The sequence below is a fragment of the Bradyrhizobium genosp. A genome (genome assembly GCF_049949275.1).
GTDB lineage: Bacteria > Pseudomonadota > Alphaproteobacteria > Rhizobiales > Xanthobacteraceae > Bradyrhizobium.
The window spans coordinates 4346296-5249514 of sequence record NZ_CP188196.1 but is presented as its reverse complement, the minus strand read 5'-3'; the positions used below and the strand labels follow the sequence as shown (position 1 = coordinate 5249514).

The following is a 903219-nucleotide window of genomic DNA, read 5'->3' as shown; positions in this document are numbered from 1 at the left end:
GTGGTTGGCCGCGACCTCGGGGCCGATCTCGGCTTGAGCCTGCCGGCGGTGTTTGCGGGCAGCTCGGTTCTCTATGTCACCATGGGCCTGTGTGCGCCCTGGCTCGCCAAGGCCTTTGCGCGGCACGGTGCGCGCAAGGTGATGATGGTGGGCACTGTTGTCTCCGTGCCGGGCTACGTCGTCCTGTTCTTCGCGCGTGAGCCAATACTCTACTTTGCCGGCTGGCTCATTCTCGGCATGGGCGGCAGCGCCACGTTGTCGACCGGTGCCTATATCATGCTGAACGAGCTCGCCGGACGGGGCGCCAAGAATGCCATCGGCGGGCTGATGCTGGTGACGGGTCTCTCCAGCAGCATCTTCTGGCCGACGACGTCGTTCCTCAGCGCCTGGCTCGGCTGGCGCGGCACCTGTCTCGTCTATGCGGCGATGATGCTCGCCATCAACCTTCCGCTCTATGCGTTTCTCGTGCCGCGCCGGAAAATTGCGACTGACGATCGTGGCGCGACAGTCAAGGCTGCGCCGCCTCCTGCGATTCCAAAGAGCACCTTCGGTCTCGTGGTCTGCGTGATCACGATGAACGCCTTCGTCAATTTCGGCATCAGCGCCATCCTGATCGAGCTGCTGCGAGCGGAGGGCCTCGCGCCGACGCAGGCGCTTGCATTCGGCTCCATGCTGGGCGTGATCCAGGTCAGCGCCCGCGGCCTCGACTTCCTCGGCGGCGGCCGATGGGACGGCATCACCACCGGGCTCGTCGCCGGCACCGCGCTTCCCGTCGCCATGGTGCTGCTGATGCTGAGCGAGGGCGCGACCTGGGCGGTCGCGACCTTCATCCTGCTTTATGGTGCCGGCAGCGGCGCGATGGCGGTGGCGCGGGCGACGATCCCGCTCGTGTTCTACGACCAGGCCGAATTCGCCAAGGCGATGTCGATGATCGCGCTGCCGCTCAATCTGGCCTCTGCGATCTCGCCGCCGCTGCTCGCCGGCCTGCTCACCCAGTTCGGCAGCCGTGGCGCACTTGGCCTCACCCTGGCCTTTTCCTGCGCAACGGTGCTGATCCTGGTCATGCTCGGGCGGAGGCGGCCGCAGGTGGCTGCGGCAGCCGCGACCTGAGGTCGACCGGACAATATTCGCAACGCGGAATTGGTTGCAGCGGGCTACTCTGCTGCGCGACGGGGGATGGCCGTATGCCCAGCGCGCAGTGCTCGGGACCTGAAAATGGTGTATCCGCAGGGAGCACGGTCCGCGATCTCGCCGCCGCGCCAAGATCCAGTTCCCCGGAGGAAATCGACATGTCGGCCTTGCCGCTCTCAGGCATCAAGATCCTTGACCTCACGCGTGTGCTTGCAGGGCCGTTGTCGGCCCAGATGCTGGGCGATCTCGGCGCTGATGTGATCAAGATCGAGCGGCCCGGCACCGGCGACGACGCGCGCGCCTTCGGCCCGCCTTACCTGACCGATCCCGAGGGCAAGGCGAACAACAACAACTCGTTCTATCTCTGCGCCAATCGCAACAAGAAGTCGGTCACGGTCAATATCGCCAAGCCCGAGGGGCAGGCAATCATCCGCGAGCTCGCCAAGGACGCCGACGTCTTCATGGAGAACTACAAGGTCGGCGATCTCAAGCGCTACGGCCTCGACTACGAGACGATCAAGGCGATCAACCCCAAAATCATCTATTGCTCGGTGACCGGCTTCGGCCAGACCGGGCCTTACGCACCACGCGCCGGCTATGACGCCATCCTTCAGGCGATGGGCGGCCTGATGAGCGTCACCGGCCATATCGACGGCGAGCCCGGCGAGGGCCCGATGAAAGTCGGCCCGTCCATCGTCGACTACATGACCGGCATGAACACTTCGATCGGGCTCTTGTCGGCGCTCTACCATCGCGACGTCAATGGCGGGCAGGGACAGCACATCGACGTCTGCCTGTTCGATACGGTGATCGCCTCGCTGTCGCACTGGCTGCAGATCTACCTCGTCAACGGCAAGATGCCGCCGCGCCGCGGCACCTGGGGCAATGGCGGCATGCCGGCCGGCGTGTTCCGCTGCACCGACGGCGAGCTGATGCTGGTGGTCGGCAATGACGGCCAGTTCCAGCGCACCTGCGCCGTGCTCGGCGAGCCCGGGCTCGCCGACGACAAGCGCTTCATAAAGAACAACGACCGCGTCGTGCACGGCAAGGAGATCATGGCGATCTTCGCCGGCCTGTTCCTGAAGAAGCCCGTGGCCTATTGGCTGGACAAGCTCGAGGAGGCCGGCGTGCCGTCCGGGCCGATCAACAATTTCGAGCAGGTGTTTTCCGATCCGCACGTCCAGTCGCGCGGCATGCGGGTGAAGGTCGACCATCCCTTCGAGCCGGATCTGTCGCTGATCCGCAACGCGCTGACCTTCTCGGAGACCCCGATCACAACCTACCGCGCCCCGCCGCTGCTCGGCGAGCACACCCAGGAGGTGTTAGGTGCCAAGCTCGGCTATGATGCGGGGAAGATCGATGAGCTGAAGCAGCAGGGGATTATCTGATTTTTCTTCCCCTCTCCCCTTGTGGGCCCCTTGTGGGAGAGGGTGGCTCGCCGCGATAGCGGCGAGACGGGTGAGGGCTCCGCGCGCGACACTGTAAGTTGAAGTCGCGGACAGAACCCCTCATCCGACGCTTCGCGCCACCTTCTCCCACAAGGGGAGAAGGGAAGATGGCAGCGATCACGTTGAGTTAGACGGGCAAAGGGCGAACATCGATGACATCAGGCAAAACCATCATCACCTGCGCGATCACGGGCAACCTGACGAAGCCCGAGCAGTCGCCGTATCTGCCCATCACGCCCGAGCAGATCGCGACGTCCGCGCTGGAAGCCGCCGAAGCCGGCGCCGTGATCGCCCACATCCATGTCCGCGATCCCGCGACAGGGCGGCCCTCGATGTCGATCGACCTCTACCGCGACGTCGTGGAGCGCATCCGAGCCCGCAACAAAAGCCTGGTCATCAACCTGACGACCGGTCCCGGCGGGCGCTTCGTGCTCGGCGTCAAATATGGCTTCTCCGCCACGCCGGAGACGATGTTCTACGCCCGCAGCCTGCTGCCGCCGGGCGCGATCTGGTCCGGCTTCGGCATCGGCCGCGCCGAATTCCCGATGGTGGCGCAGGCCTGGCTGCTCGGTGGCCACGTTCGCGTCGGCATGGAGGACAATCTCTATATGTCCAAGGGCGTGCTGGCGAAGACCAATGCCGAGCTGGTCGCACACGCCGCGTCCATCCTGAAGAACCTCGGAGCAACTGTCGCGACCGCGCAGGACGCGCGCGCGATGCTCGGGCTTGCGTAGGAGCGGCGCCGATCGATTAGTGACGGAAGCATGACGATCTCGTGGCCTTACGCGAGGCTTGCGCGCAATCCCCAGACAAACCCGGTCCGTATCCACACAGGCTTCCGCTTCGCCCGCGACTCAGATTCGATCTCTCCCATTGGGTACGGGAGGGAAGCGCATGTCCTACACCATCGGGTTCCAAGCGAAAGACCAGAAGGCAATTCTGGCGACTGAGGCGGCGACGGCCAACCAGGCGGTCGCGATCATTGCCGCGCTGCGGCAAAGTTCCGAAGAGATCAAGTTCATCCGCTCGCCGCAGGAAGGCGACATGGGCATCGAGATGCTGCTGCTGCTCGCCAAGGAAGAGGCCGAAGAGATGCCGCAGCGGGCTTAGCCCGCGCCGGCGATCACACTTCGATCAGAAGCGAAACACGCCGGCTGCAATATAGTGTAGTCAGGCACCAGTCTCGCTTGAACCGAAGGTGGTGGCCCATGAAACGCGAAGCGCTCCGCGTCGAACCGATCTCGTCCTTTCTCGACCGCGTGAAGGCGCCGGCCTCGCCGGTGACGCGCGCTGGCAACATGATTTTTGTTTCGGGGCTGCCGCCGTTCGACCCTCAGACGGGCGAGATCGGGGGGACGGGAATCGAGCGGCAGAGCGAGATCATCATGGAGCAGATGAAGCTCTGCCTGGAGACAGCAGGAGCGTCGCTCGACAACGTCATGAAGTGCAACGTCTATTGCACCTCGACCAAACACTTCGCCGCGTTCAACGCGGTCTACGCCCGCTACTTCCCGGTCGATCCGCCGGCGCGGATTTTCGTCTGCACGCCGGAATGGTTCGGCCCTTTCGACATCGAGATCGACTGCATCGCGATGATGTGAGGCGAGCCTAGCGCGCCAGGAGCTTGGCTTGCGCCTTGGGCTCCGTCTTTCCGGCCGTCAGCGCCATCACCGAGACGCTCACCACGCGCGCGACGATGGCCTCGACGTCATCGACGTCGCACTTGCCTTCGGAGAGCTTTGTCAGCCGTTCGCTGTCGCGCACCGTCTGCTGCGCCATGGCGAGGGAAAAATGCAGGCCCCAGAACAACTCGACATCGGATAGTCCCGGCAGCGCCCGACGCATCGCGGCGACGAACTTGCGCAAATGATCAATCTCGCGATTGCGGATCCGCCGGATCGGCGGCACCGACTCGATGTTGACGCGGATCATGAAGCGCGCCGCGGTCGAGCGCTCGTTCTCCGGGCCCAGGCAGCCACGCAAGGTCGGTCCGACCAGGGCGCGAAGAATGTCTGCGATCTCGGCACGCCCGCCGCCCTTGTCTTCCGCCGCGCGCAATTCCTGGAGACGCTCGCGGTTGAGCGCCAGGCTGCGGGTGACGAACAGTTCCGAGATCAGCTCGTCCTTCGAGCCGAAATGATAGTTCACAGCGGCGAGATTGACATTGGCCGCGGCGACGATGTCGCGCAGCGTGACGTCGCCGAAACCGCGATCGGCGTAGAGCCGTTCGGCGGCGGCAAGAATGGCAGACCTTGTATGATCGCTGGCCATCGGCGCTCTCCCTGAGGGAGTTGCAATTCAAACACTTGTATGAAACTATCGTTTGAAGGCCGGGAAAAGTCAATCCGCATGATGGAATTGCGCCGCTACCCAAGCGGGGCCGGTTCCACGATCCGTGATCCGCCGAATGGCGCTTGCGGGCCGCGCATTGCGGGAGGACAGTCCGGCGCAAAACAGGCTTTCAAAGCGAGACCGAGGAGCGTCCCATGGATTTCGATCTGTCCCCCAAGCAGAAGGAATGGCTCGACCGCGTGCAGTCCTTCATGACCAAGCACGTGCGTCCGGCGGTGCCTGTTTACAATGAGCAGGATCACAGCGGCGAGCGCTGGAAGGTCATTCCGGTTCTGGAAGATCTCAAGAAGAAGGCGAAGGCCGAAGGCCTCTGGAACATGTTCATGCCGCCGAACGAGCATGAGGATGATGAATTCCGCGGCGCGGGATTGACCAATCTGGAATACGCGCTGCTCTCGGAGCAGATGGGCCACATCTCCTGGGCCTCCGAAGTGTTCAACTGCTCCGCGCCCGACACCGGCAACATGGAAGTGTTCATGCGCTACGGCTCCAAGGAGCAGAAGCGCAAATGGCTGCGTCCGCTGATGGACGGCGAGATCCGTTCGGCGTTCCTGATGACGGAGCCGGCTGTCGCTTCGTCGGATGCCACCAACATCGAGACCAGCATCAAGCGCGACGGCGACCACTACGTCATCAACGGCCGCAAATGGTGGTCGTCCGGCGTCGGCGATCCCCGCTGCAAGATCGCGATCCTGATGGGCAAGACCGATTTCAACGCGGCCAAGCATCAGCAGCAGTCGCAGATCCTGGTTCCGCTCGACACGCCCGGCATCAAGGTCGAGAAGATGCTGCCGGTGTTCGGCTTCGACGACGCGCCGCACGGCCATGCCCAGGTGCTGCTCGAGAACGTGCGTGTGCCGAAGGAGAACATCCTGCTCGGCGAGGGCCGCGGCTTCGAGATCGCGCAGGGCCGCCTTGGTCCGGGCCGTATCCACCACTGCATGCGCACCATCGGCAAGGCCGAGGAGGCGCTGGAGAAGATGGTGAAGCGGCTGATGTCGCGCACCGCCTTCGGCAAGAAGATCGTCGAGCATTCTGTGTGGGAGCAGCGCATCGGCGAGGCCCGCACCAACATCGAGATGACGCGTCTGCTCTGCCTCAAGGCCGCCGACATGATGGACAAGGTCGGCAACAAGACCGCGCAGGCCGAGATCGCCATGATCAAGGTCGCCGCTCCGAACATGGCGCTGAAGATCATCGACGAGGCGATCCAGGCCTTCGGTGGCGCCGGCGTCTCCGACGAAGCCGGTCTTGCCAAGGACTACGCCGGCATCCGCACGCTGCGGCTCGCCGACGGTCCGGACGAGGTGCACAATCGCGCCATTGCAAGGCTCGAAGTTCGGAAGTATGCCAATTCCCCCAAGCATTAAGAACGGGGAGGGCTTCGTGGCGCTCCCTTCAAGAAGTTCAAGGGAGCGTCACTGTGGCTGACGGCGTCAGGAAAGACGAAGAGTTCTCGGGCACCAAGCCGGTCGAGGAGCGTCATCGCTTCGACGAGCTGCGGCTCGAGGCCTGGATGAAGGAGAACGTCGAAGGCTACCAGGGGCCGCTGGTCGTCCTCCAGTTCAAGGGCGGCCAGTCCAATCCGACCTACCGGCTGAACACGCCGAACCGTTCCTACGTGATGCGCAGAAAGCCGTTCGGCAAGTTGTTGCCGTCGGCGCATGCGGTCGACCGCGAATATCGCGTCATCGCAGCTCTTGGAAAGCAGGGTTTTCCGGTCGCGCACGCCTATGCGCTGTGCCAGGACGACAGCATCATTGGCGCTGCCTTCTACATCATGTCGATGGAGGAGGGCCGGGTGTTCTGGGATCCGTCGCTGCCGAGCCAGGATGCCGACGCGCGCCGAAAAATCTTCACCAGCAAGATCGAGACGCTGGCGAAACTCCACATGTACGATCCCGTCGCGATCGGTCTCGGTGATTTCGGCAAGCCCGGCAACTATTTCGCGCGCCAGATTGATCGCTGGACCAAGCAGTATCGGGCGTCCGAAACTCAGCACATTCCGGAGTTCGAGAAGGTCGCCGAATGGCTGCCCAAGACCGTGCCGGAGCAGGCGCGCGTTTCGATCGTCCACGGCGACTATCGCCTCGACAACATGATTTTCCACCCGACGGAACCGCGCGTGCTGGCCGTGCTCGATTGGGAGCTGTCGACGCTCGGCGATCCCATGGCCGACTTCACCTATCTGTTGATGCAGTGGGTCATGCCGGGTCTGCACGGCGTCGATCTTAAGGCGCTCAACATCCCGAGTGTGGAGGAGGCCGCACAGATCTATTGCAACGTCACCAGGATGACGGTGCCGGATCTCAACTGGTACTTCGCCTACAATCTGTTCCGCCTTGCCGGCATCACGCAAGGCATCGCCGGCCGTGTCCGCGATGGCACCGCGGCGAATGCCAAGGCGCTGGAATCTGCCAAGCGCACCGTGCCGCTGTCGAAGGCCTCGTGGGACTACGCGCAGAAGGCCGGCGCGGTGTAAGATTAGCGAAGGCGCGGTCGTTGGCTGCGCCTTTTGCTTTGGTGCGTCGCTCCTTCCACACGCGCCGTCATTGCGAGCGAAGCGAAGCAATCCAGACTACCTCCGCGGCGGCAGCCTGGATTGCTTCGTCGCAACAGCTCCTCGCAATGACGAGGAGGTGGGTCACGAGCCCCCGCATTGACCGCTCTTGTAGGGTGGGCAAAGGCGCGTAGCGCTGTGCCCACCATCTGTTCGCACTCGTGGTGGAAATGGTGGGCACGCTTCGCTTTGCCCACCCTACGGCAGCGCCGTCTACCCCTCTGCGCAATGCGCGATCAGCTTCTCCACAAACCCCGCGCATTTCTCCAGCTCCGCCATCGCGATGAACTCATCCGGCGTATGCGCCTGCGCGATCGCGCCGGGGCCGATGACGACAGACGGGATATCGGCCATGTCGGCGAACAAACTCGCTTCGGTGCCGAAGGCGACCTTGGCGTGGTCGTTGCGCCCGGCTAGCTGCTTGGCCAACGTGACGATCGCCGCGTCGGACGCGGTATCGAGCGCGGGGTAGTCCAGGATCTCCTCGAAATCGATGCCGCATTCGGCATTCTTTGCCTTCATCGCCGGCTCGAGCTCGGCCTTGGCCCAGGCGACGATCGCATCCGTCACCTCCCGCGACTCCGTGATGCCGATGCCGCGGCATTCGAAATCCACCGTGCAAGTGTCAGGCACGATGTTCAGCGCCGCACCGCCGTGCACGATACTGGTCAGCAGCGTCGAGTGCGGGACATCGTAGAGACTGCCGCGCTCGGCTTCGCCTGCGAGCTTCACCGCGCGGCGGCGGATCTCGGTGATCAGCTCGGCGGCGTATTCGATGGCGTTGACGCCGTCGGGCGCAATCGAGGAGTGGCGGGCGAGGCCGTGGAATGTCGCGCGCACGCCGTGCTTGCCCTTGTGGCCGATGATGACCTTCATCTCGGTCGGCTCGCCCACGAAGCAGCCAAGCGGCTTCACCTTTTTCTTCGCGACCTCGGCGAGCATCGGCCGCACGCCGACGCAGCCGATCTCCTCGTCATAGGAGATCGCAAGATGGATCGGCGTCGAAAGCTTCGCCTCCTGCATCTCCGGCACCATGGCGAGGCACACCGCGACAAAACCCTTCATGTCGGTGGTGCCGCGGCCGTAGAGCTTGCCGTCGCGTTCGATGAGTTTAAACGGATCATGGCTCCAGTCCTGGCCTACGACCGGCACCACATCGGTATGGCCCGACAGCACGAAACCCGGCCGATCCTCCGGTCCGATCGTGACCCAAAGCGAGGCCTTCTTACCGGTCTCGTCCGTGATGCGCTCGCCCTTGACGCCGAGGAAGGCGAGATAGCTTTCGATATGCGCGATCAGGGGCAGGTTGGTGCGATCGCTGATGGTGTCGAAGCCGACGAGGTCGGCGAGCATGTTGCGGATGCGATCGGGGCGCGAGCTCGGAAAGATCGGATTGGGCATTGTCTCGTTCATGAGATGGAGGACGGTGTCGCCGCTTGCACGAACCATACCAATGGAGTGGCGGTTCGGGCAAATTCGATCGCGAAGGGTGCATTCGCCGAATCTTAGCGCAGCGCCGAGAGATCCGACGGCAGCATGCGCTTGAACAGATCGAGCATCCGGCGTGCGTCCGCTGACGGGAGCGAGATGGCATGCCGGACTGCGGCCGCGATCTGGATCATCGCCAGTTGCGAGAATGTCGCGAGGGCAGGGGCGGGTTGCTTCGGTGTCACGCGATGCAGGGCGTCGCGCAGCAGGCCGGCGAGAAACGCCACATCCTCCTCGTCGATGGATTGAAGCGTCCGGTCGCCTTGCGTCGCCCGCCAGATGTGATGCATCACCGGGTGATCGCGGAACATCTGGTAATACCCGTCGGTGATGCGGCACAGCGCCGCGTGGAGGTCGGACAGCTTCTTCATCTCGGTGAGGTCGCGCTGGACGCAGTCGCGGCCGATGGCGTTGCAGCGCTCCGCGAGCGTTCCGATCACGGCGCTCTTGTCCGGAAAATATTGATAGAGCGAGCCGAAGGCGATCCCGGTGTGCTCGACGATGTCGCTCATCCGGAAGGCGTCGCTGCCCTTCTCGGTGAGGATTTCGCTCGCAGCCGCCAGAATGCGATCGAAACGCTCCCGGCTGCGTTCCTGCGTCGGCACCAGCGGCGTGCGCCGTCCGGCCGCCTGCGTCGCTTTGCCCGTCCTGATCTTCCGTTCCGGCATCGTGATTCCCGCCATCCGCGCTTGACGCCAGAAATAAGAGAGTTTATCGCCTTTATCAAATGCGAGAGTTTATCGTGTTTGAGGGAGGTGTGGCATGCGGCAGGTTATGACGGGCGGATTGCTCTGGTTTTCGGCCGTAGGCTGCGGCCTCATGGCCGGCGTCTATTTCGCCTTCTCGACCTTCGTCATGATTGCGCTCGGGCGGCTCGACCAGGCCGCCGGCATCGCGGCGATGAACGCCATCAATGTCGACATCGTGCGCTCGCTGTTCATGCCGCTGTTTCTCGGCACGACGGTGGCGGGCGCGACGCTGGTGGTGATGGGGGTGCTGCGGTTGAGCGAGCCGGGGGCGGTGAGCATGATCGCCGGCGGCGGCCTCTACGTCGTCGGCATGTTCGTGGTGACGCTGGTGTTCAACGTGCCGCTGAACGACGCGCTAGCCGCGGTGCAGCCGTCGTCGCCGGAGGCAGGCGTGGTGTGGGCGGCGTATCTGAAGGACTGGGTGTTCTGGAACCATGTGCGGACGGTGGCATCGGTGGTCGCGAGCGCGTTGTTCATCGTTGCGATTGTCGCGTAACCCACCTTACGCATCAATCCGTTGTGTTACCCGACGGGCAAAACACGCCATCCATAGGTCGATACCGGTGGCAAAAAATATTCCGCTTTACCGAAATTCGGAAATGGCGTATGTGTCGCTCACTCCGGCCCAAGGAAGAGGGGCGTATCGCGATCGTCACGAACGCGGGCCGGGCGGCGGTGGACGTGGGTCGCATCGGCGCGAAGGGTTTTGCAGGGCGGGCAACCGTGAGCGGAGACCTCGCGCACACGACCGGTGTGATCTGCGTACGGCCAAATCGTGTGGTCCTGGCGCCCGGGGTCTGTGCGCCAAGTGTTGCGGTGATGCGTGCGGCCCAACCGGGCGCTCACATCAGTCATCCGCGAGGCGACGGGGGCAATAGTGCATCGCTCCCCGGGGAGAGCACGACATAAGCCGTTCCAACCATCCGCGCAGGGAAGGCCGGGATGCCTCCGGCTGCCCTGTTACCCGCTGTGCAGTGTAGCGCAATCTACTCATGGCATAGCGGTCAATGGGAGCCAGCCGGCTCCCGGCCTTCCCTGCGCCCTCTTTCAATGGAGGGTGAGGCGACAAAGCAAAGCTCGGGCGAAACAAGCCGCGAGGATGCGAACTCATGTCAGTCATTCAACAACGGTCTCGTGCCCCGGACGCAGCGCAGCACGAAGTGATGCGCTGCAGAGCCGGGGCCCATGCGGCAGCAAACCGTGTGGCTTCCTGGGTCCCGGCTCTGCGCAGCAACGCTTGCGCGTTGCAGCGCGTCCGGGACACGAGAGCGCGCGTGCTAAACCGGCTTCCCCGTATACGGCATCGACGCGGTCAGGCCGCCGTCCACCGGGAACGCCTGGCCATTCACATACGATGCCTCGTCGCTGGCCAGAAACAGTCCCATCGCGGCGAGCTCGTGCGGCTGGCCGGGGCGCTTCAAGGGGTTGAGCTGGCCGATCTTGTCAGCGGTGCCGCGCTCCTTGGCGCGGTCGAAGATCGGCTTGGTCATGCCGGTTTCAATCAGGCCCGGGCACACGGCGTTGATGCGCACGCCGGTGCCGGTGAGCGAATAGGCGGCAGTCTGCACCAGCGAGATCACGCCGGCCTTGCTCGCGGCATAGGGATGTCCGCTCGCGCCGGCCTTGAGGCCTGCGACGGACGCGGTGAGCACGATCGCGCCGGACTGCTGCTTCACCATGTGCGGCATTGCATGCTTCACCGCGAGGAACGGTCCGATCAGATTGACGCGCAGCACTTCCTGCCACTGTTCGACGGTCTGCTCGCCGAGCGGAACGAGCCCGCCGGAGACGCCAGCATTCGCCCAGATCACGTCGAGCCGGCCGTGCGTCTTCACGGCCTTGTCGATCACGGACATCACGTCCTGCTCGGAGCCTGCGTCGGCGATCATCGCCTCGGCGACGCCGCCGGCCTTCTTCACCTCGTCGACGGTCTCCTTCACCGCTTCGGTGCGATCGACCGCGATCAGCTTGGCGCCTTCCTTGGTGAACAGCAGTGCAGCCGCGCGGCCGATGCCGCTGCCGGCGCCGGTGATGATGACGGATTTGCCTTGCAGACGGCCCATGTGTTTCTCCCTTTGGTTGTACGCGACGCTTGCCGCGCAACGGAATTTCAAACAGAATTTCAAACGGTAAAGTGTCTTGAGACACGTTCGCACCTGACGTACAGCGACATCACACGGGATGGAAGAGGCTCATGGCAACTGCAGACAAGCCGAATGTGGTCACGACACGCTGGTGGTGGGTTCGTCATGCGCCGGTGCGCAATGACGGCGGCAATATCTACGGACAGAGCGATCTCGCCTGCGACACCAGCGACACCTATGTGTTCAACGCTGTTGCCAAGGTGCTGCCACGCAAGGCAGTCTGGTATTCGAGCAATTTGATGCGCACGCATCAAACGGCCGAAGCGATCTGGGAGGCGGGCTATCCGCGGCCTGCGTCAATGAAGTGGGAGGCGGACCTCGCCGAGCAGAATCTCGGGAAGTGGCAGGGCATGAATCGCGCCGCGTTCATCGCCAGCCGTCCCGTCGGCACCAGCTGGTTTGCCGACATCAACGAGCCCGCGCCCGGCGGCGAAAGCTTCATGGACCTCTACAATCGTACGCGGCGCACCGTCGAGCGGATCAACAATGAAGCGGCGGGGCAGGACGTGATCGCGGTCGCGCATGGCGGCACCATCAAGGCGGCGATCGGCCTCGCGCTCGACGGCCAGTTGGAGCGGGCGCTGTCGTTCGACATCGACAATGTCTCGATCACGCGGCTCGATTATTTCACAAGCCCCGAGCGCTCGGTCTGGCGGCTGCCGATGGTGAACCAGCAGCCGTGGATCGCCGATGACGCGCATGCCGAGATGCATCAGCCGTCGGGACCGGAAGTCAAGAAGCTCGCCTGAGGCTGTTGTCCGTTCGTGCGGACACGGCGTAAGCTTCACACCAATCAAATCATAATCTGGGAGAGAAACATGACCTTGTTCGACATGAAGGGCAAAGTTGCCGTCATCACCGGCTCGACCCGCGGCATTGGGCTTGCGATCGCCGAGCGCATGGCCGAGCACGGCGCCAAGGTCGTGATCTCCTCGCGCAAGGCCGATGTCTGCGACGAGGTCGCCAAGGGCATCAACGACAAGTTCGGCAAGGGCACCGCGGTCGCGATCGCCGCCAACATCTCCTCGAAGGAGAATCTGCAAAACCTCGTCGACGAGAGCAACCACGCCTTCGGCAAGATCGACGTGCTGGTCTGCAACGCCGCGTCGAACCCGTATTACGGTCCGCTCGCTGGCATCTCCGACGATCAGTTCCGAAAAATTCTCGACAACAACATCGTCGCCAACAACTGGCTGATCTCGATGGTGGTGCCGCAGATGATCGAGCGCAAGGACGGCTCGGTGATCATCGTCTCCTCGATCGGCGGCCTGAAGGGCTCGACGATCCTCGGCGCCTACGCGATCTCGAAGGCCGCCGACATGCAGCTCGCGCGCAACCTGGCTTGCGAATACGGCAAGCACAACATCCGCGTGAACTGCATCGCGCCCGGCCTGATCAAGACCGATTTTGCCAAAGCGCTGTGGGACAATCCGGAGAATTTGAAGGCCTCGACCGCGCGCTCGCCGCTGCTCCGCATCGGCATCCCTGACGAGATCGCGGGCGCCGCGGTGTTCCTGGGCTCTGCGGCCGGCGACTTCATGACCGGCCAGACCATGGTGATCGACGGCGGCGCGACGATTAGTTGAGCGATTGCGGCCGAGGCGTGGCGGCGACGAACAGTGCGCTCCCTCTCCCGCTTGCGGGAGAGGGGTGGGGAGAGGGTGTCTCCACAGAGAGACTCCCAACGAGGAGAAAGCCCTCACCCGGCGCTACGCGCCGACCTCTCCCGCAAGCGGGAGAGGTCGCACTGAGCTCGCCGCTCGATTGTTCAAAACGGGTCTGCCCTCAATCCACCGCCGCGTACACCAGATTCCTTACCAGCGTCCGCGTAAAATCGCGCTGGCCCGGGCCCTGGCTCATGAACACCGCGACCAGATCCTCCTTCGGATCGATCCAGAAGAACGTTCCCGCAATGCCGCTCCAGAAATACTGGCCGACGCTGCCGGGGAAAGGCGCGATGCCGGCCTCGCGGCGCACGGCGAAGCCGAGGCCGAAACCGTGGCCGGGCGACAGCAGCGTGCCGTTGGTCACGACATCAGGCCCGAGGTGATCTGACGCCATCAGCTCGAGCGTCTTGCGGCCTATGATCCTGTTGCCGCCGAGCGTGCCGCCATTGCGCAGCATTAGCGCGAAGCGGGCGTAGTCCATCGTGGTCGAGACCAGTCCGCCGCCGCCGGACTCCATCACCGGCTGCTCCAGCATGTTGAACAGCGCGACCTTGTCGCCGGTCCAGGGATCGGCTTCGAACGGCTGGGCGAGCCGGCCGGCGTTGGCTTCGCTGGTGGAGAAGCCGGTCTCGGTCATCTGCAGCGGCGCGAGGATGCGTTCGGTGAGGAAGGCGCCGAGCGATTTGCCGCTGACGATTTCGATGATGCGACCGAGGATGTCGGTGGAGCGGCTATAGTTGAACTCGTCGCCGGGGTGGCAGACCAGCGGGAAGCTCGCCACCAGCGCGGCGTGCTCGGCATTGCTGATCTTGCGGCTGCGGACGCGCGACTCCTGGTAGAGCTTGTGCACGGGGCCGTCGCCCTGGTGCTCGTAGGTGAGGCCCGAGGTGTGGCGGAGCAGGTCCTGCACCGTGATCGGCCGCTTCGGTGGAGCCAGTTCCAGCCTGCCGCCGCTCACCACGCCGACCTTCTGGTCGGCAAACTCGGGGATGAATTTCGCGACGGGGTCGCCGAGCAGGAGGTGGCCGTCCTCGACCAGCGTCATGATGCCGACCGACACGATCGGCTTGGTCATCGAGAAGATGCGGAAGATCGAATCAGGTGCCATCGGCGTCGCGCCTGCCGGGCTCTGCTTGCCGAGCGCCTCGAACCAGCCGACCTGGCCGCGCCGGGCCACCAGCACGGTCACCCCGGGAACGGTTCCCTTGTCGATCTCGCGCTTGAACGCATCCGACATCGCCTGGAGGCGGGGCCGCGACAGGCCCAGCGTTTCCGGCTTGGCCTCGGGGAGGGGCGTTTTCGGCGCGGTCGCGGCGCGAGGGGCGGCTGTGGCAGTCATGTTCACTCCCGGGGGCACATTATTATCGGGAACGAACTCTGGCCCAGAAGCCGCGGTACAAACAAGCGAAGCTGGCGCGCTTCACCCTTGCAATCCGTCCTTGCAATCCAGCCGTCCCCTGTGCTTGAAAGCGCCCCTGATCCGTGCGGCGACGCGAGGGTCCGTAGGAGTGTAGCTCAATTGGTAGAGCACCGGTCTCCAAAACCGGGGGTCGCAGGTTCGAGCCCTGCCACTCCTGCCAGCTCATCCCGATAATCAGGATCGACAGGCAGAACGGCGGCGGGCCGAAAAGCTCGGACCGTGGATCATGCGGGGCCCATAAGCCCTTGATCCGCATCGCGTCCGTCAGCCGGGCTCGCGCGCATTCCGTCCCGCCCACACCTTGACCTTTGGCCCCATCCGCAGTATCTACCCGACACTCGCAGCCGGCCCGTTAAACGCGGATTTCCGGCGCGGCTTTGAAATCCCCCGAACAATCGAGCCCGGTTTTCCGGCTCATCCTTCGAGACAGAGGACTGGGCCACAGGCGGCTGTTCGGATCCCTGAAATCTTTAATCGCGTCTGGCGACGGACGTTGGACCTCAAACGATGGCAGTCAGCCCGTTCAAGTTCTTGCAGGAAGTGCGCTCGGAGACCGCCAAGGTCACCTGGCCGACTCGTCGTGAGACCACGATCACCACCATCATGGTGTTCGTGATGGTCGCCGTGGCCTCGATCTTCTTCTTCGCCGCCGACCAGATCATCCGTTACCTCATCACCTTCCTTTTGGGCATTCACTGATGGCAACAGCAGCCGCTGCAACCCAATCGACCGACAAGCGCTGGTACATCGTCCACGCCTATTCGAACTTCGAGAAGAAGGTCGCCGAATCGATCCGCGAGCAGGCCAAGCAGCGCGGGCTTGAGGAGCTGTTCGAGCTGGTGCTGGTTCCGACCGAGAAGGTCACGGAAGTGCGCCGCGGCCGCAAGATCGACGCTGAGCGCAAGTTCTTCCCCGGCTACGTGCTGGTGAAGATGAAGCTGACCGACGAGGCGTTTCATCTGATCAAGAACACGCCGAAGGTCACGGGCTTCCTCGGCGCCGAGAACAAGCCGATGCCGATCTCGGAGAACGAGGCCATGCGCATCCTGCACCAGGTGCAGGAGGGCGTGGAACGGCCGAAGGCGTCGGTGTCGTTCGAGATCGGCGAGAACGTGCGCGTGGCCGATGGCCCGTTCGCCTCGTTCTCGGGTGTGGTCGAGGAAATCGACGAGGCGCGCTCGCGCGTGAAGGTCGCGGTGTCGATCTTCGGCCGCGCCACGCCGGTCGAGCTGGAATTCGGTCAGGTCGAGAAGGTCTGATCGGACAACGCGGGAGGCCGATGAGGCTTCGCGCAAAGAGAGGCCGTGGGAGGGAGAGGGCGGTTGCCAGCCGCATCCGACCCAGACCACGAACCTGAAACCGCCGGTCCAGGCCGGCACAACAGGAGTGATACATGGCAAAGAAAGTGACCGGATACCTGAAGCTTCAGGTCCCGGCCGGTGCGGCGAATCCCTCGCCCCCGATCGGTCCCGCGCTCGGTCAGCGCGGTCTCAACATCATGGAGTTCTGCAAGGCGTTCAACGCCCAGACCCAGAAGGAAGAGAAGAACACCCCGATTCCCGTCGTGATCACGATCTACGCCGATCGTTCGTTCACGTTCGAGATGAAGACCCCCCCGATGTCCTTCTTCCTCAAGCAGGCCGCCAAGATCCAGTCCGGCTCGAAGGCGCCGGGCCGTGACAAGGCCGGTGCGGTGACACGCGCGCAGGTGCGCGAGATCGCCGAGAAGAAGATGAAGGATCTCAATTGCGACACCATCGAATCGGCCATGAAGATGGTCGAGGGCTCTGCCCGTTCGATGGGTCTGGAAGTGGCGGGGTAAGGGCTCATGGCAATCGGAAAGCGTTTGAACAAAGCCCGCGAAGGTGTTGACCGCGAAAAGCTTTACCCGCTCGCGGACGCCATCAAGATGGTCAAGGAACGCGCCAAGGCGAAGTTCGACGAGACCATCGAGGTCGCGATCAATCTCGGCGTCGATCCGCGTCACGCTGACCAGATGGTCCGCGGCGTCGTGACCCTGCCGAACGGCACCGGCCGCACGCTCCGCGTCGGTGTGTTCGCCCGTGGCGCCAAGGCTGATGAAGCCAAGGCGGCAGGTGCCGACGTCGTCGGCGCCGAGGACCTGGTCGAGAAGGTGCAGAACGGCACGATCGAATTCGACCGCTGCATCGCCACCCCCGACATGATGCCGCTGGTCGGTCGTCTCGGTAAGGTGCTCGGCCCGCGCGGTCTGATGCCGAACCCGAAGATCGGCACCGTGACCATGGACGTCACCGGTGCGGTGAAGGGCGCCAAGGGCGGCTCGGTCGAGTTCCGCGTCGAGAAGGCCGGCATTTTGCAGGCCGGCGTCGGCAAGGCCTCGTTCTCCGAGGAGAAGCTGGTCGAGAACATCAAGGCTCTCGCCGATGCTGTCTCGAAGGCGAAGCCGGCTGGCTCCAAGGGCACCTACATCCAGCGCGTTGCGGTGTCCTCAACGATGGGCCCGGGCGTGAAGGTCGAGCCGGGTACCATTCTCGGCTAAGTCTGGAAATTGCATGAGGCGAGGGGCGGAATTGGGCAACCGATTCCGCCCCTCGTCGTTTGTGGGCGGCACTCACCGGAAACAAGAACAATGGCTAACAAGGTCCTGATCTACTCGCGCTTTCCCAAGACGATGATGGCGCGCTTCGCCGAGCGGTTCGAGCTGCTCGACACCGGTGGCAAGCCCGCGCGGGAGGTGTTTTCGACGGATGAGCTCGGCGGCATCCGTGCGCTACTGACGGCCGGCGGCTCGCCGCTTGGTGCGGAGGCGATGGACCTGTTTCCAAAACTGGGCGCGATCGTCTGCTACGGCACCGGTTATGACGGCGTCGACCTGAAGGCGGCTGCCGCCCGCAGGATCGCGGTCGGCCATAGCCCCGGCGCCAACGCCGCCTCGGTCGCCGACATCGCGATGACGCTGATGCTGGCGACGACGCGGCGGATCCTGGTCGCCGATGACTATGTGCGCAGCGGCGACTGGGCGGCCTCGAAGCAGTCTCCGATGATGCGCCCGCAGGCCGGCATGCCCGGCCGCCGCATCGGCGTCTACGGCATGGGCGAGATCGGCCGCAAGATCGCCGCGCGCTGCGCCGCGTTCGAGAGCGAGGTCGGCTATTTCAGCCGCAGCAAATACGATCTGCCCTATCAGTATTTCCCGACCCTGGAGGCGCTCGCCGACTGGTGCAGCATGCTGATGATCGCGGTCCGGGCAGGTTCCGACACCCAGCATGTGGTCAACGCCGACATCCTCAAGCGCCTCGGCGCGGACGGCTATGTCGTCAACATCTCCCGCGGCTCGGTCATCGACGAGAAGGCCCTGGTGGCGGCGCTTTCCGACAAGACCATCGCCGGCGCCGGCCTCGACGTCTTCGAGAAGGAGCCGCACGCGCCCGGCGCCCTGACCGCGCTCCCCAACGTGGTGTTCGCCCCCCATATCGGCGGCCACACCCTCGAATCGCACGTCGCCATGCAGAACTGCGTGCTGGCGAACCTGAGCGCGCATTTCGAGGGCAAGCCGCTGCCTTATGGGGTCAAATCGGCCTGAAACGGTCCTTGTCAGGCCGCCTCAAGCCCGGCCGGCAACGAATTGGAACTGGTGTGAATTTTGCTCTTGGCAAGCAGGCAGAGAGCGGTTAAAGAACCGCTTCCGGACGTGCCGGCCTTGGCTGGCGCGTCTGTGCACGCATTCCGAAAACCCGACGCGCAGGAGATCATTCCTTTTCAGGACGTCCGCAAGGATTTGCCCGAAAAGGAAGGAAAATCCATCGGTTGGTGGGATGCGGGCAGAGGTCAGGCGGTTCGCCGGCTGACCTTGTCCTGTCCAAGACTGCAGGCGCCTGCGGGAAATTTCGATTTCTCAACGGCTTAATCGCATGGCCTGCATAGACGGGTGAAGACCGGATTTCACTTCGCATTCCACCTGAAGGTGGTCGCGGAATGGGTTTGGTTCGGACCTCGACACGCCGTGGGCTCCAATGAGCTCCCGGAGGGCAGGCTTTGAATTGTCGTCTCGCCCGGCGCGTGTCCGATGGGTTTTGACCCTGAGGTTCAGGTTTTGGGTGGGACGATGGGTGCAACCCGGCGGTCCCGCTTTTCGCGATGACCGCCAACCGGAAAGAGCTTGCTGTGGAACGAGCGGCAAAAAAAGAGGCGGTCGAACAGCTCAATGGGGTCTTCAAGGCCACGAGCGTCGCGGTCGTTGCTCAATATTCCGGCCTCACCGTTGCCCAGATGCAGAAGCTGCGCATGCAGATGAAGCAGGCTGGCGCCTCGGTGAAGGTCTCGAAGAACCGTCTCGCCAAAATTGCTCTTGAAGGCACTGACGTCGTTGCCATCGGCCCCATGCTGAAGGGACCGACCGTGATCGCCACTTCGAACGATCCGGTAGCGGCGCCAAAGGTCGCCGTCGAATTCGCCAAGGCGAACGAAAAGTTCGTCATCATTGGCGGATCGATGGGAACGACCGTCCTGAATGTCGACGGTGTGAAGGCGCTTGCCTCGCTGCCGTCGCTTGACGAATTGCGTGCCAAGCTCGTCGGCCTCCTCGTGGCCCCGGCGACCAAGCTGGCCCAGCTCGCCAACGCGCCCGCGGGCAAGCTCGCGCGCGTCATCCAGGCTTATGCCTCAAAGGGCGAAGCGGCCTGACGCCCTTCGCAAAACTCAAACCCGAACCAGACTTACATTCAAGGAAACTGAACAATGGCTGACTTGCAGAAGATCGTTGACGACCTCTCGAGCCTCACCGTGCTCGAAGCTGCCGAACTCGCGAAGCTCCTCGAAGAGAAGTGGGGCGTTTCGGCTGCCGCGGCTGTCGCCGTGGCTGGCCCGGCTGGTGGTGGCGCTGCCGCCGCTCCGGCCGAAGAGAAGACCGAGTTCACGGTCGTTCTGGCCGCCGCCGGCGACAAGAAGATCGAGGTCATCAAGGAAGTCCGCGCCATCACCGGCTTGGGCCTGAAGGAAGCAAAGGACCTCGTCGAGGGCGCGCCGAAGCCTGTCAAGGAAGGCGTGAACAAGGACGAAGCCGAGAAGCTCAAGGCCCAGCTCGAGAAGGCTGGCGCGAAGGTCGAGCTCAAGTAAGCAACGCTTACTGGCAAGGTCCCGGGCCGAGCCCGGGGCCTTGGTCCATTCCCTCAAAAGGGTGGGCCGGATGCAAAAGGCGTGCGACGGATCGTCCCGACGCAGGCCGAACACGAAAATGTGTGGGGATTTGAGGGCGTACCCCTCGAATCTCCACTATTGTCGCCCCATATCGGTTCGACAGCACGAAAGCGCGGTGGGCAGGGATGCCGGATTTCCCTGTAAGCCGTTGGGAGAGCAGGCTATTTCGGGCTTTTGCAGTCCGTGAAGACGATCGTTGTGACGGGCGGGCGTGCCTATGCGCCCCGCGCGTCGTTTTGCGTTTTGAAGGTCTGAAGAACAGATTCAGGACATGACGGCCTGAAACTGGATTTTCGGTTCCCCAAAACGGGTTCGAAAAATTCAACCCGGGGAGCGGTGGCAGCCGCGTCCTGGACGGCGCGCCCAGAGCGGGCGACGAAATGAGAGGCCACGATGGCGCAGCAGACATTCACCGGTCGCAAACGTGTTCGCAAGTTCTTCGGACACATCAAGGAAGTCGCCGAGATGCCGAACCTCATCGAGGTTCAGAAGGCGTCCTATGATCAGTTCCTGATGGTCGATGAACCCGCGGGCGGTCGCCTCGACGAGGGCCTGCAGGCCGTGTTCCGCTCGGTGTTCCCGATCTCGGACTTCTCGGGCACCTCGATGCTGGAGTTCGTCCGCTACGAGTTCGAGCAGCCCAAGTATGACGTCGACGAGTGCCGCCAGCGCGGCATGACCTTCGCGGCTCCCCTCAAGGTGACGCTGCGCCTCATCGTGTTCGATATCGACGAGGAAACCGGTGCGAAGTCGGTCAAGGACATCAAGGAGCAGGACGTCTACATGGGCGACATTCCGCTCATGACGATGAACGGCACCTTCATCGTGAACGGCACCGAACGCGTCATCGTCTCGCAGATGCACCGTTCGCCGGGCGTGTTCTTCGACCACGATAAGGGCAAGACCCATTCCTCGGGCAAACTGCTGTTCGCCGCCCGCGTGATCCCGTATCGCGGCTCCTGGCTCGACATCGAGTTCGACGCCAAGGACATCGTCTATGCGCGTATCGACCGTCGCCGCAAGATTCCGGTGACGTCGCTGATGTTCGCCCTCGGCCTCGACGGCGAGGCGATCCTGTCGACGTTCTACAAGAAGATCCTCTACAAGCGGACCAAGGAAGGCTGGCGCGTTCCGTTCGACGCCAACCGTTTCCGCGGTTACTCGACCATCAACGACCTGATCGACGCCGACACCGGCAAGGTGGTGCTCGAGGCCGGCAAGAAGCTCACCGTGCGCGGTGCGCGTCAGATGCAGGAGAAGGGGCTCAAGGCGCTGCGCCTGTCGGATGAGGAGCTCGTCGGCAACTATCTCGCCGAGGACCTCGTCAACCCGAAGACGGGTGAAATCCACGCCGAAGCCGGCGAGGAAATCACCGACAAGTCGATGAAGGCCCTCAACGAGCACGGCTACAAGGAACTGCCGCTGCTTGACATCGACCACGTCAATGTCGGCGCCTACATCCGCAACACGCTCTCGGCCGACAAGAACATGACGCGTGAAGACGCGCTGTTCGACATCTACCGCGTGATGCGCCCGGGCGAGCCGCCGACGCTGGATTCAGCGCAGGCGATGTTCCAGTCGCTGTTCTTCGACGCCGAGCGTTACGACCTCTCCGCGGTCGGCCGCGTCAAGATGAACATGCGCCTCGACCTCGATGCGCCCGACACCCAGCGCACGCTGCGCAAGGAAGACATCCTTTCCGTCATCAAGACGCTGGTGGATCTGCGCGACGGCAAGGGCGAGATCGACGACATCGACCATCTCGGCAACCGCCGTGTGCGCTCGGTCGGCGAGCTCATGGAGAACCAGTACCGCATCGGCCTACTGCGCATGGAGCGCGCGATCAAGGAGCGCATGTCCTCGGTCGACATCGACACGGTTATGCCGCAGGACCTAATCAACGCGAAGCCGGCGGCTGCCGCCGTGCGCGAGTTCTTCGGCTCCTCGCAGCTCTCGCAATTCATGGACCAGACCAACCCGCTGTCGGAGATCACCCACAAGCGCCGCCTGTCGGCACTTGGACCGGGCGGTCTGACCCGCGAGCGCGCCGGCTTCGAGGTGCGCGACGTGCATCCGACGCATTACGGCCGCATCTGCCCGATCGAGACGCCTGAAGGTCCGAACATCGGTCTGATCAATTCGCTCGCGACCTTCGCGCGCGTGAACAAGTATGGCTTCGTCGAGACGCCTTATCGCAAGGTGAAGGACGGCCGCGTCACCGACGAGGTCGTGTACCTCTCGGCGATGGAAGAGGGCCGCTACACGGTCGCGCAGGCCAACGTGCCGCTCGACCCGAAGGGCCGCTTCACCGAAGACCTCGTGGTCTGCCGTCACGCCGGCGAAGTCTTGCCGGTGACGCCGGACAAGGTGGACTACATGGACGTGTCGCCGAAGCAGCTGGTTTCGGTCGCGGCAGCCCTGATCCCGTTCCTCGAGAACGACGACGCCAACCGCGCGCTGATGGGCTCGAACATGCAGCGCCAGGCGGTGCCGCTGGTTCGCGCCGAGGCGCCGTTCGTCGGCACTGGCATGGAAGGCGTGGTCGCGCGTGACTCGGGTGCTGCGATCGCGGCGCGCCGTTCGGGCGTGATCGACCAGATCGACGCGACCCGCGTCGTCATCCGCGCCACCGAAGATCTCGATCCGACCAAGTCGGGCGTCGATATCTACCGGCTGATGAAGTACCAACGCTCGAACCAGTCGACCTGCATCAACCAGCGTCCGCTGGTGAAGGTCGGCGACATCGTCAAGAAGGGCGACATCATCGCCGACGGTCCGTCGACCGATCTCGGCGAGCTCGCGCTCGGCCGCAACGTGCTGGTCGCGTTCATGCCGTGGAACGGCTACAACTTCGAAGACTCGATCCTGCTTTCCGAGCGGATCGTGAAGGAAGACGTCTTCACCTCGATCCACATCGAGGAGTTCGAAGTGATGGCCCGCGACACCAAGCTCGGACCTGAGGAAATCACCCGCGACATTCCGAACGTTTCGGAAGAAGCGCTGAAGAACCTCGACGAAGCCGGTATCGTCTACATCGGTGCGGAAGTGCGCGCCGGCGACATCCTGGTCGGCAAGATCACCCCGAAGGGCGAAAGCCCGATGACGCCGGAAGAAAAGCTTCTGCGCGCCATCTTCGGCGAAAAGGCCTCCGACGTTCGCGACACCTCGCTGCGCGTTCCTCCGGGCGTGCAGGGCACGATCGTGGAAGTCCGCGTGTTCAACCGTCACGGCGTCGACAAGGACGAGCGTGCGCTGGCGATCGAGCGGGAAGAGATCGAACGTCTGGCCAAGGACCGCGACGACGAGCAGGCGATCCTGGACCGCAACGTCTACAACCGTCTTGCTGAGCTCCTTGAGGGACGGCAGGGCATTGCGGGCCCGAAGGGCTTCAAGAAGGACACCAAGATCACCCGCGCGGTGCTCGAAGAGTACCCGAAATCGCAGTGGTGGCTGTTCGCGTCGCCGAACGACAAGCTGATGGCCGAGATCGAGGCCATGCGGAAGCAGTACGACGAGTCGAAGAAGGGGCTCGAGCAGCGCTTCCTCGACAAGGTCGAGAAGCTTCAGCGCGGTGACGAATTGCCGCCCGGCGTGATGAAGATGGTCAAGGTCTTCGTCGCGGTGAAGCGCAAGATCCAGCCCGGCGACAAGATGGCCGGCCGCCACGGCAACAAGGGCGTGGTGTCGAAGATCGTGCCGATCGAGGACATGCCGTTCCTCGAAGACGGTACGCATGCCGACATCGTGCTCAATCCGCTCGGCGTGCCCTCGCGCATGAACGTCGGACAGATCCTCGAGACCCATCTCGGCTGGGCCTGCGCCGGCCTCGGCAAGCGTATCGGCCAGACGGTCGATGCCTACCTGTCGAAGCAGGACATCAAGCCGCTGAAGGAAACCTTGAAGAAGGTCTACGGCGAGGACGAGACGATCAAGACGCTCAACGACAACGAGCTGCTTGAACTCGGCCATAACCTCAGCCGCGGCGTGCCGATCGCGACGCCGGTGTTCGATGGTGCCAAGGAAGCCGACATCGAGGAGATGCTGAAGCTTGCGGGTCTCGACGCTTCGGGTCAGTCGACCGTCTATGACGGCCGCACCGGCGATGCCTTCGATCGCAAGGTGACGGTGGGCTACATCTACATGCTCAAGCTGCACCATCTCGTCGACGACAAAATCCATGCGCGTTCGATCGGTCCGTACTCGCTCGTCACCCAGCAGCCGCTGGGCGGCAAGGCGCAGTTCGGCGGCCAGCGTTTCGGCGAAATGGAGGTGTGGGCGCTCGAAGCTTACGGCGCAGCCTACACGCTCCAGGAAATGCTGACCGTGAAGTCGGACGACGTCGCCGGCCGTACCAAGGTGTACGAGGCGATCGTGCGTGGCGACGACACCTTCGAGGCCGGTATCCCGGAATCCTTCAACGTGCTGGTCAAGGAGATGCGCTCGCTCGGCCTCAACGTCGACCTGCACAATTCCAAGGTGGGCCCGGCGCCAACGTCGGAAGCGGCCGAGTAATTCGACCTTTCATGCCCGGCCTTCGCGGCCGGGCATTGGCGCCCCTCCCGATGCCTTGAGGGCAGGGCGCCCCGCTTGAGTGATTTTCGAATTTGCGGCCGGAGGCGACCGGCACGCGAGGAGAAGACGATGAACCAAGAAATTATGAATCTCTTTAACCCGACGACGCCGGCTCAGGTCTTCGACCAGATCCGCATCTCGATCGCGTCCCCGGAGAAGATTCTGTCCTGGTCCTACGGCGAGATCAAGAAGCCGGAGACCATCAACTACCGTACCTTCAAGCCCGAGCGCGACGGCCTGTTCTGCGCCCGAATCTTCGGGCCGATCAAGGACTACGAGTGCTTGTGCGGCAAGTACAAGCGCATGAAGTACAAGGGCATCATCTGCGAGAAGTGCTCGGTCGAGGTCACGCTGTCGCGCGTCCGGCGCGAGCGCATGGGCCATATCGAGCTCGCGGCTCCGGTTGCTCACATCTGGTTCCTGAAGTCGCTGCCGTCGCGCATCGGCCTGCTGCTCGACATGACGCTGAAGGATCTCGAGCGGATCCTCTACTTCGAATATTACGTCGTGCTCGAGCCCGGTCTCACCGCGCTGAAGGACCGTCAGCTGCTGTCGGAAGACGAGTATCTGAAGGCGCAGGACGAGTACGGTCAGGATTCCTTCACTGCCATGATCGGCGCCGAGGCGATCCGCGAGCTGCTCAAGGGCATGGACCTCGAGAAGCTCGAGCTGACCTTGCGCGCGGAGATGCAGGAGACCGACTCCGACATCAAGCACAAGAAGCTCGCCAAGCGTCTCAAGATCGTCGAGGCCTTCCGTCACTCCGGCAACAAGCCGGAATGGATGATCCTGACCGTCGTTCCGGTGATCCCGCCGGACCTGCGTCCGCTGGTGCCGCTGGACGGCGGCCGCTTCGCGACCTCCGACCTCAACGACCTCTACCGCCGCGTCATCAACCGCAACAACCGCTTGAAGCGGCTGATGGAGCTGCGCGCGCCCGACATCATCATCCGCAACGAGAAGCGCATGCTTCAGGAAGCGGTCGATGCGCTGTTCGACAACGGCCGCCGTGGCCGTGTCATCACGGGTGCCAACAAGCGCCCGCTGAAGTCGCTCGCCGACATGCTGAAGGGCAAGCAGGGCCGTTTCCGTCAGAACCTGCTCGGCAAGCGCGTCGACTATTCGGGCCGTTCGGTGATCGTGGTCGGTCCCGAGCTGCGCCTGCATCAGTGCGGCCTGCCGAAGAAGATGGCGCTCGAGCTGTTCAAGCCGTTCATCTATTCGCGGCTTGACGCCAAGGGCCTGTCCACCACCGTAAAGCAGGCGAAGAAGCTGGTCGAGAAGGAGCGGCCCGAGGTCTGGGACATCCTGGACGAGGTGATCCGCGAGCATCCGGTGCTGCTCAATCGCGCACCGACGCTGCATCGCCTGGGCATCCAGGCGTTCGAGCCGGTGCTGATCGAGGGCAAGGCGATCCAGCTTCACCCGCTGGTCTGCTCGGCGTTCAACGCCGACTTCGACGGCGACCAGATGGCCGTGCACGTTCCGCTGTCGCTCGAAGCGCAGCTGGAAGCGCGCGTGCTGATGATGTCGACCAACAACATCCTGCATCCCGCGAACGGCCAGCCGATCATCGTGCCGTCGCAGGACATCGTGCTCGGTCTCTACTACGTCTCGATCATGCGCGAAGGCCTGCCCGGCGAGGGCAAGCTGTTCGGCGACATGGCCGAGCTCGAGCACGCCCTGCATGCGAAGGTCATCCACCTCCACACCAAGATCAAGTACCGGTGGGAAGGCATGGACGAGACCGGCAAGATCTCGAAGCGCTGGATCGAGACCACCGCCGGCCGCGTCATGCTCGGCAATCTGCTGCCGCGCAATCCGCGGATCTCGTACGAGATCATCAACAAGCTGATGACCAAGCGCGAGATCTCGGGCGTCATCGACCAGGTCTACCGTCACTGCGGCCAGAAGGAGACCGTGATCTTCTGCGACCGCATCATGGCGCTTGGCTTCTACAATGCGTTCAAGGCCGGCATCTCGTTCGGCAAGGACGACATGGTCGTGCCGCACAGCAAGTGGAAGATCGTCGACACCACCCGTACGCTGGCGAAGGATTTCGAGCAGCAGTACAATGACGGTCTGATCACCCACGGCGAGAAGTACAACAAGGTCGTCGACGCCTGGTCGAAGGCCACCGAAGAAATCGCCAAGGCGATGATGAAGGAGATCTCCTCCACCAAGAAGACGGCGAGTGGAGCCGATGCCGACATCAACTCGATCTACATGATGGCTCACTCCGGTGCCCGCGGTTCGCCGGCCCAGATGCGCCAGCTCGCCGGCATGCGCGGCCTGATGGCCAAGCCGTCGGGTGAGATCATCGAGACGCCGATCATCTCGAACTTCAAGGAAGGCCTCTCGGTGCTCGAGTACTTCAACTCGACCCACGGCGCCCGCAAGGGCCTCGCGGACACCGCGTTGAAGACCGCGAACTCGGGCTACCTGACCCGTCGTCTGGTCGACGTCGCGCAGGACTGCATCATCACGCAGTCCGACTGCGGCACCAAGCTCGGCATCAAGATGCGCGCCATCGTCGATGCCGGCACCGTGGTCGCTTCGCTCGGCTCGCGCATCCTCGGACGCACGGCCTGCGAAGACATCCGTGACAGCTCCGGCAAGGTGATCATCAAGCGCGATACGCTGATGGAAGAGAGCCATCTGGACGCCATCCAGCAGGGTGGTGTGCAGGAGGTGAAGATCCGCTCGGCACTGACCTGCGAGCTCGTCAACGGCATCTGCGGCAAGTGCTACGGCCGCGACCTCGCCCGCGGTACGCCGGTCAACCACGGTGAAGCCGTCGGCGTCATCGCGGCGCAGTCGATCGGCGAGCCGGGCACCCAGCTCACCATGCGCACCTTCCACATCGGTGGTGCGGCGCAGCTCAACGAGCAGTCCTTCGTCGAAGCCAATTTCGACGGCAAGATCGTGATCCGGAACAAGGCCATCGCCCGCAACAGCGAAGGTCACCTGGTCGCAATGGTGCGCAATATGGTGGTGGCGATCGTCGATGCCGATGGCACCGAGCGTGCGACGCACCGTATCCAGTACGGCGCGCGCCTGCACGTCGACGAGGGCGACACGGTCAAACGTGGCCAGCGCATCGTCGAGTGGGATCCCTACACTCGTCCGCTGCTCACCGAGGTCGAAGGAACCATCGGCTTCGAGGATCTGGTCGAAGGGCAGTCGATCTCGGAAACGCTGGACGAGGCCACCGGTATCGCCAAGCGCGTGGTCATCGACTGGCGCTCGACCCGCGGCGGCGCGGATCTGCGTCCGGCCATCGTGGTCAAGGGCAAGGACGGCAAGGTGCTCAAGCTCGCCCGCGGCGGCGATGCCCGCTACATGCTGTCGGTCGATGGCATTCTGTCGGTCGACGTCGGTGCCAAGGTCAATCCGGGTGACATCCTCGCCCGTGTCTCGACCGAAAGCGCCAAGACGCGTGACATCACCGGCGGTCTGCCGCGGGTGGCGGAACTGTTCGAGGCACGGCGTCCGAAGGATGCGGCGATCATCGCCGAAATCGCGGGCACCATCCGGTTCGGACGCGACTACAAGAACAAGCGTCGCATCTCGATCGAGCCGATGGACAAGACCGACGAGGCACGCGAGTACCTGATCCCGAAGGGCAAGCATATCCACCTTCAGGACGGCGACGTCGTCGAAAAGGGCGACTTCATCGTGGAAGGCAACCCGGCGCCGCACGACATCCTTGCGGTCAAGGGCATCGAGGAGCTCGCGGCTTATCTGGTCAACGAGATCCAGGAGGTCTACCGGCTCCAGGGCGTGCTCATCAACGACAAGCACATCGAGGTGATTGTCCGTCAGATGCTCCAGAAGGTGGAAGTCACCGACCAGGGCGACACGGACATGATCTCCGGCGAGCAGGTCGACAAGATCGAGTTCGACGCGCTGAACGAGAAGGCCAAGGAAGAGGGCAAGAAGATCGCCACGGGAACGCCGGTTCTACTCGGCATCACCAAGGCGAGCCTCCAGACCCGCTCCTTCTTCTCGGCGGCCTCGTTCCAGGAGACCACCCGCGTCCTCACGGAAGCGGCGGTCAATGGCAAGGTCGATCCGCTCGAAGGCCTCAAGGAGAACGTCATCGTCGGCCGGCTGATCCCGGCGGGCACCGGCGCCTCCATGGCCAAGATCCGCGAAGTCGCAGTGAAGCGCGACAAGATGATTCTCGACGAGCGCGAGAAGCAGGCGGCCGTCGTGTCGCCCGCGCCGGAAGCGGAGCTTCCTGCGCTGCCGCCCGCGGAATGATGGTTCATCCGTAGGAATACCGAGGACAACGAAAGGGCCGGCGAAAGCCGGCCTTTTTGCTGCTTTGTTTGCCTGTTGCGGTGCGGAATCAAACCTTTGTTCATCTTTCCTTCAGTCAGAAAAGCGCTTCTGCTAGGGGAGCTTAGACCGGTGGTCCCGTGACGGGGGCAGGGCCGGAGACCACGGAACTTACATGCTTGATCTCGCAATCGTAGGCGGCGGCCCCGGCGGGCTGATGAGCGCCTGGTACCTGAAGCGTAAGCTTGGCGACCTCTGCCGCATCACTATTTATGAAGCCTCCGATCGGCTCGGCGGCAAGATCGTCACGCGCAAATTCGATTCCGCGCCGGCGATGTACGAGGCCGGCGTCGCCGAGATCTACGACTACTCGATGACGGGTCCCGATCCGCTGCGCGAGCTGATCCAGCATTTCGGCCTGCAGACGATTCCGATGGACGCCGAGCAAGTGCAGTTCGGCGGCGAGCTGCTCGATGACGTCGCCGGCATGCGCCGTAAATACGGCGCCAAGACAGCGGTTGCGATCGAGGCGTTCCGCGCGCGCTGCGCCGAGGCGATGACGCCGATCGAATATTACGAGGGCGTCGGCGCGCACGACAACGAGAACCCCTGGGCCTACAAGACCGCCGAGCAGGTGCTCGACGAGGAGGTCGAGGACGCGACCGCAAAGCGGTTCTTCAAGGTGATGGCGCGCTCCGATATCGCGACCGAGAGCCACAACACCAACGGCCTCAACGCCCTCAAGAACTATCTGATGGATGTCGACGGCTATATCGGCCTCTACTCCATCCAGAACGGCAACGAGCAGCTGATCGACTGCCTGCAGTCGGAGGTCAACGCCGACATCCAGCTCAATCACCGCGTGCTCACCGTCGGCAAGGCGTCGACCGGCCGCTACCAGCTCAAGATGATGAACGGCAAGGGTCCGGAGACTCGCGACTTCGATCTCGTGCTGGTCTGCCTGCCGCATTCCTGGCTCGCCACCCTCGGCTGGGAAGGCGAGCAGCTGCGCAAGTCGATGGTCAAGCACGTCTCCTATTTTGACCGTCCCGCGCACTATCTGCGCGTCTCGATCCTGTTCGACTCCCCGTTCTGGGGTGACAAGATTTCCGGCGCCTGGTTCATGTCGGAATCGTTCGGTGGCTGCTGCGTCTACAACGAGGGCGCGCGCCACGACGTTGGCAAGCACGGCGTCCTGAACTGGCTCATTCCCGGCTCCGATGCGCTGGCGTTCGCCAATTTGTCGGACCAGGAGCTGATCGACGCCGCGCTGAAATCGCTGCCGGCCTCGCTCGGCGATGCGCGAGCGCACTTCATGGAAGGCAAGATCCACCGCTGGCTGTCGTCGGTGAACGCGATACCGGGTGGTCTGCCCGTGCGCGACGTCATGACCAATCATCGGCCCGAGCCGAAGGAACATCCCGGGATCGTCGTGGTCGGCGATTATCTGTTCGACTCCACGCTGAACGGCCTGCTCGACTCATCGGACGCGGCGACCGACATCATCCTGACCGAGATGATGCGGCTGCGCCGCGAGCACGCCCAGGACGTCAAGCCAGTCTCGGACAAGATCGACCGCGACTATTTCGAGAACTATCGCGGCGTCGGCCCCTATAGCGAAGTGTGGCGGCAGTTCACCGATCCCGATTACCTTGCAAAGCTGATCGGCATCGTCTGGGGGAAGGCGAAGGGCGCAAAACTCCTGGTCGCGGGCTCCGCCAGCGGCGAGCTGGTCGGCGCGCTGCGCGAGCGTGGCATCGATGCCTGGGGCATCGAGAACAACCGCGCCATTCACGCCAAGACGCCGAAGGCGCTGAAGAAGTACAACAAGCTGGGATCGATCCTGGACATGCCGTTCAAGGATGGCTCATTCGACTACGTGTTCGAGACCAGCCTCTGCCACGTAGCCCCGAAGCAGGTGGTCCGTGCGATCCGAGAGTTGAACCGCGTGGTCAAGACCGGCCTCGTGTTCGGCTCGATCACCTCGGACATGGCCTCAGTCGTGATCGACCGCTACGACCTGCTGCGCGGGGTCAAGAAGCTCGGCACCTGGTGGGAATGGTCCGAACTGTTCTTCGGCAATGGCTTCGATCTGTCGATGCACCGTAATGACTGCACCGACGCGCTCTGGGCGGCGACGCTCGCCGCCAACAAGGGGCCGGGGCAGTGGTATGCCGACGCCGACTCCTTGCGTTATTCCTTCTTCGACAAGGTCGATCACGAAGACGACGACGACTAGCATCACAGGGCGGATGAATTCGGCAATTGTTTTGCCGAATTGATCCTGATCGCATAGAATCGACGGAAGTAGCGGCGTTCCGCTATGTCCCTGCTTTCTCTGCGGTCATGCCGGCCGTCAGCATCGGTTGGTTTCATGACGTCCAAGCCTCTCTCTCCCGACAAACAGAAGCTCGCCGCACAAGAGGCGGCCGAGCTCGAGGACAAGCTCGCCGCGGGTCACGAGCCCGAGCTGGAAGACGACGAGGACGACGAAGACGAGGACGACGACGAGCTTGAGCTCGACGACGATGAAGACGAGGACCTCGTCGTCTTTACCGCCCGCGAAGCCGCCGGCGCACTCGCGACCATCCTGGGCTTCGTCAAGCCGTTCCTGTCCAACTACAAGCGCATCCTGGGCTATGTGGCGTTCGGCGTTACGGTCGAGACCCTGTTCAACGTCATCATGCCGCTCAGTCTGAAGTTCCTGATCGACGACGCGCTCGGCGAGGAGGATTTCCAGGCGCTGTACAAGATCCTCGGCGTGCTCGCGGCCGCCGGCATCTTCACTTCGATCGTCGCGGTCTGGTACGAGCGCTGGGACGCGCGGCTGGCCGCCTGCATCATCTCCGACGTCCGCAAGCGCCTGTTCGAGCATGTCCAGGATCTGCCGACGGCCTATTTCGGCCGCACCAAGCGCGGCGAGATCCTGTCGCGTTTCTCGGTCGATCTCTCGGCCTTCGAAGGCTCGGTCAAGACCTTTGTCAACAGCGCAGCACTTCCGTTCCTGGAGTTGTTCGCCGGCATCATCCTGATGTTTTTTCTGAACTGGCAGCTCGCGCTGGTTGCGCTGCTGGTGTTTCCGATCACGCTGATCGGCCCGCGCATCCTGACGCCGAAAGCGGTGCAGGCGAACTACGAGCAGAAGCTCAACGAAAGCGCGCTGCTCGGCATGGTGCAGGAGAACGTCGCGGCGCAGGCCGTGATCAAGGCGTTCAGCCTGCAACGCAGGATGTTCGGCTTCTTCAATTTCCGCAACGACGAGACCCGCAACAGGATCGCGGCCGCCGGGTTCCTGTCGACGATGGTGGAGCGGACGGTCACCATTTCGGTGCTGTTGTTGCACCTCGTCGTGCTCGCGATCGGCGCTTATCTCGCAACCAAGGGCCAGATCACCATCGGCACCTTCGTCACCTTCGAGAGCGCGTTCTGGGAGGTCTCCTACAACATCGCCCACGTGATGCATTTCATTCCGGTGTCGATCTCCTCGGCCGCCGCGATCCGCCACATCCAGGAGTTGCTGGACGAGCCCACGCGCGGCGCCGATCGGCCCGGCGCGCCCGATCTGCCGCGCATCACCCATGACATCACCTTCGACCACGTGACGTTCCAGTACGAGGGCAGCCAGACGCCGGTGCTGGACAATCTCAGCCTCAAGCTCAATGCGGGAAAGCGCATCGCCATCGTCGGCCCTTCCGGCTCCGGCAAGAGCACGCTGCTCAATCTGATCCTGCGGCTCTACGTGCCGAACGAGGGCCGCGTCACGATCGACGGTGTCGACGTCCGCAAGGTGACGCTGGATTCGCTGCGCAGGAGCATGGCGGTGGTGTTCCAGGAGAACATGCTGTTCAACATGTCGATCCGAGAGAACATCCGGCTCGGCAAGGAAGGCGCGACCGACGAGGAGGTCGAGGACGCCGCCAAGAAGGCCGAGATCCACCGCTACATCATGAGCCTGCCGCAGCGCTACGACACCCCGGTCGGCGAGCGTGGCGACACGCTCTCGGGCGGCCAGCGCCAGCGCATCGCGATCGCACGCGCCATCATCCGCAATCCCTCCGTGCTGCTGCTCGACGAAGCCACCTCGGCGCTCGACCAGACCACGGAGGCCGCGATCAACCGCACGTTGCTGAAGGTCGCCAAGGGCCGCACGATGATCTGGTCGACCCACCGCCTGACCTCGGTGGTCGAGATGGACGAGATCATCGTGATTTCAGGGGGCAGGGCGATCGAGCGCGGCTCGCATGCCGAGCTGCTCGCCAAGAACGGCACCTACCGCAAGCTGTGGAACGACCAGATCCACCAGCCGCACGGCGCGGCCGCTCAGGCCGACGATGACAGCGAAGATGACGACGACGAGGATGAGGACGACCTCGACGAGGATGATGAGGACGAGGACGACGAGGAGGAGTGACCGAGGAAATTCGGCTCCAGATGGAACGCCCCTCCCAGTCGCCGCAATAAGCCCTGGCTCGACCACGCCAGGAAGCGCGCCCAGCGCTGCGCGGTCCAGTAGGGGCTCGTCGCAATCGAGACCGAGCGGAAGTCGAAGGCTTTCGCCGCCGACCATTCATCGCAGGCCCGCTTGACCGGGTCGGTGTAGAAGGCGGCGATCTTGTTCGCATCCATCCCATCGGATGCCAGCCATTGCGGGATGTGGACGTTGCAGAGCCGCTCGACGTCGGTGAACACTTTGTCGCAACCGGTACCGGCGACGGGGCAGGAGGTGGCGAAGGCATCGCCCGCCAGCACCACGCCGGCCTGATGGCTGGCATCGTTCACATAGAGATCGACCGGGCGGATCTTCAGCTCGCCGGGAATGTCGAAGGCGCCGGTGATGCGCTTGAGCCGCGGCAGGGCGGCGTCCAGCGTCGCGGCCGGCGCGCGGCGCAGCTCGCGCAGCCAGGGATCGTCAAAGCAGCGGTACACGAACAGATTGGCGCGCATCCGCGTGCCGATCGGAAACAGCGAGATGTAAGGGATGCGGTCGCTCGGCCGCTCCGAGAAATAGGTCATTGCCGGGAAGTCGAACGAATTCCGTCCGGCCGGCACCACGTCGAACCCGATCGAGATCGAATGGCAGGCGCTGATGATGTTTCGTGTGATGCCGAGCTGGTGGCGCAGGCCGACATTCAGGCCGTTGGCGAGCACAACCAGGCGGGCCGAGATCGTCTCGTCGTTGGCGAGCGCGATTCTCGAGCGCTCCGGGCTGGTCTCGACCGACACTGCCTTGGTCCAGATTCGCTCGACGGTTTCGGGAATCTCGTCACGGATCGCGTTGACCAGGGAATCGTAAAGGATGTTGAACTGCTGGCTCGGCGCCTTGTCGAGCAGATGCCCGAACCGCGCGATCCAGTTCTCACCGGAGAAAGTCGCGCGGCGCAGCACTGATTCTGCGATTCCAGTCCGCTGGAATCGATCGACCTGTCCGTGACCGCTGAGTTTTTCGACGCGAAAATCGGCCGGATAGGTCTCATGCGGGTCGATCAGCACCGCCGAAATGCCGGCACGCCCGAGCATCGCGGCGACGGTCGAGCCGGCAAGTCCCCCGCCAATGATGGCAATGTCGGTGTACCGCATGGCGCTTGTCTCTGCCGAAGAGGGCAGATTGACGCATCAACAGGAAAAAAAGCCTTAGCATTGGTTATAAAAGTACATTTCTTCCGGGTATAATGTGCCCGCGAGGCTGGCGGAACCGGTCGTTCGATCCCATATCGGGGAGGCGCGGGGAGAGAGGGCGAAGAGGCTTTTTCTTCAAGCGCGATAAGCGCTTTCTGACAGTCATTTCACCTTGACTTGACCGATTCCCACTTATAGAAAGCGCCTCACTTGACGACAGGCGGTGAGCATCGCCAACGTCGGAACGGGCCACCCGTTGACCTCAGGGGATTTGATCCCCAAGGGTCGTTAAAGACGGGCACCAACCTCGACGAATGCCGCTCAAACGCTGTCGATAATAGCTAGGCAATGCCAGTGCGATTTTAGGCCTCTGGAGCACGTTCTCCTGAGGCCGAATTCGGATGCATGACCTCAGTGCGCGGGCCGCGGCTTTATGCTGTTCGGCCTAAATACTGCGGTCCTCTGTGGCGTCGAAGCGCTTTCCACTCAGTGATGAGCGGTTGGCGCGATTTCGCTTTGTGCGGATTGTTCCGTGCGAGGCGGCCCTGTCGGGCGGGTAGCTCGAAAGAATTTGCGGTCCCGGCAACGGGCCGCGGCTAGACAGCGGGCCCGCAAGGGGCTGCGATAACAAAGGGTAAGGCCAGGATGCCGACGATCAACCAGCTGATCGCTCAACCGCGTGAAGTGCAGAAGTCGCGCAAGAAGGTGCCGGCGCTGCAGCAGTCGCCGCAGAAGCGTGGTGTTTGCACCCGCGTCTATACCACGACCCCGAAGAAGCCGAACTCGGCGCTTCGTAAGGTTGCCAAGGTGCGCCTGACCAACGGCTTCGAGGTGATCGGCTACATCCCCGGTGAAGGCCATAACCTCCAGGAGCACTCAGTGGTCATGATCCGCGGCGGCCGCGTCAAGGACTTGCCCGGCGTGCGCTACCACATCCTCCGCGGCGTTCTGGATACCCAGGGCGTCAAGAACCGTAAGCAGCGTCGTTCGAAGTACGGCGCCAAGCGTCCGAAGTAAGCGGGAACCAGCTCAATGTCTCGTCGCCACTCAGCGGAAAAGCGCGAAGTTCTTCCCGATCCGAAGTTCGGGAACATCATCGTCACGAAGTTCATGAACTCGGTGATGTACGCCGGCAAGAAGTCGGTCGCCGAAGGCATCGTCTACGGTGCGTTCGGTCTCATCGAGGCCAAGACCAAGCAGAGCCCGCTCGGCGTGTTCGAGCAGGCGCTCGAGAACGTCATGCCGACGATCGAGGTTCGCTCCCGCCGCGTCGGCGGTGCGACCTACCAGGTTCCGGTTGAAGTTCGCTCGGTGCGCCGGCAGGCGCTGGGCATTCGCTGGCTGATCTCGGCTGCGCGCGAGCGCAACGAGAAGACGATGACCGAGCGGCTCTCGGCTGAGCTGCTGGACGCATCGAACAACCGTGGCAACGCCGTCAAGAAGCGTGAAGACGTGCACCGGATGGCGGAAGCCAACCGCGCCTTCTCGCATTATCGCTGGTAACGGCGAAACACGGAATCTAAGGAACAGCCCATGCCTCGCGTTCATGCCATAGAGAATTACCGCAACTTCGGTATCATGGCGCATATCGATGCCGGCAAGACCACGACGACCGAGCGCATCCTCTATTATACCGGCAAGAGCCACAAGATCGGCGAAGTGCACGAAGGTGCCGCGACGATGGACTGGATGGAGCAGGAGCAGGAGCGTGGCATCACGATCACCTCGGCTGCGACCACCGCGTTCTGGGCCGGCAAGCGCCTGAACATCATCGACACTCCCGGCCACGTCGACTTCACCATTGAAGTCGAACGTTCGCTGCGCGTGCTCGACGGCGCTGTCTGCGTGCTCGACTCGAACCAGGGCGTTGAGCCCCAGACCGAGACCGTCTGGCGTCAAGGCGACAAGTACAAGGTTCCGCGCATTGTCTTCGCCAACAAGATGGACAAGACCGGCGCCGACTTCTTCAAGTGCCTGGCCGACATCGTTGACCGCCTCGGCGCCAAGCCGATCGCGATCCAGCTCCCGATCGGTGCCGAGAACAACTTCAAGGGTCTCGTCGACCTCGTGAAGATGCAGGGCATCATCTGGAATGATGAATCGCTCGGCGCGAAGTTCGACTATGTCGACATTCCGGAAGACATGGTCGATCAGGCCAAGGAATACCGCGAGAAGATGGTGGAAGCCGCCGTCGAGCTCGACGACGATGCGCTTGCTGCTTTCCTCGATGGCAACGAGCCGGACGAAGCGACGCTGAAGCGGCTGATCCGCAAGGCGGTGCTGACCGGCGCGTTCTACCCCGTGCTGTGCGGTTCGGCCTTCAAGAACAAGGGCGTGCAGCCGCTGCTCGACGCCGTCGTCGACTACCTGCCGTCGCCGATCGACGTGCCCGCGATCAAGGGCACCGACGATCGCGGCAACGAGGTCGTGCGCAAGGCCGACGACAAGGAGCCGCTCGCGCTGCTCGCGTTCAAGATCATGGACGACCCGTTCGTCGGCACCATCACCTTCTGCCGCATCTATTCCGGCGTTCTGCAGAGCGGCACCGGCGTCGTGAACTCGACGCGCGAGAAGAAGGAGCGCATCGGGCGCATGCTGTTGATGCATGCGAACAACCGCGAAGACATCAAGGAAGCCTATGCCGGCGACATCGTCGCGCTGGCCGGCCTGAAGGAAGCGCGCACCGGTGACACGCTGTGCGATCCCGACAAGCAGGTGATCCTGGAAAAGATGGAATTCCCCGAGCCGGTCATCGAGATCGCGATCGAGCCGAAGTCCAAGGCCGACCAGGAAAAGCTGGGCGTCGCGCTGGCGAAGCTTGCTGCGGAGGATCCGTCCTTCCGCGTGTCGACCGACCAGGAGTCCGGCCAGACCATCCTCAAGGGCATGGGCGAGCTCCATCTCGACATCAAGGTCGACATTCTTCGTCGCACCTACAAGGTCGATGCGAACATCGGCGCGCCGCAGGTGGCGTTCCGTGAGCGCGTCACCAAGAAGGCCGAGGTCAAGTACACCCACAAGAAGCAGACCGGCGGTACCGGTCAGTTCGCGGAAGTGTCGATCGTGGTCGAGCCGAACGAGCCCGGCAAGGGCTACGAGTTCGAGTCCAAGATCGTCGGCGGTGCGGTTCCGAAGGAATACATCCCCGGCGTCGAAAAGGGTCTCAACAGCGTGATGAGCTCTGGCGTGGTCGCGGGCTTCCCCGTGGTCGACGTCAAGGTTCAGCTCGTCGACGGCAAGTATCACGACGTCGACTCGTCGGCGCTCGCCTTCGAAATCGCATCGCGCGCGGCTTTCCGCGAAGCGCTGCAGAAGGGCAAGTCAGTCCTGCTCGAGCCGATCATGAAGGTCGAAGTGGTGACCCCGGAAGACTACACCGGCTCGGTCATCGGCGACCTGAATTCCCGGCGCGGTCAGATCCAGGGGCAGGACATGCGCGGCAACGCCAACGTCATCAACGCGATGGTGCCGCTCATGAACATGTTCGGTTACGTGAATAACCTGCGCTCGATGAGCCAGGGTCGCGCGACCTTCACTATGCAGTTCGACCACTACGCAGAAGCGCCGGCTAACGTGTCGGCAGAAGTCCAGAAGAAGTTTGCCTGATTGTCGTCGGTCTCGAACTGACGATTGAACGGAGAGTCAAATGGCCAAAGCAAAGTTTGAACGTAACAAGCCGCACTGCAACATCGGTACCATCGGTCACGTCGACCATGGCAAGACGTCGTTGACGGCTGCGATCACCAAGATCCTCGCCGAGACCGGCGGTGCGACGTTCACGGCGTACGATCAGATCGACAAGGCGCCGGAAGAGAAGGCGCGCGGCATCACCATCTCGACCGCGCATGTCGAGTATGAGACCAAGAACCGCCACTACGCCCACGTCGACTGTCCCGGCCACGCCGACTACGTGAAGAACATGATCACCGGCGCCGCCCAGATGGACGGTGCGATCCTGGTCGTGTCGGCCGCTGACGGCCCGATGCCGCAGACCCGCGAGCACATCCTGCTCGCCCGCCAGGTCGGCGTGCCCGCGCTCGTCGTGTTCCTCAACAAGTGCGACATGGTCGACGATCCGGAACTGCTCGAGCTCGTCGAGCTCGAAGTCCGCGAGCTGCTCTCGAAGTACGACTTCCCGGGCGACAAGATTCCGATCATCAAGGGTTCGGCGCTCGCCGCTCTCGAAGATTCCGACAAGAAGCTCGGCCACGACGCCATCCTCGAGCTGATGCAGAATGTCGACGAGTACATCCCGCAGCCAGAACGTCCGATCGACCAGCCGTTCCTGATGCCGGTTGAAGACGTGTTCTCGATCTCGGGCCGCGGCACCGTCGTGACCGGCCGTGTCGAGCGCGGCATCGTCAAGGTCGGCGAGGAAATCGAGATCGTCGGTCTCCGTGCCACCCAGAAGACCACCGTCACCGGCGTCGAAATGTTCCGCAAGCTGCTCGATCAGGGCCAGGCCGGCGACAACATCGGTGCGCTGCTCCGCGGTACCAAGCGTGAAGACGTCGAGCGCGGCCAGGTGCTGTGCAAGCCGGGTTCCGTCAAGCCGCACACCAAGTTCAAGGCTGAGGCTTACATCCTCACCAAGGAAGAGGGCGGTCGCCACACCCCGTTCTTCACCAACTACCGTCCGCAGTTCTACTTCCGCACCACCGACGTGACCGGTGTCGTGCATCTGCCGGAAGGTACCGAGATGGTGATGCCGGGCGACAACATCGCGATGGAAGTGCACCTGATCGTGCCGATCGCGATGGAAGAGAAGCTCCGCTTCGCGATCCGCGAAGGTGGCCGCACCGTCGGCGCCGGCGTCGTCGCTTCGATCATCGAGTAATTACGAGAATAGGGATCGGCGAGTAGCGAATGTGACATTCGCTATTCGCTATTCGCCACCCAACGAAGAGAGACCACGGCAATGAACGGCCAAAACATTCGTATCCGTCTCAAGGCGTTCGACCATCGTATCCTCGATACGTCGACCCGCGAGATCGTGAACACGGCGAAGCGCACCGGTGCGCAGGTCCGCGGACCCATTCCGCTGCCCACCCGCATCGAGAAGTTCACCGTCAACCGTTCGCCGCACGTGGACAAGAAGAGCCGCGAGCAGTTCGAGATGCGCACTCACAAGCGCCTGCTCGACATCGTCGATCCGACCCCGCAGACCGTCGATGCTTTGATGAAGCTCGACCTGGCCGCCGGTGTCGACGTCGAGATCAAGCTCTAAGATTTTTGGATCACGTTCGCACCTCGCGGACAGAAAGAACAGGAAGCACGCCGATGCGCTCCGGAGTGATCGCACAAAAGGTCGGGATGACGCGGGTCTTTACAGAGGCCGGCGAACATATCCCCGTGACCGTGCTGAAGCTCGGCAATTGCCAGGTCGTAGGCCACCGCACTGAAGAGAAGAACGGTTACGTCGCGCTCCAGCTTGGTTCTGGCAGCCGCAAGACCGTGTACATGCCCAAGGCAGAGCGCGGCCAGTTCGCGGTCGCCAAGGTCGAGCCGAAGCGGCAGGTCGAGGAATTCCGCGTTTCCGCGGATGCCATGATCCCCGTCGGCGCCGAGATCCTCGCCGACCACTTCGTCGTCGGCCAGTTCGTCGACGTCACCGGCACCTCGGTCGGTAAGGGCTTTGCCGGCGGTATGAAGCGCTGGAACTTCGGCGGTCTGCGCGCCACGCACGGTGTGTCGGTTTCGCACCGTTCGATCGGTTCGACCGGTGGTCGTCAGGACCCCGGCAAGACGTGGAAGAACAAGAAGATGCCCGGCCACATGGGTGTCGACCGCATTACCACGCTCAACCTCCGCGTCGTTCAGCTCGATGTCGAGCGTGGCCTGATCCTCGTCGAAGGTGCCGTTCCCGGCTCCAAAGGCGGCTGGATCCGCGTGCGCGACGCCGTCAAGAAGCCGTTGCCGAAGGAAGCTCCGAAGCCCGGCAAGTTCAAGGTTGCGGGCGGCGAAGCCGAGGCTGCGGCCCAGCAAGAGGGTGCGTGAGATGGAATTGAAGGTCACCACCCTCGAGGGCAAGGAAGCCGGCTCGGTCCAGCTTTCCGACGCCATTTTCGGCCTTGAGCCGCGCCAGGACATCATTGCGCGTTGCGTGCAGTGGCAGCTCAACAAGCGCCAGGCCGGCACTCACAAGGCCAAGGGCCGCGCCGAGATCTGGCGCACCGGCAAGAAGATGTACAAGCAGAAGGGCACCGGCGGTGCTCGTCACGGCTCGGCCCGCGTGCCGCAGTTCCGCGGCGGCGGTCGCGCCTTCGGTCCGGTCGTGCGTTCGCACGCCACCGACCTGCCGAAAAAGGTCCGTGCGCTCGCTCTCAAGCATGCGCTCTCGGCCAAGGCCAAGGACGGCGATCTGCTCGTGATCGACAAGGCCGCGCTGGAAGCCGCCAAGACCAAGGCGCTGCTCGGTCACTTCTCGGGCCTCGGCTTGACCAACGCGCTGATCATCGACGGCGCCGAGCTCAACAACGGCTTTGCCGCTGCGGCCCGCAACATCCCGAATATGGACGTGCTGCCGATTCAGGGCATCAACGTCTACGACATCCTGCGCCGTCAGAAGCTCGTTCTGACCAAGGCCGCCATCGATGCGCTGGAGGCGCGCTTCAAATGACGAAGAACATCGAGGCTCGCCATTACGACGTGATCGTCGCTCCGGTCGTCACCGAAAAGGCGACGCTGGCGTCCGAGCACAACAAGGTCCTGTTCAAGGTGGCCGCCAAGGCGACCAAGCCGCAGATCAAGGAAGCGATCGAGAAGCTGTTTGACGTCAAGGTCAAGAGCGTCAACACGCTGGTCCGCAAGGGCAAGACCAAGATCTTCCGCGGCAATCTCGGCTCGCAGTCGAACACCAAGCGCGCGATCGTGACCCTCGAAGAGGGCCACCGGATCGACGTCACCACCGGTCTGTAAGGTCGTACGACGATGGCACTGAAGACATTCAATCCCACGACGCCGGGCCAGCGCCAGCTGGTCATGGTCGATCGTTCGGCGCTCTACAAGGGCAAGCCGGTCAAGGCGCTCACCGAAGGCAAGCACTCTTCGGGCGGCCGCAATAGCACCGGTCGCATCACTGTTCGCTTCCGCGGTGGTGGTCACAAGAGGACGCTGCGCACCGTCGACTTCAAGCGTGAGAAGATCGATGTTCCCGCGACCGTCGAGCGGTTGGAATACGATCCGAACCGCACCGGCTTCATCGCCCTGATCAAGTATCAGGACGGCGAGCAGGCCTACATCCTGGCGCCGCAGCGCCTGGCCGTGGGTGACACCATCGTCGCCGGCAACTATGTCGACGTGAAGCCGGGCAACGTCATGCCGCTCGGCAACATGCCGGTCGGCACGATCATCCACAACATCGAGGTCAAGATCGGGAAAGGCGGCCAGCTCGCCCGCTCCGCCGGCACCTACGCCCAGCTCGTCGGTCGCGACCAGGATTACGTCATCATCCGCCTGAACTCGGGCGAGCAGCGCCTGGTGCACGGCCGTTGCCGCGGCACGATCGGCGCGGTGTCGAACCCCGATCACATGAACACCTCGATCGGCAAGGCCGGCCGCAATCGCTGGTTGGGTCGTAAGCCGCACAACCGCGGCGTCTCGATGAACCCGATCGACCATCCGCACGGCGGTGGTGAAGGTCGTACCTCGGGCGGTCGCCACCCGGTCACTCCGTGGGGCAAGCCGACCAAGGGCAAGAAGACCCGTACCAACAAGTCGACCAACAAATTCATTCTCCTAAGCCGCCACAAGCGGAAGAAGTAAGGAACGCCGGACATGGTTCGTTCAGTCTGGAAAGGCCCGTTCGTCGAGGGTTCTCTGCTCAAGAAGGCAGATGCCGCGCGCGCGTCCGGCCGTCACGACGTCATCAAGATCTGGAGCCGTCGCTCGACGATCCTGCCGCAGTTCGTCGGCCTGACCTTCGGCGTTTACAACGGTCAGAAGCACGTGCCGGTGGCCGTCAACGAGGAAATGGTCGGTCACAAGTTCGGCGAGTTCTCGCCGACCCGGACCTTCCATGGCCACTCCGGGGACAAGAAAGCCAAGAAGGCTTGAGGATTAAACGATGAGCAAACCTAAGCGCGAACGGAGCCTCGCCGAGAACGAGGCCAAGGCGGTCGCCCGGATGCTGCGGGTGAGCCCGCAGAAGCTCAACCTGGTCGCCCAGCTCATTCGCGGCCGGAAGGCTTCCGCTGCGCTCGCCGACCTGCAGTTTTCGCGCAAGCGGATCGCGGTTGACGTGAAGAAGTGCCTGGAATCGGCTATCGCCAATGCCGAGAACAACCACGACCTCGACGTTGACGATCTCGTCGTGTCGCAGGCCTTCGTCGGCAACGGCCTCGTGATGAAGCGCTTTGCCGCTCGCGGCCGCGGCCGCTCGGGCCGTGTCTACAAACCATTTTCGCAGCTGACGATCATTGTTCGTCAGGTCGAAGCCGAAGCAGCAGCGGCTTAAGGGTCGCAGGAGAAAACGATGGGTCAAAAGATCAATCCGATCGGTCTGCGTCTCGGCATCAACCGGACCTGGGATTCCCGCTGGTTCGCCGGCAAGCAGGAATACGGCAAGCTGCTGCACGAAGACGTCAAGATCCGCGAGATCCTGCACAAGGAACTCAAGCAGGCGGCCGTCGCCCGCATCGTGATCGAGCGTCCGCACAAGAAGTGCCGCGTCACCATCCACTCGGCTCGTCCGGGCGTGGTGATCGGCAAGAAGGGCGCCGACATCGACAAGCTTCGCAAGAAGGTCGCGGACATCACCTCGTCCGACGTCGTCATCAACATCGTCGAGATCCGCAAGCCGGAGCTCGATGCGACGCTGGTGGCCGAGTCGATCGCGCAGCAGCTCGAGCGCCGCGTGGCATTCCGCCGCGCCATGAAGCGCGCCGTTCAGTCGGCGATGCGTCTCGGCGCGGAAGGCATCCGCATCAACTGCTCGGGTCGTCTGGGCGGTGCGGAAATCGCGCGCATGGAGTGGTACCGCGAAGGTCGCGTGCCGCTGCACACGCTGCGCGCCGACATCGACTACGGCGTTGCGACCGCGTTCACGACCTTCGGCACCTGCGGCGTCAAGGTCTGGATCTTCAAGGGCGAGATCCTCGAGCACGATCCGATGGCCCAGGACAAGAGAATGGCCGAAGGCGAGACCGGTGGCGGTGGCGATCGTGGCGGCCGTCAGCGCCGTGACGCGGCCTGAGCCAGCACAGAGAATTTGAGGGCTTAAAGCCATGATGCAACCTAAGAAAACGAAGTTCCGGAAGGCGCATAAGGGCCGCATCCACGGCGTTGCGTCTTCGGGCGCGACGTTGGCATTCGGCCAGTTCGGCCTGAAGGCCACCGAGCCTGAGCGCGTCACCGCGCGCCAGATCGAGGCCGCCCGCCGCGCGCTGACCCGCCACATGAAGCGTGCCGGCCGCGTCTGGATCCGCGTGTTCCCCGACGTTCCGGTGTCGAAGAAGCCGGCCGAAGTCCGCATGGGCTCCGGCAAGGGTGCGCCGGAACTGTGGGTCGCCCGGGTCAAGCCGGGCCGGGTGCTGTTCGAGATCGACGGCGTCAACACCCAGACGGCGCGTGAAGCGCTGACGCTGGCGGCCGCCAAGCTGCCGATCAAGACGCGCTTCGTCGAGCGCATTGCGGAGTAATGGCCATGGCCCAGATGAAGATCGAAGACATCCGCGCGATGAGCCCCGACCAGCAGGACGACGCCGTCCTGAACCTGAAGAAGGAGCGCTTCAACCTGCGCTTCCAGCGCGCCACCGGGCAGCTCGAGAACACCTCGCGCCTGCGCGAGGCTCGCCGCGACATCGCCCGTATCAAGACCGTCGCCGCGCAGAAGCGCGCGAAAGAGAAGTAAGGGGCTTACGAATATGCCGAAACGTACTTTGCAAGGCGTGGTCGTCAGCGACAAGACTGCCAAGACCGTCGTGGTGCGCGTCGATCGCCGCTTCACGCATCCGATCTACAAGAAGACGATCCGCCGTTCGAAGAACTACCACGCGCACGATGAGAACAACGAGTTCAAGCCGGGCGACATGGTGTGGATCGAGGAATCGAAGCCGATTTCGAAGTTGAAGTCCTGGATCGTGATCCGGGGCGAACACAAGAAAAGCGCCTGATCTGTTGGCTTTGGCCGACTGACTTCAGGGAAATGTTGAGCGCCGGCTAGGCTGGCGCAAAGAGAAAGAGGACGAGGTGCATCAATGATTCAGATGCAGACCAACCTCGACGTGGCCGATAATTCTGGCGCACGCCGTGTCATGTGTATCAAGGTGCTCGGAGGCTCCAAGCGCCGCTACGCCACGATCGGCGACATCATTGTCGTCTCGATCAAGGAAGCGATTCCGCGTGGCAAGGTGAAGAAGGGCGACGTGATGAAGGCCGTCGTGGTGCGTGTCCGCAAGGACATCCGCCGCGCTGACGGTTCGGTCATCCGCTTCGACCGCAACGCCGCCGTCCTGATCAACAACCAGGCCGAGCCGGTCGGTACCCGTATCTTTGGGCCCGTGCCGCGCGAGCTGCGCGCCAAGAACCACATGAAGATCATTTCGCTCGCGCCGGAGGTGTTGTGATGGCTGCGAAGATCCGCAAGGGCGACAAGGTCGTCGTGCTGACCGGTCGCGACAAGGGTCGCACCGGTGAAGTGTTCGAAGTCCGCCCCGACGCCGGCACGGCGCTGGTGCGCGGCATCAACATGGTCAAGCGTCACCAGAAGCAGACGCAGGCCCAGGAGGGCGGCATCATCTCGAAGGAGTCGCCGATCCAACTGTCCAACATCGCGTATGTCGGCAAGGACGGAAAGCCGACGCGCGTCGGATTCAAGATTTTGGCTGACGGCAAGAAGATCCGTATCGCCAAGAGCTCGGGAGCTGAGATCGATGGCTGAGGCCGCTTACACCCCGCGCCTGCGCGCGGAATACGACGCGAAGATCCGCACGGCGATGACCGAGAAGTTCGGTTATGAGAACGTCATGCAGGTGCCGCGCCTGGACAAGATCGTGCTGAACATGGGCGTTGGCGATTCCGTCAACGACCGCAAGAAGGCCGAGACCGCCGCTGCCGAGCTGACCCAGATCGCCGGCCAGAAGGCGATCGTGACCTATTCGCGTATCGCGATCGCGACCTTCAAGCTGCGTGAAAATCAGCCGATCGGCTGCAAGGTCACGCTGCGCAAGGCCCGTATGTACGAGTTCATCGATCGCCTGGTGACGGTCGCGCTGCCGCGCGTCCGCGACTTCCGCGGCCTGAACCCGAAGAGCTTTGACGGCCGCGGCAACTACTCGCTCGGCATCAAGGAGCATATCATTTTCCCCGAGATCGACTTCGACAAGGTCACGGAAGCCCGCGGTATGGACATCACCGTCTGCACCACGGCCAAGACCGACGAAGAGGCGAGGGCCTTGTTGACCGCTTTCAATTTCCCGTTCCGGCAGTGAGACGCTGATCTAAAGCCTCTCAAACGCGGATACCCAGGAGCCAAGCATGGCAAAGAAGAGTTCAGTCGAGAAGAACAACCGGCGCAAGCGGATGGTGAAGAACGCCGCCCCGAAGCGTGAGCGGTTGAAGGCGATCATCGCCGACAAGACGCTGCCGATGGAGGAGCGGTTTGCCGCGACCCTGAAGCTTGCGGAGATGCCGCGCAATTCGTCGGCCACCCGCATCCGTCTGCGTTGCGAGCTGTCGGGCCGCCCGCGCTCGAACTACCGCAAGAGCAAGCTGTCCCGCATCGCGCTCCGCGACCTTGGCTCCAAGGGCATGGTCCCGGGCCTCGTGAAGTCGAGCTGGTAAGGAGGGTCGTTTAGATGTCTACGCACGATCCAATCAGCGATCTGATCACACGTATCCGCAACGCGCAGATGCGCGCCAAGAGCAAGGTCTCCACGCCCGGCTCGAAGATGCGCGAGAACGTCCTCGAGGTGCTCAAGAGCGAGGGCTACATCCGCGGTTACGCCACGCTCGAGCATTCCTCGGGCCGCAACGAGATCGAGATCGAGCTGAAGTATTTCGACGGCGAGCCCGTCATCCGCGAGATCGAACGTGTCTCCAAGCCCGGGCGTCGTGTTTACGCCTCGGTGAAGAACCTGCCGCGGGTCAATAACGGACTCGGTATTTCGGTGTTGTCGACGCCGAAGGGGATCATGGCCGACCACAGTGCGCGTGAAGCGAACGTGGGCGGTGAAGTCCTCTTCACGGTGTTCTGAGAAGGATTTTTGATCCATGTCACGTGTTGGCAAAAGGCCTGTTGCTGTGCCGTCCGGTGTGACCGCGACCGTTGACGGGCAGACCGTCAAGATGAAGGGGCCGAAGGGCCAGCTTCAGTTCGTCGTCCATGACGACGTCGAGGTGAAGCTCGAGAACGGCCAGGTCAAGGTGAACCCGCGGGTCGAGACCAATCGCGCGCGGGCGTTGTACGGCACCGCTCGCGCCCAGGTCGCGAATCTGGTCGAAGGCGTCACCAAGGGCTTCGAGAAGAAGCTCGAAATCACCGGCGTCGGTTACCGCGCCGCAATGCAGGGCAAGAACCTGCAGCTCGCGCTCGGCTACAGCCACGACGTGGTCTATGCGATCCCGGAAGGGATCACGATCACCGTGCCGAAGCCGACCGAGATCACGGTGACGGGCAGCGACATCCAGCGTGTCGGCCAGGTCGCCGCCGAGATTCGCTCCTATCGTCCGCCGGAGCCCTACAAGGGCAAGGGCGTGAAGTATGTTGGCGAATTCATCTTCCGCAAGGAAGGCAAGAAGAAGTAACGGAGCCGGTCATGTCGAAAGCCAAGGTTACGAATGCCCGGCGCAAGCGGAGTGTGCGGCTCAAGTTGCGCCGCTCCGGTGGCGGCCGTCCGCGCCTGTCGGTGTTCCGTTCGTCCAAGCACATCTACGCCCAGGTCATTGATGACCTGAAGGGCGAGACGCTGGCCTCTGCCTCGTCGCTCGAGAAATCGATGCGCGACGGCGGCAAGACCGGCGCCGACATGGATGCGGCGAAGGCGGTCGGGAAGCTGCTGGCCGAGCGGGCAGCGGAGAAGGGCGTCAAGGAAGTCGTGTTCGATCGCGGCAGCTACCTCTACCACGGGCGCGTCAAGGCTCTTGCCGACGCTGCGCGCGAGAGCGGGCTGAGCTTCTAACAGAATTTGAGGATTGAGGCGCAAGCCTCTGAAGGATTGGAAAAATGGCAGAACGCGAACAACGTGGTGGACGCGATCAACGCGGCGGACGTGACCGCCAGCAGCGCGAGGAGCGCGACAGCGAGTTCGTCGACAAGCTCGTCCACATCAACCGCGTGGCCAAGGTCGTCAAGGGCGGCAAGCGCTTCGGTTTTGCAGCGCTGGTCGTGATCGGCGATCAGAAGGGCCGCGCCGGCTTCGGTCACGGCAAGGCGCGCGAGGTGCCTGAGGCGATCCGCAAGGCCACCGAGTCCGCCAAGCGCAACCTGACCCGCGTCTCGCTGCGCGAGGGCCGCACGCTGCATCACGACATCGCCGGCCGTCATGGCGCGGGTCGTGTCTACCTGCGTGCAGCTCCCGCCGGTACCGGCATCATCGCCGGCGGTCCGATGCGCGCCGTGTTCGAGACGCTCGGTGTCCAGGACGTGGTGGCGAAGTCGATCGGCTCGTCGAACCCGTACAACATGGTTCGCGCGACCTTCGATGCGCTGAAGCATCAGGACAGCCCGCGTTCGGTCGCGGCGCGCCGCAACATCAAGGTGTCCACCCTTCAGGGTCGTCGCGTCGGCGGCGATGTCGAGGCGGCTGCGGACTAACGAACGCTTTTCGGAGTAGACCACGATGGCCAAGGCCGCAAAGACGATCAAGCTTGAGCAGACCGGCAGCGCGATCCGCCGCCATCACTCGCAGCGTTCGACGCTGATCGGGCTCAAGCTCAACAAGATCGGCCGCACCAGCGAACTGCCGGATACCCCGGCGGTCCGCGGCATGATCGAAAAGGTTCACCATCTCGTTCGCATTGTCGACGAGAAGTAAAATTGCGCGCATGATCCCGAAAAGTGGATACCGGTTTTCGGACCAGATCATGCGCAAAACACAAGGAGCAGGGCGATGAAGCTCAGCGATATCGCCGACAACGCCGGCTCGCGCAAGAAGCGCATGCGCGTCGGCCGTGGCATTGGTTCGGGCAAGGGCAAGCAGTCCGGCCGCGGTGGCAAGGGCCAGACCGCGCGTTCGGGCGTGCGCATCAAGGGTTTCGAAGGCGGTCAGATGCCGTTGCATCGCCGTCTGCCCAAGCGCGGCTTCAACAACATCTTCCGCGTCGAGTTCGCCGAGATCAATCTCGACCGGCTCCAGGACGCGGTCGATGCCAAGAAGGTCGATGCTGGCAGCGTCGTGAACGTCGAGGTACTGGTGAAGGCCGGCGTGCTCCGCCGCCCCAAGGGTGGTCTGCGGCTGCTCGGCCGTGGCGAGCTCAAGGCCAAGCTCAACATCGAAGTCCATGGCGCCACGAAGACCGCGATCGAAGCGGTCGAGAAGGCCGGCGGCTCGGTGAAGATCCTCGCGCCTGCCAAGGAAGAAGGCGAGGCGGCGTAACAACTGCGTCATTGGCCCGCGCCTCGCGGGCCTTTGCGCATTCGGGACGATGGACTTATCGAAGCCGAAGCCCCAGATAATGTCCGGCGTCCGCTAGGTTAGCCCGGCCGCGGGTATGACGGCGCAAAAGGCGGCGGGAGAAAGTCCAATATGGCCTCAGCAGCGGAACAACTGGCAGCCAACCTCAATTTCGGCGCGTTCGCCAAGGCCGACGAACTGAAGAAGCGCATCTGGTTCACCCTGGGTGCGCTGCTGGTTTATCGGCTCGGCACCTACATCCCGCTGCCCGGCATCGATCCCAACATCTGGGAGCAGGTGTTCCGCTCGCAGGCGGGCGGCATTCTCGGCATGTTCAACATGTTCGCCGGCGGCGGCATCCACCGCATGGCGATCTTCGCGCTGAACATCATGCCGTACATCTCGGCCTCGATCATCATCCAGCTCCTGACCACCGTCTCGCCGCAGCTCGAGGCGCTGAAGAAGGAAGGCGAGGCGGGCCGCAAGACGCTGAACCAGTACACCCGCTATCTCACGGTGATCCTGGCCGCGTTCCAGTCCTACGGCATCGCAGTCGGCCTCGAAGGCGCCGGCAACGTCGTCAGCGACCCCGGCATGTTCTTCCGTCTCTCCACCGCGATCACGCTGACCGGCGGCACCATGTTCCTGATGTGGCTGGGCGAGCAGATCACCTCGCGCGGCATCGGCAACGGCATCTCGCTGATCATTCTCTCCGGCATCGTCGCCGAGCTGCCGGCGGCGCTCGCCAACATGCTCGAGCTCGGCCGTCAGGGCGCGATGTCGACCGGCCTGATCCTGGTCGTGATCGTGATGGCGGTCGCCGTGATCGCCTTCATCGTGTTCATGGAGCGTGCCCAGCGCCGGCTCCTGATCCAGTATCCGAAGCGCCAGGTCGGCAACAAGATGTTCGAGGGCCAGTCCTCGCATCTGCCGCTCAAGCTCAACACCTCCGGCGTGATCCCGCCGATCTTCGCGTCCTCGCTGCTGTTGCTGCCGACCACGGTTGCGAACTTCAACGCGGGCCGTGGGCCGGAATGGTTCCAGTGGATCACCACCCAGCTCGGCCACGGCCGGCCGCTGTTCCTGATCCTCTATCTCGCGCTGATCGTGTTCTTCGCCTTCTTCTACACCGCGATCGTGTTCAACCCGACCGAGACCGCGGACAATCTGAAGAAGCATGGCGGCTTCGTCCCGGGCATCCGTCCGGGCGAGCGCACCGCGGAATATATCGACTACGTGCTGTCGCGCATCACCGTGCTCGGTGCGATTTATCTAGCGATCGTCTGCTTGATCCCGGAAATCCTGATCTCCTATGCCTCGGTGCCGTTCTACTTCGGGGGCACCTCGCTGCTGATCGTGGTCAGCGTCACCATGGACACGGTGGCGCAGGTGCAGGGCTATCTGCTCGCCCATCAGTATGAAGGCCTGATCCGCAAATCGAAGCTCCGGGGCCGCCGCAGGTAGAGCCCTTCGCAAGATGACGACCGAGTTCGCGCGCCGCATCGCTATCACGATCGGCGCGCTTCTCGTTTATAGGCTCGGTTGTCAGATTCCCGTCGCGGGAGTCGCGATCCATAGCGGGCTGGCGACGGACAGGATCGCGCTGCTTTCGATTTTCTCGCTGTCTCTGGTTCCCTATCTGACTGCCGCGATCATCGTCCAGCTTGTTGCTGTGGTGTGGCGCAGGTTGAGGGCGCTCGAACGGTCGGGCGAGGTCGGACGGCGCAAGTTCGCGCGTATCACCCTTGCCCTGACATTACTTCTCGCTGCGTTCCAGGCCTTCGGTATTGCCTTCGCCATGCAGCACATGCCGGGATTGGTCGTCGCGGATCCGGGCGATTGGTTCGTGCTGACCGCGACGGCCTCGCTGGTCGGTGGCGTGTTCTTCCTGGTCTGGCTTAGCGAACAGATCACGCGCCACGGAATCGGCAACGGCCTTGCGCTCATTCTGAGCGTTGGCATCCTTGCTTCGCTACCGTCCGAGGCTGCGACCCTCCTTTCTCAGCTGCGGCGGGGCGCGATCTCCGGCAATCTCTTGCTGGGCAGCACTATCTTCCTGGTCGTGCTGGTCGCCTTGATTGTCTTCATCGAATGCGCGCGGCGAAATGTTCCCGTGCAGTTTGTCGCACGTCGCATCGGGGAGCGCACGCTGCCGTCGAGTTCAGCAGTGCTGCCCATCAAGATCAACAGTGCCGGCTACCTGCTGCCCGTGACCGTAGCGCCCTGGATGATCTCCCTGCCGCTGGCTTTTGCCGGCTTCATCTTTGGTGCCGATGCACCCTGGCTCGAGACTATAGAGGCGCATCTCCAGTTCGGCGAGCAGGCTCACATCGTTCTCGGATCGATCGTCGTGTTCGCGCTCGCCTTCGTCTACACCGCCTTTGTCGTCGACCCCGACCATGCTGCCGAATCGCTTGTCAGGTTGGGCGGCGTGATTCCAAGCGTCATGCCGGGCGAGGCAACGGCCACCTATCTCGACCGCGTGGTGTCGTCGATCACCGTCGTCGGCGCCGCCTATCTGACGGGGATTTCGCTGATTCCGGAGATGTTCTTGGCCTACGGGAATGGGCTACATTACAAAATTGGTGGTGGTGCGGCGCTGATTGTGATTTGCACTATTCTCGATCTTCAAACACAGGTGCGCGACGTATCGCTCACCAATCCGGGGGGCGTACGCCGATGAGAATTATACTTCTGGGACCGCCGGGATCGGGCAAGGGGACCCAGGCGCAGCTGCTGGTGCAGCGCTATGGCATCGTCCAGCTCTCGACCGGCGAAATGTTGCGTGCAGCCGTTGCGGCGGGAACGCCGGTTGGGCTGAAGGCCAAGGAGATCATGGCCAGCGGCGGGCTCGTGCCCGACGAGATCGTGGTGGGGATCATCTCCGATCGTATCGACCAGCCGGACGCGAAGAACGGTTTCATCCTCGACGGTTTCCCCCGCACCGTGCCGCAGGCCGAGGCGCTGGACGAACTGCTCAAGCACAAGCATCTCAAGCTCGATGCGGTGATCGAGCTCCGCGTCAACGAGAGCGCGCTGCTGAGCCGCGTCGAGGCCCGTGTCGCCCAGATGCGGGAGCGCGGGGAGGAGGTCCGGGTCGACGACACCCCGGAGGTCCTGACCAAGCGGTTAGCCAGCTACCGCAGCCAGACTGAACCGCTGATTCACTACTATTCCGAGCGTCGCAAGCTCTCCACCATCGACGGCATGATGGCCATCGACGAGGTCACCCGCGCCATCCACCGCCAGCTGCTGGCGCTCGGCGCGGTTGAACCCAAGAGCCATGCCCGCAGCGCGGCCAAGGCGTCACCTGCCAAGACGGGGGCCAAGCAGGCTAAGGCAGCGAAGAAAACGGCCAAAAGGCCAGCGAAGGCGGCCAAAAAGGCTGCAAAATCGGCTAAATCAGCCAAAAACGCCGTGACGAGCGCCAACAAGGCGACCAAGAAGACAGCCAAGAAAACGGTCAAAAAGACCGCCAAAAAGGCCGTCAAAAAAGGTTCGAAGAAGAGTCCAAAAAAGGTCACGAAAAAGCGAGCCAAGCGCTAGCGGCGGTTGACGAAAGCCCCCTGAATCCCTTAATAAGCCCCGCATCCAAGTCGGATAGTTTCAAACGATGCCGGGCCCCAGGAAGACCAGGGGTGGGCGTCGTGTTCGCGTTTGTGAACACCTGCCCGAGAAACATAAGCACTCAAAGCCCGATTCCTGACGAGGGATCGGCAACAGGAGAGAAGGCCGTGGCCCGTATTGCCGGCGTGAACATTCCGACCAACAAGCGCGTGCTGATCGCGCTCCAGTACATCCATGGCATCGGCCAGAAGATCGCTGGTGAGATCCTCGAAAAAGTGAAGATCCCCGAGGATCGTCGCGTCAATCAGCTCAGCGACGCTGAAGTGCTCCAGATCCGCGAAGTCATCGACCGCGACTATCTCGTCGAGGGCGATCTACGCCGTGAGGTCGGCATCAACATCAAGCGTCTGATGGACCTCGGCTGCTATCGCGGCCTGCGTCATCGTCGCGGTTTGCCGGTGCGCGGTCAGCGGACCCACACCAATGCGCGTACGCGCAAGGGCCCGGCCAAGGCCATCGCCGGCAAGAAGAAGTAAGTTTTCGCATCCAATCGCGGCGTGTGGCGAAACGGGGCGACCCGTTCGCCACGCGCCTTTCGTTCCACAGGTGTAGCCGCTGGCATTACGGCGGCGTTTGAGATCTCCAGGAAAGGTAGTCTATGGGCAAGGAAGCCACCCGCGTTCGTCGTCGTGAGCGCAAGAACATCGCCTCCGGCGTCGCGCACGTGAATTCGTCGTTCAACAACACGACCATCACCATCACCGACGCGCAGGGCAACACGATTGCCTGGTCCTCCGCCGGCACGATGGGCTTCAAGGGCTCGCGCAAGTCGACCCCGTATGCCGCGCAGGTCGCAGCCGAAGACGTGTCCAAGAAGGCGCAGGAACACGGCATGCGCACGCTGGAAGTCGAAGTCGCCGGTCCCGGTTCGGGCCGTGAGTCGGCGCTCCGCGCGCTGCAGGCCGCGGGCTTCACCGTCACCTCGATCCGCGACGTGACCACGATCCCGCACAACGGTTGCCGTCCCCGCAAGCGTCGGCGCGTTTGATACCAAGTTGCGGGCGCGTGGTCGCCCGCAACGACTTTTTGCGAAGCCGCGGGAATGATCTGCGGCCTTTCTCCAACGCCAGTATTTGAGTTTTCAAATCGACTGGCCCGTATGGGTGAAAACAGTGACGATCCAGAAAAATTGGCAAGAACTGATCCGGCCGAACAAGCTCCAGATTCAGCCCGGTACCGATTCGACCCGCTTTGCGACCATCGTCGCCGAGCCGCTCGAGCGTGGCTTCGGCCAGACGCTCGGCAACGCGCTGCGCCGCATCCTGCTCTCCTCGCTCCAGGGCGCGGCGGTGCAGTCGGTGCACATCGACGGCGTGCTGCACGAGTTCTCCTCGATCGCCGGCGTCCGTGAGGACGTCACCGACATCGTGCTGAACATCAAGGACATCGCGATCAAGATGCAGGGCGAAGGCCCCAAGCGCATGGTCGTGAAGAAGCAGGGCCCGGGCGCTGTCACTGCCGGTGACATCCAGACGGTCGGCGACGTCGTGGTGCTCAATCCGGACCTCCAGATCTGCACCCTCGACGAGGGCGCCGAGATCCGCATGGAGTTCACGGTCTCCAGCGGCAAGGGCTACGTGCCCGCCGAGCGCAACCGTCCCGAGGATGCGCCGATCGGCCTGATTCCGGTCGACAGCCTGTACTCGCCGGTCCGTAAGGTCTCCTACAAGGTCGAGAACACCCGTGAGGGCCAGATCCTCGACTACGACAAGCTGACCATGACGATCGAGACCAACGGCGCGCTGACGCCGGATGACTCGGTGGCTTACGCCGCCCGGATCCTGCAGGATCAGCTCAACGTGTTCGTCAACTTCGAAGAGCCGCGCAAGGAAGTCGCCCAGGAGATCATCCCGGACCTCGCCTTCAACCCGGCTTTCCTCAAGAAGGTGGACGAGCTCGAGCTGTCGGTGCGTTCGGCCAACTGCTTGAAGAACGACAACATCGTCTACATCGGCGACCTCGTGCAGAAGTCGGAAGCGGAAATGCTCCGTACCCCGAACTTCGGCCGCAAGTCGCTGAACGAGATCAAGGAAGTGCTGGCCCAGATGGGTCTGCACCTCGGCATGGAAGTGCCGGGCTGGCCGCCGGAGAACATCGACGAGCTCGCCAAGCGCTTCGAGGATCACTACTGAGAATTCGTCGTTCCGGGGCGAGGCGCAAGCATCGAACTCGGAACCTCGAGATTCCGGGTTCGGCTCTGCGCGCCGCCCCGGAATGACGACTGGGCGAACGCAGGCAGCCCACCTGAGCAACATGTCCGACGAACCGTCGCGGCAGTTTTAACGTAAGGAATAGTTACATGCGTCACGGCAAGGTTCATCGGAAGCTCAACCGCACGGCCGAGCACCGCCGCGCGATGTTCGCCAACATGGCGGCCGCGCTGATCAAGCACGAGCAGATCGTCACCACGCTGCCCAAGGCCAAGGAGCTTCGTCCGATCGTCGAGAAGCTCGTGACCCTCGGCAAGAAGGGCGGGCTGTCCATGCGCCGCCAGGCCATCTCCGAGATGCGCGACAAGGACCAGGTCCGGAAGCTGTTCGACGTGCTGGCGCCCCGCTACAAGGATCGCCAGGGCGGCTACACCCGCATCATCAAGGCGGGCTTCCGCTACGGCGACAACGCCGCGATGGCCGTGATCGAGTTCGTCGACCGCGACGTCGATGCCAAGGGCCAGGACTCCGGTCCGGTGCAGGCGAAGGAAGCCGAGGCGGCGTAAGCCGGCCGGTACCGAGATCTTCGAAAGCGGCGCCCCTGGGCGCCGCTTTTTTGTTGGCCGCGACGAGATCCTCACGCGTCGGTGAGCGGCGATTGCACCCACCTGTGCAGCGCACGATATCCGCTTCAACATCAATGGAGATGATTCATGAAGATCGACCTTTCCGGAAAGACCGCCCTCGTGACCGGCTCGACCGCCGGCATCGGCCATGCCATCGCCAAGGGCCTCGCCGGCTCGGGGGCGAGCGTGGTGATCAACGGGCGCGGCCAGGACAAGGTCGATGCGGCCGTGCGCAAGCTGGAGGGGACCGGCGCCAAGGTGCGCGGCATTGCCGCCGACGTCTCGACCGCTGCAGGCTGCAACGCGCTGGTGGCGGCGCTGCCCCAAATCGACATCCTCATCAACAATGCCGGCATCTTCGAGCCGAAGGATTTTTTTGAGATTCCGGACGAGGACTGGAGCCGCCTCTTCGAGGTCAACGTGATGAGCGGCGTGCGGCTGTCGCGCGCCTATATGAAGGGCATGCTCAAGCGAAACTGGGGCCGCATCGTCTTCATCTCATCGGAGTCCGGGCTCAACATTCCCGTCGAGATGATCCACTACGGCATGAGCAAGACGGCCCAGCTCGCGGTCGCGCGCGGGCTGGCGCAGCTCACCCGCGGCACAGGCGTCACGGTGAACTCGGTCCTGCCCGGCCCGACCATGTCCGAGGGCGTCGAGACTTTTGTGAAGGATCTCGCCAAGCAGAACGGCCAGTCGGTCGATGAAGCCGCCGCCAATTTCGTCAAGCAGCATCGCCCGAGCTCGCTGATCCAGCGTTTTGCCAGTGTCGACGAGATCGCCAACATGGTGGTCTACGTCGCCTCAAAGGAGGCGTCTGCAACCAATGGTGCGGCGCTGCGCGCGGAAGGCGGCATCGTCAATACCATTGCGTAGGAGCAGCACATGACGGCTTATGTGATCTCCGAAGTCGAGATGCGCGACCCCGATGGCTTTGAAGCCTATCGCGCGCTCGCCGCGAAGACGATCGCGCAATACGGCGGGCATTATCTCGTCCGTGGCGGCAAGGCGGAGCTGGCGGAAGGCAACCTTCCGCCGAAGGCCATCGTCATCGTCGAATTTCCGTCGATGGCGAGGCTGAAGGAATGGTACGCTTCGCCGGAATATGCCGAGGCGTTGAAGATCCGCGCCGGTGCGCTGGAGCGGCGGCTGCTGTTCGTCGAGGGCGCGACGGCGACGACTTAGATTGCGGGAGTCCGGGCAGAGAAATGAGCCGTTTCTGGAGCAGCTTGACGCATGATTTGAAGCCCTACGTCCCGGGTGAACAGCCGCGTATGGCGGACCTGGTCAAGCTGAACACCAATGAGAACCCGCTCGGTCCGTCGCCGCGTGCGCTGGAGGCGATCCGCGACGCGGCAACCGACACGCTGCGTCTTTATCCGGACCCGCAGGCGACCGCGCTGCGGGTCGCCCTGGCCGCCTATCACAGCGTCAAACCCGAGCAGGTGTTCGTCGGCAACGGCTCCGACGAGGTGCTGGCGCATGCCTTCGTCGCCCTGCTGAAGCATGATGCACCGCTGCTGTTTCCCGATATCACCTATAGTTTCTACCCTGTCTATTGCCGTTTGTTCGGTATTGCCTACGAGACCGTGCCGCTCGATCAGGCCATGCAAATCCGCGTCGCCGACTATCGCCGGCCGGCCGGCGCGATCATCATCCCAAATCCGAACGCGCCGACGGGGATCGCACTGTCTCGCGCCGAGATCACAACACTGCTGGAGGAGCATCCGGATGTGCCTGTGGTCGTTGACGAGGCCTATGTCGATTTCGGCGCCGAGACGGCGATTTCGCTGGTGGCTTCCCATCGGAATCTCCTGGTCGTGCAGACCATGTCCAAGTCGCGTGCGCTGGCCGGGCTTCGGGTCGGGTATGCGATCGGCGATGCCGATCTGATCGATGCACTGGCTCGCGTGAAGGACAGCTTCAATTCATATCCGCTCGGCCGGCCCGCCCAGGCCGGCGCGATCGCCTCGCTGGAGGACGACGGCTATTTCCAGCAGAGCCGTCTTCGCGTGATCGAGGGCAGGGAGCGGCTGACCCGCGGACTGAAGGGAGCAGGCTTCGAGGTGCTGCCGTCCCTGGCCAACTTCGTGTTCGCGCGGCATCCCGCGCATGAAGGTGCCGCGCTTGCGGCGGCGCTGCGGGAGCAGGCGGTGATCGTCCGCCACTTTTCCGCGGCTCGCATCTCGGACTATCTGCGGATCACCGTCGGCACGGATGAGCAGATCGACCGTCTGTTGTCGGCCTTGTCCACGATATTGAGATAGCGACCACGGAAGCTCGAAGAAAGGTGGGCACAGTGCAAGTGCACTTTTGCCCACTCTACGAGGCCTCAGCCTACCACCCCTCCAGCACGATCTTGCCGCGCGACTTGCCGCTCTCAAGCAGGGCGTGCGCGCGCTTGAGGTTGGCTGCGTTGATCGTGCCAAAGGTCTGGTCGAGCGTGGTGCGCAGCACGCCCTTGTCGATGAGGTCGGCGACGTCGTTGAGCAAATGATGCTGAGCGATCATGTCGGGCGTCTGGAACGAAGAGCGCGTGAACATCGATTCCCAATGCACCGAGATCGCCTTACCCTTGAACGTGCTCATGGTGAATTCCGGGGGATCGTCGATCAGGCCGAACCGGCCCTGCGGCGCCATGAACTCGGCGATCGATTTGTAGTGTTGATCGGTGAAGGTGAGGCTCGCCACCAGCGCGACCGGCGGCAGCTTCAGTTTTTCGATCTGCTCTTTCATCGGCTTGCCGTGATCGATCACGGCATGCGCGCCGAGATCGAGGCACCACTTCTGCGATTCCGGTCGCGTCGCGGTCGCAACCACGGTGAGGCCGGTGAGACGGCGCGCGAGCTGGATCAGGATCGAGCCGACACCGCCGGCGCCGCCGGTGATCAGCAGTGTACGCGGATCGACGCTCTTGCCGGGGACCGCGCCGAGGCGGTCGAACAGCAATTCCCAGGCGGTGATGGAGGTGAGGGGGAGGGCCGCGGCCTGCGCGAACGAGAGCGATTTCGGCTTGTTGCCGACGATGCGTTCGTCGACCAGATGGAATTCGGAGTTGGTGCCCTGGCGCAGGATCGAGCCCGCGTAAAACACCTCGTCGCCGGGCTTGAACAGCGTGACCTCGGGCCCGACGGCATCGACCACGCCGGCCGCGTCGTAGCCCAAAATCTTGGTCTCGCCCTCGGGCGGCGCGGCGCGCTTGCGCACTTTGTAATCGACCGGGTTGGCCGAGATCGCCTTCACCGCAACACGTATGTCGCGTCCCTTGGGATCTGGCTTGGCGGTCTCGAAATCGATCAGCGCGTCCTGATCCTCGATCGGAAGCGATTTCTTGTAGCCGACGGCCTTCATGGCTTGTCTCCATCAGATGGCGTATTCGCCTGCCGCTCTAACTGCCGCCCTGGCTCCCATCTGGCAAGTACTGTAAATTCGGGGATATAGTCCCTGTTTGGATACTATTGGGAAAACACGCATGAAACGGCGCAATTTTGCCCGTCGTCCCGGCTGCTCGGTCGAGGCGACGCTGGACCTGATCGACGGCAAGTGGAAGGGCGTGATCCTCTATCACCTCCAGAGCGGCACCCAGCGCTTCGGCGAACTGCGCCGCATGATGCCCGGCATCACCCAGCGCATGCTGACCAAACAACTTCGCGCGCTCGAGGAGGACAAGCTCGTCATCCGCAAGGTCTATGCCGAAGTGCCGCCGCGGGTCGAATACACGCTCTCCGAACTCGGCGAAGCTTGCGCCCGGTGATCGACATTCTGAAAGCCTGGGGCGAGGGTCATCAGCAGCGGCTGTCCTGCGCGCCGGCGCCTGTAGCCGAGCCCGTCAAGAAGTCGAAGCGCGCGGCTTAAGTAATCCGGGAGCAGCTCGCGCCGCTCCCGGATGAAATCGCCTCAGAACGCGAACTGCGTACGCATCGCCACGGCGTCGAAGTTCGAGCCCGTATTCGCGAATGCCGCCGGCGGCAGCGTCTGTTTGGAGACGTTGCCGTGCAGATAGTCGAGCATGAAGCGGACATTCCCGTTGACATACCAGTTCAGCGCCAGCGTGTAGACCGTCTGCCGTCCGCCAGCGATGCCCGTGGCAGTCGTAAGCTTGTCGTTGAGATCGACCGTGGAGAACCGGCCCGCGATCTCCCAGGCACCCCAACCGCCGCCGTCCAGCGAGAACGGATGCGCCGGCTTGACGCCGTTATAGGCGGCATTGGCTGCATTGTAGGTGTGGGTTTCACCCGTCAGCACGTAGCCGGCTTGGGCATAGCCGCCCTGGAATTGCACGCTCGGCGCCCCGATCGGCGGCAGGCCGGTGTTCGCACTGCGATCGACATTGTACCAGAAATATTCGCCCTGGAGGATCAGCGGTCCATAGGTCGCCGCCGCTTCGGCGCTGTAGACCTGAACACCGGAGGCGTTGGCGATTGCGGCCGTCGTCGCCAGCACGGTCGGGTCGATCCGCAGCTCGGGCCGGTCGCTGAGCGTCACCGTCTGGACGCGCGTGCCCGCCGTCGAAAGACTGCGCGCCGGTTGGATCAGCCACTGCGCGTCGGCGCCGAGATGGATCGAGTAGTCGTTGCCGCTGACGACCTGGCCGGCGACGCGGGCAACCGCGCCGTACTGTTCGGTGCTGCTCGGCACCGCAGTGCCTTCCTCGTGGGCCGTACCCGTGGTCGGACCAGTCACGTAAGCGCCCGCCCAGAACACGTCATTCCACCAGCGCGCACCGGCGGCGGAGCGGAAGTCGCCGGCCGCGATATTGGTCGCGATGACGCCCGACGAGGCGCGCTCCATGAACATGATGTCGTTGGAGCTCGTGGCCTCGTCGAGGGTGTAGGGCAGGTCCATGATGCCGGCTTCGATCGCCATCTTGCCGCCGAATGGCTTCAGCCCGGTGTAGCTGAGGTAGGCGTTCTCGATTCCGGACGTGCCACCGCCCGGGAGTGAGCCGGCTGCAGCGCCGCCAAAGCCGTCCGACGAGCCGCCGAAATCGTAGATCAGCGCGAAATTCCAATCGTTGAAGAACTTGCCGACGACGCCGATGCGTGCGCGGCGGACGTTCTCGCCGCTGTCGAGCTTCTGCGGCGAGGTTGACGCCGAGTTGGGGCGATAGTCGTAGCCGCCGACATCCCAATGCACGCGGCTGGTGATGGCGACGCAGTTGGCCTGATCCGCGGTGCAGATCGTCGGCCGGTTGTTCGGCATCGTTACGATCACGCCGGACAACGGCGGCGCGCCTTTGACTGGATACGCTGCGTTGGCGTTGGCGACGACCGCCTTCGCCTCGGAGCGTGCTTCGGCTTTCGCTTCAGCCTTTGCTTCTGCCCTGGTCTTCGCCGTGGCCGCCGTGTTCGCTGCGGTCTGGTTCTGCAGCTTGTCGAGCTTCTGCTCCATCATCTTCAGCTGCTGCTTGAGGAGAGCGATCTCCTGGTCGCTATTGCTTGCCGATTGTGCATGCGCCCCCGACGCCGCAAACGTGCCGGCGATACCCAGCGTTGCAGCTATGAATGTTTTCCTGGTCACGTCGTCCACTCCGTTTGCCGACCAACTTCCCCAAGTCGCAACGGGAGAGCCTAAGAATGATCCATGACCGTCCCGCGACAGCGCGCCACGGCTGCGATGGTTCCTACTGATGTAATTTCGTCGCAGCCGAATCCGTCTCCGCACAGCATGCAGGATGATGCGCGTCATGCCAATGAGCGGCGCCCGCAAATTGTCATTTTGTACGCGGGGCTTGCGTTCGGGCCACACCTGACAGAGGTCGAATATTGCCCCCTCGCGCCCTTCTATTGAGGGGCGAACGCGCCTATATTCCGGCGTCTTTTCCGAGAGGTAGGAATGTTTCGATCGATCTGGACCGCCGTCATCACGGCAATGTGCATGGCCTTCGCAGGTAATGTCGATCCGGCCTCGGCGCAGGACCGTCGCGTCCCGTCGTCGCCGGCCGAACTGCGGCTGTCCTATGCGCCGATTGTGCAGCGGGTGCAGCCGGCGGTCGTCAACGTCTATGCCGCCAAGGTGGTCCAGAACCGCAATCCGCTGCTGGATGACCCGATCTTCCGGCGTTTCTTCGGCGTACCGGGCCAGCAGCAGGAGCAGGTGCAGCGGTCGCTGGGTTCGGGGGTGATCGTCGATTCCTCCGGGCTCGTCGTCACCAACGTCCATGTCATCGAGGGCGCCGACCAGATGAAGGTGTCGCTGTCGGACAAGCGCGAGTTCGAGGCCGAGATCGTGCTGAAGGACTCCCGCAGCGATCTCGCGGTGCTGCGCCTGAAGGACACCAAGGAAAAGTTTCCGGCGCTCGAATTCACCAATTCGGATGAGCTGATGGTCGGCGACGTCGTCATGGCGATCGGCAACCCCTTCGGCGTCGGCCAGACCGTGACCCACGGCATCATCTCGGCGCTCGCGCGCACGCAAGTCGGCATCACCGACTACCAGTTCTTCATCCAGACCGACGCCGCGATCAATCCAGGCAATTCCGGCGGCGCGCTGGTCGACATGAACGGCCGGCTCGCCGGCATCAACACCGCGATCTACTCGCGCTCCGGCGGCTCGCAAGGCATCGGCTTTGCGATTCCCGCCAACATGGTGCGCGTCGTCGTTGCCTCCGCCAAGAGCGGCGGCACGGCGGTGAAGCGGCCATGGCTCGGTGCGAAGCTGCAGGCGGTGACGCCGGAGATCGCCGAGAGCCTCGGCTTGCGTTCGCCGACCGGCGCGCTGGTCGCGAGCGTCGTTCCCAACGGTCCTGCGGCAAAGGCCGGGTTGAAATCATCCGACCTCATCACCGGGATCGACGGCCAGGCCGTGGACGATCCCAACGCGTTCGACTACCGCTTTGCCACCCGTCCGCTCGGCGGCACGGCGCAGATCGACGCGCAGCGCGGCGGCAGGCCGCTCAAGCTGGCGATCGCGCTCGAGACCGCGCCGGATACCGGCCGCAATGAGCTCGTCCTCACCGCGCGCTCGCCGTTCCAGGGCGCGAAGGTCTCGACCATCACGCCGGCGCTTGCCGACGAGCTGCATCTCGACGCCGACACCGAGGGCGTCGTGATCACCGATCTCGGCGGCGACAGCGCGGCGGCGAGCGTCGGCTTCCAGAAGGGCGACATCATTCTGGCGGTCAACAACCAGAAGATCGGCAGGACCGGCGACCTCGAAAAGGCGGCGGGCACAAGCCAGCGGCTCTGGCGCATCACGCTGGTGCGCGGCGGCCAACAGATCAATGTCACGCTGGGCGGATGAGTCCGAAGCGACCACAGGAGACGCCAACTCTCTTTGCCGCGGCGGGGCTCGATCACGAGGCCCCGCATCCGCTGCCGGACCGGCTGCGGCCGCGTGCGCTGTCGGAGGTCGTCGGCCAGGATCACATCCTCGGCCCCGACGGTGCGCTGACGCGCATGCTGGAGACGCGCACGCTGGGATCGCTGGTGTTTTGGGGGCCGCCGGGCACCGGCAAGACCACGGTGGCGCGGCTGCTGGCGGATGCGACCGATCTGCATTTCGAGCAGATATCGGCGGTATTCTCCGGCGTCGCCGATCTGAAGAAGGCATTCGATGCCGCGCGGGCCCGCCGCGAGATGGGCAAGGGCACGCTGCTGTTCGTCGACGAGGTGCATCGCTTCAACCGCGCCCAGCAGGATTCGTTTCTGCCTGTCATGGAGGATGGCACCGTCGTCATGGTCGGCGCCACCACCGAAAACCCGTCCTTCGAGCTCAACGCGGCGCTTCTGTCCCGCGCGCGCGTCCTGGTGTTTCGCTCGCTCGATGCCGCCGCGATCGAAAAATTGTTCGCGCATGCCGAGGAGGTCGAAGGCCACAAGCTGCCGCTCGATGAAGAGGCGCGTGCCGTGCTGGTACGGATGGCCGATGGCGACGGCCGCGCGTCGCTGACGCTCGCCGAAGAGGTCTGGCGTTCGGCGCGGGCGGACGAGATTTTCAATGCCGCGCAGTTGCAGGACATCCTGCAACGCCGCGCGCCGATTTACGACAAATCGGCCGACGGCCACTACAATCTGATCTCGGCGCTGCATAAGTCGGTGCGTGGCTCCGACCCCGATGCCGCGCTGTATTATCTCGCACGCATGCTCGATGCCGGCGAGGATCCGCTGTTCCTGGCGCGTCGCGTCGTGCGCATGGCGGTCGAGGACATCGGCCTTGCCGATCCGCAGGCGCTCGTCATTGCCAATGCGGCGAAGGACGCCTTCGACTTCCTCGGCCATCCCGAGGGCGAGCTCGCGATCGCGCAGGCGGTGGTCTATCTCGCCACCGCGCCGAAATCGAACGCGGTCTATATGGCGTTCGGCACGGCGATGCAGGTCGCAAAACAGGCCGGTTCGCTGCTGCCGCCAAAGCACATCCTGAATTCGCCGACCAAGCTGATGAAGTCGGAGGGCTACGGCGCAGCTTACGAATACGACCACGACGCCCCCGACGCCTTCTCCGGCCAGGACTACTTTCCGGAAGCCCTGGGCCGCCAGACCTTCTACGACCCGCCCGAGCGTGGTTTCGAGCGCGAGATCAGGAAGCGGCTGGATTACTGGGCCAAGCTGCGCAAGGAGCGGGGCGGGGGATAGGCCTTGCCGCAAAACGCAGATTTACGGTTTACGTAACGCGTAATTCGCGCTAGTCCGGCCTAGAAAAATACCATGTCCCGCGAGCCCACTCATCCCGGCGAACAGCTTGCCGAAGAACTGCGAGAACTCGGCATCACCGCCGCGGAGCTCGCGCGTCAGATCGACGTCCCCGTGAATCGTGTGACCGGGATCATCAATGGCCAGCGCGGCATCACGGCCGATACGGCACTGCGCCTTGGTCACTGGTTCGGCACGAGCCCGCAATTCTGGATGAACCTGCAACAGCAATATGAGCTGCGGCTGGCGGAGAAAGAGGTGGGCGCGCAGGTTGCGTCGCTGCCCCGCCGCGCCAATGCGCAGTCGACACGAAAGCTTGGAAAAACCGCATGAGCCGCCGCATCAAGAGAATGAACCCGAAACCTCGCGAGCGGGATGAGCGCAAGGAATCGCGCCCGTTCAAGGCGCGTAGCGCGAAGACAGCCGGGCCGCGTCCGAGCGGTAAGCCTGGTGCGAAGCCACCGCGCTTTGCGGCCGGACGCGCCGAGCGGCGTCCGCCCAAAGCTGAGATGGAAAAGCCGGCGGCTGCAAAACCGGTCGAGGCGCTGTTGCCGACCAAGGTGCAGACGGTCACGGTGACGGCCGACGAGAACAACATGCGCGTCGATCGCTTCCTCGAAGCGCGCTTTCCCGGCCTGTCGTTCTCCCACATCCAGCGCGTCGTCCGTAAGGGCGAGCTGCGTGTCGACGGCAAGCGCGTCGACAGCAAGGATCGGCTGGAGGAGGGGCAGAGGGTCCGTATTCCGCCGCTGAAGCTCGACACGCCGAAGGCCGTCGACGAGCTCTCGGAGGGCGCGCAAAAGACGCTCAAGGCGCTGAAGGAGATGACGATCTACGAGGATGACGACGTCCTTGTGCTGAACAAGCCGGCCGGCCTTGCCGTGCAGGGCGGCTCCGGCATGACGCGGCACATCGACCAGATGCTGGAGGTGATGCGCGATTCCAGGGGCCAGAAGCCGCGCCTCGTGCATCGTATCGACAGGGAAACGTCGGGCTGTCTCCTGGTCGCCAAAACGCGATTTGCCGCCTCGCATCTGACCGGCGCGTTTCGCTCGCGCTCGGCGCGGAAGACCTATTGGGCGCTGGTGCCGGGGTTGCCGAAGCCGAAGCAGGGCCGCATCTCGACCTTCCTTGCGAAAGAGGAAAGCGAGGACGACACCATCATGCGCATTGCCCAGCATGGCGACGAGGGCGCGAGCCACGCGGTGACGTACTACGCAGTGGTCGAGACCGCCGGCAACAAGCTGACCTGGGTGTCGCTGAAGCCGGTGACGGGCCGCACCCACCAGCTGCGCGCCCACATGGAGCATATCGGCCACCCCATCGTCGGCGATCCCAAATATTTCAACATCGAGAACTGGCAGCTGCCGGGCGGCCTGCAAAACCGGCTGCATCTGCTCGCGCGCCGGATCGTCATCCCGCACCCGCGTGGCGGCTTCATCGATGCCACCGCGCCACTGCCGCCGCACATGCAGCAGTCGTGGAATCTGCTCGGGCTCGACGCGAGCCGGTTCGATCCGATCGAGAACGCGCCGGAGGAGTAGTCACGTTCTCCGCTGTCGTCGCCCGGCTTGACCGGGCGACCCAGTATTCCAGAGACGATTGTGAATGAACCGAGAAGCCGCGGCGTACTGGATGCCCCGGTCAAGCCAGGACAAGCCCGGGCATGACAGCGGTGGCTAATTCCGAAACTGCTCCAGAAACATCCGCAACGAATCATGCGGGCTTTCCACATCCGTAATCAGCCAGCCCTCCGGACCGTTGACCAGGATGAAGTTCAGCGTCACCGGCCGGCCGTGATTGTCGAAGTTCGCCGCGACATAGGTCTTGTCGTATTGCCTGCGGATGATCGCGATCGCGACCGGGCCGAGCTTCCAGCTCGGGCTCTGCACCAGGAAGTCGTATGGTTCGGTCCGCGGCGCGGACCACGCCTTGCGTAAGGAGGAATCGAAAAACTGCCGGGCGGTCGCATCATCCCGCGGCAAGCCCTTGGACAGCTCCGGCGCGCCCTCGCCGTAGCAGGCGTAGACGTTGCGGACGAGCGATTCCGGGGTGCGAAAGCCGGCTTCGGCCGCGGCCAGCCAAAGCCCGGCGAACAGGGCTGCAATGCCCGCAAGTTCCCTCATGCCCGCCGCTCGCTTTATCGGCCGCCGCTCTTAGCTTAAAAGCCTAGCATTCAGCGGCGGAGACCGAAAACTCACATGCGCGAATTGTTCGAAGAAGCAGCAGGCCAGCCCCCGCCGGATCCGCGGGAATCGGCGCGCGCGTCCGCACGCACGCCGCTGCGCAAGCGCTTCTACAAGGAGGTGGGCGTCACGGAGGCCGAGGGCGGATTCGGCATCACGCTCGACGGCAAGCCGATCCGAACGCCGTCCGGACGCCAGGTGGTGATTCCTTCGCGGGCGCTGGCGGATGTCGTTGCTGCGGAATGGGCGGCCCAGGGCGAGGCGATCGATCCTGTGACCATGCCGCTGACGCGGATCGCCAACAGCGTGGTCGAGGGCGTGGTCGACCGCGTCGCGCTCGTCACTGATGATCTTGCAAAATACTTCGAGACCGACCTGCTGTTCTATCGCGCCGGCCACCCCGAAGGGCTGGTTGCCCGCGAGGCTGCGCATTGGGACCCCGTGCTGTTCTGGGCTGCGGAGGCGCTGGGGGCGCATTTCGTCCTCTCTGAAGGCATCATGCACGTGAAGCAGCCGGATGAGGCGCTCCGGGCCGCCCGCGCCGCGCTGCCGGGGGATCCCTGGTCGGTCGCGGCCCTTCATATGGTGACGACCCTGACCGGCTCGGCGCTGCTGGCGCTGGCGCTGGCCCATGGCGTGCGGGACGCAGGCCAGGTCTGGGCCGCCGCCCATGTCGATGAGGACTGGAACACCGACCAGTGGGGCGCGGACGAGGAGGCGGTCGCCCGCCGCGCCACCCGCCTGCGGGATTTCGACGCCGCCGTGGCGGTATTGGCGGCCGTGAATGTGCCCGCGGCCAAAGGTCCTTAACGAGAGGTTTACGACGGGGCCTTAGGGTGGGATTCGCGTTCCCTGGGCCCCTGAGATGCCGACGCCGATCAGCTCGATCATACCGGTCAGTGCCGCCAGCCCCGTGGCTGATGCGGCAACGCCCGATCTTGTGCTCCAGGCCGGCAGCGTGGTCGATGCCAAGGTCGTCAGCGTACTCGCCGACAATCTGGTGCGGATTGTGATCGCCAATCTGTCGATGGACGTGATGTCCGAGGTGTCGCTCACGCCAGGGCAAAATCTCCAGCTTGCGGTATCGCAGAACGACGGCACCATCCGGCTCGCCGTCGTCAACGGCGCAGGCGTGGCGAGCGCCGACCAAGTCACGCTGACGCCGACGGCGGCGTCGCTGGTCGACAGCCCGCCGCTTGCGCCAACCGCGACCGCGTTCCGCAATCCCCTGACGCCGGCCGAACAGGTGGCCGTCACCGTCGCCTCGGCCGAGGCCGTGACCAAACAGGGTAGCCAAGCGCCGCTGTTCGCCAATCTGGCGTCGGTCGTCACCGGCAGCGATCTGCCTGTTGGCCTGAAGCAGGCCGTGCTGGATGTGCTGGCGCAACAGACGCCGCTCAACACCGCCCTCGATGGCGGCGACATCGAATCCGCCTTTCAGAAGTCCGGCCTGTTTCTCGAGGCCTCGCTTGCCGCGGGGGCCGCGCCGCCATCCGGCGCGGTGCCGGACCTGAAGGCGGCGCTGCTGGTGCTGCGCCAGACCCTGGCCGCAACATCAGGCACGCTCGAGACCGCTGCGCCACCGACACAGGCCGTTGCGGTTGCGACGGACGTCGCCACGGCGCAGGCCGCAAGCTCGTCGCCTCAAGTTGCAGGCGAGGCTGTGCAAGCGCCGCTGCCTGAAGCAGAGATAGCCCAATCGCCGCAAATGCAGCGCAACGCCAACGTCGTGGCCGCCGTACTCGCCGACATGGTCGACGCACCGCAGGCCGCGTTGCCGCGCACCATTTCCGCGGGCCTCGCCGCGAGCCTGCTGCAAGAGGTCACGCAAGACCTGCCGCGCATGACCGGGAATGTGCCGGGCTCGAACAAGGCTGCGCCTGACAGCTACGTTTTCGAAGCGGCCGCGCGTGCGACGACGCCACCGCCGTTTCGCGGCGCGTTGCCGTCGCCGCAAGCAGTCGCCTCGCCATCGCTGACGCCACACGCGCCGCTCGCTGCGACCGTGCATCGTCTGCTCGACGACACCGATGCCGCGATCGCGCGGCAGACGTTGCTGCAGGTCGCCTCGCTGCCCGACCGCGTCGACGCGAGCGGCCATCGCATCGATCCAACGGTGCCGCAGTGGAATTTCGAGATTCCGTTTGCGACCCCGCAAGGCACCGCGATGGCGCAGTTCGAGATATCGCGCGACGGCGGCAACGAGCAGCCAGATCCGGCCAAGCGCGCCTGGCGCGCGCGCTTCACGCTCAATGTCGAACCGAGCGGACCCGTGCACGCGCTGATCACGCTCAACGGTGACAAGACTTTTGTGCGGATGTGGGCCGAGCGCCCGGCGACGGCGCAGCAGTTGCGCGCCGGCATCAATGAGCTCAATCAGGCGCTGACCAAGGCAGAGCTCAAGCCCGGCGACATCGTCGTGCGCGACGGCACGCCGCCGCAAGCACCGCCGGCGCGCGCCGGGCATTTCCTGGATCGCGCCACATGAGCGAGGACTCCAAGCTCGCAATTGCGCTGCATTACGAGAAGGGCAGCGGCGCGCCTGTTGTCGTCGCCAAGGGCAAGGGCACGCTCGGCGCCAAGATCGTCGAGATCGCCAAGGCCCATGACATCCCGATCGAGGAGAACGAGATTTTGGCTGGCGCGCTCTCCAAGGTCGAGCTTGGCGAGGAGATTCCGCCCGATCTCTACAAGGCCGTCGCCGAAGTGCTGGTGTTCGTGCTGCGGCTGTCAGGCCGCGCGCGGTAGCGCATAACGCTGACGCGCAGCGGGCGCTTCACACCTTGTCGGCGGGCTTCTTCGCCGTCAGCGCCTGGTCGATGGCGAAGCCGCCGATCTCGCTCATCGCCTGCGAGATCACGTCGCCCTTCCGCGCAAAGCCGCTCGAGAGATAGTCGAACTGGGTGCGCGCCAGCCGCAGCACCTCGATCGGCACGGAGACGACGGTCTCGTTGAAAGCGTCGACGGAGGCGCGCAAGCTGTCGAGCTCGGTGGTGAGCTTGCCGATATGGCTTTCAGCGCTCTGCATCAGGCCGAGCAGCTTGCCCCGCTCGGTGTCGAACGCGGCCCGCTCGGCGGCCGCGGCCGACGTCACCTCGGCAAGCTGCGCCCGCAGCGCGGCGATCTGGCTGACCATGGCGTCGGAGGCGAGCTCGGCGGCCTCGCGCAGCTCGACATGGCGCGTGTTCTCTTCCTGCTGCTGGTGATAGAGCCGCTCGGCCGACATCGCCCGCTGCGCCAGCGACTCGATCAGGCTGGCCGCGCGCAGCAGCGTTTCGCCGTTCCGCCCCGACACCATGCTGGCCATTCGCCGCAGGAAGTCGGTGGTCGCGGACGCGCTGTTCGGAGGCAGGGGAACGACCGTGGCGGACATGAGGTGATGCTTGCAGCCGGACGTGATGACCGCCGCCGTACCGACTGAGCTCACGCAACATTCGGCGCCTGATCGAAGGGAGAGCAAGCCTGAATCGGCAGGCCCGGTCAACCGGCGCGGGCGACAAAATGGCGGCCATCCCGCCGCCCAAGCGCGCCAGATCAGGCGTCCTTCTGCCGGCCGATCCGCCCGAGATGCGTGAAGCCGAAGCCGGCCGAATATTTCAGGCCATAGCCCAGCGCCCGGTCGATGCCGATATGGGCGAGCCAGATCAAGGCGATGGACAAAGTGAGCGGCGAGGCGAAGCCAAAACCGAACGTCAGCAGCGCCACCGGCGCCATGTAGCTGTGGGCGGCGTTGTAGACCATTGCGCCGAATTTGGCATCCGACAAATAGGCCAGGAAGCTCAGATCGGGCACGAAGAACAGCAGGGCAAAGACCAGCCAGGAGCCGCCCCAGGCGGCGTAGAGCATCACCATGCCTGCGAACAGGGTCAGGCCCTCCAGCCGCAGCAGGATGTTGACGCCGCCTGTCGCAGCGCCGGTCTCGGCAGCTCGCTCGTCCATCGTCGCCTCCCAGGCAAAACTTTGTAATTCCTTGCGCTTTCACGCTGCGGCAAGGCAGCCCTGCGGCGCCGAAAGCCGCTTCCCGGCTCGCAAAATGCCGTGTTAGAACCCCCGGCAATCGCATTTAGGCTAAGAACTGGCGGGAGCAAATGAAGAATATCCTGGACGCCCTTGAAGACCGTCGTGCCGGCGCAAAGCTCGGCGGCGGCGAGAAGCGCATCGAGGCGCAGCACGCCCGCGGCAAGTTGACCGCGCGCGAGCGCATCGAGCTTCTGCTCGACAAGGGATCGTTCGAGGAGTTCGACATGTTCGTCGAGCACCGCTCCACCGAGTTCGGCATGGACAAGACCAAGGTGCCGGGCGACGGTGTCGTCACCGGCTGGGGCACCGTCAACGGCCGCAAGACCTTTGTTTTTGCCAAGGACTTTACGGTGTTCGGCGGGTCGCTGTCGGAAACGCACGCGCTGAAAATCACAAAACTCCAGGACATGGCGATGAAGGCGCGAGCGCCCATCATCGGGCTCTATGACGCGGGTGGCGCCCGCATTCAGGAAGGCGTCGCAGCACTTGCCGGCTATTCCTACGTGTTCCGCCGCAACGTGCTCGCCTCGGGCGTGATTCCGCAGATCTCCGTCATCATGGGCCCCTGCGCCGGCGGCGACGTCTATTCGCCTGCGATGACCGACTTCATCTTCATGGTGAAGAACACCAGCTACATGTTCGTGACCGGCCCCGACGTGGTGAAGACCGTCACCAACGAGGTCGTCACCGCCGAAGAGCTCGGCGGCGCGTCGGTGCACGCCACGCGCTCCTCGATTGCCGACGGCGCGTTCGAGAACGACGTCGAGACGCTGCTGCAGATGCGACGCCTGATCGACTTCCTGCCGTCCAACAACACCGACGGCGTGCCGGAATGGCCGAGCTTCGATGACATCGGTCGCCTCGACATGTCGCTCGACACGCTGATCCCCGACAATCCGAACAAGCCCTACGACATGAAGGAGCTGATCCTGAAGGTCGTGGACGAGGGCGACTTCTTCGAGATCGCGGAGAGTTTTGCCAAGAACATCGTCACCGGCTTCGGCCGCATCGCCGGCCGCACCGTCGGCTTCGTCGCCAACCAGCCGATGGTGCTGGCCGGCGTGCTCGACTCTGACGCCTCGCGCAAGGCCGCGCGCTTTGTTCGTTTCTGCGATGCCTTCAACATCCCGATCGTCACCTTCGTCGACGTGCCGGGCTTCCTGCCCGGGACGAGCCAAGAATATGGCGGCCTGATCAAGCACGGCGCGAAGCTCTTGTTCGCCTATTCGCAGTGCACCGTGCCGCTCATCACCATCATCACCCGCAAGGCCTATGGCGGCGCTTTCGACGTCATGGCGTCGAAGGAAATCGGCGCCGACATGAACTACGCCTGGCCGACGGCCCAGATCGCGGTGATGGGCGCCAAGGGCGCGGTCGAGATCATCTTCCGCAGCGACATCGGCGACCCCGACAAGATCGCAGCCCGCACCAAGGAATACGAAGACCGCTTCCTGTCCCCCTTCATCGCCGCCGAGCGCGGCTACATCGACGATGTCATCATGCCCCACTCGACGCGCAAGCGGATCGCCCGTGCGCTGGCGATGCTGAAGGACAAGAAGGTGGAAATGCCGGCAAAGAAGCACGACAATTTGCCGCTGTGAGGAACTTACGGGGGCTACGTACAAAATCGCATGGTGCCCCCGACCAGACTCGACTATATTGGTGAAATGATCGACGCTCTCAAGAAACTTATCGAAGCTGCCAAAACCGCCAATCCATCCGAGGAACACCGGGAGGAACAGCGGCGCAGTTTTGTGTACGGTAACACCCATTTCGAGAATGCGCTCATTACGCGCGAAATGGTGGACCGTGAGGCCGAGAAGTTGGCCAAGGAAGAGAAATGACAAGCGAAGAGCGTGAACGGCGCGATAGCCGTGCGCTCGAACCTGAGTTAATTACGGATCCTCACCAGAAGGCCGCTGCGGAAGCTCGGAACGGTTTCCGCCAGTACGATGCGGCTATCGGCGCGATCCAAACTGCCATTGAGCGGGGCTCATTCAAGCTCCGCCCCTCACTTATCCTCGGTTTGCAACGAGACGCCTTGGCGGGCATCAGCTCCTACGCGGGTAACTACCGCCCTGGTGGCGTTGCCATCGAGGGAAGTAAGCATGAGCCTGTCGGCGCACATTTGGTCCCCGAACTCGTTGAGGACATGTGCGATTACGTCAATGATCATTGGGAAGCTAGCACGCCGATCCATCTCGCTGCTTATGTCATGTGGCGGCTAAATTGGATTCATCCGTTCGCGGATGGAAATGGCCGTACCTCCCGAATTGTCTCATACATCGTGCTCTCAATTCGAGCTGGCACGCTTCTACCGGGCACGCCGACGATACCAGATCAAATCGTCGACAACCGAAAGCCCTATTTCGATGCGTTGGATGCGGCCGATTTGGCCTTTCGCGACGGTGATCGGATCGATGTCTCGAAGATGGAAGATTTGCTAGCTTCACTGTTAGCGAACCAACTCGCGGAATTCTATAAATCGGTTGGGGGCAAGCTACCCGGCTGAGGAGAATTTCGCCGATAGGCTCCATTCGTAGTCAAAGCTTCTTAAATGACCGAAGATGATCCGACTGACGAGATTTCCGACATCGAGGATCGGATCGAGGCGCTTGCCGAGATCGCCGAGCGATGCCGGAAGTATATTCTGGCATCGAAGATTGCCATTGGTGGCGGCGCCACACTGCTGTTGATCACGATCCTCGGCGTGTTGGGATTAGGCCAAACCGCCGCGCTCGGGTCGATCGCTCTGGTGCTCGGTGGAATCGTCTCGCTCGGCTCGAATATCAGCACGTTGCGGCAGGCGGATGATTCCATTCGCGCCGCGGAGGCGCTTCGGGCTCAGCTGATCAGCCGGATCAACCTTCGCGTGGTTGAGGATACGCCGATGAAGCTGGTGTAACGCCCGCTTTACGCCGCAGCTCTCCGCGTCAGCAACTGCAGTTCCGCGCGGCACTCGGCGGCGAACGCCTGAAGCCGCTCGGCGGTTTGCCGGTCGAGGATCGCCTTCGCCAGACGCTCGGCGCGGGCAACCTGCTCTTTGAGATAATCGATGCGAGCCATGTGACACCTCCCGCCGGAATAATTTGAACCAAATTGCTTCGTTCCGGCGGTGGTGAGGGTACGGCTAATGACGCGTTAATTGTGTGCGGCTCGTCACGTCCCGGCGCGCTCCTTATCCGCCGCAGCGAAATGCGCCATCTGGTCGGCGAGGGCCTTTGCGAACGCCGGGCGGCTCGTGGCGCGCGAGACGTAATTGCGGCAGGCCGGACTGTCCGCCAGGCCGTCGAAGCGATCGACGAGGCGTAGCACGTCCGACATCAGGATGTCGGCGACGGAGAAGGTGCCCGCCAGCCACTCGCGGCCCGCAAGCACCGGCTCGAGGTGCTTGAGTCGATGGGTCCTGAGGAAGTCGTCGAAAAATTTTATAGCAGGCGAGCCGTCGTCGTTACCGGTGAATTTGAAAAGCGACCAGGGCAAGCCTGCCATCTCCACCGAATTGAGCGCGGCGAACAGCCATTCCTTCGCCTGGCTGCGGCCGCGGGGATCAGCGGGCATCAGCTCTTCGTTGCGCTCGCCGAGATGCAGCAGGATCGCACCGCTCTCGAAGATCGAGATGTCGCCATCGGTCAGCCACGGCACCTGGCCGAAGGGCTGGTGCGTGAAATGTGTCGCGTCCCGCGGGCCGAACGGCACGCTCGCGACGCGATAGGGCAAGGCGGCTTCTTCCAGCGCCCAGCGCACGCGGAGGTCGCGGACGAAGCCGCGCGGGGGCACGGGAACCCAGTCGAAGGTCGTGAGGGTGAGGTCGGGCATGCGGTGTCTCCGTGTTGTCTGGGCATAGGACGGATGAAGGGCGCGCGTTCCGACACGGGGCGACGTTTTTTCTCCTAAGGCGGAGACCGTAGGGTGGGCAAAGGCGCCCTTGCGCCGTGCCCACCATCTCCTTGCCGGCGACAGAGGTGGTGGGCACGCTTCGCTTTGCCCACCCTACGGGAGCACTGGGTTTTGCTTACTGCCCGAGTTTCGCAAGCTTCCCCTGCTTCGCGGCGTCCACCGCACGCTCCGCGTCCTCGGGCAGCAATATCCGCTCCGCGACCTGCCGAGCGGCCTCACGCTTCACCGCGGCTACATACGCGCCGTCGTCCGCATATCGCTCCGCGATCGACAGCCTGGGATCGTGCACTTCCTTCCGCGCGGCCTCGGTCGGTGCGAACGGCACCACTGCGCCTTGCAGCGGATAGAGTGCCGTCGGGCCAAACCCTATCGCACGGGGATTCCACGCCGTGTAGGTCGCGCGCGGCACGGCGACCGCAAGCTGGCGAATGCCCGCGATGGCCATGCCGTCATCGTCCGCCTTCGGCACGAACACGGGATAGCGGCCGATCTCCTTCGGCGGCAGCACGCTCTGGTCGGAGAAGGCGGCCAGCGTATGGATGCCGGCATAGGGCAGGCCGGGGATATCCGTCGGCACGGCGCCTTGCGCCGGCACCAGCGTGCCGTGGGCGCGCATGGGGACGCGGCTTGCGGGCGGCTTGGTGCCGTCGCTGATCCAGGCGTTGAGGTCGGTCAGCAGCGCGCGCATAGGCCCGCCCGCATGCATCGGGTTTTGCGGCAGCGACATCGCCGGCAGGCCCTTCTTCATCACGTCGGCGGCTTCCGCGAAATGCGGCGTGCCTGATATCATGTAGGCGCGAACGTTGTCGGGGAGGTCGAGGTGATTGCCGGCGAGATCGGTGACCAGCAGTGAGGCGTGCGAGGCCCACCATTCGTGCTCGCTGTCGGTCTGCATCACCTTCGGGCAGGTGGCCGAGAGCGAGCAGCGGCGCGAGAGGCCGTCGGTCTTGCCGGAATAGGGATCACTGAGGCTGGCATAGGTGAAGGGGAAGAGATCGGCCTGCCACGCCGGATCCTGCATGTGGCGCGGGTTGCGGCCGGGCTGGCCGAAACGAACATTGGTCGCCATCCGCCGCGTGCCCGCGACATGCGGCATCAAGCCGTCGAACACGGTGCGCCCCTGGAGATCCTCGTTGAAGCCGAGATAGAGGAAGTCGCGCAGGAAGCGGCCGGATTGCGAGACGCCAAAACCGATGGCGCGGCTGACTGAGGCATGCAGGCCGTCGCGCAGCGGGTTGGCCTGCGTCTCGTCGTGGCGGAGGAAGCTGACGACGTCGCGCACGGCGGCATAACCCATGCCGAGCGGGACCGGACCGTGCGCGGTGTAGGTGATCTCGTAGAGCGCGCCGGCGTCAAAGCCGTCGGGCCGGGTGATCTCCACTGTATTGGGATCGATGAGCTTTGCGGAGAGGCCGGGCGGCGTCTGCCGCGGATCGGCCCAGGCCGCGCGCACGGTGACGTTGAGGTTGGAGGCGTCCGCCGCGGGCCATGTCAGCGTCGCGCGCGCCGGGCTGGTCGTGTTGTCGAACACGATCTCTTCACGCGCGGGGCCGGTGATGTTTTTGATCACCGGTGCGGCAAGCGCGAGCTGTCCCGGCTTGGAGGGGATGTCACCCTGCCAGCCGACCCAGACCATCGTATATCCTTGGCGATGCAGGAAGCCGATGCCGGCATCCTCGGCCTTGTCAGCATTGTTGGCGCCGGGCTGGGCGGAATCGTCGAACAGCTGTGGCGCGAGTTTTCTGCCACGATTGGGCACGTCAAGCAGCAGCGTGCCGTTGCCGTGCGTGGGATCGGTGGGCCTGAGGATCACGACGTCGGCGGTGGCCTCGACCTTGCCGTCGGCATCGCGCGGCGCCAGCGCGAGATCGGTGATGACGGCATTGCGGTCGTCGGCTGGATTGAGCGCGAAGGTCGCGCGCGCGGTGATGCGCTCATAGGTGCCGACGTTGCCAAAGCTGCGGCCGGCAAACGCGGGCACGCGTTCCAGAATGTCGAAGCGGACGATCTCGGCGCGCAAGGTGAGGGGCCATAGCGAAGCTATCGCAACGAGGCCCGTGATGATCCTGCGCATGGCCGGTCCTTCCCTGATGTCGCGCGATCGTCATGTTCCGTCGCGCGGGCTTTTTGTTGCGCCCACTATAACCAGCTATGCTGCGGCCAAACAACAGGAGGAAATCCGATGCCCGCCGCCTGCTTCGTCGTCCGCGCCATCGTCACCGATGCCGGCAAGCGCGCCGCCTTCGACAAATAATGCGCGCCTTGCAACGAACCTGAACGCGCGATTCAGCCGCAGTTCATGTTGCCGCCGCGACACTTCCTCTGCATCACTTGACCGATCGACCAGAGGACATGTCATGGAGCGCCGGAACTTTTTGAAACTTGCGCTTGGTGCCGCGGCGGGAGCCGCCGCATTCACTGCCGCTGCACAGGCCGCGCCCCTGGCGCCACAGCCGCTCGGCAATGTCGGTATGCCGCAAGGCAATCCGGACGCTCATCCCGCCGTCACCAGCAGCGAGGAAGCGGCGCAGCTCAAGCCCGAGCAGGTGCGTTGGCATGGCCACGGCCATTGGCATCACCGCCACTGGGGCTGGCATCACCGTCACTGGGGGTGGCGCCATCGTCATTGGGGCTGGCATCGTCGCTGGCACCGCCGCCACTGGCGCCGCTGGTAACGCCGCGCCTGGAATGAAAAGGGGATCGCGATTGCGATCCCCTTTTTTGATTGCGTCAGGCGTCTCAACGAAAATGGCCGCGGCTGATCCACGCGGCCATTTCGCGGGGGCGGAAGATCAGAACGGACGGCAGCGGCCCGCGTACCAGCGGAAGCCATAGGGGCACAAGCGCGGACGCACGACGACGACCGGCGGGGCGACCACGACCGGGCCGGGGGCCACGACGACCGGACCACGCATCGGACGGCAGCCGCCATAGGGGCCACGGTACCAGCCCGGGCCGCAACCACCGGCGGCGCTAGCCACCTCGCTGAAGCCAACGACCGCGCTGGCGAGCATCACGGCGGCGAAGAGATATTTCATTTGGTCTTCCTTCTCGTCCTTGGGGCAAGTTCTTGGCGGCTGCGGGCTTGCGGCGCACAATGAATCAAGAGATACGATTCGACATGCCAATTTTTGCGACATGTCGGCGCGGCGCGATCGAAACCTGCCAATCATGCCCTGAATGCGGCATGAACATTTTCCGCTTACGGCTTCAGGCGACACGGATGGCGCTTGAGCCCCGTCCCGATGAATCGGAACGGGGCTCAAGGTTTTTGTCGGACGCGTTTTCTTGACGCGAACCGGTATCCACTTCGCTCGAAAACGCTCTAGCGGCCGAGAAAGCCCAGCAGCAGCTCCTTGTATTTGTCCGGCGCCTCCAGGAAGACGAGGTGACCCGTGTCCGCAATGACCTCAGCCCGTGCATCCGGCATCTTGGTGGCAAAGGCTTTCGCCAGCTCGGCGTTCTGACCCATTTTCGCGCGTAGCGCCTCCGGCGCGTTGGGCCGGCCGGGCGCATTGTGGTCATCGGCGCCCATGATGAACAGCGTGGGTTCGGTAATGAGCGGGATCTCATGCGCCACCGGCTCGCGATAGATCATCTGGCCTGAGCTGACGAAGGCACGCAGCCAGCGCCGATAATCCGGGCTGCCCTTGATGTTGAAGCGGGCGTCGATGAACGGCGTGATCGCCTCAGGCGGCAGCTTGATCGCGTAATTGGTCTGGAGCTGCTTGCGATAGCCGTCGGCGGTGAGCTTGTCCTCGGTCTCGATGATCTTCTCGGTCGGCGTTGGCGGCACATAGAGGCGGTAGTCTTCGAGCCCGATCGGCGCGGTCAGCACCAGATGGGCGACACGATCAGGATAGGCGCGGGCAATGCGCACGCCCAGCATGCCGCCGAGCGAATGCGCGACGATGTCTGCCTTTTTGATCTCCAAGTGATCGAGCAGCGCGATAGTGTTGCGCGCCAGATTGTCGAAATGCAGTTCGCCCACGGGCTTCGACGATTTGCCGAAGCCGATCTGGTCGGGCACCACCACACGATAACCGGCCTCGTTGAGCATCTTGATGACAGGCGCCCAGTAGCTCGATGGAAAGTTACGTCCGTGCAGCAGCACAGCGGTGCGGCCGTTCGGCTGCGCCGGCGCCACGTCCATATAGGCCATGCTGAGCTGCTCGCCGTCATTGACGACAGGCAGCAGGTGTACGGGATAGGGATAGGCAAAGCCTTCGAGCGCGATGCCGTAGGACTCGCGTTGCGGCGCGTCGGCGGCGCGGGCGATGGTGAGTGGGGAAGCGAGGAGGGCGGCTGCGAGGGCGGCCGGGAGGATGCGGATCATGGGGGATCTCTGAGCGTCACGGGAACCGTTCGCATAAGCGCGTGGATGGCCGGGTCAAGCCCGGCCACGACGAGAGTAGAAAATTCACACGCGATTGTGTGCCGTGACGCGGCTTGCGTGATCAGTCCTTGCCGTTCCCGAACAGCGCGGCGAATTGCTTCTCCCCCGTGCGGGTGAAATTCACCACGCGGCTGCCGGGGGTGGCGTCGCGCGCGGCCCATTTCAGCTCGGCAAAACGCTGCATCATCGCGGCACCCATTGTGCCGGCGAGATGGTGGCGTCGCTCGCTCCAGTCGAGGCAGGCCTTGCAGACCGGACGGCGCGGATGACTGAGCATCTCCGGCGAGATCTGCAGGTTCTTGGCGAGGAAGCGCTCGCCCTCAGCGGTCAGTTCGATGTCCTGCTTCTTCTGCTTGACCAGGTTTCGCGCCCGCAATGAGTCCAGCATCTGCACGCCGAGATCGCCGGCGAGATGGTCGTAGCAGATCCGTGCGCGGCGCAGCGCCGGATCCTTCGGCCCGGTACGCACGCGCATATGGCCGGTGCGCGCGGCAAGGCCGGCAAGGCCTTCGAGCACGCCGGCGACGTCGTCGTCGGTGAGGCGGTAGTAACGGTGGCGGCCCTGCTTCTCCGGTTCGACCAGCCCGCCGGCTTCGAGCTTGCCGAGATGCGAGCTCGCGGTCTGCGGCGTGATGCCGGCCTCCTGCGCGAGCTCGCTTGCCGTGAGCGCGCGGCCGTTCATCAGCGCCGTGAGCATGTTGGCGCGGGCGGGGTCGCCGACCAGCGCGGCGACCATGGCGATGTCGGGTCCTGATTTCATGCTTCGATGGTAGCCGAAGCATTGTGGTCGGGCAAGACGGTAATCTCTCACCAGGTCGTCATTGCGAGGGGCGAAGCGACGAAGCAATCCAGGCTGTCTCCGCGGTGTGATTCCTGGATTGCTTCGCTGCGCTCGCAATGACGGAGAAAACGCCAGAGGAGCCTCTCATGTCCGTCACCGTCTTCATCCGCTACCAGCTCGATCCCTTCAAACGCGCGCAGTTCGAGGAATACTCGAAACGCTGGCTCACCATCATTCCGAAATGCGGTGGTGATCTGATCGGCTACTTCATGCCGCATGAGGGCACCAACAACATCGCCTTTGCGCTGATCACCTTCGAGAGTCTCGCCGCCTATGAGGCCTATCGCGCGCGGCTGCGGCAGGATGCCGAGGGGATGGCGAATTTCCATTTCGCCGAGGACAATAAATTCATCCTCGCGGAAGAGCGCACCTTTCTGCGCAAGGTGGTACTGTAGGGCCACCAACGATAAGGAGCCGCCCATGATCGCCGTGATCTTCGAAGTCTGGCCCAAGCCGGAACATCGCCAGGACTATTTCGACCTCGCGGCCGATCTGAAGCCGATCCTGCAAACCATCGACGGCTTCATCTCGGTCGAGCGGTTCGAAAGCCTGACCGAGAAGGGCAAGATCCTGTCGCTGTCATTTTGGCGGGACGAGGCCGCCGTCGCAGCCTGGCGCAACACGATGGAGCACCGCCGCACGCAGGCCAAGGGCAGGGCGCAGATTTTCGCCGACTATCATCTGCGCATTGCAAGCGTGGTGCGCGACTACGGCATGAATGATCGCGAGCAGGCACCGAAGGACAGCCGCGCCGTGCACGACGCGCCCTAGCGTTCATGAAAACGCGTGCCTATCTCTGCGCGGCCAACAAGGGAGAGAAACATGCATGTGACAATTGCTGACAAGCGCGCGACGTTCAGGAAGATGCACGAGAGCGGCTGCTTCATCCTGCCCAATCCGGTCGATGTCGGCGGCGCCAAAGCGTTGCAGCATCTCGGTTTCAAGGCGCTCGCGTCATCGAGCGCGGGTTTTGCCTGGACCATCGGCAAGGCCGACAACCGCGTCACCGTCGAGGATGTCTGTCAGCATCTGGCAGCACTCAGCTCTTCCGTCGACATCCCCGTGAATGCGGATTTCGAGGGCGGCTTCGCGGTCGAACCGGACAAGGTCGCTGACAATGTCGAGCGCGGCGTGCGCACCGGCGTTGCCGGGCTCTCGATCGAGGATTCCACCGGCGACAAGGACAAGCCGATCTACGAGCGTGCGCTCGCGGTCGAGCGCATCAAGGCCTCGCGCAAGGCGATCGGCGACAGCGGCACGCTGCTGGTCGGCCGCTGCGAAGCGTATCTCTGGGGCGTGACCGATCTCAAGCTCGTCATCGACCGGCTCACCGCCTACGCGGATGCTGGCGCCGACTGTCTTTATGCGCCGGGCCTGAGGACGCGCGAGGACATCGCCGCAGTGGTGAAGGCGGTGCATCCAAAACCGTTCAATCTCCTGATCGGCGGCTCCGGCCTGTCGTTGAAGGAAGCCGAAGATCTCGGCGTGCGCCGGATCAGCGTCGGCGGCTCGCTCGCCCGCGCGGCCTGGGGCGGCTTCATGCGCGCGGCGAAGGAGATGGCGGAGAAGGGGACCTTTACGGAACTCGGCAGCGGCTATCCCGGCGGCGAGCTCAACAAGATGTTCAGCTAGAGCATGATCCGGAGAAGTGTGCAGCGGTTCTCCGAAAAGATCATGCTCAGACAATAGATCCAAACGAAAAGCGGCGGGATGTGAGGTCCCGCCGCTGTCGCGGATTGTTGCAAATCGTTACTTCGCGCCGTCAGACGGCGTTTGCGTATCCGGAGCAGGCTTGCTCGGCGCAGCGCCCGTGGTTACGCCCGGCGCGGCATTGTTGCGCGGCGTCACGTCACGCATGCCGGGAGGCGCGGCCGGGTTGGCAGGTTGCGTCTGCTGCGCAGTCTGAGTAGCAGGCGTATTGCTCGTCTGGTTGCCCGTGCTGGTGTTGTTCAAGCCATAGAACACGGCGCCCAGCACCAGGGCGACAGCCACGGCGAACAGCGCGATCCTGCCGCTGGAGGCGGGGCCTTCGCCCAGCTCGGGATCGGCCTGAAGGTCGGCATCCCGGCGCGCCGCGCGAAGGTACTCATCGTCGGCCAGGTTCGGGCGGTACGGATCGTTGGGAAAACGGTCGTCAGCCATCGATTGGTCTCCTCGTTGATTGCGTCCTGACAACCCGTGGATGCGAGATTCTGTTCCGCCTGCATTATGCTTTCGTCGCCTGTTGCCCTCACGCCAGGAATCGGGAACCTGTTCATTTGGGAACCCGGCGCGGTGGTTCCATCGGGGAGGAAGGGAACAAGGCATGTGGAGCCTGCCGCCGAGCGATAGCGTGCTGCATTTCCTCTCCCTGGTCGCGGTGGCCGCGCAGGGCATGACCGCCGCGCTCGCTGCCGGCCGCCGCAGCATGGACTGGCTCGGGGTCTGCTTCCTCGGCTGCATCACCGCGCTCGGCGGCGGCACGCTGCGCGATCTCTTCCTCGGGCACTATCCCCTGGCCTGGGTGCAGAACCCGATCTACCTCGCGCTCGCGGGCGGCGCCGCCTTCCTCACCATCCTGTTCGCGCGCCTCGTGCACCGGCTCAAGCTCGCCTTCATCGTACTCGATGCGATCGGCCTGGTCGTTTTCACCATGACCGGCTGCGACATCGCCTGGCAGATGGATGCCACGCTGCCGATCGTCATCGTCTCCGGTATGGTGACGGGCTGCGCCGGCGGCGTGTTGCGCGATGTGCTCTGCAACGACGTGCCGCTGCTGTTCCGCTCCGAGCTCTATGCCAGCGTCTCGGTGGTGACGGGACTGTTCTACGCCACCGCCTTCGGCCTCAATCTCAACGCCGAGCTCTGGACCATTTTGACTTTTGTTCTCGGCATCAGCTTCCGCCTGCTCGCGGTGCGCTACAAATGGGAGATGCCGAAATTCGTGTTCACGGGAGATGAGGAGAAGTAGCCTCGGCTACGGCTCCTGTCCGCGCGCCTTCGCCACTTGCGCCGGCGTCACCAGTGGGCCTGCATTGCCCCAGGAATTGCGGATGTAGTTCGTCACTGCCGCGATCTCGTCGTCGGACAATTGCTTGGCGTAGCCTGGCATCTCCCCGGTGTTCGGCGCCCGCGGCGTCGTCACGGTGTGCGCGCCGTCGAGAATGATGCGCAGGGTCGAAGACGCGTTGATCGATTGCAGCAGCGCATTGGCCGGCAGCGGAGGATAGATGCGCGGCGCGCCAGCGCCGTCGGCTTCATGGCAGGCGATGCAGAATTTTGCGTAGACCGCCTGGCCAGCTTTCATCTCGGCCTCATCGGGCGGCGTCACGATGGTCTCGCGGCGCGCCGGCGGCAGGCTCTTCAAGTACACCGCCATCGCGCGCACATCGGCATCGCTCATCTTCGAGGTCGAATTGACGATCACCTCGGCCATCGGTCCGTCGGCATGGCTCTTGGCGTTGCGGCCGCTTTGCAGATATTCGGTGATGTCATCCGCGCTCCATGACTGCAATCCGGTCCGCGCGGCGCCATCGAGGCGCGGCGCGTACCAGCCGCCGAGCGCGCTGCCGGACAGCGCCTGCGCAGTCTTGTCCGCGCCAAAATAGTTTTTTGGCGTGTGGCAGGCGCCGCAATGGCCGAGCCCGGTGACGAGATAGCCGCCTCTGTTCCAGGCCGCGCTCTTGCTCTGGTCCGGCTCGAACAGGCCGGGCGTGAAGAACAGCAAGTTCCAGGCCCGCATCAGGCCGCGATAGTTGAAGGGCCAGCGCAGCTCCGGCGGCTTGTTGCGGCTGACGACCGGCGCGAGCGTGCCGAGATAGGCGCGGATCGCGAGCGTGTCGTCCTTGGTCATGTGGGTGAAGTAGGGATAGGGGAAGGCCGGGTAGTAGAGCGACCCATCCGGCGCGATGCCAGTGCGCAGTGCGCGGGTGAAATCGGCATCCTGCCAGGCGCCGATCCCGGTGTCGCGGTCCGGCGTCAGGTTCGGCGCGTAGATGGCGCCAAAGGGCATGTCGATGCGCTTGCCGCCTGCGAACGGCTTTGCGGGATCGGCGGTGTGGCAGTCCGCGCAATCGCCGGCCTCGACCAGCGTCTTGCCGTAGGCGATCAGCTCGGGCGAGGGCTCGGCGGCGACGGCCACGCCCGCAAACGCACTGCACAAGGCCAAACCTACCAGAGCCAGGCCAGCCAGAATCCCCCGCATCGTCGACCCTTCTTGCTGCGACTCATCAGCCCATTTGCATGATACGTGCGTCACGTCGTTTCGCGGCGCCGGGCTATGGTGACACAAACTGAAAATTGCCAATGCCTTTCCCGCCACGAAATTGCGTTTTTTTCCCGTCGCCGCGGAAGGTCCAGATTTGTGATGCGCTGCGTTAAATATCCGACATAGAGTGGCGGAGATGGTCGGCCCGCCCCAGCTAAAAACAACGGGCAGGCAACGGCTTAATGAGCAAGACCTGAGCAGGGCGGCAAAAGAGGACAACATGGGCATCAACCAGGGTCCGATCAGTCTCGATCAAAAATATACCCAGGACACCGGCCATATCTTCACGACGGGCATCCAGGCGCTGGTCCGCCTGCCCATGGCCCAGATTCGGCGCGACCGCGCCGCGGGGCTGAACACCGCGGGCTTCATCTCCGGTTATCGCGGCTCGCCGCTCGGCGGCTATGACCAGCAGCTCTTCGCCGCGCGCAAGCACCTCGAGCAGTACAACATCAAGTTTCAGCCCGGCGTGAACGAGGACCTGGCGGCCACCGCCGTCTGGGGCTCGCAGCAGCTCAACCTCTCGCCCGGCGCCAAATATGACGGTGTCGTCGGCATCTGGTACGGCAAGGGCCCCGGCGTCGACCGCTGCGGCGATGTCTTCCGCCACGGCAATGCCGCCGGCTCCGCCAAGAACGGCGGCGTGCTGTGCCTTGCCGGTGACGACCACGGCGCGAAATCCTCGACCGTCCCGCATCAGTCGGACCATGCCTTCATCTCGGCCTTGATGCCGTATCTCTATCCCTCGAGCATCCACGAGATGATCGAGATGGGCCTGCTCGGCATCGCGATGTCGCGCTATTCGGGCTGCTGGGTCGGCATGAAGGTGATCACGGAGACGGTGGAGACCACCGCCGAGATCGACCTGACTGATGAGATGAAGCCCTTCGTCATCCCCCCGGATTTCGAGCTGCCGCCCGGTGGGCTCAATCTGCGCTGGCCCGACGACCGTTTCGAGCAGGACCGGCGTCTGCAGGACTACAAGGGCTTTGCCGCGATCGCCTTCGCGCGCGTCAACAAGGTCAACCGCGTCACCATGGATTCGCCGAATGCGCGCTTCGGCATCATGGCATCGGGCAAGAGCTACGAGGATGTCCGCCAGGCGCTGCGCGAGCTCGGGATTACCGAGCAGGTCGCCGCCAAGATCGGTCTTCGCCTTTACAAGATCGGCATGCCTTGGCCGCTGGAGCCGGAAGGCGTGCGGCAGTTCGCGGTCGGCCTCGAGGAGATCTTTATCGTCGAAGAGCGCCGCGAGATCGTCGAGAACCAGGTCAAGCAGGAGCTCTTCAACTGGCGCGACGATGTCCGTCCCCGCATCATCGGCAAGATGGACGATCACGACAAGCGCTTCCTCCCCTTTGCCGAAGAGCTCAGCGTCGCCTCACTGGCCAGTTCGCTTACCGAGCGCCTGCTTCGACTTGATCTCAATCCCGAAATTGCCAGCATGCTGCGCGCCAAGGCCGACTGGTTCAACGGCCGTCAGGCCACCCAGATGCAGGCGACCGCGCCCGTCTCCCGAACTCCATACTTCTGCTCCGGCTGCCCGCATAACACCTCGACCAAGGTGCCCGAAGGCAGTCGCGCCTTTGCCGGCATCGGCTGCCACTTCATGGCGCTGTGGATGAATCGCTCCACCGAGACCTTCACCCATATGGGCGGCGAAGGGGTGCCGTGGGTCGGCGTTGCCCCCTTTACCAAGGAAGAGCACGTCTTCGCCAATCTCGGCGACGGTACGTATTTCCACTCCGGCAGTCTTGCGATCCGCCAGGCGGTCGCCTCCGGCGCCAACATTACCTACAAGATCCTTTATAACGACGCGACCGCGATGACCGGCGGCCAGCACGTCGACGGCGAATTGTCGCCGCAGCAGATCACCTTCCAGCTCCACAGCGAAGGCATCCGCGAGATCTACCTCGTTTCAGAGAATCCCGACGCCTATCCGGCCAACGAGATCGCGCCCGGCGTCAAAACCGCGCATCGGGACGAACTCGACACGGTTCAGAAAACGCTGCGCCAGGTGAAGGGCGCATCCGCGATCGTCTTCGTGCAGACCTGTGCGGCTGAAAAACGCCGCCGCCGCAAGCGCGGCACGCTGGAGGATCCAGCGCGCCGTGTGCTCATCAATCCCGCCGTGTGCGAAGGCTGCGGTGATTGCTCGGTGCAATCGAACTGCATTTCTGTCGAGCCGTTGGAAACGGCGATGGGGCGCAAGCGCGCCATCAACCAGTCGACCTGCAACAAGGACTATTCCTGCGTAAAGGGCTTTTGCCCGTCCTTCGTCACCATCGACGGCGGCAAACCGCGCCACCGCGCGCCAGCCGAGCTTGCCGACATCGGCGTACTCCCGGAGCCGGCCTCGCGTCCGGCGCTGGACAAGCCCTACAACATCGCAGTGGGTGGCGTCGGCGGCACTGGCGTGCTCACCATCGGCGCGCTGCTCGGCATGGCCGCGCATATCGAGGGCAAGGCCTCGATGATCCTCGACATGTCCGGTCTGGCGCAGAAGGGCGGCGCAGTGCTGAGCCACGTCCGCCTGTCCGATCATCCGGCCGAGGTGACCTGCTCGCGCATCGTCACCGGCACGGCGGACGTCGTGCTTGCCGCCGATGAAGTGGTCGCCGTCGCCAAGGACACGATCTCGCTCTGCGACAGCAGTCGCACCCGCGGCATCATCAACAGCCACGTCATCCCGACCGCCGACTTTGTCCTGAACCGCGACTTCAACTTCCAGACCCGCAAGCTGAATGGCTTGCTGGAGACGTCCCTCCACAAGGACTCCGTGTTCTTCGACTTCACCAAGCCGGCCGAGCAGCTGCTGGGTGACAGCATCGCCACCAACATGATGATGATGGGCTATGCCTATCAGAAGGGACTGTTCCCGTTGTCGGCGGAGTCGATCGAGCAGGCGATCGAGGTCAACGGCGTCGCGATCAAGATGAACAAGGAGGCCTTCCGCCTCGGCCGCCTCGCGGTCGCGGATCCGGCGCGCCTCGCCGACATGCTGAAGGGGACGGACGAGGTCGCAGCGCCCAAGACGCTGGACGCCATGACGCTCGACGAGGTCATCGAGCACCGCACCAGGCATCTTACCGCCTACCAGAATAATCGCCTCGCCAAGCGTTACCGCAAGCTGGTCGACCAGGTCCGCGACGCCGCGGCCAAGGGCGGCTACGACGATGCGCTGCCGCGCGCGGTCGCGGTCAACTACGCAAAACTGCTGGCCTACAAGGACGAGTACGAGGTCGCGCGGCTCTTCACCGACGGTGCCTTCGTCCAGCAGCTCCGCGACCAGTTCGAGGGCGACTACAAGTTCAGCTTCAACCTGGCCCCGCCGATTCTCAGCCGAGGCGTCGATGCGCTGGGCCGTCCGAAGAAGCGCGCCTTCGGGCCGTGGATGCTGAAGGTGTTCAGCGTGCTGGCCAAGTTCAAGTTCCTGCGCGGCACGCCCTTCGACATCTTCGGCCGCAGCGCCGACCGCAAGCTCGAGCGCGACCTGATCGTAGGCTACGAGAAGGACGTCGCCACCATGCTCGGCCTGCTGTCGCCGTTGACGATCGACACCGCGGTGGAGCTGCTGTCATTGCCCGACCGCATCCGCGGCTACGGCCCGGTCAAGGAGAAGGCGGTCGCGGACGCCAAGGCCCGCTACGCCCAGCTCGCCGCCGACCTCGCGAGCCCGCCGCCGGCGCCAAGGCAGATCGCGGCGGAGTAGGGAAGCTTGGTCTCGAACGTCGTCTTGTAGGGTGGGTTAGCGATAGCGTAACCCACCCCTTCTGCCTCCACCTAGAAACCAAAGAGGTGGGTTACGCCTTCGGCTAACCCACCCTACGATTTCCTGTTTGAAAATCAACCACCATTCTACTGTGCATGGGGTTGTTTTCGCGAAGCTGCGTTCGCAATGACGACGCAGCGATAAACGGGACGTCCACTTGCGCCAACCCGCTGCCCTCTCGCCCGACGGAATATTTCCGCGCTTGCCAATCAGCCGACTGCGGTTCAGAAAAAAGAGCCAAGAAGAAACGCGAGCGGAGACCTCTGTTTTGACCATCAAGGGCAAAGCCTACATTGCCGGGATCTACGAACACCCGACCCGGCATGCGCCGGACAAATCCACCGCCCAGCTGCACGCCGAGGTCGCGAAGGGCGCGATCGAGGATGCCGGGCTCTCCAAGGACGATGTCGACGGCTATTTCTGCGCGGGTGACGCCCCCGGCGGCGCCTGGCCGATGGTCGATTATCTCGGGCTGAACACGAAAAAGCTCCGCCACATCGATTCCACCGAGACCGGCGGCTGTTCCTACATCATCCATCTCGGCCATGCCGCCGAAGCGATCGCGGCGGGCAAGTGCTCGATCGCGCTGATTACGCTCGCCGGCAAGCCGCGCACCGGCGTGATGCCGCCGCGCGCGGCCGGCGCGGAAGCCGATTTCGAGTCCGCTTACGGCGCGACCACGCACAATGCCTATGGCATGTGTGCCATGCGCCATATGCACGACTATGGCACCACCTCTGAGCAGCTCGCCTGGATCAAGGTCGCGGCCTCGCATCATGCGCAATACAATCCGCATGCCATGCTCAAGGACGTCGTCACCGTCGAGGACGTGCTGAACTCGCCGATGATCTCCGATCCCTTGCATCGCATGGATTGCTGCGTCGTCTCCGACGGCGGCGGAGCGCTGATCGTGACGACGCCGGAAATTGCAAAGAGCCTGAAGAAGCCGCTGGTCAAGTTGATCGGTCATGGCGAGGCGATGAAGGGTCCGCGCGGCGGCAAGGATCTCGACCTCACATACTCCGCCGGAATCTGGTCCGGCCCGCGCGCGTTCGAGGAGGCCGGCATCGCGCCCAAGGACATCAAGTACGCCTCGATCTATGACAGCTTCACCATCACCGTCTTGATGCAGCTCGAGGACCTCGGCTTCTGCAAGAAGGGCGAGGGCGGCAAGTTCGTCGCCGACGGCAATTTGATCTCGGGGGTCGGCAAGCTGCCCTTCAACACCGACGGCGGCGGCCTCTGCAGCAACCATCCCGTCAACCGCGGCGGCATGACCAAGATCATCGAGGCCGTCCGGCAGCTGCGCGGCGAGGCGCATCCGAAGGTGCAGGTCAAGAATTGCGATCTCGCCATCGCCCACGGCACCGGCGGTCTTTTGGGCGTTCGCCACGCCGCCTCGACGGCCATTCTGGAGCGCGTGTGATGGGTGATGCAAAAAAATATCCGGCCCCGGTCACGAATCCCGAGACCGCCGCATTCTGGGATGCGGCCAAGCAGGGCAAGTTCATGATCAAGCGCTGCACCGCCTGCGGCGAAGCGCATTACTTCCCGCGTTCGATCTGCCCGTTCTGCTATTCGGACAAGACGGTCTGGGAGGAAGCTTCGGGCGAGGGCACGATCTACACCTGGAGCCTGATGCGGAAGTCGCCGACCGGTCCTTATGCGATCGGTTACGTCACGCTGAAGGAAGGCCCGTCGGTGCAGACCAATTTCGTCGACTGCGAACTCGAGAAGCTCAAGATCGGCCAGAAGGTGAAGGTGGTGTTCAAGCCGACCGACGGCGCCCCGCTGCCGTTCTTCACGCCGGTGTAGCTCTTCTTCCTTCCCCCCTTGTGGGGGAAGGTGGCGCGCAGCGCCGGATGAGGGGTATGGCTCTACGGAAAAAGTCTTTGTGCGGAAGCAACCCCTCACCCAAACGCGTACGTGGCCGGCATCTCGTGGCCCTCTCCCACAAGGGGAGAAGGCGCATCAATGAGCGCCGGTGAAATTCCGGGAGGAAACCAGAAAATGTCCGCCAGATACGAAGAACTCAAAGGCCTGAAAAACATCGGCCAGAGATATGCCTATGGCGATCGCGAGGTGATGCTCTACGCCTACGGCATCGGCCTCGGCGCCGATCCGATGGACGAGAACGAACTCGCCTTCGTCAACGAGGGCACGCTCACGCCGCGGCCGCTGAAGGTGGTGCCGACCTTCGCCTCCGTCGCGGCGTGGGGCTCGGGTCCGGGCGAGATGAACCTCAACCGCGTCATGGTGGTCGACGGCGAGCGCGACATCACCTTCCATCAGCCGCTGCCGGTCGCCGCCAATATCACAGCGGACTCCTCAGTGGTCGAGGTCTACGACAAGGGCAAGGACAAGGGCGTCGTGATCAGCCACCAGACGGTGATGAAGAACGAGAAGGGCGAGAAGCTCGCCACGCTCGTTGCCTCGCGCTTCGCCCGCGGCGACGGCGGCTTTGGCGGGCCGAACCTGACCCAGCCCGATCCGCACAAGATCCCGTCGCGTGCGCCCGACAGGACGATCGACATCGTCACGCGCCCCGACCAGGCGCTGGTCTATCGCCTCTGCGGCGATCGCAATCCGCTGCACAGCGATCCCGAGTTTGCGAAGAAGGCCGGCTTCCCCCGACCGATCCTGCACGGCATGTGCACCTACGGCATCACCTGCCGCGGCGTGCTCCAGACCTATGCCGACTACGACGCCAGCGCGTTCCGCCAGCACGCCGCGCGGTTCTCCTCGCCGGTCTATCCCGGCGAGACCGTGACCATGGACCTCTGGAAGGACGGCAACACGATCTCGTTCGAAGCCAAGGTGAACTCGCGCGGCGTCACCGTGATCAAGAACGGCAAGACGGTGCTGGGTTAGCAACATGCGATGGCCGTCGTCTCCCTCGCCCCGCTCTTGCGGGGAGAGGGCGGGGTGAGGGGCTCTCACCTCGAGCTGAGACGGTATTGAGACCTGTACCCCCTCACCCGGATCGCAAGGGCGATCCGACCTCTCCCCGCAAGCGGGGCGAGGTGAAGAGAAACAAAAACAGGGAGAAGCCACCATGGGACTACTCGACGGCAAGGTCGCGCTGATCACTGGCGCGGGCGGGGGGCTCGGTGAGGCCTACGCCAAATTGTTCGCGCGGGAAGGGGCCTCGATCGTGGTCAACGACCTCGGCGGTCCCCGCGACGGCTCCGGCGCCGACAAGTCGATGGCGCAGCTTGTTGTGGACGCGATCAAGGCCGAGGGCGGCAAGGCGGTCGCCAATGGCGCGGACATCTCCACCATGGAAGGCGGCCAGTCGGTGTTCGACGACGCCATCAAGCACTTTGGCCGGGCCGACATCCTGGTCAACAACGCAGGCATCCTCCGCGACCAGACCTTCGCAAAGGCCTCGGAGTCCGACTGGGACAAGGTCATCAAGGTGCATCTGAAGGGCACCTTTTGTTGCACCATGCCGGTGTTTCGCTGGATGCGGGAAAACGGCGGCGGCGTCATCGTCAACACCTCCTCGACCTCGGGCCTGATCGGCAATTTCGGCCAGAGCAATTACGGTGCGGCCAAGGGCGGCATTTGGGGCCTCTCCAACGTGCTGGCGATCGAGGGCCGCAAGTACAACATCCGGATCTGGACGCTCGCCCCGGGCGCCCTGACCCGCATGACCGCAGACCTGCCCCGCTATAAGGAGAACCCCTCGGCGGCGCTGGGGCCGGACGGCATCGCGCCGGCCGTGCTATACATGGTCAGCGATTTGTCGGGCGACCAGACCGGCAAGGTGCTGGGCGTGTCCGGGCCCCGCGGCGTGCGCGAAATGCGGATGATGGAGATGGAAGGCTGGAAACCGCCGCACACGGGCTGGAAAGCCCAGGACGTCGTTGAGCATGCCAAGGAGATCTTCTTCTCCGAGGAGCAGATCAAGATGGGCGCGCGGCGGTTTTAGCCGTTGTTGTCGTTCCGGGGCGATGCGAAGCGTCGAACCCGGAACCTCGAGATTCCGGGTTCGGCTCTGCGAGCCGCCCCGGAATGACGAACAGAGGATACAGGGACTGATGAAACTCACCGCCGACGCCAAGGGCACCTTCGCAATCGCGCCGACGCCGTTCCACGATGACGGCCGCATCGACGAGCGCTCGATCGACCGCCTGACCGATTTCTACGAGGAGGTCGGCTGCGACGGCGTCACGGTGCTCGGCATCCTCGGTGAAGCGCCGAAGCTCGATGCCGCCGAGGCCGAGCAGGTGGCGGTGCGCTTCGTCAAGCGCGCCAAGACAATGCAGGTGATCGTCGGCGTCTCTGCGCCGGGCTTTGCCACCATGCGCTCGCTGGCGAAGGCCTCGATGGATGCAGGCGCGGCCGGCGTCATGATCGCGCCGCCGCCCTCGCTTCGCACCGACGACCAGATCGTTGGTTATTACAAGCAGGCGGCCGAGGCGATCGGACCTGATGTGCCCTGGGTGCTGCAGGATTATCCGCTCACCCTGTCGGTGGTGTTCACGCCCGCGGTGATCCGCAAGATCGTCATGGACAATGCGAATTGCGTGATGCTCAAGCACGAGGATTGGCCGGGCCTGGAAAAGATCTCGACGCTGCGCAATTTCCAGAAGGACGGCTCGCTGCGTCCGCTCTCGATTCTCTGCGGCAATGGCGGGCTCTTCCTCGATTTCGAGATGGAGCGCGGCGCCGACGGTGCCATGACCGGCTACGCCTTCCCCGAGCTTCTGATCGACGTCGTGAACCTCTCCAAGGCCGGCAAGCGCGACGCCGCGCATGATCTGTTCGACGCCCATCTGCCGCTGATCCGCTACGAGCAGCAGCCGGGTGCCGGCCTGGCCGTGCGCAAGCACGTGCTGCAGAAGCGCGGCATCATCGCCTCCAGCGCCCAGCGCAAGCCCGGCGCGACCATCACGCCGGCGGCGAAGGCGGAGGTCGACTACCTGTTGTCGCGCGTCGCCCGCGTCGACAAGCGCGTCAATCTCGGCCCGCAATCGAGCGCTGCAGGCTAGTTGAATGCCCGAGACATCAGCGTCACGTCCCGCGTCGACCATCCTTCTGCTGCGTGATGGCGCACGGGTCGACGGCAAGAGCCGCGACGAGGTCGAGGTCTTCATGATGGTTCGCCACCATCAAATCGAGTTCAACTCGGGCGCGCTGGTGTTTCCCGGCGGCAGCGTCGATGCCGGCGATCAGGAGATCGTCAAGCGGTCCGACCTGTATTCGGGCGGCGAAGGCCTCAGCGAAGCGGACCGCGGTTTTCGGATCGCCGCGATCCGCGAGACCTTTGAAGAAAGCGGCATCCTGCTGGCGCGCGCGAAGGGGACCGGTACGCCGATCGATGCCAAGCGCGCCGGCGAGATCGCCGATGCGCATCGCGTTGCGCTCAACGAGCACAAGATCAGCTTCCTGAGCATTCTCTCTGACAACAACCTCCAGCTCGCGCTCGACACGCTCGTGCCGTATGCGCACTGGATCACGCCGGAAGGCATGCCCAAGCGTTTCGATACCTGGTTCTTTCTGGCGGCAGCGCCGCCCGACCAGCTCGGCGCGCATGATGGGCTGGAGTCCACCGACTCGATCTGGGTCTCGCCGCGCGAAGCGGTGGAGGGCGGTGAGAGCGGCCGCTTCAAGCTGCCGTTCCCGACCACGCGCAACCTGATCCGGCTGGCGAAGCAGGGCAGCGTGAGAGCCGCGCTCGACCACGCCAAGGGCCTATCGATCGTCACGGTGATGCCCGTCATGACCAAGACCGAAACCGGCCGCCAGCTCCGCATCCCCCGCGAGGCCGGCTATGACGGCGAGGTGTTCGAGGTCGGAGCCGTCGGCTAATACACTTCGACACGCAACGAAGTATTGGCGACCGAGATTCCGTCCATCGCGAAATGGACGGGACGCATCGGATGGACAACCGGCAGGACACCAACATCGCCATCCAGCTGGCGCTGCTGGTCGCGCTCGCAACGCTGTGGGGCGGCTCCTACACTTTCATCAAGCTTGGCGTCGCCACCATCCCGCCGGTCACGCTGATCGCCGCGCGCACGACGATCGCGGGCCTGCTGCTGCTCGCCGTCATGTGGGCGAGGGGCATCAAGATGCCGACAGACGGGCCGACCTGGCAGCGCTTCGCCTTCCAGGCCGTGCTCAACAGCGTGATCCCCTGGACGCCGATCGCCTGGGGCGAGCGCCATGTCGATGCATCGCTCGCCACCATCCTCAATTCGGCCGGCCCGATCTTCACCTACCTGCTGACGGCAGTCGTCACCCGCCACGAGGCGACGACCCCGCGAAAGCTGTTCGGCGTGGTGGCCGGCATCCTGCTGATCGTCGGCGTCGATGCGTTCGGGGTCCCGATCAGCGTCGCCTTTCTGGGGGAAACCCTGAGCCGGACCGCCTGGATTGGTTTGGCCTGCGTCGTCCTCGGCGTTGCCGCCATGACGATCCCGGCCCGACGCCCGGCCGTCGCTAAACCATCATGAAAAACAGCTGCTTCCGGCTGGCGGAGGCATGTTCCCCCGGAGGGGCGATACAGCGTATATTGGGATTGTATGGAGTCCGGTTCCGTCCCAATGACCGTCGAAACGCCACCGAATCCGCCGCCGAAGCGATCGTTTTCGCTGTCGATCGGCCAGATGACGTTCGGCAGCTTCATTCTGGTGCTGGCGGTGATCATCGTCACCTCGACCGCCAGCGTGATCGCGATCCGGCATATCGACGCCACCTTCGCCGAGCTGCAGCGGCTCCAGAGCGTCGGCGATCTGGCGGAAGATATCGACCGCCGCATGAACGATTTGCGGCTCGCCGCGCGTGACTTCGTTACCGATCCCGGTGCCGGCATCCAGTTCAAGCAGGTGGGCGAGGCCGCCTCGACGCTGAGCGACATCCTCAAGAAGACCCGTATCGATCTTGCCCCCGAACAGCAGGATATGATCGACGGCGTCTCCGAGCGGCTTGCGACTTACCGCAGCGGGCTGCAGCGGATCTCGACCCTGATCGATCGCCGTGCGCAATTGCTTGCCGGATTGCCTCCGCTGCGCGACCAGTTCGACGCGGCGGTCTCCGAAAGTGGGGACCGCGATCTCGCCGCCCGCCTGTCGGAGGCGCAGAGCCGGATCGCGCTCGGGCTGCTTGCACGCAATCCATCCGCGGCCGAACAGGCCGCGCAGGGCATGCGGACGATGGAGATCGCAGATGTCAGGTTGAAGTCGGCCGTGAACAATTACGCCGATGCCATCATCGCGGTCGCCGTCCTTGAACGGCAGATTGCCGATATCGACCGCGAGGTGCTGGGAACCGAGGGCCGGCTGATCGGCCGGGTCACCGAATTGCTCCGCGACGTCAGCGACCGCCGCGGCCATGTACTGTCGCGCGACTTCGCCCGGACGCTTGCGGAGGCGCGGTGGCAGAGCATCGTGCTCGGCAGCATGGGTGTGTTGATCGGCATCCTCGCCGCCGGCTTCGTGGTGCGTCGGACGGTGCGCCCGCTGGCCCAGATCGCGCGCTCGATCCGGGCCCTCGCGGCCGGTGAGAAAAGAACCTCGATCCCGTCGGCCGATCTCGACAACGAGATCGGCGACATCGCGCGCGCGGCCGAGGTGTTCCGCCGTGCGCTGGAGGAGGCCGATACTGCGCGCGAGGCGGCGGTGCGGGCGCTTACCGAGCAGCGGCTGGCCGAGGAAAGCTATCGCAAACTGTTCGAGGGCTCGGTCGACGGCATCTACGTGACGACGCCGGCCGGCGATCTCCTCAACGCCAATCCGGCGCTGGCACGGATGATGGGCTATGACAGCCCGCAGCATCTGATCGACAGCATCAACGACATCGCCCACACCATCTACGTCCATCCCGAGGCACGCCAGGAATACCAGCGGCTGATGCACCGCGACGGCATGGTGCGCGAGTTCGAGTATCAGGTGCGCCAGCGCAGCGGCAACATCCTCTGGCTTTCCGACAGCGCGACCGGCGTGCGGGATGAGCAGGGCAGGATCGTCCGCTACGAGGGCACGCTGCGCGACATCACCGACCAGAAGCGGGCGGAAGATGCCATCGCCGAAGGCCGCCGCCTGCTCCAGCAGGTCATCGACACCGTGCCGGCCGTCATCAACGTCAAGGACCGCGACCTCCGTTACGTGCTGATGAACCGCTACATGGCCGGCATCTTCGGTATCGAGCCCGGCGACGCGCTCGGCCGCACCACCGCCGATCTGATGTCGCGCTATGGCGCGGCCAAGACGGACGAGCACGACAAGAGGGTGCTCAAGCACCGCAAAGGCCTCGGCTTCTACGAGGAGGAATACCAGGACGCCTCCGGCAACATGCGGCAATGGCTGGTCAACAAGCTGCCGCTGCTGGATGCCGAGGGCGAGATCGAGCGGATCGTCACCGTGGCGCTCGACATCGGCGAACGCAAGCGCGGCGAGCAGGAGATGCGGAAGGCCAAGGATTCCGCCGAGACGGCGCTGCGTAATCTGCGCGAGACCCAGGCCTCGCTGATCGAGGCGGAGAAGCTCGCGGCCCTCGGTCGCCTGGTCGCCGGCGTCGCGCATGAGGTCAACAATCCCGTGGGCATCAGCCTCACGGTCGCCTCTGCGCTGGAGCGCAAGACGGCGATGTTCAGCGCCGCGGTCGAGCGCGGCGAGCTTCGCCGCTCGACGCTCAACGACTATCTCAACACCAGCCGCGACGCGTCCTCGCAGCTCGTCTCCAATCTCAATCGCGCGGCCGAGCTGATCCAGTCGTTCAAGCAGGTCGCGGCCGACCGCAACTATTCGGACCAGCGTAGCTTCGACCTCGCCGATCTCACCGAGCAGGTGGTGATGAGCCTGCGCCCGGGCCTGCGCAAGCAGAACCTGACGCTGAACGTCGAGTGCCAGCCCAATCTGACCATGAACAGCTATCCCGGCCCGTACGGCCAAGTGCTGACCAATCTGTTCCTGAACTCGGTGGCGCATGCCTTCCCGGACGGACGTCCGGGGACCATTGACATCCGGGTGCGCGAGTCCGGCAAGGACTATGTCGAGATCATCGTCTCAGACGATGGCTGCGGCATGAGCCTCGACGTGCGCCGCCGCGCCTTCGATCCGTTTTTCACGACGCGGCGCGATCAGGGCGGCACCGGTCTCGGACTGCACATCGTCTACAGCATCGTCACCAACCGGCTCGGCGGGCGGCTTGATCTCGATTCCGAGCCGGGCGAAGGGACTCGCATCCAGATAATCCTGCCGCGCACCGCGCCGCTGGAGCAGGCTGCCGAATAGCAGCTATTGATTGAGCATGATCTCCGCGCAAACGCGTTCCGCGTTTGTCGCGAGGGAAAACCGCTGCACACTTTTCCGGATCATGCCCTAGCTAGTCGGCCTCTGCGAGCTTGTGCAGGGTGGCACCGAAAATCAGGCTGGCCTTGCCGACCAGCGCCGTGCCCGTCATTTCCGCGCGGGTCTCCGTGTAGGTCCCGCTGACGCCAATGCCGACCGGGGCGGGGCCGCCGAACAGCGGATTGTCATCGCCCCGCGGCGAGGTGTGCCGTTGCACCAGCACCTCGCCCTTGAAGGTGTGGTCGTCCTTCACTACGTAGCTGCCGGTATAATAGAGGTAGGCATCGCCGCCGAGGATCTTGCCGTCGCGAAAAAGAATCACGCCGCTGCCTTTGCCGACTCGACCATCGAGCAGGCTCACGTGGATCGAATAGAGGCCGTTCTTCATAACGTCCCGTATAACGTCCCGTCGGCCGGCCGCCATCGCCCAATGGCGTAACCGGTGAAAGCTTTTATGCCAAAGCGCAACCCCTCGCGCAACGCGGCGGTTTTGCCGGTGGTGGTGTCCCACGCCGGCACGCGAACCGTAATTGTCCCAGCTTGTGTGTGACGCGGTTATGACGGTCTCATCATGCAGCGAGGCCGGTCGTTGCGAATCAGAGTTGGCCCGCGAAATGCATAACCTTTGTTGCACTAGCCGCGGGGTGCTGGAGCAAGACGAACGTGAGCAACTGGATCGATTCCGGCGGCAATGAGCCGCGTCAGTACAGTGCGCGTCCCACGAATTGCGAAACACAACGACGACGGATCGGTTGTCCCACACGATGGCGAAGCGCAGCAAGTCTTGCTTGCGCGCTGGCGCTGATCGCGTTGATTGCTCCGCTCGGGCACGCGCGCGACCGCGGCCAGTTCGTCAACACCAGTACAGAGTTGAAGGCGTGGTTCGATGGCTTGCGTAGCGGCAAGGGGCCATGCTGCTCCGATGCCGACGGCTCGGCGATCTCGGATTCCGATTGGGAGAGCAAGGACGGGCACTATCGTGTCCGCATCCCGCGCCTTGGCTACGTCATCGAGGGCCGGGAGCAAGAGCTCGTCTGGGTCGACGTGCCCGAGGAGGCCGTGATCTCGGAGCCGAACCGGGTCGGACGCACCATGGTCTGGCCGATCTACGGCTACATGGGCGTCACGATCCGGTGCTTTATGCCCGGTAGCATGACTTAGCCGGGCAAGAGCTCGCCCGGCTTCTCGTCGAATTCAGATGCGGCGCCGCGTCAGGTATATTTCTTGTCGCGCTCGAGCAGCTCGATGGAGATGCCTTCGGGGCCGCGGATGAAGCAGATGCGGACGCCGGGCCGGATCGTGGTCGGCTCGCGGGTGAACGTCACGCCCTTGGCCTTGATCTCGGCGGCGACGGCATCGATGTCTTTCACCGTGAGCCCGAAATGGTCGAGGCCCTGATGGGGGTGTGGGGGCGGCGGGCTGACGGCGCTGTCGCCTTCCAGCGGCGCGATGAAGATCCTTGCGCCGCCCAGGTTCACGTCGATGCGTCCCGGCGCGCGCACGATTTCGCCGCCGAGGATGTCGCGCAGCCAGGCCGCGGTCGTTTCTGGTTCGGGGCTGCGCAGATGGATGTGATCCCAGGTGACGACGACCGGCATTTCAATTCCTCCCGATAGGGTCTGCGCGATGTTGCAGCGCATGTTAGCGATCCCAATCGACGATCGCCACCGTGGCTCCTATCCGAGATTCGCGCCGTTGCGGGAACCTTGGTTCGTCTCACGGATTGAGGAAGGAGGCGAGTGACACACCCATGAACGCAGGGTTTGGCCGGAACGGACTGGGAAGCTTCGCTGGGAATGGCGAGGACCCGTCGCGGTCCGGGTCTGCCACAAGCGTCTGGCTCAAGCGAGGCGTCTTGTGGCTGCTTGCTGCGCTCGTGGTTGGCGGTGCCGTTTGGCTGTTGATGCCGCCCTCCGAAGGTAATGTCGCGCGAACCGAGCCTGTGAAATTGGCGCTGGCAAGCATCGCTCCAGCTCCCCCGACAACCGCCTCAGATACCTCCGCTGCGGAGGCTGCCGGGCTCGACCGGATGAAGATCTCATCGCAGACCTGGCGGCGCGGCGGTCTCGGCTCGAAGGCGCTTGTTACGTTCACCGTGCGAAATGACAATGACTATGCCGTAAAGGATGTCGCGATCGTCTGCGCCTTCACGCGGCGCGACGGCAGCCATCTGACCGATCGCAGCCGCGTGCTGGCCGATATCGTCGGCATGAAGAGCCGCAAGACGTTTGCGCGCGTTCCCGTCGGTTTCGTCAACGTGAATGCCGATCAGGCGACGTGTTCGCTGGTCACGGCGCGGCGCGCCTAAACGGCCACGCATTCCGCTAGCGGAAAAGTTACCGTCCTTGCCCCTTGGCCAAAAATCTTGGCGTTGCCATTTGAACCACCAGGCTGGGCGCAGGAACCAATTAGTGGATCGCCGGTTAAGGCGAAAAGCCCACGCGGGGATGCGGGGGGCGGAGCGCGTCAATGCCCATCTTGCGGTATTTCATGTTCGTCGGTGGAGCGCTGCTCGCACTGTTGTTTGCGGCTGATTTCGTTTGGCCGACGTCGCCGGTTGCGCAGGCCGTCGCGGGCGCGAGCTACGACCAGCCGCTGATCCGGATCCGGTCCGACCGCCATCTGCCTGAACGAGTCGTGCTCGACACCAGCCAGCCGACCATTGCAGCGCCGGTGACGAAGACGGCTGCCGTCGCGGCGCCTCAGCCGGCCGCGCAGGCGGACCCACTGGCTGACATGTCGGCAAAGGCGCGGGTGCGCGAGACCTTCGCCCAGTTCACGCCGAAGGGCGATGTGGCCGCGGCCAGGAAAGTCGACGCCAGGCCGCAGGCTCAGGTTCAGGGAGCCTTGGCCCAGGCTCCGCAGCTTCAGACTCCAGCTCAGCCCAGGCGCAAGGTCGCCCGCGCGCATCCGGCACCGCAGCGCGGCCAGCCGATGATGCTGGTGGCACAGCAGCCGCATTTCGGCCTTTTCAACACGACCTGGTAACAGCGGGCCTCTGCGCCGCCTCGATTAGTGGCGGGGAGGGCTTTTTATTGTCCGACCTCTCTGCTAATTCGAACCAATCCGAACGTCGCAGGTCAGCTGGCTTGCCAGCCCATGTCCGCGGCGCATCGGTTTGTGGCCCAATACCCTGGGTCATCAGGGCGCTCGTAGCTCAGCTGGATAGAGCATCGGATTTCGATTCCGAGGGTCGGAGGTTCGAATCCTTCCGAGCGCGCCATTGAAATCAAATACTTAGCTCAAGCTTCGCATTGCGATTTTCTTGCGCGGGAAACCGTCGGGAAACTCTTGCAAGCGCGCGCCTAGACTGGCGTTCTCATCGACCTTGGGGTTTTGTTTTCAACAAAGAATTCTACGTATGGGACCATCGTCGATTTCGCGGCCTATCTGCTGCATTTGAGATTCTTGAAGTCGAGGGGCTAACGTTAACACCGTTCAAGGAGCAACTGGCAGCGATTGCTGCGCCGCTTGGCGAAGTCACCGAGCGCAACGAGACAATTGAGATGCAGATTGCCGCGCCTTAGATGCGGGTATTGTGCTTGCGAGAGCGGGACTCAGCGGCGATCAAACGGCACATGCTGAACAAGCTCTTGGCCCGTGCTGCCGCCTAGCGCCGCCAACGTCGAGCATCAGCTTTCCATGCCCGTGCCCGCGGGTCGACAGTCCTAGTGACGGAGACGTTGATCATTGCAAGGGCGGGGCGTTCGGGGATTTCGCGGAGCGCGCGATCTGCCCCTCTGGCTGATTTCGCTCACTGAGTTCACCAAGTCGCGCCTGCAAACTGATTTGATCGAGCGACTTGAACGGCAACTGCGTGAACGCCCTGAACTGACGCTCTAAGCCAGCTAGTATCAGAGCCAACTCCTTACGCCGCTGCCACGCTTCATCAGGAAGGTTTGCAGGATCGGGATAACGCCAATCGGCGGTAATGGGTCGACCTGACCAATGTGGCAATGGCTCTCCGGCCACGGGGTCGCAGAGGGTAAATACGAAATCAAGGGGCGGCGCATCGGCTCTAGCGAATTCCTGCCAGTGCTTAGGGCGCAAACCATCAACAGAATACTGCGCGACCCGCAAAACATCTACAACCAGAGGGTCCAGGAGATTGGCCGGGTTCATACCCGCACTGAAGCCCTTAAAATGTCCTTGTCCTAATCGGTTCGCGACCGCCTCGGCGAAGATACTACGCGCTGTGTTGCGGTTGGACAAAAACAGGATGTTGTAATGACCGGCCGGCATGAGCAGTCCCTCGCGCCAACTGACTTGAGTCCTTTGCCAAACGCACAACAGCCGCGCCGGTTCCCTTCAGGGAGGTTTCTGGGTGGCGACTTTCGGGCTTCGTAACGCAAGTTACGCGGCGGTCTCAAGCTGCCCGCTTCCAATGCTTGCTTCAGCCGCCCGATGTATTGAGCGATAGCCTCCACCGCCTGCCGCTTCTCGGCCTGCATGTGTCCAGCCCGGAGACAAGGGATGGGGTTCTCGGCAACGTTGGGTTGATTTTTCGGTTGCAGGCAACGTCGAGGCTTGTGTTGCGCCCATCGTGGTTGACCGCACTCCACAGAACTCCTCGATGCGCGCTGTGTAACGCTCCACCGGGACCAGTTTCTTTCCTTTGCTCCTCGAACGATGAGGTCAAACGGAGAGGTGCCGCAGGATTGCGGGCAACAGGGCATCCGCCGCGCGTTTCGCGGCATCCAGCCCCAAGCCAAAGGTGCCATCAATCGCCAAGCGGGCAAATCCGTGCACAATCGACCAGCAGGCGATCGAGGGCGCCATGCGCGGATCGCCGTGTTCAAGCTCATCTGCGTCTTCGCCTCGGACCAGTCGGTCCATCGCCGCGAAGGCACGGTCACCTGCGCGGCAGCGTTCAGCGTCATTCATGTCCAGCAGCGCGACGCGCCACATGAGATCGAAACGCGCGCGCTGTTCGATTGCGAAGCGAACATAGGCAGCACCCTGGCGGTGGATGCGCGTCACGCGATCTGCCGAACGATCCGAACTCGCTGCCTCAAGGCGTTCGGCGAGATCGTCGAATGCCAGCGTTGCGATCGCCGTCAGCAGGGCCCGAACATCGCGGAAGTGATGTTTGGGGGCACCGGATGATACACCGGCCCGGCGCGCCGTCTCACGCAGGCTGAACCCTTCGACGCCCTTCTCTGCGAGAAGGGTTTCCGCGGCTTCCAAGAGGGTCGCGCGGAGGTGGCCGTGATGATAGCCGCGCGCCATCTTGACACTGGGTAGATTAGGGTTCATAACCCAATCTATGCACTGAGTAGATCGAAGGGGCAAGACGCTTGGATCCTCGTTTCGCGTTCAGCACCGGCAACACTATCGCCATGCTCGGTTGGCTTGGATTGCTCACATCTCTGTTCGTCCCGGTCGCGCGGGAAGGCGTGAGGCGTACCACGCGTCTGTTGATCCCGGCGCTGTTCGGTGTCGCGTATGTGGTGTTGATCGCGCAGGGCTGGAGCAAGGCGGCCGGCGGTGGGTTCGGTTCGATCGAGCAGGTGCGCGCGCTCTTTGCGGTAGACGCTGCGCTGGTGGCAGGCTGGCTCCACTATCTCGGCTTCGATCTCTTTGTTGGGAGCTGGATCGTCGAGGATGGCCTCACGCGGCGGATCAATCGTTTTGCACTAATTCCGTGCCTGGGCCTGACCTTCCTGTTCGGCCCGGCGGGCCTGCTTCTGTTCCTCGGGCTGCGACTCTTACCCGCGCGGGAGGCAACGTGATGGCCACGACCACGACACTTAGCTCTGTCCCGTCTGGCACGGCAATTCCAAGCGAATGGCTACGCCGCCAACCGGCATTGACGCGCTTTGGCGCGGCGCTGCTGCTGCTCCTCGTGCCCGTCCTTGCTGCGTCGATGATAGATCCCCGGACCATCGATGGCGTCAGCGTCTGGGCCAAGCCGGCCAAGTTCCTGTTCTCGATCGCGGTCCATGTGCTGACCTTCGCGTGGTTCATGGGCTATGTGCGACCCGATCAGCGCGAAACGCCGCTGATGCGTCGCACGGTGGCCGTCCTGATCGCTGCCAACATCCTCGAACTCGTATGGATCAGCTGGCAGGCAGCGCATGGCCTGCGATCGCATTTCAACAATGACACGACGTTCTATGCAGTCATGTATGGGCTGATGGGGGCAGTCGTTCTAGTGATCATCAGTGCGAATGTGCCGCTCGCCTGGAGTATCTGGCGGCGACCGGCGGACGGTCTGAGGCCGGAATATCGAGCCGCGGTCATCGCCGGCCTGCTGTTGACTGTCGTGCTGGGCGGCGGGTTTGGAATCTATATGAGCCAGCAGACCGGCCACGCGGTGGGCGCCGCCGCCGGGCATCTGCCTATGTTCGGGTGGAATCGCGCGGGCGGCGATCTGCGCGTGGCGCACTTCTTCGGCATTCACGCCGAGCAGGCGATCCCGCTCCTGGCCTTGGCCGTCACCTCGCTGAATCGTCCCGCACGGTGGGCCGCGATCGTTGTGGGTTCGGCCGTCTATGCGGCCTTGACCGTAGCCACCTTTGTCCAGGCGCTCGAGGCGCGGCCTTTTCCGTTTTGATGAACGCGTTATTCTCGGCGATCACCGCACCCAGCGGCATCGTGTTTCCATGCTTTTGGACCAGTCGCGCAACATGGCGATGAATATTCGGCGGACCCGCACCCGGCAGCTGGGCTGCACAACACCGGCCGCCCGAACCGCTCAGCCCCTTTGCGGAGCTCGCGCTTAATTAGTTATGCTGGCAATCACGCCCTCGCGCTGTCGGCAGGCGCGTTATCGGCCTGGGGGCGTTTGCGCTATGTGGCCGGAAGACCGGTTTGCCGGGCCCGCGCCAGCGTGTCCGAGGGCGCTTCGTGGAAGGTCGCGCGGTATGCTGCGGCAAACTCGCCGAGGTGATGAAATCCCTGGGCGCGCGCGCACGAGGCGACCGACGCACCACAGCTTCTGAGAAGCTGCGTGCGGGTGGCCCACAGCCGCTTCAGGCGGATGTATTGATGCAGGCTCATGCCGCGCACCTTGGCCACTGCACCGCCGAGGGTCCGGATCGAGACGCCGAACTCACCGGCGAGATCGGCCGTATAAATCGGCGCGGTCGGATAGGCTGCGACATAATCGTCGATCTGCTGCACGAGCCTGGCGGATCGCACGCCTGCATTCGGGGCGCTACGCTGCGACAACGGATTGGTTCGAAACAGATCGTCGAAAGCGAGCAACAGCCCTTCCTGTAGATGGCTGGCGGCTTCCGTGGTCTCGAACATGTGCGGCGCGACCGATGCGGTCCTGAGGATGTCGAGCACAAGCTGCCGCGCGTAGAGATGGGCGGCGGGGTTCGCGATGCGAACCCACAATGCGTCGGCGCGATCGAACCAGCCGCGATCCCTGAGCGCGGGCGAGAACATGATCAGCGCATGATGATTGATCTGAGGCTCGACGAAATGGCAATCATGGTTGCCGCGCAAGGCTATGAAAAAGCGCGAGTCGAGATCCATTCCGCTCGAGCTAGCGCGCAGATCGTCGCTCATCGGTAGGATCACCATGCCGCCCGGCGCGCGGTAGGCGGTATCGAGGATGCGCGCAAACGATCTGGCGACGATGATCCGGCACGCCGGCAGGTTCACGACCGCCCGCGCGGCTGCGAAATTGGCGACGTCGAGCGGAATGCTGCGGGCGTCTTCCAGCGACTCGGCCGGTCGAAACGCGTCGACATCGGTGAACCGGGTCAGCTGGAGCGCGGAGGACGGGGCGAGAGCGTCGAAGAACATGCGTCTGGCCGGATGTTGCAATGTGATAATAAAATGAACGTCGGTACATCGCCATCAATGGCGAAACACGACGATTCAGTAAACAAGATTCCATGCCGTAATATTGCGGACATCATGCCACGACGACCACGGGATCGATGTCACCCTCAACGGTCCCGGCTCATCGGTTGACCAGTGGTGAGGTCAATGAAATGGAGCCTCGTGCAGGCAGGGCAGCTGAAGGACTCAAAGCTTCGTCCCTCGTCTCCCTGCCGCTTCTCGAGATGGGTTTGCACGTTCATGCCCGTCTGCGGGCAGCGGAAAACAATCAAGTCGGCCATCGGCACAGAATGACGGCGCGACGAATTTCATCTTTGATCTAGATCAGTGAAGGGGCCCGAGGGGCCCTTCAAATCTCACCAGCGGCGATAGCCGTAATAGCCATAGTAGCGCGGGCCATAATAACGCGGGGCGTAGTAGCGCGGCGGCCCGTAATATCCGGAGCCGTAGCCGTAATAGACGTTCGGCTGCCACCAGCAGCGTCCCCAGGCATTGCAGACCATGCGGACCTGCTCGACGTCGGAGACCTGCGGCGTCGCAGGTGCAGGCGCAACGGGCATGGCTGATGCCGGCGATGATACCGCGAGGGCACCGAACAGGGACGCGGCGACGAGGCCGATTTTAAGCTTCATGATGTCTTCCTCTGCTTGCGCAATACAGGATATCGAAGATGTTCTGATCAAATTGTGGCAGAACCGAAATGTAATGCTGATGAATAGAACTTCAGCCAGCCCACCCCGATCAAGCATCGCCAGACGAGCCCAGACTTGCGTCCATAGACAACGCGGTGCTCATGTCGCGCAGACATTTTCGAGGAATTCGGATTGACCGATTCAGTCCCGCGAAGGGCAGCAGCAATGTTTCTCCAAGGCGAGGTCGGCAAGGACCTCGTCAAGCTGCCGGTCTACGAGATCGAGAAGCAGTTGCTGCTGTCGGGGCCGCCGTCGGTTAGGGCGCCCGCCGCGACAGGACGCCGCGGCGCCCCTCAGTAGCAGGGGTGCCGCCGGCCATCCTGGCCGACATAGGCGGCCGCGCTCTGGTAGCAGTGGTTGGTCGACGGGCCGTCATAGAAGGCGAAGGTGCCGGCGGTGATACCCGGGCCGTAATTATGCAGATAGCTGACCGGGTAGGGCAGCGGGTTGGCGTAGGAGCGGTGGTACCGGTGATGTCCCCGTGCCTCCGCAAGGCCAGGGGCTAGGATTGCGGCCGACAGGGCAGCAACCGCGGCTACAAGCTTCAACTTGCTCATCTCGATTCTCCGGAACCCGCACGAATAAGTCTGCCATCTATAGCCATTTCGGGCCGCCCGGGCACCCGTCCCGGGCCAGGAAATCGGGGCAAATCCCGCAGATTCCCGGGTGGGTGTGGCAGAATTGCCGGAACTGCGCTCGAACCCTGCCCATTTTTGGCCTTTTCAGGATGCTTAACGAATTCCCCACACAAGTATGGCCAAAGAGACTCCGGCTTAAGATTCCTCTCGCCGGCCCTTGGGGGTTTTACTTGGGGGCTCTTCGAGACCGGTTCGTTCCTGCAAGGTTTTCGTCGTCACGCTGCCATGCGCATCACGCTCCTCAGCCTGCTGTTGCTCCTCGTCGCTGCTGCCACGCCAGCGCGCGCCGAGCTGCACATCACTCGAGACCATGGCGGCTACGTCGAGGAGTACAAGACCAAGTACAAGCGCGTCCGCGACAAGGGCGAGCGGGTCATCATCGACGGCATCTGCAACTCGGCCTGCACGTTGGTGCTCGGCATCGTGCCGATGAACAAGATCTGCGTGACGCCGCGCGCGAGCCTCGGCTTCCACCAGGCCTATTACGACAAGGCCTTCACCTTCGGCATCAAGGTCACGAGCTCAGAGGGGACGTCCGACCTGATGTCCTACTATCCTGATACGGTGAAGGATTGGATCCGCCGCAATGGCGGGCTCACCACGGACATGAAGAAGATCAAGAACGGGGTGGATCTCTGGAGGATCATCGATCCCTGTCCGGAAGAATGGTGATCGGCTGATCTGAGCCGCGTCTCCCTCGCAGCGCAGCATCCGAAATTCGCATTGCCGCACCGCCCCCGCTCGGGCAATGAGGACGGCAATGAATCATAATCAAGATCATTTGGCCGCGCGGGCCGCGCCGGTGCTGTTCGTGCTGCTCTGGAGCACCGGCTTCATCGGCACCAAATACGTCATCAACAACGCCGATCCCTTGACCTATCTCGCCATCCGCATGGCGGTGGTGGTCGGCTTGATGACGATCATCGCGGCGATTGCCCGTCCGAAATGGCCCGATCGCATCGGCATCGCGCACAGCGCGGTCGCCGGCATTCTCGTCCACGGCTTCTATCTCGGCGGCACCGCGATTGCGATCGCGCATTCGATTCCGGCGGGGCTTTCCGCGCTCATTCCGGGCCTGCAGCCGATCCTGACCTCGACTATCGCCAACCGCTGGCTCGGCGAGAAGGTGACGCCGGTGCAATGGGGCGGCTTGCTGCTCGGTCTCGGCGGCGTGGCGCTGATCCTGCACAATCGCCCCATGACCGGCGAGGCCGGGCTCGGCTGGCTCGCCTCGGTGGTCTCGCTGATCAGCATCACGCTCGGCACGCTCTATCAGCGCCGCTACTGCAACCACATCGACTGGCGCGCCGGCAACCTCGTGCAGTATGTGGCCGTCACGATCTTCTTCACGGTCGGCGCGTTCCTGTTCGAAGACCGTGTCGTGCACTGGACGCGGGAGTTCGTGCTTGCGCTCGGCTGGCTCGCGGTCGCGCTCTCGATCGGGTCGATCGGGCTGTTGTACTGGCTGATCCGCCATGCCGCGGCGACGTCGGTTGCGAGCCTGTTCTATCTGGTGCCTGCGGTGACCGCACTGATGGCCTATCTGCTGTTCGGCGAGCAGCTCGATGCGCTGGCGATCGCCGGCATGGCGATGTGCGCGGCCGCCGTGTTCGTGGTCAACCGGCGCTTCGGCGCGTAGGCAGCGCTGCAGGAATACATCCCTGACGTGCGGGCCGCGTTCGTGCTAGGCTTGCCGCATTTCAGCTGCCCTTTCACACGGTGATTTCCATGAAGAAGGCGAAGCGTGCACTGCTCGGCAGGTCCCTGAAGCCGGTTCGGATTGCTTGCATCAACTACACCAGAGAGACGATCAACGATCGCGACATGAGCCAGCTCACCGCGGCGCTCCAGAAGTGCTACGATAAGCATTTCCTGCCGGTGTGGGGCTATCCGGTCGACCTCTATGTCACGCGCAAGCCGAAGGCCACCGACTGGCAATTGGTCTATTTCGACGATGCCTTGCACAAGAACATGCTCGGGCGCCATGAGCTGACCCATCGCGGCCAGCCGATTTCGAAGATCTTCGTCAAGGCACTGGGCGACGAGCCGATCAGTGTGGCGGCTTCGCACGAGCTGTTCGAGATGGTGCTCGACCCCATGGCCAATCTCTGGGCCGACAAGAATCCGAACACCCAGTATGCCTATGAGGTCTGCGACGCGGTGGAGGAGGACTCCTTCGACGTCGACGGCTTGCCGATGTCGAACTTCGTCTATCCGTCCTGGTTCGAGCCCTTCAAGCATCCCCGCGGCACCAAGTTCGACCACAAGGGAACGCTGAAGGCGCCGTTCTCGATGACCGAGGGTGGCTACGTCATCAAGAAGGTCAACGGGAGGAAAGTGATCAAAGCGTTCGGCTCACCCGCAAAGCGGCGGCGCTTCAACGCCGAAGACCGGCGCGGCCATCGCAGTGAATTTCGCGATCCGAAGGGAAAGCACCACCCGGGCCTGCGCGCATCGAAGCGGGCAGGTTAGAGGGGAAGCCTCCGGGCGCGCCTGCACCCGGAGACTTGCTCTGAGGCTGCGATCAGCGCTTGGCCTTCTTTTTCTTCTTGGTAGCCTTCTTCGCGGTCTTCTTGGCTGTTTTCTTGGCGGCCTTCTTCACGGACTTCTTGGCGGCCTTTTTAGTCTTCTTCTTGGAAGCCTTCTTTGCCTTCTTCGGCGCGACTTTCTTCGCGACCTTCTTGGCGGCCTTCCTCACCTTCTTCACGGCGGTGACTGCGGCGTCCTTGGTCGCTTCCACGGCGCTGGTGATCGTCTCCATCGCCTGCTCGGCGATCGGCTTATCGTCGTCCATATCGTGTCCCCCACGGTTTGCATGGAGCGATGACGATAGCGGGTTTCATAATTGTGTCAAAGCGGCGCTCAACCTTTGCGGATCTTGGCGTAAGCGGCGAGCGCGCGCGAGCGTGACGCCGGCACCCGCAAGCTCGATCGGTGTCGCCTGCCAGGGGTGGTGGATCAACTTCGCCGGCAGGTGTTTCAGCCCCGGACCCAGCGCCGGACGTAGGTTCCATCAGGGTCGAGCTTCTCGCCCTGTGAGGCGACCACCATCCAGGCCCGGTTGTGCATCACGCCGGTGTGCCAGAGCTCGCGCAGGCCGGCATCGAGGGGCTTGGCGCGGTCACGGAGTGTCCTCGTTTACGATTTGGAAACATGCCGCGCGTCGCGCTGTGAACCGCGTTAATGGGGTCGTAAGCCGATTGCATGAATATGCAGGAATTCCCGGGGGTGGTTGCATCCATGTCCAACTCAATAACGGCGAAGTTCGTGCCGCAATTCAAGCTGGGCACCAAGGCCGTCCTGTGTGCGGTCCTGCTGATTGCGATGAACACCGCATTGGTGGTCGGCGCCGGCTATTGGTCGCTCACCTCCGCATTCAACGATCGCGCGCTGCGCGACATCGAGGTCAGCTTGCGCACGCTGGCCCTGGCCTTCGCCGAGGTCGTTCCCGACGCAAGGATCGCAACGCGTGATGGCGCGGTGGCACGCGCCGAGATCGCCAAGATGCCGGACTTGAAAGATCATGCCATTGTCGATCGCGCGGTGTCCTATGTCGGCGGCAATGCGACCCTGTTCGTGTTCGACGATGCCAGCGGGCAGTTCGTGCGCCGCTCGACCAACGTGAAGAAGGAGAATGGCGACCGCGCCGTCGGCACCCAGCTAGCCGCCGACCATCCGGCGCAAGCCCTCTTGCGACGTGGCGAAGCTTATAAGGGGCCGGCCACGCTGTTCGGCAAGACCTTCATGACCGCTTATTTCCCGATCGCTGACGCAGCCGGGAAGGTCGTCGGCATTCTCTATGTCGGCATCCCCATGGCGCAATATGAGAGCATGCTGGCCCAGGCGATCGAGAGCATGGCGGTCGCCGCCGGCATCGCCGCGCTGCTGGTTCTGGTCCTGACCATGCTGGTCGTCCGCCGCGTCACCCGGCCGCTCACCTCGGTCACGCACTCGCTGACGGCGCTCGCCAACGGCAAGAGCGACGTCTCGATCGAATGCGAGGAGAGGGCGGATGAGATCGGCGAGATCGCCCGCACGGCTGCGGTGTTCAAGAGCAATTCGCTAGAGCGGGCGCGCCTGCGCAGCGAGCAGGCGGAAGCTGCGGCCGCGGCGGTCGAGCAGCGCAAGGCCGATTTGCGCAATTTCGTCGGCGAGTTCCGCGGCAGCGTCGGCGGCATCCTCGACAAGGTGCTGCACTCCTCCGGCGAATTCGAGCGCGTGGCGCGGCAATTGACCGACAATGCCCGGTCCACCGCCGACCTGTCGGCGAAATCGGCCGCCGCGTCGGAGCAGGCCTCCGACCACGTCCGTTCGGCGGCGTCAGCCTCCGACGAGCTGTCTCAATCGATCTCCGAGATCACCCGAAGGGTGCAGGAATCCAGTGCGATCTCCGCCGAGGCGGTGCAGCAGGCCGAGGCCACCGACCAGCGCATCGCGCAGCTCTCGGAAGCCGGCGCGCGCATCGGCGACGTCGTCAAGCTGATCACCTCGATTGCCGAGCAGACCAATCTGCTGGCGCTGAACGCGACCATCGAGGCCGCGCGCGCGGGCGATGCGGGGCGCGGCTTCGCAGTGGTGGCCCAGGAGGTCAAGACGCTCGCCGGCCAGACCGCCAAGGCGACCGACGAGATATCGACCCAGATCGCGAGCATGCAGCTTGCGACCGAGGAGTCGGTGACCGCCATCAAGGCGATCACAGAGACCATCGAGCGCATCAGCGGCATCGCGGGCTCGATCTCGGCTGCGGTCGAGCAGCAGCGCAGCGCCACCCACAACATCGCAGCCAGCGTTCGCGCTGCGGCCTCGGGCACCGCCGACGTTGCGGTCAATGTCCGTCATGCGGCCGAGGGCGCCAGCGAGACCGGCGAGACTTCGAGCCGGATGTTTGCCTCCGCTCAGGCGCTGTCAGGCGAGAGCCTGCATCTCAAGGCCGAGGTCGACAGCTTCCTCGATCGCGTGCAAGCGGCTTGATCTCCGCTTGATCTTCTCCTTGGCGGGCTGAAACGATCCGCCTGCCGTGACGCAACTGACGGCAAAATCTAACTGCCCGCGAAACTTGCGGGCCGTTAGGCCGCTGAGCGCGTGACCGGATGACGGCCCTTATTTGGGCTGCGGCACGATCCGGATGTAAGGCTTCGGCTCTTTCCAGCCCTGCGGGTAGATCGTCTTGGCCTCGTCATTGGAAACCGAGCCCGCGATGATCACGTCGTCGCCCTGCGACCAGTCGGCCGGGGTCGCGACGCGATGCTTGGCGGTGAGCTGGAGCGAGTCGATCACGCGCAGGATTTCCTGAAAATTCCGGCCGGTGGTCATCGGATAGACCAGCACCAGCTTGATCTTCTTGTCCGGCCCGATGATGAACACGTTGCGGACGGTCTGGTTGTCGGCCGGCGTGCGGGTGAGGGGATCGCCCGAGGTCGAGGCCGGCAGCATCTCGTAGAGCTTCGAGACGTTGAAGTCGGTGTCGCCGATCATCGGGTAGTTCGGGGCCGCGCCTTGCGTCTCCTTGATGTCCTCCGACCACTTCGAATGGCGGTCGACCGGATCGACCGAGAGGCCCATCAGCTTGACGCCGCGCTTGTCGAATTCCGGCTTCAACTTGGCGAGAGCGCCGAGCTCGGTCGTACAAACCGGCGTGAAGTCCTTCGGGTGCGAGAACAGCAGAGCCCAGCTATTGCCGATCCAGTCGTGGAACTTGATCTTCCCTTCGGTGGTCTCGGCTTCGAAATCAGGGGCAGTGGTGCCGATCGGAAGTGTCATGGCTTGACCTCATCACTTTGAATTTGCTTGTAAATTGCCGTTGGCCGTCGCTATCAGTATAGGGTCTTGGCGATCTCAAGTGAACTGGTTGAAGTAAAATGTGAATTCCTTCTCTGAAGGGCCGATTTCCTAGCACCTTTCTGTTACAGGGGCGCGTGCGGCGAAACAGCTCCACCGGGGATTCATGGTCTCGATTGCCCCGATAAAGCCTTTTATGACCCGCATCACGCTCGCCCGACGCTCTCCGGAACCGAAACGGTCCTCGTAGCGACTAATCGGCAACCATTGAGAAAAGTCGCGATCCCCATATCGAATCATTAACCACCCCTTTACGCCGGCATGGAAATGCTGGTCGATCAGAAGAAATCTGGAAGTGAACTATGTCTGCCGCACTGCCGAAGTCCGTTGAGTCGCCGTCCCTCGAACCGTCCTGCCGCGATACCGCGGCCCATGCCCTCTCTATCGTGCGCGACGGCGTGATTACGGGCGAAGGCCCGACCACCAAGGGCCGGGTGCATTTTTCCCGCTCGCTCGATGCCGATGACACCGCCTGGTGCGCCCGCATCCTGACCGCCACCGCCGTCAACGACCAGCCGGTCAGCCGCGCCGAAGCCGAGGCGCTGTTCGAGATCAACGAGGCCGCGACCGAGCGCGCCGATGGCGGCCGGTTCGACGACCTCCTGACCAAGGCCGTCGCCCATTACGCCGCGAGCGCCTCGGGCCTGAAGGTGCCGCCGCGCAGCGTCGCGCTGGCGCAGGATACCGACATCGAGAGCTGGGCGCCGTCCTATGCCTCGAAGGTCAACAGCGAGATGCTGGAATGGATCGCCGGCCAGATGCGCGGCAAGCGCCAGAACAACCGTCGCCTGATGGCGATGGTGGCGACCTTCCTGGGCGCCACCGCGCTGCCTCTGGCGGGCCAACTGCCGAACGTGTTCGACATTGGCATGTAATAACCGAGAGATTTTCGCGCCCTCATCAAGGGCGCGAACGAAGCGGCGGGGTTATTTCCCCGCCGTTTTTTGTTTGCCGGCCTCCGGCTCCAGGCCCAGCGTGCGGCCGGGGAAACCGGCGGCATCGAAATAGCGCTGGCTGCCGACGCGCTGGACGTTGAGCACGGTCTCGAGACCGTTCTCGGACTTCTTCTTCGACTTCTCCACGACCTTGAACGCCTTCGGCACGATGCCGTTGGGCAGCGCCTCCGACATGACCCGGCCGACCAGGCCGCCATTCTCCGAGCCGCGCAGACCCAGGAGCTGGGCCGCGGTCATGCCGACATCGGCATTGCTGACCGGCAGCTCGTCGACGAAGCCGGCTTTGAAGTCCGGTCCGATCGCAGCCATGAAGTTATAGGTGTCGCCGCGGCTGAAGCTGCCGTGCATACCCTGGCCCTGGCGCAGCACGGTGTCCGCCACCTGCACCGAGCAATTGGTCGGCGCCTCGCCGCAATCGCTGGCGTAAGAGCGGAAGTTGACGACGATCGCCGGCGTCGGTGTCGCCGCCTTGCCGCGCAGATTGATGCTCGACAGCGGCAGCGTGCCGGGGAAGCGGCCGAGGGAATCGTCGACGAACAGGCCGGAGATATAGTCCTGCTCGAGCAGCGCATTGATCGTCTTGGCCGCCAGCTTCTTGTCCTTGTTCGGCAGATAGATCAGGTCCGAGCCACCGTTGGTGGCGACGACCAGATCGGGCTTGGTCGGATCCTTGCCGAGCACCCCATTGCCAGCCTTCGGATGCTTGTTGCCGTCAATCTGTGCGTTCTTGTCGTTGGGGTCGAACAGCGGCAGGTCGAGCGCTTTCGCCAGGTCGAGTGCGACAAAGCCCATCGGCAAGAAGTCCTTCGGCGTGTCGTCATAGCTGAGTTTGGCCGAGGGGCTGGTTTTGCTTTCCTTGGAGATGGTCGAGAAGCCGTGGTCGGCCTGGATCATGATGTTGGTGTTGGCGGCAAGCCCGAGCTCGTCCAGGGCCTTGCGAAGCTGGGCGAGATTGTTGTCCGCGTTCTTGATGCTCGCCATCGAGCTCGGGCCGTTGATGCCGGGCAGGATCTGGTTGAGGCTGTCGCCCTGGTTATGCTGGGTGCCGTCCGGATCGCGTGACCAGAACACCAGCACGAACGGCTTGTTGCGCGCCTTGAACATCGGCAGCACCACCTTGGTGGCGACGTCGGCGAAATAGGCCTGCTGCACGACGTTGGCGGTCGTGGTGCCGGGCGTCTTGGCATCGCCCGCCTTGCCGTTGTCGCCGCGACCGGGGGCGGTGAGGGCGACGCCCGCCTTGGTCAGCGCATCCTTCATCTCGTCCGACAGCGCCACGCCGGCCTTGCTGCCGGTGGCATCGTCGATGACGATCGAGTGCTTGCCTGGCTTCTCCGGATGATCGGTGTGGTCCCACTGATAGGTCGGGCCGAGCTTGCCGATCGCGGCCGTGCTCAGGCCCTTGTCGCGGGCCATCTTCAAGACGGTCTCTTCGTTGAGATAGTCGCCCTTGAAATGCTCGTCGATGTCGCCGAGCACGGCGTCGTTCTCGATGAAGGGGACCACGGTGTCGCCGGCGGGCACCGAGGTGTAGTTGGTCCAGATGGTGTTGGAGAACACGCCGGTGTCGCCGAGATAATGGCCGGTCGACATCGCCGAGCCATTGGCCATGGTGAAGGTCGGGAACAGCGAATGCGAGTTCTTGAAATTGACACCCTTGTCGCGGACCTCGGCCATGGCCGGCGCGGTCTCGGGGGTGATCTTCAGTGCGCGCAGCCCGTCGGGGATGAACAGGATCAGGTTGCGGGGTGTGTTGTTCTGGGCGGACGCGAGTCCGGTGGACAGGACTGTCAGCCCGGCGGACAGCAACACCAGTGAACGGCGCATCAAATTCTCCTAGCGGTGAGGCGGCTTGGCCGCCGAACCGCGGCCCCCGGGTATCGTTTAGTTTTGCTGCATGACAGTTTTGTTACAAGAGCGAATGGGCATGCCGAAGGGACGGGAAGGTGGCCAGGATTCGTCATTGCGGGGTGAAGAGGGGACGCTCTCGTGTCCCGGACTCGCTGCAGCGTCCTTACGCTGCTGCGCAGAGCCGGGACCCAGCAGGCCGCGCGCTCACTGACGCATGGGCCCCGGCTCTGCAGCGCATCACTTCGTGCTGCGCTGCGTCCGGGCACGAGACCTTTGTTGAATGACTGACATGAGTTCACATCCTCGCGGCTTGTTTCGCCCGAGCTTTGCTTTGTCGCCTCACCCTCCATTGAAAGAGGGCGCAGGGAAGGCCGGGAGCCGGCTGGCTCCCATTGACCGCTATGCCATGAGTAGATTGCGCTACACTGCACAGCGGGTAACAGGGCAGCCGGAGGCATCCCGGCCTTCCCTGCGCGGATGGTTGGAACGGCTTATGTCGCGCTCTCCCCGGGGAGCGATGCACTATTGCCCCCGTCGTCTCGCAGATGACTGATGTGAGCGCCCGGTTGGGCCGCACGCATCACCACAAGACTTGGCGCACAGACCCCGGGCGCCAGGACCACACGATTTGGCCGTACGCAGATCACACCGGTCGTGTGCGCGAGGTCTGCGCTCACGGTTGCCCGCCCTGCGAAACCCTTCGCGCCGATGCGACCCACGTCCACCGCCGCCCGGCCCGCGTTCGTGACGATCGCGATACGCCCCTCTTCCTTGGGCCGGAGTGAGGCAACACATACGCCATTCCCGAATTTCGGTAAAGTGGAATATTTTTGGCGGCGCGGATTGACCGGCGGCTTGGGTGTTTTGCCCGACAGGCACCGCAAGGTCTGGTGGCCCGCCGGCCTCCGGGGTGTCCCCGTTAATCCCGTGCCTTAACCAACAATTAATTATATGTTTGCGGGTGGGTGACAGCCCGGCTTAGCGTGCGGTGGGGAGCCGCTATCCGCGAAGCCAAACGAGTTGGTGCGTATCATGATGTCCAGATCAAATGGGGCCTTGCTCGCCTCGCTCAGCGCAGCCGCGCTGCTCCTTAGCCCCAGCGACAGTTTTGCGCGACCGGGCGGTGCCGCCCCGCATGGCGTGATGGCTGCTACCGGACCGTCGGTCGCAGCGCGCCCGCCGATCGCTCCTGGCGCCCGGTTCCACAGGCGGAACAGTTCATTTGTCTATTGGCCGGGCGGCGGCGGATTCTTCTACGACGGTGCGACGTACAACGAACCCTTCGCCGATGCGGGACAGCCTGTCACCAACGATGTTCGCTATACCTACACCTATGACGTTCCCTGGGATTGGGCACACCGCTTCCCGCCGAACGTCGTGCCATCCGACCGGCCCTATGTCCCGAGCTGTCCGACGGAATCCGTGACGGTGCCCGGCCGCGGTGGTGGCGAGCACACCGTCAACATCATGCGTTGCTACTGAGCGGCGCTACCCAAGCTCGAAGCTGGTGACGCCGAAGACGCGGTCGAGCCGCAGCGGCGCGATCGGCTGCGTGTACATTCGCGCCGTCTCGAACACCGGCTTGAGCCCGAGCGCTTCCGCGAGCGCAATCGCCTCGCGATTGACGGCGGGAACGTCGAGAAAGATTTCACCGCCGCCCGCGCTTGCCAGCAAGGCCTGCACGATCGCTTCCGCCGCCGTGCGGTCGTCGGCGACAAGCGGGCCGATCTTGTGGCCCGACCGGCACGGGCGGATCACGCCCCATGCAGCGAGCTTGCCGTCGCGCAGCAGTGCGCGACCGACATGGCCTGATGTGTTGATCCAGGCGCGCAGGAAGGCCGCGCGCGGGGCAGGGAAGACCGTGGCGTCATCGGCTTCAATATCCGCGAACGGAATCGTGTCGAGCGCAACGACATCGGCGGGCGGCTTCGGTGGCGCGACGCTGCCGCCATAGCGGATATTGGCGTAAGCAAGCTGAAAGCCGGATTTTCTGTAATTGTCCTGCTGGGCCACGACGCCGTCGAGGCCGATCGCGCGCGAGCCCGCATGCGCGATCGCGGCATTCCAGATGCGCAGGCCGTGACCTCTGCCACGAAAGCCTGCGCGCACGATGTAGAAGCCGAGGAAGGAGAAGCGGTCGTCGTAGTTGACGCAGCAGACGGCCGCGACAGGTTCGCCGTCGATCTCGCCGACGAAGAAGCCGTTCGCGTCCGGGACCGCGAAGCAGGCGGCGTCGCGCAGACCGGGATTCCACCCTTCGGCCGCGGCCCAGTCGATCGCGATGGAAATCTCCTCAGGCTCCAAATTGCGGATCTGCAAATCGCTCATGTCGTGGTGCCTCGTGGCGATGGACCTGCGGGCAAGTCTGGCTGTAGAAGGCTGACCTTCGGTTCGCCTCAACGTTATCACAGGGATGATCGGTCATGGCAGCAGAGAAGGTCGCACTCGTCACCGCAGGTGGCAGCGGCATGGGGGCAGGGGCCGCGCGGCGGCTTGCAGCCGACGGCTTTCGCGTGGGCGTCCTGTCGTCCTCCGGCAAGGGCGAGGCGCTCGCGGCCGAGCTCGGCGGCCTCGGCGTGACCGGCTCGAACAAGTCCAATGACGATCTGAAGCGCCTCGTCGACGGGGCGCTTGCGAAATGGGGACGCATCGACGTGCTCGTCAACAGCGCCGGCCACGGCCCGCGCGCGGCCATCACGGAGATTACCGACGAGCAGTGGCACCTTGGCCTCGACACCTATTTGCTGAACGTGATCCGTCCGACCCGGCTGGTGACGCCGGTAATGCAGGCGCAGAAGGGCGGCGCCATCATCAACATCTCGACCGCCTGGGCGTTCGAGCCGAGCGCGATGTTTCCGACCTCGGCGGTGTTCCGCGCTGGCCTTGCCGCTTTCACAAAGATCTTTACCGATACCCATGCGGCCGACAATATCCGCATGAACAACGTGCTGCCCGGCTGGATCGACAGCCTGCCGCAGCTGGATGCGCGCCGCGACAGCGTGCCGATGAAGCGCTACGGCAAGGTCGAGGAGATCGCGGCAACGGTCTCGTTCCTCGCATCCGACGGCGCCGCCTACATCACCGGCCAGAATATCCGCGTCGACGGCGGACTGACGCGCTCGGTCTGAAGAGGGCGCATTCGAATCGCGCTCGCGCGTTCTTGTCAGTGCGACGCCAGCAGATGCGCCAGCGCGGGCAAGATCTTGTAGCGGGCAATCTCGTGCGGATATTCGCCGCGATTGGCGAGCAACACGATGCCGATCCGGTGGGCCGGTACGAGGCCGATATAACCTGACGCGTTGTTGAGGCCGCCGGGCTTGTCGACGATTGTGACGCCGGGAAGGTGCACGGTCTCCCAGGCCATCGCCTGGCCGAACGTGGCCTGGCCGAACCTTTGGTCGACGCGGAAACTTTCGCGCTGTGTCATACCCAGCGCCTCGCGCAAATGCGGATCGATCGCGCGGCCGTCGACGCAGGCGGCAGCGAATGTCGACATATCCCGCGCGGACGACAACATCTGGCCGGAGCCGGGGAAATCGAAATAGCTCTGCTGGTTACCGATCGGGCCGATCGCGTTTCCCTGGTCGGAATAGCCCTGCACGACGCGCCGCATCGCGGCGTCGTCTATGATCGCGCGGTTGTCAGGTCCGCGTTCGGGGAGGAACGTCGCATGCATGCCGAGCGGCGTGAGCACGCGGCCCTCGATCAGTGTTGCGATCGGCGTGCGATAGCAGCGCTCGAGCACGAGCTGGAGCAGCACGTAAGCGGCATGACTGTAGATGCGCTGCTTGCCGGGCGCGACGCCAGCGGGCGGGGTCCAGGCGTTGAGCATCGCGATGAATTGCGCCTGGGAGTAGGAGTCGTTCGGCCAGGGCGGGTGATCGGTCGGCAACAACAGGCCAGAGGTGTGCGTGGCCAGCTCGCCGACGGTGACTTTGCGAACATAGTCACCGTTCAGCTCCGGCAGATATTTCGGCAGGAGATCGTCGAGCCGCAGTTCGCCGCGGAGCGTGCCGAGTGCCACCAACGTGGCCTCGAACGGTTTTCGCAAGGAAGCGAGGTTGAACAGCGTGTCCGGCGTCACCGGCCATTTGGTGGCGTCGTCGGCGAAGCCGTAGGTGAAGAATTCGACATGGCGGCCGGCATAGAGCGCCGCGGCGAGACCGCCCGGATGCTCCGCCGTCGCGGTGGGCGCGAGCTCGGTGGCGACGATGTCGCGCATCTGCGCGATCATGTCGGAATCCGCCGATGCGCGACGTGGCCGGAGCGCGATCGCAAGAGGAACGAGCGCAGCGCGGGCGAGGGTTCGCCGGGTGATTTGCGAGGAGATGACAACAGGCGGCACGTGATCCGATGAGTGATGATGTGCGCCCCCGGCGGCCAATTTTAGTGGAACGGGCCCAGCGTCCAATTCACGATTGCGCGTTGTGGGTTCCAGATGAGGGCTCTGCAAAATTACTTAGCTTATGGGCTAACAATTATTGACGCTCGATCGCGGTGGGCTTATAGTTAGCTTCATGGCTAACCAATTATCCCAGCTCGACCAGGTTTTCGCAGCGCTTGCCGACCCGACGCGGCGAGCCATCGTGATGCGGTTGTGCGCCGGCGAGGCATCGGTCGGCGAGCTCGCCGAGCCCTTCGAGATGGCGCTGCCGAGTTTCATGAAGCACATCCATGTGCTCGAGCTGAGCGGGCTCGTGCAGTCGGAGAAGTCCGGCCGTGTGCGCACCTGCCGCCTCAGTCCGGATGCGCTCGTCGGTGCGGAAGACTGGTTCCAGCACCAGCGCGCGATCTGGGAAGCGCGGCTCGACCGGTTCGAGGCTTACGTGATGAAGCTCAAGAAGGAGAGGGCGGCTGCCAAGCGGCCGTCCAAGACGACCGACAAGACCACCAACAAGACCACTAACAAGACAAGCAAACGGAAAGGTGCTGAGTGATGACGAATTCTGCCAATGCTGCCCTGTCGCAATGGTCGATCGACCGCGAGATCGTGATGTCGCGCGTGATCGACGCGCCGCGCGATCTGGTGTTCGAGGCGTGGTCCGACCCAAAACATCTGCCGCAATGGTTCGGGCCGAAGGGATTCAAGATCGAGACCTTCGAGATCGACGTGCGTGTCGGCGGCGTCTGGCGCTTCAACATGATCGGCCCCGACGGCACCGTCTATCCGAACCGCATGCGCTTCCGCCGCATCGAGCGGCCGTCCTTCATGGAGATGGATCATGGCGTCGACCACGACGACGATCCCAGCATGTTCCGCGCCACCGTCACCTTTGCCGAGCAGAGCAACGGCAAGACCGTTCTGATGATGCGGCAGCTGGCAGCGAGCACTGAGCAGCGCGACCACATGATCGGCTTTGGCGCCGTCGAATACGGCTACCAGACGCTGGACAAGCTCGCGGCCTATGTCGGCGGGCTGAAGAAATAAGTACCCCGCGTGATTCCGGGGGGCGTCGAAGTGGCGCCGCCCGGAATAAGCTTCGAAACGTGTGGGGAGCGCCGTCGCCCTCGCGATTATGACAGCGCGCAGGCGAATTATGACAGCGCCGTCACGCAGATTTTTGTCGCGCCTTGCTGCAGATTTATGACAGAATTGCTACCGCTGAATGTCATATTGACTACGGCGGGAGCGCTTCATGTTGCAGTGGCAGGCACGGTCAAATCCCCTGGCGTGGTGGTGGGGATCCCTGACGCTGGTCAGTGCCGCCAATATTCTCGTCTGGTTCATGCTGTACCGCGAGTTCTATCCGACCGTTGCCGGCAGCGTCGGCGGCGGCTCGGATATCGGTCTGATGTTCCTGCTTTGCGCGGGCTATGTGTTCGGCTGCGCCTTCCGCTCGGTGCTGCCGCGCGCCGACGTGCAGCGCATCTGCCTGTTCGACACTTGGCTGTCGAGCGTCTTCGTCGGCCGCACCGTGGCCACGGTGGCCGAAGTCTGCTTCGCCGCGCAATGGGCGATCATCCTGCATCAGCTCGGTCACATGACGGGCGCGGAGACGGCGGTGAACGTCGCGCTGATGATCGTGCCGATCATCATCATCGCGGAGTGTTTCTCCTGGTACGCGGTCGTCACCACCAACTTCCTCTTCAACGCGATCGAGAACTCGCTATGGGCGGTGACCTTCTTCCTCGCCGGCATCGCGCTGTGCCGGCTGATGCCGGAATTCCAGGGCCCGGTGCGCTGGGCGCTGATCGCCGGCATCATTGGCATCGCCTGCTTCCTCGTCTTCCTCGTCACCGTCGACGTGCCGATGTATCTCAGCCGCTGGCGGACCGGGCATGAACAGGGCGGCAGGTTCCTCGGATTCCTCGAGGGCCTGCATGACGTCTCGACGCGATGGGTGGTGACCCACGACATCGCGCATTGGAAGGGCGAGCTGACCTGGATGTTCCTGTATTTCAGCGCCGCCGTGTGGTCGAGCCTCGCGCTCTGCGCGCTCTACGCCATGGAAGGCTATCTCACGCGCTATCTGGCCTAAAGATAGACCCTTTTTTGACGCGTTTTCTCAACACGAACCGGTATCCACTTCGCTTGAAAACGCTCTATTTACCGACCAGGCCGCACTTGCTGCGGTCGAGCGGTCGGAAGGCCTGGTCGGGCGGAATGGTCGCGACCAGCTTGACGAAGTCCCACGGCCCCTTGGATCCCTCGGGTGTCTTGACCTGCACCAGATAGAGATCGTGCACCATGCGCTGGTCCTCGCGGATGCGGCCATTGGGCGTGTAGGCATCCGACACCGGCGTCGCCTTCATCTTGGCCATCACGGTGGCGCTGTCGTCGGAGCCGGTATCCTTCACGGCTTGCAGATAGTGACGCACGGCGGAATAGACGCCGGCCTGGATCTGCGACGGCATCGCCTTGCGGCGGGCATAGAACGCGTCGGAGAACTTTCGGGCAGCCGGCGAGACGTCCTCGAAGAACGAGGTGACGATGAGATCGCCGCGCGTCGCCTTCAGGCCGACCGCCGCGATATCGACGTTCTGGAACGACATCGGCACGATCTTGATGCCCTGGTCGGCAAGGCCGAATTCCTCCGCTTGCTTGATCGCGGTGGCGTTGTCGCCGGCGACGTTGATCGCGAGGATCTTGGCGCCCGAGGACTGCGCCTGGAGCAGGAACGAGCTGTAGTCAGGCGTGCCGAGCTGGGCCTTGACGCTGCCGGCGACCTTGCCGCCGAGCGCGGCGATGCGATCGCGCGCGGTCGCCTCGATCGAATGACCGAAGGCGTAGTCGCCGGTGATGAAGAACCACGGCTCTTTGCTGGTCTGCATGATGCCCGAGACGACCGCGGTCGCGGTGGAATAGGCGTCCTGGGTCCACTGCACGCTCGACGGCGCGCAGGCGTCATCGGTGAGCTGGTTGGCGCCGGCGCCGGAGACGAGGAAGATCTTTCCGTTGCCGCGCACCAGCTCCTGCACCGCGAGCGCCGCGCCGGAGCTGCCACCGTCCGCGATCGCCTGCACGCCGTCGCTGAACCATTTTCGCGCGAGCGAGGCGGCGAGGTCCGGCTTGTTCTGGTGATCGGCCTGCAGGATTTCGATCGGCTTGCCGTTGATCTTGCCGCCGAACTCCTCCGCCGCCATCCGCGCCGCCTCGACCGAGCCCGGGCCCATCGCGGTTGCGAAAATGCCGTTCATGTCGGTGAGGACACCGATACGGATGGCGTCGCCGTTGATGTCGGCGCGCGCGGTGGTGCCCGCGAGCGCCAGCGTGATCAGCAGGATGGCAGCGGACGGGTTGCGGAGATTGGCCATGGCGTTTCCTGATGTTGTTATGTTTTGATTGATCGGCGTTGGCGGTCAGGCCGGTTCGGCGACGACCTTGTTGCGCAAAATTCCGATGCCGGAGATTTCGACCTCGACGGTGTCGCCGGGCCGCATCCACAAAGGCGGCGTGCGCTTGGCGCCGACGCCGCCCGGCGTGCCCGTGACGATGACGTCGCCGGGAACAAGCGGGCAGATCGTCGAGATGTAGGCGATGAGCTCGGGGATGGCGGTAATCAGAAGATCCGTCGTGGTGTCCTGCACGACCGTGCCGTTCAGCCGCGTCTGAAGAGCGAGCTTCGACGGATCGGGGATCTCGTCCGCCGTCACCAGCCACGGACCAAAGCTGCCGCTCTCCGCAAAGGTCTTGCCGGAGAGAAACTGGCTGGTGTGGCGCTGCCAGTCGCGGATGCTGCCCTCGTTGTAGCAGGCATAGCCGGCGATATGGTCGAGCGCACGACTCGCCTGAATATGGCGGCCTGCCTTGCCGATGATGAGCGCGAGCTCGCCTTCGTAGTCGAAATCGTCGCTCACCTTCGGTTTCACGATGGGCTGGAGATGGCCGACCTGGCTGCAGGGGAAACGGACGAACAGGGCCGGTTTCTCGGTGACGGTGCGGCCGGTCTCGGCGACGTGGTCGCGATAGTTCAGGCCGACGCAGATGATCTTGCCGGGATCGGGGATGACGGGCGCGAAGGTCACGCTGTCGAGCGGATGATCTGGCGCCGTGGAGGCGACCAGCTTTGCCGCCTCGGCCACGCGACCGGCTTCAAGCAACTGACGCAGCGTGGTGCAGGGCGCCATGCGGGTGCCGAGATCGACCACGCCGTCGTCCTTGACGGCCCCGAAGGAGGCGCGGCCGTCGGTGATGAAAGAGAGCAGCTTCATGAGATATCCTCGAGACTTGTTCGATCAGGCCGCGGACGGCACGTGGGTTGGAGGCGTGATAGCGGCGATGAGCCGGTCGAGCTCGGCATCGTTGCGGGCGGTGCCGCGGATGTAACGATCGGGGCGAACCAGCGCGGCGGTGATGCCGTGCTCGCGCAGCCACGGTCCGATGCCCTCGGCATCGTCGCTGGTCAGGATTTTGATTCCGGGCTGCGAGAGAGCGAGACGCGTCGCGCTCCCGACGAGGAGGACATGGCCGTAGCCGATCCCGTCGTCGCCGCGACTGCCGTCATTCAGCATGAACTGCGGCGCGAGATGTCCGGCGAGCGGCAGGTCGCCGAGCGCGAGCCCGGGGCCGAGCAGGGGCTTTTTCACCTCGAGCTTCACGGGCGCATTCTCGCGCGCCTGCCCGGCGGCGAGGCCTGCCTCGATCGCCTTGGTGTTGATGACGCCGCCCAAGCGAATGGCAAGCTCGATGAACTCGCGCACATGCGGTTGGCGTTCGCTCTGATAGGTGTCGAGCAGATCGGGTCCGGCACCGTCGCGGATGACGCTCGCGAGTTTCCAGGCGAGATTTGCGGCATCGCGGATGCCGGCGCACATGCCCTGGCCGAGGAAGGGCGGGGTCTGGTGCGCAGAATCGCCCGCGAGCAGTAGCCGGCCGTTGCGCCATTGCTGTGCGATGACGGAATGAAAGGTGTAGACCGCGGCGCGCTCGAGTTCCGCATCCTCAGGCGTGATCCAGCGTGACAATAACTCCCAGACCTTTGCCGGCTGCGCGACGTCGTTCGAATCCTCGTCCGGGAGGACCGTGATCTCCCAGCGCCGTCGCGTCCCGGTGCCGCGCACATAGGTCGCAGGCCGCCGGGGATCGCAGTGCTGAAGGCTGTAATCGCCGAGATCGTCGCGGGCGCGCTTGAGCAGCACATCGATCACTAGCCAGCGCTCGTGGAAGCCGAGATCGTCCATGCCGGAGCCGATGAAGCGGCGAACGAGAGAACGCGCGCCGTCGCAGCCGATCACATAGCCGGCGCGGACCTCGCTGAGCTTGCCGTTGGAGAGGTCCTCGTAGCGCACGCGCACGCCGGTCTCGTCCTGATCGAGCGCGAACACATCGCAGCGGCTGCGCAAGCTGACGTGGGGCCAGCGTGCGAGGCCGCCGATCAGCACATCCTCCAGATCGGGCTGGTGGAAGCGATAGCTGAGGTTCCAGCCCATCGGCGTCAGCGTCTGTGGGCGCGACCAGTCCAGCAGCATTTTGCCGTTGGCGTCGAGGAAGAGCATGCCGGGGCTGAGGATGACATGCGGCAAGATCGCGTCGGCCAGACCGATGGTCTGGAACACCCGCATGCATTCGTCGTCGAAATGCACCGCGCGCGGCAGATGATAGGTCCGCGCCTCGCGCTCCAGCACCAGCGTGCGCACGCCGCAGAGACCGAGCAGATTGGCGAGCGTGGCGCCGACTGGGCCACGCCCGACGATCACGACGTCAAACTCCTCTTGGGCGGATTTATCCTGCATGGCGCTATCTCTCTCCCAGCCATGCCCAGCTCTTCAACGCCGGCCTCCCAAGTGTCCGCCCAGCGGACGGATGTCGGCCGCCGTACGGGCGAACGAAACCTCTTGCCAAGCGTGCGCGGTCATTATATGTACAATCGAACATATAAGAGGAAAGGCGATGATCGCCGCGACGAAAAGGCAAAAGGCACCGCCCTCTCGACCGAAGGGCCGCCGAAGCAAGGACATGCCGGACGGCCGGCAGGCGCTGCTGGCCGCCGCCACCAGCGCATTCGCCGGCCACGGTTTCGATGGCGCCGATCTGCGCAGCGTGGCCGCCGCGGCCCAGGTCAGCCCCAACCTGGTTCGCGTTCATTTTGGGCACAAGGCGGCGCTGTGGGAGGCCTGTCTCGCGCGCATCGTGACGATTGCGATCCCTGCCATGGCCAGCATTCGCGCGATCGCGGCCGATTCCAGCCGCCCGCTCGGCGATCGGCTGCGCGACGTCATCGTGGCGATCGGCGCTTTCTATGCTGCGCATCCGGATGTCAGGGACTTTGTCGTCCGGCACGGCGCGGAGGCGCCGGAGCGGGCTGTGCTCGTGACCGAACAACTGCTGCGTCCGGCCTATGAGACCGTTCGAGAGCTCTTCGTGGCCGGCATTGAAGCCGGCATCATCCGCAGCAGCCATCCGGCGCTGTTCTTTGCGCTGCTCAACGCCGCACTGAATCAGCCTCCGGCGGCTCCCGTGCTGCTCAAACAGCTTGCGCCCGACATCGACGTCGAGGCGTCGGGTGCGCTGCTGATCGAGACCACGGTGACGACGTTCCTTCACCTTCCGCTGTCCGATCGAAGCGTCAAACTCCGGTGAGCCCGCCTTGCCGACAATCCAACATGAGAGTGAGAGCATTCATGAACTTCCGCGTCGCCTTCCTTCTGTTGAGCGCCACGATCACGCCGGCCTTCGCTCAGGCCGGGCCGAGTGAATCCGAGCAGCGCCAGGCCTGCATGGGCGACGCGATGCGTCTTTGCTCTGCCTACGTTCCCAATCGCGCCCAAATCCGAGACTGCATGGGAGCACAGCTCGACCGGCTGAGCGCGCAATGTCGCGCCGTATTCGACGCGTCCGCTCAGGCGCAAAGGTCACCGTCCGCGCGGAGCCATTAGCCTCATTCGACCGGGATGGCGGCGGCCGCGTCTCGTAATGGCGCGGCAAAGTCGGCGATCGCCTTATCGATTGCGAGCGCGGTTCTGATCCAGATGATCGAAATGCAACCGAATACGATCTCGTTGCGAACGATCGGGACGGCGATCGAGGCGGTCTTCGGATTGTATTCGCCTTCGCTACGGATGGCGTAACCCCGCGCGGCCGTCTCGGCGATCATCTGGTCGAGGCGGCCCTGGTCAAGGAAGGGGCGGTCGTCGCCCTCGTCGATGCGGCGGAGATGGCTGATGATGAGGTCGCGCTCGCGCGCGGGGCAGGCGGCGAGATAGGCGCGGCCTGCAGATGTGCGGAGCATCGGCAGGCGTCTGCCGATCATGCCGCGATCGATCGAGAGCGGGCTGCGGGAATGGGTGGTTTCCTGCACCACCATTGCCGCATTCTCGTAAACTGAGAGATCGACCGGCCAGACCAGGGTCTTGCTCAGCTCAGCGAGATAAGGCGCCGCCGCCTGGCAGATCGCCACGCCGGGGTCGTAGCCATCGCCGAGGCTCAGCGCCCGCCGCGTCACGCGAAAGCGGTCATCGCTGGCGCTGCGCGCGACATAGCCGAGTTCCTCCAGCGTTTCGAGCAGGCGATAGACGGTGGGGCGGGGCAGGTCGAGCGCGCGGGCGACGTCGCCGGCGCGGATGCCGCCGGAGCGGTTGACCTCCTGCAGCACGTCCAGCCCGCGCTTGAAGGCGCGGACGCCCTCCAACTGCCGCGGCGCCCCGGTCCGCGTCCGCTCCTTGGACACTTCGTATTTCCTCCCTTGTAGCGCACGGCATCGCGACTATCGTCTTTGCGAACGCGAAGCGATTGCGGGACGTCACCGTAGGATCGTGCGCGACCGGTATCAAGTTCGCCGCAGTGCGGCGAACGCGATGCTCTCGGGAGGACGTCGATGGAAATCACCGCGCTCGGCTATATCGGGATCAATTCGTCAGAGCTCGACCAGTGGGGCCGGATGGCGACGGGCCTCCTCGGCATGCAGCAGGTCGATCGCGGCGGCAAGATGCGCGCCTTCCGCATGGACGATCGCAAGCAGCGCCTGATCGTCGACGGCAGCAGCGATGCCGGCCTTGCGGTGATGGGCTGGGAAGTTCCTTCGACCACCGAGCTGGACCGGTTGGCCGGACGGCTGGAAAGCCACGGCGTCAAGGTGACGCGCGGTTCGCGCGCGCTGGCTGACGAGCGGCATGTCACCGAGCTGATCGTGTTCGCCGATCCTGCCGGAAATCGGCAGGAAGCCTTCTGCAAGCCCGAGCTTGCAAGCGAGCCGTTTAGGCCGGGCCGGCCGATCTCGGGCTTTCGCACCGGCGCGCTGGGCATGGGGCATGTCGTGCTCAACGTCGAGGATGTCGAGCCATTGGTGCCGTTCTATCGCGACGTGCTCGGCTTTCATGTCTCCGATTTCGGGCTGAAGCCCTACGGGCTCTATTTCTTCCACGTCAACGGCCGCCACCATTCCTTTGCGATGGTCGGTTCGGGGCGCAAGACGCTGCATCATTTCATGGTCGAGCTCGGCAGTCTCGACGATGTCGGGCAGGGCTACGATCTCGCGCAGATGGATGACGGCCGCATTGCCTATACGCTGGGCCGCCATACCAACGACCACATGACCTCGTTCTATGTGAACACGCCGTCCGGCTTCTTCATCGAATATGGCTGGGGCGGCCGCATCATCGATCCCCAGACCTGGCAGCCGCACGAGACCTTTGACGGCCCGTCGCTATGGGGTCACGAGCGGCTCAACATGCCGGAAGAGCAGCGCAAGCGGCTGCGCGACATGCGGATGGATGCAGCTGCGCGCGGCGTGCGCGTGCCCGATCCGAGCGTGCCGCCGCTGAACTGCGCGTGGCTGGACCAGGTGGTCGCGCGGGAGTGAACCCCGCCGCTCAGAACGTCAGCTGTACCTTCATCGATTGCGAGCGGTCGCTGGCGAGCTCGAAGGCGGCGACCGCGTTCTCGAACGGCATGGTCGCCGTGATCAGCGGCTTCACGTCGATCAGGCCTTCGCCCATCAGCCTGACCGCGAGCTCGAATTCGGGATCGAAGCGGAAGGTGCCGCGGAGCTGCAATTCCTTGGCAACGATGGCGTTGATCGGCAGCGTCATCTCGCCGCCGAGGCCGAGCTGCACCAGCGTCGCGCCTGGACGGAGCACGTCGAGTGCGGTGCGCAGCGCGGCCTGATTGCCGGAAGCTTCAAACAGCGTGTCGAACACGCCCTTGCCGGCGCGCCAGGGATCGAGTCCGGTGGCATTGGTCGCGACGTTGATCGCATGCGTGGCGCCGAGCTTTTTTGCGACCGCCAGCGGTGCGTCGGCGACGTCGGTCACGACGATCTCGGACGCGCCGCCGAAGCGCGAGACAAGAATCATCAGCGCGCCGATCGGGCCGCAGCCGGTGATCAGCACACGCTTGCCGAGGAGGGGGCCTGCCTGCTTGCCGGCGTGGAGACACACCGCGAGCGGCTCGGTCACTGCGGCTTCGGCGAGCGACAGCTTGTCGGAGATCGGCACGGCCTGCGTCGCATAGACCGTGATGAACTCGCGAAAGCCGCCCTGCACATGGGGAAAGCGCATTGCGCTGCCGAGGAAACGCATGTCGAGGCACTGGTTGCGCAGGCCTTCCTGGCAATGCAGGCACTGGCCGCACGGCTTGCTCGGATTGACGGCGACGCGAGTGCCGGGCTGCATGCTTGTGACTCCGTCGCCGACGGCTGCGACCACACCGGCGATCTCGTGCCCCAGCGCCATCGGCTGCTGGATGCGGACGACGCCGAAACCGCCGTGATGGTAGTAGTGCAGGTCGGAGCCGCAGATGCCGCCATTGGCGATCTTGACCCGGACCTCGCCCGGGCCGGGCTCGGGATCCGGATAGTTGTCGATCCGCAGATCCTTCGGGGCGTGAATGACGACGGCGCGCATGGTCTCGTTCCCTGTTTCGCGATTACATCGCGGCGATCATGCCGCCATCGACATAGATGATCTGGCCGTTGACGTAGGTCGAGGCATCCGACGCCAGGAAGATTGCGGCGCCCACCAGCTCGTCCGGCTTGCCCCAACGCTTGGAGGGAATGCGGCCCATCAGCCAGTTGTTGAAATCGGTGTTGTTGACCAGCGCCTCGTTCATGTCGGTGAGCATGTAGCCGGGGCCGATCGCATTGGCCTGGATGCCGTGCTGGGCCCATTCCACCGCCATCGAGCGGGTCAGGTTCTTGATGCCGCCCTTGGCGGCGGTGTAGGGCGCAATCGTCGGGCGCGCCAGCTCGCTGCCGAGCGAGCCGATGTTAATGATCTTGCCGTGCTTGCGCGGGATCATGCGCTTGGCGGCCTCGCGGCCGATCACGAAGGCGCTGGTGAGGTTGGTCTCGATCACCTTGCGCCATTCGTCGGTCGTGAATTCCACCAGCGGCTTGCGGTGCTGGATGCCGGCATTGTTGACGACGATGTCGACCGCGATACCCTTTTTGTCGAACTCGTTGAACGCCGCGACGATCGCGGGCTCGTCGGTAACGTTGAAGGCGGCGCCTTCGGCCTGATGCCCGGCGGCACGGAACTCGCCGACAGCCTGCTCGACTCGCTCAGGATCGACGCCGTTGATAATCAGTTTGGCGCCGGCCTTGGCCATGCCCTCGGCGATGGCGCGGCCGAGGCCGCGGGAAGAACCGGTCACGAGCGCGGTGCGGCCGGAAAGGTCGAAGAGGGCGGTGCTCATTTCAAAAAATCCTCAGACGTTGGAGCGACGCACGGTCAGATCGGAGCGATCGAAGACGGCGGGCAGAAGATCGACGCCGAGACCGGGGCCTTCCATCGGATAGACATAGCCGTCCTTGATCGTTGGCATCGTGGTGACGAGCTCATTGTACCAGCCCTTGTAAAAGGCGCGCACCGATTCCTGGATCAACGTGTTGGGCTGGCTGAACGACATGTGGACGGCGGCGATGAAGCCGATCGGGCCGATGCAGTCGTGCGGTGCGAAGGGCCGGTGATAAGTCTCGGCCATCGCCGCGATCTTGCGGCCCTCGGTGAGGCCGCCGGTCCAGCACAGATCGGCCATCACCACGTGCATGGCGTCGCGGTCGAGCATGTCCTTGTAGGGGAAGCGCGAGCCGAGCGTTTCGCTGGCGCAGACCCAGACATCGGTCGAGCGCGCATATTCGGCGAGCGCCTGCGGCGAGTTCATGCGGATTGGGTCTTCGTACCAGGTCGGCTTGTAGGGCTCGAGCGCGCGCGCGATCTGCTTTGCGGTCGGTAAATTCCACAGCGAGTGGAGCTCGACCATGATCTCCATCTTGTCGCCGACGGCCTTGCGGATTTTTTCAAACGGCTCGATCGCGTGCTTCATTTGCGCGGCGGTGATGTAGAGGCCCTTGTTCTCCTGCGCCGCAGGATCGAACGGCCAGATCTTCATCGCGGAGATGCCATTTTCCAGCAGGTTTTCGGCGAGCGCATCGGCGTGATGCATGAAGCCGTCGAGATCCTCGTAAGGCCCCTTGGCGGCACCGAGATTCCAGTTGGCGACCGGGCTGATATTGGTCGAGCGGACATATTGCGTACCGGCGCAGGTGTTGTAGATGCGCTGCTTGTCGCGGCAGAGGCCGCCCAGCATCTGGTGCACCGGCTGATTGCAGACCTTGCCGAACAGATCCCACAGCGCGATGTCGATCGCCGAGGTCGCGCGATATTCCACGCCGGTCGAGGACTGCGCCATCGGCAGGTTCAGCATGTCGCGATGGATCGCCTCGATGTGCAGGGGATTGCGGCCGAGCAGGCGACCGGCAAAGGTGTCGTGGATCTGGGCTTCGACTGCGCCAGCACCATAGAAGGTTTCGCCGAGACCGATCATACCCGTGTCGGTGTGAACGCGCACCCAGATGACGTTGGAGAATTCCTCGGTGCGCAGCGTCTCGATCGACGTGATCTTCACGGCCATTGTCCTCCCGTCGCAGGCGCTTCGCACCGGTCGTGTTTTCATTTTTGCGCTGCAGCATGCGGCGCGTCCGCGAAAGTCTTACGCTTGCTTGTAATATATCACAACATGTTTTAAGGGTGCCACAAATAAGGCGCCGCCCTGCAGCGAGAGCGCGGGCGGACGGGAGGCAGAGATGGCACGGCGCAAGCGCGCGCTCGCGGTGGTGAGAAACGAGGACGACGGCGAGGGCAAGCCCTCGCGGCGCAACCGTCTCAATTTCTTCGAGCTGGCCTATCAGAAGATCGAGGAGCTCCTCGTTCATTGCGAGCTCAAGCCCGGTCAGTTCATGACCATGCTGGAATTGCAGCAGATCACGGGCTTCGGGCGCACACCGGTGCATCACGCGGTCAATCGTCTCTCCGCCGATACGCTCATCATCATCCGTCCGCGCCACGGTCTGCACATCGCGCCGATCGATCTCGCGCGCGAGCGCATGCTGCTGGCCTTGCGGCGCGACATGGAGCGCTTCGTCGTTCGTCTTGCGGCCGATCGCGCCAGCCTCTCGCACCGCAATCAGGCCCTGCACATCGAGCGTTTGCTGCGCGAGCGCCGCGCCACCCTGACCCTCGACGAGTTCAACAGCATCGACCGTCGCATCGATGCGCTGGTGCTGGAAGCCGCGGGCGAGCCGTTCCTGGTGCATACGCTGCGGCCGCTGCACACGCTGTATCGCCGCATCGGCTACATCCACCACCGCTTCATGCCGGGACAGACGGATCTGTCCGGCACGATCGATCGTCATCTCGCCATTCTCGCGGCCGTCGCCGGCCGTCGCGTCGAGGACGCGGTGAAGGCGAGCGATGCACTGATCGACTACATGGACCAGATGTTCACGGGCATGGAGGTGGGGATCGATCCGCGCCTGCTGGATTGCAGCATCGAGCCGTTACTCGGCGCGTAAAGAGTTTTGAAGAGAGGACCAAAGATGTCAACGATGGCTGTGCCACAACCGACCGCGAGCGAAGCCGCGGTCCGCTACCTCATTACCAATTACAGTCCCAAGGGCAACAAGGTCGGCTGGCTGATGATGGCCTCGATCCTGGTCGAGGCCTGGGATCTCTATTCGATCGCCTTCGTGCTGATCTTCATCAAGGAGCAGTACAATCCCGATCCGTTGATGCTCGGCCTTGCCGCGGCCGGCACGCAGGGCGGCGCGCTGATAGGTGCGCTGCTCGGCGGCTGGCTGTCCGACAAGATCGGCCGCCGCGTGATGTTCCTGGTGACGATGGTGATGTTCATCATTCTGGCGCTGGCGCAGGCCTTCGTGCCCAACGTCACCTGGCTCGTCGTGATCCGCTTCCTGCTCGGCGTTCCGCTCGGCTCCGACATCTCGACCGGCTACACCTACATCATGGAATCCATGGCCAAGGGCGAGCGCGAGGTCATGGGCAACCGCTGGCAGTTCATGTTCGCGGTCGGTGAAGTCCTGACCATCGGCGTCATCGTCATCTTCCTGCTGCTCGACATCCAGCACGAGATGCTGTGGCGCGTGACGCTCGGCCTCGGCGCGGTGCCGGCGCTGATCATCCTGATCATGCGCCACGACGTGCCGGAGACCGCGGTCTGGCTGGTGCAGAAGGGACGCTACCGCGAGGCCAAGCAGGTCGCGCGCGAGATGTTCAACGACGATCTCGCCATGCTGCCGGACCAGGATGTGCAGGTGCCGAAGGTCTCGACCCGCGCCTTCCTGGCCGATCTGAAGAAGGATCCGATCCGCTGGCGCGCCACGATCTACGGCTGGATCGCCTGCTTTGCGCAAGGCAGCGAGTTCTCGACCTTCGCGTTCTATCTGCCTGTGCTGTTCGTGATGGTCGGCGTGTCGAGCGTGCTCGGCAACAATCTGGTGACGATGGCGCTGTTCTGCTTCGCCGCCTTGTCGGGCTGGGTCGGGCCGCTGCTGACGCCGAAGATCGGCCATCGCGGCATCGCCATTGCCGGTTTCGGCATCGTGCTGGCTTCGCTGCTGGTCGCGGCCTTCGCGCTCTACACCGACAACAAGATCCTGCTGCCGTTCGCGGCCGCCGCCATGTTGTGGGGCCATTATTGGGATGCGTCGAACTGCATGACGATCCCGACCATGGTCGCCAAGCCGAAGTATCGCGGCACCGCCAGCGGCTTTGCCTACATGTTCGTGAAGCTGCCGTCGTTCCTCGCGATCTTCCTGTTCCCGTCGCTGTTCGCGGCGATCGGCCAGGCCGGCGCCACGCTGTTTGTCGCGATCTTCCCGCTGATCGGATTGCTCGCCGCAATCTTTATCCTGCCGGAAGTCTACGGCTACGAGAACGACTAGAGCATGATCCGGAAAAGTGCGTAGCGGTTTTCCGATAAAGATCATGCTCGAAAAATAGACTCTATGCATTACCTGATCGCGGCCGCCAGTGCCGCGATCAGGGCCGGCGGCGTTACCAACATGCCGAGCTTGAGGAACGGCCAGGCGCCGACCTCGATCTTCTCACGCCGCAGCGCGACCAGCCAGAGAATGGTGGCAAGCGAGCCTGTCACCGACAGATTGGGTCCGAGATCGACGCCGATCAGGATCGCGCTGACGACCGTTGCCGGCAGGTGATCGCTGGCGGCGACGGAGCCTGCAACGAGGCCGACCGGCAGATTGTTGGCAATGTTGGTAGCCGCTCCAGTCGCAATGCCGACGCTCCAGGCGGCTTTCGGGACTGACTGCGCGACGGCTTGGTGCAACAGCGCGCTGAGCTGCCCGATCACGCCGGTCTTCACCAGCGCTTCCACCATCACGAAGAGCCCGCCGACCAGCGGCAGCACGCTCCAGGACACGCCGCGCAGCACGGGCAGCGGCGATTGGCGGCTGATCAGCAGCACGATGGCGGAAGTCACCACGCCGCAGATGAAGGTCGGCAGGCCCAGCTGCTTGTCGAGTGCCGATGCCGTGACCAGCACGACGCCGATGGCGATGATGCCCACAGCCGTGAGCTTGCCGCCGCGGCCGAGCTTTGGATGCGGCACGCTGCGCGCGATGGTCTCTTCCTTCAGCGCGCGGTGCTGGGTCAGCCGCAACACGACATAGGTCAGCAGGATCGAGGCTACCGACGGCAGGGCGAACAGGCGCAGCCATTCGGTGAGCTGCGGCATGTGCGCGCCGAACACGACGAGATTGGCGGGGTTTGAGATCGGCAGCACGAAGCTCGCAGCGTTCGCGATGAAGGCGCAGACGAACAGATAAGGCAGCGGCTTTGCACCGGCCGCGCGCGTCGCGGCATAGACGGCGGGCGTCAGCACGATCGCGGTGGCATCGTTTGACAACAGCACAGTGACGACCGTGCCGACGAGGTAGATCAGCAGGAACAGTCGCTGCGGCGAGCCGGCGGCATATTCCACCGCAAGGGCTGCGAGATAGTCGAACAGGCCTTCCAGCCTGGCGAGCTCGGCGATCAGCATCATGCCGATCAGGAAGAGGTAGACGTCGATGCCCTTCTCGATGCCGGTGAGCGCATCCTGCCACGGCAGGAAACCGAGCAGCACCAGGGCCGTGGCGCCGAGCACGGCCCAGACCGCCTCGGGCAGGCGAAAGGGGCGGATGATGACGCCTGCGGTTGCGGCGACGATGATGCTCCAGGCCCAGATGGCGTCAGACGGCAGGGTCGGCAAGTCGATCTCCAAAGTCCGTCCTGACTATCGCGCCCCGGTCAGATCCGCCAGCCTCAGAACTTCACGGCCAGCAGCACCGCACCGGCGCCGATCATGGCGATGCCGACCCAGCCTTGCGTCGTTGGCCGTTCGCCGAGAAAGGCGAAGGCGAAGAGAGCGACCAGCACGACGCTGAGCTTGTCGATCGGCGCCACCAGCGTCGCGGGACCGAGTTTCAGCGCGCGGAAGTAACACAGCCACGACGCGCCGGTCGCAAGCGCCGACAGCACCAGGAACAGCCATGTCTTCGGCGACACCGCCGAGGGCGCGGCGAATTGTCCGGTGAAGAACAGCAGCATCGAGAAGGCCAGCAGCACCACTATGGTCCGGATGAAGGTGGCGAGGTCCGGATTGATGTTCTCGACGCCGACCTTGGCGAAGATCGCGGTCAGTGCGGCGAAGCAGGCGGAGAGCAGCGCCCAGGTCTGCCAGGCGGAGAAGAGGGCGGGTTTCATGGGGAGCCTTTATGAAGATGACTGCAATCGTCGTCCCGGCGAAGGCCGGGACTACAGCGTGGGTTTGGCCCACGCTCACCTTGCCACCGACAGCTTCTCCATGATCGCCTTGCGCAAAATGCGCGAGAGCGATTCCACCGAGTACGGTTTCTGGATCAGCTCGAAGCCGCGATGGGCGTTTTCGGCGAGCACGTTGCTGTAGCCGCTGGTGAGCACGACGGGAAGGCCCGGATAGCGCTCGCGGATGATGCCGGCGAGCTCGACGCCGTTCATGCCGGGCATGATGACGTCGGAGAACACCAGATCGACGGCGAATTCGTTCTCGCCAAGGATCGCCAGTGCGGCATTGGCGTTGGCGACGCGGCGGACGACATAGCCGAGATCTTCCAGAAGTTCGGTCGAGAACTGGCCGACATCGTCATTGTCCTCGACCACGAGCACCCGGTAGCCGCGCCCGGTGGTCGCGCTTTCGCTGGTGAGCGATGCGGCTTCCTTCTCGGCGGCAGGGCTCTGCGCCTGCGGCAGGTAGATCGTGAAGGTCGCGCCCTGTCCATGCGTGCTCGTCACCGCGATGTCGCCTTCGGACTGTTTTGCGAAGCCGAACGCCTGGCTGAGGCCGAGGCCGGTGCCTTTGCCGACCTCTTTGGTGGTGAAGAACGGCTCGAAGATGGCGTCGATGTTTTCGGGCGCGATGCCGCAGCCGGTATCCGCCACCGAGATTGCGACATAATCGCCGCCGCGCGCCGATTGTGCGCGCAGGCTCGGAATGCCCTCGACCTTGCGCACGGCGATGGTGAGGCGGCCTTCGCTGTCCATGGCGTCGCGGGCGTTAATGGCGAGGTTGATGAGCGCGGTCTCGAACTGCGCGATGTCGGCGATCGTGAAGCAGTCGGCGTCGTGCACATCGACCGATATCTCGATGCGGCCGCCGACCAGCGGCCGGACCAGCTGCGCCACGCCCTCGACCTGGCTGCCGACGTTGAAGATCTGCGGTTTCAGCGGCTGCCGGCGTGCGAAAGCCAGGAGCTGCGCGGTGAGTTTTGAGGCGCGCTCGACGGTGTCGGAGATCGCATCGACATAGCGGCGGCGGCGCTCTTCCGGCAGTTCGCGCCGGCGCAGGAAGTCGGTCGCCGAGCGGATGATGGTAAGGAGGTTGTTGAAGTCGTGCGCGACGCCGCCGGTGAGCTGGCCGATCGCCTCCATCTTCTGCGATTGCCGCAGCGCTTCCTCGCCGCGACGCCGCTCGGTGATGTCGACGGCTTCAGGCACCGCGCCGGTGATGTTGCCGTGGCGGTCGAGCACCGGGCGCATGCTGAACTCGAAATCGCGCTCGCCGATCGGCAGCCGCAGCCGCATCTCCATCCGCACGGCTTCGCCTTTCAGCACTGTGTCGAAGGCGTCGCGCACGGTTGTGCTCATGCCGTCGGTGCCGGTGAACCAGGGCGTGTCCCACAGCAGTCTGCCGATTACGTCCTCGGAACCTGCCTTGAAGCCGTCGAGTGCTGTCTTGTTGGCGTAGAGCAATTCACCCTTGAGGTTGACCAGGCCCTGATACTGGTTGCTGGTCTCCAGGATGGCGCGCAGCCGGGCTTCGTTGGCTTCGAGCTCGGCGGTGCGTTCGACGATACGCTCTTCCAACGTCTCGTTGAGCTGCCGCAGCTCGGTCTCGGCCTGCTTGGCCGCGGTGATGTCGTGAGCGACGCCGATGAAGCCGATGTGCTTGCCGGTCGGATCCCAGCGTGGCTGGGATTCCGAGCGCAGCCAGCGCCATTCGCCGGATGCATCCTTGTAGCGCGCCTCCAGCACGAAGGGCTTGAGCGAGGCTTCGCCCTGCACCGATTGTTGCAACACGTGCGGCAGGTCGTCCGGATGCAGCACCTTCCGCCAATCGAAGGCGATGGCCTGGTCGTAGGGCAGGCCGACGAAATCGACATAGGCCTGGTTGGCGAAGGAGCGCGTGCGGTCGAGTTTTGTGACCCAGATCGGCACCGGCGCGCTGTCGGCGATCAGTCGAAACCGCTCCTCGCTCTCGCGCAACGTCTCGCGGGCAAGCATCTGATCGGTGATGTCGAAGTCGGCGCCCACGAGCCGGAGCGCGCGGCCGTCCTTGTTGCGCTCGATCTTGGCGACGACGCGGATCCAGCGGGTCTCGCGGTCGTTCGATCGTATGATGCGGTACTCGTCGGAATAATCGTCGCTTTCGCTCTTCAGAGTGTCGAAGAGGCGCTTGATCGTCCGCTGGCGATCCTCCGGATGGATCCTTGCGACCCAATCCTCGTAGGTTTCGCCGGTTGCTTCGGGGGACAGGCCGTGCACCAGCAGATATTCCGGCGAGCGGCGGTTCTTGAAGCCTTCGCGGAAGTCGACCTCGAGCCCGCCGACCTTGCCGATGCGCTGGATGCGCGCCAGCTCCGCCTCGCGCTCCTGGAGCGCGCGATAGGCATCGTCGCGCTCCCGCGCGATGTCTTGGAGGTGCTGGCGCAGCCTTTCGGCGGCAATGGTCTCGGGCAAAGGATCGTTCAAGGCGTCGGCCGTTGTGATGCGGGAGCGCACGTGCCAAGCCGATATTCACACAGACAAAGCGTGATAGCCATTGCTGAAAAGGGCATAGATCGGGAAACGCCCCACCGAACGGCTGTGGCGGGTATGAACGAATGGAGGGCCTGGCTAATTTGTTCCAAACGTTGGAACGATGAGCCCTATGGGCGCATATCTGCGAGGCGCTACAACTCTCATTCGTAAAACACCCTTTCCAAGAGGCTAAATCTTGAAGCTCTTTGTCTGCCAGGCCTGCGGCAATGTTCTCTATTTCGAGAATCGCGCCTGCGAACGTTGCGGCCACAAGGTCGCCTTCCTGCCGGAGAAGGAGACGATGTCGGCGATCGAGCCCGACGGGGAGGGTTGGGCCACGCTCGCCGACAAGGGCAAGGGCCGGATGTTGTGCCGCAATGCCGAGTATGACGCCTGCAACTGGCTAACGGATGTGAGCGATACCACCGGCTATTGCCGCGCCTGTCGCCATAACGGCATCGTGCCTGATCTGTCCGACCCCGCGCAGCTCGCCGGCTGGCGCGAACTGGAGGTGGCGAAGCACCGGCTGTTCTACTCCCTGATCCGCTGGACGCTGCCGCTCCAGACCCGGCAGGAGAACCCCGAGCACGGCCTGATCTTTAATTTTCTCGCCGACGATCCGAACAGCGGACAAAAGATCATGACCGGCCACGACAACGGCCTGATCACGATCGCGCTCACCGAGACCGATACCATCGTGCGCGAGCGGCGCAGGCTGGAGATGGGGGAGCCGTATCGGACGCCGCTCGGGCATTTCCGCCACGAGGTCGGGCACTATTTCTGGGACGTGTTGGTGCGTGATGGTGGGAAGCTGGAGGAATGCCGCGCCGTGTTCGGCGACGATTCCGTCGATTACGGTCAGGCCTTGCAGCACCACTATGCCGAAGGCGCACCGACCGACTGGCAGCAGAGCTATGTCTCGGCCTATGCGACGATGCATCCCTGGGAAGACTTTGCTGAGACCTGGGCGCATTACCTCCATATCATCGATACGCTGGAGATGGCTGGCGAGTTCGGCATGGAGGTGCGCCCCAAGGTCGACCGCGACGGGGAGTTGTCGACGCGGATTCGGTTCAACCCCTACGAGGCGCGGGACGTTCAGGCGATCGTCGACGCATGGCTGCCCTTCACCTTCGCCATGAACAGCGTCAACCGTGCCATGGGGATGCGGGACCTCTATCCCTTCATCCTGTCGCCAGCCGTGGTCGCCAAACTGGGCTTCATTCACGGCCTGGTCCGGAACGTGGCCAAGGCCGGAAAGCCATAGGCCGTCCCAGGGGCTCACCAAGCCCGTTCCGGTCTTGCGCTGGTACGCCAGAGCGGGCCGGATTTTGGCCGTTGCCTCCGGCCCATTTTGCTGTACCACGACAGGATACGGCCCCGTCCGATCGGCCCGCCAACGGCCCGGGAGGGGTCCCGCCCAAGGGACGAAACTCAAGACAAACAATGTTCAAACGCATCCTGATCGCCAACCGCGGCGAAATCGCCTGCCGGGTCATCAAGACCGCCCGCAAGATGGGAATTCAGACGGTTGCCGTCTATTCCGAGGCCGACCGCGACGCCCTCCATGTCGAGATGGCCGACGAGGCCGTGCTGATCGGCCCGCCGGCCGCGGCCGAGAGCTATCTGGTGATCGAGAAGATCGTGGAGGCCTGCCGAAAGACCGGCGCCGAGGCCGTGCATCCCGGCTACGGCTTCCTGTCCGAGCGCGAGGCATTTCCGCGGGCGCTGGAAGCCGCCGGCATCGTCTTCATCGGCCCGAACCCGGGCGCGATCGCTGCAATGGGCGACAAGATCGAATCCAAGAAGGCGGCCGCGAAAGCCAAGGTCTCGACCGTGCCGGGCTATCTCGGCGTCATCGAGGATGGCAAGCACGCGGTCAAGATCGCCGACGAGATCGGCTATCCCGTGATGATCAAGGCCTCCGCCGGCGGTGGCGGCAAGGGCATGCGCATCGCACATTCGAAGGCCGAGGTCGCCGAAGGCTTCCACCTCGCCAAGGCCGAGGCCAAGGCCTCGTTCGGCGACGACCGCGTCTTCGTCGAAAAATTCATCGTCGATCCCCGCCACATCGAGATCCAGGTGCTGGGCGACAAGCACGGCAACGTCATCTATCTCGGCGAGCGCGAATGTTCGATCCAGCGCCGCAACCAGAAGGTCATCGAGGAGGCGCCGTCGCCGCTGCTCGACGAAGCCACCCGCCGCAAGATGGGCGAGCAGGCGGTCGCGCTGGCGAAGGCGGTGAATTATGATTCCGCCGGCACGGTCGAGTTCGTCGCTGGCCAGGACAAGAGCTTCTACTTCCTGGAAATGAACACGCGCCTCCAGGTCGAGCATCCCGTCACCGAGCTCGTCACCGGCGTCGATCTCGTCGAGCAGATGATCCGCGTTGCCGCCGGCGAGAAGCTCGCGCTCGCGCAGAAGGACGTCGCGTTGACCGGCTGGGCGGTGGAATCGCGCCTCTATGCCGAAGACCCGTTCCGCAATTTCCTGCCCTCGATCGGGCGTCTTGTGAAGTATCGCCCGCCCGCGGAGGTGAGCAAGGACGGCATCACCGTGCGCAACGACACCGGCGTGCAGGAGGGCGGCGAGATCTCGATCCATTACGATCCGATGATCGCAAAACTCGTCACGCATGCGCCGTCGCGCGCGGCTGCGATCGAGGCGCAGGCGACCGCGCTGGATTCGTTCTATGTCGACGGCATCCGCCATAACATCCCATTCCTGTCGGCGCTGATGCATCATCCGCGCTGGCGTGAGGGCAATCTGTCGACCGGCTTCATCGCCGAGGAATTCCCCAAGGGCTTTGCGGTGCGCGTGCCCGAAGGCGAGGTCGCGCGACGGATCGCCGCGGTCGGCGCCGCCATCGATCACGTGCTCGGCGAACGCAAGCGGCAGATCTCCGGCCAGATGGGCGGCCGCATCGTGCAGCGCGAGCGCCGTCGCGCGGTCTGGCTCGACCGCCAGGAGATATTGCTCGAGGTTGCCCGCGAGGGTGAGGCGATCGCGGTGCGGTTCGTCGATGCCGAGGGCAAGGCCGGCAATGCGCATCTGCTGCAGTCCGCGTGGAAGCCGGGCGATCCGGTCTGGCAGGGCACCATCGACGGCCATTTCGTCGCGGTGCAGGTGCGCCCGATCGCCAACGGCATCCGCCTCGCGCATCAGGGCGTCGAGGTGCCGGTTTATGTCTGGACCGAAGCGGAAGCCGCCTCGGCGAAGCTGATGCCGGTGACGACGGCCTCTGACACCGGCAAGAAGCTGCTCTGTCCGATGCCCGGGCTCATCGTCTCGATCGCTGTGACCGAAGGCCAGGAGGTCAAGGCCGGCGAGACGCTGGCGGTCGTCGAGGCCATGAAGATGCAGAACGTGCTGCGCGCCGAGCAGGACGGCACCGTGAAGAAGGTCCACGCGAGTGCGGGTGCGACGCTCGCGGTGGACGCGCTGATTTTGGAGTTTGCGTAACGCGCTCCAGCGCACAACAGTCGACCCTCACCCTGAGGAGCCGCGCCTGCGCGACGTCTCGAAGGGTGAGGCCACCAGTTGGGCCTTCATCCTTCGAGACGCGCGCAAAAGCCGCTCCTCAGGATGAGGAATTGAGAGTGAGGCAAGCATGGCCTTTCGTTCCCGCCGCGAAAAACTGCGCATCATCCTGTCGGGCGGCACCTGCGTCCATCCCGGCTCGGTCTATGACGCGATCTCGATCCGCATTGCCGAGGATCTCGGCTTTCCCCTTGGTATGTTCGGCGGCTCGGTCGCCTCGCTCGCCGTGCTCGGCGATCCCGATGTCACCCTGATCACGCTCACCGAGTTGGCCGAGCAGATGCGGCGGATGTCGCGTGCCGCCGCGCTGCCGGTGCTGGTCGATGCCGATCACGGCTATGGCAATGCGCTGAACGTGCGCCGCACCGTGCAGGAGCTGGAGACGGCGGGCGCCGCCGGCCTCACCATCGAGGACACGCTGCTGCCGGCAGCCTTTGGCGAGACAAAGGCGCAGCTGATCTCGCTTGAGGAGGGAGTCGGCAAGATGAAGGCGGCGCTCGACGGGCGCGGCGATCCCACTCTGGTCATCATGGGCCGCACCGGCGCGGCCTCGATCAGCTCGATCGAGGACACGATCCGCCGGGCCAAGGCCTATGAAGCCACCGGCGTCGATGCGCTGTTCTTCACGGGCATCAAGTCGCGCACCGAGCTCGAGGCCATCGTATCCGCAACGCGTCTGCCGATCGCGCTCGGTGGCGCGCCGGACGAATTGAACGCGATCGACTATCTCGCCAGCCAACGCGTCCGCATCGCGCTTCAGGGCCACGCGCCGATCGCGGCGGCGACGCAGGCCGTTTACGACGTCCAGAAGGCATTGCGCGAGGGCACGGCGCCGAAAGCGCTGAAGGGATTGCCGACAGCGGAGCTGACTAATCGCGTCATGCGCGATGCCGAGGTCAAGGCGCGCAACGCCGATCTCCTCGGACTGAAAAAATGAGCCGCGCGATCCTCCAGGTCATGATCCGCGGGCGCGTGCAAGGCGTCGGCTACCGGGCCTGGGTTGAATACCAGGCGACCGCGAGCGGCCTCGAAGGCTGGGTCCGCAACCGCCGCGACGGCGGCGTGGAAGCGCTGTTCGCGGGAGCGCCGAAACACGTCGCCGACATGGTCGCACTCTGCCGCCACGGCCCGCCGTCGTCGCGGGTGGACAGCGTCACCAGCGAGACGGCGAGCGTCGATGAGCTGAACCTGCGCAGGGCAGGGGAAGCGTTTTCGGTGCTGCCGACGGTTTAGGCGAGCTACACGTCGCTCCGCGCATTCGGTGCGCTCCCTCGCCCCGTTCTTACGGGGAGAGGGTTGGGGTGAGGGCATCTCTCCGCGGGTGAGATTGGCGTGAGACCTGTACCCCCTCACCCGGATCGCAAGGGCGATCCGACCTCTCCCCGCAAGCGGGGCGAGGTTAAGAGTCACCGCGGCAGCTTCGAAATCGCCTCGCTGAGCTCGTGGATTTCGTACGGCTTGCGCAGGATTGGGAAGTCGCCGCGGACGCCGGCGGCGGCTTCGCTGTAGCCGGTGGCGAGCAGGATCGGCAGGTCGGGGCGGATCTGGCGCAGGCGTTGGGCGAGGCCGAGCCCGTCCATCTTGCCAGGCATGACGATGTCAGTGAAGACGAAATCGACACCGTTGTGCTCCAGCTCGCGCAGCGCGGATTCGGCGTCGGCGACCCGGTGCACGCGGTAGCCGAGCTGCTCCAGCAGACCGATGCTGACGATGGCCAGATCAGGATTGTCTTCGACCAGCAGCACGGTGCCACTGCCAAGAACCGGCGCCGTCTCAGGCGCGTCGCTTGGCACGGTCGCGGTTTCGCGCGGCAGCAGGATGGTGAAGGTCGTGCCCTTGCCGAGTTCGCTTGCGACCTTGATCGTGCCGCCCGCCTGATGCGCAAAACCGTGCACCTGAGAGAGGCCGAGGCCGGTGCCTTTTCCGACCGGTTTGGTCGTGAAGAACGGCTCGAAGATCTTGTCGACGACGTCGGAGGGGATGCCGAGCCCGGTATCGGCGACGGTGATCGCGACGTACTCACCGCTGTGGAGCGGATCGTCCAGGACGACGTTGTGCGCGCCGATCGTGACCGTACCGCCATCGGGCATGGCATCGCGCGCGTTGATGACAAGATTGAGCAGGCTCGTCTCGAACTCGGAGACGTCGGCCTTGACCGGCCAGACGTCGCGTTCGATGTCGAAGGCGAGGCGAACGGCGCTGCCGACGCCAGCATACAGCACTTCGCGGATCGCCTCGATGCGATCGCCGAAATGGATCGCTTGCGGATTGACGCTTTGCCGCCGCGCGAAGGTCAATAGCTGTCCCGTCAGTGCGGCGCCGCGCTTGGCGGCAGTCTCGATCGCCAAGATCGCGCGCTGAAACTTGTCGTCGCCGACGTCGCCTCTCTTCAGGACGTGAAGGCTGCCGCTGATGATCATCAGCAAGTTATTGAAGTCGTGCGCGACGCCGCCGGTGAGCTGGCCGAGCGCGTCGAACTTCTGCGCCTCGGCGAGCTGTGTCTGCATCGCCTCGAGCTTGATCTGCGCGTCACGGCGCTCGGTGATGTCACGGGTGATCTTGGCGAAGCCCACGAGGTTGCCGTCCTCGTAGATCGGGTCGATCACGACGCTCGCCCAGAAGAAGGTCCCGTCCTTGCGGACGCGCCAGCCTTCCTCCTCATAGCGGCCCTGGTCCCGGGCGATGCCAAGCGCGCGGGCAGGCTTGCCGTTGGCGCGGTCGGTCTCGGTGTAGAAGCGCGAGAAATGCTGGCCGAGGATCTCCCCGGGCGAATAGCCCTTGATGCGTTCGCCGCCGATGTTCCAGCTGGTGATGATGCCGGTGGGGTCGAGCATGTAGAGCGCGTAGTCCGCGACTCCCTCAACCAACAGCCGGAAACTTCGCTCGCTTTCGAACAAGTCTCTCTGTTGACTGGACTTTTTTACCATTCCGAACCCCGCCTCGACCGGAGCAAACGCTACAGATGGCGTTTGGTTCCCGTTCTCTGGGTCGTTTTTAGGCAAATAGAGCGGATGGTATGCAGGGCGCAAGGCGATCACGGCACTTGACACGCAGTCACACTCGTCAGATGTTTCTGTTATGACAGAAGCAACCGGAAATAAGAAACTTCCCGCCGCCGTCGAGCGCTTCGTCCTGCATTGGGGCGACATGGGGGATCAGTGGGGCGTCAACCGCTCAGTCAGCCAGATCCACGGGCTGCTCTATCTCGCCGAGGCGCCGATGACGGCCGAGGACATCGCCGACACGCTCGGCATGGCACGTTCCAACGTGTCCAACTCGCTGAAGGAGTTGCTCGCCTGGAACCTGATCCGGCGGGTGCCGATCCTCGGCGACCGCCGAGATCATTACGAAGCCGAGACTGACATCTGGGAGGTGGCGGCCCGGATTGCGGCGCGGCGCAAGGAGCGGGAGCTTGATCCTGCGATCACGGCGCTGCGGGCCTGCGTGTCCGATGCCACTGCGGATCCGACCATCAATCCGGTCGCGAGCAAACGGCTGAAGGAGATGCTCGCCTTCACCGAGCTCGCCGACCACTGGTTCATGCAGATGCTGAAAGTGCCGCGTCCGCGGCTGGTCGCCTTGATGCGGCTTGGCGAAAAGATCGCCAACCTGCTGCCGCTGGGCAAGGCCAAATAGTTCTGAGGAGGGTGCAATGGCGTCGGCTCGACTATCAGGCTCCAACGCACCTCCCTTCGCTCATATCAAACTGCTCGACGACCGCCGCTTCCGCGCGCTGCTGTCGGACGAGGATTGGGGCCGGCTGCCGCTCGCGACCTGGCGGCGCTTTTCCAAGCGCGTCGCCGATGGCGACAGCGTCGTCTATGTCGGCGTGGTCGACGAGGTCTCTTTCAGCGACATCGGCTGGTGGTTCGCGCAGGCCGCACGCCTGATCGGCGGCCCGCTGCCGACAGCTCGTGACACCGGTGTGCCGATGATCGTGACTGTTACCGAGGACGGCGCGACCGGCGGCCAGACCTGGACCCGCATCTGCGCGCGCAAGCGCGGTTTTCCGCAGGTGATCCACTCGGCAAAGCGCTTCGCCGGCCCGACCGGGCTTGAGGAATATGTCGGCTTCGGGGTCTCCATGGCGCTCCGCATCGCGGTCGAAGGCGAGACGCTGACCTTCCGCAGCGCGGGCTACGGGCTCCAGTTTGGACGCCTGTGGATTCCGCTGCCGCAATGGCTCACGCCGGGCGATCTCACGGTGACGCATTCCGATCTCGGCGAGGGCGCGTTCCGCTTCACCCTCGATGTCATTCATCCGCGTTACGGCGGGCTGATCCACCAGTCCGCAATGTTCAGGGAGGCCGTGTCATGACGCCGCTCTTGTGGACGCTCATCGCCATCCAGATCGTGATGGGCGTGTTTGACACCTTCTATCACCACGAATTTACCGAGCGCCTGGCCTGGCGTCCGTCGCAGCGCTTCGAGCTGAAGCTGCACGGCATCCGCAACATGCTCTATGCCTTGCTGTTCCTGCTGCTCGGCTGGCTCGAGGTTCATGGCGTGCTGGCACTGGCGATCGTCGCGCTGCTGGTTGCGGAAATCATCATCACGCTGATGGATTTCGTCGAGGAGGATCTGAGCCGAAAGCTACCGCCGAGCGAACGGGTCAATCACACGCTGCTCGCGATCAACTACGGCGCCATCCTGGTGCTGCTTCTGCCGGTTCTGATCGATTGGGCGATGCAGCCCTTTGGCGTGAGCGTCGTGTATCAGGGCCTGCTCAGCATCGCTGCGACCGCTTGCGCGGTTGGCGCTGCGCTCTGCGGCGTCAGGGATTTTGCCGCGATGCGCCGGCTCGGCCGCATGAAGAATGTTCCCGCGGAAGGACTCGTTGAGAAAATCCCCGTCCGCAAGACCGTGCTGATAACAGGCGCGAGCGGCTTCATCGGCAGCCGCCTTGCGGCGAGCCTCAGCGGGGCAGGGCATCACGTCATCGCGCTGATCCGCAACCCTGCGAAGGCCGAGATGCTGCCGCCACCGGTCACGCTGATCACCAGCCTCGACCAGCTTGCTGCGGACATACCAATCGACGCCATCGTCAATCTCGCGGGCGAGCCGATCGGCAACAGCCTGTGGACCGAAGCGAAGCGTGCGAAGATCATCGGCTCCCGCGTCGACATGACCGGCGAGGTCGTGAAGCTGATCGCGCGGCTCGAGCGCAAGCCCGAGGTGCTCGTCAGCGGCTCCGCGATCGGCTGGTACGGCCTCTGGGCGGACCAGGTGCTGACGGAGTCGGCGAAATCTCACGCCTGCTTCAGCCACGAGCTCTGCGCGGCCTGGGAGAAAGCGGCGCGGCCGGCGGAGGAGCTCGGCGTGCGCGTAGTCAATTTGCGCATCGGCCTCGTGCTCGGCACGGAAGGCGGCTTCATCACGCGCATGCTGACGCCGTTCGAGTTCGGGCTCGGCGGTCCGCTCGGCACCGGGCGGCAGTGGATGTCTTGGATCGAGCGCGACGATTTGATACGGCTGATCGCCTATGTGATGGCAACGCCCGATCTCGCTGGCCCCGTCAACGCCACGGCGCCGATCCCCGTCACCAACGCAAAATTCACCGAGGAGCTCGGACGCCGCCTGCACCGGCCCGCGGTGTTCCGCATTCCCGGCGGTCTGCTGCGGCGGATCGGCGGCGGCTTTGCCGACGAGCTTCTGCTCGGCGGTCAGCGCGTGCTGCCGAACAAGGCGCTGAGCCGCGGTTTTGTGTTCAGGCACGAGACGCTGCGCAGCGCGTTCGAGGCGATCCTGTGAGACCTCAGGTGGCCGCCACGCTGCGAAAGGTCGCCGCCACGGCACGCAGCGCCGCGAGCTTGGCGGGATCGCTGACGTTCGAATGCAGCATGACTTTCGAGCTGCCGAGTTCTGGCAGCTTGTGCGCGGGCCCGATGTCGACCAACCCGGGAGGTGCGATCCGCCGCGCCAGCGGTGCGATCGCTAGTCCGGCAAGCGCCGCCGCAGCCACCGCTGTGACGCCGCCGCCGACAAAACGCTCGCGCCAGGCGAGGCCGGCCTTGTCGAGCGCGCGCACGGCGACGGCACGGACGCCGCAGGGCGGGGCGAGTGTTGCAAGCGGCAGTGCTCCGCCCTTCGGAAGCGTGAAGCGTCGCGACGCGAACCAGCCGAATTCGTCCTCCGTCAGCTTCTCGCCGCCGCGGCGGCTGCCTTCCTGGCGCACGATCACCGCATCGAGTTCGCCCGCGTCATAGGCATCCTGCATCTCGCGCGAGAAGCCGATGGTGACGGCGAGGGTGAGGTTCGCCGACATCGCGTGCAGCCGTTCGAGCATCGGCACCAGTTCAGGGCCAGCAGCGTGATCGGAGATGCCGAGCGAGAGCGATTGCGCGGCCGGTGCCTCGCCCGACAGCGCGCGGTCATGCGCCTCCATCAGCCCGCGGGCGCGATCGAGGAAGCTGGCGCCGTCGGCGGTGAGCCGGACCGCGCGCGACGAGCGCTCGACGAGACGCTTTGCCAGCACCGTCTCCAGCCGCTGCAGCTTGAGACTGACCGCGGCCTGCGTCGTGCCGAGCGCTTCGGCCGCACGCGTAAAACTCTGGAGGTCGGCGACCAGCAGGAAGGCCTGGACGGTGGCGATGTCGAGTGTGGCTGTCATTATGAATCGTTATCACTGGTATCAACAGAGATAAGATACCAAAATGACGAGGGAAGGTCTAGCTTCTCACCAACGCCGCGCAAACAGCGCGACATCCTGAGGAGAACGACAATGCCCCTGATCACCGTATCCTACACCACTTCCCGCCAGTCGCCCTCGCTGAAGGCCGACATCGCCAATGCCGTGTCCGAGCTCACGGCGAAAATCCTGCACAAGGATCCGGACGTCACCGCCATCATCGTGAAGTCGGTCGATGCGGGCGACTGGTTCGCCGGCGGCAAGTCGCTCGCCGACGAGAGGCTTGCCAGCTACTGGATCGACATCCACGTCACCGAGGGCACCAACACCAAGGACGAGAAGGCGGCTTATCTCGCCGCGATGTTCAAGCGCATGGCCGAGATATTGGGCCCGCTGCATCCCGAGACCTATCTGCATGTCGACGAGGTCAAGGGCGACGCCTACGGCTTTGGCGGCCTGACCCAGGAGCGGCGCTACATCGCCGGCAAGCTCGAAGTGTCGCTGGCTGCGGCGTGAGGCTGCAAGCCGCGGGTGAGGCATCTCACCCGCGGCTCTTGTCGTCAGCTCGCCGCGCGGAGCTGAACCTCGGAATTGTTCATGAAACACGTCTTGTCGAACAGTTTCAGGTCCAGCGGATTTGGGAGCCTGACATCGCTGAGATCGGGGCAGGGCTTAACGGAGGGGTCATAGGATCGATCGATCTGCGAGATGAAGACGACGATCAGCCCCTTGTCGCGCGCGAACGACTTTAGCGCGCGCACCTGGACGGCTAGGTCGGGGTTTTCCCGTCTTTGGTCGAGCAGTTGCAGATAGTCGATCACCACGACCGTGCCGCGGGGGGCGGCGGCCATTTGCTTGACGATGTAGTCGGCGCTGATGGCGTCGGAGCAATCGACCTCGAAGAGCTTGTCGAACTCCGCCGGCTCCACGCCAATCGCGCGCAAGCGGTCCAGCACGTCTTTCTCAGTGTATTCGAGTGAGAAGAATGCCGCACGATGGCGGGACTTCATGGCCTCCACGGCAAGCTCGAGGCTCATCAACGTCTTGCCCTGACCGGGGCGTGCCCCGACCAGCACGAGGTCACCCGGCCTAAATTGCGGGAACAGCTTGTTGGCCGGTGTCAGTGCGGCAGCTTTCGCCGCCAGCATGCTCCAGGCGGAAAACCCTTCCGTCGTGGCGATGCGGTCAAGCGCGGCGTGGAGCGGAATGCCTTCGTCGCGGGACAGGCGCTTCGCTTTTCGCTTCAGATGATAGATCGGGGCAGACAATTTCATCGTCAAAACCTCCCATTGCGAGCTGAAACGCAATCCCTCCTTATGCCTGGCGCTCGAACAGTCGGTCCGATGGTTTGGTCGCCCGGCATGAGGTCTGCTTTCCCGGCGGAGGGAGGAGGCGTGGGCGGCACCTGAAACAAGCCTAACCGATTCCGCGCCGATGGAGAACGCGCGCAGCGCGTCTCCAACAGGAATGCGTCAGGCGGCTGCTTCCGGCAGCAGGGCGCGGGTCGGCCCGAACAGCTCTTCAAAAGCCTGCCGAAGCGCGACGTCGACATCGGCCAGGGTCACCAACTGGCCGAGATCGACCAGCGAGGTCACGCCGTAGCGGGGATCGGCAACGCCGCAGGGGACGATGCCGGCGAAATGCGAAAGCTCCGGCTCGACATTGATGGCGATACCGTGGAACGAGACCCAGCGCTTCAGCCGCACGCCGATCGCCGCGATCTTGTCCTCGTGCTCAGGCCCCTTGTCGGGGCGCTTCACCCAGACGCCGACCCGGTCCTCGCGCCGCTCGCCGCGGACGTTGAAGGCGGCGAGCGTCTTCAGGATCAGCTCCTCCAGGCTTGCGACATAGGCCCGCACGTCCGGCCGGCGGCGCTTGAGGTCGAGCATGATGTAGGCCACCCGCTGGCCCGGGCCGTGATAGGTGAGCTGGCCGCCACGCCCAGAGGCAAAGGTTGGGAATCGGGGATCGAGCAGGTCGGAGTCCTTGCCCGAGGTTCCGGAGGTGTAGAGCGGGGGGTGCTCGAGCAGCCAGACCAGCTCCGGGGCCTCACCCGCTGCAATGGCGGCGACGCGGGCCTCCATCGCGGCCACGGCCTCCGGATAGGGCACCGGAGCGTCCGAGATTCGCCACTCGACGGGCTCGCCGACTGAGGCGGAAAACGACGTCAAATCGAGGTCTTGACGCCGTTCTTGGCGGGGGTTTTGAGGCGAATTAACCATTGGCTAACTATAACGGGGTGATGATCGCAGGTGCAAATGCCAAGTCCCTTGTTTAAGTCCCTTGGCCCAAGTCTCCAGTTGCGGCGGTCCTGACAGTGCCCACACTCGATAAAGTCACCGTGGATCTCATGGTCGTCCTCGGGACGACCACCATGCCGATCCATCAAGTATTACGTCTTTCCCGCGGCGCCATCATCGAGCTGGACGCAACCGAGGCCGATGAGGTCAAGGTTCTGGCCAATAATCTGCCGGTGGCCTCCGGCGTCGTGCTGGTCGACCGCAACCGGATCGCGGTCGAGGTCAAGCAGATGTTGCCGCGGACGCCCGGGACCCGGTAGGGCCGGGGCACGCGGTAAGGCTGGGAGGGCGGAACATTTTCTTCTCAAGCCTGTGGAATTCATGCCTTCGGCAGGCTTGTACCCCACTGATGGATTTGTTAGATCGGCGCCGTTGATGCGGCAGGCCCTCAAGCCTCAAGCCGGCATTCCCAAGCGCTCGTGGCGGAACTGGTAGACGCGCTGCCTTGAGGTGGCAGTGAGTAAAATCGTGGGGGTTCGAGTCCCTCCGAGCGCACCAAAATCATAAGCTATTGATACGAAACAAGTTTTAGCGATTTTCCTCCCCCCGCATTGCTACTCTCGTCCCACGTTGTTACTCTCAGCGGATAATACTACTCCGTTCTCTCCACTGTTGACCGCGCGTCTTGGTCCAGCGCTTGCTCCTGTAGCGTCGCATCTTCATTTGACTTAACTCCCCCGCGAAGGAAACCACGATTTCCTCGCGAGAGCGCAGTGGCGCAGCCCAGCGTAGAAAGCGGCGGGCTCGTATTCTGATCCGTCATCGCTACGTGGTCTCCCAAGCAGGGTTTCCATCAAACGATGCGCGGGTATTGCTGTCGGGTCGCGGCCGACTGCGTCCTTGAGCACGCCCGCTGTCTCGCGCCGATGTCGCCCAATCGCAAACTTTGTCACCAGTATCTCTTCATGTGCGTCCGGCGCTTGCTCGTGGTCGTCGCACCTCTATTTGAACCAAGGCTGTGCGAAAGCTAAAGCGCGATTTCCTTACGAGAGCCAACGCAGAAATCGGCGGGTTCGTTCTCTCGTCGGTGATCGCCACGCGGTCTTGCGACCTGGATTTTCACTAAACGACATGTGGGCAGTGCCATCCACAGGAAGCGCTGCAGTTAAATCTACAATCTATCGGTGCTAAGCTGATACTGAGCGAAAACCGGAGTCGTAGTTTGCGCTCCGCGCTGCCTCACCGAGCAAATCGGGCGTGGGAGGATACAGTGGCGGGAAGGTGGCTTGCAGTCGCACGGGCTTTCTTGGCGGCAGTCACTGCGACGGCGATTTCTGCCGCGGCTGCGGATGGAACTGCTGCAGAGCTGAAGCGGATCGTCATCTTCAATTCGTACGGCCAAAACTTCAAGCCATGGCGGGACTATTCGACGGCGCTCCGACAGGAGCTCGAGCGTCAATCGCGGTGGCCGATCGACATCCAGGACTTCTCCGTCGCAACGGCCCGCTTTGAAGACCAGAGCGTCGAGTCTGAATTTGCGGACTATCTGCGCGCATTGTTCGCGCGCGGCGCCCCAGACCTCATCGTTGCCTTGGGAGGCCCGGCGGCCATGTTCGTCCAGCGAAATCGGCCGCAATTATTTCCGTCCACCCCGATGGTGATGACGGCGGTCGAGGAGCGGCGGGTCCAGCGTTCCGCGCTGACGGACAACGATGCTGTCGTTGCCGTGAAGCAGGACGTTCCCGCGCTGTTTGGCAATATCGTCAGGCTGCTGCCCGCGACCAGGACGATTGCGGTCGTGGTTGGCGATTCCCCGAACGAACGCTTCTGGCAAAGTGAGATCGGCAAGGAGCTCGAACCGGTTTTTCCCAACGTGCGCTTGCTGTTCTGGAATCGACTTTCATTTGCCGACATTTTGAAGGAGGCGGCTCGCCTTCCGCCGGACAGTGCGATCTTCTGGGTCCAGCTCCAGGTGGATGCGACCGGCGCAAGCCATGAGGGCGAGCAGGCGCTAAGGGAGCTCCATGCAGTTACCAATGCGCCGATCTTTTCCTACGACGAAGCGTTCTTTGGCGGCGAGACCGTCGGCGGCCCGATGACGTCTGCACTCGACAGTGCCCAGAAGACGTCGGAAGCGGCGATCCGAATCCTGGGCGGCGAGAAACCGTCCGACATCAAGATCCCAACCCTCGAATATGGCCCGGCGAAGTACGATTGGCGGCAGCTCAGGCGCTGGAACATTGCCGAAAGCAGCCTGCCACCTGGCAGCGAAGTCTACTTTCGTGACCCGTCTCCGTGGGAGGCCTATCGTTGGCAGATACTCCTCATTGCATCCGTCATCCTGGTCCAGGCGGCTCTCATCAGCATCCTTGTCCACGAGCGGCGCGGCCGCCTCAAGGCGGAAGTGCAGGCCCGGCAGCGCTCCGCGGAACTCGCTCATGTCAACCGCTATACGATGGCCGGCGAACTTACCGCCTCGATCGCTCATGAACTGAACCAGCCGCTCGGCGCCATCCTGACAAATGCCGAAAGCGCGGCATTGATGCTTCGGGCGCCGAATCCAGACCTAAATGAATTGAACGATATCATTGAGGACATCCGACGTGACGATGCGCGGGCGAGCGAAGTCATCGTGCACTTGCGCAGTCTGCTCAAGAAGGCGCCGTTTGAGGAGAAGGAGCTGGACCTCAACGACGTTGTCCGGGAAGCCGTGGCCTTTCTTGTGCCCTTGGCGACAGCCCAAGGAGTCGAGCTCGATGCTGTAACGCATCTGGCGCTGCTTCCGATCAAAGGCGACCGAATTCAGCTCCAGCAGGTCATCACAAATCTGGTCGTGAACGCGATGGATGCCGTCACCGGCTCCGCCGGCAGCGTCCGCAGGGTTGATATCGGAGCTGCACGTGCCGGCAACCGGGCCGAAGTCTCCATCAGAGACTATGGTCCCGGCGTTCCCGTAGAGCAGATCGGGCAGGTGTTCGAGCCATTCTTCACCACCAAGCCGCAGGGCATGGGCATGGGGCTTGCGATTGCGCGGACGATCGTCGAAGCTCACGGCGGCCAGATCACGGCGGAAAATCAGCCGGGTGGAGGAGCTCTGCTTCGAATCAGCCTGCCGCTCTCATCGGCCTAGATTTCGCGCGCCGACTGGTCGGCGGGAATCCGCTGCCGTTGCTGGCAGCTCGGCCTCCATAGATTGATCTGAATCAAGAGGACCTCCCGCAGAAGGGTACCCTTTAGACTGTCTGTCCACCGGTGAAAGAGCACCCTTGAAGTCGCTCCGCCAGCTCCTGTCCGCAGAAGATGTCATCCAGCTCGTGATCCGGCTCGGCTTGCTCGCCTTGTTGATCATCTGGACGTTCGTCATCATCCGTCCCTTCGTGCCGATCCTGACCTGGAGTGCCGTGCTTGCGGTCGCTTTCTTTCCGGTCTTCAACTGGCTCGCCAAGGGACTCGGCGGCCGCCCCCGAACGGCGGCGGCGATCCTCACGCTCATCACTCTGGCCATCGTCATCGGGCCTGCGACCTGGCTCGGCCTGAGCGCCATCGAGGGGATGAAGGACCTCGCAGGTCAGCTCGGCACCGGAGACCTCGCGCTTCAGCCGGCGCCCGAGCAGATCAAGGCATGGCCGCTCGTCGGTCCGCAGCTCTACGATCTCTGGAATCAGGCCACCACCAACATTCGTACGGTGCTGCGCGAGGTGGCTCCGTATCTGAAACCCTTGGCCGGGATCATGCTGTCGTTCGCAGGCGATGCCGGCGTCGGCACGCTCCAGTTTCTCCTGTCGGTCGTCGTGGCCGGCTTTCTCTTGCCTTACGGGCCGCAGCTCGTGGCAGCGATCCGTGGATTCCTGATCCGCATCGTGCCCGAGCAAAGTGAGCGCTTTCTGGAACAGGCGGGCGCGACCATCCGCGCGGTGGCCCAGGGCGTCATCGGTGTGGCGATCATTCAATCGCTGTTGGCCGGCATCGGCTTCAAGCTCGCAGGTATTCCGGCCGCCGGCTTGCTGGCATTCGTTGCTCTGCTGCTGTCGATCGTGCAGATCGGTCCATCCATCCTGCTCCTGCCGGTGATGATCTGGATCTGGATCGACAAGGACGTCACGACGGCGCTGCTGCTGACGGTGTATTTCGTGATCGTCGGCCTTCTCGACAACGTCCTGAAGCCGCTCGTCATGGGACGCGGTCTGAACACGCCAACGCTGGTTATTCTCATCGGTGTGATCGGCGGAACGCTCGCCCATGGCATCGTCGGCCTTTTCATCGGGCCGATTATCCTGTCGGTGGCATGGGAGTTGACCGTGGCCTGGATCCGCATCGACCGTACCGGGCCGATGGGAAAGGCGACGCGGCCTGACGCCGGGGTTAGCCAAGCTCCAATACAAGATGGACCGTTTGCGGGTCCCGACGCGCGGCGGGTTTGAAGCCAAATCTTTTGAATACTTTTAACATCGCCGTGTTCTCGGGCAGGACCTCCGCGGTCAATTCCCGCAGTTTGCCATGCCCTGCGATATCGATGAGGTGCCGGATCAGGAGCGAGCCGACACCGCGCCCTTGCCAGGCGTCAGTGACGACAAAGGCCATTTCGGCTCGTCCGGGCTCGAAGACAATGTAACGGCCGCCCCCGACGATCACTTGCTGGTCCATTTCCCGAGCAAGTGCGACGAGCGCGACGTGGTTGCTGAAATCGATCTGCATGAAAAATGTGCGTTCTCGCTCCGAGAAGTGGCGCTTCATGGCAAAAAAGCGGCGTTGCAACGATTGCGAGCTCGTGCGCTCGATTGCGCCGAGCATATCCGCCTCATCGTCGGAACGCAGCGCCCTGATCTCGACCGGGCTTCCATCCCTGAGACACTCGCGTGCCGCATAGCTTGGCGTCTCTGACATCGCGCACCGCTTGATACGCTGGGAATACCATCGTGCCAGGAAGCTCCCGACCTTGACCTAGATCAACATTCGCTTTCCGCAGGGCCCCTTGAATGATGCAGCGCGACAGCGAGGTCGGAATATGTCGATGGAAACTCCAAACCCGCCGGGCGGTCCCCTATCCGGGCTTGTCGCCTCAGGCGTCGAATACATGGTCGATGCGGGACAGCGCAGCGTGCTGTTTCTGGACGTCATGCGCCAACGCGGCGACCAGTACCGGGAGCATATCGCGCAAGCGGCTCCGCACGTCCTGCAATATACCGCGGAATTGATCATCGACGGGCGCAAGCTCGACGAGCCGGTGAACTACGCGCTGGTCCGCATCATTCCGCCCAAGGGCGTCGAGATCGACCTCGAGCGGCGCCCGTTCATCGTGGTGGATCCACGTGCCGGGCACGGTCCTGGAATTGGCGGGTTCAAGGCGGACAGCGAGATCGGCGTTGCTATGAAGGCAGGGCATCCCTGCTATTTCGTCGGCTTCCTGCCGGATCCGATGCCGGGACAGACCATCGAGCGCATCGCGCGCGCCGAAGCGCTGTTCATCGAGAAGGTCATCAGCCTCCATCCCCAGGCTGACGGCAAGCCCTGCGTGATTGGCAATTGCCAGGCTGGCTGGGCCGTCATGATCCTGGCCTCGCTGAGGCCAGAGCTGTTCGGTCCGTTGATCATCGCGGGCGCGCCGCTCGCCTATTGGGAGGGCGTGCATGGCAAGTATCCAATGCGCTATTCGGGTGGTCTGCTGGGCGGGAGCTGGCTCACCGCCCTGACGAGCGATCTCGGCGGCGGCAAATTCGACGGCGCCTGGCTCGTGCAAAACTTCGAGAACCAGAATCCATCGAACACGCTCTGGACCAAGCAATACAACGTCTATTCCAAGGTCGACACCGAGGCCGATCGCTATCTCGAGTTCGAGCGCTGGTGGGGCGGACACGTCAACCTGAATGCGGAGGAAATCCAGTTCATCGTCGATGAATTGTTCGTCGGCAACAATCTCGCCGCCGGGAACATCAAGATGTCCGATGGCGCGACCGTCGATCTGCGCAACATCAGATCGCCGATCGTGGTGTTCTGCTCGGAGGGCGACAACGTCACGCCGCCGCAGCAGGCGCTCAACTGGATCCTCGATTGCTATGCCGACGTCGACGAAATCCGGGCTTACGGTCAAACCATCGTCTATACTGTTCACGAAACCGTCGGTCATCTCGGCATCTTCGTGTCGGGCGGCGTCGCCAAGAAGGAGCACGCCGAGTTCTCCAGCAACATCGACCTGATTGATGTGCTTCCGCCCGGGCTCTACGAAGCGACTTTCGAGGCGAGAGGATCGGATACCCTCAATGCCGATCTCGCCGCCGGCCAATGGGTCATGCGCTGTGAGGCGCGGACCCTCGATGATATCCGCGCCATGGGCGGCAATTCGCCCGAGGACGAACGGCGGTTTGCGGCCGCCAAGCGCGTCTCCGAGCTCAATCTCGCCGCCTACCAGAAGTTCGTCCAGCCCTGGGTCAAATCCATGGTGACGCCGCAAATGGCGGAACTGGCGCGCAACATGCACCCGCTGCGGATGCAATACGAGGCCTTCAGCAGCCAAAATCCATGGATGTCCGCGGTGAAGTCCGTCGCCGAGAAGGTCGAGGACAACCGCAAGCCGGTCGGAAAGGACAATCCCTTCCTGGAATTCCAGGAGCAGATGTCCAAGCAGATCGTTCACGTGCTGGATAGCTGGCGGGACTCGCAGGAGGCGCTGAGTGAGGCGATCTTCCTCAACGTCTATGGCTCGCCGGCGTTGCAGGCAGCGGTCGGGATTGATCCGAAGTCCGAACCGTCGCGCCGGCGCGAGATGTCGGCCGAGCACCGTGCCATGCTCGAGAAGCGGATCGCCGAGCTGAAATCGAGGATCGGCGAAGGCGGCCTCCGCGAGGCGGCGCTCCGTGCGCTGCTCTATATCGGTTCAGCGCGCGGAATGGTCGATGAGCGGAGCATCGAGGCGCTGCGTCGGGTTCGGCACGATCATGCAGCAGAGCGGCTGACGCTGCCCGAATTCAAGATGCTGGTGCGCGAGCAATTTTTCATTCTACTGCTGGATCAAGAGGGGGCCCTGGCCGCCATCCCGAAAATGCTGCCCGACGACGTCAACCAGCGTCGTGCGGCAATCGCCGCAATGCGTGAGGTGCTGTCGGCCAGCGAGGACATCACCGGTGAGCGCGCGAACCGATTGAAGCGCGTTGCTGAGCTGTTCGGTGTGGATGCGGGAGGGGAGCCGGCTTCGAACGTTGCCCCTTTCGACCCCAAGGCGAGAGCATCGTAAGGCCGATTGGAAAGATTGGGAGCGACATCATGTCCGCCGACGCGACGCAAACGCAACGTCCCAGCAAATATGACCGCTTGATTGCGGCGGCCAAAGCCGTGCCCCCGGCTCCGACCATTGTCGTGCATCCCTGCGACGAGACCTCGTTGCGCGGTGCCGTCGACAGTGCAAAAGCCGGCATCATCCGGCCGATTCTGGTCGGCCCCGAAGGGAAGATCAAGGATACGGCCGCCCAGTTCGGTCTCGATGTCTCCGGCTATGAGGTCGTCGATGCCGCACACAGCGACGAGTCAGCCGCGAAAGGCGTCGAACTCATCCACGCCGCCAGGGGCGAAATGCTGATGAAGGGCAGCCTGCACACCGATGAGCTGATGCGCGCCGTCACCGCAAAGACCGGCGGCCTGCGCACCGATCGGCGCATCAGCCATGTCTTCGTAATGGACGTGCCGGCCTATGCCGAGACGATCTTCGTGACCGACGCGGCCATCAACATCTTTCCCGATCTCGACGCCAAGCGGGACATCATCCAGAACGCGATCGATCTCTATAACGAGGCCGGCTTCGGCAAATCGCCGCGCGTGGCGATCCTGTCGGCGGTCGAGACCGTCACCACCAAGATTCCATCGACGATAGAGGCGGCGGCGCTCTGCAAGATGGCCGACCGTGGCCAAATCACCGGCGGCGTGCTCGACGGGCCGCTGGCGTTCGACAACGCTATCGATGTCGAGGCGGCACGGATCAAGGGTATCAAATCCGAGGTCGCCGGTCGCGCGCAGATCTTGGTCGTACCCGACCTCGAATCCGGCAACATGCTGGCAAAAAATCTGGCCTACTTCGCCAAGGCCGACGGCGCTGGCATCGTGCTCGGTGCCCGCGTGCCGGTCGTCCTCACGTCGCGGGCGGATTCGCCTCGTGCGCGGATGGCATCCTGCGCGGTCGCCGCGCTGTACGCGCATGCGCGGCGACAAAGCGCACCAACTGTTGCCGCGTGACAGCCATGGACACGATCCTTGTCGTCAATGCCGGTTCGTCCAGCGTCAAATTCCAGATCTTCGCGATCGACGGCGAGGGAAGGCTGCGGCGACAGATCAAGGGGCAGATGGATGGCATCGGCAGCCGTCCGCGCCTGCGCGCGAGCGGCGCAAATGGCGATCCGATGGCGGACCGCGCCTATCCGATTGAAGCGGTCCCAGACATTCCGGCGGCCATGGCAGTTGCGGGCGAATGGCTGCGGGACGAGCTTCGGATCACCCCGATGGCGGTCGGCCATCGCGTGGTGCATGGCGGTCCGGACTACGACAGGCCGGTCCTGGTCGACCATGGCGTAGTCGCCCGCCTGGAACGGTTCGCCGCGCTTGCGCCGCTTCACCAGCCGCACAATCTGGCCCCGATCCGCTCGCTTCTCGCCAATTTTCCCGCGCTGCCGCAGGTGGCCTGCTTCGATACTGCATTTCATCGCACGCATAGTGCGGTGGCCGACCATTATGCAATTCCGCATCAGCTCCACGCCGAGGGCGTGCGGCGCTACGGATTTCACGGGCTCTCCTACGAGTATATCGCGAAGACATTGCCCCAGGTCGCACCGGATATCGCCAAAGGGCGGGTGATCGTCGCGCATCTTGGCAGCGGCGCATCGATGTGCGCGCTCAGGGACGGGCACAGTGTCGAGAGCACCATGGGCTTTACCGCGTTGGACGGGCTGCCCATGGGCACGCGCCCGGGACAAATTGATCCGGGCGTCGTGCTGTATCTGATTGCCGAAAAGGGAATGTCGGCTTCCAACGTCCAGAGCTTCCTCTATCGCGACTGCGGGTTGAAGGGGCTCTCGGGCGTCAGCAATGACATGCGCGAGCTGGAGGCCAGCGCAGACGGCAACGCGAAACTGGCGATCGACTACTTCGTCTATCGGATCGGGCTCAATGCCGGCATGCTTGCCGCTGCACTCCAGGGGCTCGACGCCTTCGTCTTCACAGCTGGCATCGGGGAAAATTCGATCAGCATCCGCTCGCGCATCGCCGAGGTGCTCGGCTGGCTCGGTGTGACGCTCGATCCGGCCGAAAATGCCCGCCATGCCCCGCTGATCTCACGTCCGGACAGTCGTATTCCCGTCTATGTCGTGCCGACAGACGAGGAGCTGATGATCGCGCAGCACACGTTGACGCTGCTGATGAACACGCCATCGTCCAACCCGAACCACGAGAGGGTGTCATGATTCCTGTATTCCCGGACAGCAAGGTCGCTCTGAAAGGAAAAAAAGGCCTCGTCGTCGGCATCGCCAACGACCAGTCGATCGCCTGGGGGTGCGCGAGGGCGTTTCGCGCGCTCGGCGCCGATCTTGCTGTCACCTACCTCAACGACCGCGCGAAGAAGCATGTCGAGCCGCTGGCGCAGGCGCTGGAGGCGCCGATCTTCATGCCCCTCGATGTGATGGTCGAGGGGCAGATGGAGCAGGTGTTCGAACGGATTGAGAAGGATTGGGGACAGCTCGATTTCCTGCTGCACTCGATCGCGTTCTCGCCGAAAGAGGCGCTGCACGGCCGCGTGGTCGACGTGAACCGCGACGGCTTCCTCAAGACGATGGACGTGTCGTGCTGGTCCTTCATGCGGATGGCCCATCTCGCCGAGCCACTGATGAAGAACGGCGGCACGATGTTCACCATGACCTATTACGGAAGCCAGCGAGTGGTTGAGAACTACAATGTGATGGGTGTGGCGAAAGCGGCGCTCGAAGCTGCCGTCCGCTACATCGCCGCGGAACTGGGCCCAAAGGGCATCCGTGTGCACGCGATCTCCCCTGGGCCGCTTGCAACGCGCGCGGCATCAGGCATCCCGGAGTTCGACGAGCTGATGGACAAGGCCCAGTCGACGGCGCCCTCGCGCAGTCTCGTCAGCATCGACGATGTCGGCAACGCCACCGCGTTTCTCGCGCTCGACGGCGCCAAGCTCATCACCGGCAGCGTTCTCTACATCGACGGTGGCTACAACATCGTGGATTGAGCGAATCCGGCGCGATTTTCGCCTTGTTGCTCAGCGATAGTGCAGGGCGATGAGTTCGGCGACGCAGGCGGGCTTCTTGCCGCCTTCGATCTCGATCACGAGATGGTAGTTCACGCGCAGGCCATCCGGCGGCACGTCTTCCGCTTCCGCGATCGTGACGCGGCCGCGAAGCTTGGAGCCCGCCGGCACCGGCGCCAGATATCGTATCCGGTCCGCGCCGTAGTTCAGCGTGTTACGCAGGCCCTTCAGGCCGATCACCGAGCGGATGAACAGCGGCGCAAGCGCCAGCGACAGCAGCCCGTGCGCGATGGTGGTGCCGCCCGGCAGTTCCTTCTTGGCACGCTCCTGGTCGACATGGATCCATTGCTCGTCGCAAGTCGCCTCCGCAAACTGGTTGATGCGATCCTGCGTCACCTCGATCCAGTCGCTGACGCCGATCTCGGTGCCGACACTGGACTTGATCTCGTTGAAGTCGCTGAATATTCGCATGGCGTGACCTCGTCAGATCTTCATTTCCGGCACGGAATCGGGCACGACGAGCTCGGCGTCCGTAACTGCCATCACCTCGCCGACGCTGACGCCGGGTGCGGTTTCCAGCAGCGTCGCCTTGCCGTCGGGGAAGGCGATGACGGCCATGTCGGTCACGACCAGGTTCACCGGTCGCGCCGACGTCAGCGGCAGCGTGCATTTGGCGACAATCTTCGACTTGCCCTTGGCGGCGTGCTGCATGGCGACAATCACGCGCTTGGCACCGGTGACGAGATCCATCGCGCCGCCCATTCCCGGCACCATCTTGCCGGGAATCATCCAATTGGCGAGATGGCCGTGCGCGTCGACCTGGAGACCGCCAAGCACGGTGACATCGACGTGGCCGCCGCGGATTAATCCGAACGACATCGCGCTGTCGAATGTGCAGGCGCCCGGCAGAGCGCTGATCGGCTTGCCTCCGGCGTCGGTCAGCGTCGGATGCGCCATGCCTTGCTCGGGGATCGGTCCAGTGCCGATCAGACCGTTCTCCGACTGGAAGAACACCTTGAGATCGGCCGGGATGTAATTCGCCACCAGGGTCGGGATGCCGATGCCGAGATTGACGAGGTTGCCGCTCCTCAGCTCCTTTGCGACGCGTCGGGCGATGATGGTCTGTGCATCCATGATCTCACCCGTTCGTAATGAGATAGTCGACGAGCGGTGCCGGCGTCACGACATGGTCCGGCGCTATGACGCCCACGGGCACGATGTGCTCTGCCGTGACGATCACGGTGTCGGCGGCCATGGCCATGACCGGATTGAAGTTGCGGGACGTCAGTGCGTAGGCAAGATTGCCGAGATAGTCGGCGAGAAAGGCATGCACCAGCGCGAACTGAGCCCGCAGCGCTGTCTCGAGCAGGAATGGCTTGCCGTCGACCTCGATCTGGCGCTTGCCTTCCGCGACCAGTGTGCCGACGCCCGTTGCTGTCAGAACGCCGCCGAGGCCGCATCCGCCCGAGCGGATTCGCTCGACGAACGTTCCTTGCGGAACGAGATCGACGGCGATCTGATTAGCCAACATCTGCTGCTGCGCCTTCGGGTTGAGGCCGATATGCGTTGCCGTCAGGCGCGAGACCAGCGCCGCGTCGAACAATTTGCCGACACCTTTGCCGGGAATCGCGGCGTCGTTGCAGATCAGCGAAAGGCCGTTCTTTTGCTGCCGGACCACTTCATCAAGCAGGCGCTCCGGTGTCCCGACACCCATGAACCCGCCGACCATGACGCTGGCGCCTGCCGGGATCATTGCAACGGCTTCTTCGACGGAAACGGCCCTCATGGCGGCAACTCCGGTCTCACGGTGGACGGCAGCGAGACGATGTTCGCCGGCTGTCACCGCATTCCTTTGATTTGCATCAAGGCTTCTCATCATTTGAATCGCGAGCGGCGATGCCTACGCTCTGGAGCATGTCGTGCCACAGCTTTCGCACCTCGGTGTGGCGCCGCTCCAGGGCGGAGCTGACGGCGTCGCGAAACGGTACGAGGTCGGGACCCTTCAGAGACAGGATTTGCGCCTGGAGCAGATGGCCACTTTCGAATTCGACGCGGCGCAGCGCCATTGCGAAAGGGTCGTTGGGATTGGCTTCCACCGGCAACAGTGCCGCCGGCCGGATTCCGGCGTGAATGGCATGGGCGAGCGTTGCAAGGCCGGCCGCCACCGCCAGGGGCCAGTTCGAAATCTCGTAGATCGGCGCAGGATACCAGGCGCTTTCCCAGCCCACGGCCATATAGCCCAGGCCGGGATCCGGCGCCCAACTCGTCGCGCGCAGCAACAGCGAGACGATTTCGGTCTCGCGGTAAAGCTGTGCGTTCAGTTCGGTCTGCCAGGCGGACTCGAGTTTTGTGGGCAAGGTAAATGCGAACTGTCGCGCCAGAGCGCCGTGGGCGGAGACGAGGAATGCGGCGACGCGCGTTTGCTGGTGCGGCGGCACGCGGCCATCGAAATCGAGGGGGCCGAAGAATCCGCTCATGTTGTCGTCCTCTGCACGGGGATGGCGCGGAGATGGTCGTAGCCCGTGGGAAACGGCGTGAGCTCGCCGCCGGGGTCTTCCGGCGCAATCCAGACCGCCTTGTTGCCTTGCCAACGCCCGGCCAGCACGTCGTCGGCGAAGCGTGCGAGCAGCTCGGCCGTAAGCGCGCCCTTCTCCAGCGTAAAGGCGTGATAGGCCCTCGGGACGATCACCAGCGAGCTGTTGGGGATTTCGGCCCGCAGGGTCTCGTGCAGGGCGCGCGGCGTCAGGAAGTCGAATTCGCCGTTCAGGATCATCGTCGGCACGGCGATCGACGACAGTCTAGGCGTCAGCGGCTGGAAGTCGAGGAAGGACTCCATCAGGTTTTGAAGGGCGTAGACGTCGTTGACCAGCCAGCCCTGCCGTTTCACGCTGCCGAGCTTGTCCAGCAGCGGCTTCAGCCACTCGTCAGACAGGTTCATCGGCAGCAGGAGATCCTGGAGGTAGCTCGTACCGCCCAGGATCAGGCCAGTGCGCAAGGCGTTGCCGATCAGAAGCAGTTGCGGCGAAAGCTCCGCAAAGCAGCTCATCGGCACCAGGCCGGAGAGGCGCGCGCCATGCTCTATCGCATAGCGTAGCGCAATCAGGCCGCCAAAGCTGATGCCGCTCAGGAAGATTGGACCATCGCCGAGCTCTCCGATCAGCAGATGAAGAGCAGCGACCTGATCGTCCTGGCTGATGAAGAGGGTCGGCTTGTCTGAGCCGCCCTGGCCGAGCAGATCGAAGGTCGCGACGCGAAAACGCCGCGCCAGCAGGGCCTCGCGATAGGCGGCCCATAGCTCGGCATATTGCGTGAGCCCGTTCACCAGCACATAGGCGGGAGCATCCGCCGGCCCGTCGAGCTCATAGCGGATCCGATATGAGCCGTGACTGAGGAAGGGCATTGCGGGGACTGCGCCTCGTTTTGATGTCCCGATCCTCAACTTCCGCAAGGGCAATTCATTGAGCTAAGTCAAGACTCGTCCGGTCGTCCTGCCTAGCCTTCGGCCAAAATCCCCAAGGAGGAATCCGTCATGACCGGAAGACGTTTCGTGAAGCGCTACGTCCTCAGCCTGATCTTGGTGCTAGTCGGCACGTCTCTCGCGATTGCACAACCCTTCACCCGTCGCTCGTCGCAGATGCAGCATGACGGTTTGAAGAAATATTACGAGATCGCCAACTTCCGCCTGGGTGGGAAGTACGATTTGAACGATCCCTCCAAGTGGGAGAACGGCGGAGAGGGCGGTGTCACGCTGGAATCGCTTGGCGGCGGCAAGCTGCGCACGGCCTATATCGCAATCGGCAGTGCGCGGCGCAACGCGGCCGGTGAGATCACCAATGCAGTGATCATCAACTCCTATTATTCCGGCGACTCTACCGACATGTACGAGCAGTGGGTCAAGGGTGCGGCCCTGTCGGGCGGCGTACCCGTGATCGGACCTGGCCGGCCGATCGATACCGATCGCTACTACGTCATCATGGTCGATCCGCTCGGCACCTGGGGCGCCAGCAAGCCGTCCGACGGGCTCGGCATCAAATTCCCGCAATACAGCTACTACGACATGGTGCAGGCGAACTACCGCATGCTGCGCGACGGTCTGAAGGTCGCGCACGCCGCGCTGGTCACCGGCGTCTCGATGGGCGGCACGCAGACCTATGTCTGGGGCGTCATGCATCCGGAGTTCATGGGCGGACTGATGCCGATCGGCGGCACCACGCAGTCGGACGCCGGGGACCCCGTCGGCAACTGGACCTTCCAGTTGATGACGGCGGCGATCGAGTCGGACCCGGTGTGGCAGGCTACCAAGGGCGATTACTATAAGCTGCCCAAGGAAAAGCACCCTCTGCCAGGCATGGCGTTCGGCTGGTCGGTGCTCGGCCTGACCGGTTATGACTTCGGCTACCGGACGACCCAGAGCTTTGTGTCGGTGCAGCCGGAGGTCTTCTACTGGGACCCGCCGAACGAGAAGGCCGGTCTCAACGTGATGAATCGCTCGAAACTGTATGACGCTGTCGACCTGGTGTGGCGTAACCGCGTCGGTGAAGCCCACAACGTCAATGATTATCTCGGTAGCATCCGGGCGCGCACATTGGTGATGCACATCACCAACGACCTCTGGCTGAACTTCAAGCTGGCCCAGAAGGCCGTCGATCGCGTGCCGGGCGCCGACCTGATTTCCGAGGAGAGCCCGGTCGCGCATTACGGCGTGTTCCCGCTGATCAACAACCGCAAGAACGATCCGAAGTTCGTCTCCTTCATGGACGACGTTGCGAGCCTCGACCGGGCCCAGAAGTTCGAGGACAAGAACTTTCGTGTGCCGGGCGTTGCCGAGAACATCGATCCGAAGAAGTCGTTCTGGAAGGATTTTGTGACGTATCCCTATCCGGTCAAATACGCGACCGCGAAGGACAAGGGCGGCACGCCCTGGCAGATCGGCTACATGGACGAATATGCCGGCACCGACAAGGATCCGAAGGTGCTCGTCATCATCCATGGCAAGGGCGCCTTCGGCGGGCACTACGGCAACATCATGCAATATGCCCTGCGCAGCGGTCTGCGCGTCATCGTGCCCGACCTGCCGCATTACGGCATGTCCGGGCCCGGTAATCTCGACAAGAGCCCGGCGCGCACCATGCAAGACATGCGCGAGGTCATCTATGACCTCGTGGTCAATCAGCTCGGGGTCAAGAAGGCGTACTATCTTGGCCACTCGCTTGGCGGTCAGTTCGTGATGGGTTATGCCCTGACGTGGCCGGATGCGGTGCAGGGCCTTGCGCTCGAGGCGCCATCAGGCCTTGAGGAATATCCGCGTGATATTACCGTTGCCAAGGACAAGAAGCTTCGGCTGTTCGACCCGGCGTTCGACCACGACTTCGACAAATGGAAGGCGACCTGGGACCAGACCGGCATCCTGGCCGCGGAGTTGGGGCGTTCGGAGCAGAACATCCGCGACTTCTTCTATTTTAGGAAGCGTGACCCGGAGACCGGCGCTGTGTCGGCGGCCAAGAGTGGTTATTTCTTCAGCGACAGTGAATATGCCCGCTTCCACACCGAGCAGCGCGTCGGGTTGACCAAGGGCAATCCGAAGGAGCTCGAGCAGTGGTGCAACGTCTTCATCTACGACGTCTATACGATCGGGGCGGAGCTGCAGCAGGACGATCCGAAGAACCTTTACGAGCGCCTGACCCAGATCAAGGCGCCAATCTTCCTGGCGTTCGGGGACAAGGAGCCGTTCATCCCGACGCCGGCGTTCAACGGACTGACCGATCTCGGGCGCGATGTCATCACTCCGTTCATGTCGCGCATGACCAATGCGGGCAACCGGCCGATGCTCAAGATCTATCCGGACACCGGTCATTTCATCCACACGGACAATCCGGTCGAGTATTCCGCCGATGTGGTCGACTTCGTGACCAGGGGAACGGTGGACACCTCATCGCCGCTCGGCACCGACCGGATGATCAAGGGAGCCGTAGTATCGGCGCTACCGGTGGCGCCGACGCCGCCCGGCGCCGCGCCGACGGCCGGCCTGAACAAATAGGGTCGCCTCTCATGTCAAGGGTGCAGGCCGGTGAGGTCCAGCTAGGCTGGCGAGGGTGGGGTGAGGGCGACGTCACCGTCGTCTTCATCCACGGCAATCTTGCCAGCAAGGACTGGATCGAGCTCGCTGCACCGTTGTTTCCCGCCGGGCTGCGCGTGATCGGACTTGACTGGCGCGGCTGCGGCGAAAGCGACCGGCCGAAGCCCGCCGTCGACTACACCAACTACTCCATGCAGCAGCATGCGCTGGACATGTTGGCAGCGCTCGACACGCTGGGCATTAAATTCTGCCACCTCGCCACCCATTCGACCGGCGGCATCATCGCCGCGCGGATGCTGTTGATGCAGCCGCAACGGTTCGGCCGGGTCTTCGCGCTCGATCCAGTTACACCACTGGGCATGTCCTTCAATGCGGACCAGATCGGCCTTTTCCGCGCAATGATGGCGAGCAAGCAACTGACGCGGACGGTGATGGCCACCGCCGCGTCCTCGCTGTTTGTGCCGGAAAGCATGGCGGCGAGTGAGATCCCACGCTTCCGCGAGGGGCTCGGCGAGATTGAGGCGCTGTTCGACCGGATCATCGAGCAGACCTTTGGGGTCTCGGAGGGCATCTGGATCGGGACGCCGGTCAATCTCACCCGCGAGCGTGAGAGCAGGGATTTGGAACGCAGGATGCCGGAAATCTGGCATCCGCATCTAGTGCTCTGGGGCGAGCGCGACGGATGGATTCCGCCGGCCGATCTGCGGGTCATGGCGGCAGCGATGCCGGACTGCCGGCTCGTGGTCGTGCCCGGCATCGGGCATTCGATGAATCTCGAGCTGCCGGCGCTCTACGCCGGTTATTTCGGCGCATGGTTCGGAGGACTAGCGAAATAGCCGTTTTCACAGTTGCAACAAAGACAATGTCAAACGGGGATCATCATGGCTGAAACCACCAAACTCTCGGTTGAGAAGGCACTCGAAAAACTGCGCAAGAGCGATCAGCCGAAATCAAAGAATGACCGGCGGGACGAGAAAGCCGACGCGTTCAATGAAGAGATAAGGCGCATGAGAGTTCAAAGACAGCGCCTCGATCGTAAACCTGGTAAGAACAGCTGAAGCCTGCTCGGCCCGATGACGCTACAGTTCCTCCTCGGCGGCCTCGTCAGTGCGATCAACATCATGATCCACGCGTTTGTGACCGTCGGCGCGGTCGGGATGGCTCGTTCGGCCGGGTTACGACACACGGTATGGCCGAGATCTCACCTGATGGCCGTGATGGTCGGAACCGCTGCCGCGCTGATGGTCGCACATACGCTCGAGGTCTTGGTCTGGGCGCTGGCCTACGCGGTCGTCGGCGCCGCGCCGGAAGGCAGCGATCTTCTCTATTTCGCCTTCGTCAACTACACCACGCTTGGCTATGGCGATATCACGCCTGTGCAGGCCTGGCGGCTGACGGGGCCGATGACCGCGATGAACGGCATTCTGATGTTCGGCTGGTCTACAGCCGTGCTGTTCGAGGTGCTGCGCAAGACGCTGGAGCACCTGGCGTCAATTGCGCCGGCGGGATCCGACTTCAGTTCTGAAGATCGAGGCCACTGAGCTGCCGTCTATCGAGAAGCACGATCTGGCGCTGAGTGTTGCCGACGAAGCCGAGAATGCCGAGTTCGTGAAGGCGCGAGAGCGACCGCGATACGGTTTCCAGCGTCAGGCCGAGGTAGTCTGCAATATCGCGCCGCGACATCGGCAGCGCCATGACGCCCGCGGCCGTCAGTCGTACGTCCATCTCGAGCAGGAAGGCAGCGACCTTCTCCAGCGAGGTCTTGCGGCCAAGCAGAAGCATGTGATCTTCGGCGTGCTGGAGATTATTGGTAGTCATGCTGAGCAGGTTCTTGGCCACCATGGCATCGCTCCCGGCCACGATCTCCAGGCTTTGCCGTTTGATCAGCCGAACCGTGGTTTCGACGATCGCCTCCGCCGTGAAGCGGTGGACGCCGCCGTTCTCCAGCCCGAAGATGTCGCCCACGAGGTGAAACGCGCCGATCTGACGGCGGCCGTCCGAGAGAAGCTTGTAGCTTCGCACCGCTCCACTCCTGACCTGGTAGACGTACTCGGCCGGCTCCTTCTCGCCGTAGATTTCGGTACTTTTTTTGTAGGTAAATTCGTTTAAATTGACCAGCGGATTTGAATCGCTTGTCATCCCGAGATCGCGGAGTGAATTTGGGCGGGCCGGATCCGTCGTGACGCGAACGAACATAGGCCAACTCCTGAACTGATCATTCGGATTGGTCGTTTGCCTTGAAATTCCCGGAGTGCGCCGCGCTATCCCACTCCCGCACAGGTTGGATACGACGAAGGACGTATTCTTAACTATTGTACCAAAGGGCAGTGCGGAAATATCCTGCACGGAATGAGAAGCGGCAGTGCCGTTGCCGCAATTGACGAGTGAGTTCTATAGTTGCGGGTAAAGATTTCATGTCTTCGACATTGATTGGCTAGTTGAGTGCAGTCGCCGCGATCAGTGTGAGGTGAAATTGCCCGGCCTCGTGCATGTGGTAGACGACGACATTTCGTTTCAGACGGCGATCGAGCGCCGATTGAAACTCGCTGGCTATGACGTCGCCACTTACGCGTCAGCCCAGGAATTGCTGGATCGATTGCCGAGCGATCGAGATCCGGGCTGTATTCTGCTGGACGTGCGGATACCGGGGATCAGTGGTCTCGAGCTCCAAAGCAAGCTCATCGATCTCGGGTCGACACTGCCGATCGTCTTCCTTACGGGTCATGCAGATACAGCGACGACGGTGCGGGCGATCAAGGCCGGCGCGGAGGATTTCTTGACCAAGCCTGTGTCCTCGGAACACCTGATCGACGCGATCGCGCGCGCAATGACCCGGCAGGAAGCCACGCTTAGTCAGCGAACCAAGCTCGAGTCGTTGCGGGCACTGGTAGACGCGTTGACCCCGCGTGAGCGGCAGGTGTTCGATCTGATCGTGCGCGGCAAGCTCAACAAGCAGGTCGCCTTCGAGCTTGGAAACACCGAGCGCACCGTCAAGGCGCATCGCCATCAGGTGATGGAGAAGATGAACGTGCACTCGCTTGCGGAGCTGGTTTCGATCGCCGAACGGCTTGGGCTGCTCGAAACGAAGGATGAGTCGCGCGGCTAATCCATTTACCTGTCCGCCGTCAGGCCACCATCAGCTCGACCTGTACCAAGGGACAATATGATAGTTTATTGACAGTTCACGCAGGGGGTGCGCAATCATCTTGGCGCCAGTCGGCTCGCAAAGCAGATCAGAACTTTGAAACAGGCCGCAGAGCCAATTCATGCTCATGTAGTTCGCTTGATCGCCGAAGGTCGCTCATTTTGCCGGCACGCAACGCCATTTTCGTCGTCGACGATGACCCCTCTATGCGTAAGGGCCTAAGAAGACTGCTGCGCGAGCATGGGTTCAATGTCGAGTTGTTCGAGTCTGGCGACGCGCTTCTGGGCCAGGGCGATTGTGGCGAAGCATTTTGCATCATCCTGGATATTCAGCTGAGTGACGCGTCCGGTATTGATGTCCGCCGGCGGCTGACTGAGATGGGCGTCACTGCGCCGGTCATCTACATCACCGGCAACGACAGTCCGACGAACCGCTCAGCCGCGATCGCATCGGGATGCCTTGCCTACCTGACAAAACCGTTTGCGGCGCAGTCGCTCATTGAGCCCGTGGAAAGAGCGCGACAAGGGATCGCCTAGCGCCAAGGACATCTCAAACTCTCATTCATCGATGTCTTGTTGGATGGTTCGTGCCGGCGCGCCCTTGTGGATGGCGGCGAACTGGCCGAGCGGCATCGACGTCGCCAGAGCCAAGAGATTGGAATCGACCACCTCCAGAGCCAGCATCTTCCCAGACTCCATGTCTTCAATGAACTTGGGATTCGCGACGTCGGCAGCGATGCAGAGATTGGTGACGCACCACGTGTACGGCACCTGATAAGCCGTCCCTTGGTCGACAGTCAGCTTGACGGGGTGTTGCAGGAACATGCCGACGGGCACGAATAATTGCACCCGCGCGGTGTTGTCACCCTCGCGTTCTATCAGGTCGACGCGCACGGCCATTTGACCGGTGGGGAACGTGCCCGTGATCGACGTCCGGCAAACCGTCTTGGCGCCGCCGGGCGCGAAGCAGAGTTTTCGCCACTCGCCGTAAGTGATGTCCTTTACGTCGCGCTGTCCGCGCGGAGCGACCTCCGGACGAGCAAGCGCATTGCTAGGTACAGCGTCCCGGGCGGCGACAGCGCCCGCAATCGACACCAGCAGCAGGCTCAAGAGCGAGGTCCTGCAACGGCGCCGTGACGGGCGCCATGACGGAAGTCCCGTGCGGAGTGAGTGTGTCATGGTCACGCCTCCAGACGTCGCGTTCTGTTGTCTATCGATGCTCGTCGAGGAAATTCACCACCAATGGCGACCAGATCGGAATGGCGTCGGGTGAGCCGATGAAGAAATGGCCTTCATTGCCGAAAGGCGGCATTAGATGGTATTCGGCCCTGCCGCCTGCGGCGCTAAAGGCCGCGTACATCCGCTTGGATAGAGCAGGGCCGAAGAACGTATCGTTCTCGATATAGATCCACAACATCGGCACCCGCGACGTGTGGCCGAAATCGGCAGTCGCTTCGACGAGCTTGTCCGGCGCGCAGTTATTGTTGGGCTTGCCGCCGACACGGCCGCCACGGCCTGCGGCAAAGGTGATGATGGCTTTTACCTGCGGCGGGTTCAGGCTCGACAGCGCGATGGACGCCCAGCCGCCGGCGGATTGCCCGACGACGATGACATCCTTGGGCACGATACGCTTCTCGGCAGCCAGGTAGTCGATGATCCAGAGATCGACCTGCGCGACCGCAAGTCCGGCATCATGGAAATTGGGATTGCTGCACTTGCCGACCTTAGAGAAGAACGGGCCATAGATGCCGCGCTCGGGGATATCGATCGCCGATGCGCCATAGCCGGTGCCGACCGGCGCCACCACGAGATAGCCGCGCCTCGCAAACCACTTGGCGGCGTCGCGGAATTCGACGAGCGGAAAGAAGCTGCGATCAGTCGGATTGAGCGATACGCCGTGATTCATGATCACGAGCGGGAACGGACCGTCGCCGACCGGACGCACCAGATAGGCCAACATCGGGAGCGGCAATGGCAGGGCCCAGATCTCCTCCTGGATGCGGATGTCGTCCTCGGCGCGCGCAGGCGCGACGAAGGTGGCAAGGAGGAGCAGCGTTGCTGCCAAGTTCCGCAAAGCCGGGCCGGTGGACATGGCGACCTCCCTCAGCCGGTAAAAGTGGCGGCCACGATGATCGGGCCGAGCACGGTCAGAACGACGTTGCCGATGGCATAGGGCACGGCGACACCGAGCACCGGCGTCTGGCTCCCGGCGACCTCGCAGGCCCCGGTGACGGCGGCGTCGACGGTCATCGCGCCGGCCAGCGCGCCGCAGGTGATGACCGGGTTCATGCGCAGCACGTGGTGGGCAAACAGCGTCGCAACGATCAGCGGCACCAGCGTGATGACGAGGCCCATGCCGACCAGCAGCAGCCCGTGCGCCTGGATCGCGGCCCAGGCGGCGGCGCCGTTGCCAAGCCCGATCGCCGCGATGAAGCCGCCGAGCCCGAGGTCGCTCAGCGTCTGCTGCGCAGCGGGCGGAATTGCCCCCAGGGTCGGCCGGCGCGAGCGCAGCCAGCCGCAGACGAGGCCGGCGATCAGCGCGCCGCCGCCGCCGCCGAGCGTCAGTGCGATGTTCCCGACCTTAAAGCTGAACAGGCCGGCGAGCAGACCCGCGGCGATGCCGGCGGCAAGGAACGCGATGTCGGTGCGATCGCCCGAACGCAGGATCTGGCCGACATTCGCGGCTGCGCGCTCGATATTGCGGGTGTTGCCGACCAGCGTCATGACGTCGCCGACATAGACCCGCGTATCCGCGCTCAAGGGCACTTCGCGTCCCATGCGAGTCAGCGCGCGCAGGAAAACGCCGCGCGCGCTGGCGCCGACCCGCTCTGCAACGTCCCTCACGGGACGGCCATGGAGCTTGCGGTTGTCGACCAGCACCTCGATCACGTTGCCCGGGATCGTCTTCAGTATTTCGTCGGCATCGATCTCGGCGCCGATGACAGGCTTGGCTGCCACGATGACTGCCGTGCGCCCGGCGATGACGATGTCGTCGCCGGCCTCGAGCACGGTGTCCAGATGCGGTTCGACGTCGAGGCCCTGACGGACGATGCGCTCGACGACGGTACGGCTGCCGATCTCCTCCTCGATGTCCTTGACGGAGCGGCCGGCGCCGGTCGAGACGCGATAGGCGCGCGCCTGGAACTTTCGATAGGAGAGATTCTCGGTGTGCGGTGGGTCACCGCCGGAGAGCTCCGCCTCAAGCTTCTTCGCCTCCACCTTCAGGTCGATCCGCATCAGCTTTGGCGCGACGAACGGCACATAGAGTAGCGTGAGAATATATCCGAGCACGTAGGTGACGGCATAGCCGGCCGCGATATTCGCTTCCTGTTGCTCCAGCACATTCTTCGGCAGACCGAGTTGAGCCAGCGCCCCTGACGCCGTGCCGATGACGGAGGATTGCGTCAGCGCACCGGCAGCGATGCCCGAAGCGGTGCCGGGATCGAGCCCGAAGCTATAGGCGAATAGCAGCACGATGACGAGCCCGATACCGCCCAGCACGAGCGCCATGGCGACCTGCGCGAGCGTGCGGATGCTGAGCGAGGCAAAGAACTCCGGTCCCGACTTGTAGCCGATCGTGAACACGAACAGGCTGAACAGGACCACGCGCAGCAGCGACGGAAACGTAAAGGTCCCAAGCTGTCCGATCAGCACGGCGACGATCAGGATGCAGGCCGTGGTGCCGATTGCAAAGCCGCGGACCTTGATGCGGCCGAGGATGGTGCCTATGGCGACGGCCAGCAGCAAGAAGATTTCGGGAGCAGTGGATATGGTCCACCTGAGAGTATCCATGGTCGCATTTCCCCCGGCGCCTTTGCAGCTATTTGAGTCCTGGAACCCGGGGATTTGCTTGATCCAGATCAATCCTCAGCATCGGTCGAGCGCGTCGATGGGAGCATGCAGGACCTGCGACAGCCGACATTTCGGACATGAGTACTCTGGATATCGCCGCCGCTTCGTCGATACGTCGCGACGAGACGGTTGAGATCGCGTTGCTGCTCGCTTTCGCCGGCGGCTATATCGACGCCTATACTTGGATCATCCACGGCGTGATGGCCAATGCCCAGACGGCGAACCTCGTTCTGCTCTGGGTGTACGGAATGGCCGGCGATTGGGACAAGGCGCTCCACTTTGGCCCTCCGATCATCGCCTTTGCTATCGGCGTGGTCATTGCCGCATGGTTGCGCCGCGTCACGGGTGAGCGGGCCGCGGCGATCAGCACGCTCATTGAGATCCTGCTCTTGATCGCAATCGGCATTCTGCACAACCGGCTTCCGGATCTCGCCGGTACGCTCGGCATTTCATGCGTCGCCGCGATGCAGGCGACGGTGTTCACCCGGGTCGAGGGGGCGGTCTACAGCACCGTCATGATCACCGGCAATATGCGCCAGGCGATCGAAGGCATATTCATTGCGGCCTCCGGAGGGCGTCCAGCAGGGACGCTTCGCCGCTCCGGCATCTTTACGGCCGTATGCGTCGCCTTCGGCCTTGGCGCTGCCGTGGGCGCCTTCGCGACCAAGAGCATCCCCGACCTGGCGCTCGGCATTCCCGTGATCGCGCTGCTGATCGTCTTGCTGCGCTGCGAGGTCCAACGTCACGAGGCCTCAAGATGAATTCGCGGTCCGGGCGGCGTGTCGACGCTCGCGGCTTACGCGGTCCCGGTTTCGCAGGAACGTCAGGATGCATCAGCCTTCGGAGCAGGGAGAACAGGTGATGATGAAGCCTCTGGTCGACGCGGTCCGGCATAATCCTATCCTTTGGATGCTGCCCTTTGTCCCGGTGGTGCTGATCGTCCAAGCGGTCGCTCCGGCGGCTCATACGCTCCTGTTTGTGCTGGCTGTTCTTGCCATCGTGCCGCTCGCTGCCCTGCTCAGTCAGGCCACGGAATCGGTCGCCGAAAAGACGGGGGATGCAATCGGAGGGCTGCTGAACGCGACGCTGGGAAATCTGACGGAGATGATCATTGCGCTCGCCGCGCTTCACGCCGGGCAGTACATGCTCGTGAAGGCTTCGATTGCGGGAGCCATCGTGACCAATTCCCTGTTCATGCTGGGAACTTCCTTTCTCCTCGGCGGACTGCGCTTCCACGTTCAGGAATACAATCGCGCCGGTGGAAGGCTGCATGCCGGGCTGTTGCTCATGGCGGCGATAGCACTCCTCTCCCCCTCGGCCGTCGCGGAGCTCGATTGGGCGCAGGGTGAAGCCATGGCTGACAAACTCAGTCTCGGCCTTGCCATACTTTTGATCGTTGCCTATGGGCTTGGCTTGCTGTTTTCGCTCAAGACCCACAAGGAGCTCTTTGCCAGCGAGAATCATGGCGAGAAGGGCGAGGCTCCGTGGCCGATCGGGCTTGCGGTTGGCACGCTCGTCGTTGTCACGGTGTTCGTGGCTCTGGTGAGCGAGATCTTCGTCGAATCCGTGCAACAGGCGGCAGGGGCGTTCGGGATGAGTCCCGCTTTCGTCGGGTTCATCATTGTCGCAATCGTGGGAGCCGCGGCCGAGATGGCCGTGGCTTTTTCGGCCGCGCGCAAGAACCGGCTCGACATGAGTGTCAGCATCGCGCTTGGCAGCGCCTCGCAAATTGCCTTGTTTGTCGCTCCCGTGCTCGTCCTGCTCAGCTATGTCATCGGCCCCAAGCCGATGGATTTGCAGTTCTGGCCTGGCGCCGTGACGATGGTCATAATTTCCGCGATGCTCGCCGCCTTCATTACCAATAGTGGCCGCTCCGCCTGGTTCATTGGCGTGCTGCTCTTATGCATCTACATGATCTTCGCGATGACGCTCTATATGATCCCGCCGGACGCGCATCGACCGGCGTGAATCTTCCAAAAGAGCCGGGAAAACATCCTGTTGCATTGCAGAGCAGAGGTGATCGGCGTGTTCGGCGTCACCCTCATATCGCGCGCGACCGTTGACTTGGATCAATGGAACAGTCGGAGCGGCCCTCACGATCCGCCATCACCTTTGCCACAGGGATCGGGAGAAAACTCATGTCCAAGGATGCCAAGCCCGCAGAGAAGCGCATCGATCAGTTCTTTTCCGGACCCGGAGGGCGGGCGGACGACTGGCGTGACCTGGTGGAGGCGGCAAAGGCGTGGGCGAGAGGCGGAGATCGCGCAAAATATGATGCGGCGCTCACGGAGCTCTCCGTGATGGAAGAGTTTCACGGTTATCCCGGCCTGCAATTGATGACGGCGTTGCGAGAAGCAGCTTCATCCGGCGATGCGGCGAGGTCGCTGGACCTCGCGACACGGATCACGCAGGCTCTTCAAACCAGATCCTTCCGCCAGCATGCCGGCGACCGGAACGAAACGGACGAGGGCAATGGCGATGCGACTGACCTGCTGCTGCCGACATTTGGTCCGCAGGGCGCGCGCCGTCCCTATTTTGAAGTCCTGATCGTCACCGGCGTCTCATCCAACCATTGGCCGGCGCTCGCTGCCGAATGGCGCAAGCTGCGGCGGCTGGTCGATCAGTTCATCTATGAGCCCGTGATCGTGGGAAGTCTCGAAGACGCCTTCTGTGCCACACTCCTTAACGCCAATCTCGCCGCGGTCGTGATCAACGAAGGCTTTGGGCTGCGGTCGCGTCATGATGCGCCGGTGCTGCGCACGCTGACGTCATCGGCCGGCCTCAACGATGAAACCGACGCTTCCGCGCTCGGGCTCGCCCATATCATCAAGCGGGTCCGTCCCGAGCTCGATCTCTATTTGATGTCCAATCGTGACGTTGAGGCGATGGCAGGAAATCCCGACGCCAGCGTGGCCCGCCGCATCTTCTATTCCATCGAAGAGCTGCTTGAACTGCATTTGTCGGTCCTCGAAGGCGTACAGGACCGCTACGACACGCCGTTCTTCGACAATCTCAAGAAATATGCACAGCGGCCGATCGGAACGTTCCATGCGCTGCCGATCGCGCGTGGAAAATCCATCTTCAAGTCGGATTGGATCCGCGACATGGGCGAATTCTACGGCCTGAACCTATTTTTGGCCGAAAGCAGCGCCACCACCGGCGGTCTCGATAGCCTGCTCGAGCCGACCGGAACCATCAAGAAGGCGCAGGACAAGGCGGCGCGTGCGCTCGGCGCCGATCGCGTCTTCTTCGTTACCAATGGCACTTCGACCTCGAACAAGATGGCTGTGCAGGCTCTGCTCGCGCCGGGCGACATCGCGATCGTCGACCGCAACTGCCACAAGTCGCATCACTACGGCATGGTTCTGGCCGGCGCCCAGCCGCTCTATGTCGAAGCGTTTCCGATGACGGAATATTCGATGTATGGCGCCGTGCCGCTGAACACGATCAAGCAGGCGCTGTTAAACGCCAAGGCCGACGGCCGGCTCGACCGCGTCAAGCTGCTCGATCTGACCAACTGCACCTTCGACGGCCACATCTACAACACCCGCCGGGTGATGGAGGAATGCCTCGCCATCAAGCCCGACCTGATCTTCCTGTGGGACGAGGCCTGGTTCGGCTTTGCGCGCTTCTCGCCGTTCCTGCGGCGGCGCACCGCGATGGGCGCCGCCAACGAGATCGAGGCGTGGATGCACGAGCCGAAATCGGTCGCAGCCTATGAGAAGCAACAGGCCGAACTCGGCAAGAACCCCTCGGACGAGGTGCTGCTCAAGACCCGGCTGATCCCCGATCCGCGTCAGATCCGGCTGCGTGTCTACCAGACCAATTCGACGCACAAGTCGATGTCCGCGATCCGGCAGGGCTCGATGCTGTCGGTCAAGGACGCCGAATTTCATACCGTCGAGCAGCAATTCAAGGAGGCCGTCTTCACCCATGCCTCGACCAGTCCGAACCAGCAACTCATAGCCAGCCTCGACGTCTCGAGGCGCCAGATGGAGCTCGAGGGTTATGGCCTCGTCGCCAATGCGATCGATATCGCGCTCGCCATCCGCAATGCGGTCAACACCAATCCGCTGATCTCGAAATATTTCCGCATTCTCGGTGCGGATGCCATGGTGCCAGCGCAATATCGCCAGAGCGGATTTACCGACTATCTGGCGCCGGGCGTGAACTGGGCAAATACCCTGAAGAGCCTGGACGACGACGAGTTCTGCCTCGATCCGACCCGCATGACGCTAGTGTGCGGCACGGCCGGCTTCGACGGCACGCAGTTCAAGGGCCTGCTGGCGAGTGAGTACAACATCCAGGTCAACAAAACCTCGCGCAACTCGGTTCTGCTCCAGTCCAACATCAACAACACGCGCAGCGACGTCGCGCATCTGGTGCGGGTACTGGCCGAGATCGCCGGCGAGGTTGACCGCGGTCTGACGCGGGGCGGTGCCAATGCGAAGAAGACGTTCGAGGCGCGGGTGACGAGCCTGATGAAGGACGTCCCCGACCTGCCGAACTTCTCGCATTTCCACCCAAGCTTCCGTGGCGACGCCGGCACCAAGACCAACGAAGGCGACATCCGCACCGGCTTCTATACGGCCTACGACGCGGCGGGCTGCGAATATATCCGCCTCGGCGATCCCGAGATCGACCGCCGCCTGAAAGCCGGGCCTGAGCTCGTGTCAGCCAGTTTCGTGATCCCCTATCCGCCGGGCTTCCCGATCATGGTGCCGGGACAGGTCATCACCCAGGAAACCATCGACTTCATGCGCAAGCTCGATGTGAAGGAAATCCACGGCTACGACGCCAAGGAAGGCCTGAAGCTCGTGCGCGCCGAAGCCTTGGCGAAGATCGGCCGGCCCAAGCCCGGCGCCTCGCCGAAGCTCAAGGCCGCGTCATAAGAGGGGACAAACATGCAAGGGTTTTTCACGTTTTTGGCGCAGAATCCGTTTCTGCTGCTGTTCTTCGTTGTCGGGCTTGCCGTCTGGATCGGGCGGGCGAGCATCAAGGGCTATGGCCTCGGCATGGTCGCCGGTGCCATCGTCGTCGGCGCGGGCCTTTCGGTGTGGGCTTCGACTTACGGCGTGAAGCTCGAACTGAACAATTTTGCGAAGAGCCTGTTCTACTATCTCTTCATGTATGGCGTCGGTTTGCGAGTGGGTCCGTCCTTCATCAACAGCTTGAAGGGGGATGGCCTCAAATTCTGTGTCCTGGCGCTGGTGTCGAGCGTGCTCGGTCTGGCGCTCGTCGTCATCTTTGCAAAGCTCTTTGCGCTGCCGACCGGCGCCGCCGGCGGCATGCTGGCGGGGTCGCAGACTATGTCGGCCGCGATCGGGTCAGCCGAGCAGGCGATTACTTCTGGCGTGGTGAAGCTGCCCGAGGGCATGAAGCCCGAGGAGGCCTCAGGCATGATCGCGCTGTCCTACGGCATCACCTACATCTGGGGTACGGTCGGCATCATCCTGATTTGCAAATACCTCCCGCGCTGGTGGGGCGTCGACGCCAAGGCGGCGGCGAAGCGGTATGAAGAGGAGTTCGGCGTCAAGGATCTCGAAGGTGGCGGTCTCACCGGCTATCGCCAGTTCGGCCTGCGCGCCTATCGGCTGGAAAATCCGGCTCAGGTCGGGATGAGCATTGCTGGCTTCCGCAAGAGCAATCCCGAGTATCGTATCGTCAACGTGTTGCGTAACAGTCACCCGCTTGGGAGCGATCCGGACGTCGTTCTGCAAAAGGGCGATGTCATCGCGCTCGGCGGAGCGACCGAACACCTGACTGAGAAGATGGGGTTGATTGGCCCCGAGGTTGCCGATGCCAAGGCGCTCGGAATCCCGATGGATCAGGCGGACATTCTCGTCACCAACAAGGATGTCGTGGGGCGCACCTTCGAATCGTTCCGCGACCAGGCGATTGCCGGTCAATTGCAGGTCACCAAGGTCGAGCGCGGCGGGGTGCAGATTCCGGCCGGTCTCAAGACCGAGCTGCAGCGGATGGACATCATCTCTGTCGTCGGCCTGAAGTCCGCCGTCAACGAGCTCGGCGAGATGTGGGGCCGCATCGCGCGCACCAACACCTCGACCGATCTGCTGACTCTGGCGGCGGGCATGATCCTCGGCTTCCTGATCGGCATGATCGAATTCCCGGCCTTCGGCGCCAAGATCGGTCTGGGCAACGCCGGCGGTCTCTTGCTGTCGGGCGTGATCGTCTCTTCGCTCGTGTCGCGGCTGCGCTTCTTCGGTAACACGCCGAACGCAGCGCGCAACGTGCTGGAGGATCTCGGCCTAGTCGTCTTCGTGGCGATAGTCGGCGTCAATGCCGGTGCTGGCCTCCTGGCGCAGCTCACGGGCGCTGTTGCCTTGAAGATCTTCGTTGCCGGCTTCATCGCCTGCACGATTCCGCCGTTCATCGTCTGGGCGATCGGATTCCACGTCTTCAAGGTCAATCCGGCTGTGCTTATGGGCGGCGTTGCCGGGGCGCGGTCGCACTCCGGCCCGTGCCGCGAGGCTGCGGTTGAAATCCAGAGCTCCGTGCCCTGGATCGGTTTCCCGGTCGGCTACGCCGTGTCGGGCATCCTGCTCACCGTGTTCGGCTACTTCGCAATGCTTCTGGCCCAATAGTTCGGCCTTACAAATCCAGAGGAAAGAGACGATGAAGAGATTGACTGCTGCTCTCGCATTTGTTGCCCTGCTTGTCGGTGTCGCCGGTTTCAGCCCGCCATCGCGCGCCGAAACCGGCCAGGTTGCCATTGTCTTCACCAAGGGCGGGTTCATCCTCGGTGTTGGTGGCGGCGAGGGTGTCCTGCTGTACCGGGGCCACAAATATCCGTTCACCGTCTCCGGCATGAGCGTCGGCTTCACGATCGGGGCGTCGACCACCAAGTTTGTCGGCCGCGCCCTCAATCTCAGGGGCCCGGAGTCCATTGAAGGCTCGTATGCGGCGGGCGGAGCAGGCGGTGCCGTTGCCGCAGGCGCTGGTGCCGTTCAATTGCAAAACTCGAACGGCGTGATCCTGCAGCTCAGCGGCCCCAAGATCGGCGCGGAAGTCTCGGCCGCGGTCGGTGGCGTGACGATACGGCTGAAGTGAATGTGAGACGGACAGACAGCAGGCCGCGCGCATCAGCGCGGCCTGTTTACGCTGCCGATCCAACTAGCGCGAAACGGCGTTCAATCTCCCCAGGAAATGGTAACGCCGACGTCGCCCGGCACGCCGCCTGGGAATTCGATGATCTGATAGGCGATGCGATAGCCGCGCGGCTGAAGATAATCGGTCCAGAGCTGGAAGATTTCCTTCGGGATGCCGGTCAGCGTGTTCTCCCAGCCCTTTTCCATCTGGTTGATGGCGCGGCCCTTGTCGGTGCACAGCGTGTTGGGGAAGCGATAGACCTGCACGTCGGTCAAGCCATTTCGCACCGCACGCTGAATGATGGTCGATGCCAGCTTGATCTTCTCCTCCTCGCTCTTGCCGGACGGCTTGCTGAGCCGCTCGATCAAGGCGTGCTTTTCGGCCTCGGCGGCAGCGGCAAGGCGAACATACTCGTCTGCCTTCTCGGCCTCCTTGAGAGCTGCTTCCTTGCGGATCTGGTTGGCATTGGGGATGAGATCATCGATGCCGGGCATGGCTGTGGGCTCCTGCTGTCTGGATTCAGCGTGCTCCCGCGAGGCTAGGTAGGGCCGACCCAGGTCCGTTGATCCAGATCAAGCAATTCCGTCACCTGGTACGCACTGTCCGTTCGAGGGTTTGGCCGACGAAGTCCGGATTGGGAGAATACTTTGAGCGAGCAGCTTCACCCGACGGCTCCGCACCATCTGCCGTTCTATCTTGCGCCGGGAAACGGGACTGATGTGCTGATGGTGGTGATGGGCATCTTCCTGGTTGGCACCATCTTTTGGGTGGGAACGCTGTACTGGCGCCTGCACAGTCTTCCCGAACGGATGGCTCACAAATCGCAGAAGCTGCAGTTCGAGATCGTCGCTGTGCTCGGCCTGATCTCGCTATTTACGCACATGCATGTGTTCTGGGTGGCGGGCCTGCTGCTCGCGCTGATCGATATCCCCGATTTCGGCACTCCTCTGCGCAGCATTGCCGATTCCGTGGAGAAGATCGCTGACGCGACCCCGGACGAGGTGAGCGAGGCTGGGCAACCCGGGCCGCCGCCGCCACCAACCAGTCCCGCCAGGGAAAGGGAGCACAGTCATGTTTGAGCTCATGTTCTGCTCCCTGCTGACAATTTTGCCGGACTACCTTTACCGCCGCTACGCCCAGGGCAAGCGGTTCGGCAAGGAGATCACATTCTTCTCCGTCTGGTACGAGCTGCGATGGGGCATCACCGGCTGCCTGATGCTCACGGTCTCACTGATCACCATGATCTTCTATTTTCATCCGACGACGGACTCGGCGACGCTGTATTTCCGCACCGTGCCGATTCTGCCCGAAGGCTCGGGACGGGTTGCGGAGGTCGACATCGGCGTCAGCCAGGCGGTCAAGAAGGGCGACGTGCTGTTCAGGCTGGACAGCTCGAAGCAGGAGGCTGCGCTCGAAACCGCCAGGCGCAAGATTGCGGAGGTTGATGCCTCGATGAGGACCGCACAAGCAGACGTAGACAAGGCTGACGCCCAGATCCAGGAAGCTAAAAGCAATCTTCAGCAGGCCAGGGACGAACTCGACACCAAGTCCGAGCTACAGCGTCGCAATCCCGGCATCGTGCCGCAGCGCGACATCGAGAAGCTGCAGGTGCTGGTGGATCAGCGGCAGGCCGGCGTCGACGCTGCGACCGCAGCAAAGCAATCGACGGGGCTGCGGTTGTCAACCCAGCTGCCTGCCGAGAAGGCAAGCGCCGAGGCGATGCTCGCGCAAGCCCAGGTCGATCTCGACAAGACCACTATTCGCGCCGGCGTCGACGGGCGGGTCGAGCAATTTCTGCTTCGTACCGGCGACGTCGTTAATCAACTGATGCGGCCGGCCGGCATTCTCATCCCGGAGGGAGCCGGCAAAAGTACCTTGCAGGCCGGCTTTGGCCAGATCGAGGCCCAGGTCCTGAAGGAAGGCATGGTTGCCGAAGCGACCTGCGTGTCCAAGCCGTGGGTGATCATCCCGATGGTGGTGACCCTGGTCCAGGACTACATCGCGGCCGGACAGTTCCGCGCAGGAGAACAATTGCTCGACGCCCAGAACACAGTGAAGCCCGGCACGATCCTGGTGTTCCTGGAGCCACTCTACAAGGGTGGGCTCGAAGGAGTCACCCCGGGCAGCAGTTGCATCGTCAACGCTTACACGAGCAATCACGAGGAGATCAGTGCGAAGGACACTTCGACCGGTCGGGCGATTGCACTGCATGTCGTCGACGGCGTCGGCCTCGTGCACGCCATGCTGCTGCGGATCCAGGCGCTGCTGCTGCCGATCAAGACGCTGGTGCTAGCCGGTCACTGAGACAGTGGGATCCCAAAGCCTTCGTTACAGAAGCGGGGCGCAACCTTCGCGTAGCTTGATTCATGTCAAGCAAGGCGGCGTCGGATCCGCCTCAATGGGCTTCCATCCCAGGAGGATCGATATGAAACAAGCAACATTCCATCTCGCAAAGCTCCGCGCGACGTGGGGCGTGACCGCAGCGGTGCTGTTGCTGGCGGTCACCTCGTCGGCTCGTGCGGATGATGCGGCCATGATCCTCAAATCGATGGCGGACTACTCGGCAGCCAGAAGACGCTGTCCGCCTCGTTCGAGAGCGACATCGAGGTCATCACGCCGGAGCTTGAAAAGATCCAGTTCACAAGTTCGGGCCAGATGAAGTTGAGTCGCCCCGACAAGTTGCGCGTCAGGCGCACCGGTGGCTATTCCGACGTCGAGCTGGTCTATGACGGCAAAAACCTTTCGCTCTACGGCAACGACGCCAAAGCCTATGCGCAGGTTGAGGAGCCGGGCACGGTCGACGAAATGATCGCGGGGATGCAAGCCCACTCGGGCCTCGGCATGCCGGGCACGGACCTCATCCTCTCCAACGCTTTCGATGAGCTGATGGCCACGACCATCGAGGGCAAGCATATCGGCCAGGGCGTGATCGACGGCGTCGAATGCGAGCATCTCGCGTTTCGTACGCCCGACACCGACTGGCAGATCTGGATCGAGCCCGGCGCGAAGCCTGTCCCGCACAAATATGTGATCACCAGCAAGACACTCACGGGCGCGCCGCAATACACGCTGCGAATCAGGGACTGGAAGACCGACGCCTTCACGGATCCCGACACGTTCGCGTTCAAGGTGCCCGCTGGCGCCACCAAGATCGATCTGGATGCCGCTGCCATGGCGGGATTCGATGAAATTCCCCCGGGCACACCGTCAGGAGCAAAAAAATGATCATATCGCGAAAGGTCCTCCTCTGTGCCGCCGTTGTGGCCGCAGGACTATCCTGGAATGACATCAGCCCTGTGAGCGAGAACGGCTTCTTCTCGCAAGCGCAGGCGAGGGTGGGCAGGCCACTCACGCCAATGAGCTATGCCGGCGTCGCGCGCAGGACCACGCGTCGTGCGGTGGCTGTCGGTGCTGCCGCCGGAGCGGCGGGCGTCTACTACGGCTCGTCATGTAGGCAGGTCGTCGACGCCTATGGAAATGTCGTGACGCGCTGTTAGGATGAACCCGAGCAGATTGCCGGCCTGGCTGCGCATTGCCTTGATCGTCGGTGCGGTTCTCTTAGTCGGCGGTGCGGGCCTGTTCGCATTTCGCTGGTACGCGCGGCCGACCGCTCTGACGCTGGCAGCAGGTTCGGCGGACGGCGAAGCGGGTAAGCTCGCCTCTCTGCTCGAAGGTAAACTCGCGCAATCGAACGCACGTGTGCGGCTCAAGCTGGTCCCGACGCCGGGACCGGTCGAAGCAGCGAAGGCCTTTTCGACGAGGAGCGTCGACCTTGCCGTGGTGCGCGGCGATGTCGGCGAGCTCGGGGACGCGCGGGCCGTGGTCGTGGTCGCGCATCCGGTGGTGTTGCTGGTCGCTCCGCCCGGATCTCCCTGGACTGATATCTCCGAGATCAAGCGCGCGACCATCGGCGTGATCAGCGGCACTGCAAATGCGAAGCTCGTCGAGGTGCTGACGCGCGAATACAATCTGCCGCGAGCCGGCGTGTCTTTCAAGGAGCTGGCCCCGGAGGACGCCAGGAAGGCCCTGGCTGCGAAAGAGGTGCAGGCGGTCTTGCTGACGGTGCCGCTGACGGAAAAGTATTTGTCCTTTATCCGCAGCCTTTTTCCTCAGAACAGTCGAGCCGGGCCCGCGATGATCAGCATTGAATCCGCAGGCGCGATCGCGGAACGGGAACGGGCTTATGAGACGTTTGACGTTCCGAAAGGGACGGTGCGTGGTTCTCCTGCAATTCCCCAGGACGATCTGACCACGCTCAGGACCTCGCTTTACCTGGTTGCACGCAAGGACCTCGGCGACGAGCTCGTCGGAGATCTTGCCGAAGCGGTGATGAATGCGCGCAGAGAATTGCTTGCCGAAGTTCCGGCTGTCGCGCTTATCGCAGCACCTGACACCGACGCCGATGCCTTTCTTCCGATTCATCCGGGCGCAGCCGCCTTCTTTGAAGGCACGCGAGAAAGTTTTCTCGACCGGTGGGGAAATGCGATCTTTCTTGCACCGATGGTTTTGGGCGCGCTGGCGTCGATGTCTGCAGCTGCCTGGAAGTTCTTGCGCGACGGCGAATCGCAACCCGAGGAGGAAACGTTGGATGCTCTCTATGCGCTTGGACCCCGCATCCGTGCGGCCGGGCGTCAGATGGACCTTGATCACATCGAGGAGGAAATTGATCTGGTGCTGCACAAGCAACGTCAGCGGGCGAAATCCGAAGGCCATGAGCAGCGCGACGTCACCGCGGTCAATGTCGCCGCCCATCGTCTGGAGAATTTGATCCACGACCGGCGTATCTCTCTTGCGTCGCAGCAAGGCGGTCAGGCCTCGGGGTGAAACGCCCCGGATTTCTTTGATCTCTGTCAAAGAAGACTGGTCATGCGGTGTTGATGCTTGCTGCGATAAGCTCAATGGAGGGCATGATGCGTCATTGCGGCAAGATCCTGGTTCCGCTCCTGCTGCTGATGGCATTTGGGGGACCTGCGTTGGCTCAAACAGCGGGCAGCCCGGCAACGCCCGCCCCGCAGGCGCAGCCGGCAAGCCAGCCCGCACCGACCGCGGAACTGTTGAAGCCTGAGCAAATCGAGGCGCTGGTGGCGCCGATCGCGCTTTATCCCGACGAGCTCCTCGCCAACTTGCTGGCCGCCTCGACTTATCCGCTGGAGGTCGTGCAGGCCGACCGCTGGCTGAAGGAGCGCAAGACCCTGAAGGGCGACGCGCTGAAAACCCAGGTCGACAAGCAGTCCTGGGACGACAGCGTCAAGGCACTCGCGAGCACCCCGGAGGTTCTGACCATGATGAGCGACAAGCTCGAATGGACCCAGAAACTCGGCGATGCCTTTCTCGCGCAGCAGCCGGACGTGATGGACGCGATTCAGCGCCTGCGGACCAAGGCCTACGACAACAAGAAGCTGGTGACGACCAAGCAGCAGAAGGTGAGCGTTCAGACGCAGGAGAACAAGCAGGTGGTCGTCATCGAGCCGGCCGAGCCCGGGACGATGTATGTGCCGTATTACGAGCCGGCGACCGTCTACGGCGCCTGGCCCTATGCCGAATATCCGCCGTACTATTTTGGCTACCCGTCTTATATCGGTGCCGGCATGGTCGCAGCCGGCCTCGCCTTTGGCACGGCCTGGGCTATCGGACGCTGGGGCAACTATTGGGGCGGCGGCTGCAACTGGGGCAACCGCAACGTCTACGTCAACCATCGCACCACTAACATCGGAAATGGCTGGCAGCATAATCCGGCCCATCGCCAGGGCGTGCGCTACAACAACACCAACGTCCAGCAGCGCTTCGGCAACAATAATCTGAAGGCCGGTGCAGCGGACCGGATGGATTTCCGCGGCCGCGACGGACAACAGGTCCTGCGCCCTGATCAGGGCGCCAGAGATCGCGCCGGCGACCGTGCGGGAGATCGCGCCGGCGATCGTGCCAGCGCAAGCACGCGTGACCGGCCCGGCGGCGGCGACCGTGCGGGTGCCGCGGACCGGGCCAAGGGCGGCGGTGATCGTGCCAAGGGCGGTGGTGCAAAGGGTGGTGGCGATCGGGCCAAGGGCGGCGGCGATCGCGCGAAGTCCGCCAATCGCGGCGGCGCCGGTGCAGGCAATCGCGCGGCGGCGGCCAACCGAGGTGGTGGCGGCGGCAACCGTGGCGGCGCCATGAACGTGTCGTCGGGCCGGGCGGCTTCTGCGGCGTCCGCGCGCGGGCGATCCAGCATGGCGAGCATGCCGCGCGGCGGCGGCGGTGGCGGCATCTCTGCCGGAGGTGGTGGCTTCCGGGGCGGTGGAGGGGGCCGCGGTGGCGGTGGCGGCGGCGGTGGCCGACGTTCGGATATCGCGCTGAAGCACGACATTGTGCTGCTTGGCCATCTCGCCAACGGCATCGGCTATTACCGCTTCAGCTATATCGGCAGCGAGAAAGCCTATGTCGGCGTCATGGCGCAGGAGGTCGAGCGCGTGAAGCCGGACGCGGTGACCCGCGGCAGCGACGGTTTTCTTCGCGTCTATTACGAGAAGCTTGGCCTGACATTCGGCACCTACGGTGACTGGCTCGCCGGCGGTGCGAAAATTCCCGCGGAGGTGCGACCGTGATCAGTCTGACATCGCTTCATCGCGCAGCCCTGCCGGCCATCCTGGCGCTGATGCTGCTGAGTTCGGCATCGCAGGCGCAGCAATCCTTTTCCTCACCGGAGGATGCCGCGGCAGCGCTCGCCGCGGCCGTCAAGAGCGGACCGAACGACATCCTGAAGGTCCTCGGTGCCGCGGCCGATGATATCGTCTCGTCCGGCGACGAGGTCGCCGACGCCGACATACGGCAACGCTTCACCTCGATGTACGATAGCAAGCATTCCATCAAGGCGGAGGGCAACAAGAAGGCCACCCTGATGCTGGGCCCGGACGACTTCCCGTTCCCGATTCCGCTCGTCAACACCAAGACCGGCTGGGAGTTCGACACCGACGAGGGGCGCATCGAGGTGCTTTATCGTCGTATCGGTCGCAATGAGCTGGACGCGATCCAGACGGCGCTCGCCTTCGTCGATGCAGAGAACGAATATGCCGAGAAGGATCGCGGCGAGGGCGTGGGCGTTTATGCTCAACGCATCGTCTCCAGCCCGGGCAAGAAGGACGGTTTGTTCTGGCGCGACGATCGTGATCCGAGCCCGCTCGGCGAGTTGGCGGCGCAGGCGTCAAGCGAAGGCTACAAGACCGAAGCGCAGGGCGCGCCCTACCACGGTTATTATTTTCGGATCCTCAGGGGGCAGGGATCCAACGCTCCCGGCGGCGCCCTCGACTATGTCGTCAAAGGCAAGATGATCGGTGGCTATGGCTTGATCGCGTATCCAGCCGAGTACGGCAATTCGGGCGTCATGACCTTCGTGGTCAATCACGGTGGCACGGTTTATCAGAAGGATCTCGGTCCCCGCACGGAAAGCATCGCGAGCCGGCTGACCGTGTTCAATCCGGACCAGACCTGGAAGAAGGTCGATGCCGCAAAACAATGAGAGCATGACGGCGGCGCGGCGTTCGGCGATGGCCCGCCTGGCAGCGATGGTGCTGATCACGCTGCTTGCGCCGGTGACGCCGTCGCTCGCCCAGGCCGCCGGCCACGTCCGGGTCAAGATCGTCAAGGCGGGCCTGCTGGTCGGCGGCGGCGCCGGCAGCGGCGTGCTCACCTGGCGTGGCCACAAATATCCGTTCAGCGTTTCCGGGGTAAGCCTCGGCATCACCGCCGGCGCAACGCTCGGGCGGCTTGACGGATGGGCCTCCGGCATTCGCGAAGTCGGCGATTTCGCCGGTACCTACAGCTCCGTCGGCGGCGGCTTCGCCCTGGTCGGCGGCGTCAACGGCGCCCACTTGCGCAACGAGAAAGGCGTGACGATCGTGCTGCAGGGCGCCAAGGCGGGACTGGAAGTCGCCGCCAATCTCAGCGCGATCACGATCTCATTGAAATGAGCAAGCCCGGCAGCTTCCAGCTGGAGGGTGAGAGAGACGCATGTCACGCACTGTTTCTCGGGCGCCGATGGCACGCTCTCTTTCTCGCTGGAATGTCGATCATTGTAACGCCTGCTGCAACGGCCCTGCCGCTCACTCCCTTTCGGTATGAAGCGCAGGCGCAGCGTCACTGTCCGGACGACACGGTCGTTTGGCTCGACTTCAGCAAGGAGCGTTACTACCTCAAGCGCCAGAAGCGCTACGCGCAAAGCAGTACGGGCAGCTTCGTTTGCCGGGGGGAAGCGCGCGCCAGCGGATTCCGGCGCTCCATGGTTGGAATAAGATAGCCTTGTGCCATCTCTCTTTCCACGATTGCGTGCCAAGAAAAGGAGCTCGCAAAAGGCCCCTTTGGGCTTGATAGGCACCTTACAATGGCTTCGCCAGAGCACTTTTCTTCCTCTATGGTCGTCAATTCTTCGATCAAACTTCACATCTCTAGGACAATCCAGAACGCCGACCGCGCCGCCGTCCTGCAACACCAAGGCCACGCGCTCGAAAGGAAGAGGACGTCGTGCCGCTGCGAGGTCCGGCTTGGTCTGAACATTCATTCTCGTTGTACGTATCGCTGACAGGTGCGCGCGCTAGCCGGCGCATGAGCGGCGCGCGTGCCTGATCGTCCTCTCAATGTCGACGCGCTTCGCCGACGGTCACGTCAGTATTGACCGGCCGTGACCCAGACTTCGCATGGGGGTCGTTGGGATTAATATTCGGGCTCGCATCGTCGCGCGCCATTTCCAGACAGGTTAGCAGCTCAACATAGCTTGCGAAGCCGCCGGTCGTCGTGGTGACCATGCAAGTCTTCTGGTCGGCGCCTGCGAACTGCGCCCACTCCGCTTTGAGCTGAGCAAGCGCCGCCGTTTCGTCTCTCGAGCACTGCTCGACATTGGCGGCCGACCCGCCCTCATAGCGGCACTCTCTTGCGATGTTGAATGTCGGCACCGTGTCGGAGACGGGGATGGGCGATAGCGTTGCCAGAATTGCGATGGGTAGATGAAGTAACATGTTAGGCTCCTTTGTTAGACTAGAGGCAGAGAAGAAAGCGATGAGGTCAATCTCAATGGCCCATGTGGACAGGACCGCCGAGCTTGACCTTGCGCAGGGCAAGCGCGAGCGGCACGGCGGAAAGCGAGATCAGCATCAGCACCCAGAACGCGTCCATGTAAGCAAGGAATGACGCCTGCGCCTGCACCTGCTGTCCGATCCATTGAATGGCCTGACCATGTGCCTGCGCCAGCGAACTGCCATGGGCCGTGAAGTAGTTCGTGATCTGTTGCAGTGTGTCCTGGTACGTTGTGCTCGACGGGAACACCTGCTCGACAAGTCGGCTCTGGTGGAACTGCGCGCGATGCGTCAACACGTTGGAGACGATCGAGACGCCGATCGAACTTCCGGTGTTGCGCGCGGCGTTGATCAAGGCAGAGGCCTGGTCGGTCTTGGACGGCTCAATGCCGTCGTAAGATACGGCCATGATCGGCACAAAGATCAGCGGCAGGCCGACACCGAGCAGCATGCGCGAGCGCGCCATGAACCAGAAGCCGAGATCGGCGTACACGTTGGTCATGCCGTACATGGAAAGCGCGATAAGCACCGCGCCTGCGACGATGAGATATTTGGGCTGGACCTTGGCTGCTACACGGCCGACCACGAACATCATCACCATCGTGACCAGCCCGCCCGGCGAGAGCAGGAGGCCGGCCAAGGTGGCGGTGTAGCCGAAATCCTGCTGCACCAGTTGCGGCAAGAATTGCGTGGTCGCGAGCAGGATCGCGCCGGTCGTCAGCATGACCAGGAAGCAGGCGCCGAACTGGCGGCTTGCCACCATGCGCAGGTCGATGATCGGATTGGCGCGGGTCAACCCCCACGGAATCATCAGCACGAACGCCAGACCCGAGATCAGCGCAAACGTGACGATGAAAGGTGAACCAAACCAATCGTCCTCCAGACCGCGGTCCAGCACGACCTCCAGCGCGCCGAGGAAGGTCGCGATCAGGATGAAGCCGACGACGTCGAATCCGTTCCCTTGCTGCGACTGGCTATCCGCATGCACGGTTCTGGGCTCACGCAGGACCAGCGAGATCAGCGCCATCGCGATCACGCCAACCGGCACGTTGATCAGAAAGCACCACTGCCAGGAGATGTTGTCCGACAACCAGCCGCCGAGCGTGGGTCCCACCACCGGCGCCACGACAACGGCGACGCCGAACAGCGCAAAGGCCTGGCCGCGCTTTGCCGGCGGGAACAAGTCCGCCAGGATCGACTGGGCGACCGGCACCATGCCGCCGCCACCAACGCCCTGCATGATACGGAACAGCAACAGCGCGTTCAGATTCGGGGCAAGTCCGCTAAGCAACGAGCTCAAGGTGAACAAGCCAAGACAGATCAGGAAGAAGGTCTTGCGGCCAAGCCTTCGCGCCAGATAGCTGGAGGCCGTCAGGATGATCGCATTGGCGACCAGATAGGTGGTGACCACCCAGGACGCTTCGTCCTCGCTCACCCCCATGCCGCCCGCAATGTAGGGCAACGCCACGTTCGCGATCGTTGTGTCAAGTACCTCCATAAAACTCGCGAGCGCGACCAGGATGGCGATCAGCCAGGGATTCACACCGGCACCGCCCGCCGCGGCTGGAGCATCGGTTTGGATGACGGCATTGCTCACAGGTACGTCCTCAGCTTCTCAACCAGCGACGGGGTGGAGTCGACGCGCACGGTCGGGACCACCGACATGCCTGGGCCCAGCGCGACGTCGGCTGGTGGATTGTCCATGACGATCTTCACGGGCACGCGCTGGACGATCTTGACGTAGTTGCCGGTGGCATTCTGAGCCGGAAGCAGCGAGAACGCGGTGCCCGACCCGGGCTGAACGCTCTCGACATGACCGCGGATTTTGCGTTCCGGATAGGCGTCGATCGCGAGCGTCACCGGATCGCCGGGTCGCATGTGGTCGAGTTGAATCTCCTTGAAGTTCGCGGTGACCCAGATCTGATCCGGCACAAAAATCGTCAGGCTGGTGCCGGGCTGGGCAAATTGACCGACTGCGGCGCTCAGGTTGACGACGCGCCCCGGCTGCGCTGCCGTCACCGTCGTGTAGGACAGGTTGAGCTCAGCCTGGTCGCGCTGCGCTTCAGCTTGCTGCAGACTTGCAACGGCGCTGTTGCGCTGAGCCTTCAGCGCCTCGACTTGCCGCTGCGCCAGCTTCAGGGTTGCCCGTGCGCTCGCCAGTGCGGCCTGCTGCTGGTGGAGCTGCGAAGTATATTGCTGTTCGTTCTGAACGGTGCCGTAGCCGGTTTGCCCAAGGTGTTCGTACCGCGCCGCCTGCTGCTCGGCAAACACCAGCGCGGCCTGCGCCTGCTCCACCTGCGCCTGGTTGGCGGCGATCTGCGCCTGCTGCACGTCGAGCTGTGCGTCGATGTTCTCGATGCTGGCGTGCGCGGCCGCGACTTGTGCCGCGGCCTGCGCAAGCGCCGTGCGATAGTCACGGTCATCGATGCGGGCGATCACGTCACCGGCTTTGACATGCTCGTTATCGGTGACGGGGACGGCGGTCAGGTAACCGGACACTTTGGGGGCGAGCGAGGATTGCCGCGCGGCGATGAAGGCATCATCGGTGGACTGAAAGTGTCTGGCGTTGTCCAGGTAGAGATAGCCACCGCCCAAGGCAGAGGCGAGGAGCATCGCACCGATGGCGGAGACAATAGGGCGGCGACGCATGAAGCCGGCCCTGTGCCCTTTGCCCTGTGTCTGAGCTGTTTCCGCCCGAACGGGCGAGGCATGCGTTTTGGCAGCCGGACTTTCGTGCGGGGAGGGAGCCCGCGCCGGGACATCGTGCGTGTCCGACTTGGTATCGGACTCGTGCGAGATCGGGACGAGCTGTGGGCGTTCGACATCCGCGAGCACCACTTCATCCCGTTCCAAAACATTGTCTTCGAACATGATTGCCGCTCCTGCGTCAGCGCGAGACCGCAACAGGCCTCATTTAATAGAAACGAAACCGTTCCGTTTCGATATGTGAGATAGGCCGACCCGACTGGCCCGTCAATATGAACGAAACGGTTTCGTTCTATTTACAAGTGGATGTGATGTGCGTAGATTGAGATACTCCGCCGACCGGCGGTACGGAACCTGATCAATCGCGATGAAAACCAGCACTTTGAAGAAGATACCGGCGGCGAAGGCAAAGCGTGCCGCCGTGCGTTTCGGTCGCCCCCCGAAAGAGCTTGCCGGTGAGGTTGACACGCGCATCCTCGATGCGGCGCGCAAGGTCTTTCTGGAGCGCGGATATGAGGGCGCGAGCATCGACGAGATCGCCGAGGTCGCACGCGCTGGAAAGCCGACGATCTATGCCCGTTTCAGCGACAAGCGGGCGCTGTTCACCGCCGTAGTGACGCGGGACATCCTGTCTCGCATCACGGAATTCAAGGCTGAGGTGCCGACCGGCGCAACAATCGAGGAGCGCCTCACGGGTGCCGCGATCACTCTGCTGCACTGGGGTTTCGACAGCGATAGGATCGCGCTGATGCGGCTGGCTATAGCGGAAGCGCGTCGGTTCCCCGATCTGGCCGCGACCGTCAGCCGGGCGGCGCGTGATCTCAGCACTGAACTTGGAGTACGGTTGCTGGGCGAGCTGACTCAATCGGACGAACTCGGCTCACTGCCGGCCTTCGCCCCGGAGCGCCTCGCAAAGACGGCGCGGTTCTTCCTTGACCTCGTCGCTGTGCCCATTCTGCTTCGGGCGCTGTTTGAGGTGAACCTCAAGGTGCTGGATCCAGAGATCGACGCCCACGTGGCGCGCAGCGTTGCCCTTTTTCTTGCGGCCTGCAGGAACGGCGGCGTGAGTTGAGTCTCCAAACCATCGCCACGGCACGTCTTTCTACTCTGGGGCCGTCGACGCTCGATCAAAGCATCACAGCTTTAGGCGAGCCCAGGGCCGCCGCGTTATTCTCAGCATAGATGGTTCAGGTTATCGGCCTCATGTCGGTGGGCATGCAGCGAACAACCGCTAGTCGCCCCAGAACCCCGCGCTCTGGTCTCGATTCTAGACGTATCGGAAGCAGGAGCTGATCGCATATTTTCGATCGAGGATAGGATCTGCCGAAACGGCAAGACGTCGGTATCAGCCGCCGCGGGTCGAAGGCGTGGCCAGGTAACTCATTGGATGCAGCGCTTGACCGGCGACTTGGCTACTCCTGCATTCTTGCGTGCATCGTTCGATTCATTTGAGAACGACGTGTCCTGCCAGCGCGGCCACGGTCCCTAACAGGACGAAAGCCGGCCAGAACAATATCGAGCGCGGCACGCGCGTACATGAATGGACCCCGGCGGTCGCCGCGATGCCAAGCGCGATCACGGCGAGCGCCAGGCGCTCCGACGGCCGGCCGGGATCGATGATCCAGTCCGCGCATGCGCTGGCGACGGTTTGGGCCAGCATTGCCGTGGTCCAGAAGAAGCCGCGGACGTTGGTACCATCCGTCGGACTTGGCAGGTTTCCCGTGAGGCGATAACTGATCACAAACGAGAAGACGAGCAAGATGGCAATGAGCAGAATCGCGCCGCTGTCGCCGATTCCCATCGAGATGTCCGTTGCCTCTGCGAGCACTGCCCCCAAGACACTCAGCAAGACTGCGGCGGACCAAAACATCATCCGCTGAAGCCGCCGGGTCGTTCCCTGCAACACCGACATCGCAAGGAAGCACAGCATCAGCGCGACGATCACTCTTCCCGAGCGATGAAGGAAGATATGATTGAGTGCATGGCCCGCGATCTCGCCAGCCATGGCCGCGAGAAGCCAGGTGGTCCAAAAAATGGCCGAGACTTCCGGAGCGATGCTCATGCGGACGGACGGCGTGCCATTCCGGGCCCTCGTGCCATCCCTTGTCTTGCTGTTCATCCTGCAAGCTCCGGTTTGACCGCGGGAAGGGGCGAGCGATGCGTCGTGCGTTTACGTGCGAACCAGTCGCTGACATTCTGGAGGTAGATGTAGACCACTGGCGTTGTGAACAGCGTCAATAGCTGGGAAACGATCAGGCCGCCGACGATCGCGAAGCCGAGCGGTTGCCTCAACTCCGATCCGGTCCCCGTGCCTATCATCAGCGGCACGCCTCCGAGCATCGCGCACATGGTCGTCATCAGGATCGGACGGAATCTGACCTTGCAGGCCTCCAACGCGGACTGTTCCGCCGAAAGTCCCCTATGGCGCTCAGCCTCGAGCGCGAAATCGATCAGCATGATGCCGTTCTTTTGCACGAGGCCGATCAGGAGAACGATCCCGATCAGCCCGATGACGTCGAGCCCGAAGCCGAAAGTCCAGAGCGTCATGAGCGCACCGAGCCCGGCGGACGGTAGCGTCGACAGGATCGTGACAGGATGGATCGTGCTTTCGTAGAGCATGCCGAGGATCAGATAGACCGCGACAATCGCAGCCAGGATCAGGACGGGCGTGGAGGCGAGCGCGGACTGGAAAGCCTGGGCGTTGCCCTGGAAGCTGGTCGCGATGGTCGCAGGCATATGCAACGCGGCCGTTTCCTGCTGCACAGCGGCGACCGCTGTGCCGACAGCCGTGCCGGGCGATAGATTGAAACTCAGCGTGACCGACGGAAACTGGTTCTGATGGTTCACCGCCAGTGCCGCCGACCCATATTCGATGGTCGTGAACTGACCGAGCGGCACCAACGATCCGTTCGACGAGTGAACGTAGATGCGGTTCAGCGCATATGGGCCGGACTGGAACGACGGATCGACCTCGAGGATCACGTAGTAGGTGTTCAATGTGGTGAAGAGCTGGGCGACGTGACGCTGGCCGAACGCATCATACAGCGTATTGTCCACCGCCGCCGGATCGATACCGAGGCGGGAGGCGGCATCGCGGTCGATCTTGAGCTTGAGTTGACGCGCGGCATCGGCCTGGTCGCTGGCGACGTCGGCGAGCTCCGGCCGCTTTTTTAGGTTCTCGAACAGCTTGCCGGCCCAGCTGTTCAGCTCGTCCTGGTTCACATCTGTGAGCGTGAACTGATACTGGGTCTTGGACAGGCGGCTGGCAAGGTTGATGTCCTGCGTCGCCTGCATGAACACGGCGATCCCCTGGAGCTTGGCGAGTTTGGTATCGAGCTGCCGGATCACCTCGTCGGCGCTGAACTGGCGCTCGTTCCGCGGCTTCAACAGCACGAACAGGCGGCCGTTATTCTCGGTCACGGTAGGTCCGCCCGGGCCGATATAACCCGTGGCGTTGGCGACCGAAGGATCCTTCGCAATCACGTCGATCACGCTCCGCTGCAGCTCCGCCATCTCTGTCGGTGAGACGTCGGCCGACGATTCCGTGATGCCGGTGATCATGCCGGTGTCCTGCTGGGGAAAGAACCCTTTCGGAATGCCGGCGAACAGCACGCCGGTTGCGACAACGCTCGCGAGCATGACTGCCAGCGTCGCGAGCTTGAAGCGCAATGCAACCGACAGTACAGTTTCGTAGCCGCGCTGGATCGCCACGAATCCGCGCTCCAGCGTCTGCGACACCACCCCCGCACCTGCGCCGTGGTCGGAAAGCAGGTAGGCGCACATCGTCGGTGTCAACGTCACAGACACGATGACGGAGACTGCGATCGCAACGCACACGGTGACCGCGAACTCCTGAAACATCCGTCCGATCACGCCACCCATCAGGAGCAGCGGAATGAACACCGCAACCAGCGACACCGAAATCGATATGATGGTGAACGCAATCTCGCCGGCGCCCTTCAGCGCGGCCTGCAGCGGCGACAGTCCCTCTTCGATGTGCCGCGAGATATTCTCGATCATGACGATCGCATCGTCGACGACGAAGCCGACCGCGATCGAAAGACCCATCAGCGACAGATTGTCGAGGCTGTAGTTCAAGAGATACATCACGCCGAACGTGCCGATCAGCGAGATCGGCACCGAAATCGCGGGAATGACGGTCGCCCAGAAATTGCGAAGGAACAGGAAGATGACGCCGACCACGAGTGCGATGGTGAGAAGCAGCGTGAACTGCACGTCGGAAACACTGGCGCGGATCGTCTGCGTCCGGTCCGATGCGATCGTGACCTTGACATCCGAGGGCAGGCCCGCGATCAGTTGTGGCAGCAGCTTCTTGATGGCGTCCACCGTGCTGATCACGTTGGCGCCCGGCTGGCGCTGAATGGCGAGGACCACCGCCGGCTTGTCGTTGTACCAGCCGTGCAGCGTCACGTCCTCCGCTGCGACTTCGGCATGGCCGATGTCACGCAGCCGCACCGGCGCGCCGTTCCGATAGGCAATGATCAGATCTTCATAGCCCTTGGCGGTCAGCACTTGGTCATTGGTCGCGAGCGTGTAGGCCTGTTCATTGCCGTAGAGTACGCCCTTGGGCTGGTTGACGGTGACGTTGCCGAGTGTCGAGCGCAATTGTTCGAGATCGATGCCGGCCGCGGCAAGCTTTGCCGGATTGACCTGGACGCGGATCGAGGGCTTTTGCATGCCGCCGATCGTGACCAATGACACGCCCGGCACCTGCGACAGTTTTTGCGCCAGGATGCTGTCGGCATAGTCGTCGACCTTGGTGAGCGGTTCGGTGTCCGATGTCAGGGCGATCAGGAGCACCGGCACGTCGGCCGGATTGATCTTCCGGAAGATCGGCGGCGACGGCATGGTTTTCGGCAATTGGCCGGCCGCCGCATTGATCGCGGCCTGCACGTCCTGCGCGGCCGCGTCAGTGCTGCGGTTCAGCGCGAATTGCAGGGTGATCTCGGTGTTGCCGAAGCCGCTCGACGAGGTCATGGCGGTCAGGCCCGCGATCTGCCCGAACTGGCGCTCCAACGGCGTGGCGACCGACGAGCCCATGGTTTGCGGATCGGCGCCGGGCAGTTGCGCGGTAACCTGGATCGTCGGTGTGTCCACCGTCGGCAGGGCCGAAACGGGCAACCGGAAAAAGGCTACCAGACCGATCAACGTGATGCCGATCGCGAGGAAGACCGTGGCGACGGGTTTGCGAATGAAGCCTTGGGAGATGCTCATGGCAGCATACCTGCGCTTGCGGTGGTGGCGTTCTGAACGATGTCCTTGCGATTATCGGGTACGACTTCGACCGATGTCCCGGGGGTCAGCCGATACTGACCGGCGGTGACAATTGTTTCGTCTCCGGACAGGCCCTGATCGATCAGAACTTTGTCTTCGCGCGACTGGCCGGCCTTGATCTCGCGCGCGCTCACGATATGGTTCGCATCGACGACGTAGACGAAGGTGCCGCTTGGTCCCTGCTGAACGGCCGTCAGCGGCACGGTTACCGCATCATGGCGGATCGCGATGGTGAGATGGATGTTGACGAACGATCCCGGCCAAAGGCTTTTCCCTTCGTTCGGGAAGGACGCCTTCAGCCGCACCGTGCCGGTGGATGCGTCCACCTGATTGTCGATCAGCATCAGGCTGCCATGGTCGAGCTTGTGCGTGTTGGCCGCGTCATAGGCGTCGACTGACGCCTCGCCGGACGCGATCGCCTTCTGCACGTCGGGAATATCAGTCGAGGGCAGGGTGAAGATGATCGAGATCGGCTTGAGTTGCGTGAGGATCACGAGCCCGGTCGCGTCGGTTGGATGCACGATATTGCCGGGATCGATGTGACGAATGCCGGTGATCCCGTCGAAGGGCGCGGTGATCGTGGTGTAGCTCAATTGAGTTTGCGCAGCCTCGAGCGCCGCCTTGTCGAGTGCGACCGTGCCTTGGCCCTGCGCCACCTGGGAATCCTGAGTATCAAGCAACTGCTGGGTAGCAAATCCGCGCGCGGCAAGTGGTTGCGTCCGCGCCAGGTTGACTTGAGAGTTCTTCAAGCCCGCCTGATCGCGAGCGAGGGCGGCCTCCGCCTGGTCGACCTGCGCCTCGAACACGCGCGGATCGATTTTCGCCAGCACATCGCCGCGTTTCACGTCCTGCCCCTCGACGAAATCGACGCTGTCGAGCGTCCCCTGGACCTGGGTGTGGATGGTCGCTGTGTTGATGGGCGTCACAGTGCCGAGCCCTTCGAGCACGATGGGCACGTCGCCCTTGTGCGCACGCGCAGCCGTCACTGGAACGGGCGGTGCGGCAGTGGATGTCGCCTTGGGCTCAGCCGCATGGCTTGGCGCGGGGTCGTGCAGGAAATACCCGCCGGTTCCAAGCCCGATCAGGAGGACCGTGCCGGCGAGGAGAACAGTCTTTCTGGACGGCATCGCTTCACACTCCATAATGACGGCTTTGGCGGCTGGCATTTGCGACCAGCTCCAGGACGAAGGTTTCGGCTGCGCTCGCCGCGGCTCTTGCGCCGTTCGCTGCGGCCGAATCGAATCCGACGATCCGCGCGTCGATATCGGCGGCGTGGAGCGCGGTGATGAGATCAACCGGCGAGTCCTCGCGATCCTGACGCCGCACGACGAGCCGGATAGCAGCGGCGGCGCGGACGATGCGAAACGACAGCGCCGTACAGGGAACGGCAATCGCAAGCAGGCCGGCACAGTCGATGGCTCCCTGCAGCACGAGTTCGAGCGCGGCGCGGGCCGCCTTACCCTCTGCAAGCAGGATCAATTGGTGTGCCTCGAGGTCTTGCCGCGCCAGCTCAGCGGCAACGCCGTGCAAAATCTCATCGGGCAAGTTTTTATCGGGAAGGGCACCGCGGACGGAAACGGGGGACCACGAAGCGAGCGGCGTCAGGCGGCGCCAGCGGCGTAGCTCCTCAGGCGTCGCAACCAGCGTGGCGTCCGGCCCGGCAATGACTGCGACGGTGACCTTTGCGGTGGTGCGTGCCGGCCGCGCGACGATCTCGTATGGCGAGCGTATTGACATGACTTGAGGTTGGGCGCGGTGGGTCTATTATTCAAATGAATTGACATAATTCCCAAATTCACACGGTGCATCGAAGCCCATGAGACTCCGCAACCTCGATCTCAATCTGCTCCTGGTGTTCGACGCCGTGCTGCGCGAGCGCAGCGTCGTGCGCGCCGCAGACAGCCTCGCCATCAGCCAGCCGGCCGTCAGTCACGCGCTCAACCGGCTGCGCCATGCGTTGAAGGACAAGCTGTTCATCCGCACACCCGCGGGAATGAGCCCGACTCCGAGAGCCGAGCAGCTGGCGCTTCCCGTTCGCAAGGCACTCAACGAGCTGCAGCTCGCGGTCGAGGGTGACACCTTCGACCCCTCGACGGCGGACCGGCGCTTCACGATTGCGGTGAACAACTATGCAGCCGTGGTCGCGGTGGGGCCGATCTTGGCCGCGGTGCGCGCGCAAGCACCGGGCGTGCGACTGTCACTCGTACCCAGCGGGACCCTGAATCTCACGGATCGATTGGACCGCGGCGAGCTCGATCTTGCGTTGTCGGGCCGGGCTATCGATGGAGAGCGGTTCGCCTCGCAACAGCTCATCGAGGATCGCTTCGTGGCCGTGCTCCGGAGTGGCCATCCGGCGCTACGAAAGCGGTTGACGGCGGCGTCGCTTGCCGAACTTCGGCATCTGGGGATCAGCTCGAGCGGGGAGAATTTGGAGTTTGTGGATGCGTTCTTGAAGGCACGAAAGAACACCCGCTTTGTCGTCTCCGACGTGCCCTATCTCTCCGCGGGGGCGGTTCTGGTGCAATCGAACCTGGTCGCCATCCTCGGACGCAAGCTGGCGATGGAGTTCCGCCGCGCCTATCCGATCGAGATGAGGGAGCTGCCGTTCGAAGCTCCAGTTCTGCAGAGCGTGATGAGCTGGCATCGGCGCTTTGACGATGTGCCCGCCCATCGATGGTTGCGCAGTACAATTATCGGAACCGCCACCACCTTATGAGTGGCGGACGCATCGGGCGGGAAGCGGGCCCGATTTCGTGCCGGTTTGGGTCCTCCGCTGGCGGCGGTGAGACACTCGAACAAATTCGATTCTCAGCGCCACTCGCGCAACGGGTGGCTCAGCTCCTAGCACAATCGACCTTCCAACCGGTCTCAGCCCGCAGCGTTCTTAACTGCCGCTTCAAAGGTCTTTGCTTCAAAGGCCGGCATGCTTTGGATTCGGCCCAGACCCTGGTTGGAATACCAGACGGAAAACGCAAGAACGGCCTCCGGCGTCGGGGCATCGACGACGTCGACGAAATCGTAGTAGCCCTGCGTGTAGTGGATCGACTCGATCTTGATGCCGAGTTTGTCGAGCTTCGCCTTGGCCTTGCCAACTCGCTCCGACTGCTTGCTTGCCCACTCCGGGCTTAGATTTCCGAGCAGCACATATTTCATGACCGCCTCCACGGCAGGTTGATCATTTTGCGCGAAGGAGATTGCAATTATACGCCCTTTGACGGGGCGCGCCACCGCCGGGACGTCAAAACCACTTGGCGGAGCGCTCGTCCAGCGCTCAGGTCGTGGTGGAACTCGACGCCATGGTCGATTTTCACGACATCAGCTCAAGATCCGACTTGAGCGCAACCAGGAAGCGAGCGGCTTCGCCCCCGGTCACGATGCGATGGTCAAAGGTGAGCGACAACGGCAACAAACGCCTCACCGCAGGCTGGCCCCGATGCGCTACCGCCCGCGGGGAAATTCGTCCCGCTCCTATGATGGCCGCTTGCGGCGGCACGATGATCAGATTGGCAAACCGGCCTCCGATCATCCCGAAATTCGACAGCGAAATGGTCGCGCCGCGCAGCTCCTCCGGGGGAATCGAGCGCGCGATTGCATCAGCCCGCAGGCGGTCGAGACCGGCCCGCAAATCCGACACGCTGCGCTCTGCGACATTGCGCAACACGGGAACGATAAGTCCCCCCTCGGTGTCGACGGCAATCCCGAGATCGACGCGCGGAATCAGGCGACGCTCTCCCGTGGTGGAATTATACCAGGCATTGAGCGCGGGTTCGGCCTTGCAGGCGACGGCGATGGCCCGCACCAGGCGGATTGTCACGTCCTCGCCCGTCGGCCAGTCGTCGATATCGGCTTCATCCGTCACGGTGGCGGGGACGATTTGCGCGTGGGCTGCCGTCATGCGTTGGGCCATTGCGCGTCGCATGCCGCGCATGGGCTCGGCGAACCCGGATTCGGGCGTGCTCTTCGCAGCCCGTTCGACATCGGCCCGCGTGATCGTGCCGCCGGGCCCCGTGGCCTCCACGCTCTCAAGATCGACATCGAGCTTGCGCGCGAGTGCGCGCACAGCTGGAAACACCTGGGGCTGTTGCCCGGTCGGTCGCTCGAGGGAAATTCCTGCAGCTGGCGGATGTTCGTCCCTGCCGAGTTCGCCGACAATCGTGCCGGTGTCCTGCTCGGCGCCCTCGGCAAACTCGAGGAGCGGCGCGCCGACCTTCACGATGTCTCCCTTGTTGCCGAACAGGTGCGCGATGCGTCCGCTCGACGGCGATGGTATCTCAACGACCGCCTTGTCGGTTTCCACGGAGAGGAGCGGCTGATCGGTGACGACGTGATCGCCCTCGGTGACATGCCAGGTGACGATCTCCGCCTCTTCAAGACCTTCTCCCAGGTCCGGCAGCACGAATTGGCGCATGGGACAACGTCCGTCGAGATTTAGCTGAATTGACACACTTTGCGTGTTGCGGTCGTGATGCGTTCAACAGAAGGCATATAGTGTTGCTCGAGGCGTGCCATCGGGATGACGGTGTCGTAGCCGCTGACACGCGTCACCGGCGCGAGCAGCGAGGACAGGCCACGCTCAGCGATCGTCGCGGCAATCTCGGCTCCAAATCCGCCGGTACGTGCCGCTTCGTGCACAATGACGCAGCGCCCGGTCTTCGCGACCGAACTGAGCACGGTGTTTTCATCATAAGGCTTCAGGGTGGCAAGATCGACGACCTCTGCAGCGATGCCCTCGGCGGAAAGCGCATCGGCCGCGGCCATGGTCTCCTTCAACACCGCGCCCCAGCTGATCAATGTGACGTCGCGACCTTCCCGCAGGACAAAGGCACGATCCAGCGGCAAGGCTTCGCCATTGTCCTCCACCTCGCCTTTCGCCGCGCGATACAGCCGCGTTGGCTCCAGAAACACCACCGGATCTGGATCGCGGATCGCGGCGAGGAGAAGACCGTAGGCGCGTTCCGGCGACGAAGGCATGACAACTCGCAAGCCGGGAATGTGGGCGAGCATCGCCTCGGTGCTTTCGGAATGATGCTCAGGCGCGCGAATGCCGGCTCCATGCGGCGTGCGCAGAACCATCGGGCAGGTGAGGCGTCCCTGGGTGCGATTGCGCATTCTCGATGCATGGTTCACCAGTTGATCCAGGCAGGGATAGATAAATCCCATAAACTGGATCTCGCCGACGGGTTTGAGCCCCTGCGCCGCCATGCCGACGCAAAGACCGCCAATGAGGAGCTCGGCAAGCGGCGTATCCAGGACGCGCTCCGAACCAAAGCGCTTCTGCAGGCCCACGGTGGCGCGGAAGACGCCGCCGTCGACGCCGATATCCTCCCCGAGAACGACCACGGCCGGATCATCCTCCATCGCGCGTCCGAGCGCCAGATTGATGGCTTCGACCAACGTTATCTCAGTCATCGTGCTCTCCCGAGAGTTCGCGACGTTGCGCGGCGTAGGCCTCGGGCAGGTCGGCATAGAGGTGATCGAACATGGTCTCGGGACGGCGTGGCGGCGTCGTCAGATAGCGCTCGACCGCCGCCTCGATACGCTCATGGCACTCGGCCGCCAGTTGCTCCTCGTCTGCCTTGCTCCACATTTTTTGGCGAACAAGATAAGACCTAAGCCGCGCAATCGGCTCTTGCTTCCAATGAGCCTGGACTTCCTCCGCCGAACGATAGCGGGATGCGTCATCGGAGGTTGTATGATCGCCGAGCCGGTAGGTGACCGCCTCGATGAAGCGAGGGCCTTTGCCGTCGCGGGCCGCGGCAATGGCTTCTGCGGCCGCAGCGCGTAGCGCCACAACGTCATTCCCATCTACCTGCTCGCCGGTGAAGCCGGCGGCGATGGCCTTTTGCGCCAGCGTTTCCGACCCGGTCTGCAGCCGCAACGGCACCGATATGGCCCATTGATTGTTGACGGCGACGAACACGATCGGCAATTTGTGCACGCCGGCGAAATTCATCGCTTCGTAGACATCGCCTTTCGAGGTGGCGCCGTCGCCGAACATGCACACGGCGACACGCGGTTCCTTGCGCAGCTTGAAGGCATAGGCGACGCCGGCGGCATGCGGCGCCTGAGATCCGACAGGGACGCAAAACGGGAAATCATGCACCGGCCCCGAGAAGTCATTGCCGCGCTCGTCCCCACCCCAAAACAACAGGATCTCCTCCAACTTGACGCCACGCCAAATCAGGGCGCCGTTGTCGCGATACGAGGGTACCAGCACGTCTTCTTCTTGCATCGCACTCGCCATCCCGACCGAGACTGCTTCCTGGCCGAGCGAGACCGCATAGGTCCCGAGCCGGCCGGTGCGCTGCAATGCGACAGCCTTGCGGTCAAAATGCCGGAGCAGCACCATGGCGCGATACAGCGCGACAAGCAGCTTGGCATCGGTGGCGAAGGCGGGGAGCGGCCGGTTTGCCGAGCCGTCTGGCGCGAGGTAGTCGCGGCGGCGCACCTCGAAGCGCGCGATCACGGGGAGCTCTTCGCTTACCCTTTCGCTGGCCACGCTCGCCCTCCTGGAGCAATGAGTGCCTGCCTCCCAGACTCATTTGGTGCATGTGCCGTGACGATGCAATACTGTGGCTGTCCGCCTCGCCGTTGCGCGCGGTTGCTACATCAAAATTGAAGAGCATCGCCGGCCTCGATAAGGCACCTTAGCCTCGGAGCGCTCCAGCTAAGCTGCTGAAAATCAGTCGGAAAGGCTCGCCCTCCGAGCGCCCCACATTTCCTTCAGATTGCTGAAGTTTTTCGGGCCCGTAGGGCACGCTGTGGCGCGACCTCTCCACAGTCTATCCACAGGGATATACCGGGCTGGTTCACAGCTTCCGCTGGTCGGACGGGGCCGCCGCGGCTTGGGTCCGGCGGCATGGAATCACGTCCGGGCTAGGCACCCAGCGGGCGCCCACTCCCAACGCGATCACAGCTACAAAGTGCGGCCGCCGTCGCTGTCGATGATCGATGTCAGGCCACCGTTTCTGGCTGCTGCACGGCGAGGGCGGCCGCACGGGCATCGAGCCGGGCGCGGACCCGGTCCAGTTGCCGCTCGCCCTGCGACGGCGGCAACAGGCCTTTGACTTCAGTCATGATTTGGGACCGCAGGCCATTACCGAGGATCGGTTCGCAGTGTTCGTCCTGCGTTTCTCCGTGCTTGCGCAGATAGAGCGACGAATTGCTCATCGTTTCGTCGACGAGCAGCAGGGATTCGCAAGGCGCGCCCTCGGCATAGATCACGTCATGGCTTGCGAGCTTCAGATGATAAAATTCCACGCGTCATGCTGTTCGGCCGCGTCGCGATCGTGGCCGCCGCGGCAACGATCATGCGCCGGGTCACGGCCTTCGACGGGGTCTTCGCTTGATTTGGCTCGGACATTCACTGACTAATATTGCCCCGCCTCACGCGGGCGGAATCGGGCATAATGTTCCGTAACGTTACTACCGTGCGATTATGTTATCTAAATGTTATCGATACGAATGCGCAGGCGGGGTAAACCCCTCAGGTGCGGCCGCGGCTGCGACACGGTTGCGCTCGCGAGACCGCTCAGAACGGCGAGTCCTCGGGCCATCGCAGCGCGTGCCATTGGCCGGCTGCGATCTGGCTGCGGCTCATTTTCGAGGCTACCGCGTTGCGCAGCTTGGCGAAATTCTCGCGCGTGCGCTTTGGGGAATTCGCCGCGGCGAGGTTGAGCCATTTGTAGGCGGCCACGTCGTCCTGCGGAACGCCCTGGCCTTTGTCGTAGGCGAGGCCAAGCAGATATTGCGCGGTGGTGTCGCCCTGTTCGGCAGCCAGCCGGTACCAATAGCCCGCGGCGTCATTGGCCTGCGGAAGTCCCTGGCCGGTTGCGTACATGAAGCCGACCATGGCCTGGGCGCGGGCGTTTCCGCGTTCGGCCAGCGGCATCAATAGACGGGCGGCCCGGCTGTAGTCGCTGTGGGAGAACGCCGCGCTTCCGGCGCCGAGCGTATCCGCACGGGCTGGTCCAACCGAGATGATTGCCAGGATAGTCGCGAGAACGAGAAGCGGGCTCGACTTGATCATCAAATCCGTCCCGAGGGTCAGCGGTAGGTGGTCGGGGCGGTCTGCTTCGGCCCGATCGCGTTGATCGTGCCGCGCAGCTTGGTGCGCAGCTCCTCGGCGACGAAATGCGCATCGGCACCGTCGCGGATGATCTGCGGACGGATGAAGATGATCAGCTCGGTGCGCTTGACCTGCTTGTCGGTCTGCCCGAACACGGTCTCGCCGAGGCCGGGAATCTGGTCGAGCACGGGAATGCCCGCCCGAGACTTGGTTTGGCTGTCGCTGATCAGGCCGGCAAGCAGCACCGTCTGCCCGCTGGCGACGGCAACCGAGCTGCGCACCTTGCGGGTCGACACCGTCGGCGTCAGCGAGTTGGTCGAGCTCGAGGAGGAACCGGACGACGAGTTGCTGACGGGGTTGGAGATCTCCTGCTCGACGTCGAGCCTGACATTGCCGTTGGCGTTGATCCGTGGGACCACGCGCAGGATAATGCCGGTGCTGCGATAGTCGGTGGTGTTGGCGATGGTGTTGCTGCCGGTCAGCACGGTCGCGCTTCCGGTCTGGATCGGGATCTCGTCGCCGACCTGGAGCGTCGCGATCTGGTTGTCGATCACGACGACGGAGGGATTGGACAGTACCTTGACGTCCGTAATTGCATGCAAGGCGTTGAGCACCGCCCTCGGCGTCTGCGCAGAGCCGACCAGAAAGTTGAAGCCGGGAATGGCGCGCTGGAGCGCAACGTCGGCTGCCGCGGCGACAACCGAGGTCGCCCCGTTGAAACCGAACGAGCCGGTGTTGGGCTTGAGTCCGAAATCGCCGCTCATGATGTAGGACTGGATGCCGTATTGCAGGTCGTCCGTCAGCGTCACCTCGGCGATCGTGGCGTCGATCGCGACCTGAAGCTGGGGCTGGTCGACCTCCTTGATCGTCTGTTCGATGGTGCGGTACTGCTCCTGGCTCGCATAGATCAGGAGCGTGTTGTTGACACTGTCGGCTGTGATGCGAACGCCGTCGAGAACGCCGGCTCCGCCGGGTCCGGATCGTCCGCCGCCTTGGCCCGAGGCTGAGTTGTCGAACAGGCCACCGCCGCCTTGCGCACCGGAGCTTGAACCGTACCCGCCCTGATTGCTCGATGACGCGTCTGCCGTGGTCGCGCTTCCGCCGCCGCTCCGGCCGCTCGATCCAAAACCTCCGGAGCCCGATTGGCCGGTGGGTGAGGCTGACAGGCGGTTGAGCGCTGAGCCGCCGCTCGAGCTCGCCGACACGCCGGAGCCGGGCGCGACTTGTCCGGCCGGGCTGTCCAGCGGAGATGACGAGGAGCTAGATGAGCCGCTGCCGCCGAAGACATCGTTCAGTACACGTGCGATCTGTTTAGCGTCGCCGAATTTCACGCGGTAGACGTGGACCGCCGATCGTCCGGTATTGGTGGTGTCGAGGCGGTGAATCCAGGTCTCGACGCGGCTCAGCAATTCCGGCTTCCGTGTCACCGCGAGGACCGCGTTCATGCGGGCGATCGACTGGAACTTGATGACGCCCTGCGTCATGCCGCCTTCGCCGGAATCCACGATCTTATCAAGCTCGGCGATGATCGGTCCCGGATTGCTGTTCTGCACCGGGAAGATGCCGACGGACTGTCCCTTCAGGAAGTCCGCGTCGAAGCTGAGCACGAGGTCGACCGCGTTGCGGCGTTCGCTTCCGGTGCCCTGGATCAGGATGAGATTGCGGCTGGTGTCGGCGCGGATCATGCCTTGCTTGGTCGCAAAGCTGTCGGCCAGCTTCATGACGGTCTGGGCGGAGACATATTGAAGCGGCACGATGGTGATGCCGTAGCCGGGCGTCATGCGGTCTGCCGCATCCGCCGTGCCGACCCCGACCGCATCGGGTTGGGGCATCAACCGGTAGCCGGTGTCGTCGCGCACCAGCGCAACGCCGACCAGACGAAGCGCGTTCTCGAGCGCGAACACGACATCGGTCTTGGGGATCGCCCGGCCCGACGACAGGCTGATATTGCCCTGAACGCGCGGGTCGATGACATAGCCAACGCCGAGGATGTCGCCGAGAACAATCTTGGCGACGGAGGCAATGGGCGAATTGTCGAAATTCAGCTCGAACCGGTCTGCGCTGGTCGTTGCTGCCTGCGCCGACACGGCAGTCGGCGTATCGTCGCCAGGGTCCGCGGCGTAGATTGCGGTCTTGGCCTTGGGGCCGGTGCTGAGCTGGCGTTGCGGCAGCTGGTTTGGATAACGCGGCAACAGGTCGACCGAGCGGACCTTGTCGAAGACGTCAGGGTCCTTGTTGCTGTCGGCCTCGGCGATGTTGCCCACGGTGTTGCACGATCCGAGCAACATGGAGATCAGCAAGCACTGGACAACCAAGCCGATCCGGAATGCTGTTCGGCTCACTATCGACCCCACTCACGCGCCGCCCGTTGCCGCCATTCGGGGCGGGTCGGGCCGAATGACGCTTGCTTAACTCTCTCCTGTGACAGTGATGTGTTATCAATGTTCCCTGCGGTGAGACAATCACAATAAGATATGTTACACATTCACGTATATCGAGCAAAAATCGCGGAGGAATATCAAGGGCGTTCATTGGCGCCGCGGTTGGAACGGGCTGGCCATATGCAGTGCCGCGGATCGAAACGTCACATTTCCGACCGAAGAAGTAAGGTAAACGGCGCGCTCGCCGCTTTGGGCGGCTGTCAGAGTTTCCGGTAGACGTTCATGGCTTCCCCGAATGCGCACGAGTTCGCAGCTCGTTTCAGCCAAAAGGCCGGCCTGAAGGCGGACGGGACCAAGCTCGGCAGGCTGAACGGGTCCGGCCCCACTGAGGGTGGTCTCCGCAAGCTGTGGGAAATGAGCGAATTGTCGGCCAGCGAGTTTGCCGACGAGGTCGCGCTGTTCTTTGAGCTCCCGCGCATTGCGCTTCAGGAGATGATGGTAGCGGAATCCCGGGTGCAGCAGTTCTCCCGCCGGTTCCTGCGCGAGATGGCAGTGTTTCCGTGTCAGCCAGCCGGCGGAGCGCCGGTGCTCGTGCTGGCCGACCCGACAGACCGGGCGTCGATCCAGGCGGCGGGGATCGTGCTCGGCACGGCCCCTATCATCAAAGTGGCTTCGTTCGAGGACATTGCCACCGTGCTCGACCAGCGGCTCGGCGATGAGGAGGCCGGCAGCACCGACAATACCGTCAGTGCCGCGGTGCAAGACGATGACATTGACAATCTGCGCGACCTCGCCAGCGGGGCGCCCGTCGTCCGGGCCGTCAACGACATGTTCGAGACAGCGGTGGAGCTACGCGCCAGCGATATCCACATCGAGCCTGGGCGCACGTCGCTGGTGGTACGGATGCGGGTCGACGGTCTCCTGCGCGTTGTTGCGACGCCAAACGGCGTTCCGCCGGCGGCGGTGATTTCCCGCATCAAGATTTTGGCGGGCCTCAACATCGCCGAGCGTCGGCTGCCGCAGGACGGTGGCGCGCGTGTGCGTGCTGCACGTTCGGAGCTCGACGTGCGCGTCGCGATCATGCCGACGCAGCATGGCGAGTCCGCCGTCATCCGCCTGCTGCCACGTGACCGCGCCCTACTGTCGATCGACAAGCTCGGCTTCCTCGCGAGCGATCAGGCCAAATTGCGGCGCATGCTCGCCTTGCCGCACGGCATGATCATCGTCACCGGACCGACCGGCAGCGGCAAGACCACGACGCTCGCGACCGTGCTGTCGCTGCTCAACGAGCCGACGCGGAAGATCCTGACCATCGAAGATCCCGTCGAATATGAAATTCCCGGCATCTCCCAGTCCCAGGCCAAGCCGTCGATCGGCCTGACCTTTGCGACCGCGCTGCGCTCCTTCGTACGCCAGGATCCTGATGTGATCATGGTCGGCGAGGTCCGCGACTCCGAGACGGCGCATGTCGCCATCCACGCCGCGCTTACCGGCCATTTGGTGCTGACCACGCTGCACACCGAGACAGCGGCAGCCGCTGTCCCGCGTCTGCTCGATCTCGGTGTCGAAGCGTTCCTGCTGCGCTCGACCTTGCGCGCGGTGATCGCGCAGCGCCTGGTGCGCCAGCTCTGCGACCGCTGCAAGACCAGCCGGCCGCTGACCCATGCCGACGTCGAGGCCGATCCGCGCTACACGGCAGTGGGTCTCGCCGTCGGCAATGTCATCTTCGAACCAGCCGGCTGTGAGCGCTGCGGCGGCGTCGGCTACCGTGGCCGTATCGGCGTGTTCGAGGTGCTGGAGATGAACGAGGAAGTTCGCGCGCTGGTCGAGGAGCAGTCCGACTGGGAATCCATCGACAAGGTCGCCATTCGCAACGGCATGACGACGATGATCGAGGACGGCCTTGCCAAGTGCCTGTCGGGCATGACCTCGGCGGCAGAGATCCTTCGCGTGACCACCGTACGGTGACGAGATGCCGAACTTCCGCTATCGCGCGCTGACACAGAAGGGCGAGGTCGTTTCCGGCTCGATCACCGCGGCTGATCTCGCCGAGGTTGCCCAGCGCATTGAATATCTCGGGCTGGTCGCGATCGATGCCGGCCCCGAGGAAGAGGCCAGGGGCTGGTCGCTGTCGCTGGCCTCGCTGTCGCTGTCAAGACCTGGCCCGGCGGATGTCACTATCTTCACCCGCGATCTTGCTTTGCTGTTGAAGGCGGGCGCGCGCCTCAACGATGCGCTCGAACTGCTGGCCAGCGACATGGATGTCGGCCGGCTGCGTCCGGTCATCAACGACATCAAGAATGCGATCATGTCCGGCGAGAGCTTTGCCGAGGCGCTCGGGCGCGAACCAACGCTGTTTCCAGCAATGTATGTCGCCCTCGTCCGAGTCGGAGAGATGTCCGGCGGGCTCGATCACATCCTGGAAACGATCGGGATCGAGCGAACGCGGGCCGAGGCCTTGCGCCGCAAGGTGACAGGAGCCTTGCAGTATCCGGCCTTCGTACTGCTCGCGGCCGGGGGCGTGCTGATCTTCTTCGTGACGTTCGTGCTGCCACAATTTTCCGCGGTGCTGCGGGACTTCAACGCGAAGACGGATCCGGTCATCGAGGTCTTCCTTGCTCTGTCCGACGTGCTGCGCGGCCATGGCCTGGAGGTGGGCGCCGTGGTCGGCATCGTCGTGATCGGCGGCTGGCTGGCCTGGCGCAGGCCTGCGGTTCGTGCGAGCGTCGTGACGCAGCTCGCAAGGCTGCCGGTGATCTCAACGGTCGTCGAATTTCATCGCGCCGCGCTGTTCTCGCGTAATCTCGGTATCCTGCTCGGCAGCGGCGTGACGCTGACCGCCACCCTGCGCATCCTGATTGACATCATGACGGCCACCGGGGACGTACCGGCATGGGCGGCGATGGCCGACCGCGTGCGCCATGGCGGCAGGCTCGCGGAAGCGCTGGCCGCCTCGGCAGTTTTGCCGCCGGTCGCGGTGCGCATGTTGCGGCTCGGCGAGGAGACCGGCCAGCTGCCGACGTTGTCGGGCCGGGTCGCGGAATTCTACGAGGAGAAGCTGCAGCGCCAGCTCGATCGCGTCGTGGCCATCATCGGCCCTGCGGCGATCATCCTCATCAGCGTCGTCGTCGGCGGATTGATCGTGTCGGTCATGACGGCGCTGCTGTCAGTTACGCAAGTTGTCGGATGAACAAGGGAGGGCACGCATGATCCGCTTTTCGAGGAGGAGCCTGTTCGCTCCGCCGCGGCGGCGTCGGCGCCGTCGCGGGGAGGAGGGTTTTACGCTGGTCGAGATGCTGGTCGTGATCACCATCATCGGCATGATCATGGCTCTGGTCGGTCCGCGCGTGCTCAACTATCTCAGCGAGTCCCGCGTCAAGGCCGCAAAAATCCAGATCCAGAGTTTTGGCAGCGCGCTCGACCTGTTCTATCTCGATGCCGGCCGCTTTCCGACAAGCTCGGAGGGGCTGGCCGCGCTCGCGAGCCCGGTCAGCGGCGTGACGTCCTGGAATGGGCCCTATGTGAAGGGCGGCAGCGTTCCCAACGATCCATGGGGCAATCCTTATGTCTACAAGCAGCCCGGGGAGAAGGATCCTTACGAAATCCGTTCGCTCGGTTCGGATGGCCAGGAAGGGGGAACGGGAACGGCCAGCGATATCACCTCGGCTGCGAAGTAGCGGCGAGGCGGGTTTCACGCTGCTGGAGATGGTCTGCGTGCTCGCGATCATGGCGCTGCTCGTTGCCATCTCGCTGCCGCGCATGCCGATATCGACGTCGCGGCCGAAGCTGGAAGCCTATGCGATCCAGATCGCCACCTTGCTCAAGGCCGATCGCAATGCGGCGCTGGCACGCCGCCTATCGTTCGGCGCCGTGGTCGATGCGCCCGGGCGATCCGTCCGGGCCGGTTCGAGCGCGAGATTCGTCAGGGTGCCGGACGACGTCGCGTTCGATGCGCTGCTGCCGCAGCGCTGCAACGGCCGGGAGGTGCCTTCGACCATCACGTTCCTTCCGAGCGGGATGTCATGCGGCGGAACGATACGGTTGACGCGGTTCGGCAGCGGGTTCGATGTGCGGGTGAACTGGTTGACGGGAGGGATAGACATTGTCGCGCAGGATATCGTCCAGGCGTCACAGTGAAGCCGGCTTCACGATGATCGAGGCGGTGGTCGCATTGGCGCTGGTGTCGATCGTGCTCGCCGCGATCGGCTCGCTTGTCGCCAGGAACGTGCGCGGCGCGCAGCAGCTCGAGCAGCATACCGCATTGATGCAGACGGCGCGGCTGATCGCATCCCGCCTGCCGCAGGGCGGTCAGCCGCTTCCGACCGAGCTTGTAGGCAGGGAGGCCGGCTATCGCTGGCAGATGCGGATCTCGCCGTTCGTGGATGACGAGACGGCGGTGGCGGATTCGCCGTTCATCCCGCGACGCATCGAGCTGCGGGTGCAATCGCCGACCGGTGCGATCGTCTCGCTGGAGACCGTGCGCCTGCAATACCGGGAGGAACGCCAATGACGTCGTCCCGGCGCACGGTGTGGAGATCGACTGCGGGCTTCACCATGTTCGAGGCCCTCGTCGCCATTGCGCTGATGGGATTGGTCCTCGGCGCGCTGGCGAGCGTGACCGGGGAGTGGTTGCCACCCTGGAATCGCGGGCTGCTCCAGACCCAGCGCAACGAGCAGGTCACGATCGCGCTTGATCGCCTGGCGGCAGACCTGTCCGCGGCCGAGTTCGTGACGGCCGATCGAACGAGCAGTGCGGTGCTGTTTCGAGGTGACGAGGCAGCCGTTACCTTCGTGCGCTCGGCACTCGGTCCGAACAACCTCCCGGGCTTGGAGATCGTGCGGATTGCCGAAACGAGCGACCGCAATGGCCGGGCGCTGGTGCGAACGCGCGCGCCTTTCGTCCTGCTCCCGACCGGGGATCCATTGGTTGATCCGATACCGTTCGCGGATCCGGTCGTGTTGCTGCGCGGTCCGCTTCGTATCACTTTTGCCTTTGCCGGCCCGCGCGGTGGGTGGACCGGCAACTGGCCCAGCTGGGCGAGCCTGCCGACGGTGGTCCGCTTTGACCTTCACGACGCCGAAGGCAAGGTCGTGCTGTCGACCGCGACGCCGGTCCGTGCCGATACAGGCCCGCCGCAATCCGAGCAGGCCAATGACGCGCCGCCGCCGGACACCCAGGCGCGCAACAACAACGGTTCGGAGGTCAGGTGACCGTGACCTTTGCCAAGGAAGGCGCTTCGCGCGTGGGCGAGCGTGGCTTCATCGTGGTCGCGGCCTTGTGGCTGCTTGCCGCGCTCGCTGCGCTCGCCATCGTGGGCTCGGTGTACATGACGCAATCGGCCATCGCGCTCGCCGTGTTCGATGCGCCCACGCAGCTCCAGATGGTATCGACAGCCGGCATCGAGTTGACCGCTTACAGGCTGTCGGCTCCCGCAACGGTTTCGCGCCCGACGCATGGCGGCTTTGCCTTCGGGCTGGCGAACGCGAGAGTGACGGTCGAGTATCAGGCGGAGTCGGCACGCATCAATCTCAACATGGCCCCTCGGTCGATGATCGGTGGGCTGTTCGCAGCCGTCGGCGTCGAGCCCGATTCGGCCAGCCAATTTGCCGACCGGGTTGTCGCGTGGCGGAGCGCGCCAAGACACAACGGCCAGGACAGTGAGGACGCTCTCTACATCGCCTCCGGATTGAGCTACCTGCCACGCCATGCTCCCTTCAGCAGCGTCGATGAGCTCTCGCTCGTGCTGGGCCTGCCTGCGGCGCTTTTGGAGCGGGTACGGCCATACTTGACGGTGTACAGCGGAACTGCGGGGATCAATGTGCTGGATGCCGCTCCGCAAGTCATTGCCGCGTTGCCCGAGATGACCTCCGCAAAGCTCGACGCATTCCTGAATCAGCGCGAACTCGTTGCCGACAAATGATCCGGAATTCGTGCTGGGCGCGCTCGGCGGCAGGGTGGCCGGTGCAACGGTGGCCGGGAGCGATGCCTATCGCATTCGCATGCAGATCATTCTACCCGACGGTCGAAAGAGCTCGTCGGAAGGGGTCATTATGCTTCCCGGACCCGGCGCGAAGATGGCGTACCGGGTGTTCACATGGCGGGATGAGATCGATCCAGCGACAGGAGCGGCGCAGCGATGAGCCTGGTGAGTGATATTACGGCAGCGCTATCCTTGTGGATCGACACGGTCGCAGGCGTCGTGAGCGACCGGCTTGCTCATGTCAAGCCGGTCCGCCGCATCGAGGTCGCGGAGGATGAGGCCGGCGCCTTCGCAATGCGGCTCGCGCCAGGAATGAAAACCGCGGACGGCGATCTCGCTCCCTGTCCCGTCGACACGGCGGATGGTGCGATCGGCAAAGAGCTGTCTGCGCAATGGGCTGCCGCGGTTCGCGGCGGTGTGGTCGAATTGCGGCTGCAGCCATCCCGCTTCGTGTTCCGTCCCATCGAGCTGCCCGGTCGTGCCGCCGAGTTCCTCGACGGCATCATCCGGGCGCAGATCGATCGCATCACACCTTGGACCGCGAGCGAAGCGCTATTCCACTGGACGCCGCCGCATGACATAGGCGGTGATCGCATCGAAACCACGGTGGTGACGACCGGGCGCGCGGCGGCGGATTCTCTGGCGCAGGCGTTCTCCGATCTGGGCGCCGCCGCTGTCGAGATCTCGACCGTGACATCGGATCACGGGCGGATCGTCGTGCTGGACCAGCGCAGCGGCAAGCAGGCTGAAAACCGCCGGCTGCGAACCGGCCTCGTCGCAACGCTCGCGACGACCGGTGTGCTGGCGATGCTGTCGTTTGGGTTCGGCGGGTTCGTCGCCGATTCCTATGACACCCAAGCCCAGCAGATCCAACAGCGGATTTCGGAGCGGCGCGCGATCATGCGGGGCAATCAGACCGGCGCGGGTGGCAGCCCGCTCGAGCTATTGATCCGCCGCAAGCAGAGCACAGCCGCCAGCGTGATTGTGATTGATGCGCTCTCGGCGCTGCTGCCCCAGGATACTTATGCGACCGAAGTCCGGATCGAAGGCGACAAGTTGCAGATCGTCGGGGTCACCCGCGATGCGCCGTCGCTGATCTCGATCCTGGAGCAATCGCCGCAATTTTCCAGCGCGGGCTTTTTCGCGCCGACGACACACGCCGCCAATGAGCCGGGCGAGCGCTTTCACATTGAAACAAAGCTCAAGCCATATTTTGGGTCCGGCACATGATCGGCATGCAGAAAATCCAGGCGCTTCTCGGACGGTTTCCGATCGCGGCGGCTGCCGCCTATGTCGCGCTGATCGCACTGTTTCTGTTTGCCACGATCGGCACGGCGCTCGACATATTGGAGCGGCGTAACGCTGTGGGAGCGGCCGCCGAGATCCTCGATCGGCTGGAGGTGCGAGGCCCGGAGCGGGCGCCGGCCGCGCGGGCCAACGTTGGCGTCCCGCCGGGTTCACCCTTTCTCGAGGGCAGCAGTGCCTCGCTCGCCGGCGCCGCGTTGCTCCAGCGCGTCGCGGCCGCGACGAAGCGGGTGAACGGCAATACACTGTCGTCGCAGGTCGATCTCCTCGGGCCGAAGTCGAAAGCAGGTTTCATCACCGCAACGTCGAGCCTTGAAATTGATCCCGTTCAACTTCAGCCGCTTTTGTACGACCTCGAGTCGGGTATGCCGTTTCTGTTCGTCGACGAGCTGGTCATCCAGGCGCCCTCGGCATCGACGCAGGGCGGAAAGCTACGCATCGTGCTCGGCGTCTCCGGGCAGCGGCAAAGCCAGAAGTAGGGCGGCCGTTGCGATCATTACTCGCGAGATTAGGCTTGATCAAGCTACGACGATAGCATTAGTATCATTGTGTCACATTTCCGAGAGATGCGAACGTTATTTCTCGCCGTTATGTCGATCCGGGGAAATGCGGGGAAATGCGCGCACTTGCACTGCTGATTGGTTCGTTGCTGATCGGCCATGCCTCGGCGCTGGCCGCGAATACGCCGCTGACGATGGGCGCGCAGACCGTCGATCCCGGTGGCGGTGATCTGTTTGCGCCAAAGTCCGCGGAGCCGACACCAGCTGCGGCTGCGCCGCCCGCCGCGACGCTGCCCGCAGTGCCAGCTGTCGCGGCTGCGCAATCGACTGAGCGCATCACCAGCGGCAATCCGCTCTGGTCAATTCCCATGGCGCGTTTGTCCGCGACCCGCGATCAACCGTTATTTGCGCCGTCGCGCCGTCCGGCGCCGCGCCCCGAACTGCTGGCGCGCTCCGCTCCGGCACCGGTCGCTGCGCCACCGCGGCAGGAGCCGGAGAAGCCGCAGCTCACGTTGCTCGGCACCGTCGCCGGATCGAGTGAGAGGATCGGATTGTTCATCGACTCCACCAGCAAGGCCGTGCTGCGGCTGAAGCGGGGACAGAACCATCAGGGATGGACGTTGCACGACGTGCGGCCCCGTCAGGTTGAGTTGGCTAAGGGGCTGGACAATACAGTTCTCGACATGCCGCCTCCCGACCTGAAGCCGGGACCGCCCGCGGCGCTCGCTGCGGCTCCGCCGCCACCTCCACCGCCCGCGCTGGCTGTCAACGCGAAGGCGCCCGGTGTTCTTCCAACGCTGACGAATGCGAACATGCAGCGCGGACAGCAGCCGGCCAATTTAGCCAATCCATTCGCGCAGCAGTGGCCGCGGTAGTCGGTGAACCGCGTCGCACCGGCGGCGGGCGAGCGTCTTCGCGTGATCTGAATGCAAGCGATAGTGCCAGGCCTGTGCGTCGTTGCGGGGCCATAGAGATGACGGCCGTACCTCGAACGCACGTGGTCGGACTGTCGCTATTTCCGGGTTAGGAATTCGCGACGATCGGTCGAAATTGCGCCGTCGTCACGCAATGACCGCATTTCACCCAACATAACGATCGTTTTTCTTCGCAAATCTGAAATTGTTTTTAGTATTGGTCACAGCAACGATAAGAAACATTCTTACAAGAATGGCAAATAGACGTCGCGAAGGCAGTGGGCTGCTGTTCTTGTGAACGCTCGATGTCGGGCGTGTGTTTTTGTTTGGGGGGTAGAAATGCGCGCGACAAATGCGATGGAACTGGCTTGCCTTAAGTCCGCGCCGCAAGATTCCAGCGAGAACGTCTACGATCTCGGCTTGAAACAGGATGAAAGAAGCGGCCTTCGCCGCATCGAAGACCTCAAGCGCGAGAACGCGCTTCTGACGCTCGTGTTCGAGGAAACCCGGCTCGAAGTCGCGCGCCTACGCAAGCTCCTCTCGGGGACGTGAAGATCGCTGCGCGTTTCGGCTGGCCGATGTGGCCATGAGCCGCCGCCGCGATCCGGACGAAAGGCCTACCAGTTGATCAAATCGGTTCGGTGGTTGCGAATCTGCCGGCACCGCTGACGTCAGCCGCTGCCCGGTGCGTCGATCGTTCACTATTTCGCGGCTGCTTTTCTGAAGGTCTCCCGCGCACTCTCCGAGCCATATCGCGCATCTTGTTTTCGTGGTCGCCGCATCTGCGGCGTCTATGAAGCAGGAACCACAAGCTGATCCGCAACTGGTTGCGGAAAGCGTGCAGGCGCGCCGCGCCGTGCGGGCTTGGCAAGCGTACGTAGGCTGAGCGCGAAACGATCATGCGATTGAGAAACTGTCTGGCGATCGCGTGTTATCTGATCTGCTCCACGCTGCTGGGCGGCTGCGGATTTATTTCGATGTCTGGGCCGGCGAGCGTCGACGTCAAGGCAGAAAATACCAGCGTGCTGTCGTACGCCGTCGTCAAGCTTACACCCGACATCGTGCGCCAATTGGAGAAGTTCGAGCCTAACGGACTGCCAGGTGGTCTGGCGGATAGCCGTCCTCCCTCAAGCATCCATTTCGGCATCGGCGATATCGTTAGCGTCACCATCTTTGAGGCTTCGGCCGGCGGTCTGTACGTCCCGCTCGAAGCCGGCGTCCGACCGGGCAACTTCGTCAACCTGCCGGATCAGGCCGTCGACAACGACGGCAACATCACGGTGCCCTATGCCGGCAGGATACGCGCGGCGGGTCGCACCAACGTGCAGATCCAAGATGACATCCTCGCGCAGATCAAGAAGCGCGCGATCGATCCGCAAGTCGTCGTCACATCGAGCCAGCAGCGCTCATCGCTAGTCAGCGTGTTCGGCGAGGTCAGGACGCCGGTACGCTTCCCGATGCCGGCTGCCGGCGCGCAGGATCGGATCACCGACGCGATCACTCGTGCCGGCGGCATCAGCGGCGCCGGCTGGGAAACCTGGGTGGTCCTCGAGCGCGGTGGCAAACGCGCAACGCTGCCGTTCGGAAATTTGGTCTATTTCCCCGCGAGCAACGTCTTCGTGCAGCCGGGGGACCGCATTTATCTCTACCGTGAGCCAATGAAGTTCGTTGCCTTTGGCGCGACCGGCCAGCAGGGCGAATTCAACTTTGACGCATGGCGCATCAATCTGACGCAGGCCGTCGCCAAGGCCGGAGGCCTGCTCGACCTGCAAGCCGATCCGGCCTCGGTGTTTCTCTATCGCCGCGAGCCGCGCGACGTCGCAAAGCAGCTCGGCATCGACTGTTCGAAATACGACGGCGAGACCGTTCCGATCGTCTTCAACGTCAATTTCCAGGACCCGGCGGGCTATTTCGTCGCCACCAAGATGCAGATGCGCCCCTTCGACGTGCTTTATGCCGCCAACGCGCCTCAGGTCGACCTCACCAAGGTTCTCAATTTCATCAACACGGCGGTCGGGACGGTCGACAACGGGGCGCTTCTCGTCAACGATATCAAGGTGGTTCGAAGCAGGCTCTGAGTGATGGCGGCAGCAGGCCGAGGGGACGGAAGGCGCGCGCCTTTCTCAAATCGGGACGCGTCAATTTCGGCGAGCTATGTTAGCATGAGAGTCTCAACCGGGGCGGGTGTCCGGCAATGATATCATCGCGCAGGTTCCCGGCATCAGGCGCGCTGGCTAATGGAGGCTTCGCGGCATGGGCGATGCTCTGTCGAGGTTTGGATTTCCCCGTCGAGGCTGCCTGGCGGCCTGTCTCGTCGCGACCATGGCAATCCCGGTGATGGCGCAGGCTCCAGGCCCGCTCAATCCGCCGGCCACTTCGCCGGCTGGGCCGCGGGAGGGCACGATTGTTGGTGGCGGGACCAGTTCCACAGTTCAACGTTGCGTCGACGTTCAGATCGGAGGCAACAGCGCGTTCGGCTGTCTGAATGAGAAGCTTCGTCGCGAGGTGGACAAGGTCAATCCGTCGCTCAACCTGCCTCCGATCGATGCGCGATCGTCCGACGTGCGCGTGGGCAATGCCAATGAGGCGGCCGTCCGCCAGCAATATGGCTCCAACTACGGCCGTTCGGCCACACCCTTTCGTCCGCCGCCCATCGCCAACGTGCTCCCGCATCGCTGATGTCGAAATCCCGTGCACGAGCCATGACCCTCCCGCCAGCACACCTATTGTGGCCGGCGATGGCGCTGTGCCTGCTCGCCGTCCTGAACGGGCAGGCGAGGGCGCAAGAGGATGAAAGCAGCCACGGAGCCGAGATTGGCGCCACGGCCGCTCCATCAATTGAAGCAGGTGATGGCGCGCCCCAGCCGCTGGTGCTCGAGCGCTTCGCGCCGCGGCCGCTCACGGCCGCCGATTTCCCGCCGGCGAATCCGCTGCTGGCCAACTACTCGTTCCGAAGCAGCGCAGTGTTCGGCCGCGACTGGCGCGCTGGCCGGGCCGAATATCGTCAGCTCATCGAGCGTGAATCGCTCGCCTTCGGCCTGCCACCGGCGCTTGTGGATGCCGTGATGGCGGTCGAGAGCAGGTACAATCCTGCCGTGGTCGGCTTGGACGGCGAGGTCGGATTGATGCAGGTGATGTTGCCGACGGCGCGGATGATGGGCTTTGCCGGAACGCCGTCGGAACTCGCCACTCCCGAGGTCAATGTCCATTATGGCGTGCAATATCTCGCCGGCGCCTGGCGCCGGGCCGGTGGCGATCTCTGCACGGCGACGATGAAATATCGCGCCGGCCATGGCGAGACCCGGTTCTCCTATCTGTCGGTCGAATATTGCACGCGAGTCCGCGCGCATCTGGCCGCCAACGGCGTTGCCGTCACCGGCTCAGTTCCCCAGCCCACTTTCGGACGGTCATCCGTCAGTGCTGGCGGTAGCAGTAATGGTGGTGCAACTCGTGGCCACATCCGGACTGCTGTCGGCGGCACGATCAATTTTGCCGAGCTCAACACGCGCCTGCGCAGCGCAGCCGAGCGAAAATCGCCATCCGACCTGCGCTGATCCGGCATCTGTCGATCTGATACGTGCTGCGATGGGGGGCTCTCAATCAAGCCCAAGCCGTCATGCCCGCTTCTTACTGCCCGTTGGACGCCGGCGCCGCACAGCAGGCGCCGGGCGGCTGGTCGCCAGCGCCTGGCCGATCGCGCGCCAGCATTTTACGGCATCGCGGAATGCATGTTCATGGGCGGAACTTCTGCCGCGCCAATCCATCAGTTGTTCGGCATCGGCGATCGTCGCCTCGCCCGATTTGAGGCGCATGATCCACGACAATGCCTCACGGACTAACGGATCTAAGTGATCGACCTGATGGTTTCGCTTCGTCACGATCCAGCGCTTTCCCGCCCATGCCGGTCATGAGCGGATGGCCCCGATCGACATATCTCTGTAGGTGAGACGATGCGACGCGCTGAAAACCGAATTTGTCACGCACGGGTCTTTTGAGGCGCTCGGCGCAGTGCTCGACCGCCTGTTTGAGGTCGGTCTCGACGGTCCGGACTGTGACGCCGAGGAGGGCGGCGATCTCGCGGTTGGGCAGACCCTCAATGCGCGAGAGCATCAGGACGCGGCGCCGGCGCTCCGGAAGCTCGGCGATCGCGCGCTTCAGCAGCTCGACATCCGAGCGATCCTCGATCACCCGCGCAGCATCCGGCCGATCGTCCGGGATCTCGAGCACGGCATCGACCTCGTCGGAGGTGAGGCGGCGCTTCTCGGCGCGGCGGCGATCGGTGGCGATATTAAGGGCGATCCGAAACAGATAGGCCTTGGGGCTGCGCACGGCCCCGATCTCCCGCATGCCGGCGAGACGGAGATAGGTCTCGTTGAGGGCCTCGGAGGCGAGGTCCGGCGAGCCGAGGCGGCGCGTCAGTCGCCGGTCGAAGTCGACGTATTCGGCGAGCAGCAGGCTGCGCAGGTTGGAGATGATGTCGATAGTCATGTTACGCCCCACTTATTAAACCCCGAATTTTGCGGAACGGTAGAGAGGGCGCACAACGATAATGTGACGAACTGTTAGTCGATAACAGATGTCTAACGATAGTCGTGTCATGTTGCGTGGAATCACCACTTCAGCCGTCGCTTCGCGTCGAAGAGCTCGAGAATCTTTTCGCGGGCGCCGCGGGCGCGACGTCTATCGGATAAGCCCGGCAGACTGGCGCGTGCCGGTGGGTTCGGGCTGTCCGAACATCATCGCGGTCGGCACAGGCTGGCCGCAATGCGAGAATGATATCGAGGCTGTGGTGAATTCGCGTGGTCTGTATGAGAGGAGCGCGCGTCGTCATGCGCGTCTTCGGTTGCGCGCGGTGCGGAGAGGCCGGTCGGCCGCCGCATGCGCTTCGCAGCTTGTCCTCTGCGGTCTGTTGATCTGCGCGGTCTGTGCGAGGCCCGCGGCTGCGAAGCCCGAGGCCGGCGCCACCAAACCTGCGCCGGCGAAGCCTGCGGAAGGCGCACCGGCAAAGAATGCCACGGAGCCAGCCAAGCCGGCGGCTCCGGAGGCCCATTTCGACATCGACGAGTTTCGCGTCGAGGGCGCGGACAACCTGCCGCAGATCGAGGTCGAGGCCGCGGTCTATCCCTTCCTCGGTCCGAACAAGAGCGCACAGGACGTCGAGAAGGCGCGCGCCGCTGTGGAGAAGGCCTATCACGACAAGGGTCTTCAGACCGTGAGCGTGGGTGTCCCGCAGCAGGATGCCCAACGTGGCTTCATCGTGCTCAAGGTCACCGAGAGCCGGGTCGGGCGTTTGCGCGTCAAGGGCTCGCGCTATTTCGACCTCAAGAACATCAAGGACAACGCTCCCTCATTGAAGGAGGGGACGCTGCCCAATTTCGAGGACGTGACGAAGGACATCGTCGCGCTCAATCGCTGGGCTGACCGGCGCATCACGCCGGCGTTGCGCGCGGGCGTGGCGCCCGGAACGGTCGATGTCGACCTCAATGTCGAGGATACCTTTCCGCTGCACGGCAGTGTCGAGCTCAACAACAAGCAGAGCCCGAGCACCACGCCGCTGCGGACCAGCGTTTCGATGCACTACGACGACCTCTGGCAGCTCGGCCACTCCATGACCTGGACCTACCAGATCGCGCCGATGAATCCGAAGGACGCGATGGTCGTCTCCGGCTCATATCTGGCGCGCACGGAGATCGATTGGCTCAGCATTCTCGTCTACGGCCTGGTCTCGGATAGTTCGGTCGCAACCGTCGGCGGCGCGAACGTCGTCGGTCCCGGCCAGGTGGTCGGCGGGCGCGCGGTGCTGACGCTGCCGTCGAAGGGTGACCTGTTCCAGACCCTGTCGCTCGGCGTCGACTACAAGGATTTCAAGCAATCACTGAAACTGGGCACCGACGCCTTCGACTCGCCCGTGACCTATGTGCCGCTGGTCGCCAGTTACGGTGCGACCTGGCAGGGCGACGGGCACCTCACGCAGCTCAACGCCACGGTCACCGCCGGCCTGCGCGGCATCGGCTCCAGCCGCGACGAGTTCGACGCCAAGCGTTTCGATGCCACCGCGAGCTTCATCACGTTGCACGCCGACATCTCGCACACCCAGGATTTTGCCGGCGGCTTCCAGCTCTACGCAAAACTCCAGGGCCAGGCGGCCGATCAGCCGCTGGTGTCGAGCGAGCAGTTCAGCCTCGGCGGACAGGACACGGTGCGCGGCTATCTCGAATCCGAGGTTCTCGGCGATTACGGCGTCGCCGGGACGCTGGAAATGCGCACACCCAACCTCGCGCAATACCTGCAGCAGACGCTGCCCAATCCGATGGGCGAGCCGATCAAGTACAATGCGTTCGACGAGTGGCGCTTCTTTGCCTTCGTCGACGGCGCCAACGCCAGGATCCATGAGCCGTTGACCGACCAGCAGTCGCATTTCGACCTCGCGAGCTATGGCGTCGGCATGCGCATGAAGGCGCTTCGTTACTTCAACAGCATCGTTTTCGTCGGCATGCCGCTGACCAGCCAGCAGGTCACTGTCGCCAACCATCCACGGTTCAGCTTTCGGGTCTGGGGAGAATTCTAGATGTCGCTCCTTCGCTTTGGATCACGGCGCCGATACGGCGTGAGCGCACCGCTGATGCTGCTTCTCGTTCTCGCGGCCGTGCTGTGGCCGAAGCCTGCGTCGGCGTGGTGGAACGATCAGTGGACGTTGCGCAAGAAGATCACGATCGACACCGGCCAGTCCGGCGCCGGGATCAGCGACGCCATCGGCACGGCGCCGATCCTGGTGCGGCTGCATGTTGGCAATTTCCGCTTTGGCGCGGCCAAGGAGGACGGCGGCGATCTTCGCTTTATCGCGGGCGACGACAAGACGCCGCTGAAGCATCATGTCGAGAAATACGATTCACTGCTCGGCGAGGCATTGGTGTGGGTCAGCGTTCCTGACCTGAAGCCGGGCACGAAGAACGACATCTGGCTCTACTACGGAAACCAGAAGGCGCCGGCTGCGGTCGATGCCAAGGGGACCTACGATCCGGACACCCTGCTGGTCTATCATTTCAACGATCGCGGAACGCCGGCGCAGGACATCACGGCCTGGGCGAACTCGGCACAGAATGCGGTGCCGGCAGCTGACGGCGCCATCATCGGGCAGGGCGCGCGCCTCGACGGACAGACCGCGATCGCACTTCCCGGATCGCCGTCGCTCGTGCTTGCCGAGGGCGGCGAGCTGACCTGGTCGCTCTGGCTCAAGATGACCGCGCCGCAGCCGGGGGCCGTGCTGTTCTCTCGTACCGAAGGTGCGAACGGGCTCACCGTCGGACTGGACAACGGTGTCGCGTTCGTCGAAGTCGCAAATGGCGGCAATACGCAGCGGAGCGCCGGCGGCGCGGCGATCACGGCTGGCGGCTGGCATCAGATCGCCTTCACGGCGAAGGGCGGACAGATCACGCTCTATGTCGATGGCAATCAGGCCGCGACACTGGCCGCAAGCCTGCCCACCATGACAGGCGTAGCGCAGCTCGGCGCGGCTGCGGCAGCTCCGGCCGCGGCTCCGGCCGCGGCTGCTCCGGCGGCCGACGCAGCGGCGGCTCCTGCCGCGGGAGATGCTGCACAAGCGCCGGCGCCCGCGGCTGCACCGGCGGCCCCGGCTACGGGATTTGCCGGCGACGTCGATGAATTCCAGATCGCGAAGGTCGCGCGTCCGGCCGGCTTCATCAAGCTGGGTGCGATCGGGCAGGGGCCTGACCAGGCCAAGCTGATCTCGTTCAGCGTCGACGAGGAGACCTCGGGCTGGTTCAGCGGCGGCTATTTCGGCGTGATCCTGCGCTCGGTGACGCTCGACGGCTGGGTCGTCATCGGGCTGCTCGGCATCATGGCGTTCATCAGCTGGTACGTCATGGTCGATCGCATCTCGTATCTGAACCGGGTCACTCGAGGCAACGAGCTTTTCCTCGGGCATTTCCGCGAGACCTCGACCGATATCGGCGGGCTGCTTCAGCTCGACAGCGAGGAGAACGATCCAAGCTTCGGCGGCGAGATGGGCAAGAAGCAGCGCAAGTCGGTCCACGCCGCGCCGCTCTACCGTCTGTTCGCAGCCGGTGCGAAGGAGATCCGGCGGCGCTTTGCGGGTGGCGGCTATCGCCGGCTGTCGCCGCAGGCGATCCAGTCGATCCGCGCCGTGCTCGACAGCGGCTTCGTGCGGGAGAGCCAGCGCCTCAACCGCTTGATGGTGATGCTGACCATCGCGATCTCCGGCGGTCCGTTCCTCGGACTGCTCGGCACCGTCGTCGGCGTCATGATCACCTTTGCGGCGATCGCGGCCTCCGGCGACGTCAACGTCAACGCGATCGCGCCGGGCATCGCGGCCGCGCTGGTCGCCACCGTCGCCGGCCTCGGCGTCGCGATCCCCTCGCTGTTTGCCTACAACTACCTGACGATCCGCATCAAGGACGTCTCCAGCGAGATGCAGGTCTTCGTCGACGAATTCATCACGCGGATCGCGGAGTCCTACGAGCTTCCGGATGAGCCGGTGAAGCAGGCGGCGGAGTGAACCCATGCAAGTCCAGTCCGAAAACAAGCCGTACGACGACATCAACATCACGCCGATGCTCGATCTCGCTTACGTGCTGCTTGTGATCTTCATCATCATGACCACGGCGACCGTGCAGGGCATGAAGGTGAACCTGCCGAAGGCGAGCGCGGCGCCGAGCCTCGCGCAGCAGACCACCAAGGCGATCACGGTCGCCAATGACGGCAAGCTGTTCCTCGACACGATCCCGGTGACGCTGCCCGAGCTCGAGCAGCGGCTGGTGCAGCAGCGCGCGTTGACGCCGGAATTTCCGATCGTCGTGCGCGGCGACGCTCAGACCCAGTACCAGAACGTCGTCGACGTGCTCGACATGCTCGGCCGCCTCAACTTCACCCAGGTCGGCATGGCGACCAAGCCGGTGGCACGGTGAACAAGAGCGCATGTAACGCCGATGGATCAGCGCGACACCACCGAGGAGAACGAAGGACCGGCCTGGCGGCGCTATCTGCTGCTGGGCGGCGGCGGTCTGTTGGTGCTCGCGTTGATGGTCGGCGGCATCATGGTTCTCTTGAGCGGCGACAAGAACCCGCCGCGCAAGGTGAACGAGCTCCAGGTGACGATGATCGTGCCGCCGCCACCTCCGCCTCCACCACCGCCGCCGGAGCAGCAGCCCGAGCAGAAGATGGTCGAGCAGACCCCAGTGAAGCAGGAGATGATCGAGGAGAAGCCGGTCGACATCCCGAAGGAAGCGCCGCCGGATGCGCCCGACACGCCGATGGACAGCCCGCCCTCGATCGAAGCCAACACGGCTGGGCCCGGCACGTTGAAGGGCGGCAAGGGCGGACTGATCGGCGGCGGAGGAGGCGGCGGTGGCGGCGGCAGCAAATGGGGTTGGTATGCCAGCATCGTGCAGGCGCAGATCGAGGCGGCGCTGCGTGCGAACGACAAGACGCGTCACGCCGTGATGCGGGTCAGGGTTCGGTTATGGCCGGATCCGACCGGCCGGATCACGCGTGTGCAGCTGGTGTCCTCGACCGGCAACAGCGAGCTCGACACGGTGATCCGCGACCAGGTTCTCAGCGGCATGACGTTGCGCGAGCCGCCGCCGAAGGAAATGCCGATGCCGATCGTGATGCAAGTCACGGCGCATAGTCCGGGGTGAGGAGAGGGCGGAACGGCGAGAGCCGTCGTCGCAAACGAGTTTAAGAGTGAAGAAGGGTTGATGCCATGTGGCGTGTAGAGATGACGAAGCGACAGCTTGCGGGGACCGCAGCCATCCTGCTTGCGCTTTCCGGCACCGCCTCGGCCCAAGACGATACTCCATCGGGCAAACGTCCGACGGTGTCGCGCGACGCGCCGCCATCATCGAACGCGACCGTCAACCTGATCAATCTGCTGGTGAAGCAGGGCACGCTCAGCGAAGACCAGGCGGCGGCCCTGATCAAGCAGGCGGATGACGAGGCCTATGTCGCCCGTCAGGCGACGCGCGATGCCACCACGAAAGCGGAAGGTGCCGAGAAGGCGGCTACGACCGCGACGGATGCGGTCTCGCCGCCCGGCACCAAGCGCGTCACTTACGTCCCCGAGATCGTCAAGAAACAGCTGCGCGACGAAATTCGCGCTGAGGTCATGGCGAAGGCGGAGAAGGAGAACTGGGCGTCGCCCGGCAAATATCCGGAATGGGCGCAGCGCATCCGGTTCTACGGCGACATCCGCGCGCGGTACGAGGGCGATCATGTCCCGGCAGGTAACCTGCCGCTCGAAAATTACAACGCGATCAACACGGGCAACCCGTTCCTCGAGGACAATGGCAACGCCGTCAACCCCTATTTCCCGCCGACCTACAACACGACCCAGGATCGAAACCGTTTCCGCTTCCGCGCCCGGCTTGGCGCCGACGTCGATCTGTATGACGGCTTCTCGGCGGGCCTGCGGATCGCGACGGGGGATAGCAGCTCACCGGTTTCCACCAATCAGACCTTTGGCGGCAATGGCGGGGACTTCTCGAAATACGCACTGTGGCTCGACCGCGCCTTCATCAAGTACCAGCCCGTGCAGGATTTCGTGGGCTCGGTCGGCCGGTTCGACAACCCGTTCTGGTCGCCGACCGATCTCGCTTGGTACAAGGAGCTCGGCTTCGATGGATTTGCGATCCAGGCCAGGCATGAAGTCGACGAGGGCTTCACACCCTTCTTCGTCGGTGGCGCCTTTCCGATCTTCAACACCGATTTGAACGCGGGGCTCAACACCGCCACCTTGAACGGGCCGATCAAGTCTCCTAGCCGCGACAGATGGCTGTTCGGCGCGCAGACCGGCTTCGGCGCCAGGTTTGATCCCGAGACCAACCTGACAATGGCGGTGGCCTATTACGACTTCACGAATATGCGGGGCAAACTCTCCAGCACCTGCTTGGTCGTCAGCGTCAGCGATAGCTGCGACACCGATTTGTTGCGTCCCTTGTTTGCGCAGAAGGGCAACACCTACATGCAGCTGCGCAATATTCCGTCAGTGACGACACCCGTCACCACGCTGAACTATCAGTACTACGGTCTTGCCAGCGACTTCCGGCCCGTTGTCGCCAGTGCCCAGCTCGACTTCTCCCAGTTCAATCCGATCCACATTATTCTCGATGCGGAATACGTCTGGAACACGGCGTTCGATCGTGCCGCCATCTCTGCCGTCGCGGTCAATAACTTCGCACCCACGTCAAGTGGCGCGCCAGGCCCATTCAACGGTGGTAACCAGGGCTGGCTCGCACGCCTCACTGTGGGTGACAAAGAGATCAAGCATCTCTGGGATTGGAACGCGCATGTCGGCTACAAATATCTGGAATCGGATGCGACGGTCGATGCATTCGTCGATTCCGATTTCGGGCTCGGCGGCACCAACCTCAAGGGTTACTTCATCGGCGGCAATGTCGGCCTCGGCGAGAATGTCTGGGCCACGATGCGCTGGATGAGCGCCAACAGCATTGCCGGGCTGCCTTACGCCGTCGACGTCGTCCAGCTCGATCTCAACGCGAGGTTCTGATCATGCGGCTGTTGCGTGTTTCCTCCCTGGTCGCATTGGGGTTGATGGTCTCCTCGATCGCGCATGCGGACCAGGAAGGCGATCGTCTGCGCGAAGCGTTGCGAACCGCCACCGCGCAGGCGAGGGCGGCGGAAGATCAGCGTGCCGCGCTCCAGGCCAAGCTGACGGCGGCCGAGCAGGAACGTGAGCGTCTGCGCAAGCAGAATGAAGCGTTCCGCGCTCAGGTCAAGGAGGCGGAGCAGGCCTATCGCCAGGCCGTGAAGGACTTCAACGAGCGCCTCACCGAGCGCGACGATTCACTCGAGAAGTGGAAGGTCGCCTATGGCGAGGCGGCGGGCGTGGCGCGGGCCAAGGATGCCGAGCGCGCCAAGTTCGAGGCCGAAGCAACCGCGTTCAAGGCGAGCACCAAGGCCTGCGAGGCCAGGAACGTTCAGCTTGTGAAGACCGCCAACGAGGTCGTGACCAAATACGAGGCGATGGACCCGTTCGAGAAGGTCCTCGACCACGATCCCGTATTCGGGTTGAAGCGGGTCGAGCATCAGAACGCCGCCCAGGACTACCGTGACAAGATCATCGAACAGAAGGCCAAGCCATGACCCATGATGCATTCAAGACCGCCATGCTTGCGGGCGCGCTCTTCGTTGCGACCTCGTCCGTGGCCGTGGCCCAGACCCGCAACGCGCCGCAGCCGACGCCGACACCCGTGCGCCCCGCTCCGGCGGCTTCCGCGCGGCCGCCAACCATGGAGGAGACATCGGGCGTGGCGAAGGGCAGCGAGGTCATTGCGCGGGTCGGCGACAGCGACGTCACGGCGGAACAGGTGCGTGCGACGATCGAGCTGCTCGATGCGCGCCAGCAGGCCGCATTAGCACGCGATCCGGCTCTGCTCAGCCAGACGGTGCGGGCGATCCTCGCCAATCGCCTTGTGCTCAAAGAGGCGATGGCCAAGAAATGGGAGCAGCAGCCGGCCGTCGTTGACCAGCTTGCTCGCGCGCGCGAAAGCCTGATCGTCGAGAGCTATCTCCAATCCGTGACGGCACCGCCGGACAGTTTCCCGAGTGAAGCCGAGATCAAAAGCGTGTATGAGGCCAACGCCAGCGCGCTGCTCGTCCCGCGCCGGTTCCGCCTGGCCCAGATCCTGGTCGCCGTGCCGAAGGATGCGGACAAGGCCGCCGAGGACGCCGCGCGAAAGAAACTCGATGACGTCGTGAAGAAGGTCAAGCAGTCCGGCGCGGATTTCGGAGCGATCGCGCGTAGCTCATCCGAAGAGTCTGTGTCGTCGGAGCGTGACGGCGAGATCGGCTGGGTGAACGAGCCCGATCTGCGCGGCGAAATTCGCGGCCAGGTCACGGGACTGCCGAAATCAGGCGTCACCGATGCCATCCGGCTCGATGACGGCTGGCACATCGTGAAGCTGTTGGATACTGAGCCAGCCCACACGCGGCCGTATGCGGAGGTAAGGGACGCGCTGGTACAGCGCATGCGAGCTGAACGCGTCGAGGCCAATCGTCGCGCCTATGTGACGGAATTGCTCAAGCAAACCCCGCCGGTTGTGAACGAAATCGCGCTGTCGAAACTGCTCCAGACAAAGTCCGAGGTGCAGCCGGCGCGTTAGCGCGCGCGCCAGAGCACGTGCCGGGCTCGATCCAGCGAGCCCGGCTGTATTATGCCAGAATCCGCGCTGGATCCGGCAGTTTTGCGTAACGTCGGGTCGGGGCAACCGCAACGCGCGCAGCGTTAATCAATGGTTAAATATCATAATTATGATATATATAATGTGTTACCCAGGAGCACCATTGGAGTTGGCGTTCCGTGACCGACGCAACCGACCGAAGTGACGCAACCGAACCGTCGGCAACCTTCGAGAGCCCATCAAGGCCTCGCATCAGCGTCCCGTTCGGCTTGATCGAGCCGCTGTTCGCGTTGACCGATGTTCTGGTCATCGTTGCGGCAGGCTCCTTGAGTGGCCTGCTCTATCAGGGCGTTCTCAGCGCCGGAACCGGCGATCCCCGCGTCTATGCGGGCTTGGGATTGGTGGTGAGCCTTGCCTTTGTCCTCGCGGCGCATTGTCTTGGTCTCTATCAGCTGAACGAACTGCTCGAGCGAGAGCAGGACAGCGGGCGGGTCTGGACCTGCTGGAGCATCGCCATTCCGGTTCTCGTCGTCATCCTGTTTCTTTTCAAATCCGTTGCGGAGGCCTCGCGCGGCTCGATCGTTTGCCTTTTCGTCCTTGGAGGGATCGGTCTCGTTGTTGTGCGGCGACTGGCCAAGCGGCGCCTGCGCGTGGCTCTGATGACAGGCGCGATTCGCGGCCGGCGGGCGATCGTGATTGGAACGAAAAGCGAGTTGGCTTCCTTCGCGCAGCGCGATCTTCTGGTCAGGTTCGGTCTTGACGAAGTCGGACGCGTCATCTTGCCGAGCACTGAACGAGGAAACCCGCCCAAATCGAAGGCGTACGCCGAAACGGTGCTGGATCGTGTGCGGGAGGCCGCGGCAGAGGAGATCGTCCTCGCACTGTCGTGGTCACAGACGGAAGACATTGAAATGCTCCTCGATCGGTTAAGGGGGCTCCCACTTCCGGTGCGCCTGCTTCCCGATCGTGCGGTGTCGACGGTGCTCCAGCGCCAGACCTCGATGCTGCAGCGATTGTATATGGTCGAATTGCAGCGCACCCCTCTGACCGCGCTCGAGCGTGGGGTAAAGCGGCTCCTTGACGTGACGGTCGCCGCGACTGCGCTGGTGATGCTTACGCCGCTGTTGTTCCCAGCGGCAATTGCGATCAAGCTTGAATCACGTGGGCCAGTCATCTTCCGGCAGCAACGCCATGGCTTCAATGGCCGGTCCTTTACCATCTACAAGTTGCGGACCATGAAGGTACTGGAGGACGGCACTGCCGTGGTGCAGGCCACAACAAGCGATCCACGTGTCACTCGCGTCGGACGCATCCTCCGCTACACCAGCATCGACGAACTGCCCCAATTGTTGAACGTCCTTCAGGGGCATATGTCCCTCGTCGGGCCACGTCCGCACGCCTTGATCCATGACTACGAGTACGGACGCATGATTGCGAACTATTCGTTCCGCCATCACGTGAAGCCGGGAATCACGGGCTGGGCGCAGGTGCACGGTTATCGAGGCGGTACGCCACGACTAGAGCTCATGGAGCGGCGAATTGCGCTGGATCTTTGGTATATTGATAATTGGAGCGTTGCGCTCGATATCAGGATCATATTGAGAACTTTTTTTGAAGTGATCCGGGCGCACAATGCGTATTGACGGGACAGGTTTCAAGTCGCACATCATCATTGACTATCGCTCATTCGATGTAGTTGCCACGCCGGGCTAGTTTCGCAAGCAACAGTCCTGCAGGCATTCCGCAGCGTGCCATCTGCGATGGAGCCAGCCGTCTCGCCTGGTGGTTCTCGCCAGTCTCTATTGAAGAGGCTATTTAACCCCAAGCCAGGATGGATCGGCTTCCATTGCATACCACCTTGACCGCCGGCCTGCGCGCCGTTCGGTGATAAGACATGTGAGGGTTTGGAAGAGATGTTATCCCGACGATTGATCGTGTCTGCACCGTCGATCGCCCTGTGGGCGTTGCTCGCGACCGCTGGTTCATCGGTCGGCGGCGAGGCGGTCCGGGCCGATCGGCAGCCGCAGCGGCTGTTGGTTGCTCCCGACGGGGCGACTAACCCGCGCCGGTCGCCGGACGGACCCCTGGGCTTGAGCGCCGCGCTGGAGGAAGCCGCCAGACGGCGCGTTTCCGATTCCGCGACGCTGCTTGAGGTCGAATTGCAGGCTGGAACCTATTTCCTGGACAAGCCTATCGTTATCGACGCGGGCCTCGCAGGCGAAGGGGGGATCACGCTCAAGGCAAAGCCCGGTGCCGACGTGCGCCTCGTCGGCTGGAAAAAAGTCGAGAGCGTCATCCCTCCGGCGAAGCATATCGAAGACCAACTCCCCGCGATCGCGCGCGGCAAGATAAGATATTACTCCCTGCCGCAATCCGAATTTCCCGATCTTGGAATGGAACTGCCGCGAGGGCACTCGCTCCCTCGTCATGCGGCGGAGATGGAGTTCTTCGTCGGCGACACGCCCTTGACCCCGGCCCGGTGGCCCGCCTCTGGCTATTCAGAAATCGAGCGCGGCGTCGATAGATCGCGGGTGGTGATCCGCGACGCGCCGGTCTCCGCCGTTGCCGGCCGCACCGACGTCTGGTTCGCGGGATTTCCCGGCGTCGAGTGGGGTTACCAGCGTGTCCAGGTCGCTGATGTCGACGCCGTCTCGGGCGTCATCCGGACAGGACGTCCGTTCGACTATCCACCGAGATGGCGCGATTTTGCCGCGCTGGAGGGCCCGCCAAGCCTGTTCAGCGCGCCCAACCAGTTCTATCTCGACCGCGCCAATCGCGTTCTGGCGGTCTGGGCGCCCGTCAATGACGCGCGGACCATCCAGGCATCCGTCCTGAACAACGCGGTCGTCATTACGGGCGCGCGACACGTGCGGATCGAAGGGATCGGCGTGCTGGGCGTGCGCGGCGACGCCATCCGGGTCGTCAACAGCGACGACGTGCAATTAGATCATATCCAGGTGGCGGACACCGGGATGCGCGGGGTCGCCGTCGAGGGCGGTCGCGACTTTCTGCTCCAGAACTCCGTGATCCACGATACCGGCGACGAAGGCGCTTGGGTCACCGGTGGGGACCGGCAAAACCTCGTCTCCGCTGGGCACAGAATCCTCTCCAACATTCTGTTTCGCTTCGGGCGGCGCATCCGCAGCGGACGGGATGGAATCCGGATCGATGGCGTCGGAATCGTCGTCGAAGGCAATGTCCTCAGCGACGCGCCGTCTCAGGCGATCGGCTTCCAGGGCAACGATCATCTCATCCGGCACAACGACATCTCGCGCACCATGTCCGAGTGTGGCGACTGCGCGGCGATCTACACGGGGAGGGACTGGAGCGCGCGCGGCACCTGCATCGACGGCAACGTCATCCACGGAATTACGCCGGCACCCAATCGGGACGTGAACGGCATTTACCTCGACGATGCCGCAAGCGGCATCGTCGTCTGGCGCAACGTGATCGCGAGCCTACGGCGGGGAATCCTGGTTGGCGGCGGCCGCGATAATATCGTCATGGAAAATACGATCACCGATGCAGATCAGTTCGGGGTCCTGCTCGACGGGCGCGGCTTGAGCTGGGCCAAAGCCTCGGTGAACGATCCGTCATCCGAGATTCGCCGCAGGCTCGTCGCGGTTCCCTACGACCGGGAGCCCTACCGCTCGCGCTATCCGCATCTGGCCGAACTGCTGCAGGAGCAGCCCGGACAACCGAAGTACAATCTGATTTCCGGAAACACGTTCTTTCGCGGCGCGGGTGTGGTGCTGGAGGATCCGTCACTGGGCGCGCTGTTGCTGACCACGCCACAGAGACTGAGCGAGGTGAATGGGCAGACCTGCCCGCCGCAATCTATTCCCGGCCGTCGCGATCCACCGGCTGAATGATCGACACAAAGCCTCATCTAGGTGCCTTTGGAAGGCGGGTCGGCCTACGACCATTACGGGACGTGATAAGTACGGGACGTGATAAGCATGTGAGTCGCTATGTTAGCAGTCATCTCAATGACAAGTTTCTCTACTATGCCTCGATGAGGCGCTGGTACTTCCAGCGCGCCTCGGGGCAGGTCGGGTAACGGACATGTATCAGTCTGAATGGGCGCGGGCAGACATCTCGGCGAGCACCGAGGAGCCAATCCCGGAAATTCGCTCGCGTCTCCCCGTGACAGATGTGGCTGGCGTGATGCTGCTGCACTGGCAGGAGCACTGCGTCGAATGCGCCGTGCCGCAATGCTATTCGACGTGCCGCCTGTACGTTCCCCGTGGCGACGGGCGTTGTGCGCGATTTGCCTATGGTATCGTTCGTAACACCGCCGCCAGCGGCGGGCTCGGCTTCGGCGCCGACATTCGCTTCCGCCGCTGGGCCAAGCTCGAGACCGAACTGACCGGCTGCCTGGTCTCGACCCGGGCGCAGCAGGTGATCGAGCGGTTCGACGATGCCGCCGTCGCCATGGCGAATGTGACCCATTCGGCGGTCAAGCATATCGATGCGGCGAACAGCGTCTCCCATGACCTCCTGGCCAAGCTGCGCAGTCGGGTCTTTCGTCATTTGGGCCGGGCCAACGATCAATACAACGCCTTTGTCATCGAATGCTTTAGCCCGGAAAGCTCGCGGTTTCGCTTGGCGCTCAATTTGCGGGTCGACGGTGCGACCATCTTCCGCCATGCGGTCGAGGTGGCGCCGGGATCGAACTTCTTCTCCATTCCCGTGCCTCTTCCGCGCGACCTCGCCGATAAGGAATATTTTCTGACGATTGAGCCTGAAGTCGAGCACGAGGTTCGGCTGATCTTCACATGGCTTGATTTCGTCGTCCTGCGCCAGGGCGCGAGCCTCCCGGTTGTTGGTGGAGAGGTGCGCGGGCCGGCGCGCAAGGTCAAATGCGTCGCCTGGGATCTCGACAACACGCTGTGGCAGGGCATCCTCGTCGAGGACGGAGCGGCCAACCTCAAGCTGCGACCGGAGGCCGTCGAGCTGATCAAGCAACTCGACGCCCGTGGCATCATTCAGACTGTCGTCAGCAAGAACAATCACGACGACGCCATGGCGGTCATCGCCGATTTTGGCTTGAGCGACTATTTCCTCTATCCGGCGATCAACTGGGGCCAAAAAAGCGGCAACCTGCAACAGATCGCCGATCGTCTCAACATCAACATCGACACCTTCGCGCTGATCGACGACTCTCCCTTCGAGAGGCAGGAGGTCGGGACCGCGTTGCCGATGGTGCGGGTCTATTCGGAGCAGGGCCTCGAATCCGTGCTTGACCGGCCGGAGTTCGATGTGCCCGTGACGTCGGCCAGCCGCCAGCGGCGGCTGTCCTATCTCACCGAGGTGCATCGCGATCGCGCCCGCGAGGTCTTCGCGGGCGATTATCTCGACTTCCTCCGCTCATGCGCGATAAAACTGCGCATCTTCAAGCCATCGACCGCCGCGGAGACCTTGCGCTGCCTCGAGTTGATCGAACGCACCAATCAACTCAACCTCTCCGGCCGGAGTTACGACGCGGAGGCGTTTGACCGGCTTCTCCGCGCTCCCGGGAATCTCTGCCTTGCCATGGAATGCGAAGATCGCTTCGGCAACTATGGGATCGTCGGATTTGCAAGCGTCGTCGAGGACGCAGGGCAACCCATGCTGCTGGACTTCGTCATGTCCTGCCGCGTGGCACAGAAGCGCGTCGAACATTGCGTGTTCGGCTGGCTGGCGCGCCGCGCGCGCGAACGCGGACATCGAAAGCTGCTGGCCGATCTGCGGCCGACGTCCAAGAACAAGCCGCTGCTCAAGGTGTTCGAGGACATGCGCTTCTCGACCGAGAAGGAGGAAGCAGGCAGAGTCCTCCTGGCGCTCGATCTTGCAACTGCCGACCTTGAGAACGGGGCCGTGATTGCCCTGGATGCGAGCGATTTGGCCGGCGACAAAGTCGCCGCATGAGGCGCCTGATCGTCAACGCCGACGATCTTGGGTACGACCGCGTCGTGAACGAGGATATTTTTCGGCTGATCGAAGCCGGGAGCGTTACTTCCGCGACCATCCTTGCGAACGGGCCGGCGGTGGAGGCCGCGGCGGCCCGGCTCCAGGACTTCCCGCAGGCTTCGTTCGGGGTTCACCTCAACGTCACCGAATTTCCGCCATTGACGCGCAGTGGCGCGCTCGATGCCTTGTGCGACGAGAGCGGCGCGCTGGCAACCGGCTGGACCAGGAATATGGCGCTGAGCGGCGAGACGAGGAACGCGGTGTTCCGTGAATGGTGCGCGCAGGTCGAGCGCGCTCGCGACCTGCGCGTACCAGTGTCGCATCTCGACTCGCACCATCACGTCCATACCCATCCGGCGCTGTTCGCGGTTTTCAAGCGCGTTCAGTTCCGCTTCAACATCCGTAAGGCGCGCCTGAGGCGCAACATCTTCAACCTCGGCCGCCGGCGACCAGGAATACAGGCGGCCACGACCGCGTGGAACCTGGCGTTCACTGCGATCGTTTCCACGCGCACGACAGACGCCTTCACCGAGTTTGCTACGCTTTATGAGCGGGTTGTCGCCGGGTACTCATGGACCGGCACGGTCGAGCTCATGTGCCATCCAGGCAGTCCGCTGTTTGCCGATGAGACGCGTCTGCTCGAGGGCGACTGGAGAGGCGTCCTCGGGCGCGACGTGACCATGATCAGTTATCTTGACCTCTAATTTAATACTGGCGGGTCAGCGCTACCGCAGCTGAATGATATCAAAATGATATAACATTGAGCATATTATGTTAATTGCAGATCGCAGGGGCCGAATGGAAGTGGGTGCGGGAATCTCGAACGGCGGCGAGCGGATTTTCCCTCTCAAGAGCGTCATCGAACGTATCCGAGCCCATTCAATCACCGGATCGAGGAGAAGCACGAAGCTGGCGATGTCGACCATGCTGATCCGACTTGGCCTACTGCTTGGGATATCGTTTCTGAGTGCAACCGCCTCGGCCCAGTCACCGATTCCTCTCTCTTATTTCGGAATGCACATTCTAAGCGATTCCAGTCCGTGGCCGACGCTTCCAATCGGCTCGCGCCGCATGATAATCAATGTGAATTGGTGGGATATCAGCGTCGGCCCTGGTCAATACGATTGGACAGCTTTCGACGCCATCGTGGCGAGATCGGCGACGAATGGCGCCGACGTTGTTTTCAATCTGGGGGGCTCCCCGTCCTGGGCGTCGTCCAATCAAAGCGCGGGTCCATGTGCGTGGGGCTTTAATGGAAACTGTGTGGCGCCCCAGAAGGAATTTTGGACAGCCTGGATCTCAGCGGCGGTGAGTCACGCCGCCGGGAGGGTGAAATTCTGGGAAATATGGAACGAGCCGAACGACAGCGGCTTTTGGAGGGGCGATATCCCGACGATGGTGGCGTTGGCGCAGGAAGCCTATCAGACTATAAAGAGTATCGATCCAACTGCGAAGGTCTTGACGCCGGCGGTTTATTCCGATCCGACGGGCGGTACGATTGCGACCGACGGCGTCGCGTGGATGATGGAGTTTCTCAGGCTGTGCAGGACAACCGCTCAGCCGTGTGCGGACATTCTGGCCTATCATGGCTATCCGGTGAATTGGGCGGAGCTCGGAGACCAGACGCTCATGAGCCAGCGCATCATCCAGACCGGTCAGGGCAATGTCTATGTGGGCGTCATCGATCCGGCGAGCTATCCGCTCCTTGCCGAACAGGCCATCATCGACGTCCAGAAATACAAGAACATCGCCGCGACCTACCGCCTCGAAGCCGTGTGGAGCACCGAGGGTGGCCTTGGTGTCTGGCTTAAGAACAACTACGGAACCAACGGACAGCTCCCGTCCTGTCAGGCGGTGGACTGCCTGACGAATCCCAATTATCTACAAAATCGGCAACTGTCCGCCGAGTACGCCGTCAAGACAACCATGCTGATGCAGGCCGGCGGGCTGGCGCGCTCCTACTGGTATGCCTACGATAATATCGCCCTCGGTTATCTCTGGGGCGGGCAGGGAACGAGTCTCAACGCGGCCGGAACAGCCTACGCCCTGCTGGGCCAGTTCGTCGGTACGACGCCGGCCCAACCGATCGCGCGCCAAGCCGGCCCGAATCGGATCAGCAACCCCACCGCAAGCGGAGCCGTGATCGGCGGATCGGCCCCCACGTCCTGGCGGGTGATTGCCGCTGATGGTCTCGCGATCAGCGTCGTCAACGTCGCGGGCGACGCTGTCGACTTCCAGATCCAGGGGACGCCGACGACCACGCGTACTTTTGCCCGGATCGAATTCGAGACCCCCGGCGCGATCGACTCCGAGCCCGGCACGCAATGGTTCGGCAGCTTCAACCAGAGCCTGATCAAGGGATCGTACAACAACCTCACGGTCTGGACCGGCCTCGTCGAGTACAATGGCTCTCAGCAACCGATAACCTTCACCGGTGGCCAGAATGCCCCGGCGACGTCGTTGGACTATACGCTCCAGCAGAATCCGATCATGGCGATCACCAAGAGCCCAGATTGCCGGTCGGTGGTCCCGACGGTTGCGTTCGGCTACGGCGCGGAACAACCGGTCGACATCACCCTCCGACTGGCCCGGCCGAGTTTCGACAATGGCACCACCTGGCAGGGGACCTATAGGCGCGCGGACGGATCCTCCGTGATACTGGCCTGGGACTCGAGCGGAAACCCGACGGTTCTTCCGCTCAATCCGGGCTATCGCCGATACCAGGATGTGTCGGGTAACATCAATCCGATCTCCGGCAACCAGGTCACGCTGACCAACTCGCCGATATTCATCCTCAAGCCGTGATTGGTTCGAGCGCTTGCCAACCGGATAGTCGCGCCACCATGGCGGTATGACTTTCGTCATGGCCGGGCTTGTCCGGCTTGTCCCGGCCATCCACGGCTTCGCCTGGCAGTCAGAATGCAAAGACGTCGATGTCCAGGACAAGTCCGGGCATGATGAAAGTCGTCGCACTCACACCGCGACGGGGTTGCGGCCGGTGATCCGTTCGAAAATCCGCCCATCGACCTGGAGGTTTTCGATATACCGCTCAAACGGCACATCGAGCTGGACAACGGAGCGGTGAATAACGCCGCTCTCCGGCTTCACATACTGCAGGGCGGGAAGGCCGGTCGCCACGGTCTTGAAGCCGATCTCGAAGCAGTACTGTTTCAAGAGCGAGGAAAAATGCCTGCGCATGCCGAATGGATAGGCAAAATGGACCACGGGCTCGAGAAGGATGTCTTCCAAAAGCGCTTTGCTGGTCCTGATCTCGTGCTTTGCCTTCTCGAGCGAAATGGCCGCCAAATTGGGGTGTGTGTGGGTATGCGCGCCGATCGTGTGTCCCGCCGCGGCGATGCATTTCAGCTCGTCAACAGTCAGCGTCGGCTCAGGCTCCGCGGAGATACTGGCAAAGAAGCGGCCGAGGTCGGCTTCGTCGGCCCTGTCGCGAAACGAAACGGTATTGACGTAGAAGGTCGCCTTGGCCCCGAGCCGGTCGAACATCGGCAGGCAGGTGTACCATGATTGGTAGTTGTCATCGAACGTCAGCATGATCATCCGGCCTGAGCTGGATAGGAACTCGTCGGGGCCGACGAAGCTGTAGCCGAGGTCGGAAAACCGTCGCATCAGCTGTTCTACAGCCGAGGCGCGTCCGCTCAACGAATGGAGATAAAGCGCCAACTTGTCCGGAAGAGGCCGGCGCAGGAACGCCCTGTGAAACGCGCCAATAGAAGCGCGGAGCCGCGTTGCGGTGTACGTCATGAGGGGATACCTATCATTCGAAATCGCGTTAGATTGTGACAGGCAACGAAGCCACAGGTCGCAGTCGATTCAATGTTAGTGGTCATCACGTCGTTATAGTTGCTGACTATTCAAAAAACGTCGGCCCGGAACATCCAGGCTGCGGCGAAGGCCGCTTCTGCGGCTAATGCGCGAGCTGAAATTAGGCAGCTTTGTTAATTCGACTGTTGGGCAGAATCAATGCCGGGTATCGCGATCTGCAACAACATGGTCACGCCATATACGAACCGGCTCTTCAATCACATAGTCGATTGCCACGGGCTCGATCTCACGGTGATATCGTGTGCTGCCAGGGAGAAGAACCGCCAGTGGTCGGAACGGTACGCCGCGCGGTATAGCCACATCCTGCTTCGCGGAATAGAGTTCGATCTGCCAGGATCGAGGTCGGCGCATATCAATGTGGGGATGTGGAGCACGCTTAGCCGTCTGTCCCCCGATCTCGTTGCCATCAACGGTGTCTATCCGACCATGCTGGTTGCCGCGGCCTGGAGCCGGGTCCACAGGAAACCGCTGGTCTTTCTGACCGACGGGTGGGCGATCATGATGCCGCAGAGCTTCTATCATCGCCTGACGCGACCGGCGGTCGTCGGCCGTTCCCGGGCGATCATCTGCGCGAGCGCGAAGGGGCGAGACTTCTTCGTAGAGCAGGGCGCGGACCCGAAGAAGATTTTCGTGGCGAATATCGTTCCGGCCTGGGGCGGACCGGCCGATATTCCGGACTTCGCCCGGCGCCGCTATGACCTGCTGTGGTGCGGGCGCGTGAACGACGAGCGGAAAAACTGGCCTTTCTTCGTGAAGCTCGTGCTTGAGCTGAAGCGTCGGTTGCCCACGCTTTCGGTGCGCATCATCGCGGATAGCCCGTCCAGGCCCGAGGAGCTTGATCAGCTCTCCGCGGCGGAGGTCGCATTCGAATATACGTCGCACGTCCCGCCAGAGGAGATTTCGTCGGTGTTCGCCTCCGCGCGTGTGCTCGCTTTGCCGTCGAAGTCGGACGCATGGGGACTGGTCTGCAACGAAGCGATGCAATGCGGCACGCCGTGCATCGTCTCTCCGTTCGTCGGCGCGGCGGACGAACTCGTGATCGACGACGCCTGCGGTTTGGTGCGCCCGCTCGAGGTCGAGCCCTGGGCGGCCGCGATTTTGCGGCTGGTCGGCGATGCCGCGCGCTGGTCGGCGATGTCGCAGGCCGCGATCCAGGCCGCAGCGCAATTCAATCTCGATCGGTCGGCGCGTCGGTACGTCGACGGGTTGAACCTTGCGGCAGCCGACCTGCCGCCGGCCGCAAGGAAGCTTGCGTCCGCGACCTGAAGCGGCGCCGAAGTCGCCACTGACAGAGAAAGCCAAGATGAACTTCCCGGATTTCGACAAGCGAGGACGGACAGGTGGCTGACAGCGTGGCATCCGAAGCGGCGCCAGCGGGCGCTAACAACGCGGCAGGAAACGGTGCGACAGGAAGCGGCTCTGCTTCGTCGTCGCGTTCGCAACTGGTTCGGATCACCGACGATCTCCTGCCGGAAACCTGCGAATTCCTTCATCGCGAGTTGAACGGCGATATTTCCGTCGAGGGCTGGAAATCGCTGCTCCGTTACCCCTGGCTGCAACCGAATTCGGACTACGGCTTGGCGCTGGTCCGCCCCAACGAGGGCGTGGTCGGCGTCATGGCCGCCATCTACTCCGAGCAGATCATCGAGGGCAAAGTGGAGCGGTTCGCCAACCTGTCCCATTGGTGCGTGAAGCCGGCTTTCCGGGGAGAAAGCCTGCGTCTCATGAAAGCGATGATGGCGCAGAAGGGGTTGACCTTGACAGGCTTTTCTCCGATCAGAGAGGCGGCCAAGATCGCCTGTGGCCTCGGCTGGAAGAAACTCGATGACCACGTCTACCTCATTCCCAACGTGGGAGTTTCGTTCGCGGCACGCAAGCTGCGCGTCCTCACCTCATTCGACGAGATATTCGCAATCGTCGATGAGCGCCACAAGCGCATCATGTCGGATCACGGCAAGGGGAGCCGTGGGCGATATGTGCTGGTGACGGATGGAAGCCAGTGGTGCCTATCGGTACATACAATCGAAACCCGCAAGGGCGTTGCGCTCTCGATTCCGATCTATCTGAGCGACTACGGCCTCTTTCGTCGATGGATCGTGCTGTTCCTGTCGACCTACCGCTCTCTCGACGGCTGCTGGGCGACACTCTGCCAGCCGCGCTTTCTACCGCGCCGGCCGGTCATCGCGGTCAGGCTGGTCGAGCCGCGCCCCCATGTTTTCAGATCGACCAGCGTGGTTCCCGGGAGCGTCACTGCGCTGTATTCCGACGCTGTGCTGTGACTGCAAAAAAACCTCGCCTGGTCCACGCGGACCGTTCGCTAAGTCATCACCGCGCTTGATCAGGCGGCGCGAGCCCTTTCGATCGCGCGTTGATAGATACCGATCAAACTGTCGTAGCCGCGCTCTTCGCTGCACAGGAGAGTGTAGGCCTGACGTGCGGACCGGCCCCATTGCGCGAGTTGACCGGGATCGTCGATCGCTTCGTTCATGGCATGCGCCCATCCGTCGATGTCGTCGGTCGCGATCAATCGTCCGGTCTTGCGGTCCTCCACGATTTCCGCGAGCGCACCGATCCTGCTGGCGATGACCGGGGTGGAACACGCCATCGATTCGGCGACGATCATGGGGAATCCTTCATAACAGCGCGACGGAACGAGGACCGCGCTCGCGCTCCGCAGTCTGCTCGCCACTTCCTCGCGGGGGATGCGTCCCGCAAAGGTTACGTTCGGGGGTGCGATCGATCGCAAGCGATCCGTTTCCGGGCCGTCGCCCACGATCTCGACTTCTCCTCTCACCTTCGCGGCTGCCTTCACGACGATATCGGCGCCTTTTTCCTCGCTCAACCGGCCGATATAGACAAGGCGCCCGTCGCGTGACGGCAATCCGGGTCCGATATCGGGCGCGAAGTTGGGTCGCACGACGATCTGGTCCTCCGTGAAACCATCGGCAAGAAACCGCGATTTTGCGAACTGCGTCATGGTCACGACCGTGATGAGGGCTCGATGGCGATCCAGGATCCGCCGGAACACGTGACCCATATAGGCTGCAGCAGCCGAGCCGACGGCCGACCCCCGATAACACCTCCACCGGACCGCTGGCCATCGGTTGCGACCCACACAGGCTTCGCACGGCTGTCCGTCGCGCATGAGTATTCCGCCGGGGCAAATCGTACGAAAGTTATGCAGCGTCTGCACCACCGGGATGCCTTCGCGTGCAATCACGTCCAATCCGCCCGGCGACACTAGGGGAAAAAAGTTGTGCACATGGACGACGTCCGGACGAGACGTCGAAATCATGGCGCTCAGCCGGGCGGCCGAGGTGCCGTTCCGTCCAACTTGCAGCGCCACCCTGATGCGGTCGCCGGTATTCCTGATGTCTGAATTGTCAAAGAACGCGGTACGCACGTCGTGGCCGCGTTGTTTGAGAAGATTGATCTCCTGGTCGACGACCGTATCCTCGCCGCCAGTCTCTTGATAAATGTTGTGAATGACGAGAATCTTCAACACCAACCTCGATCGCGCAATATCCGGGTGTGGTCGCGTAGGCCAAGATTAAGGACGGCCCGCGCGAACTCGTGTTGCAGTCCTCAGAGCTCCCGCGGCAGTCGTAACGAAGTTGAAGGCCACGCTGCGGTGGGCGGGCTAAACGTGGTGGAGCTTCTTCGGGTTCTGAGATCGTCGCCACCAAAGCGCGATTGTCTCGACAACGGACAGAGCCACAAACATCGGGGCGATCACGAGATAGCGTCTCCACAGACGCCGAGGCTCCGTCACCAGACGATGAAGCCATTCCAAGCCATTGTTCTGCATCCAGAGTGGAGCGCGCGGAGTATTTCCGGAAAGGAAGTTAAATGCCGCTCCGACTCCGATCATGACCGCACCGGAAATCCGTCCTGTGTGCTGGGACATCCAGAGCTCTTGCTTCGGGCATCCAAGCCCAATCCACACGATGTTGGGTTTCGACGCATTGATGCGCTCGACCAGCTCGTTGTCCTCGTCCTCCGTGAGCGGCCGAAACGGCGGCGACTCGGTGCCACAGATCGTGAGTCGCGGATTGAGCGCCGTTAGCGACTGGGCCAGCCGATCAGGAACGTCCTTCGCACCACCCAGTAAAAAATGGGTCCAATTCCCGGGGGACAGACGACAAAGCTCATGCATGAAATCGGGGCCAGCGACGCGACCGATCGATTTCACGCCGCGCCACCATGCGGTCCAAACGAGAGGCGTTCCATCCGCGATGACGAGGTCGGCGCCCTTCAGTGCGCGGCTAAGAGCTGGATTCCACCGCGAGAGCATGATGCTATGCACGTCGGTGACGCAAATGTAGCGGCTCTTATTCTCCTGGATCCACGCGCGGACAAGCGTTATCGCGGATGCCATGTCGACGACGCTCACCGGAGCTCCGACAATCCAGAAGCGCTCAGTCACCTGGTCATTGGGCCGATCTGCCAATTCGGCGAGGGCAGTCCCCGCGGGGACCATCCCGACGGCTGGTGTGCACTGGTCGGACGCAACAGACATGATGTCGGTACTCCCTCCGATACGCGAAACGACCGGATTTTTGTTTCTGCAGCGCCGCAGGGTTGAGCGCTGACTTTGGGCCGCGTGTTTCGCGTGGCTATTGCGGTTTCACCTTGTCGTCGCGCCACTCGATCGGCGTTTCGGCACGCAATTTGTCCACAAGCTCCACCTGGGCCTTGCGCCGGACGACAATCTCAACCTGATCGCGTACGGCAGCGAATTCGTTCGGCTTGCGAATCCGCTCGTCTTCGACCTTGATAATGTGCCATCCGAACTCGGTCTTTATCGGCTTCGAAACGCCGCTCTTGCCGAGCGTGAAGGCAACGTCCGCGTACTCCTTGCCCATCTGAGCCGCCGTGAGCCAGCCCAGATCTCCTCCGTTCATCTTTTCATTTTCGGCGTCGGTCATTTCACGGGCGACCGCAGCGAAATCTTCTTTGGCGACGCGTTCGAGAGCGCTCTTTGCTCTCGCTTCCGCGACGGCAATCGCCGACTCGTCGTTGGGCCTGGAAAACTTGAAGACGATCGCGCGGATATGAAGCTCGGGTTCGGGTTTCGAATTCCGGACCGCCTCATCGTAATACTTGCGAACATCTGCATCGGTTACGGCATCCGCCGTAGCCTGCAACATCCGGTTCATCAGGGTCTTGTTCCGGGTGTAGGCCATGCGCCTCTGTAGATCTGCCTCGTCGACGAGCCCTCCATCCCGAGCGGCTTTGGAAAGGATAACCAGGTCATGGAGATAGGTCGCGAGATAGAGGCGCTTGTGCTCCTCATCGAGGCCGGCAAGCATTTTCCCCATATCTTCCTCGGCCAGCCGAAGATCGCTCTGGCGAAGCTCGGTAGCACCGACGACGGCGATGACTGGGTCGCTCGCAGGGGTCTGCGCGAAACTCGACGTGCAGGCGATCGCCAAAGTCCCCAAGAGAACTGTCGTCGAGAGAACGGTCGTCAACGCTCCGATGCGCCGTCGCCCGGCTGGTGCAATCGGCGCGATCGGAGAAAGACGCGGTAGACGTATCATCTGAACAATCCTGTCTCTGCAAGCGCAACACCTCGCGCGGTTCGCACACCCAGGCTTCAAGACGAAAGCCGCCCGATCAGAGCGGCTCAACACAGCTCAGGGTTATGCGAAGTGAGATGTTATTGTTGTAGGTATGATCTGTTATTAACGTTATGATGAATGGGATGAGACGGAGCAATGACGGCCCAAAGACGCGATGCGGCGCGGTCGTACCGGAGAACACGGGGCCGGTTTCGATGCAGCGCAGCGGACGCTCGACGGGCAGCCCGTTGGGCTGACGTTATCAGTCGCGTCGCAGAACGCGCGCTCGAGGGTCCGTGCCAAAGTCACGAGGCTCCATCGACAGCAAATCTTTTCGAGGCCACGCGCTCGAGAAGCCGCCGTGGTCGCCCGCTTGAGCGCGTGGTTGCTCGAACCGCACCAATAGACATTTGTTCCTCGGTGGGCTGCGTCGTTATCCACAGATCATCGGTTCTCGGTATCGTTATAATGTTAGTTCACATAATCAATATCAAAGCTTCACTCACGGCATTTATGAGTCCCCCGCGCAATTGGCGAGGTGCCTTTGCTGCAAACTCAACCCAACTGGAGTTGGAAAATGAAAAAGAGTCTTGTCCTGGCGTCGGTTGCCTTGGGGGCGATCTGTGCCTCCGAAGCGGCCAACGCACAAACGGTCATTCGGGGTGGCGGCGCTACTTTCCCCTCAATCGCTTATCGCAATCTGTTCGATTGCGCGACCTTCCAGCCCTTCGGCCCGAGCGCTAACACTCCCGGCGGCGTGACGACTCCGCTCTCGCCTTCGTGCGTCGGCATTGGCCCGAATTTCCCGCACGACGCGTTTCTCTTCTTGTACGCGCCGGTCGGTTCGGGAGCCGGCAAGGCCGGTTTCGTGGCTCATACTGCCAGCCCCGGCGGCACCAACAACTGGACTGCCAAGGTGTCCGGCAACATCCCGTATGCCGACAACACTTTCGCTCCCACCTGGCCGTATGCCAGCATCCAGTTCGCCGGCTCGGACGACCTTCTGCTCCCGAGCGACGTCGCGACCTACAACACGAACAGCGGACCTGCCAATTGGGGCAACATCCTGTTCATGCCGGCAGTCATCGGGCCGGTGGCAATCTCCATCAACCCGACCAAGGACGGCAGCGGCGCCACTTGGGCTGTGGCTGCCAATACGATCAAGCTGTCGCGCAAGTCGCTGTGCGGCATCTTCTCCGGGCACATCACGAAGTGGAACAACGCCTCGATCACCGCGGACAACGGTACAACGGTCGGCACCGGTCAGATCACGGTCGTTCACCGCTCGGACGGCAGCGGCACCAACTTCCTGACGACGAACGCGCTGGCCAACCAGTGCCGGACGGTGTTCGGAACGAACAGCGAAACTGACACGACGCTGACGCTGTACTCGTTCCCCTGGACCGACAACGGTGTTGCAGTCGCCCAGTGCCCGGCGTTGCCCGCCGTTGGTGCGAACAAGAACAACTGGCCGGACACGGGCGCGACCGACCAGTGCACCCACACGATTTCGAACCCGGGCGGTGGCGTGTTCGTTGCAGCGCAAGGCAACAGCGGCGTTGCGAGCTCTGTGACGACCACCAACGGGGCGATCGGGTACAACACGGCCGACGTGGTGCAGCCGATCGTTGCCGCTGGTCCGCAAACGGCCCAGCTGCAGTCGCAATACGACATCGACAACTCGACCGGTGCGTATCATCTCCCGACCGCGGCTGGTGCCCAGGCCGCCATGTCGGCGGTTACTCCCGTGTTTGACGATACCACCCGTGCCAATCCGCTGAACTGGGCGGCTCAGGGCACGGTTCCGAACCCGGCGTTGCCGGGCTCCTATCCGATCGCGGGATTCTCGTGGTTCCTGTTCTACCAGTGCTACGCCGCGGCGGACGTGGCTGCGACCATTCCGCAGTATCTCAACTTCCACTACGCGAACGCGTTGTCGGCGAAGGTCCTCGGCGACAACGGCATGGCGGTTCCCCCGGCTCCCTGGGTCAACGAGATCCAGAAGCTGATCACCACGACGTCGCCGATCGGCCATAACGGTGACGGTGGCGTCTGCAACGCCAAGTCGGGCGCCTGATACGACGCTCCGTCTCGTCTGAACCGAGACCTGTGTGCACCCGGGCAACCGGGTGCACATTTTTTTTGGCGCCGAAAGGATGCCGCGCAGATTCCCAATCCGTTGCCAGTCGATCGCCAGCACACGTTAAAACTGACATATCAATGTCAAGTAGTAAATGTTAGCATAACACGTTTTGGTGGCAGACGATCTCCGCGCGCAATTGGCGGGACGCCGTTGCGGCAAACTGAACCCAACGGGAGTAGGAAAATGAAAAAGAGTCTTGTTCTGGCGTCGGTTGCCTTGGGGGCGATCTGCGCCTCCGAAGCGGCCAACGCGCAAACGATCATCCGGGGTGGCGGCGATACTTCCGTCTCAATCGCTTATCGCAATCTGTTCGATTGCGCGTCCTACCAGATCTTCGGCCCGAGCGCCGACACCCCCGCTGGCGTGACGACTCCGCTCTCGACTTCGTGCATCGGCATTGGCCCGAATTTCCCGCACGACGCGTATCTCTTCTTGTACGCGCCGGTCGGTTCGAGAGTCGGCAAGGCCGGTTTCGTGGCTCATACTGCCAGCCCGGGCTACTACAACAACTGGACTGCCAAGGTGTCGGGCAACATCCCGTATGCCGACAACACTTTTGCTCCCACCTGGCCGTATGCCAGCATCCAGTTCGCCGGCTCGGACATCCTTCTGCTCCCGAGCGACGTCGCGACCTACAACACGAACAGCGGGCCAGCCAATTGGGGCAACATCCTGTTCATGCCGGCAGTCGTCATGCCGGTGGCAATCTCGATCAACCCACATGGAGACAGCAGCCACTACCCCGGTTACCCGTGGGCCGTGGCTCCCAATACGATCAAGCTGTCGCGCAAGTCGCTGTGCGGCATCTTCTCCGGGCACATCACGAAGTGGGACAACGCCTCGATCACTGCGGACAACGGTGTTGCGGTCGGCTCCGGTCAGATCACCGTCGTTCACCGCTCGGACGGCAGCGGCACCAACTTCCTGTTAACGAACGCGCTGACCGAACAGTGCCGTACCGTGTATGGACCGAACAACGAGACTGACCCGACGATGACGCTGTACGCGTTCCCCTGGACCGACAGGGGTGTTGCAACCGCCCAGTGCCCGGCGCTTCCGGCCGTTGGTTCGACCTTTAGCAACTGGCCAGACGACAGGCCCGTGCTCGCGACCGACCAGTGCGGCCGCACGATTTCGAACCCGGGCGGTGGCGTGTTCGTTGGAGCGCAAGGCGATAGCGGCGTCGCCAGCACTGTGGCGACCACCTACGGAGCGATCGGCTACAACTCGGTCGATCTGGTGCAGCCGATCGTGCCCAGTGGTCCGCAAACGGCCATGCTTCAGTCGCAATACGACATCGACAACGCCACCGGCGCGTATCATCTCCCGACGGCGTGGGGTGCCGAGACTGCGATGGCGGCGGTTACTCCCGTGTTTGACGATACCACCCGTGCCAATCCGCTGAACTGGGCGGCTCAGGGCACGGTTCCGAACCCGGCGTTGCCGGGCTCCTATCCGATCGCCGGATTCTCGTGGTTCCTGTTCTACCAGTGCTACGCCGCAACGGATGTGGCTGCGGTGATCCCGCACTATATCAACTGGCACTATTCGAACGCGTTGGCGGCGAGTGTCCTCGCCGACCATAGCATGGCGGTTCCCCCGGCTCCCTGGGTCAATGAGATCCAGAAGCTGATCGCCACGACGTCGCCGATCGGCCATACCGGTGACGGTGGCGTCTGCAACGCCAAGTCGGGCGCCTGATACGACGCTCCGTCTCGTCTGAACCGAGACCTGTGTGCACCCGGGCAACCGGGTGCACATTTTTTTTTCGCCGAAAGGATGCCGCCTAAGTACCCCAGGTTCCCGATCCACAGGCGGTGGATCGCCGGCAGCACATCAAAATTGACACACCAATGTTGCTTAACAAGTAGTAAACGTTAGCGTAACGGTATAGGTACGACAGGGACGCCAAGCTAAAGCTGTGGCTGCCCCGCGCGGCAACCTTCGGCAGGCGCCGGGCGGAGGCCGAGGATCTTTCAGTATGTTCACTACGGAGCGTTGCGCGTGACAATCCTTCGAGCGTTTCGTGGCCAGGGTGCCGCCGCCGTTTCGACCTATCTCCGCGGCGTCAGCATTGTCGCCCTGCTGGCGGGCGGCGGTACCGCTGGAGCGCGCAGCCTCAACAGCGCGTCAAGCGTTTCGCTCACGAATGCCGCCAGCGCGGCGCAGTTGGCTGCGGCGGTACAGGCTGCCTCGGCCGCGCAACAATCGCAGCAATCGCTTGCCCGTGCAGTCGCCGCGCTCCAGGCGGCGCGGGCTGCGCAGCAATCGGCAAAATCGCTTGCATCGACTTTGAATGGGGGGATTCCAGACGGCATTGCGACGAACGGACTGATGCCTGCCGATGGAATTGCCGGTGACCAGACCTTGTGGCGAGGCGCGTTGGCGCCCACCCAGACCGCCGCGAATGGCCGCACGCTGGTCGATATCCAACAGACGCAGCAAAAGGCGATCCTGAACTGGAAGACGTTCAATGTCGGCCGCAACACCACGCTCAGCTTTGATCAGCAGGCGAGCGACTGGACGGTGCTGAACCGGGTCTCGGACCCGTCTGCCTCTCCGAGCACGATCCTCGGGCAGATCACCGCAAAGGGTGGCGTCTACATCATCAACCAGAACGGCATCATCTTCGGCGGTGGCTCCCAGATCAATGTTCACGCGCTGGTGGCCTCTGATCTCGATGTGGGGACGCTCGGGCAGTCGCGGTACGACCGTGATCAGTTCTTCCTCGGCACCGGCATCGCGAATGGAACGCTTGCCGTCAAAAGCTTTTCGATCGGAGGGGAAGACAAGGCGACGACAACGGTCGGCGGCGGCGTCGTCGTTCAAGCCGGCGCGGCGATACAGACCGACGCTGTCGGGCCGGATACGCCGGGGGGGTTCGCCTATCTGTTCGGAGCGAATGTCGCGAATTATGGCACGATCAATGTGCCGAACGGAGAAGCAGCCCTGGTTTCAGGGCGTGCTATCTATCTGACGCCAAACAGCGACGCCGCCGCTAATTTTCCGGCCGCCGTCCTGCCTGCGGGCGTGACGTTCCGCGGGACGGGGTTCCAGATCCAGCAATACGCAAGCACATACCACGCCTTTGATGGGAATGCCGTTGGCCCTTACTTGTCGGGGACCGGCTCCGTCGCCAACAACGGACTGATCGAGACGCGGAGCGGCATCGTGGAGATGGCCGGAGACCGGGTCAGCATCGGCGCCCAGGGTGTCATTTCGGCGGACACCAGCATCACTCTCCCCAGCATGGTGCTGCTTCATGCGGCGACGAGTGTCACCCTGAGCGGCACGATCAGCATGCTGCCGTTCGACACTGGCGCCACGCTTCCGCGGTCGAGCAGTGCGGGAAGCAACGTACAGAGCTTCATGCCGGCCTACGTCGAAGCGACGGCGCAAGGCCAGGTCACCGTCGAGTTCGAGCGGCCTCGTGTCGGCTCCCTCCGCGTCGGTTTCGATCAATGTCGCGGATATGACGGGAACGGCGGCGTTACAGGGCAGGACCCTGTTCGGCGGCCTGACGGTCAACCAGAGCCTGTCTGGCCCGCAACGCGTGTTGCTCGCGCCAGGCGCCACCATCGACGTGGCCGGATTGCAGAACGTCGAACTCCCGGCGAGCTACAACTTCATCTCGGTTTCACCGACCAATGAGTTAGCGGACATGCCGCTGCAGCGGCCGCCATATGTCAGCGTGGGCCCTGACGGAAAAGGTGTGGTGTATGGCCAGGCCCTGTGGATCGACATCCGCGCCTCCGGCACGCGAAGCGACGGCACGACATGGCTCGGCACGCCGCTGTTCAACGCTAACACTGCGGTGGGCAACGTCGGCCGGAGCATCTTCCAGTTGATGACGGCCGGCGGCAATGTGTCGCTGACCACCCCCCAACAATCCAACATGCCGGGCCAGGAGGTGCTGCTGCAGCCCGGGTCCGTGATCAACACGGCGGGCGGTAGCGTTCGGTACCTGCCCGGCACGGTTCCGTATACTCGCCTGTTAGGCAGCGACGGTCGAATCTACAGCATGCAAAATGCCAATCCCGACATGACCTATCTCGGGATTGCCGGCGTGTTCACCTCCGCTCACCCGCGCTGGAACATCAACGAGACCTGGAGCACCAATACCACGATGCAGGTCTCGGGCTATGTCGAAGGGCAAGATGCGGGCGGCGTTGCCGTCAGTACGATGACCCCGGTGCTGGCGGGGACGCTGCTGTTCGGCTCGGTCCCCGGCGAGCGCCAGATCGCGTCCGGCAATATCCCGTCGCAGGGATCCCTGACGCTCACCACGGCATCGACCGTCGTGATCGGGGCGAACGCGGCGTCGCTGCCCGCCGATTTTGATTCCAGATACAACCAAAACGTCTATTCGGCCGATGGAACGCTGACCGGCACGGGGGTAGCGCTGCCCCCTCAGAATCCGACCAATGCGACTGAGCTCGTGTCCTCGGACAACTTCGCATCGACGAGCACTTACCAGACGTTCCTGTCGGCCGACGAGCTTTCGGGCTACAGCCTCAGCGCGCTTTCCATCGTGTCCAACGATCTGGTCGTGACGAAGGGCAGCACGCTCCGTCTGGCGCCCGGCGGGCAGTTGTCGGTCACGACGGGTGGCGCGATCGACGTTGCCGGAACGGTTCAGGCAGCCGGCGGCAAGGTCAATCTGAAGACGGACGGCTACGGAATTGCCAACAATTCACCGCTGCATCAGGTTCTGTTCAAGCCGTCCGTGACGCTCTCGGGCGCCACAATGCCCGCCAACGTGTTCGTCTCAGGCGTCCTGGACGTCAGCGGGCAGTGGACAAACGACAGGGGTCGCTTCGGCAACGATGCGTCCGGTCCGGCCTATATTAACGGCGGGACCATCACGATTTCCACGAACAACAATAGTGTGAGCGGTCTGGACACCACGGGAAGCATTCTGCTCGCGGCGGGAAGCCTGCTCGATGTGTCCAGCGGCGGATACGTCTCGCCGAGGGGAACGCCGAAGACGGTCTCGAGCGGCCTGATGGCCGGCGCCGCCGGTAGCATTTCCCTGAAAGTCTACCAAGGTAAGCAATTTAGCCCGGCCAACAACCCCGATCCACCCTTCACCCCAACGACGGGGAGCATCGCGGTCCTTCAGCTCGATGGCGCCATGCGGGGCTACGGGTTCGCCGATAGCGGCACGCTGACGCTCGCCGCTGCGGGAACGATCACGATCGGCAATACCTCGCAGCCGGACAGTGCGTCGGGGTTTCGGATCGGAGGGGCGCTGGCGACGCTCCCGGTTTCGCTGTTCGCGAACAATGGATTCGGCGCCTTCGTGATCCAGTCCGCGCCTAGCGGCTGGGCACCCAACGCCCAGGTTGCATCGCCGACGACGGGAACGATCGTGGTCGCGGCCGGAACCTCCCTGACGCTGCGAAAGCAAAGCTTGAGCAGTCTTGCCGACTACAGCGCGGTGCCCACCGGCAGCAAGATCGCAACGATCGCGCCCCTGGTGACGGTGCCGGACGGTCAGCGTACCCCCGTCAACCTGACGCTCAAGTCGGACAACATTCTGCTCGACGCAGGGGCGACGATCCAGACCGATCCCGGGGCCGTGATCACGATCGCCGGGACACCGACCTTCGACGTCCCACAGCAGCGAGCGGCGAATGTGCTGTTGCGCGGTTCGATCATCGACCACTCGGGCACCGTGTCGGTGAATGCCACGTCCACCTGGCTCGATCAGAACGCCTCGATCGACTTGTCGGGGACCCTGCAAACGAACGCGCTGTTCGGAAGCAGCGGCGGCCCTGCCGTGAGCGGCACGGTTCTGGCCGGTGGCAACCTGATTGTCGAGGCGGCGAATCCGGCGTCGCTTGCCACCAGCGCCGGCGCAGCCTCGAATCCCGATTTGTCGGGAACCGCACTCGTTGCGATGACGGGAGCCAAGGTCGATGTGTCCGGCGCCGCCGCCACGCTCCTAGTGACGAATTCGGGTGCACGTCCGGGGACGTTCACGTCGATGAGCGCCTGGAGCGACGCCGGCTCCGTGAGCGTTGACGTCGGCGCGTTCGCGTGGGGAGGCACGTTCGCGGCGCGCGCGATCGATCCGCGCGCTCATGGTGGAACCCTGATACTCGGAGGAGCCGCAATATCCTTGCGGCAGGACTCGACCGCCGTCACGGCCGCGCTCTCCAACGTCGGTCAGGCGTCGCTGGCGAATCTGAGCAGCCTGTCACAATCGCTTCTGACGCAGGTGAGTGCGTCGGCCGGGCACTCGGTGTCCATCGCCGCTGCCGCCGACTCGAGCCGATTGGGAGCGTTCGACGATGTGTTCCTCTACAGTGGGACTTCCGCCGGCGGACCCGGGCGCATTTTCACCGATCTGCCGGGCAACACCTACAAAGTCGTCGCCCCGAACCTGGTCGAACTCGTCGTCGATGGCACGCTCGATTTCAACGTCGCCAGTCGGTTGGAGATTGCCGCGAGCTCGATCCGCTCGGTGACGCCCGGAAGCGCGACGCCGCAGAGCTCGGTCACACTCGCAGCGCCTTACGTCCTGCTCACCGGCGGATTCGCCAATGGCAATGGAACAACAGCCGCGGGGGCCAGCACGCTGGTCGTCAAGAACGCTCAAACGATCGACATCGAGGGGGCGGCCTTCAGCGGTTTCTCGTCGGTCAGGCTGAGCAGTTTGGGTGACATTCGCCTGAGTACCCCGAAGGTTGCGGACGGCTTCGTATCCGGGGTCCAGGTAGCCCTGCAAGATACCACCACCTTTCGTGGCTTCCTGGATAGTTCCGGCGATCTCGCGCTCGACGCGCAGCGGATCTATCCGGTGTCCTCCGTCGACTTCTTCATTCGAACGCCGAAGAGCGTGACTTTCAGTGCTTCGGCTGGCAGCAATCTCCAGATCCCGCTGTCGGCCGGCGGCAGCATCACGGTATATGCGGCGAGCATCGAACAGGGCGGGAACCTGTTCGCACCGCTCGGCAAAATCACGCTGGGCGACGACGGGACGGCTGCGCGCAACATCGGCGGTGTCGCGACCACCAGGATCGCTCTCGTTCCGGGCAGTCTGACCTCCGTTACGCTCGCCGATACGCTGGTTCCCTACGGCGAGACCGCAGAAGGTACGAACTGGTACTACAACGCCAGCCTCTATCCGCTCCAGGCGCATAATGCGGACGGAAGTGCTGTCGTTCTGCCGAACGGCACCTCCCCGGTGCTCCCGTCGAAGGGGCTGGTGCTCGACAGCGCCAACGTCACCGTTGCGTCGGGAGCCAAGATCGACCTGAGGGGCGGCGGCGATTTGCAGGCGATGGAGTTCGTCTTGGGCAAGGGCGGCTCCCGCGACGTGCTCGCCACCACACCTGCCGGACAAACCGTCTACGCATTGCTGCCGTCGCGCAACGACGGCGTCGCCGCCTTCGACATTCACTTCACGACCGCGCGCAGCCTGGACGGGGGCAAAACCGTCACTGCCGCCGACGCCTATCCGCTCGCCGGCAAGCAGATCTACATCGACGGCGGACACGGCGTCCCGGCAGGAACCTACACGCTCTACCCGGGGCACTACGCCACCCTTCCGGGCGCGCTGCGTGTCGTCGATTACGGCAGCAATGTCGGCAAGAACCTGGCGTCGGGGACAGCCCTGCCGGACGGCACCGTGCTGACGACGGGCTATTACACCTCGTCGACGCAACCGGGAACGCGGTCGGCCGGTCAGGAACTGTTCGCGGTGCAGACCGGTACGGTGTGGAAGCAGTACAGCGAATACACCCTGAGTTCGGCGAACAGCTATTTCGTCGCCAAGGCCAAACATGACGGCGTCATGGCACCCCGATTGCCGATCGACGCCGGGCGGATTGCCGCGGTTGCATCGCAGTCGCTCGACCTCGCCGGCACGATCGCAGCGCAAGCGGCTCCTGGCGGCCGCGGCGGCGAGCTCGACATTTCCGCGAGCAAGCTGGTCGTGAGTCCGACGAATCCGATCGGCGCCGAAGCCGCCTATTCGTCAGGCGATGGTTGGGTCTGGCTTTCGGTCGATCAGCTCAACGCGCTCGGATTGGAGAGCATGCTGCTCGGCGGGCTGCGCACGGATACGGCCAGCGGCGACACGTTGATTACACCCACCGCTGGCCAGGTCACGATCGACACAAGGGGCACGGCGCTGACGGCGCCAGAGCTCGTATTGGCGGCGCAACCGGCGAATTCTCTCGTGCAGACCGTGAACGTTGCCGGTCTCGGCGACGTCAAGGTCACGCTCCCGGCTGGCGGCGGCGGGGTCACGATTGCCTCTGGCAGCGTCATCGAGACCACCGGCACTATTCAGTCGGGCTTCGGTCGTCACTATGTGTTTGCGTCAATAGCTCCTGTCTCGGCGCAACAAATCGCGGCTGCTCTGGGACCGTTAGCCACGTTGAACGGCACGCAGATCAGCAAGGCCGATCTCACGAGACTCCCCCTTACCCTTCCCGACGGCCGATCGGTGGGGCCCACCGACCTGGCGGCGTTCGCTCGCGGCCAAGGTGCGCTGTTTGTCGCCTCGAACGATTCCAGTCTGACGGTGACAGGCCCGGCCGCGAACCGGCCGGACCTGACGATCAGCTTCGGGCCGGTCGCAGCGGCTGGAGGGGCCGCCGTGACCGGCACGATCAACCTGCCGTTCGCTGGCCAGATTCTGATTGAGGCCGGCAGCCGGATCTCGACCCAGACCCTGTCGTTGCAGGCGACCGGCAACACCAACGCGATCGAACTCAACGCCCAGACGACCCATCCGGGTGCTCCGCCGGCGGTGCTGGACGCCAAACAGATCAACATCGCTGCGCACAGCATCGGCTTCGAGAGCAACCCGAGCCCGGGCCGGACGGAGGCGCTGCTGCTCTCGCAGACCAATTTCGGCCAGCTCGCCGGCGTGCAGAGCCTGGCGCTAAAGGCACTTTCCGGCCCGATGACGTTCTATGGCGACGTTGCCTTCGCGCCTGGCGGGGCGATGCAGAACCTGACGTTGGACGCTCGCACGATCGCCGGAACCGGTGGCGACGTCAGGCTTGCCATCGGCGGCACCGCTACGTTGGTCAGCAGTTCGTCGGCAAGCGAAGCTGCGACCACGTCGACCTCCGGAACCTTCGAGCTCGACGCCGGCAAGATCGTGCTTGGAGGCGGGACGCAGACGATCGCCGGCTTCTCGAACATCAACTTGACGGCTGCCGAGCGGCTCGACGTTGCCGGTCCCGGCGCGCTTGCTCTAGGTGCCACGGGCCAGACCGCCGCCGTCGACGTCAACATCAACACACCGCTCGTTCGGGTGAGCGGTCAGACCGGAGCCGCGAGCGGCGCGCAATTCGCTCTCACGACGAACGGCACAGTCACGATCACTCGGCCCGGCGACCCGAGGGCCCTCGTGTCCCGGCCGGACGACAGCAGCGATCTCGGCGGCAATTTCGCAGTAACGGCGGCCAGCATTCGTCTCGGCGAGGTCGATGCAAACGGCCAGCCGCTGCTGGCCGGCGGCATCATTCAGGCGCAGGCCGGCAACATCACGCTGCACGCCACGAGTGGCGACGTCACCCTCAATCCGGGCGCGTATATCGCCGCGGGAGGATACAAAAAGACGTTCATCGACGTGACCACATATGCTCCAGGCGGCAAGGTCGTTCTCCAGTCCGACGCCAGGAACGTCAACATCCGTGAGAACAGCGTCGTGGACGTCGCGCAGCCCGGCGGGGGTCTCGGCCACGGCGGTGAGATCGACGTGACGGCGCGGAACGGCGACGCCGTGGTATCGGGAGCGCTGCTGGGCGCCGGCGGGCGCGGGCTCGGCGGCAGTTTCAAACTCGATATCCTGGGCGCGGCCAATCTCGATGCCTTGGCGAGCACGCTCGGCACCGGCGGCCTCAATGGCGCGATCGACATTCACACGCGCACGGGCAATCTGGTTCTCTCCGCGGGATCCGCGCTGAAGGCCAACAGCATCGTGCTCACGGCCGACGATCAGCGCTGGAATGGCACCGACGGATACAACGGCCAGGTCACCATCGCGGGCAAAATTGACGCAAGCGGCTCCTCCAGCGATACGATCGACGGGTCCGGTCAGGCAGGCGGGCAGGTGTCCCTCTATGGATACAACGCCGTCGTGCTGACTGCGGGCGCGAATATCGACGCCTCGACCGCACATGGCAACGAGCGGGGCGGGGATGTCGTGCTTGGCATCGGCACGAATGCAGCCGGCTATATCGATCTTCAAGGAGGCAGCATCAACGTCTCCGGCCCCCAGGGAGGAGTGGGCGGCACCGTCCATCTGCGTGCGCCGATCATCGCGGGCAATGCACCTGGACAAGGTGACGTCAGGATTGCAGGGCTCCAGTCCAGCATGACAGGCGTGCGCGGAGTGACCGTGGAGCCGTACGTCACTCTTTCCACCGATGGCAGCATCGGCCTCAATGGAAGCTGGTACCTCTGGAACGGGATCATCGATCCGGCCAACAACCCGTCCTTCTACAACCTCGTCGCGGCGTACGTGCAGGGCACCACCAATCACGGTTTCGCCGGCACCTTCGCTCGGCTCACCCCGTTGGCGCAACAGCTCGGGGCGGGCGTGGTCACTGTCCAGCCCGGGCTCGAACTCGTCAATAACAACAAGGCCGTCAACAACGGCGATATCACGATCGCCAGCAACTGGAACCTGGCCTCCGGCACCGCCTATGACCTGAAGACCAGCGGGGGCGTGACCTACTACGACTACAACAGCAGTTCCGTGAAGCTCGACTATCGTCTTTCACCGTACCTGTACGGTGCCAACATAGGCGCGCTATTCGGCGTCAGCAGCCCCGGCGCGTTGACGCTGCGGACCGGCGGGAACATCAACGTCAACGCCTCGATCTCCGACGGCTTCTTCCAGTTCAGCAATTATTTGGACCCGACATACGTCAACAATGTCGGCACCTATATCGGTATCGGAAGCTCGCAGCAGGCCCGCGGGATGGACGGACAATTTAGTTTTACGGGGCAAAATGATTACCTTTATAAACTGAATGCATTCTATCTAAACTCCGGCGTGCCGATCGCTCCCTACAACCAGGCCGCCAACGGCATCAGCCCCGGCTCGGATGCGCTTGCAGCCGCGGATTTGTTCCCGCACAGCCTGTTGATGTGTCAGACTTACTGCGGGAATGGCTGGGGCACCAAGGTTTCCGTCGTCGATCCCGGATCATGGTCGTACCGCTTCACGGCCGGCGCCGACGTTGCGAGCGCCAATCCCACTGCCATGCAGTCGCTCGCCACCGTTGCAAGCGGCAGTGTGATCGTCGATCATCACACGACGTACAATCAGTCGGAATACAGTCGTACGGGCTCTGTCAGTTCGGTCCCGGTCAATCTTGCAACGATGGTGCGAACCGGGACGGGCGACATCAGCATCTCGGCCGCCCGCGACGTCGTCCTGAACGACACGACAGCTCCCGGAACGATCTATTCGGCCGGTGTGAACACGGCGCGGCTTGCGGACCCGCAATACCAGTTAAGCGGGACGACGGTGAGCGCCCAAAATCCGGACGGCTTTTTGGAGCCACAAGTTCTGGGTTATGGCTCTATCGCCAATACGACCCTTTACGGTCCGCCCACCGCCGCCGCTTTCCCGGAGAACGGCGGGAATGTGAACATCGTGGCGCAACGCGATTTCATCGGCTTCAACACCACGACGACATCGGGCAACCAGACGAGCTTCCAGCTCTTCGCTCCGTGGCTCCTGGCGCAGGCGGAATTGACTCCCGTCCTCGTCAACGCCAGTACCCGCCTGATGGGGGCCGGCGTTTTCGCACCGACAGGCACGAGCATCGCCTCGCAATCGGCGTGGTGGATCCAGTATGGCAGCTTTCAGCAAGGCGTCCTGAGCGCGGGTGGAGATGTCTCGCTGACGGTCGGCCGGGATATGGTGGACGTCTCGGTCTCTCTCCCGACGACCGGGCGGGTGAGTGGCGGCCTCTCCAATGCCAGCACGCCGCAGACCCATGTCTATGGCAGCGGGAATTTGAGCGTTCAGGTGGGACGCGACCTCCTTGGCGGCGCTCTGTATGAGGGGTCCGGGCACGCCAGCGTCGTGGTGCGTGGCTCCGTCGGGCAAGCCGGATACCTGGTCGCCAGCAATGGATCGTCCGTGAATTATCCGCTGCTCGCCGTCGACTCCGGGCAAATCGCGCTTGCCGCGACCGGATCCGTCACCACTGCCGGGGTGATCAATCCCGCCGCGATTCACTCTCAAGCCGGGAGTTTTGGCGATCCGGTAGGACGCTCTCCGTCTACGGCTGTCTTCATGGATACTTACGGACCGAACAGCGGGGCTTCGATCCTGGCGGTCGGGGGCAATTTGACGATCGGCGTGGCCCCGATTGGCACGTTCTACGGCGGCCATGACTTGGCCTATCCGGCAAGTTTCGAGGCCATCGCGCTGAACGGCGACATCAAGACCACCGGCATGACGTCCGTACAAAACTCCGGCATCGTGCTGAGCGGGTCGCCCGCCGGCACATTCCAGTTGCTGGCACAGGGAACGATCGACCTGACGGGCGGCTACAGCCCGACGACCGGTTTCTATCGACCGACCTTTTCCGCCGGGCCATCATTGCTGGACACGGCCTTCAATCCCTTCCGGCCGAATGACGGGTTCAACGACAGGCTGAGCAACGAGGTGCTCGCGCACCAGGACGATACCGAGGTGGCTCATATCTACGCTATGACGGGAGATATTCTGGGAGTCGGGAGCGTCAAGTCCACCGTCGTCAGCAACAATCAGGTCAGCATCTCCGACATCCAGAGAGTGGAGATCAACAGTCCGGCAGAGATCCATGCCGGTCGTGACATCGTTGACCTGAACCTGATCGTGCAGAATATCGCCGCGTCGGACGTCAGCAAAGTCGATGCCGGTCGCGACATCTACTACACCGGTTACAATCTGGCCGGCGGTTTGCAGGTTGCGGGTCCCGGGTTCTTCGTCGTGCAGGCCGGACGGGACCTCGGGCCGTTGCTTCCCGCGGTCCACGACAACGCAAACGAAGCCTTCATGCAGCAGGGCATCACCGCTGTCGGCAACGCCAGCTTCACGCCGGTTGGAAATCGCTACGTCTCCCAAGCGAGTTCCGGAATGTATGACCCGTTGCTGCTCGGCCCCACCAACACGACGCCGAAACAACGCAATCCCTTGCTCACAAAGACGGGCGCTGATTTGATCGTGCAGTTCGGGGTGGCCAACGGAATCAACTACGACGGGTTCTGGAAACTCGACCCGCAGACCAATCAACCCGTCTACTATCCGGGAGTCATCGACGCATATCTCAATCCGGCGCGCGGCTCGGTCGATTCGATTGTTTCGGGAGCATATTCGGCGCTATCGGACCAATTGAAGCAGTTCCTGGCCACGCATCCGGGCACGACGCAAGCTGCGGCGCTGAGCACTTATCAGGCGGCTTCGGCGACGCCGTCGGCGCATGATTACTCGAGCGAACTTCAATCCTTCCTTGTCCGCATCGGTCACCCGGCAGCCGACGCGAACGCGGCTTGGGCCACCTTCCAGGGCCTCTCGAAGGATCTGCAGCACGTCTTCGCTGACCAAATCTTCTACGCCGAGCTCAAGGCGGTCGGGGAGGCTCAGAAGAATTCATCCGGCAATTACCAGCGCGGGTACGAGGCGATCAATACGCTTTTCCCGGCCGGCCTCGGATACACCGCGAATGCGTTGGGCGGCGGATCGAACGGCGCCAATCAACTGGTAGCGACTGGTGATCTCGACATGCTGCATGCGACCATCCAGACTCAGCAGGGAGGCAACGTCTCCATCATGGGGCCGGGCGGCAACATTCGGGTCGGCTCGTTAGCGACCGAACCGAACCAGCTTCTGAAGCTCAACGACCTGGGCATCATGACGCTGGCTGGCGGGTCTATCAACACGTTCACGGACCAGAGCATTCGCGTCAATTCGAGCCGCGTGTTCACCGAGCAGGGCGGCGATATCCTGATGTGGAGTTCGAACGGCGACCTCGATGCCGGTCGGGGCGCCAAGACGACTCTCTCGCTTCCGCCGGTTCAGGTTCATTTCGATCAGGATGATTACGCGTCGACTGATCTCGGCGGTCTGGTGACCGGCGCCGGCATCGCCGTGCTCCAGACCTCCAGCGCCGCTACGACCTCGAACCTTTACCTTCTCGCGCCGCGTGGGACCGTGGACGCCGGAACGGCAGGCATCCGGGTTTCTGGCAATTTGATCGTTGCCGCCGTTCAGGTGGTCAATGCATTCAACGTCAAGGTCGGGGGCACGACGACGGGAGTTCAGGTTTTCTCCGTCCCGAACGTGGGTGCGCTCAGCGCGGCTTCGAATGCCGCGGGTGCCGCAGCGAAGAGCGCGGAAACGCCGACCGCCTCAGGCGGGGGCTCGGACCGGGCCTCTGTCTTCATTGTGGAAGTGGTCGGTTACGGCGGCGGCGACGGCAATTCCGAGGCGGCTCCTTCTGGAGCGACCACGAGCCCCGGGGAGAGCGCGACTCCTGAGGAGGATGCAAGGCGCAAACGTCCGTAGGGTTTGGACACGACCGGTATGACTCGAAAGTCTCTTCCATCCGCGCTGGCGCTGCCGTTGTGCCGGTGTCTCGAAAAGCTCGTAGGGCGCCACGCGAACTCGCCTTACTCGGGTTTGAAGTCGTGCCTCGGTCCAGAAATGAAGCTGTCGCATTATTCTAGTATTCGGTTTTGATGCCATCCAATCAATCGCTGGCTTCTCGGACAGTATTGATCGGGCGTTGGAGCGATGATGATACTGGTAACAGGCGGGGCGGGATATATTGGCTCGCACACTTGCGTCGAGCTCCTTAAAACCGGGCACGATATCATTGTGGTCGATAACCTGAGCAACTCAAGTCGAGTATCTCTCCGCCGGGTCGAACAGATCTGCGGTCGGTCGTTGCTCTTTCGGGAAGGTGACATTCGAGACCGCGCTTTGCTTAAGGACGTGATGCTGACCCATGAGGTCAGCGCAGTGATCCATTTTGCAGGTTTGAAGGCGGTCGGCGAGTCCGTTCAAGAGCCGGTCGCCTACTACGATAACAATGTCGGCGGTACCCTTCAGCTTCTTGCAGTGATGCAGGAGGTCGGTGTGAAGAAGATCGTTTTCAGCTCATCGGCCACAGTCTATGGCGAACCAAACAAGCTCCCACTCAGTGAGGATCACCCATTGTCGGCGACGAACCCTTACGGTCGCAGCAAACTGATGATCGAGGAAATACTGCGCGATCAGTTTGTAGCGACGCCCGATTGGTCGATCGCAATCCTGCGCTATTTCAATCCGGTCGGCGCGCACGAGAGCGGGCTGATTGGGGAGAGCCCCGTGGGGATGCCGAACAACCTGCTGCCTTATGTGGCCCAAGTCGCCGTCGGTCGCAGAGAGTATCTCAACGTCTGGGGCAAAGATTATGCGACTCCGGATGGAACGGGGGTCCGCGACTACATCCACGTGGTCGATCTTGCGGTTGGCCACCTCATGGCATTGAACAAGATGCAGTATCCGCAAATCACCACGGTGAACCTGGGAAGCGGGACCGGGACCAGCGTCTTGGAGATCGTGGAGGCCTTTTCGAAAGCAAGCGGTCGGAACATTCCTGTGGTGTTTGGTCCGCGCCGCCGCGGTGACGTCGCATCGTGTTATGCAGATGCCACCGTAGCCGAAGGGCTGCTTGGTTGGAAGGCAAAGCGGTCAATCATGGAAATGTGCATAGACCATTGGCGCTGGCAACAATCGAACCGCGATGGTTACGGTGCTGAGGTCTCATAAATCATTGGCGTGATCAGCGGATCAGCGGGATCGTTGATTTGTTGACGTGTTGCGTCCGATGGTTGCTCGTCGATGCCGCTCGCGAATACCGACCGCGGAAGACACCTAGGATCGTATGCGTCCGGCGGCAGTCGGCGCGGGAGATCACGTCCCCAGAGATAGCTTGGTAGTGCAAAGCCGTCCGCCGGCGCGCTCGGAATTCCCGCTTCACCAAGTTGTCGCAGCACTATGCAAAGCAGTCACAGTATTGGAGAAATGGAGGGCGTTTTGATCCTGTCTATCACCATGCGCAGAATATTCTTCGTGCTCATGATCTTCTCAGCCGGAATCGCTTCTTACAATTGGAACTTCTTCCGCGCCGCAGACCCATTGTTCTTCGAGCAAACCAATGCCGATTCAGAGGAGTTGATTTTAGATGGGATTCTGCACGGAGAAATCGGTTCTCCGATGATTGGACGGTATAATAGGCCAATCGACGTTTCACCCGGTGTTGAACGGAAGCTTTATGTTGATCGGGATACATCTGGGGAATTCCGCCGATATACCTCGCAATTCGGAATACAGTACTATTTCTTTTTCTATTTTTCGAAGTATGTCAGTCGGGACTACCGAGTCATGCAATTGGTGGCTTCCGCTTTCATGGCGGCGGTCGTCTGCGGTTTCTTTGTCGGCATGGCGTCGATCTCAACTGATGCGCTTGCTCTCGCGTTTGTATTACCGTTGTTGATTTCGCCATGGGTCGCGGCATTCGCAGCCAACCTGTACTGGGTCGAATTCACCTGGTTTCTTCCGGCCTTGATCGCGCTCCTGCTGGGTCGTCGAGCGCTTCTCTCATTCCGTTGGTTTGTGCTGCTCTGCATCTTCATGTTCGCGAGCTTCCTGTTGAGGCTCTTGAGCGGTTACGAATTTGCTTCCACGGTTGTTATCGCAAGTTTCGTATTCTTGCTCTTGCATGGCCTTCGAGAGCGCGCTTCGGCGAGGCGCATTTTGGCGCATGTCTTCGCAGTTGGATGCATATCGTTGCTGTCGTTCGCGACGGCGGTAATGCTTCATGCGCGAGCGCTCGGGCCCGATATGGCGTCCGGCTTGAGCCAAGTCACCGAAGTCGCAGCGAAACGTTTGTCGGCCAAGTATTGCGGCGAGGCATGTATCGAGGCCGCTTGCGCAGCGGAGTTTCAAGGTACCAAGTCCGCCGAAGAAAAGGGAGAGATCTGTGTCAGGCGACTACGGGCATCTCTCAACGCACCTGTTTACAAGATGATCCCGAGGTATTTGTTGATGCAGCATTTCGTGCCGTGGATTGATTATTTGTCTGACATGTCCGAGGAAAAAAAGAGCGAAATCAGTGCGCTCGCGCACGAGCTGAAGACTGCAATCGTGTCTCACAGCGTGCAAAGCTTTGTGCGCATCGTGGAGAGCCTGAACCGATCCTTGATTGTGTCCATCGCCTCAACTGGGATGAGCATATTCGCGTTTTTGGCGTTCAACCTCGCGGTATTTTATACCATGGCAAGGCATCGATCGATTCTCTCGTCAGTTACATTGGCGAGTTTCCTATGTTCTGCCTCCTGGTTCGTTCTGGCTAAAGGTCACTCCTACATTCATACGCATATCAACTTCGTTTTGTGGTACTTGTTGTACATTCCTTTCGGACTACTCAGCATTGTCGATTCGAAATGTCGTCTGTTCCCGAGTTGGGGTGAAAAGCCCGCGGAGATATCGAACGGTAAACTGCCTTTCGCACCGTCGTGAACGTTCTCCGCGGACGAAGAGGGACTCGCGGTGCTTCATGGGGCGTACGCGCCTCGCACAACGTCGAACAACTCGCCGAGCATGGCAAGCTTGCCCTTGAAGCCGGCGATCTTGGTGGGGGTCGCTTCGCCCAAGGGATAACTGCGACGAACCGGTACCTCGCAGACTTTCATCCCCAACTGCCCGGCCCGAACCGTGAGATAAAAGAGCAGCTCGTAGCGTTGGAACACGTCCCGGAAAGGAGCGACCCGGGGATCCAGAAGATAACGGCGGGAGTACGCGCGGAAGCCGTTGGTCGTGTCGGTATACCAATGCCGTCCAGCGAAACTCAGCAATGGCGCGTGGATGAAGCGGTTCGCGAGCGTACGTTCGAGTGGCGTATTCTCTGCTTTGCCGCCAGGACGATATCGTGAGCCCTGGACATAATCGTAACCTTCGTCGAGTTTAGCGCACATCGAGGCGATCGCTTCCACGCCATCCTTGCCGTTACCATCTATCGTGATGATCCCCTCGTAGCCTTCGTCGAGGCACCAAGCGTAGGCCATCCTTAGCTGCGCGCTGAGTTTGCCCGGCCCTGTCTTTACCAACACGGCGCGGACGGAAAGGATCGAAACAAATTCCGCGCTGACCGAACCGTCCGTGGAACCTCCATCGGCAACAATCACATCGACGGGGGGAGCTACGTCCGCGATGATCCGTAGCTGGCGCCGAATGCGTTCGCCTTCGTTGATCACGGGGATGACCAGCGCGTGGCGGCTTCGCCGTGGGTTGTAGAGATGGATCTCGAAGGCGGGAACTTGGCGAGCCGTCGATGGCTCCTGCGCAATGGCTTCCATTCCGTTTTGAACCTCTCGACACTTTGCTGGAACCTAAACGCCGCGTTCGATCAGATCGATTCGTAGCGCGACGACACGCGGCGATACACCATGAAACGGCTGAGCAGATAATTCAGAACGAACGAGACGCCGGCCGCCGCGATCAGCACGGCGAAGCGTGACCAACGGCTCGCCGCCCACGGCGATAGCGCAGAGGCGACAAGAACGCGCACGCAGAGTACGAGGACGGCCGAAATCAGATAGAGCGAGGCTCGATTTGGGGAGAGCGAGCATCCTTCCTCGCGGAACGTCCAGAGCTCGTGGCAGACGTAGTTGAACAACGCCCCGACGAAAAAGCCGGCGGCCGCCCCCACCGCCACGGGCATGCCGACAGCGGCGGCGACGGCGAAGGCCGTCGTTAAGTCCACCGCTAGTCCCGCGACGATCACGGCCGCGAAACGCATCATTTCCCGAGATTGAATCGGCAGGATCCTCATGACCAGCTTCCGGCGTTGGCGCTTAGCTCGAAACACGATAGCGCCTTCATGGCCGCTCTCCGGCCGTCGCGGCAGCGCGCAAGCGGACGACACATGCCTTCAGCGTCTCGAGACCATCTGCGACAACCTTCATTTCGATCGATACGGCATGATCGTATTCGATGTCGGTCAGCGCATCGAGCAAGGAGCGAGCGTCGGCTTCGCTTACCGGCGCGGGCGCTAAATTCGCGGCGGAGACGTGGACGTGGGATATATAGGCCTCGGCTTCAGCAACGTTAGCAGCGACGTCGTTGTAGTCATCCGTCATGTAGAGTGCGCCCGTGTCGAAGTTCAGCGTCACTGCCGGATGGCCAATCTTGTGAACTGCGGCGATCGTCTCGCTGACGGTGGTCATAAAGTTCGTTCCGTAGCCCACGGCGTTGGGTTCCAACGCAAGCCGCGTTCCGTTTGCCGCTGCGAGATCGCCAAGCGGGCAGAACGTTTCCCTCACACGGTTCGTCACGTCGTCCTCCGAGAAGCCGGGTGGCACGATGCGCTGTTTCGGCGATCCGATGACGAGATTGGGGATGCTGAGACGTCCGGCCAATTTGATTGCTCGCGCAAGGCCGGTTTCGAAACGTTCTCGACCTAACGGCGAGCCGAACAGATCGGCGCCATCGACGCCGAAAAGCAGCGACTGGGCGGAAACCAGGTTCAGACCGAACCGTTCGAATTCGGTGACGCGCGAACTTACCGCCTGCACGGATGGAGCAAACGGATCGTTCTCTTCGGCGAACAGCAGGCTCGGCGCGATTTCGAGGCCTGAGAACCCGTGGTCGCGAAGGACCGCATAAGCGTCTAATCGCTCGGCGTAGAGCCATGCGATATTGGAAACGGCAAACTTCACGTTGTCGCGCCTTTCTCGAAGAAGATTGCGAGATCGCGCAGCACGCTCGCGGAGTCGATGAGGTATGGGCCATTCGTATTCCAGAAGGCCGCGTGACGAGTTCGCATGTCCTCATGATAGAGGGGAGCGGCTGCGCCTTCGAAGGGGCGCCCAGTCAGCGCTTGGTGGATGTCGCGGGCCCGCAACGGCTCGGGAGCGAGATGGACGACCGGTAATTCGTTGGAAACCGCAACTTGGATGTCTCGCCAAAGGCGACCGAGGCCGTAGTACTGGAAGGTGCTGTCCGCATTGGTGAAGTGCACGGCGCTGAAGCCGACGTCGAAGAGCGCCTCCGTCAACACGATCCGGCCCGCGCCGTCGAGCCCCTTACGGTCACAGCGCAGCATCCCCAATTCCGCATCGTCGTGATAGACGGCGCGCAGAACCGCAGCTGCTGGGCTGGGAAGGAGATCGCTCAGTTCGGCGAATTTCGCTTTGGTAAGGAACGAAGGGATCGGGTTGGCGATGTCGAAGATGAAATTCTTCTTCAAGCCGACGCCGTAGAGCGCAGGCAGACGCAGAATGTGAGTCCTTGGAAACAGCGCGACCGCCGCTTCTTCAAGGAAGCGGCGATTGCGGCCGTAGGCTTTGTTGACCTCGAAGCGGTCGGCGTCTTCATCGAGCCCGGTTGGCTCCGCGAGCGTGGCGATGGTCGAAATGAGCACGAATCGCTTGGCAGCGACTCTCTCGAGATGGGACAGGAGCCTGCGGATATTGGCCAGGTCGCCGTCCGGGTCTTTGTTTGCAGCCCACATCGACGCGGGCGCTGCGGCGCAGACCACCAACTCGTATCCCGTGCCGTCGATGTCAGAGACGTTCTGCGAGTTGAAGCGGGCCGAGAAATCGTGTGCCAAAAGAAGATTTGTTCCCACGAACCCGGTATGACCAATTATTGCGTTTGCCATTCACGCTCCAGGCTTTGCGCCGCTTCCAGATCCAAATCCACGAGCCAGGACCTCACGTTGTCGAGACGCCGAAACGCTGCGCTACGCGCTACGCGCTATGCGCCGATCGCGGTTTGAATCCCGCTGACTTCCGTAGACGTCGATTGCGACAGGACGTTTACTCGTGCTTCGCCGAGCCCAACCGGACTGTGCTTCTCATATACGACAGCGTAGTCGCTCGTCCCCCGTTGCTCTTCAAGCAAACGACTCAGGTATTCGCTGATGAAAGCGAGAATGACGAACAACAGCATGAACTGCACTGACAAGAAGAGGACTGTCGTAGTCCATCCTTCCACCACGCCTCGCTTCAAAAGACGCACGAGCAAAACGTAGACGGCAAAAGAAAAGCCGAGAAAGCTTCCTAACAGCCCGACGCCCGACATCCACCGAAGCGGTCGTGACGAATTGAAAACGAGTAAGCGCAGAAATCTCCTGCCGGCTCGGAACAGCGATCGCTGTCGGTGCACGTCGACTTTCGTTTCGTAAACGAGCGCTTCGGAAGAGTAGCCAGTCTTCTGGAGGCGCTGGGCGAATTGGTGGTGGAACCGACCGGTTTCGATGACTGCGTTGATCGCTCGCCGGCTCACACAGCGAAATCCCGTCGCATTCGCTGGGAGTTCGTAATCGATTGCGGCGAGCAGTCGGCTGGCCAAGCGTCGTGCCAAACCGTAGAGCGGCGGGAGCGGACGGCTCGAGACGCCGACGATGATGTCGGTCCCCTTCTGACAGGCTACGACCCCTTCGCCGATCGACTCCAGGCGATCGACGATCGGATCAAAAATGACGACGAAATCGCCGATGGCGTTGTCGATCCCGGCGGTGCAGGCGACCTCGTAGTCCACCGCGTAAGCCAATTGAATGAGGCGAAGGCTCGGAACTGTCGCGAGAATATCGGCGAGGCGGGCGTCCAGGAGACGCTGCCGCGCCGGTCCTTGTACGATCAGGATGATTTCATAATCCGAATACCGCGAATTGAGTTCGTCGCACACGGCCGCCACGCCGCTCTTCAGGGAGTCATCCGGGCGCTGGACGACGATGATGACGGAAACGAAGGCGTCACTTTTCACGGTCGCATGCTCCCGGTTCGTGTCACAATGCCCTGCGCTTCAATGACCGCAATCACATCGTAAACATTGTCGATTTTGCCCCCGAGTATGCTGTGCAGCCCTGGGAGGCCGTGATTGGGACGGAAGAGTATTGGCCTGGAGTCGTCGGTCTCGCTCCGAGGCAACACGGTCTTGACCTCCCACAGCGAGTCTTCATGGCGGCAGTCACCGAGGATGGGCATATGCCGGGCGGCGTCGCGACGCATGAATTCCCAGGAGCTGGCGGCCGGCTTCGCCGTCCAGAACCTGGTCGGATCACCGCTCTGCTCCTCGAAGCACTCGTAGCGCGGCGTGTATCGCACGTGGCTAAATGAATGCCGTCTCAGCGGAGGAAATGGCATCACCGAGAAGAATGGACCACACATCACGGTGACCCCGACGTTCTGGAGCACCTCGGGGACCTGAACTATGCACATCTCGGTCATTTCGTGCTTTAGCGCAATCGCGGGAAGCGCGGAGCTGGTGAGCAGATGATTGATGTTGGAATAGGTGCAATTGAATATCTGATCGGCGACGACGTCCTCGGTCGAGCCATCGGCATTCCGGATGGTCGCTGCCAAGCGGAGCCTTTCGTTGCGCACCCTCTCGACTGTGGTCTCCAGCCGCCATTCGACTCCAGCCGACGCGATGCGGCTGTGCATGACCGACCGCAGAGCGTCGGCGTTGAAGGCGTACTCCACAGCAGAGAAACATGCCTCGATGAAATTCGGATTGGTCAGGCTCCGCAGCCAGTTCGGAGCAACTTCGTATGGTGCCCCGATCCTGTCGCAAAACTTCGCGAACTGCGCTGGGGTCACCTTGCCGAGTTTCGAGCCGATCAGATAGAACGTGTGAAAATCGGAAACAACGCAATCTCGAAACTCAGCCACGAAGCGAGGGAACGACACTCTAGATCTTAGTGCGGTCAGAACACTTCGCGGATAGTGATAGCCGTTGTGAACCCTGGCCTGGTTGTTGTGCGAGGCGCGCCGCATGAAATCGGGCTCGCGCTCGCAAAGCAGAACCGCATGGCCATTCAGGGCAAGAAATTCGGACAAATACAAGCCGAAAAACCCTCCGCCCACGACTACGAATTTCTGCCGGCGCACTCTCTAGTCCCCACACCAATTCGTCACTCGGCTGGCCTCGAAATGCGGCTCGTCCCGGCTTGAAAATCTCCGTCCCTCGCGGATGACCAATCCATCGCTGCCGCCATACCCGATGTCATGTTGCTTCACCCCGCCGCGCGCGGAAACGGCCGTGCGTCCTCTCTAAGTGGAATCTCGAATTCAGAGGCGATCGGCGCGCGCAACTTGATTCCGAGCTTGAAATAGATCGTCAGGAAACAAATTGTAACGAAGTTATTGTGAACAAATAACGAGCCATCGCCTATTCCGAACAGGCTGAGAGCCAGGAACAAAGCAAAAAACATCACGACGAACGGCTGACGAGACCTGAAGGCCACCAGGCAGGTTCCGCCGAGTCCGAGCAACACAATCAGCAGCAGTGAAAGAAGACCGGGTGCGCCGCCTGCTATGCCGACGTCGAGAAAGGAATTATGGAAGTTCGGGGCACGGAAATATTCGTCCAGAGCCCACAACCGTTCGGCTGGGCCGTCTTCCACGAAGAAACCAGAGTAGCCGTATCCAGTAAGCAGGCGGTCATAGAAGAATCCGGGCCACCGCTCCCATAGGGTGGTCCGCCCTGTCAGGTCGGACGAGCGGTCCAGCGCACCGAACAGCAAGTCTGATTTGACAAAAAATAGCATCGCCAAGACGATGGAAGTCAAGGCGCTGATGGAGAAGACGTATGTCTTGTTCCTTATGAGAGCCCACAGGCACAGCGAAGCGTCGAGGCTCACCAGGGTCACCACGATCCCGTTCGCCGAACCGCTGAGAAGGAGAAAAAGAAGGCTCGTCGACGCACCCAGCAATTTCCATGGCCAGGAAGCCCGTGATGCGAAGATGAGTAATGTATAGAACAAGAACGAGCTACTGAATACCATTGCCGCCTGCTGCTTGTGCGAGAACAAGCCAGCATACGCCATAGAGCCAAGGAGGGTTTCCCGTTCGGCGAGATCCGCCTCGTAGCTCGTATGCACGAAGGCGCTCAAGGCATGAATGATCATCACGATGGGAAAGACGTAGTGTAACGTCAGTATCGTCTGGTTCAGAGAAAAGCGGGATGCCATCCATGCGCAAAACGTCACGGTGAAAAACAGCAGCAGAAGACGCAGCCAGGAGTTTGGCTCCATTATTTCCGGTAACAGGTAGGCAAAGAGCAAGACCAGTACCGGCCAATTCCTGGCGAGCTCCGTTAGAACGCTGCGGGAGTGCAGGCTGACCAGCAGAGCCAATACCAAGTATCCACCTGCCCAAAACAACCGGTACACAAGGGACTCTCCGGCTGCGACGAATTGGTCGCCGCCCGGGTCCGGCAAGAATGCGACGTATACCACTCCGGAGGCAAAGACGAGCATGCCGGTGGCGAAGTACATCTCGAGTCGAGATGCTTGGTCGCTGCCTCTCATCCAAGTGTTTCCCACGAAAGTCCCACGCGCAGGCATGATCGCCTCCCAGCACAGTCCCGGCACGTGTTCGGGTTACCATCAGGCTTGGGTGGAAGCGGTATTGAACGTAGTCGTGTATGTTATCAATATGATGACCCCCGCCGCATGCGTTTTAGACCTGTCATGATGAACTGTCACGTCATGAAACTGTAAAGCTATCATGTCAGTGGGGGGAGGGGGTTACTGCGAGTGGTTCCCTGCGAGCGCAATGGAATCTGGACTCCGCAAACATGGACACCCGAGCGTACTTGCAGGAGAGAGGGGCTGACCTGTCTGAGCGCGAGCTGGCCGGCCTATCCGTGTCCATCTCCGACCTCGTCGAGCGGATGAGCGGCTTTCTGCGACGCCGCTACATGACGTTCGCGATCGTGACCGGGCTCGCGACCGCCTGTGGCCTCGTCTATCTGTTGACGGCTCCGGCCGAGTACACTGCCCACGCGGTGCTGATGATCGACTCCAGCAAGCTGCGGGCGCTCCAGCCCTCGCCCGCCGACGTCCCACTCGACACGGCCCAGGTGGAATCCCAGGTCGAATTGCTCAAGTCCGACAAGGTCGCCAAGGCCGTCGTCAAGGACTTGCACCTCATGGACGATCCGGAATTCGCGCGGACGGGGCTCTGGCGCACGCTCTTCTCGCCCCTCACTGGGCTGTTCGGCAGGGACAACGCGGCGCGAGGCCTGGACCATTCGGAAGACGAGCGCATTGAGGTCGCTCTCGACAGCTTCCTTCGCCAGCGGGCTATCACCCGTGTCGGGCGGAGCTACGCACTCGACGTTGCCTTCACCTCGCAGCGTCCGGCGCAGGCGGCCGAGATAGCCAACGCAATTGTTGAAGCCTACATCGTCGATCAGCTTGACGCGAAATACGAAGCGACGCGACGTGCCAGCAAATGGCTCCAGGAGCGAATGACTGAGCTCCGGACGCAAGCGACCGCCGTCGATCGCGCCGTCCTCGACTACAAGGAAAGCAACAACATCGTCGACATCGGGATCGCGTCCTCGCCAGGCGGTGCGAGCACGAGCATGCGTGCCCTCGAGGAGCAGCAGCTCGGCGAACTGGCAAGCCAGCTGAGTGCTGCTCGCGTGGCGAGTGGCGAGGCGAAGGCGCGGGTCGATCGCATCCAGGAGATACTGAAGCAGGATATCCCCGATGCGGCGGTGGCGGAATCGATCAAGAGCGAAGTGGTCATCCGGTTGCGTAACCAGTACCTCGACCTCGCCACGCGGGAAGGACTTTTGTCGGCCCGATACGGCAATGACCACCAGGCCACGATCAATCTACGCGATCAGATGCACCAGATTCGCCAGTCGATCGGGGCCGAGCTTCGCCGGATCGCTGAAAGCAACACGAGCGACTACGAGATCGCGAGGGCGCGGGAGGAGACGCTCAAGAACAAACTGGCCGACATGGTGTCGGATGCCCGTACCACCAGTCGCGAGCGGATCGGTTTGCGGGAGCTCGAAACCAACGCTCAAGCCTACCACAGCATCTACGACAGCTTTCTGACCCGCTATATGGAAGCGATCCAGCAGCAGTCATTCCCGATCACCGAGGCCCGCGTCGTCAGCCCGGCGAACCCGCGGGCGCCAAAGAGCGGGCCGAAGACGTTCGCCGTGTTGGGGGGCTCCATCCTGATAGGGCTCTGGTTGAGCGTCATCGTTGCCGTTCTGTGGGAAGTGCTCGATCGCGTATTTCGCACGACCAGGCAGGTGCATGAGATCTTGCAGACGGGCTGCCTTGCCGTCGTGCCGCAGTTGACGCCCGGAGTGCAGCCTCGCTGGCGTCGACGCTCGCGCATTCCGTGGGCGAGGGCCGCAGAACCGGGAACTAATCCGCCGCCCCGGCGAGGCGAGTTTTTCCGGTTCGTCGTATTTGCGCCGTTGTCGCCATTTGCGAACGCGATCAGTTCGATCAAGGTGGCAGCGGATATCGGCAGGGGCGGCAAGCCGAGCAAGGTAATTGGCGTCACGTCGACGTACGCGGGGGAAGGAAAGTCGACGGTGGCGAGCAATCTTGCCGAATTGATCGCCCAGGCTGGTAAGAAGGTCATTTTGATAGATACCGACGTGCGCAATCCGTCGTTGAGCCGCGTCGCCGGTGCGCAGGAGGGGAACGGCCTGCTCGAGGTCCTGGACGGAAGGGTCGAGCTCGACGATGCGGTGCGCACCGATGCAACGACTGGGCTGGCGTTTCTTCCGGCCGTCATTGGCTCCCCGCTCGCGCCGTCGCGGGAGGTTCTCGCCTCGGAGTCGTTCAGGATGCTGATCACACGGCTGCGGGAGAAGTTCGACAACATCATCGTCGACCTGCCTCCGCTGGGGCCGGTCACGGAAGTGCGCGCGACCGCCAGCCTCGTCGATTCATATGTCTACGTGATAGAGTGGGGACGGACCAGCCTGGTTGCTGTACGACAGCAGATGGTGGCAGCGCCTGAGGTTCATGACCGGTTGCTGGGAGCCGTTCTCAACAAGGTCGACATGAACGCATTTCGCCGGCATGAACATCACGTGGTCGGCTACTATGCGCAAGCCGACTACGCCCACTGAGCAACTGACGATCGAGCGGCGTCACATCGGAGCACAGGGCGATCTCGCCGCCGCTCGCCGCGCAGGGTTCTCGACCAAGCCGAGCGATTTTGGGTTTTCCGCGAGGGCGTTCAAGCGATCAGAATCCGGCATGATCGGTCGAGCGGGCTTCGCGCCAGTTCCATCGGCCACCATGACTCGTGAGAGGGGGGAATGATGCTGACGAGCGCCTTGCGAGTCGCCGGTCGATGGAAAGGCCGCGCGTTCTTTGCGCTCGTTGATCAGGGGTGTGTGAGCCTGTCGAATTTTCTCTTTACGATTGTGCTAGCCAACAACGTTTCCCTGGAAAGTTTTGGCTATTACAGCATTGCCTGGACGACCTCGATATTGGCCGAGACTGTGACGGGTGCGCTGATAAACGACGCTCTGCCGGCGTTCGCCAGTACGCGGGTGCGGGGCCCCCGAGGGGACTTCAGGAGCGCAGTAGCGTGGATCAACATAGCATTGGGCGGATTGACGAGCGTCGCGGTCGCCGCCGCCGGGATCACGGTTTTGTATTGGTCGCCGGAGCTCGGCGCGATTCTGCTTTGCCTGGCCATCGTAAATCCGGTTCAGCGCTTTCAATCATTCGTTCGTCGTCTCTGCTACATCGAGGATCGCGTTGACATCGCCGCACTAAGCGGCGTGTGTTACGCACTAACGATTTTCGGGCTCCTCGTGTGTCTCGTTCTGCTTGGCCGGCTCACGTCGGTTACGGCGCTTTTCGTTTGGGCGGCGGCCAGCATTCCAGCTGTGATTTTTGGTATCGCGGCCCGGATATCGCCGGTCGATGTCGTCTCGCGTGCTGCCGTCTATGAGGTGGCTCGCGACTTGTTTCGGTCCAGCCGTTGGTTGCTGGGCGCGTCTTTAATCTCCTGGGTCGGCAGCCAAGGTGTCATTCCGCTTGTGGCAGCGTTTGCCGGGCCGGCCGCTGGAGGAACCCTGCGAGCGCTGTTTAACATTGTCACACCAGTTAGTCAGATCAACGTTGCCATAAATCAATTGACCGTGCCGCGGCTTGCCGAAGCTGCGACCCGATCGGATGGTCGCACCATGCGCAAGCGCGTATCAGCTGTGACCGCAGTGTTCGTGCTTCTCGCGTCCGGCTTTTCGATCATTCTTATCGGATGGCCTGTCCAGGTCCTGACATTCTTCTACAAGAGGGCCGAGATGGTCGCCGCTGCGCCTTTGATGTGGCCGTTTGCAATCTTGGTCGTGACCGAAGCCGTCAACCAGGGCATAGCGGGGGCGCTGCTGGCGCTGAACCGGACGCGCGTCATTATGTTTGTCCGGGCCGCAGGTTTGATCGCGTTCCTCGGTTCGGCGTTGATCCTGCAACGGGAGTCAGGTCTGACCGGAGTCGTTTGGGGGCTTGTCGTCGCCAGCGTGGTGACCGCTATGATCTCGGGCCAGGAAGTGCTTAGGGCGACGCGCTGAAATTTACGATCTGCCCAAGGTCATCGTTCTTGCCAAGGTGATCTCAACGAATTTCGACGTCATGAATCCACCATGCCGAATATGATCGGCTCGGATGTTATTGATCGCTGACGATGTTCTGAGCGTTAGCAGCGCCATTCCGACAGCGCGCGAGACGGCTGATTAGCCGTGGCTCATCTTGCCCGCTTGGCCGGCGCGGAAATTCGGCGGTGCGGCGGAGCGCTCTGCCATGCGTTCCAGCATCGTCCGCAGATCGCTCGCGCAGGCCGCGCTCTCTTGCTCAAGGCGCTGCTGCAGTGAGGCGTCGAGAAACGCCTCGGTCAGATAGGCGTTCAATTTGACACGGGTGTGGCCATCGCGGCTCTTGCGGCGATCGAGTGGGATCGCAGCGGCGCCGCTGCGCGCTTCTGCCCCATCGCAGTCCATCAATGCTGCCAGTTCGTCGTAGGTGAGCCAGATCTGTGGCATGACGCCGTCTTCCTTATTATGAAGCCATGATCGCGCCCAGCGCTGATTTTTTCCTTAATGCAAAGATGGGGCCTCCCGCGTCCATGAGCGATTTTGGGATACAGAGTGAAATGCGCGTCCGTTGGGTTGTAACGTCTTGGGCCTGCGGTAACGCCTCTATTGATCGCGATCACGATAACGGATGCCGGCGTGACCGCGCTCGGTCTATACTATAGCGTGCGTGGAGCCTGACGCTCGATATCGTACTGATAGTTGATGTGATCGCCCGACGCATATCGAGGCGAGCATGCGTCGCGAAACGGGCTCACAACAGTTTTTAAATGGCCTGTCTGGCATTTGGCGCTGGTTGCTCGGCTTGCCGCCTCATGTACCCCGCGCGAGCGATCGCAGCGCTAGGGTCGTCATGCGACCGAATGACTGCTTCAGGAATATCGCCGGCCTATTGAAAAGGTTTACGATTTGCGATTACTAGCTCTTGGTGGGCAAGAATTGGCCGGAGAGGGCCACTACATGGTTGGCAAAAGGCATGCCTCGGAGGAGATTTCGGCCAAGCTGGCCCAGGCAGATCAACTGGTGGCCAGAGGCAAGACCCAGCGCGAGATATCGAAAGCGCTCGGCGTGAGCATCATGACCTACCATCGCTGGAAGAAGATGCTCAAATCTCCTGATGCGGGGGCGGATGGCGCAGGCGACGATATCATGAGCAGCGTGAGCGCGCCGCGCGATGCCTCGTCCAGCGATGCCATCAAGCGGCTGGAGCTCGAAAACGCCCAACTGCGACGTCTTGTCACTGACATGTTGCTGGAGAAGCTGAAGTACGAAGAGGAGCTTCGTGCGCGCCAGGAGCCGCGGCTCCGGCGGCCCGAGAAGGGCTAAGGCTTGGTCCCGAGCTAGGGCTTGATCCCCAGCGGGGGCGGCAAGTCGAAGGGCGAGGCAGGCGGCAGGGCGACAGGTCGCGGCGGGGCAGCCACCGCAATGGCAGGTCTGGCCTGCGCGGCGCCGTAGGACACCCAGACATTCGGATCCACCGCGCTCTGCCGTGACAGGTAGCGATAGCTGGTCTCGTACCAGAACAGGATTTCCGGCGTCTGGTTGTCGAGGATCATTTCGCCGTGGTCGGAGCGGACGGTCAGCACCGCGTGGCGCGTCTTCCCTTGGTTGCCTCCTTGATTCTCTCCTTGCTTCTCTTGGCCGCGCTCCTCGACGATGGTGATCAGCAGCGCGCCTAGCGGCCAGCCGGCCTTGGCGAGCATTTTGCGCTTGAGCAGAACCATGTCCTCGCAATCGCCGCGGTCGAGCGGATAGGCCCAGCGCTCTTCCGTCCCGTAGAGTTCGGCATCGCTGGTCCAGACCACGCGGTCATTGACGTATTTGTTGATCTCGTAGAGCTGCTGCAGCAGATCCGGCGTCAGCGTCATTTCGCGCGCCTGGTCCGCGGTCGGCTTGCACTCCTCGGCATTGGTGGCGCAGAGCTGCAACCATCCGTTCGGCGCCTTGGTGGCGTTCCCGATCGCAGCGAACAGCGCCGGACGGGCGAGGAAGGCGTGGGCCGGCGCGCCAGCGAGCAGGACGGTCGCGGTGAGGGCGGCGGCAGCCGTCAGCCACCGGCGAAGCCGTGCGATGCGCTTGCGTTGCTCCCTGCGAGATCCGGTCATGCCTGTCCCCCATCGGCGTCCGGATGGGAGGCTCGCAGACAGATTTCGCGATACCGCTAAGCCGTTCCTTCAAATTGAATCGATCTCGGAGAAAGTCGGTCCAGTCCATTGGTCATAGTGAGGTTTCGATTAATGCGCGCACCCTGGCAGCTCAGCCAAATCCTGAGCCTGAAGGGCCGCCGTCAACTCATTGAAATCACGTCAAATGCGTCCGCCGCAGGAAGACGCGCGGGTCCGCTAGCCATATTCCTCGCCGATCCCGTATTCCCGGTAGATCTCGAGCGGGTCGAGGTCAGGGAACAGGCGGCACTTGGCCTGAGCGAGGTGCAGGATCACGGCCGCAGGCTCCTTGCCGTTCGACAGCATTTTCCGGATATCGTCCATATGTGCGCTCGGCTGGTGCTTGGCCTCGAGCTGCTCCAGCGCGACCAGCGCGGTTGCGAGCGCCTCGGTCAGAACCCAGTCGTCGTGGCCCGTGATTCCCTTCTTCGGCATCGGCAGACCCCAATCCGCAAGACCTCACGTATGGTAGTGGCAGCAGTCTACCGTAGCTTCCGTCGAATCTCCATCGAGCCGCGGCGGCGTGGAACAAGGCGAGCGGCGCGCTCTCGCTTGCATTATGGCGGCGCGTGGCTAAAAGGCGGCGGCGCGCGGGCGATGGTATCCTTATTGAAACAAAGTTGGCGTAGACGGGCCTCGCGCGACCTCTCTCGGCTGGAGCCAGCATGGTCCTTCTAAGCTTCGCCTACCGCTTCCTGACCAACTTCGCCTTCATGGCGCTGGTCTATTTCAGCCTGAACTTCATGGAGAAGTATCAGAACCGGGCGATCCTCGCGATCCTGGTGCTGGTCTATAGCGGCATGCGCGCGGCCTCGACGCTGCGCGCGTTCTACTTCTTCCAGAAGATCGAGAAGCTGGAAGCCGAGACCAAGCGCCTGCAGGCGCCGATCAATGACGGCTCGGGCGGGACCAGCGCGCGCAAGCAGATTGTGCTGGATGTCGGGCGGCTGCGCCGTGACGGCGAGCTCAAGTCCTATATGGACCTGTTCTTCCTGGCGCTGATTGTGCTGCTCTGCGTCGCCAACATCATGCGGCAGTAACGGCTTGGAGCATGATCCGGAAAAGTGTGCAGCGGTTTTCCGAAAAGATCATGCTCAAAACAACAACCTGAAGCGCGATGATCGCGCTTCAGGCGCGCTTCTTCACGCTGGTGGCGACGCGGGTCGGGCGCGGCGCCGTGCTCGTGGCTTGAGCGGCGTGCTTCGGCGCTGCATGTGCAGCATGGGCGGCTCGCCGTGCCTGCATCTTGGCGGTGTTGCCTTTGCCGGCGTGCGGTGCTTCGGCTGCCATCGCGAGCCGGGTTGCGGCCCGTCGCGACAAGGTCGCCGACAGCAGCACCTCGACCGAGCCCTCGGGGATCGCGAAGAGATCGCGCCCCGGCGTGGGCAGGGTGGCGGCGACATCGACCTGCGCCATGGTCTTGCGCGACAACACCAACGACTGGTGTGCGGTCTGCACGTTGAGATCGGCGAGGCCGGGCGCAGGCAGTGTCGCGGTCTGCGCGAACACGAAGTTCGGCACGGAAGGCCAGCGCGCGATCGGCGTCGTCTCCGTCGGCGGATGCAACAGCCACTCCACCGCATTGGTCGGCGTCGCCGGCTGGTCGGCGGTCGCGGGCACCACATGCACGATGTGATAGCCGCGCGCCTTCAGCTCGCGGATGATCTTCGGCAGCGCCGCGACGGTGCGCGCCTGGATGTCGTGCAGCAGCAGAATACCCTTGCCCTTGGCCTCCAGCCGCTGGATTGCGAGCTGGTAGACGCGATCAGGCGACACATGCCGCCAGTCGTCGGCCGGGAAGTCGGCGCTCCACACCTGAATGCCACGCGAGATCAGATAGTTCTCCACGCCTTCGGCGCGCATCAGGCCGGGAACGCGAAAAAAGGGTGCAAGTTGGGACGACGGATCGGTCATCGCCGCCGATGTCCACGCGATACCGCCGTTGACTTCGGCCTCGATCTTCTCGATCGGCATTTTGTTGAATGTCAGCGGATGGGTCATGCTGTGCGTGCCGACGGTGTGGCCCGCCGCGACCAGCTTGCGCACGCCTTCCGGGTTCGCCTTGGCCTGTTCGCCGATGGCGAAGAAGGTCGCCTTGACGCACTCGTCGGCGAGGATCTTGAGCACCTGGTTGGAATATTTCGGCAGCGGACCGTCGTCGAAGGTCAGCACCACCTCGTGGTCCTTCAGCGGCAGCGTCTCGCGGTACTGCATGGTGCCGATGCGCGGATGCTCGTGCGGGTCGACGACGAGGGTGCGGGAGGTGCCGAGCGCGTCGGGATGGCCAGGGCATTCGGCGGCGAAGGCCGCCGGCGACGCCGCGGTCAGCAACCCCAGAAGCAGGACGGTCCACGATCGCGTCCGGACAACAACGCTACTGTCGATCATGAACCCGGTCTGCCCTCATCTACGTTTGCCGCCATAGTAGGTCGGAGACATCAGGAAACGGTTCAGGGGCAAAGACCTTTCCCGCCTAAGGTCCCCTCAATCATTGCATGGCCTAGTATGAACAGAGTGTTAATAGGGCTCAAATCACCCCATTTTGGTCAGGCGTGACATTCCGGCATCAATGCGCGTCGGCGTTCTTCTGTGATGTGTCCGCCGGCACGACGTGGACCACGCGAAACCCGTTCTCCCGCAAATACCGCAGGAACGCCGGCATCATGGCCGCCGTACGCGCCTGGGCATCATGGAACAGGATAATGCCCTTGCCGGCGGTGGCGATGCGCTCGGTGATGAGCTTCAATTCCTGATCCGGCGTCATGTCGTTCCAGTCGCTGGCCCAGAGATCGGCGCCGAACACGACGATGCCGCGCGACTGGAGCAGATCGAGCTGGGCCGGCGTGGACTCGAAATAGGGGAAGCGGAAGAACGGCGTCGTCGGCGTCGTCGTCGAGACCCCGTGCAGCGCCATCTCGACGGTGGCGATGCCGCGGTCGATCTCGTACTTCGCCGCATCGGCCGGTATCCGCGCCATGTACGGATGCGACCAGGTGTGGTGGCCGATGGTGTGACCCTCGCGGGCGATGCGTTTGACCAAGTCAGGATATTCGGCGGCGCTCCGGCCGACCAGGAAGAAGGTCGCGCGCACGCATTCCTGCGCCAGCGCCGCCAGCACTTTTGACGTCGTCGGCGGACGCGGGCCGTCGTCGAAGGTCAGCACCACCTCGTGATCTGCGAGCGGCAGCGTCTGCGGAAAGCTCTTCAAGCCGACGCGCGGCGTGGTCTCGGCATCGACGCTCAGCACCCGCGACGTGCCGAGCGTATCGTTGCGCGGGCAGTCGGCGGCCCTGACTGAGCCGATCGCGGCGAGGGTAGCGAGAGCCGGGCCCACAATGATCGAGGTCCATCTCGGTCGATGCATCTTTGCCATTGCGCTTGCGATTGCCTTGTGGGTATTGCCTGACCGTCAGCCCAAACCATCAACCTGTCAAACGGCGAGGCGTACCATGGATGAACATATGGATGACGCCGCTTCCCCGGAGACCTTGGTACTCGACCACGTCCCGATGCGCAATGAAGACGGCGAAATTCGGCACGAATTCGTCGAGGAAATTGCCCATGCCATCGAGGCCGCCGACAGCGCCGCGTTGCGCGCCTGCGTCGCCGATCTGCACGAGGCCGATCTCGGCGATCTCATCGGGGCGCTCGCCCCCGACGATCGTGTCCGCCTGGTCGAGCTGACGGGCCGCGACTTCGATTTCTCCGCACTGAACGAGGTCGACGAGACCGTCCGCGAGGAGATCCTCGACGAGCTGCTGCCCGAGACGGTCGCCGAGGGCGTCCGGGAACTGGAATCCGACGATGCGGTCGAGCTGCTCGAAACCCTCGACCAGGAGGAGCAGGAGGAGATCCTCGAGAAGCTGCCGCTGCAGGAGCGCGTCGCGCTCGAGCGCAGCCTGCTGTATCCGGAAAACTCGGCCGGAAGGCGCATGCAGACCGAGTTCATCGCTGTGCCGCAGGATTTCACGGTCGGGCAGGCGATCGACTACATGCGCGATACGCCCGATCTGCCGGAGCGCTTCTACGAGATCTACGTCGTCGACAAGGACCAGCACTGGCATGGCGCGGTTCCGCTGGATGTGCTGCTGCGCGCGCGCCGCCCGGTGCCGCTGACCGAGCTGACCGACGAGGATCGCCGCCGCGTCTCCGTCCTGGAGGACCAGGAGGAGGTGGCGCGCATGTTCGGCAAGTACAACCTCGTCGCAGCACCCGTGCTCGACACCCACGACCGCCTGGTCGGCGTCATCACCGTCGACGACGTCGTCGACGTCATCGAGGAAGAGGCGGACGAGGACCTCAAGGCGCTCGGCGGCGTCACCAGCGACGAAGAGCTGTCGGACACGTTTCTCACCATTGCGCGCGGCCGCTTCAACTGGCTGCTGATCAACCTCGCCACGGCTTTCCTGGCGTCCTCCGTGCTCGGCCTGTTCGAGGGCCAGCTCGAACAGATGGTGGCGCTCGCCGTGCTGGCGCCGATCGTCGCGAGCCAGGGCGGCAATGCCGCGACCCAGACCATGACGGTCGCGGTGCGGGCGCTCGCGACCCGCGAGCTCGGCTCCTCCAACGCCTGGCGCGTGGTCATCCGCGAGACGCTGGTCGGTCTCATCAATGGCGTTGCCTTTGCCGTGATCACCGGTATCGCCGCGGTGGCCTGGTTCAAGATCCCGGGCCTCGGCATCGTCATCGGGCTCGCGATGATCTGCAACCTCATCGCCGGCGCGCTCGGCGGCATCCTGATCCCGATGGCGCTCGAACGCGTCAGAGCCGATCCGGCGGTGGCCTCGGGCACGTTCGTGACGACGGTGACGGACGTGGTCGGCTTCTTCTCCTTCCTCGGCATCGCCACGTTGTGGTTCGGGCTGAAGTAGGGGGCGTGCGGCAACCGCACTCTCGTGTCCCGGGCGCGCTGCAACGCTCATAAGCGCGTTCACGCGCGTCTTCGACGCGCTATGGCGTTGCTGCGCGGAACCGGGACCCAGGAGGCGCGCTGCGCCGCGTCCGGGGCACGAGACCTCCCTTTAATCCGACCTTAAGCGACCTCCCGCATGATCCCTCGCGCTTGGGGGAATGAGCATGCGGTTGCGGCTGAAGGCGGACGGACGGGTCGTTGAGTTGCGGGACGGGCAAGAATTTCCGGTCCAGCCGGTCGCGTCTGCGGTCGAGACTCCGCCGGCAGAGGCCGGTTCGCTCGCGGTGCGCGATCTGCGCCGGCGAGCTTGTCTCACCCAGATGGAGTTCGCCGCCAAGCTCGGCGTGCCGGTCGAGACCATCCGCAACTGGGAGCAGGGCAAGCGCGCCCCGCGTGGACCCGCCCGCGCGCTGCTGGCCGTGATCGCGCATGCGCCCGACACGGTGTTCCAGGCGCTCGCCAAAGCCTGAACGCCCGACGCGAACCTCCCGTTAGCATTGGGGCTTAAGATCCGGCCCCGCGGTCGGCGTCCTCCGTTGCACTCTGGCGGACCGGGTCCATAATGATGCCAGTGATGACACTTGTGGATGACACTTGGGGCTGTCGCAACAGAGGATTCCTCATGCTGTTCGTCGAGGCCAATGGCGCAAGAATCCCGGCGATCGGGCTCGGGACCTGGGAGCTGAGCGGCAGGACCTGCGCGCGCGTGGTCGAGCAGGCGCTGCGGCTCGGCTACCGCCACATCGACACCGCCCAGGTCTATGACAATGAACGCGCGGTCGGCGACGGATTGCGCGCCTCCGGCGTCCGCCGCGACGACGTCTTCGTCACCACGAAAGTCTGGACCAGTCATTTCGCGCCGCACGATCTCGAACGGTCGGTCAAGGAGAGCCTGGTGCGGCTGAGGCTTCCCGCCGTCGACCTGGTGCTGCTGCACTGGCCCAATTCGCATGTGCCGCTGGAGGAGACGCTGGGCGCGCTGGCGCACGCCAAGCGGATGGGCCTGACACGCCACATCGGCCTTTCCAATTTCACGGTGGCGCTGATCGAGCAGGCGGTCGCGCGGTCACCCGAGCCGCTGGTCTGCAACCAGGTCGAATATCACCCTTATCTGGATCAGGCGAAGGTGAGAGCGGCCTGCGACCAGCATGGCATGGCGCTCGTTGCCTACAGCCCGATCGCCAGGGGCCGCATCAAGGCCGACCAGACGCTCGCGGGAATCGGCCGCGTCCATCACAAGACACCGGCACAGATCTGCCTGCGCTGGCTGGTGCAACAGAATGTGTCCGCGATTCCCAGAACTTCGCGAGTCGAGCGTCTGTCGGAAAACATCGAGATCTTCGATTTCGAGCTGTCGGATGACGAGATGGCCGAGGTCGCCGCACTCGCCAGCCCCAAGGGCCGCCTGACCGATTTTGGCTTCGCGCCGAAATGGGATTGAGGGGCTGTTCCGTTATGCTAGGAGCAGGCCGGCAACCCAAGATCGGGCGATGGAACCGCGGAAGATCATACGGACGGACATTGCGGCGTCAGCCATCGCGCATCTGACGCTGGTGGCGCTGATCATCGTGATCAGCGAGGTCCATCCGTTTCATTCCGCGCCGCCCGAGACTGTCGCAGTCGATATCGTCACGCCGGAGCAGGTGAGGCAGGAGGAGGCCAAAGCAGAGGAAAAGGCTCAAGAGGAGGCGAAGGAGAAGCCGCCGGAGCCGCTCCCCGAGCTGAGGCTGCCGAAGCCGGATCTCAACGACAAGCCGGATGCTGCGCTGAAGCCTGCGCCGGCCAAGGAGAAGGCGCCGCAATCATCGCCGCAGAAGCAGGCCTCGCACGAACCGCAGCAGAAGCAGCCGCAGCCTCAGCCATCGCAGGTGCCACCGCAACAGCCGCCGCCTCAGCCTCAGGCGGCGCAGCCGCCACCTCCGGCGATGCCGCAGCCGCAGGCCGCGCCGCCGGCCTATCGGGTGCCGGAGCCTGATGTCACCGTCAAATACGGCGTGATGCTGGGCCTGCCGCCCGAATTGCCGCCCCAACCGAAAGACGCGCCCAAGGATGACGGCGGCGATGCCAAGGATTCGATCGGCGCCAAGTTGCCGCCCGAGGTCATTGCCGAGCTTCGCCGGCACCTGAGGAGCTGTTCGAAACTTCCGGCCGGGGTCGCACCGACCGATGCCGTGCGCATCAAGCTGCGTGCGGTGCTCGCCACCGACGGCACGCTGGCCCGCCCGCCGATCCTGATCGAGGCCCCGCCGTCTGCGAAGGGCGTGGCCATCGTGGAATCTGCGAAGAGCGCGCTGCAGGCCTGCCAGCCCTACACGATGCTGCCCGCCGACAAGTACGAGGAATGGAAGGTGATGGACCTGTCGTTCACGCCGGGGGATTTCGGGTCGTAGGCGGTGCAAATTGCCCGACGGGCAAAACACACAGAACCCCTGTCAATCCCGTCTTGTAAAAATATTCCACTTTACCGAAATTCGGAAATATCGTATGTGTCGCGGTATCCCGGCTCATCCTCGAGGGGCGATCGTACGTCGTCACCGATTGCGAGCCGGGCTTGCGGTGGACGCGGCAGCGTCGGCACGAGAGGTGCGGGCAGGGCGGGTAGTCCCTGTGAGCCCGCAACCGCGTGCGGATGAGCGGCGCTGTTCAGTTCGTCTCGCCAACATTTCGATGGCTACGTGCACGATGCCATCGAACCCTGTGGCACCAGGCGAACGTGCGTACGGCAAAACCGTGTGGTCCTGGCCGTCGTTGCTACGGTCAAGCTTTTCGCGGAGGTGTGGAGCGCCCAACCGGGTCAACCACATCGTCAATTCGCGAAGCGAGGGAGGCCAGAAGGAATTCGGCTCCCGGGAGAGCACGGCATAAGCCGTCAACCCATCGCGCAGGGAAGGCCGAGTGATTGGCACCACCTGTATGCTGCTGTGCGGTTTTCCTGCGCTACATTTTCGCGCAGCGGACCGCGGGTGCGAGGTCAGCACCCGGCCTTCCCTGCGCCCTCTTGGATGGAGGGTGGAGAGATCAAGCAAAGCTCGGGCGAATTGCGTCGCGAGGCCGCGAAGGTGTGTCTGGAGCTACACGCTCGCTGTCATCGCCCGGCTTGACCGGGCGATCCAGTACTCCGAGACGGTTGTGATCGAGCCGAGGGGCCGCGGCGTACTGGATTCCCCGCTTTCGCGGGGAATGACAGGGTCGGGAGGACGAAGCTGTTGCCTCATACTCCGTCATTGCGAGCGCAGCGAAGCAATCCAGACCGTCACCGCGGAAACGATTCTGGAAAGAGACGGGCTCAATGTCCGCGCTTCGGCGCCTCGTCCACCACCACATCCGGCGCCATCGCGGCCCATGCACTGGACGCAAACTGCCGTCGCCAGGTCACGATCACCACGGCGGCCGTGGTCACGAACAGCACCCAGGGACTGACGAACCAGCCGAGATAGCCGAGCGCAAAGAAGAAGGCGCGCTGGCCGCGGTTGAAGTGGCGGCCGGCGGATTCGAACACGCGCGTGGTGCGGATGACATGGGCCTCGGCCTCCGGCGTGTCGCGTTGCGCAGCCGGCGGCATGCCGCCATAGAGGATCGCGACATAGTTGAACAGGCGATAGGCCCAGGCGAATTTGAAGAAGGCGTAGACGCAGATCAGCACCAGGCCAACGCATTTCAGCTCCCACATTGCGGGCGATGTGCTGAGGTCGATCGGCAGCTTGCCCAGAATGGTGATGGCGTCGTTGGTCGCGTGCAGCAGCGCCAGCGCGCCGCCGAGCGCGAACAGGCTGGTCGAGGCGAAGAAGGCGGTGCCGTTCTGCAGCGAAGCCATGATCTGCATGTCGACCATGCGCGCCTCGCGATCGAGCAGGCGGCGGACCCAGACCTCGCGATAGCGGTTCATCCGCGCCGACAGGCTGTTGCGGCCATAGGCGGAATGCTCGAGCGTGGCGGCATAGACCAGCCATTCGATGATGAAGAAGCCGACGGCAGTAATGTCGACCCAATGCCTGCTCATGTCTCTCTCCTCGCGAGGATCGCAACGATTGCCACGCGGGTTGAGTTGCGGCAACGGTTGATTGGCGGCAGGCGATGGCGTTAAAAGCACCGCATCCAGGGGACGTACGGAAGGACCAGTGACATGGCAGCGCTCAAGCTCGCGATCGGCAACAAGAACTACTCGTCATGGTCGATGCGGCCCTGGCTTGCGCTGCGCGCCAACGACATTCCGTTCGTGGAGACCGTGATCCCGCTCTACACCGACAATCCCGCGGACAAGGAGCAGATCCTGTCCTTCAGCCGCGCCGGCAAGGTGCCGGTACTGGTCGACGGCGACATCACGGTGTGGGATTCGCTCGCCATTATCGAATACATCGCGGAGCATTATCCGGAAGTGAAGCTGTGGCCCGACGACGTCGCGGCCCGCGCCTTTGCCCGTTCGGTGTGCGCCGAGATGCATTCCGGCTTCATGGCATTGCGCAACGAATGCGGCATGAACCTGCACCGTCCGGTGCGTCCCGTGACGCTGTCGGCGGACGCCAAGGCCAACGTCGCGCGCGTGGAGGAGATCTGGCGCGCGTGCCGGACCCGCTACGGTGCCGGCGGGCCGTTCCTGTTCGGCCGCTTCGGCGCGGCGGATGCGATGTATGCGCCGGTCGTGCATCGCTTCCGGACCTACGCCATCGAGGTCACGCCGGAGACCAAGGCCTACATGGACACGATGATGGCGATGCCGGCGTTCCAGGAATGGACCCGCGATGGCCTCGCCGAAACGCTTGTCATCGAAAAGTTCGAGAACGTGTAGTCGGGATTGTGATTGAGCGCCGCTTGACGGCACACACGCTTGCGGCGCTCAATCCGGGTGAAACGATCGGCAAGGAGAGGGGACGGCAATGGGAATTCTGGACTCGCTGGAGAACAATCCCGCGCTGCGTAGCGCGCTTGGCCAGCTCGGCGCCGCCGTCCTGCCGGCCGTGATGAACGAGGTGCTCGGTAGCAACAACCAGGGCGGCTTGGGCGCGATCGTCGCAAGGCTCCAGCAGGCAGGCTTTGGCGATCAGGTCAAATCCTGGCTCGGTAACGGCCAGAACCTGCCGATCTCGGCCGACCAGCTGCGTGCCGTGCTCGGCAACGACACCGTCCGGCAGCTCGCCGCGCGCTACAACATCCCGGTCGACCAGCTGGGCGAGATCCTGGCCCAGGAGCTGCCCAAGGCCGTGGATCAGGCAAGCCCGCAGGGCCATCTGCCCCATGGCGCCTGAGGCCTGGTTCCAGCGGTCGTCCAGGCCGGCTGTGTTCCCGTTATCGTTCTGAAAAGACTTCAAAATTGGTACCTTGCCATGCTCGTATGAGGCTGGTCAAAAACGCCGCATGCGTGCTATACAGCGGCTGGGTTTCCAGCCGGCCTCGCAGTGGGACCACGGGCGAGGCAGGCGTTGTTTGAGTGATGGAGAGGGTGTTGAAGCACAAATTCCCGATTGGAACGCGCGTATTGTTCACTGCCAGCAACGTCGCGCGCCCGGCTGCGAGTGGTTCGTACGAGGTCATTCGCCTGCTGCCGACGGATGGCGACGACTGCCAGTACCGGATCAAGAGCTCGACCGAAGCCTTCGAGCGGGTCGCCAAGGAAAGCCAGCTCGCCCAGTCCTGACGGATGACGGTGCTGCCATGGACGTCGCGGACGAATCTGCTTCGTTCGCCGTCAAAAGGCCCGCTTCGCCTTAAAAAGGTGGGCTGGGGGCAGTTGCCGAATAGCGGTGCTCGCTTGACCATCCGCTCTTTGCTCGCGTGAGGGGACATCGCGCATGAACTGGGCATGGGCCTCGTCGTTCGACCAAATCTGGCGTTCACCGGCCTTTCCGATGTGGATGACGCTGGCGGCTGCCGGCTTCTTCGGATTGATCCTGCTGATTACGCTGCTGCGCGCCGAGAAATCGGTCGCCAACGGCGCGCTGACCGTCATCACGCTGCTCTCGATTGGTATCGCGGTGGCCGCCACCATGCGCGTCTACGGACCTGTGGGGCAGGCCGCGCCGAGTGAAGCGCGCGCACTCGCCGTGGCGAACACAAACTTGCCGGCACTGTCCTGCCTCGACGATCTCGCCGGTGATGCCGTGGCCGTCGGCTGCGAGAAGGCGCTGTTCGGTGCGCCTGACGCAGCGGCTGCCGCCGTCGCTTATACGGCGGCCCGGATCGATCGGCTGACTGCGCTCGGCGACGCCGCGACCGCCAACAACAGCCTGACATCGGACACGAAGGTGCTGCGCAAGTCGCTGGAGCGCGATCGCTACGGCCTTGTCGCCCAGGTGCTGGTCGTGCGCGACGGCTGCACCCAGTTCGATTGTGCCGCCTTCCGCTCGCTGACCGATCAGCAGCAGGTCGCCGCCAACATGGACGCCCATCTCTACGACATGCTGGTCGCGCGCTACGCGCCGACCTGGAACGCGCCCGCTGCTGCGACGGCGATGCCAGCCTCGGGTGCACTTGCCGGGCTGCCGTCATCGATGCCGACCGGCAAACCGACCAATGCGGAGTTCCCGAGCGCCTCGTCGACGCCGCCGGTGAGCATCATGAATCCGGAGCCGCCGCCGGCGGCCACGCGCCAGACACCGGGCGCCAATGCGGCCGCCGCACCCGCTGCGGCGCCGGCGCCACGTGCGCCGGCTGCGACCTCGGCACAGGCGGCAGCACCGGCTGCGAAAAAGCCGCCGGCGCCCAAGGCTGCGCGCGCGCCCGCCGCCGCGCCGGTTCCGCTCGCGCCGCCGCCGGGCTCGGCTCCCGCGGCTGCGGATAACAACTAGTTCGGCTTTGAAAACCTGTGGCTGGCCCGCTAATGCTGGGCCATGCCACTCCATCTGATCAAGCTTGCCGTCGGCTGCGACTCCGTCAAGGAATTGAAGGGGTGGATCGCCGAGCGGATGCAGACGGCCAAGAAAAAAGGCCTGCCGCAACACCACATCCACATCACCCGCATGGTGCCCAAGCGCGACGCCGAGATTCTCGCGGGCGGATCGCTCTATTGGGTCATCAAGGGCGAGATCGCCGCGCGCGAAAAAATCATCGGCATCGAGCCGTTCCGCGACAAGGACGGTATCGGGCGCTGCCGCATCGTGATGCAGCCAAAAGTGATCTCGGTGTCGCCGCGGCCGATGCGCCCGTTCCAGGGCTGGCGCTATCTCACCGATGATTCGGTGCCGTCCGATCTCGGCAAGTCCGCCGCAGGCACCATCGCGGCGATGCCGGAGCCGATGCGGCGCGAGCTGCGCGATCTCGGGCTGCTCTAGCTAAACCGCGATATTGTCGATCAGCCGCGTCGTGCCGAGCTTGGCCGCGACGAGAATCCGCAGCGGCCCGTCCTTGCGCGAGGTGACAGGCGCCAGCGTCTCGGCATGACGGAGCTCGAAATAGTCGAGCGCAAAGCCGGCCGCCTTGATCGCCTCAGCGCCGCGCGCCATCGCGCTCGCGATGGCTTCCCCGGCCAGGATCCGCCCGGCGCTGTCCTTCATGGCGCGGTACAGGACGGTGGCGGTCTGGCGCTCCTCGGACGAGAGGTAGACGTTGCGCGAGGACATCGCGAGCCCGTCGCGCTCGCGCACTGTGCGGGAGCCGATCACCTTCACGCCGAGGTCGAGGTCGCGCGCCATCTGCATTACGACTCGCAGCTGCTGAAAGTCCTTTTCGCCGAAGATCGCGACATCCGGCCGGCACTGCGTGAACAGCTTGCCGACGACGGTGGCGACGCCGCCGAAGAAGTGGGGGCGGAAGCGGTCCTCGAGGCCGGCCAGTGCCGGTCCCTCCGGAACGATGCGCGTCGCGAAGCCCTCCGGATATATCGCCTCGACACCGGGGTGCCAGACGATATCGACATCCTCGGCCGCAAGCTTGGCGATGTCGGCCTTCCAGGTCCGCGGATAAGCGCCGAAATCCTCGGTCGGGGCGAACTGGGCTGGATTGACGAAGATCGACACAACGACGCGGCTCGCGCGTCGCTTCGCCATGCGCACCAGCGACACATGCCCGTCATGGAGTGCCCCCATGGTCGGAACCAGCGCGACCGTGGCCTTTCGCTTGCGAACATTGTCGACGGCGCGTCGCAGGGCGGGCACCGTGCGGGTGATCAAGGGGCTTCGTGACATCGGGACTCGGGGATCGTTGGGGTGGGCGCGGCCCGCCGCGCAGCCGGCTAACCTTAACAAGCGGCGGTCGTGGACGCCATGCATCGACATGCGGCACGGCGTCCTCCGCAGCGAACATGTCGCGTCCTTGTGGGCTGGATCACAGACGCGACACCGCGACACAATTCATGATGAAGACCAGCAGTGTGATTTCGGCATCCTGTCACGCATTTCACTTGACCGCAGACGCAGCCAACTCGAAGATATTGTTCAGGGGTGTTGAGGATCGCCATGCTTGTGCAGGCTAGCCAAAGCCAATCCGGCTCGGCGCACGTCGTCGTGCTCGGCAATGAAAAGGGCGGCTCCGGCAAATCGACCACCGCCCTGCACATCGCGGTTGCGCTCCTGAAGGCCGGCCAGCGCGTTGCCACCATTGACCTCGACTGCCGCCAGCAAAGCTTCACGCGCTACATCAACAACCGCTCCGCCTGGGCGCGCCGCACCAAGCTCGACCTCGAGCTGCCGACGCATCGCTGCATCAAGCTCGGCGAGACCATGCAGGTTGCCGAGAACGAGAATTCCGAGTTCCTTCAATTCATGGAGGCGGTCTCGGCGGTCGAGAGCAGTTTCGACTTCATCGTCATCGATACGCCCGGTACCGACAGCTATCTGATGCGGCTTGCCCATTCGATGGCCGATACGCTGGTCACGCCGATCAACGACAGCTTCCTCGATTTCGACGTGCTCGGCACCGTCGACCCCGCCAATTACGCGGTGACCGGGGAAAGCCATTACGCGGAGATGGTGCGCGACGTCAGGCGCAAGCGCCGCCAGCTCGATGGCTCGTCCACCGACTGGATCGTGGTGCGCAACCGCCTGTCGATGCTCGGTTCCCGCAACAAGCAACTGGTCGCCGAAGGGCTGAAGGATCTGTCGCTGCGGCTCGGCTTCCGCTACGTTGACGGCTTCGCTGAGCGCGTCGTCTATCGCGAGTTTTTTCCGCGCGGCCTGACGGCGCTCGACGAGATCGACGAGGCCACGCTTGGGATGCGGCCCAATCTCGGACATCTCACCGCGCGGGAAGAGGTGACGAGTCTGCTCCGCCAGCTGAAGCTGCCGCTCGACGAACGCGGCCGTCGTCGTGCGGCAAATCGCGCCGAGTGGTTCAGCCAGGTCGACAAGCCGCTCGAGGTTCACGACATCCTCGGGGCCTAGGCGGTATATTGCTACTTCCGGCCATGGCAGCCGGTTCCCGCGGGAACTGACTGCACTCAAAGCCGTTTCATTCAATGTTTACCGCGAAATTGAACCCGATCGAGACGGGTTGCGTCGGATGGTGACCTGCACCCTGACGCAGCCGTAAGACTACGGGAATGCCCAAGAAACGTGTGCGGCGCACAATGAAAGGGCTGCCAGTTCACAATATTTGGCCTTCCTGTCACGCGGCTGTGACGTATATTAGGGGAATAGGCGACCAGGGGCCGAAGAGCCCCGGAAGAACACGATTTTCAACAGGGATTCAGGCCGCAAGAGCCTGAGCCTGAGGCTGAGGACGAAAATGAAGCGTGGAATTGCCGTTCTGGTTTGTGTCAGTGCTCTCTGCGGCGTCGCCTATGTCACGGCGAGCAAGTGGGCGATCAAGCATGAGACCATCACCTTCTACGACCCGTCGCGCGACAACCGTCCCGTGCCCGTCGATATCGCGATCCGCCGTGACAAGGAAATGCAGGCCAATGCCGGCATGATCACGATGCCGGTCGCGGTGATCAACCACGGCAACACCGTCAAGAACACCGAATACGGCTTCCTCGCCAACATTTTCGCTGCGCGCGGCTACCTCGTCGTCAGCCCGCAGCATGATCTGCCGACCGACCCTCCGATGGTGACCAAGCCCGGTGAGCTCTATGTCGGCCGCCTGCCGCAGATCCTGCGCGGCGTCGCCAACATCCATCTGGCGATGCAGGAGATGAAGAAGGTTCAGCCCAACGCCGACTATTCGCGAGTGACGATGGTCGGCCATTCCATGGGCGGCGACATCACGATGTATTTCGCCAAGCAGTACCCGGACGAGGTCAAGAAGGTCGTGACGCTGGACAATCTCCGCGTGCCCTTCGTCACCGCTGGCAAGTTCAAGATCCTGTCGTTCCGCTCCAGGGATCCGCAGTTCAAGACCGATCCGGGCGTGATCCCGACCGACGAGGAGTGCGAGAAGGCCGGTATTCAGGTCGTGAAGACCGACTTCCAGCACAACGACATGCGTGACACCGGCCCGGATGATGCCAAGAACTCGATCCAGGGCATGCTCGACAAATTCCTGAGCGACACCGACAGTGCGATCGCGCCGGTCGACACCTCGTCGTCGCCGCCGAAGGTGCTCGAGCCCGGCCCGGTCGCTCTGATGGCACCCGCCAAGAGCTGATCTGAAAAGAGCTGATCCGAAAAGAGCAGGTCCATTCGGTCATAGCTCGAAACAAGTCACAAAGCCTCCGCCGGCTTCCGCCTTCGGAGGCTTTGCACATTGACCGGGCAGGGCACGCTATCCACATTGGTGGCGTGAGACCTAGTGTGACTTCAGATGTCCGGCGATCCCATCAAACCGCGCAATAGCGATGCCATCGCGGCGAGAGCCGAAAGCGACGGCGCGTTGCCGCAGGCAAAGGCCTCGACCGCGGAGGACGTCGCCGCCTTCGTCGCCAGGGCGCGCGCGCTGTCGCCGCATGCGCCCGGCGCGAAGGGCCGCCTGATCTTCGCGCTGGATGCGACGATGAGCCGGCAGCCGACATGGGACATGGCCTGCGCGCTTCAGGCCGACATGTTTCGCGAAGCGGCGGCGCTCGGCAGCCTCGACATCCGGCTCGTCTACTATCGCGGCTTCAACGAATGCCGTGCTACGGGATGGATTTCGGACAGCAACAAGCTTGCGACGCTGATGAGCAAGATCGATTGCCGCGGCGGCGACACCCAGATCGGCAGGGTGCTGACCGACGCGCGGCGCGAGGCGGTCGTATCGGCTGTGCGTGCCGTGGTCTTCGTCGGCGACGCCATGGAGGAGAAGGTCGATGCGCTTTGCGCCAAGGCCGGCGAGCTCGGCATGTTGAAGGTGCCGGTGTTCCTGTTTCAGGAAGGCCGTGATGCGGTCGCCGAACAGGCGTTTCGCGAGATCGCGCGCCTGACCGGCGGCGCCTGGTGCCGGTTCGATCCGGGTGCGGCCGCACAGTTGCGCGAGTTGTTGCGGGCCGCTGCGGCCTATGCCGCCGGCGGACGCGAGGCATTATTGAAACTGGCGAAGACGGCGAGCGGTGCGGCGCAGTTGATCGGACAGATGAAGTAAGCCGCTCAGGCCGGCGCGGCTCGCGGCGGAGCCAATGCATTTTGCCGGAAGGGCGACTATATTCACGCCATGGTTCTGATCGCCGGCGTTGTTGCCGTTATCACGCTCTATCTGCTGCTCCAGATGTTCCGCGCCGCCAATCCGGCCGTGCTGGCGCGCGCCGTCAAGTTGGGTGGGGGCGTCGTCGCACTCGCGGTAGCGGCCTTTACGGGCTTGAAGGGTGAGCTGGCGGTTGCGATCCCGCTCGGACTATTCGGTGCCGGACTGCTCGGCTGGACGCCGTTGGCGAATGCGGGCTTCGGAAATATCGGAGGCTTGTTCGGCGGTGGCGCGGCACGCTCGCCCAATCAGAGCTCGCATGTGCGCTCGCAATTCCTGGACATGCGGCTCGATCACGAGTCCGGCCAGCTCTCGGGCCAGATCGTCGCCGGGCCTCACGCCGGGCACGGTCTCGACGAGTTCGATCTTGCAAGCCTGCTGGCGATGGTCCCGGCGTTCGACGCCGAGAGCGTGGCCCTACTTGAAAGCTATCTGGACCGCCGGTTTCCCGCTTGGCGTCAGAACGCGCAGGGCAACGCGGCAGGGGGGCAGCGCCGCACGGCGTCGAGCGGCAAAATGACGGCGGAGGAAGCCTATCAGATCCTTGGCTTGCAGCCGGGAGCGGGGCGCGACGACATCAGCCGGGCGCACAAGTCCCTCATGAAGAAACTGCATCCCGACCAGGGGGGCTCGACGTACCTCGCTGCCCGTGTAAACGAGGCCAAGGATACTCTGCTTCGTACGCATAACGGCTAACTCCGGCACCACGCTACAAACGCCCGTACCGCGTGAGCTCCGCTTGCTCTGTTTGCCGTCGCCCCGATGCCCGCCATTGTCGGCGTGGTCGATCCCTTGAGCAAAGTTTTAACCGTAAATACTTGACGAGAGGTTGTCGCGGATCAGCCTCCAGCGTCACCGTACCCCAAAACAAAAATGCCCGCGCAGGGCGCGGGCATTTCGCTGGAGGGTAGGAAAGATCAGTTGCGGACGGTCATGCAGGAGATGTCGGCGCGCTTCAGCGCCCGGCACACCGCTTCGGCTTGGTCCCGCTCGAGCCCGGCAAAGCGGGCGCGGTAGAGCTTGCGATTGTCCCTGGCGACAACCGGCTCGGTGAACGGATCGGCCTTGCTGAGCAGGCCGCGAGCCGAGCTGCGGGCGGCTTCAATTCGCTGTTGGGCCTCGCTCTCGCTCTCCAGCGCACCGACCTGGACGATCCAGCCGCTATGGGTGGCGACCGGCTTGGTGACGGCGCCGATCTGGATCGGCTGCGGTGCCGGATCGGCGGAGGCAAGCTTGGCGACCGGGGCGGGCGCCGGGGCAGCGGCGGTGGTCGCCGGCAGCACGCCGAGGATGCCGTTGCCGGTGCCGAAGCCTGCCGGTTGCTGCGGCATCTCGGTGCGGGCGACCTCGGCCCGGGCGGGCTCCGGCTTGTTGATGACGTCGGCCCTGGCGACGACAGCGCCGGAGGTCTCAGCGACGTCGGTGCGGGGTGGAATCGTGTTGGTGACCTGCGGCGCGACCTGGGTCGGAGCGGCGGACGCGACCTTGACCGCGCCGGCCTTGACCTGAACCGTCTTGACCCGGACCGGCTTCATCGGCTCGGACGAACCCGGAATGAGGGAGAGCGGCTGGCTCGAGATCACGCCATTGGTGAGCGGCGCGGGCTCGATCTTGGACTCCATGGGCTTGGCTTCGGGCTTGGGCTGGACCGGCGGCATCGCGGCGGTCGCAGCTGCAAGGGCCGACAGGCGCGAGGCGGGGCGCGGCGCGGCTGCCTCGGGGGCAGAGGCGGCCGCCACCTGAACCGGCGGAGCGGGACGGGCCGGGGTATCCGAGGCATCGGCGACGTCAGTGCTGGCGTCGGCACTGTTGCGCTCGGTCACCGCCACGACAGTGTGGGTGGTCGCGCCCTTCTCGAGATTTTCCGCGAGCAGATTGCGCATGACGGCGTCGCGCGAGCTGCCGCTGCGGCCGCCGAGCACCACACCGATCAGATGGCGGTTGCCGCGGCGCATTGAGGTCACGAGGTTGAAGCCGGAGGCGCGGGTGTAGCCGGTCTTGATGCCGTCCACGCCTTCGACACTGCCGAGCAGGTGATTGTGGTTGCGGATCTGCTCGCCGCGCCAAGTGAACGAGGTGGTCGAGAAATAGCGATAGTAGCGCGGGAAGCGCTCCTGGATGGCGCGGCCGAGCGTGGCCTGGTCGCGCGCGGTCGTCACCTGCTCGTCGTTGGGAAGGCCGTTGGCATTACGGTAGACCGTCTTGGACATGCCGAGCGCGCGCGCCTTGCGCGTCATCATCGCCGCGAAATCGTCCTCGTCGCCGCCGATCGCTTCGGCGATCACAACAGCAGCGTCATTGGCGGAGCGGGTGACGAGACCCTTGATCGCGTCCTCGACGCGGATGGTCTGGCCGGCACGCAAATTGAGCTTGGTCGGATCCTGGTCGGCGGCGTGCTGCGACACCGGCAACTCGGTGTCGAGCTTCATCTTGCCGGATTCGAGACGCTCGAACAGCAAGTAGAGGGTCATGATCTTGGTGAGCGAGGCGGGATGGCGAAGCCCGTCGGGGCTGGTCGACTGGAGCACCGCGCCGGAATTGCCGTCGACGATGATCGACGCGAATTGCGGGCTGTAGCTTTCGGAAACGTCGCGATGCACCCGGTGGTGCGCGTAGTGGCGCCGATAGCGCCGCGCGTCGGCGGCATCGGTCGTGAAGATGACGGCTGTGGTGACCGTGAGAAGCCCGAAAACGCCAACCCGCGCCAAGCGCGAGGAAGACCAGTTATTACGAAGCATGGAACCCCGTCCCCGTTTGTGACTTGATCACCGGCTCGTGAGGCGAAATTGTGCCCTGCGGACCGGGGATCATTACCTGCTCAGGCTGTCCCTCCGCTGGTGCTCGCCGAGGGAGACGTTAGGCCTGAGCCGCTATTCTGGCTAAGGTGATGTTCTCAAGCGGCTTTTGACCGTCTGCGGAAGCTGAACACGTCCAGGGAATCAGGGTAGGGGGCGGCGGTTTCCAAAAGCTTAAGGAACCCTTGCGGGAAAGCACGGGAATCTCCGTAACTTGCATTGATTTTTGTGCGCCGCACAAGATTCTTGACTTTTTTGTGCGTTGCACTAATTATGGGCAGAGTCAGGGAGCCGGGGCTTCCGGACGCGAGCCAGGGAAAAAGGATTCCAAGATGTTCAAGGTTGAAGACTTTCAGAACTACGGGAAAGAGCATTTCGAGACGTGCGTTGCTTCCGCGACCTCGGTGCAGCACGGCCTCCAGGCGATCGCCAGCGCTTATGGCGACTACACCAAGAAGTCTTTTGAAGACACCAAGTCCTTCGTCGAGAAGCTTTCCGGCGTGAAGTCGCTGGACAAGGCGATGGAAGCCCAGACCGATTTCGCCCGTTCCGCCTACGAGACCTTCGTCGCGGAATCGCAGAAGATCGCCGGCCTCTACAGCGACCTCGCCAAGCAGGCGTTCAAGCCGGTCGAAACGGTCGTGTCGAAGTTCACCCCGGCCGCCCAGTAATTTCCGAACTTCTGGAATCAAAAAGCCCGGCTGAACAAGCCGGGCTTTTTTGCGAGCGGCGGCACGTCAAGAGCTTGGACATGAGGTTCCTGGGACAGGCGGCGTCGTCCCGCTTGTGATGGTAGGGACAAAGTTCGTTTGGCGCGGATACAGATAGTAGCTGTCGCTGAGCGCAACTGTCCCGCTGATCGTGTAGCCGAGGTTGGGCGTATAGAAATACGTCGTCTCACCGAGGATGAGCCCAGCTGTCGTCGGCACCCCCGTAAGGGATGTCGGCAGGTTAACGGTTGTTCCGGTCGTTCTTGCCGTGCCGTTAAGCGACTGACTCCAGACCACCTTGGCCGTGACGTTGTCGCCGGTCGGCTGCACCTCCGAGACGGTCACCACAGCCTTGGTGATGTCATAGGGTGAAAGGACATACGACGAGGCGTTGAGGATGCCGGTGACGTCGGTCGTCGTCACACATTTGTTCTGCGACAGGATATCGGCGATGGTATGCACCGTAGCCGTGACCTTGACGTTGATCGAGAGCGCGTTGCCGAGTTCGACTCCGCCCATGCAAAGCAGCAGCATGAACGGCAGCACGATAGCAAGCTCGACGGCTGCCACGGCATTTTCGTCGGCTCGGAATTCCCTCAGGCGCATGGGCAAGCGGGTCATTGATAGGGCTCGTTCTGGAAAGCGGCGGATGCTGTGATCTGGCGATTGCCGTTGGGCAGATTTGCCAGGGTGAAGCCGAGCGGTCCCATGAAGACCGGCCACTGGTAGATCACCGCAACGATGACCTTGTCGGAAGGACCGCCTGGGCTGTAGGGCCAGTTGTTGGCAACACTGCCGTCGGCCTTGAACGTCAATGTCGGTGCAGCCGCGCTCAGCGCCGCCCAGCTGCTCCCGGACTGAACGCTGACCATCAGATTGTTGCAGTTGAAGATGATACGGACCTGCGAGCAGACCAGGGTCGAAAATTGGGTCTGCGTCATGCCGGCCGCCTGTACCTGGCCGGTCATGACCTGGCGCGCCGACTGCTGCACGACCTGCTGAAGCAGCTGCTGGCCGAAGAAGACCAGGAAGATCTGGATGATTCCAACCAGCAACGCGATGAACACCGGCGCAACCAGCGCGAATTCGACAGCGTTCGCGCCGTCTTCGTCTTTGCGAAAGGCTGCGAACGTCTCGCGAAGGCGTCGCTTTCCAGGTACGGCTCGCAACTTTGGCATGACGTTGACTCAGTTGGTCAGGTGAGGGGCCGATTCCACGACCTTCTGGAAAAGTTTCTTCAGCGCGTCTGTGATGTCGCCGCCCGATTGCACGTCAGAGAACAAGTCGGGCGACGATGCGCAGGATTGCAGGTTCTGCGCGATCTGCCCGGTAGACGACGAGGGGGTGTTGAATGGCGCGATATAGGAGTTGTACCAGCCGTTGCTTGTGAGCGGCAGGTACTCGGTATAGAGCACTGCGATGCGAATTCCCCGGTTCTTGATCGTCGTGCATATCGACGTGTTGATGGGTTGCTGGCATCTGTATTTGGAGCCATTAGCAAGCGGCGTTCCGCTGCAGGACGAGCTCAGCGACACCATCTTGTCGTCAACCCCGTCGGTGACGAGGAACACCACTTCCTGAGGCGTGTCTCCGGTTTGGTTGGATCCTCCGCCGGGGAGAGGCATGAGGCTGTTGACGTTCGTGAGCGCGTTTTCGATGTCGGTGCCGTAGTCGGTGGTGCAACTCCCCGAAACGACGCAGTTCTGATGGTCGACGGTGAGAAGCGAAATGTTGTTGGCGGCCGAGGTCGCGGCACTCGACAGGTCGGCGGATGGCAGCCCCGACGGCGCATAAACCGTGTTAAATCCGTAGTCGAACGTATAGATTGCAGCCTTGTAGGTGTTGTTCTGCGTTGCCTGTACGGTTTGCGCGGTGCTCATGAGACTCGCGGTCGCCTGAGCCACGAGGTCGATGCGCAGCGTAATATTGTTGTTGCGTGCGATGGCGAGGTTGTCCTTGGTCGAGGCACTCGCGCCGCTGTCGAGATTGGGATGCGCTTCATGGCAGGCGAATGCGCAGTTCGCGGAGCCGGAGGGTTGGTTTTTCGTGGCGGCGATCATGTTGGTGATATCGGGCGCCGTCGCTGCAATTCCCATTGATGGCGAGTCGTCGAGCAGCAGATAGAAGTTGATGTTCGGCGCGCCGGAGGCGCTGGCAGTCGCTGCGCCCCTGATCGGCCACATGGGGGCACCGAGCAACGTCGGGAAGGCGTTGCTGGAGTTCGCGGTGTAGCTGACGGTCGCAGTGCGCACCAGGCCGGTGTTGCCGACGTTGACCGTCAGGACGGGCGTCCCTTTCAGGCCGCCGGCGATTGCGTTCGCTGTTGCATTGAAGATATTCGTGGCGGTCGTCTGTGCGACTGTCGTGTTTTGGGCCATCATCGATGGCGTCACGGCCGCGATTGCGGCGGCATCGGCAGCGGCGTCGAGCTGCGATTGCCGGCGTTGGGCCTGGGTGTAATCGAGCGTCATGCCCAATAAATAGATGGTCGGGAACAGCATGATCGCGAAGATGACGGCGACGTTGCCTTGCTCGGCGGCGGCAAAACGAGCCAGGGGTCGACGAGTGCACCGGGCGGCGGGCAGGCGAAACATGACGTTCCCCGAAATCTCTGGTTTGCCTGATTTCAAGCCGCGCGGTTGAAGATCAGGTAAATTCGACCGTACAAAACCGGGGCCGATTGCGCGCAAAAGGTCGCGCTCCCCGCCGCCGAAGGGGTTTCTGGTTAATGTCGGTGAAACCGAGGACGGATTATTTTGGCAAATCGGTCTGGATTGGTTAACCTTGGCCCGGATCGCCCGGACCGGGAATCGGGACCGTCGCGGCCGCCTCGGCTGGGCCTTTGCACGCTTGCGGCGAGCCGGGGGCGGGCCCATATTCCCAGCAATCGATCCGGCTTCGGCCGGACCGGTGGGAAGCGGCGATCCAACAAGGCGGCGCGTCCGTGCGAGGCTCCCCAGTGCGGGACCGCGCGGCAAACCGTCATACGCTTCCGTGGGGAATTTGAACGCCTGAGCCATGCCGCAACTGACTTCCAGATTAGACCTGTCCGCGGCTGCCGCCGCCCGCGCTCCCCGGATGAGCAACGATGAGAACCGTTCCGGTGGCCCGGCGGGTCCGAACACCTCCGTCATCACCAAGGTCAAGCCAAAGACCAAGCGGCCCAACCTCTATCGCGTCCTGATCCTCAACGACGACTACACGCCGATGGAATTCGTCGTCCATGTGCTGGAGAAGTTCTTCCAGAAGGATGTCGAGGCTGCGACCAAGATCATGCTGCACGTCCATCATCACGGGATCGGCGAGTGCGGCGTGTTCACCTACGAGATTGCCGAGACCAAGGTGACGCAGGTGATGGATTTCGCCCGCAAGCACCAGCACCCGCTGCAATGCGTGATGGAAAAGAAGTAACCGCGCGTTCCACTCCCGAGCTTCTTTAGAGTGGTTCTGTTCGTGCGGTGTGTGATGTCAGCGGATACCGCTGCACGATCCGGCGAAAATCAGCGCCGACGCCAATCCTGCCCAAATGGGCAGTTTTGCCCAAATCGGAACGGGTTTTGCATCGAGAATGCGGTGGGCGCGTAATGCCCGTCGAGTCGCGGAACCGGTCTTTTGCCGCGGTCTTGTATAACTATATGTGACAAAGGTTGTTGTTGCCTGACCGGGCGATGGCGATCATGATGGTGGGGGCCATAGAGGACGCGAATGCCGACTTTTTCCCAAAGCCTTGAACAATCCCTGCATCGTGCACTGGCGATCGCCAACGAGCGCCATCACCAATACGCGACGCTCGAGCATCTCCTGCTCTCCTTGATCGATGACTCCGATGCAGCCGCCGTCATGCGTGCCTGCAGCGTCGATCTCGACAAGCTCCGCACGAGCCTCGTCAATTATCTTGAGACCGAATTCGAAAATCTGGTGACGGATGGCGCCGACGACGCCAAGCCGACCGCCGGTTTCCAGCGCGTGATCCAGCGCGCGGTGATCCACGTGCAATCCTCCGGTCGCGAAGAGGTGACCGGTGCGAACGTGTTGATCGCGATCTTCGCCGAACGCGAGAGTCATGCCGCGTACTTCCTGCAGGAGCAGGACATGACGCGTTACGACGCCGTCAATTACATCAGCCACGGCATCGCGAAGCGGCCGGGCGTCTCCGAGGCGCGACCGGTGCGCGGCGTCGACGAGGAGACTGAGACCAAGGGTGCCGAGGACGCCAAGAAGAAGGGCGAGGCGCTCGAGACCTATTGCGTCAACCTCAACAAGAAGGCGCGTGACGGCAAGATCGATCCGGTGATCGGACGCAATTCCGAGATCAACCGCGCGATCCAGGTGCTGTGCCGCCGCCAGAAGAACAATCCGCTGTTCGTGGGCGAGGCCGGCGTCGGCAAGACCGCGATCGCGGAGGGCCTTGCCAAGCGCATCGTCGACAGCGAGGTGCCGGAGGTGCTGGCGGCTGCGACCGTGTTCTCGCTCGACATGGGCACGCTGCTCGCGGGTACGCGCTATCGCGGCGACTTCGAGGAACGCCTCAAGCAGGTGCTGAAGGAGCTCGAGGCACATCCCAACGCCATCCTGTTCATCGACGAGATCCACACCGTGATCGGTGCGGGCGCGACGTCGGGCGGCGCAATGGACGCATCGAACCTGCTCAAGCCTGCGCTCGCCTCGGGCACGATCCGCTGCATGGGCTCGACCACCTACAAGGAATACCGTCAGCACTTCGAGAAGGACCGCGCGCTGGTGCGGCGCTTCCAGAAGATCGACATCAACGAGCCGACGGTCGAGGATGCCATCGCCATCCTCAAGGGTCTCAAGCCGTACTTCGAGGACTATCACCGGCTGAAGTACACCAATGAGGCGATCGAGGCGGCGGTGCAGCTCTCCTCGCGCTACATTCACGACCGCAAGCTGCCCGACAAGGCGATCGACGTGATCGACGAGTCCGGCGCGGCGCAGATGCTGGTCGCCGAGAACAAGCGCAAGAAGACCATCGGCATCAAGGAGATCGAGACCACGATTGCCTCGATGGCGCGGATCCCGCCGAAGAGCGTGTCGAAGGACGACGCCGAAGTGCTCAAGCATCTCGAGCAGACCCTGAAGCGCACCGTGTTCGGCCAGGACAAGGCGATCGAGTCGCTCGCTGCCTCGATCAAGCTCGCCCGCGCGGGCTTGCGCGAGCCGGAGAAGCCGATCGGTTGCTACCTGTTCTCGGGGCCGACCGGCGTCGGCAAGACCGAAGTCGCAAAGCAGCTTGCGGCGTCGCTCGGCGTCGAGCTGCTGCGTTTCGACATGTCCGAATACATGGAGCGGCACACCGTGTCGCGCCTGATCGGCGCGCCTCCCGGCTATGTCGGCTTCGACCAGGGCGGCCTCCTGACGGACGGCGTCGACCAGCACCCGCATTGCGTGGTGCTGCTCGACGAAATCGAGAAGGCGCATCCCGACCTCTACAACGTGCTCCTGCAGATCATGGATCACGGCCGGCTCACCGACCACAACGGCAAGCAGGTCAACTTCCGCAACGTGATCCTGATCATGACCACCAATGCGGGCGCTTCGGATCTCGCCAAGCAGGCGTTCGGCTTCACGCGCTCGAAGCGGGAAGGCGACGACCACGAGGCGATCAACCGGCAGTTCGCGCCGGAATTCCGCAACCGCCTCGATGCCATCGTCTCGTTCGGCCATCTCAGCGTCGAGGTGATCGGGACCGTGGTCGAGAAGTTCGTGCTTCAGCTCGAAGCACAGCTCGGCGACCGCGACGTCACCATCGAGCTGTCCGAGCCCGCCAAGACCTGGCTGGTCCAGCACGGCTATGACGAGCAGATGGGTGCGCGGCCGATGGCCCGGGTCATCCAGGAGCACATCAAGAAGCCGCTGGCTGACGAGGTGCTGTTCGGCAAGCTCAAGGGTGGCGGCCACGTCCGCGTCGTCCTGGTCAAGGACGAGGCCGACGAGACCAAGGAGAAGATCGGCTTCGAGTTCGTCGAGGGGCCGGTCACGCCGAAGCAGGAAAAGCTGCCTGGCGCCCGCAAGCGCCCCCCGGGTAAGCCCAACAAGCCGGGCGGCCCCGGCGGCTCCAAGGGGCCGACCTCGAAGGGCCCGCTGGTCAAGGCCTGATCAATTCTATCAAGAAGCCGGCGTATCGCGAGACCGCCGGCTTTTTGCTGGGGTGATGGGCTTGGTATGCGGGCTTGCAGCTCAAGGAGACGATCGGATGGCCAATCCCACCGGCACGACCACTAAGCCCGCAGCTGAGATCCCGGCTGATGACCTGACGCGCGAACTCACATTAGCCAACCCTGAAGATCCCAAATCGCGCCACATCTCGGTCGCGGGCGGCACTTATACGATCCTCGTGACCGGCAAGGAGACGGGCGGCTGTTACAGTCTGATAGACATGCTCGTGCCGCCCGGCGGCGGTCCTCCGCCGCACCGTCACGACTTCGAGGAGATGTTCACGATCCTCGACGGTGAGATCGAGTTGACCTTCCGGGGCAGCACGTACCGTGCGAGCGCCGGTTCGACGGTGAACGTCCCGGCCAATGCGCCTCACGCATTCAGGAACGTCTCGGACAAGCCGGCACGCATGCTCTGCATGTGCACGCCGGCAGGTCAGGAGGAGTTCTTCATGGCGGTCGGCGACCCCGTCGGCAGCCGTACCGCGCCTCCGCCGAAGCTCAGTGACGCTGAACGGGCCGAGCGCATGCAGCGCGCAAAGTCACTCTCAGCCAGCTACCGAACCCAATTGTTGGCATAAGCACTCGCCGCGAGTTGCTATCGCATCGCGAGCGAGGCGGGTTGCCTGCAGACCGCGGAAGGCCGATGGCATGGCAGCGGATTTTAAGTGCCTGCCGCGGGGGCAGCCGGCGGCCGCGGTTTCTTCTGTACGGGCGGCCGCGGGGGAGGAGCCGATGGCTGCATCGTCACGATGACCGGATTTGGCTTGTGATCGGTTGCCGCGCCCGTTGCGGCATCGACCCCCATGCCGATGACTCCGCCCAGCAAAAGATTGCCGGCAAAGCCGGCTGCGCCTGAGCCCGGTATGTCCCGGCTCAGCGGCACGATCTGCGGCTCATAGCCTTCCTTCTGGAAGGTGATCGAGATGTCGGCGTTCCGCTTGACGACCACGGCGCAAGGCGTCGTGCAGGTGGTTGGAACTTCCAATCCGCTGACTATCGCCTCAACGCCTGAAGGTGTCGATGAGATGCTGATATTTTCGGTCGTGCCGCGCGTGAGCGACGCGCAGCCGCCCAGCATGACGCTGAGCGCCACTATTCCAAATGAACGCATGAAATGCCCCTTATTCCCCGGTTCCAATGAAGCGCAACCGGAGCGGGAGGGCAATACCTCATAGGGCCAGACAGTTGATTCGCGCACAGGTTGGGCGCGGGAGAGGAGGTAACCTGAGCGTGGTGTCCTGCTATTCGCCGCGCAGGCGTTGGTCGTCTTGCACGCGGACATGTTCGGTGCCGCGCGCGCCGGCCGGCGACAGCCGCGCCATGCTCAGCATGGCGCCGCAAAGGGCAAATCCAACGCCGGTGAGGAGCGCGATCCGGGTCCCGTCGACCGGATAGCGGCCGAGGAACAGCGCGACCAGCGCAGCTCCGGTGGTTTGGCCGAGCAGACGCGCCGTGCCGAGCATGCCGCTGGCGCCGCCGGCGCGCTCGCGCGGGGCGGCGGCGATCATGGTGCGGTTGTTAGGCGTCTGGAACAGGCCGAAGCCGGCGCCCGCCAGCGCCATCCGCCAGATCACGTCGAGCGGTGTCGGGCTTGCGGGCAGGAAGGCGAGCGCGGCGAGACCGCAGGCGAACAGCGTCAGCCCGATACCGCCGAGCAGGCCGGCTGGATAGAGCTCGACCAGGCGGCCGGCGAGGGGGGCCGCGAACGCCACCGCGATCGGCCACGGCGTGATCAAGAGGCCCATATGCACGGCCGAGTAGCCGAAGCGGCTCTGCAGGTAGAAGGGGATCGCGACGAAGGCCAGCATCTGCCCGCAGAACGAGGCGATCGAGGTCGCAATCGAGAGCCCGAACACCGGGATGCGCAACAGGTCGACCGGCAGCAGCGGCGACTTCATATGCGTCTCGCGATAGGTGAGCAACGCGCCGGCGACGATCGCGACGGCGAACTGGACGAGGCAGGTGGTTGTCGCCTCGCCATGGCCGACGCTGTCGATCGCGGCGATGCCGACCCCGAAGGTGATCGCCGAGAGCCCCGCGCTCTGCCAGTCGAAGGAATGGCTCGCGGGCGTCGTATGCGGCAGGCTGCGCAGGCCGAGTACGAGCGTGATCACGCCGAGCGGAACGTTGATGGCGAACAGCCACGGCCAGCTGCCGACTGCGAGGATGCCGGCAGCGAGCGTCGGCCCGACCGCGGCGGAGAAGGCGACGACGAGCGCATTGAGCCCGATGCCGCGGCCGAGCAGGTTGCGCGGATAGGTGAAGCGAACCAGCGCCGAGTTGACGCTCATGATGCCGGCCGCGCCAAACCCCTGGATGATGCGCGCGATGGTGAGCAACGGCAGCGTCTGCGCCAGCGCGCAGAACGCGGACGCAAGCGTGAACAGCGCGAGCCCGACCAGATAGACGCGCCGATAGCCGACGATCTCGCCGAGCGACGCCAGCGGCAGCAGTGAGATCGTGATCGCGAGCTGATAGCCGTTGACGATCCAGATCGAGAAGGCGGGGCTCGCATTGAGGTCGGCTGCGATCGTCGGTAGCGCGACATTGGCGATGGCGCTGTCGACGACAGCCATGGTGATGCCGAGCGCAATGGTCAGGATCGCCTGATTGCGCTGGGGCTGTGGCAGGCCGTCGGCATGCTCGATCGGGACGGACGACATGGTGGAGGCGTGCTTGATTCGAGCCGTGATGATCCCCGGATTAGGAAATTGCGCTGACCATCGCAACCCGGCAGGACACGGACGGTTCCTGCTCACCAGCGCGATGTCGCCTTGCCGAAGATGTAGAGGGCAACGAGCCCAATGGTCACCATTGTAGAGACGATCACCACGGTGCGATCCCAGTCGATCCGTGTCCGCTGGGCGCGGTCGAGATTGAGGGCCGTGAACAGGGCCTTCATGGCAAATCGGCGCATCGTGCTGCCTCGCAAGGCCCGCACGATGGCACGATCCATGTAGGCCGGATTGATGCAGCTCAAATCAGGCCAGCCCCTGCGGGTAAGCCAACTACACCGGCGGCGGTGCTCGTCGCGGCCGCTGATTGATGGCGCGGCCTTGGAAGCAGATCGCTGCATCTGCGACGCGCGAAGTGATGGCTGTCAGTGCCGCAGCCGACTCTGCCGGAAGTCGCGCGGTGACATTCCGAAATGCTCGCGGAAAACGCGACCAAAATGTGAGAGGTCGTTGAAGCCCCAGGCAAACGCGATCTCGCTGATGTGGCGCTGGGCTAGCACGGGCGAGGCGAGGTCGCGCTTGCACTGGGCGAGACGCTCGGCAAGCACATGGCGCTGGAACGAGGTGTCCTCGTCGGCGAGGAGATCGTTGACGTAGCGCGAGGAGATGCCGAGCGCGGCGGCGGTCTCGGGAAGCGAAAGGTCGGGGTCGGCAAGACGGGTGCGGATATGCGCCTTGAGCCGGTAGAGCAGAGCGGAGCGATGGGTCGAGGACGGCAGCGATGTCCCGCCGAGCCGCTCGCTCAGCGCCATGGCGAGCAGGTCGACGGCTTGCTCGGACAGGGCGGCGGCGCTGTTGGGCGGGAGCCGGTCCGCGCTCTGGCACAGGCGGAAGATGAAATCATAGGCGAGCCGCTCGAGCGGTACGTCGGCCGCGAATGTGATCGCGGTGAGTGTCTCGGTGCCGCCGAGCCGGCGCTGCAACATCTCGCGGGGCACCTTGAAGATGGTCTGGGAGAACGTGTCCTTGAACTTCAGCTCGTAGGGACGCGTGGTGTCGTAGAGCGCGAACTCGCCGGGATGGATCACGGTCTCTCGACCATCCTGCACCACGCCGCCATCGCCGCGATTGCCGAGCGCGACGAGAATATAATCCTGATCCGAGCGCGCGATGCGCGAGGGCGTGCGGAAAACGTGCTGACGGTCGGAGCAGACCTCGGAGCAAACGGCCTTGCCGAGCGCGACTTGCGTGACCGAGCCGTGAAAGGCACTGCCGAGGTCCGACTTGCAGTCAAGCCCGACGAAGACGTCGCAGACGATGTCCTGCCAGAGGGCGAGCCGGCGGTAACCGGGGCTGCCGTCTGTCGTGAACTGGATTGGCATCTCACAGGCCTCCCTTTCACATCCAGCAAAACCGCATGGTGGTGCAGATCCAGCCTGACCGCAGGCAAGTTCCGTACCGGGGCGGCGATCCCTTCCAGTCGAGTTTTTGTTCCGCCGTGGTCGAGCGCGCGGCCGCCCGGCTTGGCCCTATAGACTGCATCGGACGAGGTCTCCGATCAACCGGCAATGGAGGCGGCAATGGGCATCGAACATCCGAAATACAAGGTCGCGGTGGTGCAGGCGGCGCCCGTCTGGCTCGATCTCGACGCCTCGATCGACAAGTCGATCGCGCTGATCAGGGACGCCGCGGAGAAGGGCGCCAAGCTGATCGCCTTTCCGGAAGCCTTCATCCCCGGTTACCCCTGGCATATCTGGATGGACTCGCCGGCCTGGGCGATCGGCCGCGGCTTCGTGCAGCGCTATTTCGACAATTCGCTGTCCTATGACAGCCCGCAGGCCGAGCGCTTGCGCGATGCTGTCCGCAAGGCGAGGCTCACGGCCGTGATCGGCCTGTCCGAGCGCGACGGTGGTAGCCTTTATCTGGCGCAATGGCTGATCGGGCCCGACGGCGAGACCATCGCCAAGCGCCGCAAATTGCGGCCGACCCATGCCGAGCGCACCGTCTATGGCGAGGGCGACGGCAGCGATCTTGCGGTCCATGCGCGCTCCGACATCGGCCGCATCGGCGCGCTGTGCTGCTGGGAGCATCTCCAGCCGCTGTCGAAATACGCCATGTACGCCCAGAACGAGCAGGTGCATGTCGCGGCATGGCCGAGCTTCTCGCTTTACGATCCCTTCGCGCCGGCGCTCGGCGCCGAGGTGAACAATGCCGCCTCGCGCGTCTATGCGGTGGAAGGCTCCTGCTTCGTGCTCGCGCCTTGCGCGACGGTGTCGCAGGCGATGATCGATGAGCTCTGCGACCGGCCGGACAAGAACGCGCTATTGCACGTTGGCGGCGGCTTCGCCGCGATCTATGGCCCCGACGGCAGCCAGATTGGTGACAAGCTCGCGCCGGACCAGGAAGGGCTGTTGATCGCCGAGATCGACCTCGGCGCCATCGGCGTCGCCAAGAACGCGGCCGATCCCGCCGGGCACTATTCGCGGCCCGACGTCACGCGGCTGCTGCTCAACAAGAAGCGATACCAGCGCGTCGAGCAGTTCGCGCTGCCGGTTGATACTGTCGAACCCGCCGACATTGCCGCGGCAGCGAGCTGATCACTGAGATTGAGGGGAGGGCACGATCATGGAATCCGCAATTCCTCTGCATCTCGAGACTCAACGCACGCGTCACAAGCGCGTGCCGGACGATTACCAGCCGCCATATCCATCGTTCGTGGCGCGATACAAGCCCGCCGTGAGCCGCGTCGTGATGGCCTATTTCGGCGTGCAGCATGGTGGGGCGACGCCGGCGGCTGCGACGGAAGCGCTCGCTGAAATCGCCGGGCTGTTCGCCGGCGAGGGTGGTCCCTCGCATTGGGACCGCGCTCACTATGTCGATCAGGCCGGCCACACGAACATTGTCTCGGTGGCCTATTGGGACGACATCGCGCGCTTCGACGCCTGGTTTGCGCCGGCGCGCGAGGCGTGGACCGGAAAGGACCGCGAGGGGATTGGCACCTTCATCGAGGTGCTGCGTCCCGCGGTGGCGCGGCACGAGACGCTGTTCTCCTCGCTCGGCAGGCCCGAAGGTGTCGCGGTGATCGCGGACGGCATGAGCGGCGAGGTGCAGGAGCACGCCTATTGGGGCGGCATGCGCGATCGCATTCCGCTGTCGCAGACCGATCCAATGTCGCCGGGTGGCGATCCCGAGCTGATCCGCGACGGCGCACGGCTGCGCGTGAAAGCGCACGACAATCTCTGCCTGATCCGCTCCGGGCAGGACTGGAGCGATACTGAGGCGTCCGAGCGAAAGCTCTACCTCGACGACGTCGAGCCGGTGCTGCGCGAGGGCATGGACTTTTTGCGTGACGACGGCCTCGGTATCGGCTGCTACGCCAACCGCTACATGCAGGTGCTCTCGGCTGACGGCAAGGCGAGTGAAAAGTCCTACGGCCAGAGCTGGTGGAAAAGTCTCGCCGCACTGGAGCGCTGGGCGGAATCGCATCCGACCCACGTAAAGATCTTCGGTGCGGCGATGAAATATCTCTCGACGCTGGGGCCGTCAGCGAAGCTACGGCTCTATCACGAAGTCACAGTGGCCGCCGCCGACGAGCAGTTCTTTGAATATCTGAACTGCCATCCGAAGACGGGTATGCTTGCGGCGGTCGGGACTGTTACCGCCTAGGCGATGCAGCGGCCGAGCAGCTCCGGATGCGCGGCGCAGATGTGATGCGCGCCGGCGTCCTGCAGCTCGGCCTCGCTGCCATAGCCATAGAGCACGCCGATCGCCGTCATGCCGTTGGTCCGGGCGCCGACCACGTCGTGGCTGCGGTCGCCGATCATGATGGCGCTGCTCGCATCGACCCTGGTCTCGTCGAGCGCGTAGCGCAGCAGATTGCGCTTGTCGACGCGCGTGCCGTCGAGCTCGGAGCCGAACACGCGCTCGAAATAGGGCTTTAGGCCAAAATGATCGACGATGCGGGTGGCGTAGACCGCGGGCTTGCTGGTTGCGACGAACATGCGCGGCGTCGTCGCGGCGAGCGTCGCCAGCGTATCCATGATGCCGGCATAGGCCTCGTTCTCGAACAGGCCGATGTCGCTAAAACGCTCGCGGTAGAGCAGAAGCGCCCGGTCGGCGAGTTCCGCGCTGCCCGTGAGCTTTCGCAGGCTCGCATGCAGCGGCGGCCCGATGCACCAGGTCAGCTCGTCCTGGCTCGGCACCGCGAGGCTCAGCCGCTCCAGCGCATACTGGATGGAGCGCGTGATCCCGGGTTTCGGGTTGGTCAGCGTGCCGTCGAGATCGAAGAAGATAGTCGTCATCAGGAGCCGGCTCGCATTGAAACTGCCGGTTCGTTGCTAGTCGGATCGGGTCTCAAGTCAAGACCCGTTGCATCATTGCTGTTTCGCCCATTCGACGATCGCAGTGGCATCCGCGCCCGCCCGCGCCTCCCAGGCGGTGATCGTTCCCGTCGCGGCCGTTCGGAGCGCCGCGACCAGGGATTGCGGTGCGGGCTCGGCGATGTTGACGCCGTTGTCGCGCATGCGCGCGTAATTCTCGGTTGTGCGATGGGCCAGCAGCGCGAACTGGCTTTGCTCGGTCTCGGCTGCGGCGGCCAGCACCTCGCGCTGCATCGGCTCTGGTAGCGCGGCAAATGCCTCGGTGCGGACGAAGGCGATCGAGACCGGCATCGCGTAGTTGATGGCCGTGAAATAGGGCAGGAAGTCCCACAGCTTGCGTCCCGCGCCGCCATCGCCGGAGGTGAGGAACGCGTTCAGTTGATGCTCCTTCAGGCCGGCAAGCGCTTTGTCCATCGGCAGGAACTGTGCGTTTACTCCGGCCGCCTTCATCACCTCGCTGGAATTGGCATCGTAAGCCCGCAGGTTAAGTTTCGGCAGATTGTCGCCGCCTGCGAGCGCGCGGTCCGACCACAAGCCCGTCGCTGGCCAGATCGTCAGATAGAGCAGCTTGAGGCCGCGGGCGGCGAGGGCTTTTTCGTAGAGCGGCCGTGCGCGTGCATTGGCGGCGCGAGCGATGTCGACTGATTGCACCAGGAAGGGCAGGGTCGAGAGGCCGAGCACGGGATCGAGGCCCGAGAGCGCGCCCGCAAAAGCGTCGCCGCCCGCGATCCGGCCGTCCAGCGCCGCGCGCGGCATCTCGCCTGAGCTGATCTTCAGCTGATTGTCGAAGGCGTTGGTTAGGGTCACGAATCCGTTTGTGCGCGCGGCCACGCGATCGGCGAAAGTTGTGAGCCCGATGCCGGATATATTGTTATCCGGATATTCGGTGGTCATCCGCCAGCTGACTTGCGCCATGGCAGGCGCGGCAGGCAGGATGAGCGTAGCGAGGACGAGGATCGCGCGGATCCGTTGAGTGGGGAAACGCATTGGGAAAAGCAGGTCAGACAGCATAGACTGGCAACTCGACGAACCATGGCACGATGCCACGATATGGCAGATCATCTTGTTGCACGCCACGCCGGCGCCCGCCACCGCGATGCTTGGGCACGGTTGACGCGAATTGCATCACTCATCGTTGCCGCGTGGCTGGTCTCGGCGACAGAGGTGGCGGCCTGGGACAGTTCGCCGGCAAAGACCAACGTCGCCGTCCCCAGCGTCGAAGAGCTTGCGATGCCGCCGGAGAAGCCGACGGATGGCCGCGAGAGCGACACGCGGGAATCGATCTGCCTGATCGTGGAGGCAGCCGCGCGCGATGCCAATCTGCCGCTGGAATTCTTCGCCCGCGTGATCTGGCAGGAAAGCCGCTTCCAGGTCGATGCTGTGGGCCCGATGACGCGTAGCGGCGAGCATGCGCAGGGGATCGCGCAGTTCATGCCGGGCACCGCAAGCGAACGCGGGCTTCTCAATCCGTTCAATCCGGTGCAGGCCCTGCCGAAATCGGCCGAGTTCTTGAACGAGCTGCGCAATCAGTTCGGTAATCTTGGTCTCGCGGCTGCTGCCTACAATGCCGGCCCGCGGCGGGTGCAGGAATGGCTCGCCGGCACCGGTGGCATGCCGGAGCAGACGCGCAACTACGTTTACGCCATCACCGGCGCGACGGTTGACGCATGGGCCAAGGCCGGCAGCACCGGCAAGGGACCGCCGAGCTCACCACCGACGAGCTGTCGCGACCTGATGGCGCTGCTGAAACGTGCACCGAACCCGTTCGTGGCCGAGCTCGAGCAGCATGTCGAGCTCGCCGCTGCGAAGATCTGGGGCGTTCAGCTCGCCGCTGGCTTCGACCGCAACAAGGCGCTGGCGATGTACTCCCGCGCCGTCACGCGCCTCAGCGCCGTGATCGGCGAACGCGATCCCAGCCTGTTGAGCTCGGTGGTGCGCAGCCGCGGTTCGCACGCGTTCTACCAGGTGCGCATCGGCACCGACACGCGCCCCGAAGCGGACGATCTCTGCAACCGCATCCGGAAAGCGGGCGGGGCGTGTTTCGTGCTGAAGAACCGGGGCGTCAACGGGTAGGGAGCGCGCGCATGCCAGCCCCGCCGCGCGATTCCTTGACGCGGCCGCCCGCATTGCCCGTTATGCAGGCACGATTCTGCAACCTCAGCCGGCCGTCCCGTGGCGCTTCCTCCGCTCGATTCCCCTCAATGGCAAAGTCCGTGGCGTGCTTTCGCCTGGGGGCTGCGCTCGATCACGCAGACGATCCTCACACTCGTCCTGTTCGCGACCTATCTCGGTATTGGTGCGCTCGCCCATGACAGCCATTTCAGCCTGGTCTGGGCACTTTGCTCGACACTGTTCGTCTGGGCCGGCCCGGCGCAGATCATTTTGATCACCACGCTGGGCTCGGGCGCGACCATTGTCCAGTCGGCGATCGCGGTGACCGTCAGCGCGATCCGGCTGTTTCCGATGGTGGTCTCGGTGCTGCCGCTGATGCGCACGCCGACGACCAAGCGGCGTGAGCTGTTCTTCGCGGCGCATCTCACGGCCGTGACACTGTGGGTCGAATGCCATCGTTTCCTGCCGCAGGTGCCGCGCGAGAGGCGCATCGCCTTCGTCAACGGGCTCGGCTTCGGTCTGGTCTCGGTGTGTCTCACCGCCAACACGGTCGGCTATTTCCTCGCCGCCAACCTGACCAAGACATTGGGCGCAGCGATTCTGCTGCTGACGCCATTGTCCTTCCTGTTCTCGACCGCGCGCAACAGCCGCGAGGTCGCCGATGTCGTCGCACTCGCGCTTGGGGTTCTGCTCTATCCGCTGGCCGCGAAGATGAACTCCGGCCTCGACATCCTCGTCAGCGGCTTGGCGGCGGGCACGATCGCTTATGGCATGCACTGGTGGCGGGAGGTGTGCGCATGAGCGCCGCGCAACTCATCGGCGACTGGCAGGCGCTGGTCGTGCTGTTCGTCGCCGGCGTCATCCCCAACCAGATATGGCGCATGCTGGGCCTGTGGTTCGGCGGCGGCATCGACGAGGGCTCCGAGCTGCTGGTCTGGGTGAGGGCGGTCGCGACCGCGATCCTGGCCGGCGTCATCGCCCAGATCGTGGTCGAGCCGCCCGGCGCACTCGCCAGCGTGCCGGATGGCTTGCGCTACGGCGCGGTGGCCGCCGGCCTCGTCGTGTTCCTGCTGACCCGCCGCTCGATCTTTGCGGGCGTTGTCGCCGGCGAAGTCTTCATGCTGGCCGGCAAGTGGTGGTTGGGCTAAAACCGCCTCCGAACAGCCAAGGAACTGGAAATATGGTTCGCGAAAACGAACTCCGCGAAGGCGAGGTCGCCATCGAGCTGCCATCCGCGGAGGATGCCGGCCTCGTCTTCATCGGTCGCATCCGCACGCCCTGGACCTCGCGGCTGGAGACGCCGCGCCAGGGTCGCGCCGACGGCCCGGTGTGCCGGCTCGAGATCTTCGAGCCGTTCGTGCCCGCCATCAAGGGCGTCGATTTCTACAGCAATCTCGAAGTGCTCTACTGGCTCGACAAATCGCGCCGCGACATTGTCCTGCAGAGCCCGAAGAACAACGAAAAAACCCGCGGCACGTTTTCGCTGCGCTCGCCGGTCCGGCCCAATCCGATCGGCACCTCGATCGTCAAGCTTGTCGGCATCGAGGGCAGCACCATTCTCGTGCGCGGCCTCGATTGCCTCGACAACACGCCGCTGATCGACATCAAGCCTGATCGCTGCGAGTTCACGCCACTGGCTGCGCCGCAGCCGGGGGATTTTCAAACGGAGTGAAGATCAGCTCTTCAGCGCCGCAATCAGCTTCGCCGCGTTCTCGTCCAGCACCTTGGCATCCTCCTGGCGGGTAGCGGGCGGCAGCATCGCGATGCCGTCGTGCCGCGGCATCACGTGCATGTGCAGGTGAAACACCACTTGGCCGCCGGCGGCCTCGTTGAACTGCACCACCGTGATGCCGTCGGCCTTGAACGCCTTCATCGCAGCCGCGGCGATCTTGTGCGCGCCGCGGGCGACGTGAGCATAGTCGTCGGGCTTGATGTCGAGGATGTTGCGGGCCGGGGCCTTCGGGATCACCAGCGTGTGGCCTGATACCCGCGGCATGATGTCGAGGAAGGCGAAGACGTGCTCGTCCTCGTAGACCTTGTGGCAGGGCAGCTCGCCGCGCAGGATTTTTGCAAAGATGTTGTTGCTGTCGTAGGCGGTCATGGCAACGGCTCCCAAAAATTTGCGCTTACTGTCACCAGCCTCGCGCGTGCGTCAAGGCGCCTCGTCGATGCCTTTCCGGAAGGGGCCGAGCTCGGCCAGCTCTCGTCCGGCCTCGGCGACATAGGCGCGCTCGCGCTTGAGGTAATCGTCGATGGCGCGGCGCAGGCCGGGGTCGGCGATGAAGTGGGCGGAATGGGTGGTCCGCGGCAGGTAGCCGCGCGCGATCTTGTGCTCGCCCTGCGCGCCGGCCTCGACATTCCCAAGCCCGTGTTTGATCGCGAAGTCGATCGCCTGGTAGTAGCAGACCTCGAAATGCAGGAACGGATGATGCTCGACCGCGCCCCAGTTGCGGCCGAACAGCGTGTCCGAACCGATGAAGTTGATGGCGCCCGCGATCCAGCGATCATTGCGGCGGGCCATCACGAGCAGCACGTCCTGGCTCATGGTCTCGCCGATCAGCGAGAAGAATTCGCGCGTGAGATAAGGACGGCCCCATTTGCGCGAGCCGGTCTCCATGTAGAATTCGAAGAAGGCGTCCCAGGCGTCCTCGGTGATGTCCTTGCCCGTGAGCCAGTGGATGGTGATGCCCGCAGCGAGCGCATCGCGCCGCTCGCGCTTGATCGATTTGCGGTGGCGCGAATTCAGCGTCGCCAGAAAATCGTCGAAGCTTCCAAAGCCCTCGTTGCGCCAGTGGAACTGCTGGTCGGTGCGTTGGAGGAAGCCGTGCCGGGCCAGCAGCTTCCATTCGGCCTCGCGGGCGAAGGTGACGTGGACCGAGGAGGCCTTGCTGACGCCGCACAGCGCCACTAGGCCGCTCGCCAGGGTCTCCGTGATCAGCTCGTGGCTGACGCCGTCGCGGACCAGGAGCCGCGGCCCCGTCGCCGGCGTGAAGGGAACAGAGACCTGCAGCTTCGGATAGTAACGGCCGCCGGCGCGCTCATAGGCGTCGGCCCAGCCGCGGTCGAAGACGTATTCGCCCTGGCTATGCGATTTCAGATAGCAGGGCACGACGCCGGCGACACGGCCGTCGATCTTGGCCACCAGATGCCGCGGGCCCCAGCCGGTGCGGATCGTGGCCGAACCCGATTTCTCGACGGCGGAGAGAAACGCGTGCGAGACGAACGGGTTATAGGCGGGCTTTAAAAGGCCGAGAGAATTGCCTGGAAGCCTGCTTGAGGTTCCCGCGCCATGCCCATTGCAGGCCTTGCCAGGATCCTTGCCGGGATCCTTGCCAGGACTGGCGCAGGCGTCCCAATCCTCCGGCGACACTTCGCCAATCGACGGTACGGCTTCGAGCGTGATGTCGGATGATGCCATTGCGCCCAAGATCGTGCATTGCAGCAGCGACTTCAAGAGGGCGGGAACATCAAGCCTGCGGCACGAACCCTTCAAAGATCATCTGATCGGCATATTGCCCAACCCGTGTCCGTTGCTCCGGCGTACGCACGGTCCAGCCGAGCAGGGCGCAGCCGAAGATGTTGCGGGCGATCCAGGGAGCGGGCGCCGGCAGGTGGTCGACCTTGAAGGCGACGAAATGCGGCTGGGTCTGGAAGCCATGGCGCAGGTACAGCATGCTGTCGCGTTGCTGCGGCGTCAGATAGGCCCAGTACTCGTCCTCATAGCTCCGCTGCGCGACGATGCCGCGCGGGCGGGAGGGCAGCAGCTCGCGCAGGGCAAGGACCTGGTCGGGGTCGAAGGACATCCCGACCGCTTGGCCCTGATACGACGCCAGCACCTCGGCCATCCGCTTCACCAGCTTGCGGTCGCCGTCAAAATGGCTCTTCACCTCGATCACCAGCGGCACGCGGCCGGCAACCATGGCGCAGAGGTCGCTGAGCGACATCATCCGCTCGGGCGTATCCTTGAACTTGATGGCCTTCAGCTCGGCCGTGGTCCTTGCGACCACCGGGCCGGTGGCCTCGGTGAGGCGGCCAAGCGCGTGGTCGTGGTGCACCATGGCCTCGCCGTCAGCCGAGAGCTGGATGTCGACCTCGATCGAAAAATTGCCCGCAACCGCCGCCTGCACCGCGCCCGGCATGTTCTCGACAATGCCGCGGGAGATGTCGTGCAGGCCGCGATGGGCGACCGGCCGTGCTGTCAGCCAATCCGGAGCTCGCACGATGCCGGCCTCAGGCGACCTCGAACACGCCTTCGACCTCGACCGCCGCATCCGCGGGCAGCGAGGCGACACCGACGGTGGTGCGGGCGTGGCGGCCCTTGTCACCGAAGGCCGCGACCATCAGGTCTGAGGCGCCGTTGAGAACCTTCGGCCCGTCCAGGAAGTCCGGTGCGGAGTTGATGAAGCCGCCGAGGCGCACCACGCGCACAACCTTGTCGAGGTCACCAAGCGCCGCCTTGACCTGTGCGAGCAGGTTGACGGCGCAGCCGCGCGCGGCCACAGCACCTTCCTCGAGCGAGACGCCCGCGCCCAGCTTGCCCTTGGCGATCAGCTTGCCGGCGGGATCGAAGCAGACCTGGCCGGAGACGAACAGCAGATTGCCGGTGCGCACGAACGGCACGTAATTGGCGACGGGAGTGGGGGCCTCGTGCAGCTTGATGCCCTGTTCCGCCAGTTTCTGCTCGACCGTGCCCGCCATGTCTCGACCTCGATGTCTGAAAAATCATCCGCTCCGGCGCGTCTGGTGACCGCCGGGCGCGCCCTGTTTCGCCCATCATGCCGCTACATGCAAGCAAGCCGATAGGGCGGTCGGACCCCCGGGGTGGACTGCATTTTTCTGAGGCAGGTCAGGAGGTTCAACGGAGAGGCGCAACTTTACGTGAAACCGCCGCAGTTGCGACGCAATGGAACGGTCATTAAAGTGTCGAATCTGCGCGTCCCCAGGGAACAGATATGTTGCACCTTTTCCGGACTTCACTCGGTGTGATGGCGCTCGCGGCGGCTGCTGTCGGCGCCGGTGGCGGCGTCCATGCCGCGAACGGTCCGTTTCTCGCACACCAGGCGCTCTATGATCTGAGCCTGGTCAAATCGCGCTCCAATTCCATCAACAGCGCGCGCGGCCGCATCCTCTACAATTTCGCCGGGAGCAGCTGCGAGGGTTACACGTCCGAATTCCGCCAAGTCTCCGAGCTCGACAGCGGCGAGGGCAAGATGACGCTCAGTGACCTCCGCTCCAATTCCTGGGAGGACGCCGCGGGGAAAAGCTACCGCTTCAAGATCGAGACGCGAATGAACGAGACCGAGGCCGGCCTGGTCGACGGCTCGGCCGAGCGCGACGGCGACCACATCAACGTCAAGCTCAAGTTGCCGGCGCCGAAGAATTTCACCCTCGACGGCAAGATCGTGTTTCCGACGGAGCAGATCCAGCACATCATTGCGGCGGCCAAGGACGGCAAATCGCTCCTTGAGCTTTCCGTCTATGACGGCTCCGACGATGGCCAGAAGGTCTACAACACCTTGACCGTGATCGGTCAGCCGATCCCCGCCGACCGCACCGCTTCGCCCGATCCGTCGACGTCGGACGAGCACATGAAATCGATGAAGCGCTGGCCGGTGACCGTCAGCTATTTCGACCGCGACGTCCCGCAGAAGGAAGGCGAGCAGACGCCGGTCTATGCGATGTCGTTCGAGCTCTATGAGAACGGCGTCTCCCGCCAGCTCGTGCTCGACTACAACGATTTTGTCATTTCCGGCGCGATGGGCAAGTTCGACGTCAAGGACAGCAAGCCCTGCAATTGAGGGCCGAGGCTAGCCCTCGACACAGTCTCCAGCTACGCTCCCTCCCAACCACAAACTCCGGGAGCCAGCCCATGCCCAAGCTCGACCATCTCCGCCCCAGCGGCCTGCACCACAATCCCGCTTATTCCCACGTCGTCACCGCCTCGGGCGCGCGCACGATCTACATCTCCGGCCAGGTGTCGGTGGACGAGGAGGGACGGATCGTCGGCGAAGGCGATCTCGCCGCGCAGACCACGCAGGTGATGCAGAATCTCGGCCACGCATTGAAAGCGGCTGGCGCGAGCTACTCGAATATCGTGAAGATCACGACCTTCGTCGTCGGCTACAAGCCGGAGCTACGTCCGGTCATCGGCAAGGCCCGCTCGGCCTTCTTCGAAGGCATGGAGCCGCCGGCCTCGACTCTCGTCGGCGTCTCAGCGCTTGCCGCGCCGGAATGGCTGATCGAGATCGAGGCGATTGCGGTCGCGGACTGAGTGTGCGGCCCGGGCGGCCTCAGGCTGAGGAAGGACGGAGCGATGCGCTGACGGCACTCCCTCCTTGCTGAGGAGCGCCGGCTCACGCTTCTGCAAAAAGCGAAAAACAACCCCATGCACAGTAGAAACGCGGTTGCCGAACGGCACAATTCCCGATCGGTCAAGCTATTGCAGCGTCGAGCAAATCAGCAGCAAGGGGCAAGCAACGTGGCAACTGCGGCAAGGGTTGGTCTTCGCAAGACAACGACGGACCACGCCAATTCGCCAACGCGCGGAAATCGCTCAGGAATTGCAGTTCAAGGCCAGCCCGTATTTCGTATTTAGCGAATTTCGTTTGACGCGTCGGGCAAAACAGTGGCACGATGTCATGATACCGTCTTTCGCAAGCAGCACTAGCCAGTCGCCGCGACGCTGAACGTCTCGGCCTTTGGGATTCGCCGAACGAGCGATCGTTCATTTCATGCTGAACCAGATACTTCGTGACTGCGAGGCCGGCAGTTTAAGCGATGGTCCCGCACCGTCACCGCAATTGTCGTGTCTCACTTACGGGGTGCAGTCCAGTGCACTAAATACAATCATTCTTCCTCCGTCGACGGCTTCGGCCCGCGCTTGGCTGGCTTGAGGACGCGCCCGGTCTGGCGCTCGATGCGGGCGAGAAAGCGGTTGTCTCCGAGCGGGCGGCCGATGCTCTCCGCAGCGCGCAGTGCGTCGAACAGATCGGCTTCCGGTTCGGTTGCCAGCAAATCGCCGAACTCCGGAAAACGATCGCGGATCGGCGCCAGTGCGGTCAGGCCGTCGGCCTTGCCGCGCAGATGCGCGCGCGTGCTCGACCAGCGCCAATCCTGCGCCCGCTTCACCAGGCGCGCCCGCACAGGATTGAGCGACACGTAGCGTAGCGCCGCCGCAAGATGCTGTTCGTCCATCGCGACGGCACCGAAACGTCCTTGCCAGAAATGACCGGTGCGCTTGCGCCGCGCCTGGATGGTCCCGGCATAGCTGCGGTGAACGCGCGCAAGCGCGTGGCGCAGCCCGTCGGGATCGGATGGCACCAGGATGAGATGCACGTGGTTGGGCATCAGGCACCAGGCCCACACCTCGACCCCGGCGGCCTTGCAATTGGCCGCGAGCAGGTCGCGATACAGCGCATAGTCGCCGTCCTCGAAGAACGTGCGGGCACGACCGTTGCCGCGCTGGGTGACAAGGTGGGGATGACCGGGAATGACGACACGAGCAAGACGAGCCATGTCGCATCATGCCCGCAAAACCGGCCGGTGTCAATTTAGTGCACTGTCACCGTAATATCCGATCGCTTTAAATCGCTTTAAACAGATAAATAGTGTACTTAGTAAAGCATTCAGTGAACGACCCGCGGGCGGCCCTTCTTCTCGGGCCGCCAAGAGCACCCGTATTGATACCTTAGGCACTTGCCGTGACCACTACACAAAACTTCAACACACTCTCTTTCGACGTTGCGAATGCGATCTGCAGCCGATGGAGCTCGATTGCGGATGATGTGCCAAGCTACTTACTTCAGTTGGAGACGGCAGGATTCAAGGCCTTCCTTTCAAGGATCCAGTATCTCGAAGCCTTCGCTAAAGGGGAAGATGAGCTTCTCCTTCATCGCCAGTGCGCCATGGCGTTGGTTAGAGAGAGATACGGGCAGCCACAGTCTCTCAACTTGCCCGGCTTCGATCTCATGCGAATCTATCGCTCTCCCTTCCTGGAGTCCTTGAGAAGGGGGAGAGACCGTGAGAATGGGTGTTCCGAACGAGGGCTCTCATCTCGATACGAAATGACAGAGGCTGCGTGGAGGACTGAAATTGATCCCTGTTTCCGTCGGTTGCGACAGGAAGCTACTCAAAATCCGCAAGCGCACCAGCTTCGTTTCGCTGCCGTGCTGGAAGAGGTGAGAAAAGCCGCGAAAGACGAGGCCATTCGGCATCGGAGCGTTCGGGAAGGAGATTGCGATTTCGCAGACGAATTCTGTCGGTATTCATTCCTTACTCAGATCATGGAACGTGAGGCCGCCGCCTATGGGTTTTCCTACGATCGGGCGAAATCACGCGCCAAGTATCCCGTATTTTCAAAGACGATCGTTGATGGCTGGGATCTTTGTTGGTCGATAGAGAAAGGAGTCGCTTTTTTTCCGGGGCCCGCCCCTGGGCTTTGTGCACTGTCTCCATATCTGCACCTGAGAGATAGCCGGTTGAAAGGCAAGCTCGCCAGACCCGCTCCGGGCACGATGCTGGCGATCGCTTATGCGGAAACGGTCTATTCATTCTCGGTGGCTTATTGGGAGGTCGATAGCCTGGCGCAGCTTGAATGGGCTGTCAGGGCCCATCTTTTTCTTTATGGCCGGATCGCCTCAAAGATTGAAGATGGCATCCGAAGTGTCTTGATCTCGTAGTAGCGAAGCCTTTCGCCCCTGGTCGGACAGCATTAGTGCAGACGTAATTGAGCGCACCGTAAGGCCCACCCTAATGCCGGGCTAAAGGTTCCTCGTTTCTGACATCGTCCGCAGCAGCACCATCGCGCCGTCAGCCCGGTTAGCCGGCACGAAGAGGTGGTCGTGATGAAAGGCCGACACGGCGTTCACGCTGATGCCGGCTGCGGCGAGGCGCGCGGTGGTGGCCGCTAGAAACCCTACAGCATCGAGCGCGGAGTGAACCGTCAAGGTAATCAGGCGCGAGGCGAATGCGTAGCTTAGTCCTGTTGCTTCGGCTTCCTCACGCAGGATGACCAGCGTCGTCCCTTCCTGCTCGCGGAACGTCAGCAGCGGATTGAGTGCTGCGGGAATGCGCTCGTTTGGAGCGATGGTGCAGAACACGAAGATGCCCGGCCGCAGCTCGGGCTTCATGTGTCTCAGCAGCGCAGCGAGATCGCGTTCGGGGGTCATCACTCCTGCGCCTTCTCCGGCCCGTCATATGCGATGCCGCGGATCACCGCGGCACTGCCGAACTTCTTGCGCAGGCTGTCGACCGCTCGCTCGGCATGCGCGGCGCGGCGGTCGAGCATGTCGGTGTCGTCGGCGGGGGAGCCTTCGCGCAGCGCGCTGACGCCGGCGCCCATCAGGCGGAAGGCGGTGCCGTCGATTTCTTTCGCCAACATCTCGCGGCAGATCGAGAAGATTTTTGCGGCAAGCTGCGTCGGCGCTGCGATCGACTGCGAGCGTGTGCGCTGGCGGAAAGCAGCGGTCTTCAGTTTTAGCGTGACGGTCGAGCCGGCAAGCTCGCTGCTCTTGAGCCGGGACGACGTCATCTCGCACAGCCGCCACAAGATCTTTTCCAGCGACGCGAAATCGCGGATGTCGGTCTCGAACGTGGTCTCGCTCGAAATCGTCTTGGCGCCACGATCGGCCTCGACACGGCGGTCGTCGATGCCGCGCGCGAGCCGCCACAGCCTGCGGCCGTCGCTCGGAAACTGCCGCATCAGCTCGATCTCGTCGGTCTTTTGCAGATCGGCGATGAGGCGGAAGCCGCGCTGCACGAGGCGCTCCTGCGTCGCAGGTCCGACGCCGAAGATGAAGCCGACCGGCCTCGAAGCCAGCATCAAACGCGCTTCGTCCTGGTCGAGCGCGGCAAAGCCGCGCGGCTTGTCGAGATCGGAGGCGATTTTTGCCAAAAACTTATTGCAGGACAGGCCGACCGAAACGCTGATGCCGACATCGCGCTCGACGTCGCGGGCAAAGCGCGCCAGCACCTTGGCCGGGATCATGCCGTGCACGCGCTCGGTGCCGGAGAGATCGAGAAAGGCTTCGTCGATCGACAGCGGCTCGACCAGCGGCGTCAGCGCCTGCATGGCCTGTCGCACCTCGCGGCCGACGCGGACATACTTCGCCATGTCCGGCCGGATCACGATCGCATGCGGGCAGGCTTCCAACGCCCTATACATCGGCATCGCCGAGCGCACGCCATAGGTGCGCGCGATGTAGCAGGCGGCCGACACCACGCCGCGCTTGCCACCGCCGATGATGACGGGCTTGTCGGCGATGTCAGGATTGTCGCGCTTCTCGACTGTCGCATAGAAGGCGTCGCAGTCGATATGGGCAATGGTCAGGCGCGCGAGCGCGCGGTGGCGGACGAGGCGAGGGGAACCGCAGGCGGAACAGCGCCGCACGCCGATATCCAGATCGGCCAGACAATCCCGGCAGAAGCAGCGGGGCCCGGCCGGATCGGGGACGTTCACGGCACGTCGCGCTCCCAGGTCCGGTCGCCGAGCGCATCGCCCAGCACCTGCCGCGCTGCGGCAACGTTGGTCGGATGCAGTTCCGAGGACTTGGCAAAGGCCTTCACAGTGTCGTCATCGCGCAGCACGAAATCGAGCACGCTGAGCAGGAAATGCGGGTCCGAGGCGGCGTTCCGGAGCGTCTCCGGGCCGACCCCTGTCTCAGCCAGGAACAGGCCCAGCCTTTCAGGGTCGCCCGCAATAAAGGACAGCGCCTGAATCGCAACGATTTCAGCGACTTCGCGAGGGTTGTGAACAGCCTTTTTCACGGGCCCGGTTTGCCTTTCCGTTAACTTTCGGTGTCTACTTTGGAATATGCCCGAGTCTTGGGACTGAGTCTTGGCCTTGAGTCTTGGCCTCCAGTCTTGGCCTTGAGTCTTGCGGGCCGAGGCAAGCAACTGGAAACCACATCGCAGAAAGTGGCCCCTCGGGTTTAACGAAACTCAAGCGAATCTGAGGCTAGTTTGAATCCAGTTTTCGAAGCGCCGGAAAGCGGCGCCTGAGGCGTCACATGCATCGGTCTTCAGGACCAAACAGGAGGGCGGGATGGCTAAGACCGTCCTGATCGTGGAAGACAACGAGCTCAACATGAAGCTCTTCCGCGACCTGTTGGAGGCGCACGGCTACCAGACCTCGGGAACCAGCAACGGCTACGAGGCGCTCGACCTCGTGCGCAAGATGCGGCCCGATCTGGTGCTGATGGATATCCAATTGCCGCAGGTCTCCGGGCTCGAGGTGACGCGCTGGATCAAGGACGATCCGGAGTTGCGCGCCATTCCCGTCGTCGCGGTCACGGCCTTTGCGATGAAGGGCGACGAAGAGCGCATCCGCGAGGGCGGCTGCGAAGCCTATTTGTCCAAGCCGATCTCGGTCGGCAAATTCATTGAGACGGTCCGGCGTTTCATCGGATAGGAAGTGAGTTCAAAGTGTCCGCGCGTATCCTCGTCGTCGATGACGTTCCTGCCAACGTCAAGCTGTTAGAGGCCCGTCTCTCCGCCGAATATTTCGACGTGATGACGGCCTCGAACGGCACCGAGGCGCTGGCGCTGGCCCGCCGCGCCGAATGCGACATCATCCTGCTCGACGTGATGATGCCCGACATGGACGGCTTTGAAGTCTGCCGCCGCCTCAAGACCGATCCGGCCACGCACCACATTCCCGTCGTGATGGTCACTGCGCTCGATAGCCCATCCGACCGCAACCGCGGGCTCGAGGCCGGCGCCGACGATTTCCTGACAAAGCCCGTCTCCGACGTCGTGCTGATCGCGCGAGTGCGCTCGCTGACGCGGCTGAAGATGATGACGGACGAGCTGCGCATGCGCGCCATCACCTCGCTCGAGATCGGCATGCAGGCGCCCGAGCGCAGCGCCATCGCCGATGCAGGCAAGAGCGGCCGCATCTTGCTGGTCGACGACCGGCAGTCGTCCTATGAGCGGCTGGCGACGATCCTCGCCGCCGAGCACACCATCGACGTCGAGCCGCATCCGACCGAAGCGCTGTTCCACGCCGCCGAGGGCAACTACGACCTGCTGATCGTCTCGCTCGACTTGAACAATTTCGATGGCCTGCGGCTCTGCAGCCAGGCCCGCTCGCTGGAGCGCACCCGCCACGTGCCGATCCTTGCGATCGCAGAGGCCGAGAACTCGACACGGCTGCTCCGCGGCCTCGAGATCGGCGTCAACGACTATCTGCTGCGCCCGATCGACAAGACCGAGCTCCTGGCGCGCGCCCGCACCCAGATCCGCCGCCGCCGCTACACCGATCATTTGCGCGACAACGTGCAGAACTCGATCGAGATGGCGATCACCGACGCGCTCACCGGCCTGCACAATCGCCGCTACATGGAGAGCCATCTGGCGACGCTGGCCGAGCAGGCCTCGACCCGCGGCAAGCCGCTGGCGCTGATGATTTTGGACATCGATTATTTCAAGTCGATCAACGACAATTACGGCCACGACGCCGGCGACGACGTGCTGCGCGAATTCGCCGTGCGTGTCCGCAAATCGATCCGCGGCATCGATCTCGCCTGCCGCTACGGCGGCGAGGAGTTCGTGATTGTGATGCCGGAAACCGATCTCCACGTCGCCGGCATGGTTGCCGAGCGCCTGCGCCGCTCGATCGCCGGCGAGCCCTTTGCCGTCCACAAGGGCGCCAAGCACATCGAGGTCACGATCTCGATCGGGCTCACGACGCTGGAGCAGAAGGGCGAGGCGGTCGCCGACGTCCTCAAGCGCGCCGACACCGCGCTCTATCGCGCCAAGCACGACGGACGAAATCGGGTGGTATCGCAGGCGGCGTGAGGCCGCTGGCGGCACGCCTCGTCCTCAGTGTCGTCCCGGCCTAGTGCGCAATTGCGCACGGGGGCCGGGACCCATAACCCCAGGAATGGGTTGTGGCGCGAGCTGGTAACTCCGAGTTTTCGCCAAACTACGGCCTGTGGCTATGGGTCCCGGCCTTCGCCGGGACGACAGCTATGATTGCGGCGAGTGCTTGCTCTTCACCGGCTTCGCCGCATCACCACCCACATCCACCCCCGCATTCCGCAACAGCACTGTCGCCGCTTCCTTCGCCGCACGCGCCATCGCGGGATCGTCGCGGACGAGGTCTTGCGCGATGGAGCCGTCGACCAGCAGCACGAGCTGCGTTGCGAGCGCGTCGGCGTCCGCAACACCGAGCTCAGTGAGCCGCTCGCGAAACCAGACGCGGCGGCTTTCCTTGAAGGCGATGGCGATCTTCTTCACCGCGCGATCCGTCCGCCCGAGTTCGGCGACTGCATTCACGAACGGGCAGCCGCGAAAATCCTTGGCCGCAAAGCGCCGCTCCAGCGAATCGAAGGTGGCGAGAATCTGCTCGGCCGGCGGCTTGTCGGAGGGGCGCTGAGCCACGAAGCGGCGCGCCAGATAGGCCGCGATCAGCGCGTCCTTGGACGGGAAATGGTTGTAGAGCGTGCGCTTGGAGATGCCGATCTCGGCTGCGATGGTGTCGACGCCGATGGCGCGAATGCCTTGCAGATAGAACAGCTTGTCGGCGGTCTCGAGGATCCGCTCTTTCATCGTCTGTGGGGCGGGCGGGGGAGCCATGCGGCCGGATAAGTCCTGTTCGCTTGACAGTCCGCCTCTTCTATAGACTAATTACACAGGTCTGTGTAACCAAAATCAACGCGAATTGCAGACGCCGGCACGCGTGCCGTGCCCACGAGGGAGAACAACAATGCCCCTGTTGCAGGTCCTGCGCCCCACACTTCCGATCCTGATCGGCGCCTCGATCATGCTGACCTTGAGCATGGGGCTGCGGCAGTCGCTCGGCATCTTCATGCAGCCGCTGACGCAGGACATCCACCTCTCGGTGTCGGACTTCACGCTGGCGCTGGCGGTGCAGAACCTCGCCTGGGGCTTCCTTCAGCCGCTCGCAGGCGCGATGACTGTGCGCTACGGCTTCCGTCCCATTATGATCGTCGGCGCCCTGATGTACATCGCAGGCCTTGTCTTGATGACGACCGCGAACGGGCTGATCAGCATCATGATCGGCGCCGGCGTGCTGATCGGCACCTCGCTCGCCTGCACCGCGGCGGCGATCGCGATGTCGGTGGCGGCGCGCGCGGTGCCGGCGACGGTGCGCTCCACCGTGCTCGGCATTGTCTCCGGCGCGGGCTCGCTCGGCGCGCTGCTGTCGGCGCCGATCGGGCAGATGCTCAACGAGGGCTTTGGCTGGCGCATCGGGCTTGCCGGCTTCGTCGTCATGTCGGTGCTGATGATCCCCGCCGCCTGGTACGCCGGCCGCGTCGACGCCATCCCGCTGCCGAAGCCGGCGGCCGACGACATCGGCGATGCCACGGCGGCCTCCGTTGCGAAGTCGGCGTTCGGCAATGCCTCCTTCGTGGTGATGACCTGCGCCTATCTCGTCTGCGGCATGCAGCTCGTGTTCCTCACCACGCATCTGCCGTCGTATCTGGCGATCTGCGGCCTCGATCCGATGCTGAGCGCGCAGACGCTCGGCATGATCGGCGGCTTCAACGTGCTGGGCTCGCTGTTCTTCGGCTGGGCCGGCCAGCGCTGGAACAAGCTGGCGCTGCTCGGAGGCATCTACGTCCTGCGCTCGCTCGCGCTCGCCTGGTATTTCATGCTGCCGGCGACCTCGGCCTCGACGCTCTTGTTCGGCGCCATCATGGGCTTCCTCTGGATGGGCGTCGGCCCGCTGGTCGCAGGCGCCGTCGCCGAGATGTTCGGCCTGCGCTGGCAGGCCATGATCCAGGGCCTCGCCTTCATGAGCCACCAGATCGGCAGCTTCCTCGGCGCCTATGGAGGAGGAGTGATCTACGACGCGCTCGGCTCCTACAATATGGCCTGGCGCATCGGCGTCGCGTTGGGACTGGCCGGCGGCATCATCCAGGTGGCGTTCGCGCTGATCCGGCCATCGCAGCCGCCGGCGCCGGTGTTGCGGACGGCGTAGGCAGGGCGTCGCTCTCGTGTCCCGGACGCAGCGCAGCGTCACTTTGACGGTGCGCTGCAGAGCCGGGGCCCATGTCGCTGCATTGTTCGTGTTGCTTTGCTAGGTCCCGGCTCTGCGCAGCAGCGTTGCACGCTGCAGCGCGTCCGGGACACGAGCGACTACGCCGGCAGAAGCGAAGCCTGATCCTGCCTTGACCGCCATGCTGCAATCAGGCTTTCGAGCTCGCGGCGAACGTCGTCCACCACGCTAGCCCAGTCGCCTCGCTCGGGCTGCCTGAACAGCCGCATCGACTGATACCAAGGGCTGTCATCGCGGCTGAGCAGCCAGCGCCAATCCGGGTTGAAGGGCAACATCGTCCAGACCGGAAGCCCCAGCGCGCCGGCGAGGTGAGCGACGCTGGTGTCGACTGAGATCACCAGATCGAGGCAGGAGATCAGCGCGGCTGTTTCGCTGAAATCCGTCAGATGCTCCGTGAGGTCGACGATGTCACGACGTTCGGCGAGGAAGGCGCGGTCCTGATCCCGGATGCCCTTTTGCAGGCTGACGAACTGGACGCCGCAATTCAGCAGCGGCGCGAGCGTGCGCAGGGCCATCGATCGATTGTGATCGTTCCTGTGATCCGGATTGCCCGCCCAGACCAGACCGACGCGAAAGCGGGTGCGGGGACCAAGCCGGCCTTCAAGCCGGTCTTGCCACGCCTTCACGCGCGCCGCCGGGAGCGTGGGAATGTATCCTTGCGCGAACTGAATCGTATCGAGCCGTGTCCCGAACGCCAATGGCAGCGTTCCCAAAGGGCAGTGCAGATCGAACGCCGGCGGAGACGACCGGCCGACACACGCTGCGACCCCGGTGATGCCGCCCAGAAGCTGCTGGATTGGAGGCTCGACCTCCAGGATGACCTTGGCTCCGAGGGCGGCCACCATCGTCACATAGCGGGCGAACTGAATCGCATCGCCCAGCCCCTCGTCGGAATGCAGCAAGATGGTCTTGCCTTCGAGCGACTGGTCGCCAAGCCAAAGGGCTTGCGAAAAGCCGCGATCGACCAGACCGACAGACGGGAGCCTCCAGCGCGCTTCGCGCGCAAGCCAGCCGCGCTCGAAGTCGCCGGTCAAGAGCTGAAGCGTTGCCAGATAGAACAGCGTCTGCGCATCGTTGGGGGCGGCCGCCAGCGATCTCTGCAGGGTCGCGAACGCTTCATCCAGCAATTGCAGATGCAACAAGACCACGGCCTTGTTGTTGAGCACGGCATGAAAATTTGGTCGAAGGGCCAGCGCCCGATCGAAACAGGCAAAGGCCTGTTCCAGCCGGTCAAATTTCCAATGCAGCAGGCCGAGATTGTTGTGCGTCTCTGCCAGATTGGGATCCAGCGCAACGGACCTCTCGTAGTCCGCTTGCGCTTCTTCAAACCGGTTCACAGCCGAGAGGCAAACGGCGCGCATTTGATACAGGGCTGCGGACGGATTCAGCTTCTCGGCGGCGTCGAAGCATTTTATGGCGTCCGCATGCCGGCCGAGTTCAAGCAGCAACATGCCGCAATTGTGCGCGGCCTCCCAATATTGCGGATTCAGCTTCAAAGCCTGCTGCAGGTGCTGCGCTGCTTCGTCCTTGCGCCCGAGTTGCCAGAGCAGATTGCCGAGGTGATTCCAGAGGCCCGCATCATCAGGTTTGAGGCTCAAAGCCTGGCTGTAATGTTGTCCTGCGTCCTCGAGCCGACCCTGCCGCTCCAGCACCGTGGCGAGACTCAGGAGGTACTCAGCCTTCGGTGCTTGCCGGACTGCGCGCCCGATCCATTCCACGGCGGCGTCGGGCTGCTGCGCGTGAAAACAAAGCACGCCAAGCAAATGGAGGGCATCCGGATGTTGCTCGTCGAGAGTCAGCGCTTGCTGGCAACACAGCTCGGCCTCGGCGATTCGCCCTGTTTGAAAATGCGTAAAGCCCGACTGGCAAAGCGCAGCCGGCGAGGCCTTTCCGGATTGTTTGGCCGCCGCGGCCCGGCGCTCTCTGCGATTCATGAACGGCTGGATGATGATCCGAAGGTAGCTTCGCAATTGAAGGCAGCGAGGCTACTGCTTCTAACCATGCCAGGATTTCGTGAGGCTGGCGGCTGTCTCGATTGCTTCGTCGCAAGAGCTCCTCGCAATGACGGCGTGGAGAGAGCGGAAATAAAAACGGGGCCCGAAAGGGCCCCGTCAAAGTCCGTAGCGTTCCGCGATCTTACTTGATCTTGGCTTCGCGGAATTCGACGTGCTTGCGCGCGACCGGGTCGTACTTCTTCTTGACCAGCTTGTCGGTCATGGTGCGCGAATTCTTCTTGGCGACGTAGTAGAAGCCGGTGTCAGCCGAGGACACGAGCTTGACCTTGATGGTGACCGCTTTGGCCATGTTCTGAACCTCAGAATATTGGGGAATCTGGAGCCGGCCAAACGGCCCGCGTTGGCCGGCAACCTAGCCAGAAACCGCCTGATGTCAAGGTTTTAGACCCGGAAAACCGCTCAAATCGGCCCGATTATGCCTCGAAGAACCGGTTTTTCGGCCGCGGGAGGCCCAGATTCTCCCTCAAGGTGGCCCCTTCATACTCTTTCCGGAAAATCCCGCGCCGCTGCAGCTCCGGGACCACCTTGTCGACGAAATCGTCGAGGCCGGCGGGGAGGAACGGGAACATGATGTTGAAGCCGTCGGAGCCGCGGCCGACCAGCCATTCCTCCATCTGGTCGGCGATGGTTTGCGCCGTGCCGACGAAGGACAGCCCGCCGTAACCGCCGACGCGCTGGGCGAGCTGGCGCACCGTGAGCTTGTCGCGCCTGGCGAGGTCGACCATGCGCTGCCGGCCGCTCTTGCTGGCGTTGGTCTCCGGAATGTCCGGCAGCTGGCCATCCGGATCGAAGCCGGAGGCATCGGTGCCGAGGATGACCGAGAGCGAGGCGATGGCGCTGTCGTAGTGCACGCGGCTGTCGAGAAGAGCGCGCTTCTCCTTGGCTTCATCGACGCTGTCGCCGACCACGACGAAAGCGCCGGGCAGGATTTTCAGGTGCTCGGGATCGCGGCCGATTGTCTCCATGCGGCCCTTGATGTCGGCATAGAGCTTTTGACCGTCGGCGAGGCTGCCGCCGCCGGTGAAGACGGCTTCCGCCGTTTCGGCCGCGAGCTGCTTGCCGTCGTCCGAGGCGCCGGCCTGCACGATCACCGGCCAGCCCTGCACGGGGCGGGCGATGTTGAGGGGCCCGCGCACCTTCAGATATTTGCCGTTGTGGTCGAGCACGTGCATCTTCGACGGCTCGAAGAAAAGTCCGCTCTCGACGTCGCGCACGAAGGCGTCATCGGCGAAGGAGTCCCAGAGGCCGGTGACGACGTCGTAGAATTCGCGGGCGCGCTTGTAGCGCTCGGCGTGCTCCATGTGGTCGTCGAGGCCGAAATTCAGCGCGGCATCCGGGTTCGAGGTGGTGACGATGTTCCAGCCCGCGCGGCCGCCGCTGAGATGGTCGAGCGAGGCAAAGCGCCGGGCGACGTGGTAGGGCTCATCAAACGTGGTCGAGCCGGTCGCGATCAGACCGATGCGCTCGGTGACGGCCGACAGCGCCGACAACAGCGTGAACGGCTCGAACGAGGTTACGGTGTGGCTGCGCTTGAGCGCGTTGACCGGCATGTTCAGCACGGCCAAATGATCGGCCATGAAGAAGGCGTCGAACTTGCCGGCCTCGAGCTTCCTGATCAGCTGCTTGATGTGGCCGAAGTTGAAGTTGGCGTCGGGCCAGGCCCCCGGATAGCGCCAGGCGCCGGTATGGATGCTGACCGGGCGCATGAACGCGCCAAGCTTGAGTTGCCGTTGTGCCATCGCGCCCAAAATCCCGTTCTGGTGTCGTTGGGGGAAGACATAGGCACGCCCGGGAACTCCGCCATTGGGGGAGGCGGGAAGATTCTTTTGTTTTTTGCTGGCGCCTCAGCACAATCGCGTCATTCCGGGGCGCGCGTAGCGAGCCCGGAATGGCGGCTTAGCTCAAAATGTCCTTTTGCATCTTGCCGCCGTAGAAATGGAAGAACGGCACCGGCGCGTCGTGGCGCAGCGGGCCGGTGGCAAGGCGCGAATCGAGCTCGTTGAGCACATTCCGTGTCATGGGATGCAGATCGGCGAGCGGTTTTGAACCGAGCTCGACCCAGACCAGCTCGACCAGCTCCGCATCGGCATGGATCACACCGTCAACGTGGTGGGTGATCGCGGACGCATCGGCCGTGAAAAAGCGCGTGTCGAACCGCTTGACGCGGCCGGGCGGCGTGATCGCGCGCGCGATCAGGAACAGGCTGGAAGGATCGGGCAGCAGGCCTGCGTCCGCGAACGGCTTCCAGGGGCCTTCGAGCTTGGCCTTGCCCTCAGACTTGCGCCCGAGACAGAGACCGGTTTCCTCGCAGGCCTCACGGATCGCGGCAATCGCCAGCGACTTCGCGCGCGAGGCCGGTGTCTTCGGGCTGCCCTTGGCGAGATTAGCCTCTAATTCCGCGGTGATGGGGGCCGCGACCGGCACGCGATAATCGTCCTTGTCGACGCGGCCGCCGGGGAAGACGAATTTGCCGGGCATGAACACCACCTTGTCGTGGCGCTTGCCGACCAGGACTTTTGGAACGGGGCCGCTGCGATCGACCAGGATCAGCGTCGCCGCATCCCGGGGACGGAAATAGGGATGGTGATCGGCTTCCTTTTCCTCGTGCACCCTGGCCTTCTCAGCCGTCTGCGCCGTATCCGTCATATCCTCACCCAAACCGCTTTTTGCTTATTTGCTTACACAGGCGGAATACCATCCGGCGGGGTCTCGTCAAACCCGTGCATGCGCAGAGCCCATTGCAAGCCGACCACAGCTCCCTTGACTGGCTGCAACAGGCCGAGCGAAGCGAAGAAGGTGAAGGGCAAATAGGCCGCAAAGGTCAGCCAGACCGGCGTCGTGTAATTGGTCTCGATCCAGAGGATGGTCGGCACGGTGAGGTGGCCGACGATGACGATCACGAGATAGGCGGGCAAATCGTCGGCGCGATGTGGCGTGAAGTCGAGGCCGCATTTTGCGCAATTGTCCGCGGTCTTCAGGAAGGCGCGGAACAGTTTTCCCTCGCCGCAGCGCGGGCAGCGCCCGCGCAATCCACGCTTCATCGCCGCCCAGACGTCGCGCTTCTCGACAAGGCCGGTTTCGCGCGTCCAGATTTTTGGAGCCGTGCTCATGGTCACCATGCCTTGCCCTTCTGTCCCTTGCCTTTGTTCTTCGCCTTCTTACCCTTGCCGGACTTTTTCTGCTTCGCCGGCTTGTGCTTCTTCTCCGGGCTGCGTCCGGGTTGCGCCTTGAACGAGGGCCGGCGTTGTGGGCCAGGTTGCCTGCGGTCGCGCGGCGCGGTCTCGCTGGAGGACGACAGCAGCTCAAAACGCAGCGCACCCGCGATGGGGGCTGCCTCTATCAGGCGGACGTCGACGATGTCACCGAGCTGGTACATGGTGCGGCTGCGCGTGCCGACCAGCGCGTGGCGGCCCTCGTCATAGTTGAAATATTCCGTGCCAAGGGATCGGATCGGGATCAATCCGTCGGCGCCGGTTTCAGCGAGTTTGACAAAGAGCCCGGCGCGGGTGACGCCGGAGACGCGGCCCTGGAAGCTGGCGCCGATGCGGTCGGCGAGGTGATGGGCGATCAGGCGATCGACGGTCTCGCGCTCGGCCTTCATCGCTCGCCGCTCGGTCAGCGAAATATGCGCGGCGACCTCGCCGAGCGATTCCGGCGTCTCGCTGTCGGGCAGGGCGCCTTCGCCGAGCCCGAGCGCGCGGACCAGCGCGCGATGCACGACGAGGTCGGCGTAGCGGCGGATCGGCGAGGTGAAATGCGCGTAGCGGCGCAGGTTCAGGCCGAAATGACCGTAATTCTCGGCCGAGTACTCGGCCTGCGCCTGCGCGCGCAGCACGACCTCGCTCACCAGCGGGAAATGGTCGTGGCCTTCGAGCTGTGCCAGCACGCGATTGAACAGAGCGGGGCGCAGCGCTCCTGCTTTGGCGAAGGGGACGTCCAGCGTCTCCAAAAATTCCGCGAGCGCGTGGACTTTTTCCAGCGTCGGCTCGTCATGCACGCGGTAGATCAGCGGGAGCGATTTCTTCTCCAGCATCTCGGCCGCCGCGACGTTGGCGAGGATCATGAATTCCTCGATCAACTTGTGCGCGTCGAGCCTGTTAGGCACGACGACACGATCGACCGTGCCGTCGCTCTTCAACAGGATCTTGCGCTCGGGCAGATCGAGATTGAGCGGATCGCGTTCGTCGCGCGCGCGCTTGACGCAGGCGTAGGCGGCATAGAGCGGCTTCAGGATCGGATCGAGCAGGGGACCGGTGGTATCATCAGGCCTTCCATCAATCGCGGCCTGAGCCTGCGCATAGTTGAGCTTGGCGGCCGAGCGCATCAGGATGCGATGGAATGAGTGCGAACGCTTGCGTCCGTCAGGGGCAATGATCATCCGCACCGCGAGCGCGCCGCGTGGCTCGCCCGGCACCAGCGAGCAGAGATTGTTGGAGATCCGCTCCGGCAGCATCGGCACGACGCGGTCGGGGAAATAGACCGAGTTGCCGCGGTCGAGTGCGTCGCGGTCGAGCGCGGTGCCCGGCTGCACGTAAAAACTCACGTCGGCGATGGCGACGTCGACGATGAAACCGCCCTTGTTGTTCGGATCGGGATCGGCTTGCGCATGCACCGCGTCGTCGTGATCCTTGGCGTCCGGCGGATCGATGGTGACGAGCGGCACGTCGCGCCAGTCCTCGCGCCCTTTCAGATTGGCAGGCTCCGCGGCTTCCGCTTCGCGCTCCGCGGCCGGCGAGAATTGCAGCGGGATGTCGTGGGCGTAGATCGCGATCAGGCTGATCGCCTTCTCCGACTTGACCGAACCGAGCTTCTCCTTCACGCGGCCTGAGGCCAGGCCAAAGCTGCGCGAGCGTACGATGTCGACGCTGACGAGGTCGCCGTCCTGGGCGCCTTGCGTCTCGGCCGGGGCGATGTTCAGCTCGCGATCGGCGGACTTCTTGTCGACGGGGACGAGCCGTCCACCGCCTTCGGGCAGGCTGCGGAACACGCCGAGGATGCGGCTCTTGGCCTTGTCGAAGACTTTTATGATGTGGCCGCGATAGGCCGGACCTTCGGTCTCGTTGGTCGGCTCGACGCGCAGCAGCACGCGATCGCGGACGCCGGCGACGGTACCGGGCTTCGGCCGGCGCGGCATCTGGATGCGGATTTTGGGGGGCTCGCCGCCTTCGACCTCGTCCCATTCGGTGGGAGAGGCGATCAATTCGCCGTCGGAGTCGCGGCCGGTGATGTCGGCGACCAGCGTCGGCGGCAGGCTGTCCGGCTCTGAGACCGTGTGGCGTTTCTTCTTGATGGTGCCGTCGTCGGCGAGCTCGCGCAGCAGGCGCTTGAGCTCGATGCGATCGGCGTTCTTCAGGCCGAACTCGCGCGCGATCTCGCGGGTCCCGACCTTTCCCGGATGTGCCTTGATGAAGGCGACGATGGCGCTCCTGTCGGGAAAGCCATGGTCATTCTTGCGTTTCACTTAACCTCTTAAGTCGTGCCGGCACTTTTCTTGGCCGGAGCTTTGGCGGCGGATGCCTTGGTCGGCGACGTCTTGACTGCTGAAGTCTTGGCGGTCGACGGCACGGCGGCGCGCGCCTTGCTGGTGGATTCGGATTTGGTCTTGGCCGCCTTCTTCGCGGCCGGTTTTTTCGTCTTTGGCGCTGCGTCACCGTCCGCGGCCTTCACCGCAGCTTTTTTGGCCTTGGCCGGCTTCGCCGCCTTCTTCGCTGTCTTGGTGTTCTTGGCCTTGCCGCCGCCCTTGGCGGCGCGCTCGTCGATCAGCGCGATCGCCTGCGGTAGCGTCACGGTGTCCTTTTCGAACTCGGCCGGGATGGTCGCGTTGACGCCGCCGGCGGTGACATAGGCGCCGTAACGGCCGCTCTTCACGGTGACGGTGCCGAGGGTGGGATGATCGCCGATCGCCTTGCCGGGATCGGCGCCGAAGCGCCGGCTCGGGCCCTTCGCGACCTTCTCGGCAATCAGCGTCACGGCGCGATTGAGGCCGATGTCGAACACCTCGTCACCGGCTTCCAGGCTGGCATAGGTCTTCTCATGCTTCACGAAAGGCCCGAAGCGGCCGAGGCCCGCGGTGATCGGCTCACCGGTCTCGGGATGCTTGCCGATCTCGCGCGGCAGCGACAACAGCTTGAGCGCAAGCTCGAGCTCGACATCGCTCGGAGAGGTACCCTTCGGGATGCCCGCGCGCTTCGGCTTCTCGCCTTCCTCATAATCTTTCTGCTCGCCGAGCTGGATGTAGGGGCCAAAGCGGCCCGCCTTGACCCAGACATCGCGACCCGTATCGGGATCCTGGCCGAGCGAACGGTCGGCGGTGGTCTCGCTGTCGGCGGCGAGCTGGCGGGTGTAGCGGCACTCCGGATAGTTCGAGCAGCCGACGAAGGCGCCGAACTTGCCGGCCTTGAGATTCAGCCGGCCGTTACCGCAGCTCGGGCACTGCCTGATGTCGCCGCCATCGGTGCGCGGCGGATAGATGTGCTGTCCCAGCAGGTCGTCGAGCACGTCCAGCACCTGGGCGACGCGCAGATCCTTGATCTCGTCGACGGCGCCGATGAAGCCGGTCCAAAAGTCCTTCAGCACCTGCTGCCAGGAGATCTCGTTATTGGAGATGCGGTCGAGCTGCTCTTCCAGATTGGCGGTGAAATCGTATTCGACGTAGCGGCTGAAGAAGCTTTCGAGGAAAGCGACCACGACGCGGCCCTTATCCTCGCCGTGCAGGCGCTTCTTCTCCAGCTTGACATAGCCGCGGTCCTTCAACACCTGGAGGATCGAGGCGTAGGTCGAGGGCCGGCCGATGCCGAGCTCTTCCATCCGCTTGACCAGCGACGCTTCCGAGAAGCGTGGCGGCGGCTCGGTGAAATGCTGCGTGACGGCGAGCGACTGCCGCTTCAGCGCGTCGTTCGGGCTCATCGCGGGCAGGCGGCGGGAATCCTCGTCCTCCTCGTCGTCGCGACCCTCCTGGTAGAGCGCCAGAAAACCGTCGAACTTGATGACCTGACCGGTGGCGCGCAGCTCCAGCGTGCGGGCGCCGGCCTTCGCGGCGATGTCGACGGTGGTGCGTTCGAGCTCGGCCGATTCCATCTGGCTCGCGATGGTGCGCTTCCAGATCAGCTCATAGAGCCGCGCCTGGTCCGCATCGAGCCTGCGGCTCATGCTGTCGGGACGGCGCGACATGTCGGTCGGGCGGATCGCTTCGTGCGCTTCCTGAGCGTTCTTGGCCTTGGCCTGGTACTGGCGGGGCGCGTCCGGCACGTAGGCGTTGCCGTAATCCTCGCCGATCACCTTGCGCGCCTGGGTGATCGCGGACGGATCGATCTGCACGCCGTCGGTACGCATATAAGTAATGAGACCGGTGGTCTCGCCGCCGATGTCGATGCCTTCATAAAGACGCTGCGCGATGCGCATGGTGTGCGCGGGCGCAAAGCCGTATTTGCGGCTGGCTTCCTGCTGCAAGGTCGAGGTGGTGAAGGGCGCCTGCGGATTGCGGCGCGCGGGTTTCGCATCGACCGCGGTCACGGCGTAGGTCGCAAGCTCCAGCGCCTTCTTGAAGTCTTCGGCCTCCGCCCCGGTGCCGATATCGAGCCGCTGGATCTTCTTGCCGTCGGCGCCGACGAGGCGCGCCTCGAAGGCATCGCCGCGCGGCGTCAGCAATGTCGCGATCAGCGACCAGTACTCGCGGGCGACGAACTTCTCGATTTCGAGCTCGCGGTCGCAGACCAGCCGCAGCGCCACCGACTGCACGCGGCCGGCCGAGCGGGCGCCCGGCAGCTTGCGCCACAGCACCGGGGAGAGGGTGAAGCCGACCAGATAGTCGAGCGCGCGGCGCGCCATATAGGCGTCGACCAGCGCGCCGTCGATCTGGCGCGGATGCTTCATCGCGTCCGTGACGGCCTGCTTGGTGATGGCGTTGAACACCACGCGCTCGATCTTCTGATCCTTCAGCGCGCGCTTCTCTTTCAAGACCTCCAGCACGTGCCAGGAGATGGCTTCGCCCTCACGATCAGGGTCGGTTGCCAGAATCAGGCGGTCGGCGCCCTTCAGAGACTTGGCGATATCGTTGAGCCGGCCGGCCGCCTTGGGGTCGATCTCCCAGATCATCTTGAAATTGGCGTCGGGATCGACGGAACCGTTCTTCGCCGGCAAGTCGCGGACATGGCCGAATGAGGCCAGAACCTCATAGGACGAGCCCAAATACTTGTTGATCGTCTTGGCTTTCGCCGGCGACTCCACAATGACGATATTCATGTAGTTCCAGTAACTTATGGGGAAAATCTAGGCCGAAATCGACAAGATTCGGGTCGGCCGTTTCGACCCGAACATGGGTGGTGAGGCCCTCGCTGTCAAATCGAGGGGTGTTGAAAGCCCGCCAAATGGGAAAAGTTTCATATCGAGAAAGTTGCGAAACACCACCTTGGAGTTGTGGCCGATGTCGGCGTAATGTTCCCGCGGGGCATGGATTCGGGTGGGGCTGGTGACAAAGCCAGGAAAGAAACGGGCGCGCGCCGCGTCGGGCGTGCGGGGAGGCTCGCGTAACGAGGAACCGGGGGAGGGCGGCGTCGATGAAGCCGTAGCCTTCATCGCCGAGCAGGTGGGCGCATTGCGCAAGCTCGCCGAGCGGCACAAGCTCGACGTGCTGCATTATCTCTTAGGGATGACCAAGCTCGAGGCCGACGAGCATTTGCGGCTGCGGAGCAAACGCAAGTTGTCGTGAGAGGGCGCTTACTATCCGACCCGTCATCCCCGCGCGAGCGCGTAGCGCTCGTCGCTGGAGGTGCGAGTGGCGCGATGCAAAGCATCGCGCCGGGAGCCTCGAAGGATGAGCGGCCGGGATGCAGCCGGGCCATCGCCCTTCGAGGCTCGCCGAAGAGGCGAGCACCTCAGGGTGACGGTGAGAGACCTGCGCGCGCTGCTTCAATGACGGTAGCGCTGTGCGCCGTTACTACGCCGATCGCCGCCGCGGCTTCAACGTCGTATCCGCGAGGCTCAACACCCGCCCGTCCTCCGCGCGCAGCTCGATTTTCTTGATCGGGCGGCCTTTCGCACGATCGACCAGGATGGTTGCGATCTCCTCGGGGTGATCGTCGAACTCCTCGCTCCATTGCCGGAGCGCGACCAGGATCGGGAAGAGGCCGCGTCCCTTCGGCGTCAGCACATATTCCTGGTAGGCGCTGCCGTCGGAGGCGGGGACCAGCGCCAGGATGCCGTGGTCGACCATTGATCGCAGCCGCACTGACAAGATGTTCTTGGCCATGCCGAGCTTGCTCTGAAACTCGCCGAACCGACGCACGCCGAGCATCGCTTCGCGAATGATCAGGAGCGTCCACCAGTCGCCGATCGCCTCCAGCGACCGCGCGACCGGGCAACCGTCGCCCTCAAAACTCGTCCGTTTCACCATCGTCCTGGTCCTGTCGCGTTCGCCCAGATCTTGGCGCCGATCACACGCTTGTGTGGTTGCATTATAAAACCAACTGGCCTAGATCGCAACATAGTCTCATAATGCAACCACTGGAGGCAAGCATGAGGCTGAAGAACAAGACGGCACTGATTACCGGCGGCAACAGCGGCATTGGACTGGCAACCGCAAAACTTTTCGTGGCCGAGGGCGCCAAGGTGATCGTCACCGGGCGCAACAAGGAGACGCTGGAGGCCGCCGCAAAGGAGCTCGGTCCGAACGCGCTCGCGCTCGTGGCCGATGCCACCGACATCGCCGCGACGGAAGCCGCGATCAAGAAGGGCGCCGAAAAATTCGGCAAGCTCGACATCGTCTTTGCCAATGCCGGCATTCCCGGGAGCACGCCGCTCGGCTCGGCAACGCTTGATGTCTTCGAGAAGGTCATCAGCACCAACCTCACCGGCGTGTTCTTCACGGTGCAGTCGGCGCTGCCTTATCTCAACGACAACGCGTCGATCATCCTCAACGGCTCGGTGATCTCCGTGCTCGGCATTCCCGGTTACTCGGCCTATGGCGCGGCGAAGGCCGGCGTGCGGGCGATGGCGCGGATCATGGCCTCGGAACTTTCGCCGCGCGGCATCCGCGTCAACGTGGTCGCGCCGGGTGCGATCCGCACGCCGATCTGGGGTGCGGCGATCGCAACACCTGAAGCGGAGAAGGCGTTCGAGAAGCGCATCGGGCTGTCGACGCCGCTCGGGCGCATTGGTGAACCAGATCACATCTCGAAGACAGTGCTGTTCCTTGCGTCGGACGATGCCGCGCACATCCAGGGCCAGGAGATCTTCGTTGATGGCGGCGCCGTTGCGTCTCCGAGCGGCGCGCCGATCTATCGCGGTTGATCAGATCAAGTGCAAATTGAATCCATCCGGTGCGGCACGCAAGTTGCGCCGGATGGTTCCCTCGTCTTGCGAGGCGTATTTTCTGAACCTTTGCGTGAAGCGTTGAACCTTCGCTTGCGCTGCAAAGACACTTTTACGGGCAGGGGGTCATAAGACTCATTTTTAAAGGAGCCCGTGATGCCAAAGGCAGCTCGTATTCTTTCGCCGATTTCAGAACCGCGTATTTACACCGAACGTTCCGCTATTCCCGCCAAACGCTCCGACACCTCCGAACTCATCGGGGTGGCTCTTTTCTCCGGCATCGGGCTGTTCATTTCGCTCGTCGCCGTCATCCTGGGTGTTCAGGGCACCTGGTTTTAGTTTGGTCGATCTGTCAGCCGCCGCCGGAGTTCGGCAGCGGCTGTTTCGGCTTGCGCCCTACGCCGCACGCAAGCTGGTGGCGGCCTGAAGCGCGCCGGCCAGCGCTTTCTCGCGATGATCCGGCCCGACCTGGATGCCGTCGGCGAAGATGAACTCGGGATTGGCGATGCCGATGAAGCCGAACACCCAGCGCAGATAGGTTTCGAGATGTTCGCCGAGCGCGGCAGGCGTATCGGCGCCGTAATAGCCGCCGCGCGAGATCGCCACGATCACGCGCTTGTTGCCGGCAAGACCCTGCGGGCCGTTCGCGTCGTATTTGAACGTCTTCCCCGCCACGAGGATACGGTCGATCCAGGCCTTGAGCTGGCTTGGAATCGTGAAATTGTACATCGGCGCGCCGATCACGACGATGTCGGCATCGAGGAACTCGTTCAGCACCGTCGCGCTTGCCGCGAGATCGGGGGCGAGTTCCGCCGGCGCAGGCGCGCCCTGGGCTGCCGCAAGATGCGAGCCGGAGAGATGGGCGAGCGGGGTCTGGGTCAGGTCGCGATAGACGATGTCCAGCGCGGGTGTGGCCTGCCGCAGCCGGTCGACGACGGCGGCGGAAACCTGCCTGGAGACGGAGTGGGGGCCGAGCACGCTGGAGTCGATGTGGAGGAGTTTCATTTGGGTCACCCATGGTATAGATTTGTAACCCGCACTACATGAGTGACTGTCAAATTCCCCGCAAGAACGCACTTTTTTGAGCCATGGGCACATCCTTGAGACCTGCACACACCGATTTGCCTGCACCGCAGGTGCTGGACCCCGACCATGCCGACTGCCGCGGCGTGGCCTCGATCCTGTCGCGCGTCGGCGACAAATGGAGCGTGTTCGTGATCATGATGCTGAGCGACGGACCCAAGCGCTTCAATGAGTTGAAGCGCATGATCAATGGCGTCTCGCAGCGGATGCTGACCCTGACCTTGCGCGGGCTCGAGCGCGACGGCCTCGTCACGCGCACGATCTTCCCGACCATTCCACCGCGCGTGGATTACGAGCTGACCGATCTCGGCCGTGGGTTGCAGGATCCCGTGAAGGCACTCGGCGAGTGGGCGATCACGCACCAGGAGCAGATCGCGGCGGCGCGCACGCGCTTCGACGCGCGGAATAACGATCGCTAATCCGTGACGTCATTGGGTTCGGTCGGGTGTCAGTGGTCCACCTCTCCCCAACGGGGAGAGGTCGGATTGCGAAGCAATCCGGGTGAGGGGCCGCAGCGTTCAGTGAGGCCAGAACCCCTCACCCGGATCGCATCTTCGATGCGCTCCGACCTCTCCCTACGGGAGAGGTGATCCGAGCTCCGGGCGCGCATCTACTCAGCTAAAAACTCATCTCGTTCTACAGCAACGACACCAGTCCGCCGCCGTGGCGCTCGAGCCGGCCGGCGAGCTCGAGCTCCAGCAGCACTGTTCGCACGATTGCGGGCGAGGCGCCGGACATCCGCACGAGGTCGTCGATCGAGATGGGGGCAGGGCCAAGCAGGCCTGTGATCTGGTCGCGGTCGTGCCCTTGCGGATCGTTCTCGAACGGCTCGCGGTCGGGTTCGCCTGCGGGATGCATCAGTGGCCGCTCCATGATCGGTGCGACGGCGTTGAGGATGTCGGCGGCTTCGGTGACGAGGGTTGCGCCTTGCTTGAGCAGATCATTGGTGCCGGCGGCGCGCGGATCGAGCGGCGAGCCGGGCACCGCGAACACCTCGCGGCCCTGTTCAGCCGCCATGCGCGCGGTGATTAGCGAACCCGAGCGGTGCGCGGCCTCCACCACGACCACGCCGAGCGCGGCGCCCGAGATCAGCCGGTTGCGGCGGGGAAAGTCGCGGGCGCGCGGCTCATGGCCAAGCGGCATCTCGGAGATCGCCGCGCCCGCGTGATCGAGGATCGCGGTGAGCAGATCGCCATGTTCGGGCGGATAGATGCAGTCATGTCCGCCGGCGAGCACTGCGATGGTGCCGCTCGCGACGCTGGCGCGATGCGCGGCCTGGTCGACGCCGCGTGCGAGCCCCGAGATGATGATGAAGCCGGCTTCGCCAAGCTCGCGCGCGAGCTGGCCGGCGAATTTCAAGCCTGCGCCGGAGGCATTGCGCGAGCCGACGATCGCGATCATCGGACGCATCAAGGTCGCGTTGTCGCCGCGCACGGCGAGCAGCGGCGGCGCATCGTCGAGCGTCGCGAGCCGTGACGGATAGCCGTCCTCGCCGGGCGCGAGCCAGGCGATGCCGAACGTGCGGCTTGCGGCGAGCTCGGCCGTCGCTTCATCCACACCACAGATGCGCCCCGATCGCGACGCGCCGCCGCGGCGCGCCAGATCCGGCAGCCGCTCCAGCGCGGCCCGCGCGGTGCCAAAGTGATCGACCAGCGATCGAAAAGTGCGCGGCCCGACATTGTCGGAGCGGATCAGCCGCAAGCGGTCGATCCTATCAGGCTCGGTCAGCTCCACGCTCGGATTGATGGCGTCCACGGCGGCTCCTTGTGGGCGCAGCATGGAACAACCTGGGGGCGTGGGCAACAGGGTCGTGCGCTTGATCACGCTTCAAAACACGACCGGAAGACCCGCCGTGGTCGGCGGGTCTTCCCTCGTCCGTTCAACGCGCGTGCGCTGCCTGAGCGACTGCGACGCCGCCCCGCGAGAGGCGAGCGTCAAGGCTGATCGCACCGGCGCCGAAGGCGAAGATCTGAAGCAGGCCGCCCGCCATCATCACGTTTTTGAGGAAATGGATCATCTGATTCTGGTCGGCAAAGTTGTTGTGGAACGAGACTGCCGCTGCCAGCGAGAATATCGCCATCGCCAGCGCGACGGAGCGGGCCTGATAGCCGGCGATCAGCAGCAGACCGCCGCCGAGCTCGACAAGAACTGCGATCACATAGGCCAACGGCGGCACCGGCAATCCGGCCGAGGCGATGTAAGCAGTCGTCGCACCATAGGCGGCGAGCTTGCCGAAGCCGCTCATTGCGAACGGGAGGCCGATCAGCAGCCGGCCAACGAGGGAAGCATAACGGGACGTATCCATGGTAGTCGCTCCTGTGCTTGGTTGAGGTTCGACGGCAGTGACGTTTGTTGCCTGGTGGAAACTGCGCGCCGTGGGGCCTTTGTTGTGGTCTCAAACTGGCCCGATCGAATTGCGATCGAAATAGAAATGATTGAAAATCATTGTTTCTATTTTTGAGCCTAACGGTCAGGCTCGATCGGTTCGGTCTCGCTCAACTCCACGTTCAACTTTAAGGCTGGATTGATCGTGTCCAGGTGCGCTTGCGCGACCTCGTCGCGATGCTAAAAGCGATCCCAATAAGAAGGATTTTGCCATGATCTCACTTGCCGACCTCCAGCGCCGCATCGAAGCGGGCGAGCTTTCGCCCGATGACGCCATCGCCCAGTCGCACGCGGCGATCGAGGCCAAGGAGAAGGACGTCCGCGCCTTCGTCCGTCACGACAAATCCGCGAAGGCGCAGGCCTCCGGGCCGCTGCGCGGCATCGCGGTCGGCATCAAGGACATCATCGACACCGCCAATATGCCGACCGAGATGGGCTCGGAGATCTATCGGGGCTGGCAGCCGCGCTCGGACGCGCCTGTGGTGATGATGTTGAAGCGGGCAGGTGCCACCATCATCGGCAAGACCACGACCACGGCGTTCGCCTCGCGCGATCCGACACCGACGCTCAATCCGCACAATCCTGGCCATACGCCGGGCGGCTCGTCGTCGGGCTCGGCGGCGGCGGTCGGCGCCGGTATGATCCCGCTGGCGCTGGGCACCCAGACCGGCGGCTCGGTGATCCGGCCGGCCGCCTATTGCGGCGCTGCCGCTATAAAACCGTCGTTCCGGATGCTGCCGACGGTGGGCGTGAAATGCTATTCGTGGGCGCTCGACACGGTCGGCCTGTTCGGATCGCGCGCGGAGGATCTCGCGCGCGGCCTGTTGGCGATGACCGGCCGCACCGAATTCACCGACATTGTCGCGGCGAAGTCGCCGCGCATCGGTGTGGTCAGGCAGGAGTTTGCCGAGGCTGTCGAGCCGGCGGCGGAAGAGGGCTTGCAGGCTGCCATCAAGGCGGTCGAAAAGGCCGGCGCCAGCGTGAAGACCATCGATCTGCCCGAGGCGGTGCAGGAGGCCTGGCGCATCCATCCGATCATCCAGGATTTCGAGGCACATCGCGCGCTGGCCTGGGAGTTTGATGTGCGCCACGACGAGATCGCGCCGCTGCTGCGCGCCAGCCTCGATGAGACCGTCGGACTGACGCCGAAGGAATATGACGACGCTCGCCGGATTGCCCGCCGCGGCCGCCGCGAGCTTGGCGAATTGTTCGAAGGTTTCGACGTGCTGCTCACCTATTCGGCGCCGGGTACCGCGCCGGCCAAGGAGCTCTCCTCGACCGGCTCGCCGCGCTACAACCGGCTGTGGACGCTGATGGGCAATCCTTGCGTCAACGTGCCGGTAATGAAGGTCGGTGGCCTGCCGATCGGCGTACAGGTGATCGCGCGCTTCGGCAATGATCCCGGCGCGTTGGCGGCGGCGTGGTTTTTGGAGAATGCGCTGGCGAAATCAGGCTAGCGCGGGTTCGGCGGAGACAATGCGCGCCGGCTGCGAGATGGCGGCCTTCGCGCCTTGCCCGAGCCAGCGCTCGGCGGCCTCGCGGCCGCTTCGGTGCAGCGCGCGAATGAAGCCGCGACCGAGATCGGCGGATGAGCGCTGTGCCAGACCCTCAATCGAGTCTTCCGCGGCGATTTTGGAGAGCCGCAGCGCAGGCGCTGCATGGGATTGCGCCCATTCGATCGCCGCGATCTCGGCGTTGAGGACGGCATTGGCGGCGATCTGGTCGAGGCGGCGGTCGATCGCGGCGAGCGTGATCGGCACGTAGCTGTCGCGCGTGGGCGTGACCTGGATCAGCAGCAGGTCGGCGGTTGCCGATTGCTGCGCCAGTTTTATGAGCGGCGGATTGCCGCCAAGGCCGCCGTCCCAATAGGCTTCGCCGTCGATCTCGACGGCGCAATGAACCAGGGGCGGGCAGGTCGAGGCCAGCGCGACGTCGGCAGTGATCGCGTCATTGCCAAAAATCTGCTGCTGACCGTCGCGGATCCGCGTCGCCGCGATCAAAAGCTTTGGGCATTTGGCATCGCGTAAGCCCGCAAAATTGATGTCGCGTGACAGCGCCAGGCGCAGCGGATCGAGATCGAACGGATCGAACTGGCCGGAGCGCAGCGTCGGCCCGAACGCGACGGAGCTTCCTGCCGGCGAGAAGCCGCCGATCAGCATCAGTGAGCGGAACGAGGCCTCGTGCATCAGCCGGAGCCAGAACCGGTTCAGCCGGCTGCGCGCGCCTTCGCGGCCGCCTTCGGCGAGGCCGCAGGCCAGGAGCAGCGCGTTGATGGCGCCGGCGCTGGCGCCGCTGATCGTGTCGAATTCGATGAACGGCTCTTCCAGTAGCCGTTCCAGCACGCCCCAGGTGAAGGCGGCAAAAGTCCCGCCGCCCTGGAGCGCCAGCGACAGCTTTCGCGGCGGCCTTGAGTTGGTGCGCGCCTGCGCGGGCGCAGAAGTGGTTACGACTTCGACCGCTGCAGGAGCTTGTACTACGGGAGCAGGTGGAGGAACTGGCGGGGGAACGGGAACAGGCATCGGCACAGGCGGCGGCGAGGGCGCATCGGACCAGATGTTGGTCGACAAGAGCAGCCGGCTTGCCGCAGTGCCCTGCAAGCCGCGTTCATCATGCGTGCCGTCAATCTTCTCGCTCATTCTGAGCTACCGCGTAACGCCATGTCCACTGTTCAGGATGACAGGCATGGAACCCGTTCGCCACACCCTGCCGTGAGTCGACTCTGAGTTGCGAACAGGAATTGGCAGATAATGCGGAGACCCTGCGGCGGTATCCGTACTTTTTCCGGCCCTACGCTTTCTCGCCGATCCGGCTTTCCTTGCCCGCTTGCAACCGCTTGATGTTTTCGCGATGCGCATAGAACAGCAGCAGCGTCAGCACCACGGCCAGCGCAGACAATGCAAGGTGGCCGAACCACCACAGGAATAGCGGCGTGATGAACGACGCCACCAGCGCCGAGAGCGAGGAGTAGCGGGTGGTGAAGGCGGTCGCCAGCCAGAGCAGGCAGAACACCACCGCGGCCGGCCAGAACAGTCCGAGCAGGATGCCGATATAAACGGCGACACCCTTGCCGCCCCTGAAGTTGAGCCAAACCGGGAAGAGATGACCGAGGAAGGCGCCGAGCCCGGCGACCATCGCGGCATTGGGGCCTGCAATGTAGCCGGCGATCAGCACGGCTGCGGTCCCCTTGAGCGCGTCGAGCAGGAGGGTGCCTGCGGCGAGGCTCTTGCGCCCCGTGCGCAGCACGTTGGTGGCGCCGATGCTGCCGGAACCGATCGAGCGGATATCCTGCGTGCCGGCAAGCCTGGTCAGCACCAGCCCGAACGGAATCGAGCCGAGCAGGTAGCCAATGACGAAGGCCACCGGCAGGAATGCATCAAGCCCCATTGTGTCTCCATGGCTGACATAGCCAGCGCCCATTAGACATGCTCGTACACTGTTCGTCCGCCGACGATGGTCCTGATAGCGCGACCTGTAAAGCGGGCTTCGTCGAACGGGGTGTTCTTGCAGGGCGATTTGAGGTCGGCGGGATCGACTACCCAGGGAACATCGGGGTCGATCACGATGACGTCGGCCGGGCTACCCACGCGCAAGGTTCCGCCGGGCAAGCCGAGCAACTCGGCCGGCCGCGTCGACATCGCCCGGATCAGCGTCTTGAGGTCGAGCTCGTCATTGTGGACCAGCCGCAGGCCCGCCGGCAGCATGGTCTCCAGACCGATCGCGCCCGGAGCCGCTTCCGCAAACGGCAGGCGCTTCATCTCGACGTCGTGCGGATTGTGATCGGACATGATGACGTCGACGAGGCCGGAGGCCACCGCCTCCACCAGCGCGCGGCGATCGTCCTCGGTGCGCAGTGGCGGCGACAGCTTCAGGAAGGACCGATAGGGGCCGATGTCGTTCTCGTTCAGCGCGAGATGATTGATCGAGACCGAGGCGCTGACGGCAAGCCCTGCGTCGCGGGCGCGCTTCAAGATCTCGAGCGACTCGATGCAGGACAGCGAAGCGGCGTGATAGCGGCCGCCGGTCAGCGCGACCAGGCGCATGTCGCGTTCGAGCATCACGGCCTCGGCGGCCTTCGGGATGCCCATCAGGCCGAGCCGCGAGGCGAACTCGCCCTCGTTCATCACGCCTTCGCCAACGAGATCGGGGTCCTCGGTGTGATGCACGATCAGCGCGTCGAAATCGCGGGCGTAGGTCAGCGCGCGGCGCATCACCTGCGCATTGGTCACGCTGCGGTCGCCATCGCTGAAGGCAACGGCACCGGCGGCCTTGAGCAGGCCGAACTCGGTCATCTCCTCGCCGCGCATGCCCTTGGTGAGCGCCGCCATCGGCTGGATATTGACGATCGCGGTGTCGCGCGCACGGCGCATCACGAAATCGACGGTGGCCGAATTGTCGATCACCGGAGAGGTGTCGGGCTGGCAGATGATGGTGGTGATGCCCCCGGTGGCGGCCGCCTGGCTCGCGGAGGCAAAGGTCTCGCGATGGCTGAAGCCGGGCTCGCCGACGAAGGCGCGCATGTCGATCAGGCCGGGCGCCACGATCTTGCCGGAGCAATTGACGACGTCGGTGCCCTCGGGGACGCCGGCCGCGCCGATGCCGCGACGGGTCTCGCGGATGATGCCGTCGGCAATCAGGACGTCGCCGGGGCCGTCGAAATCCCTGCTGGGATCGACGACGCGGGCGTTGGCGAGCAGGATGGGGCGGCGGTCAATCAGCATGAGCATCACGCGTTCGGCAGGTTACGGGCGAGCGCTTCGAGCACCGCCATGCGCACGGCCACGCCCATCTCCACCTGTTCGCGGATCAGGGACTGCGCGCCGTCGGCGACCGCGGTGTCGATCTCGACGCCGCGGTTCATGGGGCCTGGATGCATCACCAGCGCATCGGGCTTGGCGTAAGCGAGCTTCTTCTGGTCGAGCCCGAAATAGTGGAAATATTCGGAGGTCGACGGCACGAAGGAGCCGTTCATGCGCTCGCGCTGCAGCCGCAACATCATCACGATATCCGCGCCGTTGAGCCCCTCGCGCATGTCGCGCGCGACCTCGACGCCCATCCGCTCGATGCCGGTCGGCAGCAGCGTCGAGGGACCGACGACGCGGACCCGGGCGCCCATGGCGTTGAGCAGGATGATGTTGGAGCGGGCCACGCGCGAATGCAGCACGTCGCCGCAGATCGCGACCACGAGGCCCTCGATCCGGCCCTTGTTGCGGCGGATGGTGAGCGCGTCGAGCAGCGCCTGCGTAGGATGCTCATGCGCGCCGTCGCCGGCATTGATCACGGAACCGTCAACCTTGCGGGCCAGCAGTTCCACCGCGCCGGAGGCGTGATGGCGCACCACCAGGATATCCGGATGCATGGCGTTGAGCGTCATCGCGGTGTCGACCAGCGTCTCGCCCTTTTTGATGGACGAGGATGACACCGACATGTTCATGACGTCGGCGCCCAGACGTTTCCCGGCGAGCTCGAACGAAGATTGGGTTCGGGTCGAGGCCTCGAAGAAGAGGTTCACTTGCGTCCGTCCACGCAGGACGGTGCGCTTCTTGTCAACCTGGCGGTTGAGCTCGACATATTCTTCGGACAGGTCGAGGAGGCCGCTGATGTCGGCCGCGGAAAGGCCCTCGATGCCCAGCAAATGCCGGTGGCCGAGGACGAAGGTCGATTTCGATGTCATTAAAGCGAGAGCTATAGGCGCGGATGGCGGGGGGAGCAAGGGCCAATGCCGGGGCGGGCAGTTATCCCCTGATCTGTCGGTTTCGTCGGCGTTGCGTGACCTGTCTCCAAGTGCTCCGTCATGCCCGGGCTTGTCCTGGCTTGTCCCGGGCATCCACGCGCTTCGTTCGCATTTGACGTAAAAAGGCCGTGGATGGCCGGGACATAGGCGAGCGGGAGCGACGCCGTCCTTCGGACGGCTATGCCCGGCCATGACGATGTGGGGTTTCCTTTGAAAGCAATCCTGACAATGCTTGTGGCCGCGATGACGATCAGTGCAGCCCAGGCCCAATCACTCCCCGGCGGCTTCGTCTATTTGCGCGACGTCGACCCCAGCATCGTCCAGGACATCCGCTACGCCACATCGAACAATTTCGTCGGCCGACCGCTCGCCGGCTACGGCGCCGGCGAATGCGTGGTGAAGCGCGAAGTCGGGCTTCGGCTGAAGGCGGTCCAGCAGGATCTGGCCGCGCAAAATTTATCGCTCAAGATGTTCGACTGCTACCGGCCGGCGCGCGCCTCGCTCGACATGGTAAGGTGGTCGCAGAACGGTCACGAGACCGCCGCCGATCGGCGCTATAATCCGCGGATTTCCAAGACCGAGCTGTTTCGCCTCGGCTATATCGCGAGCCGCTCGCAGCATTCGACAGGTGCCGCGCTGGATCTCACGCTGGTCGATCTCAAGGCTGACAATTCCGCCAGGATCGATTCCGCAAAATCCTATGCCGATTGCACGGCTCCGGTCGACGCCCGGCTGCCGGAAGGCAGCGTGGACATGGGCACCGGCTATGATTGTACGGATGCGAAAGGGCATACCGCGGCACCGTCGATCACACGGGATCAACGCGCCTGGCGCAAGCGGCTGGTGACTGCGATGGCGAAGCAAGGCTTTGTGAACTATTCGAAGGAGTGGTGGCATTTTTCCCTGCCGGGGGCGGGCGGGGCGGCCTATGATTTCCCGATCCAGCCGCGGCGGAACTGATTCCGCCAAGGAAGCGCAGATGACCCAGCCGAGGTTCGCGACCCACGAGGTCTTCAATCAGTCGCCGCCATTCGAGGACATCGACCTGTTTGCCGTGGATCGGCCGCTGGTCGACGCCGTGAAAGCCAATGGCGGCGCTGCGGCGGAGCGGGAGCTCTCCGAGTTCGGCAAGCATTGGGGTTCGGCTGCGATGGCCGATCGCGGCCGCATCGCGAACGAGAACACGCCAAAACTCCGGAGCTTCGATGCCAAGGGCAACCGGCGCGACCAGGTCGAGTTTCATCCCGCCTATCACGAGCTGATGGCGCACAGCGCGCATGCCGGCGTGCACAATTCGACCTGGACTGCAGATGGCAAGCCTGCGGGCGATGCTGCTGAAGTCATTCGTGCTGCAAAGTTCTACATGGCGTCGCAGGTCGAGACCGGGCATCTCTGCCCGATCACGATGACGCGGGCCTCGGTCGCGGCGCTGGCGATGCAGCCGGACCTGCTCGCGCGTGTGATGCCGGTGCTGTCGACGAAGAGCTATGATCCCACCTTCGCGCCGTGGTGGGACAAGCGCGGCATGACGCTCGGCATGGGCATGACCGAGAAGCAGGGCGGCACCGACGTGCGCGCCAACATGACGCGCGCGGTGCACGACGGCAGCTCCTACCGCATCACGGGCCACAAATGGTTCATGTCGGCGCCGATGTGCGATGCGTTCCTCGTTCTGGCGCAGGCCGAGGCGGGGCTGACCTGCTTCTTCATGCCGCGCTTCGCGCCGGATGGATCGGTCAACGCCATCCAGTTCCAGCGACTGAAGGACAAGCTTGGCAACCGCTCCAATGCATCCTCCGAGGTCGAATTCGCAGGCGCCTACGCGGAAGCCGTGGGCGAGGAGGGCAAGGGCATCCGCACCATCATCCAGATGGTGCAGCTGACGCGGCAGGATTGCGCGATTGCGTCGGTCGGCCTGATGCGCTCAGGCCTCGCGCATGCGCTGCATCACGCCCGTCACCGCAGCGTATTTCAAAAGCATCTCGCTGATCAGCCCTTGATGCAGGCCGTGCTGTCCGACATGGCGCTGCATGTGGAAGCGAGCACAGCGCTGGTGATGCGGCTCTGCCGCGCCTTCGACCGTACGCCCCACGATCCGGCGGAGGCCGCCTACATGCGGCTTTTGACGCCCGCGATCAAATACTGGACCTGCAAGAGTGCGCCGAGCTTCCTCTACGAGGCGATGGAGTGCCTCGGCGGCAACGGCTATGTCGAGGATGGCATTCTGGCACGCCATTATCGGGAGTCGCCGGTCAACGCGATCTGGGAAGGCTCTGGCAACGTGATGTGCCTCGACGTGCTGCGCGCGCTTTCGCGTGAGCCGGATGCGGCGATGGCGGTGCTGCAATCGCTTGCGGCCGAGACGAAAGATCTGCCCGGAGCGGGCGAGGCGGTCGCATTCATCGGAAAAACCTTCCGCCGCGCGGATGGTGAGCGGGTCGCGCGGCTCGCGGTCGGGAAACTGGCGCTGCTGGCTGCCGCAGCCGCACTCAATGGTGTCTCATCCCATCACGCTGAATTGTTCGCCGCCACGCGCCTCGCCGCCAATCACGCCAGCATGTATGGCGCGGTCGAGATCGAAAGCGGCGACGTGCGTGGCCTGCTGGAGCGGGCGCTGCCGTGAGCCTGCCAACCGAAAGCCTCTCGATGGATTCCCTCAATCCCGATCATCCGCCGCTGATTGTTAGGCCTGCGCCACTGCGCGTCTGGAAGTTCTGGGGCACGGCGCTGTGGGGCCTGCTCGTCTTCGTCGCGATGTTCGTCGGCCAGATTGGGGCGATCCTGCTGCTGGTGGCGATGCGCGGGCTGCCGCTCGACATGGACTCGATCCAGTCCGTCGGCCGCGAGCCGCAGGCGCTGGCGCTGTCGGTCATCATGGGCCTGCCGGCGACGCTCGCGGCGGTGTGGCTCGCCATCCGCATCAAGAAGGCCTCCTTCGTCGACTACCTCGCGCTGCGCTGGCCGAGCTGGAGGCAACTTTTACTCGGCGCCGTCGGGCTCATCGTGACCGTGATGGCCTGGGAGGTGGTGTCGCGATCCCTCGGGCGCGAGGCCACGCCGGGCTTCATGACCGATCTGCTCAAATCGGGCCGCGACAAGGGCGCAGCGTTGCTACTCCTGTTCGCCTTCAGCGTGGCGGCGCCGATGTCGGAAGAGGTGCTCGCGCGCGGCTTCCTGTTTCGCGGCTGGTCGGCGAGCTTCCTGCGCGTGCCCGGCGCCATCATCCTGTCGTCACTGGTGTGGACGGCCGTGCACCTGCAATACGATCTGTACTTTCTAGCCGAGGTCTTCTCCATCGGCCTCTGGTTCGGCTACATGCGCCACCGCGCCAATTCGCTCTGGCTCACCATCTTGCTGCATGCGCTGAACAACATGACCGCGGTGGTGCTGACGATGTGGCTGGGGGGCTGAGGCGGGCGGCTACCCCACATTCCGTCATTGCGAGCGCAGCGAAGCAATCCAGATTGTCTCCGCGGGGGGAATCTGGATTGCTTCGTCGCAAGCGCTCCTCGCAATGACGATGGTGAGAGAGGTGCGCTCGCAAAGACGAGTTCTACGCCACCAGGGCGATGGCGATCGGCATCGTGATCGCCGCCAGAATCGTCTGCAGCGTGATGATCTGCGCCAGCAATGGCGCATCGCCGCCCATCTGGCGGGCCAGCACATAGGCGCTGGGCGAGGTCGGCACCGCCGCGCAGATGGCGACGATCGCGAGGTTGGTACCTGACAGGCCAAACCAGACGGCGAGCGCCAGCGCGAGCACGGGCATCAGCGCCAGTTTAAACGCCACGCCGATCGTCGCGCCCATGCTTGGACGGAGCAGGCCCTTGAGCTGCAGGCCGGCACCAGTGACGAGCAGGCCGATCGCGAGCGAGGAACGGCCGAGCGCGTCGGCAACCTCGTGCCAGATCTTTGGCAGCGGCAGGTGAATGACATTGATGAAGAGGCCGATGGCGCAGGCCCAGATCAGGGGATTGCGGATCACCGTCATGACGATGGCGCGCGCGGACTGCTTCTCGGGCGATGCGTAGTGCGCGAGCACGGCGACGCTGAACACATTCACCAGCGGAATGATTGCGACCATGGCGACCGAGGCCAGCGCCAGCCCGACATCGCCGTACAGATTGGCGGAGACGGAGAGCGCCACATAGGTCTGCCAGCGCGTCGCGCCCTGGAAAATCGAGGTGAAGGCGGGGCCGTCGATGTCGAGGCGCGACAGGGCCGGGCGGAGCGCCAGGCAGAGCAGCGACATCGCGAGCGCCGACAGCAACAGCGCGCCGCCGACGCCGGCAACCGGCACTTTGGTGAGGTCGGCCTTCACCAGCGTCTGGATCAGGAGCATCGGGAACAGCACGAAATAGGTCAGCCGCTCCAGTCCGTGCCATTGCGTGTCGAGCCGCATCAGGCTGTGCCTGAGCACCACGCCGAGCACGATGAGGATGAAGACCGGCAGCAGCGCCGCGATCACGACGGCCATGGATCAGCTATTCCCCGATGCCGTGCGCAGATTGGCGAGCCGGTCGAGCGCGCCTTGCAGGATGAAGATCGCGGCATGCTCGTCGATCACCTCGGCGCGCTTGGCGCGGCTGACGTCCATGCCGATCAGCTCGCGCTCGACTGCTGCGGTCGAGAGGCGCTCGTCCCAGAGGCCGATCGGAAGCGTGGTCAGGTTGGCCAGATTGCGCGCAAAGGCGCGGGTCGACTGAGCGCGCGGTCCCTCGCTGCCGTCCATGTTAATGGGCAGGCCGAGCACGAAGCCGACGACCTTGCGTTCGGCTGCGATGGCGAGCAGCCGGGCCGCATCCTGCTTGAACGCCTTGCGCTGGATCGTCTCGACGCCGGTCGCAAGCCGGCGGTCCGGATTGGACACGGCAACGCCGATGGTCTTGGTGCCGAGGTCAAGGCCGATCAACCCGCCGCGTTCGGGCCAGTGGGTTGCAGCATCGACGAGGGGCAGGATAAGAGCCGGCATGGCACTAGCGCATATCATGCGTCGCGCCGCGGAGTGAACCCAGAACGATGGATGCACTGACACTATTCGGCCTGTTTGCCGTGACGGCGATGCTGGTCTGCTATGCCTTCGAGGACCGCAGCCCCTGGTTCGTGCTGCTGTTTGCCGCGTCTTGCGCGCTCGGCTCGGCCTACGGCTTCCTGCAGGGGGCCTGGCCGTTCGGTCTGGTCGAGGCGATCTGGGCCTTCGTTGCGCTGCGGCGGTGGTTGATCAGGCGGCGATGATTTCGTCGTCCTTGGTCAGGCATGACAGGAAGCCTTGAAGCGCGCTGGTTTGATGACCGGCGCGGCGCTGGATGAACAGCGTTTCGACGCGGGCATGCGACGGGCTCAGCGCGTGCATCGTCACGCTGCCGGTCATCGCGCTGCGTTCGACCACAGCGCGTGGCAAGAGCGTCACGCCCATGTCGGCGGCGACGCAGCCGATCATGCCGTCGAGCGTGCCGAGCTCGAAGCGCGCGGCCGACGGCCAGCCGAATTCGACGAAGATTTGCTCGAGCCGCTGGCGATAGGTGCAACCGGTGCGAAACACCAGCGCAGTCGGGCCTGACTCGGGCGTGCCGGCGCGCAGCTCGGCGAGCGAGATCCAACGCCGGGCGCTGACCAGCACCAGCTCTTCGCGGAATGCGCTTGTTACGGTGAGGTCGGCGTGCGCGATGGGGCCTGCGACGAAGGCGCCATCGAGCGTACCTTCGAGCACACCGGCGACGAGATCGGCGGTCGGCGACGTGCGCAGGCTCAGCCGCACGACCGGGAAGCGGCGGTGGAAATCGGCCAGCAGCGGCGGCAGCCGCACCGCCGCCGTCGTCTCCATCGAGCCGATCGCAAGCGGCCCCTTCGGCTCGCCGTCGTCGCGCGCCGCGAGCACGGCTTCGCGCGATAGCGCGGCCATCCGTTGCGCGTAAGGCAAAAGGCGTTTGCCGGCGCCGGTCAGCGACATGCCGCGGCTATGGCGCTCGAACAGCGGCGTGCCGATCTCGGCCTCCAGGGCCTTGATGCGCTGGGTGACGTTGGATTGCACCGTGTTGAGCTCTTCGGCGGCGCGGGTGATGCCGCCGGTGCGGGCGACCGCGGCAAAGGTCTGGATGTCACTCAGTTCCATGGCATCGTTTCGCTTTTGTGATGGCAGCGTTCGCAACAATTCATTTTTCGAGAATGCTAGTTGCGCCTAATGTTCCTGTCCAGAGCGGGAGAACCCATGCCGATCGCCACGCCGCTGACGGAGCTTCTCGGGATCAGGCATCCGATCCTGTCGGCGCCCATGGACACGATCGCGGGCAGCCGGCTGACCCGCGCCGTCAGCGAGGCTGGCGGCTTCGGGATCCTCGGTGGTGGCTACGGCGACCGCGCCCGACTTCAGGCTGAGGCCGCGGAGCTGAAAGGATTTGCACCGTTCGGCATCGGCTTCATCACCTGGAGCCTGGCAAAACAACCCGAGCTTCTCGACATCGCGCTCGATGCGCGCCCGCAGGCCGTCATGCTGTCGTTCGGCGATCCCGCGCCGTTCGCGCCGCAGATCAAGGCGGGCGGCGCGCGATTGATCTGCCAGGTACAGAGCGAGGACATGGCGAAACAGGCGCTCGATGCCGGCGCGGAGATTTTGATCGCGCAGGGGACGGAGGCGGGCGGCCACGGCGCATCGCGCACCACGGTCGACATCGTGCCTGCGATCGTCGATCTCGCGGCCGGGCGCGTACCTGTCGTCGCGGCCGGCGGGATCGCCGATGGTCGCGGTCTGGCTGCGATGATGATGCTCGGTGCATCCGGCGTGCTGGTCGGTACGCGCTTTTATGCAAGCGTCGAGGCCAATGGCGCCGCCGAGGCCAAGGAGCGCATTCGCACAGCCGACGGCAATGGCACCGTGCGCGGCGTCATTCCCGACTGGTCGCGGAAGCTGTTCTGGCCGGCCCCGTTTACCGCGCGAACGCTGGTCAACGGCCATATCATGAGCTGGACCGGCCGTGAGATCGAGCTGATGCAGCGCGCGGACGAAGTCGCCAAGGCGTATGCCGCGGCGAAAATGGCGGGCGATTTCGAGATCGCGGCCGTCTTTGCGGGCGAAGCGGTCGGCCTGATCCATGATATTCCACCGGCAGCCGAGATCGTCGAACGGATTGCGACCGAGGCCGAGCAGCTCCTTGCCGGCCGGCGCAATTCCATTTCTTCTTTCCCTTCTCCCCTTGTGGGAGAAGGTGGTGCGGATGCAATCCGCGCCGGATGAGGGGTTTTCTCCGCGGAGAGCAACGTCAAATTTGAGGGAGCTGTCTCCGCGGATGCGACCCCTCACCCGTCTCGCCGCTATCGCGGCGATCCACCCTCTCCCACGGGGAGAGGGCAAGAGCGAGAGACACACCATGTGGCCTGACCGTCGACTGATCGATCTCTTCAAGACCGAATTCCCGATCGTGCTGGCGCCGATGGCCGGCGTGATGGATGCCGAGCTTGTCATCGCGGCGGCGCAGGGCGGGGCGCTCGGCTCGCTGCCTTGTGCCATGCTGTCGGGGGACAAGATCCGCGAGCAGGTCAACATCATCCGCCAACGCGTGACCGCGCCAGTGAATTTGAACTTCTTCTGCCACACGCCGGTTGAACTCACGGCCGTGGCCGAAGCCCGTTGGAAGCAGCGCCTCGCGGGCTATTACGGGGAGCACGGCCTCGATCCGGCTGCGCCGGTCAACGCCGCCAACCGGGCGCCGTTCGATGCAGCGACCTGCGCGGTGGTGGAAGAGTTGAAGCCGGAGGTCGTGAGCTTCCATTTCGGCCTGCCGGAGAAAACGCTCCTCGATCGCGTCAGGTCGGCTGGCTGTCTCGTGATCGCCTCGGCGACGACGGTGAGGGAGGCGGTCTGGCTCGACCAGCGCGGCGTCGACGCAGTCATCGCGCAGGGGGCGGAGGCAGGCGGCCATCGCGGCATGTTCCTGACCGAGAACATCGCCGAGCAGCCGGGCACGTTCGCGCTGGTGCCGCAGGTCGTCGATGCCGTGAAGGTGCCGGTCATTGCAGCCGGCGGCATCGCTGACGGGCGCGGCATTGCGGCGGCCTTCACGCTGGGCGCATCCGGCGTGCAGATCGGCACCGCCTATTTGCGCTGCCCGGAATCCACGCATACGGCGGCGGGACGGGCTGCGCTCGCGGAGGGGCGGGACGACTCCACCGTGATGACCAATGTCATGACCGGGCGGCCCGCGCGGGGCGTCCAGAACCGCCTGATCCGCGAAGTCGGTCCGATCTCGCCCGATGCCCCGCCATTTCCCCATGCCGCAACGGCCCTGGCGCCGCTCAAGGCTGCCGCCGAGAAGCAAGGGAGGGTGGACTTCACCAATCTCTGGGCCGGACAGGCCATCGCGCTCGGCCGTGAGGTCCCCGCGGCCGAATTGACCCGGGATCTCGCGAAATCGGCGCTGGTCCGCCTGCGTCAGATGGCTGGCTAGGGCGCGATGGGATCATCGCGCTTAGGTTATTGTTAGCGCATGATCTTTCGGAAAACCGCTGCACACTTTTCCGGATCATGCGCCTAGCGCCGGTTGCGGCGTAAAACCGGCCTCTGCTATACGGCACATAGGTTTTGCCGTGAGAGGCCTTATATAATGTCCGTCGACGCCGCTACCGTCCGCCGCATCGCGCATCTGGCGCGCATTGCGGTTTCCGAGGACGAGGTTCCGCATCTGCAGGGCGAGCTCAACGCCATGCTCGCCTTTGTCGAGCAGCTCTCCGAGGTCAATGTCGAGGGCGTGGAGCCGATGACCTCGGTCACCCCGATGCAGATGAAGAAGCGGCAAGACGTGGTCAATGACGGCGAGATCGCCGACGATATCGTGGCCAACGCGCCTGCGACCGAAGGTCACTTCTTTCTGGTGCCGAAGGTTGTTGAGTGATTCAATTCAGGACGCCGTCCGATGTGCATGCTTTGCGACGATGAGAAGGCCTATCAGGCCTACATGAACTATCTCGACAAGATGGAGCGGCAGGGCAAGGCTGCCGATCCCAATGTCGCCGTCAATGCCGTGCTCGACGAGCTCGATGCCGCCGCGAATGCGGCCGCCAAAAAAGACGACCCGGCCAACGACAAGACCCTGTCTCCTTTCTTCTGCAGCCCGATCAATAAATGACCGATTTGACATCGCTGACGCTCGCCGAGGCCCGCAAGGGTCTCGCGGCCAAGACTTTCACGTCCCTCGAGTTGACCGACGCGCATCTGAGCGCGATCGAAGCCGCGCGCATGCTCAACGCCTTCGTGATGGAGACGCCGGATCGCGCGCGCGACATGGCGAAGGCCGTGGACGAGAAGATCGCCAAGGGCGACGCCGGCCCGCTCGCCGGAATCCCGCTCGGCATCAAGGATTTGTTCGCGACCAAGGGCGTGCGCACCACGGCGTGCTCAAAAATCCTCGGCAATTTCGTGCCGACCTATGAGTCCACCATCACCTCGCAGCTCTGGCGCGACGGCGCCGTGATGCTCGGCAAGCTCAACAACGACGAGTTCGCGATGGGCTCGGCGAACGAGACCTCGTGCTTTGGTCCCGTCGGCAATCCCTGGCGCCGTGACGGCTCCAACACCACGCTGGTGCCGGGCGGCTCGTCCGGTGGCTCGGCGTCGGCCGTGGCGGCGCTGCTCTGCATGGGCGCGACTGCGACCGACACCGGCGGCTCGATCCGCCAGCCGGCGGCCTTCACCGCGACCGTCGGCATCAAGCCAACCTATGGCCGCTGCTCACGCTGGGGCATCGTCGCCTTTGCGTCCTCGCTCGACCAGGCGGGACCAATCGCGCGCAGCACGCGCGATGCGGCGATGCTGCTGCGCTCGATGGCCGGGCATGATCCGAAGGACACGACCTCGGTCGACATTCCCGTGCCGGACTACGAAGCCGCGATCGGCAAGTCCGTGAAGGGCATGAAGATCGGCATCCCCAAGGAATATCGTCTCGACGGCATGCCGCCCGAGATCGAAAAACTCTGGAGCGAGGGCGCAGTCTGGCTGAAGGCCGCCGGTGCCGAGCTCGTCGAGGTTTCGCTGCCGCACACGAAATATGCGCTGCCGGCCTATTACATCGTGGCGCCGGCGGAAGCCTCCTCCAACCTCGCGCGCTATGACGGCGTCCGCTACGGCCTGCGCGAGCAGGGCAAGAACATCATCGAGCAGTACGAGAACACCCGCGCCGAAGGATTTGGCGCCGAGGTGCGCCGCCGCGTCATGATCGGCACCTATGTGCTCTCGGCCGGCTATTACGACGCCTATTACCTGCGCGCCCAGAAGGTGCGCACACTGATCAAGAAGGATTTTGAGGATTGCTTCGCCAAGGGCGTCAACGCGATCCTGACACCGGCGACGCCGTCGGCGGCCTTCGGCATCGGCGAGAAGGGCGGCGCCGACCCCGTCGAAATGTATCTCAACGACATCTTCACGGTCACCGTGAACATGGCGGGCCTGCCGGGCATCGCCGTGCCCGCCGGCAAGGACGCGCAGGGGCTGCCGCTCGGGCTGCAGCTGATCGGTCGCCCCTTCGAGGAGGAGACGCTGTTCTCGCTCGGCGAGGTGATCGAGCAGGCCGCCGGCCGCTTCACGCCCGCGAGGTGGTGGTGAATGTCGCTGATTTCATCGCGAGCCTCGACGGCGCGGCGCCCGCGCCTGGCCTGAGCGCGCCGCTCGCCGGTCTCTGGTGGGCCGCGGAGGGTGACTGGGACCAGGCGCACAGGATCGTTCAGGACGACAACAGCCGCGACGCCGCCTGGGTGCACGCCTATCTGCATCGCGTCGAAGGTGATCTCGGCAATGCCGGCTATTGGTATCGCCAGGCCGGCCAGCCTGCGGCAAAGGATTCATTGGAAGCGGAGTGGGAGCGGATCGCTGCCACGCTGCTCGGGAGCAAGACATGAGCACGGCCACGCACAAGCTTCTGAAGGGCTCAACCGGTGACTGGGAGATGGTCATCGGCATGGAGATCCATGCCCAGGTGACCTCGAACTCAAAGCTGTTCTCGGGCGCCTCCACCACGTTCGGCGGCGAGCCGAACAGCCACGTGTCGCTGGTGGACGCCGCGATGCCGGGCATGTTGCCTGTGATCAACGAGGAATGTGTCAGGCAGGCTGTCCGGACCGGGCTCGGTCTCAACGCAAAGATCAATCTGCGTTCGGTGTTCGACCGCAAGAACTATTTTTATCCGGACTCGCCGCAGGGCTATCAGATCAGCCAGTACAAGTCGCCGATCGTCGGCGAGGGCGAGGTCGTCGTCGAGCTGGACGGCGGCAAGACGGCCACCATCGGTATCGAGCGACTGCATCTGGAACAGGATGCAGGCAAGTTGCTGCATGACCAGTCGCCGACCATGTCCTTGGTCGACCTCAATCGCTGCGGCGTGGCGCTGATGGAGATCGTCTCCAAGCCCGACATCCGCGATGCCGAGCAGGCCAAGGCCTATGTGACCAAGCTGCGCTCGATCCTGCGCTATCTCGGCACCTGCGACGGCGACATGGAGAAGGGAAGCTTGCGCGCCGACGTCAACGTCTCCGTGCGCAAGCCGGGCGCGCCGCTCGGCACCCGCTGCGAGATCAAGAACATGAACTCGATCACCTTCATCGGCCAGGCGATCGAGTACGAAGCGCGCCGCCAGATCGAAATTTTGGAGGACGGCGGCCAGATCGACCAGGAGACGCGACTCTACGACCCAAACAAGGGCGAGACGCGCTCGATGCGCTCGAAGGAAGAGGCGCACGACTACCGCTACTTCCCCGATCCGGATTTGCTGCCGCTGGAGTTCTCGCAAAACTTCGTCGACGAGCTGAAGGCTGAGCTCCCGGAGCTGCCGGACCAGAAGAAGACGCGCTTTGTCGCCGACTTCGGCCTGTCGGCTTATGATGCGAGCGTGCTGGTCGCCGAGCGCGAGAGCGCGGTGTTCTACGAAACGGTGCTCGACAGGCTCGTCAACCGCGCCCGCGACGGCAAGATGGCGGCGAACTGGGTGATCAACGAGCTGTTCGGCCGTCTCAACAAGGAAGGCCGGGATATTACGGGCTCTCCTGTCTCGTCCGAGCAGTTGGCTGCGATCATCGACCTGATCGGCGAGGGCACGATCTCCGGAAAGATCGCCAAGGATCTGTTCGAGATCGTCTGGCAGGAGGGTGGCGACCCTCGTGCGCTGGTCGAAAGCCGCGGCATGAAGCAGGTCACGGATCTTTCGGCGATCGAAAAGGTTGTCGACGATATCATCGCGGCCAATCCCGACAAGGCCGCGCAGGTCAAGGACAAGCCGCAGTCGCTCGGCTGGTTCGTCGGCCAGGTGATGAAGTCGTCCGGCGGCAAGGCGAACCCGCAGGCGGTCAACGAACTGCTCAAGTGCAAGCTCGGCATCTGACGTCACGCGTTCGGACGAGGTGACGACACGCTTCGTCACCTCGCTTCCGGTTCACGATGCGACGCATTCTCGCGTCATCGACAGCAGACATCATCCCGATCAAGCGCGACGCAGCGACCGAATCGCGGTGGCGCGATTCGCGCAAAACGGCGACTTGCACACGCCCTGACGAGCGCTTCCGCCGTTAAGCATGAAAATAATTTCGTTGCCAAAATTCGCGACTCAGAGTCCGCGACTCTCCTCCGCGACGCGTGTGCGCGCTTTGCAGCGTGCGTCGTCGCACTGATCGCGCGCGATGTGTGCGCGCAGAATAATACTTGCTGCATAGTGTATTCTTGCAATCACTGCTCTTGCCGACGTCGACGCTGCGAGAAGGATTTGCAATCGCAGACGCGTGTCTCTGCGTGTCGGCAAATCAAGCGCGGCTGGCGCACGCACGCTGCGCCGTCAACACTTCCTTAAGTCAGAAGATGTTTTTTTCGTCGTGTTGGTGTATTCGGGGTGAGTGCATTCGATCCCCGAATGCGCGCAGCGATTAAAGCCATCTCACACATCGGAGGGCAACATGGCCAAGAAAGCAAAGAAGGCGAAGAAGGCGAAGAAGGCGAAGAGCGCAGTGAAGAAGACTGCGAAGAAGACCCGCAAGGTCGCCAAGAAGAAGTAACTTCGCTTCTGAAGTTGCCGGCTCCCACAGCCGGCACGTCATCAGCGCCTCCTAGAGGTTCTGGTCGACGATAGAGGGTGTCGGCGAGACATCAGGTCAACGGTCGGATCGTCAGCTTTCACGGGCTCGCTCGTCAAAGTCCGGTCCGGCAGAAGAAACAAGTTTTCTTCGTTCGGTGCGGCTCCTTGAATAAGGGCTCCGCAATTCCACAGACGGCCTTCGGGCCAATTTGGAATCTGGTCCTGACGTGTTCGCCGACGCCCTCGTTCCCTGAGGCCGGGGTATTGCCGGCATTCCTTCCCGACATTGTTGATCTGACCGCGACGCAGACGTCCTGCGCTGTCGCTTTGCCGTGTCCGTGCTGCCTTGGCCGTGCTGCCTTGAGGCAGGCGAGGGTGCGGCGTGATTGCGCGCTGACCGCACGCTGCTTCTCCACTCGCGATGTCATCGCCCGGCTCCGACCGGGCGATCCAGTACGCCGCGGCCTTCCCGGGGGACGATTGCTGCCTCTGGAATACTGGGTCACCCGCCCCAGTGCGCAAGTGCGCACAGACGGGTGACGACAGCGGGAGGGAGACATCACAGGACACGTGCCACCGCGCGCGATGGTTATCGATGTCCCAAAATCCCAAGGTAAACCGAATCTGACGAATCGCAGAAGTGCCTGCAAATCAGGGACTTCTTGAATTGCCCGCGCGTGCGGCGCGGCCTCGCGTTTACGTCTGCTTCATCGCGATACTTAAACTGCCATTCAAATTTGCCCGCCATCATCGCCTCCAACAAGCCGGCAAACGGCACGGGCAAGAAGCCCAGGGGATGAGTTGAGCAGCGCGCGATCCAGAAGGATCACGCAAATCAGAGTTGGACGGGAGCCGCGCTCGGGGAACGAGGCGGCATAAGAAAAAGGGGATGCGTTATGTTTCAGGGGACTTTCGATCTCGATGCGGCAACGCCGATCGATGCAAGCGCGCTGTCGGACGTTCTGTTCGAGCGTGGGATCTATTGGGCGAGCGGCCGCTCGGGCCTGGTCGACCTCGTCGCCGCGCACAAATGGTTCAACCTCGCAGCCCTGAAGGGCCGCAAGGATGCCGTCGCGCTGCGCCAGGAAGTGGCTGACCAGATGTCCGAGGCCGAGATCTCGGCCGCGCAGCGTGACGCGAGGGCGTGGGTGTCCGCGCACTGAACTGAAAGGCGCATCGGCCCGTGGTTTCACGGGGCGATCTGGTTGCGCTGAATCAAGTTCCCGCGTCGTGCCGCCGATTAGACCCGCGCGGCATGAGCGATCCCGACAAGAATGACCCAGGACGGAGTCCGTGGCTGCCGATTCAGATCGCGTCCGACGATTGCGATCTGGAACTCGGACGGCCGCACAAGACCGGCATTCTTCCGCTGATGTTTCCGTGCCGGCGCAGGGCCGGCGTCTGGTTCAATGTCTGGGCAAGGCGAGGCGGTGCTGATCTCGCCCTCGCATTGGCGGATCTGGCGATCCCGCGTCTAGGCGTGCGCACACGTATATATAAGGAGCGGGCGAATCAGGCTGAGGTCAGCCGCGCGAATCCTTGTGCCAGGCTGTCGCAGTCGGTGCGACGCGATCGCTTTCAAATGAACAGACCTGGATTCTTGAGCGGCCCGAGACATAGGTGACAGGACGTACCGGACACATGGGTTACACTTTCCGCTTTTGTTCTGCGGGAGGTGTGGATGCCGTGGAAAGCGAGTTCGGTGATGGAAGAACGCCTGCGCTTTGTGGCCCGTTTGTTGGACGGGGAAGCCATGACCGAGGTCTGTCGGGATTTCGGCATCTCCCGTACGACCGGCTACAAGATTTTTGATCGCTACAGAGCGCACGGCCTGGAGGCCCTGAACGATCGGTCGCGCCGGCCGGTGCGCTATGCCAATCAGTTGCCCCAGCAGATCGAGACCCTGGTCGTCCGGCTCAAGAGCGAGAAGCCACATTGGGGTGCGCGCAAGATCCGGGAGCTTTTGGTGCGGCGGCTCGACGGCGACATCAAGGTTCCGGCCAAAAGCACCATCCATGCGGTCCTCGACCGTCATGGCCTGGTCAAGCGCTCAGGCGGGCCGCGCCACCGCGCGCGCGGCACGCCGCTCTCGGAAGGCGCTGTTCCTAATGACCTCTGGTGCGCCGACTTCAAGGGCGAGTTTAAGCTCGGCAATGGTCACTACTGCTATCCGCTGACCGTCACCGACCATGCCTCACGGCTCCTGCTCTTGTGCGAGGCGCTCGACTCCACCCAGGAAGAGCCGGCCATCACGGCCTTCGAACGGCTGTTCCGGGAGCGCGGCCTGCCGATGGCCATCCGCTCCGACAATGGCGTGCCGTTTGCCAGCCCCAATGCCTTGTTCAATCTCTCAAAGCTCTCGGTGTGGTGGCTCAGGCTCGGCATCGCCATCGAACGCATCAAGCCCGGCCATCCGCAGCAAAACGGCCGCCATGAGCGTATGCACCTCACCCTCAAGAAGGAGGCGACCCGGCCGCCAGGCTTCAACAGCCTGCAGCAACAGGCCCGCTTTGATGCATTCACTCACGAGTTCAATGTCGAACGCCCCCACGAGGCGCTCGACATGAAATGTCCTGCTGAACTCTACACACCATCAACCCGTGGCTATGACGGCCTGCCTGAGCTGAGCTATCCATTCCACGATCGCGAGGTTCTTGTCACCGCTTGCGGGCGCCTCTGCCTGCATCGCAAGCGGATCAATCTCTCCACTGTGCTGGCCGGACAAAAGCTTGGCATCAAGGAGGTCGACGACGGCATTTGGCTCGTCAGCTTCATGCACTATGATTTGGGATACTTCGATCTGGAGCAAAAAACCTTGCAGCCCCTCGACAACCCGTTCGGCACGAGGTTGTCACCCATGTCTTAGGTACGACCTGTTACCCATGTGTGCGGGCTGGACATCTGCTGGGTGGCGGAGAGGGAGGGATTCGAACCCTCGATACAGCTTGAGACCGTATGACGCTTTAGCAAAGCGTTGCCTTCAGCCACTCGGCCACCTCTCCGGTGCGAGCCTTATGCATCTAATTGCTTGGGCCGGTCAATTTGGAAGCGCATGTTTTCGCCCGAATATTCCCAACGATTTCCGCCAGCTCAGGGTGCCCGCCCTGATTCCTCAATCTCCCAGGCGGCTTCAGCCCTTATAGAGTGTCCGTGCCACGCATGCTGTGCTTCCTGGACTGCATCTGTTCCGCCAGGGATCAGCGAGCCTTACGGGCGCAACACATCCCGTTGGGTGTTTTTACCGATTCTACGATTCGGGCCCTTCAGAACCGCGAGTGTGCGTAAGTCGGCGCGCGAGGCACCAGACCGGGAACTCCGGAGCAGATGGAACCGATTAAAAAATATAAGCAATAACAACGTGTTGTCGGCGCCGCCTGATCACATCTGCGTGTTATTTGTGCAACACCCGCCGGAAAACACACTCCATAGGCCCGTTTCGGCGCGTTCTCTTGTTGTGTGTGCAAGGACGTTCAGTAATTGTGATCGGGCGACGGAGGGGGGCATCCCAAGGTCGTCCCGTTTAGGTCTTTCGCTTAAGTCCCTCGCGTTCATGCGGGTGTGTCCGAAGACGCGAAGGTGGCCAAAGCGGTGATTTAAAGGGGGTTTGGGAATTGGCCATTCGGGTCAGTGACCTTCCCTGAAGAGCAACTTGGAGGTTTAACATGAAGTTGGTTAAGAGCCTTTTGCTCGGCTCAGCGGCGGGTCTCATCGCCGTGAGCGGAGCGCAGGCTGCCGATCTCCCCGTGAAGGCCAAAGCGGTCGAATACGTGAAGATCTGCTCCCTGTACGGTGCGGGTTTCTACTACATGCCGGGCACCGACACCTGCATCAAGTTTGGTGGCTATCTGCGCGCCGACGTCTGGGCCGTCGGCGGTGACTACGGTTTCCGTCAAGGCGCGAACCAGGGTTCGAATAACCGTCTGACAAACTACTGGGGCGAACGCGCTCGTATGGACTTCACGGTCGATACGCGCACGGCGACCGAGTACGGTGTTGTTCGTACCTACGCCGACTTGGTCTTCACGTGGGATACGCAAAGCGTCACCGGCAGCAACCCGTCGATCGTTGCGGGCACGCCTAACACTTCGGCCTCCCTCGGCCTCTACCATGCGTTCATCCAGTTCGCTGGCTTCACCTTCGGCCGCACGGTCTCGATCTTCGACGCCCCGTGGCAGAGCTATCCGGCTGGCGGTCCCGATACCCTTCCGGGCGGTTCCAACCACGTCACCGGCATCAATCAGGTCGCTTATACCGCTGACTTCGGCCAGGGCATCACCGGTTCGATCGCGTTGGAGGATGAAACGACATCCGCTGGCGGTCAGTCGAACCTCTGGAATCTGTCGAGCGCGACTGCGGGCGGCATGATCACGGGCGCGTACGGCGCCAACGATTGGGGTGGCACGCGCGCACCCGATATCACCGGTGCCGTCCGTGTTGACCAGGCCTGGGGTCTGGCTCAGATCTCGGTTGCCGCGCATGACATGCATGCTGCCTATTACCTCGGGACGGAACCTTCGGGTCACCCGACTGACAAGTGGGGTTGGGCGGTTCAGGGTTCGTTGTCGATCAAGAACATCCCGACTGGCGCAGGTGACTCGATCAACTTGCAGGCGGTCTATACCGATGGTGCGAGCCGCTACAACTTCCAGAGCTTGTTCCCGCAGACCTTCTTCATGTACAGCGGTAGCGGCATTGGCGCCTATCAGGGCCTCGGAATTGCCGGCATCGCCGATGGTGTCTTCACCACCGGCTCGTCGATCGAATCCGTCAAGACCTGGGGCTTCCGCGGTGGCTACAGCCACAACTGGAACCCGAACTGGGTGAGCGCCATCTATGGTGGCTACGGCGCCCTGCAGTACGGTTCGGCTGGCAAGGCTACGATCTGCGCGAACATGGTTGGGCTGCTCGGCCTCACCGGCAACTGCAACCCCAACTTCAACTTCGGTGTGATCGGTGTCAACACCGTCTGGAGCCCGGTGAAGAACCTGGCGTTCACGGCGGACCTGAGCTGGTCGCATCTGGACCAGAAGTACTCGGGCACCATCGCGAGCCCGGGCCTTGCGACCGCTGCCAAGCCGGCAGCTCTCTATGAGATGAAGAACCAGGACTCGCTCGCCCTGCTCCTCCGCGCTCAGCGTAACTTCTAAAATCAGTCCTGAGCCGATAACAAAGACCCCCAGCGATTTCGCTGGGGGTCTATTTTTTGCTTGTCACTTTGAACATTCTTGCCGCGCGAAATCGACACACGCGCTCATTTCGTGCCTTGCAGCGCGACGGCGCGGCCGTTGTTCTCTCCAGCAAAGGCGACTAGAGTTTTTTGCACCAGTTCACCAAAAAACCGACCCGTCGTCGGGGTGCAGAATCCAATCATATGTCGCAGCAAAGCCGCAACAAGGGAGCTTCGGCTCCCACCTCACCCCATCTGTCGGCTAATCTGGACCAGGCAATTGCTGCGCACCGTTCGGGCAATCTGTTGGAGGCGGAGCTCGCCTACACGACCATTCTGAGGGGAAGCAAGACGCATCCCATCGCGCTGCATATGCTGGGGCTGTTGCACGCCCAGCGCGGCAATTTCGCGGGCGCCGAACCATTGCTCAAGAAGGCTGTCCGTGTCGACTCCGGCAATCCCCACGTTCTATTCAACTATGCCAACGTGCTGCGTGCATTGGACAAGACAGACGATGCACTCGCTTGGTTTGCGAAAGTCATTGCCCTGTCTCCGAACTTCGCCGAAGCGCATCTCAATCGCGGCGCGATCCTGCTTGCACGGAAGGAGCTGCAGGGCGCCATCGCGGAATTTGATCGCGCAATTGCGATTGCGCCATCGAGCGCAGCGTTCGCAAACCGAGGCAGTGCGTCCCAGCAGCTTGGTCAGCTTGACGAAGCGCATAACAGCTACCAAAGCGCCGTCGAGCTTGCTCCGTCGAATCCACAGAACCATTTCGCGTTGTCTGAGGTCCTTACTCAAATGGGTCGAGACGACGAAGCGATCGGAGCGCTCGAAAGAACGGTCGCACTGGACAAGGCTTTCCCGTTCGCGTTGAGCAAGCTGATTGCTTCCAGGCGGAAGCGCGCCGACTGGCGCAGTTTCGAACGCGAACAGGGCGCGCTGGACGAGGCCGTCCAATCCGGCGCGGCGATCGATCCCTTTGCTTTCTTTCATGTCTCGTCATCTCCCGCACACCAATTGACCTGTGCGAAGACATATGTCGCCAACGTCGCCCCGGAACGAGCTGGCGAAATACCCCGAACGCCGTCGCCGGTTTCCCGGCTGCGGGTCGCGTACCTGTCTGCCGATTTTCGTAATCACGCCACCGCGCATTTGACGGCCGGACTTTTCGAGGCGCACGACCGCGAGCGCTTCGAAATCAGCGCCATCTCCTACGGTCCGGATGACGGCAGCAAGATGCGCAGCCGCCTGGAGGCAGCATTCGAACGCTTTGAAGACGTCAGCCATCTTACCGACGAGGCCGTCGTCAAGCTGATACGCCAGCTCGATATTGAGGTCCTCGTCGATCTCGGGGGCTTCACCGCCGGTGCGCGGCCGAAAATCCTTGCGCGCCGGGCGGCTCCCATTCAGGTCAACTATCTCGGCTTCCCCGGCACGATGGGCGCGTCCTATATCGACTACGTCATGGCCGACCGCATCGTCATCCCCGGAGGAGAGCAAAAGTATTACGCCGAGAAGGTGATTTATCTCCCCGACAGCTATCAGGTGACCGACCCGAAGCCTCTGCCAAATGCGCCGGCCCGGAGCGAGGTCGGACTGGCGGAGGATGCATTCGTCTACTGCGCGTTCAACCGAACGTCCAAGATCACGCCCCCGCTGTTCGAAGTCTGGATGAGGCTGCTCAGCAAGACCCACGGCAGCGTCCTTTGGCTGCTTGATGGAGACCCGATCGCCAGGGAGAACCTGACGCGTGAAGCTGTTGCGCGCGGCATCGGCGCCGAGAGGATCGTGTTCGCCCCACACGTCCCCGTCGACGAACATTTGGCGCGCCACCAACTCGCCGATCTGTTCCTGGATACATTGCCCTACAACTCCCATACCGCGGCCAGCGACGCCCTTTGGGCTGGCTTGCCGGTCCTGACCTGCCTTGGCACCGCCTTTGCGGGACGTGTTGCAGCCAGTCTCCTGAATGCTGTCGGTCTTCCTGAACTGGTGACGCGCTCGCTGGACGAATATGAGAGTTTGGCGCTTCGCATTGCGCACGATTCCGAACTTCGAACCGCCCTGAAGAGCAAGCTGGCGACACATCGGACCACTTGGCCTCTTTTCGATACTGTCGGCATGACCCGACACATCGAAAAGGCCTTCAATGAAATGTGGCGCCGGCATTGCGCCGGCGAAGCGCCGGCCTCGTTTGCCGTCTAAATCTCATCATGAGGCCGCCTTGGCGCGACGCCTCATGTAATTCCCTCCATGGGCTTCACTGCATATGAGTAACAACGAACCGGACCTTCTGAACGATCTCATCCGGCCAGCACGGCTGACCTCGGTGGTCGATGTCGGGGCCAATCCGATCGATGGCGAGCCACCCTACAAGGCGATGCTGCAACGAAGACTTTGTACCGTCGTTGGCTTTGAACCGCAGGACGAAGCGCTTGCGGTGCTCAACGCCCGCAAGAGCGACCTCGAGAGCTACTATCACTATGTCATCGGAAACGGGCACAAGGCAAAGCTGCGTCTCTGCCGGCTGCCAGGAATGACAAGCTTGCTGCTCCCGGATCAGAATGTGCTGTCGCATTTCGCGAAATTTGCCGAATGGGGCAGCGTGGTCAGCGAACATCCGGTCCAGACCCGCCGGCTCGACGACATTGCCGAAATCCAGGATCTGGATTTTCTGAAAATCGACGTTCAGGGCTCTGAACTCGCCGTCTTCGGAAGCGCGCGGCAAAAGCTGAAGCGGGCGGTCGTCATCCAAACGGAGGTTTCGTTTCTTTGTCTCTACAAGGACCAGCCGACATTCGGGGATATCGATGCCGAATTGCGCAAACAGGGATTCGTTCCCCATGCCTTTACAGCATTCAAACAGCGCATGATCGCTCCATTGAGCGACCCGTCCAATCCCCATGCCGCTATGAACCAGCTACTCGAGGCCGATATCGTCTATGTGCGAAACTTCATGCGGCCAGCTGACATGACGGTCGAGCAACTCAAGCATCTGGCTATGATCTCTCATCATTGCTACCGCTCATTTGACCTTGCTGCGAACTGTATTCACCACCTGATTGCTCGCAGGTCGATCCCTGATCAGTCGATCCACGACTACATGGCGTCCATCCAGCTTCCGCAACGCTGACCTGAGCTGGTCGCGCCTGGATCAGAAGTATTCCGGCACGATCGCTGCTCCGGCCGTTGCTACCGCTGCCAAGCCGGCAGCCGTGTACGAGCTGAAGGATCAGAACTCGCTCGTTCTGCTCCTCCGCGCTCAGCGCAACTTCTGATATCTACCAATCAACTCGAGCCCCCGGCGGGAAACCGCCGGGGGCTCTTGCTTTTTGGCGATGCGGCCCTGGCCTTCTGACGCGCAAATCGACAGATGATAATCGACCGGGGCACGGACCGGACGGAGCCGATCACGTCTCCGGAAACGAAGAGGCCGCCTTGCGAGGCGGCCTCTTCGTTCTGATACCCAACCGTCCCTATTTCAAGTCCAAGGCTCGGCGGTGGCAAAGGCGCGGCAGTGGCGATATCATTCCAGCCCCAATTCATCCAGTTGGTTAGGCAGCGCGTAGCAAGTCTTGAAGTTGAGAACGCTTCTGAAGTTCTGGACCGGCCGCGCTCAACCCGGGCATGGCCAGTGGTGGTTCTTCCGTTCGAGAGAGGAGGCCGCTACTCCACGCTGCCGGCGCCGCGGCGCAAATCGGCCTCGATCTGCAAGCGCGTGCCGCCGCCGAAGCGGGCGCGGTAGACCTGAAGATTCTCCACGATCCGCTGCACGTAGTTGCGCGTCTCGGAAAAGGGAATCAGCTCAACCCAGTCGACTGCGTCGATCTTCGGGTCGCGCGGGTCACCGTAGCGGTTGATCCACTTCTTCACGCTGCCGCGGCCGGCGTTGTAGGCCGCGAAGGTCATGATGTAGGAGCCGCGATAATCCTCGAGCAGACCGCCGAGCTCGGCCGCCCCGAGCGTGGCGTTGTAGGACGAATCGTTCTTCAGCCGCGAGAGGTCGTAGGTCGCGCCGTGTCGTTTGCAGACGTAACGCGCGGCGTCCGGCGTCACCTGCATCAGGCCATAGGCCTGCGCCGGCGAGACCACTGAGGGATTGAATGCGCTTTCCTGTCGCGCGATCGCGTAGACGATGCTGCGCTCGACCTCGGGACCGATCTGCGTGAACTGTGGAATGCCGTTGATGGGGTAGGCGTAGAAGTCGAACGGCAGGCCGCGATTGAGCGCGGCCTTGCCGACCAGCAGCATGCCACGCGCGTCGCCGTGGCGCTGGGTCAGCTCGCCGAGGCCGGTCAGCGCCTCGGGATCGCCATTCTCGCCCATGTCGGCAAGCATCGGCACGGCGAGTTCGCGCTCGTCGAGCTCGTAGAGCAGTTGCGCCGCGCGCACGATCTCCAGCCGCTCGGCGCCGCGGCTGCGTGGCTGGCTGTTCAGCTCGATCTGGGGCAGGCCGAGTTTTGCGCGCGCGAGCTGGCCGTAATAACTGGTGGATTGCTCGGCTGCGCGGGCATAGGCGTTGCGCGCCTCCTGTTGGCGACCGGCGGCCTCGGCGGCGCGGCCCTGCCAGTAACCGGCACGCGCCAGCGTGGTCGGATTGACGCTGCCGACGCCGATGCGGGCAAAGTGCTGGGCGGCGGCCGTGGGATCGTTGAGGAAGCGCAGCGCAATCCAGCCCGCCGTGAATTCCTGCTCGGTCTTGTAGATGTCGCGCGAGGGAAGCGCTGCGTCGCGCGCGATCAGATAGGCGCTGCGGAATTCCTCGGTGTCGATCATCTTGCGCGCCAGCAGGCGCCGCTCGATCCACCATTCGTCGAGATTGTAGAGGTGGCCCGGATCCTTCGGCGCCGACAGCATGAGCTGGGCAGCTTCGGCAAACTTCTCCTCGCGCCGCAGCAGCTGGATCTTGCTGAAGATGAAGCCGGGATCGCTGTGCAGCTCGCGCGGCACCTCTTCAAGCAGCGCGCGTGTGTTCGGCGCCTTCTTGAACGAGGCGATGCGGGCCTTGGCGAGCGCGACATAGCCGGCGCCGAGCCGTTTTGCCGCGCGCAGTGCTGCCTCGTGCTCGCTGCCATAGAGCAGCGTGTCCATCCGCGCCTTCTGGTCGCCCGGCGTGAGCAGGGCGCCGAACTGGTCGAGCGCGTTGTTCTCGGTATCCTCCGACATCGGATCGCTGCGCCAGGCCTCGCGCACCAGCCGCTCGGCATTGGCGCGGTCGCCGCGTGCCAGCATCGCCTTGGCGAGCACGAAGCGGCCCTTGGCCGAAACAGGGGATTCGTTCTCGAACCACGACCAGCCAACGGAATCGTCGCGCCTGTCGTCCCACATCGCGGCTTCGAGGCGCCGGCGCAGGAAGGTCTGCGACGGCCAGCTCGGATTGGCGGAGAGGAAGGCGCGGTAGCGCTCGACGCTCGCGCCATTGTCCTCGCTGCGCAGGATGATCCATTCCGCGAGCTTTCGCGCGACGGGATCCGAAATCGAATCTGCGTAACTGCTGGCGTCGCCCGGCTTGCGCTTGCGCACGAGCTCGATGACGTTCTCGAGCGTGTCCTTGTCGGCTTGCGATGTCGACGAGGTCGCCGCGACCGCGGCCGGCGTGACCGGCTTGCGCGGCGCGGCGTGCTGGCGGGTCGCAGGCGCCAGCACCGGCGTTGCGACCGGTCTGGCGGGGGCGGGGGCCGCGGCGGAAGGTCTGACGGTGGCCGTCACCGCAGGCGCGGCGGACGTGTTGGCGGCGGGTCGGGATTTTGGCGCGGGGGCGGCAGCGGCGGGCTTCGGCTTGTCCTTCGCGGCATCCTTGCTGGCGTTCTTGCCAGCGTCCTTCCCAGGTTTCTTCGCAGCATCCTTAGCCGGGGCGGCTGCTGCTGCTCCCTTGCTTGCACCCTTGGCGGCTTCGTTGCCCGCGCCCTTGGTTGCCTCCTTGGCCGATCCCTTCGGAGTTTCCTTCGCGGGCGGCTTGGCAGCTGGCTTTGCGGTTCCCTTTGCAGTCCCCTTGGCAGCTTGCTTGGCAGGTTCCTTCGCGGTGTCCTCGGCCGTCTCATTGGACTTGGCCAAGGCGACGCAGCCGATCGACAGGCCGCCCAACAGGCATAGAGCCAGACCGGCAGATCGCCATGCGGCACGAGGAAAGGAGGTCACGGAGGTTCGTCGCCCCGAATCAGTCAATTGGCTCAAGACCTATCTGTACAAGATCTGGCTGTATTTGATTGAATATGCGGACAAAATACCAACAGCCGCTTACCTCCGCCGGGTTTGCACCATCACCGCGGCAAAATCGCGGCTTAAACGGTTCGTCACGCGGATGCGGCCCTTTTACCGGCGGGTGAGACCCGATATGTAGGGGGCTTGCTCTAAAAACTCGCCGCGTACGGAGGAAGTCCATGGTAGCCAAGACGAAATTCCGGGGGTCGTTCACCGCCTTGGTCACGCCGTTCAAGAATGGCTCGCTGGACGAGGCGGCGTTCCGCTCCCTGGTCAACTGGCAGATCTCCGAGGGCACCAACGGCCTGGTGCCGGTCGGCACCACCGGCGAGAGCCCGACGCTCAGCCATGACGAGCACAAGAAGGTCGTCGAATGGTGCATCGAGGAGGCCAAGGGTCGCGTGCCCGTGATCGCCGGCGCCGGCTCCAACTCCACCAAGGAAGCCGTCGAGCTGGCCCAGCATGCCGAGAAGGCGGGCGCCAATGCCGTGCTGGTGGTGACGCCCTACTACAACAAGCCGACCCAGGAAGGCATGTATCAGCACTTCAAGGCGATCAACGATGCGATCGGGATTCCGATCATCATCTATAACATCCCGCCGCGCTCGGTGATCGACATGTCGGTCGACACCATGAAGCGGCTGTGGGAGCTGAAGAACATTGCCGGCGTCAAGGACGCCACCGCCAGCATGGTGCGCGTGTCGCAGCAGCGCGCGGCGCTCGGCGAAGACTTCAACCAGCTCTCGGGTGAGGACGCCACCATCATCGGCTACATGGCGCATGGTGGCCATGGCTGTATCTCGGTCACCTCGAATGTCGCGCCGCGCCTGTGCGCCGAGTTCCACGCAGCCTGGCAGAAGGGCGACGCCAAGGCGGCTCTCGCGATCCACGACAAGCTGATGCCGCTGCACAACAACCTCTTCATCGAGAGCAATCCGGCGCCGATCAAGTACGCGATGTCGCTGCTCGGCAAGTTCGGCGAGACGTTGCGACTGCCGATGGTGCCCGTGTCTGAGCCGACCCGCGCTGCCGTGCGCGACGCCATGGTGCACGCGGGCCTGATCAACTGATGCGCTAGCCAATCGGGGAGCGTTCATGAGCGTCGACGAAAAGGGCAGGCGGATGCTCACTGAGTTCCGCGATTTCGCCATGAAGGGCAACGTCGTCGACCTCGCGGTCGGCGTCATCATCGGCGCGGCCTTCGGCGCCATCGTCACTTCGCTGGTCGGTGACATCATCATGCCGATCATCGGCGCCGCCACCGGCGGCCTCGACTTCTCGAATTACTTCGTCTCCTTGTCGAAGACGGTTAGCGCCACCAACTTAGCGGATGCGAAAAAGCAAGGCGCAGTACTTGCTTACGGCAGCTTCCTTACGCTGACGATCAACTTTATCATTGTCGCGTTCGTGCTGTTCCTGGTGATCCGCGCCATGAACACGCTGAAGCGCAAGGAAGAGGCCAAGCCCGCGGAGCCGCCGAAGCCGTCGGCCGAGGTCGTGCTGCTGACCGAGATCCGCGATCTCCTCAAGAAGTGACGCGCCCGCTTCATCCAAACTGTTAGCTTACGCGCGCATCTCGATCAGATTTGTTGTTCCGGATTTTGTAGGTCATGGCCGATAAGAACGAACGTCCCATCAAGGTCATGGCGGAAAATCGCAAGGCCCGCTTCAACTATGCGATCGAGGACACGGTCGAGGCGGGGATTGCGCTGACCGGAACCGAGGTCAAGTCGATCCGCAACGGCAAGAGCACGATCGCCGAGTCCTACGCCGACTCGAAGGATGGCGAGATCTGGCTGATCAACGCCACCATTCCCGAATACCTCCAGGGCAACCGCTTCAACCACGAGCCCAAGCGGCCGCGAAAGCTGTTGCTGCACCGCCGGCAGATCAACAAGCTGATGGGCGCGGTCGACCGCGAAGGCATGACGCTGATCCCTCTCAAGCTCTACTTCAACGAACGCGGGCGTGCCAAATTGCAGCTCGCGGTTGCAAAGGGCAAGAAGCTGCACGACAAGCGCGAGACCGAGAAGAAGCGCGACTGGAGCCGGGAGAAGGGCCGGCTGATGCGGGCGAGGGGATAGCGGCAAGAGGAGAGCAAGAGGACAGGATGTCTCAGAAAAACCTGCTCGAGGTCGATTGGAGCCAGATCCCCGCACCCGCCGACGATGGCGGTGCCGCGCATCTGAAAGGCCTGACGCTGCCGGCGATCAGCCTGCGTGCGACCGATGACAATTCGGTCGATCTTTCGGCGCTCCCGGGCCGCACCGTGGTGTTCGCGTACCCGCGCACCGGCGAGCCCGGCAAGATCGCGCTGGTCGATGATTGGGACATGATCCCGGGCGCGCGGGGATGCACGCCGCAGACCTGTGCGTTTCGCGACCTGTTCGCCGAGTTGAAGGCTGCCGGGGCCGCGCAGGTATTTGGCCTCTCGACCCAAAGCAACGAATATCAGACCGAGATGGCGTCGCGTCTGCATCTGCCATTCCCGGTGCTCTCGGACGAAAAGCTGGCGTTCACGCGTGCTCTCAACCTGCCGACCATGGAGGTTGCGGGCCTCACGCTGATCAAGCGCCTCGCGCTGATCGTCGACGACGCCAGGATCACCCATGTGTTCTATCCGGTGTTTCCGCCCGATCGGAACGCGGGCGATGTGCTGGACTGGCTGAAGGCCAATCCCGCAAAGACTCCAGCAAAGGGTTGATTATTTTGACGCGTTTTCTTTACGCGAACCGGAAGCCACTTCGCTCGAAAACGCTCTAGTCGAGGTCGGCCTTCACCCTCGCGAACACGCTGCGGAACATGTCTGTCGTCAGCACGCCCGTGTTCGTATTGTAGCGGGAGCAGTGATAGCTGTCGTAGAGCTTGAACGCACCGGCCTGGTGCACCGCGCCATGGCCGAACGGGGCTTGCGAGGCCTTCAGGTTCAGCGGCTTGAGCACCGTGTCGTGCGCAATCCGTCCGAGCGCGACGATCGCGCGCAGCTGCGGCATCGTCGCGAGGTTCGCCGCGAGAAACTGGCGGCAGGTGTTGATCTCGACCGGCAGCGGCTTGTTCTGCGGCGGGACGCAATGCACGGCATTGGCGATCCGGCAGTCGACCAGCTTCAGGCCGTCGTCGGGCCGGGCCTGATAGGTGCCCTTGGCAAAGCCGTATTCGAGCAGCGTGGCGTAGAGCAGATCGCCGGCATAGTCACCGGTGAACGGCCGGCCCGTGCGGTTGGCGCCCTGCATCCCCGGCGCGAGACCGACGATCAGGAGGCGCGCCGTGATGTCGCCGAACGGCGGGACCGGAGCGTTGTGCCACAGCGGCTCGCGCGCGCGGTTCGCCTCGCGAAAGGCGACCAGGCGCGAGCAGAGCGGACAATTACGGTCTGGAACGAGGGCGGGGGCCTGGCGGCTAGACCGGGCCGCCTCACTCCTCGAAGTCGTCATCGCCCCTCGGCGCCATCGTGGTCGCGCGCTGGAGGAACTGCGGGGCATGGTGGCGCGCCTCGCGATCGCGCGGGGCGGGACGCTCGGACGGGTCGCGGCCAAGCTTGGACTGCAACTCGACGAGATCGGTGAAGACGTCGGCTTGGCGGCGTAGCTCGTCGGCGATCATCGGCGGCTGGCTGGCGATGGTGGAGATCACCGTGACCCGCACGCCGCGGCGCTGCACGGCCTCGACCAGCGAGCGGAAGTCGCCGTCGCCTGAGAACAGCACCATCTGGTCGACGTGCTCGGCGAGCTCCATGGCATCGACGGCAAGCTCGATGTCCATGTTGCCCTTGACCTTGCGGCGGCCGGAGGCGTCGATGAACTCCTTCGTCGCCTTGGTGACGACGGTGTAGCCGTTGTAGTCGAGCCAGTCGATCAGCGGACGGATCGAGGAATATTCCTGATCCTCGATGATAGCCGTGTAGTAGAACGCTCGCAGCAGCGTCCCGCGGCTCTGAAACTCCTTCAGCAATCGCTTGTAATCGATGTCAAAGCCGAGAGTTTTCGCAGTTGCGTAAAGATTGGCCCCGTCGATGAAGAGCGCGATCTTGTTGGTAGGGGAAGGTGACATTCAGTTTGCTCGCGTCGTGTTCGTGATAATTCGTTTATTGTTGGCGCGGCGGCAGCAAGCCGCGCAGTTCAAAGTCCTGCCGAAACCCGTCGAAACCGCAAATCAGGAGAAGTCAGGGCAATCAAGGTATAGTTATGGCCGACTTTCATACTCCCGGCGCCGCCCTCAATGGCAGCCCGGGAAACCACCCACCCCAGCCCTAATGTGGAGGTACCAGAGGCGTTTGGCGAGGCCAAATTACAAATTTGCCTTGCGAAATCGGTCCGGCCCCTATAACTAGCCCCAATCATCCACATATTTCGTCTCACACACAACGGAGCGACAGTCTATGGCTCGCGTCACCGTAGAAGATTGTATCGACAAGGTCGACAACCGGTTTGACCTGGTCCTGCTGGCCGCCCACCGTGCCCGCATGATTTCGTCCGGTTCACAACTAACGGTTGACCGCGATAACGACAAGAACCCTGTTGTATCTTTGCGCGAGATTGCCGACGAGACCATCTCGCCGGAGGACCTCCGCGAGGAGCTAGTGCACTCCCTCCAGAAGTTCGTCGAGGTGGACGAGCCCGAGCCGGACACGGTGCCGCTGATCGGTTCCGCCGGCGCCAGCGTCGATGCCGACGATACCGAGGTCGCTGTGGAGCGCATGACCGAAGAGGAGCTCCTGAAGGGCCTCGAAGGCCTCGCGCCGCCGGAAGAGCAGCCCGAGGAGGACGAGTAATCGTCCTATCGCGATCGTCGACTTCTTGTGATCTTATCAAAGGCCCGAACCGGTGTTCGGGCCTTTGCTTTTGTTGGCGTTTTCGTGGTTACCATAGCGTTGCCGGTTTGCACCGCGCGCCTGTCAGTGAATTGATCGGCTGCGCCCGCGATCGGAGCTTAGGGTGTATACAACGGGTCGTTTCATGGTCCGTTTGAAGGCAGGACGGCATGGTGTATCGACGCCGCAGACCCACGCAGATGCAGGCCGCAACCGAATCGGTTGCCGTGGCCCCGACTGCGCCGGTGGCACGGCCAGCGAAGCCGCGCGCGCGCATGATGCGTCAATATGACCTCGTCGAACGCGTCCGGTCCTACAATCCGAACACCAACGAAGACCTGCTGAACCGCGCCTATGTCTACGCCATGAAGGCGCATGGTTCGCAGACCCGCGCCTCCGGCGACCCGTATTTCTCGCACCCGCTCGAAGTGGCGGCGATTCTCACCGACCTGAAGCTCGACGACGCGACCATCGTCGCTGCGCTGCTGCATGATACGATCGAGGACACCGAGGCGACGCGGGCGGAGATCGACCAGCTGTTCGGTCCCGAGATCGGCGCGCTGGTCGAGGGCCTGACCAAGCTGAAGCGACTCGAGCTGGTGTCGCGCGAGGCCAAGCAGGCCGAGAACCTGCGCAAATTGTTGCTGGCCATTGCCGACGATGTCCGCGTGCTGCTGGTCAAGCTCGCCGACCGCCTGCACAACATGCGCACGCTCGACTTCGTGCCGACGGAATCGCGGCGGCGCATTGCCGAGGAGACGCTCGACATCTACGCGCCGCTGGCCGGACGCATGGGCATGCAGGAAATGCGCGAGGAGCTGGAGGACCTGTCCTTCCGCACCCTCGATCCCGAAGCCTATTCGGTGGTGATGCAGCGGCTCGATGCGCTCGCCGAGCGCAACCGCAATCTGATCGGCGAGATCGAGGACCAGCTCTCCAACAATCTGCGCCATAGGGGACTCGGTGCGCGGGTCTATGGCCGCCGCAAGAAGCCGTTTTCGATCTGGACCAAGATGGAGCGCAAGTCGGTCGGCTTCGAGCAATTGTCCGATATCTTCGGCTTCCGTGTCGTCGTCAACGACATCGAGGCCTGCTATCGCGCGCTCGGCATCGTCCACACCACCTGGCCGGTCGTGCCGGGGCGTTTCAAGGACTACATCTCGACGCCGAAGCAGAACGACTACCGCTCGATCCACACCACCGTGATCGGCCCCGGCAACCAGCGCGTCGAGCTTCAGATCCGCACCGAGGCGATGGACCAGATCGCCGAGCGAGGCATCGCCGCTCACGTCTTCTACAAGGAAGGCGTGGGCTCGCCGACCGAATTCCTCAAGCGCGAGTCCAACGCGTTCGCCTGGCTGCGCCACACCATTGGCATCCTCTCGGAAAGCGCCAACCCCGAGGAATTCCTCGAGCACACCAAGCTCGAGCTGTTCCACGACCAGGTGTTCTGCTTCACCCCGAAGGGCAAGCTGATCGCGCTGCCGCGCCATGCCAATGTGATCGACTTCGCCTATGCCGTGCATACCGACGTCGGCAACAGTGCCGTGGGCTGCAAGATCAACGGCCAGTTCGCGCCGCTGTCCTCCGAGCTTCAGAACGGCGACGAGGTCGAGGTGCTGACCTCGGAAGCCCAATCGGCGCCGCCCTCGGCGTGGGAAACGCTGGCGGTCACCGGCAAGGCGCGCGCCGCGATCCGGCGCGCAACGCGCACCGCGGTGCGCGATCAATATGTTGGTCTCGGCCGGCGCATCGTCGAGCGCCTGTTCGAGCGCGCCAAGATCGAATACGCCGACGACAAGCTCAAGGGCGCGCTGCCGCGGCTGGCGCGCACCTCGATCGAGGACGTCATGGCGGCGGTCGGTCGCGGCGAGATCAAGGCGTCTCACGTCGCGCGCGCGATGTATCCCGACTACAAGGAGGAGCGCGTCGCGCGCTACGGCGTCAAGAAGGGGCTCGCCGCCAAGCTCAAGGAGAAGGCGCTGGAGCCGTCGCGTAGCCCGGTTGCGATTCCCATTGGCGGAAACAATTCCGACCTGCCGGTGAAGTTCGCGCCGAACGGCGGCGCCGTGCCCGGCGATCGCATCGTCGGCATCGTCACGCCGGGCGAGGGGATCACGATCTATCCGATCCAGTCGCCGGCGCTGAAGGATTTCGAAGAGGAGCCGGAGCGCTGGCTCGACGTCCGCTGGGACATCGAGGATTCCGCGCCGCAGCGCTTCCCGGCGCGCATCAAGGTCGAGAACGTCAACGAGCCCGGCGCGCTGGCGCAGATCGCGACCGTGATCGCCGAGCACGACGGCAATATCGACAATATCAGCATGCAGCGCCGCTCGCCCGACTTCACGGAGACGACGATCGATCTCGAAGTCTACGATCTCAAGCATTTGAGCGCGATCCTGGCCCAGCTGCGCGCCAAGGCGGTCGTCGCCCGTGTCGAACGTGTTAATGGATAGGCGTTTGTCGTCGTTGCCCGTCTCCGATCTCGTGAGTCCTGAAATGCCCGCATCTCCGCTCCGCCTCGGCGTCAATATCGACCATGTCGCAACCGTCCGTAACGCCCGCGGTGGCCGTCATCCCGATCCGGTCCGCGCCGCGCTGGTTGCGATCGAGGCCGGCGCCGACGGTATCACCGCGCATCTGCGTGAAGACCGCCGGCACATCCGCGACGAGGACATGGCGCGGCTGAAGGCGGAGATCTCCAAGCCGCTGAATTTCGAGATGGCGGCCACCGACGACATGATGCGCATCTCGCTCGCCACCAAGCCGCATGCGGTGTGCCTGGTGCCGGAGCGGCGCCAGGAGGTGACGACCGAGGGCGGGCTCGACGTGGTCGGCCAGCACAATGCGCTCGCTCCCTATATCGCGCGCTTGAACGATGCCGGCATCCGCGTCTCGCTGTTCATTGCCGCGGACCCCCAGCAAATCGAGATGGCGGCGCAGCTGCGTGCGCCCGTGATCGAGATCCATACCGGCGCCTGGTGCGACGCCGTGGTCGACGGCCACGCTGATAGGGCCGAGGCCGAATGGCAGCGGATCGTGGCAGGCGTGAAGCTCGCGAAGGACGCTGGCCTCGAGGTCCATGCCGGCCACGGGTTGGACTACGCGACGGCGGAGAAGATTGCCGCGCTGCCTGAAATCATGGAGCTCAACATCGGCTACTACATGATCGGCGAGGCACTATTCGTCGGTCTTGCCGAGACGGTGCGCAAGATGCGCGCGGCGATGGATATCGGACGGAGCCGGGCATGATCATCGGCATCGGCTCCGACCTCATCGACATCACCCGCGTCGGCAAGGTGATGGAGCGCCATGGCGAGCGTTTCCTCGACCGCATCTTCACCGCGGCCGAGCGGGCCAAGGCGGAGCGGCGCGCCAAGAACGAGAAGATGGTGGTGGCGACCTACGCCAAGCGCTTTGCCGCTAAGGAGGCCTGCTCCAAGGCACTCGGCACCGGTATCAGGCAAGGCGTCTGGTGGCGCGACATGGGGGTGGTCAACCTGCCCGGGGGGCGGCCGTCGATGCGGCTGACCGGGGGGGCGCTGGCCCGGCTCCAGGCCCTGACACCGGAGGGATTCGAGGCCCAGATCGATCTGTCGATCACCGACGACTGGCCGTTGGCGCAGGCCTTCGTGATTATTTCCGCCGTGCCGCGGGTCAAGCCCTGAAAGTTTGCTGGCCATTTTATAATTCTTATTAAAAATCAATATCTTATACGTTTTTGATGCGATCCTTGATTGCGTGGCCTGCGACAACCGTCTAAAAGTCCGCGGACGCAAATCAGGCTGGGCGAATTCGGCTTTACGCCGGAATTGGCCCTCACTATCAGAATCAGGACAATCTCCTTGGGCTGCGAACCGGTGGGTCGTTCGCGGGAGGAGGGCGTTCTGTGATCGCCGGCTGGAATTGAGAGAGCAATGAGCGTGACTTCGGGAACGAAAACTGAAAGCGGCGTCGGCGAAACGATCCGGGTCGTGATCCATGCTCTCCTGATCGCGCTGGTGATCCGCACCTTCCTGTTCCAGCCGTTCAACATCCCGTCCGGCTCGATGAAGGCGACGCTGCTGGTCGGCGATTATCTGTTCGTCTCGAAATATTCCTACGGCTACAGCCACTACTCGATCCCGTTCTCGCCGCCGCTGTTCTCGGGACGGATCTGGGGCTCGGATCCGAACCGCGGCGACATCGTCGTGTTCCGGCTGCCGAAGGACGACACCACCGATTACATCAAGCGGGTGATCGGCTTGCCTGGCGACCACGTCCAGATGAAGGACGGTCTGCTCTACATCAACGACACCCCGGTCGAGCGCCAGCGCATGAGCGAGTATGTCGGCGAGGATCCCTGCGGCTCCGAAGGCGGCGGCACCTCGCGCGTGAAGCGCTGGAAGGAGACGCTGCCGAACGGCGTCTCCTACGAGACGCTCGATTGCGCCGATAACGGCTATATGGACAACACCAACGTCTACACGGTGCCGCCCGGCCATTTCTTCATGATGGGCGACAACCGCGACAACTCCACCGACAGCCGCTTCCTCGGCCAGGTCGGCTATGTGCCGCAGGAGAACCTGATCGGCCGCGCGCAGATGATCTTCTTCTCCATCGCCGAAGGCGAGCATGCCTGGATGTTCTGGCGCTGGCCGTGGGCGGTGCGCTGGAATCGCTTCTTCAAAATCGTCCGATGAAAGACGAAGCCAAGGACATCGCGACCCAACCGATCGAGGCGCAAGCCGCTCCTGAGGGCGAAGCTGCAACCGAGACGCTTGCGACCAAGAATCCTGATACCAAGGCATCTGAAGCCAAGCCACCTGAAGCCAAGCCACCTGCGAAGAAGCGGACGCGGAGCAGCAAGGCCAAGGACAAGGCAGCGGCTGACGCGAACGCGGCGCTCGAGGCGCGCATCGGGCACAGCTTTGCCGATCCGAACCTGCTGATGCAGGCGATCACGCACGTTTCGGCGCTGAAGTCCGGGCGCAAACGCGGCGACAGCTATCAGCGGCTGGAATTCCTCGGCGACCACGTGCTCGGGCTCGTCGTCTCCGACATGCTCTATCATGCCTTCCCGAACGCCGATGAGGGCGAGCTGTCCAAGCGGCTTGCCGAGCTCGTGCGCAAGGAGAGCTGCGCCGACGTTGCCAAATCGCTCGGTCTGCTCGATGACATCAAGCTCGGCTCGGTCGGCTCCAGCGCCGATGCCCGCCTGCGAAAATCTATCCTCGGTGATATCTGCGAGGCGGTGATCGGCGCGATCTTCCTCGACGGCGGTCATGCGGCGGCGGACGAGTTCGTCAAGAGCAACTGGACCGAGCGCATGCACAAGCCGCGGCGACCGCTGCGCGATCCCAAGACCGTGCTGCAGGAATGGGCGCAGGGGAAGGGGCTGCCGACGCCTGTTTATCGCGAGGTCGAGCGCACCGGCCCGCATCACGATCCGCAGTTCCGTGTCGCCGTCGATCTGCCGGGCCTCGCGCCGGCCGAAGGCATCGGCGGCAGCAAGCGCGCGGCGGAGAAGGTGGCTGCTTCAGTGATGATTGAACGTGAAGGTGTTGGCGGCAGCAATGACGGCTGAAACAAGCGGCGAGGCGCCCACTGCTACGCGCTGCGGCTTCGTTGCGCTGATCGGCGCGCCGAATGTCGGCAAGTCCACGCTGGTCAATGCGCTGGTCGGGGCCAAGGTCACGATCGTCTCGCGCAAGGTGCAGACCACGCGCGCGCTGATCCGCGGCATCGTCATCGAGAACAACGCGCAGATCATCCTGGTCGACACGCCCGGCATTTTCCTGCCCAAGCGCAGGCTCGACCGCGCCATGGTCTCGACCGCCTGGAGCGGGGCGCATGATGCCGATCTTGTCTGCGTGCTGCTCGATGCCAAGGCCGGCATCGACGAGGAGGCCGAGGCGATCCTCACCAAGGTCGCGAGCGTGAAGCACGACAAGATTCTGGTGATCAACAAGGTCGACCTGGTCCAGCGCGAGAAGCTGCTGGCACTGGCGCAGGCCGCGAACGAGCGCATGGCCTTCGCGAAAACCTTCATGATCGCTGCGATCTCGAGCGATGGCGTCGACGACCTCAGGCATACGCTGGCTGAAATCGTGCCGCCGGGGCCGTTCCTCTATCCGGAGGACCAGATGTCGGACGCGCCGATGCGGCAGCTTGCGGCCGAGATCACGCGCGAGAAGATCTATCGCAAGCTGCACCAGGAATTGCCCTACCAGTCCACGGTCGAGACCGACAAGTGGGAGGAACGCAAGGACAAGTCGGTGCGCATCGAGCAGACGATCTTCGTCGAGCGCGAGAGCCAGCGCAAGATCGTGCTCGGCGCAGGTGGCGCCACCATCAAGTCGATCGGCGCGGACTCGCGCAAGGAGCTCGCCGAGATCCTGGGCGTGCCGGTTCACCTGTTCCTGTTCGTCAAGGTGCGCGAGAACTGGGGTGACGATCCCGATCGCTACCGCGAGATGGGCCTGGAATTTCCCAAAGAATAAGCAAGAGCAGATCGGTATTTGATGAGCGTGCCTCGCAACGTCCAGCGCTTCGAAGCGTTGCTTTATGCCTCGCTGATGCTGGATGCCCTGTCGGTGGCGGTGCAGGACCGCACGCCCACCATCGAGATGACCGAGCAGATGATCATGACGGCGACGTTGCTCGCCGGCGCGATGATCCTGCTGCTGGTCTATTTCGTGTGGCTCGCTGCGCACTGGCGCAAGAACTGGCCGCGCTGGGTGCTCGCGGCAGCCCTGGTCCTGTCCGTGATCTCGCTCGGTCAGATCCTCGGCGAGCGGGGCCTCGAGCTCGACAGTGTCATCGAGATCGTCTCCTGCGTGCTGACGGCGTTCGGCCTGTATTTCTCGTTCACTGGCGACGCGCAGGGCTGGTTCAACGCGTGAGGTTTTACGCGGTGCCGTAGGGTGGGCAAAGGCGCGCCCTTGCGCGCCGTGCCCACCACAATCAACTGGTGTCGGGTAGATCAAATTGGTGGGCACGCTTCGCTTTGCCCACCCTAAGAGCGCTCGAATTGCGCTACACTTCACCCCATGGAATGGACCGACGAAGGCATCGTGCTGGGCGTGCGGCGGCATGGCGAAAGTAGCGCCATCGTCGAATTGCTGACGCGCCAGCATGGCCGGCATCTCGGCCTCGTGCGCGGCGGTGCCGGCTCGCGGATGCGGCCGCTGCTGCAGCCCGGCAACAGCGTCAGCGCGGTGTGGCGGGCGCGGCTCGACGAGCATCTCGGCACCTACGCGATCGAAGGATTGAAGCTGCGCGCGGCGACGCTGCTGGGATCGTCCCACGGCGTCTACGGTGTCACCCATCTGGCCTCGGTCGCGCGGCTGCTGCCCGAGCGCGATCCGCACGAGGACATCTTTGCGCTGCTCGAATATTCTCTCGACGATTTCGATGATATCGGCAGTGCCGCGGTGCATCTGATCCATTTCGAGCTCGCGATGCTGGCGGAGCTCGGCTTTGGGCTGGCGCTCGACAACTGTGCAGTGACAGGGGAGACCGCCGACCTGATCTATGTCTCGCCGAAATCCGGCGGCGCGGTATCGCGTGGCGCGGGCGAGCCGTGGCGCGACCGGTTATTGCGGCTACCGGCGTTCCTGCGCCACGGCGAAGCCGCGAACAATCTCACCGACGAGGATCTCCAGGACGGCTTTCGGCTGACCGGCCTGTTCCTGCTGCGCCATGTGCTGGAGCCGCGCGGGCAGGCCCATTCCGACGCGCGCGCCGGCTTCATCAACGCCCTGACCCGGCAGCAGGCCAAGGCGGCGCTTCCTGCGCCATGACCTGACGGCGCATCTGCCCCGCCACATGACATGGCGTTTCCTCGGAACCAAATTGGCCGGGTTGAGTTTGCCCGCGCAGGTTCCGCAGGTTCCACAACGGGGGACAGCCCAAATGTTGATCAAAGGATTCGTGCTGTCGGCAGCGCTTCTCGCGCAGGCGCCGGACGCCATGGCTGGCGAGCCGCAACCGGGGGTCTTTCGGCGGGCTTCCTGTACCGTCGTCAGGTACTATGTCGCGAAATATTCGGCTGCGGCCGCAGAGACATGGGCACGATCTCATGGCGCAACCGAAGCCGAAATCGAGGCCGCCCGCCGCTGCGTCGCCAATATGCCGGCGACGCCTCCGGCCAAGGTTCAGCCAACTGTGACGGCCGGCTGGGCAGGTCAGTAGCCGCCCACAGGGAACCAATCCATCCTTGCCCGATTCGCTTCCACGGTTTAACCGGGCGGCATGGGAAAACGAATCGTTCCGCCGGAAGAACCGGCCGAAATTCACGAGGTGCCGCTGCGCGAGGCGCTGGAAGAGCGCTATCTGGCGTACGCGCTCTCCACCATCATGCATCGCGCGCTGCCCGACGCGCGCGACGGCCTGAAGCCGGTGCACCGGCGCATCCTCTACGGCATGCGCCTGCTCAGGCTCGACCCCGGCACGGCCTTCAAGAAATCCGCCAAGATCGTCGGCGACGTGATGGGCTCGTTCCATCCACACGGCGACCAGGCGATCTACGACGCCATGGTGCGCCTCGCGCAGGATTTCTCCTCGCGCTATCCGCTGGTCGATGGCCAGGGTAATTTCGGCAATATCGACGGCGATAACCCGGCCGCTTACCGCTACACCGAAGCGCGCATGACCGACGTCGCGCGGCTTCTGCTCGACGGCATCGACGAGGACGGTGTCGAATTCCGCCCCAATTACGACGGCCAGTCGAAAGAGCCGGTCGTGCTGCCCGGCGGCTTCCCGAACCTGCTCGCCAACGGCGCGCAGGGCATCGCGGTCGGCATGGCGACCTCGATCCCGCCGCACAACGCCGCCGAGCTTTGCGATGCCGCGCTGCATCTGATCGAGAAGCCCGACGCGAAATCCAAGGCGCTCTTGAAGTGGGTGAAGGGTCCGGATTTCCCGACCGGCGGCATCTGCGTCGATTCCAAGCAAGCCATCGCCGAAGCCTACACCACCGGCCGTGGCTCGTTCCGCGTCCGTGCCAGGTGGGAGCAGGAAGAGGGCGCGCGCGGCGCATGGGTCGTCGTCGTCACCGAGATCCCCTTTCTGGTGCAGAAGTCGCGCCTGATCGAGAAGGTCGCCGAGCTGCTGGACCAGAAGAAGCTGCCGCTGGTCGGCGACATCAGGGACGAGTCGGCCGAAGACGTCCGCATCGTGATCGAGCCGAAGTCGAAGAACGTCGATCCGGCGCTGATGATGGAGTCGCTGTTCCGGCTCACCGAGCTCGAGAACAAGATCCCGCTGAATCTCAATGTGCTGATCAAGGGCCGTGTCCCCAAGGTGGTGGGGCTCGCGGAGTGTCTGCGCGAATGGCTCGACCATCTGCGCGACGTCCTGATCCGCCGCAGCAATTACCGCAAGGCGCAGATCGAGCACCGGCTGGAAGTTCTCGGCGGCCTGCTCATCGCCTATCTGAACATCGACGAGGTGATCAGGATCATCCGCGCCGAGGACGAGCCGAAGCCGGCGCTGATGAAGGCGTTCAAGCTCACCGAGGTGCAGGCCGAAGCCATCCTCAACATGCGCCTGCGCTCCTTGCGCAAGCTCGAAGAGATGGAGATCCGTACCGAGGACAAGAACCTCCGTGCCGAGCTCAAGGGCATCAACGCGGTGCTCGCCTCCGAACCCGAGCAGTGGAAGAAGGTCGCCGAGCAGGTCGGCAAGGTTCGCGACATGTTCGGACCGAAGACGCCGCTCGGCAAGCGCCGCACCACCTTTGCCGACGCGCCCGAGCACGATCTCGCCGCGATGGAGGAGGCCCTCGTCGAGCGCGAGCCGGTCACGGTCGTCGTCTCCGACAAGGGCTGGATCCGCACCATGAAGGGCCATGTCGAGGATCTCTCGGGGCTCGCTTTCAAGCAGGACGACAAGCTCGGCTTCGCCTTCTTCGCGGAGACGACCTCGAAGCTGCTGCTGTTCGCCACCAACGGCAAGTTCTACTCGCTCGATGTCGCCAAGCTGCCGGGCGGCCGCGGCCACGGCGAGCCGATCCGCCTGTTCATCGACCTCGAACAGGAGGCCGCGCCCGTCGCGTTGTTCGTCAATAAGGGCGGTCGCAAATTCCTGGTTGCGAGCCACGAGGGCCAGGGCTTTGTCGTCAACGAGGACGATTGCGTCGGCACCACCAAGAAGGGCAAGCAGGTCCTCAACGTCGATATGCCCAATGAGGCGCGCACGGTCACCGAGGTGATCGGCGACACCGTCGCGGTGATCGGCGAGAACCGCAAGATGCTGATCTTCCCGCTCGACCAGGTGCCAGAGATGGCCCGCGGCCGCGGCGTGCGCCTGCAGAAGTACAAGGACGGCGGCCTGTCCGACGTCGCTGTCTTCGAGGCCAAGGCAGGCCTGACCTGGAAAGACTCCGCCGGCCGCGAATTCTCCGCGACCATGAAGGAGCTGGCTGAGTGGCAGGGCACCCGCGCGGATGCCGGCCGCCTGCCGCCGAAGGGTTTCCCGAAGTCGAACAAGTTCGGCAAGGTAATCGGGTAGGCCCAACCGCTTCCACGTCGTCATTGCGAGCGCAGCGAAGCAATCCAGAATCCCTCCGCGACAAGACTCTGGATTGCTTCGCTGCGCTCGCAATGACGGAGCAAGCGGTGCGGCCATCGTTCGCCAATTCACATTTCAGACAACAGACACATCTTCGCGCTCTCGCGGCGTCCTCCGCCCGAGTTTTGTCTCTCGCAACACCCTCGCGGAGACGAGGGCGCAGGGAAGGCCGGGCGCCGACTGGCACCCGCAGGTCCGTGCGCTATGGAAATGCACACGGGGTGGACCACAGGTGTTGCCGGTCGCCCGGCCTTCCCTGCGCGATGGTTTTAACGTGTCCTTCGTGCTCTCCCCGGGGAGCGATGCACTATTGCCCCCGTCGCCCTGCGGGTGACTGATGCGCGCGCCCGGTTGGGCCACCCACACCACCACAGGACTTGACACACAGGCTTCGGGCGTCAGGACCACACGACTTGTTCGTCCGCGCACGTCTTCGCTGGGACTCCGGGAGCTGGCGTGTGCTCGCGCCCGAAGCCATGCGAAGACGCTGTCAGCGCCGTGTCATCCGCGCGAAGGCCATTGCTCACGACCAAGGCCGCCCTGCAATGCCCTCGCGCCCGACGCCGTCGCGTCCATCGCTGCCCAACCCGCGGTTCGTGACGATCGCGATCCGCCCCTTGTCTCGGGCCAGGGTGTTTCGCTTGTACGACAAATCCGAATTTCGGTAAAGTGGAATATTTTGCGCGGAGGGGCTTGACGCGCGGGATCATCCCGATCGCGGCTGTTTTGCCCGACGGGTAACGGTTGACGAGGCGTGGTGAGGAGCGTTTGCATTGAGGACGCCTCTTGAACGGCAGCGTCTAAGAGCAAAGCGGAAGTCGCCCCGCTTGGTCATCATCGACCGCGAGTGACCCATTGCAGACCATCAAGCTCTCGCGTGGCCAAGGTGAGAATGCTAAGTAGGGGAAATGTCGCTGCTTCTATGTCTAGTTGCTGTCTTGTTGTTGGGTTTTGCCGGTTGGGGATTTCAATCCGTTGTGGCAGAACTCGACAGGTCGGCCGCCCAGCCGGCGGATGCAATCTCCCGTAAGTTTCAAGTTGATGGATTCATCTGGAGCGCCCGCGCTCCGTTGGCGTTGAGGCGGCGGTATATCTCAACACAGGTTTGTGTCGTCCCGGCAGCTCTATGCTTGGCCGCAGTCGTGTGGCTCAACGAGCCGCGTCCCAGCGTTCGTATTTTGGGGACAATTGGCTTCTGCTCCGTGTCGCTCCTGGTGGCTGCTTCTTTGATTTGGAAGGTTGTCCGCAGAGGAAAGTGAAGTTTTTCTAGCTGCAACGTGACCGGTCTTGGCCCTTCGCCGCCACGCCGCAAGGCTCGCTGCTGGTCGGCACTTCGGGGTAGACCGGAAGCGGTGATCCGAAGCCTTCAGCGGCGCATTTTGACCCGCAGCGGACCCACAAAGGACGAAATAGCTTACGTCTTGGTCCATCGTCCCGTTAAGCTGGGTTTGGTTGATTGGTTCGTTGCGGGCGATGGCAACGATTCGAGGTACGATCAGCAGGAAGCTGGCAGTGATTGTGGCTGCCGATGTGGCAGGCTACTCGCGTTTAATGAGCCTGGATGAAAGTGGAACGGTTCGAGCGCTCTTCGGAAGCTCGCACCATTTTCGATCAGCCCGACTTGAGCGGCACGGTCGTGTGGCCGATAAGGCGATTGAATGAGACCTTGGCCATCCATCGCATTTCCCGCTCTGTCAAAGCCTGGCTCGCAGGACGCGCCTGTGCAACGCTCCAATCGGCTTCGCATCATGGCGTTAGGCGCGATGGCCTGCATACTGTCCCCACCTTCCACAGGATCTCAGCAATTGCTGTCGCAAGGGATGGACGTCGGGTCGCAGCAACAGTTGTTCAACAACGCTTGTCGAACCTGCCACACGATCAGGGCGGGCGACAATCGGCTGGGGCCTAATCTTTACAATGTCATCGGACGAAAGGCTGGCTCGCTGCCGGACTATAACTATTCAAGTGCGATGAGGGACGCAGGCTTCGTCTGGGACGAAAAAAAGCTCGAGCGATTTATCGCGAATCCCGATGAGGTCGTGCCCGGCAACACCATGAAGCCTTATGGCGGCCTTGCATCGCCCGACGACAGAAAAAAGATTACAGCTTTCCTCCTCTCAGTCGCGCGTCGACCGTAACGCGGCCGAGAAGGCATTCCCTTCAAGCGATGCAAGCCGGTATACATCGCACGCTTAAGCAAAATTATGGCCCTGACCGCGGAATTCAGGTCATGCTTCCGGGCATGAAGCAGCGTACGATCGGGTGGCCGTCAAGATAAAACGGCCACACCATAGTGCGCCCAGCGCGGTTCGGCTCGGTGATGACAGCCTCGTCGGGTACATCGACCCATTCGCCCCTGATGCGGACGCGATAGTGGCTGCCCGTGGTGTCCCAATCCACGTCCGAGATCGCAATGCCGTCCACGTCGGCACAGCATTGCTCGCCGCGCTTGCTGTGCAGGCTATCGAACCACGGCTTCAGCAGCGAGTTCGCATACCGGCCGTCGTCGCGGGCCTCGGCAAGCCCCACGGCGAGCGCGGTGCAGCCCGCGAACGTGCTGGTCATCAGAGTGCGACCAAACAACTTTTCATTTACCCCATCGATCTCTCCCAAAATGCACGGGCGGTCCGACAAGGCGATACGGGTCGAAGCTCCTCCGCGATCCCTTCCGCTATCCATTCATGCCCCGTTTCAACATGCGCATGCATTTGAAAGTTCAACATGCGCACGCATTTGAAGATCCGGCTGTATACGCAACATAGCGACGCATCCCGATCACGGATTTCGTGCCGGTGCCGCCGAAAAAACCCGTCTCTCAGCCTTGGGTGGAGCGGAGACGGGTCCCAAAGCTAAGCTATTCCAAAGCGGTATCAGCGCGCGAGGCTGATACCAGATGAGCGAAAGGATTACTCCGCATGCTCTATTTCGCTGAGAAGCCAACGGTCGTTAACTTCGCGGGTGCAGCCCCCTCGGCCACCTTTGGGCGCGGAGTCAAAACGGCCACCTGATGGGGCGACGCAGGCATGCCAGCAAACGTCAGCGTCGGGCTGGGCGACTGCTCCTCAACACCGGAGCCCCCCATCAGCGCAACCTGGAGCGACGTGATCGGAAAGCCCGTGACTTCATAAGTTGGCAGTTCTGCAGCAACGGCAGCGCTTCCGCACAGCATGAGGGCTGCGGCGGCGGTGATTGACAATAATTTGTTCATGGCAATCCTCTCCTCGGTCAGAGGTGTTCAAATTCAGCTTCGGTGGCCATTTGTTTTGCTCTCGCTCATGAGCTTCGGCGGGACTTACGATAGCAGGATAGCCGCCGTGGTTCTTGGCCGGTGACGAACAGCGGAGCGAAGACTCGGTTCGCAAATTGCCCACAATTCTAAATGTAGTATCAACCATCATGCCGCTCGCATGAATGGCGATTGCCCGAGGGGAGCTTTCGGAGATGCTCGTAGTTTTCGATAACATTCGAGAATGGCGGGAGCGATCCGTGTGGCGCAAGGCTGATTTCAAGCCGCTGTCGAACTGGCCGTTTCGTGCGTCGGTCGATCCGATTTTTGAAGCACTGCATATCGCACGAACCGCGTTAAGTCCCGGCGTCACGATTCGCGACAGGGAAATGGTCCGGGATGGCGACGACAGTTTCTGGCTTCTGATCTCCCAATCGAGTCTTGAGATAGAACATCTAGGATGCGATTTGCGGCTCGGCCGTGGCGATGCCACCCTGACGCATCTCTGCGAGACAGGGAGCTTCAGTTCAGCTCGGCACTTTGGCTATATCGGGGTGCTACTTCCAAGCTCGGAAATCGCGGGACGCGGCGTAAGCCTCGACGGCGGGCTGATGCGATACCTGCCTCGGCAATCGGACGCATTGCAGCTGCTCCGAGGTTACATCCAGACGCTTGAAAACAGTAAGATTCGCCCTTGTGGTGAAGCACGCGAGACGATCTGCCGACACGTCATCGACCTCGTTGCCCTCGCTGTTGCCACGGATCGAGCCATTGGCGAGAGCAGCTTGAGCGCGGTCGCAGCCGCCCATCTCAACGCCGCGCTCGATCATGTTGCCGCACGCTTTTGGGATCCCAAACTCAGCGTCGCGGCGGTCGCACGGGGGGTGGGAATTTCGCCGCGCTATCTGCAGCGGCTACTCGTGACTGCCGGACCATCATTCACTGCCCGCGTCACGGAGTTGCGCCTGCAACGGGCTCTCGCGCTGTTGACGGAACCACGCGACAACAAGCGTACGATTTCCGATATCGCCTTCGAGGCTGGCTTTGCCGATATTTCGCACTTCAACCGCCTGTTCCGCTCTCGCTTTGGCGACACGCCCCGTGGTGTGCGCGGACTAGGTTGACGTAGGACCGCTGAAAGCCTCGAAACTCACTATTCCGCAGACGCTGCTCGCGACAGCGACTGATTGGTTGAATAGGATACGACTTGCCGCACCTCATACGTCCGCAACCGGCCCAAGGCCGCCATGCAGCGCTGTGGGCGTCAACGTCGGCTTCCGATGGCAAGCCGGACGCGACGAGCCCACGAGTAGTACATGCCCTAGATCACCCCGACCAACCGCAACGCCACGCCCGCCGCGCAGCTGCCCGCCAGCACCGTCAGCATGCCCAGCTTGAACCGGAAGATCGCAGTCGCGGCCGCGATCGACAGCACCAGCGCCGGCATGTCGACGCTCGTCAGCACCGGCCTATCAAAATCCAGCGGGAAGGTGTGCACCGGCATGGTCTCGCGAAACAGCGTGTGCAGCGCGAACCAGATCGAGAGGTTGAGGGTCACGCCGACGACGGCGGCAGTGATCGCGCCGAGCGCGCCGGCGAGCCCGGTGTTGCCGCGCAGCCGCTCGATATAGGGGGCGCCGACGAAGATCCAGAGAAAGCACGGCGTGAAGGTGACCCAGGTCGCGAGCAGGCCGCCGAGCGTTGCCGCCAGCATCGGCGAGAGGCCGCTTGGGTCACGATAGGCGGCCATGAAGCCCACGAACTGAAGCACCATGATCAGCGGGCCCGGCGTGGTCTCGGCCATGCCGAGGCCGTCGAGCATCTCGTGCGGCTTCAGCCAGTGATAATGCTCGACCGCCTGCTGGGCGACATAGGCCAGCACTGCATAGGCGCCGCCGAATGTGACGAGCGCCATCTTCGAGAAGAACAGCGCGATCTGGCTGAACACGCTGGCCTGGCCGAGGACCAACAGCAGCGCGATCACCGGCACCAGCCACAGTGCAAGCCACAACGCAGCGGTGCGGATTGCACGCGCAGTGTTGGGGCGGACATGCTCGGGCACGGCTTCGCCGAGCATGCTGTCGATCGCCGCGCTGCTGCCGCCATGGCCGTGACCGGCGGGTGCGAATTCCGGACGGCCGGCGCGTGCGCCGGCATAGCCGATCACGCCTGCGGCGATGATGATGATCGGGAAGGGGACCGCGAAGAAGAAGATCGCGACGAAGGCGATCGCGGCCAGCGCGATCATGATGCGGTTCTTCAGTGCCCGCTTGCCGACCCGGACGACGGCCTCGACGACGATGGCGAGCACCGCGGCCTTGAGCCCAAAGAACAGCGCTTCGACGAAGCTGACATTGCCGTAGGCCGCGTAGACGTAGCTCAGGCCTATGATGGCGATGATACCCGGCAGGATGAACAGCCCGCCCGCCATCAGCCCGCCGGCAGTCCTGTGCATCAGCCAACCGACATAGGTCGCAAGCTGCTGCGCCTCCGGTCCCGGCAGCAGCATGCAGTAGTTCAGCGCATGCAAAAAGCGGCCTTCGGAGATCCAGTTCTTCTCCTCGACCAGGATGCGGTGCATCACCGCGATCTGGCCCGCGGGCCCGCCAAAACTCAGGCAGGCGACGCGCAGCCAGACGCGAAAGGCTTCGCTGAAGCTGATGCCGTGACCGGCATCAGCTCCCGTTTGATCGGCGCGGGTGTCCATCACGCCTTCGCCTTGTTGGTCGGCCAGTTGTGCGTCTCGCCCGTGGCGTCGCGGCACCAGCGGTAGAAGGCGTCGTAGAGCAGCATGCCGGCCTCGAGCTGTTCGAGGTCGTCATCATACATCCGCGACAGCCCGAGGGAGGCCGCAAGCAGGCCGGGCGCTTCCGGTGCGAGATCCGGCCGCGCGGTGTCGGCGCCGCGCACCAGTGTCGCGAGCCGCAGCAGCGCGGGCGTGGCGATCCCGAACTCCTCGATCATGACGTCGAAGGTGCAAAGCTCGCCACGGTGGCTCCAGAACACGTTCTCGATGTCGAAGGGCGCGGCATTGAATCGTTCGCCGACGGCAACCACTTCGGACGGTGCCACATACAAAAACACCGCGCTTGGATCGACGAAGCGACGGATCAGCCAGGGGCAGGCGATGCGATCGACCTTCGGCCGCGCCCGCGTCACCCAGATTGTGCGTCCCTTGGAATCGCGCGGCGGCAGTTTTCGCGTGTCGAGCAGCGGCAGCTTTGCTTCCTTCCAGCCTTCGAAGCCGCCTTCCAGCGTTTCGGCTTCAGTGCCGAGCTGGCGCAGCCAGGCCGCGGTGCCCTGCGCGAGCTTTTCACCGCGGAAGCAGGAGACGACGGCCCGGCGGCCGGCGAAGGCAGCCCCCCAGTCGGGAACGTTGTCGTGGCCGAGCTTGATGGAGCCGGGGATCAACCGCCGGTCGGCGGCAAAATCCTCCTCGGTCCGCACGTCGATCAAGACAGGGGCATTGGCCGTGCCAATCAGGCGCGCCAATTTGTCCGATGATATGGTCGTGAATGCTGACATGATGCGTCCTCGAAAAATCGAACGGGACGCGATACTTGGGCATGTCGCCTCGTGGGGAGATCGCTCAATCCCCATGGCGTTGATTACAGCGAAACCGCGGCCCTCTGTCAATCGCCGGATTCATCGGCAGCGAACGTTAGAAGGATATGCTGCCGCGACCTATAGTGGGTGGAGGCGGAATTCTGCGGCGAGGTCGGGGTTGATCCTCGGTCGCAGGAAGAAAGCGCTGCAAGGAGGGACCAGGGATGACACCCAAGATCATGTCCAAAATCACGCTCGCTCTCGCCGTTGCCGCACTCGCGTCGTTCGGCCAGACCGCGCTCGCGCAGTCGGACAAATCCGGCGTCGAGAAGCTCTACATCATGAATTGCGGCGAGGGCGTCGCCGGCGACATCGGGCGGTGGTCACCCGGGGTGAACGAAGGTCAGTCGATGGACTTCGTCGACACCTGCTATCTCATCAAGCACAAGCAGGGCTGGTTCCTGTGGGACACCGGCATCCCCGACGCGGTCGCCGCGATGCCGAACGGGCTTGCGCCTGCGGATCCCAAGGCCGTGACCTGGAAACGGCCAAAGACGCTCGCATCGCAGCTCGAGCAGATCGGCGTCAAGCCCGCCGACATCAAGGCGGTGGGCGTCTCGCATACCCATCCCGATCACATCGGCAATGTCGAGATGTTCCCGCAGGCCACGCTCTACGTGCAGAAGGCGGAATATGACTGGCCGGGTGTGAACAACGAGCCGCGTTTCAAGCCCTCGCATCCGGTCGAGTTGCTCAGCGGTGACAAGGATGTGTTCGGCGACGGCAGCCTGACGATCCTGTCGACGCCCGGCCACACGCCGGGACACCAGTCGCTGCTGGTGAAATTGCCGAAGACCGGCGCGGTCGTACTGTCCGGCGATGCCGTGCACTTCAAGGACAATTGGGACAACCGCCGTGTCCCCAGCATGAACGCCAACAAGGAAATGAGCGCAGCCTCGATGCAGAAGATCGCCGACACGCTGACCAAGGAGAAGGCGCAGCTCTGGATCAACCACGACAAGGCCCAGCGCGACAGCCAGAAGATGTCGCCTGAGTTTTATGACTAGCTTTCGCTGGCGGCTCTGTTGCCACTGCGGTGGCAGCAGGGCTGTGCTAGGATGGCGCTCGGCATCTGCTTCTGTGGCCTGTTCTTCATCCTCTACAATATCGCGGTGTCCTACACGACCGCTGCGCGCGAGTCTCGCGCTGGCAACGCTGCCACTTCACACCATGGTCGTCGGTGCGATCCTTGGTGTGGAACGGCTGACGGCGCGCAAGATCATGACGGTCAACCCCATCGCGGCCACCTTGCTGGCGGCGCTGCTGATCGGCGAGCCGATCACGCCAAATCTCCTGATCGGGCTGGTTGCCGTGTTCGCCGGCATCTGGATCGCGACCGGCGAGACGAAGACGACGTGATCGGCCCCGCGGCGCGACGTCCACCTCGCACGCCACAAATTCGTGCAGGCCAAGCCAGGTAGAAGCGGGAGAGCGGCCATTGCCATGCCTATAGTTTCGGCAGGGCTATCATCGACGATCCAACAGGTATGCCGTTCGCAGAGATGGGCATGCGATCTCTGAAACCGCGGTCAGGCTCTCACTTAAGCGTACTTTAAAGAGTCGGCCGATATGCATGCAGGCGTGCATAATTCAATAGGACGGCAAGGATATGCGTAATTCGATGGGACGGCGTCAGTTCTTGTGCGGTTGTTGCGCGGTGCTTGGAGCTGCGGCACTGCCGCGACGAGTGAGCGCCGCGGGCGATCCTGAGATCGTTCCGGTCGAGTTTGCGAGCTTTCACGATCAGACGTTCAGCAACGAATATTTGCAGTTCATGAATGTCACGATCCCGGCCGGACAAATTGCCGCCTATCACCGGCACATCAGAGACTTCGCACAGGTGTACATGGCCGTCTCGGATGCGGAAGGTACGCCGCTTGGAGGCAAGCCTGTCATTGTGCCGCGCAAGGTCGGAGAAGTGTTGTTCACCAACTATACGAAGCAGCCGGTGGTGCACCAGGTTGCCAATGTCGGCTCCAGCGATTTCCGGGTCATGGGGTTTGAGATATTCGACTCGCAGCCGGGCCGCTTTTCACCGCTTGCTCGCCCCGCGCCCTACGCCTCGGTCATGGATAACCACCGTGTCCAGGCCTGGCGGTTGATCCTTCAGCCGGGTGAGGTTGCGCCACCGATGCAGCAGGCGGCGCCTGGCGTGCGTATTGTGGTGCAGGGTGGCGTGCTGGTCGAGGGCGTGCAGGGGAAGCCGGACCACAAGCTCAACCTGAAGTATGGTGATTTCGCGTGGCAAAATGCGGGCCCCGTACGGGCGATGCGAAACGCCGGGACATCGACGGTCGAGCTTGTCGAATTCGAACTGAAATGAGGCGGCGCGCGGGGGCGTGAGGACTGACGGGCGCTGGGCCTCACTTCCCGGTCTATAATGCGAATGAGGAGCTGGCACGTGTCAATCAAGCGGTCCGGAATTGTCATTGCAGCGCTGATGTCGGGCGTCGTCGTTCTGACGTCAGGCCTTCAACTGAGCGAGCGCTGGAGCGCTTATCAGAATGCCATCGCGGCGCACGCCATGGAGAGCCATCTGGCTGCTGGCTTCGATGCCGTTGGCAGCCTGACCATCGAGCGTGGTCCCGTCAATCGCGCCCTGCTCGGGAAATCCGCGGTGGATGATACGGTGCTCAAGGAGTTTGCCGCCAATCGCCGAACGAGCGATGAGGCACTGGAGAAACTGGAGACGCTTGCCCGCGGCGATGCTGACTTGACACAGCGCGTCAAGGCGGCCGCAGCGAAGGTCGCTGCCGTCCGTGAGGAGGCCGCATCCTATTGGCAGAAGCCGCTGACCGAACGTCCCGGTGGCATCGCAGCCAAGGCGATGCGAGACTACGCCGAGGCAATGGCGAGCCTGAATGAACTGCTGGAGTCCGGCATCAAGGCGACCATGCGGCTGAGCACCGCGGCGGGAAACCTGCTCGATGTCGCGCAGAAGGGGTGGGCGATCCGGCAGACCGCCGGCCAGGTCTCGCTGTTGATTTCGGGGCTGGTGGCGTCCGGCCATCCGGCCACGTTGGCGGAGCGAGACGAATTGAGCGCTGCGAACGGCCAAATGACGCGGCTTTGGGCTGAAATTGTCGACCGTGGCGACGACGTTCACGCGCCCAAGACCACGCGGGCCAGCGTCGGCGCCGCCAGGGATCGCTACTTCGGTTCAGACAAGCCGCTGCGCGACGCGCTGACGAAGGCCGCATTCAACGGCACCCCTTACGAGGTATCGGTGGACGACTGGCGCAAGTCCGCCACGGGCGCGAACGCCTCGCTGCTCGGAATCCGCGATGCCGCCTTGCGCGACGCGCAGGCCGTGGCCGAACAGGACGAAGCCAACGGGCTGGGGGGCATCCTGTTCGCTGGCGCGGCTATTCTGGTCGTTCTGGGACTATCTGCAGCTTCTTCGGTGCTGCTCGTGCGCCACCTGCTCACGCCTATCTCAAAGCTCTCGGAGGTGATGACCCGGCTTGCCCGCAACGAGGAAGCCGAGGTGCCATTTGCCGCCCGCAAGGATGAGATAGGCGGCATGGCTCTCGCGGTGCAGGTATTCAAAGAGGCCATGGCCACCACCAATCGACTGGCCGGAGAGCAGGCCGCCGAGCGGATCGTCAAAGAGAAACGCGCGGCGCGTCTCGAAGGCCTGGTTCGCGATTTCGAGGCCAAGGCGGGGGCAATGGTGGCGCTGCTGGCGTCGGGGGCTACCGAACTCGAGACGACTGCGCGATCCATGTCCTCGACCGCGACGCAGACCAAGGGGCAGGCGACAACGGTCGCGGCGGCGGCCGAGGAAGCGAGTGTGGGTGCGAGCACGGTTGCCTCTGCGGCCGAGGAACTGACGGCATCGATCAGCGAGATCAGCCGCCAGGTCGCACAATCGTCGACGATCACCGGCCGAGCGGTGGCCGATGCGCAGCGGACCGACAAGATCGTGCAGACGTTGGCTGAGGGGGCCGAGAAGATCGGGACGGTGGTTACCTTGATCCAGGCCATCGCCGCCCAAACAAACCTGCTGGCCTTGAATGCGACGATCGAGGCGGCGCGGGCCGGGGATGCCGGGAGAGGCTTTGCCGTGGTCGCCTCCGAGGTGAAGATGCTGGCAAACCAGACGGGGACGGCGACGGCGGAGATCGGGGCCCAGATCGCGCAAATTCAGGCCGCCACCAAGGAGGCTGTCGACGCGATCCGTGGAATTACCGGGACGATCGAGGAGGTCAGCTCGATCTCGAACATGATCGCGACGGCAGTCGAGGCACAAGGCGTGGCGACCGCGGAAATCGCCCGCAACGTTCAGCAGACGTCGCAATCGGTGAAGGACGTGACGGCGACCATCGGTGGTGTGAGCAGGGCGGCAACGGAAACGGGTGTCGCGGCGAGCGAGGTGCTGAGCGCGGCAGACGGCCTGTCGCGACAGGCCGAGCAGCTGACAAGCGAGGTGGGCAGCTTTGTCGAGGAGGTCCGGGCCGCTTGAATCGCGATGGCTTCAGGTTGAATCGTCATCATTGCTTTGGTTCTCTGCCTGCGCATGATCTCCGCGCAAACGCTGTGCCTCTGTCCCGAGGGAGGACGGCCTACTCTTCCGGATCATGCATTAGCGCGGCGCCGTGATCGGTGGCGGGCTCGCCTCCGGCGTCTTCTTCGGCTTCAGCGTGCCGGCATAGAAGGAGACCAGCCAGACCAGGAGGACGGCGAGAAGATAGACGCCCCAGGCCTGCGGCGGCGTCATCGCCCAGCGCAGCAGGCCTTTGAATGTACGGGGCGGGCTTTTGTCTTCGGTCATGCTGCGCTTGTGCGCGAAAGCGGTGGCACGGTCAATCCGGCCGGGACGCCGCGCGGATCAGGAACAGCGCGGCTAGCGCCGACAGGCTGAGCGCGGACGACACCATCAGCACCTTGGCACCCATGACGTCAATGAGCAGGCCAAAGGCCAGCGGCGCCACCGCCTGCGCCATCCGCGCCGGCGCGCCGATGATGCCGAGGCGGTAGCCGAAATCTTTCGGGCCGAAGATCGAGAGCGGCAGCGTTCCGCGGGCAATCGTCAAAATGCCGTTGCCGGAGCCGTGCAGCAGCGCAAAGGCGCTCGCGGCAGGCGCGCCGGCGATGGCGACGACGGCAGCTCCGATCGGATGGGTGAGGCAGGCGAGCCGCGTCGACCACAGCGGATGGAAGCGAGAGAGAACACTCGCCTCCAGAATGCGCGCGATCACCTGCGCCGGGCCGATCAGCGCGCCGGCCGCAATCGCCTCGACATGTGTCGCGCCCGTTGCCTCGAGAATGCGCGGGAAATGCACGGCCATGGCGCCGGTGACGGTCCAGACCGCGGCAAAGACGAAGGCGAGCAGGATCATCGTGCGGTCGAGCGGCAAATGCGGCTTCTCGGCCGTTGGCGCGGCCTGCTTCGCGCCCTTGATCGCCGGCAGCATGACAAAATTGAGGGGCAGGCCGATCAAGATGTTGGCGGCGGCCCAGGCGAGGCACGTTTCGCGCCAGCCGATATGGGCGAGCCCCCAGGCGGTGAGGGGCCAGCCGACGGTCGAGGCAAAGCCCGCCATCAGCGTGATGCCGGTGATGGGCCTGCGCGCCTCCGTGCCGTAGATGCGACCGAGCGCGGCGAAGGCGGCGTCATAGAGCCCCATCGCCATGCCGATCCCGAGCACGAGCCAGGCGAACGCCATCACCGCGACCGATTGCGAGAATCCGAGCAGGACGAGGCCGGCGGCGATGGTCAGGTTTGAGGCCGATAGCACCTGCCGCCCACCGAAAAGGTCGATCTGCCGGCCGATGCGCGGCCCCAGCATTGCGGAGATCACGAGCGAGGCGGAGAATGCGCCAAAAATCCAGTTGGTGGAGATGCCGAGGTCGTGCGCGATGGGATCGGCGAGCAGGGCCGGCAAATAATAGCTCGAGGCCCAGGCTAGCGTCTGCGTCGTGCCGAGCGCCAGGATGATCGGAAGCTGGCGCTGGCTCATGTCCTCGTATTTCTGGTCGGCGGTGTCATTGGTTGCATTTGCGGCCCGAGGCCGGAGCACGTCAACAGCGTCTGCGACATGTTCGACCTGCTGCGGCGGGAGCCTTCGCTGCGCACGGTCCGCGCGTGGCCTTTCGCTCGTCACGAATGCACGCCATAATGGCGTATGCAATTAACCTCGCGCCTTGCGTTGATGAACTGGCTGGCCGGCCAGGGGCTCACCGGCCTGCCCGAACCCGAACTGCTGCGCGGCTTCTGCGAGCGCTGCCGGGCCGAGGGACTGGAACTCTCGCGCGGGCTCGTCGTCATCGACACGCTGCATCCGATCTACGAGGGCCGCGCCTTCCGCTGGAGCGATACGCCGACCAACGAGAGCGACGTCATGGAATACAGGTCGACGGCAGAGGGGGACGCGGCCAAGAACTGGCGCCGCTCGGTGTTCTATCATTTGCTCGAGCATGGCCACGACGAAATGGTGATCGACCTCGCCGACGCGCCCTCGCTCGATTTCTCGCAAATCGGCGACCTCGCCGAAACGGGTCACCGCCATTTCCTGGCTTTCGTGCACCGCTTCGGCGAGACCGGAGCGCTCGGGCAGATGGACTGCCTCTACTCTTCCTGGACGACGCGACGCGACGATGGCTTTACGGAGGCCGAGCTCGCTGCGCTACGCGATCTCGTTCCGGTGCTGGGACTCGCGATCAAATCGGCGCAGCAGGTCGACATCGTTCGGACGCTGGGACGCGTCTATCTCGGGCGCGATGCGTCAGAGCAGGTCCTCCGCGGGCGTATCACGCGCGGCGTCACCGAGCGCATCAATGCCGTGCTCTGGTATTCGGATCTGCGCGGCTCGACCGGGATCGGCGAGAGCATCGGGCCGGACGAGATCATCCCGTTCCTTAACGACTACGCCCAGGCCGTGATCGACGCGATTCACGACGCCGGCGGCGACGTGCTGAAGCTGATCGGCGACGGCGTGCTTGCCATGTTCTGGGGCGAAGACATGGCGGATGCGCGGCGGGCCGCATTACGGGCCGAGCACCTGTTCCGCAAGAATGTCGCGGCGCTGAATGCTCGCCGGGCGGCGGAGGGCCGTCCGACGACGTCAGCCTATATCGGGCTGCATGTGGGCGAGGTCTTTTACGGCAATATCGGCAGCGAGGACCGGCTCGATTTCACCGTGGTGGGTCCGACCGTCAACGAGGTCAGCCGCATCGCCTCGATGAGCCGCTCGGTCGATCGCGAGCTGCTGGCGTCGGCGGAGTTCTACAAGGGCCTCGACGCCGCCGGCCGCCGCTATCTCGTCTCCACGGGTCGTTACGCGCTGCGTGGCATCGGCCGCGCGCAGGACCTCTACACGCTCGATCCCGAAGTCGACGCGAGCGAGCCGGTGACGGGGAGCTACGAGCGGTATCTGGCGAATTAGCACCGCGCCGCCGCTTCGTCCCCCACCATGGCCGGCTGCCGATCCAGCGCCACCGCGGGCGAGAGCCAGATGATCAGCGCTTGCACGCCGAACACGGTCGCAGCGAGATAGAGGCACGCTTCCGCGCTCCAGAAGCCACCGACGATGGCGCCCAGCGCCGAGCCGAGTGGGCGGGCACCATAGCTCATGATGTTGATCGCGGAGACGCGCCCCAGCAGACGCGGCGGCGTCACCGACTGGCGCAAGGTCGTGGTCGAGATCACCCACAGGATCGGCCCGACGCCGAGCAGGAAGAAGCTGAGACCCGCGAGCCACGGTGAGGGCACCAGCACCGTCAGTGCCATCACCACAGCTGCGACGAAGCCGGTGACCGGGCCGAGGCCGACCACGGTGCCGAACGCGATACGCTTCATCACGCGCGTGGCGAACAGCGCGCCGATCACCATGCCGACGCCGTACATCGTCAGTACGGTGCCGACACCGGCGGCGGTCAGGCCGAGATGGCGCACCGCGTAGGGCACGAACACCGCGATCTGCAGGAACCAGCCGGTGTTGAAAATGAACTGTGTGATGAACACCGGCCGCAGCAGCGGATGGTGGAACACGAAGGCGGCGCCCTCGCGGATGTCCTGGAACGGATGACGGCGCGGCGAGGGAGCACGCGCAGGTTCGTAGATGCCGGAGAGCAGCACGACGGCGATGGCCGAGAGTGCGGCGGCAAAGCCGAAGGCCGGGCTCGCACCCCACCATCCCACCAGCGCGCCGCCGAGCGCAGGCCCACTTGCAAAGGCGATGGTGCGGGCAAGCTCGATGCGGGCATTCGCAGCCGGCAACAGCTCCGCGCTCACCAGCGAGGGCACCAGGGCCGGCGCGGCCACGCTGTAGACGACCGTGCCGCAGACGGCGGCAAAGCCGAGCAGCGCCAGCAGCGACAGATTGAGCGCGCCGAGCGCGAGCAGGAGCACGATGGTTGCAAGCGCCGCGGCCCTTAGCGCCTCGGCACCCGCCATCAGCGAGCGGCGGGAGATGCGGTCGGCAAGCAGGCCGGCGGGAATGGCGAACAGGACGAAGGGCAAAGTGAGGGCGGTCTGCAGCAGACCGGTCTGGCCCTCGGCCACACCTAGCGTCAGCACGGCGACGATGGGAGCCGCGGCCAGCGCGATCTGCTCGGCCGACTGCGCCGCGAGGTTCGACCAGGCGAGGCGATTGAAGGTGTCGGGGAGGCGAGGGGGATTTGACATGGCTCATATCCTGCAAAGTCGGATTGGCGCCAGTATCGACTGCCGGGGACTGCCAAACCCACCCGCTTCCCGACAGGGGCGTGGATAAAACCGGCAGCAACGGGAACCGATGCGGCTAGATGCAGTTGCAAATGAGTTGCAATAAGCCTCGACATCGGTATTGTGCCAGCATGGATGCCCGATCGCCCGATCTGACCCAAGAATTGACCCAAGACGCCGCCGGCTGGCGCGCCGACGCGCCGATGACGAAGAGCTTGGCCGAGGTGAACGCCACGGTGGCCATCCCCACGGCAGGGAGCTGGTGGCGACGATTTCTGGCCTTCGTCGGCCCGGGCTACATGGTCTCGGTCGGCTACATGGACCCCGGCAACTGGGCGACCGACCTCGCCGGCGGGTCGAAGTTTGGCTATACCCTGCTGTCCGTCATCCTGCTCTCGAACCTGATGGCGATCCTGCTGCAGTCCTTGGCGGCGCGGCTCGGCATCGTCACCGACCGCGATCTCGCGCAGGCCTGCCGCGCGACCTACTCGCCCGCGGTGAATTTTCTGCTCTGGTTGGCTTGCGAAGCGGCGATCATCGCCTGCGATCTCGCCGAGGTGATCGGCACCGCGATCGCGCTGAAACTTCTGTTCGGCATTCCCCTGATTGGCGGCGCGCTGATCGCCGCGCTGGATGCCTTCCTGCTGCTCGTCCTGATGAACCGCGGCTTCCGCTTCCTCGAAGCCTTCGTCATCGCGCTGCTGGTCGTGATCGCCGTCTGCTTCACGGTCCAGCTTGCCGCGGCAGCGCCGCCGGTTGCCGAGATGCTCAGGGGATTTGTGCCGAAGACCGAGATCTTCACCAATCCCGAGATGCTCTACATTGCGATCGGCATCATCGGCGCGACCGTGATGCCGCATAATCTCTACATGCATTCGTCGATCGTGCAGACGCGCGCCTATGCGCGCAACGACGAGGGCCGTCGCGAAGCGATCAAGTGGGCGACAGCGGACTCGACCATCGCGTTGATGCTGGCGCTGTTCATCAATGCCGCGATCCTCGTCGTGGCTGCGGCGACCTTCCATAAGAGCGGCCATTCCGACGTCGCCGAGATCGACCAGGCCTTTGAGCTGCTGTCGCCGCTGCTCGGCCTCGGTATCGCCTCGACGCTGTTCGCGGTGGCGCTGCTCGCTTCGGGCCTGAATTCGACGGTGACGGCGACGCTCGCCGGCCAGATCGTGATGGAAGGCTTTCTTGACCTGCGCCTGCCGAGCTGGGCGCGCCGCCTGCTCACGCGCGGTATCGCCATCGTCCCGGTGATCATCGTCACCGCGATCTATGGCGAACGCGGCACCGCGGATCTGCTGGTGTTCAGCCAGGTCGTGCTGTCGATGCAGCTGCCTTTCGCGGTCATCCCGCTGGTCCGCTTCGTCTCCGACCGCCGCAAGATGGGGCAGTTCGCGATCCCCCCATACGTCGCCGCGATCGCGTGGATCGTCGCGGGCGTGATCGTGATTTTGAACGTGAAGTTGCTGGTGGATACGCTGTTCGGGTGAGCGCTAGTCCTGCGGCTCGGACGTCGCATCGCCCTGCGCGTCGATGCGCAGCCAGCCTGAGGGTGCGAGGCGCTGCTGCGGCAGGAAGCGGGCCTTGTAGTCCATCTTCTTGGAGCCTTCGATCCAGTAGCCGAGATAGACGTAGGGCAGGCCTTGCCGGCGGGCGCGGGCGATGTGGTCGAGGATCATGAAGGTGCCCATCGAGCGGCTGACCTGGCTCGGCTCGAAGAACGAATAGACCATCGACAGGCCGTCGCTGAGCACGTCGGTGAGCGCCACCGCGATCAGCTCCTCGCCCCGGCCGGTGATGCCGCTGTCGGGACCGCGCTTGCGATATTCGATGATGCGGGTCTCGACATGGCTGTCCTCGACCATCATGGCGTAGTCGAGCACGGTCATGTCGGCCATGCCGCCATGGCGGTGGCGGGCGTCGAGATAGGCGCGGAACACCGAATACTGCTCGGAGGTCGGCACCGCGCTACGCTGCTCGCCGATGATGTCGGAATTGCGCGCCATCACCTTGCGGAAGTTGCGGGAGGGACGGAACTCGTTGGCGACCACGCGGACCGACACGCAGGCCCGGCACTGGTCGCAGGCCGGCCGGTAGGCGATCGACTGGCTGCGGCGGAACCCGCCATGGGTCAGGAGGTCGTTGAGATCGCCGGCGCGGTCACCCACGAGGTGCGTGAACACCTTGCGCTCGTGCCGGCCCGGCAGATACGGGCAGGGGGACGGCGCCGTGAGGTAAAATTGTGGGGTATCGCGCGAGTGCTGGGTCAAGGGACGTCGTGGGCCTCCGAAGTAAGTATCAGCATCGCGCTACGCAGGCTCCCGGTCAATCGGTCCGCTTGGCAGACCAGATCAGTCAGCTTAGCGGAACCTGGTTAGTAGGTCCTTGATCATCGGGTCCTCAATACGTCCTTGCCGTCTGCGGCACCGGCGCCCGAACGGAATTGTTGATCACGACCGTTCCCAGCACGAAATCGTGCAACAGGCGTCGGCGGCCGTTGAACAGGCCGACCAGCACGACGAAGGGCGACAGGAACGAAACCGTCACCCAGAACAGCACGGCGTGGGTGGCGCCGAGGACAAAGTAGCCGGGCGCGCCATACCAGGTGCGCAACTCCAGATCCATGATCCGCATCCCAATCGTCGCGGACGAGGGGCCGCCGATGCAGGCGCCGTAATAGACGATGGCCCAGACCACGGAGGCCGGCCAGGCCAGCCAGAACAGCGCCCAGCCGATGCCGAGCGTCACCACGCCGAACAAGGCGATGAAGATGTAGCCGAGGATGACGGGAACGGAGATCACGACCATGTCGATCAGGAACGCAAACACGCGCCGCGTCGCGACGCCGCGAAACAGTTCCGGATGCAGGTAGGGATCATAGGCGTGAGCCGCGCCGTCACTGCGCCAGGCATTGCCCGAGTCCGAATACGACATGTCCGTTCTCCCAGGGGAAACTCCCGTGGCAGGACATGGGAACAGGCCCTTCCCCTGCCAAGGGCGCGCGGGCGTCAACAAGCCGAAATATTCCGGCAATTCGGGGGCGGGGAGGCCGCTGGCGCGGCTGCCGTAGGGTGGGCAAAGGCGCGTCAGCGCCGTGCCCACCATCGTTCCGTGATTTCAAGCAGAATGGTGGGCACGCTACGCTTTGCCCACCCTACGATGCCTTACACTTGGCTCCGCAGCTTCTCCGCCGCCTTCGGCGCAAAATAGCTGAGCACGCCATCCGCGCCGGCGCGCTTGAAGGCGAGCAGGCTCTCCATCATCGCGCGGTCGCCGTCGAGCCAGCCGTTGTTGGCCGCGGCTGCGATCATCGCGTATTCGCCGGAGACCTGGTAGGCGAAGGTCGGCATCGCGAACGTGTCCTTCACGCGGCGGACCACGTCGAGATAGGGCATGCCGGGCTTCACCATCACCATGTCGGCGCCTTCGGAGATGTCGAGCTCGACTTCGCGCAGCGCTTCGTCGGTGTTGGCGCTGTCCATCTGGTAGGTGCGCTTGTCGCCGGTCAGCGTCTTGGCCGAGCCGATGGCGTCGCGGAACGGGCCGTAGAAGGCCGAGGCGTATTTCGCGGCATAGGCCATGATCTGCACGTCGAGCAGGCCGGTGCGGTCCAGCCCCTCGCGGATCGCGGCGACGCGGCCGTCCATCATGTCCGAGGGCGCGATGATGTCGCAGCCGGCTTCGGCCTGCACCAGCGCCTGACGCACCAGCACTGCGACCGTCTCGTCGTTCAAAATCTTGCCGTCGACGATCAGGCCGTCATGGCCGTGGCTGGTGAAGGGATCGAGCGCGACATCGCAGAGGATGCCGATGTCAGGGAACTCCTTCTTGATCGCGCGCACCGCCTGACAGACCAGATTGTTCGGGTTGGTCGCTTCCGAGCCTTCCTCGTCGCGCAAGGAGGGGTCGGTGTAGGGAAACAGCGCGAGGCAGGGGATCGTCAGCTTCATGGCGCGCTCGGCCTCGCGCACGGCCTGGTCGACGCTGAGACGCTCGACGCCGGGCATCGAGGCGATCTGCTCGCGCTTGTTGTTGCCGTCGATCAGGAACAGCGGCCAGATCAGATCGTCGGTGGTGAGCACGTTCTCGCGCACCATGCGCCGGGCCCATTCGGCCTTGCGGTTGCGGCGCGGGCGGACGGTCAGATCGAGGGCATGAGGCACCGCTGCACCAGTCCCGCGCGCGACCTCGCGCAGTTCGATCGGACGTCCGTATTTGATCGCCATCACTCTTCCTCCGGCTGGAATTATTCTTATACCAGCTCGCATGGTTCCCGTCACCGCGGCTTGACCTCCCGCAAGGGATGGGCTGCCGATTGATTTTGCGGGGCGAACCAGCCAGAAGGGGGGCCATGTCCGAGATCTCCACCCGCGATGCGGCCCGCGACAGCGCCAATGCCAGGGACGCCGTCAGAGACAGCGCCCGAGACAATGCGATGTCGGTGGCGGCGATCTCGTCGGAGCGCCCCGAGTCCGACGATAGTGTCTGGACGCGCCGGCTGGTGCTGTTCCTGCGGGTGATGGCGCTGCTGTCGATCCTCAAGGGCCTCTATCACTGGGCGCAGGTGACGGGCTTCGTCGGCGGCGAGGACGAGGCGTTCGAGAACCAATCAATGGCCTGGCAGGCTTCGACCATCTACTTCGCCGTGATCGAGCTCGTCGCCGCCGTCGGCCTCTGGCTCGCCACGCCCTGGGGCGCGGTGGTGTGGCTCACGACCGTGGTCTCGATGGCGGTGATCGAGCTGATGTTCCCCGGCATCTATGGCGGCAGCCTCGTCGTGGTCGGCGTCGAGGCCTTCATGCTCGCTGCCTATCTTGCGCTCGCCTGGATGGCCGCGCGTGAGCGGCCGCCATAGCCTCCGACAAAAATATCGAAAACAACCCCATGCAAAGTAGCCGTCGCGGGCAAGCATGCGTCAAGCGACGCCGCAACGACGATTTGACACGTCGGGGCAAAACAGTGGCGTAAGCCCATCGTCGCGCCAAAGGGGCTGTCGCGCGCATCGATGATTGCGCTGCACCGTCAATTCCCGTTGTTCCCTTCTAGCTGATCGCTTTTTAGTGTACCATCCGGTCGCTGCGCAACTGCGAGGAGACAGCCGGTGACAACGATCACGGATTGGCTGGCCTCGCTCGGATTGTCCCAGTATGCGGGCCGGTTTGCTGAAAACGGCATCGATCTTTCCGTGGTCCCGGATCTGACGGACCAGGACCTCAAGGACATCGGCGTCTTGCTCGGCCATCGCCGGAAGATGCTGCGCGCGATCAGTGCGCTTGCAGGCACCGGCGCCGCTCCAACCCAGCCGCCCGCAGTCGCGCCCGAGCGGAAGCACCAGCATGATGCCGAGCGACGCCAGGTGACAGTGATGTTCGCCGATCTCGTCGGTTCGACCGCGCTCTCCGCCCGCATGGACCCGGAGGATCTCCGAGACATCATTTCTGCGTATCAGCAGTGCGTCGCCGAGGCCGTCGGCCGCTTCAACGGATTCGTGGCTAAATACATGGGCGATGGCGTGCTCGTCTATTTTGGCTACCCCACGGCTCACGAGGACGATGTCGAGCGGGCCGTACGGGCGGGACTGGAACTGATCGCGGAGGTTAGAAAGCTGAAGACCCGTGCTTCGCTGCAAACTCGCGTCGGCATTGCAACCGGCCTGGTCGTGGTCGGCGACCTGCTCGGATCCGGTGAAGCCCAGGAGCGCGGCATCGTCGGCGAGACGCCGAACCTCGCCGCGCGATTGCAGGGGGTTGCCGAACCGGACAGCGTGGTGATCGCCGAGGGCACGCGGAAGCTGCTCGGCAATCTCTTCGAGCTTCACGACTTGGGCGCCCAGAACCTCAAGGGCCTTGCCGGACCGACGCGGGCCTGGGCGGTGCTGCGGGGCGGCTCCATAGAGAGCCGCTTCGAGGCGTTGCGCTCGGTCCGGACGACGCCGCTCGTCGGCCGGACCGAGGAGTTCGAGTTGCTGCTGCGGCGCTGGCAGCAGGTCCAGTCTGGCGAAGGACGCATGGTGGTCCTCACCGGCGAGCCGGGCATCGGCAAGTCTCGCATTGCGGCTGCTGTCCAGGGACATCTACAACTTGATCCGCATGCCCGACTGCGCCAGTTCTGCTCTCCACATCACCAGTCCACGCCACTGCACCCCTGGATCGGCCAATTCGAACGGGCCGCTGGCTTGACGCGCGACGACACGGCCATGGAGAAGCTTACGAAATTGGAGGTCGTACTCGCCCGATCCCATACGCCACCCGAGGAAATCGGCTTCATCGCTGCATTGCTGTCAGTCCCGAATGCTGGGCGCTATCCGCTTCCCCAATTGAGCCCGCAAAGGCATAGGGAAGGCACCTTGAATGCACTCCTGGCGCACATGGAGCGCCTGGCGGCGCGGCAACCTCTGTTGGTTGTGTACGAGGACGTCCACTGGATCGATCCAACGACGCTCGAGTTGCTGACACTGACGATCGAGCGAGTGCAGCGCCTGCCGGTGCTATTGCTCGTCACGGCACGGCCGGAGTTCAGACCACCTTGGCCGGGCTATGCGCATGTGACCCACATTGAGCTCGGGCGCATCGGCCGAGACGAAGGGTCATCGTTGATTGCGCAGGTCACGGGCGGCAAGATGCTGCCCGGCGAGGTGTTGCAACAGATCCTTGCCCGAACCGACGGTATCCCCTTATTCATCGAGGAGCTGACCAAGGCCGTGGTTGAGAGTGGTGTCCTCACCGACCTTGGCGATCGATACGTGGCGGCAGGTCCATTGCCGGCCCTAGCCATCCCGACTTCGCTAAACGCCTCGCTGCTGGCGCGGCTCGATCGCCTGGCACCGGTGCGGGAAGTGGCGCAGATCGGGGCGGCGCTCGGACGTCAGTTCTCGCACGCGCTGATCAGCGCCGTTACGTCTATGCCTCAGCCGCAACTGGATGATGCCCTGGCACAACTCGTGCACGCCGAATTGATCTTCCGGCGTGGGACTCCTCCCGACGCACAATACACCTTCAAGCATGCCCTGGTTCAGGATGCCGCGTATGGCACCTTGCTGCGCGCCAGGCGGCAGCAGCTGCATGGCAGTATAGCCGCTACCCTCGAACGCCAATTTCCAGAAATCGTAGAGATGCAGCCCGAGCGACTGGCGCAGCATTGCGCGGAAGCGGGCTTCGTCGAGAAGGCCGTTGGTTACTGCCTCAAGACAGGCCAGAAGGCCATTGCACGGGGCACCATGATCGAAGCGGTGGCACAGCTCAGGAAGGGTCTCGACATCCTCACTGGTCTGCCCGACGGCGCCGCACGCCGGGAGCAGGAGCTTGATCTGCAGATCGCACTCGGACACGCACTGGAGACGACGAAGGGACTGGCCGAGGTTGAGACCGGGGAAGTCTACGCTCGCGCGCGTCAACTCTGCGAGCAACTAAAGCGACCGGAGCAATTGGGACTTGTCCTCTACGGCCAATATTTGTTTCGCATCGTCCGTGGCGAGCTGGAGCAAGCGGAGCATCACGCCGGGGAGCTGTGTCACCTGCGTGAGGCCGGGGACGACGCGATGTGGAGGTGTTTTGGGTCGCAAATCAGTGGGAACATCTGCTTCTACCTCGGCAAGTTCTCTGACGTCCGCGTTTACCATGAGAGTGCTTTCTCTTTATGGGACTCGACGTATCGAGCCTTCGCGCCGACGGCGGAGGATCCCTACGTTGGAGCCATGATCCATTTTTTCCGGACACTGCTCTGCCTCGGTCATCTCGACCTGGCGCGTTCGCGGCGGGACGAGGCTCTGGCCGAGTCGCAACGGCTCTCGCCCTTTATGCGGGCCTTCGCGTTACGCCAGGCCTGGTATGGCGACTGGGCGCTCGATGGAATTCAATCAGCCAATACAATGCTTGCGTCAGCGAACGAGATCGTGGCCGTCTCGAACGAGCATGGCTTCCGCGACTCGTTGGCGATCGGAAACATCATACGCGGCTGGTGTCTGGCCGGCCTGGGGCAAGCCGCGGAGGGCATCCCGCAACTCCTTCAGGGGCTGACAGTGTGCCGCGCTGGGGGGCGCAAATTGATGATTCCTTTTTTTCTGACGACCCTCGCCGAGGCTTACGGAATGGCGGCGCAGGCGCAAGAAGGGCTCGATCATCTCGCCGAGACGGAGAAGTTGGTTGAGACGACACACGAGCGGTGGATCGAGGCCGAAATACATCGGATGCGGGGCAGGCTACTGCTGTCCACGCACGAGCACGCTGCAGCCGAGAACAGCTATCACCGCGCGCTCGAAGTCGCGCAGCGACAGGGCGCAAAGTTCTGGCAGCTGCGTGCGGCCCTGGACCTCGCTCGGCTCTGGCGCGATCAGGGCAAGCGAGCTGAGGCGCGCGATCTCCTCTCGCCCGTCTACGGCTGGTTCACTGAAGGTTTTGACACCCGTGACTTGAAAGACGCGAAGGTTCTGCTCATCGATCTGGCGCAATGAGGACCTTTTCAAATTACACGGCAGCGAGGAGCAGCCGGATCACGATCGATCGGTACGGGCTCGCGATCCATGTGTTCTTCTGATTTTTGGGGTGATAGGCAAAGGCCGCACCAAATCGTATCCTGCTCGCACTGGGCCGGTTTGAGAAGGCCGCTTTCGTTCGCTAGACATGTAAGCGGCGCTTACCTAACACGTGTTGATTGCATCTCTTCATTGTCGCACTTTGTCAATGTCATAGGCTGAGGCTAGTGTGTCCGGGACATGCAGCTTGAAAAGGGGCGCCAATGCACCAGGATTCAGGGCGGGACTGCCATTGTTTCGACCGCCGCAATTTTCTCAGGCTCGCGGGCGGAGCGACCGCAGCCGCATTCGGCGGCGGAAGCCTGCTCTTCGCGGGTGATGCCCGCGCAGACGCTCTTACGAAGGAGTTGCGCGACAAGTTGACTCCGGAGCAGATCATCGAAGCAATGAAGAAAGGCAACAGGCGCTTTCGGAGGGGCGAAAGGAAGGAGCGCAACTATCTTCGCGAACAGAAGGCAAGCGCTTCGGGACAATATCCTGCGGCGGCACTGCTGACCTGCATGGACGCGCGCGCCCCGGCCGAGGTCATCATGGACCTTGGCATCGGCGATATTTTCAACTGTCGGGTCGCGGGCAACGTTGAAAACGCCGATATTCTGGGCAGTCTGGAGTACGCCTGCAAACTGGCGGGTGCCAAAGTCGTGCTTGTTATGGGTCACACCGGCTGTGGTGCAATCAAGGGCGCCATCGATAACGCCGAGCTGGGCAATCTCACGGGATTGCTGGCCAAGATCAAACCCGCAGTTCAAGCGACAGCCTATACGGGCGAGCGGTCGGCGAAGAATTACGCCTTTGTGGACGCCGTTGCGCGCAAGAACGTTGAAATGACCGTGGCCGATATCCGGAAAGTCAGTCCGGTTCTGGCTGAGTTGGAGGCCAAGGGTACCATCAAGATCACCGGCGCAATGTATAACCTCGAAACGGGCGCCGTGGAGTTCTTCAGCTGAAGTTCGCGCGGGGCCAGTCGTGGAGCCGGGCTCGATCGAGAAGGTTGGTTTTGTTTCGAGCACCGCGGTGACGGTTCTGCGACGGAATTGGCTCGCCATGAAACGATGGCGCTGGCCCGCGTTGGCGATAGCATTGCTTCTTGGGCTCGCCGCGCTCGGTTGGTTTGGTGGTAGCAGCCCCGATCGATCAGCGGAGCAATCATTCATGTCTCGTGCCGAACTTCGCCGGCAGGGCGCGGTGACCGTTCGCGCGGCGGTTTTGACTGACAATGAAAGCCAGCGCTACTTCGGCGCCTCCCTGGCCGACCACGGCATTCAGGCGATCTGGCTGGAGGTAGACAACGCCGGTGACTCCGTTCTGGAGTTTCTGCCGATCGTCACTGACCCAAATTATTTTGCGGAATCGGAGGTGGAACGGCTGCTCGGCAGATGGTGGCGAGGCAGCGCCAATGCGTTGATCAAGGCCGGAGTTGCGCAGGCCCCGATGCCGGACATCATCCGGCAGAAGCAGACCGCGGCGGGCTTCGTCTTCACCCACCGGGAAGGCGGTTTGAAACTGTTCAGCGTCGGATTCGAGACCGGCAAGGAGGAACTCCTGTTCCGGTTCGCGTTGCCGATCCGCGGGATGTCCTATGCGATCCAAAGGGTCGATTTCGGAAGCATCTATGCGCCAGCCACGATGAAGGACGTCGATCTGCCGGGGCTGCGCGCAGAACTGGCACAGCTACCCTGCTGCGCTGCCAACAGAAGCGGCACTGGTTATGGTGACCCGCTCAATATCGTGGTCATCGGCCGCGGACTGGACGCATTGTTTGCGTTCATTGGACGCGGATGGAAGCTGGACGAGCCATTCGACTTGCACAGCGTCTATCGGACGATCCAGGCGTTCCTGTTTCGCAGCGAATATCTCAACGCACCGGTCAGCCCGTTGCATGTTTTCGGGCGGGAGCAGGATGTCGCGCTGCAGAAGGCCCGCAACAACATAAGCTTGCGCAACCATTTGCGGCTATGGCTCGCGCCTTTCACGGTTGAAGGCCAGCAGGTCTGGGTCGGCCAAATCAGTCGCGACATTGGCATCAAGCTGACAACGCAGGTCTGGTACCTGACCACGCATGAAATTAGTCCGGACGTCGACCAGGACCGCTCCTATCTGCTGCAGGATCTGATCATGTCGGGGGCCGTTTCGCGCTTCGGCTTCGTACAGGGCGTCGGGGCATCGTCGATGCCTGACCCGCGCGCCAATCTTGGTGGCGATCCCTATCTGACCGATGGTCTTCGGGTCGTCATGTTCGTCGGCACGCCTCGCAGAGCTTTCGACAAAATCGAATTCCTGGATTGGGAGCGCCCTCGCCAACAGGGGCAACCGCCGTAAGCGCCGGTTTGCGCCAAAGCTACCTTCGACGGCCCTACGCTCCGGCATCCGGGTTCCAGCTCCAGCCCAGCGGCGCTTTGGCGCCGCTGCGCCTCCGGGCCACGACAGCGACTTCGCGCCTGATGGTTGACCGCGGGTTGCCTCAAATTTGCAGCAAGTTTTCGCGGATCCGAGCAAGCCGCCACACATCTTACAGCCTCGTTTCGAAACAGGGCAGGTTGTTCTGGAATGCGACAACGCCCTGCGCACGGAGGGTGAACAGGACCTTGCCAGGGTCAACAGACGGTTGCGAAAAGTGCTTGTGGCACAGGCTTAATCCGCAATTCACTGTCTTAAATTCATGATCTCTTTATTCTCTTATTTAAGCCGATCTTCAAACGCCCCCCTTAAGTTGCACCTATCAGACGGGACACAAGTTTCGTCGAATAAGTGTCGATAAAAACGACAACAGGGGAAGTGTCATGATGAAAGCCGTCGCAACTGCGGCAGATACCGCAGAGCGCGTTTCGGGCCCGCAGGGTTCGGTGCAGTCGCTCTATCTGGAAGCATTGACTCTGGTGGAGCGGCTGCATCGCCGGCTCCTCGACGTGATCAAGGACGAGTTCGATCGTCGTGGCCGCGCCGACATCAACTCCGTGCAGGCGCTCCTGCTCTATAACATCGGCGACAAGGAGCTGACCGCGGGCGAACTGCGCACGCGCGGTTACTATCTCGGCTCCAACGTGTCCTACAATCTGAAGAAGCTCGTCGAGCTCGGCTTCCTCGATCATCAGCGCTCGCGCGTTGACCGCCGCTCGGTGCGCATCCGCCTGACGCCGCAGGGCCAGGAAGTCCGCCGCATCGTCGACTCCCTCTACCAGAAGCACGTCAAGACCGTGGAACAGGTCGGCGGCATCTCGGGCGAGGAGTTCTCGACCCTCAACAAGTCGCTGCACCGCCTCGAGCGGTTCTGGACCGACCAGATCCTGTATCGGCTCTGAGCTTTCCAAAGGGATTTGGCCAAGCCGGCCCCCAACAAGACCGGCAGGCCATCCCGAACGTGCCTGACTTCCCCCAGCGCGCCGGCCCGGATTGTCCCGGACCGGTGCGTTTTGCCGTCTCGCGGTTGCGAAAAATCGACCGTCCGAACGGAACCAGTTCCCTGCCTCGCGGTTATCTCTCTGGATCGGAGGATGCGATGCTGGTCGAACGCGGGTTGCAGGCTATGAACGTCGAGCTCGTGAGCGATGCCTATGCGATCGCCGCGAATTACCTTCGCCGTTCCGGCGCGATCCCCGACACGCTCGTCACCAATGAGCGCCTGCTCGAGATCATCGTCAAGCTGCTCCAGCACGGCGAATTCAACAAGATCAGGCTTGCCAACAAGGCGATTGCGCGCTTTGAGGCGCAGGCCGAGGCCAGAGCGGTTGCCTGATCGAGACTCCCGAAACTTCAGAGAACCAGAGGGTGCCATGGAAGCCGCCATCGACCGCATCATGCAGACCTATGACCTGCTCGCCAACCGCACGTCCGCGGCGAGCGCTGAGGCGCGTTTGAAGGTGACGAACTACCTCAACACCTTGATGGAAGCCGGCGAGAAGGACCCCCACAGGTTGACAGTCTGCGGCCTGACCTATCTGCGCCAGCTCGATGGCAGCGTGGACCCCGTGAAGGCCGGGTATACCGGGCTGTAGGATAGATCCGGGGGGTGCTGGGGCGGCCTTAGGTCCGAATCGGGCCCTTCCGGGATGATCGGATCGGAGGGGTTTTCGGATAGCCGTCCTGGCGCTGAAATCCTTTCAGTCCCCACCATATCTTGCATAAATATCAGGCCCGACCCGCAAATGCTTGGCCGGGGGCGGGCGATGTGGTAGATCGCGCTCGCCGCTTCCGATCGCCACACCAGACCCGCCCGTAGCCCGCCAAACGGCTGCGGCGGTGGAGATATTCGCAAGATGACCCTCGCCAAAACCGCCTCCGCGCCCGATTCGTTTTTCACCGCCTCGCTCGAGCAGGCCGACCCGGAAATCGCAGCCGCCATCAAGGGTGAGCTCGGCCGGCAGCGCCATGAAGTCGAGTTGATTGCCTCCGAGAACATCGTCAGCCGGGCCGTGCTGGAAGCGCAGGGTTCGGTGATGACCAACAAGTACGCAGAGGGTTATCCGGGCGCGCGTTACTACGGCGGTTGTGAGTGGGTCGACGTCGCCGAGAACCTCGCGATCGATCGCGCCAAGAAGCTGTTCGGCGCCAATTTCGCCAACGTGCAGCCGAACTCCGGCAGCCAGATGAACCAGGCGGTGTTCCTGGCGCTGCTCCAGCCCGGCGACACCTTCATGGGCCTCGACCTCGCGGCCGGCGGCCATCTCACCCACGGCTCGCCCGTCAACATGAGCGGCAAGTGGTTCAAGGCCGTGCACTACACCGTGCGCCGCGAGGACCAGATCATCGACATGGACGCGGTCGCCAAGCAGGTCGAAGAGGTCAAGCCGAAGCTGATCGTCGCCGGCGGCTCGGCCTATTCGCGCGCCTGGGACTTCAAGCGTTTCCGCGAAATCGCGGACTCGGTCGGCGCGTATCTGCTGGTCGACATGGCGCACTTCGCGGGCCTCGTTGCCGGCGGCGTACATGCTTCGCCCGTGCCGCATGCCCACGTCACCACCACCACGACGCACAAGTCGCTGCGCGGCCCCCGCGGCGGCCTGATCCTCAGCAATGACGAGGTGCTCGCCAAGAAGCTCAACTCGGCGATCTTCCCGGGCCTGCAGGGCGGCCCGCTGATGCATGTGATCGCGGCGAAGGCGGTTGCCTTCGGCGAGGCGCTGCGTCCGGACTTCAAGGTCTATGCGAAGAACGTCGTCGAGAACGCCAAGGCGCTGGCCGAGACGCTGAAGAGCCATGGCTTCGATATTGTCTCCGGCGGCACCGATAACCATCTGATGCTGGTTGACCTCCGGCCGAAGGGTCTGAAGGGCAACGTCTCGGAGAAGGCGCTGGTCCGCGCCGCCATCACCTGCAACAAGAACGGCATTCCGTTCGACCCCGAAAAGCCGTTCGTCACCTCGGGCCTGCGTCTCGGTACGCCTGCGGCGACGACCCGCGGCTTCGGCGTCGCCGAATTCCAGCAGGTCGGCGGCATGATCGCCGAGGTCCTCAACGCGATCGCGCAGTCCGACGACGGCAAGGCGCCGCTGGTCGAAGCCGCGATCAAGGAACGGGTCAAGGCGCTCACCGACCGGTTCCCGATCTATCAGTAAGGCTGGGTTCAACGGATGCGCTGCCCGAACTGCAACAGTCTCGATACGCAGGTGAAGGACTCGCGTCCGACCGAGGATTCCTCGGTCATCCGCAGGCGGCGCGTATGCGTTGCCTGCGAATTCCGTTTCACCACTTTCGAGCGCGTGCAGCTGCGCGAGCTCACGGTGATCAAGCGCAACGGCCGCCGCGTGCCGTTCGACCGCGACAAGCTGATGCGCTCGGTGTCGATCAGTCTGCGCAAACGGCCGGTCGAGCCGGAGCGGGTGGAGAAGATGGTTTCCACCATCGTGCGCGAGCTCGAGACCGGGGGCGAGGCCGAAATTTCCTCCGAGGTGATCGGCGAGACCGTGATGGAGCATCTGCGCACGCTCGACGACGTTGCCTATGTGCGCTTCGCCTCGGTCTACCGCAATTTCCGCGAGGCCAAGGATTTCGCCGACGTGCTTGGCGAGCTCTCCGGTGAGGAGGAAGCGCGGCTCGCCGCGATCCGCAAATGATCTTCCGCATCCTGGAGGATCAATTCGCCCAGAAGATCCGCGAGTCCAAGGACGCCGATCGCCGCTTCATGCAGCTCGCGCTGGCACTGGGCAGGCGCGGGCAGGGGCGCACCTGGCCCAATCCGGCCGTCGGTGCCGTCATCGTGAAAGACGGCGTGATCGTCGGCCGCGGCTGGACCCAGCCGGGCGGGCGCCCGCATGCCGAGCCCGAAGCGCTGCGGCGGGCCGGTGAGGCGGCGCGCGGCGCCACGCTCTTTGTCACGCTCGAGCCATGCTCGCATTTCGGCAAGTCGCCGCCTTGCGCCGACGCGGTGATCGCCGCCGGCATCAAGCGGGTGGTGGCAGCGATCGAGGATCCCAATCCGGAAGTCGCAGGCCAGGGCCATGCGCGCCTGCGCGCGGCCGGCATCACCGTGGACGTGGGCCAGTGCGCGGCAGAGGCTGCGTTCGACCACGCCGGGCATTTCCGCCGCATCCGCGATCACCGCCCGCACGTGATCCTGAAGCTCGCGGTCTCTCCCGACGGCAAGATCGGCGCTGCTGGTGGCAAGCCGCTCGCGATCACGGGTGAGGCCGTGCGCAACCGCGTGCATCTGCTGCGCGCCTCGAGCGATGCCATCCTGGTCGGCATCGGCACGGTGCGGGCGGACGATCCGCAACTCAACTGCCGCCTGCCGGGCATGGCGGCACGCTCGCCGGTGCGCGTGGTGCTCGACCGGAGCCTGCGCATTCCCGCCGCGAGCCAGCTTGTTCGCTCGGCGCGTGAGACGCCGGTCTGGGTGATCGGCTCTGAGCTTGCAGAGGCTGCGGCCGCGACCCGCCTTGGTGCTGCCGGTGCGCAAATCATGCGCGTGCCTCCAGGCAATGCATCCGGGCTCGATCTTCCGGCCGTGCTGCATGCGCTCGCCGGGAAGGGCATCACGCGCCTGATGGTCGAGGGCGGCAGCCGCGTTGCGGCATCGTTCGTGTCCGCCGACCTTGTCGACGAGATCTGGCTGTTCCGCGGAGCGGAAGAGGTGGGCGCTGGCGGTGTCGATGCGCTCGATGCATTGCCCCTGTCGAAAATCACGCAGTCGCAGGCCTACAAGGTTCATGCTAGCGAGACATTCGATCGCGATACTCTCACCATCTACGAGCGCGCTTAACATGTTCACCGGCATTGTCACCGATATCGGCGAGATCGTCAGCTTCACGCCAACGGCGCAGGGCCAGCTGCACCGGCTGCGCATCGCCTGCAGCTATGACCAGACCACCATCGCCGACGGCGCCTCGATCGCCTGCAACGGCGTCTGCCTCACCGTCGTCGCTTCGGGCGTTGGGGGCGACAAGGACTCTGCTCAAAGGACCTGGTTCGACGTCGATGCCGCCGCCGAGACGCTGGCGCTGACGACGGCAAAGCACTGGAATGTCGGCACGCGGCTCAATCTCGAGCGCGCGCTCAAGATCGGCGACGAGCTCGGCGGCCACATCGTTGCCGGCCATGCCGACGGCATCGCGACCATCGTCGGCCGCGAGGACCTGCCCGACATGGCGCGGTTCGAGCTCTCCACCACGCGGGAGCTGGCGCGCTTCATCGCCACCAAGGGCTCGATCACGCTCGACGGCGTCTCGCTGACGGTCAATACGGTGAAGGACGTGGCCTTTTCGGTGCTGATCATCCCGCATACGCTTGATGTCACGACAATCGGCGGCTGGAAGGCGGGGACTGAGGTTAATATCGAGGTCGATTTGATGGCCCGCTATGCGGCGCGGCTGACGGAAATGACGGTTTAAAACTTGGCTTACCCGCCTGCGGCGACTACATAACGCGCCGACCCAAGAGACGACTTCAGAGACGACTTCACGAAACGGATTGAGACGATGGCAGACGCGCGGCGCGCACCCCTGAAGGACCAGACCGACATTTCCGGCGCGCGTGCGCTGATTGTCGAGGCGCGGTTCTATGACGATCTCCAGGACGCGCTTCTGGACGGCGCGGTCACCGAGTTGAAGGCGGCCGGCCTGATGCATGACGTCATCACGGTTCCCGGCGCGCTGGAAATCCCGGCGGCGGTCGCGATCGCGGTCGACGCGGCTGCGGCGAACGGCAAGCCCTATGACGCGGTGATCGCGCTCGGCTGCGTCATCCGCGGCGATACCATCCATTTCGAGATCGTCTCGCAGGAATCCTCGCGTGCGCTGATGGATCTTGCGGTGGCGCGAAAGCTGCCGCTCGGCAACGGCATCCTCACCGTCAACAATGAGGACCAGGCCTGGGCGCGGGCGCGCGCCAGCGAGCTCGACAAGGGCGGCGATGCCGCACGCGCAGCACTTGCGATGCTGCGCATCAAACGCCGCATGGCGCGGGCCTGAGCGATGGCTGACACCAGGAAACCGGCGGGATTTACGGAGAAGAAGGCGAACCGGCGCGGTGCCGCACGGCTCGCGGCCGTCCAGGCGCTGTACCAGATGGACATCGCCGGCGCCGGCATCAACGACATCTTTGCGGAGTTCGAGAGCCACTGGCTGGGCAACGAGGTCGAGGGCGACACCTATCTGCCGGCGGAAGCCGCGTTCTTTCGCGACGTCGTGTCCGGTGTCGTGCGCGACCAGAAGAAGCTCGATCCCCTGATCGACGAGGCGTTGTCGAAGGGTTGGCCGCTGAAGCGGATCGAGGCGATCCTGCGCGCGGTGTTGCGGGCAGGGGCCTATGAGCTGGAGCATCGCAAGGACGTGCCGGGCCGTGTCGTGGTCTCCGAATATGTCGACGTCGCCAATGCCTTCGTCGACCGCGAGGAGACCGGCATGGTCAACGCGGTGCTCGACCAGATCGGCCGCCAGTTTCGCGGTGACGAGTTCGGGCGGGGGTAATTTCCCGCGAGGGCGGTAAAGTGATGCGATACGGCTGCCCCATATTCCGCTGTCATCACCCGCGCAGGCGGGTGATCCAGTACGCCGCGGCCTATCGATTTCACACAACGGTCCCTGGAATACTGGATCGCCCGGTCAAGCCGGGCGATGACAGTAGTGTGTGGGGCTGATGGCCGACTCCCACAATCCCTCCGCCGAAGACTCCCTCATCGCGCGCTATTTCAAGCCGCTGGCGACGGATCCCGGTGCGTTCGGGCTGGTCGATGACGCCGCGATCCTGTCCTCGTCGGGCGACGACATCGTCGTCACCACCGATGCCGTGGTCGAGGGCGTGCATTATCTTGCCACCGATCCACCCGACACCATCGCGCGCAAGGCGCTGCGGGTGAACCTGTCCGATCTGGCCGCCAAAGGGGCTGCGCCCGCCGGCTTCGTGCTGACGCTGGCACTGCGCAGCGAGGAGGATGCCTGGCTCAGGCCGTTTGCGGATGCACTCGGCGAGGACGCGAAGACCTTTGCCTGCCCGCTGCTCGGCGGCGACACAGTGTCGACGCCGGGACCTCAGATGATCTCGATCACCGCCTTCGGCCGCGTGCCGAAGGGGCGAATGGTTGGCCGCACCGGCGCCAAGCCGGGTGACCTCATCCTGGTGACGGGGACGATCGGCGATGCCGCGCTCGGCCTCGACGTGCTCACCGGCGGCACGGCGGCCACGGCGCTTGCATCCGATCCAGCTGCAAGAGCAGCGCTGATCTCGCGCTATCGGATTCCTCAGCCGCGCAACGTGCTGGCGCAGGCCGTGCGCGACCACGCGACAGCGGCGATGGACGTGTCCGACGGGCTCGCCGGCGACCTGACGAAACTCTGCGCGGCATCCGGCGTCTCGGCCACGGTCAACGTGGCGAGCGTGCCCCTGTCACCTGCTGCGGCCAGCCTGGTCGCCCGCAACGCCATTTGCGTTGAGACGCTGCTTGCCGGGGGCGACGACTACGAGGTGCTGTGCACGGTACCGCCGGCACAGAGCGATGCGTTGGTTGCCGCGGGGCGGGCGGTGGGCCTGGCCGTCACGGCGATCGGCACCATCGCCGCAGGCCATGAGCGGCCGCGTTTCCTGGACGGGCAGGGCCAGGAACTCGCCTTGAAGCGTTTGTCCTACAGCCACTTCTAGCAATTGCGCCAGGCCGGCGGCCAGCCGCTCGGGATTAGGTCTAAATACTTGCCGAGATCGGCTTTTTCGGCCTCATCCGGCGTTGCACCCTCAATTTGATTTTGGCAAGCTTGTGGCCGACCAGGGCCACACCTTCGTGCAAGGGGCGGCCCTGTTCAACATAAGGGCGCCGCACCGCGTGACGGAAAAACAAAAGGCGCCGGGGGTACGTACATCAAGGATCTGAGGCAAACATCACATGACAGCATTATGGTTGATAGTGCTCTGCGGAGTGCTTTCCGTCGTCTACGCGATTTGGGCGACGTCTTCGGTGTTGAGTGCAGATGCGGGGTCACCGCGCATGCAGGAGATCGCGGGAGCTGTGCGTGAAGGCGCACAAGCGTATCTCCGGCGCCAGTACACCACGATCGGCATCGTCGGCATCGTCATCTTCGTGCTGCTTGCCTATTTCCTTGGACTCTATGTCGCGATCGGCTTCTTGATCGGCGCCATCCTGTCGGGGGCGGCCGGCTTCATCGGCATGAACGTCTCGGTCCGCGCCAATGTGCGCACCGCCCAGGCTGCGACGACGTCGCTTGCCGGCGGCCTCGAGCTCGCCTTCAAGGCGGGCGCGATCACCGGCATGCTGGTGGCGGGTCTCGCACTGCTCGGCGTGACCCTCTATTTCGCCTTCCTGGTCCATTCGCTGAAGCTTGCGCCCGATAGCCGCACCGTGGTCGATGCGCTGGTGGCGCTCGGCTTCGGCGCCTCGCTGATCTCGATCTTCGCCCGTCTCGGCGGCGGCATCTTCACCAAGGGTGCGGACGTCGGCGGCGATCTCGTCGGCAAGGTCGAAGCGGGCATCCCGGAGGATGATCCGCGCAACCCCGCCACCATTGCAGACAACGTCGGTGACAATGTCGGCGACTGCGCCGGCATGGCCGCCGATTTGTTCGAGACCTATGCGGTGACCGCGGTCGCGACCATGGTGCTCGCGGCAATCTTCTTCGCCAAGACGCCCATCCTCTCCGACATGATGACGCTGCCGCTCGCCATCGGCGGAATCTGCATCATCACCTCCATCATCGGCACCTTCTTCGTCAAGCTCGGGCCGAGCCAGTCGATCATGGGCGCGCTCTACAAGGGCCTGATCGCAACCGGCATCCTGTCGCTGATCGGCATCGCCGGCGTGATCTATTATCTGATCGGCTTCGGCAAGCTCGCCGGCGTCGACTACACCGGCATGTCGCTGTTCGAGTGCGGTATCGTCGGCCTCGTCGTCACCGCGCTGATCATCTGGATCACCGAGTACTATACCGGTACCGACTATCGTCCGGTGAAGTCGATTGCCGCAGCGTCGGTGACCGGCCACGGCACCAACGTGATCCAGGGTCTGGCGATCTCGATGGAGTCGACCGCGCTGCCTGCGATCGTCATCATCGCCGGCATCCTCGTCACCTACAGCCTCGCCGGCCTGTTCGGCATCGCGATCGCGACCGCCACCATGCTGGCGCTGGCCGGCATGGTCGTGGCGCTCGATGCCTTCGGTCCGGTGACGGACAACGCTGGCGGCATCGCCGAAATGGCGGGACTGCCGAAGGAGGTGCGCAAGTCGACCGATGCGCTCGACGCGGTCGGCAACACCACCAAGGCGGTGACCAAGGGCTACGCGATCGGCTCCGCCGGTCTCGGTGCTCTCGTGCTGTTTGCGGCCTACAACCAGGACCTCAAGTTCTTCATCGCCGATTCCGCGCATCATACGTACTTCGCAGGCGTCAATCCGGACTTCTCGCTGAACAACCCCTACGTCGTGGTGGGCCTGCTGTTCGGCGGCCTGCTGCCGTATCTGTTCGGCGCGATGGGCATGACGGCCGTGGGACGTGCGGCAAGCGCCATCGTCGAGGAGGTCCGTCGTCAGTTCCGCGAGAAGCCGGGCATCATGCAGGGCACCGACAAGCCCGATTACGGCAAGGCGGTCGACCTGCTCACCAAGGCGGCGATCAAGGAGATGATCATCCCCTCGCTGCTTCCGGTGCTGTCGCCGATCGTCGTCTATTTCCTGATCTACGCGATCGCGGGCGGCGGTGCGGCCGGCAAGTCGGCTGCGTTCTCGGCCGTCGGCGCCATGCTGCTCGGCGTGATCGTGACGGGCCTGTTCGTCGCGATCTCGATGACCTCGGGCGGCGGCGCCTGGGACAACGCCAAGAAGTACATCGAGGACGGTCATTTCGGCGGCAAGGGCTCTGATGCCCACAAGTCCGCGGTGACCGGCGACACCGTCGGTGATCCCTACAAGGACACGGCGGGCCCAGCGGTGAACCCGATGATCAAGATCACCAACATCGTGGCGCTGCTGCTGCTGGCGGTCCTGGCGCACTGAGCGGCGCAGACGACACAAGACAAAGCCCCGCGACGCGAGCCGCGGGGTTTTTGTTATATGCCGAGCATGATCGGCGGCTTGGAGGTGGAAGTCCTCTAATCCATCCTGATCACGGTGAATATTAGTAAAGCGCAAGGGCGTCATCGCGAGATGGAGTCTGAAGGAAGCGTGGCAAAAGCCGCGGTCTGATGGACAAGAACGGGATAACGAGGCCTGCCCGGCCGGACGATCTGTTCGCATCGCTGCGTGCCGCGGAGCGCGTCGGCCGGCCGCTCGGCAACGATCGCTTCGTGGTACGGCTCGAGCGTCTGGCGGGACGACCTTTCAGATCCGCCAAACGCGGACCGAAGGCTCGGAGCGACGTTGATGGCGAATAATAAAGTGCACTGTCACCGTAATCTTGGAACTAGTATAACCGCAATGTTCAGGCAGCGGCCTTACAAGAACCGCGTTCTTATCGCTCACAAGGAGGGTGCGCTCTGGCGTGTCTCTATTGGCGATGGTTACAGCACCGGACTTCATCCATCCCCTGAGAGGGCATTTGAGGAAGCAGAACGGTGGGTAGACGCCAAAGGCCGATGAAGGCTAGAAGCCTACCCCTACCACCACAAAAAAATCCGTCACTTTCGCAAGGGTAACCCCGAGAATACCGTTCTCGAAATGCCCCATTTTAAAAAGCATTTATCGCTGCTGGGCCAAAGGGTTATGCAGGTATAAGCCATGGGGAAAGCCGTGGCGCGGTTGACAGCCTACAACCAATCAGCGCACCTCTGCTCCAGCGGAGCCGCCCCGTAATCCTTCTTTGATAAGGAGAGGTGCGCCCGTGTCTGACCATCAGCTACGCTTCAAAGGTCCGTTGTTCGAGTTCGACGGCAAAGGCTGGGGTATCCTAGCCGCCATCGTTATCGTTGCCATGCTGCTTCTGTACAGCCTCTGGCACTGATCCACCCCACCACAAAAAAAATCCGTCATTTTCGCCTCGATAAAACGGCGGCTTAGCCTGGAACGATTTGGCGCTCCCCGGCGTTGTTGCGCGCGGAACCTCAGATTTGATCTGAGGCGGCTTTACTAGTCGGTATTGAGAAGGCCAGGGCCCTAAACTCCCCACGACCCCCAAGACGGGCCAGCCTGGAAATGCTCAGCCGATTTCACCGAGGCCAACTGCCGCAGAAGTCATTGGGCCAAGACTGATCACCTTGGCCGTTAGCCCACTCAAAGCACAGGACCCCCGCTGCCGGGGGTCTTTGCATTTTGCGACCAGCAATCCTACGAACCCGCCGATTGAGACGGCATTACTTCTTGGGCATGTACTTCTTGACCCAGGCCGCCCCGCCAAGCTGGTTCAACTCGCGGGTGTTCGCGCACGCTGTTTCTGTCTCAGCCTGAGCAACCGTCTGTCGATCAGGGGACGCAGCCGGTCTCCGCCGCTTTACCTGATAGGTGGGCTTCGAGAACGACGGGCCGTTATCCGGGCGTGCTCTGCTCATGCCGGGAGTATAACACAGATTAGGACACTGAGACGGGGGGCTAACGTGCCAAGCAATCCCACATGGGAAGAGGTCCACAAGGACGGCCCTGTAGACGGGTATGCCTGCTTAGTGCACCGCATGCGCGTACCGGGCGGATACATCTACAAGGACACTACAATGTACTTGAGGGGCCTGCTCGCCCCTAAATTCTCAACGTCTATGGTGTTCGTCCCCGACAATACGGGCAATCCTACGAGGAATTACGGTGACAGTGCACTAAATTGACACCGGCCGGTTTTGCGGGCATGATGCGACATGGCTCGTCTTGCTCGTGTCGTCATTCCCGGTCATCCCCACCTTGTCACCCAGCGCGGCAACGGTCGTGCCCGCACGTTCTTCGAGGACGGCGACTATGCGCTGTATCGCGACCTGCTCGCGGCCAATTGCAAGGCCGCCGGGGTCGAGGTGTGGGCCTGGTGCCTGATGCCCAACCACGTGCATCTCATCCTGGTGCCATCCGATCCCGACGGGCTGCGCCACGCGCTTGCGCGCGTTCACCGCAGCTATGCCGGGACCATCCAGGCGCGGCGCAAGCGCACCGGTCATTTCTGGCAAGGACGTTTCGGTGCCGTCGCGATGGACGAACAGCATCTTGCGGCGGCGCTGCGCTATGTGTCGCTCAATCCGGTGCGGGCGCGCCTGGTGAAGCGGGCGCAGGATTGGCGCTGGTCGAGCACGCGCGCGCATCTGCGCGGCAAGGCCGACGGCCTGACCGCACTGGCGCCGATCCGCGATCGTTTTCCGGAGTTCGGCGATTTGCTGGCAACCGAACCGGAAGCCGATCTGTTCGACGCACTGCGCGCTGCGGAGAGCATCGGCCGCCCGCTCGGAGACAACCGCTTTCTCGCCCGCATCGAGCGCCAGACCGGGCGCGTCCTCAAGCCAGCCAAGCGCGGGCCGAAGCCGTCGGAGGAGCAGAAAGGCCATATTTAGTGCACTGGGCTGCACCCCGTAAGTGAGACACGATAATTGCAGTGCCGGTGCCGGACCATCGCCTAAATTGCCGGCCTCGCAATCCCGAAGTATCTGGTTCAGCAGAAATGAGGATCACTCGTTCGTCGAATCGAGAGGAGCATCGTCGCCTTGCTGCTGCTGGCGATTCTGGCGCACTGAGCGGCGCAAACCACACAAGACAAACCCCGCGGCGCGAGCCGCGGGGTTTTGTCTTGGTGATGTGAAGATCTCTCACCGCGTCATTGCGAGCGCAGCCTCAATCTCGCTGTCATCGCCCGCGCAGTGACCGGGCGATCCAGATTCCAGAGGCCATGATGGGATACGGACAGGGCGCGGCGTACTGGATTCTCCGCCTTCGCGGGGAATGACAGCGGTGTGTTGGGCGTTGTCTGCCGACCTCGCTTGAGCGCGCCTTCTACTGCACGTCCATCTGCAACCCTTCCTTCTGGATGATGCCGGCGAATTTCTTCGTCTCCGCATCCACGAAGTCCGAGAATTGCTGCGGCGTGCCGTAGTCGGCGCGGGCACCCATGGCGACGATCTGCTTCTTCATGTCGTCGCGCTCCAGCATCGCCTTGACCTGGAGATTGAGCGCTTCGAGCACGGGGGCGGGTACGCCCTTCGGCAGAAACACCGAGAACCATGACGTCACATCGAAGCTCGCAAGCTCCGGCGCGCTCTCGCGCATGGTCGGCAGGTTCGGAGCGAGATCACTCCGCTCGGCCGTGGTGACGCAGAGGCCGTTGAGCGTGCCGTTCTGCACCTGCGGCAGGCTGGGATAGAGATTATCGAACAGGATCTGGATGTCGCCGGCAAGCGCGGCCTGAAGCGCAGGCCCGGCGCCACGGAACGGGATGTGCGTCATCTTCAGCCCGGTGAGCTGGAGGAACCAGGCACCGGTGAGGTGAGGGCTCTGGCCGACGCCGGAGGAGGCGTAGCTGAGCTTGTCCGGATTGGCCTTGAGAAAGGCAATCAGCTCGGCGACCGACTTGATGCCGGTCTTCGGATGCGCCGACACGATGTTCGGGATCCGGATCATGTTGGACACCGGCTGGAGCTGGTCCGGCTTGTAGTTGAGGTTCTTGAAGATGCTGTAGGCGATCGCGTTCGGCCCGGGGTTGCCGATCAGGATGGTGTGGCCGTCGGCCTTGGAGCGAACCACTTCGGCGGTCCCGATCGTGCCGCCGCCGCCCGAACGATTCTCCACCACCGCGGTCTGACCCCAGGCGGACTGGAGATGGGCTGCGAGCAGCCGGCCCATCACGTCGGTCGAGCCGCCCGCCGCGGCCGGCACGATGAGACGGATGTTCTCAGTCGGCTTCCAATCGGCAAGGCTCGATCGCGGCAGGATCGCTGCGGCCGACAGCCCGGCGGCACCGGCGAGCACGCGACGACGGGACAGAATGTTGTTGGGCACGAATCCACTCCCTGCATTTTGTTTTGCAGAGAGCGTATGGAACCCGGCGCGCAACGGCAAGTCGCGCGCGCCCGCAAGCGCTGCGCGAACGGCGGCACGCCGCCGCAGGCCGAAATATCAGCTCACGATCTCAGTTGAAGCTGAGCAGCTTGAACAGCGGCGCGAGGTAGCTCATCTCCTGACCCGAGGTCGGCGTGGTCCGGCTGATGGAGTCGAAGATCTTGCCGTCCTGCAGGCCGTAATTCGCAAGGCGGCGCACGCGCCGGTTCTTGTCGAAATAGACGGCGATGACGCGCTGGTCGACCACCTTCTGGTTCATGAAGGCGACCATGCGCTCCGAGCGCTGCGAGATGTAGTAAAACACTTCGCCGTCCAGCGTCGCGACCGTGGAGGGCGTGCCCATCACGATCAGCACCTGGTCCTGGCTAGCGCCGATCGGAATCTGCTCGAGCGCTCCGGGCGGCAGGATATAGCCCTTCTGGAATTGCTCGCCGGTGCATCCCGCAAGGGCGCCACCGACCAGAGCCACGGCCGCGAGGATGCGCAGGCCGCGCCAGCGTGCATGAAGGCCGCGCCGCTTGTCTGCGCGCAGGCTGGTCTGGTTGGTTATCGTCATAGCGGAACTGATTCCGTCCCCTTGCGTCGCGCGAGGCGCTGAAGTACCGGGCGGAGGCTCTGAATGCAACTCGCGCGCGCCCGCTTGCGGAAACCACAATGCTTTGGCCGTTCAATCACTTCAGGAAACCCCGGCTAGCCCCGGCCGGCACCATTGAGGCCATCTATGGCATGATCGTGACGCAGGCGCGAGAACCCATATTTTACCGGGACTTGGGCGTGCCCGATACGGTTAATGGGCGTTTCGACCTGTTGTTGCTGCATCTCTGGCTGTTGCTGCGGCGGTTGCGGACCGCCCAAGGCGGGGTGGAGCTGTCACAGGCCCTGTTCGACCGCTTCTGTGAGGACATGGACGACAATCTGAGGGAGATGGGCGTGGGCGACCAGACCGTCCCGAAGCGGATGCGGGCCTTCGGCGAGGCCTTTTACGGCCGCGTCCAGGCTTACGACCAGGCGATCGACACGGGCGCCGAGGCGCTGGCGCAGGCGATCTGCAAGAATATCTTGAATGGCGCCGGGTTGGATCACGCGCGGCGGCTCGCAAGTTACGCACAGGCCGCAGATGCGGATCTCGGCCAGACCGGCGATCCCGCGCTTCTGCGCGGGTCCTTCAAATTTACCGCTCCGCCTCGGGAGGATGGAACGTCATGAACCGACCGATGACCGGACCCGATCCCTGGCGAGCGCCCGTGACGGTCGCGCATATTCCCGATACCGGCCTGCATCGTGAGCTCGAAGCCTCGGCGGCCGAGCGCCAGGCCATGGCCGATCTCGCGGGCGTTCGCGACATTCTGTCGGCTCAGGCCACCTTTGACGTCGTGCCGAAGAGCGGCGGCCGTATCCAGGTCACGGGCCGTGTCCGCGGCCGGGTTGGCCAGACCTGCGTGGTCACACTCGACCCGATCGAGAGCGTGATCGACGAGGAGGTCGACCTGATCTTTGCGCCTGAGGCCGACGTACGGCGGCTGGCTGACCTGATCGAAGAGGGGCAGGACGACGAAGAACCGCCGGAGGTCGCCGATCCGCCCGAGTCCATCGTCAACGGGCTCATTGATCTCGGTCGGATTGCGACGGACGCGCTGTTCCTGGCAATCGACCCCTATCCGCGAAAGCCGGGGGTCGCATTCGAGGCGGAGGTCACCGCGCTCGACCCCGAGGATCATCCATTCGCGGCCCTGAAGGCGCTCCAGGACAACAAGCAGGGCAAGAAGAAAGGCAAATAGCTGGGCATTCCCCGTAAGACCGCTTGCTACGGGTGCGAGGGGTTTGCGGGATCAGTTTGAAATGTCGTCATATCTGTTTGATGTTTAATGGGTTCTTGTGGAATGCGAGTGTCCGCCGGCGGGTCGCCCTCAATCCAAAAGACTGGGGGCAAGAGGTTGTTTCGGGATAACAAAACGCTATTGTCCGCGCCGGTCCGGGCGCGGCGTGGCGCCTGGCCGGTCGCCATGTCCATGGCGGACCCATTTCGCGGCCCCGCTGATTGACGGCCGCGCCAGACCAGGTTTCCGGGATTTTGATGCCAAGCAAGGTTCGTATCGCGCTTGACGCCATGGGCGGTGACGTCGGCGCCGCTGTTGTCATTCCAGGCGCGGCCATCTCGCTTGGCAGGCATCCCGAGACCGAGTTCCTGCTGGTCGGGGATCGCGCCAGGATCGAGCCCGAGCTCGAGCGCCACCCCCGGCTCAAGGCCGCTTCCCGGGTCATCCATACCGAGGTTGCCGTCAGCGGCGACGACAAGCCGAGCCAGGCGTTGCGCCGTGGCCGCAAGACCTCCTCGATGTGGTTGGCGATCGACGCGGTAAAGAAGGGCGAGGCGGATGTCGCCGTGTCCGCCGGCAACACCGGCGCGCTGATGGCGATGGCACGCTTCCATCTGCGCACGCTGCCTGGCATCGACCGCCCCGCGATCACGGCAGTGTGGCCGACCATGCACGGCTCTACCGTCGTGCTCGATCTCGGCGCCACGATCGGCGGCGATGCGCGCCATCTGGTGGCGCTCTCGGTGATGGGCGCGGCCATGGCGAGCGTCGTGTTCGACAAGAAGCGCCCGACTGTCGGCTTGCTCAACATCGGGACCGAGGAGATCAAGGGGCACGAGGAGATCCGCGAGGCCGGCGAAACCCTGCGCACGATGAACCTGCCGGAACTCGATTATATCGGCTTCGTCGAGGGCGACGGCATCGGCAAGGGGCTGGCCGACGTGATCGTGACCGAGGGCTACAGCGGCAACATCGCGCTCAAGGCTGCCGAGGGAACCGCGCGCCAGATGGCGGACTTGCTTCGCAACGAGATTCAGCGGAGCTGGCTGTCCAGGCTCGGTTATCTCTTTGCCCGCAACGCCTTCCAGGCCTTGCGCGACAAGATGGACCCGAACAAGTCGAACGGTGGCGTGCTGCTCGGGCTGAACGGGCTCGTGGTCAAGAGCCATGGCGGAATTAACGCCGAAGGCTTTGCCTATGCGATCGATGTTGGTTATGAGATGGCCAAATTCGATCTTCTGAACAAGATCAACCAGATGCTCAACCGCGATGGGGGTGCGCTCAGTTCAGCGCCAACCGCGCCGGAGGATGTTTCGTGACCAAAATTCGTTCGGTCGTGCTGGGCTGCGGCTCCTACCTGCCGGAGCAGGTGGTGACCAATGCCCAATTGGCGGCGCGCGTCGACACGTCCGACGAGTGGATCGCGCAGCGGACCGGCATTCGCGAGCGGCACATTGCGGCCGACGGCGAGTTCACCTCGCATCTTGCGATCAAGGCGGCGCAGGCCGCGCTTGCCGACGCCGGTGTGGATGCGCAGTCGATCGAGCTGATCGTGCTCGCAACCTCGACGCCGGACAACACGTTCCCTGCGACCGCGGTCGCCGTGCAGCACGCGCTCGGCATCAATCACGGCGCGGCCTTCGACCTCCAGGCGGTGTGCTCGGGCTTCGTTTTCGCGCTTGCGACCGCCGATAATTTCTTGCGCTCTGGCGCCTTCAAGCGCGCTCTGGTGATCGGCGCCGAGACCTTCTCGCGCATCCTCGACTGGAACGACCGCGGCACCTGCGTGCTGTTCGGCGACGGTGCCGGCGCGGTCGTGCTGGACGCGCAGGAGCAGCCGGGGTCGGCTGCAACCGACCGCGGCGTGGTGACCACGCATCTGCGCTCCGACGGCCGTCACAAGGCAAAGCTGTTCGTCGACGGCGGGCCGTCCTCGACCCAGACGGTCGGCCACCTGCGCATGGAAGGCCGCGAGGTCTTCAAGCATGCGGTCGGCATGATCACGGACGTGATCGTCGACGCCTTCGAGGCGACCGGGCTCAATGCCGACAGCATCGACTGGTTCGTGCCGCACCAGGCCAACAAGCGAATCATCGACGCGTCCGCCCACAAGCTGCACATCGCGCCGGAGAAGGTGGTGCTGACGGTGGACCGTCACGGCAACACCTCGGCCGCCTCGATTCCCTTGGCGCTGTCGGTGGCGCGCAAGGACGGCCGCATCAAGCGCGGCGACTTGGTTCTGCTGGAGGCGATGGGCGGCGGCTTCACCTGGGGCTCCGCGCTGGTGCGCTGGTAGAGCCACAGTCGATAAAATTTTGCCGGAATTGGCCGCGATTATCGATGCGTCTGCATTGATGAGCGCTGTTGACCGTCGTATCGTAACCTCATAATTTCAGACAACAATTGTTCGCCGTGATGTGGGGCAGGGCGATGACCGATCAAAGTAAAACCGTAACGCGTGTCGATCTCTGCGAAGCCGTCTACCAGAAGGTGGGGCTGTCGCGCACGGAATCGTCCGCCTTCGTGGAACTCGTGCTGAAGGAGATCACCGACTGCCTCGAGAAGGGCGAGACGGTGAAATTGTCCTCGTTCGGGTCCTTCATGGTCCGCAAGAAGGGCCAGCGCATCGGCCGCAACCCGAAGACCGGTACCGAGGTGCCGATCTCGCCGCGCCGGGTGATGGTGTTCAAGCCGTCGGCGATCCTGAAGCAACGGATCAACGCCCAGCACCGCACCAATGGCGATGCCAGCAAGGCTCAACCCGAGGCGTAAGTCGCCCCGCGCGAAGGATTTGGCATTTGGACAAGGCGCCGGATGCGTTCCGAACCATCAGCGAAGTAGCGCAGGAGCTCGACATTCCGCAGCACGTGCTGCGGTTCTGGGAGACCCGATTCTCCCAGATCAAGCCGATGAAGCGCAGCGGCGGCCGCCGCTATTACCGCCCCGACGACGTCGATCTTCTCAAAGGCATCCGCCGTCTGCTCTATGGGGAGGGTTATACCATCCGCGGGGTGCAGCGGATCCTGAAAGAACACGGCATCAAATCGGTGCAGGGCCTGGCCGACGGCTCGGCCGCGGTCTCGTTCGGGGCCATCGAGGACGCCATCGGGGCGAGCCTGATGGAGCCGGACGACGAGCCGCCCATCAAGGGCATCACTGATGCCGACGATGACGATTACCAGGGCGATGATGAGGAAGGCATCGACTTCCGCTTCACCGAGGTTGACGACGAGGACATCCTCACCACCTTCCGCAAGGGCGGCACCCCCGCCGCGCCCGCCGGCACCAGCGCGCTGGACCGGGAACGGCTCGGACGGGCACTCGCCGACCTCGTCGCCTGCCGGGAGATGCTGGATCAGGCGCTGAAGGACGGCTGACGGACCGCAATTCGCCGGCCTTGCGGGCAGTTCCAGGGGTTTTGGGGGAAGACACTGAAATGGTGTGGCTCGCCTTGCGTAAAGCAGCGATCCTAGCTAATGGAACGACGTTCGGAGCGTGGCGCAGCCCGGTTAGCGCACTAGTCTGGGAGACTAGGGGTCGGAGGTTCAAATCCTCTCGCTCCGACCATTTTTCTTCAGAGATGGGCCGAATGCCTGCGCGATCGCTGATCGGCAAGCGATATCCTGTTTTTGCAACCAGTCCGTGCCAGTGGCGGGTCGTCAGCACGCGTCGCGCTGACACTGCTGCTCCGGAGCCTTGTCACTGGCCCATGGCCTAATGGCGAAGGCGAGTTGATGGTGCGCCATCGTATCCACGAAGGAGGCTTGCGCGCTCTCCAGGCGTTTGACCAACGCGTTGGCGTTCAGGTCCAGGAGCGCGTCGGCTGCCAGAAGAGACACTGACAGGAACGCAATTGCGGACGCGACGGCAATTCCCTTCCATTCTGGTGACTTCATCAGCTGACTTCCTCAGGTATTCCACCTGCCCGGATAGGTAGGACTTCTGGGCCCAGTTCAACCCCTCGAAGGACCTACGCACGCGTTCTTGAAGTGCGACGATTCTGTAACAGCGCGCGTCGCGCGGCTGCAGGCCGACCGCAGCTTGCCGAAGCTTGGTTTGGAGTCACCGAGCCTGTATCGAACAACGAACGCTACGTGGACGGACGCAAAAACCCCACCACCATCCTCGCCGTCTCGTCCACCAGCGTCCTCACCATCTTGTCCGACAGCATCTCGGCCTGGTTCAGCACCGTGTTGTGCGCGATCGCTTCGATTGTGCTGACGCAGATGAAGGTTGCGACATCGAGGTCGATCTTGCGCATTTCCTTGCGATGGCCGTCGAAATAGGCGCGGACGAGGGTGTGGACCTCGCGGTTGAAGGCTTCGACGTCGAGCTTTCCAGCGCGCGGAATCTGCTCGGCGAGGACGCGATGCAGTTCGGGCTTGATGCGATGCGCTTCGATCGCGACGGTGACGAGACGGCGCACGGCTTTCTCGATCGGCAAGTCGGAAATTTCGGTGAGCGTTGCGCGGACGAGCCCCATGATCTCCTGGTTGTGACGCTCGATCACAGCGGCGACCAGCGCCTCCTTGCTCGGAAAATACTGGTAGAGCGAGCCGACGCTGACGCCGGCGAGTTCGGCGATCCGGTTGGTGCTCGTCTTCTCAAAACCCTCCCGGACCAGAATGCGAGCAGTTGCCTCGACGAGGGCATCGACCGTGGCGCGGGATCGCTCCTGCAAGGCATTTTTCCGGGGATTTGTCGGCGGTTTGCGCGCCATGATTCTCAATTCCGAATGCGAGTAGGAAAAGCGAGTGAATGCTCGCATTATAGGCGTGGTCGGCACCCTCTGGACAGAGCCAATCGTGCCGGCTGGCGCAGCAGGTGAGGCCATGAGCATGAGCGTTGCGAAGATGCTGTCGATCGGGCGGCTTTGCGAATGCAATTTCTCGCGGGTGAAGCCTTCAAACGATCCCGCACCGAGCTTGCAGAGCCGCGTCTTCAACTTGCTGCTGCGGCAGCTTCCATACAAGGAGCAGCTTGCCTCAGCCGAGGCCGTGCAGGCGCATGTGCAGAAGCTCGCATTGGCGCCGGCCTCGTATGAGCCTACGGGGCTTGGTCGCGGCGTCGAGGTGACGCTGACGAAGATGGGCGGCTGGCCGGTCTATTACACGGCGCCATTGTCGGGCTTTGAGGACTGCAACCACGTGATGTTCCTGCATGGCGGCGGCTACATCAACGAGATCGTGCCCGCGCATTGGCGCTTCGTCGGCCAGATGACGCGCCAGGCGGGCGTCGTCTGCGTCGTGCCGATCTACCCGCTTGCGCCACGCGCGACCGCGAAGGATGTCGTGCCGAGGACGGCCGAGCTGTTGCGGATGCTGCTGGAGGATGCGGGGTCGGCAAAGGTCACGGTGGTCGGCAACTCGGCCGGTGCAGGCCTCGCGCTCGCCGCATGCCAGTGGCTGCGCGATCGCGGGCATCGGCAGCCGAGCCGGCTGATGCTGATCTCGCCCGCGGCCGATGCCTCGGTGAGCCGTCCGGAGCAGGTCGAGATCGCAGCGCGCGATCCGATCCAGGACATTCCCGGAATCATCGAAGCCGGTCGGCTCTATGCCGGCGAGCTCGATGTCGGCCATCCCTTCGTCAGCCCGCTCAACGGTGCCTTTCGTTCGCTCGCGCCGATGACGATCTTTTCGGGCACGCGCGATCTGCTTTATCCCGACAGCGTCGATCTTGCCGCGCGGGCGAGGGCGGCCGGCGTGCCGGTCGAGCTGCATCTGCTCCGTGACCAGCCGCACAATTATGCGCTGATGCCGACGCCGGAAGGGCGGCAGGCGCGTGCGAATATCCTGCGTGCGGTGGCTTAAGGGGGAAGGCGTGATCGTGGTCACGCGGCGCGCTGCCGCAATGGGGCTGGCGCTGCAAGCTCGCGCGGGGAAGGCGGCCCCGGGCGTTTCCTCGATAGACGTAGTTTTGCAGGGCCTTAGGCGTGGCCCTTGATCTCGTAGTGACCCGGCACGCATTTGTAGCGCTCGAGGCGCCAGTTGGCGTGATAGATCGGATGCTCGCCCATCCATTTTGCGAGCGGGGCCTGTGCACCGATTGCACACGCCATCATCGACATATCGGGCGTCATGTTGCTGTCGGTCACGATTTCCTCGACACAGCTGCCTGAGGCAGCAGCGCCGAGCCGGCAGAGCACTGCAACGACGGTTATGAACATTCCAGTCACCTCATCGGTAGTTTCGACCACCAGGAGGATGCAAGCCGAGTGCCACAGCCTGTGTCCGAAACGACACGCCGGCCAGATCGACTCGCCCCAACGTTCCCCATTTGACGATTCGGATTGTAAAAAATTTGCCCAAAACCCGAAGCCGGACAACTACGGGGAATCCACAGGGAAAGGCGCAGGAATGAGCGATTGTGGGGGCAGCGCCGCGCGATCCGCCCTTCACAGGACTGGCTGCTGACGCTGTGGAACGCCGTCATCGCCGATAATCTGCCGGCCTGCACCCGCTACGCGCAGACGCTCCAGGCCTGCCCAGAACCTATCCGCGTGCGCCGATGCCGGAAGCCTCGCCTGCACAGCAGGCTGCGACCCGCAAGGCGCTGGAGGCGCTTGGTGCGTTGAACGGTCCGCGTGTCGAAGCGGCGGAATAGTTCGCCCGCCGAAATAACTGATTTGAGCATGGCAGCGCCGATCCGCTTTTACCTGCGGATGCGGCGCTGCTACATTTCGGGTGCGTCGCATGCGCGGCGCGGTAACGACGAAGAAACATGCCGATAAGGGGAGGGGCCGAAGTCCCATGAAGGAATTTGCTGGAAAAATCGCCGTCATCACCGGTGGTGGCACGGGCATGGGGCGCGAGCTCGCCCGGCAGCTTGTTGCCGAGGGCTGCAACGTCGCGATGTGCGACGTCTCGGACGCCGCGATGGCCGAGACCAAGCGGCTCTGCGAGGTCGAGAAGCTGCCGCAGGGGCTGCGCATCACGACGCACGTCGCCGATGTCGCGATCGAGGATCAACTCAAGCGTTTTCGCGACGAGCTCGCCGAGCAGCAGAAGACCGACAAGATCCATCTGCTGTTCAACAATGCCGGCATCGGCGGCGGCGGCAGCCTGTTCGCCAACACGCGCGAGCAATGGGAGCGCACCTTCAACATCTGCTGGGGCGGCGTCTATCTCGGCGTCCGCACCTTCCTGCCCATGCTGGTCAAGGCGGACGAAGCCCACATCATCAACACCGCCAGCGTCAACGGCTTCTGGGCCTCGATCGGCATGAACCAGGCGCACACCGCCTACAGCTCGGCGAAGTTCGCGGTGAAGGGATTTAGCGAAGCGCTGATCAACGACCTCCGTCTCCACGCGCCGCACGTCAAATGCTCGGTGGTGATGCCAGGCCATATCGGCACCTCGATCGTCTCCAACTCACGCAAGGTGCAGAGCGGCGACGGATCGGAGCGTCTCAACGCCGAGGAGGTCGTGCTGACCCGCAAGCGCATGGTTGCGGCCGGCGTGCCAGATGCTGACAAAATGTCGGACGACGCCATCCAGGCGGCGTTCGCCGAACGCGCCCGTACCTTCCTCGAGGAGGCGCCGACGACGGCGGCGCAGGCCGCCAGGATCATTCTCGACGGCGTGAAGGCGGAGCGCTGGCGCATCCTGGTCGGCGAGGACGCCAAGCTGCTCGACGAACGCGTGCGCGCGGCCCCCGAGCAGGCCTATGACCGCGCCTTTTACGAAAGTTTCACCCAGGAAGTCGGCTGGCGACTCGGCTGACTCTATTGGCTGAGACCGTCAACGATCGCGCGCCGATGTAGGTATGAGGAGCATCATCGCAAGAGGTGCGCAGGTAATTTTGCTCAGTTAATTTTACCTGCCCTCACACGCGCGCTCGTGCTCTTATGACGATCCGGAATGTCGCACATGCAACATGTGCGATGCGTTCAAGCGATGGTGATCTCGAACGGCTCTCATTCTGTGCACGGCAGCTTGGTTGGGGAACTAAAATAGTTTAGTGAATCAGGGGTAATGCCACGACAGAGCGTAGCTCCGATGATACCCGCATGCCTCTCCGACGACTTTGTCCTCTGCCCGGAGAGAGAGGATATCTCAGCTGAATTCACGCGGCTGCTTACGGCGGCACAAGAGGGCGGCGCCACCATCGCCGAATGCCTGATGATCGCGCGGCAGCTGAAGCGCGGCGACGAGCAGTCCTGGCATCGCGAGTGGAAGAAGCTGGCACAGGTCAACCGGCATCGTGCCGAGGCAGCGTTCGCGGAAGGCCATCTGGCGACGGCGCAGCGCAACTGGCTGCGCGCGATGAACTACTACGGTGCGGCCGCGATGCCACTCGATCCCGCCGACGAGCGCCGCTGGGTCGCGGTGCTCGCGATGCAGGAATGCGCCCGCCGTTTCCTCACGGCGCGCGGGCCGGCCGGCGAAGTCGTGACAATTCCGTGGGGCGAGGGACATTCGTTGCAGGGCTATTTCCTGCCTGCGCCTGTGGCGAACGGTCGCGCCCCGACGGTGATCTGCATCGGCGAGCCCGGCCACCGCAAGGAAGAGTTCCTGTTCAAGCTCGCGCCCCATGCGCGCGAGCGTGGCTTGTCGATGCTCGCGCTGGACTTGTTCGGCGACCAGCGTGACGACTACGTCGACATGCTCATGCAGCGCCGGGATCTCGAAAGCTCGGTTGGCAGCGCGATGGATTATCTGGAGCAGCGCAAGGACGTCGATTTCGATCGCGTTGCGATCGTGGCGGACGGGTGGGGCTCTTCCTTCGTGGCGCGTGCGGTGTTGCAGGAGCCGCGTCTCGCCGCGGCCGTCTGCGACGGCGGCCTGTGGGACCTGCACGAGCGGTCGTTCTTTGCCAGCCGTTTTGCGATGAGCGACCTCGGCATCGTCCCGGTGCCGCATGCGCCGCTGATGGCCTCCGGCGCCGAATGTCCGGTGTTGATCACGCTCGGCGAGGACGGCTGGCTCAAGGCTGATCGGGCGCGTCAGATCGTGCAAAAATCCCGGCTCGGCAGCTCGGATGTCGTGCTGAAAGTGTTCACCGCGGCGGAGACCGGCGCGGCACAGGCTCATGCCGACAATCCGAGCCTTGCCAACGAATACATCTTCGACTGGCTCGAATCGCGACTTGACGCCGTGGGCAAGCGGATCTGAGCACGGCCTTTGAGTTCGAGAACGGATGCGCCTCAGAAGTCGAGGGAGATCCTCACGCAGGCCTTTTCGAGCCGGGTCTTCAGCGTCGCGAGCTTGGTGGTGAATTCCGTCAGCTCGTTCTCATCGAATTCCTGGAAGACGAATTCGCGAATCGTCTTGTATTGCTCGTTGAGGCTCGCGATGTGCTTCTGCGTCTTTTCGACCAGCGACAGGCGCACTACGCGCGCATCGGTCGGTGACGGGCGGCGCCGCAGCAGGCCCTTCTTCTCCAGCAGCTTGGACTGGGTGGTGACGAAGGACGGGTCGACATGAAGCAGCTTGGAGACCACGTTGATGGGCACGCCGTCGTCCTTGTCGAGGTCGGAAATCGCCATCAGGATCAGCCATTGCGGTCCGCTGATGCCGAGCGTCCTGGCCCAGAACTGACGCAGCTCCTCCAGATACATGTTGATCGACGATATCTCCCAGGTGAATCGCCTGATGATATCGAGATTGCCGACGGAGCGGAGGCGCGCCCCTTCTTTCCTCGTCGCTGACACAGCGTCACTCCCGCAGGCTGGTTTTCTTTCTGGCTGGTGTTCGCGGCGGCCATAGTCCACGCAAGTCTGCCCTGACGCAAGGGCAGAGCAGGGTAATTGCGTCACGGAAATTCCAAATATGATCCAGTCAGCCTTTTTAGCTCACGCGTCCGGGTGTTGCGCCACAGACACAGGGGCGGCGAAACCATAAAGCTGAGCTGATAAACTATTTTGATTAACGGAATGGCGCAGGCATATTGATCCGGACGGTGGGGGGTTCTCAATCGTCCCGTTGCAGGTGGTCCGCTCACGTCCCTCGCGTCGAATGCGGGTGTGTCCGAAAGCGCGAAGCGGCCGAGCGGATTTGAAGAGACGGAGATCTGGGGGGCCTCACGGTCCGGTCTCCGCAAAATGTGCAACTTGGAGGTTTTAAATGAAAGTAGTGAAGAGCCTTTTGCTCGGCACTGCGGCGGGTCTGATCGCCGTCGGTGGAGCTCAGGCGGCTGATCTTCCGGTCAAGGCCAAGGCGGTCGAATACGTGAAGATCTGCTCCCTGTACGGTGCGGGTTTCTACTACATGCCGGGCACCGACACCTGCATCAAGTTCGGTGGTTACCTGCGCGCTGACGCAATTCTCGGCGGCGCTGGCGACTATGGTTTCAATAACAGCACGAGCAGTGTGAACGGTGGTTCAAACAACCGTGTGACCAACTACTATTACAGCCGCGCCCGTTTCGACTTCAACGTCGACACCCGCACGGCGACCGAGTATGGCGTTGTTCGCACCTACGCCGACATGGTGTTCACCTACGATACGTCCAACGTCACCGGCAGCAACCCGTCGACGATCTCGGCCAGCTCGGCCGCGCTCGGCCTCTACCATGCGTTCATCCAGTTCGCCGGCTTCACCTTCGGCCGCACGGTCTCGATCTTCGATGCTCCGTGGCAGAGCTATCCGGCTGGCGGTCCCGACACCATTCCGGGCGGCTCCAACCACGTCAACGGTGTGAACCAGGCTGCCTACACGGCTGACTTCGGCCAAGGCATCACCGCTTCGCTCGCGTTGGAGGAAGAGACGTCGGCGGCCGGTGGTCAGTCGAACCTGTGGAACGTGTCGTCAGGTACGGCTGCTCAGTTCGTGACGGGCGTCTATGGTGCCAACGATTGGGGTGGAACGCGTACACCCGATATCATTGGTGCGGTCCGTGTTGACCAGGCCTGGGGTCTGGCCCAGATCTCGGTTGCCGCAAAGGATCTCCATCCCGCCTACTACGGCACGACGGAATCCACCGGTCATCCCGGCGACAAGTGGGGCTGGGCTGTGCAGGGCTCGCTGTCGATCAAGAACATCCCGACCGGTGCGGGCGACGTCATCAACCTGCAGGCCGTCTACACGGACGGTGCAAGTCGTTACAACTTCCAGAGCCTGTTCCCGCAGAGCTTCTTCATGTTCAGCGGTAGCGGCTCGGCGTATCAGAGCACCGGTTTCGCCGGTGTTGCTGACGGTGTCTTTGGAACTGGCACCGGCATCGATACCGTTAAGACCTGGGGTATCCGTGGTGGCTATACCCACAACTGGAGCCCGAACTGGGCGAGCGCCGTCTATGGCGGCTATGCCCAGCTGAAGTACGGTACCACGGGCAAGGCCCTGATCTGCGCCAACTTCGCCGCGATCGCGGTGGCCGGTTCGACCTGTAATCCGGACTTCAACTTCGGTGTCGTCGGTGTCAACACCGTGTGGACTCCGGTCAAGAACCTGGCGTTCACTGGCGACTTGAGCTGGTCGCGTCTGGACCAGAAGTACTCTGGCGCCATCGCGAGCCCGGGCATTGCCAGCGCAGCGAAACCGGCGGCCGTGTACCAGCTGAAGGACCAGAACTCGGTGACCATGATGCTGCGCGCTCAGCGCAACTTCTGATCATCGATCGCGCAAATCGATCAGAGAGCCCCGGCGGGAAACTGCCGGGGCTTTTTTCTGGATGAGACGCTGATTTCAAAATCAGAGATCTCCTGCGCGAGTGACGAAGACGAGCTATGCGATTCGATCGTCACCAAATTTATTTACTTACCTGAGTTGCTCAGCTATATAGCTCGCAGCCGGTTTCGAAAAAATCACGGCTCTTAGCTTCACGCTAAGCCTCCAGAAACCTCCGGTAGTGCCCTGCCGGAGGTTTTTCGTTGTGGGGCAGGGGACGGCGGGCTTCAGCCGCGCAAGACACGCGCGCGCGAGTTCGGCCGGTAGGCGAGGCGGCTGTGGCCGGCGCAATAGGGCTGTCCGTCGTGCGCAGCGTTGCCGCAGAAGCAGAAATCCTCGGCACCGGGCGTCGAGATCGGCCAGCGGCAGCGGTTCTCGCCGAGCTCCAACAGCGAGCAACGATTGGCTTGGTCGATCGGTCCGGTCGCAACAGGCGCGTCCGCTTCGCCGAAGATGGTTGCGAGCATTTCGAATTGCAGCCGGGGCATCGCTTTTTGCGCGCGCGGCGCGCTAGTCCGGTCCTGATTCCTGTCTTGGAGCCTGCGCTCGTCGACCGAGCGGCCGCGCGTGAGATTCAGCCGCGACAGCTTGCCGATCACGGCGTTGCGGCTGACGCCGATGTCGGCGGCGATCTCGCGGCAGGATAGACCGGCCTCGAAATGTTGCTTCAGAAGTTCAATTCGTTCGTTGGTCCAGGTTGGTGAGAGAACAGGCATTGTAACGGTCCCAGGTTGCGACAATCGACCAGCCGCAGCTCGAGATTCGTCCGCTTCGCGTTCGGCGCGCGTTCACGTCCTGCCATTGTCGCGAATCGACAAAAGCCCGTCCTTGATGGCGAGACGGATGCCTTCCTCGATCAATGTCCGTGCGACGCCGGGAACGCTGGTGCCGTGGGTGCCCTGTCTCACCAACTTCTCCAGGTAGGTGATGGTCGAGAGCGCCAAGGTTACGGGAATGCGGTCAGTCTCGGCTTTTTCGGTGGCCATGGCCGAACGCTAGCCTCTTACTCAGGTACATAAAAGTAACGATTAAGACTCTATTTAGGTTCGTGGGTGGAAGTCAAATACCGGCTGAGCTCGTCGCGTAGATCGTTGGAATCGTGCAGGAAATCAGACGCGACTCAGCGCGCCGCCCGGGATGCCCGGGGCGGTCGCGGAGCGAGGAGCGGTCAGGAGGTGCCGGAGAGATCAGCCGTGCACGATCGCCTTTTCGATCATGCAATGGATGCCCTTGGAGCCGTTGACGGTCTGGGTCACCCGCAGATCGGCCGCGAGACTGCACAGTGTATAGGCGTCCTCGCGCGACAGGTTTCGCGTCTCGCCAAGCAGCACGATCATGTCGCGCAGTGCCCGCACCGCGCATTGATCGAGGTCGGGGTCCATCGCCATGGTCATGTAGTGCGTCGGCGTCTCCGCGCGCGGATAGTCGAATCGCAAATCCTTGCGCAGCGTCAGCCGGAAGCGGCCCTGCAACGCTGTCTCGATCGCGGTGACGCAGACCTCGCCGTCGCCCTGCACGCCATGACCGTCGCCGCAGGAGAACATCGCGCCCGGGACGAACACCGGCAGATACAATGTCGCGCCGGCGCCGAGCTCCTTGTTGTCGAGATTGCCGCCCATGGCGCGCGGAACGAGCGAGGAGATGCGACCCCAGGCCGGTGGTGGCGAAACGCCCATCACGCCGAAAAACGGTTTTAGCGGCAGGTCGAGGCCCCACGGCATCCGGCCGACCATCCGCGTCCGGTCCAGCGGGATGTTGAGGATCCGCGTCTCGTGGAAATCGTCGGGCAGGGTGCCGGACAGCGGCCTGATCATGTTCCAGCCCCAGTCCTGGCGGAGCTGGACGTCGAGGATTTCGACTGCGAGCACATCGCCGGGCTCGGCGCCTTCGACCGCGATCGGGCCGGTCAGGATGTGGCCGGGGAGCATGCGCTCGTTCTTGGCATGAACCTCGAACATCTCCGGCGGAATGTGAAACTTGCTGCGGTCGGGCAGCATGTCCGGGCCGCCGCTGATGGTATCGACAGTCACCTCATCGCCGCTGGCGATGGTGAGGGCAGGCTTGAGCGCGGCTTCAAAGAAGCCCCAATGGCAGGTTTCGGGACTTGAATGCAGGTGATGATGGGTCATTTGCCGCGTCCAATCGGTTTCATAAGAACTCGTCATGAGATCCTGTTATGCCCGGGCTTGACCCGGCAATCGATCCTCTTCCAAGAAGATTTCTGAAGATGGGCGGGCGGGTCAAGCCCGCGCATGGCACGATCCTTTCAAGCGAGGCTCCCCTGTTCTTCGTTCTTTCCAAGACGTTAGGTGGCGCAGTGGTGCCGATCAATCTTCTGGTCGAGCTCGGGATCATCTCGGTCGTGCTGATGGCAACGCGCTTTGCCGCGCTCGGCCGGAAACTGGCCGCGACCACGCTGGTCCTGCTCGCGCTCGCCGCCTTTTCGCCGCTCGGCAATCTTCTGCTCTATCCGCTGGAGTCGCGCTTTCCCGCGTGGGACCCGTCGCGCGGCGCGCCCGACGGCATCATCGTGCTTGGCGGCTCGGTCGATACCGATCTGTCGGCAGCACATCACACGCCGGTGGTCTCGCACGCGGCCGATCGCTTGTTTGCGCCCGCCGAGCTTGCGCGCCGCTATCCGAATGCGCGTATGGTCTTCACGGGGGGCTCTGCGAACCTGGTCGCAAATGGCGCCAGGGAAGCGGACTATTCCGCACCCATCCTGGAAAATATCGGCATCCCGCGAGAACGCCTGATCCTGGAGCGGGAGTCGCGCAACACCTACGAGAATGCGATCTTCACGAAGCGTTTGGTGGCGCCGAAGCCGGGCGAGCGCTGGCTGCTGGTGACCTCGGCCTATCACATGCCGCGTTCGATCGGAATTTTCCGCAAGGCTGGATTTGATGTCGAAGCCTATCCCGTGGACTGGCGGATGGGCGGACGTGACGATCTGTTCTCTTTCACCAATTTCGGCGCGGACGGTCTCGGCCGGACCGACACGGCTGTGCGCGAATGGATCGGCCTCGTGGCCTACCGCCTCATGGGCAGGACCAGCGAGTTGCTTCCCGGGCCGGCCAAGGACTAGAACAGGCCTCCGCAGCCCAACAATAGGGACGCGCCGGGAGGATGCCATGCAGCAGCTAGCCGCTGATACGATCGATCTTGCCGGCCTCGTGGCCGATCTCAATAGTCTGTTGCGGCTGAAGACCACGGTGATCGGCATGAAGCTGTTCGCCCGCGTCGCCGACATGGAGGCGATCCCGAAGATCCGGCGGCCGAATGCGGTCCACACCACCGACCAGATCGTCAGCATGGCCTCGCGCCTGGGGTGGACCGTCGGCATCACCGGCGACGATCTCGTCGGCGCGCAGTGCCGTGCGGTGATCGGGCTCTGCCCGCAGGACGAGAAATGGCTTGCCGGCGAAAATTATGTCGGCGTCTGGCACGGCACTGCGGAAGATGCGCGCAAGCGCCAGGAGGCGCTGGACGTGGTTCCGTTCGGGCGATATCAGGCGCTTGCGGTCAGTCCGCCAGTGAGCGGGCGGCTCGATCCGCCCGACATCTGCCTTGTCTATGCGACGCCGGGGCAGATGATCATCCTGATCAACGGGCTGCAATATACAGGCTACAAGAAATTCGAATGGGGCGTGGTCGGCGAGACCGCTTGTGCGGATTCTTGGGGGCGAGCGCTCAAAAGCGGCGAGCCGAGCCTGTCCTTGCCATGCTATGCCGAACGGCGCTATGGCGGCGTGCCGGACGAGGAGATGCTGATGGCCTTGAAGCCCGCGCATCTCGCCAAGGCGATCGAGGGCATGAAGGCGCTGGCCAAGAACGGCCTGCGTTACCCGATCCCGCCCTATGGAATTCAAAGCGACGTCCGTGCCGGCATGGGCGTGAGTTATGCGAAGAAGTAAAGGTCGACCATGAGCTCTGCGAAATTCGACATCGTCGTCTACGGCGCGACCGGTTTCACCGGCCAGCTCGTCGCCGAATATCTGACCCAGCACTATAAGTCTGACAAGACGCTCAAATGGGCGATGGCAGGGCGTAGCCTCGGCAAGATGAAATCGGTACGCGACGCGATCGGCGCGCCAGGGAATACGCCGTTGATCGTCGCGGATGCGTCGGATGCGGCTTCGCTAAGGGCGATGGCCGAGCAGACGATGTCGGTGATTACCACGGTCGGTCCGTATCAGCTCTATGGCGAGGAGCTGCTCGCGGCCTGCGTCGCCACCGGCACGGATTATTTCGATCTCTGCGGCGAGCCGATCTGGATGCGGCAGATGATCGACAAATACGAGGCGGCTGCAAAGGAAAGCGGTGCGCGCATCGTATTTTCCTGCGGCTTCGATTCCGTGCCGTTCGAGCTCGGAGCGTTCTTCGTGCAGGAAGAGGCCAAACGCGTATTCGGTGCGCCGGCCGCGCGCGTCAAGGGCCGCGTGCGCGACATGCGCGGCACGCTGTCGGGCGGTACCGCGGCGAGCGCGAGGGCGACCTTCGATGCGGTCGCCAAGGACATCAGCCTCATCGCGATCCTGAACGACCCGTTCGCGCTGACGCCGGGCTTCACCGGACCGAAGCAGCCGAAGGGCAACAGGTCGCTGCTCGAGGAGGATCTGCAATCCTGGGCCGCGCCGTTCATGATGGCGCTGATCAACACCCGCAACGTCCATCGCTCCAACATGCTGATGGGCTTTCCCTACGGCCAGGATTTTGTCTACGACGAGATGGTTCTGACCGGTCCCGGCGAGAAGGGCGAGGCCAACGCCAAGCGCGTGATGGCGGCCAACGCCGAGAAGACCGGCCCGAGCGCGCCGAAGCCGGGTGAGGGACCATCGAAGGAAGAGCGCGAGAACGGGCTCTTCAATTTGCTTTATGTCGCGATCGCGCCCGACGGCCGTGCGGTTCGCGCCGGTGTCACCGGCGACCGCGATCCCGGCTACGGCTCGACCTCGAAGATGATCTCCGAATGCGCCATTTGCATGCTTCGCGACGTGACCGACGTCGCAGCCGGCTTCTGGACACCGGGCGCAGCGATGCAGCACAAGCTGATCAAGCGCTTGCGGGAGCATGCGGGGCTGACGTTCGAGGTGGAAGGCTAGGCGGCTTCTTCGCCTCGCCCCGCTTGCGGGGAGAGGCCGGATTGCGCAGCAATCCGGGTGAGGGGGAGTCTCCGCGAGTCCAACTCTCACCGTGTTCGCGGAGCCAGCCCCTCACCCCAACCCTCTCCCCGTAAGAACGGGGAGAGGGGGAAGAAAAAGTTACACCGCGCGTGCGTCATACGCGTACATGAAATCCATGCTCTTCGATCCCAGCGGCAGCAGCCATTTCATCATCTGATTTCTGACCCAGGCGCCGGTGGCGCTGAACTCGCGCTTGTTGTTGCCATTGCGGCGGGCGATGGCGACGATCTTTTCCGCGCGGGGGCGCCGCTCGGCCTCGAAGGCCTGGAAGGTGGCGGTCAGCTCCTGGCCCTCCTGCATCAGACGGGCGAGCCGCATCGCATCTTCCAGCGCAAGCGAGGCGCCTTGGCCGGCATGGGGGCTGGTTGCATGCGCGGCATCGCCGATCAGCAGCGAGCGCTTGCGCGACCAGACCGGCAAGGTTGCGACGTCGAGCGTGTCGGTGACCACGATGTTCTCGGCCGCCTCGATGATGGCTGGGATCGGATCGTGCCAGCCGTGATGGAAGCCGCGCAGATGCTGCTTCAGCGTCGCCTGGTCGAGCGCACGGAACATCGCGGCGTCCATGCCGTGCGCCGGTTGCGTGCTCCACCACATCACGCCGTCCTTCGGATCAGGGCTGCAATAGCCGTAGCCGAAGAAGCCGCTCTGCCCGAACGTGGTCTCGACATGCTTGCCGATCGTCCGGCCATCGAGGACCGCGTGGGGCACGAAGCCGCCGAAGCCGATCAGGCCCGTGTTGAACGGCTTTGGTCCGTCCGGCACCACCTGACGCCGCGAGATCGAATGCACGCCGTCGGCGCCGATCAGGAAGTCGCCCTCGGCGGTGGTGCCGTCGGCGAAAAAGGCGATGATCGGCTGGTCGCCGCGATCTTCGATCTTGATCAGGCGCTTGTCGAAATAGAGCGAGACGCAGGCGCACCAGGCCTTGTCGATCAGCATCTCGTTCAGCGTAGCGCGGCAGACATTGACCGCGGGTTGGCCGAAGCGCCGCACCATGTCGCGATTGATCGAGCCGAGCCGTCGGCCTTCTTGCGAATAGAACTCGAACGACTCTGCGATCGAGCCGCGGCTGATCAGCTCCGCCGCAAGTCCGATCTCGTCGATGACATGCATGCCGTTCGGCGCGATCTGGAGACCGCCGCCGATGCCTTTCGAGTAGGGCCAGGCCTCGTAGATCGCGGATTCGATGCCGGCGCGGCGCAGCAGGATCGCGGCAACGGGCCCGGCGATGCCGGCGCCGATGATCAGGGCCTTGCGGGGACGATGAGGCATTGGCTTGCTCCCGACGTTTCCGTGGTGCTAGGAGAAATTACGGTCGCTAAATCTCTTAGTGACTAAGATATATATCGACTAAGATATGAGGTGAGCCTTGTCAAGGGCAAAGGCGCGCGCGGCATTGCTGGGAGAACTGGAAGAGGCGATGCGGCGGTCGTCGGCGCAGGGCGTGCTCTATGGGCAAGCCGTTGCGAACGTGGCCGGAATTGCCAACTCCGACCTCGAATGCATGGACATCCTCTATCTCGAGGGGCGCGTGACCGCTGGCCGGCTCGCCGAGGTGACGGGGCTGACGACCGGGGCCATCACCGGCGTGTTGGATCGGCTCGAAAAGGCAGGACTGGTGCGCCGTGAGCGGGACGAGGCCGACCGCCGCAAGGTCTATATCGCCGTCGTGCCGGAGACCGCCATGAAGATCGGCCAGCTCTACGTGCCGATGCAGCAGGCGATGGAAAAGGTATTTAATGCCTATTCAGACGAGGAACTGCGCCTATTGCTGCGTTTTACCAATGAGGGCTACAAGGGCGTGCTTGCGGCGACGGCTGCACTGAAAGGCCTGCTCGATACGCCGCCAGAGAAGCGGCCTGCGCTCAAGCTGAAGAAGCATCCTAGCCAGACTTGACCTTGTAGGCCTGCGCGGCCGCGATCATGCCCCACATCGCGCCCAGCATCATCCAGAAGTGCCGCCAGTGGTCGGTGTCGATCACGAAACTTTCGCCGACGGTGCCAACGAAGGCCGAGAACACCGCGAGATAAGCGCGCTGCCAGGGCACGCGGACGAAGATGTGGCGGAAGCCTGTGATGACGGTGGTGAAGACCAGCGCGGGATAGCACACACCGGAGAGCCAGCCGCCGGACATGAAGGCGTTCAGATAGGAGTTGTGGGTGTCCTCGGGGAAGAAGCGGTGGAATTGTAGAGGACCGATGCCGAACGGCAGGTCGAGCGCCATCGCCGCGCCGAGGATGTGCCGGCCGAACCGGCCGAAGCGGCCTTCGTCATAGCTCTGGTCGAAGCTCGCGCGCTGCTTGAACATCTCGGCGACGGAGTCGAATGACAGCAGCACCGCGATCAGCGCCAGGCCCAGCACCACCGCGACGATCGCCATGGTGATGATGCGCGAGCGCTGCGCATTGGTGCGGCTGGTCAGCACCATCAGCGCCAGCATGAAGGCCGAGGTCAGGACCAGCCCACCCCAGGCGGCGCGGGAGAAGGCGAGCAGGATCGCCAGCGACATGATGCCGAAGGCGATGACGTTGCGGAACGCCTTGGCGAGCTTGTCCGAGACCACGCTCTGGAGCGCGAACAGCGCCGGCAGGATCAGGAAGGCGCCGAGCACGTTCGGATCCTTGAAGGTGCCGCGTGCGCGCTCGTAGAGCGTCAGGAGATCGTGGCCGCCGGGAACGAGGTTGAAATAGCCCGCGATCGCCGAAAGCGAGGCAACCATCGCACCGACCACGAGGCCGCGGCGCAGCATGTCCAGCCGCGCCGCCGTGTCCTCGGAGGTCACCATCGCGAAGAACACCACGGTCACCGCCATGTACCAGGAGGTCGCGATCCAGCTTGCGACCTCGGACTGGTCGAGCAGCGGGATCGCACTGATGGTGTAGCCGACATTGAGCAGGACCAGGGCCAGCACCAGCGGCATCAGCACGAGCTTGAGGCGCAGGCCGGTGGCGAAAAAGGCGACGGTGGCGAGCAGCGTCGCGATCTCGTAGGGGCTCGGCTCGATGAAGACGATCGCGCCGGAGGCGCCGACCAGCCACACCAGCGCGCGCTGCAGCGCCAGCACGCCGGGCGCAGCCGGTGCGGCTATGTTCACTCCACCGGTTGTCGCCGCATACGCCATCACGCGCTCACGCTACTGGTACGCCAAAAAACTCGCTGTCATCGTCCGGCTCGACCGGGGGATGACGGAAACTCAATACGCGTTCTCGTTCTTGGTCAGCAGCGAGAGCGGTGTCTTCAGGAGAATGACGAGGTCGAACAGCACCGACCAGTTCTCGATGTAATAGAGGTCGAACTCGACGCGCTTCTGGATCTTCTCTTCGTTGTCGATCTCGCCGCGCCAGCCGTTGATCTGGGCCCAGCCGGTGATGCCGGGCTTGACGCGATGGCGGGCGAAATAGCCGTCGACGGCCTCGTCGAACAGGCGGCTCTGGAGCTTGCCCTGCACCGCATGCGGGCGCGGGCCGACCAGGGAGAGATTGCCGGAGAACACCACGTTGAAGAGCTGCGGCAGCTCGTCGAGGCTGGTCTTGCGGATGAAGCGGCCGACGCGAGTGACGCGCGGATCGTCCTTGGTCACGACCTTTGATGCCGTCGGGTCGGCCTGGTGGTGATACATCGAGCGGAATTTGTAGACGTCGATACGCTCGTTGTTGAAGCCAAACCGCTTCTGGCGGAACAGGACGGGGCCGGGGCTATCGAGCCTCACCGCCAGCGCCACCAGCGCCATCACGGGAAGCGCTGCGAGCAGCGCGAGGCTGCCGACGACGCGGTCGAACAGCCATTTCATCACCAGATCCCAGTCGGTGATCGGCGCCTCGAACACGTCGAGCGTCGGCACCTCGCCGAGATAGGAATAGGAGCGGGGACGGAAGCGCAGCTTGTTGGTGTGCGCGGACAGGCGGATGTCGACCGGCAGCACCCAGAGCTTCTTCAGCATCTCCAGGATGCGCGTCTCCGCCGATATCGGCAGCGCGAACAGCACCAGATCGACGCGGGTGCGACGGGCGAATTCGACGATGTCGTCGACCTTGCCGAGCTTGGGCGCGCCGGCGCAAGTGTCAAGCGCGCGGCTGTCGTTGCGGTCGTCGAACACGCCGAGCACGTGGATATCGGAATCCTCCTGCGCCTTCAGCGCCTCGACGAGCTGCTCTCCATTGCTGTCGGACCCGACGATGATGGTGCGGCGATCGAGCCGGCCCTGGCGCGCCCAGCCGCGCACCAGCGAGCGCAAGATAAGGCGCTCGGCGACCAGCGCGGCGAGGCCGAGGAAGTAGAAGGCGGCAAGCCACAGCCGCGACATGTCGCTGCCGAACTTGGCGAAGAAGGAGACGCCGATGAACAGCAGGAAGACGAATGACCAGGACGAGACCATCCGCGTCATTTGCCGGAGCTGCCCGCGGAACAGTTGCACTTGATAGATGTCTGCGGCCTGAAAGCAGACCACGGCAGCGACCGCGACGGCGAGGATCTCGGCGGGATAGACCCAGCTGAAGCCGACGAGCGGCATGACGTAGCCGACATACACGGCGATGCCGACCACGCTCAGCAGCGCGAAATCGATCGCGCGCACAAAGCCGGCGATCACGATTGGCGAATAGGCACGTGCGACTTTCTGGTTGACCACATCGAGTGCGGCTGCCGTCAGCCGGCGGCGGCGTTCGATGAAAGTCGTCTCAGCCGGCTTGGCCGCGGCGGCGCTGGTTGCGGCATCGAGCATCGAGCGTGCGTTGAGCGGTTCCACGGGCGTCCACGTCCATTCCAAAGACCCGCGGGCGCGGCTTTGCGCTCCCGGGCAAGCATCCCCCGGCAGGTGGATTATCGGACAAATCGGAAGATTCTCTAAAGCGGCCTTAAGGATGGTTAATGATTGGCGAAGGCTTCGCGGTAACCCGCGAGCACGCCGTCGACCATCGCCTGCCGGGAGAAATGCGCCGAGATGCGCTCGCGGAGCGACACCGCGCGCTGCGCGGTCGCCTCCGCGTTATCGAGCGCGGCCGCGATCGCCTCGGCCATGGCTTCGGTGTTGCTGGCCGCGAACAGGGCCGGGCTCTCGGGTCCAAAAATCTCGGGGATGCCGCCGACGCGCGCCGCGATCATGGGGATGCCGGCCGCGCCCGCCTCGATCACGACGTAGGGCATGGAATCGCCGCGTGAGGGAACGACCAGCAGCCGTCCCTTGGAAAAGCCGTAGCGCGCCTTGACGTGGCCGATGAAGCGGATCGCGTCCGTCAGGCCAAGCCGCTCGACCTGCGCCTTTAGCGCCGCCGTCTCCTCGCCGTCGCCGCCGAGCGTCAGCGTGACCTTCTTGCCGCTCTGGTGCAGCCGCGCCACCGCATCGACCAGGAGGTCGGCGCCCTTGATGCGCCTGAACTCGCCGACATAGGCGAGGTCGGTCGCGTCATCGGCGATGACGACGGGCTCGAACTCCTCCGGCGTCACGCCGTTGAAGACGCAATGCACCACGCCCTTGGGCGTGCCGACGATGCGCTGATAAGTGTCGCGGGCAAAGGCGCTCTCGAACAGGAACAGATCCGTCGCATCCATCAGCGTGCGCTCGAGCCGCGCATAAAACTCGCCCTTCAGGGTGTTGAGGGGATAGTGCAGCGAGCCGCCATGCGGGGTGTAGATGCGGATGGTGTCGTCCGCGCGGCGCCGCATGCGCACGAAGGCGCCGGCCTTGGCGCCGTGGCCATGCATGACGTCGGGCTTAAGCGTGGCGATCAGGCGGCGCATGCGGAGCCACACCAGAAAATCCTCCGGCGAGGGTTCGCGGCGGATCTCCAGCCGATGCACGCCAAGCTTCAGCCGCGGCGCGAGCTCGGCCAGCGCTTTGTCCGCGCGCTCGCCGCCAGTGAGGCTGTCGGCGAGAATCCCGACGTGATGGCCGCGATCGACCTGGCCGTTGGCGAGGTCGAGGATGTGACGAATGATGCCACCGACGGGCGCGCGCACGGCGTGCAGGATACGAAGCGGCTGGTCGGGAGAGGGGGGCATGATCAAAACCAGCGCTCGACGGCGAATGCCGAACAATGTTCTCGAAATATCGAGATGGATTAAGGGGCCTCGTGGTTAACAAATGGTGACGAGCGCGCCTGTGCTGCCCGCCAGACGTCGTGATTAACCCAGCGGCAACCTTAATGGAGTGTAATCGGCCCCGTTGAGGTGGCGTTGCCCTGCGGGAGTGTTCGATGCGTTTAGCGTTCTGGCGTGCCGGCAAGGACAAGGCCGTCATCGAGCGGGCCGTTTCGAAGGCCAAGCACGATGCCAAGCCTGAGACCAAGCCCAGAGTTGAACCCAGGCCAGCGCCGGCTGTTGCGCAGCCGGCGCCAGCCGAATCCGGTGATATCGATCTGCACGCGCTTGGCGGCGCGCTCGCGCGCAGGCGCGGCTGGATCATCGTCCCGACGGTGCTGGCGCTCGTCGCATCCGTCGCCATCGTCAATCTCATCACGCCGCGCTACAAGTCCGAATCGCGCATCCTGATCGACGGTCGCGAGAACGTCTTCCTTCGGCCGAGCAGCGACCGCAGCACGGAGGAGCGGCAGGCGCTCGACCCCGAGGCCGTCACCAGCCAGGTGCAACTCGTGCTGTCGCGCGACCTCGCGCGCGAGATCATCAAGAAGAACAAGCTTGCGGAGCGCCCCGAGTTCGATCCGGTGCTGCAAGGCGTGTCGCCACTGAAATCGCTGGCGGCGCTGGTCGGCATCGGCCGCGATCCGTTCTCGATGACGCCGGAAGAGCGGGTGCTCGATGCCTATTACGATCGTCTGCAGGCCTACGCCGTCGACAAGTCGCGCGTGATCGTCGTCGAATTCCAGTCGCAGGATCCCGAGCTTGCCGTGCGTGTCGCCAATTCGATCGCCGACGGCTATCTCGTGCTCCAGCAGAATGCGCGCCAGGAACAGGCCCGCAATGCCAGCCAGTGGCTCTCGGGCGAGATCGAGAACCTGCGCAAGAAGGTCTCCGACGCCGAAGCCAAAGTCGAGGACTTCCGTTCCAAATCGTCGCTGTTCGTCGGCACCAACAACACCACGCTGTCGAACCAGCAGATGGGCGAGGTCAACACCCAGCTCAATAATGCGCGCGCGATGAAGGCTGACGCCGAGTCCAGGGCCCGGCTGATCAAGGAGATGCTGCAGAGCGGCAAGCCCATCGAGGCATCCGAGGTGGTGAACTCCGAGCTGATGCGGCGCCTGTCCGAGCAGCGGGTGACGCTGCGGGCCCAGCTCGCCGAACAGTCGTCCACGCTGCTCGGTAATCACCCGCGCATCAAGGAATTGAAGGCGCAGCTTGGCGACCTCGATGGTCAGATCCGCGACGAGGCGGCCAAGATCTCGCGCTCGCTCGAAAACGACGCGCGGATCGCCGGCGGTCGGGTCGACGGCCTGACCGCCAGCCTCGAGCAGCTCAAGAAGCAGGCGACCTCGACCAACGGCCAGGACGTGCAGCTCCGCGCGCTCGAGCGCGAGGCCAAGGCGCAGCGCGACCTGCTCGAGACCTATCTTGGCAAATATCGCGAGGCCAGCACCCGCGAGAGCATCGATTCCGCGCCGGCGGAAGGCCGCATCATCTCGCGGGCCATCGTCTCCAACACGCCGGCCTATCCGAAGAAGCTGCCGATCGTGCTGATCGCGACGCTGGCGACGCTGCTGCTCTCGTCCGGTCTCGTCGTCACTGGCGAACTCCTGCGCCAGACCGCGCCGCGCGCCATTGCCACACTCGCGCAGCCTAAGGCTCGCCAGGAGCCGGTCGTCGATGTGGTCGAGATCGAGCCGGCCCCGCTCCAGCCGACGATGACCGCCAATGCCGATGTCAGCGAGTTCGCCGAGATAGGGCAACTGGCCGAAAGCCTGATTGCGGCAGGGGCGGGTGCGAAGAAGGTCACCGTGCTCGGCACCGCATCGGGCGATTCCATCACGCTGTCGACGCTGACGCTCGCCCGCCATCTTGCGCGCGACGCGCGCGTCGTCGTGGTCGATCTCGCCGCGTCCTCGCCGACGATTGCCGCGGTGTCAGTCGATCCGACGGCGCCCGGTCTTGCCGAATTGATGCAGGGGCAGGCCTCGTTTGCGCAAATCATCACGCGCGACAAGCTCTCGCGACTGCACCTGGTCATGGCCGGCCGTCCCGGCTTCGATCGCAGCCTGCTTCAGTCGCCGCGGGTGACGCTCGCGATCGATGCCTTGCTGCGCGCCTACGATCATGTGATCGTCGACGCCGGCAGTGCCGAGGACTTGCCTGCTGAACTCCTGACGGCGAATGCCCGCGCCATCGTGGTGCCGGATGCTTCGATGGAGGCGGAAGCGCGCACGCTGATGTGCGAGCAGCTCAAGGCCGTCGGCTTCAGCGAGGTAACGATGCTGAGCCGGCCGGTGCAGCCGTCGGATGCTGGTGAGAGACCGCCACGCGTGGTGGCGGCGTAGGTCTGCTGATGCAGACCCCTGATCCGGCGCTCCGCGCCACCTTCTCCCACAAGGGGAGAAGGGAAGGGCAGCTCGCAAGTGGGGAATTTTTATCCGAACGCTTGCCGCAATCGTCGCGCCAGGTCGAACAGCATCTGGTTTTGCTTGACCAGGCGCTTGCCGTGGTTGAGTGAGGACATCGCCATCGCCGCGAGCTTGCCGCGCGAGGTCAAGGGCACGAAGCTGTCGAAGATGTCCTCGTCGTCCTTGCAGAACATGCGCTTGTACTCGTCCGTGCCGATGCCGAGGTCGAGCGAGCGATAGCCGCGCTCGGCGTAGCGGTCGATGATGTAGCGCATCAGGATCAGACCAGGGCTGTAGCGGGCATGCTCCGACATCGTGTAGGTGTTGAACATCGTCGAGAAGCGCTGGCCGTCGGCGACGCCTGCGTAGATCGCGATCACCTCGTCGTTGCATTCGAGCGCATGAATGTCGATGACACGGCCTTCGCCGCGCGGCGCAAGGCAGGCGCGGCGGATGAACTGTTCGACACCCGGTTCGGCGAACACGTTCGGCAGTTTCTGCTCCGCCATCCGCACCGGCTTGACGCGGAAGAACCAGTCGAGCAGGCGGGTGACGTCCGCGTCCGTCGTGGCAAGGTGATAGCGATAGCCGGCGAGCGCCTGGAGTTTCTTCTCCTTGCTCTTCAGCCGGCGGCGGAAGGAGTTGCTGATCCGGGATGCGGGCGGACCGCCCGGCTCCATCGCCAGCAGCGGGCAGCCATTGATCGCGCTCTGCTGCGGCAGCAGCGCAAACGGATTCTGCTGGTCGTGCCAGCGCTTCGGCTGCTGCGTCAGCGCGAGCACGTCGGCCTGATCATGCAAGGGCGCGAACAGCACGTCGAGATCGGCGCTAACAGCCTGTGCTGCGAACTCGGCGTTCCACAGCCCCATGTTGAAGGTCGTGTGCTTGCCGCCCATGAAGCAGGCTGTGCGCACACCGTGGCCCTGGCGCAGCGCGAGCGGAAGCAGCGCGAGCGGTGTCTGCTCGGCGTCGAGGGCGATCACGACGAACGGACGGGCGCCTTCGCGTTCCCCAACCGATCGCGCCCATGAGCCCAGAAGATCGAACCGCTGATAGGGCGTGAAGAGATGACCGGGCTCCTCGAGGGCGCGCCAGACCGCCTCAGCCTCAGCAATATCGCTGATGAGGTCGACATGCGCGATACGGCTCGCTTTCGACCGCGCTGGCGATTCTGCCGTCCGGCTTTGCATCGCCGCAGCCATGGTCATCCGCAAAACCTGTCGAGAAAACGAAAAATACGTATTTCGGCCTGTGGCCGACCTTTGCAAATAAATGTCAACAAAGGGTAATGACAATAGCTGAGGGAACGGGCCGCCGGCGAACGCGAAGGTGGGATATTGGCATCCGACGACAGATGGCTGGAGCGGTTGCGACTCGAACTGGCCTGGTTCACCGGCCAGCCGCTGCTGCGCAGCCGTGGCGCGGGCGCGATCCTGCGCTTCGAGCGCGTGCGACCGCGACGGAGCGGCGCGTTCCAGCCGCTGCGCCAAAATGAGATCACGCCGCAATTTCTCGATCGCGCCATTCGCGCGCTGAAGCGCTGGAATTATGATTTTCTCGGCATGGACGAGGTCTGCCGGCGCGCGGTGACGCTGCCGGAAAAGCGGCGTTTCGTGGCGCTCACCTTCGACGGTGCTGCCAAGGACCTCATCAGCTTCGCCTATCCGGTGCTGACGCGCCACGCCGTGCCGTTCATGCTCTACGTTCCCACCGCCTTTCCGGATGGCGTCGGCGAAGCGTGGTGGCTCGGGCTCGAGCAGGTGATCGCGCGCGAGAACCGCATCAGCCTGATGATGGGCGACAAGGAGCAGCGCTTCACCGTCACAGGCTCTGCCGAGAAGCAGGCGCTGTTTTCGCATCTCGAGAGTTGGCTGCGCTCGCTGCCGCCGGCGGATCTGTCGGCCGCGATCGCCGATCTCTGCGCGCGCTACCGCGTCGATCTCGCCGCACTCTCGCGCGAGGCGTCGATGGATTGGGAGGATCTGGCCAAGTTTGCTGCCGATCCGCTGGTCACGATCGGCAGCGCGACCGTGAACTATCCCGTTCTCGCCAACATGAAGGACGCAGCCGCGTTGCGCGAGATGACGATGGGCAAGGCGGTTGCGGAAGCGTCCTTCCGCCGCGAGATCCGGCATCTGGCGTTTCCGTTCGGCGATCGCGCCTCGTTCCGGCGCAACCATGTCGTGATGGCGGAGGAGGCCGGCTTTGCCAGCGCGGTGTCGACCATCCCGGGCATCGTGGATGCGGAAGGTCGTACCAATCTGCGTGCGCTGCCGCGGATTTCCTGGGACGGACGGGTGCGCTCGCTGCGCATGATGCGCGTGCTGGTGTCCGGCGTTGCGTTTGCGCCGGTGAAACCGACGGGCAGCGTTACGAGCTAGACTTGGCGCGATCGGGCCGCTGCATCCAGCTCACGATCGGCATCGCCGGCAGCACCCAGCCCATGCCGACCACGACGTAGTAGATCGCCTGCCGCCAGCCGGACTCGGCGATCCACGGCATCTGCGCCGCCGCCATGCCGAGCAGGGCCCAGACCGTGGCCAGCACGAGGAGCAGAATGGCGCCGAGGAACTTGCGGGTGCGGATCGTCATGGCGGACTATTGCGGTTTTCGCGTAACTTGCGCTGCGGAAGCGGGGGACTATAAGGAGCACGCAGTCCGGTTCAAGTAGCTTGGGTACAAGGCTTGGTTTTGCTCGTGAAATGACGACGAATTCTGCCCCGACCAATCCGCATCGCGCCGTGCGCTGGTGGCTGATTTCCGTGGCCGGCCTGATCGCGCTGATGGTGCTGGTCGGCGGCGCGACGCGGCTGACGGAATCCGGTCTCTCGATCGTCGAGTGGAAGCCCGTCACCGGCAGCGTTCCGCCGCTGTCGGAGGCGCAATGGACCGATGCTTTCGAGGCCTACAAGAAGATCCCGCAATATCGCGAGCTCAACGCCGGGATGTCGCTCTCCGAGTTCAAGCAGATTTTCTGGTGGGAATGGAGCCACCGGCTGCTCGGCCGCTTCATCGGCGTCGCTTATCTGCTGCCGTTCCTGTTCTTCCTGTGGCGCGGTGGTCTGTCCGGTGAGTTAAAGCGGCGGCTGTGGTTGCTGTTCGCGCTCGGCGGCCTTCAGGGCGCTGTCGGCTGGTGGATGGTGGCATCGGGGCTGTCCGAGCGGGTCGAGGTGTCGCAATATCGGCTGGCGACGCATCTGGTGCTGGCGCTGCTGATCTTCGCGGGCATCATCTGGACGGTGCGACGGCTCGCCGATCGGCCGCAGATTGCGGTTCCGGTGCGACTGCGGTTCACAAGCGCGGTGCTGGTGATCGTGACCTTCATCCAGATCTATTTCGGCGCACTGGTCGCGGGTCTGCGCGCCGGACGCGCCTACAATACCTGGCCGCAGATCGATGGCGCCTTCATTCCGTCCTCGGAGCGGCTGTGGTTCGAGGCGCCGTGGTGGCGCAACATGTTCGACAATGTCCTGACGGTGCAGTTCGAGCATCGCATGACGGCCTATCTGCTGTTCACACTGGCGGGGCTGCACGCGTTCGACGCACTGCGTTCACGCGCGGGCTCGGCGGCGCGTGGCGCGCTCTGGTTGTTCGCGGCCGTGAGCGTGCAGGCGGTGCTCGGCATCCTCACGCTGCTCAACCAGGTGCCGTTCGATCTCGCGCTCTCGCACCAGGCGGTTGCGATCCTGGTGCTGACGCTTGCGGTGATGCAGGCGGAACGGCTCGCTGCTCGGCAATCGGCTGAGATGCAGCCACGCGTGGTTCCGGTCAGTCAGGCCGGCTGATCACCATCAGCCCGGCTGTTCACCATCAGCCGGCTGATCAGCAATAGCCGTAGATGCCACACGAGTAGGGCAGGCGCCAGAAATAATCGACCTGCTTCCCGCCGTAATACGAGCCCTGATAGTCGTAGTCCCAAGGGCGGCCGTAGTATCCCGGCAGCGTATGCGAGCCCGGCAGCAGCGGGGTCCCCGGCAGGTTGCGGATGTAGCTGCCGATGCCATAGGCCGGCGAGATCAGCGCATCCGGATCGGTCTCGACATAGACCTTTGGCGGTTCGTGCGGTGGAGCGGCGGCCCGCCGCTTCGGCGTGGCCGGCATATCGGCGGCAACAGCGGCTGAAACCGTCAGCATCGCTGCCAGGGCAGGCACGATCCAGCGCAGCATCGTCGGCTCCGAATCAAAGGGGCGATCCAAAGACGATGTATGCGGCAGATATGGTTAACGACTGTTAACCGCCGCCCGTTCCGGGGCGCGCTTTCGCGTGCCCCGGAACGGCTCGGAATACTACGCGCCCAGGGCCTGCTCCAGGTCAGCGATCAGGTCTTCCTTGTCCTCGATGCCGATCGAGAGCCGGACCACATCGGGACCGGCTCCGGACTTCACCTTGGCGGCGTCGTCGAGCTGGCTGTGCGTGGTCGAGGCCGGGTGGATGACGAGCGAACGGGTGTCGCCGACATTGGCCAGATGCGAGAACAGCTGCAATTTCGAAACCAGGCTGACGCCGGCGTCGTAGCCGCCCTTGAGGCTGAAGGTGAACACGGCGCCCGCACCCTTCGGCGCGTATTTGCGCGCGAGCTGGTTGTACTTGTCGCTGGCGAGGCCGGCATAGTTCACCAAGGACACCGCGGGATGGCCGGCGAGGAATTCGGCGACCGCCTTGGCGTTGTCGCAGTGCTTCTGCATGCGCAGCGGCAGCGTCTCGATGCCGGTGAGGATCATGAAGGCATTGAACGGCGACAGGGCAGGCCCGAGGTCGCGTAAGCCGAGCACGCGGCAGGCGATGGCGAAGGCGAAATTGCCAAACGTCTCCTGGAGACGGATGCCGTGATATTCCGGCCGCGGCTCCGAGAGCATCGGATATTTGTCACCGGCCGACCAATCGAAGGTGCCGGCGTCGACGATGATGCCGCCGAGCGAATTGCCATGGCCACCCAGGAATTTCGTCAGCGAGTGCACGACGATGTCGGCGCCGTGGTCGATCGGCCGGATCAGATAGGGCGAGGCCAGCGTGTTGTCGACGATCAAGGGAACGCCCGCCTTGCGCGCCACCGTCGAGATCGCCTCGATATCGGTAATGCTGCCGGCGGGATTGGCGATGGATTCGATGAAGATCGCTTTCGTGCGTGGCGTCACCGCGCGCTCGAAGCTCGCGACGTCATCGGGATCTGCCCACACCACGTTCCAGCCGAAGCTCTTGAATGCATGCGCGAACTGGTTGATCGAGCCGCCATAGAGCTTTCGTGCGGCGATGAACTCGTCGCCGGGCTGGAGCAATTGCTGCAGCACGACGACCTGCGCGGCATGGCCCGAGGCCACCGCAAGCGCGGCGGTGCCACCCTCGAGCGCGGCCACGCGCTCTTCCAGCACTGCGTTAGTCGGATTTCCAATGCGGGTATAGATGTTGCCGAATGCCTGCAGGCCGAACAGCGAGGCGGCGTGGTCGGCATCGTTGAAGACGAATGACGTCGTTTGATAAATCGGAGTCGCGCGCGCACCGGTGGTCGGATCGGGCTGTGCACCGGCATGCACGGCGAGGGTCGAAAATCCCGGAAGGCGATCACTCATTGAGGGCGTCCTGATCTTGTGGTCTGAAATCGCGCGGCATGCTGATCGGCGCCGCGCCCTGCGTCAAGCCGCGGCTTCACATCGCAACGATCGTGCTACGCACTGTCGCGTTCGCAAAACGAATCCTTCGCAATTGCGTCAGCTTTGTTCGCTCTTGTTTTTGGCTGCGCGATCAGAGGCCGCGGTGTCGCCGCCGCCGACGCTCATCCGATTGAGGGATAGACGCATGCCCTGCGTCGGTGCAGGCGGGCGCTTGGAACTGAGTGTCCGCGAATTGACGCCCATCCAGGAGATCTCCGACGACAGCCGGCCGTATTCGATCTTGGGGCAGCGATTCATCACGACCTTGATGCCCGCGGCCTCGGCCTTTTCCGCCGCCACATCGTCACGCGCGCCAAGCTGCATCCAGATCACTTTCGGCAGCGGATCGAGTGTGAGGGCCTCGTCGACGACAGGCATGATGTGGCTGGAATTGCGAAAAATGTCGATCATGTCGACGGGACGTCCGATATCGCGAAGCGAGGCGACGAAGGGCTTTCCGAGCAGGTCCTTGCCGACATGACCGGGATTGACCGGGATCATGTCGTAGCCGCGCTGCGCCAGATATTTGAACGCGAAATAGCTCGGCCGGACATTGACCGGCGAGGCGCCGACCATCGCGATCGACTTCACGCTGTTGAGGATGCTGCGGATGTAATTGTCGGGATAGGCGTCGTGGTTCATCTGGCGTCTTTTCTTGTTGTCACTCATCCCGCCATGTCGGCGTGCGCTTCTCGATGAAGGCGCCGATGCCTTCCTCGGCGTCGCGGGCCATCATGTTCTCGGTCATCACCTCTGCCGCGTAGCGATAGGCGTCCGCAAGGCTCATCTCGGCCTGGCGATAGAACGCCTCCTTGCCGAGCTTGACGGTGTAGGCGGATTTCAGCGCGACCTGTTGCGCCAGCGCGATCGCAACGTCGCGCTCGGTGCCGGCGGCGACCACGCGATTGACGAGGCCGATCTCGCGGGCACGCGCAGCCGGGACCGGCTCGCCCGTGAGCAGCATCTCCATCGCATGCTTGCGCGGCACGTTGCGCGACAACGCCACCATCGGCGTGGAGCAGAACAGGCCGATGTCGACGCCGGGCGTGGCGAAGCTCGCCGCTTCCGACGCGATCGCAAGGTCGCAGCTCGCCACGAGCTGGCAACCGGCCGCGGTCGCGATGCCCTGGACGGCTGCGACCACCGGTTTTGGCAAATGCACGATCGCCTGCATCATCGCGCTGCAGGCATTCATGGTCTCGGCGAAGAAGGCGCGGCCGCGATCTGGATCGGCGCGGCGCGCGGTCAGCTCCTTCATGTCGTGACCGGCTGAGAAGGCGGGACCGTTGGCCGCGAGCACGACACCGCGGATTGCCTTGTCGCTGCCGATTTCATTGAGCTCGGCATGCAGGCTTGCAATCATCGCGACCGACAGGCTGTTGCGCGCGGCCGGCCGGTTGAGGGTCAGCACCGCGATGGGGCCGATCATTTCGCGCAGCAGAATTGGCGGTTGCGGGGAGGGGGCGCGGGCGGCCTGGGCAGACATCGAGGCGTTTCCGGTTGGATTATTACGTTTGGATGATGCAGATAACCTAATGTAACAGGCGACGTGAAGCGAGGGTGAGGCGTAGCATGGCGTTAGCGAAAATGAGCGTGGCGGAGGTCGAGCAGTTTCTCCGTGACGAGTTTCCCCAAGCCTTCGGCGGCGACGACATCACGATCGAGAGCGCGGACGGCCAGACCTGCCTTTTGCGCCAGCGCTTCAGCGAACGGATGCTGAGGCCCGGCGGAACCGTGTCCGGCCCCACGCTGATGGCTCTGGCCGATTTCGCCATGTATGTGGTGCTGCTCTCGGCCATCGGGCCGATCGGGCTCGCGGTGACCACCAACCTCAACATCAATTTCCTGCGTAAGGGCCAGCCGGGGCAGGACGTGCTGGCGGAGGCCCGGCTGCTCAAGCTCGGCAAGCGCCTGGCCGTCGGCGAGGTGAACCTGTTGTCGGGGACCTCGCCCGATCCGATTGCCCATGTCACATCAACCTATTCCATTCCAAATGCTTGAGCTTTTTGCGGGTAATATAACACCATATTTTTAAGCTATTGAATTTACTATGTTAAATTACACCTTCGGGCATTGACCGTTGCGCGTCACTTCTCTAGAAAACCGCGCAGTCCGGTGCGGTGTTCGCGCCGATGTCTCCCCGTCCACGGAAACTCCGACATGAAAACCTTTTCGGCAAAGCCGGCTGAGGTGACGAAGAAGTGGGTATTGATCGACGCCAAGGGTCTGGTCGTCGGCCGTCTCGCCACCATCGTCGCCATGCGCCTGCGCGGCAAGCACCTCCCGACCTACACCCCGCACGTTGATTGCGGTGACAACGTCATCATCATCAACGCCCAGCATGCTGTCCTCACCGGCCGCAAGCGCGAGCAGAAGACCTACTACAAGCACACCGGCTATGTGGGCCACGTCAAGGAGCGCACCGCGCGCCAGATCCTCGAGGGCAAGCATCCCGAGCGCGTGCTGGAGAAGGCCGTCGAGCGCATGATCCCGCGTGGTCCGCTCGGTCGCGTCCAGATGGGCAACCTCCGCGTCTATGGCGGTGCCGATCATCCGCACGAGGCCCAGACGCCCGAGAAGATCGACATCGCCAAGTTGAACCGCAAGAACACGAGGGCCGCATAATCATGGCCGAATCCATTCAGTCGCTCGACCAGCTCTCGCAGCTCAAGACCGCGGCGGCGCCCGATGCGCCCAAGCACGAGAAGAAGGTCGACAAGTTCAACCGCGCCTACGCCACCGGCAAGCGCAAGGACGCGGTCGCCCGCGTCTGGATCAAGCCGGGTGCCGGCAAGGTCACGGTCAACTCGCGCGAGGTCGAGGTTTATTTCGCTCGTCCGGTGCTGCGCATGATGATCGAGCAGCCGTTCTCAGTGGCCGCGCGTTCCGGCCAGTACGACGTGACCTGCACCGTCGCCGGCGGCGGTCTGTCCGGTCAGGCTGGTGCTGTGCGTCACGGCATCTCCAAGGCGCTCACCTATTTCGAGCCCGAGCTGCGCAGCGTGCTCAAGAAGGGCGGCTTCCTCACCCGCGACTCCCGCGTGGTCGAGCGTAAGAAGTACGGTAAGGCCAAGGCCCGCCGGTCCTTCCAGTTCTCGAAGCGTTAATCGCTTCGGTCACATTCGCCGCGAAAGCGGCTTCAATGAGATGCAAAAGGGCGCTGATTTCAGCGCCCTTTTTGTTGTTCGTTTGTATGCAAATTGATGACGTGTTTCCCGAAAACTTGGCCTCGCCTGAAAACCTGAATGGAACTTGGCGGACTTAGCGTCGCATCTGGAAGGGCGCGCAAATCGGATGTGCCGATCGCGTAACTGCTATGTTCAAGAGGGGGCCGACATGATGTCGCTCGATAGCATCACGCTCTATTTGGTCGCCACGATGGTCGCCGCATTGCTCGGCGCCATGATGGTGTTTTTCGGCAGACAAGAGAACAGCCCCGCGCTGAAATGGTGGGGCACCGCCTATCTGCTCGGTGCGGCCTCCGTCGCGCTGTGGACGGCGACCGGCGACAAGCTCGGTCCGCACCTAAATCTCGCCCTCAATGCGGTGGGCTTCGTCGCCTGCGGCATGGTGTGGAATGCGGCGCGCGTCTTCCACGGCCGCAAGCCGAACTGGCCCGGTCTCGTGATCGGTGCGCTCGCCTGGGTCGCGACGGTGACGCTGCTCGATCCCGCCGCGTCGATGCTGCGCATGATCATCGGCGCCGGCATCGTCTCGGTCTATGCGGCGCTGACCGCCAGCGAGCTCTGGGTCGAGCGGCGCAAGAGCCTGCAACGGCGATGGCCGGCCTTCGTGGTGCCGGTGATGCACGGCTGCGTGCTGATGCTGCCGATCCTGCTCGGCAGCTTCCTGCGGCCGAACGATGCCGGCTTCTCACATAGCGTCTGGGTCACCGTGTTCGCGGTCGAACTCGTGCTCTATGCCGTCGGCACCGTGTTCGTGATTTTCATGCTGGTGTCCGAGCGCACGGTGACCGCGCACCGCACTGCCGCGTCGACCGATCCGCTGACCGGCATGCTCAACCGCCGTGGCTTCTCGGAAGCCTGTGCGCGCGTGATCGAGCGCGAGGCCAAGGGCGGCCGGCCCGTCACCGTGATGATCTTCGACATCGACCATTTCAAGTCGATCAACGATCGCTTTGGCCATCCCGCCGGCGACGAGATGCTGAAACTGTTCTCGACTATCGTCGTCAACAATCTGCGCATCTCGGACCTGTCGGGCCGCATCGGAGGCGAGGAGTTCGCTGCACTGCTGCCCTGCGCGCTGGAAGAAGGCGTGCTGGTCGCCGAGCGCGTGCGCGAGGCGTTCGAGACCTCCGGTGTCGTGGTCGATGAAGGCCCGGTCGATACCACCGTCAGCATCGGTGTGTCCGGCGGCCCCGCCGGTACCGAGCTCGAGGTGCTACTGGCCTCGGCCGACACCGCGCTCTACCAGGCCAAGCGCGGCGGCCGTAACCGTGTCGAGGCCGCGGAGGAGCTGCCGTTGTCGCTGGAGAACTGGCGCCGCCAGAGCGCTGCGCGGATCGGTGTGCCCAGGACGGACGGCAAGACACAGCCGGCCACGGCCTGAGACGAAAGGGCTTCGCGGTAATCCCCTGTTTACCATTCGGTTCCTACCATTGCGGTCATGGAATCGATCCGTCGACAGAACCCGCAAGCTGCCCTGATGTCGCTCGAAGCCGCTGCGGCCTCGGCACGCGGCGGCTTCGCCTGTCTGTTCTCGACCGCGGACGAATACGAGACTGCGCTGATTGCCGAGCGCCGCGCCCAGGGACGTTACACGCAGAGCCGCAGCTATTGGCCGATCGCGCTGTTTCTCGGCTGCGCGCTCGTCGTTGCAGGCACCGTGCTGCTGTTTGCCTGAGAGCGCCGCATTTTCGGCCGGGCAGGGCGCCGTTCCGGCGCCTTTTTCTTTGGTCCCGGCTGCGGTAAATACGGCCACCAAACAAATGGGGTGGAAACCGATGATCACCGAGATCGCGCAAATCGACGTCAAGCCGGGCAGCGAGAAGGATTTTGAGGCCGCCGTCGCCAAGGCCAAGGCCGCCTTCGGCCGCGCCAAGGGCTTTCACGGGTTCGAGCTGCACAAATCGATCGAGAAGCCGCAGCGCTACCGCCTGATGGTGAAATGGGAGACGCTGGAAAATCACACCGTCGATTTCCGCGGCTCCGAGAATTTCACGGAATGGCGCGGGCTCGTCGGCCAGTATTTTGCCTCGCCCCCGGAGGTCGAGCACACCGAGACCGTGCTGACGACCTGAGGCGGCCTCAAGCCGCCTCCGCAAGAGGCGGCGTCTCATACGTCTTGAAATGGTCAATCATGACCTTGGCGATGGCGACGAGTGGCAGCGCCAGCGCCAGGCCCCAGATTCCGAAGACGACGCCAAGCAGGATCTGGAACGCGAACAGCGTGGCCGGCGGAATGTCCAGCGCCTGGCGCTGGAGGATCGGCGTCAGCACGTAGCTCTCCATCGCGTGCACGCCGAGGAACAGGATCAGCGCGGAGAGCGCTGGAATCCAGCCCGAGGCGAGGCTCGCCAGCACCACGACGACGCCGGCGATGATGGCGCCGACGGTCGGGATGAAGGCGAGCAGGCCGGCCTGAATCCCCAGGATGAACGAGCCCGGGATGCCGATGATGGCAAGTCCGATCCAGGTCACGATTCCAACCGCGATCATCACGATGATCTGCGCGATCAGCCAGCGCTCCAGCGTCTCGCCGATGCGATCGATGATGAGGGTCGCGCGGATGCGATGTTTGGCCGGTGCGAGGAATAGAAGGCCATCGTGATAGACGCCGGGCTGCGCGGCGAAGGCCAGCCCGAGGAAGAGCACGATAAAGATGTTGCCGACGGCGCTGATCGCGCCGAACAGCAGCTTGAAAGTCTGGCTCACGATCGCCCCGCCGCTGGAGGCGAGCGCGCCTGCGCCGGGCAATGGCCCATACGCGTTCGGGCCAGGCGAGGGCGTCGACGTCGCGTCGGTCGAGGCCGCGGGAGCGGCGTTGCCGAGATCGAAAACGCTGGTGTCGATGCCGTGGTTTTCGAGGAAAGACCGGACGTTCGTGATCTGCGATTTGATGGTCTTGCTCAGCACCGAGGCCTGCTCGGCGACGGTTGCGCCGCCGAGATAGGCGACGCCCGCGAGCAGGGCCGCAAGCACGATGCAGACGATCGCAAGCCGCGCCGCGTGCGGCAGGTGCACACGGCGGCCGAGCGCGTTGGTCAGCGCGTTCAGGCTGACGCCGAGCAGCATGCCGGTGAAGATCAGGAGCAGGGTGGCCGCAAAATACCAGGTGAAGACCAGCGCCGCGGTGAACAGCACGACCCCGATGCCGCCGACGGTAATCGCCCAGGCGAGATCGGAGCGGTTTTTGGGCAGTTGATCTCTGGAGACGGTCACATCATGTCCTTTTCGGAGCAGGCCGAAGCACTCTTTCGTGAAACCTGACCGGGGACAAGCCGGGACCGCGCGCCGGATTGAAGCGCCCGCGGCCGCCAGGGCCACCGCCGCGGGCGCGCAGGGTGCCCCCAGGGGCGCGCATTTGCGCGAAAATAGCATTGCCGTCCCGCGATCCCTTCTGTTGAATTTGTTCCATCCGAGGGGCATGCTTGGAGAATCTTCTTAACGCGGGAGGTCGGAACGGGAGATGAGAAAGCCGGTCGTCGGCGTGATCGGGAACGCCCATCGCGTCGAAAATCGATTTCAGGTCCAGATGGTCGGCGAGCGAAACTTGCGCGCCGTGGCCGAGGTCTCCGGCGGTTTGCCGGTGATGTTCGCGGGCTCGCCTGACATCACCGATATCGCCGCACTGCTCGATACCGTCGACGGCATCGTGCTTACCGGCGCCCGTGCCAACGTGCATCCGACCCGTTTCAACGTCGACCCCTGCGAGAAGCACGAGCCCTATGACATCCATCGCGACGAGGTCGCGCTGGCGCTCTCGGTCGCCTGCGTCGCCCGCGGCATCCCACTGTTCGGCATCTGCCGGGGCCTGCAGGAGATGAATGTCGCGTTCGGCGGCTCGCTCCACCCCGAGATCCGCGAAATCCCGGGCCGCATGAACCACCGCATGCCCAGGCTTGAGAATGGCGAGATCCATCCCGATCCGACCGTCGTGTTCGCCGACCGTCATGACGTCGACCTCACGCCGGGCGGCGCGTTTGCAAAGTTGCTCGGCTGCGAGAAGATCCGGGTCAATTCGCTGCATGGGCAGGGCATCCTCGATCCCGGCAAGCGCGTGCTGATCGAGGGCATTGCCGAGGATGGCACCATCGAGGCGATCCGCATCGCCGAAGCGCCGACCTTCGCGCTTGGTGTACAATGGCACGCCGAATACGACCCGCAGCGCAATCCGATCAATCGCAAGCTGTTCGAGGCGTTTGGCGAAGCGATGGTGGCGAAGCAGAGGGCGGCGGCGTAGGCGCAGATCTTTTGGCCGCGTCGACATTGCGCAGTGGAGCCGGACGTGCGGCTGGCGAAATGGTTGCCGGTGGTGACGGAGATCGGAGTAAATTTTCCGGACAAGTGAGGTGAAGGCGACCGTGCATGACGGGTTTCGCATCCGCCTTCGCTCTTCGAGCTACGGCCGACAAGTCGCGCTACCCATCTACGAACTACGCTCGCGATATCTTGGGCAGGATAAACCAATCAGCAAGAATTGGTGCGCGCCGATTTTCGCGATTCCGATTCGTTCTTTGAGAACGAAATGGAGTCAGACGCAGAACAAAAAACGACGGGATGAACGTACCCCGCGTCAGCACCCCGCACTTCGATCCATCCATTGCATCGCACAATCGCAGCGGGGCCACGCGCACTGCTGCATTGAGGTTCGCGAACCGACCACCATATGTCTGGCAAGGGAGCCCTTGCCGTGTGGATCATGAAGGCGGCCCTCATAGCGGCGATCGGCGTCGTCGCTCTTGCTCTCTGCCTCCTTCCCGGTGCGGCGGAGGAGAACGGCCGTCTTGCACTCACTGTCACGATCGACGGAGCCATCGGACCGGCGTCGGCGAGCTACGTGAAGGAGGCCTTGGCCACGGCCGCCGCGCGGCGCGCCGAGGTCGTGATTCTGAAAATGAACACGCCCGGCGGTCTCAACTCGAGCATGCGCGAGATCATCGCGGATGTGCTTGGTTCGTCCGTTCCTGTCGTGGGATACGTCGCGCCCTCGGGCGCTCATGCGGCGAGCGCGGGGACCTACATTCTTTATGCAACCCATATCGCGGCGATGGCGCCCGGTACCAACATCGGTGCCGCGACGCCGGTGCAGATTGGCGGTCCGCTCCCGGGCCTGCCGAGCGGCACACCCGACAAGGAGAGCAAGGACAAGACGGCTGAGCCGAAAGACGCGATGACGGCAAAGGTGACGAACGATGCCGTCGCCTTCATCCGCAGCCTTGCCGAGTTGCGCAATCACAACGCCGATTGGGCCGAGAAGGCGGTCCGTGAAGCCGCCTCGCTCTCGGCCAACGGTGCGTTGCAGGAAAAGGTCATCGATCTCGTCGCGCGCGATCCAGCCGAATTGCTGAGGCAAATCGATGGTCGCGTGGTCGAGGTCGCAGGCGGCAAGACGCAACGGCTTGCGACGAAGAACGCCGTGGTCGAAGTCGTCGACCCCGGATGGATCTCCCGATTTCTCGCGGTCATCACCGATCCCAACGTTGCCTTCATTCTCCTGATGGTCGGCTTCTACGGCCTGATCTTCGAGTTCGTGTCGCCCGGTGCGGTCGCCCCGGGAGTGGTCGGGACGATCTGCCTGTTGGTCGGCCTCTATGCCCTTAACCTGCTGCCGATCAACTATGCTGGCCTCGGCTTGATGCTGGTCGGGATCGCGTTGCTGGCTATCGAGGCGTTCAGTCCAACCGTGGTGATCGGTCTTGGCGGCGTCGTCGCCTTCGTGCTGGGAGCGCTCATGCTGGTCCGGGTCGAAGCGCCGGGCTACCGGCTGTCATGGTCGGTCATCGCCGTCGTCGCGGCGATGTTCACCGGCTTTGTTCTCGTCGTGCTCGGCGCGCTTCGGCGCGCCCGCAACGCCCCGACCCGGGTCGGCGCGCAAGCCATGCGCGGCCTGTCGGCCCAGGTCCTCGACTGGAACGAGACCGAAGGTCACGTCTTTACGCATGGCGAACGCTGGCAGGCGCGCGGCGCTGACAGCTTCAGGCCGGGCGAGACGGTCGAGGTCGCCAATATCGTCGATTTGACGCTGGTGGTCCGGCGTCCGGGCCCGGCCGGCGGCGAGGGAGGTCAACTCTGATGATTGAATATTCGATCTATGCGGTGCTTGCGCTGCTCGTCGTCATGTTTCTCACCCAGGCCGTTCGCATCCTCAGGGAATACGAGCGCGGCGTCATTTTCACGCTGGGCCGCTTCACCGGGGTGAAGGGGCCGGGCCTCGTCATCCTCATTCCGGTCGTGCAGCAGCTCGTCAAGGTCGATCTCAGGGTGATGGTGCAGGTGGTGCCGCCACAGGACGTGATCTCGCGCGACAACGTCTCGGTCAAGGTCAACGCCGTCCTATACTTCCGTATCGTCGATCCCGAGCGCGCCATCATCAAGGTTGGCGATTACATGGCTGCGACCAGCCAGCTCGCCCAGACCACGCTGCGCTCGGTGCTCGGCAAGCACGATCTCGACGAGATGCTGGCCGAACGCGACAAGCTGAACGCCGACATCCAGGAGATCCTCGACAAGCAGACCGACGTCTGGGGCATCAAGGTCACGGGTATCGAGATCAAGGACATCGACATCAATGAAACCATGGTGCGCGCGATCGCGAAGCAGGCCGAGGCGGAGCGGTTGCGGCGCGCCAAGGTGATCAACGCCATGGGCGAGCAGCAGGCCGCCGAAAAGCTCGTCGAGGCCGGCCGCATTCTGGCACAGGAGCCGCAGGCGATGCAGCTGCGTTACTTCGCGGCTCTGCACGACATCGCGGGCGAGCGGTCGTCGACCGTCGTGTTTCCGCTGCCGACGGGCCTGCTCGATCATTTGATGCCGCGGCGTGAGCAACCGTAGCCGGAAGGTCCTGCAGCCTTAAGCTTTTCCGGATCATGCGCCAAAACGAAAAGGCGCTCCTCTCGGAGCGCCTTCTGCCTGTCGTGCCCTGTTCGGGCCGATCAGCCCGAATAGTACATGTCGAACTCGACCGGGTGCGGGGTCATTTCGAAGCGGGCGACTTCGGTCATCTTCAGCTCGATGTAAGCGTCGATGAAGTCGTCGTCGAACACGCCGCCGGCCTTGAGGAAGCCGCGGTCCTTGTCGAGGTTTTCCAGTGCTTCGCGGAGCGAACCGCAGACGGTCGGGATCTGCTTCAGCTCTTCCTTCGGCAGGTCGTAGAGGTCCTTGTCCATCGCCGGACCCGGATCCATCTTGTTCTTGATGCCGTCGAGGCCGGCCATCAACATCGCGGCGAAGCCGAGATAGGGATTGGCGAGCGGATCGGGGAAGCGCACCTCGACGCGCTTGGCCTTCGGCGAAGCGGTGTAGGGGATGCGACAGGAGGCAGAGCGGTTGCGCGCGGAGTAGGCGAGCAACACGGGGGCTTCATAGCCCGGGACCAGACGCTTGTAGGAGTTGGTCGACGGGTTGGTGAAGGCGTTGATGGCCTTGGCGTGCTTGATGATGCCGCCGATGTAGTGAAGACAGGTCTCCGACAGGTCGGCGTATTTGTTGCCGGCGAACACGGGCTTGCCGTCCTTCCAGATCGACTGGTGGACGTGCATGCCCGAGCCGTTGTCGCCAAAGACCGGCTTCGGCATGAAGGTGGCGGTCTTGCCGTAGATGTGCGCGACCTGGTGGATGCAGTATTTGTAGATCTGCAAATGGTCGGCCATCAGCGTCAGCGTGTCGAACTTCATGCCGAGCTCGTGCTGGGCGGAAGCAACCTCGTGGTGATGCTTCTCGACCTTGACGCCCATCTTGGCCATGGCGCCGAGCATCTCCGAGCGCATGTCCTGCACGGAGTCCTGCGGCGGGACCGGAAAGTAGCCGCTTTTGGTGCGAATGCGATGGCCGAGATTGCCACCCTCATATTCCGTGTCGGTGTTGGTCGGCAGCTCCGAGGAGTCAAGCCTGAAGCCGGTGTTGTAGGGGCCGGAGGAGAAGCGCACATCGTCGAACACGAAGAATTCGGCTTCGGGGCCGACGAAGACGGTATCGCCCACGCCCATCGACTTCACCATCGCCTCGGCCTTCTTGGCGATGCCGCGGGGGTCGCGGTTGTAGGGCTCGCCGGTGGTCGGCTCGAGCACGTCGCAGGTGATGACCATAGTGGTCTCGGCGAAGAACGGATCGATCGTCGCGGTCACCGGATCGGGCATCAGGCACATGTCGGATTCGTTGATCGCCTTCCAGCCGGCGATCGAGGAGCCGTCGAACATCGTCCCTTCGGCGAAAATGTCCTCATCGATCATGCTGACATCGAACGTCACGTGCTGCCACTTGCCGCGCGGATCGGTGAAGCGCAGGTCGACGTATTTGACGTCGTTGTCCTTGATCGATTTCAGGACGTCTTTGGCGGTCTTCATGCATACCCCTTTTGGCTCTGCGGGTCGGTTTCCAGGTGAGCAGATTCGTTCTCGCTTTCGGCGAGTTAGCGCAACCGCACAAACGAAATCAGGCCGCCGAAGCAGCCTTTTTTCTTTCAGAGTGTCGCAAAATGCGGGATAGCACCCGGCTCAGATAGCGTCCAGCCCGGATTCGCCGGTTCGGATGCGGATCGCCTCTTCGATGTTGGAGACGAAAATCTTGCCGTCGCCGATGCGTCCGGTTTGCGCGGCGCGGCGGATCGCGTCGATCGCGCGCTCGACCAGGTCGTCGCCGATCACGATCTCGATCTTCACCTTGGGCAAGAAGTCGACGATGTATTCTGCCCCGCGGTAGAGCTCGGCGTGGCCCTTCTGGCGGCCAAAACCCTTGGCTTCGGTCACGGTGATGCCCTGAAGGCCGACTTCCTGCAGCGCTTCCTTCACCTCGTCGAGCTTGAACGGCTTGATGATGGCTTCGATTTTTTTCACTGCGCGCCTCCCGGCCTTTCGATCAAATAGCAACGTCTTCGTCAGGATGCGCTTTTCTCACGCACGATCTTGTCTTCGCTATGCCGGGACCTGACCAGCCCGGCAACAACGGCCGGCCACACCCAGATAACACCAGTGAGCACGACGAACCGAAGCGGCTTCCTCGAAAGCAGGGTCTATGCCAAATTGCAAATGCCCTGATTATTGGAGCGTTATCAGCCTTTTAACGAGCATCTCTGATAGGTGGAGCCGATCGGTTCAAAATACCGCAGACTACGAAATAGGCAAACAGTTCAATATTTGTGCAGATCGTTGTTTCGTGGGGTGGATCGGCACGGAACGTGCCTGTTCAAAAGGCGTTTGGATCAGGGAAGTGGCATGGAAGTTCTAACCACCGCCGAAATGCAGCGGGCTGATCAACTCAGCATCACGGCCGGCACGCCTGGCTTCAAGCTGATGCTGAGCGCCGGCCAGGCGGTCGCCGAAGCCGCCAATGCACTTGTGGAGGAGGGGCCGATCCTGATCGTGGCTGGCCCCGGCAACAATGGCGGTGACGGTTTTGTCGCAGCTGCCGAGCTCGCCGCGCAAGGCCGCGAGGTCTCGGTCATCCTGATGTGCGAGCGCGATCAGCTTCAGGGCGACGCAGCCTCCGCCGCGCGCGGCTGGAAGCACCCGGTGCTGCCGTTCAATCCGCAGGCGATCGGAAGACCTGCTCTGATCGTCGACGCGTTGTTCGGCGCAGGTCTCAGCCGTCCCGTCGACGGCGAGGCGCGGGCGATGATCGAGGCGATCAACGCCAATGGCGCGCCGGTGCTGGCGGTCGATTTGCCGAGCGGTATCAACGGCACCAGCGCGGCCGTGCTGGGCGTTGCGGTGAACGCAACTGAGACCGTCACCTTCTTTCGCAAGAAGCCCGCACATTTGCTGCTGCCGGGCCGCATGCATTGCGGCCGCGTGCGCGTCGCCGACATCGGCATCGACGCGCAGGTGCTCGACGAGATCGCGCCGCAGATCTTTGAGAACGATCCGGATTTCTGGAGCGCCGCCTTTCCGGTGCCGCGCATCGATGGCCACAAATACGCAAGGGGGCACGTGCTGGCGGTCTCCGGTGATGGCGCCGCGACCGGGGCTGCGCGGCTTGCCGCCCGAGGTGCGTTGCGCGCTGGTGCGGGCCTCGTGACGCTCGCGACGCCGCGCGATGCGCTCGCGATCAATGCAAGCGCGCTGACCGCCGTGATGGTTCGCCCCGTCGACACCGTGGTCGAGTTCGGCGAACTGCTCGGCGACAAGCGTTATAACACCTGCATGATCGGTCCCGGCGCCGGCGTCGGTGAGCGCACCTGCGATATCGTTCACACCGCGATCTCGGCACAGCGCCATGTCGTGCTCGACGCGGATGCGCTGACGAGCTTTGCCGCAAATCCCGAGCGGTTGTTTGAATCGATCAAGTCCGCGGCTGAGGCCCAGGTGGTGCTGACGCCGCACGAGGGCGAGTTTCCGCGGCTGTTCTCCGACCTCAGCAACAAATATCCGGGACGTTCGAAGCTCGAGCGCGTGCGCGCCGCCGCGGAACGCTCCGGCGCGGTCGTGCTCTTGAAGGGCCCTGACACCACGATCGCCGCGCCCGACGGCCGCGTCACCATCGCCGCCAACGCGCCGCCCTGGCTCGCGACCGCGGGTGCCGGCGATGTGCTCGCCGGCATCATCGCTGGCCTCTTGGCGCAAGGCGTGCCGGCGTTCGAGGCCGCCAGCATCGGCGTCTGGATGCACGGCGAGGCGGGAAGCGAAGCAGGTCCGGGGCTGATTGCCGAAGATCTGACCGAGACGCTACCGGCCGTGCACCGGCGGATCTATAACGCGCTCGGGATCGATTACTGATGCTCCGACGCGGTTCCGCGAGGGTTCGAGATGGCCGATGAATTGACTACGTACGATCCTGCCGACGATCTACGGACAGATGAGGCCATTGCCGTCTTTGTGGAAGAAGCCGAGAAGACTGAAGACCAGGCCTACATTGCGCACGCTCATGATGTCGTCGCCCGTGCGCAGGCTGCACGGCTGAACCGCTAGCTCACTCCACCCCGTACCAGCGCATCAGCCGCGGCGCAGCCCAGTCGGTCACGACGGATTCGATCAGCCATCGCCCCGGTGAGGTCGCGGCGAAGGCGATGCGCTGGGTCCGGCCGGGCTCGATCGCGAGCGTGTCGAGCCAATAGGGCTTCCAGCCATCGTCGAGCCGGTCGAGCAAGCGGAAATGGTGGCCGTGCAGGTGGAAGACGGTGGTCGCAGGGGCGGGGTTCCTGACAGCCAGCACGACAGTCCGGCCTTCCTTGGCACGGAAGGCGGGGGCCGAGGCGGTGGAGAAATTGGTCGTCCGGGTCCAGCCATCGTCGAGGGTGCCGAGCGCGACATCGAACCGCAGGGCGCCTTTCAGATCGAGCTTCTCGGGAAGGTCGTTTGAAGGCAGAGGCTGTGGCGGCGGCAGGGCCGCGCGTCGCTCCAGCTTGCCCGAGATCGTGAGACGCCCGATCGGCCGCGCCTCCTTGCCGTCATGCAGCACGAGCGCGGCCGATGTGGCTGCATCGACAAAGGCGTCGGCGCGGGCGCCGGGGGCCAGCACCAGGGCGCCGTTGCGGGCCGGGAATGGCTCGGCGGGCTGTCCGTCCAGCGCCATCACCTGAACCTCGTTGCTTTCCAATTTGATCGCCAGAACAGAGCGTTGCGAGCCGTTGATGAAGCGTAGCCGCAGCCGCTCGCCGACTGCGGCTGAGAGTTCGAATGAAGTCCGCCCGTTCAGTGTGTAGAGCGGGGTCGTATCCCTGGGATCCTGGCCCGGCGGAAGCGCGGTGCCGTCCTGCCTCATGCGCCATTCTTCGATCAGCAGGACCTCGTCACGATCGACGGCGATACGGCTGGTCTCCTCGGCAATGACAGGAAGCGGGCGTGCAGGCTGCTTCAGGCGGTCTTCAAAGAGGCGAAAGTCGGCTACCAGAGTCCCGGCGTTTGATATTGAAATGATTGATGTTTCGGTTGCGTCCGGGGCGGTCGGCGCGCGCCCCCGCAGGGGATCGGCCGCTGCTGCGCCATTAAGGCCGTACCAGACTGGCGCAAGCGGGACAGGCAGGGCATTGCGGAAGGTCACCTCGCAGCGGTCGCCGCGCCTAAGATGGACGTTGCCGAGATGGCTTACGGCGGCCAGCTCCCAGATCGGTGCAGGGGGCTGATCCGGTCTCAGAGCCAGGGTCGCAGGGCGGGCCTGGAGCGCAAGCTGGGTGGTCACGACTGGTGCTGCGCCGCCGCCAAGCAGGCCCGCGGCGGAGGCCCCAAGGCCGACCAGGACTTCGCGTCTGCTCGGGTTGAAAATCCGCGGTTTCATAGCCGCGATCCGGACCACGCCGCGCTGGATAAGTCCAGCCATCGTGCCTACTTGGAGAGTGCCTCCATCAGGCCATTTTTTTGCTGCGAACAGGCGGGCACATGCTATAAGCCCGCCGCTCGCGGCATCGCGGCCGGTCTTGATGCAAATTTACGCGGGCGTGGCGGAACTGGTAGACGCGCTGGATTTAGGTTCCAGTGACGAAAGTTGTGGGGGTTCGAGTCCCTCCGCCCGCACCAAGCGCTTTCAGCGTTTGCACGGATTACCGAAGGGCCTGCTCCTTGCGGATGTTTTTCCGTATGGAGCTGGTTCTAATTGAACCCACCGGCGCAGGGGCATTGGCCTCGCGCGCCGGACCGATTGATGACAGCGTCCCGACGCGCGAGCGTGCCGGGACCGAACGAGAAGAAGATTGGACGCCATGCAGGTCACAGAAACCCTCTCGGAAGGCTTGAAGCACGAGTTCACGATCAGCGTTCCCGCGTCTGATCTCGACGCCAAGGCTGGCGCCAAGCTGGTCGACCTCAAGGACAAGGTGCGCCTCAACGGCTTCCGCCCGGGCAAGGTGCCGGTCACTCACCTCAAGAAGGTCTATGGCCGCTCGGTGATGGCCGAGACGATCGACCAGACCATCCGCGACGCCAACACCCAGCTGTTCTCTGAGCGCGGCTTCAAGCTCGCGACGGAGCCGAAGATCACCATGCCGACCGAGCAGGCCGAGGTCGAGGAGCTGCTCAATGGCAAGACCGACCTGACCTACACGGTCGCGATCGAAGTGGTGCCCGCCATCGCGCTCGCCGACTTCAAGACCTTCCAGGTCGAGAAGCCCGTCGCCGACGTCTCCGATTCGGACGTTGACGAAGCGATCAAACGCATCGCCGACACCAACCGCGGCTATGCCGATAAGGGTGAGGGCGCGAAGGCCGCCTCGGGCGACCGCGTCACCATCAACTTCAAGGGCACCATCAACGGCGAAGCCTTCGAGGGCGGTGCCGGCGAGGGCATCCAGGTCGCGATCGGTTCCAACACCTTCATCCCCGGCTTCGAGGAGCAGCTCATCGGCATCGGCGCCAATGAGACGCGCACGCTGAAGGTGTCGTTCCCCAAGAACTACATGAGCGAGAAGCTCGCCGGCCAGCCGGCCGAGTTCGAGACCACCGCGACGCTGATCGAGGCGCCGCAGGATCTCACCATCGACGACGAGTTCGCCAAGACGCTCGGCCTGGAATCGCTGGACAAGCTCAAGGAAGCCGCGCGCGAGCGGCTGGTTGCCGAATACGCCGGTGCAACGCGCCAGCGCGTCAAGCGCGCGCTGCTTGACCGTCTCGACGAGGCGCATCGCTTCGAGGCGCCGCCCTCGCTCGTCGACGAGGAGTTCAATCTGATGTGGAACTCGGTCAAGGCCGAGATGGACTCCGCCGGCAAGACCTTTGCCGACGAGGACACCACCGAGGAGAAGGCGAAGGAAGAGTACCGAAAGATCGCCGACCGCCGCGTGCGGCTCGGCCTCGTGCTCTCCGAAATCGGCGAGAAGAACAAGATCACCGTGACCGACGACGAGGTCGGCCGCGCCGTGATCGAGCGCGCCCGCTCGATGCCCGGCCGCGAGAAGGAAGTCTGGGACTATTATCGCAGCAATGCTCAAGCGCTGGCCCAGCTTCGTGCGCCGATCTACGAGGACAAGGTCGTCGACTTCATCCTCGAGCTTGCCAACGTGACCGAGAAGAAGGTCTCGCGCGAGGACCTGTACAAGGACGACGAGGAAAAGACTGCAGCCTGAAGGCTTTGAGACAGTCTTCCATTAAGGATGATCAGCGAAGGGGCCCAGCTAGCCAGATGGCCGGCTGGGCCTTTTTGCGAGAATCAGCTTCAAGTGCCCCAAAGGGCTCAATGGATTAAGCCTTAATTCGCTCCGCACTTGTCTGGCGCGAATTGGGCTATATCTGTCGGTACCTACGCGTTCTACCTCTACCAACTTTCTGCATCACGGGACGTCCATCGGCCCTTCCGGCAAATCCAGCCCAACTGGCTAGCCAAGACTGGCGATGTCGGCCTCTAAAAAACCTAGGTGACTCATGCGCGATCCGGTTGAAACCTACATGAACCTCGTGCCCATGGTGGTCGAGCAGACCAACCGTGGCGAGCGCGCCTACGACATTTTCTCTCGCCTGCTGAAAGAGCGCATCATTTTCCTGACCGGACCCGTCGAGGACGGCATGTCGACCCTGGTTGTCGCGCAGCTGTTGTTCCTCGAGGCGGAAAATCCGAAGAAGGAAATCTCGATGTACATCAACTCGCCGGGCGGCGTGGTGACGTCGGGCCTTGCGATCTACGACACCATGCAGTTCATCCGTCCGCCGGTCTCGACCCTGTGCACCGGACAAGCGGCGTCGATGGGCTCGCTGCTGCTCGCGGCCGGCGAAAAGGACATGCGCTTCTCGCTGCCGAACGCGCGCATCATGGTGCATCAGCCCTCCGGCGGCTTCCAGGGCCAGGCCACCGACATCATGCTGCACGCCCAGGAAATCCTGAACCTGAAGAAGCGGCTCAACGAGATCTACGTGAAGCACACCGGCCAGACCTACAAGTCGATCGAGGATGCGCTGGAGCGCGACAAGTTCCTGACCGCCAACGACGCCAAGGAGTTCGGTCTGGTCGACAAGGTCATCGACAAGCGCGCCGAGGAGCCGGCGGCGAAGCCCCAGTAACGCGACCGGGGCTGCAACATCGATCCTTGGAGTTCTTCTTGGAATCCGCTTGGGATTCCCTGGGATCGTCGGGGCGACGTTGACGTTAACGGCGCACTTCGCGAGGGCGCAAAACCACAGTTTTGCGCCCTGCGACAGGCAGAAAGTTCCGCTTTCGTGCTTGTTTTTCGTGGCAATCCAGCAACGCCGGGGTGATTTCGGTCACTTCGTCCGTGCCAAGACGTGAAATCACGGTATTGTCACGGGTAGCCAGCGCACCCCCGATTAGCGAATTCTTGATAGTCGGGTGACAGCATGGTTGGCTACGACTCTGATCGGCTATGATCGCGGAGAATCGAGTGACCGTGATTCGCACGGGATGTAACGCGTAGGGTCTTTATTGGTACGGAATTTGCTCTATTTAAGTCCCTTACCCGCCAACGTATCGGGATGGGACGATCGAGCGGACGGGATCGAACCGCGGACGGAGACATGAATGAGTAAGGTCGGCACGAGCGACTCCAAGAACACGCTATATTGCTCGTTCTGCGGCAAGAGCCAGCACGAAGTTCGCAAACTGATCGCGGGTCCCACGGTCTTCATTTGCGACGAGTGCGTCGAGCTCTGCATGGACATCATCCGCGAGGAGAACAAGTCCTCGCTGGTCAAGTCGCGCGACGGGATTCCGACGCCGAAGGAAATCTGCAAGGTTCTCGATGACTACGTCATCGGCCAGAGCCATGCGAAGAAGGTCCTGTCGGTCGCGGTGCACAACCACTACAAGCGCCTCAACCATCAGACCAAGCACAACGACGTCGAGCTTGCGAAGTCGAACATCCTGCTGATCGGTCCGACCGGTTCGGGCAAGACGCTGCTCGCGCAGACGCTCGCCCGCATCCTGGACGTGCCGTTCACGATGGCGGATGCGACCACGCTGACCGAAGCCGGCTATGTCGGTGAGGACGTCGAGAACATCATCCTGAAGCTGCTCCAGGCCGCCGACTACAATGTCGAGCGCGCCCAGCGCGGCATCGTCTACATCGACGAAATCGACAAGATCAGCCGCAAGTCCGACAATCCCTCGATCACGCGCGACGTGTCGGGTGAGGGCGTGCAGCAGGCGCTGCTGAAGATCATGGAAGGCACGGTGGCTTCGGTCCCGCCGCAGGGCGGCCGCAAGCATCCGCAGCAGGAATTCCTGCAGGTGGATACCACCAACATCCTGTTCATCTGCGGCGGTGCGTTCGCCGGCCTCGAGAAGATCATCTCGGCGCGCGGCCGGTCGACCTCGATCGGTTTTGCGGCCCAGGTGATGGCGCCGGAAGACCGCCGGACCGGCGAGATCTTCCGTCACGTCGAGCCTGAGGATCTCCTGAAGTACGGTCTCATCCCCGAATTCGTCGGCCGTCTGCCTGTCGTCGCGACGCTCGAGGATCTGGACGAGACTTCGCTGAAGAAGATCCTCACCGAGCCGAAGAACGCGCTGGTGAAGCAGTACCAGCGGCTGTTCGAGATGGAGAATATCGAGCTGACCTTCGCCGACGAGGCGCTTGGCGCGGTTGCCCGTAAGGCGATCGAGCGCAAGACCGGCGCGCGTGGTCTGCGTTCGATCCTCGAGGCGATCCTGCTCGAGACCATGTTCGACCTGCCGGGCCTGGAAGGTGTGGAAGAAGTCGTGATTTCCCGCGAAGTTGTGGAAGGAACGGCGCGTCCGCTCTACATCTACGCCGATCGGTCCGATCGCGCCGTCGAGAACGCCAGCGCCTGATTTTGCGGCGCTGGAACGCTCCAAACGTCTTTCATAGTAGCGGCTGCGGACATGTACTCCGCAGCCGGAATTGCGTCGCTTACCCCAGTACGTAAGCGCCTGATGGCGCGCGTTTTTCAATGACTTGACACCCCCCTTGTCGATAGCCACCTAATGTCGGCGGCGAGCGAGAATTCTGTTCAAGATTCGCCTCAGTTCCGATCCGGCAAGCCCGGTCCAACCTTCGCGTGGTAGACCGGTTTGCGGATCACGTCGGCACCTTGTGGCGGTTGCGCATGAGAGAAGCGGACTGCGTGCGAGGGGGCAAAGCAAAAGGAAAAGGCCATGACTAATCCAAAACCCCGGCCAACCATCGTCCATGGCGAGACGCACGCTTATCCCGTGTTGCCGCTGCGCGATATCGTCGTCTTCCCGCACATGATCGTTCCGCTCTTCGTCGGTCGCGAGAAGTCGATCCGCGCGCTCGAAGAGGTGATGAAGAACGACGCGCTGATCATGCTCGCGACGCAGAAGAACGCGTCCGATGATGATCCGGCACCCGATGCCATTTACGAGACCGGTACGCTTGCAAGCGTACTGCAGCTCTTGAAGCTTCCCGACGGCACCGTGAAGGTGCTGGTCGAAGGGCTCGAGCGTGCGCGCGTGCAGAAGTACACCGATCGCGCCGACTATTACGAAGCCACCGCAATTGCGCTTGCCGACACCGATGCAAAGTCGGTCGAGGCCGAGGCGTTGTCGCGCTCGGTCGTGTCCGACTTCGAGAGCTATGTGAAGCTCAACAAGAAGATCTCGGCCGAGGTCGTCGGCGTCGTGCAGGCGATCACTGATTTCGCCAAGCTCGCCGACACCGTTGCCTCGCATCTCGCCGTCAAGATCGCGGATCGCCAGGGCATCCTGGAGACGCTGTCCGTCACCACGCGCCTGGAGAAGGTGCTGGGCCTGATGGAGAGCGAGATCTCGGTGTTGCAGGTCGAGAAGCGCATCCGCTCGCGCGTCAAGCGCCAGATGGAGAAGACCCAGCGCGAGTATTATCTCAACGAGCAGATGAAGGCGATCCAGAAGGAACTCGGCGACGACGATGGTCGCGACGAGCTCGCCGATCTCGAAGAGAAGATCTCCAAGACCAAGCTCTCCAAGGAAGCGCGCGAAAAGGCGCAGCATGAATTGAAGAAGCTGCGCCAGATGTCGCCGATGTCCGCGGAAGCGACCGTCGTGCGCAACTATCTGGATTGGCTGCTGTCGATCCCGTGGAACAAGAAGTCCAAGGTGAAGAAGGATCTGGAAGCGGCGCAGTCCATTCTGGACTCCGATCATTACGGGTTGGAGAAGGTCAAGGAACGCATCGTCGAGTATCTCGCGGTGCAGTCGCGCGCCAACAAGCTGACCGGTCCGATCCTGTGCCTGGTCGGACCTCCCGGCGTCGGCAAGACCTCGCTCGGCAAGTCGATCGCGAAGGCGACGGGCCGCGAGTTTGTGCGCGTGTCGCTCGGCGGCGTGCGTGACGAGGCCGAGATCCGCGGTCACCGCCGCACCTATATCGGCTCGATGCCCGGCAAGATCATCCAGTCGATGCGGAAGGCGAAGTCGTCCAATCCGCTGTTTCTGCTGGACGAGATCGACAAGATGGGCGCCGATTTCCGCGGCGATCCGTCCTCGGCCTTGCTCGAGGTTCTCGACCCCGAGCAGAACGGGACGTTTGCCGACCACTATCTGGAGGTCGACTACGATCTGTCGAACGTCATGTTCATCACGACCGCGAATACGCTGAATATTCCGGGACCGCTGATGGACCGCATGGAGATCATCCGGATCGCCGGCTACACCGAGAACGAGAAGGTCGAGATCGCGCGCAAGCACCTGATCCCGAACGCGGTGTCCAAGCACGGCCTGGACTCCAAGGAGTTCTCGATCGACGACGAAGCGCTGCTGCTCCTGATCCGCCGCTACACCCGCGAAGCGGGCGTGCGTAACCTGGAGCGTGAGCTCTCCACACTCGCCCGCAAGGCGGTGAAGGAGCTGATGATCTCCAAGAAGAAGTCGGTCAAGGTCACCGAGAAGACTCTGGAAGAGTTGCTCGGCGTGCCGAAGTACCGCTTCGGCGAGATCGAGAGCGAGCCACAGGTCGGTATCGTCACCGGACTTGCCTGGACCGATGTGGGCGGCGAGCTCTTGACCATCGAAGGCGTCATGATGCCCGGCAAGGGCAAGATGACGGTCACCGGCAATCTGCGCGACGTCATGAAGGAATCGATCTCGGCGGCGGCGTCCTACGTCCGCTCCCGCGCGATCGTCTACGGCATCGAGCCGCCGCTGTTCGACCGGCGCGACATCCACGTGCACGTGCCTGAGGGCGCGACGCCGAAGGACGGTCCGTCGGCGGGCGTGGCGATGGCCACCGCGATCATCTCGGTCATGACCGGCATCCCGGTCCGCCACGATGTCGCGATGACCGGCGAGATCACGCTGCGCGGCCGCGTGCTGCCGATCGGCGGCCTGAAGGAGAAGCTGTTGGCTGCGGCCCGCGGCGGCATCAAGATGGTGCTGATCCCCGAGGACAACGCCAAGGATCTCACGGAGATTTCCGATGCGATCAAGGGCGGCATGGAGATCATCCCGGTCTCCCGTCTCGACGACGTCGTCGCCAAGGCGCTGGTGAAGAAGCCCGTGCCGATCGTCTGGGAAGAGGATACCAAGGTGACGGTGAAGCCGGACGGCGACGAAGCCGCCGGCGGCCTGACCGCCCACTGAGATCGCAACTCGAAAAGATGATAAAACGGCGCCTTCGGGCGCCGTTTTTGTTTCGGGGGAAGGGGACGCGATGGAGATCGACGGGCAATGCCATTGCGGAAAGATCACCTTTGAGGCCGAGATCGACCCTGAAACCATCTCGGTCTGTCATTGCCGCGACTGCCAGACCCTGACGGGCTCGCCGTTCCGGGTGACCGCGATCTGCTCCAAGGCCGACGTCAAGCTCACCGGCGGCACGCCAAAGGTCTACGGCAAGCGCGGCGACAACGGCCGGATGCGCTTCCAGCACTTCTGCGCCGACTGCGGTTCCCCGCTGTTCACCAGCGGCGAGGGCGACCAGGCCGACGATTGGGGCATTCGCTGGGGCAGTATCCGCCAGCGCGACCAATTGCGCCCCGTCGGGCAGATCTGGTGCCAGTCGGCCGCGGTGTGGATCGATGCTGTGCCGCTGCTGCCCGGCAGGCCGGGGGATTGAGGGTCCCATGGATGGACGTTCCGTACTTGCCCGTATGGGGCGGGTAGGGATAAAGAAGCACCGTGGGGCGGTTAGCTCAGCTGGTTAGAGCATCTCGTTTACACCGGGACGCTTCCGACGCAAAAAGCTCAATGAAACAATGAGCTTCCATGTCGGTCCAGCCGGGCGCAACAGAAACCGCAACAGATACGACGGCAAGGGCGGTTAGCTCAGTTGGTAGAGCGCCTGCTTTACACGCAGGATGTCGGCGGTTCGAGCCCGTCACTGCCCACCATCACCGTGATCAGTCCGGATGCCAGAGCCACACACGGTCACGGCCGGCAATGGCCTCGTACAGGGACGAGATTGCGGCATAGGTGCAAGGCACTAGCGCCACAAGCCAGAGCAGCGGGGGAAGCAGTTCCGCTAACGAAAGCTGGCCGAGGGGAGTGTGAAACAGCGCGCTGTCATCCGGCACGAAGGCAAACCATCCGATCAGAATCGCGAGGCCAAATACCGCCTTCATCGTCCGCTCGCCGGGGGAATATTGCGACATGGGGACCACCTCCAGAGCTGACGGTACCATCAATTTAGCCCGCCTTGCCATCCCCCGGTTCCTGCGCAATGATGCCACAATCCGTGGAAGGGCAATCACGTCCGCCTCGCTCGCAACCTGATCCCCTAGTCCCTTAGCATAGCGGGGACGGCGATCGATCGTTGAGGCGCCCTCCATGTTCCCGCAGCTTTTGTTGATCATTCCCGTTGCCCTGATCCTGGCAAGCGCCATCATTGCGGGTGCGCTCGGTGCAGATCAAGAGACGATTGGGCTCGTTACGGCGGCTGCGGCTTGGGCGATCGTGCTCATTGCCGGATGGTGGCATCGCGATTCGCCAATCAAGTGATACCCGGCCCGTCAGATTGGGAACGAGAACTGCCTCACAACCACGATGCCGGTATGCCGCACTGTCATGACGACGGGCTCGGCTGATCCCTCCGGCAGGGGCACCAATTCGCCGTCAACGCCGGTTGTGAAGTTCTCGACGATGACTCCGGGAATGATCCGTTCGCTGCGTCCAATCTCTTCGATCTTGTGGCCCGCCTTGGCGAGTTCATCCGGGAGCGTCGAGCCCGGCAGGCAGTCGATTGTGATGTCCAGCGCGCCCGGCGTCGAGGTGACCCAGCCGTGGCGGCTGGCGACAAAGGCGACCATCTCGGCGAAACGCTCGGCGCGATCCTTGCGGACCACGGGGCGGCGCTCCGTGCCATCATGCATGGTTCCTTTTTTCTCACGCCAGCGCTGATACCAATCGCTCACCGATCCAGCCCGTTCGCAAACTCGACAGCAGCATCAACGTAGGCCGCTAAGGCATCCACGATGGCGGCTTTGTCTCGCCGTTGGCCGGCACGGAGCAGGGTCCGGCAGCGGACCATGACGACGCCATGGAGGGCTTCCAGCTCGGCCAAGGCGTGGTCATTGGGCGTCGGAATCGCCATTCAATGCTTCCGGAGGTTCAGGCCGATGGCGGCCTCGTCGCCGAACTTGTCGGCGACCGCTAGCAGCGTCTCGCCAAAGCTCTGCACTTTGAGATCGGCAGGCTGCCACGGATGGAAATCGGTCATGAGCAGCAGCCAAACCCAGTTGTTGACTGCGGCGTTATCGTGAAAGCGAACCGGGGGAATGCTCATTTAATTGCGCTCCGGCTGCGGATAGCGGCCTTCGGCGCGCTCTCGGGCTAGCCTCGCCTTATTGGTTGCGTACAACCTTTCTCGCTCGGCAACGGACAGGTCTGAACTGAAACTGTTCTGCGCAACGAAGCGTTCTTCGGCCGACAGCGTTACCTTCGACAAATCCGCTGTCCGCTTCCCCGACAACATAGGCACTTCTCGCGAGACCGGCGCTGTCATGGGCATGCTGCGCGTGCGTGGCGTCAACGCTGGCTCCGGCAGTTGTGCTGCCAGAACGTCCGGCGCGGACGCTTGCGCATTGTAAGCGCTCTGTAGCGAACTGACCTCGGCATTTAGTCTGGCTTGATGGTCAACCTGCGAGTCGAAGTGGCGCGGCGGCTGGGTCATCGTGCTGGCAGCGGACCGCGCTGACTCGGCGAGGCGCGCGCGCCGAACGTCCATCTCGGCGCGGACGGCGTCAACCATGTAGCGGTCAAGCTCTGGCGTGTCGTCCTGAAAGCCTGCCTGTAGGGCCTCGTTATAGGCCTGCCTCATCAGCTTACTTTGATCGGAGTTCAACATCTCAGGGTTGGACTTGAGAAAGGCGCGCTTGTGGTCGCTGAGGTTCGGCAGTTGATTGACAAACTGCTCAACAGTCATTGGCTGCTGCGACTGCTGGGCCGCCTGGCGTTGCAGCTCCTCGGCGCGGAGCTGCCCATTCAATGCGCGAGCGACAGCATCGTCTTCAACGGCCGATGGCGGCCCTGGGCGCAGTTCATCCGTGCTCCCCAGGGCTGCCTGCTCGCTCTCGACCGTGTCGGCCGGGATCGGAACTCGGCCGCCGTCTCGGTAGCCCGGCACTGTGTCTTTGTATCGCCGCATGCGCGCCATTGCACGTCTCTCGGTCAGGCGTTGCGGCGAATGCCGGCCAGATAGGACGAGTCGCCGACGACGTTTTTATCGGCCTTGGCCACGGCGCGCGCATCGCCGCCCCTCGGCTTCGCCTCCGTGTCATGCAGACTGACGTCGCTGCCGGTATCGGGCAACTTGATTTCGCCGCCCTTCGCTCGCGGCGCGAGCTTGGAGTTCTCCGACGCCCGCTTGCTCCAGCGGTCTAGGTTGGCCTTATCGTTGGATTCGCCGTCCCAATTCTCGCGACGGCTGGGATTGGCATATTCTCGAAGCCTATCAAGTCTCGACATTGCTGCTCTCCTTAGACCTGCCGGACGACGTATCCGACACATGAATTGGCATTGCTGCGAACGGGCTCCGTCAGATTGAGCACGCGCCCATGCGCGCGAGCATCCATCGCTTCACGCGCCAACTTCGTCTTGTCGGGGATGAAATCGAACCGGCGATCCTCTGTCATCCATTCCGCCATGCGACGGGCAATCTCGGTCTGATTGTGCTTGCAGACGATCCGAGCCTCGTCGTGCATCTTCATCAGGGTTTCGCTGATGTCGTTCGTTGTGCGACCAAACATGATTACCTCCGTACCGAGCCTTGATCCACGGAATAGGCTCCCGTCGCCACCATGTGGCGATGCTTTGCCTTCTGCTCCATGTAAACCCGTTCCTTGTCGTCCTCGGTCATCCGGCCGGTCGGGTCCGTGTAGCTATTGCGCGCCACATAGCGCTCTTCCTCGCTCAAGCCGTAGCGCGACGGGTTCGTCGGCTGCGCCGCGTAGGCATCGCGGGCCATGCTGTTCAGCTCATTCATCGAGGCACGCAATCCAGCCATCTGCTGGGCGGCTGCGGCCATGCCGTCGATATCGTTGTTAATCTCAGCATGCTGGTAGTGCATGTTGGCTTCCTGCATCGCGACCTGAAAGCCGCGAAGGCTGCGCTGGTGAACTTCTCGAAGATCGGCCATGTGTGGATACTCCTCTATTGAACCTGATCATTGTTCTGGGGAAGGCGGCCGAGCTGGCGCGCCGTGCGAACCGGCAAGACTGAGAGCGGCGTAGCAACGCGACCGAGCTGCCTGGCGGCCCTGCCGGCGCCGTGGGCGGCCTCGCCGACGAGACGGGGCGACATCGCCGGCAGCGTTGCCAGCGCACCAGCACCAGCGCCTGCCGTGCCAGCGCCAAGGGCGCCCGCTGCCATCGCCGGCAGCTCCGTAGCGACCAAGCGGCCCCAACCACGGGGCATCCATGAGCCGAGCGATTGGCCTGCAAGCTTCTCCATCAGACGGGGCGCGCCGGCATTGACGAGATAGTCCGCCAGCTCGGCGCGGCGGCCATACGCCGTTGTGACGTTGTCGCGGAGAACCGATTGAAGCTTGCGCAGCGTGGTGTCTACCGAGGCCTTGGGATTGATGGACAGCGTCTTTTCCATCTCCTTGATCAGGTCGCTGGCCTCCTGATAGGCGTTCATCGCTTTGGCGTAGTCCGGTGCCTGGTCGACGATCGTTCGCCGGATGCCCTGATAGGCGCGATCAGCGACAAGACGCTCCGGCGTCCCGTACTGCGTCGCGTCCCGGATCGAGCCGACTTTCTGCTTCAGGGCGTCAAACCCCTCGGCTGTGTGGTACTCGGCTGGATCGAGAGAGCGCCATTCATCGATTACGTCGGCGAGCTGATGCCGGATGCTCTGTGTGCTCGGCGAGATGTCCTGACCCTTGAACGTGTTCACGCCGCCTGCCTTCCGCATGGCGTCGTCAACCTCATCGAAGTTCAAGATCGTCCGGTCCATGCCGATATCCTGCATGGCCTGCCGATAGGCGTTGCCGCGCTCCTGTCGCATCTGGCCAACGGCCTTGCGGGCGTCGTCGACAGCTTCCCCCATCGGGGCCTGACCGCGCATGTTCTCACGGAACGCACTGCCAGCCTCGCCGCCCTCATAGCCCGACCTTGCAGCGAGCCTGATCGGCTCGGCTCCGACTCCGGTCGTCAGACCAAGGCCTTCGGCTCCGACATAGCCCGCGCCCTTGGCCAAGGCGCTGCCGGCGCGAGCGGCATTGTTGATCGGATCAATGGCGCGGCCGGCAGCACCAGCGATCTCACCGGCCTTGCCAACGATGCCGGGCGCGCGCGCGAGCGCGGACTCGCCGCCCGTCAGGAGGATGGACAGGTCGCCGAGCACGCCAACGGGATCATTGGCGAAGGCGCGCTTGACGTTCTCAACGCCGCCGTAGCGGTCCGCATAGAACCTGCCGACAGCGTCGGCATATTGGGCATGTTCGCCAGAGCCAAGGCCCGCCTTGTCGAGAACACCGAGGCCGAGGTTCTTCAGGTTCGTCGCGGTATCGACCGGATGAATGAACGGCTGAATGATGTCGTGGCCGAATTGAACGGCGCTGGCCGGCGTGTTGCGCAAGGCCTGAGAGCCGACGTCTGACCACGACATCGACGGGGCATTGCTCGGCTCTTGCGAGACGACGTTCCAGCCACCGGCATTCGATGGCGTTGGCGGGCTCGCCAGATACGCGTCAGGGTCGAACTGGGCATTGGGGCGCTGCTGTCCGGCGACGGCAGCCGGCTGCGACGCGAGATAGGCGTCAGGATCGAATGGAGGCTTCGCCGGCTCCGTCGAAACTACAGACCAATCATCAGGCTGCGTTGGCACGATCGCGCTCCGGCGTTTTCATCCGCGACGGCAACATGCCTTGCTGCCGGAGGAACGTATCGAACGAGAGCCGATAGAGATCGCTCTTGGTCAATAGGCCATTTGCCGCGAGCGCATCAAATGCCGCTCCATGCTCTTCCGTGGTGTAGAACTCGATGATGACCGGGAAACGTCGGGGTTTCGCCATGGTGATTATCCCTGCGTTATACGGGAAAGACCCCGGCATTTTCCCGGCGCTTTCCCGTCATTGTCCATTCAGCCGCGCGTATCGCGGACATTGCCGCCATTGATCTCGCGCAAGCGATCATAGGAGTCGGCAAGTCGACGGTTTGCCGAATTGACCGCGTTGACGCCGCCGCCCTTTGAATAGTCGCGCGTGGCCTTATCGACAGCCGCGCGAGCCGAGTGGACCTCGTCATAGGCCTTATCGAGATCAGTCCAGAACATCATGGCAAGCTCCCGTTGTTTTCGGAGTACTGTAGGGATACTATCGAAAAGCGTTGATTACTTCAATGATCCAAGTATCCGTCAGCTTAACTGGAGATGAGTACAGTAAAATGCAGCCACGCTACATTACGCTGACCTCGACCGGCTCATCGCCTTGGCAGCTCGCCGATTGGGAGATCACGCCGCAGCAGATCAGCTTCGCCGTGATCTCGTCGGGGGGCTCCAGCTACTTCATCAGCGCCACGCTTGAGGACCCGACCGGAACGTATCCCTCGCCGGTCTCGTCCTCGCCAACGGCGTTCACGCTCTTTACCGGCAGCTCCAACGCAATGTTTGCGCTCGGCAGTTCCGCCGTCGCTCCGATCGGCAGCATCGCCGGCTATCGCTTCACCCTGAATACGCAGTCGAGCGCTGGCGCTCCGGTGACGCTGGTTGCGCTCCAATCGGGGATTGGTTGATGAGCGATCTCGATACGATCTCAGCCGGGCGCGAGGCATGGCAACGCATCTGCCAACGCGGCGAGAAGACATTCGAGGATTGGACCGCAATCGGGAAAGCGCTGGCGCTGGGGCGCGCGCATTGCCTCAAGCTCGCCGAGACGAACAAACCTTTCGGCAAGCGCTACACGGCTGCCATGACGCTCTGGCTTGAGACCAACGGCCTCGATGGGATTCACCAACAGGAACGCTGGTGGGCTCTCAAGGTCATCGACAACCTCGGCGAGATCGACAAATGGCGCGCCTCGCTCGACCCGGCCAGCAAGCGCCGCTGGAACCATCCGCAGAGCGCATGGGACAACTGGCGCCGTTCGCAGGGCCATGTAAGGCCGCGAAGCTCGTCCGGAACTGAGAGCACGTTCAAACGCCATCCGAGAGCGGGCGACCGGATGATTCATTGGCCGCAGGATCATCTCCGGCGCGCTGCAAACGCAATCCGCGAATGCCGCAGCATGGATTGCATTGTGATGGCCCGCGCCGCCCTTGAGGCGGCGATCCAGTCTGAAGCCGATCTCTACGCGCTCCTCGACGCAAAGGCGCCATGCCCCGCAACCCGTCCGACGCTGGCCGATGCACCGGCCTTGGCAACTGTTTGAGGTAATCCCATGGTTTCGACCTTCACGCCCAACATCAATCTTGAGCAGCCGGCCCGAGGCGACGACGTCGGCATTTGGGATACGCCGGTCAACAGCAATTCGGCCTTGACGGACCTCGTCGTTGGCGGCCTCGCAACAGTCGCGCTCAACAACTCGCCAGTTGTTCTTTCTGCGGCGCAGTTCCAAGCGAACAATATCACGTTCAATTCGACCTTGACCTCCAACGTGACGGTTACATTCCCGACGTCGTTTAAGAAACCGTACACTGTCGGAAATTTCTGCACCGGCTCCAGCGCGTTCACGATCACCCTGCAAACGACGGCAGCGTCGGCCGGCGCCCAAGTCGCTTGTTGCCCGCCAGGAGAGTATGTCTCTGTTTTCAATGACGGCGCCGGCATCCGATTTTTTAACATGGGCCGAATCGGCTCGTATATGGATTACGCCGGCTCGTCCTTGCCGTCGTGGATCAGCGGTTGCACCATCCCGCCTTATCTCAACTGTGATGGCTCGGCGATCTCATCGGCTTCGTATCCGGTATTGTTCTCGATGCTCGGCGGAACGCTGCCGGATGCGCGAGGCCGAAGCCGTGCGGCTCTCAACCAAGGGACAGGCCGCATGACGAGCGCAAGCGGCGGTCTCGACGGCAATACGCTTTTGGCTGGCGGCGGCAGCGACAGCAAAACCCTCGTCACCGCCAATCTTCCGCCATACACCCCCGCTGGTAGCATCGTTGCCAATAGCGTTGACAACGTGATGCATAATGGCGGTCCCGTCATCTCGATCCAAGGGGCCGGAGGCGGCTCGGTCCTGGGTTTCGGTCTCAACAACACGCCAACTTACGGCCCGCTCAATGTGCCATCAGCGTTCACCGGGTCTGCGCAGGGCGGCACGAGCAGCGCCGTCTCGGTAATGCAGCCGACATTGGTCGGCGGCCTGACCCTGATCCGGGCGGGGTAAACAATGACTGGACCCGATCCCCTGAACTACTTCACGAAGGCCGTGACGCTGGCCTCATCGGTCGCGCAGCTCGTCTCGCCGATTTCGCAATACAGATCATACCTCATGGTCCAGAACGTTGGCACAGGCGCGCTTAGCATCGGGTTCTCGACATCGCCGAAAGGTCCCGGACTTGGTTTGAGCCTCGATCCCGCGAGCGCTACAGGCCGTCAGGGCGGCAGTTGGGAATGGGCCGACGTCGTTCCGCAGAACTCCATCTATCTCTACTCGGCGGCTGGAACGGCGGCTGTCGTCATTGAGGGGACCTAGCAAATGACAAGCTTCGTTGACGTCTGTCGATTCAATCCAACTGCTGGGGGCACCTCCGATTGGACGTTCTCGACGGCAGTGCAGGGCTACCAAGGATTCACTTTAGCCGGCGCGGTCAATGGCGCGAAATACAGGTATAGGGCCGAGAGCGCCGATCTGACGCAATGGGAAATTGGGACCGGCGTATACAATTCCGGGACCGGCGTGCTTACGCGGGCTACGGTCCTGTACAACAGCGCGGGCACCGGCACAGGCTCCGGGCAAAGTGGTGCCGGATCAAAGATCAACTTCACTTTAGCCCCGCAGGTCGGGATCGTTGCGCTGGCGGAAGATTTCGGCCCCTTGGCCTTGTCGAACGCAACAGTGCAGAGCGGGACGCTAGCGCCAACAGGAACGACGTCAACCAGCGGAGTCATGATGGGGCTCGGCAGCACCGTGACTCTCACCCCGACCTACAGCGGTCGAGTGATGGTTTCATTTCAGATGGGAATCTCGAACTCGATTGCATCGTCAGGAAATACTGTATCATTGCGTTACGGCACGGGGTCGGCTCCCGCCAATGGGGCAGCCATTACCGGAACGCAAGCAGGGTCGATCATCACTGGTCAGATGCAGACTGCCGCGTTCATTCTTCCAACCTTTGTATCGGCAATCATCACAGGCTTGACGCCGGGTACGGCGTACTGGTTCGACTTGTCCCTCACGGTAACTGGCGGCACCGGCACGGTGAACAGCGTGTCGGGCAACGCCATGGAGTTCTGACGAATGCTTGGCTTTAACGCAGTCGGAAAGCTCGCTTTAGGCGAACCCGCCACGGGCGCCAAGGAACGATCGCGGGCGCAAGAGTCGCGATCACGATTCCGCGGTAGGCAAGCCGGACGGCTCGATGCATCGGTTGAGAGACCGCAATCCGATCACCTTGCCGTTGCGGATGAAGCGGACGCTGTCCGCGTCCAACCGACCAGCCTTGCGGATCGTCAGTAAGAGATGCTTGGCGAGAGCAGTATGATCGACGGCAAGGCCGGGATCATCCACGTCATCGCAGTGGAGCTGGAGCAGCGCGCGAGCAACAAAGCGCGACCTCAACTGAATCTAGAATTTTTTTACCTTGGAGATTGGCAATAGACAAAGCTCCCGCAACTGGCGAAGTCGGCGAAAATATTTGCCTTGGCGCGCGCAATGACGCCTGCCACCGTCAGCTCCGCTGAACATTCACAAGCGGGAGGCGAGACGATGAAAACAATCGGCAATGACCGAGAACAATCAAGCTCCGAGCTGTTAGCCGCTATGGGCCTAACAGACGAGCAGAACGATTTGCTCCAGAGCTATGTGAAAGCCCGCCTCCGAGAAGCTGTCGAGAAGGCCGCCAAAGAGATTGACCAGCGCCGCGCCGCACGTGACGCGCGGAAGGCAGCGGCACGATGAGCGACGATCCGCACGTGAAGAGACTTCTTGAAAACCAGGCGGCGATGATCCGAAACCAGAGCTTTGCGGAGGAGAAGGTGCACATGATCGAAGCCCTGCGCAAAGTGCACGAGGAAGACCGCAAGCGCATTATTGGCGAGGTGATGCTCGGCGCAGGCATGGTGCTACCCGCCGAGATCAGAAAGTTCTTCGGCGCCTAGGAGCCGCGCGCCAGCCACGCTGCGTCAAGCGCTCTCACACTCGCTTACGAAAGCGAAAGCGGCTCGTGAACGGTTCCTTGGTTTGATCGCCAAGCAGGAAAGTATCGATCTCGCGGGGCAACTCCGCATCGGCCGCGCGCTCAAAACCATCAAAGGCAACGGCCAGCGCTTCGATCGGCAGACCAACATAATAATCCGATACAAGTGGCTGCTCGGTCTCCGTGCTCACCATCAAGAATTCCGCGTAATGCGTCGGCATCGCCATCATCAGCTCGCCGAGCTTGTCCTGATAGGGTCCGAAGTCCGCAGCGTGAAAGCGACGCTTGAGCCAGATCATGCACATTCTCCCCGGTGATTTAGCAGGTGGCCGCATCATGCCAGCATCCTGCCGCTCTGGTATACACGAACTGACGCTTTCAACAGAGAAGGCCGCACAGAGGCTCGTGCCGCTGCCAGCTGTCAGACAGCGACCGACGCGCCTGCACGCTCCCTGCGCCACGCGGCGCAATCTGGCGGGCATTCTGATCGCCGACGATCCGCATCTCGCAAAATTCTCAGAAAAAATTTTGGAAAATGGATGCAGGGAGGCGACGGGGCGGGGGATTGAAATTCTCAAGCCGTCGCCGGGAACTCAGCCCCGGCCCCTGCCGGGTCCCGTTGGGGAGGGGCCAGAAAGCGCCGGGGAGCCAGCCCCAGCCCCTCCCGCCTCTCAAGCCTCAGCGAGCGCGCGATAGACCGAGGCGCGGCCGATGCCGAGCTGACGCGCGATCTCCGAAGGGCCGAGCCCTTGGGCTTTGAGCTTGATCACTTCGGCCTGGTTGATCGATGCCGGCCGGCCCTTGTACTTGCCTTCGGCTTTCGCCTTGGCGATCCCTTCGAGCTGGCGTTCCTTGCGCAGGTTGGTTTCGAACTCAGCGAAGACGCCGAGCATGTCCAAGAACGCCTTGCCGGCTGCCGTCTTCGTATCGATGGGCTGCTCGGTTGCCCTCAGGCTCGCGCCCTTGGCCTTCACTGCGCGAACGATGTCCTGCAAGTCGCCGATGCTTCGAGCGAGCCTGTCGATGCGTGTCACCATCAGGACATCGCCGGCCCTCAGGAAGTCGAGCACGGTCCGCAGCTCGGCGCGGCCCTCGGTCGTCGTGCCGCTCTGCTTCTCGGCTCGAATGATCTCGGCGCCAGCGGCCTTGAGCGCGGCGAGCTGGATGTCGAGGTTCTGATCAGTGGTTGATACTCTGGCGTAGCCGACGACGGTCATGTGATGCCCCTTGTCTCAATTGGCTTTAGACCATGAGACAATGATGTATCAAAAGTCCGATGTCAACTTAATTGAGACAGGAAAAGTGTCTCAGGCCGATGTTTCTTCCGGGTGTACCCAACTGAGACATCAGGATCGCGGCCGATAGCCCCCGGGCTTGATGGACAACGGCTTGGGCTTCGCCTTCCGCGCCAGCTTGCGCATCATGCTCGCGACATCGGCATAGCCGAGCCGGCCGAGGATCGCGGCGTTCTCCCGCAAAGTCTCGCGGCTGAGATCAGCAGCAGCGAGGGCAAGCTCGGCGCTGTAGTCGTCGGGCCTGCCCTCGGAGCGATCGACCTCGACCAGATAGCCGACGACCTCAGCGATGGACTCCAGCGCCGAGAGGCTGTTCTCGTCCGTATCCCGATCGTCAGCCAACTTGGCACGAAGGAGCGCAACGGCCACAGGGTCAGGCATGATCGATCACCTTGGGTGGCTTGGGCACGCGCTGGGGCTCTGGATTGCCGAGCATGGCGCAGGCAGAGCGGAACCGCTCGGCGAACGACGCGGCGTCGACGCCGACGTTGAGATTGACGTCCTTGGGCATCAAGCTTGCGATCACCTTGAGCAACGCGGCCGGATCGTCACGGGCAACGCGCGCGATGACGTCGGCGCCGTGAATTTCCCAGGCGTCGCGGAGATCAGCGATGAAGCTTTCTCCGAGCCGATTGCGCGAGCCTTTCGGCCGTCCACCAAATCCGGAATTGCCCGGTAGGAACCGGCCATTCTTTGTATCGCGCTCGATGATGTCGCTCATGGCCGCAACCTAGTCCTGCCGCTCTGCTTCGCCAAGCCCGTTACGATTTTTGTGACGGCGGGCTGCAATGATTCAAGTAGCTGCCAGAGGATCGCGCGCGCAGCTACATACTCCGTAGAAGCCGCGCGTCTTGTTTCCTCATCGGGACTTTGCCGTGATGGTAGCGCCGTTCTTCAAAACGGCGCGGACGTCACGGCGCTGATGGATTTCTGCACGCATCGCGGTGTGACGGCCGCCCTCTACGCGCCCTTGACGGGCGACGGGCCGCCATCACGCCGCTGCACTGAGCAAGTCGTGAGACAAGTCCGGCTCCAGCAATAGAAGTAATTATGCAGGGGCCGCACCTGTCTCACGTCACAGTGCCCTGACGGTCACGATTGCATACGAGATGCTTGAGACAAGTCCGTCACCTGCATAATGTGATTTTGCCTCACTGGCGGCCTGTTGCTGGCGGCGGTAATAGGTTGCGCGAGACAGGCCCAACGCCTCCCAAGGCGCAATCCTGGCAATCGAGTTGCCCTCGTACTCCGACCGCGTCATGCATCCGGCATCGCGGCGCTTCTGCGCTTTGTGTTCCCGCTTTTTCACCTTTTGCAGTTCCTTGCGCTGTTCGGCGTCGACATCGATCGAGCCGATGGTCGTGATCCCGAGGCGCTGACGGCGGGCATAGGTCAGGCCAAGTTCCTTGGCGAGCCTGTCCGCCGTGTACTTCCTCGGCTTGCGGAACACCTTGGCGATCAGCGTCTCTCGCTCTTCGCCGATCAGCCACGGAGCGCACCTGTCGAGCCAATCATTCATGAGCCATGGCCGGTCGACGGCCTGCCGGTAGAAAATGTGGTTCAGCATGATCTCGGCGTCGGCGCGGCCGGCGTCATCGTCGGGCAGCACGGGTCCGTAGCGGTCGCGGAGATACTTCTCCAGATCGATGCACCGCAGCGTTGCGCCGGGCACCTGACGGGTGCGCTTTGGGACGGCATTGCCGCCGAGCTTCACCTTCGTCGGCTTGCCCTTGGCGCTGCGCAGATATCGCGCGCGCGCCGTCGCCTTTGCAGCGGGCTTGCTCATCGGCCGATCCTCCGCAGCGCCCATGATCGGGACGCATCGCGGCCTGCCACGACACAATTCCGCGATCCACAGCGCGAGCATCGGAGCTTTGCGGTTTGATTGAGAAAGATGGTCGCGACGCCGGCATGGCCGCAGGCGGCACATGAGACGTGCAATCGCGTCGGCAATCGCCTGACAGCGGAGCTGGCGATCGTTACCGTGGCGGCGAGATGTCGTCCCTCGCCAGCGATTGGATGATCAATTGAGACTTGCGCGCGGGAGGTTGAATTCGTATTGATTTCAGCGGCGGTCCAAACTGCTGTCGAATTCCCGCGCGTCCCCGAGTTTGCCCTCGGGGGCGCGTAATTTTTGCTCACGGCGATAGAAGCTCCATTGCTGGGGGATTGAGTTTGCGGGCAATTGCATTGCGCCCGTTCTTGGTGATGTGAATGAGAGCGGCGCGCTGATTGCCTCGGCCGACAAGCTCGACCCGAACGAAGCTGTCGCGGGCTAGTAGCCGCAGATGCCAAGCCAGTTGTTGGCGATGGAGGATGCCGAGCGCGGCGCAGGTCGCGGCAGCCGATGAGCTGCCGCCCGACGCAATGAGGTGGTCCAGCACCGCGCGCCGCATCGGATGCTGGACAATCTGATCTTTCGGGATACGTAGGCCCATAATAGCTCCACAATGAATGGCGAGCGGGACATCCGCGTCACCTTGCGAACCATCTGAGCCGCCCCCCAGTCCGGGACGAGATCGGTTCGCTCATTGCGGGCTCGACACGCTGACCGTCCAAAGCCGGGTCCGTGTCGAGGGCAGATCGCCTTAGCGATCGTTTCGTCAACTACCCGTGCTTGCCAGCTTCGTCAACACATCGAGACGAAACAGCGGGAGACAACGCCCTGAGTTGTAAGGACTTCTGACGGTTTGTGACGCTCCGTGACAATCGCCGTTACGATGAGCGTGACAGATTGGCGCGTCACGATGTAACGCGGGTTATATCGGCGCAAAGGGAATTGCGGCGGGGCGTCTTGTGGATAATCTGGTTGACGGCGACGCCGTATGTCGCCGACCCTAGCCCCAGTTGGAGTATGAGTCCCGCAATCAAGATGCCGCTGCCGGAGGCGGTCACCGATACGACGCCATTGCGGCTGTCGGTTGCCTGCCGCCTGGCATATCCGGACGGCTCAATGTCGGTCAGCGCTCTGCGCCGATGCGCGCGAGCCGGGTTACTGACGATTGAGCGGCTTTGCGGCAAGGATTTTACAACCTTGCGCGACATTGAGGAGATGAGACAAAGATGCCGCGTCCCAGCAAAGGCCCAAGGCTCGCCCTCTTCAAAGCCAAAGGCCGCTCCCCGATGTGGAACATCCGCGATGGACAGCGGACCATCGGCACTGGATGCGTTGAAGGCGACCGCGAAGGCGCTGAGAGAAAGCTTGCCGAATACATCATCGGCAAGCACGACCCCAGAGCCAGCCGAAGCGGCGGTGATCCCAATGCGGTCAAGGTAGCGGACGCGCTGTCTGTCTACATGCAGGAGAAGATTGCAATCGCGGCGAGGCCGAAGGCCGGCATTGCCATGGTCCTAAACCTTGGAGGGTTTTTCGGCCCAGACCGCACCATCGGCGAGCTGAACGGGTCATTGCAGCGCGCCTATGCGGCGCAGCGCGGGTCACAGAGCGCGGCCCGGCGCGAGCTGGAGACCTTGGCGGCGGCGATCAATTATCACATCAGGGACATGGTTGGCGGCGTCAACATGCTCTTCCGCCCGGTCCTCCCGGAGGCGGCGCCAGCGCGCGAGCGCTGGCTGACCCGGAGCGAGGCCGCGCGTCTGATCCTCGCCGCATGGCGGCTCCGTGAGGTCCGCAACGGCAAGCCAACCGGCCGGTATCTGGCCCGTCACATTGCCCGGTTTATTCTCGCCGGGCTCTATACCGGGACGCGGGCCGGGGCGATCTGCGGCGCGGCCCTGATGCCGACGATCGGGCGGGGCTATGTCGATCTGGAGGCCGGTCATTTCGTCCGGCTGGCTTATGGCAAGCGCCAGACGAACAAGCGACAGCCTCCGATTGATCTGCCGCCCCGGCTCCTAACCCATATGCGCCGCTGGCATCGGCTCGGCATCTCGACGCGGGCGGTTGTCGAGTGGCAGGGCCAGCCGGTCCAGAGCGTCAAGAAGGTCTGGCCGAAGGTCGTGAAGGCGGCCGAATTGGCAACCGAGATCAAGGAGCGCAAGGTCATCCCGCACACGCTCCGGCATACCGCAATCTCTTGGTATCTCCGGTCAGGGACGCCGATCGATCAGGTTTCCGACTTCTGCGGCGTCAGCGTCCAGATCATCAAGAAGCACTACAAGCATCACATTCCGGGCGGCTTCGACGGCGTCATGCAGTCATCCCAGCGGCTCGGCCGAGGCCGCGCAACAGAAACGCAACAGAAACCGGCAATCCGCCCGTGAACAAAGCGCAACGGGATGAACCAAAAAGCGTGGAAATTCAGTAGGCGGGCCCGGTCCGGTCTCGTTTACACCGAGAGGGTCCGCGGTTCGAATCCGTGACCGCCCACCAGCCCGCTTTTGTCCAGCCCGTATTGCCAGCCTCGGCTGCACAAATCGGCGCAGCGGGACTGTCCGCCTCCAATCTCGACTGGACACCGTCAGGAACTCCGGCGAAGCTGCGGCTTTATTTCGGCATTGTTCCACTCGTTATTTTGCCGGTTCGATGCTGCGTTTCTCCGACGGTGAAAATGCGGAGAGTTTTTGTCCGCCGGCCCCGCGTCCGCCGGAACAGCGGCTGCGCCTGTTCGGGCTGCTCGCGACGCTGAGGCGCAATCCACTGGAATGCTGGAGCGAGGACTTCTTTCGCGAGCCGATAGCGAAGATGAGGCTGCCGTTCACTGACGCGTTCCTGGTGCACGACCCGGCCGCCATCAAGCATGTGCTGGTCGACAATGCCGACAACTACCGAAAGGACCCGATCCAGCGCCGCATTCTCGCAAACGGACTCGCCGAAGGGCTGTTAAGCGTCGAGGGCGATCGGTGGGAGGTGCAGCGACGTATGCTGGCACCGCTGTTTGCGCGGCGCACGGTGACGTCCTTCACCGCTGCGATGCTGACCGCTGCCGACCAGTTGGCGGAGCGGTGGCGTGGTCTCGGACCAAAGGCGACCGTCGACATGGTCGCCGAAATGACGCTGATCACGTTGAATGTGCTCGCACTCACCATCTTCTCCGACGGAATCGCCGGCGATTGCGGCGACTTCCGCGACGCGATGAACGCCTATTTCGGCGTGATCGGACGGATCGGCGCGCTCGATCTGCTCGGCGCGCCCCGGTTCGTGCCGCGCCCCGGACGCAGCCGCCTGCGCCGGACCATGACCTATTTCGAGGGCATCATCGATCGGATCATCCAAACACGACGGGTGCGGCTCGAGTCCCAGGCCGTGGGGGAGGAGCCTGCTGATCTCCTGACGCTCCTGTTGCGGGCGCTCGATCCGTCGAGCGGGCGATCAATGTCACCAGCCGAGGTAAGGTCGAATATCCTCACCTTCCTTTCGGCGGGACATGAAACCACGGCGAACACGCTGGCGTGGGCGATCTTCCTGCTGTCGCAGTCCTCCGATTGGCGGGCGCGCGTGCGCGAGGAGGCCGAGCGCGAACTGACCGGGCCGGTGGAAGGTCTCGCCGACAGGCTCGTCGTGTCTCGTGCCGTCGTCGAGGAGACGCTGCGGCTCTATCCGCCTATCGCGGCGCTGAGCCGGATGGCCACGAACGCGGATACGATCGGCGCGCTGGCGGTGAAGGCGCGCGCGCTGATCGTGATCGCGCCCTACGTTCTGCACCGGCATCGTTTGCTGTGGGAGCGGCCGGACGCGTTCGATCCTTCACGCTTTCTGCCTGAAAACCGTGGTGCGATCGCGCGCTTTACCTATCTGCCGTTCGGCACCGGGCCGCGCGTCTGCATCGGCGCCTCCTTTGCGCTGCAGGAAGCGACGATCGTGCTTGCCGCGCTTGTGCGGCGTTTCGACATGGAGCTTGCGCCGGATGCCCAAGTTTGGCCGTTACAGAAAATTACGCTACGACCGGGCAACGGACTGCCGATGCAGGTGAGCCCGCATGATTGCGAGCGAGCGGCGGATCGCCGACTGTGAAGGACAAGGGACCCGATGGAACAACCACGCGGACATGAGCTCAACGCCGACCAGATCGCCTATTGGAACGGTCCTGGCGGCCAGCGCTGGGCCGACCGTGACGCGGCGCAGGAAATTCTGCTGCGTCCGATCGCCGAGATCCTGATCGATTGCGCCGGGCCGAAGCCCGGCGAGCGCGTGCTTGACGTCGGTTGCGGTGCTGGCGCGACGACGGTCATGTTTGCCAAGGCGGTCGCGCCGAATGGCTTTGCCCTCGGTCTCGATGTGTCAGGGCCCATGCTGGGGCGGGCGCGCGAGGTTGCGCCGAAGGGGTTGCCGCTCGATTTCGTGCTGGCGGATGCGACCGTGCATCCGTTCGAGCCGGCGAGCTTTGACCTGCTCGCATCACGCTTCGGTGTGATGTTCTTTGCCGATCCCGTCGCGTCGTTCGCCAACCTTCGCCGTGCGCTGAAGCCGACGGGACGGCTTGCTTTCGCCTGCTGGCGCGAGCCGAAGGAAAATCCGTGGATGATGGCGCCGCTGATGGCGGTCTACAAGCACGTGCCGAAAATGCCGCCGGTCGGGCCGGAGGAGCCGGGCCCGTTCGCTTTCGCCTCGGAGGAGCGCGTGACGCGCATCCTGAAAGGCGCCGGCTTCGTCGACGTGGCGATGGAGCCGCATGATCTGGCGATGGACATCGCCATCGGCGGCGGCCTCGATGCTGCCGTCGACGGCTCGCTCCAGATTGGCCCCGCCAGCCGCGCGCTGCAGGGCCATCCACCGGAGACGTACGCAGCCGTAAAGGCGTCGATCCGCGAGACGCTCGCGCCGTTCCTGAAGGGGCAGAGCGTGGCGCTGCCGGGCGCGATCTGGATCGTGACGGCGAAGGCGGGGTAGGCCGCTGAAAAGCTCTGCGAACGCCGGCCGTTACCACCTCACACCACATCATCCGGCGCCAGCGCGCAGCCATTGTCCGGATGCGTCTCGACCTGAAGCGTGGCGTGGCCGATGCGGAACGATGTCTTCAGCATCTGCGCGGTTTCCATCAGGAACGGATCGGCGGTGCCGGCGGGCATCACGAGGTGACAGGTCAGCGCGGTCTCGGTGGTGGAGATCGGCCAGACGTGGAGATCGTGGATCGCGGACACGCCTGGCCGCGCCAGCAGGAATGACTTGATCGCGACGAGGTCGGTGCCTCTGGGCGCTGCCGCCATCGACATGTCGATGGAGCCGCGAAGCAGGCTGGTCGTGCCCCAGAGGATGCTCACGCAGATGACGAGGCTGGTGAGGGGATCGAGCCAGAGCCAGCCGGTCCAGATGATCAGCGCCGCCGAGACCACGACGCCGAACGAAATCGCGGCATCCGCTGTCATGTGCAGATAGGCGCCTTCGATGTTGATGTCGTCCTTGCGGCCGCTTGCAAACAGCATGGCGGTAAAGCCGTTGATGAGGATGCCGATGCCGGCAACCACCATCACGGTGACACCCGCGACCGGCTCCGGCTCGCGCAGCCGCAGGATCGCCTCCCAGCCGATCGCGCCGGTTGCGACCAGCAGGAACACGGCATTGGCGAGCGCGGCCAAAATCGTGGAGGCGCGAAAGCCATAGGTGAAGCGGCCGCTCGGCGCGCGCCGCGCCGCGATCGAGGCGCCCCAGGCCACGATGAGGCCGAGCACGTCGGACAGATTATGGCCGGCATCGGCGAGCAGCGCGGTGGAATTGCCGAGATAGCCATAGACCGCCTCGGCCACGACCAGCGCGGTGTTGAGCGTAATGCCGATCGCGAATGCCTTGCCGAAATTGGCAGGCGCGTGGACGTGCGCGTGACCATGGCCATGGGAATGGTCATGCCCATGATCATGCGCATGATCGCTGTGGTCATGGTGGTGATGACCGTGATGGTCGTGGCTGCCCAAACCCAGTGCTCCCCGGAAACCGCCAAATCAGGTGCCATTATAGGCGTTTCGATCGCGCCGTCTCGATCCCGTCCCGCTGCGGTTAGCACCGCGCCGGCAACGATGTCGACCCGCAATAATGTTACGTGTGGGGGACTCGATATCGCATGCGTAAAATACGAAAAGGCCCCAGCCCGGGGGCAACCGGCTGAGGCCTTTTGTGCTCACAATCTTCATCCTTGGGACTTGAGCAGAGAACCCGCATCTTGCTGGTTCGTTCCCGCTCGTCGCAAAAATCAGGAACGTTCGCCGACTGCGGGAAGCCCGCGCCGGACCTGACGGGACGGATGCGCTGGCTTCAGTCGCCGTCCACGCGCTCGAAGCTGGTGCAAAGCAGCTCGGTTTCGTGAGCTGCAAGCTGGGCCAGATGAAGCCGGCACCGGAATTCGGTAGCGGCACGCGCCTTGCCCGCACGAGTGTCAGCGTCCCTGCGGAGAAAAATACAGTCGCCGCAGCGGCCGGCGCTGGTTTCGACGCGAGGTGCGTCGATGCGATTGAGGATCGCTTTCAACGCATTCCTCAGCTTCAGGCAGTCTTCCGCCACCAGAGTCGCGATCGCGTTGGCCATGCCGCTGATCGGATCGTGCTGAGCAAGCAGTTTCTCGCCTTGCGGGGTCACGCAAAGCATCACGGACCGCTTGTCGCGTGGTGAAGCTTTGCGGACGACGAACGACTTATCCTCAAGGGTCTTGACGATCTGCGTCGCGGTCGCCCTGGTCGCGCCGATATAGTCGGCCACCGCCGTCGGGGATTTCGAGAATCTGTTGGCGCGCGCGAGGAACCGCAGGGCCTTCCATTCCCGATCGCGCAATCCGCCTCGATCGTCCGGGATGTGACAGGCTCCCGCCGCCTGAACCAGCAACTCAACTGTTTCGCGTATGAGGGGCATGATCAGCTCGAATGAGGACGGAGGCTCGGCCGACGCACAACGGCGCTGGGCGGCCGGCCGGTGGCTACTTTCGTTGACCCAAATCAAAGACGGGCAGGGTTGCTGCCTGTGGAATCGCAGGCAAAGGGCGATAAACGCTCGCAGAATCGGTCGGCGCCCGTCCAGCGATATAGGAATGGTGCGTCGGCCCCGTCTTGTGATCGTGTGCCGACAATTTGGTCTTTGGGGTCAACCGCTATTGCCAATGCCATGCACCACACGAACCGCTTCAGCTCCATACCCAGCGCGACCGGCGGAATCGCGCGATTGGCATGTCAGCGCGTTCGCGGCGCCGGCAAGGATCTTGCGCAATTGGTGTCGAGGGCAGGGCTGACGCTCGCGCTGATCGACGAACCGGCTCGCCGCCTCGAGGTAGCTGCTCAGATCAAGCTGCTCGATCTGGCGGCTCAGGAGCTGGGCGATGAGCATCTCGGCTTTCATCTGGCGCAGGACTTCGATCTCCGCGAGATCGGTCTCTTGTATTACGTCATGGCGTCGTCAGAGACTCTCGCGGAGGCGCTTCGCAATGTTGCGCGCTACAGCAAGCTGAACAACGAAGGCGTTCAGCTTTCCGTTGATCTCGATCGTGCCACTGTGATTGCGCTCCATTACCTGGACGTCGAGCGTCAGTCCGACCGCCATCAGGTCGAGTTCTGGCTGGGCGCCCTGGTGCGCGTCTGTCGACGGCTCACGAACAACCGATTGGTGCCGCGCCAGATCAGGGTGAGGCACCACCGCCCCGAGCTGTCGGCTGAAGTCCTCGGCTTCCTTGGCTGTGATGTCCAATTCGGGTCCTATGCCGACGAGATTGTTTTTCCCGCGGCTACGGCCTCGCTTCCATCCGTCGATGCCGACATCTACCTCAACCGCCTGCTGTTGAGCTATGCCAACGAAGCCCTGGGCAACCGCGGGCCATCGCGATCGAGCCTCCGATCCCGCGTGGATGAAGCGATCGCTCAGGCATTACCGCATGGTCAGGCCAACGCGGACGTGATCGCCGGTCGCCTAGGCATGAGCCGCCGTACGCTCGCACGCGCGCTGGCGGAGGAGGGCGTGACGTTCTCGGAGCTGCTGGATGAGCTGCGGGCCGCGCTCGCCAAACGCTATCTGAGCGAACGGGAGCTGCCGATCTCACAGATCGCCTGGCTGCTCGGCTACCGCGAGGCCAGCTCCTTTACCAACGCCTTCGGCCGCTGGACCGGCTCTACGCCACGACAATTTCGCGCCGCCCACGGCGAGCGGCAATCCAACGGCCGGCGCGAGGTGAGCGCGCCGCGCAGTGGCACCAGGTGAGCCCGCCCAGCGTCAGGCCTAAGCCTTCTCCTCCCAGATCATCGCCAGATGCACGATGGTCTGGACCGCCTTTTCCATGTCCTGCCGGCTCACCCATTCGAGCCGCGAATGAAACGCGTGCTCGCCCGCAAAGATGTTGGGGCAGGGCAGCCCCATGAAGGAGAGGCGTGAGCCGTCGGTGCCGCCGCGGATCGCGGTGCGCATCGGACGCAAGCCGGCGCGGCGGATCGCCTCGATGGCGTATTCGAGGATGTGCGGGTGACGGTCGATCACCTGCTTCATGTTGCGGTACTGCTCGCGGACCTCGAACTTGTAGGTCGAGCGCGGAAAATCCTTCATCACGTCCTTGACGATGGTCTCGAGCAGGACCTCCTTCTCCTTCAGCCCTTCCTCGGTGAAGTCGCGCACGATGAAGGAGAGGATCGCCTGTTCCAGCGCGCCTTCGATGCCGACCGGATGCAGGAAACCCTGCTTGCCCGACGTCGTCTCGGGCGAGCAGCCTTCCTTGGGCAGACGCTCGACGATCGCGGCTGCGATCTTGATCGCGTGCTCCATCTTGCCCTTGGCATAGCCGGGATGGGCGCTGACGCCGGTGATGGTGATGGTGGCGCCGTCGGCGGAAAAGGTCTCGTCCTCGACGCTGCCTGCGCTCTCGCCATCCATGGTGTAGCCGAAATCGGCCCCGAGCTTCTTGATGTCGACATTGTCAACGCCGCGGCCGATCTCCTCGTCGGGCGTGAACAGGATCTTGATGGTGCCGTGCTTCACATCGGGATTATTGATGAAGAAATGCGCGGCATCCATGATCTCGGCGACGCCGGCCTTGTTGTCGGCTCCGAGCAGCGTGGTGCCGTCGGTGGTGATGAGGTCATTGCCGATCTGGTTCTTCAGCGCGGGATGCTCGGCGAAGCGGATCACCTGGGTCGTATCGCCCGGCAAGGTGATGTCGCCGCCGCGATAGTTCTTCACCACTTGCGGCTTGACGTCCTTGCCGGTGACGTCGGGCGAGGTGTCCATGTGCGAGCAGAAGCAGATCACCGGCACCTTTTTGTCCGTGTTGGCCGGGATCGTTGCGTAGACATAGCCGTAATCGTCGAGATGGGCGTCCGCGACGCCCATGGCCTTCAGCTCGGTGACGAGAACGCGGCCGAGATCCTTCTGCTTCTCGGTCGATGGCGAGGCCGGGGAGTTCGGATCGGACTGGGTGTCGATGGTGACGTAGCGCAGGAAGCGCTCGGTCACGGTATGCGTGAAGGTCAGGGACATGTCTGGTCAAACCGCCGGGGCTTTTGGGAGCAGGTCTTGTGGAAGCAGGCTTGGGAAGCAACCGGTATACCAGAAAACCGGGCCGCGTTGCGGCCGGACGAAGGCGGATCAGAGTTAACGAAACGAGACCGGCTAAATTGCCTCTTTCAATTCCTTGACCGGGCGGAACGCGACCTTCTTGCTGGCCTTGATGTGGATCGTCTCGCCGGTGGCGGGATTGCGGCCGGTACGGGCGGCGCGCTTGCGAACCTGGAGGATGCCGAGCCCGACGATGCGGACGCGGTCGCCCTTCTTCAGGTGCTTGGTGATCAGGTCGACCATGTCGGTCAGGACGGCCTCGGCATGCTTCTTTGAGAGGTCCTGGCTTTCCGCGATGTCGGCCGCGAGGTGCTTGAGCGTGATCGTGGCGGGAACAGCTGCCTTCTTCGCCATGTCTGGCCTCCTCGGGTGTCGCGCGGAAGCTTACCGGGCTCCCAAACTGCCAAGTTCCCGAAGGCCTAGACGATTCGGGACGGGACTGACTACGCCGGCCAGCGGGAGTGGGGTTTTCGCGTGATTTGTCAGGACAATCCGCGCGTTCCCGCCAGCCCCGGACGAGCGCAAGGCGCGAGATTCGACACAGGCGTCGTCAATCGGGCTGAGGATGTTCTGCTAAGTTTTTGATGATGTTGCCAAAAATGGCGCGAGAGACGGGGCTCGAACCCGCGACCTCCGGCGTGACAGGCCGGCGCTCTAACCAACTGAGCTACTCCCGCGTGACGCGTATGTGTCCGCGCGGAACGAGGGGGGACTTAAAGGGGGGACATGGTGAAGTCAAGGACGTTGCGTCCACGGGGAGCAAACGCCTGTTGGAGCGGGCGGGACCGTATCGCTACGGCCCGGGCGGCTGCAGCTTGGCTTGAACCCTTCAGAGATTGGCCAAAAGCAAAAGGCCGCCCCAGGGCGGCCATTTCCTCTCAAACCGGACCTTTTTTCCCGCGATCAGCGCATCTCCGAAGTGCCCGCGCTCGTGATCGCCACCGGCTTGCCGGCCTTGATCACGTGGGTGGACTGGGCGGTCTGGCTGTAATCGGCGTTGGTGCGGGCTGCGATCCCGAAGGCGGCCACTGCGATACCGGCCACCAGCGCCACCACCACGATCTTCAGGTGGGTACCCCGATCTGCAGAGTGAATTGAGTGGTTCATCCGAGCCTCCCGACGGGCTTTGGCGCCGTCTGTAGGTTGATGTCTTAGGGAGCATCTGTTTCCGGATCGTTTCGCGGGTTCCGCAAAATGGTTTCATCTGGTCGTTTGCCCGGTTTCGCCGTGGACGGCTGAAGGGCCGGTGCGGACGCCGGATGGGCTCTTACCTGCCGCGTAATCGCGGCCGCCAAATCCCTTCGTCATGATTGCTTTCATCGACCGCGAATGATCCGGCAAGGGAGAAGCACCATGAACCGTCGAACTGTCCTCGAAGCCACGTTGCTTGGAACCGCCTTTGCGGCGGCATCGGTTGGGGGCGCGCCAGTGGCCGCAGCCCAGCAGACCGTGCGATCGCCCTATGTGACGGCGAAGGACGGCACAAGACTGTTCGTGCAGGACTGGGGCAACGGAAAGCCGGTGTTGCTGCTGACGGCCTGGACCTTCGATGCCAGCACCTGGGGCAGCCAGATTGCGGCCCTCGACGCAAAGGGCTTCCGCTGTGTTGCGCCCGACAGGCGCGGGCATGGCCGGTCCGAGATGCCGTCTTCGGGCTATGATTTGGACACGCTGACCAATGACGTCGCAGCCGTGATCGAGGCGCGCGACCTGCGCGACGTGACGCTGGTGGGCTTCTCGATGGGGACGGTCGAGGCGGTGAACTATCTCGCCCGATTTGGATCGGACCGGATCGCAAGGCTCATGCTGGTTTCGCCGACGACGCCGTATCTGGTCAAGACCGAAGACAATCCGGATGCGGTCCCAAAGGCGATGATCGAGGCCGACAACGCGGCCGTCGCGCGCGACTTCGCAAAGTGGATTGCGGCGAACGAAGCGCCGTTCTTCACCCCTGACACGCCCGAGATCACGCGGGCCTGGATCCGCGAGATGATGCTGAGCGTGCCGCTGCCGGTGGCGCTGGCGTGCCGCAAGATGATGGCGTTCGCCGATTTGCGCGCGGCCGCCGCCAAGATCGATCGCCCGACGCTGATCCTCCATGGCGACAAGGATGCCAGCGCGCCGCTGCCATTGACGGGCGCCAAGACCGCAAAGCTGATCAAGGGCAGCAAGCTGATTGTCTACGAGGGCGGGCCGCATCCGCTGCCGCTCACCCACGGCGAGCGCGTGATTGCGGACATGCTCGCCTTCATGAGCGCCTAGTTCGCCCGCTCGATGTCGGTGCGGATGGTGCGCGCCGCCCAGGCGAACAGCAGGGCTCCGAGCGTGGTCGTGACCGCTGCCGAGAGCAGGGAATAGCGCACGGCGTCGGCGCCGTAGCTGCCCTTCAGCGCGTCGTTGACCACGCCGACCGCGAGCGGACCGACGCCCTGGCCGAAGCAGGTCGCGGTGAGCGCAATCAGCGCGGAGGCGAGCGCGCGCATGCTCGGCTTCGCCACCGTCTGCGCGATCGCAAAGATCGGCCCGAGATGGAAGCCGACCAGGAACGAGGTCAGCGCCAGCATCGCGACCATCATCGCAAAATCCTGCGTCAGCATGCACAGCGCAAAGACGGGGCCGGCGAGGCCTGAGGTGATCGCGGGCGCCCACAGCTTCCAGCGGTCGTCGCGGCGGCTCACTTGCGCCACCACAAAACCGCCGAGCAGGGTGCCGGCCATGCCGGCGAGCCCCTTGAACGTGCCGGCATAGGTGCCGATCTCGGCGCTCGACAGATGGTGCACGCGCGCCAGGAATGGCGGGATCCAGGCCGCGGTAGCGTAGTTCGTGTAGGTGGTGAGGCAGAAGCCGATCAGCACGATGATGAAGCTCTGCTGCGAGGCGAGAAAGCGCAGCGTCGGCCCGAGCGGCTCGGGCACGAAATTCTCCTGCATCGCGCCGCGCTTCGGCTCCGAGATCGTCAACCACAGGATCAGCGCCAGCAGGATGCCCGGCACGCCCGCGACATAGAAGGCCATCCGCCAGCCATAGTGCTGGTTGATGGTGCCGCCGACGAAATAACCGAGGAAGACGCCGAGATAGGTGCCGATGGCATAGATGCCGAGCGCGCGCGGGCGCTCGTTCTTGGCAAAGAGGTCGGCGACGATCGACTGCGAGGCCGGGGAGCCCGCGGATTCGCCGATGCCGACGCCGATCCTGGCAAAGGCCAGCGCGGTGACGCTGGAAGCCATGCCGCACAGCGCCGTCATCGCGCTCCAGAACGCGAAGGCCAGCGCCACGATGTTGCGGCGGTTGAGCCGGTCGGCGACGCGCGCGATGGGAATGCCGAGCAGGGAATAGAACAGCGCGAAGCCGAAGCCCGCGAGCAGGCCCATCATGGTGTCGCTGAGCGAAAACTCCTTCTTGATCGGCTCGATCAGGACGTTGAAGATCGTGCGGTCGAGGAAGTTCAGCGCGTAGATGATGGTGAGCAGGCCCAGCACGTAATAGCGCCGCGCCGTGGGCTTTGCCGCGGCGGCCGTTTGCACCGACATTTGTGACGTCACATCGACCATCGCGCCCCCCAATTTGTCGTTGTTGTTGTCGTTGGTCCAGCCCTTGTTAGGGCTGCTCAGCCTTCGCGGATGTAATTCCCCGCTTCGAACTCGACAGGGGCCGCGCTGGTGTCGAACGAGACGCCGACGGGGTCGTGGCCCGCTTCCAACGCCTCGAGCTGGTCGCCCAGCATGCGCCGGATCATCAGGATGCCGCGGTCGCTCTGGCCGAAATGCTCCTCGGAATGAACCGTCACCGGGCCCTGGCCGACCTGGGCCTCATAGTCGCCGGGGAATTGCTGGTGCTCTTGCTCCGTCATCTCCCACCAGAATTTTCCGTTGAACTTCGAGCGCATTCGGCCGATGTCGCCGGAATTCTTCACACGGCCGGCGACGTAGATACGGAACGAGGTGTCATCGATCGGCAGCGTCCAGCCGATCGATTCCACCCGGGCAAACTGCGCCACGCGCGGGTTCGGCACCACGCGCAAGGTGGGGAGGGCGGCTTCGGTGACGCGGTAAAACACATGGCCGTCGTCCTGCTTGCGGATCGAGCGCACGGCGATGCCGCGCGGCGTCTTGTCGAACGTCACCTCCGGCATCGAGGCCATCATGTTGGTGAATTGCGGGCCCGAGAACGAGCCGTGCAGCACCGGTACGTGGTAGGGATCGACCACGTTCTCGAAATGCTGTAGCCAGTTGCACGGGATGACCGCAGGCCCGCCGCCGCCGATCGAGGAATCGTCGGCCTCGACGAACTCGCCGTCGTCCATGTTTTCGAGGCACTCGTAGCGCGGCAGCACCGGGCGTTTCTCGGCCGGGCCCATATAGGCGAAGATCAGCCCGTAGCGCTCCTCGACCGGATACCAGGGCTGGCGCACCTTGTCCTTGAACTGGCCGCCGTCGGGCTCGCAGGGCTGCTCCAGGCAATGGCCCTCGGTGTCGAACTTCCAGCCGTGATAGCAGCAGCGGATGCCGTCCTCCTCGACCTTGCCGTAATAGAGCGTGGTGCCGCGATGGCAGCAGCGGGCGTGGAGCAGGCCGACGCGACCGTGCTTGTCGCGGAACAGGATCAGATCCTCACCAAGCGCGCGCACTTTCTTTGGCGTGTAGGTGGCGTCGCTGATGAGCCCGACCGGATGCCAGTAGCGGCGGAGCAATTCGCCCATTGGCGTGCCGCGCACGACCGACGTGAGCTCGGTGCGCGTATGCGCGGGTTTCATCGCATAGGCCGTGCCGAGATCGCGATCCCGCTGGGTGATCGTCATGCTTGTTCCTCCCGCCGCAGGCCTTGGTGGCCGGGTCGCCTTGTGTTGACCCAGTGAAAGATAATTCGATGACAGTGTCAACGATCTTCCAAAATGCCTCTTAATCGCATTCGGATCGGGTTGGGGAGGTTGCGCTACCAAGGCACTATCGAGTCTTGGCACGTCCCGGCTTTCTTGGCAGAGGTGGACCATGAGCCAGACATCGAGCAGGGACGGGCACGAATCGTCCGATGCGGACGACAATCACTCGCAGGCGCCTATCACCGTGATGCTGTCATCGCGGCTGATGGTGCTGGCCAACCTGCTCAAGCGCGGCGCGATCCTGCGCTACAAGCGTCTCGCAGGACTATCCTCGGTCGAGTTCGGTCTGGTCGCCTCGCTCGGCCGGCGGGCGCCGATGAGCGTGGCGCGGCTTGCCGAAGCCGTCGGTCAGGACAAGGGCCAGATCAGCCGTGCGCTGGCCGAGCTGGTTTCGCGCAAGCTGATCGCGAAGTCCGCAAATCCCAAGGACAGCCGCGAGGTGCTGGTGTCGCTGACGCCTGCCGGGCTTTCCGCGCATGATGCCATCGTCGAAGGCGCGCAGGAGCGCAACCGGATGCTGCTCGAGCAATTGAGCAAGGACGAGCTCGAGACGTTGCTTGCGCAGATCGATCGTCTCACCGCGACTGCCGAAGCGATGCTCGAAGCCGAGAAGGTTTCGCGCTGATCTCTAAGCAATGTCTGGAAATGTTGGATCGCCTCTAAGAGACTCTCTAAGAGTTCTTCTAAGAGCCTTTCAATTAGCGATATCGCGCGCCATTTCGGCGATTATGGCGGCATGCCGCTCAAGCTGATCTGGGCCGCGCTCGATGGGCTCACTATCGTTGTGATCGGCAGCGGCCTCTATCTCTGGCTGGCGCGGCGGCGCAAGCGTGCCCCTGCCAAAGCCGACGCATTCGCCAGACGAGCCCCGGTCCCATCGTGATGCATGGCTCCTCTGACCGCGCGCGCCTGTGGATACGTGTCTTTGCTGCACCTGTCCTGCTCGCTGTCGCGACCGTCACGGGCCTCCTGGCAGCGTTGCTTTGGGGCACGCTCGGCCAATATGTCGCCTGGGTGACGGTTGGGGCGCCCATCCTTATCGTTTTCGGGGTCTGGCTGCGTCGCTGCAAGAGAGCACAATCGTCCTAGACTCGTGGCCGCCCCGCGGGACAATGCCCCCGCAGAGCTTTTGTCCTGCGGGGAGGTGATTTGCCGCCCTTGCTGGGGCCATCGATCTGCTCCATACCAGCGCGGGGCGATTCCGGGATTTCCACCGGTCTGGGAGCAGCAAAGGGCCTAAAAAGAGCGTGTCTTGCGCCCATTGGTGCACTGCGCTAAGGCTCAGAATAATTCCAAATCGGACGAATCCGCGGCTGTCCCGAGGCTGCGGGAAAAAGGGCTCGTCAATGAGCGGCATTCTACAGAACTATCTTCCACTCGTGGTATTCATAGGGGTAGCTGCCATCATCGGCCTTGTGCTGCTGATCGCGCCCTTCATCGTGGCGTTCCAGCAGCCGGACCCGGAAAAGCTGTCGGCGTATGAGTGCGGTTTCAACGCCTTCGACGACGCCCGCATGAAGTTCGACGTCCGTTTCTATCTGGTCGCCATCCTCTTCATCATCTTCGATCTCGAGGTGGCGTTCCTGTTTCCCTGGGCGGTGGCGTTCGGCAAGCTTGGCGCGACCGGCTTCTGGTCCATGATGGTGTTCCTCGCCGTGCTGACGGTGGGCTTCGCCTATGAATGGAAGAAAGGCGCACTCGAATGGGATTGAACCCTGCACCATCAGCCGGTCCGGCTCTCGCGCCGGCTCCCAAGGGCATCCTGGATCCCTCGACCGGCAAGCCGGTCGGGGCCAATGACCCGTTCTTCCTCGAGGTCAACCACGAGCTGTCCGACAAGGGCTTCTTCGTGGCCGCGACTGACGATCTCATCACCTGGGCCCGCACCGGCTCCTTGATGTGGATGACCTTCGGTCTCGCCTGCTGCGCGGTCGAGATGATGCAAGTGTCGATGCCGCGCTACGACGTCGAGCGCTTCGGCTTCGCGCCGCGTGCTTCGCCGCGCCAGTCCGACGTGATGATCGTCGCGGGCACGCTGACCAACAAGATGGCGCCAGCGCTGCGCAAGGTCTACGACCAGATGCCCGAGCCGCGCTACGTGATCTCGATGGGCTCCTGCGCCAACGGCGGCGGCTATTATCACTATTCCTACTCGGTCGTGCGCGGCTGCGACCGCATCGTGCCGATCGACATCTACGTGCCGGGCTGTCCGCCCACGGCGGAAGCGCTGCTCTACGGCGTGCTGCTGCTGCAGAAGAAGATCCGCCGCACCGGCACCATCGAACGCTAAGGTTTTACGTCATGGACGACGCCAAGCTCGACGCCCTGGGGCAGACGATCGTGAGCGCGCTTCCGGGCGCCGCCACCGGTCATTCGGTGGCCTTCAACCAGCTCACGGTTGATGTCGAGGCCAGCAAGATCGTCGAGGTGGTCAAGTACCTCCGCGACGATCCGAACTGCCGTTTCGTCAACTTCACGGACATCACGGCCGCGGACTATCCGTCGCGCGAAAAGCGCTTCGACGTGATCTATCACTTCCTGTCCCCGACCCTGAACACGCGGATCCGGCTCAAGGCCCAGGCCGACGAGACCACGCAGGTGCCGTCGCTGATCGAGGTGTTCCCCGGCGCCGACTGGTTCGAGCGCGAGGCCTACGACCTCTACGGCGTGTTCTTCGTCGGCCATCCCGACATGCGGCGCATCCTCACCGACTACGGTTTCGAGGGGCATCCGCTGCGCAAGGATTTTCCGACCACCGGTTTCCTCGAGGTCCGTTACGACGACCAGGAGAAGCGCGTGGTGTACGAGCCGGTCCGGCTCAACCAGGAATTCCGCAAGTTCGACTTTTTGTCGCCGTGGGAAGGCGCCGACTATCCGGTCCTCCCGGGCGATGAAAAAGCAGGGCCGAAGGTCTGATCATGAACGAGCAACCTGAGAACCTCCGAAATTTCACCATCAACTTCGGGCCGCAGCATCCGGCCGCGCACGGCGTGTTGCGACTCGTGCTGGAGCTCGACGGCGAAGTCGTCGCCCGCGTCGATCCCCATATCGGCCTGCTTCACCGCGGCACCGAAAAGCTGATCGAGCAGAAGACCTATCTCCAGGCGATCCCGTATTTCGACCGGCTCGACTACGTCGCGCCGATGAACCAGGAGCACGCCTTCTGCCTCGCCGCCGAGAAGCTGCTCGGCATCGAGGTGCCGCGTCGCGGCCAACTGATCCGCGTGCTCTATTGCGAGATCGGCCGCATTCTCTCTCACCTTCTCAATGTCACCACGCAGGCGATGGACGTCGGCGCGCTGACCCCGCCGCTGTGGGGTTTTGAAGAGCGCGAGAAGCTGATGGTGTTCTACGAGCGCGGCTCGGGCAGCCGTATGCACGCAGCCTTCTTCCGTGTCGGCGGTGTGCATCAAGACCTGCCGCAGAAATTGGTCGACGACATCGAGGCCTGGTGCGATCCGTTCCTCAAAGTGGTCGAGGACCTCGACCGGCTGCTCACCGCCAACCGCATCTTCAAGCAGCGCAACGTCGACATCGGCGTGGTGCCGCTGAAGGAAGCCTGGGAGTGGGGTTTCTCGGGCGTGATGGTGCGCGGCTCGGGCGCGGCCTGGGACCTGCGCAAGTCGCAGCCCTATGAGTGCTACGCCGAAATGGATTTCGACATTCCGATCGGCAAGAACGGCGACTGCTACGACCGCTATCTGATCCGCATGGAAGAGATGCGCCAGTCCGTGCGCATCATGAAGCAGTGCATTCAGAAGCTGAATGCGCCTGACGGGAAGGGCCCCGTCGTCGTCGAGGACAACAAGGTTGCCCCACCGCGTCGTGGCGAGATGAAGCGCTCGATGGAAGCGCTGATCCACCACTTCAAGCTCTACACCGAAGGCGTTCACGTGCCGGCGGGTGAAGTCTATGCCGCGGTCGAGGCGCCCAAGGGCGAGTTCGGCGTCTATTTGATCTCCGACGGCACCAACAAGCCCTACAAGTGCAAGATCCGCGCGCCGGGCTTCGCTCATCTGCAGGCGATGGACCACATCTGCCGTGGCCATCTGCTCGCCGACGTCTCTGCGATTCTCGGTTCGCTCGACATCGTGTTCGGAGAGGTCGATCGGTGATGGCGCAGGCGCCAATCCAGTTTGACCGTGTCTCGGGGGCCCTTGAAGGGGCCAACCTGTGGGAGCGGACGGCTGCCTTGGCGCTGGTGACGGGATCGAAGATCTCGTCGCACTTCTCGCATATGGGCTACATCGCCTGCGCGAACCTGCTGCGGAAAACGCTGCCCGAGCGCAACATCGCGATCAAGCTCAACCCGGACGCCGTGTTCGAATTCCCTTACGGCGACGGCTATTGGAGCAAGCTGCTCAACCGCTCTTATTGCTACGAGGACGAGCTGGAGTTGTTGTTCGCCGACTCCATCGACGTCGATTACACGCTGCTCGATTGCGGCGCCAACTACGGCTACTGGTCGGTGCTGGTGTCGAGCAAGCCGTTCGGCTCGCACAAGGCGATCGCGATCGAGCCATCGGGCCAGAACTATCCGAAGCTCGCCAACAATGCGCGCATCAACGGCAACCGCTTCGAGACCATGAAATGCGCGATCGGCGCCTCGCGCGGCACCGCGCGGCTGTCAGGCACCAAGCACGAGGCCTTCAGCATCGCCGGCCACGCATCCGGGGGTGGTGAGGACGTGCCCGTTCTCGCGCTCGACAATCTCATCGACGACGGCAAGGTCGCAGGCACCGGAAAATACCTGATCAAGCTCGACGTCGAGGGCGTCGAGATCGAGGCGATCAAGGGTGGCGCCCGGCTGCTCCAGACCGACAGCGTGATCATGTGCGAGGAGCACGGCAGCGACCGCTCTCATGCGGTGTCGCGCTATATCCTCGAACAGACCCCGCTGAAGCTGATGGTGCTCGATCCGCGCACCAACCGGCTGGAAACCGTGACCGAGCTGTCGATCCTCGACCGCATCAAGGTCTCGACCCACGTCGGCTACAACGTTTTCGGCACCGCAAGCGCATTCTGGCAGGACAGGATCAATGCCCTGAATGCGAAAACCGCGCGCCGCATGCAGTGAGAGATAAGACATGTCCGTTCGCCGATTAGCACCGAAGGAAGTCCAGCCCGCGAGCTTTGCGTTCACGGACGAGAACCTTGCCTTCGCCAAGCAGCAGATCGCGAAATATCCGGCCGGACGCCAGGCCTCGGCGGTCATCGCCATCCTCTGGCGCGTCCAGGAACAGCACGAGGGCTGGGTGTCGGAGGCCGCGATCCGCGCCGTCGCCGACTTGCTCGACATGCCCTATATCCGCGTGCTCGAGGTCGCGACCTTCTACACGATGTTCCAGCTCGCGCCGGTCGGCAAGAAGGCCCACGTCCAGGTCTGCGGCACCACGCCGTGCCGCCTGCGCGGTGCCGAAGACCTGATCCATGTCTGCGAGAGCCGCATCCATCACGATCCCTTCCATCTCTCCAAGGACGGCAATTTTAGCTGGGAAGAAGTGGAGTGCCTGGGCGCCTGCGTGAACGCGCCGATGGTGCTGATCGGCAAGGACACCTATGAGGACCTGACCAGGGAAAGTTTTGGCAAGGTGCTCGACGGTTTCGCCTCGGGCAATCCGCCGAAGCCCGGTCCGCAGAACGGCCGCCAGTTCTCCGCGCCGGCGGGCGGGCCGACCACGCTGAAGGAGACCTCCTGATGGGTCTTCCGTCTCAGGCGAACCGGGGGAGCGAAGCCGTGAACAAATGGGGCTCCGTCGCCATGCACTCCGCGCTCGCGGCCGCCTTCATGTTCCTGCTGCAGCGCTTCGTGATGAACGCGACGCAGGAAACCAGTCTGCTCTGGGCGCTGACCTTCGCCGTCTGCGCCGCCGGGCTTGCCTACAAGCAAGCCAATCGTTGATCGGAAAGCACTGATATGCTCGAGGACAAGGACCGCATCTTCAAGAACCTCTACGGCCTCCACGATTGGGGGCTCGAGGGTGCGCGGCGCCGCGGCGCCTGGGATGGCACGAAGACTATCATCGACAAGGGCCGCGACTGGATCATCAACGAGATGAAGGCGTCCGGCCTGCGCGGCCGTGGCGGCGCCGGCTTCCCGACCGGCCTGAAGTGGTCCTTCATGCCGAAGGAGTCCACGGACGGGCGTCCCAGCTATCTCGTCGTCAACGCCGACGAGTCCGAGCCCGGCACCTGCAAGGATCGCGAGATCATGCGGCACGATCCGCATCTCCTGGTCGAGGGCTGCCTGATCGCGAGCTGCGCGATGAACGCGCATGCCTGCTACATCTATGTCCGCGGCGAGTTCATCCGCGAGCGCGAGCATCTCCAGGCCGCGATCGACCAGGCCTATGAGGCCAAGCTGGTCGGCAAGGACAATATCAACGGCTGGCCGTTCGACATCTACGTCGCGCACGGCGCCGGCGCTTACATCTGCGGTGAAGAGACCGCGCTGCTCGAAAGCCTCGAGGGCAAGAAGGGCCAGCCGCGCCTGAAGCCGCCGTTCCCGGCCAATGTCGGCCTGTTCGGCTGCCCGACCACCGTCAACAACGTCGAGTCGATCGCGGTTGCGCCGGATATTTTGCGCCGTGGCGCTGCCTGGTTTGCCGGCATCGGCCGTCCGAACAATGTCGGCACAAAACTGTTCTGCATCTCCGGCCATGTCGAGCGGCCCTGCAACGTCGAAGAGGCCATGGGCATTCCGTTCCGTGAGCTGATCGAAAAGCATTGCGGCGGCGTCCGTGGCGGCTGGGACAACCTCAAGGCCGTGATCCCCGGCGGCTCCTCGGTGCGCATGGTGCCGGCCGAGCAGATCATCGACACGCCGATGGATTTCGACAGTCTGAGCAAGCTGCGCTCGGGTCTCGGCACCGCGGCGGTGATCGTGATGGACAAGTCGACCGACCTGATCCGCGCCATCGCCCGAATTTCCTATTTCTACAAGCACGAGAGCTGCGGCCAGTGCACGCCGTGCCGTGAAGGCACCGGCTGGATGTGGCGCGTGCTCACCCGCATGGCCGAAGGTCGCGCGCACAAGCGCGAGATCGACATGCTGCTTGAAGTCACAAAGCAGGTCGAAGGCCACACCATCTGCGCGCTCGGCGACGCAGCCGCATGGCCGATCCAGGGCCTGATCGCGCATTTCCGTCATGAGATCGAAGCGCGCATCGACCAGTATTCGCACAAGGCCGACATCGACGATGCCGGTGTCCGCGATCCCGTGAACATGGTCGCGGCGGAGTAGGAGAGGACGATGACGGATCAACCGGACAACATCGTGCTCGTGTATCTTCGTCGCCTGGACGAGAAATTCGATCGCATGGCTGCGGACGTCAGCGACATCAAGACTCGCGTCACGAACGTTGAGGAGAGAATTGGGCACGTTGATCTCCGGCTTGCCCAGGTTGACATCGCGGTTGCCGGAATCAATCGGCCAATTGATCGTGTTGAAGCGCGCCTGGATCGCATCGAGCGCCGCCTCGATCTCGTCGAACTGCCGCACTGAGAGAGACTGACGTATGACCAAGCTCATCATCGACGGCAAAGAGATCGATGTTCCCGCCGAGTATACGCTGCTTCAGGCGTGCGAGGCGGCCGGTGCCGAGATTCCGCGCTTCTGCTATCACGAGCGGCTGTCGATCGCCGGCAATTGCCGGATGTGCCTCGTCGAGGTGAAGGGCGGCCCGAAGCCGGTCGCGAGCTGCGCCTGGGGCGTGCGCGACTGCCGTCCGGGCCCGAAGGGCGAGCCGCCGGAAATCTCCACCCGCTCGCCGATGGTGAAGAAGGCGCGCGAAGGCGTGATGGAATTCCTTCTGATCAACCATCCGCTGGACTGCCCGATCTGCGACCAGGGCGGCGAGTGCGACCTGCAGGACCAGGCGATGGGCTATGGTGTCGACACCAGCCGCTTCGCCGAGAACAAGCGCGCGGTCGAGGACAAATATCTCGGCGCGCTGGTCAAGACCTCGATGAACCGCTGCATCCAGTGCACGCGCTGCGTCCGCTTCTCGGCGGAAGTCGCCGGCGCCCCTGAGATGGGTGCGACCGGTCGCGGCGAGGACATGGAGATCACGACCTATCTCGAGCACGCGCTGACCTCGGAACTGCAAGGCAATCTCGTCGACATCTGCCCGGTCGGCGCGCTGACCTCAAAACCCTATGCCTTCGCGGCGCGTCCGTGGGAGCTCGGCAAGACCCAGTCGATCGACGTCATGGACGGCGTGGGATCTGCGATCCGCGTCGACACCCGCGGCCGCGAGGTGATGCGCATTTTGCCGCGGATCAACGAGGCCGTGAACGAGGAGTGGATCTCGGACAAGACCCGCCACGTCGTCGACGGCCTGCGCGCCCAGCGACTCGACCGGCCCTATATCCGCGAAGCCGGCAAGCTGCGTGCTGCGAGCTGGCGCGAAGCCTTCGCCGCGATCGCCGCCAAGGCGGCGCGCACCGACGGCAAGCGCATCGGCGCGATCGCGGGCGATCTTGCCGGCATCGAAGAGATGTTCGCGATGAAGGATCTGCTGACAAAATTCGGCTCGGCCAATATGGCGGTGCAGGGCGGCGACGCCTTCGATCCCGCGCTCGGCCGCGGCTCCTACATCTTCAACCCGACGCTTGTAGGTGTCGAGCAGGCCGACGCGCTGCTCATCGTCGGCGCCAATCCGCGCAAGGAAGCGGCGGTGTTCAACGCCCGCATCCGCAAGCGCTGGCGCGCCGGTGGTTTCAAGGTCGGCGTGATCGGCGCCAAGGCCGACCTGACCTATGATTACGATCATCTCGGCGCAGGCACCGAGACGCTCGGCGAGCTCGCGGCCGGCAAGCACTCCTTCATGGACGTGCTGAAGAACGCCAAGAATCCGATCATCCTGGTCGGCGCGGGCGCAGCTTCTCGTCACGACGGCGCCGCCATTCTCGCCGCTAGCGCCAAGCTCGCGCTCGACGTCGGCGCGGTGAAGGACGGCTGGAATGGCTTTGGCGTGCTGCACGAGAGCGCTTCGCGCGTCGGTGCGCTCGATATCGGCTTCGTCGCCGGTCGGGGCGGGCTGAACGCCGCGCAGATGACGACCTTCGGTACGCTCGACCTGCTGTTCCTGCTCGGCGCCGACGAGATCAAGGCGCCGGACGGCACCTTCGTCGTTTACATCGGCACCCATGGCGACCGCGGCGCGCACCGTGCCGACGTGATCCTGCCGGCGGCTGCCTACACCGAGAAGTCCGCGATCTACGTCAACACCGAAGGCCGGGTGCAGATGACCGGCCGCGCCGCGTTCCCGCCGGGCGAAGCCCGCGAGGACTGGGCGATCGTTCGTGCGTTGTCGGAAGCGCTCGGCAAGAAGCTCGGCTACGACTCGTTGTCGGCGCTGCGCCAGGCGATCTTCAAGGCCGTGCCGCATCTGATCCGTCTCGACCAGATCGAAGCGGGCGCGGCCGACCAGATCAAGCAGCTGGCGGGGAAGGGCGGCTCGCCCGAGAAGGCGCCGTTCAGGGCTCTCGTCGAGGACTTCTATTTGACCAACCCGATCGCGCGTGCGTCCGCTGTGATGGCGGAATGCTCGCGGCTTGCCTCCGGGCAGATGCTGACCGCAGCGGAGTGAGCTAGATGGAATTTTTCGCAAGCGCAGTCTGGACCGGCTTCCTCTGGCCGCTGATCATCATGATCGCGGAGAGCGTGCTGGTGCTTGTCGTCCTGCTGGTCGCGATCGCCTACATCCTGCTCGCCGACCGCAAGATCTGGGCGGCGGTGCAGATCCGCCGCGGTCCGAACGTGGTCGGGCCGTGGGGCCTGTTCCAGTCCTTTGCCGACCTCCTGAAGTTCGTGCTGAAGGAGCCGATCATTCCGGCCGGCGCCAACAAGGGTGTGTTCCTCCTGGCGCCGCTGGTGTCCTGCGTGCTCGCGCTCGCGGCCTGGGCGGTGATCCCGACCAATCTCGGCTGGGTGATCTCCGACATCAATGTCGGCGTCCTCTTCATCTTCGCGATCTCGTCGCTGTCGATCTACGGCATCATCATGGCCGGCTGGTCGTCGAACTCGAAATATCCGTTCCTGGCCGCGCTGCGCTCGGCGGCGCAGATGGTGTCGTATGAAGTCTCGATCGGCTTCGTCATCATCACGGTGCTGCTCTGCGCCGGCACGCTGAACCTCTCGGCCGTAGTCGAGGCCCAGCACATCCGCGGCGTTGCCAGCCTGATCGGGCTGCCGCAGCTCACCATCCTGAACTGGTACGTGTGGCCGCTGTTCCCAATGTTCGTGGTGTTCTACGTCTCGGCGCTGGCGGAAACCAACCGCCCGCCGTTCGACCTCGTCGAAGCGGAATCCGAGCTGGTCGCCGGCTTCATGGTCGAATACGGCTCGACGCCGTATCTGCTGTTCATGCTCGGCGAGTATGTCGCGATCGTCACGATGTGCGCGATGGCGACCATTCTGTTCCTCGGAGGCTGGCTACCGCCGGTGGACCTGCCGCCCTTCAATTGGGTGCCGGGGATCATCTGGTTCTCGCTCAAAGTCTTCTTCATGTTCTTCCTGTTCGCGATGGCAAAGGCGATCGTGCCGCGCTACCGCTACGACCAACTGATGCGGCTCGGCTGGAAGGTGTTCCTGCCGTTGTCGCTGGCGATGGTGGTCGTGGTGGCCGGTGTGCTGCAGTTCGCCGGCATCGCGCCGAAGTGAGGGCCGTCATGGGTATCAACATCAACGCTACTGCACGCTCGCTCCTGCTGTCGGAATTCGTCTCGGCGTTCTTCCTCGCGATGCGCTATTTCTTCCAGCCGAAGCCGACGCTGAACTATCCGTTCGAGAAGGGCCCGATCTCGCCGCGCTTCCGCGGCGAGCATGCGCTGCGCCGCTATCCGAACGGCGAGGAGCGCTGCATCGCCTGCAAGCTGTGCGAAGCGATCTGCCCGGCGCAGGCCATCACCATCGAGGCCGGCCCGCGCCGCAACGACGGCACCCGCCGCACCGTGCGCTACGACATCGACATGGTGAAGTGCATCTATTGCGGCCTCTGCCAGGAGGCCTGTCCGGTCGACGCCATCGTCGAAGGTCCGAACTTCGAGTTCGCGACCGAGACCCGCGAGGAACTGTTCTATGACAAGGCCAAGCTGCTCGCCAACGGCGACCGCTGGGAACGCGAGATCGCGAAAGCGATCGAGCTCGACGCGCCTTACCGGTGAGATGAGAGCATGATCCTTCCCGCGCTGTTCTTCTATCTCTTCGCCGCCGTCTGCGTCGCCTCGGCGGTGATGGTGATTGTCTCGCGCAATCCCGTGCACTCCGTGCTGTACCTGATCCTGGCATTCGTCAACGCCTCCGGCCTGTTCGTGCTGATGGGCGCCGAATTCCTCGCGATGATCCTGATCGTCGTCTATGTCGGCGCGGTCGCGGTGCTGTTCCTGTTCGTGATCATGATGCTCGATGTCGACTTCCTCGAGCTGCGCGAAGGCTTCATCCAGTACCTGCCGGTAGGTGTCGTGATCGGCGGCATCTTCCTGTTCGAGCTGCTGCTCACCGTCGGCGCCTGGGTCATCAATCCGTCCGTGAGCAAGACCATCACGGCACCGATCCCGACCAACGTCTCGAACACCGAGGCGCTCGGCCTGGTGCTCTATACGAAGTATGTCCACTACTTCCAGCTCTCGGGCATGGTGCTGCTGGTCGCCATGATCGGCGCCATCGTGCTGACGCTGCGCCACAAGGCGAGCGTGAAGCGACAGGACATCAACGTTCAGAACGCGCGCACGCCGGAGATGGCGATGGCGATGCGCAAGGTCGCATCGGGGCAGGGGCTCCAGGACAGCGATGCGGCGGAGTGGGTGAAATGACGATCGGGCTCGGACATTATCTGGCGGTCGGCGCAATCCTGTTCACGCTCGGCATCCTCGGCATCTTCCTGAACCGCAAGAACATCATCGTCATCCTGATGTCGATCGAGCTGATCCTGCTCTCGGTCAACGTCAACCTGGTGGCATTCTCGACCTTCCTCGGCGACATCGTCGGTCAGGTCTTCGCGCTGCTGGTCCTGACCGTTGCGGCTGCCGAAGCCGCGATCGGTCTCGCCATCCTGGTGGTCTATTTCCGCAACCGCGGCTCGATCGCGGTTGAGGACGTCAATCTGATGAAGGGCTGAGCTCAGTCATGGTCCAGGCAATTGTCTTTCTGCCTCTGCTGGGCGCCATTTTTGCTGGCCTGGTCGCCCTGTTTGGGGCGCATGCCCGCAACCCCTCTGGCGACGAGGTCGAGCATCACGGCGATCACGGGCATGGCGCGCACGCCCATGCGTCCGATACGATCAACGAGGATGCCTCGGTCATCCACGAGAGCCATCACGATGATGCGGGCGCTCACGACGACCATGGCCACGGCCCGGTCGAGCCGGCAGCCGCCGGCTCGCGGGGCGCTGAGCTGATCACGACGGCGTTCCTGTTCGTGGCAGCGGCGCTGTCCTGGATGACGCTGGTCGATGTCGGCTTCAACGGCCATGACACCCGGGTCCAGCTTCTGCCTTGGATCTTCTCCGGCGATCTGCAGGTCTGGTGGACGCTGCGCGTCGACACGCTCACCGCCGTGATGCTGGTGGTGGTGACGACCGTGTCCTCGCTCGTGCACCTCTATTCCATCGGCTACATGGATGAGGATCCGTACCGGCCGCGCTTCTTCGGCTATCTAAGCCTGTTCACCTTCGCCATGCTGATGCTGGTGACGGCTGACAACCTCGTGCAGCTGTTCTTCGGCTGGGAAGGCGTCGGTCTGGCGAGCTATCTGCTGATCGGCTTCTGGTATCAGAAGCCGTCGGCGAACGCCGCGGCCATCAAGGCCTTCGTGGTCAACCGCGTCGGCGATTTCGGTTTCGCGCTCGGCATCTTCGCCATCTTCTACCTGACCAACTCGACTGATTTCGAGACCATCTTCCATGCGGCGCCGGGCCTGACCGGCAAGACCATCGACTTCCTCGGCTGGCATGCCGATGCGCTGACGCTGACCTGCCTCCTGCTGTTCATGGGCGCGATGGGTAAGTCGGCGCAGTTCCTGCTGCACACCTGGTTGCCGGACGCGATGGAAGGCCCGACGCCGGTGTCGGCGCTGATCCACGCCGCGACCATGGTGACCGCCGGCGTGTTCATGGTGGCGCGCCTGTCGCCGCTGTTCGAGCTCGCGCCGAACGCGCAGGCCGTCGTGATGTTCTTCGGCGCCACCACGGCGTTCTTCGCGGCGACCATCGGTCTCGTCCAGAACGACATCAAGCGCATCGTCGCCTATTCGACCTGTTCGCAGCTCGGCTACATGTTCGTGGCGATGGGAGCAGGGGCCTATTCGGTCGGCATGTTCCACCTGTTCACGCACGCCTTCTTCAAGGCGCTGTTGTTCTTGGGTTCCGGCTCGGTGATCTACGCGATGCACCACGAGCAGGACATCCGCAACATGGGCGGGCTGTGGCGGAAGATCCCGTATACGTTCGGGGTGATGTGCATCGGGACCATGGCGCTGACGGGCGTTCCCGGATTCGCCGGTTTCTTCTCGAAGGATGCCATCATCGAGTCGGCCTATGCGTCGCATAGTCCAGTCGCGATTTATGCGTACTTGCTGACGGTCGCGGCTGCGGGACTTACGTCGTTCTACTCCTGGCGCCTGATCTGGAAAACGTTCTTCGGCGAGCCGCATGACGAGCAACATTACGAGGCCGCGCATGAAAGCCCGATATGGATGCTGATTCCGATCGGCGTCCTGGCGGTAGGTTCGATCTTCGCCGGTTTCCCGTTCAAGGAGCTGTTCGTCGGGCCCCACGGCGTTGAGGAGTTCTTCCGTGAATCTGTGAAGATGAATCCACACATCCTCGAAGACATGGAAGAGATGCCCTGGTTGCTCGGCCAGTTGCCCTTCGCGATGATGGTGCTGGGCTTCCTGGTGTCGTACCTGTTCTACATCAGCCGGCCATACATCCCGGTTCGGCTCGCAAAAGAGCAGCCGGGGCTGTACCAGTTCCTGCTCAACAAGTGGTATTTCGACGAGCTGTACGACATCATCTTCGTCCGTCCGGCGAAGTGGATCGGCTACCAGCTCTGGAAGAAGGGCGACGGCTTCATCATCGACGGCTTCGGTCCCGACGGCATTTCGGCCCGCGTGCTGGACGTCACTCGCAACGTCGTGAAGATCCAGACCGGCTATCTCTATCACTACGCATTCGCCATGCTGATCGGCGCCGCCGGCCTGATCACCTGGTTCATGTTCGGCTTTGGAGGCCAGTAAATGACAACCTGGCCCATCCTTTCGGTCACGACGTTCCTGCCGCTCGTCGGCGCGCTGATCGTCTATCTCAGCCGCGGCGATGACGAGGCGGCCAAGCGCAACTCGCGCTGGATCGCGCTGTGGACCACGCTGATCACCTTCGCGGTGTCGGTGCTCCTGGTCATGCGCTTCGACCCGTCGAATGCCGACTTCCAGTTCGTCGAGAAATCGGCCTGGCTCGCCACCGGCATCACCTATCACATGGGCGTCGACGGCATCTCTCTGCCGCTGGTGATCCTGACCACCGCGATCATGCCGTTCTGCATCATCGCGAGCTGGAAGGCGATCACCAACCGCGTCCGCGAATACATGATGGCGTTCCTGATCCTGGAAACGCTGATGATCGGCACCTTCTCGGCGCTCGATCTCGTGCTGTTCTACCTGTTCTTCGAGGGCGGCCTGATCCCGATGTTCCTGATCATCGGCGTCTGGGGCGGTCCGCGCCGGGTCTACGCGTCGTTCAAGTTCTTCCTCTATACGCTGCTCGGCTCGGTCCTGATGCTGCTCGCCATCATGGCGCTGTACTGGAACGGCGGCACCACCGACATCCCGACCTTGATGCACACCGCCGTGCCGCGGTCGTTGCAGACCTGGGCCTGGCTGGCCTTCTTCGCCTCGTTTGCGGTGAAGATGCCGATGTGGCCGGTGCACACCTGGCTCCCCGACGCGCACGTCGAGGCGCCGACCGCGGGTTCCGTGGTTCTCGCGGCGATCCTCTTGAAGATGGGCGGCTACGGCTTCCTGCGCTTCTCGCTGCCGATGTTCCCGCTGGCCTCGCACGACTTCGCGCCGCTGATCTTCACCTTGTCCGCGATTGCCATCATCTACACCTCGCTGGTGGCGCTGATGCAGGAGGACATGAAGAAGCTGATCGCGTACTCCTCAGTGGCGCATATGGGCTTCGTCACCATGGGCATCTTCGCCGGCACCATGCAGGGCGTCGCCGGCGGCGTGTTCCAGATGATCTCGCACGGCATCGTCTCCGGCGCGCTGTTCCTCTGCGTCGGCGTCGTCTACGACCGCCTGCACACCCGTGAGATCGCGGCCTATGGCGGCCTCGTCAACCGGATGCCGCTCTACGCGCTGACCTTCATGGTTTTCACCATGGCCAATGTCGGTCTGCCCGGCACCTCCGGCTTCGTCGGTGAGTTCATGACGCTGCTCGGCACCTTCAAGGTCTCGATCCCGACCGCGTTCTTCGCCACAACAGGCGTGATCCTGTCGGCATGCTATGCGCTGTGGCTCTACCGCAAGGTCGTGTTCGGGGCGCTGGTCAAGCCGTCGCTGATGAGCATGAAGGATCTCACCCTACGTGAATGCGTGACGCTGTTCCCGCTGATCGCGCTGACGATCCTGTTCGGCGTCTATCCGAAGCCGGTGCTCGACATGTCGGCCGCCTCGGTCCAGCAACTCGTCAACAATTACAATACCGCTGTGACGGCCGTGAAGGCCGCCGCACTGCTCCATTGATCGGGCAGGTCAGGACATCGCCATGAGCTTTACGACTGCAGGTTATCAACTGGCGCCGGTGCTGCCCGAGCTCGTGCTCGCGGTCGGCGCCATGGCGCTTCTGATGCTCGGCGCCTATCGCGGGCAGGGGACCACCAGCACGATCACCACGCTCGCGGTGCTGCTGCTGATCGTGGTTGGTGTGCTCGAATACATGCTGCCCGCAGGTAAGCAGGTCACCTTCGGCGGCAGCTTCATCGTCGATGATTTTGCCCGCTTCATGAAGATCCTGGCCCTGATCGGCTCGGCGGTGACGCTGGTGCTGTCGACCGAGTTCGTGGCCGACCCGTCGCGGCGCATCTTCGAATATGCGATCCTGGTGCTGCTCTCGACGCTCGGCATGATGGTGCTGATCTCGGCCGGCGATCTGATTTCGCTCTATCTCGGCCTCGAATTGATGTCGCTCGCGCTCTACGTCGTGGCGACCTCGAACCGCGACAACGCCAAGTCGACCGAAGCCGGCCTGAAGTACTTTGTGCTCGGCGCGCTGTCCTCGGGCATGCTGCTCTATGGCGCGTCGCTGGTGTACGGCTTCACCGGCACCGTCAGCTTCGCCGGCATCGCCGCGGCTGCGACCGCCGCGAATGTCGGCCTGGTCTTCGGCCTGGTGTTCCTGCTCGCCGGCCTCTGCTTCAAGGTCTCGGCCGTGCCGTTCCACATGTGGACGCCGGACGTGTATGAAGGCGCCCCGACGCCGGTCACCGCCTTCTTCGCCTCCGCACCGAAGGTCGCCGCGCTTGCGGTGTTCACCCGCGTCACGCTGACCGCGTTCCCCGGCATCGTCTCGCAGTGGCAGCAGATCCTGGTGTTCGTGGCGATCGCCTCGATGGTGCTGGGCTCCTTCGCAGCGATCGGCCAGAGCAACATCAAGCGCCTGATGGCCTATTCCTCGATCGGCCATATGGGCTTCGCGCTGGTCGGCTTGGCTGCCGGCACCGTCGAGGGCGCGCAGGGCGTGCTGATGTACATCGTGATCTATGTCGCGATGACGCTCGGCTCGTTCTCGGTCATCCTCGCCATGAAGCGTAACGGTCAGGCCGTGGAGCAGATCAGCGATTTCGCTGGCCTCTCGCGCACCAATCCGCTGCTCGCCTTTATGTTCGCGATGCTGCTGTTCTCGCTCGCCGGCATTCCGCCGCTCGCCGGCTTCTTCGCGAAATGGTACGTCTTCGTCGCCGCCATCAAGGCGAACCTGTTCACGCTCGCCGTGATCGGCGTGCTCTCCAGCGTGGTGGGCGCCTACTACTATCTCACCATCGTCAAGACGATGTATTTCGACGAGCCGGCCGGCCAGGTCGATCCGGTGCGTGTCGAGGTGAAGACGGTGCTGGCGGTCGCGGGCCTCTTCAACATCCTGTTTGCCCTGTTCGCGGGTCCGGTGGTGAGCGTCGCCTCCGCCGCCGCCAAGTCGCTGTTCTAGGATGGGGTTCGCGCTCGGTCCTCGTGCAATCGCGGCGGGCTACAAGCTCGTAGCATCGGAGCGGACCGGCTCGACCAATACCGACGCAATCGAAAGCGCCCGCGCCGGCGAACGCGGCCCAATCTGGTTCGTGACTTCCGAGCAGACGGCCGGCCGCGGCCGCCGCCAGCGCGCCTGGGTCTCGCCCCGGGGCAATCTCGCCGCCAGCGTCCTCGAGGTCGTGGACGTCGCACCTGCGGTGGCCGCCACGATCGGTTTTGCCGCGGGACTGGCGGAGGAAGCCGCCCTTGAGAAAGTCAGTATCGAGGCCGCGATGCGGCTCGGCCCTGACCGGCCCCGATACGCCCTGAAATGGCCGAACGACGTCCTCGCCAACGGCAAGAAGCTGGTCGGCATTGGGCTGGAGGCCGAAGCCGTCGGCGATCGCCTGGCCATCGTGGTCGGCATCGGCACCAACATCGTGGCGGCGCCCGAGGGCACGCCAACGCCGGCGGTGTCGCTCGCGGCGCTCGGCGTCCAGATCAGCGCGGAGGAGCTGTTCTCGGCCCTGACGGACGCTTGGGTCGAATTTCGCGGCATCTGGGACAATGGCCGCGGCTTTGCCGAGATACGCAAGCGTTGGCTGGAGCGCGCCGCCCGCCTAGGCGAGCCGATCGCGATCCACACGGGAACCATGGTCTTGGAAGGCATTTTTGACACGATCGACGACACCGGCTGCCTGATTGTCCGCACCGCGGAGGGCCGTCGCGTGCCAATCGCCGCGGGCGAGGTGTTCTTCGGCCCGGTCCGTTCGGTGGGAGCTGCGTGATGGCGAGACCCGACGAACTGGTGTTTGCGCCGCTTGGCGGCGTCGGCGAGATCGGCATGAACCTGTCGATCTATGGCCTGGGCAACCGCAATCAGCGTTCCTGGCTGGCGGTGGACCTCGGCGTCTCCTTCGGCGACGAGGAGCATCTGCCCGGCATCGACCTGATCATGCCGGACATCAGCTTCCTGGAGAAGGAGCGCAAGAACCTGATGGGCCTGGTGCTGACCCACGCCCATGAGGACCATTTTGGCGCCATCATCGATCTCTGGCCCAGGCTGAAATGCCCGATCTATGCGACGCAGTTCAGCGCGGCGCTGTTCGAGGCCAAATGCGCCGCCGAGCGCAATGCGCCGAAGATTCCGGTCACCGTCGTCCCGTCCGGTGGCCGCATCGATGTCGGCCCCTTCAACGTCGAGTTCATCTCGGTCGCGCATTCAATTCCCGAAGCGCACGCACTGGCGATCCACACCGAGGCCGGCACGGTGCTGCACACCGGCGACTGGAAGATCGACCCGACCCCGACTTTGGGGCGTCCGACCGACGAGAAGCGGCTGCGCGAGCTCGGCGAGGCGGGCGTTCTTGCCCTGATCGGCGATTCCACCAATGCGGTGCGCGACGGCCGCTCGCCCTCCGAAGCCGAGGTCGCCCGGACCATCATCGATCTGGTGAAGGCCGCCAAGGGCCGCGTCGCGGTGACGACCTTTGCCTCCAACGTCGCGCGCATCAAGGCCGTTGCCGACGCGGCGAAAGCCGCCGACCGCGAGGTCGTCGTGGTCGGCCGCGCCATGGAGCGCGTGGTGCAGGTCGCGCGCGAGACCGGCTATCTCGACGGCGTGCAGAATTTCCGCTCGCCCGAGGTCTACGGCCATCTGCCGCAGGACAAGGTGCTGGCGCTCTGTACCGGCAGCCAGGGCGAGCCCCGCGCGGCGCTGGCCCGCATCGCCAATGACGACCACCCCGAGATCACGCTCAACCGCGGCGACAGCGTGATCTTCTCCTCGCGCACCATCCCGGGCAACGAGAAGGCCGTCGGCTCGATCATCAACAATCTGGTGCTGCAGGGCGTCGAGGTCCTCACCGACCGCGACCATCTGGTCCACGTCTCCGGCCACCCCCGCCGCGACGAGCTGCGCGACATGATCTCCTGGGTGAAGCCGCAGCTGCTGATCCCGGTCCATGGCGAAGCCCTGCACCTGAACGAGCACGCCAAGCTCGCGCGCGCCGCAGGCGTGCCGCGTGTCCTGGTCATTCGCAATGGCGACCTCGTCAAGCTCGGGCCCGGCGATCCCGGTATCATCGGCGAGGTGCCTTCGGGCCGGCTCTACAAGGACGGCACCATCGTGGAGGATTCGAAATCCCGCGCGGTGGTCGAGCGCCGCCGCATGGCGTTCTCCGGCTGCGCTTTCGTCGCCGTCGCCATGACCGCGCAGGGCGAGCTTGTCGACGAGCCCGAGGTCGATCTGGTCGGCATCCCCGAGAAGAACCGGGCGGGCGAGCCCCTCGACGACATCGTCTTCGATGCCGTGATGTCCACGATCGAGGGCCTGCCGAAGGCGCGCCGCAGGGATGCGGATGCGCTGGCGGAATCGGTGCGGCGCGCTGTCCGGGCCGTCATCAACGAACATTGGGGCAAAAAGCCCCCCTGTCTGGTACACGTCCTGACGGTGTAGATTAAGCGTGGTCTTCGGATCATGCGCTGAGGGAGTAGAAACATGCTGGGTCGCCTCAACCACGTCGCGATCGCGACCAGGGATGCCGTCAAGTCCGCAAAAATCTACGGCGCGGCGTTCGGTGCGCAGATTTCCGAGGCCGTCGCGCTGCCCGAGCATGGCGTCACCACCGTGTTCGCGACGCTGCCCAACACCAAGATCGAGTTCATCGAACCGCTCGGCGAGACCTCGCCGATCGCAAAGTTTCTCGAGCGCAATGCCGACGGCGGCATCCACCATGTCTGCTACGAGGTCGTCGACATCATCGCCTCGCGCGACACCCTGGTGAAGGAGGGGGCGCGGGTGCTCGGCGACGGCGTGCCGAAGATCGGCGCCCACGGCAAGCCGGTGCTGTTCCTGCATCCGAAGGATTTTTCGGGCGCGCTGGTCGAAATCGAGCAGGCATAGGGCCGGGATCATGGCCGCTCAGATATCGACCGGGCTCGCAATCTATTTCGTGATCTGGTGGATCGCGCTGTTCCTGACGCTGCCGTTCGGCGTGCGCAGCCAGCACGAGGACGGCGTCGGCGCGCCCGGCACCGACCCCGGCGCACCTGTTATGACCGGCATGAAGCGCAAGCTGGTCTGGACCACGATCATCTCGGCGATCATCTATGGTCTCGGCATGGTCGCCTATGAGGCTGGCTATCTCTCGATCGAACGGCTGTCGAAATTGATGGGAATGCCGTTTTAGGCTTATCGGCCTCGTCCTGAGGAGCGCGCTCTTGCGCGCGTCTCGAAGGACGGCCACAGGCGAGATCTCGCCCGAGGCCATCCTTCGAGACGACCGCTGCGCGGTCTCCTCAGGATGAGGTCCGCGGGTATGATTGGTTTTATGCAAACGGTCGTCTAGATTTTCCAGCTGGCGGATTTTTTTGGGGAAACAAATGACTTTTCAGAGGATCGTCGTCGCGCTTCTGGTGCTGATCGTCGCCGGCCTCGGGGCCATCGGCTATGTCGAATGGAAGATGGCCGTGCAGGTGCGAACGCTGAAGGCGTTCGTCGAGGGCTACGTCTTCAACGAGGCCGTGATGGCCTGCGAGCAGGCCAAGAGCTCGACGCCGTTCAAATGGAATGGCGGAAAGAGCACCTCGGTGATCGGGCTGAACTCGGTCAAGCTGGATAAATACACCGTCAGCGCCAGCTACACACTGGTGGCGGACAACGTCTATTGTGATTACGATCCGATCAAAAGAAAGGCCGAGATCGGCTCGAGCTTCCTGGAGCGGGAGTAACGATCCGGCCCACGCACATGGGATGGGATCGTCATGACGCAAGGGCAGTCGGGGGACTATCGGATTCTGCAGGAAGCGGCCTTGCGGGACTATCTCGCAGGCCTGCCTGACATCGCGGCGCTACTCGGCGGCGAGCCGGGCGCCTGGGCGATCACCGAGGTCGGCGACGGCAATCTCAACCTCGTTTTCATCGTGAAGGGCACAAGCGGCGGCATCGCCGTGAAGCAGGCGCTGCCTTACGTCCGCCTTGTCGGCGAAAGCTGGCCGCTGCCTTTGTCGCGGGCCCATTACGAATATCTCGCGCTGACCCGGCAGGCCCAACTCGCGCCCGGCCTGGTGCCGGCACTGCTGCATCACAACGAGACGCTGGCGCTGACTGTGATGGAGCTGCTCGAGCCCCACATCATCATGCGCAAGGGGCTGGTGGCGGGCACGCGCTATCCACGCTTCGTCGACGACATCACCACCTTCATGGCGCGGACGCTGTTCTTCACCTCCGACCTCGCGCTCTCGGCTGCCGAGAAGAAGGAGGCCATCGCGGCCTTCGCCGGCAACCATGCGCTGTGCAAGATTACCGAGGATCTGATCTTCACCGATCCCTATCGCCTCGCCGAGCAGAACCGCTGGACCACACCCTATCTCGACGGGTTCGCCGCCGCCTTGCGCGACGACATGGAGCTGCATGTCGCGATCTCCCGGCTGAAGCTGAAGTTCATGGCAAGCCCGGAAGCGCTGCTCCATGGCGATCTTCACACTGGCTCAATCATGGTGACTGAGGGCGAGACGCGGGTAATCGACCCCGAATTCGCATTCTACGGCCCGATGGGGTTTGACGTCGGCGCGGTACTGGCCAATCTGCTGATGGCCTTTTTCGCCTCCGCCGGCCACGAGCGCACGCCGGGCGAGCGGCAGGCATTTGAGGGCTGGGTGCTGGAGTCAGTCGAGCAGGTCTGGGGCGGGTTCGTCGGCAAATTCCTCGACCTCTGGCGGTCGGAGGCCCGTGGCGACGCCTACCCGGTCTCGCTGTTCGCCGGCGAAAAGGGCGCCGCGCGGCTGGAGATCGAGCGGCAAGCCTACATGCAGCGCCTGTTCACCGACACCGTCGGCTTTGCCGCCGCCAAGACCGTCCGCCGCATCTTCGGCCTCGCCCACAACATTGACTTCGAACTGATCGAGGACCCCAGGGCGCGCGCGATCAGCGAAGCCCGCGCCGTGCGCCTCGCGCGGGGGATGATGGTGGAGGCGGCGGCATTTCGGACGATCGCAGACGTCACCGGCGCTGCGCGAAAGCTGCGGGACTGGCAGCCGGAGCTATCCGGCTGAGCGCGGCCGCGCGATGACGCACCGCGTCAATCGGCGGCTCGCATCGCCGGGCGGGTGCAACCTGACATCCGAGGCCCGGAACCGGCACCGTCCGCCATCAAAACGAAGCTTGCGTTCGACCGCTGACGGATGATCAAATCCCTGATCGGAATGCCTGCGTTTGGGGGGACATATGATGTTCAGGATGATTGCGATCGTTGCGGGTTTGGGTCTGGCGCTGGCCGGATCGGCGGAGGCTCAGACGCCGCGCAAGGGCGGAACCATCCGCATGACCGCGCCTTACGGTTCGAGCTTCACCAGCCTGGACATCCACACCACCCAGCGCGCCCAGGACGAGATCTACGCCAAGGCGCTGCATCGCTCGCTCTACATCTGGGATTCCGCGGAAGGCAAGCCGGTCCCGGAGCTTGCCAAGGAGGTCGTCGTCTCGGGCGGCGGTCTCGTTCACACCTTCAAGCTCCGCGACGACGCCTATTTCCACAATGGCCGCAAAATGACGGCTGACGACCTCATCTGGTCCTACAACCGCATCATGGACGGCACCAAGGCCTATCCCGGCGCGCGCTATGTCCGCGTCATCGAGGGCGCGGCCGCGGTCGAGAAGGGCCAGGCCAAGGAGATTTCCGGCCTGAAGAAGATCGACGACTTCACCGTCGAGATGAAGCTGACCGATAAGGTCGATCCCGGCTTCTACTTCTTCACCGCGCTGACCTCGATCTATCCCGCCGACGAGGCCGCCAAGGACAGCTTCATCCAGCATCCCATCGGCCTTGGGCCATTCAAGTTCGTCGAGCACGTGCCGGGATCGCGCATCGTCATGGAGCGGTGGGACCGGTTCTACAAGCCCGGCAAGCCCTATGCCGAAAAGGTCATCGTGTCGATCATGGGTGAGGCCGCGGCGCGCGATGTCGCATTCCGCAACAAGGAGATCGACACCTCCGTGCTCGGGCCGGCGCAGTATGTCGCCTATCAGGCCGATCCCAACCTCAAGGGCACCATCGCCGAGGTCGCCGAGGTGTTTACGCGTTACATGGGGATGAATCCCGCCTTCAAGCCGTTCGCCGACAAGCGCGTCCGGCAGGCAATCAACTACGCGATCGACACCGATCTGATCATCAACAAGCTGGTCAAAGGCAAGGCCTATCGCGCCACCAGCTGGCTGCCGCTGACCTCGCCGGCCTACGACAAGGCAATGAAGCCGTACCCCTACGATCCCGCCAAGGCCAAGCAGCTGCTCGCCGACGCCGGCTACCCCTCCGGCTTTGAATTCGAATGGACCGCCAGCCAGAATGAGAGCTGGGGCCTGCCGATCGTCTCGGCCGTCATCCCGATGCTGGACAAGGTCGGCATCAAGGCGAAGGTCAAGCAGGTCGAGGCCGCGGTGCTGTCGGAGGTGGTTCGCTCCGGCGACTACCAGGCCTTCATCTATTCCCAGCAGACCGGCCCGGACCCCCTGGCTGCGCTGAAATGCTTCCACTCGTCGACGCCGCAATCGGCCTGCAACTACATGAACTTCAAGAACGCCGAGTTCGACAAGATCATCGATGACGCCGGGCAGGCCGACGATACCGCGAAGCGCACCCAGCTGCTGCAAAAGGCCAATGCGCTGCTCTACGAAGAGGCGCCGGTCTGGTTCTTCAACTACAACAAGGCGGTCATGGCCGTGCAGCCGTGGCTCCACGGAATTCAGCTCAACCCGACGGAGCTGACCCACCAGAACGTCGAGGACGTCTGGGTCGACGAGACCTCGCCCGCGAAGTGACACGCGTTCTCGTGCTCCCTCCATCACGATGAGTGATGGAGGGAGGGAAGAAAGTGCCGATGCTCTCGTTCCTGATCCGTCGTCTCCTGCAAACCGTTCCGACCGTGCTCGCCGTCGTGCTCCTGGTCTTCGTGCTGTTCAGCGTCGTTCCCGGCAGTATCGTCTCGAGCATGAGCGACGATGCCGATCCCCAGGTCGAGCTGCGCATGAAGAAGCAGCTCGGTCTCGACGATCCCGTCTATGTGCGTTTCGGCGCCTATATCGCCAAGCTCGCCACCGGTGATTTCGGCACGTCGTTCCGGACGCGCGAGCCTGTTACGGCCATGATCGCCAAACGGGCCTGGCCGACGCTGCAGCTGATCTTCACCGCCATGGCGTTTGCGGTTCTGCTCGGCGTGCCGCTCGGCTTCATCGCCGCATTGCGCCCGGGAGGTCTGGTCGACAGCGCAGCGATGGTCGTGGCGGTGTCGGGCCTTTCCATTGCCAAATTCTGGCTCGGACTGGTGCTGATGTATCTGTTTGCGTTGAAGCTCGGCTGGCTGCCGAGTTTCGGCTATGGCGACGGCGGGCTGAAATATCTGCTGCTGCCGGCCGTGACGCTCGGCGTCTCGCCGATGGCGCTCTTTGCCCGCACGACGCGCGCTGCGGTCCTCGAGATCATGACCGCTGATTTCGTCCGCACCGCACGCTCCAAGGGTATGAGCGAGACCCGGGTGGTGAAATGGCATGTGATGCGCAACGCGCTCGTCATCATTCTCACCACCGTCGGTCTGCAATTCGGCGGGCTGATGGGGCAGGCGGTCGTCGTCGAAAAGCTGTTTTCCTGGCCGGGCATCGGCTCGCTGCTGGTGGACAGCGTCCTGCAGCGCGACATCCCGGCCGTCCAGGGCTCCATTCTCGTGGTGGTGCTGGCTTTTCTCGCGATCAATCTGCTGATCGACGTGCTCTACGGCGTGATCGATCCGAGGATCAGATACGCATGAAGCTTCGCGCCAATCTCATCATCGGCGGCGCCTTGTTCGCGCTCGCGATCCTGGTCGGTGTGCTCGCGCCCTGGCTGGCGCATACCGATCCTGTCCTGGACGCCAATCTGCTGAACGCGGAGGAGCCTCCGGGCTGGACCTGGTGGTTCGGCACCGACGACCAGGGCCGCGACATCTATTCCCGGGTCGTCTACGGCGCGCGTGTCTCGCTGACTGTCGGCATCGTCTCGCAGCTCATCAACAGCGTCATCGGCGTGGCGCTGGGCCTGAGCGCCGGCTATTGGGGCGGCTGGTGGGACGATGTCGTCAACGCCCTGACCAATGTCATGCTCGCGATCCCCTCGCTGATCTTTGCGCTCGCCATCATGGCCGTGCTTGGACCGGGCCTGACCAGCCTGCTGATCGCGCTGGGGCTGACCAACTGGTCCTTCACCTGCCGGATCGCGCGCGCCTCGGCGCTGTCGCTCAGGAGCCAGGGCTATGTGCAAGCCGCGACCGTGCTCGGCTACGGCGATCTGCGCATCATGATCACGCAGCTGCTGCCGAACATGTTGGGGCCGATCGTCGTCATCGGCACGCTCGGCATGGGCAGCGCCGTCCTCTCCGAGGCCGCACTGTCGTTCCTCGGCCTCGGCGTCCGTCCGCCGTTTCCGAGCTGGGGCAGCATGTTGTCGGACGCCCGTGACCAGATCACGACGGCGCCGTGGCTCTCGGTATTTCCAGGCCTCGCCATCTTCCTGACCGTGCTCGGCCTCAATCTGCTCGGCGACGGCCTGCGCGACATTCTCGATCCTCAATCGCGGAGCCGGCGGACATGACCGGCGCGCCGCTGATCGAAGTCGAGGATTTGCGCATCGATCTCGACGATGGATCGCGGCGCGTTGCGGCGGCCGAGAGCATTTCATTCCGCATCGATCGCGGCGAGACGTTCGGTCTGGTCGGCGAATCCGGCTGCGGCAAGAGCATCACCGCGCTGGCGCTGATCGGCCTGCTGCGGCAGCCGCTGTCGATCGGCGGCGGTGTCATCCGGTTCGACGGGCGGGAGATCCAGCACCTGTCCGCCGCCGCCCAGCGGGACCTGCGCGGCAACCGCATCGCCATGATCTTCCAGGAGCCGATGACGGCGCTGAACCCGGTCTCGCCCGTCGGACGGCAGATCGCCGAGATGTTCGTGCTGCACAAGGGCAAGAGCTGGCGGGAGGCCAACCAGCTGGCGGTCGAGGCACTGGCGAGTGTTCGCGTCCCCGCGCCGGAGCGGCGCGTGAACGATTACCCGCACCAGCTTTCCGGCGGCATGCGTCAGCGCGTGATGATCGCCATTGCGCTGGCCTGCGGTCCGGACCTCCTGATCGCCGACGAGCCGACCACCGCGCTCGACGTGACCGTGCAGGCGGAAATCATCGAGCTGATGCGCAATCTATGCGCCGAGCGGGGCACGGCGATCCTGATGATCAGCCACGATCTCGGCCTGGTCGCCAATGTCTGCCGCCGCGTCGCCGTCATGTATGCCGGCCGCATCGTCGAGGAGCGCGGCTCCGCCGATATTTTTCGCGCACCCTCGCATCCCTATACGCAAGGCCTGGTCGCCTCGCTGCCGCGACTGGGCAGCCGTGCTGCGCTCGGCCGGAGCAGGCTGAAGGAGATCGCGGGCGTCGTGCCGGCGATCACGAGTTTTCCGGATGGCTGCCGGTTCAATCCGCGCTGCGCGAATGCGACCGACATTTGCAGGACCGTCGTACCGACGGCGGATGTTCTGGAGGCCGGCGGTCTGGTGAGGTGTCATCACCATGCATGAGCCGCAGGGGAGGATGGATAACGATCTCATTCTCAGCGTCGAGGATCTCGCGGTTCATTTTCCGCTGGGCGGCGGCCTGCTGGGCCGTAACCGGCGGCTGTTGCGAGCCGTCGACGGGGTCGATCTCAAGCTGAAGCGCGGCGAGTGCCTCGGCCTGGTCGGCGAGTCCGGCTCGGGCAAGTCGACGGTGGCCTTGTCGATCCTTGGCCTCCTGACGCCGACGCGCGGCCGCATCGTGCTGGACAGGCAGGTCGTGACGGGCAGGCCGTCCGGCGATCGCAAATCGCTCGCCCGCATTGTCCAGATCGTCTTTCAGGATCCCTACGCCTCGCTCAATCCGCGCCAGACCGTTCGCCGCACCCTGGAAGATCCCCTGCGTGTGCATGGCGTGACCGCAAAGAGCGAGATCGAGGACCGCGTCGCGACCATGCTGCGGCATGTGGGCCTGCGGCCCGAGCAGGCCGACCGCTATCCGCATGAATTCTCCGGCGGCCAGCGCCAGCGTATCGGCATCGCGCGTGCGCTGATCCTCAATCCCAAGATCGTCATCTGCGACGAGCCCGTCTCGGCGCTCGACGTCTCGATCCGTGCCCAGATCATCAATCTGCTGCTGGAATTGAAGGACACGCTCGGTCTTTCCTACATCATGATCAGCCACGACCTCGGCGTGGTCGAGCACATGAGCGACCGGGTCGCCGTCATGTATCTCGGCCGCATCGTGGAGAATGGCGACTGGCGCGAAATCTTCGAGCGGCCCGCGCACCCCTATACGCAAGCCCTGATCGCCGCCATTCCCGATCCGCTGCGCCATGCCCCGCTGGCGACGACCGGCGGCGACCTTCCCAACCCGCTCAACCCGCCGAACGGATGTGCGTTCAGTCCACGTTGCCGTTATGCCGAGGACGTGTGCCGTCGCGAGCCAGGTCCGTCGCTTGAAACGCGTCCCGACGGACATTCGGTGAGGTGCTGGCGAAGTGAGGAGATTGCCGGTCCGACGGCATTGGCTTTGGGCGAGGGCTGATTTCTCCAGGATGGAAGCGCGGCGCATGAAGCGTCGGGGTCACTTGAGGCCTCCGGCGTCATCCCTATCGCAACAAATTTGTGACGTGAGAGCCAACACCCCGAAGTTGCGGATCGGCAACATCGCGCCTCCAATCGCATGGAAACAACTGGGACAACCTGGAAATGAATCGACATCATTGCAATGCTCGTTCTAGCCTTCCGACGTTTCGGCCTGCTGGCCCGGTTCTGTTTATTTTTTGTGCATACGTCCGCACGCGCTTGAGGGGGCGGGGTGGTGTCAATTCGTTCTGTGAGATATTTTTCCGCCATCATGCCGATCGCGCTGATCGGTTTCTGGATGGCGCAATCGCGATTGGCAGTCGCTGAAGTCCAGATCGGCTCAACCTTCAACAGCGAGGGGCCGGGTCCTTCCCTCACCGGAAGCAGCGGCAGCCCGGCGAACCAAGCCTATGCCGGCGCTGTCCAAGCCATCGCGGCGGACCCGTCTGACAGCAACGTCATGTACATCGGCTCGGTCGGGGGCGGAATCTGGAAGACAACCAATGGCGGTACCAGCTGGACGGCACTGACCGACCAGAATCTGTCGCTGTCCATCGGCAGTCTCTCGCTCGACCCGACGGACGCCTCTCACCAGACGCTGATTGCCGGCAACGGCAATGTCTCCAACGGCGGATTTGCCTCGATATCGGTGTTCTCGACGCCGGAGAACTTCGGCGGCGTGCAAGCCGGGCTGCTGTACAGCACCAATGGCGGCGCAACGTTCACGCGGCTCGGGGCATCGACGTTCAGCGGACAGAGCGTCGTCGACGTTGCTGCGCGCGGGTCGACGATCCTGGCCGCCACCGCCGAGCCGCGCACCATGGCGGCGGGAGCGTCCTTTTTCTCCGGCGGTCTTTACCGCAGCACCAACGGCGGCGCGACATTCACGGCCGTTGGACCCGGCAATGGATTGCCATCTGGACCCGTGACCTCCCTGGTCGGCGATCCCAACAATCCGAACACCTTCTATGCTGCGGTCACTGCCAGCAGCAATGCGACCTACGCCCAGACCGCGGTCTACCGCAGCACAGACGGGGGCGCGACCTGGTCGGCCGTGTTCAACTCTGCGAACAGCGGCGGCCTGATCAGCGGCGCAGGCCAGACCACGATCAAGCTGACCGCCGGAGCCGGAGGAACGGTTGCGGTCGGCCTCGTCAATCTCGGCAGTGGCGCGCTGGCAGGGCTCTATTACTCCAGCAACAGTGGCACTTCCTGGACCACACTGACGGCCCCTAACGTCAACCCGGGCGGGCAGGCGCCGGTCAACATCGCACTGGCGATTGATCCGACCAGCACGAACATCATCTACGTCTCGGGCGACAACAACTACAGCAACAACGGCGGCATCAATGCGCTGGCAATCGCCCGCGTCAACGCCAGCAACAATACTTCGAGCGCCATGAGCGACGATAATGGCACGCCGCTCAACACGTCCAACGGGTCCACCAGCCACCCTGACAGCCGCGCGCTGGTCTTCGATGCCTCGGGCCGGCTGTTGGTCGCAACGGACGGCGGTCTCTCCGCGCGCACCAGCCCCTTGACGAGCACCGGCAGCTTCATCCCGCTCAACAATTTCTCGACGATGGAACTGTATTCGGCCGCATTCGACGGCAACAGCAAGCGGATGGTCGTCTCTGCCCAGGACAATGGCAGCTCGTATCAGTCGGCCCCGGGCGGCAAGACCTTCAACCAGATCGGCAGCGGCGATGGCATCAATGCCTGGGTCAACGACGTGACGCTGGGCACCAGCAGTGCGCTCTATACGACATGTCAGAACCTGGGCTGTGCAAAACGTACGATCGTCGACAGCAATGGCAACATCACGCACTCGGCGAGCATCAGTTTCGGAGGCCTCTCGTTCGGCAACTTCAGCGCGCCGCTGGTCTTGAACAACATTGATCCGAGCCGCATGGCGCTGGCCAGCAGCAACGTCTATGTGACCCAGGATACGTTGTCCGGCGCTCAGGCCGTAACACAATCAATCATCACGCTCACGCCGACCCAGGTTGGCGCAACGGGTCAGACGGCCAATGCCCTCGACTATGGCACCCGGAACAACGTCAATGCGCTGCTCGTGGGCTCGGGACCGTTCAACGCCCCGAACGGCAAGGTCTGGCTGAGCACCACGGCGGGCGCAGGCTCGCTGGTCCAGTTGTCAGCCTATGCGGGTCTCGCTCCTACTTCGGTCAAGTTCGATACGCGATCGGATTCGCGCTTTTTCGTTGCCGACAGTGCCAACCTCTTCGGCAGCACCAACCAGGGCGCAAGCTTTCAGACTTTGACCGTCAATCTTCCGGCCAACTTTATCAGGCCGACCGCGCTCGGATTCATCGACAGCAACGGTGTCGCTTCGCTGCTGGTCGGCGGCCTGAACAATGCCGACAATGCCGGCAATCCGCTCGTCACCGCCGACAGCGATTCAAGCGGCAATCTCTCCGGTTGGCGAAGATTCGGCGCGGGTCTGCCAAACGCGCTGATCACGGGCCTGCAATATGATGCCAAGTCCGACACCGTTGCGATCGCGACCGCCGGCCGCGGCGCCTGGCTGCTGTATGACGCCACCAGCAACTATGCGAGCGCATCGGTGCTCCAGTTCGGTCTCGCAAACAACGATTCGATGCCGGATATTTCGGTTCTGTCCGGCAGCCGCCCGTTGATCAAATACGGCACGGGAATCCTGGCGATCACGGGAGATGCAACCTACACCGGCGGATCGACGATCAATGGCGGCACCATGCTGATCGGCAACGGCGGCACGACCGGCAGCGTTCAGGGGAACGTGGCCTTCTGCTCCAATGCAGGCGATCCGCTATGCGACGCCAGCACCAACAAGGTGCTTGCCTTCAACCGTTCGAACAATCTGACGGTCGCCGGCACGATCAGCGGTCCGGGGCAGCTCGTCCAGCAAGGTGGCGGCACGCTGATCCTGACCGCAAACAACACCTATACCGGCGGCACGACCATCAGCAGCGGCATCCTCCAGCTCGGCAATGGCGGAACGAGCGGATCGATCACCGGCGACGTCGTCAACAATTCGGGCTTCTCCTTCAACAGGTCCGACGCCGTCACGTTCTCCGGCCTGATTTCGGGAACGGGCCTCGTCCAGCAGGCCGGGCCAGGAACGACGACACTCTCCGCCGCCAACACCTATGGGGGCGGGACTTTCGTGACCGGCGGCACGCTGACTGTCTCCGGTGCCGGAACGCTGGGCGCCACAACCGGCGCGACGACGGTCTCGACCGGCGGCACACTCGACCTCGCCGGGACGACACAGACGCAGGCAGCCGTGAATCTCGCCGGCGGCTTGATCAAGAACGGAAACCTGAACGCGCCGATCAGCTCGATCGGAGGTGGTCTCAACGGTATCGGCGGCTCGGCAAGCCTGACCACGCTCGGCGGCGTCACCTCGCTGTTCGGCATCAACGGTTATTCCGGGGCGACCAATGTGAATGGCGGCGTGCTGGACGTCGAAGGCTCGATCACGGGAACGTCGTCGGTCACGGTCAATGCCGGCGGCGCGTTGACGGGCGCCGGCACGGTCGATCCGCTCCTGGTCAGCATCGCCAGCGGCGGTATCTTGGCTCCAGGCAACGGCACGCCGGCCAGTTCGATGACGATTGTCGGCAATCTGGCGTTCCAATCGGGGGCGCTGTACATGATACAGCTCAACCCTACGACGGCGTCGTTTGCCAACGTCACGGGCACGGCAACGCTTGCTGGCAACACCGTGGATGCGATCTTCGCCAATGGCACCTACGTTTCCAAAAAGTATACGATCCTGATGGCCGGCGGCGGCGTCAGCGGAACGTTCTCAGGCCCCGTCAATACGAACCTGCCGAGCGGTTTCAAGACATCGCTCAGCTACGACGCCAATACCGCTTATCTCGATCTGGCGCTGTCATTCGGATTCGGCCTGCTAGGCGGCCTCAGCGGCAACCAGCAGGCGGTCGGCAACGCCCTGACGGGGTATTTCAACAGCAACGGCTCGATCCCCATCGTCTATGGTGCTCTCTCGGCGGCCGCACTGACCCAGGCCTCGGGCGAACATGCCACCGGATCGCAGCAAGCCACGTTTGATGCGATGGGCATGTTTGCCGGGATTCTCACCGATCCCTTCATGCAGCGGGAAGGCGCGCCATCGCCGGTTCCCGGTCACCAGTCCTTTGCTGCTGCGGATGATGAGGATGCACTCGGCTATGCTGCGAGAGAGCGGCGGCGGCTCGCTGCGGAACGCGAAGCTTATGCGATGTTCACCAAGGCGCCGCTGCGCAGTGTCTATCAACCACGCTGGAGCGTGTGGGCCGCAGGATTTGGCGGTTCGCAATCCACCGACGGCAACTCTGCCGTCGGCTCGAACGGTGCGACCAGCCGCATCTTTGGCACCGCCGTCGGCGCCGACTATCTGTTCTCGCCGACGACGCTCGCCGGCTTTGCATTGGCCGGCGGCGGAACGAATTTCAGCGTCAGCAACCTTGGCTCGGGACGCTCGGATCTGTTCCAGGCCGGCGCCTACGTCCGTCACTTCAATGGGCCGGCCTATATCTCCGCCGCCCTTGCGTATGGTTGGCAGGACATTACCAGCGACCGTACTGTGACAATCGCCGGGACCGATCGGTTGCGCGCCGAATTCAATGCCAATGCCTTCTCCGGCCGGATCGAGGGCGGCTACCGTTTCGTGGGGCCATGGTCGGGCGGCATTGGCATCACCCCCTACGCCGCGGCGCAAGTGACGACCTTCGCACTGCCTGGTTACGCGGAAAGCGTCGTATCGGGGGCGGGGACCTTTGCGCTGGCCTATGGTTCCAAGACCGTCACTGACAGCCGCAGCGAGATCGGTCTCCGCACAGACAAGAGTTTCGCTTTGCCGAACGCGGTCCTGACCCTGCGCGGCCGGTTCGCGTGGGCGCATGACTTCGATCCGAATCGTTCAGTTGCCGCGACCTTCCAGGCCTTGCCGGGGGCGAGCTTCGTCGCCAATGGTGCAGCACAAGCCTCCAATTCGGCGCTCACGACTGCGTCGGCCGAAGTAAAAATGTTGAGTGGCTGGACCGCAGTCGCCACGTTCGAAGGCGAGTTCTCCAATGTGACCCGCTCCTACGCCGGCAAAGGCGCCGTGCGCTATGCGTGGTAAGCGGAGCACAGCGAGAGAACCGGTCGAGCCGAGTCCCCGGCGGTCTCTCGAAACATGAGGCTGCGCATGACCGGAGGCGCATTCGCTCCCTGACCCGCGACAATCGCACCATGATGACATCGTGCTCCTGTTTTGCCCGACGTCAAACGCGGCTGAACCGCCGGCTCAAACCACTCCGCACGGCTCAAACCACCCCGCACCAAATTCCCCAATGATTTGTACTGTGCATGGGGTTGTTTTCGCGGTTTTGTTCGCGGGCTGATTAATCCGCCGCTTTTTCTCTCAGCCGCTGCGCGTAGACGTTGATGATCAGCGCCGCCAGCAGGATCACGCCGCGGATCAGGATCTTCAAAAAGCTGTCGATGTTGACGTGGTCGAGGCCGTTGTTGAGGACGCCGAGCACGAACAGGCCGACGATGGTGTTGCCGATGCCGCCGCGGCCGCCGAACAGGCTGGTGCCGCCGACCACGACGGCGGCGATGGAGTCGAGCAGGTACGTGTCGAACTCGTTCTGCTGCGCGCTTCCGAAATGGGCGACGCCGAGCATGCCGCCGATGCCGGAGCACACCGCCGAGATCACCATGACCGCGCCGAGGATGAGTTTGACGTTGAGGCCGGAATATTCGGCCGCCTCGCGGTTGCCTCCGACCATGTACACATAGCGGCCGAAGCGCGTGTAGGTCAGCACCAGATGGCCGCCGAGCAGCATGATGGCTGCGACGATGACGATCCAGGGGATGCCGCCGATCGAGCCGGAGCCGAGCGTGCTGATCAGGCTCGGCACCTTGTAGGCGATCTGGCCGCGCACCAAGAGCGCCGAGATGCCTGCCGCGATCTGCATCATCGCCAACGTCATGATGAAAGAGGGGATGCCGATCACGGTCAGCCCCAGCGCGTTGACGAGGCCGAGAGCCGCGCAGAGCAGGATCGACAGGATGATGGCGATCGCGCCGGGCAAGGGGATGTTGGGGATGTTGACGTAGGACTCCTGCAGCGTGAAGTAGGCGACCGCGATGCCGGTGACGTTGGCGATGCTGGCGATCGAGAGATCGATCTCGGCGCAAAGGATCACGAAGGTGAGGCCGACGGCGATGATGCCCGTCACCGACACCTGCGTCAGGATATTGCCGAGATTGTCGATCGTCGCGAAGGAGGGGCTCGCAAAGGCGAAGAACGCGGACAGGAGGATCAGCGTCAGGAACGGCGCGATGTTGCGCATCTGCGAGCGCAGGAAGGGCGCAAGGCCCCGTGCGCGCTGGCCCGCCGCTGGTGCCGTTTCACTGCTCGCCATTGTGCTTCTCCGTCACGCCGCTTCCAGCAGGCGGTCCTTGCTGACCGGCTCGTTCTTGAATTCCCGCACCACGGCGCCGCGCTTGAGCACGAGGATGCGGTCGGCCAGCGACAGCACCGTTTCCGGCTCGGTCGACAGCACGATGATGGCGAGCCCCGCGGCGCGGAGGTCGCGGACGATGTTGATGACGTCGTTCTTGGCGCCGACATCCATGCCGCGGGTCGGCTCGCACAGCACGAGGAGCTTGGGCGGATAGGTCAGCCACTTTGCGAGTGCAACCTTCTGCTGATTGCCGCCCGAGAGCATGCCGAGATCGAGGCCGACCACCGGCGGCCTGATCTGCAACTGCTCGACCTGACGCTTGGCGATGTCGCGCTCCTGCGCCGGCTTCAGCAGCAGCGACGAGATGCGATCCAGGATGCTGATCGAGATGTTCTTGTAGACCGGCTCCTGGTGAAACAGCATGGCGCGCCTGCTCTCCGGCACCAGCGCCACGCCGGCGCGCCGGGCCGCCGCCGTGCTGGCGAAGGTCTTTGGCGTGCCGTCGACGATCAGCGTGCCGGCGTCCGGCTTCAGCTTGCCAAAGAGGATGCGCGACAGCTCCTGCTGGCCGCAGCCCATGAAGCCGTAGATGCCGAGCACTTCGCCGGCGCGCGCCTCGAAGGAGACGTCGTTGAGGCTGCGCGCCAGCGACAGCTGGTCGACTTTCAGCACGACCGAACTGTCGCTCGGCCGCGGCAGCATGAGATCGTCGGTGTAGCTGTGCTCGAGCGCTTCGCCACCGCGACCGATCATGGCCTCGATCAGCGCGCCCTTGGTGGTTGCGGCGCTCGCGGTCTCGGCGACCTTCCGCCCGTTGCGGAAGACGGTGACGGTGTCGGACACGCGAAGAATATCCTCGATGAAATGCGAGATGAAGACGATGGCGGTGCCTTCTTCGCGTAACCGCCGCAGCGTCGCGAACAGCCGTTCGACTTCCGGCGGGGAGAGGGCGGAGGTCGGCTCGTCCAGGATGACGATGCGGGCGCCCGAGAATAGCACGCGGGCGATCTCGATCAGCTGCTGCAGCCCGATCGGCAAGTCGCCGAGCCGCGACATCGGATCGACATCGATGCCGAATCGAGAAAGCTGCTCGCCGGCCTCCCGCGCCATGCGCCGCCATTGCACGAGGCCAAGGCGGTTGGTCGGCTGGTTGCCCAGGAAGACGTTCTCCGCGACCGTCAGATCAGGCGCGACAGAGAGCTCCTGATGCACCATGGCGATGCCGGCCGCGTGCGCATCGCGCGCCGAGCGGAAATGGGTCTCCTGGCCATCGATCAGGAAGCGGCCGGAGAACTCGGTGTGCACGCCGGCGATGATCTTCATCAGCGTGCTTTTTCCCGCGCCGTTCTCGCCGACGAGACCGTGGATCTCGCCGGGAAGAAGCGCGAAGTCGACACCACGAAGCGCTTCGACGCCGCCGAAGCTCTTCGTGATGCCCTGGAGTTCCAGGATGGGCGAACGACCCTCAGGCATCGAAGTTCAGATCAGGAAGTGATCCTGCATCCACTGCATGCCGGCGGCGTTCGCCTTGGTCACGACCGGGCCGTCGGTGACGACGTTCTTCGGGATGCCCTGGCCGCTCTTCTCGCCACCGGCGACTGCCGCGACGCCCGCGATGATCGCGCCGCCATGGATGCGGCAGGACGGATTGCGGACGGTCGCAAACATCCGGCCCTCGCTCACCGCCTGGATCGCCGGCGGCATCGCGTCCACGCCACCGATCAGGATGTTGGTGCGGTTGTGGGCCTTCATGATGTTGGCGGCCGCGAGCGCCATGTCGTCATTGTGGAAGAACGCCGCGTCGATCTGCGGGTACTTGGTCAGATAAGTCTCCCAGAGGCGTGCGGTCTTGGAGACGTCCCAGTCGGCCGGCTGGGTGTCGAGCACTTCGATCCCAGGGAATTGCTTGACGACGTTGTTGAAGCCCTTGGCCCGGCCTTGCGCGCCGGTGTGGCCAAGCGCGCCTTGGGTCATGATGATCTTGCCCTTGCCGCCCATCGCGTTGCACAGCGCCTGCGTCACCGAGGCGCCCATGAACTCGTTGTCGGGGGCGAGGAAGGAATGGACGTTGATCTGATCGAGCGGCGCAATCAGCGTGTCCATGTCGATCACAGGCGTGCCGGCGTCGATCATCTTCTGCACGGGCTGGGTGAGGGTGCCGATGCCGAAGGCCTGGATCGCAACAAAGTCCCATTTCTGCGAGGCCATGTTGTCGATCGCCGCGCGCTGCTTCACGGCGTCGAGCTGGCCATCGAACCAGGTGACCTCGACGTTGAACAGCTTGCCCCAGAATTCCGCGGCCTGCTTGCCCTGTGCGCACCAGGTCGCCTGAAGGCCGGCATTGGAGAATGCCGCCCTCAGCGGCTTCTCGGATCGTCCGACTTCGGCTGCAAGTGCTGGATTTATGCCCATGCTGCCGAGGATGGCAGTCGCGGCGCCGGCGGTTGCTGCCGCCTGAAGAAGATCGCGCCTCGTCGTCGAGAAATCTTTCGTCTCGGACATCGCTCGCTCCCATATATTTTATCGTCGTCGCGTCATTGATTGCGCGACCGATGTGGAAAGTCTGTCACAAGAGTTGATGCCACTCAACCAGCGGCGTCAGAAGGCCGCGCGCTCAGAGCTCCGCTCGATCGGATTGGGAGAAGTACTCATCGGCAGATCAGCCGCGCAGGCAAAAAAAAGAGCGGGGCCCTAGCCCCGCTCAAAAATTGTGTCGACCCTATTATCCCCGATTCTAAGATTTGATCTTGATTGGCGGGGCGACGCTGCGTTTTGCGCGCCAGGGGCTCCTCCCGAGACTTGGACCACCAGACTTTGACCTCGCGGCTAGCCTGAGCAAGAGGGATGCTAGATCAACTTTTCTCACTTGTCATCATTTTCGGCAACGATTGTTCAAAATTAGAGCAGTTGACGAAATGATCGCGATATCATCCATCTAATCGATTGATATATCTATAATATTTCAAATTGTGGTAGGCTAATAGGCGGCTTGAAAATGCCCGATCGGCTTGCTCCGCGGTGTCGGCGACACACTCTCCAACAAATTTGTTCCAGACCAAGCAGAACCGAGATGCGATCTCGACTTGACCAGCACCCGGGTGTTTAGTTCGTAGGCGAACGAATGGTTCGGTGGATGCGCGCGCGGCTACAAAAATTCCTGCCCATTGTCCTGCTCGCGCTGGCGATGCAGGTGCTGGCGCCGATCGCCGCTTGCTGGGCGGCGGGTCTTGCGGCGGCCGATCCGCTTCAGGGCGCGCTCATCTGCCACAACACTGATGCGTCGACGCCGGGTCTTGGTGACCAGACCGGTGCGCCGGGCGCGCATGCCGGCGCCTGCGCGATCTGTTGCCTGGCGCAGGCCAGCGCGTCCTTCGATGCACCGCAGCCGACGTTCTCCGGTCCCTACCGCCACGCCGAGCGCGTGGTCTGGCACGATGCGGAAGCCGCCTTTGTCACTTCGCGCGGCCGATCCAACGCCCAAGCGCGTGCGCCACCGCAATTGACGTGAGCGTCGCGACCGACCGGTCGCTGAACTTGCACATCAATTGCGGAGAGCTTTCATGTCGATCTGTCACTCGCGCGCGGGCCTATGCGGGCTCGCCATCGCGCTTATTCCCCTTTCAGGAAGCGTTGCCCACGAAATCGTCGGCAATCGCTTCTTTCCGGCAACGCTCGGCATCGACGATCCGGGCGTGAACGACGAATTGTCCCTGCCAACCGTCGATAGCTTCAAGACCGGCGACGTTCCGCCGGTGCGGCAGCGTGATATATCCGCCGAGTTCTCCAAGCGCATCACGGAGGATTTCGCGATTTCGTTCGGCGCGACCTACACCTTCCTTGGTCCGATCGATCCGACTACTGCCGGAGCCAACGGATTTCAGAATCTGGACACCACGTTCAAGTATCGCGTCTTCAGGGACCCCGTGCATGAGTTCGTGATGTCGGTTGGTCTCAGCATCGAATGGGGCGGCACGGGCGCCGCGAATGTCGGAGCCGATCGCTTCAATACCTACACCCCGACGATCTACTTCGGCAAAGGCCTCGGCGACCTGCCGGACACGTTGTCGTGGCTGCGGCCGGTGGCGATCACCGGGCAGGTCGGCTACGCCATCCCGGGCCGGAATTCGACAACGACATTCGCGATCGATCCGGATTCGGGCGACCTGACCGCCGACACCGAATTCCATCCGCGCGTGCTGCACTGGGGAGGGACCATTCAGTACAGCATGCCATATCTGAAGTCCGCCGTGATCGATCTCGGCTTGCCCGAATTAATCAATCACCTGATCCCGCTGGTGGAGGCAAGTCTCCAGACGCCAGTGGCGAACACGCTGACGTCGGGGACGATGACGACAGGAACGATCAATCCCGGCGTGATCTGGGTCGGCAACAAATTCCAGTTTGCCGTCGAAGCGCTGATCCCGATCAACCGGCAGAGCGGATCCAACGTCGGCGTGATCGGTCAGCTGCATCTTTATCTCGACGACATCGACCCGCATGGGATCGGCAAGCCGATCTTCGGCAATGCCGTTCAACCGGCAAGCCCTTTCCCGAGGAACTGATCATGCGAATCTCAACCACGTTCAGAATCATCCCGCTGCTGCTCTGCCTCGTGATGGGCGAGGCGCAGGCACACGCCTTTCTCGATCGTGCCGAGCCGCGCGTCGGCAACAAGGTCGCGACCCCTCCGCGTGACTTAACGCTCTACTTCACGCAGAAGCTGGAGGCAGCCTTCAGTTCGGTGACCGTCACCGGCCCGTCCGGAGCGCGTGTTGACACCGGCAAGGCGCGTGTCAGCGGCAGTCAAATGTCGGTTCCGCTGAAGTCTGGCGGTGCCGGCACCTACCGTGTGAACTGGCACGTGCTGTCCGTGGACACGCACACCACCGACGGGAATTTTACCTTCCAGGTCGGTCCATAAGGGCATCGTCGCCGATGGATTGGTCCGCAGCCGGAATGCCGATGGTTGCAACGCGCGCCGTGAATTTCGCGGCGACGGCGATTGCGGTCGGAAGCATCGTATTTCGGACCGTGGTCGCTGCGCCGGTCTTGCAGGCGGAACCGAGCACGGCGTCCGTGTTCCGGAACCGGACGCAATGGGTCTCGTGGCTCGGCCTTGCGATCGCCGTGATCTCCGGCGCGATCTGGTTGTTGCTTCAGGTCGCTTCGATGAGCGGGCTACCGCTCGACGAAGCGTTGACCGCGGATGTGTTGTCGAAGGTGATCAACGAGACCCAGTTCGGCGAAGTGACAACGGTTCGCGCAGGCATTGCCATTTGTCTGGCGGCCAGCCTCGCCTTCGATCGCGCGACGGTTGCGCAATGGCTTGCGCTGGCGTTATCGCTCGCATTCGCCGCAAGTCTTGCCTGGACCGGGCACGCCGGCTCGACGGCTGGCGTGGTGGGCTATCTGCATCTCGTGGCGGATGCGCTGCATCTGATTGCTGTCGCAGCATGGATCGGCGGCCTGGTGCCGCTGATCCTCTTGCTGGTCGCTGCAAGCCGCAGCAACTCGCCATCGCCTGCCTACGAGGTAGTCGGGCGGTTCTCGATGCTAGGCCTTGTCAGCGTGGCGACGCTCGTGCTCACGGGCTTGATCAACAGCGCCATCCTCGTCGGCTCGTTTCGCGCGCTGATCGTGACCGAGTATGGAGAGCTGTTGCTGTTCAAGCTTGCCCTGTTCGGAACCATGTTGACGCTAGCCCTCATCAATCGGCTGGCGTTGACGCCGCAGCTTGCCCAGCCTGGCCGTCGCGCGCAACGCTGGCTCACGTGCAACAGTGCCATCGAGCTCGCCCTCGGCCTTGCCATTCTTGCCATTGTCGGGATGCTCGGCATGCTGCATCCCGCCGTCCATCTTGTCCCGTGAAAAAAGGTCAAAACACATGAGCAAACTCTCACGCATCCTCGCACTCACGGCGCTTTCCACCTGCCTCCTCACCGCGCCCGTCCGCGCCGACGACGTCAAGGCGGGCGATCTCGTCATCTCGCAGGCCTGGAGCCGGGCGACGCCGGGCGGCGCAAAGGTCGCCGGCGGCTATCTCACGATCGAGAACAAGGGGACGGCGGCGGATCGGCTAATTGGCGGTTCGGCCGACATCGCCGGCAAGGTCGAGATCCACGAGATGGCCATGGACAACGGCGTGATGAAGATGCGTCCACTCGACAAGGGCGTGACCGTCGAGCCCGGCAAGACCGTGACGTTCGCGCCGGGCGGCTACCACTTCATGCTCGAGCAGCTTAAGGCGCCGCTCAGGCAGGGCGACAAGGTGCCGGTCATCTTGGAGTTCGAGAAGGCCGGCAAGGTCGCGGTGTCGCTCGACGTCCAGGGCGTCGGCGCGCAGGCGCCCGGTGACGCCGACCACATGCAGATGAAGAAAATGCCGGATCATTCGGGAATGAAAATGTGATGAGGATGATCTTCATTCCCATGACCTTGCGTCGATTCATCAATGGACTTGCCGTCAAGGGCGTTGTGTCCAGCGTGGTCGCGGCGGCCGCTGCGATGTCCGTGGCGGCGGCTCCGACCGCTGCGGCGACCGACGACGACAGTTTCTTCACCCATCTGCACACCGAAAAGGCGATGGCCAATGTGACCATCACGCCCGGGCGCACCGGACCCGTGGTGATCACGGTCCAGTTAGAAACGACGGACGAACGGCCGCTGGCGGCGATGGGCGTTTCGGTCAGGCTGACGAGCCCGCAAGCGGGCAGCACGCCGATCGAGGCCGTGGCCGAACCGACCGGCGACGAGTGGCGCGCGACGTTGTCGGTGCCGTCAGGTGGCCGCTGGAGCATGGGACTGAACATCCGCCTGTCGGAAGCGGACGAGGTCGACGTGACGTCGCCCATCCTCATACGCTGAGATCGCCGGGAGGAAGAGCCATGGATCGAAGAGAGTTCAACGCGACTTTGGCGGCGGCGTCCCTGCTCAACCTCCTGGCGCCGGCTGCCCTTGCGCAGCCGGCGCCGTCTGGCCGCCCGAAAGTGGGACTGGTGATCTACTCCGACATGATCCTGCTCGATCTGGCTGGCCCGCTGACGGCGTTCAACATGATGCGGGCGGATGTTCAACTGGTCGCGAAGACGGAGCAGGCGGTGATGACCGACGTTCGCCTGCCGGTCGCGCCGACGATGACGTTCGAGACGGCGCCGAAGGCTTTCGACGTGTTGTTCGTGCCCGGCGGATTGAAGGGAACGGTCGCGGCGGTGCAGGATCGACAGACGGTCGATTTCATCAGGGCGCAAGGCGAGGCGGCGCGCTTCGTGACGAGCGTTTGCACGGGTTCACTGTTGCTTGGCGCCGCTGGTCTCCTGAGAGGATATCAGGCCACTTCGCACTGGTACGTGCGTGATCTGCTCGCGCATATGGGCGCCGTCGTGCGAACCGACCGCGTGGTCGAGGATCGTAATCGAGTGACCGCCGGCGGGGTGACGGCCGGGATCGACTTTGCGTTGACCATTGCCGCGAAACTCTCGGGTGAGGAGACCGCGAGGCGAATCCAGCTCCTGCTGGAATATGACCCGAAACCGCCTTTCGATTCCGGATCGCCCGAGCACGCTGGGCCTGTTCTGGTGGCCGATGTGCTCAGGCGGCGGCAGGACGTCATTGCCGAAGCTGAAGCCGCGGCAAGGGCTGCGGGTGCGGTAATGAAGCTCTGAACATGTGAGGCCCAAAATGTCGAAGGCAACCTATGCGATCGTCCTCGTTGCGCTTGTGGCGACACCCGCGCGCGCGCACATCACGCTGGAAACAAAGCAGGCCACGGTCGGTGCGTCCTACAAGGCCGTCTTCGCCGTGCCGCACAGCTGTTCCGGCTCGCCGACGGTCAAGATGCGCGTTCAGATCCCCGAAGGCGTCATCGCGGTGAAACCGATGCCGAAGGCCGGCTGGACCGTCGATGTCGTCGAAGGGCAATATGCCAGCGCATACGACTATCACGGCAACAAGCTGACTTCGGGGGTGAAGGAAGTGGTCTGGTCCGGCGGCAAGTTGCCGGACCACAATTACGACGAGTTCGTCGTCAGCAGCTTCCTCACCGACAGCCTGAGGCCCAACACCACGCTGTATTTCCCGGTGGTGCAGGAATGCGAGAAGGGTGTCAGCCGCTGGATCGAAGTTCCAGTGGAGGGGGCAGCGCATTCGCATGAGGATAAGTCGCCGGCGCCCGGCGTGAAGCTGCTGCCCAAGCCGTAATGCGTCTTCTCGCCGCGCTCGTGACGCTGCTCGTCGTCGCCGGCACGTCGACCGATGCCTCAGCGCATGCGGCGTTGATCTCGGTCGAGCCGGCGAGCGGCAGTATCCTTGCGAGCGCGCCAAAGGCGGTGGAATTGCGCTTCAGCGAGGCGGTGACCCCGGGCGCGATCCAGTTGATCGACGGCGCGGGCAGGGCGCGCGACGATGCGCGCGTCGCGACATCCGGCGAGAGCATTTCCGTTGCGATGCCGCCGGACCTGCCGCAGGGCACGGCGGTCGTGAGCTACCGGGTGATCTCGCAGGACGGCCATCCCGTCACGGGATCGGTGATCTTTTCGGTCGGCGCGCCGACGGCCACGCAGCTTCCGGCCAATGCGGACGGCCGGTTGGACGCGCTGATCTGGCTGTCGCGGATCGGTCTCTATCTCGGGCTGTTTGTCGGTGTCGGTGGCGTGTTCTTTGGCCGCTGGATCGCGTGGTCGATGGCGGGCATGAGCGTGCCGCGCGCAGCGCTGCTGGTCGGTCTCCCAAGCGCCGTTGTCTCGCTGGGCATTTTGGGTCTCGACCTCCTCGGTCTGCCGCCGGCAGCGCTCGTGACGGTGGCTCCCTGGACCATCGCATTCGCGACCAGCGCCGGCCCCGCCTTACTCGTCGCCATCGCTGCGATGTTGCTCGCGCTGATGGCGCTGGGCCGCGCTTGGTATGCGCGCGCTCTTGCGGTGGTCGCGTTCGCCGGCGTTGGGCTCTCGCTTGCGATGACCGGGCACGCCGCAACGGCCTCGCCTGAGGTGCTGACGCGGCCGGCGGTTTTCCTCCATGGCCTCGCCGTTGCCTTTTGGATTGGGGCGCTGGCGCCGCTCGTCGCGCTGCTGTCGAAGCCGACGCTGGCGGTGCTGCCGCTTCTGAACCGCTTCTCGCGCATCGCCATGCCGGTGGTCGCCGCGCTGGCACTGACCGGACTGACGCTTGCGATCATTCAGCTCGAAAAGCCATCCGCGCTGGTCGAGACCAGCTATGGCATCATCCTGTCTATCAAGCTAGCGCTGGTCCTGCTCCTGCTGGCGCTCGCTGCGCTCAATCGCACCCGACTAACGCCGGCGCTGGCAAAAGATCATGCGGCTGCGTCTGCGCTCAGGCGTTCGATCTTGCTCGAATGCGGGGCCGCGCTCGGCATCTTCGCCGTCGTCGCCGGCTGGCGCTTCACGCCGCCGCCACGGACCATCGTCCCGGAGACGCCGCTGGCAGTCCACATCCACACCGACAAGGCGATGTTCCAGGTGCTGGTGTCGCCCGGCAAGGCCGGCATGGACGATTTCGTGCTTCAGCTCATGACCGGCGATGCGACGCCTCTGAAGGCGAAGGAGACGACGCTGACGCTCAGCCTGCCCGAGCGCGGCATCGAGCCCATGGAGCGCGACGCCGAGCTCGGGCCTGACGGCTATTGGCACGTGCGCAAGGTCGAGCTGCCCTTCGCTGGCCGCTGGCATGTGCGGATCGACGCGCTGGTGACCGATTTCGAGAAGATAACGCTCGAAGACGAGCTCGAGGTCGCGCCACCGTAAGGTCCGGCGCGGTTCAAGTCGAACCTGAAGGCAACGGAAAAATGACAGGAATTCCGCCGCGTTAGCGGCTTTTCCTCATTCCCGGCCTTGTGTTTTCGCTGCCAATCCGGTTTCACTGCAGCCCCTTGCTGATTCCCAGAGTATTACCATGCGGTTGTCGCGGTTCTTTCTGCCCATCCTGAAGGAAAACCCGAAAGAGGCGGAGATCGTCTCGCATCGGCTGATGCTGCGCGCCGGCATGATCCGGCAGGAGGCGGCCGGTATCTATGCCTGGCTGCCGCTCGGCTTCCGCGTGCTGAAGAAGATCGAGCAGATCGTGCGCGAAGAGCAGGACCGCTCCGGCGCGCTGGAACTGCTGATGCCGACGCTCCAGCTCGCCGACCTCTGGCGCGAGAGTGGCCGCTACGACGCCTACGGTCCGGAGATGCTGCGCATCGCCGACCGCCACAAGCGCGAGCTGCTCTACGGGCCGACCAACGAGGAAATGATCACCGAGATTTTTCGCGCTTACGTGAAGTCCTACAAGAACCTGCCGCTGAATCTCTATCATATCCAATGGAAATTCCGCGACGAGCAGCGTCCGCGTTTCGGCGTGATGCGCGGCCGCGAGTTCCTGATGAAGGATGCCTATTCCTTCGATCTCAACGAGGCTGCCGCTCGGGTCGCCTACAACAAGATGTTCGTCGCCTATTTGCGCACCTTCGCGCGGATGGGGCTGAAGGCGATCCCGATGCGCGCCGAGACCGGCCCGATCGGCGGCGATCTCAGCCACGAGTTCATCGTGCTCGCGGAGACTGGCGAATCCGGTGTTTTCATCAATCGCGACGTGCTGGATCTGCCGGTGCCGGGCGAGGACGTCGATTATGAGAGCGACCTGAGCCCGATCATCAAGCAGTGGACCTCGGTCTATGCCGCGACGGAGGACGTACACGATCCCGCGCGGTTTGAGCAGGAAGTGCCTGCGGATAAGCGGGTGAACACCCGCGGCATCGAGGTTGGCCAGATCTTCTATTTCGGCACGAAATACTCCGAGCCGATGAAGGCGATGGTGGCGGGCCCGGACGGTGTGGACGTGCCGATCCATGGCGGCTCCTACGGCGTCGGCGTCTCGCGCCTGCTCGGCGCCATCATCGAGGCCTGCCATGACGATGCCGGCATCAAATGGCCGGAGGCGGTGGCGCCGTTCCGGGTCGCGGTGCTGAACCTCAAGCAAGGCGATGCCGCGGTCGATGCGGCCTGCGAAAAACTCTATGCCGAGCTCGCGGCCAAGGGCGTCGACGTGCTTTATGACGACACCGACCAGCGCGCCGGCGCCAAATTCGCGGCTGCCGATCTGATCGGTATCCCCTGGCAGATCATGATCGGGCCGAAGGGGCTTGCCGACGGCAAGGTCGAAATCAAGCGGCGCAGTGACGGCGCCCGCGAGACGATGTCGCCTGCGGACGCCGTTGCGCGCCTGGTCGGCTGAATATTGTTCATCGCGCGAATGCGGCCGCCAATCCGGCCACAATTGACCCCGAATCATGGGATTATCGAGCGATGGATGACACCATGACTGAGACCGTTCAAACCGCGCCTTTCGCGCCCTTCGAGTGGATGCTGTCGGCGCGCTATTTGCGGGCGCGCCGCAAGGAGGGATTCATCTCGGTCATCGCCGGGTTCTCCTTCCTCGGCATCATGCTCGGCGTCGCCACGCTGATCATCGTGATGGCCGTGATGAACGGCTTCCGGAAAGAGTTGCTCGACAAGATCCTGGGGCTGAACGGCCACATCCTGGTCCAGCCGCTGGAATCGCCGCTGACCGACTGGAAGGACGTCGCCGAGCGCATCAGCCAGGTCCAGGGCATCCGGCTGGCTGCCCCCGTGGTCGACGGCCAGGCGCTGGCGTCCTCGCCCTGGAACGCCTCGGGCGTGCTGGTGCGCGGCATCCGCTCCGACGACCTCAACAACCTCACCTCGATCGCCAAGAACATCAAGCAGGGTTCGCTCGAGGGCTTTGACGACGGGCAGGGCGTCGCGATCGGCCGCAGGCTCGCCGACCAGCTGTCGCTGCATGCCGGCGACAGCGTGACGCTGGTGGCGCCGAAGGGCGCGGTGACGCCGATGGGCACGACGCCGCGGATCAAGCCGTACAAGATCGTCGCGGTGTTCGAGATCGGCATGTCCGAATACGACCTCGGCTTCGTCTTCATGCCACTTGCCGAAGCGCAGGCCTATTTCAACCGCAGCAGCGACGTCACCTCGATCGAGGTGTTCACCACCAATCCCGATAAGATCGATTCCTTCCGCAAATCGGTGACGGAGGCCGCGGGCCGGCCGGTATTCCTGGTCGACTGGCGGCAGCGCAACTCGACCTTCTTCAACGCGCTCCAGGTCGAGCGCAACGTGATGTTCCTGATCCTGACCATGATCGTGCTGGTCGCCGCCCTCAACATCGTCTCCGGCCTGATCATGTTGGTGAAGGACAAGGGCAGCGATATTGCGATCCTGCGCACGATGGGCGCCTCGCAAGGCTCGATCATGCGGATCTTCCTGATCACGGGCGCCTCCATCGGCGTGGTCGGCACGCTGGTCGGTTTCTTCGTGGGGCTGGTGATCTGCCTCAACATCGAATCCATCCGGCAATTCCTGTCCTGGCTGACCAGCACCGAGCTGTTCTCGCCAGAACTCTACTTCCTGTCGAAACTGCCCGCCGAGATCGACGTCGGCGAGACCACAGCGGTCGTCATCATGGCGCTGACGCTGTCGTTCCTGGCGACGCTCTACCCGTCGTGGCGCGCCGCGCGCCTCGATCCCGTCGAAGCGCTGCGGTACGAGTGAGGGGCTGATGGAGCAGGCGCAGGGGGCGGAAGATGTACCGGTCATCTATCTCCACGAGATAAAACGGCAATACCTGCAGGGCGAGGTGGCGCTGACGATCCTCGACAACGCCAAGCTCGCGCTGTGGGCGGGCCAATCCGTGGCGCTGGTCGCGCCGTCGGGCTCGGGCAAGTCGACGTTGCTGCACATTGCGGGCCTGCTCGAGGCGCCCGATTCCGGCGAGGTCTACGTCAATGGCGCGCCGACTTCGCAACTGCCCGACATCGAGCGCACCCAGCTCCGCCGCACCGATATCGGCTTCGTCTACCAGTCGCACCGGTTGCTGCCGGAATTCTCGGCGCTGGAGAACGTGATGATGCCGCAGATGATCCGCGGCCTGAAGAAGTCCGAGAGCGTCAAGCGCGCCAAGGAGATCCTGGGCTATCTCGGCCTCGGCGACCGCATCACGCATCGGCCGGCGGAGCTGTCGGGCGGTGAGCAGCAGCGCGTCGCGATCGCGCGTGCAGTCGCCAATGCGCCGCGGGTGCTGTTCGCGGACGAGCCGACCGGCAACCTCGATCCGCACACCGCCGACCACGTGTTCCAGGCCCTGATGCAGCTGGTCAAGGCGACCAAGGTCTCGATGCTGATCGCGACCCACAACATGGAGCTCGCCGGCCGAATGGACCGGCGCGTGTCGCTGTCCAACGGCCAGGTCATCGAGCTCGAATAAAAACCGCGAAAACAACCCCATGCACAGTAGACGGCCGTGGCCGTCCACGATCGGGGTGACGTCTTCCAGCCATCTGACAGATCAGGCAAACCCGCCGCAGCAGCGCATCGCCGCGGCGCGCAGGTCGTCTATGGCCTGATCACGGTCAATTTGAACGGTCCGCCGTTGGCTGCGGCGTGGGCCACGGCCTCGTTGACGTGGTCGAGGTCGAAATCCGTCGTCACATATTCGTCGAGCCGCAGCAGCCCTGCGCGCACCAGCGCGATCAGGCGGCTTGCCGCGTCCGGCGGATACATCCAGACGCCGTGGATGGAGATGCAGTTGCGCATGAGCCAGGGGTAGGGCAGCTCGAGGCCCGGTCCGCCCGCCATGCCGACGCCGCCCATCAGCACGACGCGGCCGTAGGCGCGGACCGTCATGATTGCCGCACGCACCACTTCGGGGCTCACCGAGGGCGGCATGATGTCGAACACGCAGTCGATCGGGCCGCCCGCAGCGCGCTTCATCGCCTCGCGGTCGTCGTCCTCGTTGCCGGTGAGCCTGACCGGCTTCACCCGCGCGCCGAAGCGGCGGACGAGGTCGGCCAGGATCTTTTCGTTGCGGCCAGGCGTCACCACGCAGGCCGCGCCCATCGCCAGCGCGACGGAGACGGCCGCGCTGCCGAAATTGCCTGTGGCCCCGCTCACCAGCACGGTCTCGCCTGCTTGCAGGTTGGCGGCGAGAAAGCCGCCATAGGGCACCAGCGCCGTCCCCAGCGCGCACCATTGTGAGGCGTCTTCCGAAGTGATCGCGCCGAGCCGCTTCACATTCTCCGTCGGCACCCGCATCTGCTCGGCAAACGAGCCGTGACGAAAATGCTGTTGCAGGCGCATGCCGCCGAGGCCGGCGGCCGTGAGCCCCTGCAGGGCGATATCGGGCGCCACGACATCGTCGCGCGAACGCACGGTCGGGTCGCAGAATACCCAGTCGCCAACGCCGAGCTTGGTCGCGTCCGGACCGATCGCGCGCACCCGGCCGATGCCGCCCGGGCCCGGGATGATCGGCAGGTCGAGCGCATAATTGCGTTCACCGCTGAAGACCTCGTTCATGTAGGACAGCACGCGCGTGGCGACGACATCGACGATGACCTCGCCGGTGCCGAGCACCGGGGCGGGCACGTCCTCGATCGCAAGTGGGGATCCGAAGGATTTAAGTACGGCAGCTTTCATGATGTTCACCTCAGAGACGGGTGATACCGATATGCGCCGCCCTTGCAGAGCAAAGAAGGCCTGGTATTATCCTAGTATTCAGACGACCCTCCATCAGGTGGCAGCAAGCATGGCCGACCCCCGCCGCGTCGAATTCGGCGACTTCCTCCGCTCCCGCCGCGAAAAGCTGTCGCCGAAGACGGTCGGCCTTCCCGCGGGTCAGCGGCGGCGCACCGCAGGGCTCCGCCGCGAGGAGGTCGCCCAGCTCGCCGGCATCGGCGTCGACTGGTACATCCGCCTCGAGCAGGGCCGCACCGTCAGCCCGTCGGTCACCACAGTCGATGCGCTCGCGCGTGCGCTGCGCCTCAGCAAGACCGAGCACGCGCATCTCAAGGATCTCGCGCGCGACGGTGCAAGGGGTGCGTTCACCCGCGAGGTGGTGCCGCCGCCCATTCTGCGACTGGTCGAGAGCCTGCCGCATCCGGCCTATATCACCGGGCGGCGCTGGGATGTGCTGGCCTGGAACGAAGCCGCCGAGGAGATCTTTGCGTTCGGCCGGCTGCCAGAGGAGGATCGCAACACACTGCTGCTGATGATGACCAACAAGCGCACGCGAAAATCCTATGGCGCGGGCTGGGCGGACGTGGCCAAGGCCATGGTGGCGATGTTTCGCGCGACCCATGACGTCTGGGCGGGCGATCCCGCTTTCGTGGAATTGCTGACGCGGCTGCGGCAGGGTAGTCCGGAGTTCGTCAAATGGTGGGGCGCGCACGAGATCCGCAGCACGTTGTCGGGCCGTAAGACCATGACGCATCCCACCAAGGGTGTGCTGCATTTCGAGCACACGAGCTTTCAGGCCAATGACGATCCCGCGCTGAAGCTCGTGATCTATACGCCGGTGTAAGCTCGCGCTCCTCCCAGCTATCTCCCACGCGGGTCAGACGGAGCGATGGCAGAACTAGCGAGCGCCCGCGCATGACGTCCGGGCAAGGCCTTGCATATCTCAAGGTTTCGGCTGCATGCCCAGCAAAAAGCGAAGAGGGTTGAGCGGGCCAATGGAGATCAGTTCGAAGCTCATCATATGTGCTTTACCCAAAGGCAGTTTTTCGAGCATTTCGTGAGCGACGGCCGGATCGGTGACGTTGATGATGAACACAACGCCCGGCTTTCCCTGTAGCGAGTACCACTGCTCGATTTTGCCATCGAGGTAGAGGTCGACAGTCTCCCGTACTTCCTGCGGTAGGACAGCAAACACTTGCGACTGTTCAAAACCGGGATTGATGGTCCCGATGGCGAGAATTTTGGTCGCCGGCGTCGTTTTCATAGCGGCTCCTTGCGCGTTTGCGGAATTAAAGCCGACAAGGCAGCCAGCAAGTGCCAGCGCGGCGGCAGAAACGAATTTCATGTCGTCCTCCGGTTCATCTCAATGTCCTGGATGTCGATGGAGAGAACGACGCGCTCGAGCAGGGGCCGGTTGTCGGGTCCGGTCACATAGATTCGGCGCTGCGTCGGATAAACGATTCCGCCAAAGGACTTCGGCTTGGAAGCATAATTCGCCGACTTCGTGCCGCCCACGACATCGACGCTGTAGTCATGCCGGCGCAGAATTCCGTCCGGTCCAAAGTAGACAGTTTGCTCCGTGCAATGGCTGTGCACGTTTGCCGGAAAGGTGACGCGAAGACGTCGCCAAGTTTCGCCGCCTTCCTCCCAAGGCTCGACTTCTTCAGCGCGAAAGCCCGGCAGTTTGAAGAGGAACGGTGTTGTCAGATAGGTCCACATTGCATAGCTACTGAAATAGATCAGATGCTGATCATCCCAGCGGGTTGCATAACTATGGCCGGCGAATGCGTTCCTCGGACTCTCACGGGTCTCGATGATCTCGCCCGTATCGGTCACGATTGTGGTGCGTTCGGGCTCGTAGACGCTGTGCCGCCCTGGCGCGCCGAATGGGGATCGCTCGACATGTTGCCGATGCGGGTCCACCGCAATGTGAGCATCGGCAAGAGCATCAGCCTTGCCCTTCGCCAGCAGCAAGCCGCCGCTGACGGAAACATGCGCCGTCAGCTTGCTGAGCTCCTGCCAACGCTCCCAGCCGCCATGCGCCGCGACTGCAGTTTCCAATAGATCGCTCATCTTTTGTCTCCGTGGGATGAGCGAGTTACAGGGCTTCGAGGGCCCGTTTCTCGTAGACAGCAAAAGGTACAGCCTCGGCGCTGGGCTGCGCAGAGCGCTCATGGACATGCGGTGCCGGCGTCCGATCGATCAGCAGGCTGAACAGCTCGGGACGGCTGTAGTGACCGCGGGCGTCCATGAGCTGCTTGCGGACGTCAATCTGGGTGAAGTCGAGATCGGCAATCACTTCGCCTTCGCCGGACGTGAGCGGCTCGCCGATGAACTGGCCTTGGGGATCGACGATGGCCGTGAAACAACCGCCGGAGATTGGCCCGACCGTGCAGCCGGTGTCCCGCATGATCTGCGCCTGCTGATCGCTGTCGAGCCACGCCGTTGCGTTCACGACGAAGCAGGCGGATTCGAGCGCGTGCTGGCGGATGCTGACCGCCATCTTGTCCGCGAAGGGCTGGCCGAAGACCGATCCCGGATACATGGCCGCATGGATCTGCTCGCCGTCGGCGATGAGAGCGTAGCGCGCCAGAGGCAGGAAGTGCTCCCAGCAAGCGAGCTGACCGATGCGCCCGACAGCGCTGTCGACGGCGCGCAGGCCCGAGGCGTCGCCCTGGCCCCAGATCATGCGTTCGTGGAAAGTTGGCGTCAGCTTCCGGCGGCGCTGGATCAGCGTGCCGTCCGCATCGAAGAGAAGTTGCGTGTTGTAGATCGTTCCGCCGTCGCGCTCGTTGATGCCGATCGCGACAACCATGTTTGCGGCCCGTGCGGCCTCGCCGATGGCGCAGGTTTCGGCGGACGGGACCGTGACGGATTCTTCAAGGAGACGGAGATACTCCTTGCCAGTCATCAGCTGTTGCCCCGACTGCACGAACGAGAAGTAGGGATAGTAGGGCACGAGAGTTTCGGAGAAGGTTGCGAACTGGACGCCCTCTTCGCCCAGTTCCCGTATCTTCTTCACGACCTTCCCGACAGTGCCCTGGCGGCTGTACAGCACCGGGCTGATCTGCACGGCGGCGGCTTTCACGATGGTGTTCATTGGGTATCCTTTCAGGTGAGGTTTTGGGGAGTTGATGCGATGACGCTCGGCACGGCCGAAGTTCTCTCAAATCGACTGACGCAGCGGTCTGAAGCCAGCCCGTACCTCTGCGCTCAGGATCTGAGGCTGCTCCCAGGCGGCGTAGTGCCCGCCTTTCTCGACTTGGTTGAAATAGATGAGCTTGTGATAGGCGCGCTCTGTCCAGCTCCGCGGCGCCGGATAGTTCTCGCCGGGAAAGATACTGACGGCAGCCGGGATGGAGACGTCGGCGGCGTTGTAGAGATTGAGGTGATTTTCCCAATAGAAGCGCGCCGCAGAGACCGCCGTGTTGGTCAGCCAATAAAGTGCGATGTCGTCCAACACATCGTCCCGTGTCAGGCCGTCCGCGGGATGTCCGTTGATCGTGCGCCCGAGAACAGCCGACATGATCGCCGCGGCCGGCTGGCCATAACCGTCGCCATGGTCAAGAAGCCAGCTGGCCAGGCCGACCGGCGAATCCGCCAGGCCGTAGAGCGTTTGCGGGCGCGTCGCCATGACTTGCGCGTAAGCGCGCTTCTTCGCGAACAGGACGGTCAGTTGCGCGTAGGCGCGCTTCTCGTCGGCTGAAAGATCGGACGGCGGCGGATTGCCGCCCTGGAGCGATTTTGCGATGTCCGGGGGAATGGTGCCCGGGAAATTTGTGTGAATGCCCAGCAATTCCGGCGGCGCCTGTCTGCCCATTGCAGTGCAGATTCCGCCTCCCAGGTCGCCGCCTTGCGCCACAAAGCGCGTGTATCCGAGGCGCTTCATCAGCACGACCCACGCACGTGCGGTGCGATCCGAATCCCAGCCGGTCGTGGTCGGCCTGGCCGAAAAGCCGTAGCCCGGCAATGACGGGATCACGAGATGGAAGGCGTCCGATCCAGTTCCGCCATGCGCCGTGGGATCGGTGAGGGGATCGATGATCCTGAGCTGCTCGATGATCGACCCGGGCCACCCATGCGTCACGATTAGCGGCAGCGCGTTCTCATGCTTCGAACGGACGTGGATGAAATGAATGTCCAGCCCGTCAATCTCGGTGATGAATTGCGGTAGGGCGTTCAGTTTCGCTTCGCATTTGCGCCAGTCGTAACCACTTCCCCAATAGTGCGCGACGTCCCTGAGAGCCGCGAGTTGGACGCCCTGGGAATCATCCGTGACCGTTTCCCGGTCAGGCCATCGCGTCGCGCGGATGCGCCGGCGCAGATCGACCAGCGCCTCTTCGGCAAATTTGACCCGGAAGGGGCGAATTTCATCGCTCGTCGTGGCCGCGGCTGGATGGCTGGCAATGCCGGCGACACCCGCGGCGGCGATTCCGACCGCGGCGCTCGGAACCTTGCGCCGATCCTGGTTGGCGATCTCTAAGGCTCTTGATGCAATCATGGCCTACTCCCTGGATGGTTGAATTGTGCTGATCGAACTGGTTGATCTCTGGGAATTCGCTCAGGTCGACTGACGCAGAGACCTGAAAGCAGCCCGTAGTTCTGCGCTGAGGAGTTCGGGCTGTTCCCAGGCCGCGAAGTGGCCGCCCCGATCGACCTCCTTGAAATAGATCAGCTTGTGATACGCCCGCTCGGTCCAGCTCCGCGGCGCCTGATAGATCTCGCCGGGAAAGACGGTCACGGCCGCCGGGATCGCCACATTCACCGCACTCAACAGGCGGCGCTTGTTCTCCCAATAGAGCCGCGCCGAAGAAACCGCCGTGTTGGTCAGCCAGTATAGCGTGATGTTGTCGAGGATATCGTCCCGGGTCAGCGCGCCCGCAGGGTGGCCATTGACGGTGTGCCCGAGCACGGCTGACATGATCGCCGATGCCGGCTGACCATAATTGTCGCCGTGATCAAGCAGCCAGGCTGCAAGGCCAGCGGGAGAGTCCGCGAACGCATATAGCGTTTGAGGGCGCGTCGCCATCTCGAATGCGTAGGCAAGATGTTTGGTGCGCAGCCTGACCAGCTGCTCGTAGGCGCGTGTTTCGCCGGCTGATAGATCGGATGGCGGCGGGCCGCCGGCCTGTAGTGCCTTGCCGACATCGGGAGGAATAGTCTCGGGGAAGGTGACGTGAATGCCGAGCAATTCGGGCGGCGCCTGCTCAGCCATCACATTCGTGATATTCCCGCCCCAGTCGCCGCCGTGCGAGACGAATTTGGCGTAGCCAAGACGCTTCATCAGCACGACCCAGGCACGGGCAATGTGGGCAGGATCCCAGCCGGTCGTCGTCGGCCTTCCGGAAAAGCCGTAGCCCGGTATCGATGGAATCACGAGGTGGAACGCATCCGAGGCGCTGCCGCCGTGCGCCGTGGGATTGGTCAGCGGATCGATGATCTTGAGTTGCTCGATGACCGAGCCGGGCCACCCATGCGTGACGATGAGCGGCAGCGCATTTTCATGCCTCGAACGGACGTGGATGAAGTGAATGTCCAGCCCGTCAATCTCGGTGACGAACTGCGGCAGCGCGTTGAGCCGCGCCTCGATCTTCCGCCAGTCGTAGTCCTTCTGCCAATAGTGCACGAGCTCCTGCATGGCCGCCAGTTGCACGCCCTGGGACTCATCGGCGACGGTTTCGTTCTCGGGCCACCGCGTTGCCGCCAGACGCTGGCGCAGATCCATCAATTCGATATCCGGGACACGAATATGGAACGGGCGGACGGCGCCGGATGCGGCCGCCAGCGCAGGGTGGGCGGGAAGCAGGCTCGTGACGCCGACCGCGGCAATTCCCATTGCGGCCCTGGTCAAAAGCCGTCTGCGATCGACGTTGATTTCAATGATCTCGTTCGTAAGCATCGGTGCATCTCCTGGCCTCGACCGAAAGCTGTCTCTTGCGGCTTCGTCCGAGAAGTACGCCGATGTCGGGCAAAGTGGTCGTTAGGCGTTATGTCGCGCTGTTAAGAGTTGTTAGGCTACGCGCATGAGTTGAGCCTGCAGAGCCCGCGTCTCACCCTGATCGCTATGGTGCGAGACTGATCCTTGGCATAAAATAGAAACGCGAGATCAGGCGGTTACGCAGGACGACGCCATGATTATGCCGATGGCACAAGCCGGAGACGTCATATCGTTCGGTCCTTTCAGCTTGGTCGCAAGCGAAAAGCTGCTCACCAGAGCGGGAACACCTGTAGAGTTGAGCACACGAGCGCTCGACATTTTAATTGCTCTCGTGTCCCGTCCCTACGAAGCCATGAGCAAGAAGGATTTGCTCGCACGCGTCTGGCCTGGCGCCGCCGTACACGAAAACAGCTTGCGGGTTCAAATTGCCAACCTGCGCAATGCACTCGGCGATGGAACGAACGGTGCTCGATACATCGTGACGCTGGCCGGGAAGGGGTACTGCTTTGTCGCCCCCTTGTCGCGATCTGGCGATCAAGGCAACGCATCTCCCGAGACTGCCATCAGTTTCCCGCACGCCAATCTGCCTAGCCCGTTATTTCGAATGGTGGGGCGCGATGATGACGTTCTCAGGCTGTCGAACCAACTGACCGCCGCCCGCTTTGTCACAATCGTCGGCACCGGCGGGATTGGCAAAACCACAGTTGCGGTGGCGGTTGGACGCCACTTGAGTGTTGCGTTCGCGGATGCTGTGCTCTTTGTCGATCTTGGGACGTTGAGCGATCCAGGCTTGGTGGCCACATTCTTGGCCTCCATGCTGAGTCTGTCGGTCCAGTCCGAGGATGCGACGCCCAACCTGGTCGCGTATCTACGGGACAAACGAATTCTGCTCATCCTCGATACCTGCGAGCATCTGGTCGACGCGGTAGCGGCTCTCGCGGCGCGGATCGTCGCGGCTGCGCCGCAAGTCCACATCTTGGCGACAAGTCGCGAAGCTCTCCAGGTCGAAGCCGAGCACGTCTACAGACTGGATCCACTGGCTTGTCCGCCGGATGATAAGGGGCTCACGGCCGCGGTCGCCCACAGGTTTCCCGCGACCCAGCTTTTTATGGACCGGGCATTGGCGAGTGGCGCTCGCATGGACTTCAGTGACTTGGAGGCCGTGGTTGTGGCGAGCATCTGTCGGAAGCTTGACGGGGTCGCCCTTGCAATTGAGTTGGCCGCAAGACGGGTAGAGACCTACGGCCTGGCGGAAACCGCCGCGCTTCTCGACCAGCGTCTGGCGTTGCTATGGATAGGACGGCGCACCGCGCCGCCGCGCCAAAAAACCCTGCAGGCGACGCTGGACTGGAGCTACGGGCTTCTCTCGGAATTGGAGCGCATCGTGCTGCGCCGTCTCGCTGTGTTCGTCGGGCATTTTTCCCTTGATGCGGCGCTGGCGGTAGTGACGAGCGCCGACGTCGATCAATCGCTCGTCTTTGGCGCGATCGACAGCCTTGTCGCCAAGTCGATGGTCGTAACCCATCCGATCGGGACTGTGATGCGGTACCGACTCCTGGATACGACGCGTGCTTACGCTCTTGAAACCGACGTTGCCGATGCCGAACAGAGCGAGTTGCGCATCCGCCACGCGGCTTACTACCGCCAGTGGCTGGAGAAGACCGGGACAGATTGGCCGACCTTATCGAGTGGCGCGGAACGGGTACCGCACTTTGCGGCCCTCAACAATGTTCGCGCGGCTCTGGAATGGTGCTTTGGCACGAACGGCAATGTCAAGGTCGGCGTGAAGCTTGCCTCGGCGGCGGCGCCTGCTTTCCTGGCAATGTCTTTGCTGAGCGAGTGTCATCGATGGTCGGAGCGCGCAATCCTTGCTCTCGACGACGCTACTCTCGGAGGGCTCGATGAGATGCACCTGCAAGCAGCCCTCGGATTGTCCTTGAATTTCATGCGCGGAGAAATCAGCGCGGCGGGCGTAGCCTTGAACAGGAGTCTAGCGATTGCTGAAGAGCGCGGCAACGCCCTCGACCAGGTGAGGCTGCTGCCCCAGCTGCAGATGTTTTGCATACGCAGCGGAGATTTCAACACTGCCCGGCATTACGGCATGCGTTGTTCCGTTATTGCCAGGACTATTGAAGATGTGGAAGCTGTCGCTTTAGCTCACTTCTTTTTGGGCAGTGTATTCCACTTTATGGGTGACCTCGGCGCCGCTCGCGTGGAGCTCGAGGCGGCCCTCAAGCACGAGAGAAGCTCCCGGTCGAGTACGACGATCAGCTTCGGCTTCGACGGTAGAAACCTCGTCGGCGCCATTCTCGCAAGGAATCTGTGGTTGCAGGGCCATCCGGCTCAAGCGGCGGAGCGCGCACGCCGGACAATCGAGATCGCAGCGAGGGCGGACCATTCGTTGACGTTGTGTATCGCCTTGATTCTGTGTGTTAACGTGTTCTTCTGGAACGGCGACCTGGAGACCGCCGAAGAGTACATAGATTGGCTCATCTCCCGTTCCGAAACTTATTTTTTGGCGCCTTATCTCGCAGCCGGACGCGGCTTCAGAGGAGCGCTGGCTATCCATCGAGGGGACATGACGGATGGCGTTGAGGATCTGAAAGGCTATCTGGAACAGCTGCACTATTCGCCCTACACGCTCTTGAATATCGCGCTGGTCCAAGGCCTCGCAGCGACAGATCGGTTCGCTGAAGGCACTGCAACGATCGATGAGACGATCAGAATGGTGGAGGCAAGCGGAGAGCTCGCCCACATGCCAGAGTTGCTGCGTGTGAAGGGCAACCTTCTTCTGTCCATGCCGCAGCCCAGCATCGACGCCGTTCAGGCATGCTTTATGCAGTCGCTTGAACTGAGCCGCGTTCAGGGTGCAAAGGCGTGGGAGTTGCGAACGGCGACCGATCTCGCAAAGCTCTGGGCGAGTCAGGGGCGCGCCGACGACGCGAAGGCACTGTTGCGGCCGGTATTCGGTCAATTTTCGGAGGGGTTGGATACTCCAGATCTCAAGGCTGCCGAACGCCTGCTGGCAGCGATAAGTTAGTCTCTGCGGCGCTACGCCGGCGTGCTTGCGCCGGGCACCAGCGCGAATGTGGCGATCGCAAGCGAGAATATGGCGACAATAGGGAGAGAAAACGGCGCGCGCATCTTCGGTTTTCAATCACAGGATTGTGCGCGCGACAATGTCACGCGCGCATGAAGCGCATCTCGCGCAGAAGACATTGGAACTGCTGAATAGTCTTGTTTCAAAGGGTTTCCTGAACGCGCTGCTAAACTTTCATTAATGCAGCGCCGGTCTTTGGAGCGAACTGTTGCGTCGGGGTTACAGCAATTCCGTCGATCGCTGATATGACGTCGCCATGGCCCGGGGGCCTAATGACGAAACTGGAACGGGATTCAAATGAACAAGAATTTGTTGCTTGCTGCTGTGAGCCTTGTTGCGCTCAGCGCGACTGCACCGGCGCTGGCTGCTGACCTCGCTGCGCGGCCTTACACCAAGGCGCCCGCGATGATCGCGACCGTCTATGACTGGAGCGGCTTCTACATCGGTATCAACGGCGGCGGTGCTTCCGCTCACACGACCTGGGATCAGCGCGCTCCGCTGGTTGGCGGGGAGGGCTCGCACAACGCCACGGGCGGCACGGTCGGTGGCCAGGTCGGCTATCGCTGGCAGTCGGCTCAGTGGGTGTTCGGCCTGGAAGGCCAGGGCAACTGGGCTGACTTCTCGGGCGACAACCTCAGCGCGCTCACCGGCTTCACCAACCGCTCGAAGATCGATTCGTTTGGTCTGATCACCGGTCAGGTCGGCTACGCCTGGAACAACGTCCTGCTCTACGTGAAGGGTGGTGCGGCTGTGGTTGGCACCAAGAACGAGCTCCGCGTCGCCGGCGTGACCGCTGCTTCCGTCAGCGACACCCGTTGGGGCGGCACCGTCGGTGCGGGTCTCGAGTTCGGCTTCGCTCCGAACTGGTCGGTTGGCGTTGAGTACAACCACATCTTCCTGTCGGACAAGGACATCACCTTCACCGGCATTCAGACCGATCGCGTGCGTCAGGACGTCGACATGGGTCTCGTCCGCCTGAACTACAAGTTCGGTGGTCCGATCCTCGCCAAATACTGAGCAAAGTCCTGAGACTAGCCGCTTCGCAAGAAGCGGTTGTCGAAAGCCCCGGCCTTGCGCCGGGGCTTTTTATTTTGTGAATTCAGCGAGTTAACCATTTCCTTTTGAAGCGGCTGAGTTTGCTTGACTCCTGAGAACAAAATGAGAACAATGTTCTTCATACGTTCTGGTGATGGAGCAAGCCATGTTCAGGATTTTCGTGGAAGAAGCCGCTGCACTGACGTCGATCGCGCTGTTCGTCGGGATGATCGCGATCTGGGCCCAAGTCATACCGCAGCTCTGATCCCGCAGCTCCAGCCGGCCGCACCCCTCGTCGGGCTCCTTGGGGAAAAGCGGGATGAGGCGGCCGATCGGCCGCTGCGGCGTGGACTCTGGCGCGGCGACACCCCACCATCGTGAGGCGAGTCGGCCGGGCGGGTGCAGGATGCCTTCACTGCCGGCAACCGCTCCAACCCATCTGCAAGAGGCCGTCACGCGACCATGCCGAGCGCCGGATTTGTCCACCTTCACGTTCACTCGGCCTATTCGCTGCTCAAGGGCTCGATCAAGATCGCCAAGCTCGCCGAGCTGGCGAAGAAGGACCACCAGCCGGCGCTGGCGCTGACCGACACCGACAATCTGTTCGGTGCGCTGGAATTCTCAGACAAGATGGCGAGTTCCGGCATCCAGCCGATCGTCGGCTGCGAGCTCGCGATCGATTTCGGCGATCAGGATCCCAATGCGCGCAACGCGCTTCCGCCTTCGCGCGTGGTGCTGCTGGCAGCCCAGGAGCGCGGCTATCGCAGCCTGATGCGGCTGAATTCCCGCGCGTTCCTCGAATCGCCCGACAGCCACGCGCCGTTCATCAAGTTCGACTGGTTCGACGGCGAGACCGAGGGCCTGATCGCGCTGACCGGCGGCCCGGACGGGCCGATCTCGCTCGCGCTGGCCGCGGGGCACGCCGAAATCGCGGCCACGCGCTGCGAACGTCTCGCCGGCCTGTTCGGCGACCGCCTCTATGTCGAATTGCAGCGCCACAACATCGACAAGGAACGGCGCATCGAGAGCGGACTGATCGACATTGCCTATGCCAAAGGCCTGCCGCTGGTCGCGACCAACGAGCCGTATTTCGCCACGACCGACGATTACGAAGCGCATGACGCGCTGCTCTGCATCGCCGGCGGGCGATTGATCGCGGAGACCGAGCGCGAGCAGCTCACGCCGGATCACCGCTTCAAGACCCGCGCCGAGATGGCGGTGCTGTTTGCCGACATTCCGGAAGCGCTGGCCTCGACGATCGAGATCGCCGAGCGCTGCTCGTTCCGCCCGATGACGCGCAAGCCGATTCTGCCGTTCTTCACGGTCGGTGCCGCCGGCAGCTCCGATGCGGCTGCGGTCGAGGCGGCTGAGCTGAAGCGGCAGGCGGAGGAGGGGCTCGCCAATCGCCTGCGCGTGCACGGCCTGTCGCAGGGCACGACAGAGGAAGATTACAGCAAGCGCCTGGCGTTCGAGCTCGACGTCATCTTGCGCATGAAATACGCCGGCTACTTCCTGATCGTGTCCGACTTCATCAAATGGGCGAAGAGCCAGGGCATTCCGGTCGGGCCGGGCCGCGGCTCCGGCGCAGGCTCGCTGGTGGCGTGGGCGCTGACCATCACCGATCTCGACCCGATCAAGTTCGGCCTGCTGTTCGAGCGCTTCCTCAATCCCGAGCGCGTCTCGATGCCGGACTTCGACATCGACTTCTGCCAGGACCGCCGTGGTGAGGTGATCAAATACGTGCAGGAGCGCTACGGTCGTGACCAGGTCGCGCAGATCATCACCTTCGGAACGCTGCAGGCGCGCGGCGTGCTGCGCGACGTCGGCCGGGTGCTGCAAATGCCGTACGGCCAGGTCGACAAGCTCACGAAATTGGTGCCGCAGAATCCGGCCGCGCCGGTGACGCTGGCGGCTGCGATCGAGAGCGAGCCGAAACTTCAGGCGTTCCGCGACGAAGATCCGGTGGTGGCGCGCGCCTTCGACATCGCCCAGCGTCTCGAGGGCCTGACGCGGCACGCCTCGACCCATGCGGCCGGCATCGTGATCGGCGATCGCCCCCTGAGCGAACTCGTGCCGATGTACCGCGATCCCAAGTCGGACATGCCGGTGACCCAATTCAATATGAAATGGGTCGAGCCGGCCGGCCTCGTCAAATTCGACTTCCTCGGCCTGAAAACGCTGACCGTGCTCGATGTCGCGGTGAAGCTGTTGAAGCCGCGCGACATCCATGTCGATCTCGCGACGCTGCCGATCGACGATGCCGAGAGCTACCAGATGCTGGCGCGCGGCGAGGTGGTCGGCGTGTTCCAGGTTGAAAGCCAGGGCATGCGGCGCGCGCTGGTCGACATGCGCCCGGACCGTTTCGAGGACATCATCGCGCTGGTCGCGCTCTATCGCCCGGGCCCGATGGCGAACATCCCGACCTATTGCTCGCGCAAGCACGGTGACGAGGAGCCGGAATATCTCCATCCGGTGCTCGAGCCGATCCTGAAAGAAACCTTCGGCGTCATCATCTATCAGGAACAGGTGATGCAGATCGCGCAGGTGATGTCGGGCTATTCGCTCGGCGACGCCGACCTGCTGCGCCGCGCCATGGGCAAGAAGATCCGCGCCGAGATGGACAAGCAGCGCGACATCTTCGTCGCGGGCGCGGTGAAGAACGGCGTGCCGAAAGGGCAGGCCGAGACCATCTTCGAGCTGCTCGCCAAATTCGCCGACTACGGCTTCAACAAGAGCCACGCGGCGGCTTATGCGCTGGTGTCCTACCACACCGCCTACATGAAGGCGCATTATCCGGTGGAGTTCATCGCGGCGTCGATGACGCTCGATCTCAACAATACGGACAAGCTCTCCGAATTCCGCTCCGAGGCGCAGCGTCTCGGCATCAAGGTCGAGCCGCCGAACATCAACCGCTCAGGTGCGACCTTCGAGGTCGGCGACAAGGTCATCTACTACGCGCTGGCCGCGCTGAAGGGCGTCGGCATCCAGGCCATCGATCAGATCATCGAGGAGCGGACCAAGCGGGGCCTGTTCACCTCGCTCGCCGACTTCGCCGCGCGCGTCAATCCGCGTGCGATCAACAAGCGCGTCATCGAAAGTCTGGCCGCTGCCGGCGCCTTCGACACGCTGGAGCCGAACCGCGCCCGCGTCTTCGCCGGTGCGGACTCGATCCTGGCCGCCTGCCAGCGTGCGCATCAGGCCGAGACCATCGGTCAGAACGACATGTTCGGCATGTCAGCGGACGCGCCGACCATCATGCTGCCGCAGATCGAGCCGTGGCTGCCGGCCGAGCGGCTGCGCCGCGAATACGACGCTATCGGCTTCTTCCTGTCGGGCCATCCGCTCGACGATTACGCCACCGTGCTGAAGCGGCTGCGGGTGCAGAGCTGGGCGGAATTTTCGCGCGCGGTGAAGACCGGTGCCACCGCCGGCAAGGTGGCGGCCACCGTGGTGTCGCGCATGGAGCGGCGCACCAAGACCGGCAACAAGATGGGCATCATGGGACTTTCCGATCCCACGGGCCACTTCGAGGCCGTGCTGTTTTCCGAAGGCCTTGCGCAATATCGCGACGTGCTGGAGCCGGGCGCCGCGGTGCTGCTTCAGTTAGGTGCCGAGCTCCAGGGCGAGGATGTCCGCGCCCGCGTGCTGCATGCCGAGCCGCTGGATGACGCTGCCGCCAAGACGCAGAAGGGCCTGCGCATCTTCGTGCGGGACACCAAGCCGCTGGATTCGATCGCCAAGCGCCTGGCCGGACCGGAAGCTGCAGGCGCGAACGGCGCCGCGCCAAAGATCGGCAGCCCCGGCATCGCGCCGCGCTCCAACGGCGACGGCGAGGTCTCGCTGGTGATGATGCTCGATCTCGAGACCGAGGTCGAGATGAAGCTGCCCGGCCGCTTCAAGGTCTCGCCGCAGATCGCCGGCGCGATCAAGGCGGTGGCCGGCGTGGTGGACGTGCAGCAGATCTAGCCAGTCGTCGTGTGGGCGTGATCGGCGTATGTGATCGCGCCGTTGCAACCAGGCGATGTTTCCGGCTAGCATGCCTCGGGGAACGATGTTCGGGGGCGTGATGCTATTGCGTTGGCTGGTGCTGCTCGTGGCGGCGGCGTTGCTGTGCGGCTGTGAAACGACGACCGTGAGGAGCGGGCTGGACTATTCGGAGACGTTGCGGAAGGTCGGGCCGCCGAAGGCGGGACAGGCGCGTATCGTCGTGCTTCGTGAAAAAGGCTACGGCGGGCTTGCCGATGCAGGCTGGGGCTTCAGCCTCGACGGCACGCCGCTCAAGGATCTGAAGACCGGGACCTATGTCTATGCCGATCGTCCGGCCGGTCAGCATCAATTCGTGGCGGAAGAGGCGGGCTTTCCCGGCGTCACCCGCATCGATTTTTCCGCCCGTTCGGGCGAGACCCTGTTTTTCGTTGCGCGCATGAGCGAGCGCAAGACCGCCGTGATCGCCAATGCGAGTACGGGGGTGCTGGGCTACGGCCTCACGCTCGCGATGACCGCAGGCTACAAGAACCAGGGGCCGATGGATTTCCTCGCGCTGGATGACACGGCAGCGCGAACAACGATCGCCGAACTGAAGCTGGCCCAATAGTCGCGCAACGGGGCGTTGAGGCTTCGTGACGCCAACGCAGCAGGGATGTAAAACAACGCATCTGCGCTGATCTCGCTGCAACAGCCGAGGAGCCAACAATGTGCGACCAATGCTCTCAAGATCGCTTCAATCAGATGGAGCCATCGCGGCGGTCCGCCATGCTGCTGACCGTCTCCGCGCTCAGCGTCGCCTTCGCCGGCCGGGCCTTCGCCAAGGACACCAAGCCGCCGCCCAAACCGCAGAACGTGCTGTCGCCCGACGCGGCGCTGAAGCGGCTGATGGATGGCAATGCGCGCTACGTCGACGGCGTCTCGCGGCGGCATGATTTCAAGCATGAGCGCGAGGCGCTGGCCAGCGGGCAGAATCCGTTCGCGGCGGTGCTGAGCTGCGCCGACTCGCGCATCGCGCCGGAATACGCCTTCGACACCGGCCGCGGCGATCTCTTCGTCTGTCGCGTTGCCGGCAATTTTGCCGGTACCGAGACCATCGCCAGCATGGAATACGCCGTTGCCGTGCTCAACACGCCGCTGATCCTCGTGCTCGGCCATGATGCGTGCGGCGCGGTCGATGCCACGCTGAAGGCGCTCAATGACAACACGTCGCCGCCGGGACACATTCCCGCCCTGGTCGATGCGATTGCGCCCGCCGCAAAGGTTGCGATGCAGCAGGGTGGGGAGGTGCTCGACAAGGCGATCCGGCAGAACGTGGTCGACAATGTCGCGAAGCTGAAGTCGGCCGCGCCGATCCTCGATGCAGCCGTGGAACAGGGCAAGCTGAAGATCGCCGGCGGCATCTACCGGCTCACGACCGGGACGGTGGACCTGATCGCGCAGGGCTGAAACTGACAGGGCTGAAACTGACGCAACGGCTTGAGCTTACGCAAAGCTGACGCAAGACATTGAGGTCGGCGCGTGCCATGCCATCGCCTCAATCCGAGCCTTTCGTTCAAGTGCCGTTCAGCCGGCTGCGCGTCTCATGCGTGGCGGCACCTCAACAACAATAACGGGCAAGCAAGCCATGCGCGGGACACACAAGGTCTTCATCTGCTTTCTTCTGCCGATCCTCTTCATTGCAGGTGCACTCACGCCAGTGCGTGCACAGCAGCAGGAAAAGCGCATCGCGCTCGTGGTCGGCAACGGCGCTTATGCCAAGTCGCCGCTGGCGACGACTGCGAACGATGCCGGCCTGATCGCGCAGACGCTGCAGGCGGCCGGCTTCGACGTCGTCGGCGCGCGCGATCTCGACGGCGACACGCTGCGCAAGAGTTTTCGCGATTTCATCCAGAAGGCGCAGGCCTCAGGCCCCGGCACCGTCGCGATGATCTATCTGGCCGGCTACGGCGTGCAGCTTGCCGGCGAGAACTATTTCATCCCGGTCGATTCCAACATCACCCGCGACACGGACGTTCCAACCGAAGGCTTGCGCGTCAGCGACTATGTCCGCCAGCTCGCCGCCATTCCGCTCAAGGCCAGCATCGTGGTGCTCGACGCAGGCCGCGCGCAGCCCTTCATCGAGGGCGGCCAGCAGCCGATCGCGAGCGGTTTGGCGCTGGTCGAGCCCGATCCGAACATGCTGATCGCCTTCAACGCCGCGCCCGGCACGGTGGCGCCGGAAGAGCCTGGGCCGTATGGCGTCTATGCGCAGTCGCTGGCCGAGATGATCCGCACCGGCGGCCTGTCGCTGCCGGAGGTGTTCGACCGCGTCCGCCTGCGCGTCAACGAGGCCTCTAAGGGCGCGCAGGTGCCCTGGGACGACCAGAAGATCACCGCGCAATTCGCCTTCTTCGAGCGCGCCCCCGACGCGCCGCCGCCGCAGGCTGCGCCCGACCAGGTCGCGGCGATCCGCAACAAGCCGATCCGCGATCTCGGTGTGCAGGACGCCTATGCGGCCGCACTCGAGCGCGACACGCTGCCGGCCTATGAGGATTTTCTCGCCGCCTATCCCGGCGATCCACTTGCGAAGCGCGTGATGGTGATCGTGGCGGCGCGCCGCGAGGCGATCACCTGGCGGCGGACTTATCGCGCGGATACGCCGGACGCCTATTGGTCGTATCTACGCCGCTATCCGCGCGGGCCGCATGCCGGCGATGCCCGGCGCAGGCTTGCGATCCTGACCGCGCCGCTCGAGCCGCCGCCGACCTTCGCGATGATGGACTATGACGTGCCGCCGCCGCCCCCGGCCGAGGTGGTCTATGTCGACCGTCCCGTGCTGTACTTCAGCGACCCTGATTTCGGCTTCGCCCCGCCACCGCCGCCGCCGGTCTATTTCTGCCCGCCGCCGCCGCCGGACTTCGTGGTGCTGGCGCCGCCGCTTGCGGTCGTCGGGCTGTTCGTGCTGCCGCAGCCGGTGTTCGTGCCGATCCCGGTGTTCGTCACGCCGCCGGTCTATGTCGCGCCGCCGCCGAACAACATCATCTTCAACAACATCCACAACACCACGGTCATCAATACTGTGATCAATCAGCAGCCGCCAGTAACAGCGGCGGGCGATCCGGCTATTACCGCGACAGCGGCAGCATCCGGAAAGCCAGTCGGGGCAACGACAGCTGTGCCGCCGACCGTGATTCAAAAGGCCGCCCTGATCCGGGACAACAAGGCGCCGGTCCCCGACACGGTTTCGGTCGATCCGACAACGAAAGCCGGATCGGCAGCCATGAAGACAAGGAGCCAAGTCACGACGCTGACCGGCAACGCTGCTACGGGAACTCCAACGGGCACGCCAGCGACCGGCAACGCCGCGGCGAAGACGGGCGTTGGGGGCGCAACGGTCACGGGACCGCAGGGCGCGCCAGCGACCGGTGGCGCGGCGACTGCGGCGACCGGTAGTGCCGCAACGAAGACGGGAGCCCCCGTCGCGCCGGTCACCGGCAACGCCACCGTGCCCCCGGCCGGAGGCAAGGCCAATCCGGCGAATACGGCCACCGCGCCAAGCACGGCGGATGCGAAGGCCGGTCCGCCGTCCAACCACTCGTTGCCCGTGCCCGGCCAGACCGCGCCTGCGATCAAGGGCGCGCCGCAGACAGGAACGGCGGCCACAGGGACGTCTTCGTCGACATCCTCGACGAATCCCGCTGGTGGCACTGGCGCCACCGCCAAACCCGGCAGCAGCTCGCAGCCTGCCAGCGCTAAGCTCACGCCGCCGACAACGCCTTCAAACGCGCCGCCTACGGGAGGAGCGCGTCCGAACGTCCAGGAGCGCGCCAATACGGTCAGTCCCGCGAATACGGCGAATACGGCCAATGCGCCGGCAAAGCATGGAGAAACCAAGCCGACCCCGCCATCGCCCCCTGCGCAGTCGCATGCCAATGTGCAGCCGGTCGAGAAGCCTGCTCTGCGCGAGAAGCTGACGCCGCCGCCGCAGGCGGCCCGGCCGGCGGCGCCTCGGCCGCCGCAGCCCCACGCCGTGGCGAGGCCCGCACCGCCGCCACCGCCGCGTCCAGCCGCGCCCCCGCCGCCGCGCGTGGCATCGCCACCGCCGCCACGACCGGCGCCGCCACCGGTGGCAGCGGCTCGGCCCGCGCCGCCACCGGTTGCCCGGCCGGCCCCGCCACCACCGCCGCCAAGAGTCGCCGTGGCCCCGCCGCCGCGTCCGGCGCCACCGCCGCGACCTGCCGCCCCGCCGCCGGCGGCCAAGAAATGCCCGCCCAACCAGCCAAAGTGCTAGCGGGCAGGGCGGAAATCCCGGAATGGGCCTTTCGCGGGCGGTAAAGGCCCCGAAAGGCCGTTATTTCCTTGCTTCTGGCCGAAATGGCGCTATACAGCGCGCCATCTCACACGGAAGCATGGCTCACAATGCCGTCCGGTGGCAGCCGGGGCGACAACGCTCCGTTTTGCTCACACGCTTCCGGAGGAACCAACCGGAGAATTAGAACGATGGCACTACCCGATTTCACTATGCGTCAGCTGCTCGAAGCTGGCGTGCACTTTGGTCACCAGTCTCACCGCTGGAATCCGAAAATGGCGCCGTTCATTTTCGGCGCTCGCAACAACATTCACATCGTCGACCTTGCCCAGACCGTGCCGCTGCTGCACACGGCCTTGCAGGCGGTCAGCGACACCGTCGCCAAGGGTGGCCGCATCCTGTTCGTGGGCACCAAGCGCCAGGCGCAGGACGGCGTCGCGGACGCGGCCAAGCGCTGCGCGCAGTATTTCGTCAATTCGCGCTGGCTCGGCGGCACGCTGACCAACTGGAAGACGATTTCGGCCTCGATCAAGCGCCTGCGTCACCTCGATGAGGTGCTGGCCGGCGGCGAAGCCAATTCCTACACCAAGAAGGAGCGCCTGACGCTTCAGCGCGAGCGCGACAAGCTTGATCGCTCGCTCGGCGGCATCAAGGACATGGGCGGTCTGCCCGACCTGATCTTCGTGATCGACACCAACAAGGAAGACATCGCGATCCAGGAAGCCCAGCGGCTCAACATTCCGGTCGCTGCGATCGTCGACACCAACTCCGATCCGAAGGGCATCACCTACGTGGTGCCGGGCAATGACGACGCCGGTCGCGCCATTTCGTTGTACTGCGATCTCATTGCGCGCGCCGCGATCGACGGCATCTCGCGCGCCCAGGGCGATTCCGGCATCGACATCGGTGCCTCGGCCCGTCCGGTCGCCGAAGAGCTGCCCTCGGGTGGCGGTTTCCAGGGCCTTGCCGGCCCGCGCGGCACCGCCGACGACCTCAAGAAGCTCCCGGGCGTGTCGGGCGCGATCGAGAAGAAGTTCAACGACCTCGGCATCTTCCACTTCTGGCAGCTCGCCGAGCTCGACCACGACACCGCGCACAAGATCGGCGAAGAAGTCGGTCTGCCGAGCCGTGCGGATGCCTGGGTGGCCAAGGCCAAGGCGCTGACCGCGGAAGCGGAATAGTCAAAAGAGCGGTCGGTTGGCCGGATAGGATCCGGCCACCATTTCATTCAGTTGACGCGAATTCCTGAGATGGACCGCGGCGGGGCAATTGGAGCCGCGCCGCGGCGAACCGGCAGGCAAGAAGGATTTTCAACGATGGCAACGATCACTGCTGCGATGGTCAAGGATCTGCGCGAGTCCACCGGCGCAGGCATGATGGACTGCAAGGCCGCGCTGACCGAGAACGACGGCAACATGGAAGCGGCGCAGGACTGGCTGCGCAAGAAGGGCCTGTCCAAGGCCGCCAAGAAGTCGGGCCGCGTCGCGGCCGAGGGCCTGATCGGCGCGCTCACCAAGGGCAACAAGGGCGTCGTGGTCGAGGTCAACTCCGAGACCGACTTCGTCGCGCGCAACGGTCAGTTCCAGGGCCTGGTCAAGATGATCGCCCAGGTCGCTTTCGACGTTGGCGCCGATGTCGAGAAGATCAAGGCCGCCAAGGTCGGCGACGTCACGGTGGAAGCCGCGATCAATGATGCGATCGCCACCATCGGCGAGAACATGACGCTGCGTCGTGCCGCTTCGCTCGAAGTGAGCCAGGGCGTGGTGTCGAGCTATGTCCACGGTGCGGTCGTCGACGGCGCCGGCAAGATGGGCGTGATCGTGGCGCTGGAATCGCCCGGCAAGGCCGACGAGCTCGCAGCGCTCGGCCGCCAGATCGCGATGCATGTCGCGGCCGCCAACCCGCTCGCGCTCGATCCGACCGGCCTCGATCCGGCCGTCGTCAAGCGCGAGAAGGACGTGCTGGCCGACAAATATCGCCAGCAGGGCAAGCCGGAGAACGTGATCGAGAAGATCGTCGAGTCCGGTCTGAAGACCTATTACAAGGAAGTCTGCCTGCTCGAGCAGGCCTTCATCCACGACACCGGCAAGTCGGTGGCGCAGGCGGTGAAGGAAGCCGAGGGCAAGGTCGGCGGCGCCGTGAAGATCGCGGGCTTCGTGCGCTATGCTCTCGGTGAGGGAATCGAGAAGCAGGAATCGGACTTCGCGGCTGAGGTCGCGGCGGCCAGCGGCAAGAAGTAAGCGCCGGAACGTTCCGTCCGGCGTGCCGCCGGAAGCGGCGCCCGGAGAAGGAAAGTGCTCATGACTGATCCGGTCTATCGTCGCGTCGTGATCAAGCTGTCCGGCGAATACCTCGCGGGACAGCAAGGCTTTGGCATCGATCAACCGACATTGGACCGGGTTGCGGACGATCTGATCGCCGCCCGTCAGCTTGGCACCGAGGTTGCGGTTGTGATCGGCGGCGGCAATATCTTTCGCGGCGTCGAGGTGTCCTCCCGCGGCGTGTCGCGCCCGACCGGCGACACCATGGGTATGCTTGCCACCATGATGAACTGCCTCGCGCTCGAAGCTACGATCGAGCGCAAGGGCACGCCGGCGAGGGCTCTCTCGGCGTTTGTCATGCCCGAGGTTTCCGAGCTGTTCACCCGCACGGCGGCGCACAAATATCTCGCCGAGGGCCGGATCTTGCTGCTTGGCGGCGGAACCGGCAATCCGTTCTTCACCACGGACACGACGGCGGTGCTGCGCGCCGCCGAGATCGGCGCCCAGGCGGTGTTGAAGGCGACCAATGTCGACGGCGTCTACTCGGCCGATCCGAAGAAGGACCCGGCCGCCACCCGGTTCGACCGGCTGACGCATTCGCAGGCCATCGAGGGTGGCTACAAGGTGATGGATGCGACCGCCTTCGCACTTGCCCGCGAGACATCACTGCCTATCATCGTATTTTCGATCGCGGAGCCCGGTTCGATCGGCGCGATTCTACGCGGCGCCGGCCACGGGACGATCGTCGCCGGCTGACGGCTCATCTGGCGCGCCCCGAGGGAAGGGCGCGGTGAGGTCGCCGGGATATTGAAGGAGAAACGTGATGGCCACGGGTAATTTCGACCTCAACGAAGTGAAGCGCCGCATGCAGGGCGCGGTCCAGTCGCTCAAGCACGAGCTTAGCGGCCTGCGTACGGGCCGCGCGTCGGCCTCGATGCTCGATCCGGTGCAGGTCGAGGCTTATGGCAGCCACATGCCGCTGAACCAGCTCGCCACCGTCAGCGTACCGGAGCCGCGGCTCATCTCGGTGCAGGTCTGGGACAAGTCGATGGTCAAGCCGGTCGAGAAGGCGATCGTCGATTCCAATCTCGGCCTGTCGCCGGCGACCGAAGGTCAGGTGCTGCGCCTGCGCATCCCCGAGCTGAACGAGGAGCGCCGCAAGGAGCTGGTCAAGGTCGCGCACAAATACGCCGAAGCCGCCAAGGTGGCTGCGCGTCACGTCCGTCGCGATGGTCTCGATGTTTTGAAGAAGCTCGAGAAGAATCACGAGATGTCGGAGGACGATCAGAAGCGTCACGCCGACGAGGTGCAGAAGGTGACCGATGGCACCATCACCGAGATCGACCAGCTGCTGGCCGCCAAGGAAAAAGAAATCCTCACCGTCTAAAGCGCGATGGGCACCATCATCACGCTCTAGAGTATAGTTCGCGCCTTTGAGGCTGCTGTCATGTCCAACGCCGCCGCGCCCGCAACGGAAGGACCAGACCGATCCGACGCGCCTGCGCATGTCGCCATCATCATGGATGGCAACGGGCGTTGGGCGGCCGCGCGCGGTCTGCCGCGGGCGGAGGGGCATCGCCGCGGCGTCGAGGCGCTGCGCCGCGTTGTGCGTGCCTCGCACGAGCTCGGCATCCGCTATCTCACCATCTTCTCGTTCTCCTCGGAGAACTGGTCGCGCCCGGCGAGCGAGATCGGCGATCTCTTCGGTCTGCTCAAGCGCTTCATCCGCAACGATCTCGCGAGCCTGCATCGCGACGGCGTCAAGGTTCGTATCATCGGCGAGCGCGACGGGCTCGAGGGCGACATCTGCGCGCTGCTGAACGAGGCCGAGGAGCTGACGCGCGACAACACGCGTCTGACCCTCGTCGTCGCCTTCAACTACGGCTCACGGCAGGAGATCGCGAAAGCGGCGCAGAAGCTCGCGCGCGAGGTCGCAGACGGTAGGCGCGATCCTGCCTCGATCGACGCTGATGCTCTCGGCGCCCATCTCGACGCGCCCGACATTCCCGATCCCGATCTCATCATCCGCACCAGCGGCGAGCAGCGCCTGTCGAATTTCCTGATGTGGCAGGCCGCCTATAGCGAGCTCGTGTTCGTACCGGTCCACTGGCCCGATTTCGACAAGGCGGCGCTCGAAAGCGCGATCGCCGAATTCGCCAGGCGCGAGCGCCGTTTCGGCGGCCTGGTCGCGAAAAACGCCTCGTGAGCGAACCCGACGCCGAAGCAGCGGGCTCGAAGCCTGCCCCGAGCAATTTCCTGATGCGAGTCCTCGCAGCACTCGTGCTGGCGCCGCTCGCGATCGCACTCGCTTATGCTGGCGGCTGGCTGTGGGCGCTTCTCGTCACCCTGGTCTCTATCGGACTGTTCGCGGAATGGCTGATGGTGGTGGGAGCGGGGTCGGCTGCACTGACCGGGGCGGGGACAATCGTCATCGCGGTGATGGGGGCCTGTGTCGCCTTTGGTGCACTCAAGACCGCCGTCATCACCGGCTGTGTCGGCGGTGCGATCGTGACGCTGATCGCGCGGGGCAAGTTCGTTTGGGCCGCGACCGGATTCGCCTATGCCTCCGCGGCCCTGCTGGCCTCGATCCTGGTGCGGCAGGATCTCGTGCACGGCTTCGCCGCGCTGATGTTCGTGCTGCTCGTGGTATGGGCGACCGATATCGGCGGTTATTTCGCCGGCCGCGGCATCGGCGGACCGAAGCTGTGGCCGCGCGTCAGCCCGAAGAAGACCTGGGCCGGCGCGTTCGGCGGTTTTGCGGCGAGCCTTGCGGTCGCGGCCGGGTTTGCCGCATTCGGCATCGGAAAAGCGGCTCCACTGCTGCTCGTCAGCGCCATCCTCTCGGTGGTCTCGCAGGCGGGCGATCTGTTCGAATCCGCGGTGAAAAGGCGCTTCGGCGTCAAGGATTCCAGTCACTTAATTCCCGGCCATGGCGGACTTCTGGACCGCCTGGACGGCTTTGTCGCCGCCATCCTGGTGGCATGGTTTATCGGCTTCCTCCGCCATGGTGTGCATAGCGCCGGAAGCGGTCTTATGGTTTGGTGAGGATATGAGCGCAGTCCCTTTGCGTAACAACAAGCCGGCTGCGGCCGACATCCGCAGTGTCACGGTCCTTGGCGCCACCGGCTCGATCGGCGACAGCACGATGGATCTGCTGCGCGCCTCGCCCGAGCGCTATCGCGTCGAGGCCCTGACCGCGAACAGCAATGTCGAGGCGCTGGCGAAGCTTGCGAGGGAATTCTCCGCGCGCTTCGTCGCGATCGCAGACGCCTCCAAGCTCGCCGAGCTCAAGTCCGCACTTGCGGGCACGAGCACCGAATGCGGCGCCGGCGAAAGCGCGGTGATCGAGGCGGGCGCGCGCCCGGCCGATTGGGTGATGGCGGCGGTGAGCGGCGCGGCCGGACTGAAGCCGGCCTTAGCTGCGGTTGATCGCGGCGCGCATGTCGCGCTCGCCAACAAGGAATGCCTGGTTTGCGCCGGCGATTTCTTCATGCAGCGCGCAGCGAAAGCGGGCGCCTGTATCCTGCCGGCCGATTCCGAGCACAACGCGCTGTTCCAGGCGCTGGCATCGGGCAATCGCGACGAGCTCGTTCGCGTCATCATCACCGCCTCGGGCGGCCCGTTTCGCACCTGGAAGCCGGCCGACATCGAGCAGGCGACCCTCGAGCAGGCCCTGAAGCATCCGAACTGGAGCATGGGCCAGAAGATCACGATCGATTCCGCCTCGATGATGAACAAGGGGCTCGAGGTGATCGAGGCATCCTATCTGTTCGCGCTGACACCGGACGAGATCGACGTTCTGGTGCATCCGCAGTCGATCATTCACGGCATGGTCGAGTTCTCCGACCGCTCGGTGATGGCCCAGCTCGGCTCGCCGGACATGCGCACGCCGATCGCCCATTGCCTCGGCTGGCCCGACCGCATTAAGGGACCGGCAGCCAAGCTCGATCTGGCCAAGATCGGCCAGCTGACCTTCGAGGCACCGGATTTCGAGCGGTTCCCCGGGCTTCGCCTGGCCTTCGATTCGCTCCGGCACGGGAAGGGGGCTACCACCGTCTACAATGCCGCCAACGAGGTCGCGGTCGCGGCCTTCATCGCCGGCAAGATCCGCTTCGGCGCCATCGCCCGGCTGGTCGAGGCGACGCTGGAGGACTGGATCCGGAGTGGGAACCACGGCCCCATGACCTCAGCGGATGATGCAATATCCGTTGACCATGTTTCGCGAAATAAAGCTGCCGCCCTATTGCCTCAAATTGCCTTAAAGGCATCCTAGGTAGTTCGGGGCCAGGGCCTTGCGGCGCTGGATGAGGGAATTCGATGATCGACTTTTTTACCCATAGTTTCAATACGTTGAGCCATGGGCTCCTCGGCTACGTCGTTCCCTTTCTGTTCGTCCTGACCATCGTCGTGTTCTTCCACGAGCTCGGCCATTTCCTGGTCGCGCGCTGGGCCGGCGTGCGGGTGTTAACCTTTTCGCTCGGTTTCGGACCTGAGCTGGTCGGTTTCAACGACCGCCACGGCACCCGCTGGAAGATATCGGCGATCCCGCTCGGCGGCTATGTCAAGTTCTTCGGCGACGAGAGCGAGGCTTCGACCCCATCGGCTGAAGCGCTCGCGGCCATGACGGCCGAGGAGCGCGCCGGCAGCTTTCACCACAAGAAGGTGGGCCCGCGCGCCGCCATCGTCGCGGCCGGTCCGATTGCCAATTTCATCCTCGGCGCCCTGATTTTCGCAGGCATGGCGCTGTACTACGGCAAGCCGAGCACGATCGCGCGCGTGGACGGCGTCGTCGCCGACGGCGCGGCGGCCGCCGCCGGCTTCAAGATCGGCGACGTCGTCGTGCAGATCGACGGCAAGCCGATCGAGAGCTTTGCCGACATGCAGCGGATTGTCGCGACGAACGCCGGTTCGGCACTGGCTTTCCAGGTGAAGCGGGACGGTGCGATCGTGTCGCTGACCGCGACGCCGGCGCTGCTCGAGCGTAAGGATCCGTTCGGCAACAGCCACCACGTCGGTGTGCTCGGCGTCGAGCACAAGTCCCAGGCCGGTGAAGCCTCGACCTCGCCGGTCGGTGTCGGCGAGGCGCTCAAGATCGGGGTCGAGCAGGTCTGGTTCATCATCACCAGCACCTTCAAGTTCCTGGGCTCTTTGTTCATCGGGCAGGGCAATCCGAACGAGGTCAGCGGCGTCCTCGGCATCGCCAAGATGTCAGGGCAGGCGGCCAGCGCGGGGTTCCAGTTTGTGATCAATCTGTGCGCCGTGCTGTCGGTTTCGATCGGGCTTCTGAACCTGTTCCCGATCCCGCTGCTCGATGGCGGTCACCTTATGTTCTACGCGGCCGAAGTCGTCCGCGGTCGCCCGCTGTCCGAGCGGACCCAGGAGATGGGGTTCCGAATCGGGCTCGGTCTGGTGCTGATGCTGATGGTGTTCGCGACCTACAACGACATTCTGCGGATGGCCGCTTCCTGATAGGGGCTTTTTTGTGGCGTTGCCATTGGGCAACGTCTTGGAATGAAATTGAAAATACGGTGTCAGCTGCCGTTTGCGACATCGGGGAAATTGGCTACAAGCGGCTTCGAACTTGGGGAATCTCCCAGACCGGCTTTGGGGTTGGGTCTGGTAAGTTGATAAGGGCGCGCTGCGCAATGAAGTTTGGACTGCGACTCCGGGGGGGCTTGCTAGCAACCCTGATCATGTTCGGCGCGCCGGTGGTTGCCCCGATTGGGGCTGTTTTCGTGTCTTCGTCTGCGCTCGCTCAGACCGTGCAGTCGATTTCCGTCGAAGGAAATCGCCGTGTCGAGGTGGAGACGATCCGCTCCTATTTCAAGCCCGGCCCCGGTGGTCGCCTCGATCAGGGCGCCATCGATGACGGCCTCAAGGCGCTGATCGAAACCGGCCTGTTCCAGGACGTGAAGATCAACCGCGGCGCCGGCGGCCAGATCGTCGTCTCCGTGGTGGAAAACCCGGTGATCGGGCGCATCGCGTTCGAGGGCAACAAGAAGATCAAGGACGAGCAGCTCACCGCCGAAGTCCAGTCCAAGGCTCGAGGCACGTTCTCCCGCGCCATGGTGCAGTCGGACACGCTGCGAATCGCCGAAATCTATCGCCGCTCCGGCCGCTATGACGTGACCGTCACGCCGGAGATCATCGAGCAGCCGAACAACCGCGTCGATCTCGTCTTCACGGTCAACGAAGGCGCCAAGACCTCGGTCAAGTCGATCGAGTTCGTCGGTAACACCGCGTTCTCGTCCTACCGCCTCAGGGACGTCATCAAGACGCACGAATCGAATCTGCTGAGCTTCCTCAGCAGCGGTGACGTCTACGATCCGGACCGGGTCGAGGCCGACCGCGACCTGATTCGCCGCTTCTACCTGAAGAACGGCTTCGCCGACGTTCAGGTCGTGGCCGCGCTCACCGAATACGATCCGGAGAAGAAGGGCTTCAACGTCACCTTCAAGATCGAGGAAGGCCAGCAGTACCGCGTCGGTACTGTCGATTTCCGCACCAGCATCGCGAACTTCGACCCGAGCTCGCTGCGCAACTTCTCGCGCGTCAATGTCGGCTCGCTCTACAACGTCGAATCGGTCGAGAAATCGGTCGAGGATATGCAGATCGAGGCCTCGCGCCGCGGCTATGCCTTCGCGGTGGTGCGTCCGGGCGGCGACCGCAATTTCGATGCGCACACCGTCTCCGTCGTGTTCAACATCGACGAAGGTCCGCGCACTTACATCGAGCGCATCAATATCCGCGGAAACACGCGTACCCGTGACTACGTGATCCGTCGCGAGTTCGACCTCTCCGAGGGCGATGCCTACAACCGTGCGCTGGTCGATCGCGCCGAGCGCCGCCTGAAGAACCTCGACTACTTCAAGACCGTGAAGATCACGACGGAGCCGGGCTCTTCCAGCGACCGCGTGGTCCTGATCGTCGATCTCGAAGAAAAGTCGACCGGCGACTTCTCGGTCTCTGGTGGTTACTCCACGACCGACGGCGCTTTGGCCGAAGTCTCGGTCTCCGAGCGTAACCTGCTCGGCCGCGGTCTGTTCGCCAAGGCGTCGGTCACCTACGGCCAGTACGCACGCGGCTATTCGCTGTCGTTCGTCGAGCCCTATCTGCTCGACTACCGCGTCGCGCTGGGCCTCGACCTCTATCAGCGCACCCAGCTGTCCAATAGCTACATCTCCTACGGCACCAAGACGCTCGGCTTCTCGCCGCGCCTCGGCTTCTCGCTGCGTGAAGATCTGTCGCTCCAGCTGCGCTACTCGATCTACCGGCAGGAAATCACGCTGCCGTCCTACCTGGCGAACTGTAACAACGTCCTCGGTTCGTCGGCCTTCAATCCGAGCCCGGCTTTTGCCGCCGTTAACGGCATCGACCTGACCTCGACCAACGGCCTCGGCTGCTACAGCGACGGCGAAGCCTCGCTGCCGGTCCGCAAGGAGCTTGCGAACGGCAAGACGCTGACTTCTGCGCTCGGCTACACGCTGACCTACAACACGCTCGACAACAACAAGAACCCGACCGACGGCCTGCTCATCGACTTCAGGCAGGACTTCGCCGGCGTCGGCGGCGACGTCTCCTACCTGAAGACCGTCGCGGACGCGAAGTACTACCAGTCGCTGGTGTCTGACCTCGTCGGCCTCGTCCATCTCCAGGGCGGTATCCTGAACAAGATCGGCAACAACGATCTGCGCATGCTGGATCACTTCCAGATGGGTCCGAACCTCGTCCGCGGCTTCGCGCCGAACGGCATTGGCCCGCGCGATTTGAATCCCTTTGGTACGCAGGACGCGCTTGGCGGCACCAAATATTGGGGCGCTTCGCTGGAATTGCAGATGCCGTTCTGGTTCCTTCCGAAGGAAGTGGGTCTGAAGGGCGCGGTTTACGCCGACGCCGGTGGTCTCTTCGACTATCAGGGCCCGACGACGTGGTCGGTGACCAACGAAATGACCACGACCAGGAACTCGAACTGTACGCCATCGACCGTCAACCCGAACACGGCTGGAACTTGTACTGGCCTGGTGTATGACAATGGCAATGTGGTCCGCTCGTCGGTCGGTGTCGGCCTGATCTGGGCCTCGCCGTTCGGACCGCTGCGCTTTGACTACGCAGTGCCGCTTACCAAGGGCAAGAATGACCGCACGCAGGAATTCCGGTTCGGCGGCGGCACGAGTTTCTAATTCGATCAGCAGGGCATGATCCGGCCGCTTAGGTGTTCCTGTTGGGGAGTTCCTTGGGGCCGGCCGCCAAAAAGATCGTGATCAATCCATGAGATAAGGCATGATGCGGCCTGGCCGCTTCATGCCGAAGCCGGACCGCGACGGGGTGGAATGGCGCAGCCGACCTTCTTCAAAAAACCGCCGACCTCAACGCTGGCCGACATCGCCGCGCTGACCAAGGCGCAACTGGTCGACCCTGTCAGGGGCGGTCATGTCATCACGGGTCTTGCTTCGCTGGACGAAGCCGGCCCGATGCAGCTGGCGTTCTTCGACAATCTCAAATACGCCGATGAGCTCAAGGCGACCAAGGCTGGCGCCTGCCTGGTGAGCCCGCGCTTCGAGGCCCAGGTGCCCGCGCATGTGGCCGTGCTGCGGGTGGCGCAGCCGTTCCGCGCCTTTGTCGCGATCGCCCGGGAATGGCATGGCGACGCGCTGCGTCCACAGTCCTGGTTCGGCAATGACGGCATCGCGCCATCGGCCATCATCGACCCGTCGGCGCGGCTGGAGGACGACGTCATCGTCGAGCCGCTGACCGTCATCGGTCCGGATGTCGAGATCGGCGGCGGCAGCGTGATCGGCGCCGGTGTGGTCCTCGGTCCAGGCGTCAAGATCGGGCGGGACTGCAATGTCGGCGCCCGCACGGCTATCCAGTGCGCACTGATCGGCAACAACGTGCTGATCCACCCCGGCTGCTCGATCGGCCAGGACGGCTTCGGCTTCATCTTCTTCGGCCCCGAGGGCCATCTGAAGGTGCCCCAGACCGGCCGTGTGCTGATCCAGAACAATGTGGAAGTCGGCGCCGGCACCACCATCGATCGCGGCTCCTTGCGCGACACGGTGATCGGGGAGGGCACCAAAATCGACAATCAGGTCCAGATCGGCCACAATGTGACGATCGGCCGGAACTGCCTGCTGGCGGCCCAGATCGGGCTCGCAGGCAGCCTGACGATCGGCGACAACGTGGCGCTGGGAGCAAAGGTCGGCATCAACAATCACCTCAAGATCGGTGACGGGGCCCAGGTCACCGCGATGAGCGGGGTCAAGGACGACATCCCGCCGAACGGTCGCTGGGGCGGATTTTTTGCCAAGCCGACCAAACAGTGGTTCAAGGAAATTATCGCGGTGGAGCGCCTGGTACGCGGCAGCAAGGCCGATCCGAAGGACGAGGGACGGGAATGACGGCGGAATCACCTGTTAAATTCGAGCTGGTGGATATCTATGCGATCCTCCAGACGCTGCCGCACCGCTTTCCGATGCTCCTGATCGACCGGGTGATCAACATCCGGGCCGATTACAGCGGCATCGGCATCAAGAACGTCACCTTCAACGAGCCGGCCTTCCAGGGCCATTTCCCCGAGCGTCCGGTCTATCCGGGCGTGATGATGATCGAGGCGATGGCGCAGACCGCCGGTGTGATCGGCATCAAGTCGGTCGAGGGTACCGAGAAGCCGCGGGCGGTCTATTTCCTTACCATCGACAAGTGCAAGTTCCGCAAGCCCGTGCTGCCCGGCGATACCATCGAGTATCACATGCGCTCGCTCGGCCGCCGCAAGGCCATGTGGTGGTTTCACGGCGACGCCAAGGTCAACGGCCAGGTCGTCGCCGAAGCCGATGTCGGGGCGATGCTGACCGACTGAGGGCGGCGCCGCCCGTTCAAGTGCTGGATGAGGTGGTTGATGCAGCGGCGCGGATTCCTCAGCCAGTCTCTGAAACACGCCGAGATCATACGTCACTGGACAGATCGGGCGCAGTCGCGCTAACCACCGGAAAGCCGAGCAAGTTCAACACATAGTCAGACCTTCTTGATGAGTAAGATCGACCCCACCGCACGGGTGGAAGACGGCGCCATGATCGGCGAGGGCACCGAGATCGGGCCCTTTTGCATCATTGGTCGCAACGCCCGGATCGGGGCCAATTGCAAGCTGATCGGACAGGTCACCGTCATCGGCCATACCTCAGTCGGGGACAATTGCGTGATCTCGCCGTTCGCGGTGCTCGGTGGCGCGCCGCAGGACCTCAGCTACAAGGGCGAGCCGACCACGCTCGACATCGGTTCCGGTTGCACCATCCGCGAAGGCGCGACGATGAACGTCGGCACCGTCAAGGGTGGCGGCAAGACGCGCGTCGGCAATGACGGCTATTTCATGAACAACAGCCATGTCGGCCATGACTGCATGGTCGGCAACAACGCGATCTTCGCGACCTCGGCGACGCTCGGTGGCCATTGCGAGATCGGCGATGCCGTCTATATCGGCGGGCTGTCCGCGGTGCACCAGTTCACGCGCATCGGCTCCTATGTGATGGTCGGCGGCCTCTCGGGCGTGCGCGACGACATCATTCCGTACGGGCTCGCCAACGGCCAATATGCGGTGCTGGAGAGCCTCAATCTCATCGGTATGAAGCGGCGCAATCTCACCAGGCAGCGTCTCGCAACCGTGCGGGCGTTCTACCAAAAACTCTTCCATGGCCCCGGCACATTCGCCGAGCGGCTGGAGGCGGCGCGGCTGCTTGGGAGCGAAGATCCTGCGATCGCCGAAATCCTCGGCTTCATCGGCAAGGGCAAGCGTCCGCTCTGTCTTCCCGCCATCGAGAAGTGACGCCGGGATGGCCGCGGACATGACATCGGCGGCTCCAGCGATTTCATCACCGGTCGGCGTGGTCGCGGGCGGTGGCGCGATGCCGTTCGCGGTTGCCGAGTCGCTCGCCGCGCGCGGCATCACGCCGGTGCTGTTTCCGTTGCGAGGTGCCTGCGATCCGGCGCTGGTGGAGAAATTCCGCCACCGCTGGATCTCGGTCGGTCAGCTCGGCCGCGCGATGCGGCTGTTCCGCGAGGAGGGCTGCCGCGACCTGATCTTCATCGGCACCTTGGTGCGGCCTTCGCTCACGGAGATCCGGTTCGACTTCACGACGTTGCGGCTGCTCGGTAACGTCATCCGCGCCTTCCGCGGCGGCGACGATCATCTGCTGTCCGGTGTCGGGCGCATTCTCGAGCAAGGCGGCTTTCGCATGGTCGGGATCAAGGACGTCGCGCCCGACCTGCTGATGCCCGAGGGCTGCATCACCCGCGCCTGGCCGGCCGACAACGCCAAGAGCGACATCGAACGCGGGCGCGCGGTGCTCACCGCGCTCGGGCCGTTCGACATCGGTCAGGCCGCCGTAGTGATCGACGGCCATGTGGTGGCGGTCGAGGACATCGAGGGCACTGATGCGCTGCTGGCGCGCGTGGCGCGGCTGCGCGAGGAGGGCCGTATCCGTGCCGCCACCGGACGTGGCGTGCTGGTGAAGGCGCCGAAGAGCGGCCAGGATTTGCGCTTTGACCTGCCGACGATCGGCGCGCGCACGATCGAGGGCGTTGCCAAGGCCGGCCTTGCCGGGGTCGCTGTCATCGCCGGCAACACCATCGCCGCCGAGCCGCAGGCGATGATCGGGCTCGCCGACGCCAAATATCTCTTCGTCGTCGGTCTGCCCGCGTGATGCAGACCCGCGATCCCAAACGGAAGATCTTCCTGATCGCGACGGAGGAATCCGGCGACCGGCTCGGCTCGGCGCTGATGAAGGTGCTGCGCCAGCGCCTCGGTGACGGCGTGCAGTTCGAGGGCGTCGGCGGCCGCACCATGGCGCGCGAGGGGCTTGAGACGCTGTTTCCGATCGAGGAGCTGTCGATCGTCGGCTTTGCCGCGGTGATGCAGCAATTGCCGAAGATCCTGCGGCTGATCCGCGAGACCACGGATGCCGTGACCGAGTCCGCGCCCGACGCGCTGGTCATCATCGACAGTCCCGATTTCACCCATCGTATTGCGCGCCGCGTGCGCGCGAAGAATCCGACGATCCCCGTCGTCGACTACGTCTCGCCCTCGGTCTGGGCCTGGCGGCCGGGCCGCGCGCGCGCGATGCTCGGTTATGTCGATCACGTGCTGGGTCTGCTGCCGTTCGAGCCGGAGGAGTACCGCAAGCTGAAGGGGCCGCCATGCAGCTATGTCGGTCATCCCCTGATCGAGCAATTGCCGTCGCTGCGCCCGAACCCTGACGAGCAAAAGCGCCGCGACAGCGAGCCGCCGGTGCTGCTGGTGCTGCCGGGCAGCCGCCGCAGCGAGATCCGGCATCATCTCGGCCTGTTCGGCGCCGCGCTCGGGCGATTGCAGGCCGAGGGCCGCGCGTTCGAATTGATGCTGCCGACGATGCCGCATCTCGAAGCCACCGTCCGCGAGGGCGTGGCGACCTGGCCGGTCAAGCCGCAGATCGTGGTCGGCGAAACCGAGAGGCGCGCCGCATTCCGAATCGCGCGCGCGGCGCTGGCGAAATCCGGCACGGTGACGCTTGAGCTGGCGCTGTCAGGCATTCCGATGGTGACCGCCTATCGCGTCGGCGCGATGGAGGCCTTCATCCTGCGCCGCGCGATCCAGGTCTCGTCGGTGATCCTCGCCAATCTCGTGATCGGCAAGGACGTGATCCCCGAGTTCCTGCAGGAGGACTGCACGCCCGAGAAACTCGCCGCGGGGTTGTCCGAGGTGCTGACGGACTCGCCGCTGCGCACGCAACAGGTCGAAGCCTTCGCGCAGCTCGACGCCATCATGTCCACCGGCAATAAATCTCCCAGCGTGCTCGCCGCCGACATCGTGCTCGCGACGATGCGGCAAGGTCGGCGCGCCGGCTAGGCGAGACCGCCGTCGACCCGGAAACACTGGCACGTGATGCGCTGGCTCGCGTCGGAGGCGAGGTAGAGCGCCATGTCAGCGATATCGTCGGGCGTCACCGCATCGGGAATGGCCTGGCGCGTGCGCAGCTCGGTGATGGCCTGCTCGTTGGGATACCACAGCCGGCGCTGCCGCTCGGTGATCACCATGCCCGGCGCGATCGCGTTGACGCGGATGCGGTCGGCGCCGAACCGGCGGCCCAGTGAATTGGTGAAGCCGACGATCGCCGCCTTGGCTGCGGCGTAGACCGGCAGCGCCGGCGCGCCGCGCATCCAGGCCACCGACGACATGTTGATGATCGCGCCGCCGCCGCGCGCCTGCATCTGCGGCACCACGGCTTGCGCGGCAAAGAAGACGTGCTTGAGGTTGACGCCGATCATCCAGTCGAATTCGGCCGGGGTCACATCGGCCAGCACCTGGCGCTGGTCATTGGCGGCGTTGTTGACGAGGACCGCGGCATCGCCGAGCGAACCGTGCACCTTCGCCAGCGCCGCGCGCAGGGCGTCGATGTCGAGGAGGTCGCAGGGCACGAAGATCGGCGCGGTGCTGGACGTTTTCGCCACCTCGTGCGCCAGCGCTTCGCCGGCCTGCACATCGATGTCGAGGTAGGCGACACGGGCGCCTTGCGCGGCGAAAGCGCGCACGAAGGCGGCGCCGATGCCGCTGGCGCCCCCGGTGATCAGCACCACGCGGTCCGCGAGGTCGGCATAGCTCGTCTTGGTCATGCGATCAGTCGCTCCGTCTCAGGGTCGAACAGGCAAATGCGGCGGGTATCGAGGGCGAAGGAGGCGGTCCCACCCGGCGACGGGCGGATGTCCGGCGAGATGCGCGCCTGCGCGGGCTCGCCGCCAAGCCGCAGCAGGACGATGGTCTCGGCGCCGGTGGGCTCGACCAGCTCGACAGGCGCGGAGACGATGACCGGCGCGCCCGTGGCGCCAGAGAACAGGCGATCCCCCTCGGCGATGCATTCCGGCCGGATTCCAATCACCACCTCGCGGCCGACATAGGACGCCGCTGCGTCGTAGTTCTGGAGGCGGAGACGGACCTCGTCCGGCCGGCCTGCGCCGATCACCGCCGCAGGCCCCCCGGCGTCGGCCTCGAGCCGTGCCGGCATCGTATTCATCGGCGGCGAGCCCATGAAGCGGGCGACGAACAGATTGGCCGGATAGCGGTACACCGTGTCGGGGTCGGCGAATTGCTGCACCACGCCCCGATGCATCACGGCGATGCGGGTCGCCATCGTCATCGCCTCGATCTGGTCGTGGGTGACATAGATGATGGTGGCGCCGATGCGCTGATGCAGCCGCTTGATCTCCATCCGCATCTCGACGCGCAGCTTGGCGTCGAGATTGGAGAGCGGCTCGTCGAACAGGAAGAGCAGGGGATTGCGCACCAGCGCGCGCCCCATCGCCACGCGCTGGCGCTGGCCGCCGGACAGTTGCGACGGCTTGCGGCCGAGCAGCGGCTCGATCTGCAGTAGCTTGGCCACGTTCGCCAGCGCCTTCTCCTGCTCCGCCTTGGCGACGTGTCGGCATTCCATGCCGAAGGTGATGTTCTGGCGCACCGTCATCGAGGGATAGAGCGCGTAGGACTGGAACACCATGGCAATGTCGCGGTCCTTGGGCGGGACGTCGTTGACCACGCGTCCGCCGATCTCGATCGTGCCGTCGCTGGCCCGATCGAGCCCGGCGACGATGTTGAGCAGGGTGGACTTGCCGCAGCCGGACGGCCCGACCAGCACGGTGAATTCACCGCTCTCGATGTCGAGGTCGATGCCCGTCAGCACCTCGAGATTGGCGTAGCGCTTCGACAGGGCGCGAATGCTTAGTGCTGCCATGACCCATCCATCATTTGACGGCCCCGGCAGTGAGGCCGCGTACGAAATACCTGCCGCCGAAGAGATAGATCAGCAAAGTGGGGAGCGCGGCGATGATCACGGCTGCGCTCTGCACGCCATGCTGGGGGATATCTGCGACCGCGGCAGACAGCGCGATGAGCGCGGCCGTCACGGGCTGCTGCCGGCCGGTCGTGAATGTCACGCCATAGAGGAACTCGTTCCAGATATGGGTGAACTGCCAGATCACGGTGACGATCAGGATGGGGGACGAGAGCGGCAGGATGATGCGCCAGAAAATACGGAAGAACCCGGCGCCGTCGATGCGCGCGGCCCTGATCAGTTCGTGTGGAATGGCGACATAATAGTTTCGGCAGAACAGCACCGTGAAGGAGAGCCCCTGGATCGTGTGAATCAGCACGAGACCCGACAGCGTGTTGATGAGCCCGATGTCCCGCAGCACGATGGTCCAGGGCAGCAGGCGCATCTGCTGGGGCAGGAAGAGGCCGAGAGTGACGATGCCGTAGATCCAGTTGTCGCCGCGAAAACGCCAGAGCGACACGGCGTAACCCGCGACAGCACCGAGCAGGGTGGAGAGGATTGTCGCGGGAATCGTGACGAGCGCGGAGTTCAACATGTAAGGCCGGATGCCGGCGCAGGTCTCGGCGACGCAGAAGCCGCTCCAGGCCAGAGCGTAGTTGCTCCAGGCCAAATGTTGCGGCCAGCCGATCATCGAACTCTGCGCAATTTCCTCATTGGTCCGGAGCGAGTTCAACACGACCACGGCCAGCGGCGCGAGATAGGCGGCCGCGAACAATGTCACGATGAGATAGATCAGAATCCGGCTCGGGGCGAAGCTTCGGTCACGCATGGGTGGCCTGCCGTCGCTGGACATAACGCCACGCTGCATAGGGCAGCAGCACTGCGAGCAGAATGAGCAGCATGAGCACTGCCGCCGCCGCCCCGCGCCCGAGCTGGCTGCGCTGGAACATCAAATCGTAGACGACGAGGGCCGGTAGCTGCGTCGCGATTCCAGGCCCGCCGTTGGTGAGCGCGCGGACGAGGTCGAAGGCCGAAATCGCGAACTGCAACTGGACAACGACGACGGTGATGGTGATCGGCCAGAGCGTCGGCAGAATGACGCGCCGATAGGTTCGGAACGGTCCAGCGCCGTCGATCTGCGCGGCCCTGATAATGTCAGCGTCGACGGAGCGAAGGCCGGCCAGGAACAGAGCCATGGCGAAGCCCGAGGATTGCCAGATCGCAGCGATGACGATGGTCCAGATCGCCATGTCGCGGTTGACCAGCCAGTCGAAGTGGAACGAGCTCCAGCCAAGGTCATGGACGAGCTTCTCGATCCCGATACCGGGATTGAGCAGCCAGCTCCACACCGTGCCGGTGACGACGAACGAGACCGCGAGGGGGTACAGGAAGATGGTACGCAGCACGTTCTCGCCGCGAATGCGCTGATCGAGCAGGATCGCGAGCGCGAGACCGGTGATCAAGCTCAGCAGCACGAAAGCGATACCGAACAGCAGCAGATTGTCGAAGGCGATTTGCCAGTTCCGCGACGCCAGGACCGCATTGTAGTTGCGCAAGCCCACCCAGCCCGAGACCGGAATAAGCGTGGATGGCGTGAACGAAATCCAGATGGTCCAGATCGAAAACGAAATGAGGTGCGCTGCGGACAACAGCAGCGGCACCCAGATCATCAGATATTCGGGCAGCCGGCGCACCATGTCAGAGGTCGCCGGCCGGCCCGGTCGCGTTGCGGTCGAGACGGCGTTGGTCAACGTGCGCCCTCGACGGCCTCGGCGAGGCGGGTGACGGCCTCCTCCGGCTTGATCGTCTTGTTCTTCACATATTCGGTGAACACGTCGATCATCGCAGCGGTCAGGCCGTTTTCCTGCGCCATGTTGTGCGCAAGGCTCAGGACGGCCTGATTGTTGGCCACGGCATCCTTGAGTGCGGCTGCAGTTCGCCGTTGACCATCCGACCAGCCCTCACCGGACAGATCGACATCGGTGCGCACGGGGATCGATCCCGTGATTTGCGAATACATGGTCTGGATCGCTGGATCCATGACAAGCTGGGCCATCAACGCCTGGCCAGCCTGCAGATCGGGTTCTTTGCGCTGCCAGAAGATGAACGCATCGGCATTCAGCAGGAACACCGGCTTGCCATTGTCGCTGGGTCCTGGCGCGATGACATAGTCGTCGAACTTGAAACCGGAGCTTTTCAACACGCCCTGTGCCCAACCGCCCATGATCATCATGCCCATGTCGCCGTCGACAAAGCGCTTCAAATTGGTGGCATAGGGTTGGGCGCCGACATTGGGGTCCATCCACTCGGTGATCTTGCGCATCTGTGCGAAGGCAGCCTTGATCTCGGGACCCTCCAGGGCCTTCTTGTCGAGATTCATGATGGCTGCGCGGTACGCTGTCGGGCTGATGCCGGCGAATGAGGCCTCGAATTTTTGCCCATCGTCGGCGCGGGTGCCGCCGTTGGCGATGGGGTAAGTGATGCCGGCCGCTTTCATCTTCTCGGCAAGAGCATTGAAGTCAGCCCAGGTGACCGGCGGCTTGTCGGCCTTGGCCTTGTCCATCGCGCGTTTGGAGAGAAACAGCATGTTGGTGCTGTAGATCTGCAACGGCAGCGCGATCCACTTGCCCGCAGGCTTGTGCAATTTTGCAAGGTCGGGCGCGACGACCTTTTCGTAACCGGCGGCAGCGACAACGGCGTCAAGATCGACGGTCGGCGCAATCTTCGACCAGGCGGCAATCTCGGGCCCCTTGAGCTGGGAGCAGGCCGGCGGATCGCCGGCGATGATCTGGGCGCGCAGCTTGTTCATCATCTCAGTGGTGAATCCGGGGACGGGCGAGTGCTGCCAGATGCCGCCTTTCTCCTCGAATTTCTTGCCGAGCGCGGTGATCGCCGCTCCGTCGCTTCCTGCGGACCATTGCGAGATCGCGGTCAGGCGCGGCTTGACTGCGCCTTGCGCGCGAGCAAAGGCCGGCAGCGCGAGCGCGACAGCAGATCCAGCGAGCAGACGGCGCCTTGTTGTTGTGATCGGCATGGCAACTTCCTCCCGGGTGTGAACTCTCTTTTGCGCGAGAGTCGCGCAGGCTATTTCAGGCGGCCTCCGTCGATGCGGCCGGCATGCCGCCGCTTCGGGTCAGGCAGAGCGCGGCGAAGGCGAGTGCGGCCTGCGGATCGTTGCCCATCGAGGGCGGCACGAAGGCGAGCGACACCTGCGCCAGTTTCCGGCCGCCCAGCAGGCAGGAGTCGATCCCGTCGATAACGGCCTTGCGATCGTCCTCGGCGAGCAGCGATGGCCAGCCGCTGACGACAACGCCGCGGCATGGCTTGACGTTCAATGTGTTGCCGATGGCGAGGCCAAGCCTGAAGAGGCGCTGGCGCAATTCCTGGCGCACCCGCGATGTAAGGGGGATCGTGGTCACCCATTCGCTGCCCGGCTGGAGCAGTTCGGCTTCGGTGACGCGCAGAAGCTCGGCCAGCGCCGGCAGCGACGTATAGGCTTCGACGCAGCCGTGATGTCCGCAGCGGCAACGCGGGCCGTCGGTTCCGAACACCATGTGGCCGAGTTCGACCGGGTCGAGCGCGTCGTCCTCGATCGGATCGTCCACCCAGGCGCCGGCGACGCCCTGGCCGACGAAGACGAACAGATGCGCATCGCTGAACGGATAGTTCTCGGTGCGGCAACGGTGAAAGGTCGCGTGCGCCACCACCGAATTGATGAAGGTGACTGGCACGCCCGCGAACAACTCGCCGAACATGTCGCCGATACGTTCGACGTCACAGGGAATGATGGGGTTGCCTGATACGCTCAGGCGGCCGAGGCCAGGAACGGTAACGCCGATTTGTGCCAGCCTGATGCGGCGCCGGCGGGTCCAGTCGCGCAGCAATGCCAGCGCTTCGCCAAACACCCGGCCAACGGATTCGACGGTCGGCTTCTTCGGCAGCGGCACGCGCTCGGTGTAATGCAACTCCCCGGACAGGCCGCCAACGCCGACGCTGAGCCACTGGCTGGTCAGCTCGAGGGCGGCAAGCGCCACCGTACCATCGAGCAACACGAGACCAGTCGGGCCGCCGACATAAGGGGCCGGGCGGCGCACTTCCTCGATCAGCCCTTCGGCCTTCAGGTCGAACAGGATGCGCGACAGGCTTGCTTCGGACAGGCGCACGGCGCGCGCCAGCGGCGGCCGGAACGAGCCGCCGGACTGGAGCAAATGAGTCAAAATGGCAGCGCGCGTCTGCCGCCGACTTCTCGGCTGCTCCGGCATTTCCATCCCTGTCGTCATTCTTACTTAGTGTAAGAATTTGCGCGTGGAGCACTTCAACTGTCAAGCGCTCGCAGGCGTGATGCGCCGACTTGTTGTTGTGCGCGGCAGCAAGATTGGAGCGCGGTCCAATCAGTTTCGTAGGGTGGGCAAAGCGCAGCGTGCCCACCATTTCTGGCTCCGATGCTGGAGAGGTGGTGGGCACGCTGCGCTTTGCCCACCCTACAAGGTCGCTGCAAAAACAAAAACGGCGCCATCCGGAGATGGCGCCGTTTCGAAAGCCGTGATGGCTAAGACTTACTTGCGATCCTTGATCGCGACGTAGTCGCGGCGGGTGACGCCGGTGTAGAGCTGGCGCGGACGGCCGATCTTCTGCTGCGGGTCCTCGATCATCTCGCTCCACTGGCTGATCCAGCCGACGGTGCGGGCGACCGCGAACAGCACGGTGAACATCGAGACCGGGAAGCCCATCGCCTTCAGCGTGATGCCCGAATAGAAGTCGACGTTCGGATACAGCTTGCGGTCGATGAAGTACTGGTCGCTGAGCGCGATCTTCTCGAGCTCGAGCGCCACCTTCAGCATCGGATCATCACCATGGCCGGTCTCCTTAAGAACGGCGTGACACATCTTCTGCATGATCTTGGCGCGCGGATCGTAGTTCTTGTAGACGCGATGACCGAAGCCCATCAGGCGGACTTCGGAGTTCTTGTCCTTCACCTTGGCGATGAATTCGGGGATCTTGTCCACGGAGCCGATCTCGGCAAGCATCGCAAGCGCGGCTTCATTGGCGCCGCCATGCGCCGGGCCCCAGAGGCAGGCGATGCCGGCGGCGATGCAGGCGAACGGGTTGGCGCCGGAGGAGCCGGCGATGCGCACCGTCGAGGTCGAGGCGTTCTGCTCGTGGTCGGCGTGCAGGATGAAGATCTTGTCCAGCGCGTCAGCGAGCACCGGATTGATCTTGTACTCCTCGCACGGCACGGCGAAGCACATGTGCAGGAAGTTCTCGGCGAACTTCAGCGAGTTCTTCGGGTACACGAAGGGCTGGCCGATCGTGTACTTGTAAGCCATCGCGGCCAAGGTCGGGATCTTGGCGATCATGCGCATGGAAGCGATCATGCGCTGCTTCGGATCGTTGATGTCGGTGCTATCGTGATAGAACGCGGCGAGCGCGCCGACGGAAGCCACCATCACGGCCATCGGATGGGCGTCGCGGCGGAAGCCCTGGAAGAACCGGGCCATCTGCTCGTGCACCATCGTGTGATGGATCACGCGGTCGTCGAAATCCTTCTTCTGCGCGGCGGTCGGCAGATCCCCGTAAAGCAGGAGATAGCAGGTCTCGAGGAAGTCGCCGTTCTCGGCGAGCTGCTCGATCGGGTAGCCGCGGTATTCCAGCACGCCCGCGTCACCGTCGATATAGGTGATCTTGGACTGGCAGCTCGCGGTCGAGGTGAAGCCGGGATCGTAAGTGAACAGGCCGGACTGGCCGTACAGCTTGCCGATATCGATGACATCAGGTCCGACGCTGCCGCTGTGAATCGGAAGATCGAAATTCTTGTTTCCGACCGTCAGCGTGGCGGTCTTATTGCTTGCGTTTGCGTCCATCAGAGGTCCCCGATGTGTGGTGAAACGAGCCGGAGCCGGTGGCCCCGATGAGATGGCGGGGCAGGCCGGATATTCCAGAAGGTACGGCCAAGATGGGTATATTATTGCCGTGTGCGCTGCAAGATGGCGCCGCGCATGGTCGACTTACGTCGTAGCCGCTCTTGGCCTAATCCTTGGTTTAGTCTTGGCCTAGTCCTGGGCCTGATCCTCAAGCCGGCCCAGACTTTCCTGGCGTCCCAGCACGTCCAAAACCTCAAATATACCAGGCGACGTGGTCCGCCCGGTCAGCGCCGCCCGCAACGGCTGCGCGACCGCGCCGAGCTTCAGACCATTTTCCTCGGCAAAAGCGCGAAGCGCGGCCTCCGTGCTGGCGCCGCTCCAGGTCTCGACATTCTCCAGCGCGGAATGCAGCTGGCCGATCAGCTTGCGGTTTTCCGGCGTCAGCAGGGCTGCGGCCTTCGGATCGAGCTCCAGCGGCCGATCGGCGAAGATGAAGTATGCGCCGTCGATCAGCTCGATCAGCGTCTTGGCGCGCTCCTTCAGGGCCGGCATGGCCTTGAGCAGCTGCGCCCGAGTGCTGTCGTTTAACTTGGCCTTGATGTCGTCGCGGCTGGGCACGACGTGGTCGAGCACGTCCTCGAACGCCTTCACAAGTGATTGATCGTCGGCGTGGCGGATATAGTGGCCGTTGAGGTTTTCCAGCTTGGCGAAATCGAAGCGCGCCGCGCCGCGGCCGACATTGGCGAGATCGAACGCTGCGATCATCTCCTCGGTCGAAAAAATCTCCTGGTCGCCATGGCTCCAGCCGAGGCGGACGAGGTAGTTGCGGAGCGCGGCCGGCAGGTATCCCATGGCGCGGTAGGCATCGACGCCGAGCGCGCCGTGACGCTTGGACAGCTTTGAGCCGTCCGGACCGTGGATCAACGGGATGTGGGACATGCTCGGCAGCGCCCAGTCCATTGCATCGTAGATCTGCTTCTGGCGGGCGGCGTTGATCAGATGGTCGTCGCCGCGGATGACATGGGTGACGCCCATGTCGTGGTCGTCCACGACCACCGCGAGCATGTAGGTCGGGTTGCCATCGCCGCGCAGCAGGACGAGGTCGTCGAGGTTCTCGTTCTGCCAGACCACGCGGCCCTGGACCTGGTCCTCGATCACGGTCTCGCCGGTCTGTGGCGCGCGCAGGCGGATGGTGGGCTTGACGTCAGACGGCGCCGTGGCGGGATCGCGGTCGCGCCATAGGCCGTCATACAGGCGGGTGCGGCCCTCGGCGCGCGCCTTCTCGCGCATGGCGGTGAGCTCCTCGGCGGTGGCATAGCAGCGGTAGGCTTTGCCGTCTGCGAGCAACTGCTCGGCGACCTCGCGGTGGCGGGCGGCGCGGCTGAACTGGTAGATGACGTCGCCATCCCAGCCAAGCTCCAGCCATTTCAGCCCGTCCAGAATCGCGCCGATCGCAGCCTCGGTAGAGCGCTCCCGGTCGGTGTCCTCGATCCGCAGCAGCATCTTGCCGCCGTGCTTCTTCGCATAGAGCCAGTTGAACAGCGCGGTGCGGGCGCCCCCGATATGGAGGAAGCCGGTCGGGGAGGGAGCGAAGCGTGTAACGACGGAAGATGTGTTCATTGACCGCGCAGGATAAGGAGGGTGGTTGACGGGCGACCGTGTATCATAGGGCCGGGAGATTGTGCCAATGCTAATCCAGGTCGTTCATAGCCATCCACTCGCGGATAGCTACAACCATGCGCTGTTTCATACCATTGTCGAGACGTTGAAGCCTCGACACGAGGTGATCGCGACCGATCTTTACCGCGAGGGTTTTTCCCCGGCGATGACGGAGGCGGAGCGGCGCAGCTACTATCAGGGCCCCTATGCCGAGGACGCCATGGCGCGCCTCATCGGGCACGTACGGCGCGCAGATGGCATCATCTTCTGCTTTCCGCACTGGTGGTTTTCGATGCCTGCCATGCTCAAGGGCTATTTCGACCGGGTCTGGGCGCCGGGTACGGCATTCGCCCACGATCTGAAGGGCGGGCGCATCAAGCCGCTGCTGACCAACATCCGCCTGTTCGGCGTCGTGACGAGCTACGGCTCCCCTTGGTGGCTGAGCCGGATTGTCATGCAGGACCCTGGCCGCAAGGTGCTGCTCCGCGCGCTGAAGCCGATGTGCGGGCCGCGTGTCCGGTCGTTCTATCTGGCGCATTACGATATGGATCGCTCCTCGCGGGCATCCCGGGCTGCCTTCGTCGAGCGCGTTCGTGCCAGGATCGCTGAAGTTTGATCGGGAAGTGGGCATGGGACTTGGCCTAGGGCCTCGAATTTGGCAGAAGGGCCGCTGATTTCCCTACAGGATTTTCGGATGAGCACAGAACCGGTGGCAGCTGAGGTTGGGCGCGATTTCATTCGCGACATCGTCCAGGCCGATCTCGACGCGGGCAAATACAGGGAGATCGTGACCCGGTTCCCGCCGGAGCCGAACGGTTACCTGCATATCGGCCACGCTAAGTCGATCGCGCTCAATTTCGGCATTGCCCAGGAGTTTCCGGGCCGCTGCCACCTGCGCTTCGACGACACCAACCCGGTCAAGGAAGAGCAGGAATATATCGATTCCATCCAGGCCGACGTGCACTGGCTCGGCTACGACTGGGGCAAGAACCTGTTCTTCGCCTCTGACTATTTCGACCGCCTGTACGAATGGGCGGAGAAGCTGATCCGCGACGGGCTCGCCTATGTCGACGACCAGTCCCAGGAGGAGATCCGCCTCGCGCGCGGCACGCTGACCGAGCCCGGCAAGAACTCGCCGTTCCGTGACCGCTCGGTCGACGAGAATCTCGACCTGTTCCGCCGCATGAAGGCGGGCGAATTCCCGAACGGCGCGCGCGTGCTGCGGGCCAAGATCGACATGTCCGCGGGCAACATCAATCTGCGCGACCCCGTGCTGTATCGCATCCTGCATGCGCACCATCCGCGCACCGGGACCAAGTGGAGCATTTATCCGAGCTACGACTATGCCCACGGCCAGTCGGACGCCATTGAAGGCATCACCCATTCGATCTGCACGCTGGAATTCGAGGATCACCGGCCGCTCTATGACTGGTTCATCGAAAAGCTGCCGGTGCCGTCGAAGCCGCACCAGTATGAAATGGCGCGGCTGAACCTGACCTACACGCTCTTGTCCAAGCGCGTGCTGACCCAGCTCGTCCGCGACGGCCATGTCGCCGGCTGGGACGATCCGCGCATGCCGACCATGGCGGGCATGCGCCGCCGCGGCGTGCCGCCGGCTGCGCTCCGCGAATTCGTCAAGCGCATCGGCGTGGCCAAGGCCAACAGTGTGGTCGATGTAGGCATGCTCGAGTTCTGCATCCGCGAGGAGCTGAACCGCACGTCGCAGCGGCGCATGGGCGTGCTGCGGCCGCTGAAGGTCGTGATCGAGAACTATCCGGAAGGGCAGACCGAGGAGCTCGAGGCGATCAACCATCCTGATGATCCCAGCGCCGGCACGCGGAAGATCACGTTCGGCCGCGAGCTCTATATTGAGCAGGACGATTTCATGGAGAACCCGCCCAAAAAGTTCTTCCGCCTGTCGCCCGGCAACGAGGTGCGGCTGCGCTACGCCTATTTCATCAAGTGCACCGGCGTGATCAAGAACGACGCCGGCGAGGTGGTGGAGCTGCGCTGCACCTACGATCCCGCGACCAAGGGCGGCAACGCGCCCGACGGCCGCAAGGTCAAGGCGACCATGCACTGGCTGCCGGCGGCGAATTCGGTGCCTGCGGAGATCCGCATCTACAACCAGCTGTTCGCCGATCCGAGCCCGGACGCCTCGAATTTTGCTGCCGACCTCAATCCGAACTCGCTGGAGATACTCTCCGATGCGCGGATCGAGGCATCGGTTGCCGAGAGCAATTCGGCTGAGCCGATGCAGTTCGAGCGCCAAGGCTATTTCGTGCGCGACAAGGACTCAAGGCCGGGCAAGCCGGTGTTTTCACGCACCATCGGCCTGCGCGATACCTTCGCGAAGGAAGTCGCCAAAGGCTGACGGGCCGAGTTGTCACACGGCATCGTCATTCCCGTGAAAGCAACGAACGCGCCCCCGGCGCGTTGTGTGGGTCCCCAATCAAGGATCCCCCATGCAAAACATCGCAGAGCATATGGAAGTCATCGGTGCCGACGGCGTCCATGTCGGCACCGTCGACAAGGTCGAAGGCAACCGCATCAAGCTGACCAAGAAGGACAGCGGCGAGGGCAGCCACAAGGGCCACCACCATTTCATCGACAAGGGCCTCGTCGCCGGTGTCGAGGGCAACAAGGTCCGACTGTCGGCCAAGGCGGATGTCGCCGTGACGATGGAAGAGGAAAAGTAGGGCTGCGGCCCCTTCGTTCCTGATCCGTACCGCTATTCGGCCGGGGATTATATACTTGACACCACAAGGTACTGGGTATAGTTTCCTTGACGTGGATCACGAACGAACCGTGTCCGAGGAACAGACAGTGCCCGCAGCCAAACCGCCCATCAAGAACGCCAGCTTCAATGCTCCTCACTTCCAGAACGTCGAGGCTGCGCGGACCTATCTTGAAGCCCTCCGCTGGGGCACTGATCGCGTTTGCCCGCACTGCGGCGTCGTCAATGGCTCCTATGCCACCAAGAAGCCCGGCGTCTACCGCTGTGCCTCCAAGGAGTGCCGTAAGGACTTCTCCGTCACCACCAAGAGCGTGATGGAAAGCAGCCACATCAAGCTCAACGTCTGGCTACAGGCGTTCTACCTAATGGCATCGAGCAAGAAGGGCGTCAGCTCGCACCAACTCCACCGCACCTTGGGCATCACCTATAAGTCCGCCTGGTTCCTCTCGCATCGCATCCGTGAGGCAATGCGCGCTGGCGGCCTGCTCCCCCCGATGGGCGGCGGCGGCAAGCCGGTTGAAGTGGACGAAACGTTCTATGGCTTCCTTGAGGGCCAGCCCAAGAAGGGCCGCCTCGCTTGGTCGAACAAGAACGTCATTCTTACGCTTGTGGAGCGCGGCGGCTCAGCCCGCAGCTTCCATATCGATGGAACGCGCACTGGCGACATCATGCCCATCATCCGCGCCAATCTCAGCCGTGAGGCGCACCTGATGACGGACGAAGCGCCGTCCTACAAAATCATTTCCAACATCGAGGGCCTGAGCCACGACACCGTGACGCATAGCAAGGATCAGTATGCCCGCTATCGCAACACGGTGACTGACAAGCTGCGCGACGACGGCAAGCCGATTGTCGTTACCACCACCATCAGCACCAACACCGTCGAGGGCTATTATTCGATCTTCAAGCGCGGCATGAAGGGCGTCTATCAGCACTGCTCAGAGAAGCACCTTCACCGCTATCTTTCAGAATTCGATTTCCGCTATAGCAACCGCGTTGCGCTCGGCATCGAGGACGGGGAACGTGCGGACCTTGCCATCAAAGGCGCGGCTGGCAAGCGTCTGACGTATCGACAAACTAACTGAGCGGGACTTTAAGCGATTGGCCCGGCGCTTCCTGCGCTGGCGAGCCAATCGTTATCCCCAGCCCAAGCCTAGGCCGCGATTCGTCAAATACTGGCGGACGCGCTAGGTTGTGCCCTCTATTTTTCGCAACCGCATTCATTCGAGAGACAACATGACCGATACTGCCGAACCCCAAGCGGCTCAGCCGCCTAATGAAGTCTACGGCATCTTCGCCGGTCCTATCGATCAGGCCGCCGTAAGTCGAGTTGGCAATGCTGCCGCCGTTACCACCAACAATAGGATCACACACGTTCATTTGGCATTCCAGACCGCCGGCGGCACCGTGGCCGACGGAGTCGCCCTCTACAATATATTTCGCTCTTTCCCCATCCCATTGACGCTCTACAGCATCGGAAGCGTACAGTCGGCCGGAGTAATTGCCTTCCTTGGCGCGGCAAACAGGGTTTCCAGTTCGCTCGCTACTTTTATGATTCATAGGACAACCTCACCGGCTATTGGAGCAACGTCAGATCGCCTTGAAGCCATGACGCAAAGTGTCTTGAAAGATGATGCTAGAACCGAAGCAATTTTCACAGCGTCAAATCTGAACCTAACAAAAAAGCAAAAAGAAACGCATCGTTTCGCAGACCTATGGTTCACGGCTGAGGAAGCTGCGAAAGCAGGCCTTATTCAGAGCATCAAGGAATTCGGCCCGCCGAAAGGTGTACAGTTATTCTTTCTTGGCCCTACGTGATTCATTTTTCTTCGGCTTCACCTTCGGCTTTTCCTTCAACGGCTCATGAGGCGTTTTCAGCGCGCCACGTAGCGCAGCCTCGAAACGCTCTTGCGCTTCTTTTTCGTCGTATTGGCCCGTTTCCTTTGTCGATTTGGAGTCATTCATGATGTTGATGCCATGCTTTGAGATTCCAAACCAAGCCAACGAAGAGGGCAGAATTATCGGGCTAATCCTGGTTGGATACGGCGAACTCGAAACCACCCTCTTGGCGTGCCTTGTCGGGGCAGAATATCAGCTCGATACTCCTGTCAGGAGCCTCTTCAAAGATACGAACGCGGAACGCCGCGTCAAGGAAGCGAAGAGGCTACTTCTACCGGATTACGCAAAGGCCGGGCTAGAGGCGGACCTAAAAGAAGCTATCAGCGATCTCAATTGGTGCCGAAAGACGCGCAACCAATATGCCCATTGCCAATGGGGCTGGACGCAGCTGGATGGGCTTTTCTTCGTCAACCTTGAGCAATTGGCTACTCAACCAGCATTGATTACTAACTTAATGGCAAATCCCTTGTATTTGGATCTGCCCTTGCTCCAAGCACAACTCGAATTCTGCGCCTATGTCCGCCAATGCTTCATGTATCTGAGCGAGGCTTATAAATCATGGGATCGGGCTCAGTCGGGGGCTCCACGGTCCACCCCGATCGTCTCAAAGCCGTCAAAAAGAACGCGGCCCCAGAGGCATAATCTTCGGCCTCGATAGATTTCCCGCACTCTATGCCGACCTCGACCGCGGCATGATGGAAGGCAGTATCGGGCAGCCGGCGCCACTGCCGGTCAAAAACGAAAGCGATGTCCATGCCACCAGTCCGGCCGAATACCGCAAGCGGATGCGCGCGCGGATAGTAGCCGTGCCTAAGCTCTGGCTCCTCTACTGCCAGAGCGTCCGTCACAAGGGCGGCAGCATAGTTGGGATCAATCTCGGGCGCGCCAGCGTTCGGCACCGAAGCACCGTCCGCAGGCTCGGAACTACATTCCGCGGGATGTGGTGTCAAGTATATAATCCCCATTCGGCCGCCTGCACGTTCCGGTAGCCTCTGGACCCGTCGCGTATCGCAGGGTTGCTAAGGCAGGGTTGCTAAGGAATGGCGGAGCCGGGCCGGCCACAGCGTGCCTCGCAGGGTATCGCCGGGACTTGGCCGACGACCGGCCGGGCCGCGCCTGCCGGCGGCTTTGTGCCGGCGGGCTTTGGCGTTTGGCCCGCGATCTTAGGGACGCTGCGCGAATGGGCAAAGGCCGAAGCCGGCGCCGGGCGACTGTTTCCCTGGGTACCGATCGCCTTCGGCTGCGGCATCGCGCTCTACTTTGCCGCCGATCATGAGCCGGTGCTGTGGGTCGTTGCCCCGATGGCGGTGGCGCTGGCGTTCGGGGCGGTGTTGTTGCGGCGGAGCCGGTGGTTTGCGCCGGCGATCATGATCGCGGCGGTGGCAGCCGGTTTTGCCATGCCGACGTGGAAGACGACGCGCATCGCGCACAATGTGCTCGCAAAGCCGCTTTATTCGGTGTCGCTGTCGGGTTTCGTCGAGACCCGCGACATCCGCGAACGCACCGATCGCTTCGTGCTGCGCGTCACCGCGATGGAGGCGCAACGCAGCGACGTGAAGCTCGAGCGTGTCCGCCTCTCCGTGCGCAAGGGCACGGCGCCGGACGTCGGCAGCTTCGTCCAGTTGAAGGCGCGGCTGATGCCGCCGCTCGCGCCGCTGCGGCCGGGCAGCTACGATTTCTCGCGCGACATGTTCTTCCAGGGTATCGGCGCCTCCGGTTTTGTGATGGGCGCAATCAGTGCGACCGCGCCGCCCGATGCCGGCGGCCTGCAGCTGCGCTATGCGGCGGTCATGCAGGGCCTGCGCGATGCCATCGACGCGCGCATCCGCGCCACGCTCGATGGCGACAACCGCGCGATCGCGACTGCGCTTTTGACCGGCCGCCGCGATGCGATCACCACGCCCGTCAACGACGCGATGTTCATCTCCGGCCTCGGCCATGTTCTGTCGATCTCCGGTTACCATATGGCCGTCGTCGCCGGCGTCGTCTTCTTCGCGGTTCGCGCGCTGCTGGCGCTGATCCCCGGGCTGGCGGTCGGCTTCGCAATCAAGAAATGGTCGGCCGCAGCGGCACTGGTCGCGTCGGCGTTCTATCTGCTGCTCTCGGGCGCGGAGGTCGCGACCCAAAGGTCGTTCTTCATGACCGCCGTGGTGCTGATCGCGGTGATGGTCGATCGCCGCGCGATCACATTCCGCACGCTGGCGGTGGCGGCGTTGATCGTGCTTGCGGTCGCGCCTGAGGCGCTGGTGCATCCGAGCTTCCAGATGTCGTTCGCGGCGACGCTCGGGCTCGTGGCGCTGGTGCAAATCGGCATGCCGAACCTGTTTGCCTCGCCCGATCATTCGACGACCGCGCGCATCGCGCTCTGGGGCGGCCGCGAGATCGCGATGTTGTTCATGGCCTCGATGATCGCGGGGTTTGCGACCACGCCCTATGCCGCCTTTCATTTCCACCGCGTGACGCCCTACGGCGTGCTTGCCAATCTCGGCGCGATGCCGGTGGTGTCGGCGCTGGTGATGCCAGCTGGACTGCTGGGATTGCTCGCGGCCCCGTTCGGGCTCGACAGTGTGTTCTGGTGGCTGATGGGAATCGGGATCGACTGGATGGTGGCGGTGTCACGCTGGGTCGCCGCGTTGCCCGGCGCGATCGGCCATGTCGGCGCCTTTGGCATTGCGCCGCTGATCGGTGCGAGCCTCGGCCTGGTCCTGATGGGCCTGCTGCGCACGCCCCTGCGCTGGTCGGGCGCCTTCGTACTCATGGCGGCAACCGTCTGGGGTCTGTCGGTCCGGCAGCCCGACATTCTTATCGCCGGTGACGGCCGGAGCGTCGCAGTGCGGGGCAGGGACGGGCAGCTGCATCTGATGAGGACCAACAAGGACAATTTCCTGATCAAGGAGTGGCTCGCGGCGGACGCGGACCCGCGCGATCCCGCCAGCGCCTCATTCAGTGACGGCGTGTCGTGCGACGAGTCCGGTTGCGTCACGCCGCTCGCCGACGGCCGGATGATTGCGCAGGCGCTACGCATCGACGCGCTGAGCGACGATTGCAGCCGCGCGGCACTGGTGGTGACCGCAAGGCCCGCGCCACCGGATTGTGGTGCGATGGTGGTCGATCGGCTGCGTCTCGCGCGCCAAGGCGCGCTGGCGCTGACGCAGCGTGGCGACGGTTTTACGATTGCGTCGGTGAAAGCGAGGGGCGCAAACCGCCCCTGGTCGCCGGCGGCGGCCGGCGATGGAGATTTCGAACTGACCCTCATGCCGCGGTCCGCAACTCCGCGCGTCCGGGATGCAACACCGTCGGAAGCCGATCTTCAGGCCGAGGACTGAGACCGACCCTTTAGCCGATCGGCAGACGCGGGGACGTCGAGTGGCTGTCGGCGATGACCTGCGGCTTGTGCTCGCGCTCGCCAAGCGGCTGGGTCACGGGCAGCTGCAGCACGGTTGCACGCTGACCTTCGACGAGCTGCGTCACCAGGACGTATTTGCCGTCGGGAAATTCGATCGCGTCGTGATGACGATCGGGAATGTGCGGATCGACCTTGCCGAACTTGCCGACGCGCGAGTTGACGGTGCGCGTCCAGATCCAGCGATTGTCGTAGCGGACGTTGTCGGCGAAGGCGAGCTCCGTTCCCGGCAGCAGGCAGACTGCAACGGACATGTCGGCCTCGGAGGCGAAGCCGCGCGTCGAGGTGCCGCGGAACGTTGTCGTGACGATCGTCTCGCCAACCTCTGCGGGACGCGTCGCGACGGCATGCAGGCTATAGTCACACATCGGGTGCTCCTCAATCAGGATAGAGCACCGCGCCCCTTCTGAGGCGCAGGCCTCTATCAGAGTGGAAGTTAGCAAGCGTCTGCTTGGTTGTGGGCAAATCTGCGGCTTGGATCCGCAAGCCACCATCACAATATCTTTTTCAAATATGCGAGGAACAAAGCCTGCTCCTGTGCATTTGGAGAGCCGTTCGGTCAACGGCCTGCGGGCGCTGACCAGCCCGAATACTGCCAGGCCGGCTGTGTCGGCTGCGTGACGGCGTTGCGGGCATCGCGGAATTGCTCGCTCGTTGCCTGCGACGCTTTGCGGGCGTGGTGCTGCTTTTGTGCAGCGAAGCCTTGCGACGCTGATGCTGCGATCAGCGCCGTTGCTATAGTGCTCAATGCGATTTTGCGCATGGTGGTCTCCTCGGTCTCTCAAAGGCCGGCGAAGCGATGCGTGCTTCGTTGTGGCGTGCCGAGGATGTAGGGCTGAAGAGGGGGCCGGATAATCTGTGCAAAACCAGAAAGACTATCCAGCCGGAGCGGACAATCGTCCGCTCCTATCGTTGATGGCGGTCGTCGATTGCGACGCGCTCAGTACTTCCGGTACAGCCCGATCAGCTTGCCCTGGATCTTGACCCGGTTGGGCGGCAGGATACGGACCTCATAGGCAGCATTCGCCGGCTCGAGCGCAATCGAGGCGCCGCGGCGACGGAAACGCTTCAACGTCGCTTCTTCGTCGTCGATCAGGGCGACCACGATGTCGCCGGTGTCGGCGCTCTCGTTGCGCTGGATCAGCGCCATGTCGCCGTCGAGAATGCCGGCCTCCACCATGGAGTCGCCACGCACTTCGAGCGCGTAGTGCTCGCCCGAGCCGAGCATGTCGGGCGGGACGCTGATGGTGTGGCTGCGGGTCTGCAACGCCTCGATCGGCGTACCAGCCGCGATCCGGCCCATCACGGGCACTGCGACGGGACGCTCACCCTCCTCGGCGAGTGGGCTCGAGGTCGTGCGCACCTTGCCGAGATTGCCTTCGATGACGCTCGGCGTGAAGCCGCGGCGGGTGCCGGCGGCGGCCTGAAGTTCGGGCAGCTTGATCACCTCGATCGCGCGGGCGCGGTTGGGCAGGCGGCGGATGAAGCCGCGCTCTTCGAGCGCCGTGATCAGGCGATGGATGCCCGATTTCGAGCGCAGATCGAGCGCGTCCTTCATCTCGTCGAAGGAGGGCGGCACGCCGCTTTCCTTCAGGCGCTCGCTGATGAACCGCAGGAGCTCGTATTGTTTGCGCGTTAACATCTCGACCAAAGTCCCCCGGTTGATGTCGTTCGATTCCGAGACCGCTGAATTCAGCAATAAGCCGCTCCACGCTCGAAACAAATCATGAACGGACACTATATGTTCGATACATGTTCCGCAACTGCTTAATTTACCGTGAACGCGACAAAGTTCGCGGAACGGTTGCGAACGATGCGCTCAGACGGGCAGTCGCAGCACCTCGCAGGGCGCTCCCGCTTCGGCCTTCGGTGCGAACGGTGTGCGCACGAGAAGTGCCTGTGCCGCAGCGAGATTCGCAAGCAGCGAGGAGTCCTGGTGATTGACGGGAAGGGCGATCAGCGTGCCGTCATCACGCACATCGAGGCGGGCGCGCAGATAATCCTCGCGCTGGTCATTGGCGCCGACGTCGCGGCCGAGCACGGCGCGTTCGCGTCGATGATGAACCACGGAACGGCCCGACAACGCGCGAATCAGCGGCACCATGAACAGGAAGCCGCAAACGTAGGATGACACGGGATTGCCGGGCAGGCCGATCACGCGCATCGCCCCGAGCTGCCCGTTCATCATCGGCTTGCCCGGCCGCATCGCGATCTTCCAGAACGCCATCGAGGTGCCTTCGTCGCGGAGCGCCTGTTGCACCAGATCGTGGTCGCCGACCGAGGCACCGCCCGTCGTAATCAGGATGTCGGCGCCGGAGTCGCGCGCGCGGCGGATGCCGGCGGTGGTGGCGGCAAGCGTGTCGGTGGCAACTCCGAGGTCGATGGTGTCAGCACCCTCGCTGCGGGCGAGCGCGTGCAGGGCGTAGCCGTTGGAATAAACGATCTGGCCATGGCCGGGCGTGGTGCCCGGCATCACCAACTCGTCGCCGGTAGCGAGAATCGCGACCTTTGGACGGCGGCGGACCGCAAGCTGCGGGTGATTCATGCCGGCGGCGAGCGCGAGGTCGCGCTCGGTCAGCCGGGCGCCCTTGCGCAGCAGCACGTCACCCTCGGAGAAGTCGATGCCGGCCGGGCGGATGTGCCGCCCGGTGACGGCTGCCTCCTTGATCGCGATGCGCTTGCCATCGGCGACGGTGTCCTCCTGGATCACGACCGCATCGGCGCCGTCGGGAACGACGCCACCGGTGAAGATCCGTACGGCTTCGCCGGCGCCGACAGTTCCTGCAAACGGACGGCCGGCGGCGACCTCGCCGATGACGTTGAGCTGCGTATCAATCTTGGCCGCATCGGCCGCGCGCACGGCATAGCCATCCATCGCCGACATCGCCTGCGGCGGCTGTGTGCGCCGCGAAGCGACGTCGCGCGCGAGCACGCGATGGAAGGCCTCGTCGAGCGCGACCGATTCCTCAGGTAGCGGCTCCGCACCCGCGAGCACGGCAGCAAGCGCATCGGAGACCGGCATCAGGGCCACGGGTGAAAGCTCCTGCTTGGGCAACACAAGGATCAGGTTGCAGCAAGCGTTCTAGCCGAGCGCGCGCGCCGAGGCAAAATGGATAAGAGGGCGCTGAGGCCAGCTATTTCTGCCACAACAACCGCGCCAGCTCGGCCTGCCGGCTCACGCCGGTCTCATCAAAAATCTTCGACAGGTGGCTGCGCGCGGTTCCGTCGGTGACGCTGAGCCGCCCGGCGGCGTCCCTGCGGTCACCGCCCTTGACGATATCGAGGGCGAAGAGAGCTTCGGCGCGGGTGAGACCGCAGCGCTCGCGCAAGCAGTTTCGCCGAGGCGCCGGGCCGAGCATCACGACGGGTCTATCGGATTTCCCCTTGCCGAGTTTCTGTCTTCGGCGACATCAGGCGCCTTGGGGCCCTGATCCTTGTCGGGCATCGGATCGGCCTGAGATTTCAGATCAGCCGCCTTGCTCATCAGCTTGGCGGACAGCTCGGAATCCGAGGTAGTCCTGGCGAATTTGACCAGCAGGGAGGCCTGCTTGGTGAGGTAGGTTTTGCCCAACACGATGACACGTCCGTTCGTAGAAGTCCCAACGGACTCTAAGAGTCCGGAGGCGGGCATTCCGTTCCCGGAACTCTGTACAAAAATGCACAAAGTGTTTTGGTTCCTCATTTCCGGGTGTAATTGTTCCGGAATCGGCGGTCAGATCCCCAGCGCCTTCAATGCGATGCCGACGTCGCGGGGCGAGGTGACATGCACCGTCATCAGCCCGCGGGCGCGGGCGCCTTCGACGTTCTCGGCGAGGTCATCGAAGAACACGATCCGGTTCGCGGGCACCCCCATCGCGGCGACGACATGGTCGAAGGCTTCCGCATCAGGTTTGCGCAGGCCGATGCTGGAGGAGAGATACAGCTCGCGGAAATGGCTGAGCAGATCGGCATATTCTTTCGAGAAATGGTCGACATGCGGTCGGTTGGTGTTGGAGAAGGCATAGAGCGGCATCTGCTTCGCCGCGCGCGGCAGCAATTCCGCGATGTGAGGCATCTCGCCGGCGAAGATCGCGTTCCACCCCTCCAGGAATTGCGCATCCGAAATTCCGATGCCAAGCGATGCGCGCAGCGACTGGAAATAGTCCTGGTCGCTGATCTTGCCGACCTCGTGCAGCCGGTAAGCCTCGCTGTCACGCTCATAGCGCGTCACGATGGCTTCGGGCTTGAGGCCTGCATGTCCCGCCCAGCAGGCGATCGCCTTGGAGAAATCGATGTCGAGCACCACGCGCCCGAGATCGAACAGAAGCGCGTCCGCGCTGCCGGGAGAGAGCGATGTCATTGCGTCCTGTTCTCGTCAGTATCGATAGGGCTCATGGTCGAACAGCGGGAATGCGCTGAACACACTCGGCGCATTGGTCGCAGTGGCCTGGTGCAAGCAGGATTTGTCGACCTCGGCGAACGAGGTGGCGCCCAGCAGGCCGAGGCAGCGCAGCACCTCGTCCTCGAGCAGCTCGAGCATCCGCGTCACGCCGGTCTCGCCGGCCGCCGCCAGGGCCCAGCATTGCAGCCGGCCGATGCCGACGAGGTCGGCGCCCGCCGCGATCGCCTTGACGATGTCCGTGCCGCGGCAGATCCCGCCATCGACCATGATCTTGGCGCGGCCCTTCACGGCGTCAACGATCTCCGGCAACACATGCATGGCGCCGCGGCCGTGATCGAGCTGGCGGCCGCCGTGATTGGAGACGTAGATCCACTCGACCCCGTGATCGACCGCGATCTGCGCGTCCTCGGCGGTGGCGATGCCCTTGAGGATCAGCGGTATCCTGAACTTGTCCTTGACCATCTTCACGGTCCGCCACTCCAGCCCCTTCTGAAAATCGCCGCCAGTGGCGCGCAGGCGGCTTTCGCGAACGTAGCGCTTGGCGATGTCACGCTCACGACGGCTGTAATGGGCGGTATCGACGGTCAGGCAGAAGGCGGCACAATTGGCCTTCTCGGCGCGGCTGACGATGTCGGCAACGAACGCGTCATCGCCGCGGACATAAAGCTGGTACATGCGCAGCGCATCGGGGGCGGCTTCGGCGGTCTTCTCCAGGCCGGGCTCGGACACCGAGCTCAACATGTGTGAGGCGCCGAAGGTGCCGGCCGCGCGCGCGACGCTGGCTGCTCCATGCGGATCGAAGATTTCCAGCGCGCCGACGGGGGCGAGCACCACGGGCAAGCGCATCTTGCGGCCGAACTGCTCAACCGAGCCGGAGACCTGGCGCACGTCACGCAGCACACGCGGGCGGAAAGCAATCTCGTCCAAGGCCATGCGGTTGCGGCGCATCGTGGTTTCGGTCTCGGCGGCACCGACGATGTAATCCCAGGCGTTCTGGTTGAGGTTGGAACGCGCTTTCCGGATGAATTCGTGCAGGTTTTGGAACGGCTCGTTGCTGGCGCCGAGCTCGACGTTCCGGTCCGGCCGGAGTGCTTCGTTCATTGTTATCCTCCCGAGAATTTGAAGCCTTATGTCATCGGGTATCTCGTCCGGCCCTCCAAAACCATCCTAAAATCGCATAGCTGCGAAGCGTGGTTCGACCGATCGATTCCCGCTTGGCGGGCAATGGTCTCGGAGGTCTCGGAACGTTGCCAAAAGTTTAGGCCAGGCGAAGGGATTTTTGCGGTATATCCGCGGGCGTGGCAGCCCGGCCTTGAAGAAACCTGAATGGTATTGTGAGAACCGGGCTGGATCGCCATTTGCGTGGCGTCCCGTCCCCAGCGAAAAGGCCAACCATTCCATGCGGAAAACCCTGCTGTTCCCCCTGGGCGCGCTCACCGGAGCATGCCTGACCCTCCTCGTATCCGGTCCGCAGGGCGGACTATGGGCGGCTCGGGCGGCGGCGGGCGCGGATGATGCCTATTCCCAGCTCAATTTGTTCGGAGAGGTCTTCGAGCGGGTGAAGGCGAGCTATGTCGAGAAGCCCGACAATTCCAAGCTGATCGAAGGCGCGATCACCGGCATGGTGACCTCGCTCGATCCGCATTCGCGCTACATGAACGACAAGGCCTGGACCGAGATGCAGGAGACCACCTCCGGTGAATTCGGCGGGCTCGGCATCGAGGTCACGATGGAGGAGGGCTTGGTCAAGGTCGTCTCGCCGATCGATGACACGCCGGCGTCGAAGGCTGGCCTCATGTCCGGCGACCTCATCAGCAAGATCGACGGCGAGGGCGTGCAGGGCATGACGCTCGAGCAGGCCGTCAACAAGATGAAGGGCCCGGTCGACACCCAGACCAAGCTCACCATCGTGCGCAAGGGCGCCGACGCCCCGCTCGATGTCGCAATCAAGCGCGAGATCATCCACGTCCGCCCGGTGCGCTTCCACGTCGAAAACGGCGACATCGGCTACATCCGCGTCACCTCGTTCAACGAGCAGACCACCGACGGTCTGAAGAAGGCGATCGCCTCGATCTCCAAGGATATCCCGCAGGAAAAGCTCGTCGGCTATGTGATGGACCTGCGCAACAATCCGGGCGGCTTGCTCGACCAGGCCGTGTCGGTGTCGAGCGCGTTCCTGCAACGCGGCGAAGTCGTCTCGACCCGCGGCCGCAATCCGGAAGAGACCCAGCGCTTCACTGCGCATGGCGGCGATCTCACCAAGGGCAAGCCGCTGGTGGTTCTGGTCAATGGCGGCTCGGCTTCGGCCTCGGAGATCGTGGCTGGCGCGCTGCATGACCATAAGCGTGCCACGATCATCGGTACGCGCTCGTTCGGCAAGGGCTCGGTGCAGACCATCATTCCGCTCGGCACCGGCAACGGTGCGCTGGCGCTGACCACGGCGCGCTACTACACGCCGTCAGGTCGTTCGATCCAGGCCCAGGGCATCGCGCCTGACATCGAGATCCTCCAGGACGTGCCGGCTGAGTTGAAGGGCCGCGTCGACACCATGGCGGAGTCGCAGATGCGCGGCCATCTGCAGGCCGCCGACGGCACCGAGCAGACCGGATCGCAGTCCTATGTCCCGCCGGAAGAGAAGGACGACAAGGCGCTGCACGCGGCCTACGACTTCCTGCATGGCGTCACCGTGAACGCGGCAGCCGCGAAGCCGGCGCCGAAGACCACGGTGCCGAACTAAACGCTATCGGTCTTTGCGACCTTCACAGATCGCCCGGGAGTGGATGACCGCTCCCGGGCGATTTCGTTTTGGGACGTCATCTTAGCTCGGATTCATTGAGCTAGGTGACAGGCCAGGATCGTTCCCGGCGGCACGCCGACTAGCTTGCCTCGCGGCGGCGAGCTTCGTTGCCGTCGCGCTGAGCGAGGCGGCTGCGATGGAGCGCGAACAGCTCCATCACCTTGTCGGCCGGCTTCGCGGCGCTGAACAGGTAGCCCTGCATCTCGGAGCAGCCGAGCGCGCGCAGCAGCCGCTGCTGTTCCTCGGTCTCGACGCCTTCGGCCGTGGTCGCCATGCGGCGGGCGCTGGCGAGATTGACCACGGCCTGCACGATGCTGGCAGAGCCGTCGGGGCCCGCAATGTCGCTGACGAAGCAGCGGTCGATCTTGATCTTGTCGAACGGGAAGCGGTGCAGATAGCTCAACGAGGAGTAGCCGGTTCCAAAATCGTCGAGTGCGATGCGGACGCCGATGGCGCGGAGCTGGTGCAGGATCGCAAGCGCTGTCTCGTCGTCGCGGATCAGCACGGCCTCGGTGATCTCGAGCTCGAGCCGGCTCGCCGGCAGATTGGAGGCGGCCAGCGCTGCCATGATCTTCAGCGCCAGCGTGCCGCTCTTGAACTGCACCGGCGAGACGTTGACGGCGAGGCGGATGTCGTCGGGCCAGCCGGCAGCGTCGCGGCAGGCAGTCGCCAGCACCCATTCGCCGATCTCGTTGATCAGCCCGGTATCCTCGGCGATCGGGATGAACTCGGCCGGCGAAACCATGCCGCGCTCGGGGTGGCGCCAGCGCACCAGCGCCTCGCAGCCGGAGATGCGGTCGTCCTTGAGGCTGAGGCAGGGCTGGTAATAGACCTCGAGGCCGCCATGGGCGATGGCGTGGCGCAGGTCGGTCTCCAATTGGCGCCGCTCGTGCACTTTGGCGTCCATTTCCGGCTCGAAGAAACGGTAGGTGCGCCGTCCAGCCGATTTGGCGGCGTACATCGCCATGTCCGCATTCTTCAGGATCTGGTCCAGCGCAGTGCCGTGTCGCGGTGCCAGCGCGATGCCGATGCTGGCGTCGGTGGTGAGATGATGGCCCATGCAGTCGAACGGCGTGCGGATCGCCGCGAAGACCCGCGCGACGAGCTCGTTGACCTGGTCCTGCGAGGTCACCGCGCTCTGCACGATCGCGAACTCGTCGCCGCCGAGCCGCGCCACGAAATCGGTCGGTCCAGCGCAAGCGCGCAGGCTCTCCGCCACTGACTTCAACAGTTCGTCGCCGACCAGATGGCCGAGCGCGTCGTTGACGCCCTTGAATTCGTCGATGTCGATGTAGTGCACCGCGAGCTCTTCGCCGTCGACAATGGCGAGAAGCTCTCCACGCAGGTGTTCGTGGAACATGGTGCGGTTCGGCAGGTCGGTTAGCGCGTCGTAGTGCGCGAGATGGGTGATGCGCTCCTCGATGCGACGGCGTTCGGTGATGTCCTCGTGGGTCGCGACCCAACCGCCATCACCGAGCGGCTCGTTGACGATCTGGATCGAGCGGCCATCGCTGGTGTCGACGACCATTGAGTTGCGCACGTGGATGTCGCGCAGCACACGCGCGACATACTGATCCGCGTCACCCGGGAACGAACCGATGGCCTTGCGGTGGGCGATGATGTCGAGAAAGCTGCAGCCGGGCTTCACGATCTCGGCCGACAGGCCGTACATCTCGATGTAGCGCTGGTTGCAGACCACGAGCCGCTGCGAGGCATCGAACAGCAGCAGGCCTTGGGTCATGTTGTTGACGGCGCGGTCGAGGCGCTGCTTCTCCAGCGTCAGCCGCTCCCGGGACATGCGATGCTGCTCCAGGAGCTTGCGCACGATCGCGATCAGCACGCCGGCGATCGCGAGCGCAGAGGCGCCGGCGACCGAAACCAGGATGCCGATTTGCTCGCGCCAGTCGGCAAGCGCCGCCGCGCGCGTGGTCGTCGCCATCATCAGGATCGGGAAGTGGGGCAGGACACGCGCCGAGACCAGCCGGTCCTCGCCGTCGACCGGGCTCACGAAGCGTCCGGCGAAGTGATCGAGCGCAAAGATCTTTTGCTGCTCGAACGAGCCGTTCCTGAAATTGTGTCCCATCGTCTCGCCGGAATGAGGGAAGCGAGCAAGCAAAGTGCCGTCCCGATGCAGCATCGAGATCGTCGCGCCTTCGCCGAGCATGACGGTCTCGAAGAATTTCTCGAAATTGGCCGGCTCGATGCCCCGTCCGACGATGCCCATGAACTCGCCGTGCGGTCCCATGATCTTGCGCACGATTAGGATGGTCCAGGCGCCGGAGATGCGGCTGTGCACCGGTTCGATCAGCACGTCGGGCGCCTGCGGATCGTATCGGAAGGTGCGATAATAGGAGCGGTCGGCAACGTTGACCTTCGGGGCCGGCCATGTCGTCGAGGAATTGATCACATTGCCGTCGGCGTCGATGACGTTGACGCCGCCCACGTAAGGCAGCGCCTCGATCTTCGAACGCAGCATTTGGTGCACGTCCTGGCCGGCAAGGCGCCTGCGATAGTCCTCCGCGGTCGTGATTCCGGTCGCGCGCAAATGGCCGACGAAATCCTTCTGGATGACTGCGAAATCCTGCAATTGCTGATCGAAATGATGGGCGAGCAGCAGCACTGTGTTTTCCAGCTCACGGCCGGAGTTGCGCAGCGCGCGCTCGCGGAAATTCTGTGCCATCAGCGTCGCGCCGACGGCGATCGCAGCGATCAGGAGTGTGCCGCCCACCACCAGCCAGCGGATCGGTCCGCTGCGGACGAAGGCCTGGTCAAGGAGGCGACTGCCGTATCTCGTCATCATGTCGAACGTTGCCGTACACACGTCAGGGTCAATTCATGACCCCCATAACATCCGTCGGTTTACGGGATCGATGTGGAGGCGGCGTTAGGAAGCGCGGTTAACGCGACATAAACCGCAACGCGAAAATGCAATCCATGCTGATGGCGAGAGGTGTGCAGGTTTTGCCTGCGATGGCCGTGATGCCGGTCAGTTCTTGCCGGTCGCAGCGACATCAACCAGCGCTTAACCATCTAACGTGTTGACGATCCTCGCTGCCGCGTTGGCGCGCGATTTGCGAATTGGGTTTGCATCGACGCAGAGAGGATACGATCATGAAAAAGACTTTGAAGAACTTCCTCGCCGACGAATCCGGTGCGACCGCGATCGAATACGGCCTGATCGCCGCCGGAATCGCGCTCGCCATCATCACCGTCGTGAGCGGTATGGGCAGCAGGCTCAATGCAAAATTCGGTTCGATCAGCGCGTCGCTGAAGTAGGAATTGTGGTCAGGCGCGGTAGTGGCCCGACTTGCCGCCGAGCTTCTCGATCAGATGGATGCCCTCGATGCGGACGCCGCGTTCCACCGCCTTGATCATGTCGTAGATTGTAAGGCAGGCGACCGAGACCGCCGTCAACGCTTCCATCTCAACGCCTGTGGGGCCGGTCACCTTGACGCTGGCACGCACCACACAGCCCGGCAGCCTGGCGTCGGGCTCGATGTCGACCGTGACTTTCGAGAGCGCGAGCGGATGACAGAGCGGGATCAGCTCGGAGGTCCGTTTCGCCGCCATGATTCCGGCGATCCGCGCGGTGCCGAGCACGTCACCCTTCTTGGCATTGCCGGAGACGATCAGGTCGAGCGTCGCCTTCTCCATGACGACGCGCCCTTCGGCGACGGCGAGCCGCTCGGTTGCGGCCTTGTCCGAGACGTCGACCATCCGCGCTTCGCCGGAGGCGCCGATATGGGTGAGGGCAGGGCTCGCCTTGTTCGACGGCTTGGTCTTCGACGGCTTGGCCTTGGACGGCTTGCGCGCCATATCAGCGCGTGCCCGTGGCGCGGGCCTTGGTGTCGCGCGCGAGCAGCGTGCGCGTCGCCGCGGTGACGTCGGCCTGCCGCATCAGGCTCTCGCCGACCAGGAAGGTCGACATGCCGACGCGCTCGAGCCGGGCGAGATCGGCAGGCGTGAAGATGCCGCTCTCGCCGACCATCAGCCGCTCGCCGGGGATCAGCGGCGCCAGCGTCTCGCTGGTCGCAAGCGTGGTCTCGAAGGTGCGCAGATTGCGGTTGTTGACGCCGATCATCGGCGAGCGCAGCTTCAGTGCCCGGTCGAGCTCGGCGCGATCGTGGATCTCGATCAGCACGTCCATGCCATAGGCAAGCGCTGCGTCTTCGAGGTCCTTGGCCGTGGCGTCATCGAGTGCGGCCATGATGATGAGGATGCAATCGGCGCCGTGGGCACGCGCCTCGACGACCTGATAGGTGTCGAACAGAAAATCCTTACGCAGCACCGGCAGCGACGTCGCCGCGCGCGCCGCGACCATGAAGTCGAGATGGCCCTGGAACGAGGGCGTGTCGGTCAGTACCGACAGGCAGGCCGCGCCGCCCGCCTCATAGGCCTTGGCGAGATCAGGCGGATCGAAATCGGCGCGGATCAGCCCTTTGGACGGCGAGGCCTTCTTCACCTCGGCGATCAGCGCATAGTCGCCATCGGCGTGCTTGGCCTTGATCGCGCGCACGAAGCCGCGCGGCGCGCCTTGCGCCTTGGCTTTGGCCTCGATGGCGGAGAGCGGCTGCGCGCGCTTGGCTGCGGCAATCTCCTCACGCTTGTAGGCTTCGATTTTGGTCAGGATATCAGACATGACAGGCTCAGCTGTTCGAGACCGCGATCAGATGCTTCAGCCGCGCGCTCGCCGCGCCGCTGTCGAGCGACTTTGCACCGATCGCGACGCCCTCCTTGAGGTCCTTGGCGCGGCCGGCGACGATCAGTGCAGCCGCCGCGTTGATCAACGCGACGTCGCGATAGGGGCTCGGCTTGCCGTCGAGCACGCTTTGCAGCGCGGTCGCATTGGCTTCGGCATCGCCCCCCTTGAGCGCACCGGGCTCGCAGCGCGACAGGCCGGCGTCCTCAGGCGTCACCTCGAAATTCCGGATCTCGCCATTGTCGAGCGCGGAGACGAACGTCGGGCCGGTGAGAGTGATCTCGTCCAGCCCGTCGGAGCCGTGCACCACCCAGGCGGATTCGGAGCCGAGATTCTTCAGCACCTGCGCCAGCGGCTGCACCCATTGCCGCGAGAACACACCGACCATCTGCCGCTTCACGCCGGCGGGGTTGGACAGCGGTCCGAGCAGATTGAAGATCGTGCGGGTGGCGAGCTCGACCCGGGTCGGGCCGACGTTCTTCATGGCCGGATGATGAGCCGGCGCGAACATGAAGCCGATGCCGCATTCGCGCACGCAGCGCCCGACCTGCTCGGGCTTGAGGTCGATCTTCACGCCGAGCGAGGCCAGCACGTCGGCGGCGCCCGAGCGCGAGGATAGTGCGCGGTTGCCGTGCTTGGCGACCGGCAGGCCGGTGCCCGAGACGATGAACGACGCGCAGGTCGAGACGTTGACCGAGCCGGAGCCGTCGCCGCCGGTGCCGACGATGTCGACGGCGCCCGCAGGGGCATCGACAGTGAGCATCTTCGAACGCATCGCCGTGACCGCACCGGTGATCTCGTCCACGGTCTCGCCGCGTACCCTGAGCGCCATCAACAGGCCGCCCATCTGCGAGGGCGTGGCCTCGCCGGACATCACGGCGTCGAAGGCGGAGGCGGCCTCGTCACGCGACAGGCTGGCGCCGGTCGCCACTTTTCCAATGATCGATTTCAGGTCGTCCATCGCGTGCTTTCAATTCACTGGTTCGCGCCGGTCACTTGCGCGAAGGCGGCCTGATTAATGGTGGTCCCGATGTCGGCTTCAAGCTTGTTGACGTAGGAGGCAACCTGCTCGTCGGTCAGCGACTTGTCGATGCCCTCCTTCAGCTTCTTGACGGCATCGGAGGCGGTATCGACCGTGGGCTCGACGACGTCGGTGACGCGGTAGACGATGACTTCGCTGCCGCCGGTCACGGGGGCCTGTCCGACGCCGTCCTTGGCGGTACGGAAAGCGGCCGCAACGATGTTCGCCGGCACGCCGGCCGGTTGATCATCGCGCTTGAAGCCGTTGGCGGTCTCGACCTTGGTGTTGATCGCAGCCGCCTCGTCAGCGAGCTTGCCGCCCTGTTCGAGTTTCTGCACCATCTCGGTCGCCTTGGTCTTGAGCTTGGCGGCGATCTGGTCCTGGCGCCAGCGGGCCTCGACCTGGTCGCGAACCTCGTCGAGGTTGCGGTCGCGCGACGGCGTGATGGCGAGCACGTCGTACCAGACATAGCCGCCCTTGAACGAGATCGGGTCGTTGTCGACGCCGATGTCGCTGTTGAAGGCCTGCGACACCACATCGAGGCCCTGCGGAATGTTGGCGACGGTCTGCCCGTTCGGCGCGCGGCCCGAGCGGTCGACGGCATCGATGGTCACGGCGGTGAGCCCGAGCTTCTGCGCGGCATCGGCGACGCTGGTGCCGGCGCCCCGCTCGTCTTCCATCTTGTCGCGGAGCTCGCCGACCCTGACGCGCGCACGCTCGGTTGCGATCTGGCGCTTCACGTCGCCGGCAAATTTGCCGTAGTCGGCCTCGACGCCCGGCTCGATCTTGTCGACCTTGACGATCGAGACGCCGAGACGGCCCTGGATCGGCTGACTGATCTCGCCTGCGGGAAGCGCGAAGGCGGCATCGCCGACGGCAGGTTCGAGTGCGGATTTGGCCACGAGCCCCAGGTCGACGTCGGTCGCGCTCAGTCCGCGCTCCTTGCCGAGGTCCTCGAAGGAGAGTCCGCCGGCGAGGCGCTCGCGCGCGGCCTGCGCCTCGGCGAGGTTCGGGAACACGATCTGGTGGATCTGGCGCTTCTCCGGTGTGGCGAGCAGGTCCTTGCGCTGATCGAACAGTTTCTTCGCGTCGTCATCGGAGACGTCGCTCCACTTGGCGATCTCCTCAGGCGAGATCACGGCGAAGACGATCTTGCGAAATTCGGGCGCGCGGAACTGGACCTTGTGATCCTCGAAATAGGCGGCGAGCGCCTCGGGCGAGGGCGCGTCGATGCTGCCTGCCTGCGCCGTGTCGAGCCTGACGAATTCGATCGCGCGCTGCTCGTTCTGGAAGCGCGTCGCGACGTCGAGCATGGCCCGCGGCGGCTCGAGCCCGGCGCCGATCGTGCCGGTGATCTGCCGGCGCAATGCCACCTTGCGCTGCTCGGCCACGTAGCGCTGCTCGGTGTAGCCGAAATTGCGGATCAGGCCCTGGAAGCGGTTCGCATCGAATTTGCCATCAACGCTCTTGAAGTTCGGGTCGTTCATGATGAGCTGGCGGATCTGGTCGTCGGACTGGCCGAGCCCGAGCCGGCGCGCGTTTTCATCGAGGGAGGCTTCCGCAATTGTCTGCTGTAGCACCTGGCGATCAAGGCCAAACGCGCGTGCCTGTTCCGGCGTCAGCGGGCGGCCAAACTGGCGGCCGATTTGCTGGAGGCGGTCGGTGTAGATCTGGCGGAACTCGTTGAGCGAAATCTCGGTGTGCCCGACCTTGGCCACCGTAGACTGGCCGAAGCCCCGGAAGATGTCGGCAATCCCCCAAACGCCGAAGCTGATGATCAACACGCCCATCACGACGGCCATGATGGTCTTGCCGACCCAGTTTGATGAGGCCTTGCGCATTCCTCGAAGCATTTGGTCCAACTTGTTTGGCAGGAGGGGAACGGGAGCGCGTCTTAATGCAGATTCCGCAGAAGCGCCTCACCAAATTGATATGCCATCATAAAGTGGTGGCTTTCCCCCCGCAACCTCAGGGCAGGCCGGCCTTCGGATCTGCGGTTAAAGGCCCCAGAGCGTTTTCGAGCGAAGTGGACCCCGGTTTGCGTCAAGAAAACGCGTCAAAACAAGAATCTGGAACTGCCGCGGCGCCTCTGCTAGCGCATGCACAAACCTCATTTTGCTGGAAATTGACATGACCGATGCCATCCGACCGCTGATCGCCGGCAATTGGAAAATGAACGGCCTGAAGGCCGCGACCGCCGAATTCGACGCCATGCTAAATGGCGCGGCAGAGGTGGCCGGCAAGGCCGATCTGCTGGTCTGCCCGCCGGCGACCCTGATCGCGGCCTTTGCCGACAAGGCGCGCGGCAAGAAGGTCGCCGTAGGGGCCCAGGATTGCCATCCCAAGGCCTCCGGCGCCCATACCGGCGATATCGCAGCCGAAATGCTGGCGGACGCGGGTGCGACCGCCATCATCGTTGGCCATTCCGAGCGCCGCGCCGACCACGGCGAGGGCGATGCCCTGATCCGGCAAAAGGCGGAAGCGGCCTGGCGAGCGGGAGCGGTCGCGATCGTTTGCATCGGCGAGACGCAAGCCCAGCGCGATGCCGGGCAGACCCTGGACATCGTCCGCGGCCAACTCAACGGCTCGCTCCCGGAAAGCTCCGCTGCGGCCAATCTGGTCGTGGCCTATGAGCCGGTCTGGGCGATCGGCACGGGACTGACCCCCACGGCCAAGGATGTCGAGCAGATTCATGGCTTTATTCGGGAACTCCTGACCATCAGGTTCAAGGCGGATGGGGCGGTGATGCGGATCCTGTATGGCGGCTCGGTCAAGCCGTCGAACGCGGCCGAGCTGATGGCGGACAAAAACGTCAACGGCGCGTTGGTCGGCGGCGCCAGCCTGAAAGCGGCCGATTTCCTTGCGATCGCCAAAGGCTGCCCCTAGGTAGGGGTAACGCGCGGCCGTGGCCGATCGGGGGTGGCAATGCCCCTTCCGATCGTGTAACACCGCGCAACTTCAGGAAAACCCGCGAAGCGCGATCGGCCGCCGTCTCGGCGCTGTCGGCTTGTGACGGAAGGATACTATGCAGACTGTTGTCATCGTCATCCACCTCATGATCGTTGCCGTCATGATCGGTGCCGTGCTGCTCCAGAAGTCGGAAGGCGGCGGCCTCGGCATGGGCGGAGGCGCGGGCTTCATGTCGAGCCGGGGCACCGCGAATCTGCTGTCACGGACCACCGCGATCCTCGCCGCCGGCTTCTTCCTGACCAGCCTGTTCCTGTCCTGGTACGCTGGCTACAACCGTGCGCCGTCCTCGATCATCGGCCAGCCGGCGTCGCAGACCCAGCCGGCCGGCGGTGGGCCGATCACCCCGCCGACTTCGGGCGGCATTCTGGATACGCTGAAGAAGGCGGACGAGCAGCAGCAGGCCCCGGCAGCGCCGAGCGGCCCGCAGGTGCCTCGCTCACAATAAAGCAGGGGGGCCATGCAGGGCGGTGGCTACCGTCCTGCATCAGCAATCCCCATCAAGGCTCTGTCACCACTCATAGTTTTGGCTCACCCACAGGCCCGCAGATTGTTAGGGGCGGAATACGAATCGCTTTGGCGAATCGGATTCGAGGGATTAGAGGTTAGGTCCCATGGCGCGGTACATATTCATCACCGGCGGCGTGGTTTCTTCGCTCGGCAAGGGTTTGGCTTCAGCGGCACTCGGTGCCCTGCTGCAGGCCCGGGGCTACAAGGTCCGCCTCCGCAAGCTCGATCCCTATCTCAACCTCGATCCCGGAACGATGTCGCCGTATCAGCACGGCGAAGTGTTCGTGACCGATGACGGCGCGGAGACCGATCTCGATCTCGGTCACTACGAGCGCTTCACCGGGCGGCCTGCGACGAAGCAGGACAACATCACGACGGGGCGCATCTACCAGGACATCATCTCGAAGGAACGCCGCGGCGATTATCTCGGCGCGACCATCCAGGTGGTGCCGCACGTCACCAACGCGATCAAGGAATTCGTCCTGTCCGGCAATGACGATTACGACTTCGTGCTGGTCGAGATCGGCGGCACCGTCGGCGACATCGAGGGCCTGCCGTTCTTCGAGGCGATCCGTCAGCTCAAGAACGAGCTGCCGCGTGATCATGCCATCTACATTCATCTCACGCTGCTGCCGTACATCCCGAGCGCCGGCGAACTGAAGACGAAGCCGACGCAGCACTCGGTGAAGGAGCTGCGTTCGATCGGCATCCAGCCGGACATCCTGCTCTGTCGTACCGATCGCGAGATCCCGAAGGAAGAGCGGCGCAAGCTCGGCCTGTTCTGTAACGTGCGCGAGAGCGCCGTGATCGAGGCGCGCGACGCCGACAGCATCTATGCCGTGCCCGAAGCCTATCACGCGGCGGGCCTCGACGACGAAGTGCTCGCCGCCTTCGGCATCGAATCGCGCATCCCGCCGGTGCTCAAGAGCTGGCACCAGATCAACGAGCGCATCCGGAATCCCGAGGGCAATGTCACCATCGCCATCGTCGGCAAATACACCGGCATGAAGGATGCGTATAAGTCGCTGATCGAGGCGCTCTCCCATGGCGGCATCGCCAACAAGGTCAAGGTCAATCTCGACTGGATCGAGAGCGAGATCTTTGAGAAGGAAGATCCGGCGCCGTTCCTCGAGCATGTCAACGGCATCCTGGTGCCGGGCGGCTTCGGCCAGCGCGGCGCGGAAGGCAAGATCAAGGCGGCGCAGTTCGCGCGCGAGCGCGACGTGCCGTATTTCGGCATTTGCTTTGGCATGCAGATGGCGGTGATCGAGGCGGCGCGAAACCTCGTCGGCATCGAGGAGGCCAACTCCACCGAGTTCGGTCCGACCAAGGAGCCGCTGGTCGGCCTGATGACGGAATGGCTGCGCGGCAATGAGCTTGAGAAGCGCTCGCAGGCCGGCGATCTCGGCGGCACGATGCGGCTTGGCGCTTATCCCGCTGCGCTCAATCGCGGCAGCCGCGTCTCGGAGGTCTATGGCGGCGCGACCGAGATTTCGGAACGCCACCGCCATCGCTACGAGGTCAACACCGCCTACAAGGACCGCCTCGAGCAGCACGGCCTGAAATTCTCCGGCCTCTCGCCCGACGGCGTGCTGCCGGAGATCGTCGAGTACGAGGATCATCCCTGGTTCATCGGCGTCCAGTTCCACCCCGAGCTGAAGTCGCGGCCGTTCGAGCCGCACCCGCTGTTCGCCTCGTTCATCCAGGCGGCGATGGTGCAGAGCCGATTGGTCTGATTCCTTCAAGGCATCGCGGTGAAGTCGTGCTCGCGACGCAGCGCCTCGCGCACGAGCGGTGCTGAAGCGTCAGGCGCGACCGATCCTGCGATGAGTGTCATCTGCGGCCGCCGCGTCAGCTTGTAGACGGCGGCCGGCGGCACGTTCAGGAAGGCGCGATCCACCAGCGTTGCGCGCAGGCCGAGACGATCAAGCACCGGACGCGGGATCGGGCAGCTCATTCCATAGGTGAACTGGTAGAAGACGCCGCCGGGGCGGACATAGCTGAATGCGCCACCGAGGATCGAGACGACCTTGCGCGTCGACATGTTGAGCAGCGGCAGGCCGCTCACGACGGCGCCGACCGGCGCACCGTCGTAGAGCCGCTCCGTCGCCAGCCGTGCCGCATCCATCCACAGCACGCGCGCGCCAGGGAAGCGCATTTGCAAGAGCTTCATGAAGTCCGAGCCGTATTCGATCAGCGTGAGATCCTGTGGCCTGACGCCGCGCTTCAAGAGCTTGTAGGTGAACGCGCCGGTGCCGGGACCGAGCTCGAGGATCGGGCCGGTCTTCTCGGTGATCTCGCGCGTAATGAGATCGGCGAGCGCCGCGCCCGATGGCGCGATCGCGCCGACCCGACTCGGCGAAGACATCCAGGACAGGAAGAAGGACAGGAAATCGTTGGGCATGCGCACTCCGGCATCTCGATGGCACCTCTTGGAGGTGAGGCGGATGCACTGTCGCGGGAGCAGATTGCGACAGCATTGCGCGGTGAGCTACGAACGCGGATTGAATCAAATCTACGGGCTTGGCCGCAGCGTCATTCTGAAGCAGGTGCCGCCGTCCACGCCGTCGGTGACCGAGACCTGGCCGCCATGCAGGAGCACGATCTCGCGCACCATGTTGAGTCCGAGGCCGGCGCCGCGATCGAGCGGCGTGAGCCGGTAGAACGGCTCGAAGATCTGCTCGCGTTGATCAGCGGGAATGCCGGCGCCTTCGTCGGTGACCTCGATGCAGGCCGGCTTGCTCACGCGAATGCCGATGGTGCCGCGGCGAGGGCCGTGCTGGATCGCGTTCTGCACGAGATTGGTCAGCGCGCGCTCCAGGGCGGCTGCATCGCCGATCGTCTCGATCGGTGTCGCGGGCGCATCGAGCTCCAGCTCGTAGCCCGCGGCGATCGCGAGCGGCGCGAGGTCGGCAGCCGCGCTTTGCGCCATCGCGACGAGGTCGACGCGCGTGAAGGGATGACCGCAGCGGTCGAGTCGCTGGATGTCGAGCAATTGCTCGGCGAGCGTCGCCAGCCGCGCGGCATCCTCCAGCAGCCGGGTCTTGTCCGGACCGGAGGGGAGCGATTCCAGCCGCGTGTTCAGAATCGCGATTGGTGTGCGCAGTTCGTGCGCGGCATCCGCAACAAAGCGCTTGTGACGGGCATAACCCTGGTCAAGCCGCGCCAGCGCGTCGTTGACCGCGGTGACCAGCGGCACGACCTCCAGCGGAACGTTCTCCACCGACAGCCGCGCACCGCGCTGATGGATGTCGATGCGCCGCGCCTGATCCGCGGTCGCATCCAACCCCCGGAAGGCACGTTGCACGATGATCGGCGTCGCGATGAAGGTCGCGGTGCCCATCACGAGCAGGCCGGGCAGGACGATGCCGAGAAACGCCAGCGAGGTCATGAACAGCGCCTTGGCGCCGGTCAGCCTGCCTTGCGTCGCCGTGATGATCTGCACATTGCCGGCATCGGTGTCGACGCGCTTCAGCCGCGCCGCCGGCTTGCGTGGATCGTCTTCAAACATCTGCCAGCCGAGCCGGGCCTGGCTGATCTGGTCGAGGCCGCCGCCGATCGCCGCGAATCCCGCCGGCACGGCACCTTCGGTGAGTGAATGTCCTTGCCGGTCGCGGACCAGAAACCAGAGATCCGGTGTCTCGGCACGCAGCTGTTTCATATCGGGCGTCGACCGCAGGCTCAGGTCGCCGTTAGCGTTACGCGCGAGCGCGCGCTGCACGACATCGATCACGCGATCCTCGTCGCGCTCCGCGAGCACGAAACCTGAGGCGCAGAGCGCACCGACGACGACGGCAACAAGCGCCAGCAACAGTGCGGCCTGGAGCGCAAGCAGGCGCCAGCTCAATCGCGAGCGCAAGCAATAGGGATCGTCGTGCCTGCTCATGTTGGCTTCTTCAGGTTGGCAGCTTCTTCAGGAGATAGCCGACGCCGCGAATGCCGTGGATCTCCACGCCGGCATCGGCATCAGTGAGCTTGCGGCGCAGCCGCGAGACATGGGTGTCCAGCGCATTCGATTGGATCTCGTCGTCAAAATTGTAGACGGCCTCTTCGAGTGCCGAGCGCAGCACCGTGCGGCCCATCCGGCGGATCAGGGCTTCGAGCACCAAGAGCTCGCGGCGTGGCAGCTCGAACGGCTGGCCGCCGATGCTGGCCTCGCGATGGCCGACATCGAAGGCGAGGCGGCCGGCGCGGATGACGTCCGGAGACAGGCCCGCGGGCCGCCGCAGCACCGCACGCAATCGCGCCAATAGCTCCTCGACCGCGAACGGCTTGGCAAGATAATCGTCGGCGCCGCTGTCGAGTCCTGCGATGCGGTCGGCGAGCTCGCCGCGCGCGGTCAAGACAATGATCGGCACGCCGTCGGCGCGCGCGCGAAGCTTCGGGATCAGGGCGAGGCCGTCGCCGTCGGGAAGCTGGCGGTCGAGCAGGACGGCGGCATGGACGTCGGCGGAAATCGCTTCCTCCGCGTCCGCAAGCGTGGGGGCGTGATCCACCACCATGTCGTAGCGCCTGAGCGCCGACGAAAGCGCCGTGGCCATCTCCGCCTCATCCTCGACGAGCAAAATCCGCATGATCCGGCACCTCAACCGCATTGAACCCTTCTAGCGGCCCGATCATTGCGGCAGCATTGCGGGAACAGGACCAGCCATGCGCGAAACGCGGCGGGGGGCGGCCGGGCAGGGCTCAAGACAGCATCAGGGCCGATCGTTATAACCTCCGCACCTGTTCAAGGAGGAAAACAACAATGATCTACGAAATGCGCATCTATCGCTGCCTGCCCGGCCGCCTGCCGGCGCTGTTGAAGCGGTTCGAGACGGCGACGCTGAAAATCTGGGAGAAGCACGGCATCCGCCAGGCCGGGTTCTACACCACGCTGATCGGTGAATCCAACCAGGAGCTGACCTATTTCCTGGCCTGGGAGTCGCTTGCCGATCGCGAGGCGAAGTGGGGCAAGTTCATGACCGACCCGGACTGGATGAAGGCACGCGCCGAGAGCGAAGCCGACGGCCAGATCGTCGGCAACATCGTCAGCCAGCTCCTGACGCCGACCGCCTTCTCGTCGGTCAAGTAGCGCCTTTCCGGCACGGGTTGCGGCGCGGACCCCGCGCGCAACCCTGATATTCTGATAGTCCGGGCCGAACGGGGTTGATCGGCCCCTCATCGCCGCTATGGTCGCGGCGAAACGAGGGAATTGGCCTTGAGCTCTTCATCATCCGCGGCTCCGGTCGTTAGCGTCGGCACGGTCAAATTCGGCAATGATCTGCCGATCTCGATCATTGCAGGACCCTGCCAGCTCGAAAGCCGTCAGCATGCGCTGGAGGTCGCCTCCGCGCTGAAGGAGATCGCCGCGCGGCTGAAGATCGGCCTCGTCTACAAGACCTCCTTCGACAAGGCCAACCGCACCAGCGCGTCGGCGGTGCGCGGCCTCGGCTTGGCGCAGTCGCTGCCGATCTTCGCCGAGATCCGGTCCTCGCTGGGCTTGCCCGTGCTGACCGACGTTCACGATGCCGCGCAATGCGCCGACGTCGCGCAGGCCGTGGACGTCCTGCAGATCCCGGCCTTCCTGTGTCGGCAGACCGATCTGCTGCTCGCCGCGGCCGCCACCGGCAAGGTCGTCAACGTCAAGAAGGGGCAATTCCTGGCGCCCTGGGACATGACGAATGTCGTCGCCAAGATCACCAGCGCCAGCAATCCCAACGTGCTCGTCACCGAGCGCGGCGCCTCGTTCGGCTACAACACGCTGGTCTCGGACATGCGCTCGCTGCCGATCATGGCGCGCACGACCGGCGCGCCCGTGATCTTCGATGCCACCCATTCGGTGCAGCAGCCGGGTGGGAAGGGCGCTTCTTCCGGCGGCGAGCGCGAATTCGTGCCGGTGCTGGCGCGCGCGGCCGTGGCCGTCGGCGTCGCCGGCGTCTTTATCGAGACTCACCCCGATCCGGATCGCGCGCCCTCAGACGGGCCCAACATGGTGCCGTTGCGTGAGTTCGAAGGGCTGATCCGCACCTTGATGGCGTTCGATACGCTCGCCAAGGGTTCTGCGCGCTGATGCACGAACCCGTCGGCAGGTCGTCATCCGATCAAAAATTTCCGCCGGCGATCAATATCATCGCGCTCGCCAGCTTCTCCGCTGCGTTGTCGACGCGCGCGCTCGATCCGGTGCTGCCGCATGTCGCGGAGGAGTTTTCGATCAGCATCACGACGGCCGCGAGCATCGCAGCCGGCTATGCCCTGATCTACGCGCTGATCCAGCCGATCGTCGGCGCGGCGGCCGATTTGTTCGGCAAGGCGCGGCTGATGACGTTGTGCCTGGCGCTGCTCGGCGTCGCCTGCATTCTGGGCGCGCTCTCGACCTCCTTCTCGGGCCTGTTCGCGAGCCGCATGCTCGCCGGCATCGCCTCGGGCGGGGTGTTTCCGGTTGCGCTCGGCCTCACCGCCGACCTCGTCGCGCCGGCGAAGCGACAGGTGGCGATCGGGCGCACGCTGGCTGGTTCGATGACCGGCAATCTGCTCGGCGCGACCGCCTCGGGCATCATCGGCGATCTCGTCGGCTGGCGCGGCGTGCTCGTGATCATCGGTGCGCTCGGGCTGATTGCGGCCGTCGCGGTCGCGGCGGGCTTTCGCGGGGCCGCGCTGACGGCGCCGCCGAAGAGCGATCTGAAGACGTTGCGGCAAGGCTATCGCACCATCCTTGCCAATCCCAACGCGCGCTATTGCTATTCGGCTGTGTTCGTCGAGGGCTGCTGCGTGTTCGGCCTGTTTCCCTTCATCGCCGCCCTGCTGTTCGATCTCGGCGAGACCTCGCTGTCGATCGCCGGCATCGTCATCGCGGGTTTCGCGGTCGGTGGGCTGTTCTACACGTTCACGGTCTCGCGCTTCCTGCCACGACTGGGCGTCAAGGGAATGATGATCGCGGGTGCGAGCCTCGTCGCGCTCCAGCTCGCCGCCCTCGCCCTCGGGCCCGGCTGGAAGGTCCAATTCGGCATCATGCTGCTGATGGGCTGGGGCTTCTACATGATCCATGGCTGCTTGCAGGTGTTCGCCAGCGAGCTGTCGGTCGAGGCGCGGGCGACGGCGATGTCGCTGCACTCGTTTTTCTTCTTCATGGGCCAGACGGTCGGACCGCTCGCTTACGGGTTTGGGCTTGCGCACGCAGGCAAGGCACCGACCCTGGTCGCGAGCGCCGTGCTCATGGTGCTGCTGGGCCTTGCCTGCGCCGCGCTGCTCAAGCCGCGGGCACCGTCCGACGCGCGGGCCTGACGGACGTATCGGATTACCGGCCCTCCGTATTTTCCCGGAAAGGAACGGTAGCGTAATCCCTTCGATCTTAAATCAAATCTCACCGTTCGGTTCGTAGAGTGCCGGCAAGCCGCCGGTTGCGGTATCACTCAATCGGATCGCCAGATGCAAAAGCAACGTTCGATCGCCCGCATTCTCGGGGCAGTGGTTGGCTCTCTCGGAATCGTGCTGGTCCTCATCTGCGCCTATGCGCTGAAGCTGGCGGTGACGCGCTACTCCGACAGCAATCGCATCGTCTCGCTCGCGGTGGCGAGCCGCGACCTGACCAACGCGCTGGTAGTTTTCCGCCTGGAGCGCGGCAATACGCTGAGCTATCTCGCAGCAGCTGCGCCCGCGCCCGACAGCATCATCACCGATCTCGCCGACCAGCGTGCCACGGCGCAGAAGAACTATGCGCGGGCGTTGGAAAGCCTCACCTTGGTCGATGCGCCTGGTCTTGCCGAGAAGCTCGACAAGCTCCGCCGTGCCTGGACGCAGCTCGAGGAGTTGCGGCCGCACGCGGTCACCGCGCTGAAGCAGGAGAAGGGTGCGCGCGAAGCGGGCCTGACGCCGTCCTGGGCCAAGGTCAGCGACGCCTATATGGACGCAATCGGCGACGTCACCGCCCATATCGACAATGCGATGACGCTGATCGATCCCGTGGTCGATCGCCTCCTGATCGCCAAGCAGGCGTCCTGGCAGGTTCGCGCCAATGCCGGCCAGACCATTCTCGTCCAGTTCTCCTCGATCCTCGCCAACAAGGCCTGGACCGCGACCGACGGCGTGGCCTTCGCCGACCTGCGCGGCCGCGTCCAGCAGTCCTGGCTGGTCGTGCGCGATCTCTCCCCGAACGTCGCTTCGCCCGAGCTGCTCCAAGCGATCCGCGACGCCGAGCCCGAGATCTCCGGCGCGCTCAATGATGAGCGCAATGCCATTGCGACCAAGCTGCTCGCCGGCGAGCCTGCCGGCGTTGTCGGCCTCGACTACCGCGACCGCCAGCTTGTGGGCGCCGACAAGGTCGTCACGGTTACGCAGATCGCGCTCGCCAACATGATTGCGCGCGCCGAAGACGGCGCCTCCCGCGCCCGCATCAGCCTGATCCTGTTCGGCCTGCTGCTGCCGGCCTCGCTGGCGCTGACCGTCGGCGGACTCATGCTGATGCGCAACCGCGTCACCCGGCCGCTGACTGCGATCACCAGCGTCATGACCCGTTTTGCCGCGCATGATTTCGGAAGCGACGTGCCGGGCCTCGACCGCAATGACGAGATCGGCCGCATGGCGTCGGCCTTGCAGGTGTTCAAGGAGGCCATGATCAGCGCCGAGCGCCTCTCGGGCGATCAGGCGGCCGAGCGCGCCGACAAGGAGAAGCGTGCGAGCGAGCTCACGGGGCTCGTGCGCCAGTTTGAAAGCCGGATCGGCCAGATGGTGCAGACGCTGTCGAGCGCCTCAGGCGAGCTGGAGACGACGGCGCGCTCGATGTCGGGCACGGCGGCGGAGGCCCAGGCCCAGGCCGGCTCGGCCTCGACGCTGGCCGACCAGGTCGGCGGCGGCGTGCAGACGGTTGCGGCCGCGGCCGAGGAGCTCAATGCCTCGATCCGCGAGATCAACCGCCAGGTCGAGCAGGCAAGCCGCGCCACCGAACATGCGGTCGTCACCGTCAAGGAGACCGACAGCACCATGCGGGCGCTCGCCGACGGCGCCGACCGGATCGGCGAGGTCATTGGCCTCATCACCTCGATCGCAGGCCAGACCAATCTGCTGGCGCTGAACGCGACGATCGAGGCCGCGCGTGCCGGCGAATCCGGACGCGGTTTTGCGGTCGTGGCAAGCGAGGTGAAGAACCTTGCCTCGCAGACCGCGAAGGCCACGGAGGAGATCAGCGCCCAGATCACGCAGATCCAGGGCGCGACGCAAAAGGCGGTCTCCGCCATCGACGGCATCGTCAAGACCATCGAGGAAGTCTCGAGCATCAACCGTGTCATCGCCGCCGCGATCGAGGAGCAGAACAAGGCGACCGCCGAGATCGCCAACACCGTACAGCACACGGCCGAAGCGACCTCGACCGTGACACGCAACATCGCAACCGTCTCGTCGGCGGCGAACGAGACCGGCCGCGCTGCGTCCGGCGTGCTGAAGGCGGCCGCCGATCTGTCGAGCCAGTCGACCTCGCTCACGGGCGAGGTGGACAGCTTCATCAGCAAGGTCCGCGCGGTGGCGTGACGCGAAGGGCTTGGTCTGCGACCGGTCGCTCAAGCAACGCGCCGACCTGACGCCAATAATTTGGGTCGCGCCCGGGGGACGTCGTCCTCCCGGGCGCACGCCCGGCTTGTTGCTCTTTCGCTCATCAAGCCAGATGGAAACCGTGCTGATCGTGCGACCAATGGATTTGCAACGCATCCTGCGTGGCATCTGGCAAATGGCTGTGCTGTGCCGCCAGCGCGTCGGTCGCCAGCTGCGAAAGCGCGGCTCCCGGCTGGTTGGCCGCGATCACGGGCGGGTTGCTGTTGGCGAAGCTGCTTGGGGAACTATTGGCAAAGACGAAGCCATCGCGGTTGGCATCGACCGTGACCGGCTGGCTGGGCGCGGCCGGCGCAGAACCTTGATCGGCGACGAACGCGGCGCCATGGGCGCTCCCGAACTTGAATCCGGGCGCATCGCTGGCAGAGACGAGTGCGGTGAACTTGCCGGTCTTGGGATCGACCGCACCGAAGGCATCGCCGACCGAGGCGAAGTAATCGCTGGTATTGAGGTCCGTGGCATGAACCGAGAGGACACGGTTGTCCGCGGTATCCGAGATATAGAACGTTCCAGCGTGCGCGTCGACCTTGAGAACGTCGTCGAGCCCGGCTTGAGCCGGCACGCCCTGCACCTTGGTGAAGGTGACCGACTGATGCGAGGTCCCGGCATCGTGCACGTCGATGATGACCTGATCGCTGCCGCTCGACAGCAGCAGGTCACCATTCGGCGCGAGCTTGAGTGAGTCCGGATCGTTCTGCGGAATGACCTCGGTCTTGCCCGTCTCCAGATTGAGACCCTTGTCGCCAAAATCGAGGATCGGCTTGGTCTTCAGGGGACCATGCGGGTCGTCGCCGTTGGTGAGTTGCACCAACGTCGGATCGCCGGGACTGGTCGGATTGGTATAGCTCAGGAATTCCTTGCCGTGCGTGAAAACCACGTCGTCGTAGCCGCGTGTTGTCGACGGAACGGCATAGGCGAGGAGCTTGCCGAGGCTGTGATCATCCGGATCGATGATCGTCAAGGTGGAATTGCCGTCCTGGTTCTGAAGCGCCCAGATATTGCCGGTCGTGGGATCGACCTTCAGGCCATCGACATAGCCGGCGATTTGGAAGCTTTGGTCGATCTGGCCCGAGCGATCATATTCGACGATCGTGCTGTGCCCGGATTGTCCAGTAGAGTCCGCGCCATTGGTGTAGGCGACCCAGATACCGTCATGCGTCACCGTGATCGAGTCGGGCGATTTGCTGCCGGACGGCGCGTCCGCCAGGGTCGAGATATGATCGACTTTGCCGACGACCGGGGGCGGATCGGCGGTGAAGGTGACGCCATGTGGCGAGCTGAAGGAGAAGCCGGGGGCGTTGTCGGCCGACAGCAGCGCCGTGAAGAGGCCGGTGGCCGGATCGATCTGTCCGAAGGCATGCAGGCTTCCAACCGAGGCATAGTAGTCGTTGGGGTTCAGGCCTGTGACGTGGAAGGAATAGACCTTGTTGGTCGCCGTATCCGTCAGGGTAAAGGTGCCGGACGTGGCATTCGGCCGAATGACGTCGTCGAGACCGGCTTTTCCCTTCGGGACGCCGGCGACATCGGTGAACGACACCGATTGATGGACCGTGCCGGCATTCTTGACGTCGATGATGGCGCCGTCGGCGCCACTGGTCAGCAGCAGATCGCCATTCGGCGCGAGCTTCAGCGAGTCCGGATCGCTCACCGGCACGACTTCCATCTTGCCGGTCACGGTATTGAGGCCGGTTGCGCCGTCGATCAACACCGCTTTGGTCGTCAGGGTCCCGGCCGGGTGGTCGCCATTGACGAGCTCCACCAGGACGGCATCGCCCGTGCCATTCGGGTTGGTGTAACTCAGAAACACGTCGCTTCCCTTGAACACCACGTCGTCATAGCCACGCGTCGCCGACGGATTGGCAAAGCTGAGCGGCGCGGACACCGCATGCGTGATCGGGTTGATCAGCGTGATGGTGCTGTTGCCGTCCTGGTTTTGCAGCGCCCAGATATCACCTGTCACCGGATTGTATTTCAGGCCGTCGACCGAGCCTGATATGGAGTAAGAGAATTCGATCTTGCCCGCCTTGTCGTACTGAAGGATGGTGCTCGAACCTCCGGCGCCGGTCGAATCGGCGCCGTTTCCATACTCGACGAATGTCGAGCCGTGCGCGGTCGTCACCGAATCGGGCTGCGTCGAACCATCGAGCGGAGCTTCGAAATTCTTGATCGGGCCGACCTCAGGGAACGGGGCTGCGTTCTTGTCGGGAACGAAGACGACGCCGTGCGGCGAACCGAAGGTGAAGCCCGGCGCGTTTTCCGCGGAGACCAGCGCGGTGAACACGCCGGTGTTCTCGTCGACCTGACCGAATGCACCGAGCGAACCGACCGAGGCATAATAGGCGTTGGGGTCGAGGCCGCTGACATGCACCGTGATCACGTGGCCGTCTTTTGCGTCCGAGATGTAGAATGTGCCAGACGTCGCGGTCGGCTTGATGACGTCGTCCAATCCGGCATTGCCCACGGAGCCCGCGGGAATTCCCTTGATGGGCGTGAAGGCCACTGCCTGCTTGGAGGTCCCCGGATTCTGGATGTCGATGATCGCGCCGTCGGCGTTGCTGGAGAAGATCAGATCGCCGTTGGCGGCAAGCTTCAGCGAATCCGGATCAGTCTGCGGGACCAGCTCCATCTTGCCGGTCACCGTGTCGTATCCCATCGTGCCATCGAGGAGTACCGGCGCGGTGGTCAGCAGGTCGCCAGGTTTCGGGCTCGGGCCGTTCAGAAGCTTGACGATGGTCGGATCGCCATTGCCGGTCGGATTGGTGTAGCTCAGGAAGACGTCCTGGCCCTTGAAAACGACGTCGTCATAGCCGCGCGAGGTCGAGGGGTTGGCGTAGTCGAAATGCGCCGCGATCGTCTGGGTGTTGGGGTCGATCAGCGTCAGGGACGAGCGCGCATCCTGGTTCTGCAGCGCCCACACCATTCCGGTCTCAGGGTTGAACTTCAACCCGTCGACCGATCCTGCGATCGAATAGGCATGCACGAAATTGCCGGCCTTGTCGTACTGAATGATCGTGCTGTTGCCCGGCACCACGCCGGTGGAGTCGACGCCGTTGCCGTACTCCACGAACACGTATTTTCCGGCGACGGTGATCGAATCCAGTCCGCTGGCGCCGTTGGGGGGCGTCGCAAACGTACCGATGGAATCGACATGCGGCACGACGGGTGCATGCTTGTCGGGTACGAAAACCAGTCCATGTGCCGAGGCGAATTGCGCGCCCGTGACGAGCGGCGTGAAGACGCCGGTGGTCGGATCGACCTGGCCAAAGCCGCCGAGGCTCGCAACCGAGGCATAGTAGTCATTGGTGTTGAGGCCGCTCGCGTGGAACGAATAGACGTTCCCGGATTTCGTGTCGGTCATGTAGAACGTGCCGGCCGTCGCGCCCGGCCTGATCACGTCGTCGAGGCCGGCATTGCCGACTGAGCCCGCCGGAATCCCCTTGATCGTCGTGAACGAAATCGCCTGGCTGCTGGTCCCCGGATTCTGCACGTCGATGATCGTGCCGTCGGCGTTGTCGGTGAAGATCAGATCGCCGTTGGCCGCGAGCTTGAGCGAGTCCGGATCGGACTGCGGAACGACTTCCGTCGCGCCGGTCACCGTGTTGATGCCCATCGCGCCATCGGCCAAAACAGTGGTCGTCAGCAGCGTGCCGCTCGGATGGTCGCCGTTGAGCAGCTCGACCAGCGTCGGATCGCCGACACCGTTCGGATTGGTGTAGCTCAGGAAGACCTTGTCGCCCTTGAAGACGACGTCGTCATAGCCGCGCGTCGCGGACGGATTGGCAAAGCTCAGCGGACCGGTCACCTTGTGAGTGACGGGATCAATCAGGGTCAGCGTGGAGTTTCCGTCCTGGTTCTGGAGCGCCCAGATCTGACCGGTATAGGGGTTGTATTTCAAGCCATCGACTGATCCCGCGATGCTGTAGGTATGTTCGACGGTGCCGTGCGTGTCGTACTGCACGATCGTGCTGGAGCCCGACGCGCCATGCGAATCCGCGCCGTTGCCGTATTCAACGAAGAATGTTCCGTTCTCGATCGTGATGGAATCGGGCGACGTGGCACCGATTGGTGTGCCCGATGTAAACGTATGTGTTCCGCTGATCACAACCATGAGGACTCTCCCGGAGTACGAGTGACGGCCGGAAGACAACACCTAGCAGACGACGCTTGCGTGACAATTCGCCGCACAAATTTTTCGCGAGACGTGGAACGCTTTTGCGATTCAAAGATTCGATTTGCCGCTCAAGCGCGTCACGAAATGATGCCGTGAAAAATTCAAAATTGTGGCTGGATCAGGACCACGTGCATCTGCAGAGTCCAACATCTGTAGGTCGCAACGCCCGCGCGGACTCAGCCCCGCCCACGATATGGCGCGACGCCTTGCTCCGGGACCCACAGGCCCTTTGGCACGCGGCCGGTCTGCCAGAACACGTCGATCGGAATGCCGCCGCGCGGGTACCAATAGCCACCGATGCGCAAGAATTTCGGCTTGATCTCGGCGGCGATGCGCTTGCCGATCATCACGGTGCAGTCCTCGTGGAAGGCGCCGTGGTTGCGAAAGCTCGCGATGTAGAGTTTGAGCGACTTCGATTCCAGCAGCCACTGGCTAGGGGCGTAGTCGATCATCAGATGGGCGAAATCCGGCTGGCCCGTCACCGGGCAGAGCGAGGTGAATTCCGGCACGGTGAAGCGGACAAGATAATCCGTATCCTTTTGCGGATTGGGCACGCGGTCGAGCTGGGCTTCTTCCGGTGTGTGCGGCCACTCGACCGCGCGGCCGAGCTGGAGGGATTTTTTCGCCATCATAACGTCCTTTCGCAGACGTCGGGATGGACGCAAACGCTGCCGCCGTCAACCAGCGGCGATTGTCTGAATCAGCACAATCCGGTCGTTGCCGGACTCGCAGCCCCAGAGTTCGCCCGGCCTTCCGTCGAGTTGGCGGACATTGGCATTGGTCTTGTCGCTGGCGAAGACGTTAAACTGCTCAGTCACGGGATCGAAACGGACAATCGCGTTGGCGGAAAAGTCCGTCAGCCAGACCTTGTCCCTGTCGTCGACATAGACGGCGTAGGTGCGGGGATGCTCGCCCGGCAGCTTCCAGGTTTTCCAGGAGCCGTCTGCGGGATCATGGACCGAGACATGGCCGCTGTTCCATTCGCTGACCCAGATTCGGCCCTTCGAATCCGACCAGACCCGCCGCGAGCCCTGGCCTGGGGTCGGCGGTTCGACGACATTGGCGTGGCCGGTTGCGAGATCGATCTTCGCGATGTAGCTGCCGGCGAGCGAGGCGTACCAGACATCGCCCGCGGGCGTCACAGCGATGCCGTAGGGACCAACACCCTTGGGCGCCTTGAAGACGTCCATCGCGCCGGATCGCGGCGCGAGGCGGCCGTAATAGCCGGACTGGCCAGTGAACCAGTAGGTGCCGGCTCTGTCGAACACGCCGGTGTTGAGATTGGCGTAGGCGAACTTTTCGGGCAGGCGGAACAGCGTGACCTTGAGCTGGGACGGATCGACCCGCGCGATCGCGTTCTGGCCGCCCTCGGTGATCCAGGGCGCCCCGTCGGGGCCGATGGTCACGCCGTGCGGGGCGGCGCCGTCGCCGAGGCTGACCGTCTTCAAGGTGCCATCCTTCGGATCGAGCCGGCCGAGCATGCCCGTGCCCTGTGCGGTGAACCAGACCGTGCCGTCTGGGGCGGGGGCGAGATCGTGCAGGCCGATGCCTGGGCTTACCGGGAAATATTTCGTCCGGAACGGGCCTTCCAGGGCAACACTGGCGCGGGTTGCGAGGAGAGCTGCGCTCGAAGTAAGAAACTGGCGGCGATTCATGGCGTTACCCCGACTGTTTCAGATTGAGGTTGGACGCGCGGACCAGATGCCGTGGAGCATAATCCGAGGCTCTTCGCGCGTCAGTCGAGCCGACTCGCCTAAGCGTTCACATTTGCTTGCGCTCCGTGTAAGACCCGCGGCGAACCGATCAGCTCCAACGAACGGAAGTGCACATCATGACCGCCATCATCGATATCATCGGACGCGAAATCCTCGATAGCCGCGGCAATCCCACCGTCGAAGTCGACGTCGTGCTGGAAGATGGCGCGCTCGGCCGCGCCGCGGTGCCGTCAGGCGCCTCTACTGGCGCCCATGAGGCGGTCGAGCTGCGCGACGGCGACAAGGCCCGCTATCTCGGCAAGGGCGTCACCAAGGCGGTCGGCGCCGTCAATGGCGAGATTTTTGAGGCGCTGAGCGGCCTCGATGCCGAGCAGCAGGCCCAGATCGACCAGATCATGATCGACCTCGACGGCACGCCGAACAAGAGCCGGCTCGGCGCCAACGCCATTCTCGGCGTCTCGCTCGCTTGCGCCAAGGCGGCCGCGAACTCGCTCGACATGCCGCTCTACCGTTACGTCGGCGGCACCTCGGCGCGGCTCTTGCCGGTGCCGATGATGAACATCATCAATGGCGGCGTGCACGCCGACAATCCGATCGACTTCCAGGAGTTCATGATCCTGCCCGTGGGCGCGTCCTCCTTCGCCGAGGGCCTGCGCTACGGCGCGGAAGTATTCCACACGCTGAAGTCGGAGCTGAAGAAGGCCGGCCACAACACCAATGTCGGCGACGAGGGCGGCTTCGCCCCGAACCTGCCGTCGGCGGATGCCGCGCTCGAATTCGTCATGAACGCCATCGGCAAGGCCGGCTACAAGGCGGGCACCGACATCGTGATCGGCCTCGACTGCGCCTCGACCGAATTCTTCAAAGATGGCAAGTACGTCTATGAAGGCGAAGGCAAGACCCGTTCGGTCTCCGAGCAAGCCAAGTATCTTGCAGACCTGGTCGGCCGCTATCCGATCGTCACCATCGAGGACGGCATGTCGGAAGACGACATGGACGGCTGGAAGGAGCTCACTGATCTCATTGGCAAGAAGTGCCAGCTCGTCGGCGACGATCTCTTCGTCACCAACGTCAAGCGCCTCGGCGAAGGCATCAAGGCCGGCCGTGCCAACTCGATCCTGATCAAGGTCAACCAGATCGGCACGCTGACCGAGACGCTCGCCGCCGTCGAGATGGCGCACAAGGCCGGCTACACCTCGGTGATGTCGCACCGCTCGGGCGAAACCGAGGATTCCACCATCGCCGACCTCGCGGTTGCCACCAATTGCGGTCAGATCAAGACCGGCTCCCTTGCACGTTCCGATCGCACCGCCAAATACAACCAGCTGCTCCGCATCGAGCAGCAGCTCGGCAAGCAGGCGCTCTACGGCGGCAAGGCGGCACTGAAGGCGCTGGCATAAGCCAGCGCTTGAACACTGACAGGGGAGGATCGACATGAGCGACGGCAAGACCGGACTGCAACTGCGTTCGCTGATCAAGACAAGCGGTGAGCTCGAAATCTCGCTCGTCGACGTGCCAACCCCCGAGCCCGCGGACGACGAGGTCGTCGTCCGCATCGAGGCGGCGCCGATCAATCCGTCCGATCTTGGCTTGCTCGTCGGCGCTGCCGACATGAGCACGGCCAAGGCGTCCGGCACGAAAAAGGCGCCAATCATCACCGCGAAGGTGCCTGACGGTGCCATGCGCGCAATGGGAGCGCGGCTCGACCAAGCCCTGCCGGTCGGCAATGAGGGCGCCGGCGTCGTCATCAAGACCGGCTCGTCCGATGCTGCGAAGGCGCTGATGGGCAAGACGGTCGCGATGATCGGCGGCGCCATGTACGCGCAGTACCGGACCCTGAAGGCGAGGGACTGCCAGCCGCTGCCCGAGGGCACGACGGCGGCCGAGGGCGCGTCCTGGTTCGTCAATCCCCTCACTGCGCTCGGCATGACCGAGACGATGCGGCGCGAAGGCCATAAGGCTCTGGTGCACACGGCAGCCGCCTCCAATCTCGGCCAGATGCTGAACAAGATCTGCATCAAGGACGGCATCGGGCTCGTCAACATCGTGCGCAGCAAGGAGCAGGCGGAGATCCTGAAGAAGATCGGCGCCAAGCACGTCGTCGATTCCAGCGCGCCTGATTTCCTCGACGATCTCACGGCTGCGCTGGTCGAGACCGGCGCCACCATCGCCTTCGATGCCATCGGCGGCGGCAAGCTCGCCGGCGACATCCTCAACTGCATGGAAATCGCGATCAACAAGACCGCGAAGGAGTACAGCCGTTACGGCTCCAGCGTACACAAGCAGGTCTACGTCTACGGCGCGCTCGATGTCCGTCCGATCGAACTGCCGCGCGGCTTCGGCATGGCCTGGGGCGTTGGCGGCTGGCTCTTGACTCCGTTCCTGCAGAAGATCGGACCTGCCGACATCGGACGTCTGCGTCAGCGCGTCGTGAGCGAATTGAAGACCACCTTTGCCAGCCACTACACCAAGGTGGTGTCGCTGCAGGAAGCGCTCGATCCCGCCAACATCGCAGTGTACGCCAAACGTGCCACCGGCGAAAAATTCCTCATCAATCCGAATAAATCTTCGTGATCTGCGACGGCAGGTCAACCAAAGAGGTCTTGCCTTCTGAGCGAAGCGGGAGATTATTCCGCCGCGTTGAAAGCGGAAAAACCGTAAGCGCGCTCAGAAGGGAACATCTCAAGTATCGCCTGATCCCGTCGGCGTGGAATCCGACGATCTGATCCCCTTTGCAGATTTGCACGAAAAATCGGGGCGCCGCTTGGCGGCCCAATTGTTTTGGGCGACGGTTTCAGAAACACAGCGTTTCCAAATTGGACCGGTTCATGCACTTGCATCCATCGGTCCCGATCGCTTAAGTGCCGCCCGGCACTTCCCCTCAAGGTTTCAAGGACAATCCATGGCCTACAACATCGTCGTGATCGCCGGCAGCCTGCGCAAGGACAGCTTCTCGCTGAAGATCGCCAAAGCGCTCACCAAGCTCGCACCGGCTTCTCTCAAGCTCGAGGCCGTCACGCTCGAGGGCATCTCCTTCTTCAACCAGGACCTCGAGGGTGCGCCGCCCGCTGACTGGCTGGCCTTCCGCGAGAAGCTGCAGAAGTCCGACGGCGTTATCTTCGTCACGCCGGAGTACAATCGCGCTATCCCGGGCGTGCTGAAGAATGCCATCGACGTCGCCTCGCGGCCCTATGGCAAGAGCTCGTTCAACGGCAAGCCGGTCGGCATCATCTCCAACTCGCCGGGCCCGCTCGGTGGCGTCAGCGCCGCCAAGACGCTGCAGAACATCCTGCCGGGCATCGCCGGCCCGATCATGCAGCAGCCCGAGATCTACCTGAACGCGGTGGGCGACGCCTTCGATGCGGAAGGCAACCTGGCTAAGGACTCGCTGAAGGGTGTGCTCCAGGCCTACATCGACGCCTTCGCCGCGCACGTCGCCAAGCATCACGGCTGATACGGTTCGAGCCTCCGTCGTGCCCGGGACAAGCCCGGGCACGACGATCCATAGTGCGGGCAGGGGGGATTAGCACTCCCTTAACCAAGCTGGCCCATCTTGCCAAAATGGTCTCCCGCGCGCGCCTCAAGTCGATCCTGACCGGTCTTGCCCTCTATGCGATGGCGGCCGCCATCGTCGGCTATTTCGGGGTCAACGCCTATACCGGCAAATATGGCCTCAACGCGCGCCAGGAGCTCGACCAGGAGATCATCGCGCTGACCAGCGAGCTGGCACAGCTCAAGCGCGAGCGCGCCCGGAGCGAGCAGCGCGTGTCGCTCTTGCGCACCGAAAAGATCGATCCTGACATGCTGGACGAGCGGGCACGCTTTCAGCTCGACTATGTCAATCCGCACGATCTCGTGCGGATGATCCCCCAGAACTGAACCCTCCGTCATCCGCCTGTCAGAGTCTTGGGACAAGACGGCAAGCCCGGCATCGATGCGATGCTGTGAAGATGGAGGCTTGCCATGACGAACAATCGTTCCCGACGGACGCTATGTGTTGGAGCGATGCTGTTCAGCGCGGCGATTCTGCCGCTGTCGATGGCGTCTGCACAGACCGCCCCGGCACCATCAGGCGCAAAACCCTTCCTGACTGTCGACGGAAAGGCGCCTCTGATCCTCGGACATCGCGGCGTGCCGGGACTGGTGCCCGAAGAGACCGAGGCCTCCTACGACCTCGCCGCAGCGCTCGGAACCGACGCGCTCGAAGAGGACCTTCACCTCACCAAGGACTGCGTCCTGGTCGCGCGTCACAACCCCTGGCTCGCGGACAACACCAACGTGGCCGCGGTGGCGAAGACCAATGCGGCGGTCGCGGCGCGCAAGCGCACGGTGCCCGGCGTGCGCGTCAAGGCGCCGGCTGCCAGCGGCGTGCCAGCAGACTACCTTACGGACCTCACCGATCCGGCCGATCCCAAATCGGTGCTGAAGTCATTGATCGTCGACGGCGAGGATCACACCAACGACTGGTCGATCACCGACTTCACCATGGCCGAGCTGAAGGAATGGATCGGGGGCACCACCTACGATGCAGCCAATGAGCGGCCAAAGGTGTTCAACGGCAAATTCCCGGCCATCAGCTTCCAGGACATCCTCGACATCGCCAAGGCCAAGAGCAAGGAGACGGGGCGTCCCATCCTGGTCTATCCGGAAACCAAGAACCCGACCTGGAACAATGCCCAGGCGATCGCCAATGGTTGCGGCGCGCCGGGCAGCCATCCGCTCGAGGATGCCCTGATCAAGATCATCAAGGACAACGGCCTCAACACCAAGGACGCGCCGATCCTGGTCCAGAGCTTCGAGCCCGGCAGCCTGAAATATATGCGCAGCCATGGCCTGGAGACGCGGCAGGTCCAGCTCGTCGACGGCAACGGCATCGACTTCAAAACCGGCAAGGTCCTGCTCAACAACATCACCAATTCCCGTCCGTTCGACTGGACGGTTGCCGGCGATGCGCGCCTGTACGACGCGATGCTGACGCCGGTCGGCCTTGCCGAGATCAAGACCTATGCCGACGGCATCGGCCCGTGGAAGGCCTATATCGTTCCGCTCAAGGTCGCGCCGTGGAAGGACGCCAATGCCGACGGCACGCCCTACAAGGGCTCGACGCCGGAGGCATCGACGCAGGAGGCAACCAGCCTGATCTCCGACGCGCACAAGCTCGGCCTGTTCGTGCACGTCTTCACATTCCGGAACGAGAAGAAATATCTCGCGGCCGACTATCACGCCGATCCGGCCCAGGAATATCTCAAATTCTTCCGTCTCGGCGTCGACGGGGTCTTCACCGACTTCACGCATACCGGCGTTGCCGCCCGCGCAGCGTATTTGCGAGAGCTCGGCTGGTGAGCCGAGCGTCGCGTGAGCCGAATGTTGCCTGATCAAGCCTAAAGGTTTTGCAAAATTTCGGCCACGTTGCAGTGCGGCATAATGAAAGTCGTGCCATCTCGCTGCGGTGCTTTCACACGCGATTGAGTTGGGTTAGAGAGGGCTTAGATTTCTCTGACCCGGAATTCCCATGGCCGCACCCAAGAAAGCCGCCGCAAGCAGCCCGCAAGACAAGACTAACGGCGGTTCGCCCCCCGAATTCACGAGGGAGCAGGAGCTGAAGGCGCTTCGCGACATGCTCCTGATCCGGCGATTCGAGGAGAAGGCCGGCCAGCTCTACGGCATGGGCGCCATCGGCGGCTTCTGTCATCTCTATATCGGCCAGGAGGCCGTGGTGGTCGGCATGCAGATGGCCCTGAAGGAGGGCGATCAGGTCATCACCGGCTATCGCGACCACGGGCATATGCTTGCGACCGGCATGGAGGCCAACGGCGTGATGGCCGAGCTCACGGGACGCCGCGGCGGCTATTCCAAGGGCAAGGGCGGCTCCATGCACATGTTCAGCAAGGAGAAGCACTTTTACGGCGGCCACGGCATCGTCGGCGCCCAGGTCTCGCTCGGCACCGGTCTCGCTTTCGCCAACTATTATCGCGGCAATGGCAATGTCAGCGTCACCTATTTCGGCGACGGCGCGGCCAACCAGGGCCAGGTCTATGAGAGCTTCAACATGGCGGAGCTCTGGAAGCTGCCGGTGATCTACGTCATCGAGAACAACCGCTACGCCATGGGCACCTCGGTCTCGCGCGCCTCGGCGCAGCAGGATTTCTCCAAGCGCGGCGCTTCGTTCAACATCCCCGGCATGCAGGTCGACGGCATGGACGTCCGCGCCGTGAAGGCCGCCGGCGACGAGGCCGCCGCCTGGTGCCGCTCCGGCAAGGGGCCGATGATCCTGGAGATGCAGACCTACCGCTATCGTGGTCACTCGATGTCCGACCCGGCAAAATACCGCACGCGCGAGGAGGTCGAGAAGGTCCGCCACGACCAGGATCCGATCGAGCAGGTGCGCAACCGCCTGCTGGCGGCGAAGGTGAGCGAGGCCGACCTCAAGGCGATCGACGCCGAGGTGCGCGACATCGTCAACGCGTCCGCCGACTTTGCCCAGCATGATCCCGAGCCGGATGCCGCCGAGCTCTGGACCGATGTTTATCGCTAAAACGCGCGCAAGCTTTCTTTTGGAGTCGATATGCCAATTCAAGTGCTGATGCCCGCGTTGTCGCCCACGATGGAAAAGGGCAACCTCGCCAAATGGCTGAAAAAAGAGGGCGAGACGATCAAGTCCGGCGACGTGATCGCCGAGATCGAGACCGACAAGGCCACGATGGAGGTCGAGGCGACCGATGAGGGTACGCTCGGCAAGATCCTGATCCCCGAGGGCACCGCCGACGTTGCCGTGAACACGCCGATCGCGACCATTCTCGCCGACGGCGAGAGCACGGCTGATCTTGCCAAGGCGCCTGCGCCCGCCAAGCAGGAGAAGGCTGCGGAATCCGCTCCGCCCGCCGCGGCCAAGGCTGAAGCTCCCGCGCCCAAGGCTGCGCCGTCCGCGCCGCAGGCGGTCGCCGAGCCCGATCCGGAAGTGCCCGCCGGCACCGAGATGGTGACGCAGACCATCCGCGAAGCCTTGCGCGATGCCATGGCCGAAGAGATGCGCCGCGATCCGGATGTCTTTGTGATGGGCGAGGAGGTCGCCGAATATCAGGGCGCCTACAAGGTTACGCAAGGATTGCTCCAGGAATTTGGCGCCAGGCGCGTGATCGACACCCCAATCACCGAGCACGGCTTTGCCGGTGTCGGCGTCGGCGCGGCGATGACAGGCCTGAAGCCGATCGTCGAGTTCATGACCTTCAACTTCGCTATGCAGGCGATCGACCAGATCATTAACTCTGCGGCCAAGACGCTCTACATGTCCGGCGGCCAGATGGGCTGCTCGATCGTATTCCGCGGACCCAACGGCGCAGCCGCGCGCGTCGCCGCCCAGCACAGCCAGGATTATTCATCCTGGTACTCCAACATCCCGGGCCTCAAGGTCGTCGCGCCGTTCTCGGCCGCCGACTACAAGGGCCTGCTCAAGGCCGCGATCCGCGATCCCAATCCGGTGATCTTCCTCGAGAACGAGGTGCTGTACGGCCACACCGGCGATGTGCCGAAGCTTGCCGACTACGTCGTGCCGATCGGCAAGGCGCGCATCGTGCGCTCCGGCAGCCATGTCAGCATCATCTCTTGGTCGAACGGGATGACCTACGCGCTGAAGGCCGCCGACGAGCTCGCCAGGGACGGCATCGAGGCCGAGGTGATCGATCTGCGCACGCTGCGTCCGATGGACACCGAGACCATCATCAATTCGGTCAAGAAGACCGGCCGTGCCGTTACGGTAGAAGAGGGCTGGGCCCAGAGCGGCGTCGGCGCCGAGATCGCCGCGCGCATCATGGAAAACGCCTTCGACTATCTCGATGCGCCAGTTGCGCGCGTCTCCGGCAAGGACGTGCCGATGCCGTACGCGGCGAACCTGGAGAAGCTCGCGTTGCCGACGGTGGCCGAAGTGGTCGAGGCGGCCAAAGCCGTCTGCTACAGGTAGACCATGGCGGGCCCGAAGGAGCAGCCATTGCCACCCGACGTCCTCGCCCGCGATGATGCGGTCGAGATCCTGCGCGTGTTCGTGCTGGACGGCGGGCTGTCGATGGCGTTCCAGCGGGCCTTCGAGGAGCCCGACATGTGGGGCCTGCTGCTGGTCGATCTCGCCCGCCACGCCGCGCGAGCCTATTCGCGCGAAAGCGAATATACCGAGGAGGACGCGCTGAACCGGATCCTGGAGATGTTTCAGGCGGAGATCGAGCGCCCCACGGACACCGGCACCACGACGCCGCGCGGGAAGGGACACTGACCGTGGCCGTCGAAGCTTACCATTTCGATTTCATGCTGGAGGCGATCCGCGAGGCGCAGGATTCGATCGCGCAAGGCGGGTTGCCGATCGGCGCCGTGCTGACGCGCGACAACAAGATCATCGCCCGCGGCCACAACAACCGCGTGCAGGAGAACAACGTCATCCTGCACGGCGAGATGAGCTGCCTGCGGGAAGCCGGCGCGATCTCGTTCCACGACACCGTCATGTACACCACGCTGTCGCCATGCTCGATGTGTGCGGGCGCGCTCGCTTTGTTCAAGGTCAAGCTCGTGGTGATCGGCGAATCCGTCACCTTCGAGGGATCCAAGGACATCCTCGACAAGTTCGGAATCCCCTGGATCGATCTTGCCGACGACCGCTCCATCACCATGATGAAGAATTGGCGTTCCGTTCCAGCCAATGAGCGCCTGTGGCAGGGCGACATCGGCAACTAACCCTGGTCAGTTCGTCCTCGCTTCCGGGGACGACGTTTTGAGAAGTTCTTCGTGAGGTCAGCATGCCCATCAACATCCTGATGCCCGCTCTTTCGCCGACGATGGAGAAGGGCAACCTCGCCAAGTGGCTGAAGAAGGAAGGCGACAAGGTCAAATCCGGCGATGTCATCGCCGAGATCGAGACCGACAAGGCCACCATGGAGGTCGAGGCCATCGATGAGGGCACGATCGCCAGGATCCTTGTGCCCGAGGGTACACAGGATGTGCCGGTCAACGACGTGATCGCGGTGCTCGCCGGCGAAGGCGAGGACGTGAAGGCCGCAGGCTCCGCCAAGCTCAGCGCTTCGGCCGCGCCGCCGAAAGCCGCCGAGAAGGCCGCTGAGGCTCCCGCTGCTGCGCCTGCGCCGGTCGCGCCCAAGGCTGCACCGGCGCCCGCCGCCGCACCGGCGACGCAGGCCGCAGCGCCCGCTGCGCAGAGTAACGGTCATGCTGGCCGCGTGTTCTCATCGCCGCTGGCGCGCCGCATCGCCAAGGAAGCCGGCATCGATGTCGGGATGGTCACCGGCACCGGCCCGCATGGTCGCGTCGTTGCGCGCGACGTCGAGCAGGCCAAGTCCGGCAAGGGTCTGAAGGCCCCCGCCGCGGCACCGTCCGGCGGTGCGCCCTCGATCGCACCGACCATGTCGGACAAGCAGATCCTGTCGCTGTTCGAGCCGGGCTCCTACGACATCGTCCCGCATGACGGCATGCGCCGCACGATCGCGCAGCGCCTGACGGCATCGATCCAGAACGTCCCGCACTTCTACCTGACCATCGACTGCGACATCGGCAAACTCCTTGCCGCGCGCGAGGAGATCAACGCCACCGCGCCGAAGGACAAGGAGAAGAAGCCGCTCTACAAGATCTCGGTCAACGACTTCGTCATCAAGGCGATGGCGGTCGCGCTGCAGAAGATCCCGAGCTGCAACGTCAGCTGGACCGAGTCCGGCATGGTCAAGCACCATCATTCCGACGTCGGCGTTGCCGTGGCGATGCCGGGCGGCCTGATCACTCCGATCATCCGCAAGGCCGAGACCAAGACGCTGTCAACGATCTCCAACGAGATGAAGGATTTTGCCGCGCGCGCCCGCTCGCGCAAGCTGAAGCCGGAGGAATACCAGGGCGGCACTACGGCCGTCTCCAACCTCGGCATGTACGGCATCAGCCATTTCACCGCTGTGATCAATCCGCCGCACGCGACCATCCTTGCGGTCGGTACCAGCGAGGAGCGCCCCGTCGTGCGCGGCGGCAAGATCGAGATCGCGCACATGATGAGCGTGACGTTGTCCTGCGATCACCGCGCCATCGACGGCGCGCTCGGCGCCGAACTGATCGGTGCGTTCAAGCAGCTGATCGAAAACCCCGTCATGATGATGGTGTGAGCCGCGAACGGTGCATACGTAGGGTGGGCAAAGGCGCGAAACGCGCCGTGCCCACCTTATTTTATAGCGTTGGAAGGCGGTGGGCACGCTTCGCTTTGCCCACCCCACGAAGTTCAGTTGAATGGGAGCCGCAATGGCCGACACATCCTTCGACGTCATCATCATCGGCTCCGGTCCCGGCGGCTATGTCACTGCGATCCGGGCGGCCCAGCTCGGCTTCAAGGTCGCGATCGTCGAGAAATCCTATCTCGGCGGCATCTGCCTGAACTGGGGCTGCATTCCGACCAAGGCGCTCTTACGCTCCGCCGAAATCTACCACTACATGCAGCACGCCAAGGATTACGGCCTGTCGGCCGATAACGTCTCGTTCGATCCGAAGGCGGTGGTGCAGCGCTCGCGCGGCGTCTCGAAGCGGCTCAATGACGGCGTCGGCTTCCTGATGAAGAAGAACAAGGTGAGCGTGATCTGGGGCGCCGCCTCGATCGACGCGCCTGGCAAAGTCACAGTGAAGAAGTCCGATGTCGAGGGCCCGAAGGGTTCGCTAGGCGAGGGGAGCTATCAGGCCAAGCACATCATCGTCGCGACCGGCGCGCGGCCGCGCGTGCTGCCGGGGCTCGAGCCCGACAAGAAGCTGATCTGGACTTATTTTGAGGCGATGGTGCCGGATAAGATGCCGAAGTCGCTGCTGGTCGTTGGCTCCGGTGCGATCGGCATCGAGTTCGCCTCGTTCTTCCACACCATGGGCTCCGACGTCACCGTCGTCGAGGTGCTGCCGCAGATCCTGCCCGTTGAGGACGCCGAGATCGCGGGCCTCGCCCGCAAGCGCCTGGAGAAGCAGGGCATCAAGATCATGTCCTCGACCAAGGTCACGAAGCTGGAGAAGAAGGCCGACAGCGTTGTCGCCTCCATCGACGACGGCAAGGGCAAGCCCGTCACCACCGAGTTCGAGCGGGTGATCTCGGCCGTCGGTGTCGTCGGCAATATCGAGAATCTCGGCCTCGAAAAGCTTGGCGTGAAAACCGACCGCGGCTGCATCGTCATCGACGGCTACGGCAAGACCAACGTTCCCGGCATCTACGCCATCGGCGACGTCGCCGGCCCCCCGATGCTCGCGCACAAGGCCGAGCATGAGGGCGTGGTTTGCGTCGAGGCCATCAAGGGACTGCATCCGCATCCCATGGACAAGAACCTGATTCCCGGCTGCACTTACTGCAACCCGCAGGTCGCTTCGGTCGGTCTCACCGAAGCCAAAGCGAAAGAGAACGGCCGCGAGATCCGTGTCGGCCGTTTCCCCTTTGTCGGCAACGGCAAGGCCATTGCGCTCGGCGAGGACCAGGGCCTGGTCAAGGTGATCTTCGACAAGAAGACCGGCCAGCTGCTCGGCGCCCACATGGTCGGCGCTGAAGTGACCGAGCTGATCCAGGGCTACGTCGTCGCCATGAACCTGGAGACCACGGAAGAAGAGTTGATGCACACGGTGTTCCCGCATCCGACGCTGTCGGAGATGATGAAGGAAGCCGTGCTGGATGCGTATGGGCGGGTGTTGAATATTTGACGGGAGAGGGCCGCAGCGTCGGCGGGCGCTACTAGCGGTCCCGTCATCCTGAGGTGCTCGCGTAGCGAGCCTCGAAGGATGCACGGCCGGGATGCGGCAGCCGGGCTGTCGCCCTTCGAGACGGCCGCTCCGCGGCCTCCTCAGGGTGACGGGACCAACATTGGAAAGACCAAAACAACAAAAGGGAGTGAACCCATGCACGACAACGACAACCTGACCATCGAACGCCCGACCTTCGTCACCCATCTCGAATGCGCGATGGAGGGCGACCATTACGCGGCCGACCAGGTCCACAACCTCTCCAAGGCCGGCAAGCCGCTGCTGGTCCGTTACGACCTCGCGGGCGTGAAGAAGGCGCTGACGAAGGATGCGCTCGCCCAGCGCCCCGCCGACATGTGGCGCTACCGCGAGCTGCTGCCGGTGCGCAAATGCAAGGACATTGTCTCGCTCGGCGAAGTCACCACGCCGCTGATCCGGCTGCCCAAGCTCGGCACAAAGCTCGGCGGCGGCGAGATCATCGTGAAGGACGAGGGACGTCTGCCGACCGGCTCGTTCAAGGCGCGCGGCCTGGTGATGGCGGTGTCGATGGGCAAGGCCCTCGGCATCGAGCATATGGCGATGCCGACCAACGGCAATGCCGGCGCAGCGCTTGCGGCTTACGCGACCTCCTGCGGCATCAAGACCACGATCTTCTGCCCGGCCGACACGCCTGAGGTGAACGTCAGCGAGATCGAGTTGCAGGGCGCGACCGTCTACCGCGTCAACGGCTATATCGACGATTGCGGCAAGATCGTCGGCGAGGGCAAGGCAAAGGTGGGCTGGTTCGACACCTCGACGCTGAAGGAGCCGTACCGCATCGAAGGCAAGAAGACGATGGGCCTCGAGCTTGCCGAGCAACTCGGCTGGGACGTGCCCGACGTGATCTTCTACCCGACCGGCGGCGGCACCGGCCTGATCGGCATGTGGAAGGCGTTTGACGAGCTGGAGAAAATCGGTTTCATCGGAAGCAAGCGTCCGCGCATGGTCGCGGTGCAGGCCTCCGGCTGCGCGCCGATGGTGCGCGCCTATGAGGCCGGCACCGAGCATGCCACGCGCTGGGAGGACGCTCACACCATCGCATCCGGCATCCGCGTGCCGCAGGCGATCGGCGACTTCCTGATTTTGCGCGCCGTGCGCGAGAGCAAGGGATTTGCCATCGCGGTCGACGATGACAAGATTTCGGCGGCGCTGAACGAAGTCGCGCGCGAGGAGGGGCTGTTGCTGTGCCCCGAGGGTGCCGCGACCTACGCTGCCTACAAGGACAGCCTCGCCGACGGCCGCGTCAGCAAGACCGACCGCGTCATGCTGTTCAATTGCGCGACCGGCCTGAAGTACCCGCTGCCGCCGGTCACCCGCACGCTCGATCGCCACAAGCTGATCGACTACGCGCAGTTTTAACTTATTTCTCCCTCGCCCCGCTTGCGGGGAGAGGGTCGGGGTGAGGGGGACTCTCCGCGGGGACGGTGACAGTTGAATATGCGGAGACTCCCCCTCACCCGAATTGCTTCGCAATTCGACCTCTCCCCGCAAGCGGGGCGAGGTGAAGAAAAAGAATCGTCGGGGAGACCACAATGAAGAAGGCCGCCTGGGCCGGGCTGATCGGCATTCTCGCTCTCACCGGCGCCGCGCGCGCCGACGATTATCCGTCGCATCCCATCACCATCATCGTTCCCTTCGCAGCCGGCGGCCCGTCAGATGCGATGGCGCGCGTGCTCGCCGAGCGGATGCGCGTCTCGCTCGGCCAGCCCCTGGTGATCGAGAACGTCACCGGCGCCGGCGGCTCGATCGGTGTTGGCCGTGCCGTGCATTCGGCACCTGACGGCTACACCATCTCCTTCGGTCATCTCGGCACCCACGTCGCCAACGGTGCGGTCTACAAGCTCAATTACGATCTCGTCGCCGATCTCGAGCCGGTGGTGCTGCTGCCGAGCAATCCGATGATTGTGGTCAGCAAGAACGCGGTGCCGGCGACCTCGCTGAAAGAGCTGCTGGAATGGCTGAAGTCGCGGCCGTCGCCGCCGACGGCCGGCACCGCTGGTGCAGGCTCCGGCAGCCACATCGCCGGCGTCTATTTCGAGAGCGTCTCCGGCATCAAGCTGCAATACGTGCCGTATCGCGGCACCGCGCCGGCGCTGAACGATTTGATCGCCGGCCAGATCGACGTCATCGTCGACCAGACCTCCAACTCCATCAACCAGGTCCGCGCCGGCACCATCCGCGCCTACGCCATCACCGACGACAAGCGCCTCGCCTCGGCGCCCGACATCCCGACCGCCGACGAGGCGGGGCTGAAGGGCTTTAATATGACGCTGTGGTCGGGCCTGTGGGTGCCGAAGGGTACGCCGAAGGAAATCGTCACCAAGCTCAACGCGGCTGCCGTTGAGGCGCTGAACGATCCCGCCGTGAAGAAGCAGCTTGAAAGCCAGGGCCTGGAGATGACGCCGAAGGATCAGCTCACGCCCGAAGCGCTCGGCACGCGGCAGAAAGCCGAGATCGCAAAGTGGTGGCCGATCATCAAGGCGGCGAATATCAAGGTGGAGTGAGGCGGGGCTCACGCGTGCCGCATCACGCCAGAGCGTCCCCCCGTCCTCTCAGCGCCATCTCGAGGCATCGCATCAGCTCCGAGGTGGCGAACGGCTTGCCAAGGAAGCAGAGTGCACCGGCCCCCAGCGCACGTGCGCGCACGCTCTCATCCGGAAACGCTGTCATGAATATGAACGGCGTGGCCGAGCCCTGGGCACGCATCTGCGTTAACAGATCGATCCCGCTCATGACCGGCATCTGCACATCCGCAATCACGCAGCTGGCGCCGTTCAGATCGGTCGAGCCCAGGAACGCTTCGGCCGAGGCGAATGTGTGGACGACGTATCCGCGCGACGCGAGAAGATTGTCGATCGCGGCCCGCACATAGGGATCATCGTCGAGCACAGAAATCACTGAAGGCGCTGACAAGACCGTCCGCTCCCGAGCTGCTTGCCGTCGCACGCGGCCGGAAGCCAAGGTGGGCCCATCAAGCGAGATTTGGAACTCATACTTAGGTTTGTTCGTCCCGCGTGGCGCGCTGAATCCCGAGCGCCTCGTTCATTTTGACCAGCTCGGCCAGCGACTTGGCACCCATCTTCCGCATGATCTGGCCGCGATAGATCTTGACGGTGATTTCGGCCAATCCCAGCTCAGCGGCCACGTTCTTGTTCATCTTGCCGGACGCGACCAGGGACAGTACGTCCCGTTCCCGCGGGGTCAGGGACTCGAAGCGGGACCTGACGTTCGATACCGTTTTCTCGATCTCGCGGCGCTTGCGATCGCGCTGGATCGCGGCCTGGACCGCGTCCAGCATGTCTTGGTCGCGCACCGGCTTGGTCAGGAAGTCGACCGCGCCACTCTTCATGGCCCGGACGGTCATGGGAATATCGCCATGGCCGGTGATGAAGATGATGGGCGTGTGGATGTTTGCCTTGGCAAGATCGGCCTGCAGGTCGAGGCCGCTCAGTCCCGGCAGGCGGATATCGAGCACCAGACAGCTGGGGACCTCAGGCGGCTTGCTTTGCAGGATCTCCGGCGCCGAGCCGAATGCAGCGACCCTGAGGCCGACCGATTCGAAGAGATTGATAAGCGCCCGGCGCACCGCCGGGTCATCATCGACGACCAGGACGATCGGCTCGTTGTTGTCCACCTCCGGCAAGGAGGGCGCGGGGCGCTCTGTCACGACGCTTCCTCCTGATACAAGGGCAGGGCCATCTGAAACGTCGCGCCCCGCCCCTCATGGGGCGAGGCTGAAAGTCGTCCGCCATGGGCCTCGACGATGGATCGGCAGATCGAGAGTCCCATGCCCAGGCCGCTGGATTTGGTGGTGAAGAACGGTGTGAACATGCGATCAATCGCCTCGGCAGAAATACCGACCCCACGGTCCGTCACGCTCACCAGCACCGATCCGTTGTTGTCCAGACCGGAGCAGATCACCAGCTCGCGCGGGCGATCCGTAACGCCTTCCATCGCTTCGATCGCATTCATGATCAGGTTGATCAGCACCTGCTGTAACTGGATTCGGTCGCCGAAAACGTTGGGCAGCACTGATCTCAACTCCATCCGCACCGATACGGCGTGGGTGGCCATCTCGCGGTGAACGAGCGCGACCGCCTCGCGAACGACCTGGTTGAGGTCGAGCGGGACCATCTCGATGTCGGTTCTCTTGGCAAGTGCCCGGACGTGGCGGATCACCTCGCTGGCACGGTTTCCATCCTCGATGATCCACTCCACCGAGCGGCGTGCCCCTTTCAGATCGGGGGGACTGCGCTGCAGCCAGCCGATGCAGGCGTCGGCATTGGCCATCACGGCGGCGAGGGGCTGATTGAGTTCGTGAGCAATCGAGGCGGTCAGCTCGCCGAGCGTCGTGACGCGTGTCACATGGGCCAGCTCGATCTGTGCCTTGCGCAATGCCTCTTCGGCCTGGTCACCCCGGATGGCCGCGGTCACATCGGTGCAGACGCCACGATAGCCGAGGAAATTGCCGTTGGCGTCGAAGAACGGTTTGCCGCTGGTGCGCACGTAGATCCGCTGTCCGTTGCGGTCCCTGCTGCGATACACCAAGTCGCGGAACGGAGTGTGGGCGTCGAGCGCTGCCCGATGTTGTTGCCATTTTTCCGGCTCGAGATCGGCGTCCGGAGCAATGTCCCAACGCGTGAGCCCGATCAGGCCCGCGGGGATGGTGACGGTATCGGAGTGTTCCGATATCAGGGTAACGCGGTGGTCTGGCCCCGTCTCCCAGAACCAGTCAGACGCGGTTTCGGCATAGTCGCGAAAGCGCTGCTCGCTCTCACGCAGCCTGCGCTCTGCCTCTTTGGTCGCCGTGACGTCGCTCACCGAGCCAACGAACTCGATGCCACCATCGGCGTCTTGCGTGGCGCGGGCCACCGCACGAACATATTTCACGGCGCCATCGGGCATCACGAGCCGGTATTCGTGATCGTAATCGCGACCATCGCGCATCGCGCGCCCTGTGGTTCGCTGCACCGCGAGCCTATCGTCCGGATGGATACGCTGGAGCATGAATGGGATCGTGGGCTTCTCAGCCTCGTCGCATTGGAAGATGCGATACGTCTCCTTCGACCAGGTAATCTCGCCGGTCGCGGCCTTCCAGCCGAAGCTGCCGGTGTGGCTCAATTCCTGCGCCTGGGCGAGGTAAGCCTCGCTCTGTCGCAGCGCATTCTCCGCTTCCTTGCGCTCGGTGATGTTCTCGCAGGCGACCAGCACGATCTGCTTGCCATCGCCTTGCAGCATGGCCTTGGCGTTCTCGCGTACCCACAGAACCGAGCCGTCCTTGCGCACCTTCCGGATTTCCCAGGTGTGAGACTGACCGACGGTCTCGAGGCAGAGCGCAACGCAATGGCCGACGAAGCTGTGGTCTTCCTCGAAGAACACGCCCAGCACGGATTGGCCGATCAGCTCCGCTGCCGTATAGCCCAGTTGCGCGGCGCCGAACGTGTTCACGTTCACCACGGTCCCGGCAGGATCGACCATGAAATACATGACCGGGTTGTGCTCGAAGATCTGCTGCCATTGCTTCACAGCCTCGCGCAAACCGACATCGCTGGATCCAAGGCTCGGCTTGACAGGGCCAACTCGCCGTTCGCTGCGGGCCTGCTGGATCAAGCCCGACCCGATCAGGCATGCGAGGATGAAGGGAGCGATTACCAGACGATCCTGCGGATCGGAGATGCGGAAATCAAGGAGAGGCGGCGCCGAGAAATAGGCGAGCGCAGCAACGGCGAGGAGAGTGAGGAGGCCGGAGGCCCGGAAGCTGTCCGTGAGCGCGAACAGCAGGATCACCACGAGATAGCAGAACGCGGTCGCGGCGAGCCCGATCTGGAGGAAGAAACCGGCCGCGGTCACCAGCGCCAGCACAGCGCAACCGAAGACGAATTGCGCGGCCAACTTCCATATCTTTGCAATCTGGCCAGGCTTCATCGCAGACGGTCCCGGCTCGTCTCTGCGGTGAATGCAATTAGACCACGTCGCAACAATATCGGCAATTCCCCTGACCAAAGTCGGGTCGATGGCGAGGGCGAGGGGACGACGTCACGACGTGCCGCCTTCGGACTTGCGGTTTGCCATGCCTGGTCGCCGCGGGCTGAGCGCGGCTATGCCGCCAGGAATTCGCTGAGACCGTGCAACCGGTGCATCGTGCGCCGTCTCGTTGCGAAAATGCCGGTCCGGGGGCCCGGGCAACTACGGGACAAACCTAGGTATAGCTCGCCCATCCCTAATCATGTCGGTCATTTACCTCCGTACAATTGAGCACGTCGTAGCTGACGGAATAGCCTCATGACCGATCGGGAAGCGTTGATTGTGCTGCCGCTGGCGGCGATTGCAAAAAGAACCGGGTCTCAAGCGTACGGTTCGAGCGGTCTCACCGACAGACGCAGGACGAAAGACCAAGCCGCTGCGTTGCTCGGGATGTCGCCATGAGAGTAAAGCTCTGCGCCCGTTGCCCGTACGTTTCGCAGGATCTGGCGGACCATTACGACGCCTGCGCCTCGCTTCATCTGTGCGCGCGCTGCGACAGCGAAACGGCGATTTCCGCGATCCAGCACGCACGTGAATTCGAAGGAAGAGAACGGACAAAGGAACGAGGGAGAGAACGATGTGCGACAAGTCCGAACAGTCTGAGCGCAGTCCTTCAGACCACGGCTGTGCCGTTTGTGGCAGGCAGTTTGGCTTGATCCGATACTATTCCTGGCGAACCGCGCTCTGTTCCAAGAAGTGCTTGGATCATTTCCGTGCGCGCAGGGAACGCGACCGCCGCTGGCTGTTTCGAGTTCAGGTGGCGTGAGGACCAGCGAGGAAGGCAAGCTTTACGCGCAGCGGAGGGAAGACGGCAAATACATCCTCGTCCCCGCCCGGAAGGTGGAGCGCAACAGGGACAACCCCGATGGCCGCAACCATCTTTGCGCGCCGCCGCCTGCGCTTTCCCCGCTGGATAGCGTCTATTGTTTCGCATTGGGAGGTGCCACATGAGGTTCGCCTTCGTCTTGGTGAACGACAGGACTCCGTTCCGGCAAACTCGGTGCTTGCAGTGCTGCGAGCGCATCGGCGGCAGCTATCTGCGCGAGATCGGGACGCGTCTCCCCTATTGCGACTATGAATGCTACGCGCTGTTTCGTGAGGCTGTGGCGGAACAGCAAGAGCGCGCGAGGGTGGCGTCATGAAGTTCGTGGTGGTCAATCACGAGCCGCCGTCACGCGAAGCCGCGTGCAGCACCTGCTCGCGGCCGCTCCAGTCCGGCTATATCCGGCATGCGCGGACGCAGCGCCGGTACTGTGACCATGATTGCTACCGCCGAAACGAGTTCGCGGTGCTGATGATGGATTGGTGGATGCCCGGCCTCACTGGGACGCAGGCCACCGAGAACATCGCGACCGTCGCCAGCCGCGCCATTGAAGTCCTCGCAGTTTTGGGTGCGGTGTCGTGCTGGAGCTCTACGGTGCAGATGTGGACTTTGTCGCGAGCATTGACCGACGCATGTTTGGGCGCTCACGGCCCTACGGCTATGGAAGGACGTGGTAGCGAGCCACGCAATTGAGCCCGCGTGGAGCCGCAGTCACTAGACCTGAGCGGCGCCTCGGTCCAGCCCCGGAGGCGTCGACCAGCGAGGGTGGGTTAGCAGATGGCGTAACCAACCATGCCCCCTCCACATCGTGGTGGGTTACGCTTCGCTAGCCCACCCGCAGCTCCAAGAGCGTCAATTCGCGCCCGTAAAGCTCGCGGGCGTCGCGGCCGCGCGCGGCGCGGCACTCGCACCCTGCGTCACCACGCGCTGGTCGGTCTTGCCGGCGACCGCTCCGCTGCCCTCGAACCGTGCGCGATAGACCAGCACGTTCTCCATCACGCGCTGGACGTAGTTGCGCGTCTCCGACAGCGGGATGCGCTCGACCCAGTCGACCGGATCGATCTTGGGATCTCTGGGATCGCCGTGTGCCTGCACCCATTCGCGCACCCGGCCGCGGCCGGCATTGTAGCCGGCGAAGGTCATGATCTGGCTGCCACGATATTCCGAGAGAAGCGCGCTGAGCTCGGCCGCGCCCATCTGAGTGTTGTAGACGGGATCGGAGACCATCCTGTCCCAATCATAGGTCACGCCGAAGCGCTTTGCGGTGTCGCGGCCGGCTTCCGGCGTCACCTGCATCAGGCCGACCGCGTTGGCCGCCGACTTGTCGCGCTGGTTGAACGAGCTTTCGGTGCGGGCCACCGAATAGATCACGCTGGTCTCGATCGCGGGTGCCACCTGTTTGTGCTCGGGGATGCCGATGGTCGGGAAGGCGTAGTGGTCGAGCGCCAGCCCGCGCGCCAGCGCCGACTTGCCGATTTCGAGCATGACGCGCGCGTCGTTGCGACGGCCAGCGAGCTCGCCGAGTGCTTCAAGCGCCGCGACATCGGTGCTCTCCTTGGCAAAATCATCGGCATAGTAATACACCATGTCGCGCTCGCCGATGCCGTAGAGCATGTCGGCGGCGCGCACGCGTTCGTCCGCGGGCGGCGTGTCGGCGGAGGCGAGCACGGGCGAGGGCGCACGCAGCTCGATTCCCTCGAGGCCAAGCCGTGCACGGGCGAGCTGGCCGTAATAGGCGGTCGGATAGCGCGCGGCGGCCCTGTAGCTCATGCGCGCGTCGGCGACTGCCCCCATCGCCTCGGCCGCACGGCCGCGCCAGTAATGGCCCCGTGACAGCGCGATCGGATTGGCCGAGCCCTCGTCGATCGCCGCGAAGTGCATCAATGCGGTCTTGGGATCGTCGAGATAGCGCAGCGCGATCCAGCCGCACATGAAGTGATAGTCGACGCGATAGACTTCCATCGCCGGGATCGCCGCCGCGCGAACCACGTCATAGGCGGTCCTGGACTTGCCCTGGTCGAGCAGTTTTCGCGCCAGCAGGCGGCGTTCGCGCCACCAAGCATCGGTATCCTGCGCGGCCATGGTGTCAGGCGCCGCAGAGAGGATCACCTCGGCCGCATCGTCGATGCGGTCCTTCTGGATATGCCACTGCGCGCGGCACAGTGCGTAGCCGAGATCGCGACGCGCATCCGCCGATACGTTGTCGAAATAGTCCTTGGCCTTGTTTTCCTTGCCGTTGACCGCGGCGCAGGCCTTGACGATTGCGAGCGCATCCTCGCCGAGACGTTTTGCGGCGCGCCTTGCGCCGGCATAGTCCTTGGCGCCGAGGCGCTTGTCCATGCGAGCGCGATGATCCCCAGCGGTCAGGAGATCGTGGAACGCTTCGTAGGAATCCTCCTCGCTGCGCTCGGACAGCTCCTCCGAGCGCCAGGCCTCACGCACCAGACGCGCGGCCCGCTCGCTGTCGCCTTCGGCAATCAGCACGCGGGCGAGCGCGAAATTGCCCTTGGCACTGGTCGGCCGGTCCATCGTGAAGGCGTGCACGGTGGCCGCGTCGGTCTTCTCCTGCCACAGCCGCGCCTCGGCACGCCGGCGCAAGAGCGCGCTGCTCGGCCAGTCCGGATTGGCGGCGAGGAAGGCGGCGTAACGCTTGAAATTTGCGGTGCTCTCGGAATGGCGCAGCAAGAACCAGTCGGCGAGCTTTTGTCCGGCGGGATCGGCAATGCGGTCGCGGGCTGCGGTCGCGTCATCGGTCTTGCCCTTGCGCGCGAGGTCGATGGCGTCTTTCAGCGCGGCGAGGTCGCCGGTGAGCGGCGGGGCTGCGGGCCTGTCCGCAGGCTCGTCGTCCTGCTTCTTCGACTTGCGCTTGGCCTCGGCATGTTTGCCGTGCTTGCCGGCCGCAGCATGGCGCTGCTTGCCGGCCTTGCTGCCAGATTTGGCCTCATGGATCTTCTTCGGCGCTGATGACTTGCTCTTCGCTGCCAGCTCCGTCGGAACCAGCGCCAGTGCGGTCATGACAACGATACACGCGAGCGAGCGTAGGCACTGGTTCATTCCGTGGTCCCCCCTGCGAAACCAGCACAAACCAAAGTCCGCGACGACACGCGGCGAGAATCAAATCGACATCAAAAACAGTGACACGGCATTGTTTCGCATTCATCACGCTCCCGCAACAATGCGGCAAAATACGGATGGAATGCGGGAACTTGCGCAACGGGGGTGATAGAACGGGCTTTTTAACCTTCGTTAACGAACGGGCCTCGCGCGGCGGTTGCGGGGGCTCGTGACGCCACAAAGGGCCCGATTGCGCGTGTTCCCGGTCCGAAATCCGGTGTATTGAGTTCCATAGACCTCTTTGAGCCCTCGTCCGCACCTCATGCCGCTTTTCAACCAGTCGATCCGGCGCAAGATCGTCGGCATCGCCCTCGGATTGATCGTCCTGATGCTGGTCACCTCGATCCTGTCGATGGTGATGTCGAGCAAGGTCGGCACACTCCTCGATGAGCTGACCAACCGCTACATTCCCGCCTACGGGCATCTGGCGCGCGCCAATATCCATTCGCTGGAGCGAGCGCTGGCGCTGCGGCGCATGGTCATGACGAGGATGCAGTCGCCCTCGGACGAGGAGGCCTATACGGCGCGCCTGCACGAGTTCGAAGAGGCCGATCGGAACATCGAGGAGGAGACGTCGGCCGCGCGCACGCTCATCAACGCGATCATCGACGACACCAGGACGCCGTCGGACGATGCCACGTTGGCGCGGATCGACACCCGCATCGAGACCGCAGTCACCGAGCTGCGCCGCGACATGAACGAGGATCACGCAAAGCTGCTCAAGCAAGTCGATGCCAAGCAGATGTCGGAGGCGCGCGGAACGCTGGAGCACATCGACGCTATACGGAACCTGTTCAACCAGAGGATCGATGCGATCCGCGCCGACATGCTCAAACAGGTCTACGCGAGCACGTCGCAGGTGGTCGGTCACCAGCGCCAGGCGATCATCATCTCGGGCATCGTCACCTTGCTCGCGGCGATCGTCGGATTTGCCTTTGCGCTGCTGGTCAGTAGCGGCATCACCCGCCCGGTGCGGTTGCTGCTGGCCGGGGCTCGCGAGGTCGAGGCAGGGCGCTTTGACGAGAGCATCGCGGTCTCGACCCAGGACGAGATCGGCGAGCTCGCCGCCGCCTTCAACCGCATGATCGAGCAGTTGCGCCACAACGAGCGCATCCGCGAGACCTTCGGCCGCTACATCGATCCCAAGGTGGTGCAGGGCCTGATCGACCGGCCCGAGGTCGCCATCGACGGCCAGCGCCGGGTGATGACCATCATGTTCTCTGACATGAGCGGCTTCACCGCAATGAGCGAGGGCATGACCCCGCGCGGCCTCGTCAAGGTGATGAACCACTATTTCACGGTGATGTCCGCTCCGATCCGGAACAACCGCGGCGTCATCGACAAATATATCGGCGATGCCATCATGTCCTATTGGGGCCCGCCCTTCGTCGAGGAGGACGAGCAAGCACTGCTCGCAGGCCTCTCCGCCATCGACATGGCCGACCAGGTGCCCGCGCTGCAGAAGCAATTGCCGGATCTGCTCGGCATCCGTGCCATGCCGGTGTCGTGCGATTTGCGCATTGGCATTGCCACCGGCGAGGTCCTGACCGGCAGCATCGGCTCCGAGCTGATGATGAGCTTTACGGTGATGGGCGACGCCGTGAACCTCGCCTCGCGGCTCGAAGCAGTGAACAAGGTCTACGGTACCCGCATCCTGATCTCGCAGGCGACCGCCGAGGCGATCGGCGCGCAGCTCGAATTGCGCGAGATAGATCGCCTCGCGGTGGTCGGGCAGAGCGTGCCGCAGCCGGTGTTCGAGGTGATGGGCAGGGTGGGCGCGCTCGCAGAGCCGCGGGAGAGCCTGCGCGCGCACTATGCGGAAGGCCTTGCCGCCTATCGCGCGTGTCGCTTCGACGACGCACGCACCGCGTTCAACGCGGCGCTGGAGCGCGCGCCCGGCGACGGCCCGTCGCGCACCATGCTCGCCCGCATCGCGCAGTTCGAGACCAATCCGCCGGCAGCCGATTGGGACGGTGCCTGGCGATTGGACAGCAAATAGCTGTCCACTCGTGAATAATTGTTTCTACCCCATAACGATGTTTGTCGTGACCTAATTTCCGGGCTTAGCTTTGTTGTCCTTGAGGCGTTTAATGGGGATACGCCGATGACAGAACTTGAGGACAGGCTGGAGCGGTTCGAGACGCTCACCGCCGAATGCGAGCTGATTGCCAAGCTCGCCACCGACACCAAAAAGCGCGAGTTCTACCTGAAGCTCGGGGAGCAGTACCGTCAGCTTGCGGTGGACATGCGCCAGGTGATCGCGACCAAGGCCGCGGCCTGAGGGTTCCCGTCGGAGCGAGGTACGACGCGGCATCCCTGCGTTCGCAGGATCGGTCGCGATCGCAAGCCGTTCTTAACAATTGAGTCGCATCCTCGATGGGAAGCGGGGAGTCGCGCATTGCGTTTCCCGGCGATGGGAATGCCTGCGGCAAGGTTGCCATGCAACATTGCCCGCGAACGTAGCTCGTCCGATGGTTGACGTCCCATGCGTCTGTTTGCGGTCATTTTGTTTGCGCTTCTGACAGCAGCCTGCAACCAGGAGCAGGACGTCACGGGCTCGACCCCGGTCTGCGCGCTGCGGAACTACAGCGCCTACAATCCCCGCGATATGAATCAGTGCGTTGCCGCCTGCAAGTCGTGCGACCACGGCAATACCGTCACCTGCACCACCTCCTGTACGCTCAAGGGCGCGCACTGAAAGCAAGGCCCGAGGCCGCGGCCTCTTTATCTCATCCTGGCCGCATCTCATCCTGGCCGCGATTGGGGAACCGCTAGAGCCAAGCCGCTGACGGTGCTCTGCCACCGGAACGAATGACATAGGATAGCCATTGGAAGGAGCAGGCAGGACGCGGAGTCGAACGGATGGGTATGCTCGATCCCGGCCGGTTTCTGGTGTCGTGCTCGCATTGCGAGGCTTGGCCGATGGCGGCCAATGTCAAACGTGGAAGCTGGTCGGCACAGCCGCACGAGGTCCGCTTCGTCTGCCCGCGCTGTCGCCGCGAGGAGACCGCGATCGTCTCTGCGTCCGGGCAGCTGTTACCGATCAAGCGCGTCGACATTCCCCCGCGCGAGGTGACGGCGGCCTGGGCCCACGCCCAACGCCCGCGCGGGCGCACTTAGGGCGTTGCTCGATCCCGTCTTGGAACTGGGCCGTTCGTCGGACGTTTCCGCCCCGACACCAACGCATCGGGATTGGGCGCATGATCAGCGAACATTTTGACACCCGCACACGGATCAATATGAAGCTGGCGCTCGACCGCGTCTGCCGTAATCGCCCCGACGGCGAGGATCACGGCTTCCGCAGGTCGGTCGCCGAGAACATCATCCGCTGCGCGCTGACGGGTCGCACCGGTATCGGCCAGCTCGTCGATGCCGGCGAGCGGGCCACGATCAGGACCCGCGCGCAGCGCGAGCCGGCCTGATTGAGAGCTGGCGGAATTCGTCGATAGCTGTGGTAGGGCGCGGGTTCTGGACCTTGCTCGGCGGTCTGACCGGCGCGGTGAGCATCGGTCTGCTGACGCCGCCGGCACGCCAGGGCGGCCAGCGCATCTATGGCCACGAGGACATCAAGGCACTCAGCCTGATCAGGCACTGCCGCGATCTCGATTTCTCGCTCGACGATATCAGCGACATCCTCGCATCAGTGCAGCGGCAGTTGCCTTGTAGCGACACCAAGACGTTCGCGGATCAGCATCTCCGTTCGATTCGGACGAGGATCGCCGAGTTGTGCGCGCTGGAAGCGACGGTGGCCGCGCTGGTCAGTGGCTGCGAAACGACATGCTGCGGCAGCACTGCGCCGGACTGCGTAATCCTGCAGCCGGGCCGAGCGAGTGGTGGTTGAGGGCGACCCGCTTGCTTCGGCGCATCTACCGCTTCACGGCCACCAGTCGATCGCGCGAACCGTCCGTGCGATCACGGCTGAAGCCTCGTCGGGGATCGCGAAACACGAGCTCGCGTTGATTTCGCAGAGAACGTAGGCGTCGGCGCCCGCCGCATCGCGCGGGCCGTACAGGAAATCCGCGTCCCAGATCACCGGCAGTGATGGTTCCTCGATGGCCAGCTTCATCATCTTCGTTCCATTGGATCGATGAAATCTTTTCGAGGATCCAACGATTGTGCGCGGGTTGACAGCTTGGTGCCCCGGGGCTTCTATTCGAGGCATCGGGGATATGCGATCTCCCCGCGAGGCGACATGCCCAAGTATCGCGTCCTGATCACCAAGGGCGCAGCATGTCCACTTCACACACTCGATTTCATTCGACAGATAGGTTCGTTCCGCCTCGCGCGGCGGCTGCTCTGGCGTGCGTCCGCGTGCTTGGCAGCGGCCGCCTGAGCCAGGAAACGGATTCGCAGGAACACCAGGAGAATGACCATGCGACTACGAACAATCTGTCACGCAGCCTTCTTGCTGGCCGCTGTCGTGGGCCCAGCATCGCTCGCCGCGCCGGCCCAGGCGGAAGACGTCAATTGGCAGGCGATCGACCAAACGCTCGGCCGCAAGGCGGCCGTCTCGGATGATGTCCACCGATACGGGTTTCCTCGCAGCGATCTCTCCGTGACCCTTGACGGGGTCGCGATCAAGCCGGCGCTGGCGCTCGGCGGCTGGGTGGCATTCAAGCCTGCCCATGGCGGCGCCATGGTCATGGGTGATCTTGTGCTCCTCGAGACCGAGATCAATCCCGTGATGGCGAAGATGATCGCTGGCGGTCTCGAGATCACCGCCGTGCACAATCATCTGCTGCGTGCGAGCCCGGCGACGTTCTACATGCATGTCGCGGGACACGGGGACCCCGTCAAGCTGGCTTCCGCCATCCACGATGCACTCGCCGAAAGCAAGACTCCGCAGACCGTTGCCGCACCCGCCACCCCCCCGCCTGCCGTCGATCTCGATACAGCCAAGCTCGACCAGATCATCGGCGCGAAGGGACAGGCCAATGGCGACGTCTACCAATTCAACGTCAAGCGCCGCGATCCAATCACACAGCAGGGCATGCCGCTCACGCCCGTCGGGGCAATGGGCGTCGCGATCGGCATCAACTTCCAGCCAACGGGCGGGGGCAAAGCCGCCATCACCGGCGATTTCGTTCTGTCGGGCGACGAGGTGAACCCGGTGATTGCGGCGCTGCTGGCGAATGGCATCGAGGTGACGGCACTGCACAGCCACATGCTGGACGAGCAGCCGCGGCTGTTCTTCATGCACTTCTGGGCCAATGACGACGCGATCAAGCTCGCCAAGGGCCTGCGGTCCGCGCTCGACAAGACTGCGAGCGCGAAAGGCTAACCGACAGAGCAGTGGATGCCGCCGCCGCTTGTCACAACAGTTCGTGCAAACCCGTCCAGCCGGTGTAGAAGCCGACGAAGACGATCAGGGCCGCAGATACGTAGGGCGCGCGGTGGGCGTAGCGGCTAAAGCCGCTCCAGTGTCGTTCGACATGCCGCAGGCTGAGCGCCGCCAGAACGCCTGCCGACACCATCGTGATCGCGAGGCCGATGCCGAAGCACAGCACGAGGACAAAGCCGAGGCTGAACTGCTTCAGCTGCATGCAAAGCAGTAGCACGGTGATCGCGGCGGGGCAGGGGATCAGTCCGCCGGTGAGGCCGAACAGCACGATCTGCGCCGTCGTCACGTTGCGTCCCGCAAAGCGCTTGCGGATGTCGGCGGCGTGGGCGCGCGCGTGAGCGTCGTCCTCATCGCCGAGATTCATGTGGTCGTGATCATGTTCCCTAAAGACGAGTTCCGCGGCGTCAGCGCCGCCCAGTGTCACACGCGCCTTGAACGCATGCGGCTCGGGAATCTCCGCGACGCTTTCAAGGTAGCCGTCCCGAGCGGCGAACGCGAATGTCTGGGCCGAGCCGTCCTCGCGGATCGTGGTCACCTCGATGTCGCTGGCTGCGGGAAGCGCGCCGGCTTCGCTCCGGATCCGCCAGTGAGGCGGCACGCCGTCTTCGAACACCTCGATCAGCAGCGGCAAGCCGGCCAGCGAGATGGATTGCGGCTCGTCGTGGTGATGATGGTCATGCTCGTGATTCTGCTCCCGCCAGGTGCGCCAGACCATCCAGCCGGCGATGCCGAAGATGATGACGGCGGATGCCAGTTGCAGATAGGCCTCGCTGCGTTCGCCGGACAATTCGCGGCCGAAGTAAAGTCCCGCCACCGCGATTGTCCAGACCACCGCGGTATGGGAGATGGTCGCCGCCAGGCCGAGCAGCGCTGCCTGAAGCACCGTTCCCCTCACGGCGATGATGAACGCGGCCATCATGGTCTTGGAATGGCCGGGCTCGAGACCGTGCAGCGCGCCGAGCAGGATCGCGCTGGGCACGAACAGCCATGCGTGGGCGCTGCTCTGCTGGAGCAGGTAAGACAGGTCGGTCATCTCGTTCACTTCAAATAGGTTCGGACGACGTCGATGAGGTCGGCGGCCCCCTTGGCCTTCTCCGGATCCTTTTCGTACGCGGGATCCACGACGTGGTGGCGGATGTGATCTTCCAAGAGCTCGGTAGTGAGACCGCTGATCGCGCCTTTCACGGAAGCCACCAGCATCAGCACATCAGTGCAGCCGATCTCCGACTCGAGCGCGCGCTCGACGGCCTCGAGCTGACCCTTGATGCGCCGGACCCGGCCGATGAGCTTCGACTTGTGCTTGATGGTATGCGACATCTCGGTAAGATAGGGGGGTACCCTATATTTGTCAAACGTCGACTTCATTTTGGCCGAACCAGCCGGGACGCTAAATTTCTAAAAAAGAGAAATTATGCTTGCTCCGTCGGGCAAAACACCTGTAGGGCTTGGCGCATCCCGGCTCATCCTCGAGGGGCGATCGTACGTCGTCACTGATTGCGAGCTGGGCTTGCGGTGGACGCGGCAGCGTCGGCACGAGAGGTGCGGGCAGGGCGGGTAGTCCCTGTGAGCCCGAAACCGCGTGCGGATGAGCGGCGCTGTCAAGTTCGTCTCGCCAATATTCTTGCGGCGCGTGTGCACACGGCTGCAAGACCCTGTGGCACCAGGCGAACGCGCGTACGGCAAAACCGTGTGGTCCTGGCCGTCGTTGCTACGGTCAAGCCTTTCGCGGAGGTGTGGAGCGCCCAACCGGGTCAACCGCATCGTCAATTCGCGGGGCGAGGGAGGCCAGAAGGAATTCGGCTCCCGGGAGAGCACGGCATAAGCCGTCAACCCATCGCGCAGGGAAGGCCGAGTGATTGGCACCACCTGTATGCTGCTGTGCGGTTTTCTCTGCGCTACACATTCGCGCAGCGGACCGCGGGTGCGCCGTCAGCACCCGGCCTTCCCTGCGCCCTCTTGGATGGAGGGTGGAGAGATCAAGCAAAGCTCGGGCGAATTGCGTCGCGAGGCTGCGAAGGTGTGTCTGCAAGCCCCGTAGGATAGGGGACGCTGTCGATGACGCGACTCAGTTGGCTTGGGTCTCGCCATCGCGTCAAAGTTGGGCGCGCCTCTCGTGTCACAAAATCTCCAGTTGTGGATTTCTCCTCTCGCGAGGGTAACACAGTAGGCTTTTCCGTGTCCTCTGAGCCACGATTGTGCCCTCCCGGCAACATCCCCATGCGATTTAACCGTTATCGCAGTCCGTTTGCGTCGGCGCCGCTTTTTGGCCACACCTGAACATGAATAAAATCGCTCTAATGTTTCAGGGGCTGGGCTGGTCCCTTGCAGGCGGCGGGAAATCCCAAGGTCGATTCAAATCTTGGGTCTGATTTTCCGGGTCTGACAAGGGTTAGCCAAGGAAACTGGTCGCGATGGACGCCAAGACCAACATCAAACACAGGCTGCCGAGCCGTCACGTGACGGAAGGCCCTGCGCGCGCGCCCCATCGCTCCTACTTTTACGCCATGGGTCTGACCACCGAGCAGATCCACCAGCCCTTCGTCGGCGTCGCTTCGTGCTGGAACGAGGCCGCGCCCTGCAACATCGCCCTGATGCGCCAGGCGCAGGCGGTGAAGAAGGGTGTCGCATCCGCCGGCGGCACGCCCCGCGAATTCTGCACCATCACCGTGACCGACGGCATTGCCATGGGTCATGACGGCATGCGCTCGTCGCTGCCGTCGCGCGAATGCATCGCCGACTCCGTCGAGCTGACGGTGCGCGGCCACGCCTATGACGCGCTCGTCGGCCTTGCCGGCTGCGACAAGTCGCTGCCGGGCATGATGATGGCGATGGTCCGCCTCAACGTGCCCTCGATCTTCATCTACGGCGGCTCGATCCTGCCCGGCACCTTCCGCGGGCAGCAGGTCACCGTGCAGGACATGTTCGAGGCGGTCGGCAAGCACTCGGTCGGTGCCATGTCGGACGAGGACCTCGACGAGATCGAGCGCGTGGCGTGCCCCTCGGCGGGCGCCTGCGGCGCGCAGTTCACCGCCAACACCATGGCGACCGCCTCGGAAGCCATCGGCCTTGCGCTGCCTTACTCGGCCGGTGCCCCGGCACCGTATGAAATCCGCGACGCCTTCTGCATGACCGCGGGCGAGAAGGTGATGGACCTGATCGCCCAAAATATCCGGCCGCGCGACATCGTCACCCGCAAGGCGCTGGAGAACGCGGCCGCCGTGGTTGCCGCGTCCGGCGGCTCGACCAATGCTGCACTGCATTTGCCAGCCATTGCACATGAGTGCGGCATCAAGTTCGACCTGTTTGACGTCGCCGAAATCTTCAAAAAGACACCATATGTCGCGGATTTGAAGCCGGGTGGCCGTTATGTCGCCAAAGACATGTTTGAAGTTGGTGGCATACCGCTTCTGATGAAGACGCTGCTCGACAACGGATTTCTCCACGGTGACTGCCTCACCGTCACCGGTCGAACGATCGCCGAAAACCTCAAGAGCGTGAAATGGAATCCGCACCAGGACGTGGTGCACCCGGCAGACAAGCCCATCACCGTCACCGGTGGTGTGGTCGGTCTGAAGGGCAATTTGGCGCCAGAAGGTGCGATCGTGAAAGTCGCGGGAATGTCCAATCTGAGGTTCACCGGTCCGGCGCGTTGCTTCGACCGGGAAGAGGACGCCTTCGAGGCCGTCCAGAACCGCACCTACCGCGAAGGCGAAGTCATCGTGATCCGCTACGAGGGCCCCAAGGGCGGCCCCGGCATGCGGGAAATGCTCCAGACCACCGCGGCGCTGACCGGGCAGGGCATGGGCGGCAAGATCGCGCTCATCACCGACGGCCGCTTCTCCGGCGCCACCCGCGGCTTCTGCATCGGCCATGTCGGGCCTGAGGCCGCCATCGGCGGTCCGATCGCACTGTTGCAGGATGGCGACATCATCGAGATCGATGCCGTTGCCGGAATCCTTAACGTAAAATTGAGCGACGCCGAGCTCGCGCAACGCAAGACCAAATGGAGCCCTCGCGCGACTAACCATACGTCGGGCGCGCTCTGGAAATATGCTCAGCAGGTTGGACCGGCGGTCGATGGGGCAGTCACCCATCCGGGCGGCGCGCACGAGAAACAGTGCTATGCGGACATCTAGGCGTACCATCGTTGCGTTTGTGTTGGGGGCTACCGCGCTGGCCGCGCCGGCAGTCGCCTTCGACGGTGCGCCGGTCAACCCGAAGGATGCGACCATTCCTGTCGTGACCACCTTGCCCAGTGCTGCGGGCGCGGTGCGCAAGTCAGTGCCGCCGGTTGCGCCCCAGGAAACCTCGCTCAGCGCACTGCAATACGCCGCCGAGGGCGGTCATCCCATTGCGCAGTGGAAGCTCGGCCGCATGTACGCGAGTGGCGACGGCGTGGCCCAGGACGACGTGCGCGCTTTCGAATACTTTACCCGGATCGCGAATGCGCATGCCGAGGACAGCCCGTCGGCGCCGCAAGCGCAGGTCGTGGCCAACGCCTTCGTTGCGCTCGGCCGCTACTATCTGAGCGGTATCCCGAACTCGAAGATCAAGGCCGACCCGGATCGGGCGCGGGAGATGTTCTCCTACGCCGCCTCCTATTTCGGCAACGCCGATGCCCAGTACGATCTCGCCCGGCTCTATCTGAAGACGCCGGACGCCTCGCGCGAGGATTTCCGCTACGGTGCGCGCTGGCTCGGCCTCGCTGCCCAGAAGGGCCAGCATGAGGCCCAGGCGCTGCTCGGGCAGATGCTGTTCAACGGCGACCGTCTGCCGCGGCAGGCCGCGCGTGGCCTGATGTGGCTGACGCTCGCACGTGACAGCGCCGGCACTGATGAGACCTGGATCAAGGAAAACTACAACCGCGCCTTCGCCAAGGCGTCCGATGACGACCGCGCCATGTGCCTGCAAATGCTGGAGCAGTGGGTGCAGGGCCGCCGCGAGTAGGCGAGGTCCTGTAGGGTGGGCAAAGGCGCCTTGGCGCCGTGCCCACCATCCGGTTGGCGCTTACGCCGCCTCCAGATCCAGATCCGCCCACACCGGCACGTGGTCCGACGGCTTCTCCCAGGCCCGCACATAGCTGTCGATGCCGACATTGGCGAGCTTATCGCTGGCCTGGGGCGACAGCAGCAGATGGTCGATGCGCAGGCCCTGGTTCTTCTGCCAGGCGCCGGCCTGGTAGTCCCAGAAGGTGTAGAGCCCGGGCTCGTCGGTGACCGCGCGCAAGGCATCGGTCAAGCCGAGGCCGAGCAGGGACTGGAAGCTCTCCCGCGTCTCGGCCTTGAACAGGGCGTCCTCGGTCCAGGCGGCGGGATTGTGGACGTCGCGGGCCTGCGGAATGACGTTGAAGTCACCTGCGAGGATCAGCGGCTCCTCGGTCTTAAGGCGCTCCTTCGAATACTCAAGAAGCCGCGACATCCATTTGAGCTTGTAGGGATATTTCTCGGTCCCGACCGGGTTGCCGTTGGGCAGATAGAGGCAGGCGATGCGCAGCACCCCGCGCTTCAGCGTCACCACGCCCTCGAGGAAACGGGCATGCGCATCCTCGTCGTCGCCGGCAAGCCCCGACTTGGTCTCATCGAACTTGAGCTTGGAGAGCAGCGCCACGCCGTTGAACGTCTTCTGCCCGTGGGTCACCACGTTATAGCCGAGCGCTTCGATCTCCAGCCGCGGGAAGGCTTCGTCGACGCATTTGATCTCCTGGAGGCAGACGACGTCCGGCTGGCACTCCTTCAGCCAGGTCAGCAGGAGATCGATCCGCTGCCGGACCGAATTCACGTTCCAGGTGGCAACTCTGATGGGCATCGGTGAGGGCTCCGGGCAGGGGCCATGGTTAGAACAAAATGCAAACGTGCCCGTCAAGGACGCCGCAAAATCTCCCACAAAATTAACCCGGCTTAAGCCGGCCCTGGGCCATTGATGCCGAAAGGGTTTTTCGAATGGGATGGCCGCACAAATCATCACAGCGCACTGAGCCGCAAGCCGGCCTGATCGGCGCGTTCCTGTACTGGCTCGGCGGCTTCGAGATCGAGGACGGCCTGACCGCCGATCTCAGCGAGCGCGAGTTGCGCCGCATCCGCGCCAAGCAGATCGACGCGGTGATGCGGGCAGTCCCGGTGACGATGGCCGTCACCATGCTCAACGTCGCCATCGTGCTGATCCTGTTCTGGGGCCGGGGCTGGAACGATTTCCTCGCGATCTGGGGCATGACGCTTGCGGCCACCGCCTCGCTCGCGGTGAGGGCGTGGCGGCGCGCGCAGCAGAATCCGCCGCAGGAAGCTTCACGCCGCGCGACGCGGCAAATGATGCGGCAGGCATTCTTCCTGGCCGCTGTCTGGGGCACGCTGCCGCTCGCATTGTTCAGCCGCGTCGGGCCGACCAGCCAGCTGATCCTGGCCTGCCTGATGGTCGGCATGATGTCCGGCGGCGCCTTCACGCTGTCGACTTTCCCGCGCGCCGGCCTTGTCTATCTCGCGACCGTGACGGTCGCCTGCGCCGGCGCAATGCTGTTGTGCGGTGCTGGTCCGTATGCCCTGACCGCGGTGTTCCTGCTGCTGTTTGCGTTCTTCATGGCGCGCAACATCGTCTCGCAGGGCAATCTGTTCCTCGGCAATCTCAAGGCCCAGCTCGAGCTCGAACGCCAGACCGAGATCATCTCGCTGCTGCTGAAGGATTTTCAGGAGAACGCCAGCGACTGGCTGTGGCAAACCGATGCCGAAGGGCATCTCACCGACGTGCCGCAACGCTTCGCCGATGTCGCGCAATTGCCGCTTCCGCTGCTGAAGGGATCGCCTTTCGCCGACGTGCTCGACATGCTGTGCCCCGAAGACAAGGCGGCGGCCTACAATGTCGTTGGCCTGATGGAGCACGCCGAGCCGCTGCACGAGATGAACCTCAAGGTCGTCGCCGGCGGCGAGGCGCGGCTGTGGTCGCTGACGGCGAAGCCGGCCCATGACCGTGATGGCCAGTTTCTCGGCTATCGCGGCTTCGGCCGCGACGTCACCGAGCGCTGGCGCGCGGAAAAGGCAGAGGCCGAGAGCCGCGCGAAGTCGGATTTTCTCGCCGTGATGAGCCACGAGATCCGCACGCCCATGAACGGTGTGCTCGGGCTTGCCAGCATGCTGCTCGAAACAAAACTCGATCCGGAGCAGCGCGAAGCCGTCACCACGATCCGCGAGTCCGGTGACAACCTCCAGCGCATCCTCAACGACATCCTCGATCTGTCCAAGCTCGAGGCCGGGCGCTTCGCGTTCGAGGCGATCGACTTTGCGCCGCAGACGCTGGTCGAGACGGTCGCGACCGTGGTGCGCGCAAGCGCCAAGAGCAAGGGGCTCGCGGTCAAGGTCGAGCTCGACCCGAACCTGCCGCCGACGCTGCGTGGCGACGTCGCGCGCATCCGCCAGGTGCTGCTCAATCTCGCCTCCAATGCGGTGAAGTTCACCGACCAGGGCGGGGTGACGATCAAGGCCATCTGCCAGGCGCGGCGCGATCTGCTCGCGACCGTCGAATGGACCGTGAGCGATAGCGGCATCGGAATTGCGCCCGAGAAGCTCGGGCAGTTGTTCTCGGATTTCGCCCAAGCCGATGCCTCGATCAGCCGCCGCTTCGGCGGCACTGGGCTGGGCCTCGCGATCTCCCGGCGCATCATCGAGCAGATGGGCGGCACGATCGGCGTCGCCTCGACGCCGGGCGAAGGCTCGACCTTCCGCTTCACGCTGGTGCTGCCGTGGAGCCTGGCGCAGACGTCCAGTCAGGACGCGGGCCGCGATGAAGCCGACGAGCTCAAGGCTCGCATCACAAGCCTCGACCGGCCGCTGAAGGTGCTGGTTGCCGAGGACGACGCCGTCAACCGCATGGTCGTGAGCAAGATGCTAGGAGCCTTCGAGGTCGAGCTCCGGGTCGTCGCCGACGGCGTCGAGGCCGTCGCGGCTGTCTCCGAAGGCGATTACGACCTCGTGCTGATGGACGTGCGCATGCCCGAGATGGATGGCCTTGCCGCGACCCGGGCGATCCGCGCGGAAGGCGGGCGCTTCGCGGCCTTGCCGATCATCGCACTGACCGCCAACGCCTTCCCCGAAGACGTCAAGATCTGCCGCGAGGCCGGCATGTCGGACTTCCTGGCGAAGCCGCTACGGAAGCCGGCGCTGGCCGCAGCCTTGCTGCGCGCGCTGGACGGTTACGTGATGGCAGAGGACGCGTCGCTCCAGCCGGAGCTGATGCCGATCGATGTCGAGTGGACGGATGAGGAAAGGCAGATGACCGGCGCGTGAGGCCGGTCAGATCGAGAAGCTGGTGCCGCAGCCGCAGGACGCCGTCGCGTTGGGATTGTTGACGCGGAATGAGGCGCCGATCAAATCGTCGACGAAATCCACCTGCGAGCCCGCCAGAAACGGTTGCGAGGCGGAATCGACCAGCACCACCGCGTTCTCCTGCTCGATGACGAGATCGTCATCGGTGCGGTCGCGGTCGATGTCGAACTTGTACTGGAAGCCGGAGCAGCCGCCGCCCTCGACCGAGATGCGCAGCATCGCGCCTGTGCCTTCGCCCCTGAGGATCTCCCCAATCCGGCGTGCGGCGCGGTCACTGATGGTCACAGCAGTCGTCATGGCTCGTCTCCGATAGGCCCGCGGTCATACCAACTTCACTCGCCCAATTCATTTGGTATCCCGCGTCCGGCATAGTTAAGTGCAAGGATACGCAGAATCAAATGGATAGGGACTAAATTCGTCGTGTCCGTTGGAATGGCAGCCCCCCATGCGCCCTATGCCTGCGACCCCGATCGCAGCCGCGGCCGGCTGGTCGCCGAGCCGCCGAGCCGGACCCGGAGCCCGTTCCGGCGCGATTGCGACCGGGTGATCCACTCGACCGCGTTCCGTCGCCTGAAGTACAAGACCCAGGTATTCGTGTTCCATGAAGGCGACCATTACCGCACCCGGCTGACCCATTCGCTGGAGGTGGCTCAGATCGCCCGTGCGCTGGCGCGCCAGCTTGGGCTGGACGAGGACCTCACGGAAACCCTGGCGCTCGCCCACGATCTCGGCCATCCGCCGTTCGGCCATGCCGGCGAGCGGGCGCTGGACGCCTGCCTGAAGGATTTCGGCGGCTTCGATCACAACGCCCAGGCACTTCGCGTGGTCGGCTCGCTGGAGCACCGCTATCCCGAATTCGACGGGCTCAACCTCACCTGGGAGTCGCTGGAGGGCATCGTCAAGCACAACGGTCCGCTGACCGATCGCAGCGGCGCGCCGGTCGGGCGCTACCGCGAGCACGGCATTCCCGTCGGCATCGCCGACTATATCAAGACCTATGATCTCGAACTCTGGAGCTTCGCCTCGCTGGAAGCGCAGGTCGCCGCGATCGCCGACGACATCGCCTACGACGCCCACGATATCGACGACGGTCTGCGCGCCGGCCTGTTCCATCTCGACGATCTCAAGGTCATGCCGCTCACCGCGGAGATCATCGCCGAGACCTCGGCGCATTATCCCGATCTCGAAGACGTCAGGCGCGGCGCCGAACTGGTGCGCGAGTTGATCTCGCATTTGATCGGCGCGGTATTCGCGGAGGCGCAGAAGAACATCGCCGCCGTCCGGCCGCAATCGGCCCAGGACGTGCGCCAGCAGAGCCGGGCGCTGATCGGGTTCCCAGCCGGCGTCGCCGAGGAAGAGGCCGCCATCAAGCGATTTCTCTACGGACACATGTACCGCCACAAGCGGGTGATGCGGGTGATGGCGGAGGCGGAACAGATTCTGTTCGACTTGTTCGCAAAGTACCTGACATCGCCGGCCGACCTGCCCCCGGAATGGCTGGTCGGGGCGGAGGCGGACGACGAGGGCGACCGGGCCCGCCGGATCGGCAATTTCATTGCCGGAATGACCGACCGTTTCGCCCTGACCGAACACCAGCGGCTCTTTGACTCGACCCCGGATTTGCGTTAGGCGGCGCCCATGCCCGACACATCCTCAGCACCGCATTTGTTCGCCGACGTGCTCGCACGCGTGCACGCCGCCTGCCGCGCGCTCGCGGAAGCCAACTGGCCCGAGGGCATCGATTTCTCGCGCGTGGTGGTCGAGCCGCCGCGCGATGCGACCCACGGCGACATGGCGACCAACGCCGCCATGGTGCTTGCGAAAGAGGCAAAGGCCAAGCCGCGCGACCTCGCCGAGCAGATCGCCGAGCAGCTCCGCTCTGATGTGCTGATCGCCAAGGTCGACGTTGCCGGTCCCGGCTTCATCAATTTGACGCTGAAACCCGCCGCGTGGGCGGAGGCGCTGCGGACGGTGCTGCGTGAGGGCGCCGATTACGGCCGCGTTCGCGGCGGCTCCAAGGTCAATGTCGAATACGTCTCGGCCAATCCGACCGGACCGATGCATGTCGGCCACTGCCGCGGCGCCGTGTTCGGCGACGCGCTGGCGAGCCTGCTGCAGTTCGGCGGCCACGACGTCACCCGCGAATATTACATCAACGATGCCGGCGCGCAGGTCGACGTGCTCGCGCGTTCCGCCTTTCTCAGATACCGCGAGGCGCTCGGCGAGGACATCGGTGCGATCCCGGAAGGCCTCTATCCCGGCGACTATCTAAAGCCGGTCGGGCAGGCGCTGGCGAAGGAGCATGGCGACAAACTGCTCGCGATGGGCGAGGCCGCGTGGCTGCCGACGGTGAGGGCCAAGGCGATCGCGATGATGATGGACGAGATTAGGGACGATCTGGCCGCCCTCAACATACGGCACGACGTCTTCTTCTCCGAGCGCTCGCTAATCGAGACCGGCAACAACAAGGTTGCCGAGACCATCGACTTCCTGAAGGCCAAGGGCGATATCTATGAAGGCCGCCTGCCGCCGCCGAAGGGCGCACCGGTCGAGGACTGGGAAGACCGCGAACAGTTGCTGTTCAAGGCGACCGCCTACGGCGACGATGTCGATCGTCCGCTGATCAAGTCGGACAATTCCTACACCTACTTCGCCTCCGACATCGCCTACCACAAGAACAAGTTCGACCGTGGTTTTGCGGAGATGATCGACGTCTGGGGCGCCGATCACGGCGGCTACATCAAGCGCATGCAGGCGGCGGTGAAGGCGACGACCTCTGGTAAGGGCGCGCTCGACGTCAAGATCGTCCAGCTCGTGAAGTTGCTGCGCAACGGCGAGCCGGTGAAAATGTCCAAGCGGAGCGGAGACTTCGTCACCTTGCGTGAGGTGGTGGATGAAGTCGGCCAGGACGCTGTCCGCTTCATGATGCTCTACCGCAAGAACGACGCGGTGCTGGATTTCGATCTCGCCAAGGTCATGGAACAGTCGCGCGACAACCCGGTGTTCTACGTCCAGTACGGCCACGCCCGCGGCCATTCGATCTTCCGCAACGCGCGGGCCGAAGTGTTCCCGGAACTGCCGGACGATTCGGGCAAGCGGATCGCCTGGCTCAGTGAGTCGGCGGTGGAACGGCTGTCGGACCCCGTCGAGCTCGACCTTCTCAAGCGTCTCGCAATTTATCCGAGGATGCTGGAAGCGGCCGCCGCGGCCCATGAGCCGCACCGAATTGCCTTCTATCTCTATGATTTAGCCAGCGAATTTCATGCACTTTGGACGAAGGGGCGCGATTTGCCCTATTTACGCTTCATTATCAATAATGATGCAGATCTAACGAAGGCGCGACTGGCCATGGTCCAGGGCGTCGTCTCCGTCCTGGCATCGGGCCTCGCCATCCTCGGCGTCCATGCTCCGGACGAGATGCGGTAGTTTGGGGCGAACTACTTAAGGGGAATTTTGGGGGTAACCGGCAGAAGCCGGATCGCTTAGACTTGGTTGAAAGCCTTGTGGGTCGAAAGCCGTGCCTTGGTCGAGGGGCGCGCGGCTTTCCCGAAGGGACGCATCATCACGATGGCCGAACGATATCACGACAGACAGTTTCCCTCCGACGACTATGGTCGCGGCGCCGACCAGCATGGCAAGGCGGAGAACGATCCCTTGGCCGAGCTCGCCCGCCTGATCGGACAAACCGATCCGTTCGCAGCACAGGGCCGCCCAAATGCGCGGCCGGCAGCAGCGCCAGCGCCCGCACAAACTTATCAGGACGACGATTATTCGCAGGACGACGATCAGCAGGACTACGCCGAGCAAGCCGCCGCGCCTCAGCCGGGTCCGCCGTCATGGATGCGGCGCGCCAACGTGCAACCGCAGCCGGCGTCCGAGCCTGACTACCCCGTCGCCGTGAATCCCGTTCATCCGCTGCATCGCTATTCAGCCCAGCCGGCTGCGCCGGAGCCTGAGTTTCATCAGCCGCAGGCCTATCAGGACCGCGCCTACCAGGATCAGGCTTACCAGCATCAGGCCTACCATCAGGAGCAGGCTCAGGATCAAGCCTACGAGGCGCCGCACGAGCAACCCGATCCGGCGCGTTACGATGATGCGCTGTACGGACGCCTCGAGTCGGGCGAGCAGGATTTTCAGCGTGAGCCGGCCTATCCCGACGATCCTTACGCGTTCCAGAGCGACTATCCCGAGGCCGATCTCGACGAGCCCAGGAAATCGCGCGGCGGCATGATGACGGTCGCCGCGATCCTCGCGCTGGCCGTGGTCGGAACTGGCGCTGCCTTCGCCTACAAGACCTATGTCGGCTCGCCCCGCAGCGGCGAGCCGCCAATCATCAAGGCCGACAATACCCCGACCAAGATCGTGCCGGCGCCATCGGACTCTTCGGCCAAGGTGCCGGACCGCATGGTGAGCGGCGATGGTAGCGAGAAGATCGTGCCGCGCGAGGAGGCGCCCGTCGACGTCAACACCAAGGCAGCCGGTCCGCGCGTGGTGTTTCCGCCGCTGAACCAGAATGCGAACCCGCCGCCGGTTGCGAGCGTGTCGTCGTCCAACGTTCCGCCACCGAATGCCGGTCCGATCCCAAGCAACGGGACGATGCCGAACAGTGCGCCACGCTCAGTCAAGGTCGTGGTTGTGAAGGGTGACCAGACCGACAGCGCCGCGCCGCAGGCCGCCGCGCCGTCAACGGCCAAGCCGGCCGCGCCGCCGAAGCCGGCCGCGCCGCATACGCCGCCGACCTCGGCCAATGCCAGCGCCAACCAGCCCCTCTCGCTGGCGCCGCAGGCTGCGCCGGCCCAACCGCCGCAGCGTATGGCCGCCACCAATCCGACCCAAATTGCACCCGCGCCCAGCGGCGGTGGCGGCTTCGTCGTGCAGGTGTCCTCGCAGCAGAGCGAGGATAGCGCCGCGGCGTCCTACCGGGTGCTCCAGAGCAAATATGGCAGCGTACTCGGCGGCCGCTCGCCGGTTATCAAGCGTGTCGATCTGACCGATAAGGGCAAAGGTATCGTCTACCGTGCCTTCGCCGGACCGTATGGCTCGGCCGACGAGGCGGTGCAGGCCTGCAACAATCTGAAGTCGGCTGGCCTGCCGTCCTGCTTCGTCCAGAGGAATTAGCGGCCGTTTCCTTGACCCCCTCCCGGGGCAGGGTTAATCGGCCCTATGAGCACGCGGGCCTTCAATACCGGCGTATCCGGAACGGAACTGACCGCCGCCGAGCTGGCGTTTGGCTGTGCCGAATGCTCATGGGACCTCATTCCCTTCAGGCGTAGTATCGAAATTTCCACGCAAGTCACGGTGCTACTTAAGGAATTGACGGTCACGGGGTTGACCGCGGCCAATCTCGGCAGTCTCAGCATTCCCGTGGATGGCGCCGCCGACCCCGCCCATCCGGTGACGACTTCTGCGACAATGATTGCTCAGCTGATTCGCAGCGCAGTCGGGTTCCAGGATTTGTTAATGAGTGATGACGTGCCGATGAACGCGCTGGCGGGAGGCATCGCCGAGCGTATTCGCGCCATGTTCGCGGCCGGCTGCGACACGACGCTTCACAGCAATGACAATGCGGAACTGGACGCATTGACCGCAACCACGGCATCCGCATGACCGCAGAAATCCTATCGTTTGAAACCGGGCGGCCCGCAGAGCTGGCCGAGGGCGAGCCGGCGTTGGTGGTCGACGTCGAGGGCTACGAAGGCCCGCTCGATCTCCTGCTCGCGCTGGCGCGGCAGCAGAAGGTCGATCTCGCCAAGATCTCGATCCTGGCGCTGGCCGACCAGTACCTTCACTTCATCGAAGCTGCGCGAAAGATCCGGCTCGAGCTTGCGGCGGACTATCTCGTGATGGCCGCTTGGCTGGCCTTCCTGAAGTCGCGCCTGCTGCTGCCGGAGCCGCCGAGCGCGGAGGGTCCCAGCGCCGAGGAAATGGCAACTGCGCTCGCCAATCGTCTGCGCCGCCTGGAAGCCATTCGCGAAGCCGCCAACCGGTTAATGAACAGGCCGCAGCTCCAGCGGGACATCTTCCCGCGCGGCGAGCCCGAGCAGATCGCCGAGATCCGGCATCCGAAATACACGGCTACGCTGTACGACCTGCTCACAGCCTATGCCTCACAGCGCCAGTCGCGCGTGCTGGCGAGCGTGCATCTGGCCAAGCGCACGGTGTGGTCGCTCGCCGAGGCGCGCGCCACGCTGGAGCGGCTGGTCGGCAGCATCACCGAGCGGGACGATTGGGGCGTGCTCGACGATTTCCTGATCCGTCACGTCGCCGATCCGACGCAGCGCGCGACGGTGTTCGCCTCGAGCTTCGCCGCCGCGCTCGAGCTGGTGCGTGAAGGTCAGCTCGAGCTGAACCAGAAACAGGCGTTTGCGCCCATCTATTTCCGGAAGGGGCGCCCGAAGCCGGTCGTGGACGCAGCTCCTGCGCCCGATGCGCCGGTCGGTTAAGTGCAAGAAGGAGAAGCTGCCATGGCAAGCCTGGCTGAAGTGCGGGTAGAAGAGGCCGAGCCGATGGAGAACGAATCCCAGGCACGTCCCGAAGAATTGCGGCTGCTGGAAGCGCTGCTGTTTGCTTCGAACGAACCACTGGATACGGCGACGCTGGCCAAGCGCATGCCTGAGGGTGTCGACGTGAAGGCTGCGCTCGAGCAGCTCCAGGCCGACTACGCCTTGCGGGGCGTGAACCTCGTGCGGGTCGCCAACAAATGGACGTTCCGCACCGCCGGCGATCTTGCCTGGCTGATGACGCGCGAGAGCACCGAAACCCGCCGCCTGTCGCGTGCGGCCATCGAGGTGCTGGCGATCATCGCCTATCACCAGCCGGTGACGCGTGCCGAGATCGAAGAGATCCGCGGCGTCGTGACCTCCAAGGGCACGCTCGACGTGCTGCTGGAGACCGGCTGGATCAAGCCGCGTGGCCGTCGCAAGACACCCGGCCGCCCGCTGACCTTCGGAACCACCGAGGATTTCCTGTCGCAGTTCACCCTGGAACAGCTTGGCGATCTGCCAGGCCTGGAAGAGCTGAAGGGCACGGGACTGCTGGATTCGCGCCTGCCGACTGGCTTCAGCGTGCCGACGCCCTCGGATGACCCGCAGCTGCGTGAGGACGAGGATCCGCTGGAACCCGGCGAGGACCTCGATCTGGCGCTGGCGCCGGCGGTCGAACCCGAAACACCGCCGGAGGGCGGCGAGGGCGGAAGCGAGGAGTGATCCTCCGGCTCTTCGGCAGGCCCCCTGCGACCAGTTAACACTAGCAAGATTACGTAGCGCCAACAGCGAATTGGCGCTGCCTTGGTCCTTGTTTTTGAGGCCTGCGAAGCCTACGTTCCGGTCAAGATCGGCCGGGTCTCGGCCATGCGCGTTTGGAGGGTTGCAGGATGGGTTCACTTAGCATTTGGCACTGGATCCTGGTGATCGCAGTGGTCCTGTTGCTGTTCGGCCGCGGCAAGATTTCGGATCTGATGGGCGACGTGGCGCAGGGCATCAAGGCCTTCAAGAAGGGCATGCAGGACGACGACAAGCCCGCCGAGAAGCAGGAGCCCTCGAAATCCATCGAGCACAATGCGGCGCCGACCGCGGCACGGTCCGACGTCGGCAGCAAGGCCGTCTGAGCCAGGAGCACGCGAGACGCGGGAAACGCACCCGATCCTGCGCGTGAGGGATTGGGCCGGTCGTGGCTTCGCGTGAACGGAAGACGTCATGTTCGACATCGGGTGGAGTGAGCTGGTTTTGATCGGGGTCGTGGCCCTGGTCGCCATTGGCCCGAAAGAGCTGCCGGGCGTGCTGCGCATGGTCGGCCAATGGATGGGCAAGGCCCGCAAGATGGCCGCCGAATTCCAGGGCCAGTTCCAGGAGGCGATGCGCGAGGCCGAGATGGCTGACCTCAAGAAGAGCTTTGACGAGGTCAAGGAAGCCGCCTCCGGCTTCACCGGCGGCGGTCTGATGACCTCGCTGCAGAAGGACGTCAGCGACGCGCTGCGCGTCGATGCGCTCGACAAGCCGGCAGAGACTACCGCGACTGGTGCGATCGAACCGCCGGCAAGCCCGACTACGCCTGAAGCGCCGACGCCGGAGACCTTCGTGGAAGCCGAGGCACATGCGGCCCTGAACGAGCCGCTCGCCATCACCCGTGAGGTCGAGCAGACACCGGTTGCGCAGGACACTGTTACACAAGACACGGCGCCGGAAGCGATCAAGGACGCCAAAGCGTCATGAGCGACGCCGATATCGAGGCCAGCAAGGCCCCGCTGATGGACCATCTGATCGAGCTGCGGTCGCGGCTGATCAAGGCGCTGCTCGGATTCGGCGTAGCTTTCATCTGCTGCTTCTTCTTTGCCAAGCAGATCTACAACGTGCTGGTCTGGCCGTTCGTGTGGGTCGCGGGGCCTGAGAACTCGAAATTCATCTACACGGCGCTGCTGGAATATTTCATCACCCAGCTCAAGCTCGCGCTGTTCGGCGCCGGCTTCATCTCGTTCCCGATCGTTGCGACGCAGATCTACGCGTTCGTCGCGCCGGGCCTTTACAAGCACGAGAAGCAGGCTTTCCTGCCTTATCTGGTCGCGACCCCGTTCTTCTTCGTTCTGGGATCAATGCTGGTCTATTTCGTCGTGCTGCCGATGCTGGTCCGTTTTTCACTTGGCATGCAGCAGTCGGGCGGCGAGGAGACCGCGCAGATTCAGCTCCTGCCCAAGGTCGGCGAATATCTGTCGCTGACGATGTCGTTGATCTTCGCGTTCGGCATCGCCTTCCAGCTTCCGGTGATCCTCACGCTTCTGGGCCGGATCGGCATCGTCTCGGCGAAGATGCTGCGTGAAAAACGCCGCTATTTCATCGTGCTCGCCTTCATCATCGCGGCCGTCCTGACGCCGCCGGACATCCTGAGCCAGTGCTCGCTCGCGATTCCCCTGCTGGCGCTCTACGAGGGCTCGATCATCGCAGTCTCCATGGTGGAGAAGAAGGCAGCCGCCTCGCAGTCCACGACCGGCACCGACGCGTCGACGCCGGCCAACCCGGCGGAGTAGGGCGGCTAGCCTCGCTGTCGTTCCCCGAGAAGGCGGGGAGACCAATACGCCGCGGCCCCCCTCGAAGAATCACCACCATCACTGGAATACTGAATCGCCTTTCGTGGCCGAGGACGGCCGTGCTAGGGGGAACGCTGACTTACAACGTTCTCCGTTGTATGTTTGCACGCTTATCCAGGACCGCCGCCATGCACGACATCAAATCGATCCGCGACAATCCGCAAGCTTTCGACGCCGGCCTCGCTCGGCGGGGACTGAAGCCGATGGCGGATCACTTGATCTCGATTGATGAGCGGCGTCGCGCCATTATTCGGGTTCTTGAGACGAATCAGGCTCGGCGCAATGCTGCCTCCAAAGAGGTTGGCGAAGCCAAAAAAACTAAGGACGACGCGCGTGCCGCCACTTTGATGGCGGAGGTGGCAGACCTGAAGGATTCGATCGCAACGCTCACTGTTGAGGAGAAAGACGCGTCGAAGGAGCTCGAAGACGCGCTCTCCGCGATCCCGAACATTCCGTTCGACGACGTGCCCGACGGCGTCGATGAGCACGGCAACGTCCAGCACCACGTGTTCGGTGCCAGGCGCAATTACGGTTTTGCGCCGAAGCTGCATGACGATCTCGGTACCGCGCTCGGCTACATGGATTTCGAGGCGGCGGCAAAACTCTCCGGCGCGCGCTTCGTCGTGCTGAAGAAGGGGCTGGCGCGCCTTGAACGCGCGATCGGACAGTTCATGCTCGACCTGCACACGAATGAGCACGGCTATACCGAGATCAACCCGCCGCTCCTGGTGCGCAACGAGGTGATGTTCGGCACCGGCCAGTTGCCGAAGTTCGAGGACGACCAGTTCTGGGCGATCAAGGGCGAGCTTCTCGCCTCGCCCGATCATGAGCGGCTGAAGACCGAGCGCCTCGGTCTGATCCCGACGGCGGAAGTCTCGCTCACCAACCTCGTCCGCGAATCCATTCTCGACGAGAAGCAGCTGCCGATGCGGCTGACCGCACTGACGCCGTGCTTCCGCGCCGAGGCGGGCGCTGCGGGGCGCGACACCCGCGGAATGATCCGCCAGCATCAGTTCACCAAGGTCGAGCTGGTCTCGATCACGACGCCTGAAACCAGCAAGGACGAACTGGAGCGGATGCTGTCCTGCGCCGAGCAGGTGCTGCAGAAGCTCGACCTGCATTATCGCGTCATGACGCTCTGCGCGGGGGATATGGGTTTTTCGTCGCAAAAAACCTATGATATTGAAGTGTGGATGCCCGGGCAGGGCGAGGGCGGCATGTTCCGCGAGATCTCCAGCTGCTCGGTCTGCGGCGATTTCCAGGCGCGGCGCATGGATGCGCGCTCGCGCGGGCCGGACGGAAAGCCCCGCTTCGTGCACACGCTAAACGGCTCCGGCACGGCGGTCGGCCGCGCGCTGATCGCTGTGATGGAGACCTATCAGCAGGAGGACGGCTCGATTGCCGTCCCAACCGTGCTTCAGCCCTATGTGGGCGGGCTGAAGGTGGTCGCGCGCGAGTAAGCGCGATTGACCGATGTTGCGGCAGAAACGTTTGGTTGCGAAGATCGGGCGGCCGGTTATCCTGCTGGCCACCCGTCAACGCGAACCGACCGTCCATGGCCTTGCACTGCGACATCTTCTGGGTCGGCCGACAATGGGCGGTGACCGGTGCCGGCATCCAGGCCGTCGACCAGCGCTTGCGTGGCGTGCTCGACATCGACATCGCGCGGCTCTGGGACGACACGTATGTGCAAAGCCGGCGCGCCAAGCCGGGCGTCAATGTCGAGGATTTCGACAAAGCGGTGACCGTCGCGCGCGAGCGCTTTCCAGAGACGCCCGTGTGGGCCCCGTCCATTGCGCAGCTGAAGGCGCTCGGCGTGATTGAGACACCCGTCGTCAGCCCAGTCGTGCCGGCGATGCATCTACACGCGGAGGGCAAGCTCGCGCGCTTCCTGCCGCAATGGCGCGTCCGCCGCTAAAGCGAGTGGGATCAATTGTTGCGCTGCGGCGATGAGCAGGATTACGGGTGAGGTCTGCGCCGAAGCCGGTTTGCCTGATCAGCCATAGCCAGATAAGACGGCCAGACCCCAGCTCAGGAATCGACCACCGGCATGCGCATTCTCTGCACCAATGACGACGGCATCCACGCTCCCGGCCTTAAGGTCGCGGAGGAGATTGCAGGCGCGCTGTCCGACGATGTCTGGGTGGTGGCGCCCGAGCTCGATCAGTCGGGCGTGTCGCATTCGCTGTCGCTGAACGATCCCCTGCGCCTGCGCGAAGTCGGGCCTCGGCACTTCGCGGTGCGCGGCACGCCGACTGACTGCGTCATCATGGGCGCGCGGCATATCCTCGGCGCCAAGCTGCCCGATGTCGTGCTCTCCGGCGTCAACAAGGGCCGCAACGTTGCCGAGGACGTTGTCTACTCCGGCACCATCGCCGGCGCGCTCGAAGGCACCATCCTGGGCATCCCGTCATTCGCGCTGTCGCAGGAATTCAGCGTCGAGACGCGCGAGCGGCCGCCATGGGACACCGCGCGCAAATTCGGTCCCGACATCGTGCGCAAGGTGATCAAGGCCGGCATCCCGAAGGACACCGTCATCAACGTCAACTTCCCGTCTTGCGCGCCGGAGGACGTGCTCGGCATTCGCGTCACGCGGCAGGGCAAGCGCAATCTCGGCTTCCTCAGGATCGACGAGCGCAGGGATGGCCGCAACAATCCCTATTTCTGGATCGGCTTCGAACGTGCGGCGATGATGGACACGCCGGCCGACGGCACTGATCTGGCGGCGCTGCGCGAGCGCTACGTCTCGGTCACGCCACTCCGGCTCGACCGCACCAATGAAGCGTTTTCCGAAGAGCTGAGCGCGACGCTGAAGTAGCGGCTAGCCGCCGCGAAGCGCGGCTTCGATGGTCTTGCCGAGCGCGTCGAGCTGAAACGGCTTCTGAAGCGCCGGCCGGTCGCGGTATTGCTCGGGCAGGCCCGACGAGCCGTAGCCGGTGGCAAAGATGAACGGGCAACCCTTTTGCTTGATGAGATCGGCAACCGGCGAGATGACCTTGCCGTTGACGTTGACGTCGAGGATGGCGATGTCGAACTCGGTGGCCTGGGCCAGCCGCAGGGCCTCGTTGATATCGCCCGCTTCAGCCGCGACCTTGTAGCCGAGCTCTTCGAGCATATCCGCGACCATCATTCTGATCATGACCTCGTCTTCGACGAGGAATACAGAGCGGCCCGAAAGCCCGGTCGCGGTCATTGTCGTTGAGTCCTTGCCCATCTCCGGAAAACGTTCGCAGATAACATGAATCGACGCAATGCGTGTTTCGGCCAGCGGACGCTCGAAAAATGGCGTTTGCGGCTGGCCCGCTGCAAGCCAATTTGTGGTCAAATACCGCAGCAAAAGGCTATCATAGGTTCCTGAGCAGGAACAGGATTCTTGCCCGGGCCTGAGCGACGCGTGCGACGATCCGGCCTTCTGACGAGACGATATAAGCAGTGATGACCTCCAATCAGCCCCCGCCGGAAAAGATGATGTTTCAGCTCACGCTGAGGCGTCGCGGCATCAGCAATCAGACCGTGCTGCGAACCATGGAGGAGGTGCCGCGCGATCTGTTCGTCGAGGAGGCCGATCGCGATGGCGCCTACCGTGACAGCGCGCTGCCGATCGCCTGTGGACAGACCATCAGCCAGCCTTTCGTCGTCGCCTACATGACCGAGCAGCTTCAGCTCCAGAAGCAGCACCGTGTGCTCGAGATCGGTGCCGGCTCCGGCTACCAGGCCGCCGTGCTGTCGCGGCTGACGCGCGAGGTGCTGACGGTCGAGCGCTACCGCAAGCTCGCGGATGCCGCACGCGCCAGGCTTGAGAAGCTCGGCTATCACAATGTCGAGGTGATGCTTGGCGACGGTCTCAATCTGCCGAATATAGGCCCGTTCGACCGCATCATCGTCACCGCCGCAGTGGAGCAGATTCCGGAGAACCTGGTCGAGCGACTCGAGGTCGGCGGCATCCTGATTGCACCGGTCGGGCCGCATCAGGGCGTGCAGACGTTGACCCGGCTGAGCCGGACCGAAGCCGGGATCGAACGCAAGGAACTCGTCGAAGTCCGCTTCGTGCCGGCGCTGCCGGGCGTGGCGCGGGAGCTGTAGAACTCCGGATCGACAGTGCATCCAACATCTTATTGGGAGGGTTAAGCCGTTATTTACTCGGCGCGTGTTTACTTAAAAGACCAGTTCTGTTGCGTACGAGTGAGTAACCATGTCTGTTGTCGCCGAGTTGCTTTACTCGCGCCGCGTACCGCAGGTCGCGGTGCTGGCGCTGATTTCCTTCAGCTTCGCAGGGTGCAGTGCCGACATGCAGTCGCGCCTGTCCCAGTCGAACTTCTCCAATCCCTTCTCTGAATCGACCGGTTCGGTCCAGCAGGCCCCGCCGCCGCAGCGTGAGCTGCCGCAATATGCGCGGCCGCAGACCCAGCCCGGCTATTATCAATCCCAGGCCTTGCCGCCGCCTGCGGTCGCCGCGCCGCAATCCTACCCGGTTGCAGCGGGTGGGGGCGTTTCCGGAGGTGGCCGCGGACTCGGCTCCTACACGCCGCCGGCTCAGCCGCGTCTTGAAGCGACCGGCACCGTGCCGCCGCGCTCTGTCGCGGCCGCCCAGCCGATCGGTGGGACCAAGATCATCGTCGGCACCAGCGACACGCTCGATGTGCTCGCCAAGCGCTATCACGTGACCCCGCAGACGATCATGGCTGCCAACGGCTATAAGGGGCCGCGCGCGCTCTCGCCCGGCCAGCAGCTGGTCATCCCGCATCCAGGTGCAACGGCTGCTGCTCCCGCGCCGGTCATGGCTCCGGTTGCTGCCGCTCCGGTGATGGCGCCGAAGCCGGTTGCGGCCGTTGCCGCACCGTCAAGCTTCCATTTCGTCAATCACGGCGACACGCTCGCCAACATTGCGCGCAAGAACCACATCTCGGCGGCCGAGCTCGCTCGCGCCAACGGTCTCGCACCGTCGGCAAAACTCAAGCTCGGCGCCAAGCTGACCGTGCCGGGCGCCAGGACCGCAGCGATTGCCGCTCCGCTTGCTCCGGCGCCTGTTGCCGCGGCCCCCATGGCGGCTGCGCTGCAGCCGGTTGCGGCCGCACCCGCACCGACCACCAAGATGGCCGCTGTTGCCCAGCCGGCGCAGAGCGCGCGGCTGGCCCAGGCCACCACCAATATCGAAGAGAAGCCCGCCGAGACGCCGGTGAAAGCGGCAGAGACCACCAGCTCGCTGCCGACCTTCCGCTGGCCGGTGCGCGGCAAGGTGATCACGAGCTACGGCGCCAAGACCAACGGCAAGTCCAATGACGGCATCAATGTCGCGGTGCCCGAGGGGACGCCGGTCAAGGCGGCTGAAGACGGCGTCGTTGCCTATTCCGGCAACGAGCTGAAGGGTTACGGCAATCTGGTCCTGGTTCGGCACTCCAACGGCTACGTCACCGCATATGCCCATGCGAGTGAGCTGTTGGTGAAGCGGGGCGATCCCATCAAGCGCGGTCAGGTCATTGCCAAGTCGGGTCAATCCGGGGAGGTGGCGTCGCCGCAACTCCACTTCGAGATCCGTAAGGGATCGAGCCCGGTTGACCCGCTTCAATTCCTGAACGGGGCGTGAGGCGCGGGCTCCGAAATCGGGGGCATTATAGCCGCGAACGGTGTCGTCGCCCGGCTTGACCGGGCGACCCAGTACGCCGCGGCCTCTCGATCGATCACAATCGTCTCTGGAATACTGGATCGCCCGCTTTCGCGGGCGATGACAGTTTTGAGTGTGGCGACAGCTCGAGCTACGTCGCCGTCAGCTTCACGCCGAGCCGTCCTGCCAGCTCCTGCACGAACTGCCAGGCGACGCGGCCCGAGCGCGAGCCACGCGTGGTCGACCATTCCAGCGCCTCACGCTCCAGCGCCTCATCGTCGACCTTGATGCCGAAATGGCTGCAATAGCCGCGCACCATGGCGAGATATTCGTCCTGGCTGCAGCGGTGGAAGCCGAGCCACAGGCCGAAGCGGTCGGACAGCGAGACCTTTTCCTCGACCGCTTCGCCGGGATTGATCGCGGTCGAGCGCTCGTTCTCGATCATCTCGCGCGCGAGCAGATGGCGGCGGTTGGAGGTGGCGTAGAGGATGACGTTCTCGGGCCGACCCTCGATGCCGCCTTCGAGCACGGCCTTGAGCGACTTGTAGGACGCATCATTGCCGTCGAAGGAGAGGTCGTCGCAGAACACGATGAAGCGGAAGGGCGAGGCGCGCAGTTGCTCCATCAGCGCCGGCAGGCTCTCGATGTCCTCGCGGTGGATCTCGATCAGCTTCAGTTTGTCGGCGGGTTTGCGGTCCGCGTTGATGCTGGCGTGGGCGGCTTTCACCAGCGAGGACTTGCCCATGCCGCGCGCGCCCCAGAGCAGGGCGTTGTTGGCGGGCAGGCCGTTGGCGAACCGCTCGGTGTTCTCCATCAGGATGTCGCGCATCCGATCGACGCCCTTGAGCAGGAACAGTTCGACGCGGCTGACCCGCGGCACCCCAGCAAGGCGGCCGTCGGGGTGCCAGACATAGGCGTCCGACTGCTTGAACGACTCACGCGCGGCAGCCGGCTTGCCCTGGGCGGCGAGGTGCGCCGCAATGGTCTCCAGCGCGTGGACGATGCGCTCCTGGGAAAGGTCCTGAGAGGCGTTGGGAGCCGCCTTTGAGACCGGCTTTGAGACCGTCTTGGGGCGTTTTGCCGCGACCTCGGCGAGCTTCGTGGCAGGGGTACGGGGGCCTTTGCCGGCCGGGCTTTTGCTAAGGTTTTTGGGCATGTCCGAAGTTCCTGAGAATGCAGCCTTATCGGGCCTGACGGCGCGCCGCAAGGTGGCCAAATCAACGGTCTGGCAGCGTTGCAATTGGGGCGGTGGCCGCTATAGTCCGCGCGAATTTGACCGAACCGGTCGCCTTCAGGGCCTGACCGGTTTTCCCCCGTTTCCACGAGGATCGTCCGAATGTTCATTACCCCTGCGTATGCCCAGGCCGCGGGCGCCGGCGACACCAACAGCATGTTGATGTCGCTGCTGCCGTTCGCCCTGATCTTCGTGATCATGTACTTCCTGATTCTGCGCCCGCAGCAGAAGAAGGTGAAGGATCACGCCGAACTCGTGAAGAACATCCGCCGCGGCGACACCGTCGTGACCTCGGGCGGCCTGGTCGGCAAGGTCACCAAGGTGGTCGATGACGACCAGATCGAGTTCGAGATTTCCGACGGCGTGCGGGTGCGCCAGATGAGGTCGATGATTTCGGGCGTGCGCGCCAAGGGCGAGCCGGCCAAGGACAGCGCGAAGGAAAGCGCCAAGGACGACGCCGCGGCGAAGTGAGCGCTTCCGCGAGTCTTTATAAGTTTCCTGCAAATCTCCTGATCTAACAGGTCCAGTCGATGTTGTATTTCACGCGGTGGAAGGCGCTCGGGATTATCCTGACGGCGCTGATCGTGTGCCTCTGCGCGGTCCCGAACTTCTTCCCCGAAGCGCAGGTCAAGACCTGGCCCGCCTGGGCGCAGCGGCGGCTCGTGCTCGGCCTCGACCTTCAGGGCGGCTCCTATCTGCTGCTCGAGGTCGATGCCAACTACGTCAAGAAGGAAAAGTTGGACCAGGTCCGCGATGACGTCCGTCGCTCGCTCCGCGAGGCCAAGATCGGCTATACCGGCCTCGTGACCCGCGGCGACACCGTCGAGGTCCGGGTCAAGGATACCGATCTCCAGGCTGCGCTGGCCAAGCTGCGTGACCTCTCACAACCGATCGGCGGCCTGCTCGGGTCGGGCACCCAGCGCGACCTCGACATATCCGATGCCGGCGGCGGGTTGATCCGCCTGGCGCTGTCGCAGCCGGCTATGGTCGAGCGCATGCGCAAGACCATCGAGCAGTCGATCCAGATCGTCGAGCGCCGCGTCAACGAACTCGGCACCGTCGAGCCGGTGATCCAGCGTCAGGGTACCGACCGCATCCTGGTGCAGGTCCCGGGCCTTCAGGACCCGACGCATCTGAAAGAGCTGCTCGGCAAGACCGCGAAGATGGAATTTCGGATGGTCGACACCTCGGTGCCGCCGGACCAGGCGCAGCGGGGCGGGCTGCCGCCGGATTCCGAGCTGCTGATGAGCCAGAGCTCGCCGAAGGTGCCATACGTCGTCAAGAAGCAGGTGCTGGTGTCGGGCGGCGAGCTCACCGATGCGCAGACCGGGTTTGACCAGCGCACCAACGAGCCGATCGTCTCGTTCCGCTTCAACTCCACTGGCGCCCGCAAATTCGCGCAGGCCACGCAGGAGAACGTGGGTCTGCCGTTCGCGATCGTGCTCGACAACGAGGTGATCTCGGCACCGGTGATCCGTGAGCCGATCACGGGCGGGCAGGGGCAGATCTCGGGCAACTTCACCGTTCAGTCCGCCAACGATCTGGCCGTGCTGCTGCGCGCCGGCGCGCTGCCGGCGCCGCTCACGGTGGTCGAAGAGCGCACCGTCGGTCCGGGCCTTGGCCAGGATTCGATCGAGAAGGGCGAGCTTGCGGCCTATGTCGGCTCGATCATGGTCATCGTGTTCATGCTGCTGACCTACCGGCTGTTCGGCGTGTTCGCCAACATCGCGGTGGCGATCAACGTCGCCATGATCTTCGGCCTGCTGTCGCTGCTCAATGCCACGCTGACGCTGCCCGGCATCGCCGGCATCGTGCTCACCGTCGGCATCGCGGTCGACAGCAACGTGCTGATCTACGAGCGTATCCGCGAGGAGCTGCGCGGCGGCCGCAACGCGATCTCGGCGATCGACGCCGGCTTCAAGCGGGCGCTTGCGACCATCCTTGATTCCAACATCACCACCTTCATTGCTGCCGCGGTGCTGTTCTATATCGGCACCGGCCCGGTGCGCGGCTTCGCCGTGACGCTCGGCATCGGCATCATCACCACGGTATTCACCGCCTTCACGCTGACCCGGCTGATCGTGGCCGGGTGGGTGCGGTGGAAGCGGCCGCAGAGCGTGCCGATCTAGGAGCCTGACCGTGACTCACATTGTTCTCATCGGGCTCGGCATCCTCATTGCTGTCCTCACCGTGGTCTCGGTGTTCGGCTGGTTGCCGTCGCTGCGCATCGTCCCTGATGATACGCATTTCGACTTCACCCGCTTCCGTCGCATCAGCTTCCCGATCTCGGCAGCGCTGTCGATTGTCGCCATCACGCTGTTCTTCACCCACGGCCTGAATTTCGGCATCGACTTCCGCGGCGGCACGCTGCTGGAGGTGCGGGCCAAGTCCGGCACCGCCGACATCGCGGCGATGCGCACGACACTGGACGGCCTGCGCCTGGGCGAAGTCCAGATCCAGCAAATCGGCGGTCCGGCGGACGTCCTGATCCGTGTCGCGGAGCAGCCGGGCGGCGACGCCGCGCAGCAGCAAGCCGTGCAGAAGGTCCGCACAGCGCTCGGTGATTCTTTCGAATATCGCCGCGTCGAGGTGGTCGGTCCGCGCGTCTCCGGCGAATTGCTGGCCTTCGGCATGCTCGGCCTGATGCTCGCGATCGGCGCGATCCTGATCTATCTCTGGTTCCGGTTCGAATGGCAGTTCGCGCTCGGCGCCATGATCGCCAACGTGCACGACATCGTGTTGACCATCGGCTTCATGTCGATCAGCCAGGTCGATTTCGACCTGACCAGCATCGCGGCGCTTCTGACCATTTTGGGCTATTCGCTCAACGACACCGTCGTCATCTATGACCGCATCCGTGAAATGCTGCGGCGCTACAAGAAGATGCCGATGCCGCAGCTGCTCAACGAGTCCATCAACTCGACGCTGTCGCGTTCGATCATCACCCATTTCACCGTGACCTTGGCGCTGCTGGCGCTGCTGCTGTTCGGCGGCCATGCCATCCACAGCTTCACGGCCGTCATGATGTTCGGCGTGGTGCTGGTCGGCACCTACACCTCGATCTTCATCGCAGCGCCGATCCTGATCTATCTCGGCGTCGGCGAGCATCGTGAAGATGCGAGAGAAGAGGCTCCGCCGGCGAAGAAAAACAAGGCATGATCCGAACCGCAGGCCCTCGCATGAGTTTGCGAGGGCAGTCAGCTCATTCGGACGAAGCTCATGGCCGGCGATCCCAACGCTCCTCATTTCCCGCGCTCGGCGCCGATCGAGGCCTATGGCAAGGGCGGCTTTGCCTTCGCCGGCATGTCGCACCGGGGCTCGCTGCTGTGCCTGCCTGACGCGATCTGGGCCTGGGACGTGACCGATCCCACCAGGATCGACCGCTATGCGCTGGATCGGGTTTTTGCGGCCGCCAACAGCATCGACACGCTTCTGGTCGGGACCGGAACCGGCGTCTGGCTGCCGCCGCCGGAGCTGCGCCAGGCGCTGAAGGCGGTGAGGGTGGTGCTGGACACCATGCAGACCGGGCCGGCCGTGCGCACCTATAACATCATGATCGGCGAACGGCGCCGCGTCGCGGCTGCGCTGATTGCCGTGCCATGAGCAGCGCTGCGACGCCGCCTGACACCGTGACATTCTGCGCCGACCTTGTGCGCAGCCACGACTTTCCGCGCTATGCCGCGACCCTGTTCGCGCCCGCCGCCGAACGTCGGGCGCTGCTGGCGCTCTACGCCTTCAATGTCGAGATCGTCCGGGTCCGCGACCAGGTGAGCCAGCCCTTGCCCGGCGAAATCCGCTTTCAATGGTGGACCGATCTGTTCTCGGGCCTTGTTCACGGCAGCGCCGAGGGCAATCCGGTGGCGGCCGAGCTGTTGCGCGCGGTCCGCGATTTTGACCTGCCGGTCGAGCCGCTGTCGCTGCTCGTCGACGAGCATCAGTTCGATCTCTACAACGATCCGATGCCGACCATGACGGCGCTTGAGGGCTATCTGGCGGCGACCTCTTCGGCCTTGTTCGCGCTCGCGGCACGCATCATGGGCGAAGCTTCAGATGCGAGCGAGCACCTCGCGCGGCACGCCGGCCTGGCGCAGGGCATCGCGCAGGTGATCGCGAACCTGCCACGGGACTCAGCCCACCGGCAATTGTTCCTGCCGCAGCAATTCCTGACCAGCCATGGCTGCGACATCGAGGACGTGTTCGCCGGCAAGCAGACGCCCCATCTGAATGCCGTGCTGGACCAGCTCGTCGGCGAAGCCCGGCAGCATCTGGCGACGGCCTCGTCGCTGCTGGCGCAGGTCCCGCTGTCGGCGCGGGCAGCATTCCTGCCGCTGAGCCAGGCGGGGGCCGATCTCGATCGCCTGTCTCGGCCGGGGCGCAATCCCTTCGCGCCGATGTCGGTGTCGCGGTTGCGCACGCTGTGGACGCTGTGGCGGGCTTCACGATCCCGCGAATTTACCAAATAGCGGTTGGCTTATCGCCCGAGGCGGTCAAATGCTCTATGCTGTCCCATGGCTGAATTGTCCCAAACCGCAATCCCCGACCAGAGCGGCCTTCCAGTCGCACTTGGCGATATTCAAGCTGCTGCCGAGACCATCCGTGGTGCCGTCGTCGAGACGCCCTGCAGCTTCAGCCGGACGCTGAGCAACATCTGCGGCTGCGAGCTCTGGCTCAAATTCGAGAACCTCCAGTTCACCTCTTCGTTCAAGGAGCGTGGCGCGCTGAACCGGCTCACGGCGCTGACGCCGGAAGAGCGTGCGCGCGGCGTCGTCGCCATGTCGGCGGGCAACCACGCGCAGGGCGTGGCCTATCATGCCAAGCGGCTCGGCATTCCCGCCACGATCGTCATGCCGGTGGGCACGCCGATGGTGAAGGTCGAGAACACCAGGCATCATGGCGCCGAGGTGGTTGTCACCGGCGCGACACTGGAGGAGGCGGCTGCGTTTGCGCGAAGTCGTGGCGAGGCCCGCGGCATGATCTTCGTCCACCCCTACGACGATCCGCTGGTCATTGCGGGGCAGGGCACGGTCGGGCTGGAGATGCTCAAGGCGGTGCCGCAGCTCGATATGCTGGTCGTTCCGATCGGCGGCGGTGGCCTGATCAGCGGCATCGCGATTGCGGCAAAATCGCTAAAACCGTCGCTGCGGATCCTGGGCGTCGAGGCCTGGCTCTATCCTTCGATGTACAATGCCATCCACGGGGGCACTCTGCCCGCGCGCGGCGACACGCTGGCCGAAGGCATCGCGGTGAAATCGCCCGGCAAGATCACCACTGAAATCGTCCGCCGCATGGTCGACGACATCGCGCTCGTCAACGAAGCCGAGCTCGAGCGTGCAGTCGCAACCCTGATCTCGATCGAGAAGACGGTCGTCGAGGGCGCCGGCGCCGCGGGCCTTGCGGCGATCATGTCCGATCCCGCGCGCTTCGCCGGCGCGAAGGTTGGTCTGGTCCTGAGCGGCGGCAACATCGACACCAGGCTGATCGCCTCGGTGCTGACGCGCGAACTCGCGCGTGAGGGACGGTTGACGCAGCTCTCGCTCGATATTCCTGACAGGCCGGGCCAGTTGGCCGCGGTCGCCGCGCTGCTGGCGGAAGCCGGCGCCAACATCATCGAGGTCTCGCATCAGCGGACCTTCTCGGACCTGCCGGCCAAGGCGACGCTGCTGCAACTCGTCATCGAGACCCGCGACAGCGCACATCTCGACGAGGTCATGGCCAGGCTCGGTGCGTCGGGACTGAGCGCGCGCTGCACCTGAGCGGCGCGCCGCATCCAGCTATCGCGGCGCCAAACCCGCGAGATGGCCGATCAGCCGATCGATCTCGGCTTCCGTGTTGTAGTAATGCGGCGAGGCGCGCACCAGCGGCGGCAGCGCGCGGACTTCGGCATCGATGCGGGTGCTCGCGGGATCTGAAGCGCCGATCGTGATGCCGGCCGCGGCGGCGCTGCGGACGATCGCGTCCGCCTCATGCCCCTGCATCGTGAAGCTGACGATCGCGCCCGGCGCACGGCCGAGGTCGCGGATGGTGATGCCGCTGATAGCGCCGATACCGTTGCGGAGACGGTCCGCCAGCAGGCAACAGCGCTGCTCGATCGGGCCGAGGCCGATTGCAAGGGCGTAGTCGACGGCCGCACCGAGGCCGAGCCGGGCGGCGTAATTGTTCTCCCAGGTCTCGAACCGGCGGGCATCGTCGCGGAGCTGATAGTGGTCCCGCGAGACCCAGGGCGCCGCAAAGTGGTCGATCATCGGCGGCTCGAGCCGTTGCAGCAGTGGCCTGCGGACGTAAAGAAAGCCGGTACCGCGCGGGCCGCGCAGGAATTTGCGCCCCGTGGCCGAGAGCATGTCGCAACCGATCGCTTCGACGTCGACCTGCATCTGGCCGACCGCCTGGCAGGCGTCGAGCAGATAGGGAATGCCGCGTGCGCGCGCGATTCTGCCGATGGCTGCGGCGGGATTGACGAGCCCGCCATTGGTCGGGACCCAGGTGATGGCGATCAGCTTCACCCGGTCATCGATCATGCGTTCGAGCGCCTCGATGTCGAGCTCGCCGGTGGCGTCGCTCGGCACCACGTCGATGACGGCGCCGGTGCGCCTGGCGACCTGCAGGAATGCGACATAGTTGGCGGCATATTCCGCCTCGGCGGTCAGGATCCGGTCGCCGGAGCGAAACGGCAGCGCGTAGAACGCCATCTGCCAGGCAACGGTCGCGTTCTCCAAGAGCGCGATCTCGTCCGGCGCGGCATTCAGCAGTCGCGCCACCGAGCCGTAGACCGCATCAAGCCGGTCCGACTCGCGATCGGCGGCGGCATAGCCTCCGATCTCGCTCTCCAGATCGATATGCTGCTTCATCGCCGCGACGACGGTGAGGGGCATGAGGGCGGCGCCGGCATTGTGCAGGTAGGCAAGCCGGGACACAGCTGGCGTATCGGCCCGTATTCGCTCGATGTCGATCACCCGCGCCTCCGCGTCTCGCAAATCCTGCGCATGAATTAGACGTGCTCAAGAACGCGAGCAAGATGGCGGGTCTTGAGGAACGAAGCCAGGCCTCGGCTCAAATGCAGAGGCTGAGCAGCTTGATGTGGCAGTTGCTCGCTTTGGGCTTGCTGGTCGGTGTGGTGTCGCGTTTCACGGCGACAAGCGGCTCCGTGTCTTTCCTGCCCTTACCCTTCTTCGGCTCGTAGTCGCCGGCAATCACCATCGCCCAATAGGTGCGCTTGCCGCTGGCGTTCTTCGCGCTCGCGATCCCGACGCGGGAGGCGTTGTGCAGCAGCAGGTTCTTGCGGTGCCCGGAGGAATCGATCCACTGTCCCAGCGTTTTCTCGAAGTTGTCGTAACCGTAGGCGATATTTTCAGCGGCACGGCCTGCGCCGGCCGGTGCGATGCGCCTGTTGAACGGACCGAGCGTTTCGTGGCTGAGATCATCCTTGACCGCCATTGCCCGGGCCTGGTCCATCGCGATGCGGTCGAGGATTGTATCGCGTACGACGCGGCCCTCACCATGTTTCAGCCGGAAGCCGGAGATCTGCTCGGCCGGGGACTCGGCCATCGCGGGCGCAGCCGCCAGCAGCAGGCCAGCGATCAGGCCGCCAACCACACGATACATCAACGTCCCCCGAGTGCCCATGACCCCGTCATGCCCGAATTGTCAGCTGCTTCTCTATCGCCAATGTGGACGCTTCAAGGCAGTGTCTGCGCTAGCTCGTCGGCAGGTCCGCTTCGAAATTGAAGCGGTCGCGCAGGTTCTTGCGCTGCTCCAGGATGTCCTTGAGGAAGGCGCGGTCCTGGTCGTTCTTCATCATCGGCTCGATCAGGTCGAGCTGGTTCATGGCGACCAGTTGCAGGATCTCGGTGCGCGGCTTGCCGCTGGTGTCGCGTGGCAGCGCGTGGACGACCTGGATGTGTTCCGGCGGCTTTGGCCCCTTGGCGGCAGTGAGCTCGTTGCGGAGCTGGCCTTCAAGCGCGGCCTGATCCGCCTCCACGAACGCATAGAGCCCAACGCCCGAGCGGCGGTCGGCAAAGGCGACGATGGCGGTATCACGGACGGCGGGGTTTTGGCGGATCAACTCGGCCAGCACCGGCGCGTCATTGACGAGACGGCGGCCGCCGCCCTCGCGGTCGGTGAAGTTGAAGATGCCGCGGGTGATCGCGCGGTAGACCTTCTTTCCGGTGGCGAGCCACAGGCTCGCGGCGAACGACTTCTTCGCGAGAATCTTTCGCTCGCGCGGCGTCAGCGCCTCGGGCGCGTAGGAACGCTTGTGCTTGAGCAGATGCCGGAGGTCTTCGTAGGCGAGGATGCGATAGAGGCGGCCGCGCCGGTTGAAGCAGGCCGCGAGCTGGAAGTCGGTCACATAGGCGCGCCCATCGCGGCCGACCAGCCAGTTCTGTTCCTTGGCGAGATCGTTGTGGCAGATGCCGGCGCGGCGCAGCCTTCGCAGCGCCTCCTTGGCCGAGCGGAAATAGGCGAGATCGCCATGGGGTTTTGCCAGATGCAGCGCGACGCCGTCGACGAAGCCGCGCACAAGAGCGCGGCGGCCGGCCCAGAGCAATTCAGGGCCGACATTGAGGCCTTTGGCGAGCGCCAGCGCGTGCTTCTCGCGCGCGAACAGATGACGCGCCAGCAGGAACGACCACCACGGCACTTCATCGAGCCGTCGCAGCACCGCGTCGACCTCGCCACTGTCAGCGCGGAAGCGGCCGCGCTCGACAGTCGAGAACACATCGCGCTTGAGCAGCACGCCCTCGGTCCAGCGCGCCGAGAGCACCGCGGCGTCGTCTTTCGGGAGACTCATCGAAAACTCACGCGGCTGCGGCAATGCGCAAATGATCGGCGATCCAGCGATCGAGATCGGCGAGCGCCAATGCGCTCATCGCCTGCTTCTTGGCCACCGACTTCTCGTTGCCCCGCAGCCGCGTGCCGTCGGGCTTCTTCGTCGGTATGGTCGCAAGCGGCGGGAACAGGCCGAAATTGATGTTCATCGGCTGGAACGATCGGGTGCCCGGCTCGATGGTCTCGATGTGGCCGCCGGTGATATGGCCGAGCAGCGATCCGAGCGCTGTCGTGCCGGGCGGGTTCGCCAGCGTCTCGCCGCGCGCATCGGCCGCCGCATAGAGGCCGGCGATCAGGCCGACGCTGGCGGATTCCACGTAGCCTTCGCAGCCCGTCATCTGGCCGGCGAAGCGCAGCCGCGGCTGAGCGCGCAGGCGCAACTGGCTGTCGAGCAGCTTTGGCGAATTGAGGAAGGTGTTGCGATGCAGGCCGCCGAGGCGGGCGAATTCAGCTTTCTCCAGCCCGGGAATGGTGCGGAAGATGCGCTGCTGTTCGCCATATTTCAGTTTCGTCTGGAAGCCGACGATATTGTAGAGCGTGCCGAGCTTGTTGTCCTGGCGCAGCTGCACGACCGCATAGGCTTTCGTAGTGGGATCGTGCGGGTTGGTGAGGCCGACCGGCTTCATCGGACCGTGACGCAGCGTTTCGGGGCCGCGCTCCGCCATCACCTCGATCGGCAGACAACCGTCGAAATAGGGCGTGGTGGTCTCCCATTCCTTGAACTCGGTCTTTTCGCCTGAGACCAGCGCGGCGACGAAGCCCTCATACTGCTCCTTGGTCATCGGGCAATTGACGTAGTCGGCGCCGTTGCCCCCGGGACCGACCTTGTCGTAGCGCGACTGGAACCAGGCCACCGACATGTCGATGGATTCGCGGTGCACGATTGGCGCGATCGCATCGAAGAAGGCGAGCGCGTTCTCGTCGGTCAGCTCGCGGATGGCATCCGCCAGCGGCGCGGAGGTGAGGGGGCCGGTCGCGACGATCACGTTGCTCCACTCGGCCGGCGGCAGGCCTTTGATCTCGCCGCGGGCGATCTCGATCAGGGGATGGTCGTTCAGCGCCTTGGTGACGGCGGCCGAGAAGCCGTCGCGGTCGACGGCGAGCGCGCCGCCCGCGGGGACCTGGTTGGCATCGGCCGCGCGCATGATCAGCGAACCGAGGCGGCGCATCTCGGCATGGAGCAGGCCGACTGCGTTGTTGGCAGCGTCGTCCGAGCGGAATGAATTGGAGCAGACGAGCTCGGCGAGCCCGTCGGTGCGGTGCGCCTCGGTCATGCGGTCCGGCCGCATCTCGTGCAGCACCACGGGCACGCCTGATTTCGCCACCTGCCAGGCGGCTTCGGAACCGGCAAGGCCAGCGCCGATGACGTGCACGATATTGGATAGGGGTCCTGTCATGGGGCGGACAGGTAGCGCTTTTCGGCGGCCAGTGGAATCGCCGAGATCGAGTTTTCTGCCACCGGATGCGACAACGCCCGCACGAGGCGGGCGCTATCGGTTGGTCCGGTTAAGGGCTGAACGATATCAGCCCTGATACTGACCGGCGGCAACGCGCGGGATGTCCGAGCGATCGAGGCCGATGTCGGCCAGTTCGCGATCGCTGAGCTGGGACAGCTCGGCAACATTGCGCTGATAGTCCCGGAAAGCCTGGATCATGCGGATGAGCGAGAGCAGCATTGGTAGTCTCCTGTAGTTCGATTCAGCCCTTGCCCGGGCGTCATCGTTGAAATGAATATAGGTGAGAGTAGTGCAGTGCGAAAGTTCCGATGTTGCGATGCAGCTAAGTGAAGAACGCATAGCTTCGGTAAGGGATGATTAACCTGTTGGCAGTCCCGCCCAAGGGCTAGGCGAAACTCCTTAGATGATACGATAAGTGCCCGTGAAATCACGGGTTTTACCGATCAACTGGCGGTTCCGATTGTTGTGAAAATAAGTTACGTTCTCGTGACATGCAAGGCGCCTGGCCAGCTTGTGCGCCCAAGTCCGGCATGCGTGATTCGCATGAATCGATATTTGTAAATATGAACATTAATTCATATGTTTATCGAGCAACACATCTTCTCTGGAACGAGGGAGAGGCCCTGGAATCGCTCAGGCAAGCTTCAGGCAGTTCGCAGTGATGCTGTTCCAATGATGCGCTGCACACGCCGAGCGTGCAGACCCTGATTACAAAGTTGTAATGAAAATCAGAAACTTCGCATGCGGCTCTGCGCGGCGCGCAACATCACGCAATTCTCGCGGGGAATTTATTGCGGCAAGTTGCCGCGTGAGCAGCAAAGTCATGTTGCAGATTCCGGCAATGTCGCTGGCTCTGTCCCAAGAACAAGAGAAGGAAAGTAACATGACGAAGTTACTCGGGGTTATCGCAATTGCCGCCGTCGCATTCGCCGTCGCGCCGGCCCAGGCCGCCAAGCACAGCTTGGGCGGCTGCAGCGGGGCCAATCTGGAAAAGACGGAGACCGCGGTCGAGAACATGGCTGACGGCGACGGCAAGTTCGTTGCTGAGAAGGAGGTCACGGCTGCGCAGGACGCGATGCTCAACGGCAAAATGGGTGCGTGTGGCATGCACCTGAACAAGGCGATGCAAGCCACCATGGGCAAGTAAACGGGCAAGTAAACGGGCAGGTAAACGCAATCCAAGAGAGGGCCGGTCGCGAGGCGATCGGCCCTACGCGTTTTGTGTCTGGGCGTGCCTTAAGGGGCGTGGGCGAGCTGGGTGGCAAAATAGGCCACCGTCTTGGAATAGACCTCGCTCTTGTTCCACTGCTGGAGCACCGCGAAGTTCGGGCTGCCTGGCTGCCAATCCTTACCCTTCTGCCAGCCATAGCCCGCGAGATAGTTCGCCGTTGAGGCCAGCACGTCGGGTGCGTTGTGCAAGAGGTCGCGCTTGCCGTTGCCGTCGAAATCGACGGCGTATTTCATCCAGGACGACGGCATGAACTGGGTCTGGCCGAGTTCGCCGGCCCAGGCGCCCTTCATGTCGGCGGGCGCGAGATCGCCGCGCTGGACGATGCGCAGCGCATCCATCAACTCGCCGCGAAACTGCTCGGCGCGCCGGCAATCATAGGCCAGCGTCGCCAGTGAGCGGATCGTCGCGAACTTGCCGGTGTTGACGCCGAAATCGGTCTCGAGACCCCAGATCGCGACCAGGATCTCGCCCGGTACGCCATACGTCTGCTCGATGCGCGACAGCACCGAGCCGTACTGCTTCATCATGTTGGAGCCGCGTGTCATCCGCGGTGGCACCATGCGACCGGAAAACTCTTCGAAGGTCTGGGTGAAGACCTTTTGCGATTTGTCACGGTTCAGCACGCTTTGGTCGAGCGTGACGCCGGCAAGCCCGGCGGCGATCGCCTGTTGTGAGATGCCCTTGGCCGCGGCCTCGGTTTTGAAGTCGGCGAGCCAGGCATCGAAATTGCCTGAACCGCAGGCGACCGCAGCGAGCGTTGGTTCGGCGGACAGGATTGACGCGGAGAGGGCGAGGGCTGCGAGAGCGAGACGAGAAATCGTCAGGGTCATTCGAGTAAATTGATTCCGTGAAGTGGCATGACCGGCGGCGGCAATCTCGATTGTAACAGCGGCCAAAGCAAGGCGTATGACAGCAGCCGACCCCGCCCGCGACCCGGACGGGATCGGCTGTAACGAGATTGTCAGGCAGTTCTCCTATTCCCTATTCCGCCACGGGAAGAGATTGGCGGGGAAATCGGCCGCCGGCTTGCGCGGACGCTGCGGCGGAGGCGGCACCGGCCGTGCGCCGGGCTCGGAGACGATGACCTTGCGGTAGAGATGCCATGTGGCGTGGCCGAGCAGGGGAATGACGACGGCGAGCCCGAGGAACGCGGGGATTGTTCCGAGCGCCAGCAGCACCGCCACGATCAGGCCCCAGGCCGCCATCGGCACCGGGTTTTTGGCGACGACGCGCAGCGAGGTGACCATCGCGTCCAGAGCGCCGGCATGGCGGTCGAGCATCAGCGGGAATGATACGGCGCTGATGCAGAGCGCGGCGAGCGCAAACAGGAAGCCCGTGCCGCAGCCGATCACGATCAGCCACCAGCCTTGAGAGGTCGTCAGCACGCGCGTCACGAAATCCGAGATTCCGCTGACGCCTTCATAGCCGAATGCAGCAACATAGATCGCCTGTGCGGTCGCGACCCAGGTCACGAACAGCGCGAGCAGCAGCGTGCCGAGGCCGAGCATCGCGCCGAAGGAGGGCGAGCGAAGCACATCCATGGCATCCCAGGCGCTGGCCTCTTCATAGCGTTCGCGACGGCTCGAGAGCTCATAGAGGCCGAGTGCTGCGAACGGGCCGATCAGGGCGAAGCCCGCGGCCAGCGGAAACAGCAGCGGCATTACTGAATAGCCCATTGCGACGCGCGCGATCACGAGGCCGAGCACCGGATAGATCACGCAGAGGATGATGGCGTGGCTCGGAACCGCCTTGAAATCTTCCCAACCGCGCTTGAGCGCGTCGTGCAGGTCGGAAAGTTGGATGGTTCGGATCACCGGTCCAGCCGCATCCGCGGTCTGGCCCGTTGTAGGAACATTGCCCGGATAGAGTGTGGCCATGGTCGACTTGCTCCCTTGCCATGCAGCCGAATTCGGCGCCGACAACGGCGCAAGCGGCCGCCTTTCTGAGTTTTGCGAGTCCAACCAGACGCGAATTCCGGATGGCATCGCGAGCTGAACCAGAAGCGTACGCCGATTTCCGAGTCCTGTCGCTCACGCCTGGGTGAGATTCGTTGCCGCAGTGCAACCTCGATGACGTCATCCGGTCGTCATTTCGCCGTAGATAAGCTCATGCTGGCTGCGGTTCGCGGAACTTCGCGGGCGCAACGACGTAACTTCGTCTATAAGTGCCCACTCAGGGCCTTCCAACGGGATCCTTTTCGGGGAGCAGACATGAGTATTTTCGGGAAAATCATGGGCGCAATCTTCGGTAGCCATCCGGCGTCCGCTGCGCCCACCGGCGGCGCACCCGCGGGCAGCGCGCCCGCAGGGACCGCGCCGGGCGGATCGGCGCCAGCGTCTGCGCCGGCTGCCGCGCCTGCGGCAACGGTGGATGTCGCTGCGATCGTCGATGCGGCCGTCGCCGCGCACAAGGGCGAGAAGCTGGAATGGCGCACGTCGATCGTCGACCTCATGAAGGCGCTCGACGTCGATTCGAGCCTTGCTGCGCGCAAGGATCTCGCTAAGGAGCTCGGCTACACCGGCGACATGAACGACTCCGCCAGCATGAACGTCTGGCTGCACAAGCAGGTGATGTCCAAGCTCGCCGCCAATGGCGGCAAGCTGCCCCCTGAAATCAAGCACTGACCGGCGAGCATCGGTCGACGCGGGGGCCTGCGATCTCGCGGGCCCTTTTGCGTTCAGGCAACGAGATCTGCATCCTCTGGATGCTTGTCGAGATAATCGGCGACAAAACCGCAGCCCGCGATCACCTTCCTGCCGTTGCGGCGGATCAGATCGAGCGCGCCCTTGATCAGCTCGGAGGCAATGCCGCGGCCGCGCAGCGCGCGCGGCGTCTCGGTGTGGGTGATGATGATGGCCGACGGCGTCAGCCGGTAATCGGCGAAGGCCAGCTCGCTGCCAACGTCGAGCTCGAAGCGGCTCCTGTCCTTGTTGTCGCGTACCGATGCCGCCATGCCTGATCCTTCCGAAGCGATGCTTATTCCCTGATCTAGACACCCGAACCCTGCCTTGCCAAGGCGCGACCAAGGGAGGTTGCCGCAGGTGAGATATCTGCAACATGCGTGTCCAGCTCAGTCTCATGGCGCTGTAGCGCGAAAGATTCCTCCCCGGTACCCTTGCAGCTTCCGCTCCGGTTCCCACGTCCTTGATCAGACATACGCCCGAATGCGGCCGGCAGGTCGCCGGAGATTCGGAAGTCGTGAATGCCAGCCGCAGACGTATGCCTCTTGCTTATAGGAGGTTACGATGTCGGACTTTGGTTTCTTGAATACTCACCGAACATGGGAAGACTGGTGCGGCATGGTGCTCGGCGCGCTGATCGTCGTGTCGCCCTGGTTTCCCATCTATGAGGAGGCGGTGACGGCCGGACATCAGACGCTCATCCTGAATACGGTCGCGATCGGCCTTGTTGTATTTTGCCTCAGCCAGCTCGAATATGTGGCACTGCAACGCTGGCAAGAGGTGATCACGCTCCTGGTCGGGCTGTGGCTCGTCGTCTCGCCCTACGTCCTCGGCTACTCCGGCGCTGGCTTTCTCCGTGTCTATCACACGAGCCTCGGCGCCGTGGTTGTGCTGCTCGCAGTGCTTCAGCTCTGGCAGGACTGGGGGGCAAGTGACGAGGACATGCTCAAGCATGGGCGATAGGCCGTAGATATCGGCAGGCCCACCGGACGAATGACCGGTGGGCCTGCACTCTCTATTTCTCCACCAGGTCGGCATACTCCGGATGCTTCTCGATCCACGCCTTCACGAACGGGCATTCCGGGATCACTTTCAGGCCGGCCGCGCGGACCTGGTCGAGCGCGCCTTGCACCAGCTTTGAGCCGACGCCTTTGCCGCCGAGCTCCCTCGGCACGTCGGTATGCACGAAGGTGATGACATTGCCGTCGAGCTTGTAATGCTCGGTCGCGAGGTGGCCCTCCACCTCGAGTTCGTAACGGTGGTGCGCCTTGTTGTTGATCACGTCGCTCATGAAGTCTCCGGTCAGCTCTTCAGTGCGTCCGTCAGCATCTTGCGGATCGACCAGGCCTCGCCCTCGGAGGAGCCCTTGATGTCGTCGATCTTCCAGCTGTTGGCTTCGCGCACGAAGTCGTAATGCACGATCTGGTCGGCGGGTTTGCGGTCGTTGCGGTGGCCGGTGATAGTCACCGCGAGCGTCGCCTTGTCGGCCTCCGTCTTCTCCGCGTCAACCTTGAACGACTTCACGTCGGGTTCCTGCGAGTTGGTGACGGGATCGAAATCGATCGGCCCGACATCGCCCTTCGGCGTATGCGCATCCGCCTTGGCCCATAGCACAACCAGCGCCTTGGAGAGATATTTTGCTTTCGCCGCCTTGTTCTCGGTGACGAAGGCGGCGCCGCCATCGCCCTTGCCCTTGGCAGCGCGGGTGTAGATCGCAGCCAGAATGGTGGCGGGATCGTTGGGAGCGGGCGCTTGAGCGAAGGCGGGCGTGGTGGCGGCGAAGATGGAGGTGGCAATGAGGCTGCGGCGGGTGAGCATGGATCGTCCCTGAGATGATGGCACGCGACCATAGGCCGAAATGGCCGTGTCAGTGCGGTATCTCAGTAGACCGAAGCACGCACGGTTCGGTTCAATCGGCCGCCTTGGCGAGGCGCGAATCTTCGGGCTGAGGTTTTGCGGGGAGGCAGCCCTGGCAGATGACGAGCGAGCGATTGACCCTGGCATCCTGCTCGGCCTCGATGCCGTCCTGGGCCTGCCACCATTCCTTCGAATAGGGCTGCAGCCCGGCTTGCGCTTTGGCGCGCTCGGACGCGGCAGCACGCAAGGCGCGCGATGGTTCGGCAGCGGAATGAGGCCGGTTCGGATCCTCGCCTGCGCCATCCCAAGCATAGCGCGCGGGCCTGAAGGTGGGATCGGATGCCAGATGGGCTTGCGGGGCCACAGCACATCCGGCGAGCGCCAGCGTGAGCAGGAGAACGACGGGCGCTTTGACCATGATGCAGCACTCTGTACGCAGATACTGGCTAAGGTTGCCTCGATCATGTTTAAGATTCCTTGAACGCGCGCATGGATGCCCCCCTGATCGTGGCCTTGCGACGCCGCTCTTGATGGCGATAAATTGGCTGCAATGAGCGGGCGGCTTGCGTGCCGTCTGCCGTCGAAGAGGAAGCCCGATGCAGCCGCTCCGCATGTCCCGTCGCGTGATGAATCTCGCTTATATGCTGACCCAGAATGCGCGGCGGCATGGATCGCGTCCCGGTTTTGTCTGGGGCGACAAATCCTGGACCTGGCGTGAGATCGATGCGCAGGTCTCGGCGCTGGCCGCGGCGCTTGATGCGCGCGGCATCGCCAAGGGCGACCGCATCCTCGTCCATTCCAAGAATGGCGACGAGATGTTCCTCTCGATGTACGCCGCGTTCCGGCTCGGCGCGGTCTGGGTGCCCACCAATTTCCGCCTGATGCCGGATGAGGTGGCCTATCTCGCACAGGCTTCCGGCGCGAAGGCATTTTTGTGCCATGTCGATTTTCCCGAGCACGCTGCGGCCGTGAACGGCGGCGCGCTGGAATTCATCTGGAGCATCGACGGCAAGGCATCCTTTGGCGAGACGTCGGTAGCAGATGCCATCGCATCGCAAGCCGGAGCAGTGGTCGCCAACGTCCCGGTCGAGCACGACGATCCCTGCTGGTTCTTCTTCACCTCCGGCACCACCGGCCGCTCCAAGGCTGCGGTGCTGACCCACGGCCAGATGGGTTTTGTCGTCACCAACCATCTTGCCGATTTGACGCCGGGGGTGACGGAAGCCGATGCATCGCTGGTGGTGGCGCCGCTGTCGCATGGCGCCGGCGTGCATCAGCTGGTGCAGACCGCGCGCGGCGTCTGCACCGTGCTGCTGCCGACCGAGAAATTCGACATCGATGAGGCGTTCCGCCTGATCGAGGCGCATCGGGTCGGCAATCTCTTCACCGTGCCGACGATTCTGAAAATGATGGTCGAGCACCCCGCCGCCGACAAATACGATCACTCCTCGCTGCGTCACGTCATCTATGCCGGCGCGCCGATGTATCGCGAGGACCAGAAGGCTGCGCTCAAGAAACTCGGCAAGGTCATCGTGCAATATTTCGGTCTCGGCGAGGTCACCGGCAACATCACCGTGCTGCCGGCGGCGCTGCACGACCCCGAGGACGGCCCGCATGCCAAGATCGGCACCTGTGGGTTCGAGCGGACCGGCATGCAGGTCTCGATCCAAGACGACGAGGGCCGCGAGCTCAAGGCGAACCAGAGCGGCGAGATCTGCGTGATCGGGCCTGCGGTGCTCGCCGGCTATTACGACAATCCCGAGGCCAATGCGAAGGCGTTCCGCAACGGCTGGTTCCGCACCGGCGACCTCGGCCACATGGACGAGGAGGGATTCGTCTACATCACCGGCCGCGCGTCGGACATGTACATCTCCGGCGGCTCCAACATCTATCCGCGCGAGATCGAGGAGAAGATATTGACGCATCCTTCGGTCGGTGAAGTCGCGGTGCTCGGCGTGCCCGATGCGACCTGGGGCGAGGTCGGCGTCGCGGTCTGCGTTGCGCGCGATGGCGAGAAGCCGGTGAGCGAAGCGGAGATGGCGGCGTTCCTGTCGCCGAAGGTGCCGCGCTACAAGATGCCGAAGCGGTTCTACTTCTGGGAGTCCTTGCCGAAATCCGGCTATGGCAAGGTGCCGAAACGCATGGTGCGCGACGAGCTCGAGGCGCGCGGGCTGCTCGATCTCGACAAGACCAAGACAGGCTGAGCGCGGGGCATGCGGATAATCAAGCAGCCGGGCGCGCCCGTCACTGAGCGTATCCAATGGGTGGAGGCGATGGGGCGCGCCTTTTCGTTCACGCTTCAAGCGGGCCTGCCGCTGCTCGAAGCCGCGCGCCGCGGTTTTGCCGCGGAGGGATTTGCCGGCGGCGTGCTGAATTTCGGCCGCGGCGCGCTCGGGCCGTTCGGCTATGTGATGCCGGCGCTGTCGAACACCGGCGAGAATGCGGCGTTCTACAGCGACACGTATCGGCCCGCAAGCGTGACGCACACCAGGCTCGGCAGCATGACGCTCGGTATGCGCGACGGCGCGCCGTTCTATCATTGCCACGGGTTGTGGACCGAGGCGGATGGCAAGGCGAGCGGCGGCCACATGCTGCCGGACGAGACTGTTGTCGCCGAGCCGTTCGAGGTCCAGGCCTTCGGCGTTGACGGCGCGATGTTCACCGCCGAGCCAGATCCCGAGACCAATTTCAAGCTGTTCGGGCCGGTCGTCTCCGCGAGCACCGGTGCGCGCACGACCAGCCGCGCCTTTGCGCTGCGGCTGCGCCCCAATCAGGATTTTGCCATTTGCCTCGAAGCCTTCTGCCGGACGCACGGCATCGCGCGCGCGAAAATTCACGGCGGCGTCGGCTCGACCATCGGCGCGCGCTTCACCCATGGCGGCGTGACCGAGCCGTTTGCCACGGAGCTGGCGACAACCGCCGGGACGATTGCGCCGGGTGCGTCCGGCGCACTCGAAGCTGCGCTCGACGTCGCCCTGATTGACTACACCGGCGGCATCGCCGAGGGCCGCCTGGTCCGCGGCGACAATCCCGTGCTGATGACGATGGAGCTGGTGCTGGAAGTGCTGTCCTAGGGCATGACCGGGGCTTGTGACATCCCACAGATGCCACTTCCATGCGGTTCTTGTTCTTGATATGTTCCGGCGCGGAATTCCGTTGGGACCGAGCGGGGGCAGGAACATGAGCCGTACACGACGCCGTCAGACCACGCTGCGTGCGCCCTATCTCAGGCGCGTCTGGCTCGACCGCGCGCGGGTCGAGGACTGGGAGGCTTATCCGTTCTGCCTTCCCGTGTTCAGGGACGAGTTCGACCACAGCTTCGACGCCGCGGTGACGATCATCGTTGGCGAAAACGGCACCGGGAAATCGACCATTCTCGAGGGCATTGCGGGAATGGCCGGATTCGCCAGCACGGGCGGCCGCAAGGGTTTTCAGGAGATCGACGGCGGCGGTCTCGAAATCACCGGCGAAGAGCTGTCGTCTGCTCTGCGGGCTGCGTGGGTCCCGAAGGTGACGGATGGTTGGTTCTTTCGGGCCGAGACGTTCTTTTCTGTGGCGCGCTATCTGGACCGCTCGGCCGTGGATGCGGCGCACGCGATGGAAGGCGTGTTTGGTGCGAGCGTTCAGGAGGCGCCGGACTATCTCTCCTTCCCATGGCGAGGGCTTTCTGGTGTTCTTCGAGGAGCGCTGCCAGAAGCAGGGCATCTACATTTTCGACGAACCTGAATCCGCGCTGTCGCCGGCGCGGCAGATGGACTTCCTCAAGCTGCTGCATCGCATGGATCTCTCCGGCAATTGCCAGGTCATCATGGCAACCCATGCGCCGCTCCTGATGGCCTATCCCAATGCACAGCTGCTGCGGCTGGGTAAATACGGCCTCGAGCCGACAACGGTTGAGCAGACGGATCATTACCGGGTGATGCGGGAATTCTGCGCCGACCCGCGCGGTTTCGTTGAGGCGACGCTGGCGGAATAGGCGAGGGACGCAATCTCTCCATTCGTCATTGCGCGATCACCATGGGCTGGCGCGCATTTTCGCCATGGCCAAATAGGTCGATTCACTGAAGCCTGATGTCCCCGAGCTCGATCCCTGAAAGAGGTCGAGCACGGGCGAATAGGTCTGACTGGCGTTCCTCGCGTCATACATGGCCGAGAATCGGCTCAGCAGCTTTGCAACTTTCGTGGGATCCCCGAGATCTTTGAGATTGAGGTATTTTTCCACGATCTTGGCCTGCTGATCGATCTGCATCGAAGCCATCTGGTCAGGCAAATCATAGGTGGTCCTGAACACCTCCGAAAGCGCCTTGTCGGCAAGGATGTCGTAGGCGGACGTGATGTGTCCCGCCATGCGCTGGAAATACAGCGCCAGACGCACGCCGGGATTCGTATCGCCCTGCTGCTGCTCCAGGCTTTGCTCGAGATAGTTCTTTTGCGTTGCCAGAAATTGGTCGCGCTTTTGCGGACCCAACATCGGAAGACGCGCGACGTTGCCCTTGCTGTCAAAATTGAACGACGCCGCGATCTCGGCAAAACGAGGGTCGCTCTCCGTGTTTGCGAAGCTCTTGGGATCGTTCAGATCAGAGGCGAAGATCTTCTTGAGATAGGCGGTGCTCACCTTCTCGGGCTGCAATCCCTTGGCGACAAGAATGAAATCAACCATCTTCCTGTTTGCGAGCAGGTCGGAAACGCTCTTGATGTCGCCTATCGACTGTTGATAGTCCGTCGCGTCTTTCTGGGCTTGAGCCTTGATTTTTGCCTGGTCCTGCGTACTGGCAAATTTCAGTTTCGCAATGATGTAGTTCTTCGCGATATCGAGGATTTCAGCCGAATCCTGGGCCGCCAGGGGTGTGGTCAGATTGCCTTTTGCGTCAAAGTTGAACGAGCGCGCGAGCTTGACGTATCGATCGTCCTTGAGCGTGTAGACGTAGCTCTTGGGGTCGTTGAGGTCGCTTTCGAGAACAGCCTTCACGGTGGACTGTGAGACTTGTGTGGGATCGAGGCCGACGGCCGCCAGTGCAAAATTATACGCGCCTGGCGTGGATACGAGCGTCTGGAGTGACGTCACCTTGGGGATGAAGGCTCTGAATTGCCCGATGACCAGGGCTTCCTGCAACGGGCTTGCCGCCGAATAGACAGCCGACTTGCTGTCGTCGAAGCTCTGGGTCGTGCGTGCGAGGTTTGCAGCGGTCTGCGCTGGTGTCCCCGGTGGAAGCGACCCGTCGGATGAAAACTCGAACGCGCCGGCCAGGTTCATGAACCGGCCGGTCGTCGCGATGGCGTCGTTGGTGCTGGATATGCTGGTCACGGCCGACTGCAGGCGATATCTTTCGACCAGTATCTGCACATTCAGCTGATTGACATCAGCGCCGGGCTGCGACAGTTGCGTCGTGTAGTCGGCTATCTTCGAGCTGGCGTCGGTTGCATCCGATTTGGCTTGAGCAAGCTGGGCGTTCAGGCCATTCAGCTGAGATGAGAAGGTGACATTGACGTAGCTGTTCGGATCGGATGGATCGCTGGACAAGACCTGCTTGATCGTGTCACGCGGCCACTTGCTTTGATCGATCCCGAATGCCGAGGCGACATAGTTGCGAAGGCGATCGTCGTTGAGAAGCTGGTCGGCACTGGTCACGCCGCCAATGGTGGCATTGTAGTAATTCGTGTCGGCGGCAACGGCATCGACGTTGCTCTTCATGGCTGCCGTGTACAGCCCGATGATATCGTCGGTCTGGTTGCCCGATTGCGCAACCTTCGTTTGACCGCCACCGAAGGAAAACGCCGCGGCAAAGTCCCGGTAACGCTTGTCGATCAGCGTGTTGGCAAAGCTCCTTGAGTCCGAGAGGTTGCTCTGCAGCACTTTCTTCATGAACGCCTTGGCGTAGGCCATGTCTTCCAGGCCATAGGCTTTCGTGACGTAGTGATACAGCCGATAATCATTCATCAGATCGTCGACGGTGTGCACCTTGCCGATGTTGGCTTTGTAATAGGCGGCGTCGCGCGAGACGTCCGATTGCTGCGCCACCCGCGTCAGGGTCTGTGCGAGATTGCGCGCGACGTAGCTATAGCCAAAATAGGTGGACACCATGGGGAACTCCTGAAGGCTCGGCGGGTCCTGGACGTCCGTCAATCATTGCCGGGTCGCAAGGCAGGGGCTGGCCTCATGCCAGCAGACAGAAACATTGTTACAATTCATTGCTGCGATTCTGGGCGACAACTTTAGGTGTCGCTTGCGTCCAAGCGCCGCATCGTATGGATCTCTCCGGCAAGCCTCCCGCAAGCAAGACGTGCGTAAGATTCATCGCCCCATTGGCATCTGCAATCGCGGACACGCTTTCACGTCCTCGCGGCACGTTGTGTCCGAGCTTTGCGGCAGTTGCCGCCCTCGAAAGTGCCGAGGGCGCAGGGAAGGCCGGGTGCCGGCTGGCACCCGCGGTCCGCTGTGCGCAATTGCGCTGGAAGCGATTGCACAGCGGCATACAGGTGAAGCCAAACATCCGGCCTTCCCTGCGCAGTGGTTTGACGGCTTATGTCGCGCTCTCCCCGGGGAGCGATGCACTATTGCCCCCGTCGCCTTGTAGATCGCTGACGCGCGCGCCCGGTTGGGCCACACGCATCACCGCAAGACTTGGCGCACAGACCCCGGGCGCCAGGACCACACGATTTTGCCGTACGCGGACTGCACCGGTCGTGTGCGCGAGATGATCGCTCACGGAGTGACCCGCCCTGCAACCACCTTCGCGCCGACGCAGCCCGCGCCCACCACATCCCACCCGCGTGTCGTGACGATCGCGATACGCCCCTCGGACCGGTTGGGATGGTTTCTTATACGTTAATCCGAAATTCGAATAAAGAGAAATATCTTTGCCGGCGGTGGTTGACCTTGTCGTGGGTGTTTCGCCCGCCGGTTAACGCAACAGGTGGTGGGTGGCGCGAGCCCGCAGCGCAAGCCGCCGGCCGGGTCGAGGGCGGCGGCGCGCCTTCGAACCGGATGTCGCGCCCCGCCGACAGATGCTCTATCCAGAAGAGATTGGCGCCGGACATACGGGCGATTGGGAGATTTTCGTAATGGATAGATGGGTCGAGCTTGCGGTATCCTGGGTGCCATTCCTGGTGCTGATCGCCCTGTGGTTCTGGTTTTCGCGGCGGCACGGAATGCAGGCACGCGGATCGTCCGGCACGACCATGATTGAACTCTACGAGCAGCAGGTCGCCGAGACCCGTCGGATGAACGGATTCCTGGAGCGGATCGCGCTGTCATTGGAGAAGCACGAGGCGTCCGCCGGCAGCTAGGCTGGGGTTGAATCCCTGACGCCGCTCAGCAAGGCCGGTGCGATGTCGCCGATGCGCTCGAACACGAGGTCGGGGCCGCGCGCTCGCAGCGCGGCCGGCGCCGCATAGCCCCAACTGACCGCTCCACACGCGATACCCACCGCGCGCGCCGCTTCGATATCGCGAATCTCGTCGCCGATCGCGATCACACGGTCGGCGTCCACGCCTGCGCGCCGGATAGCGCGGCGGAATTTCGCGGGCTTGCCGAACAACGAGGCAGCGCAGTCGAAATGCGAGAACAGTGCGGCGGCTTCGCCGAGCTTTTGCCGCGCATTGACCTCGCTGTCCGACGTCACCAGCGCGAGCTGCACGCCGTTCTCGGCCAGCGTCCGCAACATCGCTTCGGCGCCCGCAAACAGCGAAATCTCCGCCGCCGCGTCTCCCTTCAGCCGCCGCGCATGCCGCGCAATCGCCGGCAGCTTCCACACGGGCACCTCGAGTCGGCTGAGGATCTCGCGCGTCGAGGCATGCCGCAGCCCCTCGACATCCTCATCCCGCACGTGGCGAAAGCCAAAGCGATCAGCGACATCGTTGATGGTGCGCAGGAACCAGGGGAAGCTGTCGACCAGCGTACCGTCGAGGTCGAAGATGGCGAGGAGGTAGGGCATGGAGGAGAGTGGGCACCGCGGGCGATACGCTGACAGATGCAGTCGGAGATGCTATGTTACCTGCGAAGAGGTGGCAGATGTCGGAGCTACTGGCAAGGATTACGGTCGACCCGCAGCGAATGCATGGACGCCCGTGCATTCGCGACCTGCGCATCACGGTTGCCGACGTCCTGGGACTGTTGTCCGCGGGGCAGTCGCGCGAGAGCATTCTCGAAGATTATCCGTACCTGGAAGAGACCGATATCGACGCGGTGCTCGCCTATGCTGCCCGTCAGGTCGACCATCCGATCATAGCGGCGAAATAGCTTGCTTTACCTGATCGATGCCCAGCTGCCACCAGCACTCGCGGAAGCTATGCGTCGAGCCGGATACGATGCGACCCATGTCGCCGAGGTCGGGATGGCGAATGCGACCGATGGGACGATCTGGAGCGAGGCTATTTCTCGATCAGCCGTTCTCGTCACCAAGGATCGTGATTTCTCTCTGCTGCGCGCCGCAAAGCGTCAGGGACCGATTGTGCTTTGGGTCCGGGTCGGCAATATCGACAATCGGGCGCTGATCCGCCAGTTTCTGGGCGTCATGCCGCAAATTGTTGAAGCCGTCGCGCGGGGCGAGGCGGTTATTGAATTCGTGGGCAGTTAGCAGGACTCACCGCAGCTTGCGCACGTGAACATTGATGTCGAGATCGATGTTGCTGACGCAAGTCTGGGAGGTTCGATGCGAGCCACCCTCATGCCAGCGGCCATCGCGTGCCCGGGCGGCGCTGACATTGGCCAGCTTCAGGCATCGCCATTGCGGCAACGGTCCGCTGCTTTCGCCGGCAAATTGCCAGGCGAGCACGGCCTCCTCACCGCTTCTGTTGGTGCCGATGATATGCGGGCAAAGCTCGCGATGGCGGCCCTCGTAGACGCAGGTCACTTGCTGTTCGGCGAGGATGGCGTTGCGGAAGAGTGTATAGGCTCGGCCGGGCATCGTGGACACTCGCAGGTTTAGTCCCGAAAGTCCCACGGACGAGACCATCGAACCTTTATTCGGCCGCCTCGCTCGCCGCGCGCCCGCGCTTCGGCTTCCTTGCCTTCTTCAGCACCGGCTCCAGGAACTTGCCGGTATAGCTCCGCTGCGCCTTCACGATGTCTTCCGGCGGGCCCCAGGCGACGATCTCGCCGCCGCCGTCGCCGCCTTCGGGGCCGAGGTCGATGACCCAGTCTGCGGTCTTGATGACTTCGAGATTGTGCTCGATGACGACGACCGTGTTGCCCTGCGCGACCAGCTCGTGCAGCACCTCCAGGAGCTTCTTGACGTCGTGGAAGTGCAGGCCGGTGGTCGGCTCGTCCAGGATGTAGAGCGTGCGGCCGGTGGCGCGCTTGGACAGCTCCTTGGCCAGCTTGACGCGCTGGGCTTCACCGCCCGACAGGGTCGTGGCCTGCTGGCCGACATGGATATAGTCGAGGCCGACGCGGTGCAGGGTCTGGAAGGTCTCGCGCACGCGCGGCACCGCCTTGAAGAACTCGGCGGCTTCCTCGACGGTCATGTCGAGCACGTCGGCGATGCTCTTGCCCTTGAACAGGACCTCCAGCGTCTCGCGGTTGTAGCGCTTGCCCTTGCAGACGTCGCAGGTGACGTAGACGTCGGGCAGGAAGTGCATCTCGATCTTGATGACGCCGTCGCCCTGGCAGGCCTCGCAGCGGCCGCCCTTGACGTTGAAGGAGAAGCGGCCGGGCTCGTAGCCGCGCGCCTTGGCTTCGGGCAGGCCGGCGAACCACTCGCGGATCGGCGTGAAGGCGCCGGTATAGGTCGCGGGGTTGGAGCGCGGCGTGCGGCCGATTGGCGACTGGTCGATGTCGATGATCTTGTCGATATGCTCGAGACCCTCGATGCGGTCGTGCGGGGCGGCGCCTTCGCTGGCGTTGTTCAGCTTGCGCGCGATGGCCTTGTAGAGCGTGTCGATCAGGAGCGTCGACTTGCCGCCGCCCGACACGCCGGTGACCGCGGTGAACAGGCCGAGCGGAATCTCCGCCGTGACGTTCTTGAGGTTATTGCCGCGGGCGTTCACCACCTTGATGGTGCGGCGATGGTTCGGCGGACGCCGCTCCGGCACCTCGACCTCGAGCTCGCCGGTGAGATATTTGCCGGTGAGCGATTTCGGGTTGCGCATGATCTCGGCGGGCGTGCCTTCGGCGATGATGTTGCCGCCATGCATGCCGGCGCCGGGGCCGATGTCGAGCACGTGGTCGGCCAGCAGAATGGCGTCCTCGTCATGCTCGACCACGATCACGGTGTTGCCGAGGTCGCGAAGCCGCTTGAGGGTGTCGAGCAGGCGCGCGTTATCGCGCTGGTGCAGACCGATCGAAGGCTCGTCCAGCACGTAGAGCACGCCCGTCAGGCCCGAGCCGATCTGCGAGGCCAGGCGGATGCGCTGGCTCTCGCCGCCGGACAGCGTGCCGGAGGAGCGGGAGAGGGTGAGATAGTTGAGGCCGACGTCGAGCAGGAAGGTGAGGCGCTCACGGATTTCCTTGAGGATGCGCCCGGCAATCTCGTTCTGCTGCGCGTTCAGCGCCTCCGGTACGGTCTCGAACCACGCGCCGGCGTTCTTGACCGACAGCTCCGAGATCTCGCCGATATGCTTGCCGCCGATTTTGACGCAGAGCGCCTCGGGCTTCAGCCGGAAACCGTTGCAGGCGCCGCAGGGCACGTCGTGGAAATATTTCGCCAGCTCCTCGCGCGCCCACTCGCTCTCGGTTTCGCGGTAGCGGCGGTTGATGTTGGTGATGACGCCCTCGAACGGCTTCTTGGTGTCGTAGGAACGGACGCCGTCCTCGTAGGAGAACTTGATCTCGTCCTCGCCGGAGCCATGGAGGATCGCGTCTCTCGTCTTCTTCGGCAGATCCTTCCACTTGGTGGTCAGCGTGAACTTGTAGTGCTTGCCGAGCGCGGTCAGCGTCTGCGTGTAATAGGGCGACGACGATTTGGCCCAGGGCGCGATCGCGCCCTTGCCGATCGCGAGCTCCTTGTCGGGGATGACGAGGTCTTCGTCGACATGCTGCTCGACGCCGAGGCCGCCGCAGGCCGGGCACGCGCCATAGGGGTTGTTGAACGAGAACAGCCGCGGCTCGACCTCGGGGATGGTGAAGCCGGACACCGGACAGGCGAACTTTTCCGAGAACAGGATCCGCTCGGGGCCGCTCTTGTCATGGATTTTTGCGGTCTTCTTCTTCTCCTCGACAGGCGCAGCCGTCGCCGCCGCGTCGGCGAATTCGACCACGGCGAGGCCCTCGGCGAGCTTCAGCGCGGTCTCAAAACTTTCGGCGAGGCGCTGGCCGATGTCCGCGCGCACCACGATGCGGTCGACGACGACGTCGATGTCGTGCGGGAATTTCTTGTCGAGCGTCGGCGCTTCCGCAAGCTCATGGAAGGTGCCGTCGATCTTGACGCGCTGAAAGCCCTTCTTGAGCCATTCGGCGAGCTCCTTGCGATACTCGCCCTTGCGGCCGCGCACGACCGGCGCAAGCAGATAGAGGCGCGTGCCTTCGGGCAGCGCGAGCACGCGGTCGACCATCTGCGAGACGGTCTGGCTCTCGATCGGAAGTCCCGTGGCTGGCGAATAGGGCACGCCGACGCGCGCCCAGAGCAGGCGCATGTAGTCGTAGATCTCCGTCACCGTGCCGACGGTGGAGCGCGGGTTCTTCGACGTCGTCTTCTGCTCGATCGAGATTGCCGGCGAGAGGCCGTCGATCTGGTCGACATCGGGCTTCTGCATCATCTCCAGGAACTGGCGGGCATAGGCCGAGAGCGACTCGACATAGCGGCGCTGGCCTTCCGCGTAGATGGTGTCGAAGGCGAGCGAGGATTTGCCGGAGCCTGATAGCCCCGTGAACACCACGAGCTTGTCGCGGGGAATCTCGACGTCGATGTTCTTGAGGTTGTGCTCGCGCGCGCCGCGGATCGTAATTGCGCGCAGGCTCGAGCCCGCGTTCTGCTGTTGGCGCTTCGCCTTGATCACTTCATCCATCCGAGTTGCCCTCAAGGAATCCCAAAGGTGCGCGATCGCGCCAACGTACAAGGCGCGCTTCGCCCGGAACCGGGATCGGCGCCGATGGGGTTGTCGGCGAACGTAGGAAGAACGGAGACGGATTTCCAGAGGGACTTGCGAATCGTCAACGGATTGTTGGCGCGCTGGCGGGACTTGGCAGCAGGGGTCTTGGCAGCAGGTCTGGCAGCAGCTGCATCGTCCGGAACAAGCGAAGGGCCAGCGCGATGCCGGCCCTTCGTTCACCTTTGACTGCAGACCTTGGGGAATCCGCAGATGGGGAGGACCTTGGAGGGAGTCCTCTGGAGTTCGTAGCTGGCTCAGTATTTGGCGACGACCGGGCCGCCCCAGCGGTAGTTGACGCGGATCAGCCCGATATCGACATCCTGGCCAATCCGCTCGGTGCGTCCCGGCGGAACGAGGATGGCGCTGGCGAGATCGCCGCCGTGATGGCCGAGGAACAAATGGTCGTACTCACCGCCGACCGACCAGTTCTCCGCAAAGGCGTATTCCACGCCGAAGCCCGCGCTGTAGCCCCAGCGGGTCTGGCTGAGCGTGTTGGACACGACGCCGACGCCCGGAATGAACTCGTCGTATTTGTCGTGCGCGACAGCGGCGCCGGCCTTGCCGTAGAACAGCAGGCTGTTCACGGTGTAGCCGAGCTGGCCGGTGAACAGACCAAAGCTGTCGATACTGGTCCGGTTGTTCAGAGGCGCGTGCACCAGGCTGACATTGTTGCCTTTGAAGTCGGCCCAGTTGCCCTGGCCTTCCACGCCGAGAACCCAATGCGTCTTCTGCCAGCGATAGCCGAGCTGGGCACCGACCGTGCCGCCGCTGGCATTGTGGCAGCCTTCGCTGACGGCCGGATTGATCGGAACACCGCCGGCGGCAACAACGCTCCAGCAGGCATGGCCGAGACCGCCGCCGCCATTGATGCCGCCGTAGACGCCGGTCCATTCGAGGACGGAAGCCGGCACCACCGGCGCCTTATAGAGCGGGAGGTCCGCGGCACCGGCCGGCGCGGCTGCGCCGAGTGCGAACAAGCCGACCGCGGCCAGCGCCAACGTCTTCATGTCAGATCCCCAACTCGCCCAAGCAATTCGCGAGCGCCATCTGCGCGCCCTACGATTCCTTGACGGTTCGGCACGACGGACCGCGAAAACAAAAAGGCCGGCACAAGGCCGGCCTTTCGTAACGCGATGGCGTTGAGACGTAGCTCGGTAATTGACTTAGTACTTGGCGACGACCGGACCGTTGAAGTGATAGTTCACGCCGACCTGCACGGTGTGGAAGTTGACCGTGCCGGAAGCCACGGGAACGCCGATGCCACCGAAATAGGTCTGGCTGCTGAGGCTGCGATAGAGGTACTCGCCCTTGACCGACCACTGCGGCGCGAAGAACGCCTCGACGCCGGCGCCAACGGTCCAGCCGGAGTGCCACTTGCTGTCGGAGAGGGTCACGCCGAGCGTGCTGACGCTGATCTTGTTGTCTATCCAGGCGTAGCCGCCAGTGCCATAGAACAGGACGTTGTTGACGGCCCAGCCGATGCGGCCGCGCACGGTGCCGAGCGCGTCGGTCTTAGAGCTGGTGGTGACTGGAATACCGAGAACCGAAGCGGTCATCGAGGCGTTGACGTCAGCCCAGGAACCATCGGCCTCAATGCCGAACACGACGTTGCCGGTCTGCCAGTTGTAGCCGGCGGTGCCGCCGACGAAGCCACCCTTCATCTTCGGGTCACCAGAGGCGGCTTCCCAAGCGCCGCCGCCGACGATACCGAGGTAGAAGCCGGTCCAGTTGTAGACCGAAGCCACGGCCACCGGAGCCTTGGTGTAGGGGCGAGCCGCCAGATCGGCAGCCGAAGCGGCGCCAGTGACGGCGAGCAGACAGGCCGAAGCCAAGAAAATCTTCTTCATATTCAACAAATCCCAGTCCCAGTTTCTGTTTTTGTGCCTTCCGTGCGTTCAGAAGGACATCGGACGCTGTGGTCCAACTGATGACGTGCTTACACCATTGAAGCCGCAAGTTGTGTCTCCGGAAAGTCACAACGGACGCAAAATGTAACACTCGCTGACCTATGATTCCCATCGGGAACCCGCAACAAAAAGGCCGGCGCGAGGCCGGCCTTCGATTCTCGAATGAGTCCAGACGGATATCAGTATTTTGCGATAACGGGGCCGCCAAAGCGATAGTTCACGCGGATCAGGCCGATATCGACGTCCTGGCCGATGCGCTCAGAGCGTGTGGCGGCGCCGGCTGGGGCGATCAGGAAGTTGCCAGAACCGGTGAAGCCAAGGGTGCGGTTGCCGAGGAAGAGGTGATCGTACTCGAAGCCGACCGTCCAGTTCGGCGCGAATCCGATTTCGACGCCTGCGCCCACGGTACCGCCCCAACGGGTCTCATTGGCCCGGTCGAACTCAAGGCCGGTGACGACGTCGTAGCTCCGGTAGCGGTCACTCACGACCGCGCCGCCGCCCTTCACGTAGACCAGCACGTTGTTCCAGGCGTAACCGACCTGACCGGTGATCAAACCGAACGAATTGATCTTGGACCGATCGCGAAGGCCCGTGCCGATAAAGGTCGTGCTGACATTGTCGCCGGAGAAGTCAGCCCAGTTGCCCTGGCCTTCGAGACCGAAGACCCAATTGGCGGATTGCCAGCGATAACCGACCTGACCACCGACCGTGCCGCCGGTGGCGTTGTGACAACCCTCGCGGACCAAAACGCCGGTTACGGGAGTGACAAAGTCCCAGCATTTGTGGGTCGATCCGCCGCCGCCGTTGATGCCGATGTAGAAGCCGCTCCAGTCGTAGATGGTGGCGATCATCGGCGCAGGCGCCTTGGTGTAAGGACGGGCGGCAAGATCCGCCGCGCTCGCGGGAGCGGACAGGCCAAACGCAACGATACCAATTGTGCTGAATAGAACTTTCTTCATTGCAGTCTCCCCAGTGTCGTCCGCTTCAGAAGTCCCCCGAGGCGGTCAATCAGGCGCGACGCCCATAAGAATTAAATTCCGAGGTCATCGTAGCCTCACTTGGACGTAAAGTCCGTCTCCGGAATGCAACACTCGCGGGCTAACTCGCATGCCTTAACTTGATGAATGTTAAGCGCTTTTCTCTAGATCGGACTGGCCCCGTCAGGTTCCTATTCATCGTAGCGTGAAGAGTGGCACGCGCGACCGCTCGCAACCGCCGGCAGTTTGAATTTCGGCGGGAACAAATCTGGAACAAATGTTCGCCCGATGCTATATGTGGGGATAACCGAGGGCGTGGCAGGCTGATCAGTGCTCGTAAGCGTATAGGGTCGGCCCAACAGGCAGCGCGGGCGCGCCTTTTCGAAATTCAGTGGCATTTGGAGTGGAGAGCGGCGATGGCGGGAAGCGTCAACAAAGTCATTCTGGTTGGAAATCTCGGCAAGGATCCGGAAATCCGCCGCACCCAGGACGGGCGGCCGATCGCGAATCTGAGCATCGCCACCTCGGAGACCTGGCGTGACAAGAATAGCGGCGAGCGCAAGGAAAAGACTGAGTGGCATCGCGTCGTGATCTTCAATGAAGGTCTCTGCAAGGTCGCCGAGCAGTATCTGAAGAAGGGCGCCAAGGTTTACATCGAGGGCGCGCTCCAGACCCGCAAATGGACCGATCAGAGCGGCGTGGAGAAGTACTCCACCGAGGTCGTGCTCCAGGGCTTCAACTCGACGCTGACAATGCTCGACGGCCGCGGTGGTGGCGGGGGAGGCGGCAGCTTCGGCGACGAGCCGGGCGGCGATTTCGGCTCCTCCGGTCCCGTCAGCAGCGCGCCGCGCCGTGTCGTGGCCGCGGGCACCGGTGGCCGCAACAACGACATGGACGACGACATCCCGTTCTGAGCCGGGGCGGGCGCTCAGTCGGGACTTTGCCGTGCTCGCGTAAAGCGGCAGGACTCCTTACCAATTGACTGGTGAAGCTCGGTTTTTCCGGGCTGGCATCATGTGCTGCCTCAAGCCTTTGACGAGTCGCGATGTGAATGGTATTAACTTTATGTTAATCCCATTCACATGGTCGGTTCCGACCAGAGGACGCCTCACATGAGCCTCGCGCCACTGCTTGACGCCGCTCCCGAGATCCCGTTGCACGCCTTCGCGGCGATGGCGGCTTTCGTGCTCGGCCTTGTCCAGTTCGCCGCGCCAAAGGGCACGCTGCCGCACCGTACGATTGGCTGGATCTGGGTGGCGCTAATGGGCGTGGTGGCGGCCTCGTCATTCTGGATCCACCAGATCCGGCTGGTCGGGCCGTTCAGCCCGATCCACCTCCTGTCGATCTTCACGCTGGTGATGCTGCCGCTGGCGGTGTGGCGGGCGCACACGCATCGCGTGACCGATCACCGTCGCATCATGATCTTGCTCTTCACCGGTGCCTTGGTGGTGGCGGGACTGTTCACGCTGGTGCCCGGGTGCATCATGCACCAGGTGTTTTTCGGGGCATAACGGGCGTTCCGGGTGGCTCGTTCCGGTGCTGTTGACGACGGTGGCGAGAAGCGCGTAAGTCTCTGGAAAAACAAACGGAAAAACCGCTTCCCAAGGGCTTGCAAGGGTGGTTATCAGGGCCCCGATGCGCTATATGATTCCCAGATAAAATTTCACCGGATTCCCCTTTGGCCGACGACGACAACAAGAAGCCCGGCGACGAGCCGGAGCGCTCGGATATTCGCCCCGTCTCCATCTTCGAGGAGATGAAGAAGTCGTATCTCGACTACGCCATGAGCGTGATCGTGGCGCGCGCGCTGCCTGATGCCCGCGACGGTCTGAAGCCGGTACATCGCCGCATCCTGTACTCGATGAACGAGCAGGGGCACACGCCCGACAAGAAGTACGTCAAATCCGCCCGCGTGGTCGGCGACGTCATCGGTAAGTATCACCCGCACGGCGACCAGTCGATCTACGACGCCATGGTCCGCATGGCGCAGGACTTCTCGATGCGCGTGCCGCTGATCGACGGCCAGGGCAATTTCGGCTCGGTCGACGGCGATCCCCCGGCCGCCTATCGTTACACCGAAGCGCGCCTGACCAAGGCGGCGCTGGCGCTGCTGGCCGATATCGACAAGGATACCGTCGACTTCCAGCCGAACTACGACAACAACGAGACCGAGCCGTCGGTTCTTCCGGCCAAGTTCCCGAACCTTCTGGTCAACGGCGCGGGCGGCATCGCCGTCGGCATGGCGACCAACATCCCGCCGCATAATCTCGGTGAGGTCATCGATGCCTGCGTCGCGTTGATCGACAACCCCGCGCTGACCATCGACGAACTCATCAATATCGTGCCGGGACCGGATTTCCCGACCGGCGGCGTCATTCTCGGACGGGCGGGCATCCGCGCCGCCTATCACCTCGGCCGCGGCTCGATCGTCATGCGCGGCAAGGTCGCGATCGAGACCATCCGCAAGGAGCGCGAGGCGATCATCATCACCGAGATTCCCTACCAGGTGAACAAGGCGACGATGGTCGAGCGCATCGCCGAGCTGGTCAAGGAAAAGAAGATCGAGGGCATCGGCGACCTGCGCGATGAATCGGACCGCGACGGCTATCGCGTCGTCATCGAGTTGAAACGCGACGCCGTGCCGGATGTGGTGCTGAACCAGCTCTATCGGTTCACGCCGCTGCAGACGAGCTTCGGCGTCAATATGGTCGCGCTCGACAGTGGCCGTCCGCGGATCATGCATCTGAAGGATCTGCTGGCCATCTTCGTCGACTTCCGTGAGCGGGTCGTCACGCGCCGCACCAAGTACCTGCTCGCCAAGGCGCGCGATCGCGCCCATATCCTGGTCGGTCTGGCGATCGCGGTTGCCAATATCGATGAGATGATCCGCGTCATCCGGACCTCGCCCGACCCGACCACCGCGCGCGACACCCTGATGTCGCGCGACTGGCCGGCGCGGGACGTCGAGGACATGCTGACGCTGATCGACGATCCGCGCCACCGCATCAGCGAGGACGGCACGATCCGGCTGTCGATGGAACAGGCGAGGGCCATTCTCGATCTGCGCCTTCAACGCCTCACCGCCCTTGGTCGTGACGAAATCCGCGACGAGCTCGACAAGCTCGCCGGCGAGATCGCCGATTATCTCGACATCCTGCGCTCGCGCGAGCGCGTGCTGGGGATCATCAAGACCGAGCTCGCCGAGGTGAAGGCCGAGTTCGCCACCCCGCGCCGCACCGTGATCATGGAGCAGGAAGGCGAGGTCGAGGACGAGGACCTGATCCAGCGCGAGGACATGGTCGTGACCGTGTCGCACGCCGGCTACGTCAAGCGCGTGCCGCTGTCGGCCTATCGGGCGCAGCGCCGCGGCGGCAAGGGCCGCGCCGGCATGCAGACCCGCGACGAGGATTTTGTCAGCCGCCTGTTCGTGGCCTCCACGCATACGCCGGTGCTGTTCTTCTCGTCCCGCGGCCAGGTCTACAAGGAGAAGGTCTGGCGTTTGCCGATGGCCGCGCCGAACGCGCGCGGCAAGGCGATGATCAACATCCTGCCGCTGGAGCAGGGCGAGCGCATCACCACCATCATGCCGCTGCCCGAGGATGAATCGACCTGGGCCAACCTCGACGTGATGTTCGCCACCACCGGCGGCAACGTCCGCCGTAACAAGCTGTCCGACTTCGTCGACGTCCGCCGCTCCGGCATCATCGCGATGAAGCTCGACGACAACGAGGCCATCGTCGACGTGCAGATCTGCACCGAGCGCGACGACGTGCTGCTGACCGGCGCCGGCGGCCAGTGCATCCGCTTCCCCGTCACCGACGTGCGCGTGTTCACCGGGCGCACCTCGATGGGCGTGCGCGGCATCGCGCTTGGCGAGGGCGACAAGGTGATTTCGCTGGCAATCCTGCGCCATGTCGAGACAACTTCGGACGAGCGCTCGGCCTACCTGAAGATGCGCCGCGCCGTCGCTGGCGAAGCTGCGACGGAAGAGGCCGGAGCCGAAGCCGAGGTCGAGGAAACTTCCGGCAGCTTCCAGCTCCCGCAGGAGCGCTATATCGAGATGTCGGCGGCCGAGCAGGTCGTGCTGACAGTCTCCGTCAACGGCTATGGCAAGCGGACCTCGTCCTACGAGTACCGCACCACGGGCCGCGGCGGCAAAGGCATCGTCGCCATGAGCGTCAACAACCGCAACGGCAATCTGGTGGCCTCATTCCCTGTGGAGGACGCCGACCAGATCATGCTCGTCACCGACAAGGGGCAGCTGATCCGCTGCCCGGTCGAAGGCATCCGCATCGCCGGCCGCTCGACCCAAGGCGTGATCGTGTTCGACACCGCCGAGGACGAGCACGTCGTCTCGGTCGAGCACATCACCGAAGAGGCCGAGAGCGGCAATGGCGCGAATGGAGAGCAGGCGAATGGCGAATAGGGGCTCACCCATTCGCTATTCGCCGCCTAACATGCGCTAAATCTCCAGCTCCGTGCCGAACTCCACGACCTGCTTGGTCGGCACGCCGAAGAACGCCGCCGAGCGTTCGGCGTTGCGTTGGAGGAAGGCGAACAGGCCTTCCCGCCAGACCCACATGCCCGGAATGTCCTCGCTCGGGATGATGGTCTCGCGGCCGACATAATAGGTGATGTCGGAGAGATCGATGCCGGGCAATTTGCCCTGGCGGCAGGCGAGCGTCAGTCCCTCATAGATCGTCGGGTTCTGCATGAAGCCGTAATGCAGGATCACGCGGGTGATGCCGGGGATGATCTCGATCACCTCGTTCCGGTCCTGGTCGGCAACATGAGGCAGCTCCTCGATCAGCACGGTAACGAGGATGATGCGTTCGTGCAGCACGTGGTTGTGCTTGACAAATTGCGTCAGCGCGAGCGGCACGCCGTTCGGTGCGGATGCCAGGAACACCGCAGTCCCAGGCAGCCTTGCGCTGCACTTGTTTACCGCTGTCTCGATCAGGTCTTCCTCGGGTTGACGTAGCTTTCCGCGCGCGGCCTCGACCAGCTTCACACCGCTGCGCCAGGTCAGCATCAGGAAGGCGACGATGGCTGCGAGCAGCAGCGGAAACCAGCCGCCCTCGAACAATTTGATCGAGTTGGCCGAGAAGAAGATGACGTCGATCACGAAGAAGAAGCCGTTCACGGCCACCACCAGCCAGGGCGAATAGCCCCACTGGATCGCGACCAGCGCTGCGAGCAGCGTGGTGATTGCCATCAGCAGCGACACCGCGATGCCATAGGCGCCAGCGAGCGCGTCCGAGGTGCCGAAGCTGAGCACTGCGCCGAGGGTAGCTGCAGCGAGCAGCCAGTTCACCAGCGGCACATAGATCTGGCCGATCGCAGTGCTCGTGGTGTGGCGGATCTGCATGCGCGGCAGGAAGCCAAGCTGGATCGATTGCTGGGTCAGCGAGAACACGCCGGAGATGATCGCCTGCGAAGCGATGACGGTTGCAACCGTCGAGAACGCGACCAGCGCGTAATGCAGGGCGTCGGGGCAGAGCTGGAAGAACGGATTTTCGATCATCGTGGGATCGGTGATCAGAAGCGCGGCCTGGCCGAAATAATTCAGCACCAGCGCCGGCAGGCAGATCGCGAACCACGCAAGCCGGATCGGCAGGCGCCCGAAATGCCCCATATCGGCATACATGGCTTCACCGCCGGTCACGGCGAGGAACGCTGCGCCGAGGATCGCGAAGGAGACGTGAAAGTCCTGATGGATCAGGAAGTCGAAGGCATAGAGCGGGCTGAGCGCGGCCAGCACCGCCGGCGCCTTGATGATGCCGTGGATGCCGAGCACGGCCAGCACGACGAACCAGGCCAGCATCACCGGCCCGAAGATGCGGCCGATGAAGCCCGCACCCTGCCTCTGCATCATGAACAGGCCGACCAGGATGACGATGGTGATGGGCACGACCGCCGGCGCGAGCGAGGGTGCGTCGACCTTGAGGCCTTCGATGGCTGAGAGCACCGAGATCGCCGGCGTGATCGCGCCGTCGCCATAGAGCAGCGCCGCGCCGATCAGGCCGACCACCAGGAGATGCGCGCGCCAGGTGCCGGGCTGGGCGTGACGGGCATGCAGCAGCGCCAATAGCGCGACGATGCCGCCTTCGCCGCGATTGTCCGCACGCAGGATCAGCAGCGCATATTTTAATGAGATGATCAGCAGCAGCGCCCAGAGGATGAGAGAGGCAACGCCCAGGACGGCCTCGGGAGTCACCGTGCCGCCATGGGCGGCCGCCTTGGCGGCTTCCTTCAGGGCATAGAGAGGGCTGGTGCCGATATCGCCATAGACCACCCCCAGGGCGCCCATGGTCATGGCAATCGGCAGAGGGTCGGGGTGATGGCCGGAAGCGACTGCGGGCGTACTGGACAAATGCGATCCCTCAATGGGATCGCGCCCGTCGGGCCATTCCGAGGGGCGCGAGCGTCACTCAGTCTGCGACGAGACGCCGCAAATATCCATGGGATTTTATCTAGCGGTTCATGACACCAAGCTGACAGACCGCCTACGGCGTGCGGTCTACCGTCACAAAGCGAGCGACGCGAATGTCAGCCTTGGTGCCGGCGCGGCGCAGGCAGGAGGCCTCGAAGTTCGGCCAGGCCTGCTGCGAACAATCGCGGCCGATGGTCTTGATGTCGAGCCGGTCGCTCTTGGCAAGCGGCTGCGGCACGCTGGCCTCAACGGTGGGAGCAAAACCAGGCAGCAGGGTGAGGGCGGTAGCAACACACGCAGCAATAGCGATCGCTGAAAGAGCCTTGATCATTTTGACGGTCCCCTGTGATGCGGCCGCTACGCCCAGTGTGCGGCCTGTCATTCGTTGGCTGGATTAGTAACCATGACCAGTTTCCGGACGTCTTCGCCGACGCCGGAAATGGTTTCGTTCGCACCCGGTTTTGTTTCGTGGACACCCCCAGGACGAAACAATCCGGGCCCTTCCGACAGGGGACTGGCGGAAAAACCGGCAGGAAACCGACAAGGAACCTGTCCGGCTTGCCGGGCCGGGCCGGGCGCGGTAGGAGGTGGCTATGCCGCGCATTGCCTTCTATCCGGGTTCCTTCGACCCCATCACCAACGGCCATCTGGACGTGGTCCGGAACAGTGTTTCCCTGTGCGACCGGCTGGTGGTCGCGGTCGGGGTCCATCCGGGCAAGAAGCCGCTGTTCTCGACCGAGGAGCGGCTCAAGATGCTCCATGACGTTTGCGGCCCGGTGGCGGCCCAGGCCGGCTGCACCCTCGAGGCCGTGACCTATGACGATCTAGCAGTCGCCGCGGCGCGCAAGTTCGGCGCGACCATCATGATTCGGGGCCTGCGCGACGGCACCGATCTTGACTACGAGATGCAGCTCGCCGGCATGAACGGCACCATGGCGCCCGACGTGCAAACCGTCTTCCTGCCGGCCTCCCCCGTGGTCCGCCCGATTACCGGCACATTGGTGCGGCAGATCGCTGCCATGGGCGGAGATATCTCGGCCTTCGTTCCGCCGCTCGTTGCATCCCAGCTCAAGGCAAAATTCGCCGGATAGCGGCGCGCTTTTTCATCTCACCTGATCCGGAGTTTCCATGATCCGTCGTCTCGCAATTCTTGCCACGATGTTCGTCGCGCTGATTGGCGCCGTCCCGGCAACGGCGCAGCAGCTGCCGGCCAATCTCGACAAGGCCAACGCGCTCGTCATCGACACCACCAAGGGCCGCATCGTCATCAAGCTCAGGACCGACCTTGCGCCGCAGCACGCCGAGCGCCTCAAGCAGCTCGCGCGCGAGGGCTTCTACAATAACGTTCCGTTCCACCGCGTGATGGACGGCTTCATGGCTCAGACCGGCGACGGCCAGAACGGCAACGGCACCGGCGGCTCGAAATATCCGAACCTGAAGCAGGAATTCTCCAAGGTGCACTTCGCCCGCGGCATCGTCGGCATGGCCCGGCGCGGCGACAGCGTCGATACCGCCAACTCGCAGTTCTTCATCATGTTCGCCGACGGCGGCAGCCTTGATAACCAGTACACCGTGGTCGGCGAGGTCGTGCAGGGCATGGACGTGGTCGACAAGCTGAAGAAAGCGCCGGCCGGTTCGCCGAGCGGCAGCGTCACCGATCCCGACAAGATGGTGAAGGTGCAGGTCGCCTCCGACATCAAGTAGGAGAGGCTCATGGCGCGCCGCGGCGACAGGCTCCTGTTCGCTGCAGCAGTGCTGCTGTTCGGCGCTTGCGGCGCCTCCGCAGAGGACGCGCCGGTCAACACCATCCAGGACATCTTCCAGCACTTGCGGACCTGCTGGAAGCCGCCGCCGCCGGCTAAGGCTCGCCCTATCGACATCACCGTCGTCGTGAGCTTTAACCGGTCCGGAAACATTCTGGGCCATCCGAGGATTACCTATGAATCCGCGGAGGCCTCCGACAGTGACCGGCTGCAATACCGGATCGCGGTGATGGAGGCGTTGCAACGCTGCACGCCGATGCCATTTACCGATGCAATGGCCGGCGCCGCCGCGGGACGTCCATTCGCGATCCAGTTCCGTAACCGGAAGACTTCACCCCCAACGCAAGAGAGACGAGCATGAGCGCCACCGAAAACACATTGATTCTCGAGACCACGCAGGGTCCCGTTACCATCGAGATGCGGCCTGACCTGGCGCCTGGCCACGTCGCACGCATCAAGGAGCTGGTCCGCGAAGGCTTCTACGACGGCATCGTGTTCCATCGCGTAATCGACGGCTTCATGGCGCAGACCGGCTGCCCGCACGGCACCGGCACCGGCGGCTCGGGCCAGAAGCTGAAGGCCGAGTTCAACAAGGAGCCGCATGTGCGCGGCACCACCTCGATGGCGCGCGCCGCGAGCCCCGATTCCGGCGACAGCCAGTTCTTCATCTGCTTCGACGACGCCCGCTTCCTCGACAACCAGTACACGGTGTGGGGCAAGGTGACCGAGGGCATGGAGAACGTCGACAAGATCAAGCGCGGCGAGCCGGTGCAGAACCCCGACAAGATCGTCAAGGCGCGGATGGCGGCCGACACGGAATAAGCACTCAACCCTCATCCTGAGGAGCGCGGAACGCGCGTCTCGAAGGATGAAGGCCCCACTGCTGCGGCTCGGCCTTCATGGTTCGAGACGGCGCTAACGCGCCTCCTCACCATGAGGGTCAGGCTGTGTCGCGCCAGGCCCGCTCATGCGCACCGATCTCTTCGATTTCGATCTGCCGCCCGAGCGCATTGCGTTGCGCCCTGCGCAGCCGCGCGACTCCGCCAAGATGCTGGTCGTGGAGGGTGGCGCGCTGCGCGACCAGATCATTGCCGACCTGCCGCGCTGGCTGAAGGCCGGCGACCAGGTCGTCGTCAACGACACCAAGGTGATCGCGGCGCAGCTCAAAGGCCGCCGCATCGGCCGCGAGACCGAGCCGAAGATCGAGGCGACCTTGATCAAGCGGCTCGACGGCTCGCGCTGGCAGGCGCTGGTGAAGCCGGCGAAGAAGCTCACAGCCGGCGACCACATCCGCTTCGGCAATGAAGGCAAGGTCTGCCTGCTCGGCCATCTCGATGCCGAGGTCGAGGCCAAGGGCGGCGAAGGTGAGGTGACGCTGTCATTCTCGTTCCACGGCCCGGCGCTCGACCAGGCCATCGCCGATCTCGGCAGCCCGCCGCTGCCGCCCTACATCGCTTCGAAACGTACGCCTGACGGTCAGGATCTCGCCGACTACCAGACCATGTTCGCGGCCAATGAAGGCGCGGTCGCCGCGCCCACCGCAGGCCTGCACTTCACGCCTGCGCTGGAGCAGGCGCTCAGTGCACGCGGCGTCGGCATCAACCGCATCACGCTGCATGTCGGGGCAGGGACCTTCCTGCCCGTGAAGGTTGACGACACCGACGGCCACAAGATGCATGCAGAGTGGGGCACGATCTCGTCCGAGACCGCGGACCGACTCAACACCGCACGAAAAAACGGCAGCCGCATCATCGCCGTTGGCACCACGTCATTGCGGCTGCTGGAAAGCGCAGCCAGCGCGGACGGCATCATTCAGCCGTTTACGGCCGAGACCTCGATCTTCATCACGCCCGGCTATCGCTTCCGCGCGGTCGATGTCCTGATGACGAATTTTCATTTGCCGAAGTCGACGCTGTTCATGCTGGTGTCGGCGTTTTCGGGGCTGGAGACGATGCAGCGGGCCTATGCGCATGCGATCGCGAACGGCTACCGGTTCTATTCGTACGGGGATGCGTGTTTGTTGTTTCGGGCAGTCCCGTAGGGTGGGTTAGTCTTACTGAGTCATTCGGCCGCGCCCGCGAGTTAGCCGTAAGGCGTAACCCACCACTTCTGCTTCTGCGGTCAAAGACAGTGGTGGGTTACGCCGAGCAGATGCGCTTCGCGCATCTGCAGAGCTAACCCACCCTACGCACCTCTTCCGTTACGCCATCACCCGCTGCGGCAACAGCTCCGCGATCTGCACCGCGTTGAGCGCAGCGCCCTTGAGCAGCTGATCGGCCGCCACGAACATCGAGATCGAATGCCCTGAGGGATCGCTGAGGTCCTTGCGGATGCGGCCGACCAGGACGTCGTCCTGGCCCGAGGCGTCGATCGGCATCGGAAAGTAGTTCTTCACGCGATCGTCGACGACCGTCACGCCCGGGGCCTGCGCCATGATGGCGCGAACCTGGTCCTCGGCGATCGGCTTCTCGCATTCGAAGGTGATGGCCTCGCAATGGGCGCGCAGCACCGGCACGCGGACGCAGGTGACGCCGATCGCGATCTTGTCGTCCTCGAAGATCTTGCGGGTTTCCTTGATGACCTTGGTCTCTTCGTCGTTGTAACCGGTCTCGGGGTCGATCGCCGTGTTGTGATTGAAGAGGTTGAAGGCGTAGGGGTGCGGCATCACCTTGGGCGTATAGACCTGCCCGTTGAGGTTGGCGCGCGTGGATTCGACGAGCTCGTCCATCGCCGCGGCGCCGGCGCCGCTTGCCGCCTGGTAGGTCGAGATGATCACGCGCTTGATGCGGTTCGTCTGATGGATCGGCCAAAGCGGCACCAGTGCGGTGATCGCAGCGCAGTTCGGGTTGGCAATGATGCCCTTGTGATCCCTGATGCGGTTGCCGTTGACCTCGGGGATCACCAGGGGCACGTTCGGGTCCATCCGGAAGGCGGAGGAATTGTCGACGACGACAGCGCCGGCCTTGACCGCGATTGGCGCGAACTTCTTGGATATGCCGCTGCCCGCGGAGAACAGCGCGATGTCGACGCCCTCGAAGGCGCGCTCGGTCAGCTCCTCGATGACGACGTCCTGGCCACGGAACGATACCGTCTTGCCGGCGGAGCGGGTGCTGGCGAGCGCCTTGAGCTTGCGGACACGAAAGCCGCGCTTGTCCATGGTGGCGATGAATTCGGCGCCCACCGCACCGGTGACGCCGACAATTGCGACGACTGGATCGTTACTCACTGTGTCCTCCATTGAGATCGATTTAGACAACAAAAAAGCCCCGGACCATCATGGGCGGGGCTTCGGCAGAGCTGATGCGTTTTAGTCGACGACTACGCGCGCACGCCTCCCCGGGCCCCGAAGGCCGTGGTGGTTTTGGTCGTGCGTTTGGTGGTCGTGAACATGGTGGCGACTTATGCGGGAGAGTCTTGCGCCCGTCAATGGCTTTTAGGCGGGATTGTGGCCTGCGCTACTTGCCCCGGACGCCCGGCGGCTCGAGGAGGACCTCCTTGAGGTCGTCGCCGCTGATGACGACGATCGCGAAATTGAGCCGGCCGCGGTCGCGCACCAGACCGCCGCTGATGGCCTTGCCCGACGCCGCCTGCTCGGCGACGCGCACCGCATCCGCCAGGCGATGCCGGATGGTGCCGAGCGCCGCGAGATTGCTGCGATCCTCATGGTCCAGCTGGGCCAGGGGCAGGGCAGCTTCGCCGCCCACGAGCTCGCCGGTCGCGGCGTTGATGGTTTGGCGCCAGATCCGGTCGTTGTGCAGGGTCTTGACCCGGTACACCGGCACGCCCGAGCCGCCGTCGAAGCTGATATCCGCGGTCGTCGCGCCGGCATGACGGGCTTCCGCAATCGCCATGGCCTGGCTGATTGAGATCGACGAACTGCGGAAGCATTCGATCTCGCGGCTGACGGCCTGGCGGTCCGCCGCGGCGTCCCCATCTGTCTCGTTGTGGAGGGCAGTGGGTGTGCTGCCCGCCGAGACGATCGCGCGGGCCGGCGCTGCGACGAGCAGCCCCGACAGGGCGATAGCCAGCAACCCGTACATCCCTGGTGTCGATGCGTTCATGGTCCAAACCTTCGCCCAGCACGTCTTGGGCCAGCAAGTCTGCCGGATGTTCGTAAAGAAATCGCGGCCGACCATGGGCAACGGCCGGCCGCGGAGCGCTGTGACGGGCTGTACCCGTCGCGGCGATCTGAGCGATCCGGACCTCTTTTGGGGCTGGTGAAAAAAGTGGCCCGCACCGCTCTATAACAATACCATACCGTATCGTTTTGTTTCGGTCAACGGAACGGCCCTCGTCCGCAGGGGACAGATCGCCAGTCTCACGGAAATGTCAGCGGGAGGGGCGGCGCCGTCGGACGGTTTTTGGGGTGCTCTGGACCCGGTCGGCGGGTCCGAGCGCGCCGGCCAGGAACAGCTTGATCGCCGCGCGCATCCGCTTTTCGGCGGCTTTGAATTCCATCGGCGTGCCGAACGTCGCCATGCGGTGAGTGTGGCCGACGACGACGTCGAGGAACACTTCAGCCGCGATCGTGGTGTCGTCGACATCGAGCGCGCCTTGCGCCGCCAGATGGTCGAAGAAGCGCGCGGTGGTTGCAACGGCCTTCAACCAGCCTTCTTCCTTGCCGAGCTTGGCGATGTCAGGGAAGTTGATGGCCTGCGACGTCATCATGCGGCTGAAGGCCATGGCGTCGGGCCCGCAGGTGAAATTGAGCATTTCGCGCCCGATCTCCACCAGCCGCTGCTCGACCGAAATGTCGGACGAGCTGCCGAGCTGCGTCTCGGCTGCAGCCGACAGCGGCGCAAGCCAGCGCGCAATCTCGCGCCTCAGCACCGCTGTGAACAGCCCGCGCTTGTCGCCGTAACGGGAATAGACGGTCGGCTTGCTCACGCGAGCCGCTTCCGCCACGGCGTCGAGCGAGGTTGCGTCAAAACCGCGGTCGAGAAACAGGCGGGTGGCAACCTCGATCAGCCGCTGATCACGCTCGAGCGCAGCACTCTTGGTCGGCCGGCCGCCGCGCGATTTCGAGGCCTCGCGCCGAGGTGCTGCCGTTCTTGCCCTGGTCGCAGCCAATCCCATGCCCAATGATATGCCCAATGATTCCTGCGCGATCGTGACGATGGTCGTTGATCTATAACGCGCAGCGGCGGGGGCGTCATCGCGAATCTGGCCGAATTGTCCGTATCGTCAACGATCCCGGTACGACGCCGTTCCGCCGCGCGGACCTCACGGCATCCGCGAGGTCCAGGCCTGGCCGCCTGCCGCTTTCTCGTATCCGTACTGATACAGCGCCCGCATATAGCCGGTGTCGAAGCCTTCGGACGGCGGCGCCGGATAATCGCGCTCGATGTAGGAGAGATGGAAGCCGAGGTGGTTGCGCTGGGCGAAATCATAGGTCGAGAAGATGATCGAGCGCGTCTGCGATTGCGTGATCGAGGACAGGCTGCGTGAGGCGACATCGATCGTGCTGTTGGCGACGAGCTCGAAGTTGCGTTCGATCTTCTTGTTGACGAGGATGTAGATGTCCATCTTCGCGTTATCAGGCAGGCGTCCCTGGAACAGCAAAGCTTCGGGCAGCGTCAGCACCGGGGCGGTCACGCCGCCGTCGACATGCATCTCCTGAAATTTGCGGCCCTGGCCTTCGGCCTCGATCAGGATCGGCGGAAACACCAGGGGAATGCTGGCGGACGCCGCCATCACGTCGCGAAACAGCTTTAGCGCCTCGGGTGTGCCGACCGCGGCGATCTTGCCCATGTCCCAGATCGCGGTGCGCTGGGTGTCGAGATCGGTGGTGACGACCAGCAGCCGTCGGCCCTTGGCGTTCTCGCGGGCGACCTGTGCCATGATCTCCGGCCCGACATAGCGCGCGACCAACTCGCGCAGCCGGGTATTGCCGAACAGTCCGGAGCCGAACAGCACGCGGATGATGCTGGGATCGTTCAGCAGGCTTTCGGCGATGCCGCTGGTGTAGAGCTCTCGAAGCGTGTCGTCATATTGCGATCCGAGGAAGGCAAAGGGCGCGATCAGGCCGCCGGTGCTCACACCCGAGACGACGGAGAATGTCGGGCGGTTACGCGCCGCGGTCCAGCCGTTCAGCACGCCGACGCCATAGGCGCCGTCGGCACCGCCGCCTGATAGCGCCAGATAGGTTCTCCTCCCGGTCACCTTGTCCTGCTCGAAGCTCAACTTCGTGATGGGCTCGTCGGCGTAGCGCCGCAGGCCGTCGATATCGAGCACGCGCGAAGCACTCGCATCGGCCGCCGTATAGGGCGTGCGGGGGAGCGAGGTGCACGCGGCGAGTGCCAGGCTGCACACGAGTGCCAGCGACCTGATCAGGCGGGTGCCTGTCCGCCTTGTCCAGCCATCCGAGGAGGCGGACATGTTGGTCGAACACGTGGGGAGGGGCATCTGTCGGTGGCTGACGATCACGCATCTATGGGCGCCGGCAATTTGCCGCGGCATCTCGTCCAGCCCCCACTATTAAACTATACTGTATCGTTTTGTTCATCAAGCGTGACCTGTATCACATCCGCGTCAGCGGTGTCCCAGTCTGGGGCATCGCGGTCCGGGCGGGTTGATCGACATGTCCCGACAAGCAATAAGCACCGCCATGAGTCTTCCTGATACTGGCTTACCCAATCATTTCGAGCTGCTCGCCACCGATGGCGCCGCGCGCACCGGCCGCCTGACCACACCGCATGGCGTGGTGCGGACCCCCGCCTTCATGCCGGTCGGCACCGCCGGCGCCATGAAGGGCATGCACTGGCGCGAGGTGCGTGACGCCGGCGCCGACATCGTGCTCGGCAATACCTATCATCTGATGCTGCGTCCCGGCGCGGAGCGCATCAGCGCGCTCGGAGGCTTGCAGCGGTTCACCGGCTGGAACGGGCCGATGTTGACGGATTCCGGCGGCTTCCAGGTGATGTCGCTGGCTGACTTACGCAAGGTCAGCGAGCACGCCGTCACCTTCCGATCGCATATCGACGGCGCCAAGGTCGAGCTGTCGCCGGAGCGCTCGATCGAGGTGCAGCGCCTGCTCGGCTCCGACATCGCGATGCAGATGGACGAATGCGTGCGGCTGCCGGCGGAGCGCGACGATATCGAGCGCGCGATGCGGCTGTCGCTGCGCTGGGCCGAGCGAAGCAAGCGCGCCTTCGAGCGCGCGCCCGACGGCTATATGCTGTTCGGCATCGTGCAGGGCGGCGACATCCCGCAGCTGCGCCATGCCAGCGCGCAAGGCCTCGTCGAGATCGGCTTCCACGGCTATGCGATCGGTGGCCTTGCCGTCGGCGAGCCGCAGGCGGTGATGCTGGCGATGATCGACGAGACCGCGCCGGCGCTGCCGGCCGACCGGCCGCGCTATCTGATGGGCGTCGGCACGCCCGATGACATTCTCGAGGCGGTGAAGCGCGGCGTCGACATGTTCGATTGCGTGATGCCGACACGCAATGGCCGCCATGGCGTGGCCTTCACGCGCTTCGGCCAGGTCAATCTGCGCAACGCGCGCCACGCCGACGATCCGCGTCCGCTCGACGAAGAGAGCTCATGGCCGTCGGCGCGCAATTACGCGCGCGCCTACCTGCACCATCTCGTCAAGGCCGGCGAGACGCTGGGGGCGATGCTGCTGTCCGAGATCAATATCGCTTACTACCAGTTCCTGATGCAGGGCATCAGGGACGCGATCGCACACGGAACGTTCGACGAGTTCTATCAGCGTACGCGCGAGGACTGGGCGAGGGGCGATATCGCCCCGCGTTAATCAGTTGCACACGATCCGCTGCTTGACGGAGTGCTTGGTGACGAAGCCATAGCCGCAAGTGTCGCAGGTCCAGAGATAGCTGATCACGTGGTCCGAGACGTAGGCGGAGGCTTCGGCGGCGACCATGGAGTCGGCGCAGACGGGACAGGTGGGCAACTCACTGCAACGCGGATCGCGCCTTGGTGCGACGGTCGACAACACTTCAGCGGCTGCTGACATCGTGGTGACCTCCCTGCTTCGAGACGTAAGTCTAACATAAGCAGAATCAGTTGACGAGGTCGCAACACAAATGCGTTGATTTTCTGCTAATTGCAGCTCACGCGGTTTTGCGATGCAGCGTACTTAACATGTGCGGCATTGTCGCTTGCGTGTCGCCACAAGCTGTCCGTAGCTGCGCAATCGCTGCAAAAGAAGCGCAAATTGTCGTCACAGGGAGTTCATCATGGACGCATCGTCCGAGAAGGCTGCAAAGACCAGTGCACCGCACCAACCCGGCCGCGGCCGGATCTATGATTCGATCGTCGAGGCTTTTGGCGACACGCCGATCGTGCGCCTGCGCCGGCTGCCGGGCATGCACGGCGTCGATGCGACCATTTTGGCGAAGCTCGAATATTTCAATCCGGCCGCGAGCGTGAAGGACCGCATCGGCGCGGCCATGATCATCGCGATGGAGAAGGCCGGCATCATCAAGCCCGACACCGTGCTGATCGAGCCGACCTCCGGCAATACCGGCATCGCGCTCGCCTTTGTCGCGGCCTCGCGCGGCTACCGGCTGAAGCTGGTGATGCCGGAATCCATGTCGATCGAGCGGCGCAAGATGCTGGCGTTCCTCGGCGCCGAGCTGGTGCTGACGCCGGCCGCGCAGGGCATGAAGGGTGCGATCGCCGCGGCCGAAGAACTTCTGAAGACGACGCCGAACTCGGTGATGCCGCAGCAGTTCAAGAACCTCGCCAATCCCGACGTGCATCGCCGCACCACCGCGGAGGAGATCTGGAACGATACCGCCGGCAATATCGACTTCTTCGTCGCCGGCGTCGGCACCGGGGGCACCATCACCGGTGTCGGACAGGTCCTGAAGCCGCGCAAGGCGTCGCTGCGCGTGGTTGCGGTCGAGCCCGAGGAGAGCCCGGTGCTGTCAGGCGGCCAGCACACGCCGCACAAGATCCAGGGCATCGGCGCGGGCTTCGTGCCCGACATTCTCGATCGCTCCGTGATCGACGAGATCGTGAGGATCAACTCAACGACGGCGATCGAGACCTCGCGGGCACTGGCGCGGCATGAGGGCATCCCGGGCGGCATCTCCTCCGGTGCTGCGATCGCCGCAGCGCTCGTGATCGGCAAGCGGCCGGAAGCTGCGGGAAAAACCATCTTGGCTATAGTGCCGTCCTTCTCCGAGCGGTATCTTTCGACGGCTCTGTTTGAAGGAATCTGAGAGATGGCGGATCAACCGAGGCGGCCGCGCACGCTTGGCGATGCGCGGTCGGAGGCCGAGGCGGCGTTCAAGAAAGTGACGGCCAAGGTCGTCGTAGCGCCGCCGAAGCAGAACGTGGCGCCGGGCATCAAGGAGCAGGTCACACTGCGGATCGACCAGGACGTCCTGGAGCATTTCCAGGCGGGTGGCCCCGGTTGGCAGGACCGCATCAACGAGGCGCTGCGCAAGGCTGCGGGGAAGTAAAGCGCCAACTCCCCATGGTGAGGAGGCGCGTCAGCGCCGTCTCGAGCCATGACAGGCCCCGCTGCTGCATCCGGGCCTTTCATCCTTCGGCGCTTGCTTCGCAAGCTCCTCGGGATGAGGGGCGACCAACGAAAAAGCCCGGCGCGAGCCGGGCTCTTGTATTTGGGGATATGATCTCGTCTCAGCGGCGGAACATGCCGCCCATCATGCCGCCGACGACGCCGCCCATGAAGGCCGCGCCGGCATCGCCGCCGCCGCCGCGATGGCCGCCACCACCGCCGCCGCCGCTGCTCGCGGGAGCGGCGCGCCGGGCCGGCTTCGGGCTGTCATCGCTCGCGGTCGTCGTCGACGCCACGATCTCGGAGAGCAGGGCCTTGTGCTGGAGCTTGTTGAGGAAGCCCGTCGACGGATAGCCGCGGGCGGCCTGCCAGCGCTTGAGCACCGTGCGGGTCTCTTCGTTGAACGCGCCGGTCACCTTGGTGTCGAAGCCGAGCCCGTTGAGGCGGCGCTGTACGTCGCGGCGCTGGCCCTTGTCGAGGCCGATCTGGTCCTCTGTAAGCTGGCTGGCGTCATCGGTGAAGGTGGCGGGATCGACGCCGGCATTGAGGTTGCGGGTCGTGGTCGATGGACCGTTCTGGATCGCGGCAAGCCGCGCCAGGGCCAGCGCCTTGAACTGGCCGTTCGGATAGGCCGAGAGGTAGGCGTTGAGTTCTTCCGGCTTGTTGGTTTCCTTCACCGAGCGCCAATATTCGAGCTCGACACCGTCGGAGCTACTGCTGGCAGCCGCCGCCGGCGAGCTGCTCGAGGCGGTCGGCGCCGCGTTGGCGACCTGCTGGCTTTGCTGCGCCGGGTTGAGATAGACGGCGCCGATCAAGTTGGTGTGGCCCCAGGGCAGCTGACCCTTGTGGGTCTCCTCATTGACCTGGGCGCGCACCGAGGTCATGGCCTGCTGGATCTCGACGCCGGGCTTGGTGATGTTGTCGATCAGCGCACGGGTGAACGGGCTGTTGTTGCCCTCTTGGCCATCAAGCGCGGTCTGGCCGGGACCGGTCGCGAACGCGATCAGCGTACCTTCGCCGGACTTCATCTCGGCAAGGCCGCTTTGCACGTTGACGCTGCGGGTTGCCGAGTTCGACTTGATCTTGGCGGCGAAGGGATTGTCGCGGCAGGCGTCGAGGAAGACCAGCTTGACCTTGGCGTCGCCCATGGTCTGGTCGAGAGTCAGGTCGATGTTGATAGCGGCCCCTAACTTCACGTCCATCTCCGACTTGATGTCGGCATCGACGGGCAAGAGATAGTTGCTGCCGCTGACAGCGATGCCGTGACCGGCATAATAGAACACCGCGACATCGGAGCCCTGTGCCTTGCGGCCGAAGTCGAGCAGCTTCTCTGTCATCTGGTCGCGGGTGAGGTTGGACCCTTCGATCACCTCGAAACCGACATTGCGCAGCGTCGATGCCATCGCCTTGGCGTCGATCGGCGGGTTCGGCAATTGGGCGACGTTCCTGTAGGCGCCGTTGCCGACGACGAAGGCGACGCGGCGGTCGGCCTTGGCGGCACTGACCGACAGCGCCATGCACATCAGCGAAACGATGATGGTGAGAGTGCGCATCTGAAATCCCCAACAGAATCGAATGACAGGCAGCAACAAATTGGCGTCGAATTTACACGAAAGCGACCGGCTTCGCGCTAGCAAAACGACAGTTCGCCCAACTCATCCAATCCGCTGCTCTGTGACCGAGTGTGCACGATGGCATGCCCCACCAACGTGATCCAAATCACGCTCGACCACTCCGATTTGTCGCGTGAGATGGTGGCGCGGTTCACTGCGCGCGGGCGGGAATCGGGGCGGGCGACTTCAAATTCAGGACGGTGTTGTGCTCATCGGTGCGGGGCAGGAGATCGAGCCTGAGGGGAGGCCGCTATCGGCGACATCACGGCCGTTTGCAACGGCCAAATCTGCGAGTGCAGCGATGCAAGGCGGCGTGCTAAGGCATCACAGATCAACAAGAAAATCGGGAGATCTCCGCTCATGCGCATCTTGCAGCCGGCCGAATGGAAGAAACCGCGTGGCTTTTCACACGGCGTGGTGGCGGAGGGGCCGGGCCGCTGGGTCGTGCTGGCCGGGCAGACCGGCGGCGACGAGGCCGGCAATTACGAGCCTGAATTGGCGGCCCAGGTTGCGACCGCGCTGAAGCGGATCATCAAGCTTCTCGCCGAGGCCGGCGCCGGCCCCGAGCACATCGTGCGCCTGACCTGGTATCTGACCAGCCGCAGCGAATATGAAGCCGCAGATGTCGGCATCGGCGCGGCCTGGAAGGAGACGCTCGGACGTAATTTCCCGCCTTCGACGCTGCTCTATATCGGCGGCCTCGTGGACGACCGCGCGAAGGTCGAGATCGAGGTTACGGCGTTCGTGCCTAACGCATAAAAAAATCGATCCGGCGAGGTCGCCGGATCGATTGTCGTGTCACCGTACTGTCTTATCTCGACATCGTGATGTTGGCGCCGCGGAATTGGCTGTCCGCGCGGATGGTGACGGTCTGCTTGTTGCCGCTCGTCCTCAGCGCAATGTTGGCGTTGAAGCTGGCGGCCGAGGCCACCACCTCAAAGTTTCCACCGCCACCACGCCCCTGCAAGGAGCCGCTGATGTTGCGGCTCGCCTCGCTCCAGCTTCCGGTGATGGCGCTGCCCTCGGCCTTGACGTTGGCGCCGAGGTTGAACTTGTAGGCGTCGCTGGCGCAGGTCAGCGACATTTCCATGGTGGGGCCGATCGGCGCATATTTCGCCCGGCAGCGGATCCGTTCGGTCGATCCGTCATCGAGAACGACCGTGCCGCCGCCGCTCCACGTGCCCGCCATGGGCGCGAACGGGCCGGCCTGGGCCTTGCTCTCCGAGCTGGCGGCAGCTGTCACAAACAAAACCGCGGCCGCCATGAGCAGCCGCCGGTTGAGGAGGTTCGTCCCGAATTGCTTATTGGCGCGATGCTTCCCATCGCCCGCTGCACGGTATGCCTGCAGATGCTCCATTCCACTTCCCCGATCCGGCGTTGCCGCTGAGTTGACCGTTGGCATATGCACCATTGATCGAAACTTTCACAAGACCCCCACTGCCGATGGTGCCGGAAACGTTAGCGCCGGGTGCGCTGATCTTGCCGTCGGCAACCGTCAGCATCGAGCTCGCGCTCGGCTCGCAGGAACCGGTCTTGGTCACGATGGTGACCTGCCAATTGCCGTCATACGGGGTCTGGGCGAGCGCGGGAGCGGCGGTAATGACTGAAGCGGCACAGAACGCCGCGATGCGACCAAAACGCATGAATTCCGTCCTTGAATTTGTCTGATATGCTGACGCTTATTCGGGCGAAATGTGACGGAAATTTGTTGCGATGCCAAACCGAAAATTGTTCCTGTGGGAACAATGGTTTATTTGCGTTCTTCGCTTCAATTTTTGAAACAAAATCAATGCGGCCTCACGTTAATCGTTAACGTCGGGAGCGACTCACGTCAGGAAAGGCTTGGCGCCAAGGTTGCGAACTGCTCGTCCTGCGCCTTGGAGGGCAGCGCCTTGTGGACCTTGGCGTAGTCGATCACGTCGGCGAGCAGCTTGAGGCCGAGCGGAGCCAGCGCACGCTCCCAGAGCTCACGGGCGGTCTCGCCCTTCCTGACGAAGCACCAATCCTGGGCGGCGATGGCGCCGGCGTCCATGCGGTCGGCGAGATGATAGATCGTGCCGCCGGCGATCGGATCGCCTTCCTTGATGGTCCATTCCACCGCGGCCTTGCCGCGATGGCGCGGCAGCAGCGAGGGGTGATAGCCGATCCCGCCAAACTTGGCGGCGGCCAGCGCGTCCTTGCCGATCCGGGCGTGGCTGTGGGCGGTGATGATCAGGTCGGTGTCCGGGGCGATCTCGGAGGCCACCACCAGCTTGGGATTGGCCTGCACCACCACCTCGATGCCGGCGGCCTTGGCGGTCGCGGCCAGGCGGTCGTCCGCGTCGGCCACCACGACCCGCACGACCCCGACGCCGTGCTCGCGGAGCATGTTCAGGGTGGTCACGCCGAAGTGGCGGGAGCCGACGAGGGTAATGCGCATGGGTGTCCGATCCGTCTCGCAGCTGCGTCATCCCCCGATAAACACGTCAGGCCGCCCTGTCACCACCCGCGCGGCGTTTGCTCCGGTTATCAACAATGCGTCCGCTGCGGGGCTGCGACGAACTCCACGATTGCACAGCGGCCCGCTCCGGTGTTTCCATGGGGAGATCCCGAGGCTCGGAGCGAGCGAATGCGCAGCGCATGGTTTCTTCTCGCCGCACTGATCGCGGCAACCCCGGCCCATGCCGGCGGGCCGTATCCGGCGGTGCCGCCCGAAATCGGCGTGGCGCCCTTCATCGGCCCGACCTGGGACGCTTATCGCTGTACTGACGGGGTGCCCTATAATTTTTACCACGGCGCCTATTACGGCGAGGAGCCGCCGGCGATTTATCGCGGCTATGCCTACAGGCCGTACTACCGCTACAGTGCCTATCGCAGATGGCCGCGGGCCTATTTTTGCGTCACCGACTAGCGTTGCCGTACGGCCACGGTCAGACAGCAAGTGGTGGATGCGCCGGTTCCTGTGTCTGAATTCCGACAGAGCGACGTCGCCCCGTGCGGTTAGAATGGCTCGTACCGGGGCTGGCGATATTTCATTCCGGATCCATTTTCGAACCCGGCATTGGCCGCTGGCGCAAATGCCAGCGGCTTTTTCATGCCGCGCCTCGTGGAAATCATCAAACGGTAACGCGTTCTCAACCTCGCTGTCGTATCGACGAAACCGTCGCGGATTTGTATTGCGTACCGCGACACCAAGAATGTCCCGCCGGCGTGGGTGCGCCACGCGGGCATTTTTGCCGGGACCGATGTCATGCCGAACGCCATTGAGCAGATCGTGGACGCCTATGTGCGGCTGAAGAACCGCCGTGGCCTCGACGAGCTGATGATGCACAGGCAGCGCCTCGCGGTCGATCTGAAGAGCAGGTCAGGCAGCTACGATTTCAGCCTGCCGATCGACAAGATCGACGAGGAGATCGCGATCATCGAGGCCGGACTGGCCAGGCTGGCGGTGGACGCGCCCGAGCTTGGTCCGACGCGGTTCCGCTGAGATGCTCAGTCGCGGCGGCCGCCGTCGATGACGGTGAACAGCGGTCGCGCCGGCGTCGGCTCCGCCAGCAATTCCTCCACCAGCGCCGTTGCCGCATCGACATATTTGCGCGTGGGCTTGTCGAGCTCGCGTTTGGCCTCGTCATCGAGCGCGACCTTGGCGGCTTCGACCAGCTTGCGCATGCGCGCGGCGTGATCGTCGCCCGCCGTCAGCGTCGCGCGCGCCAGAGAGCGCAGCACAAACAGCTCGCCCTCGAGGCGGAGCAGGCGGTCGTTGAGCCTGGTGAGGACGGCATTGAGGTCGGCCATGGCTGCGGTTCGTTGCAAGGGATCCTGACCCGTCTAGCGGCGATGGGTGAACGGAGTGCAAACGCCGAAGGCGCAATTGGGCCGATCTGCCGCGTCGCCGAGCCTTCCAATTTTCGACGGCCGTTGGGGTCTACGCCGCCGTGCGCGCGAGATAGTCGCGGGCGAAAGCGAGATACCAGTCGAGGCAGGCCGGGTTGGCCATCGCTTCCTTGTTGATGACCTTCTCGACGGGCTGGCCGAGCAGGAGCTTCTTGATCGGCAGCTCCTGCTTCTTGCCCGAGAGCGTGCGCGGGATCTCGGCGACGGCAAAAATTTCGTTCGGCAGGAATCTACGGGACAGACCGGCCTCGATCGCCTTGTTGATCTTGGCCTGCATCGCGCCGTCGAAGGCGACTCCTTCGCGCAGCACCACGAACAGCGGCATGTAGCTGTCGCGGCCGAGATATTCGAGGTCGACGACGAGAGAGTCGACCACCTCCGGCAGCGCCTCGATCGCGGAGTAGAGCTCGCTGGTGCCCATGCGCAGGCCGTGCCGGTTGATGGTGGCATCGCTGCGGCCGTAGATCACGCATGAGCCGTCCGGATTGACCTTGAGCCAGTCGCCATGCCGCCACACCGGCCCGCGTCCGCTGCCGTCGAAATTGTCCGGATAGGTCTCGAAATAGCTCGCGAGATAGCGCGCGTTGTCCTTGTCGTTCCAGAAATAGAGCGGCATCGACGGCATCGGCTCGGTGCAGACGAGCTCGCCGACCTCGTCGATCACGGCGCGGCCCTGTTCGCTGAAGGCTTCCACGGCTGCTCCCAGCAGACGACACTGCATCGCACCGGGTGTCTGCGGCAATTCGCGATTGCCCCCGATGAAGGCGCCGGCGAAATCGGTGCCGCCGGAGATGTTCGCCCACCAGATATCGGCCTGCGCCGTGCTGGCGTTGGTTTTCGACAGCGCCGCAAAGCGGGCGTTGAAATGGGCTTGCGTGTCGGCGCTGAGCGGCGAGCCGGTCGAGCCGAGGCAGCGCAGCCGCGAGAGGTCGCCGGCGATCGCGAGATCGGTTTCGGCCTTGGCGCAGTTGGCAAAGAACGCCGCGCCCGCGCCGAAGAAGGTCGCTTTCGATTGCGCCACGAAGCGCCACAGCGTGGCCCAGTCCGGCTTGTCCTTGGTGCCGCCCGGGCTGCCGTCGAAAATGCAGCAGGTGGTGCCGCTCAGGAGGCCGCCGACTTGCGAATTCCACATGATCCAGCCAGTCGAAGAGTACCAGTGATAGCGCTCGCCGAGGGAATTCTGGTGATAGGAGCAGCCGATATCGTTGTGCAGCCCCAGCAGTGCCAGCACCACGATGACGATGCCGCCATGGCCGTGCACGATCGGCTTCGGCAGTCCGGTGGTGCCGCTGGAATAGACGATCCAGAGCGGATGATCGAACGGCAGCCACATCGGCTCGAACGCGCCGATCGCGGCGCCCGTCCTTGCGGTGATGTCGGAGAGCAGGGCGTCCGGTGCGGCAGGCGCGCCGGCTTCGCTGTGCAGGATGACGTGCTCGACGCTCGGCAATGATCGGCGCAGCTCGGCGACGACATCTTTGCGGTCATGCCTGCGCCCGGCATAGGTGACGGCGTCGCAGGCGATCAGCACCTTTGGCTCGATCTGCTTGAAGCGGTCGATCACTGCGGGCGCGGCCATGTCGGGCGCACAGACGCTCCAGATCGCACCGATGCTGGCGCTCGCGAGAAACGCGATGATGGTCTCGGCAATGTTCGGCAGATAGGCCGCGATGCGGTCGCCGGGCTTGATGCCCTTGTCCTTCAGGTGCAGCGCCAGCGCGGCCGCCTTGCGCTTGAGCTCGGGCCAACTGGTTTCCGTGAGCTTGCCGTCCTCGCCGCCGCAGACGATCGCGGGCAGGCCGGCGGCATGTGCAGCCTCGACATGCCGGAACACCTGCCGCGCGTAGTTCACCTGCGCGCCGGGAAACCAGACCGCGCCCGGCATCTTGCGCTCGGTAATGACGGCCGCAAACGGCGTCGGCGATTGCAGGTCGTAATAGTCCCAGATGCTGCGCCAGAACCCGTCGAGATCGCGCACCGACCATTGCCGCATGTCTTCGTAATGCGAGAACGTCAGGCCGCGCTGCTCGGCAAGCCAGGTACGGTAGAGGGCGATCTGCGGGACGAAGGGAGCGGTCATTGGGCATCGACTTTGGTTGACGAGGAGGGGAGTTTATCCGGTGTCGCGGCTTAGCAGAAGCGTCAGTTCCTTAAGGTGAGGGTCATCAGCAGCAATTGCAGCAACATTGCCTCTCAAACAGCAGGCACACCTTCACCTCCTCGCGGCGGATTCCGCCCGAGCTTTGTGTCCGTCGCATCGCCCTCATCGAGACAAGGGCGCAGGGAATGCCGGGCGCCGGCGGCACCCGCGATCCGTGCGCTACAAAAAAAGCACACGGGGTGGACCACAGGTTGGCCGAACGCCCGGCCTTCCCTGCGCAATGGTTTACGGCGTACTTCGTGCTCTCCCCGGGGAGCGATGCACTATTGCCCCCGTTGCCTCGCGGATAGCTGATGTGCGCGCCCGGTTGGGCACAGGCACATCACCGCAAGACGTGACGCACAGACCCCGGGCGTCAGGACCACACGACTTGACCGTCCGCGCACGTCCTCGCTGGGACTTCGAACGCTGGCGTGTGCTCACGCCCGAAGCCATGCGAAGACGCTGTCAGCGCCGTGTCATCCGCGCGCGAGCTCCTGCTCACGGTTTCCCGCCCTGCAAGGCCCGCCGCGCCCGACGCCGTCGCGTCCATCGCTGCCAGGCCCGCGGTTCGTGACGATCGCGATCCGCCCCTTGTCCCGGGTCTGGGTGTTTCGCTTGTACGACAAATCCGAATTTCGGTAAAGTGGAATATTTTTTCTGAATCGGCTTGACAGCCGCTGCAGGAAGTTTGGGTTGGTGTTTGCCCGACGGGCAGTTTTCTTGTCTTGGCGATGCGAGTAACGTCTGCTTTTGACCCATCTCGGACATTCGGCCTGTTGCTATCTGGCTTCCTTTCGATCACCATAAGTGAGATCCGCAGGGGTATGTGGCAATTTCCGATGGAAACTTCGGACTTCTTGCGCCCAAGTCCAGCCGCCTGACTGGCCGCCGGACCCGGTCATTGTCACAAGCAGGGCCGGAGGCACGGATGACAATCCGAAAGAAGATCTTCCTTCTCGCTGGCACCTTGCTCGCTCTGTTCGCGATGGTTGTGGGCCTTCTTGCATTTTTTCAGAAGCTCGACAGTGACGTTATCGCCAACATCTCGGAATACGAGCTTCCTCTCTCCCATGTTATTTCCGAATTTGATGTCTACACAGATCGATACGAGCTTGGTATTTTGAGGCTGCTGCGGAATCCACCGGCGAACAGTGCCGAGTTCGACACTGGCCGCAAGACGCTTGACGCGATCCGCGACGATCTGCAATCGACGGTTTCAAAGGGCCAAAAACTCCTTGCGACCGCCACCCATGATCCGGGTTATGATGCGGAGGACCGCGTGGTCCTCGCACAACTTGCCGGATCCTTGAAATACCTCAGCCGTGGACTTGATGGCTTTCTCCAGGTCGGGGATCGGACTCTAGCTGCAATGTCCGAGGGCCGTCTGGACGATGCGCGAAAGACATCGCTTGGATTCCGCGCTTACGAAGAAGCGTTCGGTCCGGACCTCTCTCAGGTCAGGCGTGAAATAGCGGATTTGACGGCGCGATCGACGCAGTCGGTGCTCGCCAGGCAGCGCCTGAATGGCTACCTGAGCTTGGGCCTTTTCTTCATTGCTTGTGCAATCGGTCTTGGTGTCAGCGCAATCGGGTCGATGCGGGTCGTCGCAAGTCTGAGGCAGCTCGTTGTCAGCACGCGAGCGATTGAGTCAGGAATAAACTCTGAGCCGGTCGCAATTCGAACGCGGGACGAAGTCGGTGAACTTGCTCAGTCGTTCAATCGCATGATCGAGGAACTGCGCTCAAGGGAGCGGATCAAGGAGACCTTTGGCAAGTTCATCGACCCGCGACTTGTCAATCGGCTAATCGGAAGCGGCACAGAACAGGCCGAACGCCGAACACTGACGATCTTCTTTTCGGATATAAAGCAGTTCAGCGGCATTAGCGAGCAGCTGACTGCCGGCGCCGTGGTCCATCTCCTGAACAACTATTTTGCCTCAGTGGCAGACGTGATTCACGAGCACCATGGAATCATCGACAAATATATAGGCGATGCCGTGATGGCGTTCTGGGTTCCTCCTTTTTCGAAGGGCGACGAACACGCGGCGGAGGCATGTCTTGCTGCACTGGCCCAGCAGTCGGCGATAGCGGAACTCCGCGAGCGCCTCCCCGAAATCACAGGTATGCGGAAGAATGCTCCCGAACTTGTCATCAGGATGGGGATCGCGACGGGTGAGGCAGTCGTAGGGACTATTGGTTCGGAATCTGCGCGATCCTATACCGTGATCGGAGACACCGTGAACCTGTCATCCCGCCTCGAGGGCATCAACAAGGTCTACGGAACGTCAATCGTGATCAGCGAGGAGACGTTCCGACTCGCGCAAGGCGCAGTGGAGGCGCGAGAACTCGACACTATTACGGTGGCCGGCAAGACGGAGCCGATTCGTATTTTTGAGCTGATGGCCACGGCGGGCGCGCTATCGGCAGGGCTTGTCACGCTATGCGAACTCTTTGCCGACGGTTTGGCCACCTATCGTCGCAAGGACTGGGACAAGGCAAAGGCAGCGTTCGAGCAGTGCCTGCTGGCTGTACCCGACGACCCGCCCTCACGGTTGTTCATCGAGCGCATCAGTCGCCTGCGAACGGCAAACCTCGCCGACGACTGGGATGGCGTCTGGCGGTACTCCGAGAAATCGTAGCCGCCAGTGTGCCTGACGTAAATCTAGCCCATAGCGGACATGAAGCCAAAGCTTGATCCGATCGCCATCAGGGGCAGTGGCGAAACGGCTCAGCCCGCTTGCGGTACAGGTCTCCAGCCTACCACCCCACGCCCGCCCAGCGCCGGCCGAACACCGCGGGCTTGGTCTTCACCGCCGACCAGCCGAAGAAGTGATGCTTGCCGGACCAGCTGTGCACCACGCCGCTGCAGATGCTGCATTTGAAGTGGCCTGAATGCGGCTCGGCGTGCTCCTCCCTTGTTGCGGTGTAGTTCATGCTGCAACCGGGGCAGGTGAATTCTTCGATCGTCCAGATGCTGTTGGCCATTGCACCGCAAGTGTTTTGGGGACCTGGCGGAAGCGTAGGTCGCGAGCCTTTGCATCGGCGTAAACCGGCCGGTGGAAATCCGGTTAATCGCCGTTAGGCAAACCCGTCGCCGCTCGCGGTTATTGCAAGGTTTTCCCGGACTTCGCAGCGCCCGTCAGTTCAAATCCCGCCGCCGGTCGGTCCAGGCGTGCCCGGTCGTCTTGACGCCCGGCTCGCGGCTGGCAATAACCCTAGCCCGCGCAAGTGCCGGAACCCGCGTTGATGCCGCAAGGAAAGCCGTGCCTGTGAAAAGTCTGCGTCAGCTCCTGACGGGCGAGGATGTCATCCAGCTCGTGATCCGCCTCGGCCTGCTGGCGCTGCTGATCCTCTGGACGCTCTACATCATCCGGCCGTTCGTGCCGATCCTGGCCTGGAGCGCCGTGCTCGCGGTCGCGTTCTATCCCGCCTTCAGCTGGGTCGCCAAGATCCTCGGGGGCCGGCCCAAGACCGCGGCCGTGATCCTCACCCTGATCACGCTCGGCATCGTGCTCGGCCCCGCAACCTGGCTCGGCCTCAGTGCCGTGGAGGGGGCGAAGGAGCTCGCGCACGAGCTTGGCACCGGCGACCTCGCGCTCCAGTCGGCGCCGGAGCAGATCAAGTCGTGGCCGGTGATCGGCCCGACGCTCTACGAGCTCTGGGACCAGGCCTACAACAACATCCGTGCCGTGCTACGCGAGGTCGCGCCCTATCTCCAGCCGCTGGCGGGACCGCTTCTGGTGCTCGCGGGCGATGCCAGCCTCGGCACGCTCCAGTTCCTGGTCTCGGTGTTCGTGGCCGGCTTCCTGTTTCCGCACGGGCCGCGATTGGTTGCGGCCGGGCGTGGTTTCCTGTCGCGCATCGTGCCGGAGCAGGGCGAGCATTTTCTCGTGCTCGGCGGCGCCACCATCCGCGCGGTGGCGCAAGGCGTGATCGGTGTCGCCATCGTGCAGGCGCTGCTTGCCGGCATCGGCTTCAAGCTCGCAGCCGTGCCGAGCGCCGGTCTGCTCGCCTTCATCGTGCTGCTGCTGTCGATCGTGCAGATCGGCGCCTTCCTGGTGCTGCTGCCGGTGATCATCTGGATCTGGACCGCCAAGGACGTCACCACGGCGCTGGTGCTCACCGTGTTCTTCGTCCTTGTCGGCTTCATCGATACTATGCTGAAGCCGCTTGTCATGGGACGCGGTCTCAACACGCCGACCATCGTGATCTTCATCGGCGTGATTGGCGGCACGCTTGCCCACGGCATCGTCGGCCTGTTCATCGGGCCGATCATCCTGTCGGTGGCGTGGGAGATGGCGGCGGCGTGGATCCGGACCGAGGACCGAACCACGGCTGCGAAGCCGAATGCGAAGCCGAATGCGATGCCGCCAGCCGACGAGGTTCGCTAGCCAGGCAGCCCCAGCGGGCTGCCGGGACGTTTGCCGCATCTCGCATGCGTGTGGACAACGATGGGAGCCGACGGTATCCGGGTGGTCGCCGAACTTGTCTAATGAAATAGACAAGTTACGATGGCTCGATTCTTTTCTCGGTTTGCGACAGGTATGGCGAAGTCTTCCAAGCTGGTAGCCGCCAAGCGCGGCAAGGTTCTGTTGGTCAGGCGACGGTCGGACGGTCTCTGGATGTTCCCCGGGGGCCGCAAACGCGCGCGCGAATCCGACAAGGATTGCCTGCGGCGCGAGATCAGGGAGGAACTGCCGAAGCTGAAGCTCGGCCGGATCAGCCTCTGGAAGGAAGTGACGGCCAAGAACAAGCGTTCGGGCCGCAAGATGAGCGATGCGATCTTCATCGCCAAGAGCGCCAAGGGCCGGCTTGCGATCGGCGACAAGAAGGAGATCGACCGCGCCGCCTGGCAGAAGCCGCGCGGGATCCGCCTGACCGCGACCTCGCGCTACATCCGCGACCGCCTGTTTCCGAGGAAGCAGCGGCGGAGCTAGCGGACTTGGGTGTGACAAATCGTCCGATCATTCCTCGCGGCGCGTGTGAACCAGTTCACAAGCTGCAGCGGAGTGAGCTGCTAGAGAGGCGTCATTGCCTTACCAATTCATTTTCGTTGAAACGCCCCAGTGCCTAAAAGCACTGGGGTTTTTCACGTCCGGCGGGAGGCGTGCCGGATTGGTCAGCCTTATCTGGCAGCCTTGTCTGTCAGCCTTGTCAGTCAACCTTGCCGCCGCAGAAACCCCGTGATCGTCACCTTCTCCCAGATGCCGGCCGCCGCGAACGGATCGGCGCGGTTGAAGGCCTCGACCTCGGCACGGCTAGGGGCTTCGATCAGGAACAGGCTGCCGATCATGGTGGCGCCGTCGTCGGCGACCAGCGGTCCCGACATCACGATCTTGACGCCGAAGCGCGAGGTATCGCTGAGGAACGCCTTGTGGGCGTCGTAATTGGCAAGCCGCGTCGGCAATGCGCCGGTGCGGTCGATGGCATGGATAGCAAACAGCATGATGTCCCCGGGACTTTTGGGGACGGCTGTCAGTTCAGCCGTCCCGGTGCGTGATGAAACAGGCCGCGGTTACTTCGCGCTGAGCTTGCTGGCTTCCTCGAAGGTCGGACAGGTGCGCTGCTCGAGCGGTTGGTCGAACGGCTGGTAATTGTCCTTGGTGATGACGGTCGGCTTCAACACGATCTCGGCGATGACGGGCTGCTCGCGCAAGGCCCGGATCGCCATCATGGTGCCGAGGCAGCCTTGGGCAAATCCGTTATAGTCGCCGCTCGCGAGCAGCTTGCCGGACTTGATGGCGTCGATCGCCTCCTTAGTGCCGTTGATGCCGATCACCTGGGCCTTGCGGTTGGCGCCGTCGAGCGCCTCGATCGCGCCGACCGCCATGGCGTCGTTGGCGGCGAGCACGCCATCGATCTGCGAATTCGACTGCATCAGGTTTTCCATGACCTGGAGCGCCTGGAGCCGTTGATAGTTGCCGGGCTGCGAGGCCAGGAGCTTGGCGCCCGGGCTTTCCTTCAGCGCATCGTTGAAGCCGCGGACACGGTCGACATTGGTGAGCGAGCCCTTGACGCCCTCGATGATGACGATGTTGCCCTTGCCGCCGAGCGTCTTGAGCAGGAAGCGCGCGGTCTCGAGCCCGAGGCTGTAATCGTCGGCGCCGACGAAGGAGAGGAATTTGCCGCCGGCGGAGCGATCGGTGATGTTGACCACGGGAATCTTGGCGTCGTTGATCTTCTCAACGCCCGGCACCATCGCCTTGTAGTCGACCGGCGTGAAGACGATCGCGCTCGGCTTTTTCACCACGACGTCCTCGATCTGGCTGAGCTGCTCGGGGATCGAGTCCGGCTTGGTCGGAATGTATTGCAGCGTCTTGGCGTTCAGGGTCTTGGCCATGTTGTCGGCGCCGACCCGCACCGTCTGGAAGAACGGGTTGGTCTGGTTCTTGGTGAACACCGCGATGGTCTCGCCGTCGGCGCGCGCCTGCGTCGTCAACGCGGCTGCGATCACGAGCGGCAGCGCGAGATAGCCCAGTCTCTGTTTCATGTCGTCTCCATCCCTCATTTTGCTTGTTGGATTGCTTGAAAACTTCATTGCGCGCGGCGGCGGGTCTTCATGTCGAGCCAGACCGCGAGAATGACGATGATGCCGGTGACCAGCGGTTGCCAATTGGCGCTGACCGAGAGCAAATTCATGCCGTTCAGCACCAGCGTCAGGATCAGCGCGCCGATGAAGGTGCCGAACACGGTGCCGACGCCGCCAAACAGCGAGGTGCCGCCGATCAGCACCGCCGCGATCGCCGGCAAGGTCAGGCTTTCGCCGATGTCGGCCTCGGCGGAATTGAGCCGGGACAGGAAGATGATCGAGGCAAGCCCGGCCATGGTGCCGGAGACGGCGTAGACGAGCAGAAGCCGCCGCGTGACCGGAATGCCGGAGAGGCGGGCGGCGACCGGATTGGCGCCGATCGCATAGATTTCCTGGCCCCAGATCGTGCGCTGGGCAAACAGCGTTCCGATCCCGAGGAACACCAGCAGCAGATAGACCGGAATCGGCAGCCCGAACAGATAGCCGCTGCCGATCTGGCGGAAGCCCGCGGGGAAACCGTGCAGCGTCTCGCCCGCCATGTACCAATAAGTGAGTCCGTTCAGCACCCAGAGCATGCCGTAGGTGGCGATGAAGGAGGGGATGCGCAGCGCCGTCACCATGATGCCGTTGAGGAGGCCGACGATGCCGCCGCAGGCAAGCCCGGTCAGGATGCCGAGAACAGGCGATCCCGTGGTGTGGATCACCGTCCCGGCGATGCAGGCAGACAGCGCGACATTGGCGCCGACCGAGAGATCGAGGCCGGCGGTGAGCACCACCAGCGTCAGGCCCGAGGCGATGAAGAAGGTGAGGCTCGCCTGGCGCAGGACGTTGAGGATGTTGCCGAGGCTGAGGAAGGAATCGTTCAGGACCGCCAGCACGGCGCAGATCAGCAGCACGGCGAGCAGCCGGTAGAACAGCTGGATCGCGTCCTGCGACAGGAACGAACGTGGCGGCGACAGCGCCTCCTTGGTGATGTCGGTCATGACCGGCTCCTGAGGCCGTCGAGGAACAGCGCGACAATGACGAGGACGCCGACGCTTGCGACCTGCACCGAAGAGGGCATCGAGATCAGGTTCAACCCGTTGCGCAGCACGCCGACGGCGATGACGCCGAGCAGGGTGCCGAGCAGCCAGCCATTGCCACGCTCGAACGAGGTGCCGCCGACCGCGACCGCCGCGATCGCATCGAATTCGAGCCCGAGGCCCGCGGTCGGATGCCCTGAATTCATCCGGGCGGTCATCAGCAAGCCGGCGATGCCCGCCATGGTGCCGCCGAGCGCGTAGACCGCGATCAGGAGCTTGTTGGGCGAGAGACCTGCATAGCGGAGCGCCTCGCGATTGCCGCCGAGCGCGAACACATAGCTGCCGAAGCGGGTGTGATAGAGCAGGCCGTGGAAGGCGGCATAAGTCACGAGCGCGATCACGATCGGCACGGGAATGCCGAGCAGCGTCGCCGAATAGATGTCCCGCACGCTGTGGGGAATGCCGACCACGCTCTGGCCGTCACTGACGATCAGCGATAGGCCCTGCGCCATCCCGAGGGTGCCGAGCGTCGCCACGAAGGGCGGGATGCCCAAAATCGCGACCAGCCAGCCATTGACGGTACCGAAGGCCGCGCCGACCACGACGCCTGCGCCCAGCCCAAGCAACATCGATTTGGTCGCGAGCGAGACGATGGCGACGCAGAGCGAGGTCAGCGTCAGCACCGCGCCCATCGAGAGGTCGAGCCCCTCGGTCATGATGATCAGCGTCATCGGCAGCGCCAGCATGGTCAGGATGGTCGACTGCACCAGCACGTTGGACAGATTGGCCGGAGTGAGGAAACCGGGCGCGATCGCGCCGAACAGCACGATCAGGACGCCCAGCACGATGGCGACGCCGGGAATGCGCTGCAGCGGATTGGGTTGAGATACGACCGCGGCTTCACGCATGATGCATCCCCAATCGCACGATGTTCTCCTCGGTCAGCTCGTTGCGCGTCAGATGGCCGGCGACGCGGCCCTCGCGCATCACATAGGCGCGGTCGCAGACATGGCAGATCTCGACCTGCTCGGAGGAGATCATCAGCGCCGCCGCGCCTTCGGCGACCAGCCGGTCGATCAGCGCAAAAATCTCGGATTTGGCGCCGACATCGATGCCGCGGGTCGGTTCATCGAAAATGAAGAGTTTTGCGCCGGCCGCGAGCCATTTGCCGATCACGACCTTCTGCTGATTACCGCCCGACAACAGACCGACTGTCTGGCGCGCGCTCGGGGTGGCGATGCGGAGCTGCCGGATCAGGCCGTCGGCGGTGCGCTGGCCGCTGCGCGGATCGAACAGCCCGCTCGGAAACAGTTTTCGCAGCGCCGAGACCACGAGATTGTCCCCGACTGAACGCAGCAGCGCGAGCCCCTCGCTCTTGCGGCTCTCCGGGATCAGCGCGATGCCGCGGCGGGCGGCGACGTCGGGCTCGCCGGCGATCGGCTTGCCGTCGAACACGATCTCGCCCGAGGCGACCGGATCGGCGCCGAAGATCGCGCGCGCCACCTCGGTGCGGCCGGATCCGACCAGGCCGCAGAGGCCGACGATCTCGCCGCGGCGGACCTCGATGTTGATGTCGGAGATTCCGCTCGGCGAGGTCAGGCCCTTGACCTGAAGCAGCACCTCGCCGGGCTTGTCAGCAAAATTGCGCGGATAGGTCATGTCGACGGTGCGGCCGACCATCATGCGGACGAGCTGGTCGGGCGTGACGTCGGCCGGGCGAACGCCGTCGATGCGGCGGCCGTCGCGCAGGACCGTGATGCGGTCGCCGAGCGCAAACACCTCGGCCATGCGGTGCGAGATGTAGACGATGGAGACGCCATCGGCCTTCAGCCGCGCGATCAGCGCAAACAGGAGCTCGCTCTCGCGGTCGGAGAGCGCGGCCGTCGGCTCGTCCATGACCAGGATGCGCGCATTCTGGCTGATGGCTTTTGCGATCTCGACCATCTGCTGCTGGGCGACGCCGAGCGTGTTGACAGTGATGGACGGGTCGATGTCGAAGCCGATCGTGTCGAGCAGGCGCTTGGCGTCGGCCAGGATCTTGCGACGGTCGATGCTGCCGGGAATGCGGCCCTTCGGCTCGCGGCCGAGGAAGATGTTTTGCGCGATGTCGAGATAGGGGACGAGCGAGAACTCCTGGAAGATCACGGCAATGCCGAGTTTTTGCGCGTCGGCGGTCGAGGCGATCGTGACCTTCTCGCCTTTATAGAAGAATTCGCCGGCGTCGGCGCTGTAGGCGCCGCACAGCACCTTCATCAGGCTCGACTTGCCCGCGCCGTTCTCGCCGAGCAGCATGTGCACTTCGCCGGCGTAGAGCGCAAAGGACACGTCGTCCAGCGCCTTGACGCCCGGAAAGGCCTTGCTGATGCCGCGCAGCTCGAGCAGTGGGGGCGTTGAGGTCTCGCCGGCGGTATTCATGGCCGCGCTCCTGCAAAGATCTTGCCGGGGTTCATCAGGCCGTCCGGATCGAGCGCGGTCTTGATCGACCGCATCACGTCGACGGCTTCGCCGAGTTCGTCAGCGAGATAGCCGATCTTGCCGAGCCCGATGCCGTGCTCGCCGGTGCAGGTGCCGTCCATGGCGATGGCGCGGCCGACCATGCGGGCCTGCAGCGCCTTGGCGCCGTTGATCTCGTCGGGTTTAGCGGGATCGACCAGGATCAACATATGAAAATTTCCGTCGCCGACATGGCCGACGATGGGCGCGGTGAAGCCGTGCTCGTCCGCGTCGCGGCGCGTGTCGGTCAGGCATTCGGCGAGCCGCGAGATCGGCACGCAGACGTCGGTGATGACGGCGCGCGCGCCGGGCCGGAGGCCGAGGCCGGCATAAAGTGTGTTGTCACGGGCATGCCAGAGCCGGCTGCGGTCCTCGGGCGCCTTGGCCCATTCAAAGCCGCGGCCGCCATGCTCGGCGGCGATCGCCTGCGCCAGCTCGGCCTGTTCGGCAACGGCAGTCTCCGAGCCGTGGAATTCGAAGAACAGCGTCGGCGCCTCGCGATAGCCGAACTTGGCGTAGGCATTGATGCCGCGCATCATGACGTCGTCGAGAAGCTCGACGCGCGCCACCGGAATGGCCGCCTGGATGATGCCGATTGCTGTATCGACCGCGTTGTGCAGGGTGTCGAAGCTGCACACCGCAGCCGAGATCGCCTGCGGCAGCGGATGCAGCTTCAGCGTGATCTCGGTGATGACACCGAGCGTGCCTTCGGCGCCCACAAACAACCGCGTCAGATCGTAGCCGGCCGCGGATTTGCGGGCGCGGCGAGCGGTGCGGATCACGCGACCATCCGTCAGCACGACTTCCAGCGCCATGACGTTGTCCTTCATGGTGCCGTAGCGCACCGCCATGGTGCCGGAGGCGCGCGTGGACGTCATGCCGCCGATCGAGGCATCCGCGCCGGGATCGATCGGGAAGAACAGTCCGGTGCCGCGCAGCTCCGTATTGAGCTGCTTGCGGGTGATGCCGGGCTGGACCACGACATTCATGTCGCTGTCGTAGAGCGTCAGCACCTTGTTCATGCGCGCGAAGTCGATGCAGACGCCGCCTGCGACTGCGGACGCATTGCCTTCGAGCGAGGTGCCGGCGCCGAACGGCACGATCGGCATGTTTGCGCCGGCGCAGAGCTTGACGATCTCGGCGACCTCTGCGGTCGTCTCCGGGAAGACCACGATATCAGGAGGCAGGGCGCGATAATAGGATTCGCTCTGGCCATGCTGATCGAGCACGCCGCGCGCGATGGTCGCGCGCGGACCGATCACGCTCTCGAGGCGCTCAGCCAAAGCGGCACTGCTGACCCGCGGTCCCATCGTCTCTCCCTGTCGTCTGTCCTTGTCGCGGACTATTGTCAGTCCGTCGATCCGACGTTCGGCTTACGCCGCCTGCGCGCTGCTTGCGGCCTGCTTCAGGCCGAAATCGTAATTGAGGTGATAGTAGGCGGCATCCACCATGCGACCATCCGGCGCACGGCCGGCCGGGCAGCGCACGAAGTCGTGGATCAAGCTGTCCTTGACGCCGAACACCACGTCGCTGTCGAGATATTTGTCGCCGGCGACGAACACATGCGTCACGAGCTGCTCGAAGCCCGGCGCCGAGATCATGAAATGCACATGCGCCGGGCGCCAGGGATGGCGGCCCTGCGCTTCCAGCATCTCGCCGACCGGGCCGTCATGTGGGATCGGATAGGCCGCAGGCTTGATCGACCAGAAATGGAAGCGGCCGTTGGCGTCGGTATGAAAGCGCGCGCGCATCGCGAGGTCGCCGATCTCGTCGAGCTGCTGCACGTCGTAATAGCCGTCATTGTCGGAATGCCAGACGTCGACCACGGCGCCTGCGAGCGGCTTGCCGTCGACGGTCGAGACCGAGCCGGTGACGATCATGGGATCGCCTTCCATGTGGCCGGAGATATCGTCGCCGTTCTGTTTCTCGGGCGCGGCCTGGACGAAGAACGGGCCGAGCACAGTGGTCTCGGTCGCGCCTTCCGGCACCGGATGGTTGATCGCATCGACTAGCATGGAGACGCCGAGCGTGTCCGACAGCAGGATGAACTCCTGCCGCTTGTCGTCGCACATGTGGCCGGTGCGGGTCAGGAAGTCGATGCCGTATTCCCATTCCGTCTGGGTCGGCCGGACCTCGCGCACGAAGGCGTGGAGGTGACGCACCAGGGCTTCGCTGACCTGCTTGATGCGGGGATCGGTCGCCCCAGTGATGCGCTCGAGCACGGCGTCGGTGATGTTGGTCTCGCTGAAATTACGCAATTCCGCCTCCGTCGATCAGAGTTTGGGCTCGCCAAGGCCAGACAACCGTTCGAGATGCTTCACGGTCGCGATGAAGTCGGTCTCGCCGTCGCCTTGCGCGACCAGCGAACCGTAGGTCTCGCGCACCTGGGCTGCGAGCTGCAGCGGCACGCCGACGGCATGGCCGGCGCCGAGGATGAGATCGAGGTCCTTGGCCATCTGCTTGCAGGAGAAGCTCGAACTCGAAGTCGCGGGTTCTGAGCGGCGCGGTCTTGTACTTCACCATGGGGGAGGCGACCGCGCTGTCGTCCAGCACCTTCAAGATGTCCTGCCAGCCGATGCCGCCCTTGCGCGCCAGCGCCAGGCTCTCGGCCATCATCGCCGCCGAGACCGCGATCATCAGATTGACCGCGAGCTTTGCGTAGCGTGCTTCCTCGCCCGGGCCGAGATAGGTCTGCGCGCGAGTGAAGCTTGCAAACAGCGGTCTGGCGCTCTCGAAGGCGACCTTGGGCCCTGAGACGAAGCAGCTCAGCGCGCCTGTGTGGACGATGCTGGCATTGCCGGAGACCGGCGCGCGCAGATAGTCGATCCCGCGGGCCTGTGCGGCGGCATCGACCTCGGCGGAGGCCTCGGCACTGACCGTGCTGGTCTCGATCAGCACCGCCTTCGGCGCCATCGCGCCGATCAGCCCGGCCGGGCCGAGCAGCACCGCGCGCAAGGCGGCGTCGTCGGGAAGCGACGTGACGACCACAGGCCGGCCGTTGACGGCCTCGGCCGCTGAGCTTGCGACAGCGATACCGTGTTCGCGCGCCTCGTTCAGCCGCGCCGCGCTCTGATCGAAGGCGGTGACGCTAAAGCCAGCCTTGGCGACGAGCTGCGACATCGGCAGGCCCATCTTGCCGATGCCGATGAAGGCGACCTGTTTGCTTGTATCAGTCATTTCTTGTTGTCCGTTGGCCGCTATCTGGCGGCGTGCCCTTGTCGTTCGATGTCCCGCACCAGCCGCTGGCCGGATTGCGCGAGCTGTTCCTTGTTCCGGTCGAGCCCGTCCACCAGCAATTGTCCGTTCCGTTTCTTCCAGCGGCCTCCGATCATCACCGCCTCGATATTGGCGAGGCTCGTCTGCATCACCACGGTGGCGACGGGATCGTGGACCGGGAAGAGGTTGAGATCGTCGGCATTGATGATCACGAGATCGGCGAGTTTCCCCGGCGTCAGCGAGCCGATCTGGCTCTCGCGGCCGAGCATGCGCGCCCCCTCGGTGGTGATCCAGCGCAGTGCCTCGCGCGCGGGGATCGTCGTCGTCGCCGGGATCGTGCCCTCAGTCTTGCGCATTTCCGCATTGTCGAGTGCGCGCTGCGTCGACAGCGCGACGCGGGCCGCGGAAAAGAGATCGCCTGCTAGCACGGATTCCAGGTCGATGCCGATGGTCGGGCGGACGCCGCGCTTGAGCAGCCGTCCGGTGATCGGAAAGCCATGGCCCTGGATCAGCTCGTTCTCCGGCGTCACCGAGAAGGTGACGCCGAGATCGATCAGATTCTGCAGGAGATCATCGGGCAGATCGTTGCCATGGACGATGTTGACGTGGGGGCCGACGAGGCCCACCTCGATCAGCTTCTCCCAGCCGCCGGGCGTCTTCGCCAGGCCGCCGCCCTGATGCATCGAGGCGATCAGGCCGAGCTCCCGCGCCAGCCGAAAATCATGCATGGACACGTCGAGCGTCGAATAATGCGGGCCGAGAATGGCAAGCCCGAGCGTGACCAGGCCGTCGCGGTCCGCGAGGGGGCCTGACAGCAGCCGCTCGATCTCGCGGCGGGGATGCGGCACCTCCGAGAAGTGCGGCTCGCCGGGCTTCGGCTCGGGTTTTGGCGAGCCGTGGAAGAAGGCGGCGCGGATGCCGCTCTCGATCAGGCCGCGCACGGCAGCGTCGGTATGGGCAGGCGTCGGATTGTTGTGGCACCAGTCGACCAGCGTGGTGGCGCCGCAATTGATCTGGTTCAGCGCGCCGACGAGGGTGGCTATATAGATGTCGTCGGGAGCAAACAAGGTCGCGAGCCCGGCATGCATGCGGCGGAAATATTCGAGCAGCGTCCAGTTCGCAGCATACCCGCGCAGCGCCGTCTGCCAGGTGTGCATATGCGCGTTGATGAGGCCGGGGATGACGATGCGGCCGCGGCCGTCGACGATCTCGGTCTCGGCTGCGCCGCTGCCAAGCTCGATGCCGGGACGCACCTCGGCAATCCGCCCGTTCTCCACCAGCACATCCCCGGCGCGGAGATCGCCGATGTGATCGTCCATGCTGATGATGGTGGCTGACTGGATGAGGGTGCGTTGCATGTCGATCAGGCCGCCGCTTGGGTTGCGACCGGCGGTTCGCCGGCCCAGGCGCGCGCGATCAGCTCGCGGATGGCGTTGCGCTCGAGCGGACGCGGATTCCAGTAGGCATTGGTCACGGCGAGGTCAGCCGCCCTGTCGATGCCGCTTTCGGGCATGCCGATGTCGCGCAGCGCGACCTTGGCCCCTAATCGCTTGGCGAGATCGTAGAGACCCTGGGCCGCATCAGCCGCGCCGATCGCGCGCGCGATCCGCGTCATCGCCTCGGGCACGGCCGGCGCGTTGTAGGCCAGCGCGTGCGACAGCACGATCGTGTGCGTCTCGGCATGCGGAAGGTCAAACGTGCCGCCGAGCGTATGGCAGAGCTTGTGATGCAGCGCCATGCCGACGGTGCCGAGGCAGACGCCGCACAGCCACGCGCCGTAGAGCGCATCGCTGCGGGCGGCACGATCGTCAGGCTTGGCGGCAATCGCGGGGAGGGCACGTGCGAGCGCGCGGATGCCTTCCTCCGCCATCAGCGAGGTCACGGGATTGGAGTCCCGCGCATAAAGCGCCTCCACAGCATGCGCGATGGCGTTGATGCCGGAGGTGACAGTGAGCCCGACCGGCAGCGTCAGCGTCAGGTCGACGTCGTAGATCACGGTTTCCGGTAGCACGGCCACATCACGCAGTGTGGTCTTCAGCCCGTTCTCGGTCTGGCCCAGGATCGGGGTCATCTCCGAGCCGGCGTAGGTGGTGGGAATGCAGAGCTGGTTGACGCCGGTGCGCAAGGCGAGCGCCTTGCCTAGTCCTGTCGTCGAACCGCCGCCGAGCGCGACCACGCAGTCGGCATCGCAACCCTTCATCGCCGCGATCGCGCGCTCGGTCACCTCGACGGGCGTGTGCATCGTGGCGTCGGCGAAGATGCCGGCATAGAGCGGGCCGAGTGCAGCGCCGAGCGCGGCACCTTGTGCCTCCTGCTGCGGCGTCGTCAGCACCAGCGCGCGCTTGCCGCCGAGACGCTCGATCTCGGCCTTGGCCGCAGCCAACGTTCCACTGCCGAACACGACGCGGGAGGGCAGATTTTCAAAGGTGAACGAACCGATCATGCGCCGGTCTCTTTGATGGGATAATCGACCTGGAAGCGCCCGATCCGCAAGTCGCCGAGCTCCTCGCGCACCCGCAGATGTTCCGGATGGGTGGCATAGGCCTTCAGGGCCACGCTGTCGGTAAACTCGGAGACGAGGACAACGTCGCAGGCATAATCGACATCGCTGATGTCAGCGCCAACCTCGATATGGGTGAGGCCGTCGATCCGGCCCTTGAGGCCCTCGAACAGGGTTTTGACCTTGGTCCGGGCGGCCGAGCGCTCTGCGGCCGTCTCCCCGCGCAGCCGCCACATCACGATGTGTTTGATCGGACCCGACATTTCCCGAAATTCCTCACCTGCGATCTTGCTTGTTGGCACCATTTTGCCTTGCAGAAAGCGGAAATAAAGGCCAAAAATCGTAAGTCTCTTTTCCAATATGAGGAAGAATGGACCGTCTTCTCCAGCTCGAGGTGTTTTCCAGGACGGCCGAGCTCGGCAGCCTCTCCAAGGCCGCCGAGATCCTGCGGATGTCGAACGCCGCGGCGAGCCGGCATCTCAGCGCGCTGGAGGAGCGGCTCGCGGTCCGACTGATCGAGCGCAACACGCGCCGGCAATGGCTGACAGAAGCCGGGCAGGAGCTGCTGCAGCGCTGCAGCACTCTGCTGAACGAGCTTGCGGAGGCCGAGGACGCCGTCAGCGATCGCGCGCTGTCGCCCAAGGGCATGCTGCGCGTCACAAGCTCGCTGTCCTTTGCGATGATCTACATGGCGCCGATGCTGCCGGCGTTTCGCAAGCTCTATCCGAAGCTCGACGTCCAGATCATCGCCGCCAATCGCTATCCTGACTTCATCGAGGCTGGCATCGACGTCGCGATCCGCACCAGGGAGCAGGAGCCGGATTCCAACATCATCATCCGCCGCATCGGGCAGATGCGCCGCGTGCTGGCGGCTGCGCCGTCCTATCTCGCGACGCACGGTGTCCCCGAGCATCCCGCCGATCTCGCGCGCCACAACATGCTGGTCTACAACCTCGCCAATGATCCCTATTCGCTGCGCCTGAGCAAGGGCAGCACGACGCAGACCATTCGCATCGCGCCGACGCTCGACAGCAATGATGGCCAGATCATCTGCGGCGCCGCGCGCGCGGGACTCGGCATCCTGATCCAGCCGCTTTACATCGTGCAGAGCGACATCGCGGCCGGCAAGCTCGTGCCGGTCCTGACGGATTGGGAATTGCCGTTGCTGACGATGAACGTGGCCTACCAGAACCGCGTCCGGCTGCCGGCGAAGATCAGGGTGTTTTCAGACTTTCTGGTCGACCACATCCGCACGCATTCCGATGCCGGGATCTGGATCGAGGCGACGTAACGGTCGGCCGGGTCGCTACTCCGATCGCTCGTGCACCCGCGTCCGACCGATGGACGACCGCGACCGCGGCGCCGCCCGCGGTTCCGGCGGGGCAGCGCGCCTTGCTGCTTCAGCCTCGAGCTGTTCTTTCCGGGCCTTCCGTGCGTCTCGCATGGCGCGCTTGATGAAGGGGTGCTGCGAGTCCTCGGCGAAGAACAACACGACTTCGCAACCTGGGCACTGTCGGGAATAGCCGTCCTCCAGCCGTCCCGCGCGATCGCGGAACATCGTCTTGCAGCGCGTGCACTGGACCTGGATGAAGCTCATGCGCCGACAACAATGATGATTGGAAATCGGCGGCCACGGTGAGCCGAATGTCTGAAGAAAGCCTGAAAGCCGGTTGCGACTTCTTGCACGTCTTGAGGCGCAACCGGGCGCGCTATTGCTTCGCCGCCATCGTGTCCAGGCAGCGGTTGAGATAGACGGTCCGATCTCGCGGCAGCACCTTCTCCAGGTCCGCCTTCAGGGCGCACTCGCGCTGACGGATCTGCTCGGCGCGGCGCTTCTCGGCCGCTTCGCGGTATTCGGGAGCAACCTTGCTGGGATCGACCAGAGCCTGGGGCCGGGCAGGCGCCGCGGCAAGCAGCGCGAGGGCTGCGACGATAATGACTTGTTTCAAATGAGCCTCCGTAAAAAGGCCCATCCTAGCGCGCGATTTCGGAAGCCTCAATGGCGAGTGCGGCCGATAGTGCAGCGATCCGACCCAGGTCGCTGGGGGCTATCGGCGCGTCAGCGACATCCCGTCACTTTGCGTGGTCGATCTTGTGCCCCAAATGGCCGGTGTCGTGATCGCGCCGCAACTGGCTCAGCGACGTCTCGTTCAACTGATGCAGGACCTCACTGAGCTGGGTCGCATCCGGATAGCCGGCCGCAAAACCCTTGCCGTAGATCTTGCGCAATGTCCCAACCAGCGTATTGCCGTGCTTTTTGCCGATCGCGCCATCCTTGTCCCGATGGCGACTATCCAGGCCATGTTCCTTCATGGGGCACTCCCTGTGCGGCGTCTTGCGCGCCTGAAGCGAGCGTGCACCCAAACGGATTGATTGGCAACGCAACGGCGTTGCTTTCGCGGATCCATCTCGCGGCTGCGAAGCCGCGACTAGCGAAATCAATGCGGGTCACCGTTGCCGCTTATCTGGTTCGGTCGGCGATCCACAATCCGACGGCTCCGCCGACGCAACTGAACAGGACTCCCGAATAGGACAACATCTCGCCACCCCATAACGCAGGGACGAAGCCGCCGATCGTTGAGCAGATCAGCATGGCAAGCCAGTAGCGCGATCGCACGCCAGGTCCTTTCAGAAGCCCGGGTGCTTTCCGAAGAGCGCCGAAGGCGGGGGGGTGGCTAAGCGGCCTGCTGCTCAAACGAGGTGTAGGTCCGGCCATTGGGATCGACGATCTGAACGTCGCGGCACCCGTCCTCGATCAGCTCCCTGGCCTTCTTGAGGGCGGCGGCGAGTGACTCGCGCTTGAGATTGACGACGCCTGCCGTGTCGAAACCGGTGATTTCAAACATGCCGCTCCTCCCGTTTGGTCGAATCCTACACCTTTCGAGCCGGTTGTCTCCTGGCTTTTTTGGACAGGGCGAGTGGAACAGGCACCGCAAACTCCATCGCATAGCCCAGTAGTCGGCCGGGGTGGCTGGACATGCCTGATGGCCGCGTCGCTAACGTGGAATTAATCCAAAAAGCCTACAATTTTAGACAGTTGTAAGTGGGTGCTGCGTAAAGGAGGCGTCGCGAGGACGTTCCGGCGACGGCTTCCTTTTGCTGGCTCATGAGGTCAATGCGTATGAGCACGACATCCGAAACGCTGGGCTTTGCCGAGCACCTCGACGCTGCAGCACTCGCAGCCGCAGCATTCGAACCCCAAGCTGAGCACGAAGCCGAGCACGAAGCCCCGGAAGCCCCGGCACCGGGCAAGCGCTCCAGCCGGAAATCGGTGCTGGCACTGTCGGTGTGTGCTTTGGCGATCAATGGCGCGGCGGCCATCTATACATTGCCGTTTGATCTTCCGCCGTTTGATCTCCCGTCGCCGAACATCAGCAGCCTGGCTGCGCTGCTTCCGCGCCAGGAAGACACCGCGCCAAAACCGGATCCGATTGTCGCTGCCTTGAAGGACATTCAGTCGGCCCAGCAGCAGCAAGCCGCCTCGCTGCAGGAGATCAACTCCTCGTTGCAGCAGAATGTGACGCTGCGGCAGCAGGATTCAACGACGCTTCTTTCTCTCCGACAGAGCATCACGGACGAGCGGGGCGACGTGAAGAAAATATCGCCGCAGCTTTCGACGCTGATCGCGAAGATCGATGCGCTGCAAAGTACCATGACGTCGGAAATTACCTCATCCATTCCAAGAGGACGCGCGCGTGATCGGCTGATGATGCGAAAGCGGATGGTTCGGCAGTCGAAGTCTATCGGGCCTATTTCGGTGGGAGGCGCTCCGCTGAGTGTGCCGGCGACGGTTGCAGCCCCGGACAGCTGAAGGGACGGCAGGCAAAGCGCTTGGGATTATGTTCGCGCTAACCATTGCTCGATGGTTCACGCGGCTGGGTCTTTTGCCCCTTTATTTGGAACTAGGGAAGGCCATCAATATCCATACCTAGTTTAGTGCACTGTCCCCGAAACCCGACAAAGCCAAGCGCGAGCTGTTTGATCGGCTGGCCAATCATCTGACCGTGCTCGCGGAACACGTCGAACTGGCGATGCTAGAGCGGCACAAAGGCGCGGATGGTTGCCGGGCGGCGGCGGAGGGCGAGTGCCGAGGTTACCGGGTCGGAGGCGCCTTCCATCCATAGGACTGACGCGCGATTTGGCCGGTGACGTCGAGATCCTTCTCATCAGAGACGCGCCAAGCCGCCACTCCGAAGCAGACGGTCAGAAAGACGGCAGCAACTAGCAGCAGCATCGATAGAAACTGGCTCACGCCTACACCCCCGAACGCGACGCATCAGCGGAACGACCACAGAACCTCGATTCGGAAAATGCAGACGCGCTGACCCATCCCCGATTGTCCCCATCAAGTCACATCGGGCCAAAAGCGCTCACGATTCCAATCGTGATCGGGACCAGCGCAACGAGGGTCCAAAGGGCGGGCGAGCTAGAGGAAAGGCCATCGACGAGTATCCAGGCACCGAAGCCCACAAGGAGCGCTGAGATGGCATAGGCAACGGCTTTTTCCATCGTTCGATCCACGAGCAACACAGGATCGATTGCGACTGTAAGAGTCCCCGCGCATGGAAACGTTCCTATGCCTGCGGCGAGCGCGATGCAATTACGGTGACGGCCCTGGACTGCACCAAGATCCGAGCGCGGCTTGAGCTAGATGGGGACGCAATTATCGGAGCAGTTTGGCCTGCGTGGCCGCAAATCCTGCACGCGCGCGCAAGATTTCCTTGGTTGGGAAAATCGCTGATGCCCCGTTTTGTTGGCGTGACAACCTGGACCACAGGCAACAGCCGCACATTCAGTGGCGGCGATGGTGTTTGACTACCAAGCTGCCCGAACAACACAACCAAACCAGCCTGCTTCTCGCGCGATAATCGACCTGCAAGCGCCAATACTTGGCTGGCTCGCTTCTTCGCTTAAGTCTTTGATTCTGTTGGTGAGCGCGCTGGGGCTCGAACCCAGGACCCCGTGATTAAAAGTTATGGATGCAGCCACTTCGTAAGCCTCAGTTATTGTTGAATTTTCAGCATAACAGCGCGAAAACTCTACAACAACAGTATTTCTGTGAATTGCCGCACCTTTCCGTGAATTTCCTTGCCCTGACGTTGCTCCGTGTGCATGGTGTGTGCATAAAGACCCCGTGATGATTTCGTGTGCACACGGTACCGTTATGCAAGTGAAGATTACCAAGACCAAGGTTGATCAGCTGGCCAAGGGCGAATTGCTGGCTGACAAGGAGGTCAAAGGTTTCGTCGCGCGTCGGCTCAACAGCGGCGCAGTGACGTATGGATATCGCTATCGTGACAAAACAACAGGCAAGCAGCGCTGGCTCGGCCTAGGCCTGCACGGGAACATCACGGCAGACCAGGCCCGTGAGTTCGCAAAAAAAGCGGCCGGCGAAGTTGCGGACAAGAAAGATCCCCAAGGGGATCTCCAGGGGGCGCGCGCCGACGCAAAGCGGGAGAAGAGGGCCGCCGCTCACACTGTAGATACTGTGCTCGACGCCTTCGAGCAGGACCATGTTGATGGCCTTCGAAGCGGCGATCAGGTGAAGGCTGCCTTCACCAACCATGTTCGGCCCCGGATCGGCGACAAATCAATCTACGATCTGAAGCGCAGCGACATCACCGCCATGCTGAACGAGATCAAGGCTGAAAGCGGGCCGGTGATGGCCGATCGGGTGCTGGCCCACGTCCGCAAGGCCTTCAATTGGCAGATGGTCCAGGATGACGAATTCAAATCGCCGATCGTCCGCGGTATGGCAAAGACCAAACCGAAGGAGCGCGCCCGCAAACGCATTCTGGCAGATGACGAAATCAGGGATGTTTGGGCGGCCTTGGACCAAATCGAGCAGCCGGCCTGCTATCCCCGCTACGTAAAATCTCTGCTGCTCGCCATGACCCGCCGCAACGAGTCCTCCAAGATGCACACCGATGAGCTAGAGGGGGACCTGTGGACCATCCCCGGCGCACGGTACAAGAACAAGCTGGATCACGTCATCCCGATCACTCCGGCCATGCGCGAGTTGATCGGCGAGAAGCCTGCCGGCTGCAAAAAGAACTCCTGGTACGTCTTTTCGACCACGACTAGTGGCGGTCAGCTCGACGGCGCGAAGCCATTTAGCGGCTTCAGCAAGGCCAAGAAGGAGTTGGATCGGATCATCGCCAAGATCCGGAAGGCGGAGGGCAGGGCGCCCATGAAGCAATGGCAATTGCACGATCTCCGCCGCACTGGTCGCAGTCTCATGAGCCGCGCCAAGGTAGACGCCGACCATGCTGAACGGTGCATGGGGCACGTCATCGGCGGGGTGCGCGAGACTTACGACAGGTACGAATATCTCGAGGAGAAGCGCCAGGCATTCGAGGCGCTCGCCGCGATGCTCAGCATGATCCTCAATCCGCCATCTGATAACGTTGTGTCAATTCGAGCGGGTTGATTTCGGAAGCCTTCGGCCGGCCGGCCCTCCGGAAGCGCGCGCGGCCCGACGCTCACCAGCTTTGCCTCGCCGCCCAAGCGCGCGGCTTTCCCACTCTTTCCACTCCTTGCGTCTCGCTCCGCCGTTGCGGGTCGCAGTCAAATCGCTGACTTCTACAAGCCTCCATTTGTTTCCAAGTGCGCTCCGGAGATTTCAACCTTCCGGCGTGTCCAACAGAAGAGGTTTGCATGTCGCAGCAGCACCGGCCCCCCGTCGATACAAAGGGGGCTGCCGAATATACCGGGTTCACGAAAAGTCGGCTGGAAAAGCTCCGATGCACTGGAGACGGACCCGTCTTCATCAAGAGAGGCGGCGAGGTTCGATATGACCCGGATGATCTCGACGCCTGGCTAGCTTCTCTGAAGCGGCGCTCCACCTCTGATGTTCGAGAGGTCGCGTAGCCAATGAAGGGCGCGCGAAATCTCTGCGAATTCATGACGCCCGAAGTCTTTGAGGCGGCCGGCTCGCATGCGTTGAAATCGCCTTTGATGGGGAAGGCGGCGCCGTCGTGAGCGTCGTTAAGGGAGAAGAGAATGAGCAAGAAAGGTGGAATTGATCTTTTGGCGGATCAATTGGCTGACGCTGCGGCAAACAGGTGTCATGCCATGTTCGCGTCGGTCACTCGTGCCGGTTTTACAGACAGTCCGATAGAGGCGATCTTTTACATCGGTCTTTGCGAGCACGTCCGCAGTGGCGATCTCGTATGCTTCGATGCTATTGACGTGGCCCGCGGCGACGGCGATGACGGGTCCGAGCGGATGATGGAGGAGCAGGCTCGCGAACGAGGGTCGCTTCTCCTCGTTATGCAAAAGCGCCTGCTCGATTGGCGTGCGGATTTTGTCCTCTCGGCTCCATCCGAGACCGATCGCAAGCTTATCATTGAGTGCGATTGGCATGATTTTCATGAACGGACAAAGGAGCAGGCCGCTCGGGATCGGGCACGTGATCGCGCTGCCGTAGGCGCCGGCTATCGCATTCTGAGGTTCACCGGCTCGGAGATCTATCGCGACCCCATGGGGTGTATTCGCGAAGCTCTAAAGCATGCGGCTTGGCTCGGAGGCTGGGACAATGGCGCGAATTAGGACGATAAAGCCCGAATTCTTCAGGCACGAGGGGCTTTTTGAGGCTGAGAAGGAAAGCGGGCTTCCCCTCCGTTTGGCGTTCGCCGGCCTTTGGACCGCGGCCGATCGCGAGGGTCGGTTCAAGTGGAAGCCGAGGGAATTGAAACTCGATTGCCTTCCGCACGATGAGATCGATTTCTCTCGCGTGCTCGTCGCGTTGCTGTCGCGTGGGTTTCTCGTCAAGTACGAGGTCGATGGGCGCGAGTACGGATACATTCCGAGCTGGCACGATCATCAGATCATCAACAACCGTGAAAGTGCCTCTACTCTTCCTGAGCCCAATGAAAACAATGCTTTGACGTGTGAGCCTCGCGTGGAGCACGCGACGAGCACGCCCCTTGAGCGCGCACAAGGGGAAGGGAAGGGAAGGGAAAGGAAGGGAAAGGAAAACTCTCGTCCGGTCTCCGACCGAACGGGTGAGAGTGAACTGTCAAGGTTCGATGAATTTTGGAAGGCATACCCCAAGCGTGACGGTGACAATCCGCGCAAGCCCGCGGAAGCCAAGTTCAACGCCCTAGTGAAAACCGGCCTGCACCCGCAAATGCTGATCGATGCCATCAGAAAATACGCAATCGACAACGCCGGGAAGATCGGGACGCCGTACATCCCACAAGCGCAAACCTGGCTCAATCAACAGCGTTGGACGGATCACGCGGCGGTAGCGGCCCTTGCGCAGCTCGGCGGCGAGGCCGCGCAATTCCCGATCGAGGATGCCGTGAAGATGTTCGCCAAGGGCGGCTACTGGTCCCGCTACGCTGGGCCTGCGCCGGGCCTGGCTGGCTGCAAGGCGCCCGATGAGCTCTTGGCGAAATATGGATTGCTGCCGGACGGGCGTAAGATGCCGCCGCGCGAGGCCGCGTAGACTTTGCGCGCGGCTTATCCCTCGTTTCCCCTGCTTCACCCTCACGCGCGCGTTGAGGTCATCGCGCAAATCGCAGATGAATAATCGCGTTCGGTCGGCGATGCTTCTCCTTCATCGTTCGATTGAATTGTTTCCTTGGGGTTGGGGCGCGCGAGGGCCGGTTTGTGATCACGCCACAGGCCGGCCCTCGTTTCTTTTCCGGCCTCAATTCCCTTCCCAATCTTTTTCGGAGGTCAAGTGACCAACGCCACCATAATCCCCACCATCGGCCGCATCGTCTGGTATCGCCTGAACGCGACGGACGTTTCTGAGATCGCTCGACATCGGCTGAACCACAATGACGGCGGAAATTCCGTCGCGGCGGGGGATGTCTACCCGGCGATGATCGTTCGCGTGCATGGCGACAAGGAAGGCAATGCGCCTGACGCCTACTGCAATCTCAAGGTCATGCTCGACGGTCCCGATACTCATTGGGCGTGCTCGCGCAAGGTCGGCGCCCCCGATGAGGACGGCGCGTATCACTGGATGCCGTACCAGGTTGGTCAGGCCAAGAAGCACGAAGCCGACAAGAGTTCCTAGCGAACGGCGGGGATTGCGGGAAAGCCCTGAGTGGGGACCGCGAATTGATCCGCCTAGTAGGTTGGCCGGCGGCTTAGTCGGGGGAGTGAAGCCGCCGGCTTTCGAAATCGAAACCGCGAAACGTCAAGCGGTGGTCCACGCAAACCCGCCACTTGCAGGGCAGTGACCTAAGAACGGCGTGACAAGAACGGAGAGACGTTCAACGAGCTTTGTCAGTCTCATTCTATTTCTGACATCGGAAGCGCGAGAGAGACTAGCGCCATGCTCCATCCCGGGGCCGCAGATGGGTTAACCGCAAGCCTTGCAGGCCGGGAAAGCGGTGACAGCCGGAGAGACGGCAGCCAAATTCGCGGGGGCGCGCTTGTCTGTTGCTGATCTCAAATTGCGGCTCGCCGACATCCCGGGCATCGAGACCCTTGCGATGGGTCTTGAGGCTGGATGGATCAAGCTGCGCTGGGGCGCTCACTCCACCGTGGTCGATGCCGCTGCTGCTGATGCGGAGATTGAAACGGCCATCCGCAACGCAATCAAGCTGCCGCCCGTCGATCTGATCCCGGATCGGCCTGCGCCGGCTCCCGTTCCTGCTCAACCCTCTGGAGGTTCTTCCATGTCCGTCACTGGCGCTAGCGCAGCCGGTCAGTCCTTGCGCGAAATGATGGAGGAGCATCGCAAGACGCTCGCCGATCTCACGGGCGCGCACATGGACAAGATGCGCGAGGGCTTCGCCAAGCAGCTCCAGGGCGTCCAGGCGCTCGGCAAGCTCGCCGATAAGGTTCATGCGGAAGGGGACGAGTTCCTTTCGCTGATTGGGCAGTATTCCAATGAGCTGTTGGGCGATTGATCCCTAAGGCCATGGCTCGTCCCTCCGACTACTCCCAAGACACGGCAACTCTGATCTGCGCTCGGATGGCTGAGGGTGAAAGCCTTCGGTCGATTTGTCGCGACCCGGACATGCCTGCGCTGTCCACCGTGTTCCTCTGGATCGGCAAGCATCCGGAGTTCTCGGACCAATACGCGCGCGCGATGGATGCTCGAGCGACGTGCATGGAGGAAGAAATCCTCCAGATCTCTGACGATAGCTCGGGCGATGCGATCGAGGATCCGGAGACGGGCGCGGTTCGGCAGAACACGGAATTCGTCGCTCGGTCTCGGCTCAAGGTCGATACCCGGAAATGGATCATGGCTCGCATGGCGCCGAAGAAGTACGGCGACAAGATCGAACAGACGCTCAATGGGGGTGACAAGCCGATCGAGACGGTTGGCCGTCTTGAGCTGGTCGCGGCTCCTTTCCCTCCCGATCACCCGGCGTTTTCCGAAGGCGAGGGGAATAGTTGAGCACCGTCCCGCCGATCCTGCTGCCGCCGAAGCTCGTCCCCGTATTTACGGGAGAGGCGATGTTTCGTGGCGCCTTTGGTGGTCGCGGCTCGGCGAAAACCCGCTCGTTCGCCAAAATGGCGGCCGTCAAGGGCGTCGACTTCGCGCAAGCCGGCATGGATGGCGTGATTGTCTGCGGTCGCGAGTTCATGAACAGCCTGGCGGATAGCTCGTTCGCCGAGGTGAAGGCAGCTATTGCCTCTGAACCTTGGCTCGCGGCTCGCTATGACGTCGGCGATACCTACATCCGGACGAAATGCCGGCGCATCAGCTTCGTTTTCGTCGGCCTGCGGCACAATCTCGACAGCATCAAGTCGAAAGCGCGCATCCGCCTGCTGTGGGTGGATGAGGCTGAGGCCGTCTCCGAAGGCGCTTGGGTCATCACCATCCCGACCGTCCGCGAGGAGGGTTCGGAGATTTGGGTTACCTGGAACCCCGATCGGAAAAAGAGCGCGACGCATCTTCGCTTTCGCGCCACGCCGCCGGAAGGCGCGAAAATCGTTGAGCTCAATTGGCGGGACAACCCGTTCTTTCCCAAAATCCTCAACAAGACGCGCCTCGACGACAAGGCCAACCGTCCGGATCAATACGATTGGGTGTGGGGAGGTGGCTTCCGATCGGTGGTGGCCGGCGCTTATTACGCCAAGTACCTCACGGCCGCGAAGGAAGAGGGCCGCATCTGCTTCGTGCCGCGCGATCCGCTGGCGCCGATAAAGCTGTTCTTCGACATCGGCGGCACCGGCATGCGCGCCGACGCCGGCTCGATTTGGGCCGCTCAGTTCATTGGGCAGAAAATCAACGTGCTCGACCACATGACCGCGCAGAGCCAGCCTCTATCCTATTACGCGGAATGGATGCGCGAAAAGAAGTTCAACAAGGGCGCAACGGTCTATCTGCCTCACGACGGCGCCCAGGGCGATAAGGTCCACGCCACCTCCTACGAAAGCGCGATGCGTGACGCGGGTGCCAACGGTGAGTGGGACGTCCTGGTAATCCCGAACCAAGGCACCGGCGCGGCCATGTCGCGCATCCAAACCGCGCGCCGCGTCTTTAACCGGGTGTTCTTCAACGAGGCCACCACCGAGGACGGCCGCGATAGCCTCGGCTGGTATCACGAGAAGCGCTCAGAGGAGCGCGACGTTGGTATGGGCCCGAACCACGACTGGAGCTCGCACGATGCGGACGCCTACGGGCTGATGTGCGTGGTCTACGATGAACCTCCGGGCAAGCGTCCGGAGCGGAAGGCCTATTCGGGTCGGGGTTCTAGCGGCGGCGGCCTGCCGTCTGGATGGTGAAGGGGATGGGAATGTACGGTCATAGGTTTCTCTCTGCAGGCCTCTCGCTCGCGACGATCGTTGCGAGCATGACGCCTTATCGCCGGTGCCAGGAGGAGCTCGTCAGTTTCCGGAAGCGCTCCAGAGGCCGCTATCGCGGTACGCGGCCGCGATCGAACGTCGGTCGCACCGGCAAGCTCTATCTGCTCAAGGGAGTTCGCCCTTGATGCCGCACGTTATCGAGGCCGGCGGTTCAGTCCCGTGGAAGAAATTCCCGGTCAAGGTCGATCGGGTCAACGCCATTATCCACATTTGCGGCGTGCGCTACTCGTTTGAGGTTTTCGCGCTGCTCGGGCTCGGTGAGATCGGCTCGGCTTACCGTCTTATCGAACACAAGGACGGCGTTGTGACCGTCGAAACCCTATCGGGGGATGCGCAGTGACCATTTCCCATTGGGGCATCTTCCCGGGCTGGTTCGTCCCGTTCTCCAACAGGATCGGCGAAACCCGCATGAGCTTTCAGGCGGTGGATTTCGACACCTTTTGCTCCGCGATCGATGCCGTCAACGCCGCGGCTCTCGAGCTCGCGGAGCTCGAAGCAATGGAGCGGCGCCATTACGGCCGCAAGTTTCACTGAGGGGGTCTAAATGCCTGCTGCGAACACTGACAAGAAGGTTTTCCTGAACATTTCCGCGACCGATGGGCCTTGGGGCCTGTTGGCCGGCGAATACGGCATGACCGTTCACGCTGGCGTCTGGGGTGGCGGCTCGGTCAAGCTCCAGCGCCAAGCGGCTGACGGCGTGACCTGGGTAGACGTCCAGGCCTTCACCGCGGACGGCTTCGCGGCCTTCCCGATCCCGGGTGGCAGCTATCAGTTGGCTGTCACCACGGCCACGGGCGTCTATGCCGATATCTCGGCCATCGTCCTCGCGAGCTCCTGATGAGGCGAGCGAAGAAACTTCTGTTCGTCGCGGCCGTGGCGGGAGGGCTCAAGCCTCCCGCCGGGTACGTGTTCCTCGTCGATAGCGACGGCGCGTACCTGACCGACAGCGACGGCTTTTACCTCATCGATCTGGCATAGGGCGGCTTTTCAATGGCAAATACTCGCGTACTCTCTCAGGCCAAGATCCTGCGGCCATATCGCAACCCGAATGTCTGGACGTTCCTAGGGACGTCGCGCGTCATCGCGCAGTACAACGACGGAACCACGCAATTTAACCTCTCGAACACGGGCTGGATGAATTGGGCGAACTCGGCGCTTCGAGCTCAGGGAAAGCCCATCATCAACACGTTCAACTATGGCGTCTCCGGCAATCGTACCGATCAGTTCTTGACCAATCTCGCTGCCATGGTCGCCTCTGGCGCTGGCTCTGTCCTTCTCGATGGCCCGATCAACGATATTGCGCAGCTCTATCCGACTGCGGGAACATCTGCTGCCACGTCGCTTGCGAACCTCAAGACAATCATCAAGGCCGCGAACGATGCCGGCATGCGCGTGTTCTATGTGTGGGAGCGCGGCGCCAACAACTACACGGCGCAGCAGATCGGCATCCTGGCGGACTTCAACCGCCTGATGGTGGATTATCTCAACTATGGGGATGATTTCCGCGGACCGCCGATGGTGGTGACGCTCGATCAGTCGCCTTTTGCGGTGACCACCTCCGGAAACGGCGCGATTGCGCTCAAGAATTCTGGTGATGGCACCCACGATAACATCGTCGGCGCGCAGGTGATCGGCGCTGGTCTCGCGCCCATCATCGCGCCGTACCTCAACCCGATGCCGGGCCATCGTCAGACCTCGCTCAATCAGTCCGTTTCGTCGGCGGCAAACTCTGCCTACAACATGATGATCAGCCCTGGCTTCTCCGGGACGTCTGGAGCCGCGGGCGGGACCGGAAACAGCGGTAACGTTCCCGCGGGTTGGACGGCCTCGCAAAACAGTCTTGCCACGGCTGCGTTTTCCATCGTCGCCGGTTCAGCCGATGCGAACGGCAACACCTGGGGCAATGACGTATCGGTAGCGGTGACCGCGACGGGCGCCGGCACGGTGATCCTGTTCCAGGCTCTAACGATCACGAACGTGGTTGCGGGCGATATCATCCGCGCCGGCATAGAATATGACGTGGCGGCTGGCGCGACCGGCCTCAACGGCGTTCAGGTCTATTTGCAGCCGTTCAACACGCAGGGCACTCCCTCGACCACTGACGGATCGGTGAACGCGAACGCCATCGCGGGCAATGATGCAGGCGGCTATTCAAACTACATCGCCGAGCCGCCGGCCCTCAAGCTCCCAGCGAACCAAACCGGCCTTACGGCGATCCGCCTGCGCGCGGATATCGTGATGCGTGGCGCGGGTTCGTGCACCGTCAAATTTCGCAAGCCTTGGGCTGAACGGGCGACGGCGTAACGGACAGATCGGGGGCAGGAAGCAAGCATGTCAGACATCGACAACGACCAGGACAGCGACGGTTCGGCCTCAGCGGCCCGCAAAACCGTACAGGATGCGGATGCGATCTTCCGCAAGCTCAAGGGCTGGTTCAAGCTCGATTATGACAGCGAAGCGCAAACCCGCTGGCGTCGTGAGGCGCGCGAGGATTTCGCGTTCGAGGCCGGCGAGCAGCTGACCGACGACGACAAGCAGCTTCTGCGCGACATGAACCGCCCGATTGTCATTTTCAATCAGGTCGGAACCTACGTCGATAGCGTCTCTGGACAGGAGATCGGCAATCGGCAGGAGATCCAGTTCATTCCCCGCAAGCAGGGTGATGTTCAGAAGAACGAGCTCCTAACATCGGCGGCGAAGTGGTTCCGCGATCAATCCGAGGCGGAGGACGAAGAAAGCGACGCCTTCCGCGACGAGATCGTTTGCGGCATGGGCTGGACTGACACCATCCTAGACTATGAGGAGAACCAGGACGGTGACCCGAAAGTCGAGCGGATGGACCCGCTCGAAATGGTGTGGGACAGCTCGGCGAAGAAGCGCAATCTGCGCGATACTCGGCGCCGCTTCCATATCCGCCGCAATGTGCCGCTCGACGAGGCCCGCGCCCTCTGCCCGGGCGATCCCGATCAGCCGTTTGAGGATGCGGACTACAACGCGACGTGGGTTGACGATCGCGGCGAGACCGAGGGCGACAATCCGCACCATAATGACGGCAAGTTCTACAACAAGGGCGAGCACGGCGAGGATAGCGACGACGGCGTGACGATGATCCGCGCTCAGTGGATCGAGCGCGTTCCCGTCTGGCTTGTGCTCGATCCAGCCGACCCTACCGGGCAGAACATCATCACGCTCCAGGAGGAGGAATTCCGCGAGCTCGGCAAGCGGATGAAGATTGCCGGCGCGAAGATGCCCAAATCCGTCAAGCAAACCCGGAAGGTCTACCGGCAGGCCTACATGGGCAACGTGTTGCTCGAGATCGGTGACAGCCCGATCAAGGGGCAGTTCTCCATGAAGTGCATGACCGGCAAGCGCGATCGCAACCGGAATACGTTCTTCGGCATCGTTCGGGCGATGAAAGACCCGTCTCGTTGGGCCAACAAGTGGCTGATGCAGACGATGCATATCATGAACAGCACCGCGAAGGGCGGCGTTGCCGCGGAGCGCGGCCAGTTCTTCGAGAACGACGCGGAAGGCGCGGAAAGCTGGGCGAAGCAGGATCAGGTGACGTTCCTCAAGCCTGGATCCCTCGGCGCCAACCCCAAGATGATCCCCAAGACGGCCGCGCAATTCCCGCAAGGCTCGTTTGAAATGATGCAGTTCGCCTTCGGGGTGTTTGGGCGCGTCACGGGCATCAATCTTGAAGCGGTCGGGATGCAGACCGGTGCTGATCAGGCGGCTGCGCTGGATCTCCAACGCAAGCAGGCCGTCATGACGCTGATGCAGCCGTTCTTTGACGGTCTGCGCAGGTATCGGAAGGAACAGGGCCTCGCGCTCCTATACCTGATCGAGAATTTCCTTTCGGATGGGCGCCTTATCAAGATCGAGGGGCCGGAGAACGCTCAGTATGTGCGGCTGATCAAGGCCGAGGCGTTCAAGGATGACGTGCAGGGCTATGACGTCATCGTGGATCCGGCTCCGACCTCGGCCAACCAGAAGGAAATGACCTGGCAGATGCTGACGCAAATCCTGCCCGTCATCGGCAAGATGCTGCCGCCGGCAACCTGGCTCGCGCTGCTCAAGTATTCGCCGCTGCCGACGTCCGCTCAGAAGGACATTTCGGACAGCATCCAGCAATCGCAGCAGCAGGGCGATCCGGAGAAGGCGAAGCGCGACGCCGAGTTGCAGTTCACCCAAGCGAAGCAGCAGGCGGACCTTCAAGGGCATCAGGCGCTCACGGCCGCGAAGGTCGATGGCATCAGGCAGGAGGCGGCCGCCAAGCGCGACGCTGAAATGGAGCATGCTCGCCATAAGGCGACGCTTGACGCGCTCACGGCGCCCCCGCAGCAGGTTGCCGGGCCGGACGGCGCGCCGATCGCGGTCCAGCATGACGGCGGCCAAGCCGCGCTCATCATGGCGTTCCTGACCGAAATGCGACGGGACATGAACACGCTGGCATCGGCGATCAACACGCCGAAACAGCTCATCCGAGACGCGCAAGGCAACATCACCGGCATTGCGCCGATGCAGCAGGGGTAAAAATGGCCGCTTTCAACAAGTTTTCAGCCTTCGTGCACGATATATCGGCGAAGGTTCACAATTTCGATACCGACCAATTCGCCATCATGCTGTCGAATACGCTCCCGGTCGCGGCCAACGCGGTCAAGGCGGATATCACCGAGATCGCGGCTGGCAACGGCTATGTAGCCGGTGGCTTCAACGCGACCACGAATGCGAACAGCCAGGCCGGCGGCGTTGAGAAATTTGTGCTCAACCCGGCGCAAATCACGGCTGCGGGCGGTTCGATCGGTCCGTTTCGCTATGCGGTGCTCTACAACAAGACACCGGCGGCCGGAAATCTCGTTGGGTGGTATGATTACGGGACGTCGCTGACGCTGACGAACGGCAATAGCTTCCTGGTCAATTTCGACGTCACCAACGGCGTGTTTACGATCACCTGATGGGTACTTCATTCATCGACGTTTGCCGGTTCAACCCGACCGCGGGCGGGACTACTGATTGGACGTTCTCGTCCAGTGTGGTCGGGTATCAATCGCCGGCTCTGGCGGGCGCGCTCAACGGCGCGACCTTCCGATATCGCGCGGAGAGCGCGGATCTGTCGCAATGGGAAGTCGGAACGGGCGTCTATAACTCCGGGACCGGCGTGCTCACGCGCGCCACCGTGCTCTATAACTCGGCCGGGACCGGCTCGGGGGCTGGGCAGAGTGGTGCTGGCTCAAAGATCAACTTCGCCGCTGTTCCTCAAGTCGCGATCGTGCTCCTTGCGGAAGATTGCGGCCCGCTGAAACTCTCCAGCGCCACGCTTCAAACCGGTTCGCTGGGGCCTGCGGGCACAACTTCCACCTCCGGCGTGATGATGGGGTTGGGGGCGTCGGGTTGCACGCTGACGCCCGGCTATAGCGGGCGCGTGAAGGTTGATTTCCAAGCGGATATCAACAATTCGAGCGCATCTTCCGGCAACAATGTCTCATTGCGCTATGGCACCGGCACGCCGCCGGCAAATGGTGCGGCGGTCGCGGGAACGCAAGTCGGCTCGACAATAAACGGGCAAATGCAAACGGCTGCCACCATCCTGCCGGCCTCGCTCACGGCCATCATCACAGGTCTTACCCCAGGTGTGGCCTATTGGTTCGACCTGTCCCTCTCCACTACCGGCGGCACGTCCTCTCTGACCAACGTGTCTTGCAACGCGATGGAGTTCTAAGCCCGTGCTTGGCTTTGACGCGCTCGGCCGGCTCGCTCTCGGGCAGATTAGTGGGGGCGCAACAACTGCCTATCTCTCGACGGCGGCCGGCGCCTTCACGCTCACGGCGTTCCCGGTCTCGTTCCAGATCACGGAGGCGGTATCTGCCGGATCGCTTGTGCTCGCGGGTTCGGCTTCCTCGTTTACGGTTTCGGAGGCGGCCGGGCCTGGCGCTTTCGCTTGGGCCGGGAGCGCCGTGGCGTTCGCACCGACCGTCAACGCGGTGGCTGCCTCGTTCACGCTCAACGGCAATCCGGTCAACGAGATCATTCTTGAGGCCGAAGGCCCGGCAACATTCACCGTCACCGGCAACGACGCTCAACTGTCGCGAACCGGCTTCGACTACGAATTCCAGCAAGGCGGTATCGGTCATCTGCTGATGGAAATGGAGCGGGCCAAGCAGCTCGCCGCGATCACACGCACCATTCCGCCTCCGGTCGATCGACGAACTATGCCGACGTTCCGGCCCATAGCGAGGCCTCATGCCGCGCCGATCGCGCCGGCTATCGATGTGGAGGCAATCCAGAAACAACGCATGGAAGCGGCTGCGGCTGCGGCCAAGGTGGCAAAGAAACGGCGGGAGGAGGAGGCAATCCTTCTCCTCGCTTCGTAATCCCGGATTTCCCGGGCTCGCGCGCGGCGATCCGCGCAATCGGTTGCCGGCCGTATCGGCAGAAAGACGACTGAATGACCACGGAAACGACTGTTGGGCCCTCGCTCTCTTCGGACGAGGCAAAGTTTTTCGAAACCGGCGGGGAAAGCGGTATCCCTGCGGATAGCTCCGGCGCCGATGCCGGCGGTGGCGATACTGCGCCCGCGGGCGGCGCCGCGCCGGATGCCGGCACCGATGCTCCTGGCGCTGGTGACGGCAAGGGCGCCGATGCCGCGAGCAAGACCGTTCCGCTGACGGCGCTTCACGAAGAGCGTACGCGCCGGAAGGAGCTCGACAAGCAGTTGCGCGATGCGCAGCAGCAGATTGCGGAATTCCGGGGCCGGTTCTCGGTCATCGAGAAGTTGAACGGCGGTCAGCAGCAGACCGAACAGCAGGCGGGCGATCCGACCCCGGAAGATGACATTTTCGGCGCCGTCAACGCGATCAAGCAGAAGCTCGAGGCGACGGAAGCCGAGAAGAAGGCCGCGACTGAGCACACCACGTTCGTCAACAACTACAAGGCTGACGCTCAGAAGTTCACCGCGACCACGCCGGACTACATGGCGGCCTACAATCATCTGCTCTCCTCTCGAGCGGCGGAGTTGCAGGCGATCGGCTACGAGGGCGAAGAATTGGGCCGCGCCCTGCAAGCCGATGAGATCGCCATCGCTCAAATGGCGATGTCGAAAGGCAAGAGCCCTGCGGAAATGCTCTATGCGCTGGCAAAGCAACGCGGCTACTCGAAACCGGCAGAAACTCCGCCGAAAGGGCAGGAAGCGCCCACGGGAGCCGAGAAGCTCGAAGCCATCGAGCGCGGCCAAGCCGCCAACAAATCCTTGTCAAATACCGGTGGAAATTCCGGCGACCAGGACATGACGGCAGAGCGTCTTATGGGTATGCCGATGGATGAGTTCGAGGCTTGGTGCGACAAAAACCCGGCCAAGGCTCGCCGGATTATGGGCGGCTAAGCCGCTCTCTCGCCCAACCCCAAGGGCACAAGGTTTCGCACGAACCTCAATCCGTGCGCTCGACCGGCGGTCGTAAAGCGCCAAGCCCGCTCCGAAGGCTCCGAATTCGGTGATGCGCCAGACACGCGGCGTCACGCGGTCAAACCCATCACGAATTCCACCTTTTCGGGGCTGACAAATGTCTGTGACTACCTACGGCGTCAATGACGCACTTTCCAACAAGCTTTGGGCCAAGAAGCTCAACGCCGAAGCGCTCAAGGAAACTTACTTCGGTAAGTTCATGGGCGAGGGCGCTGGCAACATGATCCAGATGCGGACCGAGCTCGACCAGAACGCGGGTGATAACGTCACCATCGGCCTGCGCGTCCAGCTCACCGGCGACGGTTCGACCGAAGGTCAGACCCTGCAGGGCAACGAAGAAAGCCTGACCACCTACAACGACAAGCTTACCATCAACGAGCTCTCGCACGCGGTCCGTGTCCGCAACAAGGGTACGATTGACGCCCAGCGCGTTCCGTTCAACCTCCGCACGGAGGGCAAGGATGGCCTGTCGGACTGGTTCGCTAACCGTTTCGACTTCTGCATGGCGAACCAGCTTGCCGGCAACATCCTCGTGACCGATCCCCGGTACACGGGCAACAACGCCATTTCGGCTTCGACCCTCATCATTCGCGCCAATGGCGCGGCCGATGACGCGACCGTGAACGGCGACAACACCGCCACGATGAAGCTCAAGTACATCGATTACTGCGTCGAGAAGGCCAAGACGATTTCGCCGGTGATGCGACCCATCAAGGTCAAGGGCAAGAAAAAGTGGGTGATGTTCCTCCACGACTTCCAGGTGACCGATCTGCGCACCGACGCAGGCGCGGGCCAGTGGCTGGACATCCAGAAGGCCGCGCTGGCCGGCGGTGCCGGTGCTGACAGCCCTGTCTACAATGACAGCCTTGGCGAGTATCACGACGTCATCCTGCACGAATGGTCGCGCCTGCCGAACGGCATTTCCAATGCCCAGGCGGCCCAGGCCAACACCCGTCGCGCCGTGTTCTGCGGTGCGCAGGCGGCCGCGGTCGGTTTCGGCAAGGAGTACGCGAAGGGCTCCCACTTCAAGTGGGTTGAGGAGCTGTTCGATTACGAACGCGAGCTCGGCGTCTCCGCTCAGACCGTCTGGGGCATCAAGAAGTCCGTCTACAACAACCAGGATTTCGCGACCATCCCCGTGACCACCTACGCGGTTGCGCACGGCTAAGGCCCTGATGGCGGCGCTCTAACGGGCGCCGCCGTCTCCGTCTCCACCATCGTTTAACGCTCTCGGAAAGGGCTCTTTATGTCTCTCGGTCGGAAGAATTCGACGCAGCAGGTTGGCTATCTTCGGTTCAAGGTCAACTACAACGATGCCGGTATTGCCACCGGCAACGCGAAGCAGTGGCTCCCGGCGGGCGCGATCATGCTGCGCTCCAACATCATCACCACGACGGCCTTCAATGCCGCCACCACCAACACCATCAGCCTCGGCTTCGTCGGCGGCACGGGTACGGAGCTGGTCAACGCTCAGTCGGTCACGGCTGCGGCCGATGTCCAGGTGCTGGCGCCCGTCTCGTCCGATCCGCTCGCCGCGCCCAAGCAGATCCAGGCAATCTACGCGCAGACCGGCGCCGCGGCGACGGCTGGCGCTGCCTATGTCGTGATCGAGTTCGTCGCCGACAACGATCTGAACATCGGCCAGTAATCCTTGGATCTCTGGCTGCACTTCGCGGGGGCGGCGGTTGTTCTTGCCGAACAGCCGGCGCCCCCGGTTTCTATTCCTCAACCGGCGGCGGTGACTGATGGGCTCGAAAACCCTGCAAACGATGCTGGATCAGATCGCGTCGGACCTGACGCGCGGCGATCTCGCAAGTCAGGCCCAAAGCGCAATCACCGACGCGATCGACCATTACGCTCATGATCGGTTCTGGTTCAACTTCACCCGCTCAAAGACCTTTCAGACTATAGCGAACCGTCAGGCCTATGACGGGACGGACCTCGCGCAAATTCCGGACGTCATCCAGTTCGATAGCCTGTTTTTGAAGGACGGCACGCAGGGCTATTTCCTGACGTGGCAGAACGCGGAGGAGGCGGAGTGGCTGATTTCCGGCTCAACCACCGGCCCGGGGCGTCCCACCGATTTCACCTATATTGATGGTCAAATCCTGCTCTGGCCCACGCCGATCGCGGTCTACACCATCCGGCCGCACATGCATTACCGGTTGCCGGCGATCTCGGTTCCGACCGATAGCAACGCCTGGCTGAACGAGGCGGAGCAGCTCATCCGCGCGCACGCGAAGATGCTCCTCTACGCCAACGTGCTGGAGGATGACGTTGGCGCGACGCGGATGCAGGCGCAAATCCCCGCGCATAAGGCCAAGCTCGACGCGGAAACCTCCCGCCGGCTCTCGCCGATCGCGCGAACGCAGGGACATCCCTTCTAATGCCGGTGATCCCGTTCGGAGAGTACCGCCCTGACGTCTCGGATTATGAGGCCGCAACGGAACGCGACGTCCTGAACGTTGTGCCCCGAGGCGACGGTTACGGGCCGTTCCCGTCTCTGTCGGCGATCTCGGCGTCTCTCGGCGCAGACTGCTGCGGCGCCTTCACCTCCTACAAGACGGACGGCAGTGTTGTGGTGTTCGCCGCGACCTCAACCGACCTCTATAAGCTCGACAACACCGCCTATACATGGACCAAGGTGTCAAAGGCCGGCGGCCCTTATGCGGCGATCCCGACCACGGATAATTGGTGGTTCCTGCAATTCAACAATTTGGTGTTTGCGGGACAGGCCAACGTTGTCCCGCAGGTATTCGATGTTTCGAGCTCGACCGCGTTTGCGGACGGTCTCGGCAACCCGCCGCAGGCGCGCTATGCCGCCGTCGTCGGCAAATTCATTGTGCTGGTCGGGCTTCTTTCAAGCCCGAATGGCGTCCAATGGTCGGGCCTGAATGACGTCAATTCGTCGCAGTCCTGGACGAGTGGCGTCAACTTCGCCGATCAGCAGAATTTCGCCGATGGCGGCATTTGCCGCGGCGTTGCCGGCGGGGACAGGTACGGCGTCATCCTGCAAGACACCATCGTCCGGCGCATGATCTTTCTGCCGGGCGATCCGCGCACGTTCCAGATTGAAAAGATCGCCGAAGGCCTCGGCATCTACGGTGCAGGAAGCCTGATCCGAGCCGGCTCCTCGATCTATTTCTATTCGCTCAAGGGCTTTCATCGGATCGATCCTGGCGGTGTACCGGTGCCGATCGGGCGCGAGCGCGTTGACCGGACGTTCTTCGCCGATCTCGACGCTGCAAATCCGCAGCTGTTCATGGGCGTGGCCGATCCTCGATCGACGCGGGTTCTGTGGTTCTACAAATCGGTAAACGGGGCGGCCGGGCGCTTCGACAAGGCGCTTTGCTATGATCCCGTGTTGGATAAGTTCACGCCGCTGCGCATGTCGGGCCGCTTTGTGTTGTCCATGGCTCAGCCGGGCATCACGCTTGAGGGGCTCGCGGTGCTGTTCCCGAACCTCGACGCCATGACGCAATCGCTTGATAGTTTCCAGAGCGCCGTTGTGCCGGAACTGGCGGCCTTCGACGGCAACAACGCGCTGTCGTTTTTTCGCGGGCCGAACCTGGAAGCGATCCTTGAGACTGCGGAGCAGGGCACAGATGGCCGGCGCGTGAGCGAAAAGCGCGGCGTGCGGCCGGTGACGGATGCGCCTGCGGTGATGGTCTCGGCCTCGCGCCGCGAGAACCTGCAACAGGCGGCCACCTATGGCGGCGAAAGCGGGCTCAATACGGCGACGGGCATCTGCAACATGCTCCTTGACACCCGCTATAGCCGCCTGAAGGCGCGCATTCCGGCCGGCTTGGCCTGGAGCTACGTGAACGGGCTAGAGCCCCAGTCGTACAAACCCACGGGGCGCCGATGAGCGGGTATGGTGTCTCGACCTCCGAAACAGATCCCATGGCCTTCGCCATCGCGATCCAGGGGCTGTTTAACGGCCGCTCGAACGCGGCCGGCAAGGTCACGCTTGCAGCCGGGGCGGCTTCGACGGTGGTTTCCGCGCCGAACTGCGCCGCGCAATGCTCGGTTTTTCTGTTTCAGGCGTCGGCTCATGCGGCTGCGGAGCTCGCGGCTGGCGGCTGCTACGTCTCGGCAGTTGGGAAACAGCAGTTCACCATCACCCACGCGAACAATTCTCAGGTCGATAGGACGTTCTTCTATGTCTGCATCGGCTGATCTCGTCTGCGTCCCGCCTCACCTCAAGCGGACCATTTGGCCGCTGGTCGCCGATCGGCTCCGCGCCGCGTACCTGAAAACCGATCTCGGCCACACGCGCGACCTTGAACACGATGTCTTGGAGGGCGACGGTGATTTGTGGCTCGCGACGTCGGGGAATGACATCGACGCGGCCGCCGTGACGTTGCTCGTTCGCACCGATCGGCATCTTGTTTGCCAAATCACCGCGATAGGCGGGAAGAACCTGGCGCGATGGCTTGATCTGCTCCCGCAAATCGAAGCATGGGCAAAGCGTGAGGGAGCCGCGAAGCTGAGGATCATGGGCCGGTTGGGCTGGGTCGCAATTCTCGACAACTACCGCGTTTCGAACGTGGTTCTCGAAAGGACGCTTTGATGGGCGGTACGTCTACCAGCAAGAGCACCCAAACCTCGCAGCTCACGCCGTACGGCGATGCGTCGGGTTCACTGAGCGGCATCCTGGGCGGCATCAACAACCTTGTGCCGCAGGCTGGATCGCTTTCGAGCGGTCAACAGGGCGCCATCAACCAGGTTGTTTCCAACTCCAACAGCCAGCCGAACTACAATCCCGCGATTGCCTCGGGCACTACGGGGCTGCTGAACGGCGGCGGCGCTCAGAACAATGACGCGGCGATCAAGTCGAACCTCGGCATGCTGCAAAACGGCATCGTCGGGCAGACGGCGAGCGGTGCCAACATCGGCAACAACCAGGCTCTGCAAGGGCAGCTTGATACGGCTGCGGCCGATACGTCGCAGCACATCAATTCGCAATGGGCTGCCGCTGGTCGCGATGGCTCACCCGGCAACGCACAGGCGGTCGCCCGTGGTGTTACGCAGGCCGAGGCGCCGATTATTGCGGGTCAGTACAACACGGATGTCAGCAACGCGCTGAACTCCGCAAACACGCTCTACGGCGCCGGAAATTCGACGTATGGGATGCTCAACGGCAACCAGGCGACGGCCAACAGCAATTTCACGAACGGCATTGGTGCGGTTTCCGGCGGTCTTACGGCGGAGAACGCGGCGCCCACGGCCGCGATCAATGCCTTGTCTCAGCAGTTCAACATTCCGGCTTCGCAGCTGCAAACACTACTTGGCTCGGTGTCTCCGGTGGCTGCGCAGTTCGGCACGAACAACGGTTCATCAACGACGGAAAGTCAGATGAGCCCGGTGCAGCAATTCGCGCTTCTAGCCTCTGGCATCGGTTCGATGATGCCGAAGGGGCCGATTTCGTTCGGGAGTTAAGTGAATGGCTGGCCTTCTCGATATGCTCATGGGCAACAACGGCGCGGTGTCGCCGTGGAGCGCGCTCTATCCGTCACCCGTCGCCCAGGGTTCAACTGACGATTTCCTGAACGCGCTCCGTTCTGCTGGCGAAACCGGACAGGCTCCGGGGCAAACGTCGCCGTTCGGCGATCCGTCGCAGCCGTCTGTTGCCATGCCTGGCGCTCCTGCGACCGGCTTTGGAGCCGGTGCGACGCCGTTTAGTTTCGCCGGTCCCGGCTCCATGTCTGGCGTCAACCCGTCGCAGTTCGCCGCGCCGGCCGGCCCGCAACCTTCTCCTGCCGCGCCCGCGGCGCAAGCGCCGGCACACGCTCCGACCGATGCGAGTTCGGTCAACCGTTCGTCGGCTCCGGATGATTTTATCCCTGTCGGCGACTATCAGATGCCAGCGTTTCGCAGTCGCGGAGTGGCTCCGGATGCGCAAGAAGCTGCGCCGGCAATGCCTGCTGTGGCTCAGGCTCCGGCCGCGGCTCCAGTCGCGCCAGCAACGGCCGCGGCCGCCGCGGCGCCGTTCTCGCTCGGCGGGGTGGGTGATCGCCTCGGCATGGCAACGCGCGGTTTCATCGGCAATCTGCAAAATGGTCCGATCGGCGCGCTGGCCGGCGGTCTCGGTTCGCTGATCACTGGACAGGAAACCGATCCGACCTCGATTACGCGGCAAAGGGGCAATGCGAGCGCGCAAGCGCTGGTCGCCAAGGGCGCTTCGCCGGCCGAGGCGGCCGCTGCTGTGAACAATCCCGCGCTGATGACGGCTCTGATCGGTCAATATTACGGCAAGGACAAGTGGGCTGTCGTCAAAACCGGCAAGGATGCGGACGGCAACGAAATCTACATGCAGCAAAACCAGGTAGATGGCACCTTGCGACCGCTGCCGGCGGGATCGACCACGGTTGCGAGCGCGGGAAGCACCGTCACCGGGCCGAACGGCCAACCGATCCAGGTGCCGGCTGGCGTCGATCGCAAGACGTTCATCAAGCGGGTTTCGGAGACGTCGGCTGATGCTGCGACTGGCAAAAAAACGGAAAGTCAGGCGAAAGCCTCGTCCTTTGCCGCGCGTATGCAGCAGGCCGAACAGGATCTGTCCAAGCTCCAGAATGAGGGGTTGAGCGGGACGCAGGCGATCACGTCCAGCATTCCGGTTATTGGCAACTACCTGCAATCGACCGATCACCAGAAGTTCGAGACGGCGAAATCGGCCTTCATTACCGCGTTGCTCCGGCAGGAAAGCGGCGCGGCGATCAACAAGAGCGAATTCAGCCGTTACGAAAAGGAGCTATTCCCGCAGCCGGGCGACGCTCCGGCAGTGGTGCAGCAGAAGGCGCAACTTCGCGCGGCCGCTATCGAGCAGATGAAGGGCGCGGCCGGTCCTGGCTATCAGCCGCCGGCAGCACCTCGGGCGGCTGCGAGCGGCAAAACCTCAAGCGGCATTTCCTGGAGCGTTCAATAAATGCCCGTTCTGACGATCGGCGACAAATCAGTGACGGTTGGCGATGAGTTCTTGAAGCTCTCGCCTGACCAGCAAAACGCGACCGTGCAGGAAATTGCCGGCTCGATCGGCGTTACCGGAAATGCGGCCGCGCCGCCGGAAGCGGCGCCGGTGACGGCCAACAGCGTTGTGCGTTCGGCCGCGACCGGCGTTCCGATCGTCGGCGGTCTCATGAACAAGCTCAACGCCGCGTCCAACGCCGCGCTGGCGCCGATGCTCAATCGGTTCTTTGCGCCGGAGGATCAGCTTGCAGAGCCTGCGTTCTCCGAGCGCTACGCGCATTCGCTGCGCGACCAGGAAGGCGCGGACAAGAAATTCGCTGCCGAGCATCCGGTCATCGATACGGCCGCGCAGCTCGCGGGCGGCATCGCTTCGACCGTCGTTCCCATGTCCGCGGCGCCGAAGGCGTTCGGTCTGACTGGTTCGATGTTCAACATGGCGCGCAATGGTGCGCTGTCAGGCGCGGCCGTCTCTGGCGCTGACGCCGCGGTGCGCGGCGAAGATCCTGCCGCCGCAGCCGGACTTGGCGGCATCATCGGCGGCGCGGCCGGCCCGGTGGGCAAGGGCGTCGGTAAGGTGGTGGCGGCCGTTGCCGATCGCATCAAGCCGCCGGCCACGGTGGCGCGCAACGTCGAAAGCGTCGCTGGCGTCGATGTCCCGCTGTCGCAGTCGCAAATCACGCAAAACCCGGCCCTCTCGGCCGAAGAGCAAATCATGCTTCGCGGTGGTCGCGGCGACGCGGCGCAAGGGCAAGCGCAGGGCTTCAAGGATCTCCAGGACGAGCGCGTTTCTCAGGCGCGCGACACGATCGCCGCCGGCCTCGATCCGACCGGGCAGAGTGCACGCACCGCGCCGCAGGATGCAGCGGAGCGCATTGCTAGCGAGTTGCTAGCGCAGGAGCAGCAGCGGCAAGCCGCTGCGGCCGGTGTCCATGCTGGTCCGATGTCGCCGGCACAGCAGGCTCAGGATATGGCGCGGGCTCTGGCGCCAGATGGGCAGTTGCGCGCGGCGTCGCCGATCGATGCCGGCGAAGTGATTTCCGATCGGTTGGCGGCCGCGCGGGATGCGGCAAAGACGGACTATCGCGGGAAATATGCGGCCGTTGATGCGGCGCCGGGCGAGTTTGCGCCGGGCTCTGCCGGCGGCTTTGGAAACGACGTCGAACAGGGCCTGCGCTCGGCCGCGGTCTCGCTCGACAAGACGAACACGCCGAAGGCGCTGAACGCGCTCCGTGTCATTGATGAGCATCTGAACGCGGTGGCGCCGGGCGAGCCGGGAGCGGCTGCGGCGGTCGCGCCGGATCACGCTCGGAACGTCGCCGATATTCGCGCGAAATTCGGCGATGCAGTTGCGTCGGCATATGATCGGCAGGCGCAGGCCGCGGCGGCGGAAGGCCGGGTTCCTACCGCGGCGCCGACACAGGCGGCGGCTGAAAACAGCCTGCGCCCGCTTTCGATGGATGAGCGTTCGTTCTTGAAGCGGCGAGGATGGAGTGACGCCGATATCGCCGAGCATGGCGATGCGCCAGAGCTTCGCGCCGAGCTTGCGCGCGATGTTCCCATGCATACGTCGCAGGCGCCGGCGCCAAAGACGCAAAGCCTGCTCGAATTCATCGCCTCGAAGGGCGGCCTCGGGCCTGACGCTGAATTGGCGGCGATCGGCGGGGAGGGTCACACGGTCAACGTTGAGGGCGTCGGTCGCCGCAAGCTCGTTCGCCAAGGCGGCTTGCCGCTCGATTATGCGCGCGAGGCTGCGCAAGAGGCCGGCTATCTCCGCGGAGACCACAACGGAACGTCAACCGTTAACGATCTGCTCGACGCGATCAACGCAGAAATGCGCGGCCAAAAGCGGTATCCGGAAGGCTTCGAGGGGCACGTTGGCAAGCGCGAAGCTGCCGCCATGTCGGAGCGTCAGCAGGCCGAATTCGATCGGCACATGCAGGGTTTTGAGGAGGACTTGCACGCCGCCGGCCATGGCGAGCTTGGGCCGGAGGTAAAGGACCGTGCCATCAAGCTGATGGCGAACGATGGCATGCCCGCTGATACGGCCGTTGAACATGCGCTCCGGCAGCTCGAGCAGGAGGACGCCACGGGCGCGCTGCACGGCGCGATATTCCCGGGTGATCGGCCGGCTGCGGCCGCTCCACAAGCCGCGGCGCCGGCATCTGGCTCCGGCTTCACCATGCGCGACGTCGAACAGGTCCGGAAGCAGATTTCGACGCTGTACGGCGATGCGCGCCGCGCCATGCTCGGCGGCGGCTCGGGCTCGGATCTTCACGCGCTCGAGCATATCCGCGACCAGTTTGACGCGCGGGTGGAAAAGATGCTTGCCGATGGCAAGTTCTCCGGCGATGGCCCGGCTGTCTTGAAGATGCAGCAGGAAGCGCGCGCGGCATTCGCGGACTACAAGGCGAAATTCGCGAAGCGCGGGCCTGGTGACACGATCGGCGCGGCCGTTGAAAAGATACTCGGCCGGTTCTCCGACACGAGGGCGACGCCGGATGAGGTTGTGAAGCTCGCCTATGGCTCAGCGACTTCGCCCGGCGGCCAAATGCCGGTGCAAATCGCCCAGCGCATCAAGACTATTTTTGGGGAAAAGTCGGCGGAGTTCGGCGCCTACAAGCAGGGCCTTTTCGCGCATCTGACGGCGGGCGAGCCGGAGGCGGCTGCGGAGCGCGTTCGCGCCTTCCTCGACGGCAAGGGGCGCCTTCTTGCGCAAACCGTGTTCTCGCCGGGCGAGCGCAAGTCGCTGGCGCAATATGCGGACCGGCTGCTTTCCTCGATCCCTGCCGAACAGGAAAAGGGCGCGGTTGCCTCGCTCATCCGCAAGGTCGCCAATGGCGAAGCATCGCCGAACGAGCTGGTTAACGCGCTGTTCGGTGCCTCGGGCAAGGGCGCCGGCTCGATGTCAGTACCGCTCGCGCAAAAGCTGAAAGCGTCGCTCCCGCCGGAGGCCTGGACGTCCATCCGTCAGGGCATGTTCGAGAAGTTGACGCGCGCGGGCGAGGGAAAAATCGAGTTCGAGGCGCAGGCGCTCTCGCAGCGGCTGCATGAATTCCTGAACGAGAGCGGCTCGCAGCTCGCAAAAACGCTCTATTCGCCGCGGGAAATCGACCTCATGCGCAAGCTGGCGAACGTCTACAAGCAGATGATCCCGGTGAAGGGCACCACCAACCCCTCAGGGACGGCGCCGATGCTGGCGCGCATGGCCGGAGGGCTGCGCTCGACGCTGCTTCCGCTGCTCGGCCTGACGCATGGTGGCTTGCCTGGCGCGGCGATGGGTGCGGTGCTCGACAAGGGCGTGACGGCGGCTCGCAACGCGAACGACGCGCGGAAGGCGACGGAATTGTTCTATGGGCCGCAGGCGAAGCGTGTTGTGGATCCGCGGTTTGCGCAGGGTGTAGGACTGCTCGGCTTTGGATCGCTGCCGACGATCACCGGCGGCGGTCGGAGGTAGGGGGCAGGATATCTATCTTCTTCCGCTCCTGGCGCCTGTCGTACCAGCGCGCGGCGAGCAACATGGCGCCGATTGTGATCACGGCGCCAGCTACTCCGTAGGTCGCGACGATCTCTTTAGCGGCGAAACGTACGATGCCCATGGCGAGCGCATAGAGCGCCACGCATGCGATCACGAAACTGACGCCGTATTTCATACTGTCTCCTCAGGTGGGCTTGGATGTCTCGCCAAAATAGGCCGGATTTGATTGTCCGGCGCCGGTCTCCAGCGTTAGCGCGCGGCTTTCCCACCGTTTCCGCTGCTTGCGTATGGCTTCGTTATTGCGGAGCCCAGTCAAATCATCGTTGATTGAAGCATCAAAAAGATCGGTTTCCGCCTCTGGCAGGGCGGATTAAGAGCGCGAAATTCGAGAGCTTCATCAGCGCTCGGTTTCGCTCACGCGAACCCATGCGCTCGGGCCTGCCAGGGCCGGGCGCTGATGAGGACCAAAATGGCAAAGAAGCAAGAGACCACGGAAGTCACGATACAGCCGCTCAAGCGCGGATCGGTGCGGCTCAGGATCATCGGCGTCACGCCGCTGTTTCAAAACCGGATGGCAAACAAGGCAAAGCAGCAACTGCTTGTCGGAGGCCAGAAGAAGGGCAAGGCTGATCGCGCCGCGATCAAGCATGATCCGGTTTCCGAATTCAGGGACAGCGCTGAAATTCTGCCGAACGGTCCTACCGCGCTCGGATTGCGCGTCGTTGCGGTGAAGGCAGCGATGGCGACTGCGGCGCTAGAAACGCCGGGCCTGACCAAGACATCCGCGCAGCGGTTGCTGTTCATGCCGGGAGATCACGCGAAGCTCTACGGAACGCCGCAACTCCGGATGGACGTCGTTCGTTCGGCCGATATCAACCGGACGCCGGATATCCGATCGCGCTGCTACCTGCCGAAGTGGGGCGCCGAGATCGAGATCCATTTCATCACGCCGCAGCTTTCGGTGCAGGGCGTCGTCTCACTCCTCTGCAACGCCGGCATCCTGGTCGGCGTCGGCGACTACCGGCAGGAAAAGGGCAAGGGCGCGTTCGGCTCGTTCCGCGTCCTCGGTGAGGGCGAGGACGATCAGGAATGGGACGATCTCGTTGATAATCACGGTCGCGCCGCGCAGGAAGCGGCGCTTTCTGATCCTGAGTACGCCGACACCGATACCGCCGATCTGATGGAGCATTTCCATAGCGAGGTGCGGCGGCGAGCTGCGTAGGCAGCGTTCGGCACGGCAGGTAAGGCAACGTATGGCATGGTCCGGTGTGGCGCGGCGTGGCCCGGCAGGCGGGGCAAGGAAAGGCACGGCGAGGCGCGTCCAGTTGCGGTAAGGCGCGGCCGGCATGGTTGGGCAACGCCCAACGAGTTACGGCACGGCAGGAGTTCCGATGACGAAGTTTTCGAAAGAACTACGCCAGCAAATCGTTGAAGATTTTGCGAGGCGACACAACGGGCAATATGATCCCGCCTTGTTCTTGAAGGAGGTCAGGGAGACCGGTGAAAGCCATCTGGCCTTCGACTGGTTCGAGTGGGAGCAAGCCAAGGCGGCGCAGGAGCACAATCTTTGGCAGGCGCGCGCCTTTGCGAAGGATCTCCGGATCAAGTTCGAGGTCCAGGTGATCAGTAGCGGGAAGCCCATCACCGTCACGACAGAAGCGCCGCTTGTAATGTCCCCCGCCTCGGGGCGAAAGGACGGTGGCGGATACCTCCGCTTCAATCCCGATGATCCCGCGCATCAGGCGGAACTTTGCCAGCAAGCGGCAGTGGCCTTGCGATCGTGGCTCAAGCGCTACCAGGCTGCGCTCATCCATTGTGGTTACGGCCCGAAAGTTGTGGAACAGATGGCGGCTTCGCTTGAAGCGGTGACGGCGCCCGCTACGACTGAGATCGCAGCGTAATTGAGTTGGCACGGAACGGCTGGCGGGGCACGGCCAGGTTAGGCCTGGCGCGGCCAGTTTTGGCAGCACTGGCGCGGGGGCGATAGGCGGGGCGATCAGGAGCAAACATGCATTTGAGGTTGCTTGTCTCTAGTTTGGCCGCTGATCTTCGCGCAGCTGGTTGGTCCTTAGAATTACCCGATCTAAGAGGTCGGTCATGTGCGATTTTGCCTCGTCCTGAATTGACTGAGGTAATTGGCTCATCCCAGCCTCGAATTCCTGCTGAAGCACGGACAAGAGAGCCTTCTGCTTAGACATTCCGGGATCGTTTCCCGCCATTGCGAACAACAGACCCATCGTCCCAACGATCAAAGCCTCAAGGCTTGCTAGCCGCGCGACCACCCCATCGTCCGTCATCGAATCTCCCCCATTGCGGAGGGGATCATGTCATGACCCGCGCGAGAGTCCATAGCAGCGCAACCGCGAGCCAAAAGCCCATGGCAATCAGCGCGTGAGATCGAAGGCGTTCTTGATGACGTCGCCGCCGGCGCGGATCAGTACGAGCGCGGCACATTTGCGATCACGCACCTCTGCGAGATGATCGAGCGCCCTCAAGGCGAGCTATTACGAACAGTTCGCCGCCGGCCGATAAGCCGCGGGAAAGCGTGCAAAAACCGCGCGCAATCTTTCGCCGGCAATTGCGACCAGCGGCCGAATAGCCGCTGATCTCACCACGACATCAACATGTCTGCCGCTCCTGACAGAGCGGATGAGAGCGCGAAGTTTCGAGGCTTCAATGAGCCCCCGGCTTCGCGAAAGCGAGCCCGTTGCGTTCCGGGACTGTCAGGGCCGGGGCGCTCATTGGAGATTTGGAAATGAACGAACTGATCAAGATCACCAGCGAAAAGATCAACGGCGGGGCGGTCCAAACCGTCAACGCGCGCGATCTGCATGCTTTCCTTGAAAGCAAGCGAGACTTCTCGGATTGGATGCGTGAGCGCATCGCGCTCTACGACTTCCAGCAAGGTTCTGATTTTGTTGTCGTTCCACAAATTTGTGGGGGCGTAGACAAGGATGGATACCCTCGCGCTTCCAAGCGAAACGAGTATTTCGTCACGCTCGATATGGCGAAAGAGATCGCGATGGTTGAGCGCAGCGACAAGGGCAGGCAGGCCCGCCAATATTTCATCGAGTGCGAGCGCCGCGCGAATGCGGCTCCGGCCTTCGATCCAACGGCCGCCCTGTCTGATCCAGCGTGGCTCCGCAACGCGCTCGGCGTCTACACCGAGAAGGTCATCGCTCTTGAGGGTAGGGTCTCCGAACTGGCGCCGAAGGCTGACGCGCTCGATCGCATCGCGACCGCGCAAGGATCGCTCAACGTTACCGATGCGGCCAAGGCGTTGCAGGTTCGCCCGAAAGACCTGTTCTCCTATCTGAGTTCGCACGGCTGGATTTACCGCCGCGCCGGCTCTGATCACTGGCTTGGCTATCAGACCCGGGTGCAAGCGGGTGACCTTGAGCACAAGGTAAAGACCGTTTTGAGGGCGGACGGCAGCGAGAAAATCACCGAACAGGTGCGAGTGACGGCGCTCGGGTTGTCGAAGCTCGCAAAGCTTTTCCCGCCGGCCGTCTCAAAGGCGGCCTAGGAGGGCAATTGGCGTTAGTCGATCAGATCATCAAGGCTGAGAGCGGCGGCAATCCCACCGCTCAAAACACTCGTTCCTCTGCCGGCGGTGCTGCTCAATTTATCGACAGTACTTGGCTGTCCATGTTGCGCCAGCACCGACCGGACATCGCCGCGGGAAAGTCCGATGCGGATCTGATCGCGCTCAAGACTGATCCCAGCTTGTCCCGGGAAATGACCGGTGCCTATGCGAGCGACAACGCCGGCATTCTGTCCAAGGCCGGCCTGCCAGTGACGGATGGGACGCGATATTTGGCTCATTTCGCCGGCCCTGGCGGCGCGGTCGGGCTTCTAAACGCCGATCCAAGCGCGCCAGCTGCATCTGTGCTCGGGCAGGGCTTCGCTCAAGCAAACCCGACGATGGCGAACATGAGCGCGGGCGATGTCGTCAATTGGGCGAACACAAAAATGGGCGGCGGTGGCTCGGCGCCGGCAGCGGCGCCTATGGCGATGGCTGGGCCTGCCGCGGCCGCTGATGCGCCGTCGAGTTCGCCGGCTCCTTCGGAGGTGCCAGCGCAAGCCAAGCAACAGGCGCCCGCCGCACAGGGGCAGGCAGCGCCAATCATCACGCCGGATCAAATCGCCGCGCTCGCGGCCGTTCCGCAAGGTCCAGCCATCCAGCAACGGCCGATGATCCTCGGCCGTCCGCTCGCACCGTTTTCGCTTAGAGGGTGAAATGCTGACAGGTTCAAGGCTTGAGCAACTGCTCACCTATGACCCGGAGACGGGAATTTTCCGTTGGCGCGGGGGCCATAAGCGGGTGAGGGCGGGAGCTCTCGCCGGCACCATCGACAAAGACGGCTACGTGATCATTTGCATAGATCAGAAGCTCTACAGGGCGCATCGGCTGGCGTGGCTCTGGATGACCGGAGAGTGGCCGGCAGAAGAGATTGACCACCGCGATACGGTCAAGTCGAACAATAGGTTCAAAAACCTGCGGGAAGCGAACGACGAGCAGAACGCGCACAACCGACCGAAGCGAGGCTTCACCTTCGACAACCGCCGTAGCGCCTACGTTGCCCAAATCAACGTTGGCGGTCGGCATTTCCACCTTGGACAATTCACCACGCCAGATGAAGCAACGGCTGCGTACAACGCCGCGGCCGAGGATCTTCACGGCGAATTTGCGAGGACTGCACAATGACGCTCTACCGTTGGTCTCAAGTCGCGGCTACCGACGCGACGGCCGATCCAACCATCAATTGGGCCGAAGGGATGAGTCCGGCCGTGGTGAATGATAGTGCCCGGGCAATGATGGCGGCAACGGCGAAGTACCGGGATGACATTGCCGGTGCGATCGTCACCGGCGGCACGTCCACGGCCTACACGGTTTCGAGCAACCAGCAATTTGACAGTCTGGTTAACCTCAACGGGAAAATGATCGCGTTCACGCCGCATGTCACTAACGGGGCAACGGTCACGCTGAACGTTGACGGGTTGGGCGCGAAACCGCTGCGTCCTGCGCCTGCTGTGGAGTTGCAAGGCGGGGTGCTAATCCAGGGCACCCCTTACGCCGCCGTATATTCCAACGCAGATGGCGTATTCTATCTGTTCGGGGTTGGAACAGCGCCGGGAATTCCGCTCGCGGCCGGAATGGACTATTGGGCCACGACGACGCCGAGCAGCTCATTTGCTTTTGCGACCGGACAGGCGATTTCACGAACGACGTATGCAGCCTTGTTCGCCCTGATTGGAACGACTTACGGAGGCGGCGACGGCTCGACCACGTTCAATTTGCCGGATAAGCGAGGGCGCGTTTCGGCTGGATTTGACAACGGTGACATTACGGGTCGGCTCAACGGCGCCTTCGGCGTGAATGCCGCTGCTCTCGGCTCGGCTGGCGGCGAACAGGGCCACACGCTGACTGCCGCTGAAATTCCAGCGATCACGTCAACTGCATCCCCGACGCTGGCCGTCGCCACCACCCTCAACAATTATGTCGCCAGCAATTCGGGTGACAACACGCTTGTGAGCGCTGGTGGTTCCGGAGGCGTTGCGGCCGTGTCGCTTAATGGCGGTCCGACCGTCAGCAAGCTAGGGGCGACGGGTACCGCGACAGGAACCGTTTCATCCGCCTCGAATAACACCGGAGGCGCTGCTCACAACAACATTCAGCCGACGATCGTCTGCAACTACATTATGCGCATCATTTGACGAACGGGAATGCGAGGAAAAGGCGCGCGCTATCCTCCGTGCCGCGTTGCGTGCGCGGCCAAATCAAGCCTGATGTCTCCCCATCCTGAAACGGGGTGGGGCATGAAGCTTATCGACGACTGGAAGAGTGAATTCCATCGGCTTTGGACGGTGCGCGTTGCGCTGTTCATGTTCGTCCTGACCGGCGCGCTGATCGCGCTTCCGGCCTTCGCCGAAATCCTCAACCCGCGATTTCTCCTTGTGCTGTGCTGCGGCGGCTACGGCCTGCTCGGCTATCTACGCCTGGTCAAGCAAGCCCCGAAGGTGGACCTGTGAGCGTCAAAAAGACTGCGGCAACCATCGGCTCTGCTGGCGGCATCATCGCCGCGGCCGTCGCGTTCACTCCCGGATGGGAAGGCATGCAAGCGGTCGCCAAGCGCGACATGATCGGCACGGGCCATCCTGTCACCTATTGCTACGGCCAGACCGATGAATTCGGCAAGGTGAAGGTCGGAACGCGCTTCACCAAGGCAGAGTGCGATCAGAAGCTCGCGGCATCGCTGCCCAAGTACCTCGCCGAGATCGAGCGCTGCATCAAGGCGCCGATGCCCGACAAGAGCATGGCGGCCTTTCTCGATGCTTCCTACAACGCCGGCTCTGCCGCTGTGTGCCGCTCGCCGATGGTTCGGCTTGCCAATGCCGGCGATCTCCGCGGCGCCTGCAGTGCCTTCGCCGGCTGGTACGTGCGATCGGATGGGCAGGTTCGGCGCGGGCTTGTCGCGCGGCGCGGCGGCGATGGTCGCAAGGGTGAAAAGCAGCTCTGTCTTGAGGGTCTCACCGAGGGTACCCGCACCGTTTCGTTGCCTGAACCTCCGCCGGCCGCGCCGCCCAAGCGGTCTTGGTGGCTGTCCTGGATCTTCCGATGATCTGGGGCGCGCTGCAATCACTGTGGCATTTCCTGTTCGGCTGGGCCGGCGTGGATATGCTGATCGGCTTCGCATGCGTCGCAATTGCCGTTCTCACGCCGCCGGCCGTCGTCGTGTTCATCCCAGATCTTCGCAAATGGGCAATCTACGGCGCCGTGGTTTCCTTCACCCTCATGGGATCAATCGCCTATGGCTACAAGAACGGAAGCGACGAAAAGCAGCGCCAATGGGACGCGGCACAGGCTCGGGAAGCCGTTAACGGTGAAACGGCTCGCAGCGATGCTGAGCGCGCTATGCCTGACACTGCCGATCGGCGCATGCTCGACACTGATCCCCGCAACCGTGACGGCGGGAAGCACGCAACCGAGCATCAAGGCCCGCTGCGCCGGTTGGCGCCCAATCACCTATTCGGGCGATAGCGACACGCTCGATACGATCAACCAAATCCGTCGCCACAACCAGACGGGCACAAACAAGCGGTGCTGGAAGTGACGGAATTCGAGACCAAGCGGATCGCGAGCGCTGCGGCAAAAGAGGCCTTGCAAGATTTCATGCTGATGCTTGGCGTCGATATCAGCACGCCTGCCGGCATCCTCGATCTGCAAAAGGACTTCCATCATGTCCGGCAAAGCCGGTTCACGGTCGGAAACGTGCGCAATAAGGCGTGGGATGTCCTCACCGGAAGCGCCGTCACCGGCATCATCGGCGCCGTAGCTTTCTACCTGACGCACGCGATGGGGAAATAGATGCTTCGGCCCTTCCTGCTCTCTATCGCCATCCTTGTTACGCTCTACGCGGCCTGCGAGGCGCTCTACATCCAGCGCCATCCGTGTTTCGGGTCGGTCAGCATTTGTGAGTGATCCGCGCCGGGCGGCTCCCGGCATCCCGTAGAGGAAGAAAGCATGTTGTCTGCAAGCGAGGCGGCCATTGAGGCCGAACTTAAAACCAAGGGCCTGAATGCGCCGCGTCTGACCTCGGCCGATATTGATGCCGCGATCGTCGGCGAGGACTTCCACGTTTTTACCGGAACCACGATGACGGTCTGCGCTCTCAAGCTGCGTAACGGCTTCGTGGTGATCGGCGAGAGTGCCGCGGCCTCGCCGGAGAACTTCGACGCTGCCATTGGCAAGCGGATCGCCCGTGACAATGCCCGCAACAAGATTTGGGCGCTTGAGGGCTATTTGCTTCGCTCGCAGCTCTCAGTCGAGCGCCTTCCAGGCGCCTGGTAAGCATAACCTCCGAGACAAACTAGGCCGCCGATCATGCCCGATCGGCGGCCTTTTTCGTTTCTTCATCGAGGAGCTCTCCCCTCGCAGACCGGGCGCATTTAATAAGAGCCTCACCGAATGCCTGCGCCTGCGCCGGCGTCAGATCGATGCAGTCGGCGCGGTTGACGGTAACGTTGCCGCTGCCATCGTCGTAGCACTCAACCTTTGTTTCTGCGTCGTAGTAACTAAAACGCTGGCTCATTTAGTCGGTCTCCTCGCGCGCGGATCGCGCTATTTCCTGCACCTGGCTCAGTGCCTCGGCCTTGGTGAGGGTGTCGGGTCGGAGCCGCCGCTAACTTGTGGTAACGCTTCCGGTAACGCTACAGGCCGACTATCCGCCTTCCGGGGGCGTTCTCCTCGAACTAGGCTCGAGCGGCAGCGTTGGTGGCGAACTCCTCCGCGCCACCGCCGCAAATTGATCCGTTCGGCGATCGGCGGCCTTCCGTTTGGGATGAGCGACAGCAGCCCGATCTAGGCTGCGATCGCCTTTTTCGCCGCTTGCGCAAGAAAACCAGATCGCGTGAAACCGTGTTGCTCGGCGTAAGCGTCGATCTCGTTCAATACGTCAGCCGGTAGCGTGACGTTGACGCGCATAGTCTTTATTTCCTGGGCCGGAGCCTGGATCAGCACAGCAACAGCGTCTTTGTTGGCGGCATCTGCCATGATCTCTTCAAGGGAAGAGGGCTCTGGAATAGCTTCGCCGTCTTCTGCCAAGCCCTCAAGATGAAGGGCCAAAGCTTCAACAGCCATCGCGCGCGCATCGTCCAGATCTGTTCCTGCGGTGATCACGCCAGGAAGATCAGGAAACGAAACGCCGTAATCGCTATCCGCGTCCTTATGAATGAGGGCGATATAGTATCGCATTGATGCTCTCCAGCATGTCTGGGCGAGCCCCGATGGCTCTTCCCGCGTCCCATCCGGGACTGTCATTTCAGTTTTATTCCGGCCTGTTTTTCAACATTCTTAAGTGTGCCGATCGGGATGTCTCGTTTCGGGTGAGGCACCGTCACGCGGCCTTTCTTCGTTGGGTGCTTGAACTGAACATGGCTACCCTTCTGGGCGACCTGCTTCCAACCGTCAGCCTTAAGAGCCTTGATGATATCAGCGGATTTCATGTGTGTATACGTACACACGATTCATTCTGTGGTCAAGTGTATAAATACACACTTCGTGTGATTGTTCCGGGCGGACCCAGCCTTGGCATTCCCCGGCTTGTTGCGCTCGGTGGGCGCAAGCTCCTTCCTGGATCTCGGCTTCGGCGCTGGTGACGGCATCAGCGCGCAGTCATCTCAATAGAAGCACCGGACGCACATGGCGCGTCGGAGCTCGATTTCGAGGGGCTTGGAACTCTCAGGGTGGCGGCCGGTTGGCGCCGTTGGCTGGGCCAAAAGGTACTTCATGATGACAAACGAAATAGGCCTGTCGCGCCGAATGACGCTAGCCGGGTTGGCAACTTTCCAAGTTGTTCTCCCAGCTACAGCTGCAGTCGATCGGGATCCGATATTCGCTGCGATTGACCTTCATAGCGAGATGTCGACGCGCTACGATGCGGCTGTTTCCGTGTCGGCAAAGCTCGAGGAGGGCGCTGCTTTTGACGTCGCCGATAAAATCAGTGGAGAGAGATGCGCGGCCCTTAAGGAACACGCCGGCGTGCTCATCCGCTCCAAGCCAACCACAATCGCTGGCGTTGCCTGTTTGAGCCGCTATGTCGCGAGCTTAGGGGCGTGGCAGTTACCCGATGACGAGACCTGGCATCAGGTCCTTTTAAGAACGCTGGCGGACGCGATCGAGGAAATCGGTGCGACGTATCCGACTGCCCGCTGATCTGGGGGCGCGCTGCGTTCTGCAAGTCCACTGACCTGGTCTAGCAGTCTGCTGAAAAACCATTGGAAAGGGAGAGTTTTCTTGTTCTCTCTGTCGTTGTTAGGGCGGCGGGGAGGAGTTGGCGCGTCGCGGGCGCCAATCCCGACCAGGCGCCGGTTTCCCGGTAGCTGTCCCATAGCCATTGCAGTGAGGACGTTCGGACCAGCGCCGGAGCACCTGGAAGCGGCTTGCCGCTGATGGCCGCCTGATACTCGGCCTTGAACTCCACCGAGCCGTAGGGCGCCCGCAAGCGCGTGCGCGGTCCCTTCCCGATGCGGACCACCCACACGGTTTTGCCGTGGCGGCTTGTCTCTCGGTGAAGGTGTGGCGGCCGGGGGCGGGGCATCCCCTCCATTAGAAGGCAAAATCCGCTTCCGGCGCAAGGTCCGGCGCTGGGTCTGCGGGCTTGGATGTCAGCCGAATGACGATCCGGCCATCCGTCTCGATCACGACGTCACCCGCGCCAGCCTGCTTTGCAGCTCGGATGGCGCGGGCAACGTCCGCCTGGGTGATTTTTGCTGGCTTACGGCTCAAGGCGCCCAATCCTCCCCGAATTTAGCCCGCAGGATGTTGCCGATCACAGCCGAAACGTCGCCGTCGAGCGTCTCGGTGGCCGCGTCCCAGTGAACGTTGCTCGGATCGACGCCGAGATACTGGCAAAAGCGGACCATTGCGAAGTCAAGGCCGGCGTTCCAGCGCGCATCCGCGCCGGGATCCTCGCGCCAATCGTCGGCGGCCGATTGTCGGGCTTCGTCGGTTAGGACGCGGGCGCGTCGCAGGAGGACCACGGTATTCTCGACGGCTTGTTGATCGAGGAATTCTCCCTCGCCGCCGTCCCATGCTCGGATCCTATCAAGGTCGATGTTCATTAAAACCCCTTCTACTTCCGCGACAAAGGCATGCAACAGCGCAATGTCGAACGTCCATGTTCCGAAAATCTTAGCCGAACCTTGGATCTTGCCGGCGGTCGCTTGGTTGCGGATGGTGCGTGCGCTCTCGCCTAGGATCTCCGTGGCTTCTGCGATCTTACAGCGCTTCTTCCGGCGCACAGGCATCTGCATCAGGACCCAGGATTGCGGCGCCGCGACGAAGCCCGCAGGGCCTTGAAACTCGCGCGGGCGGCGACCAGCGCAGATTCGATTTCAGCCGTCGATGACGGTCCACGCTCGGCGCTTTTCGTTGATCCAGAAGCGGCATTTTGGAGCTGGCACTTTCTCTCCTGCATCTCGCGGACAAACCGGAGAGTGGTGAAGTCTTGGCGCCCGACCCGAAATATCGTGAGCATCCCGCGCGCGTGTTCGGCGCGCAGTGACGCGGCGGTGATGATGCCGCGAAAATATAGCTCGCAGGCCTCCTCCAACGTGATCGGCGTGTCGTCAGTCAGCTCGGGCCGAACAAACCTTGATGGCCTGCCGGTCATGTTTTCCTACGGGGATTGTCCAAGGCTTGCTCAACCAGGCGGCGGATCGCCTCGGGGCGGCCGGGCAAGTCATCCTGCTCGCGCCGCCAATCGTCGAGCGACCGCAGCGCATCTGTGGTCATGCGAACTGTCACCGGCTGACTTTCCACCGGCGGGCGCCCGCGTGATTTTTTAATGTCATTTATTCTTGACGTCATGAATTTATGATGGCATAAAACAGTGGACCGGGCAAGTGTTGGAAGCACCTGACCGGTCCTAACCCTCACCACGGAGCGACCCATGGCCCAGGCTGCAAACGCAAATACCACATCTCGTCGTAAATTTCTCAGCGTATCGGCTTTGGGTGGTGCGGCGGCAATCGCGACTGCTCCCGCCATTGCTGCGGCCATCCCGTCCACTGATCCAATTTTTGCGGCGATCGAGGCGCACGGCAAAGCCGATGCCGTGTTGGCAAAAGCGTACGATGCACTTGAGGCGGCCGAAAGGGAATTGGACCGGGCCGGCGATCTTAATCCGTGCGTCATCAGCGTCGGCAATCCCCACGGTGCAGGGGAATTCCCTTCGATGTCGCACGCGGAAATCGACATGTACTCGCCTGCGGACATGTATCCCGATCGCAACCGGTCCGAGCATGCGGCGTTGGCGGCCAAGTTCGCGCGTCGCGATGTTCGGCTCAAGTCTCTGCATGAGACCGTGAACTCTGCTGAGGCAGCCGAGCTCAAGGCACGGCGCCGGCTCGACGATATCGAGCCAACCACGGTTGAAGGCGCCTTGGCCGCTCTCAAGTTCACGCGCAAGTACACGATGTGAGACCTTCTCTCGCCATCATGAGGTCCGCCGGTTCACGCTGGCGGCCCCCCGATGTGTGTGAAGGAGCCTAGCGCGAGTTCGTGGAGCAGAGCCGGTCCGGACAAATACCGGATCAGCCTGAGAGCCGTCCGCTGCGCCACTGATCCTGTAGCCAGGTTCTGGCCGTTGCGTAATCGGTCTCGCCTTTGCCATCGCAGAGAGAGCAGGTGAGGATTTTCAGCCACCACCTCGATCTGGCTTGGCAGCGTGGGCAGGGCACCTTTTCAGGAGTGTGCACGGTGTGTGCACGCCCCTTATTCTGATCTTGGTTTTGGTCTACGTTTTCACATTTAAGTATTTGATTTTGCTTGGTGAGCGCGCTGGGGCTCGAACCCAGGACCCCGTGATTAAAAGTCACGTGCTCTACCGGCTGAGCTACGCGCTCCCATGGCCGCTGATGGCTTTAACGATTAATCGCCATCGTCTTCGGTCATTTGGAAAAGCATGTCTTGCCGCCGCATTTGACTGAATCGCTGCGGGAAAACCGGATGTTTCCGGTTCATGCTTTCGGCCCGCGCTGTGTAGGGGGATGAGGCGCGGAGGTCAATAGCGCGAGTGGCTGCCGCGGATAGTGGCATAGGCGGAGATTCTTCCGCTGTTTCCGTCGCTTAGCTGGGGACTTTCACCTCGATTGGTGGCCGGTCGTCCACGTCGAAGTCAGTTCGCCTCCCGCCGCACCTCGCTCGGCACCGGCTGCGCGTTGCCGGGCGCCGGCAGCGCCACCGGGCGCAGGCCGATCAGCTCGGCGGTGCGGATCGCGCTGTCGCGCCAGAATTGGAACGAGTTGATGCGGCTGAGCTCGAGGATCGCAATCGCGACCGCGGCCAGGAACGGCAGGCTCTGCAGCACCAGCACACCGGCGAAGATGTAGATCTCGGTGATCTGCCTAAAACTGTTGGAGGCGATCAGCACGCCGGAGCCGATCAGGAGCAGGGCGCCGATCACGGCCTCCCAGAACGCCTGGAACTCGATCGACATCCTGGACAGGCCGCCCTTGGAGGTGCGCGCGAACGCGATGTGCTCGGTGATCAGTCCTTGCGCGACCGCGCGCGACACCGTCCATTGCACGCTCATCGCGGCGATCATGGCGCCCAGCATCTGGCCGGGTTTGATCGCGACGCGCGCGCGGTACATCGACAGGAAGTGCGCGAGCGAGACGATGAAGGCGCCGATGATCGGCAGCGTCAGGATCTTGTCGGGGATGGCGATGTCGGCGAAGGCGACGATCGGCACCCAGACGAGGTTGAGCAGTGCCACGACCACGCCGAGGCTTTCGGCACCTAACCAGTTCAGCCAGCCCAGACCGTATTCGCGCTTCTGGTCGGGCGTCAGCCGGCTCCGTCCGGGCAGGAAGTGCCGCCAGTGCTTCTTCACGATCTGGAGGCCGCCATAGGCCCAGCGGTGACGCTGCTTCTTGAAGGCCTCGTAGGTGTCGGGGAGCAGCCCCTTGCCGTAGCGGTAGCGGGTGTAATGGGTGGTCCAGCCGAGCTCCTGAATCGCGAGCCCGAGATCCGAATCCTCGCAGATCGTGTCGGATGACCAGCCGCCGGCCATGTCCATCGCGGCGCGGCGGATCAGGCACATCGTGCCGTGCACGATGACGGCGTTGAGCTCGTTGCGCTGGACCATGCCGATGTCGAAGAAGCCGGCATATTCGCCGTTCATGATGTAATGCATGATCGACAGATCGCCGTCGCGGTGCTCCTGCGGCGCCTGCACGAGGCCAACGCGCGGGTCGGCGAAAGCAGGCACGAGGTCCTTCAGCCAGTCGGGCTCGACGACATAGTCGGCATCGAGAATGCCGATGATCTCGGCATCGACGGCGGTACGGTCCATGGCGATGCGCAACGCGCCGGCCTTGAAGCCCTGCACCTTCTCGGCGTTGATGAACTTGAAGCGTTCACCGAGCGCGCGGCAGTGATCCTGGATCGGCTGCCAGAATGCGGGATCGGGCGTGTTGTTGATGATGACGACGCATTCGTAGTTGGGATAGTCGAGCCGCGACAGCGCATCGAGCGTCTGCTTCAGCATCTCGACCGGCTCGAAATACGCGGGGATGTGGATCGAGACCTTCGGGTAGTAATTCTCGGGCACGTTCTCGACCGGCTTGCCCTTGGCGAGCAGCCGCTGCGGCGGACGGCCGAAGGCGACGGCCGCGATCTCGTCGATGCGGGCCATCGCGATCAGCACCAGCGGCACAAGCAGGGTCATGCCGAGCGTCAGCGCGAAGGCCGAGCCAAAGATGAAATAGTGCCCGTTCCAGAATGCGAATACGGTCGCAGCCCAGGCGCCGACGCCGTTGGCGGTGGCCGACAGCAAGAACGCCTGCTTTGCGGTCGGCTGCTCCAGCCGCAGGATCGGCAGCGACAAGAGGACGCCGACCAGCAGCGCGATCGTCATCAGCTTCCAATAATCAGGGTTTTCGACCGGGCCGGTCCATGCGAATTTCGGCTCGCGGCTGGCATTGAGGATGCCCCAGTACGGACCGACGCCACCTTCAAAGTATTTCCAGGGCTGATCGATCGCCTCGACGATGTTGTATTCCATGCCCATGGCTTCGGCACGGCTGACGAAGTTGCGCAAGGTCAACGCTTGCTGGAACGGACCCGGATCGGCCTTGCGCAGATTATAGCCCGCGCTCGGCCAGCCGAACTCGGCGATCACGATGCGCTTGCCGGGGAATAGGTTGCGCAGCAGGTTGTAGCGGTCGACGGCTTGGTCGACCGCCTCGTCCGAGTGGAAATTCTCCCAATAGGGCAGCACGTGGGCAGCGATGAAGTCGACGTTGGAGGCAAGGTCGGGGTTATCGCGCCAGATGTTCCAGATCTCGCCGGTGGTGACGGGAACGCGGACCGCGCTCTTCACCCGCTTGATCATCTCGATGAGGTCTTCGACCTTCTGCTCGCCGCGGTAGATCACCTCGTTGCCGACCACGACGCCGTTGACATTGCTGTTCTTGCGGGCGAGCTCGATCGCGGCCTTGATCTCGCGCTCGTTGCGATCCTTGTCCTTGTCGATCCAGGCGCCGACAGTGACTTTGAGCCCGAACTCGGCGGCGATCGGCGGCACCAGTTCCACGCCGCCCGTGGACGAATAGAGGCGGATCGCGCGCGTCATCGTCGACAGCGTCTTCAGGTCGGCGCGGATTTTCTCGATGCTCGGGACGTTGTCGATATCGGGATGGGCCGAGCCCTCGAACGGCGCGTAGGACACGCTCGGCAGCAGACCCTTGAAGTCCGGCGCGGGTTCCTTGTCGCGCAGGACTCCCCACAGGCCGGCGTGGAGCACGGACACGAGCAACAGAACGGCGCCGACAACGCGCATCGCGGCTAAACCAAAAGGGGCTGAGGGGGCAGGGAAGCGGATCCGACCCCGAGATCCGACCAAGTCCGCGGCAAATGGAGCATATCTCTGCCGCGCGGTTTCTCAACTGTCATGGCCTCATGTCCTTATCAGGGCATGGCCTTTTCCGGTCAACGCGCGCCAGTGCCGTCAGTTGCTATCGCCGATCGTTCCTGAACGGCGGCTGAAACGATCGCGGCTATTTCTGGGGTGCGGGGGACGGGCTTGCGGCAGGCGCGGGGCTCGCGGCCGGCTGGGGGGCCTGCGAATTGCCTGTCGTCGGCGCCGCAGGCTGGGAGGCCGCGGCGGCCGCCTGCTGCGGCTGGGAGGCCGGGTTGATCCAGCAAGCATGCACCCGGCTGTCCAGGGTCTCGGCGATCTTGGGATCGATCTGGGCGCCGAAGCGGGTCAGGCAGCGGAACGCCGCCTGGATGTGGCCGCCGGGGCAGCCGAAGCGGTCATAGAGGTCGAGATGGCGGAACGCGGTATCGAGGTCATCCCGCCACATCAGCCGCACCACGCGCCGGCCGAGCCAGACGCATTCGGGGTTGCCGGCCGGGCCGTTGATGGCCTGCGCGGCCTCGGCGAATTCGTCGGTGCGGCGCTGATTCTGGGCGGTGGCGTCCTTGGCGGCGTCGGCGGGCTGGGCGGCGGCCTTGCCCTGGTCAGGGGCGGGGGTGCCGCTTTGGGCGGAGGCGCCACCGAGGCTGGCCAGAAGGACAAGGGAGGAGACGGCCAAGGTGGCGGCGAACTGCCGCAGGACCGCATTTCGTAACTCGAACACCCGTCGCCGCATGAATTCCCCAATATCTCAGCCGTCCGCCCGCGCGGGAGGACCTCGCGGACGCCGACGTGATGGCGTCCAAATGGGTCTCCAATGCGGCGGAAAAGTCCCGCAAAATCCAATGACCTGTAATTGGATTTTTGTCCAGCAAAGTCACGATCCTAGGGCACGGTCGAACCGCCGCAGCCCAATTCGCCGGGGAGAGCGTGCGCCTCGCCGGCGTCACCCCCTTGGCAGACGGCGTGCGAGCAGGTAATCGACGGACCCTCGCGGAGGACGGAACCGATTTCACTTCGTACGCCACTGGCGCTCTTGCTCGTTTCCCTGGGTGCGATTGCTGCCGTGTGGTGGTGGCTGGCCACGCCGATCACACTCGCGCGCGCACCCATCGATCCCAATGACAAGCTTCAATGCGTGTCCTATGCGCCGTTCCAGGGAGACCAAACGCCGCTGATCGAGAGCACCCAGATCGAGGCCGAGCAGATCGAGCGTGATCTGAGGCAGCTCAAGGAGATCACCGACTGCGTCCGCACCTATTCGGTCGAGAACGGTCTCGCTCTGGTGCCGGGGATCGCAGACAAGGTCGGGCTGAAGGTGATCCAGGGCATCTGGCTCGGCAGCAACCGCGCCAAGAATTTTGCGCAAGTTGCGACCGCGGTCCGCCTCACCAAGGAATTCCCCGACACCATCACCGCGCTGGTCGTCGGCAACGAGGTGTTGCTGCGCGGAGAGATGACGACGTCGGACCTCACCGCGATCATCCGTTCGGTGAAGGCGCAGGTCACCGTGCCCGTGACCTATGCCGACGTCTGGGAATACTGGCTGAAGAATCGCGATGTCTATGACGCCGTCGACTTCGTCACGATTCACATCCTGCCTTATTGGGAGGATATGCCGGTGAAGGCGAAGTTCGCAGCGTCCCATGTCGAGGCGATCCGCGAGCGGATGGCGGTGGCGTTCCCCGGCAAGGAGATCCTGATCGGCGAGACCGGCTGGCCGAGCGAAGGCCGCATGCGCGAGGGCGCGCTGCCGTCACGCACCAACCAGGCGCGCGTCGTCTCGGAAATCCTGGGGCTCGCGAAGGCGCTGAAGTTTCGTGTCAACCTGATCGAGGCCTATGACCAGCCGTGGAAACGGCGGCTGGAAGGCACCGTCGGCGGCTATTGGGGCCTGATGGATTCCGTGCGGCGCCAGCTGAAATATCCGCCGGGCGAGCCGATCAGCAATTTCCCGTTCTGGAAATGGTACATGGGCGCCGGCATGGGCCTCAGCGTGCTGGTGTTCGCGGTGGCGGGCATCACGCTGCGCCGCCGGCCCTGGACGCCGCGCTTCTCGGCCTGGCTCGGGGTCGGCATCTCCGCGACATCGGCGGGCATCCTGCTCGGCATTGCCGCCGACAAGATGCTTTACGAGAGCTACGGCTGGGGCGGCTGGCTGCAATGGGGCATGCTGCTGCTCGCCGGCATCCTCTCGCCGATCCTCTGCGCGCAGGCGCTTGTCATCGGCCGCAATTTGCCGAGCTTCCTCGACCTGCTCGGTCCGCGCGAGGGACGGAAATGGTCAAAACTCTCCGCGGTGCTCGGCCTGACCCTGGCCGTGACGGCGGTGATCGCGACCGAGACCGCGCTCGGATTCGTGTTCGACCCGCGCTACCGCGACTTCCCCTATGCCTCGCTGACGATGGCGGTGGTGCCGTTCGCGCTGTTGATGCTGAACCGGCCGCAGATCGGCGTGCGCCCGATCGCGGAAGCGGTGTTCGCAGGGTTGCTGGCGCTGTCGGCTGTCTACGTGATCCTGAACGAGGGCCGCGACAACTGGCAGGCGATGTGGACCTGCGCGATCTATCTCTTGTTCGCGCTCACGCTGTGGCGGGCGCGGGCCGAGCAAAGCCAAGGATGAGCAGGCCGATCGCCAGGCCCGACAGCACGATGTTGTAGAGCACGATGCCGAGGCCGGCTGCGACCACGCCCAGCGTCAGCAGCACGATCGAAGGCCGCATCAGGTTCAGCGTCGCGATCACCAGCGCGACGATGCCGAACACCGAGTTCTTGAACAGCGAGGTCGACACCGAGCGCGCCTTGCAGATCATGGTCTGCAAGCCGGCATCGCATGCGAGCGCCACCTGCGAGAACTCGATCGCGAGATAGCGCACATAGAGCGCCCAGCCGACGGTGACGAAACCGACGACGATGAGAAACTGCACCTGATAGGGCGTGAGGCGAAACGGCTTTTTTGTCATGCGGGCAATATGGTCGGGATGGCGGGAGGGAGCAACAGGGGCAAGGCATTTTTACACGATAGGGACTGTCGCCTGGTCCGCCACATTTGGTTGCGATTGCCCGAAAAGAGAGGCTGTCCGGATCAAAGCGCCCCATCCGTAGCGATACGGATTTGCGGGAGTTCCAACGTCGCCTAGCATCCGACTTGAAGCGTCGGCGTGATCGCAGATCCAATTAGGAGCAGATCGCGTCGTTCAAAAACGCGACCGAGGATGCGAGCGAGGTTGGCAATGGTTGAGGCGTTGCAGGTCAATTTTGCGCTTTGGGGCATGATCATTTGCGCGGCAATCAAGATCAGCCAGTTGGCGGCGATTCTTTGAACGGCGCAGTCTCGGGCGAGATGCCCCGGCGATTCAATCAGAAGCCCTGATAGTCCTACCGTCTGAAGAACGACGATATCGTCGAACTCGCCGACGCCGTCTCCGGCTTGGGCTGAGCGGCCGGCTGAGCCGCAGGGGGCGCCGGCGAGGGCTCCTCGCGCTTTGACGAGCGCTTGGAGGAGTAACTGCGGCGGTGCTTGTCCGGCTTGGCGGCGGGCGCGGGCGCAGGGGCGGTTTCAGCTTGCGGCACCGAGTCCTGGCTCTTCTCCGGACTCTTGTCCTGGTTCTTGTCTGAAGCCTTGTCCTGGCCTTTGTCTTGGTTTTTGTCCTGGCCTCTTTCTTGGAACTTGTCCGAGCCGCCGCGCATCGACAGGCGCTGGCCGTCGAACACGGTCGTCTCGCAATGGCGGTCGTTCTCGGCAAGTCCGGCGCAGAGCTTTGCGGCGGCGGCGGCATTGATCAGGGGGCCGGCACCCAGACGAAGCTGCATCCCGAGGCCGTTACTGCCTTCCTTGATCATGATGATCGGCCGAAGCGCGGCGACCTCCGGATTGGACTTGCTCAGGCCGCGCCAGAGCGCGCGCAGGCCGTCGACCGAGTTGGCTCCGCCGAGATCGATGGCAAAGCGCGTCTGCTGGACGGCGATTGCGGGAGACTCGGCTTCGGTTGCCTCGGGCGATTTGGCTGGGGCCGCGGCGACTTCGGTGGGAGCGGGCGCCGTCTCGGGTTTCTTCTCTGCGTCCGGCTGAATCAGTTTCGACGCGGCCGGATCGGGCGGCGCCATGATCGACTTCGACGGCACCAGCGGAAGGATCGGCAGTGCCGACGTCGTCACCGGCGACTGCGGAACGAGCGAAGCGGCGGCCGCAGTCTGCGGCGGCGGGCCCGGCGGATCCTTCGCGGCCTCTTTCGAACTGTCCTTCGAAATTTCCTTCGACGTTTCCTTCGACGTTTCTTTGGGCTCCTTGCCGGCGCCTGCGCGCGGCCTATCGACCAGCGAGGCCGCGGTCGAGGCGACCGGTGCGACATCCGGGGCCGGGGGCTGCGCGGCGGCGACGGGCGTGTCTTGCGGCTTCGGCGCAGGGGCCTGCGGCGATGTCGCGCTCTGCCTGGCGATGGCGCCGGTGACGGAATCAAGCCCTTGCTCGAGCACCGTGACGCGCGAATAGAGCCGGTCGCGATCACTGTTCAGCGTCTCGATGGCGGAGGCGAGGCGACGCGTTTCGAGCTGGCTTTCCCTGGTCAGCACCTGGAGCCGGTCGGACTGGCGGGCAAGGTCGGCGGAGGCGACCTGGTCGTGGCGCCAGCCGAGCTGGGCCTGGTTGGCCATCACGGCGATCACGACAGCGCCGACGGCGGCCGCGCCCCACGAGCCCAGCCGCCACATCATACGACGATCGAACGTGCTTTCTTCAGCCAAGAGTCCGGAGAACAGCCCGCCGGTCTCCTTATCGCCGAAGGCATCCGCCAGTGGGTCGGAATCCTTTGCCATGAACGTTTAGTGCCCAGCCCTGTCTGGCTTCCCCGAATCAATCAAGGAACATTAACAGGAAAACCCACTCGCACTTGAATTCCGGGCGTTTGCGGGGGTAGCAAGGCAGCCAGCTCAGGCGACATCGGCTTGTCGCCCGCCGATGTGATGATCGATTCGGCCGAAATAGACAGGATTGCGATGACCGCCCGCTCAAGCCTCACGATCGTGCTCGCCGCCGGCGAAGGCACGCGCATGCGATCCAGCCTGCCGAAAGTGCTGCATCCCGTAGCTTCCCAGACGCTGCTTGCCCATGTGCTCGGTGCCGCACCGCGCGGAACCGGCACTGCGCTTGCGGTCGTGATCGGCCCCGATCACCAGGCGGTCGCGGACGAGGCGAAGCGGATCCGCTCCGACGCGCTCATCTTCGTGCAGGCCGAGCGGCTCGGCACCGCGCACGCGGTACTGGCGGCGCGGGAGGCGATCGCGCGCGGCGTGGACGACGTCCTGATCGCGTTTGGCGATACGCCGTTGATCTCGGCCGAGACTTTTGCGCGGCTCCGTGCGCCGCTCGCGAAAGGTGCTGCGATTGCCGCGCTCGGTTTTCGCGCGGCGGACCCGACCGGCTATGGCCGCTTCATCGTCGAGGGCGACCGCCTGGTCGCGATCCGTGAGCACGCCGACGCCAGTGCGGACGAGCGCAAGATCGATCTGTGCAATGCCGGCGTGATGGCGATCGACGGGCGCCGCGCGCTTGCGATCCTGGACAAAATAGGCAATGCGAATTCCAAGGGCGAGTACTACCTGACCGATGCGGTCAGTGTCGCCCGCGACAATGGATGGGAGTCCGTGGTGATCGAAACCAGCGAGGACGAAGTGCGCGGCATCAACACCAAGGCCCAGCTTGCCGAAGCTGAGGGCGTGATGCAGGCCCGGCTGCGCAAGGCTGCGATGGAAGCCGGCGTCACGCTGATCGGACCCGAGACGGTCTATCTTGCTGCTGACACCGTGTTCGGCAAGGACGTCATCATCGAGCCGTTCGTGGTGATCGGACCGGGCGTGTCGATCGCCGACGGCACCGTGATCCATTCCTTCTCGCATATCGTCGAGACCACGCTCGGCAAGAACGTCTCGATCGGTCCCTATGCGCGGCTGCGCCCCGGCACCTCGCTTGGCGATGGCGCGCGGATCGGCAATTTCGTGGAGACCAAGGCCGCGACGCTGGAGGCCGGCGTCAAGGTCAACCATCTCTCCTACATTGGCGACGCCACCGTCGGCGCCAATTCCAACATCGGCGCTGGCACCATCACCTGCAATTACGACGGCTTCAAGAAGCACAAGACGGTGATCGGGCAGGGCGCCTTCGTCGGCACCAACTCGTCGCTGGTCGCGCCGGTCAGAATCGGCAACGGAGCCTATATCGGCTCGGGCTCGGTGATCACGCGCGACGTGCCCGACGATGCGATGGCGCTGGAGCGTAGCCAGCAGACCATCCGCGAAGGCGGTGCGGCGCGCTACCGCGAGATGAAGACGAGAGGTAAGAAGGTTGAGAAGACGCCCGAGAAATGAGCGGCGCTAGTCGTCGTCGGCGACGTCCGAGAACATCGCGCGCATCAGGCGCCAGCCGCGCGCCCTGGCGCGCTTTGCCGGTTCGCCGGCCGCCTGCGTGACGAGGACAGGTTTGCTTTCCTTGCCTCGGTCCAGGCTGCGCTGGGGCGGCGGCCAGTGCGCGAGATGCGTGCCGCTGGTCTCGCTGGCGAGCAGATACGTCGGTGGCAGACCCTTGCGGTCGGACGTGGCTTTCATGGCCTTGATCTCCCGGAGCTTGAATCGTTGGCCAAACTTGTTGACAACGAGTTAATCCGCGCGGTTAAAGGCCGGCCACATCGACACAGGCGAAGCTTGACGTCACCGGGTGGTGTCGCAATCCGTCACAATTATTGAGTAACTGGTTCCTTAGGAACTTCGCTAAAAACCGAGCGCGTCGTTTCGGCGATTTTTCGACGATTTGGGGGATATTGATCCGCATGTGCGGGATTGTCGGCATTCTCGGGCGCGAGCCGGTTGCAGAGCAATTGGTGGATTCGCTCAAACGTCTCGAATATCGCGGCTACGATTCCGCGGGCGTCGCCACGCTTGAAGGCAAGCACCTCGAGCGCCGCCGCGCCGAGGGTAAACTGAAAAATCTGGAGAAGCGGCTGGAAGCCGAGCCCTTGAAGGGCACGACCGGCATCGGTCACACCCGCTGGGCCACCCACGGCAAGCCGACCGTCAACAATGCCCATCCGCATGCGACCGAGCGCGTCGCTGTCGTCCATAACGGCATCATCGAGAATTTCCGCGAGCTGCGCGAGGAGCTCGAAAAGAAGGGCACGGTGTTCCACACCGAGACCGACACCGAGATCGTGTTGCACCTCGTCGACGATCTCTTGACGCGCGGCAACAAGCCGGCGGAGGCGGTGAAGCTGACCCTGGCGCGCTTGCGCGGTGCCTTTGCGCTCGGCTTCATCTTCGCCGGCGACGACGATCTGATGATCGGCGCTCGCAACGGCCCGCCGCTGGCGATCGGCTATGGCGACGGCGAGATGTATCTCGGCTCCGACGCGATCGCGCTCGGCCCGTTCACCGACACGATCAGCTATCTCGAAGACGGCGACTGGGTGGTGATGACCCACAACAGCGCTGATATCTTCGACAAGGACGGCCAGGCCGTCGCGCGCGACAAGATCAAGCACGCCGCCTCGACCTCGCTGGTCGACAAGGCCAACTATCGCCACTTCATGGCGAAGGAGATCCACGAGCAGCCGGAAGTGGTCGGCCACACGCTGGCGCGCTATGTCGACATGGCGAGCGAGCGCGTCTCGCTGCCGGTCAAGCTGCCGTTCGACTTCAAGGACATCCAGCGCATCAACATTACGGCTTGCGGCACCGCAAGCTACGCCGGCATCGTTGCAAAATACTGGTTCGAGCGTTTTGCGCGCCTGCCGGTCGAGGTCGATGTCGCATCCGAATTCCGCTACCGCGAAGCGCCGCTGCGCAAGGGCGATCTCGCGATCTTCATCTCGCAATCCGGCGAGACCGCCGACACCCTGGCTGCACTTCGCTACGCCAAGGCCGAGGGCGTGCACACGATTGCCGTCGTCAACGTCCCGACCTCGACCATCGCGCGCGAAAGCGAGACCGTGCTGCCAACGCTGGCCGGCCCCGAGATCGGCGTCGCCTCGACCAAGGCCTTTACCTGCCAGCTCATGGTGCTGGCGAATCTGGCGATTGCGGCCGGCAAGGCCCGCGGCGAATTGTCCGCCGAGGACGAGACCAAGCTCGTTCACGGCCTGGTCGAGATCCCGCGCCTGATGGCGGATGCGCTCACGACCGAGCTCCAGATCGAGAAGCTTGCACATAGAATCGCAAAATCCCGCGACGTGCTCTATCTCGGCCGCGGCACCAGCTTCCCGCTGGCCCTCGAAGGCGCGCTGAAACTGAAGGAAATCTCCTACATCCACGCCGAAGGCTATGCCGCCGGCGAGCTCAAGCATGGTCCGATCGCGCTGATCGACGAGACCATGCCGGTCGTCGTGATCGCGCCCTACGACCGCGTGTTCGAGAAGACCGTGTCGAACATGCAGGAGGTCGCCGCCCGCGGCGGCAACATCATCCTGATGACTGACGCCAAGGGCGCGGCGGAGGCGACGGTGGATTCGCTCGTGACCATCGTCATGCCTGACATGGCGGCGGCGTTCACGCCGATGGTCTATGCCGTCCCCGTGCAGCTGCTCGCCTACCACACAGCGGTGGTGATGGGCACCGACGTCGACCAGCCGCGCAATCTCGCGAAATCCGTGACGGTGGAATAGGCAAAAGGGACCAGGCCGCGCTCTTCCAAAACCTGCTAGAAGCCCCTAGCTTGACCGAAGCGACGGACCTGGAACCCGAATGACCGCCCGCGACGACGTGCCTGCGCCTCTTGATCCCGCCCCGGAACCGCATACCGGCCTGATGGGCCGTTTCCGCAATTATTTCCTGACCGGGCTGGTCGTCACCGGTCCGATCGCGATCACGCTGTACCTGGTCTGGTGGTTCGTCACCTGGGTCGACGGCGTGGTGCGGCCATTCGTGCCGCTGGCCTATCGGCCGGAAACCTATCTGCCGTACGTCATTCCAGGCTGGGGACTGGTTGTCGCATTCTTCACGCTGACATTGGTTGGATTTCTCGCGGCGAACCTGATCGGCCGCACCCTGGTCGATGTCGGCGAGACCTTCCTCGGCCGGATTCCGGCGGTGCGTGCGATCTATCGCGGCCTCAAGCAGGTGTTCGAGACGCTGTTCTCGGGCAAGGGCTCGAGCTTCCGCAAGGTCGGCCTCGTCGAGTTTCCATCGCCCGGCATGTGGTCGATCGTGCTGATCTCGCAATCGCCGAACGAGGAGGTCGCGCGCAGCCTGCCGGGCCAGGAGGAACATGTCTCGGTGTTTCTGCCGTGCTCGCCGAACCCGACCACCGGCTTCTTCTTCTATGTGCCGAAGAGCAAGATCGTCGAGGTCGAGCTCAGCGCCGAAGATGCCGCGACGCTGATCATGTCCGCCGGTGTGGTGCAGCCGGGCGTAGCGCCCGATCCGAAGAAGGCAGCCGCGCTCGCCGGCATGGCCAATGCCGCGCGCATCGCCAACGCCGCCACGCTCCAGCCCGCGCCTGCGAAGGCGGAGTAGGGCCATTCGGCCGCGGGATGGCCGCGGGTCACGCGGGCGTTCGCATCCTCTGCTAATGTTCCGGTCGAACTGAGCGCCAGCGCTCGGAACTCGAACGGGAGTGCCCCCGATGTCCAAGTCGACGTCCAAAACCATTGCGATCCTCGCGCCCGGTGCCATGGGCAGCGCGGTGGCCCGCCGCTTGAGTGAGAACGGCGCGCGCGTACTGACGTCGTTGCAGGGACGCAGCGAGGCGACGCTGAAACGGGCGGCGGATGCCGGCATGGTCGGCGCCGAGGACGATGCGATCGCGGACGCCGACATCATCCTCTCGATCGTGCCGCCGGGCGAATCGGTGGCGCTGGCCGAGCGGCTCGCTGCGTTGATCGTGAAGCGTAACAAGAAGCCGGTCGTGGTCGACTGCAACGCCGTCAATGTCGACACGGTGAAGCGGATCGAGCAAATCATCGGCTCGGCGCAGGCGCCCTTCGTCGATGGCGGCATCATCGGCTTCCCGCCGCAGCCGGGCGGTAAGAGCCCGGCGTTCTACATGTCCGGCGAACATGCCAAGGATGTCGCCGTGCTCAGGGATTTCGGGCTCGACATGCGCATCGTCGAAGGCCCGGTGGGGGCGGCCTCTGCGCTCAAGATGTCCTACGCCGGCATTGTCAAAGGTCTCGCCGGGATCGGCTCGGCCATGGTGGTCGCGGCGACCAAGGCGGGGGCCGCGGATGCGCTGCGCGACGAGCTCGCGCTCAGCCAGCCCGCGATCCTGGCGCGGCTCGAGGTCGCGCTGCCCGACATGATCCCGAAGGCCTATCGCTGGGTCGCGGAGATGCAGGAGATTTCCGGCTTCCTCGGGCCGGATCATCCGGCCAGCCAGATCTACCAAGGTTTTGCCAAATGGTTCGAGCATCTGGCCGGCGACGCAAAGGGCGAGGCGCTCGATGCGTCACTATTGAAGGCGTTTGCAGCTAATATCGCGAAGAAAAAAGCCTGATATGAGGGTGCGGTCACCCGGCCCCGATCAGCGGGATCGCCTCGTCTCGCTCGTAGAGATACAGCAGGCAGCGCAGCGCTTCGCCGCGCTCGCCTTTCAGCTTCGGATCGTCCTTCATGATGCGCAGCGCCTCGTCACGAGCCTGCGTGATCAGCTGGCCGTGGACCTCCGGGCGCGCGATTCGATAGCCGGGCAGGCCGCTCTGGCGGACGCCGAGCACATCGCCTTCGCCGCGCAGTTTTAAATCCTCTTCGGCGATACGAAACCCGTCGGTGGTCTCGCGGATCACTTTCAGCCGCGCCTTCGACATTTCGCCGAGCGGTTCGCTGTAGAGCAAAATGCAGGTCGAAGCCTCCGAGCCTCGGCCGATGCGGCCGCGCAGCTGGTGCAGCTGGGCGAGGCCGAAGCGCTCGGCATTCTCGATCACCATGATGGTGGCGGCCGGCACGTCGACGCCGACCTCGACCACGGTGGTTGCGACCAGAAGCCCGATCTCGTGCGCGGCGAACTGGCCCATCACGCGATCCTTCTCGGTGCCTTTCATCTGGCCATGCACGAGGCCGACGCGGTCGCCAAAGCGCTTCTGCAGGCTCTCGAAGCGTTTGGTCGCGTTGGTGAGATGCTCAGTGCCCTCGGCCTCGGATTCTTCGACCAGCGGGCAGATCCAGTACACCAGCTTGCCCGATACGAGCGCGCGGCCGACGCCGTCCATGACCTCACCGAGCCGGCTCATGGCGACGGCACGGGTGTCGATCGGCTGGCGGCCGGCAGGCTTCTCGCGCAGCTCCGAGATGTCCATGTCGCCAAAATAAGTCAGCACCAGCGTGCGCGGGATCGGCGTGGCGCTGAGCACCAGCACGTCGACGGCCTCACCTTTCGAGGTCAGCGCCAGGCGCTCGCGCACGCCAAAGCGGTGCTGCTCGTCGACGATGGCGAGCGCGAGATCGCGGAAGATCACGTCGTCCTGGATCAGTGCGTGGGTGCCGACCAGGAGGTCGATCTCGCCGGCTTCGAGTTGCGCCAACAACTCGCGCCGCTCCTTGCCCTTTTCGCGGCCTGTGAGGATCGCGACCCGCATGCCGGCGCGCTCGGCGAGCGGGGCGATGGTCTTGATGTGCTGGCGTGCCAGAATTTCGGTCGGGGCAATCAGCGCGGCCTGCTTGCCGACCTCGGCGACAGCAGCGGCTGCCAGCAGTGCGACCACGGTCTTGCCGGAGCCGACGTCGCCCTGGAGCAGCCGGAGCATGCGCACGGGCTGTTGCAGGTCGTCGGCGATGGCAGCAGTCGCGCTGCGCTGGGAGGGCGTGAGCGCGTAAGGAAGCGCGTCGATGATCTTGTTGCGCAGATGGCCGTCGCCGGCATTGCGCACGCCGGCCGGCCGTCGCAGCTGCGCGCGGATCAAAGCGAGCGCGAGCTGGCCGGCGAGCAGCTCGTCAAAGGCGAGGCGGGACCAGTAGCGCTGGTCGGGCAGGATGTCCGTGAGCTCGACCGGCTGATGCACGCGGTTGAGTGCTTCTGCGATCGGCGGGAAATTGCAGCGGCGCAGCACATCCGGGCTGATCCATTCCGGCAGGGCCGGCAACTTCTGCAGCGCCCGTGCGATCGCGCGGCGGAGCGAGCCGATCGCGAGCCCTTCCGTGAGCGGATAGACCGGATCGATGCCCGAGAGCTTCGAGATCGCCTCCTCGTCGAGCACGCGGTCGGGATGCACGATCTGCGGGATACCGTCATACATCTGCAGCGTGCCGGAGACGAAGCGCTTCTCGCCGACAGGCAGCAGCTTTTCGACGTAGCCGGGCTTTGCGCGGAAGAAGGTCAGCACGACATCGCCGGTCTCGTCGCTGGCATAGACCAGATACGGCGCGCGGGAATTGCGCGGCGGAGGCGGGCGGTGACGGTCGACGGTGACCTCCAGCGTCACCATGGTTCCCTGGACCGCGTCGCGGATTTTCGGCCGCGCCCGGCGGTCGATGACCTGGCTCGGCAGATGCAGCAGCAGATCGACCAGCCGCGGCGTCTCGTTGCGGCTGAGCAGGTACTGCAGCAGCTTGTCCTGCTTCGGGCCGACGCCGGGCAGGCTGGTCACGGGAGCAAACAGCGGATTGAGCAGGCTGGGGCGCATGAGAGCGAATCTAGGATCGTTTCGGCTCGTCATGCCCGGCTTTATGCCAGGCATCCACGTCTTTTTTCGTGTCTGCGCGAGGACATCGGGCCATGCCAAATCGAGGGCTGACACAGCCAGTTCCAGTGGCTATATCACCCCGGCCCGGCACGTCCGGGCTTTCGGCGTTTGACTGGATCTGAGACATGACGGGAACGACACGATCGAGCAACGGGCTGGACGACCGCCGCAAGCGGCTTCTGTTCCGCTGCTGGCACCGCGGCACGCGCGAGATGGATCTGATCCTCGGCCGCTTCGCGGATGCCGAGATCGCCCATCTCTCCGAGCCTGAATTGATCGAGCTGGAGACCTTGCTCGAGGTCAACGATCCCGACCTCTACGCCGCCATCACCGGTGACAAGCTGCTGCCAGCTGATGTCACCGGTGCGTTGTTTGCCCGGATCAAGGCCTATCCGATCGCGGATCGCGACGTATGAAACCGGGAATGAAATCTCCGGCCGAGCTACTTGCGCCCGGCCGCGCGCTGACGCTTGCCAATGTCGCGGAAGGCGCCGAAGGCCTGGTCATCTCGGATCTGGCGCGCGCCATCGCGGCGCGGCCGAAGAAACCGGCGGTGAGCCTTGCCGTGGTCTGCCGCGACGGGGCGCGGATGCAGCAGCTCGAACGCGCGCTGCAGTTCTTCGCGCCCGATCTGCCGGTGCTGACCTTCCCGGCCTGGGATTGCCAGCCCTATGACCGTGTCTCGCCGCACGGCGGCATTTTGGCGCAACGCCTGACCACGCTGGCGCGCCTGGCCTCGCTCGCCGGCAGCGACAAGCCGCTGATCGTGCTGACCACCGTGAACGCGGTGGTTCAGCGCGTGCCCGCGCGTGAGCTCGTCGCGGCGCAGGCGCTGTCGGTTGCGCCGGGCAATGTCGTGCCGATGGACACCATCGTCGCCTGGCTCGAGCACAACGGCTACAATCGCTCCTCGACCGTGCGCGAGCCCGGAGAATACGCCGTGCGCGGCGGCATTCTCGACCTGTTTCCCGCCGGGCTCGAACAGCCGGTCCGGTTCGACTTCTTCGGCGACAGCCTGGAATCGATCCGCACCTTCGACGCCGAGACCCAGCGCACGCTGCTCGACATGCGCGCGCTCGACCTGGTGCCGATCTCGGAATTCCAGCTCGTCACCGACACCATCCGCCGCTTCCGCATGGGCTACGTCGCCGAGTTCGGCGCACCCGAGCGCGACGATGCGCTGTACGAGGCCGTCAGCGAAGGCCGCCGCCATCCCGGCATGGAGCACTGGCTGCCGCTGTTCCAGGACCGGATGGACACGCTGTTCGACTATCTGCAAGGGGCAGCCGTCGCGATCGAGCCGCAGGCCGAGGACGCCGTCCGCGAGCGCTTCAAGCAGATCCAGGACTATTACGAGGCCCGCCGCGATGCGATGGAGCATCCCGGCGGCGGCGCCATCTACAAGCCGCTGCCGCCTGATCGGCTTTATGTCACCGAAGAAGAATGGACCAGGCGCCTTGCCGACGTCCCGCTGGCACGGCTGACGCAGTTCTCCGTGCCGGCCGACGGCACCAGCGTCGTCGATGCCGGCGCCCGCAAGGGCCGCGACTTCGCGCCCGAGCGCAACGACACCACCGTCAACGTGTTCGAATCCGTCGTCAGCCACGTCATGGCGCTGCATGCGAGCCGCAAGAAGGTCGTGATCGCGTTGTGGAGCGAAGGCTCGCGCGACCGCATGACCTCGATGCTGCGCGACCACAAGCTGACCCACACCACGAGCGTCAATAGCTGGCGGACGGTGCAGGCGACCCCGCGCAACGAGACCATGCTCGCCGTGCTTGGCCTGGAGAGCGGTTTCGAGACCGACGAGATCGCGCTGATCAGCGAGCAGGACATTCTGGGCGACCGCCTGGTGCGGCCGCGCAAGGCGAGCCGCAAGCTCGACAATTTCATCTCGGAGGTGACGAGTCTCACCGCCGGCGACATCGTCGTTCACGTCGATCACGGCATCGGCCGCTTTGTCGGCCTGCAGACGCTGGACGTCGCCGGCGCGCCGCATGACTGTCTCGAGCTGCATTATGCGGCCGAAACAAAGCTGTTTCTGCCGGTCGAAAACATCGAGCTGTTGTCGCGCTACGGCTCCGACCAGACCACCGTCGAGCTCGACCGCCTCGGTGGCGGCGGCTGGCAAACCCGCAAGGCAAAGCTCAAGAACCGCATCCGCGAGATCGCGGGCGAGCTGATCAAGATCGCCGCCGCGCGCCATCTGCACGAGGCACCCAAGCTGATGGTGCAGCCGGGCGTCTACGACGAATTCTGTGCGCGCTTCCCCTATGACGAGACCGAGGACCAGCTCGGCGCCATCGAATCCACCCTGAAGGATCTCGAACTCGGCCGTCCGATGGATCGGCTGATCTGCGGCGACGTCGGCTTTGGCAAGACGGAAGTGGCGCTGCGCGCGGCCTTCGCCGTCGCGCTCGACGGCAGGCAGGTCGCGGTCGTGGTGCCGACCACGCTGCTGGCGCGCCAGCACTGCAGGACCTTCACCGAGCGCTTCAAGGGCTTTCCGGTGAACGTGGCGCAGGCCTCGCGCCTGGTCCCGACCAAGCAGCTCAACGAGGTCAAGAAGGGCATCGCCGACGGCTCGGTCGACATCGTCGTCGGCACCCACGCGCTGCTCGGCAAGGCCATCAAATTCCGCGACCTCGGCCTCGTCATCGTCGACGAGGAGCAGCATTTCGGCGTCACGCACAAGGAACGGCTGAAGGCACTTCGCGCCGAGGTGCACGTGCTGACGCTGTCGGCGACGCCGATCCCGCGTACGCTGCAATTGGCGCTGACCGGCGTCCGCGAGCTCTCGATCATTGCCTCGCCCCCGGTCGATCGCCTCGCGGTTCGCACCTTCGTCGCCCCGCATGATCCCTTGATGATCCGCGAGGCGCTGCTGCGCGAGCGCTATCGCGGCGGCCAGGCGTTCTATGTGGTGCCGCGCATCGATGACCTCGCCGAGGTCAAGGACTTCCTCGACAAGAACGTGCCGGAGATGAAGGTTGCGGTCGCGCACGGGCAGATGCCACCCGCCGTGATCGAGGACATCATGACCGCGTTCTACGACGGCAAGTTCGACATCCTGCTGTCGACCACCATCGTGGAATCCGGCCTCGACATCCCCAACGCCAACACGCTGATCGTGCACCGCGCCGACATGTTCGGCCTCGCCCAGCTCTACCAGCTCCGCGGCCGCGTCGGCCGCTCCAAGCTGCGGGCCTACGCGCTGTTCACGCTGCCGGCGCAGCAGAAGATCACGGCACAGGCCGAGCGCCGGCTCACCGTGCTGCAATCGCTGGAGACGCTGGGCGCCGGCTTCCAGCTCGCCTCGCACGACCTCGACATTCGCGGCGCCGGCAATCTGCTCGGCGAAGAGCAGTCCGGCCACATCAAGGAGGTCGGCTTCGAGCTCTACCAGTCGATGCTGGAGGAGGCGATCGTCAACCTCAAGGCCGGTGTCTCCGAGCCCGCCGCCGACCGCTGGTCGCCGACGATCACCATCGGCATGCCCGTGCTGATTCCGGAGGATTATGTCGGCGATCTCTCGGTGCGGCTGTCGCTCTACCGGCGCCTGGCCGATCTCGACAGCGAGGAGGAGATCGAGAACTTTGGCGCCGAGATGCGCGACCGCTTCGGCGTGCTGCCGGACGAGGTGCGCTACCTCTTCAAGGTCGCCGCGATCAAGGCGTTCTGCCGCCAAGCCAATGTCGGGAAAATCGATGCCGGCCCGAAGGGCGCCGTCATCACCTTCCGCGACAATTCCTTCGCTCATCCCGACCGCCTGGTGACGTTCATCCGCAGCCACGGCCAGGCCGCCAAGGTGCGCCCAGACATGAAGGTGGTGTTCCTGCAGGATTGGGAGACGCCGGAAGAGCGCCTCGTCGGCACGACGGAGATCATGCGGCAGCTGGCGCAGCTCGCGACGAGCAAGAAAGCGGCGTGAGCCGAGGTGCCGTAGGGTGGGCAAAGGCGCCCTTGCGCCGTGCCCACCATTTTTCATCGATGACGGATGTGGTGGGCACGCTTCGCTTTGCCCACCCTACGGCTGCGGGGTTGTAACTACGACGCCGCCCGCGACGCGTCGGCCGAGAGCCGCCCGAGCAGCGACCTTGCCGTATCCGACGGCGACAGCGAATCCACGCTGACCACGGGATCGCTGCGCATCTCGTGCTTGCCATTGGACGTGTGCTTCATCACCGCCGAGAGGCGGCGGGCGATCATATGCGCCGTGCGGAAGTCGGTCTCTGCGAACACCACGATCACCGAGCCGTCCTTCTGCGCGGCGCCAAAGTCCATCTGCCGCATCAGGCGGCTGAGGATGCGCGCGGCATCGAGTTGTGCGCGGGGATTGCCGGGATCGAAGGCAAAGCGCGCCACCGACAGGCCGCCGCCGCGGGCGAGCGTTTGCTCGACCGCCTTGGCGAAATCGCGGGCGAAGGCTTCGACCGTGAGCAGGCCGCTGCGCGGATCGAGCAGGCCCCCGGCATCGATTGAGCGCAGCGTGCGGCTTAATTGCGCTTCCATCGCGTGCTGGCGGATCAAGGGCAGTGCGTTGGCTGCGACCTTGGCGGGCTCGCCTGTGATCAGCTCGAGATTGGGCAGGTCGTAACTCTGGGTGAGCTGGTGCGCGGTGACGACCACGGGCAGCTTGCGGAAGCGCGTGTCCTCCGCGAGCACCGTGAGGAAGGCATCGGTGACGCGCGGGGTGAAACCGTCCGAGAGCACGACGCCGTCGATGTCGCGGGTGTTGAGATGTTTTGCGGCGGCCTCGATCGAGAGCGCGCCGACGACGCCGGTGCGCTCGCCGAGCGCGACCGAGAGGGCAGGGTAAGCCGCGCCGCGGCCGATCAAAAGCACGATGGCATCGCGCACCGGATCGGTCTCCGGCAGCGCGACCTTCACCTCCGGCAGCCGGCGCAGCACGGTGGCATGCAGCGTGCGGATGCGGATCGCGGCGCGCAAGCGTGCGATCAGGCGTTCGGCGGCGTCACCGCGCGTGGCGAAGGGCAGGGCGTTGTGGGGCAGCGGGCCTTGCGCATCCAGCGCGACCAGCGGGAGATAAAGCGGCTGATCGGCGATCGTCTTGGCGAGCAAAGCCATATACGGCTCGTGCCTGCCGGACATCGCCGCAAGCACTGCGGCGGGCTGCACCTCGCTGACGGCCCGCGCGGCGCTCGCCCAATCGCTGTCGACGACCGGAAAGAGACGGGCCTCGTCCAGCGCTGCAATGAAGGCGGGGCGCTCGGCATTGGACACAAACAGGATCGGGCCCGCCTGGGACATTCGGAAACTCTGGTCACGCAATCGATGCTGCGCAATCTAGTCCCGCCGCCTTAATGCAGCGTCAATGTTCCAGGCGAAACTGCGCTCAAACCGGCCCGGAGCGGTCGCGAAAAGCCTCGACCATCAGGGGGTTAAGCCCGAGCTCGCTGAGCGCCTCGCGGGCGCGAGTATTGTCCTGGGCCCGGCCCGCCAGCCGGTGGCCCGAGAGGCGGTCGGGCAGGGCCGTCAGCAGCGCGCCCTGGCCGAGCCGGCGTGCCCATTCCTGGAGGTCGTTGGAGAGGAAGCGATAGCCGCCGACCGCCATGATGCCGGAGGGCGGCGCGGTGACGCAGATCGCGCCGCTGGCGCGGTCGATCCGCGCAGCATAGCCGGTGTCGACATAGTCGCGCGGCGGCTGCGCCGTCAGCGTCTCGCCGACCGGCCGCGGCGGCGCGTAGGCCGCAATCGGCACCATCGGGCCGCGCAGGCCGAGCGTGCCCTTCGGGGTCAGCAGGATATCGCCGGCGATCGAGGAGCCGGATCGCTCGCGCGGGGCGCCATGCGGTCCTGGCATCACCGCCACCGGCACGCCGTCCTCGTCGCGCCGGGCGCCGAACAGCCCGGCCTCGCCGAACAGATAGACGTCCGTGAGCGGCGCATGCGGCGAGATCCAGGCTTCGCTGGCCGCTACCTGCTCCGGCGCGCGCCAGAGCCCGATGACGTTGCGCAAGGTCGGCATCCGCGCCGCGAGACCGGAATCGCCAAGCCGCAGCGCGAGCTGGGTCGGCGCGATCAGCACGTCGCATGCGTGCTCGTTGATCTGCTGCTCCAGCACCTCGCTCTCGAACGGATGATGCAGCGCCAGCGTGCCGCCGCAAAGCAGCCACACCGCGAGCGAGGATGCGAGGCCCGCAAACGACATCGGCATGAACGCCGACATCACGGTCGCGCCCTGCTGGATGTCGGCTTCCAGCGACATCGCAAGCCCGCCCGCGATCAGGCTGAAATGCGGCCGCGGCACCGGGCGAAAGCCCTCCGCCGTGACATCGAAGGAGATCATCGCCGCCTTGCGGCCGTCCTGAATCACCGCGCGCGTGGTGCCGGGCGGGCGCGCGAGCACCTCGTCGAGCGAGGCCATGCCCTCGGGCAAATCAGCACCGAAGCCGAACACGTGGCGGATCGAGAAAGCTTCCGCGGCTGCGTGCATCGCAAGGTCGGCATAGCTGACGCCATCGACCTTGCTCATGGTGACGATGGCGCGCGCCGCGGTGCGGTTGAGTGCGGCCGCCAGCTCTGCCTGCCGCCACAGCAGCGGCAGCACCGCGACCACGAGGCCGGCGCGATGGGCCGCGAGCACCGTCAGCACGAACTCGACCGTCGCCGGCAGCTGGATCGCGATCACCGAATTGGCCGGCAGACCCGATTCGACGAAATGCGCCGACAGCGCGTCGATGGCCGTGTCGGCCTCGGCGTAGGTCAGCCGCCGTGGCTGGTGGCCGGTGATGCGGGATTTGTTGAGGGGATCGAGCAGGGCTGGCGCGTGCGGCTGCCGCATCAGCGTCCGCTGGAACAGCGTGTCGAGCGTCGGCGATACGGCTGGCTGGTTCACGGCGTCACTTCGCTGGACTGGCTTGAGGCTCACCCTTCGCCCACCAGGTCTCCGGCAGATAGCCTGACAGCGCGGTGGTCGATGGTCGTTCTATCCGATTCCAGCGCGCGATCCATTGCTCGGATACGTTAAACAGGGGGATTGTGTAGAAGCCCGCCATCAAAGCGCGGTCGAGTGCCCGTACCGCCGCGACAAAATCCGTATGATCACGGGCCTCCAGCAGCGCCTTGATCATGGCATCGACCGCGAGATCCCTGGCGCCCATGTAGTTGCGGGTGCCCGGATTGTCGGCGGCCGCGCTGCCCCAATAGAAATATTGCTCGTTGCCGGGCGACAGCGACTGGTCCCAGCGGTTCTGGATCATGTCGAACTCATAGGCCAGCCGGCGCTGGTCGAACTGCACGGGATCGACCGAACGCACGCTCGGCGCGATGCCGGCGCGCTTGAGGTCGCGCTGGAAGGCGAGCGCGATGCGCTCCTGGTCGCGGGTCGTCACCAGCATCTCAAACGTGAAGGGTGCCTTGGTGGCGCGGTTGCGCAGCACGGTGCCGTCGAGATCGTAACCGGCGTCGGACAGGAGCTTGAGCGCTGCGCGCAGCGTCGTCCGGTCGCGCCCCGAGCCGTCAGTGACGGGAAGCCGGTAGCTGCCATCCATGATATCAGGTGGGATCTGCGCGGCAAAAGGCTTCAGCAGCTCGCGCTCGCGCGTATCCGCAGGGCGGGCATAGGCCGACAGGTCGGAGCCTGCAAAGTAGCCGGCGACGCGCGAATAGAGCGAGAAGAAATAGTTGCGGTTGACCAGCTCGAAATCGAACAGCAGCGTCAGCGCCTGGCGCACGCGGATATCGGCAAAGATCGGCCGGCGGGTGTTGAACACCAGGAATTCCGAGGTCTGCGGCACGCCGGGCTTGATGGTGTCGCGGATCACGTCGCCGTTTCTGGCGGCCGGAAAATCATAGCCGTCGTGCCAGCGCAACGGCTCGTTCTCGACGCGGAAATCATAGAGGCCGCGCTTGAAGGCTTCGAACTGGCCATTGGCTTCGCGAAAATAGTCGAGCCGGACCTCATCGAAATTGAAGAGGCCGCGATTGACGGGTAAGTCGCGGCCCCAATAATCGGGGTTGCGCGTCAAGGTCACGCTGGCGCCCGGCTTCACCGCCGTGACGCGGTACGGGCCCGAGGCGATCGGCCCGGTCAGCGTCGTCTCCTCGAAGGTCGCGACATCGACGGCGTGCTTCGGCAGGATCGGCATCAGGCCGAGAATCAGCGGCAGCTCGCGGTCGTTGGCGCCCGAGAGGTCGAAGCGGACGGTGAGGGGATCGGGCGCCTCCGCCTTGGCGACCTTGGCGTAATATTGCCGGAGGTTGGGGCGGCCGCGGTCGCGCAACAGCTGCCAGGAGAACAGCACGTCCTCGGCAAGCACCGGCTTGCCGTCGGAGAAGCGCGCGCGGGGATCGAGACGGAACGTGACGTAGTTTCGCTCATCGTCGGTCTCGACGGATTTGGCGAGCAGGCCGTAGAGCGCGAACGGCTCGTTCTGGCCGCGCGCCAGCAGGCTCTCGACCACGTAGTTGCGGATCGGCTGCACGGCCAATCCCTTGACGATGAACGGATTGAGGCTGTCGAAGGTGCCGAGGATGCCCCAGGTCAGCCGGCCGCCCTTGGGGGCATCAGGTTTGGCGTAGGGCATGTGGGTGAAATCGGCCGGTAGCGCCGGCTTGCCGTGCATGGCGATCGCGTGGGCCTCCTCGGCCCGCGCACCGATGACCGATAGCCCCAGTGTGAGGACCAAGATCGTGAGGACAACGGCGAGACTGCAATGGCGGACACCGGGGCCCTCGAGCAGGCGCTGGAACATGAACATTCGGACACGTTGATTCGAGGGTCGGCGTGCCTGAATCCTATCACAGGGATTTCACTGAGCGCCCGCCTGGATACGGCCAAAGACGCTTGTCGGCATTGATCTTTCCGTCGACCACGCTAAGAAGGCACCCGATCGCGCAAGAGCGCCGAGCCCGTCACTTATCTGCCTCAATTGACGGGGAGAGAGCCGCGCCCAAGGCGGCTTGGTTCGGCGCTTCGGAGCGGTTCGGGTGCTTCCCGTTCAGAAAGGGTTTTCTGCAATGAATTTCCGTTATTTGGCCGCGTCCGTCCGGCCGCGCGGGCGACTTCTCGCCCTGTTGACGGCGACGGCATTGGTCGTCCCGTTTGCCGCTGAGGCCCAGGCGCCGGCGCCGGGCGCGCCCGCGCCGAAGGCGGCCCCGAAGGCCGCTCCCAAGGCTGCCCCCAAGGCGTCGGCTCCGGCCCCCGCGCCGGCTCCCCAGGCGCAGCAGCCCCCGGCCCAGCAAGGCGCTCCGGCAGCGCAGGGCGGCCAGCCCGCGGACCAGCAGATCCAGCTGATCTATGCCCCCTGGACCAAGTTCTGCCTCAAGGGCCAGGACGCCAACGCCAAGCAGGTCTGCTTCACCGGCAAGGACGGCCGCATCGAATCGGGCCAGCCTGTCATCGCGGCCGTGATCATCGAGCCGGAAGGCGAGCCCAAGAAGATCCTGCGTGTGACGCTGCCGCTCGGCATGCAACTCGTGCACGGCACCCGCGTCATCGTCGACAACAACCCGCCGCTGCAGAGCCCGTATGTGATCTGCTTCCAGAACGGCTGTATGTCGGACTACGAGGCGACGCCCGAGCTCCTCGCCAACATGAAGAAGGGCCAGAACCTCGTGGTGCAGGCGATCAACGCCAACGGTGCGCCGCTGACCCTGCCGCTGCCGCTCGCGGGCGAATTCCAGAAGGCCTATGACGGTCCGCCGACCGATCCGAAGGTGTTCGAGGAAACCCAGAAGAAGCTCCAGGAAGAGCTTCAGAAGAAAGCTGACGAGCAGCGCAAGAAGCTCGAGCAGCAGGGTGGCGCGCCCGGCGCCCCCCCGACTGCTCAGAAGTAATCGGGCCCAGATTCCGGACATGAAAAAGGCGCTCGGTTCGAGCGCCTTTTTTGCTGACGGCTTGTTGGCGAGCTTCAGAGCGTTTTCGAGCGAAGTGGATACCGGTTCGCATCAAGAAAACGCGTCAAAACAAGAATCTAGTTCAGCGACGGATTGCGCGGGCGGTAGCCGCCATCCTTGTTCTTGATGAAGATCTCGGCGACCTGGGAATGGCGGATCGGCTCGCCGGATTCGTCGGGCAGGAGGTTCTGCTCGGAGACATAGGCGACGTACTCGGACTCCGCGTTCTCCGCGAGCAGGTGGTAGAACGGCTGGTCCTTATGCGGCCGCACTTCCTCGGGGATCGACAGCCACCACTCCTCGGTGTTGTTGAATTCCGGATCGATGTCGAAAATCACCCCCCGGAACGAGAAGATCCGGTGGCGAACGACCTGTCCGATCTGGAATTTGGCGGTCCGCGTTTTAATCATTCCCCGTCGATAGACCAGGATTGTGGCCGATGCTAGTGCCCTGATCCGGAATTAACCCGCGGTTGCGGAGCAGATAGCCCCCAGGTCTTCAGAAGCCACTTCATCAATGGTCGATATCCTCAATCTGGCACTACCTTATTTCGGTCTAATCTTCGTCGGTTTCGCCTGTGGCAAGGCCAAGTCGCTGCCGGAATCGGGCCTCGCCTGGATGAACTTCTTCCTGCTCTACGTATCGCTGCCGGCACTGCTGTTTGCGATCATGTCGAAGACGCCGTTTTCCGAATTGAACAACCCACCGTTCCTGGTCGCGACCACGCTGTCGACCATCGCCGCGTTCACGCTGGCGCTGATCATCGGCAAGATGCTCGGCGGCCTGACACTGCGTGAGGCGACACTCGCGGGCCTGTCCGGCGGCTACGGCAATATCGGCTACATGGGGCCGGGACTGGCACTCGCCGTGCTCGGGCCGAAGGCGTCGGCGCCGACCGCGCTGATCTTCTGCTGCGACAGCATCTTCCTGTTCACGATCGTGCCGCTCCTGATCGAGCTGTCCGACCGCGACCATCCCTCGATCGTGCATGCCTTCGGCGTCGTGCTGAAGCAGATCGTGCTCAACCCGCTGATCATGTCGGCCTGCTTTGGCGCAGCCGTCGCCGCACTCCATATCGAGCTGCCGGTGGCGCTCGACCGCACCATCACCTTCCTCCAGAACGCTGCCGCGCCGACCGCTTTGTTCGTGCTCGGGGTGACGGTGGCGCTGCGCCCGTTCGACCGCGTCCCCTGGGAAGTGCCGGGCGTGATCGCGGTAAAGCTTCTGATCCATCCGCTCGCGGCGTTCGGCCTGATGCTGGCGTTCGGTCCGTTCGCGCAGCCCTGGGCCGCGACCGCCATCCTGATGGCCTCGTTGCCGCCGGCGCTGAATGTGTTCGTGATCGCCCGCCAGAACGACGCCTGGATCGAATCCGCCTCCGTCGCCGTACTGCTCGGCACGTTCGCGTCCGTGGTCACGCTGACCAGCGTGATGTGGTTGCTCCAGACCGGCCGGCTGGTGTTTCCGTAATTAGTGACTGGCGCGACTAGACGTTCACCTCTCCCCGACGGGGAGAGGTCGGATTGCGAAGCAATCCGGGTGAGGGGGGTTTGGTATTGGGTAACACCGTAAGCCCTCACCCGGATCGCATCTTCGATACGATCCGACCTCTCCCTACGGGAGAGGTGTTCGAGCGCTCCGGCTGACCTTTAGCTCGCGGCTACTTTCGCCACGTCGGCGTCAGCCCCTCGCGCATGGCGAAACGCCTGAGCGGGCCGATGGCGCCGAGCAGGTGCAGGCCGACGGCGCGGACCGGCTGGAGCGGCAGGAAGTCGTTGAGCAGCGAACGGTTGGCAATGTCGATCGCAAAGGTTCGGCTCAAAATGTCCGGACGCCGCGCCCGGTCGTAGCGCTTGAGCACGTCGGCTGCGCCGGGATCCTGGCCCGATGCGATGGCCTCGCCAGCTAGCCGGGCAATATCGGCAGCATCCCGTAGACCAAGATTGAGGCCCTGGGCACCGATAGGGGGAACCACATGGGCGGCTTCGCCGACCAGCGCGATGCGATCGCGGCCGAAGGATTTTGGCCGTTCGATCGCCAGTGGAAACAGGTTGCGGCCGGGCTCGACCGTCATCCGGCCAAGGATGGAGTGAGACTGCTTCTCGATCGCGGCGGAGAGGTCTTCGTCGCTTAAGGCGCGAAGCCGTTCAGCTTCCGCGGGCGCGGAGACCCAGACGATGCTGGAGCGGTTGCCGGGCAGCGGCACGAACACGCAGGGTCCGTGCGGCGTGTGGAACTCGGTCGAAATGTTGCGGTGCGGGCGGGCATGGCTGACGTTGAAGGTCAACGCCGTCTGCGCCAGGTCGCGCCGCGTCACCGCAATGCCGGCGGCCTCCCGGCACAGCGAGTGGCGGCCGTCGGCGCCGACCACCAGCCGCGCGGTCAAAAATTGTCCGGAAGCCGTGCGGATCGCGACATCGTCGGCTTCGATGACGACGTTCTCAGCTTCGTCGTCGAAACGGACGAGGTTGGGCAGCTCGGCCGCGCGCGCCTCGAGCGCCAGCATCAGCGAGCGGTTGTCGATGTTGTAACCGAACGCGTCGAGGGCGATCTCACGACAGGAGAACCGGACCTCCGGCGCACGGAACAGCCGCCCGGTGTCGTCGACGAGGCGCATGACCTCGAGCGCTGCCGCCTTGTCCCTGCAGCGCGGCCAGACGTCGAGGTTTTCCAGGAGATCGACGGAGGCGCCCAACAGCGCGGTGGTACGATTGTCGGCATAAGGCAGGCGCCGCGCCACCAGCGCGGTCCGCGCGCCGGCCTGTGCCAGTGCAATTCCTGCCGCGAGGCCTGCCGGTCCGCCGCCGATAACGGCTGCGTCAAAGAGTGCCGATCCGTCTGTCATAGAACGACACATGACACGCTCAGCGACAAATTCAAGCCACCTATTTTGCCTGATTTTATGACGAATTGCGCGGCGCAATGCCGCGACGCCGGATGTGCAAATCGCCCCCATTCTGGTAGCAGAAGCCATGAATACCCAGATGGACACCCAGCAGGATTCCCTGAAACCGAGACCAGCGATCCGAGCCGCCGCGTTCTCGGTGCACATCTTCACCGCCTTCGGCGCGGCGATCGCGCTATTGGCGATGCTGGAGGCGGTGCGCGAGCACTGGGCGGCGATGTTCGGTTGGCTGGGCGTCGCCCTGGTCATCGACGCGATCGACGGGCCGATCGCGCGCCGGCTCGACGTCAAGAACGTGCAGCCGAACTGGTCGGGCGACGTGCTCGATCTCGTCGTCGACTTCGTCACCTATGTCTTCGTGCCGGCCTATGCGATCGTGGCGAGCGGCCTGTTGCTGCCGGTGGCGGCTCCCTTGCTCGGCATCGCCATCATCGTCACCAGCGCGTTATACTTCGCCGATCTGCGCATGAAGGCGGATGACAATCATTTCCGCGGCTTTCCGGCGCTGTGGAATGCGGCGGCGTTCTATTTGTTCCTGCTGCATTGGCCGCCGCTGTCGTCGACGCTGCTGGTCGCGGCTCTGGTGGTGCTGACCTTCGTGCCGTTCCACGTGCTGCACCCGGTCCGCGTCGTGCGGCTGCGCTGGCTGACGATGTCGCTGATCGCGCTGTGGGCGCTGCTCGGGTTCTACGCGCTGGAGATGGATTTTCGCGTCAGCACCGGCGTGACGATTGCGCTCTGCGCGATCGCGCTCTGGATCGTCTTCAGCGACGCATTGATCCGGCTGGCAAGATCCATCGCATGATGCATTTGTTGACCAGCCCCGAGGCCTGGGCCGCGCTGCTCACCTTGACCTCGCTCGAGATCGTGCTCGGCATCGACAACGTCATCTTCCTGTCGGTGATCGTCTCGCGCATCCCCGAGAAGCAGGCGCTTCGCGCCCGCCAGATCGGGCTGGCGCTGGCGCTGGTCTTCCGCATCATCCTGCTCAGCGTGCTGGTCTGGCTGATCGGCCTGACCGCGCCGGTGTTCTCGTTTGCGGGCTATGACTTCTCCTGGCGTGACCTGATCCTGATCAGCGGCGGCCTGTTCCTGATCGCGAAGGCGACGCATGAGATCCATGCCGAGGTCGACGCCGACGACGGGGAGGGCGAGGGCAAGTCCGCTCGCAGCGCCTTCTTCTGGGTGATCGCCCAGATCGTCGTGATCGACATCGTGTTCTCGCTGGACTCGATCATCACCGCGATCGGCATGGCGCAGGACATCGAGATCATGATCGCCGCCGTCGTGATCGCCTGCCTGATCATGTACATGTCGTCTGGGCCGGTGGCGCGATTCGTCGCCGAACATCCGACCACCAAAATGCTGGCGCTGGCATTTCTGGTGCTGATCGGCGTCGCCCTCGTTGCGGACGGATTCAAATTCCACATTCCGCGCGGCTATATCTATTTCGCAATTGCGTTCTCGGCGGCGGTGGAATTCTTCAACGTGCTGGCGAAGCGCAACCGCAAGAAGGCTCGCAAGCCGTCCGTCTAGCCGCTCCAATTTGGGTCGAGTTGACAAGGCGGGCGCTATGTCTTTCGCTGGCCCAGGAGAAGAGGAGGTCAGGTGATGACCAAAGCCATTCGTGTGCACAAGGTCGGAGGTCCCGAAGCGCTGGTCTATGAGAGCGTCGAGGTCCCGGCGCCTGCTACCGGCGAGGTGCGCATCCGCCAGCATGCGGTCGGCCTGAACTTCATCGACGTCTATTACCGCACCGGCCTCTACAAGGCGCCGGGCCTGCCCTTCATTGCCGGCAACGAAGCCTCGGGCGAGGTCGTTGCCGTCGGGCCGGGCGTGACCAATTTCCATCCCGGCGACCGCGTCGCCTACTACCACAATCTCGGCGCCTACACGAGCGAGCGCAACATCCCCTGGGAGAAGCTGGTCAAGCTGCCCGACCACATCACCCACGAGCAGGGCGCGGTGCTGATGCTCAAGGGGCTGACGGTGTGGTACCTGCTGCACAAGACCTTCAAGGTCGAGCCGCATCATCGCGTGCTGATTCATGCCGCCGCCGGCGGCATCGGCCTGCTCGCCTGCCAATGGGCGAGGGCGCTGGGGGCCCACGTCATCGGCACCGTCGGTTCGCGCGAGAAGGCCGAGCTTGCCGAGGCCAATGGCTGCGATCACGTCATCCTCTACAACGAGGAAGACTTCGTCGCGCGCGTGAAGCAGATCAGCCGCAACGAGGGCTGTGACGTCGTCTATGACGGCGTCGGCAAGGCGACCTTCCCTGGCTCGCTGTCCTGCCTGAAGCCGCGCGGCATGTTCGTCTCGTTCGGCAATGCCTCAGGTCCCGTGCCGCCGTTCTCGATCGCCGAGCTGAACAATCACGGCTCGCTGTTTGCGACGCGGCCGAAGCTCAACGACTACGTCGGCACGCGCAAGGAACTGCTGGAAGGCGCCGACACGCTGTTTTCCGCCGTCATCAACGGCAAGCTGCACGTGCCGATCAACCACGCCTACGCGCTCAAGGACGCTGCCAAGGCGCACATTGATCTCGAAAGCCGCAACACCACCGGCGCATCGATTTTGAAGCCGTAGGTCGCCGGTTGAGACAGCTTTCGTAGGGTGGGCAAAGACGCGAAAGCGTCGTGCCCACCTTTCTTTTGGTTTCGTAGTGATCGATGGTGGGCACGCTTCGCTTTGCCCACCCTACGGCAGTTACGCCACCCGTCTTGCCGCGCCGGCCTTGGTCAAGATCCCGTCGAGACAATCGATCATCTCGGCGATCTCTCCCTTTGTGACGTTCAGCGCCGGCATGAAGCGCAGCGTGTCGAGCTGCGGTGCGTTGAGGAGCACGCCGGCCTCGAACGCCTGCGCGACGATGCCGGGCGCGATTGGCAGCTTGAGGTCGAGCGCGAGCAGCAGCCCGCGTCCGCGCACGCCGCCGAGGCCGTGCCGCGCCGACACTTTTTGCAGCTCGCTTTCGAGCAGCAGGCCGGTCTCGGTGACCGACTTCAGGAAGGCGGGCGTGCCGACCTCATTCAGTACCGCAAGGCCGGCCGCGCACATCAGCGGGTTGCCGTTGAACGTGCCGCCCTGGTCGCCGTGCTCGAAGCAGGAGGCGCGTTCGGTCGCAAGCAGCGCTGCGAGCGGCACGCCGCCACCGATGCCCTTGCCGAGCGTCATGATGTCGGGCGCAATCCCGGTGTGCTGGTAATGGAAGAGCTTTCCGGTCCGGCCCATGCCGGTCTGGATCTCGTCGAAAATGAGCAGCAGGCCGTGTGCCTGGGTGAGCGCGCGCAGCTCCCGCAAGAACGGATCGGTCGTCGGCCACACACCGGACTCGCCCTGGATCGGCTCGAGCATCACCGCGACGGTGTTGCTGCAGATCAGCTTCTCGACCGAGGCGATGTCGTTGAGTTTTGCCTTCTTGAAGCCTGAAACCTTCGGCTCGAACAGCGGCTCGAACGCCTTCTTGCCCGAGGCCGACATCGTCGCCAGCGTCCTCCCGTGGAAGCCGCCTTCGAAGCTGATTATCTCGAACGCGCCGTTTCTGTGCAGGCTGCCATATTTGCGCGCGAGCTTGATCGCGCCCTCATTGGCCTCTGCACCCGAATTGGCGAAGAACACCTGGTCGAACGCGCTGTTGCCGACGAGCCCCTCGGCGAGCCTGAGGCTCGGCTCGTTGTAGAAGGCCGGGCTCGGCGTGAGCAACCGCTTGGCCTGAGAAGCCAGCGCATCCGCAACCGCCGGCGGAGAGTGGCCGAGGCAGTTCACCGCCCAGCCCTGCACGAAATCGAGATAGCGCTTGCGGCTGTCGTCCCAGAGGTACGAGCCGGCGCCACGGACGAACACGGACTTGGGCCGTGCGGTGATGTCCATCAGCGCATCATACGGATGGGTGGCGGTGGTCATGTCGAACTCCTCTTGGGGGCGGGGGCGAAAAAGGGACGCGAAATGCAAGAAGGCCGCACTTTGCGGGTGCGGCCTTCTCGAAAACTGTGCTGAATTTACTGGTTCAGCGGCGTCGTCGGACATGGCGCAACCCATCATCGTCGCGGGAGCGACGACGCATGGCCTGGCGCAGATGGGTCCGAGAATTGATCATGGGGCGCGGCAATACATGCGAACCGCGCGACTTGTCAAGCGGGCGTCTTGTAAAACACCCGCCGCGCGTGCATCGCATTTCATTTGATTGCCGCGCAGAAACCATCCTGCCTCTAGCGCGTTTGTGATCGAGGGACGCCGATTGGTTCCGAACCGGACACGCGACAGTTCAGACCAAGAGGGGCGGGACCAACCAGATTGTTTTGCCTTGTCCGAGCCTTATCCGATCGACCTCGACAGCATTCGCGGCGCGTTTCCGCCGGGCATCGAGGCGCCGCCTTTGCTGCTGGACTTTGCCGGCTGGCTGAACGGGCGCCCCTGGGGCAGCGTCGGCTGCTTCTCCCTGCAAGGTCAGTTCTCAGACCACGCTCCGATCTTCGACGGCAGTCCCTTACGCGACCGCTTCGCGCTGTTCATGCGCTTGCCGGACGGCTCGGCCGTCGGCGGCTGGTATGGTGCCGGTCTCGACCGCGATGATCCCCCGATCGTGGGATTGGGCTCGGAGGGCGATTACGAACTGCTCGCGCCGTCCCTCGACGCGCTGCTTGCAAAACTGACGTCGCAGCAATTCGACAACGCGTGGCACGATCTGCGGCCGCTCGACGAGGTCGAGCCCCAGACGGTCGAGCTTGCGCAATGGCTCGCCCGGCGCCCGACCGCCGAGCCGGTGCCGTGCGAGGACGGCGCATTCGAGCTGCCCGACTTCCGTGGCTTCGTCGAGAAGTGGAGCCGGGACCGCGAGGACTACTGGGCCAATCACCGGCTGATGGCCGAGCTCGGCTGGCGGCTCGCCGCACATCTGCCCAAGGGCAAGAACGCCTGGGACAAGACGCGCTTCGAGGTAGCGATCGCAGGCAAGCAATACGAGGCGCGCGTGCTGTCGCGCGGACCGCAGCCATTCGAGGAGGCCGCCTCGATCGAATCCCTGCTGCGCGACCTCCGCGAAGAGATGCGCTGCGCGCAGCCCGAACTCGGGCTCTGGTACGCGATGAATTTTGGGCTCTATGCCGATGGCCGGGTGATGCCGCAGTTCGACTACGACACACGCCCGATCATCGACGGCGAGCCGGCTGTGCTCGCTGAGGCAAAGGCCGATCTTGCTCGCGCACCGCGCCCCGAGCGGTGGGTGCCGAAATGGCTGGCTTGAATAAGGGTAAGACGAGGTTTGGCCGAGCGTCTCGGTGTCCACCTCTCCCCGACGGGGAGAGGTCGGATTGCGAAGCAATCCGGGTGAGGGGCTGCGATAGTCCACTGAAACCGTAAGCCCTCACCCGGACCGCATCTTCGATGCGATCCGACCTCTCCCTACGGGAGAGGTTGAACCGAGTACTCCAGCTGGCATTGTCAAAACCCCGCGACGCTTCCGTGCAGATCGTATTGATCCGCGCGCTCGATCTTTGCGGTGACGATCTCGCCGACACGCAACGGGCGGCGGCTGGAGAGATACACCGCGCCGTCGATCTCCGGCGCATCCGCCTTGGAGCGGCCCTTGGCGACGGTCGGGCCGACCTCATCGATGATGATCTGCTGGCGGGTGCCGACCTTGCGCTTCAGCCGGCGCGCCGAGATCTTCTGCTGCCGCGCCATCAGCGCGTTGTAGCGCTCCTGCTTGACCTCAGCGGGCACGGCACCTTCGAGCGCATTCGACGTGGCCCCCGCAACCGGCTCGTATTTGAAGCAGCCGAGGCGATCGATCTCGGCCTCGTCGAGCCAGTCGAGCAGATAGGCGAAGTCGGCATCGGTCTCACCGGGGAAGCCGACGATGAAGGTCGAGCGCAGCGCGAGATCGGGACATTCCTCGCGCCAGCGCTTGATCCGCGCCAGCGTCTTGTCCTGCGCGGCCGGGCGCTTCATCGCCTTCAGCACCTCGGGGCTCGCATGCTGGAACGGGATGTCGAGATAGGGCAGCACCTTGCCCTCGTTCATCAGCGCGATGACCTCATCGACATGCGGGTAGGGGTAGACATATTGCAGCCGGACCCAGGCGCCGAGCTCGCCGAGCTCGCGCGCGAGGTCGAGGAATTTGGCGCGGACCTGGCGATCCTTCCACGGGCTCTCGGCATATTTGAGATCGACGCCGTAAGCCGAGGTGTCCTGCGAGATGACCAGCAGCTCCTTGACGCCGGCATCGACCAGCCGCTCGGCCTCGCGCAGCACGTCATTGGCCGGACGCGAGACCAGGTCGCCGCGCAGTTTTGGGATGATGCAGAAGGTGCAGCGGTTGTTGCAGCCTTCGGAAATCTTCAAGTAAGCATAGTGGCGCGGCGTCAGCTTGATGCCCTGCGGCGGCACCAGGTCGAGATGCGGATTGTGCGCCGGCGGCAGCGCGCGATGCACGGCGTCGAGCACGCTCTCATATTGCTGCGGGCCGGTGATCGAGAGCACGCCGGGATAGGCTTCTTCGATCTGCTCGGGCTCGGCGCCCATGCAGCCGGTCACGATCACCTTGCCGTTCTCGGCCATGGCCTCGCCGATCGCCGAGAGCGATTCCTGCTTGGCGCTGTCGAGGAAGCCACACGTGTTGACGATGACGATGTCGGCCCCGTCATGCTTGCGGGCGAGCTCGTAGCCCTCGGCGCGCAGGCGCGTAATGATACGCTCGGAATCCACCAACGCCTTGGGACACCCGAGGCTGGTAAAAGAAATACGCGGCGCTCTTTCCATGGTATCGCCTGGAACCTGCATCTGAATTGTCGGGATTATGCGATCCAACTAATTGATCTGCTAACAAAATTCAACCGCTGGCGAGTGATTAAGTTTTGCTCGTTCGAGGCAACCCTCAAATCGAGCGAATGGAGGAGCTGAGATGAATCGCTCGAACGTTCACGTTTTAGTTGTTATTCTGTTTCTTGCTTGATTGCACGGAGCTTAACTTCGATGCGCCGTTTCATCTTCGGCATGGCTTTCGTTACCGTTTTCTATGGCGCGATGTTTCCGGCGCGAGCTGAAGTCGACAAGATCATCCATGTCTGCGATCGGCAAGAACGATTGTGTCCGGAATTCAGGCCACGCGTGAAGGCCCCCGATGGGTGGGCGAGGGACGAGGCCGCGAGTCTCAAGTACGGCGCCTCGATGTTTGTGCCCAACGGGAAGAAATTCGGTAACTCAGAAGCAATCATCTATGCTGAAGGCCGCTACAACAAGGATCGGACCGAATTGGTTCAATGGGTGGCTGCCAGCGATCGGGATTGGACGATGACATCCGGCAAGAATGCCAAGATAACCACGCTTCCCTCGGTCCACCCCAATGTCATTATCAACCGCTACGACAATCCGTCCCTGAAGGACCAGCCGATCGAAGTGATCGCGCATTACGCCGATCTCGACAAGGACGGCAATTCCTACGTCGTGCGGCTAGCGGTCTCCGGCCTCAACGAGACGGCGGTGCTGGCTGCCGTGCCACTTCTCGACGAGATGATCATTGGCGCGAAGGTTCCGTGAGCGCATAAGCCCGGATGTTCGCTCCGGGTAACGGCCGGTAAGGCGCCGATTGACCACATGAGTTCTGCTTCGCATCCGAAAGCCGACATCTGACCTTAACGAGTACAGGCGACACGAAGCTGACCTTGGGCGCAGCCGTCTGATCCATATCCAAATCTGCCTGATTGACGGGCTTGAGCTAGTCCCAATTGTCCATAATTACAACCCTTTGCATCACCCTCCGGCGTGCTATGGATGAATCTCCGGTGGTAGGTTGAGCATGAGCGCCGAACAGTCGCCCAAAATCGTGATTGTCGACGAGAGCCCGATCCGGGCCGCGATCCTCGAGGAGGGGTTGCGCGAGGCCGGCTTCACGCAGATCGTCCATATCCGCGAGATGCAGAGCCTGCTCGCCCGTATTTATGCGGTGGACCCCGACATCATCCTGATCGATCTGGAGAACCCCAGCCGCGACGTGCTGGAGGCGATGTTCCAGGTCAGCCGCGCCGTGAAGCGGCCGATCGCGATGTTCGTCGACCAGAGCGATTCATCCTCGATCCAGGCCTCCGTGGAGGCGGGGGTGTCCGCCTACATCGTCGACGGGTTGAAGAAGGAGCGCATCAAGCCGATCCTCGACCTCTGCGTGTCGCGTTTCAACGCCTTCGCAAAGCTCCAGGAGGAGCTGGAGCGGACCAAGTCGCAGCTCGAGGACCGCAAGATCATCGAGAAGGCCAAGGGCATCCTGATGAAGGTCAAGGGCCTCACCGAGGACGAGGCCTATGTGCTGCTGCGCTCCACCGCCATGCGCGAGAAGAAGAAAATCGGCGAGATCGCGCAGTCGATCATCACCGCCTCGGAGATGCTGAAATGACCGCGACCCTCCGCATCGGTTTCATTCCGCTGGTCGATGCAGCCGCCCTGATCGTCGCCGTCGACAAGGGGTTTGCCGCAGCCGAAGGGCTCGAGGTCGAGCTGGTGCGCGAGGTGTCCTGGTCCAACGTGCGCGACAAGCTGAACATCGGCCTGTTCGACGCCGCGCATCTGCTCGCGCCGGTGGCAATCGCGTCCTCGCTTGGACTCGGTCACGTCAAGGTGCAGATCGCGGCGCCCTTCAATCTCGGCATCAACGGCAATGCGATCACGGTGTCGCCAGCGCTCCATGCCGCGCTGATGGAGGAGATCGACGGCGACCGTTTCGATCCGCTCGCGACCGCAAAAGCGCTGGCGAGGGTCGTCGCCAAGCGGCGCAAGGCGGGCGCCGATCCGCTGACCTTCGGCATGACCTTCCCGTTCTCGACCCACAATTACCAGCTGCGGTTCTGGATGGCGGCCGCCGGCGTCGATCCCGACGAGGACGTGCGCCTCGTCGTGCTGCCGCCGCCTTACATGGTGGACAGCATCAAGAACGGCCACGTCGATGGGTTCTGTGTCGGTGCGCCCTGGAATTCGATCGCCGTCGATCTCGGCATCGGCCACATCCTGCATTTCGTTTCCGACATCCTGGCGCGCGCGGCAGAGAAGGTGCTGGCGGTGCGGCAAGTCTGGGCCGACAAGAATCCCGATGTGGTCGCGGCGCTGGTGCGCGCTGCGGCGAAGGGGGCCACGTTCATCGAGGATGCCGCAAACCTGACCGAGACGGCGCGGCTCCTGGCGCAGCCGGAGCGGATCGGCGTCGATGCCGAAGTCATTCAGAGAACCCTCACCGGACGGCTGAAGATCTCGCCCGATGGTACCTTCCGCGAGAGCGGCCGTTATCTCCTCGTCGGACGCGAAGGGGCAGGGCGGCCGGACCCGGTCCAGGCCGCCTGGCTCTACGCCCAGATGGTGCGATGGGGGCAGACGGCGCTGACATCGGATGGAGTCAAGACGGCCATGGCCGTGTTCAGGCCGGATCTCTATGACGCAGCTCTTGGCAACCGCGCGCCCGCCGAAGCTCCCGCTGCGTTCGGCGCATTCGCCGGGCCCGCCTTCGATCCCGACAACATTCGGGGGCACCTCGAGGCCTTCGAGGTTGGGCGCTGGAAGGACTGATTCGGACCTGCATCGTTTTTGAGCACTCGGGTTTCGCGTCTAAATTTTGGGCTGACTGCTCGAATTTCGTGAGATTTCCCCATCCGGATTGTCCGGGGTAACTTATAACTCTCTGAAATCGCAGCGATTTTCATTTCATCGAAGCTGGCACGTAACTTGTATGTTGCAGCGCGGCCAGCTTGTCACAGACGCCTGCTGAGCCACGTCCCACAGCAACGAAGCTGCTTGGACCGTTGGGTAGCAAAGCAGGCTCTTGGGCCAGCCGAGTTCCCAGCGGGTCGCACCATTCCGTCGATGCCACCCCGGTGGCGGCAGGAGCTTCGTTACCGACCATGAAAATCGATACGCTCTCAGTCGACTTTACCGACGAGCAGAAACGCTATCTCGAAGGCTTCACGACCGGTCTGCAGATCAGCCGAGTTGGTCGCGGTCTCGGCGGCGGCGCCGGCAAGGCGAACGCCGAGCCCACCGGCCCCGATGCCGTGCACATCAAGGCGCAGGACAAAGTCATCACATCGGGCAAGAAGCTCGCCGACCAGGAGAAGTTCAAGCGCGACGAGCATCCCTTCGATGCCTATCCGCGGCTCCGCCAGCAGGCGCTCGACAACGCGCCGCCGAGCCCCGCGGACAATTTCCGCTGGCGCTATTACGGCATCTTCTATGTCGCGCCGACGCAGGACTCCTACATGTGCCGCCTGCGCATCCCGAACGGCATCATGAAGCACTGGCAGTTGTCGGGCCTTGCCGATCTCGCCGACGATCTCTGCGGTCCCTACAGCCACGCCACCACGCGCGCCAATCTCCAGCTTCGCGAGATCCCGCCGAAGAACGCGATAAAGCTGATCGAGGGCATCCAGGATCTCGGCCTGTGCTCGCGTGGCTCCGGCGCCGACAACATCCGCAACGTGACGGGGACGCCGACAGCCGGCATCGATCCGCAGGAGCTGATCGACACGCGGCCCTTTGCGCGCGAGTGGCACTACCACATCCTCAACGACCGCTCGCTCTACGGCCTGCCGCGCAAGTTCAACGTCGCCTTCGATGGCGGCGGCAGAATCGCGGTGCTGGAGGAGACCAACGACATCGCCTTCACGGCGTTCGAGGTGAAGGACGGGTTTGGCGTCGAGCCCGGAGTCTGGTTTCGCCTTGGCCTCGGCGGTATCACCGGACACAGGGATTTTGCGAAATATTCCGGCATCATCGTCAAGCCTGAAGATGCCACCGCCGTTGCCGACGCCATTGTGTGTGTGTTCATCGCGCACGGCGACCGCACCAACCGCAACAAGGCGCGGCTGAAATACGTGCTCGACGCCATGGGTCATGACGGCTTCCTCAAGCTGGTCGAAGAGCAGTTGCAGAAGCCGTTCGTGCGCGTGCCGGAAGAGGCGTTGGCGCCGCGGTCCGCGTCGGATCGCATGGCCCATATCGGCGTGCACAAGCAGAAGCAGGACGGCCTCAACTGGATCGGCGTGTCGCTGACGCTCGGCAAGATGACCTGCGATCAGATGCGGGGTCTCGCCAAGGTCGCGCGGGACCTCGGTGACGGCGAGATCCGCCTGACCGTCTGGCAGAACCTGCTGATATCAGGCGTGCGCGACGAGAACGTCGAGCGCGCCATTGCCGCGATCAAGCAGATCGGACTCGCGGTCGAGGTCTCGCACATCCGCGCCGGACTGATTGCCTGCACCGGCAATGCCGGCTGCCGCTTCGCCGCCTCGAATACCAAGCGCAACGCCGCCGAGATCGGCGACTGGTGCGAGCCGCGCGTCGCCATGGACAAGCCGGTCAACATCCATGTCACCGGCTGCCACCATTCCTGCGCGCAGCACTACATCAGCGATATCGGCCTGATTGGAGCGCGCGTGCCTGTCAACGACGAGGACACGGTGGAGGGTTATCATCTCTTCACCGGCGGCGGCTTCGGCCCTGACGCCGATGTCGGACAAGAAATCTATCACGACCTCAAGGCCGAGGACGCACCGAAGACGGTCGAGGGGCTGCTCAAGGCCTACATCGCCCATCGCGCGTCTCCCGACGAAACCTTCCTCTCCTTTGCGCGCCGCCATGACGGCGAGACGCTGCGCAAGCTTGCTGATGCACAGGTGTCCGCATGAACCAGATCACGCCCCCACCGAAACTCGATATCATTCCCGCCAGCGCGCCGTTCTCCGACGCGCAACGCTCCTGGCTGAACGGCTTCTTCGCCGGGCTGCTGTCGCCTGATGTGGCGACGCCGCTGTCGGCGGAGCAGGGCGCCGCTGTGATGCAAGCCGGTGACGGCGACGACGGCGAAGCGCCGTGGCACGATCAGACCATGCCGATCGCCGATCGGATGAAGCTTGCCGAAGGCCGCCCCGTCCGCCGCAGGATGATGGCGGCGATGGCGCAACAGGATTGCGGCCAGTGCGGCTACAATTGCAACGACTATTCGGAAGCGATCGCCACCCGCAGCGAAGCGCGGCTCAATCTCTGCGTTCCCGGTGGCAAGGAAACCGCCCGGATGCTGAAGTCGCTGTACGAGGAGCTCGACAAGGCGCCGGCGGCCAAAGCGACCGACAAGGCGGATGCGGTGGCAGCACCGGCCGTGACGGTGACGATCGCCGAGCCCGGCCGCTCGCGCGACAATCCGGTCGCCGCCACCTTCCTGTCGCGGCGCCTGCTCAACAAGGGGGCCTCGGAGAAGGAGACCTACCACGTCGAGTTCGATCTCTCGGAGAGCAAGCTCGACTACGTCGTCGGCGACAGTTTTGGCGTGTTCGCGCGCAACGAACTCGGTCTCGTCGACCAGATCATCGCGCTGCTCGGCGCCTCCCACACCACTGAGGTCAACGGCAAGACGCTGCGCGAGGTGCTGATCGACGACGTCTCGCTGTCGCCGGCGCCGGACTCGCTGTTCGAGTTGATCTCGTTCATCACCGGCGGTGCGCAGCGCGAAAAGGCGCGGGCGCTGGCGCAGGGCGAGGATCCCGATGGCGATGCCGCGACGCTCGACGTGATGGCGGCGCTGCAGAAGTTCTCGGGCACGCGGCCGCATCCCGAAGCCTTCGTCGAGGCGCTGGAGCCGCTCCAGCCGCGGCTCTATTCGATCTCGTCGTCGCACAATGCGACGCCCGGAAAGCTGTCGCTGACCGTCGATTCCGTGCGTTACGTCGTCGGCAAGCGCAAGCGCCTCGGCGTCGCCTCGACCTTCCTCGGCGAGCGCATAGCTGATGGCGAGAAGCTCAAGGTCTATGTGCAGAAGGCGCACGGTTTCGGCCTGCCGGAGGACCCGAAGACGCCTGTCATCATGATCGGCCCCGGCACTGGCATCGCGCCGTTCCGCGCCTTCCTGCTCGATCGCAAGGCGACCGGCGCGCCCGGCAAGAACTGGCTGTTCTTCGGCCATCAGCGCAGCGATTGCGACTTCTTCTACCAGGAAGAGCTCAATGCGATGAAGACCTCGGGTCAATTGACGCGGTTGTCGCTGGCCTGGTCGCGCGACGGCGAGAAGAAGTTTTACGTGCAGGACCGCATGCGCGAGGTCGGCCGCGAATTGTGGACCTGGCTCGCCGATGGCGCCCATCTCTACATCTGCGGCGACGCCAAGCGCATGGCCAAGGACGTCGAGCGTGCCCTGGTCGATATCGTCGCCCAGTTCGGCGCGCGCTCGACCGACGAGGCCGTCAGTTTTGTCGCCGAGCTCAAGAAGACGGGCCGCTTCCAGGCTGATGTCTACTAAGCGGCTGCGGACTCTCCGTGAATCGCGACCGCCGCGCAGGGTGCCGGCGGTCGCGTTCTACTGTGCATGGGGTTGTTTTCGCGATTTGAGTTGGACGAGCTGACACGCTGTCATCCCAGCGTCATTCCGCCGGTTCCAACTGGCTCGGATCTTAACGAATAAGATTCTCGGAACCCGGGGGTGAAAAGAATTTACGCCTGCGACGGGCGGCCTCCGGAGAAGGCGCATCGCTATTTCCGTGGGCGTCTTGCCCGCCACCCCGGTCGATCCCTCATAATCCCGCAAATGGGGCGTTGGAGATCGATCATGCGCGAACTATCGGCGGAAGCCAGGCTGCACTTCTACGCGCGCTCGCTCTCGCGTCGGACCGCGGCGAACGCCCATCACATCGGGCTCTACAGCGCATTCGCCGTCATCGCCGCGATCGTGTTCGGCACATTGTCGGTGCACCCGTTCTGATCACGCCCCGCGCTTGAACGGCGCGACCTCGATCCCCGCATCCTTTAATGCTTGACGCAAAGTGCGCGCGATATCGACGGCGCCGCGCGTGTCGCCATGGATGCACACCGTGTCCGTGCGCATCTTGATGACCTTGCCCGTCACCGACACCACCGCCCCGTCCTGCACCATGCGCACCACGCGGTCGGCGATCGCCTTGGCGTCGTGCAGCACCGCGCCGGGCTTCTTGCGCGAGACCAAATTGCCGTCGTCCTCATAGGCGCGGTCGGCGAACACCTCGTGCACCATCGGCAGGTTCGCCTCTTCGCCGGCCTTCACCAGCTTCGAATTGGCGAGCACGACGAAGATCAGGCTGGGGTCGACCGCCCTGATGCCCGCGGCGATCGCCTTCGCCGTCATGTCGTCCTCGCAGGCGACGTTGGAGAGCGCGCCATGCGCCTTCACGTGCGTCACCTTGTGACCGGCCGCCGTCGCGATCGCCTGCAGCGCGCCGATCTGGTAGGCGACGAGGTTCTCGATCTCGGATGACTTCAGGCCCGCGATGGGGTGCCGGCCAAAACCGTGCAGGTCGCGGTAGCCAGGATGTGCGCCGACCGAGACGCCGCGCGCCTTCGCCAGCTCCACCGTCCGGCGCATGATGTCGGGGTCGCCGGCATGGAAGCCGCAGGCGACGTTGACGGAGCTTGCCAGCTCGATCATCGCGGCGTCGTTGCCCATCTCCCACGCGCCAAAACCTTCGCCGAGGTCGCAATTGAGATCGATCGTCTTCATGGCTGCTCTCCGCCTTTGGTCTTGTTGTCTAAGGCTCGGCCGCGACCTGCCAGGTTCCGGCATCCATCGCGCTCACCGCATAGCCCGCGACGTTGGCATCGCTCAGCGCCTCGATGTTGAGCTCGACCGTGTCGGACGAGCGCAGGCGATCAGGCAGGGTGCGGATCAGCTGTTGAAACTTGCGCGCCTCGTCCTGCGCCTCGGCCATGGTGACGGCCTTGAAGCGGAACGCCGTGCCCGCCGACGTCTGGGCGAGACGGCCGACATCGGCCGTGATCACGGTTGCGATCTTGGGATAGCCGCCGGAGGTGCCGCGGTCCATCATCAGCGCGATCGGCGCGCCATTGCCGGGCACCTGGATGCTGCCGTTGACGGTGCCGTCGGAGACGATGTTGTGGCCGTGCAGATGCTTGATCGCGGGGCCTTCGAGCCGGTAGCCCATGCGGTCGGAGGTCGCCGAGATCTTCCACTCGCTACCCAGGAACAGCGCCTTGTTGGCGTCGTCGAACTCGTCGTCCTGCGGGCCCAGCACGACGCGGATCGGACCGCTCGCAGGCTTCGGCAATTCGATCCGCAATTCCGGTGCACCGCTCGCGGCATCGACCGTGAACTCGTCGCCGGCCTGCAGCGGGCGCGGGTAGGGGCTGCCGAGACCGGCGCGGGCATTGACCGCAAGGCTGCCGAACACCGGCTCGCCCTTGATGGCGCCTTCGATCGCCAGATAGGTGAACGCACCGCCGCGGGCGAAACCGAGCGTCAGCGTCTCGCCATCTTTCAGCGTGACGGATGTGTCCATGGCCACCGGCCGCCCCGCGATGTCGGCGTTGCGCGGCGCGCCCGCGATGGCGACGCGGACGGCGCCATCCTTGGCCGTGAACGTGGCGCCGAACGGGCCGATCTCGACGGCGGCCGCGAACGGCTCATTGCCGATCAGCGTGTTCGCCGCCGCCAGCGCCAGCCGGTCCATCGCGCCGCTGACCGTCAGGCCGTAGCGCTGAGCGCCGTGGCGGCCGCCATCCTGGACGGAGCTTGCGGGACCGATGCGGGCGACGATGAGCCGGCTCATGCGAACACCTGCTCGGCGATGATCTCGCCGGCCTCGGCGGCGCGGTCCTGTTCCTCGAACGTCTTGTGGTCGATGGCGAAAAACGTCACGCGATCACCGGGTTCGGTGAGGAAGGTGGGATTCCGGTGGAGCTGATAGGTCCGCACCGGCGTGCGGCCAAGCAGGTGCCAGCCGCTCGGCGCAGCCAGGCACTGGATGCCCGCCTGGATGCCGCCGATCGAGATCGTGCCGGCAGGCGTGAGCAGCCGCGGGCTCTGCCGTCGCGACATGTGCAGGGATTTGTCGAGGCCGCTCAGATACGACCAGCCCGGCGTGAAGCCGATCATGGCGACGCGATAGTCGCCGCCGACGTGACGGGCGACGATGTCGTCGGGCGTGGTGTTCAGCGCTTTCGCGACATCCTCGAGGTCGATGCCGTGCTCGCCGCCATAGGCGACGGGAATGCGCCAGCGCCGTGCCTTGGTCGACGGCGGCAGCTTCTGGCAGGCGATCGGGAGCAGCTTGTCGCAGAGCGCATCAAACCCGATCTTGCCGGGATCGTAGTGTACCAGCAGCGATCGGTAGGTCGGGATGGTCTCGGAGATGCCCTCGATGGGCGTGGCTAGCAGCGCCTTGTCGAGCGCGAGCACGCGCTCGTTGGCTGCGTCGTCAATGGTGCGGCTGAACTCGACCGTGACGGCGCTGTCGCCACTGGGCAGAAGGCGGGGCGGGGGGAGCGTCGCGGCCATGAGCTGTCGAAATCGGGCCTTTGGAAAAGCGCGGGCTCGGCCTTGAGTTCCGCGTCACCCTGCTTCGCGTAAATGCGCCCGCAAGTCCAATAAATTAATGCAGGGGCAAGCGATAAAGCCTTGTTATCGCGTCGCATAACTGCCCCGGCTGGGCCGCGTTCTTGTCAGGGCTTTTGGGCCTTGACGGCAAGCCCCCGGCTCGCAAGATGCGCGCGTTCTTTCCCGCCCCATCCGGAGCTTGTCTGTTTCCATGTCGCTGTCCCCCGAAGCCCGCAAGACCCTCGCCGGCATCACCACTGCCACCATCACCACCGTCCTGCTGAAGAAGGGCCTGCGCAACGTGTGGATGCGCGGCGCGCGTCCGCTGCGCCCGGGCCTGCCGCGCCTGGTCGGGCCGGCCTTCACGCTGCGCTTCGTGCCGGCGCGCGAGGATCTGGCAACGCCGGAATCCTGGTCGTCACCGATCTCGACCCGCACCGCGATCGAGGCGATGCCGGAAGGCTGCGTCGCCGTGGTCGACGCCATGGGCATCACCGACGCCGGCATCTTCGGTGACATCCTCTGCGCCCGCATGATGAAGCGCGGCGTCACCGCGCTCGTCACCGATGGCGTGGTGCGTGACGTCGAGGGCGTGCTCGGCACCAACCTGCCGGTGTGGTGCGACGGCTACGCCGCGCCGCCGTCGGTCGCGGGCCTCACCTTCGTCGGCTGGGGCGAGCCGATCGGCTGCGGTGGCGTCGCCGTGTTCCCGAACGACATCGTGGTCGCCGACCAGGACGGCTGCGTGCTGATCCCGCAGGCCATGCTCGAGCACGTGCTCAATGAGGGCGTCGAGCAGGAGCGGATGGAAGCCTGGATCGTCAACGAGGTGAACAACGGTGCGGCGCTGCCGGGCCTCTATCCCATGAACGCAGAAACCAAGGCGCGCTACGCCGCCAGCAAGAAGTAACAGGAAACGAGGTACCCCATGGACATCACGCTCGCAGGCACGCGGCCGACCCGCCGCGCGCCCAAGGAACATTTCACCGGCACCGTGCTGCAGGACCCCATCAACATGGCGCCCGCGCCGGCGCGGTTGAACGTCTCGCGCGTGTCGTTCGAGCCCGGCGCCCGCACCAACTGGCACCATCATCCGCTCGGGCAGACGCTCTACGTGATTTCAGGTGTCGGCCGCGTCCAGACCAAGGGCGGCGCGGTCAAGGAAATCCGTCCCGGCGACACCGTGTGGATCCCGCCGGGTGAAGTGCACTGGCACGGCGCCTCGCCGGGTAACAGCATGTGCCACATCGCCATGCAGGAAGCCCTCGACGGCGTGTTCTCGACCTGGCTCGAGCCGGTCACGGACGCCGAGTACGGAACTGCGGTCGGCTAACGCAGACCGCTACATTCGCTCCGCCGTCCATGTGCCCGAGCACATGGCGCCACGCCATGTGCCGGAGCCTGAGGCGCCGCTGAGCCGGCCGAAGCCGACGGCGTGCTTGATGCCCGTGCTCAGAGTGACGTTGATGGCGCCGGCATCCGCGACGCGGCCCGACGCCGTCACTGCGGCGCTGCTCGAGGCGATCTGACCGTTGTTGATGCCGATCGCCACGGTCGAGCCGTTGCCGCAGGTCTCGCTAGAGGAGGCAATGCGGACGTTCCATGCGCCGTCGAACGTCGAGCCCGCGGCATCCGCCTGCGTGAGCGGGGAGGCGACGGCGATAATGGTTGCGAAGAGTCCTTTGCGAAATCCGTTCATGACACGCCCCTGTGGTTGACCATGCGGGGATTGTGTCACGGGCGCGGAACGGGCGATGTGAGGGCTGTCACGCACGCCAGGTTCTCTGTGAGGTGACGCACATCGCAACAACATTGCAGGCAAAAGCAAGGGGACCCGGATCACGGGCCCCCTTGTCTCTCTCAAAATATCGGTGCGACCCTAGTTCACGCGCGTCCAGGTCTGGCCGCCGCAGAACATGCCGCCGAAGGCGCAGCCTTGCACGCGCAGGCGGTCGCCTCCCTTCAGCGCGATCGTCGAATCGTAGGTCGAGCCGGTGTTGGGATCGAGGATGCGGCCGGACCATTTCTGGTCCTTGCCGGGCTTCATGTTGATCAGGACCTGTTCGCCGTTCTGGTTCGATTTGCTGTCGACCGAATAGCCGCAGAAGTTATTGCCGCACTGCTCGATGCGGACCTTGCCTTCCTTCTCCTCGGTGAGCCAGACGCCGAGCGGCGAATTGAGGTCGCGCGCCGGTGCGGCGGCGGCAGCCGGCGGTGCAACGGCTGCGGACTGAACGGGAGCCGGGGCAGGCGCCGGAGCCGTTGGCGCGGGCGGGGCCGGAGGCGGTGCTGCTGCGACGGTCGGAGCCGGCGGCGGAGGCGGTGCGGGCGGTACCGCGGCCACCGTCGGGGCAGCGCTTGGAGCCGGTTGAGGCGGCGGCACCATCGCATCTTCAGTCGGCGCGTTGTTGGCCGTGGCGGCCGGAGCTGGTGGCGGGGCGGGAGCCGCCACGGCCGCGGGAGCTTGGGCAGGAGCCTGCTCGGCTGCCGGTGGCGCTCCCACTGGTGCGGGAGCTGGCGCGGGATTGGCGGGCGGCTGCGGATCAGTCTTGGCTTGTTGCGGTGCCTGCGGGTCGGCCTTCGGAGTTCCCTTGGTGTCGCTCTTGGCCTTCCTGGCCTTGCCCTGACCGGTGTTGTCGTAGACGCCTGGAATCTGCACCGTGCCGCGGTCCGGATCGATGCGGATGGTGCGCCCGCCATATTCAAAAGTGTACTGCGCTTGCGCAGCGGTGCTCGCCAAAAGGAATGCGGCCGTGGCCAACAGCTTCCTCATTTCCATCTCCCGAACAGGTGGTCCCCGTACCGACACTTACGCCCCGGTCCGACCGAGAAAAGTGATCTAGATCACTGTCACGGTATGAGTCGTCCTCCGGCGGTTCCGGGTTCAATACGCCAAGAGCCAGTCCAAAGTTTGGCCGGGGCAAGCGTCAGGGCGACGCGGGGTCAGTCGAACCAGGCGGCGTAGATCTTCTTGTAGCTGCCGTCCTCCATGGAGATGTGCAGCCACTGGTCGACGAAGGCCTTCAGCGCCATGTCGCGCTGTAGCCAGTAGGCTTTCTCCGAGAAGTCGAACGGTTTTTCGGGATGCACCGCGCAGAGCACGCCGGAATGCTGCTTCTGCTGGTAGCGGGTCTCGGACGCGTCCGTCATCATCAGGTCGGCGTTGCCCTTGGCGATCTCGTCGAAGATCGCGGTATTGTCCGGGAAGACGGTGATGTCGGCGTCCTTGACGTTGGCGCGCGCGAAACGCTCATTGGTCCCGCCGGGATTGACGATGACACGGGTGCCCTTCTTGTCGATATCGGAAATGCTCTGATACTTTGCCGTGTCGGCGCAGCGCGCGATCGGCGTCTTGCCCTCGCGCATGATCGGCATCGTGAAGTAGCCCTTTTTCTGGCGGTCGAGCGTGATCGAGACGCCGCCCATCGCGATGTCGAACTGGTCGGCCTCGAAATCCCTCATCAGCTTCGGCCAGGCCGTCGGCACGAACTCGACCTTGACGCCGAGCGCCTTGCCCAGCGCCTCCGCCATGTCGACGTCGAAGCCAGAGAACTGCCGGGTGGCCTTGTCCAGATAGGTGAAAGGCTTGTAGTCGCCGGTCATGCCGACGCGCAAAGTGCCGCGCTTGATGATCTCGTCGAGGCGCGAGGGCGCCGGCTGCTGCGCGTGAGCCGAGAGGTTGGCCAGCAACATCACGGCCAAAGCCGCCAGGATTCGAGCGAACATTCGAACGATCATCTCTTTTCCACCCATGCCGAAGCTGTCATTGTGCAGCTCTTGAGACGTGGATTTAGACCAGATGCCAGTTTCTGGCGAGACGGAATTGAAGGGAATCTTGACGTGACGATTTCGATGTACGAGGCCTCGGTGGGCCTGTTCGTGCCTTACTTGCGCAACCTGTCCGTCCTGCTCGACAAGGGCGTTGCCTATGCCGAGACCCGCAAGTTCAATCCGGCGGTCCTGCTCGGCATGCGCATGGCGCCAAACATGTACGATCTGGCGCAGCAAATCGGCGAGGCCTGTCGCCACGCCACCGTCGCTCCGGCCTTGCTCGCGCAATGCGAACCGGTCGCGCTGCCGCCGCTGGAGCACGACATGGCGGGGCTTCAGGCGCGGATCGCCACATCAATCGAATTCATTGAAAGCCTGCCGCGCGCCGAGATCGATGCGGCCGCGGAGCTGAAGGTGTTCTTCAGGCTCAAGAACGGGACCGAGCTGCCCTTTACCGGGCGGACGCTGCTGCTCACCAACAGCGTCCCGCAATTTTTCTTTCACGTCACGACCGCGTACGATCTGTTGCGGCACGCGGGCGTCGAGCTCGTGAAGAAGGATTTTCTTGGAAGGAAGTAACTGGCGGGCTCGATGTTCACCTCTCCCCGACGGGGAGAGGTCGGATTGCGCTCGGCGATGCGAAGCATCGTCCAGTGCAATCCGGGTGAGGGGCCGCGCCATCCAGTGAGACTATAACCCCTCACCCGGATCGCATCTCTCGATGCGCTCCGACCTCTCCCTTCGGGAGAGGTGCAGAGAGATCCGGTCTATAAGCTGACTTACGCTTCGCCCTTGCGTTCGTAGTCGGCGAGCGAGCTGCGGCCGGCGATCTCGCTGCGCAGCAGCTCGAAGCGCCGGTGCGCCTCGTTCTCGTGTTGGTCGACGAAATGCACGGCGGCCTCGCTGGTCATCGGGCCGCTGACCACAGGGGCGGACTGCTCGCCGATGGTCTCGTGCACGTAGTACTGGCCGTCGTCGCCGCGATGGACGGTCCATTTCAGGCGGATCGCCACCATCGGCCCGGGACCGACCTTGCTGTAGCCGTCGGCGTCGGTGTGCTCCGGCACCAGCGGCTGCTCCTCGACCACCGGATGTGCGTCGGAGACGTGATGTTCGTCGGAGGCGTGATGCTCGTCTGCGACCGCATACTCATCGGCAGCCACCGTTTCCGTCTCGGTGTCGCGGACGACGAGAACGGGCTCGGGGTGCTCCAAAATGCTGGCAATGGTCGCCAGCGCGTGGTCGGTCGGGTCGATCTCTGACAAGGGTCCATCCTCCAGCTCGACGCGGCCGGCAAGTCTGTCCCACTGCCGCCGCGGCCGGATACATTACGCGGGTTTGATTAAGGCTGAGTTGGGGCCCGATCTGCACCAAAATGGGACGCATTCTGGCCGTCCGAAGGCGGCCAGATCGACTGTCCGCTCCAGGTTTACCTCAGCCCAGCACGTCCTGATTGATGATGTTCTGCCGGATGGGATCGCCGTCCAGCACACTCAGGATGTTGCGCGCGGTCTGCTCGCTCATGCGGCTCACCGCCTCGACGGTCACGCCCGCCACGTGCGGGGCCATGATGACGTTAGGCAGCGCGAACAGCACATTGCTGACCGGCGGCGGTTCGACTTCGAACACGTCGATGCCGGCGCCGGCGAGCTTTCCGGAAGTGAGCGCGTCGTACAGCGCGGCCTCCTTCACGATGCCGCCGCGCGCGGTGTTGATGAGGTAGGACTTTGGCTTCATCCGGCCGATCCGCGCGGCATCGAACAGGCCGACGGTTTCCGGCGTCTTCGGGCAGTGGATGGTGACGAAGTCGGCGTTGGGTAGCGCCGCGTCGAGATCAGCGACCGGCTCGCAACCGGCGGCCTTGATGTCGGCGGCTCCCTTGTAGGGATCGTAGACCTGCACCTTCATTTCCATCGCCTGGCAGCGCTTGGCGGTGCGGGTGCCGATCCGGCCGAAGCCGACGATCAGCACGGTCTTGCCGTAGAGGTCGAACGGCAGCATGCCGAGCCGATTGGCCCATTGGCCGTCCCTGACGCAGGCGTGCATTTCATTGGCGCGCTTGGCGAGCGTCAGCATCATGAACAGCGCCGCTTCCGCGACCGAGGGCGAGTTCGCGCTGCCTGCGACCATCAGCGGCACCTTGCGGCGGGAGAGGGCGGGCACGTCGACGGCGTCGTAGCCGACGCCGATGCGGGTCACCACCTTCATGTCCTTGGAGGCCTCGAGCTCGGTCTCGCCGAACGCGGTGGCACCGAGCGCCACGCCGTGAACCGGCGCATGGCTCTTCAGCAGGGCCTCGAAATCCTTGGCGGAGATCAGGTTCGGAAACTCGACGAGCTCGATATCGTCGCGCTGAGTGAGGAGGGCGCGTGCCCCTTGCGACAAAGTTTGTGTAACGAAAATCTTCTTCTTGTTGGTCGTCATCGCTCCCTGCCTGCTAGCGTTTCTTAAGGCCGGCGTCACAGCACGACGCCGGTCTCCTCGTTTAGCAGGTGCATGTTGTTGAGGTCCATCGCCAAACGCATGGGAGCCCCGTCCTTGGCGCCGGCATTGGGATCGACGCGGCCGCAGACGGGCGTGCCGTCGAGTCCGAAATACACCAGCGTCTCCATCCCCATCGGCTCGGTCACATCGAGCACGGTGTCGAAGGTCTCGACGCCAGGTCCGAGATGCGCGTGCGCCTCGGTGAGATGCTCGGGCCGGACGCCGAGCAGGAGCTTGTCGGTGCGCGGCAGCGCGTTGTAACGCGCGGCGCGCGCCGGCGGCAGCGCAAAGGCGATGCGGTCGGTCAGGCGGATCTGGAGCGTGCCGCTGGCATCCTCCAGCCGGCACGGGATGAAGTTCATTGCGGGCGAGCCGATGAAGCCTGCAACAAAGCGTGTCGCCGGCTTGTGGTAGAGCTCGTTCGGCGTGCCGATCTGCTCGATCCGTCCCTTGTTCATCACCACCACGCGATCGGCCAGCGTCATCGCCTCGACCTGGTCGTGGGTGACGTAGACGGTCGTGGTGCGCACTTTCTGATGGACCTTCTTGATCTCGATCCGCATCTGCACGCGCAGCTTGGCATCGAGATTGGACAGCGGCTCGTCGAACAGGAACACCTTTGGATTGCGCACGATGGCGCGGCCCATCGCAACGCGCTGGCGCTGGCCGCCGGAGAGCTGCTTCGGCTTGCGGTCGATCAGATCGGTGATGTCGAGGAGACGCGCGGCTTCCGTCACGCGCGCCTTGATCTCGGCCTTCGGATAGTGCTTCAACCGCAGCCCGAACGACATGTTCTCGGCGACGGTCATGTGCGGGTAGAGCGCGTAGTTCTGGAACACCATGGCGATGTCGCGGTCCTTCGGCGGCACGTCGTTCACGACGTCGCCCCCGATCATGATGTCGCCGTCGCTGATGTCCTCGAGGCCTGCGATCATCCGCAGCGTGGTCGACTTGCCGCAGCCGGAGGGGCCGACCAGCACGATGAACTCATGGTCAGCGATGTCCAAGTCGATACCGCGCACCGCCTCGACCTCGTCGTAACGCTTGATCACCTTCCGCAACGTAACGTCAGCCATGGGACATCAACCCTTTGTCGCGCCGGCGGTCAGGCCGGCAATGTAATAGTCCATCAGGAAGGCGTAGATGACGAGCGGTGGCGCCGCGCCAAGCAGCGCGCCGGTCATGATCTGACCCCAGTTGAAGACGTCGCCCTTGATCAGCGTCGTGGTGATGCCGACCGGCAGCACGAGCTGGTCAATGGACGTCGTGAACACGAGAGGATAGAGGAATTGGGCCCAGGAGACCGTGAAGGCAAAGATCGTCGCTGCGATCAGCCCCGGCAGGGCGACCGGAATGAAGATCCGCAGCAGGGTCTGGAGCCACGAGGCACCGTCGATGATTGCGGCCTCATCGAGCTCTTTCGGGATCGAAGCGAAATAGCCGATCATGATCCAGGTGCAGAACGGCACGGTCAGCGTCGGATAAATGAACACCAGCACATACCAGCGGTTCAGTAGCGTAATGCCGGTGAACTCCTGGATCACTGCCAGCATCTTGAACAGCGGAATGAACAGCAGGCTGTCCGGGATCAAATAGGTGAGGAAGACGCCGGTCGCGAGCGTCGCCGATCCCCAGAACTTCATCCGCGCCAGCGCGAACGCCGCGGGGATGCTGATTAGCATGGTGACGATCACGACCACGATCGAGATGATCGACGAGTTCCAGAAAAAGCGCAGGAACTGGTTCGAGGTCAGGAGCTCGACATAGTTCGAGAGCGTCGGGTGAAACACCCACCACGGATTGGTCGCCGCCGAGATCTCCGCGCTGCTCTTGAGCGAAGTGATCACCATGTAAATCGGCGGCGTCAGGAAGAAGATCGCAAACAGCACCAGGAAGAAATAGGACCAGCGCAGCGCCCAGGCGCGGTCCCGGCTCATGCTGCCGAGTTTGCGGGTTGGTCCGGCCTTGTCGATTGCCAGCGTGCTCATCAGGCTTCGTTCCCACGTTTATTGACATCGCGCAGGATGAAGACCGCCGCGACGGCGAGGATCGGCACCATGAACAGCGAGACGCAGGCGCCGAGCGGAATGTCGCTGCTCTGGATGCCGACCTGGAACGCCCAGGTGGCGAACAGATGCGTCGTATCCAGCGGTCCGCCCGAGGTCAGGATACGCACGATGTCGAAATTGGCGAAGGTGACGATCAGCGAGAACAGCGTGGTGATGGCGATGATGTTGCGCATCATCGGCAGCGTGACGTACCACATCTTCTGCCACCAATTGGCGCCGTCGATCGCGGCGGCCTCGTAGAGCTGGTCGGGGACCGACTTCAGCGCCGCGAGGTACATGATCAGGAAGAACGGCGCGCCGTACCAGACGTTGACGAGAATGACCGAGAAGCGCGCCCAGAAGGTGTCACCGAGCCAGGGGATCGGACCGACGCCGAAGAAGGAGAGCGTGTAGTTGAATGCGCTGTAGGAGGGATCGAACAGCCAGAGCCAGGCCAGCGTGCTCATCGCCGGCGGAATCACCCAGGGCACCAGCAGCATGCCGCGCCATTTGCGCTGCTTCTTGCCGGGAATGTTGTGGACGAAATGCGCGACGATGAAGCCGATCAGCGCCTTGAAGACGACCGCGGTGACCGCGAAGATGCAGGACTGCTTCACCACCATCCAGAACGTCTCGCGCTTGAACAGGAAGGTGAAATTGCCGAGGCCGACGAATTTCGTCATCGCCTTGTTCAGCGTCGCCAGATAGAGCGAATAGAACGCGGGATAGAGCACGAGCAGCGCGATCAGGAGGATCAGCGGCAGCGTCAGGAAAAACGCCACGGTCGATTTCCGACCCAGCACATTGCGCAGGCTCGCACTTTTTTTGCGCGGGCTCGCGGCATGAGCGAGGCGACTTTGCTCAACGACGACATCGGCCATGGCATAGCGTCCTTGCAGAGTGTCAAACCGCGGAAGCCGGCCGCGTTCGGTCGGCCCACCTCGATCATGCAGATCGAGCGCCGGATGAGCCTTGGCGGCCCACGCGTGTTGCGCGAACCGCCGCAGCACACCTTCGGTTTAGCTTCGCATGAATCCTTCGCACTCGCTCTCGGCCCAGGCGAGCGTGTCTTCCATTTTCTCGCCTTGAGCGTAGCGGAGGACCATTTTCGTCAACGTCGACTGGTTGTAGATCTGCTCCGCAATCTTTGGCGGAGCCGGTGAGGCCGCAATCGACAAGGTTTGATGATTGTAGGGATTCGGGTAGTGGTAAAGTGTGCCCTTCGGCGGCCCTTGCTCGGCCCAGGTCTTCAACGTAGTGAAGTTGGCGTAGGAGGGCAGATCGTAGCCGCCGCTCGCTTCGACGAACTTTGCGATCGCGGCCGGCGAGGAAAGGTGGGCGAGCAGGCTCTTGGCCGCTTCCTTGTTCTTGGAGAATTTCCAGGTGCACCAGAAGAACGGCAGGTAAGGCGCAAAACGGCCCTTCGGCCCAGCCGGGAATCCGTGCGTCCAGCATTGCTCCGCCACTTGAGGCGCGTCGCGCTTGGCGACCGCCCACGCACTCGGCGGATTCATGATCAACGCGCCTTTGCCCGAGATCAGCCACTTGTTGTTGGAGGCATCGTCCCAGGACGGCGCGTCAGGCGGCAGGAACGCGATCAGCTTCTTGTAGAATTCGAGCGCCTGACGTACCGCATCGGTCTTAACGGTAATATCGCCCTTGGCATTGACGAGTTCGGCACCGAACGATTGGAAGATTGCTCCGGCGGTATCCACGCTATCGGTGGTCTGGCCAAGGCCGATCCCGAAGGGGAAGCCCCCTTTCTTGCAGGCTTCGGCGGCCTTGAGAAACGTATCCATGGTCCAGTTGTCGGCCTTGGGCGATGAACCAGCCGGATACATTTCCTGAACATCGATATTCGCATATTTCTTCATGAGGTCGATGCGCGAGCAGGGACCTTTGATCTGGCTGCCAATGGTTGCAGGCACGGCGAGCCACTTCCCGTTGGCCTGACCAAGATACTTGACTGTCCCGTTCACCTCACCGTTCTGCTTGATGATCGGCTCCATGACTTCATTGACCGGTTCAAGCAACTCATCGTAGGCGTGGGGCTGCCAGCCGATTTGAGTCGACAGGATGTCGTGGCCTGACTTCGCCTGTGCCTCGGCGGCCATGGTCAGAAGAAGCTTGTTGCCTTGAGTGGTAATGTAGTCGATCGAAACCTCCACCTTCTCCTTGGCGGCCCATTCATTGATCAGATCGGTGGAGGCCTTGTTGGCGTCGGGTACCCAATGATCCCACAGGCCAATAGAGAGCTTCCCTGCGGCATAGGCGCCTCGCACATAGGGCGCCGCGATCAGCGCCGTGGAGGACATTGCAGTGGCAGCTACAAATTGACGTCGCGTCAGTGTCTTGCGTGACATCTCGTTTCCTCGCCTTGGTGTGTTTTATTGTTCTGTCGTTTCCTCTGACTTCCCTGAGTTTGTTTTTGATTTTTTGTTGGGCGTTTCTTATTGGCGTCGTCATCCCGGGCGGCAAATCACGCGCGGAACAGGGCAAATTGGTAGCGCGATCAGATCATGATTGATTGCGTCTGTCGAGAAAGCCGAATGCCTCGTTCTCTAGAACTAACGTTGTGTAGGGAAAGGTTGCGGCATGCACCGAGCATCGGCTACGGCTGCTCTTATTGCGACGCACACTTCGGAGTGCGACAGCTGGGGACCATCCGTGCGCAATTACGCCGCAGTTCCGAATGAGCCTGCATAACCGCTTCGCGCCATAGGCCTTTCAACGGGGACAGCGATGGTCCACGCCTAGACCTCGGCGTCGCGAAAACGATAGAATTGCAGCCGGCAGGAAGCCTGCCATTTCCTGGAAGGCAAGCAGATCGAGATGGAGACCCAAATGATCACCCCGGCGCCGCATGCGCGGCTTGGCCTGCGACGCTGGCTCGCGCTCGGCTCCGTGCTGACAGTGCTGATTGGTGCAGCCGCGGTTGCGAATGCTCAAGGTTTGGTCAAGGGCGTTCAGGATGGGGCTGCGGCTGGCAACAAGGCGGCAGGGCCCGTCGGTGGCGTTCTCGGCGGCGCCATCGGCGGCGTGGTCGGCGTCTTCACCGGTGTGCTCGGCGTCAACAACAATAATGGCCAGGCACCGGCCGCCAAGGATGCGAACAAGGATGCCAGCAAGGACTCCAAGCAGCCGGGCGGCGCCAAGGACAAGGATGCCAAGGGGGCCAAGGAAAACGCCAAGGGCGCCAAGGCGACCAAGGAAGCCAAGAACGCACCCCAGGACAACAAGGACGTTACCGTCCTGACCCAGCCCGGCACGCCGCAGCTGACCGCCGACCAGATCGTCGCCAATAGCGATTCCTATATCGAGCGCATCAAGACCGAGCTGAACTTGACGCCCGATCAGGAGAAGCACTGGTTCGGCTTCTCCAGCGCGATGCACTATCTCGGGCATAATGGCGCGGAGCGGCTGAACCTGCGCATTGCGCGGGCCAAGCGCGATCCGCCGGACGACATTATCGAGCAAATGCGCAACGAGTCGCAGTTCCTGATCGACCGGGCCGCCGACCAGCGCAATGTCGCCGATGCCGCCGAACCGTTGTTCTCGAGCCTCGATGACAAGCAGAAGCAGGTGTTCATCCAGGAGATGGTTCGCCTCAGCCATGAGCGTGGCCTCGACTGATCGAACTTGAATTGGATTGCGCGGATTCGAAAAAGTTTGCCCGCCACGAATTCGTGTATCCTTTCTGCAGTTGGAGTATGCTTAGCTTCGCAAGGTGGCTGCGAGGTTGATATGGCGGACGGACTCTCCGTTTTCCTGGTCGAAGACGAGGCGTTGATCCGGATGATGATCGCCGACATGGTGGAGGAGCTTGGCCACCATGTCGTCGCGGAGGCGGACAATGTGCGCGATGCGAGCGCCTTTGCGATGACCGCGCAGTACGATTTCGCGATCCTCGACATCAACCTGATGGGCGTTTACGTCGATCCCGTCGCCGATTTGATCGAACGCCGTGGTAAGCCGTTCCTGTTCGCGACGGGCTACGGGCCGGAATTGCTGCCGTCCTTGCTCCGGCGCCGGCCGATCCTGCGCAAGCCGATTGCACTGGACCAGCTCAAGATCATGATCGACTCGCTGTTTCCGGATGCGTCCGCCAAAGCACCGCACTGATTGAAGGCGCCACACTGACAGTGTCAACGATCGAGACATCGTCAACGAAAATGGCCGCCCGAAGGGCGGCCATTTAGGACGGAAGAGGCGTCAGGGTCTCACATCAGGCCGGCGCTGAGGTCAACGCCGTGCGCCATCAGGCAGAACGAGGCGAGGAGACCCATGCCGCAGAAGATGATAATGGCTTTAAGAGAATAGTCGGTCGACCGGGTCTGGATGGCAGCCGGTATTTCGGCGAGCGAAATCATGCTCATGTTCATTCCCCCCTTTGTTAATCCTGAATTGCATCAGGTGAGGGAACTCTTGCAGCAAAAAGTTTGACACGAGGTTGCGAGGGATCGTTAACGGAATCGCAAGCGCTTGTGCGTTTCCGCGAGAAGCAAACGGTCCCGCACACGTCTCAGTTGCGGCCGTTCTTGAGCACGTTGGCAATGGTGTGGGCCGTCATGGCCGCGCGATCGGAGGCACGTTGCGCGGCGAGCCGGTCTCGCGCCTTTTCCTCGATCAGGAGCTCGATCAAGGCCAGCCGCTTGCCGTCGTCGTCCGCCTCGGTCAGCAGGCGGTGATAGCGATGATAGTCGAACCCAATATCCTGCTTACGCATGTCACGCCCCCGTACGTACGCCACACACTGATTGAATTGTTTCTCATCGGAAACAAACGAGCAAGCACGATCCTGCGTGGAACCGCGCGTGCGCTGCAATCAGCTGTGAATTACCGGGCCGGACGACTTCAGGGGCGGGCGCGTCTCAATCCAGATTGTGGTCGGCGAACATCTTCAGGCCGACGAAACTTGCATCAGGCTTCATGACGATGCGCGTCGGGATGTTGCGCAAGTAGTCCTGGAAGCGCCCTTTGGCTTCGAAACGCGCGCGGAACGCTGAAGCCGAAAGGAATTCCGGAAAGCGCGGCACGATTCCGCCGGCAATGTAGACGCCGCCCCTGGCGCCGAAGGTCACCGCGAGGTTGCCGGCAACCGAGCCGAGGATGGCGCAAAACATCTCCAGCGTCGCGCGGCTGAGCTCGCAAGTCCCGTCCAGCGCCGCCTTCGTGATCGCCGCCGCATCGCGTTGCGGCACCTGGGCTTCGTCGACCTCGGCCATCGCTTCGTAGAGGGCTTGCATCCCGGAGCCGGAGAGGGCGCCGCGCTCGATGGAGACATGGCCGAAGCGTCGGCGCATGGCGGCGATCACGCGTTCCTCGCGTTCGTTCTCCGCCGGTAGGGTGGCATGACCGGCCTCCGTGACGACAGCCAGCCGGGAGCCATGGCGCTCGACCAGGCAGGAGACGCCGAAACCCGTCCCGGGCCCGACCACCAGCAGCGGCTCTCTGGACATGCCGTCCTGGCCGCCGAGCGGAATCAGATCGGCCGGCTGCAAGGCGGGCAAGGACCAGGCCACCACCTCGAAATCGTTGAGCACGTGGACGCTGTCGAAGCCGAGCGCCGGCTGGAGCTCGTTGCCGTCGATCACCCACGGGCTGTTGGTCATGACGCAGCGGTTGTTGGTGACGGGACCGGCGACGGCGAGGACGGCCCTGAGCGGCTTCTGGCTGTCGGCCCGCCGCAGCACGTCGACAATGGCTTCGCGGACCGTAGGATGGTCGGCGACCTTCACATAGTCGATCGCACCGATCTGCTCGCCATTGCTCAGCGCAAAGCGCGCATTGGTGCCGCCGATATCGGCGAGAAGAATGTTTCCTGTCTTGCCGATACTCATGACCATTTGGCTGCCGTAGCCTTGCAGGCTTTGGGAACCCTTTTCCTCCACTGCTTCGCGATCCGCATGCCGCGGATAGCAGAGAATCCGCCCTCGGGTACAGCTAGTCAACACGGACAAGGCCAAAGCGTTGCATCCGGGAGGGATCAGCCGGCCGTTCGCGCGACATCGTTGCAGGGTGTCGGAGGTTGCGAAGCCGCGCGGGAAGATCGACATTGGTGACAGCGCCGGCGCCGATTGCGCCGGACGGACGAAATGAGGCCTCTCGATGAAGATAACCGACCGTGACGTGCTGCTGGCGATCGACGTGCAGAACGATTTCTGCACGGGCGGGGCGCTCGCCGTTCCCGGCGGAGAGAAGGTCGTCCCAGCCATCAACCGGATCGCCCAAAATTTCGCCAATGTGGTGCTGACGCAGGACTGGCATCCCGGCGATCACGTCTCCTTTGCGCCGAACCATGCGGGCCGCCAGCCGTTCCAGACCATCGAGCTCGATTACGGCACCCAGGTGCTCTGGCCGATGCATTGCGTCCAGGGCACGGCCGGCGCCGAATTCCATCGGGAGCTCGAGGTCACCCGTGCGAACCTCGTGGTGCGCAAGGGCTTCCGCCGCGCGATCGATTCCTATTCGGCGCTGTTCGAGAACGACCACAAGACGCCGACTGGTTTGCTCGGCTATCTGCGGGAGCGCGAGCTGAAGACGGTTTTCGTCGCCGGCCTGGCGCTGGATTTCTGCGTCCGCTTTTCCGCGGAGGATGCGCGCAAGGCGGGGTTCGAGGTTGCCGTGATCAAGGACGCCTGCCGTGGCATCGACCTCGACGGCTCGGTCGCGGCAACGCATCACAGCTTGAGGGAGCTCGGCATTTCCGTCGTCAGCCTGGAGGCGTTTCTGTGAGGATCACGCGGTAATGGTGGTGCAGAAGAGCGGTCAACGGCCCGGCGAAGCGGGACGCGTTCCCGACGACGCCATGCTGTGGCCGTTTGCGGCCGCACGGCTCGCCATGGACGCCTGCTTCTGGTGGCTGGAGCGCGACCCGGCGGAGCAAAGCGAGGGCGAGCCCCCCTGGACCACGCCCGGGACCACCGCGCTGGAGTTGGCCACGATGCGGCTGCGCGATTGTTCGCGGACGCGATCCGGTCAGCCGGCCCTGGTCTGCGCGCCCTACGCGCTGCACCGGGCCCTGATCGCCGATTTCGCACCCTGCCACAGCGTGGTGCAGTCGCTGCAACAGGGCGGCGTCGAACGGATCTATCTCACCGACTGGCGCTCTGCCACGCCGGACATGCGCTATCTCTCGATTGACAGCTATCTCGGCGATCTCAACGTCGCCGTCGACGAGATCGGCGCGCCGGTCGATCTGGTCGGGCTCTGCCAGGGCGGCTGGCTGTCGCTGCTCTATGCGGCGCGGTTTCCGGCCAAGGTGCGCCGGCTGGTCCTCGTCGGTGCGCCGGTCGACCTGTCGGTCGAGTCCAGGCTGTCGCAACTCGCCCGCAATGCGCCCGAGATGGTCTACGACCAGCTCGTCGCGCGCGGCGGCGGCAATGTCAGCGGCGAGGAGATGCTGCACGTCTGGTCCAAGGCGCCAAGCCGTGACGATATCGCGGCGGCGTTGCAGAAAGACCTCTCGGACGAGGAGGGCGCGGCCCTGCTCGCGCGCTTCGACCGCTGGAACACCGAGACGCTCAATCTGCCGGGCACCTATTATCTCCAGATCGTCAACCGGATCTTCCGCGAGAACCGGATCGCAACAGGCAATTTCACGGCACTCGGCCGCGCGATCAGCCTGAAGGACGTCAAGTCGCCCATCTTCCTGCTGGCCGGGCTTGATGACGATGTCGTGCCGGCGACGCAGGCGCTCGCGACAGCCAGCCTCATCGGTACGCCACCGGCTTTCGTTGCAGCGGCCTCCGAGCCCAGCAACCATCTCGGCCTGTTCATGGGCGCGCGGACTCACGCCCATGCCTGGCCCCGGATCGCAGAATGGCTGCGCAACGACCTCTCCAGCGTGCTGGCGCGCAGCGCCTGACGGCCGGCGAAGCTGCAAATCCGTTATGCATGACGGCGGATGGCCTGCACGGGGGCCGGTCGATGAGCTACATATGATCTGGAACCGGCGGCTTCGGCCGCGATAGGATTTAGGGTCCTTTGCGCGATGAGCTTCTACTCGATCTATGCCCACGGCTTTGCACGCGTTGCGGCCTGCGTCACCACCTCCCATGTGGCCGATCCCGCGGCCAATGCGAAGGCGGTCATCGCAGCGGCGAAAAATTGCGACGCGCAGTCGGTTGCGGTTGCCGTGTTTTCCGAGCTGTGCCTGTCCGGCTATGCGATCGAGGATCTCGTCAAGCAGGATCCGCTGCTCGACGCGGTCGAGCGCGGGCTCGCCGCGATCGTCGAGGCCTCCGCGGCGCTGATGACCGTGCTGATCGTCGGCGCGCCGTTACGGTTTGGCAATCGCATCTACAATTGCGCAGCCGTCATTCACCGCGGCAGCATGTTGGGCGTCGTGCCCAAGAGCTATCTGCCGACCTATCGCGAATTCTACGAGGGCCGCCATTTCGCTTCCGGCGCCGGCATCGCTGGCGAGGCCATCGCCATCGGCAAGCTCAACGCGCCTTTCGGCACGGACCTGCTGTTTGCGGCCGAGGATGTTCCGGGCCTTACCATCGGCGTCGAGATCTGCGAGGACATGTGGATCCCGGTGACGCCGGCGTCCGAGCTGGCGCTGGCGGGTGCGAGTGTGCTGATCAATCTGTCAGGCAGCCCGATCACGATCGGCCGGGCGCGCTCGCGCGCGCTGTTGTGCCAGTCGACCTCGGCGCGCTGCCTTGCGGCTTACGTCTATTCTGCCGCGGGGGCCGGGGAATCCACCACCGATCTCGCCTGGGATGGCCAGACCTCGATCTACGAGAACGGCGTGCTGCTGGCCGAGGGCGAGCGATTCCGGCAGGACGGCCAGATCACGCTGGCCGACGTCGATCTCGACCTGCTCCGGCAGGAGCGCGCGTTGATGGGCACGTTCGACGACAACCGGCGGCAGCGCGAGGCGCTTTTCCGCAAGGTGACATTCGCCCTGAAGCCTCCGGCCGCCGACATCGGCTTCCTGCGCAAGGTCGAGCGCTTTCCGTTCGTGCCGAGCGATGAAAGCCTGCTCGAGCAGGATTGCTACGAGGCCTACAACATCCAGGTCGCAGGCCTCGTGCAGCGCATGCGCGCGACCGGCACCAAGCGTGTCGTGATCGGCGTGTCCGGCGGTCTCGATTCCACCCATGCGCTGATCGTCGCCGCCAAGGCGGTCGATCTCTTGGGTCTGCCGCGCGAAAACATCCTCGCCTACACCATGCCGGGCTTTGCCACCGGCAGCGAGAGCAAGACCAATGCGCTGGCGCTGATGCAGGCGTTGCAGACGAGTTGGCAGGAGCTCGATATCCGCACCACGGCCACGCAGATGCTGAAGGACATCGGCCATCCCTTTGGCAAAGGCGAGAAGGTCTACGACGTCACCTTCGAGAATGTGCAGGCGGGCCTGCGCACGGATTACCTGTTCCGGCTCGCCAACCACCATGGCGGCATCGTCATCGGCACCGGTGACCTCTCGGAGCTCGCGCTCGGCTGGTGCACCTACGGCGTCGGCGACCAGATGGCGCACTATAATGTCAATGCCGGCGTGCCGAAGACACTGATCCAGCATCTGATCCGCTGGGTGATCGCCTCAAAACAGTTCAGCGGCGACGTGAACGGAACGCTGGCCTCGATCCTGTCGGCTGAAATCTCGCCGGAGCTGGTTCCGGTCAAGCCGGGCGAGAAGCCGCAGAGCACGGAAGCCTCGATCGGGCCCTACGAGCTGCAGGATTTCAACCTGTTCTACACGCTGCGCTTCGGCCTACGGCCGTCCAAGATCGCCTTCATGGCGTTCCAGGCCTGGAAGGACGCCGCCAAGGGCGAATGGCCGCCGGCATTCCCGACCGACAAGCGCCGCGCCTATGATCTTCCGGAAATACGGCGCTGGCTTGAAGTGTTCCTGCGCCGCTTCTTCGCCTTCAGCCAGTTCAAGCGCTCGGCGATGCCGAACGGACCGAAGGTCTCGGCCGGCGGCTCGCTGTCCCCGCGCGGCGACTGGCGTGCGCCGTCGGATTCGAGTGCTGCGGCCTGGCTGGAGGATCTCGAGCGGAACGTGCCGAAGTAAGCGAAGAGGGCAGTCCAAAACGACTTCGCGCCGCGCGGCTCATACTGCCGGCGGCGCGAAATTGCGTTCGATGTAGAAAGCACGAGGTCCGGAGTGCCTAGGAGTCCGGACCTCGTAACCTTGCCCCAGCCTTTGATCCCCCGCCCCAAATGGCCCCCCAGCCCCGTGGTGCGCGATCAGAGGGTGATGCCCTTGGAAGGCCGCCGATCGATGTCCGCGATGTACGCGAGATCAGATTAGGACTCCATTCCGGATCACTACGGACTCGATTGCGCTTGATTTCGCGCGCGCATGCACGCCTGCACGCGCCGCGCTCGCTGCTGCCTGAATTCGATGCAAGCGACCGGCACGATGTCCACATCCCGGACCCTGCATTTCACCGGCCTGTCATTGAACTGGTCTAGCGCTGCCTTGGTCATCGCTGACGGTCAACGGAGGATGCCATGTCGAAGCCGGTGTTGGGCGCCGCACTGTCCATCAAATCGATCCCCGCTCACCGCGACTGGCTTCTGGAACGACAACGCGATCTCGAAATCCAGGACTTCTTCCGCGCCGACCAGCTCGACGGCGATTGGCGCAGCGCTGCCACCGAAATCAAGCAGATGCTTTCAGGCCATACCGGGCGCGTCGGCATCCACGGCCCGTTCTGGGGCTTCAAGATCGACAGCCACGATCCCATGATCCGCCAGGCAGTGACCAGGCGCCTGCTGCAGGGCCTTGATGCCGCTGAATTCCTCGGCGCGACGCAGATGGTGATGCATTCGCCGTTCACGACCTGGGACCACAACAATCTCGATCTCTACCCGGACAGCCGCGCCAACATCGTCGAGCGCGTCAAGGCGACGCTGGCCGAGGTGATCGCGCGCGCCGAAACCATCGGCTGCGAGATCGTGATCGAGAACATCGAGGACAAGGACCCGCGCGACCGCGTCCGTCTCGCCAAGGCGCTCGAAAGCACCAAGGTTCGCGTCTCGCTCGACACCGGCCACGCCAACTACGCCCACATCTCCACCGGAGCGCCGCCGGTCGACTATTACGTCGAAGCCGCCGGTGACATGTTGACCCATGTGCACCTTCAGGACACCGACGGTTTTGCCGATCGCCACTGGGCGCCGGGGGAAGGCAATATTCCCTGGGTCGCCGTGTTCCGCGCGCTGGGCCGGCTGACGTCAAACCCGCGGCTGATCCTCGAGCTGCGTAATCACGACGACGTCCGCAAAGGCGCGGCCCATCTCACGGCGCTCGGTCTCGCCGAATAACGGACATCAGAGATCCGCACAGCATCCGCCAAAGCCGTACCGTGGCGCAAGGTCGTGATCGCGCATGGATCGTCGTCACCACGCCAGCGGTGTCCGTGATCGGCGACTGGCTGCGCGACCGGCTCGATCCGACCCTGCAGTAGGGGTCGTCACGTCTCGTGTCCCGGACGCGGTGCGGCGCGCAGTGCCGCACTGCAGAGCCGGGACCCATGCCTCCGCGACTCCTGGACCCCGGTTCTGCAGCGCACCGTTGCACGCTGCGCTGCGCCCGGGGAACGGAGCGCCCGCGCCGGGAGCAGGGGAGGCCTGCGCGGGGCCAATCCGGGCCCGTCAGGGGCAAGTTCCCGTTGCGCGCGCCCAGTCCGTGCGCTATCCGGCCGGAAAGGCCTGAGGCGGCTCCATTTTTTCCCGCCCGGCTGACCCAACCCAGGACGGAAACCGCCATGCCAGCCTATCGCTCCCGCACCACCACCCACGGCCGCAATATGGCGGGCGCCCGCGGCCTTTGGCGCGCGACGGGCATGAAGGATGGGGATTTCGGCAAGCCGATCATCGCGGTCGTCAACTCCTTCACCCAGTTCGTGCCCGGCCACGTCCACCTCAAGGACCTCGGCCAGCTCGTCGCCCGCGAGATCGAACAGGCTGGCGGCGTGGCCAAAGAGTTCAACACCATCGCGGTCGATGACGGCATCGCCATGGGCCATGACGGCATGCTCTACAGCCTGCCGTCGCGCGAGCTGATCGCCGACAGCGTCGAGTACATGGCCAACGCGCACTGCGCCGACGGCCTCGTCTGCATCTCCAACTGCGACAAGATCACGCCCGGCATGCTGATGGCCGCGCTGCGGCTCAACATCCCCGCCGTGTTCGTCTCGGGCGGCCCGATGGAAGCCGGCAAGGTCAAGCTCCAGGGCAAGACCAAGGCCGTCGATCTCATCGACGCCATGGTCGCCGCGGCCGACTCCAAGGTCAGCGACGAGGACGTCAAGGTGATCGAGCGCTCTGCGTGCCCGACCTGCGGCTCCTGCTCGGGCATGTTCACCGCCAACTCCATGAACTGCCTGACCGAGGCGCTCGGCCTGGCTCTACCCGGCAACGGCACCGTGGTCGCGACCCACGCCGACCGCAAGCGCCTGTTCGTCGAGGCCGGCCACACCATCGTCGATCTCGTCCGCCGCTATTACGAGCAGGACGATGCGAGCGTGCTGCCGCGCAACGTCGCCAACTTCAAGGCGTTCGAGAACGCGATGACGCTCGATATCGCGATGGGCGGCTCCACCAACACCGTGCTGCATCTGCTGGCCGCCGCCCATGAAGGCGAGATCGCGTTCACCATGCAGGACATCGACCGGCTGTCGCGCCGCGTGCCCGTGCTCTGCAAGGTCGCGCCGTCGGTCGCCGACGTGCACGTCGAGGACGTGCATCGCGCCGGCGGCATCTTGGGCATTCTCGGCGAGCTCGACCGCGCCGGCCTGATCGACACGTCGGTCTCGACCGTGCACGCGTCGACCATGAACGAGGCGCTGGAGCGCTGGGACATCAAGCGCTCCAAGAGCGAAGCGGTGCGCACCTTCTATCGCGCTTCGCCCGGCGGCATCCCGACCCAGGTCGCTTTCAGCCAGGAGCGCCGCTACGACGAGCTCGATACCGACCGCGAGAAGGGCGTGGTGCGTAACCTCGAGCACGCCTTCAGCAAGGACGGCGGTCTCGCCGTGCTCTACGGCAACCTCGCGCAGGACGGCTGCATCGTGAAGACCGCGGGCGTCGACTCTTCGATCCTGAAATTCTCAGGTCCCGCGCGCGTGTTCGAGAGCCAGGACGCGGCTGTCGAAGGCATTCTGGGCGGCAAGGTCACGGCCGGCGAGATCGTGGTCATCATCTATGAAGGCCCGCGCGGCGGCCCCGGCATGCAGGAAATGCTGTATCCGACCAGCTATCTGAAATCGATGGGCCTCGGAAAGGCTTGCGCGCTCGTCACCGACGGACGGTTCTCCGGTGGTTCGTCGGGTCTTTCGATCGGCCATCTCTCGCCGGAGGCGGCCGAGGGCGGCAACATCGGTCTGGTGCGGACCGGCGATCGTATCGCCATCGACATTCCGAACCGCAGCATCAACCTCGAGGTTTCCGACGAGGAGCTCGCCAACCGCCGCGCGGCGGAGGAGGCGAAGGGCGATGCCGCCTGGCAGCCCGCGCCGCGCAAGCGCAACGTCTCGACGGCGCTGCAGGCTTACGCTGCGCTCACCACCAGCGCGGCGCGCGGCGCCGTGCGTGAAGTGAAGCGGCGCATAAAGTAACAGCATCTCGCGTGATCGCGATTGCGCAGTCATGCACCCGCGGTGACGCATTGGGCGCGATTGACTGATTGCCTCCCGTCGGATGTCGATCTCGTCGCGCTAAGCCGATTTCGCGACGACGTCCGCGAATAGGGCCCAGGCCCGTTATCCACATCCACGACTGGCAGGGCCTCGCGCGCGTTCCGTCCTACCAGTAATCGACAATTTGACTCTTGCCGGCGCCGCGCTTCGATGGCTCCCATGGCCGTCCGCCTCATCAAGCACGAAACAGTTCCTGGTACCGGCAGTTTCGAGGTGCGCTTCGCTGACGGTCGCCGGAGCGTCTATTTCTACTTCGACGATCTTCCGTTGCGTCGGCTGCGGCCGGAGCAAGCAGTGCGAGAGCACGCGCTAAGTTGGGCGACGATGTTTGCCCGAATTATGCGGGGCTTGATTGAAGGCTGGGCCCCGTCAGCGTGAACCGGCGCGCTCGAAAACCTTTCCCTGGGAATAGGAACGAAGGCTAGATTGCCAAGTTTTCCCTGTGCCCAACGAAGGGCGCTCGCTTAGCCCCAGCTCGCCCTGACCCCGACTGAGCTGGGGCTTTTTTCAACCGGAGCACGGTTCGAGGAAACGACCCGGAAGGCGTTGCCTTCGAATACGAGGTACTGGAACGGGTGGAGGCGTTGCCATGAGGACGATGGGTATAGCGTTGCTCCTGGTTCTTTGCCTTGCGGCTGGTTACGCGACGGGTGTTTTGCACCACGACCACAGCCAGATCAGACAAATTCGGGAAGAATGCCGGCGGGCACACGGTGAAGTGGCCAACGTGGCGGAATGCGTGAGCGACTCAGCGCTCCGGCAAGCCAGGCAAGCGCAACTGCCGTAAGGGCGTACTGCTTAAGGGCGTACTGCTAGAGTACCGCTGCCATGGATGCAAAAAGGCCCGCCAGGTGAATCGGCGGGCCCTCTTCAAAAGGCAACTTGTGAGCACCGTCTGCGTTAAGAGAACCGGCGGGCTATGTCGCCGGAGAACAGTTGATGTCAGCCATTCCTCTGGAAGTCGAGCGGAGGTTTGAACAGCGTTGGGCTGCGAGATTTTTCGTTCCGAACAACTCGAGCCGACAACATAGCCAGCGGCCCAATCGGAACCAGGTTACCGGGCCCGCAAGAGCCAAAAGAAAAGGCCGCCGTGATCGAGCAACGGGCTCGAGGCCTACGCCGGTGGCCTGAGCGCGGGACCAAAGCCCCGCGCCCTGTTTTCACCGCCTCAGCCGTTGGCGATGTGTCGAATTACGGTGACAGTGCACTTAATTTCTGCCCCGCCGAACAGTGACTGATGCCACAGTCGGAGGCAAAAAGGGCGCCGCGCTTTCGTTTACGGGCGAAGCCAAACGACGCCCGGACATGGAAGCGACTCCAACCCGGCCTCGCGACCGGCGACGCCCTGGGCGGTGTCGTCAGTCCTGACCGAGGCTGGAGGACCAAACTGACGCGCGCCTGACAGATCCCGTTCCCGCGAAAAGGCAGGGCAGGCGGTGCGGGCGGTCCAACTTCGCGTTGCCTTGCGCGGCCGACTACGTCAAGCGACAGCCATTCCGGACTTGCATTCCGGGCTTGGAAGGGTGGCCGAGTGGTTTAAGGCACCGGTCTTGAAAGGCGGGAGGCGTCGTATCAACTGATGCCTTCCAGTTATTTTCCGTAAGGAAATCAGGCCTCCTAGACCCTGGTCAATTCCATAGTGTCTGTCTGGTATCGCCCCGTAACCGCGGCTTTTGAATTGGTGAGTCAATTTGACTCAGGGGTAACGCCGACGCTGCAGGCGATTGAAGATTCACACCGCACCGCTTCTGCCGAATAGTCCCGGGCCGTTGGATGGCTGGGCGGACGTCGACATGCTCATCTGGATTGCGATCGCGTGCGGCGTCGCTCTCGCCATTCTCGGCCTCCTGGTGCTGGCTGTGCGCCACCTCACGCGCGACTTCGACACGCGGCACTGAGCCACCGCGCGAGTTCGTCGATGTCGTGCTGATCCTGCCTCATGCGGAGGATCAGACTCCCAGCAGGCGGCCCCGCCAAGAACAGTCGCAACATGGCGGGCTATCCGCCACAGCGTGAACAGGCGGTGTTGTTGTCCATCCATCGCCGGGTGGCCTCGTCGGTCCAACCCGGGACGGCGAAGCCGGGGGTCGCAACACCTTGACCCGGAGCAATGAGCTGGGTTGGAGGAACGAAGTCATGTTGGCGCATGCGCGACGGCACTGTGGAGCGATGCACCGTGGCAGCATTTGCGGCACTCAGAGCAATCAATAGGCCCAACGCAAAAACGAGGCGCATCATAGCTGTTTCCAATCAAGGGGTGCCAGCCAGACATGTGGTTCGGCCGTCAATCACCCCCAAGCGCGTGTGACTTCACGATCGGTCAATTCGGCGGGATATGGGTGGGATGCCGGACCGTCCGACAAAGATCACGTTCGGCGAGATGCGAGAGATGGGCGTGCGCGGCGTCCTGGTCTATTGCCATTGCGGTCATCACGTCGCTCTAGACGCTGACCGCTAGCCCGACAATGTGAGGCTCTCGGATCTTGAGCCACGCTTCGTCTGCCAAGGCTGTGGTGGACGCGGCGCCGAGGTTCGGCCAGACTTCGAGCGGGGCAATCCGCAGATCGCAATCATGGGGTACCGAAACACGCAATGACCAAAGGCTGATTGGGTAGCGGCTGGGGCGGTTTGACGAATCCAGCGCACGGCAAAAAGGGCGGCCCCGACAATGGGGCTGCCCCTTCGTCCTCTGATCGCGATTGTCAGAGATCAACGCTGACGGTGAGGTTGCGGCCCATCAATTGGGCAATGGAGGTCGTCCTCGCATATAATTTTGCGAATGCCGGGTCCTTCGCCAATCCCTCCTGCGCTTTGCCATACACCTCCCAGTTGGCATAGCGTGAAACAAACAGCCACTCTCCGGCCCATATGCCGGTGTGGAACCGGGACAGCCGGAGAAATTCGGCGCCATGCTTTTCGAAGATCACCTTCGCCTCTTTGGCGTTGCTGATCATTTCCTCGGTCTTGTCGCTTTTGAAACGCGCCATTTGTGTAATCGCCATGGGTAGTCCTCCCTTTGGCTTGCTCCAGTGCTCTTACCGACTGGATTCCGGTGGGTCTTCACGGACGATCACAAGGTTCAAAAGACCTGCGCGCTTATCAACACCGCGAAGGGCAGCGGTTTGGAGCAGTATCGGCCCCAACATCTGGGGGCAATTGCCTGCCAGGCCGGACGGGGTTTTATTGGGAGATGTGACGTCATGCACAATGTCTTCCTTGGCATCACTTTTATCGGAGTCGTCGTGCTCGTCTTTGCGTCTCTCGTCGCCCTTCAAAGGATAGTAGGATGATCGCCCTGACGCCTGCGGCCACGGGGCCGCAACCCTTGGTGCAACGCTCGCGTAGAGAGCAGTGCCGTGCGGCGGCCGAACGTCTTCCGGATTGATTTCGACAAGGACGGCAGGCGGCACTAAAATATTCCAATGGCGAATGGTTGGGGGCTGCCTTTCGAGGAGCCGATTGAGGTTGCTGGCCGGAAACTAGTCACGCTGCTCGATGCCGGCGAGTACATCGCCGCGCTGCCGAAGAAGGAGCACAGCGCGCCGGAGTGGCTCCTTCTAGCGGCCGAGCTCAGCGGCCCGACGATGTTCGCCCGGATTGGGATCATGCGCGCGCTGAACCGAAACTATGTCCCCGCGTTCAATCCGAAGGGAAAAGAACCACACTGGGGCCGGCGCAAGCTCAAGAGGGATCAATGACCGTTTTCGTGTACGTGAACACCGCCAAGCAGGTCGGCGACGCCGACCACATCAAGGTCTTCTCCACGGTCGACGCCGCGGAAAAGTGGTTTGAGGAAAACGACCCTGAGGGGGTCGCCTTCGAGTACGACGTTCTGGAGTGAACCGAATCGCTGTACGGCTGGCCCATGAACCTTGTCGCCGAACGCCCCTACACGGATCCTGAAGTTGCAGCCCGCAAGCTAGTCGAGCTCGCCGCTGGCATCGAGGCCGTACAGGACGGGCGCATCCACATCGAAAAGCTCAACGAGCCCTTTCTCTTCAAGCTCAAGGCAAGCGGTCCGGAGTTTGGCGCCGCTATCAAGCACGCGATCGAGAGCGGCTGGCTCGAGCTGCATGAGAGCGGCACCTATGTGCGACTGCTCTCGTTGGAAGATGGTCCGCTAGCGTGAACCGTCCCAAAGGGGAAAGGCCGCAGAGTGGTTCCAGCCCCTACTGCGGCCATCCCGGACAACTACAAATTGGTTGGTACTAAAATCTCTCCGGTGTTCTCACAGTAGAACACCCCGTTCCGAAAATGGATTCCGTATAACTACCGGAGTTCGCCGTTCATAGGATTGCAGCCAGAGAGCGAACATGGCGCAGGCTCCTTTCCAGCCCCAATGCTCCCGGCTGCCGATCCAATTACGGATTTGAGCGCCGGGGGCGATAGGCCCGCCAGTGTGAACCGGCGGGCCGCTTGTCAATGGCTCAGCCGTGCTGTGGCGGTCGGATCTGTTCCAGTCCACCCTCGATCACCCGGAGGTCCTCAAGTATAGAATCTCGGGACTGAGCGGCGCCGTTGCTAGATCTGGACTGTACTGGTCTAAGCAACTGGCGCCGGAGCTCGCGCATATTCTCCAGGGCTTGCCGATTCCCCAAACGTACATGAGCGGAAACGATCGATTGTATGGATGTTTGCAATGGGTGGCTCCTAATACACAGTTCTAAAATAGGTTGCAGAGTAATCCATTCGAGCTAACCCGCAAGCTCTGCTGATGCGAAGCTGCCAAACTACCTTCGTATAGACACTGGTAAAGAATTAGGCTCAGGGTTCCCTCTGGGACGGGGCCGCAAGTTGCGGCCTTGTGCTGGAGGAAGGCCCGTCCGCCAGCCTCGGCGGGCCTTCCCTTCAGCCCGGTTTTTTGATCCGCGCGGGCCGCAGCGATTGAGTTCGCTGCGGCCTTCGTATTTGTCGATCGTAAACCAAAGAAATTTGATTACGGTGACAGTGCACTTAATTTCCCCGTCGTACAGTGACCGATGCGGCAACATCGGTCTGGTGCGGGTCGGCGATCGTATCGCCATCGACATTCCGAACCGCAGCGCGGCTATTGAGCCAACGCAACAACTACCAGCGCAACAAACAGACTTTCGCGCGGTGCCCCCAAAAGGGCGCCGCGTTTTCTTTTGCGGGCGAAGCCAAACGAGGCCCGGACATGGAAGCGACTCCAACCGGGCCTCGCGACCGGCGACGCCCTGGGCGGTGTCGTCAGTCCTGACCGAGGCTAGAGGACCAAACTGACGCGCGCTTGACAGATCCCGTTCCCGCGAAAAGGCAGGGCAGGCGCCGCGACCAGTCCAACTTCGCGTTGCCTTGCGCGGCCGACTACGTTAAGCGACAGCCATTCCGGACTTGCATTCCGGGCTTGGAAGGGTGGCCGAGTGGTTTAAGGCACCGGTCTTGAAAACCGGCGTGCCCGCAAGGGTACCGTGGGTTCGAATCCCACCCCTTCCGCCAGTATATTGTTCGCCACTGTTCGTGGTCGTTCGAACTCCACAGCAAATTCAGTGACTTACGCCGAAAGACTGTACTTCGCAGTTTGTCGGTGTTCTTCCTATCCACTCCTCCGCACCTTGAATCGCAAGCTTCTGTAAAGGCAACACTTCTTCGGCTCAAGGAGACCTTCCGAAAAATTGCTACGGCGAAAAGCTACAGGCGCGACCGGCAAGCTCGGCAACGAGACCACGTATGGTGAAATCGCCCCCCAGATCCGCTGCGACAGCCAGACTGCGTGGTCTCCCGAAACTGCCTTCGATGCGGCATGGTTCATCGAGGGGCCGATCGATGGCATGAGCTTTCGCACCTATGTCGAGAAGGTTTTTCTGCCCGTGCTTCGACCCGGCGATATCGTCATCTTGGATAGGCGAGAGCCGCTTGTTCACGCTCAAGCCTAAGCCGACCATTCTCGGCCTCGATTTGCTGCTTCTCAATCGCGCGCTGCTTTTCAAGCTGCATTCTTTCGAAGGTGCGCTCGTTTCGTGCACGCAGCTCAGCATCATCGAGGACCTCACCGCCAAGCCCGTAGATATGCTCGATGTCACCCGTGATTACCCGCACTTGCTGGGCAACCGAGGGCGACGCAATAACTAGACAAGTCGCAATGAAGATTGCTCGCAGCATGGCGAAATCTCCCGAGCTGGCGCGACCCTGATCTGAGTACGACTTGTCGGCGTTTCAACACAGGGGCGTCTCACGTTTCCGTTTAGCGCCTCGTACCGTGAAGTTGGGTTTCTCTTCCGTCGAGGCGATGGTCCGTGATGGCTATGGGCTTGAGCCTGACGAGATCAGGGTTTGGACGATGCTAAGACATTGGTGATGTGGCGAGATGCAGTGACGCCATCCCCCAATCGACCGCCTACACGGCGCGGGTTTTGTAGCGTGGCAAGGTGCGTGAATAATAGCGCAGCGCACAGTTGGATTTTCTGAAGAATTCAGCGAATCAGTATCACTGTTACGAGCAGATGACGCGGGAGGTGGCACATGATTGATGCGCTTCTGATCAGCTTCGCGATCTGGGGAATGCTTATCTGCGCCGGGTTTGAGATCGCTGCACAGTTAGGATAGCAGCCAAATTACCGGTCGCGTTGCGAGCCAGATGAGGGCCGCGGCCCAGCCTAGCATTGCGGTCGCGGTCAACAGGACCCAGAGGATTATGAGGGGTGATAAAAAATCCTGGTGCTGCTCGGCGACCGGCTCGACGAGCACGGTATGGCCAACTCCCAATTGCTCATCTGCTTCGATGCGATCGCGAAAGTTCATCTCAGGGCACCCCCTTCACCAAGCCGGGCTACCTGACGAGCTAAACGGCTCAAGTGTGCTTCGACAAACGGCGTTCGATATTAACCTCACCAATCAAGCTTAAAAGCTGGGTGCGGTGGTGCACTGAAAATGGCGGGCTGGGACGATAGTTCCTATTTTTCCCGGTCCACGCCTTTCTATGTCGATCGTTGGTCGCACAAACGTGCTCGACGAGTGATGGAGAGTCGTTTCGGCCCATCGGAAGGCGCGGTTAAAAGGCCGGCCCCAAGGGAGCACGGACCGCATGAGCAGCTCCGTTTGCACCGAGACCTAAAATCAAGGTCGACCCGTCGATGTTGGGGGTGTTGATGGGCAACAAATTACTGAAATTGTTGCGATCTTGATTTCTTTGATTATTATTTCAATTCACCGGCGCGCTTGACGCCGATCCGGGCGACCATCGTCGGGCCTGCCCGCGGTTTGTAGGCGCCTTCAGTGTCCATCCCCCCTCAAACCTTTATGGTGACGTATTTTGTGCTCGGTCCTCCAGATCGCGCCGAATTTCCTCGTGGCTCGCATTGCGCCGCCAAATCCAATCGCAAATAGCCGAACACCCGAAGAAGACAGCGAATCCAACCGCGTAGCCCCAGAGGCCCGGAATAAGTAGGAAGGCGGCGAAAAACCCCGCGACGCCGAACACAGGTCCGAGCACTCTCAGCCAAAGCGTCATTTTCACTTCTTCGCCTTCAGCCCTATCGCCGCCAGCCGGCGGATGGCTTCGGGGCGGCCGAGAAGGTCCTTTGCTGACCGCGCCTTGAAAATTAGTGGATTCTTAGGTCAAGACATTGCCGGACCCAGTAGCCGTTCACATGGATCGATTGGCACGGACTGGGATATGGCTCTTTGATGATTGGCCACCCGTGAATATCGATGTTCGTCGGGGCCGTGACGCCGCGCCAAAAGACAGCGTGGGCGGTCGGGGGATTGAAGACGGCGACGAATGACGCGACTGCAAGGCAGATCAAAAGAAGTTTGCGCATAATCTTTGTCCTGATCCGATGCGCGTAAGCTTACGCCCTTGATCGTGCATCGAGCAACTAGAGCAATGCGGTGCCGGCATCGAAAGTGCAGAACTTGAACGATCCATCATCGGCGACGCTTGGCCGAGCGCGTTGGCTGAGCGACAGAGCGCGTTCCCGGCTGCGCAACGAGGTCGTCCGTCAGCCTCTGCTTTAGCTCTTCGGCCTGTTCTTTCGTCAACCTCTCGCCGAAGCGACCATCTTTTCCCAACTGCGCTGGCCTCTTGAGCTCGCGGTCGTAGACCATCCAGTCAACGGTTCCCTTCCGAACGATGAACCTAGGGCCTGGCGGCGGTGTGTTGTTGGCCAACGATAGCCTCCCGCTTTGGCCGCTGGTTTCAAATTTACACACCAGGCGGCAGTTTATTCTTGAACTGGGACACCGAAAGTCCCAGCACCGTCTAAACTGCAACGTCTATGCCGGTTGGTACCTCGCCGCGCTTCAGCCGTGATCTGTTCGGACCTCCAGCGCGCTCAAATCTAGAGCGATGCAAAAATCCGCCGCGGCTTTCTTGCTCTCGCCACTGGCGCGCCTCGAAGTGGCTCAAATTTTGGAGCATCGCCCGTCTCCGAAGCCTCCTGCTGCTAGGGAACTTAGATACTGCAAGTTTTGCTATTGGTTTGCTTACCACCGCTCGCGGCCCTTGCAGTTGCGGTATATGCCAGTGCGATGATCGTCCGACCAAGGCATGAGAGAGAGCATCGAAATTCAGTTTTCGCCGCCGCGGAGAACCGAGGAAGGGACGAGTAAACATCTGGACTTGGGGATAGAAGGCCATAGGGTGTTAAAGCGAGGGGATCGCGTTAAGCTCACCGACGCTATTGCCGAAACGATGATGCGGGGGACGGCTCCGTGTCGCCGTAGACCTCGCATCGATTGGGCGGGGCGGGGGGTCCGCACGCGAGGCGAAAGCAAGCCTCTGCAGCCATAATTATACCCCGGGCGACTACGGGACGACGAAGGGGCACTTGCCGAATCATCGGAACCGCCCGAACCTGTGAGCGAAGTCAAACTCTGGGAGCGCGGCAGTGGGGTTTGCCGTTTGCTCTTTCTCTCCATCACAAGCTTCATTGCTAGAATTTCGATTGGCTGCCATGCGCGGACGGTCCCACGAACTCGGGCCGGACGATATCAGCATAGTCAGGGCCCTTAGCATTCGCGAGGGGGCGCGCTCAAATTGGATGGATGCCATGATCAACGGATTTTGCATCGGTGATCGCGTCAAACTCACCGATAGATACGCGAGTGTGCTGATGAATGAGGATCGCGGGCCGCCTAGATCAAGGGGCGTCGATTGGCGCGCTCGGCGCGGCGCGGTCGTCCGCCTCAACAGCAACGACGTATACATCGTGTGGGACGGCAGAGCTACTTTTGACGTCGTACCGTATAAGGCGGTTGAGAGAGACTCGGGCGCGACGGATAAGACGGCGGACGCAGCATAGAGATCGCGTTCGTTATGTGGCCTACTTTGAATCTGCGAGTGGCCTGTTTCGGCTAGTACCCTACGCAGCAAAGGATCAAGACGGCACCGGCGGCTATGAGCCAATGTCCGGGCTCCAGCGTCTTTCGGCTTGGGCGGGGCCGCCATCTCTCGACAGCGGGCCCCTAACCGTGCGGGTACGCAGGTCGAACATCTGACCATCCCACGCGGCTGCGCGAGACGTTCCTGGAATTGCTGCCGCGCGACAACGGTTTTCCGAAATTTACGTAAGTAATGACGGTTAAGGCGTGAGATCTGCCGCCGCCGCGAACTGCCACGGGTAGGCGGTTAGATTTTCCACTTCTGGCGACCGACGATCAACGGCCTCCGCTACGGCGGCTGAGCTTAAACTTACTCTTCGCGTTCCAGAATTAACGCGCATCGCTGACGTCAAGCTTAACAAGGGAGTTAAGTTGCCGGTGATCGCGCGCCTTCTATTGTGCTCACAACCGATGGCCATCTTTCTTCTTTAGCTCGTTGCCGCGCGACGGCCATCGATTGCCGCAGCATAACTGTGGCGATCCCACCCAGCTTAGACCTCGCTGAGTACCACACCAGATGTGGCGAAATTTTCCTTACCGTACCAACGGGCGTGGCCAAATCATTCTGGTTGGGCTCACTCCAGACGAGGCTTTCGAATTTGAGTGGTTAGCCAATCAGATTCACAGAACTCCTGCTAACGAAATACGCCTTCGATCATTGGCTGTGAAGTGCGGTGTGGCGACCCATGCTGACCAAGAAGTATCTTAGGAGACCGATGCCTCTTGCCAGATTTCATACTGGGCTTTCAGAGCAAGGCCGATAGGAGGATTATCCAAGAACGCGTAACTACGGATTCCGCCGCCGAGGCGGTGCGTCGCTTGAAAGCGAAATACCCGGCGCCCGTGTTCAGCTTCGTGTTCATCACCCCGGCCCCCGGCGACAAGCCACCGTCGAAAGATGGTCGCTGACTGCACTGTCCTAAATTGCTGCGAGCGTCCAAATAGGGACTGCACCAGAACAGGGGGCTTTTTAGGTAGACCGGGGCCGCTCCTGCCGACTCGGCGGCAAGCCAGCAATCGAACAAGCGGCGGCTTGCTCCGCGATTCCTATCGAGGCGACAACAGACACATCCTAGCAAGGACGGCGTGACATTTTTTTCACATTCTAACCTGCCGCGAAGTTCTAGAGTTTTTGCGCGGGTCCGAGCGCCGCCAGGAAAGATCTCTATTCTGCTATTCGTCAGCAGCCACCTGCCGACGCCCCGCGTCTCCCGGTTAAGAGGTGCAAAATGCTGGCAACATATCGAACCCTTCGGTGGCTGGGTTTTTCACGCTTGGCGGCCTCGCGAACACTTCTGAAAATCTATAGCGTGACTTTCCAATCGCGAATGTTCTAACAATACGGGGCCGCTTCAGTTGGCGACCTCTTCATTTGGTTGGATGGCGTTCCGCCAAAACCAGGGCGTTCCGCGCGATTGACGACTTGAGCTTGTTGACGGCTCGGATCGCGATGCCAAGCGGGAACGGATTGCTCAGACGGAGTAAGGCCGCCTGCTACCCGTTTTTGCCCGGATGACCCGCGTTTGGAATGGATGCGCGGCAGGCAGCCCAACGGTATGCTCACGACCTAACGAGCCACTCTCAAAGAAGCTCACCCGAAGTCGCAACTAGGGCCGCCGCTGGCGGCCTTTTGCTTGGCCGGGTACGTATGCCCCTTGGCGGATCATCATCGCCAACCAGACTGGTTTGGTGGAGGCGAATCCCCTAACCACCGCCAATATGGCACGCCGTCCTTAGCAGTTTGCAGTGTCCCAATTTCAGATTGCGACTGTCCTTAGGACAGCACCCAATTTTCTGGGAAAAGTTGGCAATAACCACTTGGATGCCTAAAAACTGTAGTTCCCTAGTCTTGTGAGTCGGGGAACTGAGCCGTGGGTATTTTCTTACTGTCTCTCGCGGCGTGCGTTGTTGGGGTTCTGCTCTTCATTTGCATTCTGCCGATAGGTCCGACAACGGACGCAACAGTTGCTTTTAATCCTCATCCGAAGGCCGAAATTAAGAGTTTCGGCTGGTTGTTTTTGACTGTGCACCGCTGAGCGCGTTCACCTTCCCAGGACAGAGGTGAACGTGATTACGTGGCTGCTTGTAGTGCTCATCGCAGTCAGCGCAGCGATCTTGATCGCGCACGCGATCGACGCTCTGCGCTCATGAAAGGTCAGCCAACGCTCCGCGGTGATACCCCTTGATAGCAAGCCGCGAGTCGCCCCGCTCGAAGTCTGGCCGGACGTCGGCGCCGCGGCCACCGCAACCCTGGCAGATTAACCTTGGTTCGAGATCGGATAGCCGCAGCTCGTCCGGCCAACAATCGGCACTTAGCGCGATGTGATGGCCGCAGTGGCAGTAGACTAGGATGCCGCGCAAGCCCATCTCGCGCATCTCGCCGAACGTGATCTTGAGCGGCCGGCCGTCGGAGTGCGTTGGCGTGTGGCGTCGGACAGAGCGAGGCACGCCGCCATCGAAACGCGGCGCGAGCCAGAGTCAAATTGTCGATTACTGGTGGCTCGGAAGGCCATCGAGGCCCAGCGGGTAGGGGATGTGGAAAACCGTCGGCCTAGATCGGTTCGACCTTGAGCACGATTGCTTTGCACCCAATCCCAATCTGATCATCTGATCGGAGCTTTATTCACGAGCGCTTTTTAGGTGTGGACTTCTCGGCGGTTGGGGCATTCGGCTTTGGCGGGACATACCCGGCCTCGATTTCTGGGAAACCGCACCTCGACCAGCAGACCGACCTGCTGTCCAAGTTGATCCGCACGATGTCGCCGCGGCCGTTTTCAAGAAACGGTTGGAGCTGGGCCCGAGCAGCCCTTGTGGTCAAAAGCTACGGTTGTGAGGTCGCGAAGAAGACCGTTGCAATGACCGTAGTTTTTGCCGATCGGCTCAAAAAAATACATGTCAGATCAACGGTGTTGACAGGACACCCCTTCCGCCAGAACACCAGCAAAATCAAGTATTTAGATATAATCCGCCGACCCAGCGTCCAAACGAATGTACGATCGCAGTGCGGCTATCGGACATCGAGCCGGGCTTCATCTGCAATGGTCGCCAAGCCTCGCTTGATCTTATGAGCTTGTTCTTCGGTTAGATTGACCGCGAAATCCGTACCAAACATTGCCGGGCCCCTTCGTTGTCGATCGTAAACCATCCAGCCCTTCCCACCCTGACGAACCAAAAATCTCGATTGAAAAGTGTTGTCACTCATCGGAACAAAACTCCCAAAAGTACCCGGAAAAAGCACTGGGAACACCATGCACTCGACAGGCGATCGGCTCCTTAACCTGTGATACTGGCCACCAATTGGTTGCCAATGCCCAGGGACGAAAGATTTCAGCGCCACATGGTGGGCGGGTTCAGGGCTTTACAACCCGCCGCCCTCAACGCATCCGCTGAGAGTTGTCCCCGTGCCGCCGCCTCTAGGATTTTTGAGGCGACGTGCGTTCTCGCGCCGGTTTCGCTGACGGGGATATTTTCGCAAACTTCCTCAAGCACCGCTCTGAGGAGCGCAGTGGTTTCCATATCGAACATGCATCAACCCCACAAAATACTAAAAAATACTAAGAGGACGTGGACACCGCACGAGCGGAGTATGTTCGCTCGGCGGCGTCCCGAAATGCATTCCGGTCTGGGCGTTGAAATCCCAGCGCCCCAACCTGCCATTCCAATTTTGAGTTTTTATGACCCGTAAAAGTACCGTCCGCCGGTGAGACAGAACCACCTTGGGGTTGTTATTCAGCGGCTAGGAGCGTCGAGACCTGTGTTCCTGCCCGACGGCCGAATGAGAGCAAGTCGTCGCGAACAACATCGTTCGGCTGCATTGCCAACCCGGCCCCAGGCTCGGTTCAGGGACTCCCTGATTGTGGCTGGATGCAATGGTGGTGACCGCAGCCACCAGAACAACGGCTGCCAGGGCGAGCATTCGAGAGGCTGTCCAATTGAATTTCATGGCACGTCCTCCGATCGAGGCGAGCACGATACGCTTGGCTAAGGCCTCAAACTTGTGAACTACTTCACACGCCTTCTTCAACGCTCATCACACCCACGTGCGATGGACCCGCCAGCGTGAACCGGCGGGCCTATTTCGTCAGTCGTGATAGGCCGGGAAGCACGGCGCGGGAGCAAGCTTCAGCCGGCTAATCGTCGTGCCGGCCATGGCGAGGCGGAGGCTAAGCTTGAAGCATAGCCGGCCAATCAGGCGCATCAGGTCATCAGCTTTGCGCTAGTCCAGTCCCGGAAGCCAATTTGCTCCAGCATGCCGTCATGGTCCGCGATGCCAGCTCCGGCACGAAGGGGCGATGACGCGGGACATCCTGCGAGCGTCAATGACTGAGTAACCGTCTTTGTTAAGGCAAACGCGCGCTGGGACTCTGGGTTTCGTTAACGCCGCAGTGCGAATTGGCTTCTTATGGAAAGCCATCTTTGACAAATTACGGGTACGAACGCTGAGGTGCAACTCTCCGAGCACAAGTCTCGGGCAACACCCGAATCCGGTTCAACCTGAAGAGCCGTCGAGGCGCCTGGTTCGTAAGATCGCCTAGAGATCAGAGAGCAGCAGCGCCTACCATGCTAAATCGATATTTCTCCATCTACTTCGGTGCCCAGCTGATACCGGCGGTGATCGGCTTCCTCTCGATCACCGTGTTCACGCGATTGCTCAGCCCGCTCGAATACGGCGTCTATGTCGTCGGAATGAGCATCGCGGGAATCGCAGGGTCGGTGTTTTTCGCGTGGATACGATTGTCGGTCGTGCGCTATCAGGCCATATCCGCGGACATAGACTTTCGCGGAACCGCGTTGGTTGCCTTTGGTGCGACCGCGGTGTTGGTTTTTTGCGGCGTTCCGGCCGCGGTGCTGCTTCTTGGCCGAGACGTCGATGTCTACGTGCTATGCGGTAGCATTTTCGTTGCGCTCGGCGTCGGTGCGTTCGACATAACGCAGGAGTTCTGCCGCGCCAACCTGAAGCCGGTTCGTTATGCGGTCGTCGGCATTTCGCGCAGCGTGCTGGGCTTTGCGATCGGATGCCTTGCGATCGGGATCGGTTGGGGAGGGCTCGGGCTTCTTGGAGCGGTCGGACTGAGCTTTCTCGTCGGAGCGTTGGCGTCTGGCCTGGACGGTGGGACATGGCTCAACACCTATCGACGCGAACATTTGATCAAGTTCGCTCGCTACGGACTGCCGCTCTCCGTCGGTGGATTGTCGTTTGGGCTTTACAGCGTCAGCGACAGGCTGGTTGTGGCCTATCTGCTTGGCGAAGACGCTGCCGGGCATTACGGCGTGGCCACCGATCTTCCGCGCCAATTCATGGTGATGCTGGGATCGAGTGTGGCCGCGGCGACCTTTCCTATCGTCTTCCGCACGCTGTCTGAAGAAGGCATTGCTGCGACGCGCGCGCGATTGAACGAGAATGCCGAATTGCTGCTGGCCGTTGTGGTGCCGGTCGCTGTCTGGCTCTCATTCGCCGCGTCCCAGGTTGTGGGAACCCTGGTTGGGGCGGATTTCAGGGCAAGCATCCTGCCGCTGCTGCCCGTACTTGCGGTGGCACGGATGTTCGGGGTCATCAACCAGTTTTATGTCCAGATCAGCTTTCAATTATCCGAACGATCGGTGCTGCCGATTTTCCAGTCGGTCGTGACCCTGGCGCTCAGCATCGCGTTGATGTTCCCATTCGTTGCAAAATTCGGCTTGATGGGCGCGGCGTATGCCGCGCTGATGACCGAGGCCACGGGGCTGGTGCTCGGGATACTGCTGGCACGCCGCGCCTTTCGGCTTCCGCTCGAGCCGCGTCGGCTGGCCAGGGTCCTCGCTGCCGCGGTCGCGATGGGCACAGCGATCTACGCCGCAAGGATCGCGGTGGGCGGCACCGGCTTGCTGTCGCTGCTGATCGTCACGACAGCCGGGGGACTCGCTTATGCGGGCGCGGCCTGGTTGTTGAATGTCGTTCACGTGAGAACGGCGATGATGTCATGGCTTCGCCTGCGAACGGTGAGTTGATGGTGGTTTCCGGCGCGGCGCTGGCCAGAGAAGTTTTGCGCGGACGGCGATGACACGGAGACAGGTTCTGACGACGGCCGGCGCCGAGACGGTGCCCTGATAGTAAATGAGAGGATCGGCAGGGGATGCAAGCCACCGATTTGGCTAACGAGAGCGAATTCAGACGCGAGCTGTTCATGGCCGTGATCAAGCAGTTCACCGGCAAGGAGAGATAAAATGCAGGTGAGATCCGCGCTTCAGATCAATTTGCATCCGCTGGACGTGCGCCATGCGGTCCACACACTTCCGCATCAGCTCGACGTGTGGGGCGATCAGGTCGATCGTATCGTATTCACAGTTGACACTCGGCAGAGCAAGAGCGGCCGCTACAGTGGTAATACTTATGACGAGAGCCGTGGACGCCTATTTGCACTCCTGGAGGCAATCGCGCGGCAGTCACCGAAGGCGGAAATTGCCGAGGTTGACTATTCGCCGGCGGCGCTCGAGTCCGTACGGCAGCGCTATTTCTCGACGAGCCGCGCTTATCCGGAAAAAGCCTTCGATGGCGGACCGTTCCATGCCTATTTCTACGGTCTGCTGAAGGCGGACGCGGAATATGTGGTGCATATGGACAGCGACATGCTGTTCGGCGGCGGCAGCCAGGTCTGGCTGGAGGAGGCGATCGGCTGGCTGAGGACGACGCCGGACGCGCTGTTCGCCGGACCACTCCCTGGTCCGCCCCGCGCTGACGGCACACTCGGCGATTTGCATGGAGCGTTTCCGGGGTTGACCGGCATTCAACCACCCGAGCGGCTAGCCGCCGCCTATCCGGCTTACCGCTTTCGCAGCGTGAGCACGCGCATTTTCGTTCTTGATCAAAGCCGGTTCGATGCATCGATCGGGGCGCTGGACCTGGTGCGTCCAAATCTCCGACGCCGGCTCCGAGCAAGGTTGTTTCGCCAGTCGCCGCTGTCGATGCCCGCCGAGGAGATCATCACCGCAGCTATGATCCGCAAGGGACTTTCCCGAATCGACTTTCTCGGTTCAGGGGCCGGGATCTACTCGCTCCATCCACCGTATCGCACGGACGCATTCTATCAGGAATTGCCACACTTGATCGCACGCATCGTGGCCGGTGCGATACCGGAAGCCCAGCGGGGCGACTATGATGTCAATTCAAGCATGTTCGACTGGACGGAGGCGCTTCGGCAGAAGACCGCCGGTCGTCGCCTTGCCCGCGCCGCACGCGCGTTGCTGTCGAGTTAAGAATTACGGAATTACGGTGACAGTGCACCTAACTTCCACCGTCGAGCAGTGACCGATGCCTCAGTCGGCGGCCATTGTGATGAATTGAGTGCACTGTTACCGAAAATCCACGCCTGGATCAATATGGAATTCGAAGGCGCTGCCGAATTTAAGTTGCCAAGGCGGCATCCGGCGCCCGCGAGCCGAAGGGGGAGTGCTCACACAGGCGGAGATTTCGGAATAATAGCAGTATGCCACTGTTTTGCCCGACGCGTCAAATGGCTTTTGCGGGGATGCGCGAGGTGAGCGCGCAAGTCCTTGATTCGACACGCACGGCCTACTGTGCATGGGGTTGTTTTCGGGTTTTAGCGGGCGACATGCAGGGGGAGCGCCCCCGATGGGATCGGGAACCTTGGGTGGAACCTTTTCCTCACCGCCGCGTTATCCCATCATGACAGAAGATCTTTCCTTCCGACGCAAACCCCTGACTCCCGAACAGCGCCAGGCGCGCGATGCGGTGCGCCGCGTCGAGGCCGAGAAGGCCATGCGCGACCATGAGGCGGCGCAGAAGGCTTTCTATGAGAATCGCGAACGGCTGAAGGCTGAGCGGCTGGCCCGTGAGGCGGCTGCGGCCAAAGCCTGACGGCTGACAAGGACCTAATCGGTCAGGAATCTCCAACCTGTTTCGCCGCGCGCCTCCGGTTCGGGGCGCGCGGTTGTCGTTGCACCGCCAAGGTCGACCGGCGGCTTGACGACATTCGCCTTCGGTCGGATGATTCAAATCATTCCCGATTGACGAGAACCACGGAGACGTTCGCCCCCGGTCCGGATCCCATCAGCGCAACGCAAATGGAGCTGACCATGACCACGTTCGACAAGCGCGAGCAGGAAAGCGCGGAGTGAGGATTAGCCGAAGGCCAGGGCGACGAGGCTCGAGCAGAGCAGGACCAGACCGCCTGCGGTCAAAGCCAGAAAGCCGTCGGATACGAGGTCATGTTTGCGCATGGGATACCTGCTGCTCTCGTCCTCGATGCTCGATCGGATCGATTAAAATTATCCGAACGCGCCGTCATGAAGAGGTGATGCAATGTCGCCCGCGCGAGTGCCCTCAGGCCCTCGTGCGGTAGCCTTCAAACGCATGGGCCAGGAAGATCCCCGCGCTTACCAGACCCATCAGTGCCGAAACCGTCTCGATCATCGTTAAATTCCAATCCCGCCCCTGCACGCGAGAAAACGCGGGCGGGCTTGCACAGTCAAAAGAATTCCGGTGAAGCCGGCGACAATGGGGGTGGAGTGAGCTTTTGGCGCAACAGCTTGTGCAGGACTGGCACAGAGGAGGCGGTGCTGGAGCCCTCGCGCTCCGTAGATCAACGGAGAATGCCAACCGTCCTGTTTACCATCCCGGCGCGAACCCTGTGGACTCCCCATTTCCGCCGTGTTCCGGTTGCGTTATCGTTACCCTCTCTGAGACGGTGGTGGGCCGCCCCGGAGCTCAAGGTCCGGAAGGCACTCCCCGTAGGCAAGCGGGTTGGGTCCGCCTCCGGCGGAATGGTATTTGGGGCGAATGGGGATCCGACGGTCAGATTCGGTGGTGCGGGCCGCGCGTAGCGTTGCGGCGGTCGCCACCTGCCTCGCGCTCGCCAATTGCGCCTCGTCCAACAAGTTCGCCAGCCGGGTCGATCCCAAATACGGCGTGTCCTCGAGCCCGCGAGTCGTGGCTTGGGGCGATCCCGTCCCCAAGGGCGGCGGCACCTATCGCGTCGGCAAGCCCTATGTCGTGGCGGGCCGGACCTACGTGCCGGAGGAGGACGTCAACTACCGCGCCGAGGGCCTCGCGTCGTGGTACGGCGACGATTTCCATGGCCGCCAGACCGCCAATGGCGAAGTGTTCGACATGGCCTCGCTGACGGCGGCGCATCCAACGCTGCCGATGCCGTCCTATGCGCGGGTCACCAACCTGTCCAACGGCAAGTCACTGGTCGTTCGCGTCAATGATCGCGGGCCCTATCACGGCAACCGCCTCATCGACGTCTCGAACAAGGCCGCCGAACTGCTTGAATTCAAAGGCAATGGCGTCGCCAGGGTTCGCGTCGAATATGTCGGCCGCGCGCCGCTCGAAGGCTCCGACGACCGCCAGCTGATGGCGACCTTGCGCACCGGCGTTCCGGCGCCGTCGCCCTCGATGGTCCGGGTCGCCTCCGCGCGGCCGTTCGTGCCCGAGCTGTCGTCGAGCCGCGGCGCCATCCGCGGCGAAGTCCCGATGCCGGAGGGGCGGCCCTATAGCCTCGGCAACACGTCGGCCGACGTCGCCTCGCTCAACGCGACCTCGGAAATGTCGGCCTCGAGCCGCAGCCGGGGCCGCGCGCTCCAGAATGCTCGCCAGGTGTCCTATGACGAGGACGGCCGCTATGCCGCCGAGCGCGGTCCCGCAGCCTCCGATGACGGCGCAGCCGAAGCCCGCGGCATCCTGACCGGCCGTGGCCTGTACTAACTGCCATCTGCCGCTTCACGCAGGAATCTGACCAGCGCGGCGTTGACGTCGTCGGGGCGCTCCTGCTGCACCCAATGGCCGGCGCCCTCGATGATCAGTCGTCGCGTGAGATTGGGCAGCACGCGCTCCAGCTCGTTGACGCGCTTGGCTCCGATCAGGCCAGTGATGACGGCGTCTTTCGAACCGGCAATGAAGAGGGAGGGCTGGTGGATCTGCGCGTCCTGCCAGGGCGCGGTCAGCTCCCAATTGCGGTCGAGGTTGCGATACCAGTTCAGCCCGCCGCGGAATCCGGACTTGCGAAAGCTTTCGGTGAAATAAGCCAGATCGGCCTCGGTCAGCCATGCCGGCAGCGGCTCCTCGGCGCCGGCATGGCCGAGAAAGCCCTTGCCCTCCTGCACGAACATCGCGGCGCTCGGATCGGCAAGTCCACGTCCGCCGAGCACGGTGCGCATGGTGCTGGCGACGTCATGCTCGAACTCGCTCTCCGCAACACCAGGCGTCTGGAAATACTGCCAGTAGAAATTGGTGATGCCGCCCTGGCGCAACAGCTCGAGCGGCTTGCCGCGTCCGCGGAATGGCGGCGGCACGCTCAGGCCTGCAACGGCGGTAAAGATATCGGGGCGGAACAGCGCCGCATGCCAGGCGACCGGCGCACCCCAGTCGTGGCCAACCACCATCGCCTTGGTCGCGCCGAGCGCCTGGACCAGGCCGACGACGTCACCGACCGTGTCGAAGATCGAATAGGCGTTCACGTCAGACGGCGTCGCGCTCTGGCCGTAGCCGCGCATGTCAGGGGCCACGACGTGAAAGCCGGCAGCCGCGAGCGCGGGGATCTGGTGCCGCCAGGAATAGGATAATTCCGGCCAACCATGGCACAGCACCACCAGCGGTCCCTGGCCGGCCTCGCGGATGAAGAGGTCGATCCCATTGGCCTTGATCACGCGGGTGGTGCACATCGCTTTTCCGCCTTGTTTCAGGGGTTTGGTCAGGAAACATGAGGTGCCACGATAGGGACGCGACGAGAATCGTGCAATCTCGGGGCAGCATCGATCCTCGTGTTGTTCGCACCGGTTCCACCTGTTAGAACGCCGCTCTCAGGGCTTCGCCATGGCATTTCGTCTCATCTCGCTCTGTCATACCCGGTTCTCCGCCCGAGCACTGGCGCGCGGGCTGGTCGCGGCGGCGATCGCAGTCAGCCTCAGCTGGGGCGGGGTGCTCTACGCCGCCAACCAGAGCGTCCAGGGCGCCAAGAAGACCGAGGATGCCGGCTTCGATGGCGATGCCCCCACCGCGATCCTGATCGAGGCCTCCAGCGGCAGCGTGCTGTTCGAGAAGAACGCCGACGAGCTGCGCGCGCCCTCCAGCATGATGAAGCTCGTGACCGCGGAAGTCGTGTTCAACGCAATCAAGAAGGGCGACGTCAAGCTGACCGACGAATACCGGATCAGCGAGAACGCTTGGCGCAAGGGCGGCGCGCCCTCCGGCGGCTCGACCATGTTCGCGGCCATCAACAGCAAGGTCTCGGTCGACGACCTCCTGCATGGCGCGATCATCCAGAGCGGCAACGACGCCTGCATCGCGCTTGCCGAGGGCATCGCCGGCAACGAGCGGATCTTTGCATCCGATTTCATGACCAAGCGCGCCCGCGAGCTCGGCATGACCAAATCCACCTTCGCCAATTCCAACGGCTTGCCCGACCCCGGCAACAAGATGACGGTGCGCGAGCTCGGCATGCTCGCCCGGCACATCATCCTGGACTTCCCGGAATTCTACAAACTGTTCGGTGAGAAGGAATTCACCTGGAACAAGATCCGCCAGGCCAACCGCAATCCGCTGCTCAATTCGATGGAAGGCGCCGACGGCCTGAAGACCGGCTACACCAAGGAAGGCGGCTACGGCATGGTCGGCTCGGCCGTGCAGAACGGCACGCGATTGATCGTCGTCGTCAACGGGCTCGAGGACATCGAGGACCGCGCCACCGAAGCCAAGAAGATGCTGGAATGGGGCTTTCGCAATTTCGAGACCCGCACGCTGATCGCGGCCGACCAGCCCGTCGGCTACGCCAAGGTGTTTGGCGGCGAGAGCCGCTCGGTGAAGCTCGTTGCGAAAGAGCCGGTGAAGGTGATGGTGCACAAGAGCGGCGGCGACAAGCTGATCGCGCGTGTGATCTATAGCGGCCCGGTGCGCGCACCGGTCCAGGCCGGCCAGCAGGTCGGCGTGGTCAGGGTCTGGCGCAGCGGAAACATCGCGGTGGAGACGCCGGTCTATGCGGCCGAGGCGATCGGCACCGGCTCGACCGTGCGGCGCGCAATCGACGGCGCCAGCGAGCTCGTGATCGGCATGTTCCGCGCAGGCGCCGAGAAGCTCTGATCATGAGTGAGAGCACGGCACAGCGGCCATCCGGACGCGGACGCTTCATCACCTTTGAAGGCGGTGAGGGGACGGGCAAGTCGACCCAGATCAAGAAGCTCGCCGATCGCCTCGGTGCGGCGAGGCTCCGTACCCTCGTCACGCGCGAGCCCGGCGGATCGCCGGGCGCCGAGATCATGCGCCACCTGGTGCTGTCGGGGATGGGCAAGCTGCTCGGACCCGAGGCCGAGACGTTGCTGTTTGCCGCTGCGCGCGACGACCATGTCCGCACCGTGATCGAGCCTGCGCTCAAGCAGGGCGTTTGGGTCCTCTGCGACCGCTTCGCCGACTCGACGCGGGCCTATCAGGGTAGCCTCGGCAGCGTGCCCGCCGCGCTGATCAATGCCATGCAGCGGGTCACGATCGGCGATCTCAAGCCGGATCTCACCATCATCCTCGATTTGCCGGTCGAGATCGGCTTGGCACGCGCAGCGGCGCGGCGCGGCAGCGGCACGCCTGACAGGTTCGAGGGCGAGAAGCTTGCCTTCCACCAGGGCCTGCGCGAGGCCTATCGCAAGATCGCCGCGGACGATCCCGGCCGCTGCGTGCTGATCGACGCCGATTCCGATCCTGACACCGTCGCGGGACGCGTCTGGACCGCGCTGCGCGATCGTCTCCTGCCGACGCCCGCATCGGTGGTCTCGGCATGAGCCCGCGTCAGGTCGAGCGCGAATCCGCCATTCCGCATCCACGTGGGACAAGCCTTCTATTCGGCCATCGCGAGGCCGAGACCGCGCTGCTCACGGCCTACCGCAGCGGGCGCATCCCGCACGCCTGGCTGATCGGCGGGCCGCAGGGTATCGGAAAGGCGACGCTGGCCTATCGGATGGCGCGCTTCGTGCTCGCTCACGGCCAGCCGCTGGCGCCCGCCGTGCAGGGCGCCGAGGACCTCGCGATTGATCCCGGTGACGCCGTGGCGCGGCAGGTCGCGGCAAGCTCGCATGGCGGCTTGCTGACGCTGGAGCGCACCGCCAACGACCGTGGCGTGATGCGGACGGTCATCACAGTCGACGAGACGCGCGAGACCATCGCGTTCTTCGGCTCGACGGCGGCGGCCGAAGGCTGGCGCGTCTGCATCGTCGACACCGTCGATGAGCTCAATCCCAATGCGGCGAACGCGCTGTTGAAAATCCTCGAGGAACCGCCGCAGCAATCGCTGTTCCTGCTGGTGAGCCACGCGCCCGCGCGCGTGCTCGCCACGATCCAGTCGCGTTGCCGCAAGCTGCGCTTGCGGTCGCTCACGACCGACGAGGTGATCGCCGCAGCCGCCACGGCCGCCGATCTTGCTCCGACCGATCTGGCGCTACGCGAGGCCGCGGAGGCCTCTGAAGGCAGCGTTGCGCGGGCACTGAGCCTGCTCGGCGGCGATGCGCTAAAACTCCAGCAGCGCACGGCAGCGCTGCTGGCGCGATTGCCGCAGGTCGATCCGCGCGAATTGCACACGCTCGGCGAATCCCTTGGCACCAGCGACCGCGTCGCGCTTGCGGCCTTCATCGACGGCATCGATCGCTGGATCGCCGAACGCCTCCATTCCGACGAGGCCAATGCCAACCAGAACCTGCCGCGCCTTGCGCGCCTAGCTGAGGTATGGGAAAAGATCGTCCGCGCTGCGCGCGACACCGAAACCTACAATCTGGAGCGAAAGCCCTTGGTTTTCTCGGTGTTCGGCTGGCTGGCGGACGCAACGCGCTAGAGCATGATCCGGAAAAGTGCGCAGCGGTTTTCCGACAGGATCATGCTTAGAACGATAATCTAACGCAAATTCGTTTCCAGATTTCGAGAAGCCGGTAAAGGAATTCGTCGTGCCAACGCGAGCTAAGAAAACCTCCAAGGACAAGAGCGGCAAGAAGAAGGCCACGAAGAAGGCTGTGAGGGCGCTCGCGCGCAAAGCCGCCAAGAAAGGCGTCAAGAAAGGCACGAAGAAGGGCGCTGCGAAGACGGTCGAGAAGACCGGCAAGAAGGCTGCGAAGAAGCAGGTCGTCGCCAAGAAAGCCGCGACAAAGAAGGCCGCTGAAAAACCCGCCAAGGCTCCGGCAAAGAAGGCGGCCGAGAAGGCGAGGGTGACCGCGCCCGCGGTGATCGCCGCGCCGACTCCGGCCGCCGCGCCGCCGAAGGCCGTGAAACCCAAAGTGTCAAAACCCAAGGTGTCGCCTGCGCCGAAGCCGGTGGCTACCCCGAAGCCGGCTGCGCCCGTAGCGGCACCTGCGCGCGACAATGTTTTCTACATCACCACCGCCATCGCCTATCCCAACGGCGTTCCGCATATCGGTCACGCCTATGAGGCGATCGCGACCGACGTGCTGGCGCGCTTTGCGCGGCTCGACGGCAAGGACGTGTTCTTCCTGACAGGCACCGACGAGCACGGTCTGAAGATGATCCAGACCGCGCAGAACGAAGGCCTTACTCCGTCCGCACTGGCCGCCCGCAATGCGGCTCGCTTCAAGGAGATGGACGAGCGTCTGAACGTGTCGTTCGACCGATTCATCCGTACCACCGAAGAGCAGCACCATCGCTCCAGCCAGGAGATATGGCGGCGCATGGAAGCGAACGGCGACATCTATGCCGACACCTATTCTGGTTGGTACTCGGTGCGTGACGAGGCCTATTACGCGGAGGACGAAACGCGGCTGAACGACGACGGCGTGCGACTCGGTCCGCAGGGCACGCCGGTCGAGTGGGTCGAGGAGAAGAGCTACTTTTTCCGCCTGTCTGATTATCAGGACAAGCTGCTGAAGCTCTACGAGGAGCACCCTGATTTCATTGGCCCAGACTCGCGTCGCAACGAGGTGGTGAGCTTCGTCAAGGGCGGCCTGCGCGATCTCTCGATCTCGCGCACCACGTTCGACTGGGGCGTCAAGGTGCCCGGCGACGAAGAGCACGTGATGTATGTCTGGGTCGACGCGCTGACCAACTACATCACCGGCGTCGGCTTCCCCGACGAGAGCGACAAGAACTGGCGCTATTGGCCGGCCGACGTGCACATCATCGGCAAGGACATCATTCGCTTCCACGCGGTGTATTGGCCCGCGTTCCTGATGTCGGCCGGCATTCCCGTGCAGAAGCGGGTCTATGCCCACGGCTTCCTGTTCAACAGGGGCGAGAAGATGTCGAAGTCGGTCGGCAACGTCGTCGACCCCTTCAATCTCGCCGACCAGTATGGCGTCGACCAAATGCGCTATTTCTTCATGCGCGAGGTGCCGTTCGGCCAGGACGGCAACTACAACCATGAAGCTATCGTCGCGCGCATCAATGCCGATCTCGCCAACGATCTCGGTAATCTTGCGCAGCGTTCGCTGTCGATGATCGCCAAGCAACTCGGCGGCGTGCTGCCGGAGCCCGGCGAGTTCAGCGACAGCGACAAGGCGATTTTAGCGATGGCCGACGGCATGATTGCCGCGTCGCGCGAGGCGATGGCGACGCAGCAGATCCATCACTGGCTCAATACCGTGTGGGCCGTGGTCGCGGAGGCCAACCGCTATTTCGCGGGCGAGGCGCCGTGGGCGCTCGCCAAGACCGATCCTGTCAGGCAGAAGACGGTGCTCTACGTCACCGCCGAAGTCGTGCGCCAGATCGCGATCCTGGCTCAGCCAGCGATGCCGACCGCATCCAGCTTGCTGCTCGACAGCCTAGGTATCCCCGCGGGCGAGCGCAATTTTGCCATGCTTGGCGGCGTCAGGCGGATCGCGCCTGGTTCGACGCTACCGGCACCGACGCCGGCGTTCCCGCGCTACATCGAGCCGGCGGCCTGAGGCGCATGTAACGATGCTGGTCGACAGTCACTGTCATCTGGATTTTCCGGACTTTGCGCAGGATCTCGACGGGATCGTGTCGCGTGCGCGCGCGGCCGGGATCGGTCGCATGATCACAATCTCGACGCGGGTGCGAAAGCTCGATCAGCTTCTCGCCATCGCCGGGCGTTACGACGACGTCTATTGCTCGGTCGGCACTCACCCGCATAATGCGGACGAGGAAGACGGCATTTCGTCGGACGAGCTGATCGCGCTGACGCAGCATCCGAAGGTGGTCGCGCTCGGCGAAGCCGGGCTCGACTATTTCTACGACGACGGCTCGCCGGAGGCGCAGGCGAGGGGCTTTCGTGCCCACATCGCCGCTGCCCGCGCCACCGGCTTGCCGCTGGTGATCCATACCCGCGAGGCGGACGAGGATTGCGCGCGCATCCTGGAGGAGGAGGCGGCACGCGGATCGTTTCGAGCCGTGCTGCATTGTTACACCGGCGGGCGCGAGCTGGCGTTGAAGGCGGTGTCGCTCGGGCTCTATATTGGCTTCACGGGCATCCTGACCTTCAAGAAGTCGGATGCCTTGCGCGCGCTCGCGGCCGAACTGCCGTCTGACCGTATTCTGGTTGAAACAGATTCGCCTTACCTTGCGCCGGGCAAGTTCCGGGGCAAGCGCAACGAGCCGGCCTATGTGGTCGAGGTCGCCAAGGTGCTCGCCGAAACACGCGGCGTGTCGCTCGAAGAGATCTCACGCCAGACCAGCGAAAACTTCTTCCGCCTGTTCTCCAAGGTGAAAGCTTGAGGTTCTGAGCCGCATGACGCTGACGCTGACGATCCTGGGCTGCGGCTCCTCCGCCGGCGTGCCGCGCCCGGCGCTGGGCTGGGGCGCCTGCGACCCCAAGAATCCAAAAAACCGCCGCCGGCGCTGCTCGCTGCTGGTCGAACAGACATCACACCACGGCACCACGCGTATCGTGATCGACACCTCGCCGGACCTGCGCGAGCAGCTGATCGATACCAATGTCGACCACATCGATGCCGTGTTTCTGACGCATGAGCATGCCGACCAGACTCACGGGATGGACGACCTGCGCTCGGTCGTGATCCACATGCGCAAGCGCATTCCGGTCTATTTCAACCAGTCGACCGCCAAGGACATCATGGCGCGGTTCTCCTATTG

General features: G+C 63.5%; 873 protein-coding genes, 10 tRNA genes and 9 pseudogenes (2 of these 892 cut by a window edge). 562 read left to right on the top strand and 330 right to left on the bottom strand.

The window, feature by feature from the left end; genetic code table 11:
• The 5 genes from ACP2YP_RS24550 to ACP2YP_RS24530 form a co-directional block, all read left to right on the top strand.
• A protein-coding gene (locus tag ACP2YP_RS24550; RefSeq protein ID WP_426418874.1) for an MFS transporter crosses the window boundary here: on the top strand, nt 1-1110 show its 3' portion. The gene continues 96 nt to the left of window position 1, outside the view; 1110 of the gene's 1206 nt are visible here — the last part of the coding sequence; the start codon falls outside the window, past its left edge; its stop codon occupies nt 1108-1110.
• Nucleotides 1111-1289: 179 nt separating this feature from the next.
• Nucleotides 1290-2519 carry a CaiB/BaiF CoA transferase family protein gene (locus tag ACP2YP_RS24545; protein ID WP_426418873.1) on the top strand — a complete coding sequence of 410 codons (1230 nt, stop codon included), beginning with the start codon at nt 1290-1292 and terminating at the stop codon, nt 2517-2519.
• A 212-nt stretch (nt 2520-2731) separates the two neighbouring features.
• On the top strand, nt 2732-3313 hold the full coding sequence (locus ACP2YP_RS24540; protein WP_426418872.1) for a 3-keto-5-aminohexanoate cleavage protein: 582 nt from the start codon (nt 2732-2734) through the stop codon (nt 3311-3313).
• 160 nt (nt 3314-3473) lie between these two features.
• A complete protein-coding gene (locus tag ACP2YP_RS24535) occupies nt 3474-3689 on the top strand; it encodes a hypothetical protein (RefSeq protein WP_426418871.1) in 216 nt (71 codons plus the stop codon).
• Between the two features lie 98 nt (nt 3690-3787).
• Nucleotides 3788-4180, top strand: coding sequence for a RidA family protein (locus ACP2YP_RS24530; RefSeq protein ID WP_426418870.1), 393 nt, complete (start codon nt 3788-3790; stop codon nt 4178-4180).
• Nucleotides 4181-4187: 7 nt separating this feature from the next.
• Here the strand turns inward: ACP2YP_RS24530 and ACP2YP_RS24525 are convergent, their stop codons facing one another.
• Nucleotides 4188-4850: a TetR/AcrR family transcriptional regulator gene (locus ACP2YP_RS24525; protein WP_426418869.1), complete on the bottom strand. Its 663-nt coding sequence runs from the start codon at nt 4848-4850 to the stop codon at nt 4188-4190.
• 215 nt (nt 4851-5065) lie between these two features.
• Here ACP2YP_RS24525 and ACP2YP_RS24520 point away from each other — a divergent pair, with 215 nt between their 5' ends.
• Nucleotides 5066-6301 carry an acyl-CoA dehydrogenase family protein gene (locus ACP2YP_RS24520; RefSeq protein ID WP_426418868.1) on the top strand — a complete coding sequence of 412 codons (1236 nt, stop codon included), beginning with the start codon at nt 5066-5068 and terminating at the stop codon, nt 6299-6301.
• A gap of 53 nt (nt 6302-6354) precedes the next feature.
• Nucleotides 6355-7413, top strand: coding sequence for a phosphotransferase family protein (locus tag ACP2YP_RS24515; RefSeq protein WP_426418867.1), 1059 nt, complete (start codon nt 6355-6357; stop codon nt 7411-7413).
• A 291-nt stretch (nt 7414-7704) separates the two neighbouring features.
• Here the strand turns inward: ACP2YP_RS24515 and argE are convergent, their stop codons facing one another.
• Together argE and ACP2YP_RS24505 are read right to left on the bottom strand one after the other, a co-directional pair.
• A complete protein-coding gene (gene argE / locus ACP2YP_RS24510) occupies nt 7705-8892 on the bottom strand; it encodes an acetylornithine deacetylase (RefSeq protein ID WP_426418866.1) in 1188 nt (395 codons plus the stop codon).
• A gap of 104 nt (nt 8893-8996) precedes the next feature.
• Nucleotides 8997-9647, bottom strand: a complete 651-nt coding sequence (locus ACP2YP_RS24505) for a TetR family transcriptional regulator (protein WP_426418865.1) — start codon at nt 9645-9647, stop codon at nt 8997-8999.
• Nucleotides 9648-9741: 94 nt separating this feature from the next.
• On the opposite strand from ACP2YP_RS24505, the gene ACP2YP_RS24500 reads away from it, so the two are divergent.
• Nucleotides 9742-10224, top strand: coding sequence for a DUF1772 domain-containing protein (locus ACP2YP_RS24500; RefSeq protein WP_426418864.1), 483 nt, complete (start codon nt 9742-9744; stop codon nt 10222-10224).
• A gap of 781 nt (nt 10225-11005) precedes the next feature.
• Here the strand turns inward: ACP2YP_RS24500 and ACP2YP_RS24495 are convergent.
• Nucleotides 11006-11791: an SDR family NAD(P)-dependent oxidoreductase gene (locus ACP2YP_RS24495; protein WP_426418863.1), complete on the bottom strand. Its 786-nt coding sequence runs from the start codon at nt 11789-11791 to the stop codon at nt 11006-11008.
• A gap of 131 nt (nt 11792-11922) precedes the next feature.
• Between ACP2YP_RS24495 and ACP2YP_RS24490 the strand changes: the two genes are divergently transcribed.
• The gene (locus ACP2YP_RS24490; RefSeq protein ID WP_426418862.1) at nt 11923-12621 is read left to right on the top strand and encodes a histidine phosphatase family protein; all 699 of its coding nucleotides are present in this window, start codon (nt 11923-11925) and stop codon (nt 12619-12621) included.
• Between the two features lie 69 nt (nt 12622-12690).
• Nucleotides 12691-13458, top strand: a complete 768-nt coding sequence (locus ACP2YP_RS24485) for an SDR family NAD(P)-dependent oxidoreductase (RefSeq protein WP_426418861.1) — start codon at nt 12691-12693, stop codon at nt 13456-13458.
• Nucleotides 13459-13657: 199 nt separating this feature from the next.
• Here ACP2YP_RS24485 and ACP2YP_RS24480 read toward each other — a convergent pair whose 3' ends face one another.
• Entirely contained in the window at nt 13658-14878 is a 1221-nt protein-coding gene (locus tag ACP2YP_RS24480) for a serine hydrolase domain-containing protein (protein ID WP_426418860.1), read from the bottom strand.
• Nucleotides 14879-15043: 165 nt separating this feature from the next.
• Between ACP2YP_RS24480 and ACP2YP_RS24475 the strand changes: the two genes are divergently transcribed.
• From ACP2YP_RS24475 to ACP2YP_RS24420, 12 genes are all read left to right on the top strand, one after another.
• Nucleotides 15044-15119 (top strand) — tRNA-Trp (locus ACP2YP_RS24475).
• Nucleotides 15120-15466: 347 nt separating this feature from the next.
• Nucleotides 15467-15658, top strand: a complete 192-nt coding sequence (secE, locus tag ACP2YP_RS24470; RefSeq protein WP_007611620.1) for a preprotein translocase subunit SecE — start codon at nt 15467-15469, stop codon at nt 15656-15658.
• A complete protein-coding gene (gene nusG / locus ACP2YP_RS24465; RefSeq protein WP_051383611.1) occupies nt 15658-16218 on the top strand; it encodes a transcription termination/antitermination protein NusG in 561 nt (186 codons plus the stop codon). The genes secE and nusG overlap by 1 nt, the downstream gene beginning before the upstream one ends.
• Before the next feature lie 134 nt (nt 16219-16352).
• Entirely contained in the window at nt 16353-16781 is a 429-nt protein-coding gene (gene rplK, locus ACP2YP_RS24460) for a 50S ribosomal protein L11 (protein WP_200520799.1), read from the top strand.
• A 6-nt stretch (nt 16782-16787) separates the two neighbouring features.
• Nucleotides 16788-17480 carry a 50S ribosomal protein L1 gene (rplA, locus tag ACP2YP_RS24455; protein ID WP_426418859.1) on the top strand — a complete coding sequence of 231 codons (693 nt, stop codon included), beginning with the start codon at nt 16788-16790 and terminating at the stop codon, nt 17478-17480.
• Between the two features lie 90 nt (nt 17481-17570).
• Nucleotides 17571-18524, top strand: coding sequence for a 2-hydroxyacid dehydrogenase (locus ACP2YP_RS24450; RefSeq protein ID WP_426418858.1), 954 nt, complete (start codon nt 17571-17573; stop codon nt 18522-18524).
• A gap of 581 nt (nt 18525-19105) precedes the next feature.
• Entirely contained in the window at nt 19106-19624 is a 519-nt protein-coding gene (rplJ, locus tag ACP2YP_RS24445) for a 50S ribosomal protein L10 (protein ID WP_426418857.1), read from the top strand.
• Nucleotides 19625-19678: 54 nt separating this feature from the next.
• Nucleotides 19679-20056 (top strand): 50S ribosomal protein L7/L12, encoded by a 378-nt coding sequence (gene rplL, locus ACP2YP_RS24440; protein ID WP_007602994.1) that lies wholly within the window; start codon nt 19679-19681, stop codon nt 20054-20056.
• Nucleotides 20057-20530: 474 nt separating this feature from the next.
• Nucleotides 20531-24649: a DNA-directed RNA polymerase subunit beta gene (rpoB, locus tag ACP2YP_RS24435; protein ID WP_027535283.1), complete on the top strand. Its 4119-nt coding sequence runs from the start codon at nt 20531-20533 to the stop codon at nt 24647-24649.
• A gap of 129 nt (nt 24650-24778) precedes the next feature.
• The gene (gene rpoC / locus ACP2YP_RS24430; protein ID WP_426418856.1) at nt 24779-28975 is read left to right on the top strand and encodes a DNA-directed RNA polymerase subunit beta'; all 4197 of its coding nucleotides are present in this window, start codon (nt 24779-24781) and stop codon (nt 28973-28975) included.
• 193 nt (nt 28976-29168) lie between these two features.
• A complete protein-coding gene (locus tag ACP2YP_RS24425; protein ID WP_426418855.1) occupies nt 29169-31232 on the top strand; it encodes an FAD-dependent oxidoreductase in 2064 nt (687 codons plus the stop codon).
• 135 nt (nt 31233-31367) lie between these two features.
• Nucleotides 31368-33404, top strand: a complete 2037-nt coding sequence (locus ACP2YP_RS24420; RefSeq protein WP_426418854.1) for an ABC transporter ATP-binding protein — start codon at nt 31368-31370, stop codon at nt 33402-33404.
• Here the strand turns inward: ACP2YP_RS24420 and ACP2YP_RS24415 are convergent.
• Nucleotides 33314-34570, bottom strand: a complete 1257-nt coding sequence (locus ACP2YP_RS24415; protein WP_426418853.1) for an FAD-dependent oxidoreductase — start codon at nt 34568-34570, stop codon at nt 33314-33316. The two genes, ACP2YP_RS24420 and ACP2YP_RS24415, sit on opposite strands and share 91 nt — an antisense overlap.
• 684 nt (nt 34571-35254) lie before the next feature.
• Between ACP2YP_RS24415 and rpsL the strand changes: the two genes are divergently transcribed.
• The 35 genes from rpsL (at nt 35255) to hisC (ending at nt 57831) form a co-directional block, all read left to right on the top strand.
• Complete coding sequence (gene rpsL / locus ACP2YP_RS24410) at nt 35255-35626, top strand: 30S ribosomal protein S12 (RefSeq protein ID WP_007603006.1); 372 nt, start codon at nt 35255-35257, stop codon at nt 35624-35626.
• A gap of 15 nt (nt 35627-35641) precedes the next feature.
• Nucleotides 35642-36112, top strand: a complete 471-nt coding sequence (rpsG, locus tag ACP2YP_RS24405; RefSeq protein ID WP_041748231.1) for a 30S ribosomal protein S7 — start codon at nt 35642-35644, stop codon at nt 36110-36112.
• Between the two features lie 30 nt (nt 36113-36142).
• Nucleotides 36143-38215: an elongation factor G gene (gene fusA / locus ACP2YP_RS24400; protein ID WP_426418852.1), complete on the top strand. Its 2073-nt coding sequence runs from the start codon at nt 36143-36145 to the stop codon at nt 38213-38215.
• Nucleotides 38216-38255: 40 nt separating this feature from the next.
• Nucleotides 38256-39446, top strand: a complete 1191-nt coding sequence (gene tuf, locus ACP2YP_RS24395; RefSeq protein WP_195803894.1) for an elongation factor Tu — start codon at nt 38256-38258, stop codon at nt 39444-39446.
• Between the two features lie 81 nt (nt 39447-39527).
• Nucleotides 39528-39836 (top strand): 30S ribosomal protein S10, encoded by a 309-nt coding sequence (rpsJ, locus tag ACP2YP_RS24390; protein ID WP_002712302.1) that lies wholly within the window; start codon nt 39528-39530, stop codon nt 39834-39836.
• Between the two features lie 53 nt (nt 39837-39889).
• Nucleotides 39890-40606, top strand: coding sequence for a 50S ribosomal protein L3 (gene rplC, locus ACP2YP_RS24385; RefSeq protein ID WP_128951221.1), 717 nt, complete (start codon nt 39890-39892; stop codon nt 40604-40606).
• 1 nt (nt 40607) lies between these two features.
• Entirely contained in the window at nt 40608-41228 is a 621-nt protein-coding gene (gene rplD / locus ACP2YP_RS24380; protein ID WP_011088150.1) for a 50S ribosomal protein L4, read from the top strand.
• Nucleotides 41225-41527, top strand: coding sequence for a 50S ribosomal protein L23 (locus ACP2YP_RS24375; RefSeq protein ID WP_195803897.1), 303 nt, complete (start codon nt 41225-41227; stop codon nt 41525-41527). Before rplD ends, ACP2YP_RS24375 begins: the two co-directional genes overlap by 4 nt.
• A 12-nt stretch (nt 41528-41539) precedes the next feature.
• Nucleotides 41540-42373, top strand: coding sequence for a 50S ribosomal protein L2 (rplB, locus tag ACP2YP_RS24370; protein WP_200473583.1), 834 nt, complete (start codon nt 41540-41542; stop codon nt 42371-42373).
• A 12-nt stretch (nt 42374-42385) separates the two neighbouring features.
• Nucleotides 42386-42664: a 30S ribosomal protein S19 gene (gene rpsS, locus ACP2YP_RS24365; protein ID WP_008136357.1), complete on the top strand. Its 279-nt coding sequence runs from the start codon at nt 42386-42388 to the stop codon at nt 42662-42664.
• Between the two features lie 10 nt (nt 42665-42674).
• On the top strand, nt 42675-43064 hold the full coding sequence (gene rplV, locus ACP2YP_RS24360; RefSeq protein WP_426418851.1) for a 50S ribosomal protein L22: 390 nt from the start codon (nt 42675-42677) through the stop codon (nt 43062-43064).
• A gap of 18 nt (nt 43065-43082) precedes the next feature.
• Nucleotides 43083-43802 (top strand): 30S ribosomal protein S3, encoded by a 720-nt coding sequence (rpsC, locus tag ACP2YP_RS24355; RefSeq protein ID WP_027535295.1) that lies wholly within the window; start codon nt 43083-43085, stop codon nt 43800-43802.
• Between the two features lie 31 nt (nt 43803-43833).
• The gene (gene rplP, locus ACP2YP_RS24350; protein ID WP_063982581.1) at nt 43834-44247 is read left to right on the top strand and encodes a 50S ribosomal protein L16; all 414 of its coding nucleotides are present in this window, start codon (nt 43834-43836) and stop codon (nt 44245-44247) included.
• Between the two features lie 5 nt (nt 44248-44252).
• Nucleotides 44253-44459 carry a 50S ribosomal protein L29 gene (gene rpmC, locus ACP2YP_RS24345; protein ID WP_094895733.1) on the top strand — a complete coding sequence of 69 codons (207 nt, stop codon included), beginning with the start codon at nt 44253-44255 and terminating at the stop codon, nt 44457-44459.
• A 13-nt stretch (nt 44460-44472) separates the two neighbouring features.
• Nucleotides 44473-44721 (top strand): 30S ribosomal protein S17, encoded by a 249-nt coding sequence (rpsQ, locus tag ACP2YP_RS24340; RefSeq protein WP_027535298.1) that lies wholly within the window; start codon nt 44473-44475, stop codon nt 44719-44721.
• A gap of 84 nt (nt 44722-44805) precedes the next feature.
• Nucleotides 44806-45174, top strand: a complete 369-nt coding sequence (gene rplN / locus ACP2YP_RS24335; RefSeq protein ID WP_008549246.1) for a 50S ribosomal protein L14 — start codon at nt 44806-44808, stop codon at nt 45172-45174.
• Nucleotides 45174-45488 carry a 50S ribosomal protein L24 gene (gene rplX / locus ACP2YP_RS24330; RefSeq protein WP_426418850.1) on the top strand — a complete coding sequence of 105 codons (315 nt, stop codon included), beginning with the start codon at nt 45174-45176 and terminating at the stop codon, nt 45486-45488. The genes rplN and rplX overlap by 1 nt, the downstream gene beginning before the upstream one ends.
• Entirely contained in the window at nt 45481-46038 is a 558-nt protein-coding gene (gene rplE / locus ACP2YP_RS24325) for a 50S ribosomal protein L5 (RefSeq protein WP_234678973.1), read from the top strand. The genes rplX and rplE overlap by 8 nt, the downstream gene beginning before the upstream one ends.
• 46 nt (nt 46039-46084) lie before the next feature.
• On the top strand, nt 46085-46390 hold the full coding sequence (gene rpsN / locus ACP2YP_RS24320) for a 30S ribosomal protein S14 (RefSeq protein ID WP_426418849.1): 306 nt from the start codon (nt 46085-46087) through the stop codon (nt 46388-46390).
• 14 nt (nt 46391-46404) lie between these two features.
• On the top strand, nt 46405-46803 hold the full coding sequence (gene rpsH / locus ACP2YP_RS24315; protein ID WP_426418848.1) for a 30S ribosomal protein S8: 399 nt from the start codon (nt 46405-46407) through the stop codon (nt 46801-46803).
• Nucleotides 46804-46819: 16 nt separating this feature from the next.
• The gene (rplF, locus tag ACP2YP_RS24310) at nt 46820-47353 is read left to right on the top strand and encodes a 50S ribosomal protein L6 (protein ID WP_027549201.1); all 534 of its coding nucleotides are present in this window, start codon (nt 46820-46822) and stop codon (nt 47351-47353) included.
• 11 nt (nt 47354-47364) lie between these two features.
• Entirely contained in the window at nt 47365-47727 is a 363-nt protein-coding gene (gene rplR, locus ACP2YP_RS24305; RefSeq protein WP_275194687.1) for a 50S ribosomal protein L18, read from the top strand.
• Nucleotides 47728-47771: 44 nt separating this feature from the next.
• Complete coding sequence (rpsE, locus tag ACP2YP_RS24300) at nt 47772-48362, top strand: 30S ribosomal protein S5 (RefSeq protein WP_426418847.1); 591 nt, start codon at nt 47772-47774, stop codon at nt 48360-48362.
• Between the two features lie 25 nt (nt 48363-48387).
• Nucleotides 48388-48582 (top strand): 50S ribosomal protein L30, encoded by a 195-nt coding sequence (rpmD, locus tag ACP2YP_RS24295; RefSeq protein ID WP_011088137.1) that lies wholly within the window; start codon nt 48388-48390, stop codon nt 48580-48582.
• Between the two features lie 75 nt (nt 48583-48657).
• On the top strand, nt 48658-49143 hold the full coding sequence (gene rplO, locus ACP2YP_RS24290) for a 50S ribosomal protein L15 (protein WP_426418846.1): 486 nt from the start codon (nt 48658-48660) through the stop codon (nt 49141-49143).
• 150 nt (nt 49144-49293) lie between these two features.
• Nucleotides 49294-50625, top strand: coding sequence for a preprotein translocase subunit SecY (secY, locus tag ACP2YP_RS24285; protein ID WP_426418845.1), 1332 nt, complete (start codon nt 49294-49296; stop codon nt 50623-50625).
• A gap of 13 nt (nt 50626-50638) precedes the next feature.
• Nucleotides 50639-51844 (top strand): preprotein translocase subunit SecY, encoded by a 1206-nt coding sequence (locus ACP2YP_RS24280; RefSeq protein WP_426418844.1) that lies wholly within the window; start codon nt 50639-50641, stop codon nt 51842-51844.
• Complete coding sequence (locus ACP2YP_RS24275; RefSeq protein ID WP_426418843.1) at nt 51841-52707, top strand: adenylate kinase; 867 nt, start codon at nt 51841-51843, stop codon at nt 52705-52707. The genes ACP2YP_RS24280 and ACP2YP_RS24275 overlap by 4 nt, the downstream gene beginning before the upstream one ends.
• Nucleotides 52708-52895: 188 nt before the next feature.
• Entirely contained in the window at nt 52896-53264 is a 369-nt protein-coding gene (gene rpsM / locus ACP2YP_RS24270; RefSeq protein ID WP_014494511.1) for a 30S ribosomal protein S13, read from the top strand.
• Between the two features lie 122 nt (nt 53265-53386).
• Entirely contained in the window at nt 53387-53776 is a 390-nt protein-coding gene (gene rpsK / locus ACP2YP_RS24265; protein WP_007603045.1) for a 30S ribosomal protein S11, read from the top strand.
• A 115-nt stretch (nt 53777-53891) separates the two neighbouring features.
• Nucleotides 53892-54920: a DNA-directed RNA polymerase subunit alpha gene (locus ACP2YP_RS24260; protein WP_426418842.1), complete on the top strand. Its 1029-nt coding sequence runs from the start codon at nt 53892-53894 to the stop codon at nt 54918-54920.
• 167 nt (nt 54921-55087) lie between these two features.
• Entirely contained in the window at nt 55088-55504 is a 417-nt protein-coding gene (gene rplQ, locus ACP2YP_RS24255; protein WP_027535312.1) for a 50S ribosomal protein L17, read from the top strand.
• A 147-nt stretch (nt 55505-55651) separates the two neighbouring features.
• Nucleotides 55652-56440 (top strand): SDR family NAD(P)-dependent oxidoreductase, encoded by a 789-nt coding sequence (locus tag ACP2YP_RS24250; protein ID WP_426418841.1) that lies wholly within the window; start codon nt 55652-55654, stop codon nt 56438-56440.
• Between the two features lie 9 nt (nt 56441-56449).
• Nucleotides 56450-56749 carry a DUF1330 domain-containing protein gene (locus ACP2YP_RS24245; protein ID WP_426418840.1) on the top strand — a complete coding sequence of 100 codons (300 nt, stop codon included), beginning with the start codon at nt 56450-56452 and terminating at the stop codon, nt 56747-56749.
• 23 nt (nt 56750-56772) lie between these two features.
• Nucleotides 56773-57831 (top strand): histidinol-phosphate transaminase, encoded by a 1059-nt coding sequence (gene hisC, locus ACP2YP_RS24240; RefSeq protein ID WP_426418839.1) that lies wholly within the window; start codon nt 56773-56775, stop codon nt 57829-57831.
• 70 nt (nt 57832-57901) lie between these two features.
• Here hisC and ACP2YP_RS24235 read toward each other — a convergent pair whose 3' ends face one another.
• Nucleotides 57902-58915 (bottom strand): zinc-binding alcohol dehydrogenase family protein, encoded by a 1014-nt coding sequence (locus ACP2YP_RS24235; protein WP_426418838.1) that lies wholly within the window; start codon nt 58913-58915, stop codon nt 57902-57904.
• A gap of 121 nt (nt 58916-59036) precedes the next feature.
• On the opposite strand from ACP2YP_RS24235, the pseudogene ACP2YP_RS24230 reads away from it, so the two are divergent.
• Nucleotides 59037-59419 (top strand): annotated as a pseudogene (locus ACP2YP_RS24230) (winged helix-turn-helix transcriptional regulator).
• A gap of 42 nt (nt 59420-59461) precedes the next feature.
• Here ACP2YP_RS24230 and ACP2YP_RS24225 read toward each other — a convergent pair.
• Nucleotides 59462-61084, bottom strand: a complete 1623-nt coding sequence (locus ACP2YP_RS24225; protein ID WP_426418837.1) for an OprO/OprP family phosphate-selective porin — start codon at nt 61082-61084, stop codon at nt 59462-59464.
• 315 nt (nt 61085-61399) lie between these two features.
• Between ACP2YP_RS24225 and ACP2YP_RS24220 the strand changes: the two genes are divergently transcribed.
• The 4 genes from ACP2YP_RS24220 to ACP2YP_RS24205 all read left to right on the top strand — a co-directional run bounded on the left by ACP2YP_RS24220 (nt 61400) and on the right by ACP2YP_RS24205 (nt 65738).
• Nucleotides 61400-62806 carry a DegQ family serine endoprotease gene (locus ACP2YP_RS24220; protein WP_426418836.1) on the top strand — a complete coding sequence of 469 codons (1407 nt, stop codon included), beginning with the start codon at nt 61400-61402 and terminating at the stop codon, nt 62804-62806.
• Entirely contained in the window at nt 62803-64137 is a 1335-nt protein-coding gene (locus ACP2YP_RS24215; RefSeq protein ID WP_426418835.1) for a replication-associated recombination protein A, read from the top strand. Before ACP2YP_RS24220 ends, ACP2YP_RS24215 begins: the two co-directional genes overlap by 4 nt.
• Nucleotides 64138-64209: 72 nt before the next feature.
• Nucleotides 64210-64527, top strand: a complete 318-nt coding sequence (locus ACP2YP_RS24210) for a HigA family addiction module antitoxin (protein WP_426418834.1) — start codon at nt 64210-64212, stop codon at nt 64525-64527.
• The gene (locus ACP2YP_RS24205) at nt 64524-65738 is read left to right on the top strand and encodes an RluA family pseudouridine synthase (RefSeq protein WP_426418833.1); all 1215 of its coding nucleotides are present in this window, start codon (nt 64524-64526) and stop codon (nt 65736-65738) included. The genes ACP2YP_RS24210 and ACP2YP_RS24205 overlap by 4 nt, the downstream gene beginning before the upstream one ends.
• 135 nt (nt 65739-65873) lie before the next feature.
• Here the strand turns inward: ACP2YP_RS24205 and ACP2YP_RS24200 are convergent, their stop codons facing one another.
• Entirely contained in the window at nt 65874-66320 is a 447-nt protein-coding gene (locus ACP2YP_RS24200) for a hypothetical protein (protein WP_426418832.1), read from the bottom strand.
• A gap of 75 nt (nt 66321-66395) precedes the next feature.
• Here ACP2YP_RS24200 and ACP2YP_RS24195 point away from each other — a divergent pair, with 75 nt between their 5' ends.
• The 3 genes from ACP2YP_RS24195 to ACP2YP_RS24185 are packed head-to-tail and all read left to right on the top strand — an operon-like array spanning nt 66396 to nt 69128.
• Nucleotides 66396-67190: an ATP12 family chaperone protein gene (locus ACP2YP_RS24195; protein ID WP_426418831.1), complete on the top strand. Its 795-nt coding sequence runs from the start codon at nt 66396-66398 to the stop codon at nt 67188-67190.
• Between the two features lie 55 nt (nt 67191-67245).
• The gene (locus tag ACP2YP_RS24190) at nt 67246-68868 is read left to right on the top strand and encodes a flagellar hook-length control protein FliK (protein WP_426418830.1); all 1623 of its coding nucleotides are present in this window, start codon (nt 67246-67248) and stop codon (nt 68866-68868) included.
• Nucleotides 68865-69128, top strand: a complete 264-nt coding sequence (locus ACP2YP_RS24185) for an EscU/YscU/HrcU family type III secretion system export apparatus switch protein (protein ID WP_426418829.1) — start codon at nt 68865-68867, stop codon at nt 69126-69128. The genes ACP2YP_RS24190 and ACP2YP_RS24185 overlap by 4 nt, the downstream gene beginning before the upstream one ends.
• 28 nt (nt 69129-69156) lie before the next feature.
• On the opposite strand, the gene ACP2YP_RS24180 is transcribed toward ACP2YP_RS24185, so the two are convergent.
• Together ACP2YP_RS24180 and ACP2YP_RS24175 are read right to left on the bottom strand one after the other, a co-directional pair.
• The gene (locus tag ACP2YP_RS24180; protein ID WP_426426249.1) at nt 69157-69753 is read right to left on the bottom strand and encodes a hypothetical protein; all 597 of its coding nucleotides are present in this window, start codon (nt 69751-69753) and stop codon (nt 69157-69159) included.
• Between the two features lie 161 nt (nt 69754-69914).
• Nucleotides 69915-70319 carry a DUF4260 domain-containing protein gene (locus ACP2YP_RS24175; RefSeq protein WP_426418828.1) on the bottom strand — a complete coding sequence of 135 codons (405 nt, stop codon included), beginning with the start codon at nt 70317-70319 and terminating at the stop codon, nt 69915-69917.
• Between the two features lie 149 nt (nt 70320-70468).
• On the opposite strand from ACP2YP_RS24175, the gene ACP2YP_RS24170 reads away from it, so the two are divergent.
• The 4 genes from ACP2YP_RS24170 to ACP2YP_RS24155 all read left to right on the top strand — a co-directional run bounded on the left by ACP2YP_RS24170 (nt 70469) and on the right by ACP2YP_RS24155 (nt 73305).
• On the top strand, nt 70469-72001 hold the full coding sequence (locus ACP2YP_RS24170; RefSeq protein WP_426418827.1) for an acyl-CoA carboxylase subunit beta: 1533 nt from the start codon (nt 70469-70471) through the stop codon (nt 71999-72001).
• Nucleotides 72002-72067: 66 nt separating this feature from the next.
• Entirely contained in the window at nt 72068-72244 is a 177-nt protein-coding gene (locus ACP2YP_RS24165) for a hypothetical protein (RefSeq protein WP_426418826.1), read from the top strand.
• Nucleotides 72241-72912, top strand: a complete 672-nt coding sequence (locus tag ACP2YP_RS24160; protein WP_426418825.1) for a Fic family protein — start codon at nt 72241-72243, stop codon at nt 72910-72912. Before ACP2YP_RS24165 ends, ACP2YP_RS24160 begins: the two co-directional genes overlap by 4 nt.
• Before the next feature lie 45 nt (nt 72913-72957).
• On the top strand, nt 72958-73305 hold the full coding sequence (locus ACP2YP_RS24155) for a hypothetical protein (protein ID WP_426418824.1): 348 nt from the start codon (nt 72958-72960) through the stop codon (nt 73303-73305).
• Nucleotides 73306-73313: 8 nt separating this feature from the next.
• Here ACP2YP_RS24155 and ACP2YP_RS24150 read toward each other — a convergent pair whose 3' ends face one another.
• The 3 genes from ACP2YP_RS24150 to ACP2YP_RS24140 all read right to left on the bottom strand — a co-directional run bounded on the left by ACP2YP_RS24150 (nt 73314) and on the right by ACP2YP_RS24140 (nt 76374).
• Entirely contained in the window at nt 73314-73466 is a 153-nt protein-coding gene (locus tag ACP2YP_RS24150) for a hypothetical protein (RefSeq protein ID WP_426418823.1), read from the bottom strand.
• Nucleotides 73467-73559: 93 nt separating this feature from the next.
• Nucleotides 73560-74219: a glutathione S-transferase family protein gene (locus tag ACP2YP_RS24145; RefSeq protein WP_426418822.1), complete on the bottom strand. Its 660-nt coding sequence runs from the start codon at nt 74217-74219 to the stop codon at nt 73560-73562.
• Nucleotides 74220-74415: 196 nt separating this feature from the next.
• Nucleotides 74416-76374: an alpha/beta hydrolase domain-containing protein gene (locus ACP2YP_RS24140; protein WP_426418821.1), complete on the bottom strand. Its 1959-nt coding sequence runs from the start codon at nt 76372-76374 to the stop codon at nt 74416-74418.
• A gap of 283 nt (nt 76375-76657) precedes the next feature.
• On the opposite strand from ACP2YP_RS24140, the gene ACP2YP_RS24135 reads away from it, so the two are divergent.
• Nucleotides 76658-76975 carry a twin-arginine translocation signal domain-containing protein gene (locus tag ACP2YP_RS24135; protein WP_426426247.1) on the top strand — a complete coding sequence of 106 codons (318 nt, stop codon included), beginning with the start codon at nt 76658-76660 and terminating at the stop codon, nt 76973-76975.
• Between the two features lie 117 nt (nt 76976-77092).
• Here ACP2YP_RS24135 and ACP2YP_RS24130 read toward each other — a convergent pair whose 3' ends face one another.
• From ACP2YP_RS24130 to ACP2YP_RS24120, 3 genes are all read right to left on the bottom strand, one after another.
• Nucleotides 77093-77338, bottom strand: a complete 246-nt coding sequence (locus ACP2YP_RS24130) for a GCG_CRPN prefix-to-repeats domain-containing protein (protein ID WP_426418820.1) — start codon at nt 77336-77338, stop codon at nt 77093-77095.
• Nucleotides 77339-77625: 287 nt separating this feature from the next.
• The gene (locus ACP2YP_RS24125; RefSeq protein ID WP_426418819.1) at nt 77626-78636 is read right to left on the bottom strand and encodes an alpha/beta fold hydrolase; all 1011 of its coding nucleotides are present in this window, start codon (nt 78634-78636) and stop codon (nt 77626-77628) included.
• Between the two features lie 121 nt (nt 78637-78757).
• Nucleotides 78758-79456: a metalloregulator ArsR/SmtB family transcription factor gene (locus ACP2YP_RS24120; protein ID WP_426418818.1), complete on the bottom strand. Its 699-nt coding sequence runs from the start codon at nt 79454-79456 to the stop codon at nt 78758-78760.
• 167 nt (nt 79457-79623) lie between these two features.
• Here ACP2YP_RS24120 and ACP2YP_RS24115 point away from each other — a divergent pair, with 167 nt between their 5' ends.
• From ACP2YP_RS24115 to ACP2YP_RS24105, 3 genes are read left to right on the top strand one after another with little or no spacing between them, the layout of a single operon-like run.
• On the top strand, nt 79624-79932 hold the full coding sequence (locus ACP2YP_RS24115) for an NIPSNAP family protein (RefSeq protein WP_254132147.1): 309 nt from the start codon (nt 79624-79626) through the stop codon (nt 79930-79932).
• A 25-nt stretch (nt 79933-79957) separates the two neighbouring features.
• On the top strand, nt 79958-80308 hold the full coding sequence (locus tag ACP2YP_RS24110; protein ID WP_426418817.1) for an antibiotic biosynthesis monooxygenase family protein: 351 nt from the start codon (nt 79958-79960) through the stop codon (nt 80306-80308).
• A 51-nt stretch (nt 80309-80359) separates the two neighbouring features.
• Nucleotides 80360-81169: an isocitrate lyase/PEP mutase family protein gene (locus ACP2YP_RS24105; protein WP_426418816.1), complete on the top strand. Its 810-nt coding sequence runs from the start codon at nt 80360-80362 to the stop codon at nt 81167-81169.
• A 117-nt stretch (nt 81170-81286) separates the two neighbouring features.
• On the opposite strand, the gene ACP2YP_RS24100 is transcribed toward ACP2YP_RS24105, so the two are convergent.
• Entirely contained in the window at nt 81287-81679 is a 393-nt protein-coding gene (locus ACP2YP_RS24100; protein ID WP_426418815.1) for a hypothetical protein, read from the bottom strand.
• 163 nt (nt 81680-81842) lie between these two features.
• Between ACP2YP_RS24100 and ACP2YP_RS24095 the strand changes: the two genes are divergently transcribed.
• Nucleotides 81843-82487, top strand: a complete 645-nt coding sequence (locus ACP2YP_RS24095) for a trimeric intracellular cation channel family protein (protein ID WP_426418814.1) — start codon at nt 81843-81845, stop codon at nt 82485-82487.
• 6 nt (nt 82488-82493) lie between these two features.
• Here ACP2YP_RS24095 and ACP2YP_RS24090 read toward each other — a convergent pair whose 3' ends face one another.
• Complete coding sequence (locus ACP2YP_RS24090; protein ID WP_426418813.1) at nt 82494-83720, bottom strand: c-type cytochrome; 1227 nt, start codon at nt 83718-83720, stop codon at nt 82494-82496.
• A gap of 283 nt (nt 83721-84003) precedes the next feature.
• On the opposite strand from ACP2YP_RS24090, the gene ACP2YP_RS24085 reads away from it, so the two are divergent.
• From ACP2YP_RS24085 to ACP2YP_RS24045, 9 genes are all read left to right on the top strand, one after another.
• Nucleotides 84004-87495 (top strand): indolepyruvate ferredoxin oxidoreductase family protein, encoded by a 3492-nt coding sequence (locus ACP2YP_RS24085; protein ID WP_426418812.1) that lies wholly within the window; start codon nt 84004-84006, stop codon nt 87493-87495.
• Nucleotides 87496-87823: 328 nt separating this feature from the next.
• Nucleotides 87824-88981: a thiolase domain-containing protein gene (locus tag ACP2YP_RS24080; RefSeq protein ID WP_426418811.1), complete on the top strand. Its 1158-nt coding sequence runs from the start codon at nt 87824-87826 to the stop codon at nt 88979-88981.
• Complete coding sequence (locus ACP2YP_RS24075; RefSeq protein WP_426418810.1) at nt 88981-89370, top strand: Zn-ribbon domain-containing OB-fold protein; 390 nt, start codon at nt 88981-88983, stop codon at nt 89368-89370. The genes ACP2YP_RS24080 and ACP2YP_RS24075 overlap by 1 nt, the downstream gene beginning before the upstream one ends.
• 195 nt (nt 89371-89565) lie before the next feature.
• A complete protein-coding gene (locus ACP2YP_RS24070; RefSeq protein ID WP_426418809.1) occupies nt 89566-90426 on the top strand; it encodes a MaoC/PaaZ C-terminal domain-containing protein in 861 nt (286 codons plus the stop codon).
• Between the two features lie 184 nt (nt 90427-90610).
• Nucleotides 90611-91489 (top strand): SDR family oxidoreductase, encoded by an 879-nt coding sequence (locus ACP2YP_RS24065; protein ID WP_426418808.1) that lies wholly within the window; start codon nt 90611-90613, stop codon nt 91487-91489.
• Nucleotides 91490-91598: 109 nt separating this feature from the next.
• Nucleotides 91599-92552, top strand: coding sequence for a dihydrodipicolinate synthase family protein (locus tag ACP2YP_RS24060; RefSeq protein ID WP_426418807.1), 954 nt, complete (start codon nt 91599-91601; stop codon nt 92550-92552).
• Between the two features lie 4 nt (nt 92553-92556).
• Complete coding sequence (locus tag ACP2YP_RS24055; protein WP_426418806.1) at nt 92557-93372, top strand: NUDIX hydrolase; 816 nt, start codon at nt 92557-92559, stop codon at nt 93370-93372.
• Nucleotides 93373-93443: 71 nt separating this feature from the next.
• Nucleotides 93444-94019 carry a DMT family transporter gene (locus ACP2YP_RS24050; protein ID WP_426418805.1) on the top strand — a complete coding sequence of 192 codons (576 nt, stop codon included), beginning with the start codon at nt 93444-93446 and terminating at the stop codon, nt 94017-94019.
• Nucleotides 94020-94109: 90 nt separating this feature from the next.
• Nucleotides 94110-96797 (top strand): PAS domain S-box protein, encoded by a 2688-nt coding sequence (locus tag ACP2YP_RS24045; protein WP_426418804.1) that lies wholly within the window; start codon nt 94110-94112, stop codon nt 96795-96797.
• Nucleotides 96798-96888: 91 nt separating this feature from the next.
• Here the strand turns inward: ACP2YP_RS24045 and ACP2YP_RS24040 are convergent, their stop codons facing one another.
• Nucleotides 96889-97242, bottom strand: coding sequence for a GrlR family regulatory protein (locus ACP2YP_RS24040; RefSeq protein WP_187437378.1), 354 nt, complete (start codon nt 97240-97242; stop codon nt 96889-96891).
• Nucleotides 97243-97517: 275 nt separating this feature from the next.
• On the opposite strand from ACP2YP_RS24040, the gene ACP2YP_RS24035 reads away from it, so the two are divergent.
• Complete coding sequence (locus ACP2YP_RS24035) at nt 97518-98015, top strand: hypothetical protein (RefSeq protein ID WP_426418803.1); 498 nt, start codon at nt 97518-97520, stop codon at nt 98013-98015.
• 50 nt (nt 98016-98065) lie between these two features.
• Here ACP2YP_RS24035 and ACP2YP_RS24030 read toward each other — a convergent pair whose 3' ends face one another.
• Nucleotides 98066-98452, bottom strand: a complete 387-nt coding sequence (locus tag ACP2YP_RS24030; RefSeq protein ID WP_426418802.1) for a VOC family protein — start codon at nt 98450-98452, stop codon at nt 98066-98068.
• Between the two features lie 152 nt (nt 98453-98604).
• Between ACP2YP_RS24030 and ACP2YP_RS24025 the strand changes: the two genes are divergently transcribed.
• The 3 genes from ACP2YP_RS24025 (at nt 98605) to ACP2YP_RS24015 (ending at nt 100077) form a co-directional block, all read left to right on the top strand.
• A complete protein-coding gene (locus tag ACP2YP_RS24025; protein WP_426418801.1) occupies nt 98605-99162 on the top strand; it encodes a hypothetical protein in 558 nt (185 codons plus the stop codon).
• 161 nt (nt 99163-99323) lie between these two features.
• The gene (locus ACP2YP_RS24020) at nt 99324-99842 is read left to right on the top strand and encodes a hypothetical protein (RefSeq protein ID WP_426418800.1); all 519 of its coding nucleotides are present in this window, start codon (nt 99324-99326) and stop codon (nt 99840-99842) included.
• 158 nt (nt 99843-100000) lie between these two features.
• A tRNA-Arg gene (locus ACP2YP_RS24015) sits at nt 100001-100077 on the top strand.
• Between the two features lie 464 nt (nt 100078-100541).
• Here the strand turns inward: ACP2YP_RS24015 and ACP2YP_RS24010 are convergent.
• Nucleotides 100542-101096 (bottom strand): protein tyrosine phosphatase, encoded by a 555-nt coding sequence (locus ACP2YP_RS24010; protein ID WP_426418799.1) that lies wholly within the window; start codon nt 101094-101096, stop codon nt 100542-100544.
• Nucleotides 101097-101489: 393 nt separating this feature from the next.
• Nucleotides 101490-102083, bottom strand: coding sequence for a TetR/AcrR family transcriptional regulator (locus ACP2YP_RS24005; RefSeq protein WP_426418798.1), 594 nt, complete (start codon nt 102081-102083; stop codon nt 101490-101492).
• A 68-nt stretch (nt 102084-102151) separates the two neighbouring features.
• Here ACP2YP_RS24005 and ACP2YP_RS24000 point away from each other — a divergent pair, with 68 nt between their 5' ends.
• Both ACP2YP_RS24000 and ACP2YP_RS23995 read left to right on the top strand, forming a co-directional pair.
• On the top strand, nt 102152-102586 hold the full coding sequence (locus ACP2YP_RS24000) for an ABA4-like family protein (protein WP_426418797.1): 435 nt from the start codon (nt 102152-102154) through the stop codon (nt 102584-102586).
• On the top strand, nt 102586-103410 hold the full coding sequence (locus ACP2YP_RS23995) for a hypothetical protein (protein ID WP_426418796.1): 825 nt from the start codon (nt 102586-102588) through the stop codon (nt 103408-103410). The genes ACP2YP_RS24000 and ACP2YP_RS23995 overlap by 1 nt, the downstream gene beginning before the upstream one ends.
• Nucleotides 103411-103646: 236 nt before the next feature.
• Here the strand turns inward: ACP2YP_RS23995 and ACP2YP_RS23990 are convergent, their stop codons facing one another.
• Nucleotides 103647-104612, bottom strand: a complete 966-nt coding sequence (locus ACP2YP_RS23990; protein ID WP_426418795.1) for a helix-turn-helix domain-containing protein — start codon at nt 104610-104612, stop codon at nt 103647-103649.
• A gap of 395 nt (nt 104613-105007) precedes the next feature.
• Nucleotides 105008-105283 (bottom strand): hypothetical protein, encoded by a 276-nt coding sequence (locus ACP2YP_RS23985; protein ID WP_426418794.1) that lies wholly within the window; start codon nt 105281-105283, stop codon nt 105008-105010.
• 225 nt (nt 105284-105508) lie between these two features.
• Between ACP2YP_RS23985 and ACP2YP_RS23980 the strand changes: the two genes are divergently transcribed.
• Complete coding sequence (locus tag ACP2YP_RS23980) at nt 105509-105643, top strand: hypothetical protein (RefSeq protein WP_426426472.1); 135 nt, start codon at nt 105509-105511, stop codon at nt 105641-105643.
• On the opposite strand, the gene ACP2YP_RS23975 is transcribed toward ACP2YP_RS23980, so the two are convergent.
• The gene (locus ACP2YP_RS23975; protein WP_426418793.1) at nt 105637-105900 is read right to left on the bottom strand and encodes a hypothetical protein; all 264 of its coding nucleotides are present in this window, start codon (nt 105898-105900) and stop codon (nt 105637-105639) included. The two genes, ACP2YP_RS23980 and ACP2YP_RS23975, sit on opposite strands and share 7 nt — an antisense overlap.
• A gap of 306 nt (nt 105901-106206) precedes the next feature.
• Here ACP2YP_RS23975 and ACP2YP_RS23970 point away from each other — a divergent pair, with 306 nt between their 5' ends.
• The 3 genes from ACP2YP_RS23970 (at nt 106207) to ACP2YP_RS23960 (ending at nt 108453) form a co-directional block, all read left to right on the top strand.
• Nucleotides 106207-106653, top strand: coding sequence for a hypothetical protein (locus tag ACP2YP_RS23970; protein WP_426418792.1), 447 nt, complete (start codon nt 106207-106209; stop codon nt 106651-106653).
• Between the two features lie 88 nt (nt 106654-106741).
• The gene (locus tag ACP2YP_RS23965; RefSeq protein WP_426418791.1) at nt 106742-107620 is read left to right on the top strand and encodes a DMT family transporter; all 879 of its coding nucleotides are present in this window, start codon (nt 106742-106744) and stop codon (nt 107618-107620) included.
• Between the two features lie 89 nt (nt 107621-107709).
• Nucleotides 107710-108453 (top strand): hypothetical protein, encoded by a 744-nt coding sequence (locus ACP2YP_RS23960; RefSeq protein WP_426418790.1) that lies wholly within the window; start codon nt 107710-107712, stop codon nt 108451-108453.
• Nucleotides 108454-108505: 52 nt separating this feature from the next.
• Here ACP2YP_RS23960 and ACP2YP_RS23955 read toward each other — a convergent pair whose 3' ends face one another.
• Together ACP2YP_RS23955 and ACP2YP_RS23950 are read right to left on the bottom strand one after the other, a co-directional pair.
• Nucleotides 108506-108775 carry a histone gene (locus ACP2YP_RS23955; protein ID WP_426418789.1) on the bottom strand — a complete coding sequence of 90 codons (270 nt, stop codon included), beginning with the start codon at nt 108773-108775 and terminating at the stop codon, nt 108506-108508.
• Between the two features lie 68 nt (nt 108776-108843).
• Nucleotides 108844-109089 (bottom strand): annotated as a pseudogene (locus tag ACP2YP_RS23950) (FAD-binding domain-containing protein); the annotation flags it as partial.
• A gap of 132 nt (nt 109090-109221) precedes the next feature.
• Here ACP2YP_RS23950 and ACP2YP_RS23945 point away from each other — a divergent pair.
• Nucleotides 109222-110952: a methyl-accepting chemotaxis protein gene (locus ACP2YP_RS23945; protein WP_426418788.1), complete on the top strand. Its 1731-nt coding sequence runs from the start codon at nt 109222-109224 to the stop codon at nt 110950-110952.
• Nucleotides 110953-111081: 129 nt separating this feature from the next.
• Here ACP2YP_RS23945 and ACP2YP_RS23940 read toward each other — a convergent pair whose 3' ends face one another.
• Nucleotides 111082-111741 carry a peroxiredoxin gene (locus ACP2YP_RS23940; protein WP_426418787.1) on the bottom strand — a complete coding sequence of 220 codons (660 nt, stop codon included), beginning with the start codon at nt 111739-111741 and terminating at the stop codon, nt 111082-111084.
• Between the two features lie 380 nt (nt 111742-112121).
• Here ACP2YP_RS23940 and ACP2YP_RS23935 point away from each other — a divergent pair, with 380 nt between their 5' ends.
• A complete protein-coding gene (locus tag ACP2YP_RS23935) occupies nt 112122-112694 on the top strand; it encodes a hypothetical protein (RefSeq protein WP_426418786.1) in 573 nt (190 codons plus the stop codon).
• A gap of 51 nt (nt 112695-112745) precedes the next feature.
• Here the strand turns inward: ACP2YP_RS23935 and ACP2YP_RS23930 are convergent, their stop codons facing one another.
• Nucleotides 112746-114602 carry an alkaline phosphatase family protein gene (locus ACP2YP_RS23930; RefSeq protein ID WP_426418785.1) on the bottom strand — a complete coding sequence of 619 codons (1857 nt, stop codon included), beginning with the start codon at nt 114600-114602 and terminating at the stop codon, nt 112746-112748.
• A 1056-nt stretch (nt 114603-115658) separates the two neighbouring features.
• On the opposite strand from ACP2YP_RS23930, the gene ACP2YP_RS23925 reads away from it, so the two are divergent.
• A complete protein-coding gene (locus tag ACP2YP_RS23925) occupies nt 115659-116108 on the top strand; it encodes a hypothetical protein (RefSeq protein ID WP_426418784.1) in 450 nt (149 codons plus the stop codon).
• Between the two features lie 6 nt (nt 116109-116114).
• On the opposite strand, the gene ACP2YP_RS23920 is transcribed toward ACP2YP_RS23925, so the two are convergent.
• Nucleotides 116115-116954, bottom strand: a complete 840-nt coding sequence (locus ACP2YP_RS23920; RefSeq protein WP_426418783.1) for a GNAT family N-acetyltransferase — start codon at nt 116952-116954, stop codon at nt 116115-116117.
• 95 nt (nt 116955-117049) lie between these two features.
• Here ACP2YP_RS23920 and ACP2YP_RS23915 point away from each other — a divergent pair, with 95 nt between their 5' ends.
• Nucleotides 117050-117754, top strand: a complete 705-nt coding sequence (locus tag ACP2YP_RS23915; RefSeq protein ID WP_426418782.1) for an SDR family oxidoreductase — start codon at nt 117050-117052, stop codon at nt 117752-117754.
• Between the two features lie 35 nt (nt 117755-117789).
• On the opposite strand, the gene ACP2YP_RS23910 is transcribed toward ACP2YP_RS23915, so the two are convergent.
• Complete coding sequence (locus ACP2YP_RS23910; RefSeq protein WP_426418781.1) at nt 117790-118860, bottom strand: serine hydrolase; 1071 nt, start codon at nt 118858-118860, stop codon at nt 117790-117792.
• A gap of 283 nt (nt 118861-119143) precedes the next feature.
• Between ACP2YP_RS23910 and ACP2YP_RS23905 the strand changes: the two genes are divergently transcribed.
• From ACP2YP_RS23905 to ACP2YP_RS23895, 3 genes are all read left to right on the top strand, one after another.
• Nucleotides 119144-119563 carry an ArsR/SmtB family transcription factor gene (locus tag ACP2YP_RS23905; RefSeq protein WP_426418780.1) on the top strand — a complete coding sequence of 140 codons (420 nt, stop codon included), beginning with the start codon at nt 119144-119146 and terminating at the stop codon, nt 119561-119563.
• On the top strand, nt 119563-120054 hold the full coding sequence (locus tag ACP2YP_RS23900) for an SRPBCC family protein (protein WP_426418779.1): 492 nt from the start codon (nt 119563-119565) through the stop codon (nt 120052-120054). Before ACP2YP_RS23905 ends, ACP2YP_RS23900 begins: the two co-directional genes overlap by 1 nt.
• A gap of 208 nt (nt 120055-120262) precedes the next feature.
• Nucleotides 120263-121105 (top strand): hypothetical protein, encoded by an 843-nt coding sequence (locus ACP2YP_RS23895; protein ID WP_426418778.1) that lies wholly within the window; start codon nt 120263-120265, stop codon nt 121103-121105.
• Between the two features lie 64 nt (nt 121106-121169).
• Here ACP2YP_RS23895 and ACP2YP_RS23890 read toward each other — a convergent pair whose 3' ends face one another.
• From ACP2YP_RS23890 to ACP2YP_RS23880, 3 genes are read right to left on the bottom strand one after another with little or no spacing between them, the layout of a single operon-like run.
• Nucleotides 121170-122381 (bottom strand): ABC transporter substrate-binding protein, encoded by a 1212-nt coding sequence (locus ACP2YP_RS23890; protein WP_426418777.1) that lies wholly within the window; start codon nt 122379-122381, stop codon nt 121170-121172.
• Nucleotides 122382-122426: 45 nt separating this feature from the next.
• Nucleotides 122427-123278, bottom strand: coding sequence for a fumarylacetoacetate hydrolase family protein (locus ACP2YP_RS23885; RefSeq protein ID WP_426418776.1), 852 nt, complete (start codon nt 123276-123278; stop codon nt 122427-122429).
• Between the two features lie 24 nt (nt 123279-123302).
• A complete protein-coding gene (locus ACP2YP_RS23880) occupies nt 123303-124799 on the bottom strand; it encodes a bifunctional 3-(3-hydroxy-phenyl)propionate/3-hydroxycinnamic acid hydroxylase (protein WP_426418775.1) in 1497 nt (498 codons plus the stop codon).
• Nucleotides 124800-124956: 157 nt separating this feature from the next.
• Between ACP2YP_RS23880 and ACP2YP_RS23875 the strand changes: the two genes are divergently transcribed.
• Entirely contained in the window at nt 124957-125646 is a 690-nt protein-coding gene (locus ACP2YP_RS23875; protein ID WP_426418774.1) for a TetR/AcrR family transcriptional regulator, read from the top strand.
• A 41-nt stretch (nt 125647-125687) separates the two neighbouring features.
• Nucleotides 125688-125942 carry a hypothetical protein gene (locus ACP2YP_RS23870; protein WP_426418773.1) on the top strand — a complete coding sequence of 85 codons (255 nt, stop codon included), beginning with the start codon at nt 125688-125690 and terminating at the stop codon, nt 125940-125942.
• A gap of 2 nt (nt 125943-125944) precedes the next feature.
• Here ACP2YP_RS23870 and ACP2YP_RS23865 read toward each other — a convergent pair whose 3' ends face one another.
• Nucleotides 125945-126733 (bottom strand): DNA-binding transcriptional regulator, encoded by a 789-nt coding sequence (locus ACP2YP_RS23865; protein WP_426418772.1) that lies wholly within the window; start codon nt 126731-126733, stop codon nt 125945-125947.
• Nucleotides 126734-126880: 147 nt separating this feature from the next.
• Here ACP2YP_RS23865 and ACP2YP_RS23860 point away from each other — a divergent pair, with 147 nt between their 5' ends.
• Complete coding sequence (locus ACP2YP_RS23860; RefSeq protein WP_426418771.1) at nt 126881-127864, top strand: VOC family protein; 984 nt, start codon at nt 126881-126883, stop codon at nt 127862-127864.
• Between the two features lie 10 nt (nt 127865-127874).
• Here the strand turns inward: ACP2YP_RS23860 and ACP2YP_RS23855 are convergent, their stop codons facing one another.
• The 3 genes from ACP2YP_RS23855 to ACP2YP_RS23845 are packed head-to-tail and all read right to left on the bottom strand — an operon-like array spanning nt 127875 to nt 130908.
• Complete coding sequence (locus tag ACP2YP_RS23855; RefSeq protein ID WP_426418770.1) at nt 127875-128906, bottom strand: L-idonate 5-dehydrogenase; 1032 nt, start codon at nt 128904-128906, stop codon at nt 127875-127877.
• A 22-nt stretch (nt 128907-128928) separates the two neighbouring features.
• Nucleotides 128929-129696, bottom strand: a complete 768-nt coding sequence (locus ACP2YP_RS23850) for an SDR family oxidoreductase (protein ID WP_426418769.1) — start codon at nt 129694-129696, stop codon at nt 128929-128931.
• A 12-nt stretch (nt 129697-129708) separates the two neighbouring features.
• Nucleotides 129709-130908 (bottom strand): mandelate racemase/muconate lactonizing enzyme family protein, encoded by a 1200-nt coding sequence (locus ACP2YP_RS23845; RefSeq protein WP_426426246.1) that lies wholly within the window; start codon nt 130906-130908, stop codon nt 129709-129711.
• Nucleotides 130909-131086: 178 nt separating this feature from the next.
• Here ACP2YP_RS23845 and ACP2YP_RS23840 point away from each other — a divergent pair, with 178 nt between their 5' ends.
• Nucleotides 131087-131854: a GntR family transcriptional regulator gene (locus ACP2YP_RS23840; RefSeq protein WP_426418768.1), complete on the top strand. Its 768-nt coding sequence runs from the start codon at nt 131087-131089 to the stop codon at nt 131852-131854.
• Nucleotides 131855-131878: 24 nt separating this feature from the next.
• Nucleotides 131879-133243, top strand: a complete 1365-nt coding sequence (locus ACP2YP_RS23835) for an MFS transporter (RefSeq protein ID WP_426418767.1) — start codon at nt 131879-131881, stop codon at nt 133241-133243.
• A gap of 68 nt (nt 133244-133311) precedes the next feature.
• Here ACP2YP_RS23835 and ACP2YP_RS23830 read toward each other — a convergent pair whose 3' ends face one another.
• The 3 genes from ACP2YP_RS23830 to ACP2YP_RS23820 all read right to left on the bottom strand — a co-directional run bounded on the left by ACP2YP_RS23830 (nt 133312) and on the right by ACP2YP_RS23820 (nt 137618).
• Nucleotides 133312-134562: an arsenic transporter gene (locus tag ACP2YP_RS23830; RefSeq protein WP_426426245.1), complete on the bottom strand. Its 1251-nt coding sequence runs from the start codon at nt 134560-134562 to the stop codon at nt 133312-133314.
• A 62-nt stretch (nt 134563-134624) separates the two neighbouring features.
• Nucleotides 134625-135065: an EamA family transporter gene (locus ACP2YP_RS23825; RefSeq protein ID WP_426418766.1), complete on the bottom strand. Its 441-nt coding sequence runs from the start codon at nt 135063-135065 to the stop codon at nt 134625-134627.
• Nucleotides 135066-135140: 75 nt separating this feature from the next.
• A complete protein-coding gene (locus tag ACP2YP_RS23820; protein WP_426418765.1) occupies nt 135141-137618 on the bottom strand; it encodes a PAS domain S-box protein in 2478 nt (825 codons plus the stop codon).
• A gap of 214 nt (nt 137619-137832) precedes the next feature.
• Between ACP2YP_RS23820 and ACP2YP_RS23815 the strand changes: the two genes are divergently transcribed.
• The 4 genes from ACP2YP_RS23815 to ACP2YP_RS23800 all read left to right on the top strand — a co-directional run bounded on the left by ACP2YP_RS23815 (nt 137833) and on the right by ACP2YP_RS23800 (nt 142409).
• On the top strand, nt 137833-138903 hold the full coding sequence (locus ACP2YP_RS23815; protein WP_426418764.1) for a zinc-binding metallopeptidase family protein: 1071 nt from the start codon (nt 137833-137835) through the stop codon (nt 138901-138903).
• 179 nt (nt 138904-139082) lie between these two features.
• Nucleotides 139083-141098: an acetyl-CoA carboxylase biotin carboxylase subunit gene (locus ACP2YP_RS23810; protein WP_426418763.1), complete on the top strand. Its 2016-nt coding sequence runs from the start codon at nt 139083-139085 to the stop codon at nt 141096-141098.
• A gap of 148 nt (nt 141099-141246) precedes the next feature.
• Entirely contained in the window at nt 141247-142113 is an 867-nt protein-coding gene (locus ACP2YP_RS23805) for an isocitrate lyase/PEP mutase family protein (protein WP_426418762.1), read from the top strand.
• Nucleotides 142110-142409, top strand: coding sequence for an acylphosphatase (locus ACP2YP_RS23800; protein WP_426418761.1), 300 nt, complete (start codon nt 142110-142112; stop codon nt 142407-142409). Before ACP2YP_RS23805 ends, ACP2YP_RS23800 begins: the two co-directional genes overlap by 4 nt.
• A 173-nt stretch (nt 142410-142582) precedes the next feature.
• Here the strand turns inward: ACP2YP_RS23800 and ACP2YP_RS23795 are convergent, their stop codons facing one another.
• Nucleotides 142583-144103: an ATP-binding protein gene (locus tag ACP2YP_RS23795; RefSeq protein ID WP_426418760.1), complete on the bottom strand. Its 1521-nt coding sequence runs from the start codon at nt 144101-144103 to the stop codon at nt 142583-142585.
• A 151-nt stretch (nt 144104-144254) separates the two neighbouring features.
• On the opposite strand from ACP2YP_RS23795, the gene ACP2YP_RS23790 reads away from it, so the two are divergent.
• The 3 genes from ACP2YP_RS23790 to ACP2YP_RS23780 are packed head-to-tail and all read left to right on the top strand — an operon-like array spanning nt 144255 to nt 146927.
• On the top strand, nt 144255-144812 hold the full coding sequence (locus ACP2YP_RS23790) for a GbsR/MarR family transcriptional regulator (protein WP_426418759.1): 558 nt from the start codon (nt 144255-144257) through the stop codon (nt 144810-144812).
• Between the two features lie 16 nt (nt 144813-144828).
• The gene (locus ACP2YP_RS23785) at nt 144829-145494 is read left to right on the top strand and encodes a DUF4166 domain-containing protein (RefSeq protein WP_426418758.1); all 666 of its coding nucleotides are present in this window, start codon (nt 144829-144831) and stop codon (nt 145492-145494) included.
• Nucleotides 145491-146927, top strand: coding sequence for a TIGR01777 family oxidoreductase (locus ACP2YP_RS23780; protein ID WP_426418757.1), 1437 nt, complete (start codon nt 145491-145493; stop codon nt 146925-146927). The genes ACP2YP_RS23785 and ACP2YP_RS23780 overlap by 4 nt, the downstream gene beginning before the upstream one ends.
• A 4-nt stretch (nt 146928-146931) precedes the next feature.
• Here ACP2YP_RS23780 and ACP2YP_RS23775 read toward each other — a convergent pair whose 3' ends face one another.
• The gene (locus tag ACP2YP_RS23775) at nt 146932-147786 is read right to left on the bottom strand and encodes a LysR family transcriptional regulator (RefSeq protein ID WP_426418756.1); all 855 of its coding nucleotides are present in this window, start codon (nt 147784-147786) and stop codon (nt 146932-146934) included.
• 111 nt (nt 147787-147897) lie between these two features.
• On the opposite strand from ACP2YP_RS23775, the gene ACP2YP_RS23770 reads away from it, so the two are divergent.
• Nucleotides 147898-148320 carry a tautomerase family protein gene (locus ACP2YP_RS23770; protein ID WP_426418755.1) on the top strand — a complete coding sequence of 141 codons (423 nt, stop codon included), beginning with the start codon at nt 147898-147900 and terminating at the stop codon, nt 148318-148320.
• Nucleotides 148321-148364: 44 nt separating this feature from the next.
• On the opposite strand, the gene ACP2YP_RS23765 is transcribed toward ACP2YP_RS23770, so the two are convergent.
• Entirely contained in the window at nt 148365-149078 is a 714-nt protein-coding gene (locus ACP2YP_RS23765) for a DNA helicase (protein WP_426418754.1), read from the bottom strand.
• Nucleotides 149079-149276: 198 nt separating this feature from the next.
• Nucleotides 149277-150026 (bottom strand): lipoyl(octanoyl) transferase LipB, encoded by a 750-nt coding sequence (gene lipB, locus ACP2YP_RS23760; RefSeq protein WP_426418753.1) that lies wholly within the window; start codon nt 150024-150026, stop codon nt 149277-149279.
• A 95-nt stretch (nt 150027-150121) separates the two neighbouring features.
• Between lipB and ACP2YP_RS23755 the strand changes: the two genes are divergently transcribed.
• The 4 genes from ACP2YP_RS23755 to ACP2YP_RS23740 all read left to right on the top strand — a co-directional run bounded on the left by ACP2YP_RS23755 (nt 150122) and on the right by ACP2YP_RS23740 (nt 154465).
• Nucleotides 150122-150364: a FliM/FliN family flagellar motor switch protein gene (locus ACP2YP_RS23755; RefSeq protein WP_011088012.1), complete on the top strand. Its 243-nt coding sequence runs from the start codon at nt 150122-150124 to the stop codon at nt 150362-150364.
• Nucleotides 150365-150517: 153 nt separating this feature from the next.
• A tRNA-Leu gene (locus ACP2YP_RS23750) sits at nt 150518-150602 on the top strand.
• A 664-nt stretch (nt 150603-151266) separates the two neighbouring features.
• On the top strand, nt 151267-153174 hold the full coding sequence (locus ACP2YP_RS23745) for a sensor histidine kinase (RefSeq protein WP_426418752.1): 1908 nt from the start codon (nt 151267-151269) through the stop codon (nt 153172-153174).
• A 136-nt stretch (nt 153175-153310) separates the two neighbouring features.
• Nucleotides 153311-154465 carry an AI-2E family transporter gene (locus tag ACP2YP_RS23740; protein ID WP_426418751.1) on the top strand — a complete coding sequence of 385 codons (1155 nt, stop codon included), beginning with the start codon at nt 153311-153313 and terminating at the stop codon, nt 154463-154465.
• Here ACP2YP_RS23740 and ACP2YP_RS23735 read toward each other — a convergent pair.
• Nucleotides 154407-154928 carry an N-acetyltransferase family protein gene (locus ACP2YP_RS23735; RefSeq protein WP_426418750.1) on the bottom strand — a complete coding sequence of 174 codons (522 nt, stop codon included), beginning with the start codon at nt 154926-154928 and terminating at the stop codon, nt 154407-154409. The genes ACP2YP_RS23740 and ACP2YP_RS23735 overlap by 59 nt on opposite strands.
• 121 nt (nt 154929-155049) lie before the next feature.
• Between ACP2YP_RS23735 and ACP2YP_RS23730 the strand changes: the two genes are divergently transcribed.
• From ACP2YP_RS23730 to fabI, 4 genes are read left to right on the top strand one after another with little or no spacing between them, the layout of a single operon-like run.
• Nucleotides 155050-157272 (top strand): DUF3141 domain-containing protein, encoded by a 2223-nt coding sequence (locus ACP2YP_RS23730; protein ID WP_426418749.1) that lies wholly within the window; start codon nt 155050-155052, stop codon nt 157270-157272.
• Between the two features lie 29 nt (nt 157273-157301).
• Entirely contained in the window at nt 157302-158264 is a 963-nt protein-coding gene (locus ACP2YP_RS23725) for a phosphate acetyltransferase (RefSeq protein ID WP_426418748.1), read from the top strand.
• A 5-nt stretch (nt 158265-158269) separates the two neighbouring features.
• Nucleotides 158270-159484, top strand: a complete 1215-nt coding sequence (locus tag ACP2YP_RS23720) for an acetate/propionate family kinase (RefSeq protein WP_426418747.1) — start codon at nt 158270-158272, stop codon at nt 159482-159484.
• Nucleotides 159481-160269, top strand: coding sequence for an enoyl-ACP reductase FabI (gene fabI / locus ACP2YP_RS23715; protein ID WP_426418746.1), 789 nt, complete (start codon nt 159481-159483; stop codon nt 160267-160269). Before ACP2YP_RS23720 ends, fabI begins: the two co-directional genes overlap by 4 nt.
• A gap of 30 nt (nt 160270-160299) precedes the next feature.
• On the opposite strand, the gene ACP2YP_RS23710 is transcribed toward fabI, so the two are convergent.
• The 5 genes from ACP2YP_RS23710 to ACP2YP_RS23690 all read right to left on the bottom strand — a co-directional run bounded on the left by ACP2YP_RS23710 (nt 160300) and on the right by ACP2YP_RS23690 (nt 163687).
• Nucleotides 160300-160758, bottom strand: a complete 459-nt coding sequence (locus ACP2YP_RS23710) for a MaoC family dehydratase (RefSeq protein WP_426418745.1) — start codon at nt 160756-160758, stop codon at nt 160300-160302.
• Between the two features lie 12 nt (nt 160759-160770).
• The gene (locus ACP2YP_RS23705) at nt 160771-161421 is read right to left on the bottom strand and encodes a 3-oxoacid CoA-transferase subunit B (RefSeq protein WP_426418744.1); all 651 of its coding nucleotides are present in this window, start codon (nt 161419-161421) and stop codon (nt 160771-160773) included.
• 4 nt (nt 161422-161425) lie between these two features.
• A complete protein-coding gene (locus ACP2YP_RS23700; protein WP_426418743.1) occupies nt 161426-162073 on the bottom strand; it encodes a CoA transferase subunit A in 648 nt (215 codons plus the stop codon).
• Nucleotides 162074-162149: 76 nt separating this feature from the next.
• Nucleotides 162150-162764, bottom strand: coding sequence for a hypothetical protein (locus tag ACP2YP_RS23695; RefSeq protein ID WP_426418742.1), 615 nt, complete (start codon nt 162762-162764; stop codon nt 162150-162152).
• On the bottom strand, nt 162761-163687 hold the full coding sequence (locus ACP2YP_RS23690; RefSeq protein ID WP_426418741.1) for an alpha/beta fold hydrolase: 927 nt from the start codon (nt 163685-163687) through the stop codon (nt 162761-162763). Before ACP2YP_RS23690 ends, ACP2YP_RS23695 begins: the two co-directional genes overlap by 4 nt.
• Nucleotides 163688-163816: 129 nt before the next feature.
• Here ACP2YP_RS23690 and ACP2YP_RS23685 point away from each other — a divergent pair, with 129 nt between their 5' ends.
• The 4 genes from ACP2YP_RS23685 to ACP2YP_RS23670 are packed head-to-tail and all read left to right on the top strand — an operon-like array spanning nt 163817 to nt 167904.
• A complete protein-coding gene (locus ACP2YP_RS23685; RefSeq protein ID WP_426418740.1) occupies nt 163817-166324 on the top strand; it encodes an alpha/beta hydrolase in 2508 nt (835 codons plus the stop codon).
• Nucleotides 166325-166335: 11 nt separating this feature from the next.
• A complete protein-coding gene (locus ACP2YP_RS23680; RefSeq protein WP_426418739.1) occupies nt 166336-167199 on the top strand; it encodes an alpha/beta fold hydrolase in 864 nt (287 codons plus the stop codon).
• A 45-nt stretch (nt 167200-167244) separates the two neighbouring features.
• On the top strand, nt 167245-167421 hold the full coding sequence (locus ACP2YP_RS23675) for a hypothetical protein (RefSeq protein ID WP_426418738.1): 177 nt from the start codon (nt 167245-167247) through the stop codon (nt 167419-167421).
• Between the two features lie 15 nt (nt 167422-167436).
• Nucleotides 167437-167904 carry a potassium channel family protein gene (locus tag ACP2YP_RS23670; protein ID WP_426418737.1) on the top strand — a complete coding sequence of 156 codons (468 nt, stop codon included), beginning with the start codon at nt 167437-167439 and terminating at the stop codon, nt 167902-167904.
• Here the strand turns inward: ACP2YP_RS23670 and ACP2YP_RS23665 are convergent.
• Entirely contained in the window at nt 167879-168559 is a 681-nt protein-coding gene (locus ACP2YP_RS23665; RefSeq protein WP_426418736.1) for a helix-turn-helix domain-containing protein, read from the bottom strand. The two genes, ACP2YP_RS23670 and ACP2YP_RS23665, sit on opposite strands and share 26 nt — an antisense overlap.
• Nucleotides 168560-168836: 277 nt before the next feature.
• Here ACP2YP_RS23665 and ACP2YP_RS23660 point away from each other — a divergent pair, with 277 nt between their 5' ends.
• A complete protein-coding gene (locus ACP2YP_RS23660) occupies nt 168837-169469 on the top strand; it encodes a response regulator transcription factor (RefSeq protein ID WP_426418735.1) in 633 nt (210 codons plus the stop codon).
• A gap of 200 nt (nt 169470-169669) precedes the next feature.
• On the top strand, nt 169670-170044 hold the full coding sequence (locus ACP2YP_RS23655) for a response regulator transcription factor (protein ID WP_426418734.1): 375 nt from the start codon (nt 169670-169672) through the stop codon (nt 170042-170044).
• 21 nt (nt 170045-170065) lie between these two features.
• On the opposite strand, the gene ACP2YP_RS23650 is transcribed toward ACP2YP_RS23655, so the two are convergent.
• From ACP2YP_RS23650 to ACP2YP_RS23640, 3 genes are all read right to left on the bottom strand, one after another.
• Complete coding sequence (locus tag ACP2YP_RS23650; protein ID WP_426418733.1) at nt 170066-170617, bottom strand: invasion associated locus B family protein; 552 nt, start codon at nt 170615-170617, stop codon at nt 170066-170068.
• A 100-nt stretch (nt 170618-170717) separates the two neighbouring features.
• Nucleotides 170718-171599 carry an alpha/beta hydrolase family protein gene (locus ACP2YP_RS23645; protein ID WP_426418732.1) on the bottom strand — a complete coding sequence of 294 codons (882 nt, stop codon included), beginning with the start codon at nt 171597-171599 and terminating at the stop codon, nt 170718-170720.
• 11 nt (nt 171600-171610) lie between these two features.
• Complete coding sequence (locus tag ACP2YP_RS23640) at nt 171611-173299, bottom strand: aspartate:alanine exchanger family transporter (RefSeq protein ID WP_426418731.1); 1689 nt, start codon at nt 173297-173299, stop codon at nt 171611-171613.
• 137 nt (nt 173300-173436) lie between these two features.
• Between ACP2YP_RS23640 and ACP2YP_RS23635 the strand changes: the two genes are divergently transcribed.
• From ACP2YP_RS23635 to ACP2YP_RS23615, 5 genes are all read left to right on the top strand, one after another.
• Nucleotides 173437-174120, top strand: coding sequence for a YoaK family protein (locus ACP2YP_RS23635; protein WP_426418730.1), 684 nt, complete (start codon nt 173437-173439; stop codon nt 174118-174120).
• Between the two features lie 103 nt (nt 174121-174223).
• Nucleotides 174224-175327 carry a calcium/proton exchanger gene (gene cax, locus ACP2YP_RS23630; RefSeq protein WP_426426244.1) on the top strand — a complete coding sequence of 368 codons (1104 nt, stop codon included), beginning with the start codon at nt 174224-174226 and terminating at the stop codon, nt 175325-175327.
• Nucleotides 175328-175497: 170 nt separating this feature from the next.
• Nucleotides 175498-178251, top strand: coding sequence for a decarboxylase (locus ACP2YP_RS23625; RefSeq protein WP_426418729.1), 2754 nt, complete (start codon nt 175498-175500; stop codon nt 178249-178251).
• A 12-nt stretch (nt 178252-178263) separates the two neighbouring features.
• Nucleotides 178264-179964 (top strand): aspartate:alanine exchanger family transporter, encoded by a 1701-nt coding sequence (locus ACP2YP_RS23620; protein ID WP_426418728.1) that lies wholly within the window; start codon nt 178264-178266, stop codon nt 179962-179964.
• 31 nt (nt 179965-179995) lie between these two features.
• Nucleotides 179996-180430, top strand: coding sequence for a hypothetical protein (locus tag ACP2YP_RS23615; protein WP_426418727.1), 435 nt, complete (start codon nt 179996-179998; stop codon nt 180428-180430).
• Between the two features lie 80 nt (nt 180431-180510).
• Here the strand turns inward: ACP2YP_RS23615 and ACP2YP_RS23610 are convergent, their stop codons facing one another.
• Nucleotides 180511-180963 (bottom strand): hypothetical protein, encoded by a 453-nt coding sequence (locus ACP2YP_RS23610; protein ID WP_426418726.1) that lies wholly within the window; start codon nt 180961-180963, stop codon nt 180511-180513.
• A gap of 153 nt (nt 180964-181116) precedes the next feature.
• Here ACP2YP_RS23610 and ACP2YP_RS23605 point away from each other — a divergent pair, with 153 nt between their 5' ends.
• The 9 genes from ACP2YP_RS23605 to ACP2YP_RS23565 all read left to right on the top strand — a co-directional run bounded on the left by ACP2YP_RS23605 (nt 181117) and on the right by ACP2YP_RS23565 (nt 188738).
• On the top strand, nt 181117-181548 hold the full coding sequence (locus ACP2YP_RS23605; protein WP_426418725.1) for a hypothetical protein: 432 nt from the start codon (nt 181117-181119) through the stop codon (nt 181546-181548).
• Nucleotides 181541-182773: an HlyD family secretion protein gene (locus ACP2YP_RS23600; protein WP_426418724.1), complete on the top strand. Its 1233-nt coding sequence runs from the start codon at nt 181541-181543 to the stop codon at nt 182771-182773. Before ACP2YP_RS23605 ends, ACP2YP_RS23600 begins: the two co-directional genes overlap by 8 nt.
• 240 nt (nt 182774-183013) lie before the next feature.
• Nucleotides 183014-183694, top strand: coding sequence for a DUF2092 domain-containing protein (locus tag ACP2YP_RS23595; protein ID WP_426426243.1), 681 nt, complete (start codon nt 183014-183016; stop codon nt 183692-183694).
• Nucleotides 183691-183966, top strand: a complete 276-nt coding sequence (locus ACP2YP_RS23590; protein ID WP_426418723.1) for a hypothetical protein — start codon at nt 183691-183693, stop codon at nt 183964-183966. The genes ACP2YP_RS23595 and ACP2YP_RS23590 overlap by 4 nt, the downstream gene beginning before the upstream one ends.
• 16 nt (nt 183967-183982) lie before the next feature.
• Nucleotides 183983-185293, top strand: coding sequence for a TAXI family TRAP transporter solute-binding subunit (locus ACP2YP_RS23585; RefSeq protein ID WP_426418722.1), 1311 nt, complete (start codon nt 183983-183985; stop codon nt 185291-185293).
• 86 nt (nt 185294-185379) lie between these two features.
• Nucleotides 185380-187050 carry a DUF3300 domain-containing protein gene (locus ACP2YP_RS23580; protein WP_426426242.1) on the top strand — a complete coding sequence of 557 codons (1671 nt, stop codon included), beginning with the start codon at nt 185380-185382 and terminating at the stop codon, nt 187048-187050.
• Nucleotides 187047-187961 carry a DUF2950 domain-containing protein gene (locus ACP2YP_RS23575; RefSeq protein WP_426418721.1) on the top strand — a complete coding sequence of 305 codons (915 nt, stop codon included), beginning with the start codon at nt 187047-187049 and terminating at the stop codon, nt 187959-187961. Before ACP2YP_RS23580 ends, ACP2YP_RS23575 begins: the two co-directional genes overlap by 4 nt.
• On the top strand, nt 187945-188412 hold the full coding sequence (locus ACP2YP_RS23570) for a hypothetical protein (protein WP_426418720.1): 468 nt from the start codon (nt 187945-187947) through the stop codon (nt 188410-188412). Before ACP2YP_RS23575 ends, ACP2YP_RS23570 begins: the two co-directional genes overlap by 17 nt.
• Before the next feature lie 92 nt (nt 188413-188504).
• Nucleotides 188505-188738 (top strand): hypothetical protein, encoded by a 234-nt coding sequence (locus ACP2YP_RS23565; RefSeq protein ID WP_426426240.1) that lies wholly within the window; start codon nt 188505-188507, stop codon nt 188736-188738.
• A gap of 334 nt (nt 188739-189072) precedes the next feature.
• Here ACP2YP_RS23565 and ACP2YP_RS23560 read toward each other — a convergent pair whose 3' ends face one another.
• Genes ACP2YP_RS23560 through ACP2YP_RS23550 form a run of 3 tightly spaced genes read right to left on the bottom strand, consistent with a single transcriptional unit; the run spans nt 189073 to nt 192381 of the window.
• A complete protein-coding gene (locus ACP2YP_RS23560; RefSeq protein WP_426418719.1) occupies nt 189073-189453 on the bottom strand; it encodes a hypothetical protein in 381 nt (126 codons plus the stop codon).
• 52 nt (nt 189454-189505) lie between these two features.
• Entirely contained in the window at nt 189506-191107 is a 1602-nt protein-coding gene (locus ACP2YP_RS23555; protein WP_426418718.1) for a DHA2 family efflux MFS transporter permease subunit, read from the bottom strand.
• Entirely contained in the window at nt 191104-192381 is a 1278-nt protein-coding gene (locus ACP2YP_RS23550) for an HlyD family secretion protein (protein WP_426418717.1), read from the bottom strand. Before ACP2YP_RS23550 ends, ACP2YP_RS23555 begins: the two co-directional genes overlap by 4 nt.
• A gap of 202 nt (nt 192382-192583) precedes the next feature.
• Between ACP2YP_RS23550 and ACP2YP_RS23545 the strand changes: the two genes are divergently transcribed.
• A complete protein-coding gene (locus ACP2YP_RS23545; protein ID WP_426418716.1) occupies nt 192584-193288 on the top strand; it encodes a TetR/AcrR family transcriptional regulator in 705 nt (234 codons plus the stop codon).
• Nucleotides 193289-193660: 372 nt separating this feature from the next.
• Here ACP2YP_RS23545 and ACP2YP_RS23540 read toward each other — a convergent pair whose 3' ends face one another.
• From ACP2YP_RS23540 to ACP2YP_RS23525, 4 genes are read right to left on the bottom strand one after another with little or no spacing between them, the layout of a single operon-like run.
• Nucleotides 193661-194335, bottom strand: coding sequence for a hypothetical protein (locus ACP2YP_RS23540; RefSeq protein ID WP_426418715.1), 675 nt, complete (start codon nt 194333-194335; stop codon nt 193661-193663).
• Nucleotides 194332-197451, bottom strand: coding sequence for an efflux RND transporter permease subunit (locus ACP2YP_RS23535; RefSeq protein WP_426418714.1), 3120 nt, complete (start codon nt 197449-197451; stop codon nt 194332-194334). The genes ACP2YP_RS23540 and ACP2YP_RS23535 overlap by 4 nt, the downstream gene beginning before the upstream one ends.
• The gene (locus tag ACP2YP_RS23530; protein ID WP_426418713.1) at nt 197448-198638 is read right to left on the bottom strand and encodes an efflux RND transporter periplasmic adaptor subunit; all 1191 of its coding nucleotides are present in this window, start codon (nt 198636-198638) and stop codon (nt 197448-197450) included. The genes ACP2YP_RS23535 and ACP2YP_RS23530 overlap by 4 nt, the downstream gene beginning before the upstream one ends.
• A 4-nt stretch (nt 198639-198642) precedes the next feature.
• On the bottom strand, nt 198643-199041 hold the full coding sequence (locus ACP2YP_RS23525) for a hypothetical protein (protein WP_426418712.1): 399 nt from the start codon (nt 199039-199041) through the stop codon (nt 198643-198645).
• 322 nt (nt 199042-199363) lie between these two features.
• Here ACP2YP_RS23525 and ACP2YP_RS23520 point away from each other — a divergent pair, with 322 nt between their 5' ends.
• Nucleotides 199364-200227, top strand: coding sequence for a LysR family transcriptional regulator (locus tag ACP2YP_RS23520; RefSeq protein WP_426418711.1), 864 nt, complete (start codon nt 199364-199366; stop codon nt 200225-200227).
• Between the two features lie 152 nt (nt 200228-200379).
• On the opposite strand, the gene ACP2YP_RS23515 is transcribed toward ACP2YP_RS23520, so the two are convergent.
• The 7 genes from ACP2YP_RS23515 to gspD form a co-directional block, all read right to left on the bottom strand.
• Nucleotides 200380-200664 carry a GYD domain-containing protein gene (locus ACP2YP_RS23515; protein ID WP_426418710.1) on the bottom strand — a complete coding sequence of 95 codons (285 nt, stop codon included), beginning with the start codon at nt 200662-200664 and terminating at the stop codon, nt 200380-200382.
• 154 nt (nt 200665-200818) lie between these two features.
• A complete protein-coding gene (locus ACP2YP_RS23510) occupies nt 200819-201919 on the bottom strand; it encodes a dihydrolipoamide acetyltransferase family protein (RefSeq protein WP_426418709.1) in 1101 nt (366 codons plus the stop codon).
• Nucleotides 201920-201939: 20 nt separating this feature from the next.
• Nucleotides 201940-202920: an alpha-ketoacid dehydrogenase subunit beta gene (locus ACP2YP_RS23505; RefSeq protein WP_426426239.1), complete on the bottom strand. Its 981-nt coding sequence runs from the start codon at nt 202918-202920 to the stop codon at nt 201940-201942.
• Entirely contained in the window at nt 202913-203977 is a 1065-nt protein-coding gene (gene pdhA, locus ACP2YP_RS23500; protein WP_426418708.1) for a pyruvate dehydrogenase (acetyl-transferring) E1 component subunit alpha, read from the bottom strand. Before pdhA (ACP2YP_RS23500) ends, ACP2YP_RS23505 begins: the two co-directional genes overlap by 8 nt.
• A 488-nt stretch (nt 203978-204465) precedes the next feature.
• On the bottom strand, nt 204466-204771 hold the full coding sequence (locus ACP2YP_RS23495; RefSeq protein ID WP_426418707.1) for a hypothetical protein: 306 nt from the start codon (nt 204769-204771) through the stop codon (nt 204466-204468).
• Between the two features lie 271 nt (nt 204772-205042).
• The gene (locus tag ACP2YP_RS23490; protein WP_426418706.1) at nt 205043-205540 is read right to left on the bottom strand and encodes a tetratricopeptide repeat protein; all 498 of its coding nucleotides are present in this window, start codon (nt 205538-205540) and stop codon (nt 205043-205045) included.
• A gap of 17 nt (nt 205541-205557) precedes the next feature.
• Nucleotides 205558-207867, bottom strand: a complete 2310-nt coding sequence (gene gspD, locus ACP2YP_RS23485) for a type II secretion system secretin GspD (RefSeq protein ID WP_426418705.1) — start codon at nt 207865-207867, stop codon at nt 205558-205560.
• 375 nt (nt 207868-208242) lie between these two features.
• Between gspD and ACP2YP_RS23480 the strand changes: the two genes are divergently transcribed.
• The 15 genes from ACP2YP_RS23480 (at nt 208243) to ACP2YP_RS23410 (ending at nt 220214) form a co-directional block, all read left to right on the top strand.
• Nucleotides 208243-209928 (top strand): GspE/PulE family protein, encoded by a 1686-nt coding sequence (locus ACP2YP_RS23480; RefSeq protein ID WP_426418704.1) that lies wholly within the window; start codon nt 208243-208245, stop codon nt 209926-209928.
• Between the two features lie 4 nt (nt 209929-209932).
• Complete coding sequence (locus tag ACP2YP_RS23475) at nt 209933-211150, top strand: type II secretion system F family protein (RefSeq protein WP_426418703.1); 1218 nt, start codon at nt 209933-209935, stop codon at nt 211148-211150.
• Between the two features lie 16 nt (nt 211151-211166).
• Nucleotides 211167-211637: a type II secretion system major pseudopilin GspG gene (gspG, locus tag ACP2YP_RS23470; RefSeq protein WP_426418702.1), complete on the top strand. Its 471-nt coding sequence runs from the start codon at nt 211167-211169 to the stop codon at nt 211635-211637.
• 28 nt (nt 211638-211665) lie between these two features.
• On the top strand, nt 211666-212097 hold the full coding sequence (locus ACP2YP_RS23465; protein ID WP_426418701.1) for a pilus assembly FimT family protein: 432 nt from the start codon (nt 211666-211668) through the stop codon (nt 212095-212097).
• Nucleotides 212063-212470 (top strand): prepilin-type N-terminal cleavage/methylation domain-containing protein, encoded by a 408-nt coding sequence (locus ACP2YP_RS23460; RefSeq protein ID WP_426418700.1) that lies wholly within the window; start codon nt 212063-212065, stop codon nt 212468-212470. Before ACP2YP_RS23465 ends, ACP2YP_RS23460 begins: the two co-directional genes overlap by 35 nt.
• Nucleotides 212467-213171, top strand: a complete 705-nt coding sequence (locus tag ACP2YP_RS23455; protein ID WP_426418699.1) for a PulJ/GspJ family protein — start codon at nt 212467-212469, stop codon at nt 213169-213171. The genes ACP2YP_RS23460 and ACP2YP_RS23455 overlap by 4 nt, the downstream gene beginning before the upstream one ends.
• Nucleotides 213168-213881: a general secretion pathway protein GspK gene (locus tag ACP2YP_RS23450; RefSeq protein ID WP_426418698.1), complete on the top strand. Its 714-nt coding sequence runs from the start codon at nt 213168-213170 to the stop codon at nt 213879-213881. Before ACP2YP_RS23455 ends, ACP2YP_RS23450 begins: the two co-directional genes overlap by 4 nt.
• Nucleotides 213868-214101 carry a hypothetical protein gene (locus tag ACP2YP_RS23445; protein WP_426418697.1) on the top strand — a complete coding sequence of 78 codons (234 nt, stop codon included), beginning with the start codon at nt 213868-213870 and terminating at the stop codon, nt 214099-214101. The genes ACP2YP_RS23450 and ACP2YP_RS23445 overlap by 14 nt, the downstream gene beginning before the upstream one ends.
• On the top strand, nt 214098-215171 hold the full coding sequence (locus tag ACP2YP_RS23440; RefSeq protein WP_426418696.1) for a PilN domain-containing protein: 1074 nt from the start codon (nt 214098-214100) through the stop codon (nt 215169-215171). Before ACP2YP_RS23445 ends, ACP2YP_RS23440 begins: the two co-directional genes overlap by 4 nt.
• Nucleotides 215168-215725, top strand: a complete 558-nt coding sequence (gspM, locus tag ACP2YP_RS23435) for a type II secretion system protein GspM (RefSeq protein WP_426418695.1) — start codon at nt 215168-215170, stop codon at nt 215723-215725. The genes ACP2YP_RS23440 and gspM overlap by 4 nt, the downstream gene beginning before the upstream one ends.
• A 137-nt stretch (nt 215726-215862) precedes the next feature.
• A complete protein-coding gene (locus ACP2YP_RS23430) occupies nt 215863-216621 on the top strand; it encodes a hypothetical protein (protein WP_426418694.1) in 759 nt (252 codons plus the stop codon).
• A gap of 378 nt (nt 216622-216999) precedes the next feature.
• A complete protein-coding gene (locus ACP2YP_RS23425) occupies nt 217000-217212 on the top strand; it encodes a hypothetical protein (RefSeq protein ID WP_426418693.1) in 213 nt (70 codons plus the stop codon).
• Nucleotides 217213-217559: 347 nt separating this feature from the next.
• Complete coding sequence (locus tag ACP2YP_RS23420) at nt 217560-218738, top strand: polysaccharide biosynthesis/export family protein (protein WP_426418692.1); 1179 nt, start codon at nt 217560-217562, stop codon at nt 218736-218738.
• A 175-nt stretch (nt 218739-218913) separates the two neighbouring features.
• On the top strand, nt 218914-219339 hold the full coding sequence (locus tag ACP2YP_RS23415; protein WP_426418691.1) for a hypothetical protein: 426 nt from the start codon (nt 218914-218916) through the stop codon (nt 219337-219339).
• A 23-nt stretch (nt 219340-219362) separates the two neighbouring features.
• On the top strand, nt 219363-220214 hold the full coding sequence (locus tag ACP2YP_RS23410; RefSeq protein ID WP_426418690.1) for a lytic transglycosylase domain-containing protein: 852 nt from the start codon (nt 219363-219365) through the stop codon (nt 220212-220214).
• 60 nt (nt 220215-220274) lie between these two features.
• On the opposite strand, the gene ACP2YP_RS23405 is transcribed toward ACP2YP_RS23410, so the two are convergent.
• Nucleotides 220275-220472 carry a FecR/PupR family sigma factor regulator gene (locus tag ACP2YP_RS23405; protein ID WP_426418689.1) on the bottom strand — a complete coding sequence of 66 codons (198 nt, stop codon included), beginning with the start codon at nt 220470-220472 and terminating at the stop codon, nt 220275-220277.
• Nucleotides 220473-220488: 16 nt separating this feature from the next.
• Nucleotides 220489-221148: an RNA polymerase sigma factor gene (locus ACP2YP_RS23400; protein ID WP_426418688.1), complete on the bottom strand. Its 660-nt coding sequence runs from the start codon at nt 221146-221148 to the stop codon at nt 220489-220491.
• A 220-nt stretch (nt 221149-221368) separates the two neighbouring features.
• On the opposite strand from ACP2YP_RS23400, the gene ACP2YP_RS23395 reads away from it, so the two are divergent.
• The 12 genes from ACP2YP_RS23395 to ACP2YP_RS23340 all read left to right on the top strand — a co-directional run bounded on the left by ACP2YP_RS23395 (nt 221369) and on the right by ACP2YP_RS23340 (nt 238595).
• Nucleotides 221369-223228 carry a ShlB/FhaC/HecB family hemolysin secretion/activation protein gene (locus ACP2YP_RS23395; protein WP_426418687.1) on the top strand — a complete coding sequence of 620 codons (1860 nt, stop codon included), beginning with the start codon at nt 221369-221371 and terminating at the stop codon, nt 223226-223228.
• Entirely contained in the window at nt 223229-225196 is a 1968-nt protein-coding gene (locus ACP2YP_RS23390) for a DUF2341 domain-containing protein (protein ID WP_426418686.1), read from the top strand. It abuts the gene before it with no gap.
• Between the two features lie 4 nt (nt 225197-225200).
• Entirely contained in the window at nt 225201-225605 is a 405-nt protein-coding gene (locus ACP2YP_RS23385) for an ExbD/TolR family protein (RefSeq protein WP_426418685.1), read from the top strand.
• 21 nt (nt 225606-225626) lie between these two features.
• Complete coding sequence (locus tag ACP2YP_RS23380; RefSeq protein ID WP_426418684.1) at nt 225627-226337, top strand: energy transducer TonB family protein; 711 nt, start codon at nt 225627-225629, stop codon at nt 226335-226337.
• Between the two features lie 80 nt (nt 226338-226417).
• Nucleotides 226418-228205 (top strand): putative porin, encoded by a 1788-nt coding sequence (locus ACP2YP_RS23375; protein ID WP_426418683.1) that lies wholly within the window; start codon nt 226418-226420, stop codon nt 228203-228205.
• 2 nt (nt 228206-228207) lie between these two features.
• Nucleotides 228208-228801, top strand: a complete 594-nt coding sequence (locus ACP2YP_RS23370) for a hypothetical protein (RefSeq protein ID WP_426418682.1) — start codon at nt 228208-228210, stop codon at nt 228799-228801.
• A complete protein-coding gene (locus ACP2YP_RS23365; RefSeq protein WP_426418681.1) occupies nt 228798-229820 on the top strand; it encodes a peptidylprolyl isomerase in 1023 nt (340 codons plus the stop codon). Before ACP2YP_RS23370 ends, ACP2YP_RS23365 begins: the two co-directional genes overlap by 4 nt.
• 197 nt (nt 229821-230017) lie before the next feature.
• On the top strand, nt 230018-231481 hold the full coding sequence (locus tag ACP2YP_RS23360) for an undecaprenyl-phosphate glucose phosphotransferase (protein ID WP_426418680.1): 1464 nt from the start codon (nt 230018-230020) through the stop codon (nt 231479-231481).
• A gap of 291 nt (nt 231482-231772) precedes the next feature.
• On the top strand, nt 231773-233710 hold the full coding sequence (locus ACP2YP_RS23355; RefSeq protein WP_426426238.1) for a right-handed parallel beta-helix repeat-containing protein: 1938 nt from the start codon (nt 231773-231775) through the stop codon (nt 233708-233710).
• Nucleotides 233711-233984: 274 nt separating this feature from the next.
• Nucleotides 233985-235748, top strand: a complete 1764-nt coding sequence (locus tag ACP2YP_RS23350) for an HAD-IIIC family phosphatase (RefSeq protein WP_426418679.1) — start codon at nt 233985-233987, stop codon at nt 235746-235748.
• On the top strand, nt 235745-236494 hold the full coding sequence (locus ACP2YP_RS23345; protein WP_426418678.1) for a carbohydrate deacetylase: 750 nt from the start codon (nt 235745-235747) through the stop codon (nt 236492-236494). Before ACP2YP_RS23350 ends, ACP2YP_RS23345 begins: the two co-directional genes overlap by 4 nt.
• Before the next feature lie 94 nt (nt 236495-236588).
• Nucleotides 236589-238595, top strand: coding sequence for a hypothetical protein (locus ACP2YP_RS23340; protein WP_426418677.1), 2007 nt, complete (start codon nt 236589-236591; stop codon nt 238593-238595).
• A 168-nt stretch (nt 238596-238763) separates the two neighbouring features.
• Here ACP2YP_RS23340 and ACP2YP_RS23335 read toward each other — a convergent pair whose 3' ends face one another.
• A complete protein-coding gene (locus ACP2YP_RS23335; protein WP_426418676.1) occupies nt 238764-239552 on the bottom strand; it encodes a polysaccharide deacetylase family protein in 789 nt (262 codons plus the stop codon).
• 219 nt (nt 239553-239771) lie between these two features.
• Between ACP2YP_RS23335 and ACP2YP_RS23330 the strand changes: the two genes are divergently transcribed.
• Nucleotides 239772-240899 carry a glycosyltransferase family 4 protein gene (locus ACP2YP_RS23330; protein ID WP_426418675.1) on the top strand — a complete coding sequence of 376 codons (1128 nt, stop codon included), beginning with the start codon at nt 239772-239774 and terminating at the stop codon, nt 240897-240899.
• 86 nt (nt 240900-240985) lie between these two features.
• Complete coding sequence (locus tag ACP2YP_RS23325; RefSeq protein WP_426418674.1) at nt 240986-241912, top strand: hypothetical protein; 927 nt, start codon at nt 240986-240988, stop codon at nt 241910-241912.
• Between the two features lie 59 nt (nt 241913-241971).
• Here ACP2YP_RS23325 and ACP2YP_RS23320 read toward each other — a convergent pair whose 3' ends face one another.
• The 3 genes from ACP2YP_RS23320 to ACP2YP_RS23310 all read right to left on the bottom strand — a co-directional run bounded on the left by ACP2YP_RS23320 (nt 241972) and on the right by ACP2YP_RS23310 (nt 245176).
• Nucleotides 241972-243135: a glycosyltransferase family 4 protein gene (locus ACP2YP_RS23320; RefSeq protein ID WP_426418673.1), complete on the bottom strand. Its 1164-nt coding sequence runs from the start codon at nt 243133-243135 to the stop codon at nt 241972-241974.
• A gap of 138 nt (nt 243136-243273) precedes the next feature.
• On the bottom strand, nt 243274-244152 hold the full coding sequence (locus ACP2YP_RS23315; protein WP_426418672.1) for a WecB/TagA/CpsF family glycosyltransferase: 879 nt from the start codon (nt 244150-244152) through the stop codon (nt 243274-243276).
• Between the two features lie 97 nt (nt 244153-244249).
• On the bottom strand, nt 244250-245176 hold the full coding sequence (locus ACP2YP_RS23310; protein ID WP_426418671.1) for a peptidylprolyl isomerase: 927 nt from the start codon (nt 245174-245176) through the stop codon (nt 244250-244252).
• Nucleotides 245177-245774: 598 nt separating this feature from the next.
• Between ACP2YP_RS23310 and ACP2YP_RS23305 the strand changes: the two genes are divergently transcribed.
• From ACP2YP_RS23305 to ACP2YP_RS23280, 6 genes are all read left to right on the top strand, one after another.
• A complete protein-coding gene (locus ACP2YP_RS23305; RefSeq protein WP_426418670.1) occupies nt 245775-247274 on the top strand; it encodes a substrate-binding domain-containing protein in 1500 nt (499 codons plus the stop codon).
• Nucleotides 247275-247523: 249 nt separating this feature from the next.
• Complete coding sequence (locus ACP2YP_RS23300; RefSeq protein WP_426418669.1) at nt 247524-249041, top strand: substrate-binding domain-containing protein; 1518 nt, start codon at nt 247524-247526, stop codon at nt 249039-249041.
• Nucleotides 249042-249509: 468 nt separating this feature from the next.
• Nucleotides 249510-250991, top strand: a complete 1482-nt coding sequence (locus tag ACP2YP_RS23295) for a filamentous hemagglutinin N-terminal domain-containing protein (protein WP_426418668.1) — start codon at nt 249510-249512, stop codon at nt 250989-250991.
• Between the two features lie 10 nt (nt 250992-251001).
• Nucleotides 251002-261876, top strand: coding sequence for a filamentous haemagglutinin family protein (locus ACP2YP_RS23290; protein ID WP_426426237.1), 10875 nt, complete (start codon nt 251002-251004; stop codon nt 261874-261876).
• Nucleotides 261877-262104: 228 nt separating this feature from the next.
• Complete coding sequence (gene galE / locus ACP2YP_RS23285) at nt 262105-263124, top strand: UDP-glucose 4-epimerase GalE (protein ID WP_426418667.1); 1020 nt, start codon at nt 262105-262107, stop codon at nt 263122-263124.
• A gap of 267 nt (nt 263125-263391) precedes the next feature.
• Nucleotides 263392-264876, top strand: coding sequence for a hypothetical protein (locus tag ACP2YP_RS23280; protein WP_426418666.1), 1485 nt, complete (start codon nt 263392-263394; stop codon nt 264874-264876).
• A gap of 35 nt (nt 264877-264911) precedes the next feature.
• Here ACP2YP_RS23280 and ACP2YP_RS23275 read toward each other — a convergent pair whose 3' ends face one another.
• From ACP2YP_RS23275 to ACP2YP_RS23245, 7 genes are all read right to left on the bottom strand, one after another.
• Nucleotides 264912-265712, bottom strand: a complete 801-nt coding sequence (locus tag ACP2YP_RS23275) for a glycosyltransferase family 2 protein (protein WP_426418665.1) — start codon at nt 265710-265712, stop codon at nt 264912-264914.
• A gap of 50 nt (nt 265713-265762) precedes the next feature.
• The gene (locus ACP2YP_RS23270) at nt 265763-266188 is read right to left on the bottom strand and encodes a GtrA family protein (protein WP_426418664.1); all 426 of its coding nucleotides are present in this window, start codon (nt 266186-266188) and stop codon (nt 265763-265765) included.
• A 46-nt stretch (nt 266189-266234) separates the two neighbouring features.
• Entirely contained in the window at nt 266235-267074 is an 840-nt protein-coding gene (locus ACP2YP_RS23265) for a sugar phosphate isomerase/epimerase family protein (protein WP_426418663.1), read from the bottom strand.
• Nucleotides 267071-268018 (bottom strand): hypothetical protein, encoded by a 948-nt coding sequence (locus ACP2YP_RS23260; RefSeq protein WP_426418662.1) that lies wholly within the window; start codon nt 268016-268018, stop codon nt 267071-267073. Before ACP2YP_RS23260 ends, ACP2YP_RS23265 begins: the two co-directional genes overlap by 4 nt.
• A 95-nt stretch (nt 268019-268113) precedes the next feature.
• Entirely contained in the window at nt 268114-269124 is a 1011-nt protein-coding gene (locus ACP2YP_RS23255; RefSeq protein ID WP_426418661.1) for a hypothetical protein, read from the bottom strand.
• Nucleotides 269121-270251: an FAD-dependent oxidoreductase gene (locus ACP2YP_RS23250; protein WP_426418660.1), complete on the bottom strand. Its 1131-nt coding sequence runs from the start codon at nt 270249-270251 to the stop codon at nt 269121-269123. Before ACP2YP_RS23250 ends, ACP2YP_RS23255 begins: the two co-directional genes overlap by 4 nt.
• A 125-nt stretch (nt 270252-270376) precedes the next feature.
• On the bottom strand, nt 270377-271672 hold the full coding sequence (locus ACP2YP_RS23245) for an O-antigen ligase family protein (protein WP_426418659.1): 1296 nt from the start codon (nt 271670-271672) through the stop codon (nt 270377-270379).
• A gap of 269 nt (nt 271673-271941) precedes the next feature.
• Between ACP2YP_RS23245 and ACP2YP_RS23240 the strand changes: the two genes are divergently transcribed.
• Nucleotides 271942-274257, top strand: a complete 2316-nt coding sequence (locus tag ACP2YP_RS23240; protein WP_426418658.1) for a polysaccharide biosynthesis tyrosine autokinase — start codon at nt 271942-271944, stop codon at nt 274255-274257.
• Between the two features lie 192 nt (nt 274258-274449).
• The gene (locus ACP2YP_RS23235; protein ID WP_426418657.1) at nt 274450-275712 is read left to right on the top strand and encodes a lipopolysaccharide biosynthesis protein; all 1263 of its coding nucleotides are present in this window, start codon (nt 274450-274452) and stop codon (nt 275710-275712) included.
• A gap of 162 nt (nt 275713-275874) precedes the next feature.
• On the opposite strand, the gene ACP2YP_RS23230 is transcribed toward ACP2YP_RS23235, so the two are convergent.
• Entirely contained in the window at nt 275875-276180 is a 306-nt protein-coding gene (locus ACP2YP_RS23230) for a hypothetical protein (protein WP_426418656.1), read from the bottom strand.
• Between the two features lie 489 nt (nt 276181-276669).
• Here ACP2YP_RS23230 and ACP2YP_RS23225 point away from each other — a divergent pair, with 489 nt between their 5' ends.
• Nucleotides 276670-277056, top strand: coding sequence for a helix-turn-helix domain-containing protein (locus tag ACP2YP_RS23225; protein ID WP_426418655.1), 387 nt, complete (start codon nt 276670-276672; stop codon nt 277054-277056).
• A gap of 14 nt (nt 277057-277070) precedes the next feature.
• On the opposite strand, the gene ACP2YP_RS23220 is transcribed toward ACP2YP_RS23225, so the two are convergent.
• Together ACP2YP_RS23220 and ACP2YP_RS23215 are read right to left on the bottom strand one after the other, a co-directional pair.
• Nucleotides 277071-277835, bottom strand: coding sequence for a transglutaminase-like cysteine peptidase (locus tag ACP2YP_RS23220; RefSeq protein ID WP_426418654.1), 765 nt, complete (start codon nt 277833-277835; stop codon nt 277071-277073).
• A gap of 237 nt (nt 277836-278072) precedes the next feature.
• Nucleotides 278073-278330, bottom strand: a complete 258-nt coding sequence (locus tag ACP2YP_RS23215) for a hypothetical protein (protein WP_426418653.1) — start codon at nt 278328-278330, stop codon at nt 278073-278075.
• A gap of 230 nt (nt 278331-278560) precedes the next feature.
• Between ACP2YP_RS23215 and ACP2YP_RS23210 the strand changes: the two genes are divergently transcribed.
• Nucleotides 278561-278935, top strand: coding sequence for a hypothetical protein (locus ACP2YP_RS23210; RefSeq protein ID WP_426418652.1), 375 nt, complete (start codon nt 278561-278563; stop codon nt 278933-278935).
• A gap of 88 nt (nt 278936-279023) precedes the next feature.
• Here ACP2YP_RS23210 and ACP2YP_RS23205 read toward each other — a convergent pair whose 3' ends face one another.
• Together ACP2YP_RS23205 and ACP2YP_RS23200 are read right to left on the bottom strand one after the other, a co-directional pair.
• Nucleotides 279024-280283 (bottom strand): polysaccharide deacetylase family protein, encoded by a 1260-nt coding sequence (locus ACP2YP_RS23205; RefSeq protein WP_426418651.1) that lies wholly within the window; start codon nt 280281-280283, stop codon nt 279024-279026.
• Nucleotides 280284-280461: 178 nt separating this feature from the next.
• Nucleotides 280462-281268, bottom strand: coding sequence for a polysaccharide deacetylase family protein (locus ACP2YP_RS23200; protein WP_426418650.1), 807 nt, complete (start codon nt 281266-281268; stop codon nt 280462-280464).
• Nucleotides 281269-281344: 76 nt separating this feature from the next.
• Here ACP2YP_RS23200 and mgtE point away from each other — a divergent pair, with 76 nt between their 5' ends.
• The 4 genes from mgtE to ACP2YP_RS23180 all read left to right on the top strand — a co-directional run bounded on the left by mgtE (nt 281345) and on the right by ACP2YP_RS23180 (nt 285197).
• Nucleotides 281345-282766, top strand: coding sequence for a magnesium transporter (gene mgtE / locus ACP2YP_RS23195; RefSeq protein WP_426418649.1), 1422 nt, complete (start codon nt 281345-281347; stop codon nt 282764-282766).
• Between the two features lie 199 nt (nt 282767-282965).
• On the top strand, nt 282966-283277 hold the full coding sequence (locus tag ACP2YP_RS23190; protein WP_334522331.1) for a helix-turn-helix domain-containing protein: 312 nt from the start codon (nt 282966-282968) through the stop codon (nt 283275-283277).
• 152 nt (nt 283278-283429) lie between these two features.
• Nucleotides 283430-284248 (top strand): aldo/keto reductase, encoded by an 819-nt coding sequence (locus ACP2YP_RS23185; protein WP_426418648.1) that lies wholly within the window; start codon nt 283430-283432, stop codon nt 284246-284248.
• A gap of 49 nt (nt 284249-284297) precedes the next feature.
• On the top strand, nt 284298-285197 hold the full coding sequence (locus ACP2YP_RS23180) for a hypothetical protein (RefSeq protein ID WP_426418647.1): 900 nt from the start codon (nt 284298-284300) through the stop codon (nt 285195-285197).
• Nucleotides 285198-286093: 896 nt separating this feature from the next.
• Here the strand turns inward: ACP2YP_RS23180 and ACP2YP_RS23175 are convergent.
• On the bottom strand, nt 286094-286807 hold the full coding sequence (locus tag ACP2YP_RS23175) for a DUF599 domain-containing protein (protein ID WP_426418646.1): 714 nt from the start codon (nt 286805-286807) through the stop codon (nt 286094-286096).
• Between the two features lie 123 nt (nt 286808-286930).
• On the opposite strand from ACP2YP_RS23175, the gene ACP2YP_RS23170 reads away from it, so the two are divergent.
• From ACP2YP_RS23170 to ACP2YP_RS23150, 5 genes are all read left to right on the top strand, one after another.
• Nucleotides 286931-287593, top strand: a complete 663-nt coding sequence (locus ACP2YP_RS23170; RefSeq protein ID WP_426418645.1) for a glutathione S-transferase family protein — start codon at nt 286931-286933, stop codon at nt 287591-287593.
• Nucleotides 287594-287681: 88 nt separating this feature from the next.
• On the top strand, nt 287682-288050 hold the full coding sequence (locus tag ACP2YP_RS23165) for a YidB family protein (protein ID WP_426418644.1): 369 nt from the start codon (nt 287682-287684) through the stop codon (nt 288048-288050).
• A gap of 185 nt (nt 288051-288235) precedes the next feature.
• Complete coding sequence (locus tag ACP2YP_RS23160) at nt 288236-288439, top strand: hypothetical protein (RefSeq protein WP_426418643.1); 204 nt, start codon at nt 288236-288238, stop codon at nt 288437-288439.
• A gap of 154 nt (nt 288440-288593) precedes the next feature.
• Entirely contained in the window at nt 288594-289589 is a 996-nt protein-coding gene (locus ACP2YP_RS23155) for a hypothetical protein (RefSeq protein WP_426418642.1), read from the top strand.
• A 42-nt stretch (nt 289590-289631) separates the two neighbouring features.
• A complete protein-coding gene (locus ACP2YP_RS23150; RefSeq protein WP_426418641.1) occupies nt 289632-290072 on the top strand; it encodes a DUF1489 family protein in 441 nt (146 codons plus the stop codon).
• On the opposite strand, the gene panC is transcribed toward ACP2YP_RS23150, so the two are convergent.
• A complete protein-coding gene (gene panC / locus ACP2YP_RS23145; RefSeq protein ID WP_426418640.1) occupies nt 290073-290924 on the bottom strand; it encodes a pantoate--beta-alanine ligase in 852 nt (283 codons plus the stop codon).
• A gap of 270 nt (nt 290925-291194) precedes the next feature.
• On the opposite strand from panC, the gene ACP2YP_RS23140 reads away from it, so the two are divergent.
• The 4 genes from ACP2YP_RS23140 to ACP2YP_RS23125 all read left to right on the top strand — a co-directional run bounded on the left by ACP2YP_RS23140 (nt 291195) and on the right by ACP2YP_RS23125 (nt 295029).
• Complete coding sequence (locus ACP2YP_RS23140; RefSeq protein ID WP_426418639.1) at nt 291195-292118, top strand: division plane positioning ATPase MipZ; 924 nt, start codon at nt 291195-291197, stop codon at nt 292116-292118.
• Between the two features lie 343 nt (nt 292119-292461).
• The gene (locus ACP2YP_RS23135) at nt 292462-293322 is read left to right on the top strand and encodes an alpha/beta fold hydrolase (RefSeq protein WP_426418638.1); all 861 of its coding nucleotides are present in this window, start codon (nt 292462-292464) and stop codon (nt 293320-293322) included.
• A gap of 156 nt (nt 293323-293478) precedes the next feature.
• The gene (locus ACP2YP_RS23130) at nt 293479-294234 is read left to right on the top strand and encodes a VWA domain-containing protein (protein ID WP_426418637.1); all 756 of its coding nucleotides are present in this window, start codon (nt 293479-293481) and stop codon (nt 294232-294234) included.
• Nucleotides 294235-294303: 69 nt separating this feature from the next.
• Entirely contained in the window at nt 294304-295029 is a 726-nt protein-coding gene (locus ACP2YP_RS23125; protein WP_426418636.1) for a DnaJ domain-containing protein, read from the top strand.
• Nucleotides 295030-295250: 221 nt separating this feature from the next.
• Here ACP2YP_RS23125 and ACP2YP_RS23120 read toward each other — a convergent pair whose 3' ends face one another.
• Entirely contained in the window at nt 295251-297071 is a 1821-nt protein-coding gene (locus ACP2YP_RS23120) for a serine hydrolase (RefSeq protein ID WP_426418635.1), read from the bottom strand.
• A 389-nt stretch (nt 297072-297460) separates the two neighbouring features.
• Between ACP2YP_RS23120 and ACP2YP_RS23115 the strand changes: the two genes are divergently transcribed.
• Nucleotides 297461-297799 (top strand): phasin family protein, encoded by a 339-nt coding sequence (locus tag ACP2YP_RS23115; RefSeq protein WP_148754857.1) that lies wholly within the window; start codon nt 297461-297463, stop codon nt 297797-297799.
• 66 nt (nt 297800-297865) lie between these two features.
• Here ACP2YP_RS23115 and ACP2YP_RS23110 read toward each other — a convergent pair whose 3' ends face one another.
• The 3 genes from ACP2YP_RS23110 to ACP2YP_RS23100 are packed head-to-tail and all read right to left on the bottom strand — an operon-like array spanning nt 297866 to nt 300432.
• Complete coding sequence (locus tag ACP2YP_RS23110) at nt 297866-298459, bottom strand: TadE/TadG family type IV pilus assembly protein (protein WP_426418634.1); 594 nt, start codon at nt 298457-298459, stop codon at nt 297866-297868.
• Nucleotides 298456-299016, bottom strand: a complete 561-nt coding sequence (locus tag ACP2YP_RS23105) for a TadE/TadG family type IV pilus assembly protein (protein ID WP_426418633.1) — start codon at nt 299014-299016, stop codon at nt 298456-298458. The genes ACP2YP_RS23110 and ACP2YP_RS23105 overlap by 4 nt, the downstream gene beginning before the upstream one ends.
• Nucleotides 299017-299025: 9 nt before the next feature.
• Nucleotides 299026-300432: a TadE/TadG family type IV pilus assembly protein gene (locus ACP2YP_RS23100; RefSeq protein WP_426418632.1), complete on the bottom strand. Its 1407-nt coding sequence runs from the start codon at nt 300430-300432 to the stop codon at nt 299026-299028.
• A gap of 484 nt (nt 300433-300916) precedes the next feature.
• On the opposite strand from ACP2YP_RS23100, the gene clpS reads away from it, so the two are divergent.
• The 3 genes from clpS (at nt 300917) to ACP2YP_RS23085 (ending at nt 304595) form a co-directional block, all read left to right on the top strand.
• Complete coding sequence (gene clpS / locus ACP2YP_RS23095; RefSeq protein WP_027530069.1) at nt 300917-301249, top strand: ATP-dependent Clp protease adapter ClpS; 333 nt, start codon at nt 300917-300919, stop codon at nt 301247-301249.
• Nucleotides 301250-301543: 294 nt separating this feature from the next.
• Nucleotides 301544-303955, top strand: coding sequence for an ATP-dependent Clp protease ATP-binding subunit ClpA (gene clpA, locus ACP2YP_RS23090; RefSeq protein ID WP_027530068.1), 2412 nt, complete (start codon nt 301544-301546; stop codon nt 303953-303955).
• Nucleotides 303956-304052: 97 nt separating this feature from the next.
• On the top strand, nt 304053-304595 hold the full coding sequence (locus tag ACP2YP_RS23085; protein WP_426418631.1) for a cupin domain-containing protein: 543 nt from the start codon (nt 304053-304055) through the stop codon (nt 304593-304595).
• A gap of 83 nt (nt 304596-304678) precedes the next feature.
• Here ACP2YP_RS23085 and ACP2YP_RS23080 read toward each other — a convergent pair whose 3' ends face one another.
• The 4 genes from ACP2YP_RS23080 to ACP2YP_RS23065 all read right to left on the bottom strand — a co-directional run bounded on the left by ACP2YP_RS23080 (nt 304679) and on the right by ACP2YP_RS23065 (nt 308074).
• Complete coding sequence (locus ACP2YP_RS23080) at nt 304679-305128, bottom strand: translation initiation factor 2 (protein WP_426418630.1); 450 nt, start codon at nt 305126-305128, stop codon at nt 304679-304681.
• Between the two features lie 130 nt (nt 305129-305258).
• A complete protein-coding gene (locus ACP2YP_RS23075; protein WP_426418629.1) occupies nt 305259-306680 on the bottom strand; it encodes an MFS transporter in 1422 nt (473 codons plus the stop codon).
• A 92-nt stretch (nt 306681-306772) separates the two neighbouring features.
• The gene (locus ACP2YP_RS23070; RefSeq protein ID WP_426418628.1) at nt 306773-306934 is read right to left on the bottom strand and encodes a hypothetical protein; all 162 of its coding nucleotides are present in this window, start codon (nt 306932-306934) and stop codon (nt 306773-306775) included.
• Between the two features lie 183 nt (nt 306935-307117).
• On the bottom strand, nt 307118-308074 hold the full coding sequence (locus ACP2YP_RS23065; RefSeq protein WP_426418627.1) for a helix-turn-helix domain-containing protein: 957 nt from the start codon (nt 308072-308074) through the stop codon (nt 307118-307120).
• 198 nt (nt 308075-308272) lie between these two features.
• Between ACP2YP_RS23065 and ACP2YP_RS23060 the strand changes: the two genes are divergently transcribed.
• Both ACP2YP_RS23060 and ACP2YP_RS23055 read left to right on the top strand, forming a co-directional pair.
• Nucleotides 308273-309289: a carbon-nitrogen hydrolase family protein gene (locus ACP2YP_RS23060; protein WP_426418626.1), complete on the top strand. Its 1017-nt coding sequence runs from the start codon at nt 308273-308275 to the stop codon at nt 309287-309289.
• Nucleotides 309290-309317: 28 nt separating this feature from the next.
• Complete coding sequence (locus tag ACP2YP_RS23055; RefSeq protein WP_426418625.1) at nt 309318-310358, top strand: phenylacetaldoxime dehydratase family protein; 1041 nt, start codon at nt 309318-309320, stop codon at nt 310356-310358.
• On the opposite strand, the gene ACP2YP_RS23050 is transcribed toward ACP2YP_RS23055, so the two are convergent.
• The gene (locus ACP2YP_RS23050; protein ID WP_426418624.1) at nt 310355-310993 is read right to left on the bottom strand and encodes an HAD family hydrolase; all 639 of its coding nucleotides are present in this window, start codon (nt 310991-310993) and stop codon (nt 310355-310357) included. The genes ACP2YP_RS23055 and ACP2YP_RS23050 overlap by 4 nt on opposite strands.
• 72 nt (nt 310994-311065) lie before the next feature.
• A complete protein-coding gene (locus tag ACP2YP_RS23045; RefSeq protein WP_426418623.1) occupies nt 311066-312082 on the bottom strand; it encodes a TRAP transporter substrate-binding protein in 1017 nt (338 codons plus the stop codon).
• A 39-nt stretch (nt 312083-312121) separates the two neighbouring features.
• On the opposite strand from ACP2YP_RS23045, the gene ACP2YP_RS23040 reads away from it, so the two are divergent.
• The 4 genes from ACP2YP_RS23040 to tsaA all read left to right on the top strand — a co-directional run bounded on the left by ACP2YP_RS23040 (nt 312122) and on the right by tsaA (nt 314855).
• Entirely contained in the window at nt 312122-313144 is a 1023-nt protein-coding gene (locus ACP2YP_RS23040; protein ID WP_426418622.1) for a transglycosylase SLT domain-containing protein, read from the top strand.
• Between the two features lie 99 nt (nt 313145-313243).
• Nucleotides 313244-313984: an AzlC family ABC transporter permease gene (locus tag ACP2YP_RS23035; RefSeq protein WP_426418621.1), complete on the top strand. Its 741-nt coding sequence runs from the start codon at nt 313244-313246 to the stop codon at nt 313982-313984.
• Nucleotides 313981-314331 (top strand): AzlD domain-containing protein, encoded by a 351-nt coding sequence (locus ACP2YP_RS23030; protein WP_426418620.1) that lies wholly within the window; start codon nt 313981-313983, stop codon nt 314329-314331. The genes ACP2YP_RS23035 and ACP2YP_RS23030 overlap by 4 nt, the downstream gene beginning before the upstream one ends.
• Before the next feature lie 32 nt (nt 314332-314363).
• Nucleotides 314364-314855 carry a tRNA (N6-threonylcarbamoyladenosine(37)-N6)-methyltransferase TrmO gene (gene tsaA, locus ACP2YP_RS23025; RefSeq protein WP_426418619.1) on the top strand — a complete coding sequence of 164 codons (492 nt, stop codon included), beginning with the start codon at nt 314364-314366 and terminating at the stop codon, nt 314853-314855.
• Nucleotides 314856-314858: 3 nt separating this feature from the next.
• On the opposite strand, the gene ACP2YP_RS23020 is transcribed toward tsaA, so the two are convergent.
• Genes ACP2YP_RS23020 through ACP2YP_RS23005 form a run of 4 tightly spaced genes read right to left on the bottom strand, consistent with a single transcriptional unit; the run spans nt 314859 to nt 317881 of the window.
• The gene (locus ACP2YP_RS23020) at nt 314859-315284 is read right to left on the bottom strand and encodes an HIT domain-containing protein (RefSeq protein ID WP_426418618.1); all 426 of its coding nucleotides are present in this window, start codon (nt 315282-315284) and stop codon (nt 314859-314861) included.
• Nucleotides 315285-315335: 51 nt separating this feature from the next.
• The gene (locus ACP2YP_RS23015) at nt 315336-316601 is read right to left on the bottom strand and encodes a GNAT family N-acetyltransferase (RefSeq protein WP_426418617.1); all 1266 of its coding nucleotides are present in this window, start codon (nt 316599-316601) and stop codon (nt 315336-315338) included.
• Between the two features lie 49 nt (nt 316602-316650).
• Complete coding sequence (locus ACP2YP_RS23010; RefSeq protein ID WP_426418616.1) at nt 316651-317403, bottom strand: glycerophosphodiester phosphodiesterase; 753 nt, start codon at nt 317401-317403, stop codon at nt 316651-316653.
• 10 nt (nt 317404-317413) lie between these two features.
• Nucleotides 317414-317881: a RidA family protein gene (locus ACP2YP_RS23005; protein ID WP_426418615.1), complete on the bottom strand. Its 468-nt coding sequence runs from the start codon at nt 317879-317881 to the stop codon at nt 317414-317416.
• Between the two features lie 254 nt (nt 317882-318135).
• Here ACP2YP_RS23005 and ACP2YP_RS23000 point away from each other — a divergent pair, with 254 nt between their 5' ends.
• Nucleotides 318136-318981 (top strand): cell envelope integrity EipB family protein, encoded by an 846-nt coding sequence (locus ACP2YP_RS23000; RefSeq protein WP_426418614.1) that lies wholly within the window; start codon nt 318136-318138, stop codon nt 318979-318981.
• Between the two features lie 71 nt (nt 318982-319052).
• Nucleotides 319053-319454, top strand: coding sequence for a RidA family protein (locus ACP2YP_RS22995; RefSeq protein WP_426418613.1), 402 nt, complete (start codon nt 319053-319055; stop codon nt 319452-319454).
• Between the two features lie 575 nt (nt 319455-320029).
• On the opposite strand, the gene ACP2YP_RS22990 is transcribed toward ACP2YP_RS22995, so the two are convergent.
• Nucleotides 320030-320698 carry a transposase gene (locus ACP2YP_RS22990; protein ID WP_426418612.1) on the bottom strand — a complete coding sequence of 223 codons (669 nt, stop codon included), beginning with the start codon at nt 320696-320698 and terminating at the stop codon, nt 320030-320032.
• A gap of 185 nt (nt 320699-320883) precedes the next feature.
• Here ACP2YP_RS22990 and ACP2YP_RS22985 point away from each other — a divergent pair, with 185 nt between their 5' ends.
• Nucleotides 320884-321861, top strand: a complete 978-nt coding sequence (locus tag ACP2YP_RS22985) for a hypothetical protein (protein WP_426418611.1) — start codon at nt 320884-320886, stop codon at nt 321859-321861.
• A gap of 81 nt (nt 321862-321942) precedes the next feature.
• Here the strand turns inward: ACP2YP_RS22985 and ACP2YP_RS22980 are convergent, their stop codons facing one another.
• The 3 genes from ACP2YP_RS22980 to ACP2YP_RS22970 are packed head-to-tail and all read right to left on the bottom strand — an operon-like array spanning nt 321943 to nt 323947.
• The gene (locus ACP2YP_RS22980; RefSeq protein ID WP_426418610.1) at nt 321943-322350 is read right to left on the bottom strand and encodes an ACT domain-containing protein; all 408 of its coding nucleotides are present in this window, start codon (nt 322348-322350) and stop codon (nt 321943-321945) included.
• Entirely contained in the window at nt 322350-323639 is a 1290-nt protein-coding gene (locus ACP2YP_RS22975; protein WP_426418609.1) for a DNA polymerase IV, read from the bottom strand. The genes ACP2YP_RS22980 and ACP2YP_RS22975 overlap by 1 nt, the downstream gene beginning before the upstream one ends.
• Nucleotides 323636-323947, bottom strand: coding sequence for a DUF3572 domain-containing protein (locus ACP2YP_RS22970; protein ID WP_426418608.1), 312 nt, complete (start codon nt 323945-323947; stop codon nt 323636-323638). The genes ACP2YP_RS22975 and ACP2YP_RS22970 overlap by 4 nt, the downstream gene beginning before the upstream one ends.
• A gap of 277 nt (nt 323948-324224) precedes the next feature.
• Between ACP2YP_RS22970 and ACP2YP_RS22965 the strand changes: the two genes are divergently transcribed.
• Nucleotides 324225-324590, top strand: a complete 366-nt coding sequence (locus ACP2YP_RS22965) for a response regulator (RefSeq protein ID WP_008566616.1) — start codon at nt 324225-324227, stop codon at nt 324588-324590.
• Nucleotides 324591-324604: 14 nt separating this feature from the next.
• Nucleotides 324605-325978: a PleD family two-component system response regulator gene (locus ACP2YP_RS22960; RefSeq protein WP_426418607.1), complete on the top strand. Its 1374-nt coding sequence runs from the start codon at nt 324605-324607 to the stop codon at nt 325976-325978.
• 171 nt (nt 325979-326149) lie between these two features.
• Here ACP2YP_RS22960 and ACP2YP_RS22955 read toward each other — a convergent pair whose 3' ends face one another.
• Entirely contained in the window at nt 326150-326758 is a 609-nt protein-coding gene (locus ACP2YP_RS22955; RefSeq protein ID WP_426418606.1) for a TetR/AcrR family transcriptional regulator, read from the bottom strand.
• Between the two features lie 130 nt (nt 326759-326888).
• On the opposite strand from ACP2YP_RS22955, the gene ACP2YP_RS22950 reads away from it, so the two are divergent.
• Nucleotides 326889-328127, top strand: a complete 1239-nt coding sequence (locus ACP2YP_RS22950; protein ID WP_426418605.1) for an MFS transporter — start codon at nt 326889-326891, stop codon at nt 328125-328127.
• A 158-nt stretch (nt 328128-328285) separates the two neighbouring features.
• Here ACP2YP_RS22950 and ACP2YP_RS22945 read toward each other — a convergent pair whose 3' ends face one another.
• From ACP2YP_RS22945 to topA, 7 genes are all read right to left on the bottom strand, one after another.
• Nucleotides 328286-330139, bottom strand: coding sequence for a tetratricopeptide repeat protein (locus ACP2YP_RS22945; RefSeq protein ID WP_426418604.1), 1854 nt, complete (start codon nt 330137-330139; stop codon nt 328286-328288).
• A 202-nt stretch (nt 330140-330341) separates the two neighbouring features.
• Nucleotides 330342-330509, bottom strand: a complete 168-nt coding sequence (rpmG, locus tag ACP2YP_RS22940; protein WP_007603295.1) for a 50S ribosomal protein L33 — start codon at nt 330507-330509, stop codon at nt 330342-330344.
• A 124-nt stretch (nt 330510-330633) separates the two neighbouring features.
• On the bottom strand, nt 330634-331959 hold the full coding sequence (locus tag ACP2YP_RS22935) for an LLM class flavin-dependent oxidoreductase (RefSeq protein WP_426418603.1): 1326 nt from the start codon (nt 331957-331959) through the stop codon (nt 330634-330636).
• A gap of 157 nt (nt 331960-332116) precedes the next feature.
• The gene (locus ACP2YP_RS22930) at nt 332117-332866 is read right to left on the bottom strand and encodes an NUDIX hydrolase (protein ID WP_426418602.1); all 750 of its coding nucleotides are present in this window, start codon (nt 332864-332866) and stop codon (nt 332117-332119) included.
• Nucleotides 332867-332898: 32 nt separating this feature from the next.
• On the bottom strand, nt 332899-333339 hold the full coding sequence (locus ACP2YP_RS22925; protein ID WP_426418601.1) for a DUF983 domain-containing protein: 441 nt from the start codon (nt 333337-333339) through the stop codon (nt 332899-332901).
• Nucleotides 333333-335681, bottom strand: coding sequence for a ribonuclease R (rnr, locus tag ACP2YP_RS22920; protein WP_426418600.1), 2349 nt, complete (start codon nt 335679-335681; stop codon nt 333333-333335). The genes ACP2YP_RS22925 and rnr overlap by 7 nt, the downstream gene beginning before the upstream one ends.
• Nucleotides 335682-335689: 8 nt before the next feature.
• A complete protein-coding gene (gene topA, locus ACP2YP_RS22915; protein ID WP_426418599.1) occupies nt 335690-338461 on the bottom strand; it encodes a type I DNA topoisomerase in 2772 nt (923 codons plus the stop codon).
• A 217-nt stretch (nt 338462-338678) separates the two neighbouring features.
• On the opposite strand from topA, the gene ACP2YP_RS22910 reads away from it, so the two are divergent.
• Nucleotides 338679-338927, top strand: a complete 249-nt coding sequence (locus tag ACP2YP_RS22910; RefSeq protein WP_426418598.1) for a hypothetical protein — start codon at nt 338679-338681, stop codon at nt 338925-338927.
• 228 nt (nt 338928-339155) lie between these two features.
• Here the strand turns inward: ACP2YP_RS22910 and ACP2YP_RS22905 are convergent, their stop codons facing one another.
• Nucleotides 339156-339611: a winged helix-turn-helix transcriptional regulator gene (locus tag ACP2YP_RS22905; RefSeq protein WP_426418597.1), complete on the bottom strand. Its 456-nt coding sequence runs from the start codon at nt 339609-339611 to the stop codon at nt 339156-339158.
• 122 nt (nt 339612-339733) lie between these two features.
• Between ACP2YP_RS22905 and ACP2YP_RS22900 the strand changes: the two genes are divergently transcribed.
• Entirely contained in the window at nt 339734-340507 is a 774-nt protein-coding gene (locus tag ACP2YP_RS22900) for an SDR family oxidoreductase (protein ID WP_426418596.1), read from the top strand.
• A gap of 177 nt (nt 340508-340684) precedes the next feature.
• On the top strand, nt 340685-340867 hold the full coding sequence (locus tag ACP2YP_RS22895; RefSeq protein WP_426418595.1) for a hypothetical protein: 183 nt from the start codon (nt 340685-340687) through the stop codon (nt 340865-340867).
• Nucleotides 340868-340924: 57 nt separating this feature from the next.
• Here the strand turns inward: ACP2YP_RS22895 and ACP2YP_RS22890 are convergent, their stop codons facing one another.
• Entirely contained in the window at nt 340925-341533 is a 609-nt protein-coding gene (locus tag ACP2YP_RS22890; RefSeq protein ID WP_426418594.1) for an FMN-dependent NADH-azoreductase, read from the bottom strand.
• A gap of 83 nt (nt 341534-341616) precedes the next feature.
• On the opposite strand from ACP2YP_RS22890, the gene ACP2YP_RS22885 reads away from it, so the two are divergent.
• A complete protein-coding gene (locus tag ACP2YP_RS22885; RefSeq protein WP_426418593.1) occupies nt 341617-342030 on the top strand; it encodes a winged helix-turn-helix transcriptional regulator in 414 nt (137 codons plus the stop codon).
• A 217-nt stretch (nt 342031-342247) separates the two neighbouring features.
• On the opposite strand, the gene dprA is transcribed toward ACP2YP_RS22885, so the two are convergent.
• Together dprA and ACP2YP_RS22875 are read right to left on the bottom strand one after the other, a co-directional pair.
• Nucleotides 342248-343390 (bottom strand): DNA-processing protein DprA, encoded by a 1143-nt coding sequence (gene dprA, locus ACP2YP_RS22880; RefSeq protein WP_426418592.1) that lies wholly within the window; start codon nt 343388-343390, stop codon nt 342248-342250.
• 100 nt (nt 343391-343490) lie between these two features.
• On the bottom strand, nt 343491-343916 hold the full coding sequence (locus ACP2YP_RS22875; RefSeq protein ID WP_426418591.1) for a DoxX family protein: 426 nt from the start codon (nt 343914-343916) through the stop codon (nt 343491-343493).
• Nucleotides 343917-344208: 292 nt separating this feature from the next.
• Between ACP2YP_RS22875 and ACP2YP_RS22870 the strand changes: the two genes are divergently transcribed.
• Complete coding sequence (locus ACP2YP_RS22870) at nt 344209-345453, top strand: amidase (RefSeq protein WP_426418590.1); 1245 nt, start codon at nt 344209-344211, stop codon at nt 345451-345453.
• Here ACP2YP_RS22870 and ACP2YP_RS22865 read toward each other — a convergent pair.
• From ACP2YP_RS22865 to ACP2YP_RS22850, 4 genes are all read right to left on the bottom strand, one after another.
• A complete protein-coding gene (locus ACP2YP_RS22865) occupies nt 345445-346632 on the bottom strand; it encodes a patatin-like phospholipase family protein (protein WP_426418589.1) in 1188 nt (395 codons plus the stop codon). The genes ACP2YP_RS22870 and ACP2YP_RS22865 overlap by 9 nt on opposite strands.
• Nucleotides 346633-346783: 151 nt before the next feature.
• Nucleotides 346784-347380, bottom strand: a complete 597-nt coding sequence (plsY, locus tag ACP2YP_RS22860) for a glycerol-3-phosphate 1-O-acyltransferase PlsY (protein ID WP_426418588.1) — start codon at nt 347378-347380, stop codon at nt 346784-346786.
• Nucleotides 347381-347412: 32 nt separating this feature from the next.
• The gene (locus ACP2YP_RS22855) at nt 347413-348714 is read right to left on the bottom strand and encodes a dihydroorotase (RefSeq protein WP_426426236.1); all 1302 of its coding nucleotides are present in this window, start codon (nt 348712-348714) and stop codon (nt 347413-347415) included.
• Nucleotides 348715-348719: 5 nt separating this feature from the next.
• Complete coding sequence (locus ACP2YP_RS22850) at nt 348720-349667, bottom strand: aspartate carbamoyltransferase catalytic subunit (RefSeq protein WP_426418587.1); 948 nt, start codon at nt 349665-349667, stop codon at nt 348720-348722.
• Between the two features lie 303 nt (nt 349668-349970).
• Here ACP2YP_RS22850 and ACP2YP_RS22845 point away from each other — a divergent pair, with 303 nt between their 5' ends.
• From ACP2YP_RS22845 to ACP2YP_RS22835, 3 genes are read left to right on the top strand one after another with little or no spacing between them, the layout of a single operon-like run.
• On the top strand, nt 349971-350687 hold the full coding sequence (locus ACP2YP_RS22845; RefSeq protein ID WP_426418586.1) for a M15 family metallopeptidase: 717 nt from the start codon (nt 349971-349973) through the stop codon (nt 350685-350687).
• Nucleotides 350688-350706: 19 nt separating this feature from the next.
• Complete coding sequence (locus ACP2YP_RS22840; RefSeq protein WP_426418585.1) at nt 350707-352350, top strand: acyl-CoA dehydrogenase family protein; 1644 nt, start codon at nt 350707-350709, stop codon at nt 352348-352350.
• Between the two features lie 23 nt (nt 352351-352373).
• Entirely contained in the window at nt 352374-353138 is a 765-nt protein-coding gene (locus ACP2YP_RS22835) for a CPBP family intramembrane glutamic endopeptidase (protein ID WP_426426235.1), read from the top strand.
• A 142-nt stretch (nt 353139-353280) separates the two neighbouring features.
• On the opposite strand, the gene ACP2YP_RS22830 is transcribed toward ACP2YP_RS22835, so the two are convergent.
• Together ACP2YP_RS22830 and ruvX are read right to left on the bottom strand one after the other, a co-directional pair.
• Nucleotides 353281-354204, bottom strand: coding sequence for an AEC family transporter (locus tag ACP2YP_RS22830; protein ID WP_200473794.1), 924 nt, complete (start codon nt 354202-354204; stop codon nt 353281-353283).
• A 3-nt stretch (nt 354205-354207) separates the two neighbouring features.
• Nucleotides 354208-354699 (bottom strand): Holliday junction resolvase RuvX, encoded by a 492-nt coding sequence (gene ruvX / locus ACP2YP_RS22825; RefSeq protein ID WP_426418584.1) that lies wholly within the window; start codon nt 354697-354699, stop codon nt 354208-354210.
• 47 nt (nt 354700-354746) lie between these two features.
• Here ruvX and ACP2YP_RS22820 point away from each other — a divergent pair, with 47 nt between their 5' ends.
• The gene (locus ACP2YP_RS22820) at nt 354747-354962 is read left to right on the top strand and encodes a hypothetical protein (protein WP_426418583.1); all 216 of its coding nucleotides are present in this window, start codon (nt 354747-354749) and stop codon (nt 354960-354962) included.
• Here ACP2YP_RS22820 and ACP2YP_RS22815 read toward each other — a convergent pair.
• Complete coding sequence (locus ACP2YP_RS22815) at nt 354949-355839, bottom strand: LysR substrate-binding domain-containing protein (protein ID WP_426418582.1); 891 nt, start codon at nt 355837-355839, stop codon at nt 354949-354951. The genes ACP2YP_RS22820 and ACP2YP_RS22815 overlap by 14 nt on opposite strands.
• Nucleotides 355840-355935: 96 nt before the next feature.
• Here ACP2YP_RS22815 and ACP2YP_RS22810 point away from each other — a divergent pair, with 96 nt between their 5' ends.
• From ACP2YP_RS22810 to ACP2YP_RS22770, 9 genes are all read left to right on the top strand, one after another.
• Nucleotides 355936-356958, top strand: a complete 1023-nt coding sequence (locus ACP2YP_RS22810) for an NAD(P)H-dependent flavin oxidoreductase (RefSeq protein WP_426418581.1) — start codon at nt 355936-355938, stop codon at nt 356956-356958.
• A 133-nt stretch (nt 356959-357091) separates the two neighbouring features.
• Nucleotides 357092-358168, top strand: a complete 1077-nt coding sequence (locus ACP2YP_RS22805) for an NAD(P)H-dependent flavin oxidoreductase (protein WP_426418580.1) — start codon at nt 357092-357094, stop codon at nt 358166-358168.
• Nucleotides 358169-358324: 156 nt separating this feature from the next.
• The gene (gene gatC, locus ACP2YP_RS22800) at nt 358325-358612 is read left to right on the top strand and encodes an Asp-tRNA(Asn)/Glu-tRNA(Gln) amidotransferase subunit GatC (RefSeq protein WP_008548395.1); all 288 of its coding nucleotides are present in this window, start codon (nt 358325-358327) and stop codon (nt 358610-358612) included.
• A 21-nt stretch (nt 358613-358633) separates the two neighbouring features.
• Nucleotides 358634-358846: a hypothetical protein gene (locus ACP2YP_RS22795; protein ID WP_426418579.1), complete on the top strand. Its 213-nt coding sequence runs from the start codon at nt 358634-358636 to the stop codon at nt 358844-358846.
• Nucleotides 358843-360318 (top strand): Asp-tRNA(Asn)/Glu-tRNA(Gln) amidotransferase subunit GatA, encoded by a 1476-nt coding sequence (gatA, locus tag ACP2YP_RS22790; RefSeq protein ID WP_426418578.1) that lies wholly within the window; start codon nt 358843-358845, stop codon nt 360316-360318. Before ACP2YP_RS22795 ends, gatA begins: the two co-directional genes overlap by 4 nt.
• Nucleotides 360309-360611 (top strand): hypothetical protein, encoded by a 303-nt coding sequence (locus ACP2YP_RS22785; RefSeq protein WP_426418577.1) that lies wholly within the window; start codon nt 360309-360311, stop codon nt 360609-360611. Before gatA ends, ACP2YP_RS22785 begins: the two co-directional genes overlap by 10 nt.
• Nucleotides 360608-362086: an Asp-tRNA(Asn)/Glu-tRNA(Gln) amidotransferase subunit GatB gene (gatB, locus tag ACP2YP_RS22780; RefSeq protein WP_426418576.1), complete on the top strand. Its 1479-nt coding sequence runs from the start codon at nt 360608-360610 to the stop codon at nt 362084-362086. Before ACP2YP_RS22785 ends, gatB begins: the two co-directional genes overlap by 4 nt.
• Nucleotides 362087-363666: 1580 nt before the next feature.
• Complete coding sequence (locus tag ACP2YP_RS22775; protein ID WP_426418575.1) at nt 363667-363933, top strand: hypothetical protein; 267 nt, start codon at nt 363667-363669, stop codon at nt 363931-363933.
• A 518-nt stretch (nt 363934-364451) separates the two neighbouring features.
• Entirely contained in the window at nt 364452-365636 is a 1185-nt protein-coding gene (locus tag ACP2YP_RS22770) for an IS481 family transposase (protein WP_426418574.1), read from the top strand.
• 43 nt (nt 365637-365679) lie between these two features.
• Here the strand turns inward: ACP2YP_RS22770 and ACP2YP_RS22765 are convergent.
• A tRNA-Ser gene (locus tag ACP2YP_RS22765) sits at nt 365680-365772 on the bottom strand.
• A 660-nt stretch (nt 365773-366432) separates the two neighbouring features.
• Here ACP2YP_RS22765 and ACP2YP_RS22760 point away from each other — a divergent pair.
• The 4 genes and pseudogenes from ACP2YP_RS22760 to ACP2YP_RS22745 form a co-directional block, all read left to right on the top strand.
• Nucleotides 366433-367917 carry a porin gene (locus tag ACP2YP_RS22760; protein ID WP_426418573.1) on the top strand — a complete coding sequence of 495 codons (1485 nt, stop codon included), beginning with the start codon at nt 366433-366435 and terminating at the stop codon, nt 367915-367917.
• A 170-nt stretch (nt 367918-368087) separates the two neighbouring features.
• Complete coding sequence (locus tag ACP2YP_RS22755; protein WP_426418572.1) at nt 368088-370145, top strand: tetratricopeptide repeat protein; 2058 nt, start codon at nt 368088-368090, stop codon at nt 370143-370145.
• Nucleotides 370146-370209: 64 nt separating this feature from the next.
• A complete protein-coding gene (locus ACP2YP_RS22750) occupies nt 370210-371073 on the top strand; it encodes an FkbM family methyltransferase (RefSeq protein ID WP_426418571.1) in 864 nt (287 codons plus the stop codon).
• A pseudogene (locus tag ACP2YP_RS22745) lies at nt 371039-371218 on the top strand (porin); the annotation flags it as partial. The gene ACP2YP_RS22750 and the pseudogene ACP2YP_RS22745, both read left to right, overlap by 35 nt.
• A 388-nt stretch (nt 371219-371606) precedes the next feature.
• Here ACP2YP_RS22745 and ACP2YP_RS22740 read toward each other — a convergent pair.
• Nucleotides 371607-374078 (bottom strand): lytic transglycosylase domain-containing protein, encoded by a 2472-nt coding sequence (locus ACP2YP_RS22740; RefSeq protein WP_426418570.1) that lies wholly within the window; start codon nt 374076-374078, stop codon nt 371607-371609.
• Between the two features lie 242 nt (nt 374079-374320).
• On the opposite strand from ACP2YP_RS22740, the gene dapA reads away from it, so the two are divergent.
• From dapA to ACP2YP_RS22720, 4 genes are all read left to right on the top strand, one after another.
• Nucleotides 374321-375211 (top strand): 4-hydroxy-tetrahydrodipicolinate synthase, encoded by an 891-nt coding sequence (gene dapA, locus ACP2YP_RS22735; RefSeq protein ID WP_426418569.1) that lies wholly within the window; start codon nt 374321-374323, stop codon nt 375209-375211.
• Nucleotides 375212-375263: 52 nt separating this feature from the next.
• Nucleotides 375264-375677 carry a large conductance mechanosensitive channel protein MscL gene (mscL, locus tag ACP2YP_RS22730; protein WP_426426234.1) on the top strand — a complete coding sequence of 138 codons (414 nt, stop codon included), beginning with the start codon at nt 375264-375266 and terminating at the stop codon, nt 375675-375677.
• A 74-nt stretch (nt 375678-375751) separates the two neighbouring features.
• The gene (gene smpB, locus ACP2YP_RS22725) at nt 375752-376225 is read left to right on the top strand and encodes an SsrA-binding protein SmpB (RefSeq protein WP_148773839.1); all 474 of its coding nucleotides are present in this window, start codon (nt 375752-375754) and stop codon (nt 376223-376225) included.
• 26 nt (nt 376226-376251) lie between these two features.
• Entirely contained in the window at nt 376252-376845 is a 594-nt protein-coding gene (locus tag ACP2YP_RS22720) for a peroxiredoxin (protein WP_426418568.1), read from the top strand.
• Nucleotides 376846-376900: 55 nt separating this feature from the next.
• Here ACP2YP_RS22720 and ACP2YP_RS22715 read toward each other — a convergent pair whose 3' ends face one another.
• Both ACP2YP_RS22715 and ACP2YP_RS22710 read right to left on the bottom strand, forming a co-directional pair.
• On the bottom strand, nt 376901-377575 hold the full coding sequence (locus ACP2YP_RS22715; protein ID WP_426418567.1) for a uracil-DNA glycosylase: 675 nt from the start codon (nt 377573-377575) through the stop codon (nt 376901-376903).
• Nucleotides 377556-378191 (bottom strand): NYN domain-containing protein, encoded by a 636-nt coding sequence (locus ACP2YP_RS22710; RefSeq protein WP_426418566.1) that lies wholly within the window; start codon nt 378189-378191, stop codon nt 377556-377558. Before ACP2YP_RS22710 ends, ACP2YP_RS22715 begins: the two co-directional genes overlap by 20 nt.
• Before the next feature lie 328 nt (nt 378192-378519).
• Here ACP2YP_RS22710 and rpoZ point away from each other — a divergent pair, with 328 nt between their 5' ends.
• From rpoZ to ACP2YP_RS22650, 12 genes are all read left to right on the top strand, one after another.
• Nucleotides 378520-378912 (top strand): DNA-directed RNA polymerase subunit omega, encoded by a 393-nt coding sequence (gene rpoZ, locus ACP2YP_RS22705; protein WP_014494742.1) that lies wholly within the window; start codon nt 378520-378522, stop codon nt 378910-378912.
• 209 nt (nt 378913-379121) lie between these two features.
• Entirely contained in the window at nt 379122-381407 is a 2286-nt protein-coding gene (locus ACP2YP_RS22700; RefSeq protein WP_426418565.1) for a RelA/SpoT family protein, read from the top strand.
• A 43-nt stretch (nt 381408-381450) separates the two neighbouring features.
• Entirely contained in the window at nt 381451-382203 is a 753-nt protein-coding gene (locus ACP2YP_RS22695) for a pyridoxine 5'-phosphate synthase (RefSeq protein ID WP_426418564.1), read from the top strand.
• Nucleotides 382200-382619: a holo-ACP synthase gene (gene acpS / locus ACP2YP_RS22690; protein ID WP_426418563.1), complete on the top strand. Its 420-nt coding sequence runs from the start codon at nt 382200-382202 to the stop codon at nt 382617-382619. Before ACP2YP_RS22695 ends, acpS begins: the two co-directional genes overlap by 4 nt.
• 249 nt (nt 382620-382868) lie before the next feature.
• The gene (gene lepB, locus ACP2YP_RS22685) at nt 382869-383633 is read left to right on the top strand and encodes a signal peptidase I (RefSeq protein WP_426418562.1); all 765 of its coding nucleotides are present in this window, start codon (nt 382869-382871) and stop codon (nt 383631-383633) included.
• The gene (gene rnc, locus ACP2YP_RS22680; RefSeq protein ID WP_426418561.1) at nt 383630-384517 is read left to right on the top strand and encodes a ribonuclease III; all 888 of its coding nucleotides are present in this window, start codon (nt 383630-383632) and stop codon (nt 384515-384517) included. Before lepB ends, rnc begins: the two co-directional genes overlap by 4 nt.
• Nucleotides 384507-385433, top strand: coding sequence for a GTPase Era (era, locus tag ACP2YP_RS22675; RefSeq protein ID WP_426418560.1), 927 nt, complete (start codon nt 384507-384509; stop codon nt 385431-385433). The genes rnc and era overlap by 11 nt, the downstream gene beginning before the upstream one ends.
• 21 nt (nt 385434-385454) lie before the next feature.
• Nucleotides 385455-385835 carry a hypothetical protein gene (locus tag ACP2YP_RS22670; RefSeq protein WP_426418559.1) on the top strand — a complete coding sequence of 127 codons (381 nt, stop codon included), beginning with the start codon at nt 385455-385457 and terminating at the stop codon, nt 385833-385835.
• Between the two features lie 147 nt (nt 385836-385982).
• Nucleotides 385983-386735, top strand: a complete 753-nt coding sequence (recO, locus tag ACP2YP_RS22665) for a DNA repair protein RecO (protein WP_426418558.1) — start codon at nt 385983-385985, stop codon at nt 386733-386735.
• Between the two features lie 112 nt (nt 386736-386847).
• Entirely contained in the window at nt 386848-387126 is a 279-nt protein-coding gene (locus ACP2YP_RS22660) for a hypothetical protein (RefSeq protein ID WP_426418557.1), read from the top strand.
• Nucleotides 387127-387186: 60 nt separating this feature from the next.
• The gene (gene parC, locus ACP2YP_RS22655) at nt 387187-389445 is read left to right on the top strand and encodes a DNA topoisomerase IV subunit A (protein ID WP_426418556.1); all 2259 of its coding nucleotides are present in this window, start codon (nt 387187-387189) and stop codon (nt 389443-389445) included.
• A gap of 1781 nt (nt 389446-391226) precedes the next feature.
• Nucleotides 391227-391643: a c-type cytochrome gene (locus ACP2YP_RS22650; protein ID WP_426418555.1), complete on the top strand. Its 417-nt coding sequence runs from the start codon at nt 391227-391229 to the stop codon at nt 391641-391643.
• An 85-nt stretch (nt 391644-391728) separates the two neighbouring features.
• Here the strand turns inward: ACP2YP_RS22650 and ACP2YP_RS22645 are convergent, their stop codons facing one another.
• On the bottom strand, nt 391729-392070 hold the full coding sequence (locus ACP2YP_RS22645; RefSeq protein WP_426418554.1) for a hypothetical protein: 342 nt from the start codon (nt 392068-392070) through the stop codon (nt 391729-391731).
• A gap of 355 nt (nt 392071-392425) precedes the next feature.
• Nucleotides 392426-392713 (bottom strand): hypothetical protein, encoded by a 288-nt coding sequence (locus tag ACP2YP_RS22640; RefSeq protein WP_426418553.1) that lies wholly within the window; start codon nt 392711-392713, stop codon nt 392426-392428.
• A 278-nt stretch (nt 392714-392991) separates the two neighbouring features.
• On the opposite strand from ACP2YP_RS22640, the gene ACP2YP_RS22635 reads away from it, so the two are divergent.
• Nucleotides 392992-393855 carry a helix-turn-helix domain-containing protein gene (locus ACP2YP_RS22635; protein ID WP_426418552.1) on the top strand — a complete coding sequence of 288 codons (864 nt, stop codon included), beginning with the start codon at nt 392992-392994 and terminating at the stop codon, nt 393853-393855.
• A gap of 197 nt (nt 393856-394052) precedes the next feature.
• Here the strand turns inward: ACP2YP_RS22635 and chrA are convergent, their stop codons facing one another.
• A complete protein-coding gene (gene chrA, locus ACP2YP_RS22630) occupies nt 394053-395438 on the bottom strand; it encodes a chromate efflux transporter (RefSeq protein ID WP_426418551.1) in 1386 nt (461 codons plus the stop codon).
• Nucleotides 395438-396256 carry a chromate resistance protein ChrB domain-containing protein gene (locus ACP2YP_RS22625; RefSeq protein ID WP_426418550.1) on the bottom strand — a complete coding sequence of 273 codons (819 nt, stop codon included), beginning with the start codon at nt 396254-396256 and terminating at the stop codon, nt 395438-395440. The genes chrA and ACP2YP_RS22625 overlap by 1 nt, the downstream gene beginning before the upstream one ends.
• Before the next feature lie 245 nt (nt 396257-396501).
• On the opposite strand from ACP2YP_RS22625, the gene ACP2YP_RS22620 reads away from it, so the two are divergent.
• From ACP2YP_RS22620 to ACP2YP_RS22605, 4 genes are all read left to right on the top strand, one after another.
• Nucleotides 396502-397344 carry an N-acyl homoserine lactonase family protein gene (locus ACP2YP_RS22620; protein ID WP_426418549.1) on the top strand — a complete coding sequence of 281 codons (843 nt, stop codon included), beginning with the start codon at nt 396502-396504 and terminating at the stop codon, nt 397342-397344.
• A gap of 187 nt (nt 397345-397531) precedes the next feature.
• Nucleotides 397532-397696 carry a hypothetical protein gene (locus tag ACP2YP_RS22615; RefSeq protein WP_426418548.1) on the top strand — a complete coding sequence of 55 codons (165 nt, stop codon included), beginning with the start codon at nt 397532-397534 and terminating at the stop codon, nt 397694-397696.
• 250 nt (nt 397697-397946) lie between these two features.
• Nucleotides 397947-398660, top strand: coding sequence for a hypothetical protein (locus tag ACP2YP_RS22610; protein ID WP_426418547.1), 714 nt, complete (start codon nt 397947-397949; stop codon nt 398658-398660).
• 117 nt (nt 398661-398777) lie between these two features.
• Nucleotides 398778-400802, top strand: a complete 2025-nt coding sequence (locus tag ACP2YP_RS22605; protein WP_426418546.1) for a methyl-accepting chemotaxis protein — start codon at nt 398778-398780, stop codon at nt 400800-400802.
• A 120-nt stretch (nt 400803-400922) separates the two neighbouring features.
• On the opposite strand, the gene ACP2YP_RS22600 is transcribed toward ACP2YP_RS22605, so the two are convergent.
• Nucleotides 400923-401111, bottom strand: coding sequence for a hypothetical protein (locus tag ACP2YP_RS22600; RefSeq protein ID WP_426418545.1), 189 nt, complete (start codon nt 401109-401111; stop codon nt 400923-400925).
• 31 nt (nt 401112-401142) lie between these two features.
• Nucleotides 401143-402300 carry an MFS transporter gene (locus ACP2YP_RS22595; RefSeq protein ID WP_426426233.1) on the bottom strand — a complete coding sequence of 386 codons (1158 nt, stop codon included), beginning with the start codon at nt 402298-402300 and terminating at the stop codon, nt 401143-401145.
• 165 nt (nt 402301-402465) lie between these two features.
• Here ACP2YP_RS22595 and ACP2YP_RS22590 point away from each other — a divergent pair, with 165 nt between their 5' ends.
• Nucleotides 402466-403725 (top strand): adenylate/guanylate cyclase domain-containing protein, encoded by a 1260-nt coding sequence (locus tag ACP2YP_RS22590; RefSeq protein ID WP_426418544.1) that lies wholly within the window; start codon nt 402466-402468, stop codon nt 403723-403725.
• Here ACP2YP_RS22590 and ACP2YP_RS22585 read toward each other — a convergent pair.
• Nucleotides 403722-404966 carry an MFS transporter gene (locus ACP2YP_RS22585; RefSeq protein ID WP_426418543.1) on the bottom strand — a complete coding sequence of 415 codons (1245 nt, stop codon included), beginning with the start codon at nt 404964-404966 and terminating at the stop codon, nt 403722-403724. The two genes, ACP2YP_RS22590 and ACP2YP_RS22585, sit on opposite strands and share 4 nt — an antisense overlap.
• A 170-nt stretch (nt 404967-405136) precedes the next feature.
• On the opposite strand from ACP2YP_RS22585, the gene ACP2YP_RS22580 reads away from it, so the two are divergent.
• On the top strand, nt 405137-406501 hold the full coding sequence (locus tag ACP2YP_RS22580) for an Nramp family divalent metal transporter (protein WP_426418542.1): 1365 nt from the start codon (nt 405137-405139) through the stop codon (nt 406499-406501).
• Nucleotides 406502-406504: 3 nt separating this feature from the next.
• On the opposite strand, the gene ACP2YP_RS22575 is transcribed toward ACP2YP_RS22580, so the two are convergent.
• From ACP2YP_RS22575 to hemB, 3 genes are all read right to left on the bottom strand, one after another.
• Nucleotides 406505-407281, bottom strand: coding sequence for an arginyltransferase (locus ACP2YP_RS22575; protein ID WP_426418541.1), 777 nt, complete (start codon nt 407279-407281; stop codon nt 406505-406507).
• Between the two features lie 130 nt (nt 407282-407411).
• The gene (locus tag ACP2YP_RS22570; RefSeq protein WP_426418540.1) at nt 407412-407945 is read right to left on the bottom strand and encodes an RDD family protein; all 534 of its coding nucleotides are present in this window, start codon (nt 407943-407945) and stop codon (nt 407412-407414) included.
• Between the two features lie 230 nt (nt 407946-408175).
• Nucleotides 408176-409237: a porphobilinogen synthase gene (hemB, locus tag ACP2YP_RS22565; RefSeq protein ID WP_426418539.1), complete on the bottom strand. Its 1062-nt coding sequence runs from the start codon at nt 409235-409237 to the stop codon at nt 408176-408178.
• 125 nt (nt 409238-409362) lie between these two features.
• Between hemB and ACP2YP_RS22560 the strand changes: the two genes are divergently transcribed.
• The 16 genes from ACP2YP_RS22560 (at nt 409363) to ACP2YP_RS22485 (ending at nt 428430) form a co-directional block, all read left to right on the top strand.
• Nucleotides 409363-409866 (top strand): DUF6163 family protein, encoded by a 504-nt coding sequence (locus ACP2YP_RS22560; RefSeq protein ID WP_426418538.1) that lies wholly within the window; start codon nt 409363-409365, stop codon nt 409864-409866.
• A gap of 246 nt (nt 409867-410112) precedes the next feature.
• Entirely contained in the window at nt 410113-413460 is a 3348-nt protein-coding gene (locus ACP2YP_RS22555) for an AAA family ATPase (RefSeq protein WP_426418537.1), read from the top strand.
• A gap of 284 nt (nt 413461-413744) precedes the next feature.
• On the top strand, nt 413745-414488 hold the full coding sequence (locus tag ACP2YP_RS22550) for a carbonic anhydrase family protein (RefSeq protein ID WP_426418536.1): 744 nt from the start codon (nt 413745-413747) through the stop codon (nt 414486-414488).
• 19 nt (nt 414489-414507) lie between these two features.
• Nucleotides 414508-415860: an LssY C-terminal domain-containing protein gene (locus ACP2YP_RS22545; protein ID WP_426418535.1), complete on the top strand. Its 1353-nt coding sequence runs from the start codon at nt 414508-414510 to the stop codon at nt 415858-415860.
• Between the two features lie 461 nt (nt 415861-416321).
• On the top strand, nt 416322-416840 hold the full coding sequence (gene ldtR, locus ACP2YP_RS22540) for a transcriptional regulator LdtR (protein WP_027529973.1): 519 nt from the start codon (nt 416322-416324) through the stop codon (nt 416838-416840).
• A gap of 197 nt (nt 416841-417037) precedes the next feature.
• Entirely contained in the window at nt 417038-417274 is a 237-nt protein-coding gene (locus ACP2YP_RS22535) for a hypothetical protein (RefSeq protein ID WP_426418534.1), read from the top strand.
• A gap of 37 nt (nt 417275-417311) precedes the next feature.
• Nucleotides 417312-417533, top strand: a complete 222-nt coding sequence (locus ACP2YP_RS22530; protein WP_027529971.1) for a hypothetical protein — start codon at nt 417312-417314, stop codon at nt 417531-417533.
• 261 nt (nt 417534-417794) lie between these two features.
• Nucleotides 417795-419093, top strand: a complete 1299-nt coding sequence (glyA, locus tag ACP2YP_RS22525; protein ID WP_426418533.1) for a serine hydroxymethyltransferase — start codon at nt 417795-417797, stop codon at nt 419091-419093.
• Nucleotides 419094-419108: 15 nt separating this feature from the next.
• Entirely contained in the window at nt 419109-419591 is a 483-nt protein-coding gene (gene nrdR / locus ACP2YP_RS22520) for a transcriptional regulator NrdR (RefSeq protein WP_027529969.1), read from the top strand.
• Nucleotides 419588-420736: a bifunctional diaminohydroxyphosphoribosylaminopyrimidine deaminase/5-amino-6-(5-phosphoribosylamino)uracil reductase RibD gene (ribD, locus tag ACP2YP_RS22515; RefSeq protein ID WP_426418532.1), complete on the top strand. Its 1149-nt coding sequence runs from the start codon at nt 419588-419590 to the stop codon at nt 420734-420736. The genes nrdR and ribD overlap by 4 nt, the downstream gene beginning before the upstream one ends.
• A 1-nt stretch (nt 420737) precedes the next feature.
• Complete coding sequence (locus ACP2YP_RS22510; protein ID WP_426418531.1) at nt 420738-421364, top strand: riboflavin synthase; 627 nt, start codon at nt 420738-420740, stop codon at nt 421362-421364.
• 87 nt (nt 421365-421451) lie between these two features.
• Nucleotides 421452-421943 carry a 6,7-dimethyl-8-ribityllumazine synthase gene (gene ribH / locus ACP2YP_RS22505; protein WP_426418530.1) on the top strand — a complete coding sequence of 164 codons (492 nt, stop codon included), beginning with the start codon at nt 421452-421454 and terminating at the stop codon, nt 421941-421943.
• A gap of 3 nt (nt 421944-421946) precedes the next feature.
• On the top strand, nt 421947-422441 hold the full coding sequence (gene nusB / locus ACP2YP_RS22500; RefSeq protein WP_426418529.1) for a transcription antitermination factor NusB: 495 nt from the start codon (nt 421947-421949) through the stop codon (nt 422439-422441).
• A gap of 169 nt (nt 422442-422610) precedes the next feature.
• Nucleotides 422611-423609 carry a thiamine-phosphate kinase gene (thiL, locus tag ACP2YP_RS22495; protein ID WP_426418528.1) on the top strand — a complete coding sequence of 333 codons (999 nt, stop codon included), beginning with the start codon at nt 422611-422613 and terminating at the stop codon, nt 423607-423609.
• A gap of 238 nt (nt 423610-423847) precedes the next feature.
• Entirely contained in the window at nt 423848-425968 is a 2121-nt protein-coding gene (locus ACP2YP_RS22490; protein WP_426418527.1) for a sodium-translocating pyrophosphatase, read from the top strand.
• Between the two features lie 1784 nt (nt 425969-427752).
• Nucleotides 427753-428430 (top strand): transposase, encoded by a 678-nt coding sequence (locus tag ACP2YP_RS22485; RefSeq protein WP_426418526.1) that lies wholly within the window; start codon nt 427753-427755, stop codon nt 428428-428430.
• A 436-nt stretch (nt 428431-428866) separates the two neighbouring features.
• Here the strand turns inward: ACP2YP_RS22485 and ACP2YP_RS22480 are convergent, their stop codons facing one another.
• Together ACP2YP_RS22480 and ACP2YP_RS22475 are read right to left on the bottom strand one after the other, a co-directional pair.
• The gene (locus ACP2YP_RS22480; RefSeq protein WP_426418525.1) at nt 428867-429868 is read right to left on the bottom strand and encodes a Bug family tripartite tricarboxylate transporter substrate binding protein; all 1002 of its coding nucleotides are present in this window, start codon (nt 429866-429868) and stop codon (nt 428867-428869) included.
• A gap of 130 nt (nt 429869-429998) precedes the next feature.
• A complete protein-coding gene (locus ACP2YP_RS22475) occupies nt 429999-430484 on the bottom strand; it encodes an outer membrane protein assembly factor BamE (protein ID WP_426418524.1) in 486 nt (161 codons plus the stop codon).
• Between the two features lie 98 nt (nt 430485-430582).
• On the opposite strand from ACP2YP_RS22475, the gene ACP2YP_RS22470 reads away from it, so the two are divergent.
• The 7 genes from ACP2YP_RS22470 to ACP2YP_RS22440 all read left to right on the top strand — a co-directional run bounded on the left by ACP2YP_RS22470 (nt 430583) and on the right by ACP2YP_RS22440 (nt 435312).
• Nucleotides 430583-431134 carry a ubiquinol-cytochrome C chaperone family protein gene (locus tag ACP2YP_RS22470; protein ID WP_426418523.1) on the top strand — a complete coding sequence of 184 codons (552 nt, stop codon included), beginning with the start codon at nt 430583-430585 and terminating at the stop codon, nt 431132-431134.
• Nucleotides 431131-431706 (top strand): YceD family protein, encoded by a 576-nt coding sequence (locus tag ACP2YP_RS22465; RefSeq protein WP_426418522.1) that lies wholly within the window; start codon nt 431131-431133, stop codon nt 431704-431706. Before ACP2YP_RS22470 ends, ACP2YP_RS22465 begins: the two co-directional genes overlap by 4 nt.
• 296 nt (nt 431707-432002) lie before the next feature.
• The gene (gene plsX / locus ACP2YP_RS22460) at nt 432003-433064 is read left to right on the top strand and encodes a phosphate acyltransferase PlsX (protein ID WP_426418521.1); all 1062 of its coding nucleotides are present in this window, start codon (nt 432003-432005) and stop codon (nt 433062-433064) included.
• Complete coding sequence (locus ACP2YP_RS22455) at nt 433061-434041, top strand: beta-ketoacyl-ACP synthase III (RefSeq protein WP_426418520.1); 981 nt, start codon at nt 433061-433063, stop codon at nt 434039-434041. Before plsX ends, ACP2YP_RS22455 begins: the two co-directional genes overlap by 4 nt.
• Before the next feature lie 134 nt (nt 434042-434175).
• Nucleotides 434176-434517, top strand: a complete 342-nt coding sequence (locus tag ACP2YP_RS22450) for an integration host factor subunit alpha (RefSeq protein ID WP_018456841.1) — start codon at nt 434176-434178, stop codon at nt 434515-434517.
• A 26-nt stretch (nt 434518-434543) separates the two neighbouring features.
• Nucleotides 434544-435122: a MerR family transcriptional regulator gene (locus tag ACP2YP_RS22445; RefSeq protein ID WP_426418519.1), complete on the top strand. Its 579-nt coding sequence runs from the start codon at nt 434544-434546 to the stop codon at nt 435120-435122.
• A gap of 112 nt (nt 435123-435234) precedes the next feature.
• Nucleotides 435235-435312, top strand: a tRNA-Pro gene (locus ACP2YP_RS22440).
• A 92-nt stretch (nt 435313-435404) separates the two neighbouring features.
• Here ACP2YP_RS22440 and ACP2YP_RS22435 read toward each other — a convergent pair.
• Nucleotides 435405-435641 carry a hypothetical protein gene (locus ACP2YP_RS22435; protein WP_426418518.1) on the bottom strand — a complete coding sequence of 79 codons (237 nt, stop codon included), beginning with the start codon at nt 435639-435641 and terminating at the stop codon, nt 435405-435407.
• 194 nt (nt 435642-435835) lie between these two features.
• The gene (locus ACP2YP_RS22430) at nt 435836-436426 is read right to left on the bottom strand and encodes a TetR/AcrR family transcriptional regulator (protein WP_426418517.1); all 591 of its coding nucleotides are present in this window, start codon (nt 436424-436426) and stop codon (nt 435836-435838) included.
• 151 nt (nt 436427-436577) lie between these two features.
• Between ACP2YP_RS22430 and ACP2YP_RS22425 the strand changes: the two genes are divergently transcribed.
• Nucleotides 436578-437555, top strand: a complete 978-nt coding sequence (locus tag ACP2YP_RS22425) for an alpha/beta hydrolase fold domain-containing protein (protein WP_426418516.1) — start codon at nt 436578-436580, stop codon at nt 437553-437555.
• A 116-nt stretch (nt 437556-437671) separates the two neighbouring features.
• On the opposite strand, the gene ACP2YP_RS22420 is transcribed toward ACP2YP_RS22425, so the two are convergent.
• Complete coding sequence (locus tag ACP2YP_RS22420) at nt 437672-437911, bottom strand: hypothetical protein (RefSeq protein WP_426418515.1); 240 nt, start codon at nt 437909-437911, stop codon at nt 437672-437674.
• 240 nt (nt 437912-438151) lie between these two features.
• Between ACP2YP_RS22420 and ACP2YP_RS22415 the strand changes: the two are divergent.
• The 3 genes and pseudogenes from ACP2YP_RS22415 to ACP2YP_RS22405 form a co-directional block, all read left to right on the top strand.
• Nucleotides 438152-438348 (top strand): annotated as a pseudogene (locus ACP2YP_RS22415) (dihydrodipicolinate synthase family protein); the annotation flags it as partial.
• 146 nt (nt 438349-438494) lie between these two features.
• Nucleotides 438495-439466: an SDR family NAD(P)-dependent oxidoreductase gene (locus tag ACP2YP_RS22410; protein WP_426418514.1), complete on the top strand. Its 972-nt coding sequence runs from the start codon at nt 438495-438497 to the stop codon at nt 439464-439466.
• Nucleotides 439467-439742: 276 nt separating this feature from the next.
• Nucleotides 439743-440858, top strand: coding sequence for an alpha/beta hydrolase family protein (locus ACP2YP_RS22405; protein ID WP_426418513.1), 1116 nt, complete (start codon nt 439743-439745; stop codon nt 440856-440858).
• Nucleotides 440859-440890: 32 nt separating this feature from the next.
• On the opposite strand, the gene ACP2YP_RS22400 is transcribed toward ACP2YP_RS22405, so the two are convergent.
• Nucleotides 440891-441397, bottom strand: coding sequence for a MarR family winged helix-turn-helix transcriptional regulator (locus tag ACP2YP_RS22400; protein WP_426418512.1), 507 nt, complete (start codon nt 441395-441397; stop codon nt 440891-440893).
• A gap of 412 nt (nt 441398-441809) precedes the next feature.
• Here ACP2YP_RS22400 and ACP2YP_RS22395 point away from each other — a divergent pair, with 412 nt between their 5' ends.
• Complete coding sequence (locus ACP2YP_RS22395; protein ID WP_426418511.1) at nt 441810-443294, top strand: porin; 1485 nt, start codon at nt 441810-441812, stop codon at nt 443292-443294.
• 284 nt (nt 443295-443578) lie between these two features.
• Here ACP2YP_RS22395 and ACP2YP_RS22390 read toward each other — a convergent pair whose 3' ends face one another.
• The 3 genes from ACP2YP_RS22390 to ACP2YP_RS22380 all read right to left on the bottom strand — a co-directional run bounded on the left by ACP2YP_RS22390 (nt 443579) and on the right by ACP2YP_RS22380 (nt 445480).
• Nucleotides 443579-444067, bottom strand: coding sequence for a GcrA family cell cycle regulator (locus tag ACP2YP_RS22390; RefSeq protein WP_426418510.1), 489 nt, complete (start codon nt 444065-444067; stop codon nt 443579-443581).
• A 72-nt stretch (nt 444068-444139) separates the two neighbouring features.
• The gene (locus tag ACP2YP_RS22385) at nt 444140-444337 is read right to left on the bottom strand and encodes a hypothetical protein (RefSeq protein ID WP_007603456.1); all 198 of its coding nucleotides are present in this window, start codon (nt 444335-444337) and stop codon (nt 444140-444142) included.
• A gap of 201 nt (nt 444338-444538) precedes the next feature.
• Nucleotides 444539-445480: an acetamidase/formamidase family protein gene (locus ACP2YP_RS22380; RefSeq protein ID WP_426418509.1), complete on the bottom strand. Its 942-nt coding sequence runs from the start codon at nt 445478-445480 to the stop codon at nt 444539-444541.
• 188 nt (nt 445481-445668) lie between these two features.
• Here ACP2YP_RS22380 and ACP2YP_RS22375 point away from each other — a divergent pair, with 188 nt between their 5' ends.
• From ACP2YP_RS22375 to ACP2YP_RS22365, 3 genes are read left to right on the top strand one after another with little or no spacing between them, the layout of a single operon-like run.
• On the top strand, nt 445669-446436 hold the full coding sequence (locus ACP2YP_RS22375; protein ID WP_426426232.1) for a YdcF family protein: 768 nt from the start codon (nt 445669-445671) through the stop codon (nt 446434-446436).
• Nucleotides 446437-446482: 46 nt separating this feature from the next.
• Entirely contained in the window at nt 446483-447265 is a 783-nt protein-coding gene (locus tag ACP2YP_RS22370) for a DUF169 domain-containing protein (protein ID WP_426418508.1), read from the top strand.
• A 9-nt stretch (nt 447266-447274) separates the two neighbouring features.
• Nucleotides 447275-448453, top strand: a complete 1179-nt coding sequence (locus ACP2YP_RS22365) for a saccharopine dehydrogenase family protein (protein ID WP_426418507.1) — start codon at nt 447275-447277, stop codon at nt 448451-448453.
• Between the two features lie 159 nt (nt 448454-448612).
• On the opposite strand, the gene ACP2YP_RS22360 is transcribed toward ACP2YP_RS22365, so the two are convergent.
• Nucleotides 448613-449809: an FAD-dependent monooxygenase gene (locus ACP2YP_RS22360; RefSeq protein WP_426418506.1), complete on the bottom strand. Its 1197-nt coding sequence runs from the start codon at nt 449807-449809 to the stop codon at nt 448613-448615.
• 148 nt (nt 449810-449957) lie between these two features.
• Between ACP2YP_RS22360 and ACP2YP_RS22355 the strand changes: the two genes are divergently transcribed.
• Nucleotides 449958-450434, top strand: coding sequence for a MarR family transcriptional regulator (locus ACP2YP_RS22355; protein ID WP_426426231.1), 477 nt, complete (start codon nt 449958-449960; stop codon nt 450432-450434).
• Here the strand turns inward: ACP2YP_RS22355 and ACP2YP_RS22350 are convergent.
• The 3 genes from ACP2YP_RS22350 to ACP2YP_RS22340 form a co-directional block, all read right to left on the bottom strand.
• Complete coding sequence (locus tag ACP2YP_RS22350) at nt 450421-451659, bottom strand: O-antigen ligase family protein (RefSeq protein ID WP_426418505.1); 1239 nt, start codon at nt 451657-451659, stop codon at nt 450421-450423. The two genes, ACP2YP_RS22355 and ACP2YP_RS22350, sit on opposite strands and share 14 nt — an antisense overlap.
• Before the next feature lie 72 nt (nt 451660-451731).
• Complete coding sequence (locus tag ACP2YP_RS22345; protein ID WP_426418504.1) at nt 451732-453282, bottom strand: undecaprenyl-phosphate glucose phosphotransferase; 1551 nt, start codon at nt 453280-453282, stop codon at nt 451732-451734.
• 119 nt (nt 453283-453401) lie between these two features.
• The gene (locus ACP2YP_RS22340; RefSeq protein ID WP_426418503.1) at nt 453402-454535 is read right to left on the bottom strand and encodes a glycosyltransferase family 4 protein; all 1134 of its coding nucleotides are present in this window, start codon (nt 454533-454535) and stop codon (nt 453402-453404) included.
• A gap of 194 nt (nt 454536-454729) precedes the next feature.
• Between ACP2YP_RS22340 and ACP2YP_RS22335 the strand changes: the two genes are divergently transcribed.
• Nucleotides 454730-456964 (top strand): GumC family protein, encoded by a 2235-nt coding sequence (locus tag ACP2YP_RS22335; RefSeq protein ID WP_426418502.1) that lies wholly within the window; start codon nt 454730-454732, stop codon nt 456962-456964.
• Nucleotides 456965-457053: 89 nt separating this feature from the next.
• Here the strand turns inward: ACP2YP_RS22335 and ACP2YP_RS22330 are convergent, their stop codons facing one another.
• On the bottom strand, nt 457054-458235 hold the full coding sequence (locus tag ACP2YP_RS22330) for a GNAT family N-acetyltransferase (RefSeq protein WP_426418501.1): 1182 nt from the start codon (nt 458233-458235) through the stop codon (nt 457054-457056).
• Between the two features lie 129 nt (nt 458236-458364).
• Between ACP2YP_RS22330 and ACP2YP_RS22325 the strand changes: the two genes are divergently transcribed.
• Nucleotides 458365-459408 (top strand): polysaccharide deacetylase family protein, encoded by a 1044-nt coding sequence (locus ACP2YP_RS22325; RefSeq protein ID WP_426418500.1) that lies wholly within the window; start codon nt 458365-458367, stop codon nt 459406-459408.
• Here ACP2YP_RS22325 and ACP2YP_RS22320 read toward each other — a convergent pair.
• Nucleotides 459398-459619 carry a DUF2842 domain-containing protein gene (locus tag ACP2YP_RS22320; RefSeq protein ID WP_045003154.1) on the bottom strand — a complete coding sequence of 74 codons (222 nt, stop codon included), beginning with the start codon at nt 459617-459619 and terminating at the stop codon, nt 459398-459400. The two genes, ACP2YP_RS22325 and ACP2YP_RS22320, sit on opposite strands and share 11 nt — an antisense overlap.
• A 110-nt stretch (nt 459620-459729) precedes the next feature.
• Here ACP2YP_RS22320 and ACP2YP_RS22315 point away from each other — a divergent pair, with 110 nt between their 5' ends.
• The gene (locus ACP2YP_RS22315; RefSeq protein ID WP_426418499.1) at nt 459730-460812 is read left to right on the top strand and encodes a COX15/CtaA family protein; all 1083 of its coding nucleotides are present in this window, start codon (nt 459730-459732) and stop codon (nt 460810-460812) included.
• 37 nt (nt 460813-460849) lie between these two features.
• Here the strand turns inward: ACP2YP_RS22315 and ACP2YP_RS22310 are convergent, their stop codons facing one another.
• The 4 genes from ACP2YP_RS22310 to ACP2YP_RS22295 all read right to left on the bottom strand — a co-directional run bounded on the left by ACP2YP_RS22310 (nt 460850) and on the right by ACP2YP_RS22295 (nt 464162).
• On the bottom strand, nt 460850-461194 hold the full coding sequence (locus ACP2YP_RS22310) for a hypothetical protein (protein ID WP_426418498.1): 345 nt from the start codon (nt 461192-461194) through the stop codon (nt 460850-460852).
• A gap of 120 nt (nt 461195-461314) precedes the next feature.
• The gene (locus tag ACP2YP_RS22305; protein WP_426418497.1) at nt 461315-462595 is read right to left on the bottom strand and encodes an O-acetylhomoserine aminocarboxypropyltransferase; all 1281 of its coding nucleotides are present in this window, start codon (nt 462593-462595) and stop codon (nt 461315-461317) included.
• Between the two features lie 138 nt (nt 462596-462733).
• Nucleotides 462734-463318, bottom strand: a complete 585-nt coding sequence (locus ACP2YP_RS22300; RefSeq protein ID WP_426426230.1) for a CoA-binding protein — start codon at nt 463316-463318, stop codon at nt 462734-462736.
• A gap of 19 nt (nt 463319-463337) precedes the next feature.
• Nucleotides 463338-464162, bottom strand: a complete 825-nt coding sequence (locus tag ACP2YP_RS22295) for an enoyl-CoA hydratase (protein WP_426418496.1) — start codon at nt 464160-464162, stop codon at nt 463338-463340.
• 86 nt (nt 464163-464248) lie between these two features.
• Here ACP2YP_RS22295 and ACP2YP_RS22290 point away from each other — a divergent pair, with 86 nt between their 5' ends.
• The 6 genes from ACP2YP_RS22290 (at nt 464249) to ACP2YP_RS22265 (ending at nt 467936) form a co-directional block, all read left to right on the top strand.
• Nucleotides 464249-464677 (top strand): PaaI family thioesterase, encoded by a 429-nt coding sequence (locus ACP2YP_RS22290; RefSeq protein WP_426418495.1) that lies wholly within the window; start codon nt 464249-464251, stop codon nt 464675-464677.
• Between the two features lie 159 nt (nt 464678-464836).
• Entirely contained in the window at nt 464837-465301 is a 465-nt protein-coding gene (gene rplM / locus ACP2YP_RS22285) for a 50S ribosomal protein L13 (protein WP_008137961.1), read from the top strand.
• A gap of 2 nt (nt 465302-465303) precedes the next feature.
• Nucleotides 465304-465783: a 30S ribosomal protein S9 gene (rpsI, locus tag ACP2YP_RS22280; protein WP_426418494.1), complete on the top strand. Its 480-nt coding sequence runs from the start codon at nt 465304-465306 to the stop codon at nt 465781-465783.
• Between the two features lie 229 nt (nt 465784-466012).
• Nucleotides 466013-467245, top strand: coding sequence for a diguanylate cyclase (locus tag ACP2YP_RS22275; protein WP_426418493.1), 1233 nt, complete (start codon nt 466013-466015; stop codon nt 467243-467245).
• A 57-nt stretch (nt 467246-467302) separates the two neighbouring features.
• Nucleotides 467303-467539 carry a hypothetical protein gene (locus ACP2YP_RS22270; protein ID WP_426418492.1) on the top strand — a complete coding sequence of 79 codons (237 nt, stop codon included), beginning with the start codon at nt 467303-467305 and terminating at the stop codon, nt 467537-467539.
• A gap of 100 nt (nt 467540-467639) precedes the next feature.
• Nucleotides 467640-467936 carry an antibiotic biosynthesis monooxygenase family protein gene (locus ACP2YP_RS22265; protein WP_063996121.1) on the top strand — a complete coding sequence of 99 codons (297 nt, stop codon included), beginning with the start codon at nt 467640-467642 and terminating at the stop codon, nt 467934-467936.
• Between the two features lie 7 nt (nt 467937-467943).
• Here ACP2YP_RS22265 and ACP2YP_RS22260 read toward each other — a convergent pair whose 3' ends face one another.
• On the bottom strand, nt 467944-469077 hold the full coding sequence (locus tag ACP2YP_RS22260) for an AI-2E family transporter (RefSeq protein ID WP_426418491.1): 1134 nt from the start codon (nt 469075-469077) through the stop codon (nt 467944-467946).
• A gap of 247 nt (nt 469078-469324) precedes the next feature.
• Here ACP2YP_RS22260 and ACP2YP_RS22255 point away from each other — a divergent pair, with 247 nt between their 5' ends.
• The 3 genes from ACP2YP_RS22255 to ACP2YP_RS22245 all read left to right on the top strand — a co-directional run bounded on the left by ACP2YP_RS22255 (nt 469325) and on the right by ACP2YP_RS22245 (nt 472689).
• Nucleotides 469325-470098, top strand: coding sequence for a gamma-glutamyl-gamma-aminobutyrate hydrolase family protein (locus ACP2YP_RS22255; RefSeq protein ID WP_426418490.1), 774 nt, complete (start codon nt 469325-469327; stop codon nt 470096-470098).
• 459 nt (nt 470099-470557) lie between these two features.
• Nucleotides 470558-471931 carry an NfeD family protein gene (locus ACP2YP_RS22250; RefSeq protein ID WP_426426229.1) on the top strand — a complete coding sequence of 458 codons (1374 nt, stop codon included), beginning with the start codon at nt 470558-470560 and terminating at the stop codon, nt 471929-471931.
• Entirely contained in the window at nt 471928-472689 is a 762-nt protein-coding gene (locus tag ACP2YP_RS22245; RefSeq protein WP_426426227.1) for a slipin family protein, read from the top strand. Before ACP2YP_RS22250 ends, ACP2YP_RS22245 begins: the two co-directional genes overlap by 4 nt.
• 101 nt (nt 472690-472790) lie before the next feature.
• Here the strand turns inward: ACP2YP_RS22245 and glnA are convergent, their stop codons facing one another.
• Nucleotides 472791-474200 carry a type I glutamate--ammonia ligase gene (glnA, locus tag ACP2YP_RS22240; RefSeq protein WP_027529914.1) on the bottom strand — a complete coding sequence of 470 codons (1410 nt, stop codon included), beginning with the start codon at nt 474198-474200 and terminating at the stop codon, nt 472791-472793.
• 150 nt (nt 474201-474350) lie between these two features.
• Complete coding sequence (locus tag ACP2YP_RS22235) at nt 474351-474689, bottom strand: P-II family nitrogen regulator (RefSeq protein ID WP_007603495.1); 339 nt, start codon at nt 474687-474689, stop codon at nt 474351-474353.
• 378 nt (nt 474690-475067) lie between these two features.
• On the opposite strand from ACP2YP_RS22235, the gene ACP2YP_RS22230 reads away from it, so the two are divergent.
• Both ACP2YP_RS22230 and ACP2YP_RS22225 read left to right on the top strand, forming a co-directional pair.
• Nucleotides 475068-476567 (top strand): NAD(P)H-hydrate dehydratase, encoded by a 1500-nt coding sequence (locus ACP2YP_RS22230; RefSeq protein WP_426418489.1) that lies wholly within the window; start codon nt 475068-475070, stop codon nt 476565-476567.
• 30 nt (nt 476568-476597) lie between these two features.
• Nucleotides 476598-476759 (top strand): hypothetical protein, encoded by a 162-nt coding sequence (locus tag ACP2YP_RS22225; RefSeq protein ID WP_426418488.1) that lies wholly within the window; start codon nt 476598-476600, stop codon nt 476757-476759.
• Between the two features lies 1 nt (nt 476760).
• Here ACP2YP_RS22225 and ACP2YP_RS22220 read toward each other — a convergent pair whose 3' ends face one another.
• A complete protein-coding gene (locus ACP2YP_RS22220) occupies nt 476761-478065 on the bottom strand; it encodes a multicopper oxidase family protein (protein ID WP_426426226.1) in 1305 nt (434 codons plus the stop codon).
• A gap of 154 nt (nt 478066-478219) precedes the next feature.
• On the opposite strand from ACP2YP_RS22220, the gene ACP2YP_RS22215 reads away from it, so the two are divergent.
• From ACP2YP_RS22215 to ACP2YP_RS22185, 7 genes are all read left to right on the top strand, one after another.
• Nucleotides 478220-478304: transfer RNA gene (locus ACP2YP_RS22215), tRNA-Leu, on the top strand.
• Between the two features lie 182 nt (nt 478305-478486).
• Nucleotides 478487-479845 (top strand): trigger factor, encoded by a 1359-nt coding sequence (tig, locus tag ACP2YP_RS22210; RefSeq protein WP_426418487.1) that lies wholly within the window; start codon nt 478487-478489, stop codon nt 479843-479845.
• Between the two features lie 295 nt (nt 479846-480140).
• Entirely contained in the window at nt 480141-480773 is a 633-nt protein-coding gene (locus ACP2YP_RS22205) for an ATP-dependent Clp protease proteolytic subunit (protein ID WP_426418486.1), read from the top strand.
• Between the two features lie 475 nt (nt 480774-481248).
• Complete coding sequence (gene clpX / locus ACP2YP_RS22200) at nt 481249-482520, top strand: ATP-dependent Clp protease ATP-binding subunit ClpX (RefSeq protein ID WP_018320118.1); 1272 nt, start codon at nt 481249-481251, stop codon at nt 482518-482520.
• A 324-nt stretch (nt 482521-482844) separates the two neighbouring features.
• A complete protein-coding gene (gene lon, locus ACP2YP_RS22195; RefSeq protein ID WP_426418485.1) occupies nt 482845-485268 on the top strand; it encodes an endopeptidase La in 2424 nt (807 codons plus the stop codon).
• A 70-nt stretch (nt 485269-485338) separates the two neighbouring features.
• Nucleotides 485339-485743: a GFA family protein gene (locus ACP2YP_RS22190; RefSeq protein WP_426418484.1), complete on the top strand. Its 405-nt coding sequence runs from the start codon at nt 485339-485341 to the stop codon at nt 485741-485743.
• Between the two features lie 198 nt (nt 485744-485941).
• Nucleotides 485942-486017, top strand: a tRNA-Val gene (locus ACP2YP_RS22185).
• A gap of 9 nt (nt 486018-486026) precedes the next feature.
• On the opposite strand, the gene ACP2YP_RS22180 is transcribed toward ACP2YP_RS22185, so the two are convergent.
• Entirely contained in the window at nt 486027-486278 is a 252-nt protein-coding gene (locus tag ACP2YP_RS22180; RefSeq protein WP_426418483.1) for a hypothetical protein, read from the bottom strand.
• A 175-nt stretch (nt 486279-486453) separates the two neighbouring features.
• Between ACP2YP_RS22180 and ACP2YP_RS22175 the strand changes: the two genes are divergently transcribed.
• Nucleotides 486454-486624, top strand: a complete 171-nt coding sequence (locus ACP2YP_RS22175; protein WP_426418482.1) for a hypothetical protein — start codon at nt 486454-486456, stop codon at nt 486622-486624.
• Nucleotides 486625-486635: 11 nt separating this feature from the next.
• On the opposite strand, the gene ACP2YP_RS22170 is transcribed toward ACP2YP_RS22175, so the two are convergent.
• The 10 genes from ACP2YP_RS22170 to ACP2YP_RS22125 form a co-directional block, all read right to left on the bottom strand.
• Nucleotides 486636-486995: a hypothetical protein gene (locus ACP2YP_RS22170; protein WP_426418481.1), complete on the bottom strand. Its 360-nt coding sequence runs from the start codon at nt 486993-486995 to the stop codon at nt 486636-486638.
• Nucleotides 486996-487033: 38 nt separating this feature from the next.
• Entirely contained in the window at nt 487034-487216 is a 183-nt protein-coding gene (locus ACP2YP_RS22165) for a hypothetical protein (protein ID WP_426418480.1), read from the bottom strand.
• A complete protein-coding gene (locus ACP2YP_RS22160; protein WP_426418479.1) occupies nt 487217-487408 on the bottom strand; it encodes a hypothetical protein in 192 nt (63 codons plus the stop codon).
• A complete protein-coding gene (locus tag ACP2YP_RS22155; RefSeq protein ID WP_426418478.1) occupies nt 487409-488278 on the bottom strand; it encodes a hypothetical protein in 870 nt (289 codons plus the stop codon).
• A gap of 14 nt (nt 488279-488292) precedes the next feature.
• On the bottom strand, nt 488293-488589 hold the full coding sequence (locus ACP2YP_RS22150) for a hypothetical protein (RefSeq protein ID WP_426418477.1): 297 nt from the start codon (nt 488587-488589) through the stop codon (nt 488293-488295).
• Nucleotides 488590-488600: 11 nt separating this feature from the next.
• Nucleotides 488601-488870 carry a hypothetical protein gene (locus ACP2YP_RS22145; RefSeq protein ID WP_426418476.1) on the bottom strand — a complete coding sequence of 90 codons (270 nt, stop codon included), beginning with the start codon at nt 488868-488870 and terminating at the stop codon, nt 488601-488603.
• 2 nt (nt 488871-488872) lie between these two features.
• Nucleotides 488873-489259, bottom strand: a complete 387-nt coding sequence (locus ACP2YP_RS22140; protein ID WP_426418475.1) for a hypothetical protein — start codon at nt 489257-489259, stop codon at nt 488873-488875.
• 14 nt (nt 489260-489273) lie between these two features.
• The gene (locus ACP2YP_RS22135) at nt 489274-490953 is read right to left on the bottom strand and encodes a hypothetical protein (protein ID WP_426418474.1); all 1680 of its coding nucleotides are present in this window, start codon (nt 490951-490953) and stop codon (nt 489274-489276) included.
• Nucleotides 490937-491140 carry a hypothetical protein gene (locus ACP2YP_RS22130; RefSeq protein ID WP_426418473.1) on the bottom strand — a complete coding sequence of 68 codons (204 nt, stop codon included), beginning with the start codon at nt 491138-491140 and terminating at the stop codon, nt 490937-490939. The genes ACP2YP_RS22135 and ACP2YP_RS22130 overlap by 17 nt, the downstream gene beginning before the upstream one ends.
• A 68-nt stretch (nt 491141-491208) precedes the next feature.
• A complete protein-coding gene (locus ACP2YP_RS22125; RefSeq protein WP_426418472.1) occupies nt 491209-491403 on the bottom strand; it encodes a hypothetical protein in 195 nt (64 codons plus the stop codon).
• A 107-nt stretch (nt 491404-491510) separates the two neighbouring features.
• Here ACP2YP_RS22125 and ACP2YP_RS22120 point away from each other — a divergent pair, with 107 nt between their 5' ends.
• The 7 genes from ACP2YP_RS22120 (at nt 491511) to ACP2YP_RS22090 (ending at nt 495384) form a co-directional block, all read left to right on the top strand.
• Nucleotides 491511-491858, top strand: coding sequence for a hypothetical protein (locus ACP2YP_RS22120; RefSeq protein WP_426418471.1), 348 nt, complete (start codon nt 491511-491513; stop codon nt 491856-491858).
• Nucleotides 491855-492493, top strand: a complete 639-nt coding sequence (locus ACP2YP_RS22115) for a hypothetical protein (RefSeq protein ID WP_426418470.1) — start codon at nt 491855-491857, stop codon at nt 492491-492493. The genes ACP2YP_RS22120 and ACP2YP_RS22115 overlap by 4 nt, the downstream gene beginning before the upstream one ends.
• Nucleotides 492494-492502: 9 nt before the next feature.
• Nucleotides 492503-493450, top strand: a complete 948-nt coding sequence (locus ACP2YP_RS22110; protein ID WP_426418469.1) for a hypothetical protein — start codon at nt 492503-492505, stop codon at nt 493448-493450.
• Nucleotides 493451-493453: 3 nt separating this feature from the next.
• Nucleotides 493454-493759 (top strand): hypothetical protein, encoded by a 306-nt coding sequence (locus ACP2YP_RS22105; protein WP_426418468.1) that lies wholly within the window; start codon nt 493454-493456, stop codon nt 493757-493759.
• 3 nt (nt 493760-493762) lie between these two features.
• A complete protein-coding gene (locus ACP2YP_RS22100; protein ID WP_426418467.1) occupies nt 493763-494521 on the top strand; it encodes a hypothetical protein in 759 nt (252 codons plus the stop codon).
• 417 nt (nt 494522-494938) lie between these two features.
• Nucleotides 494939-495184 carry a hypothetical protein gene (locus ACP2YP_RS22095; protein WP_426418466.1) on the top strand — a complete coding sequence of 82 codons (246 nt, stop codon included), beginning with the start codon at nt 494939-494941 and terminating at the stop codon, nt 495182-495184.
• The gene (locus ACP2YP_RS22090) at nt 495181-495384 is read left to right on the top strand and encodes a hypothetical protein (RefSeq protein WP_426418465.1); all 204 of its coding nucleotides are present in this window, start codon (nt 495181-495183) and stop codon (nt 495382-495384) included. The genes ACP2YP_RS22095 and ACP2YP_RS22090 overlap by 4 nt, the downstream gene beginning before the upstream one ends.
• A 34-nt stretch (nt 495385-495418) precedes the next feature.
• On the opposite strand, the gene ACP2YP_RS22085 is transcribed toward ACP2YP_RS22090, so the two are convergent.
• From ACP2YP_RS22085 to ACP2YP_RS22055, 7 genes are all read right to left on the bottom strand, one after another.
• Nucleotides 495419-495721 (bottom strand): hypothetical protein, encoded by a 303-nt coding sequence (locus ACP2YP_RS22085; RefSeq protein ID WP_426418464.1) that lies wholly within the window; start codon nt 495719-495721, stop codon nt 495419-495421.
• 372 nt (nt 495722-496093) lie between these two features.
• Complete coding sequence (locus ACP2YP_RS22080) at nt 496094-496639, bottom strand: recombinase family protein (protein WP_426418463.1); 546 nt, start codon at nt 496637-496639, stop codon at nt 496094-496096.
• Between the two features lie 129 nt (nt 496640-496768).
• On the bottom strand, nt 496769-497098 hold the full coding sequence (locus ACP2YP_RS22075; RefSeq protein ID WP_426418462.1) for a hypothetical protein: 330 nt from the start codon (nt 497096-497098) through the stop codon (nt 496769-496771).
• Nucleotides 497091-497438: a hypothetical protein gene (locus tag ACP2YP_RS22070; protein ID WP_426418461.1), complete on the bottom strand. Its 348-nt coding sequence runs from the start codon at nt 497436-497438 to the stop codon at nt 497091-497093. The genes ACP2YP_RS22075 and ACP2YP_RS22070 overlap by 8 nt, the downstream gene beginning before the upstream one ends.
• Before the next feature lie 354 nt (nt 497439-497792).
• The gene (locus ACP2YP_RS22065; RefSeq protein ID WP_426418460.1) at nt 497793-498503 is read right to left on the bottom strand and encodes a hypothetical protein; all 711 of its coding nucleotides are present in this window, start codon (nt 498501-498503) and stop codon (nt 497793-497795) included.
• 352 nt (nt 498504-498855) lie between these two features.
• Nucleotides 498856-499155 (bottom strand): helix-turn-helix domain-containing protein, encoded by a 300-nt coding sequence (locus ACP2YP_RS22060; RefSeq protein WP_426418459.1) that lies wholly within the window; start codon nt 499153-499155, stop codon nt 498856-498858.
• A 304-nt stretch (nt 499156-499459) separates the two neighbouring features.
• The gene (locus ACP2YP_RS22055; protein WP_426418458.1) at nt 499460-499945 is read right to left on the bottom strand and encodes a hypothetical protein; all 486 of its coding nucleotides are present in this window, start codon (nt 499943-499945) and stop codon (nt 499460-499462) included.
• A gap of 180 nt (nt 499946-500125) precedes the next feature.
• On the opposite strand from ACP2YP_RS22055, the gene ACP2YP_RS22050 reads away from it, so the two are divergent.
• From ACP2YP_RS22050 to ACP2YP_RS22040, 3 genes are all read left to right on the top strand, one after another.
• On the top strand, nt 500126-500941 hold the full coding sequence (locus tag ACP2YP_RS22050) for a site-specific integrase (RefSeq protein WP_426418457.1): 816 nt from the start codon (nt 500126-500128) through the stop codon (nt 500939-500941).
• Between the two features lie 262 nt (nt 500942-501203).
• Complete coding sequence (locus ACP2YP_RS22045; protein WP_426418456.1) at nt 501204-502631, top strand: cytochrome P450; 1428 nt, start codon at nt 501204-501206, stop codon at nt 502629-502631.
• A gap of 15 nt (nt 502632-502646) precedes the next feature.
• Nucleotides 502647-503507, top strand: coding sequence for a methyltransferase domain-containing protein (locus tag ACP2YP_RS22040; RefSeq protein ID WP_426418455.1), 861 nt, complete (start codon nt 502647-502649; stop codon nt 503505-503507).
• Nucleotides 503508-503545: 38 nt separating this feature from the next.
• Here the strand turns inward: ACP2YP_RS22040 and ACP2YP_RS22035 are convergent, their stop codons facing one another.
• Nucleotides 503546-504526: a cation diffusion facilitator family transporter gene (locus ACP2YP_RS22035; RefSeq protein WP_426418454.1), complete on the bottom strand. Its 981-nt coding sequence runs from the start codon at nt 504524-504526 to the stop codon at nt 503546-503548.
• Between the two features lie 337 nt (nt 504527-504863).
• Nucleotides 504864-505427, bottom strand: coding sequence for a MarR family transcriptional regulator (locus ACP2YP_RS22030; RefSeq protein WP_426418453.1), 564 nt, complete (start codon nt 505425-505427; stop codon nt 504864-504866).
• 276 nt (nt 505428-505703) lie between these two features.
• Here ACP2YP_RS22030 and ACP2YP_RS22025 point away from each other — a divergent pair, with 276 nt between their 5' ends.
• Nucleotides 505704-506786: an AraC family transcriptional regulator gene (locus ACP2YP_RS22025; RefSeq protein WP_426418452.1), complete on the top strand. Its 1083-nt coding sequence runs from the start codon at nt 505704-505706 to the stop codon at nt 506784-506786.
• An 18-nt stretch (nt 506787-506804) separates the two neighbouring features.
• Here the strand turns inward: ACP2YP_RS22025 and pepT are convergent, their stop codons facing one another.
• The 4 genes from pepT to ACP2YP_RS22005 form a co-directional block, all read right to left on the bottom strand.
• A complete protein-coding gene (pepT, locus tag ACP2YP_RS22020) occupies nt 506805-508052 on the bottom strand; it encodes a peptidase T (protein ID WP_426418451.1) in 1248 nt (415 codons plus the stop codon).
• Between the two features lie 132 nt (nt 508053-508184).
• The gene (locus ACP2YP_RS22015; protein ID WP_426418450.1) at nt 508185-508484 is read right to left on the bottom strand and encodes an HU family DNA-binding protein; all 300 of its coding nucleotides are present in this window, start codon (nt 508482-508484) and stop codon (nt 508185-508187) included.
• Between the two features lie 246 nt (nt 508485-508730).
• Nucleotides 508731-508807 (bottom strand) — tRNA-Asp (locus tag ACP2YP_RS22010).
• Between the two features lie 226 nt (nt 508808-509033).
• Entirely contained in the window at nt 509034-509237 is a 204-nt protein-coding gene (locus tag ACP2YP_RS22005; RefSeq protein ID WP_426418449.1) for a hypothetical protein, read from the bottom strand.
• 246 nt (nt 509238-509483) lie between these two features.
• Between ACP2YP_RS22005 and ACP2YP_RS22000 the strand changes: the two genes are divergently transcribed.
• Nucleotides 509484-510392, top strand: a complete 909-nt coding sequence (locus tag ACP2YP_RS22000; RefSeq protein ID WP_426418448.1) for an alpha/beta fold hydrolase — start codon at nt 509484-509486, stop codon at nt 510390-510392.
• Here the strand turns inward: ACP2YP_RS22000 and ACP2YP_RS21995 are convergent.
• Together ACP2YP_RS21995 and ACP2YP_RS21990 are read right to left on the bottom strand one after the other, a co-directional pair.
• The gene (locus ACP2YP_RS21995; RefSeq protein ID WP_426418447.1) at nt 510389-511681 is read right to left on the bottom strand and encodes a spinster family MFS transporter; all 1293 of its coding nucleotides are present in this window, start codon (nt 511679-511681) and stop codon (nt 510389-510391) included. The genes ACP2YP_RS22000 and ACP2YP_RS21995 overlap by 4 nt on opposite strands.
• A gap of 56 nt (nt 511682-511737) precedes the next feature.
• On the bottom strand, nt 511738-512928 hold the full coding sequence (locus tag ACP2YP_RS21990) for a Rieske 2Fe-2S domain-containing protein (RefSeq protein WP_426418446.1): 1191 nt from the start codon (nt 512926-512928) through the stop codon (nt 511738-511740).
• A gap of 190 nt (nt 512929-513118) precedes the next feature.
• On the opposite strand from ACP2YP_RS21990, the gene ACP2YP_RS21985 reads away from it, so the two are divergent.
• The 31 genes from ACP2YP_RS21985 to ACP2YP_RS21835 all read left to right on the top strand — a co-directional run bounded on the left by ACP2YP_RS21985 (nt 513119) and on the right by ACP2YP_RS21835 (nt 546024).
• The gene (locus ACP2YP_RS21985; RefSeq protein WP_426418445.1) at nt 513119-513634 is read left to right on the top strand and encodes a MarR family winged helix-turn-helix transcriptional regulator; all 516 of its coding nucleotides are present in this window, start codon (nt 513119-513121) and stop codon (nt 513632-513634) included.
• 111 nt (nt 513635-513745) lie between these two features.
• On the top strand, nt 513746-513892 hold the full coding sequence (locus ACP2YP_RS21980; protein WP_426418444.1) for a hypothetical protein: 147 nt from the start codon (nt 513746-513748) through the stop codon (nt 513890-513892).
• Nucleotides 513893-514355: 463 nt separating this feature from the next.
• Entirely contained in the window at nt 514356-514721 is a 366-nt protein-coding gene (locus ACP2YP_RS21975; RefSeq protein ID WP_426418443.1) for an NADH-quinone oxidoreductase subunit A, read from the top strand.
• Nucleotides 514718-515299: a NuoB/complex I 20 kDa subunit family protein gene (locus ACP2YP_RS21970; RefSeq protein ID WP_426426225.1), complete on the top strand. Its 582-nt coding sequence runs from the start codon at nt 514718-514720 to the stop codon at nt 515297-515299. Before ACP2YP_RS21975 ends, ACP2YP_RS21970 begins: the two co-directional genes overlap by 4 nt.
• Nucleotides 515300-515310: 11 nt before the next feature.
• Nucleotides 515311-515925 (top strand): NADH-quinone oxidoreductase subunit C, encoded by a 615-nt coding sequence (locus ACP2YP_RS21965; RefSeq protein ID WP_426418442.1) that lies wholly within the window; start codon nt 515311-515313, stop codon nt 515923-515925.
• Between the two features lie 2 nt (nt 515926-515927).
• Entirely contained in the window at nt 515928-517124 is a 1197-nt protein-coding gene (locus tag ACP2YP_RS21960) for an NADH-quinone oxidoreductase subunit D (protein ID WP_426418441.1), read from the top strand.
• Nucleotides 517124-518086 carry an FkbM family methyltransferase gene (locus ACP2YP_RS21955; protein WP_426418440.1) on the top strand — a complete coding sequence of 321 codons (963 nt, stop codon included), beginning with the start codon at nt 517124-517126 and terminating at the stop codon, nt 518084-518086. Before ACP2YP_RS21960 ends, ACP2YP_RS21955 begins: the two co-directional genes overlap by 1 nt.
• A 10-nt stretch (nt 518087-518096) precedes the next feature.
• Nucleotides 518097-518708 (top strand): NADH-quinone oxidoreductase subunit NuoE, encoded by a 612-nt coding sequence (gene nuoE, locus ACP2YP_RS21950; RefSeq protein ID WP_426418439.1) that lies wholly within the window; start codon nt 518097-518099, stop codon nt 518706-518708.
• Entirely contained in the window at nt 518708-518911 is a 204-nt protein-coding gene (locus tag ACP2YP_RS21945; RefSeq protein ID WP_426418438.1) for a hypothetical protein, read from the top strand. The genes nuoE and ACP2YP_RS21945 overlap by 1 nt, the downstream gene beginning before the upstream one ends.
• A 15-nt stretch (nt 518912-518926) precedes the next feature.
• The gene (gene nuoF / locus ACP2YP_RS21940) at nt 518927-520252 is read left to right on the top strand and encodes an NADH-quinone oxidoreductase subunit NuoF (protein ID WP_426418437.1); all 1326 of its coding nucleotides are present in this window, start codon (nt 518927-518929) and stop codon (nt 520250-520252) included.
• A 9-nt stretch (nt 520253-520261) separates the two neighbouring features.
• Complete coding sequence (locus ACP2YP_RS21935) at nt 520262-520513, top strand: hypothetical protein (protein WP_426418436.1); 252 nt, start codon at nt 520262-520264, stop codon at nt 520511-520513.
• Between the two features lie 13 nt (nt 520514-520526).
• Nucleotides 520527-522602 (top strand): NADH-quinone oxidoreductase subunit NuoG, encoded by a 2076-nt coding sequence (gene nuoG, locus ACP2YP_RS21930; RefSeq protein ID WP_426418435.1) that lies wholly within the window; start codon nt 520527-520529, stop codon nt 522600-522602.
• A gap of 5 nt (nt 522603-522607) precedes the next feature.
• Nucleotides 522608-523675 carry an NADH-quinone oxidoreductase subunit NuoH gene (nuoH, locus tag ACP2YP_RS21925; RefSeq protein ID WP_426418434.1) on the top strand — a complete coding sequence of 356 codons (1068 nt, stop codon included), beginning with the start codon at nt 522608-522610 and terminating at the stop codon, nt 523673-523675.
• A 14-nt stretch (nt 523676-523689) separates the two neighbouring features.
• Nucleotides 523690-524178: an NADH-quinone oxidoreductase subunit NuoI gene (gene nuoI / locus ACP2YP_RS21920; protein WP_027529879.1), complete on the top strand. Its 489-nt coding sequence runs from the start codon at nt 523690-523692 to the stop codon at nt 524176-524178.
• 9 nt (nt 524179-524187) lie between these two features.
• On the top strand, nt 524188-524826 hold the full coding sequence (locus tag ACP2YP_RS21915; protein WP_426418433.1) for an NADH-quinone oxidoreductase subunit J: 639 nt from the start codon (nt 524188-524190) through the stop codon (nt 524824-524826).
• Nucleotides 524823-525131, top strand: a complete 309-nt coding sequence (gene nuoK, locus ACP2YP_RS21910) for an NADH-quinone oxidoreductase subunit NuoK (RefSeq protein WP_008136131.1) — start codon at nt 524823-524825, stop codon at nt 525129-525131. Before ACP2YP_RS21915 ends, nuoK begins: the two co-directional genes overlap by 4 nt.
• An 8-nt stretch (nt 525132-525139) precedes the next feature.
• Nucleotides 525140-527248, top strand: a complete 2109-nt coding sequence (gene nuoL, locus ACP2YP_RS21905; RefSeq protein WP_426418432.1) for an NADH-quinone oxidoreductase subunit L — start codon at nt 525140-525142, stop codon at nt 527246-527248.
• Nucleotides 527249-528757 (top strand): NADH-quinone oxidoreductase subunit M, encoded by a 1509-nt coding sequence (locus tag ACP2YP_RS21900; protein ID WP_426418431.1) that lies wholly within the window; start codon nt 527249-527251, stop codon nt 528755-528757. It abuts the gene before it with no gap.
• Between the two features lie 22 nt (nt 528758-528779).
• Entirely contained in the window at nt 528780-530216 is a 1437-nt protein-coding gene (gene nuoN, locus ACP2YP_RS21895) for an NADH-quinone oxidoreductase subunit NuoN (RefSeq protein WP_426418430.1), read from the top strand.
• A 1-nt stretch (nt 530217) separates the two neighbouring features.
• Nucleotides 530218-531024: a biotin--[acetyl-CoA-carboxylase] ligase gene (locus ACP2YP_RS21890; protein ID WP_426418429.1), complete on the top strand. Its 807-nt coding sequence runs from the start codon at nt 530218-530220 to the stop codon at nt 531022-531024.
• Nucleotides 531024-532694, top strand: a complete 1671-nt coding sequence (locus ACP2YP_RS21885; protein WP_426418428.1) for a ribonuclease J — start codon at nt 531024-531026, stop codon at nt 532692-532694. Before ACP2YP_RS21890 ends, ACP2YP_RS21885 begins: the two co-directional genes overlap by 1 nt.
• A 42-nt stretch (nt 532695-532736) precedes the next feature.
• Nucleotides 532737-533141, top strand: a complete 405-nt coding sequence (mce, locus tag ACP2YP_RS21880) for a methylmalonyl-CoA epimerase (protein WP_426418427.1) — start codon at nt 532737-532739, stop codon at nt 533139-533141.
• Between the two features lie 10 nt (nt 533142-533151).
• Nucleotides 533152-533427, top strand: a complete 276-nt coding sequence (locus ACP2YP_RS21875) for a DUF1467 family protein (protein ID WP_426418426.1) — start codon at nt 533152-533154, stop codon at nt 533425-533427.
• Between the two features lie 193 nt (nt 533428-533620).
• Nucleotides 533621-533968: a hypothetical protein gene (locus tag ACP2YP_RS21870; RefSeq protein ID WP_426418425.1), complete on the top strand. Its 348-nt coding sequence runs from the start codon at nt 533621-533623 to the stop codon at nt 533966-533968.
• A 33-nt stretch (nt 533969-534001) separates the two neighbouring features.
• Nucleotides 534002-535291 (top strand): S-methyl-5-thioribose kinase, encoded by a 1290-nt coding sequence (gene mtnK / locus ACP2YP_RS21865; protein WP_426418424.1) that lies wholly within the window; start codon nt 534002-534004, stop codon nt 535289-535291.
• A 172-nt stretch (nt 535292-535463) separates the two neighbouring features.
• Nucleotides 535464-537053: an ABC transporter substrate-binding protein gene (locus ACP2YP_RS21860; RefSeq protein ID WP_426418423.1), complete on the top strand. Its 1590-nt coding sequence runs from the start codon at nt 535464-535466 to the stop codon at nt 537051-537053.
• Between the two features lie 59 nt (nt 537054-537112).
• Entirely contained in the window at nt 537113-538036 is a 924-nt protein-coding gene (locus ACP2YP_RS21855) for an ABC transporter permease (RefSeq protein WP_426426224.1), read from the top strand.
• Complete coding sequence (locus tag ACP2YP_RS21850) at nt 538033-538854, top strand: ABC transporter permease (protein WP_148753646.1); 822 nt, start codon at nt 538033-538035, stop codon at nt 538852-538854. Before ACP2YP_RS21855 ends, ACP2YP_RS21850 begins: the two co-directional genes overlap by 4 nt.
• Complete coding sequence (locus ACP2YP_RS21845) at nt 538851-539831, top strand: ABC transporter ATP-binding protein (protein ID WP_426418422.1); 981 nt, start codon at nt 538851-538853, stop codon at nt 539829-539831. The genes ACP2YP_RS21850 and ACP2YP_RS21845 overlap by 4 nt, the downstream gene beginning before the upstream one ends.
• The gene (locus ACP2YP_RS21840; protein ID WP_426418421.1) at nt 539824-540852 is read left to right on the top strand and encodes an ABC transporter ATP-binding protein; all 1029 of its coding nucleotides are present in this window, start codon (nt 539824-539826) and stop codon (nt 540850-540852) included. Before ACP2YP_RS21845 ends, ACP2YP_RS21840 begins: the two co-directional genes overlap by 8 nt.
• A gap of 276 nt (nt 540853-541128) precedes the next feature.
• Complete coding sequence (locus ACP2YP_RS21835; RefSeq protein ID WP_426418420.1) at nt 541129-546024, top strand: autotransporter domain-containing protein; 4896 nt, start codon at nt 541129-541131, stop codon at nt 546022-546024.
• 262 nt (nt 546025-546286) lie between these two features.
• On the opposite strand, the gene ACP2YP_RS21830 is transcribed toward ACP2YP_RS21835, so the two are convergent.
• Genes ACP2YP_RS21830 through ACP2YP_RS21820 form a run of 3 tightly spaced genes read right to left on the bottom strand, consistent with a single transcriptional unit; the run spans nt 546287 to nt 549859 of the window.
• Nucleotides 546287-547315, bottom strand: a complete 1029-nt coding sequence (locus tag ACP2YP_RS21830) for an ABC transporter permease (RefSeq protein ID WP_426418419.1) — start codon at nt 547313-547315, stop codon at nt 546287-546289.
• Between the two features lie 12 nt (nt 547316-547327).
• Entirely contained in the window at nt 547328-548830 is a 1503-nt protein-coding gene (locus ACP2YP_RS21825; RefSeq protein WP_426418418.1) for a sugar ABC transporter ATP-binding protein, read from the bottom strand.
• Nucleotides 548831-548836: 6 nt separating this feature from the next.
• Nucleotides 548837-549859, bottom strand: coding sequence for a sugar ABC transporter substrate-binding protein (locus ACP2YP_RS21820; RefSeq protein WP_426418417.1), 1023 nt, complete (start codon nt 549857-549859; stop codon nt 548837-548839).
• Nucleotides 549860-550478: 619 nt separating this feature from the next.
• On the opposite strand from ACP2YP_RS21820, the gene ACP2YP_RS21815 reads away from it, so the two are divergent.
• The 12 genes from ACP2YP_RS21815 to ACP2YP_RS21760 all read left to right on the top strand — a co-directional run bounded on the left by ACP2YP_RS21815 (nt 550479) and on the right by ACP2YP_RS21760 (nt 560647).
• Nucleotides 550479-550865, top strand: a complete 387-nt coding sequence (locus ACP2YP_RS21815) for a DUF2946 domain-containing protein (protein ID WP_426418416.1) — start codon at nt 550479-550481, stop codon at nt 550863-550865.
• 52 nt (nt 550866-550917) lie between these two features.
• Nucleotides 550918-551919, top strand: coding sequence for a hypothetical protein (locus tag ACP2YP_RS21810; protein ID WP_426418415.1), 1002 nt, complete (start codon nt 550918-550920; stop codon nt 551917-551919).
• 2 nt (nt 551920-551921) lie between these two features.
• Nucleotides 551922-552278 carry a copper resistance CopC family protein gene (locus ACP2YP_RS21805; RefSeq protein ID WP_426418414.1) on the top strand — a complete coding sequence of 119 codons (357 nt, stop codon included), beginning with the start codon at nt 551922-551924 and terminating at the stop codon, nt 552276-552278.
• 41 nt (nt 552279-552319) lie between these two features.
• Nucleotides 552320-553225, top strand: coding sequence for a copper homeostasis membrane protein CopD (gene copD, locus ACP2YP_RS21800; protein ID WP_426418413.1), 906 nt, complete (start codon nt 552320-552322; stop codon nt 553223-553225).
• A gap of 16 nt (nt 553226-553241) precedes the next feature.
• Nucleotides 553242-553766, top strand: a complete 525-nt coding sequence (locus tag ACP2YP_RS21795; protein WP_426418412.1) for a copper chaperone PCu(A)C — start codon at nt 553242-553244, stop codon at nt 553764-553766.
• Between the two features lie 20 nt (nt 553767-553786).
• On the top strand, nt 553787-554221 hold the full coding sequence (locus ACP2YP_RS21790) for a hypothetical protein (RefSeq protein WP_426418411.1): 435 nt from the start codon (nt 553787-553789) through the stop codon (nt 554219-554221).
• 20 nt (nt 554222-554241) lie between these two features.
• A complete protein-coding gene (locus tag ACP2YP_RS21785) occupies nt 554242-555018 on the top strand; it encodes a DJ-1/PfpI family protein (RefSeq protein WP_426418410.1) in 777 nt (258 codons plus the stop codon).
• 16 nt (nt 555019-555034) lie between these two features.
• Entirely contained in the window at nt 555035-555553 is a 519-nt protein-coding gene (locus ACP2YP_RS21780; RefSeq protein ID WP_426418409.1) for a YcnI family protein, read from the top strand.
• Nucleotides 555553-557115, top strand: coding sequence for a copper resistance CopC/CopD family protein (locus tag ACP2YP_RS21775; RefSeq protein ID WP_426418408.1), 1563 nt, complete (start codon nt 555553-555555; stop codon nt 557113-557115). Before ACP2YP_RS21780 ends, ACP2YP_RS21775 begins: the two co-directional genes overlap by 1 nt.
• A gap of 148 nt (nt 557116-557263) precedes the next feature.
• Nucleotides 557264-558583: a proline--tRNA ligase gene (proS, locus tag ACP2YP_RS21770; protein ID WP_426418407.1), complete on the top strand. Its 1320-nt coding sequence runs from the start codon at nt 557264-557266 to the stop codon at nt 558581-558583.
• Between the two features lie 71 nt (nt 558584-558654).
• Nucleotides 558655-559935: a lipoprotein-releasing ABC transporter permease subunit gene (locus tag ACP2YP_RS21765; RefSeq protein WP_426418406.1), complete on the top strand. Its 1281-nt coding sequence runs from the start codon at nt 558655-558657 to the stop codon at nt 559933-559935.
• Nucleotides 559936-559942: 7 nt separating this feature from the next.
• A complete protein-coding gene (locus ACP2YP_RS21760) occupies nt 559943-560647 on the top strand; it encodes an ABC transporter ATP-binding protein (RefSeq protein WP_426418405.1) in 705 nt (234 codons plus the stop codon).
• 128 nt (nt 560648-560775) lie between these two features.
• Here ACP2YP_RS21760 and ACP2YP_RS21755 read toward each other — a convergent pair whose 3' ends face one another.
• Complete coding sequence (locus ACP2YP_RS21755; RefSeq protein ID WP_426418404.1) at nt 560776-561855, bottom strand: zinc-binding dehydrogenase; 1080 nt, start codon at nt 561853-561855, stop codon at nt 560776-560778.
• Between the two features lie 109 nt (nt 561856-561964).
• Here ACP2YP_RS21755 and ACP2YP_RS21750 point away from each other — a divergent pair, with 109 nt between their 5' ends.
• Nucleotides 561965-562738 carry a helix-turn-helix transcriptional regulator gene (locus tag ACP2YP_RS21750; protein ID WP_426418403.1) on the top strand — a complete coding sequence of 258 codons (774 nt, stop codon included), beginning with the start codon at nt 561965-561967 and terminating at the stop codon, nt 562736-562738.
• Nucleotides 562739-562837: 99 nt separating this feature from the next.
• Here the strand turns inward: ACP2YP_RS21750 and ACP2YP_RS21745 are convergent, their stop codons facing one another.
• The 5 genes from ACP2YP_RS21745 to ACP2YP_RS21725 all read right to left on the bottom strand — a co-directional run bounded on the left by ACP2YP_RS21745 (nt 562838) and on the right by ACP2YP_RS21725 (nt 567793).
• Entirely contained in the window at nt 562838-563239 is a 402-nt protein-coding gene (locus ACP2YP_RS21745; protein ID WP_426418402.1) for a hypothetical protein, read from the bottom strand.
• Entirely contained in the window at nt 563236-563967 is a 732-nt protein-coding gene (locus ACP2YP_RS21740; RefSeq protein ID WP_426418401.1) for a hypothetical protein, read from the bottom strand. Before ACP2YP_RS21740 ends, ACP2YP_RS21745 begins: the two co-directional genes overlap by 4 nt.
• Nucleotides 563968-563992: 25 nt before the next feature.
• Nucleotides 563993-564994 (bottom strand): nitrilase-related carbon-nitrogen hydrolase, encoded by a 1002-nt coding sequence (locus ACP2YP_RS21735; RefSeq protein WP_426418400.1) that lies wholly within the window; start codon nt 564992-564994, stop codon nt 563993-563995.
• A 66-nt stretch (nt 564995-565060) separates the two neighbouring features.
• Nucleotides 565061-566395 carry an epoxide hydrolase family protein gene (locus tag ACP2YP_RS21730; RefSeq protein WP_426418399.1) on the bottom strand — a complete coding sequence of 445 codons (1335 nt, stop codon included), beginning with the start codon at nt 566393-566395 and terminating at the stop codon, nt 565061-565063.
• Nucleotides 566396-566455: 60 nt separating this feature from the next.
• Nucleotides 566456-567793 carry an epoxide hydrolase family protein gene (locus tag ACP2YP_RS21725; protein WP_426418398.1) on the bottom strand — a complete coding sequence of 446 codons (1338 nt, stop codon included), beginning with the start codon at nt 567791-567793 and terminating at the stop codon, nt 566456-566458.
• Between the two features lie 232 nt (nt 567794-568025).
• Here ACP2YP_RS21725 and ACP2YP_RS21720 point away from each other — a divergent pair, with 232 nt between their 5' ends.
• From ACP2YP_RS21720 to lpxB, 20 genes are all read left to right on the top strand, one after another.
• Entirely contained in the window at nt 568026-570872 is a 2847-nt protein-coding gene (locus ACP2YP_RS21720; protein WP_426418397.1) for an ATP-binding protein, read from the top strand.
• A gap of 357 nt (nt 570873-571229) precedes the next feature.
• Complete coding sequence (locus tag ACP2YP_RS21715) at nt 571230-571949, top strand: outer membrane protein (protein ID WP_426418396.1); 720 nt, start codon at nt 571230-571232, stop codon at nt 571947-571949.
• Between the two features lie 480 nt (nt 571950-572429).
• Nucleotides 572430-575933: a DNA polymerase III subunit alpha gene (gene dnaE, locus ACP2YP_RS21710; protein WP_426418395.1), complete on the top strand. Its 3504-nt coding sequence runs from the start codon at nt 572430-572432 to the stop codon at nt 575931-575933.
• Nucleotides 575934-576018: 85 nt separating this feature from the next.
• The gene (locus tag ACP2YP_RS21705; protein WP_426418394.1) at nt 576019-576561 is read left to right on the top strand and encodes a hypothetical protein; all 543 of its coding nucleotides are present in this window, start codon (nt 576019-576021) and stop codon (nt 576559-576561) included.
• A gap of 98 nt (nt 576562-576659) precedes the next feature.
• Nucleotides 576660-577400 carry a carbonic anhydrase gene (locus ACP2YP_RS21700; RefSeq protein WP_426418393.1) on the top strand — a complete coding sequence of 247 codons (741 nt, stop codon included), beginning with the start codon at nt 576660-576662 and terminating at the stop codon, nt 577398-577400.
• Nucleotides 577401-577578: 178 nt separating this feature from the next.
• Nucleotides 577579-580224, top strand: a complete 2646-nt coding sequence (locus ACP2YP_RS21695) for a caspase family protein (protein WP_426418392.1) — start codon at nt 577579-577581, stop codon at nt 580222-580224.
• A 209-nt stretch (nt 580225-580433) separates the two neighbouring features.
• Nucleotides 580434-581423: a 30S ribosomal protein S2 gene (locus tag ACP2YP_RS21690; RefSeq protein WP_426418391.1), complete on the top strand. Its 990-nt coding sequence runs from the start codon at nt 580434-580436 to the stop codon at nt 581421-581423.
• A 135-nt stretch (nt 581424-581558) separates the two neighbouring features.
• A complete protein-coding gene (gene tsf / locus ACP2YP_RS21685; RefSeq protein WP_426418390.1) occupies nt 581559-582482 on the top strand; it encodes a translation elongation factor Ts in 924 nt (307 codons plus the stop codon).
• Nucleotides 582483-582542: 60 nt separating this feature from the next.
• Nucleotides 582543-583259 carry a UMP kinase gene (pyrH, locus tag ACP2YP_RS21680; protein ID WP_426418389.1) on the top strand — a complete coding sequence of 239 codons (717 nt, stop codon included), beginning with the start codon at nt 582543-582545 and terminating at the stop codon, nt 583257-583259.
• Between the two features lie 67 nt (nt 583260-583326).
• Entirely contained in the window at nt 583327-583890 is a 564-nt protein-coding gene (frr, locus tag ACP2YP_RS21675) for a ribosome recycling factor (RefSeq protein ID WP_426418388.1), read from the top strand.
• A 60-nt stretch (nt 583891-583950) separates the two neighbouring features.
• Nucleotides 583951-584709, top strand: a complete 759-nt coding sequence (locus ACP2YP_RS21670) for an isoprenyl transferase (RefSeq protein WP_426418387.1) — start codon at nt 583951-583953, stop codon at nt 584707-584709.
• Nucleotides 584706-585548, top strand: coding sequence for a phosphatidate cytidylyltransferase (locus tag ACP2YP_RS21665; protein WP_426418386.1), 843 nt, complete (start codon nt 584706-584708; stop codon nt 585546-585548). The genes ACP2YP_RS21670 and ACP2YP_RS21665 overlap by 4 nt, the downstream gene beginning before the upstream one ends.
• A gap of 4 nt (nt 585549-585552) precedes the next feature.
• On the top strand, nt 585553-586776 hold the full coding sequence (dxr, locus tag ACP2YP_RS21660; RefSeq protein ID WP_426418385.1) for a 1-deoxy-D-xylulose-5-phosphate reductoisomerase: 1224 nt from the start codon (nt 585553-585555) through the stop codon (nt 586774-586776).
• A 44-nt stretch (nt 586777-586820) separates the two neighbouring features.
• Entirely contained in the window at nt 586821-587972 is a 1152-nt protein-coding gene (gene rseP, locus ACP2YP_RS21655) for an RIP metalloprotease RseP (RefSeq protein ID WP_426418384.1), read from the top strand.
• 176 nt (nt 587973-588148) lie between these two features.
• Nucleotides 588149-590683, top strand: a complete 2535-nt coding sequence (gene bamA, locus ACP2YP_RS21650) for an outer membrane protein assembly factor BamA (RefSeq protein ID WP_426418383.1) — start codon at nt 588149-588151, stop codon at nt 590681-590683.
• 150 nt (nt 590684-590833) lie between these two features.
• Nucleotides 590834-591901 carry a UDP-3-O-(3-hydroxymyristoyl)glucosamine N-acyltransferase gene (gene lpxD / locus ACP2YP_RS21645; RefSeq protein WP_426418382.1) on the top strand — a complete coding sequence of 356 codons (1068 nt, stop codon included), beginning with the start codon at nt 590834-590836 and terminating at the stop codon, nt 591899-591901.
• A complete protein-coding gene (fabZ, locus tag ACP2YP_RS21640; RefSeq protein ID WP_426418381.1) occupies nt 591898-592359 on the top strand; it encodes a 3-hydroxyacyl-ACP dehydratase FabZ in 462 nt (153 codons plus the stop codon). Before lpxD ends, fabZ begins: the two co-directional genes overlap by 4 nt.
• A 168-nt stretch (nt 592360-592527) precedes the next feature.
• Nucleotides 592528-593319: an acyl-ACP--UDP-N-acetylglucosamine O-acyltransferase gene (gene lpxA / locus ACP2YP_RS21635; protein WP_426418380.1), complete on the top strand. Its 792-nt coding sequence runs from the start codon at nt 592528-592530 to the stop codon at nt 593317-593319.
• Between the two features lie 19 nt (nt 593320-593338).
• Nucleotides 593339-594196 (top strand): LpxI family protein, encoded by an 858-nt coding sequence (locus ACP2YP_RS21630; RefSeq protein WP_426418379.1) that lies wholly within the window; start codon nt 593339-593341, stop codon nt 594194-594196.
• Nucleotides 594193-595377, top strand: coding sequence for a lipid-A-disaccharide synthase (gene lpxB / locus ACP2YP_RS21625; protein ID WP_426418378.1), 1185 nt, complete (start codon nt 594193-594195; stop codon nt 595375-595377). Before ACP2YP_RS21630 ends, lpxB begins: the two co-directional genes overlap by 4 nt.
• Here lpxB and ACP2YP_RS21620 read toward each other — a convergent pair.
• The 8 genes from ACP2YP_RS21620 to gltX all read right to left on the bottom strand — a co-directional run bounded on the left by ACP2YP_RS21620 (nt 595374) and on the right by gltX (nt 604773).
• The gene (locus tag ACP2YP_RS21620) at nt 595374-596141 is read right to left on the bottom strand and encodes an SDR family NAD(P)-dependent oxidoreductase (RefSeq protein WP_426418377.1); all 768 of its coding nucleotides are present in this window, start codon (nt 596139-596141) and stop codon (nt 595374-595376) included. The genes lpxB and ACP2YP_RS21620 overlap by 4 nt on opposite strands.
• Complete coding sequence (locus tag ACP2YP_RS21615) at nt 596138-597253, bottom strand: ABC transporter ATP-binding protein (protein ID WP_426418376.1); 1116 nt, start codon at nt 597251-597253, stop codon at nt 596138-596140. The genes ACP2YP_RS21620 and ACP2YP_RS21615 overlap by 4 nt, the downstream gene beginning before the upstream one ends.
• A gap of 10 nt (nt 597254-597263) precedes the next feature.
• Nucleotides 597264-598121, bottom strand: coding sequence for a carbohydrate ABC transporter permease (locus tag ACP2YP_RS21610; protein WP_426418375.1), 858 nt, complete (start codon nt 598119-598121; stop codon nt 597264-597266).
• A complete protein-coding gene (locus tag ACP2YP_RS21605; protein ID WP_426426223.1) occupies nt 598114-598989 on the bottom strand; it encodes a carbohydrate ABC transporter permease in 876 nt (291 codons plus the stop codon). The genes ACP2YP_RS21610 and ACP2YP_RS21605 overlap by 8 nt, the downstream gene beginning before the upstream one ends.
• 50 nt (nt 598990-599039) lie before the next feature.
• Nucleotides 599040-600326: an ABC transporter substrate-binding protein gene (locus ACP2YP_RS21600; RefSeq protein WP_426418374.1), complete on the bottom strand. Its 1287-nt coding sequence runs from the start codon at nt 600324-600326 to the stop codon at nt 599040-599042.
• A gap of 55 nt (nt 600327-600381) precedes the next feature.
• A complete protein-coding gene (locus tag ACP2YP_RS21595) occupies nt 600382-601560 on the bottom strand; it encodes an ROK family transcriptional regulator (RefSeq protein WP_426426221.1) in 1179 nt (392 codons plus the stop codon).
• A gap of 288 nt (nt 601561-601848) precedes the next feature.
• Nucleotides 601849-603153 (bottom strand): citrate synthase, encoded by a 1305-nt coding sequence (gene gltA, locus ACP2YP_RS21590; RefSeq protein WP_426418373.1) that lies wholly within the window; start codon nt 603151-603153, stop codon nt 601849-601851.
• A gap of 189 nt (nt 603154-603342) precedes the next feature.
• Nucleotides 603343-604773, bottom strand: a complete 1431-nt coding sequence (gene gltX, locus ACP2YP_RS21585; RefSeq protein WP_426418372.1) for a glutamate--tRNA ligase — start codon at nt 604771-604773, stop codon at nt 603343-603345.
• Between the two features lie 67 nt (nt 604774-604840).
• Here gltX and ACP2YP_RS21580 point away from each other — a divergent pair, with 67 nt between their 5' ends.
• From ACP2YP_RS21580 to ACP2YP_RS21560, 5 genes are all read left to right on the top strand, one after another.
• Nucleotides 604841-605428, top strand: coding sequence for an NAD(P)H-dependent oxidoreductase (locus ACP2YP_RS21580; RefSeq protein ID WP_426418371.1), 588 nt, complete (start codon nt 604841-604843; stop codon nt 605426-605428).
• A 78-nt stretch (nt 605429-605506) separates the two neighbouring features.
• Complete coding sequence (locus ACP2YP_RS21575; RefSeq protein ID WP_426418370.1) at nt 605507-607186, top strand: glutamine--tRNA ligase/YqeY domain fusion protein; 1680 nt, start codon at nt 605507-605509, stop codon at nt 607184-607186.
• A gap of 91 nt (nt 607187-607277) precedes the next feature.
• Nucleotides 607278-607511: a DUF2171 domain-containing protein gene (locus ACP2YP_RS21570; protein WP_015685840.1), complete on the top strand. Its 234-nt coding sequence runs from the start codon at nt 607278-607280 to the stop codon at nt 607509-607511.
• A gap of 148 nt (nt 607512-607659) precedes the next feature.
• Nucleotides 607660-608634, top strand: coding sequence for an IS1595 family transposase (locus ACP2YP_RS21565; RefSeq protein ID WP_426426220.1), 975 nt, complete (start codon nt 607660-607662; stop codon nt 608632-608634).
• A 151-nt stretch (nt 608635-608785) separates the two neighbouring features.
• Nucleotides 608786-609367, top strand: a complete 582-nt coding sequence (locus ACP2YP_RS21560; protein WP_426418369.1) for an ATP-dependent Clp protease proteolytic subunit — start codon at nt 608786-608788, stop codon at nt 609365-609367.
• On the opposite strand, the gene ACP2YP_RS21555 is transcribed toward ACP2YP_RS21560, so the two are convergent.
• Nucleotides 609344-609514, bottom strand: coding sequence for a hypothetical protein (locus ACP2YP_RS21555; protein WP_426418368.1), 171 nt, complete (start codon nt 609512-609514; stop codon nt 609344-609346). The genes ACP2YP_RS21560 and ACP2YP_RS21555 overlap by 24 nt on opposite strands.
• Here ACP2YP_RS21555 and ACP2YP_RS21550 point away from each other — a divergent pair.
• The gene (locus ACP2YP_RS21550) at nt 609513-610106 is read left to right on the top strand and encodes a hypothetical protein (RefSeq protein WP_426418367.1); all 594 of its coding nucleotides are present in this window, start codon (nt 609513-609515) and stop codon (nt 610104-610106) included. The genes ACP2YP_RS21555 and ACP2YP_RS21550 overlap by 2 nt on opposite strands.
• A 382-nt stretch (nt 610107-610488) precedes the next feature.
• Nucleotides 610489-612774, top strand: a complete 2286-nt coding sequence (locus tag ACP2YP_RS21545) for a ComEC/Rec2 family competence protein (protein ID WP_426418366.1) — start codon at nt 610489-610491, stop codon at nt 612772-612774.
• A 10-nt stretch (nt 612775-612784) separates the two neighbouring features.
• On the opposite strand, the gene ACP2YP_RS21540 is transcribed toward ACP2YP_RS21545, so the two are convergent.
• The 8 genes from ACP2YP_RS21540 to ACP2YP_RS21505 all read right to left on the bottom strand — a co-directional run bounded on the left by ACP2YP_RS21540 (nt 612785) and on the right by ACP2YP_RS21505 (nt 618333).
• Entirely contained in the window at nt 612785-613219 is a 435-nt protein-coding gene (locus ACP2YP_RS21540; protein ID WP_426418365.1) for a hypothetical protein, read from the bottom strand.
• A gap of 191 nt (nt 613220-613410) precedes the next feature.
• The gene (locus ACP2YP_RS21535) at nt 613411-613614 is read right to left on the bottom strand and encodes a hypothetical protein (RefSeq protein WP_426418364.1); all 204 of its coding nucleotides are present in this window, start codon (nt 613612-613614) and stop codon (nt 613411-613413) included.
• Nucleotides 613615-613791: 177 nt separating this feature from the next.
• Entirely contained in the window at nt 613792-614493 is a 702-nt protein-coding gene (gene lexA / locus ACP2YP_RS21530; protein ID WP_426426219.1) for a transcriptional repressor LexA, read from the bottom strand.
• 177 nt (nt 614494-614670) lie between these two features.
• On the bottom strand, nt 614671-615882 hold the full coding sequence (glp, locus tag ACP2YP_RS21525; RefSeq protein WP_426418363.1) for a gephyrin-like molybdotransferase Glp: 1212 nt from the start codon (nt 615880-615882) through the stop codon (nt 614671-614673).
• Between the two features lie 103 nt (nt 615883-615985).
• Nucleotides 615986-616180 (bottom strand): LuxR C-terminal-related transcriptional regulator, encoded by a 195-nt coding sequence (locus ACP2YP_RS21520; protein WP_426418362.1) that lies wholly within the window; start codon nt 616178-616180, stop codon nt 615986-615988.
• A 29-nt stretch (nt 616181-616209) separates the two neighbouring features.
• Entirely contained in the window at nt 616210-616425 is a 216-nt protein-coding gene (locus tag ACP2YP_RS21515) for a hypothetical protein (RefSeq protein WP_426418361.1), read from the bottom strand.
• Between the two features lie 138 nt (nt 616426-616563).
• On the bottom strand, nt 616564-617190 hold the full coding sequence (locus ACP2YP_RS21510; protein WP_426418360.1) for an HAD family hydrolase: 627 nt from the start codon (nt 617188-617190) through the stop codon (nt 616564-616566).
• Between the two features lie 15 nt (nt 617191-617205).
• Entirely contained in the window at nt 617206-618333 is a 1128-nt protein-coding gene (locus tag ACP2YP_RS21505; protein WP_426418359.1) for an alpha-hydroxy acid oxidase, read from the bottom strand.
• Between the two features lie 298 nt (nt 618334-618631).
• On the opposite strand from ACP2YP_RS21505, the gene ACP2YP_RS21500 reads away from it, so the two are divergent.
• Entirely contained in the window at nt 618632-619969 is a 1338-nt protein-coding gene (locus tag ACP2YP_RS21500; RefSeq protein WP_426418358.1) for a S41 family peptidase, read from the top strand.
• A gap of 139 nt (nt 619970-620108) precedes the next feature.
• On the opposite strand, the gene ACP2YP_RS21495 is transcribed toward ACP2YP_RS21500, so the two are convergent.
• Nucleotides 620109-622829 carry a bifunctional diguanylate cyclase/phosphodiesterase gene (locus tag ACP2YP_RS21495; RefSeq protein ID WP_426418357.1) on the bottom strand — a complete coding sequence of 907 codons (2721 nt, stop codon included), beginning with the start codon at nt 622827-622829 and terminating at the stop codon, nt 620109-620111.
• Between the two features lie 311 nt (nt 622830-623140).
• On the opposite strand from ACP2YP_RS21495, the gene ACP2YP_RS21490 reads away from it, so the two are divergent.
• Nucleotides 623141-623305 (top strand): Flp family type IVb pilin, encoded by a 165-nt coding sequence (locus ACP2YP_RS21490; protein WP_426418356.1) that lies wholly within the window; start codon nt 623141-623143, stop codon nt 623303-623305.
• 9 nt (nt 623306-623314) lie between these two features.
• Here ACP2YP_RS21490 and moaC read toward each other — a convergent pair whose 3' ends face one another.
• The 4 genes from moaC to ACP2YP_RS21470 are packed head-to-tail and all read right to left on the bottom strand — an operon-like array spanning nt 623315 to nt 627602.
• A complete protein-coding gene (moaC, locus tag ACP2YP_RS21485) occupies nt 623315-623845 on the bottom strand; it encodes a cyclic pyranopterin monophosphate synthase MoaC (RefSeq protein WP_426418355.1) in 531 nt (176 codons plus the stop codon).
• A 1-nt stretch (nt 623846) separates the two neighbouring features.
• Nucleotides 623847-624668 carry an indole-3-glycerol phosphate synthase TrpC gene (trpC, locus tag ACP2YP_RS21480; RefSeq protein ID WP_426418354.1) on the bottom strand — a complete coding sequence of 274 codons (822 nt, stop codon included), beginning with the start codon at nt 624666-624668 and terminating at the stop codon, nt 623847-623849.
• Nucleotides 624669-624675: 7 nt separating this feature from the next.
• Entirely contained in the window at nt 624676-625689 is a 1014-nt protein-coding gene (gene trpD / locus ACP2YP_RS21475) for an anthranilate phosphoribosyltransferase (RefSeq protein ID WP_426418353.1), read from the bottom strand.
• A gap of 14 nt (nt 625690-625703) precedes the next feature.
• The gene (locus ACP2YP_RS21470) at nt 625704-627602 is read right to left on the bottom strand and encodes a SurA N-terminal domain-containing protein (protein ID WP_426418352.1); all 1899 of its coding nucleotides are present in this window, start codon (nt 627600-627602) and stop codon (nt 625704-625706) included.
• Between the two features lie 277 nt (nt 627603-627879).
• Here ACP2YP_RS21470 and tpiA point away from each other — a divergent pair, with 277 nt between their 5' ends.
• From tpiA to ACP2YP_RS21455, 3 genes are all read left to right on the top strand, one after another.
• Nucleotides 627880-628635 (top strand): triose-phosphate isomerase, encoded by a 756-nt coding sequence (tpiA, locus tag ACP2YP_RS21465; protein ID WP_426418351.1) that lies wholly within the window; start codon nt 627880-627882, stop codon nt 628633-628635.
• 139 nt (nt 628636-628774) lie between these two features.
• A complete protein-coding gene (gene secG, locus ACP2YP_RS21460) occupies nt 628775-629164 on the top strand; it encodes a preprotein translocase subunit SecG (protein ID WP_426407260.1) in 390 nt (129 codons plus the stop codon).
• Between the two features lie 166 nt (nt 629165-629330).
• Nucleotides 629331-630962: a CTP synthase gene (locus ACP2YP_RS21455; RefSeq protein ID WP_426418350.1), complete on the top strand. Its 1632-nt coding sequence runs from the start codon at nt 629331-629333 to the stop codon at nt 630960-630962.
• A 5-nt stretch (nt 630963-630967) separates the two neighbouring features.
• Here ACP2YP_RS21455 and ACP2YP_RS21450 read toward each other — a convergent pair whose 3' ends face one another.
• From ACP2YP_RS21450 to ACP2YP_RS21440, 3 genes are all read right to left on the bottom strand, one after another.
• Nucleotides 630968-631630: a class I SAM-dependent methyltransferase gene (locus ACP2YP_RS21450; RefSeq protein WP_426418349.1), complete on the bottom strand. Its 663-nt coding sequence runs from the start codon at nt 631628-631630 to the stop codon at nt 630968-630970.
• Nucleotides 631631-631741: 111 nt separating this feature from the next.
• Entirely contained in the window at nt 631742-633112 is a 1371-nt protein-coding gene (locus ACP2YP_RS21445; RefSeq protein WP_426418348.1) for a sensor histidine kinase, read from the bottom strand.
• A gap of 10 nt (nt 633113-633122) precedes the next feature.
• A complete protein-coding gene (locus ACP2YP_RS21440) occupies nt 633123-633800 on the bottom strand; it encodes a response regulator transcription factor (RefSeq protein WP_426418347.1) in 678 nt (225 codons plus the stop codon).
• 173 nt (nt 633801-633973) lie between these two features.
• Between ACP2YP_RS21440 and ACP2YP_RS21435 the strand changes: the two genes are divergently transcribed.
• The 4 genes from ACP2YP_RS21435 (at nt 633974) to ACP2YP_RS21420 (ending at nt 638727) form a co-directional block, all read left to right on the top strand.
• Nucleotides 633974-634300, top strand: a complete 327-nt coding sequence (locus tag ACP2YP_RS21435) for an NIPSNAP family protein (protein ID WP_426418346.1) — start codon at nt 633974-633976, stop codon at nt 634298-634300.
• Nucleotides 634301-634426: 126 nt separating this feature from the next.
• Nucleotides 634427-635278, top strand: coding sequence for a 3-deoxy-8-phosphooctulonate synthase (gene kdsA / locus ACP2YP_RS21430; RefSeq protein ID WP_426418345.1), 852 nt, complete (start codon nt 634427-634429; stop codon nt 635276-635278).
• The gene (locus tag ACP2YP_RS21425; protein ID WP_426418344.1) at nt 635278-636489 is read left to right on the top strand and encodes an MFS transporter; all 1212 of its coding nucleotides are present in this window, start codon (nt 635278-635280) and stop codon (nt 636487-636489) included. The genes kdsA and ACP2YP_RS21425 overlap by 1 nt, the downstream gene beginning before the upstream one ends.
• Before the next feature lie 144 nt (nt 636490-636633).
• A complete protein-coding gene (locus ACP2YP_RS21420) occupies nt 636634-638727 on the top strand; it encodes a methyl-accepting chemotaxis protein (protein ID WP_426418343.1) in 2094 nt (697 codons plus the stop codon).
• Nucleotides 638728-638851: 124 nt separating this feature from the next.
• Here the strand turns inward: ACP2YP_RS21420 and ACP2YP_RS21415 are convergent, their stop codons facing one another.
• From ACP2YP_RS21415 to ACP2YP_RS21405, 3 genes are all read right to left on the bottom strand, one after another.
• Nucleotides 638852-642913 (bottom strand): hypothetical protein, encoded by a 4062-nt coding sequence (locus tag ACP2YP_RS21415; protein ID WP_426418342.1) that lies wholly within the window; start codon nt 642911-642913, stop codon nt 638852-638854.
• A gap of 239 nt (nt 642914-643152) precedes the next feature.
• Nucleotides 643153-643605: a preQ(1) synthase gene (queF, locus tag ACP2YP_RS21410; RefSeq protein WP_426418341.1), complete on the bottom strand. Its 453-nt coding sequence runs from the start codon at nt 643603-643605 to the stop codon at nt 643153-643155.
• Nucleotides 643606-643653: 48 nt separating this feature from the next.
• On the bottom strand, nt 643654-644631 hold the full coding sequence (locus ACP2YP_RS21405; RefSeq protein WP_426418340.1) for a virginiamycin B lyase family protein: 978 nt from the start codon (nt 644629-644631) through the stop codon (nt 643654-643656).
• Between the two features lie 176 nt (nt 644632-644807).
• Here ACP2YP_RS21405 and eno point away from each other — a divergent pair, with 176 nt between their 5' ends.
• The 13 genes from eno to ACP2YP_RS21340 all read left to right on the top strand — a co-directional run bounded on the left by eno (nt 644808) and on the right by ACP2YP_RS21340 (nt 658967).
• A complete protein-coding gene (eno, locus tag ACP2YP_RS21400; RefSeq protein ID WP_426418339.1) occupies nt 644808-646091 on the top strand; it encodes a phosphopyruvate hydratase in 1284 nt (427 codons plus the stop codon).
• Between the two features lie 34 nt (nt 646092-646125).
• Nucleotides 646126-647265, top strand: a complete 1140-nt coding sequence (locus ACP2YP_RS21395; protein WP_426418338.1) for a zinc-binding dehydrogenase — start codon at nt 646126-646128, stop codon at nt 647263-647265.
• 328 nt (nt 647266-647593) lie between these two features.
• On the top strand, nt 647594-648145 hold the full coding sequence (locus ACP2YP_RS21390) for an NADPH-dependent FMN reductase (protein ID WP_426418337.1): 552 nt from the start codon (nt 647594-647596) through the stop codon (nt 648143-648145).
• A 107-nt stretch (nt 648146-648252) separates the two neighbouring features.
• Nucleotides 648253-648570, top strand: coding sequence for an FtsB family cell division protein (locus ACP2YP_RS21385; RefSeq protein ID WP_027529774.1), 318 nt, complete (start codon nt 648253-648255; stop codon nt 648568-648570).
• An 84-nt stretch (nt 648571-648654) separates the two neighbouring features.
• Nucleotides 648655-650034: a glycerophosphodiester phosphodiesterase family protein gene (locus ACP2YP_RS21380; RefSeq protein ID WP_426418336.1), complete on the top strand. Its 1380-nt coding sequence runs from the start codon at nt 648655-648657 to the stop codon at nt 650032-650034.
• A gap of 169 nt (nt 650035-650203) precedes the next feature.
• Nucleotides 650204-651226 carry a pyruvate dehydrogenase (acetyl-transferring) E1 component subunit alpha gene (gene pdhA / locus ACP2YP_RS21375; RefSeq protein ID WP_426418335.1) on the top strand — a complete coding sequence of 341 codons (1023 nt, stop codon included), beginning with the start codon at nt 650204-650206 and terminating at the stop codon, nt 651224-651226.
• Between the two features lie 30 nt (nt 651227-651256).
• Nucleotides 651257-652648 carry a pyruvate dehydrogenase complex E1 component subunit beta gene (locus ACP2YP_RS21370; protein ID WP_426418334.1) on the top strand — a complete coding sequence of 464 codons (1392 nt, stop codon included), beginning with the start codon at nt 651257-651259 and terminating at the stop codon, nt 652646-652648.
• A gap of 3 nt (nt 652649-652651) precedes the next feature.
• The gene (locus tag ACP2YP_RS21365; RefSeq protein WP_200467631.1) at nt 652652-652954 is read left to right on the top strand and encodes a DUF5076 domain-containing protein; all 303 of its coding nucleotides are present in this window, start codon (nt 652652-652654) and stop codon (nt 652952-652954) included.
• Nucleotides 652955-652956: 2 nt separating this feature from the next.
• A complete protein-coding gene (locus ACP2YP_RS21360) occupies nt 652957-653409 on the top strand; it encodes a nucleoside deaminase (RefSeq protein WP_200467632.1) in 453 nt (150 codons plus the stop codon).
• Between the two features lie 62 nt (nt 653410-653471).
• Nucleotides 653472-654830: a pyruvate dehydrogenase complex dihydrolipoamide acetyltransferase gene (locus ACP2YP_RS21355; protein WP_426418333.1), complete on the top strand. Its 1359-nt coding sequence runs from the start codon at nt 653472-653474 to the stop codon at nt 654828-654830.
• Nucleotides 654831-654963: 133 nt separating this feature from the next.
• Nucleotides 654964-656385, top strand: a complete 1422-nt coding sequence (gene lpdA / locus ACP2YP_RS21350) for a dihydrolipoyl dehydrogenase (protein ID WP_426418332.1) — start codon at nt 654964-654966, stop codon at nt 656383-656385.
• Between the two features lie 195 nt (nt 656386-656580).
• A complete protein-coding gene (locus tag ACP2YP_RS21345; RefSeq protein ID WP_426418331.1) occupies nt 656581-657822 on the top strand; it encodes a threonine synthase in 1242 nt (413 codons plus the stop codon).
• Between the two features lie 173 nt (nt 657823-657995).
• On the top strand, nt 657996-658967 hold the full coding sequence (locus ACP2YP_RS21340) for a tripartite tricarboxylate transporter substrate binding protein BugD (RefSeq protein WP_426418330.1): 972 nt from the start codon (nt 657996-657998) through the stop codon (nt 658965-658967).
• Between the two features lie 22 nt (nt 658968-658989).
• Here the strand turns inward: ACP2YP_RS21340 and ACP2YP_RS21335 are convergent, their stop codons facing one another.
• The 3 genes from ACP2YP_RS21335 to ACP2YP_RS21325 form a co-directional block, all read right to left on the bottom strand.
• Nucleotides 658990-659376 carry a response regulator transcription factor gene (locus ACP2YP_RS21335; protein WP_426426218.1) on the bottom strand — a complete coding sequence of 129 codons (387 nt, stop codon included), beginning with the start codon at nt 659374-659376 and terminating at the stop codon, nt 658990-658992.
• A gap of 82 nt (nt 659377-659458) precedes the next feature.
• Nucleotides 659459-660130, bottom strand: coding sequence for a response regulator transcription factor (locus tag ACP2YP_RS21330; protein WP_426418329.1), 672 nt, complete (start codon nt 660128-660130; stop codon nt 659459-659461).
• Entirely contained in the window at nt 660127-662325 is a 2199-nt protein-coding gene (locus tag ACP2YP_RS21325; protein WP_426418328.1) for a PAS domain S-box protein, read from the bottom strand. The genes ACP2YP_RS21330 and ACP2YP_RS21325 overlap by 4 nt, the downstream gene beginning before the upstream one ends.
• 1300 nt (nt 662326-663625) lie before the next feature.
• Between ACP2YP_RS21325 and ACP2YP_RS21320 the strand changes: the two genes are divergently transcribed.
• Nucleotides 663626-664003 carry a hypothetical protein gene (locus ACP2YP_RS21320; protein WP_426418327.1) on the top strand — a complete coding sequence of 126 codons (378 nt, stop codon included), beginning with the start codon at nt 663626-663628 and terminating at the stop codon, nt 664001-664003.
• A 159-nt stretch (nt 664004-664162) separates the two neighbouring features.
• Here ACP2YP_RS21320 and ACP2YP_RS21315 read toward each other — a convergent pair whose 3' ends face one another.
• Nucleotides 664163-666364 carry a lytic transglycosylase domain-containing protein gene (locus tag ACP2YP_RS21315; RefSeq protein ID WP_426418326.1) on the bottom strand — a complete coding sequence of 734 codons (2202 nt, stop codon included), beginning with the start codon at nt 666362-666364 and terminating at the stop codon, nt 664163-664165.
• Between the two features lie 322 nt (nt 666365-666686).
• Between ACP2YP_RS21315 and ACP2YP_RS21310 the strand changes: the two genes are divergently transcribed.
• The 6 genes from ACP2YP_RS21310 (at nt 666687) to ACP2YP_RS21285 (ending at nt 670265) form a co-directional block, all read left to right on the top strand.
• On the top strand, nt 666687-668423 hold the full coding sequence (locus ACP2YP_RS21310; protein WP_426418325.1) for an adenylate/guanylate cyclase domain-containing protein: 1737 nt from the start codon (nt 666687-666689) through the stop codon (nt 668421-668423).
• A gap of 105 nt (nt 668424-668528) precedes the next feature.
• Nucleotides 668529-668705 carry a hypothetical protein gene (locus ACP2YP_RS21305; RefSeq protein WP_426418324.1) on the top strand — a complete coding sequence of 59 codons (177 nt, stop codon included), beginning with the start codon at nt 668529-668531 and terminating at the stop codon, nt 668703-668705.
• Nucleotides 668706-668909: 204 nt separating this feature from the next.
• Nucleotides 668910-669122: a hypothetical protein gene (locus tag ACP2YP_RS21300; protein WP_426418323.1), complete on the top strand. Its 213-nt coding sequence runs from the start codon at nt 668910-668912 to the stop codon at nt 669120-669122.
• Nucleotides 669123-669286: 164 nt separating this feature from the next.
• Nucleotides 669287-669544: a hypothetical protein gene (locus tag ACP2YP_RS21295; RefSeq protein ID WP_426418322.1), complete on the top strand. Its 258-nt coding sequence runs from the start codon at nt 669287-669289 to the stop codon at nt 669542-669544.
• A gap of 80 nt (nt 669545-669624) precedes the next feature.
• Nucleotides 669625-669846, top strand: a complete 222-nt coding sequence (locus ACP2YP_RS21290; protein ID WP_426418321.1) for a hypothetical protein — start codon at nt 669625-669627, stop codon at nt 669844-669846.
• 53 nt (nt 669847-669899) lie between these two features.
• On the top strand, nt 669900-670265 hold the full coding sequence (locus tag ACP2YP_RS21285; protein WP_426418320.1) for a MerR family DNA-binding protein: 366 nt from the start codon (nt 669900-669902) through the stop codon (nt 670263-670265).
• Nucleotides 670266-670298: 33 nt separating this feature from the next.
• Here ACP2YP_RS21285 and ACP2YP_RS21280 read toward each other — a convergent pair.
• A pseudogene (locus ACP2YP_RS21280) lies at nt 670299-670484 on the bottom strand (Cj0069 family protein); the annotation flags it as partial.
• Between the two features lie 312 nt (nt 670485-670796).
• On the opposite strand from ACP2YP_RS21280, the gene ACP2YP_RS21275 reads away from it, so the two are divergent.
• Nucleotides 670797-671705, top strand: coding sequence for a DUF1259 domain-containing protein (locus tag ACP2YP_RS21275; RefSeq protein WP_426418319.1), 909 nt, complete (start codon nt 670797-670799; stop codon nt 671703-671705).
• A gap of 31 nt (nt 671706-671736) precedes the next feature.
• On the opposite strand, the gene ACP2YP_RS21270 is transcribed toward ACP2YP_RS21275, so the two are convergent.
• Nucleotides 671737-672798: a sulfite exporter TauE/SafE family protein gene (locus ACP2YP_RS21270; protein WP_426418318.1), complete on the bottom strand. Its 1062-nt coding sequence runs from the start codon at nt 672796-672798 to the stop codon at nt 671737-671739.
• 5 nt (nt 672799-672803) lie between these two features.
• On the bottom strand, nt 672804-673082 hold the full coding sequence (locus ACP2YP_RS21265) for a metal/formaldehyde-sensitive transcriptional repressor (protein ID WP_426426217.1): 279 nt from the start codon (nt 673080-673082) through the stop codon (nt 672804-672806).
• 1094 nt (nt 673083-674176) lie between these two features.
• Between ACP2YP_RS21265 and ilvD (ACP2YP_RS21260) the strand changes: the two genes are divergently transcribed.
• Nucleotides 674177-675901 carry a dihydroxy-acid dehydratase gene (gene ilvD, locus ACP2YP_RS21260; protein ID WP_426418317.1) on the top strand — a complete coding sequence of 575 codons (1725 nt, stop codon included), beginning with the start codon at nt 674177-674179 and terminating at the stop codon, nt 675899-675901.
• On the top strand, nt 675888-676712 hold the full coding sequence (locus ACP2YP_RS21255) for a tetratricopeptide repeat protein (protein ID WP_426418316.1): 825 nt from the start codon (nt 675888-675890) through the stop codon (nt 676710-676712). Before ilvD (ACP2YP_RS21260) ends, ACP2YP_RS21255 begins: the two co-directional genes overlap by 14 nt.
• A gap of 60 nt (nt 676713-676772) precedes the next feature.
• On the opposite strand, the gene xth is transcribed toward ACP2YP_RS21255, so the two are convergent.
• Complete coding sequence (gene xth / locus ACP2YP_RS21250; protein ID WP_426418315.1) at nt 676773-677570, bottom strand: exodeoxyribonuclease III; 798 nt, start codon at nt 677568-677570, stop codon at nt 676773-676775.
• Between the two features lie 134 nt (nt 677571-677704).
• Between xth and ACP2YP_RS21245 the strand changes: the two genes are divergently transcribed.
• A complete protein-coding gene (locus tag ACP2YP_RS21245; protein ID WP_426418314.1) occupies nt 677705-680035 on the top strand; it encodes an ATP-binding protein in 2331 nt (776 codons plus the stop codon).
• A gap of 6 nt (nt 680036-680041) precedes the next feature.
• Here the strand turns inward: ACP2YP_RS21245 and erpA are convergent, their stop codons facing one another.
• Nucleotides 680042-680371, bottom strand: coding sequence for an iron-sulfur cluster insertion protein ErpA (gene erpA / locus ACP2YP_RS21240; RefSeq protein ID WP_426418313.1), 330 nt, complete (start codon nt 680369-680371; stop codon nt 680042-680044).
• A 123-nt stretch (nt 680372-680494) separates the two neighbouring features.
• On the opposite strand from erpA, the gene ACP2YP_RS21235 reads away from it, so the two are divergent.
• The 12 genes and pseudogenes from ACP2YP_RS21235 to surE all read left to right on the top strand — a co-directional run bounded on the left by ACP2YP_RS21235 (nt 680495) and on the right by surE (nt 691971).
• A complete protein-coding gene (locus tag ACP2YP_RS21235; RefSeq protein ID WP_426418312.1) occupies nt 680495-681703 on the top strand; it encodes a deoxyguanosinetriphosphate triphosphohydrolase in 1209 nt (402 codons plus the stop codon).
• Between the two features lie 9 nt (nt 681704-681712).
• Nucleotides 681713-683500, top strand: a complete 1788-nt coding sequence (gene argS / locus ACP2YP_RS21230) for an arginine--tRNA ligase (RefSeq protein ID WP_426418311.1) — start codon at nt 681713-681715, stop codon at nt 683498-683500.
• Between the two features lie 141 nt (nt 683501-683641).
• Nucleotides 683642-685192, top strand: a complete 1551-nt coding sequence (locus ACP2YP_RS21225; protein ID WP_426426216.1) for an SPOR domain-containing protein — start codon at nt 683642-683644, stop codon at nt 685190-685192.
• Nucleotides 685193-685237: 45 nt separating this feature from the next.
• Nucleotides 685238-685645, top strand: a pseudogene (locus ACP2YP_RS21220) (hypothetical protein); the annotation flags it as partial.
• A gap of 32 nt (nt 685646-685677) precedes the next feature.
• Nucleotides 685678-686517, top strand: a complete 840-nt coding sequence (locus tag ACP2YP_RS21215; RefSeq protein WP_426418310.1) for a segregation and condensation protein A — start codon at nt 685678-685680, stop codon at nt 686515-686517.
• 21 nt (nt 686518-686538) lie between these two features.
• On the top strand, nt 686539-687279 hold the full coding sequence (scpB, locus tag ACP2YP_RS21210; protein WP_426418309.1) for an SMC-Scp complex subunit ScpB: 741 nt from the start codon (nt 686539-686541) through the stop codon (nt 687277-687279).
• A gap of 167 nt (nt 687280-687446) precedes the next feature.
• The gene (locus tag ACP2YP_RS21205) at nt 687447-687680 is read left to right on the top strand and encodes a twin-arginine translocase TatA/TatE family subunit (RefSeq protein WP_027529733.1); all 234 of its coding nucleotides are present in this window, start codon (nt 687447-687449) and stop codon (nt 687678-687680) included.
• A gap of 88 nt (nt 687681-687768) precedes the next feature.
• A complete protein-coding gene (tatB, locus tag ACP2YP_RS21200; RefSeq protein ID WP_426418308.1) occupies nt 687769-688284 on the top strand; it encodes a Sec-independent protein translocase protein TatB in 516 nt (171 codons plus the stop codon).
• Nucleotides 688281-689093 carry a twin-arginine translocase subunit TatC gene (tatC, locus tag ACP2YP_RS21195; protein WP_426418307.1) on the top strand — a complete coding sequence of 271 codons (813 nt, stop codon included), beginning with the start codon at nt 688281-688283 and terminating at the stop codon, nt 689091-689093. The genes tatB and tatC overlap by 4 nt, the downstream gene beginning before the upstream one ends.
• A gap of 188 nt (nt 689094-689281) precedes the next feature.
• Entirely contained in the window at nt 689282-690613 is a 1332-nt protein-coding gene (gene serS, locus ACP2YP_RS21190; RefSeq protein WP_426418306.1) for a serine--tRNA ligase, read from the top strand.
• A 95-nt stretch (nt 690614-690708) separates the two neighbouring features.
• Nucleotides 690709-691071 carry a hypothetical protein gene (locus tag ACP2YP_RS21185; RefSeq protein ID WP_426418305.1) on the top strand — a complete coding sequence of 121 codons (363 nt, stop codon included), beginning with the start codon at nt 690709-690711 and terminating at the stop codon, nt 691069-691071.
• Nucleotides 691072-691203: 132 nt separating this feature from the next.
• Nucleotides 691204-691971, top strand: a complete 768-nt coding sequence (surE, locus tag ACP2YP_RS21180) for a 5'/3'-nucleotidase SurE (protein ID WP_426418304.1) — start codon at nt 691204-691206, stop codon at nt 691969-691971.
• A gap of 3 nt (nt 691972-691974) precedes the next feature.
• On the opposite strand, the gene ACP2YP_RS21175 is transcribed toward surE, so the two are convergent.
• Complete coding sequence (locus ACP2YP_RS21175) at nt 691975-692346, bottom strand: response regulator (RefSeq protein WP_426418303.1); 372 nt, start codon at nt 692344-692346, stop codon at nt 691975-691977.
• Between the two features lie 242 nt (nt 692347-692588).
• Between ACP2YP_RS21175 and ACP2YP_RS21170 the strand changes: the two genes are divergently transcribed.
• Entirely contained in the window at nt 692589-693236 is a 648-nt protein-coding gene (locus ACP2YP_RS21170) for a protein-L-isoaspartate(D-aspartate) O-methyltransferase (protein ID WP_426418302.1), read from the top strand.
• 109 nt (nt 693237-693345) lie between these two features.
• Nucleotides 693346-694737 (top strand): peptidoglycan DD-metalloendopeptidase family protein, encoded by a 1392-nt coding sequence (locus tag ACP2YP_RS21165; RefSeq protein ID WP_426418301.1) that lies wholly within the window; start codon nt 693346-693348, stop codon nt 694735-694737.
• A 169-nt stretch (nt 694738-694906) separates the two neighbouring features.
• On the opposite strand, the gene ACP2YP_RS21160 is transcribed toward ACP2YP_RS21165, so the two are convergent.
• Entirely contained in the window at nt 694907-695911 is a 1005-nt protein-coding gene (locus tag ACP2YP_RS21160) for an ATP-binding protein (RefSeq protein WP_426418300.1), read from the bottom strand.
• A gap of 180 nt (nt 695912-696091) precedes the next feature.
• Between ACP2YP_RS21160 and yajC the strand changes: the two genes are divergently transcribed.
• The 6 genes from yajC to ACP2YP_RS21130 are packed head-to-tail and all read left to right on the top strand — an operon-like array spanning nt 696092 to nt 701742.
• On the top strand, nt 696092-696460 hold the full coding sequence (gene yajC, locus ACP2YP_RS21155) for a preprotein translocase subunit YajC (protein ID WP_148753779.1): 369 nt from the start codon (nt 696092-696094) through the stop codon (nt 696458-696460).
• 59 nt (nt 696461-696519) lie between these two features.
• A complete protein-coding gene (secD, locus tag ACP2YP_RS21150) occupies nt 696520-698118 on the top strand; it encodes a protein translocase subunit SecD (RefSeq protein ID WP_426418299.1) in 1599 nt (532 codons plus the stop codon).
• A gap of 10 nt (nt 698119-698128) precedes the next feature.
• The gene (gene secF / locus ACP2YP_RS21145) at nt 698129-699148 is read left to right on the top strand and encodes a protein translocase subunit SecF (RefSeq protein WP_426418298.1); all 1020 of its coding nucleotides are present in this window, start codon (nt 698129-698131) and stop codon (nt 699146-699148) included.
• Between the two features lie 60 nt (nt 699149-699208).
• Complete coding sequence (locus ACP2YP_RS21140) at nt 699209-699592, top strand: Mth938-like domain-containing protein (RefSeq protein ID WP_426418297.1); 384 nt, start codon at nt 699209-699211, stop codon at nt 699590-699592.
• Nucleotides 699589-700452 carry a phytoene/squalene synthase family protein gene (locus ACP2YP_RS21135; RefSeq protein ID WP_426418296.1) on the top strand — a complete coding sequence of 288 codons (864 nt, stop codon included), beginning with the start codon at nt 699589-699591 and terminating at the stop codon, nt 700450-700452. The genes ACP2YP_RS21140 and ACP2YP_RS21135 overlap by 4 nt, the downstream gene beginning before the upstream one ends.
• A 45-nt stretch (nt 700453-700497) precedes the next feature.
• Nucleotides 700498-701742, top strand: a complete 1245-nt coding sequence (locus ACP2YP_RS21130; RefSeq protein WP_426418295.1) for a threonine ammonia-lyase — start codon at nt 700498-700500, stop codon at nt 701740-701742.
• A gap of 18 nt (nt 701743-701760) precedes the next feature.
• Here the strand turns inward: ACP2YP_RS21130 and ACP2YP_RS21125 are convergent, their stop codons facing one another.
• From ACP2YP_RS21125 to ACP2YP_RS21105, 5 genes are all read right to left on the bottom strand, one after another.
• The gene (locus tag ACP2YP_RS21125; RefSeq protein ID WP_426418294.1) at nt 701761-702939 is read right to left on the bottom strand and encodes an aminotransferase class V-fold PLP-dependent enzyme; all 1179 of its coding nucleotides are present in this window, start codon (nt 702937-702939) and stop codon (nt 701761-701763) included.
• A 97-nt stretch (nt 702940-703036) separates the two neighbouring features.
• Complete coding sequence (locus ACP2YP_RS21120) at nt 703037-703588, bottom strand: CAP domain-containing protein (RefSeq protein ID WP_426418293.1); 552 nt, start codon at nt 703586-703588, stop codon at nt 703037-703039.
• 91 nt (nt 703589-703679) lie between these two features.
• Nucleotides 703680-704774: a serine/threonine protein kinase gene (locus tag ACP2YP_RS21115; RefSeq protein ID WP_426418292.1), complete on the bottom strand. Its 1095-nt coding sequence runs from the start codon at nt 704772-704774 to the stop codon at nt 703680-703682.
• Between the two features lie 7 nt (nt 704775-704781).
• Entirely contained in the window at nt 704782-706209 is a 1428-nt protein-coding gene (gene trmFO, locus ACP2YP_RS21110; protein WP_426418291.1) for a methylenetetrahydrofolate--tRNA-(uracil(54)-C(5))-methyltransferase (FADH(2)-oxidizing) TrmFO, read from the bottom strand.
• A 126-nt stretch (nt 706210-706335) separates the two neighbouring features.
• The gene (locus ACP2YP_RS21105; RefSeq protein WP_007590701.1) at nt 706336-706488 is read right to left on the bottom strand and encodes a DUF1127 domain-containing protein; all 153 of its coding nucleotides are present in this window, start codon (nt 706486-706488) and stop codon (nt 706336-706338) included.
• A 604-nt stretch (nt 706489-707092) separates the two neighbouring features.
• Between ACP2YP_RS21105 and ACP2YP_RS21100 the strand changes: the two genes are divergently transcribed.
• Complete coding sequence (locus tag ACP2YP_RS21100) at nt 707093-707416, top strand: hypothetical protein (RefSeq protein WP_426418290.1); 324 nt, start codon at nt 707093-707095, stop codon at nt 707414-707416.
• Between the two features lie 89 nt (nt 707417-707505).
• Here the strand turns inward: ACP2YP_RS21100 and ACP2YP_RS21095 are convergent, their stop codons facing one another.
• Together ACP2YP_RS21095 and ACP2YP_RS21090 are read right to left on the bottom strand one after the other, a co-directional pair.
• Complete coding sequence (locus ACP2YP_RS21095) at nt 707506-708330, bottom strand: lytic murein transglycosylase (RefSeq protein ID WP_426418289.1); 825 nt, start codon at nt 708328-708330, stop codon at nt 707506-707508.
• Nucleotides 708331-708474: 144 nt separating this feature from the next.
• A complete protein-coding gene (locus tag ACP2YP_RS21090; RefSeq protein WP_426418288.1) occupies nt 708475-709377 on the bottom strand; it encodes a DUF2189 domain-containing protein in 903 nt (300 codons plus the stop codon).
• Between the two features lie 333 nt (nt 709378-709710).
• Between ACP2YP_RS21090 and ACP2YP_RS21085 the strand changes: the two genes are divergently transcribed.
• Nucleotides 709711-710124 (top strand): DUF3597 domain-containing protein, encoded by a 414-nt coding sequence (locus ACP2YP_RS21085; protein ID WP_426418287.1) that lies wholly within the window; start codon nt 709711-709713, stop codon nt 710122-710124.
• Between the two features lie 53 nt (nt 710125-710177).
• Here ACP2YP_RS21085 and ACP2YP_RS21080 read toward each other — a convergent pair whose 3' ends face one another.
• A complete protein-coding gene (locus ACP2YP_RS21080) occupies nt 710178-710453 on the bottom strand; it encodes a GNAT family N-acetyltransferase (RefSeq protein WP_426418286.1) in 276 nt (91 codons plus the stop codon).
• A gap of 292 nt (nt 710454-710745) precedes the next feature.
• Between ACP2YP_RS21080 and ACP2YP_RS21075 the strand changes: the two genes are divergently transcribed.
• Nucleotides 710746-711144, top strand: coding sequence for an SPW repeat domain-containing protein (locus tag ACP2YP_RS21075; RefSeq protein ID WP_426418285.1), 399 nt, complete (start codon nt 710746-710748; stop codon nt 711142-711144).
• Nucleotides 711145-711196: 52 nt separating this feature from the next.
• Here the strand turns inward: ACP2YP_RS21075 and ACP2YP_RS21070 are convergent, their stop codons facing one another.
• From ACP2YP_RS21070 to ACP2YP_RS21060, 3 genes are all read right to left on the bottom strand, one after another.
• Nucleotides 711197-711472, bottom strand: coding sequence for a GNAT family N-acetyltransferase (locus ACP2YP_RS21070; RefSeq protein ID WP_426418284.1), 276 nt, complete (start codon nt 711470-711472; stop codon nt 711197-711199).
• Nucleotides 711473-711483: 11 nt separating this feature from the next.
• Nucleotides 711484-711999, bottom strand: a complete 516-nt coding sequence (locus ACP2YP_RS21065; RefSeq protein ID WP_426418283.1) for a DUF3828 domain-containing protein — start codon at nt 711997-711999, stop codon at nt 711484-711486.
• 91 nt (nt 712000-712090) lie between these two features.
• Nucleotides 712091-712456, bottom strand: a complete 366-nt coding sequence (locus ACP2YP_RS21060) for a hypothetical protein (RefSeq protein ID WP_426418282.1) — start codon at nt 712454-712456, stop codon at nt 712091-712093.
• Between the two features lie 178 nt (nt 712457-712634).
• On the opposite strand from ACP2YP_RS21060, the gene ACP2YP_RS21055 reads away from it, so the two are divergent.
• The 3 genes and pseudogenes from ACP2YP_RS21055 (at nt 712635) to ACP2YP_RS21045 (ending at nt 716014) form a co-directional block, all read left to right on the top strand.
• Entirely contained in the window at nt 712635-714242 is a 1608-nt protein-coding gene (locus tag ACP2YP_RS21055; RefSeq protein ID WP_426418281.1) for an acyl-CoA synthetase, read from the top strand.
• Nucleotides 714243-714251: 9 nt separating this feature from the next.
• Nucleotides 714252-715112 (top strand): PCC domain-containing protein, encoded by an 861-nt coding sequence (locus ACP2YP_RS21050; protein ID WP_426418280.1) that lies wholly within the window; start codon nt 714252-714254, stop codon nt 715110-715112.
• A gap of 106 nt (nt 715113-715218) precedes the next feature.
• Nucleotides 715219-716014, top strand: a pseudogene (locus ACP2YP_RS21045) (AAA family ATPase).
• Nucleotides 716015-716050: 36 nt separating this feature from the next.
• On the opposite strand, the gene ACP2YP_RS21040 reads toward ACP2YP_RS21045, so the two are convergent.
• Nucleotides 716051-718120, bottom strand: a complete 2070-nt coding sequence (locus ACP2YP_RS21040) for a DUF1217 domain-containing protein (RefSeq protein WP_426418279.1) — start codon at nt 718118-718120, stop codon at nt 716051-716053.
• A 980-nt stretch (nt 718121-719100) separates the two neighbouring features.
• Between ACP2YP_RS21040 and ACP2YP_RS21035 the strand changes: the two genes are divergently transcribed.
• Nucleotides 719101-719325, top strand: coding sequence for a hypothetical protein (locus tag ACP2YP_RS21035; protein ID WP_426418278.1), 225 nt, complete (start codon nt 719101-719103; stop codon nt 719323-719325).
• Here the strand turns inward: ACP2YP_RS21035 and ACP2YP_RS21030 are convergent.
• On the bottom strand, nt 719322-719972 hold the full coding sequence (locus ACP2YP_RS21030; protein WP_426418277.1) for an HAD-IA family hydrolase: 651 nt from the start codon (nt 719970-719972) through the stop codon (nt 719322-719324). The genes ACP2YP_RS21035 and ACP2YP_RS21030 overlap by 4 nt on opposite strands.
• A 77-nt stretch (nt 719973-720049) precedes the next feature.
• Here ACP2YP_RS21030 and ACP2YP_RS21025 point away from each other — a divergent pair, with 77 nt between their 5' ends.
• Nucleotides 720050-720277 (top strand): DUF433 domain-containing protein, encoded by a 228-nt coding sequence (locus ACP2YP_RS21025; RefSeq protein WP_426418276.1) that lies wholly within the window; start codon nt 720050-720052, stop codon nt 720275-720277.
• Between the two features lies 1 nt (nt 720278).
• Nucleotides 720279-720614: a DUF5615 family PIN-like protein gene (locus ACP2YP_RS21020; protein WP_426418275.1), complete on the top strand. Its 336-nt coding sequence runs from the start codon at nt 720279-720281 to the stop codon at nt 720612-720614.
• A gap of 6 nt (nt 720615-720620) precedes the next feature.
• Here ACP2YP_RS21020 and ACP2YP_RS21015 read toward each other — a convergent pair whose 3' ends face one another.
• The 5 genes from ACP2YP_RS21015 to ACP2YP_RS20995 form a co-directional block, all read right to left on the bottom strand.
• Nucleotides 720621-720944: a hypothetical protein gene (locus tag ACP2YP_RS21015; RefSeq protein WP_426418274.1), complete on the bottom strand. Its 324-nt coding sequence runs from the start codon at nt 720942-720944 to the stop codon at nt 720621-720623.
• Nucleotides 720945-720999: 55 nt separating this feature from the next.
• Nucleotides 721000-723981: an excinuclease ABC subunit UvrA gene (gene uvrA / locus ACP2YP_RS21010; protein ID WP_426418273.1), complete on the bottom strand. Its 2982-nt coding sequence runs from the start codon at nt 723979-723981 to the stop codon at nt 721000-721002.
• A gap of 338 nt (nt 723982-724319) precedes the next feature.
• Nucleotides 724320-725072: an outer membrane protein gene (locus ACP2YP_RS21005; RefSeq protein ID WP_426418272.1), complete on the bottom strand. Its 753-nt coding sequence runs from the start codon at nt 725070-725072 to the stop codon at nt 724320-724322.
• 156 nt (nt 725073-725228) lie between these two features.
• A complete protein-coding gene (locus ACP2YP_RS21000; protein WP_426418271.1) occupies nt 725229-725912 on the bottom strand; it encodes an outer membrane protein in 684 nt (227 codons plus the stop codon).
• Between the two features lie 239 nt (nt 725913-726151).
• Nucleotides 726152-726931 carry an outer membrane protein gene (locus ACP2YP_RS20995; RefSeq protein WP_426418270.1) on the bottom strand — a complete coding sequence of 260 codons (780 nt, stop codon included), beginning with the start codon at nt 726929-726931 and terminating at the stop codon, nt 726152-726154.
• Nucleotides 726932-727365: 434 nt separating this feature from the next.
• Between ACP2YP_RS20995 and ACP2YP_RS20990 the strand changes: the two genes are divergently transcribed.
• The 3 genes from ACP2YP_RS20990 (at nt 727366) to gyrA (ending at nt 731375) form a co-directional block, all read left to right on the top strand.
• Nucleotides 727366-727863 (top strand): single-stranded DNA-binding protein, encoded by a 498-nt coding sequence (locus ACP2YP_RS20990; RefSeq protein WP_426418269.1) that lies wholly within the window; start codon nt 727366-727368, stop codon nt 727861-727863.
• A gap of 198 nt (nt 727864-728061) precedes the next feature.
• Nucleotides 728062-728460, top strand: a complete 399-nt coding sequence (locus ACP2YP_RS20985; protein ID WP_426418268.1) for a DUF2306 domain-containing protein — start codon at nt 728062-728064, stop codon at nt 728458-728460.
• Between the two features lie 167 nt (nt 728461-728627).
• Nucleotides 728628-731375: a DNA gyrase subunit A gene (gyrA, locus tag ACP2YP_RS20980; protein ID WP_426418267.1), complete on the top strand. Its 2748-nt coding sequence runs from the start codon at nt 728628-728630 to the stop codon at nt 731373-731375.
• Between the two features lie 36 nt (nt 731376-731411).
• On the opposite strand, the gene ACP2YP_RS20975 is transcribed toward gyrA, so the two are convergent.
• Together ACP2YP_RS20975 and ACP2YP_RS20970 are read right to left on the bottom strand one after the other, a co-directional pair.
• Complete coding sequence (locus ACP2YP_RS20975) at nt 731412-733265, bottom strand: potassium transporter Kup (protein ID WP_426426214.1); 1854 nt, start codon at nt 733263-733265, stop codon at nt 731412-731414.
• 190 nt (nt 733266-733455) lie between these two features.
• The gene (locus tag ACP2YP_RS20970; RefSeq protein WP_426418266.1) at nt 733456-733713 is read right to left on the bottom strand and encodes a hypothetical protein; all 258 of its coding nucleotides are present in this window, start codon (nt 733711-733713) and stop codon (nt 733456-733458) included.
• Nucleotides 733714-733975: 262 nt separating this feature from the next.
• On the opposite strand from ACP2YP_RS20970, the gene coaD reads away from it, so the two are divergent.
• The 5 genes from coaD to queA all read left to right on the top strand — a co-directional run bounded on the left by coaD (nt 733976) and on the right by queA (nt 737186).
• Complete coding sequence (gene coaD, locus ACP2YP_RS20965) at nt 733976-734473, top strand: pantetheine-phosphate adenylyltransferase (RefSeq protein ID WP_426418265.1); 498 nt, start codon at nt 733976-733978, stop codon at nt 734471-734473.
• Between the two features lie 37 nt (nt 734474-734510).
• The gene (locus ACP2YP_RS20960) at nt 734511-735086 is read left to right on the top strand and encodes a peptidylprolyl isomerase (RefSeq protein ID WP_426418264.1); all 576 of its coding nucleotides are present in this window, start codon (nt 734511-734513) and stop codon (nt 735084-735086) included.
• A 9-nt stretch (nt 735087-735095) separates the two neighbouring features.
• Complete coding sequence (locus ACP2YP_RS20955) at nt 735096-735506, top strand: hypothetical protein (protein ID WP_426418263.1); 411 nt, start codon at nt 735096-735098, stop codon at nt 735504-735506.
• Nucleotides 735503-735967, top strand: coding sequence for a peptidylprolyl isomerase (locus tag ACP2YP_RS20950; RefSeq protein ID WP_426418262.1), 465 nt, complete (start codon nt 735503-735505; stop codon nt 735965-735967). The genes ACP2YP_RS20955 and ACP2YP_RS20950 overlap by 4 nt, the downstream gene beginning before the upstream one ends.
• Before the next feature lie 145 nt (nt 735968-736112).
• On the top strand, nt 736113-737186 hold the full coding sequence (gene queA, locus ACP2YP_RS20945; protein ID WP_426418261.1) for a tRNA preQ1(34) S-adenosylmethionine ribosyltransferase-isomerase QueA: 1074 nt from the start codon (nt 736113-736115) through the stop codon (nt 737184-737186).
• Nucleotides 737187-737345: 159 nt separating this feature from the next.
• Here the strand turns inward: queA and ACP2YP_RS20940 are convergent, their stop codons facing one another.
• The 4 genes from ACP2YP_RS20940 to ACP2YP_RS20925 all read right to left on the bottom strand — a co-directional run bounded on the left by ACP2YP_RS20940 (nt 737346) and on the right by ACP2YP_RS20925 (nt 741523).
• Nucleotides 737346-738383: an aspartate-semialdehyde dehydrogenase gene (locus ACP2YP_RS20940; protein ID WP_426418260.1), complete on the bottom strand. Its 1038-nt coding sequence runs from the start codon at nt 738381-738383 to the stop codon at nt 737346-737348.
• Between the two features lie 217 nt (nt 738384-738600).
• On the bottom strand, nt 738601-739206 hold the full coding sequence (locus ACP2YP_RS20935; RefSeq protein ID WP_426418259.1) for a PepSY domain-containing protein: 606 nt from the start codon (nt 739204-739206) through the stop codon (nt 738601-738603).
• Between the two features lie 268 nt (nt 739207-739474).
• Nucleotides 739475-740221, bottom strand: a complete 747-nt coding sequence (locus ACP2YP_RS20930; protein ID WP_426426213.1) for a TetR/AcrR family transcriptional regulator — start codon at nt 740219-740221, stop codon at nt 739475-739477.
• Nucleotides 740222-740368: 147 nt separating this feature from the next.
• Nucleotides 740369-741523, bottom strand: a complete 1155-nt coding sequence (locus tag ACP2YP_RS20925; RefSeq protein ID WP_426418258.1) for a patatin-like phospholipase family protein — start codon at nt 741521-741523, stop codon at nt 740369-740371.
• Nucleotides 741524-741752: 229 nt separating this feature from the next.
• Between ACP2YP_RS20925 and tgt the strand changes: the two genes are divergently transcribed.
• Nucleotides 741753-742901 (top strand): tRNA guanosine(34) transglycosylase Tgt, encoded by a 1149-nt coding sequence (gene tgt, locus ACP2YP_RS20920; protein ID WP_426418257.1) that lies wholly within the window; start codon nt 741753-741755, stop codon nt 742899-742901.
• Here the strand turns inward: tgt and ACP2YP_RS20915 are convergent, their stop codons facing one another.
• Complete coding sequence (locus tag ACP2YP_RS20915) at nt 742902-743120, bottom strand: hypothetical protein (RefSeq protein WP_426418256.1); 219 nt, start codon at nt 743118-743120, stop codon at nt 742902-742904.
• Nucleotides 743121-743343: 223 nt separating this feature from the next.
• Here ACP2YP_RS20915 and cysK point away from each other — a divergent pair, with 223 nt between their 5' ends.
• Both cysK and ACP2YP_RS20905 read left to right on the top strand, forming a co-directional pair.
• Nucleotides 743344-744333, top strand: coding sequence for a cysteine synthase A (cysK, locus tag ACP2YP_RS20910; protein ID WP_426418255.1), 990 nt, complete (start codon nt 743344-743346; stop codon nt 744331-744333).
• Nucleotides 744334-744336: 3 nt separating this feature from the next.
• The gene (locus ACP2YP_RS20905; protein WP_426418254.1) at nt 744337-744576 is read left to right on the top strand and encodes a BrnA antitoxin family protein; all 240 of its coding nucleotides are present in this window, start codon (nt 744337-744339) and stop codon (nt 744574-744576) included.
• Nucleotides 744577-744757: 181 nt separating this feature from the next.
• Here the strand turns inward: ACP2YP_RS20905 and ACP2YP_RS20900 are convergent, their stop codons facing one another.
• Nucleotides 744758-746188 carry a caspase family protein gene (locus ACP2YP_RS20900; RefSeq protein WP_426418253.1) on the bottom strand — a complete coding sequence of 477 codons (1431 nt, stop codon included), beginning with the start codon at nt 746186-746188 and terminating at the stop codon, nt 744758-744760.
• 420 nt (nt 746189-746608) lie between these two features.
• On the opposite strand from ACP2YP_RS20900, the gene ACP2YP_RS20895 reads away from it, so the two are divergent.
• On the top strand, nt 746609-747007 hold the full coding sequence (locus ACP2YP_RS20895; protein WP_426418252.1) for a RidA family protein: 399 nt from the start codon (nt 746609-746611) through the stop codon (nt 747005-747007).
• 52 nt (nt 747008-747059) lie between these two features.
• On the opposite strand, the gene ACP2YP_RS20890 is transcribed toward ACP2YP_RS20895, so the two are convergent.
• The 3 genes from ACP2YP_RS20890 to ACP2YP_RS20880 all read right to left on the bottom strand — a co-directional run bounded on the left by ACP2YP_RS20890 (nt 747060) and on the right by ACP2YP_RS20880 (nt 748667).
• Nucleotides 747060-747605 carry a hypothetical protein gene (locus ACP2YP_RS20890; RefSeq protein ID WP_426418251.1) on the bottom strand — a complete coding sequence of 182 codons (546 nt, stop codon included), beginning with the start codon at nt 747603-747605 and terminating at the stop codon, nt 747060-747062.
• Nucleotides 747550-747891 carry a hypothetical protein gene (locus ACP2YP_RS20885; protein WP_426418250.1) on the bottom strand — a complete coding sequence of 114 codons (342 nt, stop codon included), beginning with the start codon at nt 747889-747891 and terminating at the stop codon, nt 747550-747552. The genes ACP2YP_RS20890 and ACP2YP_RS20885 overlap by 56 nt, the downstream gene beginning before the upstream one ends.
• A 188-nt stretch (nt 747892-748079) precedes the next feature.
• Entirely contained in the window at nt 748080-748667 is a 588-nt protein-coding gene (locus ACP2YP_RS20880; RefSeq protein WP_426418249.1) for a formyltransferase family protein, read from the bottom strand.
• 189 nt (nt 748668-748856) lie between these two features.
• On the opposite strand from ACP2YP_RS20880, the gene ACP2YP_RS20875 reads away from it, so the two are divergent.
• On the top strand, nt 748857-749138 hold the full coding sequence (locus ACP2YP_RS20875; RefSeq protein ID WP_426418248.1) for a hypothetical protein: 282 nt from the start codon (nt 748857-748859) through the stop codon (nt 749136-749138).
• A gap of 339 nt (nt 749139-749477) precedes the next feature.
• On the top strand, nt 749478-749714 hold the full coding sequence (locus ACP2YP_RS20870; RefSeq protein ID WP_426418247.1) for a hypothetical protein: 237 nt from the start codon (nt 749478-749480) through the stop codon (nt 749712-749714).
• A gap of 5 nt (nt 749715-749719) precedes the next feature.
• Here ACP2YP_RS20870 and ACP2YP_RS20865 read toward each other — a convergent pair whose 3' ends face one another.
• Together ACP2YP_RS20865 and ACP2YP_RS20860 are read right to left on the bottom strand one after the other, a co-directional pair.
• Nucleotides 749720-750022, bottom strand: a complete 303-nt coding sequence (locus tag ACP2YP_RS20865) for a hypothetical protein (RefSeq protein WP_028173942.1) — start codon at nt 750020-750022, stop codon at nt 749720-749722.
• A 130-nt stretch (nt 750023-750152) separates the two neighbouring features.
• A complete protein-coding gene (locus tag ACP2YP_RS20860; RefSeq protein WP_426418246.1) occupies nt 750153-752201 on the bottom strand; it encodes an acetoacetate--CoA ligase in 2049 nt (682 codons plus the stop codon).
• Nucleotides 752202-753192: 991 nt separating this feature from the next.
• Here ACP2YP_RS20860 and ACP2YP_RS20855 point away from each other — a divergent pair.
• A complete protein-coding gene (locus ACP2YP_RS20855) occupies nt 753193-754902 on the top strand; it encodes an adenylate/guanylate cyclase domain-containing protein (RefSeq protein ID WP_426418245.1) in 1710 nt (569 codons plus the stop codon).
• 118 nt (nt 754903-755020) lie between these two features.
• Here ACP2YP_RS20855 and ACP2YP_RS20850 read toward each other — a convergent pair whose 3' ends face one another.
• A complete protein-coding gene (locus tag ACP2YP_RS20850; protein ID WP_426418244.1) occupies nt 755021-755248 on the bottom strand; it encodes a hypothetical protein in 228 nt (75 codons plus the stop codon).
• A 278-nt stretch (nt 755249-755526) separates the two neighbouring features.
• Between ACP2YP_RS20850 and ACP2YP_RS20845 the strand changes: the two genes are divergently transcribed.
• Both ACP2YP_RS20845 and ACP2YP_RS20840 read left to right on the top strand, forming a co-directional pair.
• On the top strand, nt 755527-756654 hold the full coding sequence (locus tag ACP2YP_RS20845) for an AI-2E family transporter (protein WP_426418243.1): 1128 nt from the start codon (nt 755527-755529) through the stop codon (nt 756652-756654).
• A 153-nt stretch (nt 756655-756807) separates the two neighbouring features.
• On the top strand, nt 756808-757200 hold the full coding sequence (locus tag ACP2YP_RS20840) for an NUDIX hydrolase (RefSeq protein WP_426418242.1): 393 nt from the start codon (nt 756808-756810) through the stop codon (nt 757198-757200).
• Nucleotides 757201-757421: 221 nt separating this feature from the next.
• Here ACP2YP_RS20840 and ACP2YP_RS20835 read toward each other — a convergent pair whose 3' ends face one another.
• The 11 genes and pseudogenes from ACP2YP_RS20835 to ACP2YP_RS20785 all read right to left on the bottom strand — a co-directional run bounded on the left by ACP2YP_RS20835 (nt 757422) and on the right by ACP2YP_RS20785 (nt 768286).
• Nucleotides 757422-757709: a YciI family protein gene (locus ACP2YP_RS20835; protein ID WP_426418241.1), complete on the bottom strand. Its 288-nt coding sequence runs from the start codon at nt 757707-757709 to the stop codon at nt 757422-757424.
• 69 nt (nt 757710-757778) lie between these two features.
• On the bottom strand, nt 757779-758753 hold the full coding sequence (locus tag ACP2YP_RS20830; protein ID WP_426418240.1) for a sugar ABC transporter substrate-binding protein: 975 nt from the start codon (nt 758751-758753) through the stop codon (nt 757779-757781).
• Between the two features lie 44 nt (nt 758754-758797).
• Nucleotides 758798-759775, bottom strand: coding sequence for an ABC transporter permease (locus ACP2YP_RS20825; RefSeq protein ID WP_426418239.1), 978 nt, complete (start codon nt 759773-759775; stop codon nt 758798-758800).
• On the bottom strand, nt 759772-760722 hold the full coding sequence (locus ACP2YP_RS20820; RefSeq protein ID WP_426418238.1) for an ABC transporter permease: 951 nt from the start codon (nt 760720-760722) through the stop codon (nt 759772-759774). The genes ACP2YP_RS20825 and ACP2YP_RS20820 overlap by 4 nt, the downstream gene beginning before the upstream one ends.
• Nucleotides 760715-762229, bottom strand: a complete 1515-nt coding sequence (locus ACP2YP_RS20815; RefSeq protein ID WP_426418237.1) for a sugar ABC transporter ATP-binding protein — start codon at nt 762227-762229, stop codon at nt 760715-760717. The genes ACP2YP_RS20820 and ACP2YP_RS20815 overlap by 8 nt, the downstream gene beginning before the upstream one ends.
• A complete protein-coding gene (locus ACP2YP_RS20810) occupies nt 762226-763617 on the bottom strand; it encodes an FAD-linked oxidase C-terminal domain-containing protein (protein ID WP_426418236.1) in 1392 nt (463 codons plus the stop codon). The genes ACP2YP_RS20815 and ACP2YP_RS20810 overlap by 4 nt, the downstream gene beginning before the upstream one ends.
• Nucleotides 763618-763680: 63 nt before the next feature.
• Entirely contained in the window at nt 763681-764565 is an 885-nt protein-coding gene (locus ACP2YP_RS20805; protein ID WP_426418235.1) for an intradiol ring-cleavage dioxygenase, read from the bottom strand.
• A gap of 15 nt (nt 764566-764580) precedes the next feature.
• A pseudogene (locus ACP2YP_RS20800) lies at nt 764581-765484 on the bottom strand (NAD(P)-dependent oxidoreductase).
• A 20-nt stretch (nt 765485-765504) separates the two neighbouring features.
• Nucleotides 765505-766881: an amidohydrolase family protein gene (locus ACP2YP_RS20795; RefSeq protein WP_426418234.1), complete on the bottom strand. Its 1377-nt coding sequence runs from the start codon at nt 766879-766881 to the stop codon at nt 765505-765507.
• 5 nt (nt 766882-766886) lie between these two features.
• Nucleotides 766887-767966, bottom strand: coding sequence for a maleylacetate reductase (locus ACP2YP_RS20790; protein ID WP_426418233.1), 1080 nt, complete (start codon nt 767964-767966; stop codon nt 766887-766889).
• The gene (locus ACP2YP_RS20785; protein WP_426418232.1) at nt 767963-768286 is read right to left on the bottom strand and encodes a Dabb family protein; all 324 of its coding nucleotides are present in this window, start codon (nt 768284-768286) and stop codon (nt 767963-767965) included. The genes ACP2YP_RS20790 and ACP2YP_RS20785 overlap by 4 nt, the downstream gene beginning before the upstream one ends.
• A 107-nt stretch (nt 768287-768393) precedes the next feature.
• Between ACP2YP_RS20785 and ACP2YP_RS20780 the strand changes: the two genes are divergently transcribed.
• Complete coding sequence (locus tag ACP2YP_RS20780) at nt 768394-769314, top strand: LysR substrate-binding domain-containing protein (RefSeq protein ID WP_426418231.1); 921 nt, start codon at nt 768394-768396, stop codon at nt 769312-769314.
• A 418-nt stretch (nt 769315-769732) separates the two neighbouring features.
• Here ACP2YP_RS20780 and ACP2YP_RS20775 read toward each other — a convergent pair whose 3' ends face one another.
• The 3 genes from ACP2YP_RS20775 to ACP2YP_RS20765 all read right to left on the bottom strand — a co-directional run bounded on the left by ACP2YP_RS20775 (nt 769733) and on the right by ACP2YP_RS20765 (nt 770869).
• Nucleotides 769733-769972, bottom strand: coding sequence for a hypothetical protein (locus ACP2YP_RS20775; protein ID WP_426418230.1), 240 nt, complete (start codon nt 769970-769972; stop codon nt 769733-769735).
• Nucleotides 769973-770096: 124 nt separating this feature from the next.
• Nucleotides 770097-770336 (bottom strand): hypothetical protein, encoded by a 240-nt coding sequence (locus tag ACP2YP_RS20770; protein ID WP_426418229.1) that lies wholly within the window; start codon nt 770334-770336, stop codon nt 770097-770099.
• Nucleotides 770337-770698: 362 nt separating this feature from the next.
• Nucleotides 770699-770869, bottom strand: a complete 171-nt coding sequence (locus ACP2YP_RS20765) for a hypothetical protein (protein WP_426418228.1) — start codon at nt 770867-770869, stop codon at nt 770699-770701.
• Nucleotides 770870-771138: 269 nt separating this feature from the next.
• Here ACP2YP_RS20765 and ACP2YP_RS20760 point away from each other — a divergent pair, with 269 nt between their 5' ends.
• Entirely contained in the window at nt 771139-771834 is a 696-nt protein-coding gene (locus ACP2YP_RS20760; protein ID WP_426418227.1) for a hypothetical protein, read from the top strand.
• 282 nt (nt 771835-772116) lie between these two features.
• On the opposite strand, the gene ACP2YP_RS20755 is transcribed toward ACP2YP_RS20760, so the two are convergent.
• Both ACP2YP_RS20755 and ACP2YP_RS20750 read right to left on the bottom strand, forming a co-directional pair.
• The gene (locus ACP2YP_RS20755) at nt 772117-772275 is read right to left on the bottom strand and encodes a hypothetical protein (RefSeq protein WP_426418226.1); all 159 of its coding nucleotides are present in this window, start codon (nt 772273-772275) and stop codon (nt 772117-772119) included.
• A gap of 98 nt (nt 772276-772373) precedes the next feature.
• Nucleotides 772374-772532, bottom strand: coding sequence for a hypothetical protein (locus ACP2YP_RS20750; protein WP_426418225.1), 159 nt, complete (start codon nt 772530-772532; stop codon nt 772374-772376).
• A gap of 655 nt (nt 772533-773187) precedes the next feature.
• Between ACP2YP_RS20750 and ACP2YP_RS20745 the strand changes: the two genes are divergently transcribed.
• From ACP2YP_RS20745 to ACP2YP_RS20615, 27 genes are all read left to right on the top strand, one after another.
• Nucleotides 773188-774453: a tyrosine-type recombinase/integrase gene (locus tag ACP2YP_RS20745; RefSeq protein WP_426418224.1), complete on the top strand. Its 1266-nt coding sequence runs from the start codon at nt 773188-773190 to the stop codon at nt 774451-774453.
• 227 nt (nt 774454-774680) lie between these two features.
• The gene (locus ACP2YP_RS20740; protein WP_426418223.1) at nt 774681-774893 is read left to right on the top strand and encodes a helix-turn-helix transcriptional regulator; all 213 of its coding nucleotides are present in this window, start codon (nt 774681-774683) and stop codon (nt 774891-774893) included.
• Nucleotides 774894-775025: 132 nt separating this feature from the next.
• Nucleotides 775026-775574, top strand: coding sequence for a DUF559 domain-containing protein (locus ACP2YP_RS20735; RefSeq protein ID WP_426418222.1), 549 nt, complete (start codon nt 775026-775028; stop codon nt 775572-775574).
• Nucleotides 775561-776475, top strand: a complete 915-nt coding sequence (locus ACP2YP_RS20730; RefSeq protein WP_426418221.1) for a hypothetical protein — start codon at nt 775561-775563, stop codon at nt 776473-776475. Before ACP2YP_RS20735 ends, ACP2YP_RS20730 begins: the two co-directional genes overlap by 14 nt.
• A gap of 237 nt (nt 776476-776712) precedes the next feature.
• Nucleotides 776713-777054 (top strand): hypothetical protein, encoded by a 342-nt coding sequence (locus ACP2YP_RS20725; protein ID WP_426418220.1) that lies wholly within the window; start codon nt 776713-776715, stop codon nt 777052-777054.
• Nucleotides 777055-777436: 382 nt separating this feature from the next.
• Nucleotides 777437-777895 (top strand): hypothetical protein, encoded by a 459-nt coding sequence (locus ACP2YP_RS20720; RefSeq protein ID WP_426418219.1) that lies wholly within the window; start codon nt 777437-777439, stop codon nt 777893-777895.
• Nucleotides 777896-777906: 11 nt separating this feature from the next.
• Nucleotides 777907-778389, top strand: a complete 483-nt coding sequence (locus tag ACP2YP_RS20715; protein WP_426418218.1) for a terminase small subunit protein — start codon at nt 777907-777909, stop codon at nt 778387-778389.
• A 59-nt stretch (nt 778390-778448) separates the two neighbouring features.
• Entirely contained in the window at nt 778449-779723 is a 1275-nt protein-coding gene (locus ACP2YP_RS20710; protein WP_426426212.1) for a phage terminase large subunit, read from the top strand.
• 205 nt (nt 779724-779928) lie between these two features.
• The gene (locus tag ACP2YP_RS20705) at nt 779929-780144 is read left to right on the top strand and encodes a hypothetical protein (protein ID WP_426418217.1); all 216 of its coding nucleotides are present in this window, start codon (nt 779929-779931) and stop codon (nt 780142-780144) included.
• Nucleotides 780141-780338 (top strand): hypothetical protein, encoded by a 198-nt coding sequence (locus ACP2YP_RS20700; RefSeq protein WP_426418216.1) that lies wholly within the window; start codon nt 780141-780143, stop codon nt 780336-780338. Before ACP2YP_RS20705 ends, ACP2YP_RS20700 begins: the two co-directional genes overlap by 4 nt.
• A gap of 10 nt (nt 780339-780348) precedes the next feature.
• Nucleotides 780349-780642: a hypothetical protein gene (locus ACP2YP_RS20695; protein WP_426418215.1), complete on the top strand. Its 294-nt coding sequence runs from the start codon at nt 780349-780351 to the stop codon at nt 780640-780642.
• Nucleotides 780642-780782, top strand: a complete 141-nt coding sequence (locus ACP2YP_RS20690; protein WP_426418214.1) for a hypothetical protein — start codon at nt 780642-780644, stop codon at nt 780780-780782. Before ACP2YP_RS20695 ends, ACP2YP_RS20690 begins: the two co-directional genes overlap by 1 nt.
• A 12-nt stretch (nt 780783-780794) precedes the next feature.
• Entirely contained in the window at nt 780795-782108 is a 1314-nt protein-coding gene (locus tag ACP2YP_RS20685; protein WP_426418213.1) for an SGNH/GDSL hydrolase family protein, read from the top strand.
• A gap of 27 nt (nt 782109-782135) precedes the next feature.
• Nucleotides 782136-784340: a phage portal protein gene (locus tag ACP2YP_RS20680; RefSeq protein WP_426418212.1), complete on the top strand. Its 2205-nt coding sequence runs from the start codon at nt 782136-782138 to the stop codon at nt 784338-784340.
• Nucleotides 784341-784342: 2 nt separating this feature from the next.
• The gene (locus tag ACP2YP_RS20675) at nt 784343-784762 is read left to right on the top strand and encodes a hypothetical protein (RefSeq protein ID WP_426418211.1); all 420 of its coding nucleotides are present in this window, start codon (nt 784343-784345) and stop codon (nt 784760-784762) included.
• Nucleotides 784762-785526, top strand: a complete 765-nt coding sequence (locus tag ACP2YP_RS20670) for a hypothetical protein (RefSeq protein ID WP_426418210.1) — start codon at nt 784762-784764, stop codon at nt 785524-785526. Before ACP2YP_RS20675 ends, ACP2YP_RS20670 begins: the two co-directional genes overlap by 1 nt.
• Before the next feature lie 157 nt (nt 785527-785683).
• On the top strand, nt 785684-786178 hold the full coding sequence (locus ACP2YP_RS20665) for a hypothetical protein (protein WP_426418209.1): 495 nt from the start codon (nt 785684-785686) through the stop codon (nt 786176-786178).
• A gap of 74 nt (nt 786179-786252) precedes the next feature.
• Complete coding sequence (locus ACP2YP_RS20660; RefSeq protein ID WP_426418208.1) at nt 786253-787185, top strand: hypothetical protein; 933 nt, start codon at nt 786253-786255, stop codon at nt 787183-787185.
• 178 nt (nt 787186-787363) lie between these two features.
• A complete protein-coding gene (locus tag ACP2YP_RS20655; RefSeq protein ID WP_426418207.1) occupies nt 787364-788434 on the top strand; it encodes a N4-gp56 family major capsid protein in 1071 nt (356 codons plus the stop codon).
• A 78-nt stretch (nt 788435-788512) separates the two neighbouring features.
• Nucleotides 788513-788914, top strand: coding sequence for a hypothetical protein (locus ACP2YP_RS20650; protein WP_426418206.1), 402 nt, complete (start codon nt 788513-788515; stop codon nt 788912-788914).
• Between the two features lie 97 nt (nt 788915-789011).
• Nucleotides 789012-789653 carry a hypothetical protein gene (locus ACP2YP_RS20645; protein WP_426418205.1) on the top strand — a complete coding sequence of 214 codons (642 nt, stop codon included), beginning with the start codon at nt 789012-789014 and terminating at the stop codon, nt 789651-789653.
• The gene (locus ACP2YP_RS20640; RefSeq protein WP_426418204.1) at nt 789653-791134 is read left to right on the top strand and encodes a hypothetical protein; all 1482 of its coding nucleotides are present in this window, start codon (nt 789653-789655) and stop codon (nt 791132-791134) included. The genes ACP2YP_RS20645 and ACP2YP_RS20640 overlap by 1 nt, the downstream gene beginning before the upstream one ends.
• A gap of 35 nt (nt 791135-791169) precedes the next feature.
• Nucleotides 791170-791445, top strand: a complete 276-nt coding sequence (locus ACP2YP_RS20635; protein WP_426418203.1) for a hypothetical protein — start codon at nt 791170-791172, stop codon at nt 791443-791445.
• The gene (locus ACP2YP_RS20630; protein WP_426418202.1) at nt 791429-791839 is read left to right on the top strand and encodes a hypothetical protein; all 411 of its coding nucleotides are present in this window, start codon (nt 791429-791431) and stop codon (nt 791837-791839) included. Before ACP2YP_RS20635 ends, ACP2YP_RS20630 begins: the two co-directional genes overlap by 17 nt.
• A complete protein-coding gene (locus ACP2YP_RS20625) occupies nt 791839-792708 on the top strand; it encodes a tail fiber domain-containing protein (protein WP_426418201.1) in 870 nt (289 codons plus the stop codon). The genes ACP2YP_RS20630 and ACP2YP_RS20625 overlap by 1 nt, the downstream gene beginning before the upstream one ends.
• A gap of 4 nt (nt 792709-792712) precedes the next feature.
• Nucleotides 792713-794194, top strand: coding sequence for a hypothetical protein (locus ACP2YP_RS20620; RefSeq protein ID WP_426418200.1), 1482 nt, complete (start codon nt 792713-792715; stop codon nt 794192-794194).
• Entirely contained in the window at nt 794195-797689 is a 3495-nt protein-coding gene (locus ACP2YP_RS20615) for a hypothetical protein (RefSeq protein WP_426418199.1), read from the top strand.
• On the opposite strand, the gene ACP2YP_RS20610 is transcribed toward ACP2YP_RS20615, so the two are convergent.
• Complete coding sequence (locus ACP2YP_RS20610; RefSeq protein ID WP_426418198.1) at nt 797667-797885, bottom strand: hypothetical protein; 219 nt, start codon at nt 797883-797885, stop codon at nt 797667-797669. The two genes, ACP2YP_RS20615 and ACP2YP_RS20610, sit on opposite strands and share 23 nt — an antisense overlap.
• 294 nt (nt 797886-798179) lie before the next feature.
• Between ACP2YP_RS20610 and ACP2YP_RS20605 the strand changes: the two genes are divergently transcribed.
• A complete protein-coding gene (locus tag ACP2YP_RS20605) occupies nt 798180-798932 on the top strand; it encodes a hypothetical protein (RefSeq protein ID WP_426418197.1) in 753 nt (250 codons plus the stop codon).
• Nucleotides 798933-799101: 169 nt separating this feature from the next.
• The gene (locus tag ACP2YP_RS20600) at nt 799102-799611 is read left to right on the top strand and encodes a hypothetical protein (protein ID WP_426418196.1); all 510 of its coding nucleotides are present in this window, start codon (nt 799102-799104) and stop codon (nt 799609-799611) included.
• 129 nt (nt 799612-799740) lie between these two features.
• Here the strand turns inward: ACP2YP_RS20600 and ACP2YP_RS20595 are convergent, their stop codons facing one another.
• Nucleotides 799741-800007, bottom strand: coding sequence for a hypothetical protein (locus ACP2YP_RS20595; RefSeq protein WP_426418195.1), 267 nt, complete (start codon nt 800005-800007; stop codon nt 799741-799743).
• 458 nt (nt 800008-800465) lie between these two features.
• Here ACP2YP_RS20595 and ACP2YP_RS20590 point away from each other — a divergent pair, with 458 nt between their 5' ends.
• From ACP2YP_RS20590 to ACP2YP_RS20550, 9 genes are all read left to right on the top strand, one after another.
• Nucleotides 800466-801236, top strand: coding sequence for a phage antirepressor KilAC domain-containing protein (locus tag ACP2YP_RS20590; protein WP_426418194.1), 771 nt, complete (start codon nt 800466-800468; stop codon nt 801234-801236).
• 8 nt (nt 801237-801244) lie between these two features.
• Entirely contained in the window at nt 801245-801949 is a 705-nt protein-coding gene (locus ACP2YP_RS20585; RefSeq protein WP_426418193.1) for a hypothetical protein, read from the top strand.
• A 1-nt stretch (nt 801950) separates the two neighbouring features.
• Nucleotides 801951-802418, top strand: a complete 468-nt coding sequence (locus tag ACP2YP_RS20580; RefSeq protein WP_426418192.1) for an HNH endonuclease signature motif containing protein — start codon at nt 801951-801953, stop codon at nt 802416-802418.
• Nucleotides 802415-803428: a phage tail protein gene (locus ACP2YP_RS20575; RefSeq protein WP_426418191.1), complete on the top strand. Its 1014-nt coding sequence runs from the start codon at nt 802415-802417 to the stop codon at nt 803426-803428. Before ACP2YP_RS20580 ends, ACP2YP_RS20575 begins: the two co-directional genes overlap by 4 nt.
• A gap of 102 nt (nt 803429-803530) precedes the next feature.
• Nucleotides 803531-803743, top strand: a complete 213-nt coding sequence (locus ACP2YP_RS20570) for a hypothetical protein (RefSeq protein ID WP_426418190.1) — start codon at nt 803531-803533, stop codon at nt 803741-803743.
• Nucleotides 803740-804333: a lysozyme gene (locus ACP2YP_RS20565; protein ID WP_426418189.1), complete on the top strand. Its 594-nt coding sequence runs from the start codon at nt 803740-803742 to the stop codon at nt 804331-804333. The genes ACP2YP_RS20570 and ACP2YP_RS20565 overlap by 4 nt, the downstream gene beginning before the upstream one ends.
• Complete coding sequence (locus ACP2YP_RS20560; RefSeq protein ID WP_426418188.1) at nt 804330-804752, top strand: hypothetical protein; 423 nt, start codon at nt 804330-804332, stop codon at nt 804750-804752. Before ACP2YP_RS20565 ends, ACP2YP_RS20560 begins: the two co-directional genes overlap by 4 nt.
• Nucleotides 804753-804812: 60 nt before the next feature.
• Complete coding sequence (locus ACP2YP_RS20555; protein WP_426418187.1) at nt 804813-805079, top strand: hypothetical protein; 267 nt, start codon at nt 804813-804815, stop codon at nt 805077-805079.
• Between the two features lie 156 nt (nt 805080-805235).
• Nucleotides 805236-805562 carry a Gp49 family protein gene (locus ACP2YP_RS20550; RefSeq protein WP_426418186.1) on the top strand — a complete coding sequence of 109 codons (327 nt, stop codon included), beginning with the start codon at nt 805236-805238 and terminating at the stop codon, nt 805560-805562.
• 31 nt (nt 805563-805593) lie between these two features.
• Here ACP2YP_RS20550 and ACP2YP_RS20545 read toward each other — a convergent pair whose 3' ends face one another.
• The 3 genes from ACP2YP_RS20545 to ACP2YP_RS20535 form a co-directional block, all read right to left on the bottom strand.
• A complete protein-coding gene (locus ACP2YP_RS20545; RefSeq protein ID WP_426418185.1) occupies nt 805594-805803 on the bottom strand; it encodes a hypothetical protein in 210 nt (69 codons plus the stop codon).
• Nucleotides 805804-806072: 269 nt separating this feature from the next.
• Entirely contained in the window at nt 806073-806465 is a 393-nt protein-coding gene (locus ACP2YP_RS20540; RefSeq protein WP_426418184.1) for a type II toxin-antitoxin system HicB family antitoxin, read from the bottom strand.
• A gap of 62 nt (nt 806466-806527) precedes the next feature.
• Nucleotides 806528-806716 (bottom strand): type II toxin-antitoxin system HicA family toxin, encoded by a 189-nt coding sequence (locus ACP2YP_RS20535; RefSeq protein ID WP_426418183.1) that lies wholly within the window; start codon nt 806714-806716, stop codon nt 806528-806530.
• 283 nt (nt 806717-806999) lie between these two features.
• Here ACP2YP_RS20535 and ACP2YP_RS20530 point away from each other — a divergent pair, with 283 nt between their 5' ends.
• Nucleotides 807000-807425 carry a hypothetical protein gene (locus ACP2YP_RS20530; RefSeq protein ID WP_426418182.1) on the top strand — a complete coding sequence of 142 codons (426 nt, stop codon included), beginning with the start codon at nt 807000-807002 and terminating at the stop codon, nt 807423-807425.
• A 393-nt stretch (nt 807426-807818) separates the two neighbouring features.
• Here ACP2YP_RS20530 and ACP2YP_RS20525 read toward each other — a convergent pair whose 3' ends face one another.
• Genes ACP2YP_RS20525 through ACP2YP_RS20510 form a run of 4 tightly spaced genes read right to left on the bottom strand, consistent with a single transcriptional unit; the run spans nt 807819 to nt 809006 of the window.
• On the bottom strand, nt 807819-807998 hold the full coding sequence (locus ACP2YP_RS20525; protein WP_426418181.1) for a hypothetical protein: 180 nt from the start codon (nt 807996-807998) through the stop codon (nt 807819-807821).
• Complete coding sequence (locus ACP2YP_RS20520) at nt 807995-808525, bottom strand: hypothetical protein (protein ID WP_426418180.1); 531 nt, start codon at nt 808523-808525, stop codon at nt 807995-807997. Before ACP2YP_RS20520 ends, ACP2YP_RS20525 begins: the two co-directional genes overlap by 4 nt.
• Nucleotides 808525-808884, bottom strand: a complete 360-nt coding sequence (locus ACP2YP_RS20515) for a hypothetical protein (protein WP_426418179.1) — start codon at nt 808882-808884, stop codon at nt 808525-808527. The genes ACP2YP_RS20520 and ACP2YP_RS20515 overlap by 1 nt, the downstream gene beginning before the upstream one ends.
• The gene (locus ACP2YP_RS20510; RefSeq protein WP_426418178.1) at nt 808881-809006 is read right to left on the bottom strand and encodes a hypothetical protein; all 126 of its coding nucleotides are present in this window, start codon (nt 809004-809006) and stop codon (nt 808881-808883) included. The genes ACP2YP_RS20515 and ACP2YP_RS20510 overlap by 4 nt, the downstream gene beginning before the upstream one ends.
• Nucleotides 809007-809163: 157 nt before the next feature.
• Between ACP2YP_RS20510 and ACP2YP_RS20505 the strand changes: the two genes are divergently transcribed.
• Entirely contained in the window at nt 809164-809694 is a 531-nt protein-coding gene (locus ACP2YP_RS20505) for a hypothetical protein (RefSeq protein ID WP_426418177.1), read from the top strand.
• 348 nt (nt 809695-810042) lie between these two features.
• Here the strand turns inward: ACP2YP_RS20505 and ACP2YP_RS20500 are convergent.
• The 3 genes from ACP2YP_RS20500 to ACP2YP_RS20490 all read right to left on the bottom strand — a co-directional run bounded on the left by ACP2YP_RS20500 (nt 810043) and on the right by ACP2YP_RS20490 (nt 813871).
• Nucleotides 810043-810118 (bottom strand) — tRNA-Lys (locus ACP2YP_RS20500).
• 272 nt (nt 810119-810390) lie between these two features.
• Nucleotides 810391-813057, bottom strand: coding sequence for a glycosyltransferase (locus tag ACP2YP_RS20495; protein ID WP_426418176.1), 2667 nt, complete (start codon nt 813055-813057; stop codon nt 810391-810393).
• Nucleotides 813058-813274: 217 nt separating this feature from the next.
• Complete coding sequence (locus tag ACP2YP_RS20490) at nt 813275-813871, bottom strand: beta-1-3, beta-1-6-glucan biosynthesis protein (RefSeq protein WP_426418175.1); 597 nt, start codon at nt 813869-813871, stop codon at nt 813275-813277.
• A 273-nt stretch (nt 813872-814144) separates the two neighbouring features.
• Here ACP2YP_RS20490 and ACP2YP_RS20485 point away from each other — a divergent pair, with 273 nt between their 5' ends.
• Nucleotides 814145-815758, top strand: a complete 1614-nt coding sequence (locus ACP2YP_RS20485; protein ID WP_426426211.1) for a beta-(1-6) glucans synthase — start codon at nt 814145-814147, stop codon at nt 815756-815758.
• Here the strand turns inward: ACP2YP_RS20485 and ACP2YP_RS20480 are convergent.
• Both ACP2YP_RS20480 and ACP2YP_RS20475 read right to left on the bottom strand, forming a co-directional pair.
• Nucleotides 815718-816098 (bottom strand): hypothetical protein, encoded by a 381-nt coding sequence (locus ACP2YP_RS20480; protein ID WP_027534560.1) that lies wholly within the window; start codon nt 816096-816098, stop codon nt 815718-815720. The two genes, ACP2YP_RS20485 and ACP2YP_RS20480, sit on opposite strands and share 41 nt — an antisense overlap.
• A gap of 415 nt (nt 816099-816513) precedes the next feature.
• Nucleotides 816514-817950, bottom strand: a complete 1437-nt coding sequence (locus ACP2YP_RS20475) for a hypothetical protein (protein ID WP_426418174.1) — start codon at nt 817948-817950, stop codon at nt 816514-816516.
• Nucleotides 817951-818130: 180 nt separating this feature from the next.
• On the opposite strand from ACP2YP_RS20475, the gene glmU reads away from it, so the two are divergent.
• On the top strand, nt 818131-819498 hold the full coding sequence (glmU, locus tag ACP2YP_RS20470; protein ID WP_426418173.1) for a bifunctional UDP-N-acetylglucosamine diphosphorylase/glucosamine-1-phosphate N-acetyltransferase GlmU: 1368 nt from the start codon (nt 818131-818133) through the stop codon (nt 819496-819498).
• A 6-nt stretch (nt 819499-819504) separates the two neighbouring features.
• Here glmU and ACP2YP_RS20465 read toward each other — a convergent pair whose 3' ends face one another.
• Nucleotides 819505-819735: a hypothetical protein gene (locus ACP2YP_RS20465; protein WP_426418172.1), complete on the bottom strand. Its 231-nt coding sequence runs from the start codon at nt 819733-819735 to the stop codon at nt 819505-819507.
• 221 nt (nt 819736-819956) lie between these two features.
• Between ACP2YP_RS20465 and glmS the strand changes: the two genes are divergently transcribed.
• The 3 genes from glmS to ACP2YP_RS20450 all read left to right on the top strand — a co-directional run bounded on the left by glmS (nt 819957) and on the right by ACP2YP_RS20450 (nt 823612).
• Entirely contained in the window at nt 819957-821783 is a 1827-nt protein-coding gene (gene glmS / locus ACP2YP_RS20460; RefSeq protein WP_426418171.1) for a glutamine--fructose-6-phosphate transaminase (isomerizing), read from the top strand.
• A 79-nt stretch (nt 821784-821862) separates the two neighbouring features.
• Entirely contained in the window at nt 821863-822633 is a 771-nt protein-coding gene (locus tag ACP2YP_RS20455; RefSeq protein WP_426418170.1) for a DUF502 domain-containing protein, read from the top strand.
• A 109-nt stretch (nt 822634-822742) separates the two neighbouring features.
• On the top strand, nt 822743-823612 hold the full coding sequence (locus ACP2YP_RS20450; RefSeq protein WP_426418169.1) for a DUF1932 domain-containing protein: 870 nt from the start codon (nt 822743-822745) through the stop codon (nt 823610-823612).
• Nucleotides 823613-823625: 13 nt separating this feature from the next.
• Here the strand turns inward: ACP2YP_RS20450 and recG are convergent, their stop codons facing one another.
• Complete coding sequence (gene recG / locus ACP2YP_RS20445; protein WP_426418168.1) at nt 823626-825734, bottom strand: ATP-dependent DNA helicase RecG; 2109 nt, start codon at nt 825732-825734, stop codon at nt 823626-823628.
• Nucleotides 825735-825919: 185 nt separating this feature from the next.
• On the opposite strand from recG, the gene ACP2YP_RS20440 reads away from it, so the two are divergent.
• Nucleotides 825920-826210 (top strand): succinate dehydrogenase assembly factor 2, encoded by a 291-nt coding sequence (locus ACP2YP_RS20440; protein WP_426418167.1) that lies wholly within the window; start codon nt 825920-825922, stop codon nt 826208-826210.
• Nucleotides 826207-829725, top strand: coding sequence for a transcription-repair coupling factor (mfd, locus tag ACP2YP_RS20435; protein ID WP_426418166.1), 3519 nt, complete (start codon nt 826207-826209; stop codon nt 829723-829725). Before ACP2YP_RS20440 ends, mfd begins: the two co-directional genes overlap by 4 nt.
• Before the next feature lie 116 nt (nt 829726-829841).
• On the opposite strand, the gene ACP2YP_RS20430 is transcribed toward mfd, so the two are convergent.
• The 3 genes from ACP2YP_RS20430 to ACP2YP_RS20420 form a co-directional block, all read right to left on the bottom strand.
• A complete protein-coding gene (locus ACP2YP_RS20430; protein ID WP_426418165.1) occupies nt 829842-831065 on the bottom strand; it encodes a GGDEF domain-containing protein in 1224 nt (407 codons plus the stop codon).
• An 85-nt stretch (nt 831066-831150) separates the two neighbouring features.
• Complete coding sequence (locus tag ACP2YP_RS20425) at nt 831151-832653, bottom strand: AMP-binding protein (RefSeq protein WP_426418164.1); 1503 nt, start codon at nt 832651-832653, stop codon at nt 831151-831153.
• 4 nt (nt 832654-832657) lie between these two features.
• Nucleotides 832658-834517 carry an extracellular solute-binding protein gene (locus ACP2YP_RS20420; protein ID WP_426418163.1) on the bottom strand — a complete coding sequence of 620 codons (1860 nt, stop codon included), beginning with the start codon at nt 834515-834517 and terminating at the stop codon, nt 832658-832660.
• 259 nt (nt 834518-834776) lie between these two features.
• Here ACP2YP_RS20420 and ACP2YP_RS20415 point away from each other — a divergent pair, with 259 nt between their 5' ends.
• Nucleotides 834777-835595, top strand: a complete 819-nt coding sequence (locus ACP2YP_RS20415; protein ID WP_426418162.1) for an invasion associated locus B family protein — start codon at nt 834777-834779, stop codon at nt 835593-835595.
• 137 nt (nt 835596-835732) lie between these two features.
• Here ACP2YP_RS20415 and hspQ read toward each other — a convergent pair whose 3' ends face one another.
• Nucleotides 835733-836065: a heat shock protein HspQ gene (gene hspQ, locus ACP2YP_RS20410; protein ID WP_200467771.1), complete on the bottom strand. Its 333-nt coding sequence runs from the start codon at nt 836063-836065 to the stop codon at nt 835733-835735.
• A gap of 106 nt (nt 836066-836171) precedes the next feature.
• Between hspQ and ACP2YP_RS20405 the strand changes: the two genes are divergently transcribed.
• Nucleotides 836172-837125, top strand: coding sequence for an AEC family transporter (locus tag ACP2YP_RS20405; RefSeq protein WP_426418161.1), 954 nt, complete (start codon nt 836172-836174; stop codon nt 837123-837125).
• A 190-nt stretch (nt 837126-837315) separates the two neighbouring features.
• On the opposite strand, the gene ACP2YP_RS20400 is transcribed toward ACP2YP_RS20405, so the two are convergent.
• Nucleotides 837316-838500 carry a UbiH/UbiF family hydroxylase gene (locus tag ACP2YP_RS20400; RefSeq protein WP_426418160.1) on the bottom strand — a complete coding sequence of 395 codons (1185 nt, stop codon included), beginning with the start codon at nt 838498-838500 and terminating at the stop codon, nt 837316-837318.
• A 127-nt stretch (nt 838501-838627) separates the two neighbouring features.
• On the opposite strand from ACP2YP_RS20400, the gene pcsA reads away from it, so the two are divergent.
• The 3 genes from pcsA (at nt 838628) to ACP2YP_RS20385 (ending at nt 841146) form a co-directional block, all read left to right on the top strand.
• Complete coding sequence (gene pcsA, locus ACP2YP_RS20395) at nt 838628-839365, top strand: phosphatidylcholine synthase (protein WP_426418159.1); 738 nt, start codon at nt 838628-838630, stop codon at nt 839363-839365.
• Entirely contained in the window at nt 839362-840096 is a 735-nt protein-coding gene (locus tag ACP2YP_RS20390) for a TerC family protein (RefSeq protein WP_426418158.1), read from the top strand. Before pcsA ends, ACP2YP_RS20390 begins: the two co-directional genes overlap by 4 nt.
• A gap of 75 nt (nt 840097-840171) precedes the next feature.
• The gene (locus tag ACP2YP_RS20385) at nt 840172-841146 is read left to right on the top strand and encodes a quinone oxidoreductase family protein (protein WP_426418157.1); all 975 of its coding nucleotides are present in this window, start codon (nt 840172-840174) and stop codon (nt 841144-841146) included.
• 120 nt (nt 841147-841266) lie between these two features.
• Here the strand turns inward: ACP2YP_RS20385 and ACP2YP_RS20380 are convergent, their stop codons facing one another.
• The gene (locus ACP2YP_RS20380; protein WP_426418156.1) at nt 841267-842463 is read right to left on the bottom strand and encodes an acetylornithine transaminase; all 1197 of its coding nucleotides are present in this window, start codon (nt 842461-842463) and stop codon (nt 841267-841269) included.
• 400 nt (nt 842464-842863) lie between these two features.
• On the opposite strand from ACP2YP_RS20380, the gene ACP2YP_RS20375 reads away from it, so the two are divergent.
• Complete coding sequence (locus ACP2YP_RS20375) at nt 842864-843802, top strand: hypothetical protein (protein WP_426418155.1); 939 nt, start codon at nt 842864-842866, stop codon at nt 843800-843802.
• A gap of 197 nt (nt 843803-843999) precedes the next feature.
• Here ACP2YP_RS20375 and rimO read toward each other — a convergent pair whose 3' ends face one another.
• Nucleotides 844000-845319 (bottom strand): 30S ribosomal protein S12 methylthiotransferase RimO, encoded by a 1320-nt coding sequence (gene rimO / locus ACP2YP_RS20370; protein ID WP_426418154.1) that lies wholly within the window; start codon nt 845317-845319, stop codon nt 844000-844002.
• A gap of 213 nt (nt 845320-845532) precedes the next feature.
• On the opposite strand from rimO, the gene ACP2YP_RS20365 reads away from it, so the two are divergent.
• From ACP2YP_RS20365 to ACP2YP_RS20340, 6 genes are all read left to right on the top strand, one after another.
• Nucleotides 845533-846096 (top strand): hypothetical protein, encoded by a 564-nt coding sequence (locus ACP2YP_RS20365; protein WP_426418153.1) that lies wholly within the window; start codon nt 845533-845535, stop codon nt 846094-846096.
• A gap of 259 nt (nt 846097-846355) precedes the next feature.
• Nucleotides 846356-846946, top strand: coding sequence for an ANTAR domain-containing response regulator (locus tag ACP2YP_RS20360; protein WP_027536156.1), 591 nt, complete (start codon nt 846356-846358; stop codon nt 846944-846946).
• A complete protein-coding gene (locus tag ACP2YP_RS20355) occupies nt 846943-848106 on the top strand; it encodes a CmpA/NrtA family ABC transporter substrate-binding protein (RefSeq protein ID WP_426418152.1) in 1164 nt (387 codons plus the stop codon). The genes ACP2YP_RS20360 and ACP2YP_RS20355 overlap by 4 nt, the downstream gene beginning before the upstream one ends.
• A 332-nt stretch (nt 848107-848438) precedes the next feature.
• The gene (locus ACP2YP_RS20350) at nt 848439-850220 is read left to right on the top strand and encodes a NirA family protein (protein WP_426418151.1); all 1782 of its coding nucleotides are present in this window, start codon (nt 848439-848441) and stop codon (nt 850218-850220) included.
• Nucleotides 850217-851824: a sulfite reductase subunit alpha gene (locus tag ACP2YP_RS20345; protein ID WP_426418150.1), complete on the top strand. Its 1608-nt coding sequence runs from the start codon at nt 850217-850219 to the stop codon at nt 851822-851824. The genes ACP2YP_RS20350 and ACP2YP_RS20345 overlap by 4 nt, the downstream gene beginning before the upstream one ends.
• Before the next feature lie 306 nt (nt 851825-852130).
• Entirely contained in the window at nt 852131-852283 is a 153-nt protein-coding gene (locus ACP2YP_RS20340) for a hypothetical protein (RefSeq protein WP_187434626.1), read from the top strand.
• Here the strand turns inward: ACP2YP_RS20340 and ACP2YP_RS20335 are convergent, their stop codons facing one another.
• Genes ACP2YP_RS20335 through pxpB form a run of 3 tightly spaced genes read right to left on the bottom strand, consistent with a single transcriptional unit; the run spans nt 852284 to nt 854848 of the window.
• Nucleotides 852284-853054, bottom strand: coding sequence for a LamB/YcsF family protein (locus ACP2YP_RS20335; RefSeq protein WP_426418149.1), 771 nt, complete (start codon nt 853052-853054; stop codon nt 852284-852286).
• Nucleotides 853055-853082: 28 nt separating this feature from the next.
• Nucleotides 853083-854120, bottom strand: a complete 1038-nt coding sequence (locus tag ACP2YP_RS20330; RefSeq protein WP_426418148.1) for a biotin-dependent carboxyltransferase family protein — start codon at nt 854118-854120, stop codon at nt 853083-853085.
• Nucleotides 854117-854848 carry a 5-oxoprolinase subunit PxpB gene (gene pxpB, locus ACP2YP_RS20325; RefSeq protein ID WP_426418147.1) on the bottom strand — a complete coding sequence of 244 codons (732 nt, stop codon included), beginning with the start codon at nt 854846-854848 and terminating at the stop codon, nt 854117-854119. The genes ACP2YP_RS20330 and pxpB overlap by 4 nt, the downstream gene beginning before the upstream one ends.
• Before the next feature lie 250 nt (nt 854849-855098).
• Between pxpB and ACP2YP_RS20320 the strand changes: the two genes are divergently transcribed.
• Together ACP2YP_RS20320 and ACP2YP_RS20315 are read left to right on the top strand one after the other, a co-directional pair.
• Nucleotides 855099-855797: a ribonuclease activity regulator RraA gene (locus ACP2YP_RS20320; protein ID WP_426418146.1), complete on the top strand. Its 699-nt coding sequence runs from the start codon at nt 855099-855101 to the stop codon at nt 855795-855797.
• Nucleotides 855798-855815: 18 nt separating this feature from the next.
• Nucleotides 855816-856220, top strand: a complete 405-nt coding sequence (locus ACP2YP_RS20315) for a (R)-mandelonitrile lyase (RefSeq protein ID WP_426418145.1) — start codon at nt 855816-855818, stop codon at nt 856218-856220.
• A gap of 9 nt (nt 856221-856229) precedes the next feature.
• Here the strand turns inward: ACP2YP_RS20315 and ACP2YP_RS20310 are convergent, their stop codons facing one another.
• The 3 genes from ACP2YP_RS20310 to ACP2YP_RS20300 all read right to left on the bottom strand — a co-directional run bounded on the left by ACP2YP_RS20310 (nt 856230) and on the right by ACP2YP_RS20300 (nt 858613).
• A complete protein-coding gene (locus tag ACP2YP_RS20310; protein ID WP_426418144.1) occupies nt 856230-856586 on the bottom strand; it encodes a hypothetical protein in 357 nt (118 codons plus the stop codon).
• 180 nt (nt 856587-856766) lie between these two features.
• Nucleotides 856767-857660 (bottom strand): DUF2147 domain-containing protein, encoded by an 894-nt coding sequence (locus ACP2YP_RS20305; RefSeq protein WP_426418143.1) that lies wholly within the window; start codon nt 857658-857660, stop codon nt 856767-856769.
• 170 nt (nt 857661-857830) lie between these two features.
• The gene (locus tag ACP2YP_RS20300; RefSeq protein WP_426418142.1) at nt 857831-858613 is read right to left on the bottom strand and encodes a transporter substrate-binding domain-containing protein; all 783 of its coding nucleotides are present in this window, start codon (nt 858611-858613) and stop codon (nt 857831-857833) included.
• 126 nt (nt 858614-858739) lie between these two features.
• Here ACP2YP_RS20300 and ACP2YP_RS20295 point away from each other — a divergent pair, with 126 nt between their 5' ends.
• On the top strand, nt 858740-859237 hold the full coding sequence (locus ACP2YP_RS20295; protein ID WP_426426210.1) for a DUF1993 domain-containing protein: 498 nt from the start codon (nt 858740-858742) through the stop codon (nt 859235-859237).
• 200 nt (nt 859238-859437) lie between these two features.
• On the opposite strand, the gene ACP2YP_RS20290 is transcribed toward ACP2YP_RS20295, so the two are convergent.
• From ACP2YP_RS20290 to ACP2YP_RS20265, 6 genes are all read right to left on the bottom strand, one after another.
• A complete protein-coding gene (locus tag ACP2YP_RS20290; protein WP_426418141.1) occupies nt 859438-859923 on the bottom strand; it encodes a hypothetical protein in 486 nt (161 codons plus the stop codon).
• A gap of 169 nt (nt 859924-860092) precedes the next feature.
• Nucleotides 860093-861082: a hydroxyacid dehydrogenase gene (locus ACP2YP_RS20285; protein WP_426418140.1), complete on the bottom strand. Its 990-nt coding sequence runs from the start codon at nt 861080-861082 to the stop codon at nt 860093-860095.
• A gap of 35 nt (nt 861083-861117) precedes the next feature.
• Nucleotides 861118-862218: an ABC transporter ATP-binding protein gene (locus ACP2YP_RS20280; protein WP_426418139.1), complete on the bottom strand. Its 1101-nt coding sequence runs from the start codon at nt 862216-862218 to the stop codon at nt 861118-861120.
• Between the two features lie 6 nt (nt 862219-862224).
• Nucleotides 862225-863130, bottom strand: a complete 906-nt coding sequence (locus ACP2YP_RS20275) for a carbohydrate ABC transporter permease (protein WP_426418138.1) — start codon at nt 863128-863130, stop codon at nt 862225-862227.
• Complete coding sequence (locus tag ACP2YP_RS20270; protein ID WP_426418137.1) at nt 863130-864071, bottom strand: carbohydrate ABC transporter permease; 942 nt, start codon at nt 864069-864071, stop codon at nt 863130-863132. The genes ACP2YP_RS20275 and ACP2YP_RS20270 overlap by 1 nt, the downstream gene beginning before the upstream one ends.
• A 138-nt stretch (nt 864072-864209) precedes the next feature.
• A complete protein-coding gene (locus ACP2YP_RS20265; RefSeq protein ID WP_426418136.1) occupies nt 864210-865553 on the bottom strand; it encodes an ABC transporter substrate-binding protein in 1344 nt (447 codons plus the stop codon).
• A 481-nt stretch (nt 865554-866034) separates the two neighbouring features.
• Between ACP2YP_RS20265 and ACP2YP_RS20260 the strand changes: the two genes are divergently transcribed.
• Nucleotides 866035-866823: a Spy/CpxP family protein refolding chaperone gene (locus ACP2YP_RS20260; RefSeq protein WP_426418135.1), complete on the top strand. Its 789-nt coding sequence runs from the start codon at nt 866035-866037 to the stop codon at nt 866821-866823.
• A gap of 111 nt (nt 866824-866934) precedes the next feature.
• A complete protein-coding gene (locus ACP2YP_RS20255) occupies nt 866935-867312 on the top strand; it encodes a response regulator (RefSeq protein ID WP_426418134.1) in 378 nt (125 codons plus the stop codon).
• A gap of 98 nt (nt 867313-867410) precedes the next feature.
• Here ACP2YP_RS20255 and ACP2YP_RS20250 read toward each other — a convergent pair whose 3' ends face one another.
• From ACP2YP_RS20250 to glk, 3 genes are all read right to left on the bottom strand, one after another.
• Nucleotides 867411-867566: a hypothetical protein gene (locus tag ACP2YP_RS20250; RefSeq protein ID WP_426418133.1), complete on the bottom strand. Its 156-nt coding sequence runs from the start codon at nt 867564-867566 to the stop codon at nt 867411-867413.
• Nucleotides 867567-867712: 146 nt separating this feature from the next.
• Nucleotides 867713-867916, bottom strand: a complete 204-nt coding sequence (locus ACP2YP_RS20245) for a hypothetical protein (RefSeq protein WP_027536131.1) — start codon at nt 867914-867916, stop codon at nt 867713-867715.
• Between the two features lie 145 nt (nt 867917-868061).
• Nucleotides 868062-869030 carry a glucokinase gene (glk, locus tag ACP2YP_RS20240; RefSeq protein ID WP_426426209.1) on the bottom strand — a complete coding sequence of 323 codons (969 nt, stop codon included), beginning with the start codon at nt 869028-869030 and terminating at the stop codon, nt 868062-868064.
• A gap of 268 nt (nt 869031-869298) precedes the next feature.
• Here glk and pncA point away from each other — a divergent pair, with 268 nt between their 5' ends.
• The 7 genes and pseudogenes from pncA to ACP2YP_RS20205 all read left to right on the top strand — a co-directional run bounded on the left by pncA (nt 869299) and on the right by ACP2YP_RS20205 (nt 879447).
• Nucleotides 869299-869925 (top strand): bifunctional nicotinamidase/pyrazinamidase, encoded by a 627-nt coding sequence (gene pncA / locus ACP2YP_RS20235; RefSeq protein ID WP_426418132.1) that lies wholly within the window; start codon nt 869299-869301, stop codon nt 869923-869925.
• Between the two features lie 13 nt (nt 869926-869938).
• Complete coding sequence (locus tag ACP2YP_RS20230) at nt 869939-871057, top strand: alpha/beta fold hydrolase (protein WP_426418131.1); 1119 nt, start codon at nt 869939-869941, stop codon at nt 871055-871057.
• Between the two features lie 126 nt (nt 871058-871183).
• Nucleotides 871184-873217, top strand: coding sequence for an NAD(+) synthase (locus tag ACP2YP_RS20225; RefSeq protein ID WP_426418130.1), 2034 nt, complete (start codon nt 871184-871186; stop codon nt 873215-873217).
• Between the two features lie 443 nt (nt 873218-873660).
• Complete coding sequence (locus tag ACP2YP_RS20220; protein WP_426418129.1) at nt 873661-874476, top strand: sugar phosphate isomerase/epimerase family protein; 816 nt, start codon at nt 873661-873663, stop codon at nt 874474-874476.
• Nucleotides 874477-874919: 443 nt separating this feature from the next.
• Nucleotides 874920-876770: a dihydroxy-acid dehydratase gene (gene ilvD / locus ACP2YP_RS20215; protein WP_426418128.1), complete on the top strand. Its 1851-nt coding sequence runs from the start codon at nt 874920-874922 to the stop codon at nt 876768-876770.
• Nucleotides 876771-877010: 240 nt separating this feature from the next.
• Entirely contained in the window at nt 877011-877229 is a 219-nt protein-coding gene (locus tag ACP2YP_RS20210; protein ID WP_426418127.1) for a hypothetical protein, read from the top strand.
• 1957 nt (nt 877230-879186) lie between these two features.
• Nucleotides 879187-879447 (top strand): annotated as a pseudogene (locus ACP2YP_RS20205) (hypothetical protein).
• 106 nt (nt 879448-879553) lie between these two features.
• On the opposite strand, the gene ACP2YP_RS20200 reads toward ACP2YP_RS20205, so the two are convergent.
• On the bottom strand, nt 879554-879853 hold the full coding sequence (locus ACP2YP_RS20200; protein WP_426418126.1) for a hypothetical protein: 300 nt from the start codon (nt 879851-879853) through the stop codon (nt 879554-879556).
• Between the two features lie 420 nt (nt 879854-880273).
• On the opposite strand from ACP2YP_RS20200, the gene ACP2YP_RS20195 reads away from it, so the two are divergent.
• From ACP2YP_RS20195 to ACP2YP_RS20170, 6 genes are all read left to right on the top strand, one after another.
• Entirely contained in the window at nt 880274-880549 is a 276-nt protein-coding gene (locus tag ACP2YP_RS20195) for a hypothetical protein (protein WP_426418125.1), read from the top strand.
• Entirely contained in the window at nt 880546-880692 is a 147-nt protein-coding gene (locus ACP2YP_RS20190) for a hypothetical protein (protein ID WP_426418124.1), read from the top strand. Before ACP2YP_RS20195 ends, ACP2YP_RS20190 begins: the two co-directional genes overlap by 4 nt.
• Before the next feature lie 24 nt (nt 880693-880716).
• Nucleotides 880717-880980 (top strand): hypothetical protein, encoded by a 264-nt coding sequence (locus ACP2YP_RS20185; RefSeq protein ID WP_426418123.1) that lies wholly within the window; start codon nt 880717-880719, stop codon nt 880978-880980.
• A gap of 1238 nt (nt 880981-882218) precedes the next feature.
• Nucleotides 882219-882308, top strand: a tRNA-Ser gene (locus ACP2YP_RS20180).
• Between the two features lie 176 nt (nt 882309-882484).
• Nucleotides 882485-882745: a hypothetical protein gene (locus ACP2YP_RS20175; protein ID WP_426418122.1), complete on the top strand. Its 261-nt coding sequence runs from the start codon at nt 882485-882487 to the stop codon at nt 882743-882745.
• Nucleotides 882726-882941, top strand: coding sequence for a hypothetical protein (locus ACP2YP_RS20170; RefSeq protein WP_426418121.1), 216 nt, complete (start codon nt 882726-882728; stop codon nt 882939-882941). The genes ACP2YP_RS20175 and ACP2YP_RS20170 overlap by 20 nt, the downstream gene beginning before the upstream one ends.
• Nucleotides 882942-883406: 465 nt before the next feature.
• Here ACP2YP_RS20170 and ACP2YP_RS20165 read toward each other — a convergent pair whose 3' ends face one another.
• Entirely contained in the window at nt 883407-883610 is a 204-nt protein-coding gene (locus ACP2YP_RS20165) for a hypothetical protein (protein ID WP_426418120.1), read from the bottom strand.
• Nucleotides 883611-886913: 3303 nt separating this feature from the next.
• On the opposite strand from ACP2YP_RS20165, the gene ACP2YP_RS20160 reads away from it, so the two are divergent.
• Nucleotides 886914-887099: a hypothetical protein gene (locus ACP2YP_RS20160; RefSeq protein WP_426418119.1), complete on the top strand. Its 186-nt coding sequence runs from the start codon at nt 886914-886916 to the stop codon at nt 887097-887099.
• A 2098-nt stretch (nt 887100-889197) separates the two neighbouring features.
• On the opposite strand, the gene ACP2YP_RS20155 is transcribed toward ACP2YP_RS20160, so the two are convergent.
• Both ACP2YP_RS20155 and ACP2YP_RS20150 read right to left on the bottom strand, forming a co-directional pair.
• Complete coding sequence (locus ACP2YP_RS20155) at nt 889198-889392, bottom strand: hypothetical protein (protein ID WP_426418118.1); 195 nt, start codon at nt 889390-889392, stop codon at nt 889198-889200.
• Between the two features lie 125 nt (nt 889393-889517).
• A complete protein-coding gene (locus tag ACP2YP_RS20150) occupies nt 889518-889715 on the bottom strand; it encodes a hypothetical protein (protein WP_426418117.1) in 198 nt (65 codons plus the stop codon).
• A 1086-nt stretch (nt 889716-890801) separates the two neighbouring features.
• On the opposite strand from ACP2YP_RS20150, the gene ACP2YP_RS20145 reads away from it, so the two are divergent.
• From ACP2YP_RS20145 to ACP2YP_RS20130, 4 genes are all read left to right on the top strand, one after another.
• Nucleotides 890802-892178: a lipopolysaccharide biosynthesis protein gene (locus tag ACP2YP_RS20145; protein WP_426418116.1), complete on the top strand. Its 1377-nt coding sequence runs from the start codon at nt 890802-890804 to the stop codon at nt 892176-892178.
• Between the two features lie 216 nt (nt 892179-892394).
• Nucleotides 892395-893423 (top strand): glycosyltransferase family A protein, encoded by a 1029-nt coding sequence (locus ACP2YP_RS20140; protein ID WP_426418115.1) that lies wholly within the window; start codon nt 892395-892397, stop codon nt 893421-893423.
• A 430-nt stretch (nt 893424-893853) separates the two neighbouring features.
• Complete coding sequence (locus ACP2YP_RS20135; protein WP_426426208.1) at nt 893854-894045, top strand: hypothetical protein; 192 nt, start codon at nt 893854-893856, stop codon at nt 894043-894045.
• Nucleotides 894046-894966: 921 nt separating this feature from the next.
• Nucleotides 894967-895893, top strand: a complete 927-nt coding sequence (locus tag ACP2YP_RS20130; RefSeq protein ID WP_426418114.1) for a septal ring lytic transglycosylase RlpA family protein — start codon at nt 894967-894969, stop codon at nt 895891-895893.
• On the opposite strand, the gene ACP2YP_RS20125 is transcribed toward ACP2YP_RS20130, so the two are convergent.
• Entirely contained in the window at nt 895890-896849 is a 960-nt protein-coding gene (locus tag ACP2YP_RS20125; protein ID WP_426418113.1) for an alpha/beta fold hydrolase, read from the bottom strand. The two genes, ACP2YP_RS20130 and ACP2YP_RS20125, sit on opposite strands and share 4 nt — an antisense overlap.
• A 151-nt stretch (nt 896850-897000) precedes the next feature.
• Here ACP2YP_RS20125 and ACP2YP_RS20120 point away from each other — a divergent pair, with 151 nt between their 5' ends.
• From ACP2YP_RS20120 to ACP2YP_RS20095, 6 genes are all read left to right on the top strand, one after another.
• Entirely contained in the window at nt 897001-898263 is a 1263-nt protein-coding gene (locus tag ACP2YP_RS20120) for a D-alanyl-D-alanine carboxypeptidase family protein (RefSeq protein WP_426418112.1), read from the top strand.
• A gap of 2 nt (nt 898264-898265) precedes the next feature.
• Entirely contained in the window at nt 898266-898952 is a 687-nt protein-coding gene (tmk, locus tag ACP2YP_RS20115; protein ID WP_426418111.1) for a dTMP kinase, read from the top strand.
• On the top strand, nt 898949-899995 hold the full coding sequence (locus ACP2YP_RS20110) for a DNA polymerase III subunit delta' (protein ID WP_426418110.1): 1047 nt from the start codon (nt 898949-898951) through the stop codon (nt 899993-899995). The genes tmk and ACP2YP_RS20110 overlap by 4 nt, the downstream gene beginning before the upstream one ends.
• 109 nt (nt 899996-900104) lie before the next feature.
• On the top strand, nt 900105-902051 hold the full coding sequence (metG, locus tag ACP2YP_RS20105) for a methionine--tRNA ligase (protein ID WP_426418109.1): 1947 nt from the start codon (nt 900105-900107) through the stop codon (nt 902049-902051).
• Nucleotides 902052-902064: 13 nt separating this feature from the next.
• A complete protein-coding gene (locus ACP2YP_RS20100) occupies nt 902065-902841 on the top strand; it encodes a TatD family hydrolase (RefSeq protein WP_426418108.1) in 777 nt (258 codons plus the stop codon).
• Nucleotides 902842-902854: 13 nt separating this feature from the next.
• Nucleotides 902855-903219, top strand: the 5' end (the start) of a protein-coding gene (locus tag ACP2YP_RS20095) for an MBL fold metallo-hydrolase (RefSeq protein ID WP_426418107.1). Its footprint extends 433 nt past the window's final position; the window shows 365 of its 798 coding nt (coding positions 1-365); the start codon lies at nt 902855-902857; the stop codon falls past the right edge of the window.

Coding starts and splice junctions, on each gene's coding strand:
- ACP2YP_RS24545 (WP_426418873.1), top strand. CDS start 1,290: ATGTCGGCCTTGCCGCTCTCAGGCATCAAGATCCTTGACCTCACGCGT.
- ACP2YP_RS24540 (WP_426418872.1), top strand. CDS start 2,732: ATGACATCAGGCAAAACCATCATCACCTGCGCGATCACGGGCAACCTG.
- ACP2YP_RS24535 (WP_426418871.1), top strand. CDS start 3,474: ATGTCCTACACCATCGGGTTCCAAGCGAAAGACCAGAAGGCAATTCTG.
- ACP2YP_RS24530 (WP_426418870.1), top strand. CDS start 3,788: ATGAAACGCGAAGCGCTCCGCGTCGAACCGATCTCGTCCTTTCTCGAC.
- ACP2YP_RS24525 (WP_426418869.1), bottom strand. CDS start 4,850: ATGGCCAGCGATCATACAAGGTCTGCCATTCTTGCCGCCGCCGAACGG.
- ACP2YP_RS24520 (WP_426418868.1), top strand. CDS start 5,066: ATGGATTTCGATCTGTCCCCCAAGCAGAAGGAATGGCTCGACCGCGTG.
- argE (WP_426418866.1), bottom strand. CDS start 8,892: ATGCCCAATCCGATCTTTCCGAGCTCGCGCCCCGATCGCATCCGCAAC.
- ACP2YP_RS24505 (WP_426418865.1), bottom strand. CDS start 9,647: ATGCCGGAACGGAAGATCAGGACGGGCAAAGCGACGCAGGCGGCCGGA.
- ACP2YP_RS24500 (WP_426418864.1), top strand. CDS start 9,742: ATGCGGCAGGTTATGACGGGCGGATTGCTCTGGTTTTCGGCCGTAGGC.
- ACP2YP_RS24495 (WP_426418863.1), bottom strand. CDS start 11,791: ATGGGCCGTCTGCAAGGCAAATCCGTCATCATCACCGGCGCCGGCAGC.
- ACP2YP_RS24490 (WP_426418862.1), top strand. CDS start 11,923: ATGGCAACTGCAGACAAGCCGAATGTGGTCACGACACGCTGGTGGTGG.
- ACP2YP_RS24485 (WP_426418861.1), top strand. CDS start 12,691: ATGACCTTGTTCGACATGAAGGGCAAAGTTGCCGTCATCACCGGCTCG.
- ACP2YP_RS24480 (WP_426418860.1), bottom strand. CDS start 14,878: ATGACTGCCACAGCCGCCCCTCGCGCCGCGACCGCGCCGAAAACGCCC.
- secE (WP_007611620.1), top strand. CDS start 15,467: ATGGCAGTCAGCCCGTTCAAGTTCTTGCAGGAAGTGCGCTCGGAGACC.
- nusG (WP_051383611.1), top strand. CDS start 15,658: ATGGCAACAGCAGCCGCTGCAACCCAATCGACCGACAAGCGCTGGTAC.
- rplK (WP_200520799.1), top strand. CDS start 16,353: ATGGCAAAGAAAGTGACCGGATACCTGAAGCTTCAGGTCCCGGCCGGT.
- rplA (WP_426418859.1), top strand. CDS start 16,788: ATGGCAATCGGAAAGCGTTTGAACAAAGCCCGCGAAGGTGTTGACCGC.
- ACP2YP_RS24450 (WP_426418858.1), top strand. CDS start 17,571: ATGGCTAACAAGGTCCTGATCTACTCGCGCTTTCCCAAGACGATGATG.
- rplL (WP_007602994.1), top strand. CDS start 19,679: ATGGCTGACTTGCAGAAGATCGTTGACGACCTCTCGAGCCTCACCGTG.
- rpoB (WP_027535283.1), top strand. CDS start 20,531: ATGGCGCAGCAGACATTCACCGGTCGCAAACGTGTTCGCAAGTTCTTC.
- rpoC (WP_426418856.1), top strand. CDS start 24,779: ATGAACCAAGAAATTATGAATCTCTTTAACCCGACGACGCCGGCTCAG.
- ACP2YP_RS24425 (WP_426418855.1), top strand. CDS start 29,169: ATGCTTGATCTCGCAATCGTAGGCGGCGGCCCCGGCGGGCTGATGAGC.
- ACP2YP_RS24420 (WP_426418854.1), top strand. CDS start 31,368: ATGACGTCCAAGCCTCTCTCTCCCGACAAACAGAAGCTCGCCGCACAA.
- ACP2YP_RS24415 (WP_426418853.1), bottom strand. CDS start 34,570: ATGCGGTACACCGACATTGCCATCATTGGCGGGGGACTTGCCGGCTCG.
- rpsL (WP_007603006.1), top strand. CDS start 35,255: ATGCCGACGATCAACCAGCTGATCGCTCAACCGCGTGAAGTGCAGAAG.
- rpsG (WP_041748231.1), top strand. CDS start 35,642: ATGTCTCGTCGCCACTCAGCGGAAAAGCGCGAAGTTCTTCCCGATCCG.
- fusA (WP_426418852.1), top strand. CDS start 36,143: ATGCCTCGCGTTCATGCCATAGAGAATTACCGCAACTTCGGTATCATG.
- tuf (WP_195803894.1), top strand. CDS start 38,256: ATGGCCAAAGCAAAGTTTGAACGTAACAAGCCGCACTGCAACATCGGT.
- rpsJ (WP_002712302.1), top strand. CDS start 39,528: ATGAACGGCCAAAACATTCGTATCCGTCTCAAGGCGTTCGACCATCGT.
- rplC (WP_128951221.1), top strand. CDS start 39,890: ATGCGCTCCGGAGTGATCGCACAAAAGGTCGGGATGACGCGGGTCTTT.
- rplD (WP_011088150.1), top strand. CDS start 40,608: ATGGAATTGAAGGTCACCACCCTCGAGGGCAAGGAAGCCGGCTCGGTC.
- ACP2YP_RS24375 (WP_195803897.1), top strand. CDS start 41,225: ATGACGAAGAACATCGAGGCTCGCCATTACGACGTGATCGTCGCTCCG.
- rplB (WP_200473583.1), top strand. CDS start 41,540: ATGGCACTGAAGACATTCAATCCCACGACGCCGGGCCAGCGCCAGCTG.
- rpsS (WP_008136357.1), top strand. CDS start 42,386: ATGGTTCGTTCAGTCTGGAAAGGCCCGTTCGTCGAGGGTTCTCTGCTC.
- rplV (WP_426418851.1), top strand. CDS start 42,675: ATGAGCAAACCTAAGCGCGAACGGAGCCTCGCCGAGAACGAGGCCAAG.
- rpsC (WP_027535295.1), top strand. CDS start 43,083: ATGGGTCAAAAGATCAATCCGATCGGTCTGCGTCTCGGCATCAACCGG.
- rplP (WP_063982581.1), top strand. CDS start 43,834: ATGATGCAACCTAAGAAAACGAAGTTCCGGAAGGCGCATAAGGGCCGC.
- rpmC (WP_094895733.1), top strand. CDS start 44,253: ATGGCCCAGATGAAGATCGAAGACATCCGCGCGATGAGCCCCGACCAG.
- rpsQ (WP_027535298.1), top strand. CDS start 44,473: ATGCCGAAACGTACTTTGCAAGGCGTGGTCGTCAGCGACAAGACTGCC.
- rplN (WP_008549246.1), top strand. CDS start 44,806: ATGATTCAGATGCAGACCAACCTCGACGTGGCCGATAATTCTGGCGCA.
- rplX (WP_426418850.1), top strand. CDS start 45,174: ATGGCTGCGAAGATCCGCAAGGGCGACAAGGTCGTCGTGCTGACCGGT.
- rplE (WP_234678973.1), top strand. CDS start 45,481: ATGGCTGAGGCCGCTTACACCCCGCGCCTGCGCGCGGAATACGACGCG.
- rpsN (WP_426418849.1), top strand. CDS start 46,085: ATGGCAAAGAAGAGTTCAGTCGAGAAGAACAACCGGCGCAAGCGGATG.
- rpsH (WP_426418848.1), top strand. CDS start 46,405: ATGTCTACGCACGATCCAATCAGCGATCTGATCACACGTATCCGCAAC.
- rplF (WP_027549201.1), top strand. CDS start 46,820: ATGTCACGTGTTGGCAAAAGGCCTGTTGCTGTGCCGTCCGGTGTGACC.
- rplR (WP_275194687.1), top strand. CDS start 47,365: ATGTCGAAAGCCAAGGTTACGAATGCCCGGCGCAAGCGGAGTGTGCGG.
- rpsE (WP_426418847.1), top strand. CDS start 47,772: ATGGCAGAACGCGAACAACGTGGTGGACGCGATCAACGCGGCGGACGT.
- rpmD (WP_011088137.1), top strand. CDS start 48,388: ATGGCCAAGGCCGCAAAGACGATCAAGCTTGAGCAGACCGGCAGCGCG.
- rplO (WP_426418846.1), top strand. CDS start 48,658: ATGAAGCTCAGCGATATCGCCGACAACGCCGGCTCGCGCAAGAAGCGC.
- secY (WP_426418845.1), top strand. CDS start 49,294: ATGGCCTCAGCAGCGGAACAACTGGCAGCCAACCTCAATTTCGGCGCG.
- ACP2YP_RS24280 (WP_426418844.1), top strand. CDS start 50,639: ATGACGACCGAGTTCGCGCGCCGCATCGCTATCACGATCGGCGCGCTT.
- ACP2YP_RS24275 (WP_426418843.1), top strand. CDS start 51,841: ATGAGAATTATACTTCTGGGACCGCCGGGATCGGGCAAGGGGACCCAG.
- rpsK (WP_007603045.1), top strand. CDS start 53,387: ATGGGCAAGGAAGCCACCCGCGTTCGTCGTCGTGAGCGCAAGAACATC.
- rplQ (WP_027535312.1), top strand. CDS start 55,088: ATGCGTCACGGCAAGGTTCATCGGAAGCTCAACCGCACGGCCGAGCAC.
- ACP2YP_RS24250 (WP_426418841.1), top strand. CDS start 55,652: ATGAAGATCGACCTTTCCGGAAAGACCGCCCTCGTGACCGGCTCGACC.
- ACP2YP_RS24245 (WP_426418840.1), top strand. CDS start 56,450: ATGACGGCTTATGTGATCTCCGAAGTCGAGATGCGCGACCCCGATGGC.
- hisC (WP_426418839.1), top strand. CDS start 56,773: ATGAGCCGTTTCTGGAGCAGCTTGACGCATGATTTGAAGCCCTACGTC.
- ACP2YP_RS24235 (WP_426418838.1), bottom strand. CDS start 58,915: ATGAAGGCCGTCGGCTACAAGAAATCGCTTCCGATCGAGGATCAGGAC.
- ACP2YP_RS24220 (WP_426418836.1), top strand. CDS start 61,400: ATGTTTCGATCGATCTGGACCGCCGTCATCACGGCAATGTGCATGGCC.
- ACP2YP_RS24215 (WP_426418835.1), top strand. CDS start 62,803: ATGAGTCCGAAGCGACCACAGGAGACGCCAACTCTCTTTGCCGCGGCG.
- ACP2YP_RS24210 (WP_426418834.1), top strand. CDS start 64,210: ATGTCCCGCGAGCCCACTCATCCCGGCGAACAGCTTGCCGAAGAACTG.
- ACP2YP_RS24205 (WP_426418833.1), top strand. CDS start 64,524: ATGAGCCGCCGCATCAAGAGAATGAACCCGAAACCTCGCGAGCGGGAT.
- ACP2YP_RS24200 (WP_426418832.1), bottom strand. CDS start 66,320: ATGAGGGAACTTGCGGGCATTGCAGCCCTGTTCGCCGGGCTTTGGCTG.
- ACP2YP_RS24195 (WP_426418831.1), top strand. CDS start 66,396: ATGCGCGAATTGTTCGAAGAAGCAGCAGGCCAGCCCCCGCCGGATCCG.
- ACP2YP_RS24190 (WP_426418830.1), top strand. CDS start 67,246: ATGCCGACGCCGATCAGCTCGATCATACCGGTCAGTGCCGCCAGCCCC.
- ACP2YP_RS24185 (WP_426418829.1), top strand. CDS start 68,865: ATGAGCGAGGACTCCAAGCTCGCAATTGCGCTGCATTACGAGAAGGGC.
- ACP2YP_RS24180 (WP_426426249.1), bottom strand. CDS start 69,753: ATGTCCGCCACGGTCGTTCCCCTGCCTCCGAACAGCGCGTCCGCGACC.
- ACP2YP_RS24175 (WP_426418828.1), bottom strand. CDS start 70,319: ATGGACGAGCGAGCTGCCGAGACCGGCGCTGCGACAGGCGGCGTCAAC.
- ACP2YP_RS24170 (WP_426418827.1), top strand. CDS start 70,469: ATGAAGAATATCCTGGACGCCCTTGAAGACCGTCGTGCCGGCGCAAAG.
- ACP2YP_RS24165 (WP_426418826.1), top strand. CDS start 72,068: ATGATCGACGCTCTCAAGAAACTTATCGAAGCTGCCAAAACCGCCAAT.
- ACP2YP_RS24160 (WP_426418825.1), top strand. CDS start 72,241: ATGACAAGCGAAGAGCGTGAACGGCGCGATAGCCGTGCGCTCGAACCT.
- ACP2YP_RS24155 (WP_426418824.1), top strand. CDS start 72,958: ATGACCGAAGATGATCCGACTGACGAGATTTCCGACATCGAGGATCGG.
- ACP2YP_RS24150 (WP_426418823.1), bottom strand. CDS start 73,466: ATGGCTCGCATCGATTATCTCAAAGAGCAGGTTGCCCGCGCCGAGCGT.
- ACP2YP_RS24145 (WP_426418822.1), bottom strand. CDS start 74,219: ATGCCCGACCTCACCCTCACGACCTTCGACTGGGTTCCCGTGCCCCCG.
- ACP2YP_RS24140 (WP_426418821.1), bottom strand. CDS start 76,374: ATGCGCAGGATCATCACGGGCCTCGTTGCGATAGCTTCGCTATGGCCC.
- ACP2YP_RS24135 (WP_426426247.1), top strand. CDS start 76,658: ATGGAGCGCCGGAACTTTTTGAAACTTGCGCTTGGTGCCGCGGCGGGA.
- ACP2YP_RS24130 (WP_426418820.1), bottom strand. CDS start 77,338: ATGAAATATCTCTTCGCCGCCGTGATGCTCGCCAGCGCGGTCGTTGGC.
- ACP2YP_RS24125 (WP_426418819.1), bottom strand. CDS start 78,636: ATGATCCGCATCCTCCCGGCCGCCCTCGCAGCCGCCCTCCTCGCTTCC.
- ACP2YP_RS24120 (WP_426418818.1), bottom strand. CDS start 79,456: ATGAAATCAGGACCCGACATCGCCATGGTCGCCGCGCTGGTCGGCGAC.
- ACP2YP_RS24115 (WP_254132147.1), top strand. CDS start 79,624: ATGTCCGTCACCGTCTTCATCCGCTACCAGCTCGATCCCTTCAAACGC.
- ACP2YP_RS24110 (WP_426418817.1), top strand. CDS start 79,958: ATGATCGCCGTGATCTTCGAAGTCTGGCCCAAGCCGGAACATCGCCAG.
- ACP2YP_RS24105 (WP_426418816.1), top strand. CDS start 80,360: ATGCATGTGACAATTGCTGACAAGCGCGCGACGTTCAGGAAGATGCAC.
- ACP2YP_RS24100 (WP_426418815.1), bottom strand. CDS start 81,679: ATGGCTGACGACCGTTTTCCCAACGATCCGTACCGCCCGAACCTGGCC.
- ACP2YP_RS24095 (WP_426418814.1), top strand. CDS start 81,843: ATGTGGAGCCTGCCGCCGAGCGATAGCGTGCTGCATTTCCTCTCCCTG.
- ACP2YP_RS24090 (WP_426418813.1), bottom strand. CDS start 83,720: ATGCGGGGGATTCTGGCTGGCCTGGCTCTGGTAGGTTTGGCCTTGTGC.
- ACP2YP_RS24085 (WP_426418812.1), top strand. CDS start 84,004: ATGGGCATCAACCAGGGTCCGATCAGTCTCGATCAAAAATATACCCAG.
- ACP2YP_RS24075 (WP_426418810.1), top strand. CDS start 88,981: ATGGGTGATGCAAAAAAATATCCGGCCCCGGTCACGAATCCCGAGACC.
- ACP2YP_RS24070 (WP_426418809.1), top strand. CDS start 89,566: ATGTCCGCCAGATACGAAGAACTCAAAGGCCTGAAAAACATCGGCCAG.
- ACP2YP_RS24065 (WP_426418808.1), top strand. CDS start 90,611: ATGGGACTACTCGACGGCAAGGTCGCGCTGATCACTGGCGCGGGCGGG.
- ACP2YP_RS24060 (WP_426418807.1), top strand. CDS start 91,599: ATGAAACTCACCGCCGACGCCAAGGGCACCTTCGCAATCGCGCCGACG.
- ACP2YP_RS24055 (WP_426418806.1), top strand. CDS start 92,557: ATGCCCGAGACATCAGCGTCACGTCCCGCGTCGACCATCCTTCTGCTG.
- ACP2YP_RS24050 (WP_426418805.1), top strand. CDS start 93,444: ATGGACAACCGGCAGGACACCAACATCGCCATCCAGCTGGCGCTGCTG.
- ACP2YP_RS24045 (WP_426418804.1), top strand. CDS start 94,110: ATGACCGTCGAAACGCCACCGAATCCGCCGCCGAAGCGATCGTTTTCG.
- ACP2YP_RS24040 (WP_187437378.1), bottom strand. CDS start 97,242: ATGAAGAACGGCCTCTATTCGATCCACGTGAGCCTGCTCGATGGTCGA.
- ACP2YP_RS24030 (WP_426418802.1), bottom strand. CDS start 98,452: ATGCCGGTCGTCGTCACCTGGGATCACATCCATCTGCGCAGCCCCGAA.
- ACP2YP_RS24025 (WP_426418801.1), top strand. CDS start 98,605: ATGAACGCAGGGTTTGGCCGGAACGGACTGGGAAGCTTCGCTGGGAAT.
- ACP2YP_RS24020 (WP_426418800.1), top strand. CDS start 99,324: ATGCCCATCTTGCGGTATTTCATGTTCGTCGGTGGAGCGCTGCTCGCA.
- ACP2YP_RS24010 (WP_426418799.1), bottom strand. CDS start 101,096: ATGCCGGCCGGTCATTACAACATCCTGTTTTTGTCCAACCGCAACACA.
- ACP2YP_RS24005 (WP_426418798.1), bottom strand. CDS start 102,083: ATGGCGCGCGGCTATCATCACGGCCACCTCCGCGCGACCCTCTTGGAA.
- ACP2YP_RS23995 (WP_426418796.1), top strand. CDS start 102,586: ATGGCCACGACCACGACACTTAGCTCTGTCCCGTCTGGCACGGCAATT.
- ACP2YP_RS23990 (WP_426418795.1), bottom strand. CDS start 104,612: ATGTTCTTCGACGCTCTCGCCCCGTCCTCCGCGCTCCAGCTGACCCGG.
- ACP2YP_RS23985 (WP_426418794.1), bottom strand. CDS start 105,283: ATGAAGCTTAAAATCGGCCTCGTCGCCGCGTCCCTGTTCGGTGCCCTC.
- ACP2YP_RS23980 (WP_426426472.1), top strand. CDS start 105,509: ATGTTTCTCCAAGGCGAGGTCGGCAAGGACCTCGTCAAGCTGCCGGTC.
- ACP2YP_RS23975 (WP_426418793.1), bottom strand. CDS start 105,900: ATGAGCAAGTTGAAGCTTGTAGCCGCGGTTGCTGCCCTGTCGGCCGCA.
- ACP2YP_RS23970 (WP_426418792.1), top strand. CDS start 106,207: ATGCGCATCACGCTCCTCAGCCTGCTGTTGCTCCTCGTCGCTGCTGCC.
- ACP2YP_RS23965 (WP_426418791.1), top strand. CDS start 106,742: ATGAATCATAATCAAGATCATTTGGCCGCGCGGGCCGCGCCGGTGCTG.
- ACP2YP_RS23960 (WP_426418790.1), top strand. CDS start 107,710: ATGAAGAAGGCGAAGCGTGCACTGCTCGGCAGGTCCCTGAAGCCGGTT.
- ACP2YP_RS23955 (WP_426418789.1), bottom strand. CDS start 108,775: ATGGACGACGATAAGCCGATCGCCGAGCAGGCGATGGAGACGATCACC.
- ACP2YP_RS23945 (WP_426418788.1), top strand. CDS start 109,222: ATGTCCAACTCAATAACGGCGAAGTTCGTGCCGCAATTCAAGCTGGGC.
- ACP2YP_RS23940 (WP_426418787.1), bottom strand. CDS start 111,741: ATGACACTTCCGATCGGCACCACTGCCCCTGATTTCGAAGCCGAGACC.
- ACP2YP_RS23935 (WP_426418786.1), top strand. CDS start 112,122: ATGTCTGCCGCACTGCCGAAGTCCGTTGAGTCGCCGTCCCTCGAACCG.
- ACP2YP_RS23930 (WP_426418785.1), bottom strand. CDS start 114,602: ATGCGCCGTTCACTGGTGTTGCTGTCCGCCGGGCTGACAGTCCTGTCC.
- ACP2YP_RS23925 (WP_426418784.1), top strand. CDS start 115,659: ATGATGTCCAGATCAAATGGGGCCTTGCTCGCCTCGCTCAGCGCAGCC.
- ACP2YP_RS23920 (WP_426418783.1), bottom strand. CDS start 116,954: ATGAGCGATTTGCAGATCCGCAATTTGGAGCCTGAGGAGATTTCCATC.
- ACP2YP_RS23915 (WP_426418782.1), top strand. CDS start 117,050: ATGGCAGCAGAGAAGGTCGCACTCGTCACCGCAGGTGGCAGCGGCATG.
- ACP2YP_RS23910 (WP_426418781.1), bottom strand. CDS start 118,860: ATGATCGCGCAGATGCGCGACATCGTCGCCACCGAGCTCGCGCCCACC.
- ACP2YP_RS23905 (WP_426418780.1), top strand. CDS start 119,144: ATGGCTAACCAATTATCCCAGCTCGACCAGGTTTTCGCAGCGCTTGCC.
- ACP2YP_RS23900 (WP_426418779.1), top strand. CDS start 119,563: ATGACGAATTCTGCCAATGCTGCCCTGTCGCAATGGTCGATCGACCGC.
- ACP2YP_RS23895 (WP_426418778.1), top strand. CDS start 120,263: ATGTTGCAGTGGCAGGCACGGTCAAATCCCCTGGCGTGGTGGTGGGGA.
- ACP2YP_RS23890 (WP_426418777.1), bottom strand. CDS start 122,381: ATGGCCAATCTCCGCAACCCGTCCGCTGCCATCCTGCTGATCACGCTG.
- ACP2YP_RS23885 (WP_426418776.1), bottom strand. CDS start 123,278: ATGAAGCTGCTCTCTTTCATCACCGACGGCCGCGCCTCCTTCGGGGCC.
- ACP2YP_RS23880 (WP_426418775.1), bottom strand. CDS start 124,799: ATGCAGGATAAATCCGCCCAAGAGGAGTTTGACGTCGTGATCGTCGGG.
- ACP2YP_RS23875 (WP_426418774.1), top strand. CDS start 124,957: ATGATCGCCGCGACGAAAAGGCAAAAGGCACCGCCCTCTCGACCGAAG.
- ACP2YP_RS23870 (WP_426418773.1), top strand. CDS start 125,688: ATGAACTTCCGCGTCGCCTTCCTTCTGTTGAGCGCCACGATCACGCCG.
- ACP2YP_RS23860 (WP_426418771.1), top strand. CDS start 126,881: ATGGAAATCACCGCGCTCGGCTATATCGGGATCAATTCGTCAGAGCTC.
- ACP2YP_RS23855 (WP_426418770.1), bottom strand. CDS start 128,906: ATGCGCGCCGTCGTCATTCACGCCCCGAAGGATCTGCGGATCGACAAC.
- ACP2YP_RS23850 (WP_426418769.1), bottom strand. CDS start 129,696: ATGAGCACCGCCCTCTTCGACCTTTCCGGCCGCACCGCGCTCGTGACC.
- ACP2YP_RS23840 (WP_426418768.1), top strand. CDS start 131,087: ATGGCACGGCGCAAGCGCGCGCTCGCGGTGGTGAGAAACGAGGACGAC.
- ACP2YP_RS23835 (WP_426418767.1), top strand. CDS start 131,879: ATGTCAACGATGGCTGTGCCACAACCGACCGCGAGCGAAGCCGCGGTC.
- ACP2YP_RS23825 (WP_426418766.1), bottom strand. CDS start 135,065: ATGAAACCCGCCCTCTTCTCCGCCTGGCAGACCTGGGCGCTGCTCTCC.
- ACP2YP_RS23810 (WP_426418763.1), top strand. CDS start 139,083: ATGTTCAAACGCATCCTGATCGCCAACCGCGGCGAAATCGCCTGCCGG.
- ACP2YP_RS23805 (WP_426418762.1), top strand. CDS start 141,247: ATGGCCTTTCGTTCCCGCCGCGAAAAACTGCGCATCATCCTGTCGGGC.
- ACP2YP_RS23800 (WP_426418761.1), top strand. CDS start 142,110: ATGAGCCGCGCGATCCTCCAGGTCATGATCCGCGGGCGCGTGCAAGGC.
- ACP2YP_RS23795 (WP_426418760.1), bottom strand. CDS start 144,103: ATGGTAAAAAAGTCCAGTCAACAGAGAGACTTGTTCGAAAGCGAGCGA.
- ACP2YP_RS23790 (WP_426418759.1), top strand. CDS start 144,255: ATGACAGAAGCAACCGGAAATAAGAAACTTCCCGCCGCCGTCGAGCGC.
- ACP2YP_RS23785 (WP_426418758.1), top strand. CDS start 144,829: ATGGCGTCGGCTCGACTATCAGGCTCCAACGCACCTCCCTTCGCTCAT.
- ACP2YP_RS23780 (WP_426418757.1), top strand. CDS start 145,491: ATGACGCCGCTCTTGTGGACGCTCATCGCCATCCAGATCGTGATGGGC.
- ACP2YP_RS23775 (WP_426418756.1), bottom strand. CDS start 147,786: ATGACAGCCACACTCGACATCGCCACCGTCCAGGCCTTCCTGCTGGTC.
- ACP2YP_RS23770 (WP_426418755.1), top strand. CDS start 147,898: ATGCCCCTGATCACCGTATCCTACACCACTTCCCGCCAGTCGCCCTCG.
- ACP2YP_RS23765 (WP_426418754.1), bottom strand. CDS start 149,078: ATGAAATTGTCTGCCCCGATCTATCATCTGAAGCGAAAAGCGAAGCGC.
- lipB (WP_426418753.1), bottom strand. CDS start 150,026: ATGGTTAATTCGCCTCAAAACCCCCGCCAAGAACGGCGTCAAGACCTC.
- ACP2YP_RS23735 (WP_426418750.1), bottom strand. CDS start 154,928: ATGTCAGAGACGCCAAGCTATGCGGCACGCGAGTGTCTCAGGGATGGA.
- ACP2YP_RS23730 (WP_426418749.1), top strand. CDS start 155,050: ATGTCGATGGAAACTCCAAACCCGCCGGGCGGTCCCCTATCCGGGCTT.
- ACP2YP_RS23725 (WP_426418748.1), top strand. CDS start 157,302: ATGTCCGCCGACGCGACGCAAACGCAACGTCCCAGCAAATATGACCGC.
- ACP2YP_RS23720 (WP_426418747.1), top strand. CDS start 158,270: ATGGACACGATCCTTGTCGTCAATGCCGGTTCGTCCAGCGTCAAATTC.
- fabI (WP_426418746.1), top strand. CDS start 159,481: ATGATTCCTGTATTCCCGGACAGCAAGGTCGCTCTGAAAGGAAAAAAA.
- ACP2YP_RS23710 (WP_426418745.1), bottom strand. CDS start 160,758: ATGCGAATATTCAGCGACTTCAACGAGATCAAGTCCAGTGTCGGCACC.
- ACP2YP_RS23705 (WP_426418744.1), bottom strand. CDS start 161,421: ATGGATGCACAGACCATCATCGCCCGACGCGTCGCAAAGGAGCTGAGG.
- ACP2YP_RS23700 (WP_426418743.1), bottom strand. CDS start 162,073: ATGAGGGCCGTTTCCGTCGAAGAAGCCGTTGCAATGATCCCGGCAGGC.
- ACP2YP_RS23695 (WP_426418742.1), bottom strand. CDS start 162,764: ATGAGCGGATTCTTCGGCCCCCTCGATTTCGATGGCCGCGTGCCGCCG.
- ACP2YP_RS23690 (WP_426418741.1), bottom strand. CDS start 163,687: ATGCCCTTCCTCAGTCACGGCTCATATCGGATCCGCTATGAGCTCGAC.
- ACP2YP_RS23685 (WP_426418740.1), top strand. CDS start 163,817: ATGACCGGAAGACGTTTCGTGAAGCGCTACGTCCTCAGCCTGATCTTG.
- ACP2YP_RS23680 (WP_426418739.1), top strand. CDS start 166,336: ATGTCAAGGGTGCAGGCCGGTGAGGTCCAGCTAGGCTGGCGAGGGTGG.
- ACP2YP_RS23675 (WP_426418738.1), top strand. CDS start 167,245: ATGGCTGAAACCACCAAACTCTCGGTTGAGAAGGCACTCGAAAAACTG.
- ACP2YP_RS23670 (WP_426418737.1), top strand. CDS start 167,437: ATGACGCTACAGTTCCTCCTCGGCGGCCTCGTCAGTGCGATCAACATC.
- ACP2YP_RS23665 (WP_426418736.1), bottom strand. CDS start 168,559: ATGTTCGTTCGCGTCACGACGGATCCGGCCCGCCCAAATTCACTCCGC.
- ACP2YP_RS23645 (WP_426418732.1), bottom strand. CDS start 171,599: ATGTCCACCGGCCCGGCTTTGCGGAACTTGGCAGCAACGCTGCTCCTC.
- ACP2YP_RS23640 (WP_426418731.1), bottom strand. CDS start 173,299: ATGGATACTCTCAGGTGGACCATATCCACTGCTCCCGAAATCTTCTTG.
- ACP2YP_RS23635 (WP_426418730.1), top strand. CDS start 173,437: ATGAGTACTCTGGATATCGCCGCCGCTTCGTCGATACGTCGCGACGAG.
- cax (WP_426426244.1), top strand. CDS start 174,224: ATGAAGCCTCTGGTCGACGCGGTCCGGCATAATCCTATCCTTTGGATG.
- ACP2YP_RS23625 (WP_426418729.1), top strand. CDS start 175,498: ATGTCCAAGGATGCCAAGCCCGCAGAGAAGCGCATCGATCAGTTCTTT.
- ACP2YP_RS23620 (WP_426418728.1), top strand. CDS start 178,264: ATGCAAGGGTTTTTCACGTTTTTGGCGCAGAATCCGTTTCTGCTGCTG.
- ACP2YP_RS23615 (WP_426418727.1), top strand. CDS start 179,996: ATGAAGAGATTGACTGCTGCTCTCGCATTTGTTGCCCTGCTTGTCGGT.
- ACP2YP_RS23610 (WP_426418726.1), bottom strand. CDS start 180,963: ATGCCCGGCATCGATGATCTCATCCCCAATGCCAACCAGATCCGCAAG.
- ACP2YP_RS23600 (WP_426418724.1), top strand. CDS start 181,541: ATGTTTGAGCTCATGTTCTGCTCCCTGCTGACAATTTTGCCGGACTAC.
- ACP2YP_RS23590 (WP_426418723.1), top strand. CDS start 183,691: ATGATCATATCGCGAAAGGTCCTCCTCTGTGCCGCCGTTGTGGCCGCA.
- ACP2YP_RS23580 (WP_426426242.1), top strand. CDS start 185,380: ATGCGTCATTGCGGCAAGATCCTGGTTCCGCTCCTGCTGCTGATGGCA.
- ACP2YP_RS23570 (WP_426418720.1), top strand. CDS start 187,945: ATGCCGCAAAACAATGAGAGCATGACGGCGGCGCGGCGTTCGGCGATG.
- ACP2YP_RS23565 (WP_426426240.1), top strand. CDS start 188,505: ATGTCGATCATTGTAACGCCTGCTGCAACGGCCCTGCCGCTCACTCCC.
- ACP2YP_RS23560 (WP_426418719.1), bottom strand. CDS start 189,453: ATGTTACTTCATCTACCCATCGCAATTCTGGCAACGCTATCGCCCATC.
- ACP2YP_RS23550 (WP_426418717.1), bottom strand. CDS start 192,381: ATGTTCGAAGACAATGTTTTGGAACGGGATGAAGTGGTGCTCGCGGAT.
- ACP2YP_RS23545 (WP_426418716.1), top strand. CDS start 192,584: ATGAAAACCAGCACTTTGAAGAAGATACCGGCGGCGAAGGCAAAGCGT.
- ACP2YP_RS23540 (WP_426418715.1), bottom strand. CDS start 194,335: ATGAACAGCAAGACAAGGGATGGCACGAGGGCCCGGAATGGCACGCCG.
- ACP2YP_RS23535 (WP_426418714.1), bottom strand. CDS start 197,451: ATGAGCATCTCCCAAGGCTTCATTCGCAAACCCGTCGCCACGGTCTTC.
- ACP2YP_RS23530 (WP_426418713.1), bottom strand. CDS start 198,638: ATGCCGTCCAGAAAGACTGTTCTCCTCGCCGGCACGGTCCTCCTGATC.
- ACP2YP_RS23515 (WP_426418710.1), bottom strand. CDS start 200,664: ATGAAATATGTGCTGCTCGGAAATCTAAGCCCGGAGTGGGCAAGCAAG.
- ACP2YP_RS23510 (WP_426418709.1), bottom strand. CDS start 201,919: ATGCGCCAATTCGTGCTGCCGGACCTGGGAGAAGGTCTTGAAGAGGCG.
- ACP2YP_RS23505 (WP_426426239.1), bottom strand. CDS start 202,920: ATGACTGAGATAACGTTGGTCGAAGCCATCAATCTGGCGCTCGGACGC.
- ACP2YP_RS23490 (WP_426418706.1), bottom strand. CDS start 205,540: ATGATCAAGTCGAGCCCGCTTCTCGTTCTCGCGACTATCCTGGCAATC.
- gspD (WP_426418705.1), bottom strand. CDS start 207,867: ATGTTGCTCGGATCGTGCAACACCGTGGGCAACATCGCCGAGGCCGAC.
- ACP2YP_RS23480 (WP_426418704.1), top strand. CDS start 208,243: ATGGCTTCCCCGAATGCGCACGAGTTCGCAGCTCGTTTCAGCCAAAAG.
- ACP2YP_RS23475 (WP_426418703.1), top strand. CDS start 209,933: ATGCCGAACTTCCGCTATCGCGCGCTGACACAGAAGGGCGAGGTCGTT.
- gspG (WP_426418702.1), top strand. CDS start 211,167: ATGATCCGCTTTTCGAGGAGGAGCCTGTTCGCTCCGCCGCGGCGGCGT.
- ACP2YP_RS23465 (WP_426418701.1), top strand. CDS start 211,666: ATGGTCTGCGTGCTCGCGATCATGGCGCTGCTCGTTGCCATCTCGCTG.
- ACP2YP_RS23455 (WP_426418699.1), top strand. CDS start 212,467: ATGACGTCGTCCCGGCGCACGGTGTGGAGATCGACTGCGGGCTTCACC.
- ACP2YP_RS23440 (WP_426418696.1), top strand. CDS start 214,098: ATGAGCCTGGTGAGTGATATTACGGCAGCGCTATCCTTGTGGATCGAC.
- gspM (WP_426418695.1), top strand. CDS start 215,168: ATGATCGGCATGCAGAAAATCCAGGCGCTTCTCGGACGGTTTCCGATC.
- ACP2YP_RS23430 (WP_426418694.1), top strand. CDS start 215,863: ATGCGCGCACTTGCACTGCTGATTGGTTCGTTGCTGATCGGCCATGCC.
- ACP2YP_RS23425 (WP_426418693.1), top strand. CDS start 217,000: ATGCGCGCGACAAATGCGATGGAACTGGCTTGCCTTAAGTCCGCGCCG.
- ACP2YP_RS23420 (WP_426418692.1), top strand. CDS start 217,560: ATGCGATTGAGAAACTGTCTGGCGATCGCGTGTTATCTGATCTGCTCC.
- ACP2YP_RS23415 (WP_426418691.1), top strand. CDS start 218,914: ATGGGCGATGCTCTGTCGAGGTTTGGATTTCCCCGTCGAGGCTGCCTG.
- ACP2YP_RS23410 (WP_426418690.1), top strand. CDS start 219,363: ATGACCCTCCCGCCAGCACACCTATTGTGGCCGGCGATGGCGCTGTGC.
- ACP2YP_RS23405 (WP_426418689.1), bottom strand. CDS start 220,472: ATGCGCCTCAAATCGGGCGAGGCGACGATCGCCGATGCCGAACAACTG.
- ACP2YP_RS23400 (WP_426418688.1), bottom strand. CDS start 221,148: ATGACTATCGACATCATCTCCAACCTGCGCAGCCTGCTGCTCGCCGAA.
- ACP2YP_RS23390 (WP_426418686.1), top strand. CDS start 223,229: ATGTCGCTCCTTCGCTTTGGATCACGGCGCCGATACGGCGTGAGCGCA.
- ACP2YP_RS23385 (WP_426418685.1), top strand. CDS start 225,201: ATGCAAGTCCAGTCCGAAAACAAGCCGTACGACGACATCAACATCACG.
- ACP2YP_RS23380 (WP_426418684.1), top strand. CDS start 225,627: ATGGATCAGCGCGACACCACCGAGGAGAACGAAGGACCGGCCTGGCGG.
- ACP2YP_RS23375 (WP_426418683.1), top strand. CDS start 226,418: ATGACGAAGCGACAGCTTGCGGGGACCGCAGCCATCCTGCTTGCGCTT.
- ACP2YP_RS23370 (WP_426418682.1), top strand. CDS start 228,208: ATGCGGCTGTTGCGTGTTTCCTCCCTGGTCGCATTGGGGTTGATGGTC.
- ACP2YP_RS23365 (WP_426418681.1), top strand. CDS start 228,798: ATGACCCATGATGCATTCAAGACCGCCATGCTTGCGGGCGCGCTCTTC.
- ACP2YP_RS23345 (WP_426418678.1), top strand. CDS start 235,745: ATGAGGCGCCTGATCGTCAACGCCGACGATCTTGGGTACGACCGCGTC.
- ACP2YP_RS23340 (WP_426418677.1), top strand. CDS start 236,589: ATGGAAGTGGGTGCGGGAATCTCGAACGGCGGCGAGCGGATTTTCCCT.
- ACP2YP_RS23335 (WP_426418676.1), bottom strand. CDS start 239,552: ATGACGTACACCGCAACGCGGCTCCGCGCTTCTATTGGCGCGTTTCAC.
- ACP2YP_RS23330 (WP_426418675.1), top strand. CDS start 239,772: ATGCCGGGTATCGCGATCTGCAACAACATGGTCACGCCATATACGAAC.
- ACP2YP_RS23315 (WP_426418672.1), bottom strand. CDS start 244,152: ATGTCTGTTGCGTCCGACCAGTGCACACCAGCCGTCGGGATGGTCCCC.
- ACP2YP_RS23310 (WP_426418671.1), bottom strand. CDS start 245,176: ATGATACGTCTACCGCGTCTTTCTCCGATCGCGCCGATTGCACCAGCC.
- ACP2YP_RS23305 (WP_426418670.1), top strand. CDS start 245,775: ATGAAAAAGAGTCTTGTCCTGGCGTCGGTTGCCTTGGGGGCGATCTGT.
- ACP2YP_RS23300 (WP_426418669.1), top strand. CDS start 247,524: ATGAAAAAGAGTCTTGTTCTGGCGTCGGTTGCCTTGGGGGCGATCTGC.
- ACP2YP_RS23290 (WP_426426237.1), top strand. CDS start 251,002: ATGCCGCTGCAGCGGCCGCCATATGTCAGCGTGGGCCCTGACGGAAAA.
- galE (WP_426418667.1), top strand. CDS start 262,105: ATGATGATACTGGTAACAGGCGGGGCGGGATATATTGGCTCGCACACT.
- ACP2YP_RS23275 (WP_426418665.1), bottom strand. CDS start 265,712: ATGGAAGCCATTGCGCAGGAGCCATCGACGGCTCGCCAAGTTCCCGCC.
- ACP2YP_RS23270 (WP_426418664.1), bottom strand. CDS start 266,188: ATGAGGATCCTGCCGATTCAATCTCGGGAAATGATGCGTTTCGCGGCC.
- ACP2YP_RS23260 (WP_426418662.1), bottom strand. CDS start 268,018: ATGGCAAACGCAATAATTGGTCATACCGGGTTCGTGGGAACAAATCTT.
- ACP2YP_RS23245 (WP_426418659.1), bottom strand. CDS start 271,672: ATGAGAGGCAGCGACCAAGCATCTCGACTCGAGATGTACTTCGCCACC.
- ACP2YP_RS23240 (WP_426418658.1), top strand. CDS start 271,942: ATGGACACCCGAGCGTACTTGCAGGAGAGAGGGGCTGACCTGTCTGAG.
- ACP2YP_RS23235 (WP_426418657.1), top strand. CDS start 274,450: ATGATGCTGACGAGCGCCTTGCGAGTCGCCGGTCGATGGAAAGGCCGC.
- ACP2YP_RS23230 (WP_426418656.1), bottom strand. CDS start 276,180: ATGCCACAGATCTGGCTCACCTACGACGAACTGGCAGCATTGATGGAC.
- ACP2YP_RS23220 (WP_426418654.1), bottom strand. CDS start 277,835: ATGACCGGATCTCGCAGGGAGCAACGCAAGCGCATCGCACGGCTTCGC.
- ACP2YP_RS23215 (WP_426418653.1), bottom strand. CDS start 278,330: ATGCCGAAGAAGGGAATCACGGGCCACGACGACTGGGTTCTGACCGAG.
- ACP2YP_RS23210 (WP_426418652.1), top strand. CDS start 278,561: ATGGTCCTTCTAAGCTTCGCCTACCGCTTCCTGACCAACTTCGCCTTC.
- ACP2YP_RS23205 (WP_426418651.1), bottom strand. CDS start 280,283: ATGATCGACAGTAGCGTTGTTGTCCGGACGCGATCGTGGACCGTCCTG.
- ACP2YP_RS23200 (WP_426418650.1), bottom strand. CDS start 281,268: ATGGCAAAGATGCATCGACCGAGATGGACCTCGATCATTGTGGGCCCG.
- mgtE (WP_426418649.1), top strand. CDS start 281,345: ATGGATGAACATATGGATGACGCCGCTTCCCCGGAGACCTTGGTACTC.
- ACP2YP_RS23190 (WP_334522331.1), top strand. CDS start 282,966: ATGAGCATGCGGTTGCGGCTGAAGGCGGACGGACGGGTCGTTGAGTTG.
- ACP2YP_RS23185 (WP_426418648.1), top strand. CDS start 283,430: ATGCTGTTCGTCGAGGCCAATGGCGCAAGAATCCCGGCGATCGGGCTC.
- ACP2YP_RS23180 (WP_426418647.1), top strand. CDS start 284,298: ATGGAACCGCGGAAGATCATACGGACGGACATTGCGGCGTCAGCCATC.
- ACP2YP_RS23175 (WP_426418646.1), bottom strand. CDS start 286,807: ATGAGCAGGCATTGGGTCGACATTACTGCCGTCGGCTTCTTCATCATC.
- ACP2YP_RS23170 (WP_426418645.1), top strand. CDS start 286,931: ATGGCAGCGCTCAAGCTCGCGATCGGCAACAAGAACTACTCGTCATGG.
- ACP2YP_RS23165 (WP_426418644.1), top strand. CDS start 287,682: ATGGGAATTCTGGACTCGCTGGAGAACAATCCCGCGCTGCGTAGCGCG.
- ACP2YP_RS23160 (WP_426418643.1), top strand. CDS start 288,236: ATGGAGAGGGTGTTGAAGCACAAATTCCCGATTGGAACGCGCGTATTG.
- ACP2YP_RS23155 (WP_426418642.1), top strand. CDS start 288,594: ATGAACTGGGCATGGGCCTCGTCGTTCGACCAAATCTGGCGTTCACCG.
- ACP2YP_RS23150 (WP_426418641.1), top strand. CDS start 289,632: ATGCCACTCCATCTGATCAAGCTTGCCGTCGGCTGCGACTCCGTCAAG.
- panC (WP_426418640.1), bottom strand. CDS start 290,924: ATGTCACGAAGCCCCTTGATCACCCGCACGGTGCCCGCCCTGCGACGC.
- ACP2YP_RS23140 (WP_426418639.1), top strand. CDS start 291,195: ATGCTTGTGCAGGCTAGCCAAAGCCAATCCGGCTCGGCGCACGTCGTC.
- ACP2YP_RS23135 (WP_426418638.1), top strand. CDS start 292,462: ATGAAGCGTGGAATTGCCGTTCTGGTTTGTGTCAGTGCTCTCTGCGGC.
- ACP2YP_RS23130 (WP_426418637.1), top strand. CDS start 293,479: ATGTCCGGCGATCCCATCAAACCGCGCAATAGCGATGCCATCGCGGCG.
- ACP2YP_RS23125 (WP_426418636.1), top strand. CDS start 294,304: ATGGTTCTGATCGCCGGCGTTGTTGCCGTTATCACGCTCTATCTGCTG.
- ACP2YP_RS23120 (WP_426418635.1), bottom strand. CDS start 297,071: ATGCTTCGTAATAACTGGTCTTCCTCGCGCTTGGCGCGGGTTGGCGTT.
- ACP2YP_RS23115 (WP_148754857.1), top strand. CDS start 297,461: ATGTTCAAGGTTGAAGACTTTCAGAACTACGGGAAAGAGCATTTCGAG.
- ACP2YP_RS23110 (WP_426418634.1), bottom strand. CDS start 298,459: ATGACCCGCTTGCCCATGCGCCTGAGGGAATTCCGAGCCGACGAAAAT.
- ACP2YP_RS23105 (WP_426418633.1), bottom strand. CDS start 299,016: ATGCCAAAGTTGCGAGCCGTACCTGGAAAGCGACGCCTTCGCGAGACG.
- ACP2YP_RS23100 (WP_426418632.1), bottom strand. CDS start 300,432: ATGTTTCGCCTGCCCGCCGCCCGGTGCACTCGTCGACCCCTGGCTCGT.
- clpS (WP_027530069.1), top strand. CDS start 300,917: ATGAGCAACGATGAGAACCGTTCCGGTGGCCCGGCGGGTCCGAACACC.
- clpA (WP_027530068.1), top strand. CDS start 301,544: ATGCCGACTTTTTCCCAAAGCCTTGAACAATCCCTGCATCGTGCACTG.
- ACP2YP_RS23085 (WP_426418631.1), top strand. CDS start 304,053: ATGGCCAATCCCACCGGCACGACCACTAAGCCCGCAGCTGAGATCCCG.
- ACP2YP_RS23080 (WP_426418630.1), bottom strand. CDS start 305,128: ATGCGTTCATTTGGAATAGTGGCGCTCAGCGTCATGCTGGGCGGCTGC.
- ACP2YP_RS23075 (WP_426418629.1), bottom strand. CDS start 306,680: ATGTCGTCCGTCCCGATCGAGCATGCCGACGGCCTGCCACAGCCCCAG.
- ACP2YP_RS23070 (WP_426418628.1), bottom strand. CDS start 306,934: ATGCGCCGATTTGCCATGAAGGCCCTGTTCACGGCCCTCAATCTCGAC.
- ACP2YP_RS23065 (WP_426418627.1), bottom strand. CDS start 308,074: ATGCCAATCCAGTTCACGACAGACGGCAGCCCCGGTTACCGCCGGCTC.
- ACP2YP_RS23060 (WP_426418626.1), top strand. CDS start 308,273: ATGGGCATCGAACATCCGAAATACAAGGTCGCGGTGGTGCAGGCGGCG.
- ACP2YP_RS23055 (WP_426418625.1), top strand. CDS start 309,318: ATGGAATCCGCAATTCCTCTGCATCTCGAGACTCAACGCACGCGTCAC.
- ACP2YP_RS23050 (WP_426418624.1), bottom strand. CDS start 310,993: ATGACGACTATCTTCTTCGATCTCGACGGCACGCTGACCAACCCGAAA.
- ACP2YP_RS23045 (WP_426418623.1), bottom strand. CDS start 312,082: ATGCTGTCTGACCTGCTTTTCCCAATGCGTTTCCCCACTCAACGGATC.
- ACP2YP_RS23040 (WP_426418622.1), top strand. CDS start 312,122: ATGGCAGATCATCTTGTTGCACGCCACGCCGGCGCCCGCCACCGCGAT.
- ACP2YP_RS23030 (WP_426418620.1), top strand. CDS start 313,981: ATGAGCGCCGCGCAACTCATCGGCGACTGGCAGGCGCTGGTCGTGCTG.
- tsaA (WP_426418619.1), top strand. CDS start 314,364: ATGGTTCGCGAAAACGAACTCCGCGAAGGCGAGGTCGCCATCGAGCTG.
- ACP2YP_RS23020 (WP_426418618.1), bottom strand. CDS start 315,284: ATGACCGCCTACGACAGCAACAACATCTTTGCAAAAATCCTGCGCGGC.
- ACP2YP_RS23015 (WP_426418617.1), bottom strand. CDS start 316,601: ATGGCATCATCCGACATCACGCTCGAAGCCGTACCGTCGATTGGCGAA.
- ACP2YP_RS23005 (WP_426418615.1), bottom strand. CDS start 317,881: ATGGCGGGCACGGTCGAGCAGAAACTGGCGGAACAGGGCATCAAGCTG.
- ACP2YP_RS23000 (WP_426418614.1), top strand. CDS start 318,136: ATGTTGCACCTTTTCCGGACTTCACTCGGTGTGATGGCGCTCGCGGCG.
- ACP2YP_RS22995 (WP_426418613.1), top strand. CDS start 319,053: ATGCCCAAGCTCGACCATCTCCGCCCCAGCGGCCTGCACCACAATCCC.
- ACP2YP_RS22990 (WP_426418612.1), bottom strand. CDS start 320,698: ATGGCTCGTCTTGCTCGTGTCGTCATTCCCGGTCATCCCCACCTTGTC.
- ACP2YP_RS22980 (WP_426418610.1), bottom strand. CDS start 322,350: ATGACCCCCGAACGCGATCTCGCTGCGCTGCTGAGACACATGAAGCCC.
- ACP2YP_RS22965 (WP_008566616.1), top strand. CDS start 324,225: ATGGCTAAGACCGTCCTGATCGTGGAAGACAACGAGCTCAACATGAAG.
- ACP2YP_RS22955 (WP_426418606.1), bottom strand. CDS start 326,758: ATGGCTCCCCCGCCCGCCCCACAGACGATGAAAGAGCGGATCCTCGAG.
- ACP2YP_RS22950 (WP_426418605.1), top strand. CDS start 326,889: ATGCCCCTGTTGCAGGTCCTGCGCCCCACACTTCCGATCCTGATCGGC.
- ACP2YP_RS22945 (WP_426418604.1), bottom strand. CDS start 330,139: ATGAATCGCAGAGAGCGCCGGGCCGCGGCGGCCAAACAATCCGGAAAG.
- rpmG (WP_007603295.1), bottom strand. CDS start 330,509: ATGGCCAAAGCGGTCACCATCAAGGTCAAGCTCGTGTCCTCGGCTGAC.
- ACP2YP_RS22935 (WP_426418603.1), bottom strand. CDS start 331,959: ATGGCACAACGGCAACTCAAGCTTGGCGCGTTCATGCGCCCGGTCAGC.
- ACP2YP_RS22930 (WP_426418602.1), bottom strand. CDS start 332,866: ATGACGGATACGGCGCAGACGGCTGAGAAGGCCAGGGTGCACGAGGAA.
- ACP2YP_RS22925 (WP_426418601.1), bottom strand. CDS start 333,339: ATGGTGACCATGAGCACGGCTCCAAAAATCTGGACGCGCGAAACCGGC.
- topA (WP_426418599.1), bottom strand. CDS start 338,461: ATGAATATCGTCATTGTGGAGTCGCCGGCGAAAGCCAAGACGATCAAC.
- ACP2YP_RS22905 (WP_426418597.1), bottom strand. CDS start 339,611: ATGGTGAAACGGACGAGTTTTGAGGGCGACGGTTGCCCGGTCGCGCGG.
- ACP2YP_RS22900 (WP_426418596.1), top strand. CDS start 339,734: ATGAGGCTGAAGAACAAGACGGCACTGATTACCGGCGGCAACAGCGGC.
- ACP2YP_RS22895 (WP_426418595.1), top strand. CDS start 340,685: ATGCCAAAGGCAGCTCGTATTCTTTCGCCGATTTCAGAACCGCGTATT.
- ACP2YP_RS22890 (WP_426418594.1), bottom strand. CDS start 341,533: ATGAAACTCCTCCACATCGACTCCAGCGTGCTCGGCCCCCACTCCGTC.
- ACP2YP_RS22885 (WP_426418593.1), top strand. CDS start 341,617: ATGGGCACATCCTTGAGACCTGCACACACCGATTTGCCTGCACCGCAG.
- dprA (WP_426418592.1), bottom strand. CDS start 343,390: ATGCTGCGCCCACAAGGAGCCGCCGTGGACGCCATCAATCCGAGCGTG.
- ACP2YP_RS22875 (WP_426418591.1), bottom strand. CDS start 343,916: ATGGATACGTCCCGTTATGCTTCCCTCGTTGGCCGGCTGCTGATCGGC.
- ACP2YP_RS22870 (WP_426418590.1), top strand. CDS start 344,209: ATGATCTCACTTGCCGACCTCCAGCGCCGCATCGAAGCGGGCGAGCTT.
- ACP2YP_RS22865 (WP_426418589.1), bottom strand. CDS start 346,632: ATGAGCGAGAAGATTGACGGCACGCATGATGAACGCGGCTTGCAGGGC.
- plsY (WP_426418588.1), bottom strand. CDS start 347,380: ATGGGGCTTGATGCATTCCTGCCGGTGGCCTTCGTCATTGGCTACCTG.
- ACP2YP_RS22855 (WP_426426236.1), bottom strand. CDS start 348,714: ATGCTGATTGACCGCCGCCCCATCCTGCTCGCCAACGCCCGCGTCGTC.
- ACP2YP_RS22850 (WP_426418587.1), bottom strand. CDS start 349,667: ATGACATCGAAATCGACCTTCGTCCTCGGCCACCGGCATTTGCTGGGC.
- ACP2YP_RS22845 (WP_426418586.1), top strand. CDS start 349,971: ATGACGATCAGTGCAGCCCAGGCCCAATCACTCCCCGGCGGCTTCGTC.
- ACP2YP_RS22840 (WP_426418585.1), top strand. CDS start 350,707: ATGACCCAGCCGAGGTTCGCGACCCACGAGGTCTTCAATCAGTCGCCG.
- ACP2YP_RS22835 (WP_426426235.1), top strand. CDS start 352,374: ATGGATTCCCTCAATCCCGATCATCCGCCGCTGATTGTTAGGCCTGCG.
- ACP2YP_RS22830 (WP_200473794.1), bottom strand. CDS start 354,204: ATGGCCGTCGTGATCGCGGCGCTGCTGCCGGTCTTCATCCTCATCGTG.
- ruvX (WP_426418584.1), bottom strand. CDS start 354,699: ATGCCGGCTCTTATCCTGCCCCTCGTCGATGCTGCAACCCACTGGCCC.
- ACP2YP_RS22820 (WP_426418583.1), top strand. CDS start 354,747: ATGGATGCACTGACACTATTCGGCCTGTTTGCCGTGACGGCGATGCTG.
- ACP2YP_RS22815 (WP_426418582.1), bottom strand. CDS start 355,839: ATGGAACTGAGTGACATCCAGACCTTTGCCGCGGTCGCCCGCACCGGC.
- ACP2YP_RS22810 (WP_426418581.1), top strand. CDS start 355,936: ATGCCGATCGCCACGCCGCTGACGGAGCTTCTCGGGATCAGGCATCCG.
- ACP2YP_RS22805 (WP_426418580.1), top strand. CDS start 357,092: ATGTGGCCTGACCGTCGACTGATCGATCTCTTCAAGACCGAATTCCCG.
- gatC (WP_008548395.1), top strand. CDS start 358,325: ATGTCCGTCGACGCCGCTACCGTCCGCCGCATCGCGCATCTGGCGCGC.
- ACP2YP_RS22795 (WP_426418579.1), top strand. CDS start 358,634: ATGTGCATGCTTTGCGACGATGAGAAGGCCTATCAGGCCTACATGAAC.
- gatA (WP_426418578.1), top strand. CDS start 358,843: ATGACCGATTTGACATCGCTGACGCTCGCCGAGGCCCGCAAGGGTCTC.
- gatB (WP_426418576.1), top strand. CDS start 360,608: ATGAGCACGGCCACGCACAAGCTTCTGAAGGGCTCAACCGGTGACTGG.
- ACP2YP_RS22775 (WP_426418575.1), top strand. CDS start 363,667: ATGTTTCAGGGGACTTTCGATCTCGATGCGGCAACGCCGATCGATGCA.
- ACP2YP_RS22770 (WP_426418574.1), top strand. CDS start 364,452: ATGCCGTGGAAAGCGAGTTCGGTGATGGAAGAACGCCTGCGCTTTGTG.
- ACP2YP_RS22760 (WP_426418573.1), top strand. CDS start 366,433: ATGAAGTTGGTTAAGAGCCTTTTGCTCGGCTCAGCGGCGGGTCTCATC.
- ACP2YP_RS22750 (WP_426418571.1), top strand. CDS start 370,210: ATGAGTAACAACGAACCGGACCTTCTGAACGATCTCATCCGGCCAGCA.
- dapA (WP_426418569.1), top strand. CDS start 374,321: ATGGTAGCCAAGACGAAATTCCGGGGGTCGTTCACCGCCTTGGTCACG.
- mscL (WP_426426234.1), top strand. CDS start 375,264: ATGCTCACTGAGTTCCGCGATTTCGCCATGAAGGGCAACGTCGTCGAC.
- smpB (WP_148773839.1), top strand. CDS start 375,752: ATGGCCGATAAGAACGAACGTCCCATCAAGGTCATGGCGGAAAATCGC.
- ACP2YP_RS22720 (WP_426418568.1), top strand. CDS start 376,252: ATGTCTCAGAAAAACCTGCTCGAGGTCGATTGGAGCCAGATCCCCGCA.
- ACP2YP_RS22715 (WP_426418567.1), bottom strand. CDS start 377,575: ATGACGACTTCGAGGAGTGAGGCGGCCCGGTCTAGCCGCCAGGCCCCC.
- ACP2YP_RS22710 (WP_426418566.1), bottom strand. CDS start 378,191: ATGTCACCTTCCCCTACCAACAAGATCGCGCTCTTCATCGACGGGGCC.
- rpoZ (WP_014494742.1), top strand. CDS start 378,520: ATGGCTCGCGTCACCGTAGAAGATTGTATCGACAAGGTCGACAACCGG.
- ACP2YP_RS22700 (WP_426418565.1), top strand. CDS start 379,122: ATGGTGTATCGACGCCGCAGACCCACGCAGATGCAGGCCGCAACCGAA.
- ACP2YP_RS22695 (WP_426418564.1), top strand. CDS start 381,451: ATGCCCGCATCTCCGCTCCGCCTCGGCGTCAATATCGACCATGTCGCA.
- acpS (WP_426418563.1), top strand. CDS start 382,200: ATGATCATCGGCATCGGCTCCGACCTCATCGACATCACCCGCGTCGGC.
- lepB (WP_426418562.1), top strand. CDS start 382,869: ATGAGCGTGACTTCGGGAACGAAAACTGAAAGCGGCGTCGGCGAAACG.
- rnc (WP_426418561.1), top strand. CDS start 383,630: ATGAAAGACGAAGCCAAGGACATCGCGACCCAACCGATCGAGGCGCAA.
- era (WP_426418560.1), top strand. CDS start 384,507: ATGACGGCTGAAACAAGCGGCGAGGCGCCCACTGCTACGCGCTGCGGC.
- ACP2YP_RS22670 (WP_426418559.1), top strand. CDS start 385,455: ATGAGCGTGCCTCGCAACGTCCAGCGCTTCGAAGCGTTGCTTTATGCC.
- recO (WP_426418558.1), top strand. CDS start 385,983: ATGGAATGGACCGACGAAGGCATCGTGCTGGGCGTGCGGCGGCATGGC.
- ACP2YP_RS22660 (WP_426418557.1), top strand. CDS start 386,848: ATGTTGATCAAAGGATTCGTGCTGTCGGCAGCGCTTCTCGCGCAGGCG.
- parC (WP_426418556.1), top strand. CDS start 387,187: ATGGGAAAACGAATCGTTCCGCCGGAAGAACCGGCCGAAATTCACGAG.
- ACP2YP_RS22645 (WP_426418554.1), bottom strand. CDS start 392,070: ATGACCAGCACGTTCGCGGGCTGCACCGCGCTCGCCGTGGGGCTTGCC.
- ACP2YP_RS22640 (WP_426418553.1), bottom strand. CDS start 392,713: ATGAACAAATTATTGTCAATCACCGCCGCCGCAGCCCTCATGCTGTGC.
- chrA (WP_426418551.1), bottom strand. CDS start 395,438: ATGGACACCCGCGCCGATCAAACGGGAGCTGATGCCGGTCACGGCATC.
- ACP2YP_RS22625 (WP_426418550.1), bottom strand. CDS start 396,256: ATGTCAGCATTCACGACCATATCATCGGACAAATTGGCGCGCCTGATT.
- ACP2YP_RS22620 (WP_426418549.1), top strand. CDS start 396,502: ATGACACCCAAGATCATGTCCAAAATCACGCTCGCTCTCGCCGTTGCC.
- ACP2YP_RS22610 (WP_426418547.1), top strand. CDS start 397,947: ATGCGTAATTCGATGGGACGGCGTCAGTTCTTGTGCGGTTGTTGCGCG.
- ACP2YP_RS22605 (WP_426418546.1), top strand. CDS start 398,778: ATGTCGGGCGTCGTCGTTCTGACGTCAGGCCTTCAACTGAGCGAGCGC.
- ACP2YP_RS22600 (WP_426418545.1), bottom strand. CDS start 401,111: ATGACCGAAGACAAAAGCCCGCCCCGTACATTCAAAGGCCTGCTGCGC.
- ACP2YP_RS22595 (WP_426426233.1), bottom strand. CDS start 402,300: ATGAGCCAGCGCCAGCTTCCGATCATCCTGGCGCTCGGCACGACGCAG.
- ACP2YP_RS22590 (WP_426418544.1), top strand. CDS start 402,466: ATGCAATTAACCTCGCGCCTTGCGTTGATGAACTGGCTGGCCGGCCAG.
- ACP2YP_RS22585 (WP_426418543.1), bottom strand. CDS start 404,966: ATGTCAAATCCCCCTCGCCTCCCCGACACCTTCAATCGCCTCGCCTGG.
- ACP2YP_RS22580 (WP_426418542.1), top strand. CDS start 405,137: ATGGATGCCCGATCGCCCGATCTGACCCAAGAATTGACCCAAGACGCC.
- ACP2YP_RS22570 (WP_426418540.1), bottom strand. CDS start 407,945: ATGTCGTATTCGGACTCGGGCAATGCCTGGCGCAGTGACGGCGCGGCT.
- hemB (WP_426418539.1), bottom strand. CDS start 409,237: ATGGCGATCAAATACGGACGTCCGATCGAACTGCGCGAGGTCGCGCGC.
- ACP2YP_RS22560 (WP_426418538.1), top strand. CDS start 409,363: ATGTCCGAGATCTCCACCCGCGATGCGGCCCGCGACAGCGCCAATGCC.
- ACP2YP_RS22550 (WP_426418536.1), top strand. CDS start 413,745: ATGCACCAGGATTCAGGGCGGGACTGCCATTGTTTCGACCGCCGCAAT.
- ldtR (WP_027529973.1), top strand. CDS start 416,322: ATGATGAAAGCCGTCGCAACTGCGGCAGATACCGCAGAGCGCGTTTCG.
- ACP2YP_RS22535 (WP_426418534.1), top strand. CDS start 417,038: ATGCTGGTCGAACGCGGGTTGCAGGCTATGAACGTCGAGCTCGTGAGC.
- ACP2YP_RS22530 (WP_027529971.1), top strand. CDS start 417,312: ATGGAAGCCGCCATCGACCGCATCATGCAGACCTATGACCTGCTCGCC.
- glyA (WP_426418533.1), top strand. CDS start 417,795: ATGACCCTCGCCAAAACCGCCTCCGCGCCCGATTCGTTTTTCACCGCC.
- nrdR (WP_027529969.1), top strand. CDS start 419,109: ATGCGCTGCCCGAACTGCAACAGTCTCGATACGCAGGTGAAGGACTCG.
- ribD (WP_426418532.1), top strand. CDS start 419,588: ATGATCTTCCGCATCCTGGAGGATCAATTCGCCCAGAAGATCCGCGAG.
- ACP2YP_RS22510 (WP_426418531.1), top strand. CDS start 420,738: ATGTTCACCGGCATTGTCACCGATATCGGCGAGATCGTCAGCTTCACG.
- ribH (WP_426418530.1), top strand. CDS start 421,452: ATGGCAGACGCGCGGCGCGCACCCCTGAAGGACCAGACCGACATTTCC.
- nusB (WP_426418529.1), top strand. CDS start 421,947: ATGGCTGACACCAGGAAACCGGCGGGATTTACGGAGAAGAAGGCGAAC.
- thiL (WP_426418528.1), top strand. CDS start 422,611: ATGGCCGACTCCCACAATCCCTCCGCCGAAGACTCCCTCATCGCGCGC.
- ACP2YP_RS22490 (WP_426418527.1), top strand. CDS start 423,848: ATGACAGCATTATGGTTGATAGTGCTCTGCGGAGTGCTTTCCGTCGTC.
- ACP2YP_RS22485 (WP_426418526.1), top strand. CDS start 427,753: ATGGCTCGTCTTGCTCGTGTCGTCATTCCCGGTCATCCCCACCTTGTC.
- ACP2YP_RS22475 (WP_426418524.1), bottom strand. CDS start 430,484: ATGACGATAACCAACCAGACCAGCCTGCGCGCAGACAAGCGGCGCGGC.
- ACP2YP_RS22470 (WP_426418523.1), top strand. CDS start 430,583: ATGCTTTGGCCGTTCAATCACTTCAGGAAACCCCGGCTAGCCCCGGCC.
- ACP2YP_RS22465 (WP_426418522.1), top strand. CDS start 431,131: ATGAACCGACCGATGACCGGACCCGATCCCTGGCGAGCGCCCGTGACG.
- plsX (WP_426418521.1), top strand. CDS start 432,003: ATGCCAAGCAAGGTTCGTATCGCGCTTGACGCCATGGGCGGTGACGTC.
- ACP2YP_RS22450 (WP_018456841.1), top strand. CDS start 434,176: ATGACCGATCAAAGTAAAACCGTAACGCGTGTCGATCTCTGCGAAGCC.
- ACP2YP_RS22435 (WP_426418518.1), bottom strand. CDS start 435,641: ATGAAGTCACCAGAATGGAAGGGAATTGCCGTCGCGTCCGCAATTGCG.
- ACP2YP_RS22425 (WP_426418516.1), top strand. CDS start 436,578: ATGAGCATGAGCGTTGCGAAGATGCTGTCGATCGGGCGGCTTTGCGAA.
- ACP2YP_RS22420 (WP_426418515.1), bottom strand. CDS start 437,911: ATGTTCATAACCGTCGTTGCAGTGCTCTGCCGGCTCGGCGCTGCTGCC.
- ACP2YP_RS22410 (WP_426418514.1), top strand. CDS start 438,495: ATGAAGGAATTTGCTGGAAAAATCGCCGTCATCACCGGTGGTGGCACG.
- ACP2YP_RS22405 (WP_426418513.1), top strand. CDS start 439,743: ATGATACCCGCATGCCTCTCCGACGACTTTGTCCTCTGCCCGGAGAGA.
- ACP2YP_RS22395 (WP_426418511.1), top strand. CDS start 441,810: ATGAAAGTAGTGAAGAGCCTTTTGCTCGGCACTGCGGCGGGTCTGATC.
- ACP2YP_RS22390 (WP_426418510.1), bottom strand. CDS start 444,067: ATGCCTGTTCTCTCACCAACCTGGACCAACGAACGAATTGAACTTCTG.
- ACP2YP_RS22385 (WP_007603456.1), bottom strand. CDS start 444,337: ATGGCCACCGAAAAAGCCGAGACTGACCGCATTCCCGTAACCTTGGCG.
- ACP2YP_RS22380 (WP_426418509.1), bottom strand. CDS start 445,480: ATGACCCATCATCACCTGCATTCAAGTCCCGAAACCTGCCATTGGGGC.
- ACP2YP_RS22370 (WP_426418508.1), top strand. CDS start 446,483: ATGCAGCAGCTAGCCGCTGATACGATCGATCTTGCCGGCCTCGTGGCC.
- ACP2YP_RS22365 (WP_426418507.1), top strand. CDS start 447,275: ATGAGCTCTGCGAAATTCGACATCGTCGTCTACGGCGCGACCGGTTTC.
- ACP2YP_RS22360 (WP_426418506.1), bottom strand. CDS start 449,809: ATGCCTCATCGTCCCCGCAAGGCCCTGATCATCGGCGCCGGCATCGCC.
- ACP2YP_RS22355 (WP_426426231.1), top strand. CDS start 449,958: ATGCGGCGGTCGTCGGCGCAGGGCGTGCTCTATGGGCAAGCCGTTGCG.
- ACP2YP_RS22350 (WP_426418505.1), bottom strand. CDS start 451,659: ATGGCGTATGCGGCGACAACCGGTGGAGTGAACATAGCCGCACCGGCT.
- ACP2YP_RS22340 (WP_426418503.1), bottom strand. CDS start 454,535: ATGCCCCCCTCTCCCGACCAGCCGCTTCGTATCCTGCACGCCGTGCGC.
- ACP2YP_RS22335 (WP_426418502.1), top strand. CDS start 454,730: ATGCGTTTAGCGTTCTGGCGTGCCGGCAAGGACAAGGCCGTCATCGAG.
- ACP2YP_RS22330 (WP_426418501.1), bottom strand. CDS start 458,235: ATGACCATGGCTGCGGCGATGCAAAGCCGGACGGCAGAATCGCCAGCG.
- ACP2YP_RS22320 (WP_045003154.1), bottom strand. CDS start 459,619: ATGACGATCCGCACCCGCAAGTTCCTCGGCGCCATTCTGCTCCTCGTG.
- ACP2YP_RS22315 (WP_426418499.1), top strand. CDS start 459,730: ATGACGACGAATTCTGCCCCGACCAATCCGCATCGCGCCGTGCGCTGG.
- ACP2YP_RS22310 (WP_426418498.1), bottom strand. CDS start 461,194: ATGCTGCGCTGGATCGTGCCTGCCCTGGCAGCGATGCTGACGGTTTCA.
- ACP2YP_RS22305 (WP_426418497.1), bottom strand. CDS start 462,595: ATGAGTGATCGCCTTCCGGGATTTTCGACCCTCGCCGTGCATGCCGGT.
- ACP2YP_RS22300 (WP_426426230.1), bottom strand. CDS start 463,318: ATGAACCACGACGCCTATCCCGACAATTACATCCGCAGCATCCTCAAC.
- ACP2YP_RS22295 (WP_426418496.1), bottom strand. CDS start 464,162: ATGTCTGCCCAGGCCGCCCGCGCCCCCTCCCCGCAACCGCCAATTCTG.
- ACP2YP_RS22290 (WP_426418495.1), top strand. CDS start 464,249: ATGGCGTTAGCGAAAATGAGCGTGGCGGAGGTCGAGCAGTTTCTCCGT.
- rplM (WP_008137961.1), top strand. CDS start 464,837: ATGAAAACCTTTTCGGCAAAGCCGGCTGAGGTGACGAAGAAGTGGGTA.
- rpsI (WP_426418494.1), top strand. CDS start 465,304: ATGGCCGAATCCATTCAGTCGCTCGACCAGCTCTCGCAGCTCAAGACC.
- ACP2YP_RS22275 (WP_426418493.1), top strand. CDS start 466,013: ATGATGTCGCTCGATAGCATCACGCTCTATTTGGTCGCCACGATGGTC.
- ACP2YP_RS22270 (WP_426418492.1), top strand. CDS start 467,303: ATGGAATCGATCCGTCGACAGAACCCGCAAGCTGCCCTGATGTCGCTC.
- ACP2YP_RS22265 (WP_063996121.1), top strand. CDS start 467,640: ATGATCACCGAGATCGCGCAAATCGACGTCAAGCCGGGCAGCGAGAAG.
- ACP2YP_RS22255 (WP_426418490.1), top strand. CDS start 469,325: ATGAGAAAGCCGGTCGTCGGCGTGATCGGGAACGCCCATCGCGTCGAA.
- ACP2YP_RS22250 (WP_426426229.1), top strand. CDS start 470,558: ATGAAGGCGGCCCTCATAGCGGCGATCGGCGTCGTCGCTCTTGCTCTC.
- glnA (WP_027529914.1), bottom strand. CDS start 474,200: ATGAAGACCGCCAAAGACGTCCTGAAATCGATCAAGGACAACGACGTC.
- ACP2YP_RS22230 (WP_426418489.1), top strand. CDS start 475,068: ATGGAAGTTCTAACCACCGCCGAAATGCAGCGGGCTGATCAACTCAGC.
- ACP2YP_RS22225 (WP_426418488.1), top strand. CDS start 476,598: ATGGCCGATGAATTGACTACGTACGATCCTGCCGACGATCTACGGACA.
- ACP2YP_RS22220 (WP_426426226.1), bottom strand. CDS start 478,065: ATGAAACCGCGGATTTTCAACCCGAGCAGACGCGAAGTCCTGGTCGGC.
- tig (WP_426418487.1), top strand. CDS start 478,487: ATGCAGGTCACAGAAACCCTCTCGGAAGGCTTGAAGCACGAGTTCACG.
- ACP2YP_RS22205 (WP_426418486.1), top strand. CDS start 480,141: ATGCGCGATCCGGTTGAAACCTACATGAACCTCGTGCCCATGGTGGTC.
- clpX (WP_018320118.1), top strand. CDS start 481,249: ATGAGTAAGGTCGGCACGAGCGACTCCAAGAACACGCTATATTGCTCG.
- lon (WP_426418485.1), top strand. CDS start 482,845: ATGACTAATCCAAAACCCCGGCCAACCATCGTCCATGGCGAGACGCAC.
- ACP2YP_RS22190 (WP_426418484.1), top strand. CDS start 485,339: ATGGAGATCGACGGGCAATGCCATTGCGGAAAGATCACCTTTGAGGCC.
- ACP2YP_RS22180 (WP_426418483.1), bottom strand. CDS start 486,278: ATGTCGCAATATTCCCCCGGCGAGCGGACGATGAAGGCGGTATTTGGC.
- ACP2YP_RS22175 (WP_426418482.1), top strand. CDS start 486,454: ATGTTCCCGCAGCTTTTGTTGATCATTCCCGTTGCCCTGATCCTGGCA.
- ACP2YP_RS22170 (WP_426418481.1), bottom strand. CDS start 486,995: ATGCATGATGGCACGGAGCGCCGCCCCGTGGTCCGCAAGGATCGCGCC.
- ACP2YP_RS22165 (WP_426418480.1), bottom strand. CDS start 487,216: ATGGCGATTCCGACGCCCAATGACCACGCCTTGGCCGAGCTGGAAGCC.
- ACP2YP_RS22160 (WP_426418479.1), bottom strand. CDS start 487,408: ATGAGCATTCCCCCGGTTCGCTTTCACGATAACGCCGCAGTCAACAAC.
- ACP2YP_RS22155 (WP_426418478.1), bottom strand. CDS start 488,278: ATGGCGCGCATGCGGCGATACAAAGACACAGTGCCGGGCTACCGAGAC.
- ACP2YP_RS22150 (WP_426418477.1), bottom strand. CDS start 488,589: ATGTCGAGACTTGATAGGCTTCGAGAATATGCCAATCCCAGCCGTCGC.
- ACP2YP_RS22145 (WP_426418476.1), bottom strand. CDS start 488,870: ATGTTTGGTCGCACAACGAACGACATCAGCGAAACCCTGATGAAGATG.
- ACP2YP_RS22140 (WP_426418475.1), bottom strand. CDS start 489,259: ATGGCCGATCTTCGAGAAGTTCACCAGCGCAGCCTTCGCGGCTTTCAG.
- ACP2YP_RS22130 (WP_426418473.1), bottom strand. CDS start 491,140: ATGGCGAAACCCCGACGTTTCCCGGTCATCATCGAGTTCTACACCACG.
- ACP2YP_RS22125 (WP_426418472.1), bottom strand. CDS start 491,403: ATGATGTTCTGGACTGATCTCGATAAGGCCTATGACGAGGTCCACTCG.
- ACP2YP_RS22120 (WP_426418471.1), top strand. CDS start 491,511: ATGCAGCCACGCTACATTACGCTGACCTCGACCGGCTCATCGCCTTGG.
- ACP2YP_RS22110 (WP_426418469.1), top strand. CDS start 492,503: ATGGTTTCGACCTTCACGCCCAACATCAATCTTGAGCAGCCGGCCCGA.
- ACP2YP_RS22105 (WP_426418468.1), top strand. CDS start 493,454: ATGACTGGACCCGATCCCCTGAACTACTTCACGAAGGCCGTGACGCTG.
- ACP2YP_RS22100 (WP_426418467.1), top strand. CDS start 493,763: ATGACAAGCTTCGTTGACGTCTGTCGATTCAATCCAACTGCTGGGGGC.
- ACP2YP_RS22095 (WP_426418466.1), top strand. CDS start 494,939: ATGACGCCTGCCACCGTCAGCTCCGCTGAACATTCACAAGCGGGAGGC.
- ACP2YP_RS22090 (WP_426418465.1), top strand. CDS start 495,181: ATGAGCGACGATCCGCACGTGAAGAGACTTCTTGAAAACCAGGCGGCG.
- ACP2YP_RS22085 (WP_426418464.1), bottom strand. CDS start 495,721: ATGATCTGGCTCAAGCGTCGCTTTCACGCTGCGGACTTCGGACCCTAT.
- ACP2YP_RS22080 (WP_426418463.1), bottom strand. CDS start 496,639: ATGACCGTCGTCGGCTACGCCAGAGTATCAACCACTGATCAGAACCTC.
- ACP2YP_RS22075 (WP_426418462.1), bottom strand. CDS start 497,098: ATGCCTGACCCTGTGGCCGTTGCGCTCCTTCGTGCCAAGTTGGCTGAC.
- ACP2YP_RS22070 (WP_426418461.1), bottom strand. CDS start 497,438: ATGAGCGACATCATCGAGCGCGATACAAAGAATGGCCGGTTCCTACCG.
- ACP2YP_RS22065 (WP_426418460.1), bottom strand. CDS start 498,503: ATGAGCAAGCCCGCTGCAAAGGCGACGGCGCGCGCGCGATATCTGCGC.
- ACP2YP_RS22060 (WP_426418459.1), bottom strand. CDS start 499,155: ATGGGCCTACGTATCCCGAAAGATCAGATTGTCCAGCATCCGATGCGG.
- ACP2YP_RS22045 (WP_426418456.1), top strand. CDS start 501,204: ATGCTGCGTTTCTCCGACGGTGAAAATGCGGAGAGTTTTTGTCCGCCG.
- ACP2YP_RS22040 (WP_426418455.1), top strand. CDS start 502,647: ATGGAACAACCACGCGGACATGAGCTCAACGCCGACCAGATCGCCTAT.
- ACP2YP_RS22025 (WP_426418452.1), top strand. CDS start 505,704: ATGCACCACACGAACCGCTTCAGCTCCATACCCAGCGCGACCGGCGGA.
- pepT (WP_426418451.1), bottom strand. CDS start 508,052: ATGTCCCTGACCTTCACGCATACCGTGACCGAGCGCTTCCTGCGCTAC.
- ACP2YP_RS22015 (WP_426418450.1), bottom strand. CDS start 508,484: ATGGCGAAGAAGGCAGCTGTTCCCGCCACGATCACGCTCAAGCACCTC.
- ACP2YP_RS22005 (WP_426418449.1), bottom strand. CDS start 509,237: ATGAACCACTCAATTCACTCTGCAGATCGGGGTACCCACCTGAAGATC.
- ACP2YP_RS22000 (WP_426418448.1), top strand. CDS start 509,484: ATGAACCGTCGAACTGTCCTCGAAGCCACGTTGCTTGGAACCGCCTTT.
- ACP2YP_RS21995 (WP_426418447.1), bottom strand. CDS start 511,681: ATGGTCGATGTGACGTCACAAATGTCGGTGCAAACGGCCGCCGCGGCA.
- ACP2YP_RS21990 (WP_426418446.1), bottom strand. CDS start 512,928: ATGACGATCACCCAGCGGGATCGCGATCTCGGCACGGCCTATGCGATG.
- ACP2YP_RS21985 (WP_426418445.1), top strand. CDS start 513,119: ATGAGCCAGACATCGAGCAGGGACGGGCACGAATCGTCCGATGCGGAC.
- ACP2YP_RS21980 (WP_426418444.1), top strand. CDS start 513,746: ATGCCGCTCAAGCTGATCTGGGCCGCGCTCGATGGGCTCACTATCGTT.
- ACP2YP_RS21975 (WP_426418443.1), top strand. CDS start 514,356: ATGAGCGGCATTCTACAGAACTATCTTCCACTCGTGGTATTCATAGGG.
- ACP2YP_RS21965 (WP_426418442.1), top strand. CDS start 515,311: ATGGACGACGCCAAGCTCGACGCCCTGGGGCAGACGATCGTGAGCGCG.
- ACP2YP_RS21960 (WP_426418441.1), top strand. CDS start 515,928: ATGAACGAGCAACCTGAGAACCTCCGAAATTTCACCATCAACTTCGGG.
- ACP2YP_RS21955 (WP_426418440.1), top strand. CDS start 517,124: ATGGCGCAGGCGCCAATCCAGTTTGACCGTGTCTCGGGGGCCCTTGAA.
- nuoE (WP_426418439.1), top strand. CDS start 518,097: ATGTCCGTTCGCCGATTAGCACCGAAGGAAGTCCAGCCCGCGAGCTTT.
- ACP2YP_RS21945 (WP_426418438.1), top strand. CDS start 518,708: ATGGGTCTTCCGTCTCAGGCGAACCGGGGGAGCGAAGCCGTGAACAAA.
- nuoF (WP_426418437.1), top strand. CDS start 518,927: ATGCTCGAGGACAAGGACCGCATCTTCAAGAACCTCTACGGCCTCCAC.
- ACP2YP_RS21935 (WP_426418436.1), top strand. CDS start 520,262: ATGACGGATCAACCGGACAACATCGTGCTCGTGTATCTTCGTCGCCTG.
- nuoG (WP_426418435.1), top strand. CDS start 520,527: ATGACCAAGCTCATCATCGACGGCAAAGAGATCGATGTTCCCGCCGAG.
- nuoH (WP_426418434.1), top strand. CDS start 522,608: ATGGAATTTTTCGCAAGCGCAGTCTGGACCGGCTTCCTCTGGCCGCTG.
- ACP2YP_RS21915 (WP_426418433.1), top strand. CDS start 524,188: ATGATCCTTCCCGCGCTGTTCTTCTATCTCTTCGCCGCCGTCTGCGTC.
- nuoK (WP_008136131.1), top strand. CDS start 524,823: ATGACGATCGGGCTCGGACATTATCTGGCGGTCGGCGCAATCCTGTTC.
- nuoL (WP_426418432.1), top strand. CDS start 525,140: ATGGTCCAGGCAATTGTCTTTCTGCCTCTGCTGGGCGCCATTTTTGCT.
- ACP2YP_RS21900 (WP_426418431.1), top strand. CDS start 527,249: ATGACAACCTGGCCCATCCTTTCGGTCACGACGTTCCTGCCGCTCGTC.
- nuoN (WP_426418430.1), top strand. CDS start 528,780: ATGAGCTTTACGACTGCAGGTTATCAACTGGCGCCGGTGCTGCCCGAG.
- ACP2YP_RS21890 (WP_426418429.1), top strand. CDS start 530,218: ATGGGGTTCGCGCTCGGTCCTCGTGCAATCGCGGCGGGCTACAAGCTC.
- ACP2YP_RS21885 (WP_426418428.1), top strand. CDS start 531,024: ATGGCGAGACCCGACGAACTGGTGTTTGCGCCGCTTGGCGGCGTCGGC.
- mce (WP_426418427.1), top strand. CDS start 532,737: ATGCTGGGTCGCCTCAACCACGTCGCGATCGCGACCAGGGATGCCGTC.
- ACP2YP_RS21875 (WP_426418426.1), top strand. CDS start 533,152: ATGGCCGCTCAGATATCGACCGGGCTCGCAATCTATTTCGTGATCTGG.
- ACP2YP_RS21870 (WP_426418425.1), top strand. CDS start 533,621: ATGACTTTTCAGAGGATCGTCGTCGCGCTTCTGGTGCTGATCGTCGCC.
- mtnK (WP_426418424.1), top strand. CDS start 534,002: ATGACGCAAGGGCAGTCGGGGGACTATCGGATTCTGCAGGAAGCGGCC.
- ACP2YP_RS21860 (WP_426418423.1), top strand. CDS start 535,464: ATGATGTTCAGGATGATTGCGATCGTTGCGGGTTTGGGTCTGGCGCTG.
- ACP2YP_RS21855 (WP_426426224.1), top strand. CDS start 537,113: ATGCTCTCGTTCCTGATCCGTCGTCTCCTGCAAACCGTTCCGACCGTG.
- ACP2YP_RS21850 (WP_148753646.1), top strand. CDS start 538,033: ATGAAGCTTCGCGCCAATCTCATCATCGGCGGCGCCTTGTTCGCGCTC.
- ACP2YP_RS21845 (WP_426418422.1), top strand. CDS start 538,851: ATGACCGGCGCGCCGCTGATCGAAGTCGAGGATTTGCGCATCGATCTC.
- ACP2YP_RS21840 (WP_426418421.1), top strand. CDS start 539,824: ATGCATGAGCCGCAGGGGAGGATGGATAACGATCTCATTCTCAGCGTC.
- ACP2YP_RS21830 (WP_426418419.1), bottom strand. CDS start 547,315: ATGGCGAGCAGTGAAACGGCACCAGCGGCGGGCCAGCGCGCACGGGGC.
- ACP2YP_RS21825 (WP_426418418.1), bottom strand. CDS start 548,830: ATGCCTGAGGGTCGTTCGCCCATCCTGGAACTCCAGGGCATCACGAAG.
- ACP2YP_RS21820 (WP_426418417.1), bottom strand. CDS start 549,859: ATGTCCGAGACGAAAGATTTCTCGACGACGAGGCGCGATCTTCTTCAG.
- ACP2YP_RS21815 (WP_426418416.1), top strand. CDS start 550,479: ATGGTTCGGTGGATGCGCGCGCGGCTACAAAAATTCCTGCCCATTGTC.
- ACP2YP_RS21810 (WP_426418415.1), top strand. CDS start 550,918: ATGTCGATCTGTCACTCGCGCGCGGGCCTATGCGGGCTCGCCATCGCG.
- ACP2YP_RS21805 (WP_426418414.1), top strand. CDS start 551,922: ATGCGAATCTCAACCACGTTCAGAATCATCCCGCTGCTGCTCTGCCTC.
- copD (WP_426418413.1), top strand. CDS start 552,320: ATGGTTGCAACGCGCGCCGTGAATTTCGCGGCGACGGCGATTGCGGTC.
- ACP2YP_RS21795 (WP_426418412.1), top strand. CDS start 553,242: ATGAGCAAACTCTCACGCATCCTCGCACTCACGGCGCTTTCCACCTGC.
- ACP2YP_RS21790 (WP_426418411.1), top strand. CDS start 553,787: ATGACCTTGCGTCGATTCATCAATGGACTTGCCGTCAAGGGCGTTGTG.
- ACP2YP_RS21785 (WP_426418410.1), top strand. CDS start 554,242: ATGGATCGAAGAGAGTTCAACGCGACTTTGGCGGCGGCGTCCCTGCTC.
- ACP2YP_RS21780 (WP_426418409.1), top strand. CDS start 555,035: ATGTCGAAGGCAACCTATGCGATCGTCCTCGTTGCGCTTGTGGCGACA.
- ACP2YP_RS21775 (WP_426418408.1), top strand. CDS start 555,553: ATGCGTCTTCTCGCCGCGCTCGTGACGCTGCTCGTCGTCGCCGGCACG.
- proS (WP_426418407.1), top strand. CDS start 557,264: ATGCGGTTGTCGCGGTTCTTTCTGCCCATCCTGAAGGAAAACCCGAAA.
- ACP2YP_RS21765 (WP_426418406.1), top strand. CDS start 558,655: ATGGATGACACCATGACTGAGACCGTTCAAACCGCGCCTTTCGCGCCC.
- ACP2YP_RS21760 (WP_426418405.1), top strand. CDS start 559,943: ATGGAGCAGGCGCAGGGGGCGGAAGATGTACCGGTCATCTATCTCCAC.
- ACP2YP_RS21755 (WP_426418404.1), bottom strand. CDS start 561,855: ATGAAAGCTGCCGTACTTAAATCCTTCGGATCCCCACTTGCGATCGAG.
- ACP2YP_RS21750 (WP_426418403.1), top strand. CDS start 561,965: ATGGCCGACCCCCGCCGCGTCGAATTCGGCGACTTCCTCCGCTCCCGC.
- ACP2YP_RS21745 (WP_426418402.1), bottom strand. CDS start 563,239: ATGAAATTCGTTTCTGCCGCCGCGCTGGCACTTGCTGGCTGCCTTGTC.
- ACP2YP_RS21740 (WP_426418401.1), bottom strand. CDS start 563,967: ATGAGCGATCTATTGGAAACTGCAGTCGCGGCGCATGGCGGCTGGGAG.
- ACP2YP_RS21735 (WP_426418400.1), bottom strand. CDS start 564,994: ATGAACACCATCGTGAAAGCCGCCGCCGTGCAGATCAGCCCGGTGCTG.
- ACP2YP_RS21730 (WP_426418399.1), bottom strand. CDS start 566,395: ATGATTGCATCAAGAGCCTTAGAGATCGCCAACCAGGATCGGCGCAAG.
- ACP2YP_RS21725 (WP_426418398.1), bottom strand. CDS start 567,793: ATGCTTACGAACGAGATCATTGAAATCAACGTCGATCGCAGACGGCTT.
- ACP2YP_RS21720 (WP_426418397.1), top strand. CDS start 568,026: ATGATTATGCCGATGGCACAAGCCGGAGACGTCATATCGTTCGGTCCT.
- ACP2YP_RS21715 (WP_426418396.1), top strand. CDS start 571,230: ATGAACAAGAATTTGTTGCTTGCTGCTGTGAGCCTTGTTGCGCTCAGC.
- dnaE (WP_426418395.1), top strand. CDS start 572,430: ATGCCGAGCGCCGGATTTGTCCACCTTCACGTTCACTCGGCCTATTCG.
- ACP2YP_RS21705 (WP_426418394.1), top strand. CDS start 576,019: ATGTTCGGGGGCGTGATGCTATTGCGTTGGCTGGTGCTGCTCGTGGCG.
- ACP2YP_RS21700 (WP_426418393.1), top strand. CDS start 576,660: ATGTGCGACCAATGCTCTCAAGATCGCTTCAATCAGATGGAGCCATCG.
- ACP2YP_RS21695 (WP_426418392.1), top strand. CDS start 577,579: ATGCGCGGGACACACAAGGTCTTCATCTGCTTTCTTCTGCCGATCCTC.
- ACP2YP_RS21690 (WP_426418391.1), top strand. CDS start 580,434: ATGGCACTACCCGATTTCACTATGCGTCAGCTGCTCGAAGCTGGCGTG.
- tsf (WP_426418390.1), top strand. CDS start 581,559: ATGGCAACGATCACTGCTGCGATGGTCAAGGATCTGCGCGAGTCCACC.
- pyrH (WP_426418389.1), top strand. CDS start 582,543: ATGACTGATCCGGTCTATCGTCGCGTCGTGATCAAGCTGTCCGGCGAA.
- frr (WP_426418388.1), top strand. CDS start 583,327: ATGGCCACGGGTAATTTCGACCTCAACGAAGTGAAGCGCCGCATGCAG.
- ACP2YP_RS21670 (WP_426418387.1), top strand. CDS start 583,951: ATGTCCAACGCCGCCGCGCCCGCAACGGAAGGACCAGACCGATCCGAC.
- dxr (WP_426418385.1), top strand. CDS start 585,553: ATGAGCGCAGTCCCTTTGCGTAACAACAAGCCGGCTGCGGCCGACATC.
- rseP (WP_426418384.1), top strand. CDS start 586,821: ATGATCGACTTTTTTACCCATAGTTTCAATACGTTGAGCCATGGGCTC.
- bamA (WP_426418383.1), top strand. CDS start 588,149: ATGAAGTTTGGACTGCGACTCCGGGGGGGCTTGCTAGCAACCCTGATC.
- lpxD (WP_426418382.1), top strand. CDS start 590,834: ATGGCGCAGCCGACCTTCTTCAAAAAACCGCCGACCTCAACGCTGGCC.
- fabZ (WP_426418381.1), top strand. CDS start 591,898: ATGACGGCGGAATCACCTGTTAAATTCGAGCTGGTGGATATCTATGCG.
- lpxA (WP_426418380.1), top strand. CDS start 592,528: ATGAGTAAGATCGACCCCACCGCACGGGTGGAAGACGGCGCCATGATC.
- ACP2YP_RS21630 (WP_426418379.1), top strand. CDS start 593,339: ATGACATCGGCGGCTCCAGCGATTTCATCACCGGTCGGCGTGGTCGCG.
- ACP2YP_RS21620 (WP_426418377.1), bottom strand. CDS start 596,141: ATGACCAAGACGAGCTATGCCGACCTCGCGGACCGCGTGGTGCTGATC.
- ACP2YP_RS21615 (WP_426418376.1), bottom strand. CDS start 597,253: ATGGCAGCACTAAGCATTCGCGCCCTGTCGAAGCGCTACGCCAATCTC.
- ACP2YP_RS21610 (WP_426418375.1), bottom strand. CDS start 598,121: ATGCGTGACCGAAGCTTCGCCCCGAGCCGGATTCTGATCTATCTCATC.
- ACP2YP_RS21605 (WP_426426223.1), bottom strand. CDS start 598,989: ATGGTGCGCCGGCTGCCCGAATATCTGATGATCTGGGTGCCGCTGCTG.
- ACP2YP_RS21600 (WP_426418374.1), bottom strand. CDS start 600,326: ATGCCGATCACAACAACAAGGCGCCGTCTGCTCGCTGGATCTGCTGTC.
- ACP2YP_RS21595 (WP_426426221.1), bottom strand. CDS start 601,560: ATGGAAATGCCGGAGCAGCCGAGAAGTCGGCGGCAGACGCGCGCTGCC.
- gltA (WP_426418373.1), bottom strand. CDS start 603,153: ATGGACGCAAACGCAAGCAATAAGACCGCCACGCTGACGGTCGGAAAC.
- gltX (WP_426418372.1), bottom strand. CDS start 604,773: ATGAACACATCTTCCGTCGTTACACGCTTCGCTCCCTCCCCGACCGGC.
- ACP2YP_RS21580 (WP_426418371.1), top strand. CDS start 604,841: ATGCTAATCCAGGTCGTTCATAGCCATCCACTCGCGGATAGCTACAAC.
- ACP2YP_RS21575 (WP_426418370.1), top strand. CDS start 605,507: ATGAGCACAGAACCGGTGGCAGCTGAGGTTGGGCGCGATTTCATTCGC.
- ACP2YP_RS21570 (WP_015685840.1), top strand. CDS start 607,278: ATGCAAAACATCGCAGAGCATATGGAAGTCATCGGTGCCGACGGCGTC.
- ACP2YP_RS21560 (WP_426418369.1), top strand. CDS start 608,786: ATGACCGATACTGCCGAACCCCAAGCGGCTCAGCCGCCTAATGAAGTC.
- ACP2YP_RS21550 (WP_426418367.1), top strand. CDS start 609,513: ATGATGTTGATGCCATGCTTTGAGATTCCAAACCAAGCCAACGAAGAG.
- ACP2YP_RS21555 (WP_426418368.1), bottom strand. CDS start 609,514: ATGAATGACTCCAAATCGACAAAGGAAACGGGCCAATACGACGAAAAA.
- ACP2YP_RS21545 (WP_426418366.1), top strand. CDS start 610,489: ATGGCGGAGCCGGGCCGGCCACAGCGTGCCTCGCAGGGTATCGCCGGG.
- ACP2YP_RS21540 (WP_426418365.1), bottom strand. CDS start 613,219: ATGTGTGACTATAGCCTGCATGCCGTCGCGACGCGTCCCGCAGAGGTT.
- ACP2YP_RS21535 (WP_426418364.1), bottom strand. CDS start 613,614: ATGCGCAAAATCGCATTGAGCACTATAGCAACGGCGCTGATCGCAGCA.
- lexA (WP_426426219.1), bottom strand. CDS start 614,493: ATGTTAACGCGCAAACAATACGAGCTCCTGCGGTTCATCAGCGAGCGC.
- ACP2YP_RS21510 (WP_426418360.1), bottom strand. CDS start 617,190: ATGACATCGCTCTCTCCCGGCAGCGCGGACGCGCTTCTGTTCGATCTC.
- ACP2YP_RS21505 (WP_426418359.1), bottom strand. CDS start 618,333: ATGAACGAAGCACTCCGGCCGGACCGGAACGTCGAGCTCGGCGCCAGC.
- ACP2YP_RS21500 (WP_426418358.1), top strand. CDS start 618,632: ATGCGGAAAACCCTGCTGTTCCCCCTGGGCGCGCTCACCGGAGCATGC.
- ACP2YP_RS21495 (WP_426418357.1), bottom strand. CDS start 622,829: ATGATGACGAGATACGGCAGTCGCCTCCTTGACCAGGCCTTCGTCCGC.
- ACP2YP_RS21490 (WP_426418356.1), top strand. CDS start 623,141: ATGAAAAAGACTTTGAAGAACTTCCTCGCCGACGAATCCGGTGCGACC.
- moaC (WP_426418355.1), bottom strand. CDS start 623,845: ATGGCGCGCAAGCCGTCCAAGGCCAAGCCGTCGAAGACCAAGCCGTCG.
- trpC (WP_426418354.1), bottom strand. CDS start 624,668: ATGTCTGATATCCTGACCAAAATCGAAGCCTACAAGCGTGAGGAGATT.
- trpD (WP_426418353.1), bottom strand. CDS start 625,689: ATGGACGACCTGAAATCGATCATTGGAAAAGTGGCGACCGGCGCCAGC.
- ACP2YP_RS21470 (WP_426418352.1), bottom strand. CDS start 627,602: ATGCTTCGAGGAATGCGCAAGGCCTCATCAAACTGGGTCGGCAAGACC.
- tpiA (WP_426418351.1), top strand. CDS start 627,880: ATGACCGATGCCATCCGACCGCTGATCGCCGGCAATTGGAAAATGAAC.
- secG (WP_426407260.1), top strand. CDS start 628,775: ATGCAGACTGTTGTCATCGTCATCCACCTCATGATCGTTGCCGTCATG.
- ACP2YP_RS21455 (WP_426418350.1), top strand. CDS start 629,331: ATGGCGCGGTACATATTCATCACCGGCGGCGTGGTTTCTTCGCTCGGC.
- ACP2YP_RS21450 (WP_426418349.1), bottom strand. CDS start 631,630: ATGCCCAACGATTTCCTGTCCTTCTTCCTGTCCTGGATGTCTTCGCCG.
- ACP2YP_RS21445 (WP_426418348.1), bottom strand. CDS start 633,112: ATGAGCAGGCACGACGATCCCTATTGCTTGCGCTCGCGATTGAGCTGG.
- ACP2YP_RS21440 (WP_426418347.1), bottom strand. CDS start 633,800: ATGCGGATTTTGCTCGTCGAGGATGAGGCGGAGATGGCCACGGCGCTT.
- ACP2YP_RS21435 (WP_426418346.1), top strand. CDS start 633,974: ATGATCTACGAAATGCGCATCTATCGCTGCCTGCCCGGCCGCCTGCCG.
- ACP2YP_RS21425 (WP_426418344.1), top strand. CDS start 635,278: ATGCACGAACCCGTCGGCAGGTCGTCATCCGATCAAAAATTTCCGCCG.
- ACP2YP_RS21420 (WP_426418343.1), top strand. CDS start 636,634: ATGCAAAAGCAACGTTCGATCGCCCGCATTCTCGGGGCAGTGGTTGGC.
- ACP2YP_RS21415 (WP_426418342.1), bottom strand. CDS start 642,913: ATGGTTGTGATCAGCGGAACACATACGTTTACATCGGGCACACCAATC.
- queF (WP_426418341.1), bottom strand. CDS start 643,605: ATGGCGAAAAAATCCCTCCAGCTCGGCCGCGCGGTCGAGTGGCCGCAC.
- ACP2YP_RS21405 (WP_426418340.1), bottom strand. CDS start 644,631: ATGAATCGCCGCCAGTTTCTTACTTCGAGCGCAGCTCTCCTCGCAACC.
- eno (WP_426418339.1), top strand. CDS start 644,808: ATGACCGCCATCATCGATATCATCGGACGCGAAATCCTCGATAGCCGC.
- ACP2YP_RS21395 (WP_426418338.1), top strand. CDS start 646,126: ATGAGCGACGGCAAGACCGGACTGCAACTGCGTTCGCTGATCAAGACA.
- ACP2YP_RS21390 (WP_426418337.1), top strand. CDS start 647,594: ATGGCCTACAACATCGTCGTGATCGCCGGCAGCCTGCGCAAGGACAGC.
- ACP2YP_RS21385 (WP_027529774.1), top strand. CDS start 648,253: ATGGTCTCCCGCGCGCGCCTCAAGTCGATCCTGACCGGTCTTGCCCTC.
- ACP2YP_RS21380 (WP_426418336.1), top strand. CDS start 648,655: ATGACGAACAATCGTTCCCGACGGACGCTATGTGTTGGAGCGATGCTG.
- pdhA (WP_426418335.1), top strand. CDS start 650,204: ATGGCCGCACCCAAGAAAGCCGCCGCAAGCAGCCCGCAAGACAAGACT.
- ACP2YP_RS21370 (WP_426418334.1), top strand. CDS start 651,257: ATGCCAATTCAAGTGCTGATGCCCGCGTTGTCGCCCACGATGGAAAAG.
- ACP2YP_RS21365 (WP_200467631.1), top strand. CDS start 652,652: ATGGCGGGCCCGAAGGAGCAGCCATTGCCACCCGACGTCCTCGCCCGC.
- ACP2YP_RS21355 (WP_426418333.1), top strand. CDS start 653,472: ATGCCCATCAACATCCTGATGCCCGCTCTTTCGCCGACGATGGAGAAG.
- lpdA (WP_426418332.1), top strand. CDS start 654,964: ATGGCCGACACATCCTTCGACGTCATCATCATCGGCTCCGGTCCCGGC.
- ACP2YP_RS21345 (WP_426418331.1), top strand. CDS start 656,581: ATGCACGACAACGACAACCTGACCATCGAACGCCCGACCTTCGTCACC.
- ACP2YP_RS21340 (WP_426418330.1), top strand. CDS start 657,996: ATGAAGAAGGCCGCCTGGGCCGGGCTGATCGGCATTCTCGCTCTCACC.
- ACP2YP_RS21320 (WP_426418327.1), top strand. CDS start 663,626: ATGAAGTTCGTGGTGGTCAATCACGAGCCGCCGTCACGCGAAGCCGCG.
- ACP2YP_RS21315 (WP_426418326.1), bottom strand. CDS start 666,364: ATGAACCAGTGCCTACGCTCGCTCGCGTGTATCGTTGTCATGACCGCA.
- ACP2YP_RS21310 (WP_426418325.1), top strand. CDS start 666,687: ATGCCGCTTTTCAACCAGTCGATCCGGCGCAAGATCGTCGGCATCGCC.
- ACP2YP_RS21305 (WP_426418324.1), top strand. CDS start 668,529: ATGACAGAACTTGAGGACAGGCTGGAGCGGTTCGAGACGCTCACCGCC.
- ACP2YP_RS21300 (WP_426418323.1), top strand. CDS start 668,910: ATGCGTCTGTTTGCGGTCATTTTGTTTGCGCTTCTGACAGCAGCCTGC.
- ACP2YP_RS21295 (WP_426418322.1), top strand. CDS start 669,287: ATGGGTATGCTCGATCCCGGCCGGTTTCTGGTGTCGTGCTCGCATTGC.
- ACP2YP_RS21290 (WP_426418321.1), top strand. CDS start 669,625: ATGATCAGCGAACATTTTGACACCCGCACACGGATCAATATGAAGCTG.
- ACP2YP_RS21275 (WP_426418319.1), top strand. CDS start 670,797: ATGCGACTACGAACAATCTGTCACGCAGCCTTCTTGCTGGCCGCTGTC.
- ACP2YP_RS21270 (WP_426418318.1), bottom strand. CDS start 672,798: ATGACCGACCTGTCTTACCTGCTCCAGCAGAGCAGCGCCCACGCATGG.
- ACP2YP_RS21265 (WP_426426217.1), bottom strand. CDS start 673,082: ATGTCGCATACCATCAAGCACAAGTCGAAGCTCATCGGCCGGGTCCGG.
- ilvD (WP_426418317.1), top strand. CDS start 674,177: ATGGACGCCAAGACCAACATCAAACACAGGCTGCCGAGCCGTCACGTG.
- ACP2YP_RS21255 (WP_426418316.1), top strand. CDS start 675,888: ATGCGGACATCTAGGCGTACCATCGTTGCGTTTGTGTTGGGGGCTACC.
- xth (WP_426418315.1), bottom strand. CDS start 677,570: ATGCCCATCAGAGTTGCCACCTGGAACGTGAATTCGGTCCGGCAGCGG.
- ACP2YP_RS21245 (WP_426418314.1), top strand. CDS start 677,705: ATGGGATGGCCGCACAAATCATCACAGCGCACTGAGCCGCAAGCCGGC.
- erpA (WP_426418313.1), bottom strand. CDS start 680,371: ATGACGACTGCTGTGACCATCAGTGACCGCGCCGCACGCCGGATTGGG.
- argS (WP_426418311.1), top strand. CDS start 681,713: ATGCCCGACACATCCTCAGCACCGCATTTGTTCGCCGACGTGCTCGCA.
- ACP2YP_RS21225 (WP_426426216.1), top strand. CDS start 683,642: ATGGCCGAACGATATCACGACAGACAGTTTCCCTCCGACGACTATGGT.
- ACP2YP_RS21215 (WP_426418310.1), top strand. CDS start 685,678: ATGACCGCAGAAATCCTATCGTTTGAAACCGGGCGGCCCGCAGAGCTG.
- scpB (WP_426418309.1), top strand. CDS start 686,539: ATGGCAAGCCTGGCTGAAGTGCGGGTAGAAGAGGCCGAGCCGATGGAG.
- ACP2YP_RS21205 (WP_027529733.1), top strand. CDS start 687,447: ATGGGTTCACTTAGCATTTGGCACTGGATCCTGGTGATCGCAGTGGTC.
- tatB (WP_426418308.1), top strand. CDS start 687,769: ATGTTCGACATCGGGTGGAGTGAGCTGGTTTTGATCGGGGTCGTGGCC.
- tatC (WP_426418307.1), top strand. CDS start 688,281: ATGAGCGACGCCGATATCGAGGCCAGCAAGGCCCCGCTGATGGACCAT.
- serS (WP_426418306.1), top strand. CDS start 689,282: ATGCACGACATCAAATCGATCCGCGACAATCCGCAAGCTTTCGACGCC.
- ACP2YP_RS21185 (WP_426418305.1), top strand. CDS start 690,709: ATGGCCTTGCACTGCGACATCTTCTGGGTCGGCCGACAATGGGCGGTG.
- surE (WP_426418304.1), top strand. CDS start 691,204: ATGCGCATTCTCTGCACCAATGACGACGGCATCCACGCTCCCGGCCTT.
- ACP2YP_RS21175 (WP_426418303.1), bottom strand. CDS start 692,346: ATGACCGCGACCGGGCTTTCGGGCCGCTCTGTATTCCTCGTCGAAGAC.
- ACP2YP_RS21170 (WP_426418302.1), top strand. CDS start 692,589: ATGACCTCCAATCAGCCCCCGCCGGAAAAGATGATGTTTCAGCTCACG.
- ACP2YP_RS21165 (WP_426418301.1), top strand. CDS start 693,346: ATGTCTGTTGTCGCCGAGTTGCTTTACTCGCGCCGCGTACCGCAGGTC.
- ACP2YP_RS21160 (WP_426418300.1), bottom strand. CDS start 695,911: ATGCCCAAAAACCTTAGCAAAAGCCCGGCCGGCAAAGGCCCCCGTACC.
- yajC (WP_148753779.1), top strand. CDS start 696,092: ATGTTCATTACCCCTGCGTATGCCCAGGCCGCGGGCGCCGGCGACACC.
- secD (WP_426418299.1), top strand. CDS start 696,520: ATGTTGTATTTCACGCGGTGGAAGGCGCTCGGGATTATCCTGACGGCG.
- ACP2YP_RS21140 (WP_426418297.1), top strand. CDS start 699,209: ATGGCCGGCGATCCCAACGCTCCTCATTTCCCGCGCTCGGCGCCGATC.
- ACP2YP_RS21135 (WP_426418296.1), top strand. CDS start 699,589: ATGAGCAGCGCTGCGACGCCGCCTGACACCGTGACATTCTGCGCCGAC.
- ACP2YP_RS21130 (WP_426418295.1), top strand. CDS start 700,498: ATGGCTGAATTGTCCCAAACCGCAATCCCCGACCAGAGCGGCCTTCCA.
- ACP2YP_RS21120 (WP_426418293.1), bottom strand. CDS start 703,588: ATGTATCGTGTGGTTGGCGGCCTGATCGCTGGCCTGCTGCTGGCGGCT.
- ACP2YP_RS21115 (WP_426418292.1), bottom strand. CDS start 704,774: ATGAGTCTCCCGAAAGACGACGCCGCGGTGCTCTCGGCGCGCTGGACC.
- trmFO (WP_426418291.1), bottom strand. CDS start 706,209: ATGACAGGACCCCTATCCAATATCGTGCACGTCATCGGCGCTGGCCTT.
- ACP2YP_RS21105 (WP_007590701.1), bottom strand. CDS start 706,488: ATGCTGCTCTCGCTCATCCGCATGATCCAGGCTTTCCGGGACTATCAG.
- ACP2YP_RS21100 (WP_426418290.1), top strand. CDS start 707,093: ATGTTGCAGATTCCGGCAATGTCGCTGGCTCTGTCCCAAGAACAAGAG.
- ACP2YP_RS21095 (WP_426418289.1), bottom strand. CDS start 708,330: ATGACCCTGACGATTTCTCGTCTCGCTCTCGCAGCCCTCGCCCTCTCC.
- ACP2YP_RS21090 (WP_426418288.1), bottom strand. CDS start 709,377: ATGGCCACACTCTATCCGGGCAATGTTCCTACAACGGGCCAGACCGCG.
- ACP2YP_RS21085 (WP_426418287.1), top strand. CDS start 709,711: ATGAGTATTTTCGGGAAAATCATGGGCGCAATCTTCGGTAGCCATCCG.
- ACP2YP_RS21080 (WP_426418286.1), bottom strand. CDS start 710,453: ATGGCGGCATCGGTACGCGACAACAAGGACAGGAGCCGCTTCGAGCTC.
- ACP2YP_RS21075 (WP_426418285.1), top strand. CDS start 710,746: ATGTCGGACTTTGGTTTCTTGAATACTCACCGAACATGGGAAGACTGG.
- ACP2YP_RS21070 (WP_426418284.1), bottom strand. CDS start 711,472: ATGAGCGACGTGATCAACAACAAGGCGCACCACCGTTACGAACTCGAG.
- ACP2YP_RS21065 (WP_426418283.1), bottom strand. CDS start 711,999: ATGCTCACCCGCCGCAGCCTCATTGCCACCTCCATCTTCGCCGCCACC.
- ACP2YP_RS21060 (WP_426418282.1), bottom strand. CDS start 712,456: ATGGTCAAAGCGCCCGTCGTTCTCCTGCTCACGCTGGCGCTCGCCGGA.
- ACP2YP_RS21055 (WP_426418281.1), top strand. CDS start 712,635: ATGCAGCCGCTCCGCATGTCCCGTCGCGTGATGAATCTCGCTTATATG.
- ACP2YP_RS21050 (WP_426418280.1), top strand. CDS start 714,252: ATGCGGATAATCAAGCAGCCGGGCGCGCCCGTCACTGAGCGTATCCAA.
- ACP2YP_RS21040 (WP_426418279.1), bottom strand. CDS start 718,120: ATGGTGTCCACCTATTTTGGCTATAGCTACGTCGCGCGCAATCTCGCA.
- ACP2YP_RS21035 (WP_426418278.1), top strand. CDS start 719,101: ATGGATAGATGGGTCGAGCTTGCGGTATCCTGGGTGCCATTCCTGGTG.
- ACP2YP_RS21030 (WP_426418277.1), bottom strand. CDS start 719,972: ATGCCCTACCTCCTCGCCATCTTCGACCTCGACGGTACGCTGGTCGAC.
- ACP2YP_RS21025 (WP_426418276.1), top strand. CDS start 720,050: ATGTCGGAGCTACTGGCAAGGATTACGGTCGACCCGCAGCGAATGCAT.
- ACP2YP_RS21015 (WP_426418274.1), bottom strand. CDS start 720,944: ATGCCCGGCCGAGCCTATACACTCTTCCGCAACGCCATCCTCGCCGAA.
- uvrA (WP_426418273.1), bottom strand. CDS start 723,981: ATGGATGAAGTGATCAAGGCGAAGCGCCAACAGCAGAACGCGGGCTCG.
- ACP2YP_RS21005 (WP_426418272.1), bottom strand. CDS start 725,072: ATGAAGACGTTGGCGCTGGCCGCGGTCGGCTTGTTCGCACTCGGCGCA.
- ACP2YP_RS21000 (WP_426418271.1), bottom strand. CDS start 725,912: ATGAAGAAGATTTTCTTGGCTTCGGCCTGTCTGCTCGCCGTCACTGGC.
- ACP2YP_RS20995 (WP_426418270.1), bottom strand. CDS start 726,931: ATGAAGAAAGTTCTATTCAGCACAATTGGTATCGTTGCGTTTGGCCTG.
- ACP2YP_RS20990 (WP_426418269.1), top strand. CDS start 727,366: ATGGCGGGAAGCGTCAACAAAGTCATTCTGGTTGGAAATCTCGGCAAG.
- ACP2YP_RS20985 (WP_426418268.1), top strand. CDS start 728,062: ATGAGCCTCGCGCCACTGCTTGACGCCGCTCCCGAGATCCCGTTGCAC.
- ACP2YP_RS20975 (WP_426426214.1), bottom strand. CDS start 733,265: ATGACCATGGGCGCCCTGGGGGTGGTCTATGGCGATATCGGCACCAGC.
- ACP2YP_RS20970 (WP_426418266.1), bottom strand. CDS start 733,713: ATGATCAAGGCTCTTTCAGCGATCGCTATTGCTGCGTGTGTTGCTACC.
- coaD (WP_426418265.1), top strand. CDS start 733,976: ATGCCGCGCATTGCCTTCTATCCGGGTTCCTTCGACCCCATCACCAAC.
- ACP2YP_RS20960 (WP_426418264.1), top strand. CDS start 734,511: ATGATCCGTCGTCTCGCAATTCTTGCCACGATGTTCGTCGCGCTGATT.
- ACP2YP_RS20955 (WP_426418263.1), top strand. CDS start 735,096: ATGGCGCGCCGCGGCGACAGGCTCCTGTTCGCTGCAGCAGTGCTGCTG.
- ACP2YP_RS20950 (WP_426418262.1), top strand. CDS start 735,503: ATGAGCGCCACCGAAAACACATTGATTCTCGAGACCACGCAGGGTCCC.
- queA (WP_426418261.1), top strand. CDS start 736,113: ATGCGCACCGATCTCTTCGATTTCGATCTGCCGCCCGAGCGCATTGCG.
- ACP2YP_RS20940 (WP_426418260.1), bottom strand. CDS start 738,383: ATGGAGGACACAGTGAGTAACGATCCAGTCGTCGCAATTGTCGGCGTC.
- ACP2YP_RS20935 (WP_426418259.1), bottom strand. CDS start 739,206: ATGAACGCATCGACACCAGGGATGTACGGGTTGCTGGCTATCGCCCTG.
- ACP2YP_RS20930 (WP_426426213.1), bottom strand. CDS start 740,221: ATGGGATTGGCTGCGACCAGGGCAAGAACGGCAGCACCTCGGCGCGAG.
- ACP2YP_RS20925 (WP_426418258.1), bottom strand. CDS start 741,523: ATGTCCGCCTCCTCGGATGGCTGGACAAGGCGGACAGGCACCCGCCTG.
- tgt (WP_426418257.1), top strand. CDS start 741,753: ATGAGTCTTCCTGATACTGGCTTACCCAATCATTTCGAGCTGCTCGCC.
- ACP2YP_RS20915 (WP_426418256.1), bottom strand. CDS start 743,120: ATGTCAGCAGCCGCTGAAGTGTTGTCGACCGTCGCACCAAGGCGCGAT.
- cysK (WP_426418255.1), top strand. CDS start 743,344: ATGGACGCATCGTCCGAGAAGGCTGCAAAGACCAGTGCACCGCACCAA.
- ACP2YP_RS20905 (WP_426418254.1), top strand. CDS start 744,337: ATGGCGGATCAACCGAGGCGGCCGCGCACGCTTGGCGATGCGCGGTCG.
- ACP2YP_RS20900 (WP_426418253.1), bottom strand. CDS start 746,188: ATGCGCACTCTCACCATCATCGTTTCGCTGATGTGCATGGCGCTGTCG.
- ACP2YP_RS20895 (WP_426418252.1), top strand. CDS start 746,609: ATGCGCATCTTGCAGCCGGCCGAATGGAAGAAACCGCGTGGCTTTTCA.
- ACP2YP_RS20890 (WP_426418251.1), bottom strand. CDS start 747,605: ATGGAGCATCTGCAGGCATACCGTGCAGCGGGCGATGGGAAGCATCGC.
- ACP2YP_RS20885 (WP_426418250.1), bottom strand. CDS start 747,891: ATGCGTTTTGGTCGCATCGCGGCGTTCTGTGCCGCTTCAGTCATTACC.
- ACP2YP_RS20880 (WP_426418249.1), bottom strand. CDS start 748,667: ATGCGCATTACCCTCGTCGGCTCCCGCCACTTCGGCGTGACCACCCTG.
- ACP2YP_RS20875 (WP_426418248.1), top strand. CDS start 748,857: ATGCGCAGCGCATGGTTTCTTCTCGCCGCACTGATCGCGGCAACCCCG.
- ACP2YP_RS20870 (WP_426418247.1), top strand. CDS start 749,478: ATGCCGAACGCCATTGAGCAGATCGTGGACGCCTATGTGCGGCTGAAG.
- ACP2YP_RS20865 (WP_028173942.1), bottom strand. CDS start 750,022: ATGGCCGACCTCAATGCCGTCCTCACCAGGCTCAACGACCGCCTGCTC.
- ACP2YP_RS20860 (WP_426418246.1), bottom strand. CDS start 752,201: ATGACCGCTCCCTTCGTCCCGCAGATCGCCCTCTACCGTACCTGGCTT.
- ACP2YP_RS20855 (WP_426418245.1), top strand. CDS start 753,193: ATGACAATCCGAAAGAAGATCTTCCTTCTCGCTGGCACCTTGCTCGCT.
- ACP2YP_RS20850 (WP_426418244.1), bottom strand. CDS start 755,248: ATGGCCAACAGCATCTGGACGATCGAAGAATTCACCTGCCCCGGTTGC.
- ACP2YP_RS20840 (WP_426418242.1), top strand. CDS start 756,808: ATGGCGAAGTCTTCCAAGCTGGTAGCCGCCAAGCGCGGCAAGGTTCTG.
- ACP2YP_RS20835 (WP_426418241.1), bottom strand. CDS start 757,709: ATGCTGTTTGCTATCCATGCCATCGACCGCACCGGCGCATTGCCGACG.
- ACP2YP_RS20830 (WP_426418240.1), bottom strand. CDS start 758,753: ATGAAACAGAGACTGGGCTATCTCGCGCTGCCGCTCGTGATCGCAGCC.
- ACP2YP_RS20825 (WP_426418239.1), bottom strand. CDS start 759,775: ATGACCGACATCACCAAGGAGGCGCTGTCGCCGCCACGTTCGTTCCTG.
- ACP2YP_RS20820 (WP_426418238.1), bottom strand. CDS start 760,722: ATGCGTGAAGCCGCGGTCGTATCTCAACCCAATCCGCTGCAGCGCATT.
- ACP2YP_RS20815 (WP_426418237.1), bottom strand. CDS start 762,229: ATGAATACCGCCGGCGAGACCTCAACGCCCCCACTGCTCGAGCTGCGC.
- ACP2YP_RS20810 (WP_426418236.1), bottom strand. CDS start 763,617: ATGGGACCGCGGGTCAGCAGTGCCGCTTTGGCTGAGCGCCTCGAGAGC.
- ACP2YP_RS20795 (WP_426418234.1), bottom strand. CDS start 766,881: ATGCAACGCACCCTCATCCAGTCAGCCACCATCATCAGCATGGACGAT.
- ACP2YP_RS20790 (WP_426418233.1), bottom strand. CDS start 767,966: ATGATCGGTTCGTTCACCTTTGAAAATCTGCCCTCCCGCGTCGTGTTC.
- ACP2YP_RS20785 (WP_426418232.1), bottom strand. CDS start 768,286: ATGTCGGGTCCGATCAAACACATCGTGATGTGGCGGCTGCGCGGGGAG.
- ACP2YP_RS20780 (WP_426418231.1), top strand. CDS start 768,394: ATGGACCGTCTTCTCCAGCTCGAGGTGTTTTCCAGGACGGCCGAGCTC.
- ACP2YP_RS20770 (WP_426418229.1), bottom strand. CDS start 770,336: ATGAAGGAACATGGCCTGGATAGTCGCCATCGGGACAAGGATGGCGCG.
- ACP2YP_RS20765 (WP_426418228.1), bottom strand. CDS start 770,869: ATGTTTGAAATCACCGGTTTCGACACGGCAGGCGTCGTCAATCTCAAG.
- ACP2YP_RS20760 (WP_426418227.1), top strand. CDS start 771,139: ATGCGTATGAGCACGACATCCGAAACGCTGGGCTTTGCCGAGCACCTC.
- ACP2YP_RS20750 (WP_426418225.1), bottom strand. CDS start 772,532: ATGGAAAAAGCCGTTGCCTATGCCATCTCAGCGCTCCTTGTGGGCTTC.
- ACP2YP_RS20745 (WP_426418224.1), top strand. CDS start 773,188: ATGCAAGTGAAGATTACCAAGACCAAGGTTGATCAGCTGGCCAAGGGC.
- ACP2YP_RS20740 (WP_426418223.1), top strand. CDS start 774,681: ATGTCGCAGCAGCACCGGCCCCCCGTCGATACAAAGGGGGCTGCCGAA.
- ACP2YP_RS20735 (WP_426418222.1), top strand. CDS start 775,026: ATGAGCAAGAAAGGTGGAATTGATCTTTTGGCGGATCAATTGGCTGAC.
- ACP2YP_RS20730 (WP_426418221.1), top strand. CDS start 775,561: ATGGCGCGAATTAGGACGATAAAGCCCGAATTCTTCAGGCACGAGGGG.
- ACP2YP_RS20715 (WP_426418218.1), top strand. CDS start 777,907: ATGGCTCGTCCCTCCGACTACTCCCAAGACACGGCAACTCTGATCTGC.
- ACP2YP_RS20710 (WP_426426212.1), top strand. CDS start 778,449: ATGTTTCGTGGCGCCTTTGGTGGTCGCGGCTCGGCGAAAACCCGCTCG.
- ACP2YP_RS20705 (WP_426418217.1), top strand. CDS start 779,929: ATGCCGCACGTTATCGAGGCCGGCGGTTCAGTCCCGTGGAAGAAATTC.
- ACP2YP_RS20695 (WP_426418215.1), top strand. CDS start 780,349: ATGCCTGCTGCGAACACTGACAAGAAGGTTTTCCTGAACATTTCCGCG.
- ACP2YP_RS20690 (WP_426418214.1), top strand. CDS start 780,642: ATGAGGCGAGCGAAGAAACTTCTGTTCGTCGCGGCCGTGGCGGGAGGG.
- ACP2YP_RS20685 (WP_426418213.1), top strand. CDS start 780,795: ATGGCAAATACTCGCGTACTCTCTCAGGCCAAGATCCTGCGGCCATAT.
- ACP2YP_RS20680 (WP_426418212.1), top strand. CDS start 782,136: ATGTCAGACATCGACAACGACCAGGACAGCGACGGTTCGGCCTCAGCG.
- ACP2YP_RS20675 (WP_426418211.1), top strand. CDS start 784,343: ATGGCCGCTTTCAACAAGTTTTCAGCCTTCGTGCACGATATATCGGCG.
- ACP2YP_RS20670 (WP_426418210.1), top strand. CDS start 784,762: ATGGGTACTTCATTCATCGACGTTTGCCGGTTCAACCCGACCGCGGGC.
- ACP2YP_RS20660 (WP_426418208.1), top strand. CDS start 786,253: ATGACCACGGAAACGACTGTTGGGCCCTCGCTCTCTTCGGACGAGGCA.
- ACP2YP_RS20655 (WP_426418207.1), top strand. CDS start 787,364: ATGTCTGTGACTACCTACGGCGTCAATGACGCACTTTCCAACAAGCTT.
- ACP2YP_RS20650 (WP_426418206.1), top strand. CDS start 788,513: ATGTCTCTCGGTCGGAAGAATTCGACGCAGCAGGTTGGCTATCTTCGG.
- ACP2YP_RS20645 (WP_426418205.1), top strand. CDS start 789,012: ATGGGCTCGAAAACCCTGCAAACGATGCTGGATCAGATCGCGTCGGAC.
- ACP2YP_RS20640 (WP_426418204.1), top strand. CDS start 789,653: ATGCCGGTGATCCCGTTCGGAGAGTACCGCCCTGACGTCTCGGATTAT.
- ACP2YP_RS20635 (WP_426418203.1), top strand. CDS start 791,170: ATGGCCTTCGCCATCGCGATCCAGGGGCTGTTTAACGGCCGCTCGAAC.
- ACP2YP_RS20630 (WP_426418202.1), top strand. CDS start 791,429: ATGTCTGCATCGGCTGATCTCGTCTGCGTCCCGCCTCACCTCAAGCGG.
- ACP2YP_RS20625 (WP_426418201.1), top strand. CDS start 791,839: ATGGGCGGTACGTCTACCAGCAAGAGCACCCAAACCTCGCAGCTCACG.
- ACP2YP_RS20620 (WP_426418200.1), top strand. CDS start 792,713: ATGGCTGGCCTTCTCGATATGCTCATGGGCAACAACGGCGCGGTGTCG.
- ACP2YP_RS20615 (WP_426418199.1), top strand. CDS start 794,195: ATGCCCGTTCTGACGATCGGCGACAAATCAGTGACGGTTGGCGATGAG.
- ACP2YP_RS20610 (WP_426418198.1), bottom strand. CDS start 797,885: ATGAAATACGGCGTCAGTTTCGTGATCGCATGCGTGGCGCTCTATGCG.
- ACP2YP_RS20605 (WP_426418197.1), top strand. CDS start 798,180: ATGGCAAAGAAGCAAGAGACCACGGAAGTCACGATACAGCCGCTCAAG.
- ACP2YP_RS20600 (WP_426418196.1), top strand. CDS start 799,102: ATGACGAAGTTTTCGAAAGAACTACGCCAGCAAATCGTTGAAGATTTT.
- ACP2YP_RS20595 (WP_426418195.1), bottom strand. CDS start 800,007: ATGACGGACGATGGGGTGGTCGCGCGGCTAGCAAGCCTTGAGGCTTTG.
- ACP2YP_RS20590 (WP_426418194.1), top strand. CDS start 800,466: ATGAACGAACTGATCAAGATCACCAGCGAAAAGATCAACGGCGGGGCG.
- ACP2YP_RS20580 (WP_426418192.1), top strand. CDS start 801,951: ATGCTGACAGGTTCAAGGCTTGAGCAACTGCTCACCTATGACCCGGAG.
- ACP2YP_RS20575 (WP_426418191.1), top strand. CDS start 802,415: ATGACGCTCTACCGTTGGTCTCAAGTCGCGGCTACCGACGCGACGGCC.
- ACP2YP_RS20570 (WP_426418190.1), top strand. CDS start 803,531: ATGAAGCTTATCGACGACTGGAAGAGTGAATTCCATCGGCTTTGGACG.
- ACP2YP_RS20560 (WP_426418188.1), top strand. CDS start 804,330: ATGATCTGGGGCGCGCTGCAATCACTGTGGCATTTCCTGTTCGGCTGG.
- ACP2YP_RS20550 (WP_426418186.1), top strand. CDS start 805,236: ATGTTGTCTGCAAGCGAGGCGGCCATTGAGGCCGAACTTAAAACCAAG.
- ACP2YP_RS20545 (WP_426418185.1), bottom strand. CDS start 805,803: ATGAGCCAGCGTTTTAGTTACTACGACGCAGAAACAAAGGTTGAGTGC.
- ACP2YP_RS20540 (WP_426418184.1), bottom strand. CDS start 806,465: ATGCGATACTATATCGCCCTCATTCATAAGGACGCGGATAGCGATTAC.
- ACP2YP_RS20535 (WP_426418183.1), bottom strand. CDS start 806,716: ATGAAATCCGCTGATATCATCAAGGCTCTTAAGGCTGACGGTTGGAAG.
- ACP2YP_RS20530 (WP_426418182.1), top strand. CDS start 807,000: ATGATGACAAACGAAATAGGCCTGTCGCGCCGAATGACGCTAGCCGGG.
- ACP2YP_RS20520 (WP_426418180.1), bottom strand. CDS start 808,525: ATGCAGATGCCTGTGCGCCGGAAGAAGCGCTGTAAGATCGCAGAAGCC.
- ACP2YP_RS20515 (WP_426418179.1), bottom strand. CDS start 808,884: ATGACCGGCAGGCCATCAAGGTTTGTTCGGCCCGAGCTGACTGACGAC.
- ACP2YP_RS20510 (WP_426418178.1), bottom strand. CDS start 809,006: ATGACCACAGATGCGCTGCGGTCGCTCGACGATTGGCGGCGCGAGCAG.
- ACP2YP_RS20505 (WP_426418177.1), top strand. CDS start 809,164: ATGGCCCAGGCTGCAAACGCAAATACCACATCTCGTCGTAAATTTCTC.
- ACP2YP_RS20495 (WP_426418176.1), bottom strand. CDS start 813,057: ATGCGCGTTGTCGGCGCCGTTCTGTTGCTCGTGTCCGTGCTCCACGCC.
- ACP2YP_RS20490 (WP_426418175.1), bottom strand. CDS start 813,871: ATGCGGCGACGGGTGTTCGAGTTACGAAATGCGGTCCTGCGGCAGTTC.
- ACP2YP_RS20480 (WP_027534560.1), bottom strand. CDS start 816,098: ATGACAAAAAAGCCGTTTCGCCTCACGCCCTATCAGGTGCAGTTTCTC.
- ACP2YP_RS20475 (WP_426418174.1), bottom strand. CDS start 817,950: ATGGCAAAGGATTCCGACCCACTGGCGGATGCCTTCGGCGATAAGGAG.
- glmU (WP_426418173.1), top strand. CDS start 818,131: ATGACCGCCCGCTCAAGCCTCACGATCGTGCTCGCCGCCGGCGAAGGC.
- ACP2YP_RS20465 (WP_426418172.1), bottom strand. CDS start 819,735: ATGAAAGCCACGTCCGACCGCAAGGGTCTGCCACCGACGTATCTGCTC.
- glmS (WP_426418171.1), top strand. CDS start 819,957: ATGTGCGGGATTGTCGGCATTCTCGGGCGCGAGCCGGTTGCAGAGCAA.
- ACP2YP_RS20455 (WP_426418170.1), top strand. CDS start 821,863: ATGACCGCCCGCGACGACGTGCCTGCGCCTCTTGATCCCGCCCCGGAA.
- ACP2YP_RS20450 (WP_426418169.1), top strand. CDS start 822,743: ATGTCCAAGTCGACGTCCAAAACCATTGCGATCCTCGCGCCCGGTGCC.
- recG (WP_426418168.1), bottom strand. CDS start 825,734: ATGCGCCCCAGCCTGCTCAATCCGCTGTTTGCTCCCGTGACCAGCCTG.
- ACP2YP_RS20440 (WP_426418167.1), top strand. CDS start 825,920: ATGACGGGAACGACACGATCGAGCAACGGGCTGGACGACCGCCGCAAG.
- mfd (WP_426418166.1), top strand. CDS start 826,207: ATGAAACCGGGAATGAAATCTCCGGCCGAGCTACTTGCGCCCGGCCGC.
- ACP2YP_RS20430 (WP_426418165.1), bottom strand. CDS start 831,065: ATGTCCCAGGCGGGCCCGATCCTGTTTGTGTCCAATGCCGAGCGCCCC.
- ACP2YP_RS20420 (WP_426418163.1), bottom strand. CDS start 834,517: ATGTTCATGTTCCAGCGCCTGCTCGAGGGCCCCGGTGTCCGCCATTGC.
- ACP2YP_RS20415 (WP_426418162.1), top strand. CDS start 834,777: ATGAATTTCCGTTATTTGGCCGCGTCCGTCCGGCCGCGCGGGCGACTT.
- hspQ (WP_200467771.1), bottom strand. CDS start 836,065: ATGATTAAAACGCGGACCGCCAAATTCCAGATCGGACAGGTCGTTCGC.
- ACP2YP_RS20405 (WP_426418161.1), top strand. CDS start 836,172: ATGGTCGATATCCTCAATCTGGCACTACCTTATTTCGGTCTAATCTTC.
- ACP2YP_RS20400 (WP_426418160.1), bottom strand. CDS start 838,500: ATGACAGACGGATCGGCACTCTTTGACGCAGCCGTTATCGGCGGCGGA.
- pcsA (WP_426418159.1), top strand. CDS start 838,628: ATGAATACCCAGATGGACACCCAGCAGGATTCCCTGAAACCGAGACCA.
- ACP2YP_RS20390 (WP_426418158.1), top strand. CDS start 839,362: ATGATGCATTTGTTGACCAGCCCCGAGGCCTGGGCCGCGCTGCTCACC.
- ACP2YP_RS20385 (WP_426418157.1), top strand. CDS start 840,172: ATGACCAAAGCCATTCGTGTGCACAAGGTCGGAGGTCCCGAAGCGCTG.
- ACP2YP_RS20380 (WP_426418156.1), bottom strand. CDS start 842,463: ATGACCACCGCCACCCATCCGTATGATGCGCTGATGGACATCACCGCA.
- rimO (WP_426418154.1), bottom strand. CDS start 845,319: ATGGAAAGAGCGCCGCGTATTTCTTTTACCAGCCTCGGGTGTCCCAAG.
- ACP2YP_RS20365 (WP_426418153.1), top strand. CDS start 845,533: ATGCGCCGTTTCATCTTCGGCATGGCTTTCGTTACCGTTTTCTATGGC.
- ACP2YP_RS20360 (WP_027536156.1), top strand. CDS start 846,356: ATGAGCGCCGAACAGTCGCCCAAAATCGTGATTGTCGACGAGAGCCCG.
- ACP2YP_RS20355 (WP_426418152.1), top strand. CDS start 846,943: ATGACCGCGACCCTCCGCATCGGTTTCATTCCGCTGGTCGATGCAGCC.
- ACP2YP_RS20350 (WP_426418151.1), top strand. CDS start 848,439: ATGAAAATCGATACGCTCTCAGTCGACTTTACCGACGAGCAGAAACGC.
- ACP2YP_RS20345 (WP_426418150.1), top strand. CDS start 850,217: ATGAACCAGATCACGCCCCCACCGAAACTCGATATCATTCCCGCCAGC.
- ACP2YP_RS20340 (WP_187434626.1), top strand. CDS start 852,131: ATGCGCGAACTATCGGCGGAAGCCAGGCTGCACTTCTACGCGCGCTCG.
- ACP2YP_RS20335 (WP_426418149.1), bottom strand. CDS start 853,054: ATGAAGACGATCGATCTCAATTGCGACCTCGGCGAAGGTTTTGGCGCG.
- ACP2YP_RS20330 (WP_426418148.1), bottom strand. CDS start 854,120: ATGAGCCGGCTCATCGTCGCCCGCATCGGTCCCGCAAGCTCCGTCCAG.
- pxpB (WP_426418147.1), bottom strand. CDS start 854,848: ATGGCCGCGACGCTCCCCCCGCCCCGCCTTCTGCCCAGTGGCGACAGC.
- ACP2YP_RS20320 (WP_426418146.1), top strand. CDS start 855,099: ATGTCGCTGTCCCCCGAAGCCCGCAAGACCCTCGCCGGCATCACCACT.
- ACP2YP_RS20315 (WP_426418145.1), top strand. CDS start 855,816: ATGGACATCACGCTCGCAGGCACGCGGCCGACCCGCCGCGCGCCCAAG.
- ACP2YP_RS20310 (WP_426418144.1), bottom strand. CDS start 856,586: ATGAACGGATTTCGCAAAGGACTCTTCGCAACCATTATCGCCGTCGCC.
- ACP2YP_RS20305 (WP_426418143.1), bottom strand. CDS start 857,660: ATGAGGAAGCTGTTGGCCACGGCCGCATTCCTTTTGGCGAGCACCGCT.
- ACP2YP_RS20300 (WP_426418142.1), bottom strand. CDS start 858,613: ATGTTCGCTCGAATCCTGGCGGCTTTGGCCGTGATGTTGCTGGCCAAC.
- ACP2YP_RS20295 (WP_426426210.1), top strand. CDS start 858,740: ATGTACGAGGCCTCGGTGGGCCTGTTCGTGCCTTACTTGCGCAACCTG.
- ACP2YP_RS20285 (WP_426418140.1), bottom strand. CDS start 861,082: ATGACGACCAACAAGAAGAAGATTTTCGTTACACAAACTTTGTCGCAA.
- ACP2YP_RS20280 (WP_426418139.1), bottom strand. CDS start 862,218: ATGGCTGACGTTACGTTGCGGAAGGTGATCAAGCGTTACGACGAGGTC.
- ACP2YP_RS20275 (WP_426418138.1), bottom strand. CDS start 863,130: ATGAGCACGCTGGCAATCGACAAGGCCGGACCAACCCGCAAACTCGGC.
- ACP2YP_RS20270 (WP_426418137.1), bottom strand. CDS start 864,071: ATGGCCGATGTCGTCGTTGAGCAAAGTCGCCTCGCTCATGCCGCGAGC.
- ACP2YP_RS20265 (WP_426418136.1), bottom strand. CDS start 865,553: ATGTCACGCAAGACACTGACGCGACGTCAATTTGTAGCTGCCACTGCA.
- ACP2YP_RS20260 (WP_426418135.1), top strand. CDS start 866,035: ATGATCACCCCGGCGCCGCATGCGCGGCTTGGCCTGCGACGCTGGCTC.
- ACP2YP_RS20255 (WP_426418134.1), top strand. CDS start 866,935: ATGGCGGACGGACTCTCCGTTTTCCTGGTCGAAGACGAGGCGTTGATC.
- ACP2YP_RS20250 (WP_426418133.1), bottom strand. CDS start 867,566: ATGAGCATGATTTCGCTCGCCGAAATACCGGCTGCCATCCAGACCCGG.
- ACP2YP_RS20245 (WP_027536131.1), bottom strand. CDS start 867,916: ATGCGTAAGCAGGATATTGGGTTCGACTATCATCGCTATCACCGCCTG.
- glk (WP_426426209.1), bottom strand. CDS start 869,030: ATGAGTATCGGCAAGACAGGAAACATTCTTCTCGCCGATATCGGCGGC.
- pncA (WP_426418132.1), top strand. CDS start 869,299: ATGAAGATAACCGACCGTGACGTGCTGCTGGCGATCGACGTGCAGAAC.
- ACP2YP_RS20230 (WP_426418131.1), top strand. CDS start 869,939: ATGGTGGTGCAGAAGAGCGGTCAACGGCCCGGCGAAGCGGGACGCGTT.
- ACP2YP_RS20225 (WP_426418130.1), top strand. CDS start 871,184: ATGAGCTTCTACTCGATCTATGCCCACGGCTTTGCACGCGTTGCGGCC.
- ACP2YP_RS20220 (WP_426418129.1), top strand. CDS start 873,661: ATGTCGAAGCCGGTGTTGGGCGCCGCACTGTCCATCAAATCGATCCCC.
- ilvD (WP_426418128.1), top strand. CDS start 874,920: ATGCCAGCCTATCGCTCCCGCACCACCACCCACGGCCGCAATATGGCG.
- ACP2YP_RS20210 (WP_426418127.1), top strand. CDS start 877,011: ATGGCCGTCCGCCTCATCAAGCACGAAACAGTTCCTGGTACCGGCAGT.
- ACP2YP_RS20200 (WP_426418126.1), bottom strand. CDS start 879,853: ATGGCGATTACACAAATGGCGCGTTTCAAAAGCGACAAGACCGAGGAA.
- ACP2YP_RS20195 (WP_426418125.1), top strand. CDS start 880,274: ATGGCGAATGGTTGGGGGCTGCCTTTCGAGGAGCCGATTGAGGTTGCT.
- ACP2YP_RS20190 (WP_426418124.1), top strand. CDS start 880,546: ATGACCGTTTTCGTGTACGTGAACACCGCCAAGCAGGTCGGCGACGCC.
- ACP2YP_RS20185 (WP_426418123.1), top strand. CDS start 880,717: ATGAACCTTGTCGCCGAACGCCCCTACACGGATCCTGAAGTTGCAGCC.
- ACP2YP_RS20165 (WP_426418120.1), bottom strand. CDS start 883,610: ATGAACTTTCGCGATCGCATCGAAGCAGATGAGCAATTGGGAGTTGGC.
- ACP2YP_RS20155 (WP_426418118.1), bottom strand. CDS start 889,392: ATGAGTGACAACACTTTTCAATCGAGATTTTTGGTTCGTCAGGGTGGG.
- ACP2YP_RS20150 (WP_426418117.1), bottom strand. CDS start 889,715: ATGTTCGATATGGAAACCACTGCGCTCCTCAGAGCGGTGCTTGAGGAA.
- ACP2YP_RS20140 (WP_426418115.1), top strand. CDS start 892,395: ATGCAGGTGAGATCCGCGCTTCAGATCAATTTGCATCCGCTGGACGTG.
- ACP2YP_RS20135 (WP_426426208.1), top strand. CDS start 893,854: ATGACAGAAGATCTTTCCTTCCGACGCAAACCCCTGACTCCCGAACAG.
- ACP2YP_RS20130 (WP_426418114.1), top strand. CDS start 894,967: ATGGGGATCCGACGGTCAGATTCGGTGGTGCGGGCCGCGCGTAGCGTT.
- ACP2YP_RS20125 (WP_426418113.1), bottom strand. CDS start 896,849: ATGTGCACCACCCGCGTGATCAAGGCCAATGGGATCGACCTCTTCATC.
- ACP2YP_RS20120 (WP_426418112.1), top strand. CDS start 897,001: ATGGCATTTCGTCTCATCTCGCTCTGTCATACCCGGTTCTCCGCCCGA.
- tmk (WP_426418111.1), top strand. CDS start 898,266: ATGAGTGAGAGCACGGCACAGCGGCCATCCGGACGCGGACGCTTCATC.
- ACP2YP_RS20110 (WP_426418110.1), top strand. CDS start 898,949: ATGAGCCCGCGTCAGGTCGAGCGCGAATCCGCCATTCCGCATCCACGT.
- ACP2YP_RS20100 (WP_426418108.1), top strand. CDS start 902,065: ATGCTGGTCGACAGTCACTGTCATCTGGATTTTCCGGACTTTGCGCAG.